A 906,523-nucleotide genomic window follows, 5' to 3' on the forward strand; every position below is an offset into this window, starting at 1 on the left:
ACAGGTCGCCGTGTCGAAGATGACCGAATATTCGCGCTACGGTTCGAACCAGCAGAAGCGCATGTTCATTTATGGCCGTCTCGATTTCGGGCCAACCACATTGACGCCGTCCTATGGCTTTGGCTGGACGCTTTCGGGTTGGCTGCTCACGCCGTTCCTCCAGACTGCGGGAATGGAAACGGTGATGCGGATGCGAAAGCGCGTACTCGACAATCTCACCACCACATTCGCCAGCAATTACAAGACCAAGGTCGATCTGGAAGGGATGCTCACGAAGGAAGCGATCCTCGATTATCGCCTGATGAAGACCGGCGAGAAGTATCTGGTCCTGCCCAACGGCTGATCACGGCAGCGCGTTCGGCGGGTTTCAGCGCCCGTCGAACGCGCGCTGAATCGTAGCGGGGTCGGTGATCCCGCCCGCCAGCAGCAATTGCAGCAATATCCGCGCCTTTTGCGGATTGAGCGCGCGTCCGGCCACGAAACCGTTTGCGTCGTCCTCAGGCTCACGATCGACCAGTCCTTCGTCGGCCCGGCTGGCGCGAACCACCGGCAAACCGCGCCGGTTCCGGCGCACCAGTTCCTGCCGTACGGTTTCGGGCATGTTGCCTTCCCCCAGTCCGGCCACCACAACTCCGCGTGTCGCAGCGCCAACCTGCCGCGTCACCGTATCACCCGTCAGTCCGGCGTGGGAGTAAACGATCACGACCTCGGGCAGATCGTCGCACCACGCAAAGGCCGCATGAGCATCGGTACGCCAGGGCGCACCGAACCATTCCAGGGACGCCGGGGTAACCAGCGCAACCGATTCGCGCGGGAAGCCGCGAAACGCATCGGTTCCTCGCGTCCGCACCTTGCGCACGTCGCGCGCACCGAACACGCGGTCCCCCATGACGACCAGAACGCCGCGGCCCGACGCCTGCGGATCGCCCGCCACGCGCACCGCGTTGGCGAAATTGCGCAGCCCGTCATACCCGACCGCGTCTGCGGGGCGCATCGCGCCCACGACCACCACCGGCTTGTCTGCAGGGAGCGTCAGGTCGAGCAGGAAGGCGGTTTCCTCCAGCGTGTCCGTGCCGTGGGTAACGATGATCCCATCGCATTCGGCATCGTCCATCGCGGCAAGAATGGCGTCGTGCAGCGCATTCCAGGTGCCCTGCCCCATGTCCGCGGAATCGATGTTGGCGATCTGCTTGCCCGAAAGTTCCGCCTCGAGGCCGAGGCCACCGACCCGGTCGAGATAATCGTCGATCCCGATTTCGCCCGCGCGATAATCTTTCGCGATGGCTGAACCGGCTATGCCGGCGATGGTGCCTCCGGTGGCAAGAACGGTGATCCGTGTGCTCATGGGTCCAGCGCCTAGCCGCCCCGCGCGCGGATCGGCAATTGATTTTCCGGCATTTGCGACCGGACAGCGGCCCCAAAGGCGCACTTTGCCCTGTTTGCAGCATCTTCTGGAAGACGACGTGTTGACCTGCGCGCAAACCGCGCTAAATCCGCGCATCTCCACACAGTGGGGCGCTTAGCTCAGTTGGTAGAGCATCTCGTTTACACCGAGAGGGTCGGCGGTTCGAGCCCGTCAGCGCCCACCAGTGGATCAGGCGACAGCGCCTGCGGCCTGTTCGGCATCCCGGTCGAAGCTTTCCAGCCAGCGGCAATACCGGCCCACAGCCCACCAGATCAGGACCATACCCGCTGCGGAGACCAGTCCGTCTGTTGCGTAATGCCACCCCAGGTGGATCGATCCGATGTAGATCGCGGCGACATACGCCCAGCCCAGATACTGCCACCGTGGCCAGTATTTGCGAAGGCACAGCCAGATCAGGACGGCGATGCCGACATGGAGCGATGGCATCGCCGAAATGCCCCCGCCGATCGCCATCTGGCCCTGCACGCTGAGGAGGTATTCCATGGCATCGAGGGCCACCAGCGAGCCGTACCCGTCAAGCCGCGTCATCAGCGTCGCGAACCGGTCCGAGCCGTAGAAATCATCGACAAAGCACGGTCCTACCGACGCGAATGTAACGGCCAGCCCCGCCCCCATCAGCAGCCAGGCCAGTTGCATGCTCAGGCCGACGCGAATTCTGAAATCCGGATTCCGGCTGAGGGCCAAAAGAACGGTCAAGGCAACCTGGACGAACAGCCACCCGGCGTAAATCATGTCGATCCCGCGGGTCGCCCAATCGCCGAAAACGGCATGAGTCAGCTCCCACGCATCGTTACCCGCCAGCAGCGTGTGGTCCAGATCGATCAGGAACGGATCGGCATAGAACGGCTGCATCGCGGGAATCGACTGCTTCATTCGCGTCACCGAATCGAAAAGCAGCGGCAGGGCGACCAGCATGACGAAGAACCCCACGAACCAGTCCACGTTCGAGCGCACGTCTTCGCGCAGCTGCAGGAATGGTTTGGGGTGGCGCGTAAACACCAGATGCAGGGGGCGCGCCACGAACCCCAGGAAGGCAAGCGATACAGCGAAAATGACGAACGGCGGCGCGGACAGGGCCACCGGTCCCGCGTTGAGAACCGCAAGCGATACGGAAACCGCCGTTACCAGCAGCATCGAGAGGTATCCCGCTAAGGTCGAACGACGAATGGGCATGGGGACGAATATGTCCCCCATCGCGCCGCGCGGCGCAAGCCATCGCGCCCGACTGTCAGATTGCGGGACGGAACACCGCCTGCGGTCAGGAAACCGCCTCGTCGATGGCCGAGCGCGCCTCTTCGCTCGACCAGTCGAAATCGCCGGTCACGCGCCACACTTCCTGGCCCATCGCGTCATACAACACCGTCATCGGCAATTGGGCACCGCCAAGGGTGAAACCCAGCTCTGCTTCCTCGTCCATCCACGGTTCGAGATAGGCATAGCCGCCCTTTGCGAAGAATGGCGTGACGACTGCGGCGCCGCGCGCGTCCTGGCTGACGGTGATGACATGGACCATCTCGTCGTAATCGGCCGAAAGGCTGTCGAGCAGCGGCATTTCCTTCACGCAGGGCGCGCACCACGTGGCCCACAGGTTAAGCAGGACAGGCGTGCCCTGCAGAGCGCCGAGGTTGAGCGTGCGCCCATCCGGATCGCGAACATTTGCCGCCGGCATCAGGTCGCCCGCATGGCTCCGGTCGATTTCCCCGGTTGGCGCGGGCGTAGCGGTGGTTTCTTGCGCCTTTTCCGGCTCCCCCCTATCGCATGCCGCAAGCGACAGACCGAGGATGACAGCAAGCGTGAGTGACAAGCGGGACAATACAGGCTCCAACAGCATGTGGGGTGGACGGTTCGCCGAAGGGCCTAGCGCGATCATGCGCGAAATCAACGCCTCGATCCCGTTCGACAAGGCGTTGTGGCGGCAGGATATCGACGCGTCGAAAGCGCATGTGGCCATGCTGGGCGCGCAGGGCGTGGTCAGCCCACAGGACGCCGCGACCATTGCCGAAGGTCTGGACCGCGTGGCCGCGGAATACGCGCAGGATGGCGTTCCCGAGGACTGGGACCTCGAAGACATCCACATGACCACCGAAAGCCGGTTGGCCGAACTGATCGGGCCCGTTGCCGGGCGGTTGCACACCGCCCGCAGCCGCAACGACCAGGTGGCCACCGACTTCCGGTTGTGGGTGCGCGATGCGATCGACCAGGTCGATGCCGGCCTAGAAAACCTGCAGCGCGCGCTGGTCAGCCGTGCAGGCGAACACGCCGCCAGCATCATGCCCGGTTTCACCCACCTCCAGACCGCGCAGCCGGTCACGCTCGGCCATCATCTCATGGCCTATTACGAAATGATCCGGCGCGATCGCAGCCGATTTGCCGATGCCCGCACGCGAATGAACGAAAGCCCGTTGGGCAGCGCCGCCCTCGCCGGAACGGGTTTCCCGATCGACCGCGATGCGACCGCGCAGGCGCTGGGTTTCGACCGGCCGACCGCCAACAGCCTGGACGCCGTTTCGGATCGCGATTTCGCGCTCGATTACCTGATGGCGGCAAGCGCTTGCGCGCTGCATCTCAGCCGCTTGGCGGAAGAATTCATCATCTGGGCCAGCCAGCCGTTCGGCTTTGTCCGGCTGCCCGACAGCCTGTCGACCGGCAGCAGCATCATGCCCCAGAAGAAGAACCCCGACGCCGCCGAACTGGTGCGCGGCCACGCAGGCCGCGTGATCGGCTGCGCCACATCGTTGATGATTACGATGAAGGGCCTCCCGCTTGCCTATTCCAAGGACATGCAGGACGACAAGCCGCCGGTTTTCGAAGCGGACGGCTTGCTGGCGCTGAGCGTCGCGGCGATGACGGGAATGGTGGCGGACAGCGCGTTCAACACCGCGCGGATGCGCCAGGCCGCCGAATTGGGTTACGCAACCGCGACCGATCTTGCCGATTGGCTGGTCCGCGAAGCCGACATCCCGTTCCGCGAAGCGCACCACATTACCGGTGCGGCGGTCAAGCGGGCGGAAGCCGATGGCGTGGCGCTGGACCAGTTGCCGCTGGAGGTGCTGCGCAGTTTCGATGCGCGGATCGACGATCGCGTTTACAAGGCGCTGTCGGTGGATGCATCGGTCGCCTCGCGCGCATCCTATGGCGGGACCGCGCCGAAGCAGGTAGAAGCCCGCGTGGGGCAAGCGCGCAAGGATTTGGGAATGGACGCATCATGAAGAAGATCCTGATAGCCGCCAGCGCGCTTGCAATTGCATCTTGCGGCCAGAAGGCCGACCTGAAGCCGCCGCAGGGCAGCGCGTTGCCGCCAGCCCCTTATGGTTCCGAAGTCCAGCCAAGCGCCGCCGAATTGCTGGCGCTCGATCCGCAGGCCGCACCCGACCGCAGCGTGGAACTGCGTACCCGTTCGGAAGAGCGCGAAGACGATCCCTTCGACCTGCCCCCGGAATAGGCGCTGCCGCGCAATCTTCTGGCCCCGCAAGCAAGCCTTGCTGGACCCGTTCGCACGGTTGCGGCAGGGCGAACCGCATGGACCATTTCCAGCTTCGTGACGGCGTCATGCACGCCGAAGACGTCCCGCTTCCGCGCATTGCAGAGGAGGTGGGAACCCCCGTCTACGTCTATTCGCGCGCAACACTGACCCGGCACGCCCGCGTCTTTCGCGATGCCTTGTCGGGTCTGGACGATCCGCACATCGCTTTCGCGGTCAAGGCGAACCCCAACCTTGCCGTTCTGAAAGTGCTGGCGAACGAAGGTTACGGTGCCGACGTTGTTTCGGGCGGCGAGCTGACGCGGGCGCTGGCGGCGGGGATGAAGCCGGAAGACATCGTCTTTTCCGGCGTGGGCAAGACTCATGCGGAACTTCTTCAAGGCCTCGAAGCCGGCATTGGGCAATTCAACGTCGAAAGCGAGGAAGAGGGTTACGAACTGGCGGCCACCGCACGCCGCCACGGCACCACCGCGGCGTGTGCGCTGCGGGTCAATCCCGATGTCGACGCGCGCACGCATGAAAAAATTTCCACCGGCAAGCGCGAAAACAAGTTCGGTGTTCCGTTGGACCGAGCAACCGAAATCTACGCCGCCCTGGCGGACGAAGACGGGCTGGAAATGCGCGGCGTGGCGATCCATATCGGCAGCCAGTTGGCCGATCTCGAGCCGCTGGAAACGGCATTCGCCAAAGTTGGCGTTCTGATCGCCGATCTGCGCGCAGCAGGGTGCACGGTAACGCACGCCGATCTGGGCGGCGGGCTTGGCGTTCCTTACAAGGCGGGCGAAGTGTTGCCTTCGCCCGCGGAATACGGCGCGATGGTGGTGCGGGCGACCGCCGGATGGAACGTGCGCCTGATGTTCGAACCTGGCCGGGTAATCGCCGGGAACGCCGGCGTGCTGCTGACCCGTGTGATCCGGTCGAAACGCAGTGGCAACGGCCCGCCCTTCGTCATTGTCGATGCCGCCATGAACGATCTGGCCCGTCCTGCCATGTACGGCGCGTGGCACGATTTCGATGCGGTGGAACCGACCGGCGAACGGATGACGGCGCACATCGTCGGCCCGATCTGCGAAACCGGCGACACCTTCGCGATGGACCGCGAATGCGATGCGTTGGGTGCGGGCGATCTTGCCGTCTTCCGCACGGCGGGCGCTTATGGGGCGACGATGGCGTCGTCCTACAATTCACGCGGTTTCGTGGCCGAAGTCCTGGTGGACGGCGATCGCTACGCCGTGGTGGCGGACCGCATAGCGGCAAGCGCGATCATGGATGCCGAGCGGGTGCCGGACTGGCTGACCTGATGCGCCCGCCCAATGCATAGTCTGCCGCTGTTTCACCGGATCGCGGGCACTCGCGTGGCCGTGGTGGGCGACGGCGCGATGGCGGATGCCAAGGCGCGGCTGGTGATCCGGGCGGGCGGTATCCCGTGCCCCGAAACCGAAGCGCACCATGCAAGGATCGGGTTCGTGGCGCTGGAAGACCCGCGCGCAGCCGCCGCCGCCGCCCTTCGCCTGAAGCGGCTGGGTCTGTTGGTCAACGTGGCGGACCGGCCCGAACTGTGCGATTTCACACTGCCCAGCGTTCTCGACCGGGACCCCGTCCTGGTGGCGGTGAGCACGGGAGGGGCGAGCGCGGGACTTGCAAAGCACCTTCGCCTCCGGCTCGAAGCGTTGTTGCCCCAATCGCTCGGCGCGCTGGCGGCGGCGTTGTCCAGCGCTCGCGATGCCATGCGCGTGCGTTTCCCGGACGGAACCGAACGCCGGCGGGCAGTGGACGAGGCTTTGGGCGAAGGCGGCATCCTCGATCCGTTTAGCGGGCAAGCTGCCCACAACGTGTCCGGTTGGCTGGCAGGTAACCGCGTGGTTGCCGATGCCGGAACGATCGAATTCACGCTTCAGAGCGACGATCCGGAAGATCTTACTCTTCGTCAGGCCCGCGCCCTGGGCAAGGCCGACACTGTGCTGCACGAACCCGGCATACCGGAAGCGATACTGGTGCGTGCGCGCGCCGACGCGGCACGATGCGCGCTGCCGTGTGATGTGCCAGACGAAGGGTTTACCGTTATCTTGCGGCGTTGACCTGCCGCCGAGCCGCATGCATTTTCAGAAACCCGCTTTGGCCGGTTCGCCCGCCAACACTTCGGTAAAATAGCGTGCCATGGCATCGGCGGTCTTGTCCGCCAGCGCGATGTAGGCACGGCGCCGGTCATCCGGGTCCGCAACACGGATCAGCAGGCCGGCTTCGACCATCTGGGTAATCCATCGCAGCGCGGTCGTTCCCGGAACACCCGCGGCAATGCACAGCGATGTCACGCAGACGCGCCGCCCTTCGGCCCGCGCCGCCGACAGGTCCAGCAGTATGTCCCACGCCGGATCGGCAAAAAGGTCGGCGTCGAAGAAACGCGCCCGTGCCTGGCGATGCCGGATCATGCCCCGGATCACGGCCGCGTCGGGCAAGCGCGCGCGCATGTTGTCGCGCCGCTGCGTCAGATAATCCTCGCCCTCGCCGCGCCAGGCGGTCGCGGGCGATTCGAAACGAAACGCCCCGCCACCAGCCCGTTGACCGGAGGGAAGTTTTTCCAGCCGTTCCGCCATGCGCCCGACCTGTTCGGTAAGGCGCAGCAGCATCAGCCGGTCTTCTTCGCCCAGCTCGCGCAGGCGCAGATTGGGTATGTGCGCCAACACCCGCCCTATGGCGATCACGCGTTCCGCCCGGGAAGGATCGACCAGTATCTGGGGTGCGGAAAAGGAAAAGCAGCCAAACACGGAATCGAGCGTTCCCATCGTGGTGGACACGACAAGCTGCGCCCCCGCCTTGCCCGCCCGCATATCGAGCCGCGCAAGCAGGGCCAGCGCTTCCGCCGTGTCATCCGCGCAATCGACCAGCACCAGATCACCCAGCGCCGATATGGCCCCGCGGGCGTATTCTTCGACAGAACAGCTGTGAAGGATGCGAAAGCCCGCCGCTTCGGCATCGTCGCGCAGTTCGCCGCGCACATGGGCGCGATCGGCAAGCACGGTTACGCCGAGCTGGCATCCGGCAGCATCCTGTGCCGCCTCGTAGAGGAAATCCGCCTGCATCGACTCACGCTCCTTACCGAAAACTTGCGAACAGGATGAGAACAAATGCGGATCGTGTCAAGAAAACGTGCACAAGATTGTATCGCGATTGAACCTTTTGTCCTGCGTCTGCGACTATCGCTGCATGAGGGGAACGATGCACCATTCGCCGGATGCCGAACGGCTTTATGACGAACTGCTCGTTACCCTTGTGCAGGGCGGCGATCGCAGGGCTTCCGAACGTTTGGCGGCCCGTTGGCATCCGCGTCTGGCGCGCACCGCCCGGCGATTGCTGGGTAATGAGCAACAGGTACCCGGCGCGGTGCAGGATGCCTGGATTGCAATCGTGAAAGGCATCGCGTCGCTGCGCGATCCATCGCGGTTTGCGCCGTGGGCTTTCGGCATCCTGCGCCGCCGCTGTGTCGACCGGATTCGCCAGTCCCAGGCGCGCCGGTCGCGGGAAGCGTCGATCGACGCCGAACCGTCCATGGAAGGCGGCGCGCACGATGGGCTGGCGATCCGCGATGCCTTTGCGGGCTTGCCGCACGACCAACGGCTCGCCGCGCAGCTGTTCTTCGTAGAGGGCCTGACCCTCGTCGAAATCGCCGAGGTGCAGGACGTGCCGCTCGGCACCGCGAAAACGCGCCTCTTTCACGCCCGCCTGAAGTTGAAGGCGGCGCTTACCGATCACCTACCAGGAGACGACACATGACCCCTATCGATGACCGCATCCGCGGCGCACTGGACGAGGACGACCGCGCCTTCCTCGCCTCGCTGGATGAAGGGCGCGGAATGTTCAGCCAGATCGGCGATGTTCTGGCAGGCCCGCTGGGCGGTTGGTCCAAGCTGATCTTCGCTGTGGCCTTCGTGCTTGGCTTCGTGCTGGTTTACAGCGTGTTCCGCTTCTTCACCGCCGACGGTTTCGAACAATCGGTGTGGTGGGGGATGGTCAGCCTCGGTGCGCTGTTGATGCAGGGCTTCATCAAGGAATGGTTCTATTCCCGGATGAACATGCTGAGCGTGCTGCGCGAACTGAAGCGCCTGCAACTCCAGGTCGCCATGCTCGAAAACGCAAAAGACTAAGGGCGGATTTCAATCGGCGTGCCGTCGGGCACCAGGCTCCACAATTCTGCGATCTCGGCGTTGGACAGCGCGATGCAGCCATCGGTCCAGTCGCCGGGAACGCGAACCCCTTCGGGAACACCGTTGGGCTGACCATGGATGAAGATGAGACCACCGGGCGAACGGCCCCGACTGCGCGCAAACGCGCTGTCCGCCGCGTTGGGATAATCGATCTGGAGCGACAGGTAATAGCTGGACCGGTCGTTCCCAAAGCTGATCGTATACCGGCCTTCCGGCGTGCGTTCGTCACCTTCGAAGCGCTTGTGCCCGATAGGCTGATCGCCGAATTGCAGGCCGCCATACGTCCGCAGCAAGGCGCCGTCCTGAAAAACCCACAGCGTGCGTTCCGACTTGTCGATCAGGAGGAAATCCGCCGTCTCGCCGACCCGCGCTTCCTGGGCGTGCGCCTGCGGCATCGGCGATCCGCCGACAGCCAGCCACAGCGCGAGGAGAATCGCGAAACGCATGGCCGGGATGTACCCCAGCCGCGCCGGTCAATCCATGAACGGATCGCGCATCAGGATCGTATCGTCCCGTTCCGGGCTGGTGGATACCAGCGCAACCGGCGTTTCGATCAGTTCCTGGATGCGCTGGATGTATTTCACCGCGTTGGCTGGCAGGTCCGCAAAGCTGCGGGCGCTGGCGGTCGATTCCTTCCAGCCTTCCATCGCTTCGTAGATCGGTTCCACACCGGCCTGATCGGCCGCGTGGCTGGGAAGGTAATCGTAAACCTGGCCGCGCAGGCGGTATCCGGTGCAGATCTTCACCTCGTCCAGCCCGTCGAGAACGTCGATCTTGGTCAGGGCGATGCCGGTTACGCCGCTGATCGAACAGGTCTGGCGCACGATCACCGCATCGAACCAGCCGACCCGGCGCTGGCGGCCGGTGACGGTGCCGAATTCATGCCCGCGTTCCCCGATACCCTTGCCGACTTCGTCTTCCAGTTCGGTCGGGAAAGGGCCGCTGCCCACGCGCGTGGTGTAGGCTTTGACGATGCCGAGCACATAGCCGGTCGAATTGGGGCCCAGCCCGCTGCCCGCAGCGGCGGTCCCGCTGACGGTGTTGGAGCTGGTAACGAAGGGATAGGTGCCGTGATCGATATCCAGCAGCACGCCCTGCGCGCCTTCGAACAGAATCCTGGCGCCCGCCTTGCGGACTTTCTTCAGGCGTTTCCAGACCGGCTGGGCGTATTGCAGCACGAACGGCGCGATTTCGCGCAGATCGGACAGCAACCGCTCGCGGTCGACAGGCGGTTCGTTGAACCCGGCGCGCAAGGCGTCATGGTGCGCACACAGCCGGTCAAGCTGCGGTTCCAGGCTGTCGAGATGGGCCAGATCGCACACGCGAATGGCGCGGCGTCCGACCTTGTCTTCGTACGCCGGCCCGATGCCGCGTCCGGTGGTGCCGATCTTGCCCGAACCCGCCGCCGTTTCGCGCAGCGCGTCCAGATCGCGGTGAATCGGCAGAATCAGCGGGCAGTTGTCCGCCACGGCCAGATTGTCGGCGTTGATGGCAACACCCTGCCCTTCCAGCTTTTCCACTTCGGACTTCAGCGCCCAGGGGTCCAGGACCACCCCGTTGCCGATGATCGAAAGCGTGCCCGACACGATGCCGCTGGGCAGGAGGGACAGTTTGTAGGTCGTCCCGTCGATGACCAGCGTGTGGCCGGCATTGTGCCCACCCTGGAAGCGGACAACGGCATCGGCGCGGCTGGCGAGCCAGTCGACGATCTTGCCCTTGCCTTCATCGCCCCACTGGGCGCCGATCACGGTTACATTGGCCATGTTGGAAAACCTGCCTGTCGCGTTCACAAAACGAGTGCGCGCCTAGGCTTTCGGGCGCAGGAGGGCAAGCGAACTGTCGCGACAATCGGCGACAATTCGCGACTGGAAATTCTGCCCGTTTCGCGGTTTCATCCTGTCGAGCCGTGTCGACGGGGAGTTTCGCAATGAACAAACGCACCATCGCCGCCGTCCTGGCCATCGGCCTTGCCAGCGCAACCGCGCTGGCGTCGAACGCCGATGGCGGGACATCCGCCCCTTCCGAACTGTCCTACGGAACCGGCCCACTGCAACGCATCGATTACTGGCCTGCACCGGGCAGGAACGCCCCGCTGGTTGTTTTCGTCCACGGCGGCGGCTGGAAACGCGGGGACAAGGCGATGTTGCGGGGATCGGCCAAACTGTCGCACTGGCAATCGCAAGGATACGCGGTTGCTTCGGTCAATTACCGACTTGTCCCCGATGCGACGGTCGAACAGCAGGCGCAGGACGTGGCCGACGCGGTGGCGCTGCTGCATCGAGAGAAAACCAGGCTGGGCATCGATGGCACACGCCTCGTGCTTGTCGGGCACAGCGCCGGGGCGCACCTGGTCGCGCTGGTGGGGACAAATCCGGCCTATCTGCGCAAGGCGGGCCTGACCTATCGCGACATGGCCGGGGTAATACCGCTCGACGGGGCGGCTTACGATGTGCCGGCGCAGATGGACCGGAACGCCCGATTGATAGGCGACACCTACGAACAGGCATTTGGCACCGATCCCGCCCGCCAGCGCGCGCTTTCGCCCACCTTCCATGCGGCCGCGCCCAACGCGCCATCCTTCCTGATCCTGCATGTCCAGCGCCGCGACGGGGCGCAGCAGGCGCGCGGCCTTGCCAGCGCGCTGCAGAAATCGGGGACTGCGGCGGACGTGCAGGGCGTTGCCGGACGGGGCCTGCGCGGGCATGCGGAAATCAGCCGCAAGCTCGGCGAACCGGACTATCCCGCCACCGCCATAGTCGACCGCTATCTTGTGCAACGGTTTTCCGGCAGAAACTGAATTTGCGCGAAACCGAAACGGCTGCGCGTCCCATGCATTGCAAGGGGACAGCACGCGAAAGGATATGCATGACCGACTACCCCACACTCGCCCTCAACGATGACCGCCGGATTCCGCAGCTTGGCTTCGGCACCTGGCAGATCAAGGAAGAAAACGCCGCGCAAGCCGTGTCGACCGCGATCGATGTCGGCTACTGGTTGATCGATACCGCGGCGATCTATCAGAACGAGCGCGGCGTCGGGGAAGGGGTGGCCGACTGGTCGGATATCTTCCTGCAAACCAAGATCTGGAACGAAAGCCAGGGTTACGACCGCACCCTCAAGGCAGCGGACAAGTGCCTGGAACGGCTGGGGCGCGACCATGTCGACATGCTGCTCATCCACTGGCCTTGTCCTGACCGGGGCGAATTCGTGGACACGTGGAAAGCCCTGATCGAACTACGCGAAGCGGGCAAGGCGAAGTCCATCGGCGTGTCCAATTTCCGCGTCGACGACCTGAAGCGGATCGTGGACGAAACCGGTGTGGTGCCGGCCCTCAACCAGATCGAACTGCACCCCAGTTTCCAGCAACGCGAATTGCGCGCTCTGCACGAAGATATGGGCGTGGTGACGCAAAGCTGGTCCCCGCTGGGACAGGGCGGCGGCATGGATGCAGGCGCGATCAAGGCCATCGCCGACGAAACGGGCCAACCGGCAAGCGCGGTGATCCTGCGCTGGCATATCCAGCACGGCCTGTGCCCCATTCCCAAGGCATCGAGCCGTGACCACATCGAAGCGAACTTTGCCGCGCTTTCGTTCGAACTCGATGCCGATCAGATGGACCGGATCGACGCGCTGGACAGCGCGGACGGCCGGATGGGACCGGACCCTTCGGAGTTCAGCTGATCCGGCGATGCTAAGGGGGTGCGAGTCGTCCTGCGTGGTGCTACGGGCGCAGCATCATGGCCGACCACCCCATCCGCATCGCTGCCCTTTACCACTTCACGCGGTTTGCCGACCCCGCCTCGATCCGTCCGCGCCTGCTGGCCGCGTGCGAGGAGAACGGCGTGCGCGGAACGCTGCTGTTGGCCGGTGAGGGGATAAACGGCACGATCGCCGGCAGCGATCAGGGAATCGAAGCCGTATTGCACACCATCCGCGCCCTGCCGGGTTGCGACACGCTCGAGGTGAAGGAATCCCGCGCGGATACAATGCCGTTCCACCGCATGAAGGTGCGTCTCAAACGCGAGATCGTTACCATGGGCCAGCCCGATCTCGATCCGGTGGGCGGCGTGGGGACCTATGTCGCGCCCGAAGACTGGAACGCGCTGATATCCGACCCCGAAACCATCGTGATCGACACGCGAAACGATTACGAGGTGAAAATCGGCACCTTTGCCGGGGCCATCGATCCCGACACCGCCACGTTCCGTGAATTTCCCGAATGGTTTCGCAGCCACCGCAAACAGCTGGAAGCGGCGGGCAAGGCACCGAAAATCGCCATGTTCTGCACCGGCGGCATCCGCTGCGAAAAAGCCACCGCCTTCGTCCGGGCCGAAGGGCTGGACGAGGTTTACCACCTCAAGGGCGGTATCCTTTCCTATCTCGAACACGTGCCCGAAAGCGAAAGCCTGTGGGAAGGCGAATGCTTCGTGTTCGACGAACGGGTGAGCGTCAAACACGGGCTGGAAATAGGCGAGCATTCGCTGTGCCGCGCCTGCCGCATGCCGCTGGACGCGGACGCCATGAAGGCTGAAACCTACGTCGAAGGCGTCAGTTGCCCGCATTGCCACGAAACCCGCACCGACGAACAGCGCGCCCGCTATGCCGAACGGCACCGGCAGGCGAAACTGGCGGAAGAGCGCGGAGAGGAACATATTGGCGCGCGGTCCGGCGCGGATGCCGATGGCTGAAGCGATCCTCTACAGCTTTCGCCGCTGCCCTTATGCAATGCGCGCCCGCATGGCGTTGCGCATCAGCGGCCTTGCATACCAACACCGTGAAGTCGTGCTGCGGGACAAACCGCAGGCCATGCTCGATTTGTCGCCCAAGGGGACGGTGCCCGTATTCGTGACCGGCGAGGGGCGCGTTCTGGAGGAAAGCATCGACATCATGCGCTGGGCGCTGGACCAGTGTGACCCCGAAGGCTGGTTGACCCGCGACGATTCGGCGCTGATCGCGGCGAACGACGGTCCGTTCAAGCACCACCTGGATCGCTACAAATACGCAACGCGTTACGACGATGCCGACCCCGAGGTCGAACGCGCAGCCTGCGCCGAATATCTGCAAACACTGGAAAAACGGCTGGCGGCAACGCCGTTCCTGTGCGGCGCGAAACGCGGGTTGGCCGACATCGCCCTGTTCCCGTTCGTCCGGCAATTCGCAAATCACGATCGCGACTGGTTCGACGCCCAGCCCCTGCCACAGGTTCAACGCTGGCTGGCGGGACTGATCGGCAGCGATCTGTTCGCCGGGATCATGGTCAAACGCGATACGTGGCGTCCGGTCGAAGCCTAGATCGCGCGTGCGTCTTCGCCTTCAAGAACGTGGCTGCAACCAAGGCTGGCGGGATCTTCGGTGCCGAGAATGGCCGCAACGGTGCGCCAGCCGATGGCCCGCAGGCGCGCTGCCACGTCGCGGTCATGATCGAGCGGCAGGAAAAGGGTCTTGCGATGGTCCGCACTGTGAAGGCCCAGCGCTTCGAGCAAGGGCCCCATGTAGAGCGAGAAACCGGTCGCTTCCTCTTCGCTGCCCTTGATGGTGTATGTCCCGCCCCGGCCCAGCGCGCCGCGCGCGCCTTCGCCATAAAGCGTGAAACCGAACCAGCTCTGGTATTCGAAGCCGTGGCGTTCGGTCGGATCGAGCGTGATGCGCGCACGATCGCCAATCGCACCGGCGACTTCGCGCAATCCCGCAATCCGGCTGGCGAGTGCGCCGCCCGCGTCGATTGCGGAAAGCTTGGCAATCGCTTCTTCGAACGGGCCTGTGGCGTATAGCAGCGGCAGGTAATCCGCACCGCCCGCAGCCGACAGCCCACCGGCATCCTTGGTGTCGAGTTCGCGCCGCACCGCTTCGCGCAGGTCTGTATCCAGCGGCAAGACCTTGTCCGCCAGCGTGTCGACCAGGTCCGGCAAGGTGAAGTCGACCGAGATATTGGCAATGCCGGCGGCCTTCAGCGCGTCGATCGCGACACGCACGATCTCGCTTGCTGCGGCCACGCTGTCGCTTCCGATCAGCTCTGCACCCAGTTGCAAGCGCTGGCGCGAAGGATCGAGCTGGTCCGCCTTGAGAAGCGCAACATCGCCCGCATAACACAGCCGCAGCGGACGCGGCGCCGACGCCATGCCGGTTGCCGCGATACGCCCGACCTGCACCGTCATGTCGCTGCGCAACGCCAGCGTCCGCAAGCTTTCCGGATCGGTGAAGCGCACCATGCGGCGCGTGGCCACGCCTTCCATCCGTCCGGCCAGCGACCGTTCGAATTCCACCAGGGGCGGACGGACACGGTCATACCCGTGCGCGTCCATCGCATCGAGGACCGCGCGCATGGCAATCGTGATGGCCCGTGCGCGCGCCGGGAGCGCGTCTTCGAGGCCGACGGGCAGGAGATCGTCTTGACTGTTCATCGCGCCGCGCCCCCTGCCCGATCGTCCATCAAAATGCCAGCGGAGTGACGACCTTCACGCCTTCGAGCGCGCAAGCCTGCCTGACGATTTCCTGCGGGATCGGCTGATCGACACTGAGCAGCAGCACCGCTTCCCCGCCAGCCTGGCGGCGGCCAAGGTGGAAAGTGCCGATGTTGATGCCGTTTTCACCCAGCAACGTCCCGATGCGGCCGATGAACCCCGGCGCGTCTTCGTTGACGATGTAGAGCATGTTGCCCGCCAGTTCGGCTTCGATGCCGACGCCGAAGATTTCCACCAGGCGCGGCGCATCGGCACCGAACAAGGTGCCGGCAACCGAACGGTCACCCTGTTCGGTTCCCACGGTCACGCGGATCAGCGTGTTGTAGGTGCCTTCCTTTTCGTGGCGGACCGAACGGATATCGAGGCCGCGTTCCTTGGCGAGATACGGCGCGTTGACCATGTTCACCGTGTCCGAATACTGGCGCATCAGACCGGCCAGGACAGCCCCTTCGATCGGCTTGCCCGACAATTCGGCCGCGGCGCCTTCGCGTTCGATGCTGATCTTGGTCAGGTTGCCATGCGCCAGCTGCCCCACGAGGCTGCCGAGGTTTTCGGCAAGCTTCATGTACGGCTTCAGCTTGGGCGCTTCCTCGGCGCTGAGCGAAGGCATGTTGAGCGCGTTGGTGACGCCCCCGTTGACGAGGTAATCGGCCATCTGTTCGGCCACCTGCAAGGCGACGTTGACCTGCGCTTCGTTGGTGCTGGCACCAAGGTGCGGGGTGCAGATGAAATTCGGCTTTCCGAACAGCGGGCTGTCCTTGGCCGGTTCGGTCTGGAACACGTCCAGCGCCGCGCCTGCGACCTGCCCGCTGTCGAGCGCTTCGGCCAGAGCCGCTTCGTCGATCAGTCCGCCACGCGCGCAATTCACGATCCGGACGCCCTTTTTCGTCCTGGCCAGGTTTTCGGCAGACAGGATGTTGCGGGTCTCGTCAGTCAGCGGGGTATGCAGAGTGATGAAATCGGCCCGCGCCAGCAGAGTTTCCAGATCGACCTTCTCGACACCCATTTCGACTGCGCGATCCGGGGTCAGGAAGGGATCGTAGGCCACGACTTTCATCTTGAGCCCCTGCGCGCGGCTTGCCACGATCGAGCCGATGTTGCCCGCTCCGATAAGGCCCAGCGTCTTGCCGGTCACTTCGACCCCCATGAAATCGTTCTTGGGCCATTCGCCCGCCTGCGTGCGGCGATCGGCGGCCGGGATCTGACGGGCCATCGCCATGATCATCGCGATCGCGTGTTCGGCCGTCGTGATCGAGTTGCCGAACGGCGTGTTCATCACGACCACGCCCTTGCCGCTGGCATAGGGAATGTCGACATTGTCGACGCCGATCCCGGCGCGGCCGATGACCTTGAGATTGGTGGCCGCATCGAGAATTTCGGCGGTTACCGTGGTCGCGCTACGAATGGCGAGGCCATCGTACTGGCCGATCACCGCCTTGAGTTCGTCAGGCGTCATGCCGGGTTTCACGTCGACATCGCAGCCACGCTCTTCGAAAATGCGGGCGGCGTTGGGATCCATCTTGTCCGAAATGAGGACCTTGGGTTTCGTCATGGGAAATTCCTTCCGTCAGCCCGGCTTCCGGCCGGGTCGGAATGATAGGGGGGAGGCGGCGGTCCGGTGTACGGACCGCCAGCCGTTCAGCCGTTCTTGACCTGCTCGTAAGCCCATTCGATCCACGGCAGGAGACGCTTCAGGTCTTCCTGCTCGACCGTGGCACCGCACCAGATCCGCAGCGATGGCGGGGCATCGCGATAGCCGTTGAAGTCGTAGCCAACGCCGCGATCTTCGAGCAGCTTGACGATCTGCTTGGGCACGTTTGCTTGGGCGTCGGCCGAAAGGCTGTCGTACCATTCGCCCTGGAAGACGAAGCACACGCCGGTGTTGGTGCGCTTTGCCGGGTCGGAAACCATGTTGCGCAGCCAGGGGGTTGATTCGATCCAGTCGGTGACGACCTTGGCGTTTGCATCGGCCCGTTCGAACAGCGCCTTGCGGCCGCCGAGAGCTTGCGCCCATTCGAGCGCGTCGATGTAATCTTCGGTCGCCAGCATGGACGGGGTGTTGATCGTTTCGCCGCGGAAGATGCCTTCGTTGATCTTCGCGCCCTTCTTGAGGCGGAACAGCTTGGGCAGCGGCCATTCGGGATCGTATTCCTCGATCCGGGCAACGGCCTTGGGGCTGAGGATCAGCATCCCGTGCTGCGCTTCGCTGCCCATGACCTTCTGCCAGCTGTAGGTCGTGGCATCGAGCTTGGCCCAATCCATCTCCATCGCGAAAACGGCGCTGGTGGCATCGTTGATCGTCACACCGTCGCGGCCCGGAGCGAGCCAGTCGGTGTTCGGGATCTTCGCACCGGATGTGGTGCCGTTCCACGTGAAGACGACATCGTTGTCCTGCGGGATCGACGCCAGATCGGGAATTTCGCCGTAATCGGCATCCATCGTGGTCAGCTTGGGCAGCTTGAGCTGCTTCACCGCGTCCTGGATCCAGACGTTACCGAAGCTTTCCCACGCGGCCACCGTGGCGGCGCGGTCGGGGCGCAACATCGTCCACATTGCGCATTCCAGCGCGCCGGTATCCGATGCAGGCATGATGCCGACGAGGTAATCCTCGGGCACGCCGAGCATCTCCTTCGACAAGTCGATGGCGTATTTCAGCCGCGACTTGCCGAGCGCGGAGCGGTGCGAACGCCCGAGCGATTCGGTCTTGATCTTGGTGATGTCCCATCCCGGATGCTTTGCAGTCGGTCCGGACGAGAAAAAAGGGCGCTCTGGCTTGAGCGTCGGTACAGCAGTCATGTATTCTCTCCTTGCAGAGAGCTCGCGCGGCGTTGGGACCGCGTGGCCCGTCGGTCGCAATAATGTTGCGGGGCAACGAGTCAATGCGAAATAGGAATGCATCGACAGGTTGAGGGTTCGACAGGACTAACGCCCTCTCGCCAAAATCGGTCCCACATCCTATGGGCGCAATCGATGAATGTTAAAGACCTTCGGATCGCGCTTTTCAGCGGCAACTACAATTACACCCGTGACGGGGCGAACCAGGCGTTGAACCGGCTGGCGGAATACCTGATCCGGCAAGGCGCCCATCTGCGCGTCTATGCACCGGTGGTGCCCGACGCGGATTTCGAACCGACCGGTGACCTGATCAACGTGCCCAACATCCGCATGCCGGTGAAGAACCGCGGCGAATATCGGCTGCCGCTGGGTCTGAACGGCGCGGCGCGCGACGATCTGGAAGGGTTCGCGCCCAACATGATCCACATATCTTCGCCCGACCCGACCGGGCACGCGGCGCTGAAATGGGCACGCGAACGCGATATCCCCGTCCTCGCATCGGTCCACACCAAGTTCGAAACCTATCCGCGCTATTACGGCCTCGGCTTCCTCGAACCGGCGGTGGAGGGTATCCTGCGGCGGTTCTACAACCGCTGCGATGCACTGGTCGCGCCCTCGCCCAGCCAGATCGAGGAACTGACCGCCCAGGGGATGCACGACGACATCACGATCTGGTCACGCGGGGTGGACCGCGACGTGTTCGATCCGTCCAAGCGCGACATGGAATGGCGGCGCTCGCTCGGTTTCGCGGACGACGATGTGGTGATCGTGTTCCTCGGCAGGCTGGTGATGGAAAAGGGGCTGGATGTCTTTGCCGACGCCATCGTCGAACTGCGTCGACGCCAGGTGCCGCACAAGGTCCTGGTAATCGGCGATGGTCCGGCGCGCGGCTGGTTCGAAAAGGCGTTGCCCGGCGGTGTCTTCGCCGGTTTCAAGACCGGCAGGGACCTGGGCGTGGCGCTGGCCAGCGGCGACGTGTTCTTCAACCCTTCGATCACCGAGACCTTCGGCAATGTGACGCTGGAAGCCATGGCCAGCGGGCTGCCCGTTGTGGCTGCCGGGGCGACGGGGGCAGCCAGCCTGGTCGATGACGGAAAGACCGGCCATCTCGTGCCGCCCGGCGATGCGGGCGCCTTTGCCGAGGCGCTGGCACCGTATTGCACCGACGATGCGCTGCGTCTCGCGCATGGCGCGGCCGGCGAACAGGCCGCGCGGGCCTATTCATGGGATGCGATCAACCAGGCTGTGCTGGACACCTACCTGCGGCTGCACACCGCTCGCGCAGCCGCAAGCTAAGTCAGCGCAGGACGCCTGCGGCCGTCATGCGCCGGGCGTACCACAATTGCAGCGCCACCGCGGCGATGATGACCAACGGCATCACCCTTGCCATCGTGTTGCCTTCCATCTGTGGAGGCAGATCGATGGTCGCCTGGTATGCGAAGCTGAGTGCCGCCCCGATCAGCGATACGAAAAAGGCCGTTACCGCATGGCGCAATCGCGCCAAAAGCAGGAGCGATCCGATCACCGAACCCCAGACCCCCAGTGCCCAAAGCACGCTGGCCCAGACGGGAAAGCTGTCCAGGAAGGCAATCGATTCCTCGACCGACATTCCCATCGGTCCCATCGTCGCCTCGAGATAGGCGGGATTGCGAAACTGGGACATGGTGTAGTCGTAACCGCCGAAACCATTCCACAGCAGCGATACGACGCCGACGACCCACAAATGCCACGGCGCCTTGCTGGCGATATCGTTCATGTGACTGTCCTCCCTCTCGCGACCCGTGCGGCAGATTAGCTCAAGCCGCACAAGGCGCAAGCGGGCGCGTATCAGAGGCGTTCGACCTTCTTTGCCAGGTCGTCGACCAGGTCCACGATCTCGCGCACGGTGTCTTCATTCAGCCGTCCCGAACGGGCCCGGTTCCTGAGCACGCTGGCAAGATTGCCCACGGCACGGAAAAGGTCGGGCGACGACAGGGGTTCGCTTTCCTCGCCCTGCGCGCAGAGGCGTTCCATGATGGCATCGACTTCTTCGGATCGCTCATCCAGTTCCACGCGCCCCGCATCGGTTGCGTGATACGCCTTGCGCGATTCGCCATCGGCCGCCGGCGCAATCACGCCTTCGTCCTCCAGCAGCGAAAGGGTGGGGTAGATGGTGCCCGGACTCGGCGAATAGGACCCGCCCGTCATTTCCTCGATCGCCTTGATAAGCTCGTACCCGTGGCGTGGTTCGTCCGCGATCAGCTTGAGCAGAACCAGCCGCAATTCGCCCTGGGCAAACATACGGCGCCGCTTGCGGCCCCCACCCCGGTGTTCGCCGCCGCCGCGCGGGCCGCCATGCGGCCCCCCGTGCGAACTCCAGCGCGATGCCATGGTGCCGGCAAACAGAAGCGCCATGGGTCCAAACATATCCGCTCCGTGGCGGTGCCTGCGATTGTGTCTCATTGTCTTTCTTTCGTAAGTGTCACGATAGGTCTAAGATATATCTTAATGCGACCAACACAAGTCCCATGATGGATTTTCCGCGCAGCCGCCCTAGATAGCCTCGCATGGCTGACCTGTTTCCTGACAGCATTCCGCATGCAACCGGCCCGCAAGGGCAGGTGCGCGAAGACGCACCGCTGGCGGACCGGCTGCGCCCCGCCACGCTCGATGCGGTCATCGGGCAGGACCATCTTACGGGGCCCGAAGGCGCAATCGGGCGCATGGTGGCCGCGGGCAAACTTTCCAGCATGATCCTGTGGGGCCCGCCGGGTACCGGAAAGACCACCATTGCCCGGCTGCTGGCCGACAGTGTCGGGATGCGGTTCGAAAGCGTAAGCGCGGTGTTTTCGGGCGTGGCGGACCTCAAGAAAGCGTTCGCGGCTGCCGACAAGGCCGCCGAAGCCGGCCAGCGGACCGTGTTGTTCGTGGACGAAATTCACCGCTTCAACCGGGCGCAACAGGATGGCTTCCTGCCCTTCGTCGAACGCGGCACGGTAACGCTGGTTGGCGCGACGACCGAAAACCCCAGCTTCGCGCTCAACGCGGCGTTGCTCAGTCGGGCGCAGGTGCTGATCCTCCAACGGCTCGATCACGACGCGCTGGGCCAGCTGCTCGATCGGGCGGAAGACCTCGAAGGCCCCCTTCCCCTCACGCCCCCGGCACGTGACGCACTGGTGGCAAGTGCCGACGGCGATGGACGTTTCCTGCTCAACCAGGCGGAAACCCTCTACAACGCGCAGATCGCCGACCCGCTCGATCCGGCGGGTCTGGGCAGGTTCCTCCAGCGCCGCGTCGCCGTGTACGACAAGGATCGCGAAGGCCATTACAACCTCATTTCCGCGCTGCACAAGGCGGTGCGCGGCAGCGATGTGCAGGCTTCGCTCTATTATCTGGCACGCATGCTCACCGCCGGAGAAGAGCCGCGCTTTCTGGCCCGCCGGCTGGTCCGCATGGCGATCGAGGATATCGGCATGGCCGACCCGCAGGCGCTGGTGCAGTGCATGGCGGCCAGGGATGCCTATGAATTCCTGGGCAGTCCCGAAGGCGAACTGGCCCTGGTGCAGGCCTGCACCTATCTGGCCACCGCACCCAAATCCAACGCGGTGTACAAGGCGCAGAAGGCGTCCTTCAAAAGCGCCCGGGAAACCGGCAGCCTGATGCCCCCACAGAACATCCTCAACGCGCCGACCAAGCTGATGAAGGATATCGGCTACGGATCGGGCTACAGCTACGATCACGATGCCGACGAAGGGTTTTCGGGCGACAATTACTGGCCGGACGAAATGGAACCGCAGACCTATTACGAACCGGTCGAGCGCGGGTTCGAACGCGAAGTGACCAAGCGGCTGGATTACTGGGACAAACTGCGGCGGGATCGCGACCACGGGCGTGACTAGGTTCGAACACTTCGTTGCCATCGACTGGTCGGGCGCGAAGGGCGCGGTCCAGAAGGGAATCGCGCTGGCGGTGGCGCATGGCGATGGCGGACCGCCGGTCCTCGTCGACCACGGTTGGAGCCGCGAAGACGTGCTGTCGGTGCTGCGCGACGAATTACCTCCATACACGCTGATCGGGATCGACCTCGGCATTGCCCTGCCCTTTGCCGATTGCGACGCCTACTTCCCCGAATGGTCGCAAAGCCCGCGCGATGCGAAGGAACTGTGGCGTCTGATCGACACCGTGTGCGCGGGCGACCCCCATCTCGAGGCGACGAGCTTTGTCGCGCACCCGCAGGCATCCCGGTATTTTCGCCATGGCAAGGACAGTACGGGCGACCGGTTTCATCATCCCGCTGCGCCGACCCGCGAAGGGCGCTTTCGCAAGGCGGAGGACGCGCAACGATCTTCCGGGGTCAGACCGGTCAGCAACTTCAACCTTGTCGGGGCGGCGCAGGTGGGCAAATCCAGTCTCACGGGCATGCGCATGCTTCACCGCCTGCGCGGACATCTTCCGGTATGGCCCATCGATCCCTTGCCTGCGAACGGATCGGTGCTGGTCGAAATCTACACCAGCCTGGCCGCACGCGAAGCCGGGCGCGGCGCGGGCAAGGCCAAGATGCGCAGCTTTGCTGAACTCAACGAAGCGCTGGCCGCACTCGGCTCAGCCCCGGTTCATGGCGATGGCCCTATCGACGACCATTCTACAGATGCCCTGCTGACCGCGGCGTGGTTGCGAAAGGTGGCGCACGACCGGCGCCGCTGGGACCCGCCGGGCCTCACCGGGCAGATCGCGCAAACGGAGGGCTGGACATTCGGCGCGCTGTGAACGAAAGGCGCAATCGCGTGCCGGCTTAGCTCAGTTGGTAGAGCACCTGATTTGTAATCAGGGGGCCACGGGTTCGAATCCTGTAGCCGGCACCACACCCTCACCCCTTCCATCTCTCGCCTTGACCGGCAAAACCGCCTAAGGCGCTTCCCATGCATTTCCTCGACCAAGCCAAGATCTATCTCAAGTCCGGCGGGGGCGGCCCTGGTGCTGTCAGCTTCCGCCGTGAAAAATACGTGGAATATGGCGGACCCGACGGCGGCAACGGCGGCAAGGGCGGCGATATCGTGTTTGAAGCGGTGCAGGGCCTGAACACCCTCATCGACTTCCGCTATTCGCAGCATTTCAAGGCAAAGCGTGGATCGCATGGCCAGGGCCGTGACCGCACCGGCGCGGGCGCACCCGATCTCGTCATCAAGGTCCCCGTGGGCACGCAGGTCCTGTCGGAAGACAAGGAAGAAATCCTCGCCGATTTCACCGAGGTCGGCCAGCAGATCGTCTTCATGGAAGGCGGCATGGGCGGTCGCGGCAACGCCAGCTACAAGTCCAGCACCAACCGCGCCCCGCGCCAGCACCAGCCCGGCGAACCGGGCGAGGAGATGTGGGTATGGCTGCGGCTGAAACTGCTGGCCGACGTCGGCCTGCTCGGCCTTCCCAACGCGGGCAAGTCCACCTTCATCAACCAGGTATCGAACGCCAAGGCGAAGGTCGGGCATTACGCCTTCACCACGCTGGTACCCAAGCTGGGTGTCGTGACCCACAAGGGTCGCGAATTCGTGATTGCCGACATTCCCGGGCTGATCGAAGGCGCGGCGGATGGCGCAGGCATCGGTGACCGGTTCCTCGGTCATATCGAACGGTGCCGCGTGCTGATCCACCTGATCGACATCGCGGGCGACGATCCGGCAGACGCGTATCGCACGGTCAATTCGGAACTCGAAGCGTATGGCGCGGGCCTGCTGGACAAGCCCCAGCTGGTCGCGCTGAACAAGCTCGACCTTGCCGACAGCGAGCTGGGCGACGCCTTCGCCGACGAACTGCTGGCCGCCGGCGCCGCCAAGGTGTTCCCGATTTCCGGTGCGACCGGCCAGGGCATTCCCGAACTGCTCGACCACGTCCTGTCCTATCTGCCCGACCGCACGTCGACGGAAACGCAGGCCGAGGAAGTCGAAGACGAGGCCGATGCGGCCGACTGGTCCCCTCTCTGACGGGAACGCAACAGCAACGATGGCCATGACACCCGTTTCCGCACTTGGCGATCTGCGCACGGCCCGGCGCCTGGTGATCAAGATCGGCTCGGCGCTGCTCGTCGAACAAGGTCGGCCGCGCACGCAATGGCTTGCCACCCTCGCCGATGAAATCGCCCGCTTGCGGCAATCGTGCGAAGTGATCGTGGTGTCGTCGGGTGCCATCGCACTGGGCGCGGCGAAGCTGGGTCTGGCCAAGGGCGGGCGCGGAAGCCTCGCCGATGCGCAGGCCGCAGCTTCGGTTGGTCAGGTCGAACTTGCCCGCCTGTGGTCGGACGCGCTGGACCGGCACGGCATCACGGCGGCGCAAATGCTGGTCACCATCGGTGATCTCGAAGACCGGCGGCGGTATCTCAACGCCTCGGCCACGCTTGCGCGGCTGCTCGAAGCCGGTGCGATCCCCGTCGTGAACGAAAACGATAGCGTCGCGACCGAAGAAATCCGGTTCGGGGACAACGACCGGCTGGCAGCGCGCGTGGCGCAGGCTGCCGGTGCCGATGCCGTCATGCTGCTTTCCGATGTCGACGGCTTGTACGATCGCGATCCGCGCGAAACGGGCGCGCAACGCATCGACCGGGTCGAAGGCGTGACACCCGAAATCATTGCCATGGCCAGCAGCGCCTCTTCGTCGGGCCTCGGTTCGGGCGGGATGCTGGCCAAGCTTCAGGCCGCGCGCATTGCCGAACGGGCGGGCATCGCGCTCGCCATCGTCAACGGCACCTATCCGGCACCCATTGCGCGTGCGCTCGATAACGGGATCGGCACCCTGTTCATGCCGCAGGCCGATGCCAGCGCCCGCAAGGCTTGGCTCGGTGGCCGCCTGGCGCCTTCGGGTGTCGTCAGCGTCGATGCGGGATGCGCGCACGCGCTGGACAACGGCGCCAGCCTCTTGGCGGCAGGCCTTACCGACATCGAAGGCGAATTTTCCCGCGGGGATCTGGTCGCCATTCACGGACCCAAGGGTGAACGACTGGGTCAGGGGCTGGTTGAATACACGGCCGCCGAATGCCGGGCGATTCTGGGATTGCGCGAAGACCAGCAGGCCCAGCGGCTCGGCTATGCGCCGCGCGCCGCCGTCGTCCACCGCGATCACATGGTGCGCGCGTGACCATCGCCCTGACAGGCGCAACCGGATTTGTCGGGCAGGCCGTCCTCGATGAGGCGGAACGGCGCGGGCTTTCGGTGAGCGCGCTGACCCGCAGGGAGCAACCAGCGCGCAGCAACGTGACCTGGGTCGAAGGCAGCCTGTCGGACACCGCATCGCTGCACCGGCTTTGCGAAGGGGCAACATCGGTCCTGCATGTCGCGGGACTTACCAACACGCCCGATCCTGCCACGTTCGAAGCGGCCAACGTCGGCGGCACGGTGTCGGTCCTCGAAGGGGCTAGGGCCGCCCGGATCAAACGGCTTGTCTTTGTCTCCTCGCTCTCGGCGCGGGAACCCGGCCTGTCGGCCTATGGGGCATCCAAGGCCAAGGCCGAAGCGGTGGTTGAGCAAAGCGGGTTGGACTGGACCATCGTGCGCCCGCCGGGTGTCTATGGCCCGCGCGACGTGGATTATTTCGAGATGTTCCGCACCGCGAAGCTGGGCTTCGTTCCCTTGCCGCCGCGCGGCGCCAGTTCGATCATCCACGTCGATGACCTTGCCCGCCTTCTGCTCGATCTTGTCGATGCCGAACCTGCGCTGGTGCGTCGGCGCATGTTCGAACCCGACGATGGGCGCGATGGCGGCTGGTCGCATGGCGAATTGGCCACCGCGATCGGTGCGGCTGTGAACCGCCGCGTCTTTGCCCCCAATTTGCCCAAGGCGGTGCTGGAAGGCGCCGCGAGGATCGACCGGCTTGTGCGCGGGGACAAGGCACGGCTCACAGCCGACCGGGTGGGATACATGTGCCACCCCAATTGGGTGGCCCGTTCAGGCAAACGCGTGCCAGAAGCGGTCTGGACGCCGCAAATTCCGGGCGACGAAGGCCTGGCGCAGACTGCCGAATGGTACCGCCGCGAAGGCTGGCTTTAAGGCCAATTCGCCACAGCGCGAGTTTCTGTGTAGCGTGCCCCAGGGGTCGCGAGTCGCGGGCAGAAACTGCCCTGTCAGAAACTCGCTTAGGGAAATTCATATATGCGTAAATTTGTAATCGCGGCAGCCGTTGTCGCGCTCGCCGCCTGTTCGCAGGCGGAACAGGAACCCGTTGCCGAGGCAACCGAAACCGCAGCAGTGGAAACGGTCGCCCTTGTCGCAGCCGATGGCAACCCATCGACCGGCACGTTCAAGGTCATCGACGCCGAAGGCAAGTTCTTCACGCAGGAAGTGCGCGAAGACGGCACCTATACCAACATGACCGAAGGCGAAGCCGACCAGACCGGCACCTGGGAACAGAAATCTCCTGCAGTCTTCTGCACGACCAAGGATGAAGAAGGCGCCGAGCAGGAATGCAGCGACGAAACCATCGGCGACGATGGCGTTTGGACGTCGGTCGACCAGAAGACCGGCGAAAGCCACACCATCGAACGCGTCGAAGCCTGAAGCTTTACCGCACGTACGGATCGGGCGCGGCGCCATGTGCGCGGCGCCCGAACTGTTTTACAGGAAGGGTTCTTCGCCCGGTTCGTGGATGCCGCATTCCACCTTGTCCCAACCCGACCAGCGGCCCGCACGCGGGTCTTCGCCTTCGCCCACCGGGCGCGTGCAGGGTGAACAGCCAATCGAAGGAAAACCGCGTTCCACCAGCGGATGGCGCGGCAGATCATGGTTCGTCATATACGCGGCGATATCCTGCGCCGACCAGTCGATCAGCGGGTTGATCTTGAGCCGTCCTTGCGGATCGGACGTGTCCACTTCAAAGCGCGGCAGGTTCGCCCGCGTGCTCGACTGGAAGGCCTTTCGGCCGGTGAAGCTGGCATCGAATTGCGCCAATGCCTTGGCCAGCGGCTTGACCTTGCGAAGTTCGCAGCACCCATCGGGATCGTAGGACCAGCGCAGGCCGCTTTCGTCGCGTGCCGTAAGGTCCGAAATTTCGGGATAGAGGTTCACCAGATTGAGGTTCAGCCGGCTGGCCAGTTCATCACGATAGGCAAGCGTTTCGGGAAAATGCTTGCCGGTATCGAGGAACAGCACCGGCACGCGCGCATCGATGCTGGCAACCAGGTGCAGCAACACGGCGCTTTCCGCGCCGAAGCTGGAAACAATGGCCACATCGCCCACCAGTTCGGTCGCGATAACCGCTTCCAGCCATTCTTCCGTATCGCTGCCGCGAAACATCCGGTTCAGGCGAATGGCGTCCTGCTCGGAAAAGCGGGGTCCGGTATCGATACGATCAATGGCGCGCTGTTCGTTCATCCGTGACGGCGCGTCCAGATCGGGGTGCGATCGTCCGCCGCCGATTGATAGACATCGGGCCAGCGCGCAAACGCGGCATCGACATCATCGGTGCTGAACTGCTGATCGGGTTCGAATGCGTCGAACCCGCAGCGGCGCATATACGCCAGCTGATCGACCAGAACATCGCCCACGGCGCGCAATTCGCCATCGTATCCCGCTTCGCGCAGGATGCGGGCGGAGGAATACCCGCGCCCGTCACCGAAGGCGGGAAAGTTCACTTCGACCAGCGCCAGCCGCTCGAGGTGCGGGACAAGCGCACGAGCGTCGTCGCCCGGCTCGATCCGCACGGCAGTGGCGTTTGACTGATCGACGAAGGAATCCACCGTCACAGCGGGATGATCCACCGGCTCGTCGTCGCGATAGCGCAGCGTATCAGCCATAGAGCGCCTCCTTGAATGGGTTCATGCCGATGCGGCGATAGGTGTCGAGAAAGCGTTCGCCGTCCTGGCGTTCGCTTTCATAGACGCCGGTCACGGTCTCGACCGCATCGACGATGCCGTCTTCGTCGAAACCGGGGCCGGTAATCTTGGCCAGGCTGACATCTTCCGCCTCGCTCCCGCCGAGCAGGAGCTGGTAATTCTCGACGCCTTTGCGATCGACGCCCAGGATGCCGATGTGACCCGCGTGATGGTGGCCACACGCGTTGATGCAGCCGGAAATCTTCAGCTTCAGTTCGCCCAGCGTGCCGGTCTTGCCGTTATCGGCAAACCGCTGCGCGATCTTTTGCGCCACCGGTATCGAACGCGCGTTGGCAAGGCTGCAATAATCCAGCCCGGGACAAGCGATGATGTCTTCCACCGTGTCCAGATTAGGGCTGCCGAGACCGGCCTCGTCCAGCGCCGTCCACAGCGCGTGCAAGTCGGACATGCGGACGTGCGGCAAGACGATGTTCTGCGTGTGCATGACGCGCAGTTCGTCGAACGAATAATCCTTCGCCAGATCGGCCATGAGGCGCATCTGCTCGGCTGTCGCATCGCCCGGAATTCCTCCGACAGGCTTGAGACTGATGACCGCCGACACATGACCCGGTGCCTTATGCGGCACGGTGTTGCGATCGACCCACAGCGCAAAATCTGGGTCCGAGCGGTCCACGTCGGTCGACGCGTTGATGTCGAAAAGCGGGTCTTCGAAATAGGAGCGGATGCGGTCCAGTTCGGCCAGCGGCGGTTCGATCCCCTGTTCGAGCAGGTGGGCGTACTCCTCGTCGACCTGACGGGTGTATTCCTCCGCCCCCAGTTCATGGACCAGGATCTTGATGCGCGCCTTGTACTTGTTGTCGCGGCGGCCGTGGCGGTTGTAGACCCGCAGCGCAGCCTCGCAATAGGTCACCAGCTGGTCCAGCGGGACGAAGGGGTTGATGCAGGGGGCGATCATCGGCGTACGGCCCATGCCCCCGCCGACATAGAACGCCGCACCCAGTTCGCCATCCTGCTTTACGATCTGGATGCCGATGTCGTGCAACCGCATGGCTGCACGATCGCGTTCGCTGGCGATCACCGCGATCTTGAACTTGCGGGGCAGATAGCTGAATTCCGGATGGAAACTCGACCATTGGCGCAGCAGTTCGGCATAGGGGCGCGGGTCGACCAGTTCGTCCGCCGCCGCGCCTGCAAAATGGTCCGAACTGATGTTGCGGATGCAGTTGCCGCTGGTCTGGATGGCGTGCATTTCCACCTTGGCGAGATCGGCCAGGATGTCGGCCGCCTCTTCCAGCTTGATCCAGTTGTACTGGATATTCTGACGGGTCGTGAAGTGGCCGTACCCGCGGTCATACTTGTCCGCGATATCGGCCAGCGCGCGCATCTGGCGGCTGTCGAGCGTGCCATACGGGATCGCAACGCGCAGCATGTAGGCGTGAAGCTGGAGATAGAGACCGTTCATGAGCCGCAACGGCTTGAACTGGTCTTCGGTGATCTTGCCTTCGAGGCGGCGACGCGCCTGGTCGCGGAATTCCTCGACACGGGCATCGACCATCGCCTGGTCGTAGTTGTCATACTTGTACATCAGATCACCCAGTTACCGATATCGGGATCGGCCGGCTTGAGGGTCAGGTCGGGTCGGACGGTTGGGCCAAGTGCGCGTACGCGTTCCTTGATATGCACCGGACGGGGGGTGCCCTGGTTCACCTCGGCATCGACGATATAGGGTGCGTTGACGCGGCGTGCCGCTTCCTCGCGCCGCGCGATCTCGTCCTCGTGGCCGGCCACATCGACGGCGTCTTCCACATGGATCGACCAGTCGGTCCCGCTCCACCAGGTGACCGCTCCGGTCTTCAGATCGTTTCCGGTAAGCAGTTTCATCGTGCCGCCTCCTGCGCCGCGAAGGCGATGACGGCATCGCCGCGCGCGGTTACGTCACCGATCACGATCAACGCGGGGCTGACCACCCGTTCGCGCTCGACAAGGTCGGGAAGGCCGGCCAGCAAACCGCGCAGCACGCGCATTTCGGGGCGGGTGCCATTTTCGATCACCGCCACCGGCATATCGGGGGCAAGCCCGTCTTCCATCAGTTTTTCCGCGATGAGGGGTGCCGTCTTGACGCCCATGTAGATCACCAGGGTGCGGCCCTTGCCAGCCAACCCGGCCCAATCCTGTTCCTTCAGGCCCTTGCACTGGCCCGCCACGAAGCTGACGATGCTCGACGCATCGCGGTGCGTAAGCGCGATCTGGGCCGCTGCGGCGGCGCCGTTCGCCGCGCTGATACCGGGGACGATTTCAACGGCAATGCCGGCGGCACGCGCGGCTTCCGCCTCTTCGCCGCCACGACCGAACACGAACGGATCGCCGCCTTTCAGCCGCACCACGTCCTCGCCCGAACGCGCGATCTGGACCAGCAGCGCGTTGATGTCTTCCTGGGGCATGGTGTGTTGTGATCGGCGTTTTGCCACGCTGATGCGTTCGGCATCGGGTCGCGCGATCGCCAGAATGGCGGGATCTACCAACCCGTCATGAACGATGATGCGCGCGCGTTCGATCAGCCGTGCGGCGCGGATCGTCAGGAGATCGGGATCGCCCGGCCCCGCGCCAACGAGGAATATGGTTCCGGTTTTTGCCATGACGCCAAGATGATCGGCGCCAACCGATCACGCCAATCAGAATGCGTGTCCGACAAAGTAGCTGTAATTTTGAAATCGGACCTTCCGGCGCGGCAACCTATTCTTTTGCAACCACGGCAGAGCTTTCACCCTTTCCCATGGCCGCAAAAAGACGTTCGAGCTGGTCGCTGGTGCGCAGGTGAATGTCCCGCTGCGGGAAGGGAATTTCGATGTCGTTTTCCTTGAACAGCCACCACAGCTTCTTCAGCACGGCCGATCGCACATTGCCCACGCCTTCTTCGGGATCGTCGATCCAGCAATGGATCACGAAATTGACCGAATTGTCGCCGTAACCTTGCATCCACACGGTGGGCGGCGGTGCCTGCAGCACCCGGTCGCACGCCCTTGCCGCTTCCAGCATCAGTTCTTCGGCAAGCTTCATGTCCGCCGAATAGCTGACGCCGACGGGCACCTGCATCCGGACATTCTTCGATGAATAGGACCAGTTTTCGACCTGGTTGATCATCAGATTTTCGTTCGGGATCAAGTATTCGCGCTGGTCACGCGTGGTCACCGATACTGCGCGAATGCCGATCTTGCGGATCTGGCCGAAGCTTTCGTTACCCGCCATGTCGGTCACCGCGATAACGTCCCCCGGTTTGATCGAGCGGTCCATCAGCAGGATGATGCCTGCGATGAGGTTACCGAACGTCTTCTGAAGGCCGAAACCGATGGCCAGGCCGAAGGCGCCGGAAAACACCGCCAACGCCGTCAGATCGATGCCCAGCAAATCGATGCCGAGGAAGAACGCTGCCGCCCAGATGACGATCGTGACAACCTTCTCGACCAGCAATTGCTGCGTGTCGTCGAGCTTGGTGATGCGCCGCACCGAACGCCGGATGAGCCTGCTTACGAACCACGCAAACACTATCAGGCCGAAAATAATCAACGCAACGATCAGCACATCGAACAGCGAAAGCCGGAAATCCCCGGCGCTGAACGCCAGCGCGTCCAGCGTGTCCACGATGGAACCCGCCGTTTCGCTCTTGGAACTGACCGCTTCCCTGATGCCTTCCGAAGCGGCGACGGAACTTTCTTCTGCCGCGGGTGTCGCCAGGCTCCACGCTTGTTCTACCGGGGGCGTTTCAACCGTCGTCGGGGCATCGGCTGCAGGTGGGGTTTCTCCTTGCACGTCTATCCTTCGTCCATTGCGGCAAAGCCGCGCGCCAGATCGGCGATGAGGTCGTCTGCATCTTCCAGACCGATCGATAGGCGAATGGCATACCGGTCCTCAACCCCCCAGCCCGATTTGGGCCAGGCCATGACCGCGCGCACCGGTTCGACATCGAATGGCAGCGCAAGACTTTCGAACCCGCCCCAGCTGTATCCGATCCCGAACAGGTCGAGATTGTCGATCAGCCGGCAGCGAGCCGCATCGTCGCGGCCCGCCAACACGAAGCTGAGCAGACCGCACCCACCGGTAAAGTCGCGCTGCCACAGATCGTGGCCGGGCGAACCCGGCAACATCGGGCACAGGACGTGCGCCACCTCGACGCGCTGTTGCAGCCATTCGGCGATAGCCAGCGCCGTTTGCGTCTCCCGCTCCAGCCGCAGGCCCATCGTGCGAAGGCCGCGCAGGGCGAGCGCGGCATCGTCGGGCGATACCACGTGGCCCAGTTGCTGCGCGCCCAGCCGCAAGCGGCGATACCACGCCTTGCCCGCGGTGGCCGCCCCCATCATCAGGTCCGAATGCCCGCCGACATGCTTTGTCAGAGCGGTGATGACGATATCGCACCCCTTCTCCAGCCCGCGGAAACCGAGTGCGGTGGCCCAGGTGTTGTCCACCAGGCTCACCGCGCCGTGTTTGCGCGCAACCGCGGCCAGCGCGGGGATATCGCACATTTCCATCGTTAGGCTGCCGGGCACTTCCAGCATTACGGCCCTGGTGCGTTCGCAAAAGGCGGCTTCGAAGCCCGCCAGATCGTGCGGATCGAAAAACCGGTGTTCCACACCGAACCGCTTGAGCACGCCCATCGCGGTGTTGCGCGTGGGATCGTAGGCGTTGTCCGCCACCAGCAACACGTCACCGTTTTGCAGGACCGCCATCAACGCCCCGACGATGGCGGCCAGGCCGCTGGGGTAAAGCACGGTTCCCCCCGCACCCGGCTCGAGGTCGGTCAAGGCTTCGCACAGCGCCCACTGGGTCGGCGATCCGCGGCGCCCGTAATAGAACTGGCCGTCCTCGTTGCGCGGTCGGCGCGCGCGCAGGTCCTCGCAGGTGTCATACAGATGCGTGCTCGCCCGCCACACCGGCGGATTGACCACATCCTTGGCAAAGCTGCCCGATCGCCCGCCCGTTACCAGCCGCGTCGCCGGTTTGCGGTTCTTGTCGTCACCCCCGGCCATGGTCAGCGCCCCGCCCCCTTTTCCTTCGGCACATCGGCGTCCTCGCCCCATTCCATCCAGCTGCCATCATACAGTCCGCCATCACCTTTTCCCGCGATTTCCAAGCCCAGCAGCAGGACGCAAGCGGTCATGCCGCTGTTGCAACTGGCGGTTACCGGGCGTGACAGGTCGATCCCGGCGCCTTCGAATTCGGCGCGGATGGCCGGGGCCGATTTCCACGAACCGTCATCGGCGAAAAGCCGGGGGAAATGCAGGTTCACAGCGCCCGGTATATGCCCTGCCGATCCGCTGCCCGCCTCACCGGCAAAACGCGCCGCATCGCGCGCGTCGACAACCTGTTCGTGGGACGTTTCGCAATTGTCCAGCATGTCGGCCTTGGCGCGCACGGCGCGGCGCGGTTCGGGCACGGGCACCGCGACGGGCGCCACCGGTGTGACGCCCGTTTCCAGCGCACGCCCTTCGCTGCGCCACTTCGCAAGGCCCCCGTCGAGGACCGCCACGTTCTTGAAACCGAAATGGTCGAATATGAACCAGGCGCGCGCGGAACTTCTTATCTGGCTGTCATCATAGAGAACCACCTGTGTGCCCGGCCCCACACCGAGCGCACCCAGCCTGTCGGCAAAAATCTGCCCCGTGGGCAGCGCCTTGGGCACCGACGACGCGGTATCGACAAAGGTCGCCAGATTCAGAAATCGCGCGCCCGGAATATGCCTCTCGGCAAATTCGGCTTCCGCGTCGCGGCCACTGTCGGGAAGGTGCATCGTCGCATCGATCACGACGAGATCTGCGGCGCCAAGCCGGTCTTCGAGAGATTGGGTCGAAAGCAGTATGTCCATGGCGCGGGACTAGCCTTGGCCTTGCCCCAAGTCGACTCAGGCCAGTTCGCGGTGGGCGATGGGCGCGTAGCTGCGCGGCCCTTCGTCCAGACGGAACGGCTGCACGCGCCCGCCGCCAGGTTCCCCCTGACCGACCACGAATGTCTTGACCATCGGTTCTTCCCCCGCACCATCGACGCGCACGCGCATCAACGGCACGAGCAGCGGATGGCGGCCTTGCCGGATCACTTGCGCCCCGGCGAGCGGCAATTGGACCTGCCCTTCCACGGTCACGTTCTGACGCGGGGAGATGCGGGCCAGAGTGTGGCGGATTTCCAGCGCTGTGGCCGGTGTGGCCACCTGGTCTTCCATCGGAGATCCCGCATGAGCCGACACGAGGTCGATGCCGACGGAAACATCGCTGAGCGGGCCGTCCGTGCGGTTCACCAGCGTCAGCCGGTATTTCAGCGTGGCAAAGGCGGCGCTGCGAATCAGCTTTTCCGCCGAACACCGAATGGTCAGCGCATCACCCGATACCTGCCCGGCACCCACAGGCCCGATGCCAAAAGAAGCGCCGCCCACGACCGGCTTTTCGATTTCGGGCGCAGAGCCATTGGCCTGCCGCCGCTTCCAGAACACCGCCGCGCCCGCCAGAACGGCCAGAACGGCCGCCAACCAGACGAGCCAGGACCAGTCAGTCCCCTGCTCTACTCGGGTGGCAATTTCATCCGAAGCGGGTGCCTGTTGGGTTTGCGGGGCGGGCGGCGGGGCCGGGATCGGGGGCGTGCCGTCCTGGGGTTGGACAGGCGGGAATTCGCGCGGATCGACCGGTTGGCGCTCGACCTGCGTGGTTTGCATGGGCGTCGGGCGCGGTGTGGCAACCGCGGCTGGCGCCTGGCGCGTGGGCGAAGGCGTGGGCGCCGCGACCGTTCGCGGCGCTGGGGCCGCGCTGGGGGATGGCGCCGGTGCGGGCGCCGGGGTTGCCGTTCCGATTACGCGCGGACGCACGGGGACGGCACCGCCTTCGGTGTCGACCGGGCCTTGCGCCTGCGGGCTTGCCGAGGGCGATGGCGCAGGTGGCAACGAAAAATCCTGCACCGACTGGGCCTGAGCGGGGACCGCAAGGCTGAGGGCAATCGCGATAAGGGGAAGGCTGTGACGCGGGTACATGATCTACTGTCGTGGATGAAAGCGCACATATCTCGCGCCGCTGCGCTGAATAGGTTCTGAAGCATCCGCTTCCAAGCCCTGCCTTGCGCTGAAAGCGCATTCGCGGCAGATGCGCGGCATGAGCGACACACCTCAACCCAAGTTCCTGGGGGCCAACAGCCCCTTGCCCGCATCTCCCGAGCAGGCGGAACTCGATTACGTGCCCAATCCCCGCAAGGGTGAACTCTATCTCGTGCGGTTCGCCGCGCCGGAATTCACATCCTTGTGCCCGGTGACCGGCCAACCCGATTTCGCCCATCTCGTGATCGATTACGCCCCCGGCGACACGATCGTCGAATCGAAAAGCCTGAAGCTTTTCCTAGGCAGCTTCCGCAATCACAACGGCTTCCACGAAGACGTGACGGTCGGCATCGGCAGGCGTCTGTTCGACGAGATGCAGCCCCGCTGGCTGCGTATCGGGGGCTATTGGTATCCGCGTGGCGGTATCCCGATCGACGTGTTCTGGCAGAGCGATGCGCCGCCGCCTGCACTATGGCTTCCCGATCAGGGCGTATCGCCCTATCGTGGCCGCGGATAATCCGGATCCAAGGGGGGACACCATGATCGCAAAACTACCCAAGTTCGCACTCTGGCTGGCGCTTGCGCTGGTCGCGTGGTTCCTCCTTGCGGTTTTCGGACCCAAGTTCGGGCTGATCGACTGGAAGGTCGGGTTTCTCACCATGGTCGTCACCATCGGTCCGATCCTGATGGGCGTGGTCGCGCTGGTCGCGCTGGTCGCGCTGGTCATGGCGTTCGTAAAGGGGCCGCGCGGCGAATGGTGGAAGGCTGCGCTTGCGCTGGCGATTCCGGCGGCGCTGTTTGCCGGGCTGATGTCGGTACGATCGCAGGGCGAAAGCGTCCCTCCGATCCACGATGTCGCCACCGACACGGCAAATCCCCCGCAGTTCTCGCCCGGCACGATGGCGATCCGCAGCGATTTCGGTGCCAACCCGATCAACGATTACGCCACCCCGATCGGCGAGCTGGAAATGTGGGCCGAACGCACGGCTGGACAGCCCATCGCCGCCCAGTCCCATGCCGCCATCATCGCGGAAAGCTATGGTGACCTTCAGCCGATCGCCTACTCGGTTTCGGATGCCGATGCCGTGGCAGCGGTGGCCGCTGCGATGGAAGATATTGGCCTGGCGGACGTTCGCAGCGATGCCGCGGCGGGACAGGTAGAAGGCACTGCCGAAACATTTGCGTTCGGGTTCAAGGACGATGTCGTGGCGCGCGTTGGCGAAGGGCGCATCGACATTCGATCGACAAGCCGCGTGGGCGTATCCGATCTCGGGTACAACGCCGCCCGCGTCCGCAAGCTGAGCGCAGCGATCAACGCGCGTCTGGGCGGGTAAACCGATTTATCCAGCGGCGGTCCAACCAGTCCTTGATCCGCCGCAACCAGCCGGATTGCAGCCCTGCAACGCCATAGCTTGCGATGGATTCGCCGCGGCAGGTGTTGAGCAGATAAAAATCCATGAACTGCGGGCTGTATGTGCGCCGCGGCGGTTTGCCCGCCAGTGTGCGCCGCAGGTTCCGTGCCAGCACCGGCCCCGAATAGACGGCATGGACACCCGAATGGGGCACATGGCGATCGGTTCGGCGGGCAATATCGCCAGCAGCCAGTATATGGGAGAATCCGGTTACACGCTGGTGTTCGTCCACGCGGATGAACCCGTCTTCGTCAACCGGAAGTCCGCTTTTGCGCGGCCATTGCGGCGCACCGCTTCCAAGGGCCGTCACGATCAGATCGATGGGTTCGAGGGATCGGGTGCCCGCGCAAAGCTCGCCCCCGTCGATCGAGGCGTCTTCGATAACCAGCTCGATACCCTGATGGGCCAATTCACGCATGACCCGCCGCTGGACAGCCTCTGGATGGGATGGGAGCAGCCCACCCCTGCCCGTCACCAGCGTCACTTCCGGGCAATCCCAATGCGACGAATTGCGAAAGCCGAATGCCAGCTCCACGCCGCCAGCACCGCCGCCAACCACCGCAACACGCCCCCGCTGCGGAGGGTGTTCGCGCAATTCCTGCCAGCGGGCAATAAACCGGTGCAGCGGGCGAATATCCAGCAGGCGGGGATCAGCGCCCAACACGTCAGCCGCCCGGCCCGCACCGCCGGTTGCTATCGAACACACGTCGAAGCGCAGCTCGCTGCCATCGCCGAATGTGGCAATCCGCGCCTGCGGGTTGATCGCTGCCACCTCTTCCCTGACCCATTCGGTACCGGCCTGCGCGACCAGCGGTGCCAAGGGAATGGAAAGTTCGCTGGCCCTGTATTCTCCGGCGACCCAACCGGGCACCATTCCGGAATAGAGCATCGCCTCGAGAGGTTCGGCCAGAACCGTGCGCGCTCGCGGGGGGCTCTGCGTACGCCAGTTGTCGATCACCCCGAGGTGGGCGTGGCCGGCGCCGACAAGCAAGAGAACAGGGTCAGCCGATCGGGACATGGGCCAAGCGTAGTCGCCCTGCCTCGCACGGGGAAGAGCGCGATCCGCACAATCTCTGTCGCAAGGTATCAGGGCCTGGTGGAGCCGAGGGGAATCGAACCCCTGACCTCGTCATTGCGAACGACGCGCTCTCCCAACTGAGCTACGGCCCCGTTCCAGGTTGGCGTTCCTGCGGGCACGGTCAGCTACAGCGCAAGCAGGCACGGCAATTTAACCGGCGGAACGGCGCCTGAAAAGCGACAAGTTGGCCAGGGACCCCGGCTCAGGGGTTGTTGGGGCCTTCCGCCGGCACAGTTACCGGTTGCTCGCCCTGAACGATCTCGCCCGAACGGAATATCGGACCCGACGTCGGCAGAACCTGATCGGTCCCGATCGCTGGCGGAATGGCAACGGGTGCCTGCGGATCATTGGCAACGGTGACCGGCTGGGTCGCGGGCATGGACCCCACCACGGTGGAACCGGCCGGCACGCTGGTGGCCGGGTTGAGCGGGTTGGCATATCCCTGCACGGTCGTGGTGATTGTCGGCGGTCCGTACTGCGCGTTCCATGCGGTCAGATCCACGCGATATTGCTCGTACGCGCGGAAGAAGCTGTCGAACACGCCTTCGATACGGGGCAACGCCCGCGCTGCGTACAGGTCGAGGTCCTCCCCTCCGGCGGCGGGCATTTCCATGACGACTGCCAGCGACATGTCGCAGAAATCGTCAAGCGCGGGCGGCAACGCAAAGTAGTTGTAGACCTGCGTCATGTAGGAATCCTGCACGTCGCGATAGGTCGCGCCGTAGCGCTGACGAAACTCGCTCTGCAGCGCACGGTTGGTGGCCGAAAGCTTGCGGACGTTGTTGTCGAGAAACGATTTGTAACCCGGCAGGATGCCTGCATGGCGCGGCTTGAGACAGTTCAGCGCGGCCACGTTCAACGCCGATCGCAGGTTCCATGTGGTCTGCGCCGGGGTGAGATTGGCGTTCACCGTCTGGCGTACGCCATCGGGACCGACCATCGGGATCGTCATGCTGGACGTAGCGCCGCCGGGGGGCAGTGGCTTTGACGGGATCACGACCACGGGCGGCGGTGGAGGCGGTGGCGGCGGCGGTGGAGGGGGAGGCGGCGCGCAGGCTGCAATTGCGGCAAGTCCTGCGGCGATAGCGGCAAGACGGATGGTTTGCGTTGAAACGCGGCTCATGGCGCGCGGACCCTCCTCGAAGACATGTGGCATTCATCATGCCCCGCCGACCCTTGACGGGGGATGAAGCAAACAGTCCTAGCGCCTCGATCGCACAAAGAAAATGCCCGGGGCGTGAGTTACGCCCCGGGCACGATCAGGTGAGTCGCTGTTGCGGTCAGTTGAGCGCGATTACTCGCGGCTGCCCATGAAACGCAGCAGGAACAGGAACATGTTGATGAAGTCGAGGTACAGGCTCAGCGCGCCCATGATGATCGCCTTGCCAGCGAATTCGGTGCCGCGCAGATACTCGTACTCACGCTTCAGGCGCTGCGTATCGTAAGCCGTGAGGCCCGCGAAAATCAGCACACCGAGGAAGCTGACGGCCAGCGCCAGAGTGCTGGACTGCAGGAAGATGTTGATCACCATGGCGATCATCAGTCCGATGACACCCATCACCAGGAACGTGCCGAAGCCCGACAGATCCTTCTTCGTGGTGTAGCCGAACAGGCTCAGACCGGCGAAGGCGCCAGCCGTGGCAAAGAACGTCGCTGCGATGCTTTCACCCGTATACACGAGGAAGATCGTCGAAAGCGACAGACCCATGATGGTGGCGAACGCCCAGAACAGGATGTTCAGGGTTGCCTTGCTGAACTTGTTCACGCCGAAGCTCATCGCAAATACGAAGGCCAGCGGCGCGAGCGCGACGATCCACATCAGCGGCCCGCTGGCGAATGTCAGCGCCAAACCGCTACGCGCCGTAAGCAGCGCAACGATGCCGGTGAGCAGGACGCCCGAAGCCATGTAGTTGTAGATCGACAGCATGTGCTTGCGCAGCCCGGCGTCGAAGGTTGCCCCCCTTGCAACGGCGTCGCCAGCGCGTGGCACGGCGTTAAAGCCCTGCCTCTGGTCGGTGTCGTTCCAATTGGCCATGATCGCATAACTCCTTTGTGCGGGGAGGATTTCGAGCCCCCGCTCCTCAGATATGGAATATCGGGTGGAATCCCCGCAATTTCAAGTGAAACCGGATGGGAACGAACCTAACGCAGGTTAAGCGTGTTCCTTAGCCAAATCAGGCCTCGCCCGCCGCATCGACCATTGCCGCTTCCAGCGCCTCGGCCGGCGATTTGTCGCCCCACAATACGAACTGGAACGCGGGGTAGAACCGGTCGCATTCGTCGACCGCGATTTCCACCAGCGCCTGCGCCTGCGACAGGCTGAGCATACCGTCATCGCCCAGCATGGTGCCGTTGCGGTACAGAACCACCCCGCCGTTCGACCAGACATCGAAATGGCCGAGCCACACCTGCTCGTTGATCCGCGCAACCAGTTCATGCGCCTGGCGCCGCTTGTCATCCGGGATGCGAATTTCGGGCAGGCACAGGATCTGCAGCGTCATGTCCTCGGGGCGCCAGATGCCCTTGACCTGATAGGTCGTCCAGCTGCCCTGGATTTCGCCGCTCATCTCGCCCTGACCGCTCTCGCATGGCCATCCGCGCGCTTCGAACAACGCCATGAGCATATCGAGGGGCGCGCTGTCCTCCTCGGCCTCGTAGCTTTCGCCTGCCAACCTCATCGTGCCTGATCCGTGCGCTTCATGCAGGCTGGATGGAGAAGCTTGGGGGCGCTTGGCAATGAGCGGATGCATCGGCGCTGGGGAGAACGTTTTTCGGCTGTGCAAAGCCTGTGCACAAGCCGCCGGGTCAGCGGCGCGGCAGTTGGTCGATCGCTTCGCCTTCGTCACTGGTGAAGGTGAAACTGTCGATCTCCAATGCCTTTAATTCATTCATGAATTCGCGCGCGTCCTTCGCCGTTTTGAAGGGCCCGGCCAGCAGCCGGTTGGCTTCGCCCCACGGTGTGACGAACGGACCTTTGCCGTCGAGCCGCGTTTCTGCCTTGCGGGCGATCCGGCGCCAATCGAATCCCAGCGCCGTCCGGTCCTTTCCGGTGGCCAGCTGGACCCAGTGGCGCGACGGATGCGCCGGTGGTTTTGGCGGTTTGGGTGGCTCGGGCTCGGCAACTTCCCGCGGGATTTCGATCCGCGTGATATCGACCGCGCCGGTCGCCGCGGCCGGTCGGGGTGACGGCTCGAGCGTGAAACTGGCAAACGCCTCTTCCAGGCTGGGCAAGGGTTCGGGCGCCGGTTGAATGGACTCCTGCGGCAGGGGAGGCACCGATTGGGGTTCGGCCCTCGGTGCCGGAGGCTGGACCTGGGGCTGTGGCGCGGGAGCGGGAGCGGGAGCGGGAGCGGGAGCGGGAGCGGGAGCGGGAGCGGGAGCGGGAGCGGGAGCCGCAGTTTGCTGGCGCGCGACCACCTGGGTAAGCGAAGGACCGCTCACAGCGGGAAGTTCCTTGGTTGGCGCGGGCACCGCCCGAACCTGGGGCTGGGCCGCAGCTTGTTCCGGAACCGGAGGCGGTGGCGGTGGCGGCGGTGGCGGTGGCGGAGGTGGTGCCGGCGGCGGAGACGTCACTTCGGCAACGCGAGGCTGAGCGGCAGCAGGTTGAGGCGCCGCTACGGTTGCGACAGCGGGCTGCGACTGGCGGCTGCGCGACAGCAAGGCGCCTGGTGTCCGGTCAGACCGGCTGCGGGTGCGATCGGGACGCCGGCGGCGCTCCTGCGTGCGCGGGTCCTCGCGCGCCGGGTCGGCCTGTGCGATCTTCACCGGCGCCTGTTGGGAGGGGCCCTGCGGTTCTGCGGCGGTGTAGCTCGCAATCTGCGGATCATCGGTGCCGATGTTGGCCGCGCGCGGAAAAATGCCGAGCGTACCTGCGGCGGCCTGCTGGGCCTGGGTCAGGCGCGGCATGTATTCAAGATAGGGCCTGATGCGCGTCGCCATGGCGGGCGGCAACATGGCGTCGGAAATCTTGATCGCCTCCTTCGTGTCGCCAAGAATGGCAAGGCCGAAGGCGCGCGTGCGAAACGCGGCCAGATCGCGCTTTTCGAGCAGCGGCAGCAATGTCTGTTCGAACGCGGCCCGATTACCCGAAATGGCCTGGCTCAACGCAAGGCGGCGGCGGACTTCCTCGTTGCCACCGCGGGAGAGGGCCAGTTGGTAAAGCTGCTGCGCGCTGCGCGCATCGCCGACAAGGTCGAATGCCAGCGCACGGTCTTCGGCCATGCGCGCGTTATCGACCCCGGCGCGTTCGGCATCCGCGAACAACCGCAGCGCCTCGATCGGGCGCCGCGACCGCGTGTACGCCTTGGCCAGGCCGACCTTGACCCGGCTTTCATCGGGGGAAAGTTCTTTCGCCCGTCCAAAGAAGCCGATCGCCGCGTCGATATCGCCCAGCATCAGCGCCGCTTCGCCCGCATCGAGCAACGCCGGGATGTCGCGCGAGTTACGCGCCAGCCGGGTCAGCGCATCGTTGAGCGCGGCAGACCCTTCGGGCGGCAGGGCCTGGACGATTTCCCGCTGGGCCTCTGCGCGGTAAGGCGCCGCGGCGATTGCGATCGCCGCGACAGCCGCCCCGGCAAGTCGCAAGTGTGCTGTCATGGTCTGTCCCTGGCTGAGCGCACTTTAACCTGCGCTGACGCCGGTTACCGAACGCCAGCCTTACTGGTTGTTCTGACGCCCGAGAAAACGCGGGATGTTGAGCGAACTGCTGCCGCCATCGTCGTCATCGTCGTCGTCTTCATCGTCGCTCGGCTTGTTTGCGCCGCGCGAAAGGTTGGCCATGCGCTCGAACAGCGTGCTGCCCTGCGAGTCAGCGGCACCCGCACCGGCATCGCCGCCATCACCGCCGCCGAGCACCGGACGCTTGCGCATCGGCTTGCTGGCCAGCGGGCTGTCGCCTTCGGCATACTGGTCGGCGCCAAGCTGCAGTTCGTCCTGCGAACCGTCGTCGGCGTCGTCGCCCCAGCCGTTTGCTCCGGCTTCGGCGCCATAGCTTCCGCTGTCGGCGGGCGGCGGAACCGCACCGTCATGACCGTCATCCATCGCGTCATAATCGTCATCGTCGTTTTCTTCGCCGCGCAGGCCGGCCAGCGGATCGACGATTTCATCGACATCGTCGAAATCGTCATCGCCTTCGCCGTCGGTCGAGTAACCGAGGTCTTCGGAAAGGACCGAAGAGCCGCCATCGCCGACTTCAACGGCTGACGACAGATCGAGAGCGGACCCGTCGTCGCCATCAGGTTCGGCAGAAAGGCCTTCCGACAATTCGAACGGTTCGTCATCGCCTTCGGCATCGTTGGGGAGGTCCAGTACCGGACGCACCGGAGCGCGCTGTTCGCTCATCGTGAACGCGCGCGGGGCAACCGATGCGGATGTCCCGTCGCCTTCGATACCCGTGGCAACCACGGAAACGCGGATCTTGCCATCGAGGTCCGGGTTGAAAGCCGAGCCCCAGATGATGTTCGCGTCTTCATCGACCAATTCGCGAATGTGGTTCGCAGCCTCGTCCACTTCGAGCAGCTTCATGTCTTCGCCGCCGATGATCGAAATGATGACACCCTTGGCGCCAGCCATCGAAACACCGTCGAGCAGCGGATTGGCAATGGCGCGTTCGGCAGCTTCAAGGGCGCGGTTTTCACCTTCGCCTTCGCCGGTGCCCATCATCGCCTTGCCCATCTCCATCATCACCGAACGCACGTCGGCAAAATCGAGATTGATGAGGCCCGGCATGACCATGAGGTCGGTGATCGACCGCACGCCCTGCTGCAGCACCTCGTCGGCAAGGACAAAGGCTTCCTTGAAAGTCGTTTCCGCCTTCGCCACCAGGAACAGGTTCTGGTTGGGAATAACGATCAGCGTATCGACGTGCTTTTGCAGTTCGTCGATGCCCGCTTCGGCGGCGCGCATGCGGCGCGTGCCTTCGAAGAGGAACGGCTTGGTCACGACACCGACGGTCAGCACGCCTTTCTTGCGCGCCGCTTCCGCGATGACAGGCGCCGCACCGGTGCCGGTGCCGCCGCCCATGCCGGCCGCGATAAACACCATGTTGCACCCGTCGAGCGCGTCTTCGATGTCCTCGACCGTTTCTTCAGCCGCGGCCTTGCCCACTTCGGGCCGTGCGCCAGCGCCAAGGCCGCCGGTGATATCAGGGCCAAGCTGGATGCGCTTTTCAGCAGGCGAAGTGCTCAACGCCTGGGCGTCGGTGTTGCTGACGATGAAGTCCACGCCTTCGATGCCCGCCTGCATCATGTTGGCGATTGCGTTGCCGCCGGCGCCGCCGACGCCGATCACCATGATCTTGGGACGAAGGTCGTCGCTGGAAGCCGGACCGATATTGATGCTCATTGGGTATCCCCCGGGAAGTCGAAAGTCTTGGAAAACATTATGTCACACATATCGCACAAAGCGAATCGAAGGCACAAAGGCCAACCATCATTATCCACAAGCGCTAATGACCGGTTAGAGCGCATAATCAACCATCAGAAATACTCACGCACCGCTTGAACGACACGGTTCACCAGTCCCATGCCGGAATAACGGCGCGTCGGCTGGTAAGTCAGGCCCACCGAACGGATATCGACGGGATCGTCCGCTCCATAAAGGCACAGCCCCGCCAGCGTCGCGAAGCCGGGCGTGGCGTGGGCTTCGGGAAGGCCCGTCAACGAAGGAGGTTTGCCGATCCGCACTGGCCGGCCAAGGGCGCCCTGAATGAATTCGGCCACGCCGTGCAATTCGGCCCCGCCGCCCGTCAACACCACCTGCCCGCCTTGCGACCCGCCAAAGCCAAGGGTCTTCAACGCCTTGCCGACTTCGCTGCTGATCACGCCCAGGCGGTCGGTGACGATGGACACCAGTTCGGCGCGCGGAATACGGTTCTGTTCGTCGGCCCCGCGCGCCAGCCGTCCGCCCGGTTCTTCGCCGGGAGCGTTGACGGAGATCATCTCGCGATGATCGGTCGGCGTGGCGATGGCCGAACCGGACACGCATTTGAGCCGTTCGGCCTGGCTGCGCCGGATGCCGAGCGAAGAGGCGATCGCATCGGTGATATCGTTCGAGCCGACCGGGATCGATCGCAGGCCCAGCAACATACCGGCGGCGTGGACCGAAACATTCGTGACCTGCGCGCCGATTTCCACCAGCGCCACCCCAAGATCGCGTTCTTCCGCCGAAAGACAGGCATAAGCCGCGGCAAGCGGGCTTGCCACCACCCCGTCCACATCGAGATGCGCGCCCTGCACCGCTTCGATCAGGTTACGAACCGGTGCACCTTCGGCAAGCGTGACGTGGATATCGACGCCAAGCGATTCTGCATGAAGCCCCTTGGGGTTGGCCACACCGTGGGCGCCGTCCAGCGTGTAATGCGCAGGCTGGGCATGGAGGACCATCCGCCCGTCCGGGTGCAGGTGGTCGCGGGCCGCGTGGAGCAGGTGTTCGATATCGTCTTCTTCGATCCGCCGGCCACCGATGGCGATTTCCACGCTGGAAATCTTGCTCGAAAGGCCCGCCCCCGCGCAGCCGATCCAGACACTTGAGATGGCGGTGTTGGCGTTCGCTTCCGCCTTTTCGACGGCCGTGCGGATCGCATGGCTGGCCGCGCGCATATCGGTGATGTACCCGCGCTTGATCCCTTCGCTGGCCCGGTGGCTCGACCCCAGCACGATCATGTTGCCGCCTTCGGCCTGGCCCATGATCATGGCCGAAATACGGAACGATCCGATGTTCACGGCACCAAACACGCGGGTGATGCGGGGAAGCGGTGCGGCCATTATTCAGCGCTCCCGTTCAGGGCCATCTGTTTCGGGCAAGGCCCGTCCTTGCAGCGCAGATAGGCCCGATCGGGCACACGCATGTCGATCGCGATCGGCTTGCCGCCGATCAGCCGGTGCATTCCGTCGAGACGCGCAAACTTTACCAGCGCCGGTGCCCCGCCATCACCTTCGGGCAAAGCCAGCATCTGTCCGGTCTTGAAGGTCAGGTTCCAGCGGCGGTTGCCCACCCATTCGGCGGACGCAATCTGCGGCTTCAGAGCGGGCGCTGCATCGAGCAGCCGGCCCAGTTCCTCCACCTGCATCTGCGCGCCGGGGCCTTCGATCAGCAGCTTGCCCTTGGCCGCTTGCGCGCTGATCGGTTCCAGTTCATTGCCCTGGGGATCGACCAGCATCAGCCGCCCCGGCTTGCGCAACACCGCATGGGGCACCCGTTCGACGATATCGACCTTGAGGGTATCGGGCAGTTGGCGCGAGACACGCGCGTCGAGCACCCATGGCAGTTCGAGCAACCGGTTGCGCACATCGTCCAGTTCGACCAGCGGCATCGGCCGGTCCTGTTCGGCAAGAACGCGTTCGTAAACGAGCTGTTCGTTCATCCGCTCGACACCCGAGACGCGCACGCGGCGCACTTCGAAACCCGCACGCGATGCGGATTTGGCGAGTTCGGTGCGCGCAATTTCCGGGACGCCGGCATAGCTGGCGACGGTCCAAGCGATCGCCAGCCCCGCAGCGATGATGCAATACAGGAAAAAGCGGTGCCACTGATCTTCGGTGAACGGCAGCGCCGCCATCAACCGGTCCAGCAGACCGCTGGTGCGCTTGCGGGCGGCGTGGGCCTTCTGGCTGCGGCTTCGTGCGGCAGCCGAACGGCGAACGCCCTGGGGTTTGCGGCTAACCCGTGCCATCGGCCACCCCGTGATCCCTTAGCGCCGCGGCGATCACCGTTTCGACCAGTTCGCCGTATTCCATGCCGACATGGCGCGCCTGTTCCGGCACGAGGCTGAGCGGCGTCATGCCGGGCTGCGTGTTGGTTTCAAGGACGAACAGACCTTCCTCGCCCTGCTCCTCGTCCCAGCGGAAATCGGTCCGGCTGGTGCCCTTGCACCCCAGCACCTTGTGCGCCTTGAGCGCGATTTCGAGGCAAAGCTTCTCGATGTTCGCCGGAATGTCCGCAGGGCAGATGTGATCGGTCATGCCGTCGGTGTATTTCGCGTCGAAATCGTAGAACCCGCTCTTGGGCTTCAGTTCGGTGACCGCCAGCGCGCGCGGGCCATCGGGAAAATCGACCACCGCCGAGGTCATCTCGCGGCCCTTGATATAGGGTTCGGCCAGAAGCTGGGAAAATTCCTGCCACGGCCCCTTGGCATCGCGCGCAATGGGGTTGCCGTAATTTCCCTCGTCGGTGACGATCGCCACGCCGACCGAACTGCCTTCGTTGACCGGCTTCAGGACATAGGGGCGCGGCATGGGATCGCGCTCGTACAGTTCGGCGCTTTTCACGATCCGCCCGCCGGGCATGGGAATGCCATGCGGGACCAGCGCCTGCTTGGTCAGTTGCTTGTCGATGGCGATCACCGACGTGGCCAGGCCGGAGTGGGTATAGGGAACGCCCATCAGGTCGAGCATACCCTGCACCGTGCCGTCTTCGCCGGGAACACCGTGAAGGGCGTTGAACACCACATCGGGGGCGGCGTCTGCGATACGGGCGGCGACCTGCCGGTCCATGTCGATACGCGTCACGCGGTGCCCGCGTTCTTCCAGCGCCTTGGCAACGCCTTCGCCAGACATCAGGCTGACGGGGCGTTCGTTGGCCCAGCCGCCCATGAGGACGGCCACATGCAGTTTACGGTTGAGAACGCTGGTCGTCATGTCAGGGCCTTCCCACCCGCTGGATTTCCCATTCGAGTTCCACACCCGAATGTTCGTAAACCCGCCGTTTCACTTCTTCGCCCAGCAGTTCGATATCGGCGCTGGTCGCGTTGCCGGCGTTGATCAGGAAATTGGTGTGCTTTTCGCTCACCTGCGCACCGCCCAGCTTGAGACCGCGGCATCCCGCCGCATCGACCAGCTCCCACGCCTTCTTGCCCGGCGGGTTCTTGAAGGTCGAACCGCCCGTCTTGGTCCGCAGCGGCTGCGAATTCTCGCGTGCTTCCGCGATCCGGTCCATCTCGGCGCCGATTTCCTTCGGGTCGCCGGGAACGCCCTGAAACCGCGCGGATACGACCACGGCCCCTTCGGGCAGGGCCGAATGGCGATAGCTGTACCGCAGGTCCGATGCTGGCAGAGTGACCAGTTCGCCATCGGGCATGATGACATCGCAATCGAGCAGGACGTCGGACACTTCGCGGCCATAGGCGCCGCCGTTCATCCGCACGAAACCGCCGACCGTGCCGGGTATACCCCGCATGAATTCGAGCCCGGCGATGCCGGCATCGCGCGCGGTGGAGGCAACCAGTATGCCATGCGCGCCCGCGCCGCATGCCAGGACGTTGCCGTCCTTCACATCGATACCGGCAAACGGTTTGCCCAGCTTGATCACCACGCCGGGAACCCCGCCGTCGCGCACGATCATGTTGGAGCCAAGGCCCAGCGCCATGACCGGCAGGCTGCCTTCCAGACGTTCGAGAAACAGCCTCAGATCGTCGAGATCGGCGGGTTCGAACAACCAGTCGGCGTTGCCACCGCTCTTGAACCAGACCAGCCTGGCCAGCGGCGCATCGTGGGTCAGCGTGCCCCGCAGGCCATCCATCCGAACGGGCGCGGAGGCGCCGCCTTCGACTTCGCAGTCGGGCGCCATGCCGCTGTCCAGGTTCCAGACATCGTCGGGCTGGTCCATCAGCGGCCCCGCTCCTGCGCGATACGGTCGGCAAGTTCGGCGGCCCAACGGGTAATGTCGCCTGCGCCCAGGCACACGACGAAATCGCCAGCCTCGATGTCATCGGCCAGAACGCGCGCAAGATCGCCTTCGTCCTCGACCGTGGCGGCAGAACGGTGCCCGCGCGATTTGAGGCCCGCGACCAGCGCTTCGGCATCGACCCCTTCGATCGGATCTTCGCCAGCCGTATACACCGGGGTGACGAAAACCTTGTCGGCATCGTTCAGGCAGCTCTGGAAATCGTCCATCAGGTCGCGCAGGCGCGTGAACCGGTGCGGCTGGACAACGGCGATCACGCGCCCTTCCCCCGCGCTTTCGCGCGCCGCGGCGAGCACGGCCTTTATCTCGACCGGATGGTGGCCGTAATCGTCGATGACCGTTGCCGACCCGTCGCGCAAAGGCACTTCGCCCACCTTGGTAAAGCGCCGCCGGACACCGCCGAAGCCGCTGAAGCCGGTGCGGATGACGTCATCGGCGCAGCCCATTTCCACCGCGACCGCTATGGCGGCGAGAGCGTTCTGGACGTTGTGGCGCCCCGGCATCGGCAGGCGAACGCCTTCGATGCGGCGATCTTCCTCGCCCCGCTGGCGCACGATCACGTCAAAGCAGTTTCCGCCCGCATCGGGACGCACGTTGACGCCGCAGATATCCGCCTGGAGCGAAAAGCCGTAGGTGACGACCTTCCGGTCGCGCACCTTGCCGATCACCGCCTGCACTTCGGGATGGTCGATGCACAGGATCGCCGCGCCATAGAACGGCACGTTATGGATGAATTCGACGAAGGCGTCCTTCACCCCGTCGAAATCGCCATAATGGTCGAGATGTTCGGGATCGATGTTGGTGACCACCGCGATGGTTCCGTCCAGCCGCAGGAAGCTGCCGTCGCTTTCGTCGGCTTCCACCACCATCCAGTCGGAATCGCCCATGCGGGCATTGGACCCGTACTGTTCGATGATGCCGCCGTTGATGACGGTCGGATCGATCCCGCCCGCATCGAGCAACGCCGCGATCATGCTGGTCGTGGTGGTCTTGCCATGCGTTCCCGCAACGGCAACCGTCGATTTCAGCCGCATCAGTTCGGCAAGCATTTCAGCGCGCCGCACGACCGGTATCCGGTTTTCGAGGGCATAGGCCACTTCGGGGTTGGTCCGCCGCACTGCCGTGGACGTGACCACGACCGAAGCGCCTTCGACATTTTGCGGCGCGTGCCCGATGGCGACCGTTACTCCGCGCGAACGCAGCCGTTCGACGGTGGGGCTTTCCTTGATGTCCGACCCCTGCACACTGTAGCCTAGGTTCGCCATGACTTCGGCGATGCCGGACATGCCGATCCCGCCTATGCCGACGAAATGGATCGTGCCGATATCGGTCAGAACACCTCTCATCGGCTTGCCTCCTTGGCGGCGCCTTGCCCTGCAGGGGCACCTTGCGACGCGCCGCGCGCGTTGTTCCTGCCCACGCGGATCACGTCCATCATTTCCGCCCCGCCAAAGCTTTCAACAAGGTCGGCCAGGTCCTGGACAGCCTTGGGCCGCCCGCAGTTCCACGCCGCATGGGCCGCCGTGGCCAGGCCCTTCGGATTGTCTGCCAGCGCCATGATCTGCTTGGCCAGTTCCTTGGCGTTGAAACGTTCCTGGCGCACCATTCGCGCGCCGCCCGATTTCGCCAGCTCGCGGGCGTTGGCCGCCTGGTGATCGTCGGTGGCGATGGGCAGGGGGATCAGGATTGCAGGCCGTCCTACCGCCGTCAGTTCGGCAATGGTCGAGGCGCCCGCGCGCCCGATAAACAGATGCGCGTCGGCCAACCGGGTCGACATGTCTTCGAAATATGTGGCCAGTTCTGCGGGAATACCGTGCGTGCGATAGCGTTCGCGCACAGCGTCGAGATCTTCCGGACGGCATTGCTGGGTCACCTGCAACCGCTGGCGCAGGGCGGGCGGAAGCATGGCGAGGCCATCGGGAACCACTTCGGACAGAACGCGCGCGCCCTGGCTGCCGCCGGTCACAAGCACGCGCAGCAAACCGTCTTCGGAGAACGCGGGAAACGGTTCGTCACGCAGCGAAAGCACCCCGGCGCGCACCGGATTGCCGACCAGGTGGACCTTGCCGGTGTGCTTGGGCGGAAGCCGCTGGACTTCGGGATAGGCGGTTGCGATCGCATCGACGCGCCCGGCCAGCATCCGGTTCACCCGGCCCAGAACGGCATTCTGTTCGTGAACCACGGTCGGGATACCCGCCGATGTCGAAGCAAGAATTGCCGGGAGCGACGGGTATCCCCCGAAGCCGACCACCGCGCTGGGTTCGAAGCTGTCGAACAGGCGCAGCGCCATGCGCCGCCCTTCCAGCACCGCCGAAATTCCCTTGAACCAGTGCAGCGGGTTTTTGCCGAACCGGCCCGCGGGCAGGACGTGCGCCGGCAGGAAGTCGGGCTTGCCGGGAATTTCCGCGCCGCGTTCGTCCGTGATCAGCGCAACATGGTGGCCGCGCCGATCAAGCTCCGTCGCCAGAGCGAAAGCGGGCAGAAGGTGCCCCCCGGTGCCGCCTGCGGCAAGGACGTAATGACGGTTCGCGCCGGTCATGGATGGATCTCGCGCGCGGGACGGGCCGAAGTGTCTTTCATGGAATTCGCCTGCCCGAATCCAGCCAAGTCGCCAAGTCCCTTGGTCCGGCTTTTCAGGAACGGATTGCGGCGCGTGACGGCCAGGAGCAGTCCGACCGCCATACACACGGCAATGGTCGAGGAACCGCCATAGCTGACCAGCGGCAAGGTCATCCCCTTGGATGGGAACAGCTGCAGATTGACCAGCATGTTGATGAACGCCTGTCCGCCAAGGAGCGATATCAGCCCGGCGCCGGCCAGCAGCGCGAACAGGTCTTCCTCGTCGATCAGCCGCAGCAGGACCCGCCCTATTATGGCCAGGAAAAGGATCACGATAACGGCGCAGGCCAGCAGACCGAATTCTTCCCCGATGACAGAGAAGATGTAATCGGTGTGCGCTTCGGGCAGGCTCATCTTGCGGATGCCCAGGCCATAGCCTGCACCGGTCCAGCCACCGGCCAGCAGCGTGCGGCTGGCCAGATCGACCTGGTCGAACGCGGTGCCGCCGCCGATGAAGGAATCGATACGGTGGCGGGCGTTGTCGTACAGGAAATAGGTGGCCGTCAGGCCGGTCAGTGCGCCGCCGATCAACCCGACCAGCCGCTTGGCATCCACCCCGGAAAGGATGACCATCACGAACCACACGCCGCCGAACAGGATCGTGTCCCCGAAGTTGGGCTGAAGCATGAGCAGCGCGGAGATCACGGCAACCAAGCCGGTCGCTATGCCGAGAACCGGCAGATTGGGGTCACGGATGCGCCAGGACAGGATCCAGGCCATCGTCAGGACGTAGGCGGGCTTGAGAAATTCGGACGGCTGGAACTGCATGCCCAGGTTGATCCAGCGGCGAGCGCCATTGATTTCCACACCGACGAACGGGACGAGAAACAGCAGGCCAATCATCCCCGCCGACAGAACAATGCCGAGCCGCCGGGCGTTTTCGCGGTTGAGCATGGAAACCGAAATCATCGCGACCAGGCCCATCACCTGCCAGGCGATGTGGCGGTAGAAAAAGTACAACGGGTCGAGCGTGGCGCTCGAAGTCGACAGGCGGTTGGCGCTTGCCGGCGATGCAGCGGCAACGGCGATCGTGCCAAAGCTCATCAGCAAGAAGATGAGGAACAGCAGCACGCGGTCGATCTCGCGCCACCAGATCTTGAGTTCCGACCAACGCGAGAGCCTGCCCTTGGGCATGTGCGCGGGCTGGCGCTTGCCGGGGACATAGGGCTGCATGGTGGCGCTCATGTGAGGGCCTCCACCAGCTCGCGGAAATGCTCGCCGCGTGCTTCGAAGTCGCGATACTGGTCGAAGCTGGCGCAGGCTGGCGAGAGAAGGACGGTGTCGCCCGCCTCGGCCTTGACGGCAGCAATGGCGACCGCACGGTCGAGCGTTTCGCATTGCTCCAACGGCACACGCCCTTCCAGCAGCGCGGCAAAGTCCGGCCCGGCCTTGCCGATGGTGTAGGCGGCCTTCACATGGCCCAGTTCGGCCTCGCACTCACCCAGCCCCGGCTCCTTGGCCAGACCGCCGACGATCCAGTGGATGTTGTCGAACGCCGCCAGCGCAGGCGCAGAGGCTGCGGTGTTCGTGCCCTTGCTGTCGTTGACGTAGGCGACGCCGGAGATTTCCGCGACCCGCTCCATGCGGTGGGGGAGGCCGGGGTAGGTACGAAGGCTCTCGGAGATTTGGGCTTCGGTCAAACCGATATCGCTGCACACTGCCCAGGCAGCTGCGGCATTTTGACGGTTGTGCGGTCCTTGCAACGAAGGCCAAGCCGCGGCGTCACCCGGATCGACATCGTCTATGAACTGGATAAACGGGTCTTCGGCGTCGACCAGGACATCCTCGTCCGCCTCAGCTCGATAGTCGACCACGGCAAAGCGTTGGGGTGACTGCATTGCAAACAGCCGCGCCTTGCTCGCTGCATACTTCGCGAAATCCCCGTCATACCGGTCGAGATGATCCGGCGTTATGTTCAGCAGCACCGCCACATCGCAATCGAGCGAACAGGTCAGGTCGATCTGGTAACTCGACAGCTCCAGCACATAGACCCCACCCTTGGGCAATGGCTCCTGCTCGAGGATCGGCAGGCCGATATTGCCGCCCATCGTCGTCGGCACGCCTGCGGTCTTGAGGATGTGGTGGACCAGCGCGGTGGTGGTCGACTTGCCGTTGGTGCCGGTGATGCCGACGACCTTGTGCGGCGGCAGTTCTGCCCTCGCCTGCGCGAACAGTTCGATATCGCCGATCACCGGCACGCCGAACTTGTCGGCATGGGGCTTGATCGGATGGGTGTTGAGCGGGACCCCGGGGCTGACGACCACGCCGGCATAGCCGGTCAGGTCCGCTTCCAGCGGATCGCCGATGGCGCAGCGGCCGGCATAAGGCTCGCGCGCTTCGGCGCGGTCGTCCCACACCAGAACATCCGCGCCCGCAGCCAACAGCGCATCGACCGTCGCCCGGCCGGACCGCGCGAGGCCGAGCACCGCGTATTTCTTGTCCTTCCAGGCGGTCGAAGTGATCATCGCAGCTTGAGCGTTGCCAGCCCCAACAATGCGAGCACGATGGCCACGATCCAGAAGCGGATCACGACCTTGCTTTCCGACCAGCCGAGCTGTTCGAAATGGTGGTGGATCGGAGCCATGCGGAAAACCCGCCTGCCGGTGCGCTTGAACCAGAACACCTGGATGATGACGCTGAGCGCTTCGAACACGAACAAGCCGCCAACGATCGCCAATACGATCTCGTGGTGCGTCGCCACGGCGATGGCCCCCAGCGCCCCGCCAAGCGCCAGCGACCCCGTATCGCCCATGAACACGGCCGCAGGCGGCGCGTTGAACCAAAGGAAGGCAAGCCCCGCCCCCATGATCGCCGCACAGAATATCGCCAGTTCACCTGCACCCGCGACGTGGGGGATGCCCAGATATTCCGAATAGTCCACACGGCCGACCAGATAGGCGATGAGCGCGAACGTGCCCGCAGCGATGATCACCGGCATGGTCGCCAGCCCGTCCAGCCCATCGGTCAGGTTCACGGCGTTGCCCGCCCCCACGATGACGATGGCGGCAAAGACATAGTAGAACGGCCCCAGCTCAACCCCGAAATCGTTGACGAACGGCACGTAGACGAAGGTGTTGATCTGGCTGACGACGATATAGCTCGCCGCGCCGGCCACCAGGAATTCCGCCGCCAGGCGCACGCGGGCCGACACACCCTTGTGGCTGGCCTTGGAAACCTTGTCGTAATCGTCGAGGAAACCGATCAGGCCGAAGCCGAGTGTTACCGCAAGGCAGGCCCAGATGAACGGGTTCTTGAGATCCATCCAGATCAGCACCGATATCGTCAGGGATATAAGGATCATCAGGCCGCCCATCGTGGGCGTACCGCGCTTGGCGAGGTGGGTTTGCGGCCCGTCTTCACGGATCGGCTGGCCCTTGCCCTGGCGCACACGCAGCATGTCGATGAAACGCGGACCGATAAGCAGGCCGATGACCAGCGCGGTCATCAACGTCGCACCGGCCCTGAAGGACTGATAGCGCACGAGGTTGAAGATGCCTTCGAAATTCAACCATTCGGCGAGGAGATACAGCAAGCGAGCCTCTTTCGCGCTATCGCGCGCGGGTGAAGTGATCCACAAGCCGACCGAGGCCGACCGAATTGGAGCCCTTGACCAGCACGGCATCGCCCGCAACGACGCCGAAGTCATCGAGCAGCTCGATCGCCTCGTCGGCCGTTAGGCAATGCGCGGTGGCAAGCGGCTTGCCAAGCGCGGAGTTCTGCGGTTTCCCCAGTTCCCGCGCAAGTACCGCCATCTCGTCGCCAACCAGCAACGCATAGTCGATATCGGCAGCCAGGATCGGTTCGGCCAGGGCGGCGTGGAACTGCGGCCCGAAATCGCCCAGTTCCTTCATCGAACCCAGCACCACGATGCGCCGGGCCGAAGGGGTTGCGCCCAGTTGGGCAAGGGTGGCGCGCATGCTGGCGGGGTTAGCGTTGTAGCTTTCGTCAATCAACAGCGCCTTGCCGCCCGGAACGTCGATCCCATGGCGCGCACCGCGACCCTTGAGCCCGCCCATTTCCGCAAGCGCCAGTCCGGCCGCGGCCATGTCGCCGCCCGCCGCACGAACCGCAGCCATGACGGCCAGCGAATTGGCAACCCAGTGCTCGCCCGGTTCGGCCACGGTGTAGCACAGCCGGCCTTCGGGAAATTCGCAGGTCACCAGGCTGCCGCCGTTCGCACTGGGAATGGCGTCGAGCAGGCGCACGTCGGCGTGGCGCGAGGCGCCGAAGCTGACGACCTTTACGCCCAGTGCCGTGGCGGCTTCGCGCAACTGTTCGTAATGCGGCGTATCGGTCGGGATGACCGCCGTACCGCCGGGTTCGAGACCGAGGAATATCTCGGCCTTTGCCGCAGCGATGGCTTCCATGCTGCCGAGGTTTTCGATGTGCGCCGGGGCGATGGTGGTGATCACGGCGACATGCGGGCGCACCTGCGTGGTCAGGCCGGCGATCTCGCTTGAGTGGTTCATGCCCATTTCGAAGATACCGAACCGACTGCGCGCGGGCATCCGCGCAAGGCTGAGCGGCACACCGACATGGTTGTTGTAGCTTTTGACCGACCGGTGGGCTGCGCCGCGACTGGCGCGTTCGAGTGCGGCGAAAATGGCTTCCTTGACGCCGGTCTTGCCGACCGAACCGGTTACGCCGATGATTTTCGCGTCCGTGCGATTGCGGGCGGCGCGGCCCAACGCCTCGAGCGCTCTGGTCGTGTCGTCCACCAGGATATGCGGCCCATCGATCGGGCGATCGACCAAGGCGCCTGCCGCGCCGTTGGCAAAGGCCTTGTCGAGGAAACGGTAGCCATCCATCGCTTCGCCCTTGAGGGCCACGAAAAGATCGCCGTTGATCACATCGCGGCTGTCCATTTCGACGCCGGCAACCTGGAAATCATGGCTCGCCACACCGCCGACCGCCTCGGCAATCGCCTTGGCGTTCCACAGCGTGAGGGGCAGGCGATCACGCGCGTCGGCGGGCCATTCGACATAGGCCGGGTGGCGAAGGATCGCAGCGCTCACCGGTCACCTCTGGCGATCTGCGCCGCGCATTCGCGCGCGACCTCGACGTCGTCGAAGGGCAACACCTTCATGTTCTCTCCCGATCCGATGATCTGACCCGTTTCATGTCCCTTGCCCGCGACGAGGACGATATCGTCCGGCCCGGCCTCTGCGATGGCGGTGCGAATAGCCTCGCGTCGGTCACCCACCTCGCGTGCTCCGGCGGTGCCCGCAAGCACCTGTCGCCGGATTTCCGCAGGATCTTCACCGCGCGGATTGTCATCTGTGACGATCACGAGATCGCTGGACCTGGCTGCCGCTTCACCCATCGGTGCGCGCTTGCCATGATCCCTGTCGCCGCCGGCCCCGAAAACGGTGATGAGACGACCCGTTACATGCGGCCTGAGCGCGCTGATGGCGGCCTCGATTGCATCGGGCGTGTGCGCGTAGTCGATATAGACGGGCGCGCCCGACGGGGCGATCACCGCGCGTTCAAGCCTCCCGCGTACCGGCTGGAGGCGCGCCACCGCGTCCCACACCAACCCCGCATCCGTGCCGCTCGCCAGGGCAAGGCCCGCTGCGCACAGGGCGTTCGACACCTGATAGGCACCGATCAGCGGCAAGGTAATCTTTCGCGACTGGCCGCCATGTTCGACCGTCAGAACCTGACCCAACTGGGTCGGTTCGCGCAGGGTCAGGCGAATATCGTCACCCGCTTCGCCAACGGTCATGATGGCAAGGCCGCGCTTGGCCGCGTGGTCGATCACGCGGCGGTTCCATCCGCTGTCGCCTTCGCCCAGCCAGATCACCGCGGTCGCATCACCAGACACGACCTCGTCGAACAGCCGCATCTTGGCGGAGAAATACTCCTCCATGTCGGCATGATAGTCGAGGTGGTCGCGGCTGAAATTGGTGAACGCGGCCGCTTCGACGGGGACACCCTCGTTGCGGTACTGCGAAAGGCCGTGGCTCGACGCTTCGTAGGCGACATGCGTCACCCCTTCGCGCGCAAGGCCGCTCATGTTCGACAGGAAAGTGACGATGTCGGGCGTGGTCAGCCCGGTCGATACGCTCTCGTCCGGCGTCGTGACGCCAAGTGTCCCGATGCTGGCCGCGCGTTCGCCCGACATGCGCCATATCTGGCGTGCCATCTCTACTGTCGAAGTCTTGCCGTTGGTGCCCGTGACCGCAACGATGTGGTCGGGAAACGGGGTGAAGTATTGCGCGGCGAGCCGGGCAAAGGCCTGACGCGGGTTCGGCGCGGCAATGTGGATCGCGCCGTCGACCGTTGCTTCGGGACGGGCAACGACTGCGATGGCCCCGGCCTCGATGGCGGCAGGTATGTAATCCTCGCCATTGGCGGTCAGTCCCTGAAAGGCGCCGAACACCGTGCCCGGCGCAACCTTGCGGTTGTCGATGGCAAAACCGGTGACGTTGGCATCGCTGGCCCCGCATTCGAGACCGGCGGCGTTGCAGAGTTTGATCAGCTTCACTTGTTGGCTTCCGGGATCAGCGGACGGATATCGGAAATATCGACATCGCGCGTGTCATCGGGACGCACACCGATCAACGGACCGATGCGCGGGACGAGCCGGCCCACGATGGGCGCAGCGTTCCAGGCGGCCGTGCGCTGGAAGCTGGAAGCCAGCGTGCCGCGCGGTTCGTCAAGCATGGCGATCACGACGTAGCGAGGACGATCCATCGGAAACGCGGCCGCAAAGGTCGAAACGATTGCCGTCTTGCGATAGCCGGCGCTGCCGCCCGGCTTTTCGGCCGATCCAGTCTTGCCGCCTACACGGTATCCGGGCGCGTCGGCGTTGCGGCCCGTGCCGTACACCGCAATGGCGCGCAGCAGCTGGCGCATCCGGCTGGAGGTGGATTCCTTGAACACGCGGCGTCCCTTGGGCGCAGTTCCGGGTTCCAGCCTGTGCAGCGTTGCCGGGCGCCAGATCCCGCCGTTGACCATTGCCGCATACGCCGAGGCAAGATGGAGCGGCGTGACTGCGATGCCGTGCCCGAAACCAACCGTCATGTTGGTCAGCCGCGCCCAATCCTTGCCGGGCCACAGCGGGAAACCCTTGGCCGGCAGTTCGATATACGGACGCTCGTTCATGCCCATGTCGATCATGTACTGGCGCTGGCGCTCCGGGCCGAGTTCGTCGGCGATGCGGGCCGTAACGGTGTTCGACGAATGGATCAGGGTTTCCACGACGTTGAGCGACGCGCCCATCGAGTGCCCGTCCTTGATGCTGAACCGCCCGACCTTCACGGGGGAGGCATCGTAGCGGCGGCCAAAATCGCGCACCACGCCGGCATCGATCGCAGCAGCCACCGCCAGCGGCTTGAAAGTCGAACCCAGTTCGTAAACCTGGTTGGTAACGCGGTTGAACATCAGTTTCTGGCCGCGCGCGTCGATTTTGTTGGGATCAAACTCCGGCAGCGATGCCAACGCCAGAACTTCACCGGAATCCACGTCGAGGACAATACCGGCGGCCCCCTGCGCCTGTGTCAGCTTCATGCCGCGCCTGAGTTCATCCTCGAGCGCGCCCTGAACCCGCACGTCGATCGAAAGTGCAGCGGGTGTTCCGCGGGTTGCCGGATCGGACAAGTGCTTGTCGAGCACCTGTTCCATCCCGACGCGCCCCGTACCATCGGCAGCGACATAGCCCAGAACGTGGGCCCCCATCGAACCTTGCGGGTAATGGCGGTCGTTCTCGATCGGCATTTCCAGCGCCAGTTCGCCGATTTCCTGCACGCGGTTGGCTTCTTCGGGCAGGACGCGGCGGCGAATATAGCCCTGTTTCCCCGCGGCAAATTGCGCGGCCACACGCTTTTCGTCGAGATCGGGGAAAATGGCCTTGAGTTGCGCCGCGACTTCGGCCGGATCACGCACCAGCGGGTTGCCGTCCTCGCCCAGAGCCTTGGGGTTGAACCACAGGGCATAGGCCGGAAAGGCGCGTGCCAGCGGGACGCCGTTGCGGTCGGTAATCTCGCCGCGCGGCGGCAGCAACGCTTCTTCGAGCGATGCGGCGCGCGAGCCCTGATCCGACATGCCGAGATAGCCGATACGCACCAGCGCAAGCAGGGCGACGAAGGCAAAGCCCACGGCAATCCACAACACGCGCCAGCGCGCCATGGTAAGCGAACGCTGGCGGACCGTGACGAGTTGGACCCGCCCCGATGCGACTGCCATGCTGACGGCCCCGTGCCCGCTTCGCCCCGCCGCTATGGCAGGGCCGAAGCCTGCATAGGCGTTCATGGGCTTACCTCTGCGACGGCCGCGATCGGGCCGGAAGGGCTGGCCAGGCGGCGCGCGAGGTCGGTGGTTCCGAAATCGCGACTTGCCGACCGACGCGGCGTGGGTTCATCGCTCTCATCGCCGAGCCACTCGCTCAGCAGGCTTTCTTCTTCGGGCGCAGGGTGGTTCAAGGCCACACGTACCGGCGACGGCGCGTTAAGGCCACGCGGGCTGCCCAGCGCGGCAAGCTGCCGTTCGCTTTCGAGATACTGGTCGGCACGCGGGGCGCCATAACCGAATTCGACTTCGTTCCAGGCGGAAAGCTGGTGCTGGCTGGCGCGGGTCTGAAATTCGGTTTCCAGCATCAGGCGCGTCTGCTGGGCGGCGATAATGTGGCGTTCGGCCAGGCGCACTTCGCTTTTTACCGCGTTCACGCGGAACGTGAGCGCAAGCAGCAGGCCCAGGCAAATGGCCAGGACGATAGCCCAGCCGATCTGTCGCACTCGCGATCCACCGACCATCACGCAGCCTCCCGTGCCGGAGTTGCCGTGCGGGTCGCGTAACGCAGGACCGACGAGCGGGCGCGCGGGTTGCGCGCAATCTCGGCTTCGCCCGGCTTGATCGCCTTGCTGATGCTGGTGAAGACCGGATCGTCCTGCGCCGCCATAGGGACGTGACGCGATGCGCTCGGGGTCGAGGATGCTTCGCGCAGGAAGCGCTTGACGATCCGGTCTTCGAGGCTGTGGAAGCTGACCACCGCAAGGCGGCCCCCTTCGCGCAGCAGGTGTTCGGCAGCCGACAGGCCTTGGGACAGTTCGTCGAGCTCGCCGTTCACGTGAATTCTGATGGCCTGGAAACTGCGCGTGGCAGGATCCTTCTTGTCGTGCGGCCGGTAACCCAGCGCCTTGCGGACAACACGCGCCAGTTCACCGGTTGTCGACAGCGGCCGCGCCGCGACGATTGCCCGCGCAACCCGGCGCGACTGGCGCTCTTCGCCATAGGTGTAGAGCACGTCGGCAATGGCCGCTTCGTCCGCGTTGTTGAGGAATTCGGCTGCGCTTTCGCCTTCCTGGCTCATGCGCATGTCCAGCGGCCCATCCACCGAAAAAGCAAAGCCGCGCTCTGCCTGGTCGAGCTGCATCGAAGACACGCCGATATCCATCACCACACCATCGACCCGGGCCACGCCCGACGATGTCATGACGTCGAGCATTTCGGAAAAACGGTGGGGGTGGAGAAAAAGGCGCGGCGGATTTTCCTCCGTCTCGCGCCATGTGCGACCCGATGCAATTGCGTCGGGATCCCGGTCGAATGCGTGAACCGTGGCGCCGCGTTCCAGCAGCGCACGGGTGTAACCGCCCGCGCCGAAGGTGGCGTCGATCACCACGTCGCCCGGCTGCGGATCGAGGGCCTCGATCACCTCATCGAGCAGGACGGGTATGTGCGGGGCGCCGGTCACTTGCCCTTGCCCTTGGCTTCCGCTTCGGCGAGCAGGCTTTCGCATGCTGCCTTGGCGCTGGCCCAGTCGTCGCCCATTTCGGCGAGCTGTTCCGGGTTCCACAGTGTAAAAAAGCGGCCGCCGCCCTGGAAATAGAGTCCACCGTCGATCCTGCCTAGGGTGCGCAGGTGTTCGGGCATGACGAAACGGCCGCTGTCGTCGAAAGGTAATTCGACGAAACCGAAAAGCTGGCTGGCGCGCGTGTCGCGGTCGAATTCGCGACCCAGACGGATCGCCATTTCTTCTTCGCGGTCAAGCTGCGCGTGGAGTTCTTCCTTGCGGGAAAGCCCGAAGCCGACGAGGCAGTTCCACGTCGGGTGCTTCATCAGGCACAGGACGCGCCCGTCGCTGCTGTCCTTCACGGCCTTGCGGAAAAGCGGCGGAAGCACGAAGCGGCCCTTGTCGCCCGCAGGCGAATAGGCTTGTCCGCTATACCCTCCGAAAGACACTAGTCCCGTTCCCCGCCTGACGCGATTTAAGCTCCCTATCGGACAGACCTTCCCCCTCGCCGCCCGCGTGAACGGGCGAGCCGCCCCGCTTCGAAGCGGAACGCGCATAGACAGTCTTGTCCGATGTCCTGATGATTTATCGCGGGAGAGGCAGGGATGGAAGGGAAAATTGCGGGATTTCACGGGAAAACCCCGCATATCACTGATTTAATTGCGTATTTTTTGCTGGATAAGCTTCGACCTCGTTACCGAAACGCTAACGAGGTGTCGGAAAACACACGTGTTTTGGCCGTGAATCGGAAACTCCCCGCAATCAATCCGAGTCGATCCCGCAATTTCCCCGAACGTCAGGAATCGAGTGACGTGGCAATCAGCCTATCGAGCGCGGAGCGTCGTTTGCCGTCCGTCGAAAGCGCGTCCCCGTCCGGATCGAGAAGCGCGGCGTCCGCGATTACGGTGACGCGGCCCTTCCCGATGGTGCACCGCGCCAGCACGCCCGTTTCGGAAACGGTGCAATCGGCGGGGGCGCCCGGCTCGACCCGTGTGAAACGCCCCGCAAGATTGACCGGCATAGCGGCATCGAACGCCTTTTCCCACCGCTCGCCCGCAGGCTGTTCCTCATCGAAGCCGAGCTGGAGGCCCCAACGGGCCAGGATAGGAGAAATCAGAACCACGTCCTGCGGCCTGCGCTTGTCGCCGATCGCGTAATCGCTGTGCCGCGTCAGCATCGGGTCGGCGAACAGGAGCACCCTGCCCCCGCCGCGCACCCAATCGTCCAGCGCAACATTTTCCGACGGCGCGAGCGGACGCGGCTGGGCGAGAATCAGCTTTTCGACCCCTTGCAGCGTATCGGGTTCGAGCGCGTCGAGCGGAGCAATACGGAAGCGTTGTTCGAGCACGGTTCGAACCCAGTCCTTTTCGCCTCCGCCATCGATGATCGCGGTAACGGAACTGTCTTCGCCCCAATAGATCGGCAAAGTAGTGAACAGCCCCACGTCCGACCGGCTGGCCGGCTCCTCGACCGCGTTGCCGGACCCGGTGCCGCAGGCAGCCAGGAACAGCGCAGCGATGATCGGCAGGCTGTTACTGGGGCGGAGAAGCATTGTTCGCCGCGGAACCGAGCGGGGTCGGCGATGCTTCGGGTTCAGCCGATGGCTGGGCCGGCAGATCCGGCACGACACCCGCTTCCACGAGCGGATCGTTCTGCTGTGCGGCTTGCGTGGGTTCGGTGGTCGGCGCGGCTTCGGGTACCGCTGTCGCGTCGGTCAGCGTGGCGCGATCGTCGATCACGCTGGCAAGGCCAACGAGCAGCATCATGAGCAGAACGCCCGTGCCGCCGATCTGAAGGCGCTGAAGCGTGCGTTCGCGCCGCCCGCCGCCGCCGCCCGAAAGATCGGTCAGTTCGCCAGCGGGCGCCTTGCGGCTCATGTCGAAAAAGTGCGCCATTGCCCCTTAAATTAGGCTCCGGGCGCGTTCAGTCAATCGCTCGATTGCAACCAGTCGAACACCGGCAGGTCTTTCGACGCCAGCCAGTCCCCGTTGTACAGGGTCGACAGATAGCGGAAACCGGTGTCGCACAGGATGGTGGCAACGCGGGGGTTTTCGCGGCCTTCGGCCACCAATTTCTGTCCCAGCGCAATTGCGCCCGCAACGTTGATCCCGCTCGACAACCCCAGGCACAGACCTTCTTCGCGCAGCAGCCGCGCAACCCATTCCAGCCCTTCTTCGTCGGAAATCCGGAACTGGGTATCGATCGGCGCCCCTTCGAGATTGCCGGTGATCCGGCCCTGGCCGATCCCTTCCGCGACCGAAGTCCCTTCGGCCTTCAGTTCGCCGTTGGCGTAATAATTGTAGAGCGCCGCGCCATGCGGGTCGGTCAGAGCGATGACGACGTTTTCGTCGAATTCCTTCAGACCCATGCCCACACCGGCGATGGTGCCGCCCGTACCGGCCGCGCAGGTAAAGCCGTCGACCCGGCCTTCCAGCTGTTCCCACAATTCGCGCGCCGTGCCTTCGATGTGCGCCTTGCGGTTGGCGGTGTTGTCGAACTGGTTGGCCCATACCGCGCCCGGCGTTTCTTCGGCCAACCGCCGGCTCGTGTGTACGAAGTGGTTGCAGTCCGCGAACTTGGTCGGCGGGACGGTCACAAGCTCGGCGCCAAGCGCCCGCAGCGTGTCCATCTTTTCCTTGGACTGGTTGTCCGGCATCACGATGATCGTGCGATAGCCAAGCGCGTTGGCGACCAGCGCAATACCGATACCGGTGTTGCCTGCCGTGCCTTCGACAACGGTGCCGCCCGGGCGCAATTCACCGCGCGCTTCGGCATCGCGGATAATGTACAGCGCCGCGCGATCCTTCACGGATGCGCCGGGATTGGCGAATTCGCACTTGCCGAAAATATCGCAGCCAGCCGCCGCGCTTGGTCCTTCGAGGCGGACAAGCGGGGTGTTGCCGATGAGGTCGAGCGTATGCTCGGTCGCGGGTAATGCAGTCATAAGGCGCGAGGTAGGATCAAGCCGACGCTGGCGCAAACAACATCAATCTTCAGGTGCGATAGTTACCTTCAACCCGTCCAGTTCGGGGGTGAACGGAATCTGGCACGAAAGGCGCGATGTCGCTTCGCGGTGCTCGGTCGATTCGAGCAGGTCGTCCTCGTCCTCGCTCATCGCAGGAAGCTTGTCGGCAAAGGCTGCATCCACATGCACATGGCAGGTGGCACACGAACAGCACCCGCCGCACAGCGCCAGAAGTTCATCGAACCCGTTGTCGCGGATGGCTTCCATCACGGTAAGGCCGTTCTCGACCTCGATTTCGGATGTTTCGCCTTCGCGGGTGGTGACGATCAGCTTGGGCATTGCGTGGTTCCTGTCTTGCGTGAGCGCCTCGGCGCGCCGTATGCGTCGGGCTGCTATTCAATCGGAAGCGGGAAGGCAAGCGTCACACTATGGGTCTGACCAACGCACAATTGCGCGATCACCTCGATACGGTCGCTGCGCGCGATGCCGTGGTCGCTAACGCGCTGGAGCGTTGCGGCTATCCCGAGGAACGACTCCGCCCCACCGGATACCGGACCTTGCTGCGCACCATCGTGGGCCAACAGGTCAGCGTGGCGGCGGCGGCATCGGTGTGGAACAAGCTCGAGGCCGAACTGGGCGAGGAGATGGCGGCCCACGAACTGCTGGCCCGCGATTTCGATACGCTGCGCGCCTGCGGCCTGTCGCGCCAGAAACAGGGTTATGCCCGCAGCCTGTGCGAACTGGTGGCCAACGGCGAACTCCTGCTCGACAGCCTCCCACCCGACGACGAGGCCGCGATTGCCGAACTGACGCGGATCAAGGGGATCGGGCGGTGGTCGGCCGAAATCTACCTGCTGTTTGCCGAAGGGCGCAAGGACATCTGGCCCGCCGGCGATCTGGCGGTGCAGGTGGCGTGCGGGAAAATGCTGGAGCTGGCCGAACGCCCGAGCGAGAAGGACACCCGCGAGCTGGCGGAAGGCTGGCGCCCCCATCGCGGGGCGATGGCCATTTTCACATGGCACGCCTATGCCAGCCCTGCATTGTGATCTGAGGGAGGAACCATGAGCAACCGCAAGGCAATTTTCATCACGGGTGGCGGATCCGGCATCGGCCGTGCCGTGGCCCTGTATTTCGGCGCGCGTGACTGGTTCGTCGGGCTGGGGGATGTCGATCAGGCCGGCATGGACGAAACGGCCAAGCTCATCGGCCACGGCTTCACCTATTCGCACAAGTTCGACGTGCGCGACCGCGCTGCATGGGACGATGCGCTGGACGCATTTTCCACCGCGGCGGGCGGGCGGATCGATGTGGTCTTCAACAACGCCGGCGTTGCGCTGGGCGGCGCGTTGCTCGACAATTCGACGGGCGAAATCGAACGTTGCCTCGACATCAACCTGAAAGGCGTCCTCTTCGGCGCACAGGCGGCTTACCCGCATCTGAAGAAAACCGCGCCGGGATCATGCCTGCTCAACACCGCCAGCGCTGCGGGTGTTTACGGCACGCCGGGCGCCAGCGTCTATTCGGCCACAAAATTCGGCGTGCGCGCGATTACCGAAAGCCTCGACGCCGAATGGGCAGATGACGGCATCGTGGTGCGTTCGCTGATGCCCAGCTTCATCGACACGCCGCTTCTGGACCAGGCCCCCAACGCGCAGAGCAACGAGGGCATACGCGACCGCGTGATTGCCTCCGGACTGGAAATCACCCCGGTCGAGGAAGTCGCCAAGGCTGCCTGGGAAGCGGTCCACTCAGACAGGCTGCACACGCTTGTCGGCAAATCGGCCAAGCAGATGGCTTTCGCCGCGCGCTGGCTGCCCGGACGTCTCCGCAAGCAGAACCGCGAAAGTTCGCGTCCCTTGGGAAAATAGCATGATCAGACAGTTGCTTGGCGCCCTCGCCCTTGTGGCGGGCACCCCTGCTTCGGCTCAATTGCAGGACGGCGAACCGTTCGCGATCGCGACCACCTACACCGTCGTGTCGAAGATCCTGGAGGGCGGCGAACGCAAGGTGTCGGTCCGTCTGCCGGTGGAATACGAAAGCGAACCCGATCGCAGATTTCCGGTCGTCTACGTGCTCGACGGTGGGCCGGACCAGGACTTCGCCCATATCGCCGGCATCGCCCAGAGCCGCGAGATGAACTACAGTTTCGAGCCGTTCATTCTTGTCGGCATCGAAAGCGTGAACCGTCGGCATGAACTGGCACCGCCGGTGGTCGACCCTGTACCATACGAAGAAATGCTGCGCGCAGTGCCGGGCGGGTCACCCGATTATCGCCGCTTTCTGGCGGAAGAACTCAAGCCGCTGGTCGAAGCCACGTTCCGCACCGACGGGCACGATGCGATCATGGGCGAATCGCTGGCCGCGCTGTTCGTGGTCGAAACGCTTCTGGAAACCCCGGAACTGTTCGACGACTACATCGCCATTTCCCCATCGCTGTGGTGGGAAGGAATGAAATACGGGCGCGAAGCGGGTGCCTATTTCGCGCGGCACGAGGCGGGAAATCGGCGTCTTTACCTGACCACGGCGAACGAAGGCGACTGGCACCGTGAAGGTGCCGAACGACTGGTGCAGGCGCTGCGCACCGACGCGCCCGATGGCCTGACCTGGACATTCGTCGACGCCGGCGAAACGGAAACGCATGGAACGCTCTATCACCCGATGGCGCTCGACGCCTTTCGCGCGCTCTACGGAACGCCGGGTCGCGAATACAAGGGCCATCCGCTGATCGGCGGGCCTGCAATCACCGAGCGCAGCGCAGCGGAAAATGCGCTGCTCGAACAGGAATGCGCGCGCGAGAACAGCGAACCGATGACCCCCGGAACCGCCGAACGTTCGCGCGAGGCGATCTATTACCGGTGCCTGCTGCTGGACCTTGGCCCGGTGCCGCGTGAAGGGACGCTAGGCCAGTAGCGCGTCGATCTTGCGCGCCATCTTCACATCACGCAGCGACAATCCGCCTGCGTCATGCGTGGTCAGCGTGATTTCGACCTTGTCGTAAACGTTGAACCATTCGGGGTGATGATCGCGCTTCTCCGCCAGGATCGCCACGCGGGTCATGAATCCGAACGCTTCGGAGAAATCGCCGAACTGGAACGTGCGTTCAATCGCCTCGCCATCGCGCGCAAGGGACCAGTTGGGCAAGGCAGCCAGCCAGCTGGTGCGTTCGTCACCGGTGAGTTTTTCGACCGACATCGCCTGCGAATCTCCTGTTGCTTGTCGCGCGGGCGGCTTTTGCCTATCGCCCTTCACCATGCAAGCGAACCTCGCCGCGAACGACCTGGCCTGCCGCCGCGGCGACCGTCTGCTTTTTCGCGGACTGTCGTTGCAATGCGGCGCTGGCGACGCGGTGCATGTTGCCGGGCCAAATGGTATCGGCAAGTCCAGCCTGATCCGCATCCTGGCCGGTTTGCTGCGCCCTTTTGCCGGTGAAATTGCGCGTACCGGCAGCGTGGGACTGATCGATGAACGCCTCGCTCTCGACCCCAACCAGCCGCTGGGCAAGGCGCTCGATTTCTGGGAGCGGCTGGACGGGTGCGGCGATCCGGGGCGCGCCCTGGAAATCCTGCAACTGCACGCTCTCATGGATATTCCTGTGCGATACCTGTCCACAGGCCAGAAAAAGCGCGCCGCCTTTGCCCGCCTTCTGAACGGCGCACCGCGTATCTGGCTGCTCGACGAACCGCTGAACGGGCTGGATGCGCAAGCGGCGCGAAGCGTGGAAGCGCTGGTTGCGCAGCATTGCGATGCAGGCGGCATCGCCGTTGTCGCATCGCACCAACCGATGGCGCTGCCCGGAACGCACACCCTTGCGATCGAGGATTACGCGGCATGAGCACGGCCGCAACCCTGCTTCGCCGCGACCTTGCGCTGCTGGTGCCGGGCGGACGCGGCGGCGGCGGCGTGCTGCCGCTGCTGTTCTTCCTCGCGGTTGCGATGCTGTATCCCTTTGCCGTCGGGCCCGACGCGCAATTGCTTGCCAGGACAGGCGGCGGCGTGATCTGGATCGCCGCCTTGCTTGCCGCGATCCTGCCGCTGGAAAAACTTGTCGCCGGCGATCTGGATGCCGGCGTGTTCGATCAACTCTCGCTGCGCGGCGTATCGGAAGAACTCGCAATGGCGGTGCGGCTGGTTGCCCATTGGCTGGCGTTTGCGCCGTTGCTGTTGCTCGCCACCCTGCCGGCCGCCGCCTTGCTTGGCCTGTCGGCGGAGACGACACGGACCGTGCTTCTCGGGCTTCTGGCCGGAACGCCCGGCCTTGCTGCCGTTGGCCTTGCGGTGGCCGCGCTGACAGCATCCTTGCGCGGCGGGGCGGCGCTTTCGGGGCTGATGGTGATCCCGCTTGCGGTGCCGATCCTGATCTTCGGTGCCGGCGCGCTGGCACGTCCCGATCCGGGCGGTTTGATGCTGGCCGCCGCGATCAGCCTGGGGCTTTGCGCGGTCTCGCCCATCGCTGCCGGAGCAGCCATCAGGGCTGCGCGGGAGAGTTGAGCCCCAGCCCCTGCATGGCGCGCATATCGGTGCGATTTCCCGCCTGATTTGCTTGCGCACGGCCATTTGGCTACCCTGCCCGTCGGGTCGCATGGAGGGGGAACCATGCTACGTTTACTCAAAGCCTCGCTGGTCATGTTCATCGGCCTGCACGCGCTGTTCTACGCGCTTCAGAACATCGCCAATCTGTCGGCTGCCCACGGGGCGCTGGTCTATGTGTTGAGCGGCGCGGACCACGAAGTCTATCCGGCGACCCTGTTCTTCAAGCTGGCCAATCCCGCTTTCAGCTGGGCCGCACTGGCGCTGGTGCTCGCGGGTGAATTCGCCGTTTCCTATTTCGGTATCAAGGGCGGCCTCGACCTGTTCAGGGCGCGCACCGGATCGGCCGAGGAATTTCACGCGGCCAAGCGTTCGGGCGTGATCGCCGCGGCGTTGGCTCTGGCCGTGTGGTTCGGCTTCTTCATGACCTTCGGGGCGGCATTCTTCCAGATGTGGCAGACCCAGGTGGGCACGGGATCGATGGAAGGTGCCTTCATGTATTCGATGGCATCGGCAATAACGATGCTGTTCGTCTGCCTTACCGACGATTGACCATGCGCAGACCGTGGCCCGCGCCGGAAATCCGCCCCGTTCAATAAGGCGGCTGGTGCAGGCCTTTGGGGCTTTCGGTAAAGATTTCGACGCCGTTTTCGGTGAGGCCGATCGAATGTTCGAACTGCGCCGAAAGCGACTTGTCGCGCGTCACCGCCGTCCAGCCGTCACCGAGGATCTTGGCGTGCGGCCGACCAAGGTTGATCATCGGTTCGATGGTGAAGAACATGCCGGGCTTGAGTTCGGGACCGGTTCCGGCGCGCGCGGCGTGAATCACCTCGGGCGCATCGTGGAACAGGCGACCCAGTCCATGGCCGCAGAACTCCTGCACAACACCATAGCGGAACTGGCGCGCATGGGCTTCGATCACGGCCCCGATATCACCCAGCCGGGCACCCGGTTTCGCAGCCGCTTCGATGCCCAACATCAGGCATTCATAGGTCACTTCGACCAGTTTGCGCGCCTTTAGCGGCACATCGCCGGCGAAATACATGCGGCTGGTATCTCCGTGCCAGCCATCCAGAAGCGGGGTGACATCGATGTTGACGATATCACCGTCCTTGAGCGCCTTGTCGGACGGAATACCGTGGCAGATCACGTGGTTGATCGACGTGCAGCAGCTGTGCGTATACCCGCGGTATCCCATGGTTGCGGGGACCGCACCGGCATCGAGCGTCATCGTGCGGACCAGATCGTCGATCTCGCCCGTGGTCACGCCGGGCTGCACGAACGTGGTCAATTCATCGAGGATTTCGGCCGCCAGGCGGCCCGCCTTGCGCATACCTTCGAAACCGTCGGGTCCATGCAGCTTGATGGTCCCGTCACGGTAAACGGTCTGGTCGCCTTCGATCACCTGATATTCTGTCATGCGCGCCCATGTAGCGACTGACGCTACAAATTGCGAGACTGTCAGCGTCGAACGCTGAATGCCTGCACGAATTCGGGTTTCACCGCATCGATGACGGCAGAGGTAACGGGGAAATCGAGCTCGTAGTCCCCTTCCGCATAGGGACCGGCCACATAGGGCCCGAAATAGACCGCGATCCGGTTGAACGTCTTGCCATCCGACGATCCTATCAGGACGCTGGCCTCGTTCACCGCCGGGCACTGATCGAAGAACGCGTCCCCGCCCCGGTCGACCGGGATACCCCGCTTCGTCTCGCGGGCTTTATCGAGGCTGTCGCACAAAGCCGAACCCAGCGCCTGTTCCAGCGCGACGGGCGAACGGAACAGGGCAATTCCGTCCATCGCCTTCTTTGCCGATTTGTCCCACACCAGCGACTGGAGGCCGTACATGCCGTGCGCGCCGCCCGAATAGGACGTGATGCGGCCCGACAGGCTAAGGTAACCGGGAATGTCGGCAACCACTTGCCATTCCTTCGATGAACTCACCTGGCGCGGCTCCCAATCCTGCCCTTCGGCGCTCTGCCAAAGATCGTCGGCTTCGACCTTCAGTTCGTCGCGGATTGCGCTGGCATCGGCTTCCAGCACGCTGACCAGATCGGGGTTCGCACCGACCTCGCGCGGCCACGAATAGGCGAAGATATAGCGTTCGGTTTCCTCCTCGATCACCCGGGCATCCTGCGTCCGCGCATCGCCATCAGCGGCAGTTGCTGCGGCATCTGGGGCGGCACTGTCCGTGACGCCGGTTTTCTCCTTGTAGTCCTGCGCGTCGCTGCACCCTGCACTCGACAGGGCCAGCGAAATCAGGAACAGGGGCGCACGCATCGCGATTTCCTTCGCATACAAGAACGAACATGAGGCTCGCCCCGACCATGGCCGACACAACGCCGCTTATCCAGCCCGACAAGGGCCAGGATGCCATCGCCATCCATCTCGTCAACCGGGACGGGTTCCCCGCCTGGGTCAAGAAGCTTTCGGCAGGCCAGCGCGCCGCGCTCGCCGGGCAGAAGTTCGATGGCAGCGGATATCAGGTGGGCATCGTGCCCGACGGCGACAGCTGGTTTGCCGTGGGCGGTGTGTCCTATCCCGAAAACCTGTCGAGCTGGTGCCTGGCCAAGCTTGCCGAAACGCTGCCCGAAGGCACGTACCGCCGGGAAGGGGGCGAGCCCGGACCGGCGCTGCACGGCTGGCAATTGGGCCAGTATGTTTTCGACCGTTACAAGAAACCCGAACGGCCCGTGGGCGCGCGGGTCCTGTTGACCAAGGAAGTCGGCAAGATCGACGGTGCGATTGCCGAAGCCGGGGCCGTCCGCCTGGTCCGCGACCTGGTCAACACTCCTGCCGAAGACATGGGGCCCGAAGCCCTCGAGGCGCAGTGCGAAACGCTCGCCAAGGCTCACTCCGCAACGCTCAAGGTCACCAAGGGCGACGCGCTGGAACGCGAATACCCGATGGTCCACGCCGTGGGCCGCGCGGCGGCGCGCCATCATGCGCCGCGCCTGCTGCACCTGACATGGGGCAAGGAAACCGATCCGGTTCTGGCGATCGTCGGCAAGGGTGTGTGCTTTGATTCCGGCGGGCTCGATGTGAAGAGTTCGGCCGGGATGCTGTTGATGAAGAAGGACATGGGCGGCGCAGCCCATGCCATTGCGCTGGCCGGTCTGGTCATGGGGGCCGGTCTCAAGGTTCGTCTGCACCTGCTTGTGCCCGCCGTCGAAAACGCGATTTCAGGCAATTCCTTCCGCCCGGGCGATGTCCTCGCCAGCCGCAAGGGCATCACGGTGGAAATCGGCAACACGGATGCGGAAGGGCGGCTGGTTCTTGCCGATGCCCTGCAACGCGCAACCGAGGAACAGCCCGAGCTTATTCTCGACTTCGCAACGCTGACCGGCGCCGCGCGTATCGCCTTGGGACCGGATTTTCCCGCGCTTATGACCCGCAGGGACGATACCGCGGCGGCGCTGATCGAAGCGGGCAAGGCACACGATGACGAACCCTGGCGCCTGCCCCTGCCCGACGCCTATCGCGAATGGCTCAACTCGGACATCGCCGACACCAACAACGCGCACCCCAACGCGTTTGCGGGTGCCAGCGTGGCAGGCCTGTTCCTCGACAAGTTCGTCGGAGAAGGGCTGGACTGGGCGCATTTCGATACGTTCGCGTGGCGGCCCGCGACCAAGCCGGGCCGGCCGAAGGGCGGCGATGCCTATGGTTTGCGCGCCGCGTGGCACATGCTGGCCAAGCGTTTCGGTGGAGCGTGACCGGCCCATGCCTTGCGGGATTGCGCCCGCAAGGTTAAGCGCCTGCAACGCCAACAGTCGAGACCAGAAAACTACGTGACCGGGCCTGCCAGCTACTCTCTTCCCGAAGGCATCGTCGGACTGAAAGGTCCCGTTGACCGGCCCGCCCCCGGGACGCTGCCCTTGCGCGGCGATCTGGCCCATATCGCGCTGGCCGGACGCTATCTCGCCGCGCATTACGTGATCCCGCAGATCCGTTCGATCGGTAGCACGGGCGTGGTCATGAAACTGGCCATGCGCGACGATGCCGACGACGGGGCATCCCTTGACGCGGGCGAACCGATCGAACTGCTGGACGTCGCGGGCAACTGGGCCTGGATCACCCGCGGACCGGACGGGCCGAGCGGGTATGTCAAACTTGACACGCTGGCGCCCGACAGTGGCGCATAAGGTCTTCATCGACGGGGCGGCAGGAACGACCGGGCTGGAAATTGCCGAGCGGCTGCAGGGCCGCAGCGAATTCACGCTTATCGCCCTCGACGATACCCGCCGCAAGGATACCGGCGCCCGGCGCGAAGCGCTGAACGAAGCCGATATCGCCATCCTTTGCCTTCCGGACGATGCCGCGCGCGAAGCGGTTGCCCTGATCGATCCCGCCGGCGGCACCCGCGTCATCGACGCGTCGAGCGCCCACCGCACGATGGGGGGATGGTGCTATGGCTTTCCCGAACTCGTCGGGCAGGACCGGGTGGCCGAAGCGCGCCGGATCAGCAATCCGGGCTGTTACCCCACGGGTTTCCTCGCCCTTGTCGCCCCCTTGGTGCGCGCAGGACTGCTGCCCGCCGACTGGCCCTATACCGTCAACGCGGTGAGCGGTTATTCGGGCGGCGGCAAGGCGTTGATCGAACGCTTCGAAACCGAGGGCGCACCCGCCTTCCGCGCCTATGGCTACGACTTGGCGCACAAACATCTGCCCGAAATGAAAGCGCATGCCGGGCTGGACCACGATGTCATCTTCGCACCGGCGGTGGCCTCGGCCTACCGCGGCATGGTCGTTGAAGTACCGTTGCACCTCGGGGCGATGCAGGGCGATCCGACGGCCGATGCGTTGCGTGATGCGCTGCGCGAGTTCTACCAGGGCTCGGCGGTCGTTTCGGTCGCAGACGGCGGCGCCGTCGGCGAACTGACCCTTGAACCGAACGCGGCGCCATCCGACGCAATGGAACTGTACGTTTTCGGCAACGCCGGTGGCTGGCACGCCCGCCTCGTCGCGCGGCTCGACAATCTCGGCAAGGGCGCAAGCGGGGCGGCTGTCCAGTCGCTCAACCTGCTGTGCGGGCTGCCGGAAATCGCAGGCCTTCGCCTACCTTCTGCCTAAAAATTAGGCACGGTACGACCGATGGTTGGGCACATCCTCGCCCACCACCGCTGACCCATTGCGCCCGAGGCGCCCATCCCTTCGCAAAAATTGCGCCAACACGGTTTGGACAGGACGGTTTCTTCGTCTAGGCCGTCCATCTGCGGTCTTGGCACGATTCTTGGATTGCAGATCGGTGAGAATGGGCATCGGTCCATGCGGGAGCTGTAGACGACGTGAAAAAGATCGAAGCGATCATCAAGCCCTTCAAGCTCGACGAGGTGAAGGAGGCGCTGCACGAAATCGGCGTTTCCGGCATCACCGTGACCGAAGCCAAGGGGTTCGGGCGCCAGAAGGGCCACACCGAACTGTATCGCGGCGCCGAATACGTCGTCGATTTCCTGCCCAAGGTTAAGCTCGAAGTTATCGTCAACGACGACATCGCCGAACGCACCGTGGAAGCCATCGCCGCCGCCGCCCAGACCGGCCGGATCGGCGACGGCAAGATTTTCGTCTCGCCGATCGAAAGCGCTCTCCGCATTCGAACCGGCGAGAGGGACAACGACGCAATCTGATCAACCGCGCGCCACGCGGCGCGGCACGTATTCCAGTTCAAACGGAGGCAATACCAATGGCAAGTGCAAAGGACGTCCTGAAACAGATCAAGGACGACGGTATCGAGTGGGTCGATCTGCGCTTCACCGATCCCAAGGGCAAATGGCACCACCTGACCATGGTTGCCAGGGTCCTGGGTGAAGACGAGCTCGAAGATGGCCTGATGTTCGACGGTTCCTCGATCGCCGGCTGGAAGGTCATCAACGAAAGCGACATGATCCTGAAACCGGATCTCGATCGCGTCTATGTCGACCCGTTCAGCGCCGAGCCCATGATGATCTTGTTCTGCGACATCGTCGAACCATCGACCGGTGAATGGTACGCCCGCGACCCGCGCACGACCGCCAAGCGCGCCGAAGCCTTCCTGAAGTCGACCGGTATCGGCGACACGATCTACGTCGGCCCCGAAGCCGAGTTCTTCATGTTCGACGATGTCCGCTTCGAAGACGGCTATGCCGCTTCGGGTTACGCCATCGACGATATCGAACTGCCCACCAACACCGGGAAGGAATACGAAAGCGGCAACCTGGCCCACCGTCCCCGTGCCAAGGGCGGTTATTTCCCCGTCGCCCCGGTCGACAGCGCCGTCGACATTCGCGGTGAAATGGTCGCAACGATGCTCGAAATGGGCCTGCCGTGCGACAAGCATCACCACGAAGTTGCCGCCGCGCAGCACGAACTGGGCGTCACCTTCGGCACCTTGGTCGAAACCGCCGACAACATGCAGATCTACAAGTATGTCGTGCACCAGGTCGCCCATGCCTATGGCAAGACCGCGACCTTCATGCCCAAGCCGATCAAGGACGATAACGGATCGGGCATGCACACGCACATGTCGATCTGGGAAAATGGCAAGCCGACCTTCGCGGGCAATGGCTATGCCGGCCTGTCGGACAACTGCCTCTATTACATCGGCGGCGTCATCAAGCACGCCAAGGCGCTGAACGCGTTCACCAACCCCACGACCAACAGCTACAAGCGCCTGGTTCCGGGTTTCGAAGCGCCTGTGTTGCTGGCCTATTCGGCCCGTAACCGCTCGGCATCGTGCCGCATCCCCTATGGTGCGGGCGACAAGGCGAAGCGCGTGGAATTCCGTTTCCCCGATGCGATGGCCAACCCCTACCTTGCTTATGCGGCGCTGCTCATGGCGGGCCTCGACGGGATCCAGAACAAGATCCACCCGGGCGAAGCGATGGACAAGAACCTGTACGATCTGCCGCCCGCCGAACTGGCCGACGTGCCGACCGTGTGCGGTTCGCTGCGTGAAGCGCTGGAATCGCTCGAAGCGGACCACGAATTCCTGCTCCAGGGCGATGTCTTCACCAAGGACCAGATCGAAGCCTACGCCGAACTCAAGTGGGAAGAAGTCATGCGCGTCGAAACCACGCCATGCGCCGCTGAATTCGACATGTATTACAGCGCGTAATCCCAACGCGAATACGGATTACCTCCATGATCGCGCAAGATTTGCGTGTCATGGAGTGGCAATCACCGAGGAGGGCGTCCGGATCAAACCGAACGCCCTTTTCGTTTTCTGTGTCCGGCTAACCCGTCATGCTGTCGCCCACCTACCTTTGGGGCGGAGATACCGGCAGCGGCGGGGCATCAATTATCTGCACGCGCCGCAACGGCACCCGCACCACATGCCGAAATGATTTTCCTACTCGCGCCTTTGGCGCCTACTTCGCCTGTCTCGTATCTCCCCGGAAAGAGGCAAAGCCATGCAGCGCAAACGCGTTTTCGATTTCGTCCGCACACTTCTTGGACGCGGGTTTCGCCAATCCGAAGTCGATGCGCTCGACCGGATACTCGACGCAGCAGACGAAGTTTCGCAAGGCGACGCCGCGACCGTGGCGCCGCTGGCGGTCGGTGGCGCGGGTGTCCGCCTGATCAAACGGTTCGAAGGCTGCGCGCGGCTCCAGCCCGATGGAACCGTGAAAGCCTATCCCGACCCGGGTACCGGCGGTGTGCCTTGGACCATCGGCTGGGGTGCGACCGGTCCGGATATCGGCCCGGCGACGATCTGGACCCAAGAGCAATGCGACGCGCGCCTGGTGCAGGACATTGCCCGCCACGCGCACGATGTGGCCGAAACGCTTGGCGATGCGCCGACCACCCAGAACCAGTTCGACGCGCTCGTCAGCTTCCACTTCAACACCGGGGCCATCGGCCGATCAACTCTGGCAAAGCGCCATGTCGCTGGCGATTTTACCGGCGCGGCGGCGGAATTCTTGCGATGGAACCGCGCGGGTGAGCGGGTGATGAAAGGGTTGGTCCGGCGCCGTCGCGAAGAAGCCACGCTTTACCGCTCGAACAGCTGAACGCAGCACAACGAAGCGGATAGGCGCCGAAACCGTGGAACCCGTTGCCAAACCGAGCCGTTGAGGGGGCAAAAGGAGACTTGAAATGCGTTATTTACTGAGCGGTGCGGCTGCGGTCGCACTTGCCGCCAGCGGCGCACTTGCCCAGCCGGGAAACGGTAACGGAAAAGATTCCGGCGATCGGGGCAAACCCGCTGCAGCATCGATGAAACAGGTAAACGGCAACGGTAACGGCAACAGCGCAAAGCGCGACCGTGAGCCGAATAGGGCGGTCGAACGTGATCGCGCACCGGACGCGTCACGCCAGCGCGATGCAAAGGCCGAAAAGTCCGAGCGGCGTGTAGCCACCCCTTCCCTCAAGGCTGAAAAGCGCGAGATCAACAGCGTCGAACGTGATGTCGAACGCAGGGTTGAACGCCGTGTCGAAACCCGTTCCGGCGACAGCAGGAACAGGGATGGCCGCCTGATCGACCGTGTGGTGTTCAACCGCGATCGGGAGCTTCTCCGCCTCGACCGTTCGCGCGATCTGATCGACGGGTGCCCTCCCGGCCTTCGCAAGAAGAACAACGGCTGTCTTCCGCCCGGTCAGGCGAAGAAGCAATACGCCGACCGCGGCCTGTTCGGCTACGATTATCGGCCAGGCCTGTTCGGGCTGAGCAGCTATTCCAGCGGGCGCTACATGTATAACGACGGCTACCTGCTGCGGCTTGGCAGCGGTGGTGGGATCGGGGGCTATATCCCGCTCCTCGGCGGCGCCCTGTCGATCGGCAACCCGTGGCCCAGCTCGTATACTTACAACCGCGTGCCCGACTATTATGTCGACTATTACAATCTGGGCGGTAGCGACCGGTATCGGTATGCCGACAACGTGATCTACCGCGTCGATCCCGAAGACGCGGCCATCCTTTCGGTCGCGGCGCTGTTGACCGGAGACGAGTTTTCGATCGGGCAGCCCATGCCGAGCGGATACGACGTCTATAACGTCCCTTACGCCTACCGCGATCGGTACTACGACACGCCGGAAGCGTCCTACCGTTATTCCGACGGGTACGTTTACCGCGTGGACCCCAAAACCCAGCTCGTGGCAGCCGCCATCGACCTGTTGATCTGAAGGAGGATCGCATGAAACCGATTTTCAAATGCGGTCTTGCCGCCATAGCCCTTGCTGCCCTGCCGCTAACGTCCGCGTGCAGCCAGGTCGACGATCAGGACCCGAAAACCGCCACCAAGGATGATGGAACCATCACCCTTGCAGCGGCCCTCGGCGCTGAAGATGGGATGGACACGTTGCAGAATGCCATCACCAACAGCGAACTCTCGGGCGTTCTCGACGGACCGGCCAGCTACACTCTGCTGGCCCCCACCGACGCTGCGTTCGACGCGCTGGGAGACGAGGGCAAGGCGCTGTTGACGGACGATCAACGGCCCCTGCTCGTCGGCCTGCTGCGAGAGCATATGCTACCCGGCCATCTGACGCCGGAAACCATCGAGAAGGCCATTGCCGACAAGGGTGGACCGGTGACGATTTCGACCCTTGGCGAAAGTCAGGTGACGTTCTCGATGAACGGCGATCAGTTGAGCGCCGCGCTGCCCGGCGGCGCGACGGCTGCGATCACCGGGACAGCCATCGCCGCGAACAACGGCGTGGTCATTCCGCTCGATACGGTGCTGATGCCGCAAAAAGCCGGCTAACCCGGATCGTCAATACTCGCGGCTGATTTCGGCGACGATGCTATCGCGTCCGACAGTCGAGACAGCCGCGAGGATTGAAATCCAGCTGGTGACCCGGAATTCCACCTCGGTTGCGCTGTATCCGCGCCCGTCGGTGATGATCTCCACATAGAACCTGCGACCGAAGTTCTTGCCCAGCGCAATACCGGTCCCGCGTCCCAAGGCGGCATCCGCACTCACGATGCGCAGCCGGTCGAGGCCGATTGCGCTGCGTAGCTGGTTGATCGGATCCATGCCGCCGCCGCCGCGCAGGCTGGCCACGGCCGCGCCCAGCTGCAGGGCATCGGTGGCCGACAGGCTGGTAACGGACCCACCGAACAGCAGGCGCGCCAGGATTTCCTCTTCCGGCAGGGCCGGATCGGAACTGAAGACAATCTCAGGCTGGGTGGCGCTGCCGGTTACCGTGACTTCCACCGTAACGCTGTCGGCTTCGGCTTCCGCGCGAATGTCTATGCGCGGGTCGATGGGCACCGTGTCGTCGAAATTGATTTCGCCGCGCGTCAGTTCGAAACGCGTGCCAGCGAAGGTGTAATCGCCCCGGACTACCTGTGCGCGGCCGCCTATGCGCGGATCATCGGTCGTCCCGCGCAAGATGATGTCGGCGCCCCATTCGCTGTCCAGCCCCATGCCATCCACATCGATCCGGCTGTTGGCCTTTGCATCGATGAGATAGCGCCACGGGCGCGCGGGACCGACAAGCGGTGCCCTTTCACTGGGTGCGTTGATTTCGCGCGTGGGGATCTGCGGCAGGCGAAGATCGTCGGCCGCTGCGCCCAGCGACCAGCTTGCACGGTTCACGGTAACCCGGCCAGCAATCGTCCCTCCCAAACCGTTGGACACGATGCGAAGCGGCCCCGTCACAGTCGCGCTCAAGCCCTTTGCGTTGACCAGACGGGCGTTGGTTGCCGAGGCACGCAGATCGATGATCGGTCCCCGTATCTCGAGGATGCGCCCTTCCACCTGTTCGCCCAGCGTGCGAAGATCGACGATGCCGCTGCCGGCAACCCGTCCGCCATTGCCGGTATTGCCCGCGAACCGCACGATCTGCAGCCGCGATCCGGAAAACCGCCCACGCAGCTCCACATCCTTGATATCGGTGCCCGACAAGGAACTGCGAACCCTGAGCGCGTCGCTTGAAACCGTGCCGCGCACGGTGGGATCGGCCAGCGTGCCCGTGGCGTCCGCAGCCACCGCGACCGGTCCGGTGATGTCGAAGGCATCGATCGCAGCCAGCCTCCACAGGCTTTCCGCCGCGCCGCGATACCGCAGCTGTGCCAACAGATTGCCCGCCCGCACCCGTTCGATCAGCAGGCCCGATTGCGGCAAGCCGGTAATCCGCGCCTGCATGCGGCCCTGACGGATATCTTCGTTGCGAAGCAGCGCACGCGCCTCGAGGCTGGTTTCGGTCAACCGTGCAAGCAGCGAAACGTCCACTGGCCGCGATGTCAGCACCAGACCGGAGCGTGTCAGCCCATCCACCTTCACCCGGGCCGTACCGACCGGCAAGCGGTTCGAGCCGGTGCGGAATTCGACGGTCCCCGAAATCGTGCCCCCAAGACCGGTCTCCGACCGCGTTATGTCGATCAGCGACAACGGCATCCGCGCCAGCTTGAGGTCGAGTTCCAGCGCATCGCTGCCGGTGCGCCCCGCAGCGATCATGGAGCCGTTCCCGTAGGACAGCTGGGTTGGCGCAAGCCGCCAGCCATCGTCGAGGCGGGTCAGGACAGCGCGGCGCGGCATCGTGATTGGCCGACCGGCAAATTCGCCGCGTGCGGCAACGGCGACCTGTTCGGGCCGGAAGCGGGCGTTGAGATCGAGTTCGAAACGCGAGCTTCGCCGCCCGGCGAGCGAGGCTTCCACCGTACCGACGCCGTTTTCGATTTCGCCGCGGGCCGCAAGCCGCGCAACGAACAAGGTGCCATATGACAGGCCCGACGCCGTGCCGGACCCGCTGAACGTCGTGCTGCCATCCGCGATCAAACCGCTGGCCTTGATATCCGCGCGGCCAATTCGCAACGGCGTTGCCCCGCCAAAATTTGCGTTGCGGGCCATCAGATTGACATCCAGACCCTGTCCGCCCGCACGCGGTGCCAGCGCAACGGTCCCATCGACCCCGCCGCCTGCAAAATCGAGCTGCCCTTCCAATCCGCCGTCTGCAAGGACGAGGCCGCCCGTGACGGTGGTGTCCGAAACGCGCAGCGTTTCAACATCGATGCGCGTGGGGCCGCCCGCTGGCGCGAACAGGCCCAAACGACCGACAAACGGACCGAGAACCGATCCGCCTTCGGCATCGATCGAAAACCCTTCCTGTGTCGGCGCAATGGCAAGCCGGACATTGTCCAGGCCGGTAACGGGCTTGGCAAAGACCAGGACCGCTTCCGGCCCGCTTTGGGCGAGCGTGGCTTCGACCGTGAAATCGCCGTAATCGATATGGCGGCCATTGCCGGCGACACGGGTTTTCCCCTGTGCAACCGATCCGTTCAGCGACATCGCCAGCTTGCTCGCCTCAACCCGGACACGGTCGAATCTGAGCGGCGCGTTGCCGCCCACGGCAATTCCGCCGCGCACGCGGATGGGCGTACCGGCAAGATTGGCCAGCGTTGCGTTGGTCACAGGCGCGACCCGCGCATCCAGATCGGCCGAAAGCCGCCAGGGCGCACCGGGCGCAAGGGCAAGATCGATGGTCGCGGTCCCGCCAACGCTGCCGACATTGTCAAGCGCAAGGCGATCCGCCCGAACCGGGCCGCGGACGCGGTAGGTTCCGTTGTCGAGGTTTCCGCGAAGCGCGAGGTTGGCCGTGGTGCCGGGAAAGGCCAGTCGCACATCGTCCGCCTGCAAGGTTGAACCGCTCAGCACCAGCGTTCCGCGTCCGGTCCCGCCGACAAGGCGCGGATCGACAAAGGCGTTTCCGCTTGTGACACGCCCCACTTCGAGATTGAGCGGAAGCGTCCAGCGGGTTCCGTCAAACCGTGCCGTTCCCTGCTGGCGCAGATCGGCGAGCAGCGTGCCCCCGGCGTCCAGTTCGCCAACCGTCAGGTCGTGAACGATCGACAGATCGGAAAATTCGCCGTCCAGCGTCGCCGCAAGCTGCGCATCGCGCAGCCGCATTGAGGGGCCCAGCAGTTCAGGGTTGCGCACCCTTGCCGTGACGGCAAGTCCGTCGAAACGGTTGGCGGCGAGATCCACGCCGCCCTCCGCATCGGCCAGAAGTCCCTGCCCGACCAGCACCGTTCGCCCGTCGATGGCTCGGTTCTCGATCGCTATGTCGGATCGGATTGCGACATCGTTGCCGAGCGCGGCCAAGGGTATTCCGGCAAGGTATCGGGACGGATCGACCTTGCCCAGCAGGCCAAACCGCCCTGCCCGGTTGGTAATCCGCAACGCTGCAACGCGCCGGCCCTGCGTGCGAACGAGCAACGCCCCCTTCCACTGGGTCCACGTGCCCTTGCCCCGGAGACGCGCCGTGTGCGCGGCATCCAGACCGGCGATCCCGGCAATCGGTCCATCTGCCGCAGCGTCGAAATCAAGCGACATGTCAAAGGCATCGCCATCCGGTTCCGCATCGATCAGGAACGCCAGCGTATCCGATTTGCCCAAGCTGCCGTCGGCATCGACCATCAATCGGCGATCCTCGATCAGCACCTTGGCCGCCAGGTCGACGCTCTGCGCGCGATCGCCGGCGATGCCGGGCGCAAGCGTGAGATTATCGATTTCCAGCCGGCCAATGGCGATATCGAATCCCGGAAGGATAGGGGTATCCTCCTCGCTCGGGAGGAATTCGGGAAGGCGCGTCAACGTGGCCCGGCGCGCCGTGAAACTGTCGATATCGAGGCGGTTGCGGACCCATGCCCCCGGATTCCAGTCAAGCTCGACACGCGGTATGGTCAGGAATACGCCCCGGGGGTCCGACAGGCGCACATCATGCAGCACCGATGCCCCGTACAGATTGCCCTCGATCCGCCCGATGCGGATGTTGAGCCCGTTGGGCAGTGTCTGGCGCGCAATCTGGCTGGCGAGAAACCGTTCACCCAGCGGGGTGTTGAGGATAGCCACCGCCGCGACCAGGCCAAGCACCAGCGCGGCGATCAGGCCAAGGCCCCACTTCATCGCACGGCGCGCGCCCGACCGGCGCTTCGTCACCACGGTGTCTCCGCCTTCGTTCGCCATCAGAACGCCTGTCCCAGCGAGACATAGACGGCCAGCGGAGAATCGTCCGGATCAGGGTTCAGCGGCACGCCCACGTCGAGGCGGATCGGGCCAAAGCCGGTGGTGTAGCGCACGCCCACACCGGCACCGTATTTGATGTACCGGAAGTTGGGCAGGCTTTCGATGGACACGCTGCCGACATCGAGGAAGGGCACGAACGAAACGGCCCCGTCGAACAGGCCGGTGCCGATGCGCGCCTCGACGGAGGCTTCGACAAGGCTGCGCCCGCCGGTGGGTTCGAGGAAATCGTTCTTGGGCCCGATGGCCTGGTAGCCATAACCGCGCACCGATCCGCCGCCGCCTGCATAGAGACGGCGCGACGGCGCGACGGCATAGGTCGGGGCGCCCTGTATGCTGGCGAACCGCAACCGGCCCGCCACAACGATGCGATCGCTGACCGACTGGTAATAGGATGCATCGGCCTGGTTTCGCAGATAATAGAACTGCTCCCCCCCGGTGCGCGACGTTTCGGGCGCGAGATAACCTGTGAGCCGGAAACCCTGCGTGGGATCGAGCAGGGAATCGGTCGTATCGAGCGTGGCGCGGCCAAAAACCGATCCGATGGTATAGCCCTGGCGCGGACGCGGCACCCCGCCCCGCACGATGTTGCGTTCGTCGGTTGCCAGGATTTCCGCACCGACTGCCCAGCTCAGCGGTTTCTGGAAAAGCAGGGTCGACGTACGCTCGAACGTCCCCGACAGGGCGACCGAACGCGCTTCGAAGGCTATGTTGCGGACGCTGGACGCATAGGCGTCGATGGTGAGCACCATGTCGCGGCCGGTGAAATTGTTTTTCCGGAACGTGACCCCTGCCAGCTGTTCCTGTGTTCCCGCGATCCCGCGGACCCGCAGCGATCCTTCGGGGGGGAACAGATTGCGGTGTTCCCAGCTTGCCTGAACGCGCACCCCTTCTTCGGAGCCATAGCCGATGGCGCCCGCAATCGTCCGCAATTTCGCCTTTTCCAGCGCCACGTCCATCGCCAGAACACCGGGCTGATCGCCTTGTGGAGGAGTGACTTCGCGCGGCGTGATCGACACGGTCGACACCAGGCCGGTCGCGGTGATGGCGCGGCGCAGGTCCATTTCCAGGCTGCGTTTGTAGACATCGCCTGCATCGAACCGTGCGATGCGGGACAGATGCGGGTTCGACAGGAATGCGGGATCGCTGCTGACGACTTCGCCGAAGACATACTTGCCCATCGGCCGGACCGGCATGGTCAGATCGCCTTCGATCCGTTCGTGATCGATCAGCAATTGCGGCTCGTCGATTTCGGCGAAGGCGTATCCGTTTTCACCCAGCGCACGGTCGAGATTGTACCGCTCGGTCATGATGCGGTCGGACTGAAGATAATCGCCGGACGCGATCTGGAAGCTGTCGCGCAGGCGTTCCGCATCGGGCGCCGTGTTCAGCTGACCAAGATCAATCGCCCCATAGGTATAGCGCGGGCCGGGGATGATATCGAACCGCACGACCGGGCCGGTATCCGCTTCGGCATCACCGGGGGTCCGCGAACCGATGCTGCGCACTATCTCGCCGTCGTAATATCCATACACCCGCAGCAAATTGCCCAGCAATTCCTCGTCTTCGCGGGCGCGAGCGGCGATCAGAGCGACATTTGCTTCGCTTTCGTCGAAATTCTCGATCGTGGACAGCGCCTTGAACCGGTCGATGAAATCGCCGCGTTCGGAAAAGGGCGGTTCCGTCTGCGGAAATCCGAGCACAAGCGCGTCGGACACCTGTTCAAGCTCGGCGTCCTCGAAGGCGACTTGCTGGCGATCCTCGAGCAGATCGGCGAACAGGATTTCCTCTTCGGGTTCGAGGTCTTCCAAAGGTTCGAATTCCAGGTCCTCCGGCCATGCAACCTGCATGTCCGGCAATTCCGCAATCGGGCTTTCTGCATCCAGTTCGGCATCGGCCTGCGACAGGTCTGCGCCCTCGTCAGTGCCCTGCTGCGCCCATGCGTCGGGATTTTCGACCGCGCTGTCGGGGATCAGGTCCTCGAGCGATTGCGGCGCGTCGATATCCTGCGCGGCAAGTGGCGCGGCGACCAGCGCAAGCGCGGCCGCACATATCGTCAACGAGTGGCGGAATGCGTCAGTCGGCGAGCTTGTATTCAGCGGCGCGCCCATCCTTGGCCGGAAGCCCTTCTTCCAGGCTGCGGCGCCGAGGAGCGGTAGCGTTGGTGATGAGGCGGCGCTGTTCGTCGGCGGGCATCCGTTCCCAACCAGCGCGGCCCAGCTTTTCGAGCGGACGATAGCGGACCTTGTATTGCATACGCTCCGCCCCTTCGACCCAGTAACCGAGGTAGACGTAAGGCAGCCCGCGCTCTGCAGCGCGCTGGATGTGGTCGAGAATGATGAAGTTACCAAGCCCGGCGCGATCCTCATGCTCTGGGTCATAGAAGCTGTAGATCATCGACAGCCCGTCACCCTGGAAATCCGTGAGACATGCTCCGACCAGGCGCCCCGGTTCGGCGCCGATCCCCGGCTCCCTGTATTCAATCACATAGCTGGATACAGGCGTGTGTTCCACCATATCCGCAAAGTCGGTTTCTTCCATCTGCGTCATGCCGCCACCGGGGTGGCGGACCGCGAGATATTTCTGGAGCAGTTCGAACTGTTCGGCAGTCGCCCACGGGCGGCATTCGGTGGCAATCAGGTCGCCATTGGCCTTCAGCGCGCGCTTCTGGGTCGAGGAAGGCCGAAATTCGTTCGCGACGACACGAACCGATACGCACGCCTGGCAATCGAGGCAGGAAGGGCGATACGCCACGGTCTGGCTGCGGCGGAACCCGATACGGCCCAGGGCTTCGTTGAGTTCGTCCGCGCTTTCGCCGCGAAGTTCGGTGAAGACCTTACGCTCGCTCTTGCCGGGCAGGTACGGACACGGCGCGGGGCTGGTCACGAAAAACCTGGGGAAGCGGATCGGGGCCGTCACGGTTTATGGCATCCTTTCGCAAGCGGGCGGTCGAACGAGGCGTTAACGCTTCGTTGACCTTGTTATGGCGCAGGCGGTTCCGGGTTAAAAGGCCCTTAACCATGAAAACCACGCCCTGCCCGACGAAATGCCGGTTCCCGGTGCGAAAAACCCCGTAGGCCGAAGGTCAGGCCAGTTCGGCCACCTCCACATGATACCCCTTTTCCCCGAGCGCGCGGACGAGCCGGTCGATCTGATCCGAGTCGCGGGCCTCGCATTCGATCTCGGCCGTCAGCCCCTTGGCGGGCAAGGTGGTGAAGATGCGCTGGTGGTAGATTTCGATGATGTTGACGTTGTGTTCGTTGAACTCGCGCATCACCTTGAACAACGCGCCGGGCCGGTCCTGCAACGTGATGCTCAACCGCGCGAGGCGGCCTGACCGTGCAAGATCGCGCAGCAGCACATTGGCCAGCAAACGGGTATCGATGTTGCCGCCGCACAGCACCAGACCCACGGTTTTCCCGGCGAATTTCTCGGGGTGGGAAAGAACGGCCGCAAGCCCGGCAGCACCGGCACCTTCGACCACGGTCTTTTCGATTTGCAGCAGCAGCGACACCGAATGTTCCAGGCTGGATTCTTCGACCAGCAGGACTTCGTCCACCAGTTCGCGGATGACCTGCCGGGTGAATTCGCCCGGTGCCTTCACCGCGATGCCTTCGGCCAGCGTGTCGCCGCCACACGGCAGATCGTCACCGGTCAGGGCGGAATACATCGATGGGAAAAGCTTTGCCTGCACCCCGACCATCTCGATTTCGGGCCTCAGCGCGTGCGCAACCGTAGCCATACCGCTCATCAGGCCGCCGCCGCCGATCGGGACGACCAGACAATCGAAATCTGCCTTCTCCTCCAGCATTTCGAGCGCGACCGTGCCCTGGCCCGCCGCCACCAGCGGATCGTCGAACGGGTGAATGAAGGTCAGACCGCGTTCGGCCTCGAGCTCGCGGGCATAGGCGTAGGCTTCGTCGAAGGTTTCGCCGAACTGTTCGACCATCCCGCCGACGCTTTCGGTCTGCATGACCTTAACCGACGGTGTGGTCTGCGGCATCACGATGGTCACCGGAACGCCCAGGCGCCGACCGTGATAGCTCAGGCCTTGCGAGTGGTTGCCCGCCGAAGCCGCGATGACGCCGCGTGCACGCTGTTCGTCGGTAAGGTGGAGCAGCGCGTTCAACGCCCCGCGTTCCTTGTAGGCGGCGGTGAACTGCTGGTTTTCGAACTTAAGCCAGATATCGGCGCCGGTAATCTGCGACAGTGTCTGCGAATGCATCATCGGCGTGCGGACGATCGCCCCCTGGATACGGCGCGCGGCGGCGCGCACGTCGTCGAGCGTGAGGAGATCGGTTGCCTTTTCGGCGGCGCGGACTGGAGATGCCTCGGTCATGCCCGATGCCCTAGGGTCAAGCGCACCGGCGCGCAATTGCCGAAAGGGTTTGCGCGCGCCAAGCTATGCCTTATCGCGGTTGGCCTCAGCCACGGGGTCACATACTGCCATGAAGCTTGCATCGTTCGTTTCCATTCTCGCCCTTGCAACCGCATCGCCAGCGCTGGCCGATGTGCTGATCGACAATGTCGAAGGGATAACGATCGACGAACAGGGCAAGGTGAAGCGTTTCGTCGCCCTGGTTATCGATGACGAAGGCAAGGTCGCCAAAATTCTGCAATCCGGCGACAAGAAACCGCAGACCGATTACCGCGAAGACGGTGATGGGCGCGTGATGATACCCGGCCTTATCGATGCCCATGTCCACGTGATGGGCGTTGGCATCGGCGCGCTCACGCTGGACCTGTCGGACACCAATTCGCTCGACGAAGCGCTGGCCAAGATACGCATTTTCGCGGCAGAAAACGATTCGCGCCCGTGGATACTGGGACGCGGCTGGAACCAGGAAAAATGGGGCCTTGGCCGCTTCCCCACCGCCGCTGAACTCGACAGCGCCGTGGCCGACCGCCCGGTCTACCTGGAACGGGTCGATGGCCATGCCGGCTGGGCAAACACGATGGCGCTGACGCAGGCCGGGGTCACCGCGTCGAGCAAGAGCCCCAGTGGCGGACGGATCGAACGTCTTCCCGGTTCGCAGCAGCCGTCCGGCGTCTTCATCGACGCCGCCGAGGAACTGATGCGCAAGGCCATTCCGGCGCCCCGTCCGGTGGAGCGCGATCTGGCGTTCGCCGAAGCGCAGAAGGTGCTGCATCGCCAGGGCATCACCGCCGTTGCCGACATGGGCACCACGATCGAGGATTGGCAGGCATTTCGCCGCGCCGGGGATGCCGGCTCGTTGACGCTGCGCATCATGTCCTACGCACACGGTCCCGATGCGATGGACCTGATTTCCGGTGCCCGCCCGTCGCCCTGGCTGTATGACGACAAGCTGCGGATGAACGGCGTGAAGCTGTATCTTGACGGTGCGCTCGGCAGTCGGGGGGCGTGGCTCAAGCGCCCTTACGCCGACGATCCGGGCAACACCGGTCTTCCGCTGATGGCCGAAGCCCAGTTCCGCAATGTTCTGGTGCGCGCCGCGCAGGGCGGATTCCAGCCCGCGATCCATGCCATTGGCACGGCGGCGAACGCCGATGCGCTGAACGCGATCGTCGAAATTGCCGAAAGCTTTCCAGGCGATCGCCGCTGGCGGATCGAACACGCGCAGATCGTCGATCCCGCGGACCTCCCCAAGTTTGCCCAGCAGGGTATCATCGCGTCGATGCAGCCCGTGCATCAAACATCCGACCGCCTGATGGCCGAAGCCCGGCTCGGGGCCGATCGTCTCGATGGTGCCTATGCCTGGAACACGATCCTGTCGGTGGGCGGCAAGCTGGCGTTCGGGTCTGACGCCCCGGTTGAATCCGCCGATCCGTTTGCCGGACTAGCAGCGGCCACGACACGGATGGACGCCAATGGCGAACCCTTCGGCGGCTGGCGTCCTCAGGATCGCGTCACGCGCGAAAAGGCGCTGGCAGGCTTTACCAGCGATGCGGCCTATGCCGGCTTTGCGGAAGGCCGGTTTGGCCGGCTTCTACCTGGCGAACGCGCCGATTTCGTCCTTGTCGACCGTGATCCCCTGATGGCCACCCCGGCGCAATTGCGCGCCACCAAAGTGCTCGAAACATGGGTTGGCGGGCGCAAGGTTTACGACGCGGACTGAGCCTCGTCCTTTTCGGCGCTCTCGCCGCGGGCTTTCTCGCGGCGCTCGGTCAACCGCATGAGCAGCAGGGAGCCTTCGAAAAGCATCAGCAGCGGAATCGCGAGCAGCAGCTGCGAGCCGGGATCGGGCGGGGTCACGATCGCCGACAGCGTCACGACCAGCACGACGATATAGCGGCGCGCCCCGCTCAACTGAGCGCGCGTCACGATACCGGCGCGGTGCAACAGCAACAGCAGGACCGGCAGCAGAAAGCTCATGCCGAAGGCCAGGATGAACTGCATCACCAGCCCCAGGTATTCGTTGGCGGTAGGCAGGGCCTGGATTTCCAGCCCGCCGGCCGTGCCCTCGAACCCGAGAAACCATTCGAACGCGGTCGGCATGACCACGTAATAGGCCAGCGCCGCCCCCATCCCGAACAGGATCGGGGTGGCGAGGAGGAAGGGCAGGAACGCCTTCTTTTCCTTGGCATAAAGACCCGGCGCGATGAACGCCCAGAGCTGGTTCGCGATGATCGGGAAACTCAGGCAGAAGCCGGCGAACAGCGCCACCTTCAGTTCCACGAAGAACACCTCGTACAGCTTGGTGAAGATCAACTGCCCTTCCCCGGCGGGAAAGGCGTTCTTCAGCGGCTGGATCAGGAAACCCAGAATGGGGTCCGCGAAATACAGGCAAATGCTGAAGGCGACCACCAGCGCGAGGACACAGCGCACCAGCCGCGCACGCAGTTCGATCAGGTGATCGAGCAGCGGGGCCTGGGTTTCGTCGATATCCTTGATGACCGCCATGTCAGCTATCCTTGGCCGGCGGTGCGGGCGGCGGGTCCAGTGGCAGCGGCGGTTCGTTCGTGTGCTCGGGGGCCTTGGCCGGCGCAGCGCGCGCTATCGCGGCTTCGGCTGCCGCGTCCGCATCGACGGGCGCTTCGGGATCGTGCAGCGCTTCCATCTGCGGCGGCAGGAGATTGTCCGGCGCTCCGCCTTCGGGCGTCGAGCCTTCCGGGTATCGGGCCATGATCTCTTTGTTACGCTGGGACCACTTTTCTTCCATTTCTTCGATTTCCGCCTGGCGGACCATTTCGTCCATGCCTGCGCGGAAGTGGTTGGACATGCGGCGCATCTTGCCGATCCAGCGGCCCGCTGTTCGCAGGGCCCTGGGCATGTCTTTCGGGCCGATCACAAGGATCGCCACGATGACAATCACCAGCAGTTCGCTGGCGCCGATGTCGAACATGGGACTTGCCCCCTAGCCCCGCATGTCGGGGGTATCGCTGCGCGGCGCGGGCTGCGGATCCTGCGCTGCCTGTTCGGCGGGCTTTGCTTCGTGGCCTGGCCCTTCGATGCGACCGGCAGGTTTCGAGGGCGCATCTTCCTCGTTCATGCCTTGCTTGAAGCTTTTGATACCCTTGCCGAAATCACCCATCATTTCGGAAATACGGCCCCGCCCGAACAGGACGAGGATAACGATGGCGATAATGATGAGCTGCCAGGGGCCGAGCGACATGGGGATACCTTCTTCGTAGCTGTAGGCTTACATATAGGCTCACCGGCGCGCCGATGCCAGTCACGCTTCGCTATCGGCTTCCCGATCTGCGGGTTCCGCCTCGTCGCCCTCGCCGATCAGGGCGTCATACGCATCGTCGACCGGGTCGAGCAGTCCCGTGGCGCGCAATTCCGCGATTCCAGGGAGATCGCGGCGGCTCGCAAGCCCGAAATGGTCGAGGAAATCGGCGGTGGTTGCGTAGATCGTGGGGCGCCCGGCCACTTCACGGCGACCCGCAATCTTCACCCAGCCTGCCTCCATCAGCACGTCGAGCGTCCCTCCCGAAGTCTGCACGCCGCGAATCGATTCGATTTCGGCGCGGCTGACCGGCTCGTGATAGGCGATGATCGCAAGCACTTCAGTCGCTGCCCGGCTCAACCGCCGCACCTGTTCCTTTTCGCGCCGCAACAGATGCGCCAGATCGGGCGCGGTTTCGAAATGCCACCGTTTGCCCCGCTCGACGAGGTGGACACCGCGCTTGTCGTATTCGGCGGCAAGCGCGCGCAGCGCTTCGCGAACGTCGCCGACCGCGGCATCGCCGAGGAAACCCGCCAACGCTTCGGGCGTCATCGGTTCCTCCGCCGCGAACAGGGCGGCTTCGATGGCGCGGCCCAGTTCATCCACGCGCGGTCATCCGGCGAAGGTGCAGCGGCCCGAAGGTTTCTTCCTGCTGCAATTCGGCACGGCCCAGCCGGGCAAGCTCGAGCGCCGCCACGAAGCTGGATGCCAGCGCCGATTTGCGCAGGCGCGGTTCGGCATGGGGCGGAAGGAAATCGCGCAGTTCCATCCAGTCCAGCGTCACGCCCAGCATGTTCGACACACGGTCCAGCGCGCTTTCCAGCGTCATCACGGGCCGTTCGCGGACCATGTGGATCGCCGGCGCGGTGCGCGCCTTCACCCTGCCATACGCTTCGATCAGCGCGAACTGGTCGCATCGCCACAGGTTCTTGCGCGCGATCTCCAGCCCTTCCGGATTGCCGCGCAGGAAAACATCGCGGCCAATCCGGTTGCCGCCCATCAGGCGGCCCGAAGCGTCGCGCATCGCGCCCAGCCGTTGAAGACGCAGCTGGAGCCGGAGGGCCATTTCTTCGGGGCTTGGGTCTTCCTGCTCGTCCTTGGGCAGCAGCATGGCGGATTTCAGATAGGCCAGCCATGCAGCCATCACGAGGTAATCGGCGGCCAGCTCCAGCTTCAGCGCCTCGGCCTGTTCGATATAGCCAAGGTATTGATCGACCAGCGAAAGAATCGAAATCGATCGCAGGTCGACCTTTTGCCGCCGCGCCAGATCGAGCAGCAGATCAAGCGGCCCTTCCCACCCGTCGAGTTCGAGGTAGAGCGCGTTTTCGTCTACCTTTGCCTCTCCGGCAATGCCGTCCCATTCTTCGTCCGTCTCCACGACGGGATCGCTGAAAAGAAGGCCGTCTGCGGTCATGCCGCGGCTTCCTCGACCAGAGCAAGCAGGGCGTCGCGCTTGGCCAGCAGTTCCCGCGTCTCGATTGCGTCGGCCGGATCTCCCATCATCGCGAGGACCCGCTCCAACCGCTCGGCACCCTTGGCGCTCAGCGTGCCGCAGCGATCCGCAATGCCGGCCATATCGTCGATCCGCGCCCAGCAATTGAGGACGATGTCGCACCCGGCGGCCATGGCCCGTTCCGCACGTTCGGGGATCGTGCCGTCAAGCGCCTCCATGTCGATGTCATCGGTCAGCAGAAGGCCGTCGAACCCGATGGCACCGCGGATGATGTCGCGGATGACCGTCTGCGACAGGGTGGCGGGGTTCTGCGCATCCCAGGCGGTGAATACGATGTGCGCGCTCATGCCCAGCGGGTGGGCGTGAAGGGTGCGGAAAGGCTCGATATCCACCGCGAGTTCTTCGGCGGTGGCCGTGACGCGCGGCAGTTCCTTGTGGCTGTCGACCGTGGCCCGGCCATGTCCCGGCATATGTTTCAGGCAGCCGACCACACCGGCCCTGCCCATGCCGTCCAGCACCGCGCGGCCAAGCGCGGCGACCTGCATCGGCTCGCTGCCAAGGGCGCGGTCGCCAATCACGTTGTCCGTTTCGGGGCGGCGCACATCGAATGGCGCGTGGTAGTCCACCGAAATCCCGGCAAGCGCGAGTTCGCGGGCCATCGCCTCGGCGTTGACGCGCGCCGCTTCTATCGCGGACGCCGGGGCGATTTCGAACAGTTTTGCGAACGCTTCGCCTGCGGGGTAGCGCGGCCATTCGGGCGGCTTCATCCGCACGACGCGGCCACCTTCCTGGTCGATCGACACGATCAGGCGATCGCGCCCGTGGATTTCGCGCAGATCGTCCGTCAGGCGGCGCAATTGTTCGCGCGTTTCGCAATTGCGCGCGAACAGGATGTAGCCCGCCGGATCGGCCTCCTTGAAGAAGGCGCGTTCGTCGGGTGTGAGCGCAAGGCCGGATATGCCGAAAATCGCGGGCGTCATGACGGGAAAATGCGGCTTTTGCCGAGGTCTAGCAAGCGCAAGCCGCCCGCGAAGTGGGGAAAAGCACGGCCAGCTGTGCCTATTTCACGAAACAGGCGAGCCCATCCGTCTGCAACGCATTGCACAGGCGGTTGGCCGATGCGCGATCGCCCGCCATGGCCTGCAGGCGATAGACGCGGCCTATATCGACCTGCGCCTCGACCACACGGTGGCGTACACCGCTCAACGCTTCGGTCTGGCGAGTGAGCGAAACCCAGGCGGCTTCGGCGTCTTCGCGGCGCGGGAACGCCCCCACCTGGACGGGAACGCCCGACACTTGCGGTTGCACCTTGGTGGGCGTGACCTTGGTTTCACGCGGCGCTTCGTCGATCGTGGACGCGATGGATGGCGCAGCCGGCTGGGCGGATGCCGGCTTGTCCGCCAGGCGGCCTTCGCGCGTCTGGCCTTCGCCCACGGCAAAGCTGGTGTCGCCCGTGCCGGGAAATACCTTCCCGCCTTCGTCGTCGGGCCGTGTCTTGTAAGGTTCTTCGGGCGCCGCGATCAGGCTGCCATCGGCAGGCGGTTCGTCCGAAGCCGTGTTGGCGACAAACCAGATACCGCCGACCACCACGCCAAGTGCCACGAGCGCGAGAACGCCCAGCATCACCATCCGCGACACATCGAAGCCACCGGCCGCCTCGTCATCTTCCCCGGCGTCGAGCCAGGGCAGACTGTCGTCTTCGGCCAGATCGAGCTGATCGCTATCGTCCCATTCGCGATCGCTGTCGTAAGGCGAAGTCCCCATCATCACATCTCCTCGACCGCTTCGACGCCAAGAATGGCGAGCCCGTTGCGAATTACCTGTCCGATACCGTCCGCAAGGTAAAGCCGCGCGGCGGTCAATTCGGGATCGCTTTCCTGGATGATCCGCTTTGCCGGATCATCGTTGCCTGCGTTCCAGAAACTGTGGAACGCAGCGGCCAGATAGCCAAGGAAAAAGGCAATGCGGTGCGGTTCGCGCGCCTTGGCGGCGGCTTCGACCATGCGCGGGAACTGGGCAGCTTCGCGGACCAGGGCAAGCTCGTCCGGTCCCAACCGGTCTATGTGATCGGCCGACGGCGCAACCCCGGCCTTGCGCAGCGTGGAGCGGATGCGCGCGTGGGCATACTGGAGATAGAAGACCGGGTTGTCTTTCGAGGCTTCGACAACCTTCGCGAAATCGAACTCCATCTGCGCGTCGGGCTTGCGCGTGAGCATGGTGAACCGGACCACATCCTTGCCCACTTCTTCCACCACGTCGGCAAGTGTCACAAAGGTGCCCGAACGCTTGGACATCTTCACCGGTTCGCCGTCGCGCAGCAGCTTGACCATCTGGACCAGCTTCACATCGAAGGGGATGGCCTTGCCCTCGCCTTCGGACAGGGCGGCGACGGCCGCCTTGATACGCTTGACCGTGCCGGCATGGTCGGCGCCCCAGATATCGATCAGCGCATCGGCCTTTTCGGCCTTTTGCAGATGATAGGCGAGATCGGCCCCGAAATAGGTCCACTTGCCGTCCGACTTCTTGATCGGGCGGTCCTGGTCGTCCCCGAAGCGGGTCGATCGGAACAGCGGAAGTTCGACCGGTTCCCAGTCTTCGGGCGGGGCCTTGCCCTTGGGCGCTTCCAGCACGCCATCGTACACGAAGCCGTGTTCGCGCAGCCATGCTTCGGCCGCTTCGGGTTTTCCGGCGGCCTGCAGTTCGGCCTCGGACGAAAACAGATCGTGATGGATACCGAGCAGCGCCAGGTCTTCGCGGATCATGTCCATCATGGCGGCGACCGCGCGGGTGCGGAACAGTACCAGCCACTCGCTTTCCGAAGCATCCTTGTACGTCGCGCCGAATTCTTCCGCCAGCCGTTCGCCGACCGGCTTCAGGTAATCGCCCGGATACAGGCCCTCGGGAATGGCGCCGATATCCTCGCCCAGCGCCTCGCGGTAGCGCAGGTGCGCGGACCGGGCGAGCACATCGACCTGCCCGCCAGCGTCGTTCACATAATATTCGCGCACCACATCGTGGCCCGCGAATTCGAGCAGCCCGGCCAGGGCATCGCCGACCACCGCGCCGCGGCAATGGCCCATATGCATCGGGCCCGTGGGGTTCGCCGAAACATATTCGATATTGACCGTCACACTGTCGCCCATGGACGAACGGCCGTAATCGGCGCCCAGCGCAGCGATGGCGCGCAATTCGCGCAGCCAGGTGTCCCCCGACAGGCGCAGGTTGATAAATCCCGGCCCGGCGATTTCGGCATCGGTGATGTCGGGATCGCGCTTGAGATGGTCGACGATCTTTTCCGCCAGCGCGCGCGGATTGGTCTTCGCCTGCTTGGCCAGAACCATCGCGGCGTTGGTCGATAGATCGCCGTGCGCCGGGTCGCGCGGCGGCTCCACCGCCACGTTATCGCGCGGGGTGCCTGCCGGAAGTACACCTTCCAGTTCGAGTGCGTTCAACACCGCATCGATGCGGGCCGCAAAGGCGGCGTGAAGAGTCTGCATGTCAGCCATGGCGCGCGACTAACCCATTGGGCCAGAATCGCAAGAGGATCGCCCGTTTTGCGGACGCTTTAACGCGTGGCGTTATAACGCAGCTGGGCTTCGGTAAGCTGGAAGCCGACCAGCACCTCGAATGTTGCGCGCTGCACCGCGGCACGCACGGCCGGATCAGCCAGCGGATCGAGCGCGGCATCGGGATCGCCCGCCTTGCGGCGGCGTGTGATCTGTTCGCGGATATCGGCCGGAAGCGTGGCGTCCGCCCGGTTCACGTATGCGCCCGCAGTGCCGCTGGCCTGCGCGCGTTCCTGCCCATCGGCAAATTGCAGCGTGACCTGGCCGATGCGCTTGGTGACGACCTGAGAGCCGCCGCGCAGAACGGTGGAAAAATAGGGCAGCGTCACCGTGCGCGCACCGCGCGTATCGGCGCGGCGTGCAACCACATCGAAGGTGGCCTGCGTGTAGACGCGTTCGGCCCCGTCGTCGCAGGTGGAACGAAGATTCGTGATCGCCGCTGTCACGTCGAGATCGGCAAGCGTGGTCGAACCGGGCGCGCGGAATGTCGTGATGTCACCGGTATAGTCAGGGATACCGACGGCGGGGCAGGCGGTGCGGACGGCTGTGATACCCACGCCCTGGTCGATGACCAGTTCGCCTTCCCGCGAGCATCCGGCGAGCGCGAGCCCGAGAGCAAACACGGACAGGAGGCGGTTACGGCTGGTCATGCGGCTATCATTCCCTTTACGAAATTCGAATTCATCCGGCCCGGCGGCCGCCGAGACGCCCTAGCTTGGGTCGGACGAAAGCGCTAGAGGGCGGGACATGAACGCCCCCTTTCCATCCACCGATGCGCCCGCAAGCCGCGATACGCGCCTTCCGCTCAAACTCCTGATCGCGGCCCCGCGCGGCTTTTGCGCCGGAGTGGACCGTGCCATCGAGATCGTCGAACGCGCCCTGCAGAAGTATGGCGCGCCGGTCTATGTCCGCCACGAAATCGTGCACAACCGCTACGTCGTCGATTCGCTGAAGGAAAAGGGCGCGATCTTTGTCGAGGAACTCGACGAAGTGCCCAACGATGCGCCTGTCGTGTTCAGCGCGCACGGCGTTCCCAAGTCGGTGCCGGCCGAAGCCGAACGGCGCGAATTGCTTTACGTCGATGCCACCTGCCCGCTGGTAAGCAAGGTGCATCGCCAGGCCGAACGCCAGATCGAAAAGGGGCAGCATATCCTGTTCATCGGTCACGAAGGGCATCCCGAAGTGATTGGTACGATGGGGCAGGTGCCAATCGGCCAGATAACGCTGGTCGAAACGGTCGACGATGTGGCCAATCTGCCTTTCACGACCGAGGATAATTTGTCCTTCCTGACGCAAACCACGCTGTCGGTCGATGACACCCACGAAATCGTCGTGGCGCTCCAGAAGCGGTTTCCGCAGATCGTGGCGCCCAAGGCGGAAGACATCTGTTACGCCACCAGCAACCGCCAGGCAGCGGTAAAGAAGATCGCCAGCAGCTGCGATCTCGTGCTGGTGATCGGCGCGCCCAATTCTTCCAATTCGCTGCGGTTGGTCGAAGTGGCGCAGCGACTGGGCACGGATTCGCGGCTTATCCAGCGGGCGGACGAAATCGATCCGAGCTGGCTCGATGGCGTGGGTACCGTGGGCCTGACCGCCGGGGCATCCGCCCCCGAAACACTGGTTCGCGAAGTGGTCGACCGGCTGTCCGAATGGCGCACGGTAACCGAAGAAACCATCGCCGCCGCAGAAGAGAACATGGTCTTCAAACTGCCCCGCCAGCTGACCGAGTAAATTGGCGGTCTACACGCATCTCGGCGCGGAAGAGCTCGCGCGGCTGATCGCCAGCTACGATGTGGGGACCCTGGTTTCCGCCAAGGGAATTGCAGAAGGCGTTTCCAATTCCAACTGGCTGGTTGAAACCACCACGGGCCGCTTCATCCTGACCATGTACGAACGGCGGATCGAGACGTCGGATCTGCCGTTCTTCCTTGGATTGCTGGATCATCTTTCCGATGCGGGGTGCCCGGTCCCGCGCACGATCCACGATTCGCATGGTGCAGCCTATCGGATGGTCGACGGGAAGGCCGCCGCGCTGATCGAATTCCTGCCCGGCGTTTCCCCGACGGTCCCGACGCCCGGGCAGGCCCGTGCAGTGGGCGCCGCGCTGGCACAAATTCACCTTGCGGGGCTGGAGTTCGGCCACCGTCGGGCAAACGGGCTCGATGTGCACTTCAACGCCAACGCGCTGGCGCAAACCGATCCAGCCTTGCTGGCAGCCATCGATCCGGACTTGCCCCTCGTCATCGGGATGGCCCGCGATGTCGCCCGCAGATGGCCTTCCGATCTACCGGTTTCCATCATCCATTCGGATCTGTTTCCGGACAATGTCCTGATGCTGGGGGACCGTGTGTCGGGGATGATCGACTTCTACTTCGCCTGCACCGATGCCATGGCTTATGACCTGGCCGTGACCCACGCCGCCTGGGCTTTCGGAAAGGATGGCGCGCACTACGATGCGGCGGTCGGGCGCGCGCTGATCGAGGGGTACGAAACCGTCCGCCCCCTTTCCGATCGCGAGCGTGCAGAACTGCCCGTTCTGGCGCAAGGGGCGTGCCTGCGGTTTGTTGCCAGCCGCACCGAAGACTGGATCGACACGCCGGCCGACGCCCTGGTGACGCGCAAGGACCCGATGGATTTCGTCCGGCGCTGGCGTTTCTACGGTGAAAACGGACGCGAGGCCTTCGCCTGAAGGCGTTGCCACGCTAGAGGCCACCGCGATGAAGAAGATCGAGATATTCACGGACGGTTCGTGCAAGGGCAATCCCGGCCCGGGCGGCTGGGGCGCGCTGCTGCGCATGGGCACGCACGAAAAGGAACTTTCCGGGGCCGACCGGGAAACCACCAACAACCGCATGGAAATGACGGCCGCGATACGCGCGTTGGACGCCCTGATCGAACCGTGCGAAGTCGATCTGTATACCGACAGCCGATACGTGATCGACGGGATCACCAAGTGGGTTCACGGGTGGAAGAAACGTGGCTGGATCAACGCCAGCAAGAAGCCCGTGCGCAACGAGGATTTGTGGCACGAACTTATCGACGTGTCGGCCCGCCACCGGATAAACTGGCACTGGGTAAAGGGCCATTCCGGTCACATCGAAAACGAACGGGTCGACCAGCTGGCCAGCGCCGAGGCGGATCGCATCGGCGCCAGCCAGGTCTAGATCGGGTCGGCGATCAGCTTTCGTCGACGGTTTCGGCCCCGGGGCCATTCTTCTTGATGGATTCGATGGCGTTCTTGGCGCTCGCCTTGGAACTGTATCCTTCGGTCCAGAATATCGTTTCCGAATTGTACATGAAGTAGGCGACGAACTCGCCGGCCTTGTTTTTCTTGATCTTGAAATGATGCGCCATGGTTTCGCGTCTCCCATTCTGACGTTGGTTGGGAGGCTACCGTAACAATTACAGCGCCAATGGCTAGCCGAAGCGGTCGGGCGCGTAGAGCGTTGCGTCGAGATCGCGGGTCATGTCGTCCCGCTCCGCGCCCAGAAGGACCTGCGCCGCAAGGCGCGCGGCGGCGGGCGAAGTCTGGATGCCGAAGCCGCCCTGCCCGGCGAACCACGCGAACCCTTCGCGCCGGGGATCCGCGCCATACACGGGGCATCGGTCGGGCGCGAAGCTGCGTAAACCTGCCCATTTGCGTTCCACCGCGACGACCCGCCGGTCGGTAACCTGTTCAAGGCGCGCCACGGCTTCGGCCACCGCCAGTTCTTCCGGCGCGGCGTCGCAGGGCACGCTGGGTTCCTCGTCGTGCGGGCTCAGCCACAACCGCCCGCTTTCCGGCTTGAAGTAGAAGCTGCCTGCTATGTCGAGCACGAGCGGCAGGTCACCCGCGGGCGCGGGATCGACGCGCACCTGCACCACCGTGCGCCGCAGCGGCTGGATTCCCAAGGGCTGCGCCCCGGCCATGTGCGCGACGTGATCCGCCCATGCCCCGGCGGCGTTGACCAGGACCTTGGCCGCAAAACTTCCCCCGCTTTCGGTAATCAGTTCCCACCGGTCCTGCGTCCTTTCGGCGCGCATCAGCCGCGCCCGGCATTCCAGTGTAACCTGACCCTTTCTGGCAAGCGCCAGATAATGCGCGTGCAATCCAGCCACGTCGATATCCGCGCAAGCCGGTTCCCAGATCGCGCCGGTCCATTCCGGGCGCAGATCGGGCAGGTGTTTTTCCAACCCATCGCGATCCAGCCGTTCGATGGTGGCGCCGCTGGCCGAAAAGCGTTCCATGAAGGCATCGAGTTCGGCCTCATCCTGCGCTCGCCCGATATAAAGGGCACCGCGCGGGGAAAGAAATCCGCCGTCACGCAGGTAGGGGCCGGACGCCAGCGTCAGCGGCACGATTTCAGGGCCGCCATAGCATTCTTCCCAGAACGCCGCCGAACGTCCGGTCGAATGGTAGCCGGGCCGGTCTTCGGCCTCCAACAGCAACACGCGCGCGCCGCCCGACGCCAGTTCGGCGGCCAGGCTGGCACCGGCGATACCGGCACCGACGATGGCAAAATCATGCATCGTCACGGCCGACGCGGAGCAACCCGATCGAGAAATTCGGTCACGGCGCCAAGCGCGCGGTCACGAACCGGATCGACTTCGCGCAGAATTTCGTGGTGCGCTTCGGTGCCGAATTCGACCAGTTCGCCGTTGGGCAGCCGGCTTGCCGCACGCACATTTGCCGGATGGCTGACCAGCTTGTCGTTCAGCGTGGACACGATCAGGACCGGCGTCCGCACCGCTTCCATCGCCCCTTTTTCCTCGAGCGCACGGGTCGAGGCATAGGCCCGTTCGACCCAGCCCCAGCTTCCCGGCCCCATCACGAGTTCGGGACGCTTTTCGCGCCACCACAGCTCGTCGGAATACCGGTCGTCGTCATGGCTCAGCAGGTCGCGGCGGCGGGCGGGAATTTCACCCGGCTTTTCGCTCCATTTCCATGCAGGTCGCCTGGGTGTCCCGATTTTCGTCATCAGTTTGGCCACCCCATGGAGCAGCGGCAGCGGCAGCGGCGGTCCCGACATTCCCAGCATCGGCGCGCTCAGCACGACGGCGTCGGGATCGACTCGCCTGGCGATGAGCGCGCGCATGGCGATGTGCCCGCCCATCGAATGCGCGGCCAGAATGTGCGGCCCCGGCGTTGCTTGTTTCCAGTCGGCCCACAGCGCAGCCAGATCGTCGACCCATTGGGAAAAATCCCCGATGTGGCCGGTAACCGCATCCGAACCCAGCCGGCCCGATCCGGCCTGCCCGCGCCAGTCGGATGCGGTTACGCGCCATCCGTCCCGGTGCCAATGTTCCAGCGTCTCGAGGTACTTTTCGTAGAAATCGCCGCGACCGGGCAGGAACAGGATCGAGCCGCGCGGTTGATCGCCGGCGGTCCAGTCGATCCGGCGGATCGGGTGGCCATCGGCAGCCGTCCAGACGCTTTCGGTCGCATCGGCCGGAATCACGCGGCGGTCGATAGGTGTGTTGGCTGGCTGATCCAAGATTCTGCGCGGTCCCTTATGGTTACCATTTGGTAAGCCATGTTCTGTAGCACTGCCCTCAGAAGGAATTTCTGGGGGCATCATGGCCGGTTTCGAATTCACCTACGTATTGCTCGGCGCGTTGGCAATCGCGCTGGTCTTTGCCGCGTTCACCGATCTCAAGAGCCGCCAGATCGGCAACAAGCTGAATGCGGCCATCGCATTGGGCGCCCCGCTTTGGTGGTGGGCCAACGGGCTCACGCTATGGCCTGGCGTCGCCATGCAGATCGGCTTTGCCTTCGTGGTGTTCGCCGCGTGTTGCGTGCTTTTCGCCATTCGCCAGATGGGCGGAGGCGATGTGAAGCTGCTTACCGCGCTGGCGCTGTGGATCGCACCGTATCCGTTTCTCAAGCTGGTGGTGATCATGGCCATCGTCGGCGGCGTGCTCACCATCGTTTTCGGCGCTTACCACATCATGCGGCGCCGCAAGGACCGCATCGCCATTCCCTACGGATTGGCCATCGCCGCAGCCGGCCTGTGGGTTCTTGGCACCGAACAGCTCGTCACGGCTCAGGCCGCGGCGGGAATGGGTTGAAAACCCGATCTTAACCAATTCGGCCGTAAGGCTTGAAACCATACTTGCCCGCAAAAGGATTTCTCAGCGGGCCATACTAGGGGGCTAGATAGCCATGGACAGGAAGAAGCTGGTACTGCTGGTAGGTGCGCTGGTCATTGCGATCGGTACAGCGCTGGTTGCACGGAGCATGTTTGCCGGCGCCTCGGCGCCTCAGGCGGAGGCCGCACAGGTCGAAGCACAAGGGCCCAAGGTGCTTGTAGCGCTGCGCGCGCTGCCGGCCGGCACGATCATCACCGCCGACGCAATCGGCTATCAGCAGTGGCCCGAGGATCTGGTGCAAGACGCCTACTTCCTCGATGGCGAAGCCGACATGACCAAGCTTCTTGGTACGGTCGTGCGCCATCCGGTTACTGCCGGTGAACCGGTGACCCAGGGTTCGCTCGTCGCGCCCGGTGACCGCGGGTTCCTTGCTGCGGCTCTTTCGCCCGGCATGCGCGCCATCACTGTGCCGGTTTCGGCCCAGTCCGGTGTCGCAGGCTTCGTTTTCCCGGGTGACCGGGTGGACATGGTCCTGACCCAGACGGTCGAAGGCGCGGAAGGCAGCAGCCTGAAAGCATCGGAAACCATCCTTCGTAACCTTCGTGTCCTCGCCACCGACCAGTCGACAGTGCAGGAAAAGGCCGAAGATGGCTCGACCATCGTAAAGCCCTTCCGCGCCGTCACGCTGGAAGTGACGCCGGTGATCGCTGAAAAGATCGCTGTCGCCCAGACCATCGGCACGCTCAGCCTGTCGCTGCGTTCGATCGCGGACAACCAGGCCGAACTGGAACGCGCTATCGCTTCGGGTGACGTCAACATCCCCGACGATGCGACGCCCGAAGAAGAAGAAAAGCTTCTGCGCGACGCAATGGCCCGTCCCGACGACGCCAGGGGCACCTATGTAACGGGCGGCGATGTGTCGCGCTTCCAGCGCCGCACGGTTCCCTCGCAGACCCCGGTCCGCGCAGGCAACACGGCCAGCCCGGCCGACATCTTTGGCGGCCAGCCTGTCCAGCACAGGGGTCCGACCGTCAACGTCACTCGCGGCAAGACGACTACCGCCGTTCCGATCGCTTCCAATGGCAGCGCCAAGGCGATGCCCGCGACCCAGCCTTCGATGTTCGAACAGCTGATGAGCTCGGCCATGAAGGCGCAGGCTCAGGGGATGAACGATGCCGCAAACACTGTTCCTGCCGCCGGCGCGACGGTGATCCGATGAACCGCGCAATCAAGACAGGAAGCCATTCAGGGGGCAATTCCATGAAACGTCGTCTTTCCACCAAAATGCTGCTCGCCAGCCTGGCGATCGCGCCACTGGCCAGCATCCCGGCAAATGTCGCCACCGCCCAGACGGTCGCCCGCCCGAGCACGGAAGTCGTACTTTCGATCGGTCGCGGCGAACTGGTCACCATTCCGGGGACCATGTCCGACGTGTTCGTCGCCGATGAAAGCATCGCCGACGTCCAGGTGAAATCGCAGCGCCAGCTGTATGTCTTCGGCAAGGCCGGCGGCGAAACCACCGTTTACGCCAGCAACTCTGCCGGCGACATCGTGTGGTCGGCCAACGTCCGCGTCGGTTCGAACATCGGCAGCATCGACCAGATGCTGGCGCTCGCGATGCCCGAAGCCAAGGTCAACGTGTCCACCATGGGCACCAACACCGTGCTGCTGACCGGTACCGTTGCCGCCCCCGAAGACGCTTCGGAGGCCCAGCGCCTGGTCGAAGCGTTCGTCGGCGAAGGCGCCAACGTCATCAGCCGCCTGCGCATGGCAACCCCGCTTCAGGTCAACCTGCGCGTGCGGTTCGCCGAAGTCAGCCGGTCGCTGGTGCGCAACATCAGTTCCAACCTGGTGACGCGCGACCAGTCCAACGGCATCGTCGTCGGCGCGCTTCGCAACAATCCGGGCAGCATCGTCGGCGACACGCCGTCGAGTGCGGTCGTTCCGCTGGACCCCTGCGCGGTTTTCCGCATGGGCTGCACCAGCGAATTGCGCCCGTATGACATCATCAACCAGCGTTTCGTGACCACCGAACGCCGCTTCGAGGCAGCTCCGGGCCGCAATGGCACACTGCTTTCCCTTGGCGCGGACATTCTCGGCCTCGACCTGCTGGCCACGCTCGACCTCGGCGAACAGGTCGGCCTCGTCACCACGATTTCGGAACCGAACCTGACCGCTCTTTCGGGCGAAACGGCCGAATTCCTTGCCGGTGGCGAATTCCCGATCCCGCAGAGCCAGGGCCTTGGCACGACTTCGGTCGAGTACAAGAACTACGGTGTCAGCCTGACGTACACGCCAACGGTGCTGTCGAATGGCCGCATCTCGATCCGCGTGCGTCCGGAAGTGTCGGAACTGTCGAGCCGCGGGGCGGTCACGCTCAACGGCTTCTCGATCCCGGCGCTTACCACCCGCCGCGCGGAAACCACGATCGAACTCGGCTCCGGCCAGAGCTTCATGATCGCGGGCCTGATGCAGAACAACTCGCAGAATGTCCTCGAGAAGACCCCTGGTCTGGGCGATGTGCCGATCCTCGGCAATCTGTTCCGCTCGAAGAGCTATCAGAAGGGCGAGACCGAGCTGGTCATCATCGTGACCCCTTATCTGGTTAAGCCGGTCAACGCGAGCGACATCGTCCTTCCGACCGACGGGTTCCGGGCTCCGAACGAAATCCAGAGCATCGTCGGTTACATGGAAAATGACGGCCAGAGCGGCGTGAAGCGTCCCGGTCCGACCATGAAGGAAAGCACGCAGCCGGCAACGCCGGGCATCTCGCAGGCACAGCCTGCGGGCGATGCCCAGGCGAATACCGGCCCTGTCCAGCCGCGCCGCGCGGAGGCCGACCCGGCCGCCAAGCCCGGCTTCAGCTTCGAGTGAGAAGGAAATAGCGATGCGTAACGATCTTACCCGCAAGACGGCCGCGGCACTGGCCCTCTCGCTCTCGCTGGGCCTCGGCGCCTGCGGCGGCATGCCTGAAAACCGGTCGCTCTATTCGACCAAGCAGCCTGTGGTCGAACGGACCCACTACACGCTCGACGTGGCGACCCAGGGCGATGGCCTTCCGGTCAGCGAACAGCAGCGTCTGGTCGGATGGTTCCAGTCGATGGAACTTCGCTACGGTGACCGTGTCGCCGTCGACGATCCGACCAACAGCGCCGGTGTGCGCGACGCGGTTTCGCGCCTTGCCGGACGCTATGGCATCCTGGTCAGCGACGGCGTCGTCCCAACCGATGGCTATGTCGATCCGGGCCGTGTTCGCGTGGTCATCTCGCGCACTCTGGCCAGTGTTCCGGGCTGCCCCGACTGGTCGGCCAAGAGCGACATCAACTACGCCAACGCCAGCTATCCCAATTACGGATGCTCGGTGAACTCGAACATGGCGGCGATGATCGCCAATCCCGAAGACCTCATCGCAGGCCAGCAGGGCACGGGCGAAACCGTGATCATGAGTTCGAACAAGGCGATCGACACGTACCGCGAACTGCCGCCCACGGGCTCGCAGGGGCTGGCTGAAGTGAAGACCAGCGAAGGGGGGAATTGATCCAATGAGCGCTTCCTTGAAATCCGGAATGCCGGGCAACCGCGACGCATTCGCCGCCTATATCTGTGACGAGGCAGCGCTCGACGTCCTTCGTCCGGTGGTGATCGAACTCGGCTGGCAGCCTGAAAAGTGCAACAAGGGCGGCCTGCGCAACGCGGTCCAGTCGCTGTCGGTGTCGGCCAGCCCGAACATCCTGATGGTGGACCTGTCCGAAAGCGGCGACCCGCTGAACGACATCAACGCGCTGGCAGAAGTCTGCGAGCCGGGCACGGTGGTTATCGCCATCGGCCAGGTGAACGACGTGCGCCTTTATCGCGACCTGCTGGCATCGGGCATCAACGATTACCTGCTCAAGCCGCTGTCGGCCAGCATGCTCCGCGATTCCCTCAACCAGGCCCAGGCGATCTTCGCCGCACCGCGCCTCAGCGATGAAGAAATGGCCAAGCGCCATATTTCCACCGCTGTCATCGGCACTCGCGGCGGCGTGGGCGCATCGACGCTGGCGACCTCGCTGGCGTGGAATTTCGCGACCGAGCGCAAGCTGGCCACCGCCATGCTTGATCTCGACGTCCACTTCGGAACCGGCGCTCTCGCGCTCGATCTGGAGCCGGGCCGCGGCCTGACCGATGCGATCGACAATCCGAGCCGCATCGACGGCCTGTTTATCGAACGCGCCATGATCCGTGCGAACGACAATCTGGCGATCCTGTCGGCCGAAGCGCCGATCAACCAGCCGCTGATGACCGATGGTTCGGCCTTCATGCAGCTGCAGGACGAGTTCCGGCACGCGTTCGAGATGACCGTGGTCGATCTTCCGCGCAACATGATGATCAACTTCCCGCATTTGCTGAACGAAGTGAATGTGGTGGTTCTGGCGGCCGAAATGTCGCTGGCGTCGGCGCGGGATTCGATCCGCATCCTGTCCTGGCTCAAGACCAATGCCCCGCACGCCATGCCGCTTGTGGTGGCCAACAAGGTCCAGCCGGGCGTCGCGGAAATCAGCAAGGCCGATTTCGAAGCCTCGATCGAACGCAAGATCGATGTGTCGATCCCGTTCGACCAGAAAGCGGCGGCCAACGCCGCCAAGCTGGGCAAGACCTTCATCGACGCCAACGCCGGATCCAAGGCGACGGCCGCGATGAAGCAGGTTGCCGATCGGGTCGTCAGCATGGGCAGCGAAGATCACTCCTCGGCCGATTCCGGCCTGGGTGCGAAGAAGTCGCTGCTCGGCGGGCTCGATTTCAAGAACCTGCTGTCGAAAAAGAAGGAACCTGCGCTCGTCGACGCGGGCCAGGAATAAGCGTTCGGACCGGCCCCCCGCTTCGCGCGGGGGCCGGCACCGGATCGGATTTGGGACATACGGAGTCAGCGCATGGATATCATTCAGCTCGTATTGCTAGCGGCCGGCGTTCTCGCCATGCTCGCGATCGGCTATACGCTGATTGCCGGGCCCGACGCGGGCAAGGCCGGCCAGCGCCGCCTTCAGCAACTGCGCTATCGGCATTCCGAAAGCACCGATGCCAAGGTTGAATCGCAGCTCAAGAAAGCCATCGCCTCGCGCAAGCCCCGCACGCACCGCGTCGCAGGGTCGGGTTCGCGCGTCGATGCCCTGGCCGTGCGTCTCGACCGGACGGGCAAGAACTGGTCGCTGACCCAATATGCCTACACTTCGGCGGGCATCGCCATCGGGATCTCGCTGCTGCTGTTCCTGAAGAGCGGATCGATCGCCCTGTCGCTGGGCGTGGGCGTCCTGATGGGTGCCGGACTGCCGCACTTCGTGGTCAACCGCCAGATCAAGAAGCGGACCAAGAACTTCAACACTAAGTTCCCCGACGGGATCGAACTTCTCGTTCGCGGCCTCCGGTCGGGCCTCCCGGTGACCGAGACGCTGGGCGTCGTCGCACAGGAAGTCCCTGGCCCCGTGGGTCAGGAATTCAAGAGCATCGTCGAGCGGATCAAGATCGGCAAGACGATGGAAGATTCGCTCCAGGAAACGGGCGATCGCCTCGGAATTCCCGAATTCAACTTCTTCTGCATAACGCTCGCGATCCAGCGCGAAACCGGTGGTAACCTGGCGGAAACGCTGTCGAACCTCGCGGACGTGCTGCGCAAGCGCGCGCAGATGAAACTCAAGATCAAGGCGATGAGCTCCGAATCCAAGGCGTCCGCCTATATCGTCGGCTCGCTCCCCTTCATCGTGTTCACGCTGATCTGGTGGATCAACCCCTCCTACATCGGCGGGTTCTTCGAAGACGATCGCCTGATCGTCACCGGCCTCGGCGGCCTCGTGTGGATGTCCATCGGCGGCTTTATCATGGCCAAGATGGTCAGTTTCGAAATCTGAGCAGGAAGACGTAGATCATGGATCCCTCAACCGGCCCCAAGCTTCTCGGCTTCGACGTCATCCTCATCGGTTCGATCCTCGCGGGGATTGCAGCGCTGGCGGTGCTCGTGGCGATCTATTCGGCCATCACGATCAAGGACCCGATGAGCAAACGCGTGAAGGCCCTCGAAGGCCGTCGCGAAGAACTCAAGGCGGGCCTCGTGACCTCGTCGGCCAAGAAGCGCCAGAGCCTGGTGCGCAAGACCGACACGACCGAACGCATCAAGGACACGCTCGGCAACATGAAGGTGTTGCAGCAGAGCCAGGTCGAAAACGTGCAGCAGAAACTGGCCCATGCCGGGATCCGCAACAAGGAACTGGCGGTCCTGATCATCGGCCTGCGCCTTGTGCTGCCGATCGTCCTGGGCGGCACCGCATTCGTGCTCCTCTACATGGTCGAAATCTATCCCGACTGGCAGATCAAGCGCGTCATGGCGCTCGCTGCGGCCCTGTTCGCAGGGTACAAGGGACCCGAAATCTACCTCGGAAATATCGCGAAGAAGCGTTCGGACGCGATCCGCAAGGGTTTGCCGGACGCGCTCGATCTGCTCGTGATCTGCGCCGAAGCCGGCCTGACGGTCGATGCGGCCTTCAACCGCGTTGCCAAGGAACTGGGGCGGGCCTATCCCGAACTGGGTGACGAATTCGCGCTGACCGCCATCGAATTGTCGTTCCTCAACGAACGCCGGCACGCCTTCAACAACCTGGCGTACCGTGTGAACCTCGATGCGGTGAAGGGTGTCGTGACCACCATGGTCCAGACCGAACGGTATGGTACTCCGCTGGCGTCCGCCCTGCGCGTGCTGTCGGCCGAGTTCCGGAACGAACGCATGATGCGCGCCGAAGAAAAGGCCGCGCGCCTGCCGGCCATCATGACCGTGCCGCTGATCATGTTCATCCTGCCTGTGCTGTTCATCGTTATTCTGGGCCCGGCAGCCTGTTCGATCGCAGACGCCTTCAGCGGCGGCATCGGATAACAACGGAAACCCGAAACAATCGGGATGCACGAAAGCCTGGTCGACCTAGTCGGCCAGGCTTTCTGCATCGAAGTCCCCGGCGTTTTCACGCACGCGGGCCAGCATGTCGCGCAAGGCCTCGCGTTCGCCGTCGTCGAGCACGGCGAACAGTTCTTCCTCGATCTTGAGCGCGAGCGGCATGATCCCGGCGTGGACCGCCCTGCCCTCGGTCGTCAGTTCGAGCAGGTGCGAGCGTCCGTCGCGCGCGTTGGGTGAACGCAGCACGAGACCGCGTTCCTCCAGGTTCTTGCAGGCGCGGTTGACCGGCACCTTGTCCATCAGCGTCATCTGCGAAAGCTGGCGCTGGGTCAGCACCCCGCTGTCACCCAGAACCGCCATGATCCGCCATTCGGTGGTCTTCAGGGCGAACCGCTTGCGATACTGTTCCGCGATCCGTGTCGAGACGGCATTCGATGCGATCGAAAGCTGATACGGCAGGAAATCGGCGAGGCGCTGGGCAGGCTGGCGTGACGACATTGTTACAGCTTTAGATCGACTTCGCGGATTGGCAAGACCGTTGCCGCTGAAACTATCTCCGCCAAATGCCGCGCGCAGCCGTCATTCGTAGCCCGGTTCGTCCCACCACGGATAGAAGTCCGGCATGTCGCCGGAAACCGTATCGGGATATTGCGGCGCCCGCTTTTCGAGGAAGCTGGCGATGCCTTCCTTCGCATCCCCACCCCGGCTGAGGCGGTAGATCGCGCGGCTGTCGATCCGGTGGGCCATCATCGGATGTTCCAGCGGCGAGAGGCGCCACAGCATCGCGCGGGTCATCGCCACCGACACCGCCGACGTGTTGTCCGCAATCTCGCGCGCGATGCCCACGGCGGCATCCATCAGTTCGCCTTGCGGATGGACCGAGCGGACCAGGCCACCGGCAAGCGCTTCCTGGGCATCGAAAATCCGGCCGGTCATGCACCATTCGAGCGCTTTCTGCATTCCCACCAGGCGGGGAAGGAACCAGCTGGAGGCGGCTTCGGGCGTGATCCCGCGGCGCGCGAAGACGAAGCCGAAGCGCGCGTTGTCCGAACACAGGCGGATATCGAACGGCAGCTGCATCGTGATCCCCACGCCAACCGCCACGCCGTTGCAGGCACCGATCAGCGGCTTCTTCGAATTGAACAGCCTGAGCGTGAGCCGCCCGCCCCCGTCGCGTACGCGCTGGTCGGACAGGTCATCGACCGGGTTGGGATCGGAAAAGACATGGCCCCCGCCTTCGGGCGTCAGATCGGCCCCGGCGCAAAAGGCGCGGTCGCCTGCGCCCGTGACGATCACCGCCCGCACGCTGTCGTCGGCATCGGTGATGTCCATGGCGGCGATGAATTCGTCCATCATCACGCGGGTGAAGGCATTCATCTTTTCGGGACGATGCAGCGTGACGGTGGCGATGCCATCGGCAATGTCGAGCTTGATCTGCGTAAAGTCGGTCATGTCGGTCTCTCCCCGGAGAACTCCGTCTGGGTGGAGCACATGGCACACGCCCCCGGAGCAAAAACGAAACGCCCCCTTCCGCAGCTGTCGATAGCGGTCGGAAGGGGGCGTCTGGATGTCGTCATTCGGACAAGCCTATGCGCTCGCCCATGGATAGGCAAAGTGGCATCCCTGCCCTTTCCCTTACCGCGGCGCCATGCGGATGGCCCCGTCGAGACGCACGTCTTCGCCGTTGAAATAGCCGGTTTCGATCATGCACATCGCCAGCTTGGCGTATTCTTCGGGTTCGCCAAGACGTTTGGGGAACGGGACGCTGGCGGCCAGCGCTTCCTTCACCTGCGGCGGTGCGGCGTTCATCAGCGGGGTGTTGAAGATACCCGGCAGGATGGTGTTCACGCGGATGCCTTCGCGCATCAGGTCGCGCGCGATCGGCAAGGTCATGCCGACAACGCCGCCCTTGGATGCGGAATAGGCGGCCTGGCCCATCTGGCCATCTTCGGCAGCTACCGAAGCGGTGTTCACGATCGCGCCGCGACCGTCGTGTTCGCTGATCGGATCGAGGGTCATCATGCCCGCAGCCGACTTGGCGATGCAGCGGAACGTGCCGATCAGGTTGACCTGGATGACGAAGTCGAAGGCAGAAATCGGGAAATGCTTGATCTCACCGGTCTGCTTGTCGCGGCTGGCGGTCTTGATCGCGTTGCCGATCCCGGCGCAGCACACCAGGATGCGTTCCTGGCCGTGTGCCGCGCGGGCCTTGGCGAAACCGGCGTCGACATCGTCGTCGCTGGTCACGTTGACCTTGCAGAACACGCCGCCCAGTTCGGCGGCGAGCGCTTCGCCCTTTTCTTCGTTCATGTCGAAAATCGCGACCTTGGCGCCCTTGGCGGCCAGCGCGCGGGCGGTTGCCGCGCCAAGGCCGGAGGCGCCGCCGGTCACGACGGCGGGAGTGTTAGGACCAACTTCCATGAAAAATTCCTCTCAGATAAAAAAGGTTCAGAGCGCCTCGATGATCGTGACGTTGGCGACGCCGCCGCCTTCGCACATCGTTTGCAGCCCGTATTTCTTGCCGCGCGCCCTGAGCGCATGGACCAGCGTGGCCATCAGCTTCGTGCCCGAAGCGCCGAGCGGGTGGCCCAGCGCGATCGCGCCGCCGTTGACATTGAGCCGGTCCGGATCGGCGCCGGTATGCTTGAGCCATGCCAGCGGCACCGGCGCAAACGCCTCGTTCACTTCGTAAAGGTCGATATCGCCGATGCTCATGCCGGCGCGCTTCAGCGCACGGTCGGTGGCAAACAGGGGTTCTTCCAGCATGATGACCGGATCGCCGGCCGTCACGGTCAGATTGTGAATGCGCGCCAGCGGGGTCAGCCCGTATTCCTTCAGCGCCTTTTCCGACACCACAAGGACCGCGCTCGACCCGTCGCAGATCTGGCTGCTGCTGGCCGCGGTGATCGTGCCTTCGGGGTTGAGCAGTTTCACGCTCGAAATGCTTTCCAGCGTCGCATCGAACCGGATGCCTTCGTCCACCGTGTGCATCTGCATGCCTTCGGGCGTTTCGATTTCCACCGGCACGATTTCGGCCTCGAACGCGCCGCTTTTCGTCGCCTCGATCGCCTTCAGGTGGCTCGACAGCGCGAACCGGTCGAGATCGTCCTTGGTGAAGCCGTGCTTCTTGACGATCATTTCGGCGCCCATGAACTGGCTCCACTGGATGCCGGGGTATTTTTCCTCAAGGCCCGGCGACTTGTAGTTACCCAGCCCTTCTTTCATGTGGAACATGGCGGTGGAGCCCATCGGCACCCGGCTCATGCTTTCCACGCCGCTGGCGATCACCACGTCCTGCGTTCCGCTCATCACGGCCTGCGCGGCGAACTGGATCGCCTGCTGGCTGGAGCCGCACTGGCGATCGATGGTGACGGCGGGGACGCCTTCGCCAAGACGCTTGGCGGCAAGCACGGCGTTGCGGCCGACCTGCATGGCCTGTTCGCCGCCCTGGCTGACGCAGCCCATCACCACATCGTCGATGACCCTCGCCTCGAGACCCGAGCGTTCCATCACCGCATCGAGCGACTTCGCGGCAAGATCGACGGGGTGGACGCCGGCCAGGCGACCCCCGCGGCGTCCGCCGGCCGTGCGGACGGCTTCGACGATATAGGCTTCAGGCATGGTTTCTCTCTCCTTTGGGTTTCGAATTGCCACTCGGTTAGGTTGCGGGCAATTGCCGGTCAAGTTCTGGTCTGATGCGGACGTAAAATGTCCCTTGCATACGTAGTCAACGCAAGACCATGGCATCGCCACCACCGGGTGTGCCTTCAGCGCAACACCGTGCGAGCCATTGGACGAATGCGCCAGATTTGCTTTGCATTGTAACTATCCGCGGATGCAGAGAGCACGTTCCGCTTAGGGCCTGTGCGGCCGGCTTTGCCGCGCCATCGGGTCCTTCCATGGGGGTTCTTGTATCCTGCCGATCCTCGGTGGGTTCATAGAAGAAGGACTTTTACGAGTGAAACTCCAAACTTATTTCAAGGCCAGCACTGCTCCTGCCGTTCTCGGCATGGCGCTGTTTGCACAGCCGGTTTTGGCGCAAGACGTCGCCGAAGAAACCGCAGCACCTGCGACGACTCAGGGCCAGGCGATCATCGTCACCGGCTCGCGTATCGTCCAACCAAACCTCGACTCGTCGTCGCCGCTGGCGATCACGACCGCTGAAGAAATCGGCGAAACCGGCTACACCCGTCTCGAAGACGTGCTGGTAACCCTGCCGCAGATCGAAGCCGCTCAGAACGCCTTCATCTCGAACGGCGCAACCGGTACCGCAACGCTCGACCTTCGTGGTCTTGGTTCGACCCGTACGCTGGTCCTGGTCAACGGCCGTCGCATGCAGCCGGGTTCGGTTAACTCGGTCGCTGCCGACATCAACCAGATCCCTGGCGCGCTGGTCCAGCGCATCGACGTCACCACCGGTGGTGCTTCGTCGGTGTACGGTGCCGACGCTGTTGCCGGCGTCGTCAACTTCATCCTCGACGACAGCTTCGAAGGCTTCCAGCTCGACGCTGGTATCTCGTACTACATGCACGACAACGGCGACACCTTCGTCACCGAAAAGTCGCAGGCACGTGGTTTCAACGTACCGACCGATTTCGCAATGGACGGACGCCAGATCAACGCCGACCTCACCCTCGGTGGCGGTTTCGGTGAAGGCGGCCACGCAGTTGTCTACGCTTCGTACCGCAAGATCAGCCCGATCTTCCAGGGCGACCGTGACCACTCGGTCTGTGCACTCAACGGTGCTGGCACGGCCTGCGGCGGTTCGTACAACTCGCCGATCGCAAACTTCGACCTGTACCCGATTATCGCTGGCGACACCGATTTCGATTACAACGCGTTCCTGACGCCCAACTCGAGCGGCGGCTTCGACGGCGCCGGCCCGAACATCTACAACTTCGCGCCGATCAACTACTTCCAGCGTCCGGACGAGCGTTACTCGCTCGGTGCGATGGTGAACTACGAAGTCAGCTCGTCGTTCAACCCGTATGCCGAAGTCATGTTCACCAGCAACAGCACGGTTGCCCAGATCGCTGAATCGGGCACGTTCTTCGCTGAACAGTATGACTTCGACTGTGCAACCGGTAACCCGGCCATCAGCGCAACGCAGCTCGCGATCCTTTGTAACCCGACGACCTACGAAGATGGCGACGGCCTTTCGCCCGCAGCCATCGAAGGCTTCAGCGCTTACATCGGCAAGCGTAACGTTGAAGGTGGTGGTCGCCAGAACATCATCCAGCATGACTCGTTCCGTCTCGTGACCGGCGCCAACGGCTCCATCACGGACAACTGGTCGTACGACGCATACGTGCAGTACGGTCAGTCGTCGCTGTCCGACAGCTACGTGAACGACTTCTTCCTGCCTTCGGTTGCCGACGGCATCAACAACGGTACCTACCTCGTGTGGACGCCGGGCGCTGTTACTCCCGAGTATGCAAGCACCCTCAGCGCCACCGCGACCCGTACCGGCACCACCAAGCAGTTCCTGGCTTCCGCATACGTCGCGGGCGACCTGGGCATTGCAATCGCTGACGATCCGATCGCAGTGGTGTTCGGTGCTGAATACCGTCGTGAAGCATACCGTGCGACTTCGGACTACATCTACGAGAACGGCCTTCTGGCCGGCCAGGGCGGCCCGACCCCGTCCGTCTCGGGTACGTTCGACGTCAAGGAACTCTTCACCGAAGCCCAGATCCCGCTTCTGCAGGGTCACAGCTTCGCCGAAGACATGCGTCTCGAGCTCGGCTATCGCTTCTCGAACTACGACGTCACCGGTGGCGACACGTTCAGCACGCACACGTACAAGGCGCAGCTGAACTGGGAAGTGAACGACTTCCTGCGTCTCCGCGGTGGTTACAACCGTGCAGTTCGTGCGCCGAATGCGCCTGAACTGTTCAACCCGCAGAGCATTGGTCTCTGGAGCGGTACCGATCCGTGCGCGGGTGCAACCCCGAGCCTGTCGGCTGCCCAGTGCGCCAACACCGGCGTTTCGGCTACGCAGTATGGCAGCATCAACCCCAGCCCTGCGTCGCAGTACAACGGTCTGTACGGTGGTAACCCGAACCTGAGCCCGGAAAAGGCTGACACGATCACGGCAGGTTTCGTCGTGACCCCGACCAGCAACACCAGCTTCAGCGTCGACTACTACCAGATCAAGATGAGCGACGTTATCGGCACCTACCCCGCCGAACAGCAGCTCACGGACTGTGCTACCGGTACGAACCCGGCCGTCTGCGACCGCATCGTGCGTGCGCCGAACGGAAGCCTCTGGCTTGGCCAGGCTGGTTATGTCGAACTGACGAACGACAACCTTGGCGATCGTGACTTCCAGGGCATCGACGTTGCTGCTTCGGCACGCTTCGGCCTCGGTAACGGCTCGATCAACTTCGGTCTGACCGGCAGCTACCTGCTGAAGAAGGAATACCAGGACTATCCGTCGGGCACGCCCTACGATTGTGCCGGTACGTTCAGCTCGATCTGCTTCGCAGCTCCGGAATGGCGTCACACCTTCCGCGTGTCCTACAAGGCACCGGAAATCCTGACCGTCAGCGCCAAGTGGCGTTTCATGTCGGCTGTTGATGGCCCCGCCGCCAACGGTGCAGACCAGATCAGCTCGTACAGCTGGTTCGATCTGTCGGCGACCGCAGACGTGACCGAGAACTTCTCGCTCACCGCTTCGGCCAACAACATCCTCGACAAGAACCCGCCGCTGGTTGGTGGTTCGTACTCGACGAACGGCAACACCTACGCAGGCTTCTACGACACTCTGGGTCGTTACGTCTCGCTGCAGGGCACCGTCCGCTTCTAAGCGGTACGCTGTTGCAAACAGATCGGGGGCGGTGGGAAACCACCGCCCCCTTTCTTTTGTCTCGGGCCTTTATCTCAGGAAAAATCACGCGGAACGGCGGCTGTGGCCGCGTTCACACCGATCCTTGTTCAGAGCCGAATGTCAGCGATGTCGAAGGCCACGGTCAGGCGCTCACCAAAGGTGAAAGGCCGTGTGCCGTGAAACAGGAATGACGGGAAAAGCACGAGCTTCCCCTCGGCCGGTTCGACCTGAGCGAACGGTTCGAGATCGAGACCCGACCCCTTCGGCGGGCGTCCAAATTCGATCCAGCCATCGTGGCGGCTGACCGCCTCGTCATCGCCCATGGCGGAGGGCAACGCGATATAGCAGGCGGAGCTGAGCAACCCTTCGCTGTGGAAATGCGCCGAATGATGGCCTGCCGATTGCAGGGCAACGCTCCAGCTTCCCACGATACGCGAATGGCCGCCTGCCAGGCGGGCAAGCGGATGGCCTCGGTCGCTCTGCTCGAGCGATTGGATATACAGCGCGACGCTGGCGTCCAGATCGCGGCGCAAGGCCTGTATGGCACGTTCTGCGCGCCCGAGCAGGAACCCATCGGTCTGGGTGCCCCCGCGCACGCTTTGCTCGTAAGGCTGGTTCTTCATCTGGCCGTGAAGCCGATGCAAATCCTGCACCAGCGCTGCCTGATATTCGGCAAAAGACGGCAGGTCGAAAGATCGGACCACGTCCCCTCCCCGCATCAGCCAATCCCAGCGCGGATCCCCCGTCAGCCGCCACCCGGCCTCGACATAGGACCAGGCTTCGACAAGATTTGTCTGGCTGGCGATCGCGAACGCAAGCTGCGTTGCCCGCTCCGCCTCGCCCGCGCGGAAATAGTGCCGCGGCAGAGCCATGCGCAATTGCGCAGGGGCACGGGCCAAGTCTGCCTCGATTTCTTCGAACAAGGTTTCGGCACCGCGAAAGTCGCCGCCATCGGACAGCAGTTCGGCTTGCTGCACGGTGTCGAGAAGTGACGCATCGCTGCCGAGCGGGCGGGAAATGGCAGCCGCCGCGACTGCATCCTTCGCGCGCCAGATGAATTGCGTACGCAAGCGCGCCAGTTCGGCATCGCCGGGCTGTCCATGGGATCGCTGCGTCAACCATGCCGCGGCCTCGTCAACGGACCGCGCCTGGCTGGTCATCCGCACGCGGCAGTCAATGGCGCCGTAAAAATCGGGCCTGCGCTCGATTGCGGCATCCAACGTAGCCAGCGCTCTGTCCAGGTCGCCGGACTGGAACAGCGCGGCGGCCCAACCGCACAGCGCATCCTGATCATCGGGGTGCGCGCGGCAGAATTCTTCGAAAAGGCCCGCTGCATCCTGCCCGAGATCGAACAGCAACCGCGCTTCCAGATGGCGCGCGTTGGCCGACGCCGGATTGAGCGCGCGCGCGCGGCGGATGGCCGAAAGAGCATCGCTATGCCGGCCCGCATCGCGCAGGAACAGGGCCCTGAAATGCCACATCGCCGCCCAGTCCGGCTTTGCTTTCAGCACCGCCGCAAAAGCGGTTTCGGCAGCGTCATCGCCGGTGTTCCGGCGGATGGCGGAAATGTGCAGGGCCTGGATCGCCGCATCGTCAGGGGCGAGGCGCGCCGCATCCTGAAGCAGGCGCTGCCCGCCCGCATAATCCATCCTGTCCCACGCGAGGCGAGCAGCATTTGCCAACAGGACGGGATCGGGGTTCGCGCCGGACCGATCGATTGCCTGGGCAAACGCTGTTGCGGCGTCGGCCAGTTTACCGCCCTGGGCAAGGCACAAGGCCCGCAAATGCAAAACGGCCGGATGCGGCCCGATCCCTGCTTCGAGGCGATCGAGCAGGGCAAGGCATCCGGCCAGGTCGTTTTGCGCCAGCGCCTGTTGGGCGTCGGCGAATAGAGCGTTGAAATCCTGGGTCACGGCCGCTGCATCACGGGCAGGCGGACCGGGCAAGTGTGTATCGGATCAGCCTCCGTTGGGCTGCGGGCCGCCGGCCGCGCCACGCTTGGTCCGCATGAGATCGGCGTTGTCGATCCGCTGGTCTTCCCATTCGGCCACGGTCTTGCACACCTTGCGGCTGCTGATCCGGCTGCCGGTATCGGTGAAGCGCTTGCACACCATTTCACCCGCGTTCTGCTGGTCGATCTCCAGATCAGCCTTGCCGTCGCTGGTGACCTTGGTCTGCAACGGCTCAGCTGCTTGCTGGGTTGCCACGAGCATGGCGATTGCAAGAATATTCGTAATCATTCTGGAAACCTCCTGGGATGACCCTCCAAGGGATCGTCACATCATCGGCAAATCCGGCACTGAGCGCCAGATCCGTCCGCGGAAAAATGGGCGAAATTACTTCTGGCGACGAACGCCTTGGTAACCGGTAACGCCTTCAATACGTAAACGATAACCTGAAAACGGGCCCGGAGCAATCGTAACGCGCTGACCGACCTTGAGACGCCACTTAATGGAACCGTTCGAGGTCGTGTCCCAGATCTGCCCGTTGTCGAGCGCCACGATCACCGAACCGGTCCGCACATCGGCGGCAACTTCGGAAATGGTCGCCTCGATGCTGTCGGGCTCGAGACTGTTTTCGCTGCTCTGCAGGCCGAAGCGGTCTTCGCGGACCTGTTCGCGCTGGGTGACCAGTTCCTCGTCCACGCCATACAGGGCGTCCATGGCCGCATCGTAGCACTCGAGGCGGCGGTTATCCTTTTCGATTGCGCGGCAGGCCTCCAGCGCAGCGTTCGCCGCTGGCGCTGCCTGGTCCTGCGCCATCGCCGCAGAGCCCGTGAACAGTGCAATCGCAAGTACCGCAGTCTTTTTCATGATCCTGATCCATCATCCCGGAGGTTGTTTCGATGGCGGATACCAGAACTGGCGGGCCGCACCAAACGCTTCGCAAAAAGCCATGCGGAACCCGCAAGAATCACTCGGAGAATACTCTGCTTCACCGATTCTCGCACTTTTCGGTGGACACCGCCTTTGGTCGCGGACTTTGCAAATAATGCTTAGAAAGGCATGGCATTGATAGAAATTACCAGTCGCGCGATCGAGCCGGGCAAGACCTGTGGCAAATTTGTGACCCTTTCCAACCGATTGCCTTTCGCAAGTCAAAAACGGCCCAAGTTTGCTTGCGAAACAGGACTCTCATTGCTCTTAGTCCGGCATGGGCCGGCCGATTCCGGTTCGATTAGGGGACTGACAACATGAAAAATCCTTTTTCCACCATCGGTGGACGGGCCGCACTTTTCGCAAGTGTCGGCCTTGCTGCAGTGGCGTTTTCCGCGCCCGCGTACGCACAGAGCGAGCCGGTCGATTGCCCGGACGCAAATGACGACGGTGTCTGCGACGACGAAAGCACGCTTTCGAACGCTGACACTTCGGTAGCTTCGAGCAACGCCATCGTCGTGACCGGTTCGCGCATCCGTCGCGACGAATTCTCGACCATCGAACCGATCACCGTGATCACGGCCGACGAAATCACCCAGGGTGGTTTCAACTCGTCGACCGACGCGCTGCAGGGCAACGCGGTCACTGCCGGCTCGCAGCAGATCAACAACTATTTCGCAGGCTTCGTCACCGATGGCGGCACCGGCGCGAACACGCTGAGCCTGCGTAACCTGGGCCCGGCACGTACGCTGGTCATGCTCAACGGCCGTCGCCTTGCACCGGGCGGCACGCGCGGTTCGGTTCTCGCAGCCGACCTTAACGTTCTGCCGACCGCAATCGTCGAGCGTATCGAAGTCCTGAAGGCCGGCGCTTCGTCGGTTTACGGTTCGGACGCTGTTGCCGGTGTTGTGAACATCATCACCGACGACCAGCTGCGCGGCCTGAACCTCGAAGTTCAGACCAACGTCCCTGAAGTCGGCGCAGGCATGTCCTACCGCATCGCAGGTTCGTTCGGCTTCCAGACCGACCGCCTGAATGTCATCGGCTCGCTCGAGTATCTCAAGCGTGAAGGCTATTCGCGGAACGACAACCCCTGGTTCAACTGCCCCATCGGCGGTTACCTCGACGGGGAAGGCAGCGCGTTCGGCTCGGGCGATTACATCGATCCGAACACCGGCGAACCCAAGTGCTTCAGCCTCGACAACGGCGGCGTCACGATCAACACGATCGGCGTCAGCAACCGCTTCGCTCCTGATCGCCTCAGCGGCGCACTGGGCGTGTACAACCGCCTGGTTCCCGACGCGAGCAACACCGGGCCCAACTCGCCTGGCTACAGCGGCGTGACCTTCTACTCGCGTGACAGCTTCGATCCCGAGCAGGAAGAAGAGTACCTGATCACGCCGACGGAAATCTACACCGGTTTCCTGAGCGCATCCTACGATCTCGAAGCTCTCGGCAACGCAGAAGCCTACGTCGAAGCGCTGGCAACCCGCCGCAAGTCTTCGTCGTATCTGTATCGCCAGCTGGCGCTCGACTATCCGATCTATCTGAACCCGAACTTCACCCCGACCGGCCGGATCAACCCGCTGGTTCCGGCGCAGTTCCAGAACTCGGTCATCGCGTTCCCGAACGAAATCACGGGTGACGGCTTCCTCGGCGTCCGTGCCTTCATCGGCTACGGTCTCACCGATTCGAAGCAGCAGGTCGATTACGTTCGCATCGGCGGCGGTCTTCGCGGCGACTTCGTGCTCCCCGACTGGCGTTACGACTTCTATGTCGGCAAGTCGTGGAACGACGGTCGCTACGAAATCGAATCGTTCCTGACCGATCGGCTGGCCCAGTCGCTCGACGTCGAGCAGCTTACCGACGGTTCGATCGTCTGCCGCACGCGCGCCGTGAACCCGAACTGTGTTGCCGCTCCGGCGCTCAACGCAGCAACCATCGGTGGCGAGCTTTCGGAAGAATATCGTGACTGGATCGTCGACAACACGATCGGCAACACCCAGTTCCGTGAAACGACCTTCGCTGCCAACATCGACGGCCCGATCTTCGCCCTTCCGGGTGGCGATGCCCAGCTTGCGCTTGGTGTCGAGTATCGCAAGCAGTCGATCAACGATCAGCCCGACGAGAATTCAATCAACGGCAACCTGCGCGGTCTGACCGCCGGTACGCCCACGGTCGGTTCGGACTCGGTCAAGGAAATCTTCGGCGAAGTTTACCTGCCGATCCTTGCTGACGTTCCCGGCTTCTATAACCTGAACCTCAACGGTTCTGTTCGCTACACGGATTACGATTCCTACGGCAGCGACATCACCTTCAAGGTTGCCGGTGAATGGCAGCCGATCCGTGGCATCGGTTTCCGTGCCAGCTACGGCACGTCGTACCGCGCACCTGCCCTCGCCGAACAGTTCCTTGGCGCGACCAGCGGGTTCATCGGTTCGGGTTCCGACCCGTGCGACAGCGACAACTTCCCGGCTGATCCGGCAGACTACAGCCCCAACGACGACATCGTCGCTGCGAACTGTGGTACGGTCGGCATCGACGTGACCACCTTCCAGCAGAACAGCGGCATCACCGTGTTCCGCCGTGGTGGCGCTGAAACGGGCCTCGCCGCTGAAACTTCGAAGAACTGGTCGGTTGGCGTGGTTGCACGTCCTCCCATCCCGCAGTCGATCGGCACGCTCTCGCTGTCGCTCGATTACTTCGACATCCGCGTCGATAACGGTGTGGCTGACCTCGCCGGTGGCACGATCCTGAGCCGTTGCTACAACGACGTGAACTTCGACCCGAATGCCGGTTTCTGCCGCTTCGTCGAACGTAACGCCAACGACCAGCTCACGGTCACCAGCAGCTACGTCAACCTGTCGGAAGACATCGTGAAGGGCTTTGAATTCAACGCCCGTCTCGCAAGCGACATCGGCCCCGGCCGACTGGTGCTCAATGCGAACGTCACGAAGTACACCGAACAGTCGAGCCGTCTGTTCCCTGAAGAGTTCCTCGATGACGCCAACGGCATCGTCACGAACCCTGACTGGGTCGGCAGCTTCGACGCGACCTATGCCTTCGATGGCGTAACCCTGCGTTACGGCATGGATTGGGTCGATGGCGACCGCGACAAGACCTACCGTTACTTCGCATTCGACAACACCACCGGTGAAGTCGACGAAGACCTGGTCCAGATCTATCGCGACAACTATCTGCTCGAAGCGTCGGATTACTTCCTGCACTCGGCTTCGGTTCAGTTCGCTCTCGAAGATTTTGAATTCACCATGGGCGTGAACAACATCTTCAACACCCGCCCGCCGCGCATCTCTGCGGTTGGCTTCAGCAGCGTCGGCAACGCGCCGCTGTATTCGGGTTACGATTATCGCGGCCGTACGTTCTTCGCGAACGCGTCCATGAAGTTCTGATCCGAGCTAACGCTCAAACGAAAGGGCCCCGGGAAACCGGGGCCCTTTTTTGTTGTGCGGTAAGGTGCGGCGCGGCGGCGCCAAGGTGGCGGCGTCAGGCCACCTGTATGTCCAGCGCGCCGTCGCCTTCGTCGATCTTGACGGTCGAGCCATCGGGGATGTCCCCCTTGAGGATCATGTCCGCCAGCGGATCCTGCACGTAACGCTGGACGGCGCGCTTCAGCGGGCGTGCACCGTAGACAGGATCGTATCCCACCCGGCCCAGCCATTTCTTGGCCGCATCGGTAAGGTCGATCACGATCTTGCGATCCTTGAGCAGCTTCTGCACCCGGGCGACCTGGATTTCGACGATCGGGGCCATGTGTTCCTGCGCCAGCCTGTGGAACAGAATGATCTCGTCCAGCCGGTTGAGGAATTCGGGGCGGAAATGTCCGCGCACGACATCCATCACCTGCGGCTCGACGTCCTCGACCTTCTGGCCATCGTCCATCTGCGCCAGATACTGGCTGCCGAGGTTGCTGGTCAGGATGATGAGCGTGTTGGTGAAATCGACCACCCGGCCCTGCCCGTCCGTCAGGCGCCCATCATCGAGCACCTGCAGCAGGACGTTGAAGACATCGGTGTGCGCCTTTTCCACTTCGTCGAACAGGACGACCTGGTAGGGGCGCCGGCGAACCGCTTCGGTCAGCACGCCGCCTTCCTCGTAACCGACATAGCCGGGAGGTGCGCCGATCAGCCGCGCGACCGCGTGCTTTTCCATGAATTCTGACATGTCGATGCGGACCATCGCCGTATCGTCATCGAACAGGAAACCGGCCAGAGCCTTGGTCAGTTCGGTCTTGCCGACACCCGTAGGGCCGAGGAACAGGAAGCTGCCCAGCGGACGGTTCGGGTCCTGCAATCCGGCCCGCGCGCGGCGCACGGCCTTGGACACGGCATCGATAGCCTGCGCCTGGCCGATAACCCGCTTGCCGAGGATATTCTCCATATCCAGCAGCTTCTCGCGCTCGCCAGCCATCATCCGGTCGACGGGAATGCCCGTCCAGCGGCTGACCACACCGGCGATATCATCATCGGTGACTTCTTCCTTGAGCAGCGCGTTTTCGGTCTGCCCGGCGGCTTCTTCCAGCTTCTTCTCAAGCTCGGGAATGCGCCCGTAGGAAAGCTCGCCCGCCTTGGCGAGGTCGCCCGCACGCTGCGCCTGTTCGAGTTCCAGCCGCGCGGCGTCGAGGTCTTCCTTGATGCGGCTTTCGGCGTGGATCTTGTCGCGTTCGTTCTGCCAGCGTGTGGTCAACTCGCTCGACTGCTGTTCGAGTTCCGAAAGTTCCTTGCGCAGCGTTTCCAGCCGATCCATCGATGCCTGGTCGCTTTCCTTCTGGAGCGCCTGTTCCTCGATCTTGAGCTGGATGATCCTGCGGTCGAGCCCTTCGATTTCTTCCGGCTTGCTTTCCACTTCCATGCGGATGCGGGATGCCGCCTCGTCCATCAGGTCGATGGCCTTGTCGGGCAGGAAACGGTTCTGGATGTAGCGGTTGGATAGCTGCGCCGCCGCCACGATCGCACCATCGGTGATGCGAACGCCGTGGTGCAGTTCGTACTTGTCCTTGATCCCGCGCAGAATCGAGATCGTATCCTCCACGCTCGGCTCGTTGATATAGACGGGCTGGAAACGCCGCTGAAGCGCGGGGTCCTTCTCGACATACTTCTGGTATTCGTCGAGCGTAGTCGCCCCGATGCAGTGCAATTCGCCCCGGCTCAGCGCCGGCTTGAGCAGGTTGCTCGCATCCATGCTTCCTTCCGATGCACCGGCACCGATCAGCGTGTGCATTTCGTCGATGAAAAGGATGATCTGGCCTTCAGCGCCCTTCACTTCGTCGAGCACAGCCTTCAGCCGTTCTTCGAATTCGCCGCGATATTTGGCCCCGGCGATGAGCGAGCCCATGTCGAGCGACATCAGCGTGCGTCCCTTGAGGCTGTCCGGCACGTCGCCATTGGCAATGCGCAGGGCGAGGCCTTCGGCGATCGCCGTCTTGCCTGTGCCGGGTTCGCCGATCAGGGCGGGGTTGTTCTTCGTCCGCCGCGCAAGGATCTGCACAGTGCGGCGAATTTCCTCGTCACGTCCAATGACCGGATCGAGCTTGCCGTCGCGCGCAGCCTGGGTCAGGTCGCGGGCGTACTTCTTCATCGCGTCATAGGCGTTTTCGGCCCCTGCGCTGTCGGCCGAGCGGCCACCGCGCAGCTGCGTGATGGCTTCTTCCAGTGCCTTGGGATCGAGCCCAGCCTGATTGAGCGCCTGTCCGGCAGGTGTGGTCCCTGCAAGCGCCAGCGCAAGCAGAAGGCGTTCGACCGTCACGTAGCTGTCGCCCGACTTCTCGGCGATCTGTTCGGCCTGGTCGAGGATGCGAACCGCGTCGTTGTCCAGCCCCGGGGTCTGCTGCGCCCCGCCCCCGCTGACCGCGGGTATCTTTGCGAGCGCAAGATCGACTTCGGTCACCGCCACGCCCGGCTGCGCGCCCGCGCGCTGCATCAGCCCCGCCGCCATGCCTTCGCTGTCTTCGAGCAGCGCCTTCAGGATGTGGGTGGCCGTGATCCGCTGATGACTCATGCGGATGGCGACAGTCTGCGCGCTTTGCAGGAAACCCTTGGCGCGATCGGTGAATTTTTCGAGATTCATGCTGGTCCCTCGATGGAAAGTGCCGCTCGGATATGGTGTTGCCTGTATGCAACACAAGACTGGCCCCACGGAAAATCGCGAGGTGTGTTAGTCATATATAGGGGTAGGCTTTGAATTGGCGAGGGGGAAATACGTAATTTATCCCGCCGGCTGCCCTTCGAGGCCGGGGACCATGATTGTCCGGCCGCCGCCGAAATCCTCGCGCACGACGACCAGCCCCTGCCGCTCCAGATGGTCGAGCAGTCGGCGGATACGTCCCGGCGAACTGGTGCCATAGGCGCGCGCCAGTTCGTCCTCGTCGACCTGTGTCTCCCCCGCGTGGGCGGCCTTTGCGATAACCAGGAACGGAGCCAGCAGATCGTCTTCGACCGTATCGGCAAGCTGCATGATGCGCGCCTGAGTTTCCGCCGACAGCTCGTCGAGCGCGGCGCCCGCCAGCGCAATGCGGCGACGGAACCCGTGCATGTCGGGCAGCGGGCCGATCAGGCGTTCCCGCCGGCAGCGCGACAGGAATGTCTGGTATTGCGCACTGGCGGACTGGAAAGCGACGCCTTCCTCCCCCGCCAGATCACGGATTATCGCCTCGATCTGGCGCGCCATCGCCGATGTATCCACCGGTTGGGCATCAGGCGCGACCTGGCGTTCTTCCGCCCGGGCAATGCTTTCTTCCACCTCTTCCACCCGCGGCGCGCGCGGTGCGGGCGGGGGCGGCGATGCCTTGGCGGCTTCGGCGGAAAGTCCGGTGGTCAACAACGCTTCCATGTCGGCGGGGGCGGTATCGGGCATGGCCATCAACCCTTCGGCGCGCGCCTTGATGCCGGACTGCACCGGGCCGATCTTTACCGCGAGCGGCAGCCGCGTGATCGCCGGGCCGAGCGCGAGGAAATGGCCGCGTTCCAGTTCCCGGATACGCTCCGCCTGCTTGCGGTCCATGCCGAGCAGGTCGGCCGCGCGGACCATATCGATATCGAGGAAGGTTCGGCCCATCAGGAAGTTTGACGCTTCGGCTGCGACATTCTTCGCCAGCTTGGCCAGCCGCTGTGTGGCCACGATGCCCGCCAACCCGCGCTTGCGCCCGCGGCACATCAGGTTGGTCATCGCGGAAAGCGTCATGCGGCGTGTATCTTCGGCGATTTCGCCTGCCACCGCGGGAGCGAACATCTGCGCCTCGTCGACCACCACCAGCGCGGGATACCAATGTTCGCGCGGGGCATCGAACAGCGCGGTCAGGAATTGCGCGGCGCAGCGGATCTGCTGTTCCACCTCCAGCCCTTCGAGCGCCAGGACAACGCTGGCGCGGTGTTCGCGAATGCGGCGGGCCAACGCTTCGATCTCGGCCGGCGAATAGGCCGCGCCGTCGACCACGATGTGACCGAAGGGTTCGGCAAGCGTGACGAAGTCCCCCTCGGGGTCGATCACCACCTGCTGCACCATGCGCGCCGATTCTTCGAGCAGGCGGCGCAGGAGGTGCGACTTGCCGCTGCCCGAATTGCCCTGGACGAGCAGCCGCGTCGCGAGAAGCTCCTCGATATCGAATTCGACCGGCTTGCCGGACGTTTCGTGGCCAATGGTGATGCGGGCTGTCACGCACGCGGGGCTAGCGGGCCGAATCCCGTTAACGAAATAGCGCACGTGAGGTTTTGCCCAACCAAAGCATACCTTTCGGCGTCGCCCGTTTCGGGCTAGGTGTCCGGACAAGAGAGGAATTGTATCGATGCGGAAGTGGTTGGGGCGCGCGGGGTTTGCGCTGTTGATTGTTGTGCTTGCGGGATTTGTCGCGCTGACGAGCTGGGAACCGTTCTGGGCCAAGCGCAGCGATGTCCGCCTTTCGGACACGGCCTATTCGGCGGAAATCATCCGGGACGAATTCGGCGTGCCGCACATCTACGGCGATACCGATCCCGACGTTTCCTACGGCGTGGCCATCGCCCATGCAGAAGACGATTTCACCACGCTGCAGGACGTTGTGGCAATGGCTCGCGGGCGTTACGGCGCGATCGCCGGTCAGGATGGCGCGGCCATCGATTACGTGTTCCACCTGCTCGATGCGCGCGGCACGGCAGAGCGCAATTATCCCGAGCTGCCCGCCGATACGCGCGCGCTGTTCGAAGCCTACGCGACCGGCCTGAACGATTACGCCCGCCAGCATCCCGATGAAGTGAAGCTGGCCAACCTGTTCCCCGTGGACGGAACCGACGTGGCCGCCGGATTTGCCCTGCGCCAACCCTTCTTCTTCGGCCTCAACGGCGTGATCGAACCCCTGGTCAATGGGGAACCGCTGCGCCCCGAATTCGGCCCGCCCACACCCGCGACCAACGGCAGTGCGCCGTCCGCAAACGATGGCCCTGCTGCATCCGGCGCCCAGGAAACCGCTCAGTCGCGTCCCTTCCCCCTGCCCTGGGGCGAAATGGGCGCTTTGTCCGGATCGAACGCGTTTGCAATTGCCCCGGAAAAATCGGGCGATGGCGTGACGCGGCTGGTTTCCAACAGCCACCAGCCGCTGCGCGGCGGTGTCGCGTGGTACGAACTCGTCGTCGAAAGCGGCGAAGGCTGGCACTATGCCGGTGCGAACTTCCCCGGCAGCCCCTACCCCTTCCTCGGTCACAACCGCGACCTTGGCTGGACCAACACGGTCAACCGCCCCGACATGGTCGATGTCTACAAGCTGGTGATGGACGAAAGCGGCACGAAATACCGCATGGGCGAACGCTGGCTCGACCTCGAAGAGGAATCCGTGACCCTGCCTGTGCGCGTGGGGCCGCTTGTCCTGCCGATCAGCCGCACGGTCTATCGCAGCGTCCACGGGCCGGTCATCCGCAACGATAACGGCACCTTCGCCTTTCGTTATGGCGGGATCGACAACATCGGCCAGCTCGACGCGTATTACCGGCTGAACAAGGCCAAGACGCTGGACGAGTGGCAAGCCATTCTGGCACGGATGGACATCCCGTCGACCAATTTCATCTACGCCGACAAGGTGGGCAACATCGCGTATGTCTACAACGCTGCCATGCCCGAACGGGCCAAGGGATATGACTGGCGATCGGTGTTGCCGGGCGATGATCCCAAGGCGATCTGGACGCAGCCGGTGGCGTATGAAACGCTCCCCAAATACGTGAACCCGGCCAGCGGCTGGCTGTTCAATTCCAACAACACCCCCTTCATCGCGGCCGGTACGGGCAGCGATCTGCCGGAAAGCAGCGTGGCACCGGAAATGGGTGTCGAACTCAAGCAGACCAACCGGTCGCGCCGTGCTTGGAAGCTGATGAGCCAGCCGGGCATGATCGACCGCGAGCGTCTGGAAGCGATCAAGTACGACATGGGTTACGAACGCGAAGGCTATGTCGCCGATTTGTGGGACGCGCTCGAAACGCTCGACGTTCCCGAAGCCGGTGCACTGGGCCAGGCGCGCCAATTGCTGCTCGGCTGGGATTTCTCCGCCGATGGTAAGGGTCGCGGCGATGCGCTGGCCCTGCTGATGATCCGCGAATTCATGTCCGCAGAATACCAGAACAAGCCGCTGCCCGACGCGCGCGAACAGTTGCAGGCATCGGTCGATCACCTGACCACCCATTTCGGCCGGATCGACCCCCCGATGGGCGAATTGCTGCGTTTGCGGCAGGGCGATGTCGATCTGCCGCTTGACGGCGGGTCGGACACGCTGCGCGCGTCAACCTTGTGGGACGTGCAGGAAGACGGGCGATTGTCGGTCAAGCACGGCGACAGCTTCGTCCAGTTCGTCGAGTGGGAGCAGGGCAAGCGGGTGCGCTCGCAATCGATCCAGCCATACGGTTCGGCCACCACCCGCCCCCGTTCCCCGCATTACGCAGATCAGGCACCGCTGTTCGTCCAGCACCGCTTGAAACCGGTGCATTTCTGGCGCGAAGACGTGCTTGCCAATGCAGCGCGCCGCTATACCGTTTCCCACAACCCCGATCGCAAATAGGACACACCGATGCGCAAACACCTGTTGAGCGGCATCGCCGCCCTTGCCCTTTCCGGCTGCGCGACAGTGCCGGTCGGCACCGCCCCGGTCGCCGTCGCGCCCGCACCCGAGCCATCCTCGCTTTCCGAACTCGTCGGCAAGGTCGACATTCCGTATGAAAGCTTCACGCTCGACAACGGTCTGACCGTCCTGATCCACACCGATCGCAAGGCCCCGATCGTGGGCGTGACGACCTATTACCGGGTGGGATCGAAGCACGAACCGCGCGGACGCACGGGGTTCGCACACCTGTTCGAACACCTGATGTTCGGCGGCAGTGAAAACGTGGAGAATTTCGACATTCCGCTGGAAGCCGCCGGTTCGACCAGCACCAACGGATCGACCAATTTCGATCGCACCAATTACGTCGAAACCGTGCCTACGGGCGCGCTCGACCTGGCGCTGATGATGGAAAGCGACCGCATGGGTTACCTGCTGGGCGCGATCAGCCAGGACAAGCTCGATAAGCAGCGCGGCGTTGTCCAGAACGAAAAACGCCAGGGCGACAACCAGCCTTACGGCCTGTCCTTTTACGCCATCCTCGAAGGCCTGTTTCCCGTTGGCCATCCCTATCGCCATTCCACTATCGGTTCGATGGCGGATCTCGATGCCGCCAGCCTGACCGACGTGCGGAACTGGTTCATCGAAAACTACGCCCCCAACAACGTGGTGCTGTCGCTGACCGGCGATATCGACGCCGAAACCGCGCGCCCGATGGTCGAACGCTGGTTCGGGGACATCTCCGGCGGAGCGGAGGTCACGCCCGTTCAGGCCGCACCCGTGACGCTGGCAGCGGACAAGAGCCGCGACATGATCGACCAGGTTCCCCAGGCGCGCATCTATCGCATCTGGACCGGCCCCGGCATGACCCATCCCGATGCCGAGGCGCTTGCGCTGGGTATGAACGTGCTGGGCGGCCTTGCAAGCTCGCGGCTCGACAACGCGCTCGTTCGCGACGAACAGCTGGCCACCAGCGTCAGCGCCTTCAATTGGCAATCCGAACAGCTTTCCGTGTTATTGGCACAGGTGGATATCAAGCCCGGCGTCGAACGCGCCCAGGCCGAAGCGCGGCTGGACGAACTGATCGCCGAAATGATCGCCAAGGGGCCGACGGCGGACGAACTGGGCCGGTCCGCAACCCAGCTGGTGTCCAGCCAGATCGATGGGCTGGAACGCGTTGGCGGGTTCGGCGGCAAGGGCTCCACCTTGGCCGAAGGACTGCTCTACACCGGCGATCCGGCGCATTACCGCGCGTCGCTGGGCCGTGTCGCCACGCTCACCCCGCAGCAGGTGACACAGGCCATGCAGCGCTGGCTTTCGCGCCCGGTCTACCGGTTTGCCATTCTTCCGGGCGAACGCAGCGAAAGCGGCGCGACGATGGGCGGCTGGGGCGATGAAGGCACCGTGCCGGCACCTGCCCCCGATGCGAAAGAGCCGGTCGAAGTCACCCGTACGGGGCCACCGCGCGACTTGCCGCCGGTTGCCGATGTCGGACCGCTGACCTTCCCCGCTCTCGAACGCGCCACGCTATCCAACGGCATCCCCGTCACGCTGGCACGCCGCACTGCGATCCCCAAGGTCGCCGTTTCAATCGAATTCGACGCCGGTTATTCCGCCGACGGTTCGGCACGCGCCGGCACCCAGTCGCTGATGATGGATCTTCTGGAAGAAGGCACCGCCACCCGCAGCGCGGTCGAAATCGCAGAGGCGCAGGAGCGCCTTGGCGCGTCGATCGGCACCGGCAGCTCGCTGGACACCAGTTCCGTCACGATGAACGCGCTGACATCCAACCTGGCCCCTTCGCTCGACCTGATGGCGGATATCGTCCGCAATCCGGCCTTCGCCGACAGCGAAGTGCAGCGCGTGCGCGACCAGCGGCTGGCAGCGATCGCGCAGCAGCTTTCGTCGCCCGGTGGCCTTGCCGGACGCACGCTGCGCCCGCTCGTCTTCGGCACGGGGCATCCGTACGGCACGGTCGGTTCGCTGGGCACCGCCGAAGTGATGGGCGGCATCGCGCCGGTCACGCTGCGGTCGGAACACGCCCGCTGGATCAGGCCCGACAACGCGGAAATTTTCGCCGTCGGGGATATCACCCTGCCCGAACTTACCGCCCAGCTCGAAAGTGCGTTCGGAAGCTGGCAGCCAAGCGGCCAGGCCGCCCCTGCAAAGGCGCTCGATGCCGCGGTGCCGCCGCCGCAGACCCGACTGGTGGTGATCGACCGTCCCAATTCGCCGCAATCGGTGATTTACGCCGGACGCGTTCTGCCGCTGACGGGCACCACGCCCGGCATGGAAACGCTGGATCTTGCCAACGAAGTGCTCGGCAACGGCTTCCTCAGCCGGATCAACATGATCATCCGCGAAGAAAAGGGCTGGAGCTATGGCGCGCGCACCGGGATCGACGATCCCGCAGGTCCGCGCCTGTTCACCGTCAGCACGGCCGTCCAGTCGGACCGCACCGGGGATTCGGTGCAGCTGATCCTCGACACCGCGCGCGAATTCGCCACGGGTACCCGCAAGGTGGACGACACCGAGTTCACCCGTGTGACCGATGGCAACATCCGCGGGCTTCCCAATCGCTTCGAAACCAATTTCCAGGTCCTCGGCGCGATCATGGAAAACGACCGTTTGGGCCGGGCCGACGATTACTACACCACCCTGCCCCAGCGTTACCGCGCCATCGACAAGGCCGCTATCGATGCCGCCGCGCGCGAATACCTTGGCCCCGACAACCTCACCATCGTGGTGGTCGGCGACCGGCGCGAAATCGATGCCCAGCTGGCGAAGCTGGCCTTGCCCACCACGTATCTCGATGTTGACATGAATGTCAGCAACGCGGAATAAGCCCCACCATTCACACTCACTCCAAGAGAGGAACTACCATGTCCGTAGCCGGAACCTATGATACCGTCGTCAAGAGCCCGATGGGCGACCAGAAGGGCACCTTCACCGTCGTTCCCGGCGATGATGGCACCACGTTCACCGGCTCGATGGCTGGCGGCATGGGCTCGATGGACACCACCGATGGCACCATCGACGGCAACACGCTGACCTGGAAGATGAACATGACCGTTCCGATGCCGATGACGCTCAACTGCACCGCCACCGTCGATGGCGACCAGCTGACCGGCAAGGTCAACGCAGGCGCATTCGGCGACATGCCGCTGACCGGCCAGCGCCAGGGCTGATCGCAGCCTGACACGTTAGAAGGGGCCGTCGGAGCGATCCGGCGGCCCCTTTTGGTTGGGTCGCATTCGTTGGGTCGCATCGGTGGAGCGCGTCTGCCGTGTGGCCACGGCCGATAAGGCGCGGCGTCGCCACCGCCCGTCCTCAAAGCGCGGAACGTCTCAGCCCAGTCGCTGTCGCCGCCATTCGCCCGGGGCCACGCCGGCCCGTTTGCGGAACGACCGGATGAAACTGGTTGCGCTGGTGTATCCCAGCCGCCTGCTGATCGCGGACACGGGCTCGTCCGTGTTCGACAGCAGGTCCGTTGCCAGCTGATCGCGCGCCTCGGCCGCAATGTCGCGCAGGGATACCGATGTGCCCGCCAGCGTTCGTGCAAACGTGCGTTCCGACATTCCGTAATGCTGGGCCAGTTCCGGCAGTTGCAGCAAGCGGTTGCTGCCCAGCAACCCTTCGACGATCAGGTCGCGCACGGCATCGCTGGTGATCGCAGGTCCGGAAAGCCCGCCGGGGCGCGCGGCCTCCATCTCCAGCTTCTGGCGCAGCCACCGCGATGGCTTGTATTCCGGGTTCGGAACCCGAAGCGCGCTGGCCGAGAACGACGTGCGGCCCCCGCCCTGCCCGGCGCGGAAGGGGAAAGGGGACACGGCATTGAGAGCTTCCAGCATTGCCCCGCTCGCGTGCGCCGACGTCGCCTCGATCGCATACCGATCCTGTTCGGCCTGGCTGGCGAAACCGGTGAAGGAGCTGATTGCCCGCAGCAGAAGCAGGTGGAGCGCCAATTCCATGAAGCCGTGGAAGGCGCCGATGCTTTCATGAAATTCGGACACCAGGAACGCCGTGTCGCCTTCCCTGACCAATTCGACCGCGATGTGCGGGTTCGATGCGTTGATCGATACAATCCAGGTAGAAAGCGCGGTTTCCAGATCGGGCGCAAACACCAGGGCCGTGTGCCCCGGTGCGCGGGGCCAGGCGACGATCAGTTCCAGCAGCCGGATCTCGCCCACCTCCTCGATCAGATTGGCGATCAGGTGCAGATCGTCCCGGACGGTGATGAATTCGGGAAAGGCCGACGCTTCGGAATATGGGGTGCTGCCGAAAACCGCATCCGGCCACCCCAGGCTCTGCCCCCAATACCGCGTTACCCCGGAAGGCAGGATGGCCGAAGCCATCTCGGGATACCGCGTGGAAAGCGTCTGGAGTGTTCGGCGAAAATCTGGACGCCTGACAGGCTGCACGGCGAGAATCCTGTTGCGGAACCTGCGAGCCATGCTGGCCATTTGGCAGAAAATGTCAATCGATTGGCATGAGGAGGCAATAGCGCAGCCCCCAATGCACTGATAACCATGCCACATTCGGTCGCCCACGTCGCGAGGCCCGGACCACGGTGCCCCGACAACCTAATACGTATCAATCCCTTAGGTGAGGACATCGCTATGCATACCAAACTCGCACGAATTCTGGCTGGCACGGCCACGCTCGCGTTGATCGCGACACCGGCAATGGCAGACAAGGCCAGCCAGCTGGTCGATATCAACGGCTCGCATGGCCGTGACGCGGAAAGCGCCCTGCAGTCGCGCGGTTTCGCGCACGTCTCCACCAACAAGAATTCGATGGGTTACGTCTACAGCTATTGGTGGGACGAGCGCGACGACGATTGCGTGCAGGTCGAAGTCTACGATGGCCGGGTAACGACCATCAACGATGCCACGGACCAGGATTGCGGACATCACAAGGGTGCCAATGCGGGCACCGCTGTCGGGGTGGTGGCGGGCGCCGCCATTCTCGGCGCGCTGCTGAGCCACAAGTCCAACCATCACGATAACAACATGCACAATTCGGATGCGCAGGCCGAAGCGCAGTACGAGCGCGGCTACACCGACGGCCTGCACAACGCCGCGTATCACAATTATGACCGGTCCGACGCCTATTCGAGCGGATACACCGCCGGTGTCGATGAACGTAACGCAAAGCTCGACCATCATCAGGGCCATGGCGGTTACCACCAGTCTGCCCAGATCAAGGATCTCAAGGGTGCCCGCGCCGCAGGCGGGATGTCCGAACTGGAGCGGCGCGGCTTCCGCCAGGTCGATAATTTCACATCGGGCGACACCCGTTATTCGATCCAGTGGCGCGAAGAATCGCGCCAATGCGTCCAGGTGACGATTGCCGACGGCAAGTTTTACGACCTCCAGGGCATCGGCAATCATCCCAAGTGTCCCCGGTGAAAGGAACGCGAGCGATGAGTTACAAACTCGTTCTGGCGGGCGCTTCGGCGCTCGCCCTCGCGGCGTGCGGCGGCGCGGATGCGGATACCTCCGAACCGGATGTGGCGGTTGAAGACATCGCGATTATTCCTGAAAGCCTCGCTCCGTTCGGTGACGGCTATCCCAATTCGGGCGATCCGTGCCTGCGTCTTGGCGAAAGCGCGGCAACGTCCAACTACCTCGACGACAGCGCCACGCTGGTAGGATGCCCGAGCGAAGCCGCAGCCGAAGCTGTCGGCGGCAACATTGTCGGCAATATCGATGGTGTCCGGCTCGTCAGTGTGCCGATGGGCGACGCCAATATCGGCATGACTTCTCCGATCGGGGAAAACGGGCCGGTTGAAACCACCGCAGCGGCACAGGCGAAGGAAGTGGCGGTGCGCGGTGAAAACGGCCTCGAGGGCAAATGCGCGACGCGCGTGGCGCGCGAAACGGGCGCACGCGTGATCGGGACCAACCGGATCGAGGAATCCGAAGCGGCCATCGCCATCTTCGTCAACGTCGAAGGCGCCCAGGCACCGTGGCGTTGCCTTGGCTATCGCGATGGGACGATCGGCGAAGTGATGTATTCGGGCAGCGAAGGCGCGCTCTAGCTGCACCGCGTTTGCAAACGCCATGTCTGGCCGGGTTCATCGGGATGAAGGATCGAGGATGATGCGTAACACTCTCACGCTTTGCCTGCTTTCGGCGTGCCTTGCCGCCTGCGCGGCGCAAGAGACCGACGGCGCGGACGAAATGGCAGATGGGGATGCCGAGAAGTCCGCCATCGCTCCGTCCGGCGCGGCCCCTGACGAACCGCGCGAACCGGCCTATGGCGAAGGCGATGCCAAGGTCGCCGGAACGGATTATCATGCCACAACCGTGCTCGATTGCGGGTTCGACAACGCAAAGCCGACTCAAACCTGCAAAGCGGGCGTAACCCGCAACTGGGGGGACGACGGCACCAATCTGGTCGAAGTTCAAAAGCCGGACGGGTTCACACGGGCGATATTCCTTCGCGGTACCCAGCCGTATGGGGCCGACAGCGCGCAGGCAGACGGTTCGGCAGGATGGGACTTCACAACGACCCGTGATGGTGACCGCGTGACCGTGCGCTTCGGGCCGGAAACCTACGTCCTTGTCGATGCCTTCGTCGAAGGGGGCTGAGGGTGCGCCTTGCGCCGCCTCACAGGCTTTGTGGGAAAATCTGGCCGCGCTGCCCGTTAAGCTTGCATTGATGGCCCGGCGCGGATGATCGTGCGAAACGGGACAAGGAGAACCGAGATGAGTGCTTTATTCCGCGCTACCAAAACCTCGCAACGTGCACGGATGCTGGCCGCAAGCGGGGCCGCCCTCGCGCTTGCTGCGTGCGGCTATCTGCCGGGCTCCGATCGGGACACCGTGCTGCACGGAACCAGCTGGAACCTCGTACAGATCGAAAACCAGGCGACCGTTACGCGGCTTCAGACCGCGCTGCAGGAACGCCACACCATCACCTTCAATCGCGACGGTTCGCTGGCGCTGGGCCTCGACTGCAATCGGGGGCGGGGAACGTGGAAGGCCCGCGAAACCGGACAGCAGGCTGGTACGATCGTGATCAGCGAAGTGTCATCGACCCGGGCTTTCTGCCCCGAACCCAGCTTCGGCGACGATCTGAGCGCCGGCCTGCCCGAAGCGCGCGATTTTTCGATAGCGCCGCAGAACGGGATGCTGCGGATCACGAGCAGCGATACGCTCTATGTGTTCGAACGGGTGCTGGACCGTTGAGCGCGTTGCTGGCGCTGCGCGGAGCAGTGTTCGCGGCCGCGCTTGCCAGTGCCGGTTGCGCGACCGCGCAGGACCACGCTCCCGAACCGCGGCCCGCATGGGATTATGTGGAATTCGAGGTGAAAAGCTGGGGCAGCACGGTCAGTTCGTGGCGCATCCTTCCCGATGGCGGGGGCAGTTGGACCGAAGCGTTGCGCGAACAGGGGCAAGCGCCCAGTGTCCCGGCATCGCTTGCCTGGCATGAAATTACCGCCGATGCCGCGAACTTCGAAACGCTGGCAGCCATCCTCCACCGCCTGCCCGATCCTGCACCGGATTCGCAGGCCTGCGAAAACTTCATGACCGATGCCCCATATGGAACGCTGCGGCTGACCCGCGGCGCGACCACCACGGAAATTGCGTGGAATTCCGGCTGCATGGACGAAAATTACCGCGCCTTCATGACCGTTCTCAAGGCGGCGGACGAACACATGGCCGCGTTGGGCAAAGCCGCACCGGTTGCCCGTACAGACCCGCCCCAATAGGCGCCGTCCTACCGCTTCCAGAGAAGAAACAGCAATCCGGCGTTGATCGCGGGGGCAAGGATGGCAAGCGCAGGGCCGGCCAGCCCCAACCTGTCACCCAGCAGATTCCACGGCAGGCCAAGCGGCACCAGGAACACCCCGGACAAGGGGTCCGGTTCCTGTCCGAACCAGCCGAAGGTACCGATGGCGAGCAACAGCAAGGCCAGCGTGTAGAGAAGCACGAAGATCACGAACGCCCATTTCATGGCCGGTTCTCCTGTGTGAACTGCAATCCGCCAAGGATACCCTGACAATCGCCCTCACACCAGAACGGCGGCACGAAATGGTTCAGCCCAGCTTGTCCTTCAGGATCTGGTTCACCACCGCAGGGTTGCCCTTGCCCTTCAGCGCTTTCATCGTCTGACCGACGAAGAAGCCGAACAGCTTGTCCTTGCCGCCGCGATATTCCTCCACCTTGTCGCCATTGCTGGCGAGCACGTCGTCGATCACGCTTTCGATGGCGCCGGTATCGCTGAGCTGCTTCAGCCCTTCGGTTTCGGCGATCTCGCCGGGTTCGCGGCCCGTCCTGAGGACGATTTCGTAAATTTCCTTGGCCTGTCCGCCCGAAATTTCGCCCTTGTCCTGCATCGCAAGGATGCTGGCCTGTGCGGCCGCCGTGGCGTTGGCCGCGTCGGCTTCATCGCCCAGCGCCTTGATCACGCCCGGTGCGACCGAAAGCGACCAGTTGGCGACCTGCGTGGCGACATCCTTTTCGCTCTTGCCGATCTGGCTGGCGGTTTCGGCCAGCAGGGTTTCGAACCGGCCGAACGTTTCCACTTCGGCGGTCAGTTCACGGGCGTTGTATTCGGTCAGGCCGAGCACATCGGTGTAACGCCGGCGCTTGGCATCGGGCAGTTCGGGCAACGATGCCCGGCATGCCTCGAGGAAACTGTCTTCCAGTTCGAGCGGCAACAGGTCCGGATCGGGGAAGTAGCGGTAATCGTGCGCGTCTTCCTTGGACCGCATGGTGCGCGTGGTGCCCGTGCCGGGATCGAACAGGCGCGTTTCCTGGTCCACCGTTCCGCCGTTTTCGATCACGTCGACCTGGCGGCTGGCTTCGTATTCGATGACCTGCATCACGAAACGCACCGAATTGACGTTCTTCGTTTCCGTACGGGTGCCGAGTTCGTCGCCGGGGCGGCGCACGCTGACGTTCACGTCGGCGCGCATCGAGCCTTCTTCCATGTTGCCATCGCAGCTGCCGACATAGCGAAGAATGCTGCGCAACTTGCGGACATACGCACCCGCTTCGGCCGGTGAGGTCATGTCCGGCTTGGACACGATTTCCATCAGGGCCACGCCGCTGCGGTTCAAATCGACGTAGGACATGGTCGGATGCTGATCGTGCATCAGCTTGCCCGCGTCCTGTTCGATGTGGATCCGTTCGATCCCGATGACCTTGTCGTGCGGGATGCCGGCCTTTTCGTCCGCATCGACCAGCAGCTGCCCTTCACCCACGATGGGGTGGTAAAGCTGGCTGATCTGGTAGCCCTGCGGAAGGTCGGCGTAGAAGTAGTTCTTGCGGTCGAAACGGCTGTATTTGTTGATCTGCGCCTCGATCGCCATGCCGGTGCGCACGGCCTGACGAATGCATTCGGCGTTGGGCACGGGCAACATGCCGGGCATCGCCGCATCCACAAGGCTGACCTGCGTGTTCGGTTCGGCACCGAAAGCAGTCGACGCGCCGCTGAACAGCTTGGCGTGGGAGGTGACCTGCGCGTGGACTTCGAGGCCGATCACGACCTCCCATTCGCCCGTTGCGCCCTGGATGCGATAAGTGCTCATTTCGACTGTCCGAATTTAATGGCTGCGGTTGACCAGATCTTGTCCAGCATATCCTCGATGCCCGCGCGTTGCTCCGACGAAAATTCGGCGGTCGGGATCTGCGCGAGGACGTCGACGATGCCTTGCTGGCTGATGCGAATGTCCTCGGGAGACGCGATGCCGCGTTCGGCAAGGATGCGCAGCGAATGGATGCCTGCCAGCATTCCGGCAAGACCCATGCGGAAATCCCGCTGGTCGGTGGGTGATTCGCCGAACAGGCTCACCACCATTTCTCCGGCTTCGCGTCGAACTCGGCGCGCTGCTGGATCGCCAGGCCCGTGTTCAACACGCCCTGCTCGTCGAAGGGCTTGCCGACGATCTGCAGGCCAAGCGGCAGGCCTTCCGAATTGAGCGTTGCGGGCACGCTCATCGCGGGCAGGCCGGCGAGCGATGCGGGAACGGCGAACACGTCGTTCAGATACATCGTCAACGGATCATCGCTCAGCGAACCCAGCGGGAAGCTGGCGGTCGGCGTGGTCGGTGCGAGGATGGCGTCGCACTGGGCGAAGGCCTGTTCGAAGTCGCGGCTCACCAGCGTGCGGACCTTCTGTGCCTGGTTGTAATAGGCATCGTAAAAGCCCGCGCTCAGCACATAGGTGCCGATCAGGATGCGGCGCTTGACCTCGTCACCGAAACCGGCGGCACGGGTGGCGGCGTACATATCCTGCAAGCCCGCGCCTTCCGGCAGGTCGCGCAGGCCGTAACGCACGCCGTCATAGCGGGCCAGATTGCTCGACGCTTCGGCGGGGGCGACAATGTAATAGGCAGGCAGCGCGTATTTCGTGTGCGGCAGCGAGACATCGACGATCTCCGCTCCCGCATCGCGCAGCCATTCCTTGCCCTGTTCCCAGCTCTTGAGGATTTCATCGTCGGTGCCGTCCATGCGGTATTCGCGCGGAATGCCGATCTTCTTGCCCTTGAGATCGCCGGACAGGCCCGCTTCCCAGGCCGGCACGTCCATCTTCAGGCTGGTCGCGTCCTTGGGATCGAATCCGGCCATCGCTTCGAGCATGATCGCGCAATCTTCCACGCTGCGGGCCATCGGCCCGGCCTGGTCGAGGCTGCTGGCGAAGGCGACAACGCCCCAGCGCGAACAGCGGCCATAGGTCGGCTTGATGCCGCAAATGCCCGCAAAAGCGGCAGGCTGGCGGATCGAACCGCCGGTATCGGTGCCGGTTGCGGCAGGCGCGATGCGCGCCGAAACCGCGCTGGACGAACCGCCCGACGAACCGCCGGGACTCATGGCGGTGTTGGCGCCGCCAGCCTTGCGCCAGGGCGAGGTGACGTTGCCGAAATAGGATGTCTCGTTCGAGCTACCCATGGCGAACTGGTCGAGGTTGAGCTTGCCCAACATGCCCGCGCCTGCGTCCCACAGCTTTTGCGACACAGTGCTTTCGTACTGGGGCGTGAAGCCTTCGAGGATGTGGCTGGCGGCGGTGGTCTGCACGCACTTGGTGGCAAACAGGTCCTTCATGCCGATGGGGACGCCGCCCATCTTGCCCAGCGGCTGGCCCGCGGCGCGCGCCGCATCGGCCCTGTCCGCCGCGGCCAGTGCATGATCGGGCGTGGTGACGATGAAGGCGTTGAGGCCGGCGGCCTGCTCCACGGCGGCGTTGAAGGCTTCGGCCACTTCGCGCGCGGTGAATTCGCCGCCCGCCACGCCGTCGCGGATATCCTTGACGCCAAGGTCGGTAAGATTGCTCATTATTCGATCACCTTGGGCACGCCGAAAAAGCCGTGTTCGGCGGCGGGCGCGTTGGCCAGAATGTCGTCTCGGCGGCCCCCGCCCGTTGCGGGATCGGCATCGACCACGTCGTCGCGCAGGCGCAGGGTGTTTGGAATGACCGCGGTCATCGGCTCGACTCCGGTCACGTCGACCTCGCCCAGCTGTTCGACCCAGTCGAGAATGTTGTTGATCTCGGGCACCATGCGCTCGAGCTCTTCGTCACCCATCTTGATGCGTGCCAGCGAGGCGATTTTCGCCACAGTGGCCTTGTCGACGGACATCAGCCGACCTCCGATTCCAGCGTTGAAATTTCAGCCGGAGCGCTAGCAGTGGCGCCCCGACGCTTCAAGCAGCGCGCGGCCTTATTCAGCCGGCGCCGGCGCTTGTTGTTGGCCAGGCCCGCCTTGCTGTTCCTGCTGCTGCATCATCTGCTGCATCGCGGCGGCACGTGCCTGGAAATCGTCCTTGCTCATGAAATCGACCACTTCGACGTCAAACACGAGGTCGGCGTTGGCCGGGATTGGCGATCCGGCAGGCGGCTCGGCGCCATAAGCCTGCTCAGCAGGGATGGTCAGCGTGTATTTGCCGCCCTTCTGCATCTGCTGCAGGCCGGTGATGAAACCTTCGATGATGGCGCCTTCTTCCAGCAGCAGGGGATTGCCGTCGGGGAACAGGCCAGGCGGGATCGGCAAAGGCTGCGACCGGTCGAACTCGGTGCCGTCCTTCAGCTTGCCGACGTAATTGACGAACACCACATCGCCCAGCTTCGGCGATTCGCCGGTGCCTTGCGCGATCGTATCGATGCTCAGACCCTTGGGCAGCGATGCCCAGGCCAGGCCTGCGCCCAGCAGGATCGCGACGAGCACACCAAGCCACAGCTTTGTGAGCGAGCCCTTGGCGATAGGCTGAAGGGGAACGCGGGTGATTTCGGTCATCATGTGGTCCTGATACGCAAAGGGCGCGGATTGCTCCGCGCCCTCATGGCTTAGCTGGTTCTGGGTCGCAACGGCTTATTTGGCGCCGTCACGCTCCATACGCTTGCGCTCGAGCTTGCGTGCACGGCGAACGGCGGCTGCCTTTTCGCGGGCGCGCTTCTCGCTCGGCTTTTCGAAGTGGCGGCGCAGCTTCATTTCGCGATACACGCCTTCACGCTGCAGCTTCTTCTTGAGCGCGCGCAGGGCCTGGTCGACATTGTTATCGCGAACGATGATCTGCATAAACTAAAACACCTCACTAAGCGGGCCAGAGCCCGCCTCTAGCGGGGTATGCCTCCTTGAATTTCGAGTTCGTCATAGAAACGAAAAACGCGCCGAATCCGTTCCGGATCGGCTCGAACGGGCGCCACCTACGGATTCGTCGGCCAAAATGCAAGTGCTTTGGCCGCTTTCATCGTCGACCGGTTGGCGCTAGGGGCGTGAAGCAATGTCCGCAACCTCTCCCTACCTTGCCAGCCTCTATGTTGCCATCGGCGGGGGCGTGGGTGCCGTACTGCGGTACCAGCTCGGCCGGGGGCTGACCCACTGGATGGGGGTCCAGGCGGTCATGACCTTTCCGTGGGCGACGCTGGCGGCAAACGCCATCGGCAGCGTGCTGATGGGGTTTCTTGCCGGATGGTTGGCGCGCAATGGTGCCGGTCACGGCGATCAATTGCGGCTGTTGCTGGGCGTCGGGCTGCTGGGCGGGTTTACCACCTTCAGCGCCTTCAGCCTGGAAATGGTGCTGCTGGTGCAGCGCGGACAATTCACGCTGGCCGCCCTTTACGCTGTGCTATCGTTTGCACTGGGTATCAGCGGCCTGATTTTCGGCCTTACGATTATGCGGGCAGTAGGATGAACACGAGCGACGAAGTCAGGACCTTTACGGTCGCCCCCGACGATGACGGGGTTCGCCTGGACCGGTGGTTCAAGCGCCACCTGCCGCAGATCGGCTTCGGCACGGTCAGCAAATGGGCCCGCACCGGACAGATCCGCGTGGACGGCAAGCGCGCAAAGCCCGACGACCGGCTGGTTGCCGGCCAGCAATTGCGCGTGCCGCCGGGCGGCGATGCCCCGCACAAGAAGCCGCGCGAAAAGCCCGCGCTGAGCGAAGCCGAAATTTCGCAGGCAAAAGACATGGTCATCACCGAGACCGAGTCCGCCATTGTGCTGAACAAGCCCCCGGGGCTGGCGACGCAGGGCGGAACGGGTACCAAGACCCATGTCGACGGCCTGCTCGATGCCTTTGCGCCGGGCGAGGACGAACCGCGCCCGCGGCTTGTTCACCGGCTGGACAAGGACACCTCGGGCGTTCTGCTGATCGCTCGCACCCCCGGCAGCGCCGCCCATTTCTCGAAGCGGTTCTCCGGACGCAGCGCCAAAAAGGTCTATTGGGCGCTGGTCGTCGGGGTACCCGAAGTCCACGAAGGCGTCATCGAAGCCCCCCTGGCCAAGCAGCCCGGCAGCGGCGGCGAAAAGATGCACGTCGACCACGAAGGCGGCCAACCGGCCAAGACCAAGTACCGCGTCGTGGAAAAGGCCGGCCAGAAGGCCGCCTGGCTCGAACTGGAACCGATGACGGGGCGCACCCACCAGCTTCGCGTGCACTGCGCGGCGATGGGCAACCCGATCGTGGGGGACGGGAAATACGGCGGCAAGGACGCCTTTCTGACCGGGTCGATCAGCCGCAAGATGCACCTGCACGCGCGGCGCCTGATCATCGGCAGCCCCGAAGGCGGAAAGCTGGATGTAACCGCCGAACTGCCGGAACACTTTGCCGCCAGCATGGAGCAGCTTGGTTTCGATATCGGATTGAGCAATGCCGAACCCATTCGCGACGATCCGCCGCCCAAGAGCCGCGAGGAGAAAAAACAGGCCGCCCGGCTGCATGCCAAGCAGTATCGCAAATCGCGCAAGGGCGAACGCCGCGGTCGCCGCGATGCGACGACCGCCAAGCCCAAGCCCAAACCCAAGCCCAAGGCAAAGCGCTGATGCACCCCAACCCGCTCTTCCGCAGCGATGATCGCGCAAGGATGGAAGCGCTGGTCGACCGCATCGGCTTCGGGATGGTTTTCATGCAGACGCCCGATGGGCCACGCGTTGCACACACACCGCTGCTGATCGGCGACGGACCGACCCTGCGTTTCCACCTTGCGCGCGCCAACGCGCTGACGCGCCATCTGGACGGGACAACCGCGCTGATCACCGTGAACGGGCCGCACGGCTACGTGTCCCCGCGCTGGTATGACAATCGCGACACGGTGCCGACATGGGATTATGTCGCTATCGAAATGGAAGGCCAGGTCCGCCAGCTCGACCAGTCCGACCTCGATCAGCTTCTCTACGATCTCATCGCAAAGCAGGAAGGCCGCCTCGAAGGCCAGGCGTGGAGCGCGCAAGAAACGAGCAAGCCGCTGTGGGACGGCCTGCTTCGCGGCATCACAGGGTTCGAAATGGAAATCCGCGAATGGCGCCCGACCTTCAAACTTTCGCAGAAGCGTACCGCAGACGAGCGTGAGCGCATCGCGCAAGGCCACGATCAAGCCGGCAGCGCCGGACTGGCCGCGATCATGCGCGAGGGGGCCGTATGACCCGACTTGCCGTTTTCGATTGCGACGGAACCCTGGTCGATGGCCAGGCGGCCATTTGCGAAACCATGGAGCGGGCGTTCGACATAGCCGGCCTTCCGGTGCCGGACCGGCATTCCGTGCGCCGCATGGTCGGGCTCAGCCTGCCCTATGCTCTGCGCGAACTGGCCCCCCATGCAAGCGACGAACAGCGCGCCCGCGCAGTCGATGCGTACAAGGAAGGCTATCGCCATCTGCGCACCACCGGCGCGCTTCACGAACCGCTGTATGACGGCATCGCCGAACTTGTCGGCCGCCTGCATGATGCGGGCTGGTTGCTGGGAGTGGCCACGGGCAAGAGCGATCGCGGACTCCATGCGTGCCTCGACACGCATGGGATCAAGGCGCGCTTCGTGACGCTTCAGGCCGCCGACCGGCATCCGTCAAAACCGCATCCCGCGATGCTGGAAGCCGCCCTTGCCGAAGCCGGGGTTTCGGCCCGCGACGCGGTGATGATCGGCGACACGAGTTTCGACATGGAAATGGCCCGCGCGGCGCGGGTGCGCGCCATCGGCGTTTCGTGGGGCTACCACGAACCCCAGGAATTGTTCGAAGCCGGCGCCAGCGCCGTTGCCGATACCATCACGCAGCTTGAGGAGATGATCGTTGGCCCCTGATCACAAGGACGGACACGATCCCGCCGCGGCGCGGTTCTGGACGCTGCAATTCATCCGCCTTTCCGGTATGCTGACAGCCATTCTGGGCGCGCTGATAATCGCCAAGGTCATCTTCCTGCCCGAACCGCTCGGCCCGATCCTCCTGGTGCTGGGCTCAGCGGAATTCTTCGTTCTTCCGATTGCCCTGGCCCGCAAGTGGAAGAGCGCGGAATGAAGCGTTTCTACCGCGATGTCGCGGTTACGAGCACGGAAGATGGGTACCAGACCGAACTGGATGGCCGCCCGGTAAAGACGCAAGGCGGCCAACCGCAGCGCGTACCCTCGCGCGCATTGGCCGAACGACTAGCTGCCGAGTGGGAACACCAGGGGGAGGAAATCGACCCCCATGCCTTCGTCCTGCGGGACCTGGTCGACTATTCGCTCGACATCGTGCCCGGCGCGCGCGCCGCGACAATTACAAAGCTGCTGCGCTACGCAGAGACCGACACGCTGTGCTATCGCGCCGAGCCGGACGAGCCCTTGTGGCACCGCCAGCGCGAAATTTGGGACCCGCTCCTCGAAGCTCTCGAGGCGCGCGAAGGGGTGACTCTCGAACGGGTCAGCGGGATTATCCATCGCCCGCATTCGCGCGATGCGCTGGCACGGTTGCAGGCGCGGCTCGAAACCTACGACGATTTCATGCTGGCGACGCTGGAGATGGCCACGTCGCTTGCAGCCTCGCTGTGCATCGGGCTTGCCGCGCTGGAACCCGATGCGGATGGTGACGCCTTGTGGAACGCAGCCAATCTCGAAGAGGACTGGCAGGCGGAAAACTGGGGCGTCGACGAACAGGCCGCCGAATTGCGCGAAAAGCGCAGGCGGGATTTCCTTCAGACGATCGAATTTGCGCAAATAGCGCGCAGCTAGGTCAGCCGACCCAGTCCGCGACCTGGCCTGCGACATCGTTGGCAGCGGCGTTCAACGCCGGTGCAACCGATCCGACTTCGGGCAGCACACCGGGTACGCGCGCTTCGAAACGGCGTGTCGTCACGCTCGAACCGGTGCCGCTGCGTACGGCATCGAATACCACCACGACCGACGATGTCGGCGCATCGTATCCGAAACTGCGCAGCGTACCGTGCAGCCGGTCGTTCGCGCCGGCACCCGGATCATCCCCGTCGATTACCATCCGGCCCGAACGCGCGCGGATCGTTTCGCCGATCAACCGGCGGAACAGCCGCGCAGGCCGTTCGACCCAGACCGCATCCTGGAGATAGGCAATTTCGGTATCGCTGACGTGGACCGGAACGCGCGTCACGGCGAGCGCCTGGGGCACGTCGAATTCGACCAGCGCCAGGGCGCTTGCATTGGAACCCTGGGCCGCCACACCGGCAGGCGCGGTTGCCGTGGCGGTCAGCGTCAGCAGGCTGGGCGGCGGATCTTCACCGAAGCTGACACAGCCGCCGAGCAACAGGGCCGGAGCCAGCGCGGCAAGGGGGAATTTGGTCATGCGCGTGCCCTTCACGGTTTGTAATCGGGGAGCGGCTGCGAACTGAGCAACGCGCCGGCACCCTTCTCGTCAATCTTTTCAGTCACGTCCCGCAGCGCCTTGCTGGTCGCCCGCAGGTCCTTGAGCGTGGCTTCCGCGGCGGGCAGCGTGCTTTCGGTCAGCTGCTTGGTGGCGGGTCGCGCTTCCTCTAGCGTCTGCTCGAGCGCCTTGGCCGCACCGCTGGCCGAAGTCAGCGTGGCGCGAAGCTGCTTGGCCAGCGCTTCGCCTTCGGTGTTGATGATCCGGTCGGTGGACGCAGTGATCTTTTCGAACTGATCGAGCGCCTCGCTCGCTTCGCGCAAGGTGACCTGCAGTTCCGCCATCGTGCGTTCGACCTGCGGGGTCGCCTGCGCCAGATCGGCCGTCATGCGGTTGGTGTTGGCAAGAATGGACGAAATCTCGCCCTGGTTCTTGTCCGACAGCAGCATGGTCAGCCGTTCGGTCAAGGTTGCCAGACGTTCCAGCAGCAAAGGCGCGTTGGCGAGGATTTCGTTGAACCCGCCCGCGGCCGGCGGGATGATCGGTGCGCCTTCGGTGCAGGCCGTGGTTTCGCACGTGATCGCCGGCGCGCCGCTGCGCGCGCCATCGAGCATGATCGTCGATACGCCGGTGAAGCTGCCCTGGATGGTCGCGGTGGTGCCGACCAGGATCGGCACGTCCTCCTTCACCTTGATCCGGACACGGACAAATTCGGGGTCTTTCTCCCACAGCACGATCTGGCTGACCTGCCCCACGGGCACGCCGGCAAAGGAAACGGCGCTGCCATTGGCAAGACCGGCGACCGATTGCTTGAAGAAGATGTCGTATTCGTTCTGGGCACCTTCGCCCCACCGCGCAAGCCACACGACGAACAGCGCCAGAGCGCCGAGGACCGCCAATGTGACCGCCCCCACCCAAACGTGATTTGCCCTCGTTTCCATGCCTTAGGTCTTATCCTTTGTGTGCGCCGCTTTGTCCAACGCTTTGACCGCGTGCTGCGCGATCGGAACATCCATATGCCGCCGCAATTCGTCCAGCGCCTGCGCCGTCAGCGCGGCCCTGCCGCGCGGTCCGTTGAAGTATTCCTGAATCCAGGGGTGATCGAGTTCCATCAGCTTGGGCACGGTGTCGACCGCGATGACACGCTTGTCGGCAATGACCGCCACCCGGTCGCAGATTTCGTGAAGGGTATCGAGGTCGTGGGTGATCAGGAACACCGTCAGGCCCAGAGTTTCCTTCAGTTCAAGGGTCAGGCGATCGAAAGCAGCCGCACCGATCGGATCGAGACCTGCCGTCGGTTCGTCGAGGAACAGCAATTCGGGATCGAGCGCCAGCGCACGGGCAAGCCCGGCGCGCTTCTTCATGCCGCCCGAAAGTTCGTTGGGAAACTTCCCGGCAGCTTCCTGGGGAAGGCCGGAAAGAACCGTCTTGTAGCGGGCGATTTCGTTCAGCAGCTGCTGCGAAAGTTCGGGATAGAACTGCTTCAGCGGGACCTGGACGTTTTCGCCAACCGTCAGTGTCGAGAACAGCGCCCCGCCCTGGAACAATACGCCCCAGCGGCTTCGCACGCCGATATCCTCGTCCGGCTCGGAATTGGTGATCGACCGTCCGAACACGCGGATATCGCCTTCTGCCGGATGCTGCAGCCCGATGATCGAGCGCATCAGCACGCTTTTGCCGCTGCCCGATCCGCCAACCACGCCGAGAATTTCGCCGCGCCGGACCTTGAGGTCCAGATTCTCATGCACCGTCTGGTCGCCGAAACGGTTTACCAGCCCTTCCACGACGATGGGATATTCGCCGCGATAGCGTTCGTGCCGGCCCAGCGGCCTGCCGGTTTCGTCTTCGGCCATCAGCCCCACCCGATTTCGGTAAAGAACACGGCGAAAAACGCGTCGATCACGATGACAGCGAAAATGCCCGTGACCACCGCCATCGTGGTCCGCAGCCCGACCTGCTCGGAATTCCCGTGCACCTGCATCCCGTGATAACAGCCCGCCAGCGCCACGATCAGCCCGAAGACCGGCGCCTTGATCAGGCCGACCCACAGATCATACAGCGGGACGACTTCCTGGATACGCAGCAGGAAGGTCCAGAACGGAATGCCCAGCATCACATCGCCGATCACCGCGCCCCCGATGATCGCCACCCCGGAAGCGTAGAACCCCAGCAACGGCATCATCAGCACGGCGGCAAGGATGCGCGGTATGACCAGCGCTTCCATCGGCGAAATGCCGATCGTGCGCATGGCATCGACTTCTTCGGTCAATTTCATCGTGCCGATCTGCGCGGCAAACGCCGACCCCGAACGGCCCGCAACCATGATCGCGGTCATCAGCACGCCCAGTTCGCGCAAGGTAATGCGTCCGACCAGGTTTACCGTCAGCGTTTCCGCCCCGAACTGGGCAAGCTGGACCGCACCCTGCTGGGCGATCACGATCCCGATCAGGAAGCTCATCAGGCCCACGATGGGCAGCGCGGTAACGCCCACCAGTTCAAGCTGGCGGATCAGCGCAAGCCAGCGGAACCGCCGCGGATGGCGGATCAGCGAGGCAAATCCGGAAATGACCGCACCCAGAAAACCGACAACCCCGCGGATGCCGGTGCCCGCGTTGAACACTTTCTGGCCCATCGCCGACGGGACACGTTCCCACACCGGCTGCCGCGACGCAGCGACGCGTTCTTCGCCTTCCACACCCTCGATGGCGCCGATCAGGCGGGTCGCCCGCTCGCTCGCTCCGACGATTTCGGCGCCGTGCGCGGTCGCCAGATTGCTGGAAACCCAGGCCCCGACGGTGTCGATTTCGGACACACCGCCAAGGTCGACCTGGGAAATCGGCCCGTCGAGCGCACGCAATTCGGCGTCCACCGCGCCGATGGTCGACACGAGATAAGGGCCGGAAAGCGCCAGAACCGCGCCGCCGTTATCGCCCTGTTTCAATTCATATTGCGCAAAGCCACTCATGCGGCCCGCGGTATGCGGGGAATTACGGCACATAACAAGCGGCTAAGCCCGCGACATCAACACAACGTTGCATCGCACAATGCGCGCTGGCATGGGCCTTGGCCATGAGTAACGAACTGCCCAAGACATTCGACCCCGCCGAAATCGAGGCGCGCTGGTATTCCCATTGGGAGGAGAACGGCCTGTTCCGGCCCGAGCGCCCCGACGCGCAGCCCTATACCATCGTCAACCCGCCGCCCAATGTGACGGGAAGCCTGCATATCGGCCACGCGCTCGACAACACGCTGCAAGACGTGATGATCCGGTACGAACGCATGCGCGGGCGCGACGCGCTGTGGGTGGTCGGCACCGATCACGCCGGCATTGCCACGCAAATGGTGGTCGAACGCCAGCTTGAGCAGGCACAGGACAAGCGCACCAATTATTCCCGCGACGATTTCATCGCGAAGGTGTGGGAATGGAAGGAAGAAAGCGGCGGCACGATCACCCGCCAGCTGCGCCGTCTCGGCTGTTCGATGGACTGGAGCCGCGAACAGTTCACCATGGACGAGCATTTCAACACCGCCGTGCTCAAGACCTTTGTCGACCTGCACGCGGACGGGCTGATCTACCGCGACAAGCGGTTGGTGAACTGGGATGTGAAGCTCAAGACCGCGATTTCCGACCTCGAGGTGGAAACACACGAAGTCAAAGGCGGCTTCTGGCATTTCCGCTATCCGCTGGCCGATGGCGTCACGACGTCGGAAGGCAAGGATTACCTCGTCGTCGCAACGACGCGGCCCGAAACCATGCTGGCCGACATGGCCGTGGCGGTTCACCCGGATGACGAGCGTTACGCATCGGTGGTGGGCAAGGATATCCTCCAGCCGATTACCGGTCGCCGGTTCAAGGTGGTGGCCGACGAACACGCCGATCCGGAACTGGGCTCCGGCTGCGTGAAGATCACGCCGGGGCACGATTTCAACGACTTCGAGGTGGGCAAGCGCGCGGGCATGAAGCCGGCCGACATGCTCAACATGCTCGACGCCAATGGCGATGTCTGCCAGACGGCTGACGGGCTCGTGCCCGATGAATTCATCGGACTCCACCGGTTCAAGCGGGACGGCGTGAACGGCGCGCGCGAACTGGTTGTCGCACGGTTGAAGGAACTGGGCTTCCTGATCCCGCACGTCACCAGGGACAAGGAAGGCAACGAGACCGAGCACGACGCCGAGCCGCGCACTATCCAGACGCCGTTCGGCGACCGCGGCGGCGTGGTGATCGAACCCTGGCTAACCGACCAGTGGTACGTCGATGCCGAAACGCTGGCCAAGGCCCCGATAGACGCGGTCAGGACCGGCGAAATCGAAATCGTCCCCAAGGCGTGGGAAAAAACCTTCTTCAACTGGATGGAGAACATCCAGCCGTGGTGCGTCTCACGCCAGCTGTGGTGGGGCCACCGGATTCCGGCATGGTATGACGAGGAAGGCAATGTCTTCGTCGCCATGACCGAAGAAGAGGCCCAGGCACAGGCCGGCGACCGCACGCTGACCCGCGACTACGACGTGCTCGACACCTGGTTCTCGTCCGCCCTGTGGCCGTTCGCCACGCTGGGTTGGCCCGAGAAGACCGACCTGTTCGAAAAACACTATCCCAACGACCTGCTGATTTCCGGTTTCGACATCCTGTTCTTCTGGGATGCGCGCATGATGATGCAGGGGATGCATCTGACCGGCAAGGCGCCGTGGCCCAAGCTGTATCTGCACGGGCTTGTCCGCGCAGCAGACGGGCAGAAAATGTCCAAGTCCAAGGGCAACGTGGTCGATCCGCTGGGCCTTATCGACCAGTATGGTGCCGATGCGCTGCGGTTCTTCATGGCCGCGATGGAAAGCCAGGGCCGCGACATCAAGATGGATGACCGGCGCATCGAAGGCTATCGCAATTTCGCGACAAAGCTCTGGAATGCCACGCGGTTCTGCCAGTCGAACGGCATCGGCGCCAGCGATACGCTGGAAGCGCCGGCCGCAACCCATGCAGTCAACCGGTGGATCATCGGCGAAGTGGTGGAGACGAAGCAGGCGCTCGACAGCGCGCTGGCAGACCTGCGGTTCGATGCCGCCGCCAACACGATCTACCACTTCGTGTGGGACCGGTTCTGTGACTGGTATATCGAGCTGATCAAGGGCAATTTCGACGAGGAAACCAAGGCCGTCGCCGGTTGGGCGCTCGACCAGATTCTGGTCATGCTGCACCCCTTCATGCCGTTCATCACCGAGGAATTGTGGTCGAAACAGGGGGACCGCGCCGATTATCCGCTCATCACGGCCAAGTGGCCGGAGCCGGGGGCGGGCATCGACGCCGAGGCGAAGGCGGAAATCGATTGGATCATCGCGCTCACCAGCGCGGTGCGCACGGCCAAGAACGAACTCGGCATCGCGCCGGGGGCAAAGCTGGAGGCTTTCTGCCCCGCACCCAGCGCGCTGGCGAAATCGGTTGTCGACGCCAACGCCGCCGCAATCGAACGGCTCGCCCGGCTGACTCCAGTGCATTTCGCCGATGCACCGGATGGGGCGGCGATGCAGATTGCCGCTGGCGACGATGCCTTCATCCTGCCGCTGGAAGGCGTGATCGATATCGAAGCGGAGAAGAGCCGCCTTGCCAAGGCGCTGGACGTTTCCGCCAAGGAAGCCAAATCGCTCGAAGGACGTCTGTCCAACGCGAATTTCGTGGAACGCGCCAAGCCCGAAGCGGTGGAAAAGGCGCGCGCCGACCATGCCCATCACGTAGCGGAAGTGGAACGCCTGAACGCCGCGCTGGCGCGGCTGGGGTGACGTGCCGCTGATCCTCGCCACGCAGGCTCCCGGCGAGCCGGAGATTTTCGCCAGCGTCCAGGGCGAAGGGCCGAGCGCGGGCAGCCCTTGCACCTTCGTGCGCCTGTCGCGGTGCAACCTTGCCTGCGTGTGGTGCGACACAGCCTACACCTGGCATTTCGAGGGCGACGATCGGCCGCACCGCGATGGCGTGGAATTCGACCGCAAGGCCAACCAGCTTTCGCTGTCGGAAGAGGAGGTCGCCGGCCGTATCCTTGCGCTGGGTCAGAAACGCCTCGTCATCACGGGGGGCGAACCCTTGTTGCAGGCACCGGCCCTTGCGCGGTTGCTGGAAATGTTGCCCGACATGACGGTGGAAATCGAAACGAACGGGACAACCAAGGCCCCGACCGCGCTCGACATACGTATCGACCAGTTCAACGTCAGCCCCAAGCTGGCCCATTCGGGCAATGCGGCCGACCTGGCGTTGCTGCCGGAACGGCTGGATGCTTATGCCACCGATCCGCGAGCGTGGTTCAAGTTCGTGATCGCACAACCATCGGACGTCGTTGAAGTGATCGCTTTGCGGGATCGTTACCGGTTCAAGCGCGAACACGTTTTCCTGATGCCCGAAGGCACCGACAGCGAAACGCTACGCACGCGCGAGAAATGGCTCGCCCCGCTATGCGTGGAACACGGGTTCCGGATGAGCGACCGCCTGCATATCCACCTGTTCGGGGATACGCGCGGGACCTAGCCCTGGCTGCGCCAGCGCTGAACGGTGCGCTGCACGATTTCCTCTTCGCCGCCGGTCTTGTTCCACAGGTCCACGAAGCTGGGATCTTCGGACGCCGGGCGCTTGGCTTCTTCGAGATTATCGAAACTCACGCGGATCGGAATGGCGACGCCTTCGCCGCAGATGATGCATTCGCGGTTACGCAAGGCGGGAATGGAATCGAGGAAGCCGCGCGCGCCTTCGGGCATGGCGGCTTTCACGAACGCCTGGTCGCGATCGTTGTTCAAACGCATCGAGATGATCGTGCCGCACTGCGACAGGACGCCTTCGGCAAGGTCGGACGGACGCTGTGTGATCAGGCCCAGCGAAATGCCGTATTTACGCCCTTCCTTGGCGATCCGGCTGAGGATGCGGCCAACCGAATTGCCATCGGCGTCCTTTTCGCTCGGCACGTATCGGTGCGCTTCTTCGCAGACCAGCAGGATCGGCGACGTGCGCTCCTCGCGGCTCCAGATGGCGAAATCGAAGACCAGCCGGCTGAGCACCGCGACCACGGTGGCCGTGATGTCCGACGGAACGCCCGACACGTCGATGATCGAGATCGGCTTGCCGTTCGAGGGCATACGGAAAATCTTGGAGATGAAATCTGTCATCGTGTCGGCCACGAGCATGCCGGAGAACATGAACTGGTAACGCGGATCGCTCTTCAGTTCTTCCAGCTTGTTCTTGATCCGCATGTAAGGCGCCGATGTGGTCGCCTTGTCCAGCTTGCCCATCTGGTCCTGGATCTCGTTCGAAAGGTCCGACAGCAGGTAGGGGATAGGCGAATCGACGGTAATCTTGCCCATGCTTTCGGCCAGACGGCTTTTCTGCCGCGCCTTGAGCAGGCACTTGGCCAGAATGTCGGCATCGACCTGTCGTTCGTTGCCATGGCTGGTGAGCAGCACTTCGCAGTGCTCCTCGAAATTCATGATCCAGTACGGCATCTGCAGGTTCGACACGTCAAGGATGACGCCGGTGTTGCGGAAGGCCGCCGAATATTCCCCGTGAGGGTCGATCATCAGGATGTGGCCTTCGGGTGCCGCTTCGCAGATCCGGTGCAGGATCAGGGCTGCGCTGGTCGATTTACCGGTACCGGTCGAACCCAGCAGGGCGAAGTGCTTGCCCAGCATCGCGTCGATATAGATGCCGGCACGGATATCCTTGGTGGGATAGACCTTGCCGATGGTGACCGCGCTGCGGCCATCGCTGGCATAAACCTGTTTGAGATCGGCGGTGCTGGCCGGATAGACCAGCGATCCGGGGACCGGGTATCGCGTCACACCGCGGCGGAAGCCATGCAGGCGCCCCGTCAGCTTTTCCTCGACCCCTTCACCGAGGAAGTCGATATTGGCGAGGATGCTGCCGGCCTTGCGGTCCTGGCGCTGGTTGCGAACACTGGCGAGAAGCCAGTTGTTTCCGACGCGGATCTTGACCTGGCTACCGACCTGTCCGGCCATGGCAATCGAGGGATCGGCATCGTCGCCGCATTCGTTGAGCCGCTGAAGATCGATGGCGATCATCGAACCCGAACCGGCAATCTCCAGAACCACGCCGATAGGTTCGTTCATGTTGTCGCTGACGCTGATTGGCGGCGCCTCTTCCTTGGCCATCTCGACCGGCTTCGCGGCGACCGGTTCGGCAACGGCTTCGACCTCGGGTTCAGGTTCGGGTTCGGGTGCGACCTGTTCAGCGGATGGGGCCGCGGCCTGCGGTGCAGGGACCGTTTCCTCGCGCGGGGCGGGTTCGGGCGCGCGGAGGTCAGCTACGGGTTCAGGCGCCGGTCCGGCGACGGGTTCGGGGCTGGCGGTAAATTCGGGGTTGTGGACGTATCCGGAACGCGAGACAGCCGGTTGGGGGCTGCTGCCCTGTTCGCTGCGACGGATGCGATCGCGCAGGGAATTGCCGCGCGGCTGCGGCGGTTCGGCCCCGGCCTCCTTGGACGGATCGAAAGTGCGGAAATTCGGATTGCCCATATCGGTCATCGGTTCGGCTCGGCCCCTATGTTCGTCGCACACTGCGCACGCCCATGGTTCCTGCCCGAAAGCGGTTAAAATCCGGTCAACGATAAGGTGGCGCGGGCCCCGTCAGATCAGCGCGAACAAGCGCCCGGCAGCCCATCCCATGCCCACCGAGAGCATCACCGCCAGCAGCCCGTAGACGAGCGACCATTCCTGCGAATAGTCGGTCACGATCTTTTCGAAACCGACCTTTTTGACTTCGACTTCGGCCTGGGCAGACGCAATTACGCGGCCCCGGCTGACGGCAAAGGTTTCCGCGGTATAGGTTCCCGTGGTCACGTTGGATGGCAGCAGGATACGGGCCTGGTAGAGGACCTGTTCGCTGATCTGGACCCCTTCGAAATCCTGGCTGTAAAGGTCCTGCCGGGTCTTCAGGTCCACCAGACCGGCTGCGAACCGGGCCTGTTCTTCCGTGTCGATCACTCCGCTCGGGCTCAGCTGGATGTAATCGGTGCCGAATTCATAAATCGCGGCGGTCTTGTCGTCGACGATGTCGGAAACCGGCCTCGAGGATGCGACGGCGAAGAAGGACGGGACCGATCGGAAGTCGGTGTTCTCCGCATTGACCCACACGCCAAGGAAACGCTCCTTCTCGCGCAGTCGAACGGGTTCGGACGGGCCCTTGAGGACCACCACGATATCGTATTCGTTGCCCGCTGCGCGCCCCGCCGGGTCGAGAATGGCGCCGAACAACAGCAGTTCGGTTCCGGTAAATCCCTGCCGTACCTGCACTTCGTGCTGGCTGACGTCGGGCACCAGGATCGGGTCGCGCTGGCCCATCAGCGCAAAGGCGAACAGGAGGAGAAGCATCGCTCTCACAGCGGATACAACGTGTAGATTTCGTCCGGTTGATAGAACAACCCGAGGAACATGCGGAACGCGATGATCAGCACGGTGGCGGCCAGGATCAGGCGCAGAATTTCCGGCTTGGCCCTGACCGCAATCTGCGAACCGATCTGTGCACCCGTGACCGAACCGATCAGCAGCAGGAACACCAGCACGATATCGACCGCCTTCGTGGTCAGCGAATGCATCATCGTGGTTGCCATCGTGACGAACAGGATATTGAACAGGCTGGTGCCCACGACGACGTTGGCGCTCATGCCGAGTATGTACAGCATGGCCGGAACGAGGATGAAGCCCCCGCCGACGCCCATCAGCATCGTCAGGATGCCCACCACAACGCCCACGATCAACGGCGCCAGCGGCGATATATACAGGCCGGACCGGTAGAACCGCCAGCGCATCGGCAGGCTGGCGACCAACGGGTGGTGTCGACGGCGCGGGGCCTGCTTGCCCGCTCCGCCCCCGCGCAGCACCTGCATCGATTCCTTGGCCATCAGCAGCCCGATGGTCCCCAGCAAGACCACGTACAGCGCACTGATCACGACATCGATCTGGCCGATCGACCGGAAAAACCGGAACAGCACCGCCCCGACGCCCGACCCCAGAACGCCGCCCGCGACCATGACCGCGCCCATGCGATAATCGACCCCGCGCCGGCCGCTGTGCGCGATCACGCCCGTTACGCTGGCACCGGTGACCTGTGTCGAAGCGGAGGCAGCGGCCACCGTGGGCGGCACGCCGTAAAAGATGAGAAGCGGCGTGGTCAGGAAGCCGCCGCCCACACCGAACAGGCCCGACAGGATACCCGTCAGCCCGCCCAACAGGACAATCCACAGCCCGTTCACCGACAGGTTTGCGATGGGGAGGTAGACGTCCATTACGCCGCCCTATCCCACCGCCAGCCATGATAAAAGCTGAACCGTGTCAGAAGCCGGTTGAAAGCGTGATCGCGGCCCCTGATGCGGGCGCGGCATTGCCCGCCACGCGGATCCGGTAGTCCGCCGAAATGCGCGCCGGCGTATCCCCGATGATCAAACAAACGCCCGCAGTCGGCCCCACGTCCACCCGCACCGCATCGCGCTGGGCCCCGCCCCACGCGCCGGCTCCGGCGCTGACCTTGGCGAGATCGAATTGCGCCAACTCGCGTTCCACCCTCAACGCGCCATCGGCGAACGGTGTGGCGAATTTTCCGCCCACATAGCCTGCCTGGGCGTACCCGCTGGCGGTTAGGCCGAGCGGAAGGCGGGCGTCGTCGACGCCGCCGCTGAGAAATGCGGCCGGGCGAAGCGTCGTCTCGCCCGAAACCCGTACAATCCTCATTTCGGCATGGGCCACGATCGGCAATCCTGCCAGCGGACGTGCGCGCAAGCCGAACGCGGCCTCGCTTTCCCCGTCGGTGACAAGGGCCTTGGCCGCGCGGGCATAGGCTGCCGGATCGCGGCGGCTGGATGGGGCCAGCCGATAGGCGATCACCGCGCCTGCCTGACTGGCGCCATAGCTTGCCGGGCGAATTCCCCCGCCCGGAGCCGGCGATGCCCCCTCGCGCAGCATGAGCCACGCGTCGATCCGCCAGGGCGTTGTCCGGGAATTGGCGCGTGGCGGATGGGCGGGAACCTGCGCGGCAACAACAGGACCGTTGTCCAACCAGCTTGCCACGCTGCGCGGCATCGGCAGGTTGGCCATTCCCGCAATCCACAACAGATTGTGGCCGAACGCGCGCCGGTCGGATGCGAAATCCTGATCTTCCGCCGCACCGCGAGCGCTGGGCGGCGCAGACAAAAGCGTGCGTTCAGGTGCTGCCGCGACCATGGGTGCAGGCCAATCACTACCCTGCGCTGCGGCCTCGCCCTGCCCCCTGTCAGCACGCGGATGGGTGGTATCTGGCGCCCGAACCTGCGGCGTGCCGAGAGCCTGCGCCAGGCTGGTGGCCCCGCTTGCCAAAGGCCACGGCGTTTCCCAGGTCACGACACGGAACAGCATCCAGCCTGCCAACAGCAGGCCGAGGAACAGGATCGGCTGGCCTCGCCGCTCGCGGCTTCCGGAATGCATCACGCGCGCACCTGCACCGGTGCGAGGGCAAAGACCGGATGATCGCGGTGGTCGGTCTTGTCCCACACGACCGGGGCACCGCGTAGCGTGCGGCAATAGGCGAGAACCGCGCGGCGGCCCGCCATGATCGCGATGATGTTGGATATGATCACGCGCGGCAGCGCCCTCACCCCTTCGCGCCAGCCGAACTCGCGCGCCGTAAACAGCCCGCGCATGATGGTGCGCCAGAGCAGGCCGCCGAGATTGATCGCCAGCAATATCTGCAATGTCGGCGTGAGCGTGGGCGGTTCGACCAGGCCGACGCTCGCGAACAACCAGACGGCTGCCGTTACCAGGACAAGCGCATAGGCCAGTACGAGCAGGATCGCCGCGAGCGGCCCGCGCCGATCGCGCAACTGCATCCACAGATCCGCGGCCGATCCGCGCCAGCCCAGCCGGTCCCAACCTTGCAAGGCAATACCGTGCATCCAGCGCGTCTTCTGGCGGACCGCTTCGTCCAGTTGGGCGGGGAAGAAGGCGCGCGTGGCGACAAGGCGGCCATCGCTGCTGCGGCAGCGCAGGAAACGGCCATGCCCGCCCAGCGCGGCAACGCGCAGTCCCAGCTCGTAATCTTCGGTCAGCGATTCCCGCGCAAAGGGTTCGGGGCCGAACCGGGCCAGCATTTGCCGCGCAATCGCACAGCCCACGCCGGCGCCGGGTATCGCGGCACCCAGCGCGTCACGCACGACCATCGCCTTGGCGTGGGATTCGGCGAATTCGTCGGAATAGTGGCTGCCGATCCAGCCCGAGGTGCGTTGCGGCAGGGCCATGACGGGCAACTGCGCGAAATCGGCGCCCCACATGGCCCGGTCCAGCAGGGCCAGGGCCGCCGGATCGACCATGTCTTCGGCGTCATGAAGCACGACCATGCGCGCCTCGGTGCCAGCGCGCGCTTCGTCATCGCGCAAGGCCGCATACAGGCGATTGAGGCAATCCGCCTTGCTTGTGGGGCCATCGGCGCCGTGAATTACCAGTCTTACGCGATCATCCCCGCGCGCCGCCGCCAGCGCGGAAGCCATCGTCTGGGGATCGTTCCGATAGCAGCCCACGTAAATGCGCAGTTCGTCCTGCGGCCAGACAGACAGCATGTGCGAAACCGTTGGCCCGATAACCGCCGCTTCGCGCCATGCGGGAATGAACACGGCGGCGATCCCCGCGAGGTTGGCAGGTCCCACGCCGCGGTCATCTTCCAGTCGGGGCGTTCGGGCGCCCTTGCCGATACGGAACCAGGCGTAGAGCATATCCATCGCGAATTCGTCGAGAACACCGACCGCGAAGAAGGCCGCTGTGAACAACAGCAGTTCGTGATGGCCGAGCAAAAACCATTGCGCGACAGTATATTGGCTTGCGACCAAGTGCGTTTCCCCTTGGCCGGACTTGTAGCGAGACGACACTGCCCTTGCAACGTGCGCAAGATTGCGAAAGAGAGCACCGGCCATGACTGAACGCCCATCTGCTTTCCGCCTCGTCTTTGCCCCGGTACGCGCGCTTTTCGTGAGCGATGCGTCTGCTGGCATCCTCCTCATACTGGTCGCGGCCGCGGCGATGCTGGCGGCCAATTCGCCGCTGCACGAGGAATATCATTCGCTTTTTCACGGCGCGTTGTTTTCACCTGAACTGTTCAAGCTGAACACGCTGCACCTGTGGATCAACGACGGATTAATGGCGATCTTCTTCTTCGTCGTCGGGCTGGAAGTGAAGCGCGAATGGATCGAAGGCCAGTTGTCATCGCCCGCGCAGCGCCGGCTGCCCGTGCTGGCCGCCATTGCGGGGATGGCGGTTCCCGCCGCGATCTACGTGTTCTTCGTGCAGGCGGAAAATTCGCCCGAACTGATGCGCGGATGGGCCATTCCCGCCGCAACCGACATCGCCTTCGCCATGGGCGTGCTGGGCCTATTGGGTAACCGCGTCCCCGCTTCGCTCCGGCTGTTCCTGCTGACCGTGGCCATCGTCGATGATATCGGCGCGGTGCTGGTGATCGCGGTGTTCTATACCGCCAACCTCAAGGTCGGCTTCCTTGCTGCCGCGGCTGTCGTCGCCGGACTGATGTATGCGATGAACCGGTTGCGCGTGAAGCAGTACTGGCCGTTCATCGCGCTGGCTTTGCTGCTGTGGTTCTTCGTGCTGAATTCGGGCGTCCACGCGACCATCGCCGGGGTTGTCGCCGCGCTGACCATCCCGATGATCGGCAAGGATGATGAAACCATGGTCGAGCGGATGGAACATTCGCTTGCTCCATGGAGCGCCTATCTCATCGTACCGGTTTTCGGGTTCGCCAACGCCGGGGTGGATTTCTCGTCCATGGGCCTCGACGGACTGCTGGCCCCGCTGCCGATCGCGATCGCAGCCGGCCTGTTCCTGGGCAAGCAGGTGGGCATCTTTGCTGCCATCTGGGGCGCGGAAAAATCCGGTTTTGCCCTGCGGCCCGATACCGCGACCTGGCCCGAGGTATGGGGCGTATCGATCCTGTGCGGCATCGGTTTCACCATGTCGCTGTTCATCGGCGAGCTGGCGTTCCCCGGATCGCGCGAACTGATCGACGAGGCCAAGATCGGCACTCTCATGGGTTCGCTGATTTCCGCGATCGTCGGGTTCTTGATCCTGCGGATGACCACGACCCATCCCGACGACGCGAAATCGCCCTACATCGACTAGGCGGCGACCCTTACCAGCTGCCGGTGTTTTCCATGCTGGCCCACGGTTCGCACGGCTCGAGATAACCGTCCTGCAGCAGTTCGATGGAAATGCCGTCGGGTGTGCGCACGAAGGCCATGTGCCCGTCGCGCGGTGGGCGGTTGATGGTCACGCCCGCATCGGCCAGCCGCTGGCAGGTCTCGTAGATATTCTCGACCCGGTAGGCCAGATGGCCGAAATTGCGCCCGCCGCTGTATTCTTCGGCTTCGCTTCCGTCTTCGGGGGGCCAATTGTAGGTCAGCTCTACCTCGGCAATGTTTTCCTGGCCCGGCGCCGCAAGGAATATCAGGGTGAAGCGCCCCTGCTCGCTGTCGAAGCGGCGCACTTCCTCCACCCCGATCAGTTTGAAGAAGGCTACCGCGGCGTCCGGGTCGGAAACCCGGATCATGGTGTGCAGGTACTTGGTCAACAGAAACTCCATTCATCGCTATTCAAGCACGGTTCATCGCGCGTAGATCAATTTATCAGCTCACACGGGAGACACGAGAGGAGCCGATAATGCCACAAATTCCTGCCGATGAAACCGCCGCGATGGATGGCCCTTCCGGCAATTCGGCCATGCGCCGGTGGCTGGGCAGCGCCGCGATCATTTCCGTGGGCATCATGGTGGGCGGCTTCGTCATGGGCGACGGCTTGGTCCGCATGAAGGCTTCCGAACGCAGCGTGACCGTTCGCGGGCTGGCCGAACGCGAAGTGGTGGCCGATCTCGCCACCTGGACGGTTTCCTATTCCGGCATTGCAGGCGATCTTGCCGGTGCCCAGTCCGCAGCCGACCGGGATGCAGCATCGCTTCGCACCTATTTCAAGCAACTCGGCTTTCCCGACACGGCGTTGACGCCGGCCGGGGTCGATGTATCCAGCTACACCAACGACGGCATTACCCGATACACCGTTCGCCAGCGCATGGTCCTGCGCACGACGGATATCGCACGCGCGCAGGAAGCGGTGCGCCGCCAGGTTGAACTGGTGCGGCGCGGTGTCGTGCTCGATGATGGTTCGGGGATGACCTATACGTTTACCGGACTGAACGCGATCAAGCCTGCGATGGTGGCCGAAGCGACGCGCGATGCCCGCGCGTCCGCAGAGCAGTTCGCCCAGGACAGCGGTGCGTCGGTTGGCGGCATTCGCAACGCGACCCAGGGGTATTTTTCGATCGATGCCCGCGACGGCGAGGCCGGCGGATGGGGCGTCGGTGACACGCCTTTCAAGAAAGTGCGTGTGGTCACCACAGTGGATTTCGCACTGGATTGATCCGGAGTCGGGGGCGAGACAAAGCCCGCCCCCAGCCCGGCTGGTATTTTAGAAGCTGGCGGTGATCGTGCCCACGATTGCATCGTCGGTGAACCCGTCGATCGAAGGTCCGTCGACCCCGACGTACGAAACGCCGACTTCGAAATTGCCCTTGGCGACCGAAGCGCCGATCGACCAGTCGATGCCGGTATCGTCGCCCGTGCCCGCCAGCAGCGGCGGGGCAAGCGCACCATCGGTGTAGCCGAGATGGCCGTTCAGCGTGATGGGCGTGTTGGGAAGTCCGAAGCCGAGGTCGGTGTAGACGTAGAGATTGTCGTCCCCGCCCAGCGAATCCTGTTCGAAGGCATAGGCAACGCCGACCGTGGCTTCCGCCGGACCGAGGTTGAAGCCCAGCGAAGCGTAAGGCTCCCAGTAATCGGTATCGAGACCCAGATCCTCGGACGGATAGAGGTAATACAGAATGCCGACATCGACGCTGACGGCATCGGTGATGTTGCCACCCCAGCCGGCGTAGAGATCCAGTTCCATATCGCCATAGGCAGGGCCACCCTTGATCGAGGAGGCCCAGGTGCCGACGTAGAAGCCACTTTCGTGAGCGACATCGAAGCCGCCCTGAAGTGCCGGATCGCCGCCGGAAAGCGAAACACCTCGGAAACGGTAATCCGTGGTGAGGGCGACGTTGGCCGAGATGGTTACGCCATCGATGCCATCGTCTTCACCTTCGTCCTGAGCCAGTACGGGTGTTGCGGAAAGAAGGCTCGCCGTAGCGAGCGAAGCGGCCATGAGGCCGCGAAAGGACGTGCGCATTACAAACTCCTGTTCGAGTATCGCTTCGTCCCACCTGCGAATCCTGCGGGGCCTGTTTGGATGGCTCCTCGTCCGGATACGGAAACATTAGTGCCGACAACCCGCCCATAGCGCAAGATACGCAGCCCAACTTTTCGCTTATGCAGCAAAAGCTGTGATGTTTTCGCAACTGCAACATGGCGAGCCGACGCAAGAGTTGTCCAACACCGCTTCACTCCCTATTTCTGAAACAGTTCAGAAAACGCCCCCATCCGACATTCGCCAGAGTTCGCCGACCGATGCTTCGTTCCCTCCGCCAGTTGTTCAAGGAAAGGCCCGCCGAACGTCGCATTGCGCGCGTTCCGGACGGCGAACGGTATTACGTGGTCGGGGATATCCACGGCCGGCTCGACCTGTTCGATGCGCTTGTCGAAGAAATCGAGGCGGATGACGCGCGCAGCCCCGCGGCCCAGACCACCGTGGTGCTGCTGGGCGACCTGATCGATCGCGGACCCGAAAGCGCCGGCGTGATCGACCGGGCGCGCGACTGGGGCCGGCAGCGCAAGGTTCGATACATCGCCGGCAATCACGAGGAAATGTTCCTCGAGAGTTTCGAAGACAAGGAAATGCTGCGCCATTTCGTCAAGCATGGCGGACGCGAAACGATCCTCAGCTACGGGATCAAGCGCAAGCGGTACAACGAGCTGACGATCAAGGCGCTCCAGGCCGAACTGCACGACCTGATCCCCGAAGAAGACCGGCTGTTCCTGAATGGCTTTGAAGACATGGTGGTGGCGGGCGATTACGTGTTCGTCCACGCAGGGCTCAACCCCAGGAACTCTCTCGAAGACCAGAAGCAGGCGGACCTGCGCTGGATTCGCGAACGCTTCCTGAAGCACACCGAACCCTTCAGCCACGTGGTCGTCCACGGCCATACGATTTTCGAAGGCATCGAAAGCACCGATCACCGGATCGGTATCGATACCGGCGCCTTCCGGACCGGGCGCCTCAGCGCTCTCGTCCTCGAAGGGGCGGATCGGCGGATAATCCAGGCGGTCGAAACCGACGGCGCAATCGCGGTCGAACTGTCCGACCTTACCTGACACGAACCCGTTGCGGGCACCGGGCGTGTTGCCCGGTACCCGCATTCAGGCCGATCAGTGGCCAGCCAGTTCCTTGACCAGGGCAGGCGCGGGATAGATCGTTTCCAGCGCTTCCTGCACGGCATCGGTCGACACCACGACGGTGCGGTTGAGCGTGCCGTCATACCCGTAATTGCCGCCGAGCGAATGGATGTTGCCGTCGAAGGCAGCCCCGATGACGGTTGCATTCCGGTCGATCACGGGCGAACCCGAATTGCCTCCGATGATGTCGTTGGTGGTCACGAAGTCATAGGCGGCAGTCTTGTCGATCGCCGTTTCATTGGCAGCGAAACCCGATGCGACATCGAACGGCGCGTTGCCGGTGGCACGTTCGAACGTACCGCCCAGAGTGGTCATGAAAGGCACCTGCTGGCCGCGCTCTTCCCAGCCTTTAACCTGGCCGTACGAAATACGCAGGGTGAACGTCGCATCCGGGTAGAGGCTGTCGCCATACGCAGCGAAACGCGCATCGGCCAGCTTTCCGCCGGCGATTGCCAGCGGTCCGGCGTAGGCTTCGTCAACCTGCTGCTGCAGGTCGCGTTGGCGCTGGGACAGGCGCAGCGCGTACTGGATCATCGGATCGCCTGATGCCTCGATCGCGGCGATACCGCCTTCCCACAGCGCCTTGCGCACCACCGGGTCGGCCAATTGCGTCTGGCTCACCAGCCGCTCGGCCAACTGTTCGGGGCTTTCCTTGCCCAGAAGCAACTTGCTGTCGGGATCGTCCACGCCAAGATATTCGCGCGCCTTGGACAGGCTCCAGCCCATCATCATTTCGTCCAGCCAGGGGTAAACCGGCCGTTCGTCGAGCAAGCGCTTTTCCGTCAGCGGCAGCGCGCTGTCGGTAAAGCCGCGCAGCCGTTCGCCATTGGGCTTGGTGCGTTCCTGCGCCGCGTAGACGAGCGTCTGCGCATAGCCGAACAGGTCGCCCGAAGGCGCGGTAAAGCGATACGGCAGGTAAAGCGCGCGATAGGCACCAACCGCCTGTTCCAAATCCGCCCACGGATCGCCCAGCGCCGCGTCGCTCGTGCTGCGTTCGCGCAGTTCGGCCTCGGCGGCGGCCAGCGTGTCGGTGAAGGCCGGATCGTTCAGCGCTTTGGTGCGGCCGATATAGACCTTGAGGCTGTTTTCGATGCCGTTCAGCGTATCGAGTCCTTCGCGCTCCTTTTCCGGGCTTTCGTCCATGGCCTGGATCAACCGGCCACGCAGTTCGGACAGCGTCGTGAGCGTCACCGGAAGGCGCACCTCGCGCTCGAACGCCAGCTGGCTCTGGGTGTAGAGGCGGCTGGTGGAGCCGGGGTTGCCGACAACGAAGGTCGCTTCGCCTTCCTGCGGCGCGCGCGGGTTCCATTTCAGATGCCCGGGCGTCGAAACCGGCTTCCCGTTTTCGTAAGCGCGCAGGAAGCTGGCATCCATCGAATAGCGGGGGAAATTGAAATTGTCGGGGTCCCCGCCGAAGGTGGCCGCACGATCTTCCGGCGCCCAGGCAAGGCGAACATCCGAATACTTGCGGTACGTATACAGCTTGTACTGGCCGCCCCCGAACAGGGTGACGACCTGGCAGCGCATGGTCGCGGTGTCGGTGCATCCGGCCTTTTCGAGTTCGGCGATCCTGGCATCGCGCGCCTTGGTCAGCGCTTCGCCGGCAAGACCGGCAAAGGCGCCTTTCACGGTATCGGTAACGTCGGTGATCGCCGTGACCACTTCGGCCTGCTGGCCGGGGCACTTCAGCTCCAGATCGCGGCGCTGGGCGACGTACCCGTCGTTGAGGTAGTCCATTTGCGCGCTCGAATTGTCGAACAGGCAGCTGGCGATGCAATGGTGGTTGGTGAGGATCAGGCCATCGGAGGAAACGAAGCTGGCCGAACAACCGCCGGTAAGGCGCACGGCAGCAGCCTGCACCTTGTCGAGCCACGCCTGGTCCGGCGCCCAGCCATAGGCGGCCTCCATCCGTTCAGCGGGGAAACCGTCGAACGTCCACATGCCTTCATCGGCGCGGGCAGCGGTGGCGGGAAGCGCGAGCAGCGCAGCGGATAGATAGACGGATTTGCGGTTCATGACCCTTGCGACTCCTTGGGTAAATTCGCCAGCGATCTCCGCGACATCACCGGCAATGTCCAGTGCTTTGAGCGCGCTTTCCTCAGCCGATCCAGCGGCTGCGGGCCGCCGGATATCGCAGGCTCAGGAAAGTGGCCGACAGGACCAGCACGCCCGAAACCACGCAGGCGGCGGCAATGGCCACGCTTGCCTGCCCGCCGCGCATGAATATCGCCAGCAGGGCCCAGGCGAAAACCGCCGCAAACCACGGGTTTCCCTGGCTGCGCGCAACCGCAAAAGCGGCAATGATACCGCCTGTCAGCACGATGGCCGCGGCGACCAGAGGATACGCGCCGTCACCGCCGAGACCGTAATAGGCCAGCGTCGCCGAAACGTTCACGATGGTCGCTGCGGTCAGCCACGCCGCCAGTGCGCTGAACGTCAGGCCGACGATCCATCGTTCCGCCCCGGTGAACGCGCGTTCGAAGGTCACGAGGATACGAATGATGGCCAGCAGACAGGCGAGCGAGAAGGCGATGATCAGGGCTGAAATGGCCGTCAGATTGGCAAACTGGGTGTAGATTGCCCAGATGCCCTGCGATGCCAGCGCGCCGACCGAAAGCCATCCGACCCTGTCGAGCAGTTCGTTGCTCTTTTGCGCAGGAAATGCCTGCCAAAACGCATAGATTGCGGACCCGAGGAACAACGGCCCCCAGATGGCAAAGGCCCAGCCTGCCGGCGTGATCAAGGTCCGCACGCTGTCCGAACGTTGGCCGATCGGTTCGCCCAATCCCAGCTGGGGCAGGAAGGTCGCCCCGATCTGGATAATCACGGCGACGATGATGGCAGCCCGCTGCAGGGCGCTGCGGGCGGAATAGAGCGATTGGATCATGACTGGCAGAACAGGCGCCAGCGGCGTCGGTTCCTTCGCAATCGGACCAGTGGAAAAATGCCAGGGGGCCTGTAAGCCGGGTTCTGTGTCCGCAGACGGTATCCGAAGACCGGACCGTATCCGCGGCGGCAGCCATTCGTCTGGGCCAGGGATTGCTCCCTGGCTCGAGCAGCCAACCCGGGCGGTCGATGCGAAACGCACCTGCCTTGCGGCGCGCCGCCCCTATTCGGCCTTGCTCCGGGTGGGGTTTACCATGCGGGCCGCGTTGCCGAAGCCCCGGTGCGCTCTTACCGCACCCTTTCACCCTTGCCTGATCTTCCGAAGAAGCCATCGGCGGTATGCTCTCTGTGGCACTTTCCCTGGGGTTTCCCCCGGCGGGCGTTACCCGCCACCCTTGTTTCGTGGAGCCCGGACTTTCCTCGGAATCGAAATCCCGCGGCTGCCCGGCCCCCTGGCACTCGTGGACATAGTGCGCGTGCCCCGTTTCGCCAAGCATAAGCGGCACCCGACAGGTCTAAGCATTTGTCGCGCGCATCCGGCAATGAAGCTGCGGTGAAACGGCGAACGCGAAACCGCCGCGAAGCCATTCGAATGTTCCGAAGGCGTGCCACCGAACCGGCATCGCCATCCCAGTCCCTATCGCGTCGTGCCCCGATCGCGGTCGAGCAGCAGCTGGAACAGGATCGCGCGAATTTCACCGTCGATCTCGCCATCGATCTTGCGGGGGCGCCACCGGCGCTGGAACGCTTCCACCGCCTTGTGCCCATCCGTGATGTCATAGCCATAGCGTTCGAGCGCGAGGTAGAATGCCCCGTCATTGTCGAACGGATCGCCCAGTTCGATTTTCGGGCTGGGCAGGCAAAGGCCGTATTCGGCCAGCCGTTCCCAGGGGAAAAGTTCACCCGGATCGATCTTGCGGAGCGGGGCCACATCGGAATGACCGACGACGTTGGCCCGCGGAATGTCGTGCGTCTTGACTATGCGCGCCAGCAGCGGGACCAGCGCTTCGAACTGCGGTTCGCTGAAGGGGCGATAGCCGTGCAGATGTCCGGGGTGGTCGAGTTCGATGCCGATGCTGGCGGAATTCACATCCTTGTGTCCACGCCAATAGGACAGCCCGGCATGCCAAGCGCGCTTTTCTTCGGGCACCAGCCGCGTGACGGTGCCGTCTTCGGCAATCAGGTAATGCGCGCTGACCTTGGCTTCGGGATCGCACATGCGTTCGAGCGCGGCATCAGGCCCGAGCATTTCGGTATAGTGGAGAACGACCATTTCCACCGGGAGCGCACGGTCGTCGAAATTCGGCGACAGGCGTTCGCAGTGGACCAGCTCGTCCTTGCTCACCCGATCAAGTCCCCGCTTTCGGGAAGCACCGCGCCCAAAACCAGCGCGTCATCGGTGCGCGCATATTGCAGCCCGCCACCATTTTCTTCGGCGAGGAGCGCGATCATGTGCGCCGCCGCGGTCCGGCTGGACAGCTCGGAACGGTCGAGGCTGCCATCGAGGGCCTTGCCGATGGTGTCGTCGAAAGCGATCTTGGGGCCCGCAGCCCGCACGACGATCTCGCTCGCCCCGTTGCGGATTTCGGCGCCGATATCCAGCGTTCCACCGCGCACCAGCGAATCGATGCCGATCTGCGCGAAATTTAGCAGCACCTTGACGGCAGGCTTCGCCAGGTTCGCACCGGCCAGTGCCCAGTTGATCGTGATGCCGGGTTTGTCGGCAATCAGCGCTTCGATGAGAGCCTTGGGTTCCTCGATATCGACGCGTTCACCAAAACCCCCCGCCGCACCGAAGGCCAGCCGGAAGAATTTGAGCTTGTCGGTGCTGATGCGCGCGCTCTGTTCGAGCAGCTGCATCACGTTGGCGCGCATCTCCGGATCGGTTTCGAGCGTGAGAAGCTCGATCCCGTTGGACAGCGCGCCCACAGGGCTGAGCATGTCGTGGCAAAGCCGCGAACAAAGCATGGCGGCAAGGTCGATCGATTGGCGGTCGTCCATGAATTTCCCGGTACTGGATTTGTGAGGAGGGGTCTTAGCGGTCCGCGCCCTCATAGGGAAGCGGTTCGAAACCCGCATCCCCCGAACGCCAGAAGGTGACTCGCCCTGCCGCGACTATCGCCCATATCATCCCGTCGCCCCCTGCCATGGCGGCATCGGTGGCGGACGGTTCGCAAAGGCCGTTGGGATGCGAATGGTAATAGCCGACGACTTTGGGCGAACCGGTGCGAGCGGCGCGGTGGCAATCGATCAGCGCCTGCGGGTCGATTTCGAAATGGGTGCGCGGATCGTCATGCACGTTGCGGGCCGCCACGATCCCGGCAATCCGGCTTGCATCGCCCAGCATCATTCCGCAGCATTCGCGCGGGTGGGCTTTGCCGGCTTCTGCCAGAAGGGTGTCCAACACCGCGCTTGAGACTTCGAGTGCCATCGCGCATGGCCATACCATGGACGAAGCCGAAATCATCACCGGAACGCTGCAATCGACCGGCCGCCTCGATAAATCGCTGGCCGAGGCAACCGGCCTTTCGCGTGAGCGGGTCAAGACGCTGATTGCCGATGGCGCGGTTACCATCGGCAAGAACATCGCCAGCAGCGGTTCGGCCAAGTTCAACGAAGGCACCGGCTACCGCATAGCCTTGCCCCCGCCCGAACCGCTGACCACCCGGGCGCAGGACATTCCGCTCGACGTCGTGTTCGAGGACGAACATCTGATCGTGGTCAACAAGCCTGCCGGAATGGTGGTGCACCCTGCCGCCGGCAACCAGGAGGGCACGCTGGTCAACGCCCTTCTGCATCACTGCCGCGGGCAGCTGTCGGGCATCAACGGGGTCGCCCGTCCCGGTATCGTTCACCGGATCGACAAGGACACCTCCGGGTTGCTGGTGGTGGCAAAATCGGACGCCGCGCACGAAGGTCTGGCGCGGCAGTTCGCCGATCATTCGATTACCCGCCGCTATCTTGCGGTTTGTGCCGGTCGGCCAAACCCGCTGTCGGGGACGATTGCGGGACGAATCGGTCGATCCGACAAGGATCGCAAGAAGATGGCCGTGCTCCGCGACGATTCGACGCGCGGCAAGCACGCCGTCACCCATTACGAGACGATCGAACGCCTGGATAACGCCACGCTGCTCGAATGTCGGCTTGAAACCGGGCGCACCCACCAGGTCCGCGTTCACTGTGCGTCAATCGGTCATCCGCTATTGGGGGACCCTGTCTATGGACGCACACCCAAGCCGCTTCGCGAGCTGCTCGACCGGCTCGATTTTCGCCGTCAGGCCCTTCATGCCGCACGGCTGGGATTCAAACATCCTATCACCGCTGAAAGCTTGGATTTCCGCGCCGAATTGCCCGCCGACATGCGGGAACTTATCGACCAAACCGCTCGTTGAAATCGATGAAATGCAGTGCAGTCTCGGCTGCAATTTGGTATAAGTAACTCCAGTGGCCCGAATGACGGATGCCCAGCAGGGGTCCGGCAGCCGCGGTCGACGCTAGAAAGGTCAGGGTAAAACGTGAGCACCAAGAAAACCATGAGCGTACCGGCGCTCGGCGGTGAGCAGAGCCTCAACCGCTATCTCTCCGAAATCAAGAAGTTCCCCATCCTCACGGCCGAGCAGGAATACATGCTCGCCAAGCGGTACGCGGAGCATGACGATCCCGATGCTGCCGCGCAGCTTGTCACCTCGCACCTGCGACTCGTGGCCAAGATCGCCATGGGCTACCGCGGTTATGGCCTGCCGGTTTCGGATCTCATTTCCGAAGGCAACGTGGGCCTGATGCAGGGTGTGAAGAAGTTCGAACCCGATCGCGGCTTCCGTCTGGCCACCTATGCCATGTGGTGGATCAAGGCGAGCATGCAGGAATTCATCCTGCGCAGCTGGTCCCTCGTGAAAATGGGCACCACCGCCGCGCAGAAGAAGCTGTTCTTCAACCTTCGCCGGATGAAGAAGCAGCTCGAAGCCTACGACGATACCGACCTGCATCCCGATGATGTGGCGAAGATCGCGACCGACCTCGGCGTGCCCGAGCAGGAAGTGATCAACATGAATCGCCGCATGATGATGGGGGGCGACGGATCGCTCAACACGCCGATGCGCAATGGCGAAGACGGTTCGGGCGAATGGATGGACTGGCTGACCGACGATCGCCCCTTGCAGGACGAAACGGTTGCCGAAGCCGAAGAAGCCGAAGTGCGCCACGACATGCTTGTCGAGGCCATGGACAGCTTGAACGAGCGCGAGAAGCACATCCTCACCGAACGCCGTCTGACCGACGACCCGCAGACGCTCGAGGAATTGAGCCAGGTCTATGATGTCAGCCGCGAACGTATCCGCCAGATCGAAGTGCGCGCATTCGAAAAGCTGCAGAAAGCGATGAAAGCCATCGCGGGCGAAAGGCTGATGCCAAGCGTCGCCTGATCCGGACAGCGGCCTGCGCCAATGGCCTCCGCCAATGGCCGCCTGCAATTGACTTGATCGACGAATCATTCAGTGTCCCCCGGCCATCATGGTCGGGGGATTTTTCATGCGTGCCAGCCGTGTCGCCGTCGTTGCCGCCTTCCTACCGCTGCTGGCTGCCAACCACCACGGCGAACCGTCCGATCCGGAAACGCGGGCGTGGTGGGATCTGGCAAGCGAGATTTCCGGCGATGGTTTCGAAGGACGCGCCACCGGAACACCCGGTCACGAAAACGCCGCGCATTTCGTTGCCGACAAGCTGGCCAGCCTCGGCTTCGACCCGATGGGTGACGATGGCGGGTGGTTTCAGCGCGTCCCTCTTGATGAAATAGAGGTGGTCCACGCCACTTTGGGCGGTGATGGGGGCGAACTTTCCCACCTTGCGGAATTCGTGGTCGACGCCCAGCCGGGCCTTCCCGATCACGCCACCTACACGCTCGCCTACCGTGGGTATTGCGGCGCCAACGATCTGGCCGGTGTGGCGGGCAAGCTGGTCGTTTGCCACAACACCCGCAAGCCCGATCTGCCCGATCCCGCCACCCGATGGGACGGCGTTCACGCCTCGGGCGCCGCGGGTATTGTCGAGATTGCCGATCCCGGCTTCACGATGGAGCCACCGCGATGGCCGTGGGCCCATAACAAGGAAGTCTGGACGCGTGGGCAGGTGCCCGAAGCCGATCCCTTCGTGACGATCACGATCAAGGCGGAATCGCTCGGCAAGCTGTTGCCCGGTCATGACGCCCAGTCCCTGATTGCCGCAGGCGCGGCGGGGAACGCCTTGCCGGCGCTCGATGGTGGAACGGTTCGGCTGAGCACGGTTGTCCGCACGAGCCAGTACACATCGCCCAACGTCATCGGCATCTTGCCGGGCACCGACCCGGTTCTGGCGAAGGAGGTGCTGGTGCTCGGCGCCCATCTCGACGGATACGGGTTCGGCCAGGCCATAGAAGGCGATGCCCTGTACAACGGGACACTGGACAACGCCGCTTATGTCGCCCTCCTGCTGAAGCTTGCCGAAATGCGCGAAGGCGAAGGCTTCAAGCGCTCGATCGTGATCGGCTTCTGGACCGGCGAGGAACTGGGGCTCCACGGATCACGGTGGTTCGTCGCAAATCCAACGGTTCCTCTCGATCGCGTGGTCGCCACGCTCAACCTCGATCAGTTGCGCCCGATCTTCCCGCTGGAACGCCTGACCGCGCATGGACGGACCGATTCCACGCTGGGGGATCACGCGGCGGCGCTGGCGTCCAGCCACGGATTCGTGTTGCAGGATGATCCCGAGCCCGAGCGCCGCTTGATCCTGCGGACGGACCACCGCCCGTTCATGGAAGCGGGCATCCCGTTCCTCAATTTCACTTTCGGATTTGCGCCGGGCAGCAAGAGCGAGGAAATCTATCGGCACTGGTATCGCACCGGGTATCACAAGCCGCAGGACGATCCGGCCCAGTTGATGGACTGGACCGCAGCCAGGACGTTCAACGATTTCTGGCTCGAATTGGTCGCGAAAGTGGCCGACGATCCGCAGACGCCGCAATGGAAGCCCGACAGCGCGTTGCGGGCGAAATACGTCGCAGACTGATTCCCAACCGCTTTTCGAACCGCTAAGGGCCGCTGCATGAAGCGGTTCACCAAGTTCGTGTTCAAGGCCCTCGTCGGGTTTCTTGCCCTCAGCCTCGGGCTCGTCCTGTTGTTCAAGTTCGTCCCCGTCCCCGTCACCGCCACGATGGTGATGGATGGCAACGGCATCACCAAGAACTGGGAATCGCTGTCCAACATCGACCGCAATATGGTGCGCGCCGTGATCGCCGCGGAAGACGGCAAGTTCTGCAGTCATGACGGCTTCGACCGCGAGGCGATCGAAAAAGCGATCGAACGAAACGCCCAGGGCGGCCGCATTCGTGGTGGCTCCACGATCAGCCAGCAGACGGCCAAGAACGTGTTCCTGTGGCAAGGGGGCGGATATTTCCGCAAGGGGCTGGAAGCCTATTTCACCGTCCTGATCGAACAGATCTGGGGCAAGCGGCGGATCATGGAAGTCTACCTCAACGTCGCGGAAACCGGGATCGGGACCTATGGCGCCGAAGCCGGCGCGCAGCGGTATTTCAACAAATCCGCCGCCAGCCTGACACCGACCGAAGCGGCACGGATGGCCGCCGCCCTGCCCCAGCCCAAGGAACGGTCGGTCGTGAACCCCGGCGGCTGGCTGCGCCGGCATGGCAACACCATCGCCGCGCGTATCGGTTCGGTCAGCCGCGACGGGTTGGACAGCTGCATTTACGAATAGCGCCCGACAAACAGGCACTTGCACGCGCGATTCAAATATGTATGTTATATCATGTCTAAATATGATATTCTATATCTAACTGTTTTTGCTATATTTTCCTTGTGACTTTGCAGAAAGCTGTTCTAGCCGGAGGGGCAAGGCCGAACACGCACATACCGAAGGGCACACCGGTTCGAGATGGATAAAGCGCAATCGCACGGACACGGTCATGACGATGGCCACGCGCACGGCCAGGGCCATTCCCATGGCCATTCGCACGCTCCTGCCGATTTTGGTCGCGCCTTCCTGATCGGCATCATCCTGAACACCGGCTTTGTCATCATCGAAGCCGCGTATGGCTGGATTTCGGGGTCGATGGCGCTCATCGCCGATGCTGGCCACAACCTGTCCGATGTGCTCAGCCTGCTTCTGGCGTGGGGGGCAAGCGCGGCCGCCAAGCGCAAGCCTAACGGCCGCTTCACCTACGGCTTCAAAAGCTCAACCATTCTTGCGGCTTTGGCCAACGCTGGCCTGCTGCTGGTGGCCATCGCCGCGATCCTGTTCGAAACGCTCCACCGCATGTCCGAACCCGCCGACGTGCAGGGCCGCACCATGGTGATCGTCGCGGGGATCGGCATTGCGATCAACGCCGGAACCGCGCTGCTGTTCATGCGCGGACGGCACGATGATTTGAACATTCGCGGGGCATTCCTGCACATGGCGGCCGATGCGCTGGTCAGCCTCGGCGTCGTTCTGGCCGGCATCGCGATCATCGTGACGGGCGCGCAATGGATCGATCCTGCCGTCAGCCTGCTGATTGTCGCCGTAATCGCCTGGGGCACTTGGGGTCTTCTGAAAGACAGCGTGGCGATGAGCCTGCTGGCCGTGCCGCGCGGCATTTCCGAACGCGAGGTGCGCCGCTACCTGGCCGGGCTGCCCGGAGTGGAAGGTGTGCATGACCTTCATATCTGGCCGATGAGCACCACCGAAACCGCGCTGACCACCCATCTTGTCGTGCCGGGGGGCCATCCCGGCGACCAGTTCCTGCGCGATATCGGCCATGAACTGGACCATCGCTTCCGTATCGGTCACGCGACCATCCAGATCGAACGCGATAGCCATTGCACGACGAACTGCTGAACCCTAGCCTTCGCCAATCCCGCTGATCCGGCGGGCGAATCCGGGGAGACAGCGCAATGTCAGGCAGTTTCGAAGGCAAGGTGGCAATCGTCACCGGGGCCAGCAGCGGCATCGGCTACGCCACGGCCACCCTCCTTGCGGAACGCGGCGCATCCGTCGTTCTCGCGGCGCGCCGTGAAGAGGAAATTGCAGCGCACGCGGATGCGATCCGCGCAGCCGGCGGCAAGGCCACGCATATCCGCACCGATGTATCCGTTTCGGACGATGTCCAGGCCATGGTCGCCCACGCAGTCGCCACCTTCGGCAAACTCGATATCGCGGTGAACAACGCCGGCGTCGAAGGCGACATCGGCATGATCGTGGATATGCCGGACGAAAACTGGGACCGCGTGTGCGGGATCAACCTGAGGGGCAACTTCCTCTGCCTCAAATACGAAGCCCGTGCCATGCTCGCTGCCGGAAACGGCGGTGCGATCGTGAACGTGGGATCGGTGAATTCCTTCCTCGGATCGCCCGGAGCTGCCGCCTACGTCGCCTCGAAGCACGGGCAGGTCGGCCTGACCAGCTCGGCCTCCGCCGAACTGGCGCCGCAAGGCATTCGGGTGAACATCGTTTGTCCCGGTCTCGTCAAAACCCCCATGCACCAGCGCATCCGCAACGCCATCGGCGATGCGGCGGTCGACGAATCCATGATCCCCCGGGTGCACCAGCGCCGCGCCGGCGAACCGGAAGAAATCGCGAAGACGATCGCGTTCCTCTGTTCCGACGACGCCAGCTATTTCTCCGGCAGCGCGCTGACGCCGGATGGCGGCCTGTTGACGACCGTCTAGGCGGCAAGGAAGGTACCGAGGCGCCATGTATGATCCCGATTCCGCCAGGCAGACGCTGAAGACCGCCATTGCGCGCCTCGCATCGGGTGACCGGGACGCGCTGGAAGATATCTATCGCGCCACGTCGGCGAAACTATTTGGCATCTGCTATCGTATCTTGGGCGATGAGAAGGAAGCCGAGGACGCGTTGCAGGACGTCTACCTAACTCTATGGCGCCGGGCCGACCGGTATGATCCGGAGCGCGCGAGCCCGATTTCGTGGCTGGCCACGTTTGCGCGCAACCGTGCGATCGACCGCCTGCGGACCGGCAAGGTGCGCGGTGGATCGGTGCCGGTCGACGAAGCGGCCCCTCTGGCGGATGACGCTCCGCTGGCGGAAGCCGCGCTGATCGACGGCGAACGTGATGCACGGGTCCACACCTGTCTCGACACGCTGGACGATGCGCCGCGCAAGGCCATCCGTTCTGCGTTCTTCGATGGGCACACCTATGCCCAGCTGGCCGAACGCGCCGATGTCCCGCTAGGCACGATGAAGAGCTGGGTTCGCCGGGGGCTCGCGAAACTCAAGACCTGTATGGAGGCGGGCGAATGACGGACGAAAGACGGCCCGACGCAGTTCTGGCAGCCGAATACGCCCTTGGCCTGCTCGAAGGCGAGGAACTGATGGCTGCCCGCGTGCGCGAAGGCGCCGATCCTTCCTTTGCAGCTGACGTGATGCGGTGGCAGGACCGGCTGGCCCCGCTGGCGGACGATATTCATCCGCGCGTGCCGCGCGAAGATGTGTGGGCGCGGATCGAAGAGGAACTGCAGAAGGACCGCGGCACAGCCGAAGTCGCCGAATTGCACCGCCGCCTGCGCCGCTGGCAATGGGCCGGTGGGCTGAGCGCCGCTGCCGCCGTCGCGCTGGCTTTCCTCGCGCTGCCGGTGATCAACGGTCCCGCACCCGAACCGACGAATATCGCGGTCGGCCCCGGCCTTGCCCAGCCGCCGCTTGCCGCAAACATGCCGATCGAAGGCACGCCGCTGCGCCTGGACCTGACCTACCTGCCCGATGCACACAGTTTGCTGGTCACCGCCGTTGGCCTTTCCGCAGACGGTGTCCACGACCACGAAATCTGGCTCGTGCCGCCTGAAGGCGATCTGATCTCTCTCGGCGTAGTGACCCCGGGCGTGGTGCAGGCGCATTCGGTCCCGCTCGATGCTGCGCGGTTCATGGCTGACGGGTCGAAGCTTCTGCTGACGCGCGAACCGCTGGGCGGAAAACCCCAGGACAGCGCCGCCGGACCGGTGGTGGCCCAAGCAAGTTTCGCCACGATCTGACTTTTTTTGCGCTGTTCCTGCATCCGCAGGCAACCGGCTTTCGTAACTCTTGGCACAGGCAGGACGGGGCTTGTGAAACAAGAGGAGTTACCAATGCCAATTTCGAACACTCTCAAGGCCGCAGCATTCGCATCCATCGCCGCGATGGGGACATTCGCCCTCGCCGCCGGTTCGCCCGCGCTGGCGCATAATCACAAGGCGCATTCCGAAAAATCCCAGCCGAACATCGTCGAAGCCGCACAGGGCACGGGCGTTCACGGCACGCTGGTTGCCGCGGTCCAGGCCGCAGGACTTGTCGATACGCTCAGCTCGCCCGGCCCGTTCACCGTGTTCGCGCCGACCGACGATGCTTTTTCCGCCCTGCCCGCCGGAACGGTCGACACGCTTCTGCAGCCCGCCAACAAGGGCCAGCTTAGCACGATCCTGACCTATCACGTGGTTGCCGGACGTGTGCCCGCAGCCGCTCTCTCGCAGGCAATCCGCAACAACGGTGGCAGCTACAGCTTCGAGACGGTGGCCGGCGAGAATCTGACTGCCAGCTTCGACGGACACACCATCGTCATTACCGATGGCGCGGGCCGTGAAAGCAAGGTCACCATGGCCGATGTGAAGACCACCAACGGCGTGATCCACGTCACCGACGGCGTCTTCCTGCCCGGCTGATCGCACGTTTCCCGGTGCCGTCGGAGCCTCCCCATCGCGAAGGCGGCACCACCCTGCCCCGTCCGGTCACGCAGTAGGCCGGGCGGGGTTTTTCTTATGTCAGGACGAAATCCACCGCCGCTGCCGCGTGCAGTTCGGTGGTGTCGAACGTCGGCAGACAGGCATCGCACGGCTGCACCAGCAGCATGATTTCAGTGCAGGCCAGCGCGACCGATTGTGCTCCGCGATCCGCCATGTCGGCAATCACGTCGCAATAGAACGCGCGCGAGGTGTCCTTGACCTGGCCAGCGCACAGTTCGTCGAAAATGATACGGTTCAGCTCGTCGCGCACTTCGGGCTGGGGAAGCACCACCTCCAATCCGCGCGAGGCAAGGCGTTCGGCGTAGAACGGTTCGTTCATGGTAAAGCGCGTGCCAAGCAACCCGACGCTGGTATGGCCTGCGCCCAGCACGCCATCGGCCAGCGGGTCGCCGATATGGATAAGGCTGGCAGGGGACGCTTCTTCCACCTCGTCCGCCAGCTTGTGCATGGTGTTTGTGCAGATCAGCAGCGCATCGGCGCCTGCATCGTGCAGACCGCGCGCGGCATCGGCCAGCTTTTCGCCCAGTTCGTCCCACTCGCCGCGCGTCTGCATGGCCGCGATTTCGGCAAAATCGAAGCTGTGCATTACCAGGGGGGCCGAAGTTATTCCGCCCCGCGCCGCGCGAACGCCCTGATTGATAAGGCGATAGTAGTGGACCGAGCTTTCCCAGCTCATCCCACCGATGAGTCCGATCGTTTTCATAAACCGCCCCCTACATAGAATTGCGCGCCACGGAAACGAATCTCCGCGGCGCGCAATTGCTTTTCGGGGGATGGAAGCGCGGGTTTAGGCCGCTTCTTCCTTCTCGTTGCCCTTGTCGCCGCCATGGACCTGGATCGGTTCCTTGCGGCCATCGACCACGTCCTTGTCGATCACGATTTCGGTCACGCCTTCAAGATCCGGCAGGTCGAACATCGTGTCGAGCAGCAGGCCTTCCACGATCGAGCGAAGCCCGCGGGCACCGGTCTTGCGCAGAATCGCCTTCTCGGCAATTTCCTTGAGCGCTTCGTCGGTGAAGGTGAGTTCCACGTCTTCGAGTTCGAACAGCTTGGCGTATTGTTTGACCAGGGCGTTCTTCGGTTCGGTCAGGATCGTCACCAGCGCATCGACGTCAAGGTCACGCAAGGTGGCGATGACGGGCAGACGCCCGACGAATTCGGGGATCAGGCCGAACTTGAGCAGATCTTCCGGTTCACCCTTTTCGAGCAGTTCGCCAACCCGGCGCTTGTCGGGATCGGCCACATGCGCGCCGAAGCCGATCGAACGCTTCTGGAGGCGGTCGGCAATGATCTTGTCGAGCCCTGCAAACGCGCCGCCACAGATGAACAGGATGTTCGTCGTGTCGACCTGCAGGAATTCCTGCTGCGGATGTTTGCGTCCGCCCTGCGGCGGGACCGAGGCAGTGGTGCCTTCCATCAGCTTGAGCAGCGCCTGCTGCACGCCTTCGCCCGATACGTCACGGGTGATGGAGGGGTTTTCCGCCTTGCGGGTAATCTTGTCGATTTCGTCGATGTAGACGATGCCGTGCTGCGCCTTTTCGACGTTGTAGTCGGACGATTGCAGCAGCTTGAGGATGATGTTCTCGACATCCTCGCCCACGTAGCCGGCTTCGGTCAGCGTGGTGGCGTCGGCCATGGTGAACGGCACATCGAACGTGCGCGCCAGCGTCTGGGCCAGCAGCGTCTTGCCCGAACCGGTCGGGCCGACCAGCAGGATATTCGACTTGGCGAGTTCGACATCGCCAGCCTTGCCGCTGTGCTTGAGCCGCTTGTAGTGGTTGTGCACCGCGACCGACAGGACGCGCTTGGCGCGATCCTGGCCGATGACATAGTCACTCAGCGTGGCGAAGATTTCGGAAGGCGACGGAACATCGCCTTCCTTCTTGCCCGCAATGCCAGCCTTGGTTTCTTCGCGGATTATGTCGTTGCACAGCTCAACGCATTCATCGCAGATGAACACGGTTGGCCCCGCGATGAGCTTCCTCACCTCGTGCTGCGACTTGCCGCAGAAGCTGCAGTACAGCGTGCTTTTGCTATCGGTTCCGCTCAACTTGGTCATATCCTAACGTCTTCCCCGCGCCCAGATCGGAAGATTCCCGACTGTAGGGTACACAGGGCTTGGGTCAATATCATAGGTACTCGGGTTCCCTTGCCACAAGCTGAAGCGGCAAGGTTGCCGAAACCCTACAGTAATTATGCAACAGTCCCGCGAGGGCACAGGCAGCGGCGGAGGGATTACTCCGGTGCGCCGCCCGAACCTTCCGCTTCCCCGCCTTCGTTTTCCGGGCGGGTTTCGAAGACCTTGTCCACGATGCCGAACTTCATGGCTTCGTCCGCCTCGAGGAAGGTGTCGCGATCCATTGCCTTTTCGATCGCGGTCAGGCTCTGGCCGGTGTATTTCACATACAGGTCGTTCATGCGCTTGCGAATGCGCAGGATTTCACGGGCCTGGATTTCGATATCCGATGCCATGCCGCGCGCACCACCCGAAGGCTGGTGCACCATGATCCGGGCGTTGGGCAGCGCGATACGCATACCCGGTTCGCCCGCGGCAAGAAGGAAGCTGCCCATGCTGGCAGCCTGACCCATGCAGACCGTGGACACGCGCGGCTTGATGTACTGCATCGTGTCGTGGATCGCCATGCCGGCCGTCACCACGCCGCCGGGCGAATTGATGTACATGCTGATCGGCTTGCTGGGGTTTTCGCTTTCCAGGAACAGCAACTGCGCCGTGATGAGCGATGCCATGCCGTCTTCCACCTGGCCGGTGACGAAGACGATTCGTTCGCGCAGCAGGCGGCTGAAGATGTCGAAGCTGCGTTCGCCGCGGCTGGTCTGTTCAACCACCACGGGCACAAGCGCGCCGGTTACAGGGTCGTGGGTGAACTGGCCCTGGGTGGCGTGTGCATCGCTGCCGAACAGGTCGATCATCAAATTTCCTCTCGTCGGATCGGTTGGCCGCCTATGTCGCGTTACGCGGCGCGATGTTCAAGGGCATTTACCCATCAAATCGACAGGCTGTGCCGGGGGCGGACACTGACAGGGGGTCGCTGGCCCTTCCCATACGCCGATCCGGCCCGTTGCACCCGTCCGTTGCTGATGACCGTTTGCCGACCTCGCGATTCGTTCGTCGTCCCGCAAACGACGTCTATCGATGGCGCACTGGCTCAATCAACTACAACAGTAGACGACGGCCCCTATTCCACTGGGGAGCAATAAAAACAATGTCTTCGAAACATGCCCTGTGCAGTGCCAGCCTTCTTGCGCTTGCCATTCTGGCCCCAGCCCCCGCGTTTGCAGCCGATGCGGCAGACGATGTCCCGGTGGCTGGCGAGAAGGATCAGCCGACCGAAGGCGCGCAGGTTTACGACCTTTCCTATTTCCAGCGATATGCGCCGCGCAACGCGCTCGACATGGTGGCACAGGTCCCCGGGTTCGTCATCGACGATGGCAACAACGGTGCGCGCGGCCTGGGCCAGGCAACCGCGAACGTTCTGGTCAACGGGATGCGCTTTTCCAGCAAGTCCGACAGCGTGCGCGACCAGCTGAGCCGCATTCCGGCGGGCGATGTCGTCCGGGTCGAAATCGTCGACGGGACAACACTCGATATTCCCGGCCTCAACGGGCAGGTTGCCAATATCGTGGTCAACACGACCGGCGCATCGGGCCAGTTCCGATGGAACACCGGCTTTCGGGCGCACAACACCGAAGCCCAGCTCTACGGCGGCGAAATCTCGCTGACAGGCAAGAGCGGAAAGCTGGATTACACCGTATCTCTCAGCAACGAGAACAACCGCTTCGGCGCGGACGGTCCAATCACGATTTCCGGCGCGGACGGAGACCTGATCGAAACGCAGTACTCGAAATTTTCGGGCAAGTTCGACAATCCGCGCCTTTCGAGCAACTTCACCTACACCGCCTCCCCCGATGTAATCGCCCACCTCAACCTGCGCTATGGCGCGGATTTCTTCGCGCGCGACGACAAGGAGATCGCCACACGCGCCGATGGCTCCGTGCGTGACCGCGTGGTGCGAAACCGTGAAGACGGACCCAACTACGAAATCGGCGGCGACGTGGAATTCCCGCTTGGACCGGGCAAGCTCAAGCTGATCGGGCTGGAGCGTTTCAACCGCGACAATTTCGAAAGCACGCTGGTCGACGGGTATTCCGACGGATCGCCCGACACCGGCTTTCGCTTCGAACAGACCAACAGCACGGGCGAACGGATCGGCCGCTTCGAATACGGCTGGAACATGGGCAAGGCCGACTGGCAGCTTTCGGGCGAAGCGGCGTTCAACCGTCTCGATCGGGTTTCGGCGCTGGCCGAACTGGATGGGGACGGCGAATTCGTCCCTCTGTCCTTTCCGGCGGGCACCGGCGGGGTAACGGAAGACCGTTACGAAGGGCTGCTCAGCTATTCCCGGCAGCTGACACCGAAACTTTCGCTCCAGGCCGTGGCGGGCGGGGAATTTTCCCGGATCGAACAGACCGGGGTGGCGGCCAATTCGCGATCCTTCGCGCGGCCGAAGGGTTCCGTCGCGCTGTCATGGAAGGCTGCGGAAGATCTGGATATCTCGGTCGAGCTGCGCCGCCGTGTGGGCCAGCTCAGCTTCGGCGATTTCCTCGCCAGCGTGAACCTCGACACCAACAACGAGAACGGCGGCAACAACGAACTTCAACCCGACCAGAGCTGGAACATCGAAGCGGAAATCAACAAGAGTTTCGGCGCCTGGGGTTCGGCCAAACTTCAGGTCCGCCAGGCGTGGTTCGAAGATTTCGTGGACTTCTTCCCGCTCGCCAGCGGGGGCGAGGCGCGGGGCAATATCGGCAGCGCCGAAAGGCTGCACATCGAACTGTCGGGCACGGTCAAATTCGATCCGATCGGATGGAAGGGTGCCCAGCTGAACTTTGCCGCGGTCAAGCGATGGATGGATGTGGAAGACCCGTTCACCGGCATCATCCGCCCGTTCTCCCACGACCTCAACAGCCAGCTCGAAGCCGATTTCCGGCACGATATTCCAGGAAGTCACTGGGCCTATGGCGGCGGCCTTTTCACATTCGATCCGGCGCCCTATTCGCGGCGGTTCGAAACCGGCCGTTTCTGGGAAGGTCCCAGCTTCGTGAACGTGTTCGTCGAACACAAGAACATCCTGGGGATGACCGCGCGGGCATCGGTCAACAACATCACCGGCGCGCGCAATTACGAACGGCGCACCGTGTTCGACGCGTCGCGGCCCGATGGCGAGGTCCTGTTCGAAGAATTTGCCGACCGGCGGATCGGCCCGATCTTCCGCTTCACCCTCAGCGGCAATTTTTAACCCGGCCTTGCAAAGCGGACGGCAGGTGGCAGTGTCCCGCCATGCCCAGATATCTTCTTGCAGCCGCCAGCATGCTCTCGCTCTGCGCTCCCGCGATCGCGCAGGAGCGGGGGGCCGACCCGTCGATCGCGCAAAGCGCCGAAGTGTATGCCGCGCGCATCGCCGCTATCGATGACGAACAGGGCCTCAACGCCGTGATCGCCTACGATCCCCAACCGCGGGCAAAGGCCGAGGCGGCGGCAGGATCGGGCCCGCTGTTCGGCCGTACGGTTCTGGTAAAGGACAATATCGAAACCCGCGAATGGCCCACCACGGCAGGCAGTCTTGCACTGGCGGACAATCTGACCGGACGCGACGCGCCACTGATCGCGAATATCCGCAGGGCGGGCGGGGTCATTTCGGGCAAGACCAATCTGTCCGAATGGGCCAACATCCGCAGCAACGGGTCGACCAGCGGGTGGAGCGCGGTGGGCGGGCTGGCCCGCAATCCCCACGCCACCGATCGCAACACTTGCGGGTCTTCCTCGGGCAGCGGCGCGGCGGTCGCAGCGGGGCTTGCATGGGCCGCCATCGGAACCGAGACAAACGGATCGATCACCTGTCCCGCCAGCGTCAACGGGGTGGTCGGCTTCAAGCCCAGCGTAGGCCTTGTCAGCCGCACCCATGTGGTCCCGATATCGAGCACGCAGGATACCGCCGGGCCGATGGCGCAAACCGTCCTCGACGCGGCGCTGCTGCTTGGCGCGATGGCGGGCGCGGATGAAGCGGACGCGGCCACCATGGGAATTCCCGCGCGGCAGCAGGATTACACCCAAGGTCTGGCCGACTTCTCGCTGGCCGGTGTCCGGATCGGCGTGATGCGCAAACAGATCGGCAATCGGGCAGACCTGGCCGCCGTTTTCGAAACCGCGCTGGCCGATATGGAACGTGCAGGGGCGGTCCTGGTCGACATCGAATTCGAGCCCGACGCCGACATGTACGAGGCCAGCTTCACCGTCCTGCTTTTCGAATTGCGCGAGGAGATGGGCAAGTATCTGCGCAGCCTTCCGGGCGAGCGGATGCCGCGCAGCCTTGCGGACCTGATTGCCTTCAATCGTGCGAACGCGGATCGCGAAATGCGGTGGTTCGATCAGGATCTTTTCGAGCTGGCCGAGCGGACCACTGACCGCGCCGCGTATGAGCAGGCGCGCGAAACGGCCCAGCGTATCGCTGGCCCCGAAACGCTCGATGCGTTGCTGGCCGAACACCGCGTCGCGTTTCTGGTGGCCCCGACGCGTGGCCCCGCGTGGACCAGCGATCTGGTGAATGGCGACAATTTCAACGGCAGCATCGGCTTCGGTTCACCCGCCGCGATCGCGGGATACCCGCATCTGACCGTCCCGATGGGCGCGGTCGAGCGGCTGCCCGTGGGCATCAGCTTTTTCGGGCCGAAATGGGCCGATCACGAAGTCCTGAAGGCGGGCGCAGCTTACGAACGTGCCCGCACGGCAGTGCTGCCGCGCCCATCCTTGCGGCCCTGGGACATGCAGGCCCCCGAAGCCGCCGAATAACCGTCAGGGCGCGATTGCGCGCGCCATTGGCAGGGCAAAGCAAAAGGGCGGCAGGATCGCTCCTGCCGCCCTGAAAGCGCTTGCGGTGGGATACCGCCTTATTTCTTGGCCGCGGGCTTCTTGGCAGCGGGCTTCTTGGCTGGTGCCTTCTTGGCGGCCGGCTTCTTGTCGCCGTCGTCCTTCTTGGCGGCTGCCTTCTCCGCCGGTGCCTTTTTCGCAGCAGGCTTCTTTTCGGCGTCATCCTTCTTGGCCGGAGCCTTCTTGGCAGCGGCCTTCTTGGCGGGAGCCTTCTTCTTCGGCTTTTCGGCAGCTTCCTGCTCGTCCGCTTCGATTGCCGCTTCGAGTTCTTCGCGGGTCACTTCACGGTCCGTGATCTTGGCCTTGTCGAACAGGAAGTCGACGACCTTGTCCTCGTACAGCGGAGCGCGCAGCTGGGCGGCAGCCATCGGTTCGTTGCGAACATATTCCACGAACCGTTCGCGGTCTTCGGCGCGGTACTGCTGAGCGGCCTGCTGGATAAGCATGCTCATTTCGTTCGGGGTCACTTCGACACCGTTCTTCTGGCCGATTTCCGACAGCAGAAGGCCGAGGCGCACGCGGCGTTCGGCGATGTGACGGTATTCGTCCTTCTCGACTTCGATTTCCTTGAGCATCGCGGCCGGATCGTCCGAACGCGCTGCTTCCTGTTCGAGCTGCGCCCAGATCTGATCAAATTCGGCCTCGACCATGCCCTGCGGCACGGCGAAATCGTGACCGGCAGCCAGCGTGTCGAGCAGCTGACGCTTCATCTGGGTGCGGGTCAGGCCCGACGTTTCCTGTTCCAGCTGGCCGCGGATCAGTTCCTTGAGCTTGTCGAGGCTGTCGAGACCGAGGTTCTTGGCGAACTCTTCGTCGACCTTGGTTTCAGCCGGGACTTTCACCGCCTGAACGGTGATGTCGAATTCGGCTTCCTTGTCGGCCAGGTGCTGGGCCGGGTAATCGGCGGGGAAGGTGACCTTGATGGTCTTCTTGTCGCCCGTCTTCACGCCCGAAAGCTGTTCTTCGAAGCCGGGGATGAACTGGCCCGAACCGATGACCAGCGGCGTGTTTTCCGCCTTGCCGCCTTCGAATTCGATACCGTCGACACGGCCGACGAAATCGATGATCAGCTGGTCGCCGTCGGCAGCCTTCTTGCTCTTGGCCGCGTCCTTATAGTTGGCGTTCTGGTCAGCGATGCGCTGAACGGCTTCGTCGACCTGCTCGTCCTTTACGGGGACGGTCAGGCGTTCCAGCTTGATGCCTTCGATTTCGGGCGCTTCCACGACCGGCAGGATTTCCAGCTCGACCGTGATCTTGGCGTCCTTGCCTTCTTCGTAGCCGTCACCGAATTCGACCTTCGGCTGCATCGCGGGACGCAGCTTGTTGTCGGCCATGACCTTGTCGACCGATTCGCGAATCATGTCGTTGACCGCCTGGGCGTGAAGCTGTTCGCCGTGCATCTTGCGCACGAGGTTCGCCGGCACCTTGCCCGGGCGGAAGCCGGGCATCCGCACCTGCGGAGCAATCTTCTTCACTTCGCCGGAAACGCGTGCGTCGATCTCCTTTGCGGGGATGGTGACGGCATAGGCGCGCTTGAGGCCCTCGTTGGTGGTCTCTTTAATCTGCATGGGTGAAACTCGTGACTTTCCAAATGCGACAGTGGTGCGAGGACTTTCGCGCGGCGGCGGCATTGGTGCGGGCGAAGGGACTCGAACCCCCACATCTTTCGATACTGGTACCTAAAACCAGCGCGTCTACCAATTCCGCCACGCCCGCTAGCCCGAACGAAGCTGCGCGTCGGCTGGTGCCTTCGCGTGTAGGCGCGTGCCTCTAGTAGGATGCGAGGCGGAGCGCAAGCGCGGCGAAGGATAACCGTGAGATAGGGGAACGCGCCGGCCCGGCCATGCGTTCATTCCCCGCAGGCACCACCCAGGAGAAGGCAATCATGGCTACGCAGCCCGAACCCGATATCATCACCCCCGGATCGCCGGACGAATATCCGCAGACCGCCCCGCCGAACGAAGCCCCGATGACCGAACCGCCGGGCGTGGACCCGGTCCAGCCCGACTTCGACGATCCCGGCCGCGGGCCCGAGGAAACCCCTGCTCCGTCCGATTGATCTTGCCCCGCGACGGGCCACACAGTATCGGCGCCGCCCATGAGCGAAGATACCAGCACCCCCGCCACCAGCGACACCCCGCCCGATCACCTTTCGGTGAATCCGCAGAATCAGCATTTCGATGTGGAAGTCCTGCGTCGCGGCGTCGGCATCCGCTTCAAGGGCAAGCAGCGCACCGATATCGAGGAATACTCGATCTCGGAAGGCTGGATCCGGGTTCAGGCGGGCAAATCGAAGGATCGCTTCGGCAATCCGGTCACGCTTAAACTGAAGGGTCCGGTTGAGGCGTGGTTCGAAGACCTGGGCGACGATGCCCCGGTCGCGAAAGCCGACTGACCTACTGGAATTCCGCAAAAGCGGCGAGAAAACCCTTGGACGTCTGCTTGCGAGCAGGCGCTGTGGCCACGGTTGCACGCGGCTGGCTGGAACGGTCGGAATAGATAAAGCCTTCCACCGGCCAGACAGTCGTTCCCACCTTGCCGAGCGGTGCATACCATACGCGCACTTCGCTCCAGTCGTTGGACGGGGATACGTCCACCGCCATCGCGCCCTTTTCTATCTGCCCACGGCGCCCGTCGATCGGGGACCAGTTGGCATGATCGAGCAGGACGCGGCGCGGATCGACGATCTGGCTGACGGCGGCGACATGGCCCAGTTCCATCCCGCGGTGCGGGCGAAACGCCATGACGGCACCGACCTTCGGGGCGTTGCCCGTGGCGTATCGGCCTTGCGCCTGACCCCACCATGTGTGGGCATCGCCATAAATCTGAATTCCGCTGACCTGCCGCGCATAGGGCGCGCACTGAAGGAAAGGCGCCAGTTCCACGCCATCGCCCGGTGCAGCCAGACTGTCGGCCGAGAAGTCCGCCGCGTCGTCGGCCAGAGCCGGCACGGCGAGTGACGAAAGGGCGAAGGCGGCAAGCGTTCTCTTCATGGCCAGGAAGGCTAGGGCGTTATGCTTTCCCATCCCTTGCCAATCATGGTTAACGGCAATTAACCGCCCCGCCCGCGCATCTGCTTGCAATGCACGCCGCAAGGGGCCACTTGGCGGCCCATCATGCGCCATTCCTCAACCAAGCCCACGGTGATCATCATCGGACGGCCGAACGTCGGCAAGTCGACGCTGTTCAACCGGCTCGTCGGCAAGCGGCTCGCGCTGGTCGACGACCAGCCCGGCGTCACCCGTGACCGCCGCCTTGGCGATGCCGAACTGGCCGGTCTCGAATTTCAGATCGTCGACACCGCCGGTTGGGAAGACGAAGACGCCGAATCGCTGCCCGGACGGATGCGCAAGCAGACCGAAGTCAGCCTCGAAGACGCCGACGCCGCGTTGTTCGTGTTCGATTCGCGCGCCGGGGTTACCCCGCTGGACGAAGAAATCGGCCGCTGGCTGCGCACGCAGGAAGTGCCGGTCATACTGGTTGCGAACAAGGCCGAAGGGCGCCAGGGCGACCCTGGCATCTACGAAAGCTTCTCGCTCGGCTTTGGCGAACCTGTCGCGCTGAGCGCCGAACATGGCGAAGGCACCGCCGACCTGTTCGATCATCTGTGGCCCATCATCGGGGTCAAGGCCGAAGAGGCCGAGCAGGAATCGGAATACACCGAAGAAGACGAATACGACGAGGACGCGCCTCCCGGCCCGCTCAAGCTGGCCATCGTCGGGCGTCCCAACGCGGGCAAATCGACGCTGATCAACCGCCTGCTGGGCGAAGATCGCCTGCTGACCGGCCCCGAAGCCGGCATCACGCGCGATTCGATCGCAGTGGATTGGGAATGGGTCGACCCGGCCACCGGCGAAGAACGCGAAGTGCGCCTGATCGACACCGCCGGGATGCGCAAGCGCGCCAACGTGGTCGAAAAGCTTGAAAAGCTGTCGGTTGCCGATGCACGCCGCGCGATCGACTTTGCCGAGGTTGTCGTTCTTGTTCTCGACGCGACGCGTGGCCTTGAATCGCAGGATCTCAAGATCGCCAATCTTGCGCTCGAAGAAGGGCGCGCCCTGATGATCGCGATCAACAAGTGGGACGTTGCCGAAGGCGCCAGTTCGCTGTTCAACGGCATCCGCACCGCGCTGGACGAAGGTCTGGCGCAGGTCCGCGGCCTGCCGCTGATCGCCGTGAGCGCAAAAACCGGCAAGGGTCTCGACCAGATGCTGGCCGCCGCATTCGAACTGCGCGAGGCGTGGAGCCGCCGTGTGCCGACCGCCGCACTCAACCGCTGGTTCGACGACGCGATGGAAGCCAATCCCCCGCCCGCCCCCAAGGGCAAGCGGATCAAGCTCCGTTATATAACCCAGGCCACCACCCGTCCGCCGCGTTTCGTGGTGTTCGGCACCCGCCTGGAGCTGCTGCCCAAGAGCTACGAACGCTATCTCATCAACGGCATCCGGTCCAAGCTGGGCTTCGAAGCGGTGCCTGTACGCGTCGTGCTCAAGAGCCCGAAGAACCCGTTCAAGAGCGAGTGAACCACGTGATCGACCTGGCGGTACTTTCCGGGATTGGCGGCTTCGAACTGATCGAGCGTACAAGTTCCACGCTGCGCGTGCAGCAGGTGGTCCAGCTCAGCCTGGCGCCGGCATTCCTGCTGGCCGGGATTGGCGCGGTGATGAACGTGATGACCAACCGCCTGATCTGGGTCGCGAACAAGATCGAAAAGATCATGGCCGCCGACGAGGAAGGCCGCGCGGGCATCCTGCTCGACGAACTGCCGGCGCTGGAAAAGCGGCGCATCTATGCACAGCGCGCCGTGATGATGAGCACCGCTGCGGCGCTGACCATCAGCATCGTGATCGCGCTGCTGTTCGTCAGCGCCTTCGTTTATGCGCCGCTCGGCACCTTGGTCGCCTTCACATGGATCGTGACAATGGGGCTGCTGGTCGCGGGGCTCACATCGTTTCTGCTGGAAACGCGCACCGCCGCCAAGCGCAACCGCGAGCGTATGAAGCGGCACATCCCGAACGCCTGATCGCAAAACCGGCGCCGGTTTGCGATGAAAGGACGTTCCCCAAGGACGGGCGAAAATCCGGTTATACGCCGTTCATCCTGACGCGCGCATCCAGCTGTTCCCAAAGAAGGAGAGCAGTATGCACCGCATTCAGCTATCGATCGACAACGGGGCGGACGCTGGCGACGAGCCGCTCCGCATGGAAGCCTGCGATGCTGCCGCCGCGCTGCTGGTGGCAGACATAAATGTGCAAAGCGGAAGCGCCGAATTGTGGGACGGCAACCGCCGGCTCGCCCGGCTGATCAAGCACAGCGGACCCCACGCAACGTTCTGGGAAATCGAACCGGGTTAACGCCGCAGCGGGAACACCCGTCCATAGGTGAGGCAGCGCCACAACCATTCGAGCGGACCGTAGCGGAACCGTTCGAGCCATGGCTTGGACCACAGCAACATCACCCCCCACGCCGAAACGGTGACAAGATAAAGTTCGCTGCGTCCCAGTTCGCCGAACAGACCCCCGGCCCAGCCGTGGAACACTAGCATCATGAGCACCGATGTGCCGAGATAGTTGGTGAACGCCGCGCGGCCAGCCGCCGAAACCCGTTCGGCCAGCGCACCGCGCACGCTGTTGCCCCACAGGGCCAGCAACGCGAGCAGGCCGAGGATCGCGAGCAGGCGTGGCAGGAAGGACCAGCCGACCATCGCCGCGAGCGTGCCGTAATAGGTAAGGCCCATCGACTTCGCGAGAAGCGCGATCGGCAATGTCAGTGCCGTGCCCAACACCAACATCGACCAGCCCCACTGCCGCTGACGCCGCGCATCGATGCCGCCGGAAAACAGCCCGTATCGGTATGCGGCCATGCCAACCAGCATGAGCGGCAGCGTCTCGAACAGGAACATGAGAACCGTCGTAGGCACATCCGTGCCATGATCGGAGAAGTTGTGGCCCACCCAATCGCCGTATCTGCCCTCCGAGATGAGCCGGGTTTCGAGCACACCATCGGCAAGGTCGGCCTGCTTGCCTTCCTCCAGGTCCTTGGCCAGCTGCACCATCCCCGGCTTTTCGCCGAATTCGGTATCGCTGACCACGGGAAGGAAGCCGACGAAGCCGGTGTAGAGCAGCGCCCCGCCCACATAACCCAGCAGGCCGATGACGAGTTGCTTGCGGCGCGACAGGCCCACGAACAACAGGGCGATCATTCCCGCGCAGGCGTAATGGAACAGGATGTCTCCACGCCAGATGAAGAAGAAGTGGACCAGCCCGAACAGGCCGAGCCATAGCAACCGCCGCACCTGAAGCCAGTTCGTGCGCCCCTTGGCCCATGCGCCTTCGAGAAAAAGATACATACCCGCCCCGAACAGAAGCGTGAACAATCCACGCATCTTGCTGTCGATCAGGACGAACTGCGCGACCCACATCCAGTCTTCGGCATCGCTGTGCGGCACGGTGAAGGCATCGGGGAACATATACGCCGTCATCGGCTGGCCGAAGGCCACGATGTTCGCGGCCAGGATGCCCATCACCGCGATCCCGCGAATGAAATCGAGGCTGGCAATCCGCGGCGAGTCGCTGGCGGAAACCGGCCGCGCAACGCGGTCGTCTTCGCTATCCGAAATTGTTGCTCCGACGCTGTCCATGCCATTCCCCCTTGTCCCAGCCATATCAGGATGCGCGCGGTGGCCAAGCGGGAACAGGCCCGCAAGATCGCAACTTCGGCGTCAGGGATACGCTATCGGGTAACGAGGCAGTCCTGGCCGCTGCGCTTGAGTGACGCGCAGGCGGCGTCCGCCGCCGCCTTGCTGGCATACCCACCGGCGAGCAATTTGGTCAGGCGGCCAGCAGGCTCCTTGAGTTTCGCCTTCCCGGCAAGTTCGCTGCGACCAGCGAGCTGGTTCCACAACCGGTCCGCGTTGCCGGCCACGCCGAATGCGCCAAGCTGGATCTTCCACGGCCCGGCAGACGATGCCGGGCGATCGGGCAGCCGAGGTCGCTCTTCCACGCGCGGCACGGCGGCGGGTTCCGCCTGGCGGCCCATGGCGAAATCGGCGCCCGCTGCCGTGCCGCTTGGCCCTGCACGCGGCGGAAGGGGGGCGGGGGGGGCCGGCGCCGCGTAAGGTTCCACATCCTGCGCGCCCAAAGCGAGATCGACGGCGGCGAGATCGCGGGCGCGCGCGGCTTCGGCTTCGCTCTTCAGCGATGCGGCAAGAACCTGCGCCGCCTGGCGATCGGCGATGGGGATATGCTGGTCCATCTGGGCCAGGGCGCCGCGCGCCTGCGGCAAGCCGGCACCGTTTGCCAACGTCAGCAAGGCATAGGCCCTGCGCCAATCCTTTTGAACGAGATCGCCGTTGAAGTGCGCGATGCCGACCAGATACTGGGCGCGCGGATCGCCGCGCACCGCGGCATTCTTGACGTAGGGTATCGCCTTTTCCCGTTCGCCTTTCTGGAACAGCAGCAGGCCGTAATTGTCGGCCGCCTTCACATGGCCCTGGGCCGCGGCCCGGGCGTAAAGGGCTTCGGCCTGGACCTGGTCCGCGTCAACGCCCCGGCCAAGGCGATAGGCCTGGGCAAGGTTGAACTGCGCATCGGGATCGCCCTTGGCCGCTGGGCCGACCCATTCGCGCACGGCGCCCGCATAGTCGCCGCGCCCCCACGCATCGACCCCGTCCTTCACATCCGCATGGAGCGGCGCTGCAAGGACCAGCGAAAGCAGGGCCCCGGCTGCAACCACAGCCCGTTTCGATCCTTGCCCCATCCTTCGAACTCCCTTGTCGTGCACGGCGCATCCCGAACATCGGCCGCGCAAACGGTCCTATAGTAAATCGCCAGTTAGCAAAGCGTTGTGGCCCCGTTGTTGAACGCAGAGCGCCCAAAGTTCCCGCCAGTTAACCCAAAATTAGGGGTAGTCTGCGATTTCGGTTGTCGAGACAGCCGCAAATTTCGCGGCGATCGAATGGATACAGGCGCAAACCAGGGGGACAAGCCTTGCGTGTACTGGCATTGGCATCGCAGAAGGGCGGATCGGGCAAGACCACGCTCTCCGGACATCTCGCCGTACAGGCCCAGCGCGCAGGCGCCGGGCCCGTCGTGCTGATCGACATCGATCCACAAGGATCGACGGCCGATTGGTGGAACGAGCGTGAGGCGGAATATCCCGCCTTCGCCCAGACCACCGTGGCACGTCTGGCGAACGACCTCGCCATCCTGCGTTCGCAGGGTTTCAAACTGGCGGTCATCGACACGCCGCCCGCGATCACCATGGCGATCCAGTCGGTCATTTCGGTGGCTGAACTGATCGTCGTGCCGACCCGCCCCAGCCCGCACGATCTGCGCGCCGTGGGTGCCACGGTCGATCTGTGCGAACGCGCCGGCAAGCCGCTGGTCTTCGTGGTCAACGCGGCCACGCCCAAGGCCAAGATCACTTCGGAAGCCGCCGTCGCGCTGTCGCAGCACGGCACGGTCGCCCCGATCACGCTTCACCACCGCACCGATTTTGCCGCTTCGATGATCGATGGCCGCACGGTGATGGAGGTCGACCCCGACAGCCGTTCCTCGGCCGAGGTCACCGCCTTGTGGAAGTATATCGCCGACCGGCTGGAAAAGAATTTCCGCCGCACGGTTTTCGCCGCGCCGAATTCCCAGTCGGTGCTTCCCGGTTCCCATCGTCCCTCTGGCGGCTTCGGTCGCCGGGTGGCCCAGTAAGAACAGGAAGGCGGAGACTGCCGGATGTCTGACGCCAATTTCGCCTCGCTCTCTTCCACCCTTCTCGCACGCAAGGGCGGCGCCAAGCCCGCCATGCGTCCGCAATCGGGCGTCCCGGGTCCTGTCGACGGCAAGGAAGCCGCTGCCAGCCTGGAGGACCTCGGCTGGAACGACATGGGTGACGAAGATACGGACCAGAACTTTTCTTCCAACCGCAGCGAAAAGGTCGTGGCCATCGCGCCGATGGCCGCGAACGAAAGCGGCGCACCGAATCAGGTTCGCCAGTCGCTCGATCGCATCGCCGCACAGCTGGAACGGCCCGCAGCGCCTGACAGGCAGGTCGAACGCAAGCCCGCGGCAAGCCGCGGCAAGCGCGCGGCCTTCACGCTCCGGCTCGACCAGAACCGGCACCTGATGCTGCGCCTGGCCTGCACCGTTCGCGGTCGCAGCGCGCAACAGCTGGTTACCGACGCACTTGATTCACTGCTCGCCGAAATGCCGGAAATCGCGAGCCTCGCAGCACAAGTCCAGAAGTCGGACAAGTAAGCAGATTCGACGTGGGATCGCCTTCAAGGGGGTAAGTATGAGCACCGAGACGAAAGCCAAGAACCGCCGGCTCGTGAAGCTCGCCGTCACCACGGCGCTGGCCACGACCGCACTCAGCGCCTGCACGGGCAAGGTTGCGCCGACGCACGCCTATTCGGCAGCGCAGGCTGAAACCGCGCTTGCCAAGGGCAAGGAAAGCAAGGCGATCCAGCACGCCGAAGCCGCCGTGCTGGCCGCACCGCGCGACGCATACACCCGCACCCTGCTTGGCAACGCCTATCTCGAAGCAGGCCGTTTCCAGTCGGCGGCAACCACGTTCGGTGAAGCCATCGAACTGGGCGACAACGCCACGCGCACGGTCATCAGCCACGCGCTGGCGCTGTCCGCTATCGGCGACCAGGTCGGCGCGCTCGAAACGCTGCGCCTTCACGAAACGGCCATCGATCCGGCGGATTACGGCCTTGCCGTGGCGCTTGCCGGTCGGCCCGAACAGGGCGTCCACGTACTGAGCAACGCCTTGCGCGGTGGCCAGAACACGGTGAAGGTCCGCCAGAACCTCGCTTACGCCTATGCGATGGTGGGGGACTGGTCCAACGCGCGCCTGCTCGCTTCGCAGGATGTCCCGGCCGACCAGCTGGGCGACCGGATGACCCAGTGGGCCCAGCTCGCCAATCCTGATCAGCAGCACATGCGTGTCGCACGCCTGCTCGGTGTCGACATGGTCGAAGACGCCGGTCAGCCCGCCATGCTTGCCTTGGCCAACCATCCGGCTGTCGGACAGCTCGCGATGGAATCCGCCACGCAGGTCGCACCTGTCGTTGCCGAACCGCAGACCAGCTTTGCCCTTGCGGGTGAGCTTCCGGCGGCATCGACAGCGCCCGAATTCGACGACAGCGCCGATGCGGCCCTGGCCGATGCCAGCCTTGCCTTCGATGGCGAGACCCGCTTCGTGTCGCGCGAAGTGGCGCAGCCGGTCCCGTCCCGTTCCACCAAGCCGGCAAAGCCTGCCGCGCCGCGCGTTGCCGCCGCATCGCCAGCAGCCCAGACGCTGGCCTCGGGCGACTACAACATTCAGCTCGGCTCCTATTTCTCCATGTCGGACGCGCATAACGCCTGGAAGGTTTTCCAGGCCCGTTATCCCGATCTTGCCGGGGCCGAAAAGGTCATCACCAAGGCCCGCGTCAACGGCAAGATCTACTACCGCGTCGCGGCAGCCGGTTACGCCAAGGCTTCGGCCCAGTCGATGTGCCGCACGGTCAAGGGCGCTGGTGGTGGCTGCATCGCCTACGCCTCGTCGTCGCCGCTTCCCGGCGCACTGGCGGTCATCAAAGACGAAGTACGGGTCGCAGCGCGGTAACATCCGCGCACTCCTTACAGACTTCGTAAACCCCGTCCGGAGCGATCCGGGCGGGGTTTCTTCTGGGCGTTGAGCGCCGATCAGCGGGCGATTGCGACCCCGCCCTTGAACAGCCGCACGACGCGGCCCTGCGTTGGCTGGCCATCGAACGGCGTGTTGCCGGCGGTCGCTTCCATTCTGGCGCTCTGGATGATCCATGGCCGTTCGGGATCGACGATCGCGATGTCGGCCTCGTGCCCGACCACAAGCGCGCCCGCGTCCACGCCCAGCAGGCGCGCAGGCGTCCCCGACACCAGTTCAAAGGCACGCGGCATGTCGATGACCTCGTCGCGCACCAGCGAAAGAACCATCGCCAGCAGCGTCTCCGCGCCCGCCATGCCCGGTTCGGCATCGGTGAAGGGCAGCCGTTTGTCTTCCGGTCCGCGCGGATCGTGGCCGCTTGAAACCAGGTCGATCGTACCGTCGGCGATCGCTTCGCGCACCGCGTGCCGGTCGCTATCGCTGCGCAATGGCGGCGAAAGGCGGGCGAAGGTGCGGAAATCCAATGTGGCGAGGTCCGAAAGCATGAAATGGGCCGGCGTAACCCCGCAGGTAACCGTGCTCCCGCGCGCTTTCGCCGCGCGAACGAGTTCGAGGCCCGCGCGGGTGGTGACCTGGCGGAAATGGATGCAGGCCCCGGCCATGTCCGCCAGCGCGATATCGCGCGCGATGGCGATCGCTTCGGCCTGCGCGGGTGCGCTGGGCAATCCGCGCCGCGTGGCCACTTCGCCTGCGGTCGCAACCGCATCGCCAACCAATGCGGCATCTTCGGCATGGGCAACCACCGTCAGGTCGAGCATGGCTGCGTATTGCAGCAAGCGCAGCATGACGCCGGAATCGGCGATCCAGCCGCGACCGGTGGAGATTCCCCGCGCGCCGGCCTCGCGCATCAGCGCGACTTCGGCGATCTCTTTCCCTTCAAGTGCCCGCGTGGCGGCGGCCAGGGGATGAATCCAGAAATCCGGTTTCCCGCTCTTGGCGAGATAGGAGACCCGGCTCGGCAGATCGAGCGGCGGCGACTGGTCGGGCATCAGCGCCGCGCGCGTAATGCCGCCGAAATGGAAGGCAGGCTTGTCGATCGCGAAGACGCCGAAATCGATCAGGCCCGGCGCGACCAGTGCGCCCTTGGCGTCGACCACATCGTCGCCGTCTTCGCCCGTCACATCGCCAACCGCATCGACAAGGCCGTCAACCAGGCGGAGCGAACCTTCGATGAGGCCGCCGGGCGTGACCAGCCGTCCACCGGAAATCAGCAAGGGGCGCTGCTGTTTCATGCCGCGTCCCCCCAACCTGCAACGGCGCGCCCGCGGCGCGTCAGCACGTCGAGCGCGGCCATGCGGATGGCAACGCCCATTTCAACCTGGCGGGTAATGATCGAACGGTCGATCAGATCGGCCACTTCGCTGTCGATCTCCACCCCGCGGTTCATCGGGCCGGGGTGCATCACCAGGGCATCGGCCTTCGCGCGCCCAAGGCGCTTTTTCGTCAGGCCATAGAGGTGGTGGTATTCGCGCGCCGACGGAATGAACTGTCCGCTCATCCGTTCGGTCTGGAGGCGCAGCATCATCGCCACGTCCGCCCCATCCAGAGCGGCATCGAAATCATGGTACACCTCGGCGCCCATCGCCTCGATCCCCGCCGGCATCAGCGCCGGCGGCGCGCACAGGCGCACCGTGGCGCCAAGCGCCTGCAGGCACAGCAGGTTCGACCGCGCCACGCGGCTGTGCAGAATGTCGCCGCAAATCACGATCACCAGGCCGGTAAAGTCGTCCGCCGTCTCGCCGCGATCGCGAAGCGCGTGGCGCAGCGCCAGCGCATCGAGCAACGCCTGCGTCGGATGTTCGTGCTGGCCGTCGCCCGCGTTCAGGACGGGGCAATCGACCTTGTCCGCGATAAGCTGGGTGGCCCCGCTCGACCCGTGGCGGATCACGATCGCGTCGGCGCGCATGGCGTTGAGCGTGATAGCCGTGTCGATCAACGTTTCGCCCTTCTTCACGCTCGATTGCGCGGCGTGCATGTTGACCACATCGGCCCCCAGACGCTTGCCCGCGATCTCGAAGCTCAGCAGCGTGCGCGTGCTGTTCTCGAAAAAGGCGTTGATGATCGTCAGGCCGGAAAGCAGATCGATGTGCTTGGTCGTCTGGCGGTTCAGCGTAACCCACTGTTCCGCCTCGTCCAGCAGGAACAGGATTTCATGCCGTTCGAGCTGACCGATGCCGATCAGGTCGCGGTGCGGGAACGCCAGCGCGCCCGCAGGATAGCGGGCCGCATGGGCCGAAGTTTGCGTCGATGTCATTAAAGTCACGCCCTTAGTCGACCACCATCGCCCGCTCAAGCGCTTTCGGGTGGCGCTGGACGCTTTGCTCGCCTAGCTGTCCCTCAACTGGAGGTTATCGCATGCGTTTTGCAGGCAGGGTGTGGCGTTTGCTCGTTGGCATAAAGGACGGTCTCGTTCTTTTGTTCATGCTGCTGTTCTTTGCCGCGCTGTTCGCGATCCTGACCGCCCGGCCCAGCCCCGCTGCGGTTCGCGAGGGCGCGTTGCTGGTTCAGCTCGATGGCGCAATCGTGGAAGAACGCAGCCGGGTCGATCCGATCGCGGCCCTGCTCGCAAGGCAGGCGCCGATGGCGGAATATCCGGTGCGCGAACTGGTGCAGGCGCTCGACGCGGCGGCCACGGATGACCGGATTTCGGCAGTTGTCCTCGATCTCGACCGGTTCGTCGGCGCCGGCCAGGTCCATCTGCAGGACGTGGGCGAGGCGCTCGACCGTGTGCGCGCCGCTGAAAAGCCGGTGCTGGCCTACGCCACCGCCTACACCGATGATTCCATGCTGCTTGCCGCGCATGCCAGCGAAATCTGGGTCGATCCGCTGGGCGGCGCAGTGGTCGCCGGGCCGGGCGGCCATCGCCTTTACTACGCAGGCTTGCTGGAAAAGCTGAAGGTCAACGCGCGCGTCTACAAGGTCGGGGAATACAAGAGCGCGGTCGAACCGTATTCACGCAGCGACATGTCCGATCCCGCGCGCGAAAATTTCCGTTCGCTCTACGGCGCGCTGTGGGAAGAATATCAGGCGAACTTCAAGAAGGCGCGCCCATCCGCCGACATCGCGCGCATCACGCGCGATCCGATCGGCTGGATCGAGGCGGCCAAGGGCAACCTTGCCACCGCCGCCCTTCAGGCAGGCCTGGTGGACAAGCTCGGCACACGTGCCGAATTCGATGCACGCGTGGTGGAACTGGTGGGCGCCGACGAATGGAGCGAGGACCTCAACGCCTATCCCTCTACCCCGCTCGATGCCTGGGTCGAGGATAACCCCCTCCCCACCAAGGGCAAACCGATCGGCGTTATCACGATCGCCGGCGAAATCGTTGACGGTGAAGCCGGTCCTGGCGTCGCCGGGGGCACGCGCATTGCCGACCTGCTGGACGAAGCGCTGGACGACGATCTGGCGGGCCTCGTCGTCAGGGTCGATTCGCCCGGCGGATCGGTGCTCGCCTCGGAAGCCATTCGCACCGCCATCCTGCGCCAGAAGGCCAGGGGCATCCCCGTGGCCGTTTCCATGGCCAACCTCGCCGCCAGCGGCGGGTATTGGGTGGCAACGCCAGCCGATCGCATCTTTGCAGAACCTGAAACGATCACCGGATCGATCGGCATCTTTGCCGTGATCCCGACGTTCGAAAATGCAGCGGCAAGTATCGGGGTGACCAGCGATGGCGTCCGCACCAGCCCGCTGTCAGGCCAGCCCGATTTCATTGGCGGCTTCACGCCCGAAACGGACGCGATCCTTCAGGCCAGTATCGAAAACGGATACGAAAACTTCCTCGAGCGGGTCGGGTCATCGCGCAAGTTGAGCCGGGATCAGGTCGATCGGATCGGCCAGGGCCGGGTTTGGGACGGCGGGACCGCCCGCCAGATCGGCCTGGTGGATCAGTACGGCGGTATCGACGATGCGCTGGCATGGGTCGCCGCCAAGGCCAAGCTCAAGGACGGTGGCTGGCACGCACGATATCTGGGCACGCGGCCGAGCAGTTACGATACCTTGCTGCGCAGCTGGTTGCTGGACGATGCCGAAAGCGCCGATGTCACCGCGGTGTTCGCGCGGCGCGAGCTGGAGACGATCGCTCGCCTGGAAGCCGATTTCAACCGGTTGATGTCCGTGCAGGGGATGCAGGCCTATTGTCTGGAATGCGAACCGCTGCCCGCGGCGCACGAAACCGCGCCATCAAGGACCGGCTGGCTCGCGCGGATACTGACCCTGATTGCGGGATAGCGGGCGCTTGCAAAGGGCCGATTCGCCGCGTAAAGGCGCGCCCCTGTCCATCGGACCCGATAGGGCGGGCGCGTAGCTCAGCGGTAGAGCACACCCTTCACACGGGTGGGGTCACAGGTTCAATCCCTGTCGCGCCCACCATCCGGCCCGCACTCGCGAACCGGATGGCGGACAATCGAAAATTCAAGCTCAAGCGCGGTGTCAGGCTGCCTTCTGGCTGCTCGGCGCCGGTTTGATTTTCGCGTCGCTGGCAGTGTTTGCGGGCTTCTTGTCCAGAATCCGCTTGGCCACGTAACCACCGGCGCCGATCGCGATCATGGCCGGCAGGCTCAAGCGGCGAAGTGCGGTGGCGCCCAGAACGCCGATTGCCGCGCCTGTGGCGCCGCCGATACCGCTGGTCTGCTTGGCGATCTTGTCGCCGACGAATGCTCCGATAATCTTGCCGATCATTTCAAAATTCTCCTTTGAAACATCAACCGTCCGGCGGGCCCGAAGTTCCGGGAATCATGCGTCTGGCAATGGCAGCAATCCGTTGGCGAGCATCCTGTTCGCCACCTTTGCCACATCGTCCACGCCCGGATCGCCGTCACGGCTCCAGATCGCGTAGCGCAGACCGAGAAACACATTCATTCCCATGAGCGCCCAGGCCTCGGGTGTGCCCAGCCCGGCCCTCATCTCGCCGGTCGCGCCGCCGGCTCTGAGGCGTTCCTCGATCCGCTGAGCGATCGTTTCGTAATGGGTGCGATAGCTTTCGGGATCGACAAACTCGGCCTCGTCTATGATCCGGTAGATCGCCTTGTTGTCCGATGCGAATTCGAGAAACGCCTGCAACGCCGCCCGTTCGATCTGCAGCGCCCCCATATCGGGCTCGATCGCCTCGCGCGCCGCCTTGCCGACGGCCTGGGACATGTCCGAAACCAGGGCGCGAAAGATCGCGTCCTTGGTGTCGTAATAGGTGTAGAATGTGCCAAGTGCCACGCCCGCCCGACGGGTGATCGCGCTGATCGACGCTTCGTGGAACCCGTGTTCGGCGAATTCCCTGGCTGCCGCATCCAGCAGCTTACGCAAGGTCTTGCGTCCCCTTTCGGTCCGCGGAGTCTTGTCAGGTGTCGCGCTGCGCGTCGCCATACGGTCCTTCCTCCCCCAAGTACCCCGATTAGCCCCGACATCGCGAAGCTGCAAGTTCCAACTTGAAAGGTGGTTCAGGTTTCAATATAGCCACCCGATAAGATAATCTCGGGAGGGAGAAACCGAACCATGCGACTTTCAAGGACATTCATCGCCAGCCTGTTCGCAGGCACTGCCACCGCGGCCTTTCTGGCTGCGCCCGCTGCCGCCCAAACGGCGGACGACGCGGCAACTACGCAAACCGCACAACCCGCCGCTGCGGAAGGCGGAAACGTAATCGTGGTCACCGCTCGCCGCAGGGCAGAACGGATCACCGATGTGCCGCTTTCGGTTACGGCCATTTCGGGCGAGGAACTGTCGCGCACGGGCACGCTCGACCTGACGGAAATCGCGCAGGACGTGCCGAACCTCACGCTGGAAGTCAGCCGCGGCACCAACACCACGCTGTCCGCCTTCATCCGCGGCGTCGGCCAGCAGGATCCGGTCGCCGGGTTCGAAGCGGGCGTGGGCCTCTATGTCGACGATGTATACCTCAACCGTCCGCAGGCTGCCGTCCTCGATATCTATGACGTCGAACGTGTGGAGGTACTGCGCGGACCGCAGGGTACGCTGTACGGGCGCAACACCATCGGCGGCGCGATCAAGTACGTGACCGCGCGCCTGCCCGACGATGCGCAGATGAAAGTTCGCGGCACCTACGGATCGTATGATCAGGCCGACCTGATCGTTACCGCGTCGACACCGGTCAGCGACAGCGTGAAGATCGGCGCCAGCGCGGCGCGCCTTTCGCGCGGCGGCTTCGGCGACAATCTCAATCTCGGGATCGAGAATTACAACAAGGACGTCTGGGCCGGTCGCGGCACGATCGAACTGGACAGCGGCCCGCTCTTCATCCGCCTTTCGGGCGATTACGTGAAGGACAAAAGCAACGCGCGCCAGGGCCATCGCCTTCTCGCGGGACGTTTTACCGGCGCACCGGTGCTCGACAATGTCTATGACACGCGCGCGGGCCTGAACGTGGTGGACCAGGAAGTCGAAGCCTACGGCGGCGGCCTCACCATCGGTTACGAGGTCAGCGACACGGTCACGCTGAAGTCGATCACGGGGTATCGCAAGGACAAGTCGACCACGCCGATCGATTTTGACAGCCTGCCTGCCGCCGACCTTGACGTTCCGGCAATCTACAAGAACGACCAGTTCAGCCAGGAACTGCAGGTCCTGTTCGAGGGTGATCGCCTTTCGGGCGTGCTGGGCGCCTATTACCTCGACGCAAACGCGTTCACCGCGTTCGACGTGGCGCTGTTCACCACGGGCACCCTGATCAATCTGCCGGGGCTCAATGCCCAGACGCTCGGCGATGTGGACACGGAAACCTATTCGGTGTTCGGCGACTTCACTTACGACATCACCGACCAGTTGAGCCTTTCCGTGGGCGGCCGATACACGTGGGACAAACGTTCCAGCCGTATCCTGCGGACCACCTTCATCGGCGGCTTCTCCGACCTGTTCGGTCCGTCCACCGCCATTCCGATTGCGGTGACCAGCGATTTCGAGGGCAGCGAAACTTTCAAGGAATTCACTCCCCGCGCCTCGCTCGCGTTCAAGCCCAGCCCTGACCACATGTTCTATTTCACCTATTCCAAAGGCTTCAAAGGCGGCGGTTTCGACCCGCGCGGCCAGTCGACGGCCGCCCCCGATCTCGATGGGGACGGTGACCGCGATTACGACGACCAGTTCGAATTCCTGCGTTTCGCCCCCGAAAAGGTCGACAGCTACGAATTGGGCTGGAAAGCCTCGCTCCTCGACGACCGGGTCTTTATCGGCCTGTCGATCTTCAAGGGCGATTACACGGATGTGCAAATTCCCGGGTCGATCGGCTTCGACAGCGATGGCGACGGGGTGAACGACAGTTTCATCGGCATCACGTCGAACGCCGGTGACGCCGACGTCAACGGCTTCGAATTCGAAGGTCGTGCGTTGGTGGGACGCGATTTTGCGGGTCTTGGCAGCCGCTTCAGCTTCAACTGGTCGCTCGGCGTGCTCGATGCGGAATACAACACCTTCATCGACGCATTCGGCAACGACGTGGCCGACCAGCGGGTGTTCCAGAACACGCCTGACATCACGGCCAGCGCCGGGTTCGACCTGGGCCTTCCGATGGCCGGCGGGATCGTCGATTTCCTCGGATCGGTATCGCTTCGATCGGATTCCAGCCAGTTCGAATTGCCCGGCCCGCTCGACCAGGACGGTTTCGCGCTGGTCGACGCCAGCATCGTCTACACCGCAGACAGCGACCGCTGGTCCGTCGGCGTCCACGGCAAGAACCTGTTCGACAAGCGGTACATCGTCGCCGGCTATGATTTCGTGACCGGAACGGTGCTGGGCCTGGAAGGAAACCTCACCGGCTTCTACGGCGATCCGCGACGGGTCTTCGTGACCGGCGAAGTGAAGTTCTGACGAACCGCTCCGCATGAAAACGAAAGGGGTCGGAGCCGCGCTTCCGGCCCCTTTTCAATAGCCTGGGGGCGAACCGCAACCGGGCACGCGGCATCGCCTGTGAACATGAGGCGGGCTGGCAAAGGAAACGCGGCTCATGCCGCTAGGCTCTGGCCAAGCGCGCGACGAGAGGGCATAGCGCGCCGCCATGCACGATATCGCTTTCATCCGTGAAAATCCGGCCGCCTTCGACGCCGCTCTGGCCCGGCGCGGAACAGAAGCTGCCGCCGATCGTATCATCGCGCTCGACGCGGCGAAACGCGAAGCCACCACCAAGGTCCAGCAGGCCCAAAGCCGCCGCAACGATGCCTCCAAGGCCATCGGACAGGCCATGGGTCAGGGCGACAAGGAGAAGGCCGAAGCGCTCAAGGCCGAAGTCGCCGAGATCAAGGCCTCCATGCCCGAATGGGAAACAGCCGAACGCGCGGCAAGTGAACAACTCGACGCGCTGCTGGCCGGTTTGCCCAACATGCCCGCGGCCGATGTGCCGGACGGGGCCGACGAGAGCGACAATGTCGAGGTGGCCCGTTGGGGCGATCGACGTGAATTCGATTTCGACCCTCGGGAACACGCCGATCTGGGTCCGGCGCTCGGCATGGATTTCGAAACCGGGGCGCAGCTTTCCGGCGCGCGTTTCACGTTCCTTCGCGGTGGGATGGCCCGCCTCCACCGGGCGCTGGCGCAGTTCATGCTGGACCGCCAGACGACCGAAAACGGCTATACCGAATGCAATCCGCCGGTGCTGGTCAACGACGCAGCGATGTACGGCACCGACAAATTGCCCAAGTTCGCCGACGACAGCTTCCGAACCACAGACGGGCGCTGGCTGATTCCGACTTCGGAAGTCAGCCTCACCGCTTCGGTAGCGGGCGAGATATTGGGCGAGCTTGCCGAACCCATCCGGATGACCGCCCACACCTTGTGCTTCCGCAGCGAAGCGGGTGCGGCGGGCCGCGATACGCGCGGCTTCATCCGCCAGCACCAGTTCGAAAAGGTCGAACTTGTCAGCGTGTGCCGCCCGCAGGACAGCGAAGCCGAGCATGAGCGCATGACGAAGTGCGCCGAAGGCGTGCTCGAGGCGTTGGGCCTTCCCTATCGCCGGATGCTGCTGTGCGTGGGGGACATGGGCTTCGGTGCGCGCAAGACATTCGACCTGGAAGTATGGCTGCCCGGACAGGCTGCATGGCGCGAGATATCCTCGTGTTCCAACACGGGCGAATTCCAGGCCCGGCGGATGAACGCGCGGTATCGTCCCGAAGGCGAAAAGAAGACCGCTTTCGTTCACACGTTGAACGGATCGGGCCTCGCCGTCGGCCGCACACTGGTTGCGGTCATGGAAAATTACCAGCAAGCCGATGGCAGCATCGAAATTCCCGCCGTCCTGTTGCCTTACATGGGCGGCGTGACCCGACTGGAGCCGCAAGCCTGATGCGCATTCTTCTGACAAACGACGACGGCATTCGCGCCCCCGGTCTCAAGGTGCTGGAGGATATCGCCCGGCAGTTTTCCGACGACATCTGGATCTGCGCGCCGGACGAGGAACAGTCAGGCATGGGCCACGCCCTCACGCTGACGCGCCCCGTGCGGCTGCGCCAGCATGACGAACGGCGTTTCTCGGTCACGGGCACCCCGACCGATGCGGTCACGATGGGTCTGCGGCGTGTCGTCCCAGGGCCGCCCGACCTGATCCTTTCCGGCGTCAACCGCGGCGCCAACCTCGCCGATGACATCACCTATTCGGGGACCGTTTCGGCAGCCATCGAAGGGGCGCTGGCCGGTATTCGTTCGATCGCGCTCAGTCAGGTTTACGCCAAGGAGGCGATGGGCGACGACGTGCCGTTCGGCGCAGCAATCGAATGGGGGGCCCGCGTGCTCGGCCCGCTGCTCGAAACGCCGTTGCCCAAGCGCACTCTGGTGAACGTGAATTTCCCCCCGATCGCAGCCGATCAGGTGAAAGGCATCCGCGCCGTGCGTCAGGGTTTCCACGATTATTCAAGGGGAACCGTGGTAGAAGGGCGTGACCCGCGCGGGTTCAAATATTACTGGTTCGGCCTTGAAGCGATCGAGCATACGCTCGACCACGGCACCGATCTGGAAGCGATCGACGAGGGGTACGTATCGGTGACGCCGTTGCAATTGGACCTGACGCACCATTCCTCGCTCAGCGCGATGGCGGACCGGTTTATCTGATGAAACGCATCGCCCTGGCCCTGGCAGCGTCGGTGTTGATCGCGGCGGGCAATCCCGCGACCGAGACCGAGCATGTCGTGGGCGACGGCGAAACGTTGAGCGGTATTGCCGAACGCGCCGGCGTTCCCCTGTCGGTAATCGCGGCGGCCAACGGCCTTGCCGAACCGTATTCGGTCCGCAAGGGGCAGGTCCTCGCCATCCCGCGCCAGCGCACGCACACGGTCCGTTCGGGCGACACGGGCACCGCGTTGGCGCGGCGTTATGGCATTCCATTTGACCTGATCGCGGTGGCCAACGGGCTGGAGGCACCCTATCCCATTCGCATCGGACAAAAACTTATCATTCCGGCCGTGGCCCTGCGTGACGTTGCAGTGACGCCCCAGCGAAGCGAACCCTGGTTTCGCAAACCGCATGACGGCAAGCTCCTGCTGGGCTTCCAGCGCGGTGCCGATGAAAGCGGGCACGAAGGCATCGACGTCGCGGTAACGGTGGGTGACATGGTGCGCGCATCGGCGGGTGGCCGGGTTGTCTTCGCCGACCGGGACAGCGGGCGTTTCGGGCGCCTCGTCGTCCTCGATCACGGCAATGGCTGGCGGACGCGATACGGCCATCTTGCACGCGTGACGGTAAAGCTGGGCGATTATGTGAAGTCGGGCGAACGGATCGGCCTTGCCGGCGATGCCGGCAGCGCGACGAGGCCTGAGCTGCACTTCGATATCCTGAAGGATAACAAGCCCGTCGATCCGGCGGGCAAGCTGGCTGAAGGCGACGCGCAATGAAACGCCGCAGCCCTGCCCTTGCCTCGATGGGCGTGCGCCGCCAGCAGATCAAGCCGTTGCGCCGCGCCGTGCGGTTGCCGGTCTGGGGCGACCTCGGCATCCGCATCGGGCTTGCGCTGCTGCTGATCTTTTCCGTCATCATGATCCACTGGTGGGACCGCGAAGGTCTGGTGGACAATCTCGATGGCGAAGTCAGCTTCCTCGACGTGGTGTATTTCACCATGATATCGATCACCACCACCGGGTTCGGCGATATCGCCCCGATTTCGGACCGGGCCCGCCTGGTCGAGGCGGTGATCGTCACCCCGGTCCGCTTTGCCGTGCTCTTCATCTTCGTCGGCACGGCGTATAATTTCCTTATCAAACGCACGTGGGAGCAATGGCGCATGGCCCGTATCCAGGAACAGTTGTGCGACCATATCGTGGTGCTCGGCTTCGGAATCTCCGGCTCGGAAGCGGTGGCCGAACTCATCGAGCGCGGGACCGATCCCACCCGCATCGTGGTGATCGACCCCAGCGAGGATCGCCTTTCGGAAGCCGAAGCGCTGGGCTGCAACGTACTGGCCGCCGACGCGACCCGGGACACTACCCTCAAGGCCGTCCGCATTGCCGAAGCGGCCAATGTCCTTATTTCAGCCGGCCGCGATGACACCACCATCCTGATCACGCTGACCGTGCGCGCGCTTGCGCCCAAAGTGCCCATCAGCGTCGTGGTGCGCGCCGACGATAACGAATCGCTCGCCCGGCAGGCTGGTGCGAACAACGTGATCAACCCGGTCCGCTTTACCGGCCTCTTGCTTGCCGGGAGCGCCAAGGGCGAACACATCGCCGATTACCTCGCTGATCTCGCATCGGTATCGGGACGTGTCCAACTGGTCGAACGCGAAGTCACAGCGGAAGAATGCGGCAGTGCCATTTCCGACCTCAAGACCGGTGGGCGGGGCCTGCGCATCTATCGCAACGGCAAGGCGCTCGGCTTCTGGGAAGAAGATTGCCAGAACCTCCAGGCCGGTGACATCGTCGTGGAAATCATCCCCACGACGAATGGCGAAACCAAGGGCGACGGCCACCTGCGCGAAGATCGCGAAGCGAAGGAAAACTGATCACCGCATCAGTATGAAGACCGCGCCCGCGGCGGTCATTCCGGCAAGAAGATGCCCGGCATCGATCAGGAAAAGCGTCAACGATTTGCGCTGGTGAAGATAGTTGATCCCGATCGCGGGGGTCATGATCGTCAGCGCGAACCCGACCGCCATCATCATGATCACATGCGGCGCCGGATCTGTCCGTGCGATGTTGTGGGCGAGCATGAGGCACACGAGCAGTTCAAACGCGAAGGTGAGACCCATGATCTTCGCGACCTGCGCGCCCCGCGGCGCCTCGGTGACGCCGGTTTCGCGCTGCCACGGTTTGCCGAACAGGGCCTCGTACCACAACGCCCCGATTGCAAAGAAAACCGCCGCGGCCAGCAGGATGGTGAGAAAATTCATGTCGCCCATGGTGCAATACTCCGCTTCAAGGTCCACCTGGTGGCCCGGACGATGCGCTTGACCCCCGCGCACTTCGAGCTGCCGGAAGAACGATCCGCCCCGCCCTCGCTGCCCGCCAATCGGGTTCGCCGACGCAAGCCAGTAGCGTAATGCGCGCCGAGCGTGTAGGGGCGCGGCCAAATCTGGACATTTGCATGACTACCGCCACCACCCCGATCCCCGACCAGAAGAAAGTCGGCATGGTTTCCCTCGGCTGCCCCAAGGCGCTGGTCGATTCCGAACGCATCCTCACGCGCCTGCGCGCCGACGGCTACGCGATGAGCCCCGATTACGCCGGCGCCGACGTCGTGCTGGTGAACACCTGCGGCTTTCTCGATTCCGCCAAGGAAGAAAGCCTCGAGGCGATCGGCGAAGCGATTGCCGAGAACGGTCGCGTGATCGTGACGGGCTGCATGGGCGACGAAGCGGACGTGATCCGCGCCCGCTTTCCGCAAGTCCTCGCCGTTACCGGGGCGCATCAATACGAAGACGTGGTCGAAGCCGTTCACGAAGCAGCCCCGCCGAGCCAGGGGCCCTTCATCGACCTGATCCCGCAGCCCGACGTCAAGTTGACACCGCGCCACTACAGCTATCTGAAGATTTCCGAAGGCTGCAACCACTCCTGCGCGTTCTGCATCATCCCGCAATTGCGCGGCAAGCTGGCCAGCCGGCGCATCGATGCCGTGCTGCGCGAAGCGGAAAAGCTGGTCGCGGCGGGTACGCGCGAATTGCTGGTCATCAGTCAGGATACGTCGGCATACGGCGTCGACACGCGGCACGATGAACGCATGTGGAAGGGCCATCCCGTCCGCGCCCACATGACCGACCTCGCCCGCGAACTCGGCCAGCTCAGAACCCCGGAAGGCATCCCGCCGTGGGTCCGGCTGCATTACGTATACCCCTACCCCCACGTCGATGCGGTGATCCCGTTGATGGCACAGGGCCTTCTGACGCCCTATCTCGACATTCCCTTCCAGCACGCCAGCCCCAAGGTCCTGCGCGCGATGAAGCGTCCGGCCAACGAAGCGAAGGTGCTGGAACGACTGAAGGGCTGGCGGGAAATTTGCCCCGACATCGCCGTCCGCTCGAGTTTCGTGGTCGGCTTTCCCGGCGAAACCGACGACGACTTCAAGTACCTGCTCGACTGGCTTGAAGAAGCACAACTCGACCGCGTGGGCGCGTTCCGGTTCGAGCCGGTCGACGGCGCACAGGCCAACGCGCTGCCCGATCCGGTTCCCGAGGACGTGAAGGAAGAACGATACGCGCGGGTCATGGAAGTGACCGAGCGAATCAGCGCCGCCAAGCTTGCCGGCAAGGTCGGAAAGACCATTCCGGTCATTATCGACGAGGTCGGCGAGCCTGACGAAGATGGCGATATCGGCGCCACCGGACGCAGTCAGGCCGATGCACCGGAGATCGATGGCGCGGTGTATCTGCGCAATGTCGACGCGGGCCTGGCGCCCGGAGACATTGTCAATGTTACGATTGAGGACAGCGACGCGCACGATTTGTTCGGCGCCCCACGCTAAATCTTGCACATTGTTTCCAGAAGCGTCGATTAACCATCTTGCTTCGTCGTTTTTCGCGAACGCAAGGCCATGATTTACAACAAAATTCTGCGCGCATCTCCGACGAACCCACCAGTTCTGCCCCAAATCGTTAGGGTAATTTCCTAAAGCGGAATTAACCACCAGACCCCGCGCGAACCCGTGCCTCGCGGATGCCTCCGGCCCCCTCGTCAAAACTTTCTTAAACTTAAGGTGCCCATAAGGGCGCTTGATGGGTATCGAACGCGCCTTTTCTGTGCTTCGCAAGCTGCCACTGCGTTACCGCGGGGCTTCCGGCGGCCGTGTGCGCGAACGCCTGCGCCATGCGTTCTGGGCGGCGCTGATCGCGCTGGGCATGTCCACCGTGGTTCTACTGGAACCGGTCGATCAGTTCATGTGGTTGATCCAGTCCAAGATGGGCGGCCACAAGGCTTCGGGCGACATCGTGTTCGTTGGCGCAAACGACGTGATGAACGACCCCAACCTGCCCCATCGCCGGGTCGAACTTGCCAAGGCGCTGGACGAGTTGGAACGGCGCGGCGTCGGCAAGGTGTACCTCGACATCGTTTTCGATGAACCGGCAGGTTCGAAATACGACAATCGGCTGGCTGATGCGATCGCCGCGCTTGGCCCCCGCGTCGCCCTGGCCGACCAGATCCGGATCAACGACGACGATCAGCAGATCGTAAAGCGCACCTCGGCAGCAATCGGCCGCGACGCAAGCCGTGTGCTGGTGACCCGCCAGGAAGGCAATTACTTCGGGCTCGTCTGGACCGCGCGTTACGGCTACGAAATCGACGGAAAGATTGTGCCGACCCTTTCTGCCGTCCTGGGCGGCAAGCCCGACGGCGGCACCGGGTTTTTCCCCATCGACTACGGGTTTCCCGCCCCCACCATCCAGACGCTCGATTTCAAGGATATAGTCGAAGCCGAGCCAGTCGCGCGCAGGGTCGACCTGGCCGGCAAGACGATTGTTATCGGCCATGGCCGGCAGGCATCTTCTGCACGCCAGATCGTGCCCAATGGTGGCAACGCCCCGTCAAGCTATGTTCCAATCTACGCTGGCGAGACGCTTAAAAGCGGTCGAACCGGCTTCTTGTCCGGTATCGCCGTTACCCTGTTGGTATACGCGCTGCTTGGCAGCCTGCTCTTGCTGGCGCCGGTTCGCAAGCGGCGCTGGTTCGGGTATGCGGCAGTTGGCCTCGCAATCCCGTTTGCGCTTATCGCAACCGCACGTTTGGGGATCAGGATCGAAGCATCCTACGCAATCGCTTTCCTCATAGCCTACCTTCTGTTCCGGTCGCGGACGCGGTGGAAACGGCGTGTCTCGCTCGTCAATCAGGACACCGGACTGCCGACCCTGCGCGCGCTCGAGGCGCGTCTTGCGCGGGATCATGTCACGCACGGGCACGTGGTCATCGCGCGCATCCACAATTACGAACGGGTTCTCAAGACACTCCCCGCCGAAAGCCGGGGCGAATACATTCTGAAGCTGGTCGACCGGCTCCGTGCCGCAGACCCCCAGCTGGCCGTCTTTTGCGATGGGCATCATCTGGGCTGGCTTGCGCCGACCGACGAAACCGACGGGTTGGTCGAACATCTCGAAGGGCTTCGCGCCATATTTGCCGCCCCAGTTCAGGCGGCGGGTCATTCGATCGATGTGGGCATCACCTTCGGTGTGGCCGCCGTGGAGAACGACCCGGCGGGACGTATGCGTGCCGCCATTGCCGCCGCCGAAGAAACGAGCGAGGCGAGCGAACCGATCAAGGTCGCCGATACCGGATCGACGTCGGATTCGCTGTGGGACATCTCGCTTCGCGCGCGCATCGACCAGGCGATGGAAGCCGGCGAGATCTATTGCGTCTACCAGCCGAAGATCGATGCCGAAACCAACACCATGGCCGGGGTGGAGGCGCTGGTGCGCTGGCACGATCCGGCCAAGGGCTTCATCCAGCCGCTGCACTTTATCCAACAGTGCGAAAAGGCCGGGCGGATGGACCACCTGACCCGGTACGTCTTGCAGAGCGCCTGTTCAGCCGGAACGCTTCTGCATTTCCGCGGAACGGCGATCTCCATGGCGGTCAACATCTCCGCGACCCTTCTGGGTGACATGCGGATTGTCGGCATGGTCCGCAACATCCTCCAGGCGACCCGCTTCGATCCCAAATACCTCATTCTCGAAGTTACCGAGACAGCGCGTATCGCCGATCTGCAGACCGCAGCGTCCATTCTGTCCGAATTGCGTGCGCTGGGAGTGCGCATTTCGTTCGACGATTTTGGCGTTGGCGCGGCCAATTTCGAGGCCCTTTATGAATTGCCATTCGATGAACTCAAGATCGACCGCTTGTTCGTCTCGAACATCGCAAGTGACTCAAAGGCAAAGGCAATTGTAGCCAGCCTTGCCAGCATGGGCCGAGCGGCGCGAATCACTGTGGTGGCAGAAGGGGTCGAGGACCCGCAGGACATTAATATTCTTCGGGAAATTGGCTGCCAACAGCTCCAGGGATACGCTTTTTCGCGTCCCGTCCCATTGTCTAACATATTGGAAATGCAGAACTTCCCCGAAACAGGGCAGCGAGCAAACATGGTTTAAGCTTTACAAACGAAGATGGTTAATGAATAGCTACCACCTGTATCAACAGGAGGTACTATCATGCCACGCTGGAACATCTGGGAATGGCTCTTCAGCGGGAAGTAATTTTCCCGACTACAGAATTCATTCAGGGCCCCGCTTGCGGGGCCCTTTATTTTTGGGCGAGCAGGTGCCGATCAGGCCGTGATACTCCGCCAGCCCAGGCGCCCTTGCCGTCAAGGCTGCAGCGGCCCTGCGGCAATAAGTCTGAAACGTAGTTACCTATGGGGCGTATGTGCATCATGCCTATATCGATACAGTCCCGCTTCGCCTTCACACTGGATGTGCCGACAGACGTCCTCCTCCAGTTCGAAGCCGCCCCCATTCCCGAACAGAACATCCTGCGGTCGAACACCGATGTCTCGCGCTCAGAACATTTTGCCCGCGTCGCGGCGCAGGACGATATCGGTGAGCGGATCTGGATCAGGGCGGTCGGCGATTTCGAGGTGGAGTATTCGGCCACGGTTGAGATCGAGCGACAACTGGCCGACATATCCAGGCTCGAGGGCCTTTCGCCCCACGACATGCCCGGCGAAGCCGTGCAATATTTGTTCGACAGCCGCTATTGCCCAGCCGACCGGTTCCAACCCTTCGTCGAAGCCGAATTCGAAGGCACATCCGGCGGAGCAAGGGTGACCGCGATCCGCGAGTGGGTTGCGAGCCATTTCGAATACGTCCCGGGATCGTCGGGCCCTGAAACCGGGGCCGCCGACACCTTTATTTCGCGCCAGGGCATCTGCCGCGATTTCGCCCATGTCGTCGTATCGCTTGCCAGGGCCAGCACCATCCCTGCCCGCTATGTGGCCTGCTATTCTCCCGGCGTCACACCCCAGGACTTCCACGCTGTGGCGGAAGTCTTTCTCAACGATCCCGAAACCCCCGGCGGGGGCACCTGGCAACTGGTCGATGCGACCGGTATGGCCGAGCCTTGCGATACGGTGAAAATCGGTGTCGGGCGCGATGCCGCCGACGTCAGCTTTCTGACCAGCTTCGGGCCGAGCAATTTCCGGTCGAGCAGTGTACAGGTGACGAAAGAATAGGAATGCAGCCCTCTGGCACCTGCCGGGATGCGCTGTTAACCGCGTGACCGAGGATGAGAGAGGCGTAGAGCATGACCGCAAGGCACATTGCATGAGTTTCACCGCAGACCGGCTGCTGCTGTTCGGCGCCACGGGCGATCTTGCCCAACGCATGCTCCTGCCGTCGCTGTATGCCCTCGACGCCGATGGATTGCTGTCGGACGATCTGAAGATCGTCGGAACGGCCCGATCGGACCTTTCGACCGACGATTATCGCGTGTTCGCCCGCGAGGCGCTGGAAAAATATCTGCCGGAAGACCGCCGTGGCGGCGTGGCCGGATTTCTCGACCGCCTGTCCTACGTCCCAGTCGATGCGACGACGCTGGACGGGTATGAAAGCCTGGCGCGTGAGGTTGGCGAATACCCCAACGGGCTTGCCATCTTCCTGTCGACCGCTCCCAGCCTGTTCGAAGCCACGATTGCCGGGCTGGAACACGCTGGCCTGACGGGCAGCAATGTCCGGATCGGACTGGAAAAACCGCTGGGCACCAGCCTTTCGACCAGCTGCGAGATCAACGACGCGGTCGCCAAGGCGTTTACCGAAGACCGGATTTTCCGGATCGATCACTATCTCGGCAAGGAAACGGTCCAGAACCTGCTGGCCCTGCGCTTTGCCAACCTGTTGTTCGAACCGGTGTGGAACGCGACCTACATCGACCATGTCCAGATTACCGTTGCCGAAACCGTCGGCCTGGAATCGCGCGTTGCCTATTACGACGACAGCGGCGCGTTGCGGGACATGGTCCAGAACCACATGCTCCAGCTGCTCGCCCTGGTTGCGATGGAGCCGCCGACGAGTTTCGACGCCACGTCCGTGCGTGACGAAAAGGTGAAGGTGCTGCGGGCGCTGCGCCCGATCGCCAAGGATGAAACGGTAACGGGCCAGTACCGGGCTGGCGCCATCGATGGTCAGGCAGTTCCCGGCTATGACGAGGAATTGGGCAGGGAAAGCGACACCGAAACCTTTGTCGCGATAAAGGCCCATGTCGACAATTGGCGCTGGAAGGGTGTGCCGTTCTACATGCGGACCGGAAAACGTCTGCCCGAACGCGTGACCGAGATCGTGATCCAGTTCCGCTGCATCCCGCATTCGATTTTCGAAGGCCGCGGCGCCACGACCCAGCCGAACCGGCTCGTCATCGGCATCCAGCCAGAAGAAAACATCCAGATGACGATGATGGCCAAGGTCCCCGGCCTTGACCGCGAAGGTTTGCGCCTTCGCCCCGTTCCGCTCGATATCGCGATGCCCGATGCCTTCAGCGGCGCTGTGCGCCGCATCGCCTACGAGCGCCTGCTCCTCGATCTCGTCGAAGGCGATCAAACGCTGTTCGTTCGCCGTGACGAGGTGGAAGCGCAGTGGGACTGGATCGACGCGATCCGGCAGCTGTGGGAGGCAAATGACATCAAGCCGAAAACCTATGGTTCCGGCAGCTGGGGTCCCAGCGCGGCAATCGCGCTGGCCGAACGCGGCGGGGTAAGCTGGCATGACGAATAAGCCGTTGAACGACACGATCCATCGCGTGACGCAGCGCGTCATCGAAAATTCGCGCGGATCGCGCACGGCCTATCTTGAACTGATGGACCGCGAGGGCGAACGCCAGGTCGACCGGCATTCCTTGTCGTGTTCGAACCTCGCCCATGCGTTTGCCGGTGCCGAGGAGGATCAGGACGCGATTCGTGCGGCTCGTGGCCCCAACCTTGGCGTGGTCACCGCCTACAACGACATGCTGTCGGCCCATCAGCCCTATTACCGATATCCCGAACGCATGAAGATATGGGCGCGCGAAGTCGGCGCGACCGTGCAGGTAGCCGGGGGCACACCGGCGATGTGCGATGGCGTGACGCAGGGGCAGGACGGCATGGAACTGTCGCTGTTCAGCCGCGATGCCATCGCGCTTTCCACCGTCCTCGCGCTCAGCCATGCGATGTATGATGGCGTCGCCTTGCTGGGCATTTGCGACAAGATCGTACCGGGCCTGCTGATGGGCGCGCTGCGCTTTGGCCATCTGCCCGCCCTGTTCATCCCGTCAGGCCCCATGCCCAGCGGCATCTCGAACAAGGAAAAGCAGCGGGTTCGGCAGCTTTACGCCGAAGGCAAGGCAAACCGCGACCAATTGCTCGCAAGCGAGATGGGCAGCTATCATTCGCCGGGCACCTGCACTTTCTACGGCACCGCCAATTCGAACCAGATGATGCTGGAGATGATGGGCCTTCACGTGCCCGGCGCCGCCTTCGTGCAGCCGGGCGTGAAGCTGCGGCAGGAATTGAGCCGGGCGGCCACCCACCGCCTTGCCGCGATGGGCAAGGGCGGCGATTATCGCCCGCTTGGCCGGGTGGTCGATGAAAAGGCGATCGTCAACGCGGCCGTCGGCCTGCTGGCGACGGGCGGATCGACCAATCACGCGATCCACATCCCGGCCATGGCGCGGGCGGCAGGTATCGTGTTCGACTGGAACGATCTGGCCGAACTGTCCGGCGCGGTGCCGCTGGTTGCACGGGTGTATCCCAACGGCGCGGGCGACGTGAACCATTTCCACGACGCTGGCGGCATGGGGTTTGTCATCGGCACCTTGCTCGACGAAGGCCTGGCGCATGGCGACATCATGACGGTGTGGGACGGCGGCTTCCAGGCATACTCCCGCGAACCCGGCATGGATGGCGATGCGCTGACATGGCGCGATCCCGGGCCAAGCGGCGATGCCGAAATGCTGCGCCCGGCGTCCGCTCCGTTCCAGGCCGATGGCGGCATGCGACTGGTCCAGGGCAACCTTGGCCGCGCCTGCTTCAAATCCTCCGCCGTGGAACGCGAGCGGTGGACGATCGAGGCACCATGCCGCGTGTTCGAGGACCAGCATTCGGTCAACGAGGCTTTCTCGCGCGGTGAACTCGATCGCGATGTCGTGGTGGTCGTTCGCTTCCAGGGTCCGCGCGCAAACGGGATGCCGGAACTGCACAAGCTGACCCCTGCGCTCGGTGTGCTGCAGGACCGCGGTTACCGCGTGGCGCTGGTCACCGACGGCCGGATGTCCGGCGCGTCCGGCAAGGTGCCTGCGGCGATCCACTGCACGCCCGAAGCTTTGGGCGGCGGGCCGCTTTCGAAGCTGCGCGATGGGGATATGGTCCGCCTGTGCGCTCTGACCGGTGCACTTTCGACCGATGCCGATCTGGACGCGCGCGACGCCGCAAGCGAACCTGTGGGCGATACCGGGATGGGCCGCGAATTCTTTGCCATGTTCCGCGCCAACGCGGATGAGGCGGAACGCGGCGCTTCGTCGATGCTGGCAATGGCAGGGCTGTGACCATGGACCTCGTATCGGTCGACATCGGCGGAACCCACGCGCGCTTTGCCATCGCCACCGTGCATGGCGACGGTACGATAACCTTGGGCGAACCGGAAACGCTGCACACCGAAGATCACGCCAGCTTTCAGACCGCGTGGGAAGATTTCCGCGAGCGTATGGGCGGAACCCTGCCCCCGCGTGTCTCGATGGCGATCGCGGGGCCGGTTGGCGGCGATGTGATCCGCTTCACCAACAACCCCTGGATCATTCGCCCGTCGATGGTGAAGTCCAAGCTGGGCGTCGAAGCCTATTGCATCGTCAACGATTTCGAGGCTGTCGCCCACGCCGTGGCGCGCGCGCCGGATGACCAGTTCCTGCACCTTGCCGGACCCGACCAGCCCCTTGCCGAAGAAGGAACGATCAGCGTCCTTGGCCCAGGAACGGGCCTCGGTGTGGCCCACCTGTGGCGCAACGCGAGCGATTACCGCGTGCAGGCGACTGAGGGCGGGCATATCGATTTTGCCCCGCTCGACAGTATCGAGGACGCGATCCTCGCGCGACTCAGGAAACGCCACAACCGCGTGTCGATCGAACGCGTGGTTTCCGGACCGGCCATCGTCGACATTTACCAGACCCTCGCGGCGATGGAGAACCGCCGGACCCGCGACGAGGACGACGTTGCGATCTGGACCCGCGCAATGGAAGACAACGAAAGTCTGGCCGCAGCCGCGCTCGACCGGTTCTGCCTTTCACTAGGCAGCGTGGCGGGCGATATCGCCTTGGCACAGGGCGGATTTGCGGGTGTCGTGATTGCCGGCGGCCTCGGCTATCGGCTGCGCGATCACCTGCCGAAATCCGGTTTCGCAGAGCGGTTTCGGGCCAAGGGACGCTTCGCGGGCCTGATGGCGACGATTCCGGTCAAACTCATCACCCACCCGCAGCCGGGCCTGTTCGGCGCGGCGGCGGCCTTTGCACGCGAACACGGGGGCGCAAGCGCATGACCATAGCCGAAATCATGAAAACCGCTCCGGTGATCCCGGTTATCGTGGTCGACGAGGTCGAACACGCCGTCCCGCTCGCCCGTGCGCTGGTGGCAGGCGGCCTGCGGGTGCTGGAAGTAACCTTGCGCACCCCCGTCGCGCTCGACGCGATCCGCGCGATGAAGACCGTCGAAGGGGCAATCGTCGGCGCAGGAACGGTGACCAACGAAGGCGAACTTCTGGATGCGATCGAAGCGGGGAGCGAGTTCATCGTTTCGCCCGGCCTTACGCAGCCGCTCGGCACCGCCGCCATCCGCGAAGGCATCCCCTTCCTGCCGGGCATCGCCAACGCGGGCGATATCATGCGCGGTCTGGACATGGGGCTGACCCATTTCAAGTTCTTCCCGGCCATGGCAGCAGGCGGCCTTCCGGCGTTGAAGGCGCTCGCCGCGCCGTTCGGCCAATGCCGCTTTTGCCCGACCGGTGGAATCACCCTTGAAAATGCCCCCGAGTGGCTAGCGTTCGAGCCGGTGTTATGCGTCGGCGGCAGCTGGGTTTCCCCGCGCGGCCCGGTGGACGAAGCCGCCGTCGAGGCGACCGCGCGCGAAGCTGCCGCGCTCCGCAGGTAACAGCGCGCCGCTGTACCTGCGCGGGACGCAAACGCCCGGCTGCTGGAAAACCGCCGGCAATTGACCCATAAACGGGTGATGGACGCGATTCTCAAATGGATCGGCGGCACAACCGCCGTCGTCGGCATTGCGCTGGCGGGGCTGGCCATGTCCGGTGCCGCCGAAGCCGACAGCGCGCCCGCGCCCGCGCCCACAATGGCAGAAGCGCCCGCACCGGCTTTGGAGCCGCTGGGCGCAATCGCGGCCAAGGCCAGAGCCGATCATGACCGCCTTTACACCGTGCGCCGCATCCTGCCGATCGAAGGCCCGATCAAATATGGCGAGTGGTACTGGGACGACAAAGGTGTCCCGGACGGGCCGTTGCTGATCACGGTCGATCTGGAAGCGCGCGTAATTTCGGTGTTCCGGGGCGGATACGAAATCGGTGCCGCCGCCGTGATGCTGGGGACGGACGATCACCCGACCCCGCTGGGCCATTTCCCGATCCTGACCAAGGAACGGCACAATGTCTCCGAAAAGTATGGCAACGCGCCAATGCCTTGGACGCTGCGCCTGACGTGGGACGGGATCGCCATCCACGGCGGAAACGAGGTCGAGAACGGGTATGCCAGCCACGGCTGCGTGGGCATTCCCGATGAACTGGCCAAGCGTCTGTTCGCCGTTGCGAAGAAGGGCGACATGGTGGTGATTACCGATGGCAAACGCATCGATCTTGGCGACCCAATCGTCTGAGGCCGCTACCCCGTCCGGCGGGGTGTTTCCGGCCTGAAAATCCAGCGCCGTTCGCCGGACGCATCGTCCGGCACCGCCTCGATCCCGGCCACGTTGCTCTTGCCGCCCCCGATCAATCCATCGACGATACCGGCTGCACCCGACATATCGAGATCGCGCCCGAGCGCGGAGAATATCCGCACCACGAGCATGGGCCGGATAACCTGGTCCCCGCCCAGTCCGCTTGCCAGCGCGCGATACGAAAAACCATCGGCGTCGCGCTCGACGCATTCCAGCCACTCACGCGAAACCACCCAATCGAGCGCGTCCTTCGCATCCGCAAGCAGGCCCGCGCTCCTGGCAATGGCTGCCGGGTCCAGCCATTCTGCGGCGGCAATTTCCTGGCGAACACGCACCCTGTCATAACGGGTGTCTTCGTTGGACGGGTCACAGATCGGGGCAATTCCAGCTGATTCCACCAGCGCAGCCAGCTCCGCCCGGCGCCATCCGAGCAACGGACGCACAAGGCGAAGATGCCCATGACCAGGCACCCCGGTCAGCCGGCGCACCCCTGCAAGGCCGCCGATACCGCTGCCCCGATTGAGGCGCATCATCATCGTTTCGGCCTGATCGTCCAGCTGGTGTGCAGTGGCGATTGCCACAAGGCCGCGCCTTTCTGCCCACGCGGCCAGTGCATCGTATCGCGCAGCGCGCGCGCGGGCCTGGACGTTGCCCGGTTCGACCGCCACCGTCAGCGTTGCGTGCGGCACTTCCAGCGACCGGCAAATTTCGCCGACGAACGCCGCTTCGTCCGCGCTTTCGGTCCGCAGGCCATGATCGACGGTCGCGGCTTCCACCCCGCCGGGGAATGCCGCGTGCGCCAAAAGCAGCAAGGCCAGACTGTCGCCCCCGCCCGATACCGCCACGCCCAGCTTTGCCGCACCCTTTGACGGCGAAATACCAAGCGCTTCGAGGTCGGCCCCGAAGCGGGTTACGAGATCGGGATCGAGCGCCTTATCAATTGCACTTCACCTTGGCCCGGTTTGCCTCGTACTGGCCAAGCAACCGGCCGGTGGCGAGCGCGGGATAGGTTTCCGCGAACTCGGCCAGCGCGATGCAGGCGCGCTTGGTGTCCTTGTTCGCGATCATCGCTTCGGCGAGATACAGCAAGCTGTCGCCCGCGCGCGCACCGGTCTTGTTCGACTGGTAGTTCTTGAGGAACCAAGGCGCCGCTTCGCGCGGCTTGCCATCGTCGAGGTAGGCGCGGCCAAGAAGGTTTCGGCCATAGGTTGCGCGCCAGTGATCGGGGTATTTTTCGGCAAACAAGGTCAGCTGCTGCTGCGCCTCGGGGAAAAAGCCAGCGTCCCACAGGCGGAAGCCGTATGAGTATTCGTCATCCGCCGCATCGTCGGTCTGCGGCTTGGCGATCGCCTGAACGGCCGCAAGACGCTGCGCGCTGGGGCCGGTTGCAACAGGCGCCGGGGCGGTGCCGGCCATCCGCTCGACGTTGCTGGCAACCGCGTTGACGGGCCGCGAAAGGGTGGTGGTGGTGGCAGGGGTCTGCACGGTGGCCGCGCCGACCGATCCTGCACCCTGAAGCGTGTCGACGCGTTCGGAAAGCAATCGAAGCGCGTTGGAATTTTCCTCGACCTGTGCGGTCTGCCTCTGAAGTTGGGCTTCGAGCGCATCGAGCCGCGCAAGGATATCCGTTACCGCAGTCGTCGACGTGCTGTTCGACGTCGAGGCGACGCTGGGCTGAGCTGCGATTTCAGCTTCGAAATAGCGACCATCGGCGCCCGGAAAAACCTTGCGCTGAAGGGCGCGCACTTCGGCCTCGAGGCGGCGCAGGCGCGCTTCGTCGTTTCCGTCCTGCGCCAGCGTGGGGGTGGCAGTGGCGAGCAAGGCGAACAAGGCGCTTCCCAGCCCCATTGCGCGCAGGTTTCGTCCGAAGGTCATCGGCAAGGCTCCTCGTGGGGTATTCATCAGTTGGTAAAGGTGCCTTAGGCCCACGAATCTGTCGAGGGCATGAAGCGGGCTTTTCCCCTTCCGGCGGCGTTTCAGCCCTCGGTCGCGGGGGCAGGGGCAGCAGCCGGTGGGGCGGTCGGCGCGGCGTCGGGCGTGGAACGCCCGAGCAAGGCCTTGGCCGCTACGGGCACGTCGCTGACGATCGTGTCTTCTTCGGACAGCTTCGGCACCGGCTTGCCGCCGATGGTGATCGCGAAGGCATACGGACGGCCCGTGCGGATCAGCGGGTTTTCCGCATCCGCAGGGACGGTGAAGGTGTCCCCCACTTCCATCAGGCCTTCAAACAGCGTTTCGCCCTTGGCGTCATAGAAACGCACCCAGGTGCCAGCCATTTCGTTGGTAAAGACAACCGGTCCGGATGGCGCGGGTGCCTGCGTGGGCGCGGTGCGCGGTGCGTCGGTGCCTGTTGCGGCGACCTGTTCCGCATGATCGCGCAGCGGTGCCGGACCAAGCCCTGGGGCAAAATAGCTGCGATAGAACGCGTATATCCCGCCCACCAGCAGGACGGCTGCGAGCACGGCGAACCATGCAAGACCGCGCCCGGGAACGCGGGCCGGATCGCCCGGTTCGAACCGCGCAGGCGTTGCCCCGGACGATTTGTTGCCTTCGGCCAGCTCATCGCGCACCCGCTCGACTATTTCGCGTTCATCGAGCCCGACGGTGCGCGCGTAGGTGCGGCTGAAACCCACCGCGTATGTGCGCGATGGCAGTGCGGCAAAATCGCCGGCTTCGATCGAATGAAGATGACGCAAGGGGATTCGCGTTTCCGCAGCGACCTGGTCGAGATCGTATCCCGCCTTTTCGCGTGCTGCGCGCAACCGGTCGCCAACGCGGTGTGCGTGAGCCGGTTCGTGTTCGACTGTTACGTCTTCTTCCATGCTTATCCCGAAAGGCGCGCCGCGGGTTTTCCCGCCTTGAATTATTCTTGCCCTTCAAAGCGAGAGCGGCCCGACACTGTCAAGGGCTACCCATAACACACCAGCCGCTAAAGGACGAGCCGCGCTTCATGCGCGACGAAATCAATCCGTCTCGATATCGCGTTCGTCGGCCCACGCCTTCAACGCTGCGCGCATGTCTGGCGGCGGGGTGACCAGCCACTGGCTCATCTGCCTGGTTATTTCACCCAGATCGACCTTGCGGACCAGTTCCTTGATCGGTCCGACCGCAGCCGGGGTAATCGACAACCGGCGATAACCGATCCCCAGCAGGGCCAGCGCCTCCAGCCTGCGCCCACCCATTTCCCCGCACACGTTGAGCCGCACGGGATAGCCCACACAGGCCTGCGACACACGGTGCAGAAAGCGCAGGATCGCGAGGCTGAGCCAATCGTAGCGTTCGGCAAGTTTGGGATTGGCCCGATCGGCCGCGAACAGGAACTGCGTCAGATCGTTGGTGCCGACCGAAATGAACGAAAGTCGCGGGAGCAATTGTTCGAGAACCTCGGCCAGCGCCGGGACTTCGAGCATACACCCGTATTCGACCGTTTCGGGCACCAGCTTGCGCCGGTCGCGCAGAAATTCCAGCTGCCCTTCGAACATCGCCTTCGCCGCATCGAATTCCCACGGTTCGGACACCATCGGGAACATGACGCTGAGCGTACGGCCAGCCGCCGCTTCGAGCAGGGCACGCGCCTGTACTTTCAACAGGCCTTCGCGTTCGAGCGAGAGGCGCAGGGCACGCCAGCCCATCGCGGGGTTTTCATCCCTCTCCGCCACTTGCGAATTGAGATAGGGCACCGCCTTGTCGCCGCCGATGTCGACAGTGCGAAACACCACCGGCTTGTCGCCCGCAGCTTCCAGCACATCGCGGTAAAGCCGTGTCTGACGGTCGCGCTGCGGCAGGGTGGAGGACACGAGAAACTGAAATTCGGTCCGGAACAACCCGACGCCGTCCGCACCGGTCAGCTGGAGCATGCTCATATCGTCGCGCAGGCCCGCGTTCATCATCACAGCGATCCGCGTGCCGTCCCGCGTGAAGGGTTCGACATCGCGCAGTTCGGCATAGGTGGCCTGGCGTTCGCGGTTCTTGGCAAACCGATATTCGAACGCATCCATCAGCGCAGGCGAAGGGCGCAGCGTAACCCGCGACTTGTCCGCATCGATCAGGATCTCATCGCCTTCGCTGACGCGTGACAGGATACCCATTGCGCGGCCAAGCACGGGAATGCCCATGGCCCGCGCCACGATAACGACATGGGCGGTGAGCGATCCTTCTTCGAGCACCACGCCCTTGAGGCGGCGGCGATCGTATTCGAGCAATTCGGCAGGGCCGAGGTTTCGGGCGACGAGGATGGAATCGCGCCGCAACCCCTGCGACGCGGCGGTGCCCAGCTGTCCCGACACGATCCGCAACAGACGGTTCGACAGATCTTCCAGATCGTGCATCCGGTCGGCCAGCAGGGGATCGTCGATTTCGCGCATCCGCATCCGGGTGCGTTGCTGCACGCGTTCGATGGCGGCTTCGGCCGTAAGTCCGGAATCGATCGCTTCGTTGATCCGGCGCGACCATCCTTCGTCGTATGCGAACATCTTGTAGGTTTCGAGAACCTCGACATGTTCGCCGCCTTTGCCGAACTCCGGTTCGCGGGCCATCGCGTCGATCTGTTCGCGCATCTTGTCGAAAGCGCGGTAGACGCGCTGGCGTTCGGCTTCGGTGTCTTCGGCCACGACCTGATCGATCTCGACCCGGGGTTGGTGGAAAACTGCCCGCCCCGAAGCCAGGCCTTTCACCAGCGCCAGGCCGTCGATCACTTCGGTTTCGGTGTGGGCGCCGCCGAAATCGATCGCCTCCACGTCATCGACCAGTTCCTTGTGCGCAATCAGTTCGGACAGGATCATTGCCGTGGTCTGCAACGCTTCGACTTCGACTTCCTCGTAACGCCGGGGCTCGACATGCTGGACGCACAGGACCCCCACGGCGCGTTCGCGGTAGACGATGGGAACGCCGGCAAAGGAATGGAATTTTTCCTCGCCCGTTTCCGGCCGATAGAGGAAGTCGGGATGCGCCTTGGCCTCGGCCAGGTTCAGCGTCTCGATGTTCTTGGCGATGGTGCCGGTCAGACCTTCGCCCACCGCCATGCGGGTGACGTGGACGGCTTCGGGGTTGAGACCCTGCGTGGCGTAGAGTTCCAGCGCGCCTTCGCGCAGCAGGTAGATCGAGCAGACTTCGCTATCGAGGCTTTCCGCGATGGTTTCCACCACCCGGTCCAGCTTGTGCTGGGCATGCGTGCGACCAGCCATGATCTCGTGAAGGCGGGTGAGAATCTGGCGAGCGGAGGCAGCAGCTGTCATGGCGACCGCCTACACCAAAAATGCCGGTTGGCGAAAGCGGAACGAAACGCCCCGCCTTCGCACGGTCACCGTATCAGCAACTGGCCAGCTCTTCCTTGATGCGGAGCTTTTTCTTCTTGAGTTGCTGGATCATCGCAATATCGGGCGCCGGCCGGGTTTGCTCGTCGTGCAAGCGGGCTTCGAGACCGGCGTGCTTGGCTTTGAGCGCATCGACATGGGATGATTGCATCTGGCTGTCTCCTTACGGGTTTAAGCGACCCCTAGAAGCGACTCGTGCCAGTGCGGCACGGGCCGCTCGATGAGTATCAAACCACACTATTGCCAATTTACAAACACCCCGATTTGGGGCCATGCGACGAACCGGGTTTATGGAAGGACGGGCGTGAACGAACAGGAGCTGCGAAAACGGCTGGAGATGCTCCGTAGCGAGCACCGCGATCTTGATGCGGCCATCGCAGCGTTGACGGATGCGGGCGAGCGCAGTGGATTTGTCGATCAGTTGCAGATTGCGCGGCTGAAGAAACGCAAGCTTCACCTGAAGGACCGGATCGCGCTGATCGAAGATACCCTGCTGCCCGACATCATCGCCTGATATCTGTCGGCTTTGCGTTGCGGGCCGCTGCGTTCCAGTGCGGGACAGGCCGCGCAAATCCGCTGGAAACCCGGACGGGCCAGGTCTAGCCCCCAAGGCCATGAGCGCATCCGACATCAGTGAAGACATCATCGAAGACCTCTACGCAGAGGCACTTCTGCTGGCCGACGATGCGCGCGCCGCTTTCGACATGCGCGTGGATGGCAACATCGACAGCTGCGGCGACCGGTTGCGGATCGCGCTGTCGATCGAAGGCCTGCGCACGACGACGCGCGTGATGCACGTCCTCGCATGGCTGCTCAATCAGCGGGCCTATCTTTCGGGCGAACTGTCGCACGCGCAGCTGCGCCGCCATAATTCCCTTCCCGAAGAACGGTTGTCCGATCCGGCCAATCTCGGTCTTCTGGAACCCGAAACGCAGGCCCTCATCCGCGAAAGCGAGGAACTGCATGCCCGCGTGGCGCGGCTCGACCACGATCTGCGCGCGCAAGGAACACGCGACGGGACGCCGGTCCTGTCGATGCACGGCCGCATCGCCGCCGCCTTTGCCAGCCACGGCTGATCAGGCGACAGACAAAGCCCGCGCATACCGCGCCAGCCGCGCTTCGCGCACGCCGATGTCCATCGATGGCCGGAAACTGCGTCCGCTGCCGCGCATCGCGGCGGATGCATCCGCCAGCGAACCGTGCATTCCGCAACCCACCGCAGCCAGCATCGCCGCGCCCAACGCCGTCGTCTCGACGAAATCGGGCCGCTCCACCTCGAGGTTCAGGATGTCCGCCAGATCCTGCGCCATCCAGTCGTTCGCACTCATCCCGCCATCGATCCGCAAGCGCGACCACGGCGCCCCGTCGGCGGCAAAGGCACTTGCCAGATCATGCGTCTGGTGGGCCATCGCCTCCAGCGCCGCACGCGCGATCTGAGCCCTTCCGCTGGCGAAGCTCAGGCCGGATATGACCCCGCGTGCATCAGGCCGCCAGTGGGGTGCCCCCAGCCCGGCAAGCGCCGGCACGATCACAACCTCGCCGCTGTCGGCGATAGACCGGGCCAGCTCCTCGGTTTCGGCTGCCGTCCCGATCAACCCCAGCTGGTCGCGCAAATACTGCACAAGGCTGCCGGCCACGAAACAGGCGCCCTCGATCGCGTAGGTCCGCGTTCCAGCTTCCTGATACAGCACCGTGCCCAGCAGGCGGTTGTCCGACCGCGGGATTTGCTGGCCCTTGTTGGTCAGCACGAACGCGCCCGTGCCATAGGTTGCCTTGGTTTCTCCGAACGCAAGGCACCCCTGCCCGATCGTTGCCGATTGCTGGTCCCCTGCCAGACCGCAGATCGGGATCGCCGACCCCAGGCATTCGGCATGGCTGACGGCCAGGCCGCCGTGGGTGTCGACCACCTGCGGCAAGGCGGCGCGCGGCACCCCCAGCAATTCGCACAGATCCTCGTCGAACTGGGCGCCGTCGAGGGGCAACAGCAGCGTGCGGCTGGCGTTGCTGGCGTCCGAAATGTGCGCCCCGCCCGACAGCTTGAAAACCAGCCAGCTTTCCACCGTTCCAAACGCCAGCGTTCCCGCATCGCCGGCCGCACGCACGGCATCGTCATGGTCGAGCATCCAGCGCATTTTCGTGCCGGAAAAATACGGGTCGAGCAGCAATCCTGTCCGCCGCTGCACCTCGGCTTCGTGGCCATACGCCTTCATGCCGGCACAAAATTCGGCCGTGCGCCGGTCCTGCCACACGATTGCGCGGGCCAGCGGCTTGCCGCTCTGCCTGTCCCAGGCGACCACGGTTTCACGCTGGTTGGTGATACCGATGGCCGCAATGCGTCCCGGATCGCCCGCCACCACTTCGCGCGCGCACACCAGCGTCTTGTCCCAGATTTCCTGGGCATCGTGTTCGACCCATCCGGGCTGCGGATAATGCTGCGTCAATTCGGACTGCGACACGGCTTCCAACGCCCCGTCGGGCGCGAAAATCATCGCGCGCGTCGAGGTGGTTCCGGCGTCGAGTACGAGAATGCGATCGGCCATTGTCTCTCCTGCGGCACGTGGCGGGACGTGACATGCGCCACTGCGTGCCCCATATGCAACCCCATGGCAGGCCCACCTCCCAAGCCCTGGCCCACCGGCCAGGCAGAACAGCTCGAACCGCTGGTGCGGCGCGTGCTCGCGCCCAACCCGTCACCGTACACCTACACCGGCACGCAGACGTACATCGTCGGTCTGGGCGATGGCTGCGCGGTCATCGATCCCGGCCCGGACGAGGAAGAGCATCTCCTCGCTCTCGATGCGGCTATCGGGGACGAACACGTGTGCGCCATCATGTGCACCCATACCCACCGCGACCATTCGCCGGCGGCAAAGACGCTGGCCGCGCGCACCGGGGCGCCGATCGTGGGCTGTGCGCCCCTGGTTCTGGACGACAGCGGACCGCGCGCCGACGCGTCCTTCGACCGCACCTACGAGCCCGACCGCGTGATGCACGACGGCGAGGCGATGACTGGCCCCGGCTGGACGCTGCGGGCGGTTGCCACGCCGGGCCATGTTTCCAACCACCTGTGTTTTGCGCTCGAGGAATCGGGGGCGTTGTTTACCGGCGATCACGTGATGGGCTGGTCGACCAGCGTGGTGATCCCGCCGGATGGCGACATGGGCGATTACATGCTCAGCCTGGAAAAGCTGTATGCGCGGGAGGACCGCGTGTTTTATCCCGCGCATGGCGAAGCGGTGGAAAAACCCCGCCAGCTTGTCCGCGGGATGATCGGCCACCGTCGCCAGCGCGAAAACCAGATCCTGCGCCTGCTTGGCGAAGAACCGCTCGGGGCGGCCGATTTCGTGCCCCTGATGTACAAGGGGCTCGATCCCAAGCTGCACAAGGCGGCGGAAATGTCGGTGACCGCCCATTTGCTCGACCTGGAACGACGCGGCCTTGTCGCCCGTTCGGGGGATGTATGGAAAACGATCTGAAAGACCACGACACCGCCCTGCAACCCGCCGTTACGCGCGACCAGTCGCTGGCGCGGGTGCAAGCGGTGCCCTGGCTGATCGTTATCGTCCTGATCGCTGCGGTCGCATGGCTCGGCTGGCGGGCGTTTTTCTATCAGGAAGAAGGCGACCCGGTCGGCAGCGCGATGCTGGCGTTCGAAAAACAGAACTCGCTCACGGTCTTTTCGTCGCGCTTCGAAGTCGTTGCCGAAAGCGAGGACAAGCGCGGTGTAATGGGTGTCGATCTGCTCACCAGCCGACAGGCGGCGATCATCCCGGCGTCCGTCGAATACCGGCTCGACCTGTCGTCGATGGACCGCGATCGTTTCGCGTGGGACGAACAAAGCGAGACGCTTGAGGTAATCCTGCCGCCCATACGCATTTCGCGCCCCAACCTCGACGAAGCGCAGCAGAAGGTCTTCACCGAGGGAAGCTGGGTCACGCGCGATGCCAGTGCGGACCTTGCGCGCAACAATTCGCAGCAGGCCGAACGCAAGGCCGCCGCCTTTGCCAGGAATCCCGAAGTCCTCTCCCTTGCACGGCAAGCCGCCAGGGAAGCCGTGCGGCAAAACCTGGCGATCCCGTTGCAGATCGCCGGTTATGGCGACGTTACCGTGAACGTGCGCTTTGACGGGGAAGCGCCGCGCTGACCCTTCAGGCCGGTTGACCATCGCGTCCCGGCGCGCAAGAATTGCAGCCGAAAGCAGATAGAGTGGTCGCCTGGTATATCTGGGGGAGGACGAACACGATGGCTGGCGAGCGGGAACACGGCGGGCAGACCGCCGGACGCGAACACACGTTTTTCAAGGTCAGCGCCTGGGTACTGGGCGTTCTCAAGGTGGGCGGGTTCGCGCTGAACCTTGCCGCAGGCCGATCGAGCCTGGACGTGCCGATAATCTACCACCTGCACGCGCTGTTCTTTTTCGGATTCGTCGCGCTTTACGTCACGCAGGCAAGCCTCGCGGCAGGCGGCAATCTGGCGCTTCACAGACGCCTGGGTCAGATCGCGGCGCTCTGGGTTCCGGCGATGCTGGTGATGGGCGTGTGGCTCACCTTCGCCACGCTCCAGATATTGGGTGGCCCGCCGTTCTTCGGTCAATCGGAATTTCTGGTCGTGAACCTGTTCCATCTCGCCGCATTCGGCGGGCTGGCTTTCGCCGCGCTTGCGCTTCGGAACCGCCCCGACTGGCACAAGCGGCTGATGTTCGGAGCTTTCGCCACGGTTGCCGCGCCGGGCATCGCGCGGCTGTTGCCACTGCCTTTCATGATCCCGTGGGTGTTCGAGATCCTGTTTGCCGTCATGGCGCTGTTCCCGATCGCGGGGATGGTGATGGACGCGCGCGTCAACGGCGGGGTTCACAAGGCATGGTGGTGGGCGCTGCTGGTTCCGATTGCAGCCATGGCGATGGGCGAGCGCCTGGGCGATACGCAGTTTGCGCGCGCCTGGGTAGCGGGCCACGTTGCCGGGACGCCGGGGGGCGAACGGTCGCCCGAACCGTTTTTGCCGCCGGGCATGTGATTTCCGGAACCCCCTCGCACGGCCGCCCTTTCCGTATATAAGCGCCACACACGCATCAGACGGGATATAGAATGACTGCCGAAACCAAGCTGCCCACCGGCCAGGACCTGCTCGCCGAGATCGACCGCCTGCGTAAGGAAAAGAACGCGATCATCCTCGCGCACTATTACCAGACGGCAGACATCCAGGATCTTGCCGATTTCGTCGGGGATTCGCTGGAATTGAGCCGCAAGGCGGCGGACACCGATGCCGATGTGATCGTGTTCTGCGGGGTCAAGTTCATGGCCGATACGGCCAAGATCCTCAGCCCGGAAAAGATCGTCGTTCTGCCCGACATGGACGCAGGTTGCAGCCTGGAAGACAGCTGCCCGCCGGACAAGTTCAGGGCGTTCCGCGAAGCGCACCCCGACCACATCGCGCTGACCTACATCAACTGTTCGACCGAGGTGAAGGCCCTGTCCGACATCATCGTCACCAGTTCCAGCGCCGAAACCATCATCAGCCAGATACCCGAAGACCAGAAAATCATCTTCGGGCCGGACCGCCATCTGGGCGGATACATGTCGCGCAAGTTCAACCGCGACATGCTGCTGTGGCCCGGCGTCTGCATCGTGCACGAAGCCTTCAGCGAAACCGAACTGCTCAAGCTGAAGGAACAGTATCCCGGCGCCCCGGTAGCCGCCCATCCCGAATGCCCGCCCACCATCGTCGATCACGCGGATTATGTCGGCTCGACCAGCGGCATTCTGCAATTCGCCAAGACCTTCGAAGGCGACACGCTGATCGTGGCGACCGAACCGCACATCATGCACCAGATGGAAAAGGCGATCCCCGAGAAAACGTTCATCGGCGCGCCCGGTGCGGACGGCAATTGCAGCTGCAACATCTGCCCGTACATGGCGCTGAACACGATGGAAAAGCTCTACAAGTGCCTGCGAGACCTCGAACCGCGTATCGAGATCGAGGAAGGGCTGCGCCTCAAGGCGAAGCAAAGCCTCGACCGGATGCTGGAAATGGCCAGCGGCACCATCGGCAAGGGCGATCTCGGCAAGGTCTGATCCCCTCAAGGACGAAGTCACGGAGAATACCCACATGGTCGCACGCCTGGCGCTGGTCGCCGCCCTCGCCGTTCCGGCAGCCCCCTTGCTCGCGCAGGATACCGATGCCGATGATCCCTACATCTGGCTGGAAGAGATCAAGGGCGAACGCGCGCTCGAGCAGGTCGACCGCTGGAATGCAGAAACCGAAGCGCTGCTGACGGCCGCACCCGAATATCCGATTGCCAGGGCTTGGGCGAAGCAGATCCTGGATGACGACCGCCAGATAGCGATGCCCACCGCCATTTATGGCGACAAGGTCACCAATCTGTGGCGCGATGCGGACAATCCGCGCGGCCAGTGGCGGATCGCCAACCTTGCCGACTATCAGGCCGGCACGCCTGCGTGGCGGGTGCTGATCGATGTCGACAAGCTGGGCGTGACCGAAGGCCAGAGCTGGGTGTGGCACGGGGCCGATTGCCTTGCGCCCGAATACCGCCGTTGCCTCGTCTCGCTCAGCCCGGGCGGGACCGACGCCGACGTCGTGCGTGAATTCGACATCGCAACGGGCACCTTCGTCGAAGGGGGCTTCACCCTCCCCGAAGCGAAATCCAGCGTTGCCTGGTACGATGAAGACACACTGTTCGTCGGCACCGACGAAGGCGAAGCCACGATGACCGATTCCGGTTATCCGCGGCTGGTGAAGCTGTGGGAGCGTGGCAGGGCTTTCTCCACCGCCAGACTGGTGACCGAAGGGCTGAAAGGCGATGTCAGCGTTAACGGATTTTCGGTGCTGGACGGGGACACCCGCTGGCGCTTCATCCGTCGCAGTTCCAGTTTCTGGACCAGCGAACACGTTCTGGTCACCGAGGATCGCGGCAGCGTGCTGCTCCCGCTGCCGAACGACGCCGAATTCGAAACCGTGCTGGCCGGGCATGTAATTGCCAAGCTCAATTCCCCGCTGGAAAGGTCGCGCGGAACGGTCCCTTCGGGGGCGCTGGTTGCGTGGCCACTGGCCCCGATCGCCGAAGGTCAGGTTTCCGAACCGATCGTCATCTTCCGGCCAAGCGAAACGCAGGCTGTCGAGGAAGTGACGGCTTCGCAGAACCGGCTGTGGGTCAAGGTGCTGGACGATGTGTCGGGCAAGCTGATCGAGGTTTCGCCCGGTTATCCCGGATGGTTCAGCCGCGAAATGGACTTGCCGCCGAACAGCACCCTTTCGCTCGTTACCGCCACCGGCACGGGCGATACCGTCTTCGTCACCGTAGAAGGAATGCTGACCCCGCCAACGCTGTATTCCGTGCCTTCGGAAGGCGAAGCGCGCGCAATCGCCAGCGAACCGGCGCAATTCGACGCGTCGAAATTCACCGTTGAACAGCGTTTTGCGACTTCGAAAGACGGCACGAAGGTTCCGTATTATCTCGCCCGGCCCAAGGGCGCGGAAGGCCCCCTGCCAACACTGATTCACGCCTATGGCGGTTTTCGCGCCGCGCAGACGCCCAAATATCTCACGGCGGAACCGTATCGCAGCGGCCCGCTCGGCCTGTTCTGGCTGGAAAGCGGCCATGCCTATGTATTGGCCAACATCAGGGGCGGCGGGGAATACGGTCCCCGATGGCACGAGGACGCGCTGCGCGAAAAGCGTCAGAACAGCTTCGACGATTTCCACGCCGTGGGCGATGATCTTGTCGCCGAAGGCCTTGCCACGCCGGGCAAGATCGCGGCATCGGGCCGTTCGAACGGCGGCGTTCTGGTGGGCGCGGTGGCTAACCAGCGGCCCGATCTTTACGGCGCGATCATCTCCGGTAGCCCGCTGATCGACATGCGCCGGTACAATAAGCTGCTTGCCGGTGCATCGTGGATGGCGGAATACGGCAATCCGGATGTGGCGGAAGACTGGGCCTTCATGCGCGACTGGTCGCCGTATCAGAACCTGCGCGACGTGGCCGGCCATCCGGCAAGCTTCTACTATCTTTCCACGCTGGACGACCGTGTGCACCCGGGCCATGCGCGCAAGATGGCGGCCAAGCACGAAGCGTTTGGCCAGACATTCTATTATCACGAATACCGCGAAGGCGGGCATTCGGTTGGCGCCGACCATGAAGAGGATGCCAAGCGCGCCGCGTTGCTGCTGGCGTTCCTCAACCGCGAAATCGGCGGCGAGGACTGAAGCAACCGTTCCCGCCTCCGGGCGTTTTGTGTGTGACCGACATCGCAATGGGGGGTGACAATTGACCGCCGAAATCCGTTTCTTCTGGGCGCGTCTGAACGCCAACTACTGGTTTTATCCGGCGCTGTTTTCGGTCCTTGCGGCCGTGCTGGCGTTCACGATGGTCGGCCTCGACCGGGCCGGTTTCGCTGAATTCCTGAATGCGGTGGACTGGATCGTTCCGGCCCGGCCCACGGGCGCATCCGACATGCTGACCGTCATGGCGGGCAGCATGATCGGCGTTGCCTCCACCGTGTTTTCGATCACGATCGCCGCCGTCGCCTATGCCAGCGGCAATTACGGCCCGCGTCTGCTGACGAATTTCATGGAAGACCGGGGCAACCAGCTTAGCTTGGCTACGTTCATCGGAAGCTTCGTGTATGCCCTGATCGTCCTGCGCGCGGTGCGGCGCGAAGACGAGGCACCGGCTTCGGTGGCGGATGCCGCAGCCACGGCCCTTCCGGGTTTCACGCCCCAACTTTCGCTTCTGGTGGCCTATGGCCTGATGGCCTTGTGCGTCGTGGTGCTGGTTTTCTTCCTCAACCACATCCCGTCTTCCATCCGCATCAACAAAGTGCTGCAGGGCATTGGCGACCGGTTGCTCGACGCGATCCGCGCGACCTATCCGGTCGAGGATGAGTTTGGCGATGCGCTGAAGTCCGTTCCCGGCGATCCCGTTACCGCATGGGGCACCGGTTACGTGCAGTTGATCGACTTCTCCGATCTGGAGAAACTGGCGCGCGGCAACGGTTGCACATTCTCGCTCAGGGTCCGCACAGGTGACTTTGTTCACCGGGACATGCCGCTGATGGACGTGGCCGGGTGTGATCGCGACAAGATCGAGGGAAGGATACGCGATTGCTTCACGCTTGGTGCCACCAGGACGCCGGATCAGGATCCCCAGTTCCTGATCGACGAACTGGTGGAGATCGGTCTGCGGGCGCTCTCTCCCGGCATCAACGATCCCTTCACCGCCATCAACGCGCTGCACTGGCTCGGTGCGGCAACGGCGGAAATCGGGCGGCGCGACCTGAGGAAGAACGTGTGCACTGGCGATACCGAGGACTGCCCGGTCATCCCCCTGCCCGACGATTTCGATCATTACCTAAAGCGCGGCTTCGGCGCGATCCGCAGCGCGGTTGCGACATCTCCCATCGCCGCCGAAGTCATGCTCGACACCTTGGCCAACGCCGCGATTCCCATCAAGGTGGAGGCCCGCCAGAAGCTGCTGAAGGATGAAGCGGAAAAGCTGGGCGCGCAGGCGCGGCTCAATCTGATCGGCCCCGATCTTGACCGGTTCGAGACGCATCTGTCGGACTTCAACCGCACGTTCTGGTAGTTTTTTCGGCTGGCAGGTTTCAGCGCATCCGCCCGGGCCTGACAGGGGCCTTGGCCAGCACCAGCGCGGCACCGACCAGCGCCATGCCGATGAAGTCCATCGGCACCAGCAGTTCCCCGAATGCGATCCACCCCACCACCGCCGCGACCGCGGGCTGGGTGAGCAAGGCCATGCCGATCACCAGCGGCGGGAAATGTCCCAGCGAAAATACCAGCAACCCCTGGCCGACGATCTGGCTCGACAGGGCGAGCAGCACGACCGGCGTCCAGCCCGATGCACCCGGCCATACCGGTTCCCCGCCAAGGACGGCCATACCCAGCAACACCGGCGACGCGGCAAGGCTGACCAGCACGAGAACCGTCCACGAACCCATGGCCGCGCGGGCGCGCTGGGCCGGAAGGAGGTAAAAGGCATAAAAGATACCCGCCGCCAGACAGAACAGGTCCCCGATGAACGTGGCGGCCGATATTTCCAGGCTGCGCCCCAGAAGGATCGCGGCACCGGCAAAGGCCGCGGCAACGCCCAACGCCTCGCGCTGCGACGGCGCGCGGCGCATTGCGACAAGCCCCCACAGCATCAGGATGACGCTGCCCGAATTCCCGAACAGCACGGCATTGGCGAGCCGCGTGCGTTCGATACCGATATGCCAGCTGGCAAGGTCCAAAGCGAAAAATGCGCCAGCGGCGAGGCATAGCAGGACCAGTCGCTTGTCGAGCGGGCCGACCTTTCGTGACCGCCAGGCCAGCAGGGCCAGAACCGGCAGGGGCAGCAGCAAGCGCCAGAAAGCAGCCGAAACCGGGCCGGTGTCTGCCAGCCGCACGAACCACGGCCCGAGGGCCAGAACGATATTTCCCGTGATCAGCGCCGCAAAGTGCCACGCGCCTGCCTGATAGCCATTCTTGTCAGCCGAGGCGGTTGCGCTGTTCATGTCCGCCACCTAGCTCAATGGCCATACCGCGCCAGTAAAAAGGATCTGCCCGCAATGCACGACACTCTTTTCCAGCCGCTGACCATGGGTTCGCTCGAAGCAAAGAACCGCATCCTGATGGCCCCGCTTACCCGAGGCCGTTCGACCCAGCCCGGCTCCGTGCCGAACGAAATGATGGCGACCTATTATCGCCAGAGGGCCGGTGCCGGCCTCATCATCAGCGAAGCGACCGGCATCAGCGTGGAAGGGCTTGGCTGGCCTGCCGCCCCCGGAATCTGGAGCGACGCGCAAGTCGAAGGCTGGAAACCGGTTACCGAAGCCGTGCACGAAGCCGGTGGCCTTATCGTGATGCAGCTGTGGCACATGGGCCGCCTGGTCCACCCGCTGTTTCTTGACGGCAATCCCCCCGTTTCCGCCAGCGCCACCACGGCACCCGGCCATGCCCACACGTTCGAAGGGCGCAAGGATCACGAAAAGGCGCGCGAACTGTCGGTCGAAGAGATCGCACGGGTCGTGGCCGATTATCGCCACGCAGCCGAAAACGCGAAGAAGGCCGGCTTCGACGGCGTGCAGTTGCACGGCGCGAACGGCTATCTGGTCGACCAGTTCCTGCGCGATTCGACCAATCTTCGCGAAGACGACTACGGCGGCAGCCCGGAAAACCGCACGCGGTTCCTGCGCGAAGTGCTGACCGCGCTGATCGATGTGTGGGGTGCGGATCGCGTCGGCGTGCGCCTGTCTCCGAACGGCGAGACGCAAGGTTGCGACGACAGCGATCCTGCGGCCACCTTCGGCGCGGCCGCCAAGGTCGTCGAAGACCTGGGCCTGGCATTCCTGGAACTGCGCGAGCCGGGTCCGGACGGCACGTTCGGGGCAACCGAGGTGCCCAAGCAGAGCCCGCTGATCCGCCAGATCTATTCCGGCAAGCTTGTGCTCAACAGCGATTACACCCCCGAACAGGCGGTTGCCGATATCGACGCCGGTCGCTGCGATGCGGTTGCCTGGGGGCGCGATTACATTTCCAACCCCGACCTTGCCGAACGCTTCCGTCTGGGTGCCGAAATCGCGCCCAACGTCAACGTGCCGCACAGCTGGTACGGTTCGGGACCTGAAGGATATATCGATTACCCTGCGCTGGCCGACGCACGCGACGTCGCGGCGGGCTGACCGAGGTCGATAGAGGTGGCTAGCCTTCCGCGTCTTCGGCGGGGGCGGCCACCTCGGCTTCCGGGGCTTCGTCGGTTGTCGGCGTGCCGGTTTCGTCCGGCGAGGCCGCATCGGGAGCCGCGTCTTGCGCACCGCTGCTTTCCTGCCGCAACGGCGCCGAGCGCGATTGCAGCGTGTCGAGCGGGATCATCTGATCGCTGATCGTGCCGCCGAGCACCTCGCCCCGCGCCGCGCGTTCGCCATTGTCGGCGTCCTGTGGTGTGGGATCGCTGCCGCACGCGCCAAGGCCGATGCCGAGGGCGGTGACGAAAATGAACTTGCGGATCATGGCAGCGCGCAGGCCTTTCCTTCGAGCGCGGCGAGAAAGTCGCCGAAACGCGCCTGCAATGCCGCATCGAAGGCCGCAGGCGCAAGATCGATACCGAGCCGGGCGAGGCTGGTCACCCCGAATTCGTCGATGCCGCAGGGCACGATGCCCGTAAAATGGGTCAGGTCGGGGGCTATGTTCACCGAAAAACCGTGCATCGTGACCCAGCGCCGCACCCGCACGCCAATCGCACCGATCTTGGCTTCGCGGCCATCGATGTCCTTCGTCCAGATACCGATCCGCCCTTCCGATCGCCAGCTCTTCACACCGATATCGTCCAGCGTCGCGATTACCCAGCCTTCCAGCGAATGAACGAAACAGCGCACGTCGCGGCCCCGTTCCTTCAGGTCCAGCATGACATACCCGATACGCTGGCCCGGCCCGTGATAGGTGTAACGACCCCCGCGCCCGGCCTCGACCACTTCGAAGCGCGGGTCGAGCAATTCGGACCCGTCCGCGCTGGTGCCTGCCGTGTAAACCGGCGGGTGTTCCAGCAGCCACACCATTTCGGGTGCGGTGCCATCGGAAATCGCGCGGTTGCGCGCATCCATCGCCGCCAACGCCTCGCGATAGGCCACTTGCCCGGTTTCGGCACGCCATTCGACGGTTTTGGTGGGTTGGTCCGACATCGGCGATTGCGTGGCGTCAGATGCAACGCTTATCAAGGGGTATGGAGAAAACCGGCATGAAATTCGACCTCGACACGGCCTGGCGCGATGCGAAACGGTTTGCAGGCGCCAATTCCGGCCTGCTTTCGGCCATCGCCGGCATATTCGTCTTCCTGCCTTATGCGATCCTGCTGGTCACCCTACCATCGTTTGCGCCGATGCCGGAAATTCCCGAAGGCGCCAGCATGGAAAGGGTGATGGACGCCTTCAACGCCTTTTACGCCAGGACCTGGTGGCTGTTCATGCTGGTCGCCGCAATTGGCACGGTCGGACAACTGGCCATGCTTGCACTGGTCGGACGGCGCGCCAGCCCGACGGTGAGCGAAGCGATCGGGATCGGGGCCAAGTTCTTCGTTCCGGCTTGGCTGGCGCTGGTGCTGCAGATGCTGGGCATCAACTTTGCCACCTTGCTGATCGTATCGGTCGCCACGCTGACCGGATTGGGCGGCGTGGCATTCGCCGCCACGGTGCTGGCCTTTGCCGTGGCCGTCTACCTCACTGCGCGCCTTTCCATGACCCTGCCCATCTTTGCGGTCGACGGGGAGATCAATCCGATCGCGGCCCTTCGTGGTTCGTGGAACATGACGCGTGGCAACGGCCGCCGCTTGTCCTTCTTCTACTTCCTGCTGGTCGTGGCCGCCTTTGCGCTGTTCATCGTCGTCCTGCTGGTTTCAGGCCTGATCCTGTCGCTGACCGGCCCTGCCGTGGCCGAAGTCGGCGAAGCGGTAACGATGGCCGCGATGACGACTGCGGTGGTCGTCGGCGCCACAGCGGTTCTGGCCGCGGTGCACCGCCAGTTCCGCCGGCTCGAGAACGCAACCAGCGTCCCGACCGTGCGGCACGATTAGACGCGCGGTTCCTTCCAGCCCCAGAACAACTGGCAGGGAAGGATATTCAGGGCTTCGAAGCCGCTGTCGATACGTTCGAAATGGCGCGCCATGAAATCGCGCGCCTTTGCGGAAAACTGGTACACCAGAAACGCCCCGCCCGGACGGATGACACGGTAGGTCGCTTCCGCGATCGCTGGCCCTACCCCGTCCGGAAGCGTCGAGAACGGCAGGCCGGACAACACGTAATCGGCGTGGTCATGGCCATGGGCCCGCACGATTTCCTCGACGTCGGCAGCCGATCCGAGAACCGCGTGGAAGCGGCTGTCGGTAAAATGCTTCTTCAGATAGTCGACATACAACGGATTGGTATCGATCACGATCAACGTGCCGTCGCGGCGCAGCCGATCCAGCACCGGCTGGCAGAACGTGCCCACACCGGGGCCGTATTCCACGAACACTTCGCACCTGGCCCAATCGACCGGACCGAGCATCTTGGCGATGGTGAACCGCGATGACGGGATTATCGAGCCGACCATCTTGGGATGTTCGACAAACCCGCGAAAGAAGACGCCCCATTGGCCAAAAAGCCGGGCGGCCTTCTGTTTGAAATTGCGGCGTTCCATCACGGCGACACTGTTTTCGGTTGGCAATTCAAATCCCTCGCGGCGACTGGTGCCCGATCGCTGTCCGTTTGGCAGTCAGGCGAACCCATTGCAAGCGCGCCGCGCCGGGCGTAGCGCAGGATCGCGATGGCTGACAAAAACCCTGTTGTAATTGCCGAGGTTCCCGTTGCGGCCAAGCCGCGACCGATTTCGCGCGAACGGATGATCCTGCTGTTTGCCGTCATGTTGACGACGGCGGCAGGCAACACTGCGATGCAATCCGTCATGCCGTCGATCGGGACCGCGTTGCAGATCGACGACGTGTGGATCAGCCTTGCCTACAGCTGGTCGGCGCTGCTGTGGGTGATTTGCGCTCCCATCTGGGCCGAACGGTCCGACCGGCGCGGTCGCAAGGCCATGATGGCTCTCGGCCTGATCGGCTTTATCGCCAGTTTCAGCCTGTGCGGGCTGATGCTGTGGCTCGGCCTCAGCGGATATCTTACCGCGTTCTGGGCGCTGATCATGTTTGCCGCCGCGCGCAGCCTGTACGGCGGTTTCGGCAGCGCGGCGCCGCCTGCGGTCCAGGCCTATGTGGCCAGCCGCACACCGCGCGCGGAGCGCACGCAGGCCCTGTCGCTGATCGCGTCCAGTTTCGGACTGGGGACGGTTATCGGCCCCGCGCTTGCCCCGCTGATGGTGCTGCCCTTCCTCGGCCTGACGGGGCCGTTCCTGATATTTGCGGCCATTGGCGTGGCCACGTTGATCGCGCTGCGGTGGCGTCTGCCCAACGACGAGCCGCAGTTTCCCGCGCGCGGCACCGCCTACGATGCGCCGTATTCGGGCAGCCCGACGGCCGAGCCGTCTGGCGGCGACGACGAGGACGAAGATGAGGACGAGGAGGCGGTCGAGCCGCACAAGCTGCGATGGTTCGAGACACGCCTTCGCCCATGGGTGATCGTGGGCCTGCTGGGCGGCCACGCACAGGCCATGGTGCTGGGGATTTCGGGGTTCCTGGTGCTCGACCGGCTGGGGCTGCGCGCCACGCCGGCAGAAGGCACCGGCCCCGTCGGGCTGGTGCTGATGGCAGGCGCTATCGCAACCCTGCTGGCGCAGTGGGGCCTGATCCCGCGGTTCAATCTGGGTCCGCGTGCGGCCACGCTATCGGGAATTGCGGTTGCCGCGTTCGGTGTCGTCATTCTCGGCGTGGCCGACGATCTCCACCTCATCGCCTTGAGCTTTGCCATCGCATCGCTGGGCTTCGGGCTGTTCAGGCCGGGCTCCACATCGGGCACTTCGCTGGCGGTAACGCGGGCCGAACAGGGGCAGGCGTCCGGCATCACCGCTTCGGTGGCAGGGGCCAGTTACATATACGCCCCCGCGCTTGGCGTTTGGCTGTACGGCCATTCCGACTGGCTCGGTTTCGGCCTGATCGTGGCGTTGTGCGCGATCGTCTTCGTCTACGGATGGACCGCCCTGCAATCCGACGAAAAGCTGGTCAGCAAGCAGCGCTAGAGGATTTCCAGCACGCGGTCCTGCGGACGGCACAGGCGGACGCCCTTTTCCGTTTCCACCAGCGGCCGTTCGAGCAAGCTCGAATCGGAAGCCATTGCATCGAGCACCGCGTCGGCCGGCGCATCGGGCAGACCGCGCTCCACCGCATCCGTTCCCCTCAGCCGCAACCCCTCGGTCGGGCTGATGCCCGCATCGGCGTAAAGCTGGGCAAGTTTTTCGCGGCTCGGCGGGTGCTTGAGATATTCGACCACCGTCAGGTCCACGCCCGACAGATTTTCGAGTATCGCCAGCGTCTTGCGCGAGGTGCCGCATTTGGGATTGTGCCAGATCGTTGCCTTCATGGCCTTGGTCTCCTTGGATATGCGGGTCGATTAAGCGACTGTTGCGATCAGTGAAAGCAACTCGTGCGTTTTTTTCACCGTCAAATGGGATGATTCCGCTTGCAGATGCGAATGGTTCGCAATAGCAGGCCCCTCGCAACTGATAATCATTCTCAAGTTTTGGAAAGTCTCCCATGGCCCTTCACACCCACCGCGCCGCGCTTCTGATCGGTACGGCCTTTGCCACGATGCACGCTCCCGCGCTGGCCGACGACGCACAGCCTGAGCGCGACTATCTGCCCGGGCATATCGTGGTGACCGGCGATCGCGACAGCTATTCCGCCGATGACGGATCGAGCGCGACCAAGACCCCCACCCCGATGATCGACGTGCCCCAGGCCGTCGCCGCGATCACCCGCGACCAGATCGAGGACCAGAACATCACGTCCCTCAACGATGCCCTGCGCTTCGTGCCAGGCGTCTCGATGGAATCGGGCGAAGGCCACCGCGACGAAGTTTTCATCCGCGGTCAGGAAAGCACCGCCGATTTCTACGTCGACGGCCTGCGCGACGATGCCCAGTACTATCGCCCGCTTTACAACGTGGAACGCGTGGAGGTGCTCAAGGGTGCGAACGCGCTGATCTTCGGGCGCGGCGCGGGTGGCGGCGCCATCAACCGCGTGTCGAAGAAGGCCGTGCTGGGCGAACAGCGGGTCGTCGGCATGGCGAGCGTTGACAGCCACGGTGCCTTCAGCCTGGCAGCCGATGTCGGCGCACCGGTGGGCAACACCGTCGCGCTACGCGTAAACGGCACATACGAGGAATTCGACAACGATCGCGATTTCTACGAAGGCCGGTTCATCGGGTTCAGCCCGACCGCCACCATCGCAATGGGCGATGCCACCGAACTGGTGCTGACCTATACGTATGACGATGATCGCCGCGTCACGGATCGCGGCATTCCTTCCTTCGGCACCGGCCCGCTAGAAGGGGTCGACACCGTTTTCTTCGGCGATGCCGATTACAATGTCAGCGACGTGGAAGCCCACATTGCGCGCGCACGGCTGGACCATGATTTCGGCGGCGGCTTGAGCGGCAACGTCACCGCGCAATACGCCAATTACGACAAGTTCTATTCCAACATCGTCCCGTCAGGCGCGACCGACACCGACGACGATGGCCTTGCCGACACCGTCAGCCTTTCCGGCTATGAAAGCGGAACGCTGCGCGAAAACCTGATCGGCCAGGCCAACCTCGTGTGGCAGGGCGACACGGGCGGCATCGGACACACCGTTCTGATTGGCGCGGAAGCCATGCGCCAGGATACCGATGCCGACCGCGATCGGGCGCTGTTCGGCGGGCTGTCATCCACCTCATCGCCCTTGGCCGACACGATCTTCATCCCGGCCTTCACGCTCAGCCCCCAGCGGGCCTCCACCTCGCGGCTGGAAACATTGTCCTTCTATGTCCAGGACCAGGTCGAACTGACCGACTGGCTGCAGATCATCGTCGGTGCACGCTATGACGAATTCCAGCTCGACAGCTACGATATCGGCGAAGATTTCGCCGCATCGCGTTCCGACAGCAAGCTGAGCCCGCGTGCCGGCATCGTGATCAAGCCGCAGGAAAACCTTTCGCTCTACGCGAGCTATTCGGAAAGCTTCCTGCCCTCTTCGGGCGATCAGTTCACCGTGCTGAGCGAGACCAGCGTCCTGCTCGACCCGGAAGAATTCCAGACCCTGGAGGCCGGGATCAAGTGGGCACCGCGCGCCGACCTGCTTGCCACGGCCGCAGTCTTCCGCCTCGACCGGTCGAACACGCCGGCGGTGGACGGAACGACCGGACTGACCGTCCTGACCGGCGAAAGCCGCGTCCAGGGCTTTGAAGCCAGCCTTGCCGGTTCGCTCACCGAGGCGCTGCACGTGAACCTCGGTTACACCTATCTCGATGGCGAAATCCGTTCCGCCACATCGTCCGCGGGCGTGGGCACCGAACTGCAGCAACTTCCCGCGCACCAGATCGGCGCATGGGCGCGTTACGATTTCACCGACAACTTCGGCTTCGGCCTGGGTGCGGTCCACCAGTCCAGCCAATTTGCCAGCTACAGCAACGACGTCGTTCTGCCCGCCTATACACGGGTCGACGCGGCGGCCTTCTACACAGTCAGCGACCGGTTGAGCGTCCAGCTCAACGTCGAAAACCTGTTGGACGAGGATTACTGGCCGAGCGCGCATGGCGATAACAACATCCAGCCGGGCAAGCCGCTGACCGCCAAGATCGGCATCCGTTACGAAATGTAGGCCCGCGCAATCCGCGATCCACACGAAGGGGCGGCTACCGGCACACGGCAGCCGCCCTTTTTCGGTTCAATCCTGTGGCGGGGGCACTTCGTCCGGCGCGGTGATGGCCGGCACTTCGCGTGCGGCATCTTCGGCGCTGATGCCCGGTGCCGGCGCCGCGCTGATCGTTTCGCGCCGCCGCGACACGCGCCCGGCCCGTTCGACCGCGCGCACCAGCCGCGGATAGACCCCGCAGCGGCACAGATTGGGGATCGCCGCCTTGATCTCCGCCTCGCTGGGGGTAGCGTTCTTCTGCAGCAGCGCGCTGGCGGCCATGACGATGCCCGGCGTGCAATAGCCGCACTGGATCGCCTGTTCGGCCACCATCGCCTGCTGCACCGGATGCGACCGATCGCGGCTCAACCCTTCGATGGTGGTGATGAACCGGCCCTCGGCTTCGGCAATAGTGATCAGGCAGGACCGCAGCGCTTCGCCGTCGACATGGACCATGCAGGCGCCGCAATCCCCTTCGCCGCATCCGTATTTGGTGCCGGTCAGGTTCGCCGCATCGCGCAACGCCCACAGCAGTGGCGTATCCGGGTCCATCCGGAACCGGATCGCCCGCCCGTTGACGGTCATGCTGGTCATACGCTGCGAACCCTGGGACCTGAGGTCAGTATTTCCAGCTATCGTCGATCCGGGACACGCGGCGTTTCCACGCTTCGAAATCGAGCACACCGGCACCGCCCTGCGACGCCATGACCGAAAGGTCGCGCTGGTGAACATCGACCACGTCCTGCGAAATGACGTTCGCTTCGCCTTGCGAAAGGGTGGCGACCTGGATTTCGCAGGCGCGCTGCAACGCCCACATCTTCACGAACATGCCGGGGATGCTCCTGTCCATCACCACGGGGCCATGGTTGCGGAGCATGAGAATGCTGTGATCGCCGAGGTTTTCGACCAGCCGTTCACCTTCTTCTTCGCGCACCGTCACGCCTTCGAAATCGTGATAGCCGATCTGGCCCTGGAAATTGCAGGCGTAGAAATTGGTGGGAACCAGCCCGTCCTTGTGGCTGCAGACGGCCATCGTGGCCGTCGTGTGGACGTGGCAGATCGCCGTTGCGCGCGTGCCGAGGTGCTTGTGAAAATAGCCATGCTGGGTGAAGCCGGCCTTGTTCACCATGTATTGCGACGGGCCGACATTGTTGCCCTCGACGTCGATCTTGACAAGGTTCGAGGCCGTGACTTCATCGTACAGCAGGCCGAACGGATTTATCAGGAAGGTGTCGGTTTCCCCCGGGACGGCAATCGAGATGTGGTTGTAGATCGATTCGCCCCAACCGAGGTGATCGAAAATCCGGTAACAGGCCGCAAGATCCTGACGTGCCTGCCATTCGGCATCGGTGCACTCGAAATCGCGCTGTTTCATCTGGGTTGCCATCGCTCGCTCTCCTGCAAGTTTCGTTTCAGGACCCGTATCGCACGGACCGGCAGGATTGGGCAAGCATCGCGGATGCATTCACCGCTAGGCAAGCCCCGCCGGCCTCGCTAGGTCGGCCCGCGATGAGCGAGACGGCAAAACTGACCCGGGGCAGCATTCGCGGCCATCTGGTGACGCAGACCATGCCGATGATCATCGGGGTCGCCGCGATCATGTCCGTCGGCCTGATCGACGCCTATTTCATCGGACAGCTCGGCCCGCAGGAACTGGCGGCGGTCGCTTTCATCTTCCCGATCAGTATCGCGATCTCCAGCTTGGGCGTCGGGGTGATGGTGGGCATCAATTCGGTGATTGCCCGCTCGCTGGGCGAGGGGGACCGCGATCGGGCCGAACGGCGGGCCAATTTCGGCGCGGTGTTCGCGCTGGTGACCGGGCTCGTCCTGGGGCTGGCGCTTTACCTTTTGCTCGATCCGCTGTTCCGCCTGATGCAGGCTTCGGACGAACTGCTGCCCCTGATCAAGCGCTACATGGGGCCCTTTGCGCTCGGCATGCCGTTGCTGCTGTTCCAGATGGGCCTCAGCGGGATCTTGCGTGGTCAGGGCGAGGCGCGGGCAACCAGCTACGTGTCGCTGACCTATTCGATCGCCAACTGGATTCTCGATCCGCTGCTGATCACCGGCGCCTTCGGGTTGGAAGGGTTCGGCGTTGCCGGCGCCGCCTACGCCACCCTTGCCGGATGGGCGCTGGCAATCCTAGTTGCGCTGTGGCTGATCCGGCGCAGTGCGCTGCACATCAATTTCACGCTGGTTCGCCAATGCCGGATGGGCGAATCCGCGAAAGCCATCGTGCGGGTTGCCGGACCGGCCGCCTTTTCCAACGCGATCAACCCCATCGGCCTCGCCGTCCTCACGGCCTTGCTGGCGAGCCAAGGCGATGCCGCTGTCGCAGGGTTCGGCGCGGCGGGCCGCCTCCAGAGCTTCGCGGTCGTGCCGTTGCTGGCGCTGTCGGGCGCAATCGGGGCAATCGTCGGCCAGAACTGGGGGGCGGGCATGCCCGACCGGTCGCGCCTTGCCATGCGCGAGGCCGGGGCGTTCTGCATCGGCTACGGTCTGCTGGTGGCGATGCTCCTGTTCGCTTTTGGCGACTGGTTTGCGGGGCTGTTCACGCAGGATCCGGCCGTGGTGCGCGAATTCGATTCCTATCTCGCCATATCGGTATGGGGATACGCCGGATTCGGCGTGCTGATCGTGGCCAACGGCGCAATGAACGCGCTCGACAGGGCACGCTACGCCCTCGCGCAGAGCTTTGCCCGCGTCTTCCTGGTGATGCTGCCGTTCGCCTGGTTGTTGCGTCCCATGTTCGGGGCCGAGGCGATCTATGCGGCGGAACTCGCGGCCAATCTGGCTGGCGGGCTTCTGGCCGCTTTCCTGGCGTGGCACGTGCTGCGCGCACGGCCCCACGAAGGTTCCGTTCCCCAAACCAATAGTTAACCATCTTGCTCCATAGGCTTGTCCCGATCGTATCAGGGGCAAGTAACCATGGATGACCTTCTGGCGGACTTCGTCGCCGAAACTCGCGAGATGCTCGAGGCACTCGGGGGTGAAATCGTCGCATGGGAAGCCGATCCGTCGGACAAGGCCCGCCTCGACACCATTTTCCGCTTCGTCCACACCGTGAAGGGCAATTGCGGCTTTTTCGATTTTCCGCGGCTGGAAAAGCTCAGCCACGCGGCTGAAGATGCCCTGTCGGAATGCCGGGCGGGCCGCCGCCAGGCGGACAGCGGGCTGGTTTCCGCCGTCCTCGCCATCATCGACCGCATCGGCGACATGAACGATGCCATCGAAGCCGGCGAGGATTATGCCGGTGGGGGCGACGAGGACTTGATCGCCGCCGTCCAGTCGGGCGAGGAAATCGAGGTTTCCAGCGCCGTTCAGAGCGCCCTGGAAAGCGCTGATCACGACGAAGTCGATACCGCCGCCGATGCGCCCATCGGGGACGAAGACCAAGGGCCCGCCAAATCGGCACGCGCCAACACCGTGCACCGCTCCATCCGCCTCCCCGTCGAACTTCTGGATGAAGTGATGAAGGGCGTGTCGGACATGGTTCTGGCCCGCAACGATCTGGCCCGGCGCCTGCGTGAAGCGGGCGAACAGCCGACCATCGACGGCCCTTTCGAACGCCTCTCCGCGATCCTTGCCGACGTGCGCACGTCGATCACACGTATGCGGATGCAGCGGCTGGAACATCTGTTCACCTCGCTACCGCGGCTGGTCCGCGATCTGTCGAACGAACTCGGCAAGCAGGTGATGGTCGATTTCGAAGGCGGCGAGGTCGAACTGGACCGCGAAATGATCGAAATGGTCCGCGATCCGCTGACCCATATCATCCGTAACGCGATCGACCACGGCATCGAAGGTCCAGGCGAGCGCATGAAGAACGACAAGCGCGAAATCGGCTTGCTGCGATTCTCCGCCCGCCAGTCGGGCAACGAAATCAGCCTGGTGATCTCGGATGACGGGCGCGGGATCGATTGCGAACGGCTGGCGGCCAAGGCCGTCTCGGCGGGCATCTATTCCCAAGCCGAAGTCAATCAGATGTCCGAACGGCGCAAGCAACACCTCATCTTCGAACCCGGCCTGTCCACTGCCGATACCGTCAGTTCGGTTTCGGGCCGCGGCGTCGGGATGGATGTTGTCCGGGCCAATATCGAACGTGTCGGCGGCTCGATCGACCTGGTGAGCAAGCCGGGGGACGGCACCAGTTTCCACCTCAAGCTGCCCCTCACGCTCAGCATCATCGCCGCGCTTACGGTCGGATGCAGCGGCCAGCGCTATGCCATTCCGCGCAGCTACGTCGAGGAAATCGTCTTCGGCAACAGCGCCAACGTCGAATTTGCCCAGGCCGGCGAACGCCGACTTGTCACGTTCCGGGGCAAGCGCGTGCCGTGCCTGGCGCTTGGCGACATCCTCGGCACCGAGGACAATTGCGATGTCGAATGGGAAGCCAAGACGCTGATCCTGATCCGCCTTGCAACAGACGATGTTTTCGCTCTCGCCGTCGACCGCGTGTACGATCACGAAGACGTGGTGGTGAAGCCCATTGCCCCGGCGGTAATGGAAACGCGCCTTTATGCCGGGACGACGCTGCTGGATGACGGGCGCCCGATGATGCTGCTCGATCTCCCCAGCATCGCGCTCAAGCGCAAGCTCGTCACCGAAGGTCGCGGCCTCGCGAAACCGATCGAGGAAGAGAAGAAGGTCGAACAGCGCAAGACCGTTCCGATCATGCTGTTTGCCGGTCTGGACGGACGCCGTCGCGCCGTGCGCCTCGACATGGTTCGCCGCATCGACACCGTGTCGCGCGAAGCGATCGATATCGACGGAAGCCGCGCACAGGCCGTCATCGATGGCGAGATCCTGACGCTTGTCGGCCTCGAATATGGCCGCCTGCCCGAGGAAAAATGCCGCCTTCTGCGTCTTTCGGATGGCGAGAGCGAATTGGTCTATGCCGTGGGCGAAGTGCTCGACGCGGCGGAGATGGTCGGCGAGATCATGCCGACCAGCGATGACCCTTCGATCGAAGGCGTCACCCTGATCGACGACCGCACGGTGCCGGTTCTCGACGGTCACGCGCTTTTCGCGGCCCACGCTACACCCCGCCGCAAACAGGCCCCGCTGTCCTGCCGCATCCCGCGCGACAGCGAATGGGCGCGCACGATCCTCGAACCGCTGGTCGAGGCTGCCGGATACCGCGTGGCAACCGACGATGACGACCACGCCGACGTGGCCATCCTGCTTGCCGAGGAAGAAGTGCAGGAGCCCGCTGCGGCCCGCAACGTCATCCGCCTGTGCCAGGACCCCGAAGGCGCCAGCGCCGGGAATGACGCAATCTACCGCTATGACCGCGATGCGCTGCTCGCCGCGCTCAAACAGGCCCGACTGGGGAAGACCGCATGACCGAACTGTTGCTGATGTGCATGATCGCAGGGCGCCGCGCGGCAATATCCGCCATCCGGGTCCAGTCGGTCATCGAGATCGACGAGATCACTCCCATTCCCGGCTCGCCCGATTTCATTTGTGGTCTGACCGCACTGCGCAGCCAGGCGCTGACCGTGGTCGACTGCGCGCTGGCGCTGGGTCTCGACAGCGCGGGTGCCACGCCCGGCCAGCGTGCCGCCGTCATCGAGGTGGATGGGCACCTTTATGCCCTGCTGCTCGACGATGCCTACGACGTTGGCGAATCGCTGGGCACACCTGTCGCGGTGCCAGGCGGGTTCGGTTCAGGCTGGCAGAATGCCGCCTGCGGAATGGTCGAAACCGAAGGCGGCCCGACCCTCCTGGTCGATATAGAATCCCTCGTTGCAGGGCCCATCGCAGAAGCAGCTTAAGCGAATAGTTACGGTCGGCAGGTATTACCGGCCAGAAGAATAAGAGGTCACACCGTATGAAAACCTGCCTAATCGTCGACGATTCGCGCGTTATCCGCAAAGTTTCGCGGCACATCCTCGAAACCCTCGGCTTTGCCGTGGAAGAAGCGGAAAACGGCCAGGAAGGCCTCAATCGCTGCATGGAATCCATGCCGGACGTGGTCCTGCTGGACTGGAACATGCCTGTCATGACAGGCATCGAATTCATCACCCAGCTGCGCCAGCGTGACGGCGGCGACAAGCCCAAGGTCGTGTTCTGCACCACCGAAAACGATGTCGCGCATATCCGCGAAGCGATCAGCGCCGGTGCGGACGAATATGTGATGAAGCCGTTCGATCACGAAACACTCCAGATCAAACTCCAGCTCGTCGGCATGGCCTGAAGGGCCTGACGATGGCGGCTGTGCTCCAGACCAAGCGGATCGACCCCCTCGTCACGGTTTATCCCGGGACCGTGCGCGTCATGATCGTGGACGATTCGCTTACCGTGCGAACCGTCTTCACGCGCATGATCCAGAAAGAGCCGGACATGGCGATCGTCGCCTCGGCAAACAGCGCCGAACGCGGCCTCGACGAACTCGGCCTGCACCAGGTCGATGTCATATTGCTCGACCTCGAAATGCCCGGCATGGGCGGCATCGAAGCGCTGCCGAAGATCCTGAAGGCGGCGCCCAAGGCGCAGGTCCTGGTGATTTCCTCGCTAACCGCCGACGGCGCCGAACACACGGTCAAGGCGCTGGCGCTCGGCGCTGCGGACACGATGCTCAAGCCGCGACCGGGCGGCTTCAACGACGATTACCGCGACACGTTGCTCGGCAAGATACGCGCGCTGGCCGGCAAGGACATGCCTGCACCCGAGGCTCCGGCAAAAGTGCCCGCCTCGCCCCGCATCATGGGCAAGCGCCCCGAGGTGATCGCCATCGGCGCATCGACCGGCGGAATTCACGCATTGAACCTGTTTCTGCGCAAGGTGCCCAGGAATTTCGACCTTCCGATCCTGATTACCCAGCACCTGCCCGACAGCTTCATTCCGGTGTTCGCAAAACAGATGGAAATGGCTGCGGGCCGCGAAGCGGTGCTGGCCGACGAAGGCGTCGAAATTCGCCGCGGCACGATCGTTATCGCGCCGGGACGCGGACACATGGTGGTTCGCAAATCCGGCACGCGCCTGCTCACCGGGCTTGCCTATCACCCGGTCAAGAGCGGCTGCATGCCGTCCGTCGATCCGATGTTCGAAACCCTTGCCGAAGCTTGCGAAGGCCGCGTCGCGGGCGTCCTGCTGTCGGGAATGGGACGCGACGGCACCGATGGCGCGCAGGCGATTGCCGCAGCAGGCGGCACGATATACGCGCAAAACGCCGAAACCTGCGCCGTTTGGGGAATGCCCCGTGCGGTGACCGAAAGCGGACTGGCTGCGGCGGTCCTGCCGCCAGAAGGCCTTGCCGAGCGGGTCCTGGCAAGCGCGGGAGCCAGCGCATGGACGTGAACGAGGCGTCCCACAAGATTATCGCCGATCTGCTGGCGCAGCGGACCGGACAGCAACTGACAGAAAGCCGCCGCTGGCGCGTATCCACCGCCCTTGCGGGCCTGTTTCGCGAACTGGGAATCGACAACACCGACCAACTCGCCTGCATGTTGGAACGCCCTGGCGAACACCACCTGGCGACCAAGGTTGTCGAGGCCTTGCTGAACAACGAAACCTATTTCTTCCGCGATCACGTCTATTACACCACCCTGGCCAACCAGGTTCTGCCCGACCTTGCCCGCAAGCGTCAGGCAACGAAGAAACTGTCGATCTGGTCCGCCGGCTGTTCCACGGGTCAAGAGGCGCTCAGCCTGGCGATGCTGTTTTGCGAACAGCCCGGGCGCTGGCAGGATTGGGATATCGACATCCTCGGGACCGATGTTTCGGGCAAGGCAATCGCGACCGCCAAGACAGGCTGTTACACCCAGTTCGAAATCCAGCGCGGCATCTCCGTGGCGCAGATGCTGAACTTCTTCAGCGAAACCCCGCGCGGATGGCAGGCCAGCGACCGGATCTGCGCGATGACGCGGTTTCAGCAGCACAGCATCCTCGATTTCCCGCCTTCTCCCGGCCGGTTCGATCTCGTGCTGTGCCGCAACGTGCTGCTCTATTTCGATCCCTCGGTTCGGCGCTCCGCCTTCGACCGGCTGGCAGGGGCCACGGCCACCGATGGCTGGTTGATGATGGGTGCAGGCGAATCGGTGATCGGCCAGACCGAAAGGTTTGGCCCGACCGAATGGGGTTCGTCGATATACAGGCCCACTTCGGTCGCCTCGCGCGTCGCAGCAAGTCCGCGGGTGGCCGCGGCCGCGGGATAGACGCCACCTTCCAGCGCCGCAGCCATCGCAGACAGTAAACGGGCCCTTCAGGATTCCTTAGCGAATAGTCCGATAGGGAAGACCGCTTAGACTGAGAAAATCATACCGATCGGGGGCATTCGTGACGACTAGGGAAGGCAAAGCCGGTGGCGACTACCGTGCCGTTGTGCTCGGCCCGATCGTCGTCCTTGCGCTGATTTTCCTGTCCTCGCTCGCTATCGCGCAGCTTGCCAAGTCGACGGGCGTGATCTCGCCCGTTGCAGTGCTGACGACCGGGTCGATCATCTTCGCGATTACCGTCACCTACCTAGCGTTTCGTGCCGTGGCCTACCTGCGCGAGCTGGACCATCTGCGCCACTCAGACAGCCTGACCCAGCTTCCCAACCGCCGCGCGTTGCATTACGATATCCAGCATGATGCCGGCAGCCGCCAGGAAATCGCGCTCGCGCTGATGGATCTCGACGGGTTCAAGCAGGTCAACGACCATTACGGACATTTCGTGGGCGATGCCGCAATCATGGAATGCGCCAGAACCCTGACCGAAATTTCGCAGGACGAAGCGCGCGTTTACCGCCTGGGGGGTGACGAATTCGCGCTGTTCGCGTCGGGTCCGCTTGCGGGCACCCTTCTCGAAGGTTTGTGCCGGCGCGTTATCGAACGCCTCGCCAAACCGCTCCAGGTCGACGATCGCCGCCTGACGCTAGGTGCAAGCATCGGCCTGTCGCGCAAGGGGGCGGGTGAAGACATGTCGTCCTCGGAAATGCTGCGCCGCGCCGATGTGGCCATGTATGCGTCGAAAAACGGCGGCAAGATGCGCTGCACCTGGTTCACGAAAGCCTTCGACAAGAGCCGCGAACAGTTCAAGGAAATGGACGACGAACTTCGTTCGGCGCTGGCCAATGACGAATTTCGCCTGAACTATCAGCCGCTGGTGGACACCATGACCCGCAAGGTCGTGGCGGTCGAATGCCTGCTTCGCTGGGCCCGCCCGGATGGCAAGCCGATCGGCCCGCACATCTTCATTCCCGTGGCCGAAGAAAGCGGCCTGATCAACGCGATCGGGCTGTGGGTTTTGCGACAGGCGTGCTGCGATGCGATGGATTGGGACGGCATCACGCTGTCGGTAAACATTTCCGCAGCCCAGCTTCGCAACCCCGAATTTCCGATCCACCTCGGCCATATCCTCGAGGAAACCGGGTTCGATCCCGAACGACTCGAACTGGAGATCACCGAAACCTGCCTCGTGCTCGATCCGGTGGTCGCCGAACGTAGCCTCGCGCTCATCCGCGGCTTCGGGGTCAAGGTGGCGCTCGACGATTTCGGCACCGGCTATGCCTCGATCGGTTTCCTGCGCCAGTTCCGGTTCGAAAAACTGAAGATCGACCGCAGCCTGGTTGTCCAGGCCGGCGAAGACGACGGCAGCCGTGCCATGATGCTGTCGAGCATCACGGTCGCCCGCGCGATGAAAATGAGCGTGACGGCCGAAGGCGTGGAAACCCAGGAACAGGCAGACATGGTTCGCGCCGCCGGTTGCGATCAGATCCAGGGCTGGCTCTACTTCAAGGCGATGCCGGCCGATGAAATCGCCCAGCACCTTGGCCAGCCGGTCGATATCGCCACTACCCGAGAATTAAGGACTACCAAGGTCGCATGAGCGCTCTTTCCGACATGACGAACGGCGTTACCGCCGACTACGAAGTGACGCCTGACGCAGTTCTGGCAAACGACCCGGACCACGCGGATTTCAGCCCGTCGGCTGGCGACAGACCGGTGCAGGCGGCGCGCGGGATCAGGGGATGGCTGGCGTCCAGATCCGTCGGCGGGAAGCTGCAGGCAATCGCGACTGCCAATATCGCCGCGGTGCTGCTGGTGCTGCTGTCCACCCTGATCGGCGGATACACCGCGCTGGAAATGCGTCAGGAGAGGATGACACTTTCCGATGCCATGGTCAGTTCGACCCGCGCAATCGCATTGACGAACGAAGCCCGGCTGTTCGCCCAGCAATATACGGCGACCGGTGACGCCAACGCCCTTGGCGCCGCCAACGATGCGTTCAAGCAGGCAGACCGGATGCTGAAGCAGGTGGAAGCTGATGCCCGCGCGGTCGCCCCTGAACTCGTTCCGGCCGTGCAGGATCTCGACGCCCGACTGGTGGCGATGACCGTGCAGGTCGAAGCCGCGCAGCGGCCTAATGGTTCGGCCGCGCAACGGCAGGCGTTTTCCGATAGAATGTATGTCGACGGAGGGGAATTCGTCGCACAGGCCCGCGCAACACGGGTTCGGCTCGACGCGATAGCGCAGGCCTCGGACCTTCATTCCCAGACGGTCGTGAAATGGCTGTTTGCCGCTTTCATCCTTGTCGCAGGGATCGGCATCGCGCTGATCGTATCGAGCACGCGTTTTCTGGCGCGCGACGTCTCGGGTACGTTGGGAGAGATGACCGGCGTGGCCAGCCGCCTTGCCGCGGGCGAAAAGGGCATCCACATCCCCGCCACCGACCGGCCCGACGAAATCGGCAATCTGGCCCGGGCGCTGGAGGTTTTCCATCAGGCCGCCTGGCATTTCGAGAAGATGAGCAACGAACGCGCCGCCATGCGCGCGCAACGCGGCAAGCAGATGGCGCACATCGCAGAACGGTTCGAACAAACCGTGGGCGAAGTGGTGAACAGCGTGGCGGCCGCGTCGACTCAGCTCCACGGCACCGCCACTTCGATGGCCAACGCTGCCGAAGAAGCGAGCGACCAATCGCGACTGGTCGGGGAATCGATGGACCAGGCATCGCAGGGCGCGACCGCCGCGGCTGCCGCATCGGACGAATTTGCCATGTCGATCGGCGAGATCAGCCGCCAGGCCGCGCATTCGGCGGAACTTGCCCGCAAGGCCACCGAAACCGCCACCGGCGCCGACGCGACGATCTCAGCCCTTGCCATGTCGGCCGATCAGGTCGGCCAGATCGTCGAACTGATCCAGTCGATCGCCAAACGCACCAATCTTCTTGCCCTCAACGCGTCCATCGAAGCGGCGCGCGGCGGCGAAGCGGGCCGCAGCTTTGCCGTGGTTGCCAGCGAAGTGAAGGAACTGGCCGCCCAGACCAGCCGCGCGACCGAGGAAGTCGCCCAGCAAATCCGCGAGATGCAGGATTCCACCGGAGCCAGCGTGGGCGCGCTGCGATCCATCGCCGGCCAGATCCGCGAACTTGAAAGCACCGCCGTATCCATAGCCAGCGCGGTCGATCAGCAGTCGGTCGCCGGACAGGACCTTGCCCGCAGCATCGATCTTGCTGCCCGTTCCACCGATGAAGTGTCGGGCAGCATCGAAAAGGTGCGCGAAACGTCGCTCGCGGCGGGTGCAGCCGCCAGCCAGGTGGTCACGTCGGCAGACGAACTTGAAAGCCAGGCGGGAACTTTGAAGGCGCAGGTCGATGCTTTCCTGCGACACGTCCGGGCAGCTTAACCTGATTTAAAACAGTTTCCTCGTAAGGTTGATGCCGGGTTAAGAGGGAACGTACCGGCCATGAATGCGCAGTCGAATTTTCTGACTCCTGAAATGATCCGCGAAATTCGCGATGTCGAGGTCGTCACCGCTTCCAGCGAGGCGGAAAAATCCACACTGGGCAATTGGTTCATGGGCCGTTCGCTGACCGCGAAGGCCAAGATCGCCTCGGCCTTTTCGCTCGGCGGGCTGACCCTGATTTCATGCCTTGCCCTGCTGGGCTTTTCCGACCCGTCGATGCTGCCCTTCGCCCGCACCGCGATTATCGTGATTGCCGGGATCAGCCTGGTGGCGGGCCTGGCCAGCCTTCAGTTCATCCTGAAGCAGGTGGTTGCCCCGTTTATCCTCATCACCCGCGAAATGACCCGGCTCGCGCAGGGTTCGCGCGATATCGACCTTTCGGGAACGGGACGTCCCGACGAAATCGGCGACCTTGCCCGCTCGCTCGAAACCTTCCTCAAGTCCGGTCACAAGCTCGACGAGCTGTTTACCGGGCGCAAGGCATCGGAACAGAAGCGCAAGGACGAGCTGATGCGGCTTGCCAGCGATTTCGATGCAAGCGTGGGCGAAGTCGTTGGCAGCGTGGCCGCGGCATCCAGCCAGCTGAAAACCACCGCCTCGAGCATGGCCTCCACGGCCAATCAGGGGACAAGCCAGTCCGAACAGGTAATCCATTCGATGGACCAGGCATCGCAGGGCGCGACCGCCGCGGCTGCCGCATCGGACGAATTTGCCATGTCGATCGGCGAAATCAGCCGCCAGGCCGCGCATTCGGCGGAACTTGCCCGCAAGGCCACCGAAACCGCCACCGGCGCCGACGCGACGATCTCAGCCCTTGCCATGTCGGCCGATCAGGTCGGCCAGATCGTCGAACTGATCCAGTCGATCGCCAAACGCACCAATCTTCTTGCCCTCAACGCGTCCATCGAAGCGGCGCGCGGCGGCGAAGCGGGCCGCAGCTTTGCCGTGGTTGCCAGCGAAGTGAAGGAACTGGCCGCCCAGACCAGCCGCGCGACCGAGGAAGTCGCCCAGCAAATCCGCGAGATGCAGGATTCCACCGGTGCCAGCGTGGGCGCGCTGCGATCCATCGCCGGACAGATCCGCGAACTTGAAAGCACCGCTGTATCCATAGCCAGCGCGGTCGATCAGCAGTCGGTCGCCGGACAGGATCTTGCCCGCAGCATCGATCTTGCTGCCCGTTCCACCGATGAAGTGTCGGGAAGCATTGCCGAGGTGCGCGAAACCTCGCTCGCCACGGGTGCCGCGGCGAGCCAGGTGCTCAGTTCGGCCGAAGCCCTCGAGGGGCAGGCCGAAGTGTTGCGGAACAAGGTGCAGGCGTTCCTCGGCCAGGTCCGCGCGGGCTAGTCAGCGCCGTCCGGCCCGAGGTTTGAAACGGCCTATTCCCACCAATAGGGAATACGGCGCGCGTTGCCCGTTTCCACCTCGTTCATCGTCTTCGCGTCATACAGGCGTCCCCCCAGCATCACGCGTTCGATGCCATCCGAATTGCGGATATCCGCGCTCGGATCGGCCGTCAGCACCAGCAGGTCGGCAAGCTTGCCCACCTCGAGGCTGCCGATATCGCGCTCCATGCCCAGCGACTGGGCAGACGCGATTGTCCCGGCGCGCAGCGCCTCGACCGGCGTCATGCCGCCGCGCACGAAGCTCCACAGTTCCCAATGCGGCCCCACACCGGCCTGCTGGCCGTGGGCGCCGATGCTGATTTTCACGCCGCGTTCGGCCAGCTTCCTTGCCTCACGCGCTGCGTCATCATCGACAAACGCCCATTCCGGCGCGGTGACGCGCCGGGCGGTCTCGGCGATCAACTGGCGCGGCGGGGTGTGCACCATCAGCGGATTGTCGAACACGTCCGTGGCCTGGCGCCAGTAGGGGTCGCCCGCCAGACCGCCGTAAGTCACCACCAGCGTGGGCGTGTTGTTGGTCTGCGAACCGCCCCAGAACTGCAGCACGTCTTCGTAGAAACGTTCGACCGGAACATTGTGTTCGACCGTGGAATTGCCATCGGCGATCAAGTTCATGTCCATGCCGAAAAGTGAACCGCCTTCGGCCACTACCAGCATGTTCTCGGCGCGCGCGGCCGCCACGACCTGCTGGCGCTGTTCCCGGCGGGGCTGGTTGTAGTTTTTCACCGACACCCCGCCCTGCGCCTTGATCCGGCGCACATGGGCCAGCGCGTCGTCATATCCGTCGATGCGGGCATAGACCGATGGCGCCTTGGCCCCGTAGATGATCTCCCCGGTCGAAAAGATGCGCGGCGCAAGCATCGATCCGGCCCTTTGCCGTTCTGATGCGGAAAAGATCATGCTGGCGCTGGATGATGGATCGTGCAGCGTGGTCGTGCCCATCGCCAGGTTCTGGACGAGCGACCAGTTCTGCTGCGGCACCAGATCGCCCTGCCCCTGTGCGCCATGCGCGTGGGCATCGACCAGGCCCGGCATGATCGTCTTGCCGGTCGCATCGATCACGCGGGCACCCGCGGGCACGGCCACGCTGGATGCGGGGCCGATGGCGGCGATGCGGTCCCCGGTGATCACGATGGTGCCGTTTTCGATCGCGCCGGCGCCTTCGCCGGACATGCTCAGGATGCGTGCACCGGTGAGAACCACGGTGCCGTTCGGCTTGTCCGCGCTGACCGTGCGCGCAAGCGAAATACCCGTTACCGGCGGCACGAACTTGGGTGCGTCCTTGGCCTTCGGGGCATCCGCGAACATGGCTGACGTGGTGGCGCGGAACAGCGTGGGGCCCATCGACCACGTGAGAGTGCGCCCGTTATCGGTCCAGCCGACGTAATCGGCCCCGCCCTTGCTGGCGCGGGTCACCGGCATCGAACTGGCCTTCTCGCCCAGCGTCACCGCCTGCCCGCCGGGCATGAGCGGCGTTACGAAAACCTCGTAATTTTCGCGGAACGCCAGCATGTCGCCAGCCGGGCTGACGCTGTAACCGTTGACCAGTTCGCCTTCGGCATGAACCTGGCGCTTGTCCCCATCGAGATCGGCCGAGAGCAGCTGCAGCTTGCCACCCGAGCGCCCGAGCATGAAAACCCGGTCGTTGTCCGCGCCGAACTGGGGTTCGGACGTATCACGAGCGATCAGTTGCGGTGCGCCGCCTGCCACAGGGACGGAATAAACGCCTTCGTTTTCCGAATACGCCGGCGATGTGAGATACCCGCCCGAACGTTTTTCAAAGACGATGGTGCGCCCGTCGGGCGAAAAATGCGGCACGGCGTAATGGCCGCGCTGGCTGGTGACGGCGCGGGCGTTGCGGCCGTTTGCGTCGGCGACCATGACCTGCGCCAACCCGGCATCGGTCCAGCGCACGAAGGTGATCCGCTTGCCGTCGCGCGACCAGCTGGGCCACAGTTCGAGGGCATCCGCGCCGTCCGCGAACAACCGGCGCGCATCCCCGCCCGCCAGCGCCTTGGTGTAAAGCTTGCCGAGGCTTTCGAACACGACCGAACGGCCATCGGGCGACACGCTGGCAAAGCGCGGGATCTGGGCGGTGAAGCTGTCCCCGCCCACCGGGATCACAGGGTGCGGCGCATCGGCCACGCCGCGCGTATCGTCGACACGGAAGGGGATGACGGTCGCTCTGCTGCCGTCGGCAGCGATGCGGCGCAACTTGCCACCCGCCCACGCCACCAGCGCCGAACCGTCGGGCATCCAGTCCATCAGCGGATAGAAGCCGTAAACGGCCCAGGTTTCCTGCATGTCGAGATCGAGATCGGCGTAGATCATCCGTTCGACCCCGCTCGACAGATCCTTGACCCACAGCTCGGTCTGGTCCTTGTCGCGGCGAATGAAGGCCAGGCTCTTGCCGTCGGGCGAAGGCGACGGGCGCACGGCACCGCCGAACCCGTTGGCAACGGTTGTCACCTCGGTTGTGGCCAGGTCGTAGCGTTCGATCGCGAACGTGCCTTGCGTGGAATCCTGCGCGTATTCGAAGATCGGGCCGGACGTCACGTTACGGGTGTAATACACCGCGTCGCCGCCAGGCGCGTAGGTCGGTTCGCCCAGTTCCTTCTGCGCCGTTTCACTTTCGCGCGCGACCAGTTTCACCCCGCCGCCACCGGACACATGATACAGCCAGATTTCGCCTGTGCCCGCGCTGCGCTGCGTGGTGAAATGCTTCTTGGCGGCGATGTACTTGCCATCGGGCGACCAGCTCGGCTGGTTGAGCAGGCGGAAATCTTCCTTGGTCACCTGCTTCTTGTCCGAACCGTCGGCGTTCATCACCCAGATGTTGTCCCCACCGGCGCGGTCCGACGTGAAGGCGATGCGGCGGCCATCGGGCGAAAAGCGCGGCTGGATTTCCCAGGCAAGCCCTTCGGCGATGCGGGTCGGCGTGCCGCCGGAAACGGGCATGGTGTAAATGTCGCCCAGCAGCGCGAACGCCAGCGTGCGCCCATCGGGCGAGACATCCACGTCCATCCAGGTGCCTTCATCCGTGCGGATCGGCACCTGGCGAATGGTCGCGCCCCGCGGCGCCGTTATGTCCCAGGCGTCTTCCGCATCGGTCGACGCGGTCGGGGTTGCCGGTGCCGCAAAAACGGCAATGCCCGAACCTTCGGCCGGGCCATTGTCCTTCGAGGCATCGACTTCCTGTTCCTCGACCGGATTGGGGCTGGGCGCGGGTTGCTGCGCCAGGGCCGCCTGGCCTGCAAAAAGGACCGCGAGGACGGAGGCAATGCTCGTTTTCATGGAATTCTCCTGGAAATGTCTGCGCGCGTGATAGGCAGCCGGTCTCGCGCTTGGCAAATGTCGTTCGTCGATCCGTTCAGGCGATGCTCGATCGTTCGACGAGGCGCACGGCCACGCGCCGCTCCGGCTTCTCGCCCGAACCGGCCAGCGCGGTGTCCACCAACAGCTTTCCGGCCAGCGCGAAGTCTGGTTCCACCGTGGTCAGCGGGGGATTGCTGAACTCGCCCGAGCCAAGGCCATCGAAGCCGATAACGCCAACCTCGCCCGGCACCGCGATGCCGCGGGTGGCCATTTCTTCCAGCGCACCGAGCGCCATCGCGTCACAGGCAAAGAACAGTCCGTCGAAATCGGCGCCCTGATCGACCAGCGCGGCAATCGCGTTGCGCCCTTGCGACACGCGATCCTCGCCCTTGCCGATCACAGGGTCCTGCGGGACCAGCCCGCTGGCCTCCATCGCGATGCGATAGCCGTCGTACCGTTCGCTGAACTGGCGCTGGGAAGATGCCGGATCGCCGACGAAGACGATCCTGCTCGCCTTGCCGCGCACCAGGCGTTCCACTGCCAGGCGGCTGCCTTCGCGGTTGTCCGAGCGGACCCAGACAGAATCATCGAACGGCGAACCCCAGAAGGCGATCGCATCGGTTTCCCGGGCGCATTCGCGAAAGTAATCCCACGCAGGCCGGTTGGTCGCGGTGCCGATCACGACGACCCCGTCGGCCTGCCGCCGTGCGACATAATGTCCGAAGAAATCCTCCGGCTGCGCCTGGAAGGATACCAGCGCTTCGTACCCACGTTCGGCCGCGGCCGCGCAGGTGCTGCCAAGCATGCTGTAGTAGAACGGGTTGACCGCCGCAGCGCCCTGCCCCTCGCGGCCAATGACGACGATCGCAATCGTGCCGGTTTCGCCCTTGCGAAGGCCCGCGGCGCGCGTGTTGACATAATAGCCGAGATCCGCCGCCGCCTGTTCCACCCGGCGCCGGGTCGCTTCCGTGATGGTTTCGGACCCCGACAGGGCCCGGCTCACGGTGGACTGACTGACCCCTGCACGCTCCGCGACGTCGATCGACGTCACGCGGCGCACCTTGTCCCTGTCGTTGTTAGGCATCCCTCGTCCGCTCTCCTTATGGCGCAAGCCCTAACCGAGGTTGTGACGGAATGCGAGTAGGGGAAGGCGAAGCTTGCACCGCCTTGCCTTACGCGTTTAACAGAGATGCTGTTTGCGAGAGGGCCATGTCGAACGAGAACCGCCGCGAAGAACGCCACACCGTGCAGGTCGCAGGCCGTTATCGTGCCCGTCACGGCGCCTCGAGAGACGTCTGGATCAAGGACATATCGGTCGATGGTTGCCGCTTGTTCGACAAGTTTTCCGTCCTCCCGATCGGCGATCAGATTCACGTGAAGGTGGGCAATATCGGCCCGATCCCGACCGCTGTGAAATGGCGTGAAGGCAGCACGGTGGGCGGCCAGTTCGAACAGCCCCTGCACCCCAGTGTCCTTGCGCACATCGTACGCGAGATGGACGAGCGCGACGACGACTGACCCGTTGATGACAGCGCACCGCCGCCTGCTTCAGGCGATTTTATCCTATCTCCTGGGCATTGCCGTGCGGATCGTGGTCCAACTTGCGACCCTGCCGATCCTGTTCGCCTACTGGTCCGCCACACGGGTCGGCACATGGATGGTGATCTTTGCCCTCCCCGCCTATTTCGTCGTGGCCGGACAGGCATTTTCGGGCGCAGGCGGCACCGCCGCGCTGGCCGCCGCACGCGAGGAACGCTGGGACGAGGCGCGTGCCGCGTTCCGCGCGAGCTGGATCTGGGCCACCTCGGCGACCCTGCTGGTGGCCGCCGGCCTGGCTGCCCTCGCCTTGCTCGTTCCCGACGAATTGGCACGCGATCTGGGTTTTACCGGCGCGCCAGAGCTGCGCGCCTGTGCGCTGTGGCTTGGCATTTATGTTCTGGCCGTGTGCCAGTCTTCGCTGATGCTGGTCCCGCTCAGGGTCAGTGGGCGATATCCGCAGCACGTCATGTTCCAGAGCGTCGCCAGCCTGGCGGAAATTGCCGTGCTGGCCGCGTGCGTGACCACCAGCCAGTCGTTCGGGCTGCTCGCCGCGTCGCTGGCGGTCCTGCGCGTGGCGATTACGGGTTTGCAGACCGTGCTGGCGTTCCGCGCCAGCCCCGCCCTGTTCGCGCCGGGCCGGATCGCGCTGCGCACCACCTTGCGCCAGCTGGTTCGCCCGTCGCTGGCCTTCATGATCCTGCCGCTGGTCTATGTGCTGAACCTTCAGGGATACACCCTGTTGGTCGGCTTTGCCTTCGGCGCGCAGGTGGTGGCGGGATTTGTCGCCACGCGGGTGATCGTGCGGGCGATCGATCTGGTCATGACCGTGCTCTACACGATCCAGTTCAACGAAGCGGGCTATCTGGGCGACGGGAAACGCGAATTCCAGCGCAGGCAACTGGCCACCATGACCGCGCTGACACTGGCGGCGACGATCGGGTTCGCGCTGGTGATCGTTCCGGCCGGACCCTGGCTCCAATCTGTGTTGAGCGCGGGGAAAAGCCAGTTCGATCCGGCGATTGCGCTGGTCCTGCTCGCATCGGGATCCATCCGCGCCCTTGGCACCACCCCCCAGGCGATCGTCGCAGCGGATAACGGCCACGTCCATCTGGCGAACCGCTATCTCGTCGCGTCCATCCTCGCGCTGGTAGGTGCCGCGGCGCTGGCGGTGGCCGGGTTCGGCCTGCCCGCGATCCTGGCAATGCTGGTTCCGGCGGAATTGATGCTGGCCCTGCCGGCCATGCGCGCCGCGCTGCGCCATCTGGGCTGGGACACCGAGGGGCTGGCGCGGGCGCTGGTCAGCCGCGAACGGGTGGCCGATATTGCCCAGCTCGCGCGTTTTCTGGTGCATCGCGGGTAAGCTCGCCTTGCGTGAGCCACACCGCGCAGCCATGCTTCGCGCGTGTACGATTTCCTGCTTATCGCCTCGTGCCTCGTTTTTGCCGCGACGTGCCTTGCGTATTCGCGTCACCAGGCCGCGAGCCTGCTGCATCCGGCCACGATCTACCTCGCTTTTCACGGCTTCATTTTCGTAATCAGGCCGCTGTTCGCTCGGTTTTATGACTTCGATCTCGTGTACCGCGTGTACGATTTCCAGCCTTCGATGTCCGACAAGATCACGGTCATCCTCGGCGCGAATCTGGCGATGCTGGTTTTCACCTTCGTATCGGTGCGTGTCGCATCCCAAAGGGTGGCACCGATCCCGCGCGACGAGTTTGACCGGTACCGCGGCATCCTGGCAGGCCCGATCATGCTTGCCGCGATCATCCTCGGCCCGCTGGCAATCGCGGCACAGATCGCCAACTGGGCCCGCCGGGTCGATCCGTATCAGACCATGTCCCGCGACGCGGCGACGGGAATTCTGGTCAACATCGAAAGCAACGGCTGGTTCTCGGATTCGGCGTTGATGCTCGCCCCGCTCGCGGTGCTCGCCGTCTGGCTGTTTCGCTATCGTTTTCCGGGCTGGATGGTGTTCGGCGCTGCCAGCATCCTGATGCTGGGATCGGGTGGGCGCGGCTCCTTCATCTTTGCCGCTGCCGCAGTGACCTTCATCTACATGCTCGAACGGCACCGCACCTGGTTCGATGGGCGGATCATGCTGCTGGCGGCGGTCAGCCTGGTTTCCTTCAACGCGGTGGTGGAAGATCGCGGGGCCGCGGTCAGGGGGTTGCTGGGTGCCGGTTCGGACGACACCTATACGTCGAGCTACGAGCTCGACCCGCTCGAGCATATGGATTTTGCCAACCTCGAATATTTCGAATTCGTCGTTTACGCGGTGCCCCAGCGAACCGGCAGCTGGGATTATTTCGCGCACAACCTGCAGATATTCACCGAACCGGTTCCGCGCGCGCTGTGGAAGGACAAGCCGATCGGGTCTCCGGTCCAGTTCTTCCAGTTATGGGATTACGGCACGCCGATCGGGATGACGATTTCGCTGCCCGGTGCCGGGTGGATGTCGTTCGGCTATCTCGGCATCGTCATTCAGGCAGCGGTTTTCGCGCTTCTCTATGGCCTGTTGTACACGCGGCTTCTGGTGAACCGGCCGGGCGCTGTCGCCAGCCTGATCTACGCGCTGGGTATCGCCACCTCGGTCACGGTGCTGCGCGACGGGATTCTGCTGACCCTGCTGCGCCAGTTGCCGTTCTATCTGGGCCCGCTGATCCTGGCGCTGGCCTTTGCGCGGTTCGGGGCAGAGCCGCGCCGGGCGCACATCCGGGCGACCATGCCCGAACAACCGGCTGACACCCCGGCGGCACGCCGCAAGGCGCTGGCCGCACGCGCGGCTCAATAGCGCGGGGTAAACTGCGCCTTCTTGCCAAGCACCCTATCGGCAAATGTGGCGAGTTGCCTCACCGCGATTCGCCGCCGGAGATAACGACGGTACGAATCGCGAAAGCCCTCCGGATCGAAGGGCGGATCGCAGGCCGACGCAAGGAAGGGCTTGTCCGCTGGCAGGTGGAGGATGGCGCTGCCTTCGATCTGGCGGAACGGGGGGAATTGCTGTCCCGTGCGCGCCGACCAGTAACGGGCAATTGCGCCCGCTGCGCCGCCGTCCATGATCGCCCCGCCCGCTTCGCAGTAGTCCTGCAAGCCAGCCGTCAGGACCATTTCATCGCCCAGATGGACGAGACTATCACTTGCCGACACGTAGCGGTCCCAGATGGGTTTGAACGCATCCGCCAGCTTCGCAAAAGCGGCCCTGGAACCCATCACGAATTCGCCGCCCCACCATTGCGCCGATGACGGCTTGCCCCGCAGGGTCGAGAGGCTTTCACGCACCTTCCTCTCATTCTGACCGAAGGTGGCGACCGCGGTCATATCGTAACCGGCCAGCCCTGGTGCGGACAGGACAGCCGCAGGAAGGGGGGCGAGGCATACGGCATCAAGATCGACCAGCCCGGGCATGTCCCCGAAGGTGCCGCTGCCGAATTTTTCCATCAGTTCCAGCTTGAAATGCGCCGAGCGGAAGGGAAGGTGCTGCGGAACATCGAGCGTGAACGTCTCTTCGCGCAGGCGAAGACCGGTAATGCCCAGCGCATCGCAACGCGCGGCGACCACATCCCCCCGGTCGGTCACCAACGTCCAGTCGTAACCCCAATGGGCAAACGAACGGCCACTCAGCGCCGCGCATCGCACGTAAATGTCGAGCGGATCGTGACCCGGAGCCAGGTTCACCATCCGCTCCGACTCCGGCGGAACGACAAGCAATCCATGGAAGCGGGGCAACATGGGCGCAGCGTTAGCCCCGGCCCGGCAAGGTGCCAAGAGGTAGCAAAAAACAACCTACTGGCGCCCGCCGCACGTCTGGGTTACGCTTGCGTCAATTGGGAGAGACAGGAATGGCAGACTCGGCAACCGACTTCGACGTGCTGATCGTAGGCGCGGGAATTTCCGGCATCGGAATGGCGGCGCATATGCGCGAAAAAGCACCCTCGCACAGTTACGCTATCGTCGAACGGCGCGAGAACCTGGGCGGGACGTGGGACCTGTTCCGCTATCCCGGCATCCGGTCGGACAGCGATATGCACACGCTCGGGTTTGATTTCGAACCGTGGAAGCACGAAAAGTCGATCGCGGACGGTCCGGCGATCCTCGACTATCTCGAACGGATCGTCGACGAACGCGACATTCGCCGCCACATCCGCTTCGGGCACAAGGTTCTGGCCGCTGACTGGCGCGGCGCCGATGCGCGCTGGCATGTCACGCTGGAGACGAGCGAAGGCGAGAAGAAGCACCTCACCGCCAACTGGCTGTACCTTGGCTCCGGCTATTACGATTACGACGAAGCGTATGACCCTGGCTTCGATCTCGGCGAATTCGAAGGCCAGGTTATCCATCCCCAGTTCTGGCCCAGGGATCTCGATTATTCGGGCAAGAACGTGGTGGTGATCGGATCGGGCGCAACCGCGGTAACGATCGTGCCGTCGATGGCCGCCAAGGCGGCCAAGGTCACCATGTTGCAGCGCACGCCCACCTGGATGTTCAGCCGCCCGGCCAAGGACGGCTTCGCCAATTTCATCCGCAAGATCCTGCCCGAGGAAGTCGCCTACCGGATCACCCGGTGGAAGAACATCACGATGCAGGACATCAGCTTCAAGAGGGCGCGGACCAAGCCCGAAAAGGTTGGCGAATTCCTGCACAAGAAGATTCGCAAGATCATGGGCGAGGATTTCGATCTGAAGCCCTTCACCCCGCCCTACAATCCGTGGGACCAGCGCCTGTGCCTGGTGCCGGACGACGATCTGTTCGAAGCGATGAAAAGCGGCAAGGCGGACGTGGTGACCGGCCAAATCAAGGCGTTCGAGAAGGGCGGCGTGCGCCTTGTGGACGACACGTTCCTGCCCGCCGATATCGTGGTCACGGCCACGGGCCTCAAGCTGGCGATTGCCGGCAAGATCGCGCTTTCGAAAGAAGGCGAACCGATCGATCTGTCGCAGCATTTCTACTACAAGGGCTGCATGTATTCGAACATTCCGAACCTTGCGGCGGTGTTCGGATATCTCAACGCCAGCTGGACCCTGCGCGCGGATATCAACTCCGATTATGTCTGCCGCGTCCTCCAGCACCAGAAGGAAAAGGGCGCCGACGTCGCGACCCCCATCCTTCCGGAAAACCACGGCTTGGAAGAAGACGATATCTTCGATTTTTCCAGCGGTTACATCCAGCGCGGCAAGGCAATCATGCCCAAGAACGCCGTTGCCTATCCGTGGCGCCTCAACCAGGAATACGTTACCGATCGCAAGCGCATGCGGACCGATCCGGTGGAGGACGGCATTCTCGACCTGCACCGCCACGGCACCAACGCCCGATCGAGCGACGAGCAACTCGAAGCAGCAGAGTAGCTTTTCATAATCAGCCGCTCTAACTGCAGGGGCATGACCGAACGCATCTACACCGCAGGGCTCGTCGTGATCGGGGATGAAATCCTCTCCGGTCGCACGCATGACAAGAACATCGCGCAAGTCGCCAGCTGGTTGCAGGTGCAGGGCATCCGCCTTTCGGAAGTCCGGGTGGTGCCCGATGTGATCGCGCGGATCGTCGAAGCCGTGAACGCCTTGCGCGAAGGGTACGATTACCTGTTCACCACTGGCGGCATCGGACCCACGCACGACGATATCACGGTGGACGCCGTGGCCGAGGCGCTGGGCGTGCCGGTCGTGATCCACCCCAAGGCCCGCGCGATCCTCGAGGGGTATTATGCCGACAAGCCCGGCGGGTTGACCGAAGCACGGTTGCGGATGGCGCGGGTGCCCGAAGGCGCCGAACTCATCCCCAATCGCATGTCGGGTGCTCCGGGTATCAAGCTTGGCAATGTCCACCTGATGGCGGGCGTTCCCCACATCACCGCGGGCATGCTCGATGCGCTGACCGGGACGCTCGAAGGCGGCGCCCCGTTGATTGCCGAAACCGTGGGCTGCTGGACTCCCGAAAGCGAAGTCGCGGACATGTTGCGGCAGGTGGAAAAGGCGCACGAAGGGTGCCAGATCGGCAGCTATCCGTTCTTCCGCGAAGGCAGGGTCGGCGCAAATTTCGTCGTCCGTTCGACCGACGCGGGCGAATTGAAAAGCTGCATGGACAGCCTGTGCGACGGGCTGGCCGCGGCGGGGTTCGATTTTACCCCCGGCGGAATCTGACGGAAATGGCATCACCCTCCTTGCAACCATAACCGCACGGCCGAGGGGGTAAGGCGATGGAATGGCTGTTCATTTTTGCGCTGTGCGGCATCGTCGCTTCGTTGTGGAAACGACTTTCCGCGCTTGAGCGGCGCCTCGACGATGCGCTGGATGACCGCGCGGGCCGGACTCCAACCCCGATAAAGGCACAGCCGCCCGCCACCGCCCTGTCCGACGAATACGAAGACGGCAACGAGCCGGCCCGCGCTTCCGTTTCTGTGCCGAGCGTGGCGGCAAGGCACGATGCAGAACCTGCCGCAATCGCCCCTGCCGATATCAGCCCGCCGAAGGAACCGGCACCGGCACCCCGGCCCTTGCGCGAACGCTTCAATGTCGATCTCGAGGATGTGTTCGGGCGTCGCCTGCCGATCTGGGCGGGCGGGGTCACGCTCGCGGTGGCGGGTGTGTTCCTGGTGCGTTATTCCATTGAACGCGGACTGATCACGCCGCTTTTGCGCGTCATCATGGCGTTCTTCTTCGGCGGCGGCCTGATCGCCGGGGCAGAAGCCGCCTATCGATATCGCGAGCGCGTGGCCGATCCGCGTGTGGCGCAGGCGCTGGCCGGGGCCGGTCTCGCCACGCTGTATGCCGGGTTCTACCTCGCGGGCACACAGTACGGGCTGGTCGGCCAGACGGTTGCGTTTATCGGCCTTGCCGCGGTGACGGCGGCGGCCATTGCGCTGTCCTTCCGGTTTGGCCTGCCCAGCGCGGTGCTCGGCCTTGTCGGCGGATTCGCCGCACCCGCGCTCGTCGGGGGAGAGGATGCCAATCTGCCCCTGCTCGCGCTGTACCTCGGCCTCGTGACCGCCGGGCTGGCCGTCTCGGGCGAGCGTCAGCAACGCCCCTGGATGGGCGTCGCAGCGCTTCTCGGCGGCCTTGGGTGGGGTGCGATGTTGCTGCTTGCCGGAGATCCCGGAGTGGCGGAAATACTCGCCCTCGGCCTCTATTTCGTGGTTCTTGGCGCGGTGATCCCGGCGCTCATCGGGGCGCATCGGTTTGATCGCCCGGTCCGGCTGGGTTCGGCCTTCGTCGCCAGCGTCCAGCTTGCGCTGCTGGTCGACCAGGCGGGATATCCGCCGCTTGCCTGGGGCCTATACCTGCTGCTTGGGGCAACTCTGGCGTTCTTTGGCTGGCAGCGGCCTCTCTTGCGCGAAGCGAACGCGGTGGCCGCCACGGTGGCGGTGTTTCTGCTTGCGCTGTGGGATGCGCCGTCCGGCCAGGCGTTTGCGCCGATCGCGATCGGCCTTGCCGGGGTGTTCGCCGCCTTTCCGCTGGTTCACGTCTGGCAAGCGCAGCATCGCGATGTCGATGTGTGGCAGGTCGGGCTGGTTTCTTGTGCCCTTGCAGCGGTAGTTTACGGAACCTTCGGCAGCTTCGGCTCCGATGGTGGCGAATGGACCCTGGCCATTGCAACGGCCTTGCTGGCGGCAATCCCCGCCCTGGGTGCCTGGCGGGCGTGGGCCACCGCCGCGCCGCGGCATGTCGCGGTCATGGTGGGTGCCGGTTCTGCCCTTCTCTTTGCGGCAACCCTTATGGCGACGCCCGCATGGAGCGCGCCGCTGGCTGCCGCAGCCGTCTTTGCCGGCACCTTCACTGTCGTGAGGGACCGGCACGAACGCGAGCTGAACTGGGTCCTGTGGTTCGGCGCGGTGGTCTGCGCAGGCGCATTGCCGTGGGCCGGGACGTTCCTGGACGAAATGCGGCGCCTGTCGGGGCAAGGTCAGGAAACCTCCAGCGTCCTGAGCCTGCTTCGCTGGGCCGCGCCGCTGGCGGTGTTCGCCGCGCTCGCGCTGCGCGAACAATCCGGCCCCCTGCGCCGAACGGCCGAAAGCATGGCTGCGCTGCTGGCATACGCAGCACTGGCGCAGGTACTTCCTGGTGATAGCCTTGCCTGGGCAGCCGCAAGTCTCGCGCTGGCGGCCAGCCTGGCTCTTCCATCGCGTGCTCCGGCACGCGTGGCCCCCCTCGCGATTGCTGCGCTGTGGGCGCTTGATCCGCTGGCACAGTGGAGCTTCGCCTCGTTCCAGTCGCTGCTGGCCTCTCCGGTGTTCGTGGGCGATTTGCCACCTGTGAAAACCGCGCTTTTGCAAATCCTGCCGTTGGCCGCCGCGCTTGCCCTGCTGCGCGCACCAGCGCTCAATCTGCGTGGGGTTGCCCTTCGCCCGGAATGGCTGGCGCTGCTGCCGGTCGTCGTGGTCGTCCACATCGCCTTCAAGCAGGTGTTCGCAATCGAGACGATAACCGCCTTCGTTGCGCACGGCATGGCCGAACGCACCATCTGGCAGGGTGTGCTGCTGGCTGGCGGGTGGTCGGCGCTGTCACGCTTCCCGCTGGCAGGACGGGCGTTGATTGCCGCGGCGCTTGCCCACTTCCTCGTCTACTCGGGACTGTTGCACAGCCCGCTCTGGGACCGGCAGGCTGTGGGCGCGACACCCATCGCCAACCTGGTGCTGGTTTCCTCAGCGATTGCCATCGCCGCCGCGCTCATGCTGCGCGGCGTCCTGGGTGGACGGCTGCGGCCATGGTTCGACGGACTGGTGGTCGCACTGGTCAGCTTCGGCGCGTTGACGTTGCTGCGCCAGGCGTATGGCGGGACCATCCCCGCCGACGCTGCGATGACGCAGAGCGAAGACCTGCTGCGTTCGCTCCTGGGTATAGTGCTCGCCATAGGTTTCCTGTTCCTGGGGAGCTTCCGGTCGGAACGCAGCTGGCGGGTGGGGTCGCTGGCACTGATGGTGATCGCGGTGGCCAAGGTGTTCATCGTGGATGCCGCCGGGCTGGAAGGATTGCTGCGGATTGCCAGCTTCATGGCGCTCGGCTTCAGCCTGATCGGGATCGGCTGGCTCTATTCGCGCCAGTTGCGCGCTCCACCGCCACCCGTCCCGGAGTAACGGCGCAATCGCCCAAAGAAAAAGGGCCGGAGGTTTCCCCCCGGCCCCTTTCGATTTCACGTCCCGTGGGACAGCGCCAGATTACGCGCCTTCGACTTCGCCGAGGTCGACCTTGAGGCCGGGGCCCATCGAGCTGGTCATGGTGATCTTGCGGACATACTTGCCCTTGGCACCCGACGGCTTGGCTTTCACGATCGCGTCGGTCAGGGCCTTGAAGTTGGCCTTGATGTCCGCGTCCTTGAACGACAGCTTGCCGATGCCGGAGTGGATGATGCCCTGCTTTTCAACGCGGAATTCGACCTGGCCGCCCTTGGCGTCCTTTACGGCCTGTTCCACGTTCGGGGTCACGGTGCCCAGCTTCGGGTTCGGCATCAGGCCCTTGGGTCCGAGCACCTTACCGAGGCGGCCGACGACGCCCATCATGTCCGGCGTGGCGATCACGCGGTCATAATCGAGGTTGCCGTTCTGCATGTCTTCCATGAGATCTTCCGCGCCGACCTTGTCGGCACCGGCAGCCAGCGCCTTTTCGGCGTTGTCACCGCGGGCGAAGACAGCAACCTTCACGTCCTTGCCCGTGCCCGAAGGCAGCGAAACCATGCCGCGCACCATCTGGTCCGCGTGACGCGGATCGACGCCGAGGTTCATGGCGACTTCGACGGTTTCGTCGAACTTGCGCTTGTGTTCACGCAGCGTCGCGATGGCTTCGTCGACAGTGTACAGCTTTTCGGCGTCGAGCTGAGCGACAACCTTCTGGTTCTTGGTCTGCTTTGCCATGTTCTTAGCCCTCCACCACGTCGAGGCCCATCGAACGCGCGGAGCCTTCGATGATCTTGGTTGCCTGTTCGATGTCGTTTGCGTTCAGGTCCTTCATCTTCAACTCGGCGATTTCCGACAGAGCCGAACGCTTGATGGTCCCGGCCGAAATCTTGCCCGGTTCCTTGGAACCCGACTTGAGCTTGGCAGCCTTCTTGATGAGGAAGCTGGCCGGCGGGCTCTTGGTGACGAAGGTGAACGAACGGTCGGCATAGACCGTGATGATCGTCGGAATCGGCATGTTCTTTTCAAGGTCGCCGGTGGCGGCGTTGAAAGCCTTGCAGAATTCCATGATGTTCACGCCGCGCTGACCCAGTGCAGGGCCGATTGGCGGAGAGGGATTGGCGGTGCCAGCGGGCACCTGCAGCTTGATATAGCCGTCGATCTTCTTGGCCATGAATGGCCTCCTTTCTCACTTTCGCTGCAGCACTTGCGAACTGCGGCTCATGGTAAGCGGTCAAGCGGTCCTGAATTACGGACCTCCCGCGCGGTATCCCGATCTTGGATTGGGAAGGCGCGCACATAGCGATTCCCGGTCAGAAAGCAAGCCACCTTGGCCGGCCGGGGCGCTTCAGAACCAGAAGCGAAGACCGACCACGAAGCTGGTCATCGATGCGTCCTCACCCGCGGCGCGGGCATAGTCGGCGCTTGCGCCCATTTTCCATTCCTGGTCGACGCCGATGTACGGCGCGAATTCCGGGACGATTTCATACCGCAGGCGCAGGCCCGCCTCGACATGATCTAGCCCTGCGCCGACCCCGAGTTCGGGGATGTCCTGCGCCGACAGACCGATCTCGACACGCGGCTGGAGGATCAGCTTCTGCGTGATCCGTTCGTCCAGTTCGCCTTCGATGCGGGCCGTCAGATCACCCTTGTCGGAAAGAAACGCGGCGGCATCCACTTCGAAGAGGTAGGGGGCAAGCCCCTGCACGCCGATCACGGCATAGGTGCGCTGCGGCCCGACCAGGTCCTGCCGGATGCCGCCCTGCAGGTCGAACCACGGGCCGATGGCATGGGACCAGAGCGCCTGGACTTCGGCATCCTCGGGGCTTTCACCGAACGCGCCTTCGCCTTCGCTCTTGAACCAGAACTTGTCGATATCGCCGCCGTACCAGCCCTGAACGTCCCACAGATACCCGTCCCCGCCCTCGCGGGCGCGGTATTCGAGCCGGTCGGCCTGGGCATAGAACAACGTCATCGCGCCATGATCGCGCTTCAGCGCCTCGCGGCTGGCGCGCATGGCATCGGCGCCCCAGATCGCATCGGCGGCGCGCGGCGGACCGCTTCCGGCAGCGGCCGGTGGCGCGGCTTCGGGTGGCGGCGGAATGTCGAGCTTCAGGCCCGCCAACGGGTTGGCCGGCGCGGAATGATCCATGGCCGAATGGTCGACAACGACGGGGCCGGACATGTCGTGGCCCGCATGCGGATCGACCGGTTGCGCCGCGTCTTGGGCTTGCGCGTTTGCCGGGGAATGGTCCCCATGCCCGGCGTGCTGTGCGATCGCGGGACTGGCGGCGCAAACCAGCAGAAGGACGAGCGCCGACTTCACTTCGCAGTGCCCGGGCTGGCCACCGTAACCACCTGAAACATCCCAGCGTGCATGTGGTACAACAAATGGCAGTGGAACGCCCAGTCGCCCGGCTCGTCGGCCGTCACATCGAACGTGGCGGTCCCGCCGGGCTGCACGATCACAGTATGCTTTTGCGGCTGGTGCAGCGCATCGGCCCCGTTGACCAGTTCGAAGAAGTGGCCGTGCAAATGGATGGGGTGGGCCATCATCGTATCGTTGACCAGCTTGACCCTGACGCGTTCGTTATAGGCAAAGCGGATCGGTTGATCCGAAACGGCGCTGAATTTCTCGCCATCGAACGACCACATGTATCGTTCCATGTTGCCCGTCAGGTGGATTTCCATCCGGCGCGAAGGCGAACGCGGATCGTCGTTAGGTTCGAGCGCGGCCAGATCGCGATATGTCAGAACGCGGTGATCGACACCGTCCAGCCCAAGGCCGGGATCGCCCATCCGGTCCACCGGCATCGCCGCCACCATGTCGAGCCCGGGGCCGACCTTCACATCGGGCGGCAGCTTGGACGTATCGCGCATGGCCATGCTGCCATGGTCCATCGGTTCGGTTGCCGCGGGGGCAGCGTGCCCCATCGCAGCATGATCCATCGCAGCGTGATCCATCCCGCCATGATCCATGCCCTGCATCGAACCATGGTCCATGCCTTCCATCGCACCATGCCCCATGTCGGCCATGGTCAGCAGCACGGGATCGCGCAGCGCGGGCACATCAGCGCGGGCACCGGGACGGCTGGCCAGCGTTGCCACCGCCATGCCCGAACGGTCCATCGCCTCCGCCACGATCGTGTGCGCTTCACCCGTCGGCTCAACCACGATGTCGTAGGTTTCCGCAACGCCGATCTGAAATTCGTCCACCTCCACCGGGCGCACGTTCTTCCCGTCGGCCGCGACAACCGTCATGCGGACACCGGGAATACGCAGGTTGAAGAATGTCATCGCGCTGCCGTTGATCACGCGCAGCCTGACCCGCTCGCCCCGGTTGAACAGGAATTCCAGTCCGTCCTGCGGCCCGTGGCCGTTGGCCAGGAAAGTGTAGGTCGCCCCGGTCACATCGGCGATGTCGGTGGGCATCATTCGCATGCCTGCCCACATCCGGCGATCTTCGCCGCTCAGGGGGTAATCGTCGGTCCAGCTGGTCTTCTGGCGGTTGAAGTATTCTTCGCCCTTCTTGAGCTTCGCCATGACCGCATGGGGATGCAGCGGGGTGAATTCGCTCAGCAACAGCACATAATCGTGCGCTGCCTCTACCGCGTCCGCGCCTGCCGGATCGACGATGATCGGGCCATAGTGGCCAGCCTGTTCCTGAAGGCCGGAATGGCTGTGCCACCAGTAGGTGCCCGACTGGCGCAGCGCCGGAATATCGTAAGTGAATGTCTGACCCGGAGCGATGCCGGGAAAGCTGACGCCCGGCACCCCGTCGAACTGGAACGGAAGCAGCAGCCCGTGCCAGTGGATCGAGGTATCCTGCGCCAAATGGTTCGTGACGTTGAGGCGAACAGGCTCGCCTTCCTTGAGGCGGATGAGCGGGCCGGGAACGCTGCCGTTGACCGCAATGGCGTGTCCGCTGCGTCCACCGGTCGCGAAACGGCCTTCGCCAACAGTGAGGTCGATGCTGCGACCGGCAACTTCGTCGAAGCCCTGACGGACCGGGCCGTGGGAAACACCGCGCGCCCACGCGGGCATGGCGGCCAGACCGCCCAGGCCGACGGCCGAACGGATCAGCCCGCGGCGTGATAATTCGGGGAAACGGGGATCGTACATCGCCCCGCCCGTTTACTTGACGAGTTCGACTTGCTCGAAATCGAGTTCCACCGGCGTCGCACGACCGAAGATCGAGACCGAGACCTTGACCTTCTGCTTGTCGAAATCGAGTTCCTCGACCAGCCCGTTGAAGCTGGCGAAGGGCCCGTCGAGCACCTTGACCTGGTCGCCGATTTCGTAATCGACCGAAACCTGGGTCTTCGGGGCCGACTTGGCTTCTTCCACGCCGCCGAAATACCGCGCAGCTTCCTTCTCGGAAATTGCCTGCGGCTTGGCGTTGGTGCCGAGAAAGCCGGTTACCTTCGGGGTGTTCTTGACGAGGTGGTAGACATCGTCGGTCATGTTCAGCTTTGCCAGGACGTAACCCGGCATGAACTTGCGTTCGACCTGGACCTTCTTGCCGCGCTTCACTTCGGTCACGGTTTCGGTCGGAACCTCTACCGCTTCGACGCCGTCGGAAAGACCGAGACGCTCGGCCTCGGAAATGATCGCGTCACGGACCTTGTTCTCGAAACCGGAATAGGCGTGGATGATGTACCAGCGTGCCATATGAACGAATTACCCTGTCGATTTGAGCTCAGGCGAGGGTCAGCAGCCAGCGCATGATTGCGCTGAAGGCCGAATCGACGCCGAGGAAGAATAGCGAGAGAATCACGGTAAGGATGAAGACGAAAATGGCGGTGCGAACAGTCTCTTCGCGCGTCGGCCATACGACCTTGCGCCCTTCGGTCTGCACCTGCCGGATGAACTCCGCGGGGGAGGTCTTCTTGTCGTCTGCCATCGCTGTATCTCTCGCGTAAAACTCGTGTGTCTTCCCGGATCGGGCCCCTTTCAGGTAGGGTTCGTCGCCGCCCCGGTTCAAGTCCGGGAGGGGCTTTTTTCGTTCCCAATGTCGGTAGACGCGAGGCATTTAGGCCCTGTGCATTCAAAAGGCAAGCGGGGGAGAGCGAGAGAATCGGCCCTTTTCAAGCCTGCCGCGCCCCTCTAGCGTCCCGGCTTTCACCCGTTCGGGACGCATGAGGGGAATTTCCACAATGGCAACAGGCCAGACAGGCAGTCTGGGCGAGCGGCTTATCCAGCCGGTCACCAACATTTCCGACTTTATCTGGGGCGGCACCTGGAATGGCGAAGCCGTCATCCCGATCCCGCCGCTGGCCGTGATCCTGCTGGGTATCGGCCTGTGGTTCATGGTCGGCCTGCGTTTCTACCCCATCGTCAAGTTCGGCGCGGCGGTCAAAGGGCTGTTCGCAGGGCGCAAGGGCACCGGCGCGGGCGAAATTTCTCCCTTTGCCGCGCTTTCGACGGCGCTTTCCGGCCAGGTCGGAACGGGTAATCTGGCTGGTGTGGCGACCGCGATCGCGCTGGGCGGGCCCGGCGCAATCTTCTGGATGTGGATCACCGCCTTGTTCGGCATGGCGCTCGCATTTGCCGAAGGCAGCCTTGCAATCCGTTACCGCGAAACCACCAGCGACGGGGTCAAGCGTGGCGGCCCGATGAGCTACATCATGATGGGCCTCGGCCCGAAATGGACCTGGCTGGCGGTGGTTTTCTGCCTCGGCACGCTGTTCAGCGCCTTGGTAACGGGCAATTCGATCCAGGCCAACGCGATGGCCGATGGCATGAACGAACTGTTCGGTATGCCCGAATGGCTGGGCGGTCTGGTCACAGCCGCGCTGGTGTTCGTGGTCATCATCGGCGGCATCAAATCGATCGGCAACGTTGCCGAAACGGTCGTGCCGTTCATGGCGGCTGCCTATATCGTGATGGCCGTCATCGCGCTGATCCTGAACTTCGGCGACCTGCCGGAAACCTTCGCGCTGATCTTCAACGGCGCGTTCAATCCGCAAAGCGCAGTCGGCGGCTTCACCGGCGCAGCGATCATCATGGCAATTCGCGCCGGTGTGGCGCGCGGCCTGTTCTCCAACGAAGCGGGCCAGGGTTCGACCCCGATCGCCCACGCCGTGGCCCAGACCGACGATCCCGAACAGCAGGGCCGCATGGCCATGCTGGGCACCTTCATCGACACGATCGTGATCTGCACCATGACCGCGCTGGTGATTCTCACCGTTCGCGGCGATTTCACCGCGGCCGGCGAACCGGTGCTGCACGCATGGCAATCGGACCGCGTCGGCTTCGAGATGACCAGCGGGGCATTCGCGGCCGCATTCCCGGTCGAGATCGCCAGCGTGCCCATCGGCACGCTGATCGCGTCGATTGCCCTGATCCTGTTCGTTTTCACCACTCTGCTGACGTGGTCGTATTACGGCGAACGCGCGATCACCTTCATCTACGACCGGTTTAAGGGTTCGACCCGCAGCGGCGAGAAGAAGCTTCACATGGCCTGGCGCGTGCTGTGGTGCATCGTGATCTTCATCGGCGCTGCCCAACCGAGCGAACTGGTCTGGCGCCTTGGCGACATATCCAACGCGGCGATGGCCCTGCCGAACCTGCTGGCGCTGGCCTTGCTGTCGGGCGTTGTGTTCAAGCTGGCCCGCGGCGATCGCACGGCGGGCAAGGATCACACGGCCGAAACGCCCGAGGAACCCGAGGAATACTGATCCGTCGTTGACGGTCACGGGACAAAAAGAAGGGGCCGGAAGTCGCAATGACTTCCGGCCCCTTCATCCTTCAGACTGAACCGTTAGCGCCGGCCGAACAGTCGGGCCAGGAAACCTGGCTCCTCCATCGGCAGGATCTTCCCATGGGTCTGATAGCGCAGCGAACTGTCGCTATAGGCCTTGGGCTTCACCCACCTGTCGGGGCGGCTGCTGTGGAAGGACAAACTGGACATGGCTTACCTCCATGAAATGCTTTCCCTCCGTCCCGATGAGTAGAATCCCCGAGAGCCTAGGCGGTTCCCGCATTTGAAAGGGGCGGTCCCGATCCGGGACGGGTCCACACCAGCGCCAGCAGGGCGAGCGCTGCCACCGGCATCAGATTGATGCCCAGCGGAAACGCCAGCGCACGGGTGGCATAGGGCGCGAAGAACAGCACGGCGAGCGCCAGCTTTTCATAGGGGCGAAAGCCTTTCTCCAGCCCCTGTTCGACCAGCCACAGCGTTGGAAAGATCAGCAACGGCAGATCGTAATTGAACAGATACGGCGAAGCGAGCGCGGTCGCAGCCAGCACCGCAGCGGCGCAGCCGCGCGCATCCCCGCCAAAACGCCGATGGCTGGCCAAGGCAGCGCCAAGCGCAACGATGCCCGATGCAGCCGCAGCCGCTATCGCCGCAGTATCGCCCGCTACCAGCCGCACTTGCGAGAAAAAGGTCGTCATCCGCAGCAAGAAGTCGGCGTTGATCCCTTCCATCAGCAGTCCGCTCGCGCGCCAACTGGTGGTGTAGGCGGCCAGGGTCTGCGTGCCGAAAACCAGCCACGACAGGCCAATTGCCGCCACCGCCGTGGCTGCCGCGGCAAAAAACGCGCGCCAATGCCCCGATGCGGCGAACCAGAACGGGGCAAGCACGGCGAGATGCGGCTTGATCACCAGGGCGCCAACCGCGGCCCCGGCAGCGGCAGGCCGGCGCGCGATTTCGTGTGCGGCGAACACCAGCAACGCACCCGTCAAAAGGCCAACCTGCGCATGCCCAGCGGATATCAAAGCCCCGGGGTACGCGATCACCAGCGGCCAAAGCCTGGGGAATGCCCGGACACTTGCCCAGGCCCACAGGCCCCATGTCGCCGCAACCCAGGCGATCCACGCAATCGGGAACGGGAGAGCGCCGAAGGGGGCAACGGCGAACAGGAAGGGCGGCGGATTGACGAAGGCGAACCAGCCGGTGCTGCCGGTCGCCGTCTGGACATCTTCCTGCACGGCAAGATCGTACGCCGCGGCCGGATCGCCCTCTACCGTGACATGGCCCGCACCCCAGAAAGCGAGGAAATCGGTCCCGTCCGGCTGCATCGCCTTGAAATAGGAATTGGCCAGCAACGCCAGCGAAGCCAGCGCAAGCAACAGGGCGTAGCCGCGCACGCGTTCGCGTGTCAGCCAGTCAGCATCGCGCAACAGTGAAACCATCAGACCCCGCCCTTTTCGACTGGTGCGGGACTTAGGGCGTTAATCGGTCCCCTGCCAAGCAGCACATCGCGGGCCGTTCGCAGATTTTCAGCCGAAGCGCACCAACCCACCAAGCGCCAGAACCGCGCCCGCCACCAGCGTGAAAAGGGGCCAGCCACGCTTCAGCGCGGCCAGGTTCTTGAGCCAGAGCTGGAAATAGATGTCGCTGAAAGCCATCACGGCCAGCGCTTCGGCCATCATCAATCCGCCGATGGCTTTCATAACCATCGCCAGCAGGTCGGCATTGTCCCACGGGCAGGCGAGATAGATCAGCGCGCCCACGAACAGTTCGGCGAAACCGCTGAGCAATTGCAGCGCGGGCGATCCCGCTATTTCGTCGATCATCTCGCGCCACAGGCCCGGTTGGCGCAGCGCACCCAGCGCCACCGCCACGCAGAACAGGCCGAGCAGTGTCGCGCTCCAGCCCACGAAATCCTGGCCAACCACCATCGATGCCCCCTCCGGCGTCTGCGTATCAGGCGCTCGCCGCCTCCTTTTGCCTGGTCCCGACCGGTTTGCCGCCACGGGTGTAGACGAATTCCTCGGCGCTGAACTCGATCGCGGGAATTTCCTCGCGCTCGCGCCAGTAATCCTGATTGTGGCGCCATTCCGGCTTGTTTCCGCTGCGGGGCATGGAATCGAGCCCGCGCGTCAGATAGCCGGGATTGAAATTGTCCTCTTCGATCCACGGCAGGATTTCCATATCCTTGTCCTGGGCACGGAAATCCACTTCGATCCGCGTGGCACCGATATCGCGCATATGGTTGAGCATTCCGCAGACGAAATCGCCCATCATGTCGACCCGCAAGGTCCAGCTCGCGCGCCAGTACCCCATCACCCAGGCCATGTTCGGCACGCCGGTAAACATCATGCCGCGATATGTGACCGTATCCGCCCAGTCGACGGACTTGCCGTCCACCGCGAAGGGAATGCCGCCCATCATCAGCAGGTTGAACCCGGTTGCGGCGACGATCAGATCCGCCTCGATCTCCTCGCCCGAACTGGTCCGGACGCCCTTTTCGGTAAAGCGATCGATCGTGTCGGTGACCATCGTCAGCTTGCCTTCGACGGCAGCCTTGAACACGTCCCCTTCGGGACAGAAGGCGAGCCGTTGCTGCCAGACGCGGTATTTCGGAGTGAAATGCGGTTCGAATTCGAAATCCTGCTTGCCCGTGAAGGCCCGCACCGCTTCCTTCAGCTCTTCAAAAACCGTGTCCGGTTCTTCCAGGCACCGCTTGGTAAACGCATCCTGGTCGAACATCACCTGCTGGCGAACGACCCGGTGAACGGTCGGTTCGTCCACGCCGATCTCTCGTAGCCGATCGGCCAGTTCGTTCTTGTTTTCGTTGCAGAAAAAATAGGTGGGTGAGCGCTGGAGCATGGTTACATGCGCCGCCTTTTCGGCAAAGGCCGGGACCACCGTCGCGGCAGTGGCACCCGAACCGATCACCAGCACGCGCTTGCCGGTATAGTCGTAGTCGGAATCCCACATCTGCGCGTGCATGAAGTCGCCGGCGTAATCGCCCAGCCCCTTCTCTTCCCATTCCGGCGGAAGGTAGGGATTTTCATGATCGTAATAGCCCTGGCACATCCACAGGAAGTTGCAGGTGAAATGCAGCGTTTCGTCATCGCTCAGCCGCGTTGCGGTGACCGACCAGAGATCTTCATCGCGCGAATAGGCGCAGCCGGTGATGCGATGCCCGTAGAGAATATGGTCATCGATCGCGTTCTCTTCGATCACGTCGCCCATGTATTTCAGGATTTCTTCGGCCGATGCGATCGGCGCGCCGATCCAGGGTTTGAACCGGTAGCCGAAGGTATAGAGGTCCGAGTCGGACCGGACGCCGGGATACTTGTGCGTTTCCCACGTGCCGCCGAAAGTGTCCTTCATCTCCAGCACGGCGTAACTTGCCCAAGGGCATTGTTCCTGAAGGTGATAGGCGGAGCCGATGCCCGATATCCCTGCCCCGACGATAAGGACATCGTAATGCGCCGTCGGCGCCCCACTGGACTGATCATTCATGGCTCTCTCCCGGACGTGGTGCTTCCCGGGTATGGGTGCACCTTCGCACGGGACGGATCATTGATCCTGATCAAGCCGGACGCAAGCCCCCAGTGGCGAACCGTATTTGCCGCTCCGCCCCTTCCGAAAGGTCAGCGCCTCAGAAGGTGTAGCCGATTCCGACCGCACCCATGAACTGGTCCGCATCGCCGCGGATGCTCGTGAACGGGGTCCGCTTGGCATCGCCCAGCAGCCGCGAATAGCCGCCGAGGACGATGAAGGAGAGGCCCCCATTGGCAAGGTTGCCATCGGCATCCACAGCAAACAGCAGGTTGACGCCCATGCTGTCGAAACCGCCTTCGGCATCGAAAGTGGGCAGCGTATCGGCGGGTGCCAGCGTGGCAATTGCGGGGACCGAATAATAGTAATCGGCAAAGTCATCGTCGACCCGGCTGGCGCTCATCGAAAGCGACACTGCCGCACCGCGGCTGACCGGTGTGAAATAGGTCACGCTGGGCGCAACCGTCATCCCGCCGTGCGCGCCGGCAACATCGAACAGGACATCGAGGTTGAGGCTGATGCTGTCATACGGATTGATCACACCGGGAAAGCTGACGCCAACCGTCGGACCGACTTCGACGGCGGTGTCGAGCTTGCCGTACTGTTTGACCACATCATCCTCGATCTGGCTGGCGCGGTTGCGGTTGAGCTTCGCGGCGACGCCGGCGGAAAAGCGGACTTTCCCGTCGCTGGCGGGGATGAAATTCAGCGCGAGGCCGCCGGGGCGCGGGTTGATCCCGATCCCTGCGACCTTGCCCTGCACGATCGGAATGGGCGAAACGACGTAATCGTCCGAACCCTTGTAGCTGGGGGACAGGACGGCGCCTGCCCCGACGCTGATCCAGTCGCCGTCGAATACCGAACCTTCGAATGCCGGGGGCGAATCCCCGCCCATCTGCGTCTCCTGCGCATGGGAAGGAGCGGCGAGCAGTGCCGCGGATGCGGCGGCAAGGGCGAGCGTAAGTCTGGACATGATGTAAATTTCCCCGTTCTGCGGTCAGAACCACCGGCATAGCGATGCGTTCCCCATAAACGACGCCAAGCCATTGATCTGGAATGAAGCGGGTTTATCAGGGGCAGATGACCTTACGAACCCGGTTTGCAGCGCTTGCCGTTGCGGTTTGCCTTTCACACCCGGCGGCGTTGTGGGCGCAGGATGCCGACCCGCACCGGGACCTGGTGGATGCGTTGGCCGCACGCGCGCGCCTGCTTGATAATTACGGCCCCTCTGCAGTTTCCACCATGCTGGACGAAGCGCGAAGGGACCCGGAAATGGTCGAGATGGAAGGCGAATGCCCCGGCACGCTCGACATAATGGGCCAGGCGGCGATGCCGACACTGGTCAAATCGCAAGAGCGCGCGGTGGATCAGTACCGCACCGCCCTGCTCGACCTGTTCGCCGGGAAGCTTTCGCCGGAAATCGCCCGCAGCGCAGCGGATTTCTACCGATCCGCCGACGGCCGCTTCATTATCGACATCGCCGAACAGAACCAGTCGGACACCCACTCTCTGGAGGATGTGCGCCGCAACGAAGACATGTCGATTTCACGCGAGGCCATGGAAGCGGACAAGCTGGCCATGCGTGAGGCCTTGCGCGCGAGCGAGCATATGGAGCGCATCGAAACCATCGGTCAGCACCTGGCTGGAAGCCAATGGTTCGCACCCTTCGCCACGCTTAGGCCGGATATGCACACGCTCGAACTCGCGCTTCAGAACGACGATTTCACACAGGCCGAGGAAGCGGAATTCGACCGGGCGCTGGAAAGCGCGTTGAGCGCGCATCTCGACAAATGCTATGCTGAATAGGCGTCCGGTACGCCGAACGGCCTGCTCAGCGATTGCCGCGAACGCCGATACTGCCTAAGCCCCTCGCGCAATGAGTGGGCGCTTGATCGACATGGCAATTGTGGGCGGCGGGCTGGCCGGTGGGCTGGCCGCGCTGGCCGTGCATCGCGCCCACCCTGCCTTCCGCATCGCCGTGATCGAAGCCGGTGACGATTTCGGCGGAAATCACCGGTGGAGCTGGTTTGAAAGCGACGTTTGCGCCGAGGGCGCAGACCTGTTGGCTTCGTTCCGAAAAACCGAATGGTCGCAAGGGTACGAGGTCCATTTCCCGCGCCTGTCGCGGACGCTGCAATCGTCCTACCGTTCGCTTGCCAGTCGCGATTTCGATGCGACGTTGCGCCGTGCACTGCCGCAGGATGCCATCCGGCTGCGATCCCGCGCCGCGTCGCTCGATCCGCAGGGTGTGACGCTGGATACCGAAGAGCGCATTTCCGCCCGCATCGTGGTCGACTGCCGCGACTTTGCCCCTTCGCCTCACCTGCGCGGCGGATTCCAGGTCTTCATGGGGCGGCATCTGCAAACCCGCGAACCGCACGGCCAGGCCCGCCCGATCGTGATGGATGCCCGCGTGGCGCAGCATGGCGCCTATCGCTTCGTCTATACCCTGCCGCTGGGAGTTCACGACCTCTTCGTCGAAGACACGTATTATGCTGACACCGCCCGCCTCGACAGCAGCGCCCTGTCGGACCGGATCGACAGCTACTGCGCCGAAATGGGTTGGGACGGCCAGGTCATGGGCGGCGAAACGGGCGTCCTTCCGGTGATCACCGGCGGCGACTTTGCCGCCTATCGCCGCGAACTGGGACAAGCCGGTGTGGTGCGTTCGGGCGCACGCGGCGGGTTCGTCCACCCGCTCACCAGTTACACGCTGCCCTTCGCGGTCGCCAACGCGCTGGCGCTTGCCCGCGATGCGCACCTGCCCGGCGAACAGCTTGCCGCCCTGTTCGAGGCGCGCGCGCACGATCATTGGCGGGCAACGGCGTTCTACCGCCACCTTGGCCGGATGCTGTTCGACGGCGCCATGCCCGAGGAACGATACAAGGTGTTCGAGCATTTCTATCGCCTGCCCGAACCGCTGGTCGAACGCTTCTACGCCGGGCGTTCGACATGGGCGGACAAGGCCCGGATTCTCGTCGGGAAGCCACCGGTTCCCATCACCCGTGCAATTCGCGCCCTGCTTGGCAACGGCGCACCGCTCGTCCAAGAGGACCATCGATGACCGCTCAAACGACGACACCTCCTTCCACTGCCACCTCCTCTGCGCCTGCCGCCATTGCCGCAACGGGCAAATCGGCATGCGTGATCGGGGCGGGGTTCGGGGGCCTTGCGCTTGCGATCCGGCTGCAATCCGCCGGGATTGCCACCACCATCGTCGAGGCACGCGACAAGCCGGGTGGCCGCGCCTACTTCTGGGAGAAGGATGGCTTCACTTTCGACGCCGGCCCCACGGTCATAACCGATCCCAACTGCCTCAAGGAATTGTGGGCCCTGTCGGGACACGATCTGGCCGAAGACGTCGAATTGATGCCGGTCTCGCCGTTTTACCGGCTGAACTGGCCTGACGGCACCAATTTCGATTATTCGAACGACGAAGACAGCCTGTTCTCCGAAATCGCCCAGCTCAACCCGGCCGATGTCGCCGGATACCAGCGCTTCCTCGAATATTCCGCAGCGGTTTACGAGGAAGGCTACGTCAAGCTGGGCCATGTGCCGTTCCTCGACTTCAAATCGATGATCAAAGCCGCCCCTGCCCTGGCCAAGCAACAGGCCTGGCGCAGCGTCTATTCGATGGTCTCCAGCTTCGTGGACAACGAAAAGCTGCGCGAAGCGCTGAGCTTCCACACCCTGCTGGTCGGCGGCAACCCGATGAAGACGTCCAGCATCTATGCCCTGATCCACAAGCTGGAAATGGACGGCGGCGTCTGGTGGGCCAAGGGCGGCACCAACCGTCTCGTGGCCGGAATGATCACGCATTTCGAACGCCTGGGCGGCACCATGCGGATGCACGATCCGGTGGTGCAGGTTCACACGCTCGGTAAACGCGCGACCGAGGTGGAAACCCATTCCGGCTGGCGCCAGCGGTTCGACGCGGTGGCCAGCAACGCCGATATCATGCACAGTTACAAGGATCTGCTGTCAGGTTCGAAACGCGGCGCGGACCAGGCGAAGAGCCTTTCGCGCAAGAAGTATTCGCCCAGCCTGTTCGTGGTCCACTTCGGACTGGAAGGAACCTGGCCGGGCATTCCGCACCACATGATCCTGTTCGGCCCGCGCTATAAGGGCCTGCTCGAAGACATCTACGATCACGGCGTACTGCCGCAGGATTTCTCGATTTACCTGCACCACCCCACCGTGACCGATCCGGGCATGGCCCCCGAAGGCAAAAGCACGTTCTACGCGCTCGTGCCGGTGGCCCATATGGGCAAGCTGGCGGTGGACTGGGAAGAAATGGGGCCGGTTCTGGAAAAGCGTATCCTGGACGAAATCGAGCGCCGCCTGATCCCCGATATCCATTCGCGGATCGTGACCAAGTTCCATTACGCCCCGCGCGATTTCGCCATGGACCTCAACGCACACATGGGCAGCGCGTTCAGCCTGGAGCCGCTGTTGACCCAGAGCGCGTTCTTCCGCGGCCATAATCGTGACGACGTGATCGACAATTTCTACCTTGTCGGGGCAGGCACGCACCCGGGTGCCGGAATTCCCGGCGTGGTCGGCAGCGCCAAGGCGACCGCCGGACTGATGGTGGAGGACCTGCTGGCATGAAGCGTCTCGCTGTCTATTGCGGCTCGGCCTCGCCCGAAGATCCGCGCTATATCCAGCTCGCCTACGATGTCGGCGCCGGCCTTGCCGAACGCGAAATCGGCGTCGTGTATGGCGGCGGCCGGCTGGGACTGATGGGCGCGGTTGCACGGGGCGCGCTGGACGCAGGCGGCGAGGTTATCGGGGTGATCCCCGATGCGCTGGCCAATTCGGAAGTCGCCAACCACGATTGCACCGAACTTTACACGGTTTCCGGAATGCACGAGCGCAAGCAACGCTTCACCGATCTGTCCGACGGGTTCGTGACCATTCCCGGCGGCGTCGGCACGATGGACGAATTGTGGGAAGCGATGAGCTGGGCGCAGCTGGGCTATCACCAGAAGCCTGTCGGCCTGCTCAACAGCTTCGGGTTTTACGACGAATTGCTGGCCTTCAACCGCCGCATGGCGAATGTGGGCTTCGTGCGGCCCGCGCACCAGGGGATCCTGATCGACGATACGTCGCTTGGCGGCCTGTTGGCGAAGATGGCCGATTACGTGCCCCATACGCCGATCTTTCGCATGAAAGCGGACGACCTCTGAAAAAGCCCCGCCCCCTTACTTCGGATATGCGCCCCACGCTCGCCCGGGCGGGCGGCGGGCGGCATCGCGGTGCGCTGGTGGCAAAAGCGCGCGACGCGATCCGCGAAGGGTCGCACAGCTTTGCCGCCGCATCGAAGCTGTTCGACCGCACGACCCGCGAACGCGCCTGGTTGCTCTATGCCTGGTGCCGCCGGTGCGACGACATTGCCGATAATCAGGACAAGGGTGGCCCGCTGGGCGACCAGGGCAATGTGAAGGGCGCGGAAGACCGGGTTCAGGCGATCCGCATCCTGACCCGCCGTGCCTATGACGAACAGCCGACCGCCGATCCGGCTTTCGACGGTTTCGGCCTGGTCGCCGACGAATGCGGGCTGACCATGGACATGGCCAACGACATGATCGGCGGCTTCGCGCTCGACGCGACACGCTGGCAGCCGAAGACCGAAGCGGATCTGCTGCGCTATTGCTATCATGTCGCGGGGTCGGTCGGGGTGATGATGGCCCGCGTCATGGGCGTACCCGAAGACGACGGCGATACGCTGGACCGGGCGTGCGACCTGGGGCTTGCCTTCCAGATGGCCAACGTCGCGCGCGACATCGTCGAAGATGCCGAAGCGGGGCGCTGCTATCTTCCCGCTACCTGGTTGACGGAAAAGGGGTGGGAAGCGGGCGACCACGCGTTGCCCGAAAACAGGTTCGTTCTTGCCAGCTTGATGCCGCGCTTGATCGGCCTGATGGAAAAGCACGAAGCGGCTTCCAAGCTGGGCGCGGCACGGCTGCGCTTCCGCCAACGCTGGGCGGTGCTGGCGGCTGCCAACATTTACGGCGCCATCGGGCGCAAGGTTCTGTCGCGTGGGCAACGTGCGTGGGACCGCCGGGTGCGGGTCAACCGCTTCGAAAAACTGTGGCATGTGACCACCGCTTTCCTCGAAGCGTTGTGGAACCGCCCCGAGCCCCCTTCCGAACCGATCCTCTGGTCACGGCACGATTTCCGGCCCGTCGCCGGTTGGTAACTTGAAGCTGCGCGACGCTAGGGCTAGCGCGGCTGCAAGATTGAGGGAGAGAAACGATGAGAGGCTGGCTTGCACCAATCGCCGCAGCGACACTGTGCCTTGGCGCACCGTTGCAGGCACAGGACGATAGTTCTGCCCGGATCCTGCATTCGGTCGATGAGTTCCTCCGCGGGTTGAACGAAAAAGACCTGTCGGTGATGGAGGGCGTTTCCGCAGGGGATGGAATTATCGCCTCGCACCGGGTCGCCGACGGGAAAGACGTGCTTCGCACCAGAAGCTTCACCGAAGGACTGGCTTCGCTGACCAGCGGGACCGAGCGGTTCCGCGAAGTTTATTGGGAACCGACGATACTGGTGCGCGGCAACATCGCCGTGGTCTGGGCCGAATACAGCTTCGACATCGAAGACGGGCGCAGCCATTGCGGGATCGACGTGTTCAACCTGATGAAGATCGACGATGCATGGAAGGTAACCGGCATCCAGTACACCGTCGAACCCGAAACCTGCCCCGAAGGACGATGACTTGGCGACCATGATCCAGAAACTTCTGATCGCAAACCGCGGCGAGATTGCCTGCCGCATCATCCGCACCGCGCGCGAAATGGGGATCGCGACGGTGGCGGTCTATTCCGATGCCGATGCCAGGGCGCTGCACGTCCGCAGCGCCGACGAGGCGGTGCATATCGGTCCGTCTCCTGCGGCCCAAAGCTATCTGGTCGGCGAAAAAATCATTGCGGCGGCCAGGGAAACCGGGGCGGACGCGATCCACCCGGGATATGGCTTCCTGAGCGAGAACGCCGGATTTGCCCGCGCCGTGATGGCGGCGGGCCTGATCTGGGTCGGTCCGAAACCGGAAAGCATCGAGGCAATGGGGCTGAAGGATGCGGCCAAGGAACGGATGATCGCAGCGGGTGTGCCGGTAACGCCCGGCTATCTCGGCCCCGACCAGTCGGCCGAGCGGCTGAAGAAAGAAGCCGACGCCATCGGTTATCCCGTGCTGATCAAGGCGGTCGCGGGCGGCGGCGGCAAGGGGATGCGCAAGGTCGATGCCGCAGCGGATTTCGAAGCCGCGCTCGAAAGCTGCCGGCGCGAGGCCAAGGCCAGCTTCTCCAACGACGAGGTGCTGCTGGAAAAGTGGATCACCTCGCCCCGCCATATCGAGGTGCAGGTGTTCGGCGACAGCCACGGCAATGTCGTCCATTTGTTCGAACGCGATTGCTCGCTCCAGCGCCGCCACCAGAAGGTGATCGAGGAAGCCCCCGCCCCCGGCATGGACGAGGCCACGCGCGAGGAAATCTGCACCGCCGCCGTGCGCGCCGCCAAGGCGGTCGATTACGAAGGCGCAGGCACGATCGAATTCATCGCCGACGCCAGCGACGGCCTGCGCGCCGACCGCATCTTCTTCATGGAAATGAACACGCGGCTTCAGGTCGAACACCCGGTGACCGAGGAAATCACCGGCGTCGATCTGGTGGAATGGCAGCTCCTGGTCGCAAGCGGCGAGCCGATCCCGCTGAGGCAGGAAGAACTGTTTATCGACGGCCACTCGATCGAAGCCCGGCTGTACGCCGAAGACACGGTTGCCGGGTTCCTCCCCTCGACCGGTCGGCTCGACCATTTCGATCTGGGCGATGACGGCCGGATCGAAACGGGCGTCGAGGAAGGCGACATGATTTCGCCTTTCTACGACCCGATGGTCGCCAAGCTGGTGGTCTGGGGCGAGGATCGCAGCGACGCCATCGACCAACTCGCCGAGATCGCCGAGAGCGTCGAGATCTGGCCGGTGAAGACCAACGCCGCCTTCATCGCGAACTGCCTGCGCGACGAGGATTTCGAGGATGCCAATCTCGACACCGGCTTCATCGCCGCCAAGCTCGACGATCTGGTCACCTCCGATGAAGCGGACGAGGCCGTGTGGCAAACCGCCGCGGATTTCGTCGTGCTTGCGGAAACCGAAGAGCATGAGGACTTGCCGATCGGCCTGCGCCTCAACGCCCCCGGCGTGCTTGCCACGACCCTCACCCACAAGGGCGAGAGCCGCACGGTCGCCGCAGCGCGTTCTGGGACCGACTTCGGCTCCACCGGCTTCGTCGATCCGGCGCGCGTCGTTGTCTTCGCTGACGGGCAGAGCTTCGTATTCGAGCGCGAGGCGCGCGGCGCTGGCGCCCACCACGCGCATGACGGCGACATTATCGCCCCCATGCCGGGCAAGGTCATCGCGGTCGACGTGGCTGAGGGCGATGCGGTTACTGCGGGTCAGCGGCTGATGGTGCTCGAGGCGATGAAGATGGAACACGCGCTCACCGCACCGTTCGACGGGACGGTAACCGGCCTCTCGGTCAGCGCCGGGAGCCAGGTGCAGGTCGAAACCGTCCTCGCGGTTGTTGAGCCGAAAGAAGAATAAGGCTTCCCTTTCCGTCCATCCCTTGCAAGCGTGCCTTGGCGAGGAGTGAGGGCACCGATGAGCTGGGAACGCGAACTGGAAGAATTGCGGCACCGCCAGGACCTGGCGGAGCAGATGGGCGGACCGGACAAGGTTGGCCGCCAGCACGGTCGCGGCAAGATGGACGCGCGCGCGCGGCTGGCCGCACTGGTCGATGACGGGTCCTTTCGCGAAATCGGCAAGATCGCGGGCAAGGGTTTCTACAACGACGACGGCGATCTCGAAGGTGTCCTTCCAGCCCCCTTCCTGTTCGGCAAGGCGCTGGTGAACGGCCGCCCCGTGGTCGCCACCGCGGACGATTTCACCATTCGCGGCGGAGCAGCCGATGCCGGCATCAGCCGCAAGATGGTGCAGGCCGAAAAGATGGCGCACGAACTGAAGCTGCCCATCATCCGCATGATCGACGGCACCGGCGGAGGCGGCTCGGTCAAAACTCTCGAACAGATCGGCGCGACCTATATCCCCGCCGTCCCCGGCTGGGGTGACGTGGTGACGAACCTCGACACCGTGCCGGTGGTGGCGCTGGCGCTGGGTCCCACCGCAGGGCTTGGCGCCGCGCGCGTGGTGGCCAGCCATTATTCGATCATGGTCAAAGGCCTGAGCCAGTTGTTCGCCGCGGGGCCCGCCGTGGTCGAAGCCATGGGCGAAGCCTACAAGGACGGTTCGACCAGTCACGAAGACGCCAAGGAAAGCCTTGGCGGCAGCGGCATTCATACGCGTAACGGCGTGGTCGACGACGAAGTGGGATCGGAGGCCGAAGCCTTTGCCCGTGCGCGCCATTTCCTGTCGTTCATGCCCGAACATACGGGCCAGTTGGCCCGGCGTTCGCTTTGCACCGACCCGGTGCACCGGCGCGAAGAAGCGCTATCAGGCCTCGTCCCGCGCGATCCCAAGGCAGTCTATTCGATGCGCCGCTGCCTCGACATGGTGTTCGACCAGGGCACCGTGTTCGAAATGGGCAAGGCATGGGGCCGTGCGTGCATCACGGCCTTTGCGCGGCTCGATGGCTGGCCGGTCATGGTGCTGGCCAGCGACCCGTCCTACCTCGGCGGTTCGTGGGAAGCCAAAACCAGCGAGAAGGTCGAACGGTTCGTCAAACTTGCCGACCAGTTCCGCCTGCCCATCGTGCACATGGTCGACAATCCCGGCTTCATGATCGGGCGCGAGGCGGAAATGGCAGGGACGATCCGTTACGGGGTCCAGGCGATGAACGCGATCTACAAGGCCACCGTGCCGCTTGCCAGCATCGTGATGCGCCGCGCCTATGGCATCGCCGGAAGCGCGATGAGCAACGCCGAAACGTACCAGTACCGGTATTGCTGGCCATCGGGTGACTGGGGAAGCCTGCCGATCGCGGGCGGGCTGGAGGTCGCCTATAAATCCGATCTCGAGGCTGCCGACGATCCGGTCGCCGAACTGGCGGCAATTCGCGCGCGGCTGGACAAGGTGACATCGCCGTTCCGCAGCGCCGAACGCTTCAACGTCGAGGACATCATCGATCCGCGCGATACGCGGCCCCTGCTATGCGAATTTGCCGATCTTGCGTGGCGCAAGCTGGCAAGCGAAGCCTAATCGTCGTCCGGAACCGTGGCGCCGAACAGGCCGCCGCGTTCGCTGTAAAGCACGAAGGCCAGCGTCAGGACCGCCGTGACCAGCAGGGCGGCCGCGAGCGGACGCGCCGTTCCGTCATAGGCGTAACCGATCCCTGCCCCCAAAAGCGCACCCGTCGTCATGCGAAGGAAGCTTTGCGCGCTCGATGCCGCCCCGGCGATCTGGCGGAACGGCTGCATCGCTATCGAGCCGAAATTGGCCCCAATGAAACCGAGCAGGCTCATGTTGGCGGCCATCAGCGGGACAAAGGTCCACAGGGTTTCGTTGGGCTGGTTCGCGAACCAGAACTGCGCCGCGGCCACGGCGATGAACGCGAACAGCGCCGCGTGGCTCACCCGCCGTGCGCCAAAGCGTTCGACGATGCGCGAATTGGACCAGTTGGCAATCGCCATGCAGCCGGCGCAGATCGCGAAGATCAGCGGGAAACGGTCGCCGGCGCCGAAGGCTTCGCCGATCAGCTGCTGGGATGAATTGATGAAACCGAAAAGTCCGCCGAACACCAGCGCGCTGCCCAACGTGTACCCGATGGTCGACCGAAGGGTCACCGCGCTCTTCATGTTGAGAGCGATGACCACGACGCGAATTTCCTGGCGGTCGTCATCGTGCAGCGTTTCCGGCAGGCGGAAGAACACCCACGCCGTCATCGCGACACCCGCGACAGCCATGATGCCGAAAATCCAGCGCCAGTCGCCCATCAGCATCATCACACCCTGGCCAATGCTGGGCGCGACAGCGGGCACGAGCAGGAAAATGACGAAGATCAGGCTCATCATGCGGGCCATCTTGTCGCCGCCCACCCTGTCGCGAATGATCGCAGGCGGCAAAGCGATGATACCGGCGGCGCAAAACCCTTGCAGCGAGCGCAGGACAATCAGCGAGACAAAATCGGTCACCGCAGCGCACGCAAGCGACAGGACGATATACATCGCCAGGCTGACGAACAGCACCGGGCGGCGTCCATAACGGTCGGCAAAGGCTCCGGGCACAAGCGTGCCAAGCCCCGCGGCGAGAAGATAGGCACCGACCACGAACTGGCGGCTGTTGCCTTCTGCACCAAGGCTACTGGCCAGTTCGTCGAGCGCGGGAAGCACGGCGTCGATGCCGAAGGCGTTCAACGCCATCAGCATCGCCATCATCCAGATCAGCTCGCGCTCGCCAATGCGCTTGCCATGTGCGGCTTCGGCTGCGGGGCGTTCACCGCCGGAAAATTGTTCACTTCGCATATGCACAATAAGCGCGGTGGCCGACAAGGTTCCGCTTTGCAACCCGTTCGCCTATCTTTGGCGGCAATGGCGCAAATCGATCACACCGATGAAACCGATGCAGGCGAGGAAGCCGACGGCCTGCGAAAGATCATCCATGTCGACATGGATGCCTTCTTTGCCAGCGTCGAACAGCGGGACAATCCCGAACTGCGCGGCAGGCCGGTGGCGGTGGGCGGGTCCAGCGGCCGCGGCGTGGTGGCGGCCGCCAGTTACGAGGCCCGCAAATTCGGCGTGAGGAGCGCCATGCCGTCGGTCACCGCCAAGCGCCTTTGTCCCGATCTGGTGTTCTGCAAGAGCCGGTTCGACGTGTACCGCGAAGTGTCGCAGCAAATTCGCGCGGTGTTCCGACACCATACCGAACTGGTCGAACCGCTCAGCCTCGACGAAGCCTATCTCGATGTGACGGAAGACAAGCTGGGAATCGGATCGGCCACCCGGATCGCGGAACTGATCCGGCAGGAAATCCGCGCCAAGACGCGGCTCACCGCGAGCGCGGGCGTCAGTTACAACAAGTTCCTCGCCAAGATTGCCAGCGACCAGAACAAGCCGGACGGGTTATGCGTGATCCGTCCGGGGCAAGGCGCGCAATTCGTGGCCAGCCTGCCGATCCGCCGGTTCCACGGCGTCGGTCCGAAAGGCGCCGAGAAAATGGCGCGACTGGGCATCGAAACAGGCGGGGACCTGGCGACAAAGGATATCGAGTGGCTGCGCGCCCATTTCGGAAGCTTTGCCGAATACCTCTACCGTGCGGCGCGCGGAATCGATCTTCGGCCGGTGCGCGCCAGCCGGGTGCGCAAATCGGTGGGCGGGGAACGCACCTTCAGCCATGATCTGTCCAGCGGGTCCGAACTGCGCGATACGATGGAAGACATCATCGACATCGTATGGGGCTATATCGAGCGGGCGGAAGCGCGCGGACGCACGGTTACCCTCAAGATGAAATACACCGATTTCCAGATATTCAGCCGCGCCCGCACACTCGATCAGCCGATTGCCAGCAAGGCTGAATTCGCTGCAATCGGACGCGCGCTTCTGGAAGATGTCCTGCCGCTGCCCATGCCGATCCGGCTGATGGGCCTTACCCTGTCGAAGCTGGAAGGGGGCACGCAGGACGAACCCAGGCGCCCCGACGCGCAGCTATCGCTGCTTTAGGATTTTCGTGCCTGCCATAGCTTCAACCGGGCCCTGGTACGCGGGCCGAGCGGTTCAGGAAGCGAATGCGTGGGGAAGAAACGCGCCTCGATGATCTCACGGCCATCGGGCCTGGGCATGGCGTCCACAACCCCTTCGAAGATGTGCGCGCGGTGGGGGGCGCCCGACAGTTCTTCCTCGATCACACCGACCAGCTTGAGAGCATCGATCGGGCAGGCGGTTTCCTCGCGCAATTCGCGGCGCGCCGCATCCTCAGGCGATTCGTTGCGCCCGATGCCGCCGCCGGGAAAATACCAACCCGCGGGGCCGTAACTGTGGCGCACCAGCAAAATCTGCCCGTCGATATCCCGTCCGATCACGCTGACGCCTTCGCCCGTCACGCCGCGCCATGCGCGCCAGTGATGGCGCAACCGGTGGCCGATTGTCAGGGCGAACCGGTGAAGCGGAGGAGGGATCAGGCGAAGCATGTCACCGGTTGTTTAGCCGCAGAAAGCAGCCGCGCAACCGGAAGATCGTGTTCGCCGCCAAGGGCTTGGTCGAAGACCGTGCGTTTATCCTGACCGCGCATCACGAAGGCAATGGCATCGCTATCGAGGAGGGACGGCAGGGTCAGGCTGATACGGTCGAACGGCGCTTCGGGCGGCAACGGGTCCGGCGTCAATCGGACGATGGCGCGTGGATCGCTCACCTGCGGGTCGGTGTTGGGAAACAGCGAGGCAATATGCCCATCTGCGCCCATGCCCAGCCACGCCAGATCGAAATGGGGAACAGCCTCGTTCATGCCCAGCGTGACAACGGTTGCCCCGACCGGTTCGAGTAAAGCACGCAGCTTGCCCGTGTTTGACGCAGCGTGATCTTCGGGAACGATCCGATCGTCGTTGGGCCACACGACAAGGCGGGACCAGTCGAGATCCCGTTCCAGCAACGCCGCAAGGATCGGAAACGGGGTCGATCCGCCGGGCACGGTGATCGTCACCGGCCCTTCGTGCCGCGCCATCGCTTCGGACAGGCACCCTGCGAGCCACGCGGCAATCTCTGTGTCGCTTGCGTTCTCGATGATCGTCACATGGTCCATCCAGACCTGATACACCAAGGCCGCCCGTCCCCAAGGAGAAAGGCGGCCGTGCTGCTGTTCACGCATAGCTATTCGCTTATTTGGTCGTCTGGTTGAGGAACCACACGCGCTCCTCGCACTGGTCGATCCAGTCGTCCACGATTCCGCTCGTCGCGTTGTCGCCAACTTCGTCGGCCGCGTCTTTCACTTCGACCAGGCGCTTGCGCAACGTGCGATTGTCATCGCGCAATTCGGCAACCATGGCGTCGGCGCTGATCGTGACATCGTCCTGGTCCTTGATCCGGGTTTCCGAACGGATCGTGCCGATGGATGTAAGGGTGTATTCGTCGTTCTTGCGAACGCGTTCGCCGATCGCATCGACGGTACCGATCAACTGGGCCGCCTGTTCGTCGAACATCAGGTGCAGATCGCGAAACCGCGGTCCGGCGACATGCCAGTGGAAGTTCTTGGTTTTCATGTAGAGGGCAAGCGTATCGGCCAGCGCGCCGTTGAGCGCTGTTACCAATCCGACTTTCGCGTTGTTGCCGAGTTCGGCCATGGGAATTCTCGCTTTCGTAGTGATTGCGTTTCTCACTTCTCAACGTGTGATCGCGCCGCAAGTTTCCCGATAACAAATGGCAACGGTAATCGGTTTAACCGATCAGCCCCCGCGCCGTCAGCCCCACCCATACCGCCAGCACGGCGAGGATAAGGCCCAGGCCGAGGCGCAGCTTTCGCAGGGGCACCTTGCTTTCCAGCGCATCACCCGCCGCCCACCCGATGGCCACCGCCGCGCCGCCCCCGATCGCGCCGCCAAGCCCCGCCAGCGTTGGTGAAGCCAGCGCAACGGCGAACGCCGCCACGAGAAAGCGCGACGCGTCGGTCAGCTGGCGCAGGAACAGCACGATCGCAATCGCACCCAGCGACCGGGTGGGTTCCTGCGGCCTTGGCGTTCGATTGGGCCAGATGCATTCGAACGCCGCCAGCAGCATTGCAAGCGCGACGAACATGGTCGACGCATCGCGTGACATTCCTTGCGAAAGCTGCGCTCCGAACCAGGACGCCAGGAAGGCGGTAGCCACTGCGCTTGCCAGAGCAACCACCAGCAAGCCGGGTGCCGGGCCCAGCCGCGCGCGCAAGCCCGCGACCAGCAATTGATCGCGCGCGCCCGTTGCCGCGAGGAAGCTTGCAACAAGGGCAAAGAAAAAAGCGGTCACGGTACGTGTCGGCTCCACTGGCGAAGGCGTGCGCCATACGATAGCACTTCAGCCCGAGAAGCACAGCAGGTGAGGAGAGCAAGGCAATGGAATTGACAGCAGGCATGGCCGCCGTAGTGACCGGCGGCGCATCGGGATTGGGCAAGGCGAGCGCGCAGGCGCTGGCGGATGCAGGCCTCAAGGTCACGATCTTCGACGTGAACGAAGAGGCTGGCGAAGCCCATGCCGCGGCCATCGGCGGCACCTTCGCGCGGGTCGATATTACCGACGAACAATCGGTGGTCGACGGCTTCGCGCATGCCCGCGCCGCCCATGGCCAGGAACGTGTGACGGTCCATTGCGCGATGACCAGCCGGCGCGGCAAGACGCTGGGCTGGGACAAGGAGGCCGGCGGTTACAAACGCCTGTCCACCGAAGACTATGCCTTTGGCGCGGAAGGCATCCTGGTGTCCTCGTATCGCATTGCCAGCCATTCCGCCCTCGGCATGGCCAACAGCGAACCGCTGAACGAGGACGGGGAACGCGGATGCATCACGCTGACCGCCAGCGTGGCGGCGCAGGACGGGCAGATCGGACAGGTCATCTACGGCAGCTGCAAGGCCGGCGTGAACGGGCTGGTCCTGCCCATGGCACGCGACCTGATGGATCTGGGCATACGGGTCAATTCGGTCATGCCCGGCATCTTCGCCACCCCGCTGATGCTGGGAATGAAGGACCGCAATCCGCAGGTCTGGGACCAGCTGAATGCGTCGGTCCCGTTCCCCAAGCGGCTCGGGCACCCGGAAGAATTCGCTTCCCTTATCATGGAAATTGCCCGCAATTCCTACATCAACGCGCATCAGTTCCGTCTCGACGGGGCAATCCGGATGCCGCCGAAATAGCCGCGCGCAGAAAACAACGGGACGCGGCGCACATTTGGGGAAGATACACATGGAACTGGAATTCAGCCCGGAACTCGAAGCCTTTCGCACCGAAGTGTGCGAATTTCTCGACACCGCGCCCACGCCTGAAATTCGCGAGGCGGGGCGCAAGCTGACCAGTGTGTTTTCCCCGTTTGCGCAAGTGATGGCCTGGCACCGCATTCTTTACGAACGCGGTTGGGCCGCCCCGAACTGGCCCAGGGACCACGGCGGCACGGGATGGACGGTCGAACAGAAATACATCTTCGCCGAGGAATACCGGCGGCGCGATCTTCCCCCGCTGTTGCCGCAAGGCCTCGCGATGGTCGGCCCGCTGCTGATCGACATCGGCACCGAGGAGCATAGGCAAAAATACCTTCCGGGGATCCTGAAGGGCGAGGATTTCTGGGCACAGGGCTATTCCGAACCCAACTCCGGGTCCGATCTCGCCTCGCTCAGCTGCCGCGCCGAACCCGACGGGGATGACTATATCATCAACGGGTCCAAAATCTGGACGACCTACGCCCACCACGCCAACCGCATGTTCATGCTGGTGCGCACCGACAGCAGCGGCAAGAAGCAGCAGGGCATCACGTTCCTGCTGCTCGATCGGATGGACTATCCGGGGATGGACGTGCGCCCGATCATCGGTCTCGATGGCGAACCGGAACAGTGCGAGGTTTTCTTCGACAATGTGCGCGTGCCGCAATCGGGCCGTGTCGGTGCGGAAAACGACGGCTGGACCGTCGCCAAGCATCTGCTCAAGCATGAACGCGGCGGCGGGGCGCAAAGTCCCACATTGCAGCGCGGGCTCGAGCGTATCCGGGAAGCTGCGAAGACCACGCCCAGCGGTTTTGGAACCATGCTTGCCGAAGACCCGGTGTTCCTGCGCGACATGGGTGAAATGGAAGCCGATATCGCCAGCTTCGAACACTTCGAGAAGCTTGGCGTAAGCGGCCATGCGATCGCGCAGGACCCGGCATACCCGTCGATGAACAAGACGATGAATTCCGAGCTCACCCAGCGGGTCAGCGTGTTGATGACCCGCGTATCGGGAACCGAAGGGTTGCCGCGCCAGAACGAGGCGCTGCGCGTGGGTGCCAATGTCGAACCGCTCGGCTCCAGCCTCGACCTGGTATCGATGCCCTATTACCTCAACAGCCGCGCGACATCGATTTATGCCGGGTCCAACGAGGTCCAGCGCGACCTTATCGCCCGTACTGCCGGACAGGAGGGCTGAACCGATGGACTTCAATTTCACCGATGAACAGCGGATGCTTCGCGACAGCGTCTCGAACTTCCTCGTGCGCCACTATGACTTCGATTCCCGGCAGAAAATCGTCCGCAGCGATGCGGGCTGGTCGCGCGAAATATGGCAGCAACTGGCCGAACTCGGCCTGCTTGCCCTGCCGGTGGCGGAAGACGCCGGGGGCCTCGGCGGCAGCGCGGTCGATCTGATTGCGATTGCCGAACCTTTCGGCGCGCACCTGCTGGCCGAACCTTATTGCGCCAACGCGTTGCTGGTGGCGCCGTTGCTGGCCCACGCGCAGAACGCGGCCGCGGGCGATTGGCTCGAGAAGATCATGGCCGGCGAGGCGCTCGGCGCGTTTGCATACGAAGAAGGGCACGGCACCCCGGACCTGTCCCAGATCGGCTGTATAGCGGTGCGCGATGGGGACGGCTTCACCGTGACCGGCGAAAAACGGCTGGTGGCCGGCGGGGGCGAGGCGGACATTCTTCTCGTCGTCGCGCAGCTAGATGGGCGCCCCTGCGTCTTGCTGGCGCAGCCCGATGCCGCCGGTATCACGATCACCGAATATCCGACGATTGACGGACGCCGCGCGGCCAACATCGTGTTCGACGGCGCCCAATTGGCCGCGGATGCCCTGCTGATCGCCGATGCCGAGGACAAGGTCCGCGCGGCCATCGACATGGCCATGCTCGCGCTTTGTGCAGAATGTGTCGGCGCAATGGGCGGCCTGATGCGGCAAACTGCGGAATACGCGGCGACCCGCAAGCAGTTCGGGGTTCCGATCGGCACGTTCCAGTCGGTCGCACATCGCATTGCGGATATGAAAATGGCCTACACGAGGGCGCGCGCGACCCTGCTTTACACCGCCGCCCTGCTCGAAGCGGGTCGTGCAACGCGCCGCGACATGGCAATACTCAAGGGGCAGATCGGCAAGCTGGGGCGGCAAGTCGGCGAATCCGCGATCCAGACGCATGGCGGCGTCGGAATGACGGACGAACTTTCGATCGGGCACCTGCACAAGCGAATCCTCGCCAACGATGCGCTTTTCGGCGCGGGCGAATATCATCTGCGGGTGCTGGGAAACCTGGCCGCGGCGGCAGACGCCTGAACGCTGGAGCGGGTGAAGGGAATCGAACCCTCGTCGTCAGCTTGGGAAGCTGCTGCTCTACCATTGAGCTACACCCGCGCATCGCGGAGCGGCGCATTTGCCGCAGGCGCGGTATCACGTCAACGCGATATTGCTGGCTCGGGTGGGGCAAGGTTGGGCTGGCAAGGGCGTGGCGACCCGATCCGGTGCGGCGTGCGATGCCGTAGCGGCCACGCACGCCCTTGCACCGCACGCGCACATCTCTAGATGGACGCGCAGAGGAGAATTCAATGCGCCACATCGACCATTTCATTGCTGGCGGGGCTGGCGGCTCTGCAGCACGCACGCACAAGATCTGGAACCCTTCGACAGGCGAGGTCCAGGCCGAAGTCTCGCTGGGCGATGCCGCCCTGCTGGAAAAGGCGGTCGCAGCTGCCAGGAAGGTTCAGCCCGAATGGGCGATGACCAATCCGCAGAAGCGCGCGCGCATCATGTTCGCGTTCAAGGAACTGGTCGAGGCCAACAAGCAGGAACTGGCAGAATTGCTGGCGTCCGAGCATGGCAAGGTGGTCGATGACGCGCATGGCGATATTCAGCGCGGCCTTGAAGTCATCGAATACGCCTGCGGCATCCCCCAGGTCCTGAAGGGCGAATACACGCTGGGCGCAGGACCGGGCATCGACGTCTATTCCGCCCGCACGCCGTTGGGCATCGGTGCAGGCATCACGCCGTTCAATTTTCCGGCCATGATCCCGATGTGGATGTTCGGCATGGCAATTGCGGCGGGCAACGCCTTCATTCTCAAGCCGTCGGAACGCGATCCCAGCGTGCCCGTGCGCCTTGCCGAACTGTTCCTCGAAGCCGGCGCGCCCGAAGGGCTGCTGCAGGTCGTCCATGGCGACAAGGAAATGGTCGATGCCATCCTCGACCATCCCGACATCGCGGCGGTGAGCTTCGTCGGCTCGTCGGACATCGCGCATTACGTCTACAAGCGCGGTGTCGATGCGGGCAAACGCGTGCAAGCCATGGGCGGCGCGAAGAACCACGGTATCGTCATGCCCGATGCCGATCTCGACCAGGTCGTGAACGATCTGGCGGGTGCCGCCTTCGGTTCGGCCGGCGAACGCTGCATGGCGCTGCCGGTCGTGGTTCCCGTGGGTGAGGACACCGCCGATCGCCTGCGTGAAAAGCTGATCCCGGCCATCCATGCCCTGCGCGTGGGCGTTTCGAACGATCCCGACGCGCATTACGGACCGGTGGTCACGCCGGAACACAAGGCGCGCGTCGAAGGCTGGATCGACACCGCCGAAAAGGAAGGCGCGGAAGTCGTCATCGATGGCCGCGGGTTCAGCCTGCAAGGGCATGAAAAGGGCTTTTTCGTCGGGCCGACGCTGCTCGACCGCGTCACCACCGACATGGAAAGCTACAAGGAAGAAATTTTCGGCCCGGTCCTGCAGATCGTGCGCGCCAAGGACTTCGAAGAAGCCGTGCGCCTGCCGAGCGAGCACCAGTACGGCAACGGCGTCGCCATCTTCACGCGTAACGGACATGCCGCGCGCGAATTCGCCAGCCGGGTGAACGTGGGCATGGTCGGCATCAACGTGCCGATTCCGGTTCCGGTGGCCTATCACAGCTTCGGCGGGTGGAAGCGCAGCGCCTTTGGCGACACCAACCAGTATGGCACCGAAGGTCTGAAATTCTGGACCAAGGTCAAGACCGTGACCCAGCGCTGGCCCGACGGCGGCGGCGACGGGTCGAACGCCTTCATTATCCCGACGATGGGATAAAATCGGACGGTCGGGCGTAAAGGTTGCATGGACCATCTCACCGCGCTCTTTCGCCCGACCTTCCCGATCCTTGCCGCAAGCCTGGCGCTGGCCGCATGCTCGCAGCCGGCGGACGATGCGCCGCAGCCTGCCCCCGCCGAAACCGTCCTGCCGGTTGAACCCGACAACGGGATCGGCGACGGGGCCGGTCCGCCTTTGGCAATCGAAGACGGCGCGATACCGGCCGCCTTGCGCGGCCGCTGGGGCCTTGTCCCTGCGGACTGCACGTCGACCCGCGGCGATGCCAAGGGCCTGATCGAGATATCGGGCGAAGGCATCCGTTTCTACGAATCGCGGGCCACGGTTGGCCCGGTTTCCGACATGGCCCCCGAACGTATCCGGGCCGAATTCGCCTTCACCGGCGAAGGCCAGACGTGGTCGCGCGACATGGCGCTTGCACTTGACGCGAATGGGGGCAAGCTGGTCCGCAGCGAATACGGCGAGGATGCCCTGGCAGAACCGCTGACCTACACACGCTGTGACTGAGGAGATTTCGATGCGATCCGCCCTTGCCGCCACACTTGCCCTTCCCCTTGCCGCCTGTGTGACCCCCGCCGAGGCGCCGGCAACGCCCGAACCAGCCGCGCGAATGTGCGATGCTTCTGCCGTGCAAGGCCACATCGGCCATGACGCGAGCGCCGCGATGGGCGCGGCAATTCTGACACAGAGCGGCGCGGCGACCTTGCGCTGGGGTCCGTCCAATTCCGCCTGGACGATGGATTACCGCGAAGACCGCGTGAACGTGCGTTATGACGATGCCATGAAGATCATCGAGATCACCTGCGGATGACAGGCGCACGGGCGTTCACCGGATCCCCGTACGAAGCGCAGTTCGGCTTTGCACGCGCGGTGCGCGAAGGTGATCGCATTCTCGTCGCTGGAACCGGGCCCGTCGAACAGGACGGCTCGTCGACCAAGGGCGGCGCTGCCGAACAGGCGGCGCGATGCTGCGAACTTATCGTGCGCGCGATCGTGGAACTGGGCGGCAGTGCGGACGACGTCGTACGCACCCGGATGTTCCTGACCGATCCGCAGGACCAGGACGCGGTGGGCGATGTCCACGCCCGCTTCTTCAGCGCGGCGCAGCCGGCAGCCACAATGGTCGGCGCAGCCTGGCTTTGCCGACCGGAATGGAAAGTCGAGATCGAGGCCGAGGCGATCGTGCGGGGCTGACCTTTCCGCCCCCCTTCCATCGCTCCGCCAGCGGCGCTAGAGCCGGGCGCATGACAGGACAATTCCAACTCAACGAAGACCAGCTTGCGATCCAGGAAATGGCGCAGCGGTTCACCGCCGACAACATCACCCCGTTCGCCGCCGAATGGGACGAGAAATCCCATTTCCCCCGCGACGTGATCAAGCAGACGGCCGAACTCGGCTTCGGTGCGATCTACGTCAGCGAGGAATCGGGTGGCATCGGCCTTGGCCGGCTGGAAGCCGCGCTGATCATGGAAGCGATGGCCTATGGCTGTCCGGCCACCAGCGCGTACATCTCGATTCACAACATGGCCGCCTGGATGATCGACCGGTTCGGCGGAGACGAGGTGAAGGCCAGGTATCTTCCCGACCTCATCTCGATGGAAAAGATCGCCAGCTACGCGTTGACCGAACCGGGTTCGGGATCGGATGCGGCGGGCCTGAAAACCACGGCGCGCCTCGATGGCGACCATTATGTATTGAACGGCACGAAGCAGTTCATTTCCGGCGGCGGGTTCAACGACATCTACGTGACGATGGTGCGAACCGGCGATCACAAGAGCAAGGGCATTTCCTGCCTGGTGATCGACAAGGACACGCCTGGCGTTTCGTTCGGCAAGCCCGAAAAGAAGCTGGGGTGGAATGCCAGCCCGACCGCACAGGTCGTTTTCGAGGATGCGCGCGTGCCCGTGGCGAACCGCGTGGGAGCGGAAGGCGACGGGTTCCGTTTCGCGATGGCGGGTCTCGATGGAGGGCGCCTCAACATCGGTGCCTGTTCGCTCGGCGGGGCGCAGCGCTGCCTCGACGAAGCGGTGAAATACACCAAGGAACGCCAGCAGTTCGGCCAGCCGATCGCGGACTTCCAGAACACCCAGTTCATGCTGGCCGACATGGCGACAGACCTCGAAGCGGCGCGCGCCCTGCTTTATCTTGCTGCGGCCAAGGTCACCGACAATTCGCCCGACAAGAGCAAGTTTTCCGCCATGGCCAAACGTCTTGCAACCGACAGTGGCAGCCAGATCGTCAACGATGCGCTGCAGCTGTTCGGTGGCTATGGCTACCTGCGCGAATACCCCATCGAACGATTCTGGCGCGACCTGCGCGTGCATTCGATCCTCGAAGGCACGAACCAGGTCATGCGGATGATCGTGGGCCGCGAGATGCTGCGCCAATGATCGGCCTGGCGATGACGGCGCTGGTGGTGCCCGATTACGACGAGGCCATCGCCTTCTTCCGCGACGCACTGGGTTTCGCGCTCGGAGAAGACAGCGACCTTGGCGGCGGCAAACGCTGGGTGGTCATGACGGGTTCGCACGGCGGCAAGCTGCTGCTCGCCCGCGCCGCGAACGACGAACAGCGTGCCGCGATCGGCAACCAGACCGGCGGCCGTGTCGGCTGGTTCCTCGACACGAGCGACTTCGCCGCCGACCATGCCCGCATGGCCGAATGGGGGGTGGAATTCACAGACGGACCGCGCGATGAGCCCTATGGCACGGTCGCGGTCTTCAACGATCCCTGGGGCAACCGCTGGGATCTCATCGAACGCAGGAAAGCAGCATGACCGACCAGGTCCATATCCATACCCATGGCCGTGCGGGTCACATCTCGCTCAACCGGCCCAAGGCGCTCCACGCGCTTACCTTGGACATGTGTCACGCGATAAGCGCGGCACTTGGCGCATGGGCCGGCGATGACGCGATCAACGCCATCCTCCTCGATCATTCGGAAGGTCGCGGCTTTTGTGCCGGCGGCGACATCAATCTGCTGCGGCATTCGGCCCTGACGGACGATGGCGCATCGGGCCGTGCGTTCTTTCATGACGAATACCAGCTCAACCACCGGATGTTCGAATACGAAAAGCCCATCGTGGCGTTCATGGACGGCATCACTATGGGCGGCGGCGTGGGCATCGCCATGCCGTGCAAATATCGCGTCGCGACCGAGAACACGCGCTTTGCCATGCCCGAAACGGGCATCGGCCTGTTTCCGGACGTGGGTGGCGGCTGGCATCTGTCGCGCCTCGGTGGCCGGCTTGGCCAGTTTCTCGCCCTGACAGGCGCCCGGCTGGACGGGGCCGAGTGCCTCTGGGCCGGAATTGCCACGCATTACCTCCCGAGCGACAAGCTGGCAGAAGCCAAGGCGCGGATTTCCGAAAACCCCGAACGGGTGGCGGGCATCCTGTCCGAACTCGCGATCACACCGCCCGAAGCGCGGATCGAAGGCAACGCCGACCTGATCCAGAAACATTTCGCCTCGGACAGCTACGAGGAAATCCTCGCCAGCCTCGAAGCGGAAGCGAACGATGCGGGCGGCGAATGGGCGGCCAGGGAACTGGCCACCCTGCACACCAAGAGCCCGCAAACCTGCAAGGTTGCCCTGCGCCAACTGGCCACTAGCGCCGCTCTGGGCAATTTTGCCGAGAACATGGCGATGGAATACCGCATCGCCAGCCGCGTCCTGACCCGGCCCGATTTCGCGGAAGGCGTGCGCGCGGTGATCGTGGACAAGACGAACGACCCCAAATGGGACCCGGCTACGCCCGAGGGCGTGAGCGAGGAACTGCTCGACAGCATCTTCGCCCCGCTTCCCGCAGACCAGGAATGGAAACCCCTATGAGCTACGAAACCATCACCGTCGAACAGCGCGATGCGGTCACGCTGATCACGCTCAACCGCCCGCAGGCGCTCAACGCGCTCAACTCCAGGGTGCTGGAGGAACTGATCGAGGCGTTCGCCGCCTACCAGGCCGACAGCAGCCAGCGATGTGCGGTCATCACCGGTTCGGGCGACAAGGCCTTCGCCGCAGGCGCCGACATCAAGGAAATGAGCGACAAGGCGGCGGCCGATTTCTACCTCGACGATTTCTTCAGCCCCTGGACCAGCGAAATCGTCAAGAAGACCCGCAAACCGTGGATCGCCGCGGTCAACGGCTTCGCACTGGGCGGCGGGTGCGAACTCGCCATGATGGCGGACTTCATCATCGCGTCCGACAAGGCGAAGTTCGGCCAGCCGGAAATCAACCTCGGCGTGGCCCCCGGCATGGGTGGCAGCCAGCGCCTGACGAAGGCGGTCGGCAAGTCGAAGGCGATGGAAATGTGCCTGACGGGCCGGATGATGGGCGCCGAAGAGGCCGAACGCGCGAACCTCGTCGCGCGCGTCGTCCCGCACGAAAGCCTCGTCGAAGAAGCGCTGAAGACCGCCGCCACCATCGCCAGCAAGCCGCCCATGGCCGCGATCGCGAACAAGGAAATGGTCAACGCCGCCTTCGAGACAAGCCTCGACCAAGGCCTGATCATCGAGCGCCGCATCTTCCAGATCCTCACCGCCAGCGAGGACAAGAAGGAAGGCATGGCCGCCTTCATCGAGAAGCGCGAGGGTAAGTGGACTGGGAGATAATCCTCAAGGGTCTGAGCTTCGTCGCGATCGGCGTGTTGCTGCTTTGGGTTGGCTGGAACAACTGGAAGCGTCGCGACAGTGAGGCGATCCCGTGGATTGAACAGAGGATCATCGCGGACAGTGGCGAAGAGTATCTCCCCCGCACCCGGTTTGATCGAATTTCCCGAAGGATACAGGCGGGGCTTGGCCTAATTTTTGGATTATTTTTCGTGTTTATAGGCATCAACGCAGCATTGCTTGGAGTTTGACATGAAAATCGCTTTTATCGGCCTCGGTAACATGGGCGGCGGGATGGCCGCCAACCTCGTCAAGGCGGGGCACGAGGTGAATGCCTTCGACCTGTCCGAATCGGCGCTTGCGGCGGCGAAGGACCACGGCTGCGCAACTTTCACCGAAGCGCGCGAGGCCGTGCAGGGCGTCGATGGCGTCGTCACCATGCTGCCCAACGGCGCCATCGTGAAGTCGGTCTATACGACAAGCGTCATCGGCCATGCGCCTGCAGGCGCCGTGCTGCTCGATTGCTCGACCATCGACGTGGCGACCGCCAAGGACGTAATCGCCATGGCCGAGGCTGCGGGATACGACATGGTCGACGCACCTGTCTCGGGCGGGATAGCGGCGGCGAACGGCGGGACGCTGACCTTCATGGTCGGCGGGACCGACAAGGCGTTCGCACGCGCCAGCGAAGTGCTCGAACCCATGGGCAAGGCCGTCATCCACGCAGGCGATGCAGGCGCGGGCCAGACGGCCAAGATCTGCAACAACATGCTGCTCGCCATCACCATGATCGGCACGGCAGAGGCGATGACAATGGCGGAGAAGCTCGGTCTCGATCCCCAGAAGTTCTACGAAATCAGCTCGGTTTCCTCGGGCTACAACTGGTCGCTCAATGCCTACACCCCGCTTCCCGGCGTTGGTGTCACCAGCCCGGCGGACAATGATTATCAGGGCGGCTTCGCCACGGCGCTGATGCTCAAGGACCTGCGACTGGCCATGGAAGCGGCAAACAGCGTGGATGCCACCACCGTGCTCGGCTCGACCGCTGCGGAGCTTTACGAAGCCTTCGCCGAACAGCACGGCGGGCTCGATTTCTCGGCGATTATCAAGACCCTGTGATTTCGCCCCTTATCCGGGCGAGCCATTCGCGCGGGGCCTGACGGCGTCCGATGTCGGCAACGAACTCCTGCCCACGCGCAACGCTCCGCAGGCGCTGCTCGCCAGCCCAGCGGTCAGGCCGATCGTGATAGCTGAGACCGCCGGGTTTCAGCCAGTCGGGGCGACGCCAAAGGCTCGGCGGACCTTCGGGGATCGTCAGCCGCAAGGCGTCGCTAGCCCGCACCGCCGTCTGGCCGGGGCCAGCGTAGATCGTGTCGTTCTTGCCGTGCATCGCAAGCGCATGGGGGTGGCCGTGATCGACCAGCCAGTCGGGCACCCCATCCGCGAGCGCGATCAATTCCTCCACCTCGAGAAAACCGAAGATGCGATGGTGCGGATCGCCGCCTTCTTCGCGGAACAGGCCGAAGAACACGAACACGTCCCCCACGCCCACACCCTGGTTCGCGAGATGCGTCTGCGCCGCGCCGACCTGCCCGAACAGGCAGCGGCCATCGGGCAGGAACATCGGGTCGTGATGGCACAGCGCCTCGGCGTCATGACGCCCTTTGCTGGCCCGGGCGCAATGGTCCCCCAGGCCAAGGTCTCCATAGGTCGTGGCCGAAGCCGCACCTGCCGGGATCGGCAGGCTGATGGGCCGCCCGTCCACGATCGGCGATGGGCCGCCGCCCGCGGCGCTGTCGAAACCCTTGCGGCTGAAGATAATACGCATCCCGTCCGACGCTGCCCGTCGGGGGGTGCCGTGACAAGCTTGCGTTTGCAGATTAAAGGGCGCGCATGACGACCCCCAACGATACCAAAGTCACCGCACTTATCATGGCCGGCAAACGTTCCGGTGTGCTCGACCCGCTGGCCGCGCGCGCCGACGTGGCGCAGAAATGCGTCGTCCCGGTGGGCGGAATGCCGATGATCGAGCGTGTGGTGGCCAATGTCGCCGCCTGCGATCGTATCGGCGAAATCCGCGTCGTGGCGCACGAACCCGAAGAAATCGCGGCCATCCCGTCGATCGCCAAACTGGTCGAGGAAGGACGCCTGGTCTTCCGGCCCGGCGCCTTCAACCTGGTCGACAGCGTGTTTTCCGGCGCCGACGGGGCGACCTATCCGATCATGATCACCACGGCCGACAACTGCCTGTGGCTACCGGACGACTTTGCCGAATTCGTCGACAAGGCGCAGGCCAGCGAAGCAGGCGCGGCAGCCGCGCTTGCCCGCAAGGAAGATGTTCGCAGCGCCGACCCGGAAGGCCAGAAGAAATTCTACGAATTTTCCGATGGCGAATTTTCCAACTGCAACACCTACTGGATCGGCAGCGCAAAGGCGCTTTCGGCGGCCGAGATCATGCGCGGCGGCGGCCAGTTCGTGAAGTTTCCCAAACGCATCGCGCAGGCCTTTGGCGTCATCAACCTCGTCCGCTTCGTTCTGGGCTGGGGCACGAAGGAAAAACTGTTCGCCCAGGTGTCGCGCCGGTTCGGCTTCAAGATGGTGCCGCTGGAGATGGACAACGGATATTGCGCCATCGACGTGGACAACGAACGCACCTTTACCGTGACGGAGCGCGTGCTCGCCAGACGCAGCGGCGCCGCGGCCTGATACGGCCCGTCACGCGATGATCCGCCTGATCCGCAACATCGGCTGGCTTCTCAGCGGCCGCGGGGTCAACGCCGTGTTGAGCCTTGTCTACCTTGCGCTGGCCACGCGGACTCTCGGGTTCGACGGGTTCGGATATTTCGCGATTATCGTGGCGCTGGGGCAAACGGTGACCGGTCTCGCCAATTTCCAGACGTGGCAGTTCGTGGTCCGCTGGGGTTCGGGCAAAGACGGTCCGGGCGAAGCGACAGGTTTTGCCATCGCGCTCGACATGCTGTCCATCGCGCTCGGTCTGGTGCTGGCGGCCGTGCTGTGCTGGTCGGCGCAATTCTGGCTGCCGCTGCCGCTGGATCTGCTGCCCGTAGCCTTTGGATACTGCCTGGTGTCGTTGCTGGCTATTCGCACCACGCCGACCGGTCTTTTGCGGCTGCGTTTCGAATACGGCCGCGCCACCGCCGCCGAAGCGGTCCAGCCGATTATCCGTGCCATCGGTGCGGTCCTGGCGGTCCTGTTCCTGCCAACCGTGATCGGGTTCATCCTGGCGTGGGCCGCAGCCGAGGTGGCGGTGGCCGCCGCGCTGTGGTTCGCCGCCGGACGGTCGCAGCGCATCGACCTGTCGAAAATCAGCCTGTGGCGCATCCCCCGCGACCACCCGGGCGCATGGAAATTCGTGTGGTCGACCAATCTCACCGGCAGCCTGAATGTCGGCTCGAAACAGGTGCTGATCCTGCTGGTCGGCGCGATCGGGGGCGAAGGGTTTGCCGGCGGCTTCCGGGTGGCGAGCCAACTTGGGCAAGCGCTCGTCAGTCTCGCGCAGACGGTATCGAAGGCGATTTATCCGGAATTGGTCCACGCCCGCGAAAACGCGCACGACATGGCCCGGCGCATGGCGAATATCGCGCTGATCGGCGGCGCGTTGGCCGTGCTGGTGGCTGTCCTGTTCGGGCGCCAGGGCCTCGTCTTCATTGCTGGTCCTGAATTTTCGGTGGTCTATTGGGCAATGGTCATTCTGGCGATTGCCGGTGCCATCGAACTGGTCGGTGCCAGCCTTGAATCGCTGCTGGTCAGCGCCGGACGCGCGGGCACCGCGCTGGCGATGCGCGCGGTTCCCACGCTGCTCGGGCTGGCGTTGCTCAAGGCGGCGATGGACTGGAACGGGCTGAAGGGCGCCGCTTTCACTGTGCTGGGTTCCAGCGCGCTGGCCGTGATCGGCTTCTGGGTTGCGGTGATCTCGCTCAGCCAGATCACCATCACGGTCAAACCCAAACCCGAAGAAACCTCCCGGCCCTAACGCAGGCCCAGAACCTCTGCCTCGTTTCGCAATCGCGTGGCGGCTTGCGGGTTCGCCGCAAGTGCATCGTTCAACGCCTTGCGCGCGCGATCCGGTTGGCCCAACACCTGCCGACTGCGCATCAGCATTATCCAGCCTTCGATATTTGCCGGATCGGAAGCCAGCTTGCCTTCCAGGCTGGCAACCATCCCTTCCGCCATCTGGCGCTGTTCTCCGGGGGGGATCGCCCCAGCAGCGGCAATCTGGCCCGCATCGGGCCCGGGGATCGCGTTACCGGCCGAAAAAACGGAGGCTGCCGGATCGGCAGGGGCGAGCGACTGCTGCGTTTCGCGGACCGACGCCAGACGCGCACTGGTATCGATGCCGTTGATCTTGCCGACCTGTTCGATGGTGCGGGCCAGATCGGCCTCCCACGGCGCTCCGGGCGGCGTGATCGCCAACAGCGCCAGCCAATCGGTAATCGCGCCTTCATGATCGCCATCGAGATCGCGCTTCACGGCAAGAAAATACCGGCCCCGGGGGTCGTTCGCGTCAAGAGCCACGGCCTTGCGGAAGGCGGCCAGCGCGTCCCGGGGCAAGGGGTCCCGCTTGCTTGCCATGACCAGCGTTTCGCCAAGAGCAGACCACAGGACCGCCTGACCGTCATCGATCGCGATGGCCGCGCGATACGCTTCCGCCGCCTTATCGAATTCACCCCGGTCGAACCGGGCGAAGGCCAGTTCCTGCCACGGACGCGGATCATCACCGGCCTCGCCCGCGCGCCGTTCGAGTTCCTCGATCGACGCAGGCCCTGCCTGCGCCAGCTCGGCATCGTTCGCCGATCCGCCATCGTCCAGCGCCCGATAGCCGATCGCCGTCGCCGCTGCGGCCAGGGCTGCGCCGAACAGCAACACGCCCCATTGTGCGCCGCTTGGCCCCGTTTTCTCGCTCATTCCAGTCTCCCGTCCGCAGCACGGTAGGGCGCAAGTCCGGGGTCAGCAATTGCCAGCGCACGAGTTATGCTTATGATGCACAGCCGTTACAGAAAATGGGTTGCAGACCTGCCTGGGGGGGCAAGCAAGATTGGCGCATAACGTGCGTGTTGCGATTGTAGGGTCCGGCCCTGCCGGGCTGAGCGCTGCCGCACACGCGGCGGCGTTGGGCATGAGCCATGTCCTGATCGAAAAGACGGACCACCTTTCGGATACGATCTTCAAATACCAGAAGGGCAAGCACGTCATGGCGACACCCGCCAATCTGGTGCTCCGCAGCGATCTGGATTTCGATGCCGGCAAGCGTGAAACCATCCTCGATACGTGGGATCGCCAGATCGAGGACAACAAGGTCGACGTCCGGCTCAACGCCGAAGTGAAGGAAATTTCAGGGGAAGCGGGGGCGTTTTCGCTCAAGCTTTCCACCGGCGAAACGATCGAGGCCGAAGCGGTCGTGCTGGCCATTGGCACCCAGGGAAATCCCAACCTCCTGCGCCTTCCCGGCGCGGATCTCCCGCATGTGCAGTACCAGCTCGACGATCCGACCGAATATGTGGACGAGCATATAACCGTGATCGGGTCCGGCGATGCCGGGATCGAAAACGCGCTCGGCCTTGCCGCGGACGAGGCGCAGGGCAACGTCGTCACGATCCTCAACCGCAGCGCCGATTTCGCCCGGGCCAAGGGTGCCAACGTCAAATTGCTGGAAGAAGCGGAAGCCGACGGACGGATCATCGTGCGGCGTGAAACCTCGCCCAGCGAAGTGCGGCCCGGCGAACTTCTGCTCGATACGCGGGATGGGCAGGAGGCGATCCGCTGCGACCGGATCATCGCCCGCACCGGGTCGCAGCCGCCCCGTGCGTTCGTCGAAGGCGCAGGCATTGCCTTCACCAGCGAAGACCGGGGCGCCTTTCCCCAACTCACACCCAGTTTCGAGACGACCAAGAACGGCATCCACGTCATCGGGGCGCTGGCCGGATACCCGCTGATCAAGCATTGCATGAACCAGGGCTATGACGTGATCGAGTTCCTCAGCGGGAACACCGATCTCAAGCCCGCCGACGAACCGATCCTGGCCGAAAAATTTGCCCGCCTGCCGGGCCGCCGCAGTGTCGACGACTGGTTGGAAACCTTCCACCGTGAAATCGTCATCCTGCAGGAACTGTCGCCCTTGCAGATCCGCGAACTGATGCTCGACAGCACGGTGCACGCCTACGAACGCGGCGAGATAATCTTTACCCGAAACGATCCCGGATCGTCGATGTTCGCCATCGCCGAAGGCAGTGTCGCCGTCGAGGTGAAGCCCGACGATCCATCGGTCACCGTTCCAATCGAACAGGGGTCCATTTTCGGGGAAGTGGGGCTGATATCCGGCCGCAGGCGCGGTTCCACGGTGCGCGCGGCCGAACCCACGGTGGTGATCGAACTGACCCGTCAGGCGGCGCTGAAACTGCTGGCGACTGCGCCTTCGGCCAACCGCGCGGTCAACCGCATTTCGATCGAACGCCAGCTGCTCCAGCTGTTCGGTTCGGGGCTGACCAGGGACGATGTCGGCGAGCTGGTCGATGCGGCACAGGTCGTTTCCGTGCCCGCAGGCGATATCGTCATCGAGGAAGGCGGAGACGACAAGGACATCTTCATCGTGCGCCGCGGGTCGATGATCGTGGAAAAGAATCTTGGCGGCCATCCGGTGTTCCTGTCCTATCTGCCGGCCGGATCATATTTCGGTGAAATGGCGGTGATCGATGGGTCCAAGCGCACCGCCAGCGTCCGCGCCGCGATCAAGAGCGAGGTGGTCCGTTTCCCCGGCGAAGCGTTCAACGCGCTGCTCGATGCAAAGCCCGACATTCGCGCACGGGCGCTGGACGACATGGCCGGACGCCGCGAAATCAACGACTTCGTCGAAAGCCGCAAGGCCAGCTTTGGCGGCGCGGTCGACATGTATTCGCAGACCGCACAGTTCCTCGTGGACAACGGCCTGGGCGAAGCGACCGACGTGCTGCTGATCGACGAGAAATTGTGTGTCGGCTGCGACAATTGCGAGAAAGCCTGCGCTGACAGCCACGACGGGCTTTCGCGGCTCGACCGTGAGGCGGGGCGTACCTACGCCCACCTCCATGTGCCGACATCGTGCCGCCATTGCGAACATCCGCACTGCATGGCCGATTGCCCGCCGAACGCGATCCGCCGCGGGCCGGACGGCGAAGTGTTCATCGACGATACCTGCATCGGTTGCGGCAATTGCCAGCGCAACTGCCCCTATGGCGTGATCCGCATGGACGCCAGGCCTCCGAAGAAGCCGGGCCTGCTATCCTGGCTGCTGTTCGGTGCCGGCCCCGGACCGGGCGAAGCCAGCTATGCCTGGCGCAAGAAGGCCGCTGCGGCAGAAGGCGCCGAACGGCCCAAGGTGGCGATCAAATGCGATATGTGTTCCGGTGTCGAAGGGGGACCGGCCTGTGTCCGGTCCTGTCCCACCGGCGCCGCGATCCGTGTCAGCCCCGAACGGTTCCTTTCGGTCGCCCGTATGGAAGAGGCTGACTGATGGCCTCGCTGTTTGGACGACGCGACAAGGACAGGGCCTTTGCCGCAGCGGAACGCCGCCGTTCGGCCGAACACGAAAGCTTTCTTTCGCACCGTTCATTCCGCTGGGCCAAGGCATCGGCGCTGCTGGCGCTGTTCGCGCTGGCGACGTATCTGCTGATCGATGTGGAACCGCGCCACAACGGCGGCAGCTGGTACGGGTATACGCTGGGCACGGCAGGGCTGGGCCTGATCGTCTGGCTGGCCTGGCTGGGCATCCGCAAGCGCCGCCCCACACCCGGAAGCTGGAGCCTCAAGGGCTGGACCAGCGCGCATGTCTGGCTGGGACTTTCGCTGGTCGTTATCGGCACGCTGCACACCGGTTTCCAGCTGGGCTGGAATGTCCATACGCTGGCCTGGGCGCTGATGATGCTGGTGATCGCCACCGGCATTTACGGCATCACGGTTTACGCTGTCCTTCCGGCAAAGCTTTCCGAGAACCGCCGGGAAATGACCCGCGAACAGATGGTCGAAAGCTTGGCGACGATCGACCGCCAGCTCGAGGCGGCGGCCCAGCCGCTTGAGCGCAGCGATGCCGATGCGGTTATCGCCGCGCTGGAACAGGACGTGTTCACTGCGGGTGTTCTTGCGCGGCTGCGCGGGGCCGATCGCCGCGACGCCACGCGCCGCGCACTTGAAAGCATTTCGACCGAACGGGCCTATAACCACGACGAAACCGACGCTGCGCAGCAGAAGGTGCGCGCGCTGCTCGGCCGCCGCGCCAGCCAGATCGACCAGATCCGGCGTCAGATGCGTACCAAGGCGATGCTCGAAATATGGCTGTACATCCATGTCCCCCTGACGATCGCGCTGCTTACCGCACTGACCGCGCACGTCATTTCCGTGTTCTATTACTGGTGAGGCAGGGGCGATGACTTTCCTGATCCGCACTGTCGACCACACCGCCACCGGACGCGAGATCGTGCGCGACCGCGAAGTGGCGGGCGATACCCTGACGATCGGGCGCGCGACCACCAACGATGTGGTCCTTGCCGACCTTGCGGTGGAGCAGCATCACGCCACGGTCGAACTGGTCGAACGTGGGCGGGTGCGCGCCACGTCCACTTCGGATCACCGGTTCGCCCACGACGGCCGCAGCACGGCGGAAACACAGTTCGATCCGGCAGGCGGCGGGGAACTGCTCTTCGGCACCTATGCCCTTGCCTTTTCGCGCGACGATGAAGGGCGCGTGCTTGTCACCGTAACCCGGTCGGAACGCGATTTCGGCAACCGCGATGCCGTGCGCGGCTTCGACCTTGCCAGCGCCATGCCAGGCAAAAGGGTCATGGCGTGGGCCGCGCTTGCCGCGATACTGGTTGCCTTTCTGGCTGTGCCGGTGTGGTCCCACCTCACCCGCGAAGACAAGCGCGCGGGTGCCGATGGCCCCGACCAGGTGGCCCTCGATGGCAGCTGGAGCACCGGCAAGCTGAGCGAGGCGCACCACGCGCTCGAGCAGAATTGCGAAGCGTGCCATGTCGAACCGTTCGTCGCAGTGCGCGACGAGGCATGCCTCACCTGTCACGAAGACATAGGCGATCATGCCGCCGCGGACCGCCTGCTCGCAGGCCGCGAGCCGATGGGCACCGGCGAGGCGCTGCTGTGGGCCGTGGCCGATACCTTTGGCAAGGAAGGCCCCGCCGCCTGCACAACCTGCCACACCGAACACGAGGGCGCCGGAAGGATGCAGCCGACGGCGCAGGCATTCTGTTCCGATTGCCATAACGGCATGGACACACGCCTGTCCGATACCAGGCTTGGCAACGCGCACGATTTCGGCACCGATCACCCGCAGTTGCAGGCGATGATCCACCAGACGGCGGGCAGCGACGAACTCACGCGGGTGGTCATCGACGGCAAGGCACGGGAAAGCAGCGGGCTGCGCTTCCCCCATGACAAGCATCTTTCCCGGACCAACGGCGTCGCCCGCATGGCCGGCAACCTGTCGCGCTATGGCGAGGCGTTGCAGTGTTCCGATTGCCACCGACCGACAGACGACAGGAACGGATTCCTGCCCGTGGTGATGGAGGAGGATTGCGAAAGCTGCCACAGCCTTGCCTACGACAAGGTCGGCAACACCGTCCGCACGCTGCGCCACGGCGATGTCGCGCAAATGCAGGCGGACCTGATCGCACTCGATCGCGCACCGCGCCAGCCGGTAGTCACCGCCCGCCGGCGTCCGGGGGAATTCCAGCGCGGCGGGCGCTATTTCCAGGATTTCGGGCGCCCGACGCAGAATTACATCGGCATTTCGCGGGCGCTGGGCAAGGATGGGGTCTGCGGCGAATGCCATGTGCCCGCCACGGTCGATGGGCAGCGCGGCGTGATGCCGGTGTTCCAGCGCAGTTCCTATTTCACCAAGGGACGGTTCGACCACGAGGCGCACGAACAGGAAACCTGCACCACCTGCCATGCGGCGGATACCTCAAAGAGCGCGCAAGACCTGCTTCTGCCGTCGCTCGCCACGTGCCGCGATTGCCACCAGGGCGAAAGTGCGACCCAGGCCGATGTCCCGTCCAGCTGTGCGATGTGCCACAGCTATCACCCACCCGATTTCCGCCGCAAGGAGGATGACCTTCCGGCCCAGCCAGCGGGCAAGGTCGCCCGGCTTTCGCGCAAGGGGACGTCCGAATGACGGAATGGGAAGGCACGCTGGAGGTGGGTCCGGAATGCTGATCGCGCAAATGACCGACATTCACATCGGCTTCGATCCCGATGCAAAACCGGAAGAGCTTAACCGCATCCGGTTCCGCAGCACGCTCGATCGGGTGATCTCCTCGCCCAACACGCCCGATGTGCTGGTCCTTTCCGGCGATCTGACCGATCACGGCGACCGCGAGAGCTTCGCCAGGATCGCTGACCTTCTGAAGGCCGTGCCGTGTCCCATCCTGCCGCTGGTCGGCAATCACGATACCCGCGAGGAATTGCTGCGCGCCTTTCCCGGAACGCCCAGTCACGAAGGGTTCGTTCACTACGTGGTCGAACGGGACGGTTTGCGGATCATCTGCCTCGACACGTTCGAAGCCGGGCGGCACGGCGGTGCCTTCTGCGCGGCGCGGCGTGATTGGCTGCGGGCCACGCTGGAACAGGGCCAGGGGTCGCCTTGCGTGATCTTCATGCACCATCCCCCTGTCGTCAGCGGGATCGACTGGATGGATCCCGATCCGTCCGAAGACTGGATCGCCAATTTCGCCGCCGCGGTTGCGGGATTTGAAGGCGATATCCGCGCCATCCACTGCGGACATCTGCACCGCCGAATCCAGGCACAGTTTCGCGGCATCATGGTGAGTGTCACGCCGTCGGTCGCTCCGCTCGTGGCGCTCGACCTGCGGCCGATCGACGAAACGCGCGCCGACAACCGGGCGCTGATCACCACCGAACCGCCCAGCTATGCCCTCCATTACTGGAATGGCGACCAGTTGGTGACGCATTACGAAACCTGCGACAATTGGGATGTGCTGGCCCATTACGGCGAGCATCTGAAGCCGATGATCCGGGAAATGTTCTCCGAACGTAACAGCTAGATTGCCGACCGCGCCGCGGTTGCGGCGTCAGTCTGCAATACTGGCACGCCCCGGGTCCAGCCAGGGCCCACGCCCACCGACCCACGCCCGCATATCCGGTTCGTCGCTGACCTTCCACGGCACACCGGCGCGGGTCAGAAACAGCCGCTCCATCTCGGTGCGGTTGAAGGGCCGCGATCCCAGCCGTCCGAAGACCGCCATCTGCCCGCCGGTTTCATCGACGGCGCGGTCGCGGTCGAGGCCCTTGGACAAGGAAATGGCTGGACCTCTCGTTTTCGCCCAGGCGATCAATTCGGGTTTGGGCGCGGGGCTGAATCCGTAAAAATTGGGCTGGCTGTCCGGCGTGGTCAGCTGAAGCACCTTCATCCCGTTCCGCCCGTCCGCCACATAGGCGAACAGCGTGGCATTGGTGGAGCCGACAATCACATCCTCGGCATCGTTCAACGTACCGTCCAGGGTAACGCGCTGGTACACCTTGGGGGACAATGGGCGGGTCACGTCGAGGATGACCAGCCCGTCCTGCTTGGCGGCGACATAGGCGTAGGTCCGCGCCACATAGACGCGCCGCGCATCGGCCAGCGGGACGGTAGCCTGCGGCATCGCGACGGGGTTGCGCATGTCGGTAACATCGAACAGCTTCACGCCTTCGCCATCGGTGACCCACAGGTAACGGAACTGGATTGTCGATGCGCGCGCATCGGCAAGTTCGCGCACCGCCATCAGTTGCGGGTTTTCCGGTTCCGACAGGTCGACCACCACCAGCCCGCGCTTGGCGGTGATATAGGCGATGTCGCCCGCCAGCGTGATGTGCCGTGCGCCATCCAGCACGCCGCCTTCGTTCCACGCCTTGCTGCCATCGGCAAACCGGGTGCGCTTGAGATCGTTGTTGCGAAACTCGCCATCGGCCATGGTTTCGATGTTCACCAGGATCAGACCCTCGACCGCATCGGTGACGACCGCGTAATCGTAAATCGGCCGCATCGCCTGTTCCTGGTTCACCTGAAGCAGGGACATCGGCGTGCCGTCTTCGTTGATAACGGCATTTCCATCAGCGTCGTTGACCGGGGTTGCCGCCATCGCCTTGTTGCGATCGGGGCGGACCGGCTGCGTCGTCGCCAGGGCCATGCAGGTGGCGTTCCTGGTCTTTACGTGGGCATCGTGCCCCAGCGCGCTGAACGGGGCGGTGATGATCCGTTCGGACACGCCCTTGTTCGCGATGGACGCCACGTCATAGGCACGAAAACCGCCCTTTCCTTCGGCAACGAACATGTATTCGCCGCGAAGCTGGAGGCAGCCCACGGCATCGCGCGTGCCTTCATGGACATTGGCGAACTGTTCGAACGCCCTGGTTTCGCCGCTGGCATCGCCATCGAACGTCTTGCCGCGCACCCAGTTCTTCAGTTCGCGCCCATTGTCTTCGACGTGCATGCGCCAGTAATCGGGATAGGCGTATCGGTGCAGATACGATCCCAGCACCGCTTGCGGCTCATCCCATTCGGTGACGCGCACGGCCTCGAACCCGTTGTCCAGACCGACCCAGGCGTTCATGCCGACGAAGTTCACGAAATTCGTGCCCATCAACAGCAGCTGGCTCATGATCGCGTTGTTATCGTCCGCGGACGAAAGGTGGCAATCGGTGCAGGTCTTCGTTTCGGTCAGCCTGACCGTATGCGGGAAATGCGGCGCAAACGCCTGTGACGAATAGCCGCTGGCGGCTACCGGTGGCTGCTGGATGTAGATCCGTTCGCGGTTGATGTTGGTCGAAGACAGGACCAATGCGCTGGTCGAACGGATCGGCGCGATCTGATTGCCCTTGGTGGTCTGATGGCGGCCAAGCTGGAACATCTGGTCGCGCGCGACCTGCGGATTGTATGTCGCGAAATTGCGCGTTTCCTCGTCACCATAGTGGTGCGACTTGGTCTTCCAGTTCGCCTCGATCGGCAGGTGGCAACCGCCGCAACTGGTGGTCCAGGACAGGTGGCAGGTGAAACACGCCATCTCTTCTTCGCCGTGCGCGCGCTCGTCCTTGGAAACGCCGGTGCCGAATTCGAACATGCCGGTTTCCGCACCGGTCTTGCTCATCAGTTTCGCGCGGGCCGATTTGGCGTTGAAATGCGAACTGGCAGGATCGACGCTATCCTTCGTCAGGCTGACCACCCATTCGAGCGACGGGTCAACGATCGAGCGCTGGACCAGCGCCCGCCTTCCGTCATCGTCGAAGGTCCATTCGAACCGGCGCCTGCCGTCGGGGTTGCGCAGCAGCGAAAGATCGGTGCCCTTGGGCGGCGCGGCGGGGCCGCTGGTCAGCAGCGTGGGATAAGCGTCGGCGGTGCCGTGGCAATCCTTGCAGCCGATTTCCACCGCATTGGCGACTTCGCCGTAGATCAGCCCGTTGCCGTGGCTGTCCTGGGCAAAGTGGCAGTCAGCGCATTGCAGCCCTTTTTCCGCGTGGATGTCCATCATGTGGACCGCTTTGCCCGGATTGGTGCCGGGCTCGACGAACTTGCCCTCGCCTTCCTTGCGCCATTTTTCGGGATCGTCGGGCGAGACTATTCCGCCTTCCGCATCGAGGAGATTGCCGTCCCGGTCGCGCTTGAAGATCGCGCGGAAATTCCACCCATGCCCGTGGTAATCGGCAAACTGCGTGTCCTTCAGGTCCGGGTTAAGGTCATAGACGTTGCGCAGGAAATCGAGGTCGGCCCAGTTGCCCTTGGGCGCCGCGCCTTCGGGATTACGGTCCAGCACCGCATGAACCTCTTCGGCGGTGGGATACTTCTGGTCCTTGGGCCACATGTGCGGCGCATCGGATTCGTAATCCCACATGGTGTAGCCGAGGTACGAATTCAGAAAGATATTGGGTTGGTGCATGTGGCAGTTCATGCACTGCGCCGTGGGGATCGATCGGGTGAAGCTGTGGCGGATCGGGTGGCCCTTTTCCTTCACGGGCGCGGCATCACCATGCGTGTCTTCGGCGTGCCGGTCGCTTTCCCCGGGGGCCTTCACCGCGCCGTGGCCGCCGCCGTGGCTGTCCCCGTGATCGCCCCCGCGGCCGCCTTCATACAGGGCCGCGATGGTGGGATCGACCGACTGGCTCTGCCCGTCCCGGCCATACTGTGCATAAATCAGCGAATGGCGCGGTTCGCGGTCGTTGGCATAGACCACGTGGCAGCCCGAACAGCCCGAATGGCGGTAATCGCCCGGCTGATCGTTCGTACCCATGAACCACATGAACGGATCGTTGAGCCGGGTCTTGTGGATGTTCAGCACCGGGATCGCCACGCGCAGGCCCGTGGCCTCACCGCGGTTCGACTGCTTGAGGTCGGGCCGTCCTGGCTCTTCCAGCCGCTGGATCGAACCGGTCGGGTTCGGCAGGCCGATTTCCGGGAATTGCGTGGCTATGTTGCGTCCGCCGCGTTCGAACACACGGAACACGTCACCGGGGGGGATCACATGCCACGTCGGCATGGGATAGAGTTCCGCCAGCGCGCCGCGCGCCGCCTGCGCCTCGGTGACCGTGCCCGCCGGGGCGCCGGGGCTTTCGATCTTCGCCGGCTGCCCGTCGCGGGTGTACGCTTCGCCAAGCATGTAGCGTTTGAACGGCAGGATGCCGTTGTTGTACGCCGCCCCGCCCCACAGCATCGCACCCGACGCCATGATCGAGCGTTCGGCCGCCTCGATCGTTTCGATATGGCAGGCTCCGCACGCCTCGCGCGCGACACGATAATCGCTGGGGTTCACGAACCGCACGAAGATCGGGTCTTCCTTGTTCAGCAGGCCATAGGAACGCTTGGGATTGGCAGAGGATGGCCAATGCCAGCTTTCGGGATACCTCGGCAGCACATGCGCGGCATCGCGCGCGGCGACATAGGCGGGATCATCATGCGGCAGGTCGCTGTTCCCGACCACGCTGGCGTTTCCGCCGTGGCAATCGACGCAGCCGATCCGCACCGCAGGGGTTTCGTGCATTGTCGGCTGATCGGTGCGGACGTGGCACGAAAAACAGCCGTCGGACTTGGCCATCATCTGCGCTTCGGTCTGGATGCGGGGCGCTGGCGCGGCCGTGACGAGCGAATAGTCGCGTTCCACCGGCGTTTCGCCCTCCGCCGCGCGCAGGCCCACCGCACCGGCGAAGATCATGACCGCAAGGGCGAAAAGGAATTGGCCGAAGGTTCGCATCAGTATGTCAGGATCACATTGGCAAGCGCGGAATAGAAAGCCCGGGGGTTACCAAGACTGGTGAAAAGATCATCGAAACCGGCGCCTGAAAGCAGCGCTGCTCCCGACAGGCGCACCACGATGTTCTGGGTTGCCTTGGGGCGCCAGATCGCCGCAGCGGACAAATCCCAGCCGATATCCTTCGGGATAGAACCTTCGTTGCGCAGCGCTTCCAGCGTGGCGGTGTTCTGGAACCACAGGTGGTTGGCGTTGGCGGAAACGCGAATTTCGGGCGTCAAATCGAAATCCGCACCGCCCCCCAGCAACATCAACCCGGGGTTGTTGAAGTTCGACTGCCCCTGTTCCTTGGAGCTGCGCAGCGAGTTCAACAGGCCGTTGCGGCCATTGACGCTTACCGCGCGGCCGCCGCCGGCGAACGGGATGGTCTGGCGGATCCAGTAGGAGGTGTCGGCCCCGGCGAAGACCGGGTTTTCGAACACCGCGTCATAGCCCGTTTCCTTGTCGTCATAGGGATCGCCATCGCCGCTGGCATAGGCTGCCGAAAGGCGGAAACGCATCCAGTCCTGATCGTAGCTCGCCTCGACCGCGCCGAAATAGGCCCCGATATTGGCCGGGCGATCGGTGAAGAAGGAATTGCGATCTTCGCCGAACACGTAATAGGCGCTGCCCGTCAGGTTGATCCGCCCGATCCGGCCATCCGCGTTGTACCCGAGGTAGAACGCGTCGTAATTGCGGCCCCGCAAGCTTCCGAGAAGCGCGGGCCGGACCGGGAAACCGTTGTCGTCGATTTCGATGTCGTCCGCTTCGCGGTTGGCATTCCAGGCGAATGTGAACTGGCTTGTCAGCGCCGGGATCAGGAAATCCTGGCGATAGGCGTTGGCAAAAAACAGGTAATCGTCACGCGGGGTCTGCAGGATTGCGTTCAAGCCGCTGTTGGTGTCCTTCTCCAGCCGCCAGAAGCCGCCGAAATTGTACTGGAAACGGTTGTTGTCGCGGTTGCCGAAAAAGCGGATCCCCAGCTGCTGGTCGTTGAACAGGAAGCCGCGGAAGTCGGATTGGAAGGGCTGGATGCCGATCCGGATGCTGTCGAAATCATAGCGATCGGACACGTTGCGAAAGTGGTAGTCGACAAAGGCTTCCTGCACGCCAACGAAATGGTCGAACCGGTGCGTGGGCCTGGACGGTTCGACGAAAAGCACGCGGCGTTCGGGCACGTCGACGTAGTTGGCGTTGAACGCCAGCGTGACGCGGTATTCGATGTTCGGCGGTTTGTAGGCGGTGCTGCCCTTGAGCAGCGCCGCCCCGACAAGGAAGGTTTGCGAAAGAACCAGGCTGGTGTCCTTGCCGAACACGTCGAGGCTTTGCGGACGCTGCGTGGTCTGAACGCCGACCGGAATGGGGAACGTGCGCGGTTCGATCACCGTGTCGCTCACCGCGTTGACGATGAAGAACCAGTCGTCACCCGTGATCGGCAGCCATGGCACCTTGTCCGGATTGATCGGTCGATCGCCTTTATAGGTGTTCTGGTTATAGGGGTCCCACCAGCGTTCCTTGACCAGACCAAGGCTTTCGATCAGCCGCCAGCGATCGGGGATCGGCACCTGGTCGACCGGAAAGGCTTCGGGTGGCGGGGCGCGAACAGCGCCTTCGTTGGTCTGGCTGACCGCATCGGGCAATGGTGCAGTGTAGTCCGGGCGGCGGCGGCCTTCGATAATCTCGTTGTCGAGCGGGGGCGGTTCATCCACTTCCGCAGTTTCGGCCGGCGGCTCCTGCTGCAAGGGCGCATCGTCCAGCGGGACCACGTCCTGCGGTGCCGCGAACAGCAGGGCCATCGGAACAAGGAACTCGCTCGCCATTACAGGCCCTCGCAGACGTTCTGCGCCGGATCGTCCAGGAAAGGCGCGAACGGGCAGCTGACGTAGCGCAGCCGAACTCCGCGACCGTTCACGTTGACCACGATGCGGTCGGCGCGAATGTCGATGGCAGCGTTGCCGATCGTGCCCGTGCGCTGGCCGCCGTTGTGCAGGCCAAGAAAGCTGACCATGTCGTCCTGGTCGATGCCGTCCCCCGAAACACCAATCCCGCCAACCAGCTGCCCGGCGCGGTAGATCGGCACCGATCCGGGGAATATCTGGATGCCGTTCGCCAGCCGCTTACCCCCGCCCGGCGCATCGGGCAGGAATGTGCAGCCGCGCTGGGTATCCGCGTTCCTGCCTAGGACAAAGCCAAGGTGTTCGATCAGGTTGGGCGCGATAAGATCGGTTTGCAGGCCGGTCATGAACGGGCTGAACCGGCCCGGCACCGCAACGGACAGCGGGCCGGAAACATCGCCCACCTCGCCATCGGGGAAATAGGGCCGCGAAAGATTGCCTCCCGACCGGTCGGCAAAGGCGAACCCGCCGGTCAACGCGTTCGGATCACCAAGGAAATCGCGCACACGCTGGACGTAGGCGGCAACCGCCGGACCGCCGCCAGCCAGCTGCTGCGCCGCCACGGGGCTGGAGAAAAAAGCCGCCGTGCGCGCCTTCTGCAAGCTGACATCGGTGCCGAATATCGGACCGTCTGGCGATCGCACGATACCCAGTACGGCACCGTGCGTGTCCACCATGCTGATGGTTGCCTGCATCCGGCTGTCGAGCGGTTTGCGGATCTGCGCGCGTGCATGGCTGAGGACCACAAAGGCTTCTTCCAGTATCGCCCGCACCTCGGCCGCGCTCAAGGGTTGGGCCACGCTGCCGGCATCGGTCCCGCCGCGTATCGGATACCGCCCCACACCTGCGCCATCGGTGAGCACATAGGCATCGCGCAGGGCAAATTCGCTGGCCATGCTGGGCCTGATACCCGACGCCTCGCTGCCATAGGCGGTGCCGCCCCGCAGCAATCCGTCCGTGTATCCCGTGACCGCGATCAGCCCGCCAGCCGGACCGTTCACCGCCCCGAAGCTCGATTGCAGCGGGCCAAGGCCGGTCGCATTTGCATCGCTGAAGCGCAGGCTGGTGCCATCGACCGTGATGCGATCGGCCTGAATTTCGCGCGGGGCGACGAACCCCTGCGTACCGGCAAGCGCGGCGGATTCCTCGTCATCAGTGTCGACGTTCAGGATATTGCGATCGAACCCGTAATCCCCGTCCCCTTCGACCCCGATGCCGCCAACGACGACCCCGTTCTTGTAAAGCGGAAGACCACCCGGATCGGCAGCAAGACCGAGCGGGGCGCGCTTGGGTCCGATAAAGCCATCCTGCACGCGCGCCGACAGGTCTGAACAGGGCAACTGGCTGAACTGGACCCCGAACAACGGCCCGCTTTCCAGGCCGATCGTGGTGGGCGCGGGCGGAAAATGTTCCTGCACGATCTGGCTGGCCGTGCGGCTTGAAAAGGCGTTGCCCCCGCTGGACAGATACGCACCGGTTATGGCCTTGGATATCGCTGCCGCAGCCGCCGGAACGGGAAATCCCTGCAGACCCACTTCTTCGCCTGCGGCGGCCGGCCCGGCGATCTGTCGGCGGCTGATCCGCGTCGTGCCGGATGCGTTGGTCATCTGGAAGACGGCGAGGACGTTGCCCACCCGGTCCACCACGGCAATCGTTGCCGACAGGTTGCGCGCCTGCGCTTCGCCAACGGCCTGCGCCAGCACGCGCTGCACATCGCCCGCCGACAGCGCTGCCTGGGGCGGGTCGGCGAACACCCGCCCGCTGGTGGTCGGAACGGGCGTGGGCGAACCGCCGCCGGTGTTGCCGCCCGAACTGCCAGTGCCCGACGTGCCACCGCCGCCGCATCCCGCAAGCGCAAGCGCCAGCGCACCGGCAAGACAGCACACATGGCCACGTACCATCAGCGCAGGCTCCCCACGGCGTTGGCGGCGGCCGAAAGGGCGCTGCGGAATTCAGCGGGGCGGTAGGCTTCCGGAGCACTGACGGCGGAATAGGCGCGGTTGATGTTGGACCTGATGCCGGCCGCTGCGCCCACCGTGACGCGCCCTTCGCGAACCAGCGCATTGAGAAGCGTATCGACCGCCATCACAGCCTGCACCGATCCCGCATAGTCGGTAAACCGCGGCGTGGTGGTGCGGCCCGTGATGGCCGCGATCACGTCAAACGCGTCCAAGCTGCCATAGGCCCGCGACGAAAGCGCATCGGACAGCGCCTGCGCGCGTTCGCGCAGCGTGATCGCCGCTGCCTGCGCGCTGGCACGGTCCCGTCCCATGGCGCTGTGGAAAGCCTTGCTGGCATCGTCGAACCCGCCGGCAGCAGCCGGAGCAAGCGAGCGGCTGACAGCCGACAGCATGATGATGTTTTCATCGTTGAAGGGCGGGTTTCCGAAGGGAATCGGGCGCCCCGGATTGGTTTCGAAGGTCAACCGCCGCGTCGGACCATCGGTGATCTGGCGGTGGCATGCATGGCAATCGTAGAAATACAGCTGGGGGAACATTCCCTGCATCCCGAAGGCGGGGCGGGCGAAAAGATCGGTCGCGCGGGCCACGGCTTCGGCCTGCCCCACGGCCCACAGCCGCACGCTATCGCTGCCGCCCTTGCGGCGCACATAATCGGCATCGGCATCGTGATGCTGCTGGAGCGATGAAAACAGGTCGAGTTCGAACGAGACGCGCGGATGGCCGGCGGCCATCATCGCATGGGTGACGAATTGCCCGGTATCGGTGCTGCCATAATGGCAATCGAGGCAGACCTTTGCGCGCACCTGCGGCCGCTCGAGCGGGACAAGACCAGCGCGAACGTTCGAAGCATGGCTTGCCGCTTTCTCGTAATGGACCTGCAGCCAGCCCTGCGAAGCCCCATGGCAGCTTTCGCAGCCCACCCCGTCGCTGGTCTGGAACCGCGCGCCGCGCCGTGCCTGCGGCACATAGGTAGCGTGACAGCCAAGACATGCAGGCGCGGACGTGGCCGCGCCAAGCCCGAGAGTGTCGGCAATCTGGCGACCGCGGCGGCTGGCAAGCGCGGAATAGGCGCGGCTGTGCGCGCCGCTTGCTGCGGAGGGTTCCTGCCAGGTGGCGATTTCGTCCTGTCGGACCACCGCACCATTTCCTTCCGACCGGCCGTGACAGGTCGATCCCGCGCAGGTTGCAACGCCTTCATACGTCGCACCGGCGCCTTGTGCCTGCACGCCGGGCGCGCCCAGCGCACCCGAAATTCCCAGGAGCAAAAGGGCCGCGAGGACCGCCAACGACAGCGCAACGCGCGGCGCGAACCCGCCCCGTGCCGGCACATTATTAACAGTTTCAGGCTGGTCGCCCATCAGCCCCCCCTCGTTCCGGCTGCGCATAGCTGCGATTCCGGTGTCCATGTTCACCCTCCCCTTAGGGTGAATTCCCTGATCGAACGCGCCCCCGGCGCGCCCGCAATCCCGCTTGTTCGCCCTTAACCCGCCAACCGCTCGCTCAACAGGTCCAGCTGGCCGTTGCACCCGTTCTGCGCGAGCGCCACGGCAAGGTCTTCCGGATTATCCGGCACCGTTTCAAGCAGCACGAATTCCACGCGCTGTGCAGGCCCGCCATCGGGGCCCGAGAAGCCATAGATGCGGTTCTGGCCAAGTGGCAACTCCTCCGCCCCGAGCGACGCGGTCGCATCGCCATCGGCAAAGGTCACGTGAACGTGAAAATCCGACACCGCCGAACCCAGAACCCAGGTTTCCTCCCCGGCCAGCGAGGGGCGCCAGAACCCAATCGTTTCGTCGGTCGCGAGGCAGACCTTGCCAGCCTGCGTGACATCAACATTCCACAGGTTCGAATTGTGCGGCATCGCATCGCCGGTTCCGCCGCGCACCGCACCGGTACGCACCCGCGCGCCCGAACGTTGCCGCGTCAGCATGGCAAACGCCGTGCGTTTGCTGGCACCGCGCGCGCCCACACGGTGGGTGCCCGGTCCGCGCAGGATGCGGGTGCCCGCGCCCGTGAGCACGGTGATGGCATCGCCATCGCGCAAGGTGACAGACGCCGCATCGTCGAGCTTCTTGCCGACCGGGTATTCGGCCGCCGAAGGGCCGCTGGATTTCACGACGACACCCGCTTTCGCCGGTGTCACGGAGCCTAGACCCAGGGTCGCACCGATCAGAGCCGTTGCGGTAAAAAGCTGTCTAGCCGAGAACATAAATGCCTCCCTCCTCGAGGTTCTGCATGCGGTGTAGCAGGTTTTCCAGCGCAGTGTCATTCGGGTAGCGCGAAACGAGATCGCGCACGATGCCAACTGCGGTAGCATGATCCGCCGCCACAGCCGCGTGGGCCTGTGACAGGAGATCGCGGTCCGCCTGTGGGAAATTCGGGTCCGGTTCCATCAGTTCGACCGGCCTGGCACGTCCGCGCAACTGCACCCGTCCCATCGCCCGCCACCAGTCGATGTCGGAACGCTCGGCGAATTCCCGGCTCGCCATGACGCTGGAAGCGAGCTGCTTGTTGGCCGCTTCGAGCCGTGCAGCGGTGTTCATGCTGTCGCCAAGCGCCGTGTACTGGATGCGCTTGTCGCCGCCGAAATTGCCGACCACCGCTTCGCCGAAATGCAGGCCGACGCGGGTCTTGCCGATCGGCGGCAGGTCGGGATCCATCGCGGCGACTTCCGCGCGAAACGTTTCGCCCGCCTGCCAGATGGCATAACCGCACCGCGCCGCGCGCGCCGCATCGTCGGGCCGGGCGATCGGTGCGCCCCAGAAGGCCACGACCGCGTCGCCCACGAACTTGTCGATCACCCCGCCATGGTCGAGCACCACGTCGCTCAGCATGTCGAGATAGCGGTTGAGCAGCTTTGCGACCATTTCCGGCTGGATCGCATGGCTCATCTTGGTGAACCCTTCGAGGTCGGAGAAAAGAACATAAAGCTCCTTCTTTTCCCCATGCAGCGCGAGCAGTTTGGGATGCTCGAGGATTTCCTCGGCCATTTCCCTCGGCAGGTATTTGCCCAGCGCGCCTTGCGCGAAATTGCGCTGCACCGCGCCGCTGGCCCGCGCCGCGGACGTAACGGCGGCAAAGGCCACGATCCAGCCGAGGAGCCAGCCGAATGCCGGAACCCCCAGCGTGTCGGCACCGGTCGCCTCCAGAATGAACGGAACCCCGAGGAAGGTGGCAAACTGGGCCCCCAGCAAGGCATAGATACGCCAGTTGCCCCATTCGAGCAGGCCGGTCAGAACAGCGGTGACGATCACCAGCAACGCCATGGCCCACAGCGTCGACCCCGCCACCGTTGCGCGCCGGTCACCGTCGAGCATCTGGGCGATCATGTCGGCGTGGACCCGCAGCCCCGGCGGATTTTCCCCGATGACGCTGGAAAAGGTCGTCTGGACACGGTCGTAATCGATGATGTCGCCGCCGATCAGGACGTAGCGCCCTTCGATCTGGGCGCGCAGCATGTCGGCCACTTCGGGGATGGCCAGCAGGTCCTCGTCGACGAAATTGTCGATCTGGAGGCTGATGTACATCGGCTCGTTCTCGAAAGCGGGGTGGCGATAGCGCAGCGAACCTTCGTAGCCCGGCAAGCTGCTGGCCTCGTCGCCCGCAGCTTGCAGCATGGCCCGGCCGAGCACGGGGGGAAGCCCTCGCTCAATTGACGGCCATTTGCGCGTCACACCGTGCGTGTTGTCCAGCCGTATGCTGGCGGGCCGCGCATTGCTGCCTTCCAGCGCACCGAGGAATTCGAAGAGGTATTCCTGCTGCTGATAGACGATGTCGCTTTCGTTGGTCTTGATATCGGCATAGCCGATCAGCGTCGGCGTCTGCATTGCGCGCAAGGTTGGGATCAGTTCGGCATCTTCGTCCTGAGGCTGATCGAACAGGATATCGATCCCGATCGCCCTGGGGCCCATCGCGTCGATCGACTTCAGCGCGCGGGCCAGCAATCCACGGTCGAGCGGGGAACGCTTGCGGGCGTTGATCAGCGTCTGGTCATCGAAAACCACCAGCGTGATGCGATCGTCCTGTTCGGCCTTCGGCGCCAGGAGCGAACTGCGCATATCGTACAGCGCGCGTTCGGCATCGCCCGTGCCGGGGGTCTTCATGTCGACCTGTTCGGCGCCTTCGGTCCGCAGGCTTTCGGGGATCGCCTGATAGGGGATGTCCCAGCTGTAACGCGCCACCAGAAGCGCCAGCAGGACAAGAACCGCCGTCAGCGCGAGCCGCTTGGACCCGGCTTCGCGGACATTGCGCCACCCGCGCAGGATCAGTGTGTCGCGCCTATCTTCGCCCAATCACCGCCTCCCCGCGGAAAACCGAACGACCCCCGGTTTATTCAAATTGCCCCAGCGACTGTAGGGCAGCATGTCCGTGTCGCAACCCCGTTTACCTCAAACCAGGTCGGGATCGCTCCACGCCAGAACCGGTTTGCGCGCCGCCTGCGTTTCATCGAGGCGGCGGCGCGGCGCATAATGCGGCGCGGTTTTGAGGCTTTCGTCACCGGCCTTGGCGCGTTCGGCCACACTGCGCAGGGCGAAAATGAACTGATCGAGCGCTGCCTTGCTCTCGGTCTCGGTCGGTTCGACCAGCATCGCGCCGTGGACCACCAGCGGGAAATACATCGTCATCGGGTGATAGCCCTCGTCGATCAGGCCCTTGGCGAGATCGAGTGTGGACAGCCCTTCCGCGAAGCCTTTGTCGCTGAACAGTGCTTCGTGCATGCACGGTCCGCTGGGGCCGAACGGCGCATCGAGAACGTCTTCCAGACTGCGCAGGATGTAGTTGGCGTTGAGCACGGCATCTTCGGCGACCTGCTTCAACCCGTCCGCCCCGTGGCTGAGGATATAGGCAAGCGCGCGGGTGAACATGCCCATCTGGCCGTGGAACGCGGTCATCCGGCCAAAGGCATCGGTATGGCCGAACTCTGCGGCGTTTTCCTCTTCCACCAGGTGAACCTTCCCGTCGCGATCGCGCGCGGTGAAGGGCAGCGGGCCATACGGGCTCAACGCTTCGGACAGCACAACCGGACCGGACCCCGGACCACCGCCGCCATGCGGCGTGGAAAAGGTTTTGTGCAGGTTGATGTGCATCGCATCCACGCCAAGGTCGCCCGGGCGCACCTTGCCGACGATGGCGTTGAAGTTCGCGCCGTCGCAATAGACGAACCCGCCGGCCGCGTGCACGGCATCCGAGATCGCCTTCATGTCGCGCTCGAACAGGCCGCAGGTGTTGGGGTTGGTGATCATGACGCCGGCGACATCGGGCCCGAGCCGCGCCTTCAGCGCCGCCAGATCGACCCGTCCTTCGGGCGTCGCGGGAATGTCTTCGACCTTGTATCCCGCAAAAGCAGCCGTCGCCGGATTGGTGCCGTGCGCGCTTTCGGGAACCAGGATCACTTCACGCGCATCGCCGCGCGCTTCAAGCGCGGCACGAATGCACAGGATGCCGCACAGTTCGCCATGCGCGCCAGCCTTGGGGCTCATTGCGACACCGTGCATCCCGGTGAGCGCGATAAGCCAGTGGGCCAGCTCGTTCATCACCTCGTAGGCGCCGTGCACGGTGGATTGCGGCTGCAGCGGATGGACATCGGCAAAGCCGGGCATCCGCGCGACCTTTTCGTTCAGCCGCGGGTTGTGCTTCATGGTGCACGATCCAAGCGGGAACAGGCCAAGGTCGATGGCATAATTCTGGCGCGAAAGCCGCGTGTAATGGCGCACGGTTTCCGGTTCGGACAGGCCGGGCAGCCCGATCTGTGCGGTGCGTTCGAACCCGCCGAGGCGGTTGGTCCCGCCGCGGGGTTCGGGCAGGTCCACACCGGTCGTTTCAATATGGCCGATTTCGAACAGCAGCGGTTCTTCCAGCATCAGCGCACGGTTGCCGGTGGCGGTATCGGGACCGCTCATCGCGTTGTGCCCTTCGACAGGTGTGCCGGGCTTCCAGCCGGACTGGTTGGGCGCGCTCATGCCAGCTCTCCTTCGAGGGCGACGGCCAGGGTTTCGATATCCTCTTCGCTGGTGGTTTCGGTGACCGCAACCAGCAGGCTGTCGTCCAGACCGTCATGATGGGGATACAGCCGCGCGAGCGAAACGCCCGCCAGCACGCCCTTGTCCGCAAGGTTGCGAACGACCGTGCGGGCGTCGGCGCCCAGACGCAGCGTGAATTCGTTGAAGAAGCTGTCGTTCAGAACGGTCACGCCGGGGATACGGGCCAGGCGATCGGCGGCCAGGCAGGCCAGCCGGTGGTTTTCCATCGCGAGTTGCCGGATCCCTTTCTCGCCCAGCAGCGTCATGTGGACGGTGAAGGCCAGGGCGCACAGCCCGCTGTTCGTGCAGATGTTCGACGTCGCCTTTTCGCGGCGGATATGCTGCTCGCGCGTGGACAGGGTCAGCACGAAGCCGCGCTTGCCTTCGGCATCGCGCGTCTCGCCGCACAACCGGCCCGGCATCTGGCGCACATGCTTGGGATCGCGCACCGCAAAGAGGCCGAGGTACGGGCCGCCGAATTGCAGGCCCACGCCGATCGACTGGCCTTCGCCGACAACGATATCCGCGCCCAGTTCGCCGGGCGACGTGATCGCCCCCAGGGCGACCGGTTCGGTGTTCACCGCGATCAGCAAGGCGCCCTTGGCATGGGCCGCTTCGGCGATGGCGCCAAGATCGGGAATACGCCCGAGAATGTCGGGATATTGCACCACGACGCAGCTTGTCTGGTCGTCAATCCGCGCGATCAGGCCGGAATTGTCGGGCTGGCTCTGGATGGCGGGCAGTGCACCGGCGATCTCGTCGTCGGTGAATTTGGCCATCGTCCGCACGACTTCGGCGTAATGCGGGTGCAGCGCGCCCGACAGGACCACGCGTTTGCGGCGGGTCACACGGCCCGCCATCGCAACCGCTTCCCAGCACGCGGTCGATCCGTCGTACATCGAAGCGTTGGCCACCGCGCAGCCATAGAGGCGTGCGACCTGGCTCTGGAACTCGAACAGCATCTGCAGCGTACCCTGCGCGATTTCCGGTTGATAGGGCGTGTAGGCGGTCAGGAATTCGCCCCGCTGGATGATGTGATCGACCGATGCCGGCACATGATGGCGATAGGCGCCCGCACCGAGAAAAAACGCCGCATCCGCTGCAGCGAGGTTCTTCTTCGAAAGCCGCCGCATGTGCTTTTCGACCGCCATTTCGCTGGCATGCATCGGCAGGCCTTCGATGGGGCCGGACAGCCGCGCTTCTTCGGGAACATCGGCAAACAGCGCATCGATGTCGGGCGCGCCGATCGTATCGAGCATTGCTGAACGGTCGGTATCGGTCAGGGGCAGGTAGCGCATCGTATTTCCTCAGGTCCCCGGCATCGGGGGCGTAAGATCACAGGCTGTCGCAGAAGCTCTTGTAGGCTGCGGCATCCATCAAGCCGTCGAACTGCGACTTGTCGGCGATGGTCATCTTGAAAAACCAGCCATCTTCTTCCGGGCTGGTGTTGACCAGAGCGGGATCGTCTTCGAGCGCGGAATTGGCTTCCATCACTTCGCCGCTGATGGGGGCGTAGACATCGCTGGCGGCCTTGACGCTTTCGACCACGGCGGCATCCTTGCCCTTGTCGATTACGCTGCCGACTTCGGGCAATTCGACAAAGACGATATCGCCAAGCTGTCCTTGCGCGAAGTCGGTGATGCCGACCGTCGCGGTATCGCCTTCGACGTCAATCCATTCGTGTTCATCGGTGAAGTAACGGGCCATGTGTTCAGCTCCCTCGATAGTAGCGGTGGGGGACGAAGGGCAGGCTGGTGACCTTCGCCGGCAGTCTCTTGTTACGGACTTCGATTTCCAGGGCGGTGCCCTCGGCAGCGTGATCGGCTGCGACGTACCCCATCGCGATGGGGCGTGAGAGCGTGGGGGAAAACCCGCCGCTGGTGACGCGGCCGACCGGCGTGTCGCCGGAAAAGATGATCGCGCCTTCGCGGGCCGGCATGCGCCCCTCGATCGCAAGACCGACGCGCCGTTCGGACGGGCCGGAAGCAAGAACAGCGGACACGGCCTCGAAACCCATCCAGCCGCCCGTTTCGCGCCGCTTCTTGGTCAGCGCGAAGGCAAGGTCGGCAGTGACCGGATCGACCGTGTCGGTCATATCGTGGCCATAGAGCGGCAGGCCGGCTTCGAGCCGCAGGCTGTCGCGCGCACCAAGGCCCGCCGGACGGACCTCGATCTCGGCGCACAGGCGATCGCACAGCGATTCCGCCAGTTCTGCGGGGACCGAAATCTCGAACCCGTCTTCGCCGGTATAGCCCGCACGGGTAATCCGCAGCGGCCATTCGCCGAACTGGTATTCCATCGACTGCATGAACACCAGACCGTCGGGCACGCCGCGCATCACGCGGTTGAGCGCGGTGGCCGCGTTGGGCCCCTGCAAGGCAATCAGGGCCTGTTCGTCGAGGTGGGTAAGCGTCACATCGTCGTCGAGGAATTCGCGCAAGTGGGCGATGTCATCCCACTTGGTCGCGCCGTTGACGACCAGGTAATACGCCGGTTCGCCCCAATACCCTTCGGTGCCCGCATCCTCGTCCGCCGCGATCCAGGGCGTGGCGTTGGTGACCATGAGGTCATCGATGATGCCGCCTTCTTCGTTCAGAAGCAGCGAATACCGCACCCGGCCCGGCTTCAGCGTGGCGATGGCGCCCGGCAGCAGCTTTTCCAGCTCCTGCGCCGCTCTTTCGCCCGTAACCATCAGCTGGCCCATGTGGCTGACATCGAACAGACCGGCGGAATTGCGGGTCCATTCGTGTTCGGCCACGATGCCTTCGAACTGGATCGGCATGTGATAACCGGCGAAGGCAACCATGCGCGCGCCCTTGCGCCGATGCCACGCATCGAGCGGCAGCGTGCCGATTTCTTCTTCGAAAATTTCGTCTTCTTCGCTCATCAACAATCCCGACAGCATGGCGGCCCCGTTGCCGGAGCGGCGAAATTCCATGCCCCCTCTGTCGGGAAACCTGAGAGACTGACCCGCGCACTGGCGGGCTTACCCCTTCGGTGGCAACTGCCAAGGCAGCGGCGCTTTCCAGAGTGTCGATCGATGCGCACGGTCCGGTTGCCTGAGAGTTTCCGGGGCGGTTGCTCCTTCGGCGCCGAGGGGCAAGCCCCGCGATCTCTCCCGCGCGCGCCCGCCACAGAATCGCTTCCATGGCCGACCCGGTTGCCCTGCGCGATAAGCCCGCGCCGGTCAATCGCCTACAACGCCCGCACTCTCTTATTCCCCCGCCTGCATCGCCCGCCGCACCAGTTCGATTTCCTCGGCCGCGAAGCCGCCTTCTTCGGGCACCGTCCGATCGGGGACCGCGGTGGTGAAATAGGCTAGTCCGTTCCCCGCCACGGGATCGATCCACAAACCGGAACGCAATCCGTAGGCTTCGCCGGCATGGCCCATCCGCCGCGCGGTATCGGGGAACAGGTTATCGCTGCAGCCCTCCAGGCCGGGATAAAGCGTCTGCAACGCCAGGCCGTAGAAACAGAAATGCGGCGCGTTTCCTGGCGAGGGCGGGACGTGTTCCTTCAGTCTTGCAAAACCTTGTGCCGTCAGCAGGCGGCTGTCGCTGCGCAGGATCGCCTGCCCCAGCCTGGCCAGATCCATCATCCCGATCCGCACCCCGCCCTGGGGGGAGAAAATCGAGGCGTTGCTGCCAGGTACATAATTGTCGAGGTTGCACGGCATCGCTTCCGCGATCGGGATCGTGCAATGGGGCGGCCGGTCGGACGCATCGTCGCGCGCGATATCGCCTGTGCTGCGATAAAGCGTCACCGCATCGTCGGCGAACCCTTGCGAACAGCCGATCCAGTTGAGACACGCCGTGATGCCCAGCGGTGCAAAGACGGTCCGCTCGACCAGCCGGTCGTAACGCTCCCCGCTCGCCGCCTCGAGCACGGTTGCCACAAGTGGCGAACCGAGGTTGGCATATTCGAACGGCGCATCGCCCGGCGGTGCGCCGGGATACCAGGCCTCGGGCATGGCCAGTTTTTCCTCCAGGCTTTCGCCCAACGCAATGACATAACCCGCATCGTCGCGCAGGCCGGACCGATGCATCAACACCTGCGCCAGGGTCACTGGGGCATCGGGATAGCCGGGATGGCGAACCTGCCAGCCGAGATAGGTCGAGACATTGTCGTCCAGGGCGACCTTCCCCTCGTCCACCAGCCGCAGCGCGGCGAGCGCCATGACCAGTTTGGAAACGCTGGCAATGCGGACGGGATCGTTTGCCGAAACGGCGCGCGCGCTCGACCGATCGGCCAGCCCTTCGACGATCACCGGGCTGACTTCGTCCCGGTCGAACGCAACCGCCACCGCGGCGGGCGGCACGCGGGTTTCCGGCACGGTCGAGCAAGCGGCGAGCAGGATAGTTGCAGCGGTGATAGCGATGCGCATGGCGGGACATTCCGCCGCCCGCACCGCCCTGTCAATCAGCCCCAGTTGAGCCACAGGAGATACAGCGCCGACAGCACGATCCACGCCCCGTCCAGCGTCTTTAGGCGCCTCCCGCCCAGCCACAGGGCGATGGGACGCGCAAGGAAACCCCCCAACGCCGCCGCCGGCCCCGCGAGCAGGACGACTTCCCACTGGATCGTGCCCGCACCGATATGCCAGACCGAACCGGCAATCACGCTGACCGAGGAAATCAGGCAGGCTGCGCCGGTGCACAGCAGCACCGGATAATGGCGAATGAAGAGATAGAGGGCGACCAGTTCGCCGATGCCGACCGAAAACAGCGCCGTCAGCGCCCCGCCCGGAATGGCAAGAAGAAGCAGCACGGCCATGTCACCGCGCTCGAGCCTGTCTTTTTCGGGGCGGGCAAGGTTCACGGTCCACGTCGACGCGATCAAGGCGATGCCGAGCAGGATGGAAAAGCCCTTGTATGCCATCAGCACCGCGTGCTGATCGAAATCGGTCGCCCGCTGGGTCACCAGCATGGCGGGCAGGGAAAGCGCCAGCACGCCGAGCGCCACGGCAAAGAAATCGCGCACCCGGACCTGCGCCTCCAAGGCGCCGGCTTGAGGTTGGTGATACAGCCGGTCGGTCCAGCGCAGCGCGCCCATGGTCATGCCGAAGCTCTGGATGGCCATCGATACCCCGACGACCTGCAGCGGCTCCAGATTCATCACGTCCAGTTCGCGCAAGGCGTTGAACACGGGCACGAAAACGACACCGCCGCCCGTTCCCGAGGTGTTGGCGATGATCGCCCCCACCACGCCCACGCCGGGCAGGAACCACAAGGCAAGCATCAGTTCGGGCGAGGACGGGACCACGAGGCACAGCGCAGCATAGGCGATCAGCAGGCCCAGCCCCCCGATCCACACCAGCCGCCCTTGGGGCAGCGCGCTCAGTCCAGATTGGGTCGCAGCCATCGTTCCGCGGTCGCCATATCGATCCCGCGACGCTGCGCATAGTCTTCCAGCTGATCGCGTCCGATCCGCGCCACGCCGAAATACTGGGCCTCGGGATGCCCGAAATAGAACCCGCTGACCGCGGCGGTCGGATACATCGCGAAGTTTTCAGTGAGCGACAGCCCGACATTCCTTTCGGCGTCGAGCAGGTCGAACAGGATCGGCTTGAGGCTGTGGTCGGGACACGCCGGGTAGCCCGGAGCAGGCCGGATTCCGCGGTACTGTTCCTTGATCAGCGCTTCGTTGGTCAGCTGTTCGTGCGGGGCATAACCCCACAGTTCGGTCCGCACGTGCTGGTGCAACCGTTCGGCGAACGCTTCGGCGAACCGATCGGCCAGGGCCTTGAGCAAGATGTCCGAATAATCGTCCTTGTCCGCGAGGAAGCGGGCCGAATGCGGCTCGATCCCATGGATGCCCACGGCAAAGCCGCCAATCCAGTCACCCGCCGAATCGATGAAGTCGGCAAGGCACATGTTCGCCCGGTCCCGGCTCTTTTTCACCTGTTGTCGCAGGAACGGCAGCAGGACCTGTTCCTCGCGGCGCACACGGTGGATCGTCACATCGTCGCCATCGCGCGCGCAGGGCCAGAACCCCGCCACGCCGCGCGCGGTCAGCCATTTTTCCGCAACGATCCTGTCCAGCATTGCGTCGGCATCGGCCTTAAGGCTGCGTGCGCTTTCGCCGACCACGGCATCGTCGAGGATGGACGGATAGGTGCCATGCAATTCCCAGGCGCGGAAGAACGGCGTCCAGTCGATGCATTCGCGCAGGTCGGCAAGCGACCAGTCGTCGAACACATGGACGCCGGGGTGCAGCGGCGGGGCCGCCTTGTCGGACAGATACGCGTCGTAATAATTGGCGCGCGCATCTTCCAGGCTGAGCAACTGGCTTTGCGCCTTGCCGGCCCGGGCATCGCGGACCTTTTCGTATTCGGCAGCGGTCGTTTCGACGAATTCGTCGCGCTGGGTGTCGGACAGGAGGCGACTGGCCACGCCAACGGCGCGGCTTGCATCCAGAACATGGATCACCGGCCCGTCATAGGCGGGGTCGATGCGCAACGCGGTGTGCACCTTGCTGGTGGTCGCGCCGCCGATCAGGAGCGGCATGGTCATGCCCGACCGCTGCATTTCTTCGGCCACTGTCACCATTTCATCGAGCGAAGGGGTGATCAGGCCCGACAGGCCGATCATGTCGGCGTTTTCGTCTTTCGCGGTCTGCAGGATCGTTGACCACGCCACCATCACCCCGAGGTCGATCACGTCATAGCCGTTGCATTGCAGGACCACGCCCACGATGTTCTTGCCGATATCGTGAACGTCGCCCTTCACGGTCGCCATGACGATCCGGCCCTTCGACTGGTCGGCAAGGCCGCTGGCCTCCTTCTCGGCTTCGATGAACGGAATGAGGTGGGCGACCGCCTTTTTCATAACGCGGGCCGATTTCACCACCTGGGGCAGGAACATCTTACCGCTTCCGAACAGGTCGCCGACGACGTTCATCCCGTCCATCAGCGGGCCTTCGATCACCTCGATCGGGCGCGCGAACGCCTGCCGCGCCTCTTCGGTGTCGGCCACGACATGCGCGTCGATCCCCTTGACCAACGCGTGTTCGAGCCGCCGGGCAACCGGCCACCCGCGCCATTCCTCTTCCGCCTTTTCCTCGGCCAAGGTCTTGCCGCGATAGCTTTCCGCAAGGTCGATCAGCCGCTCGGTCGCATCGGGCCGCCGGCACAGGATCACGTCCTCGCAGGCCTCGCGCAAGGTGGGATCGATCTGGTCGTAAACGTCGAGCTGGCCCGCGTTGACGATCGCCATGTCGAGCCCCGCGGGGATCGCATGGTAGAGGAACACCGAATGCATCGCCCGGCGCACAGTCTCGTTGCCGCGAAAACTGAAGGACAGGTTGGACAGCCCGCCGCTGGTCTTCGCCAGCGGGCAGCGCTGCTTGATTTGTGCCACAGCCTCGATGAAGTCGAGACCGTAACGATCGTGCTCCTCGATCCCGGTTGCCACGGCAAAGATGTTGGGGTCGAAGATGATGTCTTCGGGCGGAAACCCGATCCCGGTCAGCAGTTCATAGGCCCGCGTGCAGATTTCCACCTTGCGGTCGCGCGTGTCGGCCTGGCCTTTCTCGTCGAATGCCATGACCACGGCGGCGGCGCCATAATCCATGCAGATGCGGGCCTGGGCCAGGAACGCGTCTTCGCCTTCCTTCATGCTGATCGAATTGACGATCGGCTTGCCGGAAACGCATTTCAGCCCCGCCTCGATCACCTCGAAACGCGAACTGTCGATCATCACGGGAACACGCGCGATATCGGGTTCGGCCGCGATCAGCTTGAGGAAGGTGGTCATTGCATGCTCTGAATCGAGCAAGCCTTCGTCCATATTGACGTCGATCACCTGCGCGCCGTTATCGACCTGTTCGCGCGCTACTTCCACGGCGGTCGCGTAATCGTCGGCCATGATCAGCTTCTTGAAACGGGCCGAACCGGTCACATTCGTGCGTTCGCCGATGTTGACGAAACGGGCGGAGCTTTGCTCGGTCATCATGCGGCAATCGTGAAAGGTTCGAGACCGGCAAGGTGCATGTCGCGCCTTGCCTGCGGCACGATGCGCGGGGCGATGCCCGCCACCGCACGGGCCATTGCCGCAATGTGATCGGGCGTCGATCCGCAACATCCGCCCAGCGCATTCACGCGGCCGTTTTCGGCCCAGACACGCGTTAGCGCAGCCGTGGTTTCGGGCAACTCGTCGTATTCGCCCAGGTCGTTGGGCAGGCCAGCGTTCGGATACGCCATCAGGTATGTGTCCGCGATTGCGGAAAGCAGCTGGACGTGCGGACGCAGTTGTTCTGCGCCGAAGCTGCAATTGAGGCCGATGCTGAGGGGTTTGGCGTGCTGGACGGTGTACCAGAACGCCTCGACCGTGTGGCCGGACAGATTGCGCCCCGAAAGATCGGTAAGGGTGAGCGAGATCATCAGCGGTATGTCGCGATCCAGTTCGCGCTCCAGCTGTTTCACGGCCATGATCGCAGCCTTGCAGTTCAGCGTGTCGAAAACGGTTTCGACCAGGATGAAATCCGCCCCGCCTTCGATCAGCGCGGCGCATTGTTCGCGGTACACCTCGACGATTTCATCGAAGGTCACTTCGCGATAGCCGGGATCTTCGACATCGGGGGACAGGGACAGCGTCTTGTTCGTCGGTCCGACCGCGCCCGCCACGAAACGCGCCACGCCATCGCTTGCACACGCTTCGTCAACGGCTGCCCGGATGATCTGCGCCGCCGATACGTTGATTTCGCGAACCAGGTTTTCGGCCCCGTAATCGGCCTGGCTGATGCGGTTGGCGTTGAACGTGTTGGTGGCAAGGATATGCGCGCCAGCCGCGATATAGCTGTAGCAGATTGCGCGGATGACCTGCGGCTGGGTCAGGTTGACCAGATCGTTATTGCCCTTCTGATCCTGCGCCAGACCGGTGTCGCCCGCATAATCCTGCGGTGCAAGTTTCGCGCGCTGGATCTCGGTTCCATAGGGTCCGTCCTTGATCAGGATATGGTCGGCGGCAGCCCGCTCGAATTCTTCGCGTTTGGTCATGATCCGACTTTCGGGCGCAGGCCGAGCATGTGGCAGATGGCATAGCTCAGCTCGGCACGGTTCAGCGTGTAGAAGTGGAATTGCCGCACCCCGCCTGCATAAAGGCGGCGGCACATTTCGGCCGCGATGGTGGCGCTGACAAGCTGGCGCGCCTCGGGCTTCTGATCGAGACCTTCGAACAGCCCTTCCATCCAGTGGGGGATCGCCGTGCCGCACAGGCCGCTCATCCGCTGGACGGCGGCAAAGCTCAGCACCGGCATGACGCCAGGAACGATTTCGCCGGAAATTCCGGCCGCAGCCGCCCGATCGCGAAAATCGAAAAAGCATTCCGGATCGAAAAAGAACTGCGTGATCGCGCGGGTCGCGCCCGCATCGAACTTGGCCTTCAGATTATCCAGATCGGCCTGGCGATCGGGGGAATCGGGGTGGACTTCAGGATAGGCGGCGACCGAGATTTCGAAGTCGGCCACCTTCTTCAGCCCGGCAATCAGTTCGGCGGCGTTGGCGTATCCGCCGGGATGCGGCGCATAGGCCTGGTGCCCTTCCGGCGGATCGCCGCGCAGGGCGACGATGTGGCGCACGCCTTCGTCCCAATACTCTTGCGCCACGGCGTCCACTTCCTCGCGGGTGGCGTTGACGCAGGTCAGATGGGCGGCGGCGGGCATGCTGGTTTCGTTCACGATCCGCCGTACCGCGGCGTGGGTCCGCTCGCGGGTGGACCCGCCCGCCCCATAGGTGACGGACACGAAACGCGGGTCGAGAGGCGCGAGCATTTCCACGCTGTGCCACAGCGTTTCGGCCATCTTTTCCGTTTTGGGAGGAAAGAATTCGAAGCTCACGTCGATGTCCCCCGGCAGTCCGGAGAACAGCGGCGTTTCGAGCGCCAGCTGGGCTTCGCGCATCTGGTGCATGGTCGGGCTCACGATGCGGCTCTCCTTTGCTCGGACGCGCGTTCGGCGATCCAAATCTTCACCACGAGCTCGCCATCTTCCAGCGCTGTTGGCGCGCCCGGATCGTACCCGGCGTCCGCCAGCAGGGCTTCCATCTGTCCGTCCTCGAAGCCGAGCCGCGCATGGGCGTGCCGCTCGCGCAGCTCCTCGCGCTGGTGGGCGGCGAAATCCACGATTGCAATGCGTCCGCCGGGGCGCGTCACCCGCGCCGCTTCGGCAAGCGCTGCCGCGGGCAATTGGGCGAAGTGGAGGACCTGGTGAAACAACACGGTGTCGAAGCTTCCGGCGGCAAACGGCAGCGAAGCGAAATCGCCCTGCACCAGTTCGACCCGTTCGGTCGGCAGGTGTTGCAGCTTGGCCCGCGCGACACGCAGCATGGCGAGGCTCTTGTCCAGCGCGACGATATATTCCGCCCGCTCGGCGAAAAGTTCCGCCATCCGCCCCGTGCCGGTCCCAATATCGAGCAGTCGGCCCAACGGAGCGGGGCCGAGGGCGCGGGCCAGCGCCGCCTCGATCACCTCGTCCGAACTGTGCATCCGGCGCAGCTCATCCCAATCATGCGCATGGCCGGCGAAATACGCCTGCGCCTCCGCCTCGCGGTGGCTGCGAATTTCGGCCAGCTTGCGGCGATCCGCTTCGCAGGCATCGCCGAATGCCGCATCTTCGGCTTCCGCTTCGACCAGCAGGTGCGAAATGCCCGCGCAGAGCGAGCGGGCATCGGGGACACCGTTCCCCGCCCGAACGAACGTCCAGCTGCCTTCGCGGCGGCGTTCGGCAAGTCCGGCATCGCACAGGATGCCGATATGGCGCGATACGCGTGGCTGGCTTTGGCCCAGCACCTGCGCGACTTCGCCCACCGCGAGCTCCATCGAGCCGAGCAGGCGCATGATGCGCAGGCGCGTGGGATCGGCCAGCGCGCGGAAGATGGTTTCGGTTCGCATTGAGTGGAGGATATAAAGGTATTTTTATATCTGTAAATCGAATGCGCTCTAGGGCCTCGTGAAGAAAGGCTTTCCGCCAACCGGGACAGTGCAAACGGGATATTTACCATTCTCGGCGATCACGGGCTCGAGATGTCGTCCGGCCCCATCGATCCTGCGCCCGAGCGCGAACGATTCGTCGAGGATCTGCTCGCCTACATGACGCTTGAGGAAAAGGCCGGTCAGCTGGCCCTGGCTCCGCAAGCGTCACCGGGCGAAGACGATCCGTTCCACGACCAGTTGCGACGCGGTCTCCTCAGCGGTGTAGTAGGGCCGATCACGCAGGCCTACGCTCAGAATTTGCAGCGTATCGCGATCGAGGAAACACGCCTTGGCATCCCCCTCTTCATCCTGGCCGACACCGGCGTAGGTCTTCGAACCACCATTCCCGCGCCGGTAAGCGCGGCTGCCAGCTGGGACCCCGAAGCGATCGAGGCCGCCGAACGGCTCGTTGCCGAAGAGGCCGCTGCGCTGGGCGTAAACTGGTCGCTCGCGCCGTCGCCCGCGACCCGCAGCTATCTGGCCCAATCGGGTTTCGAACAATCGAGCGGCGAAGCGGCGCATCTGGCCGAACGCCACGCCATTGCGCGCATCCTGGGACTGCAGTCGGGCGACCGATCGCGGCGGCGACAGATCCTCGCCTGCCTCCAGCTGTCCGCGGCACCAGGCGATGGTCGCACGGCGCAGGGCGGCAGCCTGGCGGCAGACCACCAGGAACGCGTGCGCCTGATCCTCGCCGCGCTCAAGGAAGCGGACCCTGCCAGCCTTGCGCTGGAACGCGCGTCGCGCGAAGCGATGCAGGGCTACACCGCTCAAAGCGATCCCTTCGCCTTTCTCACCCATCCCGGCGGATACGATGGCATCGGCCTGTCCGACTGGGCCTTGATGGCCGAACTGGCTGGACAACATCTGCCCGCCCCGGGATTTGTCGGATTGTCGGTCGAACGGCTTGTCGCTGCGTGCGAGAGCGAACGCATATCGCGCGCCATGCTGGACGACGCGGTGCGACGCGTGCTCGGCGCCAAATTCGATCTCGGCCTGTTTCGCTCATCCTTCGAACCGCAGCGGGAGCAGACGGCGGTTTCGCGCAGCGCCACAGATCCGGCGCTCAATCTGGCGCGCAAATCGATCATCCTGCTGCGCAACAGCCCCCTGATGCTGCCGCTAACCGTGGATTCCGGCGAATTGCTGCTGGTCGGCACGGCGGCGAGCGACCGGTCCCTGCCGATGGGCGGCGAACACGGCGAAGCTTCCAGCCTCGTCGACGGGCTGGATGCGCTGGGCATCGTGCACAAATTCGTCCCCGGCCTGGCCCTGCGGCACGGGCCGGCGGCAATCGATCGCATGATCGATGCAGACCGCATGGCAATCGGCATGGCGGGCGAAGCGGCCAAGCGTTCGCGCACCGTGATCGTGACGCTGGGCGATGTGGTCGGCACCCCCGGAGCGCCGCTGGGCGAAGCGCATCGCACGTTGCTGGAAACGCTGCGCGCCGCCAATCCCAACGTGATTCTGGTCACCCTCGGCCCGCGGCCCATTGACCCCGATGTTGGCGGCGAGCCGCTGCCTTGCGTCGTTCACGCCGGGCTTTTGGGCAGCCGGTCGGGCGATGCCATCGCAGAAATCCTCACCGGCGAAACCGAACCTGTGGCCCGCCTTCCCTATTCCATGCGTACGCGCGATGGCGAAGTGCGCCTGCCGTTCGGTCATGGCCTGTCCTACACCGATTTCGCGCAGACGGACTTCGCGCTTGAGCTGGGCGCCGATCGGGTTGTCGCCAGCACGACCATACGCAACGTGGGCGAGCTTGACGGGAGCCAGTTGCTTCAGCTGTACATCCGTCGCAGCGACGCGCCGGGGCAGCCGGGCCAGCCCGTGCTGCGCGGGTTCCGGCGTATCTTGCTGCCCGCGGGCAGCAAGGGTCGCATGACCTTCGAACTAGGCGCAGCGGAACTGGGCCAATACGATGCCCAGGCCCGCCTTGTCGTGGCCGAGGGCGCGTATGAAATCCGCATCGGGATGAGCGAAAAGCGCGTCCAGGTGGGCGAAATATTCGTGCCCCAGGCGGTTGCCGACGCGATGACCACCGGCCGTGTCCCTGCGGGCGTCACCCTGCCTTTCCAGATCGGAAAAGCTGGCTGATCAATCGGCCAAAAGGGCCAGCAGGGCAAAGCTGGCGAGCCAGTGTTCGCCCATGTAATCGCCCGCGACATGCGGCAGGGCGCTGTCCAGATGGCGCGTGGCGAGGGCATCCATCGCATCGGTCTGCGGGTGCGGCGAAAGTGCGCGCGACAGGCCCGACAGGCACCATGCACGGCTGAGATTGAGCCCGTCGAGATGAGCGATCTTGCCATCGCTGCGGTCGGAAACGAACACCGGTTCGCAATTCCTTTCCATCCATCCGTCATCGATAATCAAGGCTTCGAGCCACGGGGTGAAATCCGACCGGTCGCGGATGCGGCTCATCAGCAAGGCCGCGGTCAGCACCGGGGACAGGAATTCGTCCCCGCCGGGTTCCCAGCCGCGGTAATCGCTACGCCCGGCAAACGCCTGTTCGGCCCACCCTTCGATAGCGGCCGAAAGCCCGGTATCGTGTCGCATCGCCCATTCGTGGGCCAGCACCAGTGCAAACGCGGTGTTGAAGTGCGTGCCCACGGTGATCGGATAGGTCAGCACGCGCAGATAATCGCCAAGGCGCGAAGCGAAGGCACGGGCGAGCGGCTCCAGCCGGGTGCCCCACGCACGGTCCAGGTGCCGCTCGGTCTCCAGATGGAGGTAAAGCAGCCAGGCCCACCCGTAAGGACGTTCGAAACCGCGGGACAGCGGCCGTTCGAGATAGGCCAGTTCGCGTGCCAGCTTTTCCTCGGTAAAGGTGGCGTCGGCCAGCCCGGTAATCTCGCCCGCCTCGGCCATGCGGGGATACAAGCGGCGCAGCGTGAGCAGCGTCCACCAGCCATGCACGCAGCTGTGCCAGTCGAAGCTGCCGAAAAACACCGGATGCAGCGCGCGCGGCGGCAGGACATCGGTATCTTCGCCCATCGCGTGATCCAGCTTGTGCGGGTATTCGCGCGCCACATGGCCCAGCGCGATGCGGGCGAAATTGGCGCCGATGTCTTGCGTCAGTTCCATAACAGGAAGGCCCCCACATAGAGGATTGCAACATTGCACACCCACAGCGGCACCGCCGTTCCGATCTGCTGCCGGATTACCCCGTTCTGATCCTTCAGTTCAAGCAAGGCCGCCGGCACGATGTTGAAATTGGCCGCCATCGGGGTCATCAAGGTCCCGCAGAAACCGGCCAGCATACCGACTGCCCCGATCACGGCCGGGTTGCCGCCGTACTGTTCCACCAGCAGCGGAATTCCGATGGCAGCCGCCATCACGGGAAACGCGGCAAACGCGTTGCCCATGATCATCGTGAACAGCGCCATGCCAAGCGCGAAGACAACCACCGTCACGAAAACGCTGCCTTGCGGGATTATGCCGCCTGCCACGGTGCCGATAATGTCCCCCACCCCGGCAAGCGCGAACACCGCCCCAAGGGCGGCCAGCATCTGCGGCAGGATCGCGGCCCAGCCGATTGAATCCAGCAACCGCCGCCCTTCTTCGGCGGGGGCGAGAATGGGTGGCTTCAGCCAGACCATGGCTGCGGCCAGCGCGAACAGGACCCCGATCCCGAAAAGGATCAGCGTCTCGCGCCGTTCCTCGAACAGCGCTGTCTCGTTCAGCGGGGTATAATTGTAGAGCAGCGTGCCCGCGACCGCGGTGATCGGGACGATGAGCGCCGGGACGAAAAGCCGGTTGCCGAGAAGGGCGGAAAAGTCCAGCCGTTGCCCCGCCGAAGTGGTCGGCGGATCGCTGCGCTTCAGTCCACCTGCGCCGGCAATGGCGACCATGGCCAGAACCAGCAGGCCGTTGACGATGTCGGACACATGGCTGCCCAACAGGAAGCTGGCGGCCAGCAGCGCCCAGAACGCGCCGTTGCCCCATCGCCTGTCGCGCAGGCTGAGCGCCGACCAGATCGCGAAGAACGCCCCGGCAAGGACGTAAAGCCATTCGTACGTGATCATCGCACGCCCCCTCCCGCCGCCGCTTTGCCCAATCGCCTGTCGAGGGCGAGAATACGGCTGCCATGGATCAGGAAGGCGCAGATTGCGGTGGGGATGGCCCAGACGGATAATTGCAGCGGCGTCAGGGGATACCCCGCGCTTTCGAACACCGCCTGGATCAGGAGGATCGAAGCGATGGCGAAGAATATGTCTTCGCCGAAGAACAGGCCGACATTGTCGGTTGCGGCAGCCATGGCCAGCACCTTCTGGCGTTCGTCCTCGGCCAGTTCGCCATGCGATTTTTCCGCCGCCGCCTGCGCCATGGGCGCAACCAGCGGGCGCACGGCTTGCGGGTGGCCGCCGATATCCTTCATGCCGAGCGCCGCCGTCAGTTGCCGAAACGCGAGATAAAGCACGAGCAGCTTGCCCATCGTCGCCCCCCGCACGCCTTCGATCAGGGCGCGAGCGCGCTGCTGCAGGCCATACCGTTCGAGCAGTCCGATGACCGGCAGGATGATCCACGTGACACTGATGTAACGGTTGTCGTTGAACGCCTTGCCCAGTGCCTCGATCACGGAAACCAGATCCAGACCGGCAAGGACGCCCGTGACCAGGGCCGAAAACGCCACAACGAAGAGCGGGTTGAACCGCAGCGCAAAGCCGAAAACGACCAGCGCAATACCCAGCAGCGGCCAGTGATTCATCGCCTTTCCTCCCCGTAACCGCCGCCGCCCGGTGTCAGGATCACGAATGTGTCCCCCGGATGCATCTGCGCCGACCCCGTCGCCCCCAACGTTTCGCACGTGCCATCGGCACGCTCCACCCAATTGCGGCCGGGTGCGGCATCGCCGCCGCCGCAAATTCCTTTAGGCGGTATCCGGCGCCGGTTGGCCAGCATGTTGGCGCGCATGGGTTCGAGGAACGCGATCCGCCGTTCAACCCCGTTGCCGCCGCAATGCGCGCCCCTGCCGCCGGAAGCGGGCCGTATGGCGAAAGCCTCGAGCCTGACCGGAAGCCGCGTTTCGAGGATTTCGGGGTCGGTCAGGCGGCTGTTGGTCATGTGGGTCTGCACCGCGCTGGTCCCGTCATGGTCGGGGCCGGCGCCCGAACCGCCGCAGATCGTTTCGTAATATTGGTGCGCCTCGTTGCCGAAGGTGAAGTTGTTCATCGTGCCTTGGGATGGCGCGAGGCGGCCGGTGGCGGCGAACAACGCGTCGGTCACGACTTGGCTCGTCTCCACATTGCCGGCCACCACGGCAGCACCCGGGCGCGGGTTGAGCATCGAACCGTCTGGAACGACCAATTGCACGGGACGCAGGCATCCGTCGTTCATGGGAATGGTATCGTCCACCAGCGTCCGCAGCACATAGAGCGCCGCTGCCCGCGTGATCGAACGCGGGGCGTTGAAATTGTCCGGCAACTGGCTGCTCGTGCCGGTGAAGTCGAACACGGCCGATCGGTTCTTGCGGTCGATGCGAATGGCAACACAGACCTGTGCGCCGTTGTCCATGGCATAGGTGAAGGCCCCGTCATCAAGCCGATCGAGCAGACGCCGCACGCTTTCTTCCGCGTTGGCGAGGACATGGCCCATGTATGCATCGACCACGGCGCGGCCCTGCTGGCTTGCCGCCTGGACCAGCAATTCCGCCCCGCGTGTGCAAGCGGCCAGCTGCGCGCGCAGATCCGAAAGATTGCGGTCCGGATTGCGTGCCGGAAATGTGCCCTGGGCCAACACCGCGCGCACGGCGGCTTCGCGAAACACGCCGTCTTCCACCATGAGCAGGTTGTCGATCAGCACCCCCTCCTCTTCGATGGTGCGGCTCTCGGGCGGCATCGATCCCGGCGCGATGCCGCCGATGTCCGCGTGGTGGCCGCGTGCCGCGACAAACGCATCCGCCTCGTCGCCCGATTCCCCGTAAAAGACTGGGACGATCACGGTGATGTCGGGAAGGTGGGTTCCACCGCGATAGGGATCGTTGAGGACATAGGCATCCCCGCGCCGGATGCCGCGGCCGTCTCTCCTCTCGCCGCGCGCCTCGATGACCCGCGCGATGCTGTCGCCCATCGACCCGAGGTGAACGGGGATATGCGGCGCGTTGGCGATCAGATTGCCGGCCGCATCGAACAGGGCGCAGGAAAAATCGAGCCGTTCCTTGATATTGACCGACGTCGCCGTGGACTGAAGGACGACCCCCATCTCCTCGGCGATCGCCATGAACAGATTGTTGAAAATCTCCAGCCGGACCGGGTCGACCGTGGTGCCGACCGCACGGTCCCGTTTAAGCGGAGCGGTGCGCGCAAGCAGCAGGCTTCGGTCCGGTGCCAACTGCGCCTGCCAACCGCTGTCGATCACCGTGGTCGATCCCGGGTCGATGATCAGCGACGGGCCAGTGACCTTATCGCCCGGTGAAAGCGCGTTGCGCGAGCGGACGGGCCAGTCGCCCGGAAGAAGGGCGGCGGTTTCGGCAACGGTTTCGGGCGCGGCGTCGGCGTGGACAAGGCCACCCGATGAACCGCTGGCTTCGACGCTTAGAGCCTCCACGATAATGCGCGCTTCTGCGTCCGAATAACCGAACCGCTGTCGGTGCTGCGCGCGGAACGCGGCATCCATGGCGCCCGCATCGCCGCATTCGACCGCGATCACGCTGTCGCTTCCTTCGAAGCGCAGTCGGGCGCGGCGGTCCAGCGCAATGGCGTCCCTGCTCAAACCCTGTTCGACCAAGGCCGCGCATGCCTCGTTTTCGAGCGTGGCCAGTTCATCGGCAAATTCTTCGCCCAGTGGCCGCACCAGGCTCACTTCGCGGATGGCCTTAACCGGGGCAATCCCGATCCCGTACGCCGACAGGATTCCCGCCAGCGGGTGGACCAGGACCGTTTCCATGCCCAGCGCATCGGCGACCTTGCAGGCGTGCTGCCCGCCCGCACCGCCAAAACAGGCGAGCGCATATTCCGTTACATCGTGCCCACGCGCCACGCTGATCTTGCGGATGGCGTTGGCCATGTTGTCGACCGCGATCGCGAGGAAACCCTGCGCGATATCTTCCAGCGATGGTGCGTGCGGCATTGCCGCCGCCACTCCTTCCAGCCGCGCGGTCGCCGCGCCGGCTTCCAGCGGTTCGTCTCCGCCCGGACCGAAAACGCTGGGGAAGAAGGCGGGGTCGATCCGGCCAAGAAACAGATTGCAGTCCGTGACCGTCAACGGGCCGCCCTTGCGGTAACAGGCAGGGCCGGGATTGGCGCCCGCGCTTTCGGGGCCGACGCGGAACCGCGACCCGTCGAACCGGCAGATCGACCCGCCGCCCGCCGCCACCGTGTGGATCTGCATCATGGGGGCAGCCACGCGGACCCCCGCCACCACGCTGTCGCCCGTCAATTCGTACCCGCCGGCGTAATGCGCGACATCGGTGCTGGTCCCGCCCATGTCGAAACCGATCAGCTTGCGGTAACCCAGCGGCTCGCTCGCCGCGACCATGCCCACCACGCCGCCGGCAGGGCCCGAAAGGATTGCATCCTTGCCCCGAAATGCGCCGACTTCGGCCAGTCCGCCGTTGGACTGCATGAAGCGCAGCCGGCCCGTTTCGGGAAGGCTGGCCTGCAAGGTGTCGGTGTAGCGCCGCAGCACCGGCGACAGATAGGCATCCACCACCGTAGTATCGCCGCGCGGCACAAGCCGGATAAGCGGCGCGACCTCGTGACTGACGCTGACCTGGCCAAAGCCGATTTCGCGCGCGATGGCGGCCAGCCGCACTTCGTGGTCCCGATACTTCCAGCCATGCATGAAGACTATGGCAAGCGCATCGAACCCATCCCGCCGCAGCGCCTCGAGATCGGAACGCGCCCGTGCTTCGTCGAGAGGGGTCAGGATTTCGCCCGAGACGGAGACACGTTCCACGATTTCGCACACGCGCGCGGGCAATTGCTCGGGCAGGACGATATGGCGCGCGAAAATCTCGGGCCGCGCCTGGGTACCGATGCGCAAGGCATCGCCAAAGCCGCGCGTGATCGCCAGCGCCAGCCGTTCTCCCTTGCGTTCGAGCAGGGCGTTGGTGGCGACAGTGGTTCCGATCCGCACTTCGTCGATCGGGCCGGCACCGTGGCGATCCATGAGGCGGCGCACCGCTTCGCTGGCGGCATCGGCGTAAATATCGGGGTTTTCGGACAGCAGCTTGTCGGTGACCAGGCGGCCATCGGGCGTGGTTGCGACCACATCGGTGAATGTGCCGCCCCGGTCGATCGCGAAACGCCAGCTTCGCGCCTTGCTGCTGTTGCCGTTTTCCATGGGAACCCTCCTATGCGGTCAATGCACGCGCAGGAAGGTCCGGCCCGAGGCGCGCTCCAGATCGGCCATTCGGCCCGCTTCGAATACCGCGACCACCGCGCCGCCAAAGCCGCCCCCCGTCATCCGCGCGCCGCCCATGGGGCCGATCGCCTGCTGCAATTCGTCGACCACGGTATCGACCGCTGGCACGGACACTTCGAACAGATCGCGCAGCGATGCGTGGCCTGCGCGCAGGATTTCCCCGAACGCGGCAAGATCCCGCGCAGCCAGAGCGGCCGCTGCGGCGCGCGTCCTTGCGATTTCGGCGACGACGTGAAGCGCGCGCTGGCGGGTCACGCCGTCAAGCGCCGATGCTTCGACCTGATGCACGCTGGCATCCCTCAGCGATCCGATGCCCAACGCCGCCGCTGCAGCTTCGCATTGGCGGCGGCGGGTGTTGTATTCGCCATCGACAAGCCCGCGGCTCACACCGCTTTCGGTCACCGCCACGGCCCAGTCCTGCGGCACTTCGCGTTGCTCGAACGAAAGGTCGCGGCAATCGAGCAGCATGGCATGACCGGCCTGCCCGGCAGCGACCGCCATCTGGTCCATGATCCCGCAGGCGACACCGGCCCATTCGTGTTCGGTGCGCTGCGCCGCCTTCGCAAGATCGGCCGGACCCGGATCGGCACCGACCGCATCGGCCAGTGCCCGCCCCACGGCAATGCACAGCGATGCCGAAGACGAAAGCCCCGATCCCCGCGAAAGGTCCCCCGTAATCACCATCCGCAATCCCGAACGGGCAAGGCCGCAGCTGACAATCATCCCGCGGACGTAGGACCGCCAGTCGATCGTTCCGGGTTTTTCCGGGGCCAGCGGGAAACGATCCTCTTGCCCGAAATCGGCGGCCACGACCTCGAACCGGTCAACATCGCCCTTCGACCACGCGGCGGCGGTTCCTTCGCGCACCGGCATCGGCAGCACGAGGCCATCGTTGTAATCCACATGTTCGCCGATCAGGTTGACCCGGCCCGGCGCGAACGAGACCCCTTGCGGTGCAGAACCGAACCGGGCCGCGAACAGGTTTGCGGCCTTTTCTTTCAGTCGGTCGCTCATTCGGCCAGCTCGCGCAGGCGCTGGGCCGCCGCCTCGGGGGTCAGGTCGCGCTGGGTTTCGGCCATCAGCTCGTACCCCACCATGTGTTTGCGGATTTCCGCCGAACGCAGCAGGGGCGGGAAGAAATGGGCGTGCAGCCGCCAATGGGCACAACCCTCGCCCGATCCATGCGGCGCGCCATGCCACCCCATCGAATAGGGAAAATCGGTATCGAACAGCGCATCGTAGGCCGGTAGCAGCGTGCCCAGAATTTCGGCCAGCGCATCGCGGGCCGGACCCGTCAGCTCCTCCAGCCTGCGTACATCGTTTTTTGCGATGACCAGCGTTTCGAAGGGCCAGGCGGCCCAGTGCGGCACGACCGCCAGCCAATGCGAATTGTCTGCAACCACGCGCCGCGCGTCGGCCTGTTCGGCAGCGATGACATCTTCCAGCAGGACCGAGCCGTGCTGATCGAAATGCGCGCGCTGGCAACCATCCTCGCGCGCGACCAGCGTCGGCACGAAATCGCCTGCCCAGACCTGGCCGTGCGGATGCGGCGATGATGCGCCCATCATCGAACCCTTGTTCTCGAATATCTGCACATGCGCCCACTTGTGGCCGAGACTGGCCGAAAGGTCGCACCAGCCGTCGATCACCGCGCGCCGGGCATCGTGGTCCAGCCGCGCCAGCGTGGCCGAATGGTCGGGCGCGTAACAGATGACCCTCGCTTCTCCGCATGCGGGCTCTTCGCGCAGCAGGCCGTCCCGGCGATCGCCGCCGGGTTCCAGCAGCAGGGCGGGAAAGTCGTTCGGGAAAACGAAGGCACCGTCATAATCGGGGTTCCGCGTGCCGCCGACCCGTTCGTTGCCGGGGCAAAGATAGCAGTCGGGATCGTGGCCTGGCCGCTCGACGCTGGCGGCAGGTTTCGTCTCGCCCTGCCACGGGCGTTTCATCCGCTGCGGACTGACGAGCACCCATTCGCCCGTCAGGCGGTTGAGGCGGCGGTGGGGGAAATCGGCATGGGTCATGGCGCAGCCTTCAGGTGATAGATCAACGCGCTTTCCGCGGCGAGAGCGGGAACCGGTAGTCCGGCGGTTGCCAGCCAGCTGCCGCTGAACCGGTGGGGTGCCCCGCGCATGGCCGCAACGCCGGGCGCCGCGCGTGGGGTCAACACGCCGCTGCGCCCTGCATGACGCAGCAGCTGCACGTCCCAGTCGCGCGCCTGTGCGAACGGCAGCACAACCGGCTGCGCGCGGCGGTTGGCACCGTGATCGCGCCGTATCAGCCACAGCACCATTTCATCCGCAGTGCCCTGCGCTTGCCAGACCAGCCCGTCATCCGCTTCGCCCAGCACCACGCGGCCACCATGGATCACGCCGCGCCATTGTTTGTAGAACGCGATCCAGCGGGCCAGCTTTTCGCGGTCGTCGGGTTCCATCGCGGCGGGATCGAGTTCGACCCCAAGATGGCCCTGGCAGGCAATTGCGGCGCGAAAATCGAGCGACTGGGCGCGCCCCGTGGCATGGCTGGGGCTGGCACCGACGTGCGACCCCATGACCGTTGGCGGCATGAAGGCAAGGAAGCCCCTTTGCATCGGAACCCGCGCCACGGCGTCGATATTGTCGCTGGTCCAGAAGCGGTGCGTGTAGGCAGCGATACCGGCATCGATCCTGCCCCCGCCGCCCGCGCAGCTTTCGATTTCGACATCGGGGTGCGCGGCGCGCAGGCGTTCCAGCAAGGCGTACGCGCCGTGAACCTGCGCGGCGCCGCCCGATGGCGCGTGATCGCGGTTGTGGTCCCATTTCAAATAGGAGATCGGCGCATCGCCGAGCAGCGCGTCGAGGCAGGCGAACAGGTAATCGCGCACATCGGCGCGCCGCATGTCGAGCACCAGCTGGTTGCGCGCAGTAGGCCGGTCCCGCCCCTCCAGCGCCAGGACCCAGTCCGGATGTTCGCGGTAGAGATCGCTGTCGGGGTTGACCATTTCGGGTTCGACCCACAGGCCGAACTGCATTCCCAACCCGCGGACCTTTTGCGCCAGAGGCTTCAGGCCCCGCGGATATTTGCGAACGTCGGGCGTCCAGTCGCCCAGTCCCGCCCGATCGTGATCGCGCCCCCTGAACCAGCCATCGTCGAGGACGAAACGCTCTATCCCGATCCCGGCCGCCGCTTCGGCAAGCGCGCCGATGCGTGCCTCATCGTGCGAGAAATAGACCGCTTCCCAGCTGTTGAGATGAACCGGACGCGGTGCCATCGCGCCGCCCGCCCATGCGATCCTTTCGCCAAGCGCCCCGTGCATCTGCGCCATGGTCTCGTTGCGGCCGTTTGACGAAATCGCCACCAGCAGCGTTGGCGCTGAAAACCCTTCTCCCGGCGCAAGTCGGACCTCGCCGGGCTGCAGGACCGCTTCGGCCATGCAGGTCCAGAACCCTTCATCGTCACGCTCGATGCCTATCCTTGAATCGCCCGACCAGGCGATCTGCATGGCGATGGCAAGGCCCGAATGCCAGCCGGCATCCTTGCCCAGAACATAGCAGCCGCACGGCCCGCCGTGGCCGGTTAGCCCCCTGCGCGTTTCGCGGGACCAACCATGCTCGGGCATGGCCTCCCGGCATTCGGCAAGTTCGGCGTTGTGACGGCCGCGCCATGACACGATCTGCTGCGACGATGCCGGCAGCGGGAAAATCGCGCTGGCCAGCCGGTCGACCGCGATGGGCCGTGTGCCCTCGTTGGTGATGGCCGTGGAAACTTCCAGCGCACCGCTCGACAGCCTGCGAAAGCACACGGTTGCGGCGATCCGCGAAAGACTGTCCCGGGCATGCAGGACCAGCCGGTCTTCCCCATCATCGACCGTGCACGTGTCGAAGGACACGGGGATCAACGCGCCTTCTGCATCGCCCACCGTCAGCGCGGACGGCCCGAACCAGCCGAGGCCGGGGACGGGAAAGGCATCCATTGCGTAATCGCCATCGAGCGAGAACGTGGCGCTGCCCCGCAAATCCGCGAGCGGCGGCAGCCGTCCGGCATCGACCCGCGCGCCAAGATGACGCCACACCGGGACCGGGCGGGGGCCTTGCTCGAGAACAAGGCTCCATTCCGGGCCATGCAGCGCGATCAGCGACGCGTCGCTCATGCCCGGGCCCTTTCCTCCTCGGCCCCGCGGAACAGCGCGAGGCCGATCCATTCGGCACGCCGACCAAGAGCCACGCGGTTGAACGCCAGCGCCGCCGCGACCGACGTGAACAGCGTGATGACCATGAAGTCGATATAATGGAGGCCGACAGCGCCCGAAAAGCCATCGTTGAAGGTGTATGCCGCATAGAGCCCGATGCCCCACACCACGCCCGCGATGGCCGATCGCGCCGCGACATTGCGGAACAGCAAGCCGACGATAAAGGCCGACAGGATCGGCATGGACGACAGCCCGTTCAGCTGCTGGAGCAGATTGATGATGCTGTCCGCGTTCTGGTACATCGGCACCAGCATGATCGCCATCGCCGTGGCCAGCGTGCTCATCACCGCACCAAGCTTCCAGTGGTTCTGGACCTTGCCCACGAATTGTTCGTGAAAGTCGACCGAATACAGCGCGACGGTGGAATTCAGCACTGCGCTGAAGGTGGTGATCACCGCGGCGGCAACCATTGCCGCAAAGGCACCGGACAGCCAGCTTGGCAGCACTTCGGCGACCAGCCGGCCATAGGCGGCATCACCCACATCGCCGAACAGCTTGTAGGCAACTACCCCGGGCACCACCACGATCGGCGGGACCACCAGGATGCGGATGGCGGCGGCAACGAAAACGCCCTTTTGCGCTTCCTTGACGTTTGGCGCGGCCATCGCCTTCTGGGTGATGTTCTGGTTGGTCGACCAGTAGAATATCTGGATGAAGGCCATGCCCGTAAACAGCGTGTGGAAGGGGATCGGGCTGTCGGTTGCGCCCACCATGGTCAACCGTTCGGGGGGCACGCCGGTAACGATGTCGAAATCGACCGCGGCCAGGGCGAGGAACACGATCACCAGCGCCAGGAACAGGATTCCGATGCCGGAGAACGTGTCCATTACGGCCACGGCCCGCAGTCCGCCAAAGATCGTGTACGCCGCACCGATCAGCGCCAGTCCGACCGAAAAAACGATCAGCGGAATACCGGTTCCGAACAGCGATTGCAGGAACAGGCCGCCCGAATACAGCGCTGCGGGCAGGTAGATGAGGATATTGCCGGCGAGAAATATGCCCGAAATCAGCGTGCGGATCGAACGCCCGTCATAGCGGCGCTCAAGCAGTTCGGTGACGGTGGTGCAATTGTAGCGGTAGTAAAGCGGTACGAAAACGAAGGCCAGGGCCATCAGCCCAACGAAGCCGGCAATTTCCCACCACGCGAGAAGCAGCATCTGATTGCCGTTCATGCCGACAAGCTGGTCGGTCGACAGGTTCGTGAGCGTGATCGAACCGGCCACGAAGAACCACGTCAGCCCCTTGCCCGCGAGGTAGACGTCCTTTTCCGATCCGTCGCGCCTGGCGCTGCGAACTTTCCACCACGTCAGCACGCCGACAAAGGCCGTGAGGCCGGCGAACACGATCAACTGAATCGCGCTGCCGAAGTTCGCCGTATCGTACATTCTCGACCCCTCTCCGAAATCCGCTGGCATCAATCGCACAATCGGCGATAGACGCAAGGCGATGGAACTGGGCGTCTGCTATTATCCCGAACACTGGCCGGAAAGCCGGTGGCCCGAAGATGCGCGGCTGATGGTGCAGGCGGGCCTGACGCGGGTGCGCATCGGTGAATTCGCGTGGAGCCGGATCGAACCGGAACAGGGCCGCTTCGACTGGGGCTGGCTGGACCGGGCGATCGACGTGCTGCACGGCGCTGGGCTTGGCATCATCATGGGCACACCCACCGCCACCCCGCCCAAGTGGATCGTCGATGCCATGCCGGACATGGTCGCCATCGACCGTGACGGGAAGCCGCGCGGGTTCGGATCGCGGCGGCATTACTGCTTCAGCCACACAGGATACGCCCGCGAGGCGGCCCGCATCACCCGCGCGGTGGCCGAACGCTACGGGTCGCATCCCGGTGTCGTCGCCTGGCAGACGGACAACGAATACGGGTGCCACGATACCGCGCAGAGTTTCTCGTCCGCCGCGCGCGCAGCATTCCGCCGCTGGTTGGCGGACCGGTACGGCACCGCCTTGAGCCTCAACCAGGCGTGGGGCAATGTCTTCTGGTCGATGGAATATCGCAGTTTCGACGAAATCGACCTGCCCAATCTGACCGTGACCGAAGCAAACCCGGCGCATTGGCTGGCCTTCCGCCGCTTTTCGTCCGACCAGGTGGTCGCCTTCAACAGGGCGCAGGTGGAAATTCTGCGCCAATGCAGTCCGGGCCGCGACATCACCCACAACGCGATGGGATTTTATACCGGCTACGATCACCACGATCTTGCCGCCGATCTCGATGTGCTCGGGTGGGACAGCTATCCGCTTGGCTTCCTCGAAATGTTCCGCTTCAGCGAGGACGACAAGCGTCGCTTCGCCCACCAGGGGCACCCCGACATCGCGGCCTTCCACCACGATCTGTATCGCGGCTGCGCGAGGGGTGGGCGTTGGTCGGTGCTGGAACAGCAGCCGGGGCCGGTCAACTGGGCGCGTCACAATCCCGCGCCGCTTCCCGGAATGGTCAGGCTGTGGACGCTGGAAGCCTATGCCCACGGTGCCGAACTGGTCAGTTATTTTCGCTGGCGCCAGTTCCCGCAGGCGCAGGAACAGATGCACGCAGGGCTTCTTCGGCCCGACGCCAGCCCGGCCCCTGCCTTGGCCGAAGCGCGCGCTGCGGCGGACGATCTCGCCACGCTCACGGGCGGTGCGCCGGCAAAGCAGGCCGCCGTGATCTTTTCCTACCCCGCCGAATGGATGACGCAGATCCAGCCGCAGGGCGATGGCAAATCCGCGCTTTGGGCGGCTTTCAACTGCTATTCGGCGCTGCGGCGCCTTGGGCTCAACGTCGATATCCTTTCGCCCGACGCCAATCTCGATGGCTATGCGCTGGTGATCGTACCGTGCCTGCCGATCGTGCCCGACGCGCTGGTTGCCAGCCTGCAAGGCTTCAAGGGCGAAGTTGTCATCGGTCCGCGCAGCGGATCGCGCGGCGATGATTTTGCCATTCCTCCAACGCTCGCCCCCGGAAAGCTGGAACAGCTCGTCGCAGGGCGCGTGGTGCTGAGCGAAAGCTGGCGCCCCGGCCTTGGCATCGAGGGCGAAGGCTGGCTGGCGACCGGCTGGTTCGACCATCTCGAAGGCGAAGCCACACCCGACATGACGGGCATCGACGGGCGGGTCGCCTGCTGGAAGCATGGCCGCGTCCGCTATGCCGCCTGCTGGCCCGAAGGCAGCTTCATCGAAGCCGTGGTCGAACGCGCGGCGCGCGACGCCGGCCTGCCTGCCGAACCCCTGCCCGACCATATCCGCCATCGCCGCCGCGGCGACACCCTGTTCGCCTTCGATTATGAGAGCGCAGAGGTATCCATTACTTGCGGCAAGGATGGCAGCGGGCGCGGGTCTTCTGCTGACCGGTGATTGCGGCAATCCCTTCGATTTGCGTGCCCGTTTTGTAATGCCCGATGCAGGCGGCCATGCCGGGCGGTTGCATCACCCCGGCACGCATCGCGCGAAATTGGGAAAATTCTGGCGGAATGTCGCGCCGATCGCCGGAAATACCTTGCCCCTTGGTGGCGATCCGCACATTTATGACGGATGCTGCGTCAGTACGAACTCGTAGAGCGGGTCAAGGAATACGACCCCGACGCCGACGAGGCGCTGCTTAACCGTGCCTATGTCTATACGGTGCAGAAGCACGGCACCCAGACCCGCGCCAGCGGCGATCCCTATTTCAGCCATCCTGTCGAAGTCGCCGGTTTGATGACCGACCTGAAGCTCGACCAGGAAACGATCATGACCGCGCTGCTCCACGATACGGTGGAAGACACGCTGGCGACGATCGAGGACATCGAAGCCAACTTCGGAACCGACGTTGCAAGGCTGGTCGACGGCGTGACCAAGCTGTCCAAGATCGAGCAGATGCCGGAAAACGAACGCGCGGCGGAAAACCTGCGCAAGTTCCTGCTGGCGATGAGCGAGGATATCCGCGTTCTGATGGTCAAGCTGGGCGACCGGCTGCACAACATGCGCACACTCCATTTCATCAAGAACCCGGAGAAGCGCCAGCGCATCGCGCGCGAGACGATGGATATCTATGCCCCGCTGGCCGAACGCGTGGGCATGTACGAATATATGCGCGAAATGCAGATGCTCGCCTTCGAACAGATCGAGCCTGAAGCGTTCGCGACCATCAATCACCGGCTAGAACAGATCCGCGCCGAAGACGGCGGGCAAGTGGATGCCATCGCGCTCGACATGAAGCATGCGCTGGCGGAAGCAGGGATAGCCACCGAAGTGTCGGGCCGCGAGAAGCACCCCTATTCGATCTGGCGCAAGATGGCCGAACGGCACGTCAGCTTCGAGCAGGTGACCGACATCATGGCCTTTCGCGTCATCACGGAAGACATCGCGGGCTGTTATCGCGCGCTGGGTGTCCTGCACACGACGTGGCAGTTCCTGCCCGGCAAGTTCAAGGATTACATCTCGACACCCAAGAACAACGGGTATCGCAGCCTCCACACATCGTTGATCTACGGCAAGTCGATGCGCGTCGAGGTGCAGATCCGCACGCGCGAGATGCACCGGCTGAACGAATTCGGTTTTGCCGCGCACTGGGCCTACAAGCAAGGCAACCGTCCCGATGGCCAGGTTGGCTGGTTGCGCGACCTGATCGAAATCGTCGATGCCAGCCACGATCCCGAAGAACTGCTCGAACACACGCGCATGGCGATCTACCAGGATCGCATCTTCGCCTTCACCCCCAAAGGCGCGCTGTTTCAGCTTCCCAAGGGGTCCACTCCGGTCGATTTTGCTTTTGCCGTTCACACCGATCTGGGCGCGCAAACCGTGGGGTCGAAAATCAACGGGCGGCACATGCCGCTGCGGACCCAGCTCCAGAACGGCGACGTGGTGGAGATCATCAAGAGCGACAACGCCGACCCGCAGATGAGCTGGCTGGGTTTCGTGGTGACCGGCAAGGCGCGCGCCGCGATCCGCCGGGCGGTGCGGCTCAAGGAACGCGCCGAAGTGGCCGAAATCGGCAAGAAGCTGTTCGATGAAATCGCGCTTCGCGTGCCCGCCAAGATCGGCAAGAAGGCCACCCGCGAAGCGATCAAGCGGCTGGAGATGGAAGAAGAGGAAGACCTCTATTACGCCATCGGGTCCGCTACCATCGGCGACCGCGAAGTCATGGAAGCGCTGGTCCCCGGATGTACGGCCGAACTGGACGACGAACTCGACTGGACCAAAAGCGGCAAGGCTCTGTCGATCCGCGGCCTCACACCCGGCGTGGGATTCCAGCTGGCAGAATGCTGCCATCCGGTTCCGGGCGATCGGATCGTGGGCCTTCGCAAACCCAACGAGGGGGTCGAAGTGCACGCGATCGATTGCCATCAGCTGGCCAGCGGCATCGATAACGACTGGCTTGACCTGTCATGGGGCAAGCGTTCGCGCGGCGCCGTGGGCCGCATGCGTGTGACTTTGTACGACCGGCCGGGCACACTGGCGGAAATGGCGGGCATCTTCGCGCAGAACCACGTCAACGTGAAAAGCCTCGAGCAGACACAGCTCGACCACCCGTTCACCACCTACGAAGTCGATCTCGAGGTGCAGGATCTTGCGCACATAAGCCGCATCCTCAGTGCACTTCGGGCCAGCGATTCCGTCGCCCAGGCGGAACGCGTGTGACGATCGTCGGCATCGATCACGTCCAGCTCGCCATGCCGCATGGCGGCGAGGCGCACGCGCGCCGTTTCTGGACCAGCGTCATGGGGCTGACCGAAGTGGTCAAACCCGCGCATCTTGCGGTGAACGGGGGCTGCTGGTTCGAAGGCCGCGGGGTGGCCATCCATTGCGGCGTGGAAGACGGGTTCCTCCCCGCCCGACGCGCGCATCCCGCGCTGCTCGTCGACGACCTTGCCGCACTGGAAATCGCCTTGGCCAAGGCAGGCATTCCGTTCAAGCCGGGCAAGCCGCTGGATGGGTACCGGAGGGGCGACATCGCCGATCCCTTCGGCAACCGCATCGAATTGATGCAGCGGGTCTAAAGCAGCTCCAGCTTCACCTGCGCCCTGTCTCCGGCGACGAGATCTTCGGCCTTGAGCACTTTCTTGCCCACCAGCAGCCACCATTCGCCGGTCTTCGATGGAAAGACCGATGTCTTCCATCCTGTGTCGCCGATGCGCGCCATCACCTTGACCGAGCCGAACCCGCGCCTGCCGCCGAATTCGAGGTGGCGAAGGCGTTCGTGCATGGTGATCGCTTCGGCCTCCCCTCCGCCCACGGTGACTATGTGATAGACCGCCTTTTCGCCCTGCCAGCACCCGATTTCGGCGGAAAAGGCGATCTGCTCGATCACTGTCCGGTGCGGCGTACCGGGACCGGGATATTGCAGATGTCCGCCCCGCCCGCAGGCACGATGAAAAACGGATCGCGGCGGTTGGCGCGCGCGTCGGCATAGCGGGCGAAGGTCTCGCCATCGGTCGAAAGGTATTCGAACGCCGGGCGCTCGGCCTCGGCCAGGTCGCTGGCTACGCGCACTGTCAGGATCGGCGTGCGCTTGTCCGCCTCCTGGGCCGAATAGAAGCCCAGATCGCCCGTTCCGCGCGGCAGGGAGGAGAGATGCTCCATCCCCTCCACGATCCGCCCGACCAGCGCGATATTGCGGTCGAGATGCCTCGGCGCGTGGCCGATCACGGTGTAGAGTTCGGCGCCCGAACCGGTGTCCGGCGAGTAGTTGCGGCCAACGCCGACCATGCCGTAGCAGTGGGTGGGCCATGCCCTGTATTGATTGGAATGCACGGTTTCCTGAAGCGCCCCCATCGGCCATCCACCGATCAGTGCACTCCATCCACTGTAGGGATCGGGATATCTGGTCCGCGCAAGCAGGTCGTCACTCCGGATCGCTTGAACATATTCGCTCTCGTCCATCACCCGCAGCCCTTCGGGCAGCAGCTTCGGTTCGCCTTCTGCCTCGGGGTTGTCGTAATTGAGATCCCCCCACTGGACGACGTAATTGTCCTGCACGCGGTTGACGCTGATGCCGTCATACCACTTGGCCCGCGCGAGCGTGCGGATGTTCTCGACCCAGCCTTGCGAGAACGGCGCGGGCATGAGCTGGATCACGACCTTGCGTTCCTTTCCCTCGGCATCGGGAGCGAGGGTCATCACCACCAGGTCCTCCGCGGCGATCGCCACCCATTCATCCGGTTCCGCCTGCGCCACGATCTCGTTCGGTGAAGGCGCACCTTGCGGCTCCTCCTGCGCAGCGGCGGGTGCGGTCAGCGCAAGCAGCGCGGCGAGCGTAAGGATGGGTTTGGTCATGGCCTTGTCTTGCCACCGATTTTCCGGCCGCGCCACCGCTTCGCCGTCAACTGGCCGCCATCTGGCCGCCGGCTGGCCAACGGGTCATGCAAAAGCCCCTCCCCGCGCGTTTTGGAGGGCGGAAAGGGGCTCTGAAGCGGTGTTCGCAGGGAATGCCATTCCGCGCAGCACCGCTGCCGGAACAGGTTGTATCACTAAATTCACAAAGTGGAATGTCCCGGCACCGCTTCGGCTTGCGATTCCCACCAGTGGCCGCTAGACGCGCGCCTCTGCCAGATCAGGCATGCGGAGCGGTGGCCGAGTGGTCGAAGGCGCACGCCTGGAAAGTGTGTATACGGTAACCCCGTATCGTGGGTTCGAATCCCACCCGCTCCGCCACTGACCTTGCGGGCCCCAAAGGCCTCGCAAGGTCCGCCTGCGGCCCGTCAATCCGAAGCCAGCACCCGATCGACACCGCGCTGGGTCACCGCGTGGTAGCTGGCCCGCGTCCTGGCGTAGATCCGCGTGGCGATGGGGCGGCCCCAATCGCCCTGATTCCACAAGGTGGCGAACAGCGGACGAACGAACTTTGCCCGGCCCACGCGTGCCAGAAACGCCTCGGCCTGCGGGACGGCGGGTTCGTAGCGGTTGGCAAGCGCCAGCTCGAGCCAGAGGAACAGTTCCTCGTTGTTGCCGGTGGCCGACAGCTTCAACCGATCATCCAGCAGGGCGAGACGCGATCCGTCCAATTCCTGCGGCAGGTTCTGCAGGAAACGCTGGCGTTCTGCCGATGTCCATGCGGCCCAGTCGGACGGGATCGTACCGTCGGCGGCGTAACGCTGCGACGCCGCGTCGCTGGTTGCGAAGGCGGCCGGATCGGGCTTGGCCACGTTGTCCGGCAGGCCCGGCGCATAGATCCATTCCTTCAGTTTCAATTGGTCCGCTTCCGCTGCGCTGCCGGCAAGGTTGGCCTTCATGTCTTCGTAGATCATGTTCGATGTCGCCGGCTGGAACGCATGACCATCGAACCATTGACGCAGCCACGCATCGAACCGTTCGCGGCCCACGGCCCTTTCCAGCGTGCGCAGGAACGCCGCGCCCTTGTTGTAGACGATGGCCGAACCGGCGCTGTCGGTGCCATCGGGCTGGTGCAACGCGGTGCCCGGCGCATCCGCGCCCACTTCGTCGAGCGTTTCGAGGATCGCCATGTAGTCGAGCGCGACTTCCTGGCGGGCGCGCTTGGTGCCGTAGATTTCTTCCACGATGCGGTTCTCGAAATAGGACGTCACGCCTTCGTTGAGCCATCCGTCGCCCCACACCGCGTTGGTCACCAGGTTCCCCGACCAGCTGTGCGCCAGTTCATGCGCGACCAGGCCCGTCAGGCTGCGGTCCCCCGCGATGAAAGTGGGCGTCAGGAAGGTCATGACCGGGTTTTCCATCCCCCCGAAAGGAAACGCCGGTGGCAGCACGATCATGTCGTAACGGCCCCATCGGTAAGGCCCGTAAAGCCCCTCCGCGGCCGTCACCATGTCTTCGGTGTCCGCCACTTCGTAACGCGCGCTGGCAAGAACGGACGGTTCCGCCCACACGCCGGTGCGCGGGCCGATCGCGGCGAAATCGATATCCCCGGCGGCGATCGCGATCAGGTAAGGGGGGACGGGCTTGTCCATCACGAAACGGAACGCCTGGCGGCCATCGCCAAGCTCTTCGGGCTCACCCTGGGCGACGCCCGACATCACCACGTCGAGCGGCTTGGGTGCGGTAATCCGCGCTTCCCATGTCTGGCGAATTCCGGGGCTGTCCTGCGTGGGAATCCACGTACGGTTGAGGATCGCCTGCCCCTGGCTGAACAGGAAGGGATGCGTGCCGCCAGCGGTCTGTTCCGGGCTGAGCCATTGCAGCGCGGCGGCATCGGCGGGCGCGGCATAGGCGATGCGTATCTGGCGGGCATCCCCGATGGCGATGGTCAACGGCGCGCCCTTTTCGGCATCGGTCGCCGTCGCGCCGATGGTGAACGCAAGCGGTGTACCGTCCGCGCCGGTCACGCTGGAGATTTCAAGCCCGTTGGAATCGAGCACGATCTCGTCGGCCCCCGGGGCCGCCATGACATCGAGAACCGCGGTACCGCCGACGCGCTTGGCATCGAAATCCAGCGCAAGGTCGAGCGCCACATGCGTCACGCGCGCGATTTGCGGGCGCGCGTATGTCGCGATGTCGAGCGCGTCGGCGCTTGTCAGGATCGGCGCAACCCGTGCATCCATCGGGGCCTTTGCAAGCGGTTCGGTGTCGATGGTCGTGCAGGCGGTGCTTGCGAGCAGCAGGGCGATGGGGGCAGCAATGCGGCGCATGGGAGGTCTCCAGGGCTATCTGTTCGGCACCGGATGGCGACCCGGCACTTGGTTACAATGCGGCAGCCTATCGCCCATCCTGCGCCCGCGCGCCAGAGCCACGCACGAAAACGTATCCGCAAGGCTGGACGCAGGGTTTCAATTCCGCAATGATAACGTTCACAGAACCGCAAAGGTCTGAATTGGAGAGTTTCGATGACCCGTTTTGCATTCACCGCTTCGCTGGTCGGTGCGCTTGCCGCCCCACTTGCCGCCCAGGATGACCCGCAGGACCGCACGCTGGTGTTTTCGGATGAATTTGACGCGCCCGCTATCGATCGGACCAAATGGAACGTCATCGGGCCCGATTTCTGGGTCAACAACGAACAGCAGGCCTATATCGACGATCCCGCGGTGATCGGCTTCGTCGACGGCGTCAAAGGCGCGCAAGGCGGGGTGCTGATGCTTCGTCCGCTGCACAAGCCGGGCGCCGACCCCCACCCCGACCGCAAGGCCGATTTCGTTTCCGGGCGGATCGACAGCCGCGAGAAGTTCGACTTCACCTATGGCCGGGCCGAAGCCCGCATCCGGATGCCCGATGCCGAAGGTGTGTGGCCGGCCTTCTGGCTGCTGGGCAACGGCAAGTGGCCCGACACGGGCGAAATCGACATCATGGAATATGTTGGCGAAAAGGACTGGACCGGCGTCGCCCTGCATGGCCCCGGCTATTCCGGCGAGACGCCGCTGGTGAACAAGTTCTTCTTCCCCGAAGGCGTCGATGTGACCGAATGGCACGACTTCGCCGTCGAATGGACGAAAGACGCGATCCTGTTCGAAGTCGACGGCCACGTAACCTACCGTGTGACCCGCCCGATGGTGGAAAATTACGGCAAGTGGCGCTTCGATACGCCCAAGTACATCATCCTGAATTTCGCAATGGGCGGCGCCTACCCGTTCAAGACCAACCGGATCGAGAAACCGTACAACGGCATTCCGGCCGCCACGGTCGAAAAGGTGCAGGCGGGCAATGTTGCGATGCTGGTCGACTGGGTGCGCGTCTGGGCGCCGAAGGACCAGCCCGAAGACTAGACCGTGCCGTTGGCCCCACGCACGACCAGACGGCCATCTTCGATCGCCGTCTGGTAGATTGCCAGCGCGCCACAGCGGCCACGGGATTCCACGCCGCTGGTCAGGTCGAAGCGATATCCGTGCCAGGGGCATGTAATGGTGCCCTGATCGTCGCCGGTGGCGGTGTCGAGCGGTGCCAGCGCGTGCGGGCAACGCGCCGCGTGCGCCCGCCATGCGCCGCCCGCGTAGCGCACCAACACGCGGTTCGCGCCTGACATTCCCTCATGCACCCGCCCCCGGTCGAGAGCCGCTTCAGGCCCCATATCGACGGCCGCAATATCCTCCACCCCGGCGGTTGACCCGCGCCGTGCCTTGCGCTCGTCCAGCGCGTCCTGGCGCCCGCGCATCAGGGTTTCGTCCTCGTCGTAAAGCGTGGCGTATTGCGCCTGCAGATAGGCGAGGATCATTGCCGCCTGCTGTTCGCTTTCGGGGGCCTGCGGTAGATAGAACCGCACATCGACAGTGATCCCGCCGTTCGGACTGGCGCTTGCCTGCGTGTGGATCTGCGTGCCCTTGCCCGCCCCTTCGACCACGGTCGTTGCCCAGTAGTGGCGCGGTTCGTCCACCAGCAATTCGATCAGCTGGGTGCCCGCTCCGTTCGGTAGCGCGGTCTTGCAGCGCCAGCCCCACGTTCCAGTCTCCACCGGCGCGATCGCGGCGAAGGACGACGGGTGGACGAACGGCAGATGTTCCCAATCATACGCGTTTTCCATCATGCGCGTCAGATTGGACGGGATTTCGCGCCTGTACGCGCCGAGAAAATGCAGGCCGTCCAAAGCCGCGGGGTCGATGGCCCGGTTCCGTCCCGCCAGGTCCGCCCGGTCGGCGTCGGTGACGGTGATCTGGGTCAGCTCCACACGGCCTCGGGCGGCAGGCTCATCAGGATTGCGTCGATGTTGCCCCCGGTCTTGAGCCCGAAAAGCGTTCCGCGATCGTAGACGAGGTTGAACTCCGCATAGCGCCCGCGCCACTCCAGCTGGGTCTGCTTTTCGGCCGGGGTGAATTCGCTGTCCATCCGGCGGCGCACCAGCTTGGGATAGATATCGAGAAACGCGTCCCCCACATCGCGCGTGAAGGCGAAATTGCGTTCGAATGCGGCATCGTCGGCGCATTCGAGATGGTCGTAGAATATCCCGCCGACGCCGCGGTGAACCCCGCGGTGGGGGATGTAGAAATAGTCGTCCGCCCACTTTTTGAAGCGTTCGTAATAGGTGGGGTTATGCGCGGCACAGGCGGCGCGAAAGCGGGCGTGGAATTGCTCGGTATCTTCCTCGTAAGGGATCGGCGGGTTGAGATCCGCCCCGCCGCCGAACCACGCGGCGCTGGTCGTGAGGAAACGCGTGTTCATGTGCACGGCGGGCACGTGCGGATTGGCCATATGCGCGACCAGGCTGATGCCGGTGGCGGTAAAGCCGGGCTGTTCCGCGCTGGCGCCGTTGACCTGCGCCGCAAATTCGGTGGAGAAATTGCCGCGCACGGTCGAGACATTGACCCCGACCTTTTCGAACACCTTCCCCTTCATCAGCCCGCGAGTGCCGCCGCCGGGATCGGCATTGCCTTCTTCTTCGCGCTGCCAGCTGTCGTATTCGAAGCTGGCGTCGGAGCCAGCCTCGCGTTCGATGGCCTCGAATTCGGTGCAGATGCTGTCGCGCAGGGCTTCGAACCAGTCTTTCGCGCGGGCGGTATGGGGGGTCCAGTCGGTCATGGCGCGGACTTGCCATTCCAGAGCGCCTGCGGCAATAGCCCGCCATGGTTCCCCTTTCGTTCGCTGGCGAGGAATGGCTCCTCACCGAAGGCCGCGCGCTTTACTGGCCGCGCGAACGTGCGTTGCTGGTTGCGGACCTGCACCTTGAAAAAGGAAGCTTTTTTGCCCGCCACGGCCAGATGATCCCGCCTTACGACAGCCGCGAAACCCTGGAGCGGGTGGCGCTGGCCATCCGCGAAACGGGTGCGCGCCGGGTGATCACGCTGGGCGACAACTTCCACGATTCGGAAGGTTCGGCGCGGCTCGAACCCCATGCGTGCGGAATGCTGGAGGCGCTCACCAAAGCGGTCGACTGGGTCTGGATTACCGGCAATCACGATCCCGATATGGATGCGCGGTGCGGCGGCAGCCTGGCCGAGGAACTGGAGGTCGGCGGGGTCATCCTGCGCCACCGCGCGCAAAAGGGTGAAACCCGCCCCGAACTGTCCGGTCATTACCACCCGCGCCTTCAGGTCAAGGTCCGCCAGCGGATGATCCGCCGCCCGTGCGCGGTGGTGAGCGCCAACGAGGACGTTGACGGTAAGCCGTCGGGCCGGATGATCCTGCCCGCGTTCGGTGCCTTTACCGGCGGAATGAACGCCGCCGATCCGGCGATCCTCACCGCGTTGCAACCGGCCGAGCGGATCGATGCGGTGGTGCCGGCCGCGGGCAAGCTGGCGCGGTTCAACCTGTGGCGCAGCGCCGCCTGACGCAAAGCGCGCTTCGGACCCGCCGCCAGCAGCCCGATTGCCTGCCATCCGGCGCGAAACGACACGCGCGGAACCGCCTTTGCGCGCCCAAATCAAAAGACTCGTGCTTCTCCCTAGCGGAAGGGCGCATTTCTCCCTACATAGCGCCCTTGTAATTGGCAGAATCAAGGAGACAGCCCCATATCCCGTCCACCCCGGCGCAGCATGCAAATGCCCGTGAAAAGCGGCCCGCGCTTTGACAATTTCATTCAATCGCCCAAGGTTCGCGTGATCGATCACGAAGGCGAAAACCTTGGTGTGATGTTCACCCGCGAAGCGATGGAACAGGCCAACGAACTCGGCCTCAACCTCGTTGAAGTGTCCCCCAATGCGGACCCGCCGGTGGCAAAGTTCCTCGATGTCGGCAAATATCGCTACGAGGCGCAGAAGAAGGCGAACCTCGCGCGCAAGACGCAGAAGACGCAGGACATCAAGGAAGTGAAGATGCGTCCGAACATCGATGTCCACGACTACGAAGTGAAGATGCGCAACGTGGTCAAGTTCATCGAACAGGGCGACAAGGTGAAGTGCACCTTGCGTTTCCGCGGTCGCGAAATGGCCCACCAGCAGCTTGGCCTGGATCTTCTCAACCGCGTCCGTGACGATGTCGAGGAAATCGCCAAGGTCGAAAGCTTCCCACGCCTCGAAGGGCGCCAGATGCTGATGGTGCTCTCGCCCAAGTAAGGCGACGACCCATCATCCAGACCCAAAAAGGGGGCGAGCCGCGTGGCTCGCCCCCTTTTCGTTGGCGCACAGCCGGCGGTTCAGCGGCCGATATGTTCGTCGAGGAACTCCAGATAGGCTTCGGACGCCGTGATGCGGTTGGTCTTGCCCCGGAAGCCGTGCCCTTCGTCGGGAAAAAGCACGTATTCGACCGGCACGTTGTTGGCCTTCACCGCGGCAACCAGCTCGTCGCTTTCGACCTGCAGGACGCGGGGATCGTTGGCCCCCTGGACCACCAGCAGCGGCTTGACGATGTTGGATGCATGAAACAGCGGCGAAATCGCGCGGTGGCGGGTCTCGTCCGTTTCCGGGTCGCCCATTTCATCGTACAGGGCATCGCGGAAGCTGCCCCACCATGGCGGGATCGACTTCAGCGTGCGCACCCAGTTGGTCACCCCGAAGATGTTCACCCCCGCATCGAAGACCTCGGGATGAAACGCCAGCGCCGCGGCCACCATGTAACCGCCGTAGGACCCGCCCATGATGGCGATGCGATCGTTGGCCACCCAGTCCAGGCCCTGGAGAAAGCCCTTCGATGCGACGACATCCTTCAGATCGACATCGCCATGCCTTTTGTCGTCGAGATGGAAGAAGGTCTTTCCGTAACCGGACGAGCCGCGGTTGTTGATCGCGTAAACGGCATATCCGTTGTTGACGAGGTGCTGGATCATCGCGCTGTAACCGCGCGTGCTCTGCCCGCCCGGCCCGCCGTGGACCAGAACGACCGCGGGCACTGGCTTATCCGCGCTTGCCCCGTGGGGGCGGAACAGGATGCCGGGTATTTCCAGCCCGTCGTAGCTTTTGAACCGCGCGACCGTGGAGGTCACCAGATCGCTTTCGTCGATCGCCGGATTGAGCGCGGTTGTCAGGCGGGTGGCCTGCCCGTTGCCCAGGTCGGCCACGTAGATATCGACCGGCGAGGTATCGGACGAAACGGTGAAGGCGATACGCTTTTCATCGGCGTCGAACCGGATGCTTCCCAGGCTTGCCTCGGGCAAACCCTTAAGCGTGACGGTCTTCTGCGTGACATCGTCGAAAATTTCCACCTCGGTCAGCGCATCGGCGTTGATGCCGCTGACCCGGTATCGGCCCGACGGCGAAAATTGCACGAAGGCAACGTCCCAGCCGGCCTCGATCACCGCGGCCCGTTCACCGTCCAGAAGATCGAGGCTCCACGCCTGGTTGAATTCGCCATGTTCGTCCGTGGCGTAGACCAGCGCGTCGTTGTCGCGGTTGAATGTGTATGCGCCGTAGCTGACGTTGCCTTCATGGGGGGTGACAAGCCGCGGTGCGGGTTCGTCGGCGGCAAGGTCGACCAAATAAAGGTCGCTGTCCGCGCTCGAATTGGCTTTCGACAGGGCGACCCAGCGCCCATCGCCGGATACCGCATCCACACTGAAGGCACCTTCGTTGGTGAACAGGCGGCGGCGTTCGTATGTCGCGGCGTCATAGGCATAGAGATCGAACGCAGCCGGATCGCGTTCGTTGGTCGTGGCGAAGAAGGTCTGGCCGTCATCGCTCCACCCTGCGAAACCCGCCTTGACCTTCTCTCCGGGTGAAAGGTCGCACACCGTGCCGTCTTCTTCGCGCACGAACAGGTGGTTGAGTTCGTCGCCGCCATTGTCCGCCGTGAACAACAGGCGGCCATCGCCGGGAAAGAAGCTGGCCCCGTAGGTCGCATCGTCAGCAGAAGCGGTGAGGGGCACCGGGGTGCCGCCATCGACAGGCATCAGATAGGCGTTGAACACACCGGTCGCATCGCTGTTGACCAGCACGAACCGGCCATCGGGCGAAAAATTGAAGCCTTCCGGCGAACCGACCGAATAGGACGTCGACTGAAAGAACTGCTCGGCGGTGTAGGTCTTGATGTCCACCTGCTCGGCGGCGGCATGGCCTTCGTGCGACTGTGCGGAGGCGGGCACTGCGATGGCGACGAGCGATACCGCCGCCAGAAGTGCAAACGATCGGACCACGGCAATTCTCCTGTATGATTCGAATAACACACTACGGGTATGCCGAGTCCGCAGGAACGGCAAGTGCCCACGTTGCCCTGGGCTCGGCCCGCTGGTAGCACGGGCCAAGAGAGGGGCGATGCCATCATGACGGCCAAACGGATCGGGTTCATTCTCGGCGCACTGGCGCTGCTGTTGGCGTGCGTGGTGCAGCCACCCGCCGGGATGCCTCGCGAAGCGTTCGTGACGGCAGGGCTGGTCGCGCTGATGGCCGCCTGGTGGATGACCGAAGCCCTGCCGCTGACGGCCACCGCGCTGATGCCGTTCCTGGTGCTGCCGTTTGCCGGAGTCCTGACGGCAAAGGAAACCGCCTCTGCCTATTATTCGCCCATCCTGTTCTTGATCCTGGGCGGGGCGTTCATCGCCCTGGCGATCGAGCGTACCGGACTGCACCGGAGGCTGGCGCTCGCCCTGTTGCGCATGGTCGGATCGCGCGGCGGACAGACGGGCGTGCTGCTGGCCTTCATGGGCACGGCCGCGATCCTGTCGATGCTCATTTCCAACACTTCGACCGCGCTCATCATGATGCCGATGGCGCTTGCGGTGCTGCGTGGCGGGGGTTCGCAGGACGGCGATACCGAAGGCCTGGCCGGTGCCTTGCCGATGGGCATCGCCTTTGCCGCCAGCATCGGTGGGCTTGGCACACTTGTCGGATCGCCCACCAACGCCATTGCGGTCGGCCTGCTCGACACGCTGACGGGAACGCGGATCACCTTTGCGCAGTGGGCCTTCTATGGGCTGCCGGTGGTCGTGCTCGGGGTGCCGCTTGCCGCCTATCTGGTGGCGCGCGTGCAGAAAGTTGCTTCAAGGCCCTTTGACACGGCTGCGGCGCGCACCGCCATCGACACCCATTCGGCCTGGTCGAGCGCGGAGCGGCGGCTTGTTCCCGTGGTGGCGGTCACCTTCCTGCTGTGGATGGGGCAGATGTGGATCGCGCCCTACCTTCCCGAAGGGTCGTTGACCGATGGGACCATCGCCATCCTGATGGGCCTTACCCTGTTCCTCCTGCCCGACGGGACCGGCCGCCCTCTGCTGACATGGGAAGAAGCCGATCGTGCGCCGTGGGGCGTCATCATGATGTTTGGCGGCGGCCTGGCGCTGGCGGCGGGGATGGCGGCCAGCGGCCTGGCCGACTGGCTGGGTCAGGCGCTGCTTCCGCTCGAAGCGTGGCCGTTGGTGCTGGTCGCCATCGCGGTTGTCGCCATGGTGGTGCTGATCACCGAATTTGCCAGCAACGTGGCCACCGCCAGCGGCATCATCCCGGTTGTCGCCAGCCTCGTGGTGGCCCTTGGCGTCGATCCGGTGCTGCTCGCAATGCCGGCCGCGCTGGCGGCAAGCTGGGGCTTCATGCTTCCGGCGGGTACCGGACCGAACGCCATCGCCTGGTCCACCGGGCGCATCCGCATCGAACGCATGGTCAAGGCGGGCCTGTTGCTGGACCTGTTCGGGATCGTGATGATCGTTGCAGTGGTTTGGGGAATGAACACGCTGATCGCTTGAAAACTCGCGCGCCGCTACGTAATCGGTCGCGCAATGATCGGTCCGGTCGGAGAGGCGTTCCTGCGGAGGTTAGGGACGGGCGCCGCCGGAGGCCCCACCGGCTCCCGCCTTCCTGGGAGTGTTATGCAGGAAGGATGCTCGCCCCATGAGCGACGTCACGAAAATCAACGGCCGCCCCCTCAAGCCCAGCACCTTGATGATGGGCCACGGATATGACCCCGTTCTATCCGAAGGCAGCCTGAAAGCGCCGATTTTTCTCACCAGCACCTTTGCCTTCCCCAGCGCGGCCGACGGCAAGCGCCATTTCGAAGGCATCACCGGCAAGCGTCCCGGCGGGGCGGACGGACTGGTCTATTCGCGGTTCAACGCGCCCAATCAGGAAATCCTCGAAGATCGCCTGTCGATCTGGGACGGGGCCGAAGACGCGCTGAGCTTTTCCAGCGGCATGACCGCCATCTGCGTGCTGCTGCTGACCTATGCGGCGCAAGGGGACGTGATCGTCCATTCCGGGCCGCTCTATGCCGCGTCGGAAGGGTTCATCGCCAAATGGCTGAGCAAGTTCGGGGTGACCTATGTCGATTTCCCCGCGGGCGCGACCCGCGAACAGATCGACGCGGTTCTGGCCAAGGCCAGGACGCAGGCTGCCGGCAACGGCGGCAAGGTCTGCATGATCTACCTCGAAAGCCCGGGGAACCCGACCAACGCGCTGGTCGATGTCGAGGCGGTGCGCGCCGCGCGTGACGCCGCGCTTGGCGCCGACTGCCCGATCGCCATCGACAACACCTTCCTCGGGCCGCTGTGGCAGCGCCCGCTGGATCAGGGGGCCGATATCGTCGTCTATTCGCTGACCAAATATGTCGGTGGGCATTCCGACCTTGTTGCAGGCTCCATCGCCGGCGCGAAGAAGTGGATGGACCCGGTGCGGATGCTCCGCAACACGATGGGCGGGATTTGCGATCCGAACACGGCATGGATGCTGTGCCGCAGCCTTGAAACGGTCGAACTGCGGATGCAGCGCGCAGGCGAAAATGCGGCCAAGGTGTGCGAGTTTCTGGCTGCGCATCCCAAGGTCGAAGGCCTCGGCTATCTCGGCATGATCAAGGATACCCGCCAAAAGGACATCTACGACAGGCATTGCCTTGGCGCCGGTTCGACCTTCTCGCTGCTGCTCAAGGGCGGCGAGGCGGAATGCTTCCGCTTCCTCGACAGCCTCAAGATCGCCAAGCTTGCCGTCAGCCTCGGCGGGACCGAAACCTTGGCGAGCCACCCGGCATCGATGACGCACCTGTCGGTTCCCGACGAACGCAAGGCCGCGCTCGGCATCGGCGATAACCTTATCCGCATCAGCATCGGCATCGAGGATGCGGACGATCTGATCGCCGATTTCGACCAGGCGCTGGGGGCGGTGTGACCCGTATCGGATTTCTGGCGTGCGCCGACACGTTGCCGCCGGAACAAGGCAGCGTGGACGAACGGCGCGGCGATGCGTTCGAGCACGACCTCGAGATTGCCGCGCTGCGTCCGGCGTTCGCAGACGCTGGTCTCGATCTGATTGAAATCGATTGGCGCGCGCCGCTTGGCGCGTTTGACGGGATGGCGCTCGTCCTCCTCGGCACGGCGTGGGACTATCAGGATCATCCGGACGAATTTCTGGCCAGGCTGGACGCTCTGGAACGCCGCGGCATTGCCGTGTGCAATCCGCCCGAAGTGGTCCGGTGGAACGCGGAAAAAGCCTATCTGAATGACCTTGCGGCGCGCGGTGCGACCATTGTTCCCACGCTGTGGCTGGATGATGCCGGCCGCGAGGATGTCGTGGCTGCGATGGACCATTTCGGAACCGATCGGGTGGTGGTGAAGCGGCTGGTCGGGGCCGGCGGGTTCGGCCAGCACAGCTTCACCCGCGAAGACCTGCCCGATGCAGGCTGGCACATGGGCCGGGCCTGCATGGTCCAGCCCTTTCTTCCCAGTGTCGTCGACGAAGGCGAATACACCTTTGTCTTTGTCGACCGCGAATTTTCGCACGGGGTGCTGAAACGCGCCGCGCAGGGGGAATATCGCATCCAGTCGCTCTATGGCGGCTTCGAATGCGGCTATTCGCCATCGGCACAGGATCTCGCCACCGCGACGGCCGTGGTCGCCGCCCTTCCCTTCGACAGCGTGCTGTATTGCCGGATCGACATGGCCCGCCTGCCAGGCGGCGAGCTGGCCGTGATGGAAGCGGAAATGATCGAACCCTATCTGTATCCCGTCCAGGGACCGGACCTGGGTGATCGCGTGGCGAAGGCGGTGGCCGCAAGGCTACGTGCGGCCTAGCCCTTCCACTCGCGCCGTTCCTCGGCCGATTTGAGCACTTCGTAAGCGACCTGGAATTTCTGGAATTCGGCAGCAGCGTCCTTGTCGCCCGGTTTGACATCGGGGTGGACGGTCTTGGCCTTTTCGCGCCACGCCTTCTTCACCGCCGCAAATTCGGCATCGGCTTCGAGTTCGAGAATTTCCAGCGCGCGCATTTCGTCCGCGCTGCGCGATCCGTCCCCGCTGCCGGCCCAGCCGTAATGCTGCGCTTCGGCATAACCGGCGTTTTCGCTGCGTTCCGCCTTGGCGCGCTCTTCCTTTTCCGCCTTGTCCAGACCTTCGAAATAATCCCACTTGGAATTGTATTCGGCGGCATGCTTCTGGCAGAAATACCAACGGTCCGGGCTGTTGGGCGCTTTGGGCGCAGGGCAATCGCCGGGCTCTTCGCAACCGTGCCGGTCGCACAGGCGCACCCGCGCCGCCTCGCGCGCGGATTCGTATCCTCGCCATCTGGGGAAGCCCCAGTCGTTCGAACGCCGTGGCTTAGGCATGGGCGGCTAATGTCGTTTGTCGGGCGGGCATGGCGGTCAATCTAGGCGTAGTGGCGCTCAGCGCAAGGATAGGGAACCAGTTGCAATCTGAAATGTTGCATTGCAACTATTGGTTGACGATTCGGCGCTAAGGCGCTGGCCGAGAGAAGAGAAATGAGCAAGCAGCTAAACCTGTCCGCATCGATCAGTGTGATCCTGACCGCGTTTTTCGCCCTTGCCGTGAGCGTGGGCGGCACTCGTGCCGAACTTCCCGGTCACAATGAGGTCGGCGCTTCGCTCTATTCGGTATCCATCGGTCGCTGACCCTCCCCCCAACAGGGTGACCGATTGGTGGGCTCCCGCGCTGCGGGAGCCCTTTTTTTGTCAGTTGATGACGATGGTGGCGGCGCGGCGGTTCTGCGCCCAGGCGGCTTCGTTCGAGCCCAGAGCAACCGGGCGTTCCTTGCCGTAGCTGACCGTGCGGATGCGGCTGGCCGGAATGCCAACCGACACCAGGTAATTCTTCGCCGCATTGGCCCGCCGTTCGCCCAGCGCGAGGTTGTAATCGCGCGTGCCGCGTTCGTCGGCGTGACCTTCGATGGTGAAGTTCAGCGTGGGATACTGGCTGAAATACTGGGCCTGCGTCTGCAGCTTGGCCGAATCTTCGGAATCGATGTTGTAGCGATCGGTGTCGAAATAGACGGTGGTGTTGGCCACGCCCACTGCTTCGGAGAAATGCTGCTGCGTACCGACGCCGGCACCGGCATAAACTTCGTCGGGCACCTGCGTTGTCGTTTCCGTCGGAGGCGGCGGCAGTTCCTCGGGTGCCTTCTTGGCGCACGCCGCCAGGGCGATGGTCGATGCAAGCATCAGGCTTGTTGCAATACGGGTATTCATAATGCTGTCCCCTTATATACAGCGTGGTGAAGTCGGCTTGCCCCCCGAAATCGGCCCCCTGTAGTATTCAATGCATTCACGGCAGGATCGGTCCCCACGCCGGATCCGATGCATCGACCGGAGTGGGCAGGCTGCGTTCGTTCTCGCCTGTCAGGTCGACCTGCCACAGCGACGTCTTGCCAGTGTTGCGCTCCGTACGGAAGAACTGAATGATGCGGCCGTTGGGCGCCCATGTCGGCGCTTCGTCCTGCCAGCCGCGCGTCAGGCTGCGCATTCCCCGTCCGCTGGGGCTCATCACGGCAACGTTGAAATTGCCCGCGATGTGGGTGAACGCGATCTGGTCGCCGCGGGGGCTCCATTCCGGTGTCGCCGCCCTGCCACCGAAGAACGACAGGCGGCGCTGGTTCGAACCGTCGGCGTTCATGATATAAATCTGCTGGCTGCCGGACCGGTCGCTTTCGAACACGATCTGGCTGCCGTCGGGGGAATACGACCCGCCGATGTCGATGCCCGGCGTATCGGTGAGCCGCCGGCTTTCACCGCCCGATGCCGACACGCGGTAGATGTCCGTGTTGCCGTTGACCGCCATCGAATAGAGAATGGAGCGTCCATCCGGGCTCCACCGCGGGGCAAAGGTCGGGTTCGAACTTTGCGAGATGAGCGTCTGGCGGCCCGTTCCGATATCGTAGACGTAAATGCGCGGGTTGCCGTCGACATAGCTCAGATAGACGAGCTTCTTGTAGTCGGGCGAATACCGCGGGGTGAGCGCAGTGGACTGCCCTGTCGTGATGAAGCGGTGGTTGGCCCCGTCGCTGTCCATGATGGCGAGCCGCTTGGTCCGGTTATCTTTCGGACCCGTTTCCGCGATATAGGCGATACGGCTGTCGAAAAACGGGCTTTCGCCGGACAGGCGCGAATAGATCAGGTCGGCGCACTTGTGGGCCGCGCGGCGCCAGTCGGCGGGCTGAACCACCCAGCCTTCGCGTACGAGCTGCTGTTGCAGCGCCATGTCGTAGAGATAGCACCCGACCGTCAGCTTGTTGTCGCTGCGCGCGCGCACATAGCCGTGGACGAGCATTTCCGCGCCGCGATTGGACCATGTGGAATAAGCGGGATCGGTGATTTCGCCGAAGCGCGGCTGGGGAAGCGAATCCGGACCCGTGGGTTTGAACAAGCCGTTGTTGCGAAGATCCGCCGTGATGACCCGCGCCAGTTCCTTGCCCAACGCCGCTGTCCCGTTGGAATGGGCGGGCGTCGAAACATCGGCGTCCGTGGCGAAACCGGGGATGGCAATTCCAAGATCGTCGAGATTGCCTTCGAAACTGACCGAACCGGTAAGGCCCTCGCTCTCCTCGACGGTTTCGACTTCACCGCCTTCGGGAACCGGCTGGCCAAGATCCTGGTTTTGGGCGGCGACCGGCGATGCGATCAGGGCGAACGATGCGAAAAGAACATATTTCATTGTGCTAGTCTCCAGTCGAAGCCGAAGGGTCCAACCACCTTCCAGGCTTCGTAATATTCATCCGGCAAGTCGAATGGGGCAGCCAGTTGCACGGCGCGAATGGCCTGTTCGCCATGACGCCCGGCCTGGGCGCGATTGGTATCGCTGACCCCGGTCTGGCGCACGATGCTGGGCGCACCGGCAAGCGATCCGTCGGGATTGAGGCGGAACCGCAAATAGGTGGTGATCCGTTCCACGTCGGGCCCGCTGGGCGGTTGCCAGTGGGGCTTGATCTCGCGTGCGATGGCCTGGACGAGCGAGGCTTTCGCGCTGGCGCCAATCTGCGAGGCCGGGACGCGGGTTTCGTCCGTGGTCGTGCTGCCGCCCGCGCCTTCGAGGAAATTGTCGCTCAAGCGCGAACCGCCCGTACGTTCGGACCGGCGTTGCTGCGGCTGCGTGCGGGGCGGATCGGGCCGGCGACGCTCGCGCGTATCGGGGCGCGCGGTCGGCGCGGGCACTGGTGTCTGCACGCGCGGTTGAGGCGGGGTGATCTCGCGCGGCGCGGGTTGTTCCAGCTGGGGTGCAGGCGCCGGGGCGTCGGACAATGTCGGCGCGGTGGCCGCGCGGCTTTCCGGCACGGGATCGGGCGCGGTCGCTTCCATCCCGACATCTTCGGCCAGATTGACCGTCATCCGCTGCGGCTGGGGGATAGCTTCGCGATCCGACGGCTGAAGCAGGAGCACGCCGAACAGGACCAGATGCAGGATCGCGGCGACCAACAGGCCCACCCTTTCCTCTGTCCGCAAGGCTGCTGCTCCCATGGCCACCGCGCTATGATTCGTCAGATGAACTGTTGTTGACTGGTGCTGCGCCGGAACCGCTGCCGGTCACCAGCGATATGCGATTGAGCCCGGCACGGTTGAGTTCGCCCATGACGGCCATGACCCGGCCGTAATCCAGCCCGCGATCGGCGCGCAGGGTGATGTCCGGACCGTCGCCGGTACGCGGCAGGTTTGCCAGCGCCTGCGGCAACCCGCCAACGGGCACCCGCTCGTCGTCGATGTAGACATAGCCTGCCTCATCGATGCTGAGCGTGATCTGCTCGGCTTCCTGCGGCAGGGCGGCGGCACGGCTGTCGGGCAGGTTGATCGGGACCCCTGCGGTCAGCAATGGCGCGGTCACCATGAAGATGATCAGCAGCACCAGCATGACATCCACGAACGGCGTCACGTTGATTTCGGACATCGGGCGCCGTCTCGCCCCGCGCCGGGACCTGCCGCGCGCCCCGCCCGATGCAAGACCCATCGCCATCAGCGCGTTTCCAGCTGGCGGCTGAAATTGGCGTGCAGCTTGTCGGCGAACCGCTGGAGACGCGCCTCGTAACGGTCGACCCGGTGGCTGAACCGGTTGAAGGCGATCACGGCAGGAATGGCCGCGAACAGGCCGATGGCGGTGGCGAACAGCGCTTCGGAGATGCCCGGCGCGACCACGGCAAGCGACGAACTTTCCTGGGCGCCGATCTGGAAGAAGCTGTTCATGATGCCCCAGACGGTGCCGAACAGGCCCACGAAAGGTGCCACCGATCCGACCGTGGCGAGGAAGTTGAGCCGTTCGGCGATATCGTCCGCCTCAAGCGCGATCTGGCTGTCCATGGCGCCCGCGATGCGGCCCCGCAGGGCTTCGGCGTCGCGCACTTCGCCCTTCGTCGAACGCCTCCATTCGGAAACCGCGGCCTGCGCCACGCGTGCCGCCGGAATATCCTTCTTGCCGCGTTCGGATGCAAACCGGTCGAAGCTTTCCGCCTGCCAGAATTCGCTTTCATACGCGATCGTCTGGCGGCGCAGCTTGGCCATCCTCAGGCTGAAGCTGACGATGATCATCCACACCCAGACGCTGGCCAGCAACAGGCCGGTCATGACCAGCTGGACGACGATGTCCGCATCGAGGAACAGGCGGACCGGATCGAGCCGTGTCGGCGCCGCAGCGGCAAGGAGGGTAAGTGCGCTCATGTGTTCCCTTGGTCAGCAAAGCGCGCAAAGGCCGCGCGCCATTCTGGAGGCTGGCGACGGGGCCGGCCTTCCGGTGAAACGAAGCCGACGCGCAAATGTGCCTCGGCCAGCAGGTCGTCGCCGCGATACGCCTTCTGGTGCATCCGGCAAGACGCCGCACCCAGTTCGGTGCAGCGGGTTTCGATCAGCACGTCATCGTCGAGCCTGGCCGGACGAAGATATTTGAGCGTAAGTTCGGATACGGCATACGCGCCTTCGCCCGCTTCGATCGCGGCGCGCTGGTCGATTTCCAGACGGCGCAAAAGGTCGGATCGCGCGCGTTCGAACCAGCGCAGGTAATTGGCATGATAGGTGATGCCCGACAGGTCGGTGTCCTCGTAATAGACACGCACCGCGTAAAGGTGGCGGCTACCGTCGAGCACTCCGTCAGGGGGATTGGGCATGGTCATGTGATGCGTCGGCCCTTAGCCGACCGTGGAGTCGCGCCGCAACGCGAAACGACGAAGTGAGGTAATCCAGCGATCAGCGGCGCAGGATCATGGGGCCGAGCGGCTGCCCGCCGAAGATATGGACGTGCAGGTGCGGCACTTCCTGTCCGCCATGGGCGCCGATGTTCGCCATCATCCGGTAACCCGGCTCGACTAGCCCCTTGTCGCGCGCCACCTGGCCCACCGCGCGGATGAAACCGGCGATTTCTTCCGCCCCGGCCTTGGTGCTGAAATCGTCCCAGCTGACGTAACGCCCCTTGGGGATCACCAGCGTGTGAATTTCCGCCTGCGGATTGATATCCTCGAACGCGAAGGCCCATTCGTCTTCATAGACCTTGTTCGAGGGGATTTCCCCGCGCAGGATCTTCGCGAAAATGTTGGTGTCGTCATACGGCTGGGTCGGGTCGATCGGCATTACGCGCTCCTCGATGCTTTTTCGTCGATGCCGGAGGTGCCTTCGCGGCGGTCGAGTTCGGCCAGAACCTCGTCGAGCGATACGCCTTTGGCGGCCAGCAGCACCATCAAGTGAAACAGGACATCGGCCGCTTCGCCGACCATGTCCTCGCGGTCATCGCCAAGTGCGGCGACCACGGCTTCGACCGCTTCTTCGCCCAGCTTGCGGGCGATCACCGGCAGGCCGCGATGGTTGAGCTGCGCAACATAGCTGCTCGAGGGGTCAGCCCCTTTGCGGGCGGCGATGGTGGCTTCGAGGCGGGCGAGTGTGTCCATGGGCCGCGCTATGCACGCGGCGCCCGAGCGGCGTCAATCAATCGTGGTCGCGGTTGATCAGGAAGCGGCCAACGATGATGCCCGCCAGGGCAACCCCGATCAGCACCAGGCCACTGGGTTCCGACAGCCGCGCAGCAAGGCCCGCAGGTCCGCCCATGTCGGCAAATTGGGCGGAAAGCGATATGACCTGGCTCGACATGCTGGCGCCATGGCACCGCGCAGGGCGACCCGCAGTGTCCGCATCATCGGCGTCCCATTGCGGGACGCACGCTTTCAGCCGCGCGCGGGCAACCCCGCGGCGCGAAGCGCGGCATGGGCCTGCGAAATGGTATGTTCGCCAAAATGGAAGATCGACGCGGCCAGAACGGCACTGGCATGGCCTTTGGTCACACCTTCGACGAGATGATCGAGCGTACCGACGCCGCCGCTGGCAATGACGGGAACGGGCACACTGTCGGCAATCGCGCGGGTCAGTTCCAGATCGTAGCCGGCCTTGGTTCCGTCACCGTCCATCGAGGTGACCAGAAGTTCGCCTGCGCCAAGGTCGGCAAGGCGCACCGCGTGTTCGATGGCATCGATGCCGGTCGGCTTGCGCCCGCCATGGGTATAGATTTCCCAGCCGCGAAAGCCCCCGCCCTTGGTTTTCGCGCGGGCATCGACGCTGGCAACGACGCATTGGCTGCCGAATTTCTCCGCGATCTCGCGAACGAGTTCGGGCCGGTCGACCGCGGCGGAATTGACCGCCACCTTGTCCGCGCCTGCCAGCAACAGCGCGCGCGCGTCCTCCACACTGCGGACCCCGCCGCCCACGGTCAGCGGCATGAAACACACCTCTGCCGTACGGCGAACCATGTCGAGCAAGGTGCCGCGCCCTTCATGGCTGGCGGAAATATCGAGAAAGCACAGTTCGTCCGCGCCGGCACGGTCATACGCCTGCGCCTGTTCGACCGGATCGCCCGCATCCTTAAGGTCGACGAAATTGACGCCCTTCACCACGCGCCCATCGCGCACATCGAGGCAGGGAATGACGCGGATACGGACGGTCATTCGGGCATCACCGGCTGGCCATTGCCAGAGCCGCCGCGAGGTCGAGCCGCCCGTCATACAGGGCGCGGCCGGTAATCACGCCTTCGATCCCGTCATTCGTGTGGAGGGTGAGGACATGAATGTCGTCCAGCCCCTTCACCCCGCCGCTGGCGATCACGGGAATGTCCACGCGCCGCGCCAGGTCCACGGTCGCTTCGATGTTCACGCCCTTGAGCAGTCCGTCGCGGCCGATATCGGTGAACAGCAGGCTGGCAACTCCGGCGTCCTCGAACCGGCGGGCCATGTCCACCACGGTTACGTTGGACACCTCGGCCCAGCCTTCGGTTGCGACCATGCCGTCGCGCGCATCCACGGCAACGACGATGCCGCCTTCGAATTCGCGCGCCATGTCCTTTACGAATTGCGGATTCTTGAGCGCCGCGGACCCGATCACGATGCGCGCCACGCCAAGGTTGAACCAGCCCTCCACCGCCTCGGGCGTGCGGATGCCGCCGCCCAGTTGGACGTAGCCGGGAAATTCCTCGACGATCGCTTCCACCGCCTCGCGGTTGCGGCTTTCGCCTGCAAAGGCGCCGTCAAGATCGACAACATGCAGGTGCTGGGCACCCGCCTGCGCGAAGGCGACGGCCTGCTGGGCCGGATCGTCCCCGTAAACCGTGGCGCGGTCCATATCGCCTTCGGCAAGACGCACCACCTGGCCGCCCTTCAGGTCGATTGCGGGAAATACGATCATGGTTTCCACTCCAGAAAGCGGCTGAGGAGGGCAAGCCCGTAATGCTGGCTTTTTTCGGGATGGAACTGGACACCCAGAACATTGTCGCGCCCGACCGCCGCGACCAGTCCGCCGCCATGATCGGTCATCGCCAGGATATCGCGTCCGCTGGCGGCGTGGAAGTGGTAGGAATGGAGGAAATACGCCTCGCCTTCCTCGACCACGTCATGATCGCGTGCGTGCGGCGTAAGCGCCACGTCGTTCCAGCCCATGTGCGGCACTTTCACGGTGGTATCGGTCGGCGTGATCAGCCGCACTTCGCCCGCGATCCAGTCCAGCCCCGGGGTTTCGCCATGCTCCAGCCCCCGCGTGGCGAGCAATTGCATGCCGACGCAGATACCGAGAAACGGAGCCCCGCCCACGAACACGCGCTCGCGCATCGCCTCGATCACGCCTTTTTCGGCGCGCAGACCCGCAGCACAGGCTCCGAAACTGCCGACGCCGGGCAACACTATCCGGTCGGCGGCACGCAGCACATCGGGATCGGCGGTGACCTTCACTTCGGCCCCGACCCGCCGCAGCGCGTTCTCGACGGAATGCAGATTGCCCGCGCCGTAATCGACGAGAGCGACCACCTCAGCCACCGAGTTGCCCCTTGGTGCTGGGGATTGCCCCGCCCTTGCGCGGATCGATTTCCACCGCAGACCGCATGGCGCGCGCGAAACCCTTATAGATCGCTTCGCAAATGTGGTGGTTGTTGGTGCCGTACAGCAGTTCGACATGCAGCGTCAGGCCGCACGTCTGCGCAACCGAATGGAACCAGTGTTCGATCAGTTCGGTGTCCCATTCGCCCAGTCGTTCCTGGCTGAAACCGGCCCGCCAGACGATATACGGCCGCCCCGAAATATCGAGCGCCACACGCGCCAGCGTTTCGTCCATCGGCGAATAGGCGCTTCCGTAACGGGCGATCCCGCCCTTGTCGCCGAGCGCGGCGGAAAGGGCCTGGCCCAGCGCCAGCGCGCTGTCTTCGGTGGTGTGGTGCTGGTCGACGTGCAGGTCGCCATCGACTTTCATGGTGACGTCGATCAGCGAATGCTTGGCGAACTGTTCGACCATATGATCGAGAAAACCGATGCCGGTGGCGACATCGTATTTGCCTGTCCCGTCGAGATTGACCTCGACGAGAATCTTTGTTTCCGCTGTGTTGCGTTCGATCCGGCCTGTGCGCATGGCGACGGCCTATAGGCCAAGCGCCGCGTGGCGCAAGAAATTGAACCTGCTTACAGGGTAAAGAGTAGCTTAAAGCGCTTGACCCAAGGCACATGCGGATACACCTAGGCCCCCATGAGCGACGATGCGCCCGATAGCCTGATCCCTTACGACTCCATTGTGCAGGAGGCCCTGCGTGCCGTGGTCGGCCGCGTGCTTGGCGAAATCGAGGACGGCGGCGGCGAATTGCCCGGCGCCCACCATTTCTACATCACCTTCAAGACCCATGCGCCCGGCGTGACCATCCCGGCCAGCCTGCGCGAACGCTTCCCCGACGAGATGACGATCGTCCTGCAGAACAAGTTCTGGGGCCTGAACGTGCGCGAAGACGGATTTTCCGTGGGATTGTCGTTCAACCAGGTGCCTGCCGAACTCGACATTCCCTATGCCGCGATCACGCAATTCGTCGATCCCGCCGTCGATTTCGGTTTGCAGTTCCAGGCCACCGTGGCCGACATGGCGCCCGCTTCGACCGAACATCCCGAAAACGACGGGACGGAACAGGGCGACGATGGGGACGTTAAGGGTGCAGACGACGGTTCCAATGTCGTCACGGTCGATTTCGGCCGCAAGAAGTAAACCGCAGGGGCCCGGCCCCGCGGCATTCCGGGGGCAGATAATGGCCAAGAAAAGCCGCGAGGCGACGCATATCACCGACCGTGCGGGCAAGGCGCTCGAGCGGTTAACCGACAGCAAGCCGTCTGTTGCGAACGAAGTGCCCGGGCCCAGCCCGAACCCGGCAACCAATCTGATGATTCACGACATTCTGCTGCGCAGCGCAGGCCGCCTGTCACGCATGACGGTGGAAAAGGCCCTGCTGGGCCGCCAGTACGGCAAGAGTTTCGCCAAGGACGCAGTCGAAAACCGCTCGCTCGTCGAAACGCTCGCCGCCTACGGGGTCACCAAGATGGCGACGAAATCGGTGCCGGGAGCGCTGGTGGTTGGCGCCGGACTTGCGGTGAAGGTGCTTTTCGATCGCAGCCAGTCACGCCGCAAGGCTCGCAATGCGGGCAGGAAATCGCTCCGCAAGCAGGCGGACCCGGACTAGGCAATCTGACGTTTACCGCCTGCGCGGACTTGATTTGGCACCCCGCCATGCGGCAACAGCGCTCATGGCCGAATCCTTGACCCCCACAGACAAGCTTGCCCGCCGGGGCCTGATGTTCATCCTTTCTTCGCCCAGCGGGGCTGGAAAGACCACGATCAGCCGAATGCTGCTGGACGCGGATGCTGAAATCAAGCTGTCGGTCAGCGTCACGACCCGCCCGCCGCGGCCGGGGGAAATCGACGGTGTTCACTATACCTTCGTCGACGACGCGACCTTCGACCGGATGGTCGAGGAAGACGATTTCTATGAATGGGCCCACGTGTTCGGCCACCGCTATGGCACGCCCAAGGGCGCCATTCGCAACGCGTTGAAAGAAGGGCAGGATTTTCTGTTCGATATCGACTGGCAGGGAACCCAGCAGCTCTACCAGAAGGACCAGCAGGACGTGGTGCGCGTGTTCATCCTGCCGCCCAGCATCAGCGAACTTCAACGCCGGCTGGAAAGCCGGGCCACCGATCCCAGCGATGTCATCGAAAGCCGCATGGAGCGCGCCCGGGCGGAAATCAGCCACTGGGACGCGTATGATTATGTGGTAATCAACGACGACGTGGGTGCCTGTTTCGCCAAGGTCCGCGAAATCCTCGACGCCGAACGCATGAAGCGCCAGCGCCAGACAGGACTGATCCCGTTCGTGCGCGAATTGATGAGCTAGGGCTTGCCGGCCCGGGCAACTTCGACCCGGGCGCGCATGATCTGGCCGCGCGCTTCGACTGCCGCTTCGCTCGCCGCGGATGTCGGCGCGACGCACACGAAGAGATCGCGCCCGTCTTCGCCGCCCAACATGCAGGCATAGGCGTTGAGATTGCCGGTGCTGACCGTTTCGAGAATGGCCCCGCCCTTCGCATAACGCACGCATTCGGGAGCCGTAGGGTTGGCAACCCACACAGCACCGCTCTGATCGAGGCATATGCCATCGGGGACGCGCGGCAACACGTCCGCCCAGGTCTGCCGGTCCACCAGCGTGCCGTCCCTCTTGATGCGAAAGGACGTCAATCGTCCGGCCAGCGTCTCCGCAGCGATGAAGATGCGCCCGTCAGGGCTTATGACCGATCCGTTGGGGAACCCGAACGTCTCGTCGCCCGCCGCCGAAACGACCGTGCCATCGGGATAGACGAGCGCGATCGGCGTGGTCGGATGGTCCGCCAGCACCGATGCGACACCGCGCGCGCTGATCTCGTGGTCGAGATCGAACCCGAAATTGCCGACATAGGCGCGGCCTTGCGCGTCCACGACCATGTCGTTGCACTTGAACGCCGAATGGCCGCCAAGATCGGCATGGCGTTCGAAGCGCCCATCGGGAAACCGGCGCCACACTTCGCGCGCGTCCATCTTGACCACCAGCAGCGATCCATCGGGCATCCAGCCGAGTCCCGAAGGCGCCTCGTCCAGTTCGAGTTCGGTCGTCAGCGCGCCTGCGCTATCCATCGAATAAACGCGCCGGGCGAAAAAGTCCGAAAACCACAGCCGCCCGCCGCGATCGTCCACGTGCCAACGCGGCCCTTCCCCGAAATAAATTCCGGTTGCGACCGTTTCGGCGGGGGTGACCGCGGCGTCAGGCAAGCCGCATCAACCCGCCGGATCCACGAAATTGCCCGCACCGACGTTGGCGTTCACCACGCCGCCGTCGATCGCGAGGGTGGTCCCGACAACATAGTCGCCCGCGCGGCTGAGCAGGTAGATCGCCCCGCCCGCCATGTCTTCCGTCACGCCGACACGGCGCGACGGAATGCCGCGCTCCACCATTTCGGCGTTGTCGCGCGCCGCGCGGTTCATGGCGCTGGGGAAGGCACCCGGACCGATGCCGTTCACGATGATGTTGTGGCCGACCAGTTCGGCAGCCATCCGGCGCGTGAGGTGGATCAACCCCGCTTTGGACGCCTGGTAGGGGTAGGTCGGCCAGGGGTTGGTCTTCATCCCGTCGATCGATGCGATCATCAGCACCTTGGCCGGACGTTCCTTAGTCCCCGCCGCCTTGAGCAGCGGCAGCAGCTTCTGCGTCAGGAAGAACGGGGTCTTCACGTTCAGGTCCATCGTCCGGTCCCAGCCGGCTTCGGTGAAGTCCTCGAACGGCTCGCCCCAGGCGGCACCGGCGTTGTTGACCAGAAGATCGAGACGGTCCTCGCGCGAGGAAAGTTCATCGGCGAGTTGCTTGATCCCGTCCATCTGCGAAAGGTCGCCCACAAGCCCGATGACCTTGTCGCCCAGTTCGGCGCTGGTCTCGTCGACCTGCTCCTTCTTGCGGGCAACGATATAGACACGCTCCGCCCCGGCGGCGAGCAGGCCCTCGACGATCATCTTGCCGATGCCGCGGCTGCCGCCCGTGACCAGAGCGATACGGCCTTCGAGGCCGAACAGGTTCTGAAGGTTCATTTCCATATTCTCCTGATCAGTATCCGCTCATTTCGGCGACGCGGCCGGCATGATAATACTGGTCGCCGAGGAATTCCTGCAGCGCCCTTTCGCGTTTCATGAAGAGCCCGATGTCGTATTCGTCGGTCATGCCGATGCCGCCGTGCATCTGCACGCCTTCGCGCACCGCAAGGCCGGCGGTCTTGGCGACCTTGGCCTTGGCAACCGAAGCCATGAGATCGGCGCGTTCGCTGCCAGCGTCGACCAGCTGGGCCGCCTTGATCGCCACCGCGCGGGCGATTTCCACTTCCGAATACAGGTGCGCCGCACGGTGCTGCAGCGCCTGGAATTCGCCGATCAACCGGCCGAACTGCTTGCGCTGCTTGATGTAATCGATTGTCATGTCCATCGCGCCGCGCGCGACGCCGGCACCTTCGGCGGCGGCACCGACACGGCCTGCCATCAGCATCGCATCGAGAATGGCGCGGCCACCGTCGACTTCGCCGATCACCGCATCGCCATCAAGTTCCACGCCGTCAAACCGGGTGTGCGTTGCCATCGAGCTGTCCACGAGGCGCACGGCATCGTGGGTCATGTTTGCCGCATCTTTCGGCACGGCGAACAAGGTGATGCCTTCGGCATCATCGTCGTTACCGGACGTACGCGCTGCAACGACCAGCATATCCGCGCTGGCGCCCTGGACTACGAAGTCCTTCTGGCCCGAAAGGCGGAACCCGTTGCCCGATTTTTCGGCCCTGGTCTTGATGCGTTCGGGGCGATGCTTGCCCCCTTCGTCGACAGCGACCGCGAAGACACTGTCGCCCGAAACGAGGCCCGGAAGCCAGCGCCCGCGGGAATTGGCGTCAGCGTGCTTGAGCGCGGTTGCCGCCAGCACGGCCGACGTGAGGAAGGGCGACGGGGTGAGGTTCCGGCCAATTTCCTCCAGCACGATGCCGGCTTCGACAGTGCCCATTCCAAGGCCGCCATCGTCTTCATCCAGCAGCATGCCGGTGAAACCCATTTCGGCAAACTGCTTCCACAGGGCGTGGCCGAAGCCATCCTTGCATTCGCGATCGCGCCAATGGCGCAGCTGTTTCGTGATCGCCCCTTCTTCGGCCATGAACTGGCTGGCGGTTTCGGCGAGCATCGCCTGGTCTTCATTGTGATACAGCGGCATGGATCAGGCTCCCGGCAGGTCGAGAATGCGTTTGGAAATGACGTTCAGCATGACTTCGGACGTTCCGCCCTCGATGCTGTTCGCCTTGGTGCGCAGCCACCCGCGCGACGGCTTGCCGCCTTCGGTCTCCTCGCTGTCCCATTCGAGCGCCCGGCTGCCGCCTGCGGCCATCACCAGTTCGTGGCGACGCTTGTTCAACTCGGTACCGGCGTATTTCATCATGTTCGGCTGGGCGGGATGCGCCTTGCCGACCTTGATTTCATCGAGGAATTTTTCGCCCATGGCGGCATAGGCCAGTGCATCGACATCGAACTGCGCGATTTCGGCGCGCAGGACGGGGTCGAGACCGCCGCTCTGGCGGGTAAGCGCCGCACCGATACCGGCACCGCGTTCCGAATTGTCGGCACCCGAGATCATCTCGCGTTCGTGGCCGAGCAGATACTTGGCAACGTCCCAGCCGCGATTGATTTCACCGACATAGCCGGGAATGCCTTCGCCATAGCTCTTGGGCACCTTCACATCGTCGAAGAAGGTTTCGCAGAACGGGCTGTTGCCGCTGATCAGCTTGATCGGCTTGGTGCTGACGCCTTCGCTTTCCATGTCGTAAAGCATGAAGGTGATGCCCTGGTACTTGTTCGCCTTGTCTGTGCGGACGAGGCAGAAAATCCAGTCGGCATGGTCGGCATAGGACGTCCAGATCTTCTGGCCGTTGACCACCCAGTGGTCGCCCTTGTCTTCGCCGTATGTCTGCAGGGATACGAGGTCGGACCCCGATCCGGGTTCCGAATAGCCCTGGCACCAGCGGATTTCGCCGCGGGCGATCTGGCCAAGAAAATGCTTTTTCTGTTCCTCGATGCCGAAATGGAGCAGCGCGGGGCCGAGCATCCAGATACCGAAGCTCGACAGCGGCGGACGGGCGCCGATGCGGCTCATTTCTTCACGAAGAATCTTGGCCTGCGCCGGGGTCAGACCCGCACCGCCATATTCGACGGGCCACGCAGGAACGGTGTAGCCCTTTGCCACGCAGGCTTCGAACCAGCTTTTCTGGGCATCGTTCTTGAACGTGGCGCGGCGGCCGCCCCAATAGACATCGTCTTCGTCGCGAACGGGTTCACGCATTTCAGGCGGGCAGTTGGCATCAAGCCAGGCCCGCGTCTGTGTGCGGAAGGCTTCCAGGTCCGTATCCGGCATGGTCGAATCCTCTCTCTTCTAAAACAGCGGTATGTTGACGCTTACGTTAGGGTGATTCGTTGCAGGGGTGCAAGGGGACACGCAACGCCCCTCGATGCCGTAACGTCAGCCGGAATGCGTTGACGAAGGCCGATGCTCCCGTAAGCTGGCGACGGAGAAATTCGGGGAGAGAGTAGGCATGCGATTCTCTGGTAAGACAGTCGTCATCACCGGCGCCGCATCAGGTATTGGTGCAGAAGCAACGCGGCTTTTCGCACGCGAAGGCGCCATCGTTTTCGCCAGTGACATCGACGCAGCGGGCGGCCAGGCGCTGGCTTCCGCGACCGAAGGCGACGTGCGATTTGCCGAATGCAACGTGTGCGATCCGGCCGAAATCAAGGCGCTCATGGATCGCGCTGCCAGTGAAACCGGCGGCATCGACGTGGTGTTCAACAACGCCGGCGCCGGTGGCGCGCGGCCCCCGATCGACGAAATCGAACCCGACGAGTGGGACCGCACGATGGACCTGTTGCTGCGGTCGGTTGCGATGGGCATCCGCTACGCCGCGCCGCACATGAAGGGGCGCAAGGGCGCGAGCATCGTCAACGTGTCCAGTGTGGCCGCGGTCGGTCCGGGCTATTCGCCTACCGCCTATGCCGTGGCCAAGGCAGGCGTGCTGCACCTGACCAAGTGCGCGGCGACCGACCTGGCACAGTACGGCATTCGCGTGAACGCGGTGCAGCCGGGCTTCATCAACACCAACATCTTCACCTCCAGCCTGGAAATCACCGGCGAGATGAAAGACATGGCCAAGGCCGCGATCGCCCAGATGTCGTCCAACGCGCAGCCCGTGGCGCGCGGCGGACAGCCGATCGATATTGCCGAAGCCGTGGCGTTTCTCGCCAGCGATGCGGCCGGTTTCATGACCGGCGCGTCGATGATCGTCGATGGCGGCATCACGCTTGGCCCGCGACACAGCTGGGATCCCGAGGAACCGCGCCTGTTCGCTGCGCTCGAAGCGATGGAAGAACAGGCAAAGAAGGCGCAACAAGCCAACTGATGCCGTTCATTTCCGGCCCCCTTCCCCAGCGTTTGAAGCTGGTTCACGGCTTTGGCGCCGTGGCATTCGGGGTGAAGGATTCCGGTTTCAGCTTCTTCCTGCTGATCTTTTACAACCAGGCGCTGGGCATGGATGCGGGCCTCGTCAGCCTGGCGCTGGCGATGGCGCTGGTGATCGACGCGTTTGTCGATCCGCTGCTGGGCAATTTGTCCGATCGCACGTGGACGCGGTGGGGCAGACGCCTTCCGTGGCTGTATGCCGCGCCGATACCGCTTGCCTTTGCCTGGGTGCTGATGTGGCATCCGCCCGGCGGCGGGACTCCTTCGTTCTGGGAATTGCTGGCCATCGCGGTTTCGGTGCGGGTCCTACTGTCGGCCTGCGAAGTCCCGTCGGTCAGCCTGTTGCCGGAAATCACCGCCGATTACGACGAACGCACCACCTTGTTCCGCTACCGCTACCTGTTCGGCTGGTGCGGCGGATTGCTGATGATGGTGCTGGCCTATTTCGTGTTCATGCCGGGCGCCGAAGGGCTGCTTCGTCCCGAAGGGTATTTCTGGTTCGGCCTCGTCGGCGGGATATTGATGGTGGTGTCGGTACTGGGGTCCGCGCTGGGACAGCACAGCCTGGTTGCGGGTTACCCCACGGTCAAGGCGCCGCCGTTTACGTGGAAGGGCGCGTTCGGCGAAATCTTCGACGCCTTCAGCGAACGCGCGTTCCTGATTTTCGCCGTGGGCGGTCTGGCCGCCTATATCAGCCAGGGGCTGACGTTCTCGTTGTCGAATTATCTGAACGTCTTCGTGTGGCGTTTCGATACGTGGGAATTGCGGCTTTACCCGGTCATCCTGTTCATTTCGGTGATCCTGATGTTCTTCATCGTCGGGCCGATGCACCGGCGATGGGGCAAACCGAAAAGCGCGGCCATCGGGTCACTGGGATCGGTGGGCCTTACCCTGGTCCCTTATTCGCTGTTCCTGGCGGGCGTATGGCCAGCCGCCGGCTCGATAGCCTCGACCGCGATGTTCTACGCCTTTACCCTGTTCGCCAACACGCTGGGCGTGGTGGTGATGATTTCGGGCAGTTCGATGATCGCCGAAATCGTCGAAGCCTATCAGGAGCGGACCGGACGCCGCGCCGAAGGCAGCTTTTATTCGGGCAACTGGTTCGTGCAGAAATGCGCCACAGGCGGCGGCATCCTGCTGAGCGGGCAGGTGATTGCCGCGTCGCAACTGTCGAGCCATGCGGTGCCCGGCAGCGTGCCGATCGAGGTGCTCAACCAGATCATCCTGTTGTACGGCAGCGCTATAACGGTGCTGGGTATCGTGGCCGCATTCTGGCTGAGTCGTTTCCCGATCGACCGGGCGCAACACGAAGCCCGGCTGGCCATTCTGGATCAGGCCGCCCGCGCCGATGTCGACGCTGCGGTGACCCCGCCATGACGATTCAATTCAATTGACCCTTGGCGAGCGCGCAACGCTCTGCCAGTTTCCTAACGCAACGCATTCTGAAAAGAGAGAAGAGGACAGATACGATGGATTTCCAGCCCACTGAAAGGCAAGCATACTGGCGCGACCGGGTGAAGAACTTCATCGAGGATCACGTCCGCCCCGCCGTGCCGACCTACAAGAAGCAGGACGCCGAAGGCGATCGCTGGAAGGTGATCCCCATCGTCGACGAGCTCAAGGCAAAGGCCAAGGACCAGGGCATCTGGAACCTGTTCATGCCGCCCCGCAACGACGGCCATCATCATGTCGATGACACCTACGAATTCGAAGGCCCCGGCCTGACCAACCTCGAATACGCACTGTGCGCCGAGGAAATGGGCCGCGTCGGCTTCGCATCCGAAGTGTTCAACTGTTCCGCGCCCGACACCGGCAACATGGAAGTGTTCCACCGGTACGGCACGCGCGAACAGAAGGACCAGTGGCTGACTCCGATCATGAACGGCGAAATCCGTTCGGCCTTCCTGATGACCGAACCCTTCACCGCATCGTCCGATGCCACGAACATCGAAACGCGGATCGAACGCGACGGTGACGAATACGTGATCAACGGCCGCAAGTGGTGGTCGTCGGGTCTCGGCGATCCGCGCTGCAAGATCTCGATCGTGATGGGCAAGACGGACTTTTCCGCCGGCCGCCATGCGGCACAATCGATGGTCCTGATGCCCAACGATGCAAAGGGCGTGAACATCCTGCGCCATCTGCCCGTGTTCGGTTACGACGATGCGCCTCATGGCCACATGGAAGTCGAACTGAAGGACGTGCGGGTACCGGTCACGAACATGCTGCTCGGCGAAGGCCGCGGCTTCGAGATCGCACAGGGCCGCCTCGGCCCGGGCCGTATCCACCACTGCATGCGCACCATCGGCGTGGCCGAAGAAGCGCTGTCGAAAATGTGCAAGCGCCTCCAGGAACGCGAAGCCTTCGGCAAACCGATCTACAAGCATTCGGTCTGGGAAGAACGCGTTGCGCGTGCCCGCATAGATATCGACATGACGCGCCTGCTTTGCCTCAAGGCAGCCGACATGATGGACAAGGTCGGCAACAAGAATGCCAAGCAGGAAATCGCCATGATCAAGGTTCAGGCGCCGAACATGGCCCTGAAGATCATCGACGATGCCATCCAGGCCCACGGCGGCGGCGGTGTTTCGGAAGACTACGGTCTTGCCAGCGCCTATGCCCACCAGCGCACGCTGCGTCTGGCCGACGGTCCGGACGAAGTCCACGCCCGTTCGATTGCGCGGATGGAATTTGCCAAGCACATGCCGGAAAAGGGCCCGAGCGCGAACGCGCTGCGGGAGGGGGCCGCGCCCAACATGGGTGACGATCACCTCAGCTCGGGCGACATGGGAGTGGCGCGCTGATGGCAAAGGCAGCCATTCTCGAGCAGGTCGGCGGGCTGACGATCGGCGAGGTTGAACTCGCCGATCCCGGTCCGCACGAAGTGCTGATCGACACAAAGGCCTGTGGCCTGTGCCATTCGGACCTGCACTTCATCGAGGGTTCGTACCCCCATCCGCTTCCGGCCATTCCCGGTCACGAAGCGGCTGGCGTGGTGCGCGCCGTCGGCAGCGAAGTGAAGACGGTGAAGCCGGGGGACCACGTGGTTTCCTGTCTTTCCGCCTTCTGCGGCCACTGCGAATTCTGTGTCACGGGCCGCATGGCCTTGTGCATGGGGGCAGACACCCGCCGTGCGGTGGACGCAAAGCCGCGCATCATGCGGGCAGATGGCAGCGCGCCCGTCGCGCAAATGCTCAACCTGTCGGCGTTCTGCGAACAGATGCTGATCCACGAACACGCCTGCGTTTCGATCGACAAGGACATGCCGCTGGATCGCGCCGCGATCATCGGCTGCGCCGTGACGACCGGCGCCGGCACCATCTTCAACGCCTGTTCGGTCGTGCCCGGTGAAACCGTGGCGGTGGTCGGCTGCGGCGGTGTGGGACTGGCCGCGATCAACGCCGCCAAGATCGCCGGCGCGGGCAAGGTCATCGCCATCGATCCGATCGCCGAAAAACGCGAACTGGCGCTGGTGCTCGGCGCGACCCATGCCGTGGACGCCATGGCCGACGATGCCGTCGACCAGGTGATCAGGATCAGCGGCGGCGGCGTGCATCACGCGATCGAAGCGGTCGGACGGCAGGCTTCTGCCGATCTGGCGGTGAAGGTCCTGCGGCGCGGCGGTACGGCAACGATTCTCGGCATGATGCCGCTCGACTGCAAGGTTGGCCTTGGTGCGATGGACCTGCTTTCGGGCAAGAAATTGCAGGGCGCGATCATGGGCATGAACCACTTCCCCGTGGACCTTCCCCGCCTGGTCGATTTCTACATGCGCGGCCTGCTCGATCTCGACACGATCATTGCCGAGCGGATTCCGCTCGAGAAGATCAACGAAGGGTTCGAGAAGATGAAAGGCGGCCATTCCGCCCGCAGCGTGGTGGTGTTCGACTGATGGCCGATCCAGCGCAACCGATCGATTTCGACAAGGAAATGGTCGGCACCATCGAGGTGCCCGAACAGGACCGGATGGACCTCGACACGCTGACCGCCTGGTTCGAAGCGAACGTGGAAGGGTTCGAAGGCCCGCTCACCTATTCCAAGTTCAAGGGCGGCCAGTCGAACCCGACGTACCGGATGGATACGCCGGGTCGATCCTATGTCCTGCGCCGTCAGCCGTTCGGCAAACTGTTGCCCAGCGCCCATGCGGTCGATCGCGAATACAAGGCGATGCACGCTCTTGGCCCAACCGGCTTCCCGGTGCCCAAGACCTATGGCCTGTGCGAAGATCCGGACGTGATCGGCAGCAAGTTTTTCGTCATGGGCCTGGCCGATGGCCGCAGCCTGTGGAACGGTTCCCTGCCCAACAACACGCCGGCCGAACGGCGTGAAATCTACAACGCCATGATCGATACGATGGCGGATCTGCACACCAAGGATCCCGATGCCATCGGGCTGAGCGATTTCGGCAAGCCGACCGATTATTGCGCGCGTCAGATCGGGCGCTGGACCAAGCAGTACAAGCTGTCCGAAACCGAGCATATGCCGCAGATGGAGCGGTTGATCGAATGGTTGCCGCAAACGATCCCACCGCAGCATGAAAGCAGCGTGGTCCATGGCGATTACCGTCTCGACAACATGATCTTCGAAAAGGATGCCAACCGTGTCCTGGCCGTGCTCGACTGGGAACTGTCGACGCTGGGCGATCCGATCGCCGATTTCAGCTACCTCATGCTGAACTGGCACAACCCCCATGACGGGCGCGCCGGTCTGGTCGGCCTCGATCTCCAGGCGCTCGGCATTCCGACGCAGGAAGAAGCGGTGGAACGGTATGTTGCGCGCACCGGGTATCCGGTTCCGCCGATGGACTGGTACTTCGCGTACAATCTGTTCCGGCTTGCGGGGATCATGCAAGGCATCAAGAAACGCGTGATCGACGGGACCGCGTCTTCGTCTCATGCCAAGTCGATGTCCGAACGTGTCGCGCCGCTGGTCGAACGGGCTTACGAATTCGCGCTGGCTGCGGGGATGGACTGAGCCTGCAAGGCTGCTAACAGCGCGGGCAACGCATAACGCCGGAGACCCGCATGACCGCCGACCTCGCCAACGCCATCGAAGCCGCCTGGGACAATCGCGCCGAGGTGAACCAGCAGTCGCATGACGTGCGCGCCGCGGTGGAAGCCGCGCTGAAGTTGCTCGACAGCGGCGAAGGCCGCGTGGCCGAACCCGACGGCAAGGGCGGCTGGACCGTCAACCAGTGGCTCAAGAAAGCCGTGCTGCTGAGCTTCCGCCTCAACGACAACCGCGTGATGGAAGGCGGAAGCGCCGGCCAGCCTGCGTTCGACAAGGTGCCCAGCAAGTTTTCCGGGTGGGACGATGCCCGCTTCCGCGAAGCCGGATTTCGCGTGGTCCCCGGTGCCGTGGCCCGCGAAGGCGCCTACATCGCGCCCGGCTGCGTGCTGATGCCCAGCTTCGTCAACATCGGCGCCTATGTCGGCAAGGGCACAATGGTCGACACCTGGGCGTCCATTGGTTCCTGCGCGCAAATCGGCGAGAATTGCCATATCTCGGCCGGCGCGGGCATCGGCGGTGTGCTCGAACCCATGCAGGCCAACCCCACGATCATCGGAAACAATTGCTTCATCGGCGCCCGCAGCGAAATCGTCGAAGGCGTGATCGTGGGCGAAGGCAGCGTTGTGGCGATGGGCGTTTTCATCACCCAGTCCACCAAGATCGTTTATCGCGATACCGGCGAAATCATCCACGGGCACATTCCGCCCTATTCGGTGGTGGTGCCCGGTTCGATGCCCGGAAAGAACGGCGGACCGGGCCTTGCCTGTGCGGTAATCGTCAAGACCGTCGATGCGCAAACCCGTGAAAAAACAGCGATCAACGACCTGCTTCGCGACTAGCCCACCGCTTCGTGCGGAACATTCCGCGTCACGGATCGTAGGAATTTGCGACATGGGATCGCGCAATTCTGGGAGTTTTAGCCGTGCATAAGGAAGGTAACGAAATCCACATCGACGAAGTCGAGGCAAGTGGCGGTTCGAAAGAAGGCGTCGTGCGCTGGGTATTGGCAGGCGGCATGTTGCTCGCCATCATCCTGCTGTCCGTCACCTGGATCGTCCCCGCGTTGATGCAGGACGACGTCGAGGAGGAAGCCACCGTGAGCGGCGAAATCCGGTCGATGGAAGACGACGGCACCGGCACCGACAGCATCATTACGGATGTCGGCAACGATACCGAAGCGACTGCGACCGATCAGGCGACGCAGCAGGACGGTGTCGACGTAATCGAAAACTGATTGTTCCCGCGGTCAGCCGGCATGGGCCGACCGCGGAAAAATCATGCTCAGGCCAGTGCGCATCCGGGCCTGATCGGCTTTCGCCTTTTAGGCCCGGCGCCGCGCACGGTTCAGCCCTGCTTGTCGCGCGGTTCGCCCACGCGGTATTCGATCGGGGCCGCACCGGTCTGGCTTTTCGCATAAGCTTCCGCTTCGCGCAGGGCCCGCATCACATTGCGTGACGCGATCTTTTCCAGATCGCCTTTGGAATACCCGCGCCGGGCCAGTTCGACGAACAGCGCCGGATACCCCGAAACATCTTCCATCCCGACAGGCCCGGTGGGCATGCCGTCGTAATCGCCGCCAATCCCGATGTGGTCGATACCGGCAACCTTACGCACGTGTTCGATATGGTCGGCCATATCGCCGACAGTGGCCAGCGGCATCGGGTTCGCTTCGTCCCATGTGGCAAGCTTCGCGCTTACCGCGTCTGGCTGGCCCTGGAACATCGCCTTGAGACGGGCATCTTCCGCCTGCCTGGCCGCGCTCCACAGCCGCGCTTCCTCGCTCAGGTAACCCGGCAGGCCGACCACCATTATCACGCCGCCGTTATCGCGCAGCCGCGCCAGAACGCCGTCGGGTACATTGCGCGAATGGCCATTGATTGCCCGCGCGCCCGAGTGGCTGAAGATGACCGGTGCGCGCGCCACGTCCAGCGCATCGTGCATGGCCGCTTCGCTGACGTGGCTGAGATCGACCAGCATCCCGATGCGGTTCATTTCGCGCACGACATCCAGGCCGAAACCGTTGAGTCCGTCGTGCTTCGGAGCGTCCGTGGCGCTATCGGCCCAGCTCAGCGTCTTGGAGTGCGTCAAGGTCATGTAACGCGCACCCAGCGCATACATCTGGCGCAGCACGGCGAGGCTGGAGCCGATCGACTGCCCCCCTTCCATTCCCATCAGCGACGCCACCCGGCCCGCTTTCATGGCGGCTTCCACATCGGCAGCGGTCAGCGCAAGCTGCAGCGTCTTGGGATTGTTCGCGACCAGCCGCCGCGTCACATCGATCTGTTCGATCGTGGCTTGCACCGCTTCGGCTTCGGGCAGGCTGGCGCTGACATAGACAGACCAGAACTGCGCCCCCACCTTCCCTTGCCGCAGCCGTGCCAGATCGGTGTGCATGGCCTTGTTATCCGTGGTCCCGGTGTCCAGCGTGTCGGCGAAATCGAATTCGTTGATCACATTGCCGAACCGCGAACGCAGCTGGATCGGAACGTCGTTATGCCCATCCCAGACAGGCGCCGCCGCAAGAGCGGCCGCCGCGATATCTTCCGGCGTGTCCTTCGCCGTCGCCGGCACGGATAGGGCAAGAACGGCCGCAGCCGAGAGAAGGTAGTGACGCATTATTGAGGAACCCCTTGCAGATACGTGGCCAGTCCTAGCAAAGAGGGCGGACAAGGAAAGGCCTCTACTATGACAGTGACAGCGCGATGGAACGGCGAAACCCTGGCCCGAAGCGACGATACCGTCGTGGTCGAAGGCAACCATTATTTCCCCGCCGCCGATGTGGCGCAGGGCATGCTGGTGCCCAGCGACACCACGACATCGTGTCCATGGAAGGGCACGGCGCATTATTATTCGATCAATGCAGGCGGCGCGATCAACATCGACGCGGCATGGTATTACCCGACCCCCAAGGAAGCAGCCGCCCAGATCAGGGACCGATTGGCCTTCTGGAAAGGCGTCGAGGTGGTTGAGGAATGAGCTGGGCACGAACGGGGCTGCGCTGGTTGCTGGCCGTTTGCTACGCGGCCGCAGGCTATTTTCACATCGCCTCGCCCGCTGCGTTCCTGACCATCATGCCCGCCTGGGTGCCGGCACCCGAAGCCGTGGTGTTCTGGACGGGCGTGGCCGAACTGCTGGGCGCAGCTGCCCTGGCGCAGCCGCTTTCGCAACCGCTCAGGAAAGCGGGTGCGATCGGCCTTGCGCTTTATGCCATCTGCGTATTTCCGGCGAATATCCATCATTTCGCGCTCGACATGGCGCGGCCCGACGGCGGGGCGGGGCTGGGTTATCATCTGCCCAGGATGGTTGCGCAGCCACTGATCGTATGGCTGGCCTTGTGGACCGGCGGCGTAACGGACTGGCCGCTACGCCGCCGATAGTCCGGTCAGCTCATGTGCTTCGAGACGGCGCCCGTCATCTTGAACATGGAGATCTGATCCTTGCCGATCACGGCGCCAAGCTTGGCGTCGGGATTGATCATGCGACGATCCTTGGCATCCTGCAGGTCGTTAGCCTTGATGTGATCCCAAACCTTGGAAGTTACCTGGGCGCGGGTCATCGGACCCTTGCCCACGACGTTTTCCAGTTCCGGTGTGAGGTTAACCGGCTTTTGCAGCGCGTTGTTCTTGCCAGCCATGATTCATCCTTTCCTTGGCTATACTTCAGTCTTCGTCGCCGAAGCCCGCATCGTCCCATTCCTCGACCTCGTGGCCTTCGAAACGGGCGGTGAGGACCGCAGCGGCGGTCACGTGTCCGTCCAGATTGCGGACGAGTTCCTCATGCGTTGCCCCCGGCATCAGTGTGAGCGGGAGGTCCACCGCAAAGAGTTGGAAAACATATCGGTGTTCTTCGCCAATCGGCGGATCGGGCAGAAACCATTCCGAATTGCCCTTGGCGTTCTTGCCTGTGCGCGGCGGCGCTTCGCCTTCGAGCAGCTTGCCCTTCTGCGGCGGCAGGCCCCACACCAGCCAGTGGACATGGCCCTTTTCGGCATCTTCCACCACCAGCACAAGTTCCTGCGAACCGGGGGGCGGCGCCGTCCACTCCAGAGGCGGGGCGACTGAATCTTCCTCGCAAGCGGTGAAGGAGGGATCGAGTTCGCCGCCATGGCGGAACGCGTCGCTCGACAGGGTGAAGCCCGAGCGGCCCAGATTCCGTTCTTCGGCGACGCGTGCCAGCGTCAAGCCTGCGGGAACACTTCCCCCACCGACAGCCTGTTCAACCCAGGACGGAACACCACTCGACATGCACACTCCTTGACGCTTCGGCACGCTTGCCGACCTCGCGAATGCGCCGGTTAAGGCACAGCGCAGTGCCGATGGCCATGCGCCGGAGGTGAATTTGCACCGTTTTCAGCGCGCTTTGTCGAAAAAAGGCCAACAAATCAGTGAAAGTTGCAGCTGTCTTGCTCACCGCGGGTTAATCGCGCATCCTTGCAAATGGCGGTCCGCCACAATTTTAGCCTCTAGTTCCGGAGTTTTGGGCCATGTCCATGGGTCGCGCCATTCTCAGCACCACTCTTGCATTCTCGCTCGCCGCGTGCGGCGGCGGTGGCACCAGCAGCGGGGGCAGCGGAAGCGGTGTCGGCGGGGGCACCGGCACGGCGGCGGATTGTTCGCTCGGCGCGCGCCAGGACTGGGTGCTGTCGCAGATCAACGAATGGTATCTTTTCCCAAGCCTGCTCAACACGTCCGCGAACAAGGCAAACTACAGCACCGTTCAGGCGTATATCGACGCGGTGACCGCGCCCAGCGCATCCCGGTTCGGGGCCGACCGCCGGTACACCTACATCACCTCGATCGAGGAAGAGAACCAGCTGATCAGCAGCGGTTCCAACGCAGGTTTCGGCGTCCGGCTGACCTATGACACGACCGCCCGGCGCGTGTTCATCGTGGAAGCGTTCGAAAGCGCCCCGGCGTTTGCGGCAGGCATCGACAGGGGAACCGAAATTCTGGCGATCGACGGACAGACCGTGGCCAGCATCATGCAGGCGGGCGGCCAGTTCCCCGAAGCGGCGGTGTCCAATGCGCTCGGCCCGGCAGACCCCGGCGTCACCCGGACCCTGACGATCCGCCAGCCGGACAACAGCCAGCTCGACGTGACGGTCACCAAGGCCGAATATTCGCTGGACCCCGTGTCCGATCGTTACGGCGCGAAAATCATCGACAACGGCGGCACCAAGGTCGGTTACATCAACCTGCGCACCTTTATCATCCAGGACGCCGGCCCCCAGTTGAGGACCGCGTTCGGCACATTCAGGGCGCAGGGTATCGAACAGGTCATCCTCGACTTCCGCTACAACGGCGGCGGTCTGGTCTCGATTGCCGAACTGCTCGGCGACTTGATGGGCGCCGACAAGGACGGTCAGGTCTTCAGCCGCACGCTATTCCGCGATTCCAAGAGCGACAACAACAGCACCCGGCTTTTCGAAGCGCAGTCGCAGTCGATCCCGGCGATGAAGATCGCGGTTATCGGCACCGAAGGCACCGCATCGGCCAGCGAACTGGTCGCCAACGCGTTCATCCCGTTCCTCGGCAACAATATCGCGCTGGTCGGGACCGATACCTACGGCAAGCCGGTTGGCCAGATCGCCAGGGACCGATCCTCGTGCGACGACCGGTTGCGCGTGGTGGCATTCCGTTCGGTCAACGCCGACAACGGCGGCGATTATTACAGCGGACTGGCCAGCGTCATGCCCCGGACCTGCGCGGCGGCTGACGATATTTCCAAGCCGTTGGGCGATCCTGCCGAGGCATCGGTTGCGACCGCGCTGGATTTCCTTGCCGGGCGGGCCTGCACGGCGATCGGGGCAGCCGCAAAGGATGGAACGGTTCAGGCACAGCTGCCCAGACGCACCCTGATGCGCCCCGACCAGCCCAGCGCCGCACAGCTGCGAATTCCCGGACTGTTCTGATGCGCGCCGCGGCAGGGCGGCGGGCCTTGACCGCGCTCAGGCCAGAGCGGCAGCAATCGTGGCAACGCCAAGGCCAAGCGACAGCGGCACCCGCAGCGGCATCCACCAGCGCGGGGCGAGAGGGCCGAGCCGGGCATCGACCGCCGGGCTTAACAGGATTCCACCGCCGAGCATGACCATCGAGGGTTCCGGCCATGCCTCGCCAAACACCCATGGCAGGAACGCGGCAAACGCAACAAGGCTGGGCACGACTGCGGCGAACCACAACCACCCAAGCGCCCTTCTGCGTTCCGCGGCGGGGGCAGCAGCGGCGATGCCCCACCACGTTCCGCCAAGGAAACTGAAGATGATGGCGGCATAGCCGAACGCCATCGCCAACGCGGCGTAGCGCCATTCCTGCGGCCCGACGTACAGCACGATAACGCAGGCAAATTGCGGCAGCAGACCAGCCAGCCCGAGCAGGCGCGGCCAGGCGGGAATGTCACGCATGGGTCCGGTTCCGCCACAAGAAGATGATGAAACCGATGGTGAAAACCAGATCGCCTGCCACGATCGCGCCGATTGCGGCATCGCCCCCGGCTGCCCAGTTGGGCGGACCGAGCATCGCAACCACCATCGATTTGCCGACAATTCCCGCGATCACCATGGGCGCATACCGCCGCGGATCATTCCCGACGAGGGCGTAAACCAGCCCGAAACAGAAGACGAGAACGCCGCTGACCGCCTCGGGGGATCCCCACGCGGCATCGAGAAACGCCCCCAGGCCGATGACCAGGTTATAGGCCGCAGCCACCCGGAAAAACACGCGCCAGCGCTTCGAACCCGTACCGGTCATGGTGTTTCCGATCCTGTATACGGTTGCCGGTCGGTCCAGGCGCATCCCAGCCGCTGTTCGCTGCCCAGCATCAACGTGGCGGTGAACGGATAGGTCCGATCGCTCATCCCGTCCGAACATTCGCCGGGCGTGATCATCAGATCGAAGCGCGCCTCGCCCAACTGCCCGCTGAAGCTTACCCCGTTCAGGCCGGCAAATCGTTCGACCGAGAACCGCGAACCGTCGGGATTTTCCGGGGTGCTGTAACGCGCCATGGTCCCCGCGATTTCCCCGGCCCAGAACGGTTCGGTACCCGTTATCCTGACGGTTTCGTCCTTCGCGATCCCGGAGAATGCCTCGGTTGCCCCGGTCGAGGCGCCATCCCCACCAGGCTGACATGCAGCGAGAGCGACGGCGCAGGCAAGGCCCGCGAAGCGGCCCCTCATGCGGCGCCCCTGGGGTTGCGAATGAACGCCGCGGTTTCCCCTAGCGCCCGCTTGCCTTCGGGAATCGGGAGCAGCATCCAGACGTGGAACATGCCGTCATATTCACGGTAGATATGGTGCGGCATCCCGGGTGCGTGAAGTTTGGCGGACAGGCGCCGTCCGTCGACCAGCAGGATGTCGCTGGTCCCGGAGAAGATCGCCATCGGCGGCAGCCCCTCGAGCGGCCCGAAAAGCGGGCTTACGCGCGGATCGTCAACCGGCAGTTCGCCCGCATAGGCGCGCCCGCACGCTTCGAGCCCGCTCACCGCCAGCATCCGGTCACGCTTTTCGATCTCGTGCTGGCCTTCGGCGGTCGCGGTGGCATCGACCCAGGGCGAAAACAGCACGAGGCTTGCGGGCAGAACGCCGCCATCGGCACGGATCATCTGCGCCAGCGCCAGCGCCATGCCACCCCCCGCGCTGTCGCCCATCACAGTAATGTTCCCGGCGCCGAATTCCGGCTCGATATCGTTGTAGAGCGCCCGCATCGCATCCAGCGTTTCGGCCGCCTTGTGTTCCGGCGCGAGGGGGTAGAGCGGAACGGTGGCACTCGCGCCCAGATCGACGCACAGGCGCGCGATGGCATCCCAGTGCAGCGCAGCGATATCCATCACGTAGCCCCCGCCGTGCAGGTAAAGCAGATGCGGTGCACCGGCGCGCGCCCCGCCCTTTGGCACCATCGTCACCACCGCATAACCGCGGCTGTCGTCTTCCGATATGTCGAACTGGGCCGACCATTTGGCGCGCGGCCTGATCGAAGCCTGTGTGCGGAGCTTGGCAATGCGTTCATCCAGCTTTTCCGGCTGGGAAAAGAAGCTCTTGATGCCGAGCAGCGGCAGGGCAAGGTTTACCAGTCGGGCGCGAATGCTTGCCATGGTTCGTGGTGTCTTTCGGATCGTGGATTGATTGCAGAAACGGCGGGCAATGCGCGCGTTAACCGGGGTTGGTTTCGAACGCGGGGATTGCCCCGGTATCGACCCAGCATTGCTTGCTCTTGGTCCAGATATGCATGGCCGGCTGGAAGGCGGACGTATCGTCAAGCGTACCGGCCTTGACCCACACCATCCCCGGCGCGACTTCGACCTTGGAAATCAGCGGCGAACCGCAGGATCCGCAAAAGATCCGCTCGACTGCTTTGCCGCTCTCTCCCTCGTCACGATAGGTGACCGGTGCCCCGTCCATGGTGAAAGCGGTTTCGGGCACGCCGATTATGGTCGAAAAGGCGCTGCCCGATTGCTTCTGGCAATGGCTGCAATGGCACACCATCGCGGCGGCAGGATCACCTGCGAAACTGTATCGTACCGCGCCGCACAGGCATCCACCCTGATTTCCCGACATCGCTGTCCTCCCATATCGTCCCGCTACAGATTAGCCGAAGCGGAGGGAGTGTCCAGCGGCGGCGCCTCTCAGCGGCCGAACAGGCGCGCGATGAAGCTGCGCCGGACCGGCGGTTCGTCTTCCTGGCCGGTTTCGATGACCCGGCGGCGAAGATCGGCACCGGTCAGCTCCTTCGCCTCTTCTTCCATGGGACGAACCTGGATGAAATCCGCGGCGATGAGCGGTGAAACAGGCTTGAGTTCGCTGACGCGTGCCGGTTCTATCGCGCGGGCACCGATGCCATGTATCACCACCAGTTCGGGCCGCATTTCCACCATGCCGCAAATCACCGGAATCCCGCCCGGCAGACCATGGATAGCGCATTCGCTGGCAATCGCCTGCTGGAACAGAAGGGCGCGCCACCAGCAGCCCAGAACATATTCCACATAACGCAGCGGTGCTTCGCCCGATGGTCCGTCGCGGAAATAGTGCCGCTGCTTGTGGTGCAGGAGGGCCGTGTTGATCGCATCGAGGCCTTCAATGTCCAGATGGACTTCGACATCCTCGTCATATCCGTCCCAGGCCGGACCGTCCTCGGCGCGGGTCTGGGCCAGCAGCGCGGCGGCATCGGCCTTGCTGAATTCGAACGCATCGTCGCTGTAGAGGCCGAGCATCATGTAGGGATGATGCAGCTGACCCTTTTCGAAGACCCGGTCGGATTCGTTGGCGACCGCCAGCGTCAGCCCGGTGATCGGTTCGCCTTCGTGGACCGTGATTGCCTCGACCAGCTCTTCCCATCCGGCAAGGCGCACCATGTCGGGGCGGGTTTGCAGGCACAGGGAACCGAAATCGCTGTCGAGAGCGGCAAGGGCGTTTTCCAGTTCGCAATGAAGCGTGTCGAATTCGCCCTGTTCGAACAACAGGTGCATGTCGGCTTCCCAGCCGGTTTCGCCTTCGGCGGTTGCAAAGATCTGTTGCAGTGGATGCATGGCCGACTTCTACTCCCTGGCCCGCACATGCGGGTCGTGCGGCTGCTCTAACCGAAAAGTCTGACCGCGCTGTTAACTTAGCCGCTCAACCATTGCGGCGAAGTGCAAGGGCGGGGTTAAGACAGAGTGAAGAGAGAAAGGCTTACCAGGCTGGCAGGGAATAGGGCGGTTCAGGTCCGTGCGGGTCTCAGCATGGGGATCATCACGGGGGACGATCCATGCTGGATTTCACCGATCACCGAAAACCCGTGCCGTTCGTACAGCGAGACGTTCCGCGGGTTGGAGCTTTCGAGATAAGCGGGCAACCGATCGCGATCGACCCGTTCCAGAGCGGTTTTCATCAACATCCCGCCAAGGCCGAGGCCGGTGTAGGCCGGATCGGCGCCGATTACCGGCAGGTACCAGCAATCCTCCTTGGGATGGAACTGCTCCATCAGCCCAAGAACGGTGAAGATTTCCTCGACCTTGTCTGGGTCTGAGCGCGACGTGATCGATTCAACCATACGTTCGCCGTCGGGTTCGATCCCGGGAGGCAGCCACATGGCCAGCGCCTGCCCGTCGTTCGCCACCCAGGCGCTGCCGTTTTCGAAGGCCCGTCCCCCGAACGCGTCGAAAAATTCGGACATCGCTTCAATGTATGTCGAAGCGTCCGGCACCGTCCAGCGAACCATGGGATCCGCCACGAAGCCAAGCACGGCCGTAGCGATCAGGCTGGCGCGCTCGTGCGGTTCGGCGGTGCGTATGCGGGGCAGCTCATTCAACGGTTTCACTCCCAAACATCGGTCGAGCCTTGGGGAATGAGGCGATCATTGAAGAGGCAGGGCGGATTTGCAAGGGCATGGGGCACCGTGGGTGCCGTACCTTTGAATCCGTGCAGCAAATCGGCTGCAGTTGGCCATTACCAGGAACGCGTCTTCCCCCCTGGAAGCATTCCGGTTCCGGCGATGGTTCCGCATGGCGCGCCGGATCTGGGCGCGGCGGGGAAATTGTCAGGCTTGAGCAGCCTCGGCTTCGGCTTCGCGCTGGGCGGCCTTCTGCCGTTCGATTTTTACACGCTGGGTTGCAACATCACGGGCCTGATCGGCCAGTGCGCGCCAGGTCGCTTCGGAACGCCGCGCGCGGTCGCGCACATTGTCGAGCGTGGCTGCATCGGCCTCTGCGGCGGATTCGCGGGCACGGGCGGCATAGAATTCGTAAGTCTGGCTCATCGGCTTCTCCGTGACTGCAACAGCGAAAGATGTGCGCCGCCCCCCAACGGGAAGGCGGCGCACACGAAAGCTAGGCGTCAGTCGGCGTGGCCGAGGTTGACTGCACTTTCCTTGCCATTGCGGCCCTGCTCAACTTCGTAGTTGAGGCGCTGGTCCTTATCGAGCGTGGTCATGCCCGCTGCCTGAACGGCAGAAATGTGGACGAAGCTGTCGGCCGAACCGTCGTCGGGCTGGATGAAGCCGTAGCCCTTGTCGGTGTTGAAAAACTTTACGGTGCCAGTCTTGGCCATGGAGTGTTCCTTTCAAGAACGATTATTTCCCACGCGGCAGTGTGCCGCATGGGTCGTGCGTCGTATCGTCAGATGAAAGGAAGTCGTCGTCTGGTTTGCGCCGGGGCCAAAAAGGCAAGCGGCGGTCGTCAAATCTCGAAGTCCGTCGCAAAATTCGACGTCAGCGAGGCCCAACTAGCACGCGCACGCCATTCTACCTAATCAATTCCCTTTTGCCCTTTGCGGCGGCGCGAAACGACCTGTCGCCAATTCCCGTTTCGATCGCCTTTATTTGCAGCACGGTGGACAAGCCGGGGCCAGGGCAAACGCCGTGTGGCGATGTGCGGCGCGTTGCGGTAGCGCATGGGCCACATCCCCTTTTTCGACGAGCGAGCCAAGCATGAGCGGTGACGACGAGGACTACGTCTACGACGAGGACAGCGGCGAATGGATGCCCGCCAGCGAACTGGCGGCAAAGCAGACCGCCAGCGACCAGATCGAGGTGCGCGATGCGGTGGGCAACATCCTGGCCGATGGCGACCAGGTGACCCTGATCAAGGACCTGGAGGTCAAGGGTGCCGGTCAGACCCTCAAGCAGGGGACGCTGATCAAGTCGATCCGCCTGACGGGCGATGCACAGGAGATCGACTGCCGGTATCCGGGCATCAAGGGTCTCGTCCTACGCGCCGAATTCGTGAAGAAACGCTGATCTGGAGCCAGAACGACTGTCCTGGCTAACCCTTCGTTTTCTTGGCTTTGTGCGCGGCGATGCTTTCGTCGATCTGTGCGATCCGCACACGTTCGGGGGTCCCCTTCGCCAGGCCTTTCAGCCGGCAGGTCGCCCACAATTGCCTGCGCTCCGATTCAAGCGCCTTGAGATAGAGATCGGCCATGACGGCTCCTTTTGCTGGCCCGGCGCCCTAGCGGGACTGCGCCCGCATGGACAGCAAATTGGAATAACAGGCAAAAGACTCGGCGCACGCCGCCCCAACCGCTAGGTCGCCTTGCATGAATTCGAGTACCAGTTCCGCGATCATCCTCGTCGATGCCGATGCGTGCCCGGTGAAGGACGAAATCTACCGCGTGGCGGAACGCCATCGTGTGCAGGTCCGCGTGGTCAGCAACAGCCCTTTCCGCATTCCCCAGAGCGCCCTGGTTAGCCGGGTGGTGGTGGACGACGGGTTCGATGCCGCGGATGACTGGATCGCCGATGCCGCCGATGCGCGCAGCGTGGTGATAACCGCCGACATCCTGCTGGCCGAACGCTGCCTGAAAGCAGGGGCGCAGGTGCTCGCGCACAATGGCAAGCCGTTCGACGCCGCCAGCATTGGCAGCGCCATCGCCACGCGCGCGCTGATGGCCGATTTGCGCGCCGGGATGGACGGCATAACCGGCGGCCCACCGCCATTCGGCAAGGCGGATCGATCGCGCTTTCTGCAATCGCTCGATCGGGTGCTGGTGGCGCTGGGGCGGTCTGCCCCCTAGCTATTCGACGACGACGTTTTCGCGGACCATGAACATGCGGCTGCGGGAAAAATCGATGAACCGCGCCTCATCCTCGGCCAGAATTCGCGAGTGCCTCGCGCCTTCCTCGGTCGGCGCCGCATCGAAGGTTTCGTGTTCGAACCACAGTTCGGCGACACCGTCGAATGCCTCGCCATCGCCATGCGGAATTCCCCGTGCGGCGGTGCTGGGCGCAATGATTGGATGATCGAACGTGTGGCTCTGCACGTAGCGCACAATGCCCAGATGCGATGCCGCCGCTTTCACGAGCGGTGCGTGATCCTCCCGCCAGGTGCGCTGAAATTCCTCCCGCGTCAGGTCCGGGCGGCGGTGCAGGCAAAAACTCAACTTGATCATGCAGCCTCTCCCATCAGGCGGGTTTCTTCCATTCGTGCGACAACAGCTTCACCGTGACCCGCCCGGTTGCGACCAGCACCCCGTCTGCATCGTGCATGGGCACTTCGGCTAGGTACGTGGCGCTGCCCTTCCGGTCCAGGTCGGCGAGGAGGTCCGCGATCGCGTCCTCGCTCAGGCTGAATTCGCCGATGACATCGCTTGCCGCCATGCGGTGAAAATCCACGGCGATGTCCTTGATGATGGGGAAATACCGCGTGGTGTCGAGGATGGATATGCCCGGCCCCGCCGCCGCCGCTTCGGCCAGCACGCAAAACGCGCCGAGATACATCACGTCGACATGGTTGGCGTTGGGTTCGAGCGGCATGAGCAATCTGGAATGCCCCCGCCGTTCCTCGATACGGCGCATCCCCGTGCGTTCGACAAAAGGGACGCGGTAGACGGGGGCTTCACTCATGAAACGGTTCCAATCGTGTCTTGTTGTGGTGTGCCTGCGCTGCGCGCGGCGAGGATGGCTTTCTGGCGCTCTGGCCGATACCACGCGAAGCGCCCCGGCAGACCCAGGCGTTCGGCAGCGGCGTAAGCGGGCATGGCCGGGCTCGAAACGCGGTCCGCCAGCCGCCCGGCAAGCCTGAGCGCCAGCCGTTCGCGGCGGGACAGGTCGAATTCCGCCCCCAGTTCCATACGCTCACGAAGCTTTGGCGGCAGCAGCGATACCGATGCGCGCGCCATCGCCCGGTGGAGGAACTTCGGGATACTGGGCGCGGCCTGTCCCGACATGATGATGTCCAGGAATTCGCGGTTGATCGCGTGCGGTTCGAACCGGGGGAACAACCTTTCGAGCATCGCGAAGAAATCGGCATCGCTGGTCAGCGGATGTTCGACCCCATAGAGCCGCGCCACCGCTTCGCCGTCGGCATAATAGCTCGCGCGTTGGGCGGCGCTGAGCGGATGGATGAAACGGTGATAGGCCTCGAGAAAGCCATAGCCCGCCGTGGCGCTGACCCAATCGAGCAATTCGGGATCGAGCGCGCGATAGGCCTCGCCAGTCGGCGTTTCGCCGGCGACCTTGCGGTGCATCCGGTTGACCCCGCCGATGACCTGCCGCGCGGTGCTTTGCGGGCCGAACACGCCGACCATCGCCGCCATGCCGGTGCGCTGGGATCGGCCGATCGGATCGGTCTTGTAGATCGAATGGTCCCATACGCCCGAGCGTATCCGCGCATCGGCGAATTCGAACAGCACCGCCGCGACGCCGCCAATGCCCAGCGCGATGGAGTTTTTGAACACGCGCCATTGCACGGACCCTGCGGGCACCAGTCCCGGCTCGCCCGGCGGGTGGCGAAAATCGACCTGGTAGGCTGGCGGGAGCGGCGAGGTCACTGGTCGGCGCGCCGTGCGGTGATCTTGACCTCCACCAGTCCTGCCGGTTCGTACAGGGCGGAAATGCCGATGGCGGTCCATGCGGGAAACGGCGCCTTGATGTAGCGGTTCTTCACATCGGCGAAGGCGTTGATTTGTCCCGCAAGGTCGGTGTGGAAGGTTTCCACCTCGATCACGTCATCCCAGCCGATACCGGCGCGTTCGAGGGTGCGGCCGATCTGGTCGAAAACGCGCACGAAGGAAGGCTCCATGCCTTCATCGCCAGCCTGCGGGACCGCGACCACGCCGGACAGGATCACCACGTCCCCGTGGATGACCGCGTCCGAATATCCGACCGCTTCCTGGAAGGCGCGCGCTTCGGCGTCTTCGGGCATTATCGTCTGCTTTGGTTCGTGGGCCTGTGCGCCCGTGGCGGTGACGGCCGCCAACGCCAGCCCCGCAATCGCTGCACCAATCGTCCGCTTCGCCATATTTCGTTCTCCCCGCTCGACCCTGTGGGCGAGAATGCGCCTTTGGCCCGCAAGGTCAAGCGCGCGGCGCGGAACCCGGCACGATACCGCCCGTTGCGCGGGCATGAACCTATTGCGCATCCTCACCCTCGCCCCTGCCCTCCTGTTGACCGCGGCCTGCGTTGGCACACCGGGACCGGTGGGCAACACGGCCGTCCCGCAACCGGCCAAACCAGTCGAAATCGATGCCTATCTTGGCAAGTGGTACGAATACGGCCGCTACGAAGCGCCCTTCCAGAAGGGGTGCGAAGGGGTGACGGCGGATTATTCGCTGAAGGATGACGGCACGATCAAGGTCGTCAACTCGTGCTATCGCGGTGGCCTCGACGGTAAATTCGACCAGTCCACCGGCAAGGCGAAGATCGTGGAAGGCGCGGCGGGTGCCAAGCTGAAGGTCAGCTTCTTCGGCCCGTTCTACGGCGATTACTGGGTGCTGGATCACGGCGCGGCGGGCGCCGACGGGCTTTACGATTGGTCCATCGTGGGCGAACCGAGCGGGCGTTACCTGTGGATGCTCACCCGCCAGGCGCGCCCCGATGCCCCGCTGCGCGCAAGGCTGGAAGCCCGCGTGAAGGAACTGGGTTACGATTGGGAACTGGTGCGGATGACGGCGCAGCCCGAAGGCTGACGCCGCCTCCCGATCGTTCAGATCACCTTATCAGGCGAAGGGTCGTGCTTGTGCTTTTCGGCCTTGCCGAACTGGCGGTCGAGCAGCTTGGCAAGCTTCGTGCCCGCGACCCGCGCAGCGGTGTCGACATCGGCGGCATGAGCCGTGACGCTGAGCGGCGCGCCGGAACGTGGCCGCGCCTCGATCACGCATGCCTTGTCGTCCGCCCCGCCCTTGCGCGCGTTTTCATCGCGCACATGGATTTCAAGCCGGGTGAGCCGATCCTCGAACCGCGAAAGCTTCTCGCGCACCTGCGCCTCGATCCGTGTCGCGACGTTTTCGGTGCCCATGACGCTGCTGTCGGAATTGAACTGGACCTGCATTGGGGGATGCTCCTCTCGGTTGGTGTTCTCTCACCTACCGAGATGGGGAGGATTTGGCGGGATTGAAGGCCTCCACAGGCGCTTTGGTCCGATGCCTGCCACGCCATGACTTCACCAATTTTCAAAATAATGCCATCAGTCACAGCGTCATGAATACTGTCCAATACCTTTTAGACCGCCCAGTCGCCTTGCTCGTGGTGCTTGTAATTGGGGCCTTGATCGGGGCCACAGTCGAACGGGCCTTGGAGAAGAACGACCGCGAGAAACGCAAAGCGTACTGGCGCGGGCGCAACGCGGCGAAGTGGGGAAAGAAGAAAGCGAAACCCTCCGCTGGCACCATGAAACAGAAGAGCGAGGTGTCCGACGCGGACTTCGCAGCCGACCAGTTGAAGACGGTCAGCAGGGCAAGCTTCTCGTCGCGATCTTTGCTCAACAGGGCGGAAGCGACCGTCTTTCAGGCGCTCGATCAGGCTGTAATTGCCCGCAATCCGGGGTGGCAGGTGATGGCGCAGGTATCGCTTGGCGAATTCCTGTCCTCGCCCGACAAGGATGCTTACCTCGCGGTCAATTCAAAGCGGGTCGATTTCGCGTTGATGGACGAGAAATGCTGCGTGGTTCACGCGCTGGAATATCAGGGGTCGGGCCACCACACTGGCACCAGCGCCGCCGCACGCGATGCGGTGAAGAAGGAAGCGCTGCGCAAGGCGGGCATTGGCTATCACGAGGTGGTCGCGGGACATACGACGCCAAGCGAATTGAGGGCGCTGGTGGAGAAACTGGTCCCGGCGGGTTAGGTACCTTTGGCCTTGACCTAATCCTGCGGCTTCCAAGCCCAACATTCCATCTCGACCCGCGCACCGAGCGCTAACCCGCTTACGCCCATGGCCGAACGTGCGGGGTAACGACCCTTTTTGAAATGTTCGGCGTAGATCGCATTGAAGGCGGGCCATTCGGACATGTCTGCGAGCATGACGGTACACTTGAACACGTCCTCGAAACCGAGATCGTGCGCCGCGAGTGTCGCTCCGATGCGTTCGAACATGCGGCGCGTCTCTGGCTCAACCCCACCGGGAACAACTGCTTTCCCCGTCTCGTCCACGCCGATGTCCCCCGAAAGGTACAGCACATCACCCACCTGAACCGCATTCGAGAACGGATAGGGAAGGTCGGATTGGGTGAAAATCGGGCCAGCTGGTCCTTCATCCTGCGCCAACGCGGCGCAAGGCACGAGCGCCATTGCCACAAGCGCAGATATGACGGAGCGGGTCATTCCGCCGGGGCCGCCGGCATATAGAGATCGCCCCCCTCGCGGTACTTCTCAGCCATTTCCTCCATGCCCTCCTCGGCCTTTTCACTGGGCGCCGTGGCCGCCAGATAGCTGTCCGAGTTCTGCTTGGCGGCGAAGTCGCGCACTTCCTGCGTGATCTTCATCGAGCAAAACTTAGGTCCGCACATGGAGCAGAAGTGGGCGGTCTTGGCGCCTTCTGCCGGCAATGTCTGGTCGTGGTATTGTTCGGCCGTGTCGGGATCAAGCGACAGGTTGAACTGGTCGCGCCAGCGGAATTCGAAACGGGCTTTCGACAGCGCGTCGTCGCGGACCTTGGCGGCCGGGTGGCCCTTGGCAAGATCGGCGGCGTGGGCGGCCAGTTTGTAGGTCACCACGCCCACCTTCACATCGTCGCGGTCGGGCAGGCCGAGGTGTTCCTTGGGCGTGACGTAGCAAAGCATCGCCGTGCCGTACCAGCCGATCTGGGCCGCACCGATGCCGCTGGTGATATGGTCGTAACCCGGCGCGATATCGGTGACGAGGGGGCCGAGCGTGTAGAAGGGCGCTTCGCCGCAGGCTTCCAGCTGCTTGTCCATGTTCTCCTTGATCTTGTGCATCGGCACGTGGCCGGGGCCTTCGATCATCACCTGCACGTCCTGTTCCCAGGCCCGCTTGGTCAGTTCGCCAAGCGTGTAGAGTTCGGCGAACTGCGCTTCGTCGTTGGCGTCGGCGATGCTGCCGGGGCGCAGGCCATCGCCCAGCGAATAGGCGATGTCGTAGGCCTTCATGATCTCGGTGATCTCGTCGAACTTCTCGTAGAGGAAGCTCTCCTTGTGGTGCGACAGGCACCATTTCGCCATGATCGAACCGCCGCGCGACACGATGCCGGTTACGCGCTTGGCGGTCATGGGCACATAGGGCAGGCGCACGCCGGCGTGGATGGTGAAATAATCGACGCCCTGTTCGGCCTGTTCGATCAGCGTGTCGCGGAAGATTTCCCACGTCAGGTCTTCGGCCACGCCCCCGACCTTTTCCAGCGCCTGGTAGATCGGCACGGTGCCGATGGGCACGGGGCTGTTGCGGATGATCCATTCGCGCGTGTCGTGGATGTTGCGGCCCGTCGAAAGGTCCATCACCGTGTCCGCACCCCAGCGGATCGACCAGACCATCTTGTCGACTTCGTTCGCGACGTCGGATGCGACGGCGGAATTGCCGATGTTGGCGTTGATCTTGACCAGGAAATTGCGCCCGATCGCCATCGGTTCGCTTTCGGGGTGGTTGATGTTGTTGGGGATGATCGCGCGACCGCGGGCAATTTCGTCGCGCACGAATTCGGGCGTGACGTAATCGGGCAGCTGGGCACCCCAGGGCTGGCCATCGTTGCGCGCGTCAAGCCGGGCGGCCTCGTCGCGCAGCATGTCGCGGCCAAGGTTTTCACGCTCGGCCACGTATTCCATTTCGGGCGTGATGATGCCGCGGCGGGCATAGTGCATCTGGCTGACGTTGGTGCCGGGCCTGGCCCGCAACACGCGCTTGTGGACATTGGGGAAGGCCGGGACGCCGCCGCTGCGGTCGGGGCCGAGTTGGCCGTTGTCTTCCGGCTTCACTTCGCGCGCGTCGTATTCCTCCACGTCGCCGCGGGCCAGGATCCATTCGCGGCGCTTCTGTTCGAGGCCCTTGCGAATGTCGATCGTGGCATCGGGATCGGTATAGGGGCCGGACGTATCATAGACCCGCACACTCGGCTCGCCCCCCTCGAGGTCGATTTCGCGCATGGCGACGCGGATGCCGCTGCCGCTCTTGGCGCCGACATGCACCTTGCGGCTGCCGCGGATGGGGCCGGTCGTGACGCCGATGTCGAATGTGCTGTTGATGTCGGCCATGCGCGTGTTCTCCTCGTGGCGGAGTGCGGATGTCCGGTTCGCGAACGCCCACTCCCTCCGCCGATGCTAATCGGTTCAGGTTCAACGGGTCGGACGGCGCTTATCCCGTCCCTCTCAGCCAGTAGCTGGCTCCCCGGGGATGAAGCGGGCTTAGACGAGCTTGCAGCGGGAATCCAGCGCCGCGCGCAGGCCGCGACACGATAGCGCACCGCAATCGCGTAAGGCTGGGCTGCTGATATCGGAATGGATGCCCCGTGAGGATTCGAACCTCAATTGACGGAGTCAGAGTCCGTAGTCTTACCATTAGACGACGGGGCATCATCGCTCACCGGGCCACGCAGAATCGCCTCTGCGCGCGGGAGAGGTCGGCCATCTAGATATGCCGCCCCCCAAGGTCAACCCCGCGCGCGGTGCCCGCTCTTGCCCCGGTCTCGCTTCATCGCTAGCATCGCGCCCAAGTCCCCGCGCCCGATGGTTGGCACGGGAGGAAAAAAGAAAGCTCCTTCGATGGCGGAACAGTCTCCGCCGGACGTAAAAAGGGGGCCTGGAAAACGACGGGGCAGCAAGTCCGGCAAGGTAGCCGATTTTCGCTACAAACGCCCCTCCCGGCCCGATGTAAAACATGGCGAAAGGCGCGCTGGGAAACCGCACGCGCCGCGCCGCGAAGCCGCGTCAGCTGACCCTGCGAACCCCGATACGAAGCCCGCACCGGCGCACGCGCCGCATCGCCAGGCGTATGCCGCGCTCGACCTGGGGACCAACAATTGCCGCCTGCTGATCGCACGGCCCAGCGGTGAAGACTTCACGGTGATCGACGCGTTCAGCCGCGTCGTTCGGCTGGGCGAAGGCCTGGCCGCCAGCGGGCGCCTTTCGGACGAGGCGATGGAGCGCACATTGGCCGCGTTGCAGGTGTGCGCGGAAAAGCTGAAACGGCGCAACGTGCGGCTGGCCCGTTCGGTGGCAACCGAGGCGTGCCGGCGGGCCGTCAACGGTTCGAAATTCATCGACCGGGTCCGCGAGGAAACCGGCATCGTGCTCGACATCATTTCCGCGCAGGAAGAAGCGCGGCTGGCCGTGCTGGGCTGTCATGTGCTGCTCGAAGATGGTGCCGGTCCGGCAATCATCTTCGATATCGGCGGCGGGTCGACCGAACTGGTGCTGGTCGAACCGGGCGGCCCGGTGCCGCGCATCCTCGACTGGTTGAGCGTTCCGTGGGGCGTCGTTTCGCTGACCGACACGGTGGAAGGCAGCGACGAAAGCGAAGCGAGCCGGCTCGACCGCTATCGCGAGATGCGCCGCACCGTTTCGCGCAGCTTTGCACAATTTGCCGAACGCATCGCCGATGCCGCGCGGTCGCCCGCTCCGATCCGCCTGCTGGGGACCAGCGGCACGGTGACCACGCTGGCGAGCCTGCACCTGGAATTGCCCCAATACGACCGCCGCGCGGTCGACGGGCTGATCCTGCCTTCGCAATCCATGCGGGACATTTCCGCACGCCTGTCGCGGATGAGCGGGCCGGAACGCCAGAAACTGCCCTGTATCGGGGACGACCGGGCGAACCTCGTGATTGCCGGCTGCGCGATACTTGAATCGATTCTCGACATCTGGCCATCGGTCCAGCTGGGCGTGGCCGATCGCGGCATTCGCGAAGGAATCCTGCGCAGCCTGATGGCCGCAGACGTAGAAGGCGAGCGCAGCCGCGCCGCCCTGCAACACATGCGGGAGCAGGACGTATGAGCCGATCGGGCAAAGATCGCGAAACCCGCGTAAGAACGGCAAAGGGGCGCACGGCGAGTTCTGCGCGCTGGCTGCAACGCCAGCTCAACGACCCGTACGTGAAACAGGCCAAGGCCGAAGGGTACCGCAGTCGCGCGGCGTACAAGCTGAGCGAACTGGACGACAAGTTCGGCCTGCTCAAGGGGGTGACCCGCGTGGTCGACCTGGGCATTGCGCCGGGCGGGTGGAGCCAGATCGTCCGCAAGCGTGCGCCCAAGGCAATCGTGGTGGGCATCGACCTGCTGGAAGTGGAGCCCATCGAAGGCGTCACGATCTTCCAGATGGATTTCATGGACGACAAGGCGCCGGGCGTCCTGGAAGAAGCGCTGGGCGGCAAGGCCGAACTGGTGCTGAGCGACATGGCGGCCAACACCGTGGGTCACAAGCAGACCGACCATCTGCGCACGATGGGTCTGGTCGAAGCCGGCGCATGGTTCGCCATCGAGAACCTGGCGCCGGGCGGCACCTATCTGGCCAAAGTCCTGGCAGGTGGCACCGACACCGACTTGCTGACCCTGCTCAAGAAGCATTTCAAGACCGTGAAGCACGCCAAACCGCCCGCCAGCCGCAAGGGATCGAGCGAGTGGTACGTTATCGCCCAGGGGTTCAAGGACAACGTCGGCTGATACGAAAAAGCCCCGCCGAAGCGGGGCTTTTGTATGGCCGTGCAAGACGCCCGACGATCAGGTCGCGGGGGCGTTTTCCGCAACCGGCTGGTCGGCGCCCATTCCACCCGCGGCTTCGGCGGGATCGACCGGTTCGCCATCGACCGGGCCGGGGCCCGCGCCGGGCGCATCCGCTGCTGCTTCTTCAGCCGGGGCTGCGGGTGCGGGATATTCGGGGCCGCCGCCATTGGCTTTCATATACGCGATCACGTTGGCGCGATCTTCGGCCTTGGACAGGCCGGCGAAGCTCATCTTGGTGCCGTTGGCAAAGCCGCGCGGGCTGGTGAGCCACGCGTCCATGTTGGCATAATCCCAGTCGCCGCCATGACCCGAAAGGGCCGACGAATACGCAAAGCCTGCTACATGCTTGCCCACCGGCTTGCCCAGCACGCCCCACAGGTTCGGACCGATGCCGTTCGCGCCGCCCTGGTTGACAGTGTGGCAGGCCGTGCACTTGGCAAAAACCTTCTCACCGGCAGCCGGATCGGCCGCGGCCAGCAACGTGCCGAGGTCCGGCCCCGCATCCGCGCCGCCATCTTCAGCTTCGCCCTGGATGAAGAAACCCGGCTCTTCGACATGCGCATGCTTGTCGGCCTGGAAATACATACCGGAGACGATGGAGCCGCCGAGCGCGATGATGCCTGCGCCCAGTACCCAGCCTGCAGCGGTGTTGAAACGATCTTCCATTGCGTGATTGCCTGCGAAAAATTGGTGCCTGGTGTTTGGGCGTCGCTCTAGTGAAGCCAGCGCGCTCGCGCAAGTGCGCGGTGGTCAATTGCGCTTGAATGGATCGGAACACCTCCCTAGCAAGCCGTTCCCATGCGTCAGTTTGCCAAACCTGCACTCGCCCTGGTCGATTCGATGCGCGACGCCGCCGCAGCCGATCCGATGCGCGCAATTGCGTTCGGCGGCGCGCCCGGTTCCAATTCGCACCAGGCCGCCATGCAGTTCGCGCCCGATGCCCTGCCCCTGCCGTGCTTCAGCTTCGAGGACGCGCTCGATGCGGTCGAGAACGGGCGCGCCGGCTGCGCCATGATCCCGATCGAGAATTCGCAGCACGGGCGCGTGGCCGACATCCATTTCCTGCTGCCCGAAAGCGGGCTGGCCATCGTTGCCGAACATTTCATGCCGATCACCCACGCCCTGATGGCGCTGGGCGAAGGGCCGTTCGAAGCCGCGTACAGCCACCCGCAGGCACTGGGCCAGTCACGCAGGTTCCTGTACGAACGCGGCATCACCGGCATGAGCTATGCCGACACCGCGGGCGCTGCCGCCTTCGTCAAGGAAAGCGGCGATCCGGCCATCGCGGCGCTGGCCCCACCGCTGGCGGCGGACCTTTACGGGCTTAACATCATCGAGAACGCGGTCGAGGACGCGCATGACAACACGACGCGTTTCGTGGTTCTCGCCAAGGAAGCGCGCGATCCGCAAAACCTTGCCGGTACCGCGGCGATGACGACGTTCATCTTCGAGGTGAAGAACATTCCTGCTGCGCTCTACAAGGCGCTGGGGTGCTTTGCCACAAACGGGGTCAACATGACCAAGCTGGAAAGTTACCAGAAGGGCGCGAGCTTCGCGGCGACGACGTTTTTCGCGGACATCGAGGGGGCACCGGGTGATCTGCGGGTCGACACCGCGCTGGAAGAACTTGCCTTCCAGACGAACGAGGTTCGCCTGCTGGGCAGCTACGCCCAGGCCCGAAAGCGCGGCTAGACGAAGGGCAGGCGGGGCGAGACCAAGCCCGCCCCGCCCACACGGCTTCAGTTGCGCCAGACCAGACGCTTGGCCAGGATATCGCTGTCGACGGTGCGGTATTTCGCACGGTCGCCGGATTCCGTCTGCATCTGCGCGATCGTGCGCTTCATATATTCGCGCATCTGCCGGTTGCGCGCCTCGAATTCGGCATCGGATTCGAATTCCTTGAACCGCGTGATCAGCCACATGTCCGATTCGTTCTTGCGGGCATAGGCGTTCGACCAGATTTCGTAGCTTTCGATCCATCCCTGCTGAACGGCGTAATCCATGCGCTTGCGCCATTCGCCCGCCAGCCAGTTCGCATAGGCGAGACCGCCACCATCCTCGAGCGAGATGCCGGTGATTTCGACCCATTCGGCCCCGGTCAGGGGATACTCGTCCTGGGCAATGGCGGCTTGCGGCGTGGCAAGCGCGAGAGCGGAGGCGGCGAGTACGATCTTGGTGAATTGGTTCATGGGTACATGACTCCTGTTCAACGAGTTCTGCGACCCGTTTCGAGGCGTCAGGGCCGTGACGGCCCGTTTTCTGGTTGAATGTCCCCCAACGCAGGCGGGAAGCTGGGCCGCAGGGAAGCGCGAGTCAAACCGGCGCGCTAACCCACTCTTAAATGGGACGTTTATCGCCTCGCGCAGTTCTCGTCAGAATTGGCGACTCGCACGAAAGCGGACATTACTCGTCCGCGAAGATCGCGACTTCGCTGGCGCCCGCGCTGGTGGCGCGACCCCGATACATGCCGCCCGTGTTCATGCTGAAAACCGCATCGCCATTGGGGGCAACCACGATAACGCCCCCGTCACCGCCCATTTGCCCCACGTCCGCGATGACGGCGTCGGCAGCGGCCTGCGCGCTTTCGCCCAGCATGTGGACCCGTGCACAGATCGTGCGCGCCACGCCGGCGCGGATGAAGTATTCGCCCCAGCCGGTGGCCGAAACCGCGCAGGACGAATTGTCGGCATAGGTGCCCGCCCCGATCACCGGGGCGTCGCCAATGCGGCCCCAGCGCTTGCCGGTCATTCCGCCGGTCGACGTGCCGGCGGCAAGATTGCCGTCCTTGTCCAGCGCCACGGCGCCCACCGTGCCGAACTTGATATCGACATCGATCGCGGACAGTTTTTCCGCCTTCAACCGCTCCAGCGCCTCGCGGCGGGCATCGGTATCGAACCATTCGGGCGGCATGGTTTCCAGGCCCTGTTCGGCGGCGAATTCTTCCGCGCCCCTGCCCGAAAGCATGACGTGGGTGCCATCGGCCATCACCTTGCGCGCCAGGGTGATGGGGTGACGGATCCCGGTTACGCCCGCGACCGCACCTGCTGCCCGGTCGCGCCCGTCCATGATCGAGGCATCGAGTTCGTGGGTCCCGTCCCAGGTGAACACCGCACCGCGACCGGCGTTGAACCGCGCATCGTCTTCCATCACGAGGATCGCGGCCTCGATCGCGTCCACGGCGCTGCCGCCATTTTTCAGGATCGCCGCCCCTGCATCCAGCGCCGTCTGCAAGGCCGCGCGGTAGGCCGCATCGCGTTCGGGCGACATGTCCGAGCGTTCCAGCGTCCCTGCCCCGCCGTGGATGGCCAGCGACCATGTGCCGTCGTCATGCGCCATGACCGGTGTCCCCCAGGCGATACCCAGCGCAGCGGCAATCGCGGCGGCGCGTGCGATGATATTCTTCATGCGGAAGGAGATAGCACGCAAAGTTATCCACTCAATCCCCGCGCCCGGTTTTGTAAATAAGCGACAGCGTGTTAGCCATTCCGTAGCGGAACCAATGGGGAGAGGTTTCATGATTTTCGACAGATACCGGTTCGATCAGAATCTGGCGGCAGAGCTGGGCGAAAAATTCGTCTACGCCGTGATCGCACTTATCATCACCTGGGCGGCAGCACGCGCTGCGAAATGGGCCTTCGCCAAGCTCGTCGACACAGTGGATTTCTTCAAGCGGGGGACCGGTAACGGCCAGTCGCTGGGTGAATCGCTAGGCAAGATCGTCGGCCTGCTGATCTGGCTGTTCGGCCTTCTGATCATACTCAACATCCTTGAACTGGGCGGGGTCGCGGGACCCATCGACAGCCTGCTCGAGAATGTCGTCGCCTTCCTTCCGAACCTGCTGTGGGCCGGGCTGATCTTCTTCATCGGCATGATGGTGGCACGGATCGCACGCGACCTCGTGGTCACCACCTTGCAGACGGTCGATTTCGACAAATGGGCCAATCGCGGGGGCGTGGATAACGTCACCGGCAATTCCACGATCAGCAAGACCATCGGCACCATCGTCTATGTCCTGATCGCCATTCCGGTGGCGATCGCGGCGCTCGAACAGCTGGGCATTCAGTCGATCAGCGAACCGGCCAGTGGCATGTTGCAGATGATCTTTGCCGCCATCCCGAACATCATCGCTGCGGCGATCCTGCTCGGCATCGGCTATCTCATCAGCAAGTTCGTGGTGCAGATCATCAAGGAAATCCTGCCCGGACTGGGCGTCGACCGGGCGCTGGCGGAAACTGGCCTGGTTTCCGAAGGCACCACCGCTTCGGGCATTATCGCCCGCGTGGTGCAGGTGGCGATCATCCTGTTCTTCGCCATTGCCGCCACACGGCTGCTCGGCTTTCCCGAACTGACCGCCATTCTGGACCAGCTCCTGGTTCTCGGCGGACGGGTCATCTTCGGCGCGGTAGTCATTGCCTTCGGCTTCCTGATTGCCAACCTTCTGTCCCGCCTGATCGCGGGCGAAGCCGGCAGCGGGACAGCCGCGACGATCGTGAAATGGGCCACCGTGATCCTGTTCACCTTCATGGGGCTGCAGTTCACGGGCATCGGCGGAATGATCCCGGCCAATGCGCTGACCATCATGATCGCGGGTATCGCCGTGGCCGGGGCGCTAGCCTTCGGCCTTGGCGGCCGCGACTGGGCCGCGCGCAAGCTCGACCAGATGGACAGCGACCTGGGCGGCATGCCCGTTGCATCCAAGCCGGCGCCGCGCCGCAAGGCCGCGCCAAGACCCGACGACGTTTAACCGACCGGAGCAAAAAAACTTCCAAAGCCCGGACAGGTCGCATAGGGGCGCAGGAGATGATCCTGCGCCCCGCTTATTTGGCCGATGCCGCAACCCTCGCCGCTTTCGGCGGACAGAGCTTCACCGCCGCCTTCGGCCACCTTTACTCCGCAAGCGATCTGGCTGCCTTCATCGAGGAAGTTTACAGCCCCGCCAGCGTGGCCGAAGAAATCGCCGGAGACGATTGCATTCACCAGCTCGCCATGGATGGCGAGGCGCTGGCCGGTTATTGCAAAATGCGCCGCCCCAGCAAGTTGGCCGCGCACAGCGACGCGTCGAACCCGATCGAACTTGGCCAGCTCTACACGGCCCCGGGACGTACCGGGCAAGGCATCGGCGCGGCGCTGATGGACTGGGCTATCGACGTGGCGCGCGCAGGCGGGCACGATGCCATCCTGCTGTCGGTGTGGAGTGGCAACACCGGCGCGCAGCGGTTTTACGAACGGTACGGATTTGCCAAGATCGCCGACATCCACTTCAAGGTCGGCGAACAGCTCGACGAAGAATTCCTGTTCGAAATGAAAATGTGATGAGAGAGCCCATGTCCGATTTCGGTTTTGAAAGCACCGCCGATCAAGTCCTCGAGGGAAAGGACCTGACCGGACGAACCGCCTTCATCACGGGCGGCTATTCGGGGCTGGGCCACGAAACGGCGCGGGCGATGGCGGCCAAGGGCGCGCACATCATCCTGTCCGGGCGCGACGCGGACAAGCTGGCCGCCGCGGCCAAGGAAATCTCCGAAGGCACCGGCGCGACGGTCGACACGCTGGTGTGCGATCTCGCCTCGCTCGACAGCGTGCGCGCTGCCGCCAAGGAGGCGAACGAACGGTTCGACAAGATTGACCTGCTGATCAACAACGCCGGTGTCATGGCGCCTCCGATGGGGCACACGGCAGACGGGTTCGAAACCCAGTTCGGCACCAACCACATCGGCCATTTTCTGCTTACCAACCTGCTCATGCCGCTGGTCGAGAAGGGCGAACGTCCGCGCATCATCAACCTGTCCAGCCGCGGCCATCACCTGGACCAGGTGCATTTCGACGATCCCAACTACGCGAACCGCGAATATGAAAAATGGGCTGCCTATGGGCAGTCCAAGACGGCCAACATCCTGTTTGCCGTGGGGCTGGAGCGCCGGATCGCGGACAAGGGCATCCACGCCTACGCGCTTCATCCGGGCGGCATCATGACCAATCTGGGTCGCCACATGAGCGAACAGGACATCGCCTGGATGATGGAACGCATGCGCAAGAGCGCCGAGGAAAGCGGCGGTTCAGGCCAGGGCATGAAAACCATCCCGCAAGGCGCGGCCACCACGTGCTGGGTTGCCACCGCCGACGATCTGGAAGGCGCAGGCGGCGTCTATTGCGAGGATTGCCATGTCGCGAACCAGACCGACGACGATCCTGCCGGCGGCGTGCGCAGCTATGCCATCGACCCGGAAAAGGCCGAGAAACTGTGGGCCATGTCGGAAGAAATGGTCGGCGAGACGTTCGCCTATTGAGTGTGGCCGGGCGATGCCGACGCCGGGTTGACGCGCCAGCATCGCCGCCGCTTCACCCCGGTCAGGCCCGTACTTGCATTCGATAGAGGCCGGGTAGGTCGGCCTGCCTTGGCCTAGAGCCAGCGCAACCGGCGAAACACCACGATCAGCGCCACGAACAGCAGCGCGCACAGTCCCGCCACCTGCCAGAATGCGTCCGGATCGTCCAATCCGGGCACCCCGCCCACATTGATTCCCAGCAGTCCGGTCAGGAAGGAGAGCGGCAGGAAGATGCCCGCCACGATCGTGAGCATGTAGGTCGCGTGTTCGCTGCTGGCGAGGCTGCGGGCGCGCAATTCGTCCTGCAGCACGAGAGCGCTTTCCTTGCTGATATCGATATCGTCGAGATAACGGCGCAGGCGCGCGATCGATTCGGCGATTTCGCGACGGTCGTCGTCTTCGAACCAGGACGGGGCATCGCGGCTGATCAGCTCCAGCGCCTCATGCTGGGGGGCCATGTGACGCTTCAGGCCCAGGCAATTGCGCCGGATCGTGGAAATCCGCTTCAGCATGGCTTCGGCGTGCTCGTCCGGATCGTCATCTTCGAGTTCGTCGAGCACAGAGTTCATGTCGACGATCGCCTGGCTCATTCGCGTGATCAGCATTTCAGCAAGAAGGGTAATCGTTGCGCCCGCATCGGGCGGCCCCACCCCGCGATCGATCATCGCCAGCACTTCGCGCGGCGTTTGCAGGGCATGGCGCCGCAGGGTGATAAGGCGGCGGCCATCGCTCCACAGCTGCATGGAAATCATGTCTTCGGGTTCGGCGCCCGGATTGAAATTGATGCCGCGCAAGGTGGCGACCAGCGTTTCGCCGTCACGAAAGGCGCGCGGGCGGGTGGCGTCGCTCGTCAGCAATTCGGCTGTGGATTCGGGAATGCCCAGCCCTTCTTCCAACCATTGCTGCACGCCCGGTTCCGTGCGGCACACATGCAACCAGATGACTTCGTTCGGGCCGGCCGGAACCCATTTTTGCGCTTCGGCCCATTCTATAATCCGCCCTCCGCCGTTCCCATCGAGAACGCGTCCGAACAGGAGAGGGCAGCCGGAATCGATATCGTCTGTCGGTGGGGTCATCGTTCGCTAAGTGCAGCATGGCGCCGCGTTTGACCATAAGGTTTGCAGGGGCGTGCGGTGCGGACCACCGCGCCGCCTTCGCCCCGTCACGCGGTCATTGCCCCGTCACGCGCCTGCGCCTATATCCCGGCGTATGTCTTCCATTCGTCCCTGGCGCGATATCGAGCGCCGCAAGAGCCGCCAGATCATGGTCGGCAATGTCCCCGTCGGCGGCGATGCACCGATCACGGTGCAGACCATGACCAACACGCCAACCGAAGACGTGGGCGCCACGATCGACCAGATCCGCCGGTGCGAGGATGCAGGCGCGGACATTATCCGCGTGTCCTGCCCGACCGCCGAGGCAACCGAACATTTCGACAAGATCACGCGCGCTTCGAATATCCCGATCGTGGCCGACATCCATTTCCACTACAAACGGGCGCTGGAAGCGGCGGACAAGGGTGCCGCTTGCCTGCGGATCAACCCCGGCAATATCGGGTCTTCCCAGCGCGTCGCCGAAGTTGTGCGCGCGGCCAAGGCCAACGGCTGCGCGATCCGCATCGGCGTGAATGCGGGCAGCCTGGAAAAGGACCTGCTGGAAAAATACGGCGAACCTTGCCCCGAAGCGCTTATCGAAAGCGCGCTCGATCATATCAAGCTGCTGCAGGATCACGACTTCCACGAATACAAGGTGGCGGTAAAGGCATCCGACGTGTTCCTCGCCGTGGCGGCTTATCACGGGCTGGCCGAAACGGTCGATTGTCCGCTCCACCTCGGCATCACCGAAGCCGGTGGCCTGATCGGGGGAACGGTCAAGAGTTCGATCGGCATGGGCAGCCTGCTGTGGGCGGGGATCGGGGACACCATCCGCGTCAGTCTGTCCGCCGAACCCGAACAGGAAGTGAAGGTCGGCTTTGAAATGCTCAAGGCGCTGGGCCTGCGCACCCGCGGCGTGCGCGTGGTATCGTGCCCGTCGTGTTCGCGGCAGGGTTTCGACGTGATCCGCACGGTCGAAGCGCTGGAAAAGCGGCTCGAACACATCAAGACCCCGATGAGCCTTTCGGTCCTGGGGTGCGTGGTCAACGGCCCCGGCGAAGCGCGTGAAACCGATATCGGCATCACCGGCGGCGGTGCGGGCAAGCACATGGTCTATCTGTCCGGCGTGACCGACCACACGGTCGAAAGCGCCGACATGCTCGATCACATCGTCGATCTGGTCGAGAAGAAAGCCGCCGAAATCGAAGCGCAGACCGCCGCCGAGGCCGTCGCCGCCGAATAGACACTCCGCGGTCGCACTGGAGCTTGGGAGACGACTGTGGCAATTTACGAAACCGATTATCTGGTGGTTGGCGCTGGCGCCATCGGCATGGCGTTCGTCGACAGCCTGATTGATCATGGCGCTGGCGATATCATCATGCTCGATCGCCACCCCAAGCCGGGTGGCCACTGGAACACATCCTATCCCTTCGTCACGCTGCACCAGCCCAGCGTGACCTACGGCCTCAGCCACGAAGAGCTGGGCGACGGCGTGATCGACAAGGTGGGCCCCAACAAGGGCCTGTACGAACTGGCCACCGGCGCGCAGGTCAGCGCCTATTACGATGGGGTTATGCGGCACAAGTTCCTGCCCAGCGGGCGGGTGCGCTATCTTCCGATGACCGATTACGTCGGGAGGGACGGCGATACGCACCGCTTCCGCACCATCCTTTCGGGTGAAGTGCATGAGGTGAAGGCGCGCAAGCTGGTGGACGGACGTAAGTTCGCCGCGCAGGTTCCGGCGATCACCAAACGCAAGTGGAAAGCCGAAGGCGTGGCCGTGATGAAGCCCGGCGAACTGGGCCAGCTCGCCCTCGGCGGTGCGGACATACCGGGACATTACGTGATCATGGGCGCTGGCAAGACAGCGTGCGATGTTGGCGTCTGGCTTCGGCAGATGGGCGTTCCGGCCAGCATGATAAGCTGGGTAAGGCCGCGTGAAACGTGGTTCTTCAACCGCGCATCGCTGCAACCGGGGCCCGAAAACATGGCCCGCGCAATCGATTTTCCCGCCTCCCAGATGCGCGCAGCCGGGCAGGCCGCAAGCGGGGCGGAAATTTTCCGCATGATGGAAGCGGACGGGCACATGCTGCGGATCGATCCGCAGACCGAACCCACCAAGTTCCACTTTCCCGTCATTTCACAAGGTGAAGTCGATCTGCTCGCCGAAATCGAGGACGTGATCCGCATCGGGCGTGTCGAGCGCGTGGAACCGGGGGTACTGCACGGCGTCGACGGCACGGCGAGCGTGCCCCGTAACGCGCTGTTTATCGATTGCACCGCGACCGCGGCACCGCGTGGCACGGTCGAACCCTTGTGGCAGGACGATACCATCGTTCCGCAGCTAATGCAGGTGCCGCTGGTTTCGTTGAGCGCGGCGGCCTGCGGCTTTATCGAAGCAAGCTTCGCGACCGACGAGGAGAAGAACGCGCTGGCCGCACCGGGCCGGATTACCGACACGGTGGAGCATTTTCCCGAAGCCTTGCTGGTCAACGCGACCAACCGCATGCTGTGGAGCCGAAGCCCTGCCCTGCTCGAATGGCTGGCGACGAACCGGCTTGATCCCGGCGCGCGGATGATGCGCGATCTTGGCAGCGCACCGGCGGAAATCAGGGGCAAGGCCGCATCGATCCGTGACCTGACCATGGCTGCGGTTCCCAACCTCCAGCGCCTTGCGCTGGCAGAGCACGAGCGTGAGAAAAACGCCGCCCGATAGTAGCCCGCCGCTTTTACGCGGTCTTAAACGATATCCGCCATGATGCCGCGATGCGCGAACTCGTTCTTCTTGGTGTTGCCGCCGCCTGTTTCGCAGGGGCCGCTTTCCTGCCCGGCACCAGCGCCGATATCGACACTGAACCAACCGCGAAGGCCGCGGGCGCGGTTCCATATCCGGTCGATGAGGGACCTGCCGCCCAGAGCAACGCTGCCTGGAACGCAGGCGAATTCGAAATCTCTCGTGGCAGCAATGGCCACTTCTACGCCGTTGCCGACGTGAACGGGCAGCCACTGCGGTTCATGGTCGATACGGGCGCCAGCACAGTGGCGCTGACGGGGGACGATGCCCGGACGCTGGGCCTCTACTGGTCCGAAGGCGATATCCGCCCCGTGGCGCAAGGTGCCAACGGACCGGTCTACGGCGTCAACGTGGTGCTCGACCGTGTCGATATCGGAGGGTTCAGCGCCACCAACGTGTCCGCCATGATCGTGCCCGAAGGGCTGGGCGTCTCGCTGCTGGGGCAAAGCTACCTTTCGACGGTGCCATCGGTCCGTATCGAAGGCGAAACGATGCTGTTGGGCGGTTAGCTGCGCCATGGCCACGCGCTTGTTAATGGAAGTGGCAGGCAGAAGCTGCTATTGTTGGTTTTGATGAACCGCCGCGATCTTATCAAATCGGGCCTTGCCCTCAGCGCCCTGACCGTCGCTCCGGCGCGCGTGTTCGCACAGGTCAATCCAACCGCGGCGCGCGACCGGACATTGCTGGACGTGGCGCGCGAACAGCTGGCGCGGGTGGGCGATCGCATCTGGCGCAAGGACATCGTCGGGATTGCCGATTTCGGCATTCATTCGGCGCAGGAACGGTTCCACTTCGTGGATGTCGACAACGAACGGGTGCAGAGCTTCCACGTCAGCCATGGCGACGGGTCCGATCCGCAGCACGATGGCTGGCTCAAATACTATTCGAACGAGGAAGGTTCGCACTGCACCAGCCGCGGCGCGTACATGACCCGCAGCTGGTACGTGGGCAAGTTCGGTACCTCCATTCGCCTCGACGGGCTCGATCCGACGAACACCAACGCGCTCCAGCGCGCCATCGTGCTGCACCGCGCGGAGTACGCGCGGCCGGAGCATGTCGGTCGTTTTGGCCGCCTTGGCCGCTCGAACGGATGCTTCGCCATGGGACCGGAACAGTTCGGCCGCGCCCTGATCGATCTCGGGGGCGGGCGACTGCTTTACGCCGATAGCCTGGGTATCGGCAGCGACGGCAAACGCCTCGCCCCGCCGATTGCCCAGGTCGATCTCATGCGCCGCCCCGGCGGCGGCATGTTCGAACAAGGCGTACCCGGGGCTTATTGAGGCAGCCGGGTGGACCTCAGGTCTGCATGTCGTCGACGATTTCGATCACTTCTTCGCTGGTCTTGCGGGCGCGTTCGCGCTGACGCGGCGCGTCGAGCGCGGCGAGAACCGGTGCGTCGCGATCATAGATGTCGGCAAATTTGGTCAGCTGGCCGTTCACGTCCACACCCATCGTGAAGTAGGTGATATACACCGGCCACTGGTTCGCCATCGGGTAACGGGTGTAGACCCCGCTCGCGGTGATTTCGGACACTTCTTCCTGGATCAGCGCAATGTCGTCGCGGGACTTGGCATTGCCCAGCATGGACATGGTCATCGCCAGTTCGCGCGCGCCCTGAACGCGGATGCAGCCATGGCTCAACGCCCGGTCGTCCTGCGCGAACAGGTGCCGGCTGGGCGTGTCGTGCAGGAAGATCGCGTGTTCGTTGGGCATGTCGAGCTTCATCAGGCCGAGCGAATTGCCCGGTCCCGGCTGCTGGACCACGGAAACCCACCCGTTGGCACCCTTGGTTGCCTTGTAGCCAGCCGAACGCGCCCATCCGGGATTGTTCAGAACCTTCGCGCCAAGGCCTTCGCCCTTCACGATGGATTGCGGCACGGTCCAGGTCGGATTGAAGATCACCGCTTCAACCATTTCCGCGAGCTGCGGGGTCGCGGTGCGGCCCGGCTTGCCCACGACGACGCGGTAGTTCTTGATGATCCGGTCATTCACCGTGAGGCGCAACTGGTATTCGGGCACGTTGGTCAGCAGATATTTCTTGCCCAGATCCTGGCCCAGCCACCGCCAGCGATCCATGTTCGCCCGGATCAGCTTGGACTTGGCGGGGTCCTTTGTCTTGGCCAGTTCAGCCTTCAACCTGGCGTAATCGGGCGAAACCGGATTGAGCGAGGTGAGCGTCGCCGCGATATCGCCGCTTGCCAGCGCCTGTTCCAGAATGGCGTGCGTCGGCAGGACATCGGTATCGGGATCGACCACGAACCACTGCTTGCGTGCCTCCATCGGGGTCCGGCCATCGCGCAGGTCCTCGACCAGCCAGACGAACGTCTCGCTCGCCAGGCGGTTCAGCTCATCGCCCGGCCCCTTGGCCGCCAGCGTTTCGCGCAATTCGTTGGCCCTGTAATCCGCCGGGTTCAGCCCTTCAGCCTTCACCGTGGGGATGAAGGCCAGCAGTTTCGCAACGTTCTCTGCGCTCCAGACGCCCTCGAGAGAGGGGATTTCCTGGACCACTTCGCCCGATTCCATGCGAATATCGTCAAACGCCTCGTCGACGCTTTGCTGGGGCTGCGAAAAATCGGGGAGCTTTTCGGTGACCTTGGCAGGTTCGGCCGGCAACAGGTTTTCCGGTGTACGGTCCTGCGCCAGACCAGAGGTTGCAAGAAGTGCCGTGCCTGCGACGGTGCCGAAAAGAATACGTTTGAAAATCATCTGCCCTACCGATTGAACTGCCAGCATTTGCGTGCGGACAGTGCCTTGTAAACGTTTAGCGCCCACCATCCAACACCGCGGCTTGCACAGGGCTGAACTGTTTCGGGAATTGGTGACGAAACGCCACACCCGCCCTATGCGAATGCGCGTGAGCGATTCCGTATCCCCTGTCCGGCCAATTATCGCAACGGCAGCGGGTATTGCGCTGCTTTCGCTGATGGACGCCTTCATGAAAAGCGCGGCGCTCGAACTGGGTGCGTACAGCGCGGCCCTGCTGCGATCGGGCATCGCCTTTGCGATCGTTTTCCCGATCTGGCGTTTGGGCAAACCGCGCTGGCCGCAACGCCGCGTCCTCAAATTGCACGCGATACGGGGCGTGGCCGGCGCGATGATGGCGCTGACGTTCTTCTATTCGCTCACCAAGCTGCCGCTTGCCGAAACCATCGCCATTTCGTTCATCGCGCCGCTGCTGTCGCTGTATCTGGCGGCCTTGCTGCTGGGCGAAGTGATCCGGCCGCGGGCGATCTGGGGCGCGGTGCTTGGTTTGGGCGGGGTGCTGGTCATAGTCGGCGGCAAGTTCGATCGCGGAAACCTGACCGATGAAACCGCGCTGGGATTGGCGGCAATCATCGTTTCCGCCCTACTCTATGCCTGGAACCTGGTTCTGCAACGCCAGCAGGCGCTGGTCGCGAAACCTGCCGAAGTGGCGACATTCTACATGGGCATCGCCAGCCTGACGTATCTGGTCGCCGCCCCGTGGCTGTTCGTGATGCCGCCGATCGAGGCGACACGCGATGTCGCCGTTGCCGCAGTCCTGTCGGTGGGCGGCGCGCTGACGATGGCGTGGGCCTATGCCCGCGCGCAGGCGCAGGTTCTGGTGCCGCTGGAATACACCGGCTTCCTGTGGGCGGCGCTGTTCGGCTGGCTGTTGCTGGGCGAGCGTGTGACGGTCACCACGCTTGCAGGGGCGGTGCTGATCGTGGCCGGTTGCTGGATCGCGACCACGCGCGGACGCACCGAACAAAGCGTTCTCTAGCGGACCTGGCTTTCCGCATTCGCCGGCTGTTCGGCAAAGGTGAACGCAGCGGTAAAACAACCTGCGACAACCAGTGCGGCGGCAAATACCGCGGCGCGAATCGGTTGTTTGGCGGGTGCGATCCTGTGGCTGGACATCAACATTTCGAGCTCCTCGTGCGGGCTGCGCCCGACCTTTGCGGCGCGCTTGCCCTGATTTTGCCTTAATGACGGATGAAGGGGGGGCCGGTTCCCGCCCAGTGGTTTTCCAACCGCGTCCGACCCTTGATTTTTTGCCGCTTTGCGCGCAGGTGCGCGGCATATTTCGCCGCACTTGCGAAGGGCGCGAGGCGCGGCTCCGAACAGAAAGGACGCATAACGCATGACCCAGGTCGGCAAGGACACGCTCGGAACCCGCTCCACCCTCAAGGTTGGAAACAAGGAATACGCCTATTATTCCTTCGCCAAGGCGGCCGAGCAGATCGGCGATGTGTCGAAACTGCCGTTCAGCCTCAAGGTCCTGCTGGAGAATATGCTCCGCTTCGAGGATGGCGGATTTACCGTCGGTGTCGAAGACGCACAGGCGCTTGCCGACTGGCAGAAGAACCCCGCGACCGGCAAGGAAATCCAGTACCGCCCTGCGCGCGTCCTGCTCCAGGATTTCACCGGCGTTCCCTGCGTGGTCGACCTTGCCGCGATGCGCGATGCGATCAGCAAGCTCGGCGGCGATACCGCCAAGATCAACCCGCAGGTTCCCGTGAACCTGGTGATCGACCACTCGGTGATGGTCGACGAATTCGGTCACCCCAAGGCGTTCGAGAAGAACGTCGAGCTGGAATATGCCCGCAATGCGGAACGCTACGACTTCCTGAAATGGGGCTCCAAGAGCTTCCAGAACTTCTCCGCCGTGCCTCCGGGCACCGGTATCTGCCACCAGGTAAACCTGGAATATATCGGCAAGGGCGTGTGGTCGACGCCCGGTGAAGATGGCCAGATGGTGGCCTATCCCGATACCTGCGTCGGCACCGACAGCCACACCACCATGATCAACGGACTTGGCGTGCTGGGCTGGGGCGTTGGCGGCATCGAAGCGGAAGCTGCAATGCTGGGCCAGCCGGTCTCGATGCTGATTCCCGAAGTCGTCGGCTTCAAGCTGACCGGCGCGATGGCCGAAGGTGTTACCGCCACCGACCTGGTGCTGACCTGCGTGCAAATGCTTCGCGAAGTCGGCGTGGTCGGCCGGTTCGTGGAATTCTACGGCGAAGGCGTCGCCAATCTGACCCTGGCCGACCGCGCAACCATCGCCAACATGGCACCCGAATACGGTGCGACCTGCGGCTTCTTCGGCATCGACGACAAGACCCTGGAATACATGCGCCTCACCGGCCGCGACGAAGAAACGATCGCGCTGGTCGAAGCCTATTCGAAAGAACAGGGCATGTGGTTCACGCCCGAGAACGAACCGGTCTTCACCAAGACCCTTTCGCTCGACGTATCCAAGGTCGTGCCCAGCCTCGCCGGGCCCAAGCGCCCGCAGGACCGTGTGGCGCTGCCCGAAGTGGACGAACTGTTCAACGGCGACCTCAAGTCGATCTACAAGAAGGACGCACCCGCCCGCGTCGATGTCGACGGCAAGGATCACGACATCGGCGACGGTGACGTGGTGATCGCCGCCATTACCAGCTGCACCAACACCTCGAACCCCGACGTGCTGATCGCCGCGGGCCTCGTGGCCAAGAAAGCCAACGCCAAGGGGCTCAAGCCCAAGCCGTGGGTCAAGACCAGCCTCGCGCCCGGATCGCAGGTCGTCACCGACTACCTGGTCAAGTCGGGCCTCCAGACCGATCTCGACGCACTCGGTTTCGATCTTGTCGGCTATGGCTGCACCACCTGCATCGGCAATTCCGGCCCGCTCGCCCCGCCGATTTCGAAAGCGATCAACGCCAACGATATCGTCGCCGCGTCGGTCCTGTCGGGCAATCGCAATTTCGAAGGCCGCGTCAGCCCCGACGTGCGCGCCAACTTCCTTGCCAGCCCGCCGCTCGTGGTCGCCTATGCGCTGCTCGGCACGGTGACGAAGGACATCACCGAAACCCCGATCGGCCAGGACCAGGACGGCAACGACGTCATGCTGGCCGATATCTGGCCAAGCAACGATGAAGTGCGCGAACATCGCGCAGCCAACATCGACCGCGACATGTTCGTCACCCGCTATGCCGACGTCTACAAGGGCGACGAGCATTGGCAGGCGATCAAGGTGGAGGCATCGGACACCTATCGCTGGAATCCGACCAGCACATACGTCGCCAGCCCACCTTATTTCGAAGGCATGAGCATGACCCCGGCGCCGGTCACCGACATCAACGATGCCAAGCCGCTGGCGATCCTGGGCGATTCGGTCACCACCGACCACATCTCGCCCGCCGGTTCGATCAAGGAAGACAGCCCCGCCGGTTCGTACCTCAACAGCCACCAGGTCTCGAAGCAGGACTTCAACAGCTACGGCAGCCGCCGCGGCAACCACGAAGTGATGATGCGCGGCACCTTCGCCAACATCCGCATCAAGAACGAAATGGTCCCGGGCGTCGAAGGCGGTTACACCACCTATAACGGCGAACAGATGGCGATTTACGATGCCGCCATGAAGCACAAGGCCGATGGCACGCCGCTGGTTGTGGTTGCCGGCAAGGAATACGGCACCGGGTCGAGCCGCGATTGGGCGGCCAAGGGCACGATCCTGCTCGGTGTGCGCGCGGTGATCGTGGAAAGCTTCGAACGTATCCACCGCTCGAACCTCGTCGGGATGGGTGTACTTCCGCTCCAGTTCAAGGGCGGCGACACGCGCGAAACACTGGGCCTTACGTCGACCGACAGCTTCAGCATCAAGGGCCTTGCCGGCCTGACGCCGGGCCAGGACCTCGAAGTCGAAGTGGTCCGCGAAGACGGTTCGACCTTCAGCTTCAACGCGCTGTGCCGGATCGATACCGCCAACGAAATGGAATATTACCGCAACGGCGGCATCCTCCATTACGTTCTGCGCAAGCTGGCTTCGTGACGGGACGGATCGTCCTTGCCGGCATGGCGGCGGGCTTGCTCGCCGCCTGCTCGGCCGGGGCGACTCCTGCGGGCGATGATATGGCTGCGCCTTCGCAAGCGGGCGTGCTCACCATCGAAGCCGGCGCGCTCGCCACACGCATCGATGCGGGCGAACCGATCCAGTTGATCGACGTGCGGACGCCGGAAGAATTTGCCGAGGGCCATCTGGCGGGCGCCATCAACGTCCCGCTCGACGGGTTCGACCCTGCTAGCCTGCCGGATACCGAGGGGGCGCAGCGCGTCCTCTATTGCCGGTCGGATCGCCGATCGGGAATCGCGGCCGAACAGCTTGCCGCAGCGAATGGCGGAACCGTGGTTCATCTCGAAGGCGGGATTGTCGGTTGGGAAGCCATGGATCTTCCCGTTCAGCGCTGAACCATGGCCTGCATCGTCGGATAGAAAAAGGGCGGCCCCGCGAGGCCGCCCTTTTTTGTCCGTCACGGCAAACCGAAGCTAGCTGCCGCGCTTCACGCGAAGTTTGCGCCGGCCAAGGATCGCCAGCGATGCCAGGCCGAACAGCGCCATCATCGGGGGCGCCGGAACATCGGTCCCGCTGCTGCTCGGCGGGTCTCCGCCCGTGGTGCTCGTCGCGCCGGAAGAAGAGGACGTGGAAGAGCTGCTCGAGCTCGAGCTGCTGGTCGATGTGCTTGTGCTCGTGGTCACATTGCCCGACGTCGACGTGCTGGTCGAAACGTCGCCGCTGGTTGACGAGGAGGTGCTGCTGCTGCTCGACGTCGACGAAGACGACGAGACATCGCCCGAAGTCGACGAGGTCGTCGTGCTGCTGACTTCGCCCGTACTGCTGCTGACCGATCCGGTCGATGTGGAAACGCCGCCCGTGCTGGTCGACACTTCGCCGGTGCTGGTTGTCGAGGTGATGCCGCCGGTCGAGGTCGACGTGGAACTGCCGCCGGTGGATGTCGAGGTGGAGCTGCCGCCGGTCGTGGTCGAAACGCCGCCGCTGGAGGTCGATGTAGAGGTCGAAACGACAATATCGGGAAGTTCGCCGCCGGTGGTCGTCGTCGAATTGACGATCACGCTGCCGCCCCCGCCGCCCGATCCGGTAAAGAATCCACCGAAGAAGCCGCCACCGAAGCCGCCGCCAAATCCGCCGCCATAACCGCCGGGGAAGGACGTCGATGTGCCGCCACCACCGGAAATCGGCCGTTCCTGCGGAAGCGGCGGGATCGGGACGGGGATCATCGCTTCACGATAGATCGGCGGACAGATGTTGTCGGGATTGTAGGCAGCTTCCGGCGATTCGGCCGGAATGCATTCCACCGGACGCGGGGGTATGATGCGTTCGGCGGGCACCGGTCGGCGCGGGATGCGCTTCACCGGTTTGGGCTGTTTCACATACTTGACCTGTGCGGTCTTGTACTGGGGGGCGTCGGTGATCGGCTTTTCCGCCACGTGGACCGCGCCGCCGGCAAGCAGGGCACCGCCCGCAGCGGTGGCCGACAGTTTCGCAAGGGCTGATTTAACCGACATTGCTTCGACTTCCTCTCGTGATCGGGAAACGAAGGCCCTCCCCCGCTCCGCCGCGATCCGTAATCCGGACTGCGTTTCCCCCAATCCAGTGGGTTAACGCAGTCCTATTCATCTCACATCGGGCCAGAAAGTAAATTTTTCGCGGAAATGCGAGCGTCGAGGCGGTCCCGTCCCGTTTCGGGACCGCTTTTCAGGCACGCGTTACCCGGCCCCTAACCGTCTTCATCGAACATGTCGCTCTGCGGGCCGGATGCAGCGTTGGCCGGCGCAGACATGCCAAGATGCGCCCAGCCGCCGTCGTTGATGCAGCGTCCACGCGCCGTGCGGGCGATCAGGCCGAGTTGGATGAGATAAGGCTCGATCACTTCTTCCACCGTGTCGCGCGGTTCGGAAAGGCCCGCAGCCAGCGTTTCGACACCAACCGGCCCGCCCTTGTAGGTGGTCGCGATCATGGTGAGGTAGCGGCGGTCCATCGCATCGAGGCCGAGGGCATCGACCTCCAGCCGGGTGAGCGCATCGTCCGCCACCTTCGCGGTCACCGTGCCATCGCCCGCGACATGCGCGAAATCGCGCACACGGCGCATAAGCCGCCCCGCCACGCGCGGCGTACCACGCGAACGGCGGGCGATTTCACGCGCACCGCCATCGTCGATGCCCATGCTGAGCAGGCCGGCGCCCCGCGTGACCACGCGCAGCAATTCATCCTCGGTGTAGAAATTCAGCCTGACAGGGATGCCGAACCGATCGCGCAAGGGTGTGGTCAGCAGCCCCTGACGCGTGGTGGCGCCGACAAGGGTGAAGGGTGGCAGGTCGATCCGCACGCTGCGCGCCGAAGGGCCTTCCCCGATCATGATATCGAGCGCGCGGTCCTCCATCGCCGGATAAAGCACTTCCTCGACCACGGGATTGAGGCGGTGAATCTCGTCGATGAACAGCACGTCGTTGGGTTCGAGATTGGTCAGCAACGCCGCCAGATCGCCCGCCTTGCCGATAACCGGTCCGCTGGTGGCGCGGAAACCCACACCCAGTTCGCGCGCGACAATCTGCGCCAGCGTGGTCTTGCCAAGACCCGGCGGGCCGAAGAACAGCACGTGGTCCATCGCCTCGCCCCGGCCTTTCGCCGCCTCGATGAAGACGCGCAGATTTTCGCGCGCCGCCTTCTGCCCGACGAATTCGGAGAGCGATTTCGGCCGCAGCGCCGCATCCGGGTCTTCCGGCTGGCGGTCCGGCGTGTGAAGGGGGACAGGTTCACTCAAAACGGGTTCACCGTGTAGCCGCGCTGTTGCAGCAGCGCGTGCGCGGTCATGGCCGACAGCGCCATTTCGACGCCCGGTATCATCTGCCCCTGCGTGACCCCATAGGCCGCCGCGCTCTGGCCGCAGACGATGAAGCGCACGCCGCGGTCCAGCATTTCGCGGACCATGGCGGCAGAGCCGTTTTCGCCCAGATCATGCGCCGCACGCCCGTCAGCCGAAAGCAGATCGTTCACCGCCTTGCCGTGGATCACCACCGCGATGCGGATATTTTCTTCGGGCACACCGTGGGCGACATGCATGTTGATGAAGCGCGCCGCGCTTTCGAAACCGCGGTTGCGCGTGCCATCATCCGCGGCACTCGCCACGTCGAAGGCGATCGAGAATTCCGTATCGCCCGGCACCGTGCCGATCCCTTCGACAGGCGCGTGCGGGCCGAAACCGGCGAACACCGGTCCGGGCTTGAACACGCTCATGTCCTGGGCCGTTGCTGGTGCGGACAGCATCACCGCCGCTACGATCAGGGCAAACCGCATAGTCGTTCTCCTCATCCTGCCGCTTTCTTCAGGGCAACGCGGATCAGCTGGCCTTCCGCCGCGCCTTCGCCAAGTTCGGCTTGCGCCAGCGCCACCGCGCGCGCGGCAACCGCAGGCTTGAATCCCAGGTTTTCGAGCGCGCTGACCGCGTCGGCACCAGCGCCGGCAGGCGCAGGCGCTGCGCCGGCCCCCGCCACGCCGCCGCCGGCAAGCGCGCCAGCTTTGTCCTTCAATTCGTTGACGATCCGGCCCGCCAGCTTCGGGCCAACGCCATTGGCGCGTGCCACCATCGCAGCATCGCCATTGGCACAGGCCTGCTGCACTTCGCCCGTCGACAGTGCGGAAAGGATGGCCAGCCCGACCTTGCTACCCACGCCCTGCACCTGCGTGAGCAGACGGAACCAGTCGCGTTCCGCGCTTTCGGCAAAGCCAAGCAGCCGCATGTCGTTTTCCGAAACCTGGAGGTCGGTATAGACCGTGCAGGCCTCCCCCACCTCGCCCAGCGCCGAGAGGGTTTTGGTGGAACAATGGACGAGATAGCCAACGCCCGCGACGTCGATCACCGCCCAGTCGGCACCGGTCTCGTCCAGCAGGCCCTTCAGCTTCGCAATCATGGTTTGTTCTTGGGCTACAAGAAGGATTTGGTCCAGCGGCAATGGACTTGCGCCCACAATTGCGGGCATGAAGCGCACCCATGAGCTGGAATACATTCGGACGCGTGTTGCGCTTCACCACATGGGGCGAAAGCCACGGCCCCGCGATCGGCGCGGTGGTCGACGGGTGCCCGCCCGGCCTGGCCCTGTCCGAAGACGACATCCAGCCCTTCCTCGACGCGCGCAAGCCCGGACAGAACAAGTTCACCACGCAGCGCCAGGAAGCCGACATCGTGCGCATCCTGTCGGGTGTGTTCGAAGGCAGGACGACGGGCACGTCGCTGTCGCTGCTGATCGAAAACACCGACCAGCGATCGAAGGATTATTCCGAGATCGCCAACTCCTATCGCCCCGGCCATGCCGACTATGCCTATGACGCGAAGTACGGCTTTCGCGATTATCGCGGCGGCGGCCGCAGCAGCGCGCGCGAAACCGCGATGCGCGTGGCGGCGGGTGCGGTCGCCCGCAAGGTCATCCCGGAGGTCACCATCCTCGCCTATGTGAGCGAAATCGGCGGAGACCGGATCGACCCGGCCAATTTCGATGCGGACGAGATTGGCCGCAACCCGTTCTGGTGCCCCGATGCGGCGGCGGCAAAGCGCTGGGAGAAACTGGTCGACAAGGCGCGCAAGGCGGGGTCATCGCTCGGCGCGGTGGTCGAATGCGTTGCAGAGGGCGTGCCCGCCGGATGGGGCGCACCGATCTATGCCAAACTCGATGGCGACCTTGCGGCTGGCATGATGAGCATCAATGCGGTCAAGGGCGTCGAGATCGGCGACGGCTTCGACGCAGCGCGCCTCACCGGCGAACAGAACGCCGATGCAATGTCACCCGGCGAGAATGGCCCAGACTTTGCCGCCAACCATGCAGGGGGCGTTGCAGGCGGCATCTCGACCGGCCAGCCGGTGGTGTGCCGCGTCGCCTTCAAGCCGACCAGTTCGATCCTCACCCCCGTCGCCAGCGTGGACCGTGAAGGCAAGGCGACCGAAGTCCGTACCAAGGGCCGCCACGACCCCTGCGTGGGCATCCGCGGCACGCCGGTGGTTGAAGCGATGATGGCGCTGGTGCTGGCGGATCACAAACTGCTGCACCGGGCGCAGTGCGGATAGCGGACTGGCAGCTAACGACCCGATTGCGAACATCCGAGGGCCAGGGGTGACTGCGAGTTACGTGCCTGTTAGGTGAGGCCGTTAATGGCGATCGGAAGTCGATCAGCCTTCAGGAGAGTATGCGTGCTTTTTCACACCATGGTCGGATCGAACGACATTGAGCGATCCAAGCGCTTCTACGACACGGTGCTCGGCACCTTGGGTGCAGGGGAAGGGACGCGGAACATCGCCGACAGCGGCCATACCCGTCTGATCTACAATAATGGCAACGGAACCAACTTCATCGTCAGCCAGCCGATCAACGACGAACCGGCAAGCGTCGCCAACGGCAGCACAGTCGCCTTTTCCTGCGACTCGCCCGAGCAGGTGAAGCAGCTTCACGATACCGCCGTTGCCGCTGGCGGAACTTCGATCGAAGCTCCGCCCGGACCGCGCGAAACTGCTTCCATGGGCACCATCGAACTGGCCTATTTTCGTGATCCAGACGGCAACAAACTGTGCGGAATTCATTTTCCTGCCTGATCTGTCCGGCACGGGTCTGCTTCTAAAACTAGCCGACCACGATCATGCGATCCCGCGAATGTCCGCTTTCCACCCATAAACGGCCATTACCCAAAACCCCTGTGAGTCAGGCGGATGCAAAAAATGCAATGAAACGCGCGCTGCGTTGCGCTTTGCAAAAGTTCCACGGCATTGATTGAAAATTCCGATGTTCGCAATCGCACAAAATCGCTTTTGTGCATCGCAACACGCCCTATCTGGGTTCCGACAGTTCCATCCCGAACACACGGAGAATCAAAATCATGGGTATCATCGGAAGCCAGATCAAACCGTTCAACGCCACCGCATTTCAGGCCGGCAAGGACTTCTTCCAAGTCACCGACGAAGACGTGCGCGGCAAGTGGGCCGTGTTCTTCTTCTACCCGGCCGACTTCACCTTCGTCTGCCCGACCGAACTCGAAGACCTCGGCGAACAGTACGCCATGCTCCAGAAGATGGACGTGGAAGTCTACGGCGTGTCGACCGACACGCACTTCAGCCACAAGGCATGGCACGACACCAGCGACAAGATCGGCAAGCTGACCTTCCCGTTCCTGGGTGACCAGAACCACCAGCTGGCAACCAATTTCGACGTGCTGCGTGAAGGCGTCGGCCTTGCCGATCGTGCCACCTTCGTGGTCGACCCCGATGGCGTGATCCAGATCATGGAACAGACCTGCGAAGGCGTGGGCCGCAACGCCAACGAACTGGCCCGCAAGATCAAGGCCGCCCAGTATGTTCGCGCCAACCCCGGCCAGGTCTGCCCGGCCGCGTGGGAAGAAGGCAACGAAACGCTGGCTCCCTCGCTCGACCTCGTCGGCAAGATCTAAAGCCTGTGTTCACATCGGATGGCGTATAGCCATCCGCACAACCGCCCGAGAATATCTCGGGTCGCTGGAAGGCCCGGAGCATTCCTCCCCCCCCCGCTCCGGGCCTTTTCCATCCCCCACATTCCCATGACACCATCTCACCCGACACCCGGAGTGCGCCCATGCTCGACGACACGATGAAGCAGCAGCTCAAGACCTATCTCGCCAATCTGCGCGAACCGGTCGAACTTGTCGCCACGCTCGGCGAAGGCGAAAAATCGCGCCAGACCCGTGAATTGCTGGATGAAATTTCCGCTTTGCACCCGATGGTTTCGGCCACCTTCGATGGCACCGACGAGCGCAAGCCCAGCTTTGTCATCCGCCGCGCGAGCGACGCGGAAAAGTGGGTGCGTTTTGCCGGCCTTCCGATGGGGCACGAATTCACCTCGCTGGTGCTGGCCCTCCTGTGGGCCGGCGGCCACCCGCCCAAGGTGGATGCCGACCTGATCGAACAGGTCCGCGCGCTGGAAGGCGATTTCAATTTCGAGATGTATTTCTCGCTCAGCTGCCATAATTGCCCCGACGTGGTGCAGGCGCTGGTGCTGATGGCGCTGGAAAATCCGCGCATCACCGCGACCCTGATCGAAGGCGGCACGTTCCAGGACGAGGTCGACGCACGCGAGATCATGGCGGTGCCGGCCACGTTCCTCAACGGCTCGTCCTTCTACAACGGCAAGATGGAACTGGCCGAAATCCTCGGTCGCCTCGACACCGGCGTCGAAGCGCGAACCGCCGAAAAGCTGGCCGCAAAAGACCCGTTCGAAGTACTCGTCGTCGGCGGCGGGCCCGCAGGCGCGGCCACCGCGATCTACACCGCACGCAAGGGCTTCCGCACCGGTATTGCGGCGGAACGCTTTGGCGGGCAGCTGCACGATACGCTGGGCATCGAAAACCTGCCCGGCACCGCGTACACCGAAGGGCCGAAACTGGCTGGCGAACTGGAACGCCATGTCGGCGAATACGACATCGACCTGATGAACCTGGCCAAGGCCGTAAAACTGGTTCCGGCAACGCGGGAGGGCGGCCTGCACACGGTCGAACTGGGCAATGGCGCGCGCCTCAAGGCCCGCAGCCTGATCCTGGCGACGGGCGCACGCTGGCGCAATCTCGGCGTTCCGGGCGAAGCGGAATACCGCAACAAGGGCGTGGCCTATTGCCCCCACTGCGACGGGCCATTGTTCAAGGGCAAGCGCATCGCCGTGATCGGCGGCGGCAATTCGGGCGTCGAGGCGGCGATCGATCTTGCCAAGATCGTCGGTCACGTCACCCTGATCGAATACGACACGGCCCTGCGCGCCGACGAAGTGCTCCAGGCCAAGCTGCGCAGCCTGACCAATGTCGAAATCCTCACCAACGCCCAGACGACCGAGATTACCGGCAGTGCGGGCCGGGTGAACGGCCTTGTCGCCAAGGACCGCGCAACCGCAGAAGAACGCCGCATCGAACTGGAGGGCGTGTTCGTCCAGATCGGGCTCGTGCCGAACACCGAATGGTTGCAGGCCAGCGGCCTCGAGCTGACGAAGTTCGGCGAAATCACGACCGACGCGGAAGGGCGCACGAACCTGCCCGGCATCTTCGGCGCGGGCGATGTCACCGACGTGCCTTACAAGCAGATCGTCGTCGCCATGGGCGAAGGCTCGAAGGCGGGCCTTTCAGCCTTCGATTACCTGATCCGCACCGAACCGGTGGAGGATATCGCCCAGGCAGCCTGACGCGTCCGCCACCGCTCGACAAAGCGCCGCTATCCCCATGGATGGCGGCGTTTTGCGTATTGACGCCCCGCCACTTTTTGCAATCGCTTCTGCCAATCAATTAAAACCGATTAATCGATTGGACGAATAAGCGGCGAACCGTCATCTTCCCCGGGTAATTCGGAATAAATCCCGATTCCCACCAGAGGAGAGAGACATCATGGACGCAAAAACAGGTGAAATGAGCGGCTGCCCCTTCCACGGCAATGGCGGCACACGCGGATTGCTTGGCCGGACCAACCGCGACTGGTGGCCCGATTCCCTCCAGCTTGAAATCCTGACTCAGGGTGGCCGCAGCGCCGACCCGATGGGCGAGGATTTCGACTATCGCGAAGCGTTCAACGCACTCGACTACAGCGCTCTCAAGGCCGATCTCCTCGCACTCATGACCGACAGCCAGGAATGGTGGCCGGCCGATTACGGGCATTACGGCCCGTTCTTCATCCGCATGGCGTGGCACGCGGCGGGCACCTATCGCACCGGCGACGGGCGCGGCGGTGCGGGCAGCGGACAACAGCGGTTCGCGCCGCTCAACAGCTGGCCGGATAACGGCAATCTCGACAAGGCGCGCCGCCTGCTGTGGCCGATCAAGCAGAAGTACGGCAAGCACATCAGCTGGGCCGACCTGTTCATCCTCACCGGCAATGTCGCGATCGAATCGATGGGTGGGCCGGTGTTCGGCTTTGGCGGCGGCCGCGCCGACGTGTTCGATCCCGAAACCGTCTATTGGGGCACCGAAGAACAATGGGTGGATACGGGCGCCGAAACGCGCATCCTTCCCGATGAAGGCAAGGCGTTGGAAAACCCGCTCGCGGCGATCCAGATGGGCCTGATCTACGTCAACCCCGAAGGACCGGGCGGCAATCCGCACGACGATGCAGGCATGGCCCGCGATATGCGCGAAACCTTCGCACGTATGGCCATGAACGACGAGGAAACCGTGGCGCTTACCGCTGGCGGCCACGCCTTCGGCAAGGCGCACGGTGCCAAGCCTTCCGATACGTTCGGCAAGGCCCCGGAAGGCGAAAACCTGCAGACGATGGGCTTTGGCTGGCTGACCGATGCGGACGAAATCGGCAAAGGTCACATCACCACATCGGGCATCGAAGGCGCATGGACGCCGAACCCCACCCAGTGGGGGGGCGACTATTTCCGGCTGCTGTTCAAATACGATTACGAACTGGTGCAAAGCCCTGCCGGCGCCAACCAGTGGCAGCCGATCAACCCGGACCCCGAGGACATGGCCCCCGATGCGCGCGACCCGTCCAAGAAGGTCCCGACGATGATGACCACCGCCGACATGGCGCTGAAGCGTGACCCGGAATATCGCAAGATTTCCGAACGGTTCCGCGACGATCAGGCCGCCCTCGACGATGCCTTTGCCCGCGCATGGTTCAAGCTGTGCCACCGAGACATGGGGCCCAAGGTCCGTTACATGGGACCTGAAGTTCCCGCCGAAAACTTGATCTGGCAGGATCCGATCCCTGCGGGCACCGCCCCGACGACGACCGCCGTCAACGACTTCAAAGCGAAAGTCCTGGCCAGCGGCCTGACCGTGTCGGAACTGGTGAAGGCAGCCTGGGCTTCGGCTTCGACATACCGCAATTCGGATCATCGCGGCGGCGCCAACGGCGCGCACATCCGCTTCGATGAACTGAAGAACTGGAAGGCCAACGATCCGGCCGAACTGGGCAAGGTCCTGGCCAAGCTGGACGAACTTCGCGGCGACCTGTCGATGGCCGACGCCATCGTGCTGGGCGGGGCTGCGGCAATCGAGAAGGCGGCCAGGGACGGCGGTTTCAACGTCAACGTCGATGTCACCACCGGCCGCGGCGATGCCTTGCCCGAACACTTCGATGCCGAAAGCTGGGAGCCGCTGGAGCCGTTTGCCGACGGGTTCCGCAACTACCTGAAGACCAAGGCATCGGTGAAGACGGAAGACATGCTGATCGACAAGGCGAATTTGCTCGGCCTGTCCATGCCGGAAATGACGGCGCTGGTCGGCGGATTGCGCGTTCTGGGCGCGGTGACCGGGAACACCGGCCACGGCGTGCTGACCGACAAGCCCGGTGTTCTGTCCAACGACTTCTTCACCAACCTGCTGCACATGGGTACGGCCTGGCAGGTGGTCGACGAGAGCGGTGACGAGGAATTCGTGGGCCGTTGCCGTCTCAAGGGCGACGAGAAATGGCGGGCCACACGCACCGACCTGGTTTTCGGCGCAAATTCGCAATTGCGCGCCGTGGCGGAAGTCTATGCCGAGAACGGCAACGAAGAGAAATTCGTGAGCGATTTCGTCAAGGCATGGAAAAAGGTCATGGACGCAGATCGCTTTGACATTTCCTACGCAAAGTATAACAATTGATAGGATAGACGGCCCGGCTGGTCGTCCACCGAGAGCCCCCGGCACCAGGCCGGGGGCTTTTTTGTCTCCGGCAGTTGCGCGATTCGCGTTCGGGGCTAAACCGAATCGGTGGAACCCGCGCGACCCCCTTTTTCGCTCGAACGCGCCCTGGCCGGCGTCATCGCGGTCCTCGTGTTCGTTTCTCTCGCGGTGCAGACCACCATCAATCTCGAACAGGATGGCTCGCCGCTTGCCGCGTTCGGGTTGCTGCTGCGGTATTTCACGATCTGGAGCAATCTGACGGCCGGGTTGATGCTGGGCTGGGTTGCACTGGGTGGCCGTGCGCCCGGGCGTGCCGTTTTCGCCCTGGCGACGGCCCTGTCCGTGGTCGCGCTGGTGTATCACGCGCTGCTGTCACCCGATCATCATCCTGTCGGTCTGGACTGGTGGACGAACCTGGCCTTTCACACGCTGGTTCCCGCCGCGACAATCGCCTGGTGGATCGCGTTCTACCGCGCCGACGCGTTCCTGTGGAAGTCGCTGACGATCGTGACGCCGGCACCGATAGCGTACACGGTGTTCGCCCTGATCTACGGCGCCAGCAGCGGGTTCTATCCCTATTTCTTCCTCGACCAGCCAGCTCTCGGCTGGTCGCAGCTTGCGATCAACATCGTTGGACTTGCGCTATTCTTCGTTGCGATGGGTGCCGCGCTGCTGGGCGTTCGGCGTCTGGTCAGCGCCCGCGCCTGAGCACGATGTAGAGCGCGCCATCGCCGCCGTGGCGCTGGTGCGCGCGGCGCACCGCAGCGATGGCCGAATGGTGGCTGGACGCCGCCAGCCAGTCCAGCACCTTGGCGCGGATTGCCCCGCGCTTTTCGCCCCTGTCCGCCGGGTCGACAGGCCTTGGTTTGCCCGTGACCAGAAGGATCGTGCGCGCATCCATGGCGCGCGCCTGAGCAACGCCGCTCATCAACCGCTGGTAGGCAGCGTCGAGCCCATGCCCGTGAAGGTCCAAAGTGAAGTCCGGCTGGATCACGCCGGTCTTGAGGCGTCTGTCCCAATGCGAATCGAGGCCGGGGGTCTGGGGGCGCGGCGGCGGAGGGGTGCGCGGGACCTGGCGAACAGGGCGTGCGGCACTTGCCCGAACAGGCTTGGGCGGCGCAGGCGGTGCGGGAGGCACTACGACAGCAGGCTTGGCGATGCGCGCAGGATGCAGGGGAGTGACCGTGGCGGCCAGCTTGTCCCACACCGCGGCTTCTTCCGACGTCAGGCCGCGCGGCGCGCTCATCGTGATTGCAGGCGTGCGATGGTACCACGCGGCAGCAGCAGCAAGGCCTGTCCCCGCCCGCTCATCCCGCCGGCGATGGTTCGCGCATCGGTGCCATTGCCCCAGAAGGTATCGAAACGGTTGGCACCCTTGATCGCGCCGCCGGTATCCTGCGCAATCCACAGCCCGTCCGCTTCGTTGCGGTCGAGATCGAGAAACACGGGCGCGCCGAGCGGCACGAAATTCGGATCGACGGCCACCGACGATTCGCGCCGCACCGGCACTTCGAGCGCGCCCAGCGGCCCGTCGGTCGTCAATTCGCGAAAGAATATCCAGCTCTTGTTGAGGCGCATCAGATCCGCGCCCGCTTCGGGGTTTTCGCGGATGTATTGCATGATCCCCTGCATCGAACCGGCGTACTGGCCGGGGCCATCGCCCAGAAGGCCACGCTCGCGCATGACCCCGCCGATGCCCACGTATTCGCGACCGTTCTGACCGGCATAGCCGATCCGCATCAACGTTCCGTCAGGCTGGCGCAGCAGGCCCGATCCCTGGATTTGCAGGAAGAAGAATTCGACCGGATCGGCCGCCCAGGCAATTTCGAGCCCGCGGTTGGCCAGCGCGCCCTGTTCGATCTCCGCACGTTCGTAATACGGCACAAACGCCCCCGATGCATCGTAGCGGCCCAGCGGTGCGCGCCCGGTGCGTTCGCTTTCGGGCATGTCGTCAGGCCAGGCGCGGACCAGTTCGGGCGGCATCTTGTAGACCGGCACGTCGTAACCCGGCGCACGGGTACGGCTGCCGCTGATCTCCGGCTCGTAATATCCGGTGGCGAACGCAGCGCCGTCTCCGACCCGGACGGATTCGAAATACGTCGTGAAGAAACGCCCTGCATCGCCTGCAGGCCAGTTGGCCGCCGCGTCGCAGGCGGGCCGCCAATCCTCGGCCAGCGTCAAACCGCTGGCATCGGTACGGCGCAAAAGCCTGGGGCAGGATTCCACGAAAGCTGACAGCGCTGTGCGAGCGTCGGCAGGGGCAATGCCCAGCCCGCCGATATCGGGGCCGCGAACAAGCCCCGCAAGGGCGGCGTTGGTGACTATGGGGACGGGCGCAGCGGCACCTGTCGGCGGCGGCGGGACCGCCGATGGCACGACACGGACACAAGCCGAAAGCAGCGCAAATGCCGCAAGGACCAGCCAGCCGCGCATCCTACCCCCCCGTGACAGATGAAAGGCGATCAGCCTTCGTCGGTTTCGTCGAGAACCCAGTCGGGCGAAGACGCGCTAACGTTGCGGCTGAAAGTCCACACGTCGCGGCTTTCGATGGCATCGTCGAGCGATCCGGCGACAACATTGCCGTCCTTGTCGCGCGTGATGGCGGCGATATCAGCCACGAACAGCACCGCGATGCGCGCGGTGCGCCCGTCCAGATCAGCGGACCGGATGGTCGCGTCCTCGATACGGATCAGGCGATTGTCGAGCGTTTCACCGGCTTCCTCGCGCGCGTCGATGGCGCTGGCAAAGCCTTCGTAGACATCGTCATCGGTCAGTTCGCGCAGCGTCTCGCGGTCGCCCTTCCAGAACGCTTCGAGGATCATGCCATACGCACCCTTGGCGCCTTCGAGAAAGGACAGCAGATCGAAACGTGGATCGGCCGCGGCAATGGCGCGCACGCCAGCTTCGTTGGCAGGCACGCGGTTGTCGGTCGCGCGCAGCGCTGTCGGCTGGACCATGGGGCGCTGTTCGCCTTCGCCGGAGACCTGAGGCGGCACTTCGCCGCGTTCGAAGCGGTGCGGGACCACCTCTTCCTCGTGTTCCGACCGGCGGCCAAGCACGGAATACAGGCGCAGCCCCAGAAAGGCGGCGATCATGGCAAGGATGACGATTTCGGTAATCACGTAACTGGTTCCTGTCCGGGCGCGTGCATCGTGAGCGTCCTGATGACGCGCGTGTGCTTTGTTTGCCCTAGATAGGTACGAAATACAAACCGGCAATGTTCCCTTCCGCGACCGGGAGGGCACGAAATAACACCCGTTCGGCGCGGATTGCCTGCCCCGCCGGCAAGTGCTAGGCGCGCGCTGCAATTGCCTGCCGCGGCCACATGGTCGGGGGCGGGGCACCTTTTCAACTGGATTGGAAACACACATCATGGCCGACGAAGGCGACGTTCTCACCAACCTGAACATGGATCCCGCAGCTGGTGCCAATGGCGCCGACAATCAGCCGCAGGTCGGGATCATCACCCAGTATGTGAAAGACCTTTCGGTCGAGAACCCCAACGCACCGGCATCCTTCCAGTGGGGCGAACAGCCCAAGCTCGACGTGCAGTTCAACATCGGGGCCGAACAGGCTGGCGATGACGTGCACGAAGTCAGCCTCAAGGTCACCGCAACGGCCACCACCAGCCAGGGCAATCTGTACCTGGTCGAACTGACCTATTGCGGCCTGATCGGCCTTCGCAATCTGCCCGACGAACACGCCCACGCGTTCCTGTTCGCCGAAGCGCCGCGCCTGCTGTTCCCGTTCGCCCGCAGCGTCGTGGCCGATGCCACGCGCGAAGCCGGCTTTGCCCCGCTGATGCTCGACCCGATCGACTTCGGTTCGCTTTATCAGCAGCAGCTGGCCAACCGCGCCCAGCAGCAGGGCGAAAACGCGCCAGCCGGCGAGGCCTGAGCCTGACCGCGTGAGCGGGGAGCGGCAATGAGCCTGCTCAAGAACGTCGGAACGATCGGCGGGCTGACCATGGTCAGCCGCGTCTTCGGCTTCGTGCGCGACATGTTGCTCGCCCGCGTGCTTGGCGCGGGCGGCGTGGCCGATGCCTGGCAGCTGGCCTTCCAGCTGCCGAACATATTTCGCCGCCTGTTCGCCGAAGGGGCCTTCGCCAGCGCCTTCGTTCCGCTGTTCAACCGCCGCATTGCCGGACAGGATGACGACATCGGCGAAGCGCGCCGGTTTGCCGAAGAAGTCCTGGCGTTCCTGATCCCGGTCCTGATCGTGTTCGGCGCGCTGGCGCTGATCGCGATGCCATGGATCGCGGGCCTGTTTGCCAACGAAGGGATCGAATCCGACCCCAGCCTGATGGATCTGGCCGTGCTGATGGCGCGGGTGGCGTTCCCGTATCTGGCTTTCATGAGCCTTGCGACGCTGTTTGCCGCAGTGCTCAATTCCCTCAGCCGCTTCGCCGCGGCCGCCGCTGCGCCGATCCTGCTGAACATCTGCATGATCGCCGCGCTGATCCTGGGGATGTCGCTTGGCGAAGGCATCGATGCGCGACGCATGACCGGTTTCTACCTGTCGATCGCCGTGACGATTTCCGGCCTCCTGCAACTGCTGTGGCTGTGGTGGTTCGCCCATCGCGCCGGGTTCCGGATGAAACTGCGCCGCCCGCGCGTGACATCGGGAGTCAAGGAACTGGGCCTGCTGATCCTGCCCGCCGTGTTCGGTGCCGGTGTCTATCAGATCAGCCGGTTCATCGACCTGTTCTTCATCTCGACCCTGCCCGACGGGGCATACAGTTTCCTTGCCTACGCCGACCGGCTGAACCAGTTGCCACTCGGCATCATCGGGATCGCGCTCGGCACGGCCATCCTGCCTTCGCTGTCGCGCCACATCGCGACCGATGACAGCGATGCGGCCCAGCGCCTGCAGTCGAACGCCATCGAATTGTCCATGCTGCTGACCGTCCCTGCCGCAATCGCCCTGTTCGTGACAGGCAGCGCCTTCACCCAGGCCTTTTACACCGGCGGGGCGTTTACCCTGGCCGATGCCATGAACACGGGCGCGGTCGTCAGCGCGCTGGTCGTGGGACTTCCCGCCTATGTCCTGATCAAGGTGCTGGTCCCCAATTTCTTCGCCCGCAAGGATACCCGCACACCGGTCTTCACCGCCGGAACATCGCTGATCCTGAACGTGGCGCTGAACTTCGTGCTGGTTCCGCGGCTGGGCGTGGTGGGGCTTGCGCTGGCCGGATCGGCAGCGGCCTGGACCAACGCCGCCTTGCTTTACATCATTCTGAGACGGAAGAACTATTTCCACATGACCGCGCGGGTCGTTGGACGGCTTGCCCGGATAATCATCGCAGCGACGTTGATGGGCGCAGCCTTGTGGTTCGCCATGCCATTCGGTGCCGGGCTCTACGCAGGCGACGCGCTGGAACGGATCGGAACCATCCTGGCGCTGGTTGCGCTGGGCGCGGTGGTTTATTTCAGCCTGGCCGCCGCCCTCGGCGTGGTGAACCGCGAAACGCTGGAGCGGTTGACCAAGCGGCAGGCTTGACAATCGTCGCTACGGCCTAGACCGCACGGCCTCCTTTCATTCGCTACTGCACAAGGACCGTCATGCGCGTCGTTTCCGGCATCCAGCCCACGGGCAATCTCCATCTTGGCAACTATCTGGGGGCGATCCGCAACTGGGTGCGGATGCAGGACGACATGGCGCAAGGCAGCCAGTGCCTGTTCTTTCTGGCCGATCTTCACGCGATTTCGATGCCGCACGATCCCGCCGAATTGCGCAAGGGCACGCTCGAAATGGCCGCCGCGCTGGTTGCCTGCGGGATCGATCCCCAGCGTTCGGTGCTGTTCAACCAGGCCCAGGTGCCCGCACATGCCGAATTGCAATGGCTGCTGAGCGGCACGGCCCGCATGGGCTGGCTCAACCGCATGACGCAATGGAAGGACAAGGCAGGCAAGAACCGCGAAGGCCAATCGGTGGCGCTGTTCGGTTATCCCGTGCTCCAGGCGGCCGACGTTCTGCTGTATCAGGCCACGCATGTTCCGGTTGGCGAAGACCAGAAGCAGCATCTGGAACTGGCGCGCGACATTGCCCAGAAGTTCAACAACGATTTCGCATCGGAAAGCACGCCGGTGTTCACGCTGCCCGACGCAATCGTGCCCCAGCAGGCCGCACGGATCATGTCCCTGCGCGATGGCATGGCCAAGATGAGCAAATCCGACCCTTCGGAAATGAGCCGGATCAACCTGGCCGACGATGCCGATACGATCATGAAGAAGGTCAAGAAGGCCAAGACCGATCCCGAACCCCTGCCGTCCGAGCAAGCCGGACTTGGCGGGCGGCCCGAGGCGCTGAATCTCGTCACCATCTATTCCGCGCTGTCCGACAGTTCGATCGACCAGGTGCTCGCCGATCATGGCGGACAGGGCTTTGGCAGCTTCAAGCCGGCGCTGGGGGAATTGCTGGTGGAAACGCTGCGTCCGATTTCCGCCCGCTTCACCGACCTGATGACCGACCGCGAGGCGCTCGATGCGATCCTGGCGCGCGGGGCATCGCAAGCGCGCGAAATCGGCACCCCCACGCTCGACGCGGCGTACCGCGCGCTTGGCCTCGTCCGCGGCTGAAAACGCCCGCGAATACTGCAACATATGTGAATCTGGGTATTCAATCCGGGTTCATCGACAGACCGGTAGTTATCCAGCCATTCGCTAAGGCCATGCCAAGGGGAAAGAGCGGGCTTCGCGGTCGCGCAAAAGCGTGTACCATCCGTTCGATTTTCGAAAGGGACTGAGATGACTGACCTTACCAGGGGTTGGGGGCGTAAACTCAAGCTCGCCTCCGTTCCGATGATCCTGGCAGGCCTTGCCGCCTGCGCCACGCCGTTCAAGGCCGATGTATCGCGTTTCCAGACGCAGCTACCGGCTCCGCAGGGCGAAAGCTATTTTGTCGTGGCCGACGATCCGGCGCTCGCCGGTGGCCTCGAATTCGCGCAATACGCCGATCTTGTCGAAGCCCAGATGAACCGGCTTGGCTATGCCGAAGCGGCTTCGCCCGACAACGCGACCCTGCTCGTTCGCTTCGACTATGGTGTCGATAACGGGCGGGAACGCGTGCAGACCACGGGCTTCCACGACCCGTTCTATTCGCCGTGGTACGGCTACCGCAGCCCCTTCTATGGCTCGCGCATGAGTTCGCGATTCGGTTTCTACCGCCCGCGTTCGTTTGGCAGCCGCTGGGGTTACGGGTTCTATGATCCGTGGTTCGGTGGACCCGAAGTGCACAGCTACACCGTGTACACCAGCGGCATCGACATGAAGATCGACCGCGCCGCGACCGGCGAACGCCTGTTCGAAGGCAAGGCCCAGGCCATGTCGACTTCGGATCGCCTGCAATACCTCGTCCCGAACCTGGTCGAAGCCATGTTCACCGACTTCCCCGGCAATTCGGGCGAAACCGTGCGCATTTCGATCGCGCCGGAAAAGACCACGGTGCGCCGGATCGACTGATCGGACAGCAAACCGAAACCAAGGAAGGGCGGCTCCGGATCGGGCCGCCCTTTTCGGTTTCATCGAAGCTGCTAGGATACCCCAGCGCAGATTTTGGGAGCGGGCATGATGAACGACCTGGCCAGAACCGGACAACCCAACTGGCGGATCATCGGCTGGGCGGGGCTTCTGGCGCTGCTGCTGGTGCCCGCTATTGCCATGCAGTTTACCCGCGAGGTGGCCTGGGGACCGGGCGATTTCGTGGTCATGGGCGTTCTTCTGGCAGCGGTTGGCCTGGGCGTCGAAGCCGCGGTTCGGCTGGTTCGATCCCCGCGTAACAGACTGCTGGTGTGCGCCGCCATCGTGATGGCGTTCTTGCTGGTGTGGGCCGAACTGGCCGTAGGCATCTTCAACTAGGCCAGCGTATCGTGCCCACCGGTTGAACCGAACCCGCCCGTTCCGCGGGCGGTTTCGTCAAGATCGTCGACTTCGTGCCATGCGGCCTGCGTCACCGGGGCAAGCACCAGTTGCGCGATGCGATCACCCCGCGCGATGGCGAAATCGGCCGCGCCATGGTTGATCATGATGATTTTCAGTTCACCGCGATAATCGCTGTCGATCGTGCCGGGTGTGTTGGGCACGGTCACACCATGCTTGAGCGCGAGGCCCGAACGCGGGCGCACCTGTATTTCATACCCTTCGGGGATAGCCACCGCCAGGCCGGTTGCCACCGCGTGGCGTTGGCCCGGCTGCAAGGTAACATCTTCGGCGGCGACCACATCCATCCCGGCGGCGCCGGTGGTTGCGTAAGCCGGCAGCGCCACATCGCGACCATGTTCAAGGCGCTTGATACGCACCCCGACGGGGTCAGTCATCCTCGTCATCTCCGACAGTGGCAAGCGCATCTGCGGCCATCTTTACCAGCGTGCGCGCTACATCTTCCTTGGGCATTTCAGGCAGGCTTTGCACGCCGCCCGAAGTGACCACGTGAACCTGGTTCATATCGCCGCCCATCACGCTTTCACCTTCGGAGAAGGATACGTTGTTGGCGATGATCCAGTCCACGCCCTTGCGCTTGCGCTTGGATTTGGCGTTTTCGATCACGTTTTCGGTTTCGGCGGCGAAGCCGATCAGCAGCGGCGGACGCTTGCGCCCAGCCGCAACGCTGGCGAGGATATCGGGATTTTCGGCCAGGATCAGGGCCGGCGGCGCGCTGCCGCGCTTCTTCATTTTTTCGCCTGCGATATGCTTGCTCTTCCAGTCAGCGACAGCGGCGACCATGAAGGCGATATCGGCCGGAAGCGCGTTGCGCACTTCTTCGGCCATGTCGTCGGCGGTTTCGACATCGATACGGTCGACGCCCGGAGGGGTCGGCAAATGCACCGGGCCGGTCACCAGCGTGACACGCGCACCCGCGGCGGCGGCCATGGCGGCAATGGCAAAGCCCTGTTTCCCGCTCGACCGGTTGGCGATGTAACGCACCGGATCGATCGGCTCACGCGTGGGGCCGGCGGTGATCAGCACATGCTTCCCGTAGAGCGGGCGATGTTCGGGATCGGGATCGAATTCGGGTTGGCCAGCCAGCGGCGAATCCTCGAACGCGACTTCGGCGCGCTGCACTTCTTCGGCAAAAGGCTGCGGACGCGCGGCCATATCCAGCCTGGCGACTTCGTGGTTGATCGCTTCGGGATCGGTCGGCGGCGCCGATGCGGCCTTGCCCTTCTTTGCCAGAAGCGGTCCGCCGGGTGCGGGCGCTGGAATGGCGTCTTCGGCAGGTGCGTCGCCTTCGTCGGCGAAGGCATCTTCGGCGACGTCCGCTTCGTCGATTTCGGGCAGTTCTTCCAGCTCGGCCTCGATTTCCTCGTGGCTGCGGCGGCTGGTGCTGCGGGGGATGATCGCGGAAAGAAGACCGCTCAGGCTGCGGCCGGTCTTGCTGACGTATTCCTCGACCTCTTCTTCGTCCTCCGGCTCCAGAGCTTCGGCGGCAAGGTCGTCGGCAGCGGCATCGGGCGCTTCAAGCTGCGCGGGTGGCGGCGCGGGAAGTTCGGGAAGATCGATGTCGAGATCGAGTTCTTTGGCAATCGCCGCAAGGATCGCGGCCGGTTCGGGCAGGCGGCCCGGACCAAATTCACCGCACGCCATCGGCCCTTCGTCGGGATCGAGCACCTTCACGCCTGCCTGGCGCAGCCAGTCGGCGTTGCGCTGGGTGGCCGAATGCTCCCACATCTTCACGTTCATTGCCGGAACGGTCAACACCGGCTTGTCGGTCGCCAGAATCAGCGTGGTGGCGAGATCGTCGGCGATGCCTGCGGCCATCTTGGCCAACAGGTCCGCGGTGGCCGGGCACACAACCACCAGATCGGCCTCACGGCTGAGTTGGATATGCCCCATCTCGACCTCGTCCTTGAGGTCGAACAGCGAGGTATAGACCTTGTTTTCCGACAGGGCGGCCAGCGCCATCGGGGTGACGAACTGTTGCCCGCCATCGGTCAGCACGCAGGTTACCGACCCGCCCGCCTTGCGGATAAGCCGCACCAGTTCGCACGCCTTGTAAGCGGCGATGCCGCCACCGATGACAAGCAGGATGCGCGGGCCGCTCACGCCGGAGCCCCGCTTGGTTTCGTCACTCGCGCGGGGTTCCACGCGGATCGGCGAATGCATTCCCATCGTCTCATCTACGCGCTTGCTAGCGCCCCCTGTTCATCATGGCCAGCGCCTTGCGCTCTCCGATTGCTCCACAGGCCGTAGCGCCCTATGGTTTAAAAAAGGGAAACGGGAGGGGCCAATGCACGTAATTCTTAGCGCGATCATCCTTTTGGGTGCGATACTGAACCTGGTTATCGGAACGGGGTTTCTTGTTAATCCTGCGACTGCGGGGGCCGATTTCGGCCTGGCCGTCACCAGCGTTCACGGCAGTTCGACCTTGCGCGGCGATATGACCGCGTTCTTCTACATCACGGCGCTTTCGATGGGCTGGGGCGCGTGGCGCAGGCGGGGCGACGTGTTGCTGGCGGCTCTGGGGCTTTACGGCATCGCCTTTACCGGTCGGGCCATCAACCTGGCGTCCGAAGGAACCTATGCCGGATGGATGATGCCGATGGCGGTCGAAGGCATCACGGTCATCGTGCTGCTGGTGGCGATCAGGTCGTGGGGCTGGCCGAAGCCGTCTGCCTGAACGAGGCGGCCAGATCGCCGAATGCGCGCGGCACAAAGGCAAGACCGACACCGTATGCGGGCACGAACAGCCCCATCCAGTAGAAGTTTTCCTGCCGCGCGAAAACGGCAACGGCAAAAATGAAGCCAGCAAACCACAGCGTGGCAAACGCCCCGAGGCGGCCGCCGAGCGCGGCCCAGCCAAGCAAGGGCAGGACGCCGAGCGGTCCGGCAAGCCACGACGGCAGCACTTGCAGCAGCGTTGTGATGTGGATGCCATAGAGCGGCAGCGATGGGCCAAACAGGCCCTTCCAGCCGGGTGAAGTCATGTCGCCGGGAAGCCGGGCCGCATCGACCGCGTTGGCGTGAAGCCACAGGCCGGCCACGACCAGCGCTATCGCGGCGAACACCGCGGCGGGTTCACGCCGATGGCCCGCCACCAGCGCGATGGCGGCCCAGGCGAACAGGAACGGCATGGCCAGTTCGCGTATGGCGACCCCGATTACCGCAAGGACCAGGCCCGCAACCCACCACCGCGTGGCCGAAAGCGCCAGCGCGAGCGATACGAACAGCCCGGCCAGGCATTCGTGCGAATACGGGATAATGGGAATGAAGGCGACGGCGCCGAACAGGGCGGACAAGACCATGGCCGCATCGCGTTCGCGCCCACTGGCAAGCGGGCCGAGGGCAAGGAACCACGCCGCGATATTTGCGCTCCACAGGAGCGCCGCGGCCACGCGCCACCCCCATTCACCCCACAGCGCACTGGTCCACGCGAGCACGGGCGTCCGGACCGTCACGAACGGCTTGGTCGGGAAAGTGAATTCGCGGTTTCCGGCGGTGGCCACGGCGTAATAATCCTGGCCCGCCGCCACCTGCGCGTGGACCTGCCGGTAAAGATCCATGTCGATCTTTTCCCCGCGGTCCAGCCGCTGGGCGATATCGCTCGTGTGCGCCGTGTCGCGAACCTCGAGCGCCCACGCGTTCCACGCCGATGCGGCAATGATCAGCGCGGCGATGGCCGCCGCCAGCCAACGGGGCATTCGGGCAAGTGGGCGGTCGGGCAAGGTCATCGTGCACCTCGCGCAGCCGAGAAGAGCGAACGAAGCACCATCGGCACGAACGCCAGCCCGACGAACATCGTCGGCGCGATGACGGCGCCCCAGTAGAAGTTGTTGGCGCGCCCCGCGATCATGAAGGCGAGGCCATAGCCAAGATACAGCAAGGTGCCGGTCGCACCCGCATCCGATTTCCATCCGGCCCAGCCCAGAACCATCAGCAGGACCAGGGGTCCGGCCAATTCATGCGGCAGAAAACGCAGGTTCGACGACAATACGATATTGCCCAGCCAGCCGCCCAGCCCGCGCAACACAAGCCAATCGGGGCTTTCGGGATCGCCCGGCAGGACATGGGGGGAAACCAGCGCCAGGTGCCACGCCATTGCCGCCAGGAAAATCGCCACCAGCGCGGACCAGGCCGCTGCTTCTTTCCAATCGCGACGCCATGCCGCCATCGCGCCCATCAGCAGCACGAAGGGCAGCACGTGTTCGCGAATGGCCAGTGCCAGCGCGGACACAGCCAGCGCCCAACCCCAGCGACCGGGACGATGCAGCCCGAAGGCAAGCGCAACCAGCATCCCGGCCCACAATTCATGGAGGACGAAATAATACCGGTTGAGGCCCAGCGATGCGCCAAGAAACATGAGGGCCGCCCCGATCCGCCTGACCGGTTCGCCGCCAGGTTCATCGCCCAGCCTGCGCCACCATGCCCACACCACCGCCAGCATCAACGCAACCGCCAACCCGATCAGTCCGCCTTCGCCGGCAACGGCGTGAATATAGGCAAGCGTCGGCAAGCGCACGGCCACACCCGGATGCACCGGATAATCGCGCACCCGCTGTTCTTCGACGATAAAGTCGTAATAGTTTTCGCCGCCTTCGATCCGCTCGATCACGCGATCGTAGAAGGCAAGGTCTTCGTCGCGTTCGGGCGTTTTTGCCGGAGCGCCCGCCGTTGGCGCGGAAAATTCAGGCACTTCGGACGGCGTTCCGTCCATGCTCGCGGTAAGCGGGGTCAGGGCCGCCAGGACCATCAGGCCGACCAGCGCGACAATTACGGCGCGCGCAGGCCATGCGCGCCAGTGGGCGAAGCGGTCCCAGGCGGGCGCCGCATCGGTCCCCGTCAGCCGATCAACCCTTGCGTTATCGCCGCCCATGCTGCGAGACCCCCTGCCAGTGCGGCCACGGCATAGCCCAGCAGCCCCCGGGAATTCTCCTTTGCGGCGCGCTTTTCCCACATCAATTGGATGTCGGGCAGCGGCGGCGGTTCAGGCGCGCCCCCCTTGGCCGGGTAGGTATCCTCGATGCGGCGGACCAGTTCGGGGATCCGCAACAGGGTTTCGGTATCGGTGCGGATGCGGTCGGCGATGGCGGCTTCGGGGCCCAGTTCGTCACGGATCCAGCTGCGCACGAACGGCGCGGACACATCCCACATGTTGATCTTGGGGTTGAGCTGGGTGGCGATCCCTTCGACCATCACCATGGTTTTCTGCAGCAACAGCAGGTGCGGCTGGGTCTGCATGTCGAAATCGCGCGTGATGGCAAACAGGCCGTCCAGCATCTGGCCGACCGAAAGCTCGCTCACCGGTTTGCCGCGCATCGGTTCGCCCACCGCGCGCAGCGCCGTCGCGAATTCATCGACATTGTGATAGCTGGGCACATATTGCGCCTCGAAGTGGATTTCCGCGACGCGTTTGTAATTGCCCGTGGTCAGGCCGTAGAGAATTTCCGCCAGCCACATGCGCGCACGCCGGTCGATCCGGCCCATGATCCCGAAATCGATGGCCGCGATGGTCCCGTCCGCTTTCACGAACAGGTTCCCCTGATGCATGTCCGCGTGGAAGAAGCCCGCGGAAATGGCCTGCTTCAGAAAGGCCAGCACAAGGCGGTTGGCGATTTCGGCGGTGTCGTGGCCGGCGCCCTTTAGCGCCTCGACATTGCTGATCTTGATACCGTCGATCCAGTCGATGGTCATCACCCGGCCATTGGTCCGGTCCCAGTCGATATCGGGAATTTCGTACCCGGCTGTGCCGATCATGTGCTCGGCCAGTTCGGATGCCGAAGCCGCTTCACGCCGCAAATCCAGCTCGCGGTTGGTCCACCGCTTGAAATTGGCGATGGTCAGCCGGGGCCGCAGCCGCGTGGCTTCCCCGCCCAGGCTTTCGAGATGGGCCGCCGCCCATTCGTAGGTGTCGATATCGCGCGCAAACTGTTCGCGGACGCCGGGGCGCAGCACCTTGACCGCTACCGCACGCCCCTCGGTCGTCACGGCGCGGTGAACCTGCGCGATGGACGCGGCGCCAACGGGCACAGGATCGAATTCGCTGTATAGCGCCTCGAGAGGCTGTTCGAAGCTCGTCTCGATGCTCTGCCTGATCAGTTCGAAGGCCACCGGGGGCAGGTCGTCCTGCAGGCTCAGCAGGTTGCGTGCTGCATCCTCGCCCACAAGGTCGGGGCGGGTGGCCAGTGTCTGGCCCAGCTTGATCGCAGCCGGACCGATGTCGCGGAAAGCCCCCGCGTAATCCGGCTCGCGCGGCTGGACCGTTCCGAACCGCGCGATCCGTGCAAGGCGCTTGACCTGGGGCGGTGTGTTGGGATCGCGTTCGATCCCGCGCAGCGCGCCGTGCCTGGCAAGCGTGCGCCCCCACGTCAGCAGGCGGAAAATATGGGTCGAAGGTCGTGCCACGCGGCTAGACCTTCCACCCCGAATGGATCGCAACCAGGCCGCCCATGATCGGTTCGACCCGCGTGTTTGCGAAACCGGCATCGCGTATCATCGCTTCGAAACCGGGCATGTCGGGGAATCGGCGGATCGATTCGATCAGGTAACGGTAGCTTTCCTCGTCCCCGGCGATGGCCTTGCCGATCCGCGGCACGAGCTTGTGGGAATAAAGGTCGTACGCTTCCTTGAATCCGGGCCATTCGACGGTCGAGAATTCGAGGCAGTAGAACCGCCCCCCGTATTTCAGAACCCGGTGCGCTTCTTTCAGGGCCCGGTCGATATGGGTCACGTTCCGGATGCCGAACGCGATCGTGTAGGCGTCGAACACGCCGCGCTCGAACGCCAGTTCTTCTGCGTTCTGGCGGCTCCACACCAGCCCGTCGATCCCGCGATCCATCGCGCGTTCGATACCAACATCCAGCATGTCCTGATTGATATCGGACACCGTGACGCTGGCGCCCCTTTCGGCCATGCGAAAGGCGATGTCGCCCGTGCCGCCCGCCATGTCGAGGATCGCTTCGCCCGGCTGGGGTTTCACCCGGCGAACGAAGCGGTCTTTCCACAATCGGTGCATCCCGCCCGACATCGCATCGTTCATGATGTCGTATTTGGCGGCGACGTTGGAAAAGACCTCGCCCACGCGACCGGTCTTTTCCTCTGCATCGATGTCTTCGTATCCGAAGGAAACAGTTTCGTTCATGGGGCGGTGCCTTAGGGGGAATTGAGACCAGCGCAAAGGGTGTTAGAGGGAAGTCCATGCCAGAGCTGCCCGAAGTCGAAACAACCGTCCGCGGCCTTGCCCGGTTCCTGCAGGGGGAACGGATCGTCAGTGTCCGCGTCAACCGGCCCGACATGCGGCGCCCCTTCCCGCCCGATCTGGTCCAGGCCCTGACCGGCGCCACGGTATCGGGGCTGACGCGGCGCGCAAAATACGGCATCCTTCATACCGATCGCGATCATGCCATGGTGTTCCACCTGGGGATGAGTGGCCGCTGGCGGATCGATCCTGACCAGCCCGAAAAGCACGATCACCTGGTCCTGGAAACGGCGGAGCACGTCTTTGCGTTGAACGATCCGCGCCGGTTCGGTTCGGTCGACCTGTTGCTGGCGCCCGAACTGGATGCATGGCCGCCGTTCGCAGCGCTCGGCCCCGAGCCGCTGGGCGACCTGCTGACCGCCGCGCATCTGCGCGCGGCGACCAAAGGGCGCAAACAGGCCATCAAGCTGCTGCTGCTCGATCAGCGGATTATCGCGGGTCTTGGCAATATCTATGTGTGCGAGGCGTTGTGGCGCAGCGGCATTCACCCGCGCAAAGCCGGGGGCAAGGTGACCATGCCGCAGCTGGAACGACTGGTGCCGATGATCCGCGAGGTGCTCGAACAATCGATCCGGGATGGCGGATCGACCTTGCGCGATTTCGCGCAGCCCGACGGGGAGCTGGGTTATTTTGCGACGCGCTTCGATGTCTATGGGCGCGAGGGGCAGGCCTGCCACCGCGACGACGGCGGCGTCATCCGGCGGTTTGTCCAGGGCGGGCGCAGCACGTGGTTCTGCCCGGTGTGCCAGAAATGAAGGGTCAGGCGTCGACCATCGCGTAATGCGCGGGCGGCGGCAGGCCTTCCATCTTTTCCGACAGGAGCGGGCGGAAGCTGGGGCGGCTTTTCATCACCGAATACCAGTGGCGCGCCTGGTCATGGCCCTTCCAGTCGATCCCGCCGAGATAGTCGGCAACCGAAATCTGAGCGGCACAGGCAAGGTCGGCCAACCCAAGGGTCGATCCCGCGACCCAGTTGCGCGTGTCCACCAGCCAGTCGATGTAATCGAGATGACCGTGCGCCATCTTCATCGCTTCGCGCAGCACGCGCGAATCGGGCGGCTGGCGCAGGAAGAGGCGTTTCTTCATCCGTTCATGAAGAAGCGGCATAGTGACATCGTTGTAGAAATTTTCGTCGAACAGGGCGACCAGACGGCGGATTTCCGCACGCTGGAGTGCGGACCCGTTGATCATGGGATTGCGTTCGACCGTTTCTTCCAGGAATTCGCAGATTGCCTGGCTGTCGTTCAGCGTGATCCGCCGTGACGGATCGTGCAGCACTGGCGTACGGCCCGCAGGATTGAGCTGCCAGAATTCCTCGCGCGCATCCCACGGATTTTCCCGCACCAGTTCATAGGCGACATTCTTTTCGCCCATCAGCAGGCGCAACTTGCGGCTGAAGGGGCACAAAGGGAACTGATGGAGCTGCCACATGGAACGTATACCCATGCACCAGCGGCGCCCGCGCGTCCACTGGTGCGCACGGGGCGAACGGCGATTTTTCCGGTTAAATCAGTCCTGGGGCGGAAGGGCGCGTTTCAACTGGTCCGCCATGTCACGCAAGGCGGGCATCATCGCTGCCAGACCTTCGGCCATACCGCCCATCGCCTGCATCGCACGCGGGACCGCAACGGCCACGCCTTCGCTGACCTGTCCGGCATCGGGAGCCATCTTGCGCAAGGTCAGATCGGGATCGACCGCTTCGGCCTGTTCGCCCGCCATTTCGGCCGCAGCCTTGGCCAGCGAGGCAATCGGCATATCCAGCAACACTTCGGTCATCGTCTGCACCATCAGCGCCATGTCGCGCTGGCGATCGGGATCGCGCATCTGGTCGGCCATGTCCGCCAGCGGCGGCGCGTCTTGCGGTGGTGCAGCCTGCGCGGCGGCAGGTGTGGCAACCATCGCCATGATGGCGGCAGGCAGGATCAGTGTGCGCATGACCGGGTTCCCCGAAATAGACGTTCTGCGATGCGCCCACCTGAGGCAGCCGTGCTGACTTGCCGCTGAACGGCGGTTACAATCCCGATGCGTCGAGCATCAGCAGGCAGGAAGGCATGATTTCCTCAAGCCTGCCCGGTTGCTGCAAGGCCTCGCTCTCGGGGCGCAAATATTCGCCCAGCCCGGTCCGCGTTGCGCCGGTTTCGTCCATTATGCGGGCCATGGAGCGCACGAAATACTCACGGCCCCGCTCGGCCAGTTCGGGCCAGCTTTCATCCGCGACGGTTCCGTCCTGCTGCTGCCGCGATGCCAGCGCAAAGGCGACCGAACAGCGCAGGGCGATCTGCTGCGTCTGATCGAGCGGGACGGGCGACGTTTCGATGATCTGCGGTGCCGCGACCTGCGCGGCCAGCAAGGATGCGGCAAGAATGAGTGTCATGAACGCCAGCCTATCCTGCGCCGCCTTAACCGCAAGCAACTTCGCTTGCGGCCCGCGCGCGGCTTCCCTAACCCCCGACGCAACAGGAGACATTGCCCATGAAGACCCGCGCCGCCGTTGCCTTTGCACCGAACCAGCCACTCGAAATCGTCGAACTGGACCTCGAAGGCCCCAAGGCAGGCGAAGTCCTGGTGGAAATCATGGCAACGGGCATCTGCCACACCGATGCCTACACCCTCGACGGACTGGACAGCGAAGGGCTGTTCCCGTCGGTGCTGGGGCACGAAGGCTGCGGCGTGGTGCGCGAGATCGGCCCCGGCGTTACCAGCGTAAAGCCCGGCGATCATGTAATTCCCTTGTACACGCCCGAATGCCGTCAGTGCAAAATGTGCCTTTCGGGCAAGACCAACCTGTGCAGCGCAATCCGTGAAACGCAGGGCAAGGGCCTGATGCCCGACGGAACCAGCCGGTTCAGCTACCGCGGCCAGACGATCTATCACTACATGGGCTGTTCGACCTTTTCCAACTTCACCGTGCTGCCGGAAATCGCGGTTGCGAAAATCCGCGAGGACGCGCCGTTCGAAACCAGCTGCTACATCGGCTGCGGGGTCACAACCGGCGTCGGCGCGGTGGTCAACACAGCCAAGGTCCAGCCGGGCGACAATGTGGTCGTGTTCGGCCTCGGCGGGATCGGCCTCAATGTCATCCAGGGCGCCAGGATGGCCGGCGCCGATCGCATCGTCGGCGTCGACATCAACAACTCCAAAAAGGAATGGGGCGAAAAGTTCGGCATGACCGATTTCGTCAATCCGAAGGAAACGAAGGACGTGGTCGCCCACCTCGTCGAACTGCTCGATGGCGGTGCGGATTACAGCTTCGACTGCACCGGCAACACCGATGTCATGCGCCAGGCGCTGGAATGCTGCCACAAGGGGTGGGGAACCAGCATCATCATCGGGGTGGCCGAAGCGGGCAAGGAAATCGCCACGCGCCCGTTCCAGCTGGTCACGGGGCGCAACTGGCGCGGCACCGCGTTCGGCGGAGCGAAGGGCCGCACCGATGTGCCCAAGATCGTGGACTGGTACATGAACGGCAAGATCGCCATCGACCCGATGATCACCCACACGCTTACGCTCGATGAAATCAACAAGGGCTTCGACCTGATGCATTCGGGCGAAAGCATCCGCAGCGTCGTGGTCTATTGAACGGATCGAACGGGCCGGTAAGGTAGCGAATCGAAACTCAAGGAGAGAGCCGATGTACAGTCACATGATGGTGGGAACGAACGACATCGATCGTTCGAAGAAGTTCTACGACGCGACCTTCAAGGCCATTGGCGGCCGCGAAGGAATCAAGGACGACAAGGGCCGGTTGATGTACCTGCACAACGGCGGTGCATTCCTCGTGACCCCCCCGATCGACGGCAAGCCTGCCACGGCGGGTAACGGCTGCACGATCGGTTTGGCGATGACGCCGGAACAGGCCGATGCCTGGCACGCGGCGGGCGTCGAAGCCGGCGGCACGGCGATCGAAGATCCGCCCGGCGAACGCCCCGGTTCGGGCATGTATCTGGCCTATCTTCGGGACCCCGACGGCAACAAGCTGTGCGCGTTGCACCGCATGGGTTCCTAACGCTTGAAGCACCGCGGCGAAGCGGGATTGCTGGCCGACCTTTCGGCGCTGGCAATCCCCTTTGCCGCCCATGAACACGCAGCGGTTTTCACGGTCGAGGAAAGCCGGGCGGTCGACGCCGACATTCCCGGCGCCCACACCAAGAACCTGTTTCTCAAGGATACCGGCGGAGCCTTCTGGCTGCTGACCGTGCCCGCTGCGGCGCGTGTCGATCTCAAGGCGCTGCCCGAGTCCATCGGCTGCAAACGGGTCAGTTTCGGAAAACCGGCGGACATGGACCGATTGCTGGGCATTACGCCCGGTTCGGTCACCCCGCTGGCCATGATCAACGCGGAACCCGGCAGCGTATCCGTGGTGCTGGACGCCCGCCTGGCTGCACAGGGCCGCGTAAACGTCCATCCCTTGCGGAATACCGCGACATTGGGGCTATCCGGCGCGCACATACTCGACCTGCTGCGCCATTGGGGCCACGGGCCGCGCATCGCAGAGATTCCCGCATCGGAGCCGCAATGATCATCGAATACCAGTCCCAGAACATCGCCTTCGGCGGCACGCAATTCGTGTGTTCGCACGCCTCGCAGGCAACCGGGACCGACATGACCTTTTCCGTCTACGTCCCGCCTCACGCGCAAGGGGCGAAATTGCCGGTGCTGTGGTATCTTTCTGGGCTGACCTGCACCCACGCAAATGTCACCGAGAAGGGTGAATGCCGTGCCGCCTGCGCCGAACACGGCGTCATTTTCGTGGCTCCCGACACGTCCCCGCGCGGCGAGGGCGTTCCCGATGCGGCAGACGAGTACGATTTTGGCAAAGGCGCCGGTTTCTATGTCGATGCAACGCAACAGCCGTGGTCCAGAAACTACCGTTTGCGCAGCTATGTCGAGAGCGAACTGCCCGCCGTGATCGCGGCGAATTTCCCCGCCGACATGGCGCGCCAGGGCATCACGGGCCATTCCATGGGCGGCCACGGCGCGCTGACCATCGGCCTGCGCAATCCCGACCGGTTCCGGTCGATCAGCGCCTTTTCGCCAATCGTGGCTCCATCGCAGGTTCCGTGGGGGGAAAAGGCGTTGACCCGCTACCTGGGCGACGATCGTTCAGCCTGGCGCGAATACGATGCGGTTGCGCTGATCGAAGACGGCGCGCGGGCGCATCACCTGCTGGTGGACCAGGGCACGGCAGACAATTTCCTCGAGGACCAGCTGAAGACCGGACTGCTTTCGTTGGCGTGCGCAAAAGCGGGCATGAAACCGACGATCCGGATGCAGGAAGGGTACGACCATTCCTATTATTTCATCTCGACCTTCATGGCCGAGCACGTGGCCTGGCACGCGGAGCGCCTGGGGGCCTGACAGGTCGGCGCGTCAGCGCGACAATTCGAACACCGCGAATTCCGCCCGGCCGTTTGCCGCCGTGCGCCGGATGGGTCGCCCGCCTGCAAAGAACCATTCGTTCTCGATCCGGGCGCCCTTTTCGGCGGCCAGTTCGCGGAAATCGGCCACGGTCACGTGGTGGATGTTCTGCGTTTCGTACCAGCTGACCGGCAGCGCGCGGGTCACCGGCATACGGCCGCCGAACATCAACGCAGCGCGGGTGCGCCAGTGGGCGAAGTTGGGAAAGCTGACGAACGCACGGGTGCCGACGCGCAGCAATTCGTCGAGCATCCGGTCGGGCCGCGCCGCGGTCTGGAGCGTCTGGCTCAGAACCGCATAATCGAACCCCTTGTCGGGATAATCCGCCAGATCGTTGTCGGCATCGCCCTGCACCACCGAAAGCCCCTGCGAGACGCAGCGTTCGACCAGCGCGCCTTCGATCTCGATCCCGCGAACGTCGCAGCCGTCCTGCCGCAGCGCCGCCATCAACGCGCCATCGCCGCACCCGATATCGAGGACACGGGTACCGGGCCGCACGTGGCGGGCGATCACCGCAAGGTCGGGGCGCAGGGTGCCCGTCTGGTCAGCCATGGAGAAAGCCCCCGATAACCCGATCCAGCGCAGGAACGTCGAGCAGGAAACTGTCATGCCCGTGCGGCGCGGACAGTTCGACAAAACTCACCGCGGCACCTGCGGCGTTCAGCGCGTGCACCACATGGCGGCTTTCCGCCGTGGGATAAAGCCAGTCGCTGTCGAAGCTGACGAGGCAGAAGCGCGCCTCGCTGCCCGCGAAGGCGTTGGCCAGCCGCCCGCCATGCTCTTCGGCAAGATCGAAGTAATCCATGGCGCGGGTGATGTAGAGATAGCTGTTGGCATCGAAACGCCGGGTAAACCCGCTGCCCTGGTAGCGGAGGTAGGATTCGACCTGGAAATCGGCGTCGAAACCGAAGCTCTTGGCGTCGCGGTCCTGCAGGTTGCGGCCGAATTTTTCGGTCAGCGCTTCTTCCGAAAGATAGGTGATGTGGGCCGCCATGCGCGCCACGGCCAAACCGCTGTCCGGCGATTCGCCGTCATAGTAATCGCCTTGATTCCAGCGCGGATCGGCCATGATCGCCTGCCGCCCCAATTCATGGAAAGCGATGTTCTGCGCGGAATGGCGGCTGGTCGATGCAATTACCAGCACGCGCGCGGCCCGATCGGGCCAGTTGGCCGCGAGGCTGAGTGCCTGCATCCCGCCCATCGATCCGCCGACCACCGCATGGAGCCGCGCGATGCCCAGCGCATCCAGCAAGCCGACATGCGCGCGCACCATGTCGCGCACGGTGATCACGGGGAATCGCATGGCATGGGGGCGCCCGTCGGACGCTGCGCTGGCGGGGCCGGTGGAACCCATGCAACTGCCGATGACATTGGCACAGATCACGTGGAAGCGTTGGGTATCGATGGGCTTGCCGGGTCCGACCATGCGTTCCCACCAGCCCGGCTTGCCGGTCACCGGATGGGGGCTGGCGACATATTGATCGCCGGTCAGCGCATGGCACAGCAGAATGGCGTTCGAACGGTCTTCGTTGAGCGTGCCATACGTCTCGAACGCCACCTCGACCCGCGCCAGTTCACCGCCGCCATCGAGCGGCAGCGAATCCGGCAGGACAAGGGTTTGCGAAGTGGCGGACAAAATCGGACCTTGGGGCGAAACAATCAAACCCTGCCTCTAACCGCAAGCCTTGCGCTTGTCGAAGGGCCGATATTCTTTCATGCCGCAAAGCCGAAATGGCAGACAAACCCATCATGAAACCGTGGATCGAACAAATCCACGCCTATGTCCCCGGAAAGTCGAAGGCGGCCGATGGTCGCCCGCTGGCCAAACTGTCGGCAAACGAAAATCCGTTGGGGTGCAGCCCGGACGTGCTGGAAGCCCTGGCCACGGGTCATGGGCCGCACCTGTACCCCGATCCCGACGCACGCGAATTGCGCCAGGCGATCGGCGCGGCGCACGGCATCGATCCGGCCTGCATCGTGTGCGGCACGGGTTCGGGCGAACTTCTGCACGGGGCCGTGCAGGCATTTGCGGGACCGGGCGACGAGGTGGTTTTTCCGCGCTTCTCCTTCTCGCTCTACCCTCTCTTGGTACACAAGGTGGGGGCCGATGTCGTGTTGGCCCAAGACAACGACTATGCGCCCGATGTGGACAGGATTTTGGCGGCGGTTACCCCGCGAACGCGGGTGGTGCTGGTCGACAATCCGAACAACCCGATCGGGACCTGGCTGCCGCAAGACGAAATCGCGCGCCTCCATGCCGCCCTGCCGCGCGACGTGCTGCTGGTGGTCGATCAGGCCTATGCGGAATATCTCGAAGAGGGCGAGGACGACGGCGGTTTCGCCCTCGCCGCCGCGCATGACAACGTGCTTGTCACGCGGACTTTCTCCAAGGCGTTCGGTATTGCTGGCGAACGGGTCGGCTGGGCCACCGGCGCGCCGCATCTGGTCGATGCGCTGAACCGCTTGCGCGGGGCATTCAATGTTACCGAGAGCGGCCAGAAGGCCGCCATGGCGGCTCTTGGCGATCCGGAATTCGTTGCCCGTTCGCGCGATGCCAACAACGCGGTTCGCGCACGATTCGTCGGGCAGCTTGAAGCGCTGGGCAATCACGGGCTCCGCGCGCTTCCCAGCAAGGCCAATTTCGTGCTCGTGCTGTTCGAGGGCGCGGTGCGCGCGCCCCAGGCGCTCGACGCCATCGCCGAAGGCGGCTTCGCCGTGCGGCACCTGCCCGGACAAGGCCTGCCCGAGGCGCTGCGCATCACGATCGGAACACAAGAACAAATGGACACCATCGCCACTATCCTGCGCGGCCTGTGCGAGGCCGGCGCATGACCACGCAGCGCGTTGCCATCATCGGCCTTGGGCTGATCGGCGGTTCGGTCGGGCTGGCCACGCAGGCGATGCTGCCACAGATCGCGGTAACGGGATGGGATGCCGATCCCGATGTCCGCCGCCGGGCCGCTGAACGCGGTCTCGTCACCACCGTTTGCGACACCGCCGAAGACGCCGTTCGCGACGCCGAACTCGTCATCCTGTGCGTACCGGTGGGTGCCATGGAAGGCGCAGCGCGAGCCATTGCCCATGCCTTGCCCCAGAACGCCGTGGTCAGCGATGTCGGCTCATCGAAGCGCAGCGTTGCCGAAGGCCTGGCGCGCGCACTGCCGGGAGTGACGATCATTCCCGCCCACCCCGTGGCCGGAACCGAAAAGAGCGGCCCCGACGCGGGCTTTTCCGAATTGTTCCGCCACCGCTGGTGCATCGTGACCCCGCCCGAGGGCGCCCCGCCCGAGGCGCTGCAGCGCGTTTCCGATTTCTGGGAAGGTCTGGGTGCCAAGGTCGAGGTGATGGAGGCGGGGCATCATGATCTCGTCCTGGCCGTGACCAGCCACATCCCCCACCTCATCGCCTACACCATCGTCGGCACAGCTTCCGATCTGGAGGATGTGACCCGCGGCGAAGTGATCAAATATTCCGCCGGGGGTTTTCGCGACTTCACCCGCATCGCGGCGTCCGATCCCACCATGTGGCGCGACGTGTTCCTGTCCAACCGCGATGCCGTGCTCGAAGTGCTGGGGCGCTTCACCGAAGATCTCACCGCGCTCCAGCGGGCGATCCGCAATGGCGACGGTGACACATTGTTCGACCTGTTCGAACGCACCCGCGCAATCCGCCGCTCGATCATCGAGGAAGGCCAGGACGATGCGCGCCCGGACTTCGGCCGGTCGGATCATTAATTCAACGCGTTGATTGCCTCGCGCACCCGCGTTTCCACTTCGCCGCGCGGCAGGCCGGGCGGGATCGGATCGGCAAAACGATAGGTGATCCGGCCGGGTTTTTTCCATAATCGGTGGTAAACCGGCCCGCTGTCCACCGCGACCGGCACGACCGGCAGACCGAGCATCTTGTAGAGGCCGGCAAAACCCGCCTGCAGTTCCCGGTGTTCGCCGTGCGGGACGCGCGTACCTTCGGGGAAGATCACCAGCGGACGTCCTTCGGCCGCCAGCGCCTTGGCCGAACGGATCATCTGCATCAGCGCCTTGGCCCCCTGGTTGCGCGCGACAGGCACCAGCCCGAAAGCCGCCGCCGCACGTCCCCACAAGGGAATGCGAAACAGCTCTTCCTTGGCAAACACGCTGGGGCAATCGAACAGGGCGGGCGCATCGATCGCCTCGAAGAAACTCTCGTGCTTGATCGCATACAGCACCGGTTCGTCCTGCGGCGCGCCTTCCAGCACGATCTCGCATCCCAGCAGGTTGACGAGGCACCAGCGCTGCCATTGCGACCAGTTGCGCACACGCGCGCGGAACGCATCGCGGCTGAAGGGCAGGGATGCCAGCGCGCACGAAGTGATCACGATCGAACCGAGATAGAACGCAGCGTAGAAGAGGAGGTTGCGCGGGATCCGCATAAGCAAACTCAGACCGGCAATCCTTGCGAAATCGCCGCGGCGATCAGCTTGTTGTATTCAAGGTACAGCGTCGCCAGGTCCGGGTTGGACGGCACGGCGTCGCGCACGATCACGATGCCTTCGGGCAGCGAATTGCTGAATTCGGATGCGGCGCGGGCCATGTGCCAATCGGTCGTGACCAGGCGCACGGATTGAAATTCGTTTTCCTTCAGCCACTGGGCCGCTTCGCCCGCATTGCTGCGGGTGTCGACGGCGAGGTACCCCAGCGTCACGCAGCAGTTCATCATGCGCTGTGGCACGTCGAACTGGGCCGCGAATTCGCCCGGTTTCACTTCCGGGTCCACGCCGGACACGAACAATTCCTTGGCCAGCCCCTGATCCACCACCTCGATCCCGCGGGCGATCCGCCCTGCGCCGCCGGTGGGCACGATCACCGCATCGGTTTCCTGCCCGGCAAGCGGCTGGGGCAGGGACACGGCAAAGCCGAGGAATCCAAAAGCGTAAACCAGCACGAAGGCCGCGAAGAAACGGAGGATCACAGCATCTTCCTGAGCGAGGACAGAACGGTCATGCGCGCCGTGTAGACTGCAATCGCGACCGCGAAAAGCGGCACGGACGCCAAGACCAACCAGTCGAGCAGGTCAAGCCCCCCACCGGCGACAAGGCCCGAATCCAGCGCGTCGAACTGCGCGCCCATCAGCATCACCGCGCCAAGTCCGATGACCAGGCCGAGCGCGCCGCCGACGATCGAATCGAGCAGGATGGAGCGCTGGAATATTCGCGCGATCTGATCGTCATTGCCGCCCAACAGGTGAACCACCTCGATCGTGGCCCGATTGGTGCCCAATGCGTTGCGAGCTGCCAGCCACACCGCGGCCCCGCCCGCGAACGCCAGCAAGGCGATCAACCCCACCGCCATCCACCGCAAGGTCGTCAACGCATTCAGCACCGGTGCCAGCCAATCGGACTGGGCATCGATGCGCGCATCGGGCGCCGCTTCGGCCAGCCGGTCGCGCAACCGGTCGAGCATGGCGGCATCGGCCTGGCCGCGCAGCTTGATGTCGATGAGGGCCGGTATCGGCAGGGCATCGTCGCCCGCGCCGCTGCCAAGCCATGGTTCGAGCAGCGCCTCCACCCGTTCTTCGGGCAACACGGCCACCGAAGCCACCAGCGGATCCTGCGACAGAAGCGCCGCCGCGGCGTCCGCCTGCCGAGCGCGGCTCACCCGGTCGGCGTCGATAATCTGCACCGTGGCGCTGCCCGCCAGATCGCCGCTGGCCCGCTCGACCAGATTGGCCAGCGCCAGCCCGCCGCTTGCGGCCAGCACGGTGATGGCGACCATGATGGCGATCACCCACGGCATCGGTCCGCCCAACCGCGCGCGCGGCAAAAGATGCGCGGCGCGTTTTCCGCGAAACGGCGAAAGGCCCCGTTCGGCCGCGCGGGTCAGGACCGGTGGACGGGTCACGCCAGCCCCCCGTCGCGGCGCGGGGGATAGCGAAGCGCCCCGGTCGGATCGGCAAGCGTGCCCTTGTCGAGCCGCATGATCAGCGATTCGGGCACCTTTCGCAGCAGGTGGACGTCATGGGTCGCGACAACCACGGTCGTGCCCAGCCGGTTAAGAGCTTCAAACAGGCGGATCAGTTTGAGCGCCATTTCGGGATCGACGTTGCCGGTCGGTTCATCGGCCACCAGCATGTCGGGCCGGCCGATGACCGCCCGGGCGATGGCCACACGTTGCTGTTCGCCGCCCGAAAGCGTGGCCGGGCGCGCATCGGACCTGTGCGACAAGCCGACCCAATCGAGCATATCCGAAACGGGGCCCTGCAAATCCGCCTCGCGCACGCCGGACACGCGCAGCGGCAGGGCGACGTTGTCGAACGCCGACAGGTGATCGACCAGGCGGAAATCCTGGAACACCACGCCCATCCGCCGGCGGTAGGCAGGCAGGCGTTCGCGCGGGAGGGTGATGACATCGCTGCCGAACATGCGGATTGCCCCGCGCGAGGGGCGCTGCGCGAGATACAGCAGCTTGAGCAACGACGTCTTGCCTGCGCCGCTTGCCCCGGTGAGGAAGTAGAACCGGCCCGAATAAAGGGTGAAACTGATGTTCGACAGCACCTCTTTCTCGGTGCCGTAACGCAGGCCAACATTGTCGAACTGGACGATTTCGCTTTCCGGCGCGTTCATAGCCGAAATGCCCATTCGCCGAGAAGTTGTGTTGCGCCCGCCATTGTCATTTGGGCTATACCCGCGCTTCGATGTGGAAAAAAGCGGCAAGGTGGCTTTGCGAACAGGCTCGTCGCTTGTCGTGATTCGCACACGCGCCTAAGGCCTTGTTGACCATGATAATCGCCTGCCCCGCCTGCCATACGCGCTACGTCGTCCCGGACAGCGCCATCGGGATCGAAGGACGGACGGTGCGCTGCGCAAAATGCAAGCACAGTTGGTTCCAGGACGGCCCCGGGGCAGAGCAGCTGATTTCCACTGGTGCAGAGCCGAAATCTGTCCCGCGCCCGACACCGCCCGCACCGCCGCAACCAGATCCTGCGCCAGCTGCCGCTCCGCCAGCCGGTCGCCCCATTGCCGACGAACCGGAAACGGACGAGCCGCATGATGGGCCTGATTTCGATGAAACGGCACCGCCCTATGGCGATGTGCAGGACGATCTGCCCCCGCCGCCGGAACCCGAAGACGACGACAGCCCTTCGCAGTTCGACCATGCGCCACCCTTCCGCCCGCGGCGCAACGTCACCAAGATGTGGACCTGGGCGGCGGCGATTTTCGCTCTTCTGGCAGTGGCCACGATCGGTGCGGTGAATTTTGTCGGCCTGCCCGATTGGGTGCCCGTCACCAAACCCTTGTTCGGTGCAGCGCAGCCCGACCTGGAATTGTCCTTTCCGGTCGACCAGCAGGAACGGCGTACCCTTCCCAACGGTACCGAATTTTTCGGCGCCCGCATCGTGGTGAAGAACACCGCCCGCGAATCGCGCCCGGTGCCGCCGGTGCTGATCGTGCTGCGCGACCAGCGTGAACGCCAGGTTTTCAGCTGGGTCGTCAACCCGCCGCAGGCGACGCTGGCGCCGGGCGAGGAACTGACCATCAACGAAGCGGTGACCGACGTGCCGAAATCGGCGGTTTTCGCGGATATCGGCTGGGCCCCGCGCTAACCCGCGATAAAGGTGCTTGCGAGGGGGCAAACGCGCTGCTAGTGGCGCGCTCCTACCGGCGGGAGCCCTTTCAACAGGCGCTTCCGATGCAAGACTGTGTGCGGTCGTGGCGGAACTGGTAGACGCGCAACGTTGAGGTCGTTGTGGCCGAAAGGCCGTGGAAGTTCGAGTCTTCTCGACCGCACCAAACAGTTTCCGATGCAATCGGATCATAGGCTTCGGGCCCCCCAGCAAATCTCCGCACGGAACAGGCGCGTGATCGTGTGCCCAGGGCGCGGTCCGTCTGGTAACGTTCTCTTTGCGTAGCCGACCGCGCCGCCCGGCGTGCGCGAACTCATTTGACCGTGCGCCCAATATCGGTTGATGCAAGGCCGCTTCGTCGGCACACTGGAATTCGGTGTCGCCGGTCTTTCACGCCGTCGGTCGAAGGTGGGCAGTATTTCCGATATCTTCCTTTCCTATAACCGCCAGGACGCACATGTGGCGCGCCGCTTCGCCGAAGGGTTGGAGCGGGAGGGCTTTACCGTCTGGTGGGACCAGGCGCTGCGGTCTGGCGAAGCATACGACGAGGTCACCGAGGCGGCGCTGAGGGGGGCCAAGGCGGTCGTCGTCCTGTGGTCGCCCCGCTCCGTCGTGTCGCGGTGGGTCCGCGCCGAAGCGACCATTGCGGATCGCAACAAGACGCTGGTCCCGGCGATGATCGAACCGTGCGAGCGGCCGATCATGTTCGAACTGACCCAGACCGCCGAACTGGGCCACTGGCAGGGTGCGGCCGACGATGCGGCCTGGCTGGCCTTTGTCGACGATCTGGCCAAATTCATCAGCAAACCGTCACGGCATCCGCACCAGCCGCGGCCCGTTCCGCAGCCAGCCCCGGTCGCGCCGCCGCTCAGCGAAACCACCAGTCCCCTGCTGGCGGTGCTGGCGTTCGACAATCTTTCGTCCGATCCCGAACTGACCTTCTTTTGCGATGGCGTATCGGAAGAAATCCAGCGAACCGTTGCCAGCTCCACCGAACTGAGGGTGGTTGCCCGTTCGTCCAGCTTCCAGTTCCGCGGCGCCCACAAGTCGATCCCCAAGGTGGCGGCCGAACTCGGCTGCACCCACCTGCTTGACGGGACGGTCCGGCGCAGCGGATCGAAGGTCCGAATCACGGCCGAACTGGTGGAATGCGCGTCGCAAAATGCGCTGTGGGCCGATCGTTTCGACGGGGATCTGGACGACGTCTTCACACTGCAGGAAAACATCGCCGAAGCGGTGGCCGAAGCGCTGAAGGTCAAACTGGCACCGCCAACCAAGGCCCCGGTTCTGGACCCGGTGGTTTACGAGCAATTCCTGCGCGCCCGCGGGATACTTGCCGATGGCGATCCGGAGTTCGACGATTCCGCGATAAGTGCCGCCCCGCTGCTGGAGGAGGTCGTCCATTCGGCGCCTGACTTTGCCCTGGCCTGGGAATTGCTGGCCAGCGCGCGCGCATGGATCTTGCGATCCGCGCATGCGACCGGCTCATACGAAGATGGCCGAAGCGGTGTGCTTCACGCGGCGAACACGGCGTTGCGGCTCGATCCGAAACGGGCCGGTGCCCACGTCGCCCTCGCCCGGCTTGAACCGTGGGGTGCCTACAAGGCGCGCGAGGAGCTGCTCAATCGCGCGCTGTCGGTTGCCCCGCACGATCCAGAAGCGCTCAACGAAATGAGCACGTTCTGCTGGAGCGTGGGCCGGTTCCGCGACGCGCTGCGCCTGGCGGAACGGGCGTGCGAACTCAATCCGATCATGCCGTCCGCCCGGCTGCACGTTGCCCAGATGCGGACCTATGTCGGCGATTACGAAGCGTCGATCCGCATGCTTGCCGACCTGCACCAACGGTGGCCGAAAAACGCGGGCATCCTGCTGTCGCTGCTGGGGTTTTCCGCAACCCTCGGTTTCTGGGATGCCTATGATGCCGCCGTGGGCGATATCGCCACGTTCGACGGTTGGCAGATGCGCTCGCTCAAGGCGACAAAGCTGTATGCCGAAGCACTGCGTTCGGGCGACGATGCGCTCAAGCAGGATCGGCTTGCCAGCTACACCACGCTGCTGGAGAAAACCGGCACCATCCCGCTCAACATCGTCGACAGCGTGTCGAGCCTGGGGATGAAGGAAGAGGCCTTGGCCCTGGCGGAGCGTGCATCGTATTCGCACATTTTCCAGCCCGAGGGCGACCGCCCCAGCGCCATCTATCCCGGCGTGGTCCTGGGAAGGTGGAGCGATCTCAACAAGACCGTCCGCTTCGTCGATCTGTGTTACCGGCTTGGCCTGTGCGAATACTGGATGCAGACCGGCGCGTGGCCGGATTGCGTCGACTGGACGCCGTACGATTTCAAGGCGGAAGTCATACGCAAGGTCCGCATAGCGGGTTAATTCCCGTAAGTGTGCAAGGTGCCGGTTACATCGTACCGGATATCCGACGTGAAGGATGCCGCCAGCACCACGTCCTTGTTCAGGCAGGGCAAGTCCCAGTCGACTTCGTGCCCGTCGATCGAACGCGTGCCGCCGGGATGGCCCCGTTCGGCGGTCTTGGCGTGTTTCTTGCGAAGGCCGAACAGCCTGTGGAGCGATTCCGCCATCGTCTGCGACCACATGAAATCGAGCTTCACGTTGCTGCCGTCGTAGATCTTTATGTCGGAGACATTTTCGTGATCGCTGCGCGACTGGACGATGGCGCGATACACGGCGACCTTCATGTTGAAGACATCGCGGAATTGCTTGAGCGTGTTGAGCTCGCTGTCATGGGTAACCAGGCTCTGCCCCTGCAGCCCCACGCTGGCGAACAGGACGCCGGCAAAGGCGGCAAGGTCCCGGTCCTTTTCAATCTGTTCCATCAGCGTGGACTGGGTTTCGGTGTCCACTCGGATGTGAAGACAGCCCAGCAAATGGCTGTGCGATTTGGGGGTGAATTTCTTGAGCCCTTCGATCGCCATGTCGATGTGCAGCTTGCCCCGCGTGAGACTTTCATCGACCTCGATGTGCGCCATGTTGGTCTCGGTCCCCCATATCTCGCGGCTGGAGAACATGGTGTAGCTGTTGTTGTCGAAGGACAGTGGCTCGACCCAGACGATCTTCCGGTCATAGCGGATGTTTTCCGGCGATACCCGCCAGCGATAGCAGGGGTACGCCCAGTCGATATCGATCTTGCTCAAGGTTTGCGTGCCGGGCCGGTTGTTGTGACAGCTCGAAAAATCGGGATGCTGCGTCACCCGCATCAGGCCATACGTGTAGTTCAGCGCCTCATAGTGAAACGGGGCCTGATCGGGCGCTGCCGCGTTGAAATGCGTGTTGAGATACCGCTGAAGGCACTTTCGCTTCACCTTGATGATGAACACCCAGCTTTTCGCCCGCAGCGACACCCATGGAGGCAACAGCTGCTGGGTCGAAAAATTGCCGACGAACCGGGTCATTCGACATTCCGCATCGGATGGGTGAGCGGGCCGAAGAAACCTTTCCATGGCCGCGCCCAGCTGGACACCAGATCGCTTTGCGCGGGGATCGGCGGCAGTCCGCCTTCCCGATCGATTGCGAACGAATGGATCACCCGCATCTGATCGTAATCGATATCGGCCTTGAACTGGAACCCGGCGACGGGCGTCAGCGGGTATTTCCTGCCGCTCGGCGTGTCGCCCACCTCCAGGAACACCTGGAGGATTTCGTTGAAACTGCCGACGTCGTTGAATTCGATGTCGATGTCCTTTTCGTCGTACATCCTGAAGGTGTTGATATTCGAATATTTGGCGCGGCAGGTGACGATCGACTGGTAGATCGCGCGTGTCGGGTCGATCGCATCGCGGTATTGCTTCAGGCCGACGGTGCGCATGGTGGTCGGGATCATGCCCAACGAGATATCGTCGACGAGATTCGACAGGCTGCCCATTTCCTCGATCAGCCAGCTCGCCTCGCGGCTCTCGAACAAGGTGGAAAGCGACCGTCTCTGGTTCTCGCTGCTGCGGAACGTCGGCAGGACCGGGTTGGTCTTGACGTCGACGAACTTGAGCTTGGGATCCATCTGCGCGCCCGGCTCGAGCGATCTCCAGCCGGGCATCTTGATCGTCCCGTGAAAGCTGTTGGGAAACCGGCCTTCGCGGGTCTTGATGTCAGCCAGCAACTTGCCAAGGCCCAGCATTTCGCGGCCGCACACGCTGGACATCGGATTGCCCACCACGATGAAGGGGAGCGCCCATTCCAGCGTCGTTTCCGTGATCAGCGTGACGGGGTCGGTGCCGTACCGGATGACAGGCACCGCGATGAACACTTCGGTCTGGCTGATGATGCCCCGGTCCGAATACGGCATTTCATCGAAATGCTGGGGGAGCGGGTTGGAACTGATCATGATCGGGTATTCGAGAAACAGCAGCGTGGCGTAAGGCCACATCGCAGCGGGCCGATAGACGAAGCCCCGCTCCTCTTCGGAACCCAGGTTGAATGTCTGGTCGCAATAGGCCTGCACCCGCTTCATGTTGGCAGGCCAGACAAAGGCATTCACCGTCACGTCCGGGAAATGGTACGGCGGCGGCACCTGCTGGCTGTCCGAAGACTGCGCAAAAGGGATGTTCTGGGGGCCCTGGATCACGCCGCCACGCCCTCCTGCCCGGATGCCGGTCCCTCGAGGCGTGCCGCATCGGCATCGAAGATGAAGCGCGACCCGAAAACGCGGGCGGGCGTCTGGAAACCGGCGGCCGCTTCACCCGCCAGCACCCGGCGCACGGCATCGGCAGCCGTCAGCACGCTGAACGTGTATCCATCGCGGGTTCGCATGGTCAGCCGCCGCACCCGCCGCCACGGATCGAGCGCGTGGAGCACCATGACGAAACTGGCCTGCTCGCGTGCGGCAGCGTCGGGTCCGTGGCCCCAGACGCTGGAGAACACCGTGCCGATCGCCTTGATCGGGTCGGCCCCGATAACATCCATGGTCATCCCAGTTGCCCGGTAGCTTGCGCGTTCCGGCCACCGCATTTCCGAATAGACTTCGATGTCGTCGACGCCGGTGGAAACCGATCCCGTCACCACGTCCGCCCAGCTCATCGCGGCCGCCTCGCTCAGACCGTCGCCGAAATCGAACGCCCGCACCAGGCTGCCGGCCGGAACGCTTGTCAGTTCCCCGCCGCGCCGGACGATGATCTGGGGGCTGACCATCCGGGCGGCGCTTTCAACGCTTCCGCGCGAAATTACCTGCGCCCGCGAAATGCCCAGATACAGCCGGGTGGTATCCGGCCATCGTTCCATCGCCAGCGCGAACAGACAATCCGATGCCGCCACGGTCAGGCCGACGCCGGGCAGGATCATGACGCCTGCGGCACGGGCCGCACCATCGTATCCCATCGCGTCGATGAAGACGGGCCATTCCCCGCCAAGGTCGAGATAGTGGGCGCCTGCGCGCAGACACGCTTCGATCATCGGTTGCGCCGTCGTCCCGAAGGGGCCGGCCGCGTGCAGAACCACGTCGATATCGCCGAGCGCAGCATCCAGTACGGCGGCGTCCGACAGGTCGAAGGCCCGCCATCCGACACCAAGCTGTTCGGCAATTGCGCCCACGCGTTCCGGATTGCGGCCTGCCAGCACGAGGTCGACATTTCCCGCCAGATGCCGGGCAATTTCCGCGCCGGTGAAGCCCGTCGCCCCGTACAGAAGAACGCGTCCGCTCATGGCCGTTCGAACACCCAGCGCACCAGACCCGAAAGGAATTCGAGATCCTCGCACGGCGGCTTGCCGGCATAGGCGCGCTCGAATTCATAGGTCGCAGCGCCGCCCATCGCCTGGGCGACCTGCCGTCCGTACTTCACCGAACCATGCGTTTCCATCAGATGCGCCAGCCACAGGACATCGTCCGCCGCGCGTTCCTCGCGGCGCTGCGACAGGAAATGGTCCAGCTTCGCGCGCTCCGTTTGCGAACAGGCGTTGCGAACGTGGATCAGCATCAAGGTCCGCTTGCCTTCCAGGAGATCGCCGTTGTTTTCCTTCCCGTAGCCCGGATCGTCGGAAAGGTTTCGCAGGTCATCCTCGATCTGGAACGCGAGCCCCAGAAAGTATCCGAAGCGCAGCACTCTTTCGGGATCGACGATGCCATCCGAGCCGATGATGACACCGAGTTGCGCGGGCCAGATCATCCCCATCCATGCGGTTTTCTTCAGCGCCATGCGCAGATAGTCCGCTTCGGTCAGGTCCGTGGCGTTGCTGTCACGCCAGCCCAGTTCCAGCGCCTGCCCTTCGGCGGTGTGGCGGGCCATGGTCATCGTCACGTCGAGGACCTGGCGCGCGATCTCGCTGCCGAGGGGGCGCACGGCGTCGAGCAGGGGCTGGAACGCGGTGAACATCAGCGCATCGCCCGCGTTGATGGCCAACGGTATGCCGTGCAGGGCGTGCAAGGTCGGGCGTCCGCGACGTTCCTCGCTGCCGTCCTGAACGTCGTCGTGGATCAGCAGCGCGTTGTGCAGCAATTCGATCGCCGCGGCGCAGCGGATCGCGGGTTCATAGTCTTCGCCAAGACCTTCCCCGAAGATACGGGCGTTGGCGATGCAGATCGCCGGACGCATCATCTTGCCTCCGCGCGACGGGTAATCGGCCATCAACGTGCCAAGGAAGGGGGCATCCCCTTCGGTTGACAGATAACGGCTGAGTTCCGCGCGCGTGGAGGTGGCGTAGCGCGCAATCAGGCTTCCGGCGGGTGGTTCGGCGGCTGCCCAGGTCGATTGCGGCCGAATTTCCACGCCTACTTGATCACTTCGATCACGAGTATGCCGAGCGGGACATCCTGTTTGTGGGTGACCACCATCCCCGAATACACGCCCGGGTGCTGACCCGGCGGGATCGCGATCCGGGCGATCAGGCTGCCCCCGATATCGACCGTGAACGCCACATCCACGATAGCATCGCCCTTGTCCGTCGGGTGGCGCAGGGGGGTAACGGAAATCTCGTCCGGAGTGACGGGCAGACGCGGCTTGGCCAGGTGCGCGGGATGCGCGATGGCCTTGGCCTGGCTGTCGAATTCGACCGTGAGTTCCAGCCCGGTGCGTTCGGGCGGCGGCGCGGTCTGCGGTGTGCCGTACGATGATGGCGGGGCCGCTTGCGAAGCCGGCGAATAGCCGTACCCCGTCGGCTTCGTCGATGGGAACGGGGGAACCTTGCCCGGCTGGCCCGGTACGGGCGGCCGTCCCACCTTGGTGAATTGGCGCAGCAATTGCTCGCACACGTTGAGCGTCGTCTCGCTCAGTTCGCGGGCCAGCCTGATCATGCGCAGCCCCATGATCTGCACATCCACCGGCACATCGCGCATGTTGTAATTGCCTTCGCGCAATTGCTGCGCGGCGATCCGGGCCTGTGCAACGGTCTGGTTGAGCACATCGTCCGCGTTCTTGACCACGTTGGCGACCGCCTGGTCGATCGCCATTTCGTCAAGCGGCGGCGGTTGGTCGGCCGGTTCGGCGTATTGCGATGGCGGCCGATGCGCTTCTTCGATCCGCGCAGCGGTCCGGATCGGATCGGATCGGCCGGGAACCGGACGCTTCGCGTGGCCCGCGGCCTTCGGCCTGGAACCCGTGCTCTTAGGGGTGGTCATAGGCTGTGATATCCTCGAGCTTGGGCGAACCGCACAAGGCATGTGCGGCAAGAAGCCCCGACATGACGGCACCTTCAACACAACCCGAGTGGAAGCCACTATCGGTCCAGTCGCCGCAGATTGTCAAATTGTCATATGTCATGTCGAGCGGCGAAATGCGGTAACGGTAGCTGCCGGGTGTGTGGATCACATAACGATCGGACGGGTTGACGTTGGCCCGCCAGTACTGGGTGGCGAAGCGATCCTTCCCGACGGGCGCTGTATCAATCGATCCGTCATCGGGGGCTTTCAGGATTTCCCAGCGGAAATTCCCCTGTAAATCGAAGGCACCGGGCCACACTTCGCGGATCGGACCTTGCAGGAAATCTTCGGCGTTGCCGCGCACCTCTTCGGTGCGGCGCGCAGGATAATCGCCGTCCTCGTCACCGGGCGGCTCGGGCGGGTCGGGCAGCACGGCGCAAAAGTAGACGGATGTTGCCGGCCGGTCCTTCCAGCCTTCTTCGGGCACCACATGCGCCATGTCACACCAGGTATCGAACGGTTTCTCGAACGCCCCGGTAATATAGGCCGGACCGGGCCAGCCGAGCTTGGCGAGATCTTCGGTCATCCAGACCTGGAAGGCTTGCGATGCGACCGTCTTGACCTCCTCGCACATGGCCTTCCAGCGCGGATCGCGGGCCACGAATTCGGGCGCCACATGGGGCACCGCGCCCACGCCGACGCCGAGCGACACGAAGTCGAAATCCTCGCTCACCTCCAGCGTCACTTCGTCGGCCCGGCGGCGGTCCCAGTGGGATTCGGGATTCCAGCCTTCGCTCACCATCCGGTCCCCGTCGATCAGCTGGTCGGGATCGAAGGTCGAGGGCCAGCACGGACGTCCGGCGACCGGCACCAGCGGGTCGTAATCGCGCGCGTCCTTGGTTCTGGCCTGCACGTCGAACGTCAGGCTTTCCACGTGGTCGCCCGACTTCGCCATGCCCATGTTGGTGAGGCGATGAAAGAATTCGAATTTCACCCCGCGGGCGCGCATCGCGGTGTACAGCGGCGCGAACACGACATCGCCCATCCCGGCGCGCATCCGCCACATGAACGCGCCGCGGTATCCGAAAAAGGTTCGCAACGTCCCGCGCAAGCCCTGCCCGGCAGACAGGGACGGCCTGTTCAGATCCCCGTTCACGTAGCCCATCGAAAGATCGTAGAGCCCGCGCAGGAAAGGCGACTGGAGCGAGCGGATGGACGCCCCGTGCATATGCAGGAATTCGCGGCATTCGAAATCTTCGATCACATCGAGCCCGCGCGGATCGAACCAGACGTTGTGCCGCGTCATGCCCACCACGGTGGCCAGCGTGAGGTCGGCGACTTCCCAGAGAAACCGGTTGCTGCTGTCAGCCAGCCACTGGTCTTCGAGCCATTGCCGCATCGAGGCGCACACCCGTTCGAGGCTGGTCAGAAGGGTGCCCGCGTCGTCCGGCGTTGCAGACCGGCTGAGTGATGCGAGCAAGCCCAGCGCTTCGGCCAGTGCCGCCGTCGTGGCGAAGGAACCCAGCTTGACCAGCTTGGCGATCCGGCGCGCCAGCTGGTCCGGTTCGCCGGTCGATTCGGTCGCGGTCGCCACACCGTGACCGTTTACCGTGGTATCCAGTATCAACGCGCGAAAAAGGTCGAAGGCCTTGGCCATGTAATAAGGCAGCGTGAACACCTGGCCCTGCGGCAGGGGATCGCCGGGATAGCCCGGCCTTGGCGGCATGTGCGCGCGCCAGTTTGCGAAACCGCCCTGTTCGCTGGCGGAACACAGGGCGATATCGTTTTCGGGCGTCCAGGCATCCTGCCAATCGCCATAGAGATCGCCCATGCCGCCCGCGTCGAGTTCGGCATGGCATTCGCGCATCATGCGGAAACTGTTGTCGTAGAATCCCAGCCATATGTGGAGGCCGTGCTCCTCGATCCGGCCGCTGGGTCCCCGGCCGGACGCGCCCTTGCCGCCCAGTCGCCACCCTTCCTGGTAGACCGTTACCTCGTACTTGCCGCGATGCTCGGGTCGTGAAAGCTCCCAGGCGGTGGCCATCGAAGCGCACCCACCGCCGATGACGGCGACCCTGAGCGGCCTTTCGCTCACGCTCGGCCGGGCTCTCTATGCGTGCTGCGCAACAGGTACCTAAACGCTGATTTCACCGCTGATCCCCCCAAGCGGTGAATATCCGGCTGTCGCTTGCAAAGTCAATCGCGCTGCAAATGCCGCACTGCGCCGTGCGATCAGCCGTCTCAAGGCAATTCCTGAAGGGTGCTGAGCGCCCACCAGGGACCACCGCTGCGTGCCGCCTTGAACCGCCCGAGATCGCGGAGCCGCGCCATGAAGGCGGGCTTGAACATCTCGTCATCCTTGAAGTTCTCGCCCACGTCGCTGGGAAACGTGTCGTACTTGTCCGCCGTGGTCAGCACGATCTCGCCATACGGATTGCTCAGCCGCAGCGCCGCGATGGCGCCGATCTCGCTTTCGTTGACCAGCAGGTCGTACCCGCGCTGGCCGTTCGACAGCGGGCCCGCATTGCCGTTCAGGTCGGCATCGCGGTGGCGCACGGTCGGCCCGTTTCGCACCACGTAGATACGCGGCGCACGGCGGCGGTATTCCTCGGCGAAGGCCTCCTGGGAGACGCTCGCGCTCTTGGCCACGCCATGGCTGGCCATGTCGGCCCGCACTTCCTTGTCGACCAGCGACATCGCGCGATCGAAGAAAACCGACCGGCGTACCCCGCCGTCGTAAAGCGAGAGGGGTTTTCCATCGGACCCAGCCACCTGCAATTGCTGATGGAACACCGGCATGGCGGACGATGCCATCGTTGCCGCCACCAGCGCCTGGGTTGCCGCTTTCGCGCTGGCCGCCTTGTTCACCAGTTCGCGCAGGTCGGCGTAACGCAGCACCCCGCGTTCCGCTTCCACGAACCCTGCATACCCCGCGATACTGGAATTGCCGATCGCTTCGACCAGCCGGTAATCCCCGTCGGGCGCAAGCGCCTGCGTGACGCGCCTGCGCAGCGGCGCGGTCCCTGCCGCCGACCCGAAGAAAGGCACGAACGGGAGCCCCGAACGGTTCACCACCTCGCTCTCGCTGGTCGGGGAATACCCCCACACCAGCCGGTCGAGCGCAAAGCGCCGCATCGCCGGTGTCTGCTGCCCATCGAGCGCCACCATCAGCATCAATGCCTGCAGCGAACCGGTGGAAATGCCGGTGATGACCCCGATACCATCGAGCGCCAGTTCCCGTGCGCCGCTCTGCCTGCTCAGCGTGTCGAACAGGCCCGCACCGAACGCACCCCATTGCCCCCCGCCCGACAGGAGCAGGACATTGCAGTTCGCGCTCCCGTCCTGCTGGTGGCACAGGACCGCTTCCTTGATCGCACAGGCCAGCGGATCGTCGATGCGGCACATTTCGGGTTCCGCCGCATCGCGCTGGACATCGCGAATGATCGGGCCGGGATCGCCGTCCATCACATGGCTGTAGAAGCCATCGATATCGAACCGCAGCGCGCCGCGTTGAAACACCTTGAATGCAAGGAACCCCAACACAGCCAATATCACGAGGGTGGCAAGCACCCCCCACAGGAAATCGTTCAACTGTCGCTCCCCAAATCGACAATGAGGAACGACCCTGCGCCGTAATGGCCAGGAATTCAATCAGCCATGCGCGCCGAATTCATTGGCGATGGCCGTCGAAATCCGCAGGCACAGGGCGTAGGCATCGTCGATCGGATCGATGAATTGTTCGCGGATGGCGGCGTAGCCTTCACCGGCGCCGCGCGGATAATCGCCCGGTTCGTCCACCGCGAAATCCGTCTTGCGCGGGAAGCTGGTGGGATAGGCGCGGCGCAACTGGGCCAGCGCATCGTCAATCCTGAGCGAAAAGACCATTTCCAGCACGTCGTGGCGGCTGATGTCGTTGGCGCGGCTGAACGCAGGAACCGATACGGCTTTCAGGAAGATGTGCTGCAGCAGCGCAAGGCGAACCGCCTGGAGCACGCCGATGATCCGCCGCACGCCTTCGCGTTCGGGATGGGGATCGTTGTCCGGCACGAGATCGAACAGGCGGTGCAGTTTCAGCGCATCGACCCGCAGGCGCGACGCGAGACGGCGAAATACCCCGTTGCGGTCATCCGCGATCAGGTATTCCGCCAGCGCCTCGCACGCGGTCGCAAGGTGATCTTCCGTGCCGCGATAGGGGCGGCTGGCCCAATAGGCGGAATTGAACAGCTCGCCGAAGGCGGCAACCGTCTTGATGCTGGCCAGCGCGTTGGAGGCGCGCACCAGCCGCATGATCTGCTGGCCGCGCGGACTTTCGTTCAACAGCGCCGCAATGTCCTCGTAATTGCCCTCGGCTGCACTGCCGACACCGGCGATGATATTCACCGGATAGCCGAGTTGCTGGAGGATCGCGTTGTGCGGAATCGCGCGGATCTGGCGCAGCGACATGTCACGGTCCGCCGCAAGATCGGATTGACGGCGCGCCTTGCGGCTGCCGGTCTGGTTCAGCAGTCCGAGACCGAAAGCGGTTACCGCGCGGCTGTAGGTGCGGCTTTCCAGGTGATCGCGCTGGTGTTCCTTGATCGCCCGGTAGAAATCGAGACTGAGATCGGTGCGCCGATAGAACAGGTCGGTCGGCACGTCGGGATCGGTGTGCGCAGGGCTGTTTGCAACGATCTGGCTCAACGTGGCGAGGGCGAGTTCGGGCGTGGCGAAGAACAGATAGCCATCGCCCCCCTGGAAGCTGGCTTCGGGTTCCAGCCGCACGCCCGCGCGCACGAACCGCCGCTGCGCCCATGCCGACAGCGGCCATTCGAGCCGGTCCCTGAAGCTGGAAGGGTGGGCGCCGCGGCCCATTCCTTCGCCATGCGTGTCGAAAATCAGCGCCGCGACATCGGTCAATCCGTTGGCCGCCATCGCTTCGGCCAGCCGGCCCTGCAGCCGTTCGATCGCGAGGCTGGCCGGGATCTGCCCCACGAACCGCCCGGCATCGGAAAATCCGGTCTGGATGGCCACCCGTCCGCGCAACCTGGCGTAGGCGCGGTAATCGTCTTCGGCCAGGAGCTGGTCGAGAAAGCGGCCGCCATGCTCCAGCGCGGTTTCGGTTTCGAACAGCGGCGACACGTCGACCTTGCTTTCGATCCCGAACAGCCGGGCGAAATAGAGCGCGGACAGCACGGTTGCAGGCTGTTCGCATTCGGCCACCAGCATGCGGATCGGCGCATCGGCATCGATGTGCTTGAGAATCTGCGTCATGACCAGGAACTGGCGCACCGCGGTCGAGCTTTCGACCGCGAGGCTGGCAAAATTGGCCGTGACCGGATCGACCTTGGCCAGCAATTCGCGCAGCGCCGCAATCGCCCCCCGGCTACCCAGATCGATGTCCTGCGCATCGCCCAGGCGTTGGCGGATGGCGTTGTGCAACTGCTTGGCGTTCACGCGGAAGTGGATCCAGCCCATCCCCAGCCCGTCGGCCCGCATCGCAGCGCAAAGCGTACGCAAGGCCACCGCCTTTGTCGGATCGGCGGAGCGCGCATCGTCTTCCAGCCGGGCGATAATCGGCGCGAGGCTGAGCAGCTTGTCGTCACCGCCCGCAGTCAGCCGGTTCGCGGCAGCCGAAAGGGCCGCCGGATCGGTCAGGTCTCCGGAAAATTCATCCGCGCTGGCCGCGGTGCGCGCGTGGGAAGCGCGCAAGGTCGCCAGCAGCGGGTGGGCGCTGTCGATCGCTGCCAGCGAAGCCGCGTAGCGGTCCAGGCGCTGGGCCTTTTCCGCAAGCCGAAAGGCAATCGATGTATACCACTTGATATCGGTTCGGCCGTCCATGTCGTATCCGACCCAACTGGCAAACCGGAACGGCATGGGGGCAATGTCCTGCCACCGGTCGGGCCAGGCGGATTGGGCATTGCCGAGGGCCTGGGCCACGATCGTATCGCGCGCGTCCTGTGCGTTGGCGATGGCCGCCATGGCGCGGCCATGTTCGTACCGCAGCGTGATTTCGGGCCGTTCGCCGGTCCCGCCGGGCGCGATTGCCGCGCCGGTGGTTACCGATGCGGCGACCGCGGCGGATTGGTCGGGTGACAGCAGGAAGGTGGGATGGGCGGTGAACACCGCATGCAGGTGGGGCTGTTCCCAGAATGTCCTGAACGCCGCGAAGTCGCCTGTGGCGCCCGCCAGCTTGTCAATCCGGTTGCCGGTGGTTTCCGGTTCGACCAGATAGCGCAGCCTGTCGGCCCGCGCCTCGAGCGATTTTGCCTCCAGCTCCTCGACCAGCGATGCAAGGTCCGCGATCGATGTCTCGCCGTTCTCCAACTGGCGCGACAGATCCAGCGACATCTGGAACACCGGATTGAACAGCGGGGTCTCCGCAGTCTGCTTGTGCAGGGTGCGGAGACGATCGCTCAATGCGGCAAGCGTGGTCTGGAGCGGCATTTCGGCCATTGGGAATTTCCTCGTTTTCCTGGACCGGTGTTCGGCGGGAATACGCCCGCCGTGTCAAGGCGAGCCACCGGCAGGGGTGCATGAATACGGATGCGGTGGCAGGGGTGGCAAGGGGGCTGGACACGGCCATCGCAAGGCTCCACCCATGCGGCCGACGCCACACGCAACGCAGGAACCAACACATGAGCGACTGGACCATCGGGATTATCGGCGGATCGGGCCTCTATGAAATGGATGCGCTGGAAGATGCGCAGTGGATCCGGATCAATTCGCCCTGGGGCGAAGCATCCGACGAAATCCTGTGCGGCACGATCGGCCATGTGCGCGTGCGGTTCCTTCCCCGGCACGGGCGCGGCCACCGGGTTGCCCCGTCGACCATCAACGCGCGCGCCAATATCGATGCGTTGAAACGATCGGGCTGCACCGACCTTCTGGCGATCAGCGCGGTCGGATCGCTGTCCGAAGATCTGCCGCCGGGCCGTTTCGTCACGGTCGACCAGTTCATCGACAACACGAAGGGCCGCCCTTCGTCCTTTTTCGGGGACGGGTTTGTGGCGCATGTGAGCATGGCCGAACCGGTCTGCCAGCGCCTGTCGAAATACGCCGTGAAGGCGGTTGCCAAGGCGGGCGGGCAGTGCAGCGAAGGCGCGACCTATCTGGCGATGGAGGGGCCGCAATTCTCCAGCCGCGCGGAAAGCAAGCTGTACCGGCATTGGGGTGCCGAAGTGATCGGCATGACGGGAATGCCCGAAGCCAAGCTCGCCCGCGAGGCCGAGCTGCCCTACGCGCTGCTCGCGATGGTGACCGACTGGGACAGCTGGCGCGACAACGAAGCCAGCGTCGATGTGGCCGAAGTGATCGAACAGATGAACAAGAATTCCGCCGTGGCCCGCAAGACGGTCGAGGCGTTCTGCAAGGGCCTCCCGAAGAAACGCAACCCCTCGCCCATCGATCACGCGCTGACCGATGCGGTGATTACCGCCCCGGACAAGCATGACCGGGGCCTGCTCACGAAACTCGATGCGGTTGCCGGTCGGTTGCTGCGTCAGGGATGACGCCGATTTACGATCTTCTTGTCGTTGGCGGCGGGATAAACGGCGCCGGCATTGCCCGCGATGCCGCGGGTCGCGGGATGAAGGTACTGCTGGTCGAAAAGGACGACCTGGCATCGCACACCTCGTCGGCCAGCACCAAGCTGGTTCATGGCGGCCTGCGGTATCTCGAACACTACGAATTTCGCCTGGTCTCGGAATCGCTGCGCGAACGCGAAGTGCTGCTGCGGAACGCGCCGCATATCATCTGGCCGCTGCGCTTCGTGATGCCCCACGAACCCAGCATGCGGCCCAAGTGGATGCTGCGCGCGGGCCTTGCGCTTTACGACCGGATCGGCGGAAGGATGAGCCTGCCGAAAAGCCATGCGGTTGACCTTCGGCAGGCACCGCATCGCGGCGTCTTGCAGGATCGCCTGACATCGGGGTTCGAATATTCCGACTGCTGGGTCGAGGATTCGCGGCTCGTGGTGGTGACCGCCATGGATGCAGAGGCGCGCGGGGCCACGGTTCTCACGCGCTCCGAATGTGTCGCGCTCGGGCGCACGGCTGACCATTGGAACGCAACGCTGCGTGACAGTTCGGGCGAACGCGTCGTTACCGCGCGCGCCGTCATCAACGCGGCCGGACCGTTTGTGGACACCGTGGCGAAGCGGGCGCTGGGGCAGGGAACGCCGGCGCACCTGCGGTTGGTCAAGGGCAGCCACATCATCGTGTCGCGGCGGTTCCCCGGCGAACACGCCTACATCTTCCAGCAGCCCGATGGCCGGATCGTTTTCGCCATCCCGTACGAACGCGATTTCACCCTGATCGGCACCACCGACATGCTGTACGAAGGCAACCTCGATACGGTGGAGATTTCCGAGGAGGAGACCGCCTATCTGTGCGAAGCCGCCTCCCGGTATTTCGTCAGCGCCGTAACGCGGGAAGAGATAGTGTCGACCTATTCGGGTGTTCGCCCCCTGTACGAAGACAACGCGGCCAGCAATTCGACGGTGACCCGCGATTACGTGTTCGAACTGGAAACCGACGGCGGCGCGCCGATCCTGTCTGTCTATGGCGGCAAGATCACCACATACCGCAAGCTGTCAGAACACGCGCTCGAAAAGCTGGGCAAGGTGATGACGATCGAAGGGCAACCGTGGACCGCCCACGCCCCCCTGCCCGGCGGCGAAATAGGCGATGCCAGTTTTGCCGCCTTCCTGTGGGGGTCGAGCGAGCATTACGAATGGGTCCCGCCCGAAATGCTGTTCCGGCTCGGGCGGGCGTACGGCACACGGCTGGCGGAAATCCTGGATGGCGCGGAAAACCTGGCCGATCTTGGCGAGCATTTCGGCGGCGATCTCTACGAAGCGGAACTGCGGTATCTGGCGCAGCGCGAATACGCCCGCACCGGCGACGATGTGCTGTGGCGGCGCAGCAAGCTGGGCCTTCACCTGCCCGCCGCGGCGATCGATCGGGTCGGCGAATGGATGGCCGATAACGCTACGGCTGCCGCCGACTTCGCTTGATTGCGCATGCCTGCGGGTCCAAGGGGCCGCGCATCGCATATCCATCGAAGAATTGAGCCGCATGACCACCCAAACCCCCGCTTCCAAGCCCATCTCCCGTCAGGACGTGCGGATCGCCTATCGCGCCGAGGAAAACGCCTGCGCGGCACAGCGCATGGCGCAGGCTTCGCGCGCATCCCAGCTGCATGGCGAAGCGGCCGGGCTGGCGGCAAAGCTGATCGAAGGGGCGCGGGCGCGCAAGGCCAGCGGGCTTGACGCGTTCCTCCAGCAATACGGCCTCGCGACCGAAGAAGGCATCGCCCTGATGTGCCTTGCCGAAGCGCTCCTGCGGGTGCCCGATGCGGCCACCGCCGATGCGCTGATCCGCGACAAGATCGGCGATATCGACTGGGGCGAACACGTCGGGGAAAGCTCGTCCACCTTCGTCAACGCGGCAACGTTTTCGCTGATGCTGACGGGCGAGGTGCTGGAGCGCCCCGAAGAAGCGCAAAGGGGCCTCGGCAAGACGCTGAAGCGCACCGTCAACCGCCTTGGCGAACCGGTCATCCGCAAGGCGACCTTGCAGGCGATGAAGATCCTGGGCGGACAATTCGTGTTCGGCCGCACCATTGCCGAAGCGCTCAAGCGCGCCGCGCCCGAACGCGCCCGCGGCCTGACCCACAGCTTCGACATGCTGGGCGAAGGTGCGATGACCTATGACGATGCCGAACGGTATCGCCAGTCGTACGAACGCGCCATCGAACGCCTTGCCACCGAAGCGACCGGCAAGGTCGAAACCTCGCCGGGCATTTCGGTGAAGCTGTCCGCGCTCCACCCAAAGTATCATTTCCTCCACGCGGCGAAGGCCGCTGCCGACCTTGTGCCGATCATCCGCGATCTGGCCGGCAAGGCCCGCGACGCGAATATCCATTTCACGATCGACGCCGAAGAAGCCGAACGCCTGGAACTATCGATGGACATCATCGAGGCGCTCGCCGCGGACGACGATCTGTTCACCCGCCCCGACGGGTCGCAGTGGACCGGTTTCGGCCTGGCGGTCCAGGCCTATCAGAAGCGCGGCGTACCCATGTGCGAATGGGTTGCCCGGCTTGCCCGCAAGCATGACCGCCGGTTCTTCGTTCGCCTTGTGAAGGGCGCCTATTGGGACACAGAAATCAAGCTGAGCCAGGTTGGCGGATACGATGATTTTCCGGTCTTCACCCGCAAGCTGGGTACCGACGTGTCCTACCTCGCCTGCGCGGAGAAGATGCTGGAGGCGGACGATGCGATCTACCCCGCATTTGCGACGCACAACGCCTACACGGTGGGCGCGATCAAGGCGCTTGCCGGGGCCAAGCCGTTCGAATTCCAGCGCCTGCACGGCATGGGCGAAGACGTCTATGACGCGCTGGCGCAGGCGGAAGGTAACGCCCGTACCAATGTGCGCATTTACGCTCCGGTAGGAACGCACAAGGATCTGCTCGCCTATCTCGTGCGGCGCCTGCTTGAAAACGGGGCCAATTCCAGCTTCGTCAACCGGATGGCCGATGCCGATGTGCCGGTCAGCGAACTGGTGACCGATCCGGTAACCGATCTTGCTGCCATCGAACCCTATCGCAACCCGGCCATTGCGCTGCCGGGCGATATCTTTCCCAACCGCATCAATTCGGCGGGCGTCGATCTGGCCGACCCGCTGGTGCGCGAACCGCTTGTCGAGCGGCTTGCTGCCCTCGAAAGCGTCCGCTGGCATGCGGAGCCGACATTCGTGTCCGGCGCGGAGGGCGAAACCGCACCAATCACCAAGCCGCACGACCTTACCCAGGCCGTCGGCACGCGGCGCGATGCGTTGCCGTTCGAGGTCGAGGAGGCGATCGGCCGCGCGGATGAAATCCAGCCGGGATGGGATGCGCTCGGCGGTGAAAAGCGTGCGCTCCTGCTCGAATCGGCGGCCGATATGTTCGAAGAGCATACCGACGATTTCCTGAGCCTGTGCCAGCGCGAAGCGGGCAAGACACTGGTCGACGCGGTGCTCGAACTGCGCGAAGCGGTCGATTTCCTGCGCTACTATGCGGGCGAGGCGCGGCGCCTGTTTGCAGCGCCGGTCATGCTTCCCGGACCGACGGGCGAAGAAAACCGCCTGTCGCTGGCCGGGCGCGGCGTCTTCGCCACGATCAGTCCGTGGAACTTCCCGCTCGCCATTTTCATCGGTCCAGCCGCAGCCGCTCTGGCCGCGGGCAACACGGTCGTGGCCAAGCCCGCCGAACAGACCCCGCTGATCGCCGCTCTGGCGGTGAAGCTGTGCCACGCTGCCGGAATTCCCGAAGCCGTGTTCCAGCTCCTGCCCGGCGCGGGCGATGTGGGTGAAATGATCACGTCGGACCCCCGCATTGCCGGGGTCGCCTTTACCGGATCGACGCAGACCGCCCAGGCCATCAACCGCAGCCTTGCCGCGCGCGAAGGCCCCATTGCCACCTTCATCGCCGAAACCGGCGGCCAGAACGCGATGATCGTGGATTCGACCGCCCTGCCCGAACAGGTCACGCGCGACGTGGTCGGTTCCGCGTTCCAGAGCGCGGGGCAACGGTGCTCGGCGCTGCGCGTGCTGTATGTGCAGGACGATGTGGCGGACGATATGTTCGCCATGATCCGCGGCGCGTTCGAGGCGTTGGCCATCGGCGATCCCGAAGATCTCACCACCGATGTCGGCCCGGTGATCGACCCCGACGCGCAGGCCGCGCTCGAACGTCATGTCGCGCGGCGGGCGCAAAGCGGGCGCGAAATCTGGCGGCTGGATGTTCCCGAAACGCTGTCCGACGGCTGCTACGTCGCCCCGACGATCATCGAGATGGATTCCATCCTCGATCTCAAGCGCGAAAACTTCGGACCCGTGCTGCATGTCGTGCGCTTCAAGGCCGAGGATCTGGGGCAGGTGGTGCGTGACATCAACGCCACCGGTTTCGGCCTCACCCTGGGTTTGCATTCGCGGCTGGAGGAAACGCGCAAATTCGTCGAGCGGCACGCCCGCGTCGGCAACTTCTACGTGAACCGCAACCAGATCGGCGCGGTGGTGGAAAGCCAGCCCTTTGGCGGCGAAGGCCTGTCCGGCACCGGCCCCAAGGCAGGCGGGCCGCACTATGTCGCGCGCTTCGCGACCGAGCGCGTGGTGTGCATCGACACCACGGCGGCGGGCGGCAACGCCACACTGCTGGCGAGCTAGATCGGCGGATAAGGGCGGCGCGGGGCTTGTCGGCTCCGCGTTGCTGGGGAATCGTCGGCCCATGGCGATTCTTTCCGACAAGTGGATCCGCGCGCAGGCGCAAGGCGAAGGCATGATCGAGCCCTTCGTCGAGGCGCAGCGACGCGAAGGCGTGATCAGTTACGGGCTGTCGAGCTATGGCTATGACGCGCGCGTTGCCGACGAATTCAAGATCTTCACCAATGTCGATTCGGCGGTCGTCGATCCCAAGGATTTTGCCGCCAACAGCTTCGTCGATCGCAAGACCGACGTGTGCGTGATCCCGCCCAACAGTTTTGCCCTGGCGCGGACCGTGGAATATTTCCGCGTGCCCGAAGACGTGCTGGTGATCTGCCTCGGCAAAAGCACCTATGCGCGGTGCGGCATCATCGTGAACGTGACCCCGCTGGAACCGGGCTGGGAAGGCCACGTCACGCTGGAATTTTCGAACACCACGCCGCTTCCGGCCAAGATCTACGCCAACGAAGGCGCCTGCCAGTTCCTGTTCCTCAAGGGGAACGAGCGGTGCGAGACGAGTTACAAGGATCGCGCCGGCAAATACATGGGCCAGCGCGGCGTGACCCTGCCCCGGTTATGACCGTATCGCGGTTCCCGTTCTGGCGCATCGTGCCGGCAGAGCGGCCCGGCGAAGTCATCCTGCCGGTCATGCCGCCGGCCACCACCGGGCCGGAAGGCGCACCGCACGTCATGGGCGGGGTAGCGCTGGCCGCGATCATCGATGCGATGCAGCTCGACAGCGAATTGCCGGTTCTGTGGGCACAGGCCCAGTTCCTCAGCCCGACGCAGCACGCCACGGAACTTGTCATCGCGTGCGAACAATGCGGCGGCGGGCAGGCCGTGGCGCAATACGCGGCCACCGTTTCGTCGAATGGCCGCCCCACCCATCGCGCAAGCGCGGCGCTTGGCTATCGCGAGCCTTGCGAACAGACCGTGTTCGCACAGATGCCCGATGTACCGGGACCGGACGAAAGCACGCCGGTCGAAGTGAACTGGTCCGCCCCCGGCAGCCTGCCCGACCAGATCGATTACCGCATCGCGCAGGAGGACAACGCCGCCGGCCTGCAAGCCGTGTGGACCCGTTCGGCGGCCGGTTTCGCCATCGATGCATGCTGGCTGGCGATCATCTCCGATTATTTCCTTGGCGCGCATCCGGCGTCGCGCGGCGGATCGAGCCTCGATGCCATGTTCCGTTTCGTCCAGGGCGCAGAACCCGGATGGGTTCTGTCCGTAACACAGCTCGCCGCGTTCGATCGCGGCGTGGTGCATGGTTCGGCCCGGCATTTCTCCCAGGACGGACGCCTGCTGGCAATCTCCAGCCAGACGGGCGTTCTGCCCCGCATACCACGCACACTGTAACGTCTTTGACTCTCCCGGCGCGGGCGCGCATTCATGGGCGCAAAGGAGAGACATCATGGCAGACACCCAGTTCGATATCGTCGTCTATGGGGCAACCGGTTACACCGGGCGGCTCGTGGCAGAACACTTCGTGCGCGAATACGGCAGCCGCGACGACGGGCCGAAATGGGCGATGGCGGGCCGCAGCATGGACAAGCTGGAAGCCGTGCGAGACGAAATCGGTGCGCCGAAATCGACGCCGCTGATCGTGGCGGACGCCGACGACCCGGCCAGCCTGGAAGCCATGTGCAAAAGCACCAAGGTCGTTCTCACCACGGTCGGCCCGTACCAGCTTTACGGCGATGCGCTGGTCGCCGCCTGTGTGAAAACCGGGACCGATTATGCCGATCTGTGCGGCGAACCGGCATGGATGCGCGAACAGATCGACGCACACCATGAAGCGGCAAAGGCCAGCGGCGCGCGGATCTGCCTGTCGTCCGGCTTCGATTCGATCCCGTTCGATCTCGGCGTGCTGATGCTGCAAAAGGAAGCGGTCGCGCGGCACGGATCGCCTGCCCCGCGGGTCAAGGGACGTGTCCGGGCAATGCAGGGCACCTTTTCCGGAGGCACCGCCGCCAGCCTGACGGCCACGATGAAGGCCGCCGCCAGAAACCCCGGCATCATCAAGGTCCTGAACGACCCGTTCGGCCTGACGCCCGGCTTCAAGGGGCCGGACCAGCCGTCGGGCCTGATCCCGCGCTACGAAGACAAGCTGGGCAAATGGGCGGCACCGTTCATCATGGCCACGATCAACACCAAGAACGTCCACCGCACCAATTTCCTGCGCGGCCACCCTTACGGCGAGGACTTCCGTTACGATGAAATGATGCTCACCAGCCCGGGTGAAGCGGGCAAGGCGGCGGCCAACGCGGTCACCGAAATGCTCAAGAACCCGTTCGGCGCGAAACCGCCCAAGCCCGGCGAAGGGCCGAGCGCGGAAGAACGCGAAAACGGTTTCTACGATGTCCTGTTCGTCGGTGAATGGCCCGACGGCGCAACGATCCATTACGGCGTGAAGGGGCGCTACGATCCCGGATACGGCTCGACCAGCCGGATGCTTGCCGAAACCGGCATGGCCTTGCTCGAATCCAAGGCCGAAGGCGGTGTCGGCACGCCCGGCTCGTTCCTCGGGGAAGACCTCGTCGAACGCCTGCGCGATCACGCCGAATTGACGTTTGCGGTCGAAGATTGAGGAACCGGCTGCGGCATCACGCGCTGTAACGGGGATAAAGGGGAGAATTACCATGGCTACTATCGCCGCCATTCTCGGGCGCATTCTGATCGGGGCGCTGTTCGTCTTTGCCGGCTTCGGCAAGGTGATCGATCCCGTGTCGACCGCTTCCTACATGGAGGCGGAATCCCCGTTTCCGGGCAGTCTCGCGATGGCCGTGGGCATTTTCGAGATCGTCGCGGGTCTGGTGCTGGCCAGCGGCTTCATGACCCGCATTGCCAGCGCCCTGCTGATCGGTTTCACAGCCGTTGCGACCTTGTTCTTCCACGAACAGGTCACCAACGAGGTTCAGGCGGCCATGGCGCTGAAAAACCTCGCGATTATCGGCGGCTTGATGATGGTCTTCGCCTATGGGCAGGTCCGCGGCCAGATCGGCATGTGGCGCGAACGTGACCGGGCACACGACGCCGAGGTGCGCGCGGCGCGCGCCGAGGGCCGGGCCGAAACGGCTCCTTCCGCGGATTGAGCATTCAGGCCGCCGATTGAATTTTCAGGCCGCCGATCAAAAGCTCAGGCGCATGCTGGCGGTGAAGTTGCGTCCCGCCAGCGGCACGAAATCCTTGGTGAAGCTGGCGTGGCGGCGACCCGTGGTGTCGAAGATGTTGTCGGCCTTCAGCACTAGGCTCACCCCGTCGTTCCCCCGCAAGGGATGCCAGGTGACCGATGCGTTGACCATGGTGAACCCGTCGGTCGCGGTTTCGAAGGCGGCCGTGCGGTTCTGGTCGGCAAACCATTCGACTTCGCCACGCACATCGAACCGCGCGGTCGACGCTTCAAGGGCGCCCATCAGGCCCAGCGGCGGAATGAGCGGCACGTTGCTGCCGTCCTTCAGCTTTGCCCGAACGTATTCCCCGCGCAGATCCGCAGTCAGCCTGACGTCGCCGGTATCCAGAAAGGCGTAGCGCACCTCGCCTTCGATGCCGGTGTAGGTGGCATCCTGCTGGAGATAGGCAAAGACCGGCAGGTCATCTTCTTCCAGCCCGGTTTCGGACAGGTAGATGTACTCGTCGAACCAGTTCTTGAACGCCGAGACGTTGAATTCCAGATCGCCAACCTGGCCGCGGGCAAAAAGTTCGACACCCCATGCGCGTTCGATCGACAGGTCGGGATCGCCGACCTCGAAAGCCTGGGTTGCCACGTGCGGTCCGTTTGAGAACATTTCTTCCGCGCTCGGCGCACGGCCCACGCGCGACAGGTTGATACCCGCACGCAACGCATTGGGGCCATCGTACGCCAGTCCCAGCGCCCCGGAGACGGTGCCGAAGCTGCGCGTCAGACCGAGCGGCCTGGAATCGACGTCGGTCGCTTCATACCGCAGCGCCCCTTCCAGCTGGACCGGCCCGTCGCCGTATTCCTGCAAGGCAAAAACGGCCAATTGTTCGGTCCGGTTGGGCGCGACATAGGCTTCCGCCCCGACAGCGTCGAAATCGCGCGCAGTGTACTGCACACCCGTCGCGCCGCGCCAGACGCCGCGTGCCTGCTGGACCAGTTCGGCACGGGCTTCGATGCCGCCCACGTCGAAGACGGTGCCCACTTCGGCGCCTTCGAATTCGGTGTGGGTGTAATCGGAATATCCGGCCCGCAGGCGCAGGCGTTCGAAGAACCCCTCCCCCAGATCGACCTCGGCCCGGAAATCGGCGCGGTATTGGCGCAGGCCAATGCTGACGGGCACTTCGCCCTCTTCCTCGGCGCCTGCGTCCTCGCCTTCGCCGTGATGCCCCCCCGCTCCGGGTCGGCCTGGGATGCCATAGGATGTGTCGTACACACCGACCGAGAAGCCCATGGTCGAATCGCCGCGGAAGAAGGCAAGCCCCGCGTTGGCGGTCCAGGTTTCGGTCGCGGTGTTGGGCACGGTTCCGCGCAGCAGGGCCGCTTCGCGCAGCTCCGCCGCCTCGTCGCCATTGCCTTCGGCGTCTTCTTCGTCGGCTTGTTCGAGCAATTCGGCACGAAGGGTCGGCGCCACGGCGTAACCGGGAATGGCGAGGTCGCCCGTTTCGCGCCACGATCCGTCGGCATGCGCCACGAACCCGCCGCCAAGCGGGAAATCGACCGAAGCCCCTGCTTCGCGCAGATCGCTCGCGGTGTCCGCGCTGATCATCGCATCGATGTGCACCGGTTCGTCCGGGATGCGGCGCGGGATACGCTTGTCGATGATGTTGACCGCGCCGCCGATCGCCTGGCTGCCATAAAGCAGGACCGCAGGGCCGCGCAGGACCTCGATCCGTTCAGCGGTTAACGGATCGATCGAAACGGCGTGATCGGCCGATGTGTTCGATGCGTCGATAGCGCCGATCCCGTCGACGAGCACCTTGACCCGCTCACCGGAAAACCCCCGCAGGATAGGCCGCGACGCGCCGGGCGCGAAACCCGATGCCGAAACGCCGGGAATGCTGACCAGCATTTCCCCGACTTGCCCCGCCATGTTGCGCTGCAGTTCCCCGCCTTCGATGACATCGGTGCCTGCAAGGAGGTCGAACTGGCGCAGGCCCGCAGCCGTGACGATGATTTCGCCCTGGTAGTCGATGCGGCGGTCGTGGAGATCGTCGTTCGCGCGGTCTTGGGCTTCGGATTTTGCCGGATCAGGCTCGGCTACGGCGTCTTGCGCGTGCGCGGGCGCGGCAACAGCAAGGACAGCTGTGGTCAGCAGAAGGGCGGTGCGGGGATATGCATGATACAACATTACGCCCCTAATAGGGCGTGAAACTGGCCACACAAGAGACAGCTGCCAACTTTGGACGAATGATGCCTGCAAAGCGACGAATGGCTTCGCGCGCGCCATCGGCGCACGAAGCGTTGTCGATCGGTCTGGAAAAATGGAGCGGGCGAGGCGATTCGAACGCCCGACCCCAACCTTGGCAAGGTTGTGCTCTACCCCTGAGCTACGCCCGCTCACTGACGCTCTGCCGGATCAGGCGATCCGGTGGGGAGGCGCGCAACTAGCAGCGGCTCTTGAGTCCCGCAAGCCCAAAAAACGCTTCTTTTGCGCTGCCCTTGCCGCATGCCGGTTGCTCCTTCACATTCACGCAAAAGCGCCCACATGGGAGGCTATCGAATTCCGTATTGAAAGGTGATTGGCAGTGGCGAGCATGGGTTTGAGTATCGACGAACAAAAGGCGGTGGACCGTTTCCGCCAGGATATCGTCGAACCATCGATGACAAAGCTCGTCATCATCGATTTCCACGCCGAATGGTGCGGGCCGTGCAAGGCGCTCGCCCCGGTCCTGGAAAAGGTCGCCGGTGAATACGCGGACAAGGGCGTCGAACTGCGCAAGGTCGATGTCGACAAGGAACAGTTTATCGCCGCCCAGTTCCAGGTGCAGTCAATCCCCACGGTGTATGCCATGTTCCAGGGCCAGCCGGTGGCCGACCTGACCAGCGCACGCACCGAATCGCAGCTCAAGCAGGCCCTCGACCAGATCCTGTCCCAGATCCCTCTCCCCGCAGAAGGCCAGGAAGGCGCGCAGCAGCAACCGGACATCGGCCAGTTCGTCTCCATGGGCGAACAGATGCTGGCCGAGGGCGACGCCGAGCGCGCCGTTGGCGTATTCGGGCAGGTCGTGCAGATGGCCCCGGGCGAAGCCGCCGCGCACGCCGGTCTGGTTCGCGCGCTTGTGCTGGCGGGCATGGTGGAAGAAGCCGGTGCCGCGCTGGCAGCCGCCGAAGCCAACCCCGACATCGCCGGCGATCCGCAGATCGCACAGGCCCGAAGCGCGCTGGAGCTGGCCGGAAACAGGGTGGACGATGGCGAGCTGGCTGGCCTGCGCGACAAGGCCGCTGCCAATCCGGCTGATATGGATGCACGCTACGCCTATGCCGAAGCCGCTTTTGCCGCCGGCAACCGCGATGCCGCCGCCGATGAACTGCTGGCGATGTTCGAAGCGGACCGTGAATGGAACGATGGCGCGGTCAAGGCCAAGCTGTTGCAGATTTTCGAAGCGGTCGGACTGGAAGATCCGTGGGTGGTTTCCACCCGCAGGCGCCTGTCCCGGTTGCTGTTCGGATAAGCGGCACATGAGTTTACGCCTTTCGATCTTTCCCCTGCCGGGGGCGATCCTGTTTCCCGGCCTGCAACTGCCGCTGCATGTGTTCGAACCGCGCTATCGCGAACTGGTCGGCAGCGCCCTGGCGAAAGACCGGCTGATCGGCATGATCCAGCCGCAGACGTCGCGCGACGGAGCGCCGCTGTACGACGTCGGCTGTGTTGGCCGGATCGCTGATGTCGAGGCGTTGGAAGACGGGCGCTACAACATCGTGCTCGACGGGCAATCGCGGTTTCGCGTCCTGTCGGAACTCGATGTGAAAACCCCGTTCAGGCAGGTTGAGGCCGAACTGATCGAAGACGCGGAAAACCAGGTGCTTTCCAGCGTGGAGCGAGCCGGGTTCGAATTCGAGGCGCGCCGTTTTGCCGATTTGCAGGGCTATTCGGTGGACTGGAATTCGGTCGAAAGGCTCGACGATGAAACGCTGATCAACGGCGTGGCCCAGATCGTGCCGTTCGACGCGGCATCGAAGCAGGCTTTGCTGGAAGCGCCGGACCTTGCGCGTCGGTGCGAACTGATGATCCAGCTGATGCAGTTCTTCGCCTTGCGCGATGACGGCGACGAAATCGTCACGCTGCAATAAGGCGTCAGATCCCGAAGCTGTTTTTCAGCCCGTCGATTACATATTGCGCGGCCAGCGCGGCCAGCAGCACACCCAGCAGACGCGTGATGACCGCTTCGACACGGTCGCCGAACAGCTTCATCAACGGCCCTGCCGCGATCAGCGCCAGCATCGTCAACAGCAGCACCGCCGCCAGGGCGCCAAGCACCACGAACGTCTGTTCGATCCCCTTGGCCGAACTGGTCAGCAGCATGATCGATGCGATCGCACCGGGCCCAGCCAGCATTGGCATTGCCATCGGAAAGACAGAAACGTCCTCGACCTCGGGGGTCGCCGCGACCTTTTCGGCGCGTTCTTCGCGCCGCTGGGTACGTTTCTCGAACACCATTTCGAAGGCGATCCAGAACAGCATCAGCCCGCCCGCAATGCGGAAACTGTCGAGTTCGATATGCAACGCGCCGAGCAGGTCTTCCCCGAACAGGGCAAAGATCAGCAGGATCACGGCCGCGATCATGGTTGCGCGGATCGCCATGTTTCGGCGCTGCGCCTGCGTGGCGCCCTTGGTCAGGCCGGCATAGATCGGCGCACAGCCGGGCGGGTCGATCACCACGAACAGCGTGATGAAGGCGGAGATGAAAAGCTGGGTCATCATGACGTCGGTGCGGAAACACGCGACAGCAGGACTTTGCTCATCGCTCCGCCCTTGAGGAGGCGAACCGAAAGGCTGCGCGATCCGTCCGCGTTCACCGTCCAGCTGTAATCGAGCGTGCGATCCACCGATGCGCCGTTACCGGACCCTTGTGGCCCTGCCTGCGGCTGGCCTGCGGGCCGTTCACCGGCACAATCGGCGATCTGCGTCCTGATGAAGTCCGGTTCGACCAGCGGCTGTGTCAGAACGTCGCCCTGATCCAGCACCCATTCGTATTTGCCGCTGCGCTGGCGTTGCCAGATCGTGGTGAAATATCCCGTCGTCCCGTCCGGCCGTTGCCAGGCACCCTTCGTTACCGCCAGCGAACCGTCACAGCTCGACCAGAGTTCATGCGGCTGCCAACGCACCGCTTCGGGCGGATTGGATTGCTGCTTGAGCCAGTCATGCGCGTTGACCGGTTGGGGCACGAACATCACCGCATCCTCGGTCGCGTATTCGCGGAATGCGGTCCACTGCCCATCTTCCTGTGCCGCGCGCGCAAAGGCCAGCTCGGTGGCGACGACCTCGCTCGGATTGGCGGTGGGGGTCAGCAGGCGGGCGTAGCGGTCGCGTCCGTTGGGTCCGGCCGTGCAGGCGGATAGCGCAAGCATCAGGACAGCTGCCAGCAGCCTCACAGCGCGCCTTCCGGCAGATCGATACCTTCGGCGCGGTGCGCGGCAACAAGCGTGTTGCGCAGCAGGACCGCGATAGTCATCGGCCCGACACCGCCGGGCACCGGGGTTACGGCCCCGGCCACGTCCTGCGCGCCGGCGTAATCGACATCGCCGACCAGACGGCCTTTTTCCTCGCCTTCGGCAGGCGGAAGGCGGTTAATGCCGACGTCGATCACGGTCGCGCCGGGCTTGAGCCAGTCGGCCTTGACCATTTCGGCGCGGCCGACGGCGGCAACCACGATGTCTGCACGGCGCACTACAGCGGGCAGATCCTTCGTCCGGCTGTGCGCGATAGTGACGGTTGCGTTGGCATCGAGCAGCAACTGGGCCATCGGCTTGCCGACAATGTTCGAGCGGCCGATGACGACAGCCTCCAGACCGGACAGATCGCCCAGCCGGTCGGTGAGCAGCATCATGCAGCCCAGCGGCGTGCAGGGCACGAACCCGCTTTGCCCAACGGCGAGGCGTCCCGCGTTGGTGACGTGAAACCCGTCGACATCCTTGTCCGGACTGATCGCGGCGATGACCGCCTGTTCGTCCAGGTGGGCGGGAAGAGGGAGCTGGACCAGAATTCCGTCCACCGCCCGATCCGCGTTCAGCTTTTCGATCAGCGCCAGCAGGTCGGCCGCGGCGGTATCGGCCGGAAGCCGGTATTCGAAGCTTTCCATGTTGGCCGCCACGGTCGCCTTGTGCTTGCTGCGCACATAGACCTGGCTGGCGGGATCTTCGCCCACCAGCACCACGGCCAGCCCCGCCTTGCGACCGGCGGCCCGGGCAAACTTCGCCGCCTGTTCGCCGACCCGATCGCGCAGTTTTGCAGCGAAGGCCTTGCCGTCGATAATGTCCGTCATCAGCCGAAAGCCACCGTGCCGAGCACGATCAGCAGGATGTTGAGGCCGATGATCAGGACGATGGGGGAAAAATCGATCGCGCCGGTGTTGGGCAACACGTTGCGGATTGGCCGCAGGACGGGTTCGAACAGGCGGTTGATCGCATCGTAGAACGCGGTGAGAAACTCGTTCGAGCGACCCACGACATTGAAGGCGAACAACAGCCCGATGATGAACTGGATGATGATCAGCATGATGACCACCGAAGTGATCATGTCGATGATCTGGTAGAGTGCCACGAGGCCTGTCATTTCAGTCGCGTTCCCGTCGTTTGTGCCTGCTGCGTGTCCTACAAGAGCGATACGCTGCGCGCTACCCTCAAAGGCGTGTGCCTAGCCGGCGCTGACCAGCGTGCCCGCGCCGCGGGCGGTGAAGAATTCGAGCAGCATTGCGTGTGGCACGCGCCCGTCGAGGACGACCGCCGCTTCGCACCCAGCCTCGACCGCACTGACGCAGGTTTCCAGCTTGGGGATCATCCCGCCGCTGATCGTTCCATCGGCGCGCAAGGCGGCAATGTCCTTCGGGCTCAGATCGGTGAGCAATTTGCCATGCTTGTCGAGCACGCCGGTAACATCGGTCAGCAGCAACAGCCGCGCCGCGCCGAGCGCTGCTGCAAGGGCGCCTGCCATCGTGTCGGCGTTGATGTTGTAGGTGTGCCCATCCTCGCCCACGCCGATCGGCGCGACCACCGGGATCATGCCGGCGGCTGTCGCGGTCTCGAGAATGGTGGTGTCGACCTTGGAGGGTTCACCGACGAAACCCAGATCCAGCACCCGTTCGATATTGCTGTCCGGGTCCTTGATCGTGCGATTCAGCTTGGTCGCCGTGACCAGCCCGCCATCCTTGCCCGAAATGCCGATGGCCTTGCCGCCTGCCCGGGCGATCGATCCGACGATCGCCTTGTTGATCGCGCCGGAAAGGACCATTTCGGCCACATCGGCGGTTTCCTTGTCGGTGACGCGCAGGCCGTCGACGAATTTCGTCTCCACCCCCAGCTTTTCCAGCATCGCGCCAATTTGCGGGCCGCCGCCGTGCACCACCACGGGATTGATCCCGACCGCCTTCAGCAGCACCACGTCTTCGGCGAATTCGCGCGCGGCGCGTTCATCGCCCATGGCGTTGCCGCCGTATTTCACCACGAAGCTGCGCCCGGCATAACGCTGGAAATACGGCAGCGCCTCGATCAGCGTTTCCGCCTTGGCGTGGATGTCGGGGCCAATTGTGCTGTCACTCGCCATGGCGGGAACGGTCTCCGGGTTAACTTGCGCGCCGCCCTAGCCCGATTGCCCCTGCCTGCATAGCGCCAGCCTTACCCTGCCAGAGCGTCGATTTCAGCAGCGAGGCTGGCGAAATCGACGTGCCCGGTGATCGGTGTGACCCGTTCGGCCCACATGGCGTCGATCTGCGCGGCGATCGCGGGCGGAACCTGCCTGGCGTCGCTGCCTTCGGCCTGGACCTTCGTGGAATCGCTGTCGGCGGGAATGCCGAGCTTTTCTTCCATGGCCGCACACACCATCGCATCGTCGAAGCGGTCCTTGTGGGCATGCATGAATTCCCGCGTGGTGTGCGCCTCGACCAGGGCGACAAGATCGTCGCTCGGTTCGATGCCGATGAAACGCGCCAGCCGCCGGATCATGGCGGTCTTGTTCGTTGCTGCCCATCGGTAGGTGGCAAGCAGCGTGTCCGGTTCGTTGCGGCGCGCGTACCAGCTCAGCAGATGGGTGAAATAATCGGTCCCGCCTGGCCCGCCCATCATCCAGATCGGGAAGAATTCCTCGAGGGTGAAGGCACCGCTCTCGATGTGCCAGCCATCGAAGAAGCGGTGGAAGGACACATAGGTTTCCCTCGGATCGCGCAGAGTGACGACATACCGTGCGTCCGCTGGAAGGCGCTCGTATTCCCGATGGGATTTGAAGCCGCGCGGTTCGGCTCGCTGCGGCGTGGTCATGTCGAAATCCAGCATCAACGCCGTGTCTTCCCACGGGGTCATCCGGCTGATGTCGTCGAAATCCATATCGCCTGCGCCCGTGGCATGCCCCATGCGCAACTGGTGGAACATCTGCTGCATCATGGTAGTGCCGCTTTTGCCCCAGCTGGTGATGAAGACATCGCCGGGCCGGGGTTCGTGCGTACGAAAGTTGGCTTTCTCGCCCTCGTGCAACGCCGCCATGTTGGCGCCCATTTCTTCCATGGTGCGCGCGCGGCGCCCAACTCCACCGGTCATGGTCGATCCCCTATCCAACGCGCCCCGCACGATTATTGCATGACCCGGCGGGCAAAGTCACGGCCATTGCCCTTGCCTCGGGTCAGGTCCATGTTCCGCGATGGGGCGCTTGTGCGAAAGAGGATGGTGAGATGCAGCAACTCGAAGGCAAGGTGGCGTTCGTAACGGGCGCCGGATCGGGGATTGGCCTGGGCATTGCGCAGGCGCTGGCGGCAGCCGGGGTCAAGGTCATGCTGTGCGATATCGAGCAGGCCGCGCTCGACGCCGCGGTTGCCGGACTTGCCGCCACCAACGCCGACGTGGCGGGCATTCGCGCCGACGTCAGCCTGAAAGACGAACTCAAGGCCGCAGCCGACGAAACAGTCGCACGGTTCGGCAAGGTCCACATCCTCGTCAACAACGCCGGGGTCGGCGGCGGCGGCGATTACGGCGAATGGACCGATTCGAGCTGGGACTGGACCATCGGGGTCAACCTGATGAGCGTCGTGTGGGGGGTCGAGATCTTCGGCCCGCTGATCGAAGGCCACGGCGAAGGCGGGCAGATCGTCTCGACCGCCTCGATCGCCGGATTGGTGGCTGCGGTGAACCCGTCCTACAACGTCACCAAATACGGTGTCGTCGCGTTGAGCGAAGGGCTGCGCCCGACTCTGGCCGCGCGCGGGATCGGTGTTTCGGTGCTGTGCCCCGGCTTCATCCGCACGCAGATCATGGATTCGCGGCGCAACCTCCCATCCCGCTTCGGTGACATCGAGGAAATGAACGAAGGCGCGAACGAGATCGTCGAAACCGCGCGTGAGGCCATCGCCCACGGGATCGACCCGCGTTACGTCGGCGAACTGGTGCGCGAAGGGATCGAAGGCGACTGGCCGTACATCCTCACCGATACCGAATTCGAACCGATCGTCACCGAACGTTTCGCCAACATCACCGCAGGCTTCGACCGCATCCGAGACCGCGTGCCGCAACGCTGACGCGCCCGGCACGAGGCCGCCCGCGTTACCGGGGTGCGGGAGGGTAGGGCGCGGCCGCGCCGTGATCGATGCTGAGGCTTTCGAGCAGTCGGAAGCGGCCTTCGTGCGGCATCCATTGCCACGTGTGGATATAGCGCCCGCCGCCGGTCATCTCCCACCCGCCGGTCCCCTTGTTGCCTGACGCGCTCCATTCGTAAAAGGTGTGATGCCCTTCTTCCAGCGCGCCCCAGTCGCCCAGCTTCTGGATCCGGCGCGACCCCGGCACCAGAATGCGGCGATTGCGGTACCCTTCCTCCGCACCGCCCGGGGCACGCCTCGCACACCGGTCGCGCTGCTGGTCGATCGTCTGCGCGCCGCTCGACAAGGGCATTCCCGCAAGGTCGTGCAGCATACGGTAATCGGGGTGGATCAGGTCTGCCACCGCATCGGGATCGCAGCCTTCGAAGAAGGCCCAGAACAGCTTCGCGTCGTTGGCTGCGATGGCCGCTTCCATCGCCTCCCCCACGGGCGTGGTTTGCGCGGTGCTAGGTGCCGGGACCGTAGCCTGGGCAAGGAATACGGCGAGGACGAGGCTGGTCAGCATGGGCGGAAACTTTCAAATTTGTGTATTGCTTTATTAATACAGTTAGCAAACGCGAGAGCAACCCGCTTTCTTTTGGCCGCCAGGGCTTTACGGTGCGCGGATGATCCGCACCCGTCACCTGCCCGCCCTGCTTGCCCCCCTTGCGCTCGCCGCGTGCGCCACCACACCGGCGCCCGGCCCTTCGCCGCAGGATGCCTTCTGGTCCGCCCTGTCGAGCCATTGCGGCAAGGCCTACACGGGCGGCATGGCGAGCGAGGATGCGCGCGACGCGGACTGGGCGGGCAAACGCATGGTGGCGCACTGGGCCGAATGCAGTGAGGCACGTATCGCCATCGCGTTCCATGTCGAGGATACCGAAGCACCCGGCGGGTGGAACCGGTCGCGCACCTGGATCGTGACGCGCGGCGAGATCGTCACCACGAGCGAGCCGGGCACGAAATTCCTCACCCTCAAGCATGACCATCGCCATGCCGACGGCGAGAGCGATGCGGTGACCTTCTATGGCGGCACGACCGGTGATCGAGGCACGGCGACCGCGCAGAATTTCCCGGTCGACCGGCACAGCATCGACCTGTTCCAGAAGGAAGGTCTGGACGCATCGCTGACCAATGTCTGGCGGATCGAGATCGACCCGGCGGGCACGTCCGACGCCCGCTTCGTCTATCAGCTTACCCGCCGCAACGATCCGACGCGCCGTTTCCGCGTGGAATTCGACGCGAGCGAGCCGGCCCCCGCGCCGCCGCCCGCGTGGGGCTGGTAACCGCACCTTGCGCTGACGACGCGCGGGGACAGGGCCATGGCACGGGGAAGCACACGCCGGTCGAAGTGGGGGCGTAAGCCGCCCAAGCCGCTTCGATTCGATGCGCGCTGGCAGCGGCGGCAACGGTGGCGCGGAACATGGCGGCGCATTCGGTGGCTGGGTCCGCCCTTCCTGCTGCTCGGCATCTTGCTCGGCGTCTGGTTCTTCGTCGAAGGCCCCCGGCGTCCGTATTCGCAGGATGGGCCGCGCGCGTCGGACGATTGGGTGCAGGTGCTGACACGGTTCGAATTATGCGGACCGGGGGCGAACAGCGCCTGCGTGATCGACGGCGACACGGTGCGTTACGGGCATCTTTCAAACGACCGGCGCATCAGGCTCAAGGGGTTCGATACGCCGGAAATGAAAGGCGCCTGCCCGGCCGAACGGGAAAAGGCGATTATCGCCAAGCGCGCGCTCCACGACTGGCTGGCGCAAGGCCCGTTCGAATGGTCCGGCGGCACCAATCCCCCGCGCGAATTTTACGGCCGCGAACTGCGCGAAGTGCGGCGCGGCAGCGATTACCTTGCCGACCACATGATCGGGCTGGGCCTTGCGGAAGGGGGCGGGTGGCGAACCGAGCGGATCGACTGGTGCCGCTGACCCGCACCGCGCGGCGTCAGGCGGCGCGAGCCCTGGAAACGATGGCCGTGATCTCGTCGAGCAGGGCGAGGCGCTGTTTCTTGAGCGCTTCGGCGCGGTCGTCGCTCGCCGCCTCGGTCTCGGCCTCGATGCGGTGCACCTGGCGGTTCACCTCGTGGTATTCGTCCGCCAGCCGCGCATAATGCGCATCCTCCTGCTTCAACCGCGTAACCAGTTCGCGGTCGCGGGCAAAGATCGTGGTGAGTTCGTTGGGCGTGTGCTGCGACATGTGGGGTCCTTCCTCGAAATTTATAAAGAACCCTAACCCACTCGGCTGAGGCGTCATTGCGTTGGATCAATTTGCATCGTTAACGGATGGGTTCGCAGGCAAGGCCGTCTCCGTCACCATCCATCTCCGCGCGGTAACCCGGCTGGCCGTAATGCAGCGGCGCTTTGCCCGCCGCCCTCACTTCGTCGCAACCCGAATATTGCACGCTGGCCATGACGGTTTCCATCTGGGCTTCGTCCTCCGGCGACCGGGGGCCGGGAACGCTCATAAACAGAAAGTAGCAGAAGCCTGCGACGACCAGGCTGTTGAGCGCCCCGGCCCACAGTTTTGCGTTGAAGCCCGGCTTTCTGGTCTTGTGACGGAAGACAGCGCGCCCGGCCAAGGCACCAAATATGCCGCCTAGCGATGCGAGCGTTACGAGTGTCTTCTCGGTTACACGCCACCCACCACTTTCCGCCTGCGCCTTGTCCCAACCGAAAGCGGCAAACGCGAGGAAATTGATCGCTATCAGGAAGTAGGTGGCGAGTTCTGCAAGCAGCATTGGAGCGTCCATGCGATTGAATATGCAGGGATCTCTATCTGCAAATTCTGAACAAGTGTTTGCAGTTTGCCCGAAGATCCATGGCCGTCCCGATACGGCTTGTCACGGCGTTCCGGGCAAGCGTGAACATGGTCGCGCATGCCCGCAGAACGGTACGGGGCAGGTGATCCTCAGACCCCTGCCCCGGCTATGATCCTATGCGGCGAATGCAACCCGCGTGAGATCAAACGTTCGGAGTTTACTACTCCGCTGCCTGCGCCCCCGCGTCGTCCCCGAACAGGCCCGGGCCTTCGTCGACGACTACTTCCTCGTTCGCGGCCTTGGCCTTGTTGCGCTTGTCGAAGCTGGACCACACGGTGTTCCAGTCGCCCTTGGTCGCGCCCTTGGAATATTCGGTGGCGCGCTGTTCGAAGAAGTTGGCGTGTTCCACACCGTTCAGCAGCGGGGCGAGCCAGGGCAGCGGGTGATCTTCAACCATGTAGATCGGCTGCAAGCCCAGCTGGCCCAGACGCCAGTCGGCGATGTAGCGGATGTACTTCTTGATTTCCTTCGGCGTCATCCCGGAAACCGGGCCCATTTCGAAGGCGAGATCGATGAAGTTGTCTTCGAGGCGCACCGACTTCTGGCAGATGTCGATGATGTCTTCCTTGACCGCCTTGGTGTAGCAGTCCCGTTCGCGCACGAATTCGTGGAACAGGCGCACGATGCCTTCGCAGTGCAGGCTTTCGTCTCGGACCGACCAGCTGACGATCTGGCCCATGCCCTTCATCTTGTTGAAGCGGGGGAAGTTCATCAGCATGGCGAAGCTGGCGAACAGCTGCATGCCTTCGGTAAAGCCGCCGAACACCGCCAGCGTGCGGGCAATGTCTTCGTCCGTGTCGACGCCGAACAGCTGCAGGTAATCGTGCTTGTCCTTCATTTCCTCGTATTCGAGGAAAGCGGAATATTCGCTTTCGGGCATGCCGATGGTGTCGAGCAGGTGGCTGTATGCCGCGATGTGCACCGTTTCCATGTTGGAAAACGCGGTGAGCATCATCTTCACTTCGGTCGGCTTGAACACGCGCCCGTATTTGTCGTGATAGCAATCCTGCACTTCGACGTCGGCCTGCGTGAAGAAGCGGAAGATCTGGGTGAGCAGGTTGCGCTCGTGCTCGGTGATCTTCTGAGCCCAGTCACGGCAGTCTTCGCCGAGCGGAACTTCTTCCGGCATCCAGTGGATCTGTTGCTGCCGCTTCCAGAACTCGTAAGCCCAGGGGTATTCGAAGGGCTTGTAGGTCTTGCGGGCTTCGAGCAACGACATCTTGTGGTCTCCATGGATCAGGCGCGAGCGACTCATATAGGGAATCATGCCGCGGAATCGAAGGCAAGGGGTAATGATTCGGCGGGGATAAGCTGTGGGCTGAAAGCGGCAGCCGGTGGAACGCAGCCCCGTTTCGTCCGTTAACCAGCCAAGTCCTTAAAGACCAATCGATTTTCCGGGGAACAGCGGCGTGGTTCGGTTTCCCCCCCTTTGCGGACCCTGTCTGCGAACCCCGGCGCCCCGCCTCGATCGAGGCGGGGCGTCAATTCTATCCGCGAAGGGCCGCGCGCAAGGCGCCGCCGCGTTACTTCCAGAACCAGCGGTCCCGTGCGCCCCTTGCCGCGCGCTGGCGCCACATCTGGATATAGAGCCACAGCCCCGAGAACGAGAAGAACAACAGGGCAAAGCCCGACAGGATCGAAATCGCGGTACCGACGGGGCCAAATTCGTCGCCAGAATGCAGATGGTGGAAGAAGCCCACCAGGCTGCGCGGGCCGGTTTCGGGTCGCGGCGGCGTACAGCGCCAGGCTTCCGGGCATTCGAACCCGGCGGGCGGCTCCTGCAACGCCAGTTCGGCCGCGGTCGGTTCGGCCACGGGCCACAAGGCTGCCCAGTGGCTGAGCAGGCCGGTCGCCGCGATGAAGAGCATGAAAACGCCGAAAAAGAGCGACAGCCAGCGGTGCCACTTGCGCATATGAGAATTCCTTTTTGCGAGTGATTTGCAATTGCAAATAACAGGAGCGTTGTTTGGCGCAAGAGTAGAATTGTCGCACCGTGTCGCGCCGCGCCGCGTGCTATCCGTCCCACCCGACGGAGCCGTGGTGAACCGGCCAATGGGCACGGCCCAGACTGGCGGCCGCAACCGCAAAACCCCGCCGGATAAGCGAAGTTTTCATTTGTCCTAAACGGGCGCTTAACCTTTTCGACACCATCTCGCGCAACACCGCGGACACCAAGGGTTTCGGCACGGGCTTAACTTGTGCGGATTATTAACCGGGTCACCATGGACCTGTTCTCACCCCCTGACCTTGCCTTGCGCAAATCCGTGGATGCGGCTCTCGCTGAAACGCGCCGGGTGAGCGATTGGCCAAAAGAGCTGCGTCAGGAATGGAACAGGCACCGCGAAAGCACGGCGGCAACCGAGCTGGCTTTCCAGTTGAAGCTTGGCCTTGCCGTCATCGCCGTGTCGAGCCTGCTGGATTTCCTGGTGATGCCGGATGTGGCGATCATCGTTCTGGCGATTCGCGCCGCGTTTGCCCTTCCCCTGACCTACATCGCCCTATGGCTGCTGCGCCGCGGAAAGGTGGCACCGGCCAAGCTGGCCGTGATGGCGACGCTGTCGTTCTTCGCGGCCACGGCGATATCCATCTCCAGCTTCGGATCGTCCGACGTGATCGCGCGCTACAGCATGGCAACGGTTGTGCTTCTGGCGATGGCGCTTCAGGCGCTCCCCTTCACGATGACGGAAAAGGTGCGCTTTGCGCTCGTCTATTCGCTCGCCACGTTCATCGCCGGGCTGCTGCCGCACGCCCTGCCGGCAGAACTCATGCTCCAGCACATGGTGTTCCTCTCCGTTTCGGCGGTCGGTGCCGTCATGCTGGCCCGGCGCGTCTGGATGCTGGAGGCGCGCGACTTCTTGCGGAGCCTGAAGCATGGCTTCGTCCGTCTCGACCTGGAACAAAGCAACAGCCTGCTGCGCGAACTGTCGGAAAGCGATCCGCTCACCGGTCTGGCCAACCGCCGCACGATCGAACGGGTTTATGCCGAAATGGCCGATCGCGCCGGTGATGGAAAAATCGCGGTGATGATGATCGATCTCGACCACTTCAAGCGCTTCAACGACCAGTTCGGCCATCAGGCGGGGGACCAGTGCCTGGTCCAGGTTTGCCGCGAGATCGAATATTGCCTGTTGCGCCACGGCGGGCACGCCGCCCGGTTCGGCGGCGAGGAATTCGTGGCTATCCTGATCGAACGCGGACCACGGACGGGGATGGTCGTGGCGGAGGAACTGCGCCGGAAGATCGCCGCGCTGGACATTATCGCCGGACCGCACATGCGCAGCGCGATCACGGCAAGCATCGGTGTTTGCGCCGCATCGGGTTCGCATTCGATGGGCCACCTCATCGCCCGCGCCGACGAAGCGCTCTATCGCGCCAAGCAACGCGGGCGGAACAGGGTCGAACTGGCGTATTCCGCAATGGAAGAACTGGACTGAGGGCGAGGCAGAGGGCGCTCTGCCATTTTGCGGACGGCGCCGTGTTAGCGACCTGAAACCGGACGCCTTCGAACAGATTGCGTCAGATACGAAAAAGCCGCTCCCCCGGAGGGAAGCGGCTTGTGATGTTCGCCCGTTGCCGGCCGCGTTACTGGCAGGCGAGGCATTCCTCGTAATCGGTCGGTTCGGCTCCGGCAGCCATAAGCTCGATCCGGGCCGCATCGGCGGTGTTGTCGGCTTCCACGCCGCCCGCAAAGCCAGCGCGCTGCACGCTCTTGGACCGCAGGTAATAGAGCGACTTGATGCCCTTTTCCCATGCCTGGAAGTGCAGCATCATCAGATCCCACTTGTCGACATCGGCCGGGATGAACAGGTTCAGCGACTGCGCCTGGTCGATATAAGGCGCGCGGTCGGCCGCGAATTCGAGCAACCAGCGCTGGTCGATTTCGAAGCTCGTCTTGAACGTCGCCTTTTCCTCGGTCGTCAGGAAATCGAGGTGCTGGACCGAACCGCCGCGTTCGAGGATCGTATTCCACACGGCGGTGGAATCCTTGCTCTTCTTCTGGAGGACTTTTTCCAGATAGGGGTTCTTCACCACGAACGAACCCGACAGGGTCTTGTGCGTGTAGATGTTCGCCGGGATCGGTTCGATGCAGGCGCTGGTGCCGCCGCAGATGATCGAAATCGACGCCGTCGGTGCGATTGCCATCTTGCAGCTGAACCGTTCCATCGCGCCGGTTTCCTCGGCATCGGGGCACGGGCCGCGTTCCTTGGCAAGAACCATGCTGGCTTCTTCGGCCTTGGCGCTGATGTGCTTGAACATCTTGAGGTTCCAGACCTTGGCCATCGGGCTTTCGAAGCCGATTTCCTTCTTCTGGAGATAGGAGTGGAAGCCCATCACGCCCATGCCGACGCTGCGTTCGCGCATGGCGGAATATTTCGCGCGGGCCATTTCTTCAGGCGCACGGTCGATATAATCCTGCAGCACGTTGTCGAGGAAGCGCATGACGTCTTCGATGAACTGCTTGTCGCCTTCCCACTCTTCCCATTTTTCAAGGTTGAGCGACGACAGGCAGCACACCGCCGTGCGGTCGTTGCCAAGGTGGTCGATCCCGGTGGGCAGGGTGATCTCGGCACACAGGTTCGAAGTCGAAACCTTGAGGCCCAGTTCGCGGTGATGCTTGGGCATCATGCGGTTCACCGTGTCGGAAAACACGATGTAGGGTTCGCCCGTGGCTAGGCGGGTTTCAACCAGCTTCTGGAACAGGCTGCGGGCATCCACGGTCTTGCGGACCGACTGGTCACGCGGCGACAGCAGGTCGAACTCTTCCCCGTTGCGAACCGCCTCCATGAAGGCATCGGTCAGCAACACACCGTGGTGCAGGTTCAGCGCCTTGCGGTTGAAATCGCCCGACGGTTTGCGGATCTCGAGGAATTCCTCGATTTCGGGGTGCGACACGTCGATGTAGCAGGCGGCCGAACCGCGGCGCAGCGAACCCTGGCTGATCGCAAGCGTCAAGCTGTCCATCACGCGAACGAAGGGAATGATGCCGCTGGTCTTGCCGTTCAGGCCAACCGGTTCGCCAATGCCGCGGACATTGCCCCAATAGGTGCCGATGCCGCCGCCCTTCGACGCCAGCCAGACGTTCTCGTTCCAGGTGTTGACGATACCGTCGAGGCTGTCGGAAACCGAATTGAGGTAACAGCTGATCGGCAGGCCACGCGTGGTGCCGCCGTTGGACAGGACCGGCGTCGCGGGCATGAACCAGAGGTTCGAAATATAATCGTAGAGGCGCTGGGCGTGTTCGGCATCGTCGGCGAACGCATCGGCGACGCGGGCGAACAGGTCCTGGAAGCTTTCACCGGGCAGCAGGTAGCGATCGATCAGCGTTTCGCGGCCGAAATCCGTCAGGTTTTCGTCACGCGAAGGATCGGTGCGGACATCGAACCGGCGATCGAGGATCTTCTTGCTGTCTTCCTTGTCGGCCTTGGCAGCTTCGGCCATCGCGCCAGCCAGCGCTTCGCCTGCAGCTGCGCTTACCAGCGCTTCGCTGCCTGTATCGCCCTTGTCCATCGTTACCGCTTTCTCAGGTGCTTTCGCATCGTTCGTGGCCGTGTCTTCGGCGGTATCCTGTGTATCCAGATCCAGTGCCATCGCCGTGTCGTCCCCGCTTTTGAAATCCATCATCATCCCCGCCGTTTTAAGCCCTGGAAGAACCGCGCATGTCCATGCGCATGTTCCACATGTGTTCGAGTCGGCGGTTGCAATCCCCGCCTAGCAATTTTCGTGTCTCCAAGGGCGAAAACTTATCCCCTTTTTCCCCACAGGACAGCGCACAACCGGCTTGCACCCCATATGGGGAGAAACGCCTCATCCGCTAGGTCTTGTGGGTGCCCCCAGGTAACCGACCACTATATACTGAATCACTGGCGACTCCTGCGCAAGAGGGTCAATGAAAATTTAACGCTGCCGGAAGGCCATTGGTCACGGTGTCCTAGGCCACTGCAACGCAGCGACGCGTGGACCAAGCTGGACTCGCGCGGTGTGCAACCCGGAAAATGAATCCGTGAAAAAAATTTTGCGGGCAAAAGTTCGATGTCCGGGTTGTGAATCATCGGAATCCGGGCGCGCAATTTTCGAATCCGGGCGGGATGCAAATGGGCCCCGCCGAAGCGGAGCCCATGGTCTTTAAAATTGCGATCCCGGCGCGGGGCGGCACCCCGCAGACAGACACCGCCCCTGCGCCGAGAAGGCCCCTGCCCCAGATCTGAGGGGTCAGGAAACGGGGTCTGCGCCCAGGGTCAGGGCGAGCACAGCGCGTTCTTCGGGCGATGAGGCGATCCGTGCGGCTTCCTCGCGGGCGAGCCGCCTGGTGTAGTTCTCCATTTGCCGTTCGCTTTGGGCAACGATGATGTTTGCCTGGATCACGTTGGCCCCGTTGGCTCCGCGCGGCAGCGGCGCAAGGCTCGTCAGACCCCGGACGGCGCGGCGGGCAGCCGCGTCGAGCTGGTTGCGCCCCGAAGACTGGTAGGTCGAAATGTCGACCGGCCGGCCGTCTTCAGAGGAGCGGAAGCGGATTTTGACGATGCCATGGCTGTCGAACCGCGGCCCCATGGGGATGCGCTCCAACTGCTGGTTGAGGTCGTTCGAGACCTCCTGCACGAATGTCGTCGTGCCGCGCGGGGACACGACAATTTCCTGGGAGGCCAGCGGCACCGCGATTATCGAGGCGGTGGCCGCGGCAGATAACGCAAGAATGGTAAGCTTGTTCATGGGATCATCCTTTCTAATCAAAAGATGATCGGCCGCAGAAGGTATCACACAGGTTGCGACTGTCGATTTTTATCAATGCGATGACGGTCTAGGGTCGATCGCTCCGGCGATGTCTGCGGAAACCGCCAGGCAACGCGAAATCTACGCTTCCTGACGGCTTTGTCAAAAGCCTGAAATAATGTTGTCGTGTCCTTCCAAATGCGGAACAAAATTTCCGCACACGGGTGTCTTCGCAGGCTCGCGATGCGCGAGTAGAGGTGCTGGCCGCAACGTAACAACAGCGCAGCGCAAGCGACTCGGGATTGGATTCGGCGGCCGTTCGACGGATGGTCAGACCAGCCGAAAAATCGACCTTGTCGGCCCGCCGGGCAGGCTCTCAGCCCTCTTGTTCGAGCGCGTCCATCCGCCGCCGCAGCGTCCCGCCGAACACCATCACCATCACGGCACCGGTAGCCGACAGGCCGACATGCAGCAGCCAGAATGCGGTATCCCCCAGCGGCTCGTAGAACCGCGCGATAAAGCCTGACGCGATGCCCACGAAGAACAGCGAGAGATAGGCGCCGGCCATCATCTGGGCGTTGATCTTCGCCGGTGCCCGCCGCGAAACCAGCGCCAGGACGGTTGGCCACTGGTACATGAAGGAAAAGCCCGACAGGCAGAAGGCGGCCAGCGGGAACAGTATCGAAACCTTCCCGTCCGGCGCGCTGAGCGAACCCAGCGCCAGCATCAGCGCCGATGCCGCCATGATCAGCGCACCGGTCGAAATCTTGCCCAGGTCGTCCGGCTCGCGCCCCCGCTGGGCCTGCCAGCCCCAGATCGCCAGCAGCACGGGCAAGGCCAGGATCGATGCAAAGCTGTCTTCCGATGCGAACCACGCCGGTGGGACGGCAAACCCGCCAACCGTCAGGTCGACCCGTTCGTTCACCCACAAAAGCCCCACGTTGAACAGCTGTTCGAAAGCGAGGTTCTGGAACATGGTGATGATCATCACGGCAATGATCAGGCCGATCAGGCGCCATTCCGCCGACGTGAGCGGCGGGAGGGTTTCCCCTTCCGGGGCGACCGCGCGATCTGCCGCGAAGTATTTCAAGCCCGAGAAATAGACGACTGCGGCCACCAGCATGAACACGCCCGCGGCGCCGAAGCCCACATGCCAGCCGTAAACCTGCGCCAGCAGGCCGCACACGAGCGGCCCGATGGTGGCACCGATATTGATGCCGGTCGAAAAGATCGCATAGCCCCTCGATCGCAGGGCTTCTTCGTGGCGTTCGTACAGATGCCCGACCTGTGCGGCGATATTGCCCTTCAGGCACCCCGAACCCAGCACGAGCAGCAGCAGCGCGAGCAGGAACGACCAGTCGAACACCATGGCGAAATGGCCAAGGGTCATCAGCGCGATGCCCAGCATGACCACCCGCTTGGCGCCCAGCCATTTGTCCGCCAGCAAACCGCCGAACAGCGGCGTGAAATAGACGAAACCGGCGTAAAGGCCGAAGGTCTGGCTGGCGAAGGCCTGCGTGCTCAGTTCGCCGAAGACGCCTTCGACGAAGCCGCGATAGGCACCCATGCCCGCGACATTTTCGATGCGGCCCGGCAGCAGCAGTTCCTGCACCATGTACAGCACAAGCAGCGCCCGCATGCCGTAGAAACTGAACCGCTCCCACGCTTCGGTGAGCGCAAGGAAGATCAACCCCTTGGGATGGCCCCAGATACGTTCCTGGCTACGCGCCGTCGGTGCATGCATGTGATAGTTCCCCCCGGACCCGACTGCAGGCGTAGGCCACGGGCGGGGCTTGTCAATCGTCCTTGCAGAGGAGCGCGGTTTTCCGCGCCCGCAAGTTCGGCGGCGCCCTTGTCGGCGTGCCAATTACCGCGCATGGAACGGGTGGGTCGTCACACGCTTCATTCGCGGGGAACGCCACATGGCTGCCTATGTCATTGCCAGCTACGACATCACCGACGCGTCCGGATACGCCGAATACACGCCCAAGGTCGTCCCGACGCTGATCGCGCATGGGGCCGAGGTGCTGGTGGCCGATCACCATAGCGAAGCCGCCGAAGGGCGCCCGGGCAAATCCACCATCGTGCTGAAGTTCGAATCCAGAGACGCGCTGCACGCCTGGTACGGATCACCCGAATACCAGGCGATCATTCACCACCGGACCGACAATTCCGAAGGTGTGATGGTGTTCGCCGAAGGGTTCGTACCGCCGTCCTGACGGATCAGCCGACGCTGGACCGGGCATGGTCCGCGATGGCATCGGCCACTTCATCGACCAGTTCCAGCGGCAGGTCGTGGCCCCATCCCGGAATGGTCTTGAGCTTGGCGCCCGGTATGCTGGCGGCGGTATCGCGGCCCCCTTCGACCGGCACCAGCGGATCGTCCTCGCCGTGCAGCACCAGCGTCGGTACGCTGACATCCTTGAGCATAGCACGCCTGTCACCATCGGCGACGATCGCGGACAGGTGCCGCGTCGGCCCTTCGGGATAGAAGCTGCGGCGCACGCTCGTGCGGGTGCGTTCGCGCAGGCGTTTTTCTTCGGACGGATAGCCGGGCGATCCGATCGTGCGCGCCACCATCACCCCGTGATCGACCAGCACATCTTCTTCCATGCTTTTCGGGCGGGTGATGAGCGCCTTCATCGCTTCGGGGCGGGCCGGCGGAAGCTTGGGATTGCCGGTGGTGGAAAAAACCGAGGTCAGCGACAGGCATTTGTCCGCGTGCCGCGAGGCAAAATGCTGGGCGATCATTCCGCCCATGCTGGCGCCAACGATATGCGCCTTTTCGATGCCCAGCGCATCCAGCAGGCCCGCACCGTCATCCGCCATGTCGGCCAGGGTATAGGGGACCTTGGGTTTGATGCCGAGCTTCGAAAGCAGCGTCATCTTGACGATGCCGGGCGCTTTCACGCCGTCGAACTTGTGGCTGAGACCGATGTCGCGATTGTCGTACCGGATCACGCGGAAGCCGTGCCCCGCCAAGGCTTCGACCAGCTCGTCGGGCCAGAGCGTCAGCTGCGCGCCGAAACCCATGATCAGCAACATCGGGGGTGCAGCGGGATCGCCGTGCTCTTCATAATGGATCACGATGTCGTTCGCGGTCACCTTGGGCATCGGGCGTTCTCCCTTATCGTTGCTTTACGAAACTGATTCACCGCAAAGCGGCGCTCTTGTCCATGGCAAATCGCGATTCACGCGGCGCATGTGGCAAACCGCCCGGCGCGCACGGCACCGGGCGGTCTTGTGGGGATGGCCGGGATCAGGTCCCGAATGTCACGGTCGCCCGACTGCCGCCGGCAGCCAGCCGCTGGCTTTCCACACCGGTCAATTCGGCGAGAAGCCGCTCTTTCTCCTCGCCATCGCGGGCGAAGATCATGTTGGCCTGGAATACCGCGTCGCCGACGTTGGTTACGGGCGCTTCGTCAAGACCGCGCAGGTTGCGAAGGGCCATCCGCGCATCGCGGATCGCACGCTGATCGCCCGATGCATGGACGGTCTCGAAGTTGGAAGGCCGCCCTTGATCGTCGAGCGTGAAGCGGATCTGCACGGTGCCGACCAGCGCCGTTCCACGGGAGAACGCATCGACGCGGTCCAGTTGGCGGTTGAGGCGGTCGGTGGTCTGTTCCTGCCATGCCTTCATGGCGCCGGGCGAGGTAACGACGATACCGTCGTCGCCTGCGGCGGAAACGGGGGCCGCGCCGAGCGCCAGGGCTGCGGCCAGTGCAGGGGCGGAAATAAGCTTTGCAAACGTGTTCATCGGATCATCCTCCTTGGGGGTATCGGGATGACCGGCCATGTTGGACCGAAAGCCGAGCACAGTCCCAGAAGCTCGTGCGGAGGCTAATATGGTCGATCGAAGCGCCGCACCGTGCGACTGCTTCTGTCTTTCTGGAGACCATTTCCGGAATAAAGTTACAACATCGACCCGCCGAACGATCGACGCCCGTCTATTGACCACATCTGTAACCCGACGAACGGCTTACGTCAGGGGATGAGCACCGTATCGCGCGCAACCGGATCGGTTTTCGGGTGATCGAGGATGAAATGCAGCCCACGGCTCTCACGCCGGTGGAGCGCGCTCTGCACGATCAGATTGGCGCATTCCAGCAGGTTGCGAAGTTCGATCAGGTCGGTCGTGACGCGGAAGTGACCGTAGTAATCTTCCACTTCCTCGCGCAGCAGCCGAATGCGGTGAGCGGCGCGTTCGAGCCGCTTGGTGGTCCGCACGATGCCGACGTAGTTCCACATGAAGCGGCGGATTTCGGTCCAGTTCTGCTTGATGACCACCTCTTCATCGGAATCGGTAACCCGGCTTTCATCCCACGGCAGGATTTCGGGGGGATCGTCGAGCGTGTCCCAGCATTCGAGGATGTCCTTTGCCGCCGCTTCGCCGAACACGAAACATTCCAACAGGCTGTTGGAGGCAAGGCGGTTGGCGCCGTGCAGGCCGCTTTCGGTGCATTCCCCCGCCGCCCACAGACCCGGCAGGTCGGTTTTCGCATCGAGCGAAATCTTCACCCCACCGCATGTGTAATGCTGGGCCGGGACGACCGGGATCGGGCCTGTCGTCATGTCGATGCCAAGGCCGAGAAGCTTTTCATGGATCGTGGGGAAGTGCTCCTTCACGAATTCGGGCGGCTGATGGCTGATGTCGAGGTGGACATAATCCAGGCCATAGCGCTTGATCTGGTCGTCATTCGCGCGCGCCACGATATCGCGAGGGGCAAGCTCCATCCGCTCGGGATCGTATTTCTCCATGTACCGCTCGCCCGTCACCGGGTTGAACAGGCGCCCACCCTCGCCGCGCACGGCTTCGGTGATGAGGAAATTCTTGACCTCGAGATTGTAGAGGCAGGTCGGGTGGAACTGCATCATTTCCATGTTGGAAACGCGCGCGCCCGCACGCCAGGCCATCGCGATGCCATCGCCGGTGGCCCCGCGCGGGGCGGTCGAGAACAGGTAGACCCGTCCCGCACCGCCGGCAGCCAGCACCGTGGCGCGCGCGACATGGGCAACCACCTCTCCGGTTTCCTCGACCAGCGCATAAGCGCCCCAGACGCGGCCCGACCCCGAATAGTTCACCTGGTTGCGCGCCGTAATCAGGTCCACGCAGCTTTGGCCGGGAAGCAGGGTGATGTTCGGATTTTCTTCGGCGGCCTTGAGCAGGGCGGCCTGCACCGCCCAGCCGGTTGCATCGTCCACATGGACGATGCGGCGGTGCGAATGCCCACCTTCGCGGGTCAGGTGAAGATCGTCCTTCTCGCGATTGAACGGAACCCCCAGTTCGCACAGGCGGTCGATCGCGGCAGGGGCGCGCTCGATCACGAACTCGACCGTCTCCAGGTCGTTCAGACCCGCGCCGGCAACCATCGTGTCGCGGATATGGTTTTCGAACGTGTCCCCCGCATCGAGGACGGCGGCAATGCCGCCCTGCGCCCAGGCGGTCGAACCGCTCGCGAGGTCGCCCTTCGCAAGGACCAGAACCTTGCGGTGTTCGGCAAGCGCGAGTGCGGCCGTAAGTCCGGCGGCGCCCGATCCGATGACAAGTACGTCGTGGGTCATGCCCGCTGCCATGCCGACGCTTTCGGCGCGCGGCAAGAACAGAACGGCTTGCCGCTAGCGGCCTGTGCACCGCGTTGCCCGTGTGTATCGGCGGCTTTGCAGGGGATACGAGTCGGGAAGGTCGCAAACTTATGAAAATCGGATACCTCGCCTGCGCGTTCGGGCGACATCGCGTCGACCAGGACGCCATCAGGCGCGTCACAGGCGGGGTCGTGGCCCGTTGCGGACGATGCTCCACACCGCTGGAACAGGTCGCCCCCAATTACTGGGAAGTGCAGCAGGTGCGCGATGCCGGGTTGAGCCACCGGCTTCGCTGAAGGATATTTCGTGCGGTTGCGGATCTGCTTTTCGCAACCGCACGTTCTTTCCGCTTGTGCGGACGCAATCTGCGCGTATTCGCCGCGCAACGCCACGAACAGGGTCGCATTCTGTTCAGCGTAACGCTGGAGAAAAGATACCGTGGTGTTCGCCCGAATAGCCTGCCTTGCCGGCCGCCATCGTCCCGACCGACCGAACGTCGTCTGGGACGGCCTCAACTATGTCGGTCACTGCAACGATTGCGGCACGCCCATCAGGCGTCTCCGCAAGAACACGTGGCGTTCGTACGACCACGCATCCTGACCGCCAGGCGCCGCGGCTACTAGCCGCCGGTTAGCTGGACGAAGACATCTTCCAGATCGGCTTCCCGCGTCGTGACATCCTCGATCGTGTAGCCGTGGCTCTGCACCACGGCGAGAACCTGTCCGGCGCTCACCTTGTCGCGATCGTAGGTGATTTCCAGCCGCCGCGGCTCCACCACCTCGGCGCGCACGAAGCTTTCTTCCATGATCGGGCCGGCCAGGTCCTTGTCGACCGTGACCGCAACGATCTTCTCGCGCGCCATGTTCACCAGTTCGCGCGTCGGCTTGTCGGCGATCAGTTCGCCGTGGTTGATGATCGCGATCCTGTCGCACAGCTGTTCGGCTTCTTCGAGGTAATGCGTTGTCAGAACAACGGTTACCCCGTCGCGGTTCAGCTGGGTCACCAGTTCCCAAAGCTGGCGCCGCAGTTCCACGTCGACCCCGGCCGTCGGTTCGTCCAGAACCAGGATCGGCGGCGAATGAACCATCGCCTTGGCGATCAGCAGGCGGCGCTTCATCCCGCCCGACAGCGTGCGCGCGTAGGCATCGCGCTTGTCCCACAGGTGCACCGCTTTCAGCAATTCCTCGCTGCGGCGTTCGGCCTTGGGGACGCCGTAGAAACCGGCCTGGTTTTCCAGGACTTCGAACGGCGTGAAGAACGGGTCGAAAACGATTTCCTGCGGCACGATCCCGATCGAACGCTTCGCGTTGCGCGGATTATCGGTGATGTCGAAGCCCCAGATCTCGGCGTTGCCAGCCGTCTTGCCGACAAGCCCGGCAAGAATGTTGATCAGCGTCGATTTGCCCGCGCCGTTGGGGCCGAGCAGGCCGAAAATTCCGCCCTGGGGCACATCGAAGCTGACGCCCTTGAGCGCCATCTTGGGCGGTTCGCCCGGCCCGGCAGGGGCGTATTGCTTGACGAGATTGTCGATCCGGATCGCAGGAGGTGTGGTCATGTCCGTTGCCCTAGGCCCCGCGCCCATGCCGGGGCAAGCGCGGAGTGCTTGCGCGCAGGCGCACGAATCTTTATCGCGCACCGCCATGAGCCTGCCCCCTCCCGAAGTGTCCAAGGTGACAACCCGCCGCGTCTGGTGTGACGGTGCGAACGACATCCGCAGCGGCGAGGCGTACAAGCCTGCCGCGCTCGGCCATCCGAAGATCTATCTCGAGATCGACGAGCACGGCTATGTCGATTGCGGTTACTGCGACCGGCGCTTCGTGCTGGAAGGCGGCCCTGCCGACGGTGTCGACCAGTCGACCCTGATGGACATTTCCGAAGGCGCGGACCCGGGCCACAGGTAGCCCCTGTTCGCGGCGGCCATGCTTCCCTACATACAGGGGCATGACGCAAGCGAACGATCCCTTCGCGCTGCTGTACGGCAGCAAGCTTTCCCCCGACGAGGCCAAGGCGCTGACCGCGCGGTTGCTGAAACCGTGCGACGATGGCGAGCTGTACCTTCAGTTCATGGCGAGCGAGAGTTTCGCCTTCGATGACGGCCGCCTGAAAACCGCCGATTATTCGCGCGATTCGGGCTTTGGCCTGCGCGGCGTATCGGGCGAAACGACGGGCTTCGCCCACGCCAACGACCTGTCCGCCGCCGCGATTGCGCGCGCAGGCGAAACCCTGCAGCTGCTCGATGCGACCACCAGGCCGCACGCCGCCCCGCCCGAACGCACCAACCGCCACCTTTACACCGAAGACAGCCCGCTCGACCTGGTGCCGTTTGGCGAGAAGGTCGCGCTGCTGGAGAAAATCGACGCGATTGCGCGTGCCAAGGACCCGCGCGTGGCGCAGGTTTCGGCCAGCATGTCCGCCAGCTGGAGCGCAATCGAGATCGTGCGCGCCGACGGTTTCACCGCGCGCGACATTCGCCCGCTGGTCCGCCTGAACGTGTCGATCGTGGCCGAATCCAACGGCCGCCGCGAAACCGGCAGCTTCGGCTTCGGCGGTCGCTATCTCTATGACCGCCTGTTCGACGAAGGCGCGTGGCTGCGCGCAGTGGACGAAGCGGTGCGCCAGGCGCTCGTGAACCTCGAAAGCGTGCCCGCGCCCGCGGGCGAACAGACCGTGCTGCTCGGCCCCGGCTGGCCGGGCATCCTCCTCCACGAAGCCATCGGCCATGGGTTGGAAGGCGATTTCAACCGCAAGGGGACCAGCGCGTTTTCCGGTCGAATCGGCGAACGCGTCGCCGCGCCCGGCGTGACCGTGGTCGACGATGGCAGCATCACCGAACGCCGTGGCTCGCTGTCGATCGACGACGAAGGCACCCCGACGCGCGAGACGGTGCTGATCGAGGACGGCATCCTCAAGGGCTATATGCAGGATCGCCTCAACGCGCGCCTGATGGGGGTCGAGCCGACCGGTAACGGCCGCCGCGAATCCTACGAACACGCGCCCATGCCGCGCATGACCAACACCTTCATGCGGGGCGGGAACGACGATCCGGCGGAGCTTCTTTCCCGCGTTGACGATGGGATCTACGCAACCAGCTTCGGAGGCGGACAGGTCGACATCGTCTCAGGAAAATTCGTCTTCGCCTGCACCGAGGCGTACAAGGTCGAAAAGGGAAAGATCGTGGCCCCGATCAAGGGTGCGACCCTGATCGGCGATGGTCCCAGCGTGCTGACGCAGGTGACCGGGATCGGCAACGATATGGCGCTGGACGAAGGGATCGGCATGTGCGGCAAGGGTGGGCAAAGCGTGCCCGCCGGCGTGGGCCAGCCGACCCTGCTGGTTGCCGGTCTGACGGTTGGCGGCACCGCCTGAACCGCGCCGTAGCCGCGTGCGCGGCTCATCGCAGGTTCAGCACGGTTCGTGTAACACCGCATCCTCGCAAGGAGAATCGCCATGCTCAAGCCCGTGATTGCCGCCACTGCCGCCCTTACCCTGTTCGCCGCGCCCGTATCGGCGGATGACCATGCCGCGCCCGGGATAACCAAGGGCGAGGCGAAGCTTGCGAAGCTGCTCGAAGGTCGTGTCGCAGGCGAACCGGAACGCTGCATCCGCACCATCGGCAGCCGCACCCTGCGCCAGATCGACGGGACGGCGCTGGTGTACAAGGCGGGCGATACCTTGTGGGTCAATCGCACCCGTACGCCGGACCAGATCGATTCCGATGAAATCATGGTGATCAAGCGGTTCGACGCCAGCAACTTGTGCCGCACCGACCAGATCACCTTGATCGACCGGTTTGGCGGCTATTTCACCGGGGTGATTTTCCTCGACGATTTCGTGCCGTATCGCACGCCCGACAATCAGGGTTGATCGCCGCAACCCGAAACAACGCAAGGCCCCCGTCACACCGTGTGACGGGGGCCTTTGTCGTTATCAGTCGCGCAACTGGCCGCGGATTGCCCCGTTCGGGAATTCGGCCGTGTGCACGTTCACGTAGAAATCGCCGGGGACGTCCTCGATACGGTCCTGCGTCCATTCGCTGCCGTCGGTACAGCCTTTCCAGCCGCCTTCGTTGGCTGCGCGCAAGGTGAAGACCGGCGGGCCGTTAACACCGGCTCCGCCCACGTGGACATGGGCCGCCGTGATCGGACCGATCCCGCGAATATCGTTGAGATCCCAGCAGACCTGGCCGAACCCGTCGGAGATCGAAATTTCTGCGCGGCCCGACCCGTCGGGATCGCCGCCGCCCACTTCCTGCGCGCCGGTAAGATCGGCGTAATAGGTGTCGGCGAACGTTTCGGCGGTGCCTTCTTCGATCGTGGCGCAAGCGCCCAGCGAAAGCGCGGCGGCCGCAGCGGCCAATGTCGTCATGCGTACCCTGGTCATCGAATTCTCTCCTATGTCGCAGGGACTGATTATCGGCACCCGCTCCACCCCCAACGGTCTGCTCCGCGCTTGTTTCCTTGCAGGCTGGCGCTTTACCGGCGCGGCGCGCATACAAACGCCGAGAAGGAGAGTGCCATGACCAGCCCGCAGACCCCGATTGATTCCCCGTTCGGATACCGTTCCACGGCCCGCGAAGTCGCCGCCGCGGGAAATGTGGCGGGCAAGATGATCGTCGTTACCGGCGGGTATTCGGGCATCGGCACCGAAACGGTTCGCGCGCTTGCCGGGCAAGGGGCGCGGGTGATCGTCGGCGCGCGGCGCGTCGATCAGGCCCGCGACGTGTTGCAGGACATGGAAGGGGACATCACGATCCTGCCACTGGACCTGTCAGACCCGGCATCGATCGACGCGTTTGCCGACGCTGTTGCCGGGCAGACCGGATCGATCGATATCCTCATCAACAACGCGGCGATCATGGCCAGCCCGCTGGCGCGCGACGCCCGCGGCTACGAAGCCCAGTTCGCAACCAATCACCTCGGCCATTTCCAGCTTACCGCCCGGCTGTGGCCGTTGCTGGTGGCCGATGGCGGTGCACGCGTGGTGGCGCTGTCCTCGATCGGCCACCGTCTGCACGGCCTCGACCTCGACGATACCGGTTTCGAGCGCCGCGATTACGACAAGTGGCTGGCCTACGGTCAGGCGAAATCGGCCAACGCGCTGTTTGCGCTCCAGCTGGATCGGCTGGGCGAAGGCAGGGGCGTGCGCGCCTTTGCTGTTCACCCCGGCGGCATCGCCACCCCGCTCCAGCGCCATCTGACGATGGAAGAACAGACGGCGATGGGCTGGTACGATGCTGACGGAAACGTCCACGAAGCGTTCAAATCGACCGAAGAAGGCGCGTCCACCACGGTGTGGTGCGCCACATCGCCCCTGCTTGACGGCATGGGCGGGGTTTATTGCGAAGACTGCAATATCGCCGGCCCAGCCGATCCTGAAAACCCGCGCGGCGGCGGGGCATGGCCGCATATCCGCGACGAACGGCTGGCCCGGGACCTGTGGCGCACGTCGGAAGATATGACCGGGGTCAGCTTCCCGGGTTGATCGCCTCGATGCGGCGGCCGGTCGCGCAGAGCGCCTGTGCCGCGCAACCGGGGCAATCGGGCGCGGTGGGGCGGCACCATGTCTGGCCCAGCTTCTTCATCAACAGGTGGTGTTCGTCGAAATCGGCGGCAGACCATTCTTCCGGCATGACCGGCATGATCGCGGCATAGGTCCGCGTGGTGTCCGCCCTTGCCGGGACCAGGCCCATGCGCTGCAGGATGCGGCGATGGTGGCTGTCGAGAACCAGTGCGCGCCGGTCGAGGGTCGACGCGTTCATCACGCCCGCCGCGATCTTGCGTCCGATGCCGGGCAGCGTTTCCAGCCACGCCATTGCAGGCTGCGTGTCCATCTGCGCCAGATGCGACAGATCCACTGCGCCGCGCCGTTCGATCAGGGCGGTCAGGCTCGCCTTCAACCGCTCGGCCGCAATATTCGGGTAAGTTTGCGTCGTCAGTTCCGCCTGCAGTTCGCCAAGCGGTGCGGCCGCCACACCCTCCCATGATCCATACCGCGTCAGCAGGCGGTCGGTCGCCGCGTTGGACACGGGCGACTTGGTGCGCGCGCCGATAACCCCTTGCACCAGAACCCATTCCGGTTGGCGCCATTCGGCCGCTGCCCGTTCGATCCGTCCGAACCGCTGAACCAGCAGCGCCTGCAGGCGGCGCAAGGCATCGGTGCGCGGGTCCGGGCCAAGGGGAAGCTGCATCGGGATCGAAGGTGGTACGCGAGGCGGAGCAACGCAACCGCCCGCTTGCCTGCAATCGCGAAAAAAGGTCTACTTCCGACTCGGAAGAGGAGAGACGGCTATGGCGACGGCAGCGGACCTGACGGTCAAGCAGGCGGCGATCGATCCGATCGACGTTACACGGGCAGAACTCTATACCGAAGACCGGTGGCAGGAACCCTTTCGAAAATTGCGCCGCGACGCGCCGATCCAATGGGTGCCGCAAAGCAAGTTCGGCGCCTTCTGGTCGGTGTCGACCTACAAACCCATCGTCCACATCGAATCGCTGCCGAAACTGTTTTCGTCGAGTTGGGAATACGGCGGCATATCCATCGCCACCGAATCCGACCGGCTGCTGCCGGACGAGGAACGCAGCCCGATGTTCATCGCGATGGACCCGCCGCACCACACCGCGCAGCGGCGCACCGTGGCCCCCAGCTTCGGACCGTCCGAAGTCGCCGCGATGAAGGAGGAATGCCGCCAACGCACCGGCGATGTGCTCGATTCGCTCCCCGTTGGCGAGACATTCGACTGGGTCGAGAAGGTGTCTATCGAACTCACGACCGGGATGCTGGCGCGCATCTTCGGTTACCCCTGGGAAAGCCGCGACGATCTTACCCACTGGTCCGACGTGGGCGGCGATGTCGAACGCTTCCGCACGCCGGGCGGTCTGGCTGAACGCAACGCGCGCATGGGGGAAATGGGCGCGGCGTTTGCGGCCCTGTGGCAGCAGCGGCTCGAAAACCCAGGCAAGGATCTGATCAGCGTGATGATCCAGTCCGACGCGATGAGCCACATGAGCGAACAGGAATTCATCGGCAATCTGATCCTGCTGATCGTGGGCGGCAACGACACGACGCGCAATTCGATGTCGGCCTACGCCTATGGCCTCGACAAATACCCTGACGAGCGGCGCAAGCTGGAAGAAAACCCCGAACTCATTCCCAACGCCGTGGCCGAACTGATCCGCTGGCAAACGCCGCTGTCGCACATGCGCCGCACGGTGATGGAAGATACCGACATGTTCGGTCCGCAAATGAAGAAGGGGGACCGGGTTGCCCTGTGGTATCTATCCGCCAATCGCGACGAGGACATCTTCGACGATGGCGAGGCGATCCAGGTCGACCGCAAGAACGCGCGCCGGCACTTGTCGTTCGGCTATGGCATTCACCGCTGCGTGGGCGCGCGCGTGGCCGAATTGCAGCTGGTTACGCTGATGGAAGAAATGGCCAGGCGCAATTTGCGCGTCAACGTGGTCGGCGAGCCCGAGCGCGTGCCCGCGTGCTTCGTGCACGGCTACAAGCATCTGCCGGTGGAACTGACGCGCACCTGATTGCGCGCTTCGGCGCGGTCTTCCGCGCCAAGGGTTCATGTGGCCGCGTTCGCCAAGCGGGCGAACGCGGCCACATTTCATTCCCATTCGATCGTGCCGGGCGGCTTTGACGTGTAGTCATAGACCACGCGGTTGATGCCTTGCACTTCGTTGACGATGCGCGTGGCGCAGCCGGTCAGGAAGGCCGCGTCGAAGGGATAGACGTCTGCCGTCATGCCGTCGGTGCTGGTCACCGCACGCAGGCCGCACACGCTGTCATAGGTGCGGGCATCGCCCATCACACCCACGGTCTTGACCGGCAAAAGCACGGCGAACGCCTGCCAGATCGCGTCATAGAGACCGGCGTTGCGAATCTCCTCGAGGTAGATCGCGTCGGCCTTCCTCAGGATGTCGCACCGTTCCTTGGTGACTTCGCCGGGGATGCGGATGGCCAGGCCCGGTCCGGGGAAGGGATGCCGACCTACGAAGATTTCCGGCAGGCCCAGTTCACGGCCAAGCTCGCGAACCTCGTCCTTGAACAGTTCGCGCAGCGGTTCGACCAGCTGCATGTTCATGCGTTCGGGCAGGCCGCCGACATTGTGGTGGCTCTTGATCGTCACGCTGGGGCCGCCGGTGAAGCTGACGCTTTCGATCACGTCGGGATAAAGCGTGCCTTGCGCCAGGAAATCCGCGCCGCCGATTTTCCTGGCCTCGGCCTCGAACAGGTCGATGAACGCGCCGCCGATGAACTTGCGCTTCTTTTCCGGGTCGGTCAGCCCTTCGAGACCGCCGAGGAACATCTCTTCGGCGTCCACATGGACCAGCGGGATATTGTAGTGATCGCGGAACAGGGTGACGACCTGCTCGGCCTCGTTCAGCCTCATGAGGCCGTGGTCCACGAACACGCAGGTCAGCTGTTCGCCGATCGCTTCATGGATCAAGACCGCCGCAACCGCGCTGTCGACACCGCCGGAAAGGCCGCAGATGACCTTGCCGTCACCCACCTGCGCGCGGATTTCCTCGATCTTGGTTTTGCGAAATTCGGCCATGGTCCAATCGCCTGCAAGGCCGCAGACGTGGCGCACGAAATTCGCCAGCAGCTTGCCGCCATCGGGCGTATGGACGACCTCGGGATGGAACTGGGTGCCATAGAACTTGCGTTCCTCGTCCGCGATGACGGCGAACGGTGCGCCATCGGACGTCGCGACGATTTCGAAACCCGGGGCGAAACGGGTGACCTTGTCCCCGTGGCTCATCCACACCTGGTGGCGTTCGCCGACCTTCCACAGCCCGTCGAACAGCGCGCAATCCTTGGTCACGGTGAGGAAGGCACGGCCAAACTCGCCGCCTTCGCCCGTTTCGTGTCCGGGGCGCACTTCGCCGCCCAGCTGGTGGCTCATCACCTGTTGGCCGTAACAGATGCCCAGGATCGGCACGCCGGCTTCGAACAGCATTTCCGGTGCGCGGGGCGATCCGTCTTCCGGAACGCCCGCGGGCGACCCGGACAGGATGATACCCTTGGGCTGGAGGCGATGGAACGCCTCTTCCGCCTGGGTGAAGGGTGCGATTTCGGAATAGACCCCTGCTTCGCGCACGCGGCGCGCGATAAGCTGGGTGACCTGGCTGCCGAAATCGACAATGAGGATGGAATCGGGGAGATGTTCGGGCTTCATGTTCCAGCCGTTAGGCGCATGGCCAAGGCCGTGTCCAGCACCGGCAATTGCCACATGCACGATGACGGCATAGGCGTTGCAAGCCGGAAACGCGGGAGGGAGCGCGCATGAAAGAACACCGCCGCGCGCTGACCTTCCTGTTCGCGGTCGTCCTGATCGACATGATCGGGTTCGGGATCGTCATGCCGGTGCTGCCGCAACTGATCATGCACCTCGGCCAGATTCCGATCGACAAGGCGGCGCTGTGGGCAGGGTGGCTCGGCGCGGGCTATGCCGCGATGCAGTTCATTTTCGCGCCGATCCTGGGCAATCTATCGGACCGTTTCGGGCGACGACCGGTGTTGCTCGCCGCGTTGCTGGGGTTCGGCATCGACTACATCGTGATGGGGTTCGCGCCCAACATCTGGTGGCTGGTGATCGGGCGCTTCTTCGCCGGTATCACCGGGGCCAGTTTTTCCGCTGCCTACGCCTATCTGGCCGATATCACGCCGCCTGAAAAACGCGCGCAAAGCTTTGGCACGATCGGCATGGCGTTCGGCTTCGGCTTCATCCTCGGCCCGGCGATTGGCGGCCTGCTGGGCGAATTCGGCCCGCGCATTCCGTTCTACGCGGCGGGGGCGCTGGCGTTGGCCAATTTCGTGTTCGGATGGTTCTGGCTGGAAGAAAGCCTTCCGGCTGAAAAACGCCGGCCGTTCCGCCTTGCCCGCGCCAACGCGTTTTCCGCGCTTCGGGCCTTGTCCGGACAAAGCCCGAAGGTGTTGTGGTTCGTCGCCGCGCTGGCGCTGTGGCAACTTGCCCATCTGGTTTACCCGGCCGTGTGGGCGTATTTCGCCATCGCGGCCTTCGGGTGGACCGAATGGAAAATCGGCCTTTCGCTGATGATGGTAGGGATCACCAGCGCGCTGGTTCAGGGGTTTGGCCTGCGCCTTCTGGTGCCGCGATTGGGAGAACGCGGCGCGGTGGCGCTGGGTGTGGGATCGGTGTGCGCGGCGGCGCTGATCTATTCCGTCGCCTGGGCGGACTGGGTGGTGTTTGTCGGGATTGCCGTGGGCGGATTTCAGGGATTGATCATGCCTTCGATCAACGCGCTCAACTCCAGGGCGGTCGACGCATCGAGCCAGGGCGAACTGCAGGGTGCCACCCAGGCGGTCGGGAGCCTTGCCGCCATTGTCGGACCGCCATTCTACACGATCCTGTTCGCGCGGTTCACGGGTGCGGACGCGATCATCCCCTTCCCCGCCATGCCGTTGGTGGCGTCCGCGATCATCGCTGCTGCGATGCTCTGCGTTTTTCTGTACGCCGCGCGAACGAACGCGCGGAGTTGATTGCGCAAAACGCAACACCCGTCCGCGTTTTCTCACTTTAGTTCGCGCAGCGGCAATATTATTACAAGCCTTACAAACGAACGCCGCGGTCTCCTAGCCACGGTGTTCGGATCAAGAGACAGCCGGGCCCGCGCTCCCCTATGCGCGCCCCCGACTGGCCTTCCTTGCCCCCGCGGCCCGCCATAACGGCCCGCCGCCCGTGCAAGGCGATATGGCAGCGAGTAGAGACGCGGCCGCCAATACCTCCTCTCCCTCCCCCCCCAGTATTGGCGCCGCGTCTCGAACGCTGCGCCACCGGGATGCGGGTCAGTCGGGAAGTCCGCGCCGACCGGCTTCTTCGCGCAGATCCGTCTTCAGCAGCTTGCCGATGTGACTGCGCGGCATTTCATCTATCGCGTGAAGTTGCGCCAGGCGCTGGGTCTTGCCCAGCCGCGCGTTCACGCTTTCGCGGATCGCATCGGGTGCGCGCGCGTCCGGCCTGACCGTTACGAAGCCGACCGGGGTTTCGCCCCAGCGTTCCGACGGCACACCGATCACCGCCGCTTCGACGACGTCAGCCTCCTTCAGAAGCTCGTCCTCGAGGTCGACCGGGAAAATGTTGAAGCCACCGGAAATGATCATGTCCTTGGCCCGGCCCACCAATTCCACAAACCCTTCGGCATCGACGCGGCCAATGTCCCCCATGCGCTGCCACACATCGCCGGTTTCGGGATCGGTCCAATACCCTTCGCGCGTCTTGTCCGGCTGGTTCTTGTATCCCATCATCATGGTCTGGCTGCGTCCGATCAGATTGCCGGGCGTGCCAGGCGGCACAGCCTCGTCATCGTCATTCAGAACCTTCAGCTCGCTACCCGGAGCAGGGCGGCCGACGGTGTGCAGCTTGTCGGGAAACTTGTGCGCTTCGAGCAGGCAGACGACGCCGCCTTCGGTCATCGAATAAATCTCGATCAATGCGCCGGGCATCCGGTCGAGCACTTCGCGTTTGAGGTCGGCGGGAAAGGGTGCCGATGTGCAATATTTGATCTGCAGCGCCGACAGGTCGAATTCGTCGAACTGCGGTTCCTGCATCAGGCGGCGATACTGGACCGGAACCAGCATGGTGATGGTCGTGCGATCGGAAGCCGCGTATTCGAGCCAGCGGGTCACGTCGAATTTGCGCATGACCCGCGTGGTGCCGCCGGCCAGCAGGGGCGGCAGGAAAGCGACCATGGTGGTGTTGGAATAGAGCGGCGTGGACGCAAGGCTGCGCACCGGCAATCCATTTTCGAGCCAGCTTGCGGCGGTTGCCGAGAATTGGCGCCAGCGCATCTGGTGCGAATGCACGATGCCCTTGGGAACGCCGGTGGTGCCGCTGGAATAGATGATGTTGAACGGATCGCCCGGTTCCGGCGTGAAATCGGGCGCGCGTGTGCCGGCCGGCGCCATCCATGCGTCCAGATCTTCGTCCAGCACCACGCGGGTCATGCCGGGGAAGCAATCATCGCCCAGTTCGGCCAGCTTGGCGCGATCGATGAAGATATGACTCGCCCCCGAATCCTTCGCCATGCCGGCAAGCTGATCGGGGCTGGCGCTGGTCGTCAGCGGCGCGGCCACCCCGCCCGCGCGCACCGCGGCGAGGAACACCAACGCATAGGGTATCGAGGAATAGCCCAGGATCGCGACCGATTGCCCGCGCGCAAGGCCCGCTTCGATCAGGCGGGCGGCAAGGCGTTCGACACGATCGCCCAGTTCGCTCCAGCTCACTTCGCCATCGTCGTCGCGAATGGCGACGGCATCGCCCAGCGTGGCGGCGTTGCGCGCGATGATTGCGGGAAAGCTGCCGAACGATTCGGCGAGCAAGGCGGCTGTGTTGGTTTCTCCCATGAGCCGCACACTATCGGCACTTTGGGCGGTGTCTACCCTGCTAAATCCTTGCGACGGCTAAAGATCGAATGCGCATCGCCGATGCGCGGGCCATCAACATTCAATGACGTTGACCGCCAGTCCGCCCTGGCTCGTTTCCTTGTACTTGGAGGACATGTCGAGCCCGGTCTGGCGCATCGTTTCGATCACCTGGTCGAGCGTGACGCAGGTTTCCGCCTCGGTGCGATGAAGCGCGAGGCGCGCGGCGTTTACGGCCTTCACCGCGCCGATCGCGTTGCGTTCGATGCACGGCACCTGCACCAGGCCGCCCACGGGATCGCAGGTCAGCCCAAGGTTGTGCTCCATTCCGATTTCGGCTGCGCAGGCGACCTGTTCGGGCGTTGCCCCCCACAGCGCGGCAAGCCCGCCAGCCGCCATGGAACACGCCACCCCGACTTCGCCCTGGCACCCCATCTCCGCACCCGAAATGCTGGCGCGCTGCTTGTACAGAAGGCCGATCGCCCCCGCTGTAAGCAGGAAGGTGCGGCGGCTGTCGCGGCAGGGCGTTTCTTCCGCCGTGACGCAATAAAACCGGATGACTGCCGGGATAATGCCCGCCGCGCCATTGGTAGGCGCGGTGACAACCCGGCCGCCCGCCGCGTTCTCCTCGTTCACCGCCATCGCGTAGCAATTGAGCCAGTCGAAAAGCTGTTCGCGCTCGTTGGATTGCGGGTTGGCGGACAGCTTTTCCCACAGGTCCGGCGCACGGCGCGCCACCTTCAGGCCACCCGGCAGAACCCCCCGCTGGTGCAGCCCGCGATCGATGCACTGGTCCATCGCCTGCGCGATACGGTCCAGCCCGGCCAGCGTCGTGTCGCGGGCGCGCAGGGCGTCTTCGTTGGCCAGCACCAGATCGGCAATGGTCGCCGCGTTCCGCGCACAAAGTTGCAGCAGTTGTTCCGCGCTGCCGAAATCATGGGGCACGCTGGCACCGGCGGCGATACGGTCGTTCTTGGGCTTGCGCTTCAACTGCGCCTCGGATGCGACGAACCCGCCCCCGGTCGAATAATAGGTGCGCGCAAGAAGCACCGCCCCATCGGCATCGAAGGCCGCAAGCTTCATGCCGTTGGGGTGCAGATCGGGTATGATGTGGCCCGCCAGGTCGATGTCGCGGGCGATGTCGAAATCGATGGAGCGCCTTGCCCCCAGTTCAAGACGTTTGCCGGTGCGCACCGCATCGAGCACCCGCGCCGCTTCGTCCGGACAGGTGCGATCGGGCACGAACCCGGCCAGGCCCAGCACGCTGGCGTCCACCGTGCCGTGGCCCACGCCGGTCAAGGCCAGCGACCCCTGCAATTCCACGGTAAGGCGCGCCACACGATCGATCTTGCCCGCCTTGGCAAGCGCGCGCAGAAACATTCCGCCGATCCGCATCGGCCCGACCGTATGCGAAGACGACGGCCCGATTCCGATCCGGAAGATGTCGAGCACTGATAGCATGGTGTCGCGCCCTGCTCCGCGCCGGTCAAACGGTCAAGCGATGAACCGGATCAGTCGGGATTCGCCAACGCCTTCACCAGGTCGAACAGGAAATCGCGCCCGACATAAAGCGAAGCGGCGCTGATCCGTTCGTTCAGGCCGTGGACGCCGTTGCCATCGGGATCGCCCCACGATCCGGGCACGCCGTAACTGGGAATGCCCACGGCGGTCAGGAAGGTGGAATCGGTGTATCCGTTGGACATCACCGGCACCAGCGGGACACCGGGGAAATACCGTTCCACCAGGTCGCGCGCAGGGCCAAGCACGCGTTCGTCCATCGGCGGTTGCGGGGGTGCGGGTCGGCGCGGTTCCAGGATGGTGACCGTCATGGCTTCGTCACCGGCGATGCGGGCCAGTTCCTCGCCGATGAATTCGATCGAATTGCCCGGAAAGATGCGGCAGTTCACATTGGCCTGCGCCCGCTGCGCCAGCGCGTTACGGGCGTGACCTGCGTCGAGCATGGTCGCCACGCAGGTCGTCCGCAGGTTGGAATGCAGGAACGGGTCCGCATTCACGACGGCTTCGGCCGCGGCGTCGGCAGGGTTTTCGGCCAGCGCCACCATGGCCGCGCCAACCGCATCGCCGCGGCCTGCCCCGGCCTGTCTGAAATAGGTGCGCGTCGTGTCGTTGAATTGAAGCGGGAAGCTATATTCACCGATCCTGGCCAGCGCGTTCGCCAGCTGGTAGATCGCGTTATCGGGCCGCGGGACCGAACTGTGGCCACCCGGATTGGTGAATTCCAGCACGTAATTGGCAAAGATCTTCTCGCCCACCTGCATCGCCTGTTCGACAACATTGCCCTTGCCGTCGGATACGCCGCCGCCGCCTTCGTTGATGGCAAATTCGGCGTCGATCAGGTCACGCTTGTTGGCCGCCAGCCATTCGACCCCGTTGAACGCGCCGTTGGTTTCCTCGCCGCAGGTCAGCGCGATCTTGATCGTGCGCTGCGGGCGGTAGCCGGACTTGTGGAAACGGATCAGCGTGTCGACCAGGCTGGCCGCCATCGCCTTGTTGTCGACCACGCCGCGGCCATAGAGGTAGCCGTCCTCCTCATGGAGAATGAAGGGATCGCGGACCCAGTCTTCGCGCTTGGCCTCCACCACGTCGATATGCGCGATGGCGAGCAAGGGCTTGAGGCTGGTCGATGTGCCGGGATACACCGCCACCAGGCCGCCTTCGCGCGGCGCATCCGCCGTGGCAAACAGCGTCAGCTGGTCCTCCGTGAAACCCGCCTCGCTCAGCCGGGCGGCCATGCGCTGTGATGCAAGTGTGCAGCTGCCGTTGCTCAGCGAAGTGTCCGTTCCGACCAGTTCCTTGAACAGGCCGCGAAACTCCTTCTGGTCGGGCCGCAATTCGCCCGGCTGCGCGTCCGATGCGGCAGCCGTGCCGGATGCCCCCAGAAGCGCGGCGGCAACACCCGCCCATACCAGTCGTTTCATTCCCGTTCCCCCTCCAGATGCGGGCTGCATCCTACCGCAATTGCCTGTGGAAGAAAGGCGTCTATGCACCTTTCGGTTTGTCGCCCTCCTGCCTATATAATCGGCATGGACGAAAACACTTCGGTTACCCCGGAACGCAAGCGCCAGAACGGCGAGTATGGCGCAGACTCGATCAAGGTCCTCAAGGGGCTGGATGCGGTCCGCAAACGGCCTGGCATGTATATCGGCGATACCGATGACGGATCGGGCCTCCACCACATGGTGTTCGAGGTGTCGGACAACGCCATCGACGAAGCTCTGGCGGGCCACTGCGATCTCGTGCTGATCGAACTGAACCCCGATGGCTCGGTGTCCGTGGAAGACAACGGCCGCGGCATTCCGGTTGGTCTGCACAGGGAAGAAGGCGTTTCCGCCGCCGAGGTCATCATGACCCAGCTGCACGCGGGCGGTAAGTTCGAAAACACCAGCGACGACAACGCCTACAAGGTGTCGGGCGGCCTGCACGGCGTCGGCGTTTCGGTGGTCAACGCGCTGTCGGAATGGCTGGAACTGGTGATCTGGCGTGACGGCAAGGAACACTGGATGCGCTTTGAACATGGCGATGCGGTGGAAAGCCTGCGCATTGTCGGCGACGCACCGGCGGTCGAATCCAACGGCGACGAGGACGGCCTCAAGAAGGGTACACGCGTCACCTTCAAGGCAAGCGAAGACACGTTCAAGAACGTCATCGAGTTCGATTTCGAAAAGCTCGAGCACCGCTACCGCGAGCTGGCGTTCCTGAATTCGGGCGTGCGCATTTTGCTGCGTGACAAGCGCCACGAAGAAGTGGCCGAACACAGCCTGTTCTACGAAGGCGGCATCGCGGCGTTCGTGAAATACCTCGATCGCAACAAGCAGGCGCTGGTCGCCGAACCGATTTCGGTCAGCGCGGAAAAGGATGGCATCGGCATCGACGTCGCGCTGGAATGGAACGATTCCTATTACGAAAACGTGCTGACCTTCACCAACAACATCCCCCAGCGCGACGGCGGTACGCACCTGGCGGCGTTCCGCGCCGCGCTGACGCGCACACTCAACAATTACGCGACCAATTCCGGCCTGATGAAAAAGGAAAAGGTCACCCTGTCGGGCGAAGACATGCGCGAAGGCCTGACCGCCATCGTGTCCGTGAAGCTGCCCGATCCCAAATTCGGATCGCAGACCAAGGACAAGCTGGTTTCATCCGAGGTGCGCCAGCCGCTCGAAAGCCTGATGGGCGAAAAGATGAGCGAATGGCTGGAAGAAAACCCGGCGGACGCCAAGGCGATCATCCAGAAGATCATCGACGCCGCCGCCGCTCGCGAAGCGGCGCGCCGCGCCCGCGAAATGAGCCGCAAGGGCGCCATGAGCATCGCCAGCCTGCCCGGCAAGCTGGCCGATTGCCAGGATCGCAACCCGGCGAACTGCGAACTCTTCCTGGTCGAAGGCGATTCGGCGGGCGGGTCCGCAAAACAGGGCCGCGATCGCAAGACGCAGGCAATCCTGCCGCTGAAGGGCAAGATCCTCAACGTCGAACGCGCACGCTTCGATCGGATCATCGGATCGAAGGAAGTCGGCACGCTGATCCAGGCGATGGGCACGGGCCTGCGCGACGAATTCAATCTGGAAAAGCTGCGCTATCACAAGATCGTGATCATGACCGACGCCGACGTCGACGGGGCGCACATTCGCACGCTGCTGCTGACTTTCTTCCACCGCCAGATGCCGGAAATCGTCAAGGCGGGGCATCTCTTCATCGCGCAGCCGCCGCTTTACAAGGTCGCGCGCGGCAAGAGCGAAGTCTACCTCAAGGATCAGGCCGCCTATGACCGCTATCTGATCCAGATGGGCCTGCAGGGCCGCATTCTGGAAACATCGGGCGGTGCCCGCGGCGGCGGCGAACTGGAAGCGCTGGTCGAACACGGGCTGCGGATGCGCAACCTGCTGGCCTTCGTACCGCGCAAGTATAAGAGCGACCTGATCGAAGCGATGGCGTTGGCCGGTGCGCTCGACCCGGCGGGCGGCGATCGCCTTCCCGGCCTTCAGCGCGCGGCGGCGCATTTGCAGATGGCCGATCCCGATGGCCGCTGGTCGGCGGAAATCGGCGAGGACGCGATGGTGCGTTTCAGGCGTGTCTGGCGCGGCGTGACCGACGTCCACGAAATCGACCCTGCGTTCCTCGACAGCGCCGAAGCGCGCAAGCTTCACCGCGTCACCGCCGAACACGCCGAAGTCTACGCTTCGCCCGTGCGCCTCGTTCGCAGCAGCAGTGACGAACAGGCTGACGATGCCGATGGCGAGGAAAACGAAACCGAGACCGAAACCCCGATCCAGGGCGACGACGTGATCATCCTGCCGACGCAATTGCTGGAAACGGTGATGGCCGCGGGGCGCAAGGGCCAGAAGATCCAGCGCTACAAGGGCCTTGGCGAAATGAACGCCGAGCAGCTGTGGGAAACCACGCTCGATCCGGACAACCGCGCGCTGTTGCAGGTGAAGGTCGAAGACGCCGACGTAACCGATGAAATCTTCACCCGCCTGATGGGCGACGTGGTCGAACCGCGGCGCGAGTTTATCCAGACCAACGCGCTCAACGTCGCCAACCTCGATGTCTGACCGATAGCGGGCGGAGGGATGGAGCGCGGCGAGGCACACGCATTGGAACAAGGGGGCTTCCTCCTGTTCCTGGGGCTGGTCACTCTGGCCCTCATCGTGGTCATCATGCCGTTCCTGCAGCCCCTGCTGTGGGCCATGCTAGCGGCGATCATGTTCCAGCCGCTTTTCCGGCGTTTCCATGAACGCAGCGGCGGGCGCGAAAACCAGGCCGCAATCGCGACCCTGCTGGTCATTACCGTGGCGGTGATCCTTCCAGCGCTGTTTATCGGCAGCGCCATAGTCGATGAAGCGGCGGGCCTGATCGTGGCGTTCCAGGAAGGCGACATCAACGTAGCCCAATGGTTCGCGCAGGTGTTCGGGGCCTTGCCCGCCAATGTTCAGGCCTCGCTCAACGCATCGGGCTGGGGCGATCTCGTCGCCTTGCAGGAGCGTGCCCAGGAATTCGCGCAGGCAAGCCTGGGCCTCATCGCACGCCAGGCGGTGTCCATCGGCGGCAGCGTGTTCGGTTTCGTGCTGGCCTTCGGCATTGGCCTGTATGTCAGCTTCTTTCTGCTGCGGGACGGGCGCAAGATATCCGCGGCGGTGCTGCATTGCCTGCCCTTCGAACGCCCGATCGCAGACCGGCTGGCGACCGGTTTCACCGGCATCGTGCGCGCCACGATCAAGGGTTCGGTGGTGGTCGGGCTGGTTCAGGGCGCGTTGGGCACGCTGACGTTCTGGGTCGTCGGCATTCCTTCTGCGCTGCTGCTCGGCCTCGTCATGGCGATCGCTTCGCTCTTGCCGGCAATCGGACCCGCAATCGTGTGGGGGCCGGCCGCGCTTTACCTGCTCGCAACCGGCGCGATCTGGCAGGGCGTCGCGGTGATCGTTTCGGGTGTCGCGCTGATCGGCCTGGCGGACAATATCCTTCGTCCGATACTGGTCGGCCGGGACACCGGCATTCCCGACTGGCTGATCCTGATCACCACGCTCGGCGGGATCGCGCTGCTCGGCTTGTCCGGCATCGTCGTCGGCCCGCTGGTGGCAGGCCTGTTCCTTGCCGGATGGGGCATTTTGGCCGAACAGCGCGATCGCGCACCTCAGCCGTAAAGGCCGCTGGCCGATTCCTTCCACCGCGCAAGGGTGCGGTTGTAAGCGAACTCGATCCAGTCGAAGGCCTTGTCCAACGTCCGGTCGCCCGCCATCGCCATGCTGGCGCTCGCCCCCTTGGCAAACCTGATCGAGCCGGTGTCCGATTGCTTGACGATCCGGACCGATTGCCCGTCCGCATAGCCAAAGGCAGGCCCCGCTGCCGGGTGCGGCGGCAAGGTGACATCCACCGCGATCTCGCTCGCCAGCCCAAGCGCCATCACCGGGCCGCAGGGCGGCACCACACCCGACGCGGTGAGATTGGCCGGTTTGTAGAAGCCATGCGCGGTGTATGCGGTGGTCGCGTTGCCGCCCAGAAAATCGACCCGCGGGAACGACAGCGGATTGTCGAACCCGTTGGGTGACCGGGCGTTTCCGTAATCGCCCTCCACCGCGATGCGGCAGGATCGATCGACGTGCCCGGTCCAGATCGCACCCAACCATTCCAGCCCCTGCTGCTGCGCGTGAGCGGAGCGGAAGTGCCGCACTTTCAGGCGCACTTGTCGTGGGGGCTGCTGGTATGTGCCCGCCGGAGCACCGGCAACCGGTTCGGTCAGACTGGCGGGTCCATAGAGCGCCAGTGCGTGGAAGCCGGCGCGCCTGTCGAGCCATGCGTCCACTTCCAGGTCCACGTCGCGCAGCGCCTGGCCATGCGTGGTGCTGAGCGCGACCGCCGTATCCACGGTGCGGATCCGCCCTGAAACCCAGCTGTTCACCCACACCAGCGTGCAATCCTCGAACCGGCAACCGTCCAGCACCGTGCTGGGGACAGGGGCGGCAAGGTCACGCGTGGGGTATTTGTAGCTGTACAGCCGGCCATCGGTCGAGCCGCCGCCGATCCAGACATATTCGCAGTCGCGCCACAGGCAGTTGCGGAAATGGCCGCGGCGTTTGCCCGTGTCTTCCTGTGCGATCTTGCAGTCGCCGAATTCGCAATCCTGGGCCGAGACTACCGGATCGCAGCCGAGGTTAAGGCCATTGCCGTTGCCGGTCACAATCCTGCACCGCGCCAGTTCCAGCTGCTCGATCGCGTCGTCCGCGCCTACGGCGTAGAAAATCTCGCCCCGCCAGCCGATGAAATCGGTGTCGCGGCAGATCACTTCGCCGACATATACGTCCTGCAACCAGAAACCCTTGTCGGTAATGTCCCACCCGTCACCATCCGCCGGGTTGGCCGGAAAGACATACTGGCCGGTCCGGCTGCGGTTGCCCTGGAATACGAGGCGGTCGATTTCCAGGCGGGCGATCCGGCGCTCGGCGGGCTCGGGACGCGCGGTGTCGCCCTGAACGAACAATCCTCCGCCGCGCCATACGGCAGGCGCCGGATCGGTGGCCGAAGTGGCGACAATCTGCCAATTAGTGTCGGGATCGACCCCGCCTGGTCCGCGAAAGTCGAGCACGCTGCGCAAGGCCGCGCAGCCGCGCAGGGCAAGCGATGCGCGTACGACGAGCGGATGACCGTCCTCTGCCCTGATATCCTTGGCCGGTGAAACGCGGATGGGGCAGTCCACGCGATACCGGGCGCTTTCGAAGCGCAGCTCACGCGCGTCGATCGCCTGGGCGTAATCGATCGCGGCCTGGATCGCGTCGCGATCGTCGCCATCGCCGTCTCCCGCCGCGCCGCCCTGTTCGACCGACAGCGATTGCCCCTCGGCCTCGAGGCGGAAGATCCGGCCGTTTGCGCACTGGAACACGAAACGCGGATGGGCCGCGGCCATTTCCGCATCGGCCAGATCGTCCGCGATATACCGGCCCGCCCCCTGCCCGGGTCGCCCGTGCCCGGCACTGTCCAGACGGATGATTTCCGCTGCCGGACTGCGCGTGGCCAGATCGGCAAACAGCGCCGGCAGGGCCTGCGCGCTGCGGTTTGCGAGTGCCAGAGCGGACATCGCAAGCGCGTTCATTGCGCCACCCGATAGGCGATCGTCCCCGAAACGGGCGCAAGCTGGAGATACAGCTCGGCGCCGCGTTCGCTTTCGCTCCACACGGGTTCGCAGGCGTTGGCGGAAAAACCGCCCCAGCCCGATCCGCCCAGCGTGAGCGGATGCTTGGTCATCCCACCATCGCAGGATCGCAGGACCTGGACCCGCCCCTCCCAATCGCCCGACAGGGTGAGATAGACCGGCGAAAACGGGGCGGGAGCAAATGGCCCCGCAATTCCGGGGGAGGTGGCCGACCCCTGCACCGGTGACGGCGCGGCCGGAGCGAGGGCGACGGTCGGGATCGGCGCGTCCGGCGAGGCCAGCGTTAGATGGCCACTGCCGTCGTCGCTTCCGAAGGCGACGACGGGCGCGAAACCGCCGGGGGCTTCGATTGGCACAGGATCGGTGATCATTTGGTTAGCTCCTGCTTTGGAAAGGAGCCAGATCGGTTAATCAGTCATTGGGCTGTAGGAAAATGGTATTTCCGGTTCGGTCGCTTCGCCAAGCAACCGCTCCATGCGGTCTTCGAAGCGGTCGACAATCGAATCCTTGCCCCACCGTTCGGCGGCAAGATCGCGGCCGCACTGGCCCAGCCTTGCGCGAAGGGCGGGGTCGCGCCTGAGCGTGGCGATGCTCCATGCAAACGCATCGGCATCCTGCGGCGGCACGATGACGCCGCAACCCTCCAGCTCGTGCGCTATGCCGGTTCCGGGCAGCACCGTCGCGACGACGGGCCTGCCCGATGCAAGCATATTGCCCAGCTTGGAGGGCAGCACCAGGTCAGCCGCGCCGGCCAGCTGCGGCAGGAGGTGGACATCGGCCATCGCCAGCAGTTCGCCGACCCTGTCCGACGGCTGGAGATCGCGAAACTGGAGGTTGTGCATACCGCCGGCGAGCCTTTCGAGCCGGGCCCTGTTCGGCCCCTCGCCCGCGATGACGAAGGCGATATCCTCCTGATCAGCCAGTTTGCGCGCCGCATCGATGACGATTTCCAGGCCCTGCTTGTTGGCGATATTGCCCGAATACAGGGCAACGAACTTGCCTTCGAGACCCCATTCGGCGCGAAGCCCGCGGCCCTGCACCGGACCTGACGGTGCCCCATGGTTGGCCCAGTTGCGGATTTCCACGATACGGTCCTGCTCGACGCCCTTTTCGCGCGCCAGCCTGCACATCGGTTCGCTGATGGTGGATACCACATCGGCGGCGCGCAGCATGCGCGCCTCGAACTGCAACGCCGCCTGTGCCGCGGTGCCGCCGCTGTCGAGCAGGCCGGTGGCGAACGCCGCCCCGACTTCGTAATCCTGCACGTGCAGCCACAAGGGCACCCCTGCGCGCCGCGCCATGCGCAAGGCCACGGGCACCGCGACCATCGACGGCGCGACCGTGAAAACCATATCGGGTTTGAATTCGCGCCGGATCGCGCGCGCCGGGGCATAGGCGCTGCTGGCAAAACTCATGTGATGAACGAGCCGCCGCCCCCCAGTCGGATTGGCGGGCACGTAATGCGGGCAGCGGGTGATCTGGACGCCGTGTTCCTCAGTGGATTTCCAGCGCCCCTTGAACCGTTCGTACAGTTTCCATTCGGGGTAATAGGGCTGGCCGACAACCGCCCGAACCTTGTGCCCGCGATCGACGAGCGCTTCGGCGAGGCCCGCGGTATAGGGTCCGATCCCGATCGGTTCGGGACTGTAATTGAGCCCGACGAACAGGATCTTGCGCGGCAGTCCGGCGTTCACGCGGCGCGCAAATCCCGCGTCCCGCGCGCGCCGCCATTCTGCGCAGAAAGTCCGGCGAACAATGTATCCACGATCGAACCGAGCTTGTCTTCGGTCAGCCGGTCTTCGAGCAAGGGCACCATGTCGGGCATGGTGTAGCAGCTCACCATCTGGCTGATCAGCGAACGCGCATCTTCGATCTCCAGTCCGGCAAAGTGTCCGTCGGCCTGCGCCTGCGCAATGATTTCGCACAGGTAATGGTCGGCCAGATCGACGAACGAACGCACCCGTTCGTACCGCGCGGCGCCCAGTTCGCACAGCATCCGGTACAGCCCGGGATCGCGTGCGTATTCCTCGCGGCGGCGCACGAAACGGCGGGCGATGAATTCGTAGAACTTGCGGTTTACCGGAAGATCGCTGGCGAGAACGTCTTCCATCATCGCGATTTCGGGATCGAACCAGCGTTCGACCGTCGCGTCGAACAGGTCTTCTTCGTCGGGGAAGATCGTTTCGATCCGGGCGCGCGTCAGGCGGGTTTCGCTGACCAGCGCGGCGCGGGTGGTTTCCTCGCCGCGGCGCGCCGCGATCTCCAGGGCGAGATCGGCCAGCCGCTCGCGTTCTTTGGCAATTTCAGCCTCGGTCATTCCGGCCCCGTCCATTCCATTAGGCAACAGACAATCTAGACAAGGCGCGGCCCGGTTTAAACCCGTTACCGCCAGCTTTTTGCGTTCAACCGGCCTTTTTCGGTGGCCGTGGCACGAATGCCGATGTGCGCCGCTTGTATTCCTCGTAGCCGGGCCGGGTCTTGCTCATCCCCTTTTCCAGGAGGGCGGCTCCCGACCACTTCATCAGCGTGAACGTGAGGAACAAGGGCCCCACCACCGTGGCCGCCGCCACCCACCAGCCAGCCGAAGCGGACGCGATCCATATACCCCACCAGGCGCACGCATCGCCAAAATAATTGGGGTGCCGGGTGTACCGCCACAGGCCCTGGTCCATGACCTGCCCCTTGTTGGCCGGGTCCGACTTGAACCGTGACAGCTGCCAGTCCCCGATCCATTCGAAGCCGATCCCCACTAGCCACACGGCCACGCCAACAAGGGCGAGCCCGCTGACCGGTTCTTGCGTTGCCGCTTCAAGAATGCCGTATTGCGCGGGACTGCAGACGATGAACAGCAGCACAGCCTGTCCGAGAAATACCTTGGTCAACGCGGCGAGCGCGAACCGTCCCTTCTCGCGATCCTTCCTCAGCATCCGTTCGTAGCGCTTGTCTTCGCCTTCGCGGCGCCAGCGCAGCAGCAGATAGATGGACAGGCGCAGGCCCCAGATTACCGTCATCGCCATCAGCAGGGTGGCCAGCGGCCCGGGCGATGCAACCTGCATCCAGCTGGTGAACGCCATCAGCGCCATGCCGAAGCCCCAGAAACTGTCGATGAACGACACGTCGTCGATCTGCACGGCAACCGCCCACAGGATCAGCGCCGTACCCAGCAGGATGGCGGCGTTGGCAATCATGGCTTCCAGGATCATTGTTCTTTCCCCCCTACTGCGACAAGGCGCAGCGCCTGTTCCTCGAGGACCTTGTACCGTCCGTATTCCGGCAATTTGGAGCGCATGAAACGGGCAATTTCGAGCAGCGTTTCGCCGTAATTATCGGTTGGCATGATCGGCGGGCCGAAACCCAGGATGTTGCGTTCGTTGCACACCCATGCCGGCACGATGGGCACGTTGGCCGCCCGCGCGATGTGGTAGAAGCCCGATTTCCAGCTGCCATCGGTGGTGCGCGTGCCTTCGGCGGCGATGACCAGCGCCAGCTTGTCGCGGCGGGCGAATTCATCCGCCACCTGTTCCACGTAATTGGCCCGCTTCGTGCGGTCGATCGGGATGCCGCCCATGTCGTACATGAAGTTCTTCATGATACCCTTGAACAGCGTGTGCTTGCCCATGAAGTTCGGCTCCACCCCCTCTTCGGCAGTGGCGCCGGTGAAGAACACGAAATCCCAGTTCGACGAATGCGGCGCGCCGGCGATGACGAATTTGGGAATGTCGGGCAAACCGCCATCGAGCGTCCAGCCCTTGGCATGATAGACCCATATGATGATCCGCCGCACGATGCGCGACAGGACCGAACGCTTGCGGCGCTGATCTTGCGACATGTTCTCTCCCACGCGCTTGCCTAACACAAGTTCGGCAGAATGCGAGAGGCGCAATGTCGGGGTCGCTCGATCATCGCGCCAGTTCCGCAACCAGCCGCGCAAGCGCCCAGAAGCCGAGCAGCACCAGCGGAAGGATCGCCAGGCCGACCGCGATGGCGGCCAACCAGACGTGCAGCGCGGCCCAGCCTTTGCGCAGGGCCGTAATCAGGAAGCCGGCTGCAACCGGCAGCGAGACGAACGCCGCCGTGATCGACCCCGGCATGTATTGTCCCAGTATGGCGGTTGCCGCGATGTGAGGGACCAGCGCATTTACGGCCGCCATCGCCGCTATCATGCAGGCCAGAAACGTCAGGCGCTGGGTGGGATGCCGCATGGCGCGCCATAGGACCGCCATCGGGAAAAGCGTGAAAAGGGCAAGGCCCGCATAGATCCGCGAAACCGGCGGAACGGCCACGTCCAGCCCGAGAGCCTGCGCGGCAATCGCGGGCGCCTGGGGCATTGCCGCCAGGGCGATCGCTTCTTCCAGATTATGCAGGACGATGGCCGCCAGCAAGGCCGCCAGCCACAGTTTCGATGGCGAAACGGCCATTACATCCTGAACACGCCGAACTGCGGCCGGTCGGCTATCGGTGCCTCCAGCGTCGCAGCGAAGGCAAGGCCCAGTACGTCGCGGGTCTGGACCGGGTCGATCACGCCATCGTCCCACAGGCGGGCGGTGGCGTAATAGGGATTGCCCTCGTCCTCGTATTTCTGGCGGATGGGGGCCTTGAATTCTTCCGCCTGTTCGGGCGTCCAGCTATCGGCATCGCGGTGGACCGTGGCCAGCACCGACGCCGCCTGTTCGCCGCCCATTACGCTGATGCGCGCATTGGGCCAGGTGAACAGGAACCGCGGGCTGTAGGCGCGCCCGCACATGCCGTAATTGCCCGCTCCGAAACTGCCGCCGATTACCACGGTGACCTTGGGCACGGATGCCGTGGCAACCGCCGTCACCAGCTTCGCGCCGTGTTTGGCGATCCCTTCCGCTTCGTATTTGCCGCCGACCATGAAGCCGGAGATGTTCTGCAGGAACAGCAGCGGTATGCGGCGCTGGCAGGCAAGCTCGATGAAATGCGCGCCCTTTTGCGCGCTTTCGGAAAATAGCACGCCATTGTTGGCAAGGATCGCCACCGGCATGCCCCAGATGTGCGCGAAACCGCAGACCAGCGTGCTGCCGTAATGCTGCTTGAATTCGTGGAACTCGCTGCCGTCGACGATCCGGGCGATCACCTCGTGAACGTCGTAGGGCGCGCGCACGTCATCAGGCACCAGCGCATAGAGATCGTCGGCATCGAACCTTGGCGGGCGCGGTTCGCGCAAGCTGATGTCCGTGGCCGCCGCGTGGTTGGCCCCAAGATGGCTGACGATGTCGCGCACGATGGTCAGCGCGTGTTCGTCGTTTTCGGCCAGATGGTCGACCACGCCGGATTTTCGTGCATGCAGATCGCCGCCGCCCAGATCTTCGGCGCTGATTTCCTCGCCCGTCGCGGCCTTGACCAAGGGCGGTCCGGCAAGGAAGATCGTGCCCTGTTCGCGCACGATCACGGTTTCGTCCGACATGGCCGGGACATAAGCGCCGCCCGCGGTACAACTGCCCATGACGCAGGCGATCTGCGGAATGCCGAGCGCACTCATGTTCGCCTGGTTGAAGAATATCCGCCCGAAGTGGTCGCGATCGGGGAACACGTCGGCCTGATAGGGAAGGTTCGCGCCCCCGCTGTCGACGAGGTAGATACACGGAAGGCGGTTTTCCTGGGCGATCTCTTGCGCGCGCAGGTGCTTCTTGACCGTCATCGGGTAATAGGATCCGCCCTTCACGGTCGGATCGTTGGCGACGATCATGCACTGGCGGCCACTGACGCGCCCGATCCCGCAGATCATCGACGCGCCACTGACATCGCCTTCGTACATGCCGTTCGCCGCAAGCTGGCCCACTTCGAGGAACGGCGAACCCGGATCGAGCAGCCGCTCCACCCGGTCGCGCGGCAGCAGCTTGCCGCGGCTGACGTGGCGTTCGCGATGCTTCTCCGGCCCGCCCAGCGCGGCTTCCGCCACCTTGGCGCGCAGATCGTCGGCCAGGGCCTTGTTGTGATCGAACCGTGCTTTCGCGTCAGGCGCTTCGCGGTCGAGTTTCGAAGTAAGAGCGGGTGCGGTCACTTGGCCTCACTGTCCAGATGCTTGGCGAAGAAGGGCAGCAGCTTGCTTCGAAAACGCTCCCTCACGCGGTTGTTATGGTCGCCTCCGAAGAGCATGAACTCGTGCTCGACGCCGAAATTTTCCAGCTGCCGGTGCATGGCTTTCACCTCTTCCAGAAGGAAGTCCTGATCGCCAACGTCCATGGCGATCGCTTCCAGGCTTTTCAGGTTCGCGCTGTATTGCGCGATCATCGCCGCGGGCGCGTTCGCGGCCCAGCGGGCCTCGGTCAAGGTCACCGGCTGGCCGCCGTCCGTTCCCAGATCGAGGAAGTAGGGCGGCTTGTCGGGGTTGGGGGAAAATGCGGCCGCGTAGGCAAAATATCCGAAATCGAAGAACTGCTCGGCGGTCAGCGTATCGGGGTCCATCGTTTCGTACTTCGCATCGCCATCGCGGGCGGTGCGGGGCTGGGTGCAGCACGGGGCCATGGGGTAGATGGAGGAGAACGTGTCGGCGTGCTTCATGCCGATCCGCAGCGCCCCGTATCCGCCCATCGAATGGCCTGCGATCCCGCGGCTTGCCCGATCCGCAATCGTGCGGAATTGTCCGTCGATAGCGGCCACCAGCTCGTCCGCGATGAAGGCCTCGAAATTGCCCACGGTCGGACCTGACGCATAAAAGCTGCCGCCGCGTTTCGTATAGCTGTCGGGAATGACCACGATCATGCCGGCACCCTCGACCGATGCCAACGCCTCTTGCGGGGCGAGAATGTCGAGATATCGGTCGGCCGTCGCGGTGTATCCATGCAGGAAATAGACGACCGGATACCGGGCATCCGGATCACGGTCATAACCGTCCGGCAGCACGACGTGAACCTTGCGGGTCGCGTCGTTGCCCTCGAGGTTTCCGTCGATCGAGGCGCTGTAGACCATGATCGTCTCGACCCGGGCTGACGCCGGAATGCTGGCCAGCGCGGCGGCCAGCACGGCGAACATTGTCAGAAGTCTGGTCATTGGTCCCTCTCCCCCGGGCCGAATTACCCCGCCGCCCCGATCAGTTCACGCCCGATCAGCATCCGGCGTATCTCGTTCGTCCCGGCCCCGATGTCGAGCAGCTTGGCATCGCGCAAATAGCGTTCGACCGGCCAGTCCTTGGTGTAGCCCGCGCCGCCCAGCGCCTGAACGCTTTCGGCGGCCACGCGGAACGCGTTCTCGCTGGCCAGCAGGATCACGCCTGCCGCGTCGAAACGCGTCGTCTGCCCGGCGTCGCAGGCCTTGGCCACGGCATAGGTGTAGGCACGCGCCGATTGCAGCGCGACATACATGTCCGCCACCTTGGCCTGCATCAGCTGGAAACTGCCGATCGGCTTGCCGAACTGCGTGCGTTCGCGAAGGTAGGGGATCACCACGTCGAGGCAGGCCTGCATGATCCCGAGCTGCAAACCCGACAGGACCACGCGTTCGTAATCCAGCCCGCTCATCAACACGCCAACGCCGCCGTTTTCGGGGCCCATCACGTTTTCTTCGGGCACAAAGCAATCGTCGAACACCAGTTCCGACGTCGGGCTGCCGCGCATCCCCATCTTGTCGATCTTCTGACCGATGGAAAACCCTTCGAAGCCCTTCTCGATCAGGAATGTCGTGATGCCGCGCGATCCCTCGCCCGTCTTGGCATAGACCACCAGCACATCGGCGTAGGGGGCGTTCGTGATCCAGAACTTCGTTCCGTTGAGCACATATCCGCCATCGACCTTCTCGGCCCTGAGCTTCATCGAGACTACGTCGGACCCGGCGCTCGCTTCGCTCATCGCAAGGCTGCCGACATGCTCGCCCGATATCAGCTTTGGCAGATATTTCGCACGCTGTTCGTCGTTCGCCCAGCGCGCGATCTGGTTGACGCACAGGTTCGAGTGCGCGCCATAGGACAGGCCGATGCTCGCGCTTGCGCGGCTGACCTCCTCGACCGCGATCACGTGTTCGAGATAGCCGAGGCCCAACCCGCCATCGGCCTCGGGAACGGTCATGCCGTGCAGGCCCAGTTCGCCCATCGCGGCCCACAATTCGTCACGCGGGAACCAGTCGTCGCGGTCGACCCGCTCGGCCAGCGGTTCGATCTGTTCGTCGGCAAACCGGCCAACGCTTTCGCGGATCATTTCGGCGCTTTCGCCAAGCTGGAAATCGAAATCAGGGGTCGCGCGCATGCTCTCTCCTCGTGCGTTCGCGATGAAACCGGTGCGCGCGCCGATAGCCGAGGGGGGGCTTCGGGGCAAACCGATAAGGCGTCCGATGGCGTCTTTACGCAATTGTTTTGTCAAGCGCCGGTTGGGGCGCTATAATTCGCGAACGACTAAGATGTATCGCAAAACTAACGATCTTTGGCCACGCGGGGATGAACCCGCGAAGGCATTCTGCGGCGAAGACGAACGTCTTTCGGTGCTCGCTGCGCATGGTGCAGACACGCTTGTCGACGACACCGAGCTTGCGGCCATCGTATCGCTCGCCGCCAAGGCCTGCGATACACCGATAGCCCTTGTTTCCATCGTCGAACGCGATCGGCAGTTCTTCCTCGCCCGCCTGGGGCTGGACGCGCTTGAAACACCCCGCCCGACCAGTTTCTGCGCCCACGCGATGCTGGGCAGCGAAGCGCTGGTCATTCCCGACGCCACGAAGGACGCGCGGTTCGCGGACAACCCCCTGGTTACCGGCGCGCCGCACATCCGGTTTTATGCCGGGTACCCGCTCATTACCGCAGAAGGCGCGCCGATCGGATCGCTGTGCGTCATATCCCCGACTGCCCGGCCCGAAGGACTGAACCCGCTTCAGCACGAGACGCTCGCGGTGCTGGCGCAGGCGGTCATGCGCAGGCTGTCGTCCCAGCGCCAGCACGCCAACACGATTGCGGCGCAGACGCAGGCGCAGAAGCGTGTGCAACAGGTTCTCGATTCGGTGCCCGGCATCGCATGGTCCGCCGATGGGGATCTCAATTTCGACTATTTCAACGCACGCTGGCACGAAGTGACCGGTGCGGAATCTCCCAGGACGCTCGATGAATGGGCAAGCTTCGTGCACCCGGAAGATTTCGCCAAGGCGAAGGAAAAGTTCCTCGAGAGCGTCGTTGGCAAGCAACCCTACGAAGGGGAGTTCCGGGTGCAGACCGCGACTGGCGACTGGCGATGGATGCAGGCCAGCGTCGTCCCGGTGGAAACCGATGGCGAAGGCCTGCGCTGGGTCGGAACCCTGATCGATAACGACAGGGAACACACACAGCGCGAAGCAAACGACCTTCTGGCCAAGGAACTGTCGCACCGTATCAAGAACATTTTTGCGGTGATTTCCGGGCTTGTGGCGATCCGTTCGCGCGGCAAGGCGGAAGTCGCCGATTTCGCGAAGGAGCTGGGCGCCGCCATCCGCGCGCTGGGCACCGCGCACGATTATGTCCGCCCGATGGAAGGCCGTAATTCCAGCGAATGCCTGCAGGGCCTGATGCGCGACCTGCTGGCACCGTATGACGACGGCACCCAGGGGCGCATCACCATTCGCGGCGACGACATTCCGATTGGCATAAGGGCGGCCACGCCGCTGGCGCTCATCTTCCATGAACTGGCGACCAATTCCGCCAAATACGGCGCTCTTGGCAGCAACGATGGCCGCGTCACCGTCGAGATCGCATCCCCTTGCGAAGGGGACGATCGCATTTGCGTGACGTGGCACGAAGATACGGTCGTGCGCCGCACAAGCGATCAGGAATCGCATGAAGGTTTTGGCTCGCGCCTCCTCAGGATGGCCATCGAAGGCCAGCTTGGCGGCAAATTCGGGCGCAAGTTCACCGATGAAGGGATCGAGATCGACATCTCCTTCCCGGCTGCCCGCATCACCGACTGAAAGCGGATGTTTCGCGGGGCTCGCGTATGGCGGCGCGGCTGCTATGGTCTTGCGATGAAATCGACCAAGCGAACCCTGCCCACCGCCGCCGTCTGCCTCGCCATGCTGGTTGCCGCCTGCGCGCAACCCGCCGAAGACGCCCCGGCCGAAAGCGAGCCGACCCCTGCGCCGACACAGCAGGCAACGCCCAATGGGCAGGTGCCGGAAATCTTCGCCGCAACCGCCTGGCGAACAACCGGCGATGATGGGGCGCGTTACACCACCTATCTTGATGATGCCGGCACGTACCGCGACCTTCGCAACGGCGATCCCTATCAGCAGGGAACGTGGACGTTCGGTCAAAACCCGGGCGAAAAGCTGCTGTGCTTCACACCCGAAGACGAAGGCGGCGTCGAACGCTGCTGGTTGCCCGGTCAGATGCGCGGAAAGGTCATGACCGCAACCGCTGCGGACGGCCACCGGATCGAGCTGGAGCAGATCGACTACGCGCCCGCCGACGAAGGAGACGGCGCGTCGGAGTGATCGATCCCGCAATTCCGCAGCTTGAATTTCGCGAAATTTCCAAGCGTTACGACAGGATCGATGCGGTTATCGACGTGTCGCTGGCCATTGCGCCCGGCGAATTCGTGGCGCTGGTCGGGGCATCCGGGTCGGGCAAATCGACGCTGCTGAAAACCGTCAACCGCCTGGTGGAGCCCGATAGCGGCGCAGTTCTTTTCGAAGGGGACGACGTTGCCGAACTGCCGCTGCCGGCCCTGCGCCGGCGCGTGGGATACGTGTTCCAGTCCATCGGCCTGTTCCCGCACATGACGGTGGCGGAAAACATCGCCATCGGGCCGCGTCTGGCTGGGGAAAAGCTGCCCCCGTCGCGCATCGCGCAGCTTCTCGAACTGGTCGATCTGGAACCAGGAATGGCCACGCGGTTGCCCGATGCCCTGTCCGGCGGTCAACGCCAGCGAGTGGGCGTTGCGCGCGCGCTGGCCGGCGATCCGCATCTGTTGCTGATGGACGAACCGTTCGGCGCGCTCGACCCCGTGACACGCGATGCGCTGGGGGAAAGCGTGCGCCAATTGCACATCGAACTGGGCCTTACGACGGTCATGGTCACCCATGACATGGCCGAGGCGCTGTTGCTGGCCACGCGTGTGCTGGTGATGGATGGCGGACGCATCGTGGCCGACGAAACGCCGCGCGATCTGCTGGCCGGCAAGGGCGGCGAAATCGCCCAGGGCCTTGTCGCCGTGCCCCGTTCGCAAGCAGACCGGCTGGCGGAGCTTTCACGGTGAACGGGCTGTGGGACACCTTGCAGGGACTGGGCGGCCAGCTTGCCGCGCATGTGCTGCTGTCGGCATCGGCCATCGCGTTAGGCGTTGCCCTGGCCTTGCCGCTGGCGATCTGGGCCAGCCGGTCGCCTGCCGTATCCCGCGCCGCGCTGGGCTTTGCCAGTCTGGTCCAGACAATCCCGGCGCTTGCGTTGCTGGCGCTGTTTTTCCCGATCCTGCTGAGCCTTCGTGCCGTCTTCGGTGAAGGTCTGCCGACACTGGGGTTCCTGCCCGCGCTTCTGGCGCTGACCCTTTATGCCCTGCTGCCGATCCTGCGGAACGCGGTCACGGCGCAGGCCAATCTCGACCCTGGCGTGATCGAGGCGGCGCATGGCGTGGGCATGGGTTTCTGGCAGCGCCTGAGACTGGTCGAAGCGCCGCTTTCGGCACCCTACATCATGGCCGGAATCCGCACCGCTGCGGTGTGGACGATCGGCGCCGCCACACTGGCGACGACCATCGGCCAAAAGAGCCTGGGCGATCCGATTTTTGCAGGATTGCAGACCCAGAACTGGGTTCTGGTGCTTTCCGGGTGCTTTGCCAGCGCGGGCTTGGCCATGGTTGCCGATGCGCTGCTGGGAACGATCGAACGGGGGCTGGCAACGCGCAACCGCACGCTGTCGCTGGGCGGGTTGGCCATTGTCCTGCTGGGTGTTGCGGCGGCGCTGTTCGTGCAGTTCGGCGGGGGACAGGATCGCCGCGTCGTGATCGGCGCCAAGGGGTTCTCGGAACAGTACATCCTCGCCCGCCTGATCGGCCAACGGCTGGAGCAGGCCGGATTTGCCGTCGATTATCGCGACGGGCTGGGGTCGGCCGTCGCGCATCAGGCCGTCACCACCGGGGCAATCGATATCCTGGTGGATTACACGGGTACGATCTGGACCAACCAGATGAAGCGCACCGACAATCCCGATCGCGACACCATGCTGGACCAGATCGCGAAGTGGGAAGAGGCCACAAGCGGCGCGCGCGTGCTGGGCAGGTTGGGGTTTGAAAACGCCTATGGGCTGGCGATGCCCGCCACAGCGGCGCGCGAAGGCCTTATCGAAAACATCGATGATCTTGCGCCCGTTTCATCCCGCCTGACGATTGGCGGGGACCCCGAATTTTTCGAACGGCCCGAATGGATCGCCGTTCGCGAAGCCTATGGCCTGCGGTTTGCGGAGACGCGGAATTTTTCGCCGACGTTCATGTACAACGCGCTGAAATCGGGGGAAGCCGACGTGATCGGCGCCTACACGTCCGACGGGCGGATCGCGGCAGACGATCTCACCATACTTGCCGATCCGCGCCGTGCGTTCCCCAATTACGATGCTATTGTCCTGCTGAGCCCGGACACGGGGAGGAATGCCGATCTGGTCGCTGCGCTGACGCCGCTTATCGGGGCAATCGATGTCGAGGCCATGCGCGAGGCGAACCTTGCGGTCGACCGCGAGGAAAACAAATCCGGGTTCGACGAAGCAGCGCGGATGTTGGCCGAACGCGCCGGTCTCTAACCGGCCTTGCGCCAGACCTGCGTCTGGCAGAACGGCCCGATGCAGCCTTTCACTTCCAGCACGTTCGACCCCTTGCGGCGAAGGATGGAACGGTAGGTCTTGCCGCTTTTCGGATCGTAGATTTCCCCGCGCCACTGGTCACTGTCCTGTGTGAAACCCGTCAACACAGGCATACCCAGCAACTTGCGCATCCGCTTGGCCGGATCGCGGTTGTTGACGTCGCGCTGGTCCAGCCCTTGCGGCGGCGGGACAAGGAATTCGGCGATGCGTCCACACAGCTTGGCCCCGCATGGCGCAATCGTGATCACGGCATCCTTTTCCGCCGTGACCCAGCGCCCCTGCACCGGCTCGGCCGCGGCCAGCGGCTGCGACACCATCATCGCAGCGGCGAGTGCGAGAACCTTTTTCATGCGGTTTCCTTCCTGCGTGGACCTTCGGGGAACCCTGCACCGCGCGGCCAATCGCGCGGGGTCAGCGCCATGCATTTGAACAGATCACCCATGGCGTCGTCTCCCACCAGCCGGTCGTGCGCTGCGGCAATATCCTGTGCCCGTTCAGGTGAACGCGCGCTGAGCGCCTGCGCGCGCAATACCACCCCCATCGCCGTCAGCCATGCGCCTTGCGTGGTGGTTGCCGTGGCAAGCCCGGACCGCGCAGCAATTTCGCTCAAGGTGGGAAAATCGACATGCGCGGTAAGGTCCATTTCCCCCGGCGCATCGAAGATACCGACCTTGGCGTGGGCCCGCACCGCCTGAAGGGTCGAGCCGGTGCGCGGTGCCAGATGGCCATAATCGATGAACAGCGCCGCGCCGCCCTGTACGTCGAGCCGGTTCGACAACGCTTCGATCATCGCGGCTGCGGCGGGACAGGTTTCGAGCACTGTGCCGATATCGGTGGCCCGTGGACGATCGGGAACGGCATCGTCCATCGGACTGGGGCCAGCAGCGAACAGGAACCGTTCGTCTTCGCCCAGCGCGACCATGCGCTCGCGCCACCCCTTTTCAGTCAGAACCAGCTGCCGGATGGGCAATGCGTCGAGAAATTCGTTGGCCGCCAGAAGGATCGGCCGGTCATCGGGCAAGGTGTCGATGCCGTCGTGGAACTGGGCTGCGCCCAGGACCCCTGCCTGGACTTCGCGCAGGGCCTGCGATCCTTCGACGAGGTGCACATCGGGCCGCAAACCCTGGCTGGCCATCGCCCGCAACGCATCCCTGGCCAAGGTGCCCCGGCCCGGCCCCAGTTCGACATAGATGGCATCGGGCGGCCGGCCCGCGCGCACCCAGATATCGGCCAGCCACAACCCGACCATTTCGCCGAACATCTGGCTGATTTCGGGCGCAGTCGTGAAATCGCCGGCTGCCCCCAGGGGATCGCGCGTGGTGTAGTAGCGCGCGTTGCTTTCCCCCATGTATCGCGCCACGGGCATTGGCCCGTGGCGCTGGATCAGGCGGCGAAAACTGGCCGCAAGGGGCGTGTCCTGCCCCCCGGTCATGCGGCCCGCGGCTTGGCTGCTCCCGCGCCGCCGATGGATGGGCGGATCAGCGAATAGGCGATGACCGCCAGGCCGACGGCAACCATCGGCAGGCTAAGCCACTGGCCCATCGACAAGCCGGTTTCGCGGGCGAATTCCGCAAGCTGGGAATCGGGTTCGCGGAAGAATTCGTTGACGAACCGTCCCACGCCCATGCCGAGCGTGAAGATGCCGACCAGCAGTCCGGGCCGGTATCGTGCGCGCGTTTTCCAGAACAGGCCGATCACGAGCAAGCCCAGCATCAGGCCTTCGAGACCCGCCTGGTAAAGCTGGCTGGGATGCCGCGCGAGCTGTTCCGGATCGGTCGGGAAAATCATCGCGAACGGCAGGTCGCTTTCCACCGCGCGGCCGTAAAGTTCGCCGTTGATGAAGTTGGCGAAGCGGCCAAGCATGTAGGCAAGCGGCACGTTGACCGAAATGTAATCGCACACGCGCAGCCAGTTCAGCCCGCCACGCCATGCGACCCAGCTGATCGCAACCAGCACGCCGATCACCCCGCCGTGAAAGCTCATTCCGCCTTCCCACAGCTTGAACAGGTCCATCCCGCCGAACAGTTCCGGCTTGTAGAACGCCGCGTAGCCCAGCCGTCCGCCCAAAATGATGCCCAGCGTGCAATAGAAGAACAGGTCGTCGGCATGGCGCTGCGCCATCGGGCTGCCGGGTGCCTTGATCATCTTCGACAGGTGCCAGTAACCCAGCAGAATGCCGAGCAGATAGGCCAGCGAATAGAATCGAAGCTGAAAGCTGCCGATCTCGAACAGGTAGGGTCGAAGACCGAGGTTTTCCCAGTAGATCGGGTCCGAAGCGCCCGATGCGGCCAGTAGTGACAGCAAGTCCTATTCCCCTTAGAGACGTTGTGAAGGCCGCAACCGGCGACCCATCGGTGGCGGCTTTTGGCATAGCAGGGGATTTGGGGAAAGCCTGCGTCGAGCCGTAGCACATGCGCGGGCTTCGAAAGCGAAGCCGCACGCCTGAATTGGAGAGGATTCGAGAGGACCGATGCCCACACAACTCGACAAGGACATCAATCGTTTTACCGCCGCTGTCACCGCCCCAGGCCAGATGTTCGAGACAATCGACATCGAGCGGCGCGGCGTGATGATGCCGGCGTTCAAGAACGCCCCACCAAGCCTGGCGCATTATTTTGCGCACTTCTGCAACGAACATAAGGACACCGTCTTCATCGTGGACGGTGACCAGCGGATGACCTTCGGCGAGATATACGCCGGTGCATCCCGGGTCGCGCATGGCCTGGCGACGGTTCACGGCCTGAAAAAGGGCGACCGGGTCGGCATTGCGGCGCGCAATTCGATCAACTGGATCCTTGCCTACATGGGCACGCTGATGGCGGGCGGCTGCGCCACCCTGCTCAACGGCTGGTGGACGGGCGAGGAACTCGCCTACGGCATCGAGCTGTGCGAATGTTCGCTGGTCCTTGCCGATCCGCAGCGTGCCGCGCGCCTCGACGGGGTCGACCATCCGGCCAAGCTGGTCGTGTTCGATCATGGCCTGCCCGAAGAAGGCCTGGCGCCGATCTGGGCCGAAGGCGACACGGCAATGAGGATGCTCGGCGAAATCGGGCCGCAGGACCTTGCCACGATCCTCTACACCTCGGGGTCCACCGGGCACCCGAAGGGCGCCTATTCGGACCACCTTGGCGTTGTGTCGGGCGTGATGAATTACGTCGCGCAGACCGCGATGATCCTGGGCCTGCTGACCGAAAAGGGCGAAGCGCCCACCGTTCAGCCGAGCGCCCTCGTCAGCGTGCCGCTGTTCCATGTCACCGGCGAAGTGCCGGTTTTCCTCCAGAGCCTGGCGATCGGCCGCAAGCTGGTGCTGATGCCCAAGTGGGATGCCGGAGAGGCCCTGCGTCTGCTGGACGAGGAGAAGGTGACCTATTTCGTCGGCGTTCCGCTGATGAGCTACGAGCTGGCGACCCACCCCGAACGGGACAAGTTCGACCTGTCGCAATGCAAGAGCTTTGCTGCTGGCGGTGCGCCGCGCCCGCCCGAACATGTCACCAAGATCAAGGAAGCGTTCCCCGAGGGCTTCCCGCTGCTCGGCTACGGCCTGACCGAAACCAACGGCGTCGGCTGCGGCAATCTGAACGAAAACTACATGGCCAAGCCGGGTTCCACCGGGATGGCTTCCAAGCCGCTGGTCGATCTTGCGATCCTCGATGATGACGGCAACGCCCTGCCAACGGGCAAGGTGGGCGAAGTGTCAATCCGCTCGGTCTGCAATTTCCTGGGCTATTGGAAGAACGAGGAAGCAACCGACGCCGCCTATACCGACGACGGGTATTTCCGCACCGGCGACCTCGGTTACCTTGACGCGGACGGTTACCTGTTCATCGTCGACCGCAAGAAGGACATCATCATTCGCGGCGGCGAGAATATCGCCTGCATCGAAGTGGAAGAGGCAATCTATGCCCATCCCGATGTGGCTGAATGCAGCGTGTTCGGCCTGCCCGACGAACGGATGGGCGAAGTGCCCGCGGCGGTTTATTACGTCCACCCCGGCAAGACCCTGACGCCTGAAGATCTGACGGCGTTCCTGAGGGAGCATATCGCCCCCTTCAAGATCCCGTCGCTGCTGTGGCAGAGCGAGGACCAGTTGCCCCGCCTGGGCACGCAGAAGGTCGACAAGCGTACTGTCAAGGCGACCTTCGCCAAGGAGCATCTCCCCGCTTGAACCGCATCCGTATCCCCGCACAGCGCGCGATCATCGACCGCCGCGAACTCGCCGCAACGATCGAGGCGCTGGTCGGGGAATACGGCGACAAGGCACGCCCGCATGTCGTGGCCGCGCTCAAGGCGGCGCTCGACAGCGGTCGGGCCGAACTTGCCCGGCGGCTTGAGGCCAAGCCGTCCGCCGGGCACGAGTGTGCAGGCGGGCAGTCCTTCCTGATCGACCAGCTCGTGCGCGTGATCCACGACCACGCGACCCAGCACATCTACCCTTCGGCCAACCGGTCGAAGGCCGAACGGCTCGCCGTGATGGCGGTCGGTGGGTATGGCCGGGCCGAAATGGCACCGCATTCCGACGTGGACATCGCGTTCCTTGTCGGCGGGAAACGGACCCCGTGGTGCGAACAGGTGGTGGAGGCCATGCTCTACCTGATGTGGGATCTCGGCCTCAAGGTCGGCCATTCCACGCGCACGATGGACGAAGCCCTGCGGCTGTCGAAAGAAGACCTGACCATTCGTACCGCGCTGCTCGAAGGGCGCTACGTCTGGGGCGACCAGGAGCTGTTCGACGAAGGTTCGCGCCGCTACCAGGCCGAAGTCGTGCGCGGCAACGAACGCAATTTCGTCACCGAAAAGCTGGCCGAGCGAAACGCCCGGCACAAACGCATGGGCGACAGCCGCTATGTGGTCGAACCCAATCTGAAAGACGGCAAGGGCGGCCTGCGCGACCTGCACACGCTCTACTGGATCGGCAAGTTCATTCACCGCGTCCGCTCGGCCGCCGAATTGGTCGACGTGGGCCTGTTTACGCCGGCCGAGTACCGCAGTTTCCGCCGGGCGGAAAATTTCCTGCTGGCGGTGCGCTGCCATCTCCACGTCCTGACCGGGCGGGCCGAAGACAGGCTGACGTTCGACATGCAGCGCCGCATCGCCGAACGGATGAATTTCGCCGAACGGCCCGGCAAAAGCTCGGTCGAACGGTTCATGCAGCTTTACTTCCTGCACGCCCGCCGCGTCGGATCGCTGACCGGCGTGTTCCTGGCGCATATCGACGAACAATTCGCCGCCAAGAGCGCCAAGTCGGGCTTTTTCGCCGGCTGGAAACAACGCGCCCGCATCCTCAAGGGATACCGCGTTTTCGGCGGCAAGATCGCCGCACCGACCGACGACTGGTTTCGCAAGGACCCGGTCAGGCTGGTCGAGATATTCCAGATCGCTGAGGCCGAGGGGCTGGAAATTCATCCCGACACCATGCGCCAGGCCGATCGCGACAGCGGCCTGATCGACAACGCCATACGCAAGGATGCCCGGGCGAACGCCCTGTTCCTCGACCTCCTGTGCGGCCGCAACGACCCCGAAATGGTGCTGCGCTGGATGAACGAAGCCGGCGTATTCGGGAAATTCGTGCCCGATTTCGGCAAGGTCAACGCGCAGATGCAGTTCGACATGTACCACCACTATACGGTGGACGAACACACGATCCGCGCCATCGGACTGCTCAACACGATCGAGAAGGGTGAACTGGCGGAAGACCATCCGCGCGCAACCCGCCTGATCCACAAGGTCAATTCGCGCCGTGTCGCCTATGTCGCGGCGCTGCTGCACGATATCGCCAAGGGCCGCGGCGGCGATCATTCGGTTCTGGGCGCCGAAGTGGCGCGCGAATTGTGTCCGCGCTTCGGCCTGACCGACAGCGAGACCGACCTGGTGGCATGGCTGGTGCTCAACCACCTTCTGATGAGCCACACGGCGCAGAAACGCGATCTGACCGACCCCAAGACGATCGAGGATTTCGTCGGGCATGTGCAGAGCGCGGAACGCCTGCGCCATCTCGCCATCCTCACCGCGGTGGATATTCGCGCGGTCGGGCCGGGCACCTGGAACAGCTGGAAGGGCCAGCTTCTGGGCGAACTTTACGACACCGCGACCGAACGCCTGCGGCTGGGCCACATGCGTCAGGGCCGCGAGCGCACGATTGCGGCAAAGAAGGAACAGGTTGCCGGAATGCTGGGGGATAAGGCTGCGCTGGTCGACCAGCTGGCGGCCACCATGGGCGAAGCCTACTGGATCGCCGAACCTGTCGACATCATTGCCCTCAACCTGGTCCATTACGATGCCGCGCGCAGCCTTGAGCACGATCTGTCGGTGCACTGCGAATATTACGAGGCGCGCGGGGCCATGCTGGTAACGGTGATCGCCGCCGATCACCCGGGCCTGTTCTATCGCATCGCCGGCGGCATCCACCTTGCAGGCGGCAACATCATCGATGCGCGCATCCACACGACGCGGCAGGGCTGGGCGATCGACAATTTCCTGGTGCAGGACCCGCACGGTGCGCCGTTTGCGGAAGACGGCCAGATCGAGCGGCTGAAGAAAAGCATTGCCGATGCGCTGGCCAACAGGATCGACCTGGCGCCGCGCCTCGCCCAGCGCCCGCTGGCCCACAGCCGTGCCCGGGCCTTCGATGTCAGCCCGCGGGTGCTGTTCGACAACAAGGCATCGAACCGCTTCACCGTGATAGAGGTCAACGCCCGCGACCGGCCGGCGCTGCTCAACAGGCTGGCCCGTGTGCTGTTCGAAAGCCGTCTGGTGGTCCATTCCGCGCACATCACCAACTACGGCGAGCGTGCGGCGGATACATTTTATGTCACCGACCTGACGGGGCACAAGCTGGAAGCGGGGGACCGGATGAACCGTCTCGAAGCCAAGCTGATCGAAGCGGCGAGCGACGCGATGCAGGAACGCCTCGAAAACGCCTGACCTGCGTGCAGGATTATGTGTCGCGTTCGCCGAACAGGGCGGTTCCAACGCGGACATGGGTCGCGCCCAGCCGGATCGCCGTTTCGTAATCCCCGCTCATTCCCATGCTGCGCCCTACCAGCCCGTGGTCGCGCGCCAGCGTGTCGAGGAAGGCGAAAAACGGTGCGGGTTCGATATCGGCGGGCGGAATGCACATCAAACCGGCCAGGGGTATACCGGCGCCGCGCGCGTTTTCGAGCAAGGCGGGCAGTTCGGCCACCGGGCAGCCGCCCTTCTGCGGCTCGTCGCCCACATCGACCTGGACGAAACACGGCACCTGCCGCCCCACCTTGTCGAACGCCTTGGCAAGCGCGGTGACCAGACTGGGCCGGTCGAGCGAGTGGATCGCATCGAACAGGCGCACCGCGTCTTCGGCCTTGTTCGACTGGAGCTGCCCGATGAGGTGAAGCTGCACGGCAGGGTGTTCGTCACGCAGCGCGGGCCATTTTTCCTGCGCTTCCTGCACGCGGTTTTCACCAAAATGGCGCTGACCTTCGATCAGGAGCGGGGTGATCGCCCCGGCCGAACGGGTCTTGCTGACCGCGATCAAGGTCACGTCACCCGGATCGCGCCGGGCAATCTTGCAGGCCTTGGCGATGTTCGCCTGAACCTGCTGAAGGGGAGAGTCTGCCTTTTCCATAGGTTGCGCGCTATAACGTTCCTGTGAACCAGCACCAGCCCCTGCCCCTCGTGTGGCTCTTGTCCGATGCCCGCAACGACGCGGGCCTCGAAGACGCGCTGGTGCGCCTGCCGAAAGGTTCGGGCTTCGTCTTTCGTCACTACCATCTGCCCGCGCCCCAACGTCGCGCGCGTTTTGCGGCGCTCTCCGCGATTGCGCGAAGCAGGAACCACTGCATCGTGCTGTCCGGCGACGCACAGCTTGCCCGCGACTGGGGCGCCGACGGTATCTATGGCGCGCCCGATGCCCTGGCCGGTGCCGATGGCATGGTCCGGCTTGCAAGCGCCCATGACGGCGCCGAAATTCAGGCCGCGGCCGACCGGGGCGCCGATGGCGTTTTCCTTTCGCCGGTGTTTCCCACCGCATCGCATCCCGGGGCCGCGACACTCGGGATTCATGGCTTTCACGTCCTGGCCCAACAATCGCCCATAGCCGTTATCGCCCTTGGCGGGATGAACAGCGCCCGTGCGCAGGAGCTCGACTGGCCGCGTTGGGGGGCGATCGACGGACTCGTTTGATCGAACGCCGCTTGACCTCGGAGTCCCCGAGGATTCATACTGCGCTTTCTCGATTCAACAGGGGAATTTTAATGGCCTCGCGCGCAGGCGCAGCACCGGATTGGCGGGCGGCATTTCGCCGATCCTTCCGGCGCGCCACCCATATGGCCGGTGCAGGCGTGCTGTTTGCCGTTCTGGTTTTCCTTACGCTGGCGCTGGCCAGCTATACCCAGACAGACCCCAGCCCGTCCACCGCCGCCAGCGGGGCCGATGTCGGCAACTGGATGGGCGCAAGCGGTGCCTGGGCTGCTGAACGCGTGCTCAATTTCCTTGGCATCCCGGCGATCCTGCTGCTTCCGTTGCTCTACATCTCGGCGCGGCGGCTGTGGACCGGCGTCGAACGCGAGGATGAGGAAGTCACTCCGGGCCGCTGGTGGGGCCCGTTCGCCATGCTCCTGGCCGCTGTCGTCCTCCTTGGCGCGGTGTTCGCGCTGATCTTCGAACCCACGACCGGCAGCCTGCCCGCCGGGCTCGGCGGCCTGTTCGGGCAACTGGGCGCGCTCGGCATAGAAGCGGTGGCCAACCGGTTCGGAGAGACGGCATCCGGCTGGATCGTTCTCGCTCTCGCGCTTGTCGCGGCGGGCGGCGGTATTGCGCTGGTCACACGCGTTTTCGCGCTCGACTGGGTGCAGTTCCTGACCCTTCCCGAATTCCTGAAACGCACCCCGCGGGAAACCGACACGGACCTGCCCGTGACATCGAGGCGCACGAAGCGCGTGAAGCCCGCAGCTGTTGGTGACGATGACGGACCCGATGCACAGGTCACGCTCGGCGAACCGCGCCGGGCGCCTGAAATCGCCGATCCCGCGCCGTCGCCCGCCACGCCGCGCGCAGCCCAGGCCAAGCAGCGCGACATGTTCGCCAATTATCAGCTGCCCAGCCACGATCTGCTTGACGATGTGCCGGAAAATACCGCGCCCAAGCTCGACAAGATGGCACTGGAGCGCAACGCGCGCCTGCTCGAAAACGTGCTCGACGATTTCAACGTGAAGGGTGAAATCACCGCTGTCCGTGCCGGTCCGGTCGTGACGATGTACGAACTCGAGCCTGCGCCCGGCATCAAGGCCAGCCGCGTCGTCGGGCTGGCGGAAGATATTGCGCGCAACATGTCCGCCATTTCCGCGCGCGTCTCGCCCATCCCCGGCAAGACCGTGATCGGCATCGAACTGCCCAACGCCGATCGCCAGATGGTCAGTTACAAGCAGTTGGCCGGAAGCGCCGCTTTCGTCGATTCGCGCGGGGCGCTGCCGATGATCCTGGGCAAGGATATCGGGGGCGAACCGATCGTCGCCGATCTTGCCGCCATGCCCCACTTGCTGGTTGCCGGCACGACCGGGTCGGGCAAGTCGGTCGGCCTCAACGCAATCCTTCTATCGCTGCTGTACCGTTTCACGCCCGACGAATGCCGCCTGATCCTGATCGATCCCAAGGTCCTCGAACTCAAGACCTATGACGATATTCCCCATCTCCTCAGCCCGGTGGTTACCGAACCGCACAAGTCCGTGCGCGCCCTGAAATGGGCGGTCGAGGAAATGGAAAAGCGTTACCGGATGATGAGCAGCATCAATTCGCGCAACATCACAGGTTTCAACGAGAAGCTCCGCGCTGCCGAGGCGAAGGGCAAGCCGCTGGGCCGCCGGGTGCAGACCGGCTTCGACCCCGAAACGGGCGAGGAACTGTACGAGGAAGAGCAGCTCGATTACGCGCCGCTGCCGCTGATTGTCCTGATCGTCGACGAACTGGCCGATCTCATGGTCACGGTTGGCAAGGAAATCGAAGTGCTGATCCAGCGCCTCAGCCAGAAAAGCCGTGCGGCCGGCATCCACCTGATCATGGCCACGCAGCGCCCGTCGGTCGACGTCATCACCGGCGTGATCAAGGCCAACCTGCCAACCCGCATCAGCTTCAAGGTCACCAGCCGCATCGACAGCCGCACGATCCTTGGCGAACAGGGTGCCGAACAACTGCTGGGCAAGGGCGACATGCTCTACAAGCCCAACACCGGCGCGATGGTTCGGGTGCACGGCCCCTTCGTGTCGGACGAAGAGGTGGAACGCGTTGCCGACCACTGGCGCGCGCAGGGCAAGCCCGACTATGTCGACGCCGTGACCGAGGAGCCCGAAGACGGCGGGTACAATTTCGAAGACGACTTCACCGCTTCGGACAATCCTGAGGAACGCAAGTATCGCCAGGCCTGCCAGATCGTGTTCGAAAACCAGAAGGCATCGGGAAGCTGGTTACAGCGCCAGATGGGCGTGGGGTACAACACGGCTGCGAAGTGGATCGAACGGATGGAGGGGGATGGACTTGTCGGCCCGGCCAATCATGTCGGGCGCAGGGAAATCTACCGTGACCGCGATGGAAATCCGCTTTAAGCCTGCTCCGCTCAAGTGGATGACGGGGAATATCCATCGCAATGGCTGACGACATCGCCGTAGAACCAGCGTCGGAACGCAAGCGTCCTCCGATCAGCAAGTACACCCTTCTTCGGGTGTTTGCCGAACTGCGCATGTGGTGGCGCGAATCGGTGGTCGAACAGACCGACCATGCCGCCACGATCGAGCGGGTGCGCGGCGAATCGCTGCTGACCAGCCGCTATATTTTCATGACCGCCATGTCCGCGGGCATCGCGATCCTCGGCCTCTTGCTGTCATCGCCGGCTGTGGTGATTGGCGCCATGTTGCTGTCCCCCCTGATGAGCCCGATCATCGGCCTCGGTTTCGCGCTGGCAACGGGGGATGCGGACTGGCTGCGGCGATGCGGCAAGGCGCTGGCGGTCGGCAGCATCTTCGCGATCCTGTTCTGCGCCCTCATTGTCGTCGCGTCGCCCTTGCAAACCGTGACCGAGGAAATCGCCGCACGCACACGGCCAAACCTGTTCGACCTGCTGGTGGCCCTGTTCTCCGCCATGGCGGGGGGTTACGCGGTCATCCGCGGGCGCGAAGGCACGATCGTGGGCGTCGCCATCGCCACCGCCCTTATGCCGCCGCTGGCGGTTGTCGGCTTCGGCCTTGCGACGATGAACGGCACCGTCTTCGGCGGGGCGTTGGGCCTGTTCGTCACCAACCTCGTGACCATTGCGCTGACCGCCGCGGTGATGGCCCGCATCTATGGCTATCGCACCGGCCTGACCGAACGGCAGAGCCGCCTCCAGTCGCTGGTCATTGTGACCGTATTCGTGGTGCTGGCCGTTCCGCTGGGATTTTCCCTGCGGCAGATCGCCTGGGAAGCCAACGGACAGCGCATAGTGAACCAGGAAATCACCGATGCCTTCAGCGCCCGGGCCCGGGTGGAACAGCCGGTGGTCAATTGGGATGCGGAACCTGTCACCATTGCCGCAAGCGTGTTCACGCCCGAGTTTTCATCAAGCGCCAACACCGATGTCGCCCGTGCGCTCGAACGGCGGTTGGGCGAAGCGGTGAGTGTTTCGATCGACCAGTTCCAGGTGGGCACCGATCCCGGCGCGGCAGAGCAGGCCGCGCTGGCCCAGGCCCGCGCCCGCGAACAGGCCGAAGCGACCGAGCGTCAGATTTCCTCGCTCGCCCAGCGACTGGCGCTGGTAGCCGGGGTCGAACGCAAGGACGTGCTGGTCGACCGGGAGAACCAGCGGGCCATAGCCACCGCGCGTCCGCTGCCGGGCCTGACCCTGGCAGGATATCGCCAGCTTGAATCGCGTATCGCCGTCGATACGCCCGGCTGGAAGATCGAATTGCGGCCACCGCTGGCCGCCCTGCCGTCGCTCGGCCTGGAAGACGGGGCACCATCGGAAAGCGCGGAACAAGCGCTCGACCTGATCGGCTGGGCGGCATCGCGGACGGGGGTCGGGGTCGAGCTTGAGGGTCCGGCGCCAGCCACGCAGGACATCGCGGAAAAACTGTCGGCGAAGGCATCATCGGTAACGACCAAGGTCACGCCGAATGCGGAAAGCGTCCGTGCAAGCTGGACCACGCGCGCGCAATAGCCCGCCCGCCGCAACCGGGCGGAGCCCTGCGAAGACGCGTCCCTCTTTTTCGTTTTCAGGCCTGGCGGGCGCGGCGGGCGGGCGGTGGCTGAGCCGCCCCTCTCGTCTTGCGGCTGAGTGGTTTCACTTGTAACGAGCGCGGCAAGAAGGAGACTCGTGTCATGCGCATCGGCTGCCCCCGGGAAATCAAGAACCACGAATACCGCGTCGGCCTGACGCCCGAAAGCGCGCGCGAGCTGACCGCACGCGGACACGAAGTGTGGATCGAAACCGAAGCCGGCTGCGGCATCGACGCCAGCGACGAACAGTACATCGCCGCCGGTGCCACGATCGTTGCAGGGCCCGACCCGATCTTCGCCGAATGCGAAATGGTGGTGAAGGTCAAGGAACCGCAGGCGGTGGAACGCGCAAAGCTGCGCGAAGGCCAGATCCTCTACACCTATCTTCACCTTGCCCCCGATGCCGAACAGACGAAGGATCTGGTGGCCAGCGGCGTCACCGCCATCGCATACGAAACGGTCACCGGACCCGGCGGAACGCTGCCGTTGCTCAAACCGATGAGCCAGGTCGCGGGCCGAATGAGCGTCCAGGCCGGTGCCACCGCGCTGGAAAAGGCGCACGGCGGACGCGGCGTCCTGCTGGGCGGCGTACCGGGCGTGATGCCGGGCAAGGTCGTGGTGATCGGCGGCGGTGTGGTCGGCTTCAACGCGGCCCAGATGGCCGCCGGACTTGGCGCCGACGTAACCATTCTCGATCGCAGCCCCGAAGTGCTCGAACGCGTCGGCACCCATTTCGAAAGCCGCGCCAAGACGCGCTTTTCCAACGTCGCCAATCTGCATGACGCGGTCTGCGAAGCCGATCTGGTCATTGGCGCCGTGCTGATCCCGGGCGCTGCCGCACCCAAGCTGGTTACGCGCGACATGCTCAAGGACATGCAAAAGGGCGCGGTGCTGGTCGATGTGGCCATCGATCAGGGCGGTTGCTTTGAAACCAGCAAGCCGACCACCCATGCCGAACCGACCTACGTGGTGGACGGCATCGTCCATTACTGCGTGGCGAACATGCCGGGTGCCGTCGCACGAACCAGCACCTATGCGCTCAACAACGTGACGCTGCCCCACGCGTTGCAGATCGCAGACCTGGGCTGGAAAGAAGCCCTGCGGCGCGACCCGCACCTTGCCGAAGGGCTCAACGTTCACGCTGGCGAGGTTACTTACGAGGCCGTGGCCAGCGAGCTGGGCTACGCCTACCGCCCGGTCTCGGAAGTCCTTGCCTGAATGGGCAAATAATCCGCTGGGGTTCGTAACCCTGCTTTAAGTCCATTACCTTAAGGCCGTCGGATGGGACTGCACCCTTCCGCCTGCCTGACCGGTTTCATCCGGCGGGTTCTGCCCGCGCTTCTGGCGTGTTTCTGGCTCGTGGCCTCGCCGGTTTCGGCGCAGACCGCGGTGGCGCCGGGATCCGTATGCCATGCTTCGGGCAGCCTAACGACAGACGTGGCGGACGTGGCGAAGTGGGTGTGCGCGGGCAGCGAAGTCGACTGGAAGGCAGCCCGCAATTTCATCCGCCACGATTTGCGCGACCGGCCGGTTGGCGCACCGGCACCGCGCCACGCGGAATTCGACCGGCACGAATTCGACCGGCTGACGGTGGAGGTCATCGGCGATGACGGGACCCGCCGGGCACGAAGCTACACGTTCGGCGACACCAAGCTGGGGGCATCCAACCTTTATTCGATGGTGGAACTGCCCGAAATCGACGCCACCCCGGTCGCGGTGATCATGACCCTCGATGGCGGGGACTATCCGGAGGCGCTGGTCGGCGCCCGCCTGATGTCCGAACCCACCATTCCCATCATCGCGGGGCTGCCGCACCTGATCGCGGCCCTTTTGTGCGGGTTGCTGATTGCGCCGATGGTGTTCGATCTCGGCTATTACCGCGCGCTTCGCGAACCCTTCCCGCTGTTTCACGCCCTGTTCTGCGTCATGGCCTTCCTGCAGACCGCCGCCTTGTCGGGGCTCGTTCCGCTGATGATCAGCATACCGCTCGAGATGGAGCTGATGGTGACCTATTTCAGCCTCGACCTCATGGTCGCGGCCACCATCCTGTTCGGTTACAATTTCATCGAAAAGGGCGCGCTGGGCGGGCGGCAACGTATCGTCCTGGTCTCCATCACGGCCCTGACACTGGCAATCGGAGCGCTGACCACCTTCCGACCGAGCCTGTTCGGCTTCTGGATCGATCACGTCTATTTCGGGGCGTATTTCGTGATCCTGTCGAGCTATTTCGCGGTTCTCGCATCGGCCCGGCGGCGCGGCAGCCGCGCGGCGCCGTATCTGATCCTGGGCCTCGCGCCGTTTGCGTTCATCGTGCTGATCCAGATCGTCAGCGTCTTCACGCTGCCCGCACAATTCGTGTTCGACGAAACCTGGCCGCAGAATTTCGCCCTGTTGTTCGAAGTCGTGGCGACCGCGCTTGCCGTTGCAGACCGCTTCATCGCGATCAAGCAGGAGCGCGACAAGGCGGTGAGCGAGGCGCGCACCCTGGAAGCGTTGAGCGAACATGACGAACTGACCGGCCTGCTCAACCGGCGGGCGCTCGAAGCGCGGTATCCCGACCTTGTCGACGATGGTTTCCATGCCATGGCCGTGGTCGATATCGACCATTTCAAGGCGATAAACGACATCTACGGTCACCCGGTGGGCGATGCGGTGCTGCGGTGCACCGCCGACGCGCTGGAAGCCGTGCGCGATCCCGACCTGCTGGCTTTCCGGATCGGCGGGGAAGAATTCCTGCTGCTGCTGCGCGGAACCGATGCGGCCAAACGGGCCGAGGCGCGCCGACGCGCCATCACCGCCCGGACGCTGGCCGAAATGGAGGGCCTCGACCGGCCCGTTACCGCAAGCATGGGCTTTCTCGATTTCGCGCCCGTCGCCCACGAAGCCGGCATCGATTTCGCCACGCTTTACACCCGCGTCGACCAGCTCCTGTACGAAGCGAAATGCGCGGGCCGTAACCGGACCGTCGAATACGCTCTCGAACTGTTCGATCCGGAAAACGAGGAACGCGAAGAGGCGGCCGCCTAGTCCCCGACGAACGGGGCAAGCACGTCGGGTTTCACGCGGACCAGCCGCTGCGTTGCGCGGTCGAGCATCGCCCAGGTAGTGGCCGCCGATACGATCACCTTGCCTTCGGCGTTGCGGAAATCGACGCGCCGCATCGACGTGGCACCGCGGCCCGCGCCTTCGATCCATGTTTCGCCGGTGACGCTTTGTCCGGCGCCGATGTTGCCGCGGTAATCGATCTCGTGCCGCGTCACGACCCAGAAGAAGGCGTCACGATCCTGCGATCGGGCCACCGCATCCCAATGCGCGGTCGCCAGATCCTGTATCCACTGGACCCACACCGCGTTGTTCACATGGCCCAGTTCGTCAATGTGCGAAGGCCCGGCGGCGAAGGTTTTCTCGAACCGCGACGTCACTCGGCCTTGCCCATTTGCCACAGGATGAAAGCCACTTCTTCCGCCGTTTCGTAGATCGAGGTGAACCGCCCCGACTTGCCGCCATGACCCGCGCCCATATTGGTCTTGAGCAGCAATTCGTTGCTGTCGGTTTTCAATTCGCGCAGCCGGGCGACCCATTTGGCGGGCTCCCAATATGTTACGCGCGGGTCGTTCAGGCCGGCTGTCACCAGCATCGGCGGGTAATCCTGGGCGATCACCTGATCGTAGGGGCTGTAGCTGAGGATAAAGGCAAACGCCTGCTTCGACAGTATCGGGTTGCCCCATTCCGGCCATTCGCCCGGCGTCAGCGGCAGGTTTTCATCGAGCATGGTGTTGAGCACGTCGACAAACGGCACATGCGCCACCACCGCGCCCCACAGGTCGGGATCGGTGTTCACCACCGCGCCCATCAGTTCGCCCCCGGCTGATCCGCCGGAAATGCTGATGCGCCCCTTGCTCGTATACCCCTTTGCGATCAGCCCCTTCGCCACATCGACGAAATCGTTGAACGAATTCATCCGTTCGTTGAGCTTGCCTTGCAGGTACCATTTGCGGCCAAGATCATCCCCGCCGCGAATATGCGCGATGGCATAGGCAAAGCCGCGATCGACCAGGCTCAGCCGAGTGGTCGAGAAGCCCGGCGGCACCGCATAGCCATAAGCGCCATAGGCATAGAGATGCAGCGGCCCGCCAGCGCCCCCGTTCAGCGTATCGCGATCCTTGCGCATCACCACGCTGACCGGGACCATGGTCCCGTCCCGCGCTTCGATTTCGAGCCGTTCGGTCACATAAAGGCTGGCATCGTATCCGCTGGGGATTTCCTGCTGCTTGAGCAGTTCCAGATCGCCGGTCCCGACGTGATAGTCATAGACCGAATCCGGCGTGACCATGCTTTCATAGTCGAGCCGCAGCGTGTCCTGATCGTATTCGGGGTTGTCCGACAGTCCGGTGGTATAGCTCGCCTCGCCAAAGGCGATCGGCTTCACCTGCGCCGGATCGGCATAGGATCGCAGCTGTATCTGGTCGAGACCGGCGAGCCGCCCTTCGGTGACATAGAAGTCCTTGAACAGTTCGAACCCGTCGAGATAGAATTCGTCCGATCCGGAGATCACCGTGTCCCATTCGCCCGGTCGGTCAAGGCTGGCGTTGGCCAGCCGGAAATTGACGTGATCGTCGTTGGTGTGGATCCACAACACCCCTTCCCGCACATCGACGTCGTATTCGACACCCTTCTTGCGGGGCTTCACCAATATCGGCTCGTCCCTCGGGCTGTCGGCCGGCACAAGCCTTATCTCGCTCGTTTCGTTGTCACCGGTCGATATGACCAGCCAGTCTTCCTGCGCCGAAAGACCCGCGCCCACGCGGAAACCTTCATCCTGCGTCTCGCGGTAGAGCGTGACATCGTCCGCCATCGCGGTGCCCAGCACATGCAGGGTGGCATCGCGCACCCGCCAGTTCTCGTCGGCCAGGCCATAGACGATGGCCGTATCGCCGATGACCCAGGTCAGCCCCGACAGGGTTCCCGGAATCTCATCGGCCAACAGGTTCCCCGTTTCGAGATCCTTGATCCGCGCGGTGAACCGTTCGGATCCGTTGGTGTCCGCCGAATAGGCCAGCAGGCGCCCGTTCTTCGACACCGAAAAGGCACCGAGGCGGAAATATTCGTGCCCTTCGGCAAGAGCGTTTTCGTCGAGCAGGAGCTGCGGATGGCCCCCTGCCAGGGGCTTTCGGTAATGCTTGCTGTATTCCGCACCCTCTTCGAATTCGGACCAGTAGAGGAATTCCCCGCGGCGCTGGGGAACGGTGGAATCGTCTTCCTTGATCCGCGCCTTCATCTCTTCGAACAGGGTATCGACCAGCTGTTTGTGGGGCTTCATCCGCGCTTCGAACCACGCGTTTTCAGCCTCCAGATGGTCGAGCACCGCCTTGTCGTCGACAACCGGATAGCTCTGGTCGCGCAGCCATGCGTAGGGATCGGATATCGTGATTCCGTGATGCGAAGAGGAATGTTCGCGCTGTTCGGCCTTGGGCGGCGAAGTGGGTTGGCTCACGAATTGTCCTTCTGTGGTCTGGGCGGTGATCGGCGGGGCAAGGGCTGGCATCGCAGCACTCGGGAAGCAGTCAGTCGCATATACGCCATCGATTACCCGGCTTGAGCGGCACAAAGGTGGAAACCTGCGCCGCCCGTGTCTAATATGGCGCGATGACTAAGCGGCGGGACCGACCGCTGCAAGCGCCGCGTTGCCGTTAGGGCGATCGGCACCGACAAGAGGAATTTTCGCATGTTGATGCAAACCTACGAAGCCCGCCTCGATGGCCTGCGCAAGGAACTGGCGCGCCGGGGGCTGGATGGCTTCGTTGTCCCGATTTCCGACGAACACATGAGCGAATACGTCGGCTCCTACGCACAGCGCCTGAAATGGCTGACCGGGTTCGGCGGCAGCGCCGGCAGCGCGGTCGTGCTGAAGGATCACGCCGCGATGTTCACCGATGGCCGGTATACCGTCCAGGTTCGCGAACAGGTCGACGGCAAGCTCTACGATTACGAAGATGTGCCCGCCACATCGCCGGCGCAATGGATCGCCGCGCAGGCACCCAACGGCGCGCGCATCGGTTATGACGCATGGCTTCACGGGATCGACTGGTCCGAAACGGCGCAGGCTCTGTTCGCCAAGAAGGGCATCGAATTAGTGCCGGTCGACGGCAACCCGATCGATGCGATCTGGGACGATCGGCCGCAAGCCTCGCTGGCCCCGGCAACCCCGCACGACGAAGCGCTTGCGGGCCGGTCCAGCGCGGACAAACGCGCCGAAGTGGCGGATTGGCTGAAACGCGAAGGCTATGATGCGGCCGTGATCAGCGCGCTCGATTCGGTGGCCTGGCTGCTCAACATGCGCGGCACCGATGTGGACAGCACGCCGGTCGCCCTGTCGTATGTGGTGGCCCGCGCGGACGGGACCGCGGATCTGTTCATCGCCCCCGAAAAGGTAACCCCCGAACTTTCGCAGCATCTCGGCAACGCGGTCACCGTGCGGCCGCGCGATGAATTCGTGACGGCGCTTGCCGGACTGGCGGGCAAATCCGTGGCCGTGGACCCCAAGCACGCCGTCGCGGGCATTTTCCACACGCTCGAGGCGGGCGGGGCGAAGGTGGTCCGCGAAGGCGATCCGACCGTTCTTCCCAAGGCAATCAAGAACGCCGCCGAACAGCAGGGCCACCGCGACGCGCAGGCCCGGGACGGGGCGGCCGTTGTGCGGTTCCTGCGCTGGCTGTCGATCGAAGCGCCGAAGGGCGGGATCGACGAACTGGCGGCGGCGGCAAAGTTGCGCGCCTTTCGCGAGGAATGCGGCATCCTGCGCGATGTCAGCTTCGACACCATCAGCGCCGCAGCGGGCCACGCCGCGCTGCCGCACTACAAGGTGGACGAGGACAGCAATATCCCGATCCCCCCTTCGTCCATCTATCTGGTCGATTCGGGCGGCCAGTACGCCGACGGCACCACCGATATCACCCGCACCGTGTGGGTCGGCCCCGGCAAGCCGAGCGCGGAAATGGTCGAGCGCAACACCCGCGTGCTCAAGGGCCACATCCAGCTTGCGATGCAGTATTTTCCCGATGGCACCAGCGGCGGCGCGCTGGATGCGCTGGCCCGGATGCATCTGTGGCAGGGCGGGGTCGATTACGGTCACGGGACCGGCCACGGGGTCGGCAGCTATCTTTCGGTCCATGAAGGCCCGCAGCGTATTTCCAAGCCCGGCGGCGCATTCCCGGGCAGCGAAACGCCGCTTCGTGCCGGCATGATCCTGTCCAACGAACCGGGGTATTACAAGGCGGGCGAATACGGCATCCGCATCGAAAACCTCGTCCTCGTCGTGCCCGCGCCGATTGAAAGCGAAGGCGATTACCTCGGCTTCGAAACGCTCACCTTTGTCCCGCTGGACCGCACGCTGGTCGAACCCTCCATGCTCAGCGACCAGGAAACGGGGTGGTGGAACCGGTATCATGAACAGGTCCGCGCCATCCTGGCCCCGCAGCTGGAGGGTGCGGATCTGGCGTGGCTCGAAGATCAGTGTGCGCCCTTGTAGGAAGCTGCGCGTTCACGTAATGTTCTGCTTCTCGCGAGTCGCTGGAAAAGGAGCATTGCCATGATCGGATACGTAACCCTCGGGACCAACAATCTCGAACGGGCCGCCCAATTCTATGATGCCATCGCCGCCGAAATGGGCGTGGGGCGGATGATGGAATTCGATACCTTCATCGCCTGGGGCGAAATGGGCGGCGCACCCGGTATCGCCGCGACCAAACCCTTCGATGGCGGCCAAGCCACCGCCGGAAACGGGACAATGGTGGCTATCGAGGCAAAGGATCGCGGCCAGGTCCAGCGGCTGTACGATATTGCTATCGCGCATGGCGGCACCGACGAAGGCGCACCCGGGCCACGCGGCGAGCCGGACGAAAACGGAATGGTCTTCTACGCCGCCTATTTCCGCGATCCCGATGGAAACAAGCTGAACGCCTTCCTCATGGACAAGGTGGCCTGACCGAACTGGCGCACGGCATTGCGGCGGTCTTGCGGGCGGGTGAACGCAGGTCCGCCGCCGTTACAAGGCGTTACAAATTGCCGGTTATCCGCGATAATGCTGCGACATTACGCCTCTAGAAGGGATCACATGAGTTGCGGCGGGCGCAGGACCTCCCCCCTCCCCCGACCTTCGTGCGTCGCAGCTCTCCTGATCTACGAAACTGGAGAATGAAGATGCGCAAGTCCCTACTCACCCTCACCGCAGCCGTCGCGGCCCTTGCCGGGGCCGGCGCAGCCTATGCCGACCAGCGCGGCGAGCGGCCAAACCCCGACAGCAACGGCGACGGCGTTATCGCTTCTGCCGAAATGAAGGCGCATGGCGACGCAATGTTCGTCAAGATGGACACCAATGGCGATGGCGTGCTCAACGCTGCCGACCGGGCCGAGCGGCGTGAGGCAATGTTCGCCCGTGCCGACACCAATGGCGATGGCGAACTTTCGCAGGCCGAAATGACGGCGATGCACGAAGCCCGCAAACAGCGCAGTGAAAAGCGCAGCGAACGGCAGGCCGAACGCTTCGCCGCGATCGACACCGACAACAACGGCAGCCTGTCGCAGGCCGAACTCAAGGCGATGCACGAAACCCGCGGCCAACGCGGCGAAGACCGCCGCGGCAAGCGGGGTGGCCACGGCCAGCGCGGAGGCCATGCAATGCTGGCCAAGGCCGATGCCAATGGCGACGGATCGGTAAGCCGTGCGGAATTCGGTGCCGCACTGGCCGCCCGCTTTACCGCGATGGACGCCAATGGCGACGGATCGGTGACCCAGGACGAACGCAAGGCTGCACGCGATGCGATGCGCGCCGAGCGGGGCACCCGCGGCGAGCGTCGCTAAGGCCCTTGCCCCTTGGGCGATCCACACGATAGGCGCGGGAACAGACATATCATGACCGATCCCGCGCCCATCACCCTCCTGCTCGTCGACGACGAGCGCTCGCTTCGCGAACCCCTGGCCGAGTATCTTACTCGCCAGGGGTTCGTCGTGCACGAGGCCGAAAGCGCCGCGGCAGCCCGTACCCGACTGGCGCAGGACCTGCCCGACCTTGTCCTGCTCGACATCATGATGCCGGGTGAAGACGGCCTTTCCCTGTGCCGCCACCTGGTCGAAACCCGTGGGCTTCCGGTAATCCTCCTCACCGCCAGGGGCGAAGCGATGGACCGGATCATCGGCCTCGAAATCGGGGCGGACGATTACGTCACCAAACCTTTCGAACCGCGCGAACTGGTGGCGCGCATCCGTTCGGTCCTGCGCCGCGCGGATCGTCCCGCGAATGCGCCGGGCGAAGAGCTGAACTATCGTTTCGAAGGGTGGCACCTCGATCCGCTCAAGCGTCGCCTGACCGATCCCGATGACAACCTTGTCCCGATTTCGACCGCCGAATTCCGGATGCTTCACGCCTTTTGCGAACACCCGCGCCAGGTTCTCGACCGGGACCGCCTGCTCGACATCGTGCAGGGCCGCGAAGCGCAACTTTTCGACCGGGCTGTCGACAACCAGGTAAGCCGCTTGCGCCGCAAGATCGAAGAAGACAGCCGCAACCCCCAATTCATCCAGACGGTGCGCGGCGGCGGTTACCGCTTCGGCGCCGACGTGACGCGCGTCCAACGCGAGGACGGCTGATGCGCTTCCTGCCGAAAAGCCTGCTTGGCCAGGTCATGCTGGCGATGGCCGTCGCGCTGCTGGTCGCGCAGGCGATATCGGCCACCCTGCTCTATCGCGCGGCGGAACAGCGACGCGAAGCCACCCTTCTCCATGCCGCTGCGTTCCAGCTGATTGCCGGGTCCCGGCGCGCGGATATGGCCGATGGCAACCGCGATGCCCGCACGAGGCCACCGCGGGTCAGGTGGCAGGGTGCGGACGGACCGCGCCTGCCCCGCCAGATCCGCTATCGCGAAAGCGACACGACCCCGCTGGTGGCCGGCGATCAGCGCAGCTCACGCCGAGAAACCGAACTTGGTGCGATTCTGGCGCAACAGGGGATTGCGGCAGACGAAATCGTCGTCGCGACGCGGCCTTTCCTGTCCGATCCGCAGGTGATCGACCTTATCGAAAGTTTTCCCAGAGCCCGCAGCCGATTGCGCGAAATGCCGCGCGACCTGATGGTTGTCGGCCTCAGGCGCGAAGACGAGCGGGTGTGGCAGATCGCCCGCATCGCCGTGCCGCCACGCGACCGCGCGTTCGGCCGCACGCTTGTGGTCCAGACGCTGATCCAGTTCCTCGTCCTTGTCGGCCTGCTGTATTTCGTCCTGCGCCGCATTACCCGTCCGCTGGCGGTGCTGGCCGACAGGACGCAGCGGTTCTCGGGGGCCGGAGCGCCCGAAGAACCGCTCACCCCCAGCGGCCCCCAGGACGTCCGCAGGCTGATCGATGCGCACAACGCAATGCAGGCGCGGATCGGCTCCATGCTCGATGAAAAGGACGTAATGCTCGGCGCGATCGGGCATGATCTGAAAACGCCGCTCTCCGCCCTGCGGGTGCGGATCGAAAGTGTCGAAGACGAAGTGGCGCGCGGAAAGATGGCCGATACCATCGAGGAAATCACCCTGACCCTGGACGAAATTCTGATCCTGGCGCGGGTGGGCCGCGGCAATTCCGCGCCCGAACCGACCGAGCTTGGCGCTCTGGCCGCCTCCGTAGTCGAGGAATTCGAGGATCTGGGCCAGCCCGTGACTTTGGAATCGCATGGCCGACTGGCCGCGCCGGTCCAGCTTACCTGGCTAAAACGCGGGCTGCGCAACCTTGTCACCAATGCCCTGCGTTACGCAGGCGCGGCGCGGGTTACCGTGCTGCGCGACGGGCACGAGGCGGTCTTGCGGGTGGAAGACGATGGCCCGGGGATTCCCGAAGATCGCATCGCCGCCATGATGGAGCCTTTCACCCGCGGCGAAGCGAGCCGAAATCGCGAAACCGGCGGCGCGGGCCTGGGCCTGACGCTTGCGCGCGCTGTAGCCGAACAGCACGGGGGCACCCTGGTGCTGACCAACCGTCCCGAAGGCGGCTTGCGGGCGGACATCCGCCTCCCGCTTTAACGCATCAATCCGCCGATCAGGTTTCGCACGAAGCGGCCCGCGATGGCGCCGCCGAACCCGGTCGCAATGGTCCCGGCGGCCGATGTTGCCGCGGTCTTCATCGGGTCCGCGCGGGACTTTCGGCCCGTGATCCTTGCGGCCACGACCGTTGCGGCGCTGCTGGCGGCGGCGCCCATCGCGGCCTTGCCGGCCTTTTCCCACAAGGACGTGGTCTTGCGGCTGCGCTTGGCCACTTCCTCGCGCCCCACTTCTTCCACTTCCGCCGCCGTTTCGGCCGCGTCCACGGCTTTCGCCGCGAGCACTTCTTCGGCGCTTTCGCGATCCACGGCCTGATCGTATTTCCCGTCGATCGCGCTGACCGAATTGATGATCGCCCGTTCCTTGTCGGTCACCGGGCCAAGGCGCGAATGCGGCGGCTTGATAAGCGTGCGTTGCACCACCGATGGCGCGCCATCTTCGTTCAGCGTCGATACCAGCGCTTCGCCGACCTTCAATTCGGTGATCGCCTGTTCGACATCCAGATCGGGGTTGATACGGAAGGTTTCAGCCGCCGCCTTGATGGCGCGTTTGTCGCGCGGGGTAAAAGCGCGCAGCGCGTGCTGGATGCGGTTGCCCAACTGGCCGGCGATTTTTTCGGGAATGTCGATCGGGTTCTGCGTGACGAAATAGACGCCCACGCCTTTCGAACGGATCAGGCGCACGACCTGTTCGACCTTGTCTTCCAGCGCTTCGGGCGCATCGTCGAACAGCAGGTGGGCTTCATCGAAGAAGAACACCAGCTTGGGTTTTTCCGGGTCGCCCACTTCGGGCAATGTCTCGAACAGTTCGGCCAGCAGCCACAGCAGGAAGGTGGCGTAAAGCTTGGGCCCGCGCATCAGTTTATCCGCGACCAGCACATTGATCACGCCGCGGCCCTGTTCGTCCACGGTCAGGAAATCGTCGATTTCGAGCGCCGGTTCGCCGAAGAACATGTCCGCGCCCTGGCTTTCGAAGCTGAGCAGCTGGCGCTGGATCGTGCCCACGCTGGCGCGCGTAACATTGCCGTATTTGGCGGACAGTTCCTTGGCGTTCTCTGCCGTGAAGGCCAGCATGGATTGCAGATCGCCAAGGTCGAGCAACAGCAACCCTTCATCGTCCGCATGGCGGAACACGATGTTGAGCACGCCTTCCTGCGTATCGTTGAGGTCCAGCAAGCGGGCCAGAAGAAGCGGCCCCATCTCGGACACCGTGGTCCGGATCGGGAAGCCTTTTTCCCCGTAAAGATCCCAGAAGACGGCGGCGTTATCGGCATAGGCATAATCGTCCATGCCGAGTTCCTTTGCCCGCCCTTCCAGCTTGTCCGCGTGCTTGAACTGGGGCGATCCGGCCATGGAAATGCCCGAAAGGTCCCCCTTCACATCGGCCACGAAAACCGGAACGCCATTGGCAGAGAAACTTTCGGCGAGGCCTTGCAGAGTGACCGTCTTGCCGGTGCCTGTCGCGCCGGCGATCAGCCCGTGCCGGTTTGCCTGTTCCAGCAGCAGTTTCTGCCGCTCGCCGTTTTCGCCCAATCCAAGGAAAATCTCGCCCATGCTCATGCCTGTTCCGCTGTGTTGGTGTGGCTGCCGTGTGGCGCACGGGCGCATCGATGGTCAAGCTATCCCTCGACACAGGCGTAAGGGGCGTTAAAGGCTTGAGCCGATGGCCGACCGGCATCCCTTCGTCCTCCTCGATGATGCCCGCGAAAGCGGCGCCGCCGACGCGTTGCTGTTCGCCCAGCCGCGCGAAGTGTTCGTGGCGCACCGCCCAGACGAGGTGGAAGAGGTGCTGATCCGGGCGGATGCTGCGCGCGCGAACGGCTGCACACTGGCCGGATACATCGCCTACGAGGCGGGCCTTGCGCTCGAACCCAGGCTGGCGGGTCTCACCGCGGCACGCAGCGGGGGGGCGGGGCCGCTGATCTGGCTCGGCCTGTTCGACGAGTCGGAGCGCATTGCCGCAGCGGACATGCCCGAATGGCTTTCTTCCCATGCGCAAGGCACCGGCAGTGTCGGCCCGCTGGAACCCCAGCTTTCGCCCGGCGGCTATGCCGAGGCTTTCGGCCGGTTGCAGGAAGCGATCCGCGCCGGCGATATCTACCAGGCCAATCTGACCTTCCCGCTCGCCGGGAATTTCACCGGCGACCCGATGGGTCTCTATGCGGCGCTGCGCCCGTCCGCACAGGCCGGGTATGGCGGCGTCGTGTTCGACGGGTCGCACTGGTTGCTCAGCCTCAGCCCGGAATTGTTCGTGTCGCTCAAGGGGCACGAAGCCAAGGCCAAACCGATGAAGGGAACCCGCCCGCGCGTGGCCGATCCCGTTGCGGATCGCGCGATGCGGGACGAACTGGCCGATTCGGTGAAGGACAGGGCGGAAAACCTGATGATCGTCGACCTCATGCGGAACGATCTCGCCCGCGTCGCGCAGGCGGGCAGCGTCCGTGTGGACGATCCCTTTGCCATCGAAAGCTATCCCACGGTCCACCAGATGGTCAGCGCGGTGCGCGCGACACTGGCGGATGGCCACGGCGCGATCGACCTGGTGCGCGCGCTGTTCCCGTGCGGGTCGATCACCGGCGCGCCCAAGATCCGGGCGATGGAGCTTATCGACGCGGTCGAACGGGACCCGCGCGGCCCGTACTGCGGCGCCATCGGCCGGATCGATGCCAGCGGCGATGCGGCGTTCAACGTCGCCATTCGCACCCTTCGCCTTACGGAAATAGAGAATGGGCGCGGCAAGGCCGTGCTGGGCGTGGGCGGTGCCATCGTGGCCGACAGCGAAGCCCACACAGAATGGCGCGAGGCCATCCTGAAGGGGGCTTTCGTCCGCAAGAGTTCACCCGATCACCGCGCGGCGCAATTCGATCTTATCGAAACCATGCGGTTCATGCCCGAAGGCGGTATTCCGTCTCTCGAGGCGCACCTTGCGCGCATGAAGGAAAGCGCGGCCGAGTTGGGCTTTTCGTTCGACCGCCACGAAGCGCGCAACCAGCTTCACGCGCTGTGCTTCGTCCTGGAAAAGCCGGGCCGGGTGCGGCTGCTGGCTTCGCGGCAGGGCGCCATCGCGCTCGAAGTGATGGATATGCCCGACCCGTGGGACGATCCGGCAAAAGCGATCATCATGCCGCTACCGGTCGATCCCGGCGACTGGCGCCTGCGCCACAAGACCAGCGACCGCGGTTTTTATGAAGACGCCCAGGCCACCGCCCGGCGCCATGGTGCGCACGAAGCGCTGTTCGTGCGGGAGGATGGCCTTGTGACCGAGGGCTGCGTGACCAATATCTTCGTGCGCGGGGACGATGGCGTGTTGCTGACCCCGCCCGCCACGCTCGGCCTGTTGCCGGGCATCCTGCGCCAGACGCTGCTCGAAAGCGGCGAAGCGCGCGAAGCCGAACTGACCGTGGAGGACCTCGACCGGGGCTTTTTCCTCGGCAATTCCCTCCGGCTGATGATGAAAGCTGAACTCAGAAAATGACCGATATCCCGATCCTGTTCGAGGATGGCGAAGCGCTGGTGATCAACAAGCCGGGCGGTCTGCCGATCGAACGCCCGCGCAAGGGCGGCCGCAGCCTGGAAGAACATTTCGAACAGCTTCGGCTGGGGTTCCAGCGCGACCCCGTGCCGGTGCACCGGATCGACACCGACACCAGCGGCTGCCTCCTGCTTGCCCGCAATCCGAAATCCCTGAAGCGCTTCGCGAAAAGCTTCGAGGAAAGGAAGGTCGAAAAACGCTACCTCGGCATTCTGGCCGGCGTGCCCGAAGGCGAAGAAGGCATCATCGAACTTTCCCTGTCCAAGATCAGCAGCGCCGAAAAGGGCTGGCGCATGATCGCGGCGAAGAAGGGCAAGGCGTCGATCACCCATTGGCGGCTTGTGACGGTGGTGGACGGACGCGCCCTGGTGGAATTCCGGCCCGAAACCGGTCGAACGCACCAGATTCGCATCCATTGCGAAGCGGGCCTCGGCATCCCCCTGCTCGGCGATCCGGTTTACGGTGCGGAGGGATTGCGGGGCAAGGGCGCAGCCCGAACCATGCTTCATGCTGCGGCGATCACCATTCCACGCGACGGGAAACCGCCGGTCGATGCCGCCGCGCCCATGCCAGCCGATTTCACGGCGCTCGGTTTTTCCGATGGCTGAACGCGAGCGGGTGGACCAGCGTGGGTAGGATAGCCGACCGGGCAATGCAGATTGCCGAGGAGAAGTTCATCGCTTCGTCCGGTCCTGGCGGCCAGAACGTCAACAAGGTGGCCACGGCGGTCCAGTTGCGCGTCAACGTGTTCGAACTCGGGATGCCCCCCGAAGCTTTCGAACGGCTCAAGGACCTGGCCGGCAGCAAGTTTACCAAGGCCGGCGAAATCGTCTTCACCGCGAACGAATACCGCACGCAGGATCAGAACCGCGAGGCGGCGCGCGAACGCCTGCTCGCGTTGCTGGACGAGGCGCTGACCCCGCCCCGTGCGCGCAAGAAGAGCCGGGTCAACCGCGTGGGCAAGGTGAAGCGGCTCAAGGCGAAGAAGGTGCGCGGCACGGTGAAGGCCAATCGCGGGCCGGTAAAACTGTAGCGCGGCATCGCCTGGCTGGCCGCTGGGTGCTTGACTTTTTATCGTGAATCACCCAATGGGCGCGCCGAACGGCGGTGCTCTTTCGCGCCGCCCTTATTTTTTCGGCCCGCTAGCGGCCTCAATCGATCTTAGGAATACGTCATGGCGAAGCCCGCAACCGTCAAGATCAAGCTCGTCTCGACCGCCGACACGGGCTTCTATTACGTGACCAAGAAGAACCCCCGTAACCACACGGAAAAGTTCACCTTCCGCAAGTACGATCCCGTCGCGCGCAAGCACGTCGAGTTCAAGGAAGCCAAGATCAAGTAAGCCGGGTCGGTTGACCCCTCGCCAATCTGAACGCCGGGAACAGACCGGGTTCAGTGGCGGTTCAATGCTCCGACCCTAGTTCAAGGAGCATGAGCAACTTGTCTTTCAAAAACAAAAAACCGATTCGCACCGCGTTGGCCATTGCGCTCGCCGCTGCGATCCCTGCCACCTATGCGTTCGCCCCCGTGCCGGTTGAAGCCACCGCGGGCGATCTCGACAAGGCGGTCGCCGCCTTGCGCGGCATTTCCACCATGAAGGCCGATTTCGTCCAGACCGACCGCAACGGCCAGTCCGTCGCGGGCGTGATGACGCTCAAGCGCCCCGGCAAGATCCGGTTCGAATACGCCAAGGGCGTACCGATGCTGGTCGTGTCGAACGGCAAGTCGATGTATCTGGTCGATTACGAAGTGAACCAGGTCCAGCGTTGGCCGATCAGCAATTCGCCGCTCGGCGCGCTGCTCGATCCTGGCCGGGACGTGAAGAAATACGGCAAGCTGGTCTCCACCGGGCATCCCGACGTGGTCAGCATCGAGGTGCGTGACACCAAGCGCCCCGAATTCGGCGTGATCACCATGATCTTCACCCGCGATTCCAGCGCCCCGGGCGGCCTGCGCCTGACCCACTGGGTCGCGCTCGATTCGCAGAATCACCGGACCACGGTGCGCCTGCGGAATCAGCGTTACGGCGTGGCCGTTGCTGACAGCGCGTTTACCTTCAAGGACCCCAGAAAAACGTCCCGTCGCCCGCGATGAACGGATTGACGGCAGGCAGGTGCATATATGCGACATCCTGCCGTCGGTTGTTCATTGAACAGCAAGCGGGGGAGGCGTAATTTTAAATCTACGAGACGAAGCGAGCGGGATTTCCCCCCTGTTGATCCCCTCGCCCTGGTTCGCCTCGTTCCAAGCGTGACGAACGCTCACAAGGAACCCTCGTGCCAATGCCCCCGGCGCGAGGGTTTTTTGTATGTGGTGAAGGGTGGACCGCTGGCGCGACGCTGCCTATTCCGCAACTCATGATCTCTGTTGCCACATGGAATATCAATTCGGTCCGCCTGCGGATGCCGATCGTTCAGCGCTTCATCGAGGAGCAGGCACCCGATGTCCTGTGCCTTCAGGAAATCAAGTGCCAGGAACACCAGTTCCCCTTCGAGGCGTTCCGCGCGCTGGGGTACGAGCATTTCGCGATCCACGGGCAGAAGGGCTATCATGGGGTCGCAACCGTGGGCAAAATCCCGTTCCGCGATTTTTCCAGGCACGATTGGCAGGACAATGGCGAGGCGCGTCACATCGGCGTGGAACTGACCGATCCGGCCCATCAGGGCATGATTGTCGAAAACGTCTATGTGCCCGCAGGCGGCGACGAACCCGATCGCGAAGTGAACCCGAAATTCGGCCAGAAGCTCGACTTCCTGGAACGCATGACGCGCTGGGCGGACGCGGTCGATCGGCCAACGCTGATCGTGGGCGATTTCAATATCGCGCCGCTGGAAAGCGACGTGTGGAACCACAAGCAGTTGCTCAAGGTCGTCAGCCATACGCCGCTTGAGGTGGAAACGCTCCAGCGCTTCATGGACGCGCACGGCTGGGCCGATATCGGCCGGCAGCACATTCCCGATCCCGAACGCTATTTCAGTTGGTGGAGCTATCGCGCGAAGGACTGGCAGGCGAACGATCGCGGGCGCCGGCTGGACCATATGTGGGCCAGCCCCGAACTCGCCGCTCAGGCCACCGGTCATTCGATCCACGAATACGCGCGTGGATGGGACAAGCCGAGCGATCACGTGCCGCTTGTGACGGAGTTCTCTCTCTGAGCGACGATACGCCTGCGCCCAGCGCGTCGCGGCGGGCGGCGCAGGCCGTCGACGCGCTGCGCCACGGCTGGCCCCTGGCGATTGACGGCGCGCCTTTGCTCCAGCCGGTGGAAACCGCTTTCGGTCCGATTTCAGGGGCGGCAATGCTGGTATCCGCCAGCCGCGCGGCCACGCTGAAACTGGCCAACCAGATCGAAGCGGCCGCGCCGCGCCAGCCGGTGCTGTTGCGCGGTGCGGAAACCTTCGACCTTGCGGCTGCGCTCGCGGTGGCCGATCCGGCTCTCGATCTGCAGACCCCGCTCAAAGGTCCGTTCAAGGCCATGCCGCTGGCGTGGGAAATCCAGGCGCAGGCCGCGCTCGAACTTGCACGGATTGCAGGGGTGTTGCCCGCCTTCCTCGTCAACCCGGATGGCGCGGCCGAGGCGGTTGCGCTCAACGCGGCCGATGTGGCGGCCTACAGCGATGCCTCGCGGCTTCAGATCGCCGCACGCGCAAGGCTGCCGGTTGCCGCCGCCGAGGGTGCCCGCATCGTCGCCTTTCGCAGCCCGGACGATACGCGTGAACACGTGGCGCTGGTGATCGGGCAGCAGAAATCGGATCGCGCCCCGCTGGTCCGCCTGCACTCCGAATGCCTGACAGGCGATATCCTGGGCAGCCTGAAATGCGATTGCGGTCCGCAGCTCGACGCCGCGCTTCATGCCATGGCGCACGAAGCGGACGCAGGCGGCTGGGGCGTGCTTTTGTATATGCGGCAGGAAGGTCGCGGGATCGGCCTGGTGAACAAGCTGCGGGCCTACCGGTTACAGGACCAGGGGTTCGACACGGTCGATGCCAACACGCGGCTGGGCCTGCCCGACGAGGCGCGCGATTTTCCCACCGCCGCACGGATGCTCGACCTGCTGGGCGTCGGGGAAATCCGCCTGATGACGAACAACCCGGCAAAGGTATCCGCGTTGGAAGCCGAAGGCGTCAGCGTGGCCGAACGCGTGGCGCACAGCCTGCCGGACAACCCCCACAATTCGCGTTACCTTGCCACCAAGCGCGATCGGGCGGGCCACCTGCTGCCGTGAGCGCCATCGCGATCCGGCACGAGGCGCACGGGGACGAACCCGCGATCCATGCCCTGACCGCCGCAGCCTTCCGCGACATGCCTTTTTCGGACGGGGACGAGCAGGATCTGGTCGATGCCCTGCGCCGCGATGGTGATCTCGCCCTGTCGCTGGTGGCAGAAGACGCCCATCGCATCGTCGGCCACATCGCGTTTTCCGCGGTGTCGATTTCCGATGGCAGTTCGCACTGGTATGATCTTGGCCCGGTCAGCGTGTGGCCCGAGGTTCAGCGGCAGGGTATCGGGTCCGCGCTTATCCGGCATGGAATTGCCGAATTGCGCGAACGGGGCGCGCACGGAATCGTGCTGCTCGGCAGTCCGACCTATTATGCGCGGTTCGGTTTCGAACATGACCCGCAGCTTGCCTATCCCGGCACACCGCCCGAATACTTCCAGCGGCTGGTCCTCGAAGGACGCCCGCCACGCGGCATCGTGAAATACCCGCCCGCTTTCGGTTAGGTGCGCCGTCCGATCGCCTCGCCCATCCGCACGCTGGTGCCGGGGCGGAACTGGTCGAGCCATTCGGCCCTGCCGGGTTCGAACAACAGAACCACCGTCGAGCCGAGAAAGAAGCGGCCCATTTCGTCGCCGGCGTCAAAGGCGTGTTCGCCCGCGGCAAAGGTCTTGCGCGAAATGTTCCTGGCGTGGGTTTCCTCGCGGCCCGACCAGACCGTTTCTATCCCCGCCACGATCATCGCGCCCACCATCACGCTGGCGAAGTGTCCGATTTCGCCTTCGAAAAGGCAGGCGAGGCGTTCGTTTCTGGCGAACAAACCGTCGACATTCTCTGCCGTGATCCGGTTTACGGAAAACAGGTCACCGGGCACGTAGGTGGCGGCGGATAGCGATCCGGCGGTTGGCATGTGGACCCGGTGATAATCGCGCGGGCTGAGATAAATGGTCGCGAACTGTCCACCCTCGAACCGCCGTGCGGCCCCCTCGTCTCCGCCGAGCAGTTCGGTGGTGGTGAAGTGATGCCCCTTGGCCTGGAAGATACGGTCATGGTCGATCGCACCGATCTGGCTGATCGCACCATCGGCGGGGGAGAGGATGCACCGGGCTGGGTCGGCCAGAGGTCGTGCGCCCGGCTTCAGTTCGCGGGTGAAGAAGTCGTTGAAGCTGGTGAATTGGTCCGCCTGTCGCGCCGCTTCGGACATATCGACATCATACGCATCGATGAAGCGCCGGATGAGCGGCTTCCTGATCCAGTCCGCCGTGCTGGCGGCCAGCGAACCGGCCCCGCGCGAAATGGCGTGATGGGGCAGAGCGTGCTGCAGCCAGATGAAGGGAGATGCCATGAGGGCGTGCCTGTGGACCCGCGTGCGCGTCAGCGCAACTGGCTGTCTTTGCTGCCGCGCCGGTTGATGGCCGAATGCCGCACCGCCGTATCGCGCCCGGACTGGCATTGAACGCAGGTTCGCACGCCGGGGATGGCCACCCGCCGTTTTTCAGGGATCGGTTCATCGCATTCGTCGCAGACTTCCGCGCTCGGCCCGCGCGGCAGGCGTGCGCGTGCCGCAGCGACCGCATCGTTCACCGTGTCGTCAATCTGATCCTGAACCGCGCCATCGCGCGCCCAACCGCCTGCCATGTGAAAGCCTCCTGCCCAATTCAACGGACAAGGGGCGCCGCGTGTTCCTCAGCGCCGGTCGGAACGCTTGATGCCGGGCCCGAGGCGGTTTTCGCCGATGGCCAGGCGGTCACCGGTCCAGTCGGCCACGAAAGTCGGTGTGCGGTCGAGCCCGGGGGCGAGACGGGCGTCGTTTCCTTCGATCACCAGCCCATCGGAACTGTAGCGGGCGCCTTCGGCGCCAACCGCGATCAGGGCAGACCAGTTCTCCTTGTCCGCGCCCTGGACGAACCAGTTGCCGCGGATCATCCCGCTGCCGCCGTTGGGCAGATCGATCATGTAGTTGGTGCCGCGCCCGTTCGAATCGTCGAAGCTGGAATCGATCACCACGTTTCGCGCCGCCCGCGATTTGAAATAATGGCCACCGCGGCCCTGTTCGAACCGGCTGCGCGTAACCGTCACGCTGCCGTAATCGCCGGCGTAGATCGAATGCGCGCACCCCGCCGAATTTTCGCACGTGCCCAGTCGCGTGAAGGTCGACTTGTCGACGGTCAGCGCGCTGGCGGTATCGTCATGGGTGAGGATGCCCTGCTGGCTGTCGCGAAACCAGCTTTGCGACACGTCGAGCGGGCCCCGTTCCAGCCGGATGCCCGCGCCATTCCCGTCGCTCACGGCGATATCGGCAAAAACCAGCCCTTCGACCCGCGCGCCGCGGCCCCGCAGCACCAGCGCCGCCTTGCCTTCGCACGGTTTGCCGCCAAGCAGCGCCGTGCCAGCGGCCGCAGCCCGGTAGGTTATCACCCCGCCTTGCTGGACGGCACAATCGCGCCAGTTGCCGGCAGCGATTTCGATGGTGCCTTGCGCGTCGCCAATCGCGTTCACGGCCTCTTGCAAAGTGCCATATCCACGGCCGCTCTCGACGACCACGAACGGTGCGCGGGCCGGTTCCTGCGCCAGCAGCGCGGCGAGCGGGATAATTGCCAGCGCAAAACAGGCGACAAGGGCCACCGACCAGAAGGGTAACCGTTCGGCGGGAGTGGTGAAGGGCGATGCCATTGCGCGACCATACGCCACAAGGGTTAACGCCGCGTCAGGGACGTTCAGTCGTCTTCGCCCCAGCGCCAACGCCATCCGCCGCGCGTCTTTCGCGAAGCGATCAGCATCAGGACGATCGTGGACGAAAACACTATCGCCGCAAACGCCACCCCGCCGACGACAAAGTCCCAGGCGAACAACGCGGCCCCAAGGCCGAGCAGGGCAAAATATCCCAACAGGACGGCCCAACCCTGCCACGCGACGGGCATTCCCGATCCCAAACCATACCGCTTGGCTGCGAACCACGCGCCATCATCACCAGTGTCGTCGTTCATGTGTCATCTCCCTTGGGTGGGCGCCCCCTTTGAGGCGGGCTGGACTTTCCGACGGCAATTCCACGCTTGTCGAGCGCTTCGCGCAGCAGCATTTCGATCTGGGCGTTCGCACTGCGCAGTTCGGCAGCCGCCAGCCGTTCGACCGCGGCATGCACCGCCGGATCGAGACGCAGGGCGAAGGCCTTCTTCTGCACAGTGCGCGCTCCTTCTTCAGCCTGTTAGTACAGCGAACCGGCGTTGATCACCGGATGCGCCTCGCGCTCACCGCACAGAACGACCATCAGGTTGGAAACCATGGCGGCCCGGCGCTCGTCATCGAGTTCGACGATCTTGTCCTGGCTCAATTTGGTCAGGGCATCCTCGACCATGCCCACCGCGCCCATCACCAGCTTGGCGCGGGCGGCGATGACCGCTTCGGCCTGCTGACGCTTGAGCATGGCGCTGGCAATTTCGGACGCATAGGCAAGATGCGTGAGACCCGCTTCATCGACGATGATGCCAGCCGTTTTCAGGCGTTCGTTCAATTCGATCAGCAGTTCGTTGTTCACGACTTCGCCGCTTCCGCGAAGGGTGACTTCCTCGTTTTCGAAGTCATCGTAGGGGTGCCGCGAACCGACCGTGCGAAGCCCGGCTTCGATCTGGATGTTCACGAACTGCTTGTAATCGTCGACATCGAAACTGGCCTGCGCGGTATCGGCCACACGCCACACGACGTTGCAGGCGATTTCGATCGGGTTGCCGCGCAGATCGTTGATCTTCACGCGTTCGGAATGGATGTTGTGCGCGCGGGCGGAAATCTTCTTGCGCATCATCCACGGCCATACCCAGCGCAGGCCTTCGGTGCGTTCGCTGCCGCGGTATTCCCCGAACAGGGTGATAACCGCCGCCTGGTTGGGCTGGATCATGAAGAAGCCCGAAGCGACCAGGATCAATCCAATCAGCGTCCCCAGGAGCGAGCCCACGAAGACCAGCTTGGCCGCTTTGGATGCGCCGCTGTCGGGCACCATGCCCGGCAAGGCCACGAGGGCAAAAATTGCCAGCGCCGCCAGGACGGCGAGCATGATGTAGCCGTTGTAACTTGATGCCGCACGTTCGCGGCTGACGTTCATTCCCCTGAGTTCGACAGACATGACGAATCCTCCTTTAATATAATTATGATATCATATTTATATCAAGAGAAGTTGGGCGTCAATGGCGTTCGACAACGCGCAGGAATTGCTCTCCATACGCTTCCAGCTTCTTGGCCCCGACCCCGGCGATCCGGCCCAGCGCGGCCAGGGATTGCGGGCGCTGCGCGGCCATTTCGCGCAAGGTGGCATCGTGGAAGATGACATAGGGCGGCACCTGCCCTTCGATCGCCAGTTCGCGCCGCAGTTCGCGCAAGGCATCGAACAGGGGGTCGCCCACCGGATTGGGCGTCGCATCACCCCGGCGGCCACGGCGTTCCCGCTTCGGCGGGATCGCGATCTCGACATTGCGCTCGCCCTTGAGGATGGCGCGGGCCGTGCCGCCCAGCGCCAGCCCGCCATGATCGGTCGCCACGAGAACCCCGCGCGCCTGCAACGCCCGCGCCAGCGGCTGGAGCAGGCCGGCTTCGTCGGCTTGGACAATTCCGAAGACCGACAGCTGGTCGTGCCCGCGCTGGCGGACACGCTCGTCCTCCACCCCCGTGAGGACCTTTTGCAGATGTCCCATGCCGAAGCTCTGGCCGGTCCGGTAGACGGCGCTGAGGAGCTTGCGCGAAAGTTCGCTCACATCGGTGACGCCGGGTTGCTCCAGACAGTTATCGCAATTGCCGCAGGCAGCCGGCGGGTCCTCGCCGAAATGGCGCAGCAGGACGGCGCGGCGGCATTCGGCGGTTTCCACCAGGCCGGCCAGCGCATCGAGCCGGGCACGCTCTGCGTTACGGCGTTCCTCGTCCACTTCGGCAAGGCGCTGGCGTGCGGTGGCGAAATCGCCCGCGCCCCAGAACATCGCCGCGCGTGCCGGGTCGCCATCGCGGCCCGCGCGTCCGGTTTCCTGGTAATAGGATTCGATCGACTTGGGCACGCCCACATGGGCCACGAAGCGCACATCAGGCTTGTCGATGCCCATGCCGAACGCGACCGTGGCGACGATCACCATGTCTTCCGAACCGACGAAGGCGGCCTGGTTCGCGGCCCGCACTTCCGGCGCCAGTCCGGCGTGATACGGAAGCACAGGCCGTCCCGTTTTTGCCGCCAGCTTTTCCGCCAGATCCTCGACCTTGCGGCGGGTCTGGGCGTAGACGATGCCCGGCCCGGCGTGTTCGGCCATCAACTGCGTAACCTGCGCCACGGGGTTGTCGCGGTGGCGCACGACATAGCGGATGTTGGGCCTGTCGAACCCGGCCAGAACCAACCCGCCCTCGGGAATGCCAAGCTGCGCCATCACGTCGGCGCGGGTCTGACGGTCGGCGGTGGCGGTCAGGGCAAGGCGGGGAACATCGGGGAAACTGTCGAGCAATCCGCGCAGCAGGCGGTAGTCCGGACGAAAATCATGCCCCCATTCGGAAACGCAGTGCGCCTCGTCCACGGCGAACAGGCAAATGGGCGCGGCGGACAGAAAATCGAGGAACGCGGGCTGGCTGGCCCGCTCGGGCGCGACATACAGCAGGTCCAGTTCGCCCCTGCGATAGGCATCCTGCGTTTCGCGCCAGTCCGCATCGGCGCTGGTCAGCGTGGCGGCGCGGATGCCGTTGGCGCGTGCGCTGCGAAGCTGGTCGTGCATCAGCGCGATCAGCGGGCTGATCACGACGCATGTGCCGTGCGACATGGCGGCGGGCAGTTGATAGGTCAGCGACTTGCCCGCCCCGGTGGGCATCACCGCCAGCGTCGACTGCCCCGCCAGCACGCGCGAAACCACTTCCGCCTGCCGTCCGCGAAAATCATCGAAACCGAAAATTGCCTTCAGCCGCGCACGCGCGGTGTCGATCATGGCGGGGCTGGCGTTGTCGGGCATGGTGCCTGATCGACGTCCCGGCGCCTGCGCGCAAGCGCCTGCGGCGCATTTTCCCCTTGCCCCATGCGCCCCACTCGCGCTTTAGACCTTTGCGAAAGCCCGGCGCTGCGCCGGGGCGCCAATAGGAGAAACGACCATGAAGTTCCGTATCGCGATTGCCAGTGCAGCCGCCCTCGTCCTCGCAGCCTGCGGCAACACCGAAGACGCGTCGGTCGAAGCCGAAGCCGACACCGTTGAAATCCCTGCCGACGACGCGCTGACCGATGTCGATGCCGAAGCCGTCGAAGATGCCGATGCCACCGCCGCCGACACCGAAGCGGGCGAAGGCCGCGAGGCCGCCGAAGCCGCGTCGATCGAGGAAGCCGGTGACGAAGCCGCTGCCACCGCCGAAGCGGCCATGGAAGCCATGGGCGACGATCTGGAAAACTGAGGACGGATCGGGGGCCGCGCACACATCGCGCCCCGCCGACCCCACGTGCCGTAGCGTCCTTTCCGTGACGCGCAGCACGCACTAGCTTGCGCCTATGAACCGACTCGCCCTGCTTCTCGCCGCGCTGCCCGCGCTTGCCTCCTGTTCGGACGGGGGGGACCAGCCGGTCGACGCCGTCACACCGGCGGAAGCCCAGGCGCTCGACGATGCAGCGGCAATGCTGGAGGAGCGGCGCCTGCCACCCGAAGCGCTAGAAGCGGACGGGGCAGATACGGGCGAAACGAACGAGGGAGAGACCGAGCAATGAGCACTGCGCCGAACCCGGGGATGGACGCGGATATCTTCGACCAGTTCCTCGACCAGCTCGAACGGTATGTCCGTGAACGCCTGATCCCCGCCGAAGCCGACGTCATCGCCGACGATCGCATCCCCGATGAAATCGTTGCCGAAATGAAGGACATGGGCCTGTTCGGCCTCACCGTTCCCGAAGATTTTGGCGGCGCGGGCCTCAACACCACGCAATACGCCAAGGTCGTCCACGCGATGGCTTATGCCGCGCCCGCCTTCCGTTCGATCTTCTCGATCAACGTCGGTATGTTCAATTCCGCGATCAAGAACGGCGGTACCGACGCGCAGAAGGCCGAATGGTGGCCGCAGGTCGCCGAAGGCAAGATTGCCTGCTTCGGCCTGACCGAGCCCGGTTCGGGCAGCGACAGCGCCGCCATGCAGACCACCGCCCGCCCCGACCCCGATGGCAATGGCTGGATTCTCAACGGGACCAAGCGTTACATCACCAACGCGCCCCACGCCGAGGTCGGCCTGATCATGGCCCGCACCGAGAAGGAGGCGCTGCCCAAGAACGCGCATGTTTCCGCCTTCATCGTCCCGATGGACACGCCCGGCGTTACCGTTGGCAGCGCGGACAAGAAGATGGGCCAGGCCGGCAGCCACATCGCCGACATCATCCTCGAGGATGTGCACGTCCCCGGCGATGCGCTGCTGGGCGGGGAAACCGGCAAGGGGTTCCGCTTTGCCATGATGAGCCTCGATAACGGGCGCATTTCTGTGGGCGCGGCGTCCACCGGCTACGCCCGCCGCGCGCTCGATTCCGCGCTTCGTTACGCCAACGAACGCAAGGCTTTCGGCGAACCGATCGCCAATTTCCAGCTGATCCAGCAAATGCTCGCCGAAAGCGAGACCGAAATCTACGCCGCCGAATGCATGATGGCCGATGTCACGGCGCGCGCCGACGCGGGCGAAAACATCCTGCGCAAGGCCGCCGCCTTCAAGGTCTTCGCGTCCGAAATGTGCGGCCGCGTGGTGGACCGTGTGGTGCAGGTTTATGGCGGCGCCGGATACCTGGCCGAATACGACGCCGAGCGGTTCTTCCGCGACGCGCGTATCTACCGGATCTACGAAGGCACGACGCAAATCCTGCAGCTCCAGATCGCCAAGCACATGCTGCGCGAATACGCAGCGCAGGCGTAGGGCATGTACAATCTCCTTTCGGGTCTTTCCGTCATCGAAACCTCGAGCTTCGTCGCATCACCCACCGCCGGTCTGTATTGCGCGCAGATGGGGGCCGAAGTCATCCGGGTCGATCACAAGGAAGGCGGCCTCGACTACGATCGCTACATGCTGACCGAAGCGGGCCGATCGCTCAGTTGGGAAAACCTCAACCGGGCCAAGAAATCGGTCGCGCTCGACCTTCGCAGCGGCGAAGGGCGCGAATTGCTGGTCGAACTGGCGGCGACGACTGGCAATCTGATCACGAACCTGCCGGAAAAAAGCTTCCTGTCGCATGGCGCCGTTGCGGCGCGCCAGCCCGACGGCGCGCCCGATCTTGTCAGCGTACGGATCATGGGCTGGCACGATGGCCGGCAGGCGATGGATTTCACGGTCAACGCCGCCAGCGGCTATCCACTGATGTGCGGGCCGGAAGATTGGGACATGGCCAATGCGCCGCCGGTCAACCAGGTGCTGCCCGCGTGGGATTTCATCACGGGTGCCTATTGCGCCTTCGCGCTTCTCGCCGCGTTGCGCCACCGTGACGCCACCGGCGAAGGCAACGAGGTGAGGGTTCCGCTCGGCGACGTCGCCATCGGCACCATGGCCAACAGCGGCGCCCTTGCGGAAATGCTGTATCGGGGCGCGGACCGCGAACGGCTCGGCAACGCGATATGGGGCGCGTTCGGGCGCGATTTCAGGAGCCGTGACGGCGTTCGCTTCATGGTCGCCGCCCTGACGCCAAAGCAGTGGGACGGGCTGGTCGCAGCCTTCGGGCTCGGTGACGCCATCACCGCACTGGAAGGCGAACTGGGTGTGCGGTTCGCCGATGGGGACGGGCCGCGCTTCGAAAACCGGCACCGCCTGTTCGACCTGTTCCAGGACGCTGCCGCAAACGCTGACTGGGCCGACCTGTCCGCACGCCTGGCAGCGCAGGGAACCACGTTCGAGCGGTATCGCACCATGCACGAAGCGGCGAGCGATCCGGAACTTGTGACGAACAATCCCCTGTTCGGCCCGGCCCCTGCCAACCCCAGCGGTTTCGATTACCCGGCAACCCGCAGCTTTGCCAACATGCCCGGACGGGACGTGGGCAACCCTGCCCCTGCCCCGTATCTCGGCCAGCATACCGAAGAAGTCCTGGCCAACCGGCTCGGCCTTTCTTCCGGCGCGATCGGCACGCTCGTCGACCGCGGTATCGCCCGCCTTTCCGACAAGGAATAGATCATGACGTCACTTCGCCGTGTAGCCATCTGCAAGCCGCTCCGCACACCCGTGGGCAAATTCCTCGGTTCGCTCGCCCCGCTCGAAGCGGGCCAGCTGGGTGCCGTCATCATCAAGGCGCTGATCGAACGCAGCGGCGTCGATCCGCTGCGCGTGGACGATGTCGTCTTCAGCCAGGGCTACGGCAGCGGCGAAGCCCCGGCGATCGGGCGATGGAGCTGGCTTGCCGCCGGCTATCCCATCGAAGTGCCCGGATTCCAGCTCGACCGGCGCTGCGGATCGGGTCTTCAGGCGGTCGCGACGGCGGCCATGATGGTCCAGACCGGCGTTGCCGACTGCGTGCTGGCCGGCGGGGTGGAAAGCATGTCCAACGTGGAACATTACACCACGCAGGCCCGCCATGGCGCGCGCATGGGCGACATGGCCCTGTGGGACCGGCTGACGCGCGGCCGCCTGATGAGCCAGCCGATCGAACGGTTCGGCGTCATCACCGGCATGATCGAGACGGCAGAAAATCTCGCCAAGGATTACGGCATCACCCGCGAAGAGGCCGATGCCTTCGCGGTGAAAAGCCACCGCAACGCCGCCCGCGCATGGGACGAAGGCAAGTTCGACGAACAGTTGGTCCCGGTCGAACTGCCGCAGCGCAAGGGCGACCCGGTGGTTTTCGCCAAGGACGAAGGTTTCCGCGCCGACGCCACCGAAGAAAGCCTCGCGGCGCTGCGCGCCATCGACCTAAAGCGTGACCCCGATGCCATCGTGACAGCCGGCAACGCCAGCCAGCAGAACGACGCCGCGGCAGCGTGCCTTGTCGTTGCCGAAGACAAGGTCGAGGAATTGGGCCTCGAGCCGAAACTGTGGTTCCATTCATGGAGCGCGGCCGGATGCGATCCGAGCCGCATGGGCATCGGCCCGGTTCCGGCAGTCGACCGCCTTTTCGCACGCAACGGGCTGGGCTGGGACGATATCGGGCTGGTCGAACTGAACGAAGCGTTCGCCCCGCAGGCGCTCGCCGTGCTGGAGGGCTGGGGGTGGTCCAAGGACGATTCGCGCCGAGATATCCTCAACGTCAACGGATCGGGCATTTCCCTGGGTCATCCCATCGGCGCGACCGGCATTCGCATTCTGGCCGACATGGCGCATGAAATGCAGCGGCGCGAAGTGCGCTACGGCCTGGAAACCATGTGCATCGGCGGCGGACAAGGGATGGCCGCGGTGTTCGAGCGCGCCGCCTGATGGGCGCATGGGTGGACTGGATCGGTCGCGAGCATACTGCCCTCGACACGCTCGATCCTGCCTTGGCGGCGCGGTGGTGCGCCACGTTCGACCGCGCGCTGCCCTCTGGCGGGGTGATGCCGCAGGGTGTCCATTTTTGCCTCTGCACACCCGATGCGCCGACACGCAAGCTGGGCGATGACGGGCATCCCGAACGCGACGATACCGCCGCAAGCTTCTTTCCGCCCGTTCCCCAACCGCGCCGGATGTGGGCATCGAGCGCGATCTCCTTTGCCGCGCCTATCGCCACCGGCGCGGCCATCAGTCGCACCTCGCGCATTGCATCGGTCGAAGAGAAATCGGGAAAGTCGGGATCGCTTGTCTTTGTCGACGTGACCCATGAAACCCGCGCCGACGGCGAACTGGCCGTCACCGAACGCCAGACACTGGTGTACCGCGACGCCGCTGCGCCCGACGCGCCGCTGACCCCGCCGGCCGTGTCCGGCGATCGTTTCGATCCGGGATCATGGGACACGCACCGCACTCTGGTCCCCGACCCGCGGCTGCTGTTCCGCTTTTCTGCGCTGACCTTCAACACGCACCGCATCCACTATGACGCCCCCTATGCAAGCGAGATCGAACGGTATCGTGGCCTGGTGGTCCACGGCCCGCTCATGGCCACCTTGCTCCTCCAGATGGCGGGCGAGGAATTGGGCGAGAATCGCCTTGCCACCTTTGGCTTTCGTGCCATGAGCCCGGCCATCGCGGGTGACGAGCTGCACCTGGTGATGCGCCAGGAAAGCGCTGGGATAGAACTGGCCGCAGTGGCCGCCGACGGCCGCGAAATCGTCAAGGCGCGGGCCAGCCTCGCTTAGGTTTCCGGAAAACTGGCGATCGGATCGATCACCGAATAGCTTTCTGCACGCGCTTCTCCGGCGAGCGGCGGGAAGTCTATGGCAGCAGGCTCAATCCGCGTGTCGGGAAGCCGGTCGAGCAGATCGCGCACAAGGGTCAGACGCCCGCGTTTCTGGTCGTTGAAATCGACCAGCGTCCACGGCGCCCAATCGGTGTGCGTCGCGGCCAGCATCGCTTCGCGCGCGGCGGTATAATCAGCGTATCTGGCGCGGGCCGCGAGATCGACGGGGGACAGCTTCCAGCGTTTGAGCGGATCTTCCAGCCGTTCGCGCAGCCGTTCTTCCTGCTGGTCCTGATCGGCCGTGAGCCAGTATTTGAACAGCAATATCCCGTCATCGACCAGCATGCGTTCGAATATGGGTGCCTGACGCAGGAAATCGTCCACCTGCTTGTCGTCGGCGTAGCCCATGACCTTTTCGACCCCGGCGCGGTTGTACCAGCTGCGATCGAACAACACGATTTCGCCCGAGCTGGGAAGGTGCGCGGCATAGCGCTGGAAATACCATTGCGTCTGCTCAGCTTCGGTGGGTTTCGACAGGGCCACCACCCGGCACTGGCGCGGATTCAACCGTTCGCGCACGGCCTTGATCGCGCCGCCCTTGCCCGCGGTGTCACGCCCTTCGAACAGGATCACGATGCGCTGACCGGTCGCCCTGGCCCACCGCGCCATCGCGACAAGCTCTTCCTCCATCGGATCGAGGGCGGCTTCGTATTCGCTGGTCTTCATGGCGTTCTCCCTCGCGATTTGTGTGCCGGCCACAATGGTAGTATCATCGGCAACGATATGGCCACACTCGCAGATCCCGAACAGGACTTTAGCCGTCTTCCCGATCTTCCGGCAGACGTTTTTACCGCGCCGCTCAAAAAGCCGGACCATGTTGGCGATGACTGGCTGGAGCCGCGGCAAACGCGTTACGATTCCGAAGACGATGCGATCTGGAACGATCTTTTCGCGCGCCAGATGGACGTCTTGCCCGGGCGTGCAGCCACCGCCTTCATGCACGGCACCGAAAAACTCGATCTGGGGCGCGGCGGCGTTCCCGAATTCGGCCAGCTTTCGGAAGATCTGGGCAAGTTGACGGGGTGGAGCGTGGTGCCCGTGCCGATGCTGATCCCCGATCATGTGTTCTTCTGGCATCTTGCCAACCGCCGGTTTCCCGCCGGGAACTTCATCCGCACGCGCGAAACCTTCGACTACATCCAGGAACCGGACGTGTTCCACGACGTGTTCGGCCATGTCCCGATGCTGACCGATCCGGTCTACGCCGATTACATGCAGGAATACGGGCGCGCCGGCTGGAAGGCGATGCGGTACAACCGCTTGAAGGCGCTGGGATCGTTATACTGGTACACGGTCGAATTCGGCCTGATCCAGGAGGCGCCCGGCGATCTGCGCGCCTATGGCGCAGGCATTCTGTCAGGCCCGACCGAGGTGGTTTATGCCATCGAGGCGCAAAGCCCCAATCGCATCATGCTGAACGTCGATCGCGTGATGCGCACCGATTACGTGATCAGCGATCTGCAACCGACCTATTTCGTCATCGACAGCTTCGAAGATCTCTACCGCCAGACAGTCGAACGGGATTTCGACAAGCTGTACCGCAGCCTTGGCGCCGGTTTCACATATGCCAACACCGCGGTGATCGATGTCGATTACGTGGTCAACGAAGGCACCCTTGAATACACCCTTCGCGGTGGGCGCGGCAGCGGGGCAAAGCCTGTCTGACACTTATCGCGGGTGCGCTTCGACCGATAAATCCATCGGCCAACAAGAACGGCCAACAAAAAACCGGCCCGGAATTGCTTCCGGGCCGGTTTTCGTATGGCTTGGAGCCGTTCCGATTACTCGGCGGCTTCGTCCATGGCTTCGCCCTGCTCTTCCATGGCGTCGGCCTGGTCTTCAGCCTGGTCCGTGATGGCATCTTCCTGGGCGTCGGTGATTTCACCGGCGTCTTCCATGGCTTCTGCCTGTTCGTTCACGACTTCAGCCTGCTGTTCGCCGGCATCTTCCATCGCGTTTTCGTTCGCGCCGTCGCAAGCTGCGAGGCCGAGGCTGAGAGCGGCGGCCGAAGCGACGATCGTTGCTTTGTTGAACTTCATGGTAGTCTTCCCCTTTGTTTTGGTGATGCCGCAAGAAACGGGCACACCTTCGTAATACCGATAACGTAATACCGATAAAATTTGAATTGAAAATCAGTGAACTGCGTACTGTTTTACCAGACTGTAGATACCAATCGCAATGGCGGCTCCCAGAACAGCCCACAACAGGGCAACTCCGCTGACCGCACCGAAAATGACGCCGTTCCCGGCGATCATGCCGGCAACCAGCGATCCGGCAACGCCCGCAATGGCGTGTGCCAGAATGCTGCGGCCGTCCTCAACGCGCAATATGATTGTCGCAAGCCAACCGAGGATGGCACCCACAACAATCAGAATCAAAAGGCCCATGGGTCTTTATCCTTCGCATTCACATCAACGTAACAAATCCGATCCGCACAAAAGGTTCCGAGATCGTTTCGCCAAAAGTGATCGAAGGCGATCAGCCGAAGGTCAGATAGGCCAGCACGGCCGATCCGGCGACGATGCGGTACCACGCGAACGGGGCGAACCCGCTGCGGCCGACATAGGCGACGAAAGCCCGGATCACCGCCAGCGCGACGATAAAGCTGACGACGAAGCCGACCGCGATCTCTCCCCATCCCACCCGGGTGCTGCCGGCCATGAGGCTTTCGTACTTTGTTGCGATTTCCAGGGTCGATGCGCCGATCATCGTGGGCACCGCTAGAAAGAAGGAAAATTCCGCCGCCGTCTTGCGGTTGATGCCCATCGCGAGCGCACCCATGATCGTGGCGCCCGAACGGCTGACACCCGGCACCATCGCAAGGCACTGGGCAAAGCCTACGCCGAGAACCTTGAGCAAGGGCAGGTCGGCAACGGTTTCTTCGCCGTGCGGATTGGCGGTGCGTTCGATCACCAGGATCGCGATCCCGCCCACGATCAGCGCCCACGGCACGATGATCGGCGTTCCCAGCATCTGTTCGAAATTCTTGTAGAAAGTGAAGCCGATCACGGCGCTGGGCAGGAACCCGAGGAGGATGTTGCGCGCGAACATCAGGCCTTCGCGTTCGCCCTTGAGGACGCCCATACCCGCGCTCCAGAAGGTGCCCCAATACTGGTAGACCACTGCCAGGATCGCGCCCAACTGGATGACGACGTTGAACATCGCCCATTCCTGCGGGTCCGCCCCGCTCAGTTCAGTGGCGAGGATCAAATGCCCGGTCGATGACACGGGAATGAATTCGGTCAGCCCTTCGACAATGCCGAGGAAGATCGCGGTGAAAATGTCGTTCATCGCGATCAGCCACAAGAGAAACGGGCGGGACAAGTCAAGCGACCTGTCCCGCCCGTAGCGGTTTTTAGCGATGAAGTGAGTTTACCAGATGCGGATGCGCTGTTCCGGCGGCAGGTAAAGTTCGTCGTCCGGCGTCACGCCGAAGGCTTCGTACCATTCGTCCATGTTCCGCACGACGCCATTCGTCCGGTATTCTTCCGGACTGTGTGAATCGGTGCGGAGACGGTTGCGGTAGCTTTCTTCGCGCTGCTGCGAACGCCACACCTGCGCCCACGCCAGGAAGAAGCGCTGGTCGCCGGTCAGGCCGTCGATGACCTTGTCTTCCTTGCCGCCGAGGTGGAGCTTGTACGCACGGTAGGCGAGGCTGAGGCCACCGAGGTCGCCAATGTTTTCGCCCAGTGTCAGACGCCCGTTTACGCAGGTTTCTCCATCATCGAGCGGGCAGAAGCCGTTGTACTGTTCGACAAGCGCGTTGCCGAGCGCGTCGAAAGCGCCGCGGTCGTCGTCGGTCCACCAGTTGCGCAGCGCGCCCTGGGCATCGGATTTCGAACCCTGGTCGTCGAAGCCATGGCCGATCTCATGGCCGATCACGCCGCCGATTCCGCCGTAATTCACCGCCGCATCGGCGGTGATGCCGAAGAAGGGCTGCTGCAGGATGGCCGCCGGGAAGACGATTTCGTTGAGCGTGGAATAATAGTACGCGTTGACCGTCTGGGGCAGCATGAACCACTCGGTCCGGTCGATCGGACCGCCCAGCTTCGCCAGATCCTTGTCCCAGCTCCAGCGCGCCACCGCCATGCGGTTGGCAAGCGGGTTGGTCCCCGAAATCGCCAGCCCCTGATAGGTGTCGAGATTGTCGCGATAGCCGATCTTCGGAGTGAAGCTGTCCAGCTTGGCGCGCGCTTCGTCCTTGGTCTCTTCGCTCATCCAGTCGATTTCGTCGATGCTGGCAGCAAGCGCGAGCCGCAGGTTGACGACCAGTTCGTCCATCGCGGCCTTGTTTTCAGGCGGGAAGTACCGCTCGACATAGGATGCGCCGACGAGTTCGCCCAGCTGGCCTTCGGTGGCATCGATGGCCCGCTTCCAGCGGGGGCGCTGTTCGGGCGTGCCGCTCAGCACGGTGCCGTAGAACGCGAAATCGGCCTCATCGAAGCGCGTGGGCAGGACAGAAGCGTTGTCGTCGAGGAATTCCTTGAGCGTCCAGGCCTGCAGAACTTCGATCGGCGTGTTGACGATCAGTTCGAACATCGCCGGCGTACCGCCACCGATCTTGCCAAGCGTGTCTTCGCTCAGGCCCAGTTCCGCCGCGCGTTCGGTGCTCGGCGGAAGGTCGCCGACGATGAACCGGTCGGCATCGCCGAAACCGCTCGTGGCCAAGGCCGACGTCAGCGGGAAGCCGGCGGCGATTGCCGTCATCTCTTCCGGCGTCAGGGCGTTATAGGTCAGGTCGCGGTTGCGCCGCGTGGCACGGTCCCAGCTTACCTTGCGGGCGATGCTGTCTTCGAAGTCATAGACCGTCTGCGCCATGGCCGCAGGATCGGCATAGCCCGCTTCGGTGAACAGGAAGGTCAGGTATTCGCGATACTTGGTCTGGATGCCGACACCCTTCTCGCTCTCGTCGAGATAGTAGTCGCGGTCCGGCAGGCCGAGGCCGCCCGATCCGAAGTAGACCGAATAGCGCGTCGGGTCCTTGGCATCGACGCCGACACCGCCGCCGATGGGCGATGCGTAACCGGGCGTGCCCCACAGAACGGCCAGTTCGGCCAATGTGCTGGCGCCCTGGATCTGGTCGATATAGGGCTGCGCCGGGGCAAGACCCGCAGCGTCGATCGCAGCGGTATCGAGATAGGACTTATAGGCATCGACGATGCGCTTTTCGTCCGCGGTGAGCGATGCCGGGTCCTTGGAGGTCAGTTCCTCGACAAGCGCGGACACATCGCTGGTGGACTTTTCGCGCAGCAGGTTGAACGCACCAAAGCGGCTGAATTCGGCCGGAAGCGGGTTCGCATCGAGCCATTTCTGGTTGGCATAGGCGAAAAAGTCGTCACCCGGATCGACATTGGCCGAAAGGTATTGCGGATCGAAACCCCAAGTGCCGAAGCTCATGGTGGGCAGAGGGGTCTTTTCTTCGACCTTCTTTTCTTCGTGGTGTTCGGCCAGGGCCGGTGTCGCGAGCGTCAGCGCAAGGGCGCTGGCACCAGCGGCCAGAATGGTGCGGAACATGTAGGCAGTCTCCCAAAAATCGACGCCGGCCCGAACGGACCGGTGTCAGAATGGCGTTCGATTAGCAGAGGCCCCCGCGGGCGCGATGCAGTTCATCGGCTGCTACGCACGTTCCGCAGAAGAATCAGACGTTTTCGAGGCCGAATTGCAGCGTGGCGAGGCGTGCGTAGAGCCCGTCGGCTCCGGCCAGTTCGGCATGGTTACCCTGTTCCACGATGCGGCCATCTTCCATCACCACGATGCGGTCCGCCGCGCGGACGGTAGACAACCGGTGCGCGATGACCAGCGTGGTGCGATTTTCCATCAGCTGCTCCAGCGCGTCCTGCACCAGGCGTTCGCTTTCGGCGTCCAGCGCGCTGGTCGCTTCGTCGAGCAGCAGGATCGGCGCATCGCGCAACAACGCGCGGGCGATCGCAATACGCTGGCGCTGACCACCCGAAAGCTGGGTCCCGCTTTCGCCGAGATAGGTGTCGAGCCGCTTGGGTAGCTTTTCGAGGAATTCGGCGGCGTTGGCCGCACGCGCCGCTGCCCAGATCTCGTCATCGCTTGCATCCCAGCGGCCGTAACGCAGGTTATCGCGGGCGTTGGCGCTGAACAGTACGCCTTCTTGCGGCACATAGGCCATGCGCTGGCGGATCGCCGCCGGATCGGCGCTGGTCAACGGCACGCCATCGAGACGGATAGACCCCGCCTGAGGGTCATAGAACCGTTCGGCCAGCTGGAAGATCGTGGATTTGCCGGCACCCGAAGGCCCGACGATGGCCACCGTTTCGCCCGGTTCGACCTCGAGGTTGAAGTCGGAAATGGCCGGGGCTTCGAGCCGGGTGGGATAGCGGAAGGTGACATTGCGAAACGACAGGCTGCCGCGCGGCGGTTCGGGCAGCGCCTGTGGCCGCGCGGGCGGCGCGATGCCGGGTTTTTCCTCGAGCAGTTCGGCAAGGCGGCTGGCAGCCCCGGCCCCGCGCAGCAGATCGCCGTACACTTCGGTCAGCGCCCCGAAAGCGCCGGCCACGAGGCCCGCCGTCAGGACGAAGGCGGCGATCGTGCCGCCCGAAATCGTGCCTTCGCTGACGGCTTCGGCGCCCCGCCAGACCAGCATGGTGACCCCGCCGAATACGCACAGGATCACGATGGCAGTCATTGCCGCGCGGATGATCACGCGCCGCTTGGCCGTGGTAAAGGTGTTCTCCACCGCTTCCTGGAAACGTTCGTGCTCGCGTTCTTCCTGGTTGAAACCCTGCACGATCTTCATCGCGCCAAGAACCTCTGTCACCATCGCGCCGATATCGGCGACGCGATCCTGGCTGGTGCGGCTGACCTTGCGCAGCCGCCGCCCGAAAATGGTGATCGGTATGACCACCGCCGGGATGATCAGGAACAGGCCCATCGTCAGGCTGGGGACCAGCCAGAACAGATAGGCCGTCCCGCCAATCGCCATCAGCAGGTTGCGCAGGGCGACCGACACGGTCGTCCCCACCACCTGTTCGATCAGCGCGGTATCGCTGGTCATCCGGCTGGAAATTTCCTTGGGGCTGTTTTCCTCGTAGAAACCGGGCGCGAGACGCAACAGGTTTTCCTGCACCTTCAGGCGTATGTCGGCGACCACGCGTTCACCCAGCCAGCTGACGAAGTAGAACCGCATCGCGGTCCCCATGGACAGCACCACGACGATCATCAGAAGATACCGGAACCAGCGGCCCATTGCCGCCGGATCGGAACCCGACGCGAACCCCTTGTCGACCACCATCTTGAAACCGGCGGGGATCGCCAGCGTTGCGGAAGCGGTGATCAGGAGGGCGAGCAACGCCAGGGCAACATGCCCCGGATAGCGCTTGCCTGCATCCCACACCATGCGAAGCGGCTTGAGCGAGCGCTGACGCGGCTCCGCATCCACCTGTTTGCGCCCCAGCCTGCGCCGTTTCGGCGCGTCCGATACTGTTTGCCCGTCCATCGCCCCCACGTAGGTTGCGCGGAACGGAAAATCCACTGGCGAGGCGGCCCCCAGGCACATTCTTGGCGATTGTGCATTGCACAAATGCGGCCAGCCCGTCAGGATGCCCCCATTCCGGTCGGCACCAGACAATAGAACATGCCCGGCCAGCAGGGGACACGCATTGCTTTACCACGCCTATGAAATGCAGCGCAGCTGGCTCAACTCGGCCAGCGCCCTGGCCTCGATCGGGGCCGAAATGCTGTCCAATCCGGTCCACCCGATGAATTTCGCCGGAGCCATGGATTACATGGGCCTGGGCCCCATGGCATCGTCTGCCCTCGAAGTGTTCGCCCATGCGGCGGCCCCCCGCGGCAAACCTGCCTGGGGCCTCGAGGCCATCGAAGTCGATGGCGCGATGGACGCGGTGGTGGAAGCCACGGTCGTCAACCGGCCGTTCGGCGATCTCAAGCGGTTCCATCGCGAAAATCTGCCCGCCGATGCGCCCAGCCTGCTGGTCGTCGCGCCGATGAGCGGACATTACGCCACGCTGCTGCGCGGCACGGTGGAACGGATGCTCGAACGCTATACCGTCTATGTCACCGACTGGGCCGATGCCAAGACAGTGCCGCTCCACGAAGGCACTTTCGATCTCGACGATTACATCGATTACGTCATCGAATTCCTCGAGCGTATCGGTGAAGGTGCCCACGTCATGGCCGTGTGCCAGCCGTCGGTCCCGGTTTTCGCCGCCACCGCGCTGATGAACGCTGACCGGCACCCGTGCGCGCCAGTAACGCTGACGATGATGGGCGGTCCGATCGATACCCGCTGTTCGCCCACGACGGTCAACGATCTGGCGATGGAGCGGCCGATCGAATGGTTCCGGCACAATGTGATCGCCACGGTCCCGATGCAGTATCGCGGGTCCGGTCGGCGGGTATACCCCGGTTTCATGCAGCTGGCCGGCTTCATGACCATGAACCTGGGCAATCACATGATGAGCCATTACGAGATGTACAAGCATCTCACCGTGGGCGACGAAGCCAGCGCGCAGGCGACCAAGGATTTCTACGACGAATATCGCAGCGTGTGCGACATGACCGCCGAATTCTATCTCCAGACGGTGGAAGAGGTGTTCCAGACGCACGCCATTCCCAACGGCACCTTCATGCACCGCGGCAAGCTGGTCGATCTGAAACAGATCACCGCCACAGCGCTGCTGGCCATCGAAGGCGAACGTGACGATATTTCAGGCCTGGGGCAGACCAAGGCCGCGTTGGAACTCACACCCAACCTGCCCGGCAGCAAGAAGCGCTATTACATGGCCGAAGGCGCCGGGCATTACGGCATCTTCAACGGCAGCCGCTGGCGCGAAAAGATCGCCCCGGTGGTCGAGGAATTCATCGCCGCCCACGCCTAGGGCGGCAACCGGTACGGTCAGGCAGGGCCCGTCGGCCCGCGCCCGCCGAACAGTTTGCCAAGCACGCGCCGCGCCATCACCAGCAGGGCGATGACGAGCACCAGCAACGCCAGCGCGATCCCGCCTGCCGCGAAGGGGTATTCGTACGCCAGGTAAAGCAGGCCGACGGTCGCCACGTCTTCGATCGACGACACAGCGATGTTGCTGACGGGTTCGGGGCTGGCGTTGACCACGCCCCGCGCACCGGCCTTGCCTGCATGAGCGGCAAGGCTTGCCCCGCCGCCGAGCAGAAACGCGATCACCTGCGCGGCCGGATCGGACGGATCGACAATCGCCAGGGCGAGCAGGGCGCCGCCGATCGGGCGCACGAGCGTGTGCACCGCATCCCAGATCGAATCGAGCCACATCACCTTATCCGCCAGAAACTCCGCCGTGGCGCCCAGGGCCGCAATGGCCATCACCCAGGGGTTGGCCAGCACATCCAGAGCGGCAAGGTGTTCGGGCAGTGGCAGCGCGCCGACCCGCATCGCGAGGCCGGTGGCAAAGATACACAGGTAAAGCCGCCAGCCCGAAAGCAGGCTGACGCTTCCCGCGATACCGATAATTTCCATTATGCCCATGCCACACACTCCCGAGGCGAGCGAACAGAGGCGCCCTGCGAACCTGCGCTGCCCATAGCCCCAACGAAGAAGGGCGGCCCGGTTTCCCGAGCCGCCCCTGCATTCGTTCGTTTCGCACGTTCGATCAGAAGATCTCGAACAGGCCTGCTGCGCCCATGCCGCCACCGACACACATGGTGACGACGCCGTACTTGGCACCCATGCGCTTGCCTTCGAGCAGCACGTGGCCGGTGCAGCGTGCGCCGGTCATGCCATAGGGGTGGCCGATCGAGATCGAGCCGCCGTTGACGTTGAGCTTGTCGTTATCGATGCCCAGCTTGTCGCGGCAGTACAGCACCTGCACGGCGAAGGCTTCGTTGAGTTCCCAGATGCCGATATCGTCGACCGTCAGGCCGAAGCGCTTCAGCAACTTGGGGATGGCGAAGACCGGACCGATGCCCATTTCGTCGGGTTCGGTGCCCGCAACCGCCATGCCGACATAACGGCCAAGCGGGGTCAGGCCCTTCTGTTCGGCCACCTTGGCTTCCATCAGGATCGAAGCGGAAGAACCGTCCGACAGCTGGCTGGCGTTGCCCGCGGTGATCGTGGTGCCCGGGCCCATCACCGGCTGCAGCGACTGCAAGCCTTCGAGGGTGGTCGAAGGGCGATTTCCTTCGTCCTTGGCGATGGTGACTTCCTGGTCGGAAATCTCGCCGGTTTCCTTGTTCTGCACCTTCATTGTGGTGGTGACAGGGACGATTTCGTTTTCGAACTTGCCCGCATCCTGCGCCGCGGCGGTGCGCTGCTGGCTCTGGAGTGCGTATTCGTCCTGCGCTTCGCGGCTGATGCCATAACGCTGGGCCACGGTTTCTGCGGTCTGAAGCATCGGCATGTAGATCGCACCGTGCATCGCCATCAGCTCGGGATCGGGCATCACGCGCATTTCCTTGGTCTGCACGAGGCTGATCGATTCCTGACCGCCGGCCGCAACGATGTCCATGCGGTCGGTGATGACCTGCTTGGCGGCTGTGGCGATGGTCATCAGGCCCGACGAACACTGACGGTCCATGGTCATGCCGGAAACGCCGATCGGGCAGCCGGCGCGCAGCGCGACCTGGCGGGCGAGGTTGCCGGCCTGCGTGCCCTGCTGAAGCGCTGAGCCCCACAGGACATCGTCGATTTCGCCGGCTTCGATCCCGGCGCGTTCGATCGCCGGCTTGAGCGAGTAGGAACCGAGCGTCGGCCCCTTGGTGTCGTTAAAGCCGCCCTTGTAGGCACGCCCGATGGCGGTGCGGGCGGTGGAGACGATGACTGCATCGCGTGACATGGGTAATTCCTTGGTTGTTTCTGGATCCGATCCCGCCGGGGAGGAGAGCGATCAGACGAAGAACTGCATGATCCACTCGGTGATCAGGGCAGGCTTTTCCTCGCCTTCGATCTCCATGGTGATTTCATGGGTCTGCTGCCACTGACCGGGACGCTTTTCGACCAGTTCGAGCAGCTTCCAGTGGGCGCGGATGCGCTTGCCCGACCGAACCGGGGCGATGAAGCGCGTCTTGTTGCCGCCGTAGTTGACGCCCATTTTCACGCCTTCGACCTTGGGCAGGTCCGAATTGGCGCTGAGATAGGGGATCATCGAAAGGGTCAGGAAGCCGTGGGCAATGGTGCCGCCAAAAGGCGTCATCTTGGCCATTTCTTCGTTGATATGGATGAACTGGTGGTCGCCGGTCGCCTCGGCGAACTGGTTGATCCGCTCCTGGCTCATCTCGACCCATTCGCTGGTGCCGATGTTCTGTCCGACCTTTTCTGCAACTTCCTGCGGGGTCATGGGCCTCTCCTTCACTAGGCAAAAATGCACGGTTTGGCGCGACTCCGGCCGCGCTGGCGGCGCGAGTCATGGCGCAAGGAGAGGGGCTGTGCAACCGCGCGCGCCGTGCCGTTACGGCATGGCGGCGTGATGCTGCGGGTCAGGACGGTGCTTTGAGCGTATCGCGCTCGAAACCGCGGGGCGCACGCGCGTTGAGCCAACGCTGCGCCGGTTTTTCGAAGCCATGGAAGAGCGCGGCCGAAGCCGCGAGGACCACGGCAAGGAACAGGCCAAGCTCGCCAGCGCCAAGCATTCCGTCGTCATCCACGAACACGATCTTGAACAGGATGAAGAGGAAGAAATGCGACAGGTAGGTGGCGTAGCTGAGGTCACCCAGCCACTGCAGCGGGCTGGATGCCAGAAGACGGGCAAACGGCCCGGTGCCCAGCGCCAGCGCCAGCAGGCCGGTCGCAAAGGCCGCAGGCACGAATGCGGTTTCAGGCAGATCGGCTGCGATGCCGCCCACCGCCAATGCCACCGAAACCAGGCCGAACGACACTGCGGTGCGCCCTCTACCACCCTCCAGCCGCTGCCAGACAAGCGCCAGCACCGATCCGGTCGCAAACCCGGCGAGGCAGCGCCACAGCCCCAATTGCGGGATCGCCATGCCGAGTTCGGAATAGCCCGCCAGCGCAAATACGCTGTGCAATCCGGCCAGCAGGAATGCCGCCACGAGAGCCAGGCTCGTCAGCGCCATGGTTTCCCACCGCGCCGCCAGCACTAGCGCCGGAAACAGCAGGTAGGCGGCCAGTTCGGTGCTGATCGACCAGGCCGGATGGTTCCAGGCAAGGTCCGCGGTGAAGCCCCAGTTCTGCAACAGGAGGATGTGCAGCGGCAGCTCTGCGAAGGGATAGCCCGCCGTCGATCGGCCGGTCGCGACCAGCACTGCGGCAAAGGCGATCATGGCGGCCAGCACCAGCAGATGCAGCGGCCAGATCCGCGCGACGCGTTTCCACCAGAACCGGCGCGCACCCGGCCATCCGTCCGCGCGAAGGCGCGCGCCATAGTTGAGCCACATGACGAAGCCCGACAGCATGAAGAACAGATCCACCGCGAGATAACCCTTGGCGAACACGTCGATCATCGTCGGCGGGAACAGCCCCGTCGTCGCCAGGCGAACATGATAGAGGACGACGAACCACGCCGCGATCCCGCGCAGTCCGGTCAACTGGTCAAGCTGGGGAATGGCGGGCCGGATCGGTGCGGCGATCATACGGCAAGTTCCTGCGCACGACTGCGGTTGGCGGCAAGGCGCTGCTTGCGATCCCTTTCCCGCCGGGCGCTGTCATCGTTCGCGATCAGCGTCGAAAGCGCCATTTGCACGCCCAGCACCATCAGGATGAACGGCTGGTAGGCAATGCCCACGAACAACGAACCCATGAGGTAGACGAGCTGCACCTGCTGCAAGGCGTTGGCCAGGCTGCCCCACCGCTGCATGTCGGGATCGTCGGATGCACGGCCGCGCCGCCGCAGCCGCTCCATCGAAATCAGACCCGTGATGTGGAGCAGGGCCCACAGGGCAAAGCCGGGGATGCCCTGTTCGCCCAGAACCTCGAAATAGGCCGAGTGGAACGCGCGCCCGCTTTCGGTGACTTCCTGGCGCTCGGTGGTTATGACGCTGCCGTTCTGGACCTGCTTGACCGTTTCATAGGTGAAGCTGTTGCCGTAAAAGGAATCGAACCCGCCACCGAGGGGGTTTTCGGCAACGTAGCGCAGCGTCCATTTCCACACCTCGACCCGGGTCGATGCCGACTGGTCGGACTGGTGATCGACGATCGTCGTCATCCGGTCCTGATAGGATTGCGGCAGGAACGGGATCGACGCCAGCACAAGCACGCCGGCCGCCGCTGCATACAGGAACCGGTGGCGCACGGTCCGCATCATCAACACCCCGAGGAACGCGATGCACAGCAGCCCCGTGCGGGTTTGCGTGCCGATCGGTATCAGCATGCAGGCACCGGTCAACGCGATGGCGAACAGCATCACCAGCCGGTTTTTCGCCGGGAAGATCGAACCGTGGCGCGCCAACCACCAGACAAGCGGCACCGAGGCGACCGCAACGGCCGACAGCGTGCTGCCTTCGTAAATCCCGGAATTGTCGCTCGACAAGGTGACAAGCAGGCCATAGCCGCCGCCGCCCAGCGCCGTCTTGATGCCTCCCGAAATCACGATGGCGGACAGCGACAGGACCATGACCAGCACCGCCGATTCCAGCCGCAACCGGGTCCGCAGCGCCAGCGGGATGAACAGGGCGAACAGCATCGATTTCCACACCCAGGCCCACTTGGTCGCGGCGCTTTCGGGGAAATCGGCGATGGACGTGGTGAAGGCGCACCAGATCAGCAGCATCAGCAGCAAGCCCTGACGAAACGTGATGCGGCTGCCCTGCTTGGTGTCGAACAGCAGCCAGCCGCAAAAGGCCAGCACGAACGTCACCAGCGACGCCTTGACCGAGGGCAGTATGACCCAGCCGATCTTCTGCGGGGCGACAATGTCGACATAGATGTAGGCAAGAACCCATACGAAGGGGCGGCGCAACCCGAGCGCCAGCATCGCGGCGAGAAACGCCAGCAGGACAAGATCAAGCATCGGCGGCGTCCGCCGTGCGGGAACGGCGCGACCGGCGCGTGCGGCGCGTGTCGGATGGCACGGGCGGCGGCACCGAAGGATCGTCCAGATCGTCCCGTTTCATCAGGCGCCAGCACGCGAGCAGGATCAACCCGTGGCTCAGTCCGATGGCGAAATAGTCGATCACGCGAAGTTCCAGCCTGCCGCTGGCGGGGATTTTCCAGCCATTGCCGCCTACCACCGCAGGGTTGACGCGGCGTTAAGCCTGTTGTGTCACATGCTTGGGCAAATGACACGCATCCTCCACATCCTCGATCACTCCTTGCCGCTTCATTCCGGCTACACCTTCCGCACGCGCGCCATCCTGAAGGCGCAGCAGGCCAGGGGGCTGGATGTGCGCGCGATTACCGGCGTGCGTCATGGCGGGGAAGGTCCGCCGACAGAGGAGGTCGAGGGATTGACGTTTCATCGCACGCCCGGCCAGCCATCGGGGCCGCCGGGCCTGCGCGAATGGAGCGAGGTGACCTTGCTTCAGGCGGGCATCGAGCGGCTGGCGGAGCAATGGCGTCCCGACATTCTCCACGCGCATTCGCCGGCCCTGTGCGGCATGGCCGGACTGCGCGCCGCCAGACGACTTGGCCTGCCGTTCGTCTATGAAATCCGCGCTTTCTGGGAAGATGCCGCCGTAGGCAATGGCACCGGCAGCGAAGGATCGATCAAATACCGCCTGACGCGCGCCCTTGAAAACCACGTGGTGAAAGGCGGCGATGCCGTCTTCACGATCTGCGACGGTTTGCGCGACGATCTGGTTTCGCGGGGCCATCCGGCCGACAAGATCGCAATTTCGCCCAATGGCGTCGATCTGACCTTGTTTGGCGACCCGCCGCCGCGTGACGACCCCCTGACGGCCAAAATCGGTATCGGACCCGGACCCGTGATCGGCTTTATCGGCAGCTTCTACGATTACGAAGGGCTGGACGATCTGATCGCCGCCTTGCCCGCGCTGCGAACGCGCCACCCCGGCGCGCAACTCCTGCTGGTGGGCGGCGGCCCGATGGAAACGGCGCTGCGTGCGCAAGCCGCCGCGTCGCAGGCCGCAAGCGCCATCGTGTTCACGGGCCGCGTTCCGCACGCCGAAGTGGAACGGTATTATTCGCTGGTCGATGTGCTGGCCTATCCGCGCAAGAAATCGCGGCTGACGGACCTTGTGACCCCGCTCAAGCCGCTCGAGGCGATGGCCCAGCGCCGCCTTGTCGCCGCATCGGATGTGGGCGGTCACCGCGAACTGATCGAGGATGGGATCACGGGCCTGCTGTTCCCGCCGGATGACCCGCAGGCCATAGCGGCCGCCCTGGCCGATCTTATCGATGCGAGGGACCGCTGGCCCGCGATGCGCGAACGCGGCCGGTCCCATGTCGCGGCGCGCCACGACTGGGCGCGGAACGTGAATCGTTATCTCGATGTTTACCAAGAACTGCTAGGACGCGAGGGAATGGGGCAGTCCGCTGCCGCCCCGAGCGCGTAACAGAGGCATACACGTACACCGATGGCCACCGAGCATTCTTCGCCGATCAGCAGCCACCCCGCGTTTCGCTGGGCCGTGGGCGCGTGGTTTGCCGCGCTGCTGGGCGGCGGGCTGTTCGTGATGCCCGACAGCGTTCACGCCGCCATTCGCGCCGCGATTGGCCTTGAAGGCATCGTGCCTGGCGGTATCGCGGGCAAGGCCGGCGTGTCCGCGGCGGCGGCGCTGTTCGGACTTCTGTTGGGCCTGGCCCTGGCGATGCGCGTCTCCGCCCTCAACGCCGCGATCGCAGACGACGATCCTGACGAAACCCAGCTGCTGATCTCGGAAAGCGACGAAGCCGATTTCGATGCCGCACCAACGGAAGAGTTCGCCGAATTCGACACCGTCTGGCTGGCCGACGAATCGGAACCCGAAACCCCCGCTCCGTTGCTGGAGGAGGAGGACCAGCCCCGCCGCCCCTTCAATCCGCGCGAATATCTGGCCGAAGGCGCCATCGAAGCCGAGACCGACGATGACGAAGCCGGGCATTTGCCGGAGATTCGCGCAGAGTCCGATCCGATGTCCGACCATACCGCCGGCGGCGCTTTCGATGCCGATCTCGGGACGGAAGCCTCAGATTATGCGGTCGAAACCGGTGACGCCGAGAATGCGATTCCCGCTTCATCGCCGCCCATGCCGATCAGAACCGAGGCGCTTGGCGATCTGTCGCTCGGCGAATTGACCGACCGCCTGGCCCAGGCCTTGCAGGCCAATATCGCACTCGCCGCAGCCGCACCTGCTGCCCAGGACGACGATGCCGATCCGGTAATCGCCTTCCTGCGCCGCGAAGCGGACCGGGCGACCACGCGGGGCGATGACGAGGCCGAGCAAACCGACCCGCAAAGCGCGCTGAGAAGCGCCCTCGACCGCCTGTCGCAGGTTGGCAAAGCGCAATAATCGCTGCGCCGCAGGCCCTCGCGCAGCCGCCCCTCCGTTTCTGACCGGCACGACCGGAGCGCAGAAATCTTGGCGCGCCTGAAATTTTGCTTCAGCCTTCGCAGTTGCAAAATCAGATTCGTGCCGCCAATACGTCCCCTCGCGCAATTTTGCCGGTGTCGCCCAGGTGGCACCATTCAACCTGCTCCACCGACCGCCCGCTTGGCGTGGCGGCACGGCGGGCACGGAGAAGGACGTTTCGCCGATGGGACGCACGCCGCCCCTGCCCCAGGATGGTCTTTACGACCCCCGCAACGAACACGATGCCTGCGGCGTCGGCATGGTTGCGCATATCAAGGGCGTCCGGAGCCACTCGATCGTCACGCAGGCGCTCGAAATTCTCGCCAATCTCGACCACCGCGGCGCGGTCGGTGCTGATCCGCTGTTGGGCGATGGCGCAGGAATACTGCTGCAAATCCCCGATCCGCTGATGCGCGAGTGGGCGGGGCAAAAGGGGTATGATCTGCCCCAGCCTGGCGATTACGCCGTCGCGATGTGTTTCCTCCCCCAGCAGGGCGAAGCGCGCGAATTCGTCGAACAGCAACTTGAACGATTCGCATCCAAGGAAGGCCAGCGTGTCATCGGCTGGCGCGATGTGCCCGTCACGCTCGACGGTCTGGGCAAGGCGGTCGTCGATTCGATGCCGGTCATCCGCCAGTGCGTGATCGCGCGCGGCACCAATTGCACCGACCAGGAAGCGTTCGAACGCAAGCTGGTGGTCATTCGCAAGCAGACGCTCAACCCGCTCAAGGCGCTTGAAGCCAAGCATGGCATCACCGGCTTGTCGTCCGCCTATATCCCGAGCTTTTCCAGCCGGACGGTGGTCTACAAGGGCCTGTTGCTGGCCACGCAGGTCGGCAGCTTCTACGACGACCTTCGCGATCCCGATTGCGTCAGCGCACTGGGCCTCGTCCACCAGCGCTTCAGCACCAACACATTTCCCAGCTGGCGGCTCGCGCACCCCTACCGCTTCATGGCGCACAACGGCGAAATCAACACGGTTCGCGGCAATGTGAACTGGATGGAAGCCCGCCGCCGTACGATGGAAAGCGAACTGCTGGGCGCGGACCTCGACAAGATGTGGCCGCTGATCCCGCATGGCCAGTCGGATACCGCGTGCCTCGACAACGCGCTCGAACTGCTGGTCACGGGCGGGTATTCGCTTGCCCATTCGATGATGATGCTGATGCCGGAAGCCTGGGCCAAGAACCCTCTGATGGATCCGGCCCGCCGCGCATTCTACGAATACCACGCCGCACTGATGGAGCCATGGGATGGCCCCGCCGCGGTCTGTTTCACCGACGGGCGCCAGATCGGCGCCTGCCTCGATCGCAACGGCCTGCGTCCAGCGCGCTGGTGCACGACAAAGGACGATCTGGTCGTGCTGGCATCGGAAAGCGGCGTGCTGCCGTTCGCCGATGACGACATCACGCGCAAATGGCGCCTGCAGCCGGGCAAGATGCTCCTGATCGACCTCGAGGAAGGCCGCATCGTCGAGGACGAGGAACTCAAGGCCGAGCTTGCCGCTGCCGAACCGTACGAAGCATGGCTCGAGAAGGCGCAGTACAAGCTCGAGGATCTCGACCATATCGAACCCGACCTTTCGGAAATCCCGAAGTCGGAACTTTCCCTGCTGCATCGCCAGCAGGCGTTCGGATACACGCAGGAAGACATTTCGCGCTTCCTCGAACCGATGGCCACCGGCGGCGACGATCCGATCGGGTCGATGGGCACCGACACGCCGATCGCTGTCCTGTCGAACCGCAGCCGCCTGCTGTACGATTACTTCAAGCAGAACTTCGCGCAGGTCACCAATCCGCCGATCGATCCGATCCGCGAAGAACTGGTGATGAGCCTGATGTCGATGATCGGCCCGCGTCCCAACCTGCTTGGCCGTGATGGGGGCACGCACAAACGTCTCGAAGTCGGCCAGCCGATCCTGACCAACGAGGATCTGGCAAAGATCCGTTCGGTCGGAGTGGCGCTGGACGGCGCGTTCCGCACTGCGACCATCGACATCACCTGGGATGCCAGCACCGGGGCCGATGGCCTGGCCATGGCGCTCAAGGAAATGTGCTGGGCCGCGACCGAGGCGGTGCTGGGCGATGCCAACATCCTGATCCTGTCGGATCGCGATCAGGGGCCCGGGCGCATACCGATGCCCGCGCTTCTCGCCACCAGCGCGGTGCACCACCAACTGGTGCGGCAGGGCCTGCGGATGCAGACCGGCCTTGTCATCGAAACCGGCGAAGCGCGCGAAGTGCACCATTTCTGTGCGCTGGCGGGGTATGGGGCGGAAGGTATCAATCCCTATCTCGCGCTCGAAACGCTCGAAAGCCTGCGCACCGACCGCTTCCCGGAAATGGAGCCGGCAAAGGTCCAGGCGAATTTCGTCAAGGCGGTAGGCAAGGGTATCCTGAAGGTCATGTCCAAGATGGGCATTTCGACCTACCAGTCCTATTGCGGAGCCCAGATCTTCGACGCGGTCGGCCTGTGTTCCGATTTCATCGATACCTACTTCACCGGCACCGCCACCACCATCGAAGGCATCGGCCTTGCCGAAGTGGCCGAAGAGGCCGTTCGGCGCCACGGGCAGGCGTACGGTCACGATCCGCTTTACGCAGGGATGCTCGATGCGGGCGGTATCTACCAATACCGTATCCGCGGCGAAGCCCATGCCTGGACCCCGCAATCGGTGGCCCAGCTGCAGCACGCGGTGCGCGGTAACAACGCGAAGAACTACGAGGAATTCGCAGCCTCGATCAACGAGCAGTCCGAACGCCTGCTGACCATTCGCGGGCTTATGGAACTCCAGCCCGCCGAACAGCCGTTGACGCTGGACGAGGTCGAACCGGCGGTGGAAATCGTCAAGCGCTTCAGCACGGGTGCGATGAGCTTCGGTTCGATCAGCCACGAAGCGCACTCGACCCTGGCCATCGCGATGAACCGCTTGGGCGGCCGTTCGAACACGGGCGAAGGTGGCGAGGAGCCCGAGCGTTTCCAGCCGCTGGACAACGGCGATTCCATGCGCAGCCGGATCAAGCAGGTCGCATCGGGCCGCTTCGGCGTGACAACCGAATACCTGGTCAATTCGGACGATATCCAGATCAAGATGGCCCAGGGCGCCAAGCCCGGCGAAGGCGGCCAGCTGCCCGGCCACAAGGTCGACAAGCGGATCGGCAAGGTGCGCCATTCGACGCCGGGCGTCGGCCTTATCTCGCCGCCGCCGCACCACGACATCTATTCGATCGAGGATCTGGCGCAGCTGATCCACGATTTGAAGAACGTTCAGCCCGCAGCCCGCATATCGGTGAAGCTGGTGTCCGAAGTCGGTGTGGGAACGGTCGCCGCGGGCGTTTCGAAGTGCAAGGCCGACCATGTGACCATCTCGGGTTACGAAGGCGGCACCGGCGCCAGTCCGCTGACATCGCTGACCCATGCGGGTTCGCCATGGGAAATCGGGCTTGCCGAAACGCAGCAGACATTGCTGCTCAACGATCTGCGCAGCCGTATCGCCGTTCAGGTCGACGGCGGTCTGCGGACCGGGCGCGATGTGGCCATCGGCGCGCTGCTGGGCGCGGACGAGTTCGGTTTCGCCACCGCACCGCTGATCGCGGCCGGGTGCATCATGATGCGCAAATGCCACCTCAACACCTGTCCGGTGGGCGTGGCGACGCAGGACCCGCTCTTGCGCAAGCGCTTTGTCGGCACGCCCGAACACGTCATCAACTATTTCTTCTTCGTGGCCGAAGAGTTGCGGCAGATCATGGCCGAAATGGGCTTCCGCACGGTCGAGGAAATGGTCGGAAGGGTCGATCGCATCGACATGCGCCGGGTGGAACGCCACTGGAAGGCGCATGGCGTCGATCTCAAGCGTATCCTGCACTCGGTTCCGCTGGCCGAAGGGCAGAAGCTGCATCACACCGAAACGCAGGATCACGGCCTTGCCGCCGCTCTCGATGTGGAACTGATCGCGGCGTGCAAGCCCGCGATCGAAAGCGGGCAGGCGGTCCAGCTCACCCGCTCGATCCGCAATGTGAACCGCACGGTCGGGGCCATGCTGTCGGGGCGCATCGCCGAAGCGCATGGCCATTCGGGTCTTGCGCCCGACACCATCCGCGTCGACTTCACCGGCGTTGCCGGACAGAGCTTCGGCGCATGGCTGGCCCACGGCGTGACCCTGAGCCTGACGGGCGATGCCAACGATTACGTCGGCAAGGGGCTTTCCGGCGGCCGGATCATCGTGGCGCAGCCCGGCAGCGCGCCGCGCACACCGGGCGAGAACATCATCGTCGGCAACACCGTCCTCTACGGCGCGATCGCTGGGGAAGCCTATTTCAACGGCGTCGCAGGCGAACGGTTCGCTGTCCGCAATTCGGGCGCGGTCGCCGTGGTCGAGGGCACCGGCGATCATCCGTGCGAATACATGACCGGCGGCGTTGTCTGCGTGCTCGGCCCGACCGGCCGCAACTTCGGCGCAGGGATGAGCGGCGGCATCGCCTATGTCTATGACCCCGACCGGCGCTTCAACGAGCTGTGCAACCATGCCCAGGTCGATGTGCTGGACGTGGCCCCGGGCGACGGCGATGGAGCCGAAAACAGCCGGGGCAAGCCGCAGCAGCGGCCGGTCTCGGTCGACAATTGCGGCATGGGCGACCCGCTCTATCACGACGCCGAACGGTTGAAGGTGCTGGTGGAACGCCACCTTCTTCATACGGGATCGGCCAGGGCCAAGGCGCTGCTCGACGATTGGGCGAACGAACTTGCGAATTTCCGCAAGGTCATGCCGCGCGATTACGCCCGCGCCCTCAAGGCACTCGAAACGGAACGCGAAGAAGCCGCCATGGAAGCGGCGGAGTAAAGGTCATGGGCAAGGAAACCGGTTTCCTCGAATACGAGCGGCACGATCGCGGCTACCTCAAGCCGGAGGAACGCGTCGGCAATTACAAGGAATTCGTCGTTCCGCTTTCCGAAAAGGAACTGCGGACGCAGGCCGCGCGCTGCATGAATTGCGGCATTCCTTATTGCCACAACGGCTGTCCGGTGAACAACATCATCCCGGACTGGAATCATCTGGTTTACGAAGACGACTGGAAAAATGCGCTCGCGGTGCTGCATTCGACCAACAATTTTCCCGAGTTCACCGGCCGCATCTGCCCTGCCCCGTGCGAAGCGGCCTGCACGCTGAACCTCATCGATTCCCCGGTGACGATCAAGTCGATCGAGTGCGCCATCATCGATCGCGGCTTCAACGAAGGCTGGGTCAAGCCGCAGCTGCCCGAACGGCGCACCGGCAAATCGGTGGCGGTGATCGGAAGCGGTCCCGCCGGCCTTGCCTGCGCGCAACAGCTGGCGCGGGCGGGACATGCCGTCACGGTTTTCGAGAAGAGCGACCGGATCGGCGGCCTGCTGCGGTACGGCATTCCCGACTTCAAGATGGAAAAGCACCTGATCAACCGCCGTGCGGTCCAGATGGAGGCAGAAGGCGTCCAGTTCCGCACGTCCAGCGAAGTCGGCGTCGAGGTGAGCTTCCAGGCCTTGCAGGAGAATTTCGACGCGGTCGTGCTGGCTGGCGGCGCTGAAGAGGCGCGCATGCTGGATGTCCCGGGCGCTGAACTGCCCGGCGTGCGCTTCGCCATGGAATTCCTGACCCAGCAGAACAAGCGCAACGCGGGCGACGACGAAGTGCGCGCCGCGCCGCGCGGCAGCCTGACGGCAACGGGCAAGCACGTGATCGTGATTGGCGGCGGCGACACCGGATCGGATTGCGTCGGGACCAGCAACCGCCAGGGCGCCGCCAGCGTCACCCAGCTGGAAATCATGCCCAAGCCGCCTGAAAAGGAAGACAAGGCGCTGACCTGGCCCGACTGGCCGATGAAACTTCGCACGACCTCCAGCCATGAAGAAGGCGTGGAACGCGACTGGGCAGTACTGGCCAGGCGGGTGGTGGAAGAAGGCGGCAATGTCGCCGGTCTCGAATGCGTCCGCGTCGAATGGGTCGACGGGCGGATGCAGGAGGTCGCGGATAGCGAATTTACGATTCCCGCCGACCTGATTCTGCTGGCGATGGGCTTTACCGGCCCCAAGCGCCGCGGCCTGCTCGACCGTGCCGGTGTCGATCTCGACCCGCGCGGCAACGTGGCTGCGGATACCGAATGGTATCTCACCAGCGAAGCCAATGTCTTTGCCTGCGGCGACATGCGGCGCGGCCAGAGCCTGGTCGTCTGGGCGATCCGTGAAGGCCGGCAATGCGCCCGCGCGGTCGACAAGGCGTTGATGGGTGTGAGCGAACTGCCCCGCTAACCGACGAATCTGGTTTTCTCGGAAGTTTTTCCTGCTAAATCGAGCGACATTCTCGGCTTGGCTGGGGGGGATTTCGTGGATCGTGCGGGGGACTTCCAATTCTGGTCCAAGATAGAGCGGATCCGCGAGGCTGAAGACACGGCCACGCTGCGCGACGCAACGTCCGACATGTTTTCGGATGCCGGATTCCAGGCATCCTATTTCCTGGCCCCCATTTCGGTCGATCCGAACGTGGGGCGGGTGTTATCCAACATCGGGTTCCCCGACCAATGGGAAGCGGAATACCGCGTCAGCGGGAGGCTGCTGGACCCCTTGCCCGGGCTCGCCATGATCTCCGACACGGCGATCCGCTGGCCCGAGGAAGTTCCCACGGGAATCCTGCCCGCAGAACAGGTCGAATACATGGCCAGACTGGCCGATTACGGCATGGAACAGGGGCTGGGCGTGGCATGCTTCGGGCCGTTTGCGCGGTGCGGTTTCGTGGGTGTGGGAATGGCCAGTTCCCCCGAAGCTTTCTCGCCCCGCAACCGCCTGCGGGTCGAAGTCGGGGCACGGCTTTCCTTCCGCCGCTACGTGTCGCTGATGGCGCCGTTCGGGTGCGACCTGCCGCAGCTTTCCCCGCGGGAAATCGAAGTGCTCAAATATATGGCGATGGGCAAGAGCAACGCCGTGATCGCCATCATCCTGGGCATCTCGCCCCATTCGGTTCAGGAATACGTGCGCCGCGTGTTTGCCAAGTTCGGCGTCGGGGACCGTGCCAGCGCGTCCGTCATGGCGTTGTCGCTGGGCTATATCGTGGCGGGTGATTTCCCCGGCGAAGAAATCGCCTGACGCGCAGTCCGCGCAGTGCCAGCGCGGGGGGTGCAATCAGCCTTGCGTGCGACCGCGCGCTTGAACCGCGGCCCGGCGGGCTTCCACCTCTTCCGGGCTGACCGCGCTGTTGGCCGCCGATGACCGCGCGTGTTCCAGCGCCAGCCCGTCGCCGAAGCTGGCGGCGTAGCCTTCGTTGATGAGCGATTTGTAGGCCGCGATAAAACCCGGATCGATGCTGGCGATGTCGCCCGCGATCCGCCGCGCTTCGGCCAGGAGGCTGTCCGGTTCCACAACGCGGTTCACCAGGCCCCAGCGTTCGGCCGTGTCGGCATCGAGGAAATTGCCGGTAAAGCTCAATTCCTTGGCCCGGCTGATGCCGATCATCCGGCTCAGCTTCTGCGACAGGCCCCAGCCCGGCACGATCCCGACCCGCGCGTGGGTATCGGCAAACCGGGCATTTGTGCTGGCAATCAGGATATCGCACGCCAGCGCCACTTCGAAACCGCCGGTAATCGCCACGCCGTTGATCGCGCCGACCACCGGCTTGCGGCACACCTCGATCGCCTTGACCGGGTTTTCGTCTGCCCCTTCGGCGTTGGCCGCACCCAGGGCACCTTCCTGCGAGCCGAGCTCCTTGAGATCGAGCCCGGCGGTGAACGCGCGCGTCCCCGCGCCCGTCAGCACGACGGCGCGCACGCTGTCATCCGCGTCGAGCGCGGTCATCACTTCGAACAGGCGATGCCGGAGCGCTTTCGACAGCGCGTTCATGGCTTCGGGCCGGTTCAGGGTGACGGTGGCGACACCATCGGCGATTTCGGTGAGAACAAGATCGGTCATGCCCCCAGATTAACCACAATCGCGCCGCTTGCAATCATGCGCGCAGTGGCGTTCACTGTCAGGCGAGAGGAGAAACATACATGGCATTCACACCCTTCGACCTCACCGGCAAATGCGCGGTGGTTACTGGCGGCAACGGGGGCATCGGTCTCGGCATGGCACAGGGCCTTGCCGCAGCCGGAGCCGACGTCGCGATCTGGGGCCGCAACGCGGACAAGAACGCGGCCGCCTGCGAAGCGCTCAAGGTGCATGGCCGCAGGGTCGAATCGCTGGAGGTCGATGTGGCGGACGAAAAAGCCGTGGTCGATGCGATGGCCGAATCGCTGTCGCGCCTGGGCCGGATCGACACCTGCATCGCCAACGCCGGGGTCGGCGGCGGCGCGCCTCTGGTGGAACAGACAACCGAACAGTGGCGCAAGGTCACGGCGGTCAATCTCGATGCGGTGTTCTGGACTTTCCGCGAGGCGGCAAAGCACATGGTCGAACGTGCCGGACAAGGCGACAAGGGCGGTTCGCTGCTGGTCACTTCGTCGGTCTCCGCGATCCATGGTGCCCCCCAGAACCAGGCCTATGCCGCGACCAAGGCCGGCGTGCTGGCAATGGTGCGCGGGACAGCGGTTGAACTGGCCCGGTACGGTATCCGCGCCAACGCGGTGCTGCCCGGCTGGATTGCCACGGAAATGACCGAACGGCTGCAAAGCTGGGACGCGTTCAACGAAAAGGCGATCGGACGCGTGCCGATGCGCCGGTGGGGCGAAGGCGAGGATTTCAGCGGCATCGCCGTGTATTTCGCCAGCGATGCAAGTGCGTTTCACACTGGCGATTCGGTGGTGATCGACGGCGGATATTCGATCTACTGATCCAGCCGGTGCGGGCCGGTTGCCGCGTCCGGTTTAACCTACGGGTTCCAGTCTATGCTTGCGCGGCCGGCCGCTTCCAGAAAGGCATTGGCGCGGCTGAAAGGCCTGGACCCGAAGAAACCGCGATGCGCCGATAGCGGGCTGGGGTGCGGGCTTTCGATCACGCAATGGCGCGGATCGCGAAGCCCGCCGATCCGCCGTGCCTTGGCTTGCGCGTGGCTGCCCCACAGGATGAAGACACTGGGTGCCGCGCGCGCGGCGACGGCAGCCACGCAGGCATCGGTCACCGCGTCCCAGCCGCGCCCCGCATGGCTGCCCGCCAGACCGCCTTCCACCGTCAGCGTGTTGTTGAGCAACAACACGCCTTGCCGCGCCCATTTGCTCAAATCGCCATGCGCTGGGCGGGGAATGCCAAGATCGGCTTCCAGTTCCTTGTAGATGTTGAGCAGGCTCGGCGGCACCTTCACTCCGTCCGGCACCGCAAACGACAGGCCCATCGCCTGGCCCGGCCCGTGATAGGGATCCTGTCCGAGAATGACGACCTTGACCGTTTCGAGCGGCGTCAGCTCGAGCGCTTTCAGTCGGCTGCCGCGCGGCGGGTAGATCGCCTTGCCCGAGTCCTCTTCCCCGCGCAGCCAGCCGCCGAGTTCCCGCGCCTCGGGCGTGGCCAGCACCGGGCCCAGAACACCGCGCCAGCTTTCGGGGACATTATCGGTCATACCGGCCATCTTGCCGCGCGCCGGATGGGCGGGCCAGTCCGCACTTCCCTACAATCCCCAATGCGCCTAAGGCGCTGCCCCATGGCTGTGCATTTTCACGAAGAAGACATTCCCGCAGGCGTGCTGGCCGATGGCCCGGTCGCGGTTGACACCGAAACCATGGGGCTGATCACGCCCCGCGACCGGCTGTGCCTGTTGCAGATCAGCGACGGCAAGGGCGACGAACATCTCGTCCGCTTCGGCCCGGACAGCGCGTATGACGCGCCCAATCTCAAGGCGATCCTGGCCGATCCGGCGCGCATCAAGCTGTTCCATTTCGCGCGCTTCGATCTTGCCGCAATCGAATACTACCTCGGGGTGACCGCGGCGCCCTGTTATTGCACCAAGATCGCCAGCAAGCTGGTGCGGACCTATACCGACCGTCACGGTCTCAAGAACCTCGTCGACGAACTGCTTGGCGAAAACATGTCCAAGGTTCAGCAATCGTCCGACTGGGGTGGTCCCGTCATCAACGACGCGCAGCGCGATTACGCGGCATCGGACGTGCGGTTTCTGCACCGCATGAAGGTCGAACTCGACCGCCGGCTGGAACGCGAAGGCCGGATGGAACTTGCGCAGGCGTGCTTCGATTTTCTGCCCGCGCGCGCACGGCTGGATATCGCCGGCTGGGCGGATCACGATATCTTCAGCCACGCGTAAGGCACAAGAAGGCAGGCGGCGCGCATGACTGGCCAGCAGAGGATCGAGACGCAGGAGGCGACGCAGCTTCGCAGCCAGCGACGCCACTGGGCCGAGCCTGGCGGCACCCATGACCGCCTGGTCCACTTCCTTGCGCGTGCCCTGCCCATGGCAGTCGGCGTGCTGGCAGCCTTTATGGTCATCACCCCGCTTGGCCCCCGCGGCGAAATCAGCTTCCTGCTGGACCGGGACAAGGTGGCGGTCATCAAGGAACGCCTGCGCGTCGACAACGCTCTCTACCGGGGCGAGGACAACCAGGGCCGGCCCTTTTCGCTCACCGCGGGCGAAGCCGTCCAGCGGTCCAGCGCCGAAGGCATCGTGCGAATGGACGATATCGTCGCCCGTCTGCTGTTGCAGGATGGACCGGCACGGTTGGAAGCCGAGGCCGGCCAGTACAATATCGACCAGCAGACCGTGTCGGTCATCGGCCCCATGCGCATGGTTGCCGCCGATGGATACCGCATGGTGGCGCGCGATGTGTCGGTGAACCTGGAGAACAAGACCCTGACCGGGTCGGGCGGGGTCGAAGGGGCCATTCCGGCCGGAACGTTCAGCGGCGACCGCTTGACCGCCGATCTTTCCGCACGCACCATTTCCCTTTCCGGCAATGCGCGGCTGCGCATGGAGCCAGGCAAGCTGAGGATGCCCTGATGAAGCAGCTTTTCCCGACCGCCGCCCGCTGGGGCATGGCAGGCTTTCTCGCCACCGCGGCCACGCTGGGCGGCATCGGCCTGAGCGCGCAAGGCATCGGCGGACACAATTCCAACGCGCCGGTATCCTATGCCGCCGACCGGATCGAATTGCAGGACAGGCAGAACCGCGTCGTGCTGTCGGGCAATGTCCAGATCACGCAGGCCGGCCTGAGCCTCAGCGCGTCGCGGACCATCGTGAACTATTCCGACGGGGGCAATCTCAGCATCCAGCGGATCATGGCCACCGGCGGGGTCGACGTGCAACGCGGCAACGAACGCGCGCGCGGCGATACGGCAGTTTACGATTTCAACCGCCGGATCATCACGATGGCGGGCAATGTCCGCCTCAATCGCGGCGGCGATACGCTGAACGGCGGACGGCTGGTGATCGACCTGGCCAGCGGTGTCTCCAGCGTGGACGGACGGGCCAGCGGATCGTCCTCGGTCACGGGTACAGGGACCACTTCGGACGGCCGCGTTACGGGCACATTCTCCGTCCCGCAGGACTGATGCGACACAGGTTGCTTGCGCTGGCGGGGTGCCGCGCGGGTGACATTGGCGCCGTGTCGCTGGCCGAATGGCACGCGCTCGACGCGCTGGCCGACGGTCACCGCCTCAGGCCGCATCTGCACGGACGGCTGACGCGCGGCGAGATCGCGGCCGATGTGCCCGATCCGATCGCCGCCGGTTGGCGCAATGCCCATCGTGCAAACGCAATCGCCATTCTCGTCCAGCGGCGGGCCTTGCTGCAGGCGGTGGCCTTGCTCGAGGCGGAATCGATCACGTCGGTCGCGCTCAAGGGTTCGGCCCTTGCGTGGAGTGTGTGGCCCGCCCCCGCCGAACGGGTGATGCGCGATATAGACGTGCTCGTTCCTGCACACCGGGCCGTCGATGCGTATGGCATCCTTCGCGGGGCGGGATGGCAGGCGCCCGACGCAGCGCCAGCCCTGCTGGAACGGATCGCCAGCAGCGAAACCCATCTTCCCCCCGTATTTTCGCCGGACGGGGTGATGTGCGAATTGCACGCCCGCGTCTGGGCAAGTCCCCCCTTGTCCGGATCGCCCATGCCGCGCAGCGACGATGCCGGCCTGCTCGCGCGGGCGGTGTTCGACCCTGAGCAGGCGATTCATGTGCCCGCAGCCGAGGATATGCTGGCCCATCTGATCGTCCATTGCGCCGCGTCGCACCTTTTCAATGTCGGACCCCCGGCGTTGGCTGACATCGCGTACTGGCTGGATGCCAACACACCGGACTGGGCGGCCTTCTGGGCACGCGCGGACGCGGATGGCTTCCAGCGGCACGCTGGCCTGGTGCTGGCGCTGGTCGATACATGGTTTCGCCCGGGCCTGCTTGAGACAAGCGGATGCCCGCTAACGATCGAGGCCGACATTCTGGACAAGGCCAGCCACCTGCTGGCGCAGCGCCCCGAAGCGCGAAAGGACATCAACGCCATCGCCGGGCTGGCGCTGGACGGGGCGGGTGGACGGCTGAAACAGCACCATCTCGACGAGGCGGCTATGGTGCGAAGCCCGCTTGCGCGCGCACGCGAACTGGCCGGTCGCGGGGTTTCCGTTGCCATAAGCCTGATCGATCCGGCAACGCGCCGCGATGGCCTTGCAGCGGCAGACATCGCGCGCTGGATGCGCGGCGTCTAGCGGCGCCCGGCCCCGGCAAGCTGGGCCAGACTGGTCAGGCCCTGCGCCAGCAGCAATTCGGCTGCCTGGCTATTGGTCAGCAGATCTCGGTGCAGGCGCGTCAGGCCGTGGGTCAGCCGATCGAGCAGGTTCTTCTGCCGCCAGCGCATGACCTGCTGGCCAATCTCGCGTTCTTCCTTCCAGAAGATGCCGAGCCGCGCCTTTTCGCCCTTGTCGAGATCGCCATAGGGACGCGAACCCAGCACCGCCGCGATCCGCGCCAGCTGGGCCGCGCGCCGTTCGAACGCCAGCAGCACGCCAACCGGGTTGAGGCCGAGCTGTTTCATGCGTGCGATTTCGGACGCAACCTTGTTGCCCTGGCCGCTCATCACCGCGTTGACGAGCGGCATGAAACCGTCCTCTTCGCTCACTGCGCCGATGGCCTCGAGTTCTTCGGGCCCGGCGTTCTTGGGGCTTTGCGGATTGGCATCGAGATAGAGCGCCAGCTTGGTTACTTCGCTCTGCGCCAGCCGCACATCGAGGTTGGACGCGCGCGCGATCCGTTCGGCAAGATCGCCGCTGAGGCGAACACCCGCCGCGTCGGCCATGGCGCGCACCGTGGGCACCACGCTGATCAGATCGGGCGGATAAAACAGCGCCACCAGCGCATCCTTGCGCTTTTCCAGCAGTTTGGCGGTGCGCGACTTGTCGGTGGCGGATGTGGCCACGACGATCACCGGGCACGCTTCGCCCGCGCCCATGTCGCCCGTTTCGATCAGCGTCTTGAGCGCCTCGTGCGCTTCATCCCCCGCGGCCCGCACCCAGATGTGGCGCGTGTCCCCGAACAACGAGGTCGATCGGGCTTCATCGCCCAGTCTGGCGGGATCGCTGCGCACGTCCGCACCGCTCATTTCGACCCGCTCTCCGGCATCGGGCAGCCAGCTTGCAAGCTCGGCGGCAGCGGCGCTCGCGCCCGCTTCGTCCTGCCCGCAGAAGAAGAAGATCGAACACGCATCCGCAGCGCTGCGCCCCTTGCTGGCAAAGTCGCGGCTGGTGAGCTTCATTGCTCCTTGCGCAGCGCCAGGGCCACGCGGGTCACGATGCGTTGCGCGACATCCTGCGCCAAGTTTTCCAGCGCGGTCTGTTCGGCGGCGATGGTTGCGTATTCGCTCGACACGACGTCGATGCCCGCGTCCGAACCGGCGGTGGCATCCAGCAGGATGTCCCCCGTCGACAGGTCGATAAGCTGGTAGCGGGCGCGCAAGGTGCGCCGTTCGCGGCTGATCGTATCGTCACGCAGGACACCCAGCCCTTCGAGCTGGTCGTCGAGCCGAACATCGAGGCGGTATTGCGGGCTTGCGGAACCGGCCGCAGTCAGCCTGTCGTTGAGCGCGTTGCGCACCAGCCAGCCCGACTGCCCCTCGATTGCGGAAACTTCCACCGCGGCCAACCCTTGCGCCACGGCGCCGCTGCCGCCGCCCGCATACATGGGCGAAAGTCCGCAGGCGGAAAGCGCCAGACAGGCTAAGGTGAGGATCAGCGCGCGCATCAGGTGACGATATTCACCAATCTGTCCGGCACGACAATGACCTTGCGGATTTCTGCCCCGTCGATCGACCGCTGCACCTTTTCCGACGCCAGCGCCATGGCCTCCAGGTCTTCCCTCGAAGCCCCCTTGGGTGCGGTGAGCGTATCGCGCAGCTTGCCCATGTGCTGGACGGCGATGGTGACTTCGTCTTCCACGAGCAGCGCCGGATCGACTGCGGGCCACGGCGCATCGGCAATCAACCCGCTTTCGCCCATGGCGGCCCAGGCTTCTTCGGCAAGGTGCGGCATCATCGGTGCGGCAAGCTGGACCAGTGTGCGGATGGCCAAGCTGCGGCTGGCCGACGGTGCGGCCTTTTCGACCGCGCCGGTCAGTTCGTATATCCGCGCAACCGCCTTGTTGAAGCCGAGCGCTTCGATATCGTCCGCCACGGCCGCAACGGTCTGGTGCGTCTTGCGGTCGAGCGCCTTGTCATCGCCCTTTGCGCCGCCATCGTATGCCGCGAACAGGCGCCACAGCCGGTGGACGAAGCGCGAACAGCCCTCGATCCCCGCTTCGGACCAGGGCAGGTCGCGTTCGGGCGGGCTGTCGGACAGCATGAACCAGCGCACCGCGTCCGCGCCATAGGTGTCGATGATGGTATCGGGGTCGACGACGTTCTTCTTCGATTTGGACATCTTGATGACGCGGCCGATCTCGACCTCGCCGCCATCTTCCCTGAGCAGTGCGCGCTCGGCTTCGCGGCTGATTTCGTCCGGCGCGTAATAGACCGTCTTGCCGCCTTCGGCCCGGCTGTAGGTTTCGTGCGTCACCATGCCTTGCGTGAACAGCGAGGCGAAGGGCTCCTTCACATCGAGCATCCCCATCCGCTCGAGCGCGCGGGTCCAGAAGCGGGCGTAGAGCAGGTGCAGGATCGCGTGTTCGATGCCGCCAATATATTGCTCGACCGGCATCCACTTGGCGACTTCGTCACGATCGAACGGCTTGTCTGCCGGCTGGCTGGCGAAGCGCAGGAAATACCACGAACTGTTGGTGAAGGTATCGAGCGTGTCGGTTTCGCGTTCCGCCTTCGCGCCGCACCGGGGGCAATCGACATGTTTCCACGTGGGGTGGCGCAGCAGCGGGTTGCCCGGTGTCTGGAAGTCGACATCCTCGGGCAGGGTTATCGGCAGGCTTTCCTTGGGCGCTGGCACCACGCCGCAGGCGGTGCAGTGAATGAAGGGGATGGGCGTGCCCCAATAGCGCTGGCGTGAAACCCCCCAGTCGCGCAGGCGCCAGACGGTCTTGCCCTGCCCGCGGCCGTCGGCCTCGATGCGGGCGATGATTTCGCGCTTGGCGTCCTCGACAGCCATGCCGTCGAGAAATCCGGAATTGACCAGAACGCCCTCACCGCTTTCGGCTTCCCCGGCGAAGGGCTTGTCCGCCGCATCAGCACTCGCGGCAACGACGCGCGGGATAGGAAGGCCGTACTTGGTCGCGAATTCGAAGTCTCGCTGATCGTGCCCGGGCACCGCCATGATCGCGCCGGTGCCGTATTCCATCAGCACGAAGTTCGCGATGTAGACGGGCAGTTCCGCGCCGGTGAACGGGTGGCTGGCCGTAACGCCGGTATCGAAGCCCAGCTTTTCGGCCGTTTCCAGTTCCGCTGCGGTGGTGCCGCCACGCTTGCATTGCGCGATGAAGGCCCGCGCCTCTTCACTGCGGCTCGCGACTGCCTGGGCCACCGGATGGTCGGCGGCAACGGCCACGAAGGTCGCCCCGAAGATGGTGTCGGGCCGTGTCGTGTAAACCGGCAGCTTTTCGCCGTTGGAAAGGTCGAAGCTGAACTCGAGCCCCTTCGATTTGCCGATCCAGTTCGCCTGCATCGTGCGAACCTTCTCGGGCCAGTTTTCAAGCCCTTCCAGCCCGTCGAGCAGCTCTTCGGCAAAATCGGTGATCTTGAGGAACCACTGGTTGAGCTTGCGCTTCTCGACTTCGGCGCCGCTGCGCCAACCCTTGCCGTCGATCACCTGCTCGTTGGCGAGGACGGTCATGTCGACCGGGTCCCAATTGACCTCGCTTTCCTTGCGATAGACGAGGCCCGCTTCGTAGAGGTCGATGAACAGCGCCTGCTCGTGGCCGTAGTAGTCGGGCTCGCACGTGGCCAGTTCCCGGCTCCAGTCGAGCGCGAAGCCGAGGCGCTTGAGCTGCGCCTTCATGTGTTCGATATTGTCGCGGGTCCAGCCGCCGGGGTGGACGCCTTTTTCCATTGCGGCGTTTTCCGCCGGCATCCCGAACGCGTCCCAGCCCATCGGGTGCAAGACCTCGTGCCCGGTCGCCTTCTTGTAGCGCGCCAGCACGTCACCCATCGTGTAATTGCGGACGTGGCCGATGTGGATGCGCCCGCTGGGATAGGGGAACATCTCCAGGACGTAGCTCTTCGGCTTGGGGGAATCGCTGTCGGCGCGGAAGGTCTGCGCCTCGTCCCACGCGGACTGCCAGCGCGCGTCGGCGCTCGCCGGATCGAAACGGGTATCACTCATGCGAGCGGCCTTACGGATTTCGCGCGGTTTTGGAAGGCGTCTCGCAGCCTTCGGTCAGGAAATCAGGAAACAGCCTGGCGGCGCAGTTCGCGCGCCTTGGTAAGGATGATGTCCTCGAGGCGCTGAACGGTGGCGGCCTGGACCGGGGCTTCGACCCAGGTGCCGCCCTGGTTGACCTGACGCGACGCGGCAACGCGAAGGGCATCGGCGCGCAGATCCTGATCGAGGATGGTGACCGTCATCTTGACGCGTTCACCGGGATTCGACGGGTTGGAATACCAGTCGGTCACGATCACGCCGCCGCTGCTGTCGACCTGGAGAAGCTGGGCAAAGCTCACCGCTTCCAGCGCCGCGCGCCACAGGTAGGAATTGACCCCGATCGTGGTAATCTGCGAAGCGGCGATGTCCGCCTTGGGCCGTTCGCGTCCGCCGCACGCTGCAAGGCTGGCCGTGGCAGCAAGCGCCAGGGCGATGGTGGCGGGGCGGCGGATTTTGGCAAAAGCGCTCATGTCGATCCTTGGTATCACTCGGGGTATCAATGCGCATATCACGCGATTACCAGCGCTCTATAAAGCCTCAACCCGTGCGGGCAAGGCATTGACGTCGGCGATCCCAAATGCGCGCGACTCGCGTGAATGCCCGCTGAATTCCTTTCCTCGGGCAACGCAGGCCGGGCCATCTTGTGGAATTGGCGCAACACATTCGCTTATTCGACGCCGCGGCCCTGTGGAAAAGCTGGCCAAGGCCGGGAACCGGTCCTAGCTTCAAGGATAAGACAAGAGCCTGTGGGGGCGAGTCGGGTCAGCCGGGGTTAACCCTGCACCTGCTTGAATACGGGCTAATTGGAGAGAATCGGTAAAGTCATGACACTTCGCAGCACATCGACGGGCAGGAAGCGGGCAATTCCCGCGGCGCTCGCGGCTGCGGGTCTTGCGCTTGCCATTCCCGGCGTCGGCCTGGCGGTCGATCGCGGCGAAGAAACGGCGGCATTTTCGCCCCAGCTCGGCGCGCTTCCGTTCACCCCCGCCCGTGTCGATCCGCAGCTGGCACGCCAGGTTGCCGCGATCATCGGCGAAGACGGACTGCGGTTTACCCCCGCCAACAAGATTCAGCGGACCTCCGAACGCACGGTTACCGTGGCCGTTCGTGTTGACGCCGCCAGCGCACGGGCCCTTTCGGTCCGCAGTGCGATCGATTCGGTCAGCGCCGACAAGAGCCGCGAAGGCGCTCTCGCCATCGCGCCGACCAGCTACAACCTCGGCATTGCGCGCGGGTATCAGAGCTTCGCCCAGCCGGCGAAGGCCACGACGCTGCCCGGCGGGCTTCGCGACATGGCCATGCCCGACCTTTCGGCCTATCGCCCCGACACGCAGGACAAGGACGCAAGGCCCAGCCGCTTCCAGTCGCGGATCGCGCTGGCGAACGAAGGCGAAGCCGGCCGTTCACCGCGCACCATCTCCGGTTTGGGTGAACAGAGCGTCGATGTCAGCACGTCCTACAGCCTGCGCCGCAACCTCAACGTGACGGCCGGTGTCCGCCTGTCGCAGGATCGCAATCGTCTTGCCCCGCTGACGGACGGCGTGGAAGACGATCAGGCGGTTTACGTCGGAACGCAGATCCGCTTCTGATCCGCAACCGCGACGGTTGCACCGATTTCCCAAAGAATACGTTTGAACTGGCCTGCACAGGGCCGGATTGCCTTTACCTCGTCACGATCCCGTGCCTACTACCGCAGCATAACGCTACGGAAAGCTTGGGAGAGTGACTATGGGACGTGTAGCCATCGTGACCGGGGGATCGCGCGGTATCGGGCGCGCCATCTGCGAAATGCTGCGGGATGAACACGGATGCACCGTGATCGCCAACTACGCCGGCAACGACGAAGCAGCGCGCAAGTTCACCGAGGAAACCGGAATTGCCACGGTGAAGTTCGACGTGGGCGATTTCGATGCCGTGCAGGAAGGCTGCGCCAAAGTTGCGGCGGAACACGGCCCGATCGACATCCTGGTCAACAACGCCGGGATCACGCGCGACGGTACCTTGCTGAAAATGACCTATGACGATTGGGATGCGGTCATGCGGACCAATCTTGGCGGATGCTTCAACATGGCCAAGGCGGTTTTTCCCGGCATGAAGGACCGTGGCTGGGGCCGCATCGTCAACATCGGGTCGATCAACGGGCAGGCGGGCCAATACGGGCAGGTCAATTATGCCGCCGCGAAAAGCGGCATCCACGGCTTCACCAAGGCGCTGGCGCAGGAAGGTGCGCGCTTCGGCATCACCGTGAACGCCATCGCACCCGGCTACATCGATACCGATATGGTCGCTGCGGTGCCCGAACCGGTGCTGGAAAAAATCGTCGCCAAGATCCCTGTGGGCCGGCTTGGCCAGGCCGAAGAAATCGCGCGCGGCGTTGCCTTCCTGTGCTGCGAGCAGGCTGGTTTCGTCACCGGCTCGACGATGAGCATCAACGGCGGTCAGCACATGTATTGATCGCTGGGGCGCCATGTGCGCCCCGCCGGTCGGCCCTTTTGGCCGCTTGTCCGCGTCGGCGCGGGCGCGATGACTGCGCCGGTGCGCGAAGCAAGCGCACGTTCCCTGGTTCGGCAGGAACGGGACGTGACCAAGGCCAATTCACGTTCGCGCAAAAAAACCGTATCGGCAGACCCGCCCTGCCATTAGAGCGGCGCCGATGATTCCCCCTTACCACCCCCCCAAGAAGTATTCCGTCCGCATTGCCGGGCACCGCACGTCCATCAGCCTGGAGCCGCTGTTCTGGGAAATGCTTGGCAAGGCCGCCTATGCCCGAAGCAAGTCGATCAACGCGCTTGTGGCGGAAATCGATGCGGAGCGCATTCGCGCCGAAAATCCCCCCGGCCTGGCCGGCGCAATCCGAATCTGGCTCGTGACCAATGAAAAGGGCGACCGGATCGCTCCGGTCGCCCCTTCTGGCCGCGGGCCTGCAAACTAGTAGTTGGCAGGCGGGTCGCTGGCGGGAAAGCTTTGGTCGCTTTCCTCGTCGGTCTTGGCCCAGTCGCGATTGGTTTCGTCGCGCATGGATTCCGGACCCGCATCACGGATCTGGGCGTCGCCCTGATTCCTTGCGAATGCCGGTTTGGCCTGGTTCTTTTCGAAGTATTTGTACCCGGCAAAGCCGAGCGCGCCGAGAGCGGCTAGCTTGATCAACATAGGATGGACTCCTTCCTTTGCGACCCAACGAATGAGCCGGGAAAAAGCTCCGCCCTATGCCCTCAATCGTCGCCCACCCGTTCGATATCTGCGCCCACCAGTTGAAGCTTCTCTTCCAGCCGTTCGTAGCCGCGATCGAGATGGTAGAGGCGGCGCACGGTGGTCTCGCCCTTGGCGGCAAGACCGGCGATCACGAGGCTCATCGAAGCACGCAGGTCGGTTGCCATGACCTCCGCCCCTGTCAGCTCCACCGGGCCGCGAACGATGGCCGTCCGGCCCGCAGTTTCGATATCCGCGCCCATCCGCGTCAGTTCGGGCACATGCATGAAGCGGTTCTCGAAGATCGTTTCCTTCAGAACGCTGGTGCCTTCCGCCTTGCACAACAGGCTCATCAACTGGGCCTGCATGTCCGTGGCGAGGCCTGGGAACGGCGCGGTGGTCAGATTGTGCGCCTTGAGCGGGTGCTTCGCCGACACATCGATGCCGCCCTTGTCGCTTTCGATCTCGACCCCGATGTTCCGCAGCGCGTGTATCGTGGACCCCATGTCTTCGGCCCTGGCGCCTTCCAGGCGCACTTCGCCCCCGGTGATCGCCGCAGCGCAGGCATAGGAACCGGCTTCGATCCGGTCGGGCATGACGCGGTAGGTCGCGCCGTGCAGCCGCTTCACACCATGGATGGTGAGTTCGGACTGACCGATCCCCTCGATCTCCGCCCCCATCGCGACGAGCAGATTGCACAGATCGACAATTTCCGGTTCGCGAGCCGCGTTGATCAGCTTGCTGGTGCCGGTGCACAGCACCGCCGCCATCAGCGCATTTTCCGTCGCGCCGACCGAAACCACCGGAAAATCGAATTCCCCGCCAAGCAAGCCGCCATCGGGCGCAGATGCCTTCACGTAACCTTGCGCCAGTTCGATATGCGCGCCGAACGCCTCCAGCGCCTTGAGATGCAGGTCGATCGGGCGATTGCCGATGGCGCAACCACCCGGCAACGAAACGGTCGCTTCGCCCGTCCGCGCCAGCAGCGGGCCGAGAACGAGGATCGATGCGCGCATCTTGCGCACCAGGTCGTACGGCGCCACCGAACTGGTAATCCGCATCGCTTCGAGCGTGACATTGCGGCCGAAATCCTCGGGCCGTGTACCGGGGATGGTATGGCTGACCCCGAACTGCGTCATCAGGTGCTGGAACCCGTCGATGTCCGCCAGGCGCGGAAGATTGCGCAGCGTTACCGCTTCTTCCGTCAGCAAGGCGCAGGGGATCAGCGTGAGCGCCGCGTTCTTTGCACCGGAAATGGGAATCGTGCCCGACAGGCGGTTACCGCCGCGAATGAGAAGCTTGTCCATGGGGCAAACTCCATAAACGCGCCTGCGCTTGTGGCAAGCGTCACGCTGACGATGCCCGCGCAACCTTAAGTCGTCCGGCACTATCCTATGTTCATTGACCCTGCTTGTGACCGGTCTTACCTCTCACCGCCATGACCACTCACAAGCCGATAAAAAAAGCCGTCTTTCCCGTTGCCGGGCTGGGCACGCGGTTCCTCCCCGCGACCAAGGCGATCCCAAAGGAATTGCTGCCGATCGTCGATCGCCCCTTGATCCAGTACGCCGTGGACGAAGCGCGCGAAGCCGGGATCGAACAGATCATCTTCGTCACGGGCCGGGGCAAGACCGCCATCGTTGAGCATTTCGACGTTGCCTATGAACTGGAAGCCACGATGGCCGAGCGCGGGAAGGACATGAGCGTCCTCGACGCGACGCGGGCAACGCCGGGCGATATCATCACCGTGCGCCAGCAGGTCCCCCTGGGTCTGGGCCACGCGATCTGGTGCGCGCGGGCGATCGTGGGCAACGATCCCTTCGCCATCCTGCTGCCCGATGAACTGATGGTCGGCGAACCGGGCTGCATGAAGCAAATGGTGGAAGCCTATAACGAAGTCGGCGGGAATCTTATCTCGGTGCTCGAAGTGCCCGAGGACGAGGTGTCGAGCTACGGCGTCATCGCACCTGGCGCGCAAATCTCCGATACGTTGACCGAAGTTACCGGCCTCGTTGAAAAACCCCCGCGGGCGGAAGCGCCTTCGAACAAGATCATCTCGGGCCGCTACATCCTGCAGCCGGAGGTCATGCGTACCCTGGAAACGCAGGGCAAGGGCGCCGGCGGCGAAATCCAGCTGACCGATGCGATGGCGCGCATGATCGGCAACCAGCCGTTTCACGCGGTGACCTTTGCCGGCCGCCGCTTCGATTGCGGCAGCAAGACCGGTTTCGTGGAAGCGACGCTGGCGTTGGCGCTGGAACGCGAAGACATGGGCGCCGAAGTTCGCGCGATGGCGCAGCGCCTGCTGAACGGCTGAGCCGGAGCGCAAAAAAGGGGGCACCGAAGCGCCCCCTTTTCTCTTTGCCTGTTCGATAAACCTCAGGCGTCCGGCGTGCTGCCCTTGTCCTTCGGCTTGGCCGCAGCCGTGGCTTCGGCTTCCTCGACCTGATCGGCAACATCGGCCAGCACTTCGGCGAGCCGGGGCGCGCTTTCGGCCTTGGCCGGGCCCTTCACCAGCCCATCGAGCGAGCTGCCGTCGAGGCCCAGTTCCTTCATCAGCCCGTCAAGCACGGGGGCCTGCGCGCGGTAAGCCAGGGCGGCGCTGACCGCATCGGTCGCCAGATTGCCGCTGCCACCGACACTGGCGCCGCCGCCCGATGATTTGCCGCCATTAGTAAGCCCGTCGACCTGGACGATCTTGATCGACTCGATCGCTTCCATCGGCTTCGCGCTTTCGCGCACCAGTTCGGGCAGAACCTTGAGCAGGGCCATCTTGGTCTGCAGGCTGATCTGGTCGGACGACAGGATGTTGGCCGCCTCGTTGATCGCCCGCTGGCCCGCGGCCTCGACTTCGAAGCGCACGCGCGCCGCTTCGGCCCGCAGCTTCTCGGCCTCGGCCTCGCCCTGCGCTTCGAGCCTTGCGGCTTCGGCGCGGTTGGACGCGGCGTCCTTTTCCGCTTCGGCATCGACGCGGATCTTGATCGCATCGCGTTCGGCCTGTTTCGATGCCTCGATCAGCTCGATCTTCTTCTGCCTTTCGGCGATCTCGCTTTCGCGGCTGGTCGAAACCTGTTCCTCGGCAGCAACCGCCTTGGCGCGCGCTGCATCGGCTTCGGCCTTGGCCTGGCTTTCTTCGCGGCTCTTGTTCTGGACCGCGATCTGCTGTTCCTGCCGGGCTATTTCGAGCGCCCGCTGCTGGTCGATGCGCGCCTCCTCGACAAGCCGATCGGCTTCGATCTGCTGCGAATCGACCTGCTTCTTGGCTTCGATCCGCGCAGCATCGGCTTCACGGGTGCGTTCGGCCTGTTCGCGGGCGATTTCGGCCGACTGGGCGGCGCGGCGGACCTCGACTTCGCGTTCCTGTTCGAGCCTGGCGTATTCTTGGTCACGGCCGATCTCGAACGAACGCTGGTTGGCCTCGAGATTCTTCGTTTCCATCTGAACGCGCGTATCCTGCTCGATGTCGTTGCGCAGTTTCTTGCGCGCTTCGATCTGCTCGGTCAGCTTGGTCAGGCCTTCGGCGTCGAAGGCGTTGTTGGCGTTGAAATGCTCGATGCTGGTCTGGTCGAGACCGGTCAGGGAAACCGATTCCAGTTCCAGCCCGTTCATCGCCAGATCGTTGGACGACACCTGCTGCACCTTCTGGACGAAATCGGCGCGCTGTTCGTGCAATTCGTTCATCGTCATGCCCGCCGCAACGGAGCGCAGCGCATCGACGAACTTGCCCTCGACCAGATCCTTCAGCATTTCGGGCTGCATGGTGCGCTGGCCCAGCGTCTGCGCGGCCATGGCGATGGCTTCGCCGTCCGGCTTCACGCGGACGTAGAATTCGGCCTTCACATCGATCCGCAAGCGGTCGAGCGTGATCAGCGCCTCGCTATCGCGGCGAACCACCGACAGCACCAGCGTGTTCATGTTCACCGGCATGGTTTCGTGGAACACCGGCAGCACCAGGGCGCCACCGTTGATGACGACCTTCTCGCCGCCCACACCTGTGCGCACGAAGGACGTTTCCTTCGACGCGCGCCGGTACAGCCGGGTGAGCGCCACGAGGATGATGAGAACGAATAGCGTGACCGCCCCTACGGGTATGGCCATGTCGATCAGGTTTTCCATTGCTTCTCCTTCTTAGTTCGGTGTCGGCGACAGGCGGCGTTCGGCCAGCGCGGTCGCGTAGAATGTGTTTCCCTCGCGGCGGACGAGGAGAACCTCGTCACCGGCGTGGAGTTCGGACGATGTCTCGTGCGGTTCGACCATGACGTAGTGCGCCTGTCCGTGGACATCGCGCACCCGCGCACGCGCGGGAGAGCCTGTTCGGGCGATCCCGTCGGTAATCACGGCGCGGCGCCCCACCAGGGCGGCAAGGCTCACCGCGGTCGTTTCGTCCTGCGGCAATATCGCGCCCAGCGGTCTGGCCAGCACGCCGGTGGCGGGGATTGCGCCCGCCGCGGCAAGCACGGCGGCCAGCCAGCGATCGAGCGGTGCGCCGGTAAAGCTGTCGGCAAGCTGCTGGATGCCGACGCCGATCCCGGCGAACAGCATCAGGAACAACGCCGCCCAGATCGTCAGGGGCACCCGCCCCAGGCCGATCAGGCTGGACAGGCCATCCATCAGGCCGGGCGTGATCGCAGCGTTTGCGTCGGCCCCGCCATCGAGGTCCAGGTCCGCATCGGCGCCGAACATGTCGCCAAGTCCAATTAACTGGACGAGCGCAAGTATCGCCATCAGCACAAGCGCCGCCGCAAACGGCATGTTGTGCGGTTCAAGTAATGTCATCCCCCCTCCCTCCTTCCTTTTTTAAAGGCGAGAGACGGCGTTTCCCCGAACGAGTTCGAGAAACGAACATCTACCGACTTTTTCCATGCCAATTATCTATCGGAATTGGGGTTCAGACGGTAGGAATATGCGATGAAACGAGTTCGATTGTGCCCGCAAACGCGGGTTTGACTTGGGCTGGAAGGGTTCGCGACTTCAGGAAGTCGTGAAGCGCAGCGGTAGCGTCTTGAGACCGCCCACGAAGGTCGATTTCGACCGGGCCGGTTCACCCGCCAGTTCGATGCTGTCGATCCGGTCGAGCAGCGTTTCGAACAGGATACGCATTTCGAGCCGGGCCAGATGCAGGCCGAGACACTGGTGCGCGCCGGCGCCGAATGCGAGATGGCGGTTCGGGCTGCGTGCGGCATCGAAGCGGCGCGGGTCGTCGAACACCGCCGGATCGTGATTGGCCGCAACGTAGTTCATCATCAGCCAGTCGCCGGCCGCGATCTTCTGGCCGCCGACGTCGGTATCGTGCGCCGCGGTCCGCATGAAATGCTGCACCGGTGTGGTCCAGCGGATCGCTTCTTCCACGATCCCGCCCAGCAGCGACCTGTCCGCCTTTACCTTCGCCCATTGATCGGGGTCCTTGGCCAGCGCGAGCATGGCACCCGCCGTGCTGGCCGATGTGGTATCGTGGCCCGCAGCCGCGACGATGATGTAATAGCCCATCATGTCACGATCGTTGAGCGGTTCACCGTCGATCATGGCGTTGGCGATGGTGCTTGCAACATCGCCCGTGGGATTGGCGCGCTTTTCCGCCGTGAGCTTCGCGAAATACGCTTCGAAATCGCGCACCGCACCGGCAACGATCTGCGTGATCACATCGGGCGGAAGGTCCTTCATGCCGGATTGGTTCAGGTCTTCGTCGGAACCGCCGAACATCTGCTGGGTCAGCGTCAGCATACGCTGCTCGTCTTCTTCGGGCACGCCCAGGATCTGCATGACCACGTGCAGCGGGTAAGGCGCGCTGACCAGCTTGCAGAAATCCATTTCGGGCCCGGCGTCGATCATGCGCTGCACGTTGGCCTGCGCAATGCCGCGGATCTCGTCCTCGATGCCGCGCAGGTTCTTGGGCATGAACCAGTCCTGCGTCAGCTTGCGATACTTCATGTGGATCGGCGCATCGAAGGTCACCAGGCTGGCGACCATATGTTCGCTGCCGCCGGAAAACTGCTTGGCGAATTCGATGCCTTCGGTGAGGCTGAAGACCACCGTATGCGGGTTGTTGAGGAAGGTTGCGTTGTCCTTCGATATCCGCATCACGTCGTCATACCGGGTGACCAGCCAGAACGGTGGGTGGATGGCATCAGCGTCCGCTTCCACCCAGGCGACCGGTGCTTCCTCGCGAAGCCGGTCGAACGTGTCGAGCAGCCCGTCCCATTCGGCATAGCTTTGCGGATCGATCACTGCGCGCGCGGTTGCAGGGTCGAGTTTGGGGCGATCTTGCGTTGCCATCATGCCTGCTCCGTCTCGGCTTCGGCCTTCGCCTTGTACTCGTCCCGCAGTTCGCGTTTGTAGAGCTTGCCGTTGGCTTCGCGCGGCAGAGTGGCGCGGAAATCGAACAGCTTGGGCATCTTGATCTTCGACAGGCTGGGGGCAAGAAAATCGCGCAACTCTGCCTCCAGCGCCTCGCCGGCCTGCGCCATGTCGATCGGCTGGACCACGGCCACGACCTTTTCACCGAAATCGGGGCAGGGCGCGCCAATCACAGCGGCATCCATCACCTTTTCGTGGGTCACCAGCAGGTTCTCGATCTCCTGCGGGTAGATGTTGACCCCGCCCGAAATGATCATGTGGCTCTTGCGGTCGGTCAGATAGAGATAGCCGTCCTTGTCGACATGGCCGATGTCACCCAGCGTCATCCAGCCCTTGGGGTGCATCGCCTCGGCGGTCTTTTCCGGATCGTTGTGATAGGTCGGCACCGTGTCGTTCTCGAAGAACAGCAGCCCGTCCGTGCCGGCCGGTACTTCGTTGCCGTCGGGATCGCAGACGTGCAGCGTGCCATGGATCGCCTTGCCCACGCTGCCGGGGTGGGCAAGCCAGTCTTCGGCCTTGATCAGCGTCATGCCGATGCCTTCCGATCCAGCGTAATATTCGTTGATGATCGGCCCCCACCATTCGATCATTTCGCGCTTGATCGGCACTGGACACGGCGCGGCGGCGTGGAGCGCGCGCTGGTGGCTGGACAGATCGTAACGCGTGCGAACCTCGGGATCGAGTTTCAGCATGCGGACGAAATGGGTCGGGACCCACTGGCTGTCAGTAATCCTGTATTTCTCGATCGTCGCCAGCGCGTCTTCGGGATCGAATTTTTCCATCACCACAACGGTTCCGCCCACACGGTGCGCTGTCGTGCACCAGCCCAGCGGCGCTGCGTGATAAAGCGGCGCGGGCGACAGATAGATCATCGATCCATCCGCGGGCCAGCCGGCCCCCATCACCGCAAGACCGACCAGCGGCGTGACCACCTGGATATCGTCTTCGGTCGGCGGGGCGGGACGAACGCCCTTGGGGCGGCCGGTCGTACCGCTGGAATAGAGCATGTACTGGCCCGGTTGCTGATCGGGAATTGCGTCGGGCGATTGCGCCGCCAGCGCGCCTTCCAGGCTTTCATCGCCCTCGCCGCCGACCACCAGCATCGGGATGTCCGGGCATTCGGCGCGAAGGGCAGGCAATATGCTGTCGAAATAGGTGGAGGTCAGCAGCAACTTGGTGTCGCTGTCCTGCAGGATATAGGTGATTTCGGGGACGGTAAGCCGGGTAGAGATCGGCACCATCATGATGCCGCAGCGCTGCGCGCCCCAGACAAGCTGCAGGTAGTGGACGTTGTTTTCCATCAGGATCGCAACATGGTCGCCCTTGCCCAACCCGCGCGAACGCATGAGGCGGGCAAAGCGGTTGGCGTATTCGTCCATCTGGCCAAACGTGACGGTCTCGCCACTGCCTGCCATGATCAGGGCGGGATGGTCGGGGCGCGATTGGGCGTGGGCTATCGGATGCATTTTGGTCTCTCTCCTCCGGCGGTCTCTGGGCGGACTCGCTCGGTTGCGAGAAGAAACCTACCTAACGTGCCGGAGTGGGCAAGAAAAAAGGGGCGGCGGGTTTCCCCGCCGCCCCTTTTTTGCGTTGCCGAAGGGCCCGCGACCTTAATCGTCGCCGTCACCCTGGCCGCCGGTGCCCATGGCGAGCGCGTAAGCACGCTGGGCGTCGGATTCGACCATGTAGGGGATGGGGTTAACCGCCTCACCGGCGATTCGGACTTCGTAATGCAGGTGGGGGCCGGTCGAACGGCCGGTCGAACCGACGTAACCGATGATTTCACCCTTCTTCACCCGCGAACCGCTTTCGACAGCTATGCGCGACATGTGTGCGAAACGGGTCTGCAGCTGCGCGCCATGTTCGATCGAAACGAAATTGCCGTAGCTGCTGAACGGGCCGGCCTTGCTGACGAAGCCATCGGCGGTCGCATAGATCGGCGTACCGGTGGGGGCGGAAAGATCGACGCCCTTGTGATTGCGGCGTCCGCCCAGAACCGGGTGGGTACGCATACCGTAGTCGCTGCTGAGACGCGCATCGTCGAGGGGCATGCGCGAAGGAACCGAAACGGTCGAGCGGGACGAAACCGGCTGGTCGAGCTCTTCCCACTTGGCAAACAATTGTTCGAACTGGGCGTCATCGCCGTCCGGGGTGGCGCCGGCTACCTTGCTCATGTCGATTGCACCGATCGCGGCGGCGGCATTGGTGTCGCCGGCCTGAGCCGGAGCGGCAGCCATCGTCATGCCGGCAGCCATAATTGCGAGTGCAAGCGTGTTGCGCTTCGAAGTCATTGCAAACCCATCCATCTGGCGCTTTTCGCGCCTTTCGATCCCAGACGAAGAGGAGCGCCCCATGCTCCAGATCGTCTTTTTCATTTTCGCCGGAACCCCCCGGCATCTCGTGAGTTTGGGTTATCGGCGGAAAAGTTAATCACGCAATAGCGGCGTAGTAGTCTCGCGGTAGGCCGCCTGCGAAACGCGCCGAGTCGTTGAATGGTGGTTTCAACGCTCCCCAGAAATACATTTCGACAAGATTTTGCCATGTTTCCCGTGGGTTCCAGCCGGAGTCCGCGCAGATCCGGTGAAAATGCTTTGAACCGAAGGCGACGTGACGAATCTCGTCGTCAAGGATTCGTTCCAGAATTTTCGCCCCGTTTTCATCACCTTGCGCCCGCACCCGGTCCAGCGTGGCCGGCGTGACGTCCAGGCCGCGCGCTTCCAGAACCATGGGAACGATCGCAAGACGCGCCGTGACGTCATGCGCGGTGTCCGCCGCGCTGCTCCACAGCCCATCGTGCACAGGCAACGTTCCGTAGGGTGCCCCCAGCGAATCGAGCTTTCGGGCCAGCAGCGCGAAGTGCATCGCTTCATCGGCGGCGACCGAAAGGAAGTCGGAAACAAAGTCTTCGCCCATCGATTCCCCGAACCGCCCCGCCATGTCGAGCGCCAGGTCGATCGCGACGAACTCGATGTGCGCCAGCGCGTGCCACAAGGCGACACGGTTGCCCTGCGTGCCCATCTTGCCGCGCTTCGGCATCTTGCCGGGCAAGCGCAGTTCCAGCCCGTCGGGCCAGTTCGGCCGGTCGGGCATGGGCACATCGAACGCGAATGCCAGCCGGCCCAGCCGCCAGTCACGCGCCACAGCGCGGGCAGCAAAGACCTTTGCGTTTGTCTCGCCTGTCGACAGCGCATCGCGAATGGCCGCCGCAACGCTGCGCCGCACTGGCGTCATGTCCGGCATGGTCAGGTGCGCGCGGCTTCCAGCACTTCGGCGGCGTGCCCCTTCACCTTAACCTTGGGCCAGATGCGCGCGATGGTGCCGTCCTCGTCCAGCAGATAGGTGGATCGAACCATGCCCATGTAGGTGCGCCCGTACATCTGCTTTTCGGTCCAGATACCCAGCGCATCGGAGAGGCCGCCCTCTTCCGCATCGGTGGCAAGGCCCACGGTGAGGCCGTGTTTGGCGATGAAGTTCTGGTGTTTCTTGGCCGAATCCTTGCTGACGCCAATCAGCCTGACCCCCACCTTTTCGAATTCGTCCTTCAGCGCGGAAAAATCCTTCGCCTCGGTGGTGCAGCCGGGTGTGTTGTCCTTGGGATAGAAGAACAGCACGGCCTTGTGCCCCTTGAGGTCCGCAAGGCGCAAAACGCCGCCATCGGGCGTTTCCATTGCGAAATCGGGCATGGCGTCGCCCACGTCGGGCCAGGATTTGGTCATCATGCAATCTCCAGTTTCTCGCCGAAAATGTCCTGCCACGCCGCCGCGACGTCACCGCGCGCAGCGGACAATCGGCGCACCAGCGTGTCGTAATCCTCGCACCCGCTTTGCCGCGCCAGGATGGCCGCCGCGCTATCGGATGGCCGCGCCAGTTCGGGTGCGAGCAGCCGCGTACCTACCAGTACCCGCGTCATCAAGTCGTACGCAACGCCGATCGTGTCGGGCAGATAACCGGCACCAGCCAGCTCGCGGATCGCGTCAGCCAGGTCTGGCGTCAGCGCGCGGCGATGACGAAGTTGCAGGAAGTGGACGAGGAATTCCACGTCCACCAACCCGCCCCGCAGCAGCTTGGCGTCGAGCGGGCCCTTGGGCAGTTTGTGTTGCGCCATCTCGGTGCGCATGGCCAGAATATCGGTTGCCAGAGCCGCGGGATCGCGTTCCTTTTGCAGGATTGACGTCACGACCGCGCCGACTTGCTCGCGCGCCGCATCGCCGCCGACAAGCACCCGCGCCCGTTCCAGCGCCATGTGCTCCCAGGTCCAGGCGTCCTCGCGCTGGTAACGGGCAAAGCTGTCCACGCTGACCGCCAGTGGCCCCTGATTGCCCTGCGGGCGCAGGCGTGTGTCCACCTCGTAGAGCGCGCCATGCGCGGTCGGCACGCTCAGCGCGGCGCTGACCCGCTGGGCCAGCCGATTGAAATAGAGCGTAGCGCCGAGCGGTCGTTCGCCATCGGATTCGCCTTCGTGCGTTCCAGTGAACAGATAGATTATGTCGAGATCGGACGCATGGGTCAGCAGGCCGCCGCCCAGGCGCCCCAGACCCAGCACAACCAGTTCGCTCCCTTCGATGCGGCCATGTTTCGCCGCGAATTCCTCTTCCGCCGCCTCCAGCGCGACCTGCAGCGCGGCCTGCGCGGTGCGCGACAGGGCCGCGGCAATGGCCAGCGGGTCATGGGCCGCTTCGATCAACTGCACGCCCAGCGCAAAGCGCATCTCTCCGGTGACGATGCGGATCCGGTCCAGCCGGTCCTCGTAATCGTCCCCCCGTTCACGCCGCATCATCTGGCCCGCAATGTCCGCCACACTGCCAGGCAGGTCGAAGGCGCTGCGATCTATCAGCGCATCGAGCAGGTCGGGCCTTCGCGACAGATCGTCGGCCAGTGGCGGGGCCAGCGTCAGGCAATCGGCGATCAGATCGAACAGGCCGGGCCGGGCTTCCAGAAGACGGAACAGGTTGATCGCGCTGGGTAGCCGCCCGAGCATGGTTTCCCAGCGCGCCAGAACGCGGTCGGGCTCTCCCGATGCGGCGATGGACGCCAGCAACGCGGGGCGGATCGTATCGAACGCCGCGATGGCAGCCGTGCTGCGCAATGCCGGGATGGCCCCGTCGGTCCAGCCCGCTACGCGATCGATCAGTTCGGGCGATGGTTCGGGCCCGTCTGGAGGCGTGGCGACCACGTGCGGCGCGCTCGCCGGGACCGACACACGGTCTTCGTCGAGCAGCGCATCGAACCGTTCCGCCACCGGGGCGGACAGCGCGCGCACATGCTCCAGCAGCTCACCGCCATCGTTCAGACCGTGCAACCGCGCGACATTATCCAGCGCATCGCCCGCGGGCAGCGAATGGGTTTGGTTGTCGTGAACCATCTGCAAACGGTGCTCTATCGTTCGCAACCCATCGTAGCTGCGGCCCAGCACGTCCGCATCCTCGGCCGATATCCGCCCCGTAGCCGCCAGCGCGTCGAGCGCGGCGCGGGTGCCGCGCAGCCGCAGAGACGGATCGCGTCCGCCATGGATGAGCTGATGCGTCTGGGCGAAGAATTCGATTTCGCGGATGCCGCCCCGGCTCAGCTTGAGATTGTACCCCGGTGCAGGCTCGCGCGGGCCGCTCTGCTTGTCGCGAATGCGGCGCGTGAGGCGGCGGATTTCGTCGATCGCCCCGAAATCGAGACTGCGCCGCCAGACGAAGGGCCGGATGTGGTCGAGGAATGCCTCGCCCGCGCCGATGTCTCCCGCACAGGCACGCGCCCGGATGAAGGCGGCGCGTTCCCAGGCAAGCGCCGAACTTTCGTAATGCGCGGTCGCCGCATCGAGCGAGATTGCCAGCGGGCTGACTTCCGATGCGGGGCGCAGGCGCAGATCGACCCGGAAAACGTACCCTTCGCTGGTGCCTTCGGAAAGCGATCGGACGATTTCGCGCGCATACCGCTGCGCCGCTTCGCCCGGCTCATCCCGCTCGTGCCGGGGAAGGGACGCCGGATCGTAAAGCAGGATCGGATCGATGTCGGACGAATAGTTGAGTTCGCCGGCGCCGTGCTTGCCCAGCGCAAGCCCTATCATGCCGGCAGGCTCCGCCCCTTCGACACGGCGCGCGATGGCCGCGCCGATCGCGGCATGCAGCGCACGGTCGGCAAAAGACGACAGTTCGCGCATCACCTTGCCAAGGTCGAACGCACCGGCAAGATCGCCCACCGCCAGGACGAGCGCGAGGCCAAGCCGTTCGCGCCGCAGTGCTACCGCCACGTCGGGCTGGCCGGCCTCGGCCTTGGCCGCATCCAGCGCAGCCTGGCCGTCGCCGGCGGCGAGCATTTGCGCCAGCGCGGGCCGCCGTTCCAGCGCCCGGGCGAGGAAGGGGGCGTGGTCGCGGGCGCGATCCAGCGCAGAAGTCCAGTCGGTGACCATCGTCTCCACCCCTGCCGTTGCCCGGCCCCGCGTGCAAGCTTGCCCTTGCACCGCGAGCCTGACAAAAGCCCGCGCAACATCGCATACCACGAGAGAGGACGCCCACCATGAAACGCCTCGGCCTTGCCGCCACCGCAGCCCTGCTGCTTTCCGCCTGCTCGATGGAGGCCGCGCCCGACGCAGGCTCCGCGCTCGATATTCCCACGGTTGCCGATGGTACGCTGTCGGAAGAAACGATGAAGCGGGTTACCGAAAAGCTCTCTTCGGACGAATTCGAAGGCCGTTCGCCGGGCACCGCCGGCGAAGAGAAGACCGTCGCCTACCTGATCGAGGAATTCCAGAAGGCGGGGCTTGAGCCGGGCAACAACGGAAGCTGGGTGCAGAAGGTGCCGCTGGTGGAAATCACCGCCAAGGACTTTGCGCCGCTGACCATTTCGGGCGGCGACAGCGGCCCTGTCGACCTCGAGTTTGCCAAGGACTGGGTCGGCGTGACCTACCGCGAGGACGTGGCCACCAAGCTCGACGAGAGCGAACTGGTGTTCGTGGGTTACGGCATCAACGCCCCCGAAAAGGGCTGGAACGATTACGAAGGCCTCGACATGGCGGGCAAGACGGCCGTGATCCTGGTCAACGATCCCGACTTCGGGGCCGAAACGCTGGAAGGCCCCTTTGGCGGCAAGGCGATGACCTATTATGGCCGCTGGACCTACAAGTACGAGGAAGCCGGGCGCCAGGGCGCAGCCGGGGCGATCATCATCCACGATACCGAACCGGCCGCCTACGGCTGGAATGTCGTGGAATCGAGCTGGTCGGGTCCACAGGCCTACGCCCAGCGCGGCGAAAACGCAGCGCCGATGACCGAAATGAACGGTTGGGTGCAGAAAGCGGTCGCCGAACGCCTGTTCACCGCCGCCGGCAAGGATCTTGGCGAACTGTCCAAGGCCGCCAAGGCCAAGGGCTTCAAGGCCGTACCGCTGGGCCTCAACGCATCCACCAGCTTCCGCAGCGACATCCGCACGTTCGAATCGCAGAACGTGATCGGTATGCTTCCGGGCACCGAGCGCGCCGAGGAATACGTCCTCCACACCGCGCATTGGGACCATCTGGGCCGCTGCACTCCCGCACCCGATGGCGACGATATCTGCAACGGCGCGGTCGACAACGCGACCGGAACCGCGGCGCTGGTCGCGCTGGCCGAAGCGCACGGCAAGGCGGGGCCCGCCAAGCGCAGCCTCGTCTTCCTGGCCGTGACGGCTGAGGAATCGGGCCTGCTGGGTGCCGATTATTATGCCGCAAACCCTGTCTTCCCGCTCAACAAGACCGTTGGCGGCATCAACATGGACGCGTTCATGATCGCCGGCCCGAGCAAGGACGTGACGGTCGTTGGGCCGGGCAAGTCGCAGCTCGATGCCTTCCTCGAAAAGGCGCTGGAAACCGATGGCCGCGTCGCCACACCGAATTCCAAGCCGGAAGCGGGCTATTATTACCGTTCGGACCACTTCGCCTTCGCCAAGCGCGGCGTGCCCATGCTCTATGTCGACGGCGGCGAAGACCTGGTCGAAGGCGGGACCGAAGCGGGTGCCAAGGTTGCGGCGGATTACACCGAAAACCGCTATCACGGCCCCAAGGACGAATACGACCCCAACTGGAACTGGTCGGGCGTGATGGCCGACCTGAAGCTGTTCTATCGCATCGGCCGTATGCTGGGCGACAGCACGAGCTTCCCCAACTGGAACGAAGGCGACGAGTTCAAGGCCACCCGCGATCAGGATTGCGCCGCCCAGGGCGCATCCTGCGGCGCCTGAGCCTGCGACGAAAGGCCGATCCATGGCGTTCACCATGCCGCCCGAATGGGCGCCGCAGGACTGGCTGTGGGTCGGCTTCCCGCACGATGCGGACGAATGGCCCGAAGTGCTGCCGCGTGCACAGGAACAGATCGCGGCCTTCGCCAGCGCGATTGCCGAAAGCGGTCAGGAAGTGCGCCTCCTTGTCCGTGACGGGCTGAACGAAGCGCGGGCAAGATCGCTGGTAACCGGCGGGGTAAAGCTGGAGCGGCGCGCCTTTGGCGACGTGTGGCTGCGCGATACCGGCCCGCTGGTCCTGGCCGACGAGGCTGGAAACCGCGCCGCGCGGCGGTTCGGCTTCAATGGCTGGGGCGGCAAATATCTGATGGAGGGCGACCAGACCATCGGCGCCCGGCTGGCAGAGGACGCTGGCCTGCCGCTGTCGATCTGCGACTGGATACTCGAAGGCGGCGCGATCGATGGCGACGGTACCGGACTGGTGGCGACCACCGAACAATGCCTGCTGAACCCCAACCGCAATCCGGACCTGACGCGCGAGGAGATCGAGCAGCGCCTCCACCGCGATCTCGGTTTTTCGCGCGTGCTGTGGCTGGGTGACGGGCTGATAAACGATCACACCGACGGGCATGTCGACAATCTCGCGCGTTTCGTGGCGCCCAACACGCTGTGCTTGCCGCGGGCCACGGGGCCGGACGATCCCAACGCCTCCATCTATGCCGACGCCAAGCTGCGCGCGCAGGACGCAGGCGTCGAGGTTCGGGAAATTCCGTCCCCCGGCCTCGTCACCAGCGGCGACCGGATCGAACCCGCAAGCTACGCCAACTTCGCCATCACCAGCCATCTTGTCGTGGTGCCAACCTTTGACAGCCCGCACGATGCGGACGGGGTGGCCGCGATTGCCGAACTTTTCCCCGACCGCGCCACGATCGGCCTGCCGGGGGATGCGGTGCTGGCAGGCGGCGGCGGGTTCCACTGCGCAAGCCAGCAGATGCCCGCTTCACCGCCCGCATCTTAACGCTTCGTTAGGGTTTCGGGCAGACAATGCGGACATGGCCAAAGCTATCGCTCTTGCTCGTTCGCATGTCGCACCTCTTCCGGTGGTCGAAGTTGCGCGCGCGCTGATCGTGGGCGGATTTGGTCTCGCGCTGGTCCTCGCCGGACCGGCCCTGCCTTTCTAGGCCGCTAGACCAGTCGCACCAGCGCGGCCCCCGCAGCACCCGCCAGGATCAGGCCGACAAGCGCACGCCACACGGCATCGCCGATGTGCCCCGATGCCTTCTGTCCAAGCCAGTTGCCGACCAAGATCGCCGGAAACAGCAATGTCGCCAGCGCCAGCAACCTCCATTCCAGCAGACCCATCACGCCCCCTGACACCAGTCCGGCGATGCAGGCAGCGGTGAACACCATCAGCATCGAGGCCTTGGCGGTTTCGCGCGCAATTGCCCGCCCGACATAAAACGGCACGACCGGTGGCCCCGGCATTCCGGCAAAGCCCGTCATCAACCCGCTGACAATTCCAACGCTGCCGGTGGCGACATGACCCGGCATTTCGGCTGCACGGCGGGGCAGCAGGATGGCGAAGAAGGCGGACAGCGCGATCATGGCGATCAGAAACCGCGCCATGTCCGGCGATGTAGCCGCAAGCGCGAACAGCCCCAGCGGGGTTGTCACGAACACGAAGGCGGAAATTGTCAGCGCGCTCTTTTCCGCGTGCCGCCTGTACCGGCGGATCTCGGTCAGACCGATGAACAGGCCGAGAAAGTTCCCTAGCAACACCGCCTCGAGCGGCGGCAGCGCCAGCGCCAGTATCGGCACCAGCAATATTGCCATGCCGAAACCGGTCAGCCCGCGAACGAAGGCGGACACCAGCGCGGCGGCCAGGGCTGCCGCCAGCTGGACCGCGCTGTAATTGGCCAGCAGCTCCATCGCCGCGGTTCAGCAATCTATCGCAGGTCGGGCGGCGTCGCCTCGGCCCTGAGCATGGCAATCGCTTCGTCGAGGGTCATCATCTTCTGATGCTGTTCCCCCAACGTGCGGACCGCGACGGTGCCTTCCTCCGCCTCGCGCTTGCCGACCACGAGAAGGTGCGGAACCTTGGCGTGGCTGTGTTCACGCACCTTGTAGTTGATCTTCTCGTTACGAAGGTCGCTTTCCACGCGAATTCCGGCCGCGGCCAGCTTCGCCGTCACGTCCTTGGCGTATTCGTCGGAATCCGAAACGATCGTCGCCACCACGGCCTGAACCGGCGCAAGCCACACGGGCAGGCGCCCGGCGAAATGTTCGATCAGGATGCCGATGAAGCGTTCGTAGCTGCCGAAGATCGCGCGGTGCAGCATGACGGGACGGTGCTTGTCGCCATCTTCGCCGACGAAGGTCGCATCGAGCCGTTCGGGCAGCACGCGGTCGCCCTGGATCGTTCCGACCTGCCACGTCCGCCCGATGGCATCGGTGAGATGCCATTCCAGCTTGGGGGCATAGAACGCGCCCTCACCGGGCAATTCTTCCCAGCCGTATTCCTCGTTCGCCATGCCCGCCTCGGCCACGGCATCGCGCAATTCCTGTTCGGCCTTGTCCCAGTCCGCCTCGCTGCCGAACCGCTGGTCGGGGCGAAGGGCCAGCTTGACTTCGTAGGTGAAGCCGAAGTCCTGGTAGACCTCGTCCGCCAGCTTGCAGAAGGCGCGCACTTCTTCGACCACTTGGGCTTCGGTGCAGAAGATATGCGCGTCGTCCTGCGTGAACTGGCGCACGCGCATCAGCCCGTGCAGCGCGCCGTGCGGTTCGTTGCGGTGGCAGCAACCCATTTCGCCCAGGCGGATCGGAAGGTCGCGATAGGACGTGATGCCCTGTTTGAAGACAAGCACGTGTGCCGGGCAGTTCATCGGCTTCAGCGCCATCCATGCCGCGTCGCCGGAAATGACCGGACCGTCGTCTTCGACATTCGGCACTTCGTCGGGAATGACGAACATGTTCTCGCGATACTTGCCCCAGTGGCCCGATTGCTCCCACTGGCGGGCATCCATCACCTGCGGCGTCTTGATTTCCTGATAGCCGGCACCGTCCATCTTGCGGCGCATGTACGCTTCCAGCTCGCGCCAGATCTTGTACCCGTTGGGGTGCCAGAAAACCGAACCGTGGGCTTCTTCCTGAAGGTGGAACAGGTCCATTTCGCGGCCCAGCTTGCGGTGGTCGCGCTTGGCGGCCTCTTCCAGCCGCATCAGGTGGGCGTTGAGCTGCTTCTTGTTGAGCCACCCAGTGCCGTAGATGCGCGTGAGCTGGGCGTTCTTCTGGTCGCCGCGCCAATAGGCGCCGGCAACGCGCATCAGCTTGAACGCCTGGGGATCGAGCTTGCCCGTGCTGGCAAGGTGCGGTCCGCGGCACATGTCGAGCCAGTCTTCGCCGCTGCGATAAACCGTCAGCTCTTCGCCTTCGGGCAGTTCGCGCGCCCATTCGGCCTTGAAGCTTTCGCCGTCGGCTTCCCACTTCTCGATCAGCTGCTGGCGGCTCCACACTTCACGCGTGAGCGGCTTGTCCGCCTGGATGATCTCACGCATCTTTTCTTCGATGGCGGGCAAATCGTCCATGCTGAAGGGATCGCGCGTGGCCGGCGCCTTCACGTCGTAATAGAACCCGTCGTCCGTCGCCGGTCCGAAGGTGATCTGCGTGCCGGGCCACAACGCCTGCACGGCTTCGGCCAGCACATGGGCAAAATCGTGCCGCGCCAGTTCCAGCGCATCGTCCTCGTCGCGGCTGGTGACCAGCGCCAGTTCGGCATCGCCTTCGAAGGGGCGATTGATGTCGCGCAGTTCGCCATCGACGCGTGCAGCGATCGCCGCCTTGGCGAGGCCGGGTCCGATTGCGGCGGCAACGTCGGCAGGGGTCGACCCGCGTTCCATTTCGCGTACCGATCCATCGGGCAGGCTGATCTTCAGAAGTTCCGTCATCGTGTCATCCGTTTCGCTTGGCGCGCCCATGGCACAGCCACGCGCGCGCTTGAAGCGGCGTTTGCGAGAATTTCCGGTTTCGGGGGTAAACGCCAACCGCCCGAAACCGGGCGGCGGGGCTGCGGATCAGGCCGCGAGCACCCACCCCCGGAAATCCGGGGTGGTGGTAGTCGTGGTCGAGATGCGCAGATGCATCATGCATGCCGGATAGCCGGTGCAGGCCGAATTCTCAACCGATATCGAGTTTCCGGCTGCCCGCGAGCGTGGTGATCCGCTTGGTCGCAACCACGCCGGCGCCCTTCTCGCGCACGCTCGACAGGAAACGGTATTCGCTGGTGGCGCGTGCCGGCGTCAGTTCGACCGCCATGTAACCGCGCCGCGATCCGTCCATCCATTTGAGTTCGGGGTTGTGCCCGACGGTGCCCGCTTCGACCTGCGCGGGCGGGATATGTGAGACATAGGCTTCGAAACCGGGCGACGTCACCGAATGGCCCCCGAATTCGACCCCCACAGCCGCGCCGTCGTGTTCGAGATCGAAAGCCCAGGCGTTGTGGGTGTCACCGGCAAGGCTGACGAGATTGGCATCGGCAGCCAGCGCCGCCTCGAACAGGCGCGCGCGCGCGGCGGGATACCCGTCCCACGCATCCATGTTGAGCGGCAGCCCCGCGCCCGATGCCATGGCCCCTGCCAGGATGCGCTGGCGGATGTAACCCGGAAGATCTGCGGGCAAGCCTTCGACCAGTTGCGGGGCGGTGGAGACCTTCCCGAGCAGGACCTGCTGGACCAGCACCTGCCACGCCTTGCCCCCTGCCCTCGACCGTTTGAGCCCGTCAGCCAGCCAGCTTTCCTGCGCCGCGCCAAGCATGGCGCGCGAGGGATCGCGATAGGCCCCGTCGCGGAACGCAACCAGCGCCGCGATCGCATCGTCGCGCGAAGTCTTTCCCGCCATGATCTTGCCGATCGAAAACTGTTCCGCCCGTGCGGTGAGGCGCGTTTCGAGCCGGAACAATGTGGCCAGATCGCCGATCTCGTAGGCGGCCCACGGTTCGTCCGAAACCGGCATCCATTCGCGGTAGGCGCGGGCCGCCGCCGCCTTGCGCGCGCTCCATGTGCCTTCGGTATCCGGTTGGTGGTTTTCGGCACCGCCCTGCCACGAATCATTGGCGGATTCGTGGTCGTCCCAACCCGAAATCATCGGATAAAGCTGGTGCAGGCGACGCAGATCGGGATCGCTGCGGTATCCGGCATAGCGCGCCCTGTAATCGGCCAGCGCGACAATTTCGTGGCCGGGATCGAGCGTGCGGCCCGAAACCGCTTCCCCTGCCGAAGGATAGGTGCCGGGGCCATATTCGTAGAAATAATCCCCGAGGTGCATCGCGCAATCGAACTCGTTCGCCTGCGCGGCATGGGCATAGGCGTTGAACCAGCCGAACCCGATGTTGGAGCACGAGAAGACCGCCATGCGGAATTTCTGCGTGGGGCCCTGCGGCAAGGTCCTGGTTCGGCCGATATCGGATGCGGACCCGTCCGGTGCGACAAAACGATAATAGTACCAAGTGCCCGGCGCGAGCCCGCTTGCCTGCGCCTTGCAGCACCAGTCGTGCTCGGCGCTGGCGGTCACGCTTCCGCCCGCCGAAGGGGCGCGGAAATCCATCGTCTCGCTCACTTCGAACGTCAATGCGGTGTCATGGCCTGCACGAAAGCGGGTCCACAACAGCACCGTGTTGGCCGCAGGTTCGCCGCTGGCAACGCCGTGGGTGAAGCCGTTCGCGTTCGCAAAGGCCGGGGTCGGCGCGGCGGCAAGCCCGATGCCGAGCGCCCCCGAACGCAGCAAGGTGCGCCGGTCAAGCGCGGGCAGGCGGGGGGAAGCAGGCGGTTCGGTTGCGATCACGGGGTGTCTCCTCACTCGCAGCCATGCCTGCGCCGGATGACCCTGCAGTGACAAGTCAAAATCGGCGAAGGGAAAGCGCCCGTTCCATTATGGAAAGCAAACTTGACTAAATGAACGAATCGTGACAAACACACTTTACACATTGAAAAGGAGCATTGACCATGTCCACAGTTCAGAAATCCCTCCTCTGGGCCGCCGCAATTCTCGGGGCGACATTCGTTTCGGTTTCGAACGGCATGAGCGATGGTGCCGTGCTCGGCGTGATCGCGGGCCTTTCGGGTGCCGCCGTCAGTTCGATATACCGCGGCAAACGCAGCTGTGGGGCGTGCCTGTGACCGACCAGGCTCAAAAGCCGACAGGCCGCATCGTGCCGTGGTTCCTGGCCTATCTCGCCGTGACGGCCGGCATGGCCGTGCTGATCAACACATTCGACATCCAGGATCGCCTGCTGGCGACAGGCCTTCTCGTCGCGCCGCTTGTCCTGTTGGTCCCGATGTTCCGCAACTCGCTGGCCAGAGCGGCACGGCGCGGCGGTTCCGGCGCCGCGCAACGCAAGTATCTCATCCGGATGGCGGTCCTCAGCCTGTTCTACCTCGTCTCGCTCTTTGCTGCGGAAAGCATCATTGCCGACGGCGATCGACTGACCCCTGTCACCCTGATCCTTGCGCTCGTCCCCGGGCTGGCGGTGGCCGGCTATTTCTGGGCGATGGGGCGGTATCTCATCGACCTGGAAGATGAATTTCTGAAGATGCTGATGGTTCGCCAGTCTCTGATCGGCACCGCGATCACCCTGTCGGCCGCATCGGTCTGGGGCTTCCTCGAAAACTTCGGACTCGTGGTCCACGTCGATGCGTACTGGTGGCCGATCGGGTTCTTCTTCGGCATCGGGGTCGGCGCGCTGGCCAACTATTTTCAGTACGGCACCACGGGGGATTGCGCGTGAAGAACCGGCTCAAGGTGCTCCGCGCCGAGCGCGACTGGAGCCAGCAGGAGCTTGCCGAACGGCTCGACGTCAGTCGGCAAAGCGTCAACGCGATTGAGACTGGCCGCTACGACCCATCTCTGCCACTGGCATTCCGCATCGCCGATGTGTTCGGCCTCGCCATAGAGGAAATCTTCCTGCGGGAGGGGTGACGCCCTCTCCCCTTGCATTCGCCCACGCAAGGCTCGACAGCGTGACGCCATGAGCGAAACGCATTTCCACCCGATGCCCGACGGGCGCCGCATCGCCTATCGCCACACGTCCGGTTCCGGCCCGACAATCGTTTTCCTGCCGGGATACATGTCCGACATGGCGGGCGGGAAGGCGACCGCGCTGTTCGACTGGGCCCGCCACACCGGCCGGTCCTGCCTCCTGCTCGACTATTCGGGCTGCGGGGAGAGCGATGGCGATTTTGCCGACGGGACGCTTTCGCGCTGGCGGGACGAGGTGCTGGCGCTGGTCGACGCCAAGGTGAACGGTCCCGTGATTGTGGCGGGATCGTCGATGGGGGGCTGGCTGATGCTCCTCGTGGGTCTTGCGCTGGGGGACCGGTTGGCCGGTATGGTCGGGATCGCTTCCGCGCCCGATTTCACCGACTGGGGCCGGAGCGAGAGCGACAAGGCGCGGCTGCAAGCAGGCGAAACCGTGTTCGATCCCAACCCCTATGGCCCCCACCCTACACCGATGCATCCGGCGTTCTTCGCTGACGGGCAGGCGGTACGGCAACTTGGCGGCACGATACCGATCGATGCGCCTGTGCGCCTTCTCCACGGCCAACGCGATGCGGATGTACCGTGGCAGATCAGCCTGCGGCTGGCCGAAGCCCTGCGTTCGGATGCCATACAGGTGACGCTGGTAAAGGACGGCGACCACCGGCTGTCGCGCGATCAGGATGTCGCCCTGCTCCTGCGGACAGTCGAACAGCTTGTGGAGACCGTAACGTGATCGCAACCACCCTCGCCCTGCTGATCATGCAGGTCGGACCCAATCCCGCCACCGGTGCCGTGCCCGGCGTTCCCGATGAACTCCGCAACCGCCCGGCGCGTGAGACGGGCGTGATCGAGGATCGGAGCGCCGCCCCCGGCCCGAGCCAGCTTCCGCGCTGCCTGTCGCTGGCGGCGAACGAGCCGGAAGAGGCGCTCGATTTCGCCAACGCGTGGCGCACCATGGTCGAAAGCGACCTTGAAATGGCGCAATCCGCCCATTGCCTGGGGCTGGCCCTGGTCAGCCTGGAACGCTTCGACGAAGCGCGCGAAATCTTCGAAGTCGCCAGCGCGGAAGCGCCCGAGGGGCTGCCCGCCTATCGAGCCCGCCTGGCCGCCATGGCCGGAAACGCGGCCCTGGCGTCGGGCAAGCCGGCAACCGCCGATCCCCTGTTCGCTCATGCGGTCGCTCTCGCCCAGCCCGCCGCCGATGCGGCGCTGACCGCCAGCCTTCACATCGATCACGCCCGCGCGCTGGTTGCGCTGGACCGGAACGACGATGCAGCCGGCGCCCTTGGTTCTGCGCGCGAAGCGGATCCGCGCAACGCCCGCGCGTGGCTGCTTTCGGCCACCTTGTCCCGCAGGCTCGAACGGCTTGGCGAAGCGCAGCAGCAGATCGAGCAAGCCGCCCAGCTGGACCCGCGCGATCCGGCAACGGGACTTGAAGCCGGGATCATTGCCGCGCTCGCCGGGCGCGAAGCCGACGCGCGTCGCAGCTTTGAATCGGTCCTTGATGTTGCGCCCCAAAGCGCCGAGGCCGAACGCGCACGCGGCTATCTGGAGCAATTGGGACAATGACCGCTTTTTCCGTTCTCGATCTGGTTCCGGTCCGCGAAGGCGGCAGTCTGGGCGAAGCGTTTTCGGCAGCCACCGCGCTGGCAAAGGCCGCCGAAGATGCCGGCTGCAAACGCTTCTGGGTGGCCGAACACCACGCGATGGAAGGGATCGCCGGCGGGGCGACATCGGTCGTCCTGGCGCATATCGGCAACGCCACCTCCACGATCCGCATCGGTTCGGGCGGCATCATGTTGCCCAACCACACGCCGTTCCAGATTGCGGAACAGTTCGGCACGCTCGACGCGCTGTTTCCGGACCGGGTCGATCTGGGCCTTGGCCGCGCACCCGGCGCAGGGCCGGAATTGCAGCGCGCGCTGCGCAAGGACCTGCACCGCGCCGCCGAGATGTTCCCGCAGGATGTCGTCGAACTTCAGGCGTTCATGCGCGGCGAAACCGCGATCCATCCCACGCCCGGCCTTGGCGCGAAGCCTGAATTCTGGATGCTGGGGTCCAGCCTGTTCGGCGCGCAGCTCGCCGCCAGGCTCGGCCTGCCCTATGCCTTTGCCAGCCATTTCGCGCCCGACCACCTCGATGCCGCGCTTCAGATTTACCGCCGCGATTTCCAGCCGTCCGAAGCATGCGAAAAGCCCCATGTGATGGCGGCGATGAACCTGTTCGTGGCCCCGACCGAGGTTGAGGCCGAACTGGTCGCCAGTTCGCAATTGCAGGCGTTCGTCGCCTTGCGGACCGGGCGCCCGGGCAAGCTTCCCCCGCCAATCCGCGATTACCGCGCCAGCCTGCCCGCCAACGTGCAGGCGATGCTGGCCCATATCGGCCAGGCCAGCGCGATCGGCACGCCCGCCATGGCCCGCGCGCACGTCGAAGCGTTCATCGCGCGGACCGATGCGGACGAGATTATTTTCGGCGGCAGCGCGTTCGAGCCCGAAGCGCGTATCCGGTCGCTCGAACTTGCGATGGACGCGTTGGCAGGCTGAGATGCCGTAGCGTCGAGCCGCGCGGCGCATACGATTGCAGATGGCGCGATGCAGAGCCTTGCGGCGCCAGTCCAACAGGCCTAGGCGCGCCGTGTATGTCCATCTTCGCACGACTCGATAATTGCGCGATCAGGACATGATCATACGCCGAGAGAGATGAGGCCCCATGGGTTCGAAACGCGCCGAGACTGCCAAGCCGGTCAAGCTCCCCAAGAAACTTCTCGCCGATATCACGGAGCGGATGCGCCTGTCGCTGCTGCGCGGCGATACCCCGTTCGAGAAGGACAAGCTGGAGGAAGCCGCGCGTTTCCTCGCTGAAACGGCGTGGCAAAGGCAGTTCGGCAAATCGGCGATCACGGTCGAAAGCGCGAGCGACAACCGCCGCTTCACGCGCATAGCCATCGTCAACGACGACATGCCGTTCCTGGTCGATTCGGTCGCGGCCGCCATCGCATCGATGAACCTGTCGATCGATCGCCTCGTGCACCCCGTCATTCCGGTGGAACGCAAAAAGGATCACACGCTTTGTGCCATCCCCGAAGGCGATCCCGAGGACGCCTACTGGGAATCGGTGATCTACGTCGAAACCGCGCGCGTCGATGCCAAGACCCGCCGCACGCTCGAAGCCACGCTTCGCGAAGCGCTCGGCGATGTTCGCGCGGCGGTGGACGACTGGCCCAAGCTGCAGAAATCGATGGCCACCGATGCCCGGCGCATCGCAGACGACGACAGCGAAGGCGCCGCGCTTCTCGACTGGCTCAATTCCGGCATGTTGACCCAGTTGGGCCACGTGGTGCGCCGCCGTGACGGGACGCAGGAAAGGGCGCTCGGCATCTGCCGCAAGAGCGCCGCGGACCTCCTCGCCGCATCATCCTACGACCGGGCGTTCGCCTGGTTCGAAAACACCGCGAACACCCGCGTGCCGCTGATCATCAAGGCCAACCGGCTCAGCCATGTGCACCGCCGCGTCCCGCTCGACCTGCTGATCGTGCCGCTGCGTGAAGGCGGCGAACTGGTCGCCCTGTCGATTCACGCCGGCGTGTGGACCAGCGCCGCGCTGGCCGCGCCGCCCCGCAGCGTGCCCCGCCTGCGCCACCAGCTTGACGATCTGCGCCACCGCCACGGGTTCGACGAAACCGGCCATGCGGGCAAGGCGCTGGTCCATGCGCTGACCGCGCTGCCGCACGATCTGCTCATCGGCTTCCCCGAAGAAGATGTTGAACGCGTCGCCACCACGATGATGAGCCTGGTCGACCGGCCGCGCCCGCGCCTGGCGCTGGTGGAAGCACCGCTGGCCCGCCACCTGTTCGCGTTCGTGTGGTTGCCGCGCGATATGCTGGCCACCCAGGTCCGGCTGGAAATCCAGGCCCTGCTGGAACAGGGCGCTTCGGCACGATTGCTCGACTGGAGCCTGGAAGTCGAAGGCGGGAACCTGGCGATGCTGCGCTTCGTGCTCGATATCCGAGACGCCGACGCGGTGCCCGCCGAAGCCCAGCTCGAGGACCGCCTCCAGACGTTGCTGCGCGGGTGGACCGAAGCGGTCGAGGTCGAACTGGCAGAGATCGAGGAACCTTCGCGCGCCGCCGCGCTGGCGATGCGTTTTGCCGAATGCTTCCCGACCCAGTTTCGCGGCCGTTTCGGCGCACACGAGGCCGCGCTGGACATTGCCCGCCTGCACAATCTGGGCGCCCATCCCGAACACGAAGACGTCAAGCGCGGCGCGCGCATGTATTATTGCGAACGCGACATCCACGGCTGTCTGCGCCTCAAGCTGTACCAGTCCGAAGGCAGCCTGCCGCTGTCCGAAGGCGTGCCCGCGCTGGAGAATTTCGGCTTCCACGTGCAATCCGAAATGCCCACCGTGCTCGACGAAGGGCGGCTGGGCACGATCCACGATTTCCGCCTCGACCTGCGGCAGGATGCCGACCCGAAGGCGCTGGTCGACCGGGCCGGGGCGATCGAGGAAGCCATTGCCGCGGTGCTCAACGGCGAAGCGGAAAACGACAGCTTCAACCGGCTCGTCCCCGAAGCCAGCCTGTCGGCAAGCGAAGCCAACTGGCTGCGCGCGATCTATCGGTATTTGCGCCAGGTTGGCATGGGTTTCACCATCTATACCGTGGTCGATGCGCTGGCCGCGGCGCCCGATGTAACCCGCGCCCTGATCGCGCTGTTCACCGCGCGCCACGATCCCGATTACGGAAGCGGCCGCGACAAGGCGGTCGAGGATGCCCGCACCGCGATCAAGCGCGGCCTGCTGAAGGTCAAGGCGATCAACGACGATCGGCTGCTGCGCCTCTACAATTCGGTTATCGACGCGATCCTGCGGACCAACGCGTTCGCCCCCGCGGCGCACGAAGCGCTGGCATTCAAGATCGACAGCTCGAAAGTCCCGGGCCTGCCCAAGCCGATCCCGTTCCGCGAAATCTTCGTCTATTCGCGCCGGGTGGAAGGCATCCACCTGAGGTCCGGCCCCGTGGCGCGCGGCGGCCTGCGCTGGTCCGACCGGCGGGACGATTTCCGCACCGAAATCCTCGGCCTGATGAAGGCCCAGCGCGTGAAGAACGCGGTGATCGTGCCAACCGGCGCCAAGGGCGGGTTCTATCCCAAGCAACTGCCCAGCCCGGCGCTCGACCGCGAAGGTTGGGCTGCCGAAGGGCGGGCCAGCTACGAAATCTTCATCCGCACGCTGCTGTCGGTCACCGACAACATCGTGAACGACAAGGTCGTGCATCCCGCATCGGTGGTGATCACCGACGGCGAGGACCCGTATTTCGTGGTCGCCGCCGACAAGGGCACCGCGACCTTCTCCGACGTTGCCAACGCCATTGCGGAAAGCCGCAACTTCTGGCTCGACGATGCCTTCGCCAGCGGCGGCTCGAAGGGGTATGACCACAAGGCCATGGGCATCACCGCCAAGGGTGCGTGGGTTTCGGTCCAGCGCCACTTCCTCGAAATGGGCGTCGATGTTCAGAACGACCCGATCGAGGTGGTGGGCTGCGGCGACATGTCGGGCGACGTGTTCGGCAACGGGATGCTCCTGTCGAAGTCGATAAAACTGGTGGCGGCCTTCGACCACCGGCACATCTTCCTCGATCCGGATCCCGATCCGGCCGCCAGCTGGAAGGAACGCAAGCGCCTGTTCGACCTGCCCCGATCGAGCTGGGAAGATTACGACGCCGACCTGATTTCGCGTGGCGGCGGCGTGTTCCCGCGCGACGCCAAGATCATCAAGCTGTCGAAGGCAATGCAGGCCAAGCTGGCCGTTTCCGATGCCGAGATGGAGCCCGAAGCGCTTATCTCCGCCATCCTCAAGGCGCCGATCGATCTTGTCTGGTTTGGCGGCATCGGAACCTACGTCAAGGCCGGTCACGAGAACAACGTGCAGGTCGGCGACCCGGCCAACGATACGCTGCGTGTCGATGCACGCGACATGCGGGCAAAGGTTATCGGCGAAGGGGCAAACCTGGGCATCACCCAGGCTGGCCGCATCGAATTCGCGCAAAATGGCGGACGCAGCAACACCGATTTCATCGACAATTCGGCCGGCGTTGACTGTTCCGATAACGAAGTGAACATCAAGATCGCGCTGGCCGCTGCCAAGCGGGCGGGCAAGCTGTCCGAACCCAAGCGCGTGGCGTTGCTCGAATCGATGACCGATGACGTTGCCAGGATCGTGCTGGAAGATAACCGTCTGCAGGCGCTGGCGCTGTCCATCGCCGAAATCGGCGGACCGCGCGCCATGGCATCGCAGCGGCACCTGATCGAAACGCTGGAAGCGGGCGGCAATCTCGATCGCCGGACCGAAGGTCTGGCCGACGACCAGACGTTGCACCGGCGCGCCGCCGACGGCCAGGGCCTGACCCGGCCCGAACTCGCCGTTCTCCTGTCGTCGAGCAAGCTGGTGCTGCAGGACGCGATCGAACGTAGCGCGCTGGCCGACGATTCGCTCCTGGCCGACACGCTGTTCAACAGCTTCCCTGAACCCATGCGGGGCAAGTACAAGGCCCAGATCGCAGGCCACCGCCTGCGCCGCGAAATCGTTGCCACGAAACTCGCCAACCGTATCGTCAACCGCCTGGGCACGATCCATCCGTTCGAACTGGCGGAAGAAGAAGGGGTTGAACTGGCCGAAGTGGCCGCGGCTTTCGTGGCTGCGGAGAACCTGTTCCACCTGGGCGATCTGTGGGACGCGATCGACAGCACGGCGATGCCGGAATCGGCGCGCCTGCTGCTGTTCGACCGGTTGGCTGCGGCAGTCGGCAACCTGATGTCCGATGTGCTCCGCAGCGCGTCCGGCAAGGTCGAGCCGAGCGAGCTGGTGTCGGAACTGGGCAAGGGCGTGAAAATCCTGTCCGATGCCACCGACGAACTGCTTTCGCCCGAATCGCGGCTACAATCGGCGCGGCTCCAGGCTCATCTGGTCGAAGCGGGCGCGCCGGAAAAGCTCGCTGCACGGGTCACGCGCCTGTACGATCTCGATGGTTCGGTGGGTCTGGCCCGCCTGTCCCGCGACACCCAGATCGAACCCAAGGGCCTTACCCGCGCCTTCACCGAAATCGGTATCCGCCTGGGGATCGACTGGGCGCAATCGACCGCTGCGCTGATGAGCCCGTCGGACGTGTGGGAACGCCTGCTCGTGTCCGGGCTGGCGCGTGACTTCCAGCAAATGCGGATCGAACTGCTGAGGCGGCTCGCACGGCGCAAGGACGCGAAGAAGGACATGCCCGGAACGGTCGAGAAATGGGCCGAGGAACAGGGTATCGCGGTGCGCGCCTTTCGCGGCATGATCGGCCGCGCGCAGGCGCACACGCCGGTCGCACCGGCCATGCTCGCGCAGATAGCCAGCATGGCGCGCAACCTGCTTGGACGGTGACGCCAAATCGGCCGGGCGCTTGACCCCGGCCGATTTTAGCGCCAGCCAGCGCCACGATGGACCATTTCGACGTCGTCATAGTGGGTTCCGGGCATGGTGGTGCCCAGGCTGCGATTGCCCTGCGCCAGAATGGCCACGAGGATACGATCCTCATGGTCAGCCGCGACCGCAATCCACCCTACGAACGCCCTCCGCTTTCCAAGGAATATCTCGCCGGTGAAAAGCCGTTCGAGCGTATCCAGATCCGGCCGGAGAAATTCTGGGCCGACAAGAATGTCGAATTGCGGCTGGGGCGAAACGTCAACGAAGTGGACCCGGTGGCCCGCGAACTGTCGTTGTCCGACGACACCAGCGTCACCTATCGCAAGCTGATCTGGGCGGCTGGCGGCGATGCCCGTCGGCTGTCCTGCGCGGGCAGCGACCTTGACGGTATCCACTATATCCGCACCCGCCGCGATGTTGACGCCCTGAAGGCCGAACTGGCCGCAGGCGCACGGCGCGCCGTGATCGTGGGTGGCGGCTATATCGGGCTTGAAGCGGCGGCGGTGCTTCGCAAGCTGGGATGCGCGGTCACCGTGATCGAGATGCAGGACCGCGTGCTGGCACGGGTCGCGGGCGCGGAACTGTCCGATTTCTACGCCGCGCAGCACCGCGCCCACGGTGTCGACCTGAGGCTTTCCACCGGACTGGAGAAGGTTGAGGGTAAAGACGGGCGGGTAACCGGCGTCGTCACCGATTCCGGCGAAGCCATCGCCTGCGAGATCGTGATTGCAGGGATCGGTATCGTGCCATCGGTCGGCCCGCTGATCGCGGCGGGTGCGGCGGGGACGGCAGGCGTCGATGTCGACAGCTATTGCCGCACCACGCTCGACGATATCTATGCCATCGGCGACTGCGCGACCCATGCGAACCCCTATGCCGACAACGCCGTCATCCGCCTGGAATCGGTGCAGAACGCCAACGACATGGCGACGACCGCGGCCAAGGCGATCATGGGCGACAAGCAGGATTACCATGCCGTTCCGTGGTTCTGGTCAAACCAGTACGACCTCAGGCTGCAGACCGTGGGCATTTCGGCAGGCTACGATGCCACAGTGCTGCGCGGTGATCCGGCGGACGGGAAATTCAGCGTGATCTACCTCAAGGAAGGCCACGTCATCGCGCTCGATTGCGTCAACAACACCAAGGATTACGTCCAGGGCCGCAAGCTGGTGATGGATCGCGCCGAAATCGCGCCCGAATTGCTCGCCGACGTGGACGTTCCGCTCAAGCAGATGGGTTGAGGCGCGCCGCCGCCCAGCGCGCTGCGTCGGCCACGACCGGATCGGGATCGGCGCACAGCGGATCGACCTGCGCCAGCAGGCCCGCGTTGCCGCTGTTGCCCGCCGCATACAGGCAATTACGCACGAACCGCCCCCGGCCCACCCGCTTGATCGGCGATCCGGAAAAGAACTGGCGAAATCCGGCGTCGTCGAAGGCCAGGAATTCGGCGAGGTCGGGCGCGATCAGCTCGGAGCGCGGGGCAAGTTTGATGTGCCGATGCGCGATATCGGCAAACTTGTTCCACGGGCACACCGCCAGGCAATCGTCGCAGCCATAGATCCGGTTCCCCAGCGCGGGACGCAGTTCCTCGGGTATCGGGCCCTTGTGCTCGATCGTGAGGTAGGAAATGCAGCGCCGCGCATCGAGCCGGTAGGGCGCCGGGAAAGCATCGGTGGGGCAGGCGTCCTGGCACGCGCGGCACGACCCGCAATTGTCGCGCCCTTGCGCGTCGGGCGTGAACTCCAGGGTGGTGTAGATCGCGCCGAGGAACAGCCAGCTGCCATGGTTGCGGCTGACGAGATTGGTGTGCTTGCCCTGCCAGCCGATGCCCGCTGCCTGCCCCAGCGGCTTTTCCATGACCGGCGCGGTATCGACGAAGACTTTCAGTTCGCTGGCCGGTTCGCGTGCGACCATCCACCGCGCCAGAGCCTTCAGCGCCTTCTTCACGACATCGTGATAATCGCGGCCTTGGGCGTAGACGGAAACGCGGGCCTTGTCGGGAGAACCTTCCAGCGCCAGCGGGTCGCCGTCTGGCGCGTAGCTCATGCCGAGAGCGATGACGCTGCGCGCGTCGGGCCACAGGCCTTGCGGGCTGGCTCGCTGGTGCTTGCGCGCCTCCATCCATTCCATGTCGCCGTGGCGGCCTTCGCCAAGCCATTCTTCCAGCCGCTTCGCACGCACGGGATCGTGCCCGGCCGAGGCGAAACCGCAGGCGGCAAAACCCAGCCGTACAGCCTCCTCGCGCAAGGCGTCCTGCAATTCGCGTGTTGAGGCGGCGTTAACCAAGGTTGCGTGGGCTCCCGTTCACTGGCAGCGGTTACTGCCCTTCGCATGCTTACCGAGACAGGTGCCATGGCGCGACCCCCGATTGCAGATGCGAAACCCCTGGCCATCGAGGCCCGCGGGCTGGTGAAACGATTTGACGACACGCTGGCGGTCGACGGGGTCGACCTTTCCGTGCCCGAAGGTGCGATCTACGGCATTCTGGGTCCGAACGGTGCGGGCAAGACCACGACCTTGCGGATGCTGCTCGGCATCATCGACCCCGACGAAGGCGTGCGCCGCGTGTTCGGGCACGATCGGCCGCACGATGTTGCCAAGCTGATCGGATACCTGCCGGAAGAACGCGGCCTTTACCCGTCGATGAAGTGCGACGAAGCCATTGCCTTCATGGGCGCGCTGCGCGGGCTGCCGCTGGACGAAGGCAAGGTGCGCGGGCGCGAACTGCTCGAAAACCACGGGCTGGGTTACGCGATCGACCGGCAGATCCGCCAGCTTTCCAAGGGCATGGCCCAGACCGTCCAGCTGCTCGGCACGCTGGTCCACCGTCCGCGCCTGGTGGTGTTCGACGAACCGTTCAGCGGTCTCGACGCGATCAACCAGGGCAAGCTGGAAGTGATGATCCGCAATCTTGCCGCAGACGGCACCACGGTCATCTTCTCCACCCATGTCATCCATCACGCCGAACGCCTGTGCGACGAGGTGGCGATCATTGCCGGAGGGCGGGTGCCCTATGCCGGTTCGGTCGACGCGGCGCGCGACCGTATCGCGGCCCAGGTTCGCCTGGAAACGCGCGAAGCGGATGGCGAATGGCGGACGGCCCTGCCGGACGACGCGCGCCACGACAGCAAGGCTGGCGGCGGCCATTTCTGGTATTTCCCCGTTCCCGAAACCGGCGTCGAGGCGCTGCTGAAGCGGCTGATTGACGGCAAGGCCGGTATTCTGTCGCTTTCGATCGAACGGGCCGGACTGCACGATGCGTTCGTCGAAATCGCCGGCGAGGCGGCGGCCCGCGCCCTTGAAGAAGACAACGCGATGGAGGCCATCCGATGAGCGACAAGAGCCGTCTTTCGCTGTTCGAGGCCGCCCGCGTGGTGGCCCGTCGCGATTTCCACGCGATCCTGTTCAGCCGCGCGTTTTTCTTCTTCCTGCTCGGCCCCCTTTTCCCGCTGCTTATCGGCGGGCTCGCCGGTGGCATTGGCGGGCAGGTCCAGCGCGAAGCGGTGACCAACATGGTCGCGCTGGCCATGTCCGACAGCGACAGCGCAGCCATGCTTGCCGCGCGTGAACAGCTCGGCCCGCAGATGGGGTTTGCCCTTCCGGTCATGGCCAGAGAAACCAGCGCACGAGCGCCGGCGGAAATTCTCAAGCAGCCCGGCGCGAACTACGCGGCTGTGATTTCCGGCACGCTCGAGGCGCCCCGCGTGACCGCGCCTGCCGAACAGATCGAACGCTGGAAGGGGCCGGTCGCCATGATCGCCGCGACCGCGGTCGGATCTTCGCCCAGCGTTTTCCCCGAGGTGGAAAGCGAACCGGTGGCGACCAGCGCGGCCGCCGCGCGGACCGACCGCATCCGCACCGCGCAGGCGGGGCAGCTGCTGCTGTTCCTCCTGATGATGCTGCTGGCCGGGATGGTGCTGTCCAACCTGGTCGAAGAAAAAGCGAACAAGGTCATCGAGATCCTGGCCGCGGCTATCCCGATGGACGCCGTGTTCCTGGGCAAGCTGGTGGCGATGCTGGGCGTCAGCTTTGTGGGCATAACCGTCTGGGCGGTCTTCGGGGGCGCGATCGCCCTGCTTGCGGGCGAACAATTGCCGCAATTGCCCGAACCTGCGCTGGGTTGGCCAGCGTTCGTCGGGTTGGGCATAGCCTATTTCGCGATGGGGTATCTGCTGCTGGGGTCGCTGTTCCTGACCATCGGCGGGATGGCCGCGACGGTTCGCGAAGTGCAGACGCTGTCGATGCCCGTCACGATGATGCAATTGCTGGTGTTCTTCCTCGCCGCATCGTCGATCACCCGGCCCGGTTCCCCGCTGGAGTTGACGGCCGCGATCTTCCCGCTGTCGTCCCCCTTCGCCATGCTGGCACGCGCCGCCCAATCCGAAGCGCTTTGGCCGCACGCGCTGGCCCTCGCCTGGCAGGCGCTGTGCGTCGTCCTGTTCGTGCGAGTCGGCGCTCTGCTGTTCCGCCGACGGGTGATGAAATCGGGCAAGGGCGGCCGCGCGGCGAAAGGCAAAACGGCCACGGCTAAGCCCGCCTGATCCGTCGCGCCTGTGCAATCACGCAAAGCACGAACCTGCTAGTTGGGTGGCGATTTGCAACGCACTATTGACACACGTGTCAGTTAAGGCAGGATGCGAGCACAAAAGGAGGGCGGCCCCCGCGCGGGAGTCGCGCCACAAGGAGAGAGACATGGCCACAATCGCCCCGCAGCGCCCCGAATGCCGCACTTCGCCGACCGCTTACGAAGCGCTGACCAAGCACCTTGAAGAGCACCCCGAAGAGCGGCTGAACTTCACCAACAAGTGGGACGTCAGTCGCTCCGACATCTATTACAACAACACCTGGCACGCGATCTTTCGCGAGATGCGCGAAGCGGGACCGATGCACTACATCGATGAAAGCCCGTTCGGCCCTTACTGGGCGGTGGTCCAGCACAAGGCGATCCAGCATATCGAGGCGCTGCCCGAACTGTTTTCATCGAGCTGGGAACACGGCGGCATCACCATCCTCGAACGGCTCGATGACGAACAGCTGGCCGAACAGGGCCGCGAACGTTTCGAACTGCCCATGTTCATTGCGATGGACCGGCCCCAGCACACCGGCCAGCGGCGCACCGTTGCTCCGAAATTCACGCCGAGCGGCATGGCCGAGATGGAGGGCGAGATTCGCGCCCGCACGGGCGAATTGCTCGACACGCTGCCGCGCGGCGAAGTGTTCGACTGGGTCGACAAGGTATCCATCGAACTGACCACCGGAATGCTGGCGATCCTGTTCGGATTTCCGTGGGAAGACCGCCGCCTGCTGACCTACTGGTCCGACTGGTCGGGCGATACCGAACTGGCCACCGTGCGCGATCTGGACGAAATGCGTCAGGGCATCCTTCGCGAAATGGGCGCCTATTTCCAGTCGCTGTGGATCGAACGCACGATGGACAAGGAACCGGGCGACGATCTCATTTCGATGATGATCCATTCGCCTGCGATGAACCAGATGAGCCCGGAAGAATTCATGGGCAATCTGGTGCTGCTGATCGTCGGCGGGAACGACACCACGCGCAACACGATGAGCGGCATCATCCACGCGTTCGACAAGTTCCCCGACCAGCGCAAGCTGTTCGAACAGAACCCCGACCTGATCCCCAACGCGGTGCAGGAATGCCTGCGGATGCAGACCCCGCTGGCGCATATGCGCCGTACCTGCACCGAAGACACCGAACAGTTCGGCCAGAAGATCAAAAAGGGCGACAAGGTCGTCCTGTGGTATCTCTCGGCCAACCGGGACGAACAGGTTTTCGAAAACCCCGACAAGCTGGACATCACGCGCGAAAACGCGCGCCGGCATATTGCCTTTGGTTACGGCATCCACCGCTGCGTGGGCGCCCGCCTTGCCGAACTGCAATTGCGCGTCCTGCTCGAGGAAATGCACAAGCGCCGGATGCGCGTGCACGTCGCGGGCGATGTCGAACGGGTGCGGGCAAACTTCGTGCACGGCTTTCGCAAGATGGAAGTGGAAATCACCGAATTCTGACCGGGCGCGTACCTTTTCGCCCCCTTCAAGCGTAGGTTCAGGCGTGGGGCGTTATCGCTCCACGCCATGGACAGCACCGATATGACACAAACCCCACCCATGGACCGCCGCCGCCTGCTGGGCTGGATTGGCGCATCGGCAAGCTTTGCCGCGCTGTCCGCCTGCGGATCGGGCCGCGCGGAAGCGAAGGGCTTTCCGGTCTCGCTGACCGAAGCGCAGTGGCGCAAGAAGCTTACCAAGGCGGAATATTACGTGCTGCGCGATGCGGGCACCGAACGCCCCTATTCCTCCCCGCTGGACAAGGAAAAGCGGGCTGGCACCTTCACCTGTGCCGGGTGCGACAACGAATTGTACAGTTCGAAGGCCAAATACGATTCGGGCACCGGATGGCCCAGCTTCTGGAAAGCGTTACCCGGAGCGGTGGGCACCGATACCGATTTCAAGCTCGGCTATCCGCGAACCGAGGTTCACTGCGCCGATTGCGGCGGGCACCTGGGTCACATCTTCAACGATGGTCCGCGTCCGACCGGCAAACGGCACTGCATCAACGGCGCGGCGATGAACTTCCGGCCTGCCTGATCTGCGCCGGCAAGACGCGCCAGACTTGAAGCGTGCCCGGCGTTTCGATGGCGACCCGTTGCAGCCAGGGGAAATTTTTTCCCGCATCAAGCGCCGCCGCCAGGCCGTTCTCGTTCCGCTCGGCATACTTGTCGACCTCGCCATGATCGCGGCAAATGGCAACGTAGGCAACGCCCCGCTGGAGTAGCATCCGGTGCGCTGTTTCCGGATCGGCGGAATAGGCATCGATCGCAAACCGCATCCCCTTGTCGCCGCGATGGTGGCTGGTGGCCACGACTGTGCGATTCGTGCGGAAAACCAGACGCGACGACGTATCGATGAGCGCGAGCATCTCTCCCGGCGGAAGGGCGTTCAGCGCATCGGCTGTCGCATCGATACGGCAGGCTTCCGGACGCGCCAACGCGATCAGGCTCGGCTCCACCCCGACATCGTTCTTGCGCGCGGGTTCGTCACCGGGGGGACTGAGAAGACTGCCGACAACGCCTGGGGTCATTGGCGACAAAAGCAGCACCAGACCGGCGGTGCCGATAATCCGCACGATCGGCCGCTCGATGGCCCGCAACCGGGCGAGGGCGGAACCCAGAAAGAAGCCAAGCGGGATCGCGGCCAACGCCGAGGCAAGGACCGTAGCGCGGATCACCAGGCATCCCACCAGGATCGCGGCCACCAGCAGCAAGGTGTAATCGAGCCACCAGGTCCGCAGCCACGCCTGCGAACGCAGGTAAAGATGTACCGATGCCCCGAGGCCGATTACGGGAAGGAGCAACAAGCCCACGGCCCGGGACAGGTCGACCGTCCAGATAGCGGTGCCTTCGTTGACCCGGGTGAACCAGAATTCCTGGACCACGGGATCGACTTGCCCGAAGCCGCCCGCCACGCATGACGGCGCAGCGGCAAGGACAATCCCCACCGAAGCGGCACCGATTGCGCCAAGGCCTGCCACGATCACGAGCGGCGACAGGCGAGGACGGGCAAGAACCCGGATTGCACCCGCGCCGAAGATGAAGATCAGCACGTGGAAAGGCGAAACCGCGTCGCAATGCGGGGCAAGGTCGGTAAATCCGCGTGTCAGCAGGAACAGGGCGATAGACCCCAGCGCCAGCGCGTCCATGGTGTGGACCAGCCACCAGCGATCTTCCGCCCGCCTCAGCCAGCGCAGCGCCATGAGCGCGCAGAACACGGCCGCCATGGGCAGGCCTTCCAGCGAAATGGCCAGCCATCCGGACAGGGCAAGCCCGATGGCCCATCCGCCCTTTTTGGCCGAACGGCTCATCATTCCGTTCACCGCAAGCAGCGCGAGCACCACCTGCCAGGCGTGGTGATCGACCCGCATGGGTGAAAACTGGAATACCAGGTAGGTAGGCAGGGCAAGGCTCAGCGCCGTCAGTGTGGCCGCCTCTGCGCCGAGCAAGGTCCAGCTGACGCGGGCAGCCAGCAGCATGAGAAGGAACAACGAGATGGCAGGGACAGCAACGCCCGCGATGATTTCTGCCGCCTGCGCCCCAACAAGCGGGGTGAACGCCAGCATGACCGCCGCCAAAGGAATATCCACGAGGCGCGACCAATGCATCGGCACGCCGCCGTTCGCGGCATCGATCCGGTATTGGTGAACATCGAACCAGCCTTGCCCGCCGATCAGGTCGCGCACCTGCTGCATCCGCAAGAGATCGTCCGGCCCGATGAACGCGCCAATGCGAATGCCCGGCCAGTTGGCGAGGACCAGCAGCACCATGACGACGAACCAGACGGCCAGGGTGCGCAGGACAAGCCCTGCGGCCAGGCGATCCCGCCGGCGTTCGACCAGGACTGTCACCTGCCCGCTCCGCCGCGAAAGACGATGCGGCTGCGCATGATCCAGGTAATCAGGAAACTGGCGCCGATGGCCACCAGCTTGGCGATGCGCGCGTCAAGCCCCAGCGCTTCGCCCGCACCCACGATGGCGGCGGTCGTTGCCAGCCCGATGAGGGCGGATGCGATAAACAGCATTTTCTGGCGGTTCCGCGCAGCGCCGCGCGCCGCCACCCCGTCGGTGAACACCTTGCGGCTGGAGATTATCCAGTGGGCAAGTATACCCACGGCGTATCCGGCAGCCGAAGCGGGAACTGCGCCCACCCCAAGAGCCAGAAGGGCCAGAAACGACCCCATGTCGATCCCCAGCGCGATCGCGCTGGCGACGATATAGCGCAGGAAGCGGACGTCCCGCAGCCTGGCCAGGCGGCCGTGCGCATTCAGGCCGATCACGCTCATGTCAGGCGGCCTCCTGGCTGCTCAACGGTGTCGGCACGTCGCGCACGGAGGCGAGGGCAGCGGCCTGATCGGCGGTCGGCTGGCGGTGCTGCCGCGAAGGAAGCTCCCCCTGCGCGCCTTCGTCCCCTGCTTCGTGATATTCGGCATCCTCGTTGACGCACCAGGTATCGTACACCCGTTCGCCGGCAACGATGTTCTCGACCGTCAGCATGGCGGTCATCATCGCGTGGTCCTGGTTGTTGTACCGGTGCATCCCGTTGCGCCCCACCAGGTGCAAGGTCGGGTGCCTCGCTTCCAGTTCACGGCGCATCGCGTCGACATTGGCCGCGTAATCCTCGTCATAGACGGGGTAGGCCTTTTCCTGCCGCACCACCGCCCCGCCGATGACGTCGGCGGGATTGCAGAGGCCGAGGATATCCAGTTCGCGTGTGGCGAGCACGACGAGTTCGTCATCGGACATCGACCACAAGCCGTCGCCTTCGAAGCAGAAATATTCCAGGCCGACACAGGCTACGCCTTCGTCCGGCACCATTTCGGGCGACCAGCTGCGGAAGTTCTGTACCCGGCCAACCTGCACCTTGCTGTCGTGGATGTAGATCCAGTTGTCGGGAAACAGGTCCTCCGAACGGATCTTGAGCGCGACGGTCAGAAAATCCCGGTATTTCAGATCGTTTGCCTGCAACGTGCTGTCGGGCAGGGGATGCAGCCGGTTTGCCAGTTCGCGCATCGGGGCGGAACTGACAGCGTGGCTGGCGCGGACCACCATTTCGCCGTCCGGACCGTTCGCGCTCAGCCGCCAACCGCCCGACCCATCGCTGGACAGGCGGTTGAGCGAATGGCCCATGAAAATGTGCCCGTGACCGCTGGCCTGCACCTTGTCGCGCGCGGCATCCCACATCATTCCCGGGCCGAGCCGCGGGTAACGGAAGGTTTCCAGCAGGGTCTTGGTGGCCATGCCGTCGTTTGGCTTCTTGTTCAGCCCGAGGCTGCGTTTCAGCCCGTCGACCACGGCGCTCCACAGGGAAAGGCCCTTGATCCGCTGGGCCGCCCAGTCTGCGCTCATTTCGTTGCACGGCATTCCCCACACCTTTTCGGTGTAGGTCTTGAAGAAGATCGAATAGAGTTTTTCGCCGAATTGGTTGGTGGTCCAGTCCTCGAAGCTCTTCACCTCGCGGCGCGGAAACATCTTGAAGCGAAGGTAGCTCGCCATGCAGACCGTGGAGCGCCAGATGCCCAGGTTCCACAAGGCTTCGAAGGCGCGCAGCGGATAGCTGTAGAATTTGCCTTCGTAATAGATGCGGCTCATCCGCGGGCGCTGGATGAAATCGTCGGGCAGGATTTCATCCCACAGGTCGACGACCTGCTGGGATTTGGAAAAGAAACGATGCCCCCCGATGTCGAAGCGATAGCCCTCATGCTCGACCGTGCGGCTGATACCGCCGACATAGTCGGCATCCTTTTCGATCACGGCGACAGATTTGCCCTGCTTGGTCAGCAGATATGCCGCGGTCAGGCCGGCTGGCCCTGCCCCGATGATCGCGACGTCGACTTTCAGCTGGCGTTCGCTGTCGGTCATGTATTCCCCCTGCTTCCGTTCACCCCGAAGAGTGAAGGAACTTGGTTTATACATAGTTAAAAGGCGGTCGCCACCCGGCTTTCTAGGGCAGCAGCAAGGGCGGGCATTGGACGCGGGCGGCCAGGAGGGCGAAATCGCGCAGGCTGAAGAAATTGTCGAAAGCCAGCCCGTAATTGGCATCCTTGCGCCAACGCACCTTGCAGCGCACTTCGGGAACCTGGTCGCTTTCGATACGCACGCTCTGGTCGATCGCGAACACGGCGTCGCATTCGATCCGCGCCCCTTGCTGCGACAGGTTGACGGAAAAGGCGTTGGCCTTCTGCGTCAGCGTGGCAACGGTCAGCGGCAGGGTCAGGTTCAGGCGCAGCTGGCGTTTCGGGTAGGTCCAGTTTTCGTGGATCAGCCGTTTGACCTCGATCGGCTTTTCGAACCGGTAACTCGCCTCGTACCCCGTGGCGCGCACCTGCGTCATTTCGTAGGTTTCGCCGTTCTGCAACTCCAGCGCGATTTCCGCATCGGTCGGCAGCTTGTGGAACGTCCGCAAACTGACCCCGGTGGAGGATACGTCACGGATAACGCAGACGAATTCGCCCTGCCCGCAGACCATTTTTGCGGCCCTGATAAGCGATGTGAACCGCGGCGCACCGCGCTGTTCGGCGCCATCGTCCGCAACCGCATCTGTCGTCACGCGTCCCGACGTGAAATCCATCTACCTAAACCCTCCGGCCCTCTGCGGTCGCCGATCGACCGCTTTGGGCCGTACTGCGCGCAATCGAGTTCGATCACGGCTAATAGGGCGCTAGGCGTTAATACTCAGATAAAGGCGCGAAAATCCGCAAGTCACGGCTGAAATGCGTGGTGCGGGTGGTGGGACTCGAACCCACACGATCAAGGATCAGGGGATTTTAAGTCCCCGGCGTCTACCATTCCGCCACACCCGCATGCGGCAAGGCGGTTAGGGCTTTAGCGTTGCCGGCGCAATCGCGTGTGCGGTCCGCAACCGGCTCAATCGCTGTTGAGGCGGCGGCGCATGTCCTTGCCGGGCTTGAAGTATGGCACCCGCTTGGCCGGCACGTCGACCGAATCGCCGGTACGCGGGTTGCGGCCCTTGCGCGCTTCGCGCTGGCGCGTCGAAAACGCGCCGAACCCGCGCAATTCGACCCGGCCACCTTCCGCAAGGCGCTGGGCGATTTCTTCGAAGAAAATGTCGACAACCTGCTCGACCTCGTCGGTGCGAAGCTCGGGATTGTCCTGTGCCAGGGCAGTGAGAAGTTCGGATCGGATCATGCGCGCTCTCCACAGTCGCGCTCGGGCGCGACCCAACAATTGTCCATCGTTGTGCGACCCATTTGCCGGAAATGGTGCTAAGACTCTGTCCCGACAAGAAGATAATGGCAGATGCCCCGCTTCGGGGCAAGTCGGGAATTGTATAATTCCGACGCGGCAGGCCGGGTTGTGGCCCGATCCGGGTCCAGCCAGGATCAGGCCTGGGACAACAACTCCGCAGGAGAAACGCCGAGGCGTTCCATCCGCGTGCGGATTTCGGGCCATTCGTTGTCGAGAAACAGCTTGCGTTCGCTCTGGCGCAGGCGATCGGCGGCCCCGCGCACGACATACATGCCGACGCCCCGCTGCACCTCCACCAGCCCGTCGTTCTGGAATTGCTGGTACGCTTTGGCCACCGTCAGCGGGTTGGCCCCTTGTTCGGCAGCCAGCGCGCGTACCGAGGGCAGCATCGCCCCTTCGGCATAGCGTCCGTCGATTATCGCTGCGGCGATCATGTCGCGCAACTTGAGATAGACGGGCTTGGACTGGTTGGACATGGCGATTCCCCGAAGAAGACTGCTACAGTGCCATAATACAGCGCGGCGCACAAGGTTCCCGGATCGGGCGATACTTTGTCACGCAATGCGGTCTCGACTGTAACTAAGGCTTCACATGGGCGTCGAAGCCGCTAGGGTGCGCCGCAATCAGGGCGGGGGTCGCCTCCCGCAGGCCATAACATTCCGGGAGACTTCTCGCGTGACACTAGAAGAAATCATCGTCACGATAGCGGCGGCATTCCTTGTCCTGCTGCTTATCGCAGGCGGAACAATCGTCACTTCGTCCAAGGCTGAATTCGCCGGCCACCCCAAGGGCCTCTTCGTGCTCTTCTTTGCCGAGATGTGGGAACGCTTCTCCTACTACGGCATGCGCGCGCTGCTGATTTTCTACCTGACGCAGCACTGGCTCTACAATGACGAGAAAGCCTCGGTCATTTACGGCGCCTATACGGCGCTCGTCTATATCGCACCGGTGCTCGGCGGCTATCTGGCCGACCGGTATCTGGGCCAACGCAAGGCGGTGCTGTTCGGTGCCGTTCTGCTGACCATCGGCCACTTCCTGATGGCGTTCGAAGGGGACGGCTCGCTGGGGCAGGCCAACCCGATGATCGACATCTTCTGGGCGGCGCTCGCTTTCATCATCGTCGGCTCGGGCTTCCTGAAGGCGAACATCTCGGTGATCGTCGGCCAGCTCTATCCGCGCACGGACATCCGCCGCGACGGTGCCTACACGATCTTCTACATGGGCATTAACGTGGGCGCGGCTGTCGGCACGATCATCGCCGGCTACCTCGGCCAGACCTATGGCTGGGCCTATGGTTTCGGCGCAGCAGGCATCGGCATGCTGCTCGGCCTCGTAGTCTTCATCATCTTCAAGCCGCTGCTGCTGGGCAAGGGCGAAAGCACCGTGCCCGAGAAGCTCGAAGCCCCGTTCATGGGCATCAAGTTCGAATGGTTCCTCTACATCATCGGCTTCCTTGCCGTGGGTGTGACGTGGTGGCTGGTGCAGAACCAGGCCATCGTCGGCTCGATCCTCGGCATCTTCGGCGCCATCCTGGTGGCCTATGTCATCTGGGAAGCGATCAAGATGGGCGGGGAAGACCGCGACCGGATCTTCGCCGCGATCTTCCTGATCATCGGTTCGATCCTGTTCTGGGCCCTGTTCGAACAGGCCGGTTCCTCGCTGAACCTGTTCACCGACCGCTTCGTCGATCGCCAGGGTGTCTCGGCATCGATCTTCCAGTCGATCAATCCGATCTACATCATCCTGCTGGCCCCGCTGTTCGCAGCGGCGTGGACGTGGCTGGGCCAGAAGGGCCTCGAACCCTCGACCCCCGCGAAGTTCGGCCTGGCGCTGATCCAGCTGGGTGCAGGCTTCCTCGTCCTGGTGTTCGGCGCCAGCGCGGTGGGGATGGAGAACATGACCCCGGTCATCTTCGTCTTCCTCATCTACCTGCTGCACACCACCGGCGAACTCTGCCTCAGCCCGGTCGGCCTTTCCGCCATGAACCGCCTCGCTCCCAAGCACATGGCATCGCTGATCATGGGCACCTGGTTCTTCGCTTCGGCAACCGGCAATTTCGTTGCCGGCCTGATCGCGGCGGCAACCGGTTCGGAAGCGGCGTCGGGTGAAGGCGCGGGCAAGGAAACCGTGCTCGCGGTCTACAGCCAGATCGGCTGGATCTCGGTTGCCGTCGGTGTCGGCGTCATCGTGATCAGCCCGCTGATCAAGCGGCTCATGCACCTCGACACGCTGGCCGACGACGAATTGCTCGGCCAGGCCGAAGGCCCCGGCGAACCGCAGGGCGCAGGGGTACATCCCGAAACCCGGCCGCACGGCTAAGCCACCCAATCGAAAGGGCGCGGATTAATCCCCGCGCCCTTTTCACGTCCTGATCATGCCATCGGAGAATCCATGCTCCCGACCGTCAAGAAACTGACCGCAGCCGCGCTGGCTGTCGGACTCGCCGCATGCACCAGCGCCGGTGCGCGCGAAACCGAAAGCGCCAGCGCGGACGCGGCCTCGAAAGCGCCCTTCCCCTCGACCTACAGCGCCTATCCAGGCCGCCCGACCGCGCTTGTCGGCGCGACGGTTTACGATGGGGCAGGCAAGAAAATCGACAACGGCACCGTCCTGTTCCGCGACGGCAAGGTCGAAGCCGTGGGTGACGCATCGCTGTCGACCGATGGCTATGACCGGGTCGATGGCACGGGCAAATTCGTGACCCCGGGCGTCATCGACATCCACTCGCACCTCGGCGATTATCCCACACCCGCCGTCGAAGCGCATTCGGACGGCAACGAGGCCACCAGCCCCACCACGCCCGAAGTCTGGGCCGAACATTCCGTGTGGCCGCAAGATCCCGGGTTTACCCGCGCGCTGGCCAATGGCGGCGTTACCGCGCTGCAGATCCTGCCCGGATCGGCCAACCTGATGGGCGGCCGTTCGGTTACGCTGAAGAACGTGCCGTCGCGCACCGTCCAGGGGATGAAGTTCCCCGGCGCGCCCTACGGCTTCAAGATGGCCTGCGGCGAAAACCCCAAGCGGGTCTACGGCGATCGCGGGCGGATGCCATCCACCCGGATGGGCAATTTCGCGGTGAACCGTCAGACCTGGCTCGATGCCAAGGCCTATGACGGCAAGAAGCGCGATCTGGCCAAGGAAACCCTGAAGGGTGTTCTGGACGGCGAAATCCTGGTCCACAACCATTGCTACCGCGCCGATGAAATGGCCCTGGTCATGGATATGGCCAAGGAAATGGGCTACAAGGTCAGCGCCTTCCACCACGCAGTCGAAGCCTACAAGATCGGTGATCTGCTGCGCGAAAACGACGTGTGCAGCGCGATCTGGGCCGACTGGTACGGCTTCAAGATGGAAAGCTATGACGGCATTCTCGAAAACGCCGCGCTCCTGTTCCGTGAAGGGGCCTGCGTGGTCATCCACTCGGACGATGCCAACGGAATCCAGCGGCTCAACCAGGAAGCCGCCAAGGCGCAGGCCGCCGGTCACAGGCTGGGCATCGACATTTCCGATGCCGAAGTGATCCGCTGGTTCACCCTCAACCCTGCCAAGGCGATGGGCGTCGACGGCATGACCGGCAGCCTCGAACCGGGCAAGATGGCCGATGTGGTGCTGTGGAACGGCAATCCGCTGAGCGTCTATTCGCGGCCCGAAAAGGTCTGGGTGGACGGCGCGCTGATGTTTGATGCCATGGACCGCAAGCGGCGTCCGGTCAGCGATTTCGAGCTTGGCCAGCCCGGCGAAGGAGACGTGAAATGAACCGCGTCCTGACACTTGCGGCCAGCGCCATCGCGCTGTGCGCCGCACCTGCCGCCGCGCAGGATTTCGTGATCACCAACGCCACCGTCGTCACCGGCGACGGCAGCGAACCGATCGCTTCGGGCGTGGTTGTCGTCGATGATGGGCGCGTGGTCTACACGGGGCCGCAAGCGGGAGCCGGCGCCTTCGATACGGCCACCGTTTACGATGTCGGCGGCGCGTGGGTAACCCCGGGCCTGGTCGCCACGGTCACCAACCTCGGCCTTTCGGACGTATCCGCCGTAAGCGAATCGAACGATATCCGCCCGGGCAGTTCGCCGTTCAACGCCGCGCTCGACGTGGCCCCGGCGATCAACCCTTCGTCGCAGCACATCCTTGTCCATCGCGCCGCGGGCATCACCCGTGCGGCAACGGTGACGGCACCGGCCCGGTCGATCTTCGGCGGGCAGGGCGCGATCATCGATCTTGGGGCGGACGGGCAGCCAGTGACCCGCGCGCGTGCGTTCCAGATGGTCGCCTTCGGGGAAAGCGGTGCACGGCTTGCGGGCGGCAGCCGCGTGGCAACCTATGCCGCCTTTGCCAACGCCTTGTACGAAGCCCAGGCCGTTGCCGCTGGCCGGTGGGACGCGGAAAGCGCGATGCTGACGCGCGCCGATGCCGAGGCGCTGGTTCCGGTCGTGAAGGGCGAACAATCGCTCTATATGGCGGTGGAACGTGCCGCGGATATCCGCAGCGTTCTGGCGCTCAAGCAATCCTTCCCCCGTCTCGACCTTGTGCTGGTCGGCGTTAGCGAAGGCTGGCTGGTCGCCCGCGAAATCGCGGCGGCGGGTGTGCCGGTCATCGCCGACGGGCTCGACGATCTGCCCGGCGCGTTCGAAGAACTTGCCGCCACGCAAAGCAATATCGGCCGGATGGCAAAGGCGGGCGTCAAGGTCGCGATCAACGCGTCTGCGATGGAAAACCCGCGCAACCTCAACCAGTACGCCGGCAATCTCGTCTCGCTTACCCGTATCCCTGGGGCCGACGGGCTGACCTGGGGCCAGGCGTTCGCCGCGATCAGTTCGGTCCCTGCCGAAATCAGCGGGTTGAAGGGCCGCGCAGGCGTGCTTGCGCCGGGCGCAATGGGCGATGTGGTGGTGTGGGACGGCGATCCGCTGGAAGTGGGCTCGGTGCCCACGCGCGTCTTCATCGACGGGGTGGAACAGCCGCTCGACAGCCACCAATCCCGCCTTCGCGACCGCTACCGCGATCTCGACGAAAGCGATCTGCCCAAGGCGTACGACTGGTAAGGCCGTGAAAGAACTTCGCACCACATTGATCGCGCTGGGCGCGGCAGCGGCGGCCGTCGGCCTCCACGGTCTCTCCGCGCAGGACAGCCCGCCCGACCGGTCGCAGGACATGGCGTGGATGAGCGCGCAGCAGGCGTATTTGGCTGGGCTCAAGGCGGAAGATGGCTGGCGTTACATGCCGGGCGGCCTGCGCTGGCGGTATGTCGAATACGCGGCCAGCGATCGCAAACCCACGGTGGAAGACACGGTCACGGTTCATTACGCCGGCACCTTCATCGATGGCGAAACCTTCGACAGCAGCTTCGACCGCGGCGAACCCGCGACCTTCCCGCTCGGCCGGCTGATCAAGGCGTGGCAGATCGCCATTCCGCAGATGGGGGTGGGTGACACCATCGAAATCGCGGCACCGGCCGATCTCGCCTATGGCGCTGCGGGCAAGGGGCCGATCCCCGGCGGGTCGACCCTGGTGTTCAAGGTCAAGCTGATCGATATCGCGCAATAACGCACTGTGTGATACCGCGTTGCCCATCCTTTGGGGGGAGGTAACGATGGAACCGCTTACATCACTCGCCGCTGCTTCGATCGCTTTGGTCGGAACGCATTTTGCCTTTTCGCATCCACTGCGCGCGCCCTTGGTCCGCGCGGTCGGCGCGACAGGCTTTCTCGGCCTTTACAGCGTCGTCGCCGCCGCCTGCATGGTGTGGATGTACTTCGCGTTCACCGCGTCTCCGCCCGGCGGATTGGGCGGAACCGGCGATGTGGGCTGGATCCTTGCAACCGTGCTGACACTTCCCGCTCTCGTGCTGTTCTTCGGATCGCTCGTTCGCAATCCTGCCTTGCCCGCCCCCGGTGCGGAAAAAATCGCGACGCAGGAGCCCTCCGGCGCGATGAAGGTCACGCGCCATCCGATGATGTGGGGTTTCGCGCTGTGGGCGATTTCGCATCTCGTGCTGTGGTGGAGCTGGCGCACGGTGATCGTCGCGCTCGCCATCCTCATTCTCGCGCTTGTCGGTGCGCGGCTGCAGGACCGCAAGAAGGAGGCGTTGATGGGCGACGCCTGGACGCAGTGGGAATCGCGGACCAGTTACTGGCCGCGATGGGGCAGGTTGCGCGAAACCGGCGCAGTCTTGTGGCTGGTCGCGCTGGTCGCATGGCTCGCGATTACCTGGGCGCATATCCATGCCGCCGGGATACCTGCCGGCATCTGGCGCTGGATCGGCTGAACTAGACCCCCTTGAAGTCGGGCGCGCGTTTTTCCAGCAGCGCGTCGATCCCCTCCATGTGGTCCTGCGTCAGGTGCATCATCGCCTGCGTGTTGGCCGCCAATTCGAGCGCGGTGTCGTAAGTCACCGAACGGCCCTGCCGCATGAGGTTCTTGGCATGGCGCAGCGCGTGGGGTGGCATCGCGGCGATCCTTGCCGCCAGGGCCTGCGCTTCGTCGAGCAGGGCTTCGCCTGCGACAACCCGGCTGACCAGGCCCCAGTCGAGCGCGGTGGCCGCATCAATGACGTCGCCGGTGTAGAACAGCTCTGCCGCCCGCGCCTCGCCGATGATCCGCGGCAGGATCCACGTGCCGCCGTCGCCGGGGATGATTCCCAGCTTGAGGAAGGTCACACCAAACTTTGCCTTGTCCGAAGCGATGCGGATATCGCCGAGGCAGGCAAGATCGCAGCCGAGCCCGATCGCCGGACCGTTGACCGCCGCGATCAACGGCACGCGCAAGCTGTAAAGCGCGCGCAGCACCTTGTGGATGTTGTTGCGATAGCCGTCGGAAATCTCCGGCGCGGTCCCGCCAAAGGTGCCGGTCCGCTCCTTCATCGCCTTGATATCGCCGCCCGCACTGAACGCCCGCCCCGCGCCGGTCAGGATCAAGCAGCGCACGTCCATGTCGGCGTTGATTGCATCGCAGGCCGCCGCAAACGCATCGCCATCACCCTTCGCGCCTAGCGGGTTCATCGTGTCCGGCCGGTTGAGTGTCAGGGTGACGATGTGGCCATTCCGGCTCGTTTGCAGCAGGGTCATTCTCCGGCTCTCTCCGATGTCTGTGCGTGCAGGAATTCCAGCACGGCGTCTTCGGCAACATCGTGCCACGCCAGATCGTGTCCGTAACCCTCAAATATGATCAACCGTGCCGAAGCGTTGGCCTGCGCCAGCCGGTTCGCGTGCGGATGCGGGATCAAGGTATCGGCATCGCCGTGAAGAATCAGGATTGGCGCGGCGACATCAGGCAGTTTGCGGTGATTGTCATAGCGATCGCGCAGCAACAGGCCGGTCGGCAACCAGCGGGCTTTTTCCGCAACCAGCTGGGTCAGGCTTGCGAAGGGTGAAATGAGCACAAGCGCGAGCGGGGAATGGTCGACCGCCATCTGGACCGCGACACCCGATCCAATCGAATTGCCGATCACCACGATGCTGTCGGCGGCCACGCCGCGTGACGCAAGATATGCGAACGCTGCCTGGCCGTCCTTATAGAAACCCTGTTCGCTGGGGCTTCCGGGGTTTCCGCGATAGCCGCGATATTCGGCGGCCAGCACGCCGTAACCGTTCGGAACCAGCCGGTCGGTGGCGACCACGCTCGATGTCCAGTCTGCGCCATTGCCATGAAAATAGACGACGGTCGGCTTGCCGCCTTCAGCTGCCCTGTATCCCGCAACCAGGTCAAGGCCGTCGGCGGTTGGATAGGAGATTTCCTCGAAGCCGCCGGTCTTGGGCGCGATGGCGCGCGGGGCTGGATAGATCAGGGCGCCTTGCGCGAAATACGCAGCGGCAGCGATCGTGCCATACGCGCCGACAAGGATGGCGGCGGCGGTCAGGAACAAGCGCGCAGGCCCTTTGCGCTGCGGCGCCGCACGCTCGATCAGGCCCGCGCCTCTTCCACGCCGGCGCTGTTGTGGCGCAGTGCGCCCAGCACCGTATCCACCATCTGCGGCGCGTTCAGGCCCGCTTCGTCGTACTGCTTCGTGGGATCGTCATGATCCTGGAACACGTCGGGCAGCCGCATGGTGCGCACCTTCAGCCCGTTATCCGTCAGCCCCTCGTCCGAAGCGAAGGTCAGGACGTGTGCGCCAAGGCCGCCGATGGCACCTTCCTCGACCGTGACCACGACCTCGTGGCTACGCATGAGCTTTTCGATCAGCGCGGTGTCGAGCGGCTTGGCGAAGCGCATGTCGGCCACCGTGGTCGACAGTCCCTTGGCTTCCAGCTGGTCGGCGGCCTTCTTGGCCTCTTCCAGCCGTGCACCCAGCGACAGGATCGCAACCTTGGTGCCTTCGCGCACGATGCGGCCTTTGCCGATTTCCAGCTGTTCCAGCTTTTCCGGAATGGCGACGCCCGTGCCGCTGCCGCGCGGATAACGAAAGGCGATCGGGCCATCGTCGTATTCCGCTGCCGTGTACGTCATGTGGGCCAGTTCCGCCTCGTCGGCGGCGGCCATCACGACCATGTTGGGCAGGGTGGCGAGATAGGTGATGTCAAAGCTGCCCGCATGGGTGCAGCCGTCCGCGCCGACAAGGCCTGCGCGGTCGATGGCAAACCGCACCGGAAGGTTCTGGATCGCGACATCGTGCACGACCTGATCGTAGGCGCGTTGCAGGAAGGTGGAATAAATGGCGCAGAAAGGGCGCATTCCTTCGGCGGCAAGGCCGGCGGCAAAGGTCACGCCATGCTGTTCGGCAATCCCGACATCGAAGGCGCGGTCAGGGTGCGCCTTGGCAAACCGGTCGACGCCTGTGCCGCTGGGCATGGCGGCGGTAATGGCGCAGATGCGCGTGTCGGTTTGGGCCAGCTTGGCCAGCGTATCGCCGAATACGTTCTGGTATGCGGGCGGCCCGGCCGGGCCTTTCTTCTGTTCGCCGGTGATGACATCGAACTTGGCCACGCCATGATACTTGTCGGCGCTGTTTTCGGCAGGCGCGTAACCCTTGCCCTTTTGCGTGACGACATGGATCAATACCGGACCCTGTTCGCTATCGCGGACGTTTTCCAGAACCGGCAGCAAATGGTCGAGATTGTGGCCGTCGATCGGGCCAACGTAATAAAAGCCCAGTTCCTCGAACAAGGTCCCGCCGGTCACCATGCCGCGGGCGTATTCCTCCGCCTTTTCCAGACCGTCGTGGACCTTGCGGCTCAGTTTCTTCGAGATGCGCGAGGCAAGGCTCCGCAATCCGAGATATTCGCTGCTCGACACGGTTCGCGCCAGATAGGCGGAAAGGCCGCCCACCGGCGGGGCGATCGACATGTCGTTATCGTTCAGGATCACGATCAGGCGATTTCCCGCCTGCTCGGCGTTGTTCATCGCTTCGTAGGCCATGCCCGCGCTCATCGCGCCATCGCCGATGACAGCGATGCCGCGGCCCGACCGTCCCTGCATCATGTTCGCCATCGCGAAGCCCAGCGCGGCTGAAATCGAGGTCGAGCTGTGCGCCGCGCCGAACGGATCGTATTCGCTTTCGCTGCGCTTGGTAAAACCGGAAAGACCGCCCCCCTGCCTCAGGGTGCGGATGCGGTCGCGCCGCCCGGTCAGGATCTTGTGGGGATAGCACTGGTGCCCCACGTCCCACACCAGCTTGTCTTCCGGCGTGTTGAAAACATAGTGGATGGCAGTGGTCAGTTCGACCACCCCGAGCCCCGAGCCAAGGTGTCCGCCGGTGGTGCCGACAGCATCGATCATTTCTGCCCGCAATTCGTCCGACAGCTGGCGCAGTTGCGACTTGTCGAGTTTGCGAAGGTCTGCCGGAGTGTCGACCGTGTCGAGCAGCGGCGTATTGGGTCGCGAAGTCATGTCAGGGCTTTACACCCGGAAAACGCAACTGTCGATGAACCCATTATCGCGGGGAAGACACGCCCTGGCGCTAGCTTTCAGGCGGCGCACTCGTCGCACAGGCCGCGCAATTCCACCACCGGGCGCACGTCGGTAAAACCGGCGTCCTTGCCGGCATCGCGCAGCGCGCCGGTCACGCGCTCGTCATCGAGGTGGCTGGCCTTGCCGCAATCGTCGCAAATCAGGAAAATGCAGTCATGGCGGCACCCGGGATGGGTGTTCACGAGGTAGGCGTTCGCGCTTTCGATCCGGTTGGCCAGATTGGTCCGCACGAACAGGTCGAGGATGCGGTACACGCTGTTGGGCGCCACCCGTTTGCCCCGCGCTGCCGAAAGATTATCGGCAATGTCGTAAGCCGAGGCCGGTTTGTCGTGTTCGGCCAGTTCCTCGAAAACGGACTGGCGCATACCGGTCCATTGTTCGCCATGTTCGGTGAGCGTGTGCCGCGCGGCTTCCACCAGCGCGTCGCCCGAATGCTCTTTGTGCTTATGACCTGCCATGAACGGTGAATTAGGCGCGGCGGCGCGCGCGTTCAAGTTAGTTGCGCTGGAAGCTGGCCGAGTAGACGCCGGGATACATCCGTTTGAGCGCGGCGACCTTGGGTGCGTCCCACCGCACGATGTATCCGTGACGCGGATTCTTGATCATGAAATCCTGATGATAGGTTTCCGCCGGGTAGAAGGATTTTGCCGGTTCGATACGGGTCACGATCGGCGCGTTCCACAACCTGGCGCGCTTCAACTGGGCGAGATAGGATTTCGCCACCGCCGCCTGTTCCGCCGATTGCGGGACCAGGGCGTTGCGATAATGGGCGCCGACATCGGGGCCCTGCCGGTTGAGCTGGGTGGGATCGGTGACGACGGAAAAGAAGATACGCAAAAGCTGATCGTAACGGATTACCGACGGATCGTACGTGACCTTGACGGCTTCTGCATGGTCGGTGATTCCCGATGACACCAGCTTGTAATTCGCCTGCCGACTGGTGCCGCCGTGATAGCCGGAAACCGCGCTTTTGACGCCCTTCACATGGCTGAACACACCTTCGACGCCCCAGAAACAACCGCCCGAGAAAACGGCGGTCTTCAGACCGCTCCCCTCTTTCGCGACCCGCTTTGCCGCGGGGGCGGAAACCACTTCTTCGGCCGCATTGGCCGGTTGCTGGCACGCCGAAGCGCCCAGCACCAGGGCTGCGCCAAGGAGGGCCGCCCGCACGCGCATCAAAGGATCGAAGCCACCAGTTGCGGAACGGCCGAGACAATTGCAGCGCCGTTCGACAGCAGGACGCCAACAGCGCCAAGGCCGAAGCCGATGCCGAAATTGCGATAGAGATCCGAAGTGAAAAGGGTCATCGTTCTGGTTCTTTCGTGAGCGTTGCCCACGTGGGTACACGCACCGCGATTGCAACGCGGTTAATGCGATGGTTGTGATTTGTTCATGCGATCAGAGGCGCACGCGCCGCCGATTGCGGCGATCAATGGCGGAAATGGCGCATCCCGGTGAACACCATCGCCAGGCCGGCTTCGTCGGCCGCAGCGATCACCTCATCGTCGCGGATCGACCCGCCAGGCTGGATGATCGCCGTCGCGCCCGCTTCGGCAGCGGCCAGAAGGCCATCGGCAAACGGGAAGAACGCATCCGAAGCCACCGCGCTGCCCACGGTGCGGCTTTCGCTCCACCCGTAGGTTTCGGCGGCTTCTGCGGCCTTCATCGCGGCGATACGCGACGAATCGCGGCGGTTCATCTGACCGGCGCCGATGCCTGCGGTCGCGCCGTTTCGGGCATAGACGATCGCGTTGGATTTCACGTGGCGGGCCACGGTCCAGGCGAACAGGCAATCCTTCAGTTCCCGGGAAGTCGGCTCGCGCTTGGTCACGACCTTGAGGTCGGCTTCGCTTATCGCGCCATTGTCGCGCGTCTGGACCAGAAGCCCGCCGGTAATCGGCTTGACCGTGAGGCCGGCGCGGCGCGGATCGGGCAAGTCGCCCGTTACCAGCAGGCGCAGGTTCTTCTTCCTGGCAAACGCTTCGCGCGCGCCATCGCTGACGGACGGCGCGATGACGACCTCGGTAAATATCTCGCAGATCGCCGCAGCCGTTTCGGCATCCAGTTCGGTGTTGACGGCCACGATGCCCCCGAAGGCCGAAACGCTGTCGCATTGCAGCGCGTCGTTCCAGGCGTCGATCAGCGTCGCCGCCTGCGCCACGCCGCATGGGTTGGCGTGCTTCACGATCACCACGGCCGGGGCGCCGCCGGCGAATTCGGCGCACAATTCCAGCGCCGCATCCGCGTCGTTGTAATTGTTGTAACTCAGCTCCTTGCCCTGCAACTGGCGGGCCTGCGCGATGCCGTGCGCGTGCGGACCGGCAGGCGTGTAAAGCGCCGCTTTCTGATGCGGGTTTTCGCCGTAACGCAGTTCCACCGGCGCCTTGCCGTTGATGGCCAGCATGTCGGGGAAAAGCTGTTGCTGGTCGGCAAAGGCGAACCACTGGCTGATCATGGAATCATACGCCGCGGTGGCCGAAAAGGCCTTGGCCGCCATCTTGCGGCGGAAATCCAGCGATGTTGACCCGTTCGACCCTTCAAGCTCGCCCAGCAGCGTATCGTAATCCGCCGGATCGGTGACGATGGTCACGAACTGGTGGTTCTTCGCCGCCGAACGCACCATGCTGGGCCCGCCGATGTCGATATTCTCGATGATCTCGTCACGCGATGCGCCGCGCATGACGGTGGCTTCGAAGGGGTAGAGGTTGACCACCACCAGGTCGATCGCGCCGATGCCGTGCGCGTCCATGGCGGCCGCGTGTTCCGCGTTGTCGCGCACCGCCAGAAGGCCGCCGTGGACCATCGGGTGCAGCGTCTTGACCCGCCCGTCCATCATTTCGGGAAAGCCGGTGAGATCGGAAACATCGCGCACATCGAGCCCGGCCTCGCGAAGGGCCTTGGCTGTTCCGCCCGTCGATACCAGTTCGACACCGCGCGCCGCCAGCGCCTTGCCCAGTTCCACCAAACCGCCCTTGTCGGACACCGAGAGCAGTGCCCGCTTGATCGCCACGTTCGTCACTTGAAAATCATCCCATTCGTTTGAGCAGCCAGGGGAACCGTCCCCCGCTGCGCGCCGTCAGCCCTTCGACGACAAGCTGGCTCGTGGCGCGGGGTCGTCCGTGCCCGTCGGTCCAGAGGCTGTCTTCGATGCCGATTTCGGCCTCGCCGCTATCGCCTCCGAGGCGGAATTGCCAGTAGCTTCCGTCGGCCAGAGCCAGGCCTGCGCCGCGCCGGTCCTCCGAAAGTCCCGCCTCGACCCCCTGGCCAAGGTGGAACCGGATCGCGAAGCCGATCTTGCCGCGCTGACCCTTGCGGCCCGACGGCTCGAGGATATCCTCGCCGCGCAATTCCTCGCCATCGGCGGACAGCAACAGGATACGGCGGTGCAGCAGGCCGTGGCGCGCGGCGTAACCGTTGTGCACCGCTTCGAGGCGGGTCGCATCGCGCCCTTTCTGCCGGACGGTGGTGCGCGCGATGTCGACCTCTTCCACGCCCTTACCGATCTGGCCCTTGATCAGCACCGCGGTGGAATTGGAATCGTCGAGCGAAAGGGTGGAGTGGGCCGACGTTCCGCGCAGACCCTGCTCGATCCGCACCGGTACCTGACCACCGGCCAGTTCGGCACCGCCGCAATTGACGATGATCCGGTGGTCCTTGTGCGACAGTTCGAACGCCAGCGTCGACGCGCAGCCAAACCGCGCATGGCGGCTGCGCGGCGGGGGTGCCGCGTCGAAGACGAGCACGCTCTTGCCGGCATCGACGCGCTGGTATCCCCAGTGGCGCGTGTCCTTTGCAGGCCGTGCGCGCACACCGCTCGCGCTGACGAGCGAGGCAAGCGAGGCTTCCGATGTCGCGCCAGCGCCCTGCCAGCTGCCCAGCCCCCTGTCGCCCATGCGCAGCGTCAGCAGCGGGGGCACGAGGAGGGAGATCATCGTATCGAGCGCAACCGGCGGATCGCGATCGACCGCCGCGTAACAGGCCTTGAGATCGACCAGCAGGGCAATCGCCTCCATCTGCGCCAGCGGGCTGCGCGACAGAACGCCGCCATCTTCGCTGACCAGTTCGCCGAGCGAGCGCAGCAAGCCCGCTTCGCCATAGAGGCGGCGCGGGCGGCCATCGGGAAGCAGCAACCCGGCGGCCACGATGGCGCACCAGCCCGCGACCTGTCCCAGGCGGTCTTCCGCGCGGGCAACCTGCCGGTCAAGCCAGCGTGCGGTCGCCTCCATCGCGTCGAGAGTGCGTTTACGGAGCGCGGCATCGCCCGAAAGGATCAACGGTGCGTGAACCAGCCACGCCAGCAGGCGCAGACCCGTATGCTCCACCGTCCAGGCAACGCCCTTCGACGGTTCCGGATTGGCCGCCAGCCACTTGCGCAAAAGCCTTTCGCCAACGCCGGCGCATTCTTCGCGCGGCGCGCAGGCCGCAAGATCGCGCAGCCACGTGAAACCATGCACAGCACGCTGGAACGGCGGGGTCAGGGGCGCGCAGCTGGCGCAATCGACCTTGTCGATCGGCGCTTTCAGGCCGTGGATGAAAAATTGCCCCGCCCTGAGCGCCATACCGGCACCGGGCTCCCCGCGCAGCGGCGTTTCCACCGTGCCGAGCAAGCGAAGCGCCGACGGCTTGCGCAAGGGCGCCGACAGCATCGACCCGGGAATCCCGAGCCGGTATGCCCAGCGTAACATCCCATCGACCGCGCCGGTCCGCGGCGGCTGGAAATCGGAAAGCGCCAACGCGCGGCCCGGTTCGAGCGGCACGGCATCGGGAAGGGCATCGTCCCTCGCGCCGGTTACCAGTCCTTCGTCCGCATCACCCAGCGGCAGGGCGCTCTGCGTGTCGTGGTCCGCCTCGTGCGCGTCGCGCAGCAGGGTGTGGGACCCGTCGCTCACCCGTGGCCTTTCAGGGCCGCTATGTTGGCCGCGTATTGCCCCGGACCACCCTTGAACGTGGCCGATCCCGCCACCAGCACATCGGCACCCGCGTCAATACACAGCCGCGCCGTTTCGGCGTTGACGCCGCCATCCACTTCGAGATGGATCGGCTTGCCCAGGGCATCGATGCGCCTGCGGATCGCTTCGACCTTGCGCAGTTGCGAATGGATGAAGCTCTGGCCGCCGAAACCGGGGTTGACGCTCATCACCAGCACGAGATCGACATCTTCGAGCAGGTAATCGAGCGTTTCGACCGGAGTGCCGGGATTGAGCACCACGCCCGCCTTCTTGCCGAGAGCGGAGATTGCCTGGATCGTTCGATGGATATGCGGCCCCGCTTCGGGATGCACGGTAATGATGTCCGCCCCCGCTTCGGCGAACGCCTCGATATACGGATCGATCGGCGCAATCATCAGGTGCACGTCGAACGGCTTGTCCGTGTGCGGGCGCAGCGCCTTCACCACCGCAGGGCCGATGGTGATGTTCGGCACGTAATGCCCGTCCATCACGTCAACGTGGATCCAGTCGGCCCCGGCCTCGTCGATCGCGCGCACCTCTTCCCCCAGCCGAGCGAAGTCGGCGGAAAGGATGGAAGGGGAGATCAATGGTATTGCCATGGGTATCGGGCCCTGTCGGGATAGCCTTGCCCAGCCCTACGCGCGCGAAAGGACGGTTAACAAGCGCCCCTCCATGCCTTTTCCACATGGCGCAGTGCAGCTAGGCCGGTCGGCATGAAGGTGCCCAGCAAACTGACCGCGAATTACGTAGAGACCCAAGTGGATGGCGAGGTCCTGATCGTCGATCTCGACGGCGGCGAACTGTTCTCGCTCACCGGTAGCGCGCTGGCGGTGTGGCGGATGATCGACGGCACGCGCAGCGCCGACCGCATTACCGATGCGATGTGCCGCGACTTCGCTGGCGACCCGGTGAAAATAAGGATGGAGACCGCCGCGTTCCTTGCAGAGCTGACCGATGCGCGACTGGTTGCCTTCGCCTAACCTTTCAAAGGCGCTTTGGTATTGGGAAAAGTGATGGTAGCATGGCGCTGCATGGACAAATCTTCGATCAAGACAGACGCCGCGGCTCGGCCCGCATGGTCTCCCCCGCAGCTCGAACGCCTCGGCGCGATCCGCGACATCGCGGGGGCCAAGGGTGGCTCGCTGCTGAACGGGATCAACACCAACCGCATCCCAAGCTGATCCGCTCCGGATCGACAGGCAGACGGTGATCGCCGCCAGCCTGGCCGCCGGCGCGCCGCCTGTTCCGGCAGCGCGGCTCGGCGAATTTCTGGGCACCTCCCGGCTGCGTTCGTGCCACATCCACGACAGCGCGCCTGTTTCGCTGGCCGGATGGGCCGATGCCGGCACCGGCACGAACCCCATATTCGCAATCGGAACCGTCCGAACCGTGTTCGATGGCTGGATTGCCAATCGGCCGGAACTGAGGCGCGAACTGGCGCTGTCCGCCGATGCCGGTGACAGCGAAATCTACAGCCACGCCGTGCAGGCATGGGGCGATCGGGCCGACGCCCATGTCGACGGACATTATGCCGCGATCTGGGCAAGCCCCTCAGGCTTGCGGCTTGCCCGCAGCCCGCTGGCGGCACCGCCCCTGCACTGGAAGCGCAACGCCAACCGGATCGTGGCGGCATCGCTGCTGCGCTGCCTCGAACTCGTCGACGGCGCGCCGCTCGGGCGGATCGATCTGGAACTGCAACGCGCGGTCCTGGCAGGCGACCTTCGCCATGCGGAGCGTGGCTGGTACCCGGATACGGGCCGGATGCCGCTTGGCCGTGCGATCTGGATCGGTGCGGTGGACGATAGCCCGCGCGACCTTTGGCGCTACCGCTTTTCCCCTGATCCGGCGACGCGCGGCGCATCGCTTGCGGATGCGGTTTCGCGGACGTCCCATCTTCTGGATGCCGCTGTGGCAGGGGCGACGTGCGGCAACGAACGGATTGCCATCTCGCTTTCCGGGGGCCTAGATTCCTCGCTCGTCGCCGAGGCCGCCATGCGCGTTCGCCCGCAAAGCCACGTCAGCGCATACTGCTACGCCCCAGAAGGGGATGCCCCGCAGCCCATACCGGGTGACTGGCCACGGAATTGGGTGCTCGACGAGACCGGCGCGGCGCGGGATTTTGCCCGCTTTCATGGCGACCGCCTGACGCTCCAACCCGTCCGCAGCGACGGCGCCGATTTTCGCACTGGCATGGATGACTTGCTGGCCATTTCGCGGTGCGCGCCACGCGAAATCGGCTTCATGTTCCAGCTTGCCGATGCCTGCGCGATGGCGGCGGCCAACGGTTGCACCGCGATGCTGGGCGGGGACGAGGGGAACTCCACAATCAGTACATCGGGAAGCTGGGCTTATCGCCACTGGTTCCTGCGCTTGCGCTGGCGGCGGATGTGGCGCGAACTGCGTTTGCGCGCGCATGAGGAGCGCCCGATATGGCGGCAGTTTGGCGCGCTTGTGCTGCGGCAATTGCTGCCACGGCGGACCGACCGGCACACGTTCGAGCGGTATCTGGCCAATCTGGGTCTACCCCGTGATACCGCTGATCGGCTGCATTGGGGCACGCGCCCGCAAACGGATCTGCCGGTTACGGGTTCGGCGCGGGCGCACGGACCGCGCGAGATTGCCGCCCTGCTCGAAAACGGTGACGATGGCGGGCGGGGGGATGCCCTCAAGGCGGTGGAATGCAGGCATGGCATTCCCTATCGCGATCCCACCGTGACACGCGCCCTTGCCGAATATTGCCTTGCCCTGGCGCCCGATATCTTTCTGCACAACGGGGTAAACCGCAGGCTCGCAAGGGAGATGGCCAAGGGGAAGATGCCCGAAGCTCAGCGGTTGGGCGTGCGGCATGGTTTGACCGGGGCGGACTGGCTTGCGCGGACCGCACGCAACCGGTCATCGGTTCTGGGTGAAATCACCCGGATGCAGTCCGATCCCGATATTGCCTCGATCATCGACCTTGCCGCTATAAAGCGCCGCGTCGAAAGCCTGCCCGAAACGGCACGGGGCGATGTGGACGATCTGACGTTCACCACCGCAGGGCTGCCTGCCGCGATCGCCGCTGGGCGGATGATCGCGCGGGCAAAGGGGCGCAACGACCTGTGAGCGGGATAGCGCAAGGCGGGCACCCGGCAGGTGCGCTTCGGACACTGGCCGCGCTTGCCGGGGCGAAGCGGATGGCCACCCTTGCCGGACTGACCGTATTCGCCGCGCTCACCGAAGGCGTCGGGCTGGTATTGCTGGTGCCGCTGCTCGGATCGCTCGGCGCGGGCCAGGCCGGTGTCGGCCTGCCGTTCCTCGCACTTCCGGATTGGCCGCTGGGGGTGTTGCTGGCGCTGTTCGTGCTGCTGGTTGCGGCACGGTCGATCACGGAAATATTCCGCACCCTGGCCGCGCACCGCCTGCAGATTGCCGTGGTGGACGGGTTGCGCCAACGCGCGGTGGACGGCCTCCTCCACGCCGAATGGCACGCGCTGTCCGCCATGAGCCAGAGCGCAAACCGCGCGCTTATCATCACCTCGGTCGACCGAGTGGGCGAGGCGGTCCACCATTTCACCACGCTGGTTCGCGTTGCCGTGTCGCTTGCGGCACTGGGGCTGGCGGCGCTGGTCTTGTCACCCGCCTTCGCACTGGCCGCATCTGTCGCCGCCACGGCGGCATTGCTGATGTTGCGCGGGCTGCGCCGCAGGGCACGCGGCCTGGGCGAAGCGATGTCGCGCCGATACGAAGCGATCTACATGCGGCTGGAGGAAATGCTGACCGGCCTGCGGCTGGTCAAGAGCTTCGGGCAGGAAAGCGCCGAGGCGCAACGTCTGCAAACCGAGTTCACGCGGCTCCGCAAGGCCGAACGGCTGTATCTGCGCGACACGGCGGTGGCCCGTACGGCGCTGCAGACGGGCGCGGCGATAGCGCTGGCGCTGGTCGTGTGGCTGGCGGTCACCGCGTGGGCGGTGCCCCCCGCCATCCTGCTCGCATTCGTGGCCCTGGCGGTGCGCACGGTGCCGCTGGTCGAAGCGCTGCAAGGCGCAGCACAGGGGTGGAACCACGCCGCCCCGGCGTTCGACGAAGCGCTCGGCCTGATTGCCCGCGCCGGTTCGGTGGCCGAAGCGCCGGTGTCACAGCCCGCCCCGCGGCTCAAGACTTCCATCGCGTTGCGCAATGTGTCGTTCGACCACGAACGCGGAAAACCCGCCCTCGACAGCGTAAGCCTGTCCATTCCCGCTGGTGCCATCGCAGCGCTCACCGGGCCTTCGGGCGCGGGCAAGAGCACGGTGGCCGATCTTCTGGGCGGCCTGACATCGCCCGATCGCGGCGAAGTGCTGATCGACGGTGCCCCGCTAGACGGCGGCGCGCGCAACGCGTGGCGCGCGCGCGTCGCATACGTCCAGCAGGAACCCGTGCTGTTCAGCGGAACCGTGCGCGACAACCTGCTGTGGGCTTGTCCCGGTGTCGATGATGCGCGGATCGCCCGCGCGATCGCAAGGGCATCCGCTGACTTCGTCTACGACCTGCCCGGCGGACTCGACTGCAATCTTGGCGAAGCGGGCCGCGCGCTTTCCGGAGGGGAGCGGCAGCGTATCGCCCTGGCCCGCGCCTTGCTCCGCGAACCGGATCTGCTGGTCCTGGACGAAGCGACCAGTGCGGTGGACCGCGATGCGGAAAGGGCCATTGCAGATGCGGTCGGGTCACTGGCGGGAAGCTGCACGATCCTGGTCATCGGCCATCGCGGCGCCATGGTCGATCTGGCGCAGCACCGCTTCGCGCTCGAACAGGGGAGGATCGTTTCCTCCTGAACGGCAGATCTCGCGCAAATTCAGCCGTAATTCAGCGCATCATGCTATCTGTCCGCTCAACACAGGGTCCGTTTCGGGCCAATTCGGCTGCGCCAATCGCAGCCGGCGCAACGAATTACGACAGGGACTTCGCATGACCAGAACCGCAACGACCGTCACGGGAATTGCAGCCATCGTGCTGGCGGGCGCCACGCTTGCCGCCCCCGCGCAAGCGCAATACCGCCAGAAGATATCCGATAACCCCGCGCTGTGCGATGCAGGGGCTGGCCCCGCCGTGCGCGTCACCATCAAGGGCGTGCGGGAATCGCGCGGCACCATCCGTGTGCAAAGCTACCGTGCGACCGATGCCGACTGGCTGGAAAAGGGGCGCTGGCTCAACCGCCTGGAAGCGCGGGCAAAGGCCGGCACGATGAGCTTCTGCATGCCCGTTCCGGCGCCTGGCAGCTATGGGATTGCGGTGCGCCACGATATCAACGGCAACGGCAAGACCGACATTCTGGCCGACGGTGGCGGGATGTCGAACAATCCCAGCATCAACATCTTCAACCTGGGCAAGCCGAACTACAAGAAGGTCGCCTTCCAGGTCGGCAGCGGCGTGGAATCGATCACCGTGATGATGCGCTACCGCTGAGCGCGGCGCTTGCGCCACAGTTCGACCAGCGCACCCGGCGCGGCGAGCAAAGGGTGTTTTTCGCGAAACGGCGTAACCTCGAGCGTGATTCCGGTGTGGCGGTGCAGCTTCCACGCGGCATAGTCTGCCGCGCCGTCAAAAGTCGTCGTCGCCTTGGCGAGACGCAGGAGGTTGAGCGGCTTGCCGATGCGCGCCCGCTTTTCCCACCAACGTAGGACCCGCGCCCTTTCGGCGGCGGTTATTTCGGGCACCAGAATTTCGCCCTTCTGGGCGAACGCCATTCCTTGGGCCTGCCACGACAACGGCAGCAACCCGTCGAAATGATCCTGGTTTACCGCCAGGATCGAATCCTCGCGGCCCGCCTTTTCGATCCGGAATTCGGCCCGATAGGTCGCACGAAACAGCGCCCGCCAGTAATCCTGCGCGGTTCCTTGTGCTGGACCCAGCGCAGCCGCCAGCCGGGCCGCGGTCCCGGCGGCATCTTCAACGGCAGCGCGGATCGCCTGGCGCGAAGCATCGCCGTTGACCCAGGCAAGCGCGCTCGGCTGGACGAAACGCGCCCATATCGTAGTGTCGCGCGACCGGCCCGATGCCGCGCTCGCGAATTGCGCCAGCGACATGGTGGCGATCTTGGCGCGCAGGGTTTCGCCCGCATGATCCCATTCCCGATAGCTCACCCGCGGCCAGACCTTTTCGGCCTGCTGGCCGGGCAGGAGGACATAGAAGTCCAGCACCCCGTCGAGCGATCCGGTCCGCAGGTTCGATCCGTAGAACAAGACGCCCAGCGCCCCGGCCTCTTCGCCCAGCATTTGCGCGAAGGCGGCCACTTCGGGGCGGACATCGCGGCCAAGGCCCTGTTCCACCCGCTGCGAAAGCGCGCCGGTCACGGCGTAACGAAAGTCAGTTCGGGGCCCTGCCCGATGATGTAGCGCCCCGGGGGAAATTTCTCCCCATCGAGGATCACCGCCTCATCGATATCCATCGCGAAACGCTCCGCGCTGATCTGGTGATACCCCGAAGCTTCCAGCCAATCGGGCTGCCAGCCCATGCAGATCGCAGGCAGCGATGCGAGCACCCGGCGGCGCGGCTTGTCGAGCACCGCGAGCTTCAGACCGTCGCGCTCTTTCCCGAAAATCTTCAGCCCCATCGGCATGCGCCTCAGGGTCGATGCAAGGATGACGCTGCGCCGCTCGCGATCGCCATGCCCCGAATGCGGCATCGCCTTGCCCGACGGCAGATCGGTCAGCGCCATGCGTGTGCCGCGGCGCCACTTGTTGCCGTCCCCGCCGAACAGGGCCTGCAACACGCCCCAGGCGCTGGTCGCGCCGACCGCAAGGCTGTTGAAGAACCCCAGTTCGTGCGCGTCCTGCCCGGCGTCGATGCCCAGCGTGAAGGCGCCTGCACCGAAAATGAAGCCGAGCATCGGCGGATCGTGCGCCCCGTCACGCGAAACCGCCAGCGGGCGGCGGGTAATCCGGCTGCCCGAACCGTATGCCGCGATGGCATCGGACAGGTTCCAGCCCGATGGCGCGCCGAGGTCGACATTCAACGCGTTCGTCTTGCCTTTGGGCAGTATGGCAAGGGCCGGCCATGTATCGCCGAACACGCACTGCCCCATCGTCAGCACATCACGCACCGTGCCATCGCCGCCGTTGATGATGAGGTAATCGATCCCCTTCGCGGCGAAATCGGACAGCGCAGTGGCGATGTCTTCGCGCCGTTGCGGCTGTGCGACGCTGATTTCCGGACGCTGCGCGCAATCGAGGTCCTGGCCCTTGTTGCGGTGGCTGCGCGGGTTGTAGATCACCCCGATCCGCGGCGGCCTCGTTACGGCCGCGCCCGTTTCCCCTGCGGCGACAGGCGCCCGGCCTTCAGAGGACGAACTCATCGCGAGCTGGTCGAAGCGGTAGATTGTGCGGTCCATAATCGACCGCCGCCTTAACCCCGTTCGTCGCCCATTTCCTAGGGATTTTTCCCGCCAGCGCACAGCTGGCACACGCCCGGCGCGCAAAATCCCGCGAATTCGAATTCTGCTTCTCACGCTGCAAAACGTGTTATCAGAAACCATGACCGGGGGGGGATCAAACGGCCGGACGGGGCCTGACGTCTTCGTCAGCTATTCGCGCAACGATCGCGATGCGGCCCGCCGTCTTATCGATTTCCTCGAGCAATCGGGCTTTTCCGTCTGGTGGGACGGGATGCTCGAGGCCGGCACGGTCTATACCCGAACCACCGAAGACGCGCTGGAACACGCCAGGGCGGTGGTCGTGGTGTGGAGCGCGCGGTCGGTCGAATCCCACTGGGTGCGCGACGAAGCCCAATCTGGCCGCGATCGCGGCAATCTGATCCCGGTTTCCATCGACGGCAGCCTTCCCCCGCTGGGTTTCCGGCAATTTCAATCGGTCGACCTGTCGGATTGGGACGGCCATGGCGAAGCAAGTTCGGCCCGCAACGTGAGGGACGCTGTCGCGCGGCTGGTCGATCCGGACAATCCGGTTGCCCCAGCCCCGCCTGCCCCCAATGCGCCGCCCGCCCCTGCCCCCACCGCGCGATCGCGCACCGTGTGGATCGCCGCCGCATTCGGCGCGCTCCTGATCGCTGCGATTGCCGTATGGCAGCTGCAGGACGCACCGGCACCGACCGAGGCGAACAGCCTTGCCATCCTCCCGTTCGACAATCTGAGCGACGACCGCGAGCAAAGCTATTTCTCGACCGGCCTCGCCGAAGAAATGCGCCAGTTCCTGACCCAGCAGTCAAATCTTCAGGTGGTGGCCCAGGCATCGACCAGGGCGGCGGCGGAAAAAGGCGGTGAAGCCCAAGCGATTGCGACCGATTTGGGGGTGCGTTACCTGCTCGATGGCAGCGTGCGCCGGTCACAGGACAAGGTTCGGGTGTCGGTCCACCTGATCGACGGAACCAACGGCTTCGACATCTGGTCGCAGGCCTATGACCGCAGTCTGGACGACATTTTTGCGGTCCAGTCCGATATCGCCCGCAAGGTCGCGTCGGCGCTGAAGGCACGCATCCAGGCATCGGGTCGCGGGTCGGCGGCGCGGGTCGGAGGTACCGAGAACGCGGCCGCCTATGACGCCTATCTGCGCGGCATCACACTCTACGATCTGGCCCTCGACGAAAGCAGCGATCGGGCGGCGCAGACCCAGTTCGAGGCCGCCGTCAGGGCCGACCCGTCCTATGGCGCGGCCTGGGCCGCCCTTTCGCGGGTGCAGACGACCATCGCGAACAGCTATTCCAACGACCGTCCGACGTCCGAAATCTACGATGCGGCCATCGCATCGGCGCGCAAGGCGATTGCCGTTGCGCCCGACTTGCCTGCCGGCCATGCCGCGCTCGGCTATGTGCTGCTCAACGGGCGTCTCGATGTGGCCGCGGCGCGCCAGCCATACCAGACCGCCTACAAGCGCGGCGCACGCGATGCCGACATTCTCCAGGCCTACGCAACCTACATGGGGCGCGTGGGAGAATTCGACGCGTCGCTGGCGGCGAACGACAGGGCTGTCGCGCTCGATCCGCTCAACGCGGTGATCCAGCGCCAGCGGGCTCAGGTGCTGTACGCGGCCGGTGACCTTGCCGGGGCCCGCACCGCCATCAACAAGGCCCTGAAGCTGAACCCCGAAATGAGCGTCGCTTCACGGATCCTTGCCGATATTTCCTACCTCGAAGGCGATTACCGCACGGCGCTGCGCCTTTACGAGGACGAAGGCAGCGATCTCAGCCGGTTCACCGGGTTGGCACTTGCGCGCTTCAAGCTGGGCGACACGGCCGGGGCGGACGCGGCCATGGCGCAGCTGCGCGCACGCTTCGGCGACAACGGCCTCTACCAGCAGGCGCAGATACTGGCGCAGTGGGGCCGCAAGGCCGATGCGCTCAAGGCGTTGGAGCAAGCGTTTGCTGCGGGCGATTCGGGCCTGGTTCTGTTGCGCAACGACCCGCTTTTGAAACCTGTGCGTTCGGACCCGCGTTTCAAACGGATCCTGTCGCGGCTGGGCTTCAATTAGGGTCGAACTTCCCGCCTTCGAAGGTTACATCGAGGCGGGTGTTCTGGTTCGGGTGCAGGCAGAACGGCCCCATCTTCATCGGCACGATCGCCCCCGGCGGCAAGCCGGTTTCCGCAGCCACATATTGCGCCATGTCCAGCATGGTGGCGTCGGCAAATTCGTCATCGAATTCGGCGGGGTTGCGGGCGAAATAGTAAATGTAGGCCGCCTCGCCGTTCCAGTCATCGATCTTGGGCAAAGTTGCGCCGGCGATGCCGCCCTTCCAGCTCGTCGGATCGAAAGAGAGGTAGTTGCCCGGCGCAGGGGCATACGGGCACCGGCTGGCCAGATAGACTTCGGCCCTGCGGTTGGCGGGTTCGACCGCCCCGTCACCGGCATCGATGATCGGATACCTCTCGCCATATCCCTGCAGGTCCGCGACCAGGAGTTGCTTGCCGTTGGGCGTATCGATAATCACGTCCGCCACGACCTTTGCGCGCTCCATCGACAGATCGGAGTTGAACTCGTCCGGGCCGGAGGAATCGGTCAGGCCGGCTACCAGCAGGCCGCTTTTCGGACAGGCAATGTTGTCGCCGAGATTTTGCAGGCGCATCCGGTCCTGATCGTTCAGGGTTGCCGCACCAAGGTCGAACTGGACCGTGGTGGCGAGCCCGTCGCAGAAGGCCGGGGCGCGATAACCGGCCAGATCTTCCGGCCAGGCATCGGTGCTGACGACGGGCGTCAGTTCATCCGAACGATAATTCGCCTCATGCCTCTGCGGCTCCATCATCGGCTCGGCGCCGCCGAAGCTTCCGCCCAGCTCCATCAGGGGTGCAGGCGCAGTCACATTGGCGAAACGCGGGTTCGCGGCCATTTGCGGATCGGGCACATAGGCGTAACCGCCCCCGCCCGTGCCGGAATAGTCTGTGTTCGTATACGCGGTTTCGGGCGTGTACGTTGCGGTGCCGTTCGTGGGGATCGGGCGGACGACGCGGCGAACGACGCGGCGCGGGGCACCTTCGCCTACAAATTCACCGCTTACCCCGTCTGCCGTGCCCTCGGTCGGGCGCGTAGGGATGGTACGCTCCGCCATTTCCGGGGGGCCGGATGCGGTCACTGGCCATTCGATTTCCTCGGCGAACCCGATTGACGGGGTCTGCCTCGGGCCTGATGCGGGCTGGGGCCAATCGTTTTCCGCCGCGAAACGGGGCGGCGGGCCGCCATTGGGCGTATCGCGCCCGATCTGCGCGTCTTGCGGTCCGGCAGAGGGTGTGTCGGTAGGCACGGTGGCTGGGGCCACGTTTACAACCACCGTCGGCACGGCGACCGGAGCCGCCGACTGCACGGGGGCGGGGGCCGGCGCCGGTTCGTCGGCGGCCTTGAAATAATCGAAACCGAAGTAGGAAAGGGCGACCATCGCCACCGGCGCGACAACCTTCAACGAGGAAAAGATGCTCGCGAGGTCCGAGGCCTTTCGGCTCATCATCGAGAGCCATTCCTCGCCGCCCTGCGCAGCCGGTTCTCCCGATGCCCCCGCAGCCGCTGCCGCCACGGCAGCAGCCGGTGGGTCGATGAACTGGATGCGATCGGTTTCGCCCGACGTGTACAGCGCCGGCGTGATCAGTTCGACCTGTGTACGCACGTCATCGTCACTGGCGATGGCGCAGCGGCCCAGCGTGACCGCGTTCGCGATGGTTTCCCCGCCAAGCAGCGCGGTGTAGAATTCCTGACTGAAATTGATCGCCGCTTCATCGGAAACGGGTTGCTGCATCCCGATGACGAACGGGACATTGATGCGCTGGAGCAGGTTCTGCGCCACGCCGGCCATGGGCGCTTCGCCGGACGTCTGCCCGCTTTGGCAGGAATTGAGCACGACCAGCCAGGGCCGGCGGTTCAGCAGCATGTTGCGGAACGTCTCCGCCTTCAGCTTGTCGCCCGTGCCTTCCTCGCCCGTTTCGAGCGCAAGGTAGCCCTCCCCATCGGCGAAGCCGCTGTGCCCGATGTAGTGAATGATGTGCGGCTGCCATTCGTTGATCGTGCGCCGCAACTGGTCGCGGTCGGCGTTGGGCAGCGATTTTATCTCGAACCCGCCGGCGTCCTTGGCCACCAGACGGTCAATCCGCGCCTCGATATTGCCCAGCTCGACATCGGTCTTGAGATCGCGCCATGGGTTGGCCGCAACCACGAGAATGCGGACAGGGCGTTCGATGGGCGCGGGCAGATCGCTCTGCGCGTCCAGTTTGCGGACGATGTTGGATGTGGTCCCGATGGCCAGGAACCGGTCGCGCGAACGCAGATACAGGGATTCCCACGGAATGCCCGAAAGCTCCGCCGTCTGCGACAGGTCGATTTCGAGCTCTATGCCTTCGTTGTCGGCAATCCGGTCTTCCAGCGCCCCGACGATCTTCGTCCCTTCGCCGGTTCCCCCAAGGTCAAAAATGCTTTCCAGGACACGTTCGCCGATATCCTTCAAGGTCGGCATGTTCGCCGCCTGGAAGAACCGCGTTTCGGGGGTCAGTTCGGCCGCGCTGCCACGGAAACTGCGGGTCGATTGGGTGGCGCCGTCTTCCAGCCACAGGTCGGAAATATCGGGCGGCAGCCTGGTCTTGAAGCGGTGCACCGCCCCGGACCGCCGAACGGTGACCTGGTAGAGCCCGGCTTCCGCTTCCGGGGCAAAGGCGATGGACCAGCGCTTCTGGCTCACCGGAATGCACCCGGCGTCTTATGTGTCAGATCGCCCCCGAACCCCACCTTGCGCTCCTAACGATCCCCGTCGTTGCCGCGGAAATTGCGGTCCCCGTCATTTCCCCGGAAGTTGCGGTCGCCATCGTTGCCCCGGAAATTACGGTCCCCGTCGTTGCCGCGGAAATTACGATCACCATCATTCCCGCGAAAATTGCGATCGCCGTCGTTTCCACGAAACTTGCGGTCGCCATCGTTTCCACGCTCGACGCGTTTTTCATCGTCTTGCGGCTTGTCTTTTTCGTCGGCCATGTGATTGTTCTCCCTACTTCAAAGATTAACCCAGATCAGTTAATCCAGCAAGCGCGGCATATTTCATTTATTTCAAATACATGGCGGGGGAAATTCAAATATTGCGCGATCAGCCACCTCCCCCGTCACCAACCCTGCGCCTGTCGCTGGGCGTGACGGGCCACCGCCGCGGTCACGCTTCCTATCCCAAAGACGACCGCGAACTATGCGACCAACTGGCCTCGATCTTTGCTGCCATTGCGCACCATGCGAAGGAATTCGGTTCGACGGTGCCGGCACGCCTGCACACGCTGCTGGCTGACGGGGCGGACCAGCAAGCCGCCGCGGCGGCGCATGACCTGGGGTGGGAACTGTGCGCACCGCTACCCTTCGGACGGCTGTTGAACCGCGCTATATCGGTCCAGCCGGCCACACTCGAACACACGCGCCGCATTCTTGCCGGCGACCATCCCGACGAAGCGGAGGTTGCCACACGCCTCGATGCGATCGAGGCGTTCGAGCAGCGCGGCTGCCTGTTCGAAATTGCCGAACAGGACGCCCAGATCGAATCCCTCCTGCTGCGCCATGTGAGCGATCCTGGGAACATGGCGCTGGCCAATCGCTTCGCCTTCGAAACCGCCCGCCGGTATGCGCTGGGTGGACGAGTGTTGGTGGAGCAGAGCGATCTGCTGGTGGCCGTGTGGGACGGTGAATCGGTCGCCAATATTGGCGGCACGGGCCACACCGTTCGCGAGGCTCTGCACAACGCGGTGCCGGTGTTGCGGATCGACCCTGCCGATCCGTCCAGCTGGAGCATTCTGACATCGAGCGAGATGCTCGCCCACCCCGCAGCGTCCGGCGAACGGGCGGGGCGCGATGAAACCTTGCGCAGAATTGTCGAACACGCCCTTGGCCATCGCAACGAAGGAACGCTCGCCACTCTGGGTGAAGAAATCTGGCGTCCGCAAAGCTCTGCATCCCACCATGCCTACCGCCGTGTCGAGGCGCTGTTCGGAAGGCAGGGCCTGTCACGGCGCTTTGCCCGGATCCGGCAGCGCTACGAGAATCCCGATGAAATTGCTGCGGGGTCGGCCAGCCCGGTGCTCGAAAGCGTAACGCGGATGTCGCCGGACGGGGCCGACATGGCGAAACGCATCAACGCCAGCATTCTGGCGCCCTTTGCATGGGCCGACGGAATTTCGACCTTCCTTTCCGATCGCTACCGGTCGGGCATGATCGTCAATTTCGTGCTCGGCAGCATCGCGATTATCGCCGGCGTCCTTTACCTGCCCCTGGGTGGACCGGAAAAGAAGTGGATCTTTGCTGCGGTCGAACTGGTCACACTGCTGGTGATCGTCATGAACACGTGGGCGGGCGGAAAACGCAACCTGCACGTCCGCTGGTTCACAACGCGCCGCGTGGCCGAATATCTGCGCCAGAGACCGCTCTTGCTCGCCGCCGGCGTCGCCCGGCCAACGGGCCGCTGGCCATCGGGGCCAAGCAGCGACTGGCCAGAACTCTATGCCCGCATGGCGGTGCGCCAAGTCAGCCTGCCGCACACCAGGGTCACCGAACCGTTCCTGCGCGATCTGCTGACGGCGCTGCACGATCTGCAGGTGCGCCCCCAGGCCGAATACCATCGCGGCAAGAGCGAACTCCTCCACCGCGTCCACCACGCGCTCGACCGCGCTTCCGAATTCCTGTTCCTCGGGGCCATTCTGGCAGTTTCCGCCTATCTGGTTCTGGCCGGAGCGCAGGCACTCGGCGCTGTGCCGCACATGGATCTGGTAAAGCTGGGCAAGTGGTTCACGGTGGCCGGCGTCGCCTTCCCGACCATCGGCGGCGCGCTGGCGGGCATCCGCTATTTCGGTGATTTCGAACGGTTCGCCGATATCTCGCAAGTGGCTGGCCGGCGGCTGGAAGAAGTGGCCGAACGCATCCGGCACCTGCAAGCGGCACCGGCAGGAAAGCTGGAATTCAGCGATGTCGCAGACCTGCTGCGCACAACCGATGAAATCGTGTTCGACGAACTGGAGAACTGGCAAGCGGTCTTCAGCGCCAAGCGCATCGCCGTTCCGGTCTAGAAGATCAAAGCGCCAATGGTGCACCCGACAGGATTCGAACCTGTGGCCTCTGCCTTCGGAGCCGGTAAGGACCCCCCTACGCCAGGGTGCGCCAGAGCCGCTTATTCCACTCTAACACACTGTTTTCAATCATCTAAATTGCGACACTAGCTTCGCTGGCCTAACCCAAACTTCGCTTCGTTTCGCTCCCAACTGCTTACGTGGTGCTTACGCGAAATCGGGTGAAATGAGCCGGAGAAGTGCAGTGCCGAAACTCAGCAAACGGATCGTGGATGCAGCCGAGGCGATGAGCAAGGACTATGTCATCTGGGACGACGACCTTGCTGGTTTCGGACTGCGGGTCTTCACGACCGGCAAGCGCAGCTACGTCCTGCAGTATCGCGCGCTGGGCCGGTCCCGTCGCTACACAATTGGTCCGCACGGTGTCTGGACGCCCGAGACCGCGCGCAAGGAAGCGCTGATCCAACTCGCCCGGGTGGCCAAGGGCGAGAACCCGGCCGAGGAGCGCGAACTAGATCACAAGGCGATCACGATGAAGCAATTGTGCGAGCGCTATCTCGAGGATCTCGGCAATGGCCTGATCCTGGGCAAGGGCAATCGGCCCAAGCGGCCCTCGACCAAGATCACCGACACGGGCCGGATCAACCGCCATATCATCCCTTTGGTCGGTACCCGCCGGGTGAAGGATCTGACCCAGCCCGAGATCATCAAGATCATGATGGACATCATGGCCGGCCGGACGAAGGTCAACGTCAAAACCGAGAACCTTCGTGGCCGCTCTATCGTCACAGGAGGCGTCGGTACGGCGGCGAGGACCATTGGCTTGCTGAGTGGCATTCTGACCTATGCCGTCAATCTCGGCATCATCGAGAAGAACCCGGCGCATGGCATCAAGCGGCCCAAGGATCATACCTGCCGCCGCAGGCTCTCAGAGAACGAGTATCGTGTGCTTGGCCAACTTCTGCGCGATGCCGAAGCCAAAGCGGAGGCGGAACTGGACAGCGCACTCCTCACGGCCATGAGGATCATCCGTCAGATCGCATTGACCGGCTGTCGCCGTGGGGAGATCATCGGCCTCAGATGGGCCGAGGCTGACACTGAGGGAAGCGCCTTCCGCTTCACGGATACCAAGACCGGCGAGTCCATCCGGCCGATTGGCCTGCCAGTGGTGGATTTTCTGGAAGCAATCCGCCCCGACGAGCCCGGCCTCCATGTCTTCCCCGGCGAGCGCCAGAAGGACCGCCCCTTCGGCAGTTTCCCGAAGCACTGGAACAAGCTCGTCAAAGGCACGGCGCTGGAGGGGATCACGGCCCATGTGCTGCGGCACAGTTTCGCCAGCATCGCGAACGATCTCGGTTTCACTGAAGTGACCATCGCTGCCCTTCTCGGCCATTCCAAAGGGACGATGACCAGCAAATACATCCACACGATGGACAGCGCACTGATCATGGCTGCCGACACGGTCTCAAGCTACATCGAAGCCCTGCTCAATGGGGTCGCGTTCAAGCAGACAATCTATGCGTTCGACCGTACATCGCGCCGCAGAGCAGCCCTGCGCTTCCTGGCGCAACAGCACGAACCTGAAGATTGCGATGCGCCTGCATCGGAAGCTTCCGCACGCATTTAACAACAACCTTGACACAGAAATCCATTTGATTAGGACTCCTAACATGATTCGTGACCAGCTCATCTATGGCCTCAGCCGTCTGGCCGCCCTGGCTCGCCAGAAGGACTGGCAGACCGGCGAAGGCGCTGGACTGACTCCCACCCAAGGGGATGCGCTAAGGTTGCTGGCCGACCGTCCGGAGGGCTTGCGCCTGAAGGACCTTGCCGCACAGCTCAGTGTGCGCTCGTCAACTGCCAGCGATGCTGTCTCGGCTCTCGCCAGCAAACACCTTGTGGAACGCAGGCCTGACCCTGATCATGGCCGGGCAATCCGGGTGTCCTTGTCTCTGGAGGGCCGCGCCCTGCTTGGCCAGCTTCCGGACGGCTTTGAAGACATTGTCAGTCTGCTGAGCGACGGCAATGCCGAAAGCCTGCATAGCATAGTCGTGCGAACCATCGCGCAACTGCAACGTTCCGGACGCATTGCGCCCCAGCGCATGTGCCTGACCTGCCGGTATTTTGTGTCCGATACGAGCACGACCGAATCAGGCGAGCATTATTGCCGATTGATCAAGGCGCCGCTTCGCCAATCTGATTTGCGCCTCAATTGTCCTGAGCACGAGGAGGCCTCCTCCTCAGCCTAGATGCCCTCGGGTCGCACCGGGGTAACGCGCACAGCGTCTTCTGTGCCTTTGAATATTAGGAGTCCTATCATGAAGTCCAAAGCCATTTTCTATCACGCCGGTTGCGGCGTCTGCGTCGCTGCCGAACAGGCATTGGGGCAGGCGCTCGATCCGGCGCGCTACGACGTCGAAATCGTCGACTTCAATTCCGCACCGGACCGGGTCGGCGAAGCTGAAGCTGCCGGTGTGCAATCGGTTCCGGCCTATGTCATCGACGGCCAAGCGTTCCACATCAACTTCGGTGCCTCGATGGCGGCGGTCAAGGGAGAGGAATGATGCGCGCTCCTGCCATAGTCGCGGCCGCGCTGGCCTTGGGCGCACCGGCGGTGCAGGCACACGATGGTAGCGCCCATTCCCAGGACCCGTCGAGCGAGCGAATTGCGGCCTCGCACGAACATACCGGCGGTATCCGTCCAGCAGCGGATACTGCCGTGCAGGCACCGTTCGATATCGTCCACGCGAAGATCAGGACGGAGGGCAATGTGGCCATATTCCACATGGCTGTTTCTGGACGAGCGGGCGTTACGCGCCCCAACGCAACCGGGCGGTTCGAGGGATCGAGTGTCTTCTCCTACGTCTGGCCGACGACGATCGACCCCTACGAGGTCGGCTTCGAGCGCGGCGCTGGCATTCTCGCGCTGGCCGTCACTTCCCACCCCGATTTCGACGACACACCGTTGTTCGATGAGACGAGGGATGGAGATCTGGCCAACGATGGCGGCGAATGGCACATGCACTGGGTGGTGCTCGGGCCGGACGAAGCCTGCGGAGCCAATGGACTCAAGGTCAAGGACATTCCTGCAGGCACCAGTCCGCGTCTTCCCATGACCTGGCCGGGCGCCCCAATCCTGCTCGACAGTCCCGGCTGGCAACCGAACCTCACTCAGGAAACGGTTGAAGTGAGAGTACCGTTCGGTGACATCTCGATTGTTCAGACCGCAGGGTTTGATGGCGTGACGGCTGGATTGCGCGTCAACGAAAGCGCACATTCGCCGCTGCTGTGCGTTGCCAATGTGTTCAAGGTTGCCTCAGGCGATTTGAGCCTGCCCGGCAGGGTAAACCAATAGAAGTCCCTGACAGAGACCAGAGCCATACCGGCTCTGTCGGCGGGTCCGGCTTAGGCCGGACCCGATCCGGATTGCGGAGGCCCGACGATGCAAACACCAGCTGACATTGCGTCACTCCTGACCACCAACCCGGACGAAGGCTTTGCCCTCGCAATCAAGTTATCACGCCTTGCGGTGAAGCTGACGCAGCCTGATGCGCAAATCCGCGCCAGCTTGCGCAACGAATATGAGCAGGACGCAATGGCGCTCGTCGCTGTTGCCCAGGTCGTGGCAACGCATTTTGCCACAATTGCTGCAGCCAACAATTACTGGAAGGATTGACACCCATGAACACCGAACCGGCCCAGCCATGGACGACTACCCGATGGTTCAACAGTGAACCGCTGACCCTGGAGGATCTGCGCGGACGCGTTATCGTCCTCGGTACGTTCCAGATGCTGTGCCCAGGCTGCGTTGCCAACGGTCTCCCGCAGCTCCAGCGGATCGTGCAGACGTTCAATCGCCGCGATGTCGCGGTTATCGGCCTTCACACCGTGTTCGAGCATCATGCAGCGATGACCCCAACTTCGCTCGAAGCCTTCTTGCTGGAATACAGGATCGGGTTTCCCGTCGGGGTGGATTCGCATGAGGATTCGTCCGGTACGCCCATTACCATGACCCGATACGGTCTGCGCGGCACGCCTTCGCTGGTGCTGATTGATCGCGCTGGCCTGATCCGCTTTCGCGGGTTTGGTCACGAACCCGATCTGGCAGTGGGTGCCCGCATCGCTCAACTGATTGCGCAGCAGGATGTCGGCATGGCGACCGCAGGAGAATCCGGCGCCGCAGTTTGCGTGCCCGGTGGGGAATGCGGATAGCGCGAGGATTCTTTGCCATTGCCAAGCTCGACAACCTTGCCTGACGTTTTGCGTGACCTGATTGTCCGTGTCCGATCGTTCGGCTGGGCATCCGCCGCCCGCGAGACGACGTGCCAGTTGTTAGGGCCGCTCAATGAAAAAGCGTGGTCAGGATTTGCAGCGAGTTGGGATCGGCTTGAGCTTGACACCTATATGGCGGATGGTGGACGCTATCGGCGTCGGCGATATGCCGTTCTGGGCTTCTCCGAAGGCCGTCTCGCCCAGCTCACGCCTCGGGCGCATTTCCAAAGCCGGGACCACAATCCGCTCAACGGCGGGATAGCGCGCTGGTTTGCTCAGGTGGAGCAGGCCACGCTTGAAAATCCAGTCTTTGCCGACCTGCTCAACCTCTGCCTTGCTGTCTTCGAAACGGGTACTACGACTCTCGAAATCGAGGTGCACCAGTTCCGCATAGAAGCTGGCCTGTCCGCCGGACATCCGACACCGGAGGGCATGCACCGTGACGGGGTTGATTGGGTCGGAATTTTCCTTGTCGAACGCAAGAACGTCGAGGCCGGAACCACGCAAATCTGCGTCGATGGCTTAGTTGATCCGGCTGAGTTCACTCTGGTCGAGCCGCTCGATGCCGTATTCATCAAAGACAACCGCGTCCTGCATGGCGTCACGCCAATCACGGCGCAAGACGCGCAATCGACAGGTCACCGCGATGTGTTGGTTCTGACCTTCCGGACAGTGGCAGTATAGTCTCGCTCAAACGCGGTGGAAGGCTATCGACAACCGCACAGGACCTACGAGTTCCAGATGATGCTGCTCACGCGGTGGAACGACAAACTCGTCGCCCGCGACAAGTTTGCAGCGATCGCACTCCTTGTCGTCCCAAACAAGCATGATTGCACCCGCCTCGACAGCAAGGACAGCCCAGACATCTGGCTTAAGGCGGTGCTCTGCCAGTAGGCCGCGCGGAATAGATACCTCATTGAAAGGGCCGAGATGGCGGTAGCATTTCGTACCAGGCGGTAACCTGACAAGAGGGCTTGCTTTCATCAGAATACGATGGCGCGGATGATCACGACCGCAAAGCCGAACAGCGCGAGACATATCGGGATAACAAGCACCTGTCCAAACACGGCCTTCATCGACATTGGCCCGGTGTAGGTCTGGAGCGGTGCCACGCCGCGTGCGAAATCGGACCTACGCCTGGACGGCTTGAGGCCCACCAAAATGCTGGCGGCTGCGAAGTATATGACGGTGTAGCCGATGCTGACGATGATCGCGAAGAGTGCATGCAGGTCATTGCCAGTTGCAAGGATCATGCACACGAAGAAGACCCCATATCCGGCAAACATCACAGCCCAGATCCATGCCGGAAACTCCATGTCGGAATGTTCCGGCTGGGCCGGGCCGGAGGGCTCGGAGGAGGTGTTCGTGCAGTCCAGTGGTTGCTTAGCCGCGCCCGGGCCCTCTGAGAGCGCGGCAACGCTGTTTTCGTCAAGCATCGGTCAATCCCTTCATGGCTTTGATGTCGCGCCGCCCATCTCGGTGAATGCGAATGCCGGTAAGCAGACTGTCGGCGATCATTCGCGCCCGGCTGCCTATGAGGTTGCTGGCGGCTTCGTCGCGTTCGATCTCGAGCAGGGTCTGATCGAACAGCGCAAGCCAGTGCTCGAACTCCGCGCTCTCAATGCCGGGGATCGCGATGTGTTTGAGCATCGGGTTCCCGGAAAATTCGCCGCTTTGATGCAAAACTGAACGCCAGAAGGCCTTCATCCGTGCAAGGTGATCCGGCCAGTTCGCAATCCGCGCAGCAAAGATTGGTCCGAGAAGTTCGTCATCACGAACCTTGCCATAGAAGCGCTCGACCAACCCATCGATGAAGTCGCTATCGATCCCCATCGCTTCCGCCGAGCTGAGCCGCTCTGCGCGCACGGACTTTGCGTGATTGATTGACATTCTGTAGGCCCCGACTCAAAGTGGTATTTTATATACTACTAATATGCGGTTGCGGTTTAAGCAACATCCAATATACCACTTTTATGAGACTGAGCCTGCATACTGACTACGCGCTGCGCGTGCTGATGTACCTAGCGACGACCGATGAGCTTGCTTCAGTCGACCGTATCGCGGACGCCTTCGGCATTTCCCGGAACCATTTGATGAAGGTTGCAAAGCACCTTGCGGATGGCGGCTATATCGAAGCCAAGCGTGGTCGCGGCGGCGGCCTGGCGCTCGCAATGCCGAAACGCGAGATCAGTGTGGGGCAAGTCGTGCGCTCGATGGAATCGCTGTCCGGTTTTGTCGAATGTTTTACGCCTGAGACCAACAAATGCCCGATTGCCGGTGCGTGCGGACTGCAGGGCGCTCTAGGGCTCGCGGTCGGCGATTTCCTGAAACGTTTGGATGGATATAGCCTGCAGGATCTGGTGCCCGATCGAAATCGCTTCGAGGCAAGATTGCGCGGACTGCCTTCCCTGAAGGCCCAAGGTTTGGCAGACTTGAACAATCGTAGGACCCATGATTGAGATCCATCAGCTGCGCTACGCAGTTGCGACTGCTGACTCGAAGAGCTTCTCACGGGCGGCAGCAGCGCTCAATGTCAAACAGATCACGCTCAGCCGGAAGGTGCAGCAGCTCGAAGACCGCCTGGGTGTCAAACTGTTTGAGCGGTCGACGCGCGGAGCAGAGATTACGGAGAGTGGTCGCCCATTCATCGAGCAGGCACGCCGCATCGTTACCGATGTCGACAACCTGCGGACGACGGCCCGCAATGTGAGCTACGGCCTGCATGGGCGTATTGCCGTGGGCTATTGTTCTCCACTCATGGCGGGCAATCTCAGGCTGGCGATCTCGGACTATTTGACCAAATTCCCGGACGTTCAGTTCGATGGCGTCGAGGCGGGTCTGGAACGGCTGACACATGGCCTGCAGTCGCACATGATCGATGTCGCAGTGGCACCGGTTGGCCAGCTTGAAGACGGGATCGCTTCGCGCAGCGTTTGGTCGGAAAAACTCTACGTCACACTGCCGGATGATCACGAACTGGCGACACGCCAGAAAATTTACTGGCAGGACCTGCGCCGCGAGATCTTCGTGGTCCCTTCGAGCGGCCTTGGCCCCATATTCGAGAACCTGATCGCATCCCGCCTGACCGAACAAGGGCGACGCCCGAATATCATCGTCCAGGATACCAGCCTCGAAAGCGTTCTCAGCATCGTGGCGGCAAAGCGTTACATCTCCATCGCGACGGGAGCGTCACAAGGTGTTGCATGGAGCGACCTGCGATTTCAGGAGATCCACGATCCCACCGGCCCTGCCCGCCTCGAATATGCGCTCTACTGGCGCGAGGACAATGACAACCCCGCGCTCCAGCGCTTCTTCAAGCTGATCGAGGAACGCTATCCCGGCTGAGCCGCGCGGCGCGCCTTGGCGAAACTCCGGTCGGTGGCAATGAACCGCGCCAACATCGGCGCGACCAGTTGCTCAGGCGTTGGCGCCCCACTTGTATTGCCGCCATTGATCACCACGCCATAGGCGACCAGATCGCTGTGCAGCCTGGCGGGCACTTCGATAGTCAGCTTGACCGGCTTTTCATCGGCGATGTCGGAGAGCTTCAAACGGGTCATTGCCCGCCTCCCAGCACCAGGTCGCGCGTCACCAGCACCCGTACCGGATAGCCGGGACGGATGGTGATGGTCGGTCTGACCTGGAGCTCACGGCTGACAATCTGCTCGCCGGCACGGTTGACGCTGTCCTGGCTGCCACGACGCAGAGCACGCGTGATGTTGCCATCGCTACCCGAGCCCAATTCTGAACCGACCCCGAGCAAGGTCGAGACCAGCGCCGCCTTGAGCACCCCGCCCCAATGGTAGTCGATGCCGTCCTGCAACCCAGCGAACCCTTGCGTATCCGATGCAGGCTGGCGTTCGAGCACGATCGAACGGCCATCGGGCAGGATCAGCCGGTTCCAGGCCAGCAGCACCCGGTTCTGCCCGAAAGCTACATCGGCATCATAGTCGCCGATCAGGCGCGAGCCCTGCGGGATCAGCAATATGCGCCCGGTCGGGCTGTCATAGACATTCTGAGTGACCTGGGCGGTGACCAGGCCGGGAAGGTCCGAGCGGATACCCGTGATCAGCGCCGCCGGAATGACCGAACCGGCCTGCAGGATTTCGGGCGATGCCAGCCCGGTAAGCCTTTCGAAGGACACAGTGCGCCGGTCGCTGGCACGTTCGAGAAAGACCTGCCTGCGTCCGGCTTCGGATTGTGGTGCCGTGCCAGGAGAAGTGGCAGGTGCAGCACTCGATGCGGGCAGGACAGGCAATCCAGCACCCGCCCCGTTCGGAGTGCCGCCACCGAAGAACAACCGGCTCCCGCGCGCGGCTTCGCGCTCCTGTTCTGCACGCTGGCGAGCAGCTTCGGCAGCAGCAACGGCGGGATCAGGCGGTGGCGCGGTTGGCGGCTGCGAACCGATCGGCGGAAGTTCGGCAATGTCGCCGCGCTGCTGGGCATCGAGGATCGGCTTGCCGAGATCGCCGGGAAGCGGCGGCCCGAGTTTGGGCACCTCGCCATAATCCTTCGGCGCGCCCGCAAAATTGTCAGCCACGGCAGAGCCATCGGTGTTGTAGAGTTCTTCGCCATCGCTCCGTCCCGAAGGCTGGAGCGCATAGATCAGCGCGCCGCCGACCAGGGCAATGCCGCAGGCAGAGGCAATGCCGATGGCCTTGCGCGACAGGCGCATCACGCGCGGCGGATCGCCGCGCAGCTTTACCGCTGCTTCGGGATCGACGGGCGCGACTTCGGCACGCTCGGTGTCATCGTCGCCCGTCATGCCCGCCCCCGCCGGTTTGCGGTGATCCGCACGGTCTTCTGACCGCGTCGACTGCCAAGGCGCAGTTCGGCCCGGTCGAACAGCCGGTCGACGATCATGAAGCGGCCCGATACGCGGTAGTTGACCAGCTCAGCCACACCGCCCGCGCCGACTACGAACAGCGGTGGCAACTCGCCCTGCGCGACCCCTTCGTCAAATTCGATGAAGACGCGGGTGCCGTCATCGAAAACGCGCAGCGGACGCCAGTCGGTCCGGTCACCATCGACCTTGTAGCGGAAATTGAGCAGCGAGAGGTCCATCCCCGCTGCAATCGGTACTGCACGTTCGGCTTCGGCCTGGGCCTGCCGCAAAGCGATCAGTTCGTCCTGCGGATAGGTCCAGGAGACCGAGGCCATGTAAACGGAAGGATTGGCGCGCAGTTCGAGATGGTAGGTGCGCCGGTCGGTGTTGATCACGAGATTGGTCGCGATGTCGGGGCGGACGGGCTTGACGAGGATATGGACTCGCGCGGACGGACCGCTGCCGCTGACCGTGTCGCCAATCATCCAGCGCACCGTGTCGCCCGAGGCGACCGGTCCCGAGCCGACGAGTTGCTCGCCTTCCTGCAGCGCGATGTCGGTGACCTGTCCAGGTTTGGCATAGATCTGGTAGAGCGCGCCTTCGGTGAAGGGATAGACCTGGATGGCGTTCAAAAACCCGGTGCCGTCGGGCTGGACGCGGGCCGCCTCCATTGCCGCTCCCACCCGGTCCCTCGGAGCAGGGGGACTCTGGGACGGGCGGGAGCGACCCGCGGCCCGGGGAGGGGATGGCCGCGGAAGGGGTTGCAACTGGCCGGGAAGCGGCAGCGGCACGGGAATGGCCACGACGGTCTCTGTCGGTGCTGGCGAAGGGAGTGCCTGCGCCGCCTCGCTGCGCGGCGCAGGCACGGCAGGTCCCTCGGCGGATTGCGTCCGGGCCTGCAAGGGGGTGATGATCGCGACGCTTGCTGCAAGTATTGCGAGGGTGACGGTGCGCCGGCGGCGCGCAAGAGTGCTGATCATGATCCGAGTTCCTTCGACCAGTTGATGGCGTTGACGAAGATGCCGAGAGGGTTCTTGCGCAGGGCATCGGGGGTATGCGGGGTCTGGACAACGATCGTCAGGATCGCGGTCCAACGGCTTGTCTCGGCAAGGCTGCCGTCGCGGTAACGGCGCTCGATCCAGGCGACGCGGAAACTGGTCGGCGAGGCGCGGATGACGCTGGTGACATCGACCCCGACCTGTTCGCGGCCGATGAGGGCGAAGGGATCGTTGGTGCGGGCATAGTCGTTGAGCGCCAAGGCTCCCCGGTCGGTGGCGAAATCATAGGCGCGCAGCCAGTTCTGCCGCACGATGATCGGATCGTCGGGAACGGCGCGCACCTGCTCGATGAAACGGGCAAGGTGGAAGGCTATCTGCGGATCGGAAGGCGTATAGCCTGCATCGGCAGGCGCGACCGCCTGCGCTTCGCCGAGTCTGTCGACCTGCACCACCCAGGGAACGATCGATCCGCGCGCACCCTGCCAGACAATCCCGGCGGTAAGGCAGGTCGAAAGCCCGAGCGCACCGAAGAAGGCGAGCCGCCAGCTGCGCGCCTGGACGCGGGCGGAGCCGATCCGGTCGTCCCAGACCTGCGAGGCGCGCTGGTAGGGAGTCTCGGGTTCGGGAGTCTTGCCGTAGCGGATCGATGGGCGTCGGAACATGGATCAGTCCTTTTCGGAAGTGTCGATGGAAGCGCCGCCGCCATGGCTGTCGCCGGCCTTCAAGGTGTGCGCGGCGATGGTGGTGCCGTGGGTCAGGGTCTGCCGGTCCTTCATCGCCTTGGCCCAGGCGGGTTGGCCCTGATCGGCGGCGGCGGGTGGAGCCGGCGGGGGCGTGTTGGGGCCCGGAATGATGGTGCCACCGGTGTTGGTGATCGCGGCACGGCCGCCATCGCGGAAAGATTGCTTCACGCTGTCGCCCGCCTTGCGCAGCGGCGAAGTCGCGGCACCGGCCCCTGCCTTGCCGACAGCGGCCATGCCGGAGCCGACGGCAGCCGGGCCGGACTTGCCTGCCGAACCGAGGGCATAGGCCATGGTCGCCCCGCCCGCAGCGCGCGAGCTGCCATGGGCGACGTTGGAAGCAGCCGAGGCGACCGCGCCGCCCGCCAGCTTGGCACCAGCAACAGCTCCGGCAGCAGCACCGCCTGCCAGCAAGGCGGTTCCCGCTGCGGCACCTGCGCCCAGCTGCGGCCCGCCCGAGACGATGCCATTGGCAACGCCTGGACCGAAGATGCCAAGGCCGAGCAGAGTCAGGCTGGCGAGCACGATTGAGAGCGCGTCCTCGATCGTCGGTTCGCCCGAAATCGCGCTGGTGAACTCGGTGAAGATGGTCGAGCCGATCCCGACGATCACCGCTAGCACCAGCACCTTGATGCCTGACGAGACGACATTGCCGAGCACGCGCTCGGCCATGAAGGCGGTCTTGCCGAACAGGCCGAAGGGGATGAGCACGAAGCCGCAGAGCGTGGTCAGCTTGAACTCGATCAGGGTGATGAACAGCTGAATCGCCAGGATGAAGAAGGCGATGATGACGATCGCCCAGGCGACCAGCAGGATGACGATCTGGAGGAAGTTCTCGAAGAAGCTGACGAAGCCCATCAGGTCGACGATGGCTTCGAGCATGGGCTGCGCGGCATCGAGGCCGACCTGTGCGACCCGGCCGGGCTGAAGTAGTTCGGCGGCAGAAAAGCCGGTGCCGCTGGCCTTGAGGCCAAGTCCGGCAAAGCTCTCGAACACGATGCGGGCGAGCGCGTTCCAGTTGCCGATGATATAGGCGAAAGCGCCGACGAACAGGGTCTTCTTGACGAGGCGCGCGATGATGTCCTCGTTCTCGCCCCAGGTCCAGAACAGCGCGGCCAGCGTCACGTCGATCACGATCAGCGTGGTCGCGACGAAGGCCACCTCGCCCGAGAGCAGGCCGAAGCCGCTGTCGATGTAGCGCGAGAAGATGTCGAGGAAGCGGTCGACGACGCCGGTGCCACCCATGTCACTGGTCCTTTGCTGGCTGGGGTTCGGGTGAGGATGCCGGAGCCGCGCCTTCTTCGGTCGCGTTCTCCGCCCCGCTTTTCAGCCCGAGGAACCGACGCCGCTTCTCGGCCCAGGCCGCGTGGCAATCGGGAGAGGACAGCGCAAGTTGGCCCATCCGCGCGCAAGCACGCAGCTGCAAAGGCAGCGGATCGCCATCCGGCTCGAACACGGTGGTCACTTCCACAGGCACAGGCTTTGGCTCCTCGCGCAGCTGGAGCGCGGTCATGGTCAGCGCCACGGCGACGAACCCAATCGCTCCGATCCGCGCGAAGAGCCTCATGTCCATCGCCTCAGTTCCGGAACATCTGGGCATTGGCGGGAACGTAACCGCGCCCCGGCGACAGGAAGCGGCGCAGCTGTTCGCGGGCCTGCGCCTTCGCCGCTGCCGCATTTGCGGCGTCGAGCGACTGCGCGCGGGCGAAGGCGGCGAGCGTGGCGGTAAGATCGGCGAGCTGCTGCGACTGGAGCGCAAGCAGCTGGTTTCCGGCCTGGGCGGCCTGCAGCGCACCGGTGGCCGACTGGCTGGCGGTGACCAGCGTCTGTACCGCGCTGCGCGCGCCTTCGATATTGCTGACAGCGCCCGCCTGGACCTTGAGCGCATCTTCGAAGGCAGCGACGCTGTTCTTCCAGCGCCCCTCGGCGGCCTGGACCATATCGCGCTGGCTGCCGGTCAAATTTCGCCCCGAATATTGCCGCTCGAACTCGCGTTCGATCTGCTGGACATCATAGGAGATGCGCTGGGCCTGGCTGAGGAGCTGCTGGGTCTGGCGGATCTGCTGCTGGAGCGGTTCGAGCACGCTGGTCGGCAGGCTGGTGAGGTTGCGCGCCTCGTTGATCAGCGAGGTCGCCTGGTTCTGCAAGGATCGGATCTGGTTGTTGATCTGCTCGAGCGTACGCGCGGCGGTGAGCACGTTCTGCGCGTAGTTCGAGGGATCATAGACGATGCCGCCGAAGCCGAACTGGGCATAGGCGGGCGCAGGGGCCAGGGCGGTGGCGGTCATAGACAGCACGGCAACACCGGCGGCGAGCGCATGGGCAAGACGGGGGGACTTCATGGGGCTTACTCCTTGGGTTGGCCCGAAGGGGGATTGGGGTTTCGGGCGGGGGGAACGGATGGCGGTGCGGGCAGCATATCGGCCGCCCAGGCGAGGCCGCGATGGCGCAGCCAGGTCGGCGCGAAATCGTCAGCGCCATAGGCTTTGGTCAGTTCGCCGATCGCGAGCTGGTCGACCTTCGACGAAGTGGCGGTGAAGGCGAGCGCGACTTCGCCGAGGCCCAGTTCGAACAGCCGGTTACCGCGCGCCGACTGGCAGTAATAGTCACGCTTGGGGGTGGCCCGGGCGACGATCTCGATCTGCCGGTCGTTGAGCCCGAAGCGGCGATAGATCGAAAGGATCTGCGGCTCGACCGCGCGTTCGTTGGGGAGGAATATCCGGGTCGGGCAGCTCTCGATAATGGCGGGCGCGATCGCGCTGGTCTCGATGTCGGCAAGGCTCTGGGTCGCGAAGACCACACTCGCATTCTTCTTGCGCAGCGTCTTGAGCCATTCGCGCAGCTGCGCGGCGAAGGCCGGGCTGTCGAGCACCAGCCATCCCTCGTCGATGATGATCATGGTCGGCGAGCCGTCGAGGCGGCCCTCGATGCGGTGGAACAGGTAGGAGAGTACGGCGGGCGCTGCTGCCGAGCCGGTCAGCCCTTCGGTCTCGAAGGCCTGGAAGCTCGCTTTGCCCAGATGTTCGACCTCGGCATCGAGCAGGCGGCCAAACGGACCGCCGATGCAATAGGGTGCGAGCGCCTGCTTTAAGGCCTGCGACTGGAGCAGCACGGCGAGTCCGGTCAGGGTGCGTTCGGCGATGGGCGCGGTGGCGAGCGAGGTCAGTGCTGACCAGAGATGCTCCTTGGTCACCGGATCGACTGCCACGCCTTCGGAAGCCAGGATCGCCTGGAGCCATTCGGCAGCCCAATTGCGCTCTGCAGGTTCGTCGATCCGCGCCAGCGGCTGCAATGACACCGCACCGGCACCATCATCCGACAGGCTGGTGCCCCCCAAGGACGAACCCAGGTCCTGCCAGTCGCCGCCGCAGGCCAGCGCCGCCGCACGGATCGAGCCGCCGAAATCAAAGGCGAAGACTTGTGCGTTCCCGTAGCGGCGGAACTGCAGCGCCATCAGCGCGAGCAGCACCGACTTGCCCGCCCCGGTCGGGCCGACGATCAGCGTATGGCCAACGTCTCCAACGTGTAGCGAAAACCGAAACGGGGTTGAGCCTTCGGTGCGCGCATAGAACAGCGGCGGCGCGGCAAAATGCTCATCGCGTTCCGGCCCGGCCCAGACCGCCGAAAGGGGGATCATATGTGCGAGATTGAGGGTCGAAATCGGCGGTTGCCGAACATTGGCGTAGACATGGCCGGGGAGCGAGCCGAGCCAGGCCTCGATGGCGTTCATGCCCTCGACGATCACGGTGAAATCGCGGCCCTGGATGACCTTCTCGACCAGACGCAGCTTCTCCGCCGCAAGCGAAGGATCCTCGTCCCATACGGTGACGGTCGCGGTGACATAGGCCTGCCCGACATGATCGGCGCCGAGTTCCTGCAGCGCCTCATCGGCATCGGCGGCCTTGTTCGAGGCGTCGCTGTCGAGCAGCGTCGAAGCCTCGTTGGTCATCACCTCCTTGAGGATCGCGGCGACCGACTTCCTCTTGGCGAACCACTGCCGCCGGATCTTCGCGGTCAGCTTGGTCGCATCGGTCTTGTCGAGCATCACTGCGCGGGTCGACCAGCGATAAGCGAAGGCGAGGCGGTTGAGTTCGTCGAGCAGCCCCGGGAATGTGCTGCTGGGAAAGCCGACCACGGTCAACGTGCGCAGATGCGCGCGACCAAGGCGTGGTTCGAGACCTCCGGTGAGCGGTTCGTCGGCGAGCAGCGCGTCCAAGTGCATGGGAGTTTCGGGAACGCGGACCCGGTGGCTGCGGGTCGAGATGCAACTGTGGAGGTAGGTCAGCGTTGCGCTGTCATCGAGCCATTGGGCCTCGGGCACGAAGCCTTCGACTAGCCGCAACAGGCGGTCGGTGCGGTCGACAAACAGGTCGAGCAATTCCTTGGGGTTGATCCCCTTCTCGGCCTTCCCTTCATAGAGCCAGCTCTCGGCGCGAGCAGCATCCTCGGCGGGCGGCATCCAGCACAGGGTCAGGAAATAGCCGCTCTCGAAATGCGCGCCTTCCTCGGCGAACTGCGCAGCACGCTCTCGTTCGACCAACGCGGAGGCCGGATCGGGAAACTGGCTGTCAGGATAATCCTGTGCCGGACGGCGCACCGCCTCGACGAAGATCGCCCAGCCCGAACCTAGCCGCCGCAGCGCAGAATTGAGCCGCGCCGTGGTCGCGATAAGTTCGGCGGGCGTCGCGCTGTCGAGATCAGGCCCCCGAAAGCGTGCACTGCGTTGGAAGCTGCCGTCCTTGTTGAGCACCACACCGGGCGCGACCAGCGCCGCCCAGGGGAGGAAGTCTGCAAGCCGGTCAGCCTTGTTCCTGTATTCGCGAAGCGAGAGCATCGGCTCAAACCCTCAGATAGTTGGGAAAGCGCAGATGCCGCCGCGCGACATCGACGAACTGCGGATCGCGCCGCGCCGCCCAGACCGAGACCGCTTGGCCGAGCGCAAAGATCACCACGCCAGCGATCCACAGGCGCAGGCCCAGCCCGATCGCGGCGGCCAGCGTCGCATTGGCGATGGCAAGGCCGCGCGGCGCGCCACCGAGCAGGATATGCTCGGTCAGCGCGCGGTGGACCGGCACCACGTAGCCAGGGACGCTTTCGGGCGGCGCGGCGTCCATCAGACGAGCGCTCCGCCGCCGAAGCTGAAGAACGACAGGAAGAAGGACGAGGCGGCAAAGGCGATCGACAGGCCGAACACGATCTGGATCATCCGCCGGGCGCCGCCCGAGGTGTCGCCGAAGGCCAGCGCGAGGCCGGTGGCGATGATGATCATGACCGCGACGATCTTGGCGACGGGGCCCTGGATCGATTCGAGGATCGACTGGAGCGGCGCTTCCCATGGCATTGACGAACCGGCGGCATGGGCGGGCGCGGCAACGGTAAGAGCAACGCAGCCGCTGAGCATGGCGGCGGACAGCCGGGCACGGGCGCGCGAAAAGGTCTGGATCACGTATTGTCTCCTTGGACGTGGGGGATGAAGGGAAGGATGCGGTAATCGCCTTGGCTATCGAGCCCGGTGACCTCAGCGAGTTCGGCCAGCCGTCGTCCTGTGCCGTCGCGGACCAGCACGGCGATGACGTCGATAGTCTCAGCAATCAGCACTCGCGGCACGGTGACCACGCTTTCCTGGATCAGCTGTTCGAGCCGCCGCAGCACACCAAGTGCGGACCCGGCATGGATGGTGCCGACGCCGCCGGGATGTCCGGTGCCCCAGGCCTTGAGCAAGTCGAGCGCCTCGGCCCCGCGGACCTCACCAATCGGAATGCGATCGGGCCGCAGCCGCAGCGCCGAACGGACCAGATCGGACAGCGACGCCACACCATCCTTGGTGCGCAGGGACACGAGGTTGGGCGCGGCGCATTGCAACTCGCGGGTATCCTCGATCAGGACCACCCGGTCATCAGTCTTAGCGACCTCGGCGAGCAGCGCGTTCGTGAGCGTGGTCTTGCCGGTCGATGTGCCCCCGGCGACAAGGATGTTCTTCTTCTCGCCGACAGCGCGGGTAAGCGCGTCGGCCTGTCCCTGTGTCATGATCCCGGCCGCGACGTAGTCGGCAAGGGTGAACACCGCGACGGCGGGCTTGCGGATCGCGAAGCTGGGTGCTGCCACGACCGGCGGCAGCAGCCCCTCGAACCTCTCTCCCGTATCGGGAAGCTCTGCCGACACCCTCGGCGCTTTGGCATGAACCTCGGCCCCGACATGGTGCGCGACCAGCCGGATGATCCGCTCACCATCGGCAGCAGACATGCCTTTTCCCGTATCGGCGATCGCGGCTCCCAGCCGGTCGATCCAGAGCCGCCCGTCGGGATTGAGCATGACCTCGATGACCGAGACATCTTCCAGCCAGGCCGCGATCTCCGGCCCCAACGCGGTGCGCAACATGCGCGCCCCGCGCGACGATGCTTCGGACCGGATCGGAATGACGCTCATGGGATGCCCCGTTCAGATGAGGCAACCGACCATCGGCTGCGCTCGCGAGGCAGATCAAAGAGACATTAGTTCGGGGGAACGCAACAGCGCGTTGTGACGAGCGTATGGTGGCGAAAAGGGAGAAAAAATCGGCGGCATTTCTCCATAGAGAAATCATGACGTGCCCGACGCGGAGACCCGTGCTTCTGGTTTGGGAAGCAGGAGCAAGCGATTCGAATGGCCCGGAGCCTTTGAAGAAACCCCTTGAATGTCTGAATATCCGACATTATAGGGGGTTTATGTAGGAAACTGATGTGAGGCAGAGATGGCGACAATTGCCCCTCCAGCACCAACAATCACAGCGTTCCCGAAGGGCGACGTGATCAAGGCATTGGTTGATGAGCTTCTCGAAGTGGCTCGGACAGAAGCGCAATTGCGCGGCATGGCATTGCCTCAAGATCAAGCCGGGGCGATGGCGATGTCGGTCCCTCTGGATTCACTTTCTGTAGTGGATACGCTTTGCGCCATCGAACCTGTGGTGGGTTTTGAGTTGCGCGAAAGTCTCGTCCGCACAGGCGGCTACAATTCTATCGACGAAGCGCTGGGACATCTCTTGCCTCGCATCGAAAAGGTCTGGGTGAAGAAGACGAAGGGAACCAAGCCATGAACCACGTGGCGATTGATCAAGGTGTCGATGATGAAACAGCTCGTCGCCAGCTCGGTGACCGCTTGCGCGAAGCACGCAAATATCTGGGCCTCAAACAGGACGAGGTTGCCAGTTACCTCAAGATCCCGCGCACGGCACTGACGGATATCGAGAATGGCCAACGTCGAGTGGAAGCGATTGAATTGACGCGCCTTGCCAAGCTCTATCGCCAATCTGTTGGCTATTTCACCGGAGAGGATGTGGCCTCAGCGAGCCTGCCCGTCGATGTTGCGCATCTGGCTCGCCGGGTTGCCGACCTTTCTGCCGATGACCGGGCGGAATTGGGACGGTTTGCGGAGTACTTGCGGTCACGCTCCGCTGGCGGACAGGCCTGATCCATGGCTCTGGACTATGAGGGCGCGGTCAGGGCCGGCGCAATGGCGGCTGGGCGCCTTCATCGTCGGTTGGGAACGCAGGCGTTCATCGAACAACACGGAGGCAATGTCGATGTGTTCGGTACAATTCATTCGCTTGGCCTGCCGCTTCTTCTGCGTCCACTCAAAGGCCTGCTTGGTGCCTATCTGAGTTCGCCCGCGCCCGGCGTCTTGGTGACCACCGAGCGCCCCATGAGCATCCAACGATTTACCGCTGCCCACGAGCTTGGGCATTTTGCGATGGAGCATGAGCCAAGCCTCGATGATGAAAGCATCCTGCGGCGGATGCCGATGAGCCCGGAACCGGGCAGCAAATTCGAGGAAACTGAGGCCGATGCGTTCGCCATCGCTTTCATGATGCCTAAATGGCTCGTTGCGCAACACTGCGCACGCCAAGGATGGACCACAGCCGATCTGCGACATCCTAACATTGCATATCAGCTCTCGCTTCGCATCGGCGCCAGCTATGAAGCGACTTGTCGGACTTTGGTCCGGTACAATCTCATCACGACCGCAATCATGCGCGACTTGCTCGCAACAAAGCCTCGCAGCTTGAAGGTCGACCTGCTGAATGACTACAAGCCCTCCGATTATCGGGGCGACGTTTGGTTGCTGACCGAGAAGGATGAGGGCGCGCGCCTAGACGGAAGCCGGAACGACTTGTTTGTGCTCAAACTCACCGAGCACAGTGGGGGCGGCTATTTGTGGGACCTCGACCAGTTGATCGCTAGCGGATTCGCGGTGGTGAGGGATGAGCGCGAGGCGTTCGATGCGGAGGCGATTGGCGGTCCGGTGGTGCGCAGGGTCACTGCCGCTCCGGAAGCGGCCCACCGTGGACGCATGTCCCTCAATGAGCGTCGTCCTTGGCAGCCGGCTAGCGCCAATGCGAGCCTGACGATCGATTACGACCTGACCGGCCCGGAGCAGCAAGGCCTTTCACGCGCCGAACGGCGCCATCTGCTTGAGGCCGCCTGACGCGTCATGATCGATATCGTTACCGACCTTCGGCCGCTGCTCGGCGCAGTGCGCGATCAGGGAGCACGGCCAACCTGCCTTGCGTTCGCCGTAAGCGATGCGCACGCGGCGCTCCGGGATGGATGGTCTCCTCTGTCCTGCGAGTTCGCATTTTTTCACGCGCACAGGCGAAGCGGCACCACCCCGGAACAGGGTGCAAGCCTATCGTCCATGCTTGATGCGCTGCGCCTTGATGGACAACCCGCAGAAAGCGGTTGGCCCTACCTCGATATCGTTCCTGCTGATTTGTCGCATTGGGTCCCTCCGACTGACGTCGGCCCGCGATTTGGACGCAATGGGGCGGCAAACAGCTGCATCATCCCTTCAATTCTTGAAGCCCTCGACAGCGGAATGCCGGTGCTACTCCTGACGATGCTTTCAAAGTCGTTCTATGCGCCTTCGAATGCGGGGATCGTTGATCCTGCCAAGGGTGAGGATCCCGATCCGGCGTTGCGACATGCTGTCGTAGCTGTGGGGCACGGAACCACGAGCGACCAAACGGCAATCCTCATCCGCAATAGCTGGGGTGCCGAATGGGGAGAGGACGGCCACGCTTGGCTGACCGAGAAATTCCTGTCGCCGCGCCTCTTTGCGACGGCCATCCTGACGGAGGACATCGATGTATCTTCCCGTGCCGCCGCAGCCTGATTGTGTCTCAGCCTGGCTGGAGGCCGTGCGCCTTGTAAACGCAAGGCCGGGGCATCACGATCACAATGTTGTAATCGACGTCGCAAATCCATCGGAGCGAGCCAGTGTTTCCGATCCAGTGGTCGCTGAAGTCGATGCCTTCTTCGAGAAGCGTGACACGAAACGCATTGAGACGGTTGCGAATACGATCTTTCCAGCAGCCCTCTATCGACGATACGGATCTCCCGCATTCTTTGATCGATTTCGAGACAAGGTGCTGCCTAAGGTCCGCTCTCAGGGAAAGAAGAGCTGGTCAGGCTACTACTTCGAGCGGATGATGCAGCTGCCGCAGCCGGAAGGTGAACCGATCAATCAGTTGACCGAAATCATTGGGCGACTGAAAGATCCGAATGTCCGGGCGCTAAACAAGTTCGAACTCAGCGTGTTTGATCCGGCCCGAGATGTAGATGGGTCGCCCTATGGCGGGCAGTGCCTCAGCTTTGCCAGCTTCAAGCTCATCGGCGATGGCAACGAGCGAAGGCTGGCTTTGACCGCGATGTATCGCAACCACTACTATATTGAGAAATTGCTCGGCAACTTGATCGGACTTGGCCGTTTGCTGCAATTTGTGGGCGAGGAGTCCGGGATTGCAACGGGGTCGCTAACGGTCATGTCGACACATGCGACGGTCGATGTGAAGAACGGCAAATGGAATCGCGGCGACATCGACACACTTCTGGCGAATTGTGATCAGGCGAACGCGTTGGCGCTTGCCGCGTAGGCTGCACTGAGCGGAAGTTCGGGCGACGCGACAGGCTCTTCAGCAATGCCGTAGAGGTCAAACATTCCATCGATGAATTCACGTTGCCCGCCGTAACTGGGATGCCGGATGGCAGTGATTGGAATGTCGAGACCTTCGAGCGCCATATGCGCATCGCGGCCAATCGCGACAATGCGCTTGGGCTGAATCATCGCCATGAGTGACTGCAACAGCGGCCAGGTCGCTTCGCGTTCCGCACGGGTGTGGCAACGGTTGGACATTGGATCCCCAGCCTCATGGGGGTGAAAGGGAAAGACATTCCAAAGCATCACAGGCTTGCCGATGCGATTAAGGACCTGCCAGACAATGGCGGCGGTTCTTTCTGCTACAGCTGGTCCGTCGGTGGCACGTTCGAGCGCAATTCCCCCCATCAAGGCTGATGCCTGGGTGAGATGTATCTCGTCGGTCAACGGCACGCCGGTGCGGCGACCACCGCGATAGCCAAGGTCACGAGCGACCCAGATGGTTTCCACCTGGACATCGAGTGCGGCGGACAGCACGCGTTCAAGATTGGAACGGCGGCGAGCAGCGGCATCACGGCGGTCATGTAATTCGCAACGATCTCTCCAAGGATTAAAAACTGAGGGGAGGTCTGCGGCCGCCAGAGCTGAAACGAAGGTCTTTGGTGTCATAGCGGCAACTCCTTGATGCGCAGCCGGCGATGAGCGAAATCAATCCCGATTCGCGCACGCCTGTTTTTCTGGAGGAAGCGGAAAGCCGCATAACCCTGGAGAACTGCTTCTTCCCAGAGCCAAAGCGGACAGCGGTCAGCCTCGTATCCGGCGACGAATTGGCGGACATGCTTGAGCATGTCTAGCGGAAGTCCACCCCGCTTCACTCCTTCGAAGAAATTGAGCTGTTGGGCCTGACCAAAAAGCCAGGATGTAACGCCTTCTTCGATCAGAATGGCGCGCGCGCCATCTTCTGCTTCGTCGAGCTTGGGGTCGCTCTTGCGCTTCAGCCGCAGCAAGGCCCGGATGACGGGTGACCAGCCTAGCACCGCTACATAGGCATAGTGGAATACGTCGTGGAATCGATAGTCGTCCTGTTCGATCGCATTGTCTGTCAGGCGGTCACCGACATACACCCCGCGCGAACGCTGAAACACATAGTCCTGTCCGCGAACTGTCCGTTCGTAGACATCGATCTCCATCTTTCACGGCAATTGTTCTTCGGCGTCTTTGCCATCATCAAACGGCGGCGGGTAGTCGCGCTTACGCGGCCAACGATCGAAGATCTTCTGCAAATTCTTGAATGCAGCGATCTCGAGCGTAACGCCTGAATCGTTTGCGGCATTGATCAGGCAACGCATGATTGCGACCAGGTGAGTAGCGACTTCCGCTCTATGGCGAGTCGAGTTGCTTCCCTCAACTTTGCGAGCGAGCAATCCGACCTCGCCTGCCAAGGCCAACAGGCTGTGTTCGAATGCCGGTGTTGGTTCACGGGATTGCGGCATGTGGGCGGGCTGCAATTCGTGAAGCGTTAGTGCCGCGTTGTTCCCGGCTACGAATTCAACATCCGGCCTTCGCGCTGCCGCAGCAATATCGCTGAGTGACAGGCGATGACGGCGCGCAATGGCTGCCAGGTACCAGAGTACATCGCCGATCTCTTCCGTGACCGCCGGGGCGTAACCGAGATAGGAAGCGGCATCGCGTTGCTTCTTCTTGGCTTCGGCAAGGAGGCTGCCGGTTTCACCGAACAGCCCAAGCATAGTGAAGCCAACCGTACCCGGACCTTTACGCTGGTCGGTCCGGGCGGCTTCCTGAGCGTAATGGTCAACGGTCAGACTTGCGAAGTCATCCACCATCAGCTGCGCTTCCTACGATCGGTAATTGCTCCCTCCGGCACGACGACACCGTAGGCGGCGAGCGCACGCAGAACGACCATTCGGATTGGTTCGCGAGTATCGAGGGAACGCTGCCCCAGATCTCGTTTGGTGGCGATTGGAACCTGCACCTGAAGATGGTCATCGCCTTCATCCTCTGGATCCTGATCAAGTTTCATGAAAATAATAAATCATATTTTCATGAAAATAGGAAGCGACTAGTTCCTGCGAAGCTAGCGAGATGTCAGCGACCTAGTCGATCGGTGCCTTCCAACCTCCGGGCCAGTGCCTGAACAAAGCCGTCGTAACGGTCCTTGCCCATTGTCTGGGCAACTGCCGCACCCGCATCAGGCAGTGGCGGATTTGAGGTGAGCCAGAACCGCACGAAGAGCGCCAAAGCCTCGTTTCCGACCTCAACGGCATGCTCCACATTTTCCATTTGGCGAACGACCCGATCAATTCGGCGACTGAATGCGGCCTCCATCCGCTCTGTACCATCGGGCGAAAGGAACGAGATCAGGGCGGTCTCGACGATCTCCGCCTGCGACACCCGCTTGCGGATCGCCAACTCAGCGAGTTGCTTTGCGACCTCAGGTGACAACCGAAATGTATGCTTCGACTTCACAGTTCGATCCCATCGCCGGGGTCGAGCGCCGCCTGCCGGGAATTCGCGATCATCCTGGCACGCAGTCGTTCGGAACGAGTCGCATCGTCGTCGGTGTCACTATCACCGCCAAAATCGAACTCGTTGACCTGAGGGGTGGACTGGGGGGCGATGTCGACATGGATTGGCAGTTCGGGTTCGCGGCGGACACCGCCGTTGGCCTGATCCTCATCCATCGAAGTCTGCGGGGTCACCGAACGGACCGGCTTCACGACGGGCAACTGGCTCCAGTCATCGGCCGGCAAGTCCCCAGTTCGGTCCTGCCTTGGCTGGGGCGGCTTCTGGATACGACCTTGAAGACGCGGATCGGCATAATAGCGCGCCTTTTTCGCCCGCACGGGCGGTGCGCCTGACAGCATGACAATCTCGTCGGTTTCGGGAAGTTGCAGGATTTCTCCCTGGGTCAACAATGGCCGGGAGGTTTCCGAGCGGGAAATCATCAGGTGACCGAGCCAGGGCGAAAGCCTGTGGCCGGCGTAATTCCGCATTGATCGCTGCTCGGTCGCAGTACCAAGGGATTCAGACACCCGCTTGGCGGTGCGCTCGTCATTGGTCGCGAAAGCGACACGGACATGGCAGTTGTCGAGGATCGAGTTGTTGGCACCGTATGCCCGTTCGATCTGGTTGAGCGACTGCGCGATCAGGAACGCCTTCAACCCATAGCCTGCCATGAAAGCCAGTGCGCTCTCGAAGAAGTCGAGCCGACCAAGCGCCGGAAACTCGTCGAGCATGAGCAACATCCGGTGCTGGTCCTTGCCTGCTTCAAGTTCCTCGGTCAGGCGGCGTCCGATCTGGTTGAGGATCAGCCGGATCAGCGGTTTGGTCCGGCTGATGTCGGAAGGCGGCACCACCAGGTAGAGCGTGACCGGCTTCTTGCCATCGACGAGATCGGCAATCCGCCACTCGGACCGTCGCGTGACTTCCGCGATGACCGGATCACGGTATAGTCCGAGGAACGACATTGCCGTCGAGAGCACACCGGAGCGTTCGTTTTCAGACTTGTTGAGCAACTCGCGCGCCGCACTGGCGACGACCGGATGCGGACCCATCTCGCCCAGATGCGGCGTAGTCATCATGGCCTTCAGCGTGGTTTCGATGGTCCGGCTCGGATCGGAAAGGAAGGCGGCAACACCGGCGAGCGTCTTCTCCGGCTCAGCGTAGAGGACATGGAGGATAGCGCCTACCAGCAAGGCGTGACTGGTTTTCTCCCAGTGGTTGCGTTTCTCTAGGCTGCCTTCGGGATCGACCAGCACGTCGGCCACGTTCTGCACATCACGCACTTCCCACATGCCGCGCCGCACTTCGAGCAACGGATTGTAGGCAGCCGACTTGAGGTTGGTCGGGTCAAACAGCAACACGCGGCTGAAGCCAGAACGGAAGCCTGCGGTCAGGCCCCAGTTCTCGCCCTTGATGTCATGGACAATCGCCGAACCGGACCAGGTTAACAGGGTCGGGATGACAAGGCCGACGCCCTTCCCCGAGCGGGTCGGTGCAAAGCACAGGACATGCTCGGGGCCATCATGGCGTAGATAGCTGTTGTTGAACTTGCCGAGCACGACCCCTTTCTCGCCAAAGAGCCCAGCCTTGGTGATGTCGCTGCGGGTTGCCCAATGGGCCGAACCATAAGTGTTGGAATTGCGGCTCTCGCGACCGCGCCAGACCGACATGGCGATAGCAACGACGATGGCGACGAACCCGCCTGAGGCTGCAATCAACCCACCCTGCTCGAAGATTGTCGGCGCATAGGCCTCGTAGGAAAACCACCACCAGAAGAGGTCATAGGGCCGATAGACTGGGTGACCGAACAGCGCGAACCAGGGCGCGCCCAGTTCAGGCTGGAAACCGAGCGCCGAGGCGGCCCACTGGGTTGCGGACCAGACGCTCGCCAGGATGATCACGAAGACGGCCACTACCTGGCCCCAAAGGATTTTTGCAGCTGACATCGCACGAGCGTGTCAGTTTCCGGCCGCGTCTTTCAAGCCGTTGTTGGTGGCCGTCGCAGAGTGGCGTTAAAGATGTTGCGGTGGAGTGCTTGAGTTCTGGTATCGGCAACCAGTTCGGACCGATCAAACCCTGTCCGCCTTGTCGAACCTCAGCTCGTTTGTTCGAGCCCTCCGATACCCAACTCGAACCTTGCGCCGGCCTCACGCAAGATATTTACCAGTTCGAGCGAGGCGTGATGGGCAGCCAATGCCTCGTCGCGCGTGCAAGGTTCCTCGCCATATCGAATGCCTGGTTTGCACTGGATTGCGGCGACTTGGTTGTCAGCGTCAAAGACCAAACCCGTATCGGCAAGTGTCTCGCACAAGCCGGCAAGCCCATGTGTGAAGCCAAATTTGGCACCAGCACGATCGATCGCGGCCTTTAGAACTTTCTCGGCAGCCTGGAGTGATGACCATTTGGACTCACCGTAACGGCCACCACGCGCCATCAGCCCATTGATTGCGGCCTCGACATCACCCCGAGCGATGAACATCAAACCATGGTCGGTACTCTCGAGCGTGAACGCGGCAGGCACAGAGACCTCGAACGCGGCACCGATCGCATCGAGTGCAACATCGGACAAGCGTCCAGCTTTGGCAGCAGTCATCCCTTCCACCAGCTGTGTGATGTTGCAGGTTGCGGGGCCACGCCCGATGCCCGGGTTGGGCAACCACTGCCGCGTCAGCACGAAATTCACGCTGCCGAAAATACGAGGAACGCGCAGGACATATAGGTCGCCATCAAGCAAGATCACCATCCGTCCCGGACACGGATCCTCCTTCAGCCGATCGCCGTAATTATCGCGATACCACTGGTTGATCGCCTCACTCAGCGCGGCATTCTCACGCAATTCCGGAGGCAAGCGTGCGAGGTCGCCGCCAAGCGGCATGTTAAGATTATACGTCATCGAGACTTCGCGCACCGCAAGCATCGGTCGGGTCGGGATATCGACGCCTTCATTGGAAAGCTTGAAGTCGATCTGCGCCATCATCGCTTCGAACTCTGGCCCACGCGCCGGCGGACGTTGCAGCGTCATATACTACTCCTCGCACATCACTGGGTTCGGGCACAGCGCAACCCTCAACAAAATGCCAGTGCTTAGCACGAGATAGGAATGCCGCCACAGAGCGCTACGCGGCATGAAGTATCAATGTTGTAGAAGCCTCATTCTCAGGCTTGGGGCCAGAGCCTTGCTCCCTATATCCCGATCCCGCGCGAGCGGCCCAGGGCCCAGTCGATCCCGCCGCCCGGCTTGATCGTGCCAGTGACATGCCGACCAAGGTGCTTGTCGAGTTGCGGCCGCCACGGGACCAGTTCAAACCCCAGCCCACTATCGATCATCGCAAACCGGCCCGAAGCGAGCTGCAGCCGCTGGCGATAGGTGCCGGACACGGTTTCGCCTTCAGCACTTGGCCGATGTGGCAACCCAGTCTGTTCAGTGAGGGCCTCACTTGCGGCAGCGAGGTCACGATCGCGCAGAGTGGTCAGAAGATTGCGGGCCAAGACAATCCGACCGCCGTGCTTGGTCGCGAGACCTTCCGAGACCAGATGTTCTGCCCGGTCGCGCTTTGCCTGCTCAATCATATCGCCAAACCCGCCGCCCGACTGAACCGGATCAGACGACAGCAATTGTCGGTCGAGCCAGGTGCTCCCGCGCGCGGTCACCTGTTCGGCCAGCGTCAGGTCAGATTGAACCCAGAGCGACTGCCCCTGCCGGCCGCGCCGGTCGGTCCAGCTGCGCAGTTCGACGATTGCGCCAGGAGCGGCGTCGCCGGTCTGGTCGAGGTCGGCAAAACGAAGGTAATGAATCCGCCCATCTGCGCCATCGACGACGGCATAGGCTTGCCCCCCGAGTTCGTCTTGCAGTCCGCGCCTGACGAGGCGGCCAATGATGGGTTCGTCCGTTGCGGCAGGGTGCATCGCATACCGCCCCGGATCGGCTGCGGCGCCAAGTTCCGTCATGGCCCGGTGCATGGTCTTGATGATGTCACCACGCACACCGAGCTGGCGCAGCGTTGGTTCGATGTCGGGTTTGAGTGACCAGCAAGCGGGCGCGATGCTAGTCGCCAACCCAAGGCGTTCAAGCTTGTCCGCTCGACCGATCAAGTGCCGGTCCAAGGCCGACTGGCCCTGCAGGGGATCGCGGCGAAGATCGATGACGCCGCCCAGTTCATCGGCCATCCGCTGGAGCCGCCGGTCAAGACTGGTCCAGCGATCGACCCCAACCTCACGGGCAAGCACCCGGTCAATCTCGCGCTCGCTGCGCGGACCCAATTCCATGGTGACCCGCTCTTCGGCACGGCCGCGCATGCCTTGGCGGATGTAGTCCTTGTCGATCACGAGATCACGCCCATCGTCCGCCTTGCCGCGCAGCAGGATATGGATGTGCGGATTGTCGGTGTTCCAGTGATCGACGGCGACCCAGTCCAGCCTTGTGCCCAGATCCTGTGCCATGTCGGTCATAAGTTCGCGGGTGAAGGCGCGAACGTCGGCCAGGTCCCCTGCATCCTCAGGCGAGACGATGAACCGGAAATGATGCCGGTCGTCAGCACAGCGTTCTGCGAAGGCGGTCCCATCGACAGAAGCACCGTCGCTCCCAAACAGTTCGGCATCCTTCCCGTCACGGGTGACACCGTCGCGCTTCAGATAGCTGACGTGGCGCGCCAGCGGGGCAGCCGAGAAGCGGGTGCCCACGTGCCGGACCACACGGGCCTTCACCAGCACACGGCGCTGGCCCTGCCGAGCGCGCATGCGCAGGACGGCGCTGCGGCCACGAGCATTGCGACCCGTGCCGCGCCCACTGCGCCCGGCGATGCCAACCCGCCCGGTCTTGTTCGAAAGCGCCCGGACCTGGGCGACCAGCGATCGGGGCTTAGCCGAACGCCTGCCCCGATCCCTGACCCGTCCCGGCCTGACATTGAAGTCGTCGTCGTTCACGGGATTGGACGGTAGAATTGACGCGACGGCGCTGAAAATGGCAGAATTGCGCCATTTTTCGGTAAAGATGCCAGCAGGGGTTTCGAAGCGATGGCGCTGATAGACGAGCAATTCCAAAGACCTCCACCCCACCCGACGGCGCTGCTTTTATCTTGCCATCCTCTGTCTTCCTGCGTCCCAGCTCCCGATCGTCCGCACAGACCTGCGCCAATCCTCGCCATGACACGCCAGAGTGCAAAGGGAGCGATCACTGCGGAATGCTCCCCGAAACGGGCGCGAAGAGGCCGTCGGGTTGGATCAGCGAAGCAGGAGATGATGAGGGCGGCGCGGCGGCGGCGAAGCTGCCGGATGCGTCCGCCGGCGCGACCTGGCGCGCGGCGAACAGCTCAGCCTGTGTCCAACTCCCGCGAACTGACTGCACGGGAGATGCACTGGCAAAGACAGTTGCGCTGCGTCCGGGCTGCAGCATCGGCGCAATCCGTGCGATGTAAGCGCGGGTTTCGGAGGGCAGCGGCTTGCCGCGATCCCGCCAAGCCTCGTAGCGGCCCGGCCCTGCATTGTAGGCCGCGAGCATGCCGTAGGCACCGTAGCTATCGTACATTTCGCGCAGGTAAGACGTGCCCGCCAAGATGTTATCGCGCGGGTCGAACGGATCAGCGCCGAGGCCGAACCGTGCGCGCTGGCGCGCCCAGGTTCCCGGCATCAGCTGCATCAAGCCCATCGCACCCGCTGACGATATCGCATCGATCCGGCCTGCGCTCTCGGTGCGCATCACCGCATAGATCCACGCCTCGGGAATGCCGAAGCGCTGCGAGGCCTCGGCGACGTGCGCAGCAATGTCGACGATGCGCGGCTGCGCCCGTTCGGCAGCGACCTGCGGAAGCGCAGGCGCGGAACTGAACAGGGCGAGCGCGAAGCAGGCGATGCGCAGCGAGCCAATGAAGCGCATCGCTCAGCCCGCCTTTTCGTGACGCGAGGGGCGCGACCAGACCAGAACATGGGCATTGCCATCATCCTGGAACAGATTGGCGCGCAGCGGTTGGATGAAGGCGGGATCGTCGATCTGGAGCGAGAGATAGTCGCCTGCCTTCTCGCCGACATGCTTCCAGGCCGCACCCACTTCGCGCGCCTCGTCGCCTTCGCCTGCCATCACGCGGTAGTCGGGCGCGTTGTCGCTGTCCGACGGATCGGCCGGGACGAGGGTGAGATCGATGTCGAGCGTCAACGTATGCAGGTGCCCGGTATAGCCGCCATCGGCGGCAACAAATGTTCCGATCTTCATGGGTCAGTTTCCTTCTGCTTGGGGGATGAAAGGGTCATTGGCGCGAGGATCGGCGAGCAGCTGATGGTCGCCATCGCCCGCTTCATCGGTCCAGACTGGCTTGGCGCGGCCGATCACGTCGCTCATCCGCAGCACACCAAAATAGCGGCCATCGAAGCTGTCAGGCGCTGCCGGGCTCATCACGAACAACTCGCCCGAACGCAGCGTAATGCAGCCTGCCCAGACTGGAAGCGGTCGCCCCAGACTATCGCGGGCACGCGCTGCGCCAACATATTCACCGTCAATGGTCACGCCGTGGGCGAAGCGGCAGACCCGCTGTCCGCGCAGCGCGGCAATGCGCTTCAGCAGCGGAACGCCGCGGGGCAAATAGTTTCGTTCGGCGAGCAGGCGACGCATGGCGGGCGGCGGTTCGACCGCGACCCGCTCGCCAACATGCAGGCTCGCCTTGCCGCGAATGAGGTAGAGACCTGTGGGCACGGAAGCCGTGGCATTCCACACCGCGTAACGCGAGACCGGCACGGTCAGCGTCGCGAGGGTGGCGGCAGCAACGATGCCAGCGAGGAAGTATCGACGCCGGATCATGGCAGGAGCGCCTTGCGCTGAAGCCATGCGCGATGGCGCGCGGGGCTGTAGCCGCGCGGGCGCTCGCGCCCCGCCATGCGGTTGTGGACGTGCCGCCAGTGATCGGGCGCAACCTCGCAAGGGTCGATGCCCGACGCCTCGATCGCATCGATCAGGCGGAAGACCTGTGCGACCTTGGACCAGCCCTTGACCGACAGGAGGAGGTCACCGCCAGGATCGACCTGATCAATCGATGTGCAAGACTCGTCCGCCGCAACCGCGCGCACGATGTCGAGCGTTGAGCGGATCGTGCCATATTCGTTGGAAGCCCAGCGCACCAATGCGAACACCTGGCCTGCGGCATAACTCTCGATGCGCTGCCTGCGGTCGATGATCCGCTCTGCCACCGGCTTGCCGAATTTGAGCCAGTCCTCGCGCTCGCCTTCGCGCCAGACCAGCGTGACATGGGTCAGCGGCGCACCATCACCTACCCTCGTCTCGGCAGGCCTGCGCGGCGGAGCTGCGTCGTTCGTCCACAGGCGTTCTGACGTTAGCAAGAATCCGAAGGCTTCTTTGTTAGCATAGTTAAGGGAGCCGGAACGCGAGGGAATCTGCGGGCTTAGGGGCCGTTTCGGTTCCCGATAGTCCGAACTTTGGGTTCCTGATCGTCCGAGTATGGCGGTTCCTGATAGTCCGAACGTCATGACGACATATCCACAGGGCGCAGACCGACGCGCCGCATAGCGATTTCGAATGGATCGGCGGGCAGCGCTGCGAACATCAGCCGCTCGCGGCCGAGTGCGTGTTCGATGGTGAGCTGGTAACCGGGGAGCGCTTGTCGGCGCACGATGTCGCGCAGCTCGAAGGCGAAGCGCTTGAGCGGTGACAGGGCGCCGGACTTCATATGCAGATGCTGGAAATCGAAGCTCCAGCCATTCTTCTGCTTTCCGCCATGCTTGCGCACGAGCCGGTAGAGCCAGCGTTCGAGGCCGCCGGTCAGCGCGAAATAGTCCGGGTCGATGGTCAGCACGAGCGCCTGGTCGATCACACCCTCGTAGAACCAGTCGGGAATGATCATCTCGATCCCGAGCGCCCGTCCCGAGCCGTCGAGGCGCTCTTTCCATTCGTTGATCCAGGAGAAGCGGTGCCGCCGCCGCGCGTCGCGCTGGCGGATCGAGGTCGCGATCGTGGTCGATTGCAGCCGGTCGAGCCCGGCCTTCAGCCGCTCGTAGCTGGCCTTGCCGGTGCCGCGCCGGGTGAAGGCGAGGATCTCGTGCGGAGTGGCGGCGATCAGCCGCGAAGTCGGTCGGCCCATGTCGCGCGCTTCGACAATCTGGCTGGCAACCCAGATCAGCACGTCGGCGTCCCAGATGGTCGCCATTCCGTGCTCAGCGGTCGCCTCGACCAGGATCGAGACCTCGCCCATCCGGAAGTCGATGGGCTTGACCCGTTTCGACTTGGCGAGACTGAAGAAGGGCCAGGCCATCAAATCCTGCGTATCGCGGGTAGCGATATCGCCACCGGCACTGACGAACAGGTCGAGCTGGGCCGGACTGGCAGCAAGGGCGGACATGCGCGGCATGGATCGACCCTCAGCGCCGCACCGGCGGGGTGTAGCCATCGAGCCGCTTGGCGGGATGGACCACGCCCTTGCCCGGATCGCTGGTTGAACGCCGAAGACCCTGTTCTGCCCAGGCATCGAGATCGGCGAGCGCGTAGACGATCCGCCCGCCGAGCTTGCGGTAGACCGGCCCGGTCCCGAAGCAGCGGTGCTTTTCCAGGGTGCGGGCCGAGAGGCCGAGATGGACAGCGGCATCGGGCGTCCGCAGGAAACGGGCAGTTACAGGCGTGGGTCTGGCATCCATGGCAAGGCTCCGGCGAAGATGGGATGCGACAGCGGGCTGTCGCTGGGGTTCGCGAGCTTTGGCGTGGCAGCGGCGCCTTGAGGGAGTGACAGAGTGAGCAAGGGCGCAAATGTCACCCCATGGGCCGCGTCAGCGGTGGTGGAGCAGCGACCGGTATCCGCTGGCGACGAGACGGCGCGCAGCGGCCGTCAGGCGCAGGACATGGCGCCGTTCGCCGGAGCCCTTCCATTCAGCACCCTTCAGCGGTCGGTGATTGGGGAAGACAATGCCGAAGGCGAGGTCGCGCGAGGAGGCCCCGGCCTCCAGCGCGTCATGCAGTGCGAGCAACTGGACCCACCGGGCGCGTTGGTAGACGGTTGGCACTGCCGCGCCATCGATGCTCGCGCGTTTGCCCTGCGTCACCCGCTGGAAGCGGGTAGCAGCGGCGAGCCGCAAAGCGCAGGTAGGGTCACAAGGGATCGTGAGGGTCGGGACGGTCAGGCCTGGCACCTTGTGCACGCACAGTCGCAGGCGCGCTGAAGCGATGGCGACGACTGTATGGCGTTCGGTGTCACTGGCAAATTGGGCCAGCGGTTCAGAGCCCGGCGGAAGCGGGATCGCACCAGCCCAATCCGAAGCGTCGAGGGTCACGACATCGGGCGCAATCTCGGGCGACCAGAGTGCAGGCGATTTGCGAACGTTGGCCTCTGGATCGGTGGGGAAAGCAAAGGCCCCACCGCCCGGCCAGGCCCTCCAATTCTTCTTTTTTCTTGGAAGGTTTCCCGGCGATGCGTGCCAGAGTGTCGGCATGGTCTTGCCGGTAGTCGCGATTGCGATTCAGGAATTCCTGCGCGAAATCCGCGTAGTCGTGATCGCAATACTGATCTGCGGTCGATGGTGACCGCCAAGACGAACCACCGGACATGGCAACCCCCGAATGGCACAGGCGGAAAGGCCAAGCGTCAAATGTCTGATCGGTATAGATAAGTCGGAAGTAACCAAGTTTGCGCAACTCTATCCGGCGCTTCGAAGGTCATCGGGGACTATTACTAGGGTGATTCCCTCAATACTTAGGTCTGAGATCAACCTTTTCGTGATTTATCAAGCAGGTGGCGATAGCCATGCGTCGTCATCCAGCGCGCCCGCTCGAGGTGACTATCATACACCTGGCGCGCCCGCTCCGCGTCGGCCCCGGCATCGAGGCCAAAGACGATCTGGGCGACTTCGCGCCAGTCGGCGCCTTCGTCAGCAGCGTCAAGTATCCGTAAATAGGTGACAAAATGGCACTCGTCGTAATTCGTGATGAAATCATCGGATGGCGCGCGATCTTCAAACTGTGGTGTCGTCATGGGACGAGCCTTTGCCTCGACTCGTTGTACGTGGAGACGCATTTAGCACGAAGCCGCCCCAGATTGGCGAAATTCGCTGTTATCCCGGTTTGCGTAGAGCGGGGTGCCCCAAAGGGAATAGCTGAAGAGAGGTCGCACATGTGTTCGATCACAAGCAGTTACGCCGACTGTCGAGTATACTCCGTGGTTAAATACTCTGCAACGGTGGTCAGTGCGCGCAATGAAGTTGCGCGAAATCCTTGCCGCCAATCTGAAACACTATCGCCTTGCGGCAGGCATGTCGCAGGAGGAACTCGCGCACCGAGCCGACATTGATCGCACCTATGTCAGCAGTCTCGAACGTGGCCGCTACAGTGCGTCGATCGACACGCTCGAAAGCCTGTCCGCTGCGCTGGGAATAGAAGCAGCTCAACTCCTGGTGACACCACCCGCCAGCAGCGAGGCCTGAACAGGCCGAAGCCCCGCCCGGCAGGTGCCGGGCGGGGCGGGCTGTCCGGTCAGTCGCCGTTATTGCGGCGAGCGCGCGACCAGATCAAATTGTAGCTCTTGCCGTCTTCGTCGTCGAAGAGGTTGGCGAAGATCGGGGCAGTGAAGCTGGGATCGTCGAGCTTGACCGAGAGGTATTCGCGACCTTCGGTCGAGGTCTTGGTCCAGGCGGCGCCGATTTCCGCGCGGCCGACGAAGACCCGGTGCGACGGTGCGTTTTCGTTGTCGCTGGCTTCGGGGACGATGCGGACGTTCTTCTGCTGCACCGACATGGTGACGATCTCGCCCTTGTATTCGTTGCCGGTCTTGGTGAAAGTTCCGATGTTGGCCATGATGATTTCCTTCAAGTTGGTCGAACCCGCGCCCATCGCGGCCTCGATGGCTGGTTGAAGGCAGGGGCTTGCGCCCGCTGCATCCGCAGGACCGGAACGATAGTGGAGGACGAAGGCCAGACGGCTTTCTTGCCTCGCGAGGAATGCGTGGGACACGCAGGGGAAGAAAGTTGGCTGAGACGGCGTTGCAGCAAGGGATCAAGCGGCGAAGCCATCCCCTGCCAACCAAGGCCATTGAAGAGGCGGCATTGGGCTCGGGTCCTACTTGAGCAGGATGATATGGTCCTTCCCGGACTTGCCAGAGCGAGCGGCGGAAAGGATGATCTTGCGTGTCGCGTGATTGCTGATCGTTTCCGCAACCCGCAGTCATGCCATTGAGGACGAGCTGCCACCTGTCCCCAGGCGATCCCGCAATCGGCTCGCCCCGGACCTGCACCCGACAGGCCGAACCTCCCCTCCTAGGCTCATCCTTGCGCCCGCCCGGACTGCCTTGAACTCGGACCGACGAAGGCAGGCCTCCTCTGATCCCCGCGCGTTCCCCGTCACGGCCAATCTGACCATGCCAGCCCCGCTAGGCATCTGCCGGGCGGGGCTTCGCGGCACGTCGAAGTTATTGGCAGGCACGGCTCCATTGCGTCCACGACGCACTGGCGATCACGATCGCACCGATCAGCGAAACGACAAGCTGCCATGCGCTCTGCGGCATGGTCGCAACCGCAATGCCGTGGACAGCGTGATAGCCTGCGACGGCTGCGGGCGCAGCGAAAGCTATGCCGACCGCTGCCCGCGTCAAGTCGGACCTGGCGAAAGCGAGAGCCAGGTGGGCGGCGGCGAGCAAAACGATCGCGGCAATGGCAGCGGCTGCAAACGCGGCCACGATGCCGCTGTCGCTGCGATAGGCAGCGGAGCCGGCGAGAAAGGCTACGAACAGCGGCAAGGCATAAATCGAGAGGCGGAAAAGCAGCGCGCAGATCATGAAGACTGCGACAATTATCAGGCCAAGGCCGATCAGCATGGCGTCCTCCTTGAAACCAAGGGCAAGGGACGCGCTCTCCACCTCCACCGCAGCGCAATGTGCACGGAGTTAGTAGCAGACATAGGCGCAAGCCGGAATACCCGATGGGCATCCGGCCTGCTTGCGCAATGCGGTGTGGCGGGTTCAGGGATTGAACGGGTCATATTCGTGGATCACGCTGCCGGGATCGCCATCGAACTCGGAAGTGGGGACGGCGGCGTAGCCGTTACCGGCCTGAAACAGAGTAACGCAGACCATCAGGGTGCGGGCGAGGCTCCAGGCGTGACGCTGGGCGGTCTTGAGTGACATGTTCGAGCTCCTGTCTCGGAGCAGGGACCATCCCCGCTCGACAGGCCCCGGACAGACGGCGCAAAGCCGCAATCACCACGAAGGCGACAGACGCAGTGGCCGCACGCGAATGCGTAGCGGACCCTTCACGGGTTGACTGAAGGAGGCTTGGGGTCGGCCAACGGATTGGCCTTTGAGAGTGGGGTGGTTTCGGACAGAACGCGTCAGCTTACGCTTCCCATAGCAGCCGCTCCCGACCTTGGAACCGCCGTTGAAACCGGACCAAAATTTGCCCGGCGGATTGTAGCTGAAGCTGGGCCGAAAGGAGACTGTCCGGTTCCAATAACCAAACGGTGATGAGCGGCCTGTCCGTCGGTCTATCAGTGGACTAGGAGAAAACCAAAGACTATCCGATGTTTAATTTGGCGGAGGGAAACTTCGCGTCAGTCACACTGTGATGCGCAACATCTTGAAGCCAGTTCCCGACTGTCAGAGAATGCGACGAGCACCCGTGGACCTGCAAACTCGCATCCCCCGTTACTATTCTGTCTGCCCAGCCTTGTTCGAAAGGATCGACCATTTGGGTGAGCGACGTAGCAATCCGAAGCCTCCCGATGTCTAGAGCAGAACTGAATTTGGCGGCAGGTCGAGAAGCGCCCGGCCATGCAGTTCGGTGGCCAGATCCAGATCGTAAACGACATGGCTCTGCATGACCTGGACATCGCGCAGAAGGCGATTCATCGGGTTATCGAGCGCATGAATGCTCGATCCGGCTGCTTCGCAACAGGTCCGCACGGCTTCGACACATTGCTGCACTGCGATGGCGATTTCTGCCCGCAGCCGGATGCGCTCGATAGTCTGTTCAGGCTCGTCCAGATTGCCGACCAGGAGGTTTTCGCGGGCAGCAGAGCGGATAGTCCGCTCCGCCGCGCGAGCAAGCAGGTCGGCCCGGGCAAGGCGCATCTGCGCGGCCGGCTTTTCAATGCTGGCGTCGCCGGTTCCTTTCTTCACATGAACCTTCAGGCGTTCCTTCAGCAAATTGACCGCCTCTCTGGCAGCACCCAGCGCGGGGATGGACGCGGTTACACAAAGGTTGGGCAGCATCGGCGAGCCATACAGGCCGGGGCCATAGATTTCGCGGCCCAGACCACGTCCCGACCGGCAGGGTGTCACGGCGAATTGGTAGCCTTCGGGAACGAACACATCGTCGACGGCTATGTCATTGCTTCCCGTGGCCGCCATGCCGGCCATCTGCCATGTGTCGATCACTTCCGCCTGGTCGGCCGGAATCATCATCATTCGAGGGATGGGTGGCCCCTCCTCCTGATGCTCGAGCGCCTGCACCATGATCCAGTCGGCATGCATAACGACGGTCCCCCATTTCCAGTGACCGCTGAGCCGGTAACCGCCTTCTACCGGCGTGGCCTTGCCGGGAGGGAAGGCGGCGCTGGGGGCGATCACATAGGGCGTCTTGCCCCAGACTTCGGCCTGCGTTGCTTCAGGCATCTGCGCGATGAACCAGTTGTGCTCCAGCGCGAAACAGGCGGTCCAGCCGGTCGAAGGACAGGCTTCGGCGATAGGCAGGGTCGCCGAGATGTAAGTGTCGGGATCGAATTCGAGCCCGCCATGCTTGCGCGGCACATAGGTGTAGAAATAACCTGACTTGCGCAGGGCATTCCAGACATCGTCATCGGGCTTGCGGTTCTGCTCTGCCGACAAGGCGCGTTCGGCCACCAGGGGTTTCAGCGCCGTTGTTCGCGCAATCAGCTCTTCAGGGGTGAGCGCGTTCAGTTCTTCCTGCGCGAGAAAGTCATCGCCGGCAGGTATGCGGCGGTCGGCGAGTGCTTCGGTCATAAATCTCTCCCGTTCTTGGCCGAGTCATACGACGCCCGCCGATAATGTCAACTTGGTTGACTAAAATCCCCCAGTATGGCATCTGATCGAATATGGGAGAGATGCAGAACACGGAAAATCTGGTCGCGGGACTCAAGGGGGCATTGCGCTCGCTGGTGCGTCCGGTCGCTGTTATCACCGCCGAGCACGAGGGTGTGCGCTATGCAATGGCGGCCACAGCATTCTGCGAAGTGAGCATGAATCCGCCTTCGATGCTGGTGTGCATCAATCGCGGGAATGCCACCTACGCTGCCGTGAAGGAGGGGGCCAATATCGGCCTCAATCTACTCGCCGACAGCCAGGAAGAGGTTTCGCGGCGATGCGGGGGTGGGGCGACGCAGGATGCCAAGTTCGAGGTAGGCGACTGGCTGATTGAGGAAGGCATGCCGCCGCGCCTGGCAGACGGTTGCGCGACGATGGTCCTGCGTCCCGTGCAGCTTGTCGATCAGGGAACCCATGCGGTGGTGATCGGCGAAGTCGTCGACGTGCAATTTCAGGCCGATCTCGCTCCCCTGGCATTCCATGATGGAGGATATTTCTTTCCGCTCGCGCAGGCGGCGCTCCAAATGGTTGCGCAGGCGCGCAAGCTGGGCAAAGCTGAGGACATGATAGACGGCTACATGATGATGGACTTGATGCGGGCGTTCTACTGGTTTGACGAAGGTTTGCAGGCTTCGCTCAAGCAGCGCGGTTGGCAGGCTATCACGCGCAGCCAGTCCATGATGTTCGCCAACATAGCCCTGGGCATACAGCGCCCGGCAGACCTGGCCAGGAATTTGGGGGTGACGCGGCAGGCGGTCAGCAAGATGCTGCAGGAAATGTCCGAGCAGGATCTGGTGGTGATCGAACCCGATCCGGCCGACAAGCGCGCGCAGCTGGTGCGCTTCAGCGAAAAATCAGCAAGACTGCGCGCCGACGCGCTGGAAATTCTCGGCCAGCTTGAAGATCAGCTGGGTACGGCGATCGGCAAACGGGCGCTGGATTCCATGCGTGGTGCGCTGGAAAAGGACTGGGGCGTGGCGCGCGTGCTTTAGGCGCAAGCTCAGACGAGCCTGCCTGTGCCGAGCGAGGTTCCGCCGTCCACGTTCAGGATCGTCCCCGTGATATAGGCACCTTCCTGGCTGGCCAGGAAACAGGCCGCATCGGCAACGTCCTGCTTGGTCCCATATCGCTTCAACGGCAGGGCGTCGGCAATCGCCTGTGCCGCCGCATCTGATCCTGCGAGCCGGCGCATTCCCTCGGTATCGTCGATCGGGCCGGGCGATATAGCATTGACCCTGATGCCCTGTTCACCCCATTCGAGCGCAAGGCATTTCACCAGCATGTTGATGCCCGCCTTCGCGGCGCAGGCGTGGGCCTGGCTCGTCATCGGCTTTTCCGCCTGCGGAGCCGAAATGGCAATGAAGCTGGCACCGGGCTTGCGCATCGCGGCAAAGCTGGCGCGGGCGGTGTTGAATGTGCCGACCAAGTCGATGTCGATGACGGTGCGAAAGGCGTTGCTCGATATGTCTGCAGCAGGGGCGAGGAAATTTCCGGCAGCGCCCGAAACCACGATGTCGATAGCTCCTTCTTCAGCTGCGGCCTTTACGGCCGCATCCACCGCTTCGTAATCACGCACGTCGGCCGCGTGGCCAGCGGCACTGTAGCCCGACGATCTGATGCGTGAAACGGCACTATCGACCTTCTCCTGCGACCGCGAAACCAGAAATATCCTTGCCCCTTCGGCTGCCAGCCTGGTCGCAATTTCTAGGTTGATTCCGCTCGTTCCGCCAAAGACGATAGCATTCCTGTCTTCAAACCGGCCCATCTGCCCTCTCCCGTTGACTCTCGCCTTCCTTACGATAAAGATGTCAACTAAATTGACAAGAGGATTGCTGGATGAGGGTGACCGAGGCATTGGTCAGAGCCTGCCGTCTGGCGCCGGATGCGATTGCCGCGATCGATGAATCGCGCAGCCGTACTTGGCGCGAGGTCCGCGATGACGTGGCAAGGCTGGCGCAGGCGATGGTTGCCAAGGGTATCGAACCCAGGGCGAAAGTGGCGATCTTGGCGCAAAACGGCATTCGCTATTTCACGGCCTGGTATGCCGGTCCCTGGTGCGGTGCGGTGCTGGTCCCGCTGAACACGCGCCTCGCCATTGCCGAACTCGATTTCCAGCTGCGCGATGCAGAGGTTTCCTTGCTGCTTCACGATGCCTCTTTCCTGAGGCATGCCAAGGAGTTGCACGCGCGCGGCGCAGTGCGTGAGATCATGGCGCTCGAGACGGATCTGGCCGCTTTCGATCCCCTGCCCGAAGGCTCCCATGACGGTGATCTCGCCGGAATTTTCTACACCGGCGGCACGACCGGGCTACCCAAAGGCGTGATGCTGAGCCACGGCAACCTGACGGCAATGGCGCTGAATTTGCTCGCGCATCTCGACTTCCAGCCTGGTGACGTGCTGTTTCATGCCGCACCGATGTTCCACCTTGCCGATATCGGCACGCTGTTCGGGACTATGGCTGGCGGTGTCCATGTCTTTCGGGAGGTTCTGGAACCGGCTACGATGATCCAAGATTTCGCCACGCACGGCGTGACGCATTGCTTTACCGTGCCGGTGATGATCGAGCGATTGACCGCCGAAGCGGCGGCGCGACAGGTCGATCTCTCGGGCCTGCGATATCTCGGTTACGGCGGTTCCCCGATGGCGGCGGCCTCGCTGGAAAAGGCACGTGCGCAATTTCTAGGCGTCAAGTTTATCCAGGGCTACGGGCAGACCGAATTTCCGGCCGCCACGTTCCTTTCGCCGGAGGATCATTCGCCAGACGCCGATCCGGCCCTGCTGAGGTCCTGTGGGCGGGCCTGCTATGGCTATGACATCCGTATCCTCGACGAGCAGGGGGTAGAAGTTCCGCGCGGCACGGTGGGTGAGATTGTCGGACGAGGCGACAACGTGATGATGGGCTACCTCGGCAGGCCCGAAGAAACCGCCGATGCGCTCAGGAAGGGCTGGCTCCATACGAAAGACGCTGGCTGGATGAACGATGACGGCTACATCTTCATAACCGACCGGCTGAAGGACATGATCGTCAGCGGGGCCGAGAATGTCTATTCCATCGAGGTAGAGAATGCGCTTTCCTACCATCCCGCGATCATCGAGACGGCGGTGATCGGCATGCCCGACGAAAAGTGGGGAGAGCGAGTTCACGCGATTGTCGTCATTCCGGAAGGTGCCGAGCAGCCGACTGACGAAGAACTGCGCGATCACTGCCGCGAGCGAATTGCCGGATACAAGATTCCCAAGAGTTTCGAATTTCGCGCGCAGCTGCTGCCTCGCTCGGCAGCCGGAAAGATCCTTAAGCGCGAATTGCGTGACGAACGGGTCAAGGCGGGCGCGGCGTGAGCATTCTCGACACCGAGGAACTGGAAATGTGGCGCGCCAGCGTGTCGGCATTTCTCGACGCTGAAGCGCCCCCGGCGGCGATCGAGGAATGGGGCAGGGCAAAGATCGTCCCGCGCGATTTCTGGCGCAAGGCCGGTGCGATGGGTCTGCTTGGCGCTTCGATGCCCGAGGAATATGGCGGCTCCGGACTGGATTTCCGCTATGAAGCGGTGGTCATCGACGAGCTTGGCAGACGAGGCCTGGAAGGGTGGGGTTTTGTTGTCCATTCGGTGATCGCAGCGCCCTATTTCGCCGAATACGCGACAGAGGAACAGAAGCGTCACTGGCTGCCAGCTATCGCCAACGGCGACAGCGTGCTGGCCATTGCCATGACCGAGCCCGGGGCGGGCTCCGATTTGCAGGGCATCCGCACAAGGGCGGTGGAAGATGGCGATCACTGGGTGATCGATGGGCAGAAGACCTTCATTTCGAACGGACAGACTGCCGATATCGTGCTCGTCGCCTGTCGCACGGGCGATGAGGGCGCCAAAGGCATTTCGCTGATTGCGGTGGAGGCGGACCGTGAAGGTTTCGTGCGCGGTCGCAATCTCGACAAGATCGGTCGTGACGCTCAGGACACCTCGGAACTGTTCTTCGAAGGGGTCCGCGTTCCCAAGGAAAACCTCCTCGGCGGGCAAGCGGGCAGGGGTTTCGCCCAGCTCATGACGATGCTGCCGCAGGAGCGCCTGGCGATTGCGGGCATGGGCCTCGCCATGCTCGAACGCGCACTGGCGGAAACCATTGCCTACACCCGAGAACGCAAGGCCTTCGGCAAACCGCTGCTCGACTTTCAGAACACCCAATTCACTCTGGCTGAGATCAAAACCCAAGCGGTTGTTGCGCGGGCATTTTACGAACAATGTATCGGCAAGCTCGTCGCCGGTCAGCTCGATCCGGTAACGGCTTCGATGGCAAAGCTGTGGATCACCGAAAGCGAGGTCGCGGCGATCAACCGCTGCCTCCAGCTGTTCGGTGGCTACGGCTATATGAACGAATACCCAATTGCCCGGATGTATCGTGATGCGCGCATCGACACGATCCACGGCGGTGCATCCGAGATCATGAAACTGATGATCGCCCGCACGCTCTGACCGGGCAGGTACTGGATTTCAGCATCAAATGGCTGGCAGTTGACACCGGACCTGAGCGGGCTTGAAATCAGTCAAAATTCCGACGCCGCGCTTCGTGCCCGATCATCGAATAACGCCAGGTAGGCTTCACGGTCTTCTACGCTCGGTTTCGTAGTCTGGTCGGCCACGATGACGCGTGTGTCGCGGATGCCCATCGCGTCGAAGACGAACCGTAGATAGGGAAGCTGGAAATCAACGAAATGTCCGGGCGCAGTGGACGACCGGGTGAGGATCAACTGCAGTGGCCGGTTTCGCAGAAGTCCCCGGTGCTCCATCGTTGTCGGATCGTAACCGAAGGTTATCCGCGGCTGCATGATATTGTCGAGATAGAGCTTCAGTGCCCAAGGGATCGAATAATTCCACATCGGGCTCGAAAGTATGATCTTGTCGGCCTGGTCGAAATCCTCGATCACTGTCAGGATCGTCTTCCAGGCTGCCTCGCCTTCCTCGCTCGGTGCTTCGCCGAAAAATGGAGCGAATTTTCGGATCGACTCCACGCGGCCAAATGCTGGTGGCAGGGGGTCGAAGACATTCAACTCCCGGATCGAGTCGTCTGGATTTTGTCGGCTGTATTCATCGATAAAGCTCTCCGCGATCCGTCTCGATGCTGAACGCTCGCCCTTCGGGCTGGCGGAAATATGCAGGACATCCATCTCCACCTCCTCAAGCTGTTCTGTCCGCGATTTGACCAAATTCGTCAAGGTTCTTTACAAAATGCAGCCACGATTCTCTGGCCGGATGTGCTTCATGCTGCGAAGGGGGACTCATGACAGAAACCGAATTCGTTTTCGTATCCTTGCTGGAGGGGTTTGAGTGGTTTGACGAGAGCCTGCAGCTATCCTTGAAGGCCGCGGGCCATCCGCAGCTTTCCCGGACAGAATCGATGATCATGATCCACGTCCAGTCGGGTATCACGAAGCCGTCCGAAATTGCGCGCAGCCTGCGTTTGACCAGGCAAGCGGTCCATCAAACGATAGGCTCGCTTGTCGAACGGGAAATCTTCGAGCTGCGGCCGCACCCAGAAGACGGACGGGTCAAGGCCGTGCATCTGACCGCTCTGGGGCGGTCCATGCGCAAGGATGCAAATCGTATCGTACGCGCGCTGACTGACACGCTCGCCTATCGGATCGGGCAGCAACAGGTTGATGCCCTGCGCGCGGCCTTTCGTCAGCCGTGGGGCGAACCTGCGACTTTGGATGTGGAAGAACTTCGCGCTCAAGATGCAGGCCGGGCCTGATCAAAACGCGGCGGCCGCTTTTCATAGAAAGCGGCCACGCCTTCGTGAAATGCCGGTTCCTTGCCCAGAAGAACCTGGTTACGGTCTTCCAGGGCCAGCGCTGCCTCGAAGCTCGGGGCATCGATATTCAGAGTGAAGACCTGCTTAGTCATGCGCAGGGCTTCGGGCGCAGTCGCCTGCATGGCATCAACATAGGTTTGGGCCACTTCCTCCAGCTTCTCGACGGCTACCAGTTCGGACACCAGACCCAACTGATAGGCTCTTTCCGCGGACAGGTCCTGGCCCGTAAACAGGATCGAGGCTGCCGGGGATGAACCGATCAACCTTGGCAGCAGGTAACTCGCGCCGACATCGCATCCGCCCAGGCCAATCTTGATGAAAGCCGCATTCATGGTGCAATTTTCGGCAGCAATCCGGATATCGGCGGCCATGGCCAGCACGAAACCGCCACCCGCCGCTGCTCCATGCATTAGGCAGACGATTGGCTGCGGACAGCGCCGCATCGCCAGCATGATGTCCCGGATATTGCGTTGAACGTCCATCGCATCAGGCATCGATCCGTTCGCAAACCGGTCGGCCTGTTCGCTATGGAGATCAAGTCCGGCGCAAAAGGCACGCCCGGCCCCGCGCAGAACAACAATCCGGCAGTCGCGGCGGCGATAAAGTGCTTCGAAATATTCACGCAGGTCGCGCGTGAGGTCATTGTCGAGTGAATTGAGTCGGGCGGGGCGGTTGAGCGTCACCCAGTCCACATCGCCACGTGTCTCGACTAGGAGAGGGGGAGGGGTGTGGCTCATGAGTAGCGCCCCTTTCTCGGCCCGAGATATCCGAACAGGTAAGCCCCCACCTTCCGCATCTGGATTTCCTCGGCCCCCTCGGTGATGCGGTAGCGGCGGTGGTGGCGGTAGATGTGCTCGAACGGCTTGTGCCGCGAATAGCCGATCCCGCCATGCACCTGCATCGCCCGGTCCGCTGCTTCGCACACCAGCCGGTTCGCCCAGTAATTGCACATGGAGACCTTGTCGGAGATCGTCTTCTCGATCTCCTCGTGTGGCATGTTGTCCATTTCCCAAGCGGTCTTGTAGATCAGCAGGCGCAGCATCTCGCACTGCGTGGCCAGCTCCACCAGCGGGAACTGGATCGCCTGGTTGCGCGCCAGTTCTTCGCCGAAGGGCTTGCGCTGCCGCGCGTATTTGACGCTTTCCTCCACGCAATAAGTCGCCGCGCCGAGCGAGCTTGCCGCCTGGCGGATGCGGTTCTGGTGGACGAAGCTCTGCGCCAGCGCGAGGCCGAGGCCTTCGCGCCCGAGCATTGCACTTTCGGGCACCCAAACGTCTTTCACCGAGAGGCGGGGATGATCGGTGGGCATGTTGAATGTCCACATCCACTCCTCGATCTCCAGCCCATCGGTCGGATTGGGGACGAGGAGGCAGGTGATCCCGCGCGCGTCGCCCGCTTCACCGGACGTGCGGCAGAACATCGCGCAATGCGTCGCGACATGCATGCCGGTGATCCACATTTTCTCGCCATTGATCAGCCAGCCGTCGACGCCGTCACGCGTTTCGCGAATAGCGGTGGTCTCCATGTGGGTGGCATCGGAGCCATGGTTCGCTTCGGTCAGGCCGAAGGCGACGCGGCGTTCGCCCTCGAACCCGCCGAGGATGAATTCCTGCTTCTGTTCGTCGGTGCCCCACTGCTCGAACATGGCGACGAAGGGGAAGTTGCCGACGATCGAATGTTCGTTCTGCAAGTCGTTGTGCAGGCCCAGCCCGCGCTGCGCGAAGCGGTCGCGGATCACCGCCATCCAGAGGTTCGAGCCGTCCTTGCCGCCGTATTTCTTCGGCGCGGAGAAACGCCAGTGGCCCGCCTTGTCGGCAGCCTCGCGCGCCTGCTTCAGCAGGTCCTCCCACTCGTGATTTGGCTGGCCGCCGCGCTCCCAATCGGTCCGCGCGTTTTCGCGGCGGTGATCGAAGAAGCGGATATTGTCGTCCTTCGCGACCAGCGGCTCGATCTCCGCCTGGAGGAAGGCAACGAGTTCGGCGTAATACTCTTCCAGCGCCTCGGGAATCGTGAAATCCATCATCGTTGCTCCTGGAAGGTCAGTATCCGGCCAGGTGGCCGTTATCACGCAATTCGTAGCTGAAGGTATCGTCGGGATAGGGCAGCATATCCGCGTTCCAATTCGCGAGAGCCTTGCGTAGTTCGTCGAAGATTTCCCGGTGGTGCGACCGTATATTGGCCACTTCCCGCGGATCCTGGTCGATGGCGAAAAGGAACTCGTGACCGCTCATCTGGAGATACTTCATGTTCCCGCGCATGGCGGCAAGCTGGTTTTGCGCAAAATGGCGCCAGAACAGGGTGCGCTCTTTGCCGGGCGTGCGGCCCAGCAGGTCGGGGAGCAGGTCGACGCCGTCAAAATCGATCGCCTTGCGACCTTGGATCCCGGCAGCGGCGAGCAGGGTTGGCACGAAATCCATCGTGATGTTAATCAGGCCGTTTTCACTGGCGGGCGCGATGCGACCGGGCCAGCTCATGATCGTCGGCACTCGGATGCCGCCCTCCAGCAACTCGCCCTTCATGCCCCTGAAAGGCCAATTTTTGCTGAAACGCTCGCCGCCATTGTCGCTGGTGAAGACGACGATGGTATTGTCACCAAGGCCCTGTGCGCGAAGGGTCGCCATGATCTTGCCAACGCCTTCGTCGAGGCTCTTCACCATTGCCGCATAGGTCGCGCTTGACCCTCCGTCATAGTGGAAGGAATCCCGGATTTGGCCGGCAACGGCCTCGTCTTCGATCCCTTCCCAGGGCCAGTGCGGCGCGGTGTAATGGACGCTGAGCAGGAATGGCTTCGACGACTTCGAATACCGCTCGATCTCGCTCAGGCTGCGCTGTGTGATGAGATCAGTGAGGTAACCCTGGCGATGGATCTCTGTCTCGTCTTCAAACAGATCGTGCGAGAATTTTCCGCGGATCGTCATTCCGTGCAGGAAATAATCCGCGCCGCCTTGATAAATGCCCCAGAAGCGATCGTAACCGCTCTTGAGGGGGCCGAACTGCGGCAATCCTCCCAAATGCCATTTACCCACGAGCGAAGTCGCATAGCCCGCCTGCCTGAACAGGTCGGCGAACGTCGGGACATCGGGCGGCAGGCCAAGTTCAGGCTTGCGGCCAAGCGGCTCGTCAAGCCCGGCTGGCCAGCGATACTGGTAACGCCCCGTCATCAGCGCGAGGCGGGTAGGCGAACAGACACTCGAATTCGCATAGGACCGCGTCAGCCGGACGCCCGAAGAAGCCAGGCGATCGATGTTCGGAGTCTCGTAGTCTTCACGTCCGAAACACGAGAGATCCGCGTACCCAAGATCGTCTGCCAAGATGAAAACGATATTGGGCGCATTCTTCCCATGCGCCCATCCGCGCCCTGCAACGATCCCTGCCAGAGCAGTTGCCGCCGCCCCTTTCACGACATCGCGCCTCGTCAACATCGCTTCTCTCCCCATACCTCTTCCTCGCGCCCGGATTCGTGAACGTCCTTGACCGAAGTCGGCTCTGTTCGCAGACCTGAAAATTGTCTTTCGGAACCAATTACCGCCTGAACATCGCGGAGGGAAAGGCTCGATCACCCATCTCTATTTGTCAACCTACTTTACAAAAATTCTGCGGGTCGATATGTCTGATCGACCCTCGGAATTATAGCACCGGATGCACAATAGCCGGAATCGTGAAGGGTGAGAGATCGACCGGCCTTGATGTCGGCGGATTGGGGAGAGTGACGATGATTCGTTCTTACAAGACCATTGTGCCCGTGCGCACGGCACTTCTCGGTGCAGTCGCCGCCATTGCGCTGGCCGTGCCGCTTCATGCACAGGAAACTCTACCGAGCGACGACGAGGCCGATGAGACTGATGGCAACGTCATTATAGTAACGGCGCAAAAGCGAGAACAGGATGTTCAGGACGTGCCGATTTCGATGGCGGTCGTCTCGGGCGAATCGCTCACCGAACTGGGCATAAGCGACTTCAAGGAACTTGATCGCTACGTCCCCAATCTTTACGTTCAGGAAACGCCGGGCAACAATGCGTTTTACATCCGCGGCATCGGCTCGACCCCTGGCAATCTCGCGTTCGAGCAGACGGTCGGCCTGTTCGTCGACGGCATCTACGGCGGTCATGCGCGCCAGTTCCAGGCACCATTCCTCGATGTCGAGCGGGTCGAAGTCTTGCGCGGGCCACAGGGTGCTCTCGTCGGTAAGAATACCAGCGCAGGCGCGATCAACGTCGTCAGCGCCAAGCCGACCGACTATTTCACCGCCCAGCTCGATGGTAGCTACGAGTTCGAATATGGCGGCACGCGCATCTTCGGCATGGCTTCGGGGCCGATCAGCGAGGTCGTCAGCGTGCGTCTCGCGGCGCAGTACGAGGACATCGACGGCTACGTCGAGAATCAGATCCAGGGCGGATTCGAACCCAAGCGCGAAACCTTCTTCGCGCGCGGTTCGGTGCTGATCGATTCGGGCGGACCGGTCGATCTGCTGATCAAGGTTGAGGGCGGCAAGGTCGATCTCACTGGCAACGCCGTCGAGCGCATCCTCACCGTCGACGATCCCGACCTCGAACGCTCGACCGGCGGGTTCCCGGGCTTTGTCGACAGGGATTTCGACAACACCGATTCGTTCAACTTGGCCGCGACGGCGAACTTCGAGATCGGCGATCACACCTTGACTTCGATCACCGGTTATTCGTCGTACGATTTCACAAAGCGACTCGACGCTGACTTCGGTCCTGCGCCGCTGTTCGCCTCGCTCTTCGCGGAGGATTTCTCGCAATTCTCCCAGGAGGTGCGGCTCGCCTCGCCGGTCGGCCAGACCTTCGAGTACATCGTTGGCGCCTATGGCCACATCAACGACTACGATCTCACGCAGGTCACCAGTCTTCGCTTCGGACCGTTCGACGGCTCGGCCGCACGCGAATTCCGGCAGGAAAACGTCGCGCTTTCGGGTTTCGCCAGCGTGACGGTCAACGCCACCGACGCGCTCCGGATCCTCGGCAGCCTACGCTATACTTACGATCGCAAAACCGCCGAGCAGGATCGCGATCTCGTCGGCCTGGTCCTGCCGACCTGGCTTGGCACATCGCTCTCGGGTCGGCGCGTCGAAAAGGAATGGGACCCGTCGATCGCTGTCCAATACGACATCGCGCCCGATATCATGATCTACGCCTCCTATGGGCAGGGCTCGAAAGCTGGCGGCTTTATCGGGGGGCAGGCGACGACCACGCCCGCTCAGTTCGAACTCGAACCGGAATCCGCTGAGACCTGGGAGGCGGGCATCAAGCTCGCCGCACTCGACCGGCGCCTGCGCCTCAACATGGCAGCCTACCGGACCGATTTCGACGACCTGCAGGTGTCCTCGTTCGACGCCGCGACGACGAGCTTCATCACCTCCAACGCGGGTAAGGCACGCAGCGAGGGTGTTGAAGCCGACGCGAGCTTCGAACTGGCCCGGGGCATCTCGATCACCGGATCGATGGCCTACCTCGATGCGAAGTACCTCGATTTCCCAGGCGCGCAGTGCTTCTTCGACGATCCCGGGTGCAATCCTACGACGAACAACGCGGCAGGCATGCCACTTCCGCGTGCGTCGAAATGGAGCGGGACGCTCGGCTTCGCCGTCGAGCAGCCGGTTTCGGCCGGGCTCGACTTCATTGCCAGCGGCGCAATGACTTTCCGCAGTAGCTATTTCACCGAGGAATCTTACAATCCGGCTGCAGTCCAGGACGCCTACCAGAAATACGATCTGCGGGCCGGGGTGCGCGCGTCGGACGAGTTGTGGGAGCTTGCCCTGGTCGGCAAGAACCTGACCAACGAGCTGACCGCCTCGCACGCCTTCAACACGCCGGTCACCGGTGGTATTTCCAAGTTCATCCAGCAGCCGCGGACGATTGCCGTTCAGGCTCGGCTGAAATTCTGAAGGACCCCGACAGATGAGCGTGGCGCCAACAGCAGAAGCGGTAAACCCGAAACCGGTTGCGGGGATGGCTGCCGTTTTTGACCTACTGGCACCCTCTACCTTCCGCGATGGCCATCCGCACGAGGCATACGACCGGTTGCGCCGGACATCTCCGGTGGTTCGTGGCGAGAAGGGTGGGCCGTGGCTGGTCACCGGTTACGAGGAAATCCGCGAAGTCAGTGCAAACAGCAAGGACTTTACCTCGGCTGCCGGGTTCCGCGTCCATTCCGCAAACCGTGCCGCAATGGACCCGGCAATCGGCCGCGTCCTGTCGCGCTTCATGCTGGCGATGGACGAGCCGGAGCACGGCGATTTTCGCAAGCTGGTTGGCAGCTTCTTCAAGCCCGCAGCGATCAAGGCGCTCGAACCGGCGGTGGCGCAGCGAGTCGATCGGGTGATGAAATCGCTCGAGGGACGCGAGGAAGTCGAGTTCGTCGAGGAAGTCGGCGCCCGTGTTCCGATCAGCACGATCTGTGCCCTGATCGGGGTTCCGCCTGAAGACGAGCATCGCGTGTTCGAATTCACCAATGCCGTCTTCGGAACCGACGATCCCGAACTTGCGCCGTCGATCGAGATGGCCAATGCGAAGTATCTCGAGATTTTCGATTACGGCTGGAACCTGCTCGAAAAGCGGCGCCGGGACCCGCAGGACGATCTCGTCAGTTTCATTGCGAACGCCGAACTTCCCGATGGCCGCAAGCTCACCCGGGATGAGCAGATCAGCTATTTCTCCAACATGATTGCCGCTGGCAACGAAACCACGCGCAGCTCGCTTTCAGGGGCGGTATGGCTGCTGGCCCGGCATCCCGAACAGCGCAACCGGCTCATGGCCGATCCCTCTATGATCCCGCAGGCGATCCAAGAAATACTCCGGCACTTCAGTCCGGTCATTCACATGGCGCGCACGGCCACGCGCAATTGCCGGATTGGCGATGTGGAAATTGGCGCAGGCGATCGCGTGGCGATGCTGTACGGGGCAGGCAATCACGATCCAGCCGTATTCGAGGACCCGCATCGTTTCGACTGCGAGCGGAAAGACGCGATCCGGCATCTGTCGTTCGGCTATGGCATCCACCATTGTCTCGGCAACCGGCTGGCCGTGCTGCAACTCGGCCTGATCCTCGGGCGATTCCTGCGAACTTTCCCGCGGTATGAGGTCGCGGGTGATATCTCCTTCATCCAGTCGAACTTCGTTTTGGCGATGAAGCGATTGCCTATCCGGCTTGGCGAGCGGAGCGGGGCATGACATCGCTGGTCGACCGCAACATCCTCCTGACCGGCGCGTCGTCGGGCGTGGGACGCCATCTGGCGAAAGTGCTGGCGGGCGAGGGGGCGCGGGTAACTTGCTGCGCCCGGCGCCAAGCCGAACTAGATCGCCTGGTTGACGAGATCCATGTCGCTGGCGGGACGGCAAAGGCGCAGGTTTGCGATATCGGTGATGCGCAGGCGATCGGAGAAGCCTTCGATTCGGCTGAGCAATCGTTCGGCCCGGTGGATACGGTGATCTGCAATGCGGGGATCAACGTGGCAGGTCCCGCGCACAGCATTTCTGTCGATGATCTCGATCGCATCATGTCGATCAATCTTCGCGGGGCATTTCTGACCGCCCAGCAGGGCGCGAAGCGAATGATCGCCCGTGGCAAGCCGGTTGCAGACGAGTCGCGCCGGATCGTGTTCATCGCGTCGATCCTCGGGCGCAAGGCCCATGCAGGAGCCGCGGTCTATTCCGCGACCAAGGCGGCAGTGCTGATGCTGACCAGGTCGCTGGCGCTGGAATGGGCGCGTCACGGTATCAACGTCAACGCCATTCTCCCGGGCTACATGCCGACCGACATCGTCGACGAATGGTTTGCGAGCGAGCCCGGGCAAGCGCAAATTGCCGGGTGGCCGCGCAGGCGGTTGATGCCGGTCGCAGGCCTTGATCCGGCGGTGAAGTTTCTGCTGTCTCCCGAGGCAAGATCCGTCTCGGGGACGGAAATTGTAGTAGATGACACACAAAGCCTCGCCTGACGCGCGGTATGAGACAGGAGTTACGCAGATGGGACAGGCAGACGAAGCAAGACCGATTGTTGGGGTTCATCACGCCGCTTTCCGTTGTCGTGACGCGGAACAGACGATCTGGTTCTATCGTGACGTCCTCGGCCTCGCTGATCCCTCCGGGATAACGCTGGAAGAAGTGCCCGGTACCGGTGCGGACGATCCCTACATGCATTTGTTCTTCAAGATGAAGAACGGCGAGTTCATCGCTTTCTTCGACGCGCCTGGATCGGCGAGAGAGGACAGCTTTGCCCGCAAGGACAGCTTCGATGTTCACTGGGCCTTCGAGGTCGAGGGCGAAGAAGACCTGATTGCCATGCGCGACCGCATCCGCGCGCACGGCGTTTCCGCCCACGGTCCGATCGATCACGGTTTCGTGCGATCGATCTACATGTACGATCCCAACGGCTTGCAGATCGAACTGACCTATCGCTTGGCGGATCACGATCGCATCCTGGACAAGGAAGAGAAGGAATTTCCCGCCACGCTCGCGCGGTGGACCGAACGGACGCGTGCGATCAAGGAGCAGAAGTTCGGTTCGGAAGCGATCGACCAGCGTGCTCGCAGCGCGCCGAGTGCGGCATGAAGTACGATCGGATCCCGTACCTCGTCGTCTATGGCGAGCAGAGCGCGTTCAAGGACACCTATGCCGGCGAAATCGGCAAGGTGGTGGTGGAGAATTTCCTGCTTCGCCCAGAGGTGGAATCGGATGCAGTCGTCATCTTTTCCCATCCCATTGGTGGCGGTGGGTGGCTGCCGCTGGTCGGCACGATGGCGAAGAACGGCATCCACACGATCTATTGCAATCCGCGCTATCGCGGGAATGACACGGCGCTCATCATGGAACGCGCGGCAATGGACCTTGCCGCCTGTGTCCGCGACGCCAGGGAGCGGCTGGGCTACAAGCGAGTCTATCTCGGCGGATGGTCGGGGGGCGGATCGCTCTCGCTCTTCTATCAGGCTGAAGCGCAAGACCCACAGGTAACCCACACACCTGCGGGCGATCCATACGACCTGACTGCGGCAGACTTCATCCCCGCAGACGGCGTGATGCTACTCGCAGCGCATCTGAGCCGGAACCTCACCCTCACCGAATGGCTCGATCCATCTATCGAGGACGAAAACCAGCCGTGGGATCGCAATCCGGACTGGAACCTCTACGCGGATAATGGGCCCAAGCCGCCGTTTTCGGAGGCATTCGTCGCCGAGTTCCGGGAGCGCCAAATCGCGCGCAATCGCCGGATCACTAAATGGGTAAAGCAGCAACTAGCAGAGTTGAAGGAGCAGGGTCTTCCCAATCACGAGCGTTGCTTCGTGGTGCAAGGGACAATGGCAGATCCGCGCTGGGTCGATCCGGCGGTGGACCCCAACGATCGCCAACCGAACCACTGTATGCTGGGTGACCCAGCGGTGGTGAATGACGGACCGGTCGGCCTTGCCCGCTTCACCACGCTGAGATCGTGGCTGTCGCAATGGTCGTATGACGACAGCAACGCCGATGGGCTGAAATGCGCCGCCCGCATCGATTGCCCCATGCTGGTAATCGAAAACAGCGCCGACGATGCCTGCACACCCAGTCACGCGGCACGCCTGATGGCGGCGGCCGAGAAATGCGACAAGGAATTTCATCTGATCGAAGGCGCAAATCACTATTATTTCGGGCAGCCCGAGCTTGCGCAGCAGGCGGCAGACCTGGTCAAGGATTGGATTGCGCGGCAAGCATGAACGACGCGGTCGCATCGAACGAGGTGCTTGCGCAGGCAATCCTCGATGCGGCCCACAGGGCTGGGTTCGGCACCAGGGGGATCGAAGGTCTCAAGCGACTTTCGGGTGGTGCGAGTAAAGAAACTTGGGCCTTCGATCTCGTCTTGTCCGATGGCGGACGACGCCCGCTCGTGCTGCGCCGCCAGCCGCCAGGCCGGCGGTTCGCCACGCAAGGGCTCGATAATGTTGCGATGGAAGCGGCTATCGTGAAACTTGCCGCGACGGCTGGTGTCCCCGTGCCCGGCGTTGCCTTCGAAATGCCCGAAGGTTCCGTGGGGGGGGATGGCTATGCAATGGACCGGATCGAAGGCGAAACGGTCGGTGTCCGGGTCCTGAAAGCCCCTGAGCTTGCGGAGGCGCGCAGGGGCATGGCGCGCCACTGCGGGGAAATACTCGGTCGCCTCCACTCATTATCCGGCTATGAGAAACTGGGCCTCAAGGCCCAGGGCTCGCGCGAGGCGCTTGCCGGTCTGGAAGCGCGCTACCACGATACCTTGCAGGATCGCCCGGTATTCGATCTTGCGCTGCGCTGGTTGCGGGAGAACTTGCCGGACGAAGGCGAGCGCGTGCTGCTCCACGGCGATTTCAGGAATGGCAATCTGATCGTCGGACCAGACGGAATTCGTGCCGTGCTCGACTGGGAACTCTGTCACATCGGTCCCCGAGCCTATGACCTGGCCTGGCTCTGTGTGCCAAGCTGGCGGTTCCAGCGGCCCGAATTACCCGTCGGCGGGTTCGGCCAGCGAGAGGATTTGATCCGCGCATATGAAACAGCCAGCAATGTCAGCGTCGATCGGGCAGAACTCCATGCGTGGGAAGTCTTCCAGACCATGAACTGGGGGGTCATGTGCGCAGGCGTTGCCAAGGCATTCATGGACGGAGCGCGAACGATTGAAGGTGCGATCATTGCGCGTCGCGCTTCGGAAACCGAATTCGACCTGATGCGTTTGCTCGCGCCTGACAATTCCATCTGGTCGGAGGTCCGCAATGCAGGATAAGCCATCGGCCGAGCTGCTGATTGCAGAAGTGAAGAATGCACTTGGCACGGCGATCGCCTTGGGTTTTGCGCAAAAGGTCGCCGCCAACGCGCTTGGCATCGCCCAGCGCGAATACGGCCTGGCGCCGAGGAGCCTAGCGCAGGAATTCGATCGACTTGAAACCCTAGTTGGCAGCGAAGGGGATCTTGCCGAGCGCAACCGGCGTCTGTCCGAAGACATCCGCTACGGTTCGGGGAAATTCGATGACGTGCTGGTTCGGCATCTCATCCTGACCACTCTGGCGAAGATCGAAGTCGATCAGCCGACCTATCCGCCCTATCTTGCCTGGAAGAACGAGAAGTGAGCAGGCCCGTGGAAATCGTAGAAGTTGGCCCGCGCGACGGATTGCAGAACGAAAAGACGGTGATTGCGACCGCCGACAAGGTCGAACTGATCCGCCGCGCCATCGATTACGGTGTGCGGCGGATCGAGGTTGCCAGCTTCGTCAATCCGAAGCGCGTACCGCAGATGGCCGATGCAGAAGCGGTCGTGGACGCACTTGGCATAGTCGACGGGGTGACCCGGATCGGACTGGTCCTCAATGAACGGGGCTCAGACCGGGCGCTTGCCTGCGGTGTCGACCAGCTGGGAGCCGTTGCCATCGCCAGTGATAGCTTCGGCATCCGGAACCAGGGTCAGAGCAGCGCAGAATCGGTCGAAGTCGCCAAGCGTATCGTGGCAATGGCGCAGGCCAGTGGGCGGACGGCCCAGGTTACCATCGCCGTCGCCTTCGGTTGTCCGTTCGAAGGCGAGATCGATCCGGCCAAGGTTGTCGCAATGGCAAGCGAGCTGGCCGAAGCGGGACCGGTGGAGATTGCCCTGGCAGATACAATCGGCGTGGCAGTCCCGGCGCAGGTTTCAACGCTCGTGCGCAAGGTGCGAGAAGCCATCGATCCGGTTCCTGTCCGGATCCATTGTCACGACACCCGCAATACCGGTATCGCCAATATCTGGGCCGCAGTCGAAGCAGGCGCGAAAACGGTAGATGCCTCGCTCGGCGGATTGGGTGGCTGCCCATTTGCGCCCGGCGCGGCGGGAAATGTCGCAACCGAGGATGCGCTCTACATGCTCGGACGCTCTGGCGTTGCGACCGGACTCGATCTGGCAAAATCCATTGAATCCTCGACTTGGCTGGGAGGTGTGATGGGCAAGAAACTGCCGTCGATGGTTGGCAAGGCGGGCGGCTTTCCCGCTGGAGGAGCGGCATGACCGACAAGAATAACGGCGCGCTCAACGGCATTCGCGTTGTCGAATGCGGCCAGCTGATCGCCGGACCATTCTGCGGCCAGCTGCTCGGAGACATGGGCGCCGAGGTCATCAAGGTCGAGCCCCCGGGCGCAGGCGATCCGATGCGGAAGTGGGGCAATGGCGAACACAAGGTCTGGTGGGAGGTCATTGGCCGCAACAAGCGTTCGGTTACGGCCAATCTGCGCGTGGCGGAGGGGCAGGATATCGCCCGCAAGCTGATCGCCAGCGCTGACATTATGATCGAGAATTTCAAGCCGGGAACGATGGAAAAATGGGGCATGGATCCCGCCACGCTGCAAGCGATCAATCCCCGTCTGATCATCGTGCGAATGAGTGGCTATGGGCAGACCGGACCCTATTCGAGCCGGGCCGGCTTTGGCGGCATTGGCGAGGCAATGGGGGGCTGGCGCGCGATTGTCGGCGATCCGGATCGTGCCCCGAGCCGCATGGGTGTCTCGATCGGCGATACGCTTTGCGCGACCTACGGTTGCATGGGTGCGCTGGCCGCACTGCACGCCCGCGAAGCCAGTGGCCGGGGTCAGGTGATCGATGCTGCGCTCTATGAAAGCGTTCTGCAAGTCATGGAAAGTCTCGTCCCGGAATATGACGTGATGGGGCTGGTCCGGGAACGATCGGGTTCGATACTGCCCGGCATCGCGCCATCGAATGTCTATCCCTGCAGCGATGGCGAGTTTATGATCGGGGCGAATGGTGATGCGATCTTCGCACGGCTGGCGAAAGCGATGGGACAGCCCGAACTGGCGCAGGATCCGCTTTACGCCACGCATGTTGCGCGGGGGGAGAACCAGGCCCGGCTTGACGAACTTATTGCAAACTGGACCCGCACGCTGACCATCGACGAGCTCGAGGCGCTGATGGTGGAGCAAAGCGTACCGGCGGGCAGGGTATATCGACCTGCCGACATGCTGGCCGACCCCCACTTCAGGGCGCGGCAGGCAATCGTGGAAATCCCGCATCCCGAATTTGGTTCGGTCAGGATGCAGGCGCCGGTCCCCAAACTTTCCGGCAATCCCTCGTCCATCCGCCGTCCGGCCCCGCGCGCGCCCGGCATCGACAATGCCGAAATCTATGGCGAGTTGCTGGGCCTTTCGTCCGCGGAACTCGAACGCTTGTCGGACGCAGGAGCGATCTGAGAGAGCGGATGACAGGACCGGGCAGCACCTATCCCAGTGAACGCTATGGCTTTTATGTCGTGGCCGTCCTCATGCTGCTTTACATGCTGTCCTTCGTGGATCGCGTGCTGATCAGCCTGATGATCGAACCGATCAAGGACGAATTCCGCCTCTCCGATACGCAAGTCGGCCTGCTCGTCGGGTTCAGTTTCGTTCTGCTCTATTCCGTGATGGGAATACCGTTCGGGATGATGGCGGACAGGTTCGATCGCCGGAAGCTCATTCTGGTGGGCGTGGTTGGCTGGAGCCTGGCGACATCAGTGTCGGGGCTGGCAGTCGGATATGTGCAATTGCTGCTGGCGCGAACAGCGGTGGGCATTGGCGAGGCAGCTCTTTCACCTGCCGCCATATCCACGATTGCCGATCGTTTCCGACCGCATCGCCTGGGGATCGCGGTGGCCATCTATTCGCTGGGCGTCACGCTGGGCGGCGGTCTGGCGATGGCCGGGGGAGGGCTGCTCATCGCATGGGCGAATGCCACCAGAATCACCCTGCCGCTGGTCGGAATGTTGTCCGGCTGGCGACTGGCGCTTTTTTCGGTCGGCCTGCTCGGCATTCCCTTTGCGGTCCTGATCGTGCTGACGATCCGCGAGGCTCCGCGTCTGGGGAAGCGCGCCGACAAGCTGTCTATCGGCGAAGTCTTCACCTTCATGAGCGGCCATCGCCGCGCATTTCTCGCCCTGTTAGCGGGATATTCGGCCTGCGCTGTGGCCAGCTACGTGCCGCTGCTTTGGGCTCCTGCATTCTATGCCCGCGATTTTGGCCTTGCCCCGTCGGAAATCGGGTTGCGGATCGGAGCAATGGTCGCAATCCTCGGCCTGTCCGGAGTCCTCATGGGCGGGCGTATGTCAGACCGCTTCCTGCGCAATGGCAGGCATGACGCGCCGGTGCGTGTCATACTGATCTCCATCCTGCTGCAATTGCCGTCGTTCGCGCTTGCCTACCTCGTCGCCGACGTAACTTGGTCGATGGTGTTCATCGGGGTGGGAATTTTCACGATGTCGATGTTCGGCAGCCTTCAAGCGACGACTATCCAGCTGATGATGCCCGGCGAAATGCGCGGTCGGATGATGGGCATCTACCTGTTGGTCGTCAACTTGGTGGGAATGGGGCTGGCGCCACTGATCATCGGCATACTCAGCGACGCGATGGGCGGACAGCTGGGGCGCGCGATGGCAATTGTCTCGACAGGTTCCTTAGCTATGAGCCTGATATTCCTAGTCTATGGAAAAAGTGCGATGAGGGACATGATCTCCGCTAACTTGTGTCCACCGTCAGCGCCAATGACTGAATAGCCCCGAAAATTGTGGACGTCTGGCTGATGCGAGGGCGACAGAGCCGAGGTAGGATTCTTTGGTTTTGTCTTAGCGGGTCGCTACCCTGCGTCGGTTCTTGAGTTTGTCGGCCTCCAGTAACTCCTTGGAACAGGTGTAATACAGGCTCTGGGCCAAATCTTCCTTGCGGCACAGATCGGCGATGGAGTCATCGCCGCGAAGGCTGTCCAGCACGCTGAGGATCGTGTCCTCGGCGAGAAGTGCCGACGAGTCTTGCTGCAAATGTCTTGTATTACCCGACCCGCTGAGGCCTTGGCTGGTGATTTATCTTCGACACTTCGTACCTACGACGAAGCCCAAGCCCTCCTTTAAATCACAACCACATTTTTGTTCCATAGGCGCTGACGGGGGGCAACAAAATCCGAAACCTCAATAGTTGTAGAAGTCAGATAGGCCCGAAGGTTCTCGAGCGTCAGCAAAACAAGCCTCATAGTAAAAACCCCCAGTTCCCAGAAGAATGTCGCGTGCTCCGTTGGATGACAGACGGAACTGAACAACCGGAGATGGCAAAGCTTGCGGCGGTTTTCTCGCCGTCCGACGAACGACCGCTTTCGGGAGGAGCCGAAGGCATTCTGAATGACGGGATTGGGGCGCGTTGCTGCCACAAGCTGATCCGCCCCCGAACGTCCGCATACCCCGATCCCATTCCCGAAAGCTGCCTGACCGGACTGCCCCCCAAACCGGTCACTCAATCGCCCACACCGAAATCCCCAGCTTGCGGGCCTTGTCGACGAGGTTGGCATTGATGCCGTTACCCGGGCAGGCAACTACGGCTTTGGGAAGCGCCTCGAGCATCTGATCGTTGCGGCGGAACGGAGCCGCCTTCTTGAACCGGTCCCAGTCGGGCCGGAACGGGACGTGGGTGATCTTGCGGTTGCGTGCCCAGAGCGAGGCGATGTGTTCGCCGCCGGTCGGGTTGCCACCGTGGAACAGAACCATGTCGGGATATTTGGCGAGAACCTTGTCGAGCACGGCCCAGATGCGGCCATGATCCTGATAGGCGGGCCCGGAGGTGAACGCGATCCGCGTGCCGGTCGGCAGGAGTGGCTCGGTTTCCGCGCGGCGCTTGGCAGCGAGGAAGTCGCGGCTGTCGATCATGGCGGCGGTTAACGTGCGATGATTGACCAGTGATCCGGAGCGCGGGGTCCAAGCCTTGCGGAAATGCGCTTCGAACTGGTCGGAAGCGGCCTCGCGCATGAACTCCATCGCGTTGCGGCGTTCGATCAGGCCGATGCCTTCGTTGACGAGCCGTTCGAGTTCGACCGACTTGACCTCAGAGCCATCCTGTTCGCGCTGCCCGCGCCTCTGGGCATGTTCGTTGTCGTCGAGCTCGCGCTGGATCCGGCCTTCGGCGCGGTAGAAGAGATTGGTGAGCGACCAGCACAGGTCTTCAAGATCGGGTTCGAGCCGAGTGTCGATCATAGTGGCGATGAGGGCATCGAACATGTCGGCGACAGCGCCGGTGGCGATGCGTTCTTCGGGAAGCGGTCTCGGGTCGGCTTCGTCGGAGAAGGGGCGATAGCCGTAGAGGGCGATTTCATCGAGGAGATGGGCGGTGGGAGAGACTTCGTGATCGGGTTCTTGCTGGTAGGCCATGATTGCGGTCCTTGGGGGTCTGAGCCGGGCACCTCGCCCGGCCTTCCGGCGATCCCCCTGACCGGCGGCGGGGTGGCCGCACCCAGCGGGGCGCAACGTAGTGGAGCATGGCGCAGCCATTGTGGCCGCCCCGCCGCCGGTCTTCAGATCGCCCCCAAAGAAGGCCGGGTGCCCGGCGTGACGCATGGACTGGCCCGTGCCTCCGACCCTCACCCGATCCCGTCCCGGCCAAACTCAGCGACGAAGAAATCTGGCCCGGTCGGCGTCGTGCAACTGGGCGATCAGGCGCTGGCCCAGCCCATCAACGCCATCGCGCTGCATATCGTCGTTGAAGTCGCCAAGAGCTGGCATGAGCGGAAACAGTTCGATCCCTGCGGCCTGTGCCCGCTCGGTCAGGATGTCCCACGCAGCATCCCCGGCAGCATCGCGGTCGCGCGCGACATAGAGGCGGCGGAGGTCAGGCGGAAACAGGATGGCAGCCAGATGCGATGACGAGGTCGCAGCGGCAAGTGGAAATGTCGGCAAGGCTTCGCGCACAGACAGCATGGTCTCGATGCCTTCGCCAGCAGCCATGACGTCCCCGCCCTTGCCGAACCGGATCGCAGCCCCGAGGATATTGCCCATCGCCCTTCGCGGCGATGCGACGGCTGCCTTGGTGCTGCCCGAGGGATCGATCCATGTGCGGTGGGTGCCAGTCTGCACCCCGTCGTGATCGGTCACCGAGGCTATCAGTGCCGGGAATGCGCCAGGTGTTCCGGGTGCATCGTCGTCATTGGGCCGATAGTAGCAACGCGGGTGGAACCGCAGTGCGAGCAGGTCAGCGAGATGCATGATGCCGCGCGATTGGAGGTAGGTGGCAGCGGGCGTGCCGATGATCGGCTTCGAAGCTGCGAACAACCGCCGTGCAGCAGTCGGTGACCCTGCACGTGCGGGTGGACCGGGCAAGCGGCCACGCTCGTTGTCTGCTGGTGGCGGCAATGCCAGGAAGCGCTCGGCCTCCTCGATGGTCTCGGCAAGCCGCCCGTGTCGTTGGTTGAGCCGGATCAGGTCTACAAGATCGCCATGTTCGCCGGTGGCGGCATCGACCCAGTTGCCTACTGCACCGCGCCCGGTCTCGAACAGACGGACATAGAGACTGCGCCCGGGTGTTCCGGCGACATCGCCCACCATCCAGTAGCGGCCCTCACGCCTTCCGGCGGGGAGGTAGTGGCAACAAACGGCGTGGGCATTTTGGGCGAGCCGTTCCGACAGCTCTGCCACGCGTTTGGAAACGCGTCCCATGTCAGGCGGCCTTGCGGTCGATGATGCGCACCAGCGGATGGCGTGCGAACAGCCGTTCGAGCACCTGGCTCCCCGTCACCGCATCGTCGGGGATGAACAATCGCAGCTTCCAGCTGATGATCTCGGAGAACAGCCCCATCGCCTTCAACCGGTCGACCGCGTTGGGGCCAAAGCCCGTGAGTTCGATCCGATTGACCTGCATCAGCCGCGAGCGGCGCAATTGCAGCCCATCGGCAAGGTCAAGCACGGTATGTCCCTCGCGCAGCAAGGCCATTGCCTGCGGCGACGACAAGTCTGGCGCGTCGGTGCTGGCCGTGGCGCTAGCGGCCCATGCCGGTGAGACCCTGCGCCCGACGATGCTCGTGCCATCGTCGGTCTGGAGCCGGTAAACGCGGGTCGACTCCTCCGGGAGCCGCTTCCAGATCGGCAGCAGCAACCCGGTGACGATATGCAGTTCGCTGGTCGTGAACTCGGGCACCTGCGCGATCTCGTCGGTCCAGGCAGCGGCAAAGCTCGCCTCGTCCACCTGCTCCCAATTGGTCTCGGCGAGGTGAGCCAGCGCAAAGTTCAGCCGTTCCATCGGCCGGATCAGCCTCACGCGCCGTTCGACCTCGCCATCATCGAGCATGAGGCTGCGCGCCGGAAGCTGGACGGCGGCGCGCTTCGAGCGGGCATTGACCAGCAGCCGCGCTCCGGGTTCGCGCAGAAGGTCGAGCGCCTTCTCCAGAGTCACCGGCTGATTGCGCTCGCGCATGGCGATGGTGAGGAGGCGGGTTTTGGCACCGGTGGCGGGGTGGGTGTAGATCGGCTCGCTACGCGTTACCGTAAATCGGTCGGCGACCAGCGTTTCGAGACCCACGTCATAGGTGCCGGCGGCCATCGCACTTTCGACCTTGGCTGCAAGCAACTGCTCGAACACCGTGAACAGCACGTTCTGCATCGCGATGGTCAATGCCAGCAACCGGTTGAGGAAGGTGGTGATCGGCGGGAGATCGTCCTTGAGGCATCCGCTGCCGTCGGTCAGCGACAGGCCGGTCGTGTCCTCGAAGGTCGAAAGCGAGCAGTGCTCGACCTTGCCCGCGTAGATCAGCAGGTAGAACTGGCGTAGCGCGTCGCGTGCATATTGGCTTTCGAGATTGTCCTCGGGGCGGAACAGCCCCTGGCCGCCGGTCTGGCGTTGGCCGCGGGTGATCGCGCCCAGCGTGTTGAGCCGCCGGGCGATGGTCGAGAGGAAGCGCTTCTCCGCCTGAACGTCGGTCGCAACCGGACGGAAGAGCGGCGGCTGCGCCTGGTTGGTGCGGTTGGTGCGCCCGAGCCCCTGGATCGCGGTATCGGCCTTCCACCCGGCTTCTAGCAGATAGTGATGCCGCAGCCGCTGGTTCCGACCGCCAAGATCGGCATGGTAGCTCCTGCCCGTGCCACCCGCATCGGAGAAGACGAGGATGTGCTTCCTGTCCTCCATGAACGCCTGCGCCTCGGCGAGGTTGGCATGGGCGGGCCGGTTCTCGACCGCAAAGCGCTCGCCGCCCGCATCCACTTTGCGCACGATCCGGCGCGAGCGCCCCGTCACCTCGGCGACCATGTCGGTCCCGAAACGCTGAACGATCTGGTCGAGCGCGCCTTGCACTGGCTCCATTGCGGCCAGTTGCTCGATCAGCCGGTCGCGCCGCTGACAAGCCTCGAGGCACTGGATGACATTACCATCACCGTCATAGGCCGGGCGCGAGGCGAGGTTGCCGTCGCCGTCGGTGTAGGTCTCATGAAGCTGCGTCGGGAAGCTGTGCGCGAGATAGTCCAGGACGTATTCACGAGGGGTGACGTCGCACTGGATGTCGTTCCATTCGCCCGGATCGATTTCGGCAAGACGGCGCGAGAGCAGGGCTTCGCCGGTCGAGACGATCTGCACCACGGCGGCGTGACCATCGACCAGCCCCTGCTCGATCGCCGCGATCAGGGTGGGCGTCTTCATCGCGGTGATGAGGTGGTTGAAGAAGCGCTGTTTGGCGCTCTCGAACGCGGACCGTGCCGCCGATTTCGCCTGCCGGTTCAAGGTGCCCTCGCTGCTGCTGGTCACACCCGCAGCTTCGAGCGCAGCATCAAGGTTGTTATGGATGACCTGGAAGGCTCCGGCATAGGCGTCGTAGATACGCACCTGATCCGGGGTCAGCTGGTGTTCGACGAGTTCGTATTCGACACCTTCGTAAGACAGCGAACGGGCGGCGTAGAGGCCGAGGGCTTTGAGGTCGCGCGCGAGCACTTCCATGGCAGCAACCCCGCCAGCCTCAATCGCCGCGACAAAATCGGTGCGCTTGTCGAACGGGAAGTCAGCGCCGCCCCACAGGCCAAGCCGCTGGGCATAGGCGAGGTTCTCGACCGTGGTTGCGCCGGTTGCCGAGACGTAGAGCACACGGGCATCGGGCAGCGCATGTTGTAGACGCAGCCCGGCACGGCCTTGCTGTGAGGGGGCAGAATCGCCCCTGTCGGACTTGCCGCCACCGGCATTCTGCATGGCATGGCTCTCGTCGAAGACAATGACCCCGTCGAAGTCGGTGCCCAGCCAATCCACGATCTGCTGCACCCGCGAAACCCTTCCCTCGCGCGCGTCGGAGCGTAGCGTGGCATAGGTCGTAAAAAGGATGCCCTGCTCGAGCCGGATCGGCGTGCCCTGGCGGAAGCGTGCGAGCGGCTGGATCAGCAAGGGCTCCTGGCCGAGCGCCCGCCAGTCCCGCTGGGCGTCTTCGAGCAGTTTGTCCGACTTCGAAATCCACACCGCGCGGCGGCGACCCTTGAGCCAGTTGTCGAGCAGCACGCCAGCGACCTGGCGTCCCTTGCCAGCGCCCGTGCCGTCGCCAAGGAACCAGCCCTTGCGGAAGCGGACAGAAGTCTCGCAATCGTCGGGCGCGGCTCCGACCTTGTCGTAAGTGGCATCGACGGTCCAGCTTCCAGCCAGATGCGCCGAATGGGCTTCGCCCGCATAGATCACGGATTCGAGCTGGGCGTCGGAGAGCAGCCCTTGCTGGACCAGACCTTTGGGCAGATGTGGGCGATAGCTCGGCTTGGGCGGTGCGACCGAGGCCATGGCGGCGGACTGGACAAGCTGGGTTGGATGCGGTTGTGCGCCCGCGATCCGGATCGATTGCAGCGCATAGGGCTCGTAGAGTGTATCGGTCAGCTTGCCGTTGCTGGTTGCTGCCCAATCGACAGTGTCATAGTCGAGCGCAACGCCTGTGGGTTCGACAAGCTGAACTGCGGCGAACTTGGGCCTTGCCGGGACCACGCGTTGTGTGCGGCCTGTCGACCTCGATACCGATGGCGCAACCGGCATCGCCCTCACGTGGGCGCGAGGCGGGAGGTCTTCGACCAGCATCTGCAGCAGGCTGTGCAGGTCGGCTGCCATGTCCCGAGAAGGCGGGACCACGCCGGGATTTTCGGCAGGCAGTTTGGTGATCACCGTCAACCGGGTCTCGAATGTCGTGCCGTGGCTGGCATAGACGCTGCCCGCAATCGGCGCGGTGAACACCACTTGCGCCTGTTCCTGCAAGCGAACGAAGCTGTCGTGCCATGTCGTATTGTCAGGCGCGCAAGTGCTGCCCGTGATCGCAACGAGCCGCCCGCCATCGGCAAGCCGGGCCAGTGCGGAGGCAATGTGCCGAAAGGCGACATCGGCAACGTGGGTGTCGACCCCGAGCGCCGCCGAAAACGGAGGGTTCATCACGATGCAGCTGGGCACCAGGCCGGGATCGAGCCGGTCGTGGATCTGCGCCGCGTCATGAGCGGTGACACTCGTGCCGCCGAACAAATGCCGCAGCAGCGCGAGCCGCGTGTCGGCGACCTCGTTGAGTGCGAGGTCAGCGCCAGCCAGTTCGGCCTGTACCGACAGCAGTCCAGTTCCTGCCGAAGGTTCCAGCGCCAGTTCACCGGGCCGGAAGTTCGCAGCAAAACCCGCAACCCAGGCAAGGCCCAGCGGGGTCGAGAACTGCTGATATTGCACCATCTCTTCACTGCGCCGGGTCTGGCTGGGTGCGAGGCGGGCAATCCGTTCGACCAGCTTGAGCCGCTCGAACGGGTCGTCTGTCTTTGCATGGATCGCTGGACCATAGCGCCGCAGGAACAGCAGCTGCGCGACCTCGATCGCTTCGTAGGCGGTCTTCCAGTCCCAGGCACCAGATGCATCGCTCGCCCCGAAGGCTGACTGCATGGCTGTGCGAATAGCGGGGGCGTCGATCCGGCGACCGGCAGCAAGGTGGCCGAGAAGGTCCTGAGCGGCAGCGATGATGCAGGCGGCAGTCTGCTGGGCGCAGGTCGGGTCAAGCGGACGCGCGGCGGCGCCCGCCAATGGCGGGTTGGTCATGATGATTTCCTTCGATGGGAGAAAGTGTGAGGCGGAGCCGCGCTCAGGCAGGCGGGATATAGGCCTCGTAGGGATTGCCGGGAGCGAGATGACCGAACGGGGTCATCACGTAATCGCCCCCCTCTTCATCAGCGCCGCGGCCGACGGCGCAGAGCACGTAACGGGTCTCGCCGCTCGCAACCTCGGTGCATTCCATCAGTGCAAGGTCACCGGCCTCGGCGGCCTTGAGCAAAGTCTCGAAATTGGTGCGGGCATAGTCAGGGATAGCCATCGTGGCTCCTCCTTATGGTAATGTCGATAGACGGCGGGACGACCGGAGCCGCCCCGCACGTCTGATTACTCGGCAGCAATCGCCATCGGGTCCTGCTCGTGCTCGTCGAGGAAGGCGGGCAGTTCGGCGAAGTCACCTTCATCCGATTCAGCAACCGGCAGTCGCAGCGGTTCGGGCAGCCAGCCCGTGCCTTCGAGCAGCCGTTCGGCTTCGCGCGCCATGTCTCCCTTCTTCAGGTGCTCGATCAGCACAGCGGTGGCATCGCCCTTGGCTTCGCGCACGGCCTCGATGATCCGGGGCTTGGTGACGCGGCCGAGGTAGTTGTCGACCGTCGGCGTCCAACCCGCTTCGGCCATGTCGAGCCCGACCACCGTTGCCAGCGCATCGGCGGCAGCGATCCGTTGCTGAATACCATGAGCCGATGTCCGGCCTTCGTAGCCCTTGACCGGTTCGAACAGGGCGTTGACCCCGAGCGACACGCAATGGGCCAGCAGTGCCATCTGCTCGTCCTGCGGAAGTTCGACAAGAGCATCCCACAGCAAAGCAGGCTCGTCGGGCAGTCGCTCGGCCCATTGCTCATGCCGTGCCTGGATCGCCTCGCTCCAAGGAGTCTCGCGCAGGTTCGGTGCAACATTGCCGAGCCAGGCTTGGGTCACCTCGATCTGCACGCAGCCGTGGGTGCCGTGCGAGCGGAACACTGACAGGTACAGCGCATGGAGAACGGCGATGAAGGCGGCTTGCGGGTGGCACGCCAATGCATTGCGAAGCGCGACGGTGCGCACGGCGGTCAGTTCGGAGACGAGCCGGTCGGGCAGAGGACGGATGGCGTCGTCTTCCTCGTCCGCGGCAGCTTCGTCGGATGCATGGCCGCCAACGCTGATCGCCGGGCCGGAGGGCTGTTCAACACCTTCGCGGTAGAGCGGAGCATCCTCGCCATCAGCAACAGGCTCGTCTTCGGGCCGGACATAGCCGCGATCGATCCGTAGCCGCCCGTCATGAGTGAGCGAGATGAACACGCCTGCGCGTGCCTGCTCATCGGGATCATAGGTGACCGGGCGGATGTTGAGCGCGGTGAGTTCCTCATCGATCTCGGTCAGCCGGGCATCGACTTCGTCGGGCAAGTCGGACCCGTCCTGATATTCCTCGCCGATAGCATCATATTTCTCGACCAGGGCATCGAGCCGCGCCTGCTCCTCCTCGGTGAGCGGGACGGTGGTGCCGGTGATGCGGCGCTTCCCGCTTTCGCAGCCATAGGGCAGATCGATTGCTGCCTCGACCCATTTCCAGCCTTCGGCACCGATCTCCTCTGCTGCCGTCGCCAGCTTGGCATTGACCAGTTGCTCCACCAGTACCGGGTCCTGCAGCCAGCCCTCGTTCTGCTCGGAGAACAGGTCGCGCATGACATAGCCGCCGGCCTCGACATAGGCATCGAGTCCGATGAAACGCACCCGGCGGTCACCCGCCGGGATGGCATCCTCGGTCAGCATCCGCCGGATCTGATGCGCGGAGATGTAGGGCGTGTCCTTGACCTGCTCCCAGACCTGTTCCTGGCGGGCATGGTCGTCATTGACGGTGAACGCCATAAGCTGTTCGAGCGTCATGCCGTCCTCGCCATAGATTTCGAGCAGGCTGGGTGCGACCGATGCAAGCCGCAGGCGTTGCCTCACCGTCGAGACCGAGACGAAGAACCGCGCCGCAATGTCGTCTTCGGAAAGGCCCGCCTCGATCAGGGCGCTGAAGGCGCGGAACTGGTCGAGCGGGTGCAAGCCTTCGCGCATGACATTCTCGGCGAGCGAGTCTTCTTCGGCGATGCCCGCTTCGCGCACCACGCAAGGCACCGGCTGGTCCTTCGCCATCCGCCTGGTCTTGACCAGTAGTTCGAGCGCGCGAAAGCGGCGGCCGCCGGCCGGGACCTCGAACATTCCGGTCTCTTTGCCATCCTCGTCCAGCATGGCGCGGACGTTGAGGCTCTGGAGCAGGGTGCGGCGGTAGATGTCCTCGGCGAGGTCCTCGATCGAGAGACCGGCCTTGAGGCGGCGCACATTCTTCTGGCTCAGCACCAGCTGCGAGAAGGGAATGTCGCGCGAGGAACTGAGCACGAGCTTGGGGACAGATTTGGACTTGGTCATGGCAATTCTCCATGACGGGCCGCCGGGAGCCTCTCTCTCGGCCTCGACCCGTCACGAAGCGAAGCGCCGCCCTCTCACTCTTGAGAAGGCAGCGCCGCGCCAGAGAACTGGCGGGATGGTCCGGCTCAGTGAACCCGGTCGAGCAGCTTCTTCGCCTTGCCCTCCATGTCGAGCCGGGCATCCTGGTGCGCCTTGTCACGGGCAAGAGCGGTGATCCCCTGCACGAAATCGAAGATCGATTCGGGCGGACGGCCTTCCTCTGCGAGTACCCGCTCGATGATCTTCCCGGCCTCGGCCTTGGAGAAGCCGCGAGAGCGCAGGAAATCGCTGCGATCCTCGTCGCTACGGGCTACGATCCGTTCCCGCGCCGCCTTGATCCCGTTGATGAAGGGCTGCGGCGATGAGTTCGCGAAATTGTCGAGCGCAGGCGTAGCTTCATGGGCAAAGCGGTTGGAGGCATATTTGCTGTGCCGGATCGAGATTTCCTCGAAGTCCTCCACGCCCCACAGGTTCCGGTTCTGGCACACAGCTCGCAGGTAGAAGCTCGCCATACCCAGTGTCTTCGCCCCGACCTCGGAGTTCCAGCAGTAGAATCCGCGGAAGAACAGATCGGGCGAACCGTCGGGCAGGCGGCCTGCTTCGATCGGGTTGAGATCATCGACCAGGAACAGGAACACGTCGCGGTCCGAGGCGTAGAGCGTGGTCGTGTCCTTCGAGATGTCGACGTTGGGGTTGTAGATCCCGGTCGACCAGTCGAGCACGCCGGGCACCTTCCAGCGTGTGTCACCCGTGCCATTACCTGCGATCTTCTGCACCGCATCGACCAGTTCGTGATCGTAGATGCGGCCATAGTCGGGACCGGTGACCGCGCGCAGCTCGACACGGCGCCCGGCGACGGGGTCGTCGGTCTCGAGCGTCTTGACCTGCTCGGTCCGGTTCGAGGTCAGACCGTACTGCAAGTTGATCGCCGCCAGCGGTGCGGGCAGCTGGCGCAGATAGGCGGCCGGGGCACCGACCTGGCTGGCCAACTGGCCGAAGCTCCAGTGTGTCGGCGCGACGGCCTCATCGGCACCGGGCAGCAACAGCGCCAGGCGTTCGGGATCGCTCCGGTTCGCCTCGACATGGATCAGCGCGCTTTCGATGACGCGGGTGCGGCTGCGCTCTGACCGACCGCGGACCGAGCGGGCCAGATCGTCCAGCGAGAGATATCGCTGGTCATCGGGCCGCGAGAACCATTCCGAGGAGACGCGGCCATTGTGCGAGCCGCGCGAGACATCGACTTTGTAGCCGCCGCTGACATCGCGGCGCGCATCGAGAACCTGCATGTTCATGGGAAACCTCCATGACGGGCGGCCGGGAGCCTCTCTCCCAACCCTCATCCCGTCACGGCGAAGCCCGCCACCCTCTCACTCTCACCTGCTCATGACCCCAAGTCGCGCGAGCGGCCAGCGAGATTGCTCAAACAGGAAACCGCACCCTGAAGGGAGGCGGTGGTTGTTACCCTTTCTGTGAAGGCGGCAAGCCGGGGCCTGTCGGCTTGCCAAGCCTGCGCATGCCACCATGCCCGCCGAATGCAGAGTGCGTGCGGGGCCCACATCAAACGCCGCGCCCGCAGGAGTGCGCCGGAACGGCGCACGGGACCGAGCGCGTCAACAGCCCCGCTCCGCTTCCCGGGGCGTTGCGGGGTGCCCCCGCTGAGGTGGGTAACATGCAGACCCTCAGCGGGCTGCATGCAGGGAGGAAACTTCCTCCCTTTCTCCAATGCGTAGGATATGCCAGCCTATGCATCACACGCCATCGGTTCGGCTAGCCAATAGCCAGCAACATTTCCCAGGGGCAGCTTTGACGATGAATGACGCCTCCGCTCTGTCAAACGCAATCCGGTCTGCCGCAGAGGCATCGGGTTCCATTGTCGTCGCAACGTCAATCTATTCTGGTGACGATGCAACTGCACCGGTAGCAGTCCTGGAGGCAGACGATGCCGTCAGAATCCTCGCGGCTCATTCACCGCGTATCATCTATCTCTTGGAGCAGGTCTTCAATCTTGGCGGCGAGTTAGAAGTAGCTCTCGCCGAGTATGACATCGAACTCTCGCCAGGTGATCTGACGACGCTCCGAAGCCGGTTCTCTAAATATGACGGGCAAATCGGCGCTACAGTTGCGAGCTTCATGGTCGATGGAGTGCTTCACAGCGTTTTCGCTAGCGCATCCTGGCAGGATGAATTCAGCGATCTCGTCGAGGCGATTGTAGAAGATGGGCGCGAGAGAGCCAGAGCTGGACAGTTTTCGAAGCAGTCGGAAGAAGCCAGGGCAATCGAGCGCAAGGCGTTGATCCTGCTACGGCACACATCCTTTAACCATGGCCGCGTCTCGTTCGACAAGCGTATGACCCTCGCCGAAGCTCTCTTCCAGGACTGCGACCCGCACGCGCTTGCCGCAATAACGCGACGGGCAGAGAACCTCTTCTGGTTGGAACAGTCGGGCGTCACAATCAAAGAGGCTGACCAGTAGGAAGCTTGACGCTTTCCTAGGCCGCCTCCTGACCATTGTGATCAGAATTATCGTTTGCCATGCGGGGCGACCGTGAAGCCCCCTGGGACAGGAAAGAACAAAGCTGCTCCTCGTCCTCGGCCATCGTGTATCTTTGGTCAATTCGGAAATTGGCACGCTCTTCGCGAATTTTCGCTGCAAGCTTCCCTGTCCGATCATCGCGATCAAGAACTTGCTTCGTTCCAAATGCGCGCAACAAGTAGCCGTAGGCCAAGAACAGATCGGGGTGCTGATGGAAGATGTGATGCCCGATCTCCGCAAGATTCTTGTATTTGAAACCAACCGGCCTTCCTGTCCGCGCAGTTTCAATCAGATGGACGATCCGGCAAACCTTCATGAAGTCCGGATATTTGCCCTCAAGACCGCAATTGATCTCGAGAAGGCGAGCATTCAGGGCAAGCCATCGGTCGTGGCGATTCATGAGGTCGTCATCAACTTGGTCATCGAATACCAAGCTCAACACCTGCTGCCGCAGATCATTTTCTGCCGCGATTTTTGCCTGTTCGAGAGCGGCTTGTTCGGCGGCGACTTGGGCAAGCATTGCCGCCTTGATCTTCTCGGCTAGATTGGCCGCCTCGAGCGAATAATCGAATGCCTGGACAGTCTGCAGATCGACATCAACCTCGATCTCGTCCCAGCTGACCAAGCGCTCTACCCACTCGTCAACAATCTTGCCGCCTTCTATGACCGGCTTGCGGTGCCAGCACTTTATCGTGAATGAGCCGGCTGCCTCTGATGCTGCCGCAGTGCTTTCATCAACCACGAAAATGTTGGAGTTGTTGCTGAAGAGGATGTCGTCATCAGTCATGCGGCGGTAGTTGGGATGAAAATTCGGCAGGACCCAAACAAGTGCAACACGTTCCGCGCGATAGAAGTCTCTGCGGCTCAGCACGACATCAAGAAAGGTGGTGCTGAGCTGCACTTCAAATGCGATGCGCAGGTCCTCGAGCCGGGCAGATACGTCAGGGCGACGCAAGCCCGATAAGCCTTCGCTTGATCGCCATGTCTGTTCGCAGAGAACATCTGCAAATCGAGAATCAGCTGCAAGGCTTCTCAGAACCAGCGCTTTGATCCGCTTATGCGCCTCGCTTTCCTGCGTGCCACGGTATTTCATGGCCCTGATTTCAGCTTCGGAGAGGCTGGTGCGGGTGACTGCGGGGCAGGAGCCATCTTCATGCCGATGCCGAAAGAAAAAGCGCTTACTGGTACTGCACGCAAGATAGACAGGAACACCGCAAGTCGCGCAAACAAGGCGTGCTTCGCCTCTCTTCACGAGCGACTTGAGCTCCTGACGCAGCAAGATTGCCCTTTCGTACCGGAATGCGCGGATCAGACGCTGGACGTTGAGCACAAACCCCGATCTCAGGCTTCGAACTTCGTGAATTTCGGGCTTTGTGACAGCTTCGGCCCATGCGCGCGGGGCAATGGTTGTATTTCCTACCATGATCACCTCCAAACAGACGGCGGGCAGCCGCGTGCCCGCCAGAAGCTAGCACCGCTCCAATCTCGCCCCCGGTCGGTTGAGGCCCCAACGCCGCTCGATGTAAAACTCCAGCGACTTTCGAACCTGAAAGCTCAGGACATCCTCTGTGAAGCCGTATTCCAGTCGGACAGCGGCCTTCTGCGCCTCCGAAAGGCCGCTCAGCGGCCTGAGGTGGATCTCAATCAGGTCTTCCCAATCAGCATCTCGCGGAAGATCTTCTCCGATCGGCACGACAGAAAAGCTGCTTTCGGGTAGAACCCGGACAGGAAGATAGTCGCGCCAGTCCTGGTGATGGAAACTCCAGGCCCGGACATGCAATCGCTCACCGTCCGATGCGAAATGAGCGGGGGCGATCCATTGGTTCAGGCGCAGCCCGCTCGACATCGAAACATAGTCGAGTTCGATCTTCAACCGCTGCTCGATTGCTTGATAGAGCTGGCGCATGATGAGAGGCGGACACTGCCGCACCGGCGACGGCAAGCGCGAGAACTCGTCCTCGGCAGCGCCAGCAATTAGCTCATCGGGCGAGCCGGTGTCGTGAGGGATCGGCAATCCAACATGTTCGCGATCAGCCACATAGCATTTGCGGACCGTGTCATAGGTCGGCTTCGGCTCCGCGACCCGCTCCAGATACTCCCTGAAATCGATCGCGGCCTGAGGGGAGGAAATACCGAAGCGCTCTATCAGGTCCTTACGGTTCACTTGCCCGCGCCACGTCAGGCATTGGTCGAGATAGACCAGTCGGGCGAGCATCGCCGGTTTGAGTGCAGAACCATTCATCGGGTCGGACGCTACTTGACTCGCCCCTCACTGTCTATATAAAATTTATACATATCGAGATTCGAGGACCGTTAAATGCGCATCTTGCACACGAGTGATTGGCATTTGGGCCGTCAGTTCCATGGCCTGAGCCTGGAGGAAGACCACGACCACGTCCTCGTCCAAATCCTGTCGATCATCGATGATCATCGTCCGGACGTCGTGATCGTCGCGGGCGACATTTTCGACCGGGCCAACCCACCCCAAGGCGCGATCAGACGGCTTTCCGAATTCCTGACCACGGTACGAGCAACCTCCGACGCCGCCATCGTCCTGATCGCAGGCAACCATGATTCCGCTGCGCAGATCGGAGCAATGGGCGTTCTCGCAAACGACGGTGAGGCAATCGTGCGAGGGCCATTGGATGAAGACGAAAGGCCGTTGATCATCTCTGACGCCCATGGTCCGGTGGCGATCTCAGCGTTGCCTTTCGCATTCGAATATTCGGCGCGACTGTGCTTTGAAGACGACGGAATTGCCTGTCCTGCCGATGTCATCCGCGCTCAGATGGCCAGTGCGCGCAAGCACGTCAGCGACGATATGCGCTGGGTCGTCGTTGCCCATGCATTCGTCGATGGCGCGGCGACGAGCGAAAGCGAGCGTCCTCTAGTGCGGACGGTTGGCGGGATCGAAACGGTGTCGGCGAGCGCATTCGACGGTGCGCATTATGTTGCGCTCGGACACCTGCACCGCCCGCAATCGGTGGGGCAAGATCATGTCCGCTATTGCGGCGCACCGCTGGCCTTCGGTTTTGACGAAGAAGGTCAGGAAAAGTCCGTCAGTCTGATCGATCTCGCGCCTGACGGCAGCGTCGAGGTGGCAGTGATGCCCATCAAACCGCTGCGGCAAGTGCGATCCATCCGCGGTAGGCTTCTGGAACTGCTGGCGGCAACCGGGGTTTCCCATGATCTCGTGCGTGTCGTTCTGACCGATGAGACACCGCAGATCGACCCAATGAAAAGGATCCGGGAGTTCTACCCGAATGCGGTCCAACTCGCTTATGAACGCAATGAGCGGGCCCTCGCACAGCGCCTCGAAGAACAGCGGGCGGCAATCGACGACCCACAAACACTGGCTTCGACTTTCCTCGAGTTCGTCCGCGGTGATGCGCTGTCAGAGACGGAGACAGGGATTGTCGCCTCCGCCCTTCACGCGTTCGAGACAACGGAGGAAGGGCAGTGAGGCCGATCAAACTGACCATCAGCGCTTTCGGCCCCTACGGCGGGGTCGAGACCATCGATTTTCGCGAAGCCACGGACGCCGGTCTCTTCGGAATCTATGGACCAACCGGATCGGGTAAGTCGTCGATCTTCAGCGCGATCGCCTTTGCCCTGTTTGGCGAAGGCGCGAAAGAAGAGCAGGGCATCGGCACGATGCGCTCGGATTTCGCACCGGAGGCACTACTGACCGAGGTCAGCCTGCAATTCGAACTCGGTGACAAACGATATTTCGTCCGGCGCATCCCCGATCAGGCTCGCCCCAAGAGCCGAGGGGAAGGACAGACTATGCAGGCACATGCGGCATGGCTGTTCGACGTGTCGGAAATCGCTGTCGACGATGTCAGTCCGGATTGTTGCGGAACCCCGATCGCCGAACGCAAAGTCAGCGATGTTGTGAGGCATATTGAAGAGCTGCTTGGCTATGGCGCGCGGCAGTTTCGCCAGATTGTGCTGCTGCCGCAGGGCCGGTTCGAGCGATTCCTGGTCTCGAACAGCAAGGACCGGCTCGAAATCCTGCGCGAACTGTTTGACGTATCGCTCTACCGGAGGCTCACGGAGAAGCTCAAGGCTGATGCTGCGGACATCCGGCGCGAGATCGAGGATGGCTATCGATTGAACGGGCAACGGCTCCAGGCCGAAGGCTTTGCCAGCTCAGATGAACTCGGCACCGGCATCGCGTCAGCACTCGATCGATATGAATTGAGCCGACTGACTGTGGCTGAAACAACTGCGGCACTCAACGCTGCGAACAGCGCATTTGCTGCAGCCCAGGCCCAGGAGAGATTGTTTGGCGAGGTGGACGCAGCAGACGCCGCCTTGAAGGTGCTCGAAGGCGAAATCACCGAATTCGAGACCATGCGTGGCCGCAAATCCAAGGCCGAGCTGGCGCGCCGGATGGCAGATCTCGATAACAGCCTTGCTGACGCTCGCTCGCGCCATGCCGCAGCCGAAACTGCACTGGCCAAAGCCGCGGGAGAGGCAACGCGGGCACGCGACGCTGCATTGGCGGCTACTGTGAAACTGGATGATCTCCGGTCCCGCGAGCGCGAACTCGATGGCCTAGCCCGGAAGATCGATGAACTGGATCGGCACAAGCAGGTTCTGGTCGATTCTTCAGAGCGGCACAGGCAGCATGAAAATGCCCTCAGTGCGCTGAACGGAGCCAAGCAGGCGCATGAGCAAGCAGCTTCCGACCATCAGAAGGCCGAGCAGAGCTTCGATGAGAAGTCTTACTCACACGCGGTTGCACAGAGGAACACCGTCGAGCGGCAGCGATTGATCGGTGAGCGAGACAAGCTGAAGCGTGAACTGGACAGTGCAGGTGCCCATCTTCGTGCAAGCGAGGCCGCGGAACAGGCACAGGCCGATTTCGAAGCAGCCTCGACAGCCGCTTTGGATGCGCAAGCCCGCCATCGTAGTGCGGAGGAAGATGAAACCGCACGCGAACATGAATTCATTTCTGCGCAAGCCAGCATCCTCGCTGAGCGACTGGAAGATGGTATGCCCTGCCCGGTTTGCGGTGCCGCCGATCATCCCCAGCCAGCTCAAGGGGCAGGCGATGCAGCGCTGCTTGAGAAGGCGTGGCGAGGCGCCCAGTCCGCTTCCATCGCGGCGGCAAAGCTTGATCGCGAGGCGCAATCACGCGTCAGTTCGGCAACAGCAACCCTGGAGGCGCGCCGGGCAACAATTTCCGATCTTCCGGTGCCCCGGCGCGGCATGGACGAGATCGACACTGACTATCGGCTAGCTGTCGAGGCAATCGAGGAACTCGGTGAAATTGCCGATGTTACGCTTCTCGCGAAGGAAGTCGAGGAACTGCGTGAACGAAAGCTTACGACAACCACCAAGCTCCAGCAGGCCAATTCCGCTCTGAGCGAAACAACGACTGCCGAAGCCGTTGCCCGCCAGGCTTATGCGGACCGCATCGCGTCGGTCCCGGAGGAGTTGCGGGCCCCTGCTGCGCTGCGGGCCGCGATTGAAGCCACGACTGGTGAACTTGATCTGCGCAAGAAGGCGATCGCCGACGCAATCGCGCAACAACAGAGTGACCAAGCCGCGCAGATCAAAGCCGAAGCGGCCAAGCAGAGCGCGCAGGTCTCGCTCAAGGATTGCGCGGACGAGGTCGCGAGAAAGCAGGCCGGATTTGAGAGTCGCCTCGTCGAACTCGACATCTCCGAGGCGGTCTATCGCTCTGCCATTCCCGACATCGAATTGATTGGAGAGCTGGAGGAGGCGATTGCCAAATTCGACAAGGAACTGGCGGGAGCGCGGGGGCGACTGTCAGCAGCAAGGAATGCCGTTGGTAGCGCCCAGCGGCCCAGCATGGAGCCATTTCGTCTCAACTGTGCTCAAGCGCAGGCAGCAGCCGATGAGGCTGCAAGGAACAGCGCTGGAGCACGGCAGAAGCATCAATCGCTCGTCGATCTGCAAACGAGCCTGGCTGATGAATTGAAGAATCTGCAGGATCTCGAGCAAAGTTCTGGCTCGCTGCGCGGTCTGGCCGAAGCCTTTGACGGGCAGAACGAGCTACGCACTACCCTTGAGACCTTTGCCATTGGCGCGATGTTTGATCAGGTTCTTGAAGCCGCAAATCTGAGGCTCGATCCCATGACTGGTGGTCGATATCGTTTCGAACGCGACACAGTCAGTGTCGGTGGGCGGTCGAAGCGGGGTCTCGATGTGCGGGTTCACGACATCGAGACTGGCCGGGCCCGCGAGATCATTACCCTGTCGGGCGGCGAAACCTTCATTGCAGCCCTGTCGCTGGCTTTGGGGCTTTCTGACATCGTGGAAATGTCCAATGGAGCCATAAGGCTGGATACGATTTTCATCGACGAGGGCTTTGGCAGCCTCGACACTGAAAACGACGCTGGCACGCTGGATCAGGTCCTGCAGGTCCTCCAGAACATCGTAGGTGAGCGACGCGCCGTAGGGCTGATTTCTCATGTGCCATTGGTCCAGCAGGCAGTCCCCAATGGTTTCACCGTGCACAAGGGTGTCAACGGCAGCCAGATCGAGATCCGAATGGCCTGAAGGGAGCGCAAAAGTATTTACGTCGTCGGCGTTGTCTTGGGTTTCGAAGCTTCGATTCCACACTTTCGTTGCCCCACAAGGAGGGCCATCCGCCAATCTTAAGCCGAAGAAAATGGGGCGCGCCGGCCCCCCGCACCGACACGCCCCGGGCCGCCCTCATCCCGAAACATGCCGCAAGCGGCATGCAGCCAGTCCTATGGCGACTGGCCTAGCGGGCTTGCTGCGGGTTCGCCGCCATTCCCGCCGCCGCCCTTGATCCGCCCCTCACGGCGGCTTCTCCGACGGTCCCGGCGCTTTCGGGTCCCGGTCCCCATCATGTCAGGCCAATCAGCCAGCAGTTGACGGCTGGTCGAGCGATGTCGCCTGAACGATTGACCTGAAATTCTCCAAGAACTCGGGATGGCGCGTTGCAAGAAAGCGCTCGATCTCCGGCTTGCCGAGCAGGCGATCCAGGAAGCCCGACGCCACGACCAGCACAAGCATGTCGTCGCCGTAGGACATCTCCAGTTCCTTGTAGTCGGTGCTGAGTTCGGCCATTTCGCGTTCAAGCCGTTCCATCTGTTCCGTCGTCAGCCCGGTCGCCTTGCGTTGCTCGTCGGGGTTGTGAAGATCTTCAGGCTTCGTGGTCGCGAGCAGGGCCTTGGCGTAAGATGAGGTGAAGTTGTTCGCCGAGACCATGAGCTCAGCGACTTCGAGTTGCCGAATGGGCTTCATCTTGCGCAGCTTCTGGAACGCAACATGGCCAACCTGCTTGTCTTTGAGCAGTTCTGCGACGTCCTGGCTGATGCCGCGCAAAAGGTGACGCCGGTTTCGGATCACCTTGATATCTACATTGAGCGCCCGAGCAAGCCTCTCTTCAGAGACACCCCGATCAAGTGCGCGCACGATCATGTAATGTTCCTGGATCACCGCGAGGCGATTGACCCGTTTGTTGTAGGTGAAGGATTCATCATCATGCGCGATGATGCACGGCGCCTCGCTGACATCCTGCTCGCGCAGGGCTGCGAGCCGGACATGTCCGTCGAGCAGGAGAAAGGTCCCGCCCTTCTGCTGCGCGACCGAGAGTGGTTCGATGATCCCGACTTCGGCTATCGACGCAACGATCCGGCTGTATTTGACACCCTTCAATAGCGACTTGGGTAAGCCCTTTGTCGGCAGAAGCCGGTCGATGGGAAGCGTGACCACGTCCTGCTCGAAGGCGATCTTGACCGGTTTGGTCATGTCGCGAACCCCGCACCGACACGCTCGGCTAAAGCCTCAGGCAAGGAAGTGATGCCTTCGGCACGCATCAGGGTTACGAAATGCTCGTCCGCTAGAAGCCGCCGAAGTGCGTTGGACACGAACAGCAGGCGGCTTCGCGCAAGCGAAGCCCGCTTGATCAGCAGTTTCTGGCGTTCAGTTTCGCGCTGGTAGGAGCGGATTAGGCTTTCCGAACTGACCCGCCGCGGTCGCACGTCGGTGTTCGAGTTGCGATGGACTAGCTTGCCGCTCGCCTTGCGCTGCTCGATGATCTGCCGGATCGCGAGAACCTGGTTTCCCGGCAGCTTGTTCTCCTCATAGAGTTCGGCCAGCGCCTTCTGGACTTCGCCCTCCTTGGCCTTGGCGATTTCCATGGCGATTGAGTGCGGAATTGTGCCGCGTTCGACCGCGTTGATAAGCTTTTCCTCGCCGCGCTCGAGCAGCACGCAGATAGCTGAGACATAGTCGATCGAGAAGCCGACCTTCTCGGCGATCTCGGCATGCGAGTAACCGAGCCGGATCAGGCGGCATTGCCCGGTGAACACTTTGGCGGACAGTTCGCGGCTGTATTCGCCCGCCATGGCCCGCTTCATGCTCTTGATGATCGTGGCGCTCAGGCTGCCGTCATTCTCGAACTGCTCGGCACAATAGTGGACGGTGATCCCGCCCTCGCGGCAGATGAATTCGTAATAGGCGCTTTCGTCGGCATCCTGGAAGCGCCCCCAACGGCTCACATCGTAGACGAGCACGGCGTCGAAGTCGGCCCGTCCTGCCCGGACATCGTCAATCAGTTGCTGGAGCGCAAGGCGACCTTCGAGCTTCAGCCCGCTCTTGCCCGAGTCTTCATAGGTCTTGACGATCTCGAAGCCCCGCCGTGCGGCATATTGCGCAATGATCTCGGCCTGGTTCTCGGTCGAGTATTTCTGATGCTCGGTCGACATGCGCACATATTGCGCGGCCCGGACCAATGGTCCGTCCTGATCCTGTCCTGTCCGTTCTTCGCTCGCCTGCATCTGCCCAGTGCTTTCCGCCCGCCAGGGAATGACACCCTCCGATTCCCGTGAAACTTATTGGGAGATCAGAGGTATGTCGTTCACCAAGAAGGACCGAATTATTCAGTCGAAATCAGGAAAGACTTTTCCGGAACTGTCGCCATCGGTGCTGAGCGAAGCGCTGGCACAGGCGCTCAAGGAGGAATTTGGCGCACTCGGCTCATCGGTCAAAACCGTTGCCAGACTGACGAACTCCAACGAGCGGGCAGTGCGGAACTGGTTTGACGGCAAGAATAGCCCGAGCGCAGACAATCTGGTTATCCTGATGCGGCATTCGGACCAGATATTGCGGACAGTGCTCGAACTCGCTGACCGGCGCGATCTGGTGCTCGCTGTCGGACTATCCGGTCTGCGCGCGCAACTGGTCGATGTGCTGACCGCCATCGACAATGCGCAAGGCTAAGTCCACTCAAGCTTGCTCTGCTGTGCAATTAGTCATATATGAGAGATTGAACGCTAATTCGCGTCATATATGGATGATTGTTGATGAGTTCGCCCAAGTCCAGAAGCGCCCTGAAACAGCTGGGCAATGACCTGCGCAGCGCCCGCCTGCGCAGAGGCATTTCTGTTGCCGATCTGGCAGTGCGCGCGGGGACGTCGGCGAGCACCGTAACACGTCTGGAGAAAGGCGATGCCGGTGTCGGGATTGGAACGCTGAGCGACGTCCTCGTGGTGTTCGGGCTCATTGACCGGCTGACCGACCTCATCGACGCCCGCAAGGACGAGCTGGGAATGGCTCTCGATGCCGAGCGGCTGCCCCGCAGGGGTAGATCGTCCGCCGGCACCCGTCGCGCCGGCTCGCGGCAAAGCCAGTCGCTTGGCAATGAGGGTGATGACACCGATCAGGACGGCGTGGCATTCTGATGGCCGATTTTTCCGCACAGATCGCACTTGGCGAAAGCCTGACGCCGGTCGGACAATTGCGATTCACGCAAACCGGGCCGCGCCAGTTCTCGACCTTTACCTATGACCAGGAATGGAGCGACAATCCGCAAGCCTTTGCAATTGATCCGGCGCTGTCTCTCGAAGGGGGGCCGTTTCACACATCAGGCAAGCCGGGTCACATGCGGGATGCCTTGCCGGGCGCTTTCTCGGACGCCGCACCCGATGACTGGGGTCGCCGCCTGCTCGAACGGGCCTATGGCAACGGCCTTTGCGAGTTCGAATATCTCACGCTGTCAGACGACATGTGCCGCCAGGGCGCATTGCGATTTCTCGATTCCGAAGGAGCGATCATCAGGGGCAATGCCGCCGATGCCGTTCCGCGGCTTGTCGAACTGGAGAACATCACGGCCATCGCCCGCGCCTATGAACAGGGCAAGGAAATTTCTGCCGAAGAAATGCAGGCGCTTGCCGGGGCGGGCGGCTCGGGCGGTGCCCGCCCCAAGGCCAATGTCCGCGACGGTGACGCGCTCTGGCTCGCGAAGTTCACTTCGGTCCACGATCAACGACCAATCGAGCGCGTCGAAGTCGCGACACTGCGCCTTGCGCGCATGTGCGGCATTCGCACGCCGGACGTCCGGCTGGAACTCGCCGATTCCCCCTTCCCGGTCGCGCTGATCGAACGCTTCGACCGGCGGGGAAGTGCGCGTATTCCCTATATCTCGGCCCGGACGGCGCTGGGCAAGACCGGGACAGAATACGGATCCTACACCGAGATCGTCGATTTCATGCGCGGGTATTCTGCCGCCCCGCAGGCCGATTTCGAGGAACTGTTCCGGCGGCTCATCTTCACGATCCTGGTCTCGAACAAGGACGATCATCTCAAGAACCACGGCTTCCTCTATGTCGGCAACGGACAATGGCGCTTGTCGCCAGTTTTCGACGTCAATCCGGCCCCCGACCGCAATCCGCATCTGGAAACCGCGATCATGGAAGGCGGATCGCACGACCGGTCAATCATGCTCTCACTCGAAGCTTCGCACTTTTTCGAGATCACCGAAGATGAGGCACGCCGGATGACCATGGAGATGGCACAAAAGGTCTCAGACAACTGGCGCGAAGTGCTGCGCGAGGTGGGCGTTTCGGGCAATCTGGCCAAGGAATATGAGCCCGCGTTCGTCCACGAGCAGGCAGAAGCTGCGTATTCGCTTTGACGTTGGCGAGGTAGCGTAATCTAGCTGCCGGGAGGAAAGAAATCTGCTCCCATTGCCTCAACACTGAATGCCGCGAACCAGCTGAAATTATGGAATATTTTGAGGCAGCTGGCGCACCCGACAGGATTCGAACCTGTGGCCTTCGCCTTCGGAGGGCGACACTCTATCCAGCTGAGCTACGGGTGCTTCCTGCTTACGCAGTGCTTACGCGGGAATTATTGCGGTGTGAAGGCTCTATGCCGACCTCACATAACTCACGGTAACTACTGCAAAAAAATTCCTTTTCTTTCTCGATCCAAGCCTTGACACCTGCCTTCGGAGGGCAGCGCTCTATCCAGCTGAGCTACGGGTGCCTGGGGCCACGCGGGCGGCCTTGCGGCGAGCGGGGCGCTTAGCAAAGCGGCAGCACCCTCGCCAGTGTAAATCGCACCGGCCCCCAAGCCGCGCGCATGTTAGCCATTTGGCAAGATCGGGAGCGTAATCCTTTGCCCCATGAGCGCGATATCCCACGAATTCGACCTGAGCCAGGCAACCATGCTGCCGCCGCTGAACACCGATCCGCGCGCGACACCCGATGTCGCGACGCTGGCGAACCAGTGGGATGCGGTCCACGAGGCGGCCGCCGCGGTTGGCAATCTGGCCCAGCTCGGACGTGAGATCGTGAGCGAGGATGTGGTTTCGCTCCCGCTGCGCGCGGCCGAAAAAGGCGGATGGCACTATGACATGGTGGCACGGCGGATCGACGATCTGTCCGCGATCATGCAGCCGGGGCTTCGCGCGCTGCTTTCGCTGACCGCCAAGGGTCAGGATACCACGATCGCCGCCCTGACCTTGTGGCGGGAATTCCACAGCGCGCGCGCCGCCATCCTCGTGCTGGCCGCAGCCGAGTAAAGGCATCCCTTGCGCGGCGTTTCGGCAGTTGACGCCGTTCGCCATCTGTTCCATTTTGCCGGCATGACAGATTCGGCACTTGCAGAAGCGGAAACGGCGGCAATTGTCGCCCGGGGTATCGCACGGCTTTTTGCGCGAAACGACATCTGGTGCCTGTCGGAAATGCCGCTTCGCAACGGGCGGCGGGCCGACCTGATGGGTGTCGACACCAAGGGCCGTGTCATCATCGTCGAAATCAAGGTGCAGCGCGGCGACCTGCTGGGCGACGGCAAATGGCCCGACTATCTCGATTTTTGCGACCGGTTCTACTGGGGGCTGCCCCCCGGTCTCGACCGGTCGCCACTCGAAGGGCCCGACTATCGGCCCGACTGCTGCGGCATCATCGTGGCCGACGGCTATGACGGCGAGATTGTCCGGCCTGCCCCGCTTCACCCGCTGGCCGCAGCCCGGCGCAAGGTCGAGGTGGAACGACTGGCGCGAGCCGCGCTGCGCCGCATGACCGTTGCCGGGGACCCACACTGCGCGCCCTGGGGCAACGCGCAGTAACGATCACGCCTGTTCGTGCGGCGAAGCTTGCGGCATAGGTGCCTGCGCCGATGCTGACCGCCATTCTCCTTTCCGCCGCAGCGATGACCGCGATTGTCGCGCTGCGCTATCTTGCGACGAGCGGCATCTTCGCCGCCATCACCGCGCGCGTGCGGCCCGGGTATCATGCCCGGCTGGGCACACAGATCCGCAAGGAAATCGGCTGGTCGCTCGCGTCGGCGGCTATTTACGGTGTTCCTGCGGGCATCGTTGCATGGGGCTGGCAGGAACTGGGGTGGACGCGGATCTATACCGGCTGGGCGGACTATCCCTTGTGGTATCTGCCGCTGGCGCCGCTGGCTTATCTCTTCGCACACGACACCTGGTTTTACTGGACGCATCGCTGGATGCACCGGCCGCGCCTGTTCCGCATCGCCCATGCGGTCCACCATGCCAGCCGCCCGCCAACGGCCTGGGCCGCGATGAGCTTCCACCCTTGGGAAGCGATCACCGGTGCCGTGGTGATCCCCGCGCTGGTTTTCCTCATCCCGATCCATGTCGCCATGCTGGGCACTGTGCTGCTGGTGATGACCGTGATGGGCGTCACCAACCACATGGGCTGGGAGATGTTTCCACGCAGCCTGGTTCACTCGCGGTTAGGGGGGTGGCTGATAACCGCCAGCCACCACCAGCGCCATCATGAAGAGTATCGATGCAATTACGGCCTATATTTTCGTTTCTGGGATCGCCTGTGCGGGACCGACCGCGGGTTGAGCGAAAGCCTGTGATGCGCCCCGCCATGCTCGCCGTGCTGCCGCTGGCGGCGCTGCTGGTTGCCGGTGCCGCGCCGCCGCAAGGCGTGACGGTCACGGTGACGGTGACCGAACTGCGCAGCGCCAAGGGTATCGTTCGCGCCTGCATGACAACCAACGAGGCCAGTTTCCCCAAATGCCGCGGCGTGCCCGGCGCCTATGCCGCAAAGGCCGACGCGCATGAAGGCACGGTTACCTTCACCTTCACAGGCGTGAAGCCCGGACGCTATGCCGTGGCGTTGCTTCACGATGAAAATTCAAACGGCAAGGCCGACCGCGCGCTGGGCATGATGCCCAAGGAAGGCTTCGGCTTTTCGCGCGATGCCAAGGTGCGGATGGGGCCGCCGAAGTTTTCCGATGCCGCCGTCGATATCGCATCGGTCAACCGCGAACTGACGATCCGAATGCGCTACATGCTGTGACCGCCAGCCACAGGGTTGTTAAACGTATTTAACCATATGTTTACCACGCGCCCCGCATAGAGAATGCCGAATGGGCAGAACTCTTTCGGGGGCTTAGTAAACCAATGGACAGGCTTGGCGGCTATTTCGGCACGCACGATGCGGAAGACCCGATCGACGATTTCGTCGACGAGGGCACGACCGATAACGATCCGCCGCCCTCGCCCGTCGGCCAGGACGAGCGCCGGATGCAGGTGCGCGCCTACAACCACTGGGCGAGCCTGCTTGGCGACCTGAATTTTCCGCATATCGACGATCTCGAACCGCAAACGCTCGACGATTTCGGACCCTATTCCGTCCTGCTCGACTTTGCCGACGGGATCGAGGATCCGGTGGTGCGCTTCGTGGGGTCTGAACTGGCGGTCGAATGCGGCGAACACGACGGCATCTCCACCTTGTCCGATGTGCCGACCCGTTCGGTTCTCAGCCGAATCACCGACCATTACATGCAGATCATCGCGAACCAGGCACCAATCGGGTTCGAAGCGGAATTCGTGAACGAACGCGGCGCGACGGTCCTGTATCGCGGTATCCTGCTGCCGTATTCGTCGGACAACACGACGATCGATTTCATTTACGGCGTCATCAACTGGAAAGAAATGGCCGACCAGCAGACCGCAGACGAACTGCTGCTCGAAATCGGCCAGTCGCTGGGCGAATATGACGACGACACCGACGAAACGGATAGCGACGGGCTCGAAACCGCCGAAACGCTGACCGCCGCCGACGAACCGGCCGATGAGCCGGACGACGATGTGCTCGACCTCGGTATCGCCGAGATAGTGGACGCAAGCGATGAAGACGCGCTCCCCGAACCCGCTTTCGGCCAGCCGGCCGAACCGGACGTGTCGGTGCAGAAGCCCACACGCAGCGTCGATGCCCTTGGCAACCCGATCGGCGGATTCGCCGCGAGCGACGACTATGGCGACTACGACGACACGGATTTCGGCAGCGGCGATTTCGACAGCGGCATCAAGACCGCAGCCGATTACGGCCTGCCCGAATGGGACGAAGATCCGGAAGGCGACGATGTCGAAGACCTGGTCGACCCGCTGGCCGATGAGGAAGTTTCCAGCAGCCTGATCTCGCTGGTCAGCCGCGGCGAACGCGTGAAGAAAAGCGTCAACCTGAGCAGGCCGGAAACGGGTGAGGACGACGAGGATTTCCCCGCGATCCCGCAGGCTTACGAAGCCGCGGACGCGCAATACGATGTCGCTGCGGAACCGGACGGCCCGCAGGAGCCCGAGGCCACCTTCGCCGAGAACGAGTACGATGGGTTCGAAACCGAGGCCCCGGAAGACCACTCGCTGGAAGTCGAAGCCCTCGACGTCTCCGACGAAGCGGCGCCGGTTGTACCGGAGGTTCGTGCGCCCGCTACCGAAACCGCATTCGAGGTCGATGACGCCGACGACGCGGTGCCTGCTATCGACGCCGAAGCGCCCGAGGGGCTGTACGATTGTCTCGCTGCGGCGCGCGAATTGGCGCAGACGGCACAGAACACCGAAGACCGCAGCCGCAAGGCGCTTTATGCAGCGGTCGGCCACGCTTACGACTTCAGCCTCGAGGCCGAAGACGACCGGGATGGCTTCGACGAACTGCTTTCGGACAACGGCCTCACCATCCAGGATCGCGCGCCCATGACGCCGGTCGTGAAGCTGGTTTTCGGTGCCGATTACGACAAGACCCGCCTCACCGAATACGCCGCCGTGCTGATGCACGCGCACCGTATCGGCGTGGAACGCGGTTCGCTGGCGCGCTTCCTCCACGAAGCGGAGGGCGGGCTCAAGGGCGTCGTCAACGCTGAACGCCGCGCCCGCAAGGAAGAACAGGGCAAGGAAGTCGAGGACGAGAATTGCGTCCGTTCCGCGCTCGCCCGCAAGCTGCGCAAGATCGAACCGGTCGAACTGGACGATCTCGCCGCCGAAGGGCCGGAATTCGCGCTCGTCATGGTCCGCCGTACGCCCGAAGGCGATCTGGTGGTGCTGGGCGAGGTGCCGGACGATGTTTCTCTGGTCGAACGCGCAGCGCGCAAGCTGCTGGGCTAGGGCGACTTTTACCCAGAAAGAGCTTGTCGTGCGGGGTCGCCTCTGGCTAGCCCCCGCGCCATGCCGTTTCTCCCCAACGCACCGGTACGCATACTGCCATATTTCGGGTTCCGTAACCGGAGCCGCCTGCGGATCACGGCCCGCGCCCTGCGGTCACGCGCGGACACGTTCGAAACCCGCGGAAAGTGGCGCGCGATGCGGGCCATGCTGGCGCAGTTTGCCAGCCACGAAGTTGCCGGGCTTCCCGTCCGCCTCGAAATTGCGCGCCCCGGCGGGCAAAGCCATCTGCACCAGGGCCAGACCGACAAGGAAGGCTTCGTCCACTTCGACATCCGGCTCGACGAGGAGTGGGAGCTCGATGACCACCCGCGCTGGGAAACGGTCGTCTTCCACTGGACCAATGGAACCGGCGATCACTGCGCCAACGGCCACGTGCTGGCCCCCGGCACGGCCACCGGCCTGGCGGTGATTTCCGACATCGACGATACCATCATCGAAACCGGGATCACCGGGGATTTCCGTGCCGTTCTGCGAAACTGGCGGCGCATCCTGGTCGAAATGCCGGAACAGCGCATTCTCGTGCCCGGCGCGGACGTGTTCTACAACGCGTTGGGAGGCGGCAACGTGCTGGCCGAAGGCGACGCCCATGCCGGCGACAGCCAACCGGCGACACACCGGCCGTTTTTCTATGTATCCTCCAGCCCGTGGAACCTGTTTTCCTACCTCGTCACCTACATCCGCGGCCGGGGCTTGCCGCTGGGTCCGATCATGCTGCGCGACTGGGGCCTGAATCGGGCGACCTTCGGCTCGTCAAGCCACGGGGCGCACAAGCGCGAGGCGATCGGGCAGATCCTGTCGACCTATCCCGAACTGAAATTCGCCCTCATCGGCGACGACAGCCAGGGCGACCTCACCGCTTTTGCCGAAATCGCCTCTGAACACCCCGACAGGGTGCGCGCAATCTTCATCCGCAAGGTAGGCGAATCGATGACGGCCGACGAACTGGCGGCAAAGGCGGCCATCGAAGCGGCCGGAATTCCCCTCTGGCTTGGTGACAGCTATCACACGGGGAACGACTTTCTGTCATCGATAGGCCTATTGGGCGACGACGAGGCGCGCGCCATCGTCGAAACGGTCGAACATACGGGGACCACCACACAATGAGGCGAATCATGCAGGCAGCCGGCATATTACTCGTCGTGATCGCAATCGCGGGGGCGGGGTTGTGGTTTGCCGTTCGCACCAACGGTCCCGCGGTCCTCGATGCGGTCGACCAGGTGAGCGGCGGCGAACGCGATGTCGCGCTGGTGGAGCAGGTGACCTATGGCAGCGATGCCGCGCAGAAATTGCGGGTCTATGCACCCCAGGCCGCGGCAGGGCCATTGCCGATATTTCTCTTCGTCCACGGCGGCAGCTGGCGCAGCGGGGACCCCGACGATTACGGGTTCGTGGCCCGCGCGATCGCCCCCGAAGGATTCGTCGTCGTTCTGGCCGGGTACCGGTTGGGCGTGACCGGCCGATATCCCGCAATGCTGGAAGATACCGCAGCGGCAATTGCCCGGACACGCGAAATCGCCGCCGCCCATGGCGGCGATCCCGACCGGATCATCGTGGCCGGTCATTCGGCCGGAGCGTACAATGTCGCGCAAGTCGCGCTGGAAGAGCGATGGCTGGACGATGCGGGTGTACCGCACCGTTCCATCAGCGGCGTCGTCGGCCTGTCGGGGCCTTACGATTTCTTCCCGTTCGACAGCGATTCAACCAAGGCAGCCTTCGGATCGGTCGGCGTCGGGGCCGAAAGCCAGCCAGTGAACCACGCCCGCGCCGATGCGCCGGCCATGCTGCTGGTCCACGGCGAAAGCGACACGCTGGTCAAACCGCGCAACACCCGCGCACTGGCCAGCCAGCTGACAAAGGCAGGGGCCGGTGCCGAAACGCTGCTTTATTCCGAGATGGACCACAACGCCCCGCTGATTTCGCTTGCCAGCCCATGGCGCGATCGCCGCGATGTGGCCGCGCGGATTGTCGCCTTCGCGCACGCGGTGTCGACGGTTTCAGTTCCGGTTCAGGACAAAACCCCTTAGCAGGAGCGCAATGCGCCTGATTGCCCGCCTTCTCGCCGTTCTTGCCGCCGCCATGATGGCCGCGCAGCCCGTTGCCGCGCAAAGCATATTGCGGGATGCGGAGACCGAACGGTTCCTCGATGAAATTTCCGCCCCCCTGATCAAGGCCGCCGGTCTGGAACCGGGCAATGTCGATATCGTCCTGATCAACGACCCCACGATCAACGCGTTCGTGGCGGGTGGGCAGGCGGTGTATATCCACACCGGCCTGATCGAAGCGGCCGATACATCCGAGGAAGTCCAGGGCGTGATCGCGCACGAACTGGGCCATATCTCCGGGGGCCATATCCTGCGCTACGGCGAAGGCATGGAATCGGCGACCAAGATCACCTTGCTTTCGATGCTGGCGGGGATCGGCGCGGCGCTGGCCGGTGCCGGTGAAGCGGCGGCGGGCATCATGGCCATGGGGCAACAGGCCGCCATGGGCCGGTTCCTCGCCTTTACCCGCACGCAGGAATCGTCCGCCGATGCCGCCGGGGCCCAGTATCTTTCGGATGCCGGTATTTCGGGCCGCGGCTCGCTGGCGTTCTTCGGCAAGCTGCTTAACCAGGAATACCGGTATGGCTACAGCCAGTCGGACGAAGCCGGTTTCTACCGCACCCACCCCCTTTCGGGCGATCGTATTTCCCGGCTGCGCGAAGTGTACGAGAAGGACCCCGCCTGGCAGGCACCCGCCAATCGCAAGGACCAGGTGGCGTTCGAAAGGATCAAGGCGAAGCTGAGCGGTTTCATCGCCAAGCCGGCGGAGACGTTGCGCGATTATCCCGAAAGCGACCGCACCGTTCCCGCCCTGTACGCCCGCGCCTACGCCTATCACAAGAACGCGCGAGTCGATCGCGCGCTCGAGGCGACCGACGCCCTGCTCGAACGCAACCCGACCGACCCCTATTTCCTTGAACTCAAGGGGCAGGTGCTGCTGGAATCGGGCCGACCTGACGAAGCGATCGAACCGCTCAGGCAGGCGACCGATCTGACCAACGCCGACCCGCTGATCGCCGGCATGTTCGGCCACGCCCTGATCGCGACCGAAGACAAGGCGAATTACGAAGAGGCCGAACGCGTCCTGCGCGCGGCTGTGGGCCGCGACCGGTTGAACCCGTTTGCCTGGTATCAGCTCGGCGTCGTCTACGCGGCGCGCGGGGACATGGCGCGGGCCAGGCTTGCCAGCGCGGAACAGCAGGTGATGAGCGGGCAATACGCGCTTGCGATGCGCAGCGCACAGGCCGCCGAATCCGCCCTCCCGAACGGAACGCCCGACTGGCTGCGGGCGCAGGATATCGGCCTGCAGGCCCGTGCCCTTCTGGAACGCGAGTGCGAAATGGAACGTCGCCGCAGTTGCAAGCGACGCTGAACCCCGCAAGGAGGGGGCATATGAAGAATCATTTCCTGACTGCGCTGATTGCGCTGATGTTCGGTTTCGCCGGTGCGGGCCTGTGGTCGGCAACCGGCCTCGGCAATGGCCAGGTGCGCGACTATCTCGTCTCCAATCCGGACATCCTTCCCGAAATGGCCGAAGCCTATCAGCAAGGGCAGGCCAAGGACCGCCTGGCGCAGGTTTCCGACACGGTGGAAGACGGTTTCCCCGGCGCCGTGCTCGGCAATCCGCAAGGCTCCAAGGTGCTGGTCAAGTTCACCGACTACAACTGCACCTATTGTCGCCAGTCGGTGGCCGGTGTGGACCAGCTGATCGCGGCCGATCCCGATCTCAAGGTCGTGGTTCGCGAATGGCCGATCTTCGAAGGCAGCGAAGGCCCCGCGCGCATGGGCCTGGCTGCGGCCAAGCAGGGCAAGTACGCCGCGTTCTATCACGCGATGTTCGAACTCGGCCCGCCCACCGCCCAAACGGTCGAACAGGCCGGCCAGATCGCCGGCCTCGACATGGAGGCCGCGCGCACGTTTGCCGCGTCGCAGGAAGCAAGCGACGCGCTGGCCCAGAACATCAGCCTTGCCAGTTCGCTGGGCTTCAGCGGCACACCCAGCTGGGTGGCCGGCGGTCAGGTTATCGAAGGGCTAGTGCCGACGGCGCGCCTTGCGGAAGCGCTCGAAACCGAAGGTTAGGGGCGGCCCCTATTCCTCCATCGCCGCGGCGTACATCGACGCCAGCGGTCGTTCCATTACGCGGCGAACCATCGGCTCGAAGAATTCGAGCGGTTCGCTTTCGTAATCGGGATCGAACGCGGCCTGATCGTACTTCTCGCAAAACTCGCGGCATGCCTCGAAATGCGGATTGTCGCGGAATTTCTCGCGCGCGTTCTGGTCCATGCCGAGGAAGTGGAAATAGTAATACCCCTGGAAAGCGCCGTGGTTCTGGCAGATCCAGTGGATTTCCTCGGTGACGAAGGGCTTGATGATCGACGCCGCGACTTCGGGGTGGTTATAGCTGCCCAGCGTGTCGCCGATATCGTGCAACAGCGCCATGACGACATATTGTTCGCCTCGTCCGTCACGGTGCGCGCGAGTCGCAGTTTGCAGGGAATGCTGCAGCCGGTCGACAGGGAAGCCGCCGAAATCGCCGTCGAGCAGCTTTAGATGTTCGAGCACGCGTTCGGGCAACCCCTTGGCGAAAGCGCGGTATTCGCTGCCGATTATCGCCCAATCCTGCGCGGTGCCTTCCTTCATCTCGCGGAATTTGGCCCGTTCGGCTGCCGAATGTTCGATATTTTCCTGAACGCCCATCGCGTCTCTCCCTCATCTCGTCATTTCGATGCAGTGTAGCGGCTGGCGCTGATACGAGCAATTGGGCTAGAAGACCCCCTGCATGGCCGTTTTGCCAATCAGTCCGACGCCGTTCTTCGCCAACAAGAACCAGGCGTTCTGGAACCTCCAGCTTGCCGGCTGGGGCGGAACCGCCTTGCTGCGCGCCATGTCCGCGCTCGCGAACGGGCAACCGGCCGATTTCCTCGTTATCATTCTGATCGCCACGATAACCGGCTTTTCGCTCAGCCTGATCCTGGCGGTGATTTACAGCCGGCTGATCAACCAGCGGCCGCTGGTCACCTGGGGCGCGACTGCGGTGGTGCTGGCGGTGGCGGTCGGGTTTTACGCCTTCATCGACAGCTGGGTGCTGGAACTGGCCCGCCCGATCGGCGATTCCGGGTTTGCGCGGCTGTTCGTGGGCATTTACTTCATCGACCTCACCCTTCTGGGGGCTTGGTCGGCGCTGTATTACGCGATCAATTTCTTCCTCCAGGTCGAAGAACAGGCCGACCGGCTGGAACGTCTGGAGATGCAGGCCACCAGCGCGCAGCTGGCGATGCTGCGTTATCAGCTCAACCCGCATTTCCTGTTCAACACCCTGAATTCGATCAGCACGCTCGTCCTTCTGAAGCAAACGGGAACGGCGAACGCGATGCTCACGCGCCTGTCCAGCTTTCTGCGCCATACCCTTGTCACCCAGCCCGGCGGCAAGGTGACCGTGGCGCAGGAGGTTGAAACCCTGAAGCTGTATCTCGATATCGAACGCATGCGCTTCGAAGAACGTCTCCAGACCGACTTCCGCATAGACCCCGAAGCCGCCAAGGCGTGCCTCCCGTCGATGCTGCTGCAGCCGCTGGTCGAAAATGCGATCAAATACGGCGTCAGCCCGCAGGAAGAAGGTGCCGAAATCAGCGTCGTCGCGCAGATCGTGGGGCCACGCCTGCGCGTAACCGTGTCCGATACCGGCCCTGGAATGACCTTCAACAGCGCCGAAGAAGGGCTGCCCGCCGTACGCCCGACACACGCCCGCCGCGATTCGACCGGCGTGGGCCTTGCCAACATCCGCGATCGCCTGGCCCAGGCCTATGGCGAAGAACATCGCTTCGAAATCCGATCCCCCGAAAGCGGCGGCTTCTCGGTTCTCATCGAACTGCCCTTTGAATCGGACGAAGCGCCTGCCCCGTTAACCTCAGCGCCAGATAACGCGGCCCAAACAGCGGCGATCCAGAAACAAGCGGGCCACTTGCCCGTTTCATCGCTGCAACCTCCCCGGAAAGCACCCCAAGCAACATGACCATTCGCACCATTCTCGTCGACGACGAAAAGCTCGCCATCCAGGGCCTCCAGCTGCGGCTGGAACCCTTTGACGATGTCGAGATCATCGAAACCTGCCAGAACGGACGCGAGGCGATCCGGGCGATCAAGACGCTGAAACCGGACCTTGTTTTCCTCGACATCCAGATGCCCGGCTTCGATGGCTTTTCCGTCGTGCAGGGGGTGATGGAAATCGATCCCCCGCTGTTCGTCTTCGTCACCGCCTTCCAGGAACACGCGATCCGCGCGTTCGAAGCCAATGCCGTGAATTACCTTATGAAGCCGGTGGACGAGGACAAGCTCGCCGACACGGTCGAACGGGTCCGTCAGCGTCTGGCCGAGAAAAAGTCCACTGAAGAAGCTGAAAAGCTGAAAAGCGTGCTGTCCGAAGTCGCGCCCGAAGCCGCCGAAGAACTGGCCGGCGACGATGCCGAAGCGGCCAGCCGTTTTGAAAAGCTCATCAATGTGAAGGATCGCGGCCAGATCTTCCGTGTCGAAGTCGGCACGATCGAGCATATCGAGGCGGCCGGCGACTATATGTGCATCTACACCGGCGACAATTCGTTGATCCTGCGCGAAACGATGAAGGACCTCGAGCGCCGTCTCGATCCGCGCAAGTTCCAGCGGGTTCACCGCTCGACCATCGTCAACCTCGACCAGGTGCGACAGGTGAAGCCGCACACCAACGGCGAATGCTTCCTGGTGCTCGATTCGGGCGCCGAAGTGAAGGTCAGCCGGTCCTATCGCGATGTGGTTGCGCGGTTCGTTCACTGATGGCTTTCCAGATCGACGGGTTCGATGTCGACCGCTTCGTTCGCGAAACACTGGCCGAAGACCTGGGCCAGGGCCTTCCCGGCGGCGGCCGCGATGTAACCAGCGAAAGCGTGATCCCCGCCGATGCGCGGTTTTCCGGCGTGATGGACACGCGCGATGCGATTCATGTCGCCGGCCTGCCCGTGGCCGCAGCGTTCTTCCGCGCGCTCGACCCGCAGATGACGGTCGAAATCCTCGTCGACGAAGGCGCGCAGGTTGGCGCCGGCACCGACCTGATGCGCCTCGAAGGGAACGCGCGCGCCATGCTGACGGCGGAACGTAGCGCCCTCAACACCGTCCAGCACCTGTCCGGCATCGCCACGATGGTCGCCGATTATGTGCGCGCGATGGCCAACCCCGATTGCACCTTGCTCGATACGCGCAAGACCATTCCCGGGCTGCGTCACCTCGAAAAATACGCGGTGCGCATGGGCGGCGGGGCGAACCATCGCATGGGCCTGTGGGATGCCGCGATGATCAAGGACAACCACGTCCTCGTTGCCGGGTCCGTGGCTGCGGCAGTGCGCCGCGCGGTCGATGCGGGCGTTGCGGACATCATCTGCGAAGTCGACCGCATCGACCAGATCGAGCCCGCGCTTGATGCTGGCGCCACCCGCCTCCTGCTCGACAACATGGAGCCTGAGACCCTGCGCGAAGCCGTTGCGCTGGTCGCGGGACGCGTCCCGACAGAGGCCAGCGGCGGCATCAATCTAGATACCATCGCTGCAAAGGCAGCGATGGGCGTCGATTATGTTTCGGTCGGCCGCCTGACGCAAAGCGCGCCCGCCGCCGACATCGGTCTCGACTTTACGCCGCTTTAGGATTGCGCCATGCCCTGTCCCCGAAAGCCAAGGGGGAAAAGGCGTGAAGCCGAAGTCTATACGTCGGTTCGAATATCTGTTCTGGATCTCGGTAATCCTCAGCCTGGTGTCGACGGCACTGGCCTGGGCGAATTTGTCCGATCAGGCCGAAGCGGCAATTGCGATGAGCAAGGGCAATTCACCCGGCATGGGGGTCATTCTGCTGCTCTCGTCGGTCGCGATATTCCTCACCATTGCCCTCGTCGTGTGGGCTGCCATTTCGCAATACCGGATTGGCGCCGTGCGTTGGGTGCTGCTGGCTCTGGTGGTCTATTCGGCGATCGAAATCGTTCGGACGGGCGCTTTGGCCAATCCGATCCCTTCTTCGGTGGCCGATGCGCTGGCCACGGTGGTGGCGGGCGCATCCACGCTGTTCCTGTTTACAGCCGAAGCACGCGACTGGTTTCGCGGCGATTCCGGGCAGGTCACCGATTCGCTTTAAACTGCGATTCCTGCCCGCGCTTATACCGGCCCTGACCTGTGCCAGCCCGCTCGCGGCGCAGGCATATCAGTGCCGCCTGCCCGCGCAGATCCGCGTGCCCGCGATTCCTGCGGACGGGCCCGCGCGGCCAATGCCGGTCACCGGCTACACGCTCGCCCTCAGCTGGAGCCCCGAATTCTGCAAACCGCGCGAGCGCCAGCCGCGCCATGCACGGCAATGCGCCGGACGTGAGGGGCGCTTTGGCATGGTGGTGCATGGGTTGTGGCCCGAAAGTGGCCGCAGCTGGCCGCAGTGGTGCGCGGTGCAGCGGCGCCTGACCGCGCGCGATCTGCGGGCCAATATGTGCCTGTCCCCATCAGCCACGCTCCTGGCACGCCAGTGGGCCAAGCATGGCAGCTGCATGGCGAAACGCCCCGCTACCTATTTCACGGTAACCCGGATCCTGTTTGCGGGCCTGCGTATGCCGGACTTCGACCGCATCTCACGCGAAGAAGGCCTGACCGCCGGCACGATCCGCACCCGGTTCGTCGATGCCAACCGCGGCTGGCGCGCCGATGCGATAGGCGTGCGGTTGAACGGCAAGGGATGGCTGGAAGAGCTGCGCCTCTGTTACGACAAGCGCTTCATGCCAGCGCCCTGCACCCGATCGCGTTTTGGCGCGAACGATTCGGTGCGCGCGAAAATCTGGCGCGGGCTTTAACGCCTCTGGCGGAAAAATTCGCGCAGCAGCCCGGCGGCGCGTTCTTCCCCGATACCGGGATAGACCTGGGGGCGGTGCAGGCATTGCGGCTGGTCGAAGATCCGGCCGCCATGCTCCACCGCTCCGCCTTTTTCATCGCTTGCGCCATAATAGAGCCGGGCGATCCGCGCGTGCACGATGGCGCCGGCGCACATGGCGCACGGTTCCAGCGTGACCCACAGTTCGCAATCGGTCAGCCGGTCCTGGCCCAGGGTTTCGGCGGCCCGGCGAATCGCCAGTATTTCGGCGTGGGCGGTGGGATCGCAGGTGTCGCGCGGGGCGTTGTGCGCTTCTGCAACGATCCGCCCCTGGTGCACGACCACGGCGCCAACCGGCACTTCGCCCGCCGCCGCCGACAGCTCGGCCAGCGCAAGCGCGCGCTGCATGGGTTGCGGAAGGGTCCAGCCGGGCATAGGAGGAGTGCGCTAACGCCCCGAAGCCAAGGGCGCAACGTGCTTGACGATTCGCGAGGCCGCCGCTATGCGCGCCGCTTTCCGGGACAAACCGAGCCCCTGCCGCCAAGTGCGGACAAGGGAACTCGCCCAGCCACTTGAACGAGAGACGTATCATGTCGCGCATTTGCGAACTCACCGGCAAGGGTCGCCAGGTCGGCCACAATGTGAGCCACGCCAACAACAAGACCAAGAAGGTCTTCCTGCCGAACCTGCAGAACGTCACGCTGATGAGCGAGAAGCTGGATCGCAGCTTCAAGTTCCGCGTTTCGACGCAGGGTCTGCGTTCGGTCGAACACAATGGCGGCCTCGACAACTGGCTGCTCAAGACCCGCGACGAAAAGCTTTCGACGCGCGCGCTGAAGGTCAAGCGCGAGCTCAAGAAGGCGACCGCCGAGGCCGCTTAAGGCCCGGCGCTTCGGCGCTTTCCATCCCGTTTACGCAAGAGCGCGCGAGGTTACTTGCGCGCTTTTTGCCGTTGGTCCCGCCGTTGGTCCCAGCGCAGCTTCAGCAGGAGCGAGCGCTGGTAGGTCATGAAATTGTCGTCGGACACCAGCCAGACGTGCGGAACGCCATCGTCCTGCGTGATGGCCAGCCCTTCGTAATTGTCATGCGGGAAGCCATCGCCCAGTTCGGCCAGCACTCGCAGCTTGACGCGGGCATCCTGTTTGACGTCGGCAACATCGAATTCGCCGATCGCCGTTCGGAAACCCGGCGGCAGCGAAATGACCAGTTCGCGCAGCAGCACCAGAACCCGCCCGTCCCCCGTGGCGATCATGTCGACCGGGCGATAATTTCCCGGCACCGCAAGCTGCAGAATTCGGGGCGCCTTGTCCTCCAGGGGATCGCCAGCGAACAGCACCGCCTTGTGAATTTCCGAGCCCCAGCCTTCCGCCCGCTCCTCGACCGCCAAGAAACGCCCGTCCGGCAGGCGGGTAAACGCTTCCGCACCCGAATTGAGGCCCCATTCGCGCATCGCGCGTGGCCGAACCTTCCCCTGGGGGGCAAGATCGGCGCCGAACCGGCGGATGGCGTTGCTGGCTTCGTAGGCGCCCCACACGACGCCGGTGTCCGGATCCCGCGTGAGCGCTTCGAGGTCCACGGCAAGCTTGTCGACATCGGCCTTGGTGCCGAACCGGCTGAACAAGGCAGGCGGCCCCGGGCGATCGGGCCGAAGGAATACCAGTTTTCGGCCCCCATCGGTCCCGGCAAGGAACCGGTCGCCCGGCAGGGTGATCAGCGCCGAAAACCCGCCGAACATCGATCCGCTGCCGCTGATCTCCCAGGCCCCCTCGAGCCGGAACGGGCCGGCGGTGGCTGCCTGGTGGGCAAGGGGTTCGATGTGCCCGAACGGGCTCGCCTTTACGCGCGGCGCTTCGCTGCGCAACCACAGCGAGGGCGCCAGGGCCGCGGCAAGGGCAAGCGTCATGAGGAGGCGTCTGGGCCGCATGATTTACCGTCCGGCCGGCTGCGGCAACGCATCCGTCATCGGGTCAGCCCATCGGGCCAGTGAACAACAGCGGGTCGAGCCGTGCGTGGTTCCACTTCAGACCCCAGTGCAGATGCGGTCCGGTGGCGCGGCCCGACGATCCGATATCGCCAATGTGCTGGCCCTGCCGCACCGTCTCGCCTTCGGTGACGTAGAGGCGGGAGGAATGGAGGAACGCGCTGTTGAGCCCGTTCCCATGGTCCAGAATCAGCAATTTGCCCTCGAGACTGAAATCGTCGACCGCCAGCACGACTACGCCGTCGGCCGGCGCTACATACGGCGTACCACTGGTGCCCGACGTGATGTCGATGCCCGTATGGTAACTGCCCGGTTCCCCGCGATAGATGCGCTGGGACCCGAATCGGCCCGAAATGCGCCCCTTCACCGGCCAGATGAAGTCCTGCTGCCAACCCGTAGCGTCGGTGACGCGCGATCGCGCCGCGCCGATGGCGGACAATTCGGGCCTGCGGACCCTGAGGAAGGCCTCCGATGCCCCGCTGGGCCTGCGCGCAACGTTGATCCGCTCGATGTTCCAGTCCCGCGACGCCACCGCCAACGGGCTGCGAACCGTACGGCCATCGGCAAGCACGGCGTCCAATGTGGCCGACGGTCCGGCATCGCGGTCGAACGCGGCGAAGAACCGGCCCTGCCCGTCGAGCGAAACCGGTACGCCGTCCATCGTGACGCGCACCGCCCCGGCCGGCGCTTCGCCGCGTATCCAGCCGCCTTGCGTCAGTTCACCGGCAAAGGTGAACACGGCAGCGCGGGCGGGCACCGGGGCTGTGGGCGCAGCGGTGGCGGCAGGCAGGGGTGCGCGCACGGGCTGCACCACTTCGGCTTGGGAGACATCGCCTGCGCTGTCCAGCGGCGCGGATTGCGGCACACAGGCGGAAATGATCAGGAGGAGAAACGGCGCGACCCGGTAAGATATCACGGTTTCAAACGCTCCGTCGCCAATTGCGCGGTGGCGTAGGGTTCCTGATGCTCGACCGACCAGTAGCGCAGCTCTTCGAGAGCAATCTGCACCCCGCTCATCGCACAGGTCACGAATTGTCCGGCCCGCAAGACACGGAAACCGGACGGGCCGTAATGCAGTTTCGCCTCTCCACCGGAGGGCGTCGAATTCTTGTTCATCAACATAGGCGCGTTCCTAGCACTTGCAGGTTACCCGAACAAATCATCCTGACGGACGGGCGTTCCGGTCTGGCGCGGCTTGCGGCGCGCATGCGCAGGTCCGGGCTCAGGCGCTTCACCGGTAGTAACCCCAAGCTCGCCGTCGCGAAACTTGAGGGTCAACGCCGCTTCCTTGGCGGCATCCGCCCTGTCGGTCAGGGTCCGGCCATCGGAACCGATCACGCGCACGTACCCGCGCTGGAGCGGGCCGTCCGGATGGAGCTGTTCAGCCAGCCGCATCAGCGCGGCCAGCCTGTCGCGCCGTTCGGCCAGCGGCTTCTCGATCAGGGCGGGCACCAGCCGCTGTCCGGCAAGCGCCCGTTGCGCATCGCGCAGCCCCCTTTCGAGGACCGAAGGGGTCAGACGCAGCTTGCCCAGGCGTTCACGGCCCTGTCCGGCGCGGTCCATGAGGCCGCGTCGCAACCGATCCGAAAGATCGTCCAGCGCCTGCGACTGGGGCTGCAACAGCGCTTCGGGACGGGGCAGGCGCTGGGCCCGCGCTTCGAGACGTTCACGACCCAGCAGGACAGGGCGCAGCGCACACTGTCTCTGCCGGTGAACGAGATCCTCGATCGTCGCGGCAAGTTCGGCCCGCACCGGCACCGCGATTTCGGCTGCGGCAGTCGGCGTGGGCGCCCGCCGGTCGGCGGCGAAATCGGCCAGCGTCGTGTCGGTTTCATGTCCGACGGCGCTAATCGTGGGGATGGTGCATTCGGCAATCGCACGGACGACCACTTCCTCGTTGAAGCTCCACAAGTCCTCGATCGAGCCGCCGCCACGCGCCACGATCACCAGGTCGGGGCGGTCGGGGTGGCCTGTGGGCAGGGCAGAAAATCCGCGCACCGCGCCCGCCACCTGATCGGCGGCACCCTGGCCTTGCACGAGCACGGGCCACACGATCACCCGGCTGGGAAAACGGTCGGCCAAGCGGTGAAGAATATCGCGGATGACCGCTCCGGTGGGGCTGGTGACAACGCCGATCGTGCGCGGCAGGAACGGCAGCGCCCGCTTGCGTTCGGGCGCAAACAGCCCTTCGGCCGCCAGCCGCGCCTTGGTTTTCTCGAGCAGGGCCAGCAACGCGCCTTCGCCCGCCAGTTCCATGCCCTCGATCACGATCTGGTATTTCGAACGGCCCGGATAGGTCGTGAGCTTGCCCGTGGCGATCACTTCGAGCCCATCTTCGGGCTTGAAAGACAGGCGCTGCGTGCTGCCACGCCACATCACCCCGTCGATCACCGCCTTGTCGTCCTTGAGGGCGCAATACATGTGCCCGCTGGCGGCGCGCTTGACGCCAGACAGCTCTCCCCGAATGCGCACGAAGCCGAAACGATCTTCCACCGTGCGCTTGAGCAATTGGGAGATTTCGCTGACCGATAGCGGCGCGGCGTTGTCCCCGGCGCGCCCCTTCGCTACCAGCCCATCTTCGTCATCGTAATTGTGGGGATCGTCGGCCATGAATATCCTTCTGCTCGGCAGCGGCGGGCGCGAACATGCGCTTAGCTGGAAACTGGCGCAATCGCCGGATTGCGACAAGCTGTGGGCGGCACCGGGAAACCCCGGTATCGCACAGGATGCCGAATGCGTAGCGCTTGATGCAACCGATCATGCCGCCGTGATCGAGTTTTGTCGCGCGAACGCCATCGGGCTGGTGGTGATCGGCCCGGAAGCGCCGCTGGTGGACGGATTGGCCGACAGTTTGCGCGCCGAAGGGATCGACACGTTCGGGCCATCGAAGCAGGCGGCGCAGCTCGAAGGCAGCAAGAGCTTCACCAAGGAATTGTGCGACCGCGCGGGCATTCCGACGGCACGGTATCGGCGCTGCACCTCGCTGGAACAGGCGTGGGGCGCCCTGAAGCGGTTCGACCCGCCGTTCGTCCTCAAGGCCGACGGGCTGGCCGCGGGCAAAGGCGTGGTAATCGCCGAATCGCGCGAAGAAGCGCAACACGCGCTGAGCGAAATGTTCGATGGCCGCTTCGGCAGTGCCGGCAGCGAAGTCGTGATCGAACAATTCCTGACGGGCGAGGAAGCCAGCTTCTTTGCCCTTACCGACGGCGTGTCCATCGTGCCGATCGGCACGGCGCAGGATCACAAGCGCGTGGGCGAAGGCGATACCGGTCCCAATACGGGCGGAATGGGGGCCTATTCGCCCGCCCCGGTGCTGACGCAGGCGCTGCAAGACCGGGCCATGCGCGAAATCATCGAACCCACGGTCCGCACGATGCGCGAAGAAGGCATGCCCTATTCGGGCGTTCTTTATGCCGGCCTGATGCTGACCGGCGATGGCCCCCAGCTGATCGAATACAACGCGCGCTTTGGCGATCCGGAATGCCAGGTGCTGATGATGCGGCTCGAAAGCGATCTCGTCGAACTGATGCAGGCGTGTGCGCAGGGACGGCTTGGCGAAATCGCGCCGCCGCGCCTTTCCGACGATTTCGCGCTGACCGTGGTGATGGCCGCACAAGGCTATCCCGGAACGCCGAAGACCGGCGGGGCCATCGGCCTGGACGGTGCCGAATCGAACAGCGCGAAGGTGTTTCACGCGGGCACCAAGATGGCAGGCGACACGCTGGTTTCGAGCGGCGGAAGAGTGCTCAACGTCACGGCGCGCGGGGCCAGCGCAACCGAGGCGCAACGCAACGCCTATGCCGCGGTCGATGCGGTCGATTTCCCCGACGGTTTCTGTCGCCGCGACATCGGCCAGCGCGAAGTGCGCCGCGAAACCCACGGCTGATCCGCGATTAGCCATTGATCGGGACGGGGCAAAAGGCGCACACTGCAATCATGACAACGCACCGCGCCGCCCTTTGCATCCTGCTGGCACCCATGGCCCTTGCCGGTCTTGCGTCCTGCCAGACATCCAGCCCGACCGCGCAGCAGGTCGACAGCACCCCGAAACCGGAGCTTGCGCTGCATGGCGGCACCGATCCGAAAACGGACCTTGCTTTCGCGCAGGGGGCGTGCGGCGGATGCCACGCGGTGGAGCCGCCGGGCCTGTCGCCCAACCCCGCCTCGCCGACCTTTGCCGATATCGCGAACAGCCCCGGCCTGACCGACGACACGCTGGCGATCTGGCTGATCGACGCGCACAATTATCCGGAAGAGATGGACTTCGATCTCAACCAGGAACAGGTGGAAACCATCGCGCGCCACATGGTGCGGCTGCGCAATCCGGATTACGAAAAACCGGCCTATTGAGCCCGGTAGCGCTCAATCCAGCTTTTCGGCCACCAGCGCCTTGAGATCGGCTTCCGGCCGGGCGCCGTAATGGCTGATGATCTCGGCGGCACAGATCGCCCCCATGCGCAGGCATCTCTCCAGGCTTTCGCCGCGCGCATGGCCGGTCAGGAACCCTGCTGCGAACAGATCGCCAGCGCCGGTTGTATCGACCACTCTGTCCACCGGTTCGGCGCCGACTTCGGCGCGCGTATCGCCCGCCACCGCGATCGCGCCCTTGGCGCTACGGGTCGCAACCAGCACGGGAACCTTGCCCGCAACGGCCGCCACACCCGCTTCGAATTCGCTTTCGCCGGTCAGCGAGGCCAGTTCGTGTTCGTTCACGAACAGGATGTCGATCTGGCCTTCTTCGATCAGCGCACGGAAATCGTCGCCGTGACGGTCAATCACGAAGCTTTCGCTGGCGGTAAAGGCAACCTTGCGCCCGGCAGATCGCGCCACGGTAATCGCCCGGCGCATCGCGCTGCGCGGCTCTTCCGGATCCCAGAGGTAGCCTTCGAGATAGAGGATGCTGGCGCTGGCGATCGTTTCGTCGTCCAGCGCGGCGGGCGGCAGAAACTGGCTTGCGCCAAGGAAGGTGTTCATCGTGCGCTCGCCATCCGGCGTAACGAATATCAGGCAGCGGGCGGTCGGTGGTTCGGCCTCGCGGGCGGGGGTGTCGAAATCGATGCCCACGGCGCGGATATCGTGGCTGAACACGTCGCCAAGCTGGTCGCTGGCGACCTGGCCGATGAAGGCGCATTGTGCGCCCAGTGCCGACATACCCGCCAGCGTGTTGGCCGCGGACCCGCCGGAGATTTCCCGCGCCGGTCCCATCGCCGCGTAAAGTTCCTTTGCGCGTTCGGTATCGACCAGCGTCATCCCGCCCTTGGCCAGACCCAGCTCCTCGATCAGCTCGTCCCGGCAGGGGGACATTACATCAACGATGGCGTTGCCGATGGCGATCACGTCGTAGCGGGGTTGGGTCATGGATACTCCAGGGAGGGGGGATTCTCGATATGTCGGGCGCGGTTAGCGGTTCGTCGGGGTTTGGCCAAGCGCGGCGTTGACTTGGCGCGCCGGTCTGCGCATCCCGCCCCCGATGACGTCTCTCCCCAAAGCCCTTGCCCTGTCGCTCGGCCAGCTTGGCGATCCGGCCATTCTGAAGGTCCTGGGCAAGAGCCTGCTGGCGACGCTCGCGGTGTTTCTGGCGCTGGGCTGGGCGCTGACGGAATGGCTTTCGCCGATGCTTGCCGAATGGGCGGGTGTCGAAGGCGATGTCTTCGTCGTGCTGTCGGGCCTGCTGACCGTGGTGGCCGCCTGGCTATTGTTCCGGTTCGTCGCGCTGGCGATCCTCCAGTTCTTCGCCGACGAAGTGGTCCGTGCGGTCGAAGCGCGCCACTATCCTGCCCACGCCGCACGGGCGCGGGCGCTGCCATTCCGCGAGGAAGCGGCCAACAGCCTTCGCTCCACGGGCCGGGCGTTGCTCGTCAACCTGCTGGCCCTGCCAGTCGCGCTGGCCCTTCTGGTAACGGGAATCGGCACGGCGGCGGTATTCTGGGCCGTCAACGCCTTCCTGCTTGGGCGCGAATTGCAGGACATGGTGTGGCTGCGGCATCGCCAGGACCCAGCCGAGGTCGCGCCGATGGGCGGGCCGTCCCGGTTCGCGCTTGGCGGCGTTGTCGCCGCCATGCTCGCGATACCCTTCGTAAACCTCATAGCCCCCATAATCGGGGCGGCGAGCGCGACCCACATGGTCCACCGCTCGCGAAAGGAAAGTCCCGATGCGTAGCGCGATTCTCCTGCTGCTGCCCCTTGTCGCAGCCTGCGCATCCGCCCCGGCGACCTATACGGGCGCGCCTGCGCGTCCGGCAACCGGCGCGCCGCCACCGCAAGTGGTCCGGCCCGCCCCTTCCACACGGGATTTCAAGGCACCCCGGGTGATGAACATGCCGGGCCTCGAGAGCGTGATCGGGCGCAACGAAACCGCGCTTGCCAACATCTTCGGCCCCCCGCGCCTCGAAGTGAAGGAAGGCGATGCGCGCAAGCTGCAGTTCGCGGGCGATGCGTGCGTTCTCGACGTCTATCTCTACCCGCTCACGCCGCGCGCCGAACCCAGCGCCACCTATGTCGACGCCCGCCGGGCGAGCGATGGGATCGATGTGGACCGCGCCGCCTGCGTCGCCGCCCTGCGGCGTTAGAGCGCCGCGCTAACCCGACTTTAAGCAAACCGCGTTAGGCGTATCCCACCTGAGTTAGTGGGACTTGACGACGATGAGCGTACATTTCGGCGAACTGGCCTCGAAAATCGGCGCGGACGGCGCGATCACGGGCGACGACATTCTTGCCCTGCGGCGCGTGGCATGGCCCGACGGGCATATCGGCCAGGCCGAAGCGGACGCGATCTTTTCGCTCAACGCGCAGCTCACGTCGAAAAGTGCCGAATGGGTCGATTTCTTCGTGGAAGCGCTGGGCGAATACATCGTCAACCAACGCGCTCCGACGGGATACGTCGACGAGGAGAACGCCGACTGGCTGATGCAGCGCATCGATGCCGATGGCGAACTGGGTTCGATGGCCGAAGTAGAGCTGCTGGTGCGGGTGTTCGAACGCGCGCACAATGTGCCCGTCCGGCTGAAGGAATACGCCGAAACGCAGATCGAAAAGGCCGTGCTGCATGGCACCGGCCCAACCCGCGATGGCGGGCGGCTCGAAGCGGGCAACGTCACCCCCGCCGAGGTGAAACTGCTTCGCCGCGCCATCTTCGCGCCAGCCAGCGAACGCCCCGCCGCTGTGGGCAAGCGCGAGGCCGAAATGCTGTTCCGCCTCAAGGACGCCACGCTGGGCGCCGACAACGCGCCGGAATGGAAGCAGTTGTTCGTGCAGGGCGTGGCCAATTACCTCCAGGGGTATAGCGATCCGAACGCGCAGATCAGCCGCGACCGCGCAACCGAGCTTCAGGCCTTCATGGGCAACACCGAAGGCAGCGTCGGCAGTTTCCTTGGCCGCATGGCGAAGGCTTCACCCAACGCATTCGGTATCGTTTTCGGCCGCAAGGCGTCCGCGCCCACACGGACCGAACGCGCCGACGCGGCGCAGGCCGTTACCGCCCACGAAAGCGACTGGCTCGACGCCCGCATTGCGGCCGATGGAAAGGTTGACGATTACGAGCAGGCGCTGCTCGATTTCCTCGCCGAAGAATAAGCTAGTCGAAGTCGAGCGGCGCTTCGGCGCCGCCCTGAATCGGGAGCGGACCCCCGGGCGGCACCGCGGGTATGGCAATTCCGGCTTCGGGTGGTTTGCGGCGGTTGATCCGCTTGCGTTCAGCGCGCGCCGCGGCCGCCAGCGTGTTCGCCTTCGCACGTCTTTTGCGCGCTTCGTGGCCGCGCGCGATCAGTGCGGCGGCTTTGTCGATCAGGCGTGATCGCGGACCATACATTCCATGATTTATACCATGAAGCTTTCGCCGCAGCCACACGCGCCCTTGGCGTTGGGGTTTTCAAACACGAACCCGGCGGCAAAGTCGTCCTCGACCCAATCCATCGTGCTGCCGACAAGGTAGAGCACGCTCGCCCCGTCGATATAGAAGATGCCGCCAGGGGTTTCGATCTTCTCGTCGAACCGGGCTTCCTGCGTCACGTAGTCGACCGAATAGGCAAGGCCGGAACAGCCGCGACGCGGTGTCGACAGCTTCACCCCGATGGCATCGGCAGGGGCCTTGTCCATCAGTTCGGCAACACGCCGTTCGGCGCGCTCGGTCAGGACCACGGCGGCCTTGGGGGCGGGGCGGATCTTGGTATCGTTCATCACAGCATCCCCAGTTCGAGGCGCGCTTCGTCGGTCATCTTGTCCGGACCCCATGGCGGGTCCCACACCAGATTGACCTCTGCATCGCGGACACCCGGCACGCTGGCGGCGCGCAGTTCCACCTCGCCCGGCATGGTTTCGGCCACCGGACAATGCGGCGTCGTCAGCGTCATCGTGACGACCACGTCGCTGTCCTGCGACACATCGACTCCGTAAATCAGGCCAAGATCGTAGATATTGACCGGAATTTCCGGGTCGTAGATTTCCTTGAGCGCAGCGACGACCGCTTCGTACAATTCGCCGCCCGGTTCGCCAGCCGGCACGTTTTCGGGCTTCGCCTGAAGGAACCCTTCCAGATAGTCGCGCTTGCGTTCGACCTTTTCGGCCATGGTTTCGGCGGGCGCGCCATCCGGCTCGATCGCGTCTTCCACCCGCGCGCGCGGAGGCTTGGCCACGACCGTATCGTTGGGCGCAGGCGCGGCGATGAAATCCTTTTGTTCGCGGGTGTCGTTCATCCGAAGATCCTCTGGGTGCGTTCGATGCCGCGCAAAAGGGCGGCGATATCGCTTTCGTCCGAATAGAGCCCGAAGCTCGCCCGCGCGGTGGCGGGGATGCCGAGATGGTCCATCAACGGCTGCGCGCAATGGTGCCCGGCCCGGATCGCGACATTTTCTTCGTCCAATATGGTGCCGAGGTCGTGCGGATGCACCCCCTCGAGCGAGAAACTGACGATGCCGGCGCTCTCCTCGGGTCCATAGAGCGTTACGGAATTGAGGTTTCGCAGTTCGGCGCGCAACTGCCGCGCCAGCGACGCTTCGTGCTCGAACAGCCGATCCACGCCCAACGCATCGACGTAATCGATCGCGGCGTGCAGCGCGATCGCCTCGGTGATCATCGGCGTTCCGGCCTCGAACCGCTGGGGCGGCGGGGCATAGGTCGTCTTGTCGAACGTCACACGGTCGATCATCGCGCCGCCGCCCTGCCACGGGGGCATGGAATCGAGCAGTTCCGCGCGCGCCCACAGCACGCCGATGCCGGTTGGCCCGTAAAGCTTGTGGCCCGAAAACGCGTAGAAATCGCAATCGAGCGCGGCCATGTCGAGCGCCATGCGCGGGGCCGCCTGGCATCCATCGAGCAGCAGCTTCGCACCGACCGAATGCGCCAGATCGGCCGCTGCGCGGGCATCGAGGACGCTTCCGAGCACGTTGGAAACATGCGCCAGCGAAACCAGTTTCGTACGCGGCGTCAGCAGCGCTTCGAGCGCGCCGAGGTCGATACGATGATCTTCGGTTAGCGGACAGACATCGATCTGCGCCCCGGTCCGTTCGGCCACCATCTGCCACGGCACGATATTGGAATGATGTTCCAGCGTGGACAGGATGATCCGGTCGCCTTGGCCCAGCCGCGTCATGCCCCAACTGGCGGCGACGAGGTTTATCGCTTCGGTCGCACCGCGCACGAACACGATTTCATCCTCGCTCTGCGCGCCGATGAAGCGCGCCGTCCGGCGGCGTGCCGCCTCGTAACCGAGCGTCATCTGCGCGCTGCGCGAATAGACCCCCCGGTGAACGGTCGCATAATCGCGGCCCAAAGCGCGGCTCATCGCGTCGATCACGGCCTGCGGTTTCTGTGCGGTCGCGGCGGTATCGAGGTAATGCCACGGCGCCCCTTCGCCCGTCAGCAGGCCGGGAAAGTCCGCTTTGCGCGTAAGGGTCGCAGCCTCGCTCACAGGTTGGCGTCCACCTTGGCGAGCGCGTGCTGCATGAGCGTTTCGCGAGCGTCATCGTCGTCCAGCGAAACCAGCGCATCGCCGAGGAAGGCCTGCACCAGCAAGCGGCGGGCAAGGTCGGGCGAAATCCCGCGCGCCGCCATGTAGTAGCGTGCGCTTTCGTCCATCTGGCCAACGCTGGCGCCGTGGGCGCATTTCACATCGTCGGCAAAAATTTCCAGCTGGGGCACCGCGTTCACGCTTGCGCCCTTTTCCAGCAGCAGGCCCTTGAAGTCCTGCGCCGCGTCGGTTTTCTGCGCATCACGCACAACGTCGATATTGCCGAGGAAATTGCCGGTGCCGTGGTCCCAATGGACGCTGCGGATCACCTGATTGCTGGTTGCTTCGGGTTCGGCATGAACCACGCGGGTCACGAATTCACGAACGGTTTCGCGTCCGCCCACGGTGATACCGCCAAATTCGAGATGCGCGCCCTTGGCGAGCGTGACCTCGATCTCCAGTCGCGCAAATTCGGCCGACGCCAGAACCGCGAACACTTCGCAGCGCGCACCCGCCCCGACGGTGACCCGCCATCTGTGAAGCTCGGTCGGCCTGGTCGCATTTCCATCGGCAATGACCAGGCAATCGCGGAATGTTTCGCCTGCCGGAATGGTGATTTCGCGCCAGTCATCAAGCGCCACGCCCTGCAGGCGCTCCACTGCGGAATAGCGCCAGGCTTCGTCGCGCCGGGTGGGAAGGGTGGCCGCGTCGACCATCAGTTGCCCGCCCGGGTCGCTGCCAGCCGCGCAATCGCCTGCCGGTGATAATCCTCCATGCAGGGCATCGCCGTCTGCATGAGGCCGCTGGTCTGCTCCTGTTTTTCGCGCTGTGCGATGTCCAGGGCCATGATCTCGTCGATCTGGGGGGCCAGCGGGCCAACGCACATCAGCATCGAACCGCAACGGATGGCGTCGATCATCCCGTCACCGGTGCTTTGCTTGGTTTCGCAGGTAAGCTTGGCGTCGACCTTGGCCAGGCCGCCTTGCCATGCGCTCATACGCTCGCCGATGGCCGCGATCTGTTCGTCCACGGGGGTCGGGGCGGCAGGTGCAGGTGCGGCCGGAAGGGCCGCCGCCTGGGCGAGGAGGAGGATGCCGAACATGCTCATGCCGCCATCACCGCGTCATAGCCTTCGTCCTCGAGCCGCAGCGCAAGGTCGGGGCCGCCGGTCTGGACAATGCGGCCCGCCGACAGGATCGACACCTTGTCCGGCCTCACCACGTCCAGCAGGCGCTGGTAATGCGTGATCAGGAGCACGCCCTTTGCCGGATCGCGCATGATCGCGTTGATCCCTTCGCCCACCACGCGCAAGGCATCGATATCGAGGCCGCTGTCGGTTTCGTCGAGAACGGCGAATTTCGGGTCGAGTATGCCCATCTGGACCATCTCGGCCCGCTTCTTCTCGCCGCCGGAAAAGCCGACGTTGACGTGACGCTTGAGCATTTCGGGGTCGAGCTTGAGCAGCGCGGCCTTTTCGCGGGCAAGCTTCAGGAATTCACCGCCGGTCAGCGGGGCTTCGCCGCGCGCCTTGCGCTGCGAATTGAGCGCCTCACGCAGGAACTGCACGTTCGATACGCCGGGAATTTCAACCGGGTACTGGAAGCCCAGGAACAGGCCGGCTGCCGCGCGTTCGTGCGGGTCCATCGCAAGCAGGTCGACGCCGTTGAAAGTCACCGATCCCTGCGTCACTTCATAACCGGGCCGGCCGCCCAGGACATAGGCAAGCGTCGACTTGCCCGCACCGTTGGGGCCCATGATGGCATGGATTTCGCCAGCCTTCACGGTCAGCGAGAGGCCATTGAGTATCTGCTTGCCGGCGATTTCGGCGTGGAGGTTTTCGATTGTCAGCATATCAGTTCCTGGTGTCGCGCGGACGCGAATAGCTTTGGCGCGGATTGGCTTCGCGGTGCGCCCGCGCGGCCTGCTTCCGGTCGGCAATGCGGCTGCGCATTCCCAGTGTGATGCGTTCGAGCACCGCGTCCATGTCGTCGAGAATATCGGCCGCCTTGATCCGCATGACGCGGACACCGACCGTCTCGAGGCTTTTGTCGCGGCGCTTGGCGATGGCTTCGTCGGCGCCTTCTTCGTCGATGGAAATCGCCATGCCGAGGTTGTGGCAGCCGAAATCGACGATGGCCGAACCGATGACCATGTGACGCGTGAACTTGTACTTGCCCAGATCGGCCTTGGCGAAGCGCGCGGCCAGCGCCTTGTGCGCCGGGGTCGAATGCCGCCGCATGTCACGCGCGCGGTCATGGAGCGCATCGAGGCGCTTCTCCGAAATTTCCCAGCCGCGACCTTTCTTCTTGATCGAGGGGGTTTCGTCGGCGGCCTCGGAAGGATCGCGGAGCTTGAGGGTCTTTTTCTCGGTCATCCGACGCTTCCTTCGAGCGATATCGCCAACAGTTTCTGCGCTTCGACGGCAAATTCCATCGGCAGTTCCTTCAGCACGTCCTTGGCAAAGCCGTTGACGATCAGGGCCACGGCCTCTTCCGCATCGAGCCCGCGCTGCATGGCGTAGAACAGCTGGTCGTCGCTGATCTTGCTCGTGGTCGCCTCGTGTTCGATCTGCGCGCTGGGGTTCTTGACTTCGATATAGGGGACGGTGTGCGCGCCGCTGAGCGAACCCAGCAGCAGGCTGTCGCACTGGGTGAAGTTGCGCACGCCATCGGCGTTGGCCGCCACGCGCACCAGCCCGCGATAGGTGTTGTTGCTGTGGCCCGCCGAAATGCCCTTGGAGATGATCGTCGAGCGGCTGCCCTTGCCGTTGTGGATCATCTTGGTGCCGGTATCGGCCTGCTGGTAATTGTTGGTCACCGCGACCGAGTAGAACTCGCCAACGCTGTCTTCGCCGTTGAGCACGCACGATGGATACTTCCACGTCACCGCGCTACCGGTTTCAACCTGCGTCCAGCTGATCTTGCTGCGCGCGCCCTGGCACAGGCCGCGCTTGGTGACGAAATTGTAGATCCCGCCGACGCCCTCGGCGTTGCCGGGATACCAGTTCTGCACGGTCGAATACTTGATCTCGGCATCGTCCATCGCAACCAGTTCGACCACGGCGGCGTGGAGCTGGTTTTCATCGCGCATCGGCGCGGTGCAGCCTTCGAGATAGCTGACATAAGCGCCCTTTTCGGCGATGATCAGCGTGCGCTCGAACTGGCCGGTGTTCTCGGCGTTGATGCGAAAATAGGTGCTGAGCTCCATCGGGCAGCGCACGCCTTCGGGCACATAGACAAAGGTGCCGTCGGAAAAGACCGCGCTGTTGAGGGTGGCGAAATAGTTGTCGTGCTGCGGCACCACGCGGCCCAGCCACTTCTTCACCAGCGCGGGGTATTCCTTGATCGCTTCGCTGATCGACAGGAAGATGACGCCCGCCCGCTTGAGTTCTTCACGAAAGGTCGTGGCGACGCTGACGCTGTCGAACACGGCGTCCACGGCGACCTTGCGCGCGCCTTTGACTCCGGCGAGCACTTCCTGTTCGGCAATCGGGATGCCCAGCTTGTCGTAAACCGATTTGATGTCGGGATCGAGTTCGTCGAGCGAATCGAGCTGCGGCTTCTTCTTCGGCGCGGCGTAATAATAGGCGTCCTGGTAATCGATCCGCGGATAGCCGACCTTGGCCCAGTCGGGCTCTTCCATTTCCTGCCACAACCGGAACGCTTTCAGACGCCAGTCCAGCATCCACTGCGGCTCGCCCTTCTTGCCGGAAATGAACCGGACGGTGTCTTCGTTGAGACCCTTCTCGGCGAATTCGGTTTCGATATCGGAGGACCAGCCGTGTTCGTAGTCGGCCGCCTTGTCGGCCGCCTCACGTGCGTCACGGTCTTGGATGTCCAGTTCTTCGCTCATGCCATCTCTTCAATTCGTGCAAGCTGGGTCAGCGGGATCGCTGCCAGCGCGCCGCGCAGCGCATCGTTCACAAGCGGCCAGTGCGGCCGGACGCTGCAATCGGGTCCGATCGAGCAATCCGATCCGTCTATGCAGGCGGTGAGCGCAATCGGCCCTTCCACCGCCTCGACGATATCGGCCACGCTGATTGCCGCCGCCGGACGGGCAAGCTGCAATCCGCCGCCCGCCCCCCGCGTGGAACGCAGCAGGCCGGCAGCCGAAAGCTTGCTGACCAGCTTCTGCACCGTGGGTACTGGCAGGCCAGTTTCCGCCGCCAGTTCGGCCGCACTGCTCCTGCCTCCGCCGCAATGGCGGGACGCGGCGCACATCGTGACGATGGCGTAATCGGCTAGGTTTGAAAGGCGCATACTTTAATCGGACCAATTTGTTCCGATTGGGCAGTTAGTCTCGCGAACCCGCCGTTTCAACGGCTTTTGCCTTGTTGCGAGTCGTTAGCAGTTACGTCGGATCACGGCCCAACTGCTGCGCTTCGCCCGATCCGAACAGGTCCACCGCACCGTACCCTTCGGGGCCAAGCATCCCGTTTACCGGGGATTGCGTCTGGGGCTGGAGACGCTTGGGCGTGCGGCCGGTAAAGAAGCGGATTTCCTTGATGAGGTGCGCCTGATCGTAAAACGCCTCGCGGATGTCGGCTTCCATTTCCTCGCCCAATTGGGGCAGCGACAGCAGCGTTGCGGCGCGAACCGCCCGGTAGCGGCGCACCAGCCGCACCGGCGACTGGCCGAAGAACTGGGCGACGAGGCGCTGCACCTGCCGCTTGGAATACGGCAGCGTGTCGTAAAGGTCATCGAGAGCCGGCTTGAACGAGCTCGAAAGCCATTCGAGCGTACGATCGATCACTTCGAGGTGGGCGGGCGGCAGTTCGGACAGGGAACGGCGGACGATTCCAGCCATCGCCGCCAGAATGCCGTCATCGTCCAGTTCGCCATCGCGCCAGCGCGGCGCAAGCGACGCGAATTCCACGGCCAGCGATTCGCCCAGCACCATGTCCGCAGGCAGAAATTTGTCGTGGTGATCGTGAACGGAAAGTCCGCAGACCGCCGCCCAGCCGCGAAAATTGAGGGACACCCCGAACAGGACGGCCGGGCCGCGCACCTGAAAGCTGCGCGCCTGGCATAGCGGGGCAAGGAAAAAGGCGTCGCTCGATTCGCCGACGGCCCCATCGTCGAACGCCATGCGCGCCTTGCCCATCGCGAAGGCGGCCATTTGCCCCGAATAGGCGGGCAGCACATCGGCAAGTTCAGCTTCGGTACTGCGCCAGATGTAGAGTGAATTGAGATACGGGGCCAGGTCGTCAGGCGCAGCGACGAACTGGAAAGAATACGGTTCCTGATCCCCAGCCGAAGCGGACAAACCTTAGCCCCCAAACAAATATCGAACCCGATTTTGTATAAATACGCCAAATCGAGTGGCGACGTAAAGTTCGTTAGCACAATTATTGTTGATCGGGCACGCGCACTTTCAACTGCACAAAAAAAGGGCGGCCCCGTTAGGAGCCGCCCCTTGAAGTCGAGAACTCGATGCAATGATGCTCCGAGCCCTTCGGGTCGCAAGAGTTTGCTAGATCAAGTTTGTTACATTTGATTGTATGCAAGCGACACATTCGCGAAAATCGGCATTGTGGCGCCGCAATCTCGTGAGGTGTGGCGCCGCCTGTGTGGAATCTCGACAGCGTGGCCGCCCTTGTCCATAGGCCCGGTCATGCTTTTCGATCTTGCCCGCCCCGCCCTGTTCGCCATCGATCCCGAACGCGCCCACCGCCTGACGGTTCGCGCGTTGGCAGCCTCCCCGATGCGCGGGCCGCCGCGCCCGGGAAAACTGGCGATCGATATTGCAGGACTTGCGTTTCCCAATCCCCTGGGCATGGCCGCCGGTTTCGACAAGGACGCCGAAGTGCCGGACCAGTTGCTCGGGCTGGGATTCGGGTTCGCCGAAGTGGGGTCGATCACCCCCCTCCCGCAGGAAGGCAATCCGAAGCCGCGCCTGTTCCGGCTGGTCGAGGATCGCGGCGTGATCAACCGCATGGGGTTCAACAATGGCGGTGCCGAAATTGCGCGCCGACGTCTCGCCGCGCGAGCGGGCAGGCCCGGAATCGTCGGGATAAACATCGGCGCGAACAAGGACAGCGCCGACCGCGTGGCAGATTATGCCGCGATGACCCGCATCATGGCCCCGCTCGCGTCCTACCTCGCCGTCAATATTTCCAGCCCGAACACACCCGGCTTGCGCGCCCTGCAGGATGAAGGCGCCCTGACCGGACTGCTGGATGCCGTGATCGAAGCGCGGGGCGCCTCGGGTCCGCCGGTATTCCTCAAGGTTGCCCCTGACCTCGAACCGGCCGACGTCGACGCGATTTCACGCATCGCTCTCGACCGGAAGCTTGGCGCGCTTATCGTGTCGAACACCACGATTTCGCGCCCGGCACTGTCTTCCTTGCAGGCCCGTGAAGCGGGCGGGTTGTCGGGGGCGCCCTTGCGCGATCTGGCGCAAACCCGCCTGCGCGATTTCCGCAAGGCGACCGGCGGAGCGATCCCGCTGGTCGGCGTGGGCGGCATCGGCAACGCAGAGGACGCCTGGACGCGTATCCGCGCCGGCGCCAGCCTGGTGCAGCTTTACAGCGCCATGGTTTACGAAGGCCCCGGCCTGCCGCGCCGCATCCTGCGCGGGCTTGAGCGCCTGATGGAGCGCGACGGCTTCAGCACGATTGCCGAAGCCGTCGGAAGCGAATAGCAAGACGCGCATGTTGCGCACACTCTCCGCTTCGCTTGTCGCCCTGGCCCTTGCCGGCTGCGCGACCGTCCCCGCCCCTTCCGCCACGGAAAACGCCCCGGCGTTCGCAGGCTCGGTCAGCGCGGCGGACCCGCGCGCGCAGGACGCCGGGGAAGCCATGCTGCGTAAAGGCGGCAGTGCAACCGACGCCGCCATCGCCACCATGCTGGCGCTGACCGTGGTGGAACCGCAAAGTTCGGGCATCGGCGGCGGCGGCTTCATGGTCCGCGGAACGACGGACGGCGCGGTCACGACGTTCGACGGCCGCGAAACGGCCCCGGCAGGCGCAACTCCCGAATGGTTTCTGGCCGCGGACGGAACGCTTCCGGATTTCATGGAATCGGTGCGCAGCGGCCTGTCGGTGGGTGTACCCGGCAACATTGCCATGGCCGCCAAGGCTCATGCGAAAAACGGAAAATTGGCCTGGGCGGACCTTTTCGGACCAGCCATCGCCCTTGCGCGCGGCGGGTTTGCCATCAACCCGCGGCTCAATTCCTCGCTCCAGACGACCAGCAACCTCGCGGCCTTCAGCGAAACCGGGCGCGCGCTGTTCTACGGACCGGACGGCGGCGCCCTCCCGGTCGGTCACACCGTCGTGAACGAGGAACTGGCGCAGACTTTCGAAGCGATTGCCGCCGCTGGCCCCAAGGCGTTCTACACCGGCGATCTGGCAGCAGAGATTGCACAGACCGTGGCCGCTGACACGCCCCATGCAGGCGCGATGACCGTAGCCGATCTTGCCGGATATGCGGCAAAGGAACGCGGCGCGGTGTGCGGCAGCTACCGGGCCTACCGCATCTGTTCGATGGGGCCGCCCACGTCCGGCGGTGTCGCGGTGCTGCAGATTCTGGGCCAGCTGGAACGGTTCGACCTTTCCGCACTCGGGGTCGATAATCCGGCCACCTGGCACCTGTTTCTCGAATCGCAGCGGCTCGCCTATGCTGATCGCGAATTGTATCTTGCCGATGCCGATTTCGTGTCGGTGCCTGTCGCGGGCCTGCTCGATCCGTCCTATCTGGCCAAACGCAGCGCCCTGATCGACCCGGCATCCAGCCTTGGCCTCGTGGCCGCCGGCGCGCCCCACGGCGCACCGCGCGCGCAGGCCGACGGCGACGAGCCCGAAGAACACGGCACGACGCATTTCGCCGCCGTCGACGCAGCCGGCACGATGGTCAGCTACACCTCGACCATCGAAGGCGCGTTCGGCTCGGGCCTGATGGCGGGCGGGTTCTTCCTCAACAACGAACTGACCGACTTCAGCCGTTCGCCGCAGGTTGGCGGGCGCCTGGTGGCCAACCGGGTCGAACCGGGCAAGCGCCCGCGCAGCTCGATGTCGCCCACGGTGATCTGGGACCCGCAAGGACGCCCGTTCATGGCGGTCGGCGCAGCGGGCGGCGCGACGATCCCGGTGCAGACCGCGCGCAGCATCATCGGCGCTATCGATTTCGGCCTGACGGCGGAACAGTCGCTCGGCCTGCCTTTCGTGATGGCGTATGGCGATCGTGTGATGCTGGAAGAAGGCACCTGGCTGGAAACGAAGGCAGCGGCGTTCCGCGCGCTTGGTCACACCGATCTTTGGGTGCGCGAAGCGCCGGTCAAGGGCGGTGCGCTGCTGCGCTCGTCGCAAGGTTGGTCCAGCGCCCGCGATCCGCGCCTGATCGGCAAGCTCGATACGCCCTGACAGGCCATGAGCGGATGCTTGCCGTAGCGGCATGGGGAGCTTAAGCCCCCGAACGAAGTTGGGTCAGATAAAAACAACAACACCTGAGGAGCCTGCCGTGCTGTCCGATATCGATTCGGCCAACAATCTCGTCGAACTCTTTCTCAAGCGGGCCGACGCGCACGCCGACCAGCCGTTTCTGGGGGCAAAGATCGACGGCGCCTGGCGCACGATCAGCTGGCGCGAAGCCGCCGACCAGGTCTGCCTACTGGCCGGGAATCTCCGCAAGCTGGGCCTGAGGGACGGGGACCGTGTCTGCATCGTGTCCGAAAACCGGCCTGAATGGTGTATCGCGGACCTTGCCACGATGGCCGCCGGCTGCATCACGGTGCCGACCTACATTACGAACACCGAACGCGATCACGTGCACATCCTCGACAATTCGGGCGCGAAGGCAGTTATCGTCTCGAACGAAAAACTGCTGCGGCCGCTGCACGGCGCCCTCCAGGCGTCGGGTGTTGCCGAACACGTGATCGGGATCGAAGACCTGCACCGCCAGCAATCGGGCAGCTTCACCTATCACGACTGGTCGAAAATGCTGGAAGGCGATCCCGAAGCGGCGCGGGCAGCGGTCGAAGCCCGCATCGCGAAGATCGGGCGCGGCGATACCGCCTGCATCATCTACACGAGCGGGACGGGCGGCGCGCCGCGCGGGGTCAAGCAGCATCACGGCGCCATCCTGTGCAACGTGGCTGGGGCTGCGGAAATCCTGATCAACGATTTCGGCATCAGCGACGACGAACGCTTCCTGTCCTTCCTCCCGCTAAGTCACGCCTACGAACACAGCGGCGGGCAATTCCTACCGATCGGCGTGGGCGCGCAGATCTATTATTCCGAAGGGCTGGAAAAGCTCGCCAGCAACATCGAGGAAACGCGCCCGACCATCATGGTTGTGGTCCCGCGCCTGTTCGAAGTGCTGCGCACGCGCATCATGAAGCAGGTTCAGAAGCAGGGCGGCCTCGGCGAAAAGCTGATGGACAGCGCGCTGGGCGTGGGCGAGCGCCGCGCGGCCGGTTCGTCGAAACTGTTCGACGGGGTGCGCGACATGGTGGTGGGGCGTTTGCTCAAACCGAAAATCCGCCAGAAATTCGGCGGCCGCATGAAGGCCATGGTTTCCGGCGGCGCGCCGCTGAACCCAGAAGTGGGCATTTTCTTCGAGGCCATGGGCCTGACCATGCTCCAGGGTTACGGCCAGACCGAAGCGGGTCCGGTGATCAGCTGCAATCGGCCAGCCGCCGGGATCCGGATGGACACGGTCGGCCCGCCGATGCGCGGGGTGGAAATCCGGATCGCGGACGATGGCGAAATCCTGTGCCGCGGCGAACTGGTCATGCACGGGTATTGGCAGAACGAAGCCGAAACCGAGCGGGCGATCAAGGACGGCTGGCTGCACACCGGCGATATCGGCCATCTCGACGACAAGGGCCGCATTGTCATCACCGATCGCAAGAAGGACATGATCATCAACGACAAGGGCGACAACATCGCCCCTCAGAAAGTCGAAGGGATGCTGACGCTGCAACCCGAGATCAGCCAGGCGATGGTCGCTGGCGACAAGCGCCCCTATGTCGTTGGCCTGCTGGTGCCCGACGCCGAATGGGCGCTGGAGTGGGCCAAGGCCAACGGCAAGAAGTTCGACCTGAAGGATTTGCAGGACAATCCCGAATTTCGCACTGCCGTGCGCGCTGCGGTGGACCGGGTGAACAAGGACCTGTCGGTGGTAGAAAAGGTGCGCCAGTTCGCCTTTGCCGACGAAGGCTTCACGATCGAAAACGAAGAAATGACGCCGAGCATGAAGATCCGGCGCCACAAGATAAGGGAACGCTACGGCGATCGGCTGGAAGGACTTTACCGAAACTGACAGCTGCAAGTATTCGCTTGCTCTTCCAAATGGAAAATCGAATAGTCTGAAGACACAGCGTTCGTTTTTTCAGGGGTCGTCATGAGATTTGGTGTTTCCGCACTTGCGGCTGTTCTGGTTGCCGTCTGTCCGCCGCTCGCGACGCTCCAGGCCGCGCCCCCGCTGGAAGCCTATGGTGAATTGCCTGCGGTCGAGGAGATGGTCCTTTCGCCCAGCGGAAATCGCTTCGCTGCCGTCACGACGCTGGAGGGCAAGCGGATCATCGCGATACTGTCCGCCGACATGCGCCTGCTCAAGCGCCTTGAAATCGGCGACATCAAGGTGCGGAGCATCGAGTTCGCCACCGACGATCTGTTACTGATCCGTCGCAGCATGACGCAGGATCTGGGCTTCGGCTTCGCGCAGGACAAATACGAGTTTTACCAGGCGCTGACGCTGCCGCTCGATGCGACCGAGGTCGGCGTCGCTTTCGGCGACCGCGCGGAGATGATCAATGCAACGTTCGGTTATTACGGCATCCGCATGGTCGGCGGTTACCCCAAGGCCTATTACGGTGGCATCAAGCTGCGCAAAGAGAGCTTCAACGGAGGGTACGTCTTCGATCACGGGCGACCGGGGCTCTACGAAATCGACCTGCTGACCAACAAGAGCCGCGAGGTGGATGGCGCAGCCCCCGAAGGTTTCGATCGTGAATGGCTGGTCGGGCCTGACGGCACCGTGGTGGCCCGCCTCGACGTCAGCGACGCGGACGGCGACTGGATCCTGCGCAATGGAGCCGACACGCTGCTGGCGCGGGGCGACAGCCACAATGGGGCGGCCGGCCTCGTTTCGATCGGAAGGACGGCAGAGACCGTGATCTTCAGTGCCCGCGCCCCCGAAGCGATCGAGTCGCGCTGGATCGAAATTCCCGTCGACGGGTCCTCCGAAGGTGCCGAGTTCCTGCCGGACATCGATATCGCCAAGCTTTATGGTGACCGTCGCACGGGCCTGCTGGTCGGCTATCGCGAGGAAGACAAGGACCCCATTTTTTTCGATCCGTCCGAAGGAACCCGCGCGGCGGCTGTGCGCAAGGCGTTCCCCAAGCTGAACCCGGCAATGATCGACTGGACTTCAGGGCTCGACCAGGTCCTCGTCGGCACCAATGGCAATGGCGACAGCGGTAGCTATTACATCGTCGACCTGGTGGCCAAGCGGGCCAATTCGATCGGCCTTGAGCGGCCTGCGATCGAGCCGGAAGACGTAGGGGCGATCTCGACCGTCACCTATGCCGCGCAGGACGGCCTGGAGATGGACGGTATCCTCACTCTTCCGCCGGGCAGGGAAGCGCGCAACCTGCCGCTTGTCATGTTGCCGCATGGCGGGCCGGCGGGACACGATGTCGCAGGCTTCGATTGGTGGGCGCAGGCCTTCGCTTCACGCGGCTATGCGGTGTTCCAGCCGAACTTTCGCGGCTCGACCGGCCGCGACGCCGAATTCAGGCGTGCGGGCGATGGCGAGTGGGGCGGGAAGATGCAGACCGACATTTCCGATGGGCTCGCCAAGCTGGCGGCCGAAGGGATTGTCGATCCCAAGCGCGCCTGCATCGTCGGCGCGAGCTACGGCGGTTACGCCGCGCTGGCTGGCGTCACGTTGCAGAACGGGCTGTATCGCTGCGCTGCGGCAGTGGCGGGCGTCTCCGACCTCAGCCTCCTTAACCGCATCGAACGGCGCGAATCTGGTCATAGCCGCATGGCCGCGCGCTCGCTCAAGGAGCAATTGGGGCCGAGTTCAGAATTCCGCGCCCGCTCACCGCGTTTCCAGGCCGACAAGGCCGATGCGCCGATACTGCTGGTCCATGGCCGCGACGATACAGTCGTGCCTTTCACGCATAGCGAGAAGATGGCCGATGCCCTGAAGGACGCAGGCAAGCCTTACCAGCTGGTAGAGCTCGCAGGCGAGGACCACTGGCTTTCGTTGGGCGCGACCAGGATGGCGATGCTCAATGCCGTGGTCGGCTTCGTCGAGAAGCACAACCCGCCCGACTAAAGGGTCAGGCGGCCACTTCCTCGATATATTCGGGATAGAAGCTGGGCGCACGGTCCGACCAACCCGGCGCGGTCGCTGCGGCTTCGCTCAGGCTCTGGAGCAGCATCTTGCGCCGTTCGGGCCGAATATGCGGCAGGGCGGCGGCGGCGCAGAATGCGCTGGGCAGCCACGGGCGCGCATCGGCGCTGATCAGGCGTTCATAGAGGAAGCGGAAGGCCGAAAAACTGTGGATCCGTTCCTGTGCCAGGTCGAAGGCGGCGACGCGGGTCAGCTTGCCCACAAAGCCTTCGATCGAATCGAAAGCCGTATCGCACGGGATCGATTGCCGCAGCGCCTTGAGTTCCTGATAGGATACGTACTGGCTGCGGATCGCGGCGTTCTCGCCCGCATTGCGGCCCCAGATGCGAAAGGCATCGCAGCGGCCCAGCCCGATATCGAGACTGCGGCGGATATAGCGCTGCTCGGCGGCGGTAAAACCGGCAAATTCGCGCATTTCGGCGATGGTCAGTGACGCGGTATTCGTAACGGCCATGTTCGGCACTCCCCTGTTACAAGGCCGAGTGTCACCGAAGATGGTTAATAACAGGTAAGCGCTTCAGATAAGACCTGCGAGAGGTGAGCTGGGGTCAGCGTATTTGCGGGTGGCCATGCGGCCGGACAGGTATGCGTCGCGCCCGGCCTGGACCGCCAGCTTCATGGCGCGAGCCATGCGAATCGGATCTTTCGCTTCGGCAATTGCGGTGTTCATCAGCACGCCATCGCAGCCCAGTTCCATCGCCACGGCGGCATCGGATGCCGTGCCCACACCCGCATCGACCAGCACGGGCACGCTTGCGCCTTCCACGATCAGGCGGATGGTGACGCGGTTCTGGATGCCAAGGCCCGAACCGATCGGCGCGCCCAGCGGCATCACGGCAACGGCCCCTGCGTCTTCCAACTGCTTGGCTGCGATCGGATCGTCGGTGCAATAGACCATCGGCAGGAACCCTTCCTTGGCCAGCACTTCGGTCGCTTCCAGCGTTTCGCGCATGTTGGGGTAGAGCGTGCGAGCTTCGCCCAGCACTTCCAGCTTCACCAGGTCCCAGCCGCCCGCCTCGCGCGCAAGGCGCAGTGTGCGGATGGCGTCTTCGGCGTTGAAGCAGCCTGCGGTGTTGGGGAGGTAGGTGACCTTCCTGGGGTCGATGTAGTCGGTGAGCATCGGAGCCTTGGGGTCCGATACGTTCACTCGGCGCACCGCGACCGTGACGATCTCCGCCCCGCTCGCCTCGAGCGCGGCGGCGTTCTGTTCGAAATCCTTGTATTTGCCGGTGCCCACGATGAGACGGCTGTTGAACGTGCGCCCTGCAACCGTCCAGCTGTCCGCACCCGAGCCGCCGCCGACGAAGTGGACGATTTCCAGCGCATCGCCATCGGCAATGGTATGGTTCGCCAGTTCGCTGCGGGGTGCGATCGTGCCGTTGTGTTCGACTGCGACCTTCGCCGGGTCGAGTTCCAGCTCGCGCACGAGCTGCGCGATAGTGGTGGCGGTGGTGCGGCGGGTTTCGCCGTTGACGGTAAGAGAGATCGAGGCAGTCATAGCCCCGTCCACTTAGTCCCCGCAGCGATCCTTGCAAGCGGCGGAATGCGTGTGGCGCATGTTGAGAATGTGGCCGAGCGATACAAGGGCGACGCCGATGATGGTCAGGATCGCTTCCTTGTACCCGTGCGGCACGGCCAGCGCGCCGCCCATGAACGTCAGCCCCGTCATAGCCACCACGAACGGGGCAGCCATGCGGTGGCGCAGCGCGCCCCACCCAATCGCAACACCGGCAATCAGCGTCGCCAGCAGCAGGCCGACCCGGTGAATATCGGGCGACAGAAACAGTTCGCCCCCGATACCGAGGCCCGAAACGAGGATGATGGACAGCAGGCAATGGATCGCGCAGGCGCCCGAAAGGAAAATTCCGGTCCGGTCGAGCCGGCGACGAATCGGCGAGATGGCGCGTTCAATCATTGCGGATCGGGACTTATGTGACGATGTAACATAATTCAAGGGCTCGCCGTACGTCGGGGCGCATTTCGCCGGTTGCCATGGGCGCTTTGCCGCTTGCCCTCTTTGCACTTGCGAAACGTCGGCCGGGGCAGCAGATGGTGCGCGATGCAGGAAGCGCCATCCCCCCTTCGCCCGCTGGCCATTGCTGGCTGGCTGTTCTTCGTCGCCGCGATGGTCGTGCTGATGGTCTCGGTCGGGGGCATCACGCGCCTTACCGAAAGCGGCCTTTCGATCACGCAGTGGAAACCGATTACCGGTGCCATTCCGCCGCTGAACGAGGTCGCGTGGCAGGCGGAATTCGCCCTCTACAAACAGACCGGCGAATACGCGAACGTGACCGGCCCGGCGGGAATGGACCTCGCCGCCTTCAAGTTCATCTTTTTCTGGGAATGGTTTCACCGTCTGCTGGGCCGGTTGATCGGGCTGGCCTTCGCGCTGCCGCTGGCGTGGTTCTGGGTCCGCAAGGCGATTCCGCAAGGGTACAAGCCGCGGTTGGTGGCCTTGCTCGCGCTGGGCGGGCTACAGGGCGTGTTCGGCTGGTTCATGGTGCGCAGCGGGCTGGCCGGCACGATGACCGATGTAAGCCACTTCTGGCTGTCGATCCACCTGCTGACCGCGCTGTTCACGCTGGGCGGCCTGATCTGGACGGCGCTCGACCTGCGCCGCCTGGCACACGGCGAACCGCGGGCGCGCTGGACGGGAACCGCAAGCTGGGTCGGCGCGGTCCTGTTCGTTCAATTGCTGCTGGGGGCTTGGGTCGCGGGCCTGAACGCTGGCCTGGCGTCGGACAGCTGGCCGCTGATGCAGGGCCGCCTCGTTCCCGAATACGACAGTTCGGGCGGTTTCTTTCGGGCGTTGACCCACGATCCGTACCTCATCCATTTCGCGCACCGCTGGTGGGCGTGGATTGCCGTGCTGGCGCTGATCGTGATGGCGCGCCGCGTCAGGCCGCTGGAACGCAGGGCCTCGGTCGCAATTCATTCCGCGTTCGGCATTCAGATCATACTCGGCATCCTTACCGTGCTGACCGGGGTCGCCCTGTGGGTTGCCGTGGCGCACCAGGTTGTCGGCGCCCTGCTTGTGGCAAGCTTCGCGTGGGGCGCACATGCGCTGGGCCGGACACAGGCGCGGGCTGGATGACGGCGCTGATCTATTGCCCCTTTCCCGACGCGGGCACGGCGGAGCGGATCGGTGCGATCCTGCTGGACGAAGGGCTGGCCGGTTGCATCAACATCGGTTCCCCCGTCCGGTCGCTCTATCAATGGGACGCGAAGCGCGGCGAGAGCGAGGAAATTCCCGCCCTTATCAAGACCGACGCCGCCCTGCTCGACCGGGCCATAGTCCGCGTGGAGGGCTTGCACCCCTATGATGCACCGGCAATAGTAGGCTGGTGTTGCGACGGCGCCGGAACGGCGACGCGCGCATGGCTCGGCGGCCTGGTGCCGTAGCGAAACGAAGAGGGGCGCTTGAATCATGGAGATCCGCGATCGCCGCGATACGCTGCGGATGATGGCCCTATGCCTTGCCCCGCTGGTCGCATCGTCCGTGCCGGTTGCAACGCTCGCGAAGGTTGCCACGCCCGCCGTGCCCAAGGGACGGTTCCTGCTGAAACGGACCGTGGTTCGTGATTTGGCGGACGGCAAGTCGCTGAGCGTCGAACGGATTTGGCAGTGCGGCTTTTCCAACGAAGCGCGCGGAATGCGCGTGGATGGCCAGCAAAGCGACTGCCATGTCGTCGCCCCGCCCGAACTCAAGGCCCTTGCCGCCATGGAAGAGGGGCGCACATCACCCGGACCGTTCCCGGCGCTGATCGATGCATCGGGCCGAATGCATGGCGGACAGGCCAAGTTGGCGAGCGAAACACCGCGGGCCGTGCACCTTGCGATCGACGCTCTTGCCGCACGCGGGCTGAATGCCGCCGATCTGTCCGAAGCCCGCCGGCTGCTTGGCTCGCTCGCGCAGGCGGGCGGCGCCGCCATCAGCACCATACCGGCCGACCTTTTCTTCCCGGCCCCCGGAAGGCAGGCAACCGCCCGTGACCTTGAGATCGGGGAAGGTCTGACCGGCACCGTGGACGTAACGGTCATGTCAGAGGTGCGCGCAGGCGGCCTGCTGGAGCGGATGACGCGCGAAGTCGTGACCCGGATCGCAAACGACTCGCGCCGGTCGCTTGAAAGCTGGGTTCTGACCTCCGTTTGACCAGACCGCGCCGGGCGGGGTATTATTTTACCGCCCCGGTGAGCCGCAGAATTGCTTGACTTGCAGCCCCTTCACGGCCATTTGGCGCGCGCTTCGCGGGTTTGGACACGCATCCGGATTCGCCGAATTGACGCCGCTGTTTCGCAAGGATCACCGGCATGAACACTAGGAACGGAAATCAGCCATGAAGGCTCTCACCAAGATCACCCGGTCGATCAAGCCGGCCGAGGTCGAAAAGAAGTGGCACATCGTCGACGCGGACGGCCTCGTGGTCGGTCGCCTCGCTGCGATTGTCGCCAACCACCTGCGCGGCAAGCACAAGCCGAGCTACACCCCGCACGTCGATTGCGGCGATCACGTCGTCATCATCAACGCCGACAAGGTGAAGTTCACCGGCAAGAAGATGACCGACAAGATCTATTACAAGCACACCGGCCACCCCGGCGGCATCAAGGAAACCACCCCCGCCAAGGTGCTGGGCGGTCGTTTCCCCGAACGCGTGCTGGAAAAAGCCATCGAACGCATGATCCCGCGCGGCCCGCTGGGTCGTGACCAGATGCGCGCGCTGCACATCTACGCCGGCACCGAGCATCCGCACGACGGGCAGAAGCCCGAGACGCTCGACGTCGCCTCGATGAACCGCAAGAACAAGGCTGCTGCATAATGGCCGACGAAATCAAGAACGACACCGTCACCGATCTCGCAGATCTGAAGACCATCGCTGCCGACGCACCGGAAGGTGATGCGGCAGAAATCGCCAAGACAGCGGATGTCCCCTTGCGCGAGCAGGAGCTCGACAAGCAGGGCCGTGCCTACGCCACCGGTCGCCGCAAGGACGCCACCGCGCGCGTCTGGCTCAAGCCCGGCACCGGCAAGGTCATCGTCAACGGACGCGACCAGGAAGTGTATTTTGCACGTCCGACGCTGCGCCTCGTCATCGACCAGCCCTTCGCCATTACCGAGCGTCAGGGCCAGTACGACGTCGTCGCAACCGTCAAGGGCGGCGGTCTTTCCGGCCAGGCCGGTGCGGTCAAGCACGGCATCAGCCAGGCGCTGACCAAGTACGAACCCGCGCTGCGCAGCACGGTGAAGGCCGCTGGCTTCCTCACCCGCGACAGCCGCGTTGTCGAGCGTAAGAAGTACGGCCGCGCCAAGGCACGTCGTAGCTTCCAGTTCTCGAAGCGTTAATCGGCTTAACGATCTTCACGATCACCGAGGAAGGGCGGTCCCACACCGGGGCCGCCCTTTTCGTATGCGCTTTCGGCAAAACCGGTTGAGCGCGCTCAGCGCTGGAGCATCATGATGCCCCAAGCGAGCCCCGCACCGGCAAAGAACAGCGGCCAGGACCACCAGAAGGTGTAATCCGCCACTTCGGCCATATAGATGGCCATCTGCCCGCCGCGCGAACCCTGCGAACCGATCACCAGCGAAAGCACGCCGGACAGGATCATGCCGAGGGGAATCGCCTTTACGAGTTCCATCTTTCCCTCCTGCGTTTGCAGGGGCGATTTTTGGGGCATCTGGTTAAGAAACCATGGCGCGGCTTGGGTTAATGGACCGGAGGGTCCACCCGCGGGATCTGCCGCACCGGCGCCACCGGATCGCCAGGCTGACGGGGCGGCATGGCGTTTTCCGGCACATCGTCGATCTGCATGTCGCGGGTCTCGACGTCTTCCAGATTGCGGACGCAAACGGTCAGGCGCGAGCCGTCCCATTCGATCTCGTTGAAACTGGGCGGTGTCGAACGGGTGCGTTTGGACAAGGTGCCTGCGCCGATCATCCGCACCGGCCCTTCCGCCGTATCCTCCATGATGTCGAAGGCATCGTGCACATGACCGGAAAGGACGGCGGCTACGGGGCGGCGGGCCAGTTCGCGCAAGGCCCTTTCCCCGTGCTTGGTCAGCGCGGTGCCTTGCGTGCCCACTTCGCGCAGCGGGTGGTGAACGGCGACCAGCGCCTGTCGGCCAGCCGGCAAGGCATCGATCGCCGCGAGGCATTGGTCGAGCGCGGCCTGCGTCACCCATCCCTTGGACCAGTTCAACCTCGGCTGCGCGCGCACGGCGGTCTTCAGCGGCACGAGCGACAGGCATCCGAGGTCGATTTCCTTTTCGACCTTGTCGGCCATCCCGCGAAACCGGCGATAGGGCGCAAAGAACCGCTCGACCGGATTGAAATACGGCATATCGTGGTTGCCGACCTCGACCGTAACCGGGGCCGCGAGGGAATTGATCCATGCGGTGGCCGCAGCAAATTCGCGGTGGCGCGCACGCATGGTCAGGTCGCCCGTGATCGCCACGGCATCGGGCTGCCGTTCGGCGATCTCCTGCTTTACCCAGTCGAGGGCGCGGTTGTTCTCGAGGCCGAAATGGATGTCGGAAAGGTGGAAGATGCGCCGGAGATCAGAAGCCATGATCTGTTGCTAGCAGATCGACTTCGCACGCTGCTACAGTGAATTGCGCGCGCGGTCCAAGTCGGCGCGGTTCGCCGTCGATCAGCACATCGATCGGTTCGCCTTCGCAATTCTCGACCAAGATCCGATCCACGATGCCCAAGCGTTCGTGCGGCCCTTCGCGAAAGCGGCGGCGCAGCAGCGCCCAGCTGTGTTGCAGCATGTCGCCTGCACCGTCGGATCGGTATCCATCGACCACCATGCCCCTGTGGCTGGGGGTGATTTCCAGCAGGGGATACCCATCGCCTTGCCCCGCCCGGGGTTCGCAGACGCGCACACGTGCGCCCGATGCCGTTTCCGTGACCGCTTCGCCTGCGCCTTGCGCAAAGCCGACCAGATCGTAGTCGCGCATCGCTTCGCGAACGGTCGCCCATGCGGTTCCAGGGCCCACCAGCAGCCCTGCCAGCGCGGCCCCCGCTTCGCAGGATGCAGCCAGAGGGCGGACCGGTTTCATGGCCCCTGCCGCCACGCGGTCGAGGATCAATTCTGAAGTCGCCCCGTCACCATGCAGGCGGCAGGACAGGAGGTTCATGGTTCCACCCGGTAGGACCAGAACCTGCCCGCCCCAACCGGCCAGGCCGGTAATCGCCGCGTTCAGCGTGCCGTCGCCGGTGAAGACGATCAGCTTGTCGACGCCGTTTTCGTCCAGCAGTTCGGGATCGGGTATCTGTTCGTCGGGAAAGTCGATGCGCCGTGCGACAGGCATGCCGCGTTCGATCAACTGCTCTTCAAGCGCAGCGATCGCCGCCGCGCTGTTGCTGCCGCTGCGGGCGTTCGCAAGCAGCCACGATGTAGTTTGCTGGTTCATGGCAATCCAGCGTGCCAGGGCCGATACGGTTCCCGCTCAAACGCGGCCCGTAAGCACCATCCAGCCCATGCCCAGATTCAACGCTGAATAGATTGCGTAGACAATCGCCGCCCCGGGCCAGCCGTTCGCCGCCACGAGCATCGCCGTAAGCAGGACGGTGAATTCGAACATCAGCGAGACGCGGCCGCCATTCCGGCTGAAGAATGCGGGCAGGGACGAAAGAACCGGATGACCGCTTTCGATGACCGCCTTGTTGACGGCGAAATTGGCAACGCCAAGCGCGAAAAGGATCACGAGAACCATGCCTTCGATCCATAGGCTCGACGTTGACCGATTGCCAATCGCCGTTCGTCGGCAGCGCGCTACTTTGAGCCCATGGCAGCAGCAGCCCATCGATAGCCACGTGCGTTTACAGTTGTAGCTGAGTAATACAGGTCCTGCGGAGGGCCCACCCCAAGCAGTCCCCCAAATCTCCGGGGCTCTCCGCAAAAGATTATCGCGCCGCGCCTACGGACACGGCGCATCATGCGGCTGACACAGAGCAGCGCGACAAGGATGGCCGTGACCCGGCCATGGCCTTTCCCTTGACCCCGGCCGGAAGCAGTCCCCTGGCCGGGGTCATCTTTGTCGGGTTGGCGCAAGCGGGGCTTGCGGGCAGCGCAAGGCATCGGGCTACCGCCCAGCCATCGCCTTGACTTTGGGAAGATAGGTGCGCCCGATCCGCAGCGCTTCGCCATCGTCGAGTTCGACCGACCAGACGCCGAGGCCGTCGTGCCTTAGGCCCGTGATCCGATCCTTTCTGAGGATGGTCGAGCGATGGATGCGGATGAAACTGGCGGGGTCGAGACGTTTCTCCAGGCCCGCGATGGTCTGCAACAGCAGATAGGTACGCGCTTCATCGCCTGCGTTGACATGCAGCCGCACATAATCGCGTTCGGCGTCGATCCGGCCAACTTCGGATGTGGCGATGCGGATCAATTCCGAACGGTGCGGGATCCACAGCTCTTCCAGCCACCGGCTTTCCTCGCGCGCACCGTCACTGCGGCGCGCAAGGGCCCGCTTGATAGCCCGCTCCAGTCGTTCGGGCTTGACCGGTTTGAGCACGTAGTCGACCGCATCGAGATCGAAGGCTTCGACCGCGTAATTATCGTGTGCTGTCACGAACACGATTGCCGGACGCGCGCCGCCCTTGGTGGCAAGCGCCTTGGCCACGGACAAGCCGTCCACTTCGGGCATCGTCATGTCGAGCAGGACAAGATCCGGCGTGAGGGCTTCGATCAGGCGAAGCGCCTGCGCCCCGTCACTGGCCGTGCCCACCACCGACAGCTCGTCCATCTTCGAGCAGATGACCTGCATCCGTTCGACCGCCAATGGCTCATCGTCGACGATCAGTGTCCGCAAGGTATCGGGTTTTTCGTCAGCCATGTTTCACCATCGGCAATCTGAGTTCGGTTTCGTACCCGGAAAGGCTTGGGCCGGATGTGATCGTCGCTTCGTTGCCGAATCGCGCTTCCAGCCGGTCGCGCACGTTGGCGAGGCCAATGCCGAACCCGCCCGAATGGCTGCTTGGCATCCCCGGGCCATCGTCGCTCACGCTGATGACCAGCCGGCCGTATTCTTCGCGCGCGGCGATCGAAACGGTAACGGGGCGCGCGCTTGCCGACACGCCGTATTTTACCGAGTTCTCGACCAGCGGTTGCAGGATCATGCCGGGCACCTTGTAGGCCGCCAGCTCGCGCGGCAGGTCGACCTTCACCCGCAGGCGTTCGGGAAAACGAACGGCTTCGATTTCAAGATAGTGTTCCTGCAGATCGATTTCGTCCTCCAGCGTCACGTCACCGGTCGAGTCGTCGGCAAGGCTGTGGCGATAGAACTGCGAGATGGTCTGGATCATCTGCTCGGCCCGGTCGGCCTTGCCGGTCATCACCAGCGCGGACAGCGAATTGAGCGTGTTGAACAGGAAATGCGGGTTCACCTGATACCGCAGGCTGCGCAATTCCGCCGCCTTTGCGGCGCTGCGGAATCGCTCGCCCTCGCGCTCCGCGGCAAGCGCCTGCGCGCGCGCCTGGATGGCGATGTAAAGAGCAGCCCATGCCAGCAGCAGGAAGTAGCGTCCCAGCGCGATGTCGAACGTCATGCGCCAGCGGTCCATCGCCGTGGGCGCCGGGGCGATCAGCACGCTTTCCGGTTCGAGCGTTTCGGCTTCGTCGACTTCGCGGTCGATCGGAGCGCGCGGCACATCGACGAGCAGATTGCCCGCCTCGTCGCGCCGGATGGCGATGCCGCGTTCGGCCCCGATCCGCTTTTCGACGGCATCCTGGATCGATGAAAAGATCCACTGGTTTGCTTGCGCGATCATCAGGGACGCCGGCATCGCCACGATGGCCGCCACCGCCACCTTTATCGCCAGCGAGCGGCGATCGAACATGCGCAGCACCAGCCACATGACAATGGTCGCGCCGATGCCCACAAGGCCGACCAGGCCCCGGCGCCACAGCATTTCCCATTCCAGCCCGAAACCCGAAAGTTCGCCGCGGATGGTGGTGAGCACGAAATAGATCAGCCACACACCGAGGATCGAGCCGAGCACGACCCGCGGTGACAGGTGGGGGGTTTCCGAATTCATCTGGCGTTCAGCATGCAAATCATGCCGATGTGTGGCCTCTGCCGCGCAAGATTGCCAGCGCCGCGGTCGATACCTTTCACCAGTTGGTCGAGCGGAAAGTTATTCGGCGGGCTCGAATTCCCCTTCGGCGATGCGGCGGCGCCATTCGGCCGGTGCCAACGTGTGAACGTTGTTGCCCGCGCTATCGACGGCGACTGTCACGGGCATGTCCTCGACCTCGAATTCGTAGATCGCTTCCATCCCCAGGTCTTCGAAGGCCACGACCCGCGCGCCCTTGATCGCCCGGCTGACCAGATAGGCGGCCCCGCCGGTGGCCATCAGATAGGCAACCTTGAACCGGCTGATCACCTCGACCGCATTGTGCCCGCGTTCAGCCTTGCCGATCATGGCCAAGAGGCCAAGGTCGAGCATCATTTCGGTAAACTTGTCCATGCGCGTCGCGGTGGTGGGGCCCGCCGGGCCGACAACTTCGCCCATGACGGGGTCGACCGGGCCGACATAGTAGATCGCGCGGCCCTTGAATTCGACCGGCAGCGGCTCGCCTTTTTCCAGCATGTCATGGATGCGCTTGTGCGCCGCGTCGCGCCCGGTCAGCATCTTGCCCGACAGCAGCAGGCGGTCGCCGTGGTTCCAGCTCGCCACTTCCTCGGTCGTCAGCGCATCGAGATTGACGCGCTTGGCCGCCGCGTCGGGCTGCCATGTTACCTGCGGATATTCGTCCAACCTGGGCGGTTCGAGATAGGCCGCCCCGGACCCGTCGAGGGTGAAGTGGGCGTGGCGCGTGGCGGCGCAATTGGGGATCATGGCCACCGGCTTGCCGGCGGCGTGGCACGGCGCATCGAGAATCTTCACATCGAGCACGGTCGACAAGCCGCCCAGTCCCTGCGCGCCGACGCCCATGGCGTTCACCGCGTCGAAAATATCGATTCGCAGCTTCTCGATATCGGTCTGCGGACCGCGCGCCTTGAGCTGGCCCATATCGATCGGCTCCATCAGGCTGAGCTTGGCGAGCTTCATGCAGTGTTCCGCCGTGCCGCCGATGCCGATCCCCAGCATTCCGGGAGGGCACCAGCCCGCGCCCATCGAGGGTATCTGTTCGATCACCCAGTCGACGATATTGTCGCTCGGGTTCATCATCTTGAACTTCGACTTGTTTTCGCTGCCGCCGCCCTTGGCGGCAACGTCGATGCTCACCGTGTTGCCGGGGACCATTTCAACCGACAGCACGCACGGCGTGTTGTCGCGCGTGTTGCGGCGGGTGAAGGCCGGATCGGCCAGAATCGAGGCGCGCAGCTTGTTATCGGGATGGTTGTACGCCCGGCGCACACCTTCATCGACCACGTCCTGAAGGCTGCGATCCGAACCCAGGCGGCAGTTCTGCCCCCATTGCACGAAGACATTGACGATGCCCGTGTCCTGGCAGATCGGTCGGTGGCCTTCGGCGCACATGCGGCTGTTGGTCAGGATCTGCGCGATCGCGTCCTTGGCCGCGGGGCCTTTCTCCGCTTCATAGGCTTCGCCCAGAGCACGGATATAGTCCATCGGGTGGTAATAGGAGATGTATTGCAAGGCATCGGCGACGCTCTCGATCAGATCGTCTTCCGAAATAATCACCATGTCGCTCATCGCCGCGCGTTCCCTTGTTGCAGAATTGCGCTCCTCCCTAGGCATGATTGCCCGCATTGGTCAAAGCGCTTGGACACAAGAGGGCTTGCGCTTAAAGCAACCATTCTTGACCCAGCGTGTTATTAACGTAATACAGCGCGAACCAGATAGCTGAAGAGCCATGACAACAACCCTCGCCCCCACCCCCGCCTTTGCCGCCGCCCGCCGTGCGATGATCGACAGCCAGCTGCGCACCAGCGGCGTCAACGATGCCTTCGTGCTGGAACGCATGGGCACCGTCCCGCGCGAGGATTTCGTGCCCGAAGCCATGCGCTCCGTTGCCTACAGCGACCGGGCGATCCGGCTTGGGGACGGCAAGGTCCTGCCCGCGCCGCTGTTTCACGGCATGATGCTGGCCGAGGCACAGCCGCAGGCGGACGACACGGTTCTCGTGATCGATGGCGGTAGCGGCTATCTGCCCGCCCTGATCGAGCCGCTTGTCGGCACGGTCAAATCGCTGGGCGCTGACGACATCATCGGTTCGCGCAAGAAAGGCGCTTATTCGCTTGTGCTGGTCGATGGCGCGATCGAGCATGTGCCCGGCGAACTGGCCAAGCTCGTTGCCGAAGGTGGACGGATCGTGACCGGCCTGGTCGAACGCGGCGTCACCCGCCTTGCCACAGGCCGTAAATCCGGTGGCTCGCTGGCGCTGCTGCCCCTTGCCGAAATCGGCGTGCCGCGACTGGCGCAGTTCGATCAGCCTGCTAGCTGGAGTTTCTGAATGCGGTTTGACGCGATTGCCAGGAAACTTGCCGGTAGCACCGCGCTCGTTGCGCTTGCCGCAGCGACGCCTGCTGCCGCAGACACATTGCAGGAAGCGCTGACCGAAGCGTACCTCAACAACCCGCTGCTGCTTGCTGCGCGCGCCGGACAACGCGCCACGGATGAAAACGTGGTCATCGAAAAGTCGGCGGGCCGGCCAGATGTCGCGGCGACTGGCGTCTACACCGAAATCCTCGAAGGCGCCGCACCCAACGGGCCGAACCGGTTGTTCAGCGCGGGCGTCGATCTAGGCGTGCCGCTTTATTCCGGCGGCGCAATCCGCAATTCCATCCGCGCCGCGCAGAACCGTGTGGAAGCCGGCCGCGCCAATCTGCGCGGAACCGAAAGCGCGATCTTCACCCAGGTCGTCGCCGCCTATATGGACGTTCTTCGCGGTCAGGCCCTTGTTTCGCTGTCAGCAAACCAGGTCGATGTGCTCGGTGTGAACCTGCAGGCAACCAGCGACCGTTTCGAGATCGGCGATCTGACGCGGACCGATGTTGCCCAATCGCAATCGCGCCTGGCCCTGGCCGAAGGCGATTTGCGGGGCGCGCAATCCAATCTGATCGGTGCGCGCGAAACCTATATCGCCCTTGTCGGCGATGCGCCGGACAATCTCCAGCCCCCGCCTCCGCTGCCCAACCTTCCCGTCGACGTCGCGGACGCGGTGGCTGTGGCGCTGGCCAACAATCCCGATCTCATCGCCGCCAAGGAACGCGCCGAAGCATCGGAATTCGACATCGACGTGGCCGGTTCGGGCCGTTTGCCGCGCGTGTCCGTTTTTGCCGGATACGATTACCAGAACACGCTCAATTCGCTGCGTCTCGCGGATGGGACAGTCGGGCCCGTCCAGACCGGCCGCGACGCCCAGGTCGGCGTTTCGCTGCGGATGCCGATTTTCCAGGGCGGCCGCCCCGCCGCGCTCGAACGACAGGCACAGGCACGATCTGCGGCCGCGCTGGAGCAGGTCATCGCCGCCGAACGCGACGTGATCGCCCAGGTTCGCGCCGCGTGGGCAAGCTGGAAGGCATCGCTGGCGATCATCGAAAGCAGCCAGGTGGCAGTCGATGCCGCCGCGCTCAGCCTCGATGGTGTGCGCGCCGAAAATTCGATCGGCAACCGCACCATCCTCGATGTGCTCAACGCCGAACAGGAACTGCTGCGTTCGCGCGTCCAGCTGGTGACCGCCCGCCGCAACGCTTATGTCGCCGGGTTCTCCCTGCTGGCCGCCATGGGCCGTGCCGAAGCGCGCGACCTCGGGCTGGAAGGCGAAGGCATCCTTTACGATCCGGTCGAGAATTACGATCGGGTGAAGGGCAAGTTCTTCGATTGGGAAAGCGATCCCGATCCGCAGGCGCAGGGGACCAGCACGGTCAATATCCCGGCACCGACCGCGGATGTCACCGAACAGGATGAAATCGCTGGCCAAACCGGTTACTGATCCGTCAGGATGAAGCGAATGTCCCGATTCGGTACAGGGGGTTTAGGAAGTCATGCAGCAGCCGGGTGAACCTTCGGTCGAAGAGATTCTCGACTCGATAAAAAAGGTCATCGCACGCGATAATCGCGACAGCATGATTGCCGAACGCCGTCGCCGTGTCACGGCCCCTTCGCCCGAACCGATCGAACCCGCCGAAGGTGACGAAGCCGAAGAAGTCTTCGAACTCGAAGCCGATTACGTCGTCGAAACGGCGGCCCACGCTGATGACGACGCCGATGGTGCTGATGATGGTGCTGACGAAGATGCCCTGACGCGCGGCGATACGCGCCAGGCGATGCGGGACAATTTCGCTGCGCTCGCGATGCTGTCACAGCCCGGCAAGCAACCACAGATCGTGCGTTCGGGCGAGACATCCCTCGAAGGGCTGACGCGCGAATTGCTGCGCCCGATGCTGGCGCAATGGCTCGACGAAAACCTGCCCGGCATGGTCGAGGATCTGGTGAAGGCCGAAATCTCGCGCATCGCGGGCAAACGATCCTGACCCCAACCGATACAGCTTAACTTTGGCGCGGGGCGCGGCTAGACCCGCCCGCATGACTGCACGCACCCGGGTCGCTTTCCCGCTCGCCAGCGCCTTCGCGCTTCTGTCCACGCCGCTCGCCGCGTCCGATCGCGCGCCGATGAGCGCGCAGGACCTCGTGACCATGCCGCGCCTCGGCGGTCCGGCAACCAACGCGGACAGCACCGTTGCGGTCTATCCGGTCACGGTGACCGATCCGGAAAGCTACAAACGGACGAGCGAATTGTACGTGCGGTCGCTGGTCGATCCGTCGGCGGCGCCGATCAAGCTGGACCTCGATGCCGGGGATGCACGCTTCGGGGGGGATGGCTGGCTCTATTACCTCGCCGACGATGCCGACGGGGGGGATGCCGCCACAAGCCAGGTATGGCGCGCCCGTATCGGCGTCGATGGCAGCGTTAGCGACACGATGCAGGTTTCCGACCTCGCACGGCCGGTCAACGGCTTCGCCGTTTCGCGCGATGGCGCACGGCTCGCGATCTGGACCGATCTTCCGCGCAGCTGCGCCACAGTGGACTGCGCCACCACGGTTCCTGCCTATGCGCCCGGGCCGGGCAGCGCGCTCCTGTTCGAAGGCGACGGCGGGCTTGTGCGGCACTGGGATCATTGGGAAACGCCCGGCACATTCAGCCGCGTTTTTGCGTTCGCGCTGAAGGACGGGAAGGTCACGGGCGAAGGCGTTGCCGTCGATGGCCCTGCTGAAACCGGCCTGACGGGCGATACCCCGACCATGCCGTTTGGCGGCGGGGAGGATGTGGCCTTCGCGCCTGACGGAAAGAGCCTGTACTTCGTTGCCCGCGAGGCAGGGGCAGGCGAACCCTATTCGACAAATCTCAATATCTGGCGGTCCGACCTGTCGGGTTCGGCCCCAACCAATCTGACCGAGGGCAACGCCGCTCTCGACGCACTGCCCACCCCGTCACCCGATGGCCAGTACCTGGCCTATGTCGCCATGGCCCGTCCGACATACGAAGCGGATCGCCAGGTGGTGATGCTGCGCGACCTCAAGACCGGCACGACGACTGCCGTGACGCAGGCGTTCGACCGCAGCTTCGCAACGCTCGCGTGGACACCGGATTCGCGCTGGCTGGTTGCCACCGCGCAGGACGTTCTGGACACACCGGCATACCGCATCGATCCGCGTAACGGCGCTGTGGAACGGCTGGACCTGATGGCCGGCAACGAAGCGCATATCGGCAATGTCGTGCCGCTGCATGGCGGAGGCCTTCTGTTCACCCGCGATTCGATCGGCGGGCCAGCGGAATTGTATCTCTCGCGCGGATGGGACCAGGCCAAGCCGCTGACCGATATCGGTATGACGCGAATGGGCAAGCTGGCCCCCGTCGTGGTTCAGCGGTTCAGCTTTGCCGGTGCCGGCGGTGACACCGTCTGGGGCCAGATCACCCGCCCGGAAGGTTCGACGGAAAAGTTTCCGGCAATCCTCTATGTCCACGGCGGCCCCCAGGGTTCGTTCAACGATGGCTGGTCCAGCCGCTGGAACCCGCGTGTTCTCGCCAGCCAAGGCTATGCGGTCATATCGGTCGATTTCCACGGCAGCACAGGATACGGCCAGGCGTTCACCGATGCGATCAACGCCGATTGGGGCGGCAAACCGCTGGAGGATTTGCAGAAAGGCCTCGCCGCGGCGCTTGAGATCGATCCGGTAATCGATGGCACCCGCACCTGCGCCATGGGGGCGTCTTATGGCGGCTACATGATGAACTGGATCGCGGGCAACTGGCCCGACCGGTTCGACTGCCTCGTGCAGCATGACGGTCTCTTCGACATGCGCAGCTTCTATTACACGACCGAAGAGCTGTGGTTTCCCAAATGGGACTTTGGCGGCAGCTACGCCGAAAACAGCGAGCTGTACGAACGCTGGAACCCGGTGAACCACGTCGACAAGTGGCAGACCCCGATGCTTGTCATCACCGGCGAAAAAGACTTCCGCGTGCCCTATACCCAAGGCATCGCCAGCTTCACCGCACTGCAGGAACGCAAGATTCCCAGCCAGCTGTTGGTCTTCCCGGATGAAAACCACTGGGTGCTCAAGCCGAAGAATTCGCTCCAGTGGCACACCACCGTATTTGCCTGGCTCGATCGCTGGCTGAAGCCCGCCGAATGAGCGTGAAAGCCAAATCGCTGCACAAGGCCGAAAAGGCCCTCGCCAAGATTGGCGGAGCCACGGTGGAACGCCAGATATTCCTGTGCGCCATATCGGAAAAGCAGAAATGCTGCCGCCGAGACGAAGGAAAGGCTGCCTGGGCTTATCTGAAGAAGCGCCTCAAGGAACTCGGGCTGGTCGGCCCGGGAGGTACGGTCCAGCGGACCAAGGCGGACTGTCTTCAGGTGTGCGAAGCAGGGCCGATCGCCGTCGTGTGGCCGGAAAACGTCTGGTATCATTCCTGCACCGAGGAGGTGCTGGAGGCAATCATCCAGCGTCACCTGATCGGCGGCGTCCCGGTGGAAGAATACCGGCTCAAGCCCGAGGTCTAGCGATCGTCGTCGGCCAGCGGGTCTTCTAGGGATTCGTCATGTCCAGTGCCCGATGACAGGAACACCAGGCCCATCAGCGCGCTGGCCATCAGCATCGTGAACCCGATGCCGAGCGCGGCCGCGATATAATAGTGCACCGAAACCGCGTCGCTGCCGAACTTCCAGAGCAGCGCCAGCGAAACGGCCACGACCCCGACCGTCAGCAGGAACATGAGCCGCATGATCCGCCGGAACCGCGCCCATGCGAACGCCGCCTGTTCGGGGTCATCGAGAGGAGATTTCTTGACCATCGCGGCCCAAGTGGTCGCTTTGGCCGGACGTTGCAACGCCCGCGGCCTTGCGCGACTCGCTTTTGCCTGCAGAAAATGGCATTCTATCGCCCGGAAGACAGGAGACAGGCTATGGATGTCAGCAGGCTGATCGAAGGGCGCGCGAGTTCGGATATTATATCCTGCACGATCGATACCCCGGTCCGCGAGGCAATTTCCATGCTCGCATCAAAGCGCATCGGTGCGCTGCCCATCATGGAAGGCGGCCGCATCGCCGGGATTTTCTCCGAACGCGACGTGATCTACCGCCTCTCCAACGAAGGCGATGCATGCCTTTCGCGCCCGGTTGGCGAGGTTATGACATCGCCTGCAATCACGATCGAACGTTCGACCCCCATCCTCGATGCGCTGTCGCTGATGACGAAACGCCGTATCCGCCATCTTCCGGTCACCGACGGACAGGCGATGTGCGGGTTCATTTCGATCGGCGATCTGGTCAAGGCGCGGCTGGACGAGATCCAGCACGAAGCACAGGCCATGCGCGAGTATATCCAGACGGCTTGAGCAAGGGCGCCCGACTCCCTACATCCTGCATCATGACCACGGCCCTCACCCCCACACTCACCGATGCCGCTGCCGCGCGCATTTCGGTAATCGCCGCCAAGCAGGCGAAGCCGGCTATCCTGCGCCTGTCCGTCGAGGGCGGCGGGTGTTCGGGCTTTCAATACCAGTTCGGCCTGGCCGATGCGCCCGAAGGCGATGATCTGGTAAGCGAAACGGGCGGCGTGCGCCTGGTTGTCGATCCGGTCAGTCTGGACATGGTCGCGGGCAGCGTGGTGGATTTCGTCGAATCGCTGGCCGGGGCCGCGTTCAAGGTGGAAAATCCTCTTGCCGCAGCCGGTTGCGGCTGCGGGTCCAGCTTCGGCATTTGAGTTAGACCCGCGCGAACCTTTCGGGCATCAAGCGGCCCATGCGTATCGCCAGCTTCAATATAAACGGGATCAAGGCCCGCCTCCCCCGCCTCAAGGAATGGCTGGAGGAAACCCGCCCTACCGTCGCCTGCCTGCAGGAAATCAAGACGATGGACGAAGGGTTCCCCGTCGATGAATTCGAGGCGATCGGATACAAGGCGATCTGGCATGGCCAGAAAAGCTTCAACGGCGTGGCGATCCTGGCCGATGGCGTGCAGCCGGTGGAAACGCAGCGTGGTCTGCCCGGCGATCCCGAAGACGAACAGGCCCGCTATCTCGAGGCAGAGGTGAACGGGGTCCGGATCGCGTCGATCTACTTGCCCAATGGCAATCCGCAACCCGGCCCCAAGTTCGACTACAAGCTTGCGTGGATGAAGCGGTTGCGCGCCCACGCCGCTTCGCTCTGGGAGCAGGAAATTCCGACCGCGCTGGTGGGCGATTACAACGTCATTCCCGAAGACAAGGATGTCTGGGCCGTCCGCGCGATGGAAAACGATGCCTTGATGCAACCCGAATCGCGCGATGCCTATGCACGGATGCTGGGCGACGGATGGACCGATGCGCTGGACACGCTCAACCCGCGCGGGGGTGTGTGGACCTATTGGGATTACCAGGCCGGTGCATGGCAGCGCGATCATGGTTTTCGCATCGATCACATGCTGCTGTCGCCTGCACTTGCGGACCGGATGAGTGCAGCGGGTGTCGACAAGGAACATCGCGGGCGCGAGAAGGCCAGCGATCACGCGCCGGTCTGGGTCGAATTGCGCGACTGACATCCCACAACGAAAAGGGGGCCGGCGCTTCGCAGCGACGACCCCCTCGATATCGGACCAGAATCAGCGGTAGAAAATGTGCGTGTCGATCGTCGCGGTGGCGATTTTCTTGCGGCTCCAGCTTGGGCGCACGTACTTCGCGTGGAAATACAGGGCATCGCCCGCTTCGCTGTCCCACAGGCCGCGGTGCGCGATGCGCGCGATCGCGGTTGCGCGACTCCACGCCTTGGAACCGGTCTTGATGCGCGGCATGTTGCCGTTCTTCACGAACGAGAATTGCGATCGCTGGTAGACGACACCGCAATAGCTCGACGGAAACCGGCGGTCTTCGGAACGGTTGATGATGACCTGTGCCACCGCAAGCTGACCGGAAACCGGCTCTCCGCGCGATTCGAAGTAGATCGCGCCAGCAAGGCACTGAAGCTCGTCGGACAGGGCGCCGTCGGACGGCATGGCCGAGATCAGCTCGTGCAAGGTCTGAGCCTGCGGAGCATCGTCGGTGTCTGAAATCTGGGTCTGGGCTTCCTCGGGAAGCTCCTGCACCACTTCCTTCTCTACGAAGACGGGCACGACCTCATCGGTCAGCTGTGCCTCGGAAGTGGTGATCCGGGTCGCTGCTGCCGCGACCTGGGCGTTTGCGCCGGAACCTTCGGCCCCGACAAAGGTAGTAAATGCAATAGCCGCGAGAACCGCGGTGAAACCGGTAAATTTACGAACCATGATCCCGAAACATTCGGCGGTTGGCGGACTGACGCAGGCTGGAACCCGAACGCATCTGGTGCGTTCAAAAACCCGGGTTCGTTAACGGACCTGCCGGCCACCCCCCGTCTGCGTGCTTATGCACCGGCCTTATTGCCGGGCGCATTGCCCTCGCATCGAAGTTGGGCGCCAAATAGTCACATCTGAAACTGTGTCAACTTATTGCAGTGCGGAATCGATAAAGCGTTCCGCACCGTCGATATCCAGCTCGACAATCCAGCAGTCGGGATCGCTGCGACCCCTTCGGCCCAGATATTCATTGAATTGCTGTGGATTTTCAGGTTCTTGCGTCTTGGAAATCATGAATTTCCGCGAACCATCCAGCTGCGGCATACGTTCCCACAAGCGCGCGTTTTCGCCCCTTTCCATGGTCACGATCAGGACGACCCCGGCGTCCTTTTCGCCGCGCTGCACAATAGTCGCGAAACCGCCAGCCGCTTGCACCGCGCGAGTCAGCGCGCTCACTTCGATGTGTGCCGGAAGGCGCGCATCCATTGGTTAACGCCCGGCCAGATAGCCGGGCAGGCTGGACAGGGCGATGCGCGAGCGCATGAACGTTCCTGTGCCGCGTCCGATCTCGTCACCTTCGGCATCGACAAGGCGGGATTCGGCCACGAAAACCCGCTTGCGCCCGCTGACCCAGCGCCCTTCGGCGACGACCTTGCCTTTGCGAACCGGCTTCGTGAAATGCAGGTTGAACGAAGTCGTCAAAAGGAAGCGATCGGTGGCCAGCGTGTTCGCCGCATAGAAGGCGGCATCGTCCAGCATCTTGAAATAGATCGTGCCGTGCGCCGCGCCCGCTGCGTGGTAACTCGCCTCGGTCACATCGAACGTCAGCCGCGCTTGGCCTTCTCCGACGATTTCCAGTTCGGACGCAAACAGGGAATTGACCGGCGCCGAAGCGTACAGGCTTTCGAGCGCCCGATAATGGCGCTCCGCCCCACTGGTTGCGGCCCCGGTCATCGCTGTATCCTCTTTACTAGCGGGGCTCGACCCAGCCGATCGAACCGTCGTGACGGCGATAGACCATGTTGTGCCGTTCGCTGCCCGCGTTCTTGAAGAACAGGGCGTTCGTGTTCTGCAGGTCGAGCATCATGACCGCATCCGCCACACTGCATTCCGGGATGAGAGCACGCGTTTCAGCGATCACCGGCGGACTGTCCACGGTGATTTCCTCTTCGTTGTCGGTCTCGATCCCGGCGAGAATGGTGTAGGACGCCTCCGCTTCGCGCATCGCATGGGCGCTTTGTTCGTGCCGATCGTGAATCCGGCGTTTGTAGCGGCGCAGCTGCTTTTCGATCTTGCTGGCGGCCTTGTCGAAGGCCTGGTGAACGTCGTGCGCCTCGGCATGGCCCTTGAGGATCAGGCCCTGCATCACATGGGTAACAATATCGGAGGTGAACGCACCGCCGGGACCCTTGCCGAAGGTAACGTGCGAGGAAATCGCCCGACTGAAATGCTTGTCGACAATCGAATTGAGGCGGTCGCTCACATGCTCCTGCAAGGCGGCGCCGGTATCGATCTGGTGGCCAGAGACGCGGATATCCATGTTTTCGTTCTCCTTTATCGTCCCGTTACGATCCCTTGTCCGGCCCATCCCGCCGGAAAACTCCTGAATCTATCCCCAAAGCGGGTCGTTGATCCCGGAGATAAACTTTGCATGGCGCGCCAGCTCCTCGGCTGAGGCCGAATGGGGCCGCGGATCGCGGCGCGGGCCGGATGGCGCCTGGCGCACGGCTACCGGCTCGCCCGCCAGGGGGGCGCTGGATGCGGCGATTTCCGCCGCCAGTTCGAGGCCGATCTGACGGCCGCCCTTAAGTTCGACATAGACCTGGGCCAGCAGTTCGGCGTCGAGCAAGGCCCCGTGCTTCACCCGGTGGCTGCGATCAATGCCGTAACGACTGCACAGCGCATCGAGCGACAGCTTCGCGCCCGGATGGCGTTTCTTGGCCATGGCGACGGTGTCGATCATGCGGGTCATGCATACCACTTCCCGTTCGCAGATCGTCAGTTCCGCGTTGAGGAACCCGAAATCGAACGAGGCATTGTGCGCCACCAGCGGCGCATCGCCCAGGAAATCGAGCAATTCACCGGCCACGTCGCGGAAAAGCGGTTTATCCGAAAGGAAGGCCGCCGAAAGGCCGTGAACGGCCTCTGCGCCTGAAGGCATGTCGCGTTCAGGATTGAAGTAGGCGTGGAAGCTGGAACCGGTGGGCACGAGGTTGATCATCTCGATACACCCGATCTCGACCATCCGGTCCCCGGTTCTGGGGTCCAATCCGGTGGTTTCGGTATCGAATACGATCTCGCGCATTAGCTAATCTATCGGCCTCGAACCGCAGGAATTCAAGGGCGCACTTCGCCTATTTGTTTTCGGCGGCGTGTTTCAGTTCACCAATAAGCGCGATCACCGCATTTTCGGTCTGCTCGAGCGTGGTACCGGTATCGATCACATGATCCGCGCGGGCGCGCTTTTCAGCATCGGGAACCTGGAGCGAAAGGATGTGCGTAAACTTTTCCTGCGTCATCCCCGGACGCGCAAGGACACGCCTGCGCTGCGCTTCGGCAGAGGCGGAGACGACCACCACACGGTCAGCGGCCGACGCGCCGCCTTTCTCGAACAGGAGCGGGATGTCGAAAACCACGATCGGGGTGCCCGCATGTTCGATCAGGAACGCTTCGCGCTTTCGGGCGACCGCGGGATGCACGATGCCTTCCAGGCGGGCCAGCGCCGCCGGATCGCCAAACACGCGTTCGCCCAGTTTTTCGCGAAGCACGCCGCTTGCATCCGTGCTGCCGGGAAATTCGGCCTCGATGGCGGGAAGCAGTTCCCCGTCCGGTCCCTGCATGGCGCGCACTTCGGCGTCGGCATCGAAAACCGGGACGCCCGCCGCCTCGAACATGGCGGCAACGGTCGACTTACCCATGCCGATGGAACCGGTGAGGCCCACGATCAACGGTCGGGTCATGCTGTCAGCCTTTCACGAAGTTCGGCATCACGATCACGCGGCGGCTCGGCGCCGAAGAAGTACGTGAACGCCGCAGCGGCCTGGCCCATCAGCATGGACAGGCCGTCGATGGTTTCAAATCCGGCGGCCCGCGCGCCTTGCAGAAATTCGGTTTGGAGGGGATCTGTCACGATATCGTAGGCGATCGAACCGGGCGGGGCATGGCTCCAGTCGAACACGAGCGATGGCTGGCCGCGCATCCCCAATGGACTGGCGTTGACGATAAGATCGCAGCACCCCTCGCGGTCATCGAAGGCAAAATCGGTTGCGCTGGCAAAGTGATCGAGCGGTGCGACGTGATGGTCCCCCCCGGCATCGATCTCGTCCAGGAGGGCGCGGGCCTTGTCCGGGTTGCGACCGGCAAGGACCAGCGTGAACCCTTCCCTCGACAGTCCGGCCACGATCGCCCGCGCCGCGCCGCCGGTGCCGATTATGCGGCCCATCCGGAACAGATGGGGCTTGGCCAACCGGATCTTCAGCGGTTCGAGAAACCCCGCCACATCGGTGTTGCGCCCGACCAGCGCGCCATCGCTGGCCTTCACGACCGTGTTTACCGCGCCCACTTTCCTTGCGAGCGGTTCCAGCCGATCGAGGAGCGGCATGATCGCCTGCTTGTGCGGCATGGTGACATTGCATCCGCGCCAATCGGCATCCCCGCGCCGTGCCTGGATATAGGCGGGAAGCGCTGCGGCGGTGACGTGCGCGGCGCGATAATCGGCATCGATCCCGAGTTTTTCCAGCCAGAAACCGTGGATGATCGGCGATTTCGACTGCGCGATCGGGTCACCGATTACTTCGGCGTATGGCCTCATCGGGACAACACGCCTTCGTCGCGCAGCGCATCGAGTACCTGCAGCAACGGCATACCCAGCACCGTAAACTGGTCGCCCACGATGCTGTCGAACAACTGGACGCCCGGCCCTTCGATGCGGAACACGCCGACACAATAGGACACCGCCGGCCATTCGGCATCGAGATAGGCGGCAATGAACCTCTCGCCCAGTTCGCGCACACGCAACCGCGCAAAATCGGAACCGATCCAGACGATTTGCCCGTCCCTTGCCAGGGCGGCGGCGCTGTGAAGCGTCATCACCTTTCCGGAAAAGGATCGCAAATGCTCCGCTGCGTTCTCGCGGCTAGCCGGCTTGTCGAACCGCCGGCCGTCCACCTCGACCAGGGAATCGGACCCCAGCACAAGGTCACCGGGCCGGTGTGCCGATACCGCTGCGGCCTTGGCCGCGGCCAGCGCCTGGGCGACTTCGGCGGGGTCCGCGCCATCCATCTCCGCTTCGAGGGCGCGTTCATCCACGTCGGCGCCGACAGCTTCGAACGCGATCCCTGCCGCTTCCAGCATGGCTTTGCGCGATGCGCTGTTCGAAGCCAGCACGATACCGCTTCCCGCAAGCGAGGTCATATCGGCTTTGCCCCCTGCGTAGTGCCGCGCAATTCACGCTCGTTATAAAGACGGATCACCGCGGCAGCGGTTTCTTCGATAGATCGGCGGGTCACGTCGATCACGGCCCACCCGTTGTCGGCGAACATCCGGCGCGCAAACGCGACTTCGGATTTTACCTTCTCCTGATCGGCGTAATCGGTCTGGGACGCTTCGTTGAGGCTGAGCAGCCGGTTGCGCCGGATCTGGACCAGCCGTTCAGGCGCCGTGGTCAGCCCGATCACCATCGGGTGCTTGAGCTTGTAGAGCGCCGGAGGCGGCGGACTTTCGACCACGAGCGGAATGTTCGCCACCTTGTATCCGCGATTGGCGAGATAGATGCTGGTCGGCGTTTTCGAACTGCGCGAAACGCCCGCAAGCACGATATCCGCTTCTTCCCAATTCTCCCAGCCAATCCCATCGTCGTGCGCGATGGTGAACTGGATTGCTTCCACCCGCTCGAAATAGGCCTTGTCCATCGCGTGCTGGCGGCCCGGCTTGCCGTGGGCTTCCTGACCCAGCGCCTTTTCCAGCGCTTCGGTAACCCGGTCGAGGATTGCGACCGCGGGCAGGCCCTGCTGCGCGCAGACTTCTTCAAGGCGTGCACGCGTTTCGGGATTCACCAGCGTGAACAGGACAAGCCCGGGATTGGCCTTGAGCTCGGGCACGATACGTTCAAGGTGCTGCTTGCTGCGAACCATCGGCCAGAAATGGCGCATGACGTCCACGCCTTCGAACTGCGCGAGCGCCGCCTTGGCGAGCATTTCAAGCGTTTCGCCGGTCGAATCGGACAGCAGGTGAAGGTGGACGCGGTTGGAGATTGTGGTCTTCCTGCAGCCTGTGGAGAACCAACGGCATAAACCACGGGAGAAAGCTGGCGACAAGTTCGGGAGGAATTTCCCTCCCCAATGCGAGTCTTTCGCCAGATTGTTTGCACACAGGCTGGCAAGGTTTTGAACAGGCTGGGGACAAGCGGGATAACTTCGACTCGACTCAAGCCCAGCGGCGAGTCGCATCTCGCCCGCACTCTTTGCTTTGCGGGAGAAATCGGGCAGTGGCGGGTTATCCCTGAAATCCACAGGGCCAACAGACTCCAACAACCCTTTACAATTATAAGTATTATTTGGATTGGACTCCTCGATGCCCGGTCTCCTCCTCGAAACGCTGAACGGAAAGCGAACCTCCCGCACGCCCATGTGGCTCATGCGGCAAGCAGGTCGATATCTGCCGGAATACCGTGCCTTGCGTGCGGAAAAGGGCGGTTTTCTCGACATGGCTTACGACAGCGAAGCCGCGTGCGAGATCACCTTGCAGCCGATCGACCGGTTCGGTTTCGATGGCGCGATCCTGTTTTCCGATATCCTGATCGTGCCGCACGCAATCGGCCAGCATCTGGAATTTCTGGCAGGCGAAGGGCCGCGGCTTTCCCCGCCGCTGGTCGATGCCGCGCTTGAAAGCCTGACCCCCGATCTTTCGCGTTTCGAACCGATTTACGAAACGGTGCGCCTGTGCCGCAAGCGGATGCCCGAAGGTGTGACTATGCTGGGTTTTGCAGGAAGCCCGTGGACCGTGGCCACCTATATGGTCGCCGGCGAAGGGAGCCGCGATCAACACGAAGCGCGGGCCATGGCCTATCGCGATCCGGATGCGTTGCAGGCCATCGTCGATCGCATCGTGTACCTGACGGTGGATTACCTGTCCGGCCAGATCGAAGCCGGCGCGGAAGCGGTCCAGCTGTTCGACAGTTGGGCGGGCAGCCTAGCCCCCGACCAGTTCGAACGGTGGGTGATCGCGCCCAACGCGCGCATCGTTGCCGCGCTTCGTGAACGGCATCCCGAAACGCCGATCATCGGTTTCCCCAAGGGCGCGGGCGAAAAGCTTGGTGCCTATGCCCGCGAAACGGGTGTCCAGGCGATGGGTATCGACGAAACGCTCGATCCCGAATGGGTGACGCGCGAACTGCCCCAGGGCATGCCGGTGCAAGGCAATCTCGATCCGCTGCTGTTGCTTGCCGGGAGTGCGGAACTGGAACTGCGCGTGGCCACGATCCTGCGCGCCTTCGCCGATCGTCCGCATATCTTCAACCTTGGCCACGGCATCGATCGGCGGACCCCCATCGACCACGTCCACCGGTTGATTGCAGCGGTTCGCGGGTTCGAGGGGTGACGTGCGGCTTCGCTGCCCCTACATGATGCCCCGATGCAGGACGTGCTCGCCATGACCTATTACTGGCTGAAAGCCGGACATATCATCTTCATGGTATTCTGGATGGCGGGCCTGTTCATGCTTCCGCGCCAGATGATCTACCTGCATCCTGCCCAATCCGGTTCACCCGAAGCGGCTCTCTGGGAAAAGCGCATGGGACTGCTGCGCAAGATCATCCTGACCCCGAGCCTGGTGATCGTGTGGGTGCTTGGCCTGCTGCTGGCTCAGGCAATCGGTGCCTGGGATCAGGGGTGGTTTCACGCGAAATTGCTTGTCGTCGTGGCGCTGACGGCGTTTCACGGCATCATGGTTGCCCGGTCGAAGGCAATGGCCGCAGGCGAGCGTCCTTTGACGGAAAAGCAGCTGCGGATATGGGGCGAATTTCCCGGAATTGCGCTGGCAATCATCGTCGTGCTGGTAGTGGTCAAACCGTTCTGACTGCCGTCCTGTCGCTTTGTGAATTGACGCCCTTGGGGCGCACACGTATCTGAACACCACCAACCGGCTACAGGCCCCGCATTCGACGGGTCCAGGTCCGCTTTCCCCAAGCCCACCAGACCTGCCGGCCATCCACCATTTTATTACCCGAGAAAAATTATGCATCTCAAGGATTTGAAAGCAAAGACACCCGCCGATCTGGTCTCGATGGCCGAAGAGCTTGGTGTCGAAGGTGCTTCGACCATGCGCCGCCAAGACCTGATGTTCTGCATCCTGCGCGAATTGGCCGAGGACGAGGAATACGAAGAAAAGATCATGGGTATCGGCACCATCGAGGTGCTGCAGGACGGCTTCGGCTTTCTGCGCAGCCCCGAGGCGAACTATCTCGCCGGTCCGGACGATATCTATGTTTCGCCAAACCAGGTCCGTAAATGGGGCCTGCGCACCGGCGATACGGTCGAAGGCGAAATCCGCGCGCCGCGCGAAGGCGAACGCTATTTCGCGCTGACCAGCCTGGCATCCGTCAATTTCGACGAGCCCGATGCGGTCCGCCATCGCACCAATTTCGACAATTTGACCCCGCTCTATCCGGACGAAAAGCTGTCGCTCGACACGCTCGACCCGACGGTCAAGGACAAGTCGGCCCGCGTCATCGATATCATCAGCCCGCAGGGCAAGGGCCAGCGCGCGCTGATCGTTGCCCCGCCCCGCACCGGTAAGACCGTGCTGCTGCAGAACATCGCCAAGGCGATCACCGACAACCACCCCGAAGTGTTTCTGCTTGTCCTGCTGGTCGACGAACGGCCGGAAGAAGTCACCGACATGCAGCGCAGCGTGAAGGGGGAAGTTATTTCCTCCACCTTCGACGAACCGGCAAACCGCCACGTCCAGGTCGCCGAAATGGTGATCGAAAAGGCCAAGCGTCTCGTCGAACACAAGCGCGATGTCGTGATCCTGCTGGATTCGATTACGCGTCTGGGCCGTGCCTACAACACCGTGGTGCCCAGTTCGGGCAAGGTGCTGACCGGCGGTGTCGATGCCAACGCCCTGCAGCGTCCCAAGCGTTTCTTCGGTGCGGCACGTAACATCGAGGAAGGCGGTTCGCTTTCGATTATCGCGACCGCGCTGATCGACACCGGCAGCCGCATGGACGAAGTCATCTTCGAAGAATTCAAGGGCACCGGTAACAGCGAAATCGTCCTCGATCGCAAGGTCGCCGACAAGCGCATCTTCCCGGCGCTCGACGTTGGCAAGTCCGGCACCCGCAAGGAAGAGCTGCTGGTCGAAAAGGACAAGCTGTCGAAGATGTGGGTCCTGCGCCGTATTCTCATGCAGATGGGCACCATCGACGCGATGGAATTCCTCCTCGACAAGATGAAGGATTCCAAGACCAACGAAGACTTCTTCGCAACGATGAACCAGTAAGGTTCACCGATTATGCCCGCCCCCCGGAGAGCTGCACTTACAGGCGCTCCGGGGGCGGGAAAATCCACACTGCTGGCGGCGCTTGAAGGGCGCGGTTTTTCAACCATTCCCGAAGTTGCCCGCACGATCCTTCAGGCACCCGGCGGCATGGAGATGCGGGCCGAGCGGCCGCTGGATTTCGCCGATGCCATGCTGCAAGCGCAGCTGGCTGCATGGGACAGTGCCGGGCACACCGTGCTTCCGGTCGTCCTGGACCGCGGATTTCCCGACATCGCCGGTTTCCTTCAGCTCGAGGGGTTGCCCATTCCCGCCGAACTTGATCGTGTCTGCAGGACGCTTCGGATCGATGGGCCGGTGTTCCGCGCACCGCCATGGCCTGCAATATACCGGCAGGACGATCAGCGGACACAGGATTGGGATGCGGCGGTGGCCAGCGATGCGGCAATCCGGTCCGCCTGGAAGGACTACGGCTACGACTTGGTTGACCTGCCCCTTGTCCCGGTGGATCCGCGGGCCGCGTTTGTCGCTGCCGAACTGGGCAGGAAACCGGGGTAAATCCCTGCGGCTGCCAAGCGAATGCTAACGCAAAATTAAGGATAATTCCCTAGCAAAACTGCGAAGGCCGGAGGTTTCCGGTCCCGTTCGACAGGCAATCTGTCGCGAGAGTTTGGAGCAGGGGGACATGATGCCGGTACGTGATCGCGCAATGGCATCGCATGCCGCATACACGCCCTGCGCGCGTAGCACGGTGCTACCGCTTTGAATTTATCGGCGAAATTCACCTCGGGAGAGACGGTCCGGCAGCGGTTCTCGCGCGCGATGACGCGCGAAGGCGTCGCCAGCGTGGTTTTCCCTGTGTTGCTGGTCGCGGCGCTCGCTCTGCTTCAGCAGTGGAATGTGTTCCGCGATGTCGATGGTCGGCTGTTCGACCTGTCGACCGGGCTGGAGCGTGGGCGTGATCCTGCCGTGGTGGTTGTCGAACGCGATGCCGTCTTTGAATCTTCCGGTCCCGCCCGTTTCGGAAAACTCGACAACGCGCTGGCCCGGCTCGGTGTCGAACGGATCGGCTATCTCGATGATCGGCCGCTGCCAACCAGCGAAACCGCTGTGCCGATCCTTGTGGGCGCAGCGGCCCGGCGTATCCCCGGAACCGACGCCTGGACCATGATCCTGCCCCCGGGGACGCAGGACAGCGGATCGCTGTTTGCAGCGCGAATCCTCGCTCCGTCCGAATACGGCATTTACCGCAGCCAGAGCACGGTTCTTCCGGGCCTTGATGGGTCCATCCCCGTATTCGACGCCGCGCTTGCGGGCACGCCGCACCGCGATCGCCGTTTCCTCGTCCGGATGCCGGCGCGCCAAAGCATACCCGTCATTTCCGCAAGCCAGCTTGTCGCGGGCGAACTGATCAGGGGCGAACTGTCGAGGACAGTCGCACTGGTTGCGGCTTCCGATTCCCTGAAAGGAACCCTGTCGACGCCTCTGGCGCCCGGAACGCGCGCAACATCCGAAGCCATTTTCCGCGCGCACGCTGTTCAGGACCTGCGCGCCGGCCGGTCCGCGTCGCGTGCACGCGCCTGGGAGGCGTGGCTGCTGCTGGGCGTCGTGGGGCTGCTTTTGGTGATCGCCTTTCGGCGAACCGATCCGAAACGCCTCGCGATTGTCGTGCCGGTGGCGGCGAATGTCCTCGTGCTTGGCACCAGCTGGCTTGCGCTCGAATTCGCCGGACGCCTGCTTCCTGTCACCGCGCTCCTGCTGGCCCCCTGGGTAATTACGTTCCAGCGTATCCTGGCGCGTGAATTGCGGCAGGACCGGCGGCTCGATTCGGTGGCATCGCGAGCGGTCCAGCATTCGATCCATCGATCCGCCCTGCGCGAAGGCGCTCGTCTGCCCGAGTTCGTGGAACCGGCAGGCAGGTTGGCGGGCATCACGCGCAGCGTGTTGATCGGCCTTTGCGAGGATGGCAGTCTCGAACAGGTCAGCGCGCATGATGCGTCGCTGGACGATCTTGTCGTTTCGCCCGCCAAACTTGCCCCTCAGCTGCGAAAATTGCGCGGGCGGCACGTGGGGCGTGATGCAACGCAGCTTGTGCCTTCGTGGAATACCGAGGCCCGGATTACCTGGATCGGCGGGGCCGAGCAGGATCTGTTCTGGCTGTTCGCCGAACCCCCTGGCGGGCGAACCGGCAAGCAAGGCCATCTCGTCCGCGCGATCTCCGCCTCCTTCCGCGAGCTGTTCCGATGGCGCGCGGATCTCAACGCGCGCGAACGGCAAGAAGAACGGTTCATGCCGATCGACGAGCGGGTTGCCAGCGCAATATCGCTGGTCAGCACCGAATCCGACCAGATCCGCCGCGGTTTCGACACGATCGAAACGGCGGTCATGGTGTTCCACCTGATCGGTTCGCCGCTCCACGCCAACGCCGGCATGGAAGACATCTATCGCGAAGCCGAACTGGCGGTAGCCGACACCTCGCTTGCCGAACTTCTTGCCGCGCTGACCGAACTCGATCCCGTGCGGATCGAGGCGATGCTGCAGGATCTTGTGTTCAACGGCGGTGAAATGCGCGTGCCGATGCGCCGGTTCGGCCCGAGCCAGCGTGTCCTGCGGGTTGCCGCGCCGGGCAGCATGGCGCGCGGTGCGGACCGTGTCATCGTGGTCGAGGCAATCGATATTTCGGAACTGCACAGCGCCGCCGACCTGCGAAAGGCGGTGGCGATGTTTATCGATCTCCAGCTGCGAAACGACCTCGAGGCGATCCTGCTCGCCGCCGATCTGGCCAAGGACCCGCGTGTCGGACCCGAGCGCATCGTTTCGGTGGTCGACCGGATTGGCGAAGCAGCGCGCCGGGCCACGGGCAGGCTGGACGAGGTTGCCGGGCTGGTTCGCGGGGAAACGAGAGATCTGGTCGACGCAAGCTATCCCGTGGACGCGCGCAAGATCGTGGTCGAGGCGCTGGAGAAGACGGCTGAACTGGCCGAAGAACTGGGCGTTCTCATGGATGTCGCCATGCCCGCGCTGAGCGGCTTCACCATCGCCGAACCGCGCGCCTTGGCGGACATGCTCGAGGCCATGCTGCGCGTCGTCATCGCTGACACGCCGCAGGGCGAAACGGTCTCCCTCCGGCTGGAGGAACAGGACGCGCGTTCGCATGTGCGGATTTCAGGCGGTTTCGGGGTCGGCTTCGGCCGCCTCGTGTGGTTGTTGACCAAGAGCGAAGACCAGTCGGTTGGCGAATACCGCCTGATCAACCGCGGCATCGCCCGCACGGCCAAATGGGGCGGTAGCGTTTCCTATTGGGGCCGCGAGGCGGACGGTTTCGGTTTCAACGTCAATTTGAGGCGCATCGGATGAGCGTACCCCACATACTTATCGTCGATGACGACACGATCCTGAGCGGCCTGCTTCAGTTGACCCTGGAACTTGAGGGGTATGACGCCTCGACCGCGCCTGATGGCGATGCCGGACTGGCCATGCTGCGGCAGGGCACGTTCGATCTCGTGGTGCTCGATCTGGTGATGCCGAAAATGGACGGGATCAAGTTCCTGCGGGTGCTCAACGAAGGCGGTGAACGGCGGCCACCTGTGATCGTGATTTCATCGACGGCGGGCAACACGCTGTCCGACGAATTCAGGGCGCTCGGCGTGGTGGCGATTGCGCGCAAACCGGTGGAGCCGGGTTGGCTGGTGGCACAGGTCGCCGCCGCCCTGGCATCAGGAGACGGTCAAACAGGATGACCTTCTTCCCGCTCACCATTTTTCCGGACGGCGGCCTTGTCAGTTCGATCATCACGACCGTGTGGGTCGGGGTGTTCGTGCTGTGCTTTTTCAACCTGCGTTTCGGCTGGGTGCTGTCCGGACTGGTGGTGCCGGGTTACATCGTTCCCCTGCTGATCGTGAAACCGGTGGCGGCCGCGGTCATCGTGATCGAAGCGATCATTACCTTCGCGCTGGTCTGGCTTTTTTCCGAAAAGCTCAGCCGTGGCCGGTATCCGGCCCTGTTCGGACGCGATCGGTTCATGGGGCTCATCCTTGCCAGCATTGCGGTGCGGCTGGTGATGGACGGTTACCTCTTGCCCGAATTCGCAGGGTGGCTGGAAGACAATTTCGATCGCCGTTTCGATTGGCAGGACAATCTGCAAAGCTTCGGCCTGGTGATCATATCGCTGCTCGCCAACCAGTTCTGGAAGCCGGGGCTGGTGCGCGGGGTGGGCGCGGCGATTGTGACCATCGGGCTGACATACCTGATCGTGCGCTTCGGCCTGATGGAATTCACCAATTTCCGCATGAGCGGCGTGACCTACATGTACGAAGGGCTGGCCAGCTCGATCCTTGCCAGTCCCAAGGCCTATATCATCCTGACGCTGACGGCGATGATCGCGAGCCACATGAACGTGCGCTACGGCTGGGACTTCTCGGGCATCCTGATCCCGGCGCTGATCGCGCTGCAATGGTATCAGCCGACCAAGATCATCACTTCGTTTGCCGAAGCGATCGTCATCTACGTCATCGCGCGGGCGGTGCTGAAACTGCCCTTCATGGCGAACGTCACGCTGGAGGGGGGGCGCAAGCTGCTGCTGTTCTTCAACATCAGCTTCGCGTGGAAAATGCTGATCGGGTGGATCATCGTCTGGCAGGGCTTCGATGTGAAGACGACCGACTTTTACGGGTTCGGCTACCTCCTTTCCACGCTTATCGCGATCAAGGCGCACGATAAGGATATCTTCCCGCGCCTTGCACGCTCGACCCTGCAGGTAAGCCTTCTGGGTGCGGTGTTCGGCAATATCGTCGGGTTCACGCTTTCCGCTGCGGTGTCGCGCGGTTTTTCAGCGGAACAAGGGCAAGCCGATGCCCGCAGCGGCAATGTCGGCAAGCTGGACCTGCTGCTGGTCGAAGCCATCGGTGATGCGCATGTTCGCCGGGCTGGCGCGCGCAACCGGCCGCTGTCGGATGACGCCGGCAAGGCGCTGGAACGGCTGGTCGGCCTGCTCGAGGCGGGTGCCCCCGCTTCCGCGCCGGACTTTGACATGAGCGCGGATGGATGGCGCCTGGTTGCGGTCGAAGGCGGGAAAATGGCTATCGTGCGGGACGATGGTGCCGGACGCGAACTGCTGGTCTTCAACCCCGCCGCAAAGCGCAATCTGGCTGTTGCAGTGCCCGATCCCACGACGGCGACCGGACTGGGTCTTGCCGGTGCCATGCTCCAGGCCAATCAGGATGCCCGCTGGCTGGTGATCGGGTCTCCAAGCCCTGCAACCGCCATCCGCGACGCTGGCGTACTGCCAGCCTTCGAGCGCGCAACCGTGTCCACCACGCTTGTCCTGGAAGCCGGTGTGCCGGACAGTCAGCCCAGCATTGCCTTTGCCAATGCCGCGGCGGGCACGATCGATCTTGCGGCATTGCGAACAATTGCCCCCGGTCTGTCGGCGCAGCTTCAGCCGGACGCGCTCGGCCTCGACAGCAACCGCGCAACACTGGCGCTCGATCAGACCGTTCTCGATGCGTTTCTCTCCGCTGCGGCACCCGCGCTTCGTGCCCGTACGCCATGCCGCCTGATCGCTTCGGGTGCGCCCGCCACGGGTTGGCAAGCGATCGAGCGCCTCGCCTTCCTGAGATACGAGATTGCCGTTCCGCTCGTCGATGCCGCGCTGGAGTCCCGCGACCCGGTATCCGCCCGCGCATCGGCCCAGATGGGCGGTTTCGGACTGGGACAATGCAATTTCGGTGCCCGCGGCCATTGGACGCTGTTTTCTGCGAACCGCGACGAAGGACAGGTGTTTCTCGCCATCGGGCAACCGCTCCAGCGGAGCATCCTGACGTGGCGCAGCGCATTCGATACCGTTCCGGCGCGCATCGGGGTCAGCGTCCACAACCGCTGGCCGGGCGATGCCCTGTTCGTAGCCCCGAAGGCCGACAAGTATTCGCGGTCGCCCGCGACCACGCTCGACGTGGTCTGGCAGGAAGTCGTGCGGCGACAGGATCCTGCAAGCGAACCTTTGACCTTCCACCTTCGCCCGCGCCCGATTGGCGCATCCGGCTTCGATCGCCAGGCCGATCTGGTGGTGGCCCGCGACCGGCTGGGTACGCCGCCCGAGGGATTCGAGCGGCTGTTGAATGCGATCCGAGCGGCTGATCTGCGTCCGGCGGTGTCCGATGGCAGCAAGGCGTTTGCCGGTTACGAAGCGCATCCAGCCATGGCCGAACGGTATTTCGGTGAAACGAGCGGCCGCCGATTTACCGTAGGCTGGGTCCTTGCCGGACGCGGGGAGGGCGAGCGATGAGCCTGACTTTCCTCGGCCGCGGACTGGTGTTCTTGGTGCTGGCCGCGCTGGCGGGGCTGGGTGGGTGGACCTATGGTGCCCCGCTGGCCCGTTACATGGTTGCGGCGCAGGTTTCGACCACGCAGGACGCACGCGTAACCGGCCGCGCGCTCGTTTACCGGCTCGAAGCTGGTCGTCCGCTGGATTTTGTGTTTTCGCAGCCGGTCGACCTGATGAAGATCCTGGCTCAACCGGCCCTGGTTGCGGCACCGGACGGCACGCCGGCGCCTGCCGAAACAGAATATGGCCTGCGCTTCCGGATATTCGATATCGATGGCGTGGAGATCGGTACGTACGAACAGCATCTGCATTCCTCCGATGCGAACGCCATGCTCGACGATGGCAGCTATCGGCGGTTCTATCGCAACCGTGCGGAACGCATCGGCGCGCAGGACCAGATCCTGATCGAGGATAATGTCGATGTCGGGCGGGTGGAAGTTTCTCTGATCGAAGCCGATCCCTCGATTGCCGGTATCGATATCCGTGTTTACGAGCGCCGACCTGCGGCAGCCAGCGAAGCGCGCTCGATTTTTCTTCGTCGCAGCAGCGAGGAGCAGGGCGCGCTGGCCGCAGCCAACGCCTTTCCACCCGATATGCTGACCGAAGATGAAATCCGGCATATCGCGGTCAACCTGTGGCGTCCGGTTGGCCCGGTCGGTATCGACGGGCACGATTACGATGCGCTGGTGGTTTACGAAGCCATTGCGAACGAGGAGGGGGAGGCACCGTGACGATCGCTGCATTTATAGCCCCCATTGCCCTGAGCCTTGCCCTTGCCGGGTGCGCCCGCGGCGACGATCTCGACCGCACTCGCGCGCTGTTCGCGGGCTCCGCGATCGACCCGCAGACCGCGACGGATCTGGGTTTCACGGTCACGCGGGACCGGGACGGCGTGACGCTGTCCGACCGGGACGGTGGATGTTCATCGCGCGGCGTCTATCGGGTGCGGTCCGGCGGGGGTTCGCCAGTGGCAATTACGGCGCCCCACGGCACCTCCGATCGCGGCACCCGGGCCCTTGCCAGCGCGCTGTTCGAAGACGGGTTCGGAGCCGCCGCGGCCTGGAATTCGGCACCGCGCCTGACAACATCGCAATGCCCCGGCTTTGATCTGGCGCGTGCAGGCGACCACGCGTTCACGGCCTTCGCCCTAGGATTCTCCGACCGCTTTCCCGATGGGCTGGTTGTCCAGCTTCACGGGTTTGACGGGGATCGCCGGACAAGCGCCGGCGCCGCCGATGCGGCGATGATCGTCAGCGATGCAAGCCGAACCCCGTCTGCGCGCATCCTCGACATTGCCGATTGCCTCAGCGCGGCACTGGCACCGCGCACCGTCCTGGTTTTCCCCGTTGAAACCGGCGAACTTGGCGCGTTGCAGAATGCCCAGGCCGAAGCTTTGCATGCGAAAGGCCACAGCGGCTTTGCGCATCTCGAACTTTCTCTCGATCTTCGCGAAGCGTTGCTGGACGATGGGCTGCTAAGGGCAGGTTTCGGGAAATGTATTTCAGGGGAAGCGGCATGAATGCGGTGGCCCCGGTAACGGCCGGCGCTGCTGCACGGGTGGCGGGAGAGGCGTGTACGCTCGGCGAACGGCTGGATCGCGGAATCTCCAAACGCCTGCTTCCCGTCTACGATGACCTGCGCGCCGAAATTCTTGCCTATGCGGACCACCGCGCCGCAGCCGATCCAGCCCACCGCCATGCAGGTGTCGTGGCCAATTTCTGTATTCGCCAACGCGATGAGGTTGCCCGTCTGGCCAAGGCCGAAGGGCTTTTCCAGTCGCGTTACGCCAGCGCCCTGGACGAGGCGGAACGGCGCGCTGCGTTGCTCGAATTTGCGCGCGCTTTGGGGTCGCGTGGCCGCTATCTGAGGCGGGATGCCGACGCGATGAAGGCGTTCTTCGACGCGGATGCCGTTGTCGAACGCTACACCAAGCGATTGGGCGAACGCGAGCGCGTGCTGGCCTTTGCGCTCGAACGGCTTGGTCCGATTGCGGGCGATGCGCTGGCGGATGATCCGCTTCAGTCCGAAAGCGAAGCGTTCGCCGAGATATTCGACGAACTGCTTCCGGCGATGCGCGCGTGGCGGGGGGATGCGCGTGTGCGCCGTGCGGCCCATTCTTGCCTGCGTGACATGGCCACAAGGCTGCCGCCGCGCGCGGGTGGCCTCTGGCTCGATCCGACGCTCAGCGCGACGCGCAGGACCTGCCTTGACCATGGCGAAGATGTCTGGACCCAGTGCGAAGCCTTCGATGCATTGTTCGCGCTGGCTCCGGAGACTGCGCATTCGGTGATCGAGCGCCGCCTTGCCACAGACCTGTCGGCCAAGACCGAAGCGCAGCGCGACGGGGAAGTGTTCGTTCGCCGCCATCTGGTGCGGCTGGTGTGCCGCGAACTGATCCGGCGCCCGCGGTTGGAGCCTGCCTTCGTTGCCCTGGCCGAGGACGGGGACGGGGCGGTGCGCCAGGTTTTTGCCGAATGTCTCGCGCTGCTTACGCACGAGCGCGCAAACGTGATGGCCGACCGGCTTGCAAGCGATGCCGATGCCCAGGTCCGCGCCGCGCTGTTTGCCGATCCGGCCAGCGCGATGTCGCGGGTCGACCCCATGGTCTATGCGGCGCACATCAGGCAGGTGCTGGCGCAGGACGCCGATGAATTCGTGCAGCGCATTGCGCTCGATGCGGCAGTGCAGGTCGCGGCCCATGTCAGGAGCGACGGCGACCCTTTGCCCGCAGATTTGCGGATCATTCTGGAAGACGCGATCGAGGCGCTGCGTCAACGCAATCCCTCGATGAAGCTGCTGCGCTGGGCTGACGAAGCGCGCGAGCGCATCTGGCTGGTGGGCAACGATGAAGCGCGCCAGATCGCGCAGGAGCTGGGCGCGGTGGCCGGCGCGATGCGCGAAGGCACCACCCACCGCATTCCGGCGCTCCGCGAGTGGCTCGATACAGACAGCGAGAAGGTAGGCCGCGTGATGGCCGTGCTCGCCCAGCGCGACTTCGGGCTGGCCCTCGCGCCGGGACGCAAGCCGAGCATCCAGCGCGGCGAATACTTCCGCCGCCGGGCATGGCGCATCCTGTTCGAAGGGCGCAACAGCGCGACCGACAAGCGGCAGGCGTTCTTCCACACCAAGGGTCGCCACTATCACGGCACGATGATCGCGCCGAGCGCCCGCATGGCCGAGCTGGCCCCCACCAAGGTGCCTGGTGAACCGTTGATGGAAAGCGGCGAGGGCGGGTGGCGCAATTACCTGCCACTGGTCGATCTTGTCCTTTCCGCACTGGACAAGGGTGGCACGACGCAGATCTTCACCAGCGCGGGCATCACCGAAATAGAAGCGCCCGTTTCGGTGATCAGGCGGCTTCGCGCCTTCTGGTCCGTGACGCGGGATTTTCCGCGCTTTGCTGAATTGCGCAACCGCGATCCCGAAGCGTTCATCGGCGAACTGCGCAAACTGGGCCTCGGGCTGACCTACCGCGGTTATGGAACAGGCAGGGAAGCGGCCAACCCGCAAGTCACGAAGCTTTACAGCGCGGGCGGCGCATTTGCCGCCCTGCCGATCTTCTGGGATCGTGCCGCATCGTATTTCACCACTGTTTTTGCCAACAACCTCGTCGAGCTGGCGATCTTCATCGTGCTGGCGAGCGCGTGGTTCCTTGGCCGGCACGTCGTGATGGGCTGGCAGGCGCGGCGCCTGCGCAACGGACTGTCGCTGGTCCTGGGGGGCTGGGGCACGCGCGGCAAATCGGGGACGGAACGGCTCAAGGCTGGATTGATCAACGCGCTCGGCCCGTCGATCGTGTCGAAAACCACCGGCTGCGAAGCGATGTTCCTGCTTGGAAATCCCTATGGCGAGCTGACGGAGATGTTCCTGTTCCGCCCCTACGACAAGGCGACGATCTGGGAACAGTTCAACCTTCTGAAGACGGCGCGTGGTTTGAAAGCGCGGGTGTTCTTGTGGGAGTGCATGGGGCTGAACCCGTCATACGTGCGTGTGTTGCAGCAGGACTGGATGCGCGACGATATCGGCACGATCACGAACACCTATCCCGATCACGAAGACGTGCAGGGCCCTGCCGGACGCAATATTCCGGAAGTCATGTGCGAATTCATCCCGCACAATTCGACCTTGCTCACCACCGAGGAAGAAATGCTGCCGATACTGGCCGAAGGGGCGGACAAGGCCGGATCGCGGATGCGGCCTGTCGGCTGGAAGGAGGCCGGACTGATCCACAAGAACCTGCTCGCGCGGTTCCCTTATGAAGAGCATCCCTACAACATCGCACTGGTCACCGCGATGGGCGATGAAATGGGGCTCGAACCCGATTTCTGCGTCAAGGAGATGTCAGACCGGGTGGTGGCCGACCTCGGCGTTCTGAAAACCTATCCCCGCGCGCAGGTTGACGGTCGCACGCTGGAGTTCGTGATGGGCATGTCGGCCAACGAACGGTTCGGCGCCATGGGCAATTGGTCGCGCATGGGGTTTGCCGATCATGACCTTTCGAACGATCCCGAAATCTTTGTATCGACCGTGGTCAACAATCGCGCCGACCGTGTTCCCCGCAGCCGCGTGTTCGCCCGGATGCTGGTGCGCGACGTGGCGGCGGATCGGCATGTCCTGATCGGATCGAACATCGATGGGCTGGTCGGATTCATCGAGGAAGAGTGGGCCGCCTATTCCGCTTCGCTGACCCTTGGCGAAAAGGGGGTCGAGCCCGCGGCCCAGCTGGAAAAACTCGCGCGGCAGCAGCGTATTCCCGTGTCTCAGGCGCAGGTCGACGGTTTGCTGGCAGCGATGCTCGCGCCGCATGTGGCCAATCTCGATATCGAACGCGCACAGGCCGCGGCGCGCGACGGAAAGCTGACAGAGGCATTGCAGCAGGCCGGTGTGCCGCATTTCGCAGCGATCGTGCAGCATTACGAGGCGATGGCCGCCAATCACCGCGATTACGCGGCGCTGGCCTCTGCACTTGCGGGCGCGGGCGATCCGACCAGCCAGGACAATGCCATGCGCGCGCTGCTGGGACGTGCCTTTCACGCAAAGCTGGTGCCCGTGCGCGATTACTACATGAAGGGCGAGGCAATCGTCCGGCTGGTTGCGGCCAACACGCCTCCGGGCCTCGTCAATCGCATCATGGGGATGCAGAACATCAAGGGCACCGGGCTGGACTGGGTGTATCGCTGGCAGGCCTGGGAAGTGGCCTACAAGGCCTGCCGACAGCTTCGCGACGAAGACCCGGGCGTGGTGGAGCGCGCCTATCGGCTTCTCGCCTCGTTCCAGGAATACGGCTGTCTCAGCGAAGTGGAGCTGCGCGAAGCGATCGGCGAATTGCGCCAGGCAGGCCCGCAGGCCACGCTTTCGGCCGCACAGATCGATGCGCTCGAAGCGCGGCTCGACGAACAGATGAAGAAGCTCAGCGCCCTGACCAAGACCGCCGAGGTCGCCGCGCCAAGCGAAGGTGGCAAGATCGCGCTGGCCGGTTCGAAGCTGCTTGCCATGACGGAGGCGTTTATCGATGCCGGCGATGCCGTGCGCCGCCGCCGTGCGTCGGACCGCATTTACGCCGCACTCATTGCCGAACAGATCTCCAATCAGCGCGCCGCTTCGGAGCTCAAGGAACTGACTTCGCGGCAGAAGGGCGGCTGGCTTGCAAAGTCGATTTCGTCGCGCAGAGGGCGGGGCAAGACACAAGCCAAGGCTACCTGAAACCCAAACCGGTGGGCGTGTCGGACCTTGCGCGCAGCAGATCCAGGCACGTCCATTGCCCCGAAACGCTGTGGGTGAGCGCCACGCTCCTACACCCTTGTTGCAGGGCACCCGATAATCATCGGCGGGTTAGGAATGGGGGAGTTGGAAGGGGCTGCGCAAGGAGTATCCGCGCGGCGTCAGGTCAGCCTTAGAAACGGTAGCCCAGCTTGATGCCAACCCGGGCGCCGTCCTGCGTGTACCGAGTGTCGTTTGATTCCCGGAAGCGGTATTCGGCGCTCGCCTGCGCATAGGGCCCACGGCCATCCCGGCCCCAGGCCAGTTCTATCGCCGGAGCGACATAGCTGTCCTCTCGCAGGTCTCCCTGCGGATCGCCCACCGCCACGCGGTCATCATAGGCCCATTCGCGGTATTCGACAGACGGTCTCAACCGGAGGCGCTTGGCAACGGGCAGGCTGTACTTCATTTCCACCACGCGGCGATCGAAACTGCGGCGGGTGTCATCGTCGCTGCTCATCTTCTCGGCACGCGCGTCGATCCGGAACCAGTGATAGGGCCCGATCCGGCGGTTGTATTGAGCCGAAAATCGGTAGCCTTTGGAATGGCCCTGATCGACCGTGTCGTATTCGCGTTCGCGGTATTCGCCCTCGACGCGGATCCTGTTGTCGCCCTGCGTCCATTCGAGACGCGCTGCGGCGGATGTCTGGTCGGCGCTGAACGCTTCCAGCACCGCGATATTCTCCACCCGGCGGGCGCGGACCCGAAGTTCGACAGAATCGGACAGTTTGTGCGTTACGGCAAGGGCCGCGCCGACTGTCTCGAGCGTGCCACGGCTATCGCCTTCGTAATCGAAGACGCCGGCGTCGACATCGATGGTGATTTCGGTCCTGGTCGATGCCTTCACGGTCGCGGACACATCGCCCCGGATGCCGAAGCCCGAACTGTCGAAATCATCGCCGTCTTCCATGGTGAGGTCCGATTGCACACCGAACGCCTCGATGCGCGCGCCGATTTCCACCGGATCGCCATTTGCCGCCAGAACCGGCGTGGCGAGAAATGCGAGCATGGCAAGGCCGAGCCGGGCAAGATGCGAAAATCGGGATTTTGCATAGTGCATGGCGATCAAATCCTGGTTTCGAGCGATGAGATTGCGATTTCGAGCACGGGACGCACGTCGCTGCCGGCGAAAAACGCCGTGAGGAGAGCGGCTTCCTGCGTCCGCGCGATCTCACTCAGTTCGGGATCGCCGAACGAACCGGCGGTGCCGGCAAGCTGGTGCAACAAGGTGCGGACTTCCATGACGGTCGCTTCGCCCAGATCCTGCGTGAGCAGCGAGGTGCGGATGGTGTCGAGCGTGGTAATCTTGCGTAATTCGTACTGGTTTCGCAGCGCTTCGAAAGCGGCCGAGCGTTCGCGCTGGTTCCTGCGGCGGGTGCGGTGGCCCCACGCGTTGAGCGCGGCTCGCAAATCCTCCAGCCCGACGGGCTTCTCCAGAAAGGCCTGCATTCCCGCAGCGCGGTACGCGCGCACTTCATCGAGATGCGTGGCGGCGGTCACTGCGATAATCGGCAGATCGGTCTCGGTGAGGCCTTCGGCGCGAAGGCGCCGCGCGGTTTCGACCCCGTCGAGGATCGGCATCATCGCATCGAGCAGGAGCAGCGAGTACGGACGGCCATCGGCCGCTGCCTCGTGAACCATGTCGATCGCCTCGATACCGTTGGCCGCGTGATCCATGTCGATTGACAGGTGGCGAGCCATGGCGAGCATGACTTCGGCGCTGATCGGGGTGTCTTCGGCCAGCAGCACGCGCAAACGCGCCGCGGCGGCGACATCGGAATGGTCCGCAGGCTTGGCCGCTGCGGCCCAATTGGCATGGTTGCGTTCTAACACGCCCGACCATTTGCCATCATATGGTTAAGACCGGGCTAACGGATCGTCCCTAGGCCCCTCGGAAACCGCTAATTCCCTGCCTTCAGCTGGCTTTCTGCTTTTCCAGCTGGGCGGCCATCTTTTCCCAGACCTTGTTCACCGCCTTGAGCGGGCGGACCATCACCTTGAAGTCGGTGATCATCCCGTCTTCGTCAAAGCGGATGAGGTCGATGCCGTTGACCATGATCCCGTCCATTTCGGTCTTGAATTCGAGCATGGCGTTTTCGCCATCCACGAGTTCGCGCACGTATTCGAAGCTATCGTTGCCCAGCGTATCTCCCGCCGCGTGGAGATAGGCGACCACGATCGGTCGCCCGCGTTGCGGCGTGTGCACTACGGGCGAATGGAACACGGCATCTTCGTGGATTATGGCGGACAAGGCGTCGAGCGAGCTGCCGCCGTCGATCACCTCATGCCAGCGTTTCAGACCTTCACGTGCGCTCATGTTGCCCTCCTGAATGTATCGGCCCGCGCCGCGTGCCAGTGGCGAGCCAGGGGTGTCGAACCCGGATCCGCGAGCAACTGGCCCGGCTCGAGGAAAGTGTAGATACGGTCGATGGCATCCGAACGCGCGCCGTTCAAGCGTTCCCGCATGTCGTGCGGGCCAATTTCCCAGGGGCTGGACAGCCCCATGGCGACAACGATTTCGCGCAGGGCGTTGACGGTTTCGTGCTGGAAGCGCGCGACGCGCGGGGCCTTGTCCTCAACGACAAGCCCCTGCTGGCGCCAGGCGTCCTGCGTGGCAATTCCGGTAGGGCAGGTACCCTTGTGGCAATTCATGGACTGGACGCAGCCCAGCGAAAACATGAACGGTCGCGCCGCGTTGCACCAGTCCGCGCCCAGCGCGAACGCCTTGGCCATCTGGGCGCCCGAATGCAGCTTGCCCGATGCGGCGATCTTTACCCTGTCCTTGAGATTCAGCCCGACCAGCATGTTGCGAACGAAGATCTGCCCTTCGCGAAGGGGCATACCCACCGAATTGCTCAGTTCCAGCGGCGCGGCGCCTGTTCCGCCTTCGGCCCCGTCGACGGTGATGAAATCGGGATGCATTCCGGTTTCGAGCATGGCCTTTCCAATGGCAAACACCTCGTGCGGCTGGCCCACGCACAGTTTGATGCCGACCGGCTTGCCGCCGGAAAGCTCGCGCATCAGGCTGATCCATTCGAGCATTTCGATCGGGGTGGAAAAAGCGGGGTGCGCTGCGGGCGATGTGACGGTCTGGCCTTCGGGTACGCCCCGTGCCTCGGCGATTTCCTTGGTCACCTTGGCCCCGGGCAGAACGCCGCCATGGCCCGGTTTCGCGCCCTGGCTCAGCTTGATCTCGATCATCTTGACCTGATCGCCCTGTGCGTTGTCGCGAAATTGTTCGGGATCGAACGAACCATCGGGGTTGCGGCAGCCGAAATACCCGCTCCCTATTTCCCAGATCAGGTCGCCGCCGTGGGACCGGTGGTAACGGCTGATCGAGCCTTCGCCGGTGTTGTGCGCAAAACCGCCGAGGCTGGCCCCCGCGTTAAGCGCCTCGATCGCGCGTGCGGAGAGCGCGCCGAAGCTCATCGCCGATATGTTTAGCAAGGCGGTCGAATAGGGTTGGCTGCACGTGCCCGCCCCCACGGTGACGCGCCAGAATTCCGGCACCTCTTCACGCGGGACGATCGAATGGCTGAGCCATTCGTATTCGTCGGAATAAACGTCCAGTTCGGTGCCCATGGGATGGGCGTCCAGATCACCCTTGGCCCGCGCATAGACGAGCGCGCGAGCCTGATGGCTGAAGGGCCTGCCTTCGAGATCGCCCTCAACGATGTAAGCCTGGGCAAAGGGGCGCAGGTCCTCCATCAACCAGCGGACACGGGCAAGAAGTGGGTAATTCCGCCTAAGTGTATGATTGGACTGGAAAAAATCCCACAACGCAAGTGCGGTCAAGGGCGCAATCAGCCCGAGTGACCAGCGGGCACTCTCGATGATCCACGCACCTGTGACCAGAACCAGGAGGAGGATCGGGACTATATAACGAAAAGGCAGGCGTTCCACGCGTCAGCCGATGTGCAGGGCGAAGAATTCCGACGTGCGGCGATCGGCCAGTTGCGCGGCATCTTCGCTGCGCCGTTTGCCGAATTCCGTCGCGAACCCATGGTCGAGACCTTCGTAATCGTGGAGCGTGACCTTGGGATGGCCGTCCAGCCCCTCGTGCATCGCCTTCTGCGTTGCTTCGTCGACAAACCCGTCCTTGGTCGGGATGTGCAGCATCAGGGGGTGGGCAATCGCGTGCTTTTCACCCAGCAGCCCGTCGATGCCAACGCCGTAATAACCGACGGTCGCGTTCACATCGGTGCGTGCGGCGGCCATGAAGGACAGGCGTCCGCCCAGGCAGTATCCTACGCAACCAACCTTGGCGACGCCCTCTTCCCGGCGGATATGGTGGATGGTGGCTTCGATATCGCGGATACCCTGATCCTGGTTGAACTTGCCCATGAGATCAAGCGCGCGCTGAAATTCGGGCTCGACATCCGGGTCGAGTTCGATACCGGGCTCCAACCGCCAGAAAAGATCGGGGGCAAGGGCAAGATAGCCCTCCTCTGCCAGCTTGTCGCACTTGCGGCGAATGCCCGCGTTGACCCCGAATATCTCCTGGATCACGATGATGGCGCCGCGGGGTGTCCCGGCGGGGCGGGCTGCATAGGCGCTAAAGGTCTCTCCGCCATCAAGGGCGGTAATGGTGACGGTTTCGCTCATACGCTCGGAAACTCCCTTCGAAATTATCATCATGTGGCCTAGCGCTTGCGGTGAAGGCTTGGCAAACCCAGATAGGGTGCACATCGTCATAACGGAGGAAGAGGCATGAAGGTCCATATTGAAATCGACTGCACGCCCGAAGAAGCACGGTCGTTCATGGGTCTGCCCGATGTCGGCAAGGCGAACGCCGTCTATGTCGATATGATGTCCAAGGCGATGAAAGGCGTTTCCAGCACCGATCAGCTCCAGGAATACGCCAAGCAGCTCGCGCCGATGGGCCAGGCGGGCTTCAAGATGTTCCAGAGCTTCATGGAAGGCGCGAACGCCGCGCGCACATCCTCGAAATCGGATAAATCGGACTGATTTAGCGCCGCTTTTTCCATGAACGACACGATTTTCGCCTTGTCGAGCGGGTCCGTTCCGGCTGCGATCGCGGTTGTCCGTATAAGCGGCCCGGATGCGGGATTGGCCCTTGCTTCATTGGTTGGCCCGATGCCCCCGCCGCGTTCACCCTCGGTCAGGCGCCTGCGTGACGAGGGTGGGGAAACCCTCGATATTGCGCTCGTTACCTGGTTTGCCGGGCCCCGCACGGCGACGGGCGAGGATTTGGCCGAGCTGCATTGTCACGGGGGCAGGGCGGTGGTCGCCGCGGTTCTCGATAGGCTGGGCCGGATGCCGGGGCTGCGGGAAGCCGAGCCGGGTGAGTTCACGCGGCGCGCCTTTGCCAACGGGCAGATCGATCTGGCGCAGGCCGAAGGGCTCGCGGATCTGCTTTCAGCTGAAACCGAATGGCAACGGCGCGGTGCGCTGGTCGCGGCTGGCGGTGCTCTTTCGAACCGCCTGGAAGATTGGCGCTCGCGTGTGCTGGTTCTTTCGGCCGAACTGGAGGCCGCAATCGATTTTTCGGACGAGGACGATGTCGCCTCGCTTTCGGCGCAATTTCGCGAATCTTTGGCCGCCTTGGCGGATGAGATTGAGCGGGTAGCTCAGAGACCTTCGGCGGACCGCATGCGGGACGGGGTTCGGGTGGTTTTCTCCGGACCGCCGAATGCCGGGAAATCATCTCTATTCAACGCTTTGCTGAACGAAGGTGTCGCGATCGTTTCGGCTGAAGCAGGAACGACACGTGACGTTATAGAGCGCCCTGTGGCGCTGGGCGGCGTTCCCTTCGTATTTGCCGATACAGCCGGCCTGCGTGACACCGGTGCCGGCGAAATCGAGGAGATCGGTATCGAACGTGCGCGTGATCAGATGGAGCGCGCCGATATCGTCCTGTGGCTAGGTTCTCCTGATGACGCACCGAAGGATTCCATCCGCGTTTTGTCGAAGTCCGATCTGATCGGCGATTCGCCTAAGCATCCGGCGGATTACTTCGTCTCATCGGTAACCGGGCACGGGCTTGATGAACTTTCGAAGGATCTGGTTGCACGGGGGAAGCTTGCTCTTCCACCTCCCGACCGGGTTGCGCTGAATCGTCGGCAGAAAGGTCAGGCTCGGGAGGCGGGCTTGGCGCTCTCGCGGGCAGCGGAGTTGACCGATATGCTGGCAATTGCCGAGGAACTGCGAACGGCCCGTGTCGCCATCGATCGGCTCTCCGGACGCAATTCGACCGAGGATATGCTCGACGCTCTGTTTGGCCGGTTCTGCATCGGCAAGTGATGTTTCACGTGGAACATCTACGCCTTTGACGAAGAACGGGCGCGAGGCTAAGCGCGCTAGCTATGCACGATTTTGACATCCTGGTGATCGGCGGCGGACACGCTGGCGTGGAGGCCGCGTGCGCTTCGGCGCGGATGGGTGCTCGGACCGGTTTGGTCAGTTTTGACCTGTCAGCGATTGGGGCGATGAGCTGCAATCCGGCCATCGGTGGGCTGGGTAAGGGCCACCTCGTCCGCGAAGTCGACGCATTGGATGGCGTCCTTGGCCGGGCCGCTGATGCCGCGGCCATTCACTACCGAATGCTCAATCGTTCGAAAGGAAGCGCGGTGTGGGGCCCCCGCGTGCAAGCGGATCGCCGCTTGTTCAAGGCGGCTGTGCAATCGGCGGTTTCCAGCCAGAGCGGGCTGACCCTGATCGCGGGCGAGGCCGCATCGCTTCGTTTCGAGGGAGAGCGGGTCGCGGGCCTTGGCTTGGCCGATGGCACACAGGTGCAGTCGCGGGCCGTGGTACTGTGCACCGGCACGTTCCTGGGCGGTGTCCTCTATCGTGGTGAGGAGCGCTTCGAAGGAGGACGGGTCGGCGAGAATGCTGCGCGCCGCCTTGCGGAGCAGTTGCGGTCGGCTGAATTGCCGATGGGTCGTCTCAAGACGGGCACGCCCCCAAGGCTCGATGGGCGCACGATCGACTGGGGGGCGTTGGAGGAGCAGCCGTCAGACGGCGAAGGATGGACGATGTCCGCCCTCAGCCCAGGACGCACAAATGCCGAAGTGTTCTGCGCCGTGACGCGCACGAACGCAGCGAGTCACGATATAATCCGCGCCAATCTTGACCGATCGCCCTTGTTCTCCGGGGCAATCGGCGCGGCGGGGCCCCGCTATTGCCCTTCGATCGAGGACAAGATCCATCGCTTCGGTGATCGGGAGGGGCATCAGGTTTTCCTGGAACCTGAAGGTTTGTCCTCCCACCTCGTCTATCCCAACGGGATTTCGACATCTCTTCCCGTCGACGTTCAATTAGCCATGCTGCGGAGCATGGCGGGGCTGGCGCGGGTCGAAATGTCGGTTCCCGGATATGCGGTCGAGTACGATCACATCGATCCCCGCGCGTTGACGAGCAGCCTTGAGGTCCATGCCATTCCGGGCCTCTACTGTGCGGGCCAGATCAACGGCACCACAGGGTACGAAGAGGCTGCGGCTCAAGGTCTCGTCGCCGGAATGAACGCGGCCGCAGACGCTCTCGGTCGCCCCCCAGCTGCTCTTGAGCGATCGAATTCCTATATCGCGGTGATGATCGATGACCTCACGCTGCAGGGCATCACCGAACCGTATCGGATGCTGACATCGCGGGCGGAATATCGTTTGCGGCTGCGCGCAAGTAACGCGGACACGCGACTGACCCAATTGGGTATCGACGCCGGTCTGGTGGGACCGGAGCGAGCAGAATGGTTCGGCAAACGCCAATCGCGCCGTGCGGAGTATGAAGAACTTCTCCAAGCGTCGATCCACTCGCGCGACCTCATGTCACAGGGGTTTCACGTGAAACACGATGCTGGCCCCAAGCCGATTACCGCATGGATTTCCGCAGGGCACCTGCAGGCTGGAGATTTGCCTCACTTTCTCCCGGATATCGACGCGGGCGACGAGCTTCTTGCCGAGATGGCGGAAGATGCGTTCTACGCCCCCTATCTGGCGCGTCAGGACGGCGAATTGGCCGAGATGAAGGCCAGCGAGGAAGTCCGCCTTGCTCCCGATTTCCCCTATGGTTCGGTCCCTGGGCTTTCGAACGAGATGGTCGAGCGGCTTTCTCGTTCACGGCCCGAGACAATGGCCGCCGCATCGCGCGTTCAGGGAATAACCCCGGCGGCTTTGGCGGCCGTATTGGTTCAGGCGCGTCGCCTGGAGCGCCAGGCGGCATGATCAATACCGAAGAAGAGGCGAGGGCGTTCACGGCGAGGCATTGCGATGTTCTTGCCATGGAGCGCCTGGCTTTGCTTGCAGAGGAACTGGAGAAGGAGGCTCCGCTCCAGAATCTGGTCGCAAAAAATTCGCTACCGCAGAAATGGGTGCGGCACATTGCCGATTCTGTGCAGTTGGCCGGATTTGCCGAAGTGGGTGCGAGCCCCTGGATCGACCTTGGCAGTGGGGCGGGCTTTCCAGGCCTCGTTATTGCAGCGATACGTCCACAACAGTCTGTTATTCTGGTGGAATCCCGAGCAAAACGGATCGAGTGGCTCGAGCGAATGGCGGACAAGATGGGGTTGTCCAACTGCAAGGTTGAAGGTCGCAGGTTGGAGCTGGTCGAGACGTTTGAAGCCGGCGTAATCTCAGCCCGCGCCTTCGCGCCGCTGGACAAACTGCTGCGTTTATCCGCACGCTTCTCCACAAGCGACACGCGCTGGGTGTTGCCCAAAGGGCGGTCTGCGTCGCAAGAAGTGGAGGCGTTGCCGCAATCGCAGCGCGGAATGTTCCACGTGGAACAATCATTGACGGATCCGCTGGCTGGCATCATCGTCGGTCAAGGCAAATGGAGCGCGGCGAGATGATTACTATCGCGATCGCCAATCAGAAGGGCGGCGTCGGCAAGACGACCACCGCGATCAACATCGCAACTGCGATGGCTGCGACGGGTTGGAAAACCTTGCTTATCGATCTCGACCCTCAAGGGAACGCTTCGACAGGCCTTGGCATCGCCGCTTTGGCTCGTGAAAATACAAGTTACGATCTGCTCCTCGACCAGGCGACCTTGGCCCAATGCGCGCAGCCGACCGACATTCCCGGACTGGACATTGTGCCGGCCACGCAGGATTTGTCTGGCGCTGAAGTCGAGCTGGTATCCGTAGAAGATCGCACCTCGCGTTTGACGCAGGCGCTCTCCGGCGCACCGGCGGGCGGTTTCGCAGGTTACGATGTGTGTTTCATCGATTGCCCCCCGTCGCTCGGCTTGCTCACCCTCAATGCGCTTTGTGCGGCCGACACGTTGATGGTGCCGCTCCAATGCGAGTTTTTCGCGCTGGAGGGACTTAGCCAGCTTCTTCAGACGGTGGAGCGCGTGCAGCAAGGGTTCAACGCCAATCTCGGCATCGTCGGCATTGTCCTGACTATGTTCGACAGGCGCAACCGCCTCACCGACCAGGTGGCCGACGACGTACGCGATTGCCTCGGTAACCTTGTGTTTGAAAACGTAATTCCCCGCAATGTACGGCTTTCCGAGGCGCCGAGCCACGGCATGCCCGCGCTTGTGTATGACCATAATTGTCCCGGCAGCCGCGCGTATATCGGGCTGGCCAGGGAATTGATCGGGCGCCTGCCCGAAAAGAGGAAAGCTGCATGAGCCAGTCCACCGACGTCGCCGCAACAACGCGCCCTTCCGATCGCAAGCGCAAGCTGGGGAAGGGGCTGGGTGCCCTGTTGGGTGAAACCCGCCGTGAAGAACCGCTCGTACGGCGTGATGGTGGCGATAGCGGTCTGGGCGAAAGCGGTGGCGCGGGCTCTGCCGCTCCACTGAGCGGACTTGCATCGATTCCCGTTGGAAACATCCGCCCGCTGCCCGGACAGCCGCGTACACACTTCAACGAGGAGGCGCTGGACGAACTGGCATCCTCCATCGCGGCAAGGGGCGTCATCCAGCCGATCATCGTCCGTCCTCTCGGTTCGGGCCGCTATGAGCTGGTCGCTGGCGAGCGGCGGTGGCGTGCCGCCCAGCGTGCGCGCCTGCACGAAATTCCCGCAGTGGTTCGCGAACTCGACCAACGCGAAGTGATGGCGCTTGCGCTGATTGAGAATCTTCAGCGCGAAGACCTCAATCCGCTGGAAGAAGCCAAGGCTTATCAGAGGCTTGCTGATGATGAGGGCATGACCCAGGCGGAAATCGCCAAGCTGGTCGACAAGTCGCGGAGCCACGTGGCGAATTTCCAGCGTCTTCTCGCACTACCTGACGACGTGCTCGCCTATCTTGCGGGGGGTGCGCTTTCGATGGGCCACGCACGGGCGCTGATCGGGAACGACGAGGCTTCGGCCCTCGCGCGACGGGCAGTGGATGAGAAACTGTCGGTACGCGAGATCGAAAGGCTGGCGAAATCGCCCTCAGGCGAGAAGACAGCCCGGAAGCCGGCGGGATATACCCGCGCCGGTTCGGACGATGCCGACATCACGGCTGTTCAAGGGCATCTCGAGGAATTCCTCGGTATGCAGGTGCGTATCAAGACGGAAGCAACGCCCAACACCGGGACGGTCACGATACGCTACCGCACGCTGGATCAGCTCGATCTCATTTGCCAGCGGCTGACAGGCGGCGACATCTAGTCCGGTCCGACACTCGCCGCAGTTGCGCCGCGCAACTTGCTGACTAATCTTCGCCGCGAACGCGGGCTTGCTGCGGGACCATTACGGTAACGGGCACAAGCATGTATTCGCCCGTTGCCGACTGGTGGCCGTGCAAGGCGCCGGAGCGGGCGCTTTCCATGTACCCATCGAGATAATTTTCGCATCGGGTCCAGGATGTATCGTCCGCTGCGGGTCGGCCGGTTGGGCCCGTCGCATCCGCGATAGCCGCTCCGCCTATTGCTCCAAGACCTGCGCCGATCAACGTTCCCGCCGTACGATCGCCGCGCCCGGCAACACGATTGCCGATGAGCCCGCCTGCGGCCGCGCCCACGATCGCCCCAAAGGCTGCCCTGTCATCGCCGCTGTCATACACAGGCCTAGGCGCGATCCGCCTGCTGCACTCGGTCAGCCATGCCTCGCGGTCGAACGCAACCACGCGCGCGCCAGGCGGGAGGGAGGGTCGTCCTCCCTGATACGCGTAGAGATACGGTGCGCTGACATGCTGAGTGGGCCTTGCGCCAAACACGGCCGGGTAGGCATAGAGGGTGGAATGGGCCGCCGTAGCGTCGTGCCGATGCGCGTGCGAATGGCCCATGCGGGGCGAATTTCCATGCTCGTGCGCCGCCGGCGCAACTTTGGGCCCATGCTTAACAACGCGAACGTGAGCGTAATCATCGGGTTCGATTGAGGGAATCGCCTGAACGTGCGGGCGCGATACGAAAACAACAGGACGATCCTCGCCCTGCCGGGCGGTGATGACGCGCTCGGCCCCGCGGACCTCCGCTTCCTCCGTCTGGTCTTGCCCAGAGATGTCGGTGGCCAGCTCGGCAAATACATAATCGCCAGCGTCGTATTCAATGACTTCCTGCGCAGAACTGGCGCTCGATACGAAAAGAAACGAGGCGCAAGCCAGCTTGAGGGCGGAAATCCGTGTCATCTCTATCACTCCGTGGGCAGAAGCGGGCCAGCCCGACCCACATGGTTACCACGGCGTTATCATCCGGCAAGCGCCGAGCAAATCTGAAGGTCGAGGGTTGTTCCGATTAGGGGCAGAGCAATCAAATTCGCGGGCCGAGCACCCGGGCCAGTTCTTCGATCCCGGCCTGATCCTCGGCATCGAAACGCGCCCGGGTGGGGCTGTCCAGATCGATGACTGCGATGACCGCGCCTTCGTGTATGACGGGAACGACCAGTTCGGAGTTGGTAACGGAATCGCAGGCGATGTGGCCCGGGAATGCGTGGACATCTTCGACAAGTTGCGAACGGCCTTCGCTGGCGGCAGTGCCGCACACACCCGTGCCCAGCGGGATACGGATGCACGCCGGCCTTCCCACAAACGGCCCCAATACGAGCTGCGAATCAATTACGCGGTAGAATCCGGACCAGTTGAGGTCGGGAAGAAAATCCCACAGCAGGGCAGCCACATTGGCCATGTTGGCCACCGGATCGGGTTCCCCGCCGGTCAGGGCATCGGCTGCCTCGATCAATTGGCGGTAAGCTTCGGGTTTGGGGCAATCGGGTGCGGGGCGAAAATCGAACATGACCGTGATTTAGTGGGCCGGGCCTAAGCTGCAAGCGATTCGCGCTCCCCATTGCCGTGCTTTCATCGCTCGCGTATCCGAATCGGTATGAGCACCCTCAAGAAACTGGGCATCGCCCTTCTCGTCCTCGTCGTAGTTCTTGGCATTGGCCTGTATTTCGTCACCCGCGGCGACACCGCCGACGTTCCGTTTGACGAGGTTGTCGGCACCGATCCAACCTTGCAGGACCCCGATGCCGAAACCTTCCCGACCGTTGCCATTGCGAAACCCGTTGGCTGGGCGGCGGACGAAGTGCCGGTCGCGTCGGAAGGGCTGGCGGTTACCCGTTTCGCCGACGGCCTCGATCATCCGCGAACCCTTCAGGCGCTGCCGAACGGTGATGTGCTTGTCTCTCTGACGCGCTCTCCGAAAAGCGGCGACGGGGGCGGGATTACCGCCTGGATCGGCAAGATGTTGATGAGCCGCGCAGGCGCCACCGGCGACTCGCCGAACCAGGTGGTTCTGCTCCGCGACGCGGATGGTGACGGCAACGCCGAAGTCCGCAAAGTGCTGCTCGAAGGGCTCGATTCCCCTTCGGGCCTCGCCTGGGGCGACGGTACCCTTTACGTCGCGAACCACGATGAAGTTCTGGCATTTCCGTACGAACTGGGCGCCGACGCCGTTTCCGGTGACGCGCGCAAGGTCACCGATTTGGCGGGCGATGGCGGCCACTGGATGCGCAATCTGGCCCTGCATCCCGCAGGCGACCGTCTGTACGTAGCCGTAGGCTCCGACACGAACATCGCCGACAAGGGCATGGAAGCCGAAGCCGGGCGGGCGCTGATCTGGGAAATCGATCTGGAGAGCGGGCGCCGCCGCATTTTCGGTTCGGGCCTTCGCAATCCGAACGGCCTCGATTTCAATCCGTGGTCCGGCGAATTGTGGACCACGGTGAACGAGCGCGACATGCTCGGTTCGGACCTGGTCCCCGATTACCTCACCAATGTTCCCGTCGGGGCGCAATACGGCTGGCCGTGGACCTATTGGGGCGAAAATTATGACCGGCGTGTCAAATACCCGATCCCTTCAAACATCAGCTATGTCCGCACGCCGGAATACGCCCTTGGGCCGCACGTGGCCGCTCTCGGCCTGGTGTTTAGCGCCGAAGGCGCAGCAATGGGCGAGAAGTTCTCCAGCGGCGCGTTCATTGCTCGCCACGGTTCATGGAATCGCAAGCCCCCATCGGGATACGACGTGGTCTATGTCGCTTTCGACGATCGCGGGAATCCGACCGGCAAGCCTGTGCCCGTGCTCACCGGCTTCCTGAAGGATGACGGCACGACGCGCGGACGCCCGACCTGGGTCGAATGGGCCGGAGATGGCGCTCTGCTCGTCAGTGACGATACCGCCGGCATCATCTGGCGGGTCATCGCACCGGGTTCCAAGGGCCAGGCCGGTATCGAGCGCCTGACGGGCAAGGCGCTGGCCCCGCAGCGCGAATTGCGAGGCCAGGCGGCTACATTCGGAGCCGACGATTACGCACGCAGCGTAACCGCCGATTGAGTTGCGCGGCGCAACTTCCTCAGCCGAGGAGTTGCGCCGTTTCCAGTTGGTAGAGGCCCTCTGAGCCCGCGATTGCAGCGCGCTTGAGGCCGGCGGCCTCCGGCACGATCCTCTCAAGGAAGAACCGGACGGTTGCGGGCTTGGCCGCGGCCAGGGCGGGAGCGTCGCCCGCTTTCACGGCGCGTAGCTGGCGCACCAATTGCCATCCGGCGACCGCAACCGCGAACATCGTGCAGAACGGGACCGACCCTGCCAACCGGTCGTCCAAGCTGGCCTCTTCGCGCATCCAGCGCGCTATGCTGGCGCAATCATCCGCAAGCGCAGCCAGATCCGCGTGATCGGCGCAATCGCGCGCGATATCCTGCGTGACGCGAATGAGCGCCTCCCCGTCGTCCATGCCCAATTTGCGCGTCACCAGATCGGCCGCCTGGATGCCATTTGTGCCTTCGTAAATCGGGGCAATCCGCGAATCGCGCCAATGCTGGGCTGCGCCTGTTTCTTCAACGAAGCCCATGCCGCCATGGATCTGGATGCCCAGGCTCGCCACTTCGATCCCGATATCGGTCCCCCACGCCTTGATCAGCGGGGTCAGCACTTCGCCGCGCGCCGCAGCCCCGGCATCGCCCAGTGTGCCGCGATCGATCTGGCCGGCGGTGTAGTAGAGCAATGCCCGCGCGCCTTCGGTCAGCGCCTTCATACGCAGCAGCATGCGGCGCACGTCCGGATGCTCGACTATCGCCACGGGAGCTCGGTCGGGCGAGCCTGCGCGGGCCGACTGGACGCGGTCGCGCGCATAGTCGAGCGCCTGCTGGGTAGCGCGTTCGCCGATCTGCACGCCTTGGTTGCCGACGTTGATGCGCGCGTTGTTCATCATCGTGAACATCGCGGCCAGCCCCCGGTTCGGCGCGCCGACCAGTTCGCCGATGCATTCGCCATTGTCGCCGTAACTCATCACGCAGGTCGGCGATGCGTTGATGCCCAACTTGTGTTCAAGACTGACGCACCGCACATCGTTGCGCGGCCCAAGCGATCCGTCCGCGTTCACGTGATACTTGGGGACGGTAAACAGCGAAATGCCGCGGCTGCCTTCGGGCGCATCGGGCAGGCGTGCCAGCACCAGATGAATGATGTTGCCGGCAAGTTCGTGTTCGCCCCAGGTGATGTAGATCTTCTGCCCGGCGATCCGGTATTTGCCCGCATGTTCGCCGTCTTCAATCGGTGTTGCGGTGGAGCGCAGGGCGCCCACGTCCGAGCCGGCCTGCGGTTCGGTCAGGTTCATCGTTCCCGACCATTCGCCGCTCACCAGCCTTGGAAGGTATTTTTCCTGAAGCTCGACCGAACCGTGATGTTCGAGAGCCTCAATCGCGCCGACGCTGAGCATCGGCAGCAGGTTGAAGGCCATGTTCGCCGTGCCGAGGTTTTCAAGAACATTGCAGGCGAGTGTGAAAGGAAGGCCCTGGCCGCCGAAGGCAACGGGGCCTGCAATCGCGTTCCATCCCTGCTCGACGTAGGATTGGTAGGCCTCCGCAAAACCGTCGGGCAGGCGAACGATGCCGTTTTCCAGCTTCGCCCCCTCGAGGTCACCCACGCGGTTGAGCGGCGCCCATTCCCCGGCCGCAAACTGGCCGATCCCTTCCACGATGGCGTCGACCATGTCGGGCTCAGCCGCCGCGAAACGCTCGCTTCGGGAAAGCTCCTCGATCCCGGCGTTTACGCGGATGGCTAGCAGCTGGTCCTGGGTGGCGGCGGTATAGGTCACGGGCATTCCTCTTGGCTTTGTGTCCAAGCGCATATAGCGCGCGGGCATGGGCGGCAAATACGTTACGGAAATGCTTCGGGCAGACGCAGCGGGAATCGCCCGCGCGTCCGAAATCCTGCGCGATGGCGGGCTCGTCGCCGTTCCGACGGAGACGGTTTATGGCCTCGCCGCCCGCGCCGACAGCGATGAGGCGGTGGCCCGAATCTACGAAGCCAAGGGGCGCCCCAGTTTCAACCCGCTGATCGTTCACGTGGCTTCGCTCGATCAGGCGAACGACCTTGCCGTGATTGGCGATGCCGCAGCGCATTTGGTGCACCGTTACTGGCCGGGGCCGTTGACGCTTGTCCTGCCGCTTCGCCAGGGTGCCCGGTTGGCTGCGGCGGTGACCGCGGGGCTGGACACGGTTGCGCTTCGGATGCCCGACAATCCCGTCATGCGCGCCGTTCTCGATGCCACGGGGCTGCCTCTCGCGGCACCTTCGGCCAACCGCAGCGGATTTATCAGCCCGACAACGCCGGGGCATGTGCTGGCTTCGCTCGACGCGCGGATCGACGCAGTGCTCGATGGCGGGCCATGCAGGGCGGGGGTCGAATCGACCATTGCGGCCGTCCGCGATGACGGGTGGATCGACGTCTTGCGTCCCGGTCCGATCGATCTCGGCCAGTCGGCATTTTCCGGCAATATCGAAGCGCCGGGCCAGCTCGCCAGCCACTACTCGCCCGGAAAGCCGGTGCGCCTTAATGCGGTGCAAGTTGCGCCAGACGACTTCATGATCGGCTTTGGTGATGTGGCCGGTGATTGCACCCTGTCATCGTCGGGTGATCTGACCGAAGCGGCTTCGCGCCTTTACGCATGTCTCCACGAAGGTGCGCGGTCCGCGAAACGGTCCATTGCGGTCGCCCCCGTGCCGGATGAAGGCATTGGCGCTGCAATCAACGATCGTTTGCGCCGGGCAGCGACGCCTGCGGGTTAGTCGCCTTCGGGCGGCGCGGGGATTGTGGGAATTATCTGCTGCATTTCAGCATAGGTGTCGCGCGCATCGTCACACGATCGCCGGCTCCCGGCCTCGCACTCGTCCAGCTGTTTTTCGTACAGCCGCTCCAGCTTGGCGAGACGCTCCTCTTGCTTGCGAATTTCGCGCCCGCGTTTTTCATCGGCTTCCGACTGGCTGGTCGTGGCCAGATCCACGCCCTTGCTGACGACCTTTACCGGCGCGGTCACGACGTCGAGCGCGGTTTTGGCCAGGCAGCCGGGCAGCAGGACGACGGCGGGTACAAGAACGGCAAAGGCTAGGCGGTGCATCGAAATTCCTTTCGCGGCACCGCCTAGCCGATAACCTGTTTCCCGTCGATGAACTCAGGCGTCCGGTGCGGTCGGCGCGTCCGGCGCGTCTGGCGCTTCCGGAGCCTCACCGGCTTCGGGTTTTGCGGCGGGTGCGGCGGTTTTGGGCGGGTTCTGGCAGCGCAGCTTGCCCGAACCCAGCGAACTGACAGTGCAATCGGCGCGGCCGATAACCGTGACGCTGCCCGATCCCACGATATTCGCTTCGACCTTCCCGTCGGAAGCAAACTCGGTATCGCCCGATCCGGCAACGGAGATGTCGGCGGCTTCGACTGACAGGCCTGCCATGCTAGCCTTGCCCGATCCGGCGATTGTCATGTCGAGAGTGCCGGTGGTGCCTGCCGCTTCGAAACTGCCTGAACCGGCAATCGTGAGGTCGAGGCTCGAGGTGTCGACGCGGTTGATCTTGGTCTTGCCAGATCCCGCGATGGTGACATCGCCTTTCCCGCTCAGCGTTTCGGCTTCGATATCGCCCGATCCGGCCAGGGTGATGCCCGTCAGGCTGGGCAGGGTGACGCGCACGATTGCGGTGCCGTTGTTTTTCCAGCTGTCCTTCTCGCGGCTTATGCCCAGCGCTCCGTCGTCCAGCGAGAACCGCAAGGCATCGACCGCTTTTTCGTCTCCGGAAACGTCGATGGACAGTTTCTCGCCCTCGGTGACGAAGACATTGTCGGGGCCTGCCAGGACAAGCTCGGTCGGGGCGGGGCCGCTCATATCGAGTTCGGCAAGCGGCACACCGTCGGTATCGCCGATCTGGACATTCACGCCGTCACAGCCCGAAACCAACGTGGCACTGGCCAATATCGCCAGGGGGGCGAGGCCTTTGATAATCTTGTGGATCATGAATGCGTTCCTTTCGCTGTTCCCGGCGTGGACCGGTTATCCGTGTTGCCGATATAATACAGCGAGCGGCTGACTGCAAGACATGCAGAAGGGGCCGCCCCTTGCGGAACGGCCCCTTGGTCGAGTTCACGATGTCGCCTGTCGATCAGGCGTCTTCGGTATTCTCGTAATATTGCGGCGCGTGTTCGCGCAGAACGTCGAGGATTTTCTCGAGAGCCGTCGGCTCGTCGGTCTTCTCCATCGCCGCCAGTTCGCGGGCGAGGCGGCTGGAGGCCGCTTCGAAGATCTGACGTTCCGAATAGCTCTGCTCGGGCTGATCGTCCGGGCGGAACAGGTCACGGGTCACCTCGGCAATCAGGACGATTTCGCCCGAATTGATCTTGGCTTCGTATTCCTGCGCCCGGCGGCTCCACATGGTCCGCTTGACCTTGGGCTTGCCCTTGAGGGTTTCCATCGCTTCCTTGAGCGTCTTGTCGCTCGACAGCTTGCGCATGCCGATCGATTCGACCTTGTTGACCGGAACGCGCAAAGTCATGCGTTCCTTCTCGAAGCGAAGAACATAAAGTTCGAGCTGCATGCCGGCGATTTCCTCGCTCTGCAGTTCGATCACACGGCCGACGCCGTGCTTGGGGTAAACAACATAATCGCCAACATCGAAGATATTCGCCTGGCTTGCCATGCATACATCCTTTCGTAAGGACCGGCCTTGGGGGGCTCGCACCGTCGCGAAAGAGCCTGTCCGCAGCCCTTGCGAAGGGGTGCAGTTAAAGCTCTATCATGAAGTTGCGGGGGTGGCCTGCCCTTTCAATTGCATCATCTGACCGGGAGCAAACCGGAACAGTTGTTGCATTATATAGCACAGCCGCACGATCATTGCGAATCGCAATTCATTTCGGACGATCGGTGGCAAGGCAATGCGCCGGGGCGCGCGAAGGCTTAGTCGCCCTCGCCGGGCTCAGCCGAGAAGTACTTGTCGAATTTGTCTTCTTCGCCCTTGTGCTCGTCTGCGTCGGCCGGCGGGGCCTTGCTCTGCGTGATGTTGGGCCATTCTGCCGAAAACTTGGTGTTCAGCTCCAGCCACTTTTCCAGATTGTCTTCGGTATCGGGAAGAATTGCTTCGGCCGGGCATTCGGGTTCGCACACGCCGCAATCGATGCATTCGCTGGGGTTGATGACGAGCATGTTGTCGCCCTCATAGAAACAATCAACCGGGCAGACTTCGACGCAGTCGGTGTACTTGCACTTGATGCACGCGTCGGTGACGACATAGGTCATGGGTAGTCGGATCCCTTGAAGTGTTTCGCTTTCCCCGCTGCTAAGGCGGATTATCCTTTGGGGTCAAGCTCGCGATAACAAGCTTCTGCCTCGCGCGGGGCGCCGCGCCGTTCGGGAAGGGCGAGAATTTCGACCAGTTTCACGCTATTACCCAGCGGCAGGGTAAGCACATCGCCCACGCGCACATCGTGCGATCCGCGTGTGACGCGCTCTCCATTTCGGCGGACATGGCCGGATTCGACCAACTTCGTCGCGGCGCTGCGGGTGCGCAAAAAGCGCAGGTGGCACAGCAGCCGGTCGATCCTCATGCGCCCATCCGATTACCGGACCAGATCGGCCAGGGCGGCAAAGGCGCTGCCTTCGACAGGGCGAGGCTCGGCCTTGCGCTCCTGCTTGCGGCGCGACGGGCGCCATTCCCACAAGTCGGGTCGCGGCGGGCCGAACGCGCCATCGGCAAGCGGCCGGGCGCGGTGCACGCGGAACCCGGCGACGCCCAGCAGGCGCACGATGTTGCCTTCTTCCAGCCCAATCGAAATCGGCAGCGACATATCCAGCGGGAACGTGCGGTGGCGATCTTTGCCCTTGGCCTTGCCCTTCGGCTTGCCCTGCGCCTTGGCACGGGCTTCGTGGGCGGCGCGAAGGATTTTTTCGGCGAGGTCGATCCGGATCGCCTGTTCGCCAGCGGCACGGTAGCCGGCAGGCATTTTCTTGCCGCCGGGAATGGTGGGCACCATCGCTTCGTTCAGCGGTCGGCGGTCGATGCCGAGCGCGCTCAGCACCTGACGCGGCGCGGGTTTGAGCAAGGCCGGCGCAAAGATGTCGAGTGCGCCGAACGTCACCCCGATCTTGCGCAGGAACGGCCTCATCTCCTTGGGAAGATGTTCGATGCCCGCCCGTTCGCGGCTTATATAGCCATGACCGGCCAGCAGATTGAGCAGCAGCGCGCGCGCCTGCGACCCGGCATCCGGATTGACCGCTGCCTTGTGCAGCTTGTCCAGCGGATCGAGCGGCGCGAGCCTGGTGGCCAGCCAGCCCTCCAGCGCCGCAACCAGCCTCGTGCGCGCGCCTTCGGGCAGCGCCTGCACCTCACGCGAAGGATGGAGCAACGGCGTCACGGTGCCGTCGCGTGTTTCCAGCGTGGCAAGTTCCTGCCCCCTCCAGCGCAGGGTGCCGCGCGAAAGTTCGATTTCCGCGAGGTCCGACGCCGCGAGCGCTTCGGCTTTCTTGCCCAGCAGGCGCGGCAGCGCCTTTTCCGCCGCGGCCAGCAGCATCCGACGATCCTCGTGACGCGCCTGCGGATCGACGACAAAGCGAAAGCCTTCGATCGAGCCGAGGGTTTCCCCTTCGACTGTCACGCTTCCGTCGGCACCCAGTTCGATGGGCAGCATGCTGGCGTCTTCACCAAGCGATTTCATAAGGATTGCCGTTCTCCGGTTGACGAATCGTTCGGTCAGCCGCGCATGGAGCGCGTCCGAAAGTTTTGCTTCCACTGCCCGCGCGCGCGACGCCATTTCGTCACGCGCCAGCACCCAGTCGGGCCGCTGGCAGATATAGGCCCAGCTGCGAATCGCTGCGATCCGCCCCTGCAGCGTATCGATGTCACCCGCCATGTTGTCGAGTTCGGAGATTCGCGCAGCGACATAGTCGGCGCCGAGGTATCCCTGCGACAGGTCCTGCCACAACCGCGCAACGAATCGCGCGTGAACATCGGGGCCGCGCTTGCGAAAATCGGGCAGGGAACAGGCTTCCCAGAAGCGCCGCACCATTCCGGGTGTGCGAACATTGGCGCTGACCGGATCTTCGGCCAGACGCTTGAGGGTGGCGAGGTCGATAGCCTCGGGGCCAAGGCGCAGCACCGGATCCGAGGGCGAGGCCTCGAGATCGGCAATTAGCGCGGCGAGGCTGTCGAAGCGCGGTTCGGGATCGCGCCAGTACAGGTGCGTCAGGGGCGCAAAGCGATGCTCCTCGATCGCGTAAATTTCCTCTTCGGTGAATTCGGGGGAGGACCCGCCATGGTTCTGGCCGGCGAGTGTCCCGAAGGTGCCGTCGCGTTGGTGCCGCCCGGCGCGCCCGGCAATCTGGGCCATTTCGGCCGGCAACAGGCGCCTCATCTTCACGCCATCGAACTTGCCCAGCCCGGCAAAGGCGACGTGGTTCACATCGAGGTTCAGTCCCATGCCCACGGCATCGGTTGCCACGATGTAATCGACTTCGCCGTTCTGGAACAATTCGACCTGCTTGTTGCGTGTCTCGGGGCTGAGCGCGCCCATCACCACTGCGGCGCCGCCGCGAAACCGGCGCAGCATTTCCGCCACGCTGTAAACCGCCTCGGCGCTGAACGCGACAATCGCGCTGCGCGGGGGCAACCGTGAAAGTTTGCGCGGGCCGATGTGGGTCAGCGTCGAGAAACGCGGGCGGTCGGAAATTTCCGCCTCGGGGACAAGTTCGCGGACCAGGGGCGCTAGTGTGGCTGCGCCGAGGATCATCGTTTCCTCCCGGCCGCGCGTGTTCAGCAGCCGATCGGTGAAGATATGCCCGCGCTCGCGGTCCGCGCCCAACTGCGCCTCGTCGAGGGCGACGAACGCGGCATTGGCCCCGTTGCGCGGCATGGCTTCCATGGTGCAGCACAGGTAACGCGCGCCCTTGGGCTCGATCCGCTCCTCGCCGGTAATCAGCGCGACCTGCGCGTCGCCTTTGATCGCCCGGACGCGGTCATAGACCTCGCGCGCAAGCAGGCGCAGCGGGAAGCCCATGGTTCCGCTAGAATGGGCGCACATCCGCTCTATCGCCAGATGGGTCTTGCCGGTGTTGGTGGGTCCAAGGACCGCCTTGATCGCGCTGTCATGCACGCCCCCTAGGTGGCAGCGCGGCACGCGCACCGCAACCGCCCGGCGCAACCCATACTCAATTCGCCGCATTCTCGACTCGCATGGCCGCAAGTTAAGGCGGTCTTTACTTTGTTTCGGCAGGAAACGCGGGCATTGGACCCGCACGGGTCGGGCCGCTTCCCCCAATCGGGTGTGGCCAATTTCGGAGGGTCAGGCGTGTTCACGTCCCACGGGGACATTGACGGCAGCGGCGATCAGTCACGCACGGGTGGGCCCGGGCAATCGGCTGCCGCGCTCACGCACGACCAGATTCTGCCCCAGATCACCTTGCCGCGCCTCTCGTTTTCGGCCTGGGCGCAAAAGCTGTCCAGCCGCGTTGCGGAACTCGACCTCGCGCCCGATCTCGGCGCCGACATCGGCAGTCCGCGTTGGTTTCGTGGGCTTGGCACGCTTGTTGGGCTGACAATCCTCGCGCTCGCCTTCTGGCCCAGCTTTGCGCCGCTGGAGGCGGCACCGCCCGCGCATATCGATGACGCGGTGCGTGACGAATACCGCAGCCAGATGATCCTGCCGCTGGCGCTGGGCGCGGACAGCGGCCGCCACATGGGCGCAACCGCGCTGGTCGAACCGCTTACCGCCGCGCCAGAACGTCCGCGTCTGGAAATGCTCGCAACCCTTGCCCGCGGGGACAGTTTCGAGCGGATGCTGCGCCGCGCCGGGGTAGGCGCTGCCGATACCGGGGCGGTGACCGATATGGTCGGCCGCGCGATACCGCTGTCCGACATCGAATCCGGTACGCAGTTCGACATCACGCTGGGCCGACGTCCTTCGCCGGGCGAACCGCGGCCGCTTGAAAAATTGACCTTTCGCGCTCGTTTCGATCTCGAACTGGCGGTGGGGCGTCTCGATGAAGGCGGCAGTCTTTCACTGGTGAAGCACCCGATCCGGGTCGATGACACACCGCTGCGGATACGCGGTACGGTGGGCAGCAGCCTTTATCGGTCGGCGCGCGCCGCCGGCGCTCCGGCCAGCGCGGTGCAATCGTTCCTCAAGACCCTGGGATCGCAGATCAACCTCGATCGCGATATCCGTTCGACCGATACCTTCGACATGATCGTGTCGCACCGCCGCGCCGCCACGGGCGAGCGACAGGCAGGCCAGTTGCTTTTCGCCGGAATCGATCGGGCCGAGAAGCCGCGGGTGCAGTTGATGCGATGGGGCAGCGATGGCCAGTTCTACGAAGCGTCGGGCGTGGGTGAACAGCGCGGCGGGCTGGTGTCGCCGGTTCCCGGCCCGGTGGGTTCGCGGTTCGGGATGCGTCGCCATCCGATCCTGGGATACCGGCGGATGCATTCCGGCCTCGATTATCGCGCCCGTCACGGGACGCCGATCGTGGCGGTAACCGATGGCCGGGTTAGCGGGGCGGGCCGGATGGGCGGCTGCGGAAACGCGGTGCGCCTGCGCCACGACGGCGGCCTCGAAACGCGGTATTGCCATATGAGCCGGATGGCGGTGAACCGCGGGCAGGCCGTGCGCCGCGGGCAGGTCATCGGTTATGTCGGGTCCACCGGCTTGTCGACGGGCGCGCATCTTCACTACGAAATGTACCGCAACGGGCGCGCGGTCGATCCGTCCTCGGTGAAATACGTGACCCGTGCACAGTTGGCCGGTGCCGAACTTCGGCGCTTCCGCGACACCCTCGCCAAATTGCGAACGGTGGAGCCGGGGGCCGCGCTTGTCGATCTCGAGCCGACAGCTACCGAGGTCGCGAGCGAGGAACCGATGCGCGAAATCGACCGCCTGGATGCACCCAAGGCTGTCGGCTGAGATTGCGCCGGGTCGCGGCTTGCGGCACAGGTTCCATCCATGAGCAACGCATCCTATCCCGCCACGCGTCTGCGCCGTACGCGCGCAAGCGACTGGAGCCGCCGAATGCACCGTGAAACGGTGATGACTTCGGCCGATCTTATCTGGCCGCTGTTCGTTACCGGCGGCACCGGCGTGGAAGATCCGGTCGCGAGCCTGCCCGGCGTATCGCGCTGGTCGGTCGACCAGATCGCGAAACGCGCAAGGGAAGCGGTCGATCTGGGCATTCCGTGCATCGCGCTGTTTCCCAACACCCCGCCCGAAGCCCGCAGCGACGACGGGGCAGAGGCGTTCAATCCCGACAACCTGATGTGCCGCGCGATCAAGGCCGTACGCGATGCCTGCGGCAGCGATGTGGGCATACTGACCGATGTGGCGCTCGACCCCTATACCAGCCACGGGCAGGACGGGCTTCTCGATGCGCACGGATATGTCGTCAACGACGACACCGTGGCGGTGCTGGTGGACCAGGCCGTGAACCAGGCCAATGCGGGCGCCGATATCATTGCCCCTTCCGACATGATGGACGGCCGCGTGCGGGCGATCCGCATGGCGCTGGAGATGGCCGATCACCCCAATATCCAGATCATGGCCTATTCGGCGAAATACGCCTCGGCCTTCTACGGCCCGTTCCGCGATGCGGTGGGCTCCGGCGGACTGCTTAAAGGCGACAAGAAGAGTTATCAGATGGACCCGGCGAACGGCGACGAGGCCATGCGCGAAATCGCCATGGACATCGCCGAGGGTGCCGACAGCGTCATGGTGAAGCCGGGCCTTGCCTATCTCGACGTGATCTGGCGCGCCAAAGAGCGCTTCGGCGTACCGGTTTTTGCCTACCAGGTGAGCGGCGAATACGCCTTGATCGAAGCGGGCGCAGCTGCCGGGGTGGCCGACCGCGAGGCCTTGCTGATGGAAAAGCTGATCTCCTTCAAACGCGCCGGATGCAGCGGGGTTCTCACCTATCATGCGCCTTTGGCGGCGCGCATCCTCAATGGCTGAGTTCCGTCACGAGACCGAACGCCTGATCATGCGCGACTGGCGCGATGAGGATTGGCCACGTTTCTGGGAAGCGACCAACACGCCGGCGGTCATGCGGTGGCTGGGCGGGGTTTGCGATGCGGCCAAGCGGCAGGGGGCACAGGACCGGCTGCTTTCCTATGCCCGTGAACACGGACACACTTTCTGGGTGATCGAGCGCAAGGACGATGGTGAAATACTGGGGTTCTGCGGCCTGAAACGCTGCAACCAACAGGGCGGGCCGATCGGAATGATGGAGGCTGGCTGGCGCCTGCGCGAGGACGCGTGGGGCAAGGGTTACGCCAAGGAAGCCGCGATGGCCTCGCTCGACCTTGCCTTCGGCAGGTTCGCGGCGGACGAGGTGGTGGCGCTCACCGTCAACGGTAACGAGGGAAGCTGGGGCCTGATGAAGCGGCTCGGAATGCGACGCCGCGAAGACCTGGACTTCGCCAGCGCGGATTTCGACCCGGATAACCCGGTCATCATCGTCTATTCGGTCGATCGCGCCGCGTGGGAATCGATCAATGGCTGACATCGTTGCCGAAACCGATCGCCTGATACTCCGCACGATCGACGAAGGCGATGCGGCCGAACAATTCCGCCTGCTCAACACGCCGGATGTGATGGCGCGTCTCGGTGGGACCAAGGAACTGCACGAGATCGAGGCGAAGCACGCCCGTTCGATGGCCCTCTACGCGCGCGAAGGCTTCAGCTTCCTTTTCATGATCGAGAAGTTCAGCGGCGAAATGGTCGGCCACTGCGGAATGAAGCGTGTCGATCATCCCCGCGCGCCCAATCAGGGGGATCATGAAATCGGCTGGCTTGTTCGCCAGGATCGCTGGCGGCGCGGCTATGCCGAAGAAGCGATGCGTGCGGTGATCGACTGGGCGTTTACGCGGATCGGCGCGCCGCATGTCGTCGCGTTGACCAGCGAAGCGAACGTGGGAAGCTGGCACCTGATGGAAAAGCTCGGCATGGTGCGGCGAAGGGATCTCGACTTTTCCGATCCGGACTATCCGCCCGAAGACAACCCCACGATCCAGTACTCGCTCGCCGCAGAGCAATGGGAGAGCACACGATGACCGCGCAACGCCCCGGTGTCACCATCATACCGATCCACGGCCACACGCCGAAAATTCACGATTCCGCGTTTGTCGCGCCCGGCTGCACGATCATCGGCAATGTCGAGATCGGGGCCGATAGCTCGATCTGGTACAATTGCGTCCTGCGCGCCGATGTAAGCCGGATCGTTATCGGCCAGCGCAGCAATATCCAGGACGGCAGCGTGTGCCATTGCGATCCCGAACGTCCGGGCGATCCCGATGGTTCACCGCTGATCATCGGCGACGATGTGCTGGTTGGTCACATGGCCATGGTGCACGGTTGCACGATCGAGGACCGCGGTTTCGTGGGGTTGGGGGCGATCGCCATGAACAAGTCGGTGATCGGTTCGGACGCGATGCTGGCTGCCGGTGCGATGCTGACCGAAGGCAAAGTCATGGGCCCGCGCGAGCTATGGGGCGGCCGCCCCGCGCGCAAGATGCGCGATCTCGACGAAATGGCGATCATGGGAATGCGCATCGGCGTGGCGCATTATGCCGAGAATGCCAAAGCCCACGCGGCCGCAATCGATGAAGCGACCAAGGGCTGACTTCCCCGACCCCGAGGCGCTGTTATCGCTGGCCGACGCCGAAGGACGGCTCGCAATCCGCGTGACGCCGGGGGCGCGAACCCAGGGGATTGCTGTCGAAGGCGGCCGCGCCGTGGCAAAAGTGCGCGCGAAACCACAGGACGGCGCAGCGAACGAAGCGGTTCGCAGACTGATCGCCTCCGCGCTCGGCATCGCGCCTTCAGGGGTGGAGTTGTTGCGCGGCGCAACTTCTCGCGAGAAGCTGTTCCGTATCAGACCTGCGGCTTGAGATAACCGACCATGTGCGGCAGCAGATCCGCCTTGCCGATGGCCACGCCGTGCATCCGCATGATCGCGTAGGCGGTGCTGGTGTGGAAATAGAAGTTGGGCAGCGCCCAGTCGCGCGCATACTGATCGGCCGAAAGGCGGAAGGTCATTCCATTTGGCAACGCCATGTCGAATTCCTCGTCAGCAGCGATAAAATCGCCGGGCTGCACCGTGTCGAGCATGGCCAGGGTTTCTGCGATCCGGTCCTTCGCATCGGCAAGGCTTGCGGGATCATCGTCGTGTGAGGTGAAATCGCGCTTGGCCAGGCGGACCAGCCCTTCGCCCGGAAAATTCGCGACGAAGCGGAATTGGGTGGCCAGTGGGAACATGTCTTGCGCCAGCCGTTCCGCCAGGAGCGCATCGCCCTTGGAATGCGCGGCGGCCTTGTCGATCATTGCGGAAAGCGCGCGCAGGGTGTTGCGCCACGTCGGCACGATCAGGTCATAGGTTGTCATGTGAATCTCCCGGTTCCCGGCTACGCCTAGCCGCGACGGTCCGGGCGTCAATCCCTCACCAGAGCGCGCAGGGATTCGATCCGGTCCGCTTCGTGCGCGGGCTTGTCCCAGCGAATGCGGTGGATACGCGGAAAGCGCATGGCGAGGCCGGACTTGTGACGCTTGCTTTCATGCACGCTGTCGAACGCCACCTCGAACACCAGGGTCTTTTCGGTTTCGCGAACAGGTCCAAACCGGTTCACCGTGTTCTGCCGCACATGGCGATCGATCTTCTTGAGTTCCTCGTCGGTGAAACCCGAATACGCCTTGCCCACCGGCAGGAGGTCCGCGCCCGAATCCGGATCGCCGTCCCAGCATCCGAACGTGTAGTCCGAATAGAAGCTCGAACGTTTGCCGCTGCCGCGCTGGGCATACATCAGCACGCAATCCACCAGCAGCGGGTCTCGCTTCCACTTGTACCAGAAGCCGACGCGCCGCCCCGCGATATAGGGGCTGTCCCGCCGCTTGAGCATCAGCCCTTCGATGGCATCGTCACGCGCGCCTTCGCGGATTGTCGCAAGATGGCCGAAGTCATCCGCCTCGACCACCTGGCTTAGATCGAAATGGCTTTGGGGCAGGCGCGCCATCAGCGCGTCGAGCCGTAACCGCCGCTCGCTCCACGCCCGTTCGCGCAAATCCTCCCCCTCGACGATCAGTGCATCGTAGAGGCGCACGAACGCCGGGTATTCGCCCAGCATCTTCTTGCTCACGGTCTTGCGGCCAAGCCGCTGTTGCAGCGCGTTGAAGCTTGCCGCACCGCCCGCTTCGCCGCCCTGGGTCGATCCGCGCACCAGCAATTCCCCGTCGAGGACTGCGGGGAACGGCAGGGCATCGAGGAGTTCGGGAAAGGTGGCGGAAATATCGTCGCCCGATCGCGAATAGACCCGCGTCTCGTCGCCTGCCCGGACCAGTTGCACCCTGATGCCGTCCCACTTCCACTCGGCGGCATAGTCCGCCAGGTCGACCACGGTATCGTCCAGCGGATGGGCCAGCATGAACGGCCGGAAGGTCGGCAGATTTTCGGTGTCCGGCGGTTCGACCCCGTCGGCGGCCCAGGCGAACAGTTCGGGGTAGGGCGGCTGGAGCCCGTGCCAATATTCCTCGACCTCGTCGACCGACACATCGAACGCCTGCGCGAAGGCGGTCTTGGCAAGGCGCGATGAAATTCCGATCCGCATTCCGCCTGTGGCCAGCTTGAGCAAGGCATAGCGACCCGACGAATCCAGCCTGTCGAGCAGTTTGGGCAGTTCGGACACCACGCTCTTGCGGGTCATATTTCCCAGCGCGCCCACCACCTCGTCGATCGTCGGGGGCGGGGCGATGGCCGCCCGATCGGGCGGTTCGGGCCACAGCAGGCTGGCGGTTTCCGCCGTGTCGCCCACGAAATCGCGGCTCAGGGTCCACAAGACGGGATCGACCCGCTCCGCCATCAGGTTCCGGATTGTCGAGCTTTTTACCGACGGGAAATCGAGCCCGTCCGAAAGGGCCGCCAGCGCCCACCCGCGGTCATCGGGGGATGCGCTGCGCAGGTATTCCGCGATCAGGCGCAGCTTTTCGTTGCGGGAACGGGTGTAAACCAGCGCATCGACGAGGGCGGCGAACTCTTCCATGCCCTAGTCGTCCTCGTCCTCGTAACCGACCAGCGCCAACGCACGCGCGCGGCGTTGGTGGAGCTGGCACCAGCGCAGCAGCGCATCCTCGCGCCCGTGCGTGATCCAGTTCTCCTGCGCGCCGACCTCTTCGATCGTGCGCGTCAGTTCGCCCCAGTCGGCATGGTCCGAGATTATCAGCGGCAATTCGACGTTCCGCTGGCGCGCGCGCTGGCGTACGCGCATCCACCCGCTTGCCATGGCGGTGATCGGATCGGGAAGACGCCGGCTCCAGCGGTCGTTAAGGGCAGATGGCGGGCACACGACCACCGCGCCGCGCATGTCGTCTTTCGCGTAATCCGAAACCAGGCGCAATTCGCCCAGGTCCACGCCATGCTCTTCATAGAGACGGCACATCTTTTCCAGCGCACCGTGGAGATAGATCGGGGCCGTGTGCCCCGCCGCGCGCACTTCCGCGATAACACGCTGTGCCTTGCCAAGGGCATAGGCGCCAACCAGCACACAGCGTTCGGGATGGGCAGCGAGCCGGTCGAGCAGTTTGGCCATTTCGTCCGCGATGGGCGGGTGCGTGAACAACGGCAGGCCGAAGGTCGCTTCGGTGATGAAAATGTCGCACGGCGTGACTTCGAACGGGGGGCACGTGGGATCGGGGCGGCGTTTGTAGTCGCCGGTTACGACAACCCGCTCACCGGCATGTTCGAGCAGGATCTGGGCGCTGCCGAGCACGTGTCCGGCGGGGATGTAGGTCGCATCGACGCCGCCCTTCAGGCGGATGGTTTCGCCATATCGGACAGGCGTTGCGCCCCCGTCAGTCGCGTAGCGCAACTTCATGATCGCCAGGGTTTCGGGCGTGGCGACGGTCTGGCCATGCCCGCCGCGCGCGTGATCGGCATGTCCGTGCGTCACCAGCGCGCGATCCGCCGGGCGCGACGGGTCGATCCAGCAATCGGCGGGCACGACGTGTATCCCGTGCGGTTCGGGACGGATCCAGGAAAAAGGGGCTGCCATTCCCGATTCAAGCGAGAGCGAGCGCAAGCGTTCCCGAAAGGATCATCCGCCGGTGGGTTTCAGCCGGTCCATCATCTGGCGAAAGCCGGGTTTCTGTCCGGTTGCCAGCAGGCTCGCGCGGAACAGGCGACCGAGGAAAATGACCTCCAGCACCACGAACGCGGCCAGCACGATCCCGGCGCCGATCAATTCCCACACCTCGATCCCGATCCCCAACCGCGCCAGCACGGCAAACGGGGTCCAGAACGGAATCCATGTCAGGAGCTGGACCAGGAACCCGTCCTTCCCGGCGACGATCGAATTGAGCAACAGCGTGATCGGCAGGATGATGCCCAGCAGGATTGGCATCAGATAGCCCTGCGCCTCGCTCATCGAATCGGCCATCGCGCCAACGGCCACGAACAGGATCGAGATCGCGATATAACCCACGATGAAAAAGTAGATCATCGCGATGATGGCAACGGGCGACGTCAGCGGTTCCAGCGCAGGGCGGATCATGTCGGCAATCGCGCCCTGGGTGAAGAAGACCGCTACTGCGGCGCATCCCAGCCACACCGCGATCATCGACAGGCCGACAGCCAACGCCCCCAGCAGCTTGCCGTACATCAGCTCTTCCGGCCGCACGCAGGCGAGGAGCGATTCGATCAGCTTGTTCGAGCGTTCCTCCACCGATCCTTGCAGCATCCAGCTGCCGGACAGCATCAGGCTCATCATCAGGATATAGGCCAGGGCAAGGGGCACGATCGAGCGGATGAGCATGGATTCGCGCGCCCCGCCGCCGGGCGGCGGCGTGGTCACCGAAATTGCCGGGGCCGCCGACTGGATGGCAAGGGCCGTTTCGCCGGAAAGTCCCTGCTGCGTCAGCAGGCGCTGGCGCAGGTCGGCGGTCAGCACGTCCTGCAACGGGGTTACGAAGTCAGCACTGGGCTGTTCGTTGGACCACAGCCTGACGGTGGGGTCGCGGGGATAATCGGCCCCGATCATCAGGACGATATCGGCGCCGCCTGCTTGATCGTTCCCGTCCGCTTTAAGCATCGCGTCCACGGCATCCTGCAGCGCGTCCCCTTCCAATCCCATGATCTGCGGATCGGCTGGCGAGAACGCATAGGCGGGCTCGTGCGTTTCGAATTCCGGGGTTTCCGCCGCCCGGACCGCGTCGATCTTGCGGATGGCTTCGTCCACGCCGCCGCCCTCGCGAAAGGCTGCCACATCGGCGGCGGTGTACCACCGATCGAACTGGGCCCAGGGCGCCTGCGGGTCCGCCTCTTCCAGATTGTGGCGACGCACATAGCGCGACAGATCGCCGATCACGTGGCGGTCGCCTTCCAGTGCGAAGCGATCCTCGATGGCCTGCGCGGTTTGCCCGCCAGAACGGTCCATCACGACGACGCGTTCGGATTCGTCTTCTTCAAGGCTGCCGGCGAACAGTGGACCCAGCGCAAGAGCAAGGGGCAGCAGCAGAAGTGTCAGCCAGAAGCTCTTCATTGCGGCAGTCTGGCGAAATTCGCGCGCGGCGATCAGCAGGATGTTGTTGTTCATTGCTCGACCCCCTCGTCGCCGACCATCTGGACGAAGACATCGTGCAGCGAAGCGCGGTGCTCTTCAAACTGGCGGAGCGCGATTGCCTGCGTGGTGCAGGTTTCCAATACGTCCGCGGCGCTGACGCCCGGCACAAGCTGCAGGTCGTAGCGTGTCCAGCCATCACCCAGGTCTTCCAGCGCATCGGCGCGGGCGACGCCGCGAACCGCCGCGATCTGGGGGCGGGCGGTTGCCGTGATACGGGCTGGCAGGCTGGCCCTTGCTTCGTCGAGTGTTCCCTCGAACCGTTTGCTTCCGCGCCGAAGCAGCAGCAGGCGGTCGCACAGGCGTTCCGCGTGCTGCATGACATGGGTGGAAAAGATCACGGCGGCACCACGCCGTGAAGCGCGCAGGATTTCATCCTCCAACAGCCCCTGGTTGACCGGATCGAGGCCGGAAAAGGGTTCATCCAGCATCAGCAACTGCGGGCGGTTGACGAGCGAGCAGGCCAGCTGGACTTTCTGCGCCATGCCCTTGGACATGTCCCCGATGTTGCTTTTCGCCCGGTCGGCCAGCTCGAAACGTTCGAGCAGCTCCATCCCGTGCTGGCGCGCATCCCCGGGGTCCATTTCCTTGAGGCGACCGAAATAGACGATCGCGTCGATGGCCTTCATGTTGGAATAGAGCCCGCGTTCTTCGGGCAGGAAGCCGATGGCCGCCGCGTTGCGCCTGTCGGGCGTGCTGCCGAGCACTTCGATGTGACCGGAGGTGGGACGGATAATGTCGAGCATCATCCGCAAGGTCGTGGTCTTCCCAGCGCCATTTCCGCCCAGAAAGCCGAAGATTTCCCCTTCCTTCACGGAGAAGGAAAGATCGTCCACCGCCAGGAAATTGTCGAACCGCTTGACCAGGTTTTCGACCTGCAGGACAGGCATTAAGCATTCCTCCCGAGTACCGGCCGTAGCAGTAGGGCGGGAAGGCGCAGCGCTCAACCTATTCCGGTTAAACGCAAAAACAGGGCCGACGGTTGGCTATACCGCCCGCCGGCCCCGGTTGTTACTTGCCGCTGTCGTCCTTGCTCTCGCTGGCGCCAGCATCGGGCTTCTTGACCGCCGTCTTCGCTTTCGCGGCGGACTTTTTCCTGGCGGGCGGCTTGCGCTTGGCCTTGGGCGGCGCCGGGGTCAGTTCGAAGGACGGCTTGTTGTCCTTCACGCTCACATGAACCTCGCCGCCATCGGACAGCTTGCCGAACAGCAGCTCTTCGGCGAGCGGCTGCTTGATCTTGTCCTGGATCAGACGCGCCATGGGGCGTGCGCCGTACAGGCGGTCATACCCCTTGTCGGCCAACCACGCGCGGGCTTCCTTGTCGAACTGGATATCGACATTCTGTTCGGCCAGTTGCAGTTCCAGCTGGAGGATGAACTTGTCGACCACGCGGGCGACCGTTTCCTTGCCCAGATAGCTGAACGGCACCACCGCATCGAGGCGGTTGCGGAATTCCGGTGTGAACATGCGCTTCACGGCATCTTCGCTCGCGTCTTCCTTGGACACGTCGCCAAAGCCGATCCCCTGCCGTGCCATGTCGGCGGCGCCGGCGTTGGTGGTCATGATCAGAACGACGTTGCGGAAATCCACCGTCTTGCCGTGATGGTCGGTCAGGCGCCCGTTATCCATCACCTGCAACAGGATGTTGAACAGGTCGGGATGCGCCTTCTCGATTTCGTCGAGCAGGAGGACGCAATGCGGGTTCTGGTCGACCGCATCGGTCAGCAGGCCGCCCTGATCGTAGCCGACATAGCCCGGAGGGGCGCCGATCAGGCGGGAAACGCTGTGACGCTCCATGTATTCGGACATGTCGAAACGCTTGAGTTCAATGCCCATGATGCTGGCCAGCTGGCGCGCCACTTCGGTCTTGCCGACACCGGTGGGGCCGCTGAACAGAAAGCTGCCGATCGGCTTGTCCGGATCGCGCAGGCCCGCACGCGACAGCTTCATCGCGGTGGACAGCTTCTTCACGGCGGCGTCCTGTCCGAAGACGACATGCTTGAGGTCGCGTTCGAGGTTTTCGAGCGCCTTCTTGTCGTCCTTCGAAACAGATTTCGGGGGAATCCGGGCCATCGTGGCGATAACCTGCTCGATCTCACGCGAAGTGATCTTCTTCTTGCGGCGGCTGGGCGGCACAAGCATCTGCATCGCGCCGACTTCGTCGATCACGTCGATCGCCTTGTCGGGCAGTTTGCGGTCGTTGATGTACCGCGCCGACAATTCGACCGCCGTCTTCAGAGCATCGGCGGTGTAGGTGACCTTGTGGTGCCCTTCGAACGCGCTCTTCAGACCCTTGAGGATCTTGATCGTGTCTTCGACGGTGGGTTCGTTCACATCGATCTTCTGGAACCGGCGCAGCAGCGCGCGATCCTTTTCGAAGTGGTTGCGGAATTCCTTGTAGGTGGTCGAGCCGACACAGCGGATTGCGCCGCTCGAAAGCGCGGGCTTGAGCAGGTTGGATGCATCCATTGCCCCGCCGCTGGTTGCGCCGGCGCCGATGACGGTGTGGATTTCGTCGATGAACAGAATGGCATCGGGCATGCCCTCCAGCTCGTTCACCACCTGCTTGAGACGCTCCTCGAAATCGCCGCGATACCGTGTTCCGGCAAGCAGGGCGCCCATGTCGAGCGAATAGATCACCGCGTTGGCGAGCACTTCGGGCACTTCACCCTCGACGATCTTGCGCGCAAGCCCTTCGGCGATCGCGGTCTTGCCGACGCCGGGATCGCCCACATAGAGCGGGTTGTTCTTGCTGCGGCGGCACAGGATCTGGATAGTGCGATCGACTTCGGGTCCGCGGCCGATCAACGGATCGACCTTGCCGGCTTCCGCCTTGAGGTTGAGGTTGACCGTGAACTGGTCGAGCGCGGTTTCCTTCTTGCCCTTGGCATCGCCCTTTTCTTCGGCTTCGGGCGCCGCCTCTTCGGCACCTTGCGCGGGGCGGCCTTCGATCTGCTTGCCGCCCTTGCCGATGCCGTGGCTGATGAAGCTGACCGCATCGAGCCGGCTCATATCCTGCTGTTGCAGGAAATAGACCGCGTAGCTGTCCCGCTCGGAGAAGAGGGCGACGAGGACGTTGGCGCCCGTCACGGTGTCCTTGCCGCTGGACTGGACATGCAGGATCGCACGCTGGATCACGCGCTGGAACCCGGCCGTCGGCTGGGGATCGGCACCGTCGTCCGATTTGAGCGACTGATATTCCTGTTCGAGATACTGCTTCACCACCGCGCCGAGTTCGTCGACATCGACACCGCAGGCAGCCATCACCTGGGCGGCGTCTTCGTCGTCGATGAGCGCCAGCAGCAGGTGTTCGAGCGTGGCGTATTCGTGCCGACGCTCGCCCGCGTCGCTGAGCGCTGCGTGGAGGGTCTTCTCGAGATTTGCTGCGAAACTGGGCATTCAGTGGGTCTTTCTTGCGGGCTCGCGAGGTGCGAGCAAGGGGGAGCTTATGGCCTGAAGGTTAGCCAAAGCTGTATGCGTGGCCGATATGGGTGCGACGGAGGAAAATTTCAGCCCCCGCGCCATCACCTATTCCTTGCGCCCGAACAGCGCCTCGGCGGCGTCGCGTTGCGCGGCGGCCTTGAGACGGTGTTTTTCCACCCGGGCAATTTCCGCTTCGAGGAGGGCGATCCGCTCCTCCAGTTCATCCTGGGAATAGGGGCCGAGATCCTCCGCGGCGAGCTTGCTCGCGGCATCGCCTATGGGGCGGGGACGATCATCGTCTTGCATTGCAGCCAATCTCGCAAGCTTGCCCGGTTGCTGTCAACGGGGGTGCGCTGTATTGCCCCCTTCCGTGGCTCTGGCGCCACGATGCCAGTGCGCGAAGCAGGGGAAAAACGTGGTAGCGAATGTGCCCGATACGATGATCGCGATGGGTTTTGACGAGCCGGGCGGTCCCGATGTCTTCCGTCCCGAAACGCTCCCCGTTCCCCAGCCGGGCGAAAACCAGCTCCTGATCCGCGTGAGCCACGCAGGCGTAAACCGGCCCGATGTGATCCAGCGGCAGGGCTTTTATCCCCCGCCGCCCGGCGCATCCCCGATCCCGGGGCTGGAAATTTCCGGCACGGTCGTCGCGCTGGGCAAGGGCGCTGCCCCCGAAATGCTCAACCGCCGCGTGTGCGCGCTGGTATCGGGTGGCGGTTATGCCGAATACTGCCTTGCGAACGCGGCCCATTGCCTGAATGTGCCGCCGGAAATGGACATGGCCGCAGCGGCGGCGATCCCGGAAACGCTGTTCACCGTCTGGCACAACGTGTTCGAGCGCGGCTGGGCCCGCGAAGGCGAGACTTTGCTGGTGCATGGCGGCACGTCAGGCATCGGGACCATGGCCATCATGCTCGGCAAGGCGTTCGATCTGACCGTCATCACCACCGCCGGCAGCGACGACAAGTGCGAGGCCGCACGCGAGCTGGGTGCAGACCTGGCGATCAATTACAAAGAGGCGGACTTTGTCGAGGAAGTGAAGAAATTCACCGATGGCAGGGGCGTGGACGTGGTGCTCGACATGGTTTCGGGCGACTATGTGGCCAGAAATGTCGAATGTCTGGCCGACGATGGCCGCCATGTGACGATCGCGGTTCTGGGCGGACTGAAGGCCGAACTCAACATGGCCACCATCATGCGCAAACGCGTGACGTTGACCGGGTCGACCCTTCGGCCGCGATCCGATGAATTCAAGGCGCTGCTTGCCGATGAAATCTACAACCACGCGTGGCCGCTGTTCGAAGACGGCACCGTGGCGCCGGTCATGGACCGTACTTTCGCGCTGACCGAGGCTGGCCTTGCCCATGCGCGGATGGAGGCCGGCGACCACATCGGCAAGATCGTGCTGAAGGTTCTCGGTGACCCGGACGACGCTGCGTGAGGAGCCGCACACAGGCAATTGCCTGACCGGAAAGTGTAACGAAGTCCCCGATACGTAACGGTTTTGTGGTCGGCGTGTAATATTTGCCCGCCATGGTGAGGTCGACCAGCGATGGGGGACCTCATCCATGACCGAATTACCGGCCGAACTTGCGACGCTGCACACGATAACCGGCTTCCCGTCCGTCCGGCCCAGCGTGCCGGAGCGCACGGTGGGCGAGCGGCGGCGTTTCCGCACGATCTGGATCAGCGATATCCACCTTGGCACCAAGGGCTGCAACGCGGGTCTGCTGATCGACTTCCTCGATCATACCGACAGCGACACGATGTATCTTGTCGGCGACATCATCGATGGCTGGCGATTGAAGAAAAAGTTCTACTGGCCGCCCGAGCACAACGACATCGTCTGGCGCATACTCAAACGTGCGCGGCGCGGGACGCGGATCGTGTATATCCCGGGCAATCACGACGAAATGGTACGCCCGTTCTGCGGCATGAATTTCGGCGGGGTGGAGATTTTGCGCGCCGCGTTCCACGATACGGCTGATGGACGCCGACTGATGGTGCTGCACGGCGACGAATTCGACACCATCATGCTGGCCCACCGCTGGCTCGCCTTCGTCGGTGACGCCGCCTACCACCTGATGATGCGGCTCAACAACTGGGTCGCCATCGTGCGCAATCGGCTGGGCCTGCCTTACTGGTCGATCTCCAGGGCGGCCAAGCACAAGGTCAAGAACGCGGTCGAATTCATCTCCAAATACGAAGAGGTCGTCGCCCGCGCCGCCGGGGAGCGCGGGGCCGATGGGGTGGTGTGCGGCCACATCCATACCGCCGAATTCCGCGCATTCACGCAGGATGGCAGGCGGGTCGAATACTGGAACGATGGCGACTGGGTCGAAGGCTGCAACGCGCTTGTCGAACATTTCGACGGGACAATGGAAATCCTCCACTGGCCGGAAGAAGTCGCGCGGCGCGACCGGATTGAAACCCCATCGGGCCGGGAGGCGGCGTGACGGCACTCTCGCGCATCGATAGCGCGGCTGTGCCGGAAGCTCTCCCTACTCGAATTGCGATCATAACCGATGCCTGGGCGCCGCAGATGAACGGTGTGGTGCGAACCCTGGCCGCGACGTGCGATGCCTTGCGTGCCGAAGGGCGCGAACTGCTTGTCGTTTCGCCGGATCTGTTTGCCAGCATCCCATGCCCGACCTATCCGGAAATCCGGCTGGCGTTTCCGGCCCCGGGCACAGTCGCCGAAATGCTGCGCCGTTTTGCCCCCGACGCGATCCATATCGCGACCGAGGGCCCGCTCGGCATGACGGCACGCCGCTATTGTCTGCGCCACGGCGTGCGGTTTACCACTGCCTATCACACACAGTTCCCCGAATATGTGGCGCGGCGTACCAACCTGCCGGCGCGATGGTTCTGGAATTACATCGGCTGGTTCCATGCGCCTGCGGAGCGTGTGCTGGTGTCGACCGCAAGCATCCGCGAAGAGTTGCGCTCGCGCGGGCTCGCCAGGGTCCATCACTGGGGCCGCGGCGTCGATCTCGACAGCTTTTCCCCGAACGCGCCCCCGCCAGCCGAATTTGCCGGTCTTGTCCGGCCGATCCAGCTTTATGTCGGTCGGGTCGCGGTGGAGAAGAACATCGAGGCTTTCCTGGCGTGCAGGCATCCCGGCACCAAGGTTGTGGTGGGCGACGGTCCCGCCCTTGCTGCGCTGCAGCGCCGTTATCCGGAAGCACATTTTCTCGGGCGCAAGGCCGGCGCGGACCTGGCGGGCTGTTACGCCGGAGCCGATGTCTTCGTCTTTCCCAGCCGAACCGACACATTCGGCCTGGTGATGATCGAGGCGCTCGCCTGCGGCACACCGGTTGCGGCGTTTCCGGTGCCGGGGCCGGTCGATATCGTGATCGGCGCTGTTGGTGCGCTCAGCGAGAACCTCGACCGGGCGATCGATGCCGCGCTTTACTGCTCGCGTAAGGAGTGCGTTGCGTATGGGGCGAAGTTCAGCTGGGAGGCCGCCACCCGGCAATTCCTCGCCGGTCTGGCAGCGTTCGATGGCGAAACGCAGCTTTCGCCTTAGGGATTCGCTTGCCGAATCCGTCCCCCTCGCCTACATCGCTACCGCAACGGCCGCTCCGAAAGGGGCGGCCCTTCTATTTTTTGGATCCGAGAGAAGGCACAAAGATGGCCGATCAACCCAAACCGCTCATGCCGCATGCGACCGCCACCTGGCTGATCGACAACACCGGGCTTTCCTTCGAACAGATCGCGGAATTCTGCGGCATTCACATCCTCGAAGTGCAGGCCATGGCCGACGATCTGGCGGGCAGCAAGTACACCGGCCGTGATCCTGTACACGCAGGCGAACTCACGCTCGACGAAATCGAGAAGGGTCAGGCCGACGCGGAATACAGCCTCAAGATGCACCGCGCACCGGTGGCCGTCAGCCGGACCAAGGGGCCGCGTTACACGCCCGTTTCCAAGCGTCAGGACAAGCCCGACGGTATTGCCTGGCTGCTGCGCAACCACTCCGAGATTTCGGACGCGCAGATTTCCAAGCTGATCGGCACCACGCGCAACACCATCACCGCGATCCGCGACCGCAGCCACTGGAACATCCAGAACATCCAGCCCAAGGATCCCGTGACTCTGGGCCTGTGTTCGCAACGCGAACTCGATGCGGTTGTCGCCAAGGCGGCCAAGAAGGCCGGCATCGAAAGCGAAGCGGCACCGGTCGAAAGCGGCACCGATCGCGAAAAGCTGATCGAGGAACTGCGCGCCGAACGCGAAGCAAGTGTGAAGGCGGCCTCGGAAGCCGCGCAGGAAGCCGAAGCCGCTGCATGGCTGGTCGCCAAGCGTGCGTCGGAAGAAGCGGGCGAGGAAGGCGAGGAGGCCTGATCGCCCGCGCACGCCGTTAAGGCAATGCGCTGAAAGCCTATTTTGCTTGCGATTGGTGCCGCCACGCGGCATCGTGCTTACATGGATGTAAGTAAGCTGGCGAACCACCATCCCGTTCCATGGGATACCACGTTCACGCCGGTGGCCCTGCCCGACATGTTCGCGCAGACCACCGCGCGGGCGCCCGACGCGCCGCTGGTCCATTTCCTGGACCGAACCTACTCCTACGGCGAACTGTATGCCGATGCGCAGCGCTTCGCCCTGGCGCTCAAGGCGCGCGGGATCGCTCCGGGTGACCGTGTCGGCCTGTTCCTTCCCAATGTCCCGATCTACGTTTCCGCCTATTACGGCGCGATGATGGCGGGCGCGGTCGTGGTGAACTTCTCGCCGCTTTATTCGGTCGACGAACTTGCCGCGCAGGTCGCGGATTCGGGCACTCGCGTGCTGGTGTGCGTCAACGTGCCCGAATTGATGGGAACAGCGGAAAAGGTCCTTCACGGGTCGGGCCTCGAAACGCTGGTGGTCGGCGAACTGGCCGCGATGCTGCCGCCGCTGAAGGGTTTCGCGATGAAGCTCTTCGCGCGCAGAAAGATTGCCAAGGTGCGTTTCGGTTCGGACATCCTGCGCTGGTCCGACCTTCTCAAGACCGCCGGGCGAACCGGCAAGCCTGGCGAAAAGCACCCCGACCTGACTTCACCCGGCCCACAGGATCTGGCGCTGCTGCAATACACCGGCGGGACCACCGGGACGCCGAAGGGGGCGATGCTCACCCACGCCAACCTGTCGGTCAACGCGCAGCAGGTCGCCAGCATCAACCCGTTTGGCGATGCGCCGAACGAGGTGTTCATGGGTGCCCTGCCGATGTTCCACGTCTTCGCCAACACGGCCTTGCTCAACCATGCGGTGACCACCGGGGCCTCGATCGCGATGGTCCCGCGGTTCGAAACCGCCCAGGTCCTGGCCACGATCGAGAAATACGGCGCGACGGGTTTCCCCGGTGTGCCCACGATGTTTCAGGCTTTGCTCGACCATCCGAAACTGGACAGCACCGATCTTTCCACCCTCAAGGTCTGCATATCGGGCGGCGCACCGCTCCCCGCACCGGTGCGGGAGAAGTTCGAGGCGCGAACGGGCGTCCGGCTCGTCGAAGGATACGGCCTCACCGAAAGCAGCGGGGTCGTCTCGGCCAATCCCTATGCCGGGATGCGCAAGCCGGGGACGATCGGCAACGTGGTGGCGGGCACCGAAATCCTGCTTCTCGACAAGGCCGATCCCACCGTGATCGCCCCGGATGGCGAACCGGGCGAACTGGCCCTTTATGGCCCGCAGATCATGCAGGGGTACTGGAACCGCCCCGACGCTGCGAAGGACGTGTTCGTTACCCATCTGGGCAAGCAATGGCTTCGCACCGGCGATGTGGCGACCGTCGATGAGGACGGCTTCGTCACCATCGTGGACCGGATCAAGGACATGATCGCGGTCGGTGGGTTCAAGGTTTTCCCAAGCCAGGTCGAACACGTCCTGCTGGAAAACGATGCCGTGAAGGAAGCGCTGGTTATCGGCGTGCCCGACGATTATCGCGGCGAAGCGCCGCAGGCCTATGTCACCCTCAACGACGGCAGCGATGCCGATGGCGACGGGCTGCGCGACTGGCTGAACGCGCGTGTCGGCAAGCACGAGCGCGTGAACGCGGTGATCGTGCGGCACGAGCTTCCCAAGACGATGATCGGCAAGCTCGACCGTAAGGCCCTGCGCGCCGAAGTGCTCGACTGAGGCGCAAAGAAAAGGCCGCTTCCGCCAGAACGGAAACGGCCTCACCCCTTTTGAAGCGGGGAAATCAGTTGGCTACCGAAAGCTCCGGCTTGGCCCCGGCCTGCGCCGAAGGTGCGGCCTTTGCCGCCTTCTGTGCATCGCGGTGAGCGAAGCGGCCTTCAACCTGCGCGCCCTGTTCGATGGTCAGCGCGTCGTAGAACACGTCGCCCATGATCCGTGCGGACTTCAGGATCACCAGTTCACGCGCCGTGATGGAACCGTGAACCGTTCCCGCCAGACGCGCGGTTTCCGCCTTCACGGCGCCGGTAATCGTGCTCGTCTCGCCCTGCACCAGGCTGGAACAGGCAATGTCGCCTTCAACCGAACCATCGACATGCAGATCGGCCGAAGCCTTGATGTCGCCGGTAATGGCGAGGTCTGAACCGAGGACGGAAAAGGTCGAACCGCTCTTGCTGGACATGCTCATTCGCCCCGCGTCACTGTGCGCTGGCGAGCTGTGGGGCTCGCCGGATTTCTTCGAGAACATGGGGGGCTGTCTCCAGGAAGGTGCGCGGGTTGACCGCGCGGTTGTTGATCCGAACCTCGAAGTGAAGGTGCGGGCCGGTCGAACGGCCGGTGCTGCCAATGGCGCCGATCGTCTGGCCCGGAGCCACCTTCTGGCCGAGCTGCGCCTTGAAGCGCGACATGTGGGCATAGCGCGTCATCAGGCCGTTGCCGTGGCTGATTTCGACGGTGTTGCCGTAACCCGACTTGCGGCCCACGAACGTGATCTTGCCGGCTGCCGCAGCGTAGATCGGCGATCCGGTAGGGCCGCGGAAATCGAGGCCCTTGTGCATGGCGCCCGAGCCGGTGAAGGGGTCGCGGCGATAGCCAAAGCCGGAAGAAATGAATTCCAGGCTGGCGGGTTCGACCTGCGGCACACCTGCAAGGCCGGTTTCCAGGACCGACATCCGGGCGATCGAAAGGCCGAGACGCTCGAAGCGCGGGTCGATCGTGCCGTCAGCCGATGTGGCGAGTTTTTCGAACGGGCCACCCATTGCGGACCGGTCGGCGCTGGCCACCATGGTGCGGGGGTCGAGGCCCAGCTTCTTGAGCGCCGCTGCAGCGCGGTTGGCGCGCCAGTCGGCGTAACGCGTCAGGCCCTCGACGAAGGCGAGCTGGCGCGCTTCGATCGTGGCCAGTTCGGCTGCTTCGGGAATCGAGGCGCTGATCTTTTCGACCGTCGCTGCCGCTTCGGTCGACGAATCGCTGACGTTCTCGACGCTCTTCACGTCTTCCGGCAGCGAAGCGACCATGTCTTCGATGAAGTCCTGGCGTTTCACCAGATCGGTGGCGACCGCATCGATATTGTCGCGGTAGGCGTCGACGCGCTCCTGCGCCGTGGCGACCTTGGCTTCGCGATCGATCAGCGAAATCCGGTCGGCGGTGGCGCGGTACTGTGTCCAGCCTGCGACCGCCATGGACGTGGCCCAGACCAGCAAGGCCGCAACCGCGACCGATGCCGCAGTCATCTGAAGCTTGGAGGATATGGTGATGAAGCGGACGTTGCCTTCCGAACGCATGAAAAACTCACGGTCCGGAAACATGCTACGCACGCGGCTTCGCCAGCCACTGGTGGCAATCTTGTTGCTCAAAACGACCCGTCCCTTATGGTCTTACGTCCCTGATTACGATCGCTACCAAAGGTTCCTGACAAAATCGAATCTTGGTTCCCGCCGAATCCACGAGTCGAAGGAAAGACGCGGTGAGTCGTTTCAATTGGGGAAAATATTCGTTCCCGAAAGGGTATTAAAACCTAAGCGGGGATTAACCAAGGCGCCATTCCAAGATGCCGAATTCCATAGTGCAACTCACACAACTCTCTGGAAAGTCATGAAACTTCGACAGCCCACAACCCTGCTGCAAGTCGCCTGATCGCGATGGCGCGAATCGGTTTGCTGGGCGGAAGCTTCAACCCGGCGCACGGCGGGCACCGCCGCGTGTCGCTTTTTGCCCTGCGCGCGCTTGGCCTGGACGAGGTATGGTGGCTGGTTTCTCCCGGTAACCCGCTGAAACCCAGGGCAGGTATGGCGCCCCTGGCCGCGCGGTTCGGTTCGGCTGTCCGGCAGGCGCGCCGCGCGCCGATCCGGGTCACCGCGATCGAGCGGGAATTGGGAACGCGTTACACCGTCGATACGCTGGCCGGGATCACGCAGCGGTATCCCAAGCATGCGTTCGTTTGGCTAATGGGCTCGGACAATCTGGCTCAATTCCACCAGTGGCGCGACTGGCGCGGCATCGCACGCACCATGCCGATTGCAGTTATCGCGCGTCCCGGCTATGATAAGGATGCAATCGCGAGCCCCGCGATGGCCTGGCTGAGGCGCTTTCGCGTGCCGTTGGCCGGATTTGTAAATGGGGGCGAATGGAGTGCACCGGCACTGGTGACTTTGCGTTTCGATCCCGATCAACGATCGGCCACGGCTATTCGCCGCGCCGATCCCGATTGGGCCGCACGCTTTGCCGGGCCGCCTCCAAGGGACCAGCTGACACATCGGGTGATCGAGGCGCGGGAGGAAACAACCGCGCCATGATGCGCGTTGTGCCTTCGATGACCCACGCCCTTCGATCCAGGAGTACCGCATCCGCCTATGACACAGGCGCAAACCAACCCGGCTTCGGCCGCTTCCACTTCGGCAAAGGCGGTTCCCATGGGCGCCGCTGAGTCCGACCCGCTGCTGGCCATGGTCCTGCAGCACCTCGATGACGACCAGGCCCAGGATGTCGTGACGATACCCCTCGCAGGGAAAAGCTCGATTGCGGACAATATGGTCATCGCATCGGGTCGCTCGACGCGTCAGGTTGCCTCGATGGCCCAGAAGCTGGCGGAAAAGCTGAAACAGGCCGGCTATGGCCCGGTCAAACTCGAAGGCCTTCCGGCTGCCGACTGGGTATTGCTGGATGCAGGCGATATCGTGGTGCACCTGTTCCGCCCCGAAGTCCGCAGCTTCTACAATCTCGAGCGGATGTGGGCGTTCGGCGACGCGCCGCCTGTCGCCGGCATGGCCTGATCCAAGGGCGGGACTCTCCCGCCCCCTGGCTTTTCACGCGCCCGGCCACATCGGCCCGGCGCCGTGCTGGACGCAGGCCCTACCGCGTCATAGAGCCGCATCATGCTCCTGCACGTAATCGCCCGAGGAAAAATTGCCCGTTCGCCCGAGGCGGACCTCGTCGCGCGCTACGAGAAACGGTTGACCTGGCCGGTCAAGTTCACCGAACTCCCCGAAACGGGCGGGCGGATTCCCGAACCCCTGTCGCCGTTCCGCACTGTGCTCCTCGATGAACGGGGGAAGGACCTCGGATCGGAAGATTTTGCCGCGATCCTTGGGCGATGGCGCGACGATGGCGTGCGCGAATGCCGGTTCGTGCTCGGCGCAGCCGATGGGCACAGCGCCGAAGAGCGCCGCGATGCCGACCTGCTGTTCGCGTTCGGCAAGGCCACCTGGCCCCATCTCCTGGCGCGGGCAATGCTGGCCGAACAGCTGTACCGCGCCACGACAATACTTGCCGGTCACCCCTACCATCGCAGCGGATAATGCGGCAGGACTGACGCCATGATCCGCCGCAGTGCCGCCATTCTCGCGCTCCTTGCCGCCGCCGCAGGCGCGGGGGTGGCGCTGACGCCGCTGGGGGCGGCCCTGGGGACCGAAGGGGCGACACAGTTTTCCACCGTGACACAGGCGCGTGAGGCACTGGATGCCGCACGCCAGCAGCAACGCAACGCACGCGCGCGCGGCGAGCGGCTGGAAAGTCAGGCCGCCCAATCGCGCGAAGCGGCAGACAGGGCGCTGCAGGAGGCCGCGGCGCTCGCCGCGCGGGTCCAGCAATCCGAAGCTTCTATCGCCGCGGCCGAGGCGCAGCTGGCCCTTGTGCGTGGGCAGCGGCGCGCGCTCGACCGCAACCTGGCGCAGCGGCGCGAACCGCTGGTCCAGCTTACAGGCGCGCTGCAGAGCATTGCCCGCAGGCCGCTCACCCTTTCGGCGCTGCAACCCGGGAGTTTGCGCGACCTTGTTCACACCCGCGCCGTGCTCGACAGCACCATCCCCATCGTGAAGCGCCGCACCGCTGCATTGCGCGGCGAGCTGGAACGCGCCCGAATTCTTGAAGGCGAAGCGGCGGAGGCACTGGTCGATCGCCGCGAGAGCGAAATGGCGCTGGCGCGAAGGCGAACCGAACTGTCGGCTGCGGCTGAACGCCAGCGGCTGGCGGCGCAACAGGCCGAAGGCGGTGCCACCCGTGAGGCGCGCCGCGCGCTTGTGCTTGCGGAGGAGGCGCGCGACCTCGATTCGCTCGTTGGCCAACTGGAGGTGTCCGGTTCGCTCCGCAAACGGCTGGCGGCGCTTCCCGGCCCGATCCCCCGCCCTGAAAACCCGGCGAAGGCCAGCGTTTCCGATGCGCCCGCCCCGGTACCCAGCGCGACTGCCCCGCCGGCGCGGTATCAGCTGCCCGTCGACGGGCGGGTCGCGGCAGGCTTTGGCGAAGCGGGCAATGGCGGGCCACGTGAAGCGGGTATCGAACTGCTTGCCCGCCCGGGGGCCCAGGTGGTCGCACCCGGCGCGGGGCGGGTCGCCTTTGCGGGGCCGTATCGCGGGTATGGCCAGATCGCGATCATCGAACACGCCAACGGGTGGACCAGCCTCGTGACCGGGCTGGCCACGCTCCATGTCGCGGTGGGCCAGTCGGTAACCGCCGGTTCGCCGCTCGGCGTGGCTCCGCGAGGGGCGGCTTCGATCACGCTGGAATTGCGCCGCGACGGCACGCCCGTGAACCCGCTTGACCATTTGCAATAGGCCCCGGTCGAATTCCCCTTCAAGAACGCCCGGTTCATGCTCATCTGGTATTCACCGCGCCGAGACTATAAGATGCGCCTGCGCAATGGAGATCCTACGCCGATGAAATTCGCCGCTTTCGCCCGTTCGGCCGCCCTCGTCACTGCCGTGGCGCTGATTCCGGCGACAACAGCCAGCCTGGCGCAGGTGGATGGCCGCGCAGGTCCGCAGTTCGCGAAGGTTATGGCCGTCTACCAGCGCATCAAGTCCAGTTATGTCGAGCCGGTCGAGGACGATGTCCTGATGCGCGGCATGATCGACGGGATGCTGGCTGCGCTCGATCCGCACTCGTCCTATCTCGATGGCAGCGACCTCCAGCGGCTCGAAACCATGATCGACGGCAATTATTCCGGCCTCGGCCTATCGGTCGTGATGGAAGACGGCGCGGTGAAGGTCGTCTCGCCCTTCCGCGGCAGCCCGGCTGACAAGATGGGCATCAAGGCGGGCGACTTCATCACCCATCTCGACGGCAAGCTGATCTATGGCGGAAGCCTGGACGAAGCGGTGGCCCAGATGCGCGGGCAGGAAGGCACCAGCATCCGGCTGACGATTTTCCGAACCGGCCGCGAAGAACCCTTCGACGTGACCGTGACGCGCGGCGTGATCGAGCTGGAGCCGGTCACCTGGGAACTGGAAGATGGCAACATCGGCCACATCATGATCAACGAATTCTCGCGCGATGTGGGCAGCGACGTCTTCTCCGCTTGGGAAGATCTGAAGAGCAAGGCCACGGGGCGCCTTTCGGGCCTGGTTCTCGATCTGCGCTCTAATCCGGGCGGCAGCCTCGATGAAGCCGTGGCCCTTTCGGACCTGTTCCTGTCGGACGGACGGATCGTCTCGCAGCGTGGCCGCGCACGGGGCGAAAACATCCTCTACGACGCCGAGACTGTGTTCCGGGGCGATATTGCCGAAGGTCTGCCGATCATCGTTCTGATCGACGCAGGTTCCGCGTCGGCGTCGGAAATCGTGGCCGGCGCGCTGCAGGATCATCGCCGTGCGGTGGTCATGGGCGAACGCAGCTTCGGCAAGGGCAGCGTGCAGTCGCTGTTGCCGCTGGGCCGTGATGCGGCTCTCAAGCTCACGACAGCGCGCTATTTCACCCCTTCGGGCCATTCGGTGCAGGAAGGCGGCATCAAGCCCGATATCCTCGTGCCGCAGCTGTCCGATCCCGATCTGGCCAAGCGTTCGAAGTTCGTGATGCGCGAATCGGATTTGCGCGGTCACCTCATCAACGAAGCCGGGATCGCCGACGAAGCGATGGAACGCGACCAGCGCGAGGACCCGCGCTTCCAGCTGACCTCCGCCGAGCTCGAGGCCAAGGGCATCAAGGACTTCCAGTTGCATTATGCGCTGGAAACTTTGCGCCGCACGGCCCCGAACACGGTTGCCGCGCGCTCGCGATAGGGTAAACCGCTCCCCATGAATTCAACGGCCCATTTCCGTACCGCGCGCACGCTGGCGCTCGCGGTGCCCGCGCTGCTCCTTGGCGGCGCGTATGTTTCCGAAATCTTTTTCGGTCTTTACCCGTGCGAAATGTGCTGGTGGCAGCGGTGGCCGCACTTTGCCGCCATCGTGCTGGCGTTGCTTGGTTTTGTCGTCGCGCCACACCGCTTGTGGACGGCTCTGGCCGCGCTCGCGATCCTGGCGTCGGGCGCAATCGGGTTTTTCCATGCCGGCGTCGAATACGATTGGTGGCCGGGCATCACATCGTGCGCCGCGGTGTTCTCGGAAGGCGGAGGCAGCGCGCTCGACAGCATCATGAACACTCCGCTGGTCCGTTGCGACGAACCGGCCTGGACGCTCTTCGGGATCAGCCTGGCGGGCTACAATTTCCTGATCTCGACCGCGGCGGGGATTGCGATCCTGTGGCTGCTCGGCAAGGACCGTAACCGGTGACCAAGGTTCCCGATCATATTGCGCGCATGATCCGGGTCGATCAGGCCGGTGAATTTGGCGCCACACGTATTTATGCCGGCCAACTGGCGGTGATGGGGGATCGCGGACCCCATTCGGCCGAAATCGCGGGCATGGCCGAACAGGAAGCGGGGCACCGTGCCAAGTTCGATGCGCTGATGGCGCGGCGCGGCGTGCGGCCCACCGCGCTACAGCCCTTCTGGGATCGTGCGGGTTTCGCGCTCGGTGCGGTAACCGCGCTGATCGGCCCGGAAGCGGCCATGGCCTGCACCGCCGCCGTCGAAACCGAGATCGACGACCATTATTCGCGCCAGATCGACCAGTTGCTGGAAACCGGCGAGGACCCCGAACTGGCCGCAATGATCGAGGATTTTCGCGAAGACGAACGCGAACACCGCGACGCCGCGCTTGCCGCAGGCGCGGAGCGCGCGCCGGGGTACCCTGTCCTTTCCGGGATCATCCGCATGGGCTGCCGTGCCGCAATCCGGCTATCCGAGCGGATCTGACGGAACGCGCGGCCGCCTTCGCGCGCTTCATGGACAGTTCACCGCTGCGCGTGCCAAACGGGCGGCATATTTGAAAACGAGGATCCGATGACCAAGACCCTGCCGCTGATCGCAGCTTTCGCCGCCGCCGCGCTGGCCATTCCCGCTTCGGCGCAGGAACCGGTGGACGCGGGTGACGACACCTACAACATGGTCATCGTCTACGGCGAGGACGCCTGCCCCCAAAGCACGGCAGACCAGATCGTGGTCTGTGCGCGCAAGGCCGAGGGCGAACGGTATCGAATTCCCGAGCGTCTGCGGTTCTCCGAAGATCCGGCCAACGAAGCATGGG

At 63.8% G+C, this 906,523-nt stretch carries 882 protein-coding genes, 12 tRNA genes, 1 other RNA gene, 1 pseudogene and 3 riboswitches (2 of these 899 cut by a window edge); of the genes and pseudogenes, 430 read left to right on the top strand and 466 right to left on the bottom strand.

Features of this window, described 5'->3' with window-relative positions:
- Positions 1-343, top strand: the 3' portion of a protein-coding gene (locus VR863_RS09055; protein ID WP_324828141.1) for a zinc-binding dehydrogenase. 770 nt of this gene lie to the left of the window's left edge; only the last 343 of its 1,113 coding nucleotides appear in the window; its start codon lies off the left edge, out of view; it ends in the stop codon at positions 341-343.
- A 24-nt stretch (positions 344-367) separates the two neighbouring features.
- Here VR863_RS09055 and VR863_RS09060 read toward each other — a convergent pair whose 3' ends face one another.
- Positions 368-1,345, bottom strand: a complete 978-nt coding sequence (locus tag VR863_RS09060) for an asparaginase (RefSeq protein ID WP_324828142.1) — start codon at positions 1,343-1,345, stop codon at positions 368-370.
- Positions 1,346-1,513: 168 nt separating this feature from the next.
- On the opposite strand from VR863_RS09060, the gene VR863_RS09065 reads away from it, so the two are divergent.
- Positions 1,514-1,589 (top strand) — tRNA-Val (locus tag VR863_RS09065).
- Between the two features lie 5 nt (positions 1,590-1,594).
- Here the strand turns inward: VR863_RS09065 and VR863_RS09070 are convergent.
- Together VR863_RS09070 and VR863_RS09075 are read right to left on the bottom strand one after the other, a co-directional pair.
- Entirely contained in the window at positions 1,595-2,599 is a 1,005-nt protein-coding gene (locus tag VR863_RS09070) for a phosphatase PAP2 family protein (RefSeq protein WP_324828143.1), read from the bottom strand.
- An 85-nt stretch (positions 2,600-2,684) separates the two neighbouring features.
- Positions 2,685-3,239, bottom strand: coding sequence for a TlpA family protein disulfide reductase (locus VR863_RS09075; RefSeq protein WP_324828144.1), 555 nt, complete (start codon positions 3,237-3,239; stop codon positions 2,685-2,687).
- A 16-nt stretch (positions 3,240-3,255) separates the two neighbouring features.
- On the opposite strand from VR863_RS09075, the gene argH reads away from it, so the two are divergent.
- From argH to VR863_RS09095, 4 genes are all read left to right on the top strand, one after another.
- On the top strand, positions 3,256-4,635 hold the full coding sequence (gene argH / locus VR863_RS09080; protein WP_324829251.1) for an argininosuccinate lyase: 1,380 nt from the start codon (positions 3,256-3,258) through the stop codon (positions 4,633-4,635).
- On the top strand, positions 4,632-4,868 hold the full coding sequence (lptM, locus tag VR863_RS09085) for an LPS translocon maturation chaperone LptM (RefSeq protein ID WP_324828145.1): 237 nt from the start codon (positions 4,632-4,634) through the stop codon (positions 4,866-4,868). Before argH ends, lptM begins: the two co-directional genes overlap by 4 nt.
- A gap of 77 nt (positions 4,869-4,945) precedes the next feature.
- Positions 4,946-6,208: a diaminopimelate decarboxylase gene (gene lysA, locus VR863_RS09090; RefSeq protein WP_324828146.1), complete on the top strand. Its 1,263-nt coding sequence runs from the start codon at positions 4,946-4,948 to the stop codon at positions 6,206-6,208.
- A gap of 12 nt (positions 6,209-6,220) precedes the next feature.
- A complete protein-coding gene (locus tag VR863_RS09095; RefSeq protein ID WP_324828147.1) occupies positions 6,221-6,985 on the top strand; it encodes a precorrin-2 dehydrogenase/sirohydrochlorin ferrochelatase family protein in 765 nt (254 codons plus the stop codon).
- Between the two features lie 24 nt (positions 6,986-7,009).
- On the opposite strand, the gene VR863_RS09100 is transcribed toward VR863_RS09095, so the two are convergent.
- Positions 7,010-7,987, bottom strand: coding sequence for a MarR family winged helix-turn-helix transcriptional regulator (locus tag VR863_RS09100; RefSeq protein WP_324828148.1), 978 nt, complete (start codon positions 7,985-7,987; stop codon positions 7,010-7,012).
- A gap of 124 nt (positions 7,988-8,111) precedes the next feature.
- On the opposite strand from VR863_RS09100, the gene VR863_RS09105 reads away from it, so the two are divergent.
- Together VR863_RS09105 and VR863_RS09110 are read left to right on the top strand one after the other, a co-directional pair.
- Entirely contained in the window at positions 8,112-8,678 is a 567-nt protein-coding gene (locus tag VR863_RS09105) for an RNA polymerase sigma factor (protein WP_324828149.1), read from the top strand.
- Positions 8,675-9,049 (top strand): DUF6768 family protein, encoded by a 375-nt coding sequence (locus VR863_RS09110; protein WP_324828150.1) that lies wholly within the window; start codon positions 8,675-8,677, stop codon positions 9,047-9,049. Before VR863_RS09105 ends, VR863_RS09110 begins: the two co-directional genes overlap by 4 nt.
- On the opposite strand, the gene VR863_RS09115 is transcribed toward VR863_RS09110, so the two are convergent.
- Positions 9,046-9,555, bottom strand: coding sequence for a L,D-transpeptidase family protein (locus tag VR863_RS09115; protein WP_324828151.1), 510 nt, complete (start codon positions 9,553-9,555; stop codon positions 9,046-9,048). The two genes, VR863_RS09110 and VR863_RS09115, sit on opposite strands and share 4 nt — an antisense overlap.
- A 27-nt stretch (positions 9,556-9,582) precedes the next feature.
- A complete protein-coding gene (locus VR863_RS09120; protein WP_324828152.1) occupies positions 9,583-10,872 on the bottom strand; it encodes an adenylosuccinate synthase in 1,290 nt (429 codons plus the stop codon).
- Positions 10,873-11,036: 164 nt separating this feature from the next.
- Between VR863_RS09120 and VR863_RS09125 the strand changes: the two genes are divergently transcribed.
- The 4 genes from VR863_RS09125 (at position 11,037) to VR863_RS09140 (ending at position 14,401) form a co-directional block, all read left to right on the top strand.
- Entirely contained in the window at positions 11,037-11,906 is an 870-nt protein-coding gene (locus tag VR863_RS09125) for an alpha/beta hydrolase (RefSeq protein ID WP_324828153.1), read from the top strand.
- Between the two features lie 68 nt (positions 11,907-11,974).
- Positions 11,975-12,790: an aldo/keto reductase gene (locus tag VR863_RS09130; protein WP_324828154.1), complete on the top strand. Its 816-nt coding sequence runs from the start codon at positions 11,975-11,977 to the stop codon at positions 12,788-12,790.
- Positions 12,791-12,846: 56 nt separating this feature from the next.
- A complete protein-coding gene (trhO, locus tag VR863_RS09135; protein WP_324828155.1) occupies positions 12,847-13,797 on the top strand; it encodes an oxygen-dependent tRNA uridine(34) hydroxylase TrhO in 951 nt (316 codons plus the stop codon).
- Positions 13,790-14,401: a glutathione S-transferase gene (locus VR863_RS09140; protein WP_324828156.1), complete on the top strand. Its 612-nt coding sequence runs from the start codon at positions 13,790-13,792 to the stop codon at positions 14,399-14,401. The genes trhO and VR863_RS09140 overlap by 8 nt, the downstream gene beginning before the upstream one ends.
- On the opposite strand, the gene VR863_RS09145 is transcribed toward VR863_RS09140, so the two are convergent.
- From VR863_RS09145 to VR863_RS09155, 3 genes are all read right to left on the bottom strand, one after another.
- Positions 14,398-15,510: an ATP phosphoribosyltransferase regulatory subunit gene (locus VR863_RS09145; RefSeq protein ID WP_324828157.1), complete on the bottom strand. Its 1,113-nt coding sequence runs from the start codon at positions 15,508-15,510 to the stop codon at positions 14,398-14,400. The genes VR863_RS09140 and VR863_RS09145 overlap by 4 nt on opposite strands.
- Positions 15,511-15,538: 28 nt before the next feature.
- The gene (gene serA, locus VR863_RS09150; RefSeq protein WP_324828158.1) at positions 15,539-17,122 is read right to left on the bottom strand and encodes a phosphoglycerate dehydrogenase; all 1,584 of its coding nucleotides are present in this window, start codon (positions 17,120-17,122) and stop codon (positions 15,539-15,541) included.
- An 86-nt stretch (positions 17,123-17,208) separates the two neighbouring features.
- A complete protein-coding gene (locus tag VR863_RS09155) occupies positions 17,209-18,366 on the bottom strand; it encodes a phosphoserine transaminase (protein ID WP_324828159.1) in 1,158 nt (385 codons plus the stop codon).
- 174 nt (positions 18,367-18,540) lie between these two features.
- Between VR863_RS09155 and VR863_RS09160 the strand changes: the two genes are divergently transcribed.
- Complete coding sequence (locus VR863_RS09160; protein WP_324828160.1) at positions 18,541-19,701, top strand: glycosyltransferase family 4 protein; 1,161 nt, start codon at positions 18,541-18,543, stop codon at positions 19,699-19,701.
- 1 nt (position 19,702) lies between these two features.
- On the opposite strand, the gene VR863_RS09165 is transcribed toward VR863_RS09160, so the two are convergent.
- Together VR863_RS09165 and VR863_RS09170 are read right to left on the bottom strand one after the other, a co-directional pair.
- Positions 19,703-20,161 (bottom strand): hypothetical protein, encoded by a 459-nt coding sequence (locus VR863_RS09165; protein WP_324828161.1) that lies wholly within the window; start codon positions 20,159-20,161, stop codon positions 19,703-19,705.
- A gap of 71 nt (positions 20,162-20,232) precedes the next feature.
- On the bottom strand, positions 20,233-20,811 hold the full coding sequence (locus VR863_RS09170; protein ID WP_324828162.1) for a PadR family transcriptional regulator: 579 nt from the start codon (positions 20,809-20,811) through the stop codon (positions 20,233-20,235).
- Between the two features lie 140 nt (positions 20,812-20,951).
- On the opposite strand from VR863_RS09170, the gene VR863_RS09175 reads away from it, so the two are divergent.
- The 7 genes from VR863_RS09175 (at position 20,952) to VR863_RS09205 (ending at position 26,921) form a co-directional block, all read left to right on the top strand.
- On the top strand, positions 20,952-22,283 hold the full coding sequence (locus VR863_RS09175) for a replication-associated recombination protein A (protein ID WP_324828163.1): 1,332 nt from the start codon (positions 20,952-20,954) through the stop codon (positions 22,281-22,283).
- Positions 22,276-23,151, top strand: a complete 876-nt coding sequence (locus tag VR863_RS09180) for a hypothetical protein (protein ID WP_324828164.1) — start codon at positions 22,276-22,278, stop codon at positions 23,149-23,151. The genes VR863_RS09175 and VR863_RS09180 overlap by 8 nt, the downstream gene beginning before the upstream one ends.
- A 19-nt stretch (positions 23,152-23,170) precedes the next feature.
- A tRNA-Thr gene (locus tag VR863_RS09185) sits at positions 23,171-23,246 on the top strand.
- Between the two features lie 57 nt (positions 23,247-23,303).
- On the top strand, positions 23,304-24,359 hold the full coding sequence (gene obgE, locus VR863_RS09190) for a GTPase ObgE (protein WP_324828165.1): 1,056 nt from the start codon (positions 23,304-23,306) through the stop codon (positions 24,357-24,359).
- Between the two features lie 19 nt (positions 24,360-24,378).
- The gene (proB, locus tag VR863_RS09195) at positions 24,379-25,506 is read left to right on the top strand and encodes a glutamate 5-kinase (RefSeq protein WP_324828166.1); all 1,128 of its coding nucleotides are present in this window, start codon (positions 24,379-24,381) and stop codon (positions 25,504-25,506) included.
- Complete coding sequence (locus tag VR863_RS09200) at positions 25,503-26,414, top strand: NAD-dependent epimerase/dehydratase family protein (RefSeq protein ID WP_324828168.1); 912 nt, start codon at positions 25,503-25,505, stop codon at positions 26,412-26,414. Before proB ends, VR863_RS09200 begins: the two co-directional genes overlap by 4 nt.
- A gap of 102 nt (positions 26,415-26,516) precedes the next feature.
- Positions 26,517-26,921 carry a hypothetical protein gene (locus tag VR863_RS09205; RefSeq protein WP_324828169.1) on the top strand — a complete coding sequence of 135 codons (405 nt, stop codon included), beginning with the start codon at positions 26,517-26,519 and terminating at the stop codon, positions 26,919-26,921.
- A 57-nt stretch (positions 26,922-26,978) separates the two neighbouring features.
- On the opposite strand, the gene VR863_RS09210 is transcribed toward VR863_RS09205, so the two are convergent.
- The 9 genes from VR863_RS09210 to VR863_RS09250 all read right to left on the bottom strand — a co-directional run bounded on the left by VR863_RS09210 (position 26,979) and on the right by VR863_RS09250 (position 34,889).
- Positions 26,979-27,734, bottom strand: coding sequence for a phosphoadenylyl-sulfate reductase (locus VR863_RS09210; protein WP_324828170.1), 756 nt, complete (start codon positions 27,732-27,734; stop codon positions 26,979-26,981).
- Complete coding sequence (locus VR863_RS09215; protein WP_324828171.1) at positions 27,731-28,156, bottom strand: DUF934 domain-containing protein; 426 nt, start codon at positions 28,154-28,156, stop codon at positions 27,731-27,733. The genes VR863_RS09210 and VR863_RS09215 overlap by 4 nt, the downstream gene beginning before the upstream one ends.
- On the bottom strand, positions 28,149-29,780 hold the full coding sequence (locus tag VR863_RS09220; RefSeq protein ID WP_324828172.1) for a nitrite/sulfite reductase: 1,632 nt from the start codon (positions 29,778-29,780) through the stop codon (positions 28,149-28,151). The genes VR863_RS09215 and VR863_RS09220 overlap by 8 nt, the downstream gene beginning before the upstream one ends.
- The gene (locus VR863_RS09225; RefSeq protein ID WP_324828173.1) at positions 29,780-30,076 is read right to left on the bottom strand and encodes a DUF2849 domain-containing protein; all 297 of its coding nucleotides are present in this window, start codon (positions 30,074-30,076) and stop codon (positions 29,780-29,782) included. Before VR863_RS09225 ends, VR863_RS09220 begins: the two co-directional genes overlap by 1 nt.
- Positions 30,073-30,831, bottom strand: a complete 759-nt coding sequence (cobA, locus tag VR863_RS09230; RefSeq protein ID WP_324828174.1) for a uroporphyrinogen-III C-methyltransferase — start codon at positions 30,829-30,831, stop codon at positions 30,073-30,075. Before cobA ends, VR863_RS09225 begins: the two co-directional genes overlap by 4 nt.
- A gap of 97 nt (positions 30,832-30,928) precedes the next feature.
- Complete coding sequence (locus tag VR863_RS09235; RefSeq protein WP_324828175.1) at positions 30,929-32,002, bottom strand: mechanosensitive ion channel family protein; 1,074 nt, start codon at positions 32,000-32,002, stop codon at positions 30,929-30,931.
- A gap of 2 nt (positions 32,003-32,004) precedes the next feature.
- On the bottom strand, positions 32,005-33,216 hold the full coding sequence (gene metC / locus VR863_RS09240) for a cystathionine beta-lyase (protein ID WP_324828176.1): 1,212 nt from the start codon (positions 33,214-33,216) through the stop codon (positions 32,005-32,007).
- Between the two features lie 2 nt (positions 33,217-33,218).
- Positions 33,219-34,052: a sulfurtransferase gene (locus tag VR863_RS09245; protein WP_324828177.1), complete on the bottom strand. Its 834-nt coding sequence runs from the start codon at positions 34,050-34,052 to the stop codon at positions 33,219-33,221.
- Between the two features lie 36 nt (positions 34,053-34,088).
- The gene (locus tag VR863_RS09250; protein WP_324828178.1) at positions 34,089-34,889 is read right to left on the bottom strand and encodes a hypothetical protein; all 801 of its coding nucleotides are present in this window, start codon (positions 34,887-34,889) and stop codon (positions 34,089-34,091) included.
- Between VR863_RS09250 and VR863_RS09255 the strand changes: the two genes are divergently transcribed.
- The 3 genes from VR863_RS09255 (at position 34,888) to VR863_RS09265 (ending at position 36,595) form a co-directional block, all read left to right on the top strand.
- Positions 34,888-35,142 (top strand): hypothetical protein, encoded by a 255-nt coding sequence (locus tag VR863_RS09255; RefSeq protein ID WP_324828179.1) that lies wholly within the window; start codon positions 34,888-34,890, stop codon positions 35,140-35,142. The two genes, VR863_RS09250 and VR863_RS09255, sit on opposite strands and share 2 nt — an antisense overlap.
- A gap of 168 nt (positions 35,143-35,310) precedes the next feature.
- Positions 35,311-35,778, top strand: coding sequence for a preQ(1) synthase (queF, locus tag VR863_RS09260; protein WP_324828180.1), 468 nt, complete (start codon positions 35,311-35,313; stop codon positions 35,776-35,778).
- A gap of 22 nt (positions 35,779-35,800) precedes the next feature.
- On the top strand, positions 35,801-36,595 hold the full coding sequence (locus tag VR863_RS09265; protein WP_324828182.1) for a DUF1499 domain-containing protein: 795 nt from the start codon (positions 35,801-35,803) through the stop codon (positions 36,593-36,595).
- On the opposite strand, the gene VR863_RS09270 is transcribed toward VR863_RS09265, so the two are convergent.
- The 26 genes from VR863_RS09270 to VR863_RS09395 all read right to left on the bottom strand — a co-directional run bounded on the left by VR863_RS09270 (position 36,573) and on the right by VR863_RS09395 (position 64,084).
- The gene (locus VR863_RS09270; RefSeq protein ID WP_324828183.1) at positions 36,573-37,691 is read right to left on the bottom strand and encodes an FAD-dependent oxidoreductase; all 1,119 of its coding nucleotides are present in this window, start codon (positions 37,689-37,691) and stop codon (positions 36,573-36,575) included. The two genes, VR863_RS09265 and VR863_RS09270, sit on opposite strands and share 23 nt — an antisense overlap.
- 76 nt (positions 37,692-37,767) lie before the next feature.
- Positions 37,768-37,843 (bottom strand) — tRNA-Ala (locus tag VR863_RS09275).
- Positions 37,844-37,953: 110 nt separating this feature from the next.
- Positions 37,954-38,874, bottom strand: a complete 921-nt coding sequence (locus VR863_RS09280) for a hypothetical protein (protein WP_324828184.1) — start codon at positions 38,872-38,874, stop codon at positions 37,954-37,956.
- Between the two features lie 171 nt (positions 38,875-39,045).
- A complete protein-coding gene (locus tag VR863_RS09285; protein WP_324828185.1) occupies positions 39,046-39,786 on the bottom strand; it encodes a Bax inhibitor-1/YccA family protein in 741 nt (246 codons plus the stop codon).
- 139 nt (positions 39,787-39,925) lie between these two features.
- A complete protein-coding gene (locus VR863_RS09290; RefSeq protein ID WP_324828186.1) occupies positions 39,926-40,429 on the bottom strand; it encodes a type III secretion system chaperone family protein in 504 nt (167 codons plus the stop codon).
- 127 nt (positions 40,430-40,556) lie between these two features.
- The gene (locus VR863_RS09295; protein ID WP_324828187.1) at positions 40,557-42,347 is read right to left on the bottom strand and encodes an SPOR domain-containing protein; all 1,791 of its coding nucleotides are present in this window, start codon (positions 42,345-42,347) and stop codon (positions 40,557-40,559) included.
- Positions 42,348-42,407: 60 nt separating this feature from the next.
- Positions 42,408-44,093 carry a cell division protein FtsZ gene (gene ftsZ, locus VR863_RS09300; RefSeq protein WP_324828188.1) on the bottom strand — a complete coding sequence of 562 codons (1,686 nt, stop codon included), beginning with the start codon at positions 44,091-44,093 and terminating at the stop codon, positions 42,408-42,410.
- A 134-nt stretch (positions 44,094-44,227) separates the two neighbouring features.
- The gene (gene ftsA, locus VR863_RS09305) at positions 44,228-45,514 is read right to left on the bottom strand and encodes a cell division protein FtsA (RefSeq protein WP_324828189.1); all 1,287 of its coding nucleotides are present in this window, start codon (positions 45,512-45,514) and stop codon (positions 44,228-44,230) included.
- Entirely contained in the window at positions 45,514-46,422 is a 909-nt protein-coding gene (locus VR863_RS09310; RefSeq protein ID WP_324828190.1) for a cell division protein FtsQ/DivIB, read from the bottom strand. Before VR863_RS09310 ends, ftsA begins: the two co-directional genes overlap by 1 nt.
- Complete coding sequence (locus VR863_RS09315; RefSeq protein ID WP_324828191.1) at positions 46,409-47,386, bottom strand: D-alanine--D-alanine ligase; 978 nt, start codon at positions 47,384-47,386, stop codon at positions 46,409-46,411. The genes VR863_RS09310 and VR863_RS09315 overlap by 14 nt, the downstream gene beginning before the upstream one ends.
- Before the next feature lies 1 nt (position 47,387).
- The gene (gene murB / locus VR863_RS09320) at positions 47,388-48,314 is read right to left on the bottom strand and encodes a UDP-N-acetylmuramate dehydrogenase (protein ID WP_324829252.1); all 927 of its coding nucleotides are present in this window, start codon (positions 48,312-48,314) and stop codon (positions 47,388-47,390) included.
- A gap of 38 nt (positions 48,315-48,352) precedes the next feature.
- Positions 48,353-49,777: a UDP-N-acetylmuramate--L-alanine ligase gene (gene murC / locus VR863_RS09325; RefSeq protein ID WP_324828192.1), complete on the bottom strand. Its 1,425-nt coding sequence runs from the start codon at positions 49,775-49,777 to the stop codon at positions 48,353-48,355.
- Complete coding sequence (gene murG, locus VR863_RS09330; protein ID WP_324828193.1) at positions 49,774-50,970, bottom strand: undecaprenyldiphospho-muramoylpentapeptide beta-N-acetylglucosaminyltransferase; 1,197 nt, start codon at positions 50,968-50,970, stop codon at positions 49,774-49,776. The genes murC and murG overlap by 4 nt, the downstream gene beginning before the upstream one ends.
- The gene (locus VR863_RS09335) at positions 50,967-52,235 is read right to left on the bottom strand and encodes an FtsW/RodA/SpoVE family cell cycle protein (RefSeq protein WP_324828194.1); all 1,269 of its coding nucleotides are present in this window, start codon (positions 52,233-52,235) and stop codon (positions 50,967-50,969) included. The genes murG and VR863_RS09335 overlap by 4 nt, the downstream gene beginning before the upstream one ends.
- A complete protein-coding gene (gene murD / locus VR863_RS09340) occupies positions 52,232-53,515 on the bottom strand; it encodes a UDP-N-acetylmuramoyl-L-alanine--D-glutamate ligase (RefSeq protein WP_324828195.1) in 1,284 nt (427 codons plus the stop codon). The genes VR863_RS09335 and murD overlap by 4 nt, the downstream gene beginning before the upstream one ends.
- A complete protein-coding gene (mraY, locus tag VR863_RS09345) occupies positions 53,512-54,582 on the bottom strand; it encodes a phospho-N-acetylmuramoyl-pentapeptide-transferase (protein WP_324828196.1) in 1,071 nt (356 codons plus the stop codon). The genes murD and mraY overlap by 4 nt, the downstream gene beginning before the upstream one ends.
- Before the next feature lie 16 nt (positions 54,583-54,598).
- Entirely contained in the window at positions 54,599-56,065 is a 1,467-nt protein-coding gene (locus VR863_RS09350; RefSeq protein WP_324828197.1) for a UDP-N-acetylmuramoyl-tripeptide--D-alanyl-D-alanine ligase, read from the bottom strand.
- The gene (locus VR863_RS09355) at positions 56,062-57,537 is read right to left on the bottom strand and encodes a UDP-N-acetylmuramoyl-L-alanyl-D-glutamate--2,6-diaminopimelate ligase (RefSeq protein ID WP_324828198.1); all 1,476 of its coding nucleotides are present in this window, start codon (positions 57,535-57,537) and stop codon (positions 56,062-56,064) included. Before VR863_RS09355 ends, VR863_RS09350 begins: the two co-directional genes overlap by 4 nt.
- Positions 57,534-59,303: a peptidoglycan D,D-transpeptidase FtsI family protein gene (locus VR863_RS09360; protein ID WP_434784983.1), complete on the bottom strand. Its 1,770-nt coding sequence runs from the start codon at positions 59,301-59,303 to the stop codon at positions 57,534-57,536. Before VR863_RS09360 ends, VR863_RS09355 begins: the two co-directional genes overlap by 4 nt.
- Positions 59,300-59,785, bottom strand: a complete 486-nt coding sequence (locus VR863_RS09365; protein ID WP_324828199.1) for a hypothetical protein — start codon at positions 59,783-59,785, stop codon at positions 59,300-59,302. The genes VR863_RS09360 and VR863_RS09365 overlap by 4 nt, the downstream gene beginning before the upstream one ends.
- A 17-nt stretch (positions 59,786-59,802) precedes the next feature.
- A complete protein-coding gene (gene rsmH / locus VR863_RS09370) occupies positions 59,803-60,741 on the bottom strand; it encodes a 16S rRNA (cytosine(1402)-N(4))-methyltransferase RsmH (protein WP_324828200.1) in 939 nt (312 codons plus the stop codon).
- On the bottom strand, positions 60,738-61,229 hold the full coding sequence (locus tag VR863_RS09375; protein ID WP_324828201.1) for a division/cell wall cluster transcriptional repressor MraZ: 492 nt from the start codon (positions 61,227-61,229) through the stop codon (positions 60,738-60,740). Before VR863_RS09375 ends, rsmH begins: the two co-directional genes overlap by 4 nt.
- A 347-nt stretch (positions 61,230-61,576) precedes the next feature.
- Entirely contained in the window at positions 61,577-62,332 is a 756-nt protein-coding gene (locus VR863_RS09380; RefSeq protein ID WP_324828202.1) for a motility-associated ABC transporter substrate-binding family protein, read from the bottom strand.
- The gene (locus tag VR863_RS09385; RefSeq protein WP_324828203.1) at positions 62,313-62,675 is read right to left on the bottom strand and encodes a hypothetical protein; all 363 of its coding nucleotides are present in this window, start codon (positions 62,673-62,675) and stop codon (positions 62,313-62,315) included. Before VR863_RS09385 ends, VR863_RS09380 begins: the two co-directional genes overlap by 20 nt.
- A 32-nt stretch (positions 62,676-62,707) precedes the next feature.
- Positions 62,708-63,724 (bottom strand): cysteine synthase A, encoded by a 1,017-nt coding sequence (locus VR863_RS09390; RefSeq protein WP_324828204.1) that lies wholly within the window; start codon positions 63,722-63,724, stop codon positions 62,708-62,710.
- A gap of 42 nt (positions 63,725-63,766) precedes the next feature.
- A complete protein-coding gene (locus VR863_RS09395; RefSeq protein ID WP_324828205.1) occupies positions 63,767-64,084 on the bottom strand; it encodes a 2Fe-2S iron-sulfur cluster-binding protein in 318 nt (105 codons plus the stop codon).
- An 89-nt stretch (positions 64,085-64,173) separates the two neighbouring features.
- Between VR863_RS09395 and VR863_RS09400 the strand changes: the two genes are divergently transcribed.
- From VR863_RS09400 to VR863_RS09410, 3 genes are read left to right on the top strand one after another with little or no spacing between them, the layout of a single operon-like run.
- Positions 64,174-64,791 (top strand): DNA-3-methyladenine glycosylase family protein, encoded by a 618-nt coding sequence (locus VR863_RS09400; protein ID WP_324828206.1) that lies wholly within the window; start codon positions 64,174-64,176, stop codon positions 64,789-64,791.
- Between the two features lie 15 nt (positions 64,792-64,806).
- The gene (locus tag VR863_RS09405) at positions 64,807-65,613 is read left to right on the top strand and encodes an SDR family oxidoreductase (RefSeq protein ID WP_324828207.1); all 807 of its coding nucleotides are present in this window, start codon (positions 64,807-64,809) and stop codon (positions 65,611-65,613) included.
- Position 65,614: 1 nt separating this feature from the next.
- Complete coding sequence (locus tag VR863_RS09410; RefSeq protein ID WP_324828208.1) at positions 65,615-66,655, top strand: alpha/beta hydrolase; 1,041 nt, start codon at positions 65,615-65,617, stop codon at positions 66,653-66,655.
- On the opposite strand, the gene VR863_RS09415 is transcribed toward VR863_RS09410, so the two are convergent.
- Positions 66,644-66,937: a 4a-hydroxytetrahydrobiopterin dehydratase gene (locus VR863_RS09415; protein WP_324828209.1), complete on the bottom strand. Its 294-nt coding sequence runs from the start codon at positions 66,935-66,937 to the stop codon at positions 66,644-66,646. The two genes, VR863_RS09410 and VR863_RS09415, sit on opposite strands and share 12 nt — an antisense overlap.
- A gap of 58 nt (positions 66,938-66,995) precedes the next feature.
- Between VR863_RS09415 and ccmA the strand changes: the two genes are divergently transcribed.
- From ccmA to VR863_RS09430, 3 genes are all read left to right on the top strand, one after another.
- Complete coding sequence (gene ccmA / locus VR863_RS09420) at positions 66,996-67,577, top strand: heme ABC exporter ATP-binding protein CcmA (RefSeq protein WP_324828210.1); 582 nt, start codon at positions 66,996-66,998, stop codon at positions 67,575-67,577.
- Entirely contained in the window at positions 67,574-68,233 is a 660-nt protein-coding gene (locus tag VR863_RS09425; protein WP_324828211.1) for a heme exporter protein CcmB, read from the top strand. The genes ccmA and VR863_RS09425 overlap by 4 nt, the downstream gene beginning before the upstream one ends.
- Before the next feature lie 105 nt (positions 68,234-68,338).
- The gene (locus VR863_RS09430) at positions 68,339-68,824 is read left to right on the top strand and encodes a DUF2165 family protein (RefSeq protein ID WP_324828212.1); all 486 of its coding nucleotides are present in this window, start codon (positions 68,339-68,341) and stop codon (positions 68,822-68,824) included.
- Between the two features lie 40 nt (positions 68,825-68,864).
- On the opposite strand, the gene map is transcribed toward VR863_RS09430, so the two are convergent.
- Together map and VR863_RS09440 are read right to left on the bottom strand one after the other, a co-directional pair.
- On the bottom strand, positions 68,865-69,692 hold the full coding sequence (map, locus tag VR863_RS09435) for a type I methionyl aminopeptidase (protein ID WP_324828213.1): 828 nt from the start codon (positions 69,690-69,692) through the stop codon (positions 68,865-68,867).
- A gap of 41 nt (positions 69,693-69,733) precedes the next feature.
- Positions 69,734-70,552, bottom strand: a complete 819-nt coding sequence (locus tag VR863_RS09440) for a DUF3298 and DUF4163 domain-containing protein (protein ID WP_324828214.1) — start codon at positions 70,550-70,552, stop codon at positions 69,734-69,736.
- Positions 70,553-70,599: 47 nt separating this feature from the next.
- Between VR863_RS09440 and VR863_RS09445 the strand changes: the two genes are divergently transcribed.
- The 8 genes from VR863_RS09445 to VR863_RS09480 all read left to right on the top strand — a co-directional run bounded on the left by VR863_RS09445 (position 70,600) and on the right by VR863_RS09480 (position 77,952).
- Positions 70,600-71,988: a leucyl aminopeptidase family protein gene (locus VR863_RS09445; RefSeq protein WP_324828215.1), complete on the top strand. Its 1,389-nt coding sequence runs from the start codon at positions 70,600-70,602 to the stop codon at positions 71,986-71,988.
- Positions 71,989-72,063: 75 nt separating this feature from the next.
- Positions 72,064-72,417 carry a hypothetical protein gene (locus tag VR863_RS09450; RefSeq protein WP_324828216.1) on the top strand — a complete coding sequence of 118 codons (354 nt, stop codon included), beginning with the start codon at positions 72,064-72,066 and terminating at the stop codon, positions 72,415-72,417.
- On the top strand, positions 72,407-73,345 hold the full coding sequence (argC, locus tag VR863_RS09455) for an N-acetyl-gamma-glutamyl-phosphate reductase (RefSeq protein WP_324828217.1): 939 nt from the start codon (positions 72,407-72,409) through the stop codon (positions 73,343-73,345). The genes VR863_RS09450 and argC overlap by 11 nt, the downstream gene beginning before the upstream one ends.
- A 215-nt stretch (positions 73,346-73,560) precedes the next feature.
- On the top strand, positions 73,561-73,899 hold the full coding sequence (locus tag VR863_RS09460) for a P-II family nitrogen regulator (RefSeq protein ID WP_324828218.1): 339 nt from the start codon (positions 73,561-73,563) through the stop codon (positions 73,897-73,899).
- Between the two features lie 56 nt (positions 73,900-73,955).
- Positions 73,956-75,365, top strand: coding sequence for a type I glutamate--ammonia ligase (gene glnA / locus VR863_RS09465; RefSeq protein WP_324828219.1), 1,410 nt, complete (start codon positions 73,956-73,958; stop codon positions 75,363-75,365).
- Positions 75,366-75,660: 295 nt separating this feature from the next.
- Positions 75,661-76,260, top strand: a complete 600-nt coding sequence (locus tag VR863_RS09470; protein WP_324828220.1) for a lysozyme — start codon at positions 75,661-75,663, stop codon at positions 76,258-76,260.
- 85 nt (positions 76,261-76,345) lie between these two features.
- The gene (locus VR863_RS09475) at positions 76,346-77,371 is read left to right on the top strand and encodes a splicing factor U2AF large subunit (protein WP_324828221.1); all 1,026 of its coding nucleotides are present in this window, start codon (positions 76,346-76,348) and stop codon (positions 77,369-77,371) included.
- Positions 77,372-77,382: 11 nt separating this feature from the next.
- Entirely contained in the window at positions 77,383-77,952 is a 570-nt protein-coding gene (locus VR863_RS09480) for a fasciclin domain-containing protein (RefSeq protein ID WP_324828222.1), read from the top strand.
- A 9-nt stretch (positions 77,953-77,961) separates the two neighbouring features.
- On the opposite strand, the gene VR863_RS09485 is transcribed toward VR863_RS09480, so the two are convergent.
- From VR863_RS09485 to VR863_RS09500, 4 genes are all read right to left on the bottom strand, one after another.
- A complete protein-coding gene (locus VR863_RS09485; protein ID WP_324828223.1) occupies positions 77,962-82,158 on the bottom strand; it encodes a translocation/assembly module TamB domain-containing protein in 4,197 nt (1,398 codons plus the stop codon).
- Positions 82,158-84,275, bottom strand: coding sequence for an autotransporter assembly complex protein TamA (locus VR863_RS09490; protein ID WP_324828224.1), 2,118 nt, complete (start codon positions 84,273-84,275; stop codon positions 82,158-82,160). Before VR863_RS09490 ends, VR863_RS09485 begins: the two co-directional genes overlap by 1 nt.
- 16 nt (positions 84,276-84,291) lie before the next feature.
- Positions 84,292-85,134, bottom strand: a complete 843-nt coding sequence (locus tag VR863_RS09495) for an arginyltransferase (protein ID WP_324828225.1) — start codon at positions 85,132-85,134, stop codon at positions 84,292-84,294.
- Positions 85,135-85,300: 166 nt separating this feature from the next.
- Positions 85,301-86,554 (bottom strand): threonine ammonia-lyase, encoded by a 1,254-nt coding sequence (locus VR863_RS09500; RefSeq protein WP_324828226.1) that lies wholly within the window; start codon positions 86,552-86,554, stop codon positions 85,301-85,303.
- A gap of 109 nt (positions 86,555-86,663) precedes the next feature.
- Between VR863_RS09500 and VR863_RS09505 the strand changes: the two genes are divergently transcribed.
- Positions 86,664-88,313, top strand: coding sequence for an amidohydrolase (locus VR863_RS09505; RefSeq protein ID WP_324828227.1), 1,650 nt, complete (start codon positions 86,664-86,666; stop codon positions 88,311-88,313).
- Here VR863_RS09505 and tatC read toward each other — a convergent pair.
- The 9 genes from tatC to VR863_RS09550 form a co-directional block, all read right to left on the bottom strand.
- On the bottom strand, positions 88,298-89,098 hold the full coding sequence (gene tatC / locus VR863_RS09510) for a twin-arginine translocase subunit TatC (protein WP_324828228.1): 801 nt from the start codon (positions 89,096-89,098) through the stop codon (positions 88,298-88,300). The two genes, VR863_RS09505 and tatC, sit on opposite strands and share 16 nt — an antisense overlap.
- Position 89,099: 1 nt before the next feature.
- Positions 89,100-89,540: a Sec-independent protein translocase protein TatB gene (gene tatB, locus VR863_RS09515; RefSeq protein WP_324828229.1), complete on the bottom strand. Its 441-nt coding sequence runs from the start codon at positions 89,538-89,540 to the stop codon at positions 89,100-89,102.
- Between the two features lie 12 nt (positions 89,541-89,552).
- Entirely contained in the window at positions 89,553-89,810 is a 258-nt protein-coding gene (gene tatA / locus VR863_RS09520) for a twin-arginine translocase TatA/TatE family subunit (RefSeq protein WP_324828230.1), read from the bottom strand.
- Between the two features lie 60 nt (positions 89,811-89,870).
- Positions 89,871-90,473: an SMC-Scp complex subunit ScpB gene (gene scpB / locus VR863_RS09525; RefSeq protein ID WP_324828231.1), complete on the bottom strand. Its 603-nt coding sequence runs from the start codon at positions 90,471-90,473 to the stop codon at positions 89,871-89,873.
- Positions 90,466-91,281: a segregation and condensation protein A gene (locus VR863_RS09530; protein ID WP_324828232.1), complete on the bottom strand. Its 816-nt coding sequence runs from the start codon at positions 91,279-91,281 to the stop codon at positions 90,466-90,468. The genes scpB and VR863_RS09530 overlap by 8 nt, the downstream gene beginning before the upstream one ends.
- Positions 91,278-92,300 carry a beta-N-acetylhexosaminidase gene (gene nagZ, locus VR863_RS09535; RefSeq protein ID WP_324828233.1) on the bottom strand — a complete coding sequence of 341 codons (1,023 nt, stop codon included), beginning with the start codon at positions 92,298-92,300 and terminating at the stop codon, positions 91,278-91,280. Before nagZ ends, VR863_RS09530 begins: the two co-directional genes overlap by 4 nt.
- A 79-nt stretch (positions 92,301-92,379) precedes the next feature.
- Positions 92,380-93,084, bottom strand: coding sequence for an SPOR domain-containing protein (locus VR863_RS09540; RefSeq protein WP_324828234.1), 705 nt, complete (start codon positions 93,082-93,084; stop codon positions 92,380-92,382).
- A 2-nt stretch (positions 93,085-93,086) separates the two neighbouring features.
- Entirely contained in the window at positions 93,087-94,826 is a 1,740-nt protein-coding gene (argS, locus tag VR863_RS09545; RefSeq protein ID WP_324828235.1) for an arginine--tRNA ligase, read from the bottom strand.
- Between the two features lie 59 nt (positions 94,827-94,885).
- A complete protein-coding gene (locus VR863_RS09550) occupies positions 94,886-95,536 on the bottom strand; it encodes a hypothetical protein (RefSeq protein WP_324828236.1) in 651 nt (216 codons plus the stop codon).
- Between the two features lie 97 nt (positions 95,537-95,633).
- Here VR863_RS09550 and ispH point away from each other — a divergent pair, with 97 nt between their 5' ends.
- Genes ispH through rnhA form a run of 3 tightly spaced genes read left to right on the top strand, consistent with a single transcriptional unit; the run spans position 95,634 to position 98,050 of the window.
- Positions 95,634-96,617 carry a 4-hydroxy-3-methylbut-2-enyl diphosphate reductase gene (gene ispH, locus VR863_RS09555; protein WP_324828237.1) on the top strand — a complete coding sequence of 328 codons (984 nt, stop codon included), beginning with the start codon at positions 95,634-95,636 and terminating at the stop codon, positions 96,615-96,617.
- Between the two features lies 1 nt (position 96,618).
- Positions 96,619-97,575: a homoserine kinase gene (gene thrB / locus VR863_RS09560; RefSeq protein ID WP_324828238.1), complete on the top strand. Its 957-nt coding sequence runs from the start codon at positions 96,619-96,621 to the stop codon at positions 97,573-97,575.
- 28 nt (positions 97,576-97,603) lie between these two features.
- On the top strand, positions 97,604-98,050 hold the full coding sequence (rnhA, locus tag VR863_RS09565; protein ID WP_324828239.1) for a ribonuclease HI: 447 nt from the start codon (positions 97,604-97,606) through the stop codon (positions 98,048-98,050).
- Between the two features lie 13 nt (positions 98,051-98,063).
- Here rnhA and VR863_RS09570 read toward each other — a convergent pair whose 3' ends face one another.
- The 3 genes from VR863_RS09570 to VR863_RS09580 form a co-directional block, all read right to left on the bottom strand.
- Positions 98,064-98,240 (bottom strand): YegP family protein, encoded by a 177-nt coding sequence (locus VR863_RS09570; RefSeq protein WP_324828240.1) that lies wholly within the window; start codon positions 98,238-98,240, stop codon positions 98,064-98,066.
- Positions 98,241-98,303: 63 nt separating this feature from the next.
- Entirely contained in the window at positions 98,304-99,395 is a 1,092-nt protein-coding gene (locus tag VR863_RS09575) for an NAD(P)/FAD-dependent oxidoreductase (protein WP_324828241.1), read from the bottom strand.
- A 2-nt stretch (positions 99,396-99,397) separates the two neighbouring features.
- The gene (locus VR863_RS09580; protein ID WP_324828242.1) at positions 99,398-100,360 is read right to left on the bottom strand and encodes an alpha/beta hydrolase; all 963 of its coding nucleotides are present in this window, start codon (positions 100,358-100,360) and stop codon (positions 99,398-99,400) included.
- 82 nt (positions 100,361-100,442) lie between these two features.
- Between VR863_RS09580 and VR863_RS09585 the strand changes: the two genes are divergently transcribed.
- From VR863_RS09585 to VR863_RS09615, 7 genes are all read left to right on the top strand, one after another.
- Complete coding sequence (locus VR863_RS09585) at positions 100,443-100,934, top strand: A24 family peptidase (RefSeq protein WP_324828243.1); 492 nt, start codon at positions 100,443-100,445, stop codon at positions 100,932-100,934.
- Positions 100,935-101,028: 94 nt separating this feature from the next.
- Positions 101,029-102,174: a Flp pilus assembly protein CpaB gene (cpaB, locus tag VR863_RS09590; protein WP_324828244.1), complete on the top strand. Its 1,146-nt coding sequence runs from the start codon at positions 101,029-101,031 to the stop codon at positions 102,172-102,174.
- 41 nt (positions 102,175-102,215) lie between these two features.
- Complete coding sequence (locus tag VR863_RS09595) at positions 102,216-103,829, top strand: type II and III secretion system protein family protein (protein WP_324828245.1); 1,614 nt, start codon at positions 102,216-102,218, stop codon at positions 103,827-103,829.
- Positions 103,830-103,842: 13 nt separating this feature from the next.
- Positions 103,843-104,493 carry a CpaD family pilus assembly protein gene (locus VR863_RS09600; protein ID WP_324828246.1) on the top strand — a complete coding sequence of 217 codons (651 nt, stop codon included), beginning with the start codon at positions 103,843-103,845 and terminating at the stop codon, positions 104,491-104,493.
- Positions 104,494-104,497: 4 nt separating this feature from the next.
- A complete protein-coding gene (locus VR863_RS09605; protein WP_324828247.1) occupies positions 104,498-105,793 on the top strand; it encodes a pilus assembly protein CpaE in 1,296 nt (431 codons plus the stop codon).
- A 72-nt stretch (positions 105,794-105,865) separates the two neighbouring features.
- Entirely contained in the window at positions 105,866-106,837 is a 972-nt protein-coding gene (locus VR863_RS09610) for a type II secretion system F family protein (RefSeq protein ID WP_324828248.1), read from the top strand.
- A 17-nt stretch (positions 106,838-106,854) separates the two neighbouring features.
- Positions 106,855-107,853: a type II secretion system F family protein gene (locus VR863_RS09615; protein WP_434784984.1), complete on the top strand. Its 999-nt coding sequence runs from the start codon at positions 106,855-106,857 to the stop codon at positions 107,851-107,853.
- Between the two features lie 45 nt (positions 107,854-107,898).
- Here VR863_RS09615 and VR863_RS09620 read toward each other — a convergent pair whose 3' ends face one another.
- From VR863_RS09620 to VR863_RS09635, 4 genes are all read right to left on the bottom strand, one after another.
- On the bottom strand, positions 107,899-108,369 hold the full coding sequence (locus VR863_RS09620; protein ID WP_324828249.1) for a MarR family winged helix-turn-helix transcriptional regulator: 471 nt from the start codon (positions 108,367-108,369) through the stop codon (positions 107,899-107,901).
- 81 nt (positions 108,370-108,450) lie between these two features.
- Positions 108,451-109,323, bottom strand: coding sequence for a crotonase/enoyl-CoA hydratase family protein (locus VR863_RS09625; protein ID WP_324828250.1), 873 nt, complete (start codon positions 109,321-109,323; stop codon positions 108,451-108,453).
- A 183-nt stretch (positions 109,324-109,506) separates the two neighbouring features.
- Positions 109,507-110,292, bottom strand: a complete 786-nt coding sequence (locus VR863_RS09630; protein WP_324828251.1) for an SDR family NAD(P)-dependent oxidoreductase — start codon at positions 110,290-110,292, stop codon at positions 109,507-109,509.
- A 27-nt stretch (positions 110,293-110,319) separates the two neighbouring features.
- On the bottom strand, positions 110,320-111,492 hold the full coding sequence (locus VR863_RS09635; RefSeq protein WP_324828252.1) for an acetyl-CoA C-acetyltransferase: 1,173 nt from the start codon (positions 111,490-111,492) through the stop codon (positions 110,320-110,322).
- Positions 111,493-111,829: 337 nt separating this feature from the next.
- Here VR863_RS09635 and VR863_RS09640 point away from each other — a divergent pair, with 337 nt between their 5' ends.
- Positions 111,830-114,679 (top strand): TonB-dependent receptor domain-containing protein, encoded by a 2,850-nt coding sequence (locus tag VR863_RS09640; protein ID WP_324828253.1) that lies wholly within the window; start codon positions 111,830-111,832, stop codon positions 114,677-114,679.
- Positions 114,680-114,807: 128 nt separating this feature from the next.
- Here the strand turns inward: VR863_RS09640 and VR863_RS09645 are convergent, their stop codons facing one another.
- From VR863_RS09645 to VR863_RS09655, 3 genes are all read right to left on the bottom strand, one after another.
- The gene (locus tag VR863_RS09645) at positions 114,808-116,613 is read right to left on the bottom strand and encodes a putative 2OG-Fe(II) oxygenase (protein ID WP_324828254.1); all 1,806 of its coding nucleotides are present in this window, start codon (positions 116,611-116,613) and stop codon (positions 114,808-114,810) included.
- A gap of 45 nt (positions 116,614-116,658) precedes the next feature.
- Positions 116,659-116,940, bottom strand: coding sequence for a hypothetical protein (locus tag VR863_RS09650; RefSeq protein ID WP_324828255.1), 282 nt, complete (start codon positions 116,938-116,940; stop codon positions 116,659-116,661).
- Between the two features lie 96 nt (positions 116,941-117,036).
- Entirely contained in the window at positions 117,037-117,513 is a 477-nt protein-coding gene (locus tag VR863_RS09655; RefSeq protein ID WP_324828256.1) for a hypothetical protein, read from the bottom strand.
- Positions 117,514-117,893: 380 nt separating this feature from the next.
- Here VR863_RS09655 and VR863_RS09660 point away from each other — a divergent pair, with 380 nt between their 5' ends.
- Complete coding sequence (locus VR863_RS09660; RefSeq protein WP_324828257.1) at positions 117,894-120,986, top strand: TonB-dependent receptor domain-containing protein; 3,093 nt, start codon at positions 117,894-117,896, stop codon at positions 120,984-120,986.
- A gap of 94 nt (positions 120,987-121,080) precedes the next feature.
- Here VR863_RS09660 and clpB read toward each other — a convergent pair whose 3' ends face one another.
- Positions 121,081-123,660: an ATP-dependent chaperone ClpB gene (gene clpB, locus VR863_RS09665; RefSeq protein WP_324828258.1), complete on the bottom strand. Its 2,580-nt coding sequence runs from the start codon at positions 123,658-123,660 to the stop codon at positions 121,081-121,083.
- Between the two features lie 138 nt (positions 123,661-123,798).
- Positions 123,799-125,247 (bottom strand): ATP-binding protein, encoded by a 1,449-nt coding sequence (locus VR863_RS09670; protein WP_324828259.1) that lies wholly within the window; start codon positions 125,245-125,247, stop codon positions 123,799-123,801.
- Between the two features lie 127 nt (positions 125,248-125,374).
- Between VR863_RS09670 and VR863_RS09675 the strand changes: the two genes are divergently transcribed.
- From VR863_RS09675 to VR863_RS09685, 3 genes are read left to right on the top strand one after another with little or no spacing between them, the layout of a single operon-like run.
- The gene (locus tag VR863_RS09675) at positions 125,375-127,606 is read left to right on the top strand and encodes an acylase (RefSeq protein WP_324828260.1); all 2,232 of its coding nucleotides are present in this window, start codon (positions 125,375-125,377) and stop codon (positions 127,604-127,606) included.
- 9 nt (positions 127,607-127,615) lie between these two features.
- Positions 127,616-130,489 (top strand): M16 family metallopeptidase, encoded by a 2,874-nt coding sequence (locus VR863_RS09680; RefSeq protein ID WP_324828261.1) that lies wholly within the window; start codon positions 127,616-127,618, stop codon positions 130,487-130,489.
- Positions 130,490-130,527: 38 nt separating this feature from the next.
- Entirely contained in the window at positions 130,528-130,833 is a 306-nt protein-coding gene (locus VR863_RS09685; RefSeq protein ID WP_324828262.1) for a hypothetical protein, read from the top strand.
- A 159-nt stretch (positions 130,834-130,992) separates the two neighbouring features.
- Here VR863_RS09685 and VR863_RS09690 read toward each other — a convergent pair whose 3' ends face one another.
- Complete coding sequence (locus VR863_RS09690) at positions 130,993-132,099, bottom strand: helix-turn-helix domain-containing protein (RefSeq protein WP_324828263.1); 1,107 nt, start codon at positions 132,097-132,099, stop codon at positions 130,993-130,995.
- Between the two features lie 165 nt (positions 132,100-132,264).
- Here VR863_RS09690 and VR863_RS09695 point away from each other — a divergent pair, with 165 nt between their 5' ends.
- From VR863_RS09695 to VR863_RS09715, 5 genes are all read left to right on the top strand, one after another.
- Entirely contained in the window at positions 132,265-133,056 is a 792-nt protein-coding gene (locus tag VR863_RS09695) for a hypothetical protein (RefSeq protein WP_324828264.1), read from the top strand.
- Between the two features lie 14 nt (positions 133,057-133,070).
- Positions 133,071-133,688 carry a hypothetical protein gene (locus VR863_RS09700; RefSeq protein ID WP_324828265.1) on the top strand — a complete coding sequence of 206 codons (618 nt, stop codon included), beginning with the start codon at positions 133,071-133,073 and terminating at the stop codon, positions 133,686-133,688.
- A gap of 61 nt (positions 133,689-133,749) precedes the next feature.
- Complete coding sequence (locus tag VR863_RS09705) at positions 133,750-134,241, top strand: hypothetical protein (protein WP_324828266.1); 492 nt, start codon at positions 133,750-133,752, stop codon at positions 134,239-134,241.
- Between the two features lie 117 nt (positions 134,242-134,358).
- Complete coding sequence (locus VR863_RS09710; RefSeq protein WP_324828267.1) at positions 134,359-134,841, top strand: META domain-containing protein; 483 nt, start codon at positions 134,359-134,361, stop codon at positions 134,839-134,841.
- The gene (locus VR863_RS09715) at positions 134,838-135,365 is read left to right on the top strand and encodes a hypothetical protein (RefSeq protein ID WP_324828268.1); all 528 of its coding nucleotides are present in this window, start codon (positions 134,838-134,840) and stop codon (positions 135,363-135,365) included. The genes VR863_RS09710 and VR863_RS09715 overlap by 4 nt, the downstream gene beginning before the upstream one ends.
- A gap of 8 nt (positions 135,366-135,373) precedes the next feature.
- Here VR863_RS09715 and VR863_RS09720 read toward each other — a convergent pair whose 3' ends face one another.
- The 7 genes from VR863_RS09720 to rpsU form a co-directional block, all read right to left on the bottom strand.
- Complete coding sequence (locus VR863_RS09720; protein ID WP_324828269.1) at positions 135,374-135,610, bottom strand: hypothetical protein; 237 nt, start codon at positions 135,608-135,610, stop codon at positions 135,374-135,376.
- Between the two features lie 82 nt (positions 135,611-135,692).
- Complete coding sequence (gene gatB / locus VR863_RS09725) at positions 135,693-137,189, bottom strand: Asp-tRNA(Asn)/Glu-tRNA(Gln) amidotransferase subunit GatB (RefSeq protein ID WP_324828270.1); 1,497 nt, start codon at positions 137,187-137,189, stop codon at positions 135,693-135,695.
- A complete protein-coding gene (locus tag VR863_RS09730) occupies positions 137,186-137,452 on the bottom strand; it encodes a hypothetical protein (RefSeq protein ID WP_324828271.1) in 267 nt (88 codons plus the stop codon). The genes gatB and VR863_RS09730 overlap by 4 nt, the downstream gene beginning before the upstream one ends.
- The gene (gene gatA, locus VR863_RS09735) at positions 137,449-138,933 is read right to left on the bottom strand and encodes an Asp-tRNA(Asn)/Glu-tRNA(Gln) amidotransferase subunit GatA (RefSeq protein ID WP_324828272.1); all 1,485 of its coding nucleotides are present in this window, start codon (positions 138,931-138,933) and stop codon (positions 137,449-137,451) included. The genes VR863_RS09730 and gatA overlap by 4 nt, the downstream gene beginning before the upstream one ends.
- On the bottom strand, positions 138,933-139,235 hold the full coding sequence (gene gatC, locus VR863_RS09740) for an Asp-tRNA(Asn)/Glu-tRNA(Gln) amidotransferase subunit GatC (protein ID WP_324828273.1): 303 nt from the start codon (positions 139,233-139,235) through the stop codon (positions 138,933-138,935). The genes gatA and gatC overlap by 1 nt, the downstream gene beginning before the upstream one ends.
- A gap of 81 nt (positions 139,236-139,316) precedes the next feature.
- Entirely contained in the window at positions 139,317-139,889 is a 573-nt protein-coding gene (locus VR863_RS09745; RefSeq protein WP_324828274.1) for an FKBP-type peptidyl-prolyl cis-trans isomerase, read from the bottom strand.
- A gap of 75 nt (positions 139,890-139,964) precedes the next feature.
- On the bottom strand, positions 139,965-140,171 hold the full coding sequence (gene rpsU / locus VR863_RS09750; protein WP_324828275.1) for a 30S ribosomal protein S21: 207 nt from the start codon (positions 140,169-140,171) through the stop codon (positions 139,965-139,967).
- Between the two features lie 205 nt (positions 140,172-140,376).
- On the opposite strand from rpsU, the gene crcB reads away from it, so the two are divergent.
- Genes crcB through VR863_RS09780 form a run of 6 tightly spaced genes read left to right on the top strand, consistent with a single transcriptional unit; the run spans position 140,377 to position 144,078 of the window.
- Positions 140,377-140,787, top strand: coding sequence for a fluoride efflux transporter CrcB (gene crcB / locus VR863_RS09755; protein ID WP_324828276.1), 411 nt, complete (start codon positions 140,377-140,379; stop codon positions 140,785-140,787).
- A complete protein-coding gene (locus VR863_RS09760) occupies positions 140,784-141,920 on the top strand; it encodes an RluA family pseudouridine synthase (RefSeq protein ID WP_324828277.1) in 1,137 nt (378 codons plus the stop codon). The genes crcB and VR863_RS09760 overlap by 4 nt, the downstream gene beginning before the upstream one ends.
- Positions 141,920-142,519, top strand: coding sequence for an FMN-binding negative transcriptional regulator (locus VR863_RS09765; RefSeq protein WP_324828278.1), 600 nt, complete (start codon positions 141,920-141,922; stop codon positions 142,517-142,519). The genes VR863_RS09760 and VR863_RS09765 overlap by 1 nt, the downstream gene beginning before the upstream one ends.
- Entirely contained in the window at positions 142,516-143,172 is a 657-nt protein-coding gene (locus tag VR863_RS09770) for an HAD-IA family hydrolase (RefSeq protein ID WP_324828279.1), read from the top strand. Before VR863_RS09765 ends, VR863_RS09770 begins: the two co-directional genes overlap by 4 nt.
- Positions 143,162-143,386, top strand: a complete 225-nt coding sequence (locus VR863_RS09775) for a hypothetical protein (RefSeq protein WP_324828280.1) — start codon at positions 143,162-143,164, stop codon at positions 143,384-143,386. Before VR863_RS09770 ends, VR863_RS09775 begins: the two co-directional genes overlap by 11 nt.
- Positions 143,383-144,078 carry an ATP12 family chaperone protein gene (locus VR863_RS09780; RefSeq protein ID WP_324828281.1) on the top strand — a complete coding sequence of 232 codons (696 nt, stop codon included), beginning with the start codon at positions 143,383-143,385 and terminating at the stop codon, positions 144,076-144,078. Before VR863_RS09775 ends, VR863_RS09780 begins: the two co-directional genes overlap by 4 nt.
- Before the next feature lies 1 nt (position 144,079).
- On the opposite strand, the gene VR863_RS09785 is transcribed toward VR863_RS09780, so the two are convergent.
- The 4 genes from VR863_RS09785 to VR863_RS09800 are packed head-to-tail and all read right to left on the bottom strand — an operon-like array spanning position 144,080 to position 147,644.
- Positions 144,080-144,661 (bottom strand): ABC-type transport auxiliary lipoprotein family protein, encoded by a 582-nt coding sequence (locus tag VR863_RS09785; RefSeq protein ID WP_324828282.1) that lies wholly within the window; start codon positions 144,659-144,661, stop codon positions 144,080-144,082.
- A gap of 11 nt (positions 144,662-144,672) precedes the next feature.
- The gene (locus VR863_RS09790) at positions 144,673-145,620 is read right to left on the bottom strand and encodes an MlaD family protein (protein ID WP_324828283.1); all 948 of its coding nucleotides are present in this window, start codon (positions 145,618-145,620) and stop codon (positions 144,673-144,675) included.
- A 3-nt stretch (positions 145,621-145,623) separates the two neighbouring features.
- Positions 145,624-146,532: an ABC transporter ATP-binding protein gene (locus tag VR863_RS09795; RefSeq protein WP_324828284.1), complete on the bottom strand. Its 909-nt coding sequence runs from the start codon at positions 146,530-146,532 to the stop codon at positions 145,624-145,626.
- Positions 146,532-147,644, bottom strand: coding sequence for an ABC transporter permease (locus tag VR863_RS09800; protein ID WP_324828285.1), 1,113 nt, complete (start codon positions 147,642-147,644; stop codon positions 146,532-146,534). The genes VR863_RS09795 and VR863_RS09800 overlap by 1 nt, the downstream gene beginning before the upstream one ends.
- A 104-nt stretch (positions 147,645-147,748) precedes the next feature.
- Between VR863_RS09800 and VR863_RS09805 the strand changes: the two genes are divergently transcribed.
- Together VR863_RS09805 and VR863_RS09810 are read left to right on the top strand one after the other, a co-directional pair.
- Positions 147,749-150,454 carry a valine--tRNA ligase gene (locus VR863_RS09805; RefSeq protein WP_324828286.1) on the top strand — a complete coding sequence of 902 codons (2,706 nt, stop codon included), beginning with the start codon at positions 147,749-147,751 and terminating at the stop codon, positions 150,452-150,454.
- A 1-nt stretch (position 150,455) separates the two neighbouring features.
- The gene (locus VR863_RS09810; RefSeq protein WP_324828287.1) at positions 150,456-151,190 is read left to right on the top strand and encodes a 7-carboxy-7-deazaguanine synthase QueE; all 735 of its coding nucleotides are present in this window, start codon (positions 150,456-150,458) and stop codon (positions 151,188-151,190) included.
- Here VR863_RS09810 and VR863_RS09815 read toward each other — a convergent pair.
- The 5 genes from VR863_RS09815 to VR863_RS09835 form a co-directional block, all read right to left on the bottom strand.
- Positions 151,187-152,821: an ATP-binding protein gene (locus tag VR863_RS09815; RefSeq protein WP_324829255.1), complete on the bottom strand. Its 1,635-nt coding sequence runs from the start codon at positions 152,819-152,821 to the stop codon at positions 151,187-151,189. The genes VR863_RS09810 and VR863_RS09815 overlap by 4 nt on opposite strands.
- 474 nt (positions 152,822-153,295) lie before the next feature.
- Positions 153,296-154,039 carry a TIGR02186 family protein gene (locus tag VR863_RS09820; protein ID WP_324828288.1) on the bottom strand — a complete coding sequence of 248 codons (744 nt, stop codon included), beginning with the start codon at positions 154,037-154,039 and terminating at the stop codon, positions 153,296-153,298.
- Positions 154,040-154,044: 5 nt separating this feature from the next.
- Complete coding sequence (locus tag VR863_RS09825) at positions 154,045-154,953, bottom strand: sulfite exporter TauE/SafE family protein (protein WP_324828289.1); 909 nt, start codon at positions 154,951-154,953, stop codon at positions 154,045-154,047.
- A 46-nt stretch (positions 154,954-154,999) separates the two neighbouring features.
- Positions 155,000-156,124: a hypothetical protein gene (locus VR863_RS09830; protein WP_324828291.1), complete on the bottom strand. Its 1,125-nt coding sequence runs from the start codon at positions 156,122-156,124 to the stop codon at positions 155,000-155,002.
- Positions 156,124-157,518 (bottom strand): glycosyl transferase family protein, encoded by a 1,395-nt coding sequence (locus tag VR863_RS09835; protein ID WP_324828292.1) that lies wholly within the window; start codon positions 157,516-157,518, stop codon positions 156,124-156,126. The genes VR863_RS09830 and VR863_RS09835 overlap by 1 nt, the downstream gene beginning before the upstream one ends.
- A gap of 82 nt (positions 157,519-157,600) precedes the next feature.
- On the opposite strand from VR863_RS09835, the gene nhaA reads away from it, so the two are divergent.
- Positions 157,601-158,818: a Na+/H+ antiporter NhaA gene (gene nhaA / locus VR863_RS09840; protein WP_324828293.1), complete on the top strand. Its 1,218-nt coding sequence runs from the start codon at positions 157,601-157,603 to the stop codon at positions 158,816-158,818.
- A 10-nt stretch (positions 158,819-158,828) separates the two neighbouring features.
- Here nhaA and VR863_RS09845 read toward each other — a convergent pair whose 3' ends face one another.
- Positions 158,829-159,266, bottom strand: coding sequence for a VOC family protein (locus tag VR863_RS09845; protein ID WP_324828294.1), 438 nt, complete (start codon positions 159,264-159,266; stop codon positions 158,829-158,831).
- Between the two features lie 149 nt (positions 159,267-159,415).
- Between VR863_RS09845 and VR863_RS09850 the strand changes: the two genes are divergently transcribed.
- Positions 159,416-160,108 (top strand): SIMPL domain-containing protein, encoded by a 693-nt coding sequence (locus tag VR863_RS09850; protein ID WP_434785007.1) that lies wholly within the window; start codon positions 159,416-159,418, stop codon positions 160,106-160,108.
- Between the two features lie 48 nt (positions 160,109-160,156).
- Here the strand turns inward: VR863_RS09850 and VR863_RS09855 are convergent, their stop codons facing one another.
- Positions 160,157-160,915 (bottom strand): TorF family putative porin, encoded by a 759-nt coding sequence (locus VR863_RS09855; protein ID WP_324828295.1) that lies wholly within the window; start codon positions 160,913-160,915, stop codon positions 160,157-160,159.
- 278 nt (positions 160,916-161,193) lie between these two features.
- Here VR863_RS09855 and VR863_RS09860 point away from each other — a divergent pair, with 278 nt between their 5' ends.
- Positions 161,194-161,997, top strand: a complete 804-nt coding sequence (locus tag VR863_RS09860; protein WP_324828296.1) for a metallophosphoesterase family protein — start codon at positions 161,194-161,196, stop codon at positions 161,995-161,997.
- Between the two features lie 54 nt (positions 161,998-162,051).
- On the opposite strand, the gene VR863_RS09865 is transcribed toward VR863_RS09860, so the two are convergent.
- The 6 genes from VR863_RS09865 to VR863_RS09890 all read right to left on the bottom strand — a co-directional run bounded on the left by VR863_RS09865 (position 162,052) and on the right by VR863_RS09890 (position 167,395).
- Complete coding sequence (locus tag VR863_RS09865) at positions 162,052-164,094, bottom strand: S46 family peptidase (protein ID WP_324828297.1); 2,043 nt, start codon at positions 164,092-164,094, stop codon at positions 162,052-162,054.
- Positions 164,095-164,176: 82 nt separating this feature from the next.
- Complete coding sequence (locus VR863_RS09870; protein WP_324828298.1) at positions 164,177-164,965, bottom strand: TspO-related membrane protein; 789 nt, start codon at positions 164,963-164,965, stop codon at positions 164,177-164,179.
- Between the two features lie 56 nt (positions 164,966-165,021).
- Positions 165,022-165,420, bottom strand: an RNA gene (gene rnpB, locus VR863_RS09875) — RNase P RNA component class A.
- A 181-nt stretch (positions 165,421-165,601) separates the two neighbouring features.
- A complete protein-coding gene (locus VR863_RS09880) occupies positions 165,602-166,237 on the bottom strand; it encodes an N-acetylmuramoyl-L-alanine amidase (protein ID WP_324829257.1) in 636 nt (211 codons plus the stop codon).
- Positions 166,238-166,305: 68 nt separating this feature from the next.
- Positions 166,306-166,965: a histidine phosphotransferase family protein gene (locus VR863_RS09885; RefSeq protein ID WP_324828299.1), complete on the bottom strand. Its 660-nt coding sequence runs from the start codon at positions 166,963-166,965 to the stop codon at positions 166,306-166,308.
- A 34-nt stretch (positions 166,966-166,999) separates the two neighbouring features.
- A complete protein-coding gene (locus VR863_RS09890; RefSeq protein WP_324828300.1) occupies positions 167,000-167,395 on the bottom strand; it encodes a M67 family metallopeptidase in 396 nt (131 codons plus the stop codon).
- A gap of 16 nt (positions 167,396-167,411) precedes the next feature.
- Here VR863_RS09890 and VR863_RS09895 point away from each other — a divergent pair, with 16 nt between their 5' ends.
- From VR863_RS09895 to VR863_RS09935, 9 genes are all read left to right on the top strand, one after another.
- On the top strand, positions 167,412-168,356 hold the full coding sequence (locus VR863_RS09895; RefSeq protein WP_324828301.1) for an RluA family pseudouridine synthase: 945 nt from the start codon (positions 167,412-167,414) through the stop codon (positions 168,354-168,356).
- Between the two features lie 141 nt (positions 168,357-168,497).
- Entirely contained in the window at positions 168,498-169,385 is an 888-nt protein-coding gene (gene rpoH / locus VR863_RS09900; protein ID WP_324829258.1) for an RNA polymerase sigma factor RpoH, read from the top strand.
- 88 nt (positions 169,386-169,473) lie between these two features.
- Positions 169,474-171,003: a M28 family peptidase gene (locus VR863_RS09905; RefSeq protein WP_324828302.1), complete on the top strand. Its 1,530-nt coding sequence runs from the start codon at positions 169,474-169,476 to the stop codon at positions 171,001-171,003.
- 36 nt (positions 171,004-171,039) lie between these two features.
- A complete protein-coding gene (gene mtgA, locus VR863_RS09910; protein WP_324828303.1) occupies positions 171,040-171,708 on the top strand; it encodes a monofunctional biosynthetic peptidoglycan transglycosylase in 669 nt (222 codons plus the stop codon).
- A gap of 177 nt (positions 171,709-171,885) precedes the next feature.
- Positions 171,886-172,827, top strand: coding sequence for a cation diffusion facilitator family transporter (locus VR863_RS09915; protein WP_324828304.1), 942 nt, complete (start codon positions 171,886-171,888; stop codon positions 172,825-172,827).
- 56 nt (positions 172,828-172,883) lie between these two features.
- Positions 172,884-173,657: an SDR family NAD(P)-dependent oxidoreductase gene (locus VR863_RS09920; RefSeq protein WP_324828305.1), complete on the top strand. Its 774-nt coding sequence runs from the start codon at positions 172,884-172,886 to the stop codon at positions 173,655-173,657.
- A 25-nt stretch (positions 173,658-173,682) separates the two neighbouring features.
- Positions 173,683-174,249 (top strand): sigma-70 family RNA polymerase sigma factor, encoded by a 567-nt coding sequence (locus VR863_RS09925; RefSeq protein WP_324828306.1) that lies wholly within the window; start codon positions 173,683-173,685, stop codon positions 174,247-174,249.
- Positions 174,246-174,977, top strand: coding sequence for an anti-sigma factor (locus VR863_RS09930; RefSeq protein WP_324828307.1), 732 nt, complete (start codon positions 174,246-174,248; stop codon positions 174,975-174,977). Before VR863_RS09925 ends, VR863_RS09930 begins: the two co-directional genes overlap by 4 nt.
- A gap of 93 nt (positions 174,978-175,070) precedes the next feature.
- Positions 175,071-175,640 (top strand): fasciclin domain-containing protein, encoded by a 570-nt coding sequence (locus tag VR863_RS09935; RefSeq protein WP_324828308.1) that lies wholly within the window; start codon positions 175,071-175,073, stop codon positions 175,638-175,640.
- Positions 175,641-175,734: 94 nt separating this feature from the next.
- Here VR863_RS09935 and VR863_RS09940 read toward each other — a convergent pair whose 3' ends face one another.
- From VR863_RS09940 to VR863_RS09950, 3 genes are all read right to left on the bottom strand, one after another.
- Positions 175,735-176,424, bottom strand: a complete 690-nt coding sequence (locus VR863_RS09940) for an aspartate/glutamate racemase family protein (protein WP_324828309.1) — start codon at positions 176,422-176,424, stop codon at positions 175,735-175,737.
- Positions 176,425-176,508: 84 nt separating this feature from the next.
- A complete protein-coding gene (gene clpX / locus VR863_RS09945; RefSeq protein WP_324828310.1) occupies positions 176,509-177,780 on the bottom strand; it encodes an ATP-dependent Clp protease ATP-binding subunit ClpX in 1,272 nt (423 codons plus the stop codon).
- Between the two features lie 176 nt (positions 177,781-177,956).
- Complete coding sequence (locus VR863_RS09950; protein WP_324828311.1) at positions 177,957-178,652, bottom strand: ATP-dependent Clp protease proteolytic subunit; 696 nt, start codon at positions 178,650-178,652, stop codon at positions 177,957-177,959.
- 293 nt (positions 178,653-178,945) lie between these two features.
- On the opposite strand from VR863_RS09950, the gene VR863_RS09955 reads away from it, so the two are divergent.
- Positions 178,946-181,039, top strand: a complete 2,094-nt coding sequence (locus VR863_RS09955) for a TonB-dependent receptor plug domain-containing protein (protein ID WP_324828312.1) — start codon at positions 178,946-178,948, stop codon at positions 181,037-181,039.
- Positions 181,040-181,080: 41 nt separating this feature from the next.
- The gene (locus tag VR863_RS09960) at positions 181,081-182,589 is read left to right on the top strand and encodes an amidase (protein ID WP_324828313.1); all 1,509 of its coding nucleotides are present in this window, start codon (positions 181,081-181,083) and stop codon (positions 182,587-182,589) included.
- A gap of 98 nt (positions 182,590-182,687) precedes the next feature.
- Here the strand turns inward: VR863_RS09960 and tig are convergent, their stop codons facing one another.
- Both tig and VR863_RS09970 read right to left on the bottom strand, forming a co-directional pair.
- Positions 182,688-184,235, bottom strand: coding sequence for a trigger factor (gene tig / locus VR863_RS09965; protein WP_324828314.1), 1,548 nt, complete (start codon positions 184,233-184,235; stop codon positions 182,688-182,690).
- 63 nt (positions 184,236-184,298) lie between these two features.
- A tRNA-Leu gene (locus tag VR863_RS09970) sits at positions 184,299-184,383 on the bottom strand.
- A gap of 169 nt (positions 184,384-184,552) precedes the next feature.
- On the opposite strand from VR863_RS09970, the gene VR863_RS09975 reads away from it, so the two are divergent.
- Together VR863_RS09975 and VR863_RS09980 are read left to right on the top strand one after the other, a co-directional pair.
- A complete protein-coding gene (locus VR863_RS09975) occupies positions 184,553-184,726 on the top strand; it encodes a hypothetical protein (protein WP_324828315.1) in 174 nt (57 codons plus the stop codon).
- A 39-nt stretch (positions 184,727-184,765) separates the two neighbouring features.
- Positions 184,766-185,062: a DUF3297 family protein gene (locus VR863_RS09980; protein WP_324828316.1), complete on the top strand. Its 297-nt coding sequence runs from the start codon at positions 184,766-184,768 to the stop codon at positions 185,060-185,062.
- A gap of 1 nt (position 185,063) precedes the next feature.
- Here VR863_RS09980 and VR863_RS09985 read toward each other — a convergent pair whose 3' ends face one another.
- The gene (locus VR863_RS09985; protein WP_324828317.1) at positions 185,064-185,660 is read right to left on the bottom strand and encodes a CHAP domain-containing protein; all 597 of its coding nucleotides are present in this window, start codon (positions 185,658-185,660) and stop codon (positions 185,064-185,066) included.
- A 123-nt stretch (positions 185,661-185,783) separates the two neighbouring features.
- Here VR863_RS09985 and der point away from each other — a divergent pair, with 123 nt between their 5' ends.
- The 3 genes from der (at position 185,784) to VR863_RS10000 (ending at position 188,021) form a co-directional block, all read left to right on the top strand.
- Positions 185,784-187,190 carry a ribosome biogenesis GTPase Der gene (gene der, locus VR863_RS09990; RefSeq protein WP_324828318.1) on the top strand — a complete coding sequence of 469 codons (1,407 nt, stop codon included), beginning with the start codon at positions 185,784-185,786 and terminating at the stop codon, positions 187,188-187,190.
- On the top strand, positions 187,187-187,690 hold the full coding sequence (locus tag VR863_RS09995; protein WP_324828319.1) for a DUF2721 domain-containing protein: 504 nt from the start codon (positions 187,187-187,189) through the stop codon (positions 187,688-187,690). Before der ends, VR863_RS09995 begins: the two co-directional genes overlap by 4 nt.
- 118 nt (positions 187,691-187,808) lie before the next feature.
- Positions 187,809-188,021: a hypothetical protein gene (locus tag VR863_RS10000; RefSeq protein ID WP_324828320.1), complete on the top strand. Its 213-nt coding sequence runs from the start codon at positions 187,809-187,811 to the stop codon at positions 188,019-188,021.
- On the opposite strand, the gene VR863_RS10005 is transcribed toward VR863_RS10000, so the two are convergent.
- Together VR863_RS10005 and VR863_RS10010 are read right to left on the bottom strand one after the other, a co-directional pair.
- Positions 188,018-189,307 (bottom strand): DUF418 domain-containing protein, encoded by a 1,290-nt coding sequence (locus VR863_RS10005; RefSeq protein WP_324828321.1) that lies wholly within the window; start codon positions 189,305-189,307, stop codon positions 188,018-188,020. The two genes, VR863_RS10000 and VR863_RS10005, sit on opposite strands and share 4 nt — an antisense overlap.
- A 92-nt stretch (positions 189,308-189,399) precedes the next feature.
- The gene (locus VR863_RS10010; RefSeq protein WP_324828322.1) at positions 189,400-190,425 is read right to left on the bottom strand and encodes an SPOR domain-containing protein; all 1,026 of its coding nucleotides are present in this window, start codon (positions 190,423-190,425) and stop codon (positions 189,400-189,402) included.
- A gap of 230 nt (positions 190,426-190,655) precedes the next feature.
- Between VR863_RS10010 and VR863_RS10015 the strand changes: the two genes are divergently transcribed.
- Genes VR863_RS10015 through VR863_RS10025 form a run of 3 tightly spaced genes read left to right on the top strand, consistent with a single transcriptional unit; the run spans position 190,656 to position 193,275 of the window.
- Positions 190,656-191,372, top strand: coding sequence for a ParA family protein (locus VR863_RS10015; protein WP_324828323.1), 717 nt, complete (start codon positions 190,656-190,658; stop codon positions 191,370-191,372).
- A gap of 24 nt (positions 191,373-191,396) precedes the next feature.
- Complete coding sequence (locus VR863_RS10020; RefSeq protein WP_324828324.1) at positions 191,397-191,918, top strand: hypothetical protein; 522 nt, start codon at positions 191,397-191,399, stop codon at positions 191,916-191,918.
- A 37-nt stretch (positions 191,919-191,955) separates the two neighbouring features.
- On the top strand, positions 191,956-193,275 hold the full coding sequence (locus tag VR863_RS10025) for an SPOR domain-containing protein (RefSeq protein ID WP_324828325.1): 1,320 nt from the start codon (positions 191,956-191,958) through the stop codon (positions 193,273-193,275).
- 80 nt (positions 193,276-193,355) lie between these two features.
- Here VR863_RS10025 and VR863_RS10030 read toward each other — a convergent pair whose 3' ends face one another.
- Positions 193,356-194,588, bottom strand: coding sequence for a dihydroorotase (locus VR863_RS10030; RefSeq protein ID WP_324828326.1), 1,233 nt, complete (start codon positions 194,586-194,588; stop codon positions 193,356-193,358).
- Entirely contained in the window at positions 194,585-195,610 is a 1,026-nt protein-coding gene (locus VR863_RS10035) for an aspartate carbamoyltransferase catalytic subunit (RefSeq protein ID WP_324828327.1), read from the bottom strand. Before VR863_RS10035 ends, VR863_RS10030 begins: the two co-directional genes overlap by 4 nt.
- A 101-nt stretch (positions 195,611-195,711) precedes the next feature.
- Here VR863_RS10035 and sppA point away from each other — a divergent pair, with 101 nt between their 5' ends.
- Both sppA and VR863_RS10045 read left to right on the top strand, forming a co-directional pair.
- Positions 195,712-197,583: a signal peptide peptidase SppA gene (gene sppA, locus VR863_RS10040; protein ID WP_324828328.1), complete on the top strand. Its 1,872-nt coding sequence runs from the start codon at positions 195,712-195,714 to the stop codon at positions 197,581-197,583.
- 66 nt (positions 197,584-197,649) lie between these two features.
- Positions 197,650-197,724: transfer RNA gene (locus VR863_RS10045), tRNA-Val, on the top strand.
- A 60-nt stretch (positions 197,725-197,784) separates the two neighbouring features.
- On the opposite strand, the gene VR863_RS10050 is transcribed toward VR863_RS10045, so the two are convergent.
- A complete protein-coding gene (locus VR863_RS10050) occupies positions 197,785-198,033 on the bottom strand; it encodes a hypothetical protein (RefSeq protein WP_324828329.1) in 249 nt (82 codons plus the stop codon).
- Positions 198,034-198,087: 54 nt separating this feature from the next.
- Entirely contained in the window at positions 198,088-198,711 is a 624-nt protein-coding gene (locus tag VR863_RS10055; RefSeq protein WP_324828330.1) for a TetR/AcrR family transcriptional regulator, read from the bottom strand.
- Between the two features lie 129 nt (positions 198,712-198,840).
- On the opposite strand from VR863_RS10055, the gene VR863_RS10060 reads away from it, so the two are divergent.
- The 5 genes from VR863_RS10060 (at position 198,841) to VR863_RS10080 (ending at position 205,279) form a co-directional block, all read left to right on the top strand.
- A complete protein-coding gene (locus tag VR863_RS10060) occupies positions 198,841-201,168 on the top strand; it encodes a TonB-dependent receptor (RefSeq protein ID WP_324828331.1) in 2,328 nt (775 codons plus the stop codon).
- A 187-nt stretch (positions 201,169-201,355) separates the two neighbouring features.
- Entirely contained in the window at positions 201,356-202,636 is a 1,281-nt protein-coding gene (gene serS, locus VR863_RS10065) for a serine--tRNA ligase (protein ID WP_324828332.1), read from the top strand.
- Positions 202,636-203,397, top strand: a complete 762-nt coding sequence (gene surE / locus VR863_RS10070) for a 5'/3'-nucleotidase SurE (RefSeq protein WP_324828333.1) — start codon at positions 202,636-202,638, stop codon at positions 203,395-203,397. The genes serS and surE overlap by 1 nt, the downstream gene beginning before the upstream one ends.
- On the top strand, positions 203,397-204,176 hold the full coding sequence (locus VR863_RS10075; protein WP_324828334.1) for a M23 family metallopeptidase: 780 nt from the start codon (positions 203,397-203,399) through the stop codon (positions 204,174-204,176). The genes surE and VR863_RS10075 overlap by 1 nt, the downstream gene beginning before the upstream one ends.
- The gene (locus tag VR863_RS10080) at positions 204,173-205,279 is read left to right on the top strand and encodes a potassium channel family protein (RefSeq protein WP_324828335.1); all 1,107 of its coding nucleotides are present in this window, start codon (positions 204,173-204,175) and stop codon (positions 205,277-205,279) included. The genes VR863_RS10075 and VR863_RS10080 overlap by 4 nt, the downstream gene beginning before the upstream one ends.
- On the opposite strand, the gene VR863_RS10085 is transcribed toward VR863_RS10080, so the two are convergent.
- Entirely contained in the window at positions 205,280-205,666 is a 387-nt protein-coding gene (locus tag VR863_RS10085) for a DUF1761 domain-containing protein (protein ID WP_324828336.1), read from the bottom strand.
- A gap of 194 nt (positions 205,667-205,860) precedes the next feature.
- Here VR863_RS10085 and rimO point away from each other — a divergent pair, with 194 nt between their 5' ends.
- From rimO to VR863_RS10125, 8 genes are all read left to right on the top strand, one after another.
- Positions 205,861-207,234: a 30S ribosomal protein S12 methylthiotransferase RimO gene (gene rimO, locus VR863_RS10090; protein WP_324828337.1), complete on the top strand. Its 1,374-nt coding sequence runs from the start codon at positions 205,861-205,863 to the stop codon at positions 207,232-207,234.
- A gap of 250 nt (positions 207,235-207,484) precedes the next feature.
- On the top strand, positions 207,485-209,845 hold the full coding sequence (locus VR863_RS10095; protein ID WP_324828338.1) for an EAL domain-containing protein: 2,361 nt from the start codon (positions 207,485-207,487) through the stop codon (positions 209,843-209,845).
- Between the two features lie 281 nt (positions 209,846-210,126).
- The gene (locus tag VR863_RS10100) at positions 210,127-210,924 is read left to right on the top strand and encodes a transglutaminase-like domain-containing protein (RefSeq protein WP_324828339.1); all 798 of its coding nucleotides are present in this window, start codon (positions 210,127-210,129) and stop codon (positions 210,922-210,924) included.
- Positions 210,925-211,015: 91 nt separating this feature from the next.
- The gene (gene zwf, locus VR863_RS10105) at positions 211,016-212,458 is read left to right on the top strand and encodes a glucose-6-phosphate dehydrogenase (protein WP_324828340.1); all 1,443 of its coding nucleotides are present in this window, start codon (positions 211,016-211,018) and stop codon (positions 212,456-212,458) included.
- Entirely contained in the window at positions 212,448-214,262 is a 1,815-nt protein-coding gene (gene edd / locus VR863_RS10110; RefSeq protein ID WP_324828341.1) for a phosphogluconate dehydratase, read from the top strand. The genes zwf and edd overlap by 11 nt, the downstream gene beginning before the upstream one ends.
- A gap of 2 nt (positions 214,263-214,264) precedes the next feature.
- Positions 214,265-215,245, top strand: coding sequence for a glucokinase (glk, locus tag VR863_RS10115; protein ID WP_324828342.1), 981 nt, complete (start codon positions 214,265-214,267; stop codon positions 215,243-215,245).
- Positions 215,242-215,853 (top strand): bifunctional 4-hydroxy-2-oxoglutarate aldolase/2-dehydro-3-deoxy-phosphogluconate aldolase, encoded by a 612-nt coding sequence (gene eda / locus VR863_RS10120; protein ID WP_324828343.1) that lies wholly within the window; start codon positions 215,242-215,244, stop codon positions 215,851-215,853. The genes glk and eda overlap by 4 nt, the downstream gene beginning before the upstream one ends.
- Before the next feature lie 78 nt (positions 215,854-215,931).
- The gene (locus VR863_RS10125; protein WP_324828344.1) at positions 215,932-216,585 is read left to right on the top strand and encodes a L,D-transpeptidase family protein; all 654 of its coding nucleotides are present in this window, start codon (positions 215,932-215,934) and stop codon (positions 216,583-216,585) included.
- A gap of 5 nt (positions 216,586-216,590) precedes the next feature.
- On the opposite strand, the gene tilS is transcribed toward VR863_RS10125, so the two are convergent.
- The 5 genes from tilS to VR863_RS10150 form a co-directional block, all read right to left on the bottom strand.
- A complete protein-coding gene (gene tilS / locus VR863_RS10130; protein ID WP_491848187.1) occupies positions 216,591-217,586 on the bottom strand; it encodes a tRNA lysidine(34) synthetase TilS in 996 nt (331 codons plus the stop codon).
- Positions 217,582-218,520, bottom strand: coding sequence for a tetratricopeptide repeat protein (locus tag VR863_RS10135; protein WP_324828346.1), 939 nt, complete (start codon positions 218,518-218,520; stop codon positions 217,582-217,584). Before VR863_RS10135 ends, tilS begins: the two co-directional genes overlap by 5 nt.
- Positions 218,521-218,621: 101 nt before the next feature.
- Entirely contained in the window at positions 218,622-219,467 is an 846-nt protein-coding gene (locus VR863_RS10140) for a helix-turn-helix domain-containing protein (protein WP_324828347.1), read from the bottom strand.
- Between the two features lie 141 nt (positions 219,468-219,608).
- Entirely contained in the window at positions 219,609-221,879 is a 2,271-nt protein-coding gene (gene ptsP / locus VR863_RS10145) for a phosphoenolpyruvate--protein phosphotransferase (protein ID WP_324828348.1), read from the bottom strand.
- 73 nt (positions 221,880-221,952) lie between these two features.
- Positions 221,953-222,108, bottom strand: a complete 156-nt coding sequence (locus VR863_RS10150) for a YdcH family protein (RefSeq protein WP_324828349.1) — start codon at positions 222,106-222,108, stop codon at positions 221,953-221,955.
- Between the two features lie 153 nt (positions 222,109-222,261).
- On the opposite strand from VR863_RS10150, the gene VR863_RS10155 reads away from it, so the two are divergent.
- Entirely contained in the window at positions 222,262-222,471 is a 210-nt protein-coding gene (locus VR863_RS10155) for a YdcH family protein (protein ID WP_324828350.1), read from the top strand.
- Positions 222,472-222,571: 100 nt separating this feature from the next.
- Complete coding sequence (locus tag VR863_RS10160) at positions 222,572-223,033, top strand: DUF1465 family protein (RefSeq protein ID WP_324828351.1); 462 nt, start codon at positions 222,572-222,574, stop codon at positions 223,031-223,033.
- Here VR863_RS10160 and VR863_RS10165 read toward each other — a convergent pair whose 3' ends face one another.
- Positions 223,034-224,497 (bottom strand): glycerol kinase, encoded by a 1,464-nt coding sequence (locus tag VR863_RS10165; RefSeq protein ID WP_324828352.1) that lies wholly within the window; start codon positions 224,495-224,497, stop codon positions 223,034-223,036. It lies immediately after the preceding gene.
- A gap of 63 nt (positions 224,498-224,560) precedes the next feature.
- On the opposite strand from VR863_RS10165, the gene VR863_RS10170 reads away from it, so the two are divergent.
- The 6 genes from VR863_RS10170 to VR863_RS10195 all read left to right on the top strand — a co-directional run bounded on the left by VR863_RS10170 (position 224,561) and on the right by VR863_RS10195 (position 231,555).
- Positions 224,561-225,433: an MBL fold metallo-hydrolase gene (locus VR863_RS10170; RefSeq protein WP_324828353.1), complete on the top strand. Its 873-nt coding sequence runs from the start codon at positions 224,561-224,563 to the stop codon at positions 225,431-225,433.
- Positions 225,418-226,101, top strand: coding sequence for a DUF4230 domain-containing protein (locus VR863_RS10175; protein ID WP_324828354.1), 684 nt, complete (start codon positions 225,418-225,420; stop codon positions 226,099-226,101). The genes VR863_RS10170 and VR863_RS10175 overlap by 16 nt, the downstream gene beginning before the upstream one ends.
- Positions 226,102-226,199: 98 nt before the next feature.
- Positions 226,200-226,970, top strand: coding sequence for a hypothetical protein (locus VR863_RS10180; protein ID WP_324828355.1), 771 nt, complete (start codon positions 226,200-226,202; stop codon positions 226,968-226,970).
- Positions 226,971-227,041: 71 nt separating this feature from the next.
- Positions 227,042-228,028 (top strand): quinolinate synthase NadA, encoded by a 987-nt coding sequence (gene nadA, locus VR863_RS10185; protein ID WP_324828356.1) that lies wholly within the window; start codon positions 227,042-227,044, stop codon positions 228,026-228,028.
- 34 nt (positions 228,029-228,062) lie between these two features.
- The gene (locus VR863_RS10190; RefSeq protein ID WP_324828357.1) at positions 228,063-230,177 is read left to right on the top strand and encodes a prolyl oligopeptidase family serine peptidase; all 2,115 of its coding nucleotides are present in this window, start codon (positions 228,063-228,065) and stop codon (positions 230,175-230,177) included.
- Between the two features lie 61 nt (positions 230,178-230,238).
- Entirely contained in the window at positions 230,239-231,555 is a 1,317-nt protein-coding gene (locus VR863_RS10195; RefSeq protein ID WP_324828358.1) for a DUF2254 domain-containing protein, read from the top strand.
- A gap of 19 nt (positions 231,556-231,574) precedes the next feature.
- Here VR863_RS10195 and VR863_RS10200 read toward each other — a convergent pair whose 3' ends face one another.
- Entirely contained in the window at positions 231,575-232,483 is a 909-nt protein-coding gene (locus VR863_RS10200) for a DMT family transporter (protein ID WP_324828359.1), read from the bottom strand.
- Positions 232,484-232,537: 54 nt separating this feature from the next.
- Here VR863_RS10200 and VR863_RS10205 point away from each other — a divergent pair, with 54 nt between their 5' ends.
- Entirely contained in the window at positions 232,538-233,650 is a 1,113-nt protein-coding gene (locus tag VR863_RS10205; RefSeq protein ID WP_324828360.1) for an alkene reductase, read from the top strand.
- A gap of 19 nt (positions 233,651-233,669) precedes the next feature.
- On the opposite strand, the gene VR863_RS10210 is transcribed toward VR863_RS10205, so the two are convergent.
- Together VR863_RS10210 and lipB are read right to left on the bottom strand one after the other, a co-directional pair.
- On the bottom strand, positions 233,670-233,978 hold the full coding sequence (locus VR863_RS10210) for a hypothetical protein (RefSeq protein ID WP_324828361.1): 309 nt from the start codon (positions 233,976-233,978) through the stop codon (positions 233,670-233,672).
- Positions 233,975-234,646, bottom strand: coding sequence for a lipoyl(octanoyl) transferase LipB (lipB, locus tag VR863_RS10215; RefSeq protein WP_324828362.1), 672 nt, complete (start codon positions 234,644-234,646; stop codon positions 233,975-233,977). The genes VR863_RS10210 and lipB overlap by 4 nt, the downstream gene beginning before the upstream one ends.
- Before the next feature lie 56 nt (positions 234,647-234,702).
- Between lipB and VR863_RS10220 the strand changes: the two genes are divergently transcribed.
- Positions 234,703-235,533 (top strand): glycerophosphoryl diester phosphodiesterase membrane domain-containing protein, encoded by an 831-nt coding sequence (locus tag VR863_RS10220; RefSeq protein WP_324828363.1) that lies wholly within the window; start codon positions 234,703-234,705, stop codon positions 235,531-235,533.
- Here the strand turns inward: VR863_RS10220 and VR863_RS10225 are convergent.
- On the bottom strand, positions 235,530-236,138 hold the full coding sequence (locus VR863_RS10225; protein WP_324829259.1) for a class I SAM-dependent methyltransferase: 609 nt from the start codon (positions 236,136-236,138) through the stop codon (positions 235,530-235,532). The two genes, VR863_RS10220 and VR863_RS10225, sit on opposite strands and share 4 nt — an antisense overlap.
- 126 nt (positions 236,139-236,264) lie before the next feature.
- On the opposite strand from VR863_RS10225, the gene VR863_RS10230 reads away from it, so the two are divergent.
- A complete protein-coding gene (locus tag VR863_RS10230) occupies positions 236,265-237,629 on the top strand; it encodes an MFS transporter (protein WP_324828364.1) in 1,365 nt (454 codons plus the stop codon).
- On the opposite strand, the gene VR863_RS10235 is transcribed toward VR863_RS10230, so the two are convergent.
- Positions 237,626-237,970 carry an arsenate reductase family protein gene (locus VR863_RS10235; protein ID WP_324828365.1) on the bottom strand — a complete coding sequence of 115 codons (345 nt, stop codon included), beginning with the start codon at positions 237,968-237,970 and terminating at the stop codon, positions 237,626-237,628. The two genes, VR863_RS10230 and VR863_RS10235, sit on opposite strands and share 4 nt — an antisense overlap.
- A 173-nt stretch (positions 237,971-238,143) precedes the next feature.
- Here VR863_RS10235 and VR863_RS10240 point away from each other — a divergent pair, with 173 nt between their 5' ends.
- Positions 238,144-240,249: a TonB-dependent receptor gene (locus VR863_RS10240; protein WP_324828366.1), complete on the top strand. Its 2,106-nt coding sequence runs from the start codon at positions 238,144-238,146 to the stop codon at positions 240,247-240,249.
- A gap of 66 nt (positions 240,250-240,315) precedes the next feature.
- Here the strand turns inward: VR863_RS10240 and VR863_RS10245 are convergent, their stop codons facing one another.
- Positions 240,316-240,876, bottom strand: coding sequence for a (2Fe-2S)-binding protein (locus VR863_RS10245; protein ID WP_324828367.1), 561 nt, complete (start codon positions 240,874-240,876; stop codon positions 240,316-240,318).
- 25 nt (positions 240,877-240,901) lie between these two features.
- Complete coding sequence (locus VR863_RS10250) at positions 240,902-241,669, bottom strand: class II aldolase/adducin family protein (RefSeq protein ID WP_324828368.1); 768 nt, start codon at positions 241,667-241,669, stop codon at positions 240,902-240,904.
- A 122-nt stretch (positions 241,670-241,791) separates the two neighbouring features.
- On the opposite strand from VR863_RS10250, the gene VR863_RS10255 reads away from it, so the two are divergent.
- The 9 genes from VR863_RS10255 to VR863_RS10295 all read left to right on the top strand — a co-directional run bounded on the left by VR863_RS10255 (position 241,792) and on the right by VR863_RS10295 (position 253,295).
- The gene (locus VR863_RS10255) at positions 241,792-243,159 is read left to right on the top strand and encodes an MATE family efflux transporter (protein ID WP_324828369.1); all 1,368 of its coding nucleotides are present in this window, start codon (positions 241,792-241,794) and stop codon (positions 243,157-243,159) included.
- Positions 243,160-243,207: 48 nt separating this feature from the next.
- Positions 243,208-245,625: a chemotaxis protein CheA gene (locus VR863_RS10260; RefSeq protein ID WP_324828370.1), complete on the top strand. Its 2,418-nt coding sequence runs from the start codon at positions 243,208-243,210 to the stop codon at positions 245,623-245,625.
- The gene (locus tag VR863_RS10265) at positions 245,622-246,056 is read left to right on the top strand and encodes a chemotaxis protein CheW (RefSeq protein ID WP_324828371.1); all 435 of its coding nucleotides are present in this window, start codon (positions 245,622-245,624) and stop codon (positions 246,054-246,056) included. Before VR863_RS10260 ends, VR863_RS10265 begins: the two co-directional genes overlap by 4 nt.
- Positions 246,057-246,112: 56 nt before the next feature.
- Positions 246,113-246,478, top strand: a complete 366-nt coding sequence (locus tag VR863_RS10270; RefSeq protein ID WP_324828372.1) for a response regulator — start codon at positions 246,113-246,115, stop codon at positions 246,476-246,478.
- Positions 246,479-246,489: 11 nt separating this feature from the next.
- Positions 246,490-247,581 (top strand): chemotaxis-specific protein-glutamate methyltransferase CheB, encoded by a 1,092-nt coding sequence (gene cheB / locus VR863_RS10275; protein WP_324828373.1) that lies wholly within the window; start codon positions 246,490-246,492, stop codon positions 247,579-247,581.
- Positions 247,572-248,438: a CheR family methyltransferase gene (locus VR863_RS10280; protein WP_324828374.1), complete on the top strand. Its 867-nt coding sequence runs from the start codon at positions 247,572-247,574 to the stop codon at positions 248,436-248,438. Before cheB ends, VR863_RS10280 begins: the two co-directional genes overlap by 10 nt.
- 121 nt (positions 248,439-248,559) lie before the next feature.
- Positions 248,560-250,092, top strand: a complete 1,533-nt coding sequence (locus VR863_RS10285; RefSeq protein WP_324828375.1) for a putative bifunctional diguanylate cyclase/phosphodiesterase — start codon at positions 248,560-248,562, stop codon at positions 250,090-250,092.
- Positions 250,089-251,891, top strand: coding sequence for a methyl-accepting chemotaxis protein (locus VR863_RS10290; RefSeq protein WP_324828376.1), 1,803 nt, complete (start codon positions 250,089-250,091; stop codon positions 251,889-251,891). The genes VR863_RS10285 and VR863_RS10290 overlap by 4 nt, the downstream gene beginning before the upstream one ends.
- A gap of 60 nt (positions 251,892-251,951) precedes the next feature.
- Positions 251,952-253,295, top strand: a complete 1,344-nt coding sequence (locus VR863_RS10295; protein ID WP_324828377.1) for a methyl-accepting chemotaxis protein — start codon at positions 251,952-251,954, stop codon at positions 253,293-253,295.
- Positions 253,296-253,327: 32 nt separating this feature from the next.
- Here VR863_RS10295 and VR863_RS10300 read toward each other — a convergent pair whose 3' ends face one another.
- Both VR863_RS10300 and VR863_RS10305 read right to left on the bottom strand, forming a co-directional pair.
- Positions 253,328-256,648 carry an amidohydrolase family protein gene (locus tag VR863_RS10300; RefSeq protein ID WP_324828378.1) on the bottom strand — a complete coding sequence of 1,107 codons (3,321 nt, stop codon included), beginning with the start codon at positions 256,646-256,648 and terminating at the stop codon, positions 253,328-253,330.
- Positions 256,649-256,724: 76 nt separating this feature from the next.
- A complete protein-coding gene (locus VR863_RS10305) occupies positions 256,725-257,753 on the bottom strand; it encodes a LacI family DNA-binding transcriptional regulator (RefSeq protein WP_324828379.1) in 1,029 nt (342 codons plus the stop codon).
- Between the two features lie 125 nt (positions 257,754-257,878).
- Here VR863_RS10305 and VR863_RS10310 point away from each other — a divergent pair, with 125 nt between their 5' ends.
- From VR863_RS10310 to VR863_RS10320, 3 genes are read left to right on the top strand one after another with little or no spacing between them, the layout of a single operon-like run.
- On the top strand, positions 257,879-258,187 hold the full coding sequence (locus VR863_RS10310) for a PilZ domain-containing protein (RefSeq protein WP_324828380.1): 309 nt from the start codon (positions 257,879-257,881) through the stop codon (positions 258,185-258,187).
- 7 nt (positions 258,188-258,194) lie between these two features.
- A complete protein-coding gene (locus VR863_RS10315) occupies positions 258,195-259,568 on the top strand; it encodes a hypothetical protein (RefSeq protein WP_324828381.1) in 1,374 nt (457 codons plus the stop codon).
- Between the two features lie 42 nt (positions 259,569-259,610).
- On the top strand, positions 259,611-260,999 hold the full coding sequence (locus VR863_RS10320) for an O-antigen polymerase (RefSeq protein ID WP_324828382.1): 1,389 nt from the start codon (positions 259,611-259,613) through the stop codon (positions 260,997-260,999).
- On the opposite strand, the gene VR863_RS10325 is transcribed toward VR863_RS10320, so the two are convergent.
- The gene (locus tag VR863_RS10325) at positions 260,993-261,937 is read right to left on the bottom strand and encodes a hypothetical protein (protein WP_324828383.1); all 945 of its coding nucleotides are present in this window, start codon (positions 261,935-261,937) and stop codon (positions 260,993-260,995) included. The two genes, VR863_RS10320 and VR863_RS10325, sit on opposite strands and share 7 nt — an antisense overlap.
- Positions 261,938-262,047: 110 nt before the next feature.
- Here VR863_RS10325 and VR863_RS10330 point away from each other — a divergent pair, with 110 nt between their 5' ends.
- From VR863_RS10330 to VR863_RS10340, 3 genes are read left to right on the top strand one after another with little or no spacing between them, the layout of a single operon-like run.
- Positions 262,048-263,550, top strand: a complete 1,503-nt coding sequence (locus VR863_RS10330; protein WP_324828384.1) for a flavin-containing monooxygenase — start codon at positions 262,048-262,050, stop codon at positions 263,548-263,550.
- Positions 263,551-263,583: 33 nt separating this feature from the next.
- On the top strand, positions 263,584-264,342 hold the full coding sequence (locus VR863_RS10335) for a competence/damage-inducible protein A (RefSeq protein ID WP_324828385.1): 759 nt from the start codon (positions 263,584-263,586) through the stop codon (positions 264,340-264,342).
- 56 nt (positions 264,343-264,398) lie between these two features.
- A complete protein-coding gene (locus VR863_RS10340) occupies positions 264,399-267,272 on the top strand; it encodes a DUF2339 domain-containing protein (RefSeq protein WP_324828387.1) in 2,874 nt (957 codons plus the stop codon).
- A gap of 81 nt (positions 267,273-267,353) precedes the next feature.
- On the opposite strand, the gene rplA is transcribed toward VR863_RS10340, so the two are convergent.
- From rplA to secE, 6 genes are all read right to left on the bottom strand, one after another.
- Positions 267,354-268,046, bottom strand: a complete 693-nt coding sequence (gene rplA / locus VR863_RS10345; protein ID WP_324828388.1) for a 50S ribosomal protein L1 — start codon at positions 268,044-268,046, stop codon at positions 267,354-267,356.
- A gap of 4 nt (positions 268,047-268,050) precedes the next feature.
- Positions 268,051-268,482: a 50S ribosomal protein L11 gene (gene rplK, locus VR863_RS10350; RefSeq protein ID WP_324828389.1), complete on the bottom strand. Its 432-nt coding sequence runs from the start codon at positions 268,480-268,482 to the stop codon at positions 268,051-268,053.
- 174 nt (positions 268,483-268,656) lie between these two features.
- A complete protein-coding gene (locus VR863_RS10355; RefSeq protein WP_324828390.1) occupies positions 268,657-269,634 on the bottom strand; it encodes a copper resistance protein B in 978 nt (325 codons plus the stop codon).
- Complete coding sequence (locus tag VR863_RS10360) at positions 269,631-271,430, bottom strand: copper resistance system multicopper oxidase (RefSeq protein WP_324828391.1); 1,800 nt, start codon at positions 271,428-271,430, stop codon at positions 269,631-269,633. Before VR863_RS10360 ends, VR863_RS10355 begins: the two co-directional genes overlap by 4 nt.
- 12 nt (positions 271,431-271,442) lie before the next feature.
- On the bottom strand, positions 271,443-271,979 hold the full coding sequence (nusG, locus tag VR863_RS10365; protein ID WP_324828392.1) for a transcription termination/antitermination protein NusG: 537 nt from the start codon (positions 271,977-271,979) through the stop codon (positions 271,443-271,445).
- A gap of 28 nt (positions 271,980-272,007) precedes the next feature.
- A complete protein-coding gene (gene secE / locus VR863_RS10370) occupies positions 272,008-272,211 on the bottom strand; it encodes a preprotein translocase subunit SecE (protein WP_324828393.1) in 204 nt (67 codons plus the stop codon).
- A 253-nt stretch (positions 272,212-272,464) separates the two neighbouring features.
- On the opposite strand from secE, the gene VR863_RS10375 reads away from it, so the two are divergent.
- Positions 272,465-273,988 (top strand): alanine/glycine:cation symporter family protein, encoded by a 1,524-nt coding sequence (locus tag VR863_RS10375; protein WP_324828394.1) that lies wholly within the window; start codon positions 272,465-272,467, stop codon positions 273,986-273,988.
- An 83-nt stretch (positions 273,989-274,071) separates the two neighbouring features.
- Here the strand turns inward: VR863_RS10375 and VR863_RS10380 are convergent, their stop codons facing one another.
- From VR863_RS10380 to VR863_RS10400, 5 genes are all read right to left on the bottom strand, one after another.
- Entirely contained in the window at positions 274,072-274,221 is a 150-nt protein-coding gene (locus tag VR863_RS10380) for a hypothetical protein (protein WP_324828395.1), read from the bottom strand.
- 56 nt (positions 274,222-274,277) lie between these two features.
- A complete protein-coding gene (locus VR863_RS10385; RefSeq protein ID WP_324828396.1) occupies positions 274,278-275,447 on the bottom strand; it encodes a glycosyltransferase family 87 protein in 1,170 nt (389 codons plus the stop codon).
- Between the two features lie 87 nt (positions 275,448-275,534).
- Entirely contained in the window at positions 275,535-275,936 is a 402-nt protein-coding gene (locus VR863_RS10390) for a hypothetical protein (RefSeq protein ID WP_324828397.1), read from the bottom strand.
- Positions 275,937-275,961: 25 nt separating this feature from the next.
- On the bottom strand, positions 275,962-277,509 hold the full coding sequence (locus tag VR863_RS10395) for a flavin-containing monooxygenase (RefSeq protein WP_324828398.1): 1,548 nt from the start codon (positions 277,507-277,509) through the stop codon (positions 275,962-275,964).
- Between the two features lie 139 nt (positions 277,510-277,648).
- A complete protein-coding gene (locus VR863_RS10400) occupies positions 277,649-278,521 on the bottom strand; it encodes a MipA/OmpV family protein (RefSeq protein ID WP_324828399.1) in 873 nt (290 codons plus the stop codon).
- Between the two features lie 107 nt (positions 278,522-278,628).
- Here VR863_RS10400 and VR863_RS10405 point away from each other — a divergent pair, with 107 nt between their 5' ends.
- The 8 genes from VR863_RS10405 (at position 278,629) to VR863_RS10440 (ending at position 287,764) form a co-directional block, all read left to right on the top strand.
- The gene (locus tag VR863_RS10405) at positions 278,629-279,354 is read left to right on the top strand and encodes a hypothetical protein (RefSeq protein ID WP_324828400.1); all 726 of its coding nucleotides are present in this window, start codon (positions 278,629-278,631) and stop codon (positions 279,352-279,354) included.
- 70 nt (positions 279,355-279,424) lie between these two features.
- Positions 279,425-280,612, top strand: coding sequence for a lycopene beta-cyclase CrtY (gene crtY / locus VR863_RS10410; protein ID WP_324828401.1), 1,188 nt, complete (start codon positions 279,425-279,427; stop codon positions 280,610-280,612).
- Positions 280,609-282,159: a phytoene desaturase gene (locus tag VR863_RS10415; RefSeq protein ID WP_324828402.1), complete on the top strand. Its 1,551-nt coding sequence runs from the start codon at positions 280,609-280,611 to the stop codon at positions 282,157-282,159. The genes crtY and VR863_RS10415 overlap by 4 nt, the downstream gene beginning before the upstream one ends.
- Positions 282,156-282,737 (top strand): LOG family protein, encoded by a 582-nt coding sequence (locus VR863_RS10420; RefSeq protein ID WP_324828403.1) that lies wholly within the window; start codon positions 282,156-282,158, stop codon positions 282,735-282,737. Before VR863_RS10415 ends, VR863_RS10420 begins: the two co-directional genes overlap by 4 nt.
- Positions 282,738-282,763: 26 nt before the next feature.
- Complete coding sequence (locus VR863_RS10425) at positions 282,764-283,750, top strand: phytoene/squalene synthase family protein (RefSeq protein WP_324828404.1); 987 nt, start codon at positions 282,764-282,766, stop codon at positions 283,748-283,750.
- A 56-nt stretch (positions 283,751-283,806) separates the two neighbouring features.
- The gene (locus VR863_RS10430) at positions 283,807-284,271 is read left to right on the top strand and encodes a hypothetical protein (protein ID WP_324828405.1); all 465 of its coding nucleotides are present in this window, start codon (positions 283,807-283,809) and stop codon (positions 284,269-284,271) included.
- 10 nt (positions 284,272-284,281) lie between these two features.
- A complete protein-coding gene (locus VR863_RS10435) occupies positions 284,282-286,153 on the top strand; it encodes an acetyl/propionyl/methylcrotonyl-CoA carboxylase subunit alpha (RefSeq protein ID WP_324829260.1) in 1,872 nt (623 codons plus the stop codon).
- 57 nt (positions 286,154-286,210) lie between these two features.
- Positions 286,211-287,764 (top strand): acyl-CoA carboxylase subunit beta, encoded by a 1,554-nt coding sequence (locus VR863_RS10440; RefSeq protein WP_324828406.1) that lies wholly within the window; start codon positions 286,211-286,213, stop codon positions 287,762-287,764.
- On the opposite strand, the gene VR863_RS10445 is transcribed toward VR863_RS10440, so the two are convergent.
- Positions 287,761-289,026 carry a multidrug effflux MFS transporter gene (locus VR863_RS10445; RefSeq protein ID WP_324829261.1) on the bottom strand — a complete coding sequence of 422 codons (1,266 nt, stop codon included), beginning with the start codon at positions 289,024-289,026 and terminating at the stop codon, positions 287,761-287,763. The genes VR863_RS10440 and VR863_RS10445 overlap by 4 nt on opposite strands.
- Positions 289,027-289,092: 66 nt before the next feature.
- On the opposite strand from VR863_RS10445, the gene dinB reads away from it, so the two are divergent.
- Positions 289,093-290,220, top strand: coding sequence for a DNA polymerase IV (dinB, locus tag VR863_RS10450; RefSeq protein ID WP_324828407.1), 1,128 nt, complete (start codon positions 289,093-289,095; stop codon positions 290,218-290,220).
- Here dinB and VR863_RS10455 read toward each other — a convergent pair.
- From VR863_RS10455 to VR863_RS10470, 4 genes are all read right to left on the bottom strand, one after another.
- The gene (locus tag VR863_RS10455) at positions 290,217-290,687 is read right to left on the bottom strand and encodes an NUDIX domain-containing protein (RefSeq protein ID WP_324828408.1); all 471 of its coding nucleotides are present in this window, start codon (positions 290,685-290,687) and stop codon (positions 290,217-290,219) included. The genes dinB and VR863_RS10455 overlap by 4 nt on opposite strands.
- Positions 290,675-291,295 (bottom strand): 6-phosphogluconolactonase, encoded by a 621-nt coding sequence (locus VR863_RS10460; RefSeq protein WP_324829262.1) that lies wholly within the window; start codon positions 291,293-291,295, stop codon positions 290,675-290,677. The genes VR863_RS10455 and VR863_RS10460 overlap by 13 nt, the downstream gene beginning before the upstream one ends.
- A gap of 76 nt (positions 291,296-291,371) precedes the next feature.
- Complete coding sequence (locus VR863_RS10465; protein WP_324828409.1) at positions 291,372-291,833, bottom strand: Dps family protein; 462 nt, start codon at positions 291,831-291,833, stop codon at positions 291,372-291,374.
- Between the two features lie 94 nt (positions 291,834-291,927).
- Complete coding sequence (locus VR863_RS10470; protein ID WP_324828410.1) at positions 291,928-292,491, bottom strand: TMEM165/GDT1 family protein; 564 nt, start codon at positions 292,489-292,491, stop codon at positions 291,928-291,930.
- A gap of 86 nt (positions 292,492-292,577) precedes the next feature.
- Here VR863_RS10470 and VR863_RS10475 point away from each other — a divergent pair, with 86 nt between their 5' ends.
- From VR863_RS10475 to VR863_RS10485, 3 genes are read left to right on the top strand one after another with little or no spacing between them, the layout of a single operon-like run.
- On the top strand, positions 292,578-293,372 hold the full coding sequence (locus VR863_RS10475; protein WP_324828411.1) for an SDR family oxidoreductase: 795 nt from the start codon (positions 292,578-292,580) through the stop codon (positions 293,370-293,372).
- A gap of 49 nt (positions 293,373-293,421) precedes the next feature.
- A complete protein-coding gene (locus tag VR863_RS10480; protein WP_324828412.1) occupies positions 293,422-294,630 on the top strand; it encodes an acyl-CoA dehydrogenase family protein in 1,209 nt (402 codons plus the stop codon).
- Positions 294,631-294,634: 4 nt separating this feature from the next.
- Positions 294,635-295,750, top strand: a complete 1,116-nt coding sequence (locus tag VR863_RS10485) for an acyl-CoA dehydrogenase family protein (RefSeq protein ID WP_324828413.1) — start codon at positions 294,635-294,637, stop codon at positions 295,748-295,750.
- 4 nt (positions 295,751-295,754) lie between these two features.
- On the opposite strand, the gene VR863_RS10490 is transcribed toward VR863_RS10485, so the two are convergent.
- Positions 295,755-295,828: transfer RNA gene (locus tag VR863_RS10490), tRNA-Gly, on the bottom strand.
- A gap of 191 nt (positions 295,829-296,019) precedes the next feature.
- Here VR863_RS10490 and VR863_RS10495 point away from each other — a divergent pair.
- The 10 genes from VR863_RS10495 to mmsB are packed head-to-tail and all read left to right on the top strand — an operon-like array spanning position 296,020 to position 303,260.
- Positions 296,020-297,516: a CoA-acylating methylmalonate-semialdehyde dehydrogenase gene (locus VR863_RS10495; RefSeq protein ID WP_324828414.1), complete on the top strand. Its 1,497-nt coding sequence runs from the start codon at positions 296,020-296,022 to the stop codon at positions 297,514-297,516.
- Positions 297,517-297,543: 27 nt separating this feature from the next.
- Positions 297,544-298,041, top strand: coding sequence for a hypothetical protein (locus VR863_RS10500; RefSeq protein ID WP_324828415.1), 498 nt, complete (start codon positions 297,544-297,546; stop codon positions 298,039-298,041).
- 10 nt (positions 298,042-298,051) lie between these two features.
- On the top strand, positions 298,052-298,345 hold the full coding sequence (locus VR863_RS10505; protein ID WP_324828416.1) for an I78 family peptidase inhibitor: 294 nt from the start codon (positions 298,052-298,054) through the stop codon (positions 298,343-298,345).
- Positions 298,342-298,728: a RidA family protein gene (locus VR863_RS10510; RefSeq protein WP_324828417.1), complete on the top strand. Its 387-nt coding sequence runs from the start codon at positions 298,342-298,344 to the stop codon at positions 298,726-298,728. The genes VR863_RS10505 and VR863_RS10510 overlap by 4 nt, the downstream gene beginning before the upstream one ends.
- A gap of 50 nt (positions 298,729-298,778) precedes the next feature.
- The gene (locus tag VR863_RS10515) at positions 298,779-299,924 is read left to right on the top strand and encodes an acyl-CoA dehydrogenase family protein (protein ID WP_324828418.1); all 1,146 of its coding nucleotides are present in this window, start codon (positions 298,779-298,781) and stop codon (positions 299,922-299,924) included.
- A complete protein-coding gene (locus VR863_RS10520) occupies positions 299,921-300,310 on the top strand; it encodes a VOC family protein (protein WP_324828419.1) in 390 nt (129 codons plus the stop codon). The genes VR863_RS10515 and VR863_RS10520 overlap by 4 nt, the downstream gene beginning before the upstream one ends.
- A complete protein-coding gene (locus VR863_RS10525; protein ID WP_324828420.1) occupies positions 300,307-301,365 on the top strand; it encodes an enoyl-CoA hydratase/isomerase family protein in 1,059 nt (352 codons plus the stop codon). Before VR863_RS10520 ends, VR863_RS10525 begins: the two co-directional genes overlap by 4 nt.
- A complete protein-coding gene (locus VR863_RS10530) occupies positions 301,362-302,144 on the top strand; it encodes an enoyl-CoA hydratase-related protein (RefSeq protein WP_324828421.1) in 783 nt (260 codons plus the stop codon). The genes VR863_RS10525 and VR863_RS10530 overlap by 4 nt, the downstream gene beginning before the upstream one ends.
- Complete coding sequence (locus tag VR863_RS10535; RefSeq protein ID WP_324828422.1) at positions 302,129-302,392, top strand: hypothetical protein; 264 nt, start codon at positions 302,129-302,131, stop codon at positions 302,390-302,392. The genes VR863_RS10530 and VR863_RS10535 overlap by 16 nt, the downstream gene beginning before the upstream one ends.
- Before the next feature lies 1 nt (position 302,393).
- Complete coding sequence (gene mmsB, locus VR863_RS10540) at positions 302,394-303,260, top strand: 3-hydroxyisobutyrate dehydrogenase (protein WP_324828423.1); 867 nt, start codon at positions 302,394-302,396, stop codon at positions 303,258-303,260.
- Here mmsB and VR863_RS10545 read toward each other — a convergent pair.
- A complete protein-coding gene (locus tag VR863_RS10545) occupies positions 303,247-303,969 on the bottom strand; it encodes an Nmad3 family putative nucleotide modification protein (RefSeq protein WP_324828424.1) in 723 nt (240 codons plus the stop codon). The two genes, mmsB and VR863_RS10545, sit on opposite strands and share 14 nt — an antisense overlap.
- Before the next feature lie 65 nt (positions 303,970-304,034).
- On the opposite strand from VR863_RS10545, the gene VR863_RS10550 reads away from it, so the two are divergent.
- Both VR863_RS10550 and VR863_RS10555 read left to right on the top strand, forming a co-directional pair.
- Entirely contained in the window at positions 304,035-304,847 is an 813-nt protein-coding gene (locus VR863_RS10550; protein WP_324828425.1) for an NTP transferase domain-containing protein, read from the top strand.
- 16 nt (positions 304,848-304,863) lie between these two features.
- A complete protein-coding gene (locus VR863_RS10555; RefSeq protein WP_324828426.1) occupies positions 304,864-306,135 on the top strand; it encodes a lipopolysaccharide biosynthesis protein in 1,272 nt (423 codons plus the stop codon).
- On the opposite strand, the gene VR863_RS10560 is transcribed toward VR863_RS10555, so the two are convergent.
- Positions 306,132-307,067 carry a tetratricopeptide repeat protein gene (locus VR863_RS10560; protein ID WP_324828427.1) on the bottom strand — a complete coding sequence of 312 codons (936 nt, stop codon included), beginning with the start codon at positions 307,065-307,067 and terminating at the stop codon, positions 306,132-306,134. The genes VR863_RS10555 and VR863_RS10560 overlap by 4 nt on opposite strands.
- Positions 307,068-307,209: 142 nt before the next feature.
- Here VR863_RS10560 and VR863_RS10565 point away from each other — a divergent pair, with 142 nt between their 5' ends.
- The 4 genes from VR863_RS10565 to VR863_RS10580 are packed head-to-tail and all read left to right on the top strand — an operon-like array spanning position 307,210 to position 313,207.
- Positions 307,210-309,648 (top strand): cyclic nucleotide-binding domain-containing protein, encoded by a 2,439-nt coding sequence (locus tag VR863_RS10565; protein ID WP_324828428.1) that lies wholly within the window; start codon positions 307,210-307,212, stop codon positions 309,646-309,648.
- The gene (locus VR863_RS10570) at positions 309,648-310,547 is read left to right on the top strand and encodes a hypothetical protein (protein WP_324828429.1); all 900 of its coding nucleotides are present in this window, start codon (positions 309,648-309,650) and stop codon (positions 310,545-310,547) included. Before VR863_RS10565 ends, VR863_RS10570 begins: the two co-directional genes overlap by 1 nt.
- A gap of 10 nt (positions 310,548-310,557) precedes the next feature.
- Entirely contained in the window at positions 310,558-312,318 is a 1,761-nt protein-coding gene (locus VR863_RS10575) for a cytochrome c3 family protein (protein WP_324828430.1), read from the top strand.
- Positions 312,319-312,352: 34 nt separating this feature from the next.
- Positions 312,353-313,207, top strand: coding sequence for a metallophosphoesterase (locus VR863_RS10580; RefSeq protein WP_324828431.1), 855 nt, complete (start codon positions 312,353-312,355; stop codon positions 313,205-313,207).
- Between the two features lie 27 nt (positions 313,208-313,234).
- On the opposite strand, the gene VR863_RS10585 is transcribed toward VR863_RS10580, so the two are convergent.
- From VR863_RS10585 to VR863_RS10660, 16 genes are all read right to left on the bottom strand, one after another.
- The gene (locus VR863_RS10585) at positions 313,235-317,344 is read right to left on the bottom strand and encodes a hypothetical protein (protein WP_324829263.1); all 4,110 of its coding nucleotides are present in this window, start codon (positions 317,342-317,344) and stop codon (positions 313,235-313,237) included.
- A gap of 38 nt (positions 317,345-317,382) precedes the next feature.
- Complete coding sequence (locus VR863_RS10590) at positions 317,383-319,239, bottom strand: hypothetical protein (protein ID WP_324828432.1); 1,857 nt, start codon at positions 319,237-319,239, stop codon at positions 317,383-317,385.
- Entirely contained in the window at positions 319,239-321,215 is a 1,977-nt protein-coding gene (locus VR863_RS10595; protein WP_324828433.1) for a heme-binding protein, read from the bottom strand. Before VR863_RS10595 ends, VR863_RS10590 begins: the two co-directional genes overlap by 1 nt.
- Entirely contained in the window at positions 321,215-322,681 is a 1,467-nt protein-coding gene (locus VR863_RS10600; RefSeq protein ID WP_324828434.1) for a multiheme c-type cytochrome, read from the bottom strand. The genes VR863_RS10595 and VR863_RS10600 overlap by 1 nt, the downstream gene beginning before the upstream one ends.
- Before the next feature lie 74 nt (positions 322,682-322,755).
- Positions 322,756-323,484, bottom strand: coding sequence for a hypothetical protein (locus VR863_RS10605; protein WP_324828435.1), 729 nt, complete (start codon positions 323,482-323,484; stop codon positions 322,756-322,758).
- The gene (locus VR863_RS10610; RefSeq protein ID WP_324828436.1) at positions 323,471-325,567 is read right to left on the bottom strand and encodes an adenylate/guanylate cyclase domain-containing protein; all 2,097 of its coding nucleotides are present in this window, start codon (positions 325,565-325,567) and stop codon (positions 323,471-323,473) included. The genes VR863_RS10605 and VR863_RS10610 overlap by 14 nt, the downstream gene beginning before the upstream one ends.
- A 96-nt stretch (positions 325,568-325,663) precedes the next feature.
- Complete coding sequence (gene gcvPB / locus VR863_RS10615) at positions 325,664-327,235, bottom strand: aminomethyl-transferring glycine dehydrogenase subunit GcvPB (protein WP_324828437.1); 1,572 nt, start codon at positions 327,233-327,235, stop codon at positions 325,664-325,666.
- Positions 327,232-328,593 carry an aminomethyl-transferring glycine dehydrogenase subunit GcvPA gene (gene gcvPA, locus VR863_RS10620; protein ID WP_324828438.1) on the bottom strand — a complete coding sequence of 454 codons (1,362 nt, stop codon included), beginning with the start codon at positions 328,591-328,593 and terminating at the stop codon, positions 327,232-327,234. Before gcvPA ends, gcvPB begins: the two co-directional genes overlap by 4 nt.
- A gap of 37 nt (positions 328,594-328,630) precedes the next feature.
- Complete coding sequence (gene gcvH, locus VR863_RS10625; protein WP_324828439.1) at positions 328,631-329,002, bottom strand: glycine cleavage system protein GcvH; 372 nt, start codon at positions 329,000-329,002, stop codon at positions 328,631-328,633.
- 4 nt (positions 329,003-329,006) lie between these two features.
- Positions 329,007-330,182 carry a glycine cleavage system aminomethyltransferase GcvT gene (gcvT, locus tag VR863_RS10630; protein WP_324829264.1) on the bottom strand — a complete coding sequence of 392 codons (1,176 nt, stop codon included), beginning with the start codon at positions 330,180-330,182 and terminating at the stop codon, positions 329,007-329,009.
- 48 nt (positions 330,183-330,230) lie between these two features.
- A riboswitch (glycine riboswitch) is annotated at positions 330,231-330,332 on the bottom strand.
- Positions 330,333-330,426: riboswitch (glycine riboswitch) on the bottom strand.
- 83 nt (positions 330,427-330,509) lie between these two features.
- The gene (locus VR863_RS10635) at positions 330,510-331,679 is read right to left on the bottom strand and encodes a serine hydrolase domain-containing protein (RefSeq protein WP_324828440.1); all 1,170 of its coding nucleotides are present in this window, start codon (positions 331,677-331,679) and stop codon (positions 330,510-330,512) included.
- A 35-nt stretch (positions 331,680-331,714) separates the two neighbouring features.
- Positions 331,715-332,656, bottom strand: a complete 942-nt coding sequence (locus tag VR863_RS10640) for a sulfite exporter TauE/SafE family protein (RefSeq protein ID WP_324828441.1) — start codon at positions 332,654-332,656, stop codon at positions 331,715-331,717.
- Positions 332,632-335,247, bottom strand: a complete 2,616-nt coding sequence (gene metH / locus VR863_RS10645) for a methionine synthase (protein WP_434784985.1) — start codon at positions 335,245-335,247, stop codon at positions 332,632-332,634. Before metH ends, VR863_RS10640 begins: the two co-directional genes overlap by 25 nt.
- Entirely contained in the window at positions 335,244-336,290 is a 1,047-nt protein-coding gene (locus VR863_RS10650) for a homocysteine S-methyltransferase family protein (RefSeq protein ID WP_324828443.1), read from the bottom strand. The genes metH and VR863_RS10650 overlap by 4 nt, the downstream gene beginning before the upstream one ends.
- Complete coding sequence (gene metF, locus VR863_RS10655) at positions 336,287-337,192, bottom strand: methylenetetrahydrofolate reductase [NAD(P)H] (RefSeq protein ID WP_434785008.1); 906 nt, start codon at positions 337,190-337,192, stop codon at positions 336,287-336,289. The genes VR863_RS10650 and metF overlap by 4 nt, the downstream gene beginning before the upstream one ends.
- A 17-nt stretch (positions 337,193-337,209) precedes the next feature.
- Positions 337,210-338,181, bottom strand: coding sequence for an ArsR/SmtB family transcription factor (locus VR863_RS10660; RefSeq protein WP_324828445.1), 972 nt, complete (start codon positions 338,179-338,181; stop codon positions 337,210-337,212).
- 132 nt (positions 338,182-338,313) lie between these two features.
- Between VR863_RS10660 and VR863_RS10665 the strand changes: the two genes are divergently transcribed.
- Positions 338,314-340,362, top strand: a complete 2,049-nt coding sequence (locus tag VR863_RS10665) for a glycoside hydrolase family 3 C-terminal domain-containing protein (protein WP_324828446.1) — start codon at positions 338,314-338,316, stop codon at positions 340,360-340,362.
- Here the strand turns inward: VR863_RS10665 and VR863_RS10670 are convergent, their stop codons facing one another.
- From VR863_RS10670 to VR863_RS10705, 8 genes are read right to left on the bottom strand one after another with little or no spacing between them, the layout of a single operon-like run.
- Positions 340,363-341,349 (bottom strand): DUF2891 domain-containing protein, encoded by a 987-nt coding sequence (locus VR863_RS10670; RefSeq protein WP_324828447.1) that lies wholly within the window; start codon positions 341,347-341,349, stop codon positions 340,363-340,365.
- Positions 341,340-342,290, bottom strand: coding sequence for a DUF979 domain-containing protein (locus VR863_RS10675; protein WP_324828448.1), 951 nt, complete (start codon positions 342,288-342,290; stop codon positions 341,340-341,342). Before VR863_RS10675 ends, VR863_RS10670 begins: the two co-directional genes overlap by 10 nt.
- Complete coding sequence (locus VR863_RS10680; protein WP_324828449.1) at positions 342,287-342,973, bottom strand: DUF969 domain-containing protein; 687 nt, start codon at positions 342,971-342,973, stop codon at positions 342,287-342,289. The genes VR863_RS10675 and VR863_RS10680 overlap by 4 nt, the downstream gene beginning before the upstream one ends.
- Complete coding sequence (locus VR863_RS10685; protein WP_324828450.1) at positions 342,970-346,548, bottom strand: hydantoinase B/oxoprolinase family protein; 3,579 nt, start codon at positions 346,546-346,548, stop codon at positions 342,970-342,972. Before VR863_RS10685 ends, VR863_RS10680 begins: the two co-directional genes overlap by 4 nt.
- Positions 346,549-346,566: 18 nt before the next feature.
- A complete protein-coding gene (gene galK, locus VR863_RS10690; RefSeq protein WP_324828451.1) occupies positions 346,567-347,643 on the bottom strand; it encodes a galactokinase in 1,077 nt (358 codons plus the stop codon).
- Positions 347,640-348,650, bottom strand: coding sequence for a UDP-glucose--hexose-1-phosphate uridylyltransferase (locus VR863_RS10695; RefSeq protein WP_324828452.1), 1,011 nt, complete (start codon positions 348,648-348,650; stop codon positions 347,640-347,642). Before VR863_RS10695 ends, galK begins: the two co-directional genes overlap by 4 nt.
- Positions 348,647-350,755: an alpha-galactosidase gene (locus VR863_RS10700; protein ID WP_324828453.1), complete on the bottom strand. Its 2,109-nt coding sequence runs from the start codon at positions 350,753-350,755 to the stop codon at positions 348,647-348,649. The genes VR863_RS10695 and VR863_RS10700 overlap by 4 nt, the downstream gene beginning before the upstream one ends.
- Positions 350,752-352,239 (bottom strand): sodium:solute symporter family transporter, encoded by a 1,488-nt coding sequence (locus tag VR863_RS10705; RefSeq protein ID WP_324828454.1) that lies wholly within the window; start codon positions 352,237-352,239, stop codon positions 350,752-350,754. Before VR863_RS10705 ends, VR863_RS10700 begins: the two co-directional genes overlap by 4 nt.
- Before the next feature lie 61 nt (positions 352,240-352,300).
- Here VR863_RS10705 and VR863_RS10710 point away from each other — a divergent pair, with 61 nt between their 5' ends.
- The 4 genes from VR863_RS10710 to VR863_RS10725 are packed head-to-tail and all read left to right on the top strand — an operon-like array spanning position 352,301 to position 356,823.
- Positions 352,301-354,196: a beta-galactosidase gene (locus VR863_RS10710; protein WP_324828455.1), complete on the top strand. Its 1,896-nt coding sequence runs from the start codon at positions 352,301-352,303 to the stop codon at positions 354,194-354,196.
- A gap of 37 nt (positions 354,197-354,233) precedes the next feature.
- Positions 354,234-354,398, top strand: coding sequence for a hypothetical protein (locus VR863_RS10715; RefSeq protein ID WP_324828456.1), 165 nt, complete (start codon positions 354,234-354,236; stop codon positions 354,396-354,398).
- A complete protein-coding gene (locus tag VR863_RS10720) occupies positions 354,374-356,464 on the top strand; it encodes a RelA/SpoT family protein (RefSeq protein WP_324828457.1) in 2,091 nt (696 codons plus the stop codon). The genes VR863_RS10715 and VR863_RS10720 overlap by 25 nt, the downstream gene beginning before the upstream one ends.
- Complete coding sequence (locus tag VR863_RS10725) at positions 356,461-356,823, top strand: VOC family protein (RefSeq protein ID WP_324828458.1); 363 nt, start codon at positions 356,461-356,463, stop codon at positions 356,821-356,823. The genes VR863_RS10720 and VR863_RS10725 overlap by 4 nt, the downstream gene beginning before the upstream one ends.
- Here the strand turns inward: VR863_RS10725 and VR863_RS10730 are convergent.
- Positions 356,820-357,134 (bottom strand): DUF1905 domain-containing protein, encoded by a 315-nt coding sequence (locus VR863_RS10730; RefSeq protein ID WP_324828459.1) that lies wholly within the window; start codon positions 357,132-357,134, stop codon positions 356,820-356,822. The genes VR863_RS10725 and VR863_RS10730 overlap by 4 nt on opposite strands.
- Positions 357,131-358,099: a peptidylprolyl isomerase gene (locus tag VR863_RS10735; RefSeq protein WP_324828460.1), complete on the bottom strand. Its 969-nt coding sequence runs from the start codon at positions 358,097-358,099 to the stop codon at positions 357,131-357,133. Before VR863_RS10735 ends, VR863_RS10730 begins: the two co-directional genes overlap by 4 nt.
- A 287-nt stretch (positions 358,100-358,386) precedes the next feature.
- On the opposite strand from VR863_RS10735, the gene VR863_RS10740 reads away from it, so the two are divergent.
- Positions 358,387-358,477, top strand: a tRNA-Ser gene (locus VR863_RS10740).
- 47 nt (positions 358,478-358,524) lie between these two features.
- On the opposite strand, the gene VR863_RS10745 is transcribed toward VR863_RS10740, so the two are convergent.
- Complete coding sequence (locus VR863_RS10745) at positions 358,525-360,426, bottom strand: M1 family metallopeptidase (protein ID WP_324828461.1); 1,902 nt, start codon at positions 360,424-360,426, stop codon at positions 358,525-358,527.
- Positions 360,427-360,621: 195 nt separating this feature from the next.
- Here VR863_RS10745 and VR863_RS10750 point away from each other — a divergent pair, with 195 nt between their 5' ends.
- Positions 360,622-361,494 (top strand): glycoside hydrolase family 16 protein, encoded by an 873-nt coding sequence (locus tag VR863_RS10750; RefSeq protein WP_324828462.1) that lies wholly within the window; start codon positions 360,622-360,624, stop codon positions 361,492-361,494.
- On the opposite strand, the gene VR863_RS10755 is transcribed toward VR863_RS10750, so the two are convergent.
- Complete coding sequence (locus VR863_RS10755) at positions 361,491-362,390, bottom strand: Rieske (2Fe-2S) protein (protein WP_324828463.1); 900 nt, start codon at positions 362,388-362,390, stop codon at positions 361,491-361,493. The two genes, VR863_RS10750 and VR863_RS10755, sit on opposite strands and share 4 nt — an antisense overlap.
- Complete coding sequence (gene hemF / locus VR863_RS10760) at positions 362,381-363,238, bottom strand: oxygen-dependent coproporphyrinogen oxidase (protein WP_324828464.1); 858 nt, start codon at positions 363,236-363,238, stop codon at positions 362,381-362,383. Before hemF ends, VR863_RS10755 begins: the two co-directional genes overlap by 10 nt.
- A 44-nt stretch (positions 363,239-363,282) precedes the next feature.
- Between hemF and pdeM the strand changes: the two genes are divergently transcribed.
- Positions 363,283-363,987: a ligase-associated DNA damage response endonuclease PdeM gene (pdeM, locus tag VR863_RS10765; RefSeq protein WP_324828465.1), complete on the top strand. Its 705-nt coding sequence runs from the start codon at positions 363,283-363,285 to the stop codon at positions 363,985-363,987.
- Between the two features lie 204 nt (positions 363,988-364,191).
- Positions 364,192-364,710, top strand: coding sequence for a translation initiation factor IF-3 (gene infC / locus VR863_RS10770; RefSeq protein WP_324828466.1), 519 nt, complete (start codon positions 364,192-364,194; stop codon positions 364,708-364,710).
- Between the two features lie 80 nt (positions 364,711-364,790).
- On the opposite strand, the gene VR863_RS10775 is transcribed toward infC, so the two are convergent.
- Positions 364,791-366,722 (bottom strand): S9 family peptidase, encoded by a 1,932-nt coding sequence (locus VR863_RS10775; protein WP_324828467.1) that lies wholly within the window; start codon positions 366,720-366,722, stop codon positions 364,791-364,793.
- A 126-nt stretch (positions 366,723-366,848) separates the two neighbouring features.
- Between VR863_RS10775 and VR863_RS10780 the strand changes: the two genes are divergently transcribed.
- From VR863_RS10780 to VR863_RS10790, 3 genes are all read left to right on the top strand, one after another.
- Positions 366,849-368,261 (top strand): SLC13 family permease, encoded by a 1,413-nt coding sequence (locus VR863_RS10780; protein WP_324828468.1) that lies wholly within the window; start codon positions 366,849-366,851, stop codon positions 368,259-368,261.
- A 145-nt stretch (positions 368,262-368,406) separates the two neighbouring features.
- Entirely contained in the window at positions 368,407-369,672 is a 1,266-nt protein-coding gene (locus VR863_RS10785; RefSeq protein ID WP_324828469.1) for a cystathionine gamma-synthase family protein, read from the top strand.
- Complete coding sequence (locus tag VR863_RS10790; protein WP_324828470.1) at positions 369,669-370,574, top strand: ATP-grasp domain-containing protein; 906 nt, start codon at positions 369,669-369,671, stop codon at positions 370,572-370,574. The genes VR863_RS10785 and VR863_RS10790 overlap by 4 nt, the downstream gene beginning before the upstream one ends.
- Here VR863_RS10790 and VR863_RS10795 read toward each other — a convergent pair.
- Positions 370,571-371,104: a J domain-containing protein gene (locus tag VR863_RS10795; protein ID WP_324828471.1), complete on the bottom strand. Its 534-nt coding sequence runs from the start codon at positions 371,102-371,104 to the stop codon at positions 370,571-370,573. The genes VR863_RS10790 and VR863_RS10795 overlap by 4 nt on opposite strands.
- Before the next feature lie 153 nt (positions 371,105-371,257).
- On the opposite strand from VR863_RS10795, the gene VR863_RS10800 reads away from it, so the two are divergent.
- Entirely contained in the window at positions 371,258-371,407 is a 150-nt protein-coding gene (locus VR863_RS10800; RefSeq protein WP_324828472.1) for a hypothetical protein, read from the top strand.
- Positions 371,408-371,467: 60 nt separating this feature from the next.
- Here the strand turns inward: VR863_RS10800 and pal are convergent, their stop codons facing one another.
- The 13 genes from pal to hisB all read right to left on the bottom strand — a co-directional run bounded on the left by pal (position 371,468) and on the right by hisB (position 379,636).
- Complete coding sequence (pal, locus tag VR863_RS10805) at positions 371,468-371,980, bottom strand: peptidoglycan-associated lipoprotein Pal (protein WP_324828473.1); 513 nt, start codon at positions 371,978-371,980, stop codon at positions 371,468-371,470.
- A 76-nt stretch (positions 371,981-372,056) separates the two neighbouring features.
- The gene (gene tolB, locus VR863_RS10810) at positions 372,057-373,442 is read right to left on the bottom strand and encodes a Tol-Pal system beta propeller repeat protein TolB (protein ID WP_324828474.1); all 1,386 of its coding nucleotides are present in this window, start codon (positions 373,440-373,442) and stop codon (positions 372,057-372,059) included.
- On the bottom strand, positions 373,439-374,242 hold the full coding sequence (locus tag VR863_RS10815) for an energy transducer TonB (protein ID WP_324828475.1): 804 nt from the start codon (positions 374,240-374,242) through the stop codon (positions 373,439-373,441). The genes tolB and VR863_RS10815 overlap by 4 nt, the downstream gene beginning before the upstream one ends.
- A gap of 10 nt (positions 374,243-374,252) precedes the next feature.
- Positions 374,253-374,732, bottom strand: coding sequence for an ExbD/TolR family protein (locus VR863_RS10820; RefSeq protein WP_324828476.1), 480 nt, complete (start codon positions 374,730-374,732; stop codon positions 374,253-374,255).
- Positions 374,732-375,430, bottom strand: coding sequence for a protein TolQ (gene tolQ, locus VR863_RS10825; RefSeq protein WP_324828477.1), 699 nt, complete (start codon positions 375,428-375,430; stop codon positions 374,732-374,734). The genes VR863_RS10820 and tolQ overlap by 1 nt, the downstream gene beginning before the upstream one ends.
- The gene (locus VR863_RS10830) at positions 375,427-375,879 is read right to left on the bottom strand and encodes a YbgC/FadM family acyl-CoA thioesterase (protein WP_324828478.1); all 453 of its coding nucleotides are present in this window, start codon (positions 375,877-375,879) and stop codon (positions 375,427-375,429) included. The genes tolQ and VR863_RS10830 overlap by 4 nt, the downstream gene beginning before the upstream one ends.
- A 73-nt stretch (positions 375,880-375,952) precedes the next feature.
- Positions 375,953-376,333, bottom strand: coding sequence for a histidine triad nucleotide-binding protein (locus tag VR863_RS10835; protein ID WP_324828479.1), 381 nt, complete (start codon positions 376,331-376,333; stop codon positions 375,953-375,955).
- Positions 376,333-376,647, bottom strand: coding sequence for a phosphoribosyl-ATP diphosphatase (locus VR863_RS10840; protein ID WP_324828480.1), 315 nt, complete (start codon positions 376,645-376,647; stop codon positions 376,333-376,335). Before VR863_RS10840 ends, VR863_RS10835 begins: the two co-directional genes overlap by 1 nt.
- 37 nt (positions 376,648-376,684) lie before the next feature.
- Positions 376,685-376,846 carry a hypothetical protein gene (locus VR863_RS10845; RefSeq protein WP_324828481.1) on the bottom strand — a complete coding sequence of 54 codons (162 nt, stop codon included), beginning with the start codon at positions 376,844-376,846 and terminating at the stop codon, positions 376,685-376,687.
- 74 nt (positions 376,847-376,920) lie between these two features.
- The gene (hisF, locus tag VR863_RS10850; RefSeq protein WP_324828482.1) at positions 376,921-377,694 is read right to left on the bottom strand and encodes an imidazole glycerol phosphate synthase subunit HisF; all 774 of its coding nucleotides are present in this window, start codon (positions 377,692-377,694) and stop codon (positions 376,921-376,923) included.
- Between the two features lie 7 nt (positions 377,695-377,701).
- Positions 377,702-378,427, bottom strand: coding sequence for a 1-(5-phosphoribosyl)-5-[(5-phosphoribosylamino)methylideneamino]imidazole-4-carboxamide isomerase (gene hisA, locus VR863_RS10855; RefSeq protein WP_324828483.1), 726 nt, complete (start codon positions 378,425-378,427; stop codon positions 377,702-377,704).
- The gene (gene hisH / locus VR863_RS10860; RefSeq protein ID WP_324828484.1) at positions 378,424-379,050 is read right to left on the bottom strand and encodes an imidazole glycerol phosphate synthase subunit HisH; all 627 of its coding nucleotides are present in this window, start codon (positions 379,048-379,050) and stop codon (positions 378,424-378,426) included. The genes hisA and hisH overlap by 4 nt, the downstream gene beginning before the upstream one ends.
- Positions 379,043-379,636, bottom strand: a complete 594-nt coding sequence (gene hisB, locus VR863_RS10865; RefSeq protein WP_324828485.1) for an imidazoleglycerol-phosphate dehydratase HisB — start codon at positions 379,634-379,636, stop codon at positions 379,043-379,045. The genes hisH and hisB overlap by 8 nt, the downstream gene beginning before the upstream one ends.
- A gap of 114 nt (positions 379,637-379,750) precedes the next feature.
- Here hisB and VR863_RS10870 point away from each other — a divergent pair, with 114 nt between their 5' ends.
- From VR863_RS10870 to gmk, 3 genes are all read left to right on the top strand, one after another.
- Positions 379,751-380,254 carry an SspB family protein gene (locus VR863_RS10870; RefSeq protein ID WP_324828486.1) on the top strand — a complete coding sequence of 168 codons (504 nt, stop codon included), beginning with the start codon at positions 379,751-379,753 and terminating at the stop codon, positions 380,252-380,254.
- Positions 380,255-380,294: 40 nt separating this feature from the next.
- Positions 380,295-380,723: a hypothetical protein gene (locus VR863_RS10875; protein WP_324828487.1), complete on the top strand. Its 429-nt coding sequence runs from the start codon at positions 380,295-380,297 to the stop codon at positions 380,721-380,723.
- Between the two features lie 64 nt (positions 380,724-380,787).
- Positions 380,788-381,435: a guanylate kinase gene (gene gmk, locus VR863_RS10880; RefSeq protein WP_324828488.1), complete on the top strand. Its 648-nt coding sequence runs from the start codon at positions 380,788-380,790 to the stop codon at positions 381,433-381,435.
- On the opposite strand, the gene VR863_RS10885 is transcribed toward gmk, so the two are convergent.
- The 4 genes from VR863_RS10885 to VR863_RS10900 are packed head-to-tail and all read right to left on the bottom strand — an operon-like array spanning position 381,432 to position 385,500.
- Positions 381,432-382,343, bottom strand: coding sequence for an SMP-30/gluconolactonase/LRE family protein (locus VR863_RS10885; protein WP_324828489.1), 912 nt, complete (start codon positions 382,341-382,343; stop codon positions 381,432-381,434). The genes gmk and VR863_RS10885 overlap by 4 nt on opposite strands.
- Positions 382,344-382,349: 6 nt before the next feature.
- On the bottom strand, positions 382,350-383,153 hold the full coding sequence (locus tag VR863_RS10890; protein WP_324828490.1) for an SDR family NAD(P)-dependent oxidoreductase: 804 nt from the start codon (positions 383,151-383,153) through the stop codon (positions 382,350-382,352).
- A gap of 16 nt (positions 383,154-383,169) precedes the next feature.
- On the bottom strand, positions 383,170-384,309 hold the full coding sequence (locus VR863_RS10895) for an acyl-CoA dehydrogenase family protein (RefSeq protein ID WP_324828491.1): 1,140 nt from the start codon (positions 384,307-384,309) through the stop codon (positions 383,170-383,172).
- 3 nt (positions 384,310-384,312) lie between these two features.
- On the bottom strand, positions 384,313-385,500 hold the full coding sequence (locus VR863_RS10900) for an acyl-CoA dehydrogenase family protein (protein ID WP_324828492.1): 1,188 nt from the start codon (positions 385,498-385,500) through the stop codon (positions 384,313-384,315).
- Between the two features lie 178 nt (positions 385,501-385,678).
- Between VR863_RS10900 and VR863_RS10905 the strand changes: the two genes are divergently transcribed.
- The 7 genes from VR863_RS10905 to VR863_RS10935 all read left to right on the top strand — a co-directional run bounded on the left by VR863_RS10905 (position 385,679) and on the right by VR863_RS10935 (position 392,842).
- A complete protein-coding gene (locus VR863_RS10905) occupies positions 385,679-386,539 on the top strand; it encodes an SDR family NAD(P)-dependent oxidoreductase (RefSeq protein ID WP_324828493.1) in 861 nt (286 codons plus the stop codon).
- Positions 386,539-387,975, top strand: coding sequence for an MFS transporter (locus tag VR863_RS10910; protein WP_324828494.1), 1,437 nt, complete (start codon positions 386,539-386,541; stop codon positions 387,973-387,975). The genes VR863_RS10905 and VR863_RS10910 overlap by 1 nt, the downstream gene beginning before the upstream one ends.
- 92 nt (positions 387,976-388,067) lie before the next feature.
- Complete coding sequence (locus tag VR863_RS10915; RefSeq protein WP_324828495.1) at positions 388,068-389,402, top strand: acyl-CoA dehydrogenase family protein; 1,335 nt, start codon at positions 388,068-388,070, stop codon at positions 389,400-389,402.
- The gene (locus VR863_RS10920; RefSeq protein ID WP_324828496.1) at positions 389,402-390,490 is read left to right on the top strand and encodes a Zn-dependent alcohol dehydrogenase; all 1,089 of its coding nucleotides are present in this window, start codon (positions 389,402-389,404) and stop codon (positions 390,488-390,490) included. The genes VR863_RS10915 and VR863_RS10920 overlap by 1 nt, the downstream gene beginning before the upstream one ends.
- Positions 390,490-391,572 (top strand): phosphotransferase family protein, encoded by a 1,083-nt coding sequence (locus VR863_RS10925; RefSeq protein WP_324828497.1) that lies wholly within the window; start codon positions 390,490-390,492, stop codon positions 391,570-391,572. Before VR863_RS10920 ends, VR863_RS10925 begins: the two co-directional genes overlap by 1 nt.
- Before the next feature lie 50 nt (positions 391,573-391,622).
- Entirely contained in the window at positions 391,623-392,447 is an 825-nt protein-coding gene (gene dapD / locus VR863_RS10930) for a 2,3,4,5-tetrahydropyridine-2,6-dicarboxylate N-succinyltransferase (RefSeq protein WP_324828498.1), read from the top strand.
- A gap of 83 nt (positions 392,448-392,530) precedes the next feature.
- A complete protein-coding gene (locus VR863_RS10935) occupies positions 392,531-392,842 on the top strand; it encodes a hypothetical protein (RefSeq protein ID WP_324828499.1) in 312 nt (103 codons plus the stop codon).
- A 110-nt stretch (positions 392,843-392,952) separates the two neighbouring features.
- Here the strand turns inward: VR863_RS10935 and VR863_RS10940 are convergent, their stop codons facing one another.
- Positions 392,953-394,224: a dipeptidase gene (locus VR863_RS10940; RefSeq protein ID WP_324828500.1), complete on the bottom strand. Its 1,272-nt coding sequence runs from the start codon at positions 394,222-394,224 to the stop codon at positions 392,953-392,955.
- A gap of 69 nt (positions 394,225-394,293) precedes the next feature.
- Between VR863_RS10940 and VR863_RS10945 the strand changes: the two genes are divergently transcribed.
- Entirely contained in the window at positions 394,294-394,584 is a 291-nt protein-coding gene (locus VR863_RS10945) for a DUF427 domain-containing protein (protein ID WP_324828501.1), read from the top strand.
- Positions 394,581-394,985: a DoxX family protein gene (locus VR863_RS10950; protein ID WP_324828502.1), complete on the top strand. Its 405-nt coding sequence runs from the start codon at positions 394,581-394,583 to the stop codon at positions 394,983-394,985. Before VR863_RS10945 ends, VR863_RS10950 begins: the two co-directional genes overlap by 4 nt.
- A 5-nt stretch (positions 394,986-394,990) precedes the next feature.
- Here the strand turns inward: VR863_RS10950 and VR863_RS10955 are convergent, their stop codons facing one another.
- Together VR863_RS10955 and VR863_RS10960 are read right to left on the bottom strand one after the other, a co-directional pair.
- Complete coding sequence (locus tag VR863_RS10955; protein ID WP_324828503.1) at positions 394,991-395,242, bottom strand: SWIB/MDM2 domain-containing protein; 252 nt, start codon at positions 395,240-395,242, stop codon at positions 394,991-394,993.
- 25 nt (positions 395,243-395,267) lie between these two features.
- On the bottom strand, positions 395,268-395,852 hold the full coding sequence (locus VR863_RS10960) for a YbhB/YbcL family Raf kinase inhibitor-like protein (protein ID WP_324828504.1): 585 nt from the start codon (positions 395,850-395,852) through the stop codon (positions 395,268-395,270).
- A gap of 239 nt (positions 395,853-396,091) precedes the next feature.
- On the opposite strand from VR863_RS10960, the gene VR863_RS10965 reads away from it, so the two are divergent.
- Positions 396,092-397,519: a S41 family peptidase gene (locus VR863_RS10965; RefSeq protein WP_324828505.1), complete on the top strand. Its 1,428-nt coding sequence runs from the start codon at positions 396,092-396,094 to the stop codon at positions 397,517-397,519.
- Positions 397,520-397,555: 36 nt separating this feature from the next.
- On the opposite strand, the gene VR863_RS10970 is transcribed toward VR863_RS10965, so the two are convergent.
- The 9 genes from VR863_RS10970 to VR863_RS11010 form a co-directional block, all read right to left on the bottom strand.
- Complete coding sequence (locus VR863_RS10970) at positions 397,556-398,008, bottom strand: DUF3429 domain-containing protein (protein WP_324828506.1); 453 nt, start codon at positions 398,006-398,008, stop codon at positions 397,556-397,558.
- Positions 398,001-398,354 carry a hypothetical protein gene (locus tag VR863_RS10975; protein ID WP_324828507.1) on the bottom strand — a complete coding sequence of 118 codons (354 nt, stop codon included), beginning with the start codon at positions 398,352-398,354 and terminating at the stop codon, positions 398,001-398,003. Before VR863_RS10975 ends, VR863_RS10970 begins: the two co-directional genes overlap by 8 nt.
- Positions 398,351-398,779 carry a COG3650 family protein gene (locus VR863_RS10980; RefSeq protein ID WP_324828508.1) on the bottom strand — a complete coding sequence of 143 codons (429 nt, stop codon included), beginning with the start codon at positions 398,777-398,779 and terminating at the stop codon, positions 398,351-398,353. Before VR863_RS10980 ends, VR863_RS10975 begins: the two co-directional genes overlap by 4 nt.
- Entirely contained in the window at positions 398,776-399,858 is a 1,083-nt protein-coding gene (locus tag VR863_RS10985; protein WP_324828509.1) for an alpha/beta hydrolase, read from the bottom strand. The genes VR863_RS10980 and VR863_RS10985 overlap by 4 nt, the downstream gene beginning before the upstream one ends.
- Positions 399,752-400,156, bottom strand: a complete 405-nt coding sequence (locus tag VR863_RS10990) for a GFA family protein (RefSeq protein WP_324828510.1) — start codon at positions 400,154-400,156, stop codon at positions 399,752-399,754. The genes VR863_RS10985 and VR863_RS10990 overlap by 107 nt, the downstream gene beginning before the upstream one ends.
- A 68-nt stretch (positions 400,157-400,224) precedes the next feature.
- Positions 400,225-401,124 (bottom strand): hypothetical protein, encoded by a 900-nt coding sequence (locus tag VR863_RS10995; RefSeq protein WP_324828511.1) that lies wholly within the window; start codon positions 401,122-401,124, stop codon positions 400,225-400,227.
- Between the two features lie 170 nt (positions 401,125-401,294).
- Positions 401,295-401,885, bottom strand: coding sequence for a GNAT family N-acetyltransferase (locus VR863_RS11000; RefSeq protein ID WP_324828512.1), 591 nt, complete (start codon positions 401,883-401,885; stop codon positions 401,295-401,297).
- Between the two features lie 228 nt (positions 401,886-402,113).
- Positions 402,114-402,332: a hypothetical protein gene (locus VR863_RS11005; RefSeq protein WP_324828513.1), complete on the bottom strand. Its 219-nt coding sequence runs from the start codon at positions 402,330-402,332 to the stop codon at positions 402,114-402,116.
- A 77-nt stretch (positions 402,333-402,409) separates the two neighbouring features.
- On the bottom strand, positions 402,410-402,622 hold the full coding sequence (locus VR863_RS11010; protein WP_324828514.1) for a cold-shock protein: 213 nt from the start codon (positions 402,620-402,622) through the stop codon (positions 402,410-402,412).
- Between the two features lie 379 nt (positions 402,623-403,001).
- Between VR863_RS11010 and VR863_RS11015 the strand changes: the two genes are divergently transcribed.
- Positions 403,002-403,310: an alkylphosphonate utilization protein gene (locus VR863_RS11015; protein WP_324828515.1), complete on the top strand. Its 309-nt coding sequence runs from the start codon at positions 403,002-403,004 to the stop codon at positions 403,308-403,310.
- A 25-nt stretch (positions 403,311-403,335) separates the two neighbouring features.
- Here the strand turns inward: VR863_RS11015 and VR863_RS11020 are convergent, their stop codons facing one another.
- The gene (locus VR863_RS11020) at positions 403,336-403,494 is read right to left on the bottom strand and encodes a hypothetical protein (RefSeq protein ID WP_324828516.1); all 159 of its coding nucleotides are present in this window, start codon (positions 403,492-403,494) and stop codon (positions 403,336-403,338) included.
- Positions 403,495-403,609: 115 nt separating this feature from the next.
- Here VR863_RS11020 and VR863_RS11025 point away from each other — a divergent pair, with 115 nt between their 5' ends.
- On the top strand, positions 403,610-404,086 hold the full coding sequence (locus VR863_RS11025) for a YaiI/YqxD family protein (protein ID WP_324828517.1): 477 nt from the start codon (positions 403,610-403,612) through the stop codon (positions 404,084-404,086).
- On the opposite strand, the gene VR863_RS11030 is transcribed toward VR863_RS11025, so the two are convergent.
- From VR863_RS11030 to VR863_RS11045, 4 genes are read right to left on the bottom strand one after another with little or no spacing between them, the layout of a single operon-like run.
- A complete protein-coding gene (locus tag VR863_RS11030) occupies positions 404,087-404,461 on the bottom strand; it encodes an EthD domain-containing protein (RefSeq protein ID WP_324828518.1) in 375 nt (124 codons plus the stop codon).
- A 13-nt stretch (positions 404,462-404,474) separates the two neighbouring features.
- Positions 404,475-404,915, bottom strand: coding sequence for a PaaI family thioesterase (locus VR863_RS11035; RefSeq protein ID WP_324828519.1), 441 nt, complete (start codon positions 404,913-404,915; stop codon positions 404,475-404,477).
- Positions 404,912-405,841, bottom strand: a complete 930-nt coding sequence (locus VR863_RS11040) for an oxygenase MpaB family protein (RefSeq protein WP_324828520.1) — start codon at positions 405,839-405,841, stop codon at positions 404,912-404,914. Before VR863_RS11040 ends, VR863_RS11035 begins: the two co-directional genes overlap by 4 nt.
- Positions 405,838-406,311, bottom strand: coding sequence for a Rid family hydrolase (locus tag VR863_RS11045; protein WP_324828521.1), 474 nt, complete (start codon positions 406,309-406,311; stop codon positions 405,838-405,840). The genes VR863_RS11040 and VR863_RS11045 overlap by 4 nt, the downstream gene beginning before the upstream one ends.
- A 103-nt stretch (positions 406,312-406,414) precedes the next feature.
- Here VR863_RS11045 and VR863_RS11050 point away from each other — a divergent pair, with 103 nt between their 5' ends.
- Positions 406,415-406,978, top strand: a complete 564-nt coding sequence (locus tag VR863_RS11050; protein WP_324828522.1) for a lipocalin family protein — start codon at positions 406,415-406,417, stop codon at positions 406,976-406,978.
- A 17-nt stretch (positions 406,979-406,995) separates the two neighbouring features.
- On the opposite strand, the gene VR863_RS11055 is transcribed toward VR863_RS11050, so the two are convergent.
- Positions 406,996-407,340 (bottom strand): HPF/RaiA family ribosome-associated protein, encoded by a 345-nt coding sequence (locus VR863_RS11055; RefSeq protein WP_324828523.1) that lies wholly within the window; start codon positions 407,338-407,340, stop codon positions 406,996-406,998.
- 215 nt (positions 407,341-407,555) lie between these two features.
- Here VR863_RS11055 and VR863_RS11060 point away from each other — a divergent pair, with 215 nt between their 5' ends.
- On the top strand, positions 407,556-408,134 hold the full coding sequence (locus VR863_RS11060; RefSeq protein ID WP_324828524.1) for a DUF2726 domain-containing protein: 579 nt from the start codon (positions 407,556-407,558) through the stop codon (positions 408,132-408,134).
- 17 nt (positions 408,135-408,151) lie between these two features.
- Here the strand turns inward: VR863_RS11060 and VR863_RS11065 are convergent, their stop codons facing one another.
- From VR863_RS11065 to VR863_RS11075, 3 genes are all read right to left on the bottom strand, one after another.
- Entirely contained in the window at positions 408,152-408,610 is a 459-nt protein-coding gene (locus tag VR863_RS11065) for a RidA family protein (protein ID WP_324828525.1), read from the bottom strand.
- Positions 408,607-410,490, bottom strand: coding sequence for a phosphomethylpyrimidine synthase ThiC (gene thiC, locus VR863_RS11070; RefSeq protein ID WP_324828526.1), 1,884 nt, complete (start codon positions 410,488-410,490; stop codon positions 408,607-408,609). Before thiC ends, VR863_RS11065 begins: the two co-directional genes overlap by 4 nt.
- A 35-nt stretch (positions 410,491-410,525) precedes the next feature.
- A riboswitch (TPP riboswitch) is annotated at positions 410,526-410,636 on the bottom strand.
- Between the two features lie 98 nt (positions 410,637-410,734).
- Positions 410,735-410,808: transfer RNA gene (locus VR863_RS11075), tRNA-Gln, on the bottom strand.
- A 189-nt stretch (positions 410,809-410,997) separates the two neighbouring features.
- On the opposite strand from VR863_RS11075, the gene VR863_RS11080 reads away from it, so the two are divergent.
- Together VR863_RS11080 and VR863_RS11085 are read left to right on the top strand one after the other, a co-directional pair.
- Positions 410,998-412,227, top strand: a complete 1,230-nt coding sequence (locus VR863_RS11080; protein WP_324828527.1) for a Ppx/GppA phosphatase family protein — start codon at positions 410,998-411,000, stop codon at positions 412,225-412,227.
- Positions 412,224-412,892: an RlmE family RNA methyltransferase gene (locus VR863_RS11085; protein WP_324828528.1), complete on the top strand. Its 669-nt coding sequence runs from the start codon at positions 412,224-412,226 to the stop codon at positions 412,890-412,892. The genes VR863_RS11080 and VR863_RS11085 overlap by 4 nt, the downstream gene beginning before the upstream one ends.
- A 57-nt stretch (positions 412,893-412,949) precedes the next feature.
- Here the strand turns inward: VR863_RS11085 and VR863_RS11090 are convergent, their stop codons facing one another.
- Entirely contained in the window at positions 412,950-413,618 is a 669-nt protein-coding gene (locus VR863_RS11090) for a c-type cytochrome (RefSeq protein ID WP_324828529.1), read from the bottom strand.
- A gap of 132 nt (positions 413,619-413,750) precedes the next feature.
- Between VR863_RS11090 and VR863_RS11095 the strand changes: the two genes are divergently transcribed.
- Positions 413,751-414,644 (top strand): prephenate dehydratase, encoded by an 894-nt coding sequence (locus tag VR863_RS11095; RefSeq protein ID WP_324828530.1) that lies wholly within the window; start codon positions 413,751-413,753, stop codon positions 414,642-414,644.
- Between the two features lie 47 nt (positions 414,645-414,691).
- Here the strand turns inward: VR863_RS11095 and VR863_RS11100 are convergent, their stop codons facing one another.
- Positions 414,692-415,141, bottom strand: coding sequence for a hypothetical protein (locus tag VR863_RS11100; RefSeq protein ID WP_324828531.1), 450 nt, complete (start codon positions 415,139-415,141; stop codon positions 414,692-414,694).
- Between the two features lie 214 nt (positions 415,142-415,355).
- Positions 415,356-416,357 carry an isoaspartyl peptidase/L-asparaginase family protein gene (locus VR863_RS11105; RefSeq protein WP_324828532.1) on the bottom strand — a complete coding sequence of 334 codons (1,002 nt, stop codon included), beginning with the start codon at positions 416,355-416,357 and terminating at the stop codon, positions 415,356-415,358.
- Positions 416,358-416,466: 109 nt separating this feature from the next.
- Here VR863_RS11105 and VR863_RS11110 point away from each other — a divergent pair, with 109 nt between their 5' ends.
- Genes VR863_RS11110 through VR863_RS11120 form a run of 3 tightly spaced genes read left to right on the top strand, consistent with a single transcriptional unit; the run spans position 416,467 to position 419,239 of the window.
- Positions 416,467-417,696, top strand: coding sequence for a mechanosensitive ion channel (locus VR863_RS11110; RefSeq protein ID WP_324828533.1), 1,230 nt, complete (start codon positions 416,467-416,469; stop codon positions 417,694-417,696).
- 56 nt (positions 417,697-417,752) lie between these two features.
- Positions 417,753-418,265 (top strand): GNAT family N-acetyltransferase, encoded by a 513-nt coding sequence (locus tag VR863_RS11115; protein ID WP_324828535.1) that lies wholly within the window; start codon positions 417,753-417,755, stop codon positions 418,263-418,265.
- 11 nt (positions 418,266-418,276) lie between these two features.
- Positions 418,277-419,239, top strand: coding sequence for an SDR family NAD(P)-dependent oxidoreductase (locus VR863_RS11120; protein WP_324828536.1), 963 nt, complete (start codon positions 418,277-418,279; stop codon positions 419,237-419,239).
- A gap of 113 nt (positions 419,240-419,352) precedes the next feature.
- Here the strand turns inward: VR863_RS11120 and VR863_RS11125 are convergent, their stop codons facing one another.
- The gene (locus VR863_RS11125; RefSeq protein WP_324828537.1) at positions 419,353-420,354 is read right to left on the bottom strand and encodes a CorA family divalent cation transporter; all 1,002 of its coding nucleotides are present in this window, start codon (positions 420,352-420,354) and stop codon (positions 419,353-419,355) included.
- 133 nt (positions 420,355-420,487) lie between these two features.
- On the opposite strand from VR863_RS11125, the gene ispG reads away from it, so the two are divergent.
- The 4 genes from ispG (at position 420,488) to VR863_RS11145 (ending at position 424,446) form a co-directional block, all read left to right on the top strand.
- The gene (gene ispG / locus VR863_RS11130) at positions 420,488-421,615 is read left to right on the top strand and encodes a flavodoxin-dependent (E)-4-hydroxy-3-methylbut-2-enyl-diphosphate synthase (protein WP_324828538.1); all 1,128 of its coding nucleotides are present in this window, start codon (positions 420,488-420,490) and stop codon (positions 421,613-421,615) included.
- Positions 421,616-421,651: 36 nt separating this feature from the next.
- The gene (locus VR863_RS11135) at positions 421,652-423,088 is read left to right on the top strand and encodes an NAD(P)/FAD-dependent oxidoreductase (protein WP_324828539.1); all 1,437 of its coding nucleotides are present in this window, start codon (positions 421,652-421,654) and stop codon (positions 423,086-423,088) included.
- 50 nt (positions 423,089-423,138) lie between these two features.
- Positions 423,139-423,675 (top strand): retropepsin-like aspartic protease family protein, encoded by a 537-nt coding sequence (locus VR863_RS11140; protein WP_324828540.1) that lies wholly within the window; start codon positions 423,139-423,141, stop codon positions 423,673-423,675.
- Positions 423,676-423,738: 63 nt separating this feature from the next.
- On the top strand, positions 423,739-424,446 hold the full coding sequence (locus VR863_RS11145; RefSeq protein ID WP_324828541.1) for a murein L,D-transpeptidase catalytic domain-containing protein: 708 nt from the start codon (positions 423,739-423,741) through the stop codon (positions 424,444-424,446).
- 16 nt (positions 424,447-424,462) lie between these two features.
- Here VR863_RS11145 and VR863_RS11150 read toward each other — a convergent pair whose 3' ends face one another.
- Positions 424,463-425,872 carry a L,D-transpeptidase family protein gene (locus tag VR863_RS11150; RefSeq protein WP_324828542.1) on the bottom strand — a complete coding sequence of 470 codons (1,410 nt, stop codon included), beginning with the start codon at positions 425,870-425,872 and terminating at the stop codon, positions 424,463-424,465.
- Positions 425,873-426,020: 148 nt separating this feature from the next.
- Between VR863_RS11150 and VR863_RS11155 the strand changes: the two genes are divergently transcribed.
- Positions 426,021-426,908: a DMT family transporter gene (locus tag VR863_RS11155; protein WP_324828543.1), complete on the top strand. Its 888-nt coding sequence runs from the start codon at positions 426,021-426,023 to the stop codon at positions 426,906-426,908.
- Here VR863_RS11155 and VR863_RS11160 read toward each other — a convergent pair.
- Positions 426,905-427,045, bottom strand: coding sequence for a hypothetical protein (locus VR863_RS11160; protein ID WP_324828544.1), 141 nt, complete (start codon positions 427,043-427,045; stop codon positions 426,905-426,907). The genes VR863_RS11155 and VR863_RS11160 overlap by 4 nt on opposite strands.
- 223 nt (positions 427,046-427,268) lie before the next feature.
- On the opposite strand from VR863_RS11160, the gene acnA reads away from it, so the two are divergent.
- The 3 genes from acnA (at position 427,269) to VR863_RS11175 (ending at position 431,102) form a co-directional block, all read left to right on the top strand.
- On the top strand, positions 427,269-429,941 hold the full coding sequence (gene acnA, locus VR863_RS11165; protein ID WP_324828545.1) for an aconitate hydratase AcnA: 2,673 nt from the start codon (positions 427,269-427,271) through the stop codon (positions 429,939-429,941).
- Positions 429,938-430,357 (top strand): rhodanese-like domain-containing protein, encoded by a 420-nt coding sequence (locus VR863_RS11170; RefSeq protein WP_324828546.1) that lies wholly within the window; start codon positions 429,938-429,940, stop codon positions 430,355-430,357. The genes acnA and VR863_RS11170 overlap by 4 nt, the downstream gene beginning before the upstream one ends.
- Positions 430,358-430,460: 103 nt before the next feature.
- Positions 430,461-431,102, top strand: a complete 642-nt coding sequence (locus tag VR863_RS11175; RefSeq protein ID WP_324828547.1) for a hypothetical protein — start codon at positions 430,461-430,463, stop codon at positions 431,100-431,102.
- A 583-nt stretch (positions 431,103-431,685) separates the two neighbouring features.
- On the opposite strand, the gene ruvB is transcribed toward VR863_RS11175, so the two are convergent.
- Genes ruvB through ruvA form a run of 3 tightly spaced genes read right to left on the bottom strand, consistent with a single transcriptional unit; the run spans position 431,686 to position 433,876 of the window.
- Positions 431,686-432,729, bottom strand: a complete 1,044-nt coding sequence (ruvB, locus tag VR863_RS11180; RefSeq protein WP_324828548.1) for a Holliday junction branch migration DNA helicase RuvB — start codon at positions 432,727-432,729, stop codon at positions 431,686-431,688.
- Positions 432,726-433,262: a DsrE family protein gene (locus VR863_RS11185; RefSeq protein WP_324828549.1), complete on the bottom strand. Its 537-nt coding sequence runs from the start codon at positions 433,260-433,262 to the stop codon at positions 432,726-432,728. Before VR863_RS11185 ends, ruvB begins: the two co-directional genes overlap by 4 nt.
- An 11-nt stretch (positions 433,263-433,273) precedes the next feature.
- A complete protein-coding gene (gene ruvA / locus VR863_RS11190; protein WP_324828550.1) occupies positions 433,274-433,876 on the bottom strand; it encodes a Holliday junction branch migration protein RuvA in 603 nt (200 codons plus the stop codon).
- Positions 433,877-433,956: 80 nt separating this feature from the next.
- Between ruvA and aroC the strand changes: the two genes are divergently transcribed.
- The 6 genes from aroC (at position 433,957) to VR863_RS11220 (ending at position 441,278) form a co-directional block, all read left to right on the top strand.
- A complete protein-coding gene (aroC, locus tag VR863_RS11195; RefSeq protein ID WP_324828551.1) occupies positions 433,957-435,024 on the top strand; it encodes a chorismate synthase in 1,068 nt (355 codons plus the stop codon).
- Between the two features lie 123 nt (positions 435,025-435,147).
- The gene (locus VR863_RS11200; protein ID WP_056422467.1) at positions 435,148-435,546 is read left to right on the top strand and encodes a VOC family protein; all 399 of its coding nucleotides are present in this window, start codon (positions 435,148-435,150) and stop codon (positions 435,544-435,546) included.
- Positions 435,547-435,827: 281 nt separating this feature from the next.
- Entirely contained in the window at positions 435,828-436,394 is a 567-nt protein-coding gene (ahpC, locus tag VR863_RS11205) for an alkyl hydroperoxide reductase subunit C (protein WP_324828552.1), read from the top strand.
- 161 nt (positions 436,395-436,555) lie between these two features.
- Positions 436,556-438,145 (top strand): alkyl hydroperoxide reductase subunit F, encoded by a 1,590-nt coding sequence (gene ahpF, locus VR863_RS11210; RefSeq protein ID WP_324828553.1) that lies wholly within the window; start codon positions 436,556-436,558, stop codon positions 438,143-438,145.
- A 199-nt stretch (positions 438,146-438,344) separates the two neighbouring features.
- Positions 438,345-440,549 (top strand): catalase/peroxidase HPI, encoded by a 2,205-nt coding sequence (katG, locus tag VR863_RS11215; protein WP_324828554.1) that lies wholly within the window; start codon positions 438,345-438,347, stop codon positions 440,547-440,549.
- Positions 440,550-440,657: 108 nt separating this feature from the next.
- Positions 440,658-441,278: a Pr6Pr family membrane protein gene (locus tag VR863_RS11220; protein WP_324828555.1), complete on the top strand. Its 621-nt coding sequence runs from the start codon at positions 440,658-440,660 to the stop codon at positions 441,276-441,278.
- Here VR863_RS11220 and VR863_RS11225 read toward each other — a convergent pair.
- The 3 genes from VR863_RS11225 to VR863_RS11235 are packed head-to-tail and all read right to left on the bottom strand — an operon-like array spanning position 441,262 to position 443,692.
- The gene (locus VR863_RS11225; protein ID WP_324828556.1) at positions 441,262-441,816 is read right to left on the bottom strand and encodes a Smr/MutS family protein; all 555 of its coding nucleotides are present in this window, start codon (positions 441,814-441,816) and stop codon (positions 441,262-441,264) included. The two genes, VR863_RS11220 and VR863_RS11225, sit on opposite strands and share 17 nt — an antisense overlap.
- Positions 441,813-443,003: a murein transglycosylase A gene (gene mltA, locus VR863_RS11230; protein ID WP_324828557.1), complete on the bottom strand. Its 1,191-nt coding sequence runs from the start codon at positions 443,001-443,003 to the stop codon at positions 441,813-441,815. Before mltA ends, VR863_RS11225 begins: the two co-directional genes overlap by 4 nt.
- A 29-nt stretch (positions 443,004-443,032) precedes the next feature.
- Positions 443,033-443,692, bottom strand: a complete 660-nt coding sequence (locus tag VR863_RS11235; RefSeq protein ID WP_324828558.1) for a Tim44/TimA family putative adaptor protein — start codon at positions 443,690-443,692, stop codon at positions 443,033-443,035.
- Between the two features lie 250 nt (positions 443,693-443,942).
- On the opposite strand from VR863_RS11235, the gene secB reads away from it, so the two are divergent.
- The 5 genes from secB (at position 443,943) to VR863_RS11260 (ending at position 448,426) form a co-directional block, all read left to right on the top strand.
- Positions 443,943-444,467 carry a protein-export chaperone SecB gene (secB, locus tag VR863_RS11240; RefSeq protein ID WP_324828559.1) on the top strand — a complete coding sequence of 175 codons (525 nt, stop codon included), beginning with the start codon at positions 443,943-443,945 and terminating at the stop codon, positions 444,465-444,467.
- A gap of 27 nt (positions 444,468-444,494) precedes the next feature.
- A complete protein-coding gene (gene murJ, locus VR863_RS11245; protein ID WP_324828560.1) occupies positions 444,495-446,069 on the top strand; it encodes a murein biosynthesis integral membrane protein MurJ in 1,575 nt (524 codons plus the stop codon).
- A gap of 62 nt (positions 446,070-446,131) precedes the next feature.
- Positions 446,132-447,148: a tryptophan--tRNA ligase gene (trpS, locus tag VR863_RS11250; protein WP_324828561.1), complete on the top strand. Its 1,017-nt coding sequence runs from the start codon at positions 446,132-446,134 to the stop codon at positions 447,146-447,148.
- Positions 447,149-447,316: 168 nt separating this feature from the next.
- Positions 447,317-448,030: a DUF4136 domain-containing protein gene (locus VR863_RS11255; RefSeq protein ID WP_324828562.1), complete on the top strand. Its 714-nt coding sequence runs from the start codon at positions 447,317-447,319 to the stop codon at positions 448,028-448,030.
- A 105-nt stretch (positions 448,031-448,135) separates the two neighbouring features.
- Positions 448,136-448,426, top strand: coding sequence for a hypothetical protein (locus VR863_RS11260; protein WP_324828563.1), 291 nt, complete (start codon positions 448,136-448,138; stop codon positions 448,424-448,426).
- Here the strand turns inward: VR863_RS11260 and dut are convergent.
- Positions 448,423-448,884: a dUTP diphosphatase gene (gene dut, locus VR863_RS11265; protein ID WP_324828564.1), complete on the bottom strand. Its 462-nt coding sequence runs from the start codon at positions 448,882-448,884 to the stop codon at positions 448,423-448,425. The genes VR863_RS11260 and dut overlap by 4 nt on opposite strands.
- The gene (locus tag VR863_RS11270; RefSeq protein ID WP_324828565.1) at positions 448,877-450,670 is read right to left on the bottom strand and encodes a bifunctional phosphopantothenoylcysteine decarboxylase/phosphopantothenate synthase; all 1,794 of its coding nucleotides are present in this window, start codon (positions 450,668-450,670) and stop codon (positions 448,877-448,879) included. The genes dut and VR863_RS11270 overlap by 8 nt, the downstream gene beginning before the upstream one ends.
- A 124-nt stretch (positions 450,671-450,794) precedes the next feature.
- On the opposite strand from VR863_RS11270, the gene VR863_RS11275 reads away from it, so the two are divergent.
- Positions 450,795-451,184 (top strand): hypothetical protein, encoded by a 390-nt coding sequence (locus VR863_RS11275; protein WP_324828566.1) that lies wholly within the window; start codon positions 450,795-450,797, stop codon positions 451,182-451,184.
- Here VR863_RS11275 and VR863_RS11280 read toward each other — a convergent pair.
- From VR863_RS11280 to VR863_RS11295, 4 genes are read right to left on the bottom strand one after another with little or no spacing between them, the layout of a single operon-like run.
- A complete protein-coding gene (locus tag VR863_RS11280) occupies positions 451,150-452,205 on the bottom strand; it encodes a hypothetical protein (protein ID WP_324828567.1) in 1,056 nt (351 codons plus the stop codon). The two genes, VR863_RS11275 and VR863_RS11280, sit on opposite strands and share 35 nt — an antisense overlap.
- Positions 452,206-452,231: 26 nt before the next feature.
- Positions 452,232-453,377, bottom strand: coding sequence for a hypothetical protein (locus tag VR863_RS11285; RefSeq protein ID WP_324828568.1), 1,146 nt, complete (start codon positions 453,375-453,377; stop codon positions 452,232-452,234).
- Positions 453,344-454,906 carry a 2-polyprenylphenol 6-hydroxylase gene (gene ubiB / locus VR863_RS11290; protein ID WP_324828569.1) on the bottom strand — a complete coding sequence of 521 codons (1,563 nt, stop codon included), beginning with the start codon at positions 454,904-454,906 and terminating at the stop codon, positions 453,344-453,346. The genes VR863_RS11285 and ubiB overlap by 34 nt, the downstream gene beginning before the upstream one ends.
- A gap of 4 nt (positions 454,907-454,910) precedes the next feature.
- Positions 454,911-455,642: a class I SAM-dependent methyltransferase gene (locus VR863_RS11295; protein ID WP_324828570.1), complete on the bottom strand. Its 732-nt coding sequence runs from the start codon at positions 455,640-455,642 to the stop codon at positions 454,911-454,913.
- A gap of 56 nt (positions 455,643-455,698) precedes the next feature.
- On the opposite strand from VR863_RS11295, the gene mutM reads away from it, so the two are divergent.
- Positions 455,699-456,514 (top strand): bifunctional DNA-formamidopyrimidine glycosylase/DNA-(apurinic or apyrimidinic site) lyase, encoded by an 816-nt coding sequence (gene mutM, locus VR863_RS11300; RefSeq protein ID WP_324828571.1) that lies wholly within the window; start codon positions 455,699-455,701, stop codon positions 456,512-456,514.
- Positions 456,515-456,518: 4 nt separating this feature from the next.
- Here the strand turns inward: mutM and VR863_RS11305 are convergent, their stop codons facing one another.
- From VR863_RS11305 to VR863_RS11315, 3 genes are all read right to left on the bottom strand, one after another.
- Positions 456,519-457,190, bottom strand: a complete 672-nt coding sequence (locus VR863_RS11305; protein ID WP_324829265.1) for a glutathione S-transferase family protein — start codon at positions 457,188-457,190, stop codon at positions 456,519-456,521.
- A gap of 78 nt (positions 457,191-457,268) precedes the next feature.
- Entirely contained in the window at positions 457,269-457,694 is a 426-nt protein-coding gene (locus tag VR863_RS11310; RefSeq protein WP_324828572.1) for a hypothetical protein, read from the bottom strand.
- A 76-nt stretch (positions 457,695-457,770) separates the two neighbouring features.
- Positions 457,771-458,133, bottom strand: coding sequence for a hypothetical protein (locus tag VR863_RS11315; RefSeq protein ID WP_324828573.1), 363 nt, complete (start codon positions 458,131-458,133; stop codon positions 457,771-457,773).
- Positions 458,134-458,231: 98 nt separating this feature from the next.
- Between VR863_RS11315 and VR863_RS11320 the strand changes: the two genes are divergently transcribed.
- From VR863_RS11320 to fghA, 4 genes are read left to right on the top strand one after another with little or no spacing between them, the layout of a single operon-like run.
- Positions 458,232-459,338 carry an S-(hydroxymethyl)glutathione dehydrogenase/class III alcohol dehydrogenase gene (locus tag VR863_RS11320; protein WP_324828574.1) on the top strand — a complete coding sequence of 369 codons (1,107 nt, stop codon included), beginning with the start codon at positions 458,232-458,234 and terminating at the stop codon, positions 459,336-459,338.
- 52 nt (positions 459,339-459,390) lie between these two features.
- Positions 459,391-459,765, top strand: coding sequence for a VOC family protein (locus tag VR863_RS11325; RefSeq protein WP_324828575.1), 375 nt, complete (start codon positions 459,391-459,393; stop codon positions 459,763-459,765).
- Positions 459,766-459,768: 3 nt separating this feature from the next.
- Positions 459,769-460,278, top strand: a complete 510-nt coding sequence (locus VR863_RS11330) for a prolyl-tRNA synthetase associated domain-containing protein (RefSeq protein WP_324828576.1) — start codon at positions 459,769-459,771, stop codon at positions 460,276-460,278.
- Positions 460,275-461,117 (top strand): S-formylglutathione hydrolase, encoded by an 843-nt coding sequence (gene fghA, locus VR863_RS11335; RefSeq protein WP_324828577.1) that lies wholly within the window; start codon positions 460,275-460,277, stop codon positions 461,115-461,117. The genes VR863_RS11330 and fghA overlap by 4 nt, the downstream gene beginning before the upstream one ends.
- Positions 461,118-461,129: 12 nt before the next feature.
- On the opposite strand, the gene metW is transcribed toward fghA, so the two are convergent.
- Positions 461,130-461,729, bottom strand: coding sequence for a methionine biosynthesis protein MetW (gene metW, locus VR863_RS11340; RefSeq protein ID WP_324828578.1), 600 nt, complete (start codon positions 461,727-461,729; stop codon positions 461,130-461,132).
- Positions 461,722-462,813, bottom strand: coding sequence for a homoserine O-acetyltransferase MetX (metX, locus tag VR863_RS11345; protein WP_324828579.1), 1,092 nt, complete (start codon positions 462,811-462,813; stop codon positions 461,722-461,724). Before metX ends, metW begins: the two co-directional genes overlap by 8 nt.
- A gap of 95 nt (positions 462,814-462,908) precedes the next feature.
- Between metX and VR863_RS11350 the strand changes: the two genes are divergently transcribed.
- Positions 462,909-464,009, top strand: coding sequence for a pyridoxal phosphate-dependent aminotransferase (locus VR863_RS11350; RefSeq protein WP_324828580.1), 1,101 nt, complete (start codon positions 462,909-462,911; stop codon positions 464,007-464,009).
- Positions 464,006-464,911 (top strand): prephenate/arogenate dehydrogenase family protein, encoded by a 906-nt coding sequence (locus VR863_RS11355; protein WP_324828581.1) that lies wholly within the window; start codon positions 464,006-464,008, stop codon positions 464,909-464,911. The genes VR863_RS11350 and VR863_RS11355 overlap by 4 nt, the downstream gene beginning before the upstream one ends.
- Here the strand turns inward: VR863_RS11355 and VR863_RS11360 are convergent.
- Genes VR863_RS11360 through ftsE form a run of 4 tightly spaced genes read right to left on the bottom strand, consistent with a single transcriptional unit; the run spans position 464,908 to position 467,775 of the window.
- Positions 464,908-465,585 carry a lysophospholipid acyltransferase family protein gene (locus tag VR863_RS11360; RefSeq protein WP_324828582.1) on the bottom strand — a complete coding sequence of 226 codons (678 nt, stop codon included), beginning with the start codon at positions 465,583-465,585 and terminating at the stop codon, positions 464,908-464,910. The genes VR863_RS11355 and VR863_RS11360 overlap by 4 nt on opposite strands.
- An 8-nt stretch (positions 465,586-465,593) precedes the next feature.
- The gene (locus tag VR863_RS11365; protein ID WP_324828583.1) at positions 465,594-466,124 is read right to left on the bottom strand and encodes a YdcF family protein; all 531 of its coding nucleotides are present in this window, start codon (positions 466,122-466,124) and stop codon (positions 465,594-465,596) included.
- The gene (locus VR863_RS11370) at positions 466,121-467,053 is read right to left on the bottom strand and encodes a cell division protein FtsX (protein ID WP_324828584.1); all 933 of its coding nucleotides are present in this window, start codon (positions 467,051-467,053) and stop codon (positions 466,121-466,123) included. The genes VR863_RS11365 and VR863_RS11370 overlap by 4 nt, the downstream gene beginning before the upstream one ends.
- Positions 467,050-467,775 carry a cell division ATP-binding protein FtsE gene (gene ftsE, locus VR863_RS11375; protein WP_324829266.1) on the bottom strand — a complete coding sequence of 242 codons (726 nt, stop codon included), beginning with the start codon at positions 467,773-467,775 and terminating at the stop codon, positions 467,050-467,052. The genes VR863_RS11370 and ftsE overlap by 4 nt, the downstream gene beginning before the upstream one ends.
- A gap of 155 nt (positions 467,776-467,930) precedes the next feature.
- On the opposite strand from ftsE, the gene VR863_RS11380 reads away from it, so the two are divergent.
- From VR863_RS11380 to VR863_RS11390, 3 genes are all read left to right on the top strand, one after another.
- Positions 467,931-468,755, top strand: coding sequence for a zinc-ribbon domain-containing protein (locus tag VR863_RS11380; RefSeq protein ID WP_324829267.1), 825 nt, complete (start codon positions 467,931-467,933; stop codon positions 468,753-468,755).
- Between the two features lie 100 nt (positions 468,756-468,855).
- Positions 468,856-468,942 (top strand) — tRNA-Leu (locus VR863_RS11385).
- Positions 468,943-469,118: 176 nt separating this feature from the next.
- Positions 469,119-471,155 carry a TIR domain-containing protein gene (locus VR863_RS11390; protein ID WP_324828585.1) on the top strand — a complete coding sequence of 679 codons (2,037 nt, stop codon included), beginning with the start codon at positions 469,119-469,121 and terminating at the stop codon, positions 471,153-471,155.
- Here VR863_RS11390 and VR863_RS11395 read toward each other — a convergent pair.
- From VR863_RS11395 to VR863_RS11430, 8 genes are all read right to left on the bottom strand, one after another.
- A complete protein-coding gene (locus VR863_RS11395) occupies positions 471,152-472,192 on the bottom strand; it encodes a hypothetical protein (protein WP_324828586.1) in 1,041 nt (346 codons plus the stop codon). The genes VR863_RS11390 and VR863_RS11395 overlap by 4 nt on opposite strands.
- Positions 472,189-473,358, bottom strand: a complete 1,170-nt coding sequence (locus tag VR863_RS11400) for an acetoacetate decarboxylase family protein (protein ID WP_324828587.1) — start codon at positions 473,356-473,358, stop codon at positions 472,189-472,191. The genes VR863_RS11395 and VR863_RS11400 overlap by 4 nt, the downstream gene beginning before the upstream one ends.
- On the bottom strand, positions 473,355-474,431 hold the full coding sequence (locus tag VR863_RS11405; RefSeq protein WP_324828588.1) for a saccharopine dehydrogenase family protein: 1,077 nt from the start codon (positions 474,429-474,431) through the stop codon (positions 473,355-473,357). Before VR863_RS11405 ends, VR863_RS11400 begins: the two co-directional genes overlap by 4 nt.
- Positions 474,428-475,492: a polyprenyl synthetase family protein gene (locus VR863_RS11410; RefSeq protein ID WP_324828589.1), complete on the bottom strand. Its 1,065-nt coding sequence runs from the start codon at positions 475,490-475,492 to the stop codon at positions 474,428-474,430. Before VR863_RS11410 ends, VR863_RS11405 begins: the two co-directional genes overlap by 4 nt.
- 2 nt (positions 475,493-475,494) lie before the next feature.
- A complete protein-coding gene (locus VR863_RS11415) occupies positions 475,495-476,340 on the bottom strand; it encodes a hypothetical protein (protein ID WP_324828590.1) in 846 nt (281 codons plus the stop codon).
- The gene (locus tag VR863_RS11420) at positions 476,327-478,456 is read right to left on the bottom strand and encodes an FAD-dependent oxidoreductase (protein ID WP_324828591.1); all 2,130 of its coding nucleotides are present in this window, start codon (positions 478,454-478,456) and stop codon (positions 476,327-476,329) included. The genes VR863_RS11415 and VR863_RS11420 overlap by 14 nt, the downstream gene beginning before the upstream one ends.
- Positions 478,457-478,602: 146 nt before the next feature.
- A complete protein-coding gene (locus tag VR863_RS11425; protein WP_324828592.1) occupies positions 478,603-479,952 on the bottom strand; it encodes a patatin-like phospholipase family protein in 1,350 nt (449 codons plus the stop codon).
- 60 nt (positions 479,953-480,012) lie between these two features.
- On the bottom strand, positions 480,013-482,793 hold the full coding sequence (locus VR863_RS11430) for a phosphoenolpyruvate carboxylase (protein WP_434784986.1): 2,781 nt from the start codon (positions 482,791-482,793) through the stop codon (positions 480,013-480,015).
- Positions 482,794-482,975: 182 nt separating this feature from the next.
- Here VR863_RS11430 and VR863_RS11435 point away from each other — a divergent pair, with 182 nt between their 5' ends.
- The 7 genes from VR863_RS11435 to VR863_RS11465 all read left to right on the top strand — a co-directional run bounded on the left by VR863_RS11435 (position 482,976) and on the right by VR863_RS11465 (position 491,680).
- Positions 482,976-483,848 (top strand): phosphorylase family protein, encoded by an 873-nt coding sequence (locus VR863_RS11435; RefSeq protein WP_324828593.1) that lies wholly within the window; start codon positions 482,976-482,978, stop codon positions 483,846-483,848.
- A complete protein-coding gene (glpD, locus tag VR863_RS11440; protein WP_324828594.1) occupies positions 483,845-485,353 on the top strand; it encodes a glycerol-3-phosphate dehydrogenase in 1,509 nt (502 codons plus the stop codon). Before VR863_RS11435 ends, glpD begins: the two co-directional genes overlap by 4 nt.
- Before the next feature lie 61 nt (positions 485,354-485,414).
- Positions 485,415-488,549: a bifunctional proline dehydrogenase/L-glutamate gamma-semialdehyde dehydrogenase PutA gene (gene putA, locus VR863_RS11445; RefSeq protein ID WP_324828595.1), complete on the top strand. Its 3,135-nt coding sequence runs from the start codon at positions 485,415-485,417 to the stop codon at positions 488,547-488,549.
- A 61-nt stretch (positions 488,550-488,610) separates the two neighbouring features.
- Positions 488,611-489,165: a dCTP deaminase gene (gene dcd, locus VR863_RS11450; protein WP_324828596.1), complete on the top strand. Its 555-nt coding sequence runs from the start codon at positions 488,611-488,613 to the stop codon at positions 489,163-489,165.
- Positions 489,162-489,944 carry an acyl-CoA thioesterase gene (locus VR863_RS11455; RefSeq protein ID WP_324828597.1) on the top strand — a complete coding sequence of 261 codons (783 nt, stop codon included), beginning with the start codon at positions 489,162-489,164 and terminating at the stop codon, positions 489,942-489,944. The genes dcd and VR863_RS11455 overlap by 4 nt, the downstream gene beginning before the upstream one ends.
- 55 nt (positions 489,945-489,999) lie before the next feature.
- The gene (locus VR863_RS11460) at positions 490,000-491,175 is read left to right on the top strand and encodes a saccharopine dehydrogenase family protein (RefSeq protein ID WP_324828598.1); all 1,176 of its coding nucleotides are present in this window, start codon (positions 490,000-490,002) and stop codon (positions 491,173-491,175) included.
- Between the two features lie 52 nt (positions 491,176-491,227).
- Positions 491,228-491,680, top strand: a complete 453-nt coding sequence (locus VR863_RS11465) for a DoxX family protein (RefSeq protein WP_324828599.1) — start codon at positions 491,228-491,230, stop codon at positions 491,678-491,680.
- 36 nt (positions 491,681-491,716) lie between these two features.
- On the opposite strand, the gene VR863_RS11470 is transcribed toward VR863_RS11465, so the two are convergent.
- Together VR863_RS11470 and VR863_RS11475 are read right to left on the bottom strand one after the other, a co-directional pair.
- On the bottom strand, positions 491,717-493,894 hold the full coding sequence (locus VR863_RS11470; protein ID WP_324828600.1) for a TonB-dependent receptor: 2,178 nt from the start codon (positions 493,892-493,894) through the stop codon (positions 491,717-491,719).
- 134 nt (positions 493,895-494,028) lie between these two features.
- Positions 494,029-494,103: transfer RNA gene (locus tag VR863_RS11475), tRNA-Gly, on the bottom strand.
- A 197-nt stretch (positions 494,104-494,300) separates the two neighbouring features.
- On the opposite strand from VR863_RS11475, the gene VR863_RS11480 reads away from it, so the two are divergent.
- Positions 494,301-495,218: a tetratricopeptide repeat protein gene (locus VR863_RS11480; RefSeq protein ID WP_324828601.1), complete on the top strand. Its 918-nt coding sequence runs from the start codon at positions 494,301-494,303 to the stop codon at positions 495,216-495,218.
- Positions 495,219-495,225: 7 nt separating this feature from the next.
- The gene (locus VR863_RS11485; RefSeq protein WP_324828602.1) at positions 495,226-495,837 is read left to right on the top strand and encodes an LON peptidase substrate-binding domain-containing protein; all 612 of its coding nucleotides are present in this window, start codon (positions 495,226-495,228) and stop codon (positions 495,835-495,837) included.
- A 4-nt stretch (positions 495,838-495,841) separates the two neighbouring features.
- Here VR863_RS11485 and VR863_RS11490 read toward each other — a convergent pair whose 3' ends face one another.
- The 6 genes from VR863_RS11490 to VR863_RS11515 form a co-directional block, all read right to left on the bottom strand.
- Positions 495,842-496,465 (bottom strand): MarC family protein, encoded by a 624-nt coding sequence (locus VR863_RS11490; protein ID WP_324828603.1) that lies wholly within the window; start codon positions 496,463-496,465, stop codon positions 495,842-495,844.
- Positions 496,465-497,139, bottom strand: coding sequence for a Cif family virulence factor (locus VR863_RS11495; protein ID WP_324828604.1), 675 nt, complete (start codon positions 497,137-497,139; stop codon positions 496,465-496,467). The genes VR863_RS11490 and VR863_RS11495 overlap by 1 nt, the downstream gene beginning before the upstream one ends.
- The gene (folD, locus tag VR863_RS11500) at positions 497,136-498,029 is read right to left on the bottom strand and encodes a bifunctional methylenetetrahydrofolate dehydrogenase/methenyltetrahydrofolate cyclohydrolase FolD (protein ID WP_434784987.1); all 894 of its coding nucleotides are present in this window, start codon (positions 498,027-498,029) and stop codon (positions 497,136-497,138) included. The genes VR863_RS11495 and folD overlap by 4 nt, the downstream gene beginning before the upstream one ends.
- Positions 498,029-498,319 (bottom strand): YggT family protein, encoded by a 291-nt coding sequence (locus tag VR863_RS11505; RefSeq protein WP_324828605.1) that lies wholly within the window; start codon positions 498,317-498,319, stop codon positions 498,029-498,031. The genes folD and VR863_RS11505 overlap by 1 nt, the downstream gene beginning before the upstream one ends.
- A gap of 81 nt (positions 498,320-498,400) precedes the next feature.
- Entirely contained in the window at positions 498,401-499,306 is a 906-nt protein-coding gene (argB, locus tag VR863_RS11510) for an acetylglutamate kinase (RefSeq protein WP_324828606.1), read from the bottom strand.
- Positions 499,307-499,377: 71 nt separating this feature from the next.
- The gene (locus VR863_RS11515) at positions 499,378-500,292 is read right to left on the bottom strand and encodes a sulfotransferase domain-containing protein (RefSeq protein ID WP_324828607.1); all 915 of its coding nucleotides are present in this window, start codon (positions 500,290-500,292) and stop codon (positions 499,378-499,380) included.
- 131 nt (positions 500,293-500,423) lie between these two features.
- Between VR863_RS11515 and VR863_RS11520 the strand changes: the two genes are divergently transcribed.
- Positions 500,424-501,263 (top strand): SDR family NAD(P)-dependent oxidoreductase, encoded by an 840-nt coding sequence (locus VR863_RS11520; RefSeq protein WP_324828608.1) that lies wholly within the window; start codon positions 500,424-500,426, stop codon positions 501,261-501,263.
- A gap of 25 nt (positions 501,264-501,288) precedes the next feature.
- Here VR863_RS11520 and VR863_RS11525 read toward each other — a convergent pair whose 3' ends face one another.
- Complete coding sequence (locus VR863_RS11525; RefSeq protein ID WP_324828609.1) at positions 501,289-501,846, bottom strand: DUF4440 domain-containing protein; 558 nt, start codon at positions 501,844-501,846, stop codon at positions 501,289-501,291.
- Positions 501,847-501,946: 100 nt separating this feature from the next.
- Between VR863_RS11525 and VR863_RS11530 the strand changes: the two genes are divergently transcribed.
- Positions 501,947-502,606 (top strand): hypothetical protein, encoded by a 660-nt coding sequence (locus VR863_RS11530; RefSeq protein WP_324828610.1) that lies wholly within the window; start codon positions 501,947-501,949, stop codon positions 502,604-502,606.
- A gap of 36 nt (positions 502,607-502,642) precedes the next feature.
- Positions 502,643-503,245, top strand: coding sequence for a thermonuclease family protein (locus tag VR863_RS11535; protein WP_324828611.1), 603 nt, complete (start codon positions 502,643-502,645; stop codon positions 503,243-503,245).
- Between the two features lie 16 nt (positions 503,246-503,261).
- On the opposite strand, the gene VR863_RS11540 is transcribed toward VR863_RS11535, so the two are convergent.
- The 4 genes from VR863_RS11540 to VR863_RS11555 form a co-directional block, all read right to left on the bottom strand.
- A complete protein-coding gene (locus tag VR863_RS11540) occupies positions 503,262-503,513 on the bottom strand; it encodes an HP1242/YdcH family protein (RefSeq protein WP_324828612.1) in 252 nt (83 codons plus the stop codon).
- 79 nt (positions 503,514-503,592) lie between these two features.
- Entirely contained in the window at positions 503,593-504,054 is a 462-nt protein-coding gene (locus VR863_RS11545; protein ID WP_324828613.1) for a DUF1294 domain-containing protein, read from the bottom strand.
- 241 nt (positions 504,055-504,295) lie between these two features.
- Positions 504,296-505,354: a ribonucleotide-diphosphate reductase subunit beta gene (locus VR863_RS11550; protein ID WP_324829270.1), complete on the bottom strand. Its 1,059-nt coding sequence runs from the start codon at positions 505,352-505,354 to the stop codon at positions 504,296-504,298.
- 304 nt (positions 505,355-505,658) lie between these two features.
- Positions 505,659-506,048 carry a PepSY-associated TM helix domain-containing protein gene (locus VR863_RS11555; RefSeq protein ID WP_324828614.1) on the bottom strand — a complete coding sequence of 130 codons (390 nt, stop codon included), beginning with the start codon at positions 506,046-506,048 and terminating at the stop codon, positions 505,659-505,661.
- Between the two features lie 309 nt (positions 506,049-506,357).
- Between VR863_RS11555 and VR863_RS11560 the strand changes: the two genes are divergently transcribed.
- Positions 506,358-507,569 (top strand): GGDEF domain-containing protein, encoded by a 1,212-nt coding sequence (locus VR863_RS11560; RefSeq protein ID WP_324828615.1) that lies wholly within the window; start codon positions 506,358-506,360, stop codon positions 507,567-507,569.
- Between the two features lie 148 nt (positions 507,570-507,717).
- Here VR863_RS11560 and VR863_RS11565 read toward each other — a convergent pair whose 3' ends face one another.
- The 3 genes from VR863_RS11565 to VR863_RS11575 all read right to left on the bottom strand — a co-directional run bounded on the left by VR863_RS11565 (position 507,718) and on the right by VR863_RS11575 (position 512,587).
- The gene (locus tag VR863_RS11565) at positions 507,718-509,754 is read right to left on the bottom strand and encodes a ribonucleoside-diphosphate reductase subunit alpha (RefSeq protein ID WP_324828616.1); all 2,037 of its coding nucleotides are present in this window, start codon (positions 509,752-509,754) and stop codon (positions 507,718-507,720) included.
- 591 nt (positions 509,755-510,345) lie between these two features.
- Entirely contained in the window at positions 510,346-510,843 is a 498-nt protein-coding gene (locus tag VR863_RS11570) for a TonB family protein (protein WP_324828617.1), read from the bottom strand.
- Positions 510,844-511,219: 376 nt separating this feature from the next.
- Positions 511,220-512,587: a peptide MFS transporter gene (locus VR863_RS11575; protein WP_324828618.1), complete on the bottom strand. Its 1,368-nt coding sequence runs from the start codon at positions 512,585-512,587 to the stop codon at positions 511,220-511,222.
- 178 nt (positions 512,588-512,765) lie between these two features.
- Here VR863_RS11575 and VR863_RS11580 point away from each other — a divergent pair, with 178 nt between their 5' ends.
- Entirely contained in the window at positions 512,766-513,062 is a 297-nt protein-coding gene (locus VR863_RS11580; protein ID WP_324828619.1) for a DUF1330 domain-containing protein, read from the top strand.
- A gap of 4 nt (positions 513,063-513,066) precedes the next feature.
- Here VR863_RS11580 and VR863_RS11585 read toward each other — a convergent pair whose 3' ends face one another.
- The 3 genes from VR863_RS11585 to nadB form a co-directional block, all read right to left on the bottom strand.
- Positions 513,067-513,957: an alpha/beta fold hydrolase gene (locus tag VR863_RS11585; protein ID WP_324828620.1), complete on the bottom strand. Its 891-nt coding sequence runs from the start codon at positions 513,955-513,957 to the stop codon at positions 513,067-513,069.
- Between the two features lie 145 nt (positions 513,958-514,102).
- On the bottom strand, positions 514,103-514,600 hold the full coding sequence (locus tag VR863_RS11590; protein ID WP_324828621.1) for an energy transducer TonB family protein: 498 nt from the start codon (positions 514,598-514,600) through the stop codon (positions 514,103-514,105).
- 227 nt (positions 514,601-514,827) lie between these two features.
- Positions 514,828-516,417 carry an L-aspartate oxidase gene (gene nadB / locus VR863_RS11595; protein ID WP_324828622.1) on the bottom strand — a complete coding sequence of 530 codons (1,590 nt, stop codon included), beginning with the start codon at positions 516,415-516,417 and terminating at the stop codon, positions 514,828-514,830.
- A gap of 119 nt (positions 516,418-516,536) precedes the next feature.
- On the opposite strand from nadB, the gene VR863_RS11600 reads away from it, so the two are divergent.
- Complete coding sequence (locus tag VR863_RS11600; protein WP_324828623.1) at positions 516,537-516,722, top strand: hypothetical protein; 186 nt, start codon at positions 516,537-516,539, stop codon at positions 516,720-516,722.
- A gap of 323 nt (positions 516,723-517,045) precedes the next feature.
- Here VR863_RS11600 and VR863_RS11605 read toward each other — a convergent pair whose 3' ends face one another.
- Complete coding sequence (locus VR863_RS11605; RefSeq protein ID WP_324828624.1) at positions 517,046-517,981, bottom strand: ABC transporter ATP-binding protein; 936 nt, start codon at positions 517,979-517,981, stop codon at positions 517,046-517,048.
- Between the two features lie 85 nt (positions 517,982-518,066).
- Here VR863_RS11605 and VR863_RS11610 point away from each other — a divergent pair, with 85 nt between their 5' ends.
- The 3 genes from VR863_RS11610 to VR863_RS11620 all read left to right on the top strand — a co-directional run bounded on the left by VR863_RS11610 (position 518,067) and on the right by VR863_RS11620 (position 520,290).
- Positions 518,067-518,327, top strand: a complete 261-nt coding sequence (locus VR863_RS11610) for a zinc-finger domain-containing protein (protein WP_324828625.1) — start codon at positions 518,067-518,069, stop codon at positions 518,325-518,327.
- Between the two features lie 40 nt (positions 518,328-518,367).
- Positions 518,368-519,792 (top strand): metalloprotease TldD, encoded by a 1,425-nt coding sequence (gene tldD / locus VR863_RS11615; protein ID WP_324828626.1) that lies wholly within the window; start codon positions 518,368-518,370, stop codon positions 519,790-519,792.
- A gap of 81 nt (positions 519,793-519,873) precedes the next feature.
- A complete protein-coding gene (locus VR863_RS11620) occupies positions 519,874-520,290 on the top strand; it encodes a hypothetical protein (protein ID WP_324828627.1) in 417 nt (138 codons plus the stop codon).
- Between the two features lie 63 nt (positions 520,291-520,353).
- Here the strand turns inward: VR863_RS11620 and VR863_RS11625 are convergent, their stop codons facing one another.
- Positions 520,354-520,806 (bottom strand): CHRD domain-containing protein, encoded by a 453-nt coding sequence (locus VR863_RS11625; protein ID WP_324828628.1) that lies wholly within the window; start codon positions 520,804-520,806, stop codon positions 520,354-520,356.
- Between the two features lie 135 nt (positions 520,807-520,941).
- Between VR863_RS11625 and VR863_RS11630 the strand changes: the two genes are divergently transcribed.
- On the top strand, positions 520,942-521,907 hold the full coding sequence (locus VR863_RS11630; RefSeq protein WP_324828629.1) for an oxidoreductase: 966 nt from the start codon (positions 520,942-520,944) through the stop codon (positions 521,905-521,907).
- Here the strand turns inward: VR863_RS11630 and VR863_RS11635 are convergent.
- On the bottom strand, positions 521,891-522,613 hold the full coding sequence (locus tag VR863_RS11635) for an endonuclease III domain-containing protein (RefSeq protein ID WP_324828630.1): 723 nt from the start codon (positions 522,611-522,613) through the stop codon (positions 521,891-521,893). The two genes, VR863_RS11630 and VR863_RS11635, sit on opposite strands and share 17 nt — an antisense overlap.
- A 100-nt stretch (positions 522,614-522,713) precedes the next feature.
- Between VR863_RS11635 and VR863_RS11640 the strand changes: the two genes are divergently transcribed.
- On the top strand, positions 522,714-523,964 hold the full coding sequence (locus VR863_RS11640; RefSeq protein ID WP_324828631.1) for a cytochrome P450: 1,251 nt from the start codon (positions 522,714-522,716) through the stop codon (positions 523,962-523,964).
- A gap of 77 nt (positions 523,965-524,041) precedes the next feature.
- On the opposite strand, the gene guaA is transcribed toward VR863_RS11640, so the two are convergent.
- Complete coding sequence (guaA, locus tag VR863_RS11645; RefSeq protein WP_324828632.1) at positions 524,042-525,616, bottom strand: glutamine-hydrolyzing GMP synthase; 1,575 nt, start codon at positions 525,614-525,616, stop codon at positions 524,042-524,044.
- A gap of 107 nt (positions 525,617-525,723) precedes the next feature.
- Here guaA and VR863_RS11650 point away from each other — a divergent pair, with 107 nt between their 5' ends.
- Positions 525,724-526,941, top strand: coding sequence for a TCR/Tet family MFS transporter (locus VR863_RS11650; protein WP_324828633.1), 1,218 nt, complete (start codon positions 525,724-525,726; stop codon positions 526,939-526,941).
- 306 nt (positions 526,942-527,247) lie between these two features.
- On the opposite strand, the gene VR863_RS11655 is transcribed toward VR863_RS11650, so the two are convergent.
- From VR863_RS11655 to VR863_RS11665, 3 genes are all read right to left on the bottom strand, one after another.
- Positions 527,248-528,804, bottom strand: a complete 1,557-nt coding sequence (locus tag VR863_RS11655; protein ID WP_324829271.1) for a class I adenylate-forming enzyme family protein — start codon at positions 528,802-528,804, stop codon at positions 527,248-527,250.
- Between the two features lie 93 nt (positions 528,805-528,897).
- Positions 528,898-530,283, bottom strand: a complete 1,386-nt coding sequence (locus VR863_RS11660) for an L-serine ammonia-lyase (protein ID WP_324828634.1) — start codon at positions 530,281-530,283, stop codon at positions 528,898-528,900.
- 50 nt (positions 530,284-530,333) lie between these two features.
- A complete protein-coding gene (locus VR863_RS11665) occupies positions 530,334-531,761 on the bottom strand; it encodes a M20/M25/M40 family metallo-hydrolase (RefSeq protein WP_324828635.1) in 1,428 nt (475 codons plus the stop codon).
- 105 nt (positions 531,762-531,866) lie between these two features.
- On the opposite strand from VR863_RS11665, the gene gyrB reads away from it, so the two are divergent.
- Both gyrB and VR863_RS11675 read left to right on the top strand, forming a co-directional pair.
- Positions 531,867-534,395, top strand: a complete 2,529-nt coding sequence (gene gyrB, locus VR863_RS11670; RefSeq protein ID WP_324828636.1) for a DNA topoisomerase (ATP-hydrolyzing) subunit B — start codon at positions 531,867-531,869, stop codon at positions 534,393-534,395.
- Between the two features lie 42 nt (positions 534,396-534,437).
- Positions 534,438-535,484 (top strand): AI-2E family transporter, encoded by a 1,047-nt coding sequence (locus VR863_RS11675; RefSeq protein ID WP_324828637.1) that lies wholly within the window; start codon positions 534,438-534,440, stop codon positions 535,482-535,484.
- Here the strand turns inward: VR863_RS11675 and VR863_RS11680 are convergent.
- From VR863_RS11680 to VR863_RS11725, 10 genes are all read right to left on the bottom strand, one after another.
- Positions 535,475-537,427: a hypothetical protein gene (locus tag VR863_RS11680; protein WP_324828638.1), complete on the bottom strand. Its 1,953-nt coding sequence runs from the start codon at positions 537,425-537,427 to the stop codon at positions 535,475-535,477. The two genes, VR863_RS11675 and VR863_RS11680, sit on opposite strands and share 10 nt — an antisense overlap.
- On the bottom strand, positions 537,424-537,858 hold the full coding sequence (locus VR863_RS11685; protein ID WP_324828639.1) for a hypothetical protein: 435 nt from the start codon (positions 537,856-537,858) through the stop codon (positions 537,424-537,426). Before VR863_RS11685 ends, VR863_RS11680 begins: the two co-directional genes overlap by 4 nt.
- Before the next feature lie 36 nt (positions 537,859-537,894).
- Positions 537,895-539,181 carry a WcaI family glycosyltransferase gene (locus VR863_RS11690; RefSeq protein WP_324828640.1) on the bottom strand — a complete coding sequence of 429 codons (1,287 nt, stop codon included), beginning with the start codon at positions 539,179-539,181 and terminating at the stop codon, positions 537,895-537,897.
- Positions 539,178-539,804: a hypothetical protein gene (locus tag VR863_RS11695; RefSeq protein ID WP_324828641.1), complete on the bottom strand. Its 627-nt coding sequence runs from the start codon at positions 539,802-539,804 to the stop codon at positions 539,178-539,180. Before VR863_RS11695 ends, VR863_RS11690 begins: the two co-directional genes overlap by 4 nt.
- Before the next feature lie 85 nt (positions 539,805-539,889).
- Positions 539,890-540,690 carry a DUF1295 domain-containing protein gene (locus VR863_RS11700; protein WP_324828642.1) on the bottom strand — a complete coding sequence of 267 codons (801 nt, stop codon included), beginning with the start codon at positions 540,688-540,690 and terminating at the stop codon, positions 539,890-539,892.
- Positions 540,687-541,316: a 1-acyl-sn-glycerol-3-phosphate acyltransferase gene (locus VR863_RS11705; protein WP_324828643.1), complete on the bottom strand. Its 630-nt coding sequence runs from the start codon at positions 541,314-541,316 to the stop codon at positions 540,687-540,689. Before VR863_RS11705 ends, VR863_RS11700 begins: the two co-directional genes overlap by 4 nt.
- A 70-nt stretch (positions 541,317-541,386) precedes the next feature.
- A complete protein-coding gene (locus tag VR863_RS11710; RefSeq protein ID WP_324828644.1) occupies positions 541,387-541,905 on the bottom strand; it encodes an HXXEE domain-containing protein in 519 nt (172 codons plus the stop codon).
- Positions 541,905-543,512 (bottom strand): carboxyl transferase domain-containing protein, encoded by a 1,608-nt coding sequence (locus VR863_RS11715; RefSeq protein ID WP_324828645.1) that lies wholly within the window; start codon positions 543,510-543,512, stop codon positions 541,905-541,907. The genes VR863_RS11710 and VR863_RS11715 overlap by 1 nt, the downstream gene beginning before the upstream one ends.
- On the bottom strand, positions 543,509-544,501 hold the full coding sequence (locus VR863_RS11720) for an alpha/beta hydrolase (RefSeq protein ID WP_324828646.1): 993 nt from the start codon (positions 544,499-544,501) through the stop codon (positions 543,509-543,511). The genes VR863_RS11715 and VR863_RS11720 overlap by 4 nt, the downstream gene beginning before the upstream one ends.
- 23 nt (positions 544,502-544,524) lie before the next feature.
- Positions 544,525-545,688, bottom strand: a complete 1,164-nt coding sequence (locus VR863_RS11725) for an isovaleryl-CoA dehydrogenase (RefSeq protein WP_324828647.1) — start codon at positions 545,686-545,688, stop codon at positions 544,525-544,527.
- Positions 545,689-545,839: 151 nt separating this feature from the next.
- On the opposite strand from VR863_RS11725, the gene VR863_RS11730 reads away from it, so the two are divergent.
- From VR863_RS11730 to VR863_RS11745, 4 genes are read left to right on the top strand one after another with little or no spacing between them, the layout of a single operon-like run.
- The gene (locus VR863_RS11730) at positions 545,840-547,369 is read left to right on the top strand and encodes a sensor histidine kinase (RefSeq protein ID WP_324828648.1); all 1,530 of its coding nucleotides are present in this window, start codon (positions 545,840-545,842) and stop codon (positions 547,367-547,369) included.
- Between the two features lie 54 nt (positions 547,370-547,423).
- Positions 547,424-547,891 (top strand): hypothetical protein, encoded by a 468-nt coding sequence (locus VR863_RS11735; RefSeq protein ID WP_324828649.1) that lies wholly within the window; start codon positions 547,424-547,426, stop codon positions 547,889-547,891.
- Complete coding sequence (locus VR863_RS11740) at positions 547,891-548,655, top strand: ATP-binding cassette domain-containing protein (RefSeq protein WP_324829272.1); 765 nt, start codon at positions 547,891-547,893, stop codon at positions 548,653-548,655. Before VR863_RS11735 ends, VR863_RS11740 begins: the two co-directional genes overlap by 1 nt.
- Positions 548,652-550,187, top strand: coding sequence for an ABC transporter permease/substrate-binding protein (locus tag VR863_RS11745; RefSeq protein WP_324828650.1), 1,536 nt, complete (start codon positions 548,652-548,654; stop codon positions 550,185-550,187). Before VR863_RS11740 ends, VR863_RS11745 begins: the two co-directional genes overlap by 4 nt.
- Here VR863_RS11745 and VR863_RS11750 read toward each other — a convergent pair.
- The 3 genes from VR863_RS11750 to lgt are packed head-to-tail and all read right to left on the bottom strand — an operon-like array spanning position 550,184 to position 552,551.
- Positions 550,184-550,597: a DUF2147 domain-containing protein gene (locus VR863_RS11750; protein ID WP_324828651.1), complete on the bottom strand. Its 414-nt coding sequence runs from the start codon at positions 550,595-550,597 to the stop codon at positions 550,184-550,186. The genes VR863_RS11745 and VR863_RS11750 overlap by 4 nt on opposite strands.
- Positions 550,594-551,679 (bottom strand): class I SAM-dependent methyltransferase, encoded by a 1,086-nt coding sequence (locus tag VR863_RS11755; protein WP_324828652.1) that lies wholly within the window; start codon positions 551,677-551,679, stop codon positions 550,594-550,596. Before VR863_RS11755 ends, VR863_RS11750 begins: the two co-directional genes overlap by 4 nt.
- A complete protein-coding gene (gene lgt, locus VR863_RS11760; RefSeq protein WP_324828653.1) occupies positions 551,676-552,551 on the bottom strand; it encodes a prolipoprotein diacylglyceryl transferase in 876 nt (291 codons plus the stop codon). Before lgt ends, VR863_RS11755 begins: the two co-directional genes overlap by 4 nt.
- 166 nt (positions 552,552-552,717) lie before the next feature.
- Here lgt and VR863_RS11765 point away from each other — a divergent pair, with 166 nt between their 5' ends.
- Both VR863_RS11765 and VR863_RS11770 read left to right on the top strand, forming a co-directional pair.
- Positions 552,718-554,412, top strand: a complete 1,695-nt coding sequence (locus VR863_RS11765) for a class I adenylate-forming enzyme family protein (RefSeq protein ID WP_324828654.1) — start codon at positions 552,718-552,720, stop codon at positions 554,410-554,412.
- The gene (locus VR863_RS11770; protein ID WP_324828655.1) at positions 554,409-557,168 is read left to right on the top strand and encodes a [protein-PII] uridylyltransferase; all 2,760 of its coding nucleotides are present in this window, start codon (positions 554,409-554,411) and stop codon (positions 557,166-557,168) included. The genes VR863_RS11765 and VR863_RS11770 overlap by 4 nt, the downstream gene beginning before the upstream one ends.
- 13 nt (positions 557,169-557,181) lie before the next feature.
- Here the strand turns inward: VR863_RS11770 and VR863_RS11775 are convergent, their stop codons facing one another.
- A complete protein-coding gene (locus VR863_RS11775; protein ID WP_324828656.1) occupies positions 557,182-557,847 on the bottom strand; it encodes a YggS family pyridoxal phosphate-dependent enzyme in 666 nt (221 codons plus the stop codon).
- 23 nt (positions 557,848-557,870) lie between these two features.
- Here VR863_RS11775 and VR863_RS11780 point away from each other — a divergent pair, with 23 nt between their 5' ends.
- The 5 genes from VR863_RS11780 to VR863_RS11800 all read left to right on the top strand — a co-directional run bounded on the left by VR863_RS11780 (position 557,871) and on the right by VR863_RS11800 (position 565,490).
- A complete protein-coding gene (locus tag VR863_RS11780; RefSeq protein WP_324828657.1) occupies positions 557,871-558,404 on the top strand; it encodes a thiamine phosphate synthase in 534 nt (177 codons plus the stop codon).
- A gap of 71 nt (positions 558,405-558,475) precedes the next feature.
- The gene (locus VR863_RS11785) at positions 558,476-560,818 is read left to right on the top strand and encodes an FtsK/SpoIIIE family DNA translocase (protein WP_324828658.1); all 2,343 of its coding nucleotides are present in this window, start codon (positions 558,476-558,478) and stop codon (positions 560,816-560,818) included.
- Positions 560,819-560,859: 41 nt separating this feature from the next.
- The gene (locus VR863_RS11790; protein ID WP_324828659.1) at positions 560,860-562,404 is read left to right on the top strand and encodes a DUF389 domain-containing protein; all 1,545 of its coding nucleotides are present in this window, start codon (positions 560,860-560,862) and stop codon (positions 562,402-562,404) included.
- Positions 562,405-562,565: 161 nt separating this feature from the next.
- On the top strand, positions 562,566-563,681 hold the full coding sequence (ald, locus tag VR863_RS11795) for an alanine dehydrogenase (protein ID WP_324828660.1): 1,116 nt from the start codon (positions 562,566-562,568) through the stop codon (positions 563,679-563,681).
- A 63-nt stretch (positions 563,682-563,744) separates the two neighbouring features.
- On the top strand, positions 563,745-565,490 hold the full coding sequence (locus VR863_RS11800) for a sensor domain-containing diguanylate cyclase (RefSeq protein ID WP_324828661.1): 1,746 nt from the start codon (positions 563,745-563,747) through the stop codon (positions 565,488-565,490).
- Here the strand turns inward: VR863_RS11800 and VR863_RS11805 are convergent.
- Entirely contained in the window at positions 565,487-565,885 is a 399-nt protein-coding gene (locus VR863_RS11805) for an acyl-CoA thioesterase (protein WP_324828662.1), read from the bottom strand. The two genes, VR863_RS11800 and VR863_RS11805, sit on opposite strands and share 4 nt — an antisense overlap.
- A complete protein-coding gene (locus VR863_RS11810; RefSeq protein WP_324828663.1) occupies positions 565,882-568,008 on the bottom strand; it encodes a S9 family peptidase in 2,127 nt (708 codons plus the stop codon). Before VR863_RS11810 ends, VR863_RS11805 begins: the two co-directional genes overlap by 4 nt.
- 180 nt (positions 568,009-568,188) lie before the next feature.
- Between VR863_RS11810 and VR863_RS11815 the strand changes: the two genes are divergently transcribed.
- From VR863_RS11815 to VR863_RS11835, 5 genes are all read left to right on the top strand, one after another.
- On the top strand, positions 568,189-569,991 hold the full coding sequence (locus tag VR863_RS11815) for an aminopeptidase P family protein (protein WP_324828664.1): 1,803 nt from the start codon (positions 568,189-568,191) through the stop codon (positions 569,989-569,991).
- 60 nt (positions 569,992-570,051) lie between these two features.
- Complete coding sequence (locus tag VR863_RS11820; protein ID WP_324828665.1) at positions 570,052-570,447, top strand: VOC family protein; 396 nt, start codon at positions 570,052-570,054, stop codon at positions 570,445-570,447.
- 215 nt (positions 570,448-570,662) lie between these two features.
- Entirely contained in the window at positions 570,663-571,322 is a 660-nt protein-coding gene (locus VR863_RS11825; protein WP_324828666.1) for an EF-hand domain-containing protein, read from the top strand.
- A 51-nt stretch (positions 571,323-571,373) separates the two neighbouring features.
- Positions 571,374-572,108 carry a response regulator gene (locus tag VR863_RS11830; protein ID WP_324828667.1) on the top strand — a complete coding sequence of 245 codons (735 nt, stop codon included), beginning with the start codon at positions 571,374-571,376 and terminating at the stop codon, positions 572,106-572,108.
- Positions 572,108-573,517 (top strand): ATP-binding protein, encoded by a 1,410-nt coding sequence (locus tag VR863_RS11835; RefSeq protein ID WP_324828669.1) that lies wholly within the window; start codon positions 572,108-572,110, stop codon positions 573,515-573,517. Before VR863_RS11830 ends, VR863_RS11835 begins: the two co-directional genes overlap by 1 nt.
- Here VR863_RS11835 and VR863_RS11840 read toward each other — a convergent pair.
- On the bottom strand, positions 573,514-575,088 hold the full coding sequence (locus VR863_RS11840) for a helicase HerA-like domain-containing protein (RefSeq protein ID WP_324828670.1): 1,575 nt from the start codon (positions 575,086-575,088) through the stop codon (positions 573,514-573,516). The two genes, VR863_RS11835 and VR863_RS11840, sit on opposite strands and share 4 nt — an antisense overlap.
- 109 nt (positions 575,089-575,197) lie before the next feature.
- Between VR863_RS11840 and pabB the strand changes: the two genes are divergently transcribed.
- The 8 genes from pabB (at position 575,198) to VR863_RS11880 (ending at position 581,788) form a co-directional block, all read left to right on the top strand.
- Positions 575,198-577,009, top strand: coding sequence for an aminodeoxychorismate synthase component I (pabB, locus tag VR863_RS11845; RefSeq protein WP_324828671.1), 1,812 nt, complete (start codon positions 575,198-575,200; stop codon positions 577,007-577,009).
- Positions 577,006-577,674, top strand: a complete 669-nt coding sequence (locus tag VR863_RS11850; RefSeq protein ID WP_324828672.1) for an RluA family pseudouridine synthase — start codon at positions 577,006-577,008, stop codon at positions 577,672-577,674. The genes pabB and VR863_RS11850 overlap by 4 nt, the downstream gene beginning before the upstream one ends.
- 20 nt (positions 577,675-577,694) lie before the next feature.
- On the top strand, positions 577,695-578,099 hold the full coding sequence (gene arfB / locus VR863_RS11855; protein WP_324828673.1) for an alternative ribosome rescue aminoacyl-tRNA hydrolase ArfB: 405 nt from the start codon (positions 577,695-577,697) through the stop codon (positions 578,097-578,099).
- A gap of 141 nt (positions 578,100-578,240) precedes the next feature.
- The gene (gene rpmG, locus VR863_RS11860) at positions 578,241-578,408 is read left to right on the top strand and encodes a 50S ribosomal protein L33 (RefSeq protein ID WP_050601641.1); all 168 of its coding nucleotides are present in this window, start codon (positions 578,241-578,243) and stop codon (positions 578,406-578,408) included.
- A gap of 98 nt (positions 578,409-578,506) precedes the next feature.
- On the top strand, positions 578,507-579,160 hold the full coding sequence (locus tag VR863_RS11865) for a LolA family protein (protein ID WP_434784988.1): 654 nt from the start codon (positions 578,507-578,509) through the stop codon (positions 579,158-579,160).
- Between the two features lie 263 nt (positions 579,161-579,423).
- A complete protein-coding gene (gene xth / locus VR863_RS11870) occupies positions 579,424-580,221 on the top strand; it encodes an exodeoxyribonuclease III (RefSeq protein WP_324828676.1) in 798 nt (265 codons plus the stop codon).
- Entirely contained in the window at positions 580,170-581,291 is a 1,122-nt protein-coding gene (gene ribA / locus VR863_RS11875; protein WP_324828677.1) for a GTP cyclohydrolase II, read from the top strand. The genes xth (VR863_RS11870) and ribA overlap by 52 nt, the downstream gene beginning before the upstream one ends.
- Positions 581,288-581,788 (top strand): GNAT family N-acetyltransferase, encoded by a 501-nt coding sequence (locus VR863_RS11880; RefSeq protein ID WP_324828678.1) that lies wholly within the window; start codon positions 581,288-581,290, stop codon positions 581,786-581,788. The genes ribA and VR863_RS11880 overlap by 4 nt, the downstream gene beginning before the upstream one ends.
- Here the strand turns inward: VR863_RS11880 and asd are convergent.
- From asd to recQ, 7 genes are read right to left on the bottom strand one after another with little or no spacing between them, the layout of a single operon-like run.
- Positions 581,785-582,627, bottom strand: coding sequence for an archaetidylserine decarboxylase (asd, locus tag VR863_RS11885; protein ID WP_324828679.1), 843 nt, complete (start codon positions 582,625-582,627; stop codon positions 581,785-581,787). The two genes, VR863_RS11880 and asd, sit on opposite strands and share 4 nt — an antisense overlap.
- Positions 582,628-582,656: 29 nt before the next feature.
- Positions 582,657-582,920 carry a DksA/TraR family C4-type zinc finger protein gene (locus VR863_RS11890; protein ID WP_324828680.1) on the bottom strand — a complete coding sequence of 88 codons (264 nt, stop codon included), beginning with the start codon at positions 582,918-582,920 and terminating at the stop codon, positions 582,657-582,659.
- A 48-nt stretch (positions 582,921-582,968) separates the two neighbouring features.
- Entirely contained in the window at positions 582,969-583,955 is a 987-nt protein-coding gene (locus VR863_RS11895; RefSeq protein ID WP_324828681.1) for a right-handed parallel beta-helix repeat-containing protein, read from the bottom strand.
- 44 nt (positions 583,956-583,999) lie between these two features.
- A complete protein-coding gene (locus VR863_RS11900; protein WP_324828682.1) occupies positions 584,000-584,269 on the bottom strand; it encodes a hypothetical protein in 270 nt (89 codons plus the stop codon).
- Positions 584,266-584,463, bottom strand: a complete 198-nt coding sequence (locus VR863_RS11905) for a type II toxin-antitoxin system antitoxin (RefSeq protein ID WP_324828683.1) — start codon at positions 584,461-584,463, stop codon at positions 584,266-584,268. Before VR863_RS11905 ends, VR863_RS11900 begins: the two co-directional genes overlap by 4 nt.
- Before the next feature lie 24 nt (positions 584,464-584,487).
- The gene (locus VR863_RS11910; protein WP_324828684.1) at positions 584,488-585,399 is read right to left on the bottom strand and encodes an SPFH domain-containing protein; all 912 of its coding nucleotides are present in this window, start codon (positions 585,397-585,399) and stop codon (positions 584,488-584,490) included.
- Between the two features lie 58 nt (positions 585,400-585,457).
- Positions 585,458-587,248: a DNA helicase RecQ gene (recQ, locus tag VR863_RS11915; RefSeq protein ID WP_324828685.1), complete on the bottom strand. Its 1,791-nt coding sequence runs from the start codon at positions 587,246-587,248 to the stop codon at positions 585,458-585,460.
- 136 nt (positions 587,249-587,384) lie between these two features.
- Here recQ and VR863_RS11920 point away from each other — a divergent pair, with 136 nt between their 5' ends.
- The 6 genes from VR863_RS11920 (at position 587,385) to VR863_RS11945 (ending at position 592,498) form a co-directional block, all read left to right on the top strand.
- The gene (locus VR863_RS11920; protein WP_324828686.1) at positions 587,385-587,678 is read left to right on the top strand and encodes a hypothetical protein; all 294 of its coding nucleotides are present in this window, start codon (positions 587,385-587,387) and stop codon (positions 587,676-587,678) included.
- 94 nt (positions 587,679-587,772) lie between these two features.
- The gene (locus VR863_RS11925; RefSeq protein ID WP_324828687.1) at positions 587,773-587,985 is read left to right on the top strand and encodes a hypothetical protein; all 213 of its coding nucleotides are present in this window, start codon (positions 587,773-587,775) and stop codon (positions 587,983-587,985) included.
- Entirely contained in the window at positions 587,982-589,166 is a 1,185-nt protein-coding gene (locus VR863_RS11930; protein ID WP_324828688.1) for an acyl-CoA dehydrogenase family protein, read from the top strand. The genes VR863_RS11925 and VR863_RS11930 overlap by 4 nt, the downstream gene beginning before the upstream one ends.
- A 3-nt stretch (positions 589,167-589,169) precedes the next feature.
- Positions 589,170-590,408: a CoA transferase gene (locus VR863_RS11935; RefSeq protein WP_324828689.1), complete on the top strand. Its 1,239-nt coding sequence runs from the start codon at positions 589,170-589,172 to the stop codon at positions 590,406-590,408.
- A gap of 3 nt (positions 590,409-590,411) precedes the next feature.
- The gene (locus VR863_RS11940) at positions 590,412-591,644 is read left to right on the top strand and encodes an acetyl-CoA C-acetyltransferase (RefSeq protein WP_324828690.1); all 1,233 of its coding nucleotides are present in this window, start codon (positions 590,412-590,414) and stop codon (positions 591,642-591,644) included.
- Positions 591,644-592,498, top strand: a complete 855-nt coding sequence (locus VR863_RS11945) for an HTD2 family dehydratase (protein ID WP_324828691.1) — start codon at positions 591,644-591,646, stop codon at positions 592,496-592,498. The genes VR863_RS11940 and VR863_RS11945 overlap by 1 nt, the downstream gene beginning before the upstream one ends.
- Here VR863_RS11945 and ppk2 read toward each other — a convergent pair.
- Positions 592,495-593,265: a polyphosphate kinase 2 gene (gene ppk2 / locus VR863_RS11950; RefSeq protein WP_324828692.1), complete on the bottom strand. Its 771-nt coding sequence runs from the start codon at positions 593,263-593,265 to the stop codon at positions 592,495-592,497. The two genes, VR863_RS11945 and ppk2, sit on opposite strands and share 4 nt — an antisense overlap.
- A 57-nt stretch (positions 593,266-593,322) precedes the next feature.
- On the opposite strand from ppk2, the gene phhA reads away from it, so the two are divergent.
- Positions 593,323-594,264, top strand: coding sequence for a phenylalanine 4-monooxygenase (gene phhA / locus VR863_RS11955; protein ID WP_324828693.1), 942 nt, complete (start codon positions 593,323-593,325; stop codon positions 594,262-594,264).
- 116 nt (positions 594,265-594,380) lie between these two features.
- Here the strand turns inward: phhA and VR863_RS11960 are convergent, their stop codons facing one another.
- The 5 genes from VR863_RS11960 to VR863_RS11980 form a co-directional block, all read right to left on the bottom strand.
- On the bottom strand, positions 594,381-594,638 hold the full coding sequence (locus VR863_RS11960) for a hypothetical protein (RefSeq protein ID WP_324828694.1): 258 nt from the start codon (positions 594,636-594,638) through the stop codon (positions 594,381-594,383).
- A 93-nt stretch (positions 594,639-594,731) separates the two neighbouring features.
- On the bottom strand, positions 594,732-594,986 hold the full coding sequence (locus VR863_RS11965; protein ID WP_324828695.1) for a GlsB/YeaQ/YmgE family stress response membrane protein: 255 nt from the start codon (positions 594,984-594,986) through the stop codon (positions 594,732-594,734).
- Positions 594,987-595,077: 91 nt separating this feature from the next.
- The gene (locus VR863_RS11970; protein ID WP_324828696.1) at positions 595,078-595,890 is read right to left on the bottom strand and encodes an undecaprenyl-diphosphate phosphatase; all 813 of its coding nucleotides are present in this window, start codon (positions 595,888-595,890) and stop codon (positions 595,078-595,080) included.
- An 81-nt stretch (positions 595,891-595,971) separates the two neighbouring features.
- The gene (locus VR863_RS11975; protein ID WP_324828697.1) at positions 595,972-598,113 is read right to left on the bottom strand and encodes a M13 family metallopeptidase; all 2,142 of its coding nucleotides are present in this window, start codon (positions 598,111-598,113) and stop codon (positions 595,972-595,974) included.
- 124 nt (positions 598,114-598,237) lie between these two features.
- Positions 598,238-600,064: an ABC transporter transmembrane domain-containing protein gene (locus VR863_RS11980; protein ID WP_324828698.1), complete on the bottom strand. Its 1,827-nt coding sequence runs from the start codon at positions 600,062-600,064 to the stop codon at positions 598,238-598,240.
- A gap of 163 nt (positions 600,065-600,227) precedes the next feature.
- Here VR863_RS11980 and VR863_RS11985 point away from each other — a divergent pair, with 163 nt between their 5' ends.
- Positions 600,228-601,466, top strand: a complete 1,239-nt coding sequence (locus VR863_RS11985) for a polyhydroxyalkanoate depolymerase (RefSeq protein WP_324828699.1) — start codon at positions 600,228-600,230, stop codon at positions 601,464-601,466.
- A 17-nt stretch (positions 601,467-601,483) separates the two neighbouring features.
- Here VR863_RS11985 and VR863_RS11990 read toward each other — a convergent pair whose 3' ends face one another.
- From VR863_RS11990 to VR863_RS12015, 6 genes are all read right to left on the bottom strand, one after another.
- Positions 601,484-602,086, bottom strand: a complete 603-nt coding sequence (locus VR863_RS11990) for a DUF4126 domain-containing protein (protein WP_324828700.1) — start codon at positions 602,084-602,086, stop codon at positions 601,484-601,486.
- A gap of 124 nt (positions 602,087-602,210) precedes the next feature.
- Positions 602,211-603,392: an acetyl-CoA C-acyltransferase gene (locus tag VR863_RS11995; protein WP_324828701.1), complete on the bottom strand. Its 1,182-nt coding sequence runs from the start codon at positions 603,390-603,392 to the stop codon at positions 602,211-602,213.
- Between the two features lie 51 nt (positions 603,393-603,443).
- Complete coding sequence (locus VR863_RS12000) at positions 603,444-603,893, bottom strand: MaoC family dehydratase (protein ID WP_324828702.1); 450 nt, start codon at positions 603,891-603,893, stop codon at positions 603,444-603,446.
- A gap of 139 nt (positions 603,894-604,032) precedes the next feature.
- The gene (locus tag VR863_RS12005; RefSeq protein ID WP_324828703.1) at positions 604,033-605,145 is read right to left on the bottom strand and encodes an acyltransferase family protein; all 1,113 of its coding nucleotides are present in this window, start codon (positions 605,143-605,145) and stop codon (positions 604,033-604,035) included.
- Positions 605,142-606,521, bottom strand: a complete 1,380-nt coding sequence (locus tag VR863_RS12010; RefSeq protein ID WP_324828704.1) for a putative O-glycosylation ligase, exosortase A system-associated — start codon at positions 606,519-606,521, stop codon at positions 605,142-605,144. Before VR863_RS12010 ends, VR863_RS12005 begins: the two co-directional genes overlap by 4 nt.
- Positions 606,514-606,741 carry a hypothetical protein gene (locus VR863_RS12015; protein WP_324828706.1) on the bottom strand — a complete coding sequence of 76 codons (228 nt, stop codon included), beginning with the start codon at positions 606,739-606,741 and terminating at the stop codon, positions 606,514-606,516. The genes VR863_RS12010 and VR863_RS12015 overlap by 8 nt, the downstream gene beginning before the upstream one ends.
- Positions 606,742-606,789: 48 nt before the next feature.
- Between VR863_RS12015 and VR863_RS12020 the strand changes: the two genes are divergently transcribed.
- The 5 genes from VR863_RS12020 to VR863_RS12040 all read left to right on the top strand — a co-directional run bounded on the left by VR863_RS12020 (position 606,790) and on the right by VR863_RS12040 (position 616,134).
- A complete protein-coding gene (locus VR863_RS12020) occupies positions 606,790-608,025 on the top strand; it encodes a TIGR04063 family PEP-CTERM/XrtA system glycosyltransferase (protein ID WP_324828707.1) in 1,236 nt (411 codons plus the stop codon).
- 21 nt (positions 608,026-608,046) lie between these two features.
- Positions 608,047-608,961: a hypothetical protein gene (locus tag VR863_RS12025; RefSeq protein WP_324828708.1), complete on the top strand. Its 915-nt coding sequence runs from the start codon at positions 608,047-608,049 to the stop codon at positions 608,959-608,961.
- Between the two features lie 244 nt (positions 608,962-609,205).
- Positions 609,206-613,861 carry a glutamate synthase large subunit gene (gltB, locus tag VR863_RS12030; protein ID WP_324828709.1) on the top strand — a complete coding sequence of 1,552 codons (4,656 nt, stop codon included), beginning with the start codon at positions 609,206-609,208 and terminating at the stop codon, positions 613,859-613,861.
- A 5-nt stretch (positions 613,862-613,866) separates the two neighbouring features.
- Positions 613,867-615,303: a glutamate synthase subunit beta gene (locus VR863_RS12035; protein WP_324828710.1), complete on the top strand. Its 1,437-nt coding sequence runs from the start codon at positions 613,867-613,869 to the stop codon at positions 615,301-615,303.
- A gap of 75 nt (positions 615,304-615,378) precedes the next feature.
- Positions 615,379-616,134: a helix-turn-helix transcriptional regulator gene (locus VR863_RS12040; RefSeq protein WP_324828711.1), complete on the top strand. Its 756-nt coding sequence runs from the start codon at positions 615,379-615,381 to the stop codon at positions 616,132-616,134.
- Between the two features lie 36 nt (positions 616,135-616,170).
- Here VR863_RS12040 and VR863_RS12045 read toward each other — a convergent pair whose 3' ends face one another.
- Positions 616,171-616,953 (bottom strand): enoyl-CoA hydratase, encoded by a 783-nt coding sequence (locus tag VR863_RS12045; RefSeq protein WP_324828712.1) that lies wholly within the window; start codon positions 616,951-616,953, stop codon positions 616,171-616,173.
- 80 nt (positions 616,954-617,033) lie between these two features.
- Between VR863_RS12045 and VR863_RS12050 the strand changes: the two genes are divergently transcribed.
- Positions 617,034-617,813, top strand: coding sequence for an SDR family NAD(P)-dependent oxidoreductase (locus tag VR863_RS12050; protein ID WP_324828713.1), 780 nt, complete (start codon positions 617,034-617,036; stop codon positions 617,811-617,813).
- Positions 617,814-617,851: 38 nt separating this feature from the next.
- Here VR863_RS12050 and VR863_RS12055 read toward each other — a convergent pair whose 3' ends face one another.
- Positions 617,852-618,532, bottom strand: coding sequence for a uracil-DNA glycosylase (locus VR863_RS12055; protein WP_324828714.1), 681 nt, complete (start codon positions 618,530-618,532; stop codon positions 617,852-617,854).
- Between the two features lie 81 nt (positions 618,533-618,613).
- On the opposite strand from VR863_RS12055, the gene VR863_RS12060 reads away from it, so the two are divergent.
- From VR863_RS12060 to VR863_RS12075, 4 genes are read left to right on the top strand one after another with little or no spacing between them, the layout of a single operon-like run.
- Complete coding sequence (locus VR863_RS12060; RefSeq protein ID WP_324828715.1) at positions 618,614-619,231, top strand: ribonuclease D; 618 nt, start codon at positions 618,614-618,616, stop codon at positions 619,229-619,231.
- Positions 619,232-619,255: 24 nt separating this feature from the next.
- Positions 619,256-619,921 (top strand): LPS export ABC transporter periplasmic protein LptC, encoded by a 666-nt coding sequence (gene lptC / locus VR863_RS12065; RefSeq protein ID WP_324828716.1) that lies wholly within the window; start codon positions 619,256-619,258, stop codon positions 619,919-619,921.
- Positions 619,921-620,472: an LptA/OstA family protein gene (locus VR863_RS12070; RefSeq protein ID WP_324828718.1), complete on the top strand. Its 552-nt coding sequence runs from the start codon at positions 619,921-619,923 to the stop codon at positions 620,470-620,472. Before lptC ends, VR863_RS12070 begins: the two co-directional genes overlap by 1 nt.
- Complete coding sequence (locus VR863_RS12075; protein WP_324828719.1) at positions 620,472-621,617, top strand: nucleotidyltransferase domain-containing protein; 1,146 nt, start codon at positions 620,472-620,474, stop codon at positions 621,615-621,617. Before VR863_RS12070 ends, VR863_RS12075 begins: the two co-directional genes overlap by 1 nt.
- Here VR863_RS12075 and holA read toward each other — a convergent pair.
- From holA to VR863_RS12095, 4 genes are all read right to left on the bottom strand, one after another.
- Positions 621,614-622,660: a DNA polymerase III subunit delta gene (holA, locus tag VR863_RS12080; RefSeq protein ID WP_324828720.1), complete on the bottom strand. Its 1,047-nt coding sequence runs from the start codon at positions 622,658-622,660 to the stop codon at positions 621,614-621,616. The two genes, VR863_RS12075 and holA, sit on opposite strands and share 4 nt — an antisense overlap.
- On the bottom strand, positions 622,657-623,145 hold the full coding sequence (gene lptE / locus VR863_RS12085) for an LPS assembly lipoprotein LptE (protein WP_324828721.1): 489 nt from the start codon (positions 623,143-623,145) through the stop codon (positions 622,657-622,659). The genes holA and lptE overlap by 4 nt, the downstream gene beginning before the upstream one ends.
- Positions 623,145-625,664, bottom strand: a complete 2,520-nt coding sequence (leuS, locus tag VR863_RS12090; protein ID WP_324828722.1) for a leucine--tRNA ligase — start codon at positions 625,662-625,664, stop codon at positions 623,145-623,147. Before leuS ends, lptE begins: the two co-directional genes overlap by 1 nt.
- A 62-nt stretch (positions 625,665-625,726) precedes the next feature.
- Complete coding sequence (locus VR863_RS12095) at positions 625,727-626,173, bottom strand: DUF3576 domain-containing protein (RefSeq protein ID WP_324828723.1); 447 nt, start codon at positions 626,171-626,173, stop codon at positions 625,727-625,729.
- Between the two features lie 354 nt (positions 626,174-626,527).
- Here VR863_RS12095 and VR863_RS12100 point away from each other — a divergent pair, with 354 nt between their 5' ends.
- The 3 genes from VR863_RS12100 to VR863_RS12110 all read left to right on the top strand — a co-directional run bounded on the left by VR863_RS12100 (position 626,528) and on the right by VR863_RS12110 (position 628,635).
- Positions 626,528-627,292, top strand: coding sequence for a hypothetical protein (locus VR863_RS12100; protein ID WP_324828724.1), 765 nt, complete (start codon positions 626,528-626,530; stop codon positions 627,290-627,292).
- 139 nt (positions 627,293-627,431) lie between these two features.
- Entirely contained in the window at positions 627,432-628,157 is a 726-nt protein-coding gene (phbB, locus tag VR863_RS12105) for an acetoacetyl-CoA reductase (RefSeq protein ID WP_324828725.1), read from the top strand.
- 199 nt (positions 628,158-628,356) lie between these two features.
- Entirely contained in the window at positions 628,357-628,635 is a 279-nt protein-coding gene (locus tag VR863_RS12110) for a ribbon-helix-helix domain-containing protein (RefSeq protein ID WP_324828726.1), read from the top strand.
- Here VR863_RS12110 and VR863_RS12115 read toward each other — a convergent pair.
- Positions 628,632-628,853, bottom strand: a complete 222-nt coding sequence (locus VR863_RS12115; RefSeq protein ID WP_324828727.1) for a hypothetical protein — start codon at positions 628,851-628,853, stop codon at positions 628,632-628,634. The two genes, VR863_RS12110 and VR863_RS12115, sit on opposite strands and share 4 nt — an antisense overlap.
- A gap of 62 nt (positions 628,854-628,915) precedes the next feature.
- Positions 628,916-630,199, bottom strand: coding sequence for a UDP-N-acetylglucosamine 1-carboxyvinyltransferase (murA, locus tag VR863_RS12120; RefSeq protein WP_324828728.1), 1,284 nt, complete (start codon positions 630,197-630,199; stop codon positions 628,916-628,918).
- Positions 630,200-630,330: 131 nt separating this feature from the next.
- Between murA and galU the strand changes: the two genes are divergently transcribed.
- The gene (gene galU, locus VR863_RS12125) at positions 630,331-631,209 is read left to right on the top strand and encodes a UTP--glucose-1-phosphate uridylyltransferase GalU (protein ID WP_324828729.1); all 879 of its coding nucleotides are present in this window, start codon (positions 630,331-630,333) and stop codon (positions 631,207-631,209) included.
- A 62-nt stretch (positions 631,210-631,271) separates the two neighbouring features.
- On the opposite strand, the gene VR863_RS12130 is transcribed toward galU, so the two are convergent.
- The 8 genes from VR863_RS12130 to glnE form a co-directional block, all read right to left on the bottom strand.
- Positions 631,272-632,990 (bottom strand): flotillin family protein, encoded by a 1,719-nt coding sequence (locus VR863_RS12130; protein ID WP_434785009.1) that lies wholly within the window; start codon positions 632,988-632,990, stop codon positions 631,272-631,274.
- A gap of 30 nt (positions 632,991-633,020) precedes the next feature.
- Positions 633,021-633,668 carry a YqiJ family protein gene (locus VR863_RS12135; RefSeq protein WP_324828731.1) on the bottom strand — a complete coding sequence of 216 codons (648 nt, stop codon included), beginning with the start codon at positions 633,666-633,668 and terminating at the stop codon, positions 633,021-633,023.
- 195 nt (positions 633,669-633,863) lie between these two features.
- A complete protein-coding gene (locus VR863_RS12140) occupies positions 633,864-635,165 on the bottom strand; it encodes a cytochrome P450 (protein ID WP_324829273.1) in 1,302 nt (433 codons plus the stop codon).
- Complete coding sequence (locus tag VR863_RS12145; protein WP_324828732.1) at positions 635,165-636,712, bottom strand: acyl-CoA synthetase; 1,548 nt, start codon at positions 636,710-636,712, stop codon at positions 635,165-635,167. Before VR863_RS12145 ends, VR863_RS12140 begins: the two co-directional genes overlap by 1 nt.
- A 144-nt stretch (positions 636,713-636,856) precedes the next feature.
- Positions 636,857-637,621: a M23 family metallopeptidase gene (locus VR863_RS12150; protein WP_324828733.1), complete on the bottom strand. Its 765-nt coding sequence runs from the start codon at positions 637,619-637,621 to the stop codon at positions 636,857-636,859.
- A 55-nt stretch (positions 637,622-637,676) separates the two neighbouring features.
- On the bottom strand, positions 637,677-638,477 hold the full coding sequence (locus VR863_RS12155; RefSeq protein ID WP_324828734.1) for a ferritin-like domain-containing protein: 801 nt from the start codon (positions 638,475-638,477) through the stop codon (positions 637,677-637,679).
- Positions 638,478-638,488: 11 nt separating this feature from the next.
- Entirely contained in the window at positions 638,489-638,962 is a 474-nt protein-coding gene (locus VR863_RS12160; protein WP_324828735.1) for a peroxiredoxin, read from the bottom strand.
- A complete protein-coding gene (glnE, locus tag VR863_RS12165) occupies positions 638,962-641,643 on the bottom strand; it encodes a bifunctional [glutamate--ammonia ligase]-adenylyl-L-tyrosine phosphorylase/[glutamate--ammonia-ligase] adenylyltransferase (RefSeq protein ID WP_324828736.1) in 2,682 nt (893 codons plus the stop codon). Before glnE ends, VR863_RS12160 begins: the two co-directional genes overlap by 1 nt.
- Before the next feature lie 107 nt (positions 641,644-641,750).
- Here glnE and VR863_RS12170 point away from each other — a divergent pair, with 107 nt between their 5' ends.
- Genes VR863_RS12170 through VR863_RS12180 form a run of 3 tightly spaced genes read left to right on the top strand, consistent with a single transcriptional unit; the run spans position 641,751 to position 644,626 of the window.
- Positions 641,751-643,448: a M28 family metallopeptidase gene (locus VR863_RS12170; protein ID WP_324828737.1), complete on the top strand. Its 1,698-nt coding sequence runs from the start codon at positions 641,751-641,753 to the stop codon at positions 643,446-643,448.
- 22 nt (positions 643,449-643,470) lie between these two features.
- Complete coding sequence (locus tag VR863_RS12175) at positions 643,471-644,463, top strand: agmatine deiminase family protein (RefSeq protein WP_324828738.1); 993 nt, start codon at positions 643,471-643,473, stop codon at positions 644,461-644,463.
- A gap of 34 nt (positions 644,464-644,497) precedes the next feature.
- Positions 644,498-644,626: a hypothetical protein gene (locus VR863_RS12180; RefSeq protein WP_324828739.1), complete on the top strand. Its 129-nt coding sequence runs from the start codon at positions 644,498-644,500 to the stop codon at positions 644,624-644,626.
- A gap of 4 nt (positions 644,627-644,630) precedes the next feature.
- On the opposite strand, the gene VR863_RS12185 is transcribed toward VR863_RS12180, so the two are convergent.
- The 3 genes from VR863_RS12185 to VR863_RS12195 all read right to left on the bottom strand — a co-directional run bounded on the left by VR863_RS12185 (position 644,631) and on the right by VR863_RS12195 (position 649,280).
- A complete protein-coding gene (locus VR863_RS12185) occupies positions 644,631-645,374 on the bottom strand; it encodes a sulfite exporter TauE/SafE family protein (protein WP_324828740.1) in 744 nt (247 codons plus the stop codon).
- A 17-nt stretch (positions 645,375-645,391) separates the two neighbouring features.
- Complete coding sequence (gene thrS / locus VR863_RS12190; protein ID WP_324828741.1) at positions 645,392-647,389, bottom strand: threonine--tRNA ligase; 1,998 nt, start codon at positions 647,387-647,389, stop codon at positions 645,392-645,394.
- Between the two features lie 229 nt (positions 647,390-647,618).
- Positions 647,619-649,280 carry an alkaline phosphatase D family protein gene (locus VR863_RS12195; RefSeq protein WP_324828742.1) on the bottom strand — a complete coding sequence of 554 codons (1,662 nt, stop codon included), beginning with the start codon at positions 649,278-649,280 and terminating at the stop codon, positions 647,619-647,621.
- A 161-nt stretch (positions 649,281-649,441) separates the two neighbouring features.
- Here VR863_RS12195 and VR863_RS12200 point away from each other — a divergent pair, with 161 nt between their 5' ends.
- From VR863_RS12200 to VR863_RS12235, 8 genes are all read left to right on the top strand, one after another.
- Complete coding sequence (locus tag VR863_RS12200; protein WP_324828743.1) at positions 649,442-649,615, top strand: hypothetical protein; 174 nt, start codon at positions 649,442-649,444, stop codon at positions 649,613-649,615.
- Complete coding sequence (locus VR863_RS12205) at positions 649,612-650,223, top strand: hypothetical protein (protein ID WP_324828744.1); 612 nt, start codon at positions 649,612-649,614, stop codon at positions 650,221-650,223. Before VR863_RS12200 ends, VR863_RS12205 begins: the two co-directional genes overlap by 4 nt.
- Positions 650,220-650,414, top strand: a complete 195-nt coding sequence (locus tag VR863_RS12210) for a helix-turn-helix transcriptional regulator (RefSeq protein ID WP_324828745.1) — start codon at positions 650,220-650,222, stop codon at positions 650,412-650,414. The genes VR863_RS12205 and VR863_RS12210 overlap by 4 nt, the downstream gene beginning before the upstream one ends.
- Positions 650,415-650,463: 49 nt before the next feature.
- The gene (locus VR863_RS12215; protein ID WP_324828746.1) at positions 650,464-651,207 is read left to right on the top strand and encodes an alpha/beta fold hydrolase; all 744 of its coding nucleotides are present in this window, start codon (positions 650,464-650,466) and stop codon (positions 651,205-651,207) included.
- Positions 651,204-652,043, top strand: coding sequence for a tetratricopeptide repeat protein (locus VR863_RS12220; protein ID WP_324828747.1), 840 nt, complete (start codon positions 651,204-651,206; stop codon positions 652,041-652,043). The genes VR863_RS12215 and VR863_RS12220 overlap by 4 nt, the downstream gene beginning before the upstream one ends.
- Positions 652,040-653,017: an LLM class flavin-dependent oxidoreductase gene (locus tag VR863_RS12225; RefSeq protein ID WP_324828748.1), complete on the top strand. Its 978-nt coding sequence runs from the start codon at positions 652,040-652,042 to the stop codon at positions 653,015-653,017. The genes VR863_RS12220 and VR863_RS12225 overlap by 4 nt, the downstream gene beginning before the upstream one ends.
- Positions 653,018-653,183: 166 nt before the next feature.
- Positions 653,184-657,890, top strand: a complete 4,707-nt coding sequence (locus tag VR863_RS12230; protein WP_434784989.1) for an NAD-glutamate dehydrogenase domain-containing protein — start codon at positions 653,184-653,186, stop codon at positions 657,888-657,890.
- A gap of 56 nt (positions 657,891-657,946) precedes the next feature.
- Positions 657,947-659,173, top strand: a complete 1,227-nt coding sequence (locus tag VR863_RS12235; RefSeq protein ID WP_324828749.1) for an NAD(P)/FAD-dependent oxidoreductase — start codon at positions 657,947-657,949, stop codon at positions 659,171-659,173.
- Here VR863_RS12235 and queG read toward each other — a convergent pair.
- Positions 659,157-660,218 carry a tRNA epoxyqueuosine(34) reductase QueG gene (queG, locus tag VR863_RS12240; RefSeq protein WP_324828750.1) on the bottom strand — a complete coding sequence of 354 codons (1,062 nt, stop codon included), beginning with the start codon at positions 660,216-660,218 and terminating at the stop codon, positions 659,157-659,159. The genes VR863_RS12235 and queG overlap by 17 nt on opposite strands.
- 66 nt (positions 660,219-660,284) lie before the next feature.
- On the opposite strand from queG, the gene VR863_RS12245 reads away from it, so the two are divergent.
- From VR863_RS12245 to msrB, 4 genes are all read left to right on the top strand, one after another.
- The gene (locus tag VR863_RS12245) at positions 660,285-661,265 is read left to right on the top strand and encodes an ABC transporter ATP-binding protein (RefSeq protein ID WP_324828751.1); all 981 of its coding nucleotides are present in this window, start codon (positions 660,285-660,287) and stop codon (positions 661,263-661,265) included.
- Complete coding sequence (locus VR863_RS12250; protein ID WP_324828752.1) at positions 661,262-662,473, top strand: ABC transporter permease; 1,212 nt, start codon at positions 661,262-661,264, stop codon at positions 662,471-662,473. Before VR863_RS12245 ends, VR863_RS12250 begins: the two co-directional genes overlap by 4 nt.
- Before the next feature lie 151 nt (positions 662,474-662,624).
- A complete protein-coding gene (locus VR863_RS12255) occupies positions 662,625-663,962 on the top strand; it encodes a cytochrome P450 (RefSeq protein ID WP_324828753.1) in 1,338 nt (445 codons plus the stop codon).
- A gap of 81 nt (positions 663,963-664,043) precedes the next feature.
- Positions 664,044-664,541 (top strand): peptide-methionine (R)-S-oxide reductase MsrB, encoded by a 498-nt coding sequence (gene msrB / locus VR863_RS12260; RefSeq protein ID WP_324828754.1) that lies wholly within the window; start codon positions 664,044-664,046, stop codon positions 664,539-664,541.
- Here the strand turns inward: msrB and VR863_RS12265 are convergent.
- The 7 genes from VR863_RS12265 to VR863_RS12295 all read right to left on the bottom strand — a co-directional run bounded on the left by VR863_RS12265 (position 664,507) and on the right by VR863_RS12295 (position 670,187).
- Positions 664,507-666,354: a hypothetical protein gene (locus tag VR863_RS12265; protein WP_324828755.1), complete on the bottom strand. Its 1,848-nt coding sequence runs from the start codon at positions 666,352-666,354 to the stop codon at positions 664,507-664,509. The genes msrB and VR863_RS12265 overlap by 35 nt on opposite strands.
- Positions 666,351-666,788, bottom strand: coding sequence for a GtrA family protein (locus tag VR863_RS12270; RefSeq protein ID WP_324828756.1), 438 nt, complete (start codon positions 666,786-666,788; stop codon positions 666,351-666,353). The genes VR863_RS12265 and VR863_RS12270 overlap by 4 nt, the downstream gene beginning before the upstream one ends.
- A gap of 1 nt (position 666,789) precedes the next feature.
- Positions 666,790-668,364 carry an NAD(P)/FAD-dependent oxidoreductase gene (locus tag VR863_RS12275; protein ID WP_324828757.1) on the bottom strand — a complete coding sequence of 525 codons (1,575 nt, stop codon included), beginning with the start codon at positions 668,362-668,364 and terminating at the stop codon, positions 666,790-666,792.
- Positions 668,365-668,446: 82 nt separating this feature from the next.
- Positions 668,447-669,073 carry a PilZ domain-containing protein gene (locus VR863_RS12280; protein WP_324828758.1) on the bottom strand — a complete coding sequence of 209 codons (627 nt, stop codon included), beginning with the start codon at positions 669,071-669,073 and terminating at the stop codon, positions 668,447-668,449.
- Between the two features lie 147 nt (positions 669,074-669,220).
- Positions 669,221-669,305 (bottom strand) — tRNA-Leu (locus VR863_RS12285).
- 64 nt (positions 669,306-669,369) lie between these two features.
- Entirely contained in the window at positions 669,370-669,651 is a 282-nt protein-coding gene (locus tag VR863_RS12290; protein WP_324828759.1) for an integration host factor subunit beta, read from the bottom strand.
- A 194-nt stretch (positions 669,652-669,845) separates the two neighbouring features.
- Positions 669,846-670,187, bottom strand: coding sequence for a GntR family transcriptional regulator (locus tag VR863_RS12295; RefSeq protein ID WP_324828760.1), 342 nt, complete (start codon positions 670,185-670,187; stop codon positions 669,846-669,848).
- A 256-nt stretch (positions 670,188-670,443) separates the two neighbouring features.
- On the opposite strand from VR863_RS12295, the gene VR863_RS12300 reads away from it, so the two are divergent.
- From VR863_RS12300 to VR863_RS12320, 5 genes are all read left to right on the top strand, one after another.
- The gene (locus tag VR863_RS12300; RefSeq protein WP_324829275.1) at positions 670,444-672,030 is read left to right on the top strand and encodes a peptide MFS transporter; all 1,587 of its coding nucleotides are present in this window, start codon (positions 670,444-670,446) and stop codon (positions 672,028-672,030) included.
- A 72-nt stretch (positions 672,031-672,102) separates the two neighbouring features.
- Positions 672,103-673,467: an amidohydrolase gene (locus VR863_RS12305; RefSeq protein WP_324828761.1), complete on the top strand. Its 1,365-nt coding sequence runs from the start codon at positions 672,103-672,105 to the stop codon at positions 673,465-673,467.
- Positions 673,464-674,756, top strand: coding sequence for an amidohydrolase family protein (locus VR863_RS12310; RefSeq protein ID WP_324828762.1), 1,293 nt, complete (start codon positions 673,464-673,466; stop codon positions 674,754-674,756). Before VR863_RS12305 ends, VR863_RS12310 begins: the two co-directional genes overlap by 4 nt.
- A 4-nt stretch (positions 674,757-674,760) precedes the next feature.
- Positions 674,761-675,258 (top strand): FKBP-type peptidyl-prolyl cis-trans isomerase, encoded by a 498-nt coding sequence (locus tag VR863_RS12315; RefSeq protein WP_324828763.1) that lies wholly within the window; start codon positions 674,761-674,763, stop codon positions 675,256-675,258.
- Between the two features lie 46 nt (positions 675,259-675,304).
- On the top strand, positions 675,305-675,979 hold the full coding sequence (locus VR863_RS12320; protein ID WP_324828765.1) for an NnrU family protein: 675 nt from the start codon (positions 675,305-675,307) through the stop codon (positions 675,977-675,979).
- Between the two features lies 1 nt (position 675,980).
- Here VR863_RS12320 and VR863_RS12325 read toward each other — a convergent pair whose 3' ends face one another.
- The 9 genes from VR863_RS12325 to rpe form a co-directional block, all read right to left on the bottom strand.
- Entirely contained in the window at positions 675,981-676,778 is a 798-nt protein-coding gene (locus VR863_RS12325) for a crotonase/enoyl-CoA hydratase family protein (RefSeq protein ID WP_324828766.1), read from the bottom strand.
- The gene (locus tag VR863_RS12330; protein WP_324828767.1) at positions 676,775-677,575 is read right to left on the bottom strand and encodes an alpha/beta hydrolase; all 801 of its coding nucleotides are present in this window, start codon (positions 677,573-677,575) and stop codon (positions 676,775-676,777) included. Before VR863_RS12330 ends, VR863_RS12325 begins: the two co-directional genes overlap by 4 nt.
- Before the next feature lie 38 nt (positions 677,576-677,613).
- Complete coding sequence (gene dxs / locus VR863_RS12335) at positions 677,614-679,536, bottom strand: 1-deoxy-D-xylulose-5-phosphate synthase (RefSeq protein WP_324828768.1); 1,923 nt, start codon at positions 679,534-679,536, stop codon at positions 677,614-677,616.
- A gap of 77 nt (positions 679,537-679,613) precedes the next feature.
- Positions 679,614-680,075 carry a Fur family transcriptional regulator gene (locus tag VR863_RS12340; RefSeq protein WP_324828769.1) on the bottom strand — a complete coding sequence of 154 codons (462 nt, stop codon included), beginning with the start codon at positions 680,073-680,075 and terminating at the stop codon, positions 679,614-679,616.
- Positions 680,076-680,112: 37 nt separating this feature from the next.
- Positions 680,113-680,793 (bottom strand): peptide-methionine (S)-S-oxide reductase MsrA, encoded by a 681-nt coding sequence (msrA, locus tag VR863_RS12345; RefSeq protein WP_324828770.1) that lies wholly within the window; start codon positions 680,791-680,793, stop codon positions 680,113-680,115.
- A complete protein-coding gene (locus tag VR863_RS12350) occupies positions 680,793-680,924 on the bottom strand; it encodes a hypothetical protein (RefSeq protein WP_324828771.1) in 132 nt (43 codons plus the stop codon). Before VR863_RS12350 ends, msrA begins: the two co-directional genes overlap by 1 nt.
- Positions 680,925-681,046: 122 nt before the next feature.
- Positions 681,047-682,636 (bottom strand): bifunctional phosphoribosylaminoimidazolecarboxamide formyltransferase/IMP cyclohydrolase, encoded by a 1,590-nt coding sequence (purH, locus tag VR863_RS12355; protein WP_324828772.1) that lies wholly within the window; start codon positions 682,634-682,636, stop codon positions 681,047-681,049.
- Between the two features lie 7 nt (positions 682,637-682,643).
- Positions 682,644-684,506 (bottom strand): heparinase II/III family protein, encoded by a 1,863-nt coding sequence (locus tag VR863_RS12360; RefSeq protein WP_324828773.1) that lies wholly within the window; start codon positions 684,504-684,506, stop codon positions 682,644-682,646.
- On the bottom strand, positions 684,503-685,165 hold the full coding sequence (gene rpe, locus VR863_RS12365; protein ID WP_324828774.1) for a ribulose-phosphate 3-epimerase: 663 nt from the start codon (positions 685,163-685,165) through the stop codon (positions 684,503-684,505). Before rpe ends, VR863_RS12360 begins: the two co-directional genes overlap by 4 nt.
- Positions 685,166-685,279: 114 nt before the next feature.
- On the opposite strand from rpe, the gene VR863_RS12370 reads away from it, so the two are divergent.
- The 5 genes from VR863_RS12370 to VR863_RS12390 all read left to right on the top strand — a co-directional run bounded on the left by VR863_RS12370 (position 685,280) and on the right by VR863_RS12390 (position 689,987).
- The gene (locus VR863_RS12370; RefSeq protein WP_324828775.1) at positions 685,280-685,546 is read left to right on the top strand and encodes a PqqD family protein; all 267 of its coding nucleotides are present in this window, start codon (positions 685,280-685,282) and stop codon (positions 685,544-685,546) included.
- Between the two features lie 51 nt (positions 685,547-685,597).
- Entirely contained in the window at positions 685,598-685,747 is a 150-nt protein-coding gene (locus VR863_RS12375) for a hypothetical protein (RefSeq protein ID WP_324828776.1), read from the top strand.
- A 25-nt stretch (positions 685,748-685,772) separates the two neighbouring features.
- A complete protein-coding gene (locus VR863_RS12380) occupies positions 685,773-687,668 on the top strand; it encodes an asparagine synthase-related protein (protein ID WP_324828777.1) in 1,896 nt (631 codons plus the stop codon).
- Positions 687,665-689,356: an ABC transporter ATP-binding protein gene (locus tag VR863_RS12385; protein WP_324828778.1), complete on the top strand. Its 1,692-nt coding sequence runs from the start codon at positions 687,665-687,667 to the stop codon at positions 689,354-689,356. The genes VR863_RS12380 and VR863_RS12385 overlap by 4 nt, the downstream gene beginning before the upstream one ends.
- Before the next feature lie 133 nt (positions 689,357-689,489).
- Positions 689,490-689,987 carry a DUF2141 domain-containing protein gene (locus VR863_RS12390; protein WP_324828779.1) on the top strand — a complete coding sequence of 166 codons (498 nt, stop codon included), beginning with the start codon at positions 689,490-689,492 and terminating at the stop codon, positions 689,985-689,987.
- Here VR863_RS12390 and VR863_RS12395 read toward each other — a convergent pair.
- Complete coding sequence (locus tag VR863_RS12395; RefSeq protein ID WP_324828780.1) at positions 689,978-690,874, bottom strand: hypothetical protein; 897 nt, start codon at positions 690,872-690,874, stop codon at positions 689,978-689,980. The genes VR863_RS12390 and VR863_RS12395 overlap by 10 nt on opposite strands.
- Entirely contained in the window at positions 690,871-691,911 is a 1,041-nt protein-coding gene (locus VR863_RS12400; RefSeq protein WP_324828781.1) for a diacylglycerol/lipid kinase family protein, read from the bottom strand. The genes VR863_RS12395 and VR863_RS12400 overlap by 4 nt, the downstream gene beginning before the upstream one ends.
- Positions 691,912-692,038: 127 nt before the next feature.
- Here VR863_RS12400 and VR863_RS12405 point away from each other — a divergent pair, with 127 nt between their 5' ends.
- A complete protein-coding gene (locus VR863_RS12405; RefSeq protein WP_324828782.1) occupies positions 692,039-694,003 on the top strand; it encodes a TIR domain-containing protein in 1,965 nt (654 codons plus the stop codon).
- On the opposite strand, the gene VR863_RS12410 is transcribed toward VR863_RS12405, so the two are convergent.
- Together VR863_RS12410 and VR863_RS12415 are read right to left on the bottom strand one after the other, a co-directional pair.
- Positions 693,996-696,686 carry a CHAT domain-containing protein gene (locus tag VR863_RS12410; RefSeq protein WP_324828783.1) on the bottom strand — a complete coding sequence of 897 codons (2,691 nt, stop codon included), beginning with the start codon at positions 696,684-696,686 and terminating at the stop codon, positions 693,996-693,998. The two genes, VR863_RS12405 and VR863_RS12410, sit on opposite strands and share 8 nt — an antisense overlap.
- Positions 696,687-696,742: 56 nt before the next feature.
- Entirely contained in the window at positions 696,743-696,976 is a 234-nt protein-coding gene (locus VR863_RS12415; protein WP_324828784.1) for a hypothetical protein, read from the bottom strand.
- Between the two features lie 101 nt (positions 696,977-697,077).
- Here VR863_RS12415 and VR863_RS12420 point away from each other — a divergent pair, with 101 nt between their 5' ends.
- From VR863_RS12420 to VR863_RS12455, 8 genes are all read left to right on the top strand, one after another.
- Positions 697,078-699,039, top strand: coding sequence for a hypothetical protein (locus VR863_RS12420; RefSeq protein WP_324828785.1), 1,962 nt, complete (start codon positions 697,078-697,080; stop codon positions 699,037-699,039).
- A 244-nt stretch (positions 699,040-699,283) separates the two neighbouring features.
- A complete protein-coding gene (locus VR863_RS12425; RefSeq protein WP_324828786.1) occupies positions 699,284-700,666 on the top strand; it encodes a tyrosine-type recombinase/integrase in 1,383 nt (460 codons plus the stop codon).
- Positions 700,667-700,709: 43 nt separating this feature from the next.
- A complete protein-coding gene (locus VR863_RS12430) occupies positions 700,710-701,288 on the top strand; it encodes a MarR family winged helix-turn-helix transcriptional regulator (protein WP_324828787.1) in 579 nt (192 codons plus the stop codon).
- Positions 701,289-701,357: 69 nt separating this feature from the next.
- Positions 701,358-701,603 (top strand): thioredoxin domain-containing protein, encoded by a 246-nt coding sequence (locus VR863_RS12435; RefSeq protein ID WP_120218727.1) that lies wholly within the window; start codon positions 701,358-701,360, stop codon positions 701,601-701,603.
- Positions 701,603-702,394, top strand: coding sequence for a hypothetical protein (locus VR863_RS12440; RefSeq protein WP_324828788.1), 792 nt, complete (start codon positions 701,603-701,605; stop codon positions 702,392-702,394). The genes VR863_RS12435 and VR863_RS12440 overlap by 1 nt, the downstream gene beginning before the upstream one ends.
- A gap of 87 nt (positions 702,395-702,481) precedes the next feature.
- On the top strand, positions 702,482-702,715 hold the full coding sequence (locus tag VR863_RS12445; RefSeq protein WP_324828789.1) for a hexameric tyrosine-coordinated heme protein: 234 nt from the start codon (positions 702,482-702,484) through the stop codon (positions 702,713-702,715).
- A gap of 5 nt (positions 702,716-702,720) precedes the next feature.
- Complete coding sequence (locus tag VR863_RS12450) at positions 702,721-703,251, top strand: peroxiredoxin family protein (RefSeq protein WP_324828790.1); 531 nt, start codon at positions 702,721-702,723, stop codon at positions 703,249-703,251.
- 48 nt (positions 703,252-703,299) lie between these two features.
- Positions 703,300-703,995 (top strand): 2OG-Fe dioxygenase family protein, encoded by a 696-nt coding sequence (locus VR863_RS12455; protein WP_324828791.1) that lies wholly within the window; start codon positions 703,300-703,302, stop codon positions 703,993-703,995.
- A 6-nt stretch (positions 703,996-704,001) separates the two neighbouring features.
- On the opposite strand, the gene VR863_RS14925 is transcribed toward VR863_RS12455, so the two are convergent.
- The 3 genes from VR863_RS14925 to VR863_RS12470 are packed head-to-tail and all read right to left on the bottom strand — an operon-like array spanning position 704,002 to position 705,144.
- A complete protein-coding gene (locus tag VR863_RS14925; RefSeq protein WP_353545347.1) occupies positions 704,002-704,349 on the bottom strand; it encodes a TehB-like domain-containing protein in 348 nt (115 codons plus the stop codon).
- On the bottom strand, positions 704,295-704,747 hold the full coding sequence (locus VR863_RS12465; RefSeq protein WP_324828793.1) for a hypothetical protein: 453 nt from the start codon (positions 704,745-704,747) through the stop codon (positions 704,295-704,297). Before VR863_RS12465 ends, VR863_RS14925 begins: the two co-directional genes overlap by 55 nt.
- Entirely contained in the window at positions 704,740-705,144 is a 405-nt protein-coding gene (locus VR863_RS12470) for a group III truncated hemoglobin (protein WP_324828794.1), read from the bottom strand. The genes VR863_RS12465 and VR863_RS12470 overlap by 8 nt, the downstream gene beginning before the upstream one ends.
- Positions 705,145-705,284: 140 nt before the next feature.
- On the opposite strand from VR863_RS12470, the gene VR863_RS12475 reads away from it, so the two are divergent.
- On the top strand, positions 705,285-705,770 hold the full coding sequence (locus tag VR863_RS12475; protein ID WP_324828795.1) for an RrF2 family transcriptional regulator: 486 nt from the start codon (positions 705,285-705,287) through the stop codon (positions 705,768-705,770).
- Positions 705,763-706,656, top strand: a complete 894-nt coding sequence (locus VR863_RS12480; protein ID WP_324828796.1) for a LysR family transcriptional regulator — start codon at positions 705,763-705,765, stop codon at positions 706,654-706,656. Before VR863_RS12475 ends, VR863_RS12480 begins: the two co-directional genes overlap by 8 nt.
- Here VR863_RS12480 and VR863_RS12485 read toward each other — a convergent pair.
- The 11 genes from VR863_RS12485 to trbB are packed head-to-tail and all read right to left on the bottom strand — an operon-like array spanning position 706,644 to position 716,300.
- A complete protein-coding gene (locus VR863_RS12485) occupies positions 706,644-706,871 on the bottom strand; it encodes a DUF2274 domain-containing protein (RefSeq protein ID WP_324828797.1) in 228 nt (75 codons plus the stop codon). The genes VR863_RS12480 and VR863_RS12485 overlap by 13 nt on opposite strands.
- On the bottom strand, positions 706,868-708,076 hold the full coding sequence (locus VR863_RS12490) for a TraB/TrbI/VirB10 family type IV secretion system protein (protein ID WP_324828798.1): 1,209 nt from the start codon (positions 708,074-708,076) through the stop codon (positions 706,868-706,870). The genes VR863_RS12485 and VR863_RS12490 overlap by 4 nt, the downstream gene beginning before the upstream one ends.
- Positions 708,073-709,116 (bottom strand): P-type conjugative transfer protein TrbG, encoded by a 1,044-nt coding sequence (gene trbG, locus VR863_RS12495; RefSeq protein ID WP_324828799.1) that lies wholly within the window; start codon positions 709,114-709,116, stop codon positions 708,073-708,075. Before trbG ends, VR863_RS12490 begins: the two co-directional genes overlap by 4 nt.
- Positions 709,113-709,796, bottom strand: coding sequence for a conjugal transfer protein TrbF (gene trbF, locus VR863_RS12500; RefSeq protein ID WP_324828800.1), 684 nt, complete (start codon positions 709,794-709,796; stop codon positions 709,113-709,115). Before trbF ends, trbG begins: the two co-directional genes overlap by 4 nt.
- A 3-nt stretch (positions 709,797-709,799) precedes the next feature.
- Positions 709,800-711,119: a P-type conjugative transfer protein TrbL gene (gene trbL, locus VR863_RS12505; protein ID WP_324828801.1), complete on the bottom strand. Its 1,320-nt coding sequence runs from the start codon at positions 711,117-711,119 to the stop codon at positions 709,800-709,802.
- Between the two features lies 1 nt (position 711,120).
- Positions 711,121-711,441 carry a putative entry exclusion protein TrbK-alt gene (gene trbK-alt / locus VR863_RS12510; protein ID WP_324828802.1) on the bottom strand — a complete coding sequence of 107 codons (321 nt, stop codon included), beginning with the start codon at positions 711,439-711,441 and terminating at the stop codon, positions 711,121-711,123.
- A 10-nt stretch (positions 711,442-711,451) separates the two neighbouring features.
- Entirely contained in the window at positions 711,452-712,216 is a 765-nt protein-coding gene (gene trbJ, locus VR863_RS12515; RefSeq protein ID WP_324828803.1) for a P-type conjugative transfer protein TrbJ, read from the bottom strand.
- Between the two features lie 5 nt (positions 712,217-712,221).
- Positions 712,222-714,708 (bottom strand): conjugal transfer protein TrbE, encoded by a 2,487-nt coding sequence (gene trbE / locus VR863_RS12520; RefSeq protein WP_324828804.1) that lies wholly within the window; start codon positions 714,706-714,708, stop codon positions 712,222-712,224.
- A gap of 4 nt (positions 714,709-714,712) precedes the next feature.
- A complete protein-coding gene (locus VR863_RS12525; protein ID WP_324828805.1) occupies positions 714,713-714,988 on the bottom strand; it encodes a VirB3 family type IV secretion system protein in 276 nt (91 codons plus the stop codon).
- A complete protein-coding gene (locus VR863_RS12530; protein WP_324828806.1) occupies positions 714,988-715,320 on the bottom strand; it encodes a TrbC/VirB2 family type IV secretion system protein in 333 nt (110 codons plus the stop codon). The genes VR863_RS12525 and VR863_RS12530 overlap by 1 nt, the downstream gene beginning before the upstream one ends.
- Positions 715,317-716,300, bottom strand: a complete 984-nt coding sequence (gene trbB, locus VR863_RS12535; protein ID WP_324828807.1) for a P-type conjugative transfer ATPase TrbB — start codon at positions 716,298-716,300, stop codon at positions 715,317-715,319. The genes VR863_RS12530 and trbB overlap by 4 nt, the downstream gene beginning before the upstream one ends.
- 304 nt (positions 716,301-716,604) lie before the next feature.
- Here trbB and VR863_RS12540 point away from each other — a divergent pair, with 304 nt between their 5' ends.
- The 5 genes from VR863_RS12540 to VR863_RS12560 are packed head-to-tail and all read left to right on the top strand — an operon-like array spanning position 716,605 to position 719,781.
- On the top strand, positions 716,605-716,946 hold the full coding sequence (locus VR863_RS12540; RefSeq protein WP_324828808.1) for a hypothetical protein: 342 nt from the start codon (positions 716,605-716,607) through the stop codon (positions 716,944-716,946).
- Complete coding sequence (locus VR863_RS12545; protein ID WP_324828809.1) at positions 716,943-717,320, top strand: helix-turn-helix domain-containing protein; 378 nt, start codon at positions 716,943-716,945, stop codon at positions 717,318-717,320. Before VR863_RS12540 ends, VR863_RS12545 begins: the two co-directional genes overlap by 4 nt.
- A gap of 3 nt (positions 717,321-717,323) precedes the next feature.
- Positions 717,324-718,334, top strand: coding sequence for an ImmA/IrrE family metallo-endopeptidase (locus VR863_RS12550; protein ID WP_324828810.1), 1,011 nt, complete (start codon positions 717,324-717,326; stop codon positions 718,332-718,334).
- Positions 718,335-718,340: 6 nt separating this feature from the next.
- Positions 718,341-719,021 (top strand): C1 family peptidase, encoded by a 681-nt coding sequence (locus VR863_RS12555; RefSeq protein ID WP_324828811.1) that lies wholly within the window; start codon positions 718,341-718,343, stop codon positions 719,019-719,021.
- Positions 718,993-719,781, top strand: a complete 789-nt coding sequence (locus VR863_RS12560; RefSeq protein ID WP_324828812.1) for a hypothetical protein — start codon at positions 718,993-718,995, stop codon at positions 719,779-719,781. Before VR863_RS12555 ends, VR863_RS12560 begins: the two co-directional genes overlap by 29 nt.
- Here VR863_RS12560 and VR863_RS12565 read toward each other — a convergent pair.
- The 17 genes from VR863_RS12565 to VR863_RS12645 form a co-directional block, all read right to left on the bottom strand.
- On the bottom strand, positions 719,751-720,452 hold the full coding sequence (locus VR863_RS12565) for a uracil-DNA glycosylase (protein WP_324828813.1): 702 nt from the start codon (positions 720,450-720,452) through the stop codon (positions 719,751-719,753). The two genes, VR863_RS12560 and VR863_RS12565, sit on opposite strands and share 31 nt — an antisense overlap.
- A complete protein-coding gene (locus VR863_RS12570; RefSeq protein WP_324828814.1) occupies positions 720,449-720,973 on the bottom strand; it encodes a hypothetical protein in 525 nt (174 codons plus the stop codon). The genes VR863_RS12565 and VR863_RS12570 overlap by 4 nt, the downstream gene beginning before the upstream one ends.
- A gap of 3 nt (positions 720,974-720,976) precedes the next feature.
- Positions 720,977-721,627, bottom strand: a complete 651-nt coding sequence (locus VR863_RS12575; protein WP_324828815.1) for a nucleoside triphosphate pyrophosphohydrolase family protein — start codon at positions 721,625-721,627, stop codon at positions 720,977-720,979.
- On the bottom strand, positions 721,627-721,824 hold the full coding sequence (locus VR863_RS12580) for a hypothetical protein (RefSeq protein ID WP_324828816.1): 198 nt from the start codon (positions 721,822-721,824) through the stop codon (positions 721,627-721,629). The genes VR863_RS12575 and VR863_RS12580 overlap by 1 nt, the downstream gene beginning before the upstream one ends.
- A 65-nt stretch (positions 721,825-721,889) precedes the next feature.
- Positions 721,890-722,270 carry a ribbon-helix-helix protein, CopG family gene (locus VR863_RS12585; protein ID WP_324828817.1) on the bottom strand — a complete coding sequence of 127 codons (381 nt, stop codon included), beginning with the start codon at positions 722,268-722,270 and terminating at the stop codon, positions 721,890-721,892.
- Positions 722,267-724,252 (bottom strand): conjugal transfer protein TraG, encoded by a 1,986-nt coding sequence (locus VR863_RS12590; RefSeq protein ID WP_324828818.1) that lies wholly within the window; start codon positions 724,250-724,252, stop codon positions 722,267-722,269. Before VR863_RS12590 ends, VR863_RS12585 begins: the two co-directional genes overlap by 4 nt.
- Positions 724,253-724,401: 149 nt before the next feature.
- The gene (locus VR863_RS12595) at positions 724,402-725,328 is read right to left on the bottom strand and encodes a HEPN domain-containing protein (protein ID WP_324828819.1); all 927 of its coding nucleotides are present in this window, start codon (positions 725,326-725,328) and stop codon (positions 724,402-724,404) included.
- 161 nt (positions 725,329-725,489) lie between these two features.
- Positions 725,490-727,229, bottom strand: coding sequence for a relaxase/mobilization nuclease domain-containing protein (locus VR863_RS12600; protein ID WP_324828820.1), 1,740 nt, complete (start codon positions 727,227-727,229; stop codon positions 725,490-725,492).
- A 247-nt stretch (positions 727,230-727,476) separates the two neighbouring features.
- Positions 727,477-728,178 carry a lytic transglycosylase domain-containing protein gene (locus tag VR863_RS12605; protein WP_324828821.1) on the bottom strand — a complete coding sequence of 234 codons (702 nt, stop codon included), beginning with the start codon at positions 728,176-728,178 and terminating at the stop codon, positions 727,477-727,479.
- A gap of 3 nt (positions 728,179-728,181) precedes the next feature.
- Positions 728,182-728,511: a DUF736 domain-containing protein gene (locus VR863_RS12610; protein WP_324828822.1), complete on the bottom strand. Its 330-nt coding sequence runs from the start codon at positions 728,509-728,511 to the stop codon at positions 728,182-728,184.
- 3 nt (positions 728,512-728,514) lie between these two features.
- Positions 728,515-729,093, bottom strand: a complete 579-nt coding sequence (locus VR863_RS12615; RefSeq protein WP_324828823.1) for a S26 family signal peptidase — start codon at positions 729,091-729,093, stop codon at positions 728,515-728,517.
- Complete coding sequence (locus VR863_RS12620; RefSeq protein WP_324828824.1) at positions 729,090-729,629, bottom strand: DUF2840 domain-containing protein; 540 nt, start codon at positions 729,627-729,629, stop codon at positions 729,090-729,092. Before VR863_RS12620 ends, VR863_RS12615 begins: the two co-directional genes overlap by 4 nt.
- A 143-nt stretch (positions 729,630-729,772) precedes the next feature.
- Complete coding sequence (locus VR863_RS12625) at positions 729,773-730,654, bottom strand: replication initiator protein A (RefSeq protein WP_434784990.1); 882 nt, start codon at positions 730,652-730,654, stop codon at positions 729,773-729,775.
- A 10-nt stretch (positions 730,655-730,664) separates the two neighbouring features.
- Entirely contained in the window at positions 730,665-730,937 is a 273-nt protein-coding gene (locus VR863_RS12630; protein ID WP_324828825.1) for a helix-turn-helix transcriptional regulator, read from the bottom strand.
- Positions 730,938-731,066: 129 nt separating this feature from the next.
- Positions 731,067-731,567 (bottom strand): DUF2285 domain-containing protein, encoded by a 501-nt coding sequence (locus VR863_RS12635; RefSeq protein WP_324828826.1) that lies wholly within the window; start codon positions 731,565-731,567, stop codon positions 731,067-731,069.
- Entirely contained in the window at positions 731,512-731,841 is a 330-nt protein-coding gene (locus VR863_RS12640; RefSeq protein WP_324828827.1) for a transcriptional regulator domain-containing protein, read from the bottom strand. Before VR863_RS12640 ends, VR863_RS12635 begins: the two co-directional genes overlap by 56 nt.
- Before the next feature lie 157 nt (positions 731,842-731,998).
- On the bottom strand, positions 731,999-732,265 hold the full coding sequence (locus tag VR863_RS12645; RefSeq protein ID WP_434784991.1) for a DNA -binding domain-containing protein: 267 nt from the start codon (positions 732,263-732,265) through the stop codon (positions 731,999-732,001).
- A 220-nt stretch (positions 732,266-732,485) separates the two neighbouring features.
- Between VR863_RS12645 and VR863_RS12650 the strand changes: the two genes are divergently transcribed.
- The gene (locus tag VR863_RS12650) at positions 732,486-732,713 is read left to right on the top strand and encodes a helix-turn-helix domain-containing protein (RefSeq protein WP_324828829.1); all 228 of its coding nucleotides are present in this window, start codon (positions 732,486-732,488) and stop codon (positions 732,711-732,713) included.
- 49 nt (positions 732,714-732,762) lie between these two features.
- Here the strand turns inward: VR863_RS12650 and VR863_RS12655 are convergent, their stop codons facing one another.
- From VR863_RS12655 to VR863_RS12670, 4 genes are all read right to left on the bottom strand, one after another.
- Complete coding sequence (locus tag VR863_RS12655) at positions 732,763-733,083, bottom strand: DUF736 domain-containing protein (RefSeq protein ID WP_324829277.1); 321 nt, start codon at positions 733,081-733,083, stop codon at positions 732,763-732,765.
- A gap of 610 nt (positions 733,084-733,693) precedes the next feature.
- Positions 733,694-734,098: a hypothetical protein gene (locus VR863_RS12660; protein ID WP_324828830.1), complete on the bottom strand. Its 405-nt coding sequence runs from the start codon at positions 734,096-734,098 to the stop codon at positions 733,694-733,696.
- 144 nt (positions 734,099-734,242) lie between these two features.
- Entirely contained in the window at positions 734,243-734,407 is a 165-nt protein-coding gene (locus tag VR863_RS12665; RefSeq protein ID WP_172595123.1) for a hypothetical protein, read from the bottom strand.
- Positions 734,408-735,004: 597 nt separating this feature from the next.
- A complete protein-coding gene (locus VR863_RS12670) occupies positions 735,005-736,240 on the bottom strand; it encodes an acyl-CoA dehydrogenase family protein (RefSeq protein ID WP_324828831.1) in 1,236 nt (411 codons plus the stop codon).
- A gap of 92 nt (positions 736,241-736,332) precedes the next feature.
- Between VR863_RS12670 and VR863_RS12675 the strand changes: the two genes are divergently transcribed.
- Positions 736,333-737,313: a flavin reductase gene (locus VR863_RS12675; RefSeq protein WP_324828832.1), complete on the top strand. Its 981-nt coding sequence runs from the start codon at positions 736,333-736,335 to the stop codon at positions 737,311-737,313.
- Positions 737,314-737,321: 8 nt separating this feature from the next.
- Here the strand turns inward: VR863_RS12675 and VR863_RS12680 are convergent, their stop codons facing one another.
- A complete protein-coding gene (locus VR863_RS12680; protein ID WP_324828833.1) occupies positions 737,322-738,086 on the bottom strand; it encodes an SDR family oxidoreductase in 765 nt (254 codons plus the stop codon).
- A gap of 71 nt (positions 738,087-738,157) precedes the next feature.
- On the opposite strand from VR863_RS12680, the gene VR863_RS12685 reads away from it, so the two are divergent.
- Positions 738,158-739,660, top strand: a complete 1,503-nt coding sequence (locus VR863_RS12685) for an AMP-binding protein (RefSeq protein ID WP_324828834.1) — start codon at positions 738,158-738,160, stop codon at positions 739,658-739,660.
- Entirely contained in the window at positions 739,657-740,790 is a 1,134-nt protein-coding gene (locus tag VR863_RS12690; RefSeq protein ID WP_324828835.1) for an acyl-CoA dehydrogenase family protein, read from the top strand. Before VR863_RS12685 ends, VR863_RS12690 begins: the two co-directional genes overlap by 4 nt.
- Positions 740,791-740,861: 71 nt before the next feature.
- Here the strand turns inward: VR863_RS12690 and VR863_RS12695 are convergent, their stop codons facing one another.
- Entirely contained in the window at positions 740,862-741,482 is a 621-nt protein-coding gene (locus VR863_RS12695) for an FMN-dependent NADH-azoreductase (protein ID WP_324828836.1), read from the bottom strand.
- 113 nt (positions 741,483-741,595) lie between these two features.
- Between VR863_RS12695 and VR863_RS12700 the strand changes: the two genes are divergently transcribed.
- Entirely contained in the window at positions 741,596-742,066 is a 471-nt protein-coding gene (locus VR863_RS12700; protein ID WP_324828837.1) for a MarR family winged helix-turn-helix transcriptional regulator, read from the top strand.
- Here VR863_RS12700 and VR863_RS12705 read toward each other — a convergent pair.
- From VR863_RS12705 to VR863_RS12715, 3 genes are read right to left on the bottom strand one after another with little or no spacing between them, the layout of a single operon-like run.
- Positions 742,045-742,863 carry an enoyl-CoA hydratase/isomerase family protein gene (locus VR863_RS12705; protein ID WP_324828838.1) on the bottom strand — a complete coding sequence of 273 codons (819 nt, stop codon included), beginning with the start codon at positions 742,861-742,863 and terminating at the stop codon, positions 742,045-742,047. The two genes, VR863_RS12700 and VR863_RS12705, sit on opposite strands and share 22 nt — an antisense overlap.
- Positions 742,860-744,146 (bottom strand): acyl-CoA dehydrogenase family protein, encoded by a 1,287-nt coding sequence (locus tag VR863_RS12710; RefSeq protein ID WP_324828839.1) that lies wholly within the window; start codon positions 744,144-744,146, stop codon positions 742,860-742,862. Before VR863_RS12710 ends, VR863_RS12705 begins: the two co-directional genes overlap by 4 nt.
- Positions 744,147-744,165: 19 nt before the next feature.
- Positions 744,166-745,686 (bottom strand): sulfatase-like hydrolase/transferase, encoded by a 1,521-nt coding sequence (locus VR863_RS12715; protein WP_324828840.1) that lies wholly within the window; start codon positions 745,684-745,686, stop codon positions 744,166-744,168.
- On the opposite strand from VR863_RS12715, the gene VR863_RS12720 reads away from it, so the two are divergent.
- The 10 genes from VR863_RS12720 to VR863_RS12765 are packed head-to-tail and all read left to right on the top strand — an operon-like array spanning position 745,632 to position 756,644.
- Positions 745,632-748,031: a TonB-dependent receptor gene (locus tag VR863_RS12720; RefSeq protein WP_324828841.1), complete on the top strand. Its 2,400-nt coding sequence runs from the start codon at positions 745,632-745,634 to the stop codon at positions 748,029-748,031. The genes VR863_RS12715 and VR863_RS12720 overlap by 55 nt on opposite strands.
- A 13-nt stretch (positions 748,032-748,044) precedes the next feature.
- Entirely contained in the window at positions 748,045-749,316 is a 1,272-nt protein-coding gene (locus VR863_RS12725) for a cytochrome P450 (protein WP_324828842.1), read from the top strand.
- Complete coding sequence (locus tag VR863_RS12730) at positions 749,313-750,080, top strand: SDR family NAD(P)-dependent oxidoreductase (RefSeq protein ID WP_324828843.1); 768 nt, start codon at positions 749,313-749,315, stop codon at positions 750,078-750,080. Before VR863_RS12725 ends, VR863_RS12730 begins: the two co-directional genes overlap by 4 nt.
- 28 nt (positions 750,081-750,108) lie before the next feature.
- A complete protein-coding gene (locus VR863_RS12735; protein WP_324828844.1) occupies positions 750,109-750,693 on the top strand; it encodes a VOC family protein in 585 nt (194 codons plus the stop codon).
- Positions 750,690-751,832: an alpha/beta hydrolase family protein gene (locus VR863_RS12740; RefSeq protein ID WP_324828845.1), complete on the top strand. Its 1,143-nt coding sequence runs from the start codon at positions 750,690-750,692 to the stop codon at positions 751,830-751,832. Before VR863_RS12735 ends, VR863_RS12740 begins: the two co-directional genes overlap by 4 nt.
- Complete coding sequence (locus VR863_RS12745; protein ID WP_324828846.1) at positions 751,829-752,869, top strand: phosphotransferase family protein; 1,041 nt, start codon at positions 751,829-751,831, stop codon at positions 752,867-752,869. Before VR863_RS12740 ends, VR863_RS12745 begins: the two co-directional genes overlap by 4 nt.
- Entirely contained in the window at positions 752,859-753,212 is a 354-nt protein-coding gene (locus tag VR863_RS12750; RefSeq protein WP_324828847.1) for a DUF6285 domain-containing protein, read from the top strand. The genes VR863_RS12745 and VR863_RS12750 overlap by 11 nt, the downstream gene beginning before the upstream one ends.
- Before the next feature lie 8 nt (positions 753,213-753,220).
- On the top strand, positions 753,221-754,117 hold the full coding sequence (locus VR863_RS12755; protein ID WP_324828848.1) for a hydroxymethylglutaryl-CoA lyase: 897 nt from the start codon (positions 753,221-753,223) through the stop codon (positions 754,115-754,117).
- Positions 754,114-755,310: a CaiB/BaiF CoA transferase family protein gene (locus VR863_RS12760; RefSeq protein WP_324828849.1), complete on the top strand. Its 1,197-nt coding sequence runs from the start codon at positions 754,114-754,116 to the stop codon at positions 755,308-755,310. Before VR863_RS12755 ends, VR863_RS12760 begins: the two co-directional genes overlap by 4 nt.
- 8 nt (positions 755,311-755,318) lie before the next feature.
- Positions 755,319-756,644: an MFS transporter gene (locus VR863_RS12765; RefSeq protein ID WP_324828850.1), complete on the top strand. Its 1,326-nt coding sequence runs from the start codon at positions 755,319-755,321 to the stop codon at positions 756,642-756,644.
- A 102-nt stretch (positions 756,645-756,746) separates the two neighbouring features.
- Here VR863_RS12765 and VR863_RS12770 read toward each other — a convergent pair.
- The 7 genes and pseudogenes from VR863_RS12770 to VR863_RS12800 all read right to left on the bottom strand — a co-directional run.
- Positions 756,747-756,916 (bottom strand): annotated as a pseudogene (locus VR863_RS12770) (IS3 family transposase); the annotation flags it as partial.
- Positions 756,917-757,367: 451 nt separating this feature from the next.
- Positions 757,368-758,279 (bottom strand): DUF2493 domain-containing protein, encoded by a 912-nt coding sequence (locus VR863_RS12775; RefSeq protein WP_324828851.1) that lies wholly within the window; start codon positions 758,277-758,279, stop codon positions 757,368-757,370.
- A 234-nt stretch (positions 758,280-758,513) separates the two neighbouring features.
- Entirely contained in the window at positions 758,514-759,560 is a 1,047-nt protein-coding gene (locus VR863_RS12780; RefSeq protein ID WP_324828852.1) for a DUF7146 domain-containing protein, read from the bottom strand.
- A gap of 1 nt (position 759,561) precedes the next feature.
- On the bottom strand, positions 759,562-763,911 hold the full coding sequence (locus tag VR863_RS12785; RefSeq protein ID WP_324828853.1) for a strawberry notch family protein: 4,350 nt from the start codon (positions 763,909-763,911) through the stop codon (positions 759,562-759,564).
- A 43-nt stretch (positions 763,912-763,954) separates the two neighbouring features.
- Positions 763,955-764,182 carry a DUF6117 family protein gene (locus VR863_RS12790; RefSeq protein WP_324828854.1) on the bottom strand — a complete coding sequence of 76 codons (228 nt, stop codon included), beginning with the start codon at positions 764,180-764,182 and terminating at the stop codon, positions 763,955-763,957.
- A gap of 65 nt (positions 764,183-764,247) precedes the next feature.
- Entirely contained in the window at positions 764,248-766,311 is a 2,064-nt protein-coding gene (locus VR863_RS12795) for a ParB/RepB/Spo0J family partition protein (RefSeq protein ID WP_324828856.1), read from the bottom strand.
- Between the two features lie 125 nt (positions 766,312-766,436).
- Positions 766,437-767,642 carry a DUF932 domain-containing protein gene (locus VR863_RS12800; protein ID WP_324828857.1) on the bottom strand — a complete coding sequence of 402 codons (1,206 nt, stop codon included), beginning with the start codon at positions 767,640-767,642 and terminating at the stop codon, positions 766,437-766,439.
- Positions 767,643-768,159: 517 nt separating this feature from the next.
- Between VR863_RS12800 and VR863_RS12805 the strand changes: the two genes are divergently transcribed.
- A complete protein-coding gene (locus VR863_RS12805; protein WP_324828858.1) occupies positions 768,160-768,822 on the top strand; it encodes a hypothetical protein in 663 nt (220 codons plus the stop codon).
- A 16-nt stretch (positions 768,823-768,838) separates the two neighbouring features.
- On the opposite strand, the gene VR863_RS12810 is transcribed toward VR863_RS12805, so the two are convergent.
- Both VR863_RS12810 and VR863_RS12815 read right to left on the bottom strand, forming a co-directional pair.
- Positions 768,839-770,305, bottom strand: coding sequence for a DUF6035 family protein (locus VR863_RS12810; protein WP_324828859.1), 1,467 nt, complete (start codon positions 770,303-770,305; stop codon positions 768,839-768,841).
- A 45-nt stretch (positions 770,306-770,350) separates the two neighbouring features.
- Positions 770,351-771,124: a BrxR family transcriptional regulator gene (locus VR863_RS12815; RefSeq protein WP_324828860.1), complete on the bottom strand. Its 774-nt coding sequence runs from the start codon at positions 771,122-771,124 to the stop codon at positions 770,351-770,353.
- A gap of 75 nt (positions 771,125-771,199) precedes the next feature.
- Between VR863_RS12815 and VR863_RS12820 the strand changes: the two genes are divergently transcribed.
- Together VR863_RS12820 and VR863_RS12825 are read left to right on the top strand one after the other, a co-directional pair.
- Entirely contained in the window at positions 771,200-772,345 is a 1,146-nt protein-coding gene (locus tag VR863_RS12820) for an exonuclease SbcCD subunit D (protein WP_324828861.1), read from the top strand.
- Positions 772,342-775,416 (top strand): SMC family ATPase, encoded by a 3,075-nt coding sequence (locus VR863_RS12825; protein ID WP_324828862.1) that lies wholly within the window; start codon positions 772,342-772,344, stop codon positions 775,414-775,416. The genes VR863_RS12820 and VR863_RS12825 overlap by 4 nt, the downstream gene beginning before the upstream one ends.
- Positions 775,417-775,743: 327 nt before the next feature.
- Here VR863_RS12825 and VR863_RS12830 read toward each other — a convergent pair whose 3' ends face one another.
- Entirely contained in the window at positions 775,744-776,637 is an 894-nt protein-coding gene (locus tag VR863_RS12830) for a plasmid partitioning protein RepB C-terminal domain-containing protein (RefSeq protein WP_324828863.1), read from the bottom strand.
- Positions 776,634-777,668 (bottom strand): recombinase family protein, encoded by a 1,035-nt coding sequence (locus VR863_RS12835; RefSeq protein ID WP_324828864.1) that lies wholly within the window; start codon positions 777,666-777,668, stop codon positions 776,634-776,636. Before VR863_RS12835 ends, VR863_RS12830 begins: the two co-directional genes overlap by 4 nt.
- 28 nt (positions 777,669-777,696) lie before the next feature.
- Here VR863_RS12835 and VR863_RS12840 point away from each other — a divergent pair, with 28 nt between their 5' ends.
- From VR863_RS12840 to VR863_RS12850, 3 genes are all read left to right on the top strand, one after another.
- Positions 777,697-778,110 carry a hypothetical protein gene (locus VR863_RS12840; RefSeq protein ID WP_324828865.1) on the top strand — a complete coding sequence of 138 codons (414 nt, stop codon included), beginning with the start codon at positions 777,697-777,699 and terminating at the stop codon, positions 778,108-778,110.
- Positions 778,111-778,193: 83 nt separating this feature from the next.
- Complete coding sequence (locus VR863_RS12845; protein ID WP_324828866.1) at positions 778,194-778,571, top strand: helix-turn-helix domain-containing protein; 378 nt, start codon at positions 778,194-778,196, stop codon at positions 778,569-778,571.
- A complete protein-coding gene (locus VR863_RS12850) occupies positions 778,571-779,803 on the top strand; it encodes a type II toxin-antitoxin system HipA family toxin (RefSeq protein WP_324828867.1) in 1,233 nt (410 codons plus the stop codon). Before VR863_RS12845 ends, VR863_RS12850 begins: the two co-directional genes overlap by 1 nt.
- 109 nt (positions 779,804-779,912) lie before the next feature.
- Here the strand turns inward: VR863_RS12850 and VR863_RS12855 are convergent.
- Positions 779,913-779,989 (bottom strand) — tRNA-Arg (locus tag VR863_RS12855).
- Between the two features lie 306 nt (positions 779,990-780,295).
- Between VR863_RS12855 and VR863_RS12860 the strand changes: the two genes are divergently transcribed.
- The 9 genes from VR863_RS12860 (at position 780,296) to VR863_RS12900 (ending at position 788,718) form a co-directional block, all read left to right on the top strand.
- Positions 780,296-780,694 (top strand): hypothetical protein, encoded by a 399-nt coding sequence (locus tag VR863_RS12860; protein ID WP_324828868.1) that lies wholly within the window; start codon positions 780,296-780,298, stop codon positions 780,692-780,694.
- Positions 780,695-780,757: 63 nt separating this feature from the next.
- The gene (locus tag VR863_RS12865) at positions 780,758-781,240 is read left to right on the top strand and encodes an MmcB family DNA repair protein (RefSeq protein WP_324828869.1); all 483 of its coding nucleotides are present in this window, start codon (positions 780,758-780,760) and stop codon (positions 781,238-781,240) included.
- A gap of 50 nt (positions 781,241-781,290) precedes the next feature.
- Positions 781,291-782,007 carry a sterol desaturase family protein gene (locus VR863_RS12870; protein WP_324828870.1) on the top strand — a complete coding sequence of 239 codons (717 nt, stop codon included), beginning with the start codon at positions 781,291-781,293 and terminating at the stop codon, positions 782,005-782,007.
- Positions 782,007-782,453, top strand: coding sequence for a DUF2141 domain-containing protein (locus tag VR863_RS12875; protein WP_324829278.1), 447 nt, complete (start codon positions 782,007-782,009; stop codon positions 782,451-782,453). The genes VR863_RS12870 and VR863_RS12875 overlap by 1 nt, the downstream gene beginning before the upstream one ends.
- A gap of 104 nt (positions 782,454-782,557) precedes the next feature.
- Positions 782,558-784,537 (top strand): PAS domain-containing protein, encoded by a 1,980-nt coding sequence (locus tag VR863_RS14945; protein WP_434784992.1) that lies wholly within the window; start codon positions 782,558-782,560, stop codon positions 784,535-784,537.
- Positions 784,538-784,597: 60 nt separating this feature from the next.
- Positions 784,598-785,701: a phosphatase domain-containing protein gene (locus VR863_RS12885; RefSeq protein WP_324828871.1), complete on the top strand. Its 1,104-nt coding sequence runs from the start codon at positions 784,598-784,600 to the stop codon at positions 785,699-785,701.
- 8 nt (positions 785,702-785,709) lie between these two features.
- Positions 785,710-786,621, top strand: a complete 912-nt coding sequence (locus VR863_RS12890) for an alpha/beta hydrolase (protein ID WP_324828872.1) — start codon at positions 785,710-785,712, stop codon at positions 786,619-786,621.
- 10 nt (positions 786,622-786,631) lie between these two features.
- A complete protein-coding gene (locus VR863_RS12895) occupies positions 786,632-788,011 on the top strand; it encodes a M48 family metalloprotease (protein ID WP_324828873.1) in 1,380 nt (459 codons plus the stop codon).
- Positions 788,012-788,031: 20 nt separating this feature from the next.
- Positions 788,032-788,718, top strand: coding sequence for a DsbA family protein (locus VR863_RS12900; protein ID WP_324828874.1), 687 nt, complete (start codon positions 788,032-788,034; stop codon positions 788,716-788,718).
- 9 nt (positions 788,719-788,727) lie between these two features.
- Here VR863_RS12900 and VR863_RS12905 read toward each other — a convergent pair whose 3' ends face one another.
- Positions 788,728-789,336: an HD domain-containing protein gene (locus VR863_RS12905; RefSeq protein WP_324828875.1), complete on the bottom strand. Its 609-nt coding sequence runs from the start codon at positions 789,334-789,336 to the stop codon at positions 788,728-788,730.
- Between the two features lie 82 nt (positions 789,337-789,418).
- On the opposite strand from VR863_RS12905, the gene VR863_RS12910 reads away from it, so the two are divergent.
- The 5 genes from VR863_RS12910 (at position 789,419) to VR863_RS12930 (ending at position 793,486) form a co-directional block, all read left to right on the top strand.
- The gene (locus VR863_RS12910) at positions 789,419-790,651 is read left to right on the top strand and encodes a sensor histidine kinase (RefSeq protein ID WP_324828876.1); all 1,233 of its coding nucleotides are present in this window, start codon (positions 789,419-789,421) and stop codon (positions 790,649-790,651) included.
- A complete protein-coding gene (locus VR863_RS12915) occupies positions 790,648-791,445 on the top strand; it encodes a LytR/AlgR family response regulator transcription factor (protein WP_324828877.1) in 798 nt (265 codons plus the stop codon). Before VR863_RS12910 ends, VR863_RS12915 begins: the two co-directional genes overlap by 4 nt.
- Complete coding sequence (gene nadC, locus VR863_RS12920) at positions 791,445-792,305, top strand: carboxylating nicotinate-nucleotide diphosphorylase (RefSeq protein ID WP_324828878.1); 861 nt, start codon at positions 791,445-791,447, stop codon at positions 792,303-792,305. The genes VR863_RS12915 and nadC overlap by 1 nt, the downstream gene beginning before the upstream one ends.
- Positions 792,306-792,348: 43 nt before the next feature.
- Positions 792,349-792,786, top strand: coding sequence for a hypothetical protein (locus VR863_RS12925; RefSeq protein WP_324828879.1), 438 nt, complete (start codon positions 792,349-792,351; stop codon positions 792,784-792,786).
- Between the two features lie 130 nt (positions 792,787-792,916).
- Entirely contained in the window at positions 792,917-793,486 is a 570-nt protein-coding gene (locus VR863_RS12930; RefSeq protein ID WP_324828880.1) for a ribonuclease T2 family protein, read from the top strand.
- On the opposite strand, the gene VR863_RS12935 is transcribed toward VR863_RS12930, so the two are convergent.
- Positions 793,483-793,911, bottom strand: a complete 429-nt coding sequence (locus VR863_RS12935; RefSeq protein ID WP_324828881.1) for a nucleoside deaminase — start codon at positions 793,909-793,911, stop codon at positions 793,483-793,485. The genes VR863_RS12930 and VR863_RS12935 overlap by 4 nt on opposite strands.
- A 182-nt stretch (positions 793,912-794,093) precedes the next feature.
- On the opposite strand from VR863_RS12935, the gene rpmB reads away from it, so the two are divergent.
- Positions 794,094-794,384, top strand: a complete 291-nt coding sequence (gene rpmB, locus VR863_RS12940) for a 50S ribosomal protein L28 (protein WP_324829279.1) — start codon at positions 794,094-794,096, stop codon at positions 794,382-794,384.
- A 50-nt stretch (positions 794,385-794,434) separates the two neighbouring features.
- On the opposite strand, the gene VR863_RS12945 is transcribed toward rpmB, so the two are convergent.
- The 4 genes from VR863_RS12945 to xseA are packed head-to-tail and all read right to left on the bottom strand — an operon-like array spanning position 794,435 to position 798,094.
- Positions 794,435-795,427, bottom strand: coding sequence for an esterase-like activity of phytase family protein (locus VR863_RS12945; RefSeq protein WP_324828882.1), 993 nt, complete (start codon positions 795,425-795,427; stop codon positions 794,435-794,437).
- 43 nt (positions 795,428-795,470) lie between these two features.
- On the bottom strand, positions 795,471-796,400 hold the full coding sequence (locus VR863_RS12950; RefSeq protein WP_434784993.1) for a M23 family metallopeptidase: 930 nt from the start codon (positions 796,398-796,400) through the stop codon (positions 795,471-795,473).
- Positions 796,397-796,600, bottom strand: coding sequence for a DUF2093 domain-containing protein (locus VR863_RS12955; RefSeq protein ID WP_434784994.1), 204 nt, complete (start codon positions 796,598-796,600; stop codon positions 796,397-796,399). The genes VR863_RS12950 and VR863_RS12955 overlap by 4 nt, the downstream gene beginning before the upstream one ends.
- Positions 796,601-796,630: 30 nt before the next feature.
- Positions 796,631-798,094, bottom strand: coding sequence for an exodeoxyribonuclease VII large subunit (xseA, locus tag VR863_RS12960; RefSeq protein ID WP_324828884.1), 1,464 nt, complete (start codon positions 798,092-798,094; stop codon positions 796,631-796,633).
- On the opposite strand from xseA, the gene purD reads away from it, so the two are divergent.
- On the top strand, positions 798,093-799,370 hold the full coding sequence (gene purD, locus VR863_RS12965; protein WP_324828885.1) for a phosphoribosylamine--glycine ligase: 1,278 nt from the start codon (positions 798,093-798,095) through the stop codon (positions 799,368-799,370). The two genes, xseA and purD, sit on opposite strands and share 2 nt — an antisense overlap.
- Positions 799,371-799,420: 50 nt before the next feature.
- Positions 799,421-799,834: a hypothetical protein gene (locus VR863_RS12970; RefSeq protein ID WP_324828886.1), complete on the top strand. Its 414-nt coding sequence runs from the start codon at positions 799,421-799,423 to the stop codon at positions 799,832-799,834.
- 12 nt (positions 799,835-799,846) lie between these two features.
- Here VR863_RS12970 and VR863_RS12975 read toward each other — a convergent pair whose 3' ends face one another.
- Positions 799,847-800,842: an adenosine kinase gene (locus tag VR863_RS12975; RefSeq protein WP_324828887.1), complete on the bottom strand. Its 996-nt coding sequence runs from the start codon at positions 800,840-800,842 to the stop codon at positions 799,847-799,849.
- Positions 800,843-800,954: 112 nt separating this feature from the next.
- On the opposite strand from VR863_RS12975, the gene VR863_RS12980 reads away from it, so the two are divergent.
- The 3 genes from VR863_RS12980 (at position 800,955) to VR863_RS12990 (ending at position 803,056) form a co-directional block, all read left to right on the top strand.
- Complete coding sequence (locus VR863_RS12980; protein WP_324828888.1) at positions 800,955-801,644, top strand: EI24 domain-containing protein; 690 nt, start codon at positions 800,955-800,957, stop codon at positions 801,642-801,644.
- Positions 801,637-802,053, top strand: coding sequence for a hypothetical protein (locus VR863_RS12985; protein WP_324828889.1), 417 nt, complete (start codon positions 801,637-801,639; stop codon positions 802,051-802,053). Before VR863_RS12980 ends, VR863_RS12985 begins: the two co-directional genes overlap by 8 nt.
- Positions 802,054-802,126: 73 nt before the next feature.
- A complete protein-coding gene (locus tag VR863_RS12990) occupies positions 802,127-803,056 on the top strand; it encodes a hypothetical protein (RefSeq protein WP_324828890.1) in 930 nt (309 codons plus the stop codon).
- Position 803,057: 1 nt separating this feature from the next.
- On the opposite strand, the gene VR863_RS12995 is transcribed toward VR863_RS12990, so the two are convergent.
- The 11 genes from VR863_RS12995 to VR863_RS13045 form a co-directional block, all read right to left on the bottom strand.
- Entirely contained in the window at positions 803,058-803,291 is a 234-nt protein-coding gene (locus VR863_RS12995) for a hypothetical protein (RefSeq protein ID WP_324828891.1), read from the bottom strand.
- 8 nt (positions 803,292-803,299) lie between these two features.
- Positions 803,300-803,659 carry a HesB/IscA family protein gene (locus VR863_RS13000; RefSeq protein WP_324828892.1) on the bottom strand — a complete coding sequence of 120 codons (360 nt, stop codon included), beginning with the start codon at positions 803,657-803,659 and terminating at the stop codon, positions 803,300-803,302.
- On the bottom strand, positions 803,659-804,174 hold the full coding sequence (locus VR863_RS13005) for an SUF system Fe-S cluster assembly protein (protein ID WP_324828893.1): 516 nt from the start codon (positions 804,172-804,174) through the stop codon (positions 803,659-803,661). The genes VR863_RS13000 and VR863_RS13005 overlap by 1 nt, the downstream gene beginning before the upstream one ends.
- Positions 804,171-805,388 carry a cysteine desulfurase gene (locus VR863_RS13010; protein ID WP_324828894.1) on the bottom strand — a complete coding sequence of 406 codons (1,218 nt, stop codon included), beginning with the start codon at positions 805,386-805,388 and terminating at the stop codon, positions 804,171-804,173. Before VR863_RS13010 ends, VR863_RS13005 begins: the two co-directional genes overlap by 4 nt.
- Complete coding sequence (locus tag VR863_RS13015) at positions 805,385-806,143, bottom strand: SufD family Fe-S cluster assembly protein (protein WP_324828895.1); 759 nt, start codon at positions 806,141-806,143, stop codon at positions 805,385-805,387. Before VR863_RS13015 ends, VR863_RS13010 begins: the two co-directional genes overlap by 4 nt.
- Entirely contained in the window at positions 806,143-806,535 is a 393-nt protein-coding gene (locus tag VR863_RS13020) for a hypothetical protein (RefSeq protein WP_324828896.1), read from the bottom strand. The genes VR863_RS13015 and VR863_RS13020 overlap by 1 nt, the downstream gene beginning before the upstream one ends.
- Positions 806,532-807,278 (bottom strand): Fe-S cluster assembly ATPase SufC, encoded by a 747-nt coding sequence (gene sufC, locus VR863_RS13025; RefSeq protein ID WP_324828897.1) that lies wholly within the window; start codon positions 807,276-807,278, stop codon positions 806,532-806,534. The genes VR863_RS13020 and sufC overlap by 4 nt, the downstream gene beginning before the upstream one ends.
- A gap of 1 nt (position 807,279) precedes the next feature.
- Positions 807,280-807,801, bottom strand: coding sequence for an endonuclease domain-containing protein (locus VR863_RS13030; protein ID WP_324828898.1), 522 nt, complete (start codon positions 807,799-807,801; stop codon positions 807,280-807,282).
- The gene (gene sufB, locus VR863_RS13035) at positions 807,798-809,279 is read right to left on the bottom strand and encodes a Fe-S cluster assembly protein SufB (protein ID WP_324828899.1); all 1,482 of its coding nucleotides are present in this window, start codon (positions 809,277-809,279) and stop codon (positions 807,798-807,800) included. Before sufB ends, VR863_RS13030 begins: the two co-directional genes overlap by 4 nt.
- Positions 809,276-809,686 carry an SUF system Fe-S cluster assembly regulator gene (locus tag VR863_RS13040; RefSeq protein ID WP_324828900.1) on the bottom strand — a complete coding sequence of 137 codons (411 nt, stop codon included), beginning with the start codon at positions 809,684-809,686 and terminating at the stop codon, positions 809,276-809,278. Before VR863_RS13040 ends, sufB begins: the two co-directional genes overlap by 4 nt.
- Positions 809,687-809,777: 91 nt before the next feature.
- Positions 809,778-810,692 (bottom strand): helix-turn-helix transcriptional regulator, encoded by a 915-nt coding sequence (locus VR863_RS13045; RefSeq protein WP_324828901.1) that lies wholly within the window; start codon positions 810,690-810,692, stop codon positions 809,778-809,780.
- Between the two features lie 348 nt (positions 810,693-811,040).
- Here VR863_RS13045 and VR863_RS13050 point away from each other — a divergent pair, with 348 nt between their 5' ends.
- The 4 genes from VR863_RS13050 to VR863_RS13065 all read left to right on the top strand — a co-directional run bounded on the left by VR863_RS13050 (position 811,041) and on the right by VR863_RS13065 (position 817,714).
- Complete coding sequence (locus VR863_RS13050) at positions 811,041-812,069, top strand: quinone-dependent dihydroorotate dehydrogenase (RefSeq protein ID WP_324828902.1); 1,029 nt, start codon at positions 811,041-811,043, stop codon at positions 812,067-812,069.
- A 10-nt stretch (positions 812,070-812,079) separates the two neighbouring features.
- Positions 812,080-813,789: a gamma-glutamyltransferase gene (ggt, locus tag VR863_RS13055; protein WP_324828903.1), complete on the top strand. Its 1,710-nt coding sequence runs from the start codon at positions 812,080-812,082 to the stop codon at positions 813,787-813,789.
- Between the two features lie 97 nt (positions 813,790-813,886).
- Positions 813,887-815,689 carry an AMP-dependent synthetase/ligase gene (locus VR863_RS13060; RefSeq protein ID WP_324828904.1) on the top strand — a complete coding sequence of 601 codons (1,803 nt, stop codon included), beginning with the start codon at positions 813,887-813,889 and terminating at the stop codon, positions 815,687-815,689.
- 81 nt (positions 815,690-815,770) lie between these two features.
- Positions 815,771-817,714 carry an alpha/beta hydrolase family protein gene (locus VR863_RS13065; protein WP_324828905.1) on the top strand — a complete coding sequence of 648 codons (1,944 nt, stop codon included), beginning with the start codon at positions 815,771-815,773 and terminating at the stop codon, positions 817,712-817,714.
- Positions 817,715-817,718: 4 nt separating this feature from the next.
- On the opposite strand, the gene VR863_RS13070 is transcribed toward VR863_RS13065, so the two are convergent.
- From VR863_RS13070 to VR863_RS13080, 3 genes are all read right to left on the bottom strand, one after another.
- A complete protein-coding gene (locus VR863_RS13070) occupies positions 817,719-818,246 on the bottom strand; it encodes a hypothetical protein (protein ID WP_324828906.1) in 528 nt (175 codons plus the stop codon).
- A gap of 63 nt (positions 818,247-818,309) precedes the next feature.
- On the bottom strand, positions 818,310-819,290 hold the full coding sequence (gene thiS, locus VR863_RS13075) for a sulfur carrier protein ThiS (RefSeq protein ID WP_324828907.1): 981 nt from the start codon (positions 819,288-819,290) through the stop codon (positions 818,310-818,312).
- Between the two features lie 12 nt (positions 819,291-819,302).
- Positions 819,303-819,707 carry a MerC domain-containing protein gene (locus VR863_RS13080; RefSeq protein WP_324828908.1) on the bottom strand — a complete coding sequence of 135 codons (405 nt, stop codon included), beginning with the start codon at positions 819,705-819,707 and terminating at the stop codon, positions 819,303-819,305.
- 144 nt (positions 819,708-819,851) lie between these two features.
- Here VR863_RS13080 and VR863_RS13085 point away from each other — a divergent pair, with 144 nt between their 5' ends.
- The 5 genes from VR863_RS13085 (at position 819,852) to rpsI (ending at position 823,133) form a co-directional block, all read left to right on the top strand.
- Positions 819,852-820,886, top strand: coding sequence for a COX15/CtaA family protein (locus tag VR863_RS13085; protein ID WP_324828909.1), 1,035 nt, complete (start codon positions 819,852-819,854; stop codon positions 820,884-820,886).
- Positions 820,883-821,194 (top strand): divalent-cation tolerance protein CutA, encoded by a 312-nt coding sequence (gene cutA / locus VR863_RS13090; protein ID WP_324828910.1) that lies wholly within the window; start codon positions 820,883-820,885, stop codon positions 821,192-821,194. Before VR863_RS13085 ends, cutA begins: the two co-directional genes overlap by 4 nt.
- A gap of 25 nt (positions 821,195-821,219) precedes the next feature.
- Positions 821,220-821,945, top strand: coding sequence for a hypothetical protein (locus VR863_RS13095; protein WP_324828911.1), 726 nt, complete (start codon positions 821,220-821,222; stop codon positions 821,943-821,945).
- 184 nt (positions 821,946-822,129) lie between these two features.
- Positions 822,130-822,609 (top strand): 50S ribosomal protein L13, encoded by a 480-nt coding sequence (rplM, locus tag VR863_RS13100; protein WP_324828912.1) that lies wholly within the window; start codon positions 822,130-822,132, stop codon positions 822,607-822,609.
- Positions 822,609-823,133, top strand: a complete 525-nt coding sequence (gene rpsI / locus VR863_RS13105) for a 30S ribosomal protein S9 (protein WP_324828913.1) — start codon at positions 822,609-822,611, stop codon at positions 823,131-823,133. The genes rplM and rpsI overlap by 1 nt, the downstream gene beginning before the upstream one ends.
- 95 nt (positions 823,134-823,228) lie before the next feature.
- On the opposite strand, the gene VR863_RS13110 is transcribed toward rpsI, so the two are convergent.
- From VR863_RS13110 to VR863_RS13140, 7 genes are all read right to left on the bottom strand, one after another.
- Complete coding sequence (locus VR863_RS13110; protein ID WP_324828914.1) at positions 823,229-823,426, bottom strand: hypothetical protein; 198 nt, start codon at positions 823,424-823,426, stop codon at positions 823,229-823,231.
- 68 nt (positions 823,427-823,494) lie between these two features.
- Positions 823,495-824,355: a metallophosphoesterase family protein gene (locus tag VR863_RS13115; RefSeq protein WP_324828915.1), complete on the bottom strand. Its 861-nt coding sequence runs from the start codon at positions 824,353-824,355 to the stop codon at positions 823,495-823,497.
- Positions 824,345-825,202: a diacylglycerol/lipid kinase family protein gene (locus VR863_RS13120; protein WP_324828916.1), complete on the bottom strand. Its 858-nt coding sequence runs from the start codon at positions 825,200-825,202 to the stop codon at positions 824,345-824,347. Before VR863_RS13120 ends, VR863_RS13115 begins: the two co-directional genes overlap by 11 nt.
- 36 nt (positions 825,203-825,238) lie before the next feature.
- Entirely contained in the window at positions 825,239-825,505 is a 267-nt protein-coding gene (locus VR863_RS13125; protein WP_324828917.1) for a hypothetical protein, read from the bottom strand.
- A gap of 369 nt (positions 825,506-825,874) precedes the next feature.
- Positions 825,875-826,627 (bottom strand): LytR/AlgR family response regulator transcription factor, encoded by a 753-nt coding sequence (locus tag VR863_RS13130; RefSeq protein WP_324828918.1) that lies wholly within the window; start codon positions 826,625-826,627, stop codon positions 825,875-825,877.
- Positions 826,620-827,828: a sensor histidine kinase gene (locus tag VR863_RS13135; RefSeq protein ID WP_324828919.1), complete on the bottom strand. Its 1,209-nt coding sequence runs from the start codon at positions 827,826-827,828 to the stop codon at positions 826,620-826,622. The genes VR863_RS13130 and VR863_RS13135 overlap by 8 nt, the downstream gene beginning before the upstream one ends.
- A 99-nt stretch (positions 827,829-827,927) precedes the next feature.
- Positions 827,928-829,445 carry a fumarate hydratase gene (locus VR863_RS13140; protein ID WP_324829281.1) on the bottom strand — a complete coding sequence of 506 codons (1,518 nt, stop codon included), beginning with the start codon at positions 829,443-829,445 and terminating at the stop codon, positions 827,928-827,930.
- 169 nt (positions 829,446-829,614) lie between these two features.
- Between VR863_RS13140 and VR863_RS13145 the strand changes: the two genes are divergently transcribed.
- The 5 genes from VR863_RS13145 to VR863_RS13165 are packed head-to-tail and all read left to right on the top strand — an operon-like array spanning position 829,615 to position 834,772.
- Entirely contained in the window at positions 829,615-830,214 is a 600-nt protein-coding gene (locus VR863_RS13145) for a protein-L-isoaspartate O-methyltransferase family protein (RefSeq protein ID WP_324828920.1), read from the top strand.
- Positions 830,215-831,696: a TolC family outer membrane protein gene (locus VR863_RS13150; protein ID WP_324828921.1), complete on the top strand. Its 1,482-nt coding sequence runs from the start codon at positions 830,215-830,217 to the stop codon at positions 831,694-831,696.
- 52 nt (positions 831,697-831,748) lie between these two features.
- Positions 831,749-832,237: a DUF2497 domain-containing protein gene (locus tag VR863_RS13155; RefSeq protein WP_324828922.1), complete on the top strand. Its 489-nt coding sequence runs from the start codon at positions 831,749-831,751 to the stop codon at positions 832,235-832,237.
- A 52-nt stretch (positions 832,238-832,289) separates the two neighbouring features.
- Complete coding sequence (locus VR863_RS13160; RefSeq protein WP_324828923.1) at positions 832,290-834,401, top strand: S9 family peptidase; 2,112 nt, start codon at positions 832,290-832,292, stop codon at positions 834,399-834,401.
- Positions 834,398-834,772: a (2Fe-2S) ferredoxin domain-containing protein gene (locus tag VR863_RS13165; RefSeq protein ID WP_324828924.1), complete on the top strand. Its 375-nt coding sequence runs from the start codon at positions 834,398-834,400 to the stop codon at positions 834,770-834,772. Before VR863_RS13160 ends, VR863_RS13165 begins: the two co-directional genes overlap by 4 nt.
- Here the strand turns inward: VR863_RS13165 and VR863_RS13170 are convergent.
- Positions 834,769-835,062, bottom strand: a complete 294-nt coding sequence (locus tag VR863_RS13170; protein WP_324828925.1) for a hypothetical protein — start codon at positions 835,060-835,062, stop codon at positions 834,769-834,771. The genes VR863_RS13165 and VR863_RS13170 overlap by 4 nt on opposite strands.
- Positions 835,063-835,173: 111 nt before the next feature.
- Here VR863_RS13170 and VR863_RS13175 point away from each other — a divergent pair, with 111 nt between their 5' ends.
- From VR863_RS13175 to xth (VR863_RS13185), 3 genes are read left to right on the top strand one after another with little or no spacing between them, the layout of a single operon-like run.
- Positions 835,174-835,605 carry a CBS domain-containing protein gene (locus tag VR863_RS13175; RefSeq protein ID WP_324828926.1) on the top strand — a complete coding sequence of 144 codons (432 nt, stop codon included), beginning with the start codon at positions 835,174-835,176 and terminating at the stop codon, positions 835,603-835,605.
- Positions 835,606-835,637: 32 nt separating this feature from the next.
- Positions 835,638-835,973: a HesB/IscA family protein gene (locus VR863_RS13180; protein WP_324828927.1), complete on the top strand. Its 336-nt coding sequence runs from the start codon at positions 835,638-835,640 to the stop codon at positions 835,971-835,973.
- Between the two features lie 38 nt (positions 835,974-836,011).
- Complete coding sequence (xth, locus tag VR863_RS13185) at positions 836,012-836,785, top strand: exodeoxyribonuclease III (RefSeq protein ID WP_324828928.1); 774 nt, start codon at positions 836,012-836,014, stop codon at positions 836,783-836,785.
- 63 nt (positions 836,786-836,848) lie between these two features.
- Here the strand turns inward: xth (VR863_RS13185) and VR863_RS13190 are convergent, their stop codons facing one another.
- The 9 genes from VR863_RS13190 to VR863_RS13230 form a co-directional block, all read right to left on the bottom strand.
- A complete protein-coding gene (locus tag VR863_RS13190; RefSeq protein ID WP_324828929.1) occupies positions 836,849-837,505 on the bottom strand; it encodes a cell wall hydrolase in 657 nt (218 codons plus the stop codon).
- Positions 837,506-837,703: 198 nt separating this feature from the next.
- A complete protein-coding gene (locus VR863_RS13195) occupies positions 837,704-838,039 on the bottom strand; it encodes a DUF1491 family protein (RefSeq protein ID WP_324828930.1) in 336 nt (111 codons plus the stop codon).
- Positions 838,040-838,042: 3 nt separating this feature from the next.
- On the bottom strand, positions 838,043-838,507 hold the full coding sequence (locus VR863_RS13200; RefSeq protein ID WP_324828931.1) for a PaaI family thioesterase: 465 nt from the start codon (positions 838,505-838,507) through the stop codon (positions 838,043-838,045).
- 16 nt (positions 838,508-838,523) lie between these two features.
- Positions 838,524-839,093, bottom strand: a complete 570-nt coding sequence (hpf, locus tag VR863_RS13205; RefSeq protein WP_324828932.1) for a ribosome hibernation-promoting factor, HPF/YfiA family — start codon at positions 839,091-839,093, stop codon at positions 838,524-838,526.
- A gap of 69 nt (positions 839,094-839,162) precedes the next feature.
- Positions 839,163-839,858, bottom strand: coding sequence for a DNA polymerase III subunit epsilon (gene dnaQ, locus VR863_RS13210; protein WP_324828933.1), 696 nt, complete (start codon positions 839,856-839,858; stop codon positions 839,163-839,165).
- Positions 839,859-839,907: 49 nt separating this feature from the next.
- Positions 839,908-840,513, bottom strand: a complete 606-nt coding sequence (gene coaE / locus VR863_RS13215; protein WP_324828934.1) for a dephospho-CoA kinase — start codon at positions 840,511-840,513, stop codon at positions 839,908-839,910.
- On the bottom strand, positions 840,510-841,364 hold the full coding sequence (locus VR863_RS13220; RefSeq protein WP_324828935.1) for a shikimate dehydrogenase family protein: 855 nt from the start codon (positions 841,362-841,364) through the stop codon (positions 840,510-840,512). The genes coaE and VR863_RS13220 overlap by 4 nt, the downstream gene beginning before the upstream one ends.
- Complete coding sequence (locus VR863_RS13225; RefSeq protein WP_324828936.1) at positions 841,361-841,966, bottom strand: Maf family protein; 606 nt, start codon at positions 841,964-841,966, stop codon at positions 841,361-841,363. The genes VR863_RS13220 and VR863_RS13225 overlap by 4 nt, the downstream gene beginning before the upstream one ends.
- Positions 841,963-842,805 (bottom strand): pyruvate, water dikinase regulatory protein, encoded by an 843-nt coding sequence (locus VR863_RS13230; protein ID WP_324829282.1) that lies wholly within the window; start codon positions 842,803-842,805, stop codon positions 841,963-841,965. The genes VR863_RS13225 and VR863_RS13230 overlap by 4 nt, the downstream gene beginning before the upstream one ends.
- Before the next feature lie 319 nt (positions 842,806-843,124).
- Here VR863_RS13230 and hemE point away from each other — a divergent pair, with 319 nt between their 5' ends.
- From hemE to VR863_RS13280, 10 genes are all read left to right on the top strand, one after another.
- On the top strand, positions 843,125-844,150 hold the full coding sequence (gene hemE, locus VR863_RS13235; RefSeq protein WP_324828937.1) for a uroporphyrinogen decarboxylase: 1,026 nt from the start codon (positions 843,125-843,127) through the stop codon (positions 844,148-844,150).
- Positions 844,151-844,183: 33 nt separating this feature from the next.
- Positions 844,184-844,627, top strand: a complete 444-nt coding sequence (locus VR863_RS13240; RefSeq protein ID WP_324828938.1) for a CopD family protein — start codon at positions 844,184-844,186, stop codon at positions 844,625-844,627.
- A 159-nt stretch (positions 844,628-844,786) separates the two neighbouring features.
- Positions 844,787-846,052 (top strand): transcription termination factor Rho, encoded by a 1,266-nt coding sequence (gene rho, locus VR863_RS13245; protein ID WP_324828939.1) that lies wholly within the window; start codon positions 844,787-844,789, stop codon positions 846,050-846,052.
- Between the two features lie 12 nt (positions 846,053-846,064).
- Entirely contained in the window at positions 846,065-846,607 is a 543-nt protein-coding gene (locus VR863_RS13250) for an AAA family ATPase (RefSeq protein ID WP_324828940.1), read from the top strand.
- 204 nt (positions 846,608-846,811) lie between these two features.
- Positions 846,812-849,406 carry a hypothetical protein gene (locus VR863_RS13255; RefSeq protein ID WP_324828941.1) on the top strand — a complete coding sequence of 865 codons (2,595 nt, stop codon included), beginning with the start codon at positions 846,812-846,814 and terminating at the stop codon, positions 849,404-849,406.
- On the top strand, positions 849,403-849,789 hold the full coding sequence (locus tag VR863_RS13260) for a response regulator (protein ID WP_324828942.1): 387 nt from the start codon (positions 849,403-849,405) through the stop codon (positions 849,787-849,789). Before VR863_RS13255 ends, VR863_RS13260 begins: the two co-directional genes overlap by 4 nt.
- Positions 849,786-852,332 carry a poly-gamma-glutamate biosynthesis protein PgsC/CapC gene (locus tag VR863_RS13265; RefSeq protein ID WP_324828943.1) on the top strand — a complete coding sequence of 849 codons (2,547 nt, stop codon included), beginning with the start codon at positions 849,786-849,788 and terminating at the stop codon, positions 852,330-852,332. The genes VR863_RS13260 and VR863_RS13265 overlap by 4 nt, the downstream gene beginning before the upstream one ends.
- Positions 852,329-853,102 (top strand): hypothetical protein, encoded by a 774-nt coding sequence (locus VR863_RS13270; RefSeq protein ID WP_324828944.1) that lies wholly within the window; start codon positions 852,329-852,331, stop codon positions 853,100-853,102. The genes VR863_RS13265 and VR863_RS13270 overlap by 4 nt, the downstream gene beginning before the upstream one ends.
- Positions 853,099-853,890, top strand: a complete 792-nt coding sequence (locus tag VR863_RS13275) for a hypothetical protein (protein ID WP_324828945.1) — start codon at positions 853,099-853,101, stop codon at positions 853,888-853,890. Before VR863_RS13270 ends, VR863_RS13275 begins: the two co-directional genes overlap by 4 nt.
- Complete coding sequence (locus tag VR863_RS13280) at positions 853,866-858,074, top strand: hypothetical protein (protein ID WP_324828946.1); 4,209 nt, start codon at positions 853,866-853,868, stop codon at positions 858,072-858,074. The genes VR863_RS13275 and VR863_RS13280 overlap by 25 nt, the downstream gene beginning before the upstream one ends.
- Positions 858,075-858,264: 190 nt before the next feature.
- Here VR863_RS13280 and VR863_RS13285 read toward each other — a convergent pair whose 3' ends face one another.
- From VR863_RS13285 to VR863_RS13305, 5 genes are all read right to left on the bottom strand, one after another.
- Positions 858,265-859,191 carry a hypothetical protein gene (locus VR863_RS13285; RefSeq protein WP_324828947.1) on the bottom strand — a complete coding sequence of 309 codons (927 nt, stop codon included), beginning with the start codon at positions 859,189-859,191 and terminating at the stop codon, positions 858,265-858,267.
- 5 nt (positions 859,192-859,196) lie between these two features.
- Positions 859,197-859,964, bottom strand: coding sequence for a response regulator (locus VR863_RS13290; protein ID WP_324828948.1), 768 nt, complete (start codon positions 859,962-859,964; stop codon positions 859,197-859,199).
- 82 nt (positions 859,965-860,046) lie between these two features.
- Positions 860,047-860,448, bottom strand: coding sequence for a nuclear transport factor 2 family protein (locus tag VR863_RS13295; protein ID WP_324828949.1), 402 nt, complete (start codon positions 860,446-860,448; stop codon positions 860,047-860,049).
- Positions 860,445-862,034: an FMN-binding glutamate synthase family protein gene (locus VR863_RS13300; RefSeq protein WP_324828950.1), complete on the bottom strand. Its 1,590-nt coding sequence runs from the start codon at positions 862,032-862,034 to the stop codon at positions 860,445-860,447. The genes VR863_RS13295 and VR863_RS13300 overlap by 4 nt, the downstream gene beginning before the upstream one ends.
- A 3-nt stretch (positions 862,035-862,037) precedes the next feature.
- Positions 862,038-862,736, bottom strand: a complete 699-nt coding sequence (locus tag VR863_RS13305) for a dienelactone hydrolase family protein (RefSeq protein WP_324828951.1) — start codon at positions 862,734-862,736, stop codon at positions 862,038-862,040.
- A gap of 105 nt (positions 862,737-862,841) precedes the next feature.
- Between VR863_RS13305 and VR863_RS13310 the strand changes: the two genes are divergently transcribed.
- From VR863_RS13310 to VR863_RS13335, 6 genes are all read left to right on the top strand, one after another.
- On the top strand, positions 862,842-863,099 hold the full coding sequence (locus tag VR863_RS13310; protein ID WP_324828952.1) for a DUF6489 family protein: 258 nt from the start codon (positions 862,842-862,844) through the stop codon (positions 863,097-863,099).
- Between the two features lie 18 nt (positions 863,100-863,117).
- Complete coding sequence (gene mnmE, locus VR863_RS13315) at positions 863,118-864,395, top strand: tRNA uridine-5-carboxymethylaminomethyl(34) synthesis GTPase MnmE (protein WP_324828953.1); 1,278 nt, start codon at positions 863,118-863,120, stop codon at positions 864,393-864,395.
- A 62-nt stretch (positions 864,396-864,457) separates the two neighbouring features.
- Entirely contained in the window at positions 864,458-866,311 is a 1,854-nt protein-coding gene (gene mnmG / locus VR863_RS13320; RefSeq protein WP_324828954.1) for a tRNA uridine-5-carboxymethylaminomethyl(34) synthesis enzyme MnmG, read from the top strand.
- Positions 866,308-866,937 (top strand): 16S rRNA (guanine(527)-N(7))-methyltransferase RsmG, encoded by a 630-nt coding sequence (rsmG, locus tag VR863_RS13325; RefSeq protein ID WP_324828955.1) that lies wholly within the window; start codon positions 866,308-866,310, stop codon positions 866,935-866,937. The genes mnmG and rsmG overlap by 4 nt, the downstream gene beginning before the upstream one ends.
- Entirely contained in the window at positions 866,934-867,725 is a 792-nt protein-coding gene (locus VR863_RS13330; RefSeq protein ID WP_324828956.1) for a ParA family protein, read from the top strand. The genes rsmG and VR863_RS13330 overlap by 4 nt, the downstream gene beginning before the upstream one ends.
- On the top strand, positions 867,722-868,696 hold the full coding sequence (locus tag VR863_RS13335; RefSeq protein WP_324828957.1) for a ParB/RepB/Spo0J family partition protein: 975 nt from the start codon (positions 867,722-867,724) through the stop codon (positions 868,694-868,696). The genes VR863_RS13330 and VR863_RS13335 overlap by 4 nt, the downstream gene beginning before the upstream one ends.
- 43 nt (positions 868,697-868,739) lie before the next feature.
- On the opposite strand, the gene VR863_RS13340 is transcribed toward VR863_RS13335, so the two are convergent.
- Complete coding sequence (locus tag VR863_RS13340; RefSeq protein WP_324828958.1) at positions 868,740-869,654, bottom strand: glycine zipper 2TM domain-containing protein; 915 nt, start codon at positions 869,652-869,654, stop codon at positions 868,740-868,742.
- Positions 869,655-869,775: 121 nt separating this feature from the next.
- A complete protein-coding gene (locus VR863_RS13345) occupies positions 869,776-870,258 on the bottom strand; it encodes a GAF domain-containing protein (protein WP_324828959.1) in 483 nt (160 codons plus the stop codon).
- Between the two features lie 87 nt (positions 870,259-870,345).
- On the opposite strand from VR863_RS13345, the gene VR863_RS13350 reads away from it, so the two are divergent.
- Positions 870,346-871,800, top strand: coding sequence for a PQQ-dependent sugar dehydrogenase (locus tag VR863_RS13350; protein WP_324828960.1), 1,455 nt, complete (start codon positions 870,346-870,348; stop codon positions 871,798-871,800).
- A 19-nt stretch (positions 871,801-871,819) separates the two neighbouring features.
- Here the strand turns inward: VR863_RS13350 and VR863_RS13355 are convergent, their stop codons facing one another.
- Entirely contained in the window at positions 871,820-873,559 is a 1,740-nt protein-coding gene (locus VR863_RS13355; protein WP_324828961.1) for an acyl-CoA dehydrogenase family protein, read from the bottom strand.
- Between the two features lie 46 nt (positions 873,560-873,605).
- On the opposite strand from VR863_RS13355, the gene VR863_RS13360 reads away from it, so the two are divergent.
- The gene (locus tag VR863_RS13360; RefSeq protein WP_324828962.1) at positions 873,606-874,532 is read left to right on the top strand and encodes an L-threonylcarbamoyladenylate synthase; all 927 of its coding nucleotides are present in this window, start codon (positions 873,606-873,608) and stop codon (positions 874,530-874,532) included.
- On the opposite strand, the gene VR863_RS13365 is transcribed toward VR863_RS13360, so the two are convergent.
- The 6 genes from VR863_RS13365 to VR863_RS13390 all read right to left on the bottom strand — a co-directional run bounded on the left by VR863_RS13365 (position 874,529) and on the right by VR863_RS13390 (position 879,867).
- Positions 874,529-874,861 (bottom strand): hypothetical protein, encoded by a 333-nt coding sequence (locus tag VR863_RS13365; RefSeq protein WP_324828963.1) that lies wholly within the window; start codon positions 874,859-874,861, stop codon positions 874,529-874,531. The genes VR863_RS13360 and VR863_RS13365 overlap by 4 nt on opposite strands.
- 54 nt (positions 874,862-874,915) lie before the next feature.
- Positions 874,916-875,743, bottom strand: coding sequence for a head GIN domain-containing protein (locus VR863_RS13370; protein ID WP_324828964.1), 828 nt, complete (start codon positions 875,741-875,743; stop codon positions 874,916-874,918).
- A gap of 145 nt (positions 875,744-875,888) precedes the next feature.
- The gene (locus VR863_RS13375) at positions 875,889-876,422 is read right to left on the bottom strand and encodes a CarD family transcriptional regulator (RefSeq protein WP_324828965.1); all 534 of its coding nucleotides are present in this window, start codon (positions 876,420-876,422) and stop codon (positions 875,889-875,891) included.
- Between the two features lie 257 nt (positions 876,423-876,679).
- Complete coding sequence (gene fdxA, locus VR863_RS13380; protein ID WP_324828966.1) at positions 876,680-877,018, bottom strand: ferredoxin FdxA; 339 nt, start codon at positions 877,016-877,018, stop codon at positions 876,680-876,682.
- Positions 877,019-877,068: 50 nt separating this feature from the next.
- Positions 877,069-877,326, bottom strand: a complete 258-nt coding sequence (locus VR863_RS13385) for an RNA-binding S4 domain-containing protein (protein ID WP_324828967.1) — start codon at positions 877,324-877,326, stop codon at positions 877,069-877,071.
- A gap of 12 nt (positions 877,327-877,338) precedes the next feature.
- Positions 877,339-879,867, bottom strand: coding sequence for a helicase-related protein (locus tag VR863_RS13390; RefSeq protein ID WP_324828968.1), 2,529 nt, complete (start codon positions 879,865-879,867; stop codon positions 877,339-877,341).
- Between the two features lie 132 nt (positions 879,868-879,999).
- Between VR863_RS13390 and VR863_RS13395 the strand changes: the two genes are divergently transcribed.
- From VR863_RS13395 to VR863_RS13420, 6 genes are read left to right on the top strand one after another with little or no spacing between them, the layout of a single operon-like run.
- Entirely contained in the window at positions 880,000-881,673 is a 1,674-nt protein-coding gene (locus tag VR863_RS13395) for a M23 family metallopeptidase (protein WP_324828969.1), read from the top strand.
- Between the two features lie 39 nt (positions 881,674-881,712).
- The gene (gene hemB / locus VR863_RS13400; RefSeq protein ID WP_324828970.1) at positions 881,713-882,711 is read left to right on the top strand and encodes a porphobilinogen synthase; all 999 of its coding nucleotides are present in this window, start codon (positions 881,713-881,715) and stop codon (positions 882,709-882,711) included.
- Positions 882,704-883,261: a GNAT family N-acetyltransferase gene (locus VR863_RS13405; RefSeq protein ID WP_324828971.1), complete on the top strand. Its 558-nt coding sequence runs from the start codon at positions 882,704-882,706 to the stop codon at positions 883,259-883,261. Before hemB ends, VR863_RS13405 begins: the two co-directional genes overlap by 8 nt.
- Positions 883,254-883,811, top strand: a complete 558-nt coding sequence (locus VR863_RS13410) for a GNAT family N-acetyltransferase (protein WP_324828972.1) — start codon at positions 883,254-883,256, stop codon at positions 883,809-883,811. Before VR863_RS13405 ends, VR863_RS13410 begins: the two co-directional genes overlap by 8 nt.
- Positions 883,808-884,380, top strand: coding sequence for a gamma carbonic anhydrase family protein (locus tag VR863_RS13415; protein WP_324828973.1), 573 nt, complete (start codon positions 883,808-883,810; stop codon positions 884,378-884,380). The genes VR863_RS13410 and VR863_RS13415 overlap by 4 nt, the downstream gene beginning before the upstream one ends.
- Positions 884,361-884,648 (top strand): DUF167 domain-containing protein, encoded by a 288-nt coding sequence (locus VR863_RS13420; protein WP_324828974.1) that lies wholly within the window; start codon positions 884,361-884,363, stop codon positions 884,646-884,648. The genes VR863_RS13415 and VR863_RS13420 overlap by 20 nt, the downstream gene beginning before the upstream one ends.
- On the opposite strand, the gene VR863_RS13425 is transcribed toward VR863_RS13420, so the two are convergent.
- The 7 genes from VR863_RS13425 to VR863_RS13455 all read right to left on the bottom strand — a co-directional run bounded on the left by VR863_RS13425 (position 884,632) and on the right by VR863_RS13455 (position 893,090).
- The gene (locus tag VR863_RS13425; protein WP_324828975.1) at positions 884,632-885,141 is read right to left on the bottom strand and encodes a DUF1993 domain-containing protein; all 510 of its coding nucleotides are present in this window, start codon (positions 885,139-885,141) and stop codon (positions 884,632-884,634) included. The two genes, VR863_RS13420 and VR863_RS13425, sit on opposite strands and share 17 nt — an antisense overlap.
- A gap of 47 nt (positions 885,142-885,188) precedes the next feature.
- Positions 885,189-886,790, bottom strand: coding sequence for a cisplatin damage response ATP-dependent DNA ligase (locus VR863_RS13430; RefSeq protein WP_324828976.1), 1,602 nt, complete (start codon positions 886,788-886,790; stop codon positions 885,189-885,191).
- 3 nt (positions 886,791-886,793) lie between these two features.
- Entirely contained in the window at positions 886,794-887,798 is a 1,005-nt protein-coding gene (locus VR863_RS13435; RefSeq protein WP_324828977.1) for a ligase-associated DNA damage response exonuclease, read from the bottom strand.
- Between the two features lie 42 nt (positions 887,799-887,840).
- Entirely contained in the window at positions 887,841-889,337 is a 1,497-nt protein-coding gene (locus tag VR863_RS13440; RefSeq protein ID WP_324828978.1) for an ABC transporter permease, read from the bottom strand.
- Entirely contained in the window at positions 889,334-890,251 is a 918-nt protein-coding gene (locus VR863_RS13445) for an ABC transporter ATP-binding protein (RefSeq protein ID WP_324828979.1), read from the bottom strand. Before VR863_RS13445 ends, VR863_RS13440 begins: the two co-directional genes overlap by 4 nt.
- Positions 890,252-890,372: 121 nt before the next feature.
- Complete coding sequence (gene clpA / locus VR863_RS13450) at positions 890,373-892,760, bottom strand: ATP-dependent Clp protease ATP-binding subunit ClpA (RefSeq protein WP_324828980.1); 2,388 nt, start codon at positions 892,758-892,760, stop codon at positions 890,373-890,375.
- A 129-nt stretch (positions 892,761-892,889) separates the two neighbouring features.
- On the bottom strand, positions 892,890-893,090 hold the full coding sequence (locus VR863_RS13455; RefSeq protein ID WP_324828981.1) for a DUF1192 domain-containing protein: 201 nt from the start codon (positions 893,088-893,090) through the stop codon (positions 892,890-892,892).
- A gap of 142 nt (positions 893,091-893,232) precedes the next feature.
- Here VR863_RS13455 and VR863_RS13460 point away from each other — a divergent pair, with 142 nt between their 5' ends.
- The 5 genes from VR863_RS13460 (at position 893,233) to VR863_RS13480 (ending at position 898,904) form a co-directional block, all read left to right on the top strand.
- Entirely contained in the window at positions 893,233-894,225 is a 993-nt protein-coding gene (locus tag VR863_RS13460) for an NAD(P)H-quinone oxidoreductase (protein ID WP_434785010.1), read from the top strand.
- 127 nt (positions 894,226-894,352) lie between these two features.
- On the top strand, positions 894,353-895,240 hold the full coding sequence (locus VR863_RS13465; protein ID WP_324828983.1) for a UDP-2,3-diacylglucosamine diphosphatase: 888 nt from the start codon (positions 894,353-894,355) through the stop codon (positions 895,238-895,240).
- Positions 895,241-895,326: 86 nt separating this feature from the next.
- Positions 895,327-896,313 carry a glycosyltransferase family 4 protein gene (locus VR863_RS13470; RefSeq protein WP_324829283.1) on the top strand — a complete coding sequence of 329 codons (987 nt, stop codon included), beginning with the start codon at positions 895,327-895,329 and terminating at the stop codon, positions 896,311-896,313.
- 104 nt (positions 896,314-896,417) lie between these two features.
- A complete protein-coding gene (locus VR863_RS13475; RefSeq protein WP_324828984.1) occupies positions 896,418-897,131 on the top strand; it encodes a DUF1013 domain-containing protein in 714 nt (237 codons plus the stop codon).
- Positions 897,132-897,212: 81 nt separating this feature from the next.
- Positions 897,213-898,904 carry a long-chain-fatty-acid--CoA ligase gene (locus tag VR863_RS13480; RefSeq protein WP_324828985.1) on the top strand — a complete coding sequence of 564 codons (1,692 nt, stop codon included), beginning with the start codon at positions 897,213-897,215 and terminating at the stop codon, positions 898,902-898,904.
- 64 nt (positions 898,905-898,968) lie between these two features.
- Here VR863_RS13480 and VR863_RS13485 read toward each other — a convergent pair whose 3' ends face one another.
- Together VR863_RS13485 and VR863_RS13490 are read right to left on the bottom strand one after the other, a co-directional pair.
- Positions 898,969-899,364, bottom strand: a complete 396-nt coding sequence (locus VR863_RS13485; RefSeq protein WP_324828986.1) for a bactofilin family protein — start codon at positions 899,362-899,364, stop codon at positions 898,969-898,971.
- Between the two features lie 16 nt (positions 899,365-899,380).
- Positions 899,381-900,490, bottom strand: a complete 1,110-nt coding sequence (locus tag VR863_RS13490; protein ID WP_324828987.1) for a M23 family metallopeptidase — start codon at positions 900,488-900,490, stop codon at positions 899,381-899,383.
- Positions 900,491-900,823: 333 nt separating this feature from the next.
- On the opposite strand from VR863_RS13490, the gene VR863_RS13495 reads away from it, so the two are divergent.
- The 8 genes from VR863_RS13495 to VR863_RS13530 all read left to right on the top strand — a co-directional run.
- A complete protein-coding gene (locus tag VR863_RS13495; protein ID WP_324828988.1) occupies positions 900,824-901,477 on the top strand; it encodes a nicotinate-nucleotide adenylyltransferase in 654 nt (217 codons plus the stop codon).
- Positions 901,478-901,534: 57 nt separating this feature from the next.
- Positions 901,535-901,954 carry a ribosome silencing factor gene (rsfS, locus tag VR863_RS13500; protein WP_434784995.1) on the top strand — a complete coding sequence of 140 codons (420 nt, stop codon included), beginning with the start codon at positions 901,535-901,537 and terminating at the stop codon, positions 901,952-901,954.
- A 102-nt stretch (positions 901,955-902,056) separates the two neighbouring features.
- Positions 902,057-902,479: a 23S rRNA (pseudouridine(1915)-N(3))-methyltransferase RlmH gene (locus VR863_RS13505; protein ID WP_324828989.1), complete on the top strand. Its 423-nt coding sequence runs from the start codon at positions 902,057-902,059 to the stop codon at positions 902,477-902,479.
- A gap of 18 nt (positions 902,480-902,497) precedes the next feature.
- Positions 902,498-903,733, top strand: a complete 1,236-nt coding sequence (locus tag VR863_RS13510; protein ID WP_324828990.1) for a murein hydrolase activator EnvC family protein — start codon at positions 902,498-902,500, stop codon at positions 903,731-903,733.
- 102 nt (positions 903,734-903,835) lie between these two features.
- Complete coding sequence (locus VR863_RS13515; RefSeq protein WP_324828991.1) at positions 903,836-905,176, top strand: S41 family peptidase; 1,341 nt, start codon at positions 903,836-903,838, stop codon at positions 905,174-905,176.
- A gap of 15 nt (positions 905,177-905,191) precedes the next feature.
- Positions 905,192-905,668, top strand: coding sequence for a disulfide bond formation protein B (locus VR863_RS13520; RefSeq protein WP_324828992.1), 477 nt, complete (start codon positions 905,192-905,194; stop codon positions 905,666-905,668).
- A 26-nt stretch (positions 905,669-905,694) separates the two neighbouring features.
- Entirely contained in the window at positions 905,695-906,192 is a 498-nt protein-coding gene (locus tag VR863_RS13525) for a demethoxyubiquinone hydroxylase family protein (protein WP_324829285.1), read from the top strand.
- 87 nt (positions 906,193-906,279) lie between these two features.
- Positions 906,280-906,523: the beginning of a hypothetical protein gene (locus VR863_RS13530; protein WP_324828993.1), read on the top strand. 341 nt of this gene lie beyond the right edge of the window; the window shows 244 of its 585 coding nt (coding positions 1-244); the start codon lies at positions 906,280-906,282; the stop codon falls past the right edge of the window.

This window comes from Qipengyuania zhejiangensis (genome assembly GCF_035607565.1).
In the GTDB taxonomy this organism is placed as follows: domain Bacteria; phylum Pseudomonadota; class Alphaproteobacteria; order Sphingomonadales; family Sphingomonadaceae; genus Qipengyuania; species Qipengyuania zhejiangensis.

Bases quoted from the DNA above. Each gene is read 5' to 3' on its own strand.
- VR863_RS09060 (WP_324828142.1), bottom strand. From the start codon at position 1,345: ATGAGCACACGGATCACCGTTCTTGCCACCGGAGGCACCATCGCCGGC.
- VR863_RS09070 (WP_324828143.1), bottom strand. From the start codon at position 2,599: ATGCCCATTCGTCGTTCGACCTTAGCGGGATACCTCTCGATGCTGCTG.
- argH (WP_324829251.1), top strand. From the start codon at position 3,256: ATGTGGGGTGGACGGTTCGCCGAAGGGCCTAGCGCGATCATGCGCGAA.
- lptM (WP_324828145.1), top strand. From the start codon at position 4,632: ATGAAGAAGATCCTGATAGCCGCCAGCGCGCTTGCAATTGCATCTTGC.
- lysA (WP_324828146.1), top strand. From the start codon at position 4,946: ATGGACCATTTCCAGCTTCGTGACGGCGTCATGCACGCCGAAGACGTC.
- VR863_RS09095 (WP_324828147.1), top strand. From the start codon at position 6,221: ATGCATAGTCTGCCGCTGTTTCACCGGATCGCGGGCACTCGCGTGGCC.
- VR863_RS09100 (WP_324828148.1), bottom strand. From the start codon at position 7,987: ATGCAGGCGGATTTCCTCTACGAGGCGGCACAGGATGCTGCCGGATGC.
- VR863_RS09105 (WP_324828149.1), top strand. From the start codon at position 8,112: ATGAGGGGAACGATGCACCATTCGCCGGATGCCGAACGGCTTTATGAC.
- VR863_RS09110 (WP_324828150.1), top strand. From the start codon at position 8,675: ATGACCCCTATCGATGACCGCATCCGCGGCGCACTGGACGAGGACGAC.
- VR863_RS09115 (WP_324828151.1), bottom strand. From the start codon at position 9,555: ATGCGTTTCGCGATTCTCCTCGCGCTGTGGCTGGCTGTCGGCGGATCG.
- VR863_RS09120 (WP_324828152.1), bottom strand. From the start codon at position 10,872: ATGGCCAATGTAACCGTGATCGGCGCCCAGTGGGGCGATGAAGGCAAG.
- VR863_RS09125 (WP_324828153.1), top strand. From the start codon at position 11,037: ATGAACAAACGCACCATCGCCGCCGTCCTGGCCATCGGCCTTGCCAGC.
- VR863_RS09130 (WP_324828154.1), top strand. From the start codon at position 11,975: ATGACCGACTACCCCACACTCGCCCTCAACGATGACCGCCGGATTCCG.
- trhO (WP_324828155.1), top strand. From the start codon at position 12,847: ATGGCCGACCACCCCATCCGCATCGCTGCCCTTTACCACTTCACGCGG.
- VR863_RS09140 (WP_324828156.1), top strand. From the start codon at position 13,790: ATGGCTGAAGCGATCCTCTACAGCTTTCGCCGCTGCCCTTATGCAATG.
- VR863_RS09145 (WP_324828157.1), bottom strand. From the start codon at position 15,510: ATGAACAGTCAAGACGATCTCCTGCCCGTCGGCCTCGAAGACGCGCTC.
- serA (WP_324828158.1), bottom strand. From the start codon at position 17,122: ATGACGAAACCCAAGGTCCTCATTTCGGACAAGATGGATCCCAACGCC.
- VR863_RS09155 (WP_324828159.1), bottom strand. From the start codon at position 18,366: ATGACTGCTGTACCGACGCTCAAGCCAGAGCGCCCTTTTTTCTCGTCC.
- VR863_RS09160 (WP_324828160.1), top strand. From the start codon at position 18,541: ATGAATGTTAAAGACCTTCGGATCGCGCTTTTCAGCGGCAACTACAAT.
- VR863_RS09165 (WP_324828161.1), bottom strand. From the start codon at position 20,161: ATGAACGATATCGCCAGCAAGGCGCCGTGGCATTTGTGGGTCGTCGGC.
- VR863_RS09170 (WP_324828162.1), bottom strand. From the start codon at position 20,811: ATGTTTGGACCCATGGCGCTTCTGTTTGCCGGCACCATGGCATCGCGC.
- VR863_RS09175 (WP_324828163.1), top strand. From the start codon at position 20,952: ATGGCTGACCTGTTTCCTGACAGCATTCCGCATGCAACCGGCCCGCAA.
- obgE (WP_324828165.1), top strand. From the start codon at position 23,304: ATGCATTTCCTCGACCAAGCCAAGATCTATCTCAAGTCCGGCGGGGGC.
- proB (WP_324828166.1), top strand. From the start codon at position 24,379: ATGGCCATGACACCCGTTTCCGCACTTGGCGATCTGCGCACGGCCCGG.
- VR863_RS09205 (WP_324828169.1), top strand. From the start codon at position 26,517: ATGCGTAAATTTGTAATCGCGGCAGCCGTTGTCGCGCTCGCCGCCTGT.
- VR863_RS09210 (WP_324828170.1), bottom strand. From the start codon at position 27,734: ATGAACGAACAGCGCGCCATTGATCGTATCGATACCGGACCCCGCTTT.
- VR863_RS09215 (WP_324828171.1), bottom strand. From the start codon at position 28,156: ATGGCTGATACGCTGCGCTATCGCGACGACGAGCCGGTGGATCATCCC.
- VR863_RS09220 (WP_324828172.1), bottom strand. From the start codon at position 29,780: ATGTACAAGTATGACAACTACGACCAGGCGATGGTCGATGCCCGTGTC.
- VR863_RS09225 (WP_324828173.1), bottom strand. From the start codon at position 30,076: ATGAAACTGCTTACCGGAAACGATCTGAAGACCGGAGCGGTCACCTGG.
- cobA (WP_324828174.1), bottom strand. From the start codon at position 30,831: ATGGCAAAAACCGGAACCATATTCCTCGTTGGCGCGGGGCCGGGCGAT.
- metC (WP_324828176.1), bottom strand. From the start codon at position 33,216: ATGGCCGGGGGTGACGACAAGAACCGCAAACCGGCGACGCGGCTGGTA.
- VR863_RS09245 (WP_324828177.1), bottom strand. From the start codon at position 34,052: ATGGACATACTGCTTTCGACCCAATCTCTCGAAGACCGGCTTGGCGCC.
- VR863_RS09255 (WP_324828179.1), top strand. From the start codon at position 34,888: ATGGGCGTCGGGCGCGGTGTGGCAACCGCGGCTGGCGCCTGGCGCGTG.
- VR863_RS09250 (WP_324828178.1), bottom strand. From the start codon at position 34,889: ATGCAAACCACGCAGGTCGAGCGCCAACCGGTCGATCCGCGCGAATTC.
- queF (WP_324828180.1), top strand. From the start codon at position 35,311: ATGCGCGGCATGAGCGACACACCTCAACCCAAGTTCCTGGGGGCCAAC.
- VR863_RS09265 (WP_324828182.1), top strand. From the start codon at position 35,801: ATGATCGCAAAACTACCCAAGTTCGCACTCTGGCTGGCGCTTGCGCTG.
- VR863_RS09270 (WP_324828183.1), bottom strand. From the start codon at position 37,691: ATGTCCCGATCGGCTGACCCTGTTCTCTTGCTTGTCGGCGCCGGCCAC.
- VR863_RS09280 (WP_324828184.1), bottom strand. From the start codon at position 38,874: ATGAGCCGCGTTTCAACGCAAACCATCCGTCTTGCCGCTATCGCCGCA.
- VR863_RS09285 (WP_324828185.1), bottom strand. From the start codon at position 39,786: ATGGCCAATTGGAACGACACCGACCAGAGGCAGGGCTTTAACGCCGTG.
- VR863_RS09290 (WP_324828186.1), bottom strand. From the start codon at position 40,429: ATGAGGTTGGCAGGCGAAAGCTACGAGGCCGAGGAGGACAGCGCGCCC.
- VR863_RS09295 (WP_324828187.1), bottom strand. From the start codon at position 42,347: ATGACAGCACACTTGCGACTTGCCGGGGCGGCTGTCGCGGCGATCGCA.
- ftsZ (WP_324828188.1), bottom strand. From the start codon at position 44,093: ATGAGCATCAATATCGGTCCGGCTTCCAGCGACGACCTTCGTCCCAAG.
- ftsA (WP_324828189.1), bottom strand. From the start codon at position 45,514: ATGGCCGCACCGCTTCCCCGCATCACCCGCGTGTTTGGTGCCGTGAAC.
- VR863_RS09310 (WP_324828190.1), bottom strand. From the start codon at position 46,422: ATGGCACGGGTTAGCCGCAAACCCCAGGGCGTTCGCCGTTCGGCTGCC.
- VR863_RS09315 (WP_324828191.1), bottom strand. From the start codon at position 47,386: ATGACGACCAGCGTTCTCAACCGTAAACTGCATGTGGCCGTCCTCATG.
- murB (WP_324829252.1), bottom strand. From the start codon at position 48,314: ATGGCGCCCGACTGCGAAGTCGAAGGCGGCGCCTCCGCGCCCGTTCGG.
- murC (WP_324828192.1), bottom strand. From the start codon at position 49,777: ATGAGAGGTGTTCTGACCGATATCGGCACGATCCATTTCGTCGGCATA.
- murG (WP_324828193.1), bottom strand. From the start codon at position 50,970: ATGACCGGCGCGAACCGTCATTACGTCCTTGCCGCAGGCGGCACCGGG.
- VR863_RS09335 (WP_324828194.1), bottom strand. From the start codon at position 52,235: ATGAGCGCCACCATGCAGCCCTATGTCCCCGGCAAGCGCCAGCCCGCG.
- murD (WP_324828195.1), bottom strand. From the start codon at position 53,515: ATGATCACTTCGACCGCCTGGAAGGACAAGAAATACGCGGTGCTCGGC.
- VR863_RS09360 (WP_434784983.1), bottom strand. From the start codon at position 59,303: ATGAACGCCTATGCAGGCTTCGGCCCTGCCATAGCGGCGGGGCGAAGC.
- VR863_RS09380 (WP_324828202.1), bottom strand. From the start codon at position 62,332: ATGCTTCTCCGCCCCAGTAACAGCCTGCCGATCATCGCTGCGCTGTTC.
- VR863_RS09385 (WP_324828203.1), bottom strand. From the start codon at position 62,675: ATGGCGCACTTTTTCGACATGAGCCGCAAGGCGCCCGCTGGCGAACTG.
- VR863_RS09390 (WP_324828204.1), bottom strand. From the start codon at position 63,724: ATGACTGCATTACCCGCGACCGAGCATACGCTCGACCTCATCGGCAAC.
- VR863_RS09395 (WP_324828205.1), bottom strand. From the start codon at position 64,084: ATGCCCAAGCTGATCGTCACCACCCGCGAAGGCGAAACATCCGAAATC.
- VR863_RS09400 (WP_324828206.1), top strand. From the start codon at position 64,174: ATGGGTCTGACCAACGCACAATTGCGCGATCACCTCGATACGGTCGCT.
- VR863_RS09405 (WP_324828207.1), top strand. From the start codon at position 64,807: ATGAGCAACCGCAAGGCAATTTTCATCACGGGTGGCGGATCCGGCATC.
- VR863_RS09410 (WP_324828208.1), top strand. From the start codon at position 65,615: ATGATCAGACAGTTGCTTGGCGCCCTCGCCCTTGTGGCGGGCACCCCT.
- VR863_RS09415 (WP_324828209.1), bottom strand. From the start codon at position 66,937: ATGTCGGTCGAAAAACTCACCGGTGACGAACGCACCAGCTGGCTGGCT.
- ccmA (WP_324828210.1), top strand. From the start codon at position 66,996: ATGCAAGCGAACCTCGCCGCGAACGACCTGGCCTGCCGCCGCGGCGAC.
- VR863_RS09425 (WP_324828211.1), top strand. From the start codon at position 67,574: ATGAGCACGGCCGCAACCCTGCTTCGCCGCGACCTTGCGCTGCTGGTG.
- VR863_RS09430 (WP_324828212.1), top strand. From the start codon at position 68,339: ATGCTACGTTTACTCAAAGCCTCGCTGGTCATGTTCATCGGCCTGCAC.
- map (WP_324828213.1), bottom strand. From the start codon at position 69,692: ATGACAGAATATCAGGTGATCGAAGGCGACCAGACCGTTTACCGTGAC.
- VR863_RS09440 (WP_324828214.1), bottom strand. From the start codon at position 70,552: ATGCGTGCGCCCCTGTTCCTGATTTCGCTGGCCCTGTCGAGTGCAGGG.
- VR863_RS09445 (WP_324828215.1), top strand. From the start codon at position 70,600: ATGGCCGACACAACGCCGCTTATCCAGCCCGACAAGGGCCAGGATGCC.
- glnA (WP_324828219.1), top strand. From the start codon at position 73,956: ATGGCAAGTGCAAAGGACGTCCTGAAACAGATCAAGGACGACGGTATC.
- VR863_RS09470 (WP_324828220.1), top strand. From the start codon at position 75,661: ATGCAGCGCAAACGCGTTTTCGATTTCGTCCGCACACTTCTTGGACGC.
- VR863_RS09475 (WP_324828221.1), top strand. From the start codon at position 76,346: ATGCGTTATTTACTGAGCGGTGCGGCTGCGGTCGCACTTGCCGCCAGC.
- VR863_RS09480 (WP_324828222.1), top strand. From the start codon at position 77,383: ATGAAACCGATTTTCAAATGCGGTCTTGCCGCCATAGCCCTTGCTGCC.
- VR863_RS09485 (WP_324828223.1), bottom strand. From the start codon at position 82,158: ATGGCGAACGAAGGCGGAGACACCGTGGTGACGAAGCGCCGGTCGGGC.
- VR863_RS09500 (WP_324828226.1), bottom strand. From the start codon at position 86,554: ATGACCGAGGCATCTCCAGTCCGCGCCGCCGAAAAGGCAACCGATCTC.
- VR863_RS09505 (WP_324828227.1), top strand. From the start codon at position 86,664: ATGAAGCTTGCATCGTTCGTTTCCATTCTCGCCCTTGCAACCGCATCG.
- tatC (WP_324828228.1), bottom strand. From the start codon at position 89,098: ATGGCGGTCATCAAGGATATCGACGAAACCCAGGCCCCGCTGCTCGAT.
- tatB (WP_324828229.1), bottom strand. From the start codon at position 89,540: ATGTTCGACATCGGCGCCAGCGAACTGCTGGTGATTGTCATCGTGGCG.
- tatA (WP_324828230.1), bottom strand. From the start codon at position 89,810: ATGTCGCTCGGCCCCTGGCAGCTCATCATTATCGCCATCGTTATCCTC.
- VR863_RS09530 (WP_324828232.1), bottom strand. From the start codon at position 91,281: ATGACCGCAGACGGCCTTCTTTTCAGCGATCCCGTCGTGGAGACGGAC.
- nagZ (WP_324828233.1), bottom strand. From the start codon at position 92,300: ATGACGCCCGCGATTTTCGGCATATCCGGCCTTGCGCTCACACCCGAC.
- VR863_RS09540 (WP_324828234.1), bottom strand. From the start codon at position 93,084: ATGGGGACTTCGCCTTACGACAGCGATCGCGAATGGGACGATAGCGAT.
- argS (WP_324828235.1), bottom strand. From the start codon at position 94,826: ATGGCTGACATGCAGACTCTTCACGCCGCCTTTGCGGCCCGCATCGAT.
- VR863_RS09550 (WP_324828236.1), bottom strand. From the start codon at position 95,536: ATGACCAGCCGTAACCGCCTCCTGTCCGTGTTTGCTCTCGGGCTCGCG.
- ispH (WP_324828237.1), top strand. From the start codon at position 95,634: ATGAACGCCCCCTTTCCATCCACCGATGCGCCCGCAAGCCGCGATACG.
- rnhA (WP_324828239.1), top strand. From the start codon at position 97,604: ATGAAGAAGATCGAGATATTCACGGACGGTTCGTGCAAGGGCAATCCC.
- VR863_RS09570 (WP_324828240.1), bottom strand. From the start codon at position 98,240: ATGGCGCATCATTTCAAGATCAAGAAAAACAAGGCCGGCGAGTTCGTC.
- VR863_RS09575 (WP_324828241.1), bottom strand. From the start codon at position 99,395: ATGCATGATTTTGCCATCGTCGGTGCCGGTATCGCCGGTGCCAGCCTG.
- VR863_RS09585 (WP_324828243.1), top strand. From the start codon at position 100,443: ATGGCCGGTTTCGAATTCACCTACGTATTGCTCGGCGCGTTGGCAATC.
- cpaB (WP_324828244.1), top strand. From the start codon at position 101,029: ATGGACAGGAAGAAGCTGGTACTGCTGGTAGGTGCGCTGGTCATTGCG.
- VR863_RS09595 (WP_324828245.1), top strand. From the start codon at position 102,216: ATGAAACGTCGTCTTTCCACCAAAATGCTGCTCGCCAGCCTGGCGATC.
- VR863_RS09600 (WP_324828246.1), top strand. From the start codon at position 103,843: ATGCGTAACGATCTTACCCGCAAGACGGCCGCGGCACTGGCCCTCTCG.
- VR863_RS09605 (WP_324828247.1), top strand. From the start codon at position 104,498: ATGAGCGCTTCCTTGAAATCCGGAATGCCGGGCAACCGCGACGCATTC.
- VR863_RS09610 (WP_324828248.1), top strand. From the start codon at position 105,866: ATGGATATCATTCAGCTCGTATTGCTAGCGGCCGGCGTTCTCGCCATG.
- VR863_RS09615 (WP_434784984.1), top strand. From the start codon at position 106,855: ATGGATCCCTCAACCGGCCCCAAGCTTCTCGGCTTCGACGTCATCCTC.
- VR863_RS09620 (WP_324828249.1), bottom strand. From the start codon at position 108,369: ATGTCGTCACGCCAGCCTGCCCAGCGCCTCGCCGATTTCCTGCCGTAT.
- VR863_RS09625 (WP_324828250.1), bottom strand. From the start codon at position 109,323: ATGACCGACTTTACGCAGATCAAGCTCGACATTGCCGATGGCATCGCC.
- VR863_RS09630 (WP_324828251.1), bottom strand. From the start codon at position 110,292: ATGGAAGTTGGTCCTAACACTCCCGCCGTCGTGACCGGCGGCGCCTCC.
- VR863_RS09635 (WP_324828252.1), bottom strand. From the start codon at position 111,492: ATGCCTGAAGCCTATATCGTCGAAGCCGTCCGCACGGCCGGCGGACGC.
- VR863_RS09650 (WP_324828255.1), bottom strand. From the start codon at position 116,940: ATGATTACGAATATTCTTGCAATCGCCATGCTCGTGGCAACCCAGCAA.
- VR863_RS09655 (WP_324828256.1), bottom strand. From the start codon at position 117,513: ATGAAAAAGACTGCGGTACTTGCGATTGCACTGTTCACGGGCTCTGCG.
- VR863_RS09660 (WP_324828257.1), top strand. From the start codon at position 117,894: ATGAAAAATCCTTTTTCCACCATCGGTGGACGGGCCGCACTTTTCGCA.
- clpB (WP_324828258.1), bottom strand. From the start codon at position 123,660: ATGAATCTCGAAAAATTCACCGATCGCGCCAAGGGTTTCCTGCAAAGC.
- VR863_RS09675 (WP_324828260.1), top strand. From the start codon at position 125,375: ATGCGGAAGTGGTTGGGGCGCGCGGGGTTTGCGCTGTTGATTGTTGTG.
- VR863_RS09680 (WP_324828261.1), top strand. From the start codon at position 127,616: ATGCGCAAACACCTGTTGAGCGGCATCGCCGCCCTTGCCCTTTCCGGC.
- VR863_RS09685 (WP_324828262.1), top strand. From the start codon at position 130,528: ATGTCCGTAGCCGGAACCTATGATACCGTCGTCAAGAGCCCGATGGGC.
- VR863_RS09690 (WP_324828263.1), bottom strand. From the start codon at position 132,099: ATGGCTCGCAGGTTCCGCAACAGGATTCTCGCCGTGCAGCCTGTCAGG.
- VR863_RS09695 (WP_324828264.1), top strand. From the start codon at position 132,265: ATGCATACCAAACTCGCACGAATTCTGGCTGGCACGGCCACGCTCGCG.
- VR863_RS09700 (WP_324828265.1), top strand. From the start codon at position 133,071: ATGAGTTACAAACTCGTTCTGGCGGGCGCTTCGGCGCTCGCCCTCGCG.
- VR863_RS09705 (WP_324828266.1), top strand. From the start codon at position 133,750: ATGCGTAACACTCTCACGCTTTGCCTGCTTTCGGCGTGCCTTGCCGCC.
- VR863_RS09710 (WP_324828267.1), top strand. From the start codon at position 134,359: ATGAGTGCTTTATTCCGCGCTACCAAAACCTCGCAACGTGCACGGATG.
- VR863_RS09720 (WP_324828269.1), bottom strand. From the start codon at position 135,610: ATGAAATGGGCGTTCGTGATCTTCGTGCTTCTCTACACGCTGGCCTTG.
- gatB (WP_324828270.1), bottom strand. From the start codon at position 137,189: ATGAGCACTTATCGCATCCAGGGCGCAACGGGCGAATGGGAGGTCGTG.
- gatA (WP_324828272.1), bottom strand. From the start codon at position 138,933: ATGAGCAATCTTACCGACCTTGGCGTCAAGGATATCCGCGACGGCGTG.
- gatC (WP_324828273.1), bottom strand. From the start codon at position 139,235: ATGTCCGTCGACAAGGCCACTGTGGCGAAAATCGCCTCGCTGGCACGC.
- VR863_RS09745 (WP_324828274.1), bottom strand. From the start codon at position 139,889: ATGACCGAAATCACCCGCGTTCCCCTTCAGCCTATCGCCAAGGGCTCG.
- rpsU (WP_324828275.1), bottom strand. From the start codon at position 140,171: ATGCAGATCATCGTTCGCGATAACAATGTCGACCAGGCCCTGCGCGCG.
- crcB (WP_324828276.1), top strand. From the start codon at position 140,377: ATGTCCGCAACCTCTCCCTACCTTGCCAGCCTCTATGTTGCCATCGGC.
- VR863_RS09760 (WP_324828277.1), top strand. From the start codon at position 140,784: ATGAACACGAGCGACGAAGTCAGGACCTTTACGGTCGCCCCCGACGAT.
- VR863_RS09765 (WP_324828278.1), top strand. From the start codon at position 141,920: ATGCACCCCAACCCGCTCTTCCGCAGCGATGATCGCGCAAGGATGGAA.
- VR863_RS09770 (WP_324828279.1), top strand. From the start codon at position 142,516: ATGACCCGACTTGCCGTTTTCGATTGCGACGGAACCCTGGTCGATGGC.
- VR863_RS09780 (WP_324828281.1), top strand. From the start codon at position 143,383: ATGAAGCGTTTCTACCGCGATGTCGCGGTTACGAGCACGGAAGATGGG.
- VR863_RS09785 (WP_324828282.1), bottom strand. From the start codon at position 144,661: ATGACCAAATTCCCCCTTGCCGCGCTGGCTCCGGCCCTGTTGCTCGGC.
- VR863_RS09790 (WP_324828283.1), bottom strand. From the start codon at position 145,620: ATGGAAACGAGGGCAAATCACGTTTGGGTGGGGGCGGTCACATTGGCG.
- VR863_RS09795 (WP_324828284.1), bottom strand. From the start codon at position 146,532: ATGGCCGAAGACGAAACCGGCAGGCCGCTGGGCCGGCACGAACGCTAT.
- VR863_RS09800 (WP_324828285.1), bottom strand. From the start codon at position 147,644: ATGAGTGGCTTTGCGCAATATGAATTGAAACAGGGCGATAACGGCGGC.
- VR863_RS09805 (WP_324828286.1), top strand. From the start codon at position 147,749: ATGAGTAACGAACTGCCCAAGACATTCGACCCCGCCGAAATCGAGGCG.
- VR863_RS09815 (WP_324829255.1), bottom strand. From the start codon at position 152,821: ATGGCCAAGGAAGAGGCGCCGCCAATCAGCGTCAGCGACAACATGAAC.
- VR863_RS09820 (WP_324828288.1), bottom strand. From the start codon at position 154,039: ATGCTTCTCCTCCTGTTCGCCTTTGCGCTGATGGGCCAGCGCGACCCG.
- VR863_RS09825 (WP_324828289.1), bottom strand. From the start codon at position 154,953: ATGGACGTCTACCTCCCCATCGCAAACCTGTCGGTGAACGGGCTGTGG.
- VR863_RS09830 (WP_324828291.1), bottom strand. From the start codon at position 156,124: ATGCATTCCGGAAGCCGCGAGCGGCGAGGCCAGCCGATCCTGTTCCTC.
- nhaA (WP_324828293.1), top strand. From the start codon at position 157,601: ATGACTGAACGCCCATCTGCTTTCCGCCTCGTCTTTGCCCCGGTACGC.
- VR863_RS09850 (WP_434785007.1), top strand. From the start codon at position 159,416: ATGCGCCGGTGGCTGGGCAGCGCCGCGATCATTTCCGTGGGCATCATG.
- VR863_RS09855 (WP_324828295.1), bottom strand. From the start codon at position 160,915: ATGCGCACGTCCTTTCGCGGCCTCATGGCCGCTTCGCTCGCTACGGCG.
- VR863_RS09860 (WP_324828296.1), top strand. From the start codon at position 161,194: ATGCTTCGTTCCCTCCGCCAGTTGTTCAAGGAAAGGCCCGCCGAACGT.
- VR863_RS09865 (WP_324828297.1), bottom strand. From the start codon at position 164,094: ATGAACCGCAAATCCGTCTATCTATCCGCTGCGCTGCTCGCGCTTCCC.
- VR863_RS09870 (WP_324828298.1), bottom strand. From the start codon at position 164,965: ATGATCCAATCGCTCTATTCCGCCCGCAGCGCCCTGCAGCGGGCTGCC.
- VR863_RS09880 (WP_324829257.1), bottom strand. From the start codon at position 166,237: ATGGTCGTTCTCCACTATACCGAAATGCTCGGGCCTGATGCCGCGCTC.
- VR863_RS09885 (WP_324828299.1), bottom strand. From the start codon at position 166,965: ATGGACGACCGCCAATCGATCGACCTTGCCGCCATGCTTTGTTCGCGG.
- VR863_RS09890 (WP_324828300.1), bottom strand. From the start codon at position 167,395: ATGGCACTCGAAGTCTCAAGCGCGGTGTTGGACACCCTTCTGGCAGAA.
- VR863_RS09895 (WP_324828301.1), top strand. From the start codon at position 167,412: ATGGACGAAGCCGAAATCATCACCGGAACGCTGCAATCGACCGGCCGC.
- rpoH (WP_324829258.1), top strand. From the start codon at position 168,498: ATGAGCGTACCGGCGCTCGGCGGTGAGCAGAGCCTCAACCGCTATCTC.
- VR863_RS09905 (WP_324828302.1), top strand. From the start codon at position 169,474: ATGGTCGGGGGATTTTTCATGCGTGCCAGCCGTGTCGCCGTCGTTGCC.
- mtgA (WP_324828303.1), top strand. From the start codon at position 171,040: ATGAAGCGGTTCACCAAGTTCGTGTTCAAGGCCCTCGTCGGGTTTCTT.
- VR863_RS09915 (WP_324828304.1), top strand. From the start codon at position 171,886: ATGGATAAAGCGCAATCGCACGGACACGGTCATGACGATGGCCACGCG.
- VR863_RS09920 (WP_324828305.1), top strand. From the start codon at position 172,884: ATGTCAGGCAGTTTCGAAGGCAAGGTGGCAATCGTCACCGGGGCCAGC.
- VR863_RS09925 (WP_324828306.1), top strand. From the start codon at position 173,683: ATGTATGATCCCGATTCCGCCAGGCAGACGCTGAAGACCGCCATTGCG.
- VR863_RS09930 (WP_324828307.1), top strand. From the start codon at position 174,246: ATGACGGACGAAAGACGGCCCGACGCAGTTCTGGCAGCCGAATACGCC.
- VR863_RS09935 (WP_324828308.1), top strand. From the start codon at position 175,071: ATGCCAATTTCGAACACTCTCAAGGCCGCAGCATTCGCATCCATCGCC.
- VR863_RS09940 (WP_324828309.1), bottom strand. From the start codon at position 176,424: ATGAAAACGATCGGACTCATCGGTGGGATGAGCTGGGAAAGCTCGGTC.
- clpX (WP_324828310.1), bottom strand. From the start codon at position 177,780: ATGACCAAGTTGAGCGGAACCGATAGCAAAAGCACGCTGTACTGCAGC.
- VR863_RS09950 (WP_324828311.1), bottom strand. From the start codon at position 178,652: ATGATCGACCTGTTCGGCAGCGATGCACACGCCACCCAGGGCCAGTTC.
- VR863_RS09955 (WP_324828312.1), top strand. From the start codon at position 178,946: ATGTCTTCGAAACATGCCCTGTGCAGTGCCAGCCTTCTTGCGCTTGCC.
- VR863_RS09960 (WP_324828313.1), top strand. From the start codon at position 181,081: ATGCCCAGATATCTTCTTGCAGCCGCCAGCATGCTCTCGCTCTGCGCT.
- tig (WP_324828314.1), bottom strand. From the start codon at position 184,235: ATGCAGATTAAAGAGACCACCAACGAGGGCCTCAAGCGCGCCTATGCC.
- VR863_RS09975 (WP_324828315.1), top strand. From the start codon at position 184,553: ATGGCTACGCAGCCCGAACCCGATATCATCACCCCCGGATCGCCGGAC.
- VR863_RS09980 (WP_324828316.1), top strand. From the start codon at position 184,766: ATGAGCGAAGATACCAGCACCCCCGCCACCAGCGACACCCCGCCCGAT.
- VR863_RS09985 (WP_324828317.1), bottom strand. From the start codon at position 185,660: ATGAAGAGAACGCTTGCCGCCTTCGCCCTTTCGTCACTCGCCGTGCCG.
- der (WP_324828318.1), top strand. From the start codon at position 185,784: ATGCGCCATTCCTCAACCAAGCCCACGGTGATCATCATCGGACGGCCG.
- VR863_RS10000 (WP_324828320.1), top strand. From the start codon at position 187,809: ATGCACCGCATTCAGCTATCGATCGACAACGGGGCGGACGCTGGCGAC.
- VR863_RS10005 (WP_324828321.1), bottom strand. From the start codon at position 189,307: ATGGACAGCGTCGGAGCAACAATTTCGGATAGCGAAGACGACCGCGTT.
- VR863_RS10010 (WP_324828322.1), bottom strand. From the start codon at position 190,425: ATGGGGCAAGGATCGAAACGGGCTGTGGTTGCAGCCGGGGCCCTGCTT.
- VR863_RS10020 (WP_324828324.1), top strand. From the start codon at position 191,397: ATGTCTGACGCCAATTTCGCCTCGCTCTCTTCCACCCTTCTCGCACGC.
- VR863_RS10025 (WP_324828325.1), top strand. From the start codon at position 191,956: ATGAGCACCGAGACGAAAGCCAAGAACCGCCGGCTCGTGAAGCTCGCC.
- VR863_RS10030 (WP_324828326.1), bottom strand. From the start codon at position 194,588: ATGAAACAGCAGCGCCCCTTGCTGATTTCCGGTGGACGGCTGGTCACG.
- VR863_RS10035 (WP_324828327.1), bottom strand. From the start codon at position 195,610: ATGACATCGACGCAAACTTCGGCCCATGCGGCCCGCTATCCTGCGGGC.
- sppA (WP_324828328.1), top strand. From the start codon at position 195,712: ATGCGTTTTGCAGGCAGGGTGTGGCGTTTGCTCGTTGGCATAAAGGAC.
- VR863_RS10050 (WP_324828329.1), bottom strand. From the start codon at position 198,033: ATGATCGGCAAGATTATCGGAGCATTCGTCGGCGACAAGATCGCCAAG.
- VR863_RS10055 (WP_324828330.1), bottom strand. From the start codon at position 198,711: ATGGCGACGCGCAGCGCGACACCTGACAAGACTCCGCGGACCGAAAGG.
- VR863_RS10060 (WP_324828331.1), top strand. From the start codon at position 198,841: ATGCGACTTTCAAGGACATTCATCGCCAGCCTGTTCGCAGGCACTGCC.
- serS (WP_324828332.1), top strand. From the start codon at position 201,356: ATGCACGATATCGCTTTCATCCGTGAAAATCCGGCCGCCTTCGACGCC.
- surE (WP_324828333.1), top strand. From the start codon at position 202,636: ATGCGCATTCTTCTGACAAACGACGACGGCATTCGCGCCCCCGGTCTC.
- VR863_RS10075 (WP_324828334.1), top strand. From the start codon at position 203,397: ATGAAACGCATCGCCCTGGCCCTGGCAGCGTCGGTGTTGATCGCGGCG.
- VR863_RS10080 (WP_324828335.1), top strand. From the start codon at position 204,173: ATGAAACGCCGCAGCCCTGCCCTTGCCTCGATGGGCGTGCGCCGCCAG.
- VR863_RS10085 (WP_324828336.1), bottom strand. From the start codon at position 205,666: ATGAATTTTCTCACCATCCTGCTGGCCGCGGCGGTTTTCTTTGCAATC.
- rimO (WP_324828337.1), top strand. From the start codon at position 205,861: ATGACTACCGCCACCACCCCGATCCCCGACCAGAAGAAAGTCGGCATG.
- VR863_RS10095 (WP_324828338.1), top strand. From the start codon at position 207,485: ATGGGTATCGAACGCGCCTTTTCTGTGCTTCGCAAGCTGCCACTGCGT.
- VR863_RS10100 (WP_324828339.1), top strand. From the start codon at position 210,127: ATGCCTATATCGATACAGTCCCGCTTCGCCTTCACACTGGATGTGCCG.
- zwf (WP_324828340.1), top strand. From the start codon at position 211,016: ATGAGTTTCACCGCAGACCGGCTGCTGCTGTTCGGCGCCACGGGCGAT.
- edd (WP_324828341.1), top strand. From the start codon at position 212,448: ATGACGAATAAGCCGTTGAACGACACGATCCATCGCGTGACGCAGCGC.
- glk (WP_324828342.1), top strand. From the start codon at position 214,265: ATGGACCTCGTATCGGTCGACATCGGCGGAACCCACGCGCGCTTTGCC.
- eda (WP_324828343.1), top strand. From the start codon at position 215,242: ATGACCATAGCCGAAATCATGAAAACCGCTCCGGTGATCCCGGTTATC.
- VR863_RS10125 (WP_324828344.1), top strand. From the start codon at position 215,932: ATGGACGCGATTCTCAAATGGATCGGCGGCACAACCGCCGTCGTCGGC.
- VR863_RS10135 (WP_324828346.1), bottom strand. From the start codon at position 218,520: ATGACCTTCGGACGAAACCTGCGCGCAATGGGGCTGGGAAGCGCCTTG.
- VR863_RS10140 (WP_324828347.1), bottom strand. From the start codon at position 219,467: ATGGAAGAAGACGTAACAGTCGAACACGAACCGGCTCACGCACACCGC.
- ptsP (WP_324828348.1), bottom strand. From the start codon at position 221,879: ATGACAGCTGCTGCCTCCGCTCGCCAGATTCTCACCCGCCTTCACGAG.
- VR863_RS10150 (WP_324828349.1), bottom strand. From the start codon at position 222,108: ATGCAATCATCCCATGTCGATGCGCTCAAAGCCAAGCACGCCGGTCTC.
- VR863_RS10160 (WP_324828351.1), top strand. From the start codon at position 222,572: ATGAGCGCATCCGACATCAGTGAAGACATCATCGAAGACCTCTACGCA.
- VR863_RS10165 (WP_324828352.1), bottom strand. From the start codon at position 224,497: ATGGCCGATCGCATTCTCGTACTCGACGCCGGAACCACCTCGACGCGC.
- VR863_RS10170 (WP_324828353.1), top strand. From the start codon at position 224,561: ATGGCAGGCCCACCTCCCAAGCCCTGGCCCACCGGCCAGGCAGAACAG.
- VR863_RS10175 (WP_324828354.1), top strand. From the start codon at position 225,418: ATGGAAAACGATCTGAAAGACCACGACACCGCCCTGCAACCCGCCGTT.
- VR863_RS10180 (WP_324828355.1), top strand. From the start codon at position 226,200: ATGGCTGGCGAGCGGGAACACGGCGGGCAGACCGCCGGACGCGAACAC.
- nadA (WP_324828356.1), top strand. From the start codon at position 227,042: ATGACTGCCGAAACCAAGCTGCCCACCGGCCAGGACCTGCTCGCCGAG.
- VR863_RS10190 (WP_324828357.1), top strand. From the start codon at position 228,063: ATGGTCGCACGCCTGGCGCTGGTCGCCGCCCTCGCCGTTCCGGCAGCC.
- VR863_RS10200 (WP_324828359.1), bottom strand. From the start codon at position 232,483: ATGAACAGCGCAACCGCCTCGGCTGACAAGAATGGCTATCAGGCAGGC.
- VR863_RS10205 (WP_324828360.1), top strand. From the start codon at position 232,538: ATGCACGACACTCTTTTCCAGCCGCTGACCATGGGTTCGCTCGAAGCA.
- VR863_RS10210 (WP_324828361.1), bottom strand. From the start codon at position 233,978: ATGATCCGCAAGTTCATTTTCGTCACCGCCCTCGGCATCGGCCTTGGC.
- lipB (WP_324828362.1), bottom strand. From the start codon at position 234,646: ATGTCGGACCAACCCACCAAAACCGTCGAATGGCGTGCCGAAACCGGG.
- VR863_RS10220 (WP_324828363.1), top strand. From the start codon at position 234,703: ATGAAATTCGACCTCGACACGGCCTGGCGCGATGCGAAACGGTTTGCA.
- VR863_RS10225 (WP_324829259.1), bottom strand. From the start codon at position 236,138: ATGGAACGCCGCAATTTCAAACAGAAGGCCGCCCGGCTTTTTGGCCAA.
- VR863_RS10230 (WP_324828364.1), top strand. From the start codon at position 236,265: ATGGCTGACAAAAACCCTGTTGTAATTGCCGAGGTTCCCGTTGCGGCC.
- VR863_RS10235 (WP_324828365.1), bottom strand. From the start codon at position 237,970: ATGAAGGCAACGATCTGGCACAATCCCAAATGCGGCACCTCGCGCAAG.
- VR863_RS10240 (WP_324828366.1), top strand. From the start codon at position 238,144: ATGGCCCTTCACACCCACCGCGCCGCGCTTCTGATCGGTACGGCCTTT.
- VR863_RS10245 (WP_324828367.1), bottom strand. From the start codon at position 240,876: ATGACCAGCATGACCGTCAACGGGCGGGCGATCCGGTTCCGGATGGAC.
- VR863_RS10250 (WP_324828368.1), bottom strand. From the start codon at position 241,669: ATGGCAACCCAGATGAAACAGCGCGATTTCGAGTGCACCGATGCCGAA.
- VR863_RS10255 (WP_324828369.1), top strand. From the start codon at position 241,792: ATGAGCGAGACGGCAAAACTGACCCGGGGCAGCATTCGCGGCCATCTG.
- VR863_RS10260 (WP_324828370.1), top strand. From the start codon at position 243,208: ATGGATGACCTTCTGGCGGACTTCGTCGCCGAAACTCGCGAGATGCTC.
- VR863_RS10265 (WP_324828371.1), top strand. From the start codon at position 245,622: ATGACCGAACTGTTGCTGATGTGCATGATCGCAGGGCGCCGCGCGGCA.
- VR863_RS10270 (WP_324828372.1), top strand. From the start codon at position 246,113: ATGAAAACCTGCCTAATCGTCGACGATTCGCGCGTTATCCGCAAAGTT.
- cheB (WP_324828373.1), top strand. From the start codon at position 246,490: ATGGCGGCTGTGCTCCAGACCAAGCGGATCGACCCCCTCGTCACGGTT.
- VR863_RS10280 (WP_324828374.1), top strand. From the start codon at position 247,572: ATGGACGTGAACGAGGCGTCCCACAAGATTATCGCCGATCTGCTGGCG.
- VR863_RS10290 (WP_324828376.1), top strand. From the start codon at position 250,089: ATGAGCGCTCTTTCCGACATGACGAACGGCGTTACCGCCGACTACGAA.
- VR863_RS10295 (WP_324828377.1), top strand. From the start codon at position 251,952: ATGAATGCGCAGTCGAATTTTCTGACTCCTGAAATGATCCGCGAAATT.
- VR863_RS10300 (WP_324828378.1), bottom strand. From the start codon at position 256,648: ATGAAAACGAGCATTGCCTCCGTCCTCGCGGTCCTTTTTGCAGGCCAG.
- VR863_RS10305 (WP_324828379.1), bottom strand. From the start codon at position 257,753: ATGCCTAACAACGACAGGGACAAGGTGCGCCGCGTGACGTCGATCGAC.
- VR863_RS10310 (WP_324828380.1), top strand. From the start codon at position 257,879: ATGTCGAACGAGAACCGCCGCGAAGAACGCCACACCGTGCAGGTCGCA.
- VR863_RS10315 (WP_324828381.1), top strand. From the start codon at position 258,195: ATGACAGCGCACCGCCGCCTGCTTCAGGCGATTTTATCCTATCTCCTG.
- VR863_RS10325 (WP_324828383.1), bottom strand. From the start codon at position 261,937: ATGTTGCCCCGCTTCCATGGATTGCTTGTCGTTCCGCCGGAGTCGGAG.
- VR863_RS10330 (WP_324828384.1), top strand. From the start codon at position 262,048: ATGGCAGACTCGGCAACCGACTTCGACGTGCTGATCGTAGGCGCGGGA.
- VR863_RS10335 (WP_324828385.1), top strand. From the start codon at position 263,584: ATGACCGAACGCATCTACACCGCAGGGCTCGTCGTGATCGGGGATGAA.
- VR863_RS10340 (WP_324828387.1), top strand. From the start codon at position 264,399: ATGGAATGGCTGTTCATTTTTGCGCTGTGCGGCATCGTCGCTTCGTTG.
- rplA (WP_324828388.1), bottom strand. From the start codon at position 268,046: ATGGCAAAGCAGACCAAGAACCAGAAGGTTGTCGCTCAGCTCGACGCC.
- rplK (WP_324828389.1), bottom strand. From the start codon at position 268,482: ATGGCCAAGAAGATCGACGGCTATATCAAGCTGCAGGTGCCCGCTGGC.
- VR863_RS10360 (WP_324828391.1), bottom strand. From the start codon at position 271,430: ATGTACGATCCCCGTTTCCCCGAATTATCACGCCGCGGGCTGATCCGT.
- nusG (WP_324828392.1), bottom strand. From the start codon at position 271,979: ATGGCACGCTGGTACATCATCCACGCCTATTCCGGTTTCGAGAACAAG.
- secE (WP_324828393.1), bottom strand. From the start codon at position 272,211: ATGGCAGACGACAAGAAGACCTCCCCCGCGGAGTTCATCCGGCAGGTG.
- VR863_RS10375 (WP_324828394.1), top strand. From the start codon at position 272,465: ATGGCAACAGGCCAGACAGGCAGTCTGGGCGAGCGGCTTATCCAGCCG.
- VR863_RS10380 (WP_324828395.1), bottom strand. From the start codon at position 274,221: ATGTCCAGTTTGTCCTTCCACAGCAGCCGCCCCGACAGGTGGGTGAAG.
- VR863_RS10385 (WP_324828396.1), bottom strand. From the start codon at position 275,447: ATGGTTTCACTGTTGCGCGATGCTGACTGGCTGACACGCGAACGCGTG.
- VR863_RS10390 (WP_324828397.1), bottom strand. From the start codon at position 275,936: ATGGTGGTTGGCCAGGATTTCGTGGGCTGGAGCGCGACACTGCTCGGC.
- VR863_RS10395 (WP_324828398.1), bottom strand. From the start codon at position 277,509: ATGAATGATCAGTCCAGTGGGGCGCCGACGGCGCATTACGATGTCCTT.
- VR863_RS10400 (WP_324828399.1), bottom strand. From the start codon at position 278,521: ATGTCCAGACTTACGCTCGCCCTTGCCGCCGCATCCGCGGCACTGCTC.
- VR863_RS10405 (WP_324828400.1), top strand. From the start codon at position 278,629: ATGACCTTACGAACCCGGTTTGCAGCGCTTGCCGTTGCGGTTTGCCTT.
- crtY (WP_324828401.1), top strand. From the start codon at position 279,425: ATGAGTGGGCGCTTGATCGACATGGCAATTGTGGGCGGCGGGCTGGCC.
- VR863_RS10415 (WP_324828402.1), top strand. From the start codon at position 280,609: ATGACCGCTCAAACGACGACACCTCCTTCCACTGCCACCTCCTCTGCG.
- VR863_RS10420 (WP_324828403.1), top strand. From the start codon at position 282,156: ATGAAGCGTCTCGCTGTCTATTGCGGCTCGGCCTCGCCCGAAGATCCG.
- VR863_RS10425 (WP_324828404.1), top strand. From the start codon at position 282,764: ATGCGCCCCACGCTCGCCCGGGCGGGCGGCGGGCGGCATCGCGGTGCG.
- VR863_RS10430 (WP_324828405.1), top strand. From the start codon at position 283,807: ATGAGAGGCTGGCTTGCACCAATCGCCGCAGCGACACTGTGCCTTGGC.
- VR863_RS10435 (WP_324829260.1), top strand. From the start codon at position 284,282: ATGATCCAGAAACTTCTGATCGCAAACCGCGGCGAGATTGCCTGCCGC.
- VR863_RS10440 (WP_324828406.1), top strand. From the start codon at position 286,211: ATGAGCTGGGAACGCGAACTGGAAGAATTGCGGCACCGCCAGGACCTG.
- VR863_RS10445 (WP_324829261.1), bottom strand. From the start codon at position 289,026: ATGCGAAGTGAACAATTTTCCGGCGGTGAACGCCCCGCAGCCGAAGCC.
- dinB (WP_324828407.1), top strand. From the start codon at position 289,093: ATGGCGCAAATCGATCACACCGATGAAACCGATGCAGGCGAGGAAGCC.
- VR863_RS10455 (WP_324828408.1), bottom strand. From the start codon at position 290,687: ATGCTTCGCCTGATCCCTCCTCCGCTTCACCGGTTCGCCCTGACAATC.
- VR863_RS10460 (WP_324829262.1), bottom strand. From the start codon at position 291,295: ATGGACCATGTGACGATCATCGAGAACGCAAGCGACACAGAGATTGCC.
- VR863_RS10465 (WP_324828409.1), bottom strand. From the start codon at position 291,833: ATGGCCGAACTCGGCAACAACGCGAAAGTCGGATTGGTAACAGCGCTC.
- VR863_RS10475 (WP_324828411.1), top strand. From the start codon at position 292,578: ATGGAATTGACAGCAGGCATGGCCGCCGTAGTGACCGGCGGCGCATCG.
- VR863_RS10480 (WP_324828412.1), top strand. From the start codon at position 293,422: ATGGAACTGGAATTCAGCCCGGAACTCGAAGCCTTTCGCACCGAAGTG.
- VR863_RS10485 (WP_324828413.1), top strand. From the start codon at position 294,635: ATGGACTTCAATTTCACCGATGAACAGCGGATGCTTCGCGACAGCGTC.
- VR863_RS10495 (WP_324828414.1), top strand. From the start codon at position 296,020: ATGCGCCACATCGACCATTTCATTGCTGGCGGGGCTGGCGGCTCTGCA.
- VR863_RS10500 (WP_324828415.1), top strand. From the start codon at position 297,544: ATGGACCATCTCACCGCGCTCTTTCGCCCGACCTTCCCGATCCTTGCC.
- VR863_RS10505 (WP_324828416.1), top strand. From the start codon at position 298,052: ATGCGATCCGCCCTTGCCGCCACACTTGCCCTTCCCCTTGCCGCCTGT.
- VR863_RS10510 (WP_324828417.1), top strand. From the start codon at position 298,342: ATGACAGGCGCACGGGCGTTCACCGGATCCCCGTACGAAGCGCAGTTC.
- VR863_RS10515 (WP_324828418.1), top strand. From the start codon at position 298,779: ATGACAGGACAATTCCAACTCAACGAAGACCAGCTTGCGATCCAGGAA.
- VR863_RS10520 (WP_324828419.1), top strand. From the start codon at position 299,921: ATGATCGGCCTGGCGATGACGGCGCTGGTGGTGCCCGATTACGACGAG.
- VR863_RS10525 (WP_324828420.1), top strand. From the start codon at position 300,307: ATGACCGACCAGGTCCATATCCATACCCATGGCCGTGCGGGTCACATC.
- VR863_RS10530 (WP_324828421.1), top strand. From the start codon at position 301,362: ATGAGCTACGAAACCATCACCGTCGAACAGCGCGATGCGGTCACGCTG.
- mmsB (WP_324828423.1), top strand. From the start codon at position 302,394: ATGAAAATCGCTTTTATCGGCCTCGGTAACATGGGCGGCGGGATGGCC.
- VR863_RS10545 (WP_324828424.1), bottom strand. From the start codon at position 303,969: ATGCGTATTATCTTCAGCCGCAAGGGTTTCGACAGCGCCGCGGGCGGC.
- VR863_RS10550 (WP_324828425.1), top strand. From the start codon at position 304,035: ATGACGACCCCCAACGATACCAAAGTCACCGCACTTATCATGGCCGGC.
- VR863_RS10555 (WP_324828426.1), top strand. From the start codon at position 304,864: ATGATCCGCCTGATCCGCAACATCGGCTGGCTTCTCAGCGGCCGCGGG.
- VR863_RS10560 (WP_324828427.1), bottom strand. From the start codon at position 307,067: ATGAGCGAGAAAACGGGGCCAAGCGGCGCACAATGGGGCGTGTTGCTG.
- VR863_RS10570 (WP_324828429.1), top strand. From the start codon at position 309,648: ATGGCCTCGCTGTTTGGACGACGCGACAAGGACAGGGCCTTTGCCGCA.
- VR863_RS10575 (WP_324828430.1), top strand. From the start codon at position 310,558: ATGACTTTCCTGATCCGCACTGTCGACCACACCGCCACCGGACGCGAG.
- VR863_RS10580 (WP_324828431.1), top strand. From the start codon at position 312,353: ATGCTGATCGCGCAAATGACCGACATTCACATCGGCTTCGATCCCGAT.
- VR863_RS10585 (WP_324829263.1), bottom strand. From the start codon at position 317,344: ATGATCTTCGCCGGTGCGGTGGGCCTGCGCGCGGCGGAGGGCGAAACG.
- VR863_RS10590 (WP_324828432.1), bottom strand. From the start codon at position 319,239: ATGGCGAGCGAGTTCCTTGTTCCGATGGCCCTGCTGTTCGCGGCACCG.
- VR863_RS10595 (WP_324828433.1), bottom strand. From the start codon at position 321,215: ATGGTACGTGGCCATGTGTGCTGTCTTGCCGGTGCGCTGGCGCTTGCG.
- VR863_RS10600 (WP_324828434.1), bottom strand. From the start codon at position 322,681: ATGGACACCGGAATCGCAGCTATGCGCAGCCGGAACGAGGGGGGGCTG.
- VR863_RS10605 (WP_324828435.1), bottom strand. From the start codon at position 323,484: ATGTTCTCGGCTAGACAGCTTTTTACCGCAACGGCTCTGATCGGTGCG.
- gcvPB (WP_324828437.1), bottom strand. From the start codon at position 327,235: ATGAGCGCGCCCAACCAGTCCGGCTGGAAGCCCGGCACACCTGTCGAA.
- gcvPA (WP_324828438.1), bottom strand. From the start codon at position 328,593: ATGCGCTACCTGCCCCTGACCGATACCGACCGTTCAGCAATGCTCGAT.
- gcvH (WP_324828439.1), bottom strand. From the start codon at position 329,002: ATGGCCCGTTACTTCACCGATGAACACGAATGGATTGACGTCGAAGGC.
- gcvT (WP_324829264.1), bottom strand. From the start codon at position 330,182: ATGAGCGAAGAAGACGAAATTTTCGAAGAAGAAATCGGCACGCTGCCG.
- VR863_RS10635 (WP_324828440.1), bottom strand. From the start codon at position 331,679: ATGCGCATCGCTATCACCGCTGCAACTATCCTGCTCGCCGCTTGCTCG.
- VR863_RS10640 (WP_324828441.1), bottom strand. From the start codon at position 332,656: ATGGCTGCGACCCAATCTGGACTGAGCGCGCTGCCCCAAGGGCGGCTG.
- metH (WP_434784985.1), bottom strand. From the start codon at position 335,247: ATGATGACCGAGCAAAGCTCCGCCCGTTTCGTCAACATCGGCGAACGC.
- VR863_RS10650 (WP_324828443.1), bottom strand. From the start codon at position 336,290: ATGACCAAACGCGAAGAATTCGAGCGGGCTGCCGCCGACCATATCCTG.
- metF (WP_434785008.1), bottom strand. From the start codon at position 337,192: ATGCGCGAAGCCCAGCTGGCGCTCGAAACGCCGCTGTTCTCCGGACTG.
- VR863_RS10660 (WP_324828445.1), bottom strand. From the start codon at position 338,181: ATGCGAACCGAAACCATCTTCCGCGCGCTGGCCGATCCCACGCGCCTG.
- VR863_RS10665 (WP_324828446.1), top strand. From the start codon at position 338,314: ATGTCGTCCGGCCCCATCGATCCTGCGCCCGAGCGCGAACGATTCGTC.
- VR863_RS10670 (WP_324828447.1), bottom strand. From the start codon at position 341,349: ATGGAACTGACGCAAGACATCGGCGCCAATTTCGCCCGCATCGCGCTG.
- VR863_RS10675 (WP_324828448.1), bottom strand. From the start codon at position 342,290: ATGATCACGTACGAATGGCTTTACGTCCTTGCCGGGGCGTTCTTCGCG.
- VR863_RS10680 (WP_324828449.1), bottom strand. From the start codon at position 342,973: ATGAATCACTGGCCGCTGCTGGGTATTGCGCTGGTCGTTTTCGGCTTT.
- VR863_RS10685 (WP_324828450.1), bottom strand. From the start codon at position 346,548: ATGGAAAACGGCAACAGCAGCAAGGCGCGAAGCTGGCGTTTCGCGATC.
- galK (WP_324828451.1), bottom strand. From the start codon at position 347,643: ATGAGCGACCGACTGAAAGAAAAGGCCGCAAACCTGTTCGCGGCCCGG.
- VR863_RS10695 (WP_324828452.1), bottom strand. From the start codon at position 348,650: ATGACCCATGCCGATTTCCCCCACCGCCGCCTCAACCGCCTGACGGGC.
- VR863_RS10700 (WP_324828453.1), bottom strand. From the start codon at position 350,755: ATGAGCGACGCGTCGCTGATCGCGCTGCATGGCCCGGAATGGAGCCTT.
- VR863_RS10705 (WP_324828454.1), bottom strand. From the start codon at position 352,239: ATGTACGATACGGCGAACTTCGGCAGCGCGATTCAGTTGATCGTGTTC.
- VR863_RS10710 (WP_324828455.1), top strand. From the start codon at position 352,301: ATGGAACTGGGCGTCTGCTATTATCCCGAACACTGGCCGGAAAGCCGG.
- VR863_RS10715 (WP_324828456.1), top strand. From the start codon at position 354,234: ATGCCCGATGCAGGCGGCCATGCCGGGCGGTTGCATCACCCCGGCACG.
- VR863_RS10720 (WP_324828457.1), top strand. From the start codon at position 354,374: ATGCTGCGTCAGTACGAACTCGTAGAGCGGGTCAAGGAATACGACCCC.
- VR863_RS10735 (WP_324828460.1), bottom strand. From the start codon at position 358,099: ATGACCAAACCCATCCTTACGCTCGCCGCGCTGCTTGCGCTGACCGCA.
- VR863_RS10745 (WP_324828461.1), bottom strand. From the start codon at position 360,426: ATGCGCCGCATTGCTGCCCCCATCGCCCTGCTGCTCGCAAGCACCGCC.
- VR863_RS10750 (WP_324828462.1), top strand. From the start codon at position 360,622: ATGACCCGTTTTGCATTCACCGCTTCGCTGGTCGGTGCGCTTGCCGCC.
- hemF (WP_324828464.1), bottom strand. From the start codon at position 363,238: ATGACCGACTGGACCCCCCATACCGCCCGCGCGAAAGACTGGTTCGAA.
- pdeM (WP_324828465.1), top strand. From the start codon at position 363,283: ATGGTTCCCCTTTCGTTCGCTGGCGAGGAATGGCTCCTCACCGAAGGC.
- infC (WP_324828466.1), top strand. From the start codon at position 364,192: ATGCAAATGCCCGTGAAAAGCGGCCCGCGCTTTGACAATTTCATTCAA.
- VR863_RS10780 (WP_324828468.1), top strand. From the start codon at position 366,849: ATGACGGCCAAACGGATCGGGTTCATTCTCGGCGCACTGGCGCTGCTG.
- VR863_RS10785 (WP_324828469.1), top strand. From the start codon at position 368,407: ATGAGCGACGTCACGAAAATCAACGGCCGCCCCCTCAAGCCCAGCACC.
- VR863_RS10795 (WP_324828471.1), bottom strand. From the start codon at position 371,104: ATGCCTAAGCCACGGCGTTCGAACGACTGGGGCTTCCCCAGATGGCGA.
- VR863_RS10800 (WP_324828472.1), top strand. From the start codon at position 371,258: ATGAGCAAGCAGCTAAACCTGTCCGCATCGATCAGTGTGATCCTGACC.
- pal (WP_324828473.1), bottom strand. From the start codon at position 371,980: ATGAATACCCGTATTGCAACAAGCCTGATGCTTGCATCGACCATCGCC.
- tolB (WP_324828474.1), bottom strand. From the start codon at position 373,442: ATGAAATATGTTCTTTTCGCATCGTTCGCCCTGATCGCATCGCCGGTC.
- VR863_RS10815 (WP_324828475.1), bottom strand. From the start codon at position 374,242: ATGGGAGCAGCAGCCTTGCGGACAGAGGAAAGGGTGGGCCTGTTGGTC.
- VR863_RS10820 (WP_324828476.1), bottom strand. From the start codon at position 374,732: ATGGCGATGGGTCTTGCATCGGGCGGGGCGCGCGGCAGGTCCCGGCGC.
- tolQ (WP_324828477.1), bottom strand. From the start codon at position 375,430: ATGAGCGCACTTACCCTCCTTGCCGCTGCGGCGCCGACACGGCTCGAT.
- VR863_RS10830 (WP_324828478.1), bottom strand. From the start codon at position 375,879: ATGACCATGCCCAATCCCCCTGACGGAGTGCTCGACGGTAGCCGCCAC.
- VR863_RS10835 (WP_324828479.1), bottom strand. From the start codon at position 376,333: ATGCCGATCGACCCGACCCAGCCGTATGACGACACCAACATTTTCGCG.
- VR863_RS10840 (WP_324828480.1), bottom strand. From the start codon at position 376,647: ATGGACACACTCGCCCGCCTCGAAGCCACCATCGCCGCCCGCAAAGGG.
- VR863_RS10845 (WP_324828481.1), bottom strand. From the start codon at position 376,846: ATGTCGAGCCAGGTCATATCGCTTTCCGCCCAATTTGCCGACATGGGC.
- hisF (WP_324828482.1), bottom strand. From the start codon at position 377,694: ATGACCGTCCGTATCCGCGTCATTCCCTGCCTCGATGTGCGCGATGGG.
- hisA (WP_324828483.1), bottom strand. From the start codon at position 378,427: ATGATCGTATTTCCCGCAATCGACCTGAAGGGCGGCCAGGTGGTGCGT.
- hisB (WP_324828485.1), bottom strand. From the start codon at position 379,636: ATGCGCACAGGCCGGATCGAACGCAACACAGCGGAAACAAAGATTCTC.
- VR863_RS10870 (WP_324828486.1), top strand. From the start codon at position 379,751: ATGAGCGACGATGCGCCCGATAGCCTGATCCCTTACGACTCCATTGTG.
- VR863_RS10875 (WP_324828487.1), top strand. From the start codon at position 380,295: ATGGCCAAGAAAAGCCGCGAGGCGACGCATATCACCGACCGTGCGGGC.
- gmk (WP_324828488.1), top strand. From the start codon at position 380,788: ATGGCCGAATCCTTGACCCCCACAGACAAGCTTGCCCGCCGGGGCCTG.
- VR863_RS10890 (WP_324828490.1), bottom strand. From the start codon at position 383,153: ATGAACCTTCAGAACCTGTTCGGCCTCGAAGGCCGTATCGCTCTGGTC.
- VR863_RS10895 (WP_324828491.1), bottom strand. From the start codon at position 384,309: ATGCCGCTGTATCACAATGAAGACCAGGCGATGCTCGCCGAAACCGCC.
- VR863_RS10900 (WP_324828492.1), bottom strand. From the start codon at position 385,500: ATGCCGGATACGGACCTGGAAGCCTTCCGCACACAGACGCGGGCCTGG.
- VR863_RS10905 (WP_324828493.1), top strand. From the start codon at position 385,679: ATGCGATTCTCTGGTAAGACAGTCGTCATCACCGGCGCCGCATCAGGT.
- VR863_RS10910 (WP_324828494.1), top strand. From the start codon at position 386,539: ATGCCGTTCATTTCCGGCCCCCTTCCCCAGCGTTTGAAGCTGGTTCAC.
- VR863_RS10915 (WP_324828495.1), top strand. From the start codon at position 388,068: ATGGATTTCCAGCCCACTGAAAGGCAAGCATACTGGCGCGACCGGGTG.
- VR863_RS10920 (WP_324828496.1), top strand. From the start codon at position 389,402: ATGGCAAAGGCAGCCATTCTCGAGCAGGTCGGCGGGCTGACGATCGGC.
- VR863_RS10925 (WP_324828497.1), top strand. From the start codon at position 390,490: ATGGCCGATCCAGCGCAACCGATCGATTTCGACAAGGAAATGGTCGGC.
- dapD (WP_324828498.1), top strand. From the start codon at position 391,623: ATGACCGCCGACCTCGCCAACGCCATCGAAGCCGCCTGGGACAATCGC.
- VR863_RS10940 (WP_324828500.1), bottom strand. From the start codon at position 394,224: ATGCGTCACTACCTTCTCTCGGCTGCGGCCGTTCTTGCCCTATCCGTG.
- VR863_RS10945 (WP_324828501.1), top strand. From the start codon at position 394,294: ATGACAGTGACAGCGCGATGGAACGGCGAAACCCTGGCCCGAAGCGAC.
- VR863_RS10950 (WP_324828502.1), top strand. From the start codon at position 394,581: ATGAGCTGGGCACGAACGGGGCTGCGCTGGTTGCTGGCCGTTTGCTAC.
- VR863_RS10955 (WP_324828503.1), bottom strand. From the start codon at position 395,242: ATGGCTGGCAAGAACAACGCGCTGCAAAAGCCGGTTAACCTCACACCG.
- VR863_RS10960 (WP_324828504.1), bottom strand. From the start codon at position 395,852: ATGTCGAGTGGTGTTCCGTCCTGGGTTGAACAGGCTGTCGGTGGGGGA.
- VR863_RS10965 (WP_324828505.1), top strand. From the start codon at position 396,092: ATGTCCATGGGTCGCGCCATTCTCAGCACCACTCTTGCATTCTCGCTC.
- VR863_RS10970 (WP_324828506.1), bottom strand. From the start codon at position 398,008: ATGCGTGACATTCCCGCCTGGCCGCGCCTGCTCGGGCTGGCTGGTCTG.
- VR863_RS10975 (WP_324828507.1), bottom strand. From the start codon at position 398,354: ATGACCGGTACGGGTTCGAAGCGCTGGCGCGTGTTTTTCCGGGTGGCT.
- VR863_RS10980 (WP_324828508.1), bottom strand. From the start codon at position 398,779: ATGAGGGGCCGCTTCGCGGGCCTTGCCTGCGCCGTCGCTCTCGCTGCA.
- VR863_RS10990 (WP_324828510.1), bottom strand. From the start codon at position 400,156: ATGTCGGGAAATCAGGGTGGATGCCTGTGCGGCGCGGTACGATACAGT.
- VR863_RS10995 (WP_324828511.1), bottom strand. From the start codon at position 401,124: ATGCATCCACTGCAACAGATCTTTGCAACCGCCGAAGGCGAAACCGGC.
- VR863_RS11005 (WP_324828513.1), bottom strand. From the start codon at position 402,332: ATGAGCCAGACTTACGAATTCTATGCCGCCCGTGCCCGCGAATCCGCC.
- VR863_RS11010 (WP_324828514.1), bottom strand. From the start codon at position 402,622: ATGGCCAAGACTGGCACCGTAAAGTTTTTCAACACCGACAAGGGCTAC.
- VR863_RS11015 (WP_324828515.1), top strand. From the start codon at position 403,002: ATGAGCGGTGACGACGAGGACTACGTCTACGACGAGGACAGCGGCGAA.
- VR863_RS11020 (WP_324828516.1), bottom strand. From the start codon at position 403,494: ATGGCCGATCTCTATCTCAAGGCGCTTGAATCGGAGCGCAGGCAATTG.
- VR863_RS11025 (WP_324828517.1), top strand. From the start codon at position 403,610: ATGAATTCGAGTACCAGTTCCGCGATCATCCTCGTCGATGCCGATGCG.
- VR863_RS11030 (WP_324828518.1), bottom strand. From the start codon at position 404,461: ATGATCAAGTTGAGTTTTTGCCTGCACCGCCGCCCGGACCTGACGCGG.
- VR863_RS11035 (WP_324828519.1), bottom strand. From the start codon at position 404,915: ATGAGTGAAGCCCCCGTCTACCGCGTCCCTTTTGTCGAACGCACGGGG.
- VR863_RS11045 (WP_324828521.1), bottom strand. From the start codon at position 406,311: ATGGCGAAGCGGACGATTGGTGCAGCGATTGCGGGGCTGGCGTTGGCG.
- VR863_RS11050 (WP_324828522.1), top strand. From the start codon at position 406,415: ATGAACCTATTGCGCATCCTCACCCTCGCCCCTGCCCTCCTGTTGACC.
- VR863_RS11055 (WP_324828523.1), bottom strand. From the start codon at position 407,340: ATGCAGGTCCAGTTCAATTCCGACAGCAGCGTCATGGGCACCGAAAAC.
- VR863_RS11065 (WP_324828525.1), bottom strand. From the start codon at position 408,610: ATGACCCGCTCCGTCATATCTGCGCTTGTGGCAATGGCGCTCGTGCCT.
- thiC (WP_324828526.1), bottom strand. From the start codon at position 410,490: ATGGCCGACATCAACAGCACATTCGACATCGGCGTCACGACCGGCCCC.
- VR863_RS11080 (WP_324828527.1), top strand. From the start codon at position 410,998: ATGGCGGAACAGTCTCCGCCGGACGTAAAAAGGGGGCCTGGAAAACGA.
- VR863_RS11085 (WP_324828528.1), top strand. From the start codon at position 412,224: ATGAGCCGATCGGGCAAAGATCGCGAAACCCGCGTAAGAACGGCAAAG.
- VR863_RS11090 (WP_324828529.1), bottom strand. From the start codon at position 413,618: ATGGAAGATCGTTTCAACACCGCTGCAGGCTGGGTACTGGGCGCAGGC.
- VR863_RS11095 (WP_324828530.1), top strand. From the start codon at position 413,751: ATGCGTCAGTTTGCCAAACCTGCACTCGCCCTGGTCGATTCGATGCGC.
- VR863_RS11100 (WP_324828531.1), bottom strand. From the start codon at position 415,141: ATGAACCAATTCACCAAGATCGTACTCGCCGCCTCCGCTCTCGCGCTT.
- VR863_RS11105 (WP_324828532.1), bottom strand. From the start codon at position 416,357: ATGAAGAATATCATCGCACGCGCCGCCGCGATTGCCGCTGCGCTGGGT.
- VR863_RS11110 (WP_324828533.1), top strand. From the start codon at position 416,467: ATGATTTTCGACAGATACCGGTTCGATCAGAATCTGGCGGCAGAGCTG.
- VR863_RS11115 (WP_324828535.1), top strand. From the start codon at position 417,753: ATGATCCTGCGCCCCGCTTATTTGGCCGATGCCGCAACCCTCGCCGCT.
- VR863_RS11120 (WP_324828536.1), top strand. From the start codon at position 418,277: ATGTCCGATTTCGGTTTTGAAAGCACCGCCGATCAAGTCCTCGAGGGA.
- VR863_RS11125 (WP_324828537.1), bottom strand. From the start codon at position 420,354: ATGACCCCACCGACAGACGATATCGATTCCGGCTGCCCTCTCCTGTTC.
- ispG (WP_324828538.1), top strand. From the start codon at position 420,488: ATGTCTTCCATTCGTCCCTGGCGCGATATCGAGCGCCGCAAGAGCCGC.
- VR863_RS11140 (WP_324828540.1), top strand. From the start codon at position 423,139: ATGCGCGAACTCGTTCTTCTTGGTGTTGCCGCCGCCTGTTTCGCAGGG.
- VR863_RS11145 (WP_324828541.1), top strand. From the start codon at position 423,739: ATGAACCGCCGCGATCTTATCAAATCGGGCCTTGCCCTCAGCGCCCTG.
- VR863_RS11150 (WP_324828542.1), bottom strand. From the start codon at position 425,872: ATGATTTTCAAACGTATTCTTTTCGGCACCGTCGCAGGCACGGCACTT.
- VR863_RS11160 (WP_324828544.1), bottom strand. From the start codon at position 427,045: ATGTCCAGCCACAGGATCGCACCCGCCAAACAACCGATTCGCGCCGCG.
- acnA (WP_324828545.1), top strand. From the start codon at position 427,269: ATGACCCAGGTCGGCAAGGACACGCTCGGAACCCGCTCCACCCTCAAG.
- VR863_RS11185 (WP_324828549.1), bottom strand. From the start codon at position 433,262: ATGCGGTTTGCCCTGATCGTAGCGGCGGTGATGCTGTCCGCACCAGCA.
- ruvA (WP_324828550.1), bottom strand. From the start codon at position 433,876: ATGATTGCGAAGCTGAAGGGCCTGCTGGACGAGACCGGTGCCGACTGG.
- aroC (WP_324828551.1), top strand. From the start codon at position 433,957: ATGAGCTGGAATACATTCGGACGCGTGTTGCGCTTCACCACATGGGGC.
- ahpC (WP_324828552.1), top strand. From the start codon at position 435,828: ATGGGTATCATCGGAAGCCAGATCAAACCGTTCAACGCCACCGCATTT.
- ahpF (WP_324828553.1), top strand. From the start codon at position 436,556: ATGCTCGACGACACGATGAAGCAGCAGCTCAAGACCTATCTCGCCAAT.
- katG (WP_324828554.1), top strand. From the start codon at position 438,345: ATGGACGCAAAAACAGGTGAAATGAGCGGCTGCCCCTTCCACGGCAAT.
- VR863_RS11225 (WP_324828556.1), bottom strand. From the start codon at position 441,816: ATGAGCGCGCCGCGCGGCCTGACGTCGGAAGAAGCCGCGGTGTGGGAC.
- mltA (WP_324828557.1), bottom strand. From the start codon at position 443,003: ATGCGCGGCTGGCTGGTCCTTGCGGCATTTGCGCTGCTTTCGGCTTGT.
- secB (WP_324828559.1), top strand. From the start codon at position 443,943: ATGGCCGACGAAGGCGACGTTCTCACCAACCTGAACATGGATCCCGCA.
- murJ (WP_324828560.1), top strand. From the start codon at position 444,495: ATGAGCCTGCTCAAGAACGTCGGAACGATCGGCGGGCTGACCATGGTC.
- trpS (WP_324828561.1), top strand. From the start codon at position 446,132: ATGCGCGTCGTTTCCGGCATCCAGCCCACGGGCAATCTCCATCTTGGC.
- VR863_RS11255 (WP_324828562.1), top strand. From the start codon at position 447,317: ATGACTGACCTTACCAGGGGTTGGGGGCGTAAACTCAAGCTCGCCTCC.
- VR863_RS11260 (WP_324828563.1), top strand. From the start codon at position 448,136: ATGATGAACGACCTGGCCAGAACCGGACAACCCAACTGGCGGATCATC.
- dut (WP_324828564.1), bottom strand. From the start codon at position 448,884: ATGACTGACCCCGTCGGGGTGCGTATCAAGCGCCTTGAACATGGTCGC.
- VR863_RS11270 (WP_324828565.1), bottom strand. From the start codon at position 450,670: ATGCATTCGCCGATCCGCGTGGAACCCCGCGCGAGTGACGAAACCAAG.
- VR863_RS11275 (WP_324828566.1), top strand. From the start codon at position 450,795: ATGCACGTAATTCTTAGCGCGATCATCCTTTTGGGTGCGATACTGAAC.
- VR863_RS11280 (WP_324828567.1), bottom strand. From the start codon at position 452,205: ATGCCCCGTTGGCTGGCGGCGGCCATCGCCGCGCTGATCATTGCCGCA.
- VR863_RS11285 (WP_324828568.1), bottom strand. From the start codon at position 453,377: ATGGGCGGCGATAACGCAAGGGTTGATCGGCTGACGGGGACCGATGCG.
- VR863_RS11295 (WP_324828570.1), bottom strand. From the start codon at position 455,642: ATGAACGAAACTGTTTCCTTCGGATACGAAGACATCGATGCAGAGGAA.
- mutM (WP_324828571.1), top strand. From the start codon at position 455,699: ATGCCAGAGCTGCCCGAAGTCGAAACAACCGTCCGCGGCCTTGCCCGG.
- VR863_RS11305 (WP_324829265.1), bottom strand. From the start codon at position 457,190: ATGTGGCAGCTCCATCAGTTCCCTTTGTGCCCCTTCAGCCGCAAGTTG.
- VR863_RS11310 (WP_324828572.1), bottom strand. From the start codon at position 457,694: ATGCGCACACTGATCCTGCCTGCCGCCATCATGGCGATGGTTGCCACA.
- VR863_RS11315 (WP_324828573.1), bottom strand. From the start codon at position 458,133: ATGACACTCATTCTTGCCGCATCCTTGCTGGCCGCGCAGGTCGCGGCA.
- VR863_RS11320 (WP_324828574.1), top strand. From the start codon at position 458,232: ATGAAGACCCGCGCCGCCGTTGCCTTTGCACCGAACCAGCCACTCGAA.
- VR863_RS11325 (WP_324828575.1), top strand. From the start codon at position 459,391: ATGTACAGTCACATGATGGTGGGAACGAACGACATCGATCGTTCGAAG.
- fghA (WP_324828577.1), top strand. From the start codon at position 460,275: ATGATCATCGAATACCAGTCCCAGAACATCGCCTTCGGCGGCACGCAA.
- metW (WP_324828578.1), bottom strand. From the start codon at position 461,729: ATGGCTGACCAGACGGGCACCCTGCGCCCCGACCTTGCGGTGATCGCC.
- VR863_RS11350 (WP_324828580.1), top strand. From the start codon at position 462,909: ATGGCAGACAAACCCATCATGAAACCGTGGATCGAACAAATCCACGCC.
- VR863_RS11355 (WP_324828581.1), top strand. From the start codon at position 464,006: ATGACCACGCAGCGCGTTGCCATCATCGGCCTTGGGCTGATCGGCGGT.
- VR863_RS11360 (WP_324828582.1), bottom strand. From the start codon at position 465,585: ATGCGGATCCCGCGCAACCTCCTCTTCTACGCTGCGTTCTATCTCGGT.
- ftsE (WP_324829266.1), bottom strand. From the start codon at position 467,775: ATGAACGCGCCGGAAAGCGAAATCGTCCAGTTCGACAATGTTGGCCTG.
- VR863_RS11380 (WP_324829267.1), top strand. From the start codon at position 467,931: ATGATAATCGCCTGCCCCGCCTGCCATACGCGCTACGTCGTCCCGGAC.
- VR863_RS11390 (WP_324828585.1), top strand. From the start codon at position 469,119: ATGCAAGGCCGCTTCGTCGGCACACTGGAATTCGGTGTCGCCGGTCTT.
- VR863_RS11395 (WP_324828586.1), bottom strand. From the start codon at position 472,192: ATGACCCGGTTCGTCGGCAATTTTTCGACCCAGCAGCTGTTGCCTCCA.
- VR863_RS11405 (WP_324828588.1), bottom strand. From the start codon at position 474,431: ATGAGCGGACGCGTTCTTCTGTACGGGGCGACGGGCTTCACCGGCGCG.
- VR863_RS11415 (WP_324828590.1), bottom strand. From the start codon at position 476,340: ATGACCACCCCTAAGAGCACGGGTTCCAGGCCGAAGGCCGCGGGCCAC.
- VR863_RS11430 (WP_434784986.1), bottom strand. From the start codon at position 482,793: ATGGCCGAAATGCCGCTCCAGACCACGCTTGCCGCATTGAGCGATCGT.
- VR863_RS11435 (WP_324828593.1), top strand. From the start codon at position 482,976: ATGAGCGACTGGACCATCGGGATTATCGGCGGATCGGGCCTCTATGAA.
- glpD (WP_324828594.1), top strand. From the start codon at position 483,845: ATGACGCCGATTTACGATCTTCTTGTCGTTGGCGGCGGGATAAACGGC.
- putA (WP_324828595.1), top strand. From the start codon at position 485,415: ATGACCACCCAAACCCCCGCTTCCAAGCCCATCTCCCGTCAGGACGTG.
- dcd (WP_324828596.1), top strand. From the start codon at position 488,611: ATGGCGATTCTTTCCGACAAGTGGATCCGCGCGCAGGCGCAAGGCGAA.
- VR863_RS11455 (WP_324828597.1), top strand. From the start codon at position 489,162: ATGACCGTATCGCGGTTCCCGTTCTGGCGCATCGTGCCGGCAGAGCGG.
- VR863_RS11460 (WP_324828598.1), top strand. From the start codon at position 490,000: ATGGCAGACACCCAGTTCGATATCGTCGTCTATGGGGCAACCGGTTAC.
- VR863_RS11465 (WP_324828599.1), top strand. From the start codon at position 491,228: ATGGCTACTATCGCCGCCATTCTCGGGCGCATTCTGATCGGGGCGCTG.
- VR863_RS11470 (WP_324828600.1), bottom strand. From the start codon at position 493,894: ATGTTGTATCATGCATATCCCCGCACCGCCCTTCTGCTGACCACAGCT.
- VR863_RS11480 (WP_324828601.1), top strand. From the start codon at position 494,301: ATGGGTTTGAGTATCGACGAACAAAAGGCGGTGGACCGTTTCCGCCAG.
- VR863_RS11485 (WP_324828602.1), top strand. From the start codon at position 495,226: ATGAGTTTACGCCTTTCGATCTTTCCCCTGCCGGGGGCGATCCTGTTT.
- VR863_RS11490 (WP_324828603.1), bottom strand. From the start codon at position 496,465: ATGACCCAGCTTTTCATCTCCGCCTTCATCACGCTGTTCGTGGTGATC.
- folD (WP_434784987.1), bottom strand. From the start codon at position 498,029: ATGACGGACATTATCGACGGCAAGGCCTTCGCTGCAAAACTGCGCGAT.
- VR863_RS11505 (WP_324828605.1), bottom strand. From the start codon at position 498,319: ATGACAGGCCTCGTGGCACTCTACCAGATCATCGACATGATCACTTCG.
- argB (WP_324828606.1), bottom strand. From the start codon at position 499,306: ATGGCGAGTGACAGCACAATTGGCCCCGACATCCACGCCAAGGCGGAA.
- VR863_RS11515 (WP_324828607.1), bottom strand. From the start codon at position 500,292: ATGACCGGTGGAGTTGGGCGCCGCGCGCGCACCATGGAAGAAATGGGC.
- VR863_RS11520 (WP_324828608.1), top strand. From the start codon at position 500,424: ATGCAGCAACTCGAAGGCAAGGTGGCGTTCGTAACGGGCGCCGGATCG.
- VR863_RS11525 (WP_324828609.1), bottom strand. From the start codon at position 501,846: ATGCTGACCAGCCTCGTCCTCGCCGTATTCCTTGCCCAGGCTACGGTC.
- VR863_RS11530 (WP_324828610.1), top strand. From the start codon at position 501,947: ATGATCCGCACCCGTCACCTGCCCGCCCTGCTTGCCCCCCTTGCGCTC.
- VR863_RS11535 (WP_324828611.1), top strand. From the start codon at position 502,643: ATGGCACGGGGAAGCACACGCCGGTCGAAGTGGGGGCGTAAGCCGCCC.
- VR863_RS11540 (WP_324828612.1), bottom strand. From the start codon at position 503,513: ATGTCGCAGCACACGCCCAACGAACTCACCACGATCTTTGCCCGCGAC.
- VR863_RS11545 (WP_324828613.1), bottom strand. From the start codon at position 504,054: ATGCTGCTTGCAGAACTCGCCACCTACTTCCTGATAGCGATCAATTTC.
- VR863_RS11550 (WP_324829270.1), bottom strand. From the start codon at position 505,354: ATGTCGTTGCTCGAAGCCCGCAAGACCTACAAGCCCTTCGAATACCCC.
- VR863_RS11555 (WP_324828614.1), bottom strand. From the start codon at position 506,048: ATGCGCAAGTGGCACCGCTGGCTGTCGCTCTTTTTCGGCGTTTTCATG.
- VR863_RS11560 (WP_324828615.1), top strand. From the start codon at position 506,358: ATGGACCTGTTCTCACCCCCTGACCTTGCCTTGCGCAAATCCGTGGAT.
- VR863_RS11565 (WP_324828616.1), bottom strand. From the start codon at position 509,754: ATGGATTTCAAAAGCGGGGACGACACGGCGATGGCACTGGATCTGGAT.
- VR863_RS11570 (WP_324828617.1), bottom strand. From the start codon at position 510,843: ATGAACAAGCTTACCATTCTTGCGTTATCTGCCGCGGCCACCGCCTCG.
- VR863_RS11575 (WP_324828618.1), bottom strand. From the start codon at position 512,587: ATGCATGCACCGACGGCGCGTAGCCAGGAACGTATCTGGGGCCATCCC.
- VR863_RS11580 (WP_324828619.1), top strand. From the start codon at position 512,766: ATGGCTGCCTATGTCATTGCCAGCTACGACATCACCGACGCGTCCGGA.
- VR863_RS11585 (WP_324828620.1), bottom strand. From the start codon at position 513,957: ATGCCCAAGGTGACCGCGAACGACATCGTGATCCATTATGAAGAGCAC.
- VR863_RS11590 (WP_324828621.1), bottom strand. From the start codon at position 514,600: ATGAACACGTTTGCAAAGCTTATTTCCGCCCCTGCACTGGCCGCAGCC.
- nadB (WP_324828622.1), bottom strand. From the start codon at position 516,417: ATGGCAGCGGGCATGACCCACGACGTACTTGTCATCGGATCGGGCGCC.
- VR863_RS11600 (WP_324828623.1), top strand. From the start codon at position 516,537: ATGAAAATCGGATACCTCGCCTGCGCGTTCGGGCGACATCGCGTCGAC.
- VR863_RS11605 (WP_324828624.1), bottom strand. From the start codon at position 517,981: ATGACCACACCTCCTGCGATCCGGATCGACAATCTCGTCAAGCAATAC.
- VR863_RS11610 (WP_324828625.1), top strand. From the start codon at position 518,067: ATGAGCCTGCCCCCTCCCGAAGTGTCCAAGGTGACAACCCGCCGCGTC.
- tldD (WP_324828626.1), top strand. From the start codon at position 518,368: ATGACGCAAGCGAACGATCCCTTCGCGCTGCTGTACGGCAGCAAGCTT.
- VR863_RS11620 (WP_324828627.1), top strand. From the start codon at position 519,874: ATGCTCAAGCCCGTGATTGCCGCCACTGCCGCCCTTACCCTGTTCGCC.
- VR863_RS11625 (WP_324828628.1), bottom strand. From the start codon at position 520,806: ATGACCAGGGTACGCATGACGACATTGGCCGCTGCGGCCGCCGCGCTT.
- VR863_RS11630 (WP_324828629.1), top strand. From the start codon at position 520,942: ATGACCAGCCCGCAGACCCCGATTGATTCCCCGTTCGGATACCGTTCC.
- VR863_RS11635 (WP_324828630.1), bottom strand. From the start codon at position 522,613: ATGCAGCTTCCCCTTGGCCCGGACCCGCGCACCGATGCCTTGCGCCGC.
- VR863_RS11640 (WP_324828631.1), top strand. From the start codon at position 522,714: ATGGCGACGGCAGCGGACCTGACGGTCAAGCAGGCGGCGATCGATCCG.
- guaA (WP_324828632.1), bottom strand. From the start codon at position 525,616: ATGAAGCCCGAACATCTCCCCGATTCCATCCTCATTGTCGATTTCGGC.
- VR863_RS11650 (WP_324828633.1), top strand. From the start codon at position 525,724: ATGAAAGAACACCGCCGCGCGCTGACCTTCCTGTTCGCGGTCGTCCTG.
- VR863_RS11655 (WP_324829271.1), bottom strand. From the start codon at position 528,804: ATGGGAGAAACCAACACAGCCGCCTTGCTCGCCGAATCGTTCGGCAGC.
- VR863_RS11660 (WP_324828634.1), bottom strand. From the start codon at position 530,283: ATGCTATCAGTGCTCGACATCTTCCGGATCGGAATCGGGCCGTCGTCT.
- VR863_RS11665 (WP_324828635.1), bottom strand. From the start codon at position 531,761: ATGAAACGACTGGTATGGGCGGGTGTTGCCGCCGCGCTTCTGGGGGCA.
- gyrB (WP_324828636.1), top strand. From the start codon at position 531,867: ATGGACGAAAACACTTCGGTTACCCCGGAACGCAAGCGCCAGAACGGC.
- VR863_RS11680 (WP_324828638.1), bottom strand. From the start codon at position 537,427: ATGAACGCGCTTGCGATGTCCGCTCTGGCACTCGCAAACCGCAGCGCG.
- VR863_RS11685 (WP_324828639.1), bottom strand. From the start codon at position 537,858: ATGATCACCGATCCTGTGCCAATCGAAGCCCCCGGCGGTTTCGCGCCC.
- VR863_RS11695 (WP_324828641.1), bottom strand. From the start codon at position 539,804: ATGACCGAGGCTGAAATTGCCAAAGAACGCGAGCGGCTGGCCGATCTC.
- VR863_RS11700 (WP_324828642.1), bottom strand. From the start codon at position 540,690: ATGATCCTGGAAGCCATGATTGCCAACGCCGCCATCCTGCTGGGTACG.
- VR863_RS11705 (WP_324828643.1), bottom strand. From the start codon at position 541,316: ATGTCGCAAGATCAGCGCCGCAAGCGTTCGGTCCTGTCGCGCATCGTG.
- VR863_RS11710 (WP_324828644.1), bottom strand. From the start codon at position 541,905: ATGGCCGTTTCGCCATCGAAACTGTGGCTGGCGGCCTTGCTGGCGGCC.
- VR863_RS11720 (WP_324828646.1), bottom strand. From the start codon at position 544,501: ATGACCAGACTTCTGACAATGTTCGCCGTGCTGGCCGCCGCGCTGGCC.
- VR863_RS11725 (WP_324828647.1), bottom strand. From the start codon at position 545,688: ATGCGCGCGACCCCTGATTTCGATTTCCAGCTTGGCGAAAGCGCCGAA.
- VR863_RS11730 (WP_324828648.1), top strand. From the start codon at position 545,840: ATGTATCGCAAAACTAACGATCTTTGGCCACGCGGGGATGAACCCGCG.
- VR863_RS11735 (WP_324828649.1), top strand. From the start codon at position 547,424: ATGAAATCGACCAAGCGAACCCTGCCCACCGCCGCCGTCTGCCTCGCC.
- VR863_RS11750 (WP_324828651.1), bottom strand. From the start codon at position 550,597: ATGAAAAAGGTTCTCGCACTCGCCGCTGCGATGATGGTGTCGCAGCCG.
- VR863_RS11755 (WP_324828652.1), bottom strand. From the start codon at position 551,679: ATGACCGGGGGGCAGGACACGCCCCTTGCGGCCAGTTTTCGCCGCCTG.
- VR863_RS11765 (WP_324828654.1), top strand. From the start codon at position 552,718: ATGCCCACACAACTCGACAAGGACATCAATCGTTTTACCGCCGCTGTC.
- VR863_RS11775 (WP_324828656.1), bottom strand. From the start codon at position 557,847: ATGGAAAAGGCAGACTCTCCCCTTCAGCAGGTTCAGGCGAACATCGCC.
- VR863_RS11785 (WP_324828658.1), top strand. From the start codon at position 558,476: ATGGCCTCGCGCGCAGGCGCAGCACCGGATTGGCGGGCGGCATTTCGC.
- VR863_RS11790 (WP_324828659.1), top strand. From the start codon at position 560,860: ATGGCTGACGACATCGCCGTAGAACCAGCGTCGGAACGCAAGCGTCCT.
- ald (WP_324828660.1), top strand. From the start codon at position 562,566: ATGCGCATCGGCTGCCCCCGGGAAATCAAGAACCACGAATACCGCGTC.
- VR863_RS11800 (WP_324828661.1), top strand. From the start codon at position 563,745: ATGGGACTGCACCCTTCCGCCTGCCTGACCGGTTTCATCCGGCGGGTT.
- VR863_RS11810 (WP_324828663.1), bottom strand. From the start codon at position 568,008: ATGCCAGCCCTTGCCCCGCCGATCACCGCCCAGACCACAGAAGGACAA.
- VR863_RS11815 (WP_324828664.1), top strand. From the start codon at position 568,189: ATGTTGATGCAAACCTACGAAGCCCGCCTCGATGGCCTGCGCAAGGAA.
- VR863_RS11820 (WP_324828665.1), top strand. From the start codon at position 570,052: ATGATCGGATACGTAACCCTCGGGACCAACAATCTCGAACGGGCCGCC.
- VR863_RS11825 (WP_324828666.1), top strand. From the start codon at position 570,663: ATGCGCAAGTCCCTACTCACCCTCACCGCAGCCGTCGCGGCCCTTGCC.
- VR863_RS11830 (WP_324828667.1), top strand. From the start codon at position 571,374: ATGACCGATCCCGCGCCCATCACCCTCCTGCTCGTCGACGACGAGCGC.
- VR863_RS11835 (WP_324828669.1), top strand. From the start codon at position 572,108: ATGCGCTTCCTGCCGAAAAGCCTGCTTGGCCAGGTCATGCTGGCGATG.
- VR863_RS11840 (WP_324828670.1), bottom strand. From the start codon at position 575,088: ATGGGCGAGATTTTCCTTGGATTGGGCGAAAACGGCGAGCGGCAGAAA.
- pabB (WP_324828671.1), top strand. From the start codon at position 575,198: ATGGCCGACCGGCATCCCTTCGTCCTCCTCGATGATGCCCGCGAAAGC.
- VR863_RS11850 (WP_324828672.1), top strand. From the start codon at position 577,006: ATGACCGATATCCCGATCCTGTTCGAGGATGGCGAAGCGCTGGTGATC.
- rpmG (WP_050601641.1), top strand. From the start codon at position 578,241: ATGGCGAAGCCCGCAACCGTCAAGATCAAGCTCGTCTCGACCGCCGAC.
- xth (WP_324828676.1), top strand. From the start codon at position 579,424: ATGATCTCTGTTGCCACATGGAATATCAATTCGGTCCGCCTGCGGATG.
- ribA (WP_324828677.1), top strand. From the start codon at position 580,170: ATGGGACAAGCCGAGCGATCACGTGCCGCTTGTGACGGAGTTCTCTCT.
- asd (WP_324828679.1), bottom strand. From the start codon at position 582,627: ATGGCATCTCCCTTCATCTGGCTGCAGCACGCTCTGCCCCATCACGCC.
- VR863_RS11890 (WP_324828680.1), bottom strand. From the start codon at position 582,920: ATGGCAGGCGGTTGGGCGCGCGATGGCGCGGTTCAGGATCAGATTGAC.
- VR863_RS11895 (WP_324828681.1), bottom strand. From the start codon at position 583,955: ATGGCATCGCCCTTCACCACTCCCGCCGAACGGTTACCCTTCTGGTCG.
- VR863_RS11900 (WP_324828682.1), bottom strand. From the start codon at position 584,269: ATGAACGACGACACTGGTGATGATGGCGCGTGGTTCGCAGCCAAGCGG.
- VR863_RS11910 (WP_324828684.1), bottom strand. From the start codon at position 585,399: ATGTCTGTCGAACTCAGGGGAATGAACGTCAGCCGCGAACGTGCGGCA.
- recQ (WP_324828685.1), bottom strand. From the start codon at position 587,248: ATGCCCGACAACGCCAGCCCCGCCATGATCGACACCGCGCGTGCGCGG.
- VR863_RS11920 (WP_324828686.1), top strand. From the start codon at position 587,385: ATGAAGTTCCGTATCGCGATTGCCAGTGCAGCCGCCCTCGTCCTCGCA.
- VR863_RS11925 (WP_324828687.1), top strand. From the start codon at position 587,773: ATGAACCGACTCGCCCTGCTTCTCGCCGCGCTGCCCGCGCTTGCCTCC.
- VR863_RS11930 (WP_324828688.1), top strand. From the start codon at position 587,982: ATGAGCACTGCGCCGAACCCGGGGATGGACGCGGATATCTTCGACCAG.
- VR863_RS11935 (WP_324828689.1), top strand. From the start codon at position 589,170: ATGTACAATCTCCTTTCGGGTCTTTCCGTCATCGAAACCTCGAGCTTC.
- VR863_RS11940 (WP_324828690.1), top strand. From the start codon at position 590,412: ATGACGTCACTTCGCCGTGTAGCCATCTGCAAGCCGCTCCGCACACCC.
- VR863_RS11945 (WP_324828691.1), top strand. From the start codon at position 591,644: ATGGGCGCATGGGTGGACTGGATCGGTCGCGAGCATACTGCCCTCGAC.
- ppk2 (WP_324828692.1), bottom strand. From the start codon at position 593,265: ATGAAGACCAGCGAATACGAAGCCGCCCTCGATCCGATGGAGGAAGAG.
- phhA (WP_324828693.1), top strand. From the start codon at position 593,323: ATGGCCACACTCGCAGATCCCGAACAGGACTTTAGCCGTCTTCCCGAT.
- VR863_RS11960 (WP_324828694.1), bottom strand. From the start codon at position 594,638: ATGAAGTTCAACAAAGCAACGATCGTCGCTTCGGCCGCCGCTCTCAGC.
- VR863_RS11965 (WP_324828695.1), bottom strand. From the start codon at position 594,986: ATGGGCCTTTTGATTCTGATTGTTGTGGGTGCCATCCTCGGTTGGCTT.
- VR863_RS11970 (WP_324828696.1), bottom strand. From the start codon at position 595,890: ATGAACGACATTTTCACCGCGATCTTCCTCGGCATTGTCGAAGGGCTG.
- VR863_RS11975 (WP_324828697.1), bottom strand. From the start codon at position 598,113: ATGTTCCGCACCATTCTGGCCGCTGGTGCCAGCGCCCTTGCGCTGACG.
- VR863_RS11980 (WP_324828698.1), bottom strand. From the start codon at position 600,064: ATGGACGGGCAAACAGTATCGGACGCGCCGAAACGGCGCAGGCTGGGG.
- VR863_RS11990 (WP_324828700.1), bottom strand. From the start codon at position 602,086: ATGGGCATAATGGAAATTATCGGTATCGCGGGAAGCGTCAGCCTGCTT.
- VR863_RS11995 (WP_324828701.1), bottom strand. From the start codon at position 603,392: ATGTCACGCGATGCAGTCATCGTCTCCACCGCCCGCACCGCCATCGGG.
- VR863_RS12000 (WP_324828702.1), bottom strand. From the start codon at position 603,893: ATGACCCCGCAGGAAGTTGCAGAAAAGGTCGGACAGAACATCGGCACC.
- VR863_RS12005 (WP_324828703.1), bottom strand. From the start codon at position 605,145: ATGATCGCCGCACCGATCCGGCCCGCCATTCCCCAGCTTGACCAGTTG.
- VR863_RS12010 (WP_324828704.1), bottom strand. From the start codon at position 606,521: ATGCTTGATCTTGTCCTGCTGGCGTTTCTCGCCGCGATGCTGGCGCTC.
- VR863_RS12020 (WP_324828707.1), top strand. From the start codon at position 606,790: ATGACACGCATCCTCCACATCCTCGATCACTCCTTGCCGCTTCATTCC.
- VR863_RS12025 (WP_324828708.1), top strand. From the start codon at position 608,047: ATGGCCACCGAGCATTCTTCGCCGATCAGCAGCCACCCCGCGTTTCGC.
- gltB (WP_324828709.1), top strand. From the start codon at position 609,206: ATGGGACGCACGCCGCCCCTGCCCCAGGATGGTCTTTACGACCCCCGC.
- VR863_RS12035 (WP_324828710.1), top strand. From the start codon at position 613,867: ATGGGCAAGGAAACCGGTTTCCTCGAATACGAGCGGCACGATCGCGGC.
- VR863_RS12045 (WP_324828712.1), bottom strand. From the start codon at position 616,953: ATGACCGATCTTGTTCTCACCGAAATCGCCGATGGTGTCGCCACCGTC.
- VR863_RS12050 (WP_324828713.1), top strand. From the start codon at position 617,034: ATGGCATTCACACCCTTCGACCTCACCGGCAAATGCGCGGTGGTTACT.
- VR863_RS12055 (WP_324828714.1), bottom strand. From the start codon at position 618,532: ATGACCGATAATGTCCCCGAAAGCTGGCGCGGTGTTCTGGGCCCGGTG.
- VR863_RS12060 (WP_324828715.1), top strand. From the start codon at position 618,614: ATGGCTGTGCATTTTCACGAAGAAGACATTCCCGCAGGCGTGCTGGCC.
- lptC (WP_324828716.1), top strand. From the start codon at position 619,256: ATGACTGGCCAGCAGAGGATCGAGACGCAGGAGGCGACGCAGCTTCGC.
- VR863_RS12070 (WP_324828718.1), top strand. From the start codon at position 619,921: ATGAAGCAGCTTTTCCCGACCGCCGCCCGCTGGGGCATGGCAGGCTTT.
- VR863_RS12075 (WP_324828719.1), top strand. From the start codon at position 620,472: ATGCGACACAGGTTGCTTGCGCTGGCGGGGTGCCGCGCGGGTGACATT.
- holA (WP_324828720.1), bottom strand. From the start codon at position 622,660: ATGAAGCTCACCAGCCGCGACTTTGCCAGCAAGGGGCGCAGCGCTGCG.
- lptE (WP_324828721.1), bottom strand. From the start codon at position 623,145: ATGCGCGCGCTGATCCTCACCTTAGCCTGTCTGGCGCTTTCCGCCTGC.
- leuS (WP_324828722.1), bottom strand. From the start codon at position 625,664: ATGAGTGATACCCGTTTCGATCCGGCGAGCGCCGACGCGCGCTGGCAG.
- VR863_RS12095 (WP_324828723.1), bottom strand. From the start codon at position 626,173: ATGAGCGCTTTTGCCAAAATCCGCCGCCCCGCCACCATCGCCCTGGCG.
- VR863_RS12100 (WP_324828724.1), top strand. From the start codon at position 626,528: ATGACACTTCGCAGCACATCGACGGGCAGGAAGCGGGCAATTCCCGCG.
- phbB (WP_324828725.1), top strand. From the start codon at position 627,432: ATGGGACGTGTAGCCATCGTGACCGGGGGATCGCGCGGTATCGGGCGC.
- VR863_RS12110 (WP_324828726.1), top strand. From the start codon at position 628,357: ATGATTCCCCCTTACCACCCCCCCAAGAAGTATTCCGTCCGCATTGCC.
- VR863_RS12115 (WP_324828727.1), bottom strand. From the start codon at position 628,853: ATGTTGATCAAGCTAGCCGCTCTCGGCGCGCTCGGCTTTGCCGGGTAC.
- murA (WP_324828728.1), bottom strand. From the start codon at position 630,199: ATGGACAAGCTTCTCATTCGCGGCGGTAACCGCCTGTCGGGCACGATT.
- galU (WP_324828729.1), top strand. From the start codon at position 630,331: ATGACCACTCACAAGCCGATAAAAAAAGCCGTCTTTCCCGTTGCCGGG.
- VR863_RS12130 (WP_434785009.1), bottom strand. From the start codon at position 632,990: ATGGCCATACCCGTAGGGGCGGTCACGCTATTCGTTCTCATCATCCTC.
- VR863_RS12135 (WP_324828731.1), bottom strand. From the start codon at position 633,668: ATGACATTACTTGAACCGCACAACATGCCGTTTGCGGCGGCGCTTGTG.
- VR863_RS12140 (WP_324829273.1), bottom strand. From the start codon at position 635,165: ATGGCAACGCAAGATCGCCCCAAACTCGACCCTGCAACCGCGCGCGCA.
- VR863_RS12145 (WP_324828732.1), bottom strand. From the start codon at position 636,712: ATGCATCCGATAGCCCACGCCCAATCGCGCCCCGACCATCCCGCCCTG.
- VR863_RS12150 (WP_324828733.1), bottom strand. From the start codon at position 637,621: ATGAAAAAGACGATCTGGAGCATGGGGCGCTCCTCTTCGTCTGGGATC.
- VR863_RS12155 (WP_324828734.1), bottom strand. From the start codon at position 638,477: ATGACGCCAGTGCGGCGCAGCGTTGCGGCGGCCATTCGCGATGCGCTG.
- VR863_RS12160 (WP_324828735.1), bottom strand. From the start codon at position 638,962: ATGACCAAATCCTGGCCCGACGTGGGCGACGCCATGCCCGATTTCGCA.
- glnE (WP_324828736.1), bottom strand. From the start codon at position 641,643: ATGGTCACCGACTGGACTTCTGCGCTGGATCGCGCCCGCGACCACGCC.
- VR863_RS12170 (WP_324828737.1), top strand. From the start codon at position 641,751: ATGAAACGCCTCGGCCTTGCCGCCACCGCAGCCCTGCTGCTTTCCGCC.
- VR863_RS12175 (WP_324828738.1), top strand. From the start codon at position 643,471: ATGGCGTTCACCATGCCGCCCGAATGGGCGCCGCAGGACTGGCTGTGG.
- VR863_RS12180 (WP_324828739.1), top strand. From the start codon at position 644,498: ATGGCCAAAGCTATCGCTCTTGCTCGTTCGCATGTCGCACCTCTTCCG.
- VR863_RS12185 (WP_324828740.1), bottom strand. From the start codon at position 645,374: ATGGAGCTGCTGGCCAATTACAGCGCGGTCCAGCTGGCGGCAGCCCTG.
- thrS (WP_324828741.1), bottom strand. From the start codon at position 647,389: ATGACGGAACTTCTGAAGATCAGCCTGCCCGATGGATCGGTACGCGAA.
- VR863_RS12200 (WP_324828743.1), top strand. From the start codon at position 649,442: ATGTCCACAGTTCAGAAATCCCTCCTCTGGGCCGCCGCAATTCTCGGG.
- VR863_RS12215 (WP_324828746.1), top strand. From the start codon at position 650,464: ATGAGCGAAACGCATTTCCACCCGATGCCCGACGGGCGCCGCATCGCC.
- VR863_RS12225 (WP_324828748.1), top strand. From the start codon at position 652,040: ATGACCGCTTTTTCCGTTCTCGATCTGGTTCCGGTCCGCGAAGGCGGC.
- VR863_RS12230 (WP_434784989.1), top strand. From the start codon at position 653,184: ATGGGTTCGAAACGCGCCGAGACTGCCAAGCCGGTCAAGCTCCCCAAG.
- VR863_RS12235 (WP_324828749.1), top strand. From the start codon at position 657,947: ATGGACCATTTCGACGTCGTCATAGTGGGTTCCGGGCATGGTGGTGCC.
- VR863_RS12245 (WP_324828751.1), top strand. From the start codon at position 660,285: ATGGCGCGACCCCCGATTGCAGATGCGAAACCCCTGGCCATCGAGGCC.
- VR863_RS12250 (WP_324828752.1), top strand. From the start codon at position 661,262: ATGAGCGACAAGAGCCGTCTTTCGCTGTTCGAGGCCGCCCGCGTGGTG.
- VR863_RS12255 (WP_324828753.1), top strand. From the start codon at position 662,625: ATGGCCACAATCGCCCCGCAGCGCCCCGAATGCCGCACTTCGCCGACC.
- msrB (WP_324828754.1), top strand. From the start codon at position 664,044: ATGACACAAACCCCACCCATGGACCGCCGCCGCCTGCTGGGCTGGATT.
- VR863_RS12270 (WP_324828756.1), bottom strand. From the start codon at position 666,788: ATGAGCGTGATCGGCCTGAATGCGCACGGCCGCCTGGCCAGGCTGCGG.
- VR863_RS12275 (WP_324828757.1), bottom strand. From the start codon at position 668,364: ATGACCGACAGCGAACGCCAGCTGAAAGTCGACGTCGCGATCATCGGG.
- VR863_RS12280 (WP_324828758.1), bottom strand. From the start codon at position 669,073: ATGGATTTCACGTCGGGACGCGTGACGACAGATGCGGTTGCGGACGAT.
- VR863_RS12290 (WP_324828759.1), bottom strand. From the start codon at position 669,651: ATGATCCGATCCGAACTTCTCACTGCCCTGGCACAGGACAATCCCGAG.
- VR863_RS12295 (WP_324828760.1), bottom strand. From the start codon at position 670,187: ATGTCCAACCAGTCCAAGCCCGTCTATCTCAAGTTGCGCGACATGATC.
- VR863_RS12305 (WP_324828761.1), top strand. From the start codon at position 672,103: ATGCTCCCGACCGTCAAGAAACTGACCGCAGCCGCGCTGGCTGTCGGA.
- VR863_RS12310 (WP_324828762.1), top strand. From the start codon at position 673,464: ATGAACCGCGTCCTGACACTTGCGGCCAGCGCCATCGCGCTGTGCGCC.
- VR863_RS12320 (WP_324828765.1), top strand. From the start codon at position 675,305: ATGGAACCGCTTACATCACTCGCCGCTGCTTCGATCGCTTTGGTCGGA.
- VR863_RS12325 (WP_324828766.1), bottom strand. From the start codon at position 676,778: ATGACCCTGCTGCAAACGAGCCGGAATGGCCACATCGTCACCCTGACA.
- dxs (WP_324828768.1), bottom strand. From the start codon at position 679,536: ATGACTTCGCGACCCAATACGCCGCTGCTCGACACGGTCGACACTCCG.
- VR863_RS12340 (WP_324828769.1), bottom strand. From the start codon at position 680,075: ATGGCAGGTCATAAGCACAAAGAGCATTCGGGCGACGCGCTGGTGGAA.
- msrA (WP_324828770.1), bottom strand. From the start codon at position 680,793: ATGCGCGTGCGGGCGGCCCTCCTTGGCGCAGCCCTGGTGCTGGGCGCT.
- VR863_RS12350 (WP_324828771.1), bottom strand. From the start codon at position 680,924: ATGACCCTTTTCACTTCGGATCTCTATCGCAATTTCGGCATCGGCTTC.
- rpe (WP_324828774.1), bottom strand. From the start codon at position 685,165: ATGGCAATACCATTGATCTCCCCTTCCATCCTTTCCGCCGACTTCGCT.
- VR863_RS12370 (WP_324828775.1), top strand. From the start codon at position 685,280: ATGAAGGTGCCCAGCAAACTGACCGCGAATTACGTAGAGACCCAAGTG.
- VR863_RS12375 (WP_324828776.1), top strand. From the start codon at position 685,598: ATGGACAAATCTTCGATCAAGACAGACGCCGCGGCTCGGCCCGCATGG.
- VR863_RS12390 (WP_324828779.1), top strand. From the start codon at position 689,490: ATGACCAGAACCGCAACGACCGTCACGGGAATTGCAGCCATCGTGCTG.
- VR863_RS12400 (WP_324828781.1), bottom strand. From the start codon at position 691,911: ATGGACCGCACAATCTACCGCTTCGACCAGCTCGCGATGAGTTCGTCC.
- VR863_RS12415 (WP_324828784.1), bottom strand. From the start codon at position 696,976: ATGGCCGACGAAAAAGACAAGCCGCAAGACGATGAAAAACGCGTCGAG.
- VR863_RS12430 (WP_324828787.1), top strand. From the start codon at position 700,710: ATGATTCGTGACCAGCTCATCTATGGCCTCAGCCGTCTGGCCGCCCTG.
- VR863_RS12435 (WP_120218727.1), top strand. From the start codon at position 701,358: ATGAAGTCCAAAGCCATTTTCTATCACGCCGGTTGCGGCGTCTGCGTC.
- VR863_RS12440 (WP_324828788.1), top strand. From the start codon at position 701,603: ATGCGCGCTCCTGCCATAGTCGCGGCCGCGCTGGCCTTGGGCGCACCG.
- VR863_RS12445 (WP_324828789.1), top strand. From the start codon at position 702,482: ATGCAAACACCAGCTGACATTGCGTCACTCCTGACCACCAACCCGGAC.
- VR863_RS12450 (WP_324828790.1), top strand. From the start codon at position 702,721: ATGAACACCGAACCGGCCCAGCCATGGACGACTACCCGATGGTTCAAC.
- VR863_RS14925 (WP_353545347.1), bottom strand. From the start codon at position 704,349: ATGTCTCGCGCTGTTCGGCTTTGCGGTCGTGATCATCCGCGCCATCGT.
- VR863_RS12465 (WP_324828793.1), bottom strand. From the start codon at position 704,747: ATGCTTGACGAAAACAGCGTTGCCGCGCTCTCAGAGGGCCCGGGCGCG.
- VR863_RS12470 (WP_324828794.1), bottom strand. From the start codon at position 705,144: ATGGGGATCGATAGCGACTTCATCGATGGGTTGGTCGAGCGCTTCTAT.
- VR863_RS12475 (WP_324828795.1), top strand. From the start codon at position 705,285: ATGAGACTGAGCCTGCATACTGACTACGCGCTGCGCGTGCTGATGTAC.
- VR863_RS12480 (WP_324828796.1), top strand. From the start codon at position 705,763: ATGATTGAGATCCATCAGCTGCGCTACGCAGTTGCGACTGCTGACTCG.
- VR863_RS12485 (WP_324828797.1), bottom strand. From the start codon at position 706,871: ATGACCCGTTTGAAGCTCTCCGACATCGCCGATGAAAAGCCGGTCAAG.
- VR863_RS12490 (WP_324828798.1), bottom strand. From the start codon at position 708,076: ATGACGGGCGACGATGACACCGAGCGTGCCGAAGTCGCGCCCGTCGAT.
- trbG (WP_324828799.1), bottom strand. From the start codon at position 709,116: ATGATCAGCACTCTTGCGCGCCGCCGGCGCACCGTCACCCTCGCAATA.
- trbF (WP_324828800.1), bottom strand. From the start codon at position 709,796: ATGTTCCGACGCCCATCGATCCGCTACGGCAAGACTCCCGAACCCGAG.
- trbL (WP_324828801.1), bottom strand. From the start codon at position 711,119: ATGGGTGGCACCGGCGTCGTCGACCGCTTCCTCGACATCTTCTCGCGC.
- trbK-alt (WP_324828802.1), bottom strand. From the start codon at position 711,441: ATGAGGCTCTTCGCGCGGATCGGAGCGATTGGGTTCGTCGCCGTGGCG.
- trbJ (WP_324828803.1), bottom strand. From the start codon at position 712,216: ATGAAGTCCCCCCGTCTTGCCCATGCGCTCGCCGCCGGTGTTGCCGTG.
- trbE (WP_324828804.1), bottom strand. From the start codon at position 714,708: ATGCTCTCGCTTCGCGAATACAGGAACAAGGCTGACCGGCTTGCAGAC.
- VR863_RS12525 (WP_324828805.1), bottom strand. From the start codon at position 714,988: ATGGACGCCGCGCCGCCCGAAAGCGTCCCTGGCTACGTGGTGCCGGTC.
- trbB (WP_324828807.1), bottom strand. From the start codon at position 716,300: ATGAGCGTCATTCCGATCCGGTCCGAAGCATCGTCGCGCGGGGCGCGC.
- VR863_RS12540 (WP_324828808.1), top strand. From the start codon at position 716,605: ATGGCGACAATTGCCCCTCCAGCACCAACAATCACAGCGTTCCCGAAG.
- VR863_RS12545 (WP_324828809.1), top strand. From the start codon at position 716,943: ATGAACCACGTGGCGATTGATCAAGGTGTCGATGATGAAACAGCTCGT.
- VR863_RS12550 (WP_324828810.1), top strand. From the start codon at position 717,324: ATGGCTCTGGACTATGAGGGCGCGGTCAGGGCCGGCGCAATGGCGGCT.
- VR863_RS12555 (WP_324828811.1), top strand. From the start codon at position 718,341: ATGATCGATATCGTTACCGACCTTCGGCCGCTGCTCGGCGCAGTGCGC.
- VR863_RS12560 (WP_324828812.1), top strand. From the start codon at position 718,993: ATGTATCTTCCCGTGCCGCCGCAGCCTGATTGTGTCTCAGCCTGGCTG.
- VR863_RS12565 (WP_324828813.1), bottom strand. From the start codon at position 720,452: ATGACACCAAAGACCTTCGTTTCAGCTCTGGCGGCCGCAGACCTCCCC.
- VR863_RS12570 (WP_324828814.1), bottom strand. From the start codon at position 720,973: ATGGAGATCGATGTCTACGAACGGACAGTTCGCGGACAGGACTATGTG.
- VR863_RS12575 (WP_324828815.1), bottom strand. From the start codon at position 721,627: ATGGTGGATGACTTCGCAAGTCTGACCGTTGACCATTACGCTCAGGAA.
- VR863_RS12580 (WP_324828816.1), bottom strand. From the start codon at position 721,824: ATGAAACTTGATCAGGATCCAGAGGATGAAGGCGATGACCATCTTCAG.
- VR863_RS12590 (WP_324828818.1), bottom strand. From the start codon at position 724,252: ATGTCAGCTGCAAAAATCCTTTGGGGCCAGGTAGTGGCCGTCTTCGTG.
- VR863_RS12595 (WP_324828819.1), bottom strand. From the start codon at position 725,328: ATGACGCTGCAACGTCCGCCGGCGCGTGGGCCAGAGTTCGAAGCGATG.
- VR863_RS12605 (WP_324828821.1), bottom strand. From the start codon at position 728,178: ATGCGCTTCATTGGCTCGCTGCGCATCGCCTGCTTCGCGCTCGCCCTG.
- VR863_RS12610 (WP_324828822.1), bottom strand. From the start codon at position 728,511: ATGAAGATCGGAACATTTGTTGCCGCCGATGGCGGCTATACCGGGCAC.
- VR863_RS12615 (WP_324828823.1), bottom strand. From the start codon at position 729,093: ATGATCCGGCGTCGATACTTCCTCGCTGGCATCGTTGCTGCCGCCACC.
- VR863_RS12625 (WP_434784990.1), bottom strand. From the start codon at position 730,654: ATGCCGCGCATGTCCGCCCTTGCTGCCAGTCCGGCCCAGCTCGACCTG.
- VR863_RS12630 (WP_324828825.1), bottom strand. From the start codon at position 730,937: ATGGATGCCAGACCCACGCCTGTAACTGCCCGTTTCCTGCGGACGCCC.
- VR863_RS12640 (WP_324828827.1), bottom strand. From the start codon at position 731,841: ATGTCCGGTGGTTCGTCTTGGCGGTCACCATCGACCGCAGATCAGTAT.
- VR863_RS12645 (WP_434784991.1), bottom strand. From the start codon at position 732,265: ATGACGACACCACAGTTTGAAGATCGCGCGCCATCCGATGATTTCATC.
- VR863_RS12650 (WP_324828829.1), top strand. From the start codon at position 732,486: ATGAAGTTGCGCGAAATCCTTGCCGCCAATCTGAAACACTATCGCCTT.
- VR863_RS12655 (WP_324829277.1), bottom strand. From the start codon at position 733,083: ATGGCCAACATCGGAACTTTCACCAAGACCGGCAACGAATACAAGGGC.
- VR863_RS12660 (WP_324828830.1), bottom strand. From the start codon at position 734,098: ATGCTGATCGGCCTTGGCCTGATAATTGTCGCAGTCTTCATGATCTGC.
- VR863_RS12665 (WP_172595123.1), bottom strand. From the start codon at position 734,407: ATGTCACTCAAGACCGCCCAGCGTCACGCCTGGAGCCTCGCCCGCACC.
- VR863_RS12670 (WP_324828831.1), bottom strand. From the start codon at position 736,240: ATGACCGAAGCACTCGCCGACCGCCGCATACCTGCCGGCGATGACTTT.
- VR863_RS12675 (WP_324828832.1), top strand. From the start codon at position 736,333: ATGGGAGAGATGCAGAACACGGAAAATCTGGTCGCGGGACTCAAGGGG.
- VR863_RS12680 (WP_324828833.1), bottom strand. From the start codon at position 738,086: ATGGGCCGGTTTGAAGACAGGAATGCTATCGTCTTTGGCGGAACGAGC.
- VR863_RS12685 (WP_324828834.1), top strand. From the start codon at position 738,158: ATGAGGGTGACCGAGGCATTGGTCAGAGCCTGCCGTCTGGCGCCGGAT.
- VR863_RS12695 (WP_324828836.1), bottom strand. From the start codon at position 741,482: ATGGATGTCCTGCATATTTCCGCCAGCCCGAAGGGCGAGCGTTCAGCA.
- VR863_RS12700 (WP_324828837.1), top strand. From the start codon at position 741,596: ATGACAGAAACCGAATTCGTTTTCGTATCCTTGCTGGAGGGGTTTGAG.
- VR863_RS12705 (WP_324828838.1), bottom strand. From the start codon at position 742,863: ATGAGCCACACCCCTCCCCCTCTCCTAGTCGAGACACGTGGCGATGTG.
- VR863_RS12710 (WP_324828839.1), bottom strand. From the start codon at position 744,146: ATGGATTTCACGATTCCCGAGGCGCTGGAAGAGTATTACGCCGAACTC.
- VR863_RS12725 (WP_324828842.1), top strand. From the start codon at position 748,045: ATGAGCGTGGCGCCAACAGCAGAAGCGGTAAACCCGAAACCGGTTGCG.
- VR863_RS12730 (WP_324828843.1), top strand. From the start codon at position 749,313: ATGACATCGCTGGTCGACCGCAACATCCTCCTGACCGGCGCGTCGTCG.
- VR863_RS12735 (WP_324828844.1), top strand. From the start codon at position 750,109: ATGGGACAGGCAGACGAAGCAAGACCGATTGTTGGGGTTCATCACGCC.
- VR863_RS12740 (WP_324828845.1), top strand. From the start codon at position 750,690: ATGAAGTACGATCGGATCCCGTACCTCGTCGTCTATGGCGAGCAGAGC.
- VR863_RS12745 (WP_324828846.1), top strand. From the start codon at position 751,829: ATGAACGACGCGGTCGCATCGAACGAGGTGCTTGCGCAGGCAATCCTC.
- VR863_RS12750 (WP_324828847.1), top strand. From the start codon at position 752,859: ATGCAGGATAAGCCATCGGCCGAGCTGCTGATTGCAGAAGTGAAGAAT.
- VR863_RS12760 (WP_324828849.1), top strand. From the start codon at position 754,114: ATGACCGACAAGAATAACGGCGCGCTCAACGGCATTCGCGTTGTCGAA.
- VR863_RS12765 (WP_324828850.1), top strand. From the start codon at position 755,319: ATGACAGGACCGGGCAGCACCTATCCCAGTGAACGCTATGGCTTTTAT.
- VR863_RS12775 (WP_324828851.1), bottom strand. From the start codon at position 758,279: ATGGCCTACCAGCAAGAACCCGATCACGAAGTCTCTCCCACCGCCCAT.
- VR863_RS12780 (WP_324828852.1), bottom strand. From the start codon at position 759,560: ATGGGACGCGTTTCCAAACGCGTGGCAGAGCTGTCGGAACGGCTCGCC.
- VR863_RS12785 (WP_324828853.1), bottom strand. From the start codon at position 763,911: ATGACCAACCCGCCATTGGCGGGCGCCGCCGCGCGTCCGCTTGACCCG.
- VR863_RS12790 (WP_324828854.1), bottom strand. From the start codon at position 764,182: ATGGCTATCCCTGACTATGCCCGCACCAATTTCGAGACTTTGCTCAAG.
- VR863_RS12795 (WP_324828856.1), bottom strand. From the start codon at position 766,311: ATGACCAAGTCCAAATCTGTCCCCAAGCTCGTGCTCAGTTCCTCGCGC.
- VR863_RS12800 (WP_324828857.1), bottom strand. From the start codon at position 767,642: ATGAACATGCAGGTTCTCGATGCGCGCCGCGATGTCAGCGGCGGCTAC.
- VR863_RS12805 (WP_324828858.1), top strand. From the start codon at position 768,160: ATGAATGACGCCTCCGCTCTGTCAAACGCAATCCGGTCTGCCGCAGAG.
- VR863_RS12810 (WP_324828859.1), bottom strand. From the start codon at position 770,305: ATGGTAGGAAATACAACCATTGCCCCGCGCGCATGGGCCGAAGCTGTC.
- VR863_RS12815 (WP_324828860.1), bottom strand. From the start codon at position 771,124: ATGAATGGTTCTGCACTCAAACCGGCGATGCTCGCCCGACTGGTCTAT.
- VR863_RS12820 (WP_324828861.1), top strand. From the start codon at position 771,200: ATGCGCATCTTGCACACGAGTGATTGGCATTTGGGCCGTCAGTTCCAT.
- VR863_RS12830 (WP_324828863.1), bottom strand. From the start codon at position 776,637: ATGACCAAACCGGTCAAGATCGCCTTCGAGCAGGACGTGGTCACGCTT.
- VR863_RS12835 (WP_324828864.1), bottom strand. From the start codon at position 777,668: ATGCAGGCGAGCGAAGAACGGACAGGACAGGATCAGGACGGACCATTG.
- VR863_RS12840 (WP_324828865.1), top strand. From the start codon at position 777,697: ATGACACCCTCCGATTCCCGTGAAACTTATTGGGAGATCAGAGGTATG.
- VR863_RS12845 (WP_324828866.1), top strand. From the start codon at position 778,194: ATGAGTTCGCCCAAGTCCAGAAGCGCCCTGAAACAGCTGGGCAATGAC.
- VR863_RS12850 (WP_324828867.1), top strand. From the start codon at position 778,571: ATGGCCGATTTTTCCGCACAGATCGCACTTGGCGAAAGCCTGACGCCG.
- VR863_RS12860 (WP_324828868.1), top strand. From the start codon at position 780,296: ATGAGCGCGATATCCCACGAATTCGACCTGAGCCAGGCAACCATGCTG.
- VR863_RS12865 (WP_324828869.1), top strand. From the start codon at position 780,758: ATGACAGATTCGGCACTTGCAGAAGCGGAAACGGCGGCAATTGTCGCC.
- VR863_RS12870 (WP_324828870.1), top strand. From the start codon at position 781,291: ATGCTGACCGCCATTCTCCTTTCCGCCGCAGCGATGACCGCGATTGTC.
- VR863_RS12875 (WP_324829278.1), top strand. From the start codon at position 782,007: ATGCGCCCCGCCATGCTCGCCGTGCTGCCGCTGGCGGCGCTGCTGGTT.
- VR863_RS14945 (WP_434784992.1), top strand. From the start codon at position 782,558: ATGGACAGGCTTGGCGGCTATTTCGGCACGCACGATGCGGAAGACCCG.
- VR863_RS12885 (WP_324828871.1), top strand. From the start codon at position 784,598: ATGCCGTTTCTCCCCAACGCACCGGTACGCATACTGCCATATTTCGGG.
- VR863_RS12890 (WP_324828872.1), top strand. From the start codon at position 785,710: ATGCAGGCAGCCGGCATATTACTCGTCGTGATCGCAATCGCGGGGGCG.
- VR863_RS12895 (WP_324828873.1), top strand. From the start codon at position 786,632: ATGCGCCTGATTGCCCGCCTTCTCGCCGTTCTTGCCGCCGCCATGATG.
- VR863_RS12900 (WP_324828874.1), top strand. From the start codon at position 788,032: ATGAAGAATCATTTCCTGACTGCGCTGATTGCGCTGATGTTCGGTTTC.
- VR863_RS12905 (WP_324828875.1), bottom strand. From the start codon at position 789,336: ATGGGCGTTCAGGAAAATATCGAACATTCGGCAGCCGAACGGGCCAAA.
- VR863_RS12910 (WP_324828876.1), top strand. From the start codon at position 789,419: ATGGCCGTTTTGCCAATCAGTCCGACGCCGTTCTTCGCCAACAAGAAC.
- VR863_RS12915 (WP_324828877.1), top strand. From the start codon at position 790,648: ATGACCATTCGCACCATTCTCGTCGACGACGAAAAGCTCGCCATCCAG.
- nadC (WP_324828878.1), top strand. From the start codon at position 791,445: ATGGCTTTCCAGATCGACGGGTTCGATGTCGACCGCTTCGTTCGCGAA.
- VR863_RS12930 (WP_324828880.1), top strand. From the start codon at position 792,917: ATGCCGGTCACCGGCTACACGCTCGCCCTCAGCTGGAGCCCCGAATTC.
- VR863_RS12935 (WP_324828881.1), bottom strand. From the start codon at position 793,911: ATGCAGCGCGCGCTTGCGCTGGCCGAGCTGTCGGCGGCGGCGGGCGAA.
- rpmB (WP_324829279.1), top strand. From the start codon at position 794,094: ATGTCGCGCATTTGCGAACTCACCGGCAAGGGTCGCCAGGTCGGCCAC.
- VR863_RS12945 (WP_324828882.1), bottom strand. From the start codon at position 795,427: ATGCGGCCCAGACGCCTCCTCATGACGCTTGCCCTTGCCGCGGCCCTG.
- VR863_RS12955 (WP_434784994.1), bottom strand. From the start codon at position 796,600: ATGAACAAGAATTCGACGCCCTCCGGTGGAGAGGCGAAACTGCATTAC.
- purD (WP_324828885.1), top strand. From the start codon at position 798,093: ATGAATATCCTTCTGCTCGGCAGCGGCGGGCGCGAACATGCGCTTAGC.
- xseA (WP_324828884.1), bottom strand. From the start codon at position 798,094: ATGGCCGACGATCCCCACAATTACGATGACGAAGATGGGCTGGTAGCG.
- VR863_RS12970 (WP_324828886.1), top strand. From the start codon at position 799,421: ATGACAACGCACCGCGCCGCCCTTTGCATCCTGCTGGCACCCATGGCC.
- VR863_RS12975 (WP_324828887.1), bottom strand. From the start codon at position 800,842: ATGACCCAACCCCGCTACGACGTGATCGCCATCGGCAACGCCATCGTT.
- VR863_RS12980 (WP_324828888.1), top strand. From the start codon at position 800,955: ATGACGTCTCTCCCCAAAGCCCTTGCCCTGTCGCTCGGCCAGCTTGGC.
- VR863_RS12985 (WP_324828889.1), top strand. From the start codon at position 801,637: ATGCGTAGCGCGATTCTCCTGCTGCTGCCCCTTGTCGCAGCCTGCGCA.
- VR863_RS12990 (WP_324828890.1), top strand. From the start codon at position 802,127: ATGAGCGTACATTTCGGCGAACTGGCCTCGAAAATCGGCGCGGACGGC.
- VR863_RS12995 (WP_324828891.1), bottom strand. From the start codon at position 803,291: ATGTATGGTCCGCGATCACGCCTGATCGACAAAGCCGCCGCACTGATC.
- VR863_RS13000 (WP_324828892.1), bottom strand. From the start codon at position 803,659: ATGAACGATACCAAGATCCGCCCCGCCCCCAAGGCCGCCGTGGTCCTG.
- VR863_RS13005 (WP_324828893.1), bottom strand. From the start codon at position 804,174: ATGAACGACACCCGCGAACAAAAGGATTTCATCGCCGCGCCTGCGCCC.
- VR863_RS13015 (WP_324828895.1), bottom strand. From the start codon at position 806,143: ATGGTCGACGCGGCCACCCTTCCCACCCGGCGCGACGAAGCCTGGCGC.
- VR863_RS13020 (WP_324828896.1), bottom strand. From the start codon at position 806,535: ATGAGCATGTTCGGCATCCTCCTCCTCGCCCAGGCGGCGGCCCTTCCG.
- sufC (WP_324828897.1), bottom strand. From the start codon at position 807,278: ATGCTGACAATCGAAAACCTCCACGCCGAAATCGCCGGCAAGCAGATA.
- VR863_RS13030 (WP_324828898.1), bottom strand. From the start codon at position 807,801: ATGACCGAGAAAAAGACCCTCAAGCTCCGCGATCCTTCCGAGGCCGCC.
- sufB (WP_324828899.1), bottom strand. From the start codon at position 809,279: ATGAGCGAAGAACTGGACATCCAAGACCGTGACGCACGTGAGGCGGCC.
- VR863_RS13040 (WP_324828900.1), bottom strand. From the start codon at position 809,686: ATGCGCCTTTCAAACCTAGCCGATTACGCCATCGTCACGATGTGCGCC.
- VR863_RS13050 (WP_324828902.1), top strand. From the start codon at position 811,041: ATGCTTTTCGATCTTGCCCGCCCCGCCCTGTTCGCCATCGATCCCGAA.
- ggt (WP_324828903.1), top strand. From the start codon at position 812,080: ATGTTGCGCACACTCTCCGCTTCGCTTGTCGCCCTGGCCCTTGCCGGC.
- VR863_RS13065 (WP_324828905.1), top strand. From the start codon at position 815,771: ATGAGATTTGGTGTTTCCGCACTTGCGGCTGTTCTGGTTGCCGTCTGT.
- VR863_RS13070 (WP_324828906.1), bottom strand. From the start codon at position 818,246: ATGGCCGTTACGAATACCGCGTCACTGACCATCGCCGAAATGCGCGAA.
- thiS (WP_324828907.1), bottom strand. From the start codon at position 819,290: ATGACTGCCTCGATCTCTCTTACCGTCAACGGCGAAACCCGCCGCACC.
- VR863_RS13080 (WP_324828908.1), bottom strand. From the start codon at position 819,707: ATGATTGAACGCGCCATCTCGCCGATTCGTCGCCGGCTCGACCGGACC.
- VR863_RS13085 (WP_324828909.1), top strand. From the start codon at position 819,852: ATGCAGGAAGCGCCATCCCCCCTTCGCCCGCTGGCCATTGCTGGCTGG.
- cutA (WP_324828910.1), top strand. From the start codon at position 820,883: ATGACGGCGCTGATCTATTGCCCCTTTCCCGACGCGGGCACGGCGGAG.
- VR863_RS13095 (WP_324828911.1), top strand. From the start codon at position 821,220: ATGGAGATCCGCGATCGCCGCGATACGCTGCGGATGATGGCCCTATGC.
- rplM (WP_324828912.1), top strand. From the start codon at position 822,130: ATGAAGGCTCTCACCAAGATCACCCGGTCGATCAAGCCGGCCGAGGTC.
- rpsI (WP_324828913.1), top strand. From the start codon at position 822,609: ATGGCCGACGAAATCAAGAACGACACCGTCACCGATCTCGCAGATCTG.
- VR863_RS13110 (WP_324828914.1), bottom strand. From the start codon at position 823,426: ATGGAACTCGTAAAGGCGATTCCCCTCGGCATGATCCTGTCCGGCGTG.
- VR863_RS13115 (WP_324828915.1), bottom strand. From the start codon at position 824,355: ATGGCTTCTGATCTCCGGCGCATCTTCCACCTTTCCGACATCCATTTC.
- VR863_RS13120 (WP_324828916.1), bottom strand. From the start codon at position 825,202: ATGAACCAGCAAACTACATCGTGGCTGCTTGCGAACGCCCGCAGCGGC.
- VR863_RS13125 (WP_324828917.1), bottom strand. From the start codon at position 825,505: ATGGTTCTCGTGATCCTTTTCGCGCTTGGCGTTGCCAATTTCGCCGTC.
- VR863_RS13130 (WP_324828918.1), bottom strand. From the start codon at position 826,627: ATGGCTGACGAAAAACCCGATACCTTGCGGACACTGATCGTCGACGAT.
- VR863_RS13135 (WP_324828919.1), bottom strand. From the start codon at position 827,828: ATGAATTCGGAAACCCCCCACCTGTCACCGCGGGTCGTGCTCGGCTCG.
- VR863_RS13140 (WP_324829281.1), bottom strand. From the start codon at position 829,445: ATGGTGATTATTTCGGAAGACGATCTGATCGAGAGCGTCGCCGATGCC.
- VR863_RS13145 (WP_324828920.1), top strand. From the start codon at position 829,615: ATGACAACAACCCTCGCCCCCACCCCCGCCTTTGCCGCCGCCCGCCGT.
- VR863_RS13150 (WP_324828921.1), top strand. From the start codon at position 830,215: ATGCGGTTTGACGCGATTGCCAGGAAACTTGCCGGTAGCACCGCGCTC.
- VR863_RS13155 (WP_324828922.1), top strand. From the start codon at position 831,749: ATGCAGCAGCCGGGTGAACCTTCGGTCGAAGAGATTCTCGACTCGATA.
- VR863_RS13160 (WP_324828923.1), top strand. From the start codon at position 832,290: ATGACTGCACGCACCCGGGTCGCTTTCCCGCTCGCCAGCGCCTTCGCG.
- VR863_RS13165 (WP_324828924.1), top strand. From the start codon at position 834,398: ATGAGCGTGAAAGCCAAATCGCTGCACAAGGCCGAAAAGGCCCTCGCC.
- VR863_RS13170 (WP_324828925.1), bottom strand. From the start codon at position 835,062: ATGGTCAAGAAATCTCCTCTCGATGACCCCGAACAGGCGGCGTTCGCA.
- VR863_RS13175 (WP_324828926.1), top strand. From the start codon at position 835,174: ATGGATGTCAGCAGGCTGATCGAAGGGCGCGCGAGTTCGGATATTATA.
- VR863_RS13180 (WP_324828927.1), top strand. From the start codon at position 835,638: ATGACCACGGCCCTCACCCCCACACTCACCGATGCCGCTGCCGCGCGC.
- xth (WP_324828928.1), top strand. From the start codon at position 836,012: ATGCGTATCGCCAGCTTCAATATAAACGGGATCAAGGCCCGCCTCCCC.
- VR863_RS13190 (WP_324828929.1), bottom strand. From the start codon at position 837,505: ATGGTTCGTAAATTTACCGGTTTCACCGCGGTTCTCGCGGCTATTGCA.
- VR863_RS13195 (WP_324828930.1), bottom strand. From the start codon at position 838,039: ATGGATGCGCGCCTTCCGGCACACATCGAAGTGAGCGCGCTGACTCGC.
- VR863_RS13200 (WP_324828931.1), bottom strand. From the start codon at position 838,507: ATGACCGGGGCCGCAACCAGTGGGGCGGAGCGCCATTATCGGGCGCTC.
- hpf (WP_324828932.1), bottom strand. From the start codon at position 839,093: ATGGATATCCGCGTCTCTGGCCACCAGATCGATACCGGCGCCGCCTTG.
- dnaQ (WP_324828933.1), bottom strand. From the start codon at position 839,858: ATGCGCGAGATCGTATTCGATACCGAAACCACCGGATTGGACCCCAGA.
- coaE (WP_324828934.1), bottom strand. From the start codon at position 840,513: ATGACCCGACCGTTGATCGTGGGCCTCACCGGTTCCATCGGCATGGGT.
- VR863_RS13220 (WP_324828935.1), bottom strand. From the start codon at position 841,364: ATGAGGCCATACGCCGAAGTAATCGGTGACCCGATCGCGCAGTCGAAA.
- VR863_RS13225 (WP_324828936.1), bottom strand. From the start codon at position 841,966: ATGACCTCGCTTGCGGGAAGCGGTATCGTGCTGGCTTCGAACAGCGCA.
- hemE (WP_324828937.1), top strand. From the start codon at position 843,125: ATGCCCGGTCTCCTCCTCGAAACGCTGAACGGAAAGCGAACCTCCCGC.
- VR863_RS13240 (WP_324828938.1), top strand. From the start codon at position 844,184: ATGCAGGACGTGCTCGCCATGACCTATTACTGGCTGAAAGCCGGACAT.
- rho (WP_324828939.1), top strand. From the start codon at position 844,787: ATGCATCTCAAGGATTTGAAAGCAAAGACACCCGCCGATCTGGTCTCG.
- VR863_RS13250 (WP_324828940.1), top strand. From the start codon at position 846,065: ATGCCCGCCCCCCGGAGAGCTGCACTTACAGGCGCTCCGGGGGCGGGA.
- VR863_RS13260 (WP_324828942.1), top strand. From the start codon at position 849,403: ATGAGCGTACCCCACATACTTATCGTCGATGACGACACGATCCTGAGC.
- VR863_RS13265 (WP_324828943.1), top strand. From the start codon at position 849,786: ATGACCTTCTTCCCGCTCACCATTTTTCCGGACGGCGGCCTTGTCAGT.
- VR863_RS13270 (WP_324828944.1), top strand. From the start codon at position 852,329: ATGAGCCTGACTTTCCTCGGCCGCGGACTGGTGTTCTTGGTGCTGGCC.
- VR863_RS13280 (WP_324828946.1), top strand. From the start codon at position 853,866: ATGTATTTCAGGGGAAGCGGCATGAATGCGGTGGCCCCGGTAACGGCC.
- VR863_RS13285 (WP_324828947.1), bottom strand. From the start codon at position 859,191: ATGCACTATGCAAAATCCCGATTTTCGCATCTTGCCCGGCTCGGCCTT.
- VR863_RS13295 (WP_324828949.1), bottom strand. From the start codon at position 860,448: ATGAGCGCACGTGAAGGTCTGAAACGCTGGCATGAGGTGATCGACGGC.
- VR863_RS13305 (WP_324828951.1), bottom strand. From the start codon at position 862,736: ATGAGCGAAACCGTCACCATTACCGCCCTTGATGGCGGAGAGACCTTT.
- VR863_RS13310 (WP_324828952.1), top strand. From the start codon at position 862,842: ATGAAGGTCCATATTGAAATCGACTGCACGCCCGAAGAAGCACGGTCG.
- mnmE (WP_324828953.1), top strand. From the start codon at position 863,118: ATGAACGACACGATTTTCGCCTTGTCGAGCGGGTCCGTTCCGGCTGCG.
- mnmG (WP_324828954.1), top strand. From the start codon at position 864,458: ATGCACGATTTTGACATCCTGGTGATCGGCGGCGGACACGCTGGCGTG.
- rsmG (WP_324828955.1), top strand. From the start codon at position 866,308: ATGATCAATACCGAAGAAGAGGCGAGGGCGTTCACGGCGAGGCATTGC.
- VR863_RS13330 (WP_324828956.1), top strand. From the start codon at position 866,934: ATGATTACTATCGCGATCGCCAATCAGAAGGGCGGCGTCGGCAAGACG.
- VR863_RS13335 (WP_324828957.1), top strand. From the start codon at position 867,722: ATGAGCCAGTCCACCGACGTCGCCGCAACAACGCGCCCTTCCGATCGC.
- VR863_RS13340 (WP_324828958.1), bottom strand. From the start codon at position 869,654: ATGACACGGATTTCCGCCCTCAAGCTGGCTTGCGCCTCGTTTCTTTTC.
- VR863_RS13345 (WP_324828959.1), bottom strand. From the start codon at position 870,258: ATGTTCGATTTTCGCCCCGCACCCGATTGCCCCAAACCCGAAGCTTAC.
- VR863_RS13350 (WP_324828960.1), top strand. From the start codon at position 870,346: ATGAGCACCCTCAAGAAACTGGGCATCGCCCTTCTCGTCCTCGTCGTA.
- VR863_RS13360 (WP_324828962.1), top strand. From the start codon at position 873,606: ATGGGCGGCAAATACGTTACGGAAATGCTTCGGGCAGACGCAGCGGGA.
- VR863_RS13365 (WP_324828963.1), bottom strand. From the start codon at position 874,861: ATGCACCGCCTAGCCTTTGCCGTTCTTGTACCCGCCGTCGTCCTGCTG.
- VR863_RS13370 (WP_324828964.1), bottom strand. From the start codon at position 875,743: ATGATCCACAAGATTATCAAAGGCCTCGCCCCCCTGGCGATATTGGCC.
- VR863_RS13375 (WP_324828965.1), bottom strand. From the start codon at position 876,422: ATGGCAAGCCAGGCGAATATCTTCGATGTTGGCGATTATGTTGTTTAC.
- fdxA (WP_324828966.1), bottom strand. From the start codon at position 877,018: ATGACCTATGTCGTCACCGACGCGTGCATCAAGTGCAAGTACACCGAC.
- VR863_RS13385 (WP_324828967.1), bottom strand. From the start codon at position 877,326: ATGAGGATCGACCGGCTGCTGTGCCACCTGCGCTTTTTGCGCACCCGC.
- hemB (WP_324828970.1), top strand. From the start codon at position 881,713: ATGAGCAACGCATCCTATCCCGCCACGCGTCTGCGCCGTACGCGCGCA.
- VR863_RS13405 (WP_324828971.1), top strand. From the start codon at position 882,704: ATGGCTGAGTTCCGTCACGAGACCGAACGCCTGATCATGCGCGACTGG.
- VR863_RS13410 (WP_324828972.1), top strand. From the start codon at position 883,254: ATGGCTGACATCGTTGCCGAAACCGATCGCCTGATACTCCGCACGATC.
- VR863_RS13415 (WP_324828973.1), top strand. From the start codon at position 883,808: ATGACCGCGCAACGCCCCGGTGTCACCATCATACCGATCCACGGCCAC.
- VR863_RS13420 (WP_324828974.1), top strand. From the start codon at position 884,361: ATGAAGCGACCAAGGGCTGACTTCCCCGACCCCGAGGCGCTGTTATCG.
- VR863_RS13425 (WP_324828975.1), bottom strand. From the start codon at position 885,141: ATGACAACCTATGACCTGATCGTGCCGACGTGGCGCAACACCCTGCGC.
- VR863_RS13430 (WP_324828976.1), bottom strand. From the start codon at position 886,790: ATGGAAGAGTTCGCCGCCCTCGTCGATGCGCTGGTTTACACCCGTTCC.
- VR863_RS13435 (WP_324828977.1), bottom strand. From the start codon at position 887,798: ATGGCAGCCCCTTTTTCCTGGATCCGTCCCGAACCGCACGGGATACAC.
- VR863_RS13440 (WP_324828978.1), bottom strand. From the start codon at position 889,337: ATGAACAACAACATCCTGCTGATCGCCGCGCGCGAATTTCGCCAGACT.
- VR863_RS13445 (WP_324828979.1), bottom strand. From the start codon at position 890,251: ATGCCTGTCCTGCAGGTCGAAAACCTGGTCAAGCGGTTCGACAATTTC.
- clpA (WP_324828980.1), bottom strand. From the start codon at position 892,760: ATGCCCAGTTTCGCAGCAAATCTCGAGAAGACCCTCCACGCAGCGCTC.
- VR863_RS13455 (WP_324828981.1), bottom strand. From the start codon at position 893,090: ATGCAAGACGATGATCGTCCCCGCCCCATAGGCGATGCCGCGAGCAAG.
- VR863_RS13460 (WP_434785010.1), top strand. From the start codon at position 893,233: ATGGGTTTTGACGAGCCGGGCGGTCCCGATGTCTTCCGTCCCGAAACG.
- VR863_RS13465 (WP_324828983.1), top strand. From the start codon at position 894,353: ATGACCGAATTACCGGCCGAACTTGCGACGCTGCACACGATAACCGGC.
- VR863_RS13470 (WP_324829283.1), top strand. From the start codon at position 895,327: ATGAACGGTGTGGTGCGAACCCTGGCCGCGACGTGCGATGCCTTGCGT.
- VR863_RS13475 (WP_324828984.1), top strand. From the start codon at position 896,418: ATGGCCGATCAACCCAAACCGCTCATGCCGCATGCGACCGCCACCTGG.
- VR863_RS13480 (WP_324828985.1), top strand. From the start codon at position 897,213: ATGGATGTAAGTAAGCTGGCGAACCACCATCCCGTTCCATGGGATACC.
- VR863_RS13485 (WP_324828986.1), bottom strand. From the start codon at position 899,364: ATGTCCAGCAAGAGCGGTTCGACCTTTTCCGTCCTCGGTTCAGACCTC.
- VR863_RS13490 (WP_324828987.1), bottom strand. From the start codon at position 900,490: ATGTTTCCGGACCGTGAGTTTTTCATGCGTTCGGAAGGCAACGTCCGC.
- VR863_RS13495 (WP_324828988.1), top strand. From the start codon at position 900,824: ATGGCGCGAATCGGTTTGCTGGGCGGAAGCTTCAACCCGGCGCACGGC.
- rsfS (WP_434784995.1), top strand. From the start codon at position 901,535: ATGACACAGGCGCAAACCAACCCGGCTTCGGCCGCTTCCACTTCGGCA.
- VR863_RS13505 (WP_324828989.1), top strand. From the start codon at position 902,057: ATGCTCCTGCACGTAATCGCCCGAGGAAAAATTGCCCGTTCGCCCGAG.
- VR863_RS13510 (WP_324828990.1), top strand. From the start codon at position 902,498: ATGATCCGCCGCAGTGCCGCCATTCTCGCGCTCCTTGCCGCCGCCGCA.
- VR863_RS13515 (WP_324828991.1), top strand. From the start codon at position 903,836: ATGAAATTCGCCGCTTTCGCCCGTTCGGCCGCCCTCGTCACTGCCGTG.
- VR863_RS13520 (WP_324828992.1), top strand. From the start codon at position 905,192: ATGAATTCAACGGCCCATTTCCGTACCGCGCGCACGCTGGCGCTCGCG.
- VR863_RS13525 (WP_324829285.1), top strand. From the start codon at position 905,695: ATGATCCGGGTCGATCAGGCCGGTGAATTTGGCGCCACACGTATTTAT.